Origin of the sequence: Rhodoferax ferrireducens T118 (assembly GCF_000013605.1) — a bacterium.
Classification (GTDB): domain Bacteria; phylum Pseudomonadota; class Gammaproteobacteria; order Burkholderiales; family Burkholderiaceae_C; genus Rhodoferax; species Rhodoferax ferrireducens.
In genome coordinates this window covers 446811-1369556 of record NC_007908.1, presented here as the reverse complement: position 1 = coordinate 1369556, position 922746 = coordinate 446811, and the positions used below count along the sequence as shown (strand labels likewise).

Annotated in this window: 848 protein-coding genes, 2 tRNA genes, 13 pseudogenes and 2 riboswitches (2 of these 865 running past the window's edge); of the genes and pseudogenes, 369 read left to right on the top strand and 494 right to left on the bottom strand. The window is 59.4% G+C overall.

Translation table 11 applies throughout. From position 1 onward, the window contains the following. Positions 1 to 22 carry the 5' end (the start) of an FKBP-type peptidyl-prolyl cis-trans isomerase gene (locus RFER_RS06410; protein WP_011463579.1) on the bottom strand. Its footprint begins 455 nt before the window's first position, so only the first 22 of its 477 coding nucleotides appear in the window; the start codon lies at positions 20 to 22; its stop codon lies beyond the left edge, outside the window. 256 nt (positions 23 to 278) lie between these two features. Between RFER_RS06410 and grxD the strand changes: the two genes are divergently transcribed. Continuing rightward, a complete protein-coding gene (gene grxD / locus RFER_RS06405) occupies positions 279 to 605 on the top strand; it encodes a Grx4 family monothiol glutaredoxin (RefSeq protein WP_011463578.1) in 327 nt (108 codons plus the stop codon). 5 nt (positions 606 to 610) lie between these two features. Here grxD and RFER_RS06400 read toward each other — a convergent pair whose 3' ends face one another. Together RFER_RS06400 and RFER_RS06395 are read right to left on the bottom strand one after the other, a co-directional pair. Next, positions 611 to 1246 carry a lytic transglycosylase domain-containing protein gene (locus RFER_RS06400; protein ID WP_041791601.1) on the bottom strand — a complete coding sequence of 212 codons (636 nt, stop codon included), beginning with the start codon at positions 1244 to 1246 and terminating at the stop codon, positions 611 to 613. Then, complete coding sequence (locus RFER_RS06395) at positions 1243 to 2985, bottom strand: proline--tRNA ligase (RefSeq protein ID WP_011463576.1); 1743 nt, start codon at positions 2983 to 2985, stop codon at positions 1243 to 1245. Before RFER_RS06395 ends, RFER_RS06400 begins: the two co-directional genes overlap by 4 nt. A gap of 92 nt (positions 2986 to 3077) precedes the next feature. On the opposite strand from RFER_RS06395, the gene RFER_RS06390 reads away from it, so the two are divergent. Further along, a complete protein-coding gene (locus tag RFER_RS06390) occupies positions 3078 to 3719 on the top strand; it encodes an RNA pyrophosphohydrolase (RefSeq protein WP_011463575.1) in 642 nt (213 codons plus the stop codon). Continuing rightward, complete coding sequence (locus RFER_RS06385; RefSeq protein WP_011463574.1) at positions 3709 to 4200, top strand: CNP1-like family protein; 492 nt, start codon at positions 3709 to 3711, stop codon at positions 4198 to 4200. The genes RFER_RS06390 and RFER_RS06385 overlap by 11 nt, the downstream gene beginning before the upstream one ends. A 35-nt stretch (positions 4201 to 4235) precedes the next feature. Here RFER_RS06385 and proB read toward each other — a convergent pair whose 3' ends face one another. The 4 genes from proB to rplU all read right to left on the bottom strand — a co-directional run bounded on the left by proB (position 4236) and on the right by rplU (position 7206). Further along, positions 4236 to 5372 carry a glutamate 5-kinase gene (gene proB, locus RFER_RS06380; protein WP_011463573.1) on the bottom strand — a complete coding sequence of 379 codons (1137 nt, stop codon included), beginning with the start codon at positions 5370 to 5372 and terminating at the stop codon, positions 4236 to 4238. Positions 5373 to 5434: 62 nt separating this feature from the next. Next, positions 5435 to 6502 carry an Obg family GTPase CgtA gene (cgtA, locus tag RFER_RS06375; protein ID WP_011463572.1) on the bottom strand — a complete coding sequence of 356 codons (1068 nt, stop codon included), beginning with the start codon at positions 6500 to 6502 and terminating at the stop codon, positions 5435 to 5437. Between the two features lie 123 nt (positions 6503 to 6625). Then, positions 6626 to 6883: a 50S ribosomal protein L27 gene (rpmA, locus tag RFER_RS06370; RefSeq protein ID WP_011463571.1), complete on the bottom strand. Its 258-nt coding sequence runs from the start codon at positions 6881 to 6883 to the stop codon at positions 6626 to 6628. Between the two features lie 11 nt (positions 6884 to 6894). Next, the gene (rplU, locus tag RFER_RS06365; protein ID WP_041790293.1) at positions 6895 to 7206 is read right to left on the bottom strand and encodes a 50S ribosomal protein L21; all 312 of its coding nucleotides are present in this window, start codon (positions 7204 to 7206) and stop codon (positions 6895 to 6897) included. Positions 7207 to 7408: 202 nt separating this feature from the next. On the opposite strand from rplU, the gene RFER_RS06360 reads away from it, so the two are divergent. Together RFER_RS06360 and RFER_RS06355 are read left to right on the top strand one after the other, a co-directional pair. Continuing rightward, the gene (locus tag RFER_RS06360; protein WP_049765730.1) at positions 7409 to 8338 is read left to right on the top strand and encodes a polyprenyl synthetase family protein; all 930 of its coding nucleotides are present in this window, start codon (positions 7409 to 7411) and stop codon (positions 8336 to 8338) included. Positions 8339 to 8366: 28 nt separating this feature from the next. Beyond that, a tRNA-Pro gene (locus tag RFER_RS06355) sits at positions 8367 to 8443 on the top strand. Positions 8444 to 8541: 98 nt separating this feature from the next. On the opposite strand, the gene RFER_RS06350 is transcribed toward RFER_RS06355, so the two are convergent. Next, the gene (locus RFER_RS06350; protein ID WP_011463568.1) at positions 8542 to 9030 is read right to left on the bottom strand and encodes a tetratricopeptide repeat protein; all 489 of its coding nucleotides are present in this window, start codon (positions 9028 to 9030) and stop codon (positions 8542 to 8544) included. A 280-nt stretch (positions 9031 to 9310) separates the two neighbouring features. On the opposite strand from RFER_RS06350, the gene RFER_RS23385 reads away from it, so the two are divergent. Further along, positions 9311 to 9793, top strand: a complete 483-nt coding sequence (locus tag RFER_RS23385) for a pilin (protein ID WP_011463567.1) — start codon at positions 9311 to 9313, stop codon at positions 9791 to 9793. A gap of 133 nt (positions 9794 to 9926) precedes the next feature. Then, complete coding sequence (locus RFER_RS06340) at positions 9927 to 11549, top strand: PglL family O-oligosaccharyltransferase (RefSeq protein WP_041790290.1); 1623 nt, start codon at positions 9927 to 9929, stop codon at positions 11547 to 11549. Between the two features lie 75 nt (positions 11550 to 11624). Here RFER_RS06340 and RFER_RS06335 read toward each other — a convergent pair whose 3' ends face one another. The 30 genes from RFER_RS06335 to RFER_RS06200 all read right to left on the bottom strand — a co-directional run bounded on the left by RFER_RS06335 (position 11625) and on the right by RFER_RS06200 (position 40296). After that, positions 11625 to 12185, bottom strand: coding sequence for a sugar transferase (locus RFER_RS06335; protein ID WP_011463565.1), 561 nt, complete (start codon positions 12183 to 12185; stop codon positions 11625 to 11627). Between the two features lie 40 nt (positions 12186 to 12225). Then, on the bottom strand, positions 12226 to 13275 hold the full coding sequence (locus RFER_RS06330) for a hypothetical protein (protein WP_011463564.1): 1050 nt from the start codon (positions 13273 to 13275) through the stop codon (positions 12226 to 12228). Between the two features lies 1 nt (position 13276). Further along, complete coding sequence (locus tag RFER_RS06325) at positions 13277 to 13861, bottom strand: serine O-acetyltransferase (protein ID WP_011463563.1); 585 nt, start codon at positions 13859 to 13861, stop codon at positions 13277 to 13279. After that, entirely contained in the window at positions 13858 to 15006 is a 1149-nt protein-coding gene (locus RFER_RS06320; RefSeq protein ID WP_011463562.1) for an NAD-dependent epimerase/dehydratase family protein, read from the bottom strand. The genes RFER_RS06325 and RFER_RS06320 overlap by 4 nt, the downstream gene beginning before the upstream one ends. 169 nt (positions 15007 to 15175) lie before the next feature. Beyond that, complete coding sequence (locus tag RFER_RS22915) at positions 15176 to 16291, bottom strand: glycosyltransferase (RefSeq protein WP_011463561.1); 1116 nt, start codon at positions 16289 to 16291, stop codon at positions 15176 to 15178. Between the two features lie 2 nt (positions 16292 to 16293). After that, a complete protein-coding gene (locus RFER_RS23380; RefSeq protein ID WP_084795455.1) occupies positions 16294 to 16761 on the bottom strand; it encodes a DapH/DapD/GlmU-related protein in 468 nt (155 codons plus the stop codon). 444 nt (positions 16762 to 17205) lie between these two features. Beyond that, positions 17206 to 18366: a hypothetical protein gene (locus tag RFER_RS06310; RefSeq protein WP_011463559.1), complete on the bottom strand. Its 1161-nt coding sequence runs from the start codon at positions 18364 to 18366 to the stop codon at positions 17206 to 17208. Next, positions 18359 to 19234, bottom strand: coding sequence for a glycosyltransferase (locus tag RFER_RS23375; protein ID WP_011463558.1), 876 nt, complete (start codon positions 19232 to 19234; stop codon positions 18359 to 18361). The genes RFER_RS06310 and RFER_RS23375 overlap by 8 nt, the downstream gene beginning before the upstream one ends. A gap of 415 nt (positions 19235 to 19649) precedes the next feature. Beyond that, positions 19650 to 20888: a glycosyltransferase family 1 protein gene (locus tag RFER_RS24015; protein WP_011463557.1), complete on the bottom strand. Its 1239-nt coding sequence runs from the start codon at positions 20886 to 20888 to the stop codon at positions 19650 to 19652. Further along, on the bottom strand, positions 20881 to 21876 hold the full coding sequence (locus RFER_RS06300) for a sulfotransferase (protein WP_166485683.1): 996 nt from the start codon (positions 21874 to 21876) through the stop codon (positions 20881 to 20883). Before RFER_RS06300 ends, RFER_RS24015 begins: the two co-directional genes overlap by 8 nt. Before the next feature lie 101 nt (positions 21877 to 21977). Next, positions 21978 to 23096 (bottom strand): DegT/DnrJ/EryC1/StrS family aminotransferase, encoded by a 1119-nt coding sequence (locus RFER_RS06295; RefSeq protein ID WP_011463555.1) that lies wholly within the window; start codon positions 23094 to 23096, stop codon positions 21978 to 21980. Between the two features lie 15 nt (positions 23097 to 23111). Beyond that, positions 23112 to 23537, bottom strand: a complete 426-nt coding sequence (locus tag RFER_RS06290; RefSeq protein ID WP_011463554.1) for a hypothetical protein — start codon at positions 23535 to 23537, stop codon at positions 23112 to 23114. Continuing rightward, a complete protein-coding gene (gene rfbG, locus RFER_RS06285; RefSeq protein WP_011463553.1) occupies positions 23534 to 24637 on the bottom strand; it encodes a CDP-glucose 4,6-dehydratase in 1104 nt (367 codons plus the stop codon). The genes RFER_RS06290 and rfbG overlap by 4 nt, the downstream gene beginning before the upstream one ends. An 8-nt stretch (positions 24638 to 24645) precedes the next feature. Beyond that, positions 24646 to 25419 (bottom strand): glucose-1-phosphate cytidylyltransferase, encoded by a 774-nt coding sequence (gene rfbF / locus RFER_RS06280; RefSeq protein WP_011463552.1) that lies wholly within the window; start codon positions 25417 to 25419, stop codon positions 24646 to 24648. Between the two features lie 24 nt (positions 25420 to 25443). Continuing rightward, positions 25444 to 25929: a DapH/DapD/GlmU-related protein gene (locus RFER_RS23370; RefSeq protein ID WP_011463551.1), complete on the bottom strand. Its 486-nt coding sequence runs from the start codon at positions 25927 to 25929 to the stop codon at positions 25444 to 25446. Between the two features lie 49 nt (positions 25930 to 25978). Continuing rightward, positions 25979 to 26911: a phosphoglycerate dehydrogenase gene (locus RFER_RS06270; RefSeq protein WP_011463550.1), complete on the bottom strand. Its 933-nt coding sequence runs from the start codon at positions 26909 to 26911 to the stop codon at positions 25979 to 25981. Continuing rightward, on the bottom strand, positions 26908 to 27978 hold the full coding sequence (locus RFER_RS06265; RefSeq protein ID WP_011463549.1) for an AroB-related putative sugar phosphate phospholyase (cyclizing): 1071 nt from the start codon (positions 27976 to 27978) through the stop codon (positions 26908 to 26910). Before RFER_RS06265 ends, RFER_RS06270 begins: the two co-directional genes overlap by 4 nt. Continuing rightward, on the bottom strand, positions 27971 to 28687 hold the full coding sequence (locus RFER_RS06260) for an SDR family NAD(P)-dependent oxidoreductase (RefSeq protein WP_041790280.1): 717 nt from the start codon (positions 28685 to 28687) through the stop codon (positions 27971 to 27973). Before RFER_RS06260 ends, RFER_RS06265 begins: the two co-directional genes overlap by 8 nt. A 10-nt stretch (positions 28688 to 28697) precedes the next feature. After that, positions 28698 to 29300, bottom strand: a complete 603-nt coding sequence (locus RFER_RS06255; protein WP_011463547.1) for an SIS domain-containing protein — start codon at positions 29298 to 29300, stop codon at positions 28698 to 28700. Beyond that, entirely contained in the window at positions 29297 to 30346 is a 1050-nt protein-coding gene (locus RFER_RS06250; RefSeq protein WP_011463546.1) for a Gfo/Idh/MocA family protein, read from the bottom strand. Before RFER_RS06250 ends, RFER_RS06255 begins: the two co-directional genes overlap by 4 nt. A 7-nt stretch (positions 30347 to 30353) precedes the next feature. Beyond that, positions 30354 to 31343 (bottom strand): class I SAM-dependent methyltransferase, encoded by a 990-nt coding sequence (locus RFER_RS06245; RefSeq protein ID WP_011463545.1) that lies wholly within the window; start codon positions 31341 to 31343, stop codon positions 30354 to 30356. After that, the gene (locus tag RFER_RS06240) at positions 31340 to 32110 is read right to left on the bottom strand and encodes a 3-deoxy-manno-octulosonate cytidylyltransferase (protein ID WP_011463544.1); all 771 of its coding nucleotides are present in this window, start codon (positions 32108 to 32110) and stop codon (positions 31340 to 31342) included. Before RFER_RS06240 ends, RFER_RS06245 begins: the two co-directional genes overlap by 4 nt. Next, positions 32107 to 32886 (bottom strand): HpcH/HpaI aldolase family protein, encoded by a 780-nt coding sequence (locus RFER_RS06235; RefSeq protein ID WP_011463543.1) that lies wholly within the window; start codon positions 32884 to 32886, stop codon positions 32107 to 32109. Before RFER_RS06235 ends, RFER_RS06240 begins: the two co-directional genes overlap by 4 nt. Positions 32887 to 32908: 22 nt before the next feature. After that, positions 32909 to 34390, bottom strand: coding sequence for a lipopolysaccharide biosynthesis protein (locus tag RFER_RS06230; protein WP_011463542.1), 1482 nt, complete (start codon positions 34388 to 34390; stop codon positions 32909 to 32911). 15 nt (positions 34391 to 34405) lie between these two features. Next, positions 34406 to 35512, bottom strand: a complete 1107-nt coding sequence (locus RFER_RS06225) for a DegT/DnrJ/EryC1/StrS family aminotransferase (RefSeq protein ID WP_011463541.1) — start codon at positions 35510 to 35512, stop codon at positions 34406 to 34408. Further along, positions 35509 to 36447, bottom strand: a complete 939-nt coding sequence (locus tag RFER_RS06220) for a WxcM-like domain-containing protein (protein ID WP_011463540.1) — start codon at positions 36445 to 36447, stop codon at positions 35509 to 35511. The genes RFER_RS06225 and RFER_RS06220 overlap by 4 nt, the downstream gene beginning before the upstream one ends. Positions 36448 to 36508: 61 nt before the next feature. After that, positions 36509 to 37612, bottom strand: coding sequence for a GDP-mannose 4,6-dehydratase (gene gmd / locus RFER_RS06215; protein ID WP_011463539.1), 1104 nt, complete (start codon positions 37610 to 37612; stop codon positions 36509 to 36511). Next, positions 37609 to 38013, bottom strand: a complete 405-nt coding sequence (locus tag RFER_RS06210; RefSeq protein WP_011463538.1) for a MarR family EPS-associated transcriptional regulator — start codon at positions 38011 to 38013, stop codon at positions 37609 to 37611. The genes gmd and RFER_RS06210 overlap by 4 nt, the downstream gene beginning before the upstream one ends. A gap of 134 nt (positions 38014 to 38147) precedes the next feature. Continuing rightward, positions 38148 to 39110, bottom strand: coding sequence for a GDP-L-fucose synthase (gene fcl / locus RFER_RS06205; RefSeq protein WP_011463537.1), 963 nt, complete (start codon positions 39108 to 39110; stop codon positions 38148 to 38150). 19 nt (positions 39111 to 39129) lie between these two features. Beyond that, positions 39130 to 40296, bottom strand: a complete 1167-nt coding sequence (locus tag RFER_RS06200) for a Wzz/FepE/Etk N-terminal domain-containing protein (protein ID WP_011463536.1) — start codon at positions 40294 to 40296, stop codon at positions 39130 to 39132. Positions 40297 to 40491: 195 nt separating this feature from the next. On the opposite strand from RFER_RS06200, the gene RFER_RS06195 reads away from it, so the two are divergent. Further along, positions 40492 to 40725, top strand: coding sequence for a hypothetical protein (locus RFER_RS06195; protein WP_166485682.1), 234 nt, complete (start codon positions 40492 to 40494; stop codon positions 40723 to 40725). Positions 40726 to 40727: 2 nt separating this feature from the next. Here RFER_RS06195 and RFER_RS06190 read toward each other — a convergent pair whose 3' ends face one another. Genes RFER_RS06190 through RFER_RS06175 form a run of 4 tightly spaced genes read right to left on the bottom strand, consistent with a single transcriptional unit; the run spans position 40728 to position 49945 of the window. Further along, entirely contained in the window at positions 40728 to 41777 is a 1050-nt protein-coding gene (locus RFER_RS06190) for a ribonuclease Z (RefSeq protein ID WP_011463534.1), read from the bottom strand. A 42-nt stretch (positions 41778 to 41819) separates the two neighbouring features. Further along, positions 41820 to 43532: a TIR domain-containing protein gene (locus tag RFER_RS06185; protein ID WP_011463533.1), complete on the bottom strand. Its 1713-nt coding sequence runs from the start codon at positions 43530 to 43532 to the stop codon at positions 41820 to 41822. After that, positions 43529 to 49024: a CHAT domain-containing protein gene (locus RFER_RS06180; protein WP_011463532.1), complete on the bottom strand. Its 5496-nt coding sequence runs from the start codon at positions 49022 to 49024 to the stop codon at positions 43529 to 43531. The genes RFER_RS06185 and RFER_RS06180 overlap by 4 nt, the downstream gene beginning before the upstream one ends. Before the next feature lie 12 nt (positions 49025 to 49036). After that, positions 49037 to 49945: a caspase family protein gene (locus RFER_RS06175; RefSeq protein ID WP_011463531.1), complete on the bottom strand. Its 909-nt coding sequence runs from the start codon at positions 49943 to 49945 to the stop codon at positions 49037 to 49039. A gap of 552 nt (positions 49946 to 50497) precedes the next feature. On the opposite strand from RFER_RS06175, the gene RFER_RS06170 reads away from it, so the two are divergent. Further along, positions 50498 to 52072, top strand: a complete 1575-nt coding sequence (locus RFER_RS06170; protein WP_011463530.1) for a DUF5666 domain-containing protein — start codon at positions 50498 to 50500, stop codon at positions 52070 to 52072. A 104-nt stretch (positions 52073 to 52176) separates the two neighbouring features. Here the strand turns inward: RFER_RS06170 and RFER_RS06165 are convergent, their stop codons facing one another. From RFER_RS06165 to imuA, 3 genes are read right to left on the bottom strand one after another with little or no spacing between them, the layout of a single operon-like run. Beyond that, positions 52177 to 55431: an error-prone DNA polymerase gene (locus tag RFER_RS06165; RefSeq protein ID WP_011463529.1), complete on the bottom strand. Its 3255-nt coding sequence runs from the start codon at positions 55429 to 55431 to the stop codon at positions 52177 to 52179. After that, a complete protein-coding gene (locus tag RFER_RS06160) occupies positions 55415 to 56725 on the bottom strand; it encodes a hypothetical protein (protein WP_041790274.1) in 1311 nt (436 codons plus the stop codon). Before RFER_RS06160 ends, RFER_RS06165 begins: the two co-directional genes overlap by 17 nt. Next, on the bottom strand, positions 56694 to 57443 hold the full coding sequence (imuA, locus tag RFER_RS06155; protein ID WP_011463527.1) for a translesion DNA synthesis-associated protein ImuA: 750 nt from the start codon (positions 57441 to 57443) through the stop codon (positions 56694 to 56696). The genes RFER_RS06160 and imuA overlap by 32 nt, the downstream gene beginning before the upstream one ends. A 112-nt stretch (positions 57444 to 57555) precedes the next feature. On the opposite strand from imuA, the gene RFER_RS06150 reads away from it, so the two are divergent. From RFER_RS06150 to RFER_RS06140, 3 genes are all read left to right on the top strand, one after another. Then, the gene (locus tag RFER_RS06150) at positions 57556 to 58356 is read left to right on the top strand and encodes an MlaE family ABC transporter permease (protein ID WP_011463526.1); all 801 of its coding nucleotides are present in this window, start codon (positions 57556 to 57558) and stop codon (positions 58354 to 58356) included. A gap of 11 nt (positions 58357 to 58367) precedes the next feature. Then, positions 58368 to 59348 (top strand): MlaD family protein, encoded by a 981-nt coding sequence (locus tag RFER_RS06145; protein ID WP_041790271.1) that lies wholly within the window; start codon positions 58368 to 58370, stop codon positions 59346 to 59348. Between the two features lie 513 nt (positions 59349 to 59861). Next, positions 59862 to 60587 (top strand): hypothetical protein, encoded by a 726-nt coding sequence (locus RFER_RS06140; protein WP_049765729.1) that lies wholly within the window; start codon positions 59862 to 59864, stop codon positions 60585 to 60587. Between the two features lie 18 nt (positions 60588 to 60605). Here RFER_RS06140 and RFER_RS06135 read toward each other — a convergent pair whose 3' ends face one another. Next, complete coding sequence (locus tag RFER_RS06135; RefSeq protein ID WP_041790268.1) at positions 60606 to 60788, bottom strand: hypothetical protein; 183 nt, start codon at positions 60786 to 60788, stop codon at positions 60606 to 60608. Between the two features lie 121 nt (positions 60789 to 60909). Between RFER_RS06135 and RFER_RS06130 the strand changes: the two genes are divergently transcribed. Continuing rightward, entirely contained in the window at positions 60910 to 61839 is a 930-nt protein-coding gene (locus tag RFER_RS06130; RefSeq protein ID WP_011463523.1) for a LysR family transcriptional regulator, read from the top strand. 18 nt (positions 61840 to 61857) lie between these two features. Here the strand turns inward: RFER_RS06130 and RFER_RS06125 are convergent, their stop codons facing one another. The 3 genes from RFER_RS06125 to RFER_RS06115 all read right to left on the bottom strand — a co-directional run bounded on the left by RFER_RS06125 (position 61858) and on the right by RFER_RS06115 (position 64921). Continuing rightward, on the bottom strand, positions 61858 to 63096 hold the full coding sequence (locus RFER_RS06125) for a multidrug effflux MFS transporter (protein ID WP_011463522.1): 1239 nt from the start codon (positions 63094 to 63096) through the stop codon (positions 61858 to 61860). Between the two features lie 9 nt (positions 63097 to 63105). Continuing rightward, on the bottom strand, positions 63106 to 63582 hold the full coding sequence (locus RFER_RS06120; protein WP_011463521.1) for a CopD family protein: 477 nt from the start codon (positions 63580 to 63582) through the stop codon (positions 63106 to 63108). A gap of 70 nt (positions 63583 to 63652) precedes the next feature. Next, complete coding sequence (locus RFER_RS06115) at positions 63653 to 64921, bottom strand: Nramp family divalent metal transporter (protein ID WP_011463520.1); 1269 nt, start codon at positions 64919 to 64921, stop codon at positions 63653 to 63655. 139 nt (positions 64922 to 65060) lie between these two features. On the opposite strand from RFER_RS06115, the gene RFER_RS06110 reads away from it, so the two are divergent. Continuing rightward, positions 65061 to 65669: a DUF4337 domain-containing protein gene (locus tag RFER_RS06110; RefSeq protein ID WP_011463519.1), complete on the top strand. Its 609-nt coding sequence runs from the start codon at positions 65061 to 65063 to the stop codon at positions 65667 to 65669. An 80-nt stretch (positions 65670 to 65749) separates the two neighbouring features. On the opposite strand, the gene RFER_RS06105 is transcribed toward RFER_RS06110, so the two are convergent. Beyond that, positions 65750 to 67303 (bottom strand): acetyl-CoA hydrolase/transferase family protein, encoded by a 1554-nt coding sequence (locus tag RFER_RS06105; RefSeq protein WP_011463518.1) that lies wholly within the window; start codon positions 67301 to 67303, stop codon positions 65750 to 65752. 289 nt (positions 67304 to 67592) lie between these two features. Between RFER_RS06105 and hpaR the strand changes: the two genes are divergently transcribed. Then, the gene (gene hpaR / locus RFER_RS06100) at positions 67593 to 68105 is read left to right on the top strand and encodes a homoprotocatechuate degradation operon regulator HpaR (protein WP_166485681.1); all 513 of its coding nucleotides are present in this window, start codon (positions 67593 to 67595) and stop codon (positions 68103 to 68105) included. A gap of 319 nt (positions 68106 to 68424) precedes the next feature. On the opposite strand, the gene RFER_RS06095 is transcribed toward hpaR, so the two are convergent. The 3 genes and pseudogenes from RFER_RS06095 to RFER_RS25025 all read right to left on the bottom strand — a co-directional run. Next, on the bottom strand, positions 68425 to 69807 hold the full coding sequence (locus RFER_RS06095; protein WP_041790265.1) for a TniQ family protein: 1383 nt from the start codon (positions 69805 to 69807) through the stop codon (positions 68425 to 68427). Beyond that, the gene (locus RFER_RS25030) at positions 69804 to 70166 is read right to left on the bottom strand and encodes a helix-turn-helix domain-containing protein (protein WP_084795452.1); all 363 of its coding nucleotides are present in this window, start codon (positions 70164 to 70166) and stop codon (positions 69804 to 69806) included. The genes RFER_RS06095 and RFER_RS25030 overlap by 4 nt, the downstream gene beginning before the upstream one ends. Before the next feature lie 162 nt (positions 70167 to 70328). Continuing rightward, positions 70329 to 70526: pseudogene (locus RFER_RS25025) on the bottom strand (peptidase); the annotation flags it as partial. Positions 70527 to 70609: 83 nt separating this feature from the next. On the opposite strand from RFER_RS25025, the gene RFER_RS22910 reads away from it, so the two are divergent. Beyond that, positions 70610 to 71656, top strand: a complete 1047-nt coding sequence (locus tag RFER_RS22910) for a DNA/RNA non-specific endonuclease (protein WP_011463515.1) — start codon at positions 70610 to 70612, stop codon at positions 71654 to 71656. Positions 71657 to 71676: 20 nt separating this feature from the next. On the opposite strand, the gene RFER_RS06085 is transcribed toward RFER_RS22910, so the two are convergent. Beyond that, positions 71677 to 72012, bottom strand: a complete 336-nt coding sequence (locus RFER_RS06085) for a thioredoxin family protein (protein WP_041791577.1) — start codon at positions 72010 to 72012, stop codon at positions 71677 to 71679. Positions 72013 to 72131: 119 nt separating this feature from the next. Between RFER_RS06085 and RFER_RS06080 the strand changes: the two genes are divergently transcribed. From RFER_RS06080 to RFER_RS06065, 4 genes are all read left to right on the top strand, one after another. Further along, on the top strand, positions 72132 to 73319 hold the full coding sequence (locus RFER_RS06080; protein WP_011463513.1) for a DUF3883 domain-containing protein: 1188 nt from the start codon (positions 72132 to 72134) through the stop codon (positions 73317 to 73319). Beyond that, positions 73316 to 73711 carry an HIT family protein gene (locus RFER_RS06075; RefSeq protein WP_011463512.1) on the top strand — a complete coding sequence of 132 codons (396 nt, stop codon included), beginning with the start codon at positions 73316 to 73318 and terminating at the stop codon, positions 73709 to 73711. Before RFER_RS06080 ends, RFER_RS06075 begins: the two co-directional genes overlap by 4 nt. Before the next feature lie 4 nt (positions 73712 to 73715). After that, entirely contained in the window at positions 73716 to 74774 is a 1059-nt protein-coding gene (locus RFER_RS06070; protein WP_011463511.1) for an HNH endonuclease, read from the top strand. A gap of 230 nt (positions 74775 to 75004) precedes the next feature. Continuing rightward, on the top strand, positions 75005 to 75610 hold the full coding sequence (locus RFER_RS06065; protein ID WP_084795449.1) for a retropepsin-like aspartic protease family protein: 606 nt from the start codon (positions 75005 to 75007) through the stop codon (positions 75608 to 75610). 378 nt (positions 75611 to 75988) lie between these two features. Here the strand turns inward: RFER_RS06065 and RFER_RS06060 are convergent, their stop codons facing one another. After that, positions 75989 to 77215: an MFS transporter gene (locus RFER_RS06060; RefSeq protein WP_011463509.1), complete on the bottom strand. Its 1227-nt coding sequence runs from the start codon at positions 77213 to 77215 to the stop codon at positions 75989 to 75991. Positions 77216 to 77271: 56 nt separating this feature from the next. Next, entirely contained in the window at positions 77272 to 77598 is a 327-nt protein-coding gene (locus tag RFER_RS06055) for a hypothetical protein (RefSeq protein ID WP_011463285.1), read from the bottom strand. 695 nt (positions 77599 to 78293) lie between these two features. Between RFER_RS06055 and RFER_RS06050 the strand changes: the two genes are divergently transcribed. The 10 genes from RFER_RS06050 to RFER_RS06000 all read left to right on the top strand — a co-directional run bounded on the left by RFER_RS06050 (position 78294) and on the right by RFER_RS06000 (position 89027). After that, the gene (locus tag RFER_RS06050) at positions 78294 to 79010 is read left to right on the top strand and encodes a sigma-70 family RNA polymerase sigma factor (protein WP_041790260.1); all 717 of its coding nucleotides are present in this window, start codon (positions 78294 to 78296) and stop codon (positions 79008 to 79010) included. Then, on the top strand, positions 79007 to 79621 hold the full coding sequence (locus RFER_RS06045; protein WP_011463507.1) for a hypothetical protein: 615 nt from the start codon (positions 79007 to 79009) through the stop codon (positions 79619 to 79621). Before RFER_RS06050 ends, RFER_RS06045 begins: the two co-directional genes overlap by 4 nt. A gap of 1 nt (position 79622) precedes the next feature. Then, positions 79623 to 82961 (top strand): UvrD-helicase domain-containing protein, encoded by a 3339-nt coding sequence (locus RFER_RS06040; RefSeq protein ID WP_011463506.1) that lies wholly within the window; start codon positions 79623 to 79625, stop codon positions 82959 to 82961. Between the two features lie 122 nt (positions 82962 to 83083). Beyond that, the gene (locus RFER_RS06035) at positions 83084 to 83566 is read left to right on the top strand and encodes a hypothetical protein (protein WP_011463505.1); all 483 of its coding nucleotides are present in this window, start codon (positions 83084 to 83086) and stop codon (positions 83564 to 83566) included. Positions 83567 to 83577: 11 nt separating this feature from the next. Next, the gene (locus RFER_RS06030) at positions 83578 to 84030 is read left to right on the top strand and encodes a DUF7665 family protein (RefSeq protein ID WP_244095817.1); all 453 of its coding nucleotides are present in this window, start codon (positions 83578 to 83580) and stop codon (positions 84028 to 84030) included. After that, a complete protein-coding gene (locus RFER_RS06025; RefSeq protein ID WP_041790257.1) occupies positions 84005 to 84484 on the top strand; it encodes a Mov34/MPN/PAD-1 family protein in 480 nt (159 codons plus the stop codon). The genes RFER_RS06030 and RFER_RS06025 overlap by 26 nt, the downstream gene beginning before the upstream one ends. A gap of 10 nt (positions 84485 to 84494) precedes the next feature. After that, positions 84495 to 85787 carry a hypothetical protein gene (locus tag RFER_RS06020; RefSeq protein ID WP_011463502.1) on the top strand — a complete coding sequence of 431 codons (1293 nt, stop codon included), beginning with the start codon at positions 84495 to 84497 and terminating at the stop codon, positions 85785 to 85787. Positions 85788 to 85855: 68 nt separating this feature from the next. Continuing rightward, positions 85856 to 86170, top strand: coding sequence for a hypothetical protein (locus tag RFER_RS06015; RefSeq protein ID WP_011463501.1), 315 nt, complete (start codon positions 85856 to 85858; stop codon positions 86168 to 86170). A gap of 775 nt (positions 86171 to 86945) precedes the next feature. Beyond that, positions 86946 to 87821 (top strand): tyrosine-type recombinase/integrase, encoded by an 876-nt coding sequence (locus RFER_RS06005; RefSeq protein WP_011463500.1) that lies wholly within the window; start codon positions 86946 to 86948, stop codon positions 87819 to 87821. A gap of 9 nt (positions 87822 to 87830) precedes the next feature. After that, positions 87831 to 89027, top strand: a complete 1197-nt coding sequence (locus tag RFER_RS06000; RefSeq protein WP_011463499.1) for an IS91 family transposase — start codon at positions 87831 to 87833, stop codon at positions 89025 to 89027. 538 nt (positions 89028 to 89565) lie between these two features. On the opposite strand, the gene RFER_RS05995 is transcribed toward RFER_RS06000, so the two are convergent. After that, complete coding sequence (locus tag RFER_RS05995; protein ID WP_041790251.1) at positions 89566 to 89775, bottom strand: hypothetical protein; 210 nt, start codon at positions 89773 to 89775, stop codon at positions 89566 to 89568. 173 nt (positions 89776 to 89948) lie between these two features. On the opposite strand from RFER_RS05995, the gene RFER_RS05990 reads away from it, so the two are divergent. Genes RFER_RS05990 through RFER_RS05985 form a run of 3 tightly spaced genes read left to right on the top strand, consistent with a single transcriptional unit; the run spans position 89949 to position 90978 of the window. After that, the gene (locus RFER_RS05990; RefSeq protein ID WP_011463497.1) at positions 89949 to 90275 is read left to right on the top strand and encodes a thioredoxin family protein; all 327 of its coding nucleotides are present in this window, start codon (positions 89949 to 89951) and stop codon (positions 90273 to 90275) included. Next, positions 90272 to 90535, top strand: coding sequence for a DNA alkylation repair protein (locus RFER_RS25020; RefSeq protein WP_341799111.1), 264 nt, complete (start codon positions 90272 to 90274; stop codon positions 90533 to 90535). Before RFER_RS05990 ends, RFER_RS25020 begins: the two co-directional genes overlap by 4 nt. Continuing rightward, the gene (locus RFER_RS05985; protein ID WP_341799110.1) at positions 90523 to 90978 is read left to right on the top strand and encodes a DNA alkylation repair protein; all 456 of its coding nucleotides are present in this window, start codon (positions 90523 to 90525) and stop codon (positions 90976 to 90978) included. Before RFER_RS25020 ends, RFER_RS05985 begins: the two co-directional genes overlap by 13 nt. 264 nt (positions 90979 to 91242) lie before the next feature. Here the strand turns inward: RFER_RS05985 and RFER_RS05980 are convergent, their stop codons facing one another. The 19 genes from RFER_RS05980 to RFER_RS22905 form a co-directional block, all read right to left on the bottom strand. Beyond that, positions 91243 to 92358: an HNH endonuclease signature motif containing protein gene (locus tag RFER_RS05980; RefSeq protein ID WP_011463496.1), complete on the bottom strand. Its 1116-nt coding sequence runs from the start codon at positions 92356 to 92358 to the stop codon at positions 91243 to 91245. Positions 92359 to 92665: 307 nt separating this feature from the next. Then, on the bottom strand, positions 92666 to 93826 hold the full coding sequence (locus RFER_RS05975) for an IS30 family transposase (RefSeq protein ID WP_011463495.1): 1161 nt from the start codon (positions 93824 to 93826) through the stop codon (positions 92666 to 92668). Positions 93827 to 94014: 188 nt separating this feature from the next. Further along, positions 94015 to 95055, bottom strand: coding sequence for a hypothetical protein (locus tag RFER_RS05970; protein WP_011463494.1), 1041 nt, complete (start codon positions 95053 to 95055; stop codon positions 94015 to 94017). 127 nt (positions 95056 to 95182) lie between these two features. Then, positions 95183 to 95869, bottom strand: coding sequence for a hypothetical protein (locus RFER_RS05965; RefSeq protein ID WP_011463493.1), 687 nt, complete (start codon positions 95867 to 95869; stop codon positions 95183 to 95185). A gap of 706 nt (positions 95870 to 96575) precedes the next feature. Beyond that, positions 96576 to 96989 carry a hypothetical protein gene (locus tag RFER_RS25100; protein WP_011463492.1) on the bottom strand — a complete coding sequence of 138 codons (414 nt, stop codon included), beginning with the start codon at positions 96987 to 96989 and terminating at the stop codon, positions 96576 to 96578. A gap of 168 nt (positions 96990 to 97157) precedes the next feature. Continuing rightward, on the bottom strand, positions 97158 to 98486 hold the full coding sequence (locus RFER_RS05955; protein ID WP_166485680.1) for a hypothetical protein: 1329 nt from the start codon (positions 98484 to 98486) through the stop codon (positions 97158 to 97160). Next, positions 98455 to 99195, bottom strand: coding sequence for a hypothetical protein (locus tag RFER_RS05950; protein ID WP_049765728.1), 741 nt, complete (start codon positions 99193 to 99195; stop codon positions 98455 to 98457). Before RFER_RS05950 ends, RFER_RS05955 begins: the two co-directional genes overlap by 32 nt. An 18-nt stretch (positions 99196 to 99213) precedes the next feature. Further along, a complete protein-coding gene (locus RFER_RS05945) occupies positions 99214 to 100161 on the bottom strand; it encodes an SOS response-associated peptidase family protein (RefSeq protein ID WP_011463489.1) in 948 nt (315 codons plus the stop codon). 6 nt (positions 100162 to 100167) lie between these two features. Beyond that, positions 100168 to 100572 carry a hypothetical protein gene (locus RFER_RS05940; RefSeq protein ID WP_011463488.1) on the bottom strand — a complete coding sequence of 135 codons (405 nt, stop codon included), beginning with the start codon at positions 100570 to 100572 and terminating at the stop codon, positions 100168 to 100170. 89 nt (positions 100573 to 100661) lie between these two features. Continuing rightward, positions 100662 to 101063, bottom strand: coding sequence for a hypothetical protein (locus tag RFER_RS05935; protein ID WP_011463487.1), 402 nt, complete (start codon positions 101061 to 101063; stop codon positions 100662 to 100664). A gap of 475 nt (positions 101064 to 101538) precedes the next feature. Further along, positions 101539 to 101796, bottom strand: a complete 258-nt coding sequence (locus tag RFER_RS05925; RefSeq protein ID WP_011463486.1) for an MbcA/ParS/Xre antitoxin family protein — start codon at positions 101794 to 101796, stop codon at positions 101539 to 101541. Then, complete coding sequence (locus RFER_RS24010; RefSeq protein ID WP_166485679.1) at positions 101793 to 102617, bottom strand: hypothetical protein; 825 nt, start codon at positions 102615 to 102617, stop codon at positions 101793 to 101795. Before RFER_RS24010 ends, RFER_RS05925 begins: the two co-directional genes overlap by 4 nt. 9 nt (positions 102618 to 102626) lie before the next feature. Further along, positions 102627 to 102980 carry an antitoxin Xre/MbcA/ParS toxin-binding domain-containing protein gene (locus RFER_RS24840; protein WP_084795447.1) on the bottom strand — a complete coding sequence of 118 codons (354 nt, stop codon included), beginning with the start codon at positions 102978 to 102980 and terminating at the stop codon, positions 102627 to 102629. Between the two features lie 429 nt (positions 102981 to 103409). After that, positions 103410 to 104009, bottom strand: coding sequence for an HAD family hydrolase (locus RFER_RS05910; protein ID WP_011463483.1), 600 nt, complete (start codon positions 104007 to 104009; stop codon positions 103410 to 103412). A 375-nt stretch (positions 104010 to 104384) separates the two neighbouring features. Next, a complete protein-coding gene (locus RFER_RS25095) occupies positions 104385 to 105419 on the bottom strand; it encodes a TniQ family protein (RefSeq protein ID WP_425057086.1) in 1035 nt (344 codons plus the stop codon). Between the two features lie 47 nt (positions 105420 to 105466). Next, positions 105467 to 106924, bottom strand: a complete 1458-nt coding sequence (locus tag RFER_RS05905) for an AAA family ATPase (protein ID WP_011463481.1) — start codon at positions 106922 to 106924, stop codon at positions 105467 to 105469. After that, a complete protein-coding gene (locus tag RFER_RS05900; protein ID WP_011463480.1) occupies positions 106921 to 109167 on the bottom strand; it encodes a hypothetical protein in 2247 nt (748 codons plus the stop codon). The genes RFER_RS05905 and RFER_RS05900 overlap by 4 nt, the downstream gene beginning before the upstream one ends. Further along, entirely contained in the window at positions 109154 to 110065 is a 912-nt protein-coding gene (locus RFER_RS05895; RefSeq protein ID WP_166485677.1) for a TnsA endonuclease N-terminal domain-containing protein, read from the bottom strand. The genes RFER_RS05900 and RFER_RS05895 overlap by 14 nt, the downstream gene beginning before the upstream one ends. Positions 110066 to 110315: 250 nt before the next feature. After that, complete coding sequence (locus tag RFER_RS22905) at positions 110316 to 110570, bottom strand: DNA-binding protein (protein WP_244095816.1); 255 nt, start codon at positions 110568 to 110570, stop codon at positions 110316 to 110318. A gap of 67 nt (positions 110571 to 110637) precedes the next feature. On the opposite strand from RFER_RS22905, the gene RFER_RS05890 reads away from it, so the two are divergent. The 3 genes from RFER_RS05890 (at position 110638) to tnpB (RFER_RS05880) (ending at position 112523) form a co-directional block, all read left to right on the top strand. Next, positions 110638 to 111447, top strand: coding sequence for a hypothetical protein (locus RFER_RS05890; RefSeq protein ID WP_166485676.1), 810 nt, complete (start codon positions 110638 to 110640; stop codon positions 111445 to 111447). 327 nt (positions 111448 to 111774) lie between these two features. Beyond that, positions 111775 to 112179 (top strand): transposase, encoded by a 405-nt coding sequence (locus tag RFER_RS05885; protein WP_011463478.1) that lies wholly within the window; start codon positions 111775 to 111777, stop codon positions 112177 to 112179. Between the two features lie 8 nt (positions 112180 to 112187). Continuing rightward, on the top strand, positions 112188 to 112523 hold the full coding sequence (gene tnpB, locus RFER_RS05880; RefSeq protein ID WP_011463477.1) for an IS66 family insertion sequence element accessory protein TnpB: 336 nt from the start codon (positions 112188 to 112190) through the stop codon (positions 112521 to 112523). A 428-nt stretch (positions 112524 to 112951) separates the two neighbouring features. On the opposite strand, the gene RFER_RS05875 is transcribed toward tnpB (RFER_RS05880), so the two are convergent. After that, positions 112952 to 114091 carry an IS110 family transposase gene (locus RFER_RS05875; RefSeq protein ID WP_011463476.1) on the bottom strand — a complete coding sequence of 380 codons (1140 nt, stop codon included), beginning with the start codon at positions 114089 to 114091 and terminating at the stop codon, positions 112952 to 112954. Positions 114092 to 114239: 148 nt separating this feature from the next. Here RFER_RS05875 and tnpC point away from each other — a divergent pair, with 148 nt between their 5' ends. Then, positions 114240 to 115733, top strand: coding sequence for an IS66 family transposase (gene tnpC / locus RFER_RS05870; RefSeq protein ID WP_425057064.1), 1494 nt, complete (start codon positions 114240 to 114242; stop codon positions 115731 to 115733). 753 nt (positions 115734 to 116486) lie between these two features. Here the strand turns inward: tnpC and RFER_RS05860 are convergent. The 14 genes from RFER_RS05860 to RFER_RS05795 form a co-directional block, all read right to left on the bottom strand. Further along, positions 116487 to 117368, bottom strand: coding sequence for a F0F1 ATP synthase subunit gamma (locus tag RFER_RS05860; RefSeq protein ID WP_011463474.1), 882 nt, complete (start codon positions 117366 to 117368; stop codon positions 116487 to 116489). After that, positions 117365 to 118969, bottom strand: a complete 1605-nt coding sequence (locus RFER_RS05855; protein WP_011463473.1) for an alternate F1F0 ATPase, F1 subunit alpha — start codon at positions 118967 to 118969, stop codon at positions 117365 to 117367. Before RFER_RS05855 ends, RFER_RS05860 begins: the two co-directional genes overlap by 4 nt. Before the next feature lie 2 nt (positions 118970 to 118971). Then, a complete protein-coding gene (locus RFER_RS05850; RefSeq protein ID WP_011463472.1) occupies positions 118972 to 119952 on the bottom strand; it encodes a DUF2934 domain-containing protein in 981 nt (326 codons plus the stop codon). A 3-nt stretch (positions 119953 to 119955) separates the two neighbouring features. After that, on the bottom strand, positions 119956 to 120237 hold the full coding sequence (locus RFER_RS05845) for a F0F1 ATP synthase subunit C (RefSeq protein WP_011463471.1): 282 nt from the start codon (positions 120235 to 120237) through the stop codon (positions 119956 to 119958). Positions 120238 to 120268: 31 nt separating this feature from the next. Then, complete coding sequence (locus tag RFER_RS05840) at positions 120269 to 120964, bottom strand: F0F1 ATP synthase subunit A (RefSeq protein WP_011463470.1); 696 nt, start codon at positions 120962 to 120964, stop codon at positions 120269 to 120271. Next, positions 120954 to 121268, bottom strand: a complete 315-nt coding sequence (locus RFER_RS05835; RefSeq protein ID WP_011463469.1) for an ATP synthase subunit I — start codon at positions 121266 to 121268, stop codon at positions 120954 to 120956. The genes RFER_RS05840 and RFER_RS05835 overlap by 11 nt, the downstream gene beginning before the upstream one ends. After that, the gene (locus RFER_RS05830; RefSeq protein WP_011463468.1) at positions 121261 to 121596 is read right to left on the bottom strand and encodes an AtpZ/AtpI family protein; all 336 of its coding nucleotides are present in this window, start codon (positions 121594 to 121596) and stop codon (positions 121261 to 121263) included. The genes RFER_RS05835 and RFER_RS05830 overlap by 8 nt, the downstream gene beginning before the upstream one ends. Beyond that, complete coding sequence (locus RFER_RS05825; protein WP_244095815.1) at positions 121589 to 121993, bottom strand: F0F1 ATP synthase subunit epsilon; 405 nt, start codon at positions 121991 to 121993, stop codon at positions 121589 to 121591. The genes RFER_RS05830 and RFER_RS05825 overlap by 8 nt, the downstream gene beginning before the upstream one ends. Continuing rightward, positions 121968 to 123524: a F0F1 ATP synthase subunit beta gene (gene atpD, locus RFER_RS05820; RefSeq protein ID WP_011463466.1), complete on the bottom strand. Its 1557-nt coding sequence runs from the start codon at positions 123522 to 123524 to the stop codon at positions 121968 to 121970. The genes RFER_RS05825 and atpD overlap by 26 nt, the downstream gene beginning before the upstream one ends. Positions 123525 to 123527: 3 nt before the next feature. Further along, entirely contained in the window at positions 123528 to 123839 is a 312-nt protein-coding gene (locus RFER_RS05815) for an NAD(P)H-dependent oxidoreductase subunit E (protein ID WP_011463465.1), read from the bottom strand. A 423-nt stretch (positions 123840 to 124262) separates the two neighbouring features. After that, positions 124263 to 125276: a cell envelope integrity protein TolA gene (gene tolA / locus RFER_RS05810; RefSeq protein WP_011463464.1), complete on the bottom strand. Its 1014-nt coding sequence runs from the start codon at positions 125274 to 125276 to the stop codon at positions 124263 to 124265. 9 nt (positions 125277 to 125285) lie between these two features. Further along, positions 125286 to 125705: an ExbD/TolR family protein gene (locus tag RFER_RS05805; RefSeq protein WP_011463463.1), complete on the bottom strand. Its 420-nt coding sequence runs from the start codon at positions 125703 to 125705 to the stop codon at positions 125286 to 125288. Between the two features lie 13 nt (positions 125706 to 125718). Beyond that, complete coding sequence (tolQ, locus tag RFER_RS05800; RefSeq protein ID WP_011463462.1) at positions 125719 to 126411, bottom strand: protein TolQ; 693 nt, start codon at positions 126409 to 126411, stop codon at positions 125719 to 125721. Positions 126412 to 126585: 174 nt separating this feature from the next. After that, entirely contained in the window at positions 126586 to 127434 is an 849-nt protein-coding gene (locus RFER_RS05795; RefSeq protein WP_011463461.1) for a serine hydrolase, read from the bottom strand. Positions 127435 to 127687: 253 nt separating this feature from the next. On the opposite strand from RFER_RS05795, the gene RFER_RS05790 reads away from it, so the two are divergent. The 6 genes from RFER_RS05790 (at position 127688) to RFER_RS05765 (ending at position 133427) form a co-directional block, all read left to right on the top strand. After that, positions 127688 to 129010, top strand: a complete 1323-nt coding sequence (locus RFER_RS05790) for a chloride channel protein (RefSeq protein ID WP_011463460.1) — start codon at positions 127688 to 127690, stop codon at positions 129008 to 129010. 363 nt (positions 129011 to 129373) lie between these two features. Beyond that, positions 129374 to 129574 carry a hypothetical protein gene (locus RFER_RS05785; RefSeq protein WP_166485675.1) on the top strand — a complete coding sequence of 67 codons (201 nt, stop codon included), beginning with the start codon at positions 129374 to 129376 and terminating at the stop codon, positions 129572 to 129574. A 489-nt stretch (positions 129575 to 130063) separates the two neighbouring features. Continuing rightward, complete coding sequence (locus RFER_RS05780; protein ID WP_011463459.1) at positions 130064 to 130552, top strand: MarR family winged helix-turn-helix transcriptional regulator; 489 nt, start codon at positions 130064 to 130066, stop codon at positions 130550 to 130552. 234 nt (positions 130553 to 130786) lie between these two features. After that, complete coding sequence (gene pal, locus RFER_RS05775; RefSeq protein WP_041791569.1) at positions 130787 to 131320, top strand: peptidoglycan-associated lipoprotein Pal; 534 nt, start codon at positions 130787 to 130789, stop codon at positions 131318 to 131320. 464 nt (positions 131321 to 131784) lie between these two features. Beyond that, positions 131785 to 132150, top strand: coding sequence for a universal stress protein (locus tag RFER_RS05770; protein ID WP_049765613.1), 366 nt, complete (start codon positions 131785 to 131787; stop codon positions 132148 to 132150). Between the two features lie 26 nt (positions 132151 to 132176). After that, positions 132177 to 133427 (top strand): putative Na+/H+ antiporter, encoded by a 1251-nt coding sequence (locus RFER_RS05765; RefSeq protein WP_011463457.1) that lies wholly within the window; start codon positions 132177 to 132179, stop codon positions 133425 to 133427. 974 nt (positions 133428 to 134401) lie between these two features. Here the strand turns inward: RFER_RS05765 and RFER_RS05750 are convergent. Beyond that, positions 134402 to 135277, bottom strand: a complete 876-nt coding sequence (locus tag RFER_RS05750; RefSeq protein ID WP_085998758.1) for a DUF3014 domain-containing protein — start codon at positions 135275 to 135277, stop codon at positions 134402 to 134404. 172 nt (positions 135278 to 135449) lie between these two features. Between RFER_RS05750 and RFER_RS05745 the strand changes: the two genes are divergently transcribed. After that, a complete protein-coding gene (locus RFER_RS05745) occupies positions 135450 to 135980 on the top strand; it encodes a hypothetical protein (protein ID WP_041790234.1) in 531 nt (176 codons plus the stop codon). A 545-nt stretch (positions 135981 to 136525) separates the two neighbouring features. On the opposite strand, the gene RFER_RS24515 is transcribed toward RFER_RS05745, so the two are convergent. From RFER_RS24515 to RFER_RS05720, 6 genes are all read right to left on the bottom strand, one after another. Beyond that, positions 136526 to 136681 (bottom strand): heavy metal-binding domain-containing protein, encoded by a 156-nt coding sequence (locus tag RFER_RS24515; protein ID WP_244095814.1) that lies wholly within the window; start codon positions 136679 to 136681, stop codon positions 136526 to 136528. A 175-nt stretch (positions 136682 to 136856) separates the two neighbouring features. After that, on the bottom strand, positions 136857 to 138155 hold the full coding sequence (locus tag RFER_RS05740) for a glucoamylase family protein (RefSeq protein WP_011463453.1): 1299 nt from the start codon (positions 138153 to 138155) through the stop codon (positions 136857 to 136859). Continuing rightward, on the bottom strand, positions 138152 to 139831 hold the full coding sequence (gene pgm / locus RFER_RS05735) for a phosphoglucomutase (alpha-D-glucose-1,6-bisphosphate-dependent) (RefSeq protein ID WP_011463452.1): 1680 nt from the start codon (positions 139829 to 139831) through the stop codon (positions 138152 to 138154). Before pgm ends, RFER_RS05740 begins: the two co-directional genes overlap by 4 nt. A 51-nt stretch (positions 139832 to 139882) precedes the next feature. Continuing rightward, positions 139883 to 142438, bottom strand: coding sequence for a heavy metal translocating P-type ATPase (locus RFER_RS05730; protein WP_011463451.1), 2556 nt, complete (start codon positions 142436 to 142438; stop codon positions 139883 to 139885). 93 nt (positions 142439 to 142531) lie between these two features. Next, complete coding sequence (locus RFER_RS24510) at positions 142532 to 142915, bottom strand: heavy-metal-associated domain-containing protein (RefSeq protein ID WP_011463450.1); 384 nt, start codon at positions 142913 to 142915, stop codon at positions 142532 to 142534. 147 nt (positions 142916 to 143062) lie between these two features. Continuing rightward, positions 143063 to 143263 (bottom strand): hypothetical protein, encoded by a 201-nt coding sequence (locus RFER_RS05720; protein ID WP_041790232.1) that lies wholly within the window; start codon positions 143261 to 143263, stop codon positions 143063 to 143065. A 280-nt stretch (positions 143264 to 143543) separates the two neighbouring features. Here RFER_RS05720 and RFER_RS05715 point away from each other — a divergent pair, with 280 nt between their 5' ends. From RFER_RS05715 to RFER_RS23350, 3 genes and pseudogenes are all read left to right on the top strand, one after another. Continuing rightward, positions 143544 to 144035 (top strand): ATP-binding protein, encoded by a 492-nt coding sequence (locus RFER_RS05715; RefSeq protein WP_244095813.1) that lies wholly within the window; start codon positions 143544 to 143546, stop codon positions 144033 to 144035. 163 nt (positions 144036 to 144198) lie between these two features. Then, on the top strand, positions 144199 to 144663 hold the full coding sequence (locus RFER_RS05710) for a DUF4148 domain-containing protein (RefSeq protein WP_011463448.1): 465 nt from the start codon (positions 144199 to 144201) through the stop codon (positions 144661 to 144663). 102 nt (positions 144664 to 144765) lie between these two features. Beyond that, a pseudogene (locus RFER_RS23350) lies at positions 144766 to 144904 on the top strand (IS66 family transposase); the annotation flags it as partial. 101 nt (positions 144905 to 145005) lie between these two features. On the opposite strand, the gene RFER_RS05705 reads toward RFER_RS23350, so the two are convergent. Both RFER_RS05705 and RFER_RS05700 read right to left on the bottom strand, forming a co-directional pair. Beyond that, the gene (locus RFER_RS05705; protein WP_011463447.1) at positions 145006 to 146175 is read right to left on the bottom strand and encodes an IS4 family transposase; all 1170 of its coding nucleotides are present in this window, start codon (positions 146173 to 146175) and stop codon (positions 145006 to 145008) included. Between the two features lie 96 nt (positions 146176 to 146271). Next, positions 146272 to 146571: pseudogene (locus RFER_RS05700) on the bottom strand (SOS response-associated peptidase family protein); the annotation flags it as partial. 302 nt (positions 146572 to 146873) lie between these two features. On the opposite strand from RFER_RS05700, the gene RFER_RS05695 reads away from it, so the two are divergent. The 5 genes and pseudogenes from RFER_RS05695 (at position 146874) to RFER_RS05680 (ending at position 150860) form a co-directional block, all read left to right on the top strand. Then, a complete protein-coding gene (locus RFER_RS05695) occupies positions 146874 to 148499 on the top strand; it encodes an ATP-binding protein (protein ID WP_011463446.1) in 1626 nt (541 codons plus the stop codon). After that, a pseudogene (locus RFER_RS25090) lies at positions 148402 to 148785 on the top strand (response regulator transcription factor); the annotation flags it as partial. The gene RFER_RS05695 and the pseudogene RFER_RS25090, both read left to right, overlap by 98 nt. Next, a complete protein-coding gene (locus RFER_RS25085; protein WP_244095860.1) occupies positions 148786 to 149097 on the top strand; it encodes a LuxR C-terminal-related transcriptional regulator in 312 nt (103 codons plus the stop codon). It abuts the pseudogene before it with no gap. Positions 149098 to 149295: 198 nt separating this feature from the next. Beyond that, positions 149296 to 149613: a hypothetical protein gene (locus tag RFER_RS05685; RefSeq protein ID WP_041790227.1), complete on the top strand. Its 318-nt coding sequence runs from the start codon at positions 149296 to 149298 to the stop codon at positions 149611 to 149613. Beyond that, positions 149610 to 150860 carry a putative Na+/H+ antiporter gene (locus RFER_RS05680; protein ID WP_011463444.1) on the top strand — a complete coding sequence of 417 codons (1251 nt, stop codon included), beginning with the start codon at positions 149610 to 149612 and terminating at the stop codon, positions 150858 to 150860. The genes RFER_RS05685 and RFER_RS05680 overlap by 4 nt, the downstream gene beginning before the upstream one ends. Before the next feature lie 296 nt (positions 150861 to 151156). Here RFER_RS05680 and RFER_RS05675 read toward each other — a convergent pair whose 3' ends face one another. Next, positions 151157 to 152161: a sodium:calcium antiporter gene (locus tag RFER_RS05675; protein ID WP_011463443.1), complete on the bottom strand. Its 1005-nt coding sequence runs from the start codon at positions 152159 to 152161 to the stop codon at positions 151157 to 151159. Positions 152162 to 153081: 920 nt separating this feature from the next. On the opposite strand from RFER_RS05675, the gene RFER_RS05670 reads away from it, so the two are divergent. Together RFER_RS05670 and groL are read left to right on the top strand one after the other, a co-directional pair. Then, positions 153082 to 153372: a co-chaperone GroES gene (locus RFER_RS05670; RefSeq protein ID WP_011463442.1), complete on the top strand. Its 291-nt coding sequence runs from the start codon at positions 153082 to 153084 to the stop codon at positions 153370 to 153372. Positions 153373 to 153452: 80 nt separating this feature from the next. Beyond that, entirely contained in the window at positions 153453 to 155111 is a 1659-nt protein-coding gene (groL, locus tag RFER_RS05665; protein ID WP_011463441.1) for a chaperonin GroEL, read from the top strand. 213 nt (positions 155112 to 155324) lie between these two features. Here the strand turns inward: groL and RFER_RS05660 are convergent, their stop codons facing one another. Further along, positions 155325 to 155828, bottom strand: coding sequence for a hypothetical protein (locus RFER_RS05660; protein WP_011463440.1), 504 nt, complete (start codon positions 155826 to 155828; stop codon positions 155325 to 155327). 82 nt (positions 155829 to 155910) lie between these two features. Here RFER_RS05660 and RFER_RS05655 point away from each other — a divergent pair, with 82 nt between their 5' ends. Then, positions 155911 to 156825 carry an alpha/beta hydrolase gene (locus tag RFER_RS05655; protein ID WP_166485674.1) on the top strand — a complete coding sequence of 305 codons (915 nt, stop codon included), beginning with the start codon at positions 155911 to 155913 and terminating at the stop codon, positions 156823 to 156825. Here the strand turns inward: RFER_RS05655 and RFER_RS05650 are convergent. The 3 genes from RFER_RS05650 to tal form a co-directional block, all read right to left on the bottom strand. After that, complete coding sequence (locus tag RFER_RS05650; protein WP_011463438.1) at positions 156792 to 157436, bottom strand: HAD-IA family hydrolase; 645 nt, start codon at positions 157434 to 157436, stop codon at positions 156792 to 156794. The genes RFER_RS05655 and RFER_RS05650 overlap by 34 nt on opposite strands. A gap of 133 nt (positions 157437 to 157569) precedes the next feature. Beyond that, positions 157570 to 159138, bottom strand: a complete 1569-nt coding sequence (gene pgi / locus RFER_RS05645) for a glucose-6-phosphate isomerase (RefSeq protein ID WP_011463437.1) — start codon at positions 159136 to 159138, stop codon at positions 157570 to 157572. 21 nt (positions 159139 to 159159) lie between these two features. Then, complete coding sequence (tal, locus tag RFER_RS05640) at positions 159160 to 160107, bottom strand: transaldolase (RefSeq protein ID WP_011463436.1); 948 nt, start codon at positions 160105 to 160107, stop codon at positions 159160 to 159162. A gap of 214 nt (positions 160108 to 160321) precedes the next feature. Here tal and zwf point away from each other — a divergent pair, with 214 nt between their 5' ends. The 20 genes from zwf to RFER_RS05540 all read left to right on the top strand — a co-directional run bounded on the left by zwf (position 160322) and on the right by RFER_RS05540 (position 184078). Further along, the gene (zwf, locus tag RFER_RS05635) at positions 160322 to 161776 is read left to right on the top strand and encodes a glucose-6-phosphate dehydrogenase (RefSeq protein WP_011463435.1); all 1455 of its coding nucleotides are present in this window, start codon (positions 160322 to 160324) and stop codon (positions 161774 to 161776) included. A gap of 30 nt (positions 161777 to 161806) precedes the next feature. Further along, positions 161807 to 162655: an SIS domain-containing protein gene (locus tag RFER_RS05630; protein ID WP_011463434.1), complete on the top strand. Its 849-nt coding sequence runs from the start codon at positions 161807 to 161809 to the stop codon at positions 162653 to 162655. A 141-nt stretch (positions 162656 to 162796) separates the two neighbouring features. Next, the gene (gene trxC, locus RFER_RS05625) at positions 162797 to 163234 is read left to right on the top strand and encodes a thioredoxin TrxC (protein ID WP_011463433.1); all 438 of its coding nucleotides are present in this window, start codon (positions 162797 to 162799) and stop codon (positions 163232 to 163234) included. 73 nt (positions 163235 to 163307) lie between these two features. Next, complete coding sequence (locus RFER_RS05620) at positions 163308 to 163676, top strand: phosphomannose isomerase type II C-terminal cupin domain (protein ID WP_011463432.1); 369 nt, start codon at positions 163308 to 163310, stop codon at positions 163674 to 163676. A 52-nt stretch (positions 163677 to 163728) separates the two neighbouring features. After that, positions 163729 to 164721 (top strand): ROK family protein, encoded by a 993-nt coding sequence (locus RFER_RS05615; protein WP_011463431.1) that lies wholly within the window; start codon positions 163729 to 163731, stop codon positions 164719 to 164721. A gap of 150 nt (positions 164722 to 164871) precedes the next feature. Continuing rightward, complete coding sequence (locus tag RFER_RS05610; RefSeq protein WP_404818555.1) at positions 164872 to 165735, top strand: MotA/TolQ/ExbB proton channel family protein; 864 nt, start codon at positions 164872 to 164874, stop codon at positions 165733 to 165735. 43 nt (positions 165736 to 165778) lie between these two features. Beyond that, the gene (locus RFER_RS05605) at positions 165779 to 166213 is read left to right on the top strand and encodes an ExbD/TolR family protein (RefSeq protein WP_011463429.1); all 435 of its coding nucleotides are present in this window, start codon (positions 165779 to 165781) and stop codon (positions 166211 to 166213) included. A gap of 23 nt (positions 166214 to 166236) precedes the next feature. Continuing rightward, positions 166237 to 166665: an ExbD/TolR family protein gene (locus RFER_RS05600; protein WP_011463428.1), complete on the top strand. Its 429-nt coding sequence runs from the start codon at positions 166237 to 166239 to the stop codon at positions 166663 to 166665. Continuing rightward, positions 166662 to 167321: a cell envelope biogenesis protein TonB gene (locus tag RFER_RS05595; RefSeq protein WP_011463427.1), complete on the top strand. Its 660-nt coding sequence runs from the start codon at positions 166662 to 166664 to the stop codon at positions 167319 to 167321. The genes RFER_RS05600 and RFER_RS05595 overlap by 4 nt, the downstream gene beginning before the upstream one ends. Positions 167322 to 167344: 23 nt before the next feature. Next, the gene (locus RFER_RS05590; protein ID WP_011463426.1) at positions 167345 to 168358 is read left to right on the top strand and encodes a glycerophosphodiester phosphodiesterase; all 1014 of its coding nucleotides are present in this window, start codon (positions 167345 to 167347) and stop codon (positions 168356 to 168358) included. Positions 168359 to 168675: 317 nt separating this feature from the next. Continuing rightward, positions 168676 to 171507, top strand: coding sequence for a TonB-dependent receptor (locus tag RFER_RS05585; protein WP_011463425.1), 2832 nt, complete (start codon positions 168676 to 168678; stop codon positions 171505 to 171507). Positions 171508 to 171647: 140 nt separating this feature from the next. Continuing rightward, entirely contained in the window at positions 171648 to 173156 is a 1509-nt protein-coding gene (locus RFER_RS05580; RefSeq protein ID WP_011463424.1) for a tryptophan halogenase family protein, read from the top strand. Between the two features lie 76 nt (positions 173157 to 173232). Next, positions 173233 to 175833, top strand: coding sequence for a glycoside hydrolase family 3 protein (locus RFER_RS05575; RefSeq protein WP_011463423.1), 2601 nt, complete (start codon positions 173233 to 173235; stop codon positions 175831 to 175833). Then, on the top strand, positions 175830 to 176840 hold the full coding sequence (locus tag RFER_RS05570; RefSeq protein ID WP_011463422.1) for a LacI family DNA-binding transcriptional regulator: 1011 nt from the start codon (positions 175830 to 175832) through the stop codon (positions 176838 to 176840). The genes RFER_RS05575 and RFER_RS05570 overlap by 4 nt, the downstream gene beginning before the upstream one ends. 139 nt (positions 176841 to 176979) lie before the next feature. After that, a complete protein-coding gene (locus RFER_RS05565; protein WP_011463421.1) occupies positions 176980 to 178350 on the top strand; it encodes a GH1 family beta-glucosidase in 1371 nt (456 codons plus the stop codon). 76 nt (positions 178351 to 178426) lie between these two features. Beyond that, on the top strand, positions 178427 to 179662 hold the full coding sequence (locus RFER_RS24495; RefSeq protein ID WP_011463420.1) for an ABC transporter substrate-binding protein: 1236 nt from the start codon (positions 178427 to 178429) through the stop codon (positions 179660 to 179662). A gap of 18 nt (positions 179663 to 179680) precedes the next feature. Continuing rightward, positions 179681 to 180577: a carbohydrate ABC transporter permease gene (locus tag RFER_RS24490; RefSeq protein WP_011463419.1), complete on the top strand. Its 897-nt coding sequence runs from the start codon at positions 179681 to 179683 to the stop codon at positions 180575 to 180577. Beyond that, positions 180574 to 181467, top strand: a complete 894-nt coding sequence (locus RFER_RS05550) for a carbohydrate ABC transporter permease (protein ID WP_011463418.1) — start codon at positions 180574 to 180576, stop codon at positions 181465 to 181467. The genes RFER_RS24490 and RFER_RS05550 overlap by 4 nt, the downstream gene beginning before the upstream one ends. A gap of 4 nt (positions 181468 to 181471) precedes the next feature. After that, the gene (locus tag RFER_RS05545; protein WP_011463417.1) at positions 181472 to 182545 is read left to right on the top strand and encodes an ABC transporter ATP-binding protein; all 1074 of its coding nucleotides are present in this window, start codon (positions 181472 to 181474) and stop codon (positions 182543 to 182545) included. Positions 182546 to 182647: 102 nt separating this feature from the next. Continuing rightward, positions 182648 to 184078, top strand: a complete 1431-nt coding sequence (locus tag RFER_RS05540) for a glycoside hydrolase family 30 protein (protein WP_244095812.1) — start codon at positions 182648 to 182650, stop codon at positions 184076 to 184078. Between the two features lie 76 nt (positions 184079 to 184154). Here RFER_RS05540 and RFER_RS05535 read toward each other — a convergent pair whose 3' ends face one another. The 8 genes from RFER_RS05535 to RFER_RS05500 all read right to left on the bottom strand — a co-directional run bounded on the left by RFER_RS05535 (position 184155) and on the right by RFER_RS05500 (position 193428). Continuing rightward, the gene (locus tag RFER_RS05535; RefSeq protein WP_011463415.1) at positions 184155 to 184916 is read right to left on the bottom strand and encodes a dienelactone hydrolase family protein; all 762 of its coding nucleotides are present in this window, start codon (positions 184914 to 184916) and stop codon (positions 184155 to 184157) included. 139 nt (positions 184917 to 185055) lie between these two features. Next, complete coding sequence (locus RFER_RS05530) at positions 185056 to 186462, bottom strand: glycoside hydrolase family 5 protein (RefSeq protein WP_011463414.1); 1407 nt, start codon at positions 186460 to 186462, stop codon at positions 185056 to 185058. A gap of 99 nt (positions 186463 to 186561) precedes the next feature. Next, the gene (locus RFER_RS05525) at positions 186562 to 187635 is read right to left on the bottom strand and encodes an ABC transporter ATP-binding protein (RefSeq protein ID WP_011463413.1); all 1074 of its coding nucleotides are present in this window, start codon (positions 187633 to 187635) and stop codon (positions 186562 to 186564) included. A gap of 1 nt (position 187636) precedes the next feature. Beyond that, the gene (locus RFER_RS05520) at positions 187637 to 188971 is read right to left on the bottom strand and encodes a GH1 family beta-glucosidase (protein ID WP_041790225.1); all 1335 of its coding nucleotides are present in this window, start codon (positions 188969 to 188971) and stop codon (positions 187637 to 187639) included. A 24-nt stretch (positions 188972 to 188995) separates the two neighbouring features. After that, positions 188996 to 189826 (bottom strand): carbohydrate ABC transporter permease, encoded by an 831-nt coding sequence (locus RFER_RS05515; RefSeq protein WP_041790223.1) that lies wholly within the window; start codon positions 189824 to 189826, stop codon positions 188996 to 188998. Next, positions 189813 to 190748, bottom strand: coding sequence for a carbohydrate ABC transporter permease (locus tag RFER_RS05510; protein WP_011463410.1), 936 nt, complete (start codon positions 190746 to 190748; stop codon positions 189813 to 189815). The genes RFER_RS05515 and RFER_RS05510 overlap by 14 nt, the downstream gene beginning before the upstream one ends. A gap of 41 nt (positions 190749 to 190789) precedes the next feature. Next, positions 190790 to 192052, bottom strand: coding sequence for an ABC transporter substrate-binding protein (locus RFER_RS05505; protein ID WP_011463409.1), 1263 nt, complete (start codon positions 192050 to 192052; stop codon positions 190790 to 190792). Positions 192053 to 192168: 116 nt separating this feature from the next. Beyond that, positions 192169 to 193428, bottom strand: a complete 1260-nt coding sequence (locus RFER_RS05500) for a cation:proton antiporter (protein ID WP_011463408.1) — start codon at positions 193426 to 193428, stop codon at positions 192169 to 192171. A gap of 254 nt (positions 193429 to 193682) precedes the next feature. Between RFER_RS05500 and RFER_RS05495 the strand changes: the two genes are divergently transcribed. From RFER_RS05495 to RFER_RS05480, 4 genes are all read left to right on the top strand, one after another. Next, entirely contained in the window at positions 193683 to 194933 is a 1251-nt protein-coding gene (locus RFER_RS05495; protein WP_011463407.1) for an ABC transporter substrate-binding protein, read from the top strand. 338 nt (positions 194934 to 195271) lie between these two features. Beyond that, entirely contained in the window at positions 195272 to 196156 is an 885-nt protein-coding gene (locus tag RFER_RS05490) for a carbohydrate ABC transporter permease (RefSeq protein WP_011463406.1), read from the top strand. Positions 196157 to 196170: 14 nt separating this feature from the next. Next, positions 196171 to 197025 (top strand): carbohydrate ABC transporter permease, encoded by an 855-nt coding sequence (locus RFER_RS05485; protein ID WP_011463405.1) that lies wholly within the window; start codon positions 196171 to 196173, stop codon positions 197023 to 197025. 4 nt (positions 197026 to 197029) lie between these two features. After that, positions 197030 to 198100, top strand: a complete 1071-nt coding sequence (locus RFER_RS05480; protein ID WP_011463404.1) for an ABC transporter ATP-binding protein — start codon at positions 197030 to 197032, stop codon at positions 198098 to 198100. Here RFER_RS05480 and RFER_RS05475 read toward each other — a convergent pair. The 6 genes from RFER_RS05475 to RFER_RS05450 form a co-directional block, all read right to left on the bottom strand. Next, positions 198097 to 200277 carry a putative bifunctional diguanylate cyclase/phosphodiesterase gene (locus RFER_RS05475; RefSeq protein ID WP_166485671.1) on the bottom strand — a complete coding sequence of 727 codons (2181 nt, stop codon included), beginning with the start codon at positions 200275 to 200277 and terminating at the stop codon, positions 198097 to 198099. The two genes, RFER_RS05480 and RFER_RS05475, sit on opposite strands and share 4 nt — an antisense overlap. Before the next feature lie 48 nt (positions 200278 to 200325). Beyond that, a complete protein-coding gene (locus tag RFER_RS05470; RefSeq protein ID WP_011463402.1) occupies positions 200326 to 201768 on the bottom strand; it encodes a sensor histidine kinase in 1443 nt (480 codons plus the stop codon). Then, entirely contained in the window at positions 201765 to 202484 is a 720-nt protein-coding gene (locus RFER_RS05465) for a response regulator transcription factor (protein WP_011463401.1), read from the bottom strand. The genes RFER_RS05470 and RFER_RS05465 overlap by 4 nt, the downstream gene beginning before the upstream one ends. A 36-nt stretch (positions 202485 to 202520) precedes the next feature. Next, positions 202521 to 203822, bottom strand: a complete 1302-nt coding sequence (locus RFER_RS05460) for a multifunctional CCA addition/repair protein (RefSeq protein WP_011463400.1) — start codon at positions 203820 to 203822, stop codon at positions 202521 to 202523. A 1-nt stretch (position 203823) separates the two neighbouring features. After that, positions 203824 to 204507, bottom strand: a complete 684-nt coding sequence (locus RFER_RS05455; RefSeq protein ID WP_011463399.1) for a glutathione S-transferase family protein — start codon at positions 204505 to 204507, stop codon at positions 203824 to 203826. A gap of 525 nt (positions 204508 to 205032) precedes the next feature. Next, entirely contained in the window at positions 205033 to 207039 is a 2007-nt protein-coding gene (locus RFER_RS05450; protein ID WP_041790219.1) for a lytic transglycosylase domain-containing protein, read from the bottom strand. Between the two features lie 9 nt (positions 207040 to 207048). Between RFER_RS05450 and RFER_RS05445 the strand changes: the two genes are divergently transcribed. Further along, complete coding sequence (locus tag RFER_RS05445; protein ID WP_011463397.1) at positions 207049 to 207648, top strand: 5-formyltetrahydrofolate cyclo-ligase; 600 nt, start codon at positions 207049 to 207051, stop codon at positions 207646 to 207648. A gap of 9 nt (positions 207649 to 207657) precedes the next feature. On the opposite strand, the gene RFER_RS05440 is transcribed toward RFER_RS05445, so the two are convergent. Continuing rightward, positions 207658 to 208620, bottom strand: coding sequence for a LysR substrate-binding domain-containing protein (locus RFER_RS05440; RefSeq protein ID WP_011463396.1), 963 nt, complete (start codon positions 208618 to 208620; stop codon positions 207658 to 207660). A gap of 129 nt (positions 208621 to 208749) precedes the next feature. Here RFER_RS05440 and RFER_RS05435 point away from each other — a divergent pair, with 129 nt between their 5' ends. Continuing rightward, complete coding sequence (locus tag RFER_RS05435) at positions 208750 to 209241, top strand: DUF2917 domain-containing protein (protein WP_011463395.1); 492 nt, start codon at positions 208750 to 208752, stop codon at positions 209239 to 209241. A 114-nt stretch (positions 209242 to 209355) separates the two neighbouring features. On the opposite strand, the gene RFER_RS05430 is transcribed toward RFER_RS05435, so the two are convergent. Both RFER_RS05430 and RFER_RS23985 read right to left on the bottom strand, forming a co-directional pair. After that, positions 209356 to 210774 (bottom strand): L-serine ammonia-lyase, encoded by a 1419-nt coding sequence (locus tag RFER_RS05430; RefSeq protein WP_011463394.1) that lies wholly within the window; start codon positions 210772 to 210774, stop codon positions 209356 to 209358. 9 nt (positions 210775 to 210783) lie between these two features. Beyond that, positions 210784 to 210960, bottom strand: a complete 177-nt coding sequence (locus RFER_RS23985) for a hypothetical protein (protein WP_166485670.1) — start codon at positions 210958 to 210960, stop codon at positions 210784 to 210786. Here RFER_RS23985 and glmU point away from each other — a divergent pair. Together glmU and RFER_RS05420 are read left to right on the top strand one after the other, a co-directional pair. Next, the gene (gene glmU / locus RFER_RS05425) at positions 210959 to 212392 is read left to right on the top strand and encodes a bifunctional UDP-N-acetylglucosamine diphosphorylase/glucosamine-1-phosphate N-acetyltransferase GlmU (protein WP_166485669.1); all 1434 of its coding nucleotides are present in this window, start codon (positions 210959 to 210961) and stop codon (positions 212390 to 212392) included. The genes RFER_RS23985 and glmU overlap by 2 nt on opposite strands. Beyond that, positions 212389 to 213150: a sensor histidine kinase gene (locus tag RFER_RS05420; protein ID WP_011463392.1), complete on the top strand. Its 762-nt coding sequence runs from the start codon at positions 212389 to 212391 to the stop codon at positions 213148 to 213150. Before glmU ends, RFER_RS05420 begins: the two co-directional genes overlap by 4 nt. Before the next feature lie 22 nt (positions 213151 to 213172). Here RFER_RS05420 and RFER_RS05415 read toward each other — a convergent pair whose 3' ends face one another. The 7 genes from RFER_RS05415 to RFER_RS05385 all read right to left on the bottom strand — a co-directional run bounded on the left by RFER_RS05415 (position 213173) and on the right by RFER_RS05385 (position 219404). Next, positions 213173 to 213658 carry an Lrp/AsnC family transcriptional regulator gene (locus tag RFER_RS05415; RefSeq protein ID WP_011463391.1) on the bottom strand — a complete coding sequence of 162 codons (486 nt, stop codon included), beginning with the start codon at positions 213656 to 213658 and terminating at the stop codon, positions 213173 to 213175. A gap of 45 nt (positions 213659 to 213703) precedes the next feature. After that, complete coding sequence (locus RFER_RS05410) at positions 213704 to 214606, bottom strand: EamA family transporter (protein ID WP_011463390.1); 903 nt, start codon at positions 214604 to 214606, stop codon at positions 213704 to 213706. Between the two features lie 90 nt (positions 214607 to 214696). Next, the gene (locus RFER_RS05405; RefSeq protein ID WP_425057084.1) at positions 214697 to 215686 is read right to left on the bottom strand and encodes a branched-chain amino acid ABC transporter permease; all 990 of its coding nucleotides are present in this window, start codon (positions 215684 to 215686) and stop codon (positions 214697 to 214699) included. A 15-nt stretch (positions 215687 to 215701) separates the two neighbouring features. Then, positions 215702 to 216586 (bottom strand): branched-chain amino acid ABC transporter permease, encoded by an 885-nt coding sequence (locus RFER_RS05400; RefSeq protein WP_011463388.1) that lies wholly within the window; start codon positions 216584 to 216586, stop codon positions 215702 to 215704. 77 nt (positions 216587 to 216663) lie between these two features. After that, complete coding sequence (locus tag RFER_RS05395) at positions 216664 to 217857, bottom strand: ABC transporter substrate-binding protein (RefSeq protein WP_011463387.1); 1194 nt, start codon at positions 217855 to 217857, stop codon at positions 216664 to 216666. Positions 217858 to 217926: 69 nt separating this feature from the next. Continuing rightward, positions 217927 to 218631: an ABC transporter ATP-binding protein gene (locus RFER_RS05390; RefSeq protein WP_011463386.1), complete on the bottom strand. Its 705-nt coding sequence runs from the start codon at positions 218629 to 218631 to the stop codon at positions 217927 to 217929. Continuing rightward, positions 218631 to 219404 (bottom strand): ABC transporter ATP-binding protein, encoded by a 774-nt coding sequence (locus RFER_RS05385; RefSeq protein ID WP_041790217.1) that lies wholly within the window; start codon positions 219402 to 219404, stop codon positions 218631 to 218633. The genes RFER_RS05390 and RFER_RS05385 overlap by 1 nt, the downstream gene beginning before the upstream one ends. Before the next feature lie 387 nt (positions 219405 to 219791). On the opposite strand from RFER_RS05385, the gene glmS reads away from it, so the two are divergent. The 4 genes from glmS to RFER_RS05365 all read left to right on the top strand — a co-directional run bounded on the left by glmS (position 219792) and on the right by RFER_RS05365 (position 225327). Next, positions 219792 to 221675 (top strand): glutamine--fructose-6-phosphate transaminase (isomerizing), encoded by a 1884-nt coding sequence (gene glmS, locus RFER_RS05380; protein WP_011463384.1) that lies wholly within the window; start codon positions 219792 to 219794, stop codon positions 221673 to 221675. 634 nt (positions 221676 to 222309) lie between these two features. Continuing rightward, entirely contained in the window at positions 222310 to 223173 is an 864-nt protein-coding gene (locus tag RFER_RS23340; RefSeq protein WP_084795567.1) for a DUF5131 family protein, read from the top strand. Positions 223174 to 223204: 31 nt separating this feature from the next. After that, a complete protein-coding gene (locus RFER_RS05370; protein ID WP_011463382.1) occupies positions 223205 to 224476 on the top strand; it encodes a three-Cys-motif partner protein TcmP in 1272 nt (423 codons plus the stop codon). A 5-nt stretch (positions 224477 to 224481) separates the two neighbouring features. Then, positions 224482 to 225327 (top strand): three-Cys-motif partner protein TcmP, encoded by an 846-nt coding sequence (locus RFER_RS05365; protein WP_011463381.1) that lies wholly within the window; start codon positions 224482 to 224484, stop codon positions 225325 to 225327. Positions 225328 to 225369: 42 nt separating this feature from the next. On the opposite strand, the gene RFER_RS05360 is transcribed toward RFER_RS05365, so the two are convergent. The 3 genes from RFER_RS05360 to RFER_RS05350 all read right to left on the bottom strand — a co-directional run bounded on the left by RFER_RS05360 (position 225370) and on the right by RFER_RS05350 (position 227984). Further along, positions 225370 to 225921, bottom strand: a complete 552-nt coding sequence (locus RFER_RS05360) for a hypothetical protein (protein ID WP_011463380.1) — start codon at positions 225919 to 225921, stop codon at positions 225370 to 225372. A 5-nt stretch (positions 225922 to 225926) separates the two neighbouring features. Continuing rightward, a complete protein-coding gene (locus tag RFER_RS05355) occupies positions 225927 to 226520 on the bottom strand; it encodes a ComF family protein (protein WP_011463379.1) in 594 nt (197 codons plus the stop codon). 69 nt (positions 226521 to 226589) lie between these two features. Next, entirely contained in the window at positions 226590 to 227984 is a 1395-nt protein-coding gene (locus tag RFER_RS05350; RefSeq protein WP_041790213.1) for an SIR2 family protein, read from the bottom strand. A 235-nt stretch (positions 227985 to 228219) separates the two neighbouring features. Here RFER_RS05350 and RFER_RS23980 point away from each other — a divergent pair, with 235 nt between their 5' ends. Both RFER_RS23980 and RFER_RS05345 read left to right on the top strand, forming a co-directional pair. After that, positions 228220 to 228498, top strand: a complete 279-nt coding sequence (locus RFER_RS23980; RefSeq protein ID WP_166485668.1) for a hypothetical protein — start codon at positions 228220 to 228222, stop codon at positions 228496 to 228498. 306 nt (positions 228499 to 228804) lie between these two features. Beyond that, positions 228805 to 230835, top strand: a complete 2031-nt coding sequence (locus RFER_RS05345) for a TIR domain-containing protein (protein WP_011463377.1) — start codon at positions 228805 to 228807, stop codon at positions 230833 to 230835. A gap of 31 nt (positions 230836 to 230866) precedes the next feature. Here the strand turns inward: RFER_RS05345 and RFER_RS05340 are convergent, their stop codons facing one another. Continuing rightward, positions 230867 to 231544, bottom strand: a complete 678-nt coding sequence (locus tag RFER_RS05340) for a uracil-DNA glycosylase (protein ID WP_011463376.1) — start codon at positions 231542 to 231544, stop codon at positions 230867 to 230869. A 269-nt stretch (positions 231545 to 231813) separates the two neighbouring features. Here RFER_RS05340 and RFER_RS05335 point away from each other — a divergent pair, with 269 nt between their 5' ends. The 3 genes from RFER_RS05335 to RFER_RS22900 all read left to right on the top strand — a co-directional run bounded on the left by RFER_RS05335 (position 231814) and on the right by RFER_RS22900 (position 234394). After that, positions 231814 to 232287, top strand: a complete 474-nt coding sequence (locus RFER_RS05335) for a TIR domain-containing protein (protein ID WP_011463375.1) — start codon at positions 231814 to 231816, stop codon at positions 232285 to 232287. Positions 232288 to 232296: 9 nt separating this feature from the next. After that, positions 232297 to 232923 carry a hypothetical protein gene (locus tag RFER_RS05330; RefSeq protein ID WP_011463374.1) on the top strand — a complete coding sequence of 209 codons (627 nt, stop codon included), beginning with the start codon at positions 232297 to 232299 and terminating at the stop codon, positions 232921 to 232923. Positions 232924 to 233350: 427 nt separating this feature from the next. After that, complete coding sequence (locus tag RFER_RS22900; protein WP_011463373.1) at positions 233351 to 234394, top strand: thymidylate synthase; 1044 nt, start codon at positions 233351 to 233353, stop codon at positions 234392 to 234394. Between the two features lie 484 nt (positions 234395 to 234878). Here RFER_RS22900 and RFER_RS05320 read toward each other — a convergent pair whose 3' ends face one another. The 4 genes from RFER_RS05320 to RFER_RS05305 are packed head-to-tail and all read right to left on the bottom strand — an operon-like array spanning position 234879 to position 242762. After that, complete coding sequence (locus RFER_RS05320; RefSeq protein WP_011463372.1) at positions 234879 to 238295, bottom strand: DEAD/DEAH box helicase family protein; 3417 nt, start codon at positions 238293 to 238295, stop codon at positions 234879 to 234881. After that, positions 238292 to 240019 carry a GmrSD restriction endonuclease domain-containing protein gene (locus RFER_RS05315; RefSeq protein WP_011463371.1) on the bottom strand — a complete coding sequence of 576 codons (1728 nt, stop codon included), beginning with the start codon at positions 240017 to 240019 and terminating at the stop codon, positions 238292 to 238294. Before RFER_RS05315 ends, RFER_RS05320 begins: the two co-directional genes overlap by 4 nt. Before the next feature lie 2 nt (positions 240020 to 240021). Further along, positions 240022 to 241215: a restriction endonuclease subunit S gene (locus RFER_RS05310; RefSeq protein ID WP_011463370.1), complete on the bottom strand. Its 1194-nt coding sequence runs from the start codon at positions 241213 to 241215 to the stop codon at positions 240022 to 240024. After that, complete coding sequence (locus RFER_RS05305; RefSeq protein WP_011463369.1) at positions 241212 to 242762, bottom strand: HsdM family class I SAM-dependent methyltransferase; 1551 nt, start codon at positions 242760 to 242762, stop codon at positions 241212 to 241214. Before RFER_RS05305 ends, RFER_RS05310 begins: the two co-directional genes overlap by 4 nt. Before the next feature lie 245 nt (positions 242763 to 243007). On the opposite strand from RFER_RS05305, the gene RFER_RS05300 reads away from it, so the two are divergent. Next, on the top strand, positions 243008 to 243298 hold the full coding sequence (locus RFER_RS05300) for a hypothetical protein (RefSeq protein ID WP_041790211.1): 291 nt from the start codon (positions 243008 to 243010) through the stop codon (positions 243296 to 243298). Between the two features lie 10 nt (positions 243299 to 243308). Further along, entirely contained in the window at positions 243309 to 244739 is a 1431-nt protein-coding gene (locus tag RFER_RS05295; protein WP_166485667.1) for a TniQ family protein, read from the top strand. Here RFER_RS05295 and RFER_RS05290 read toward each other — a convergent pair. After that, positions 244736 to 246466, bottom strand: a complete 1731-nt coding sequence (locus tag RFER_RS05290) for a TnsD family Tn7-like transposition protein (protein WP_084795438.1) — start codon at positions 246464 to 246466, stop codon at positions 244736 to 244738. The two genes, RFER_RS05295 and RFER_RS05290, sit on opposite strands and share 4 nt — an antisense overlap. A gap of 130 nt (positions 246467 to 246596) precedes the next feature. Then, a complete protein-coding gene (locus RFER_RS23975) occupies positions 246597 to 247721 on the bottom strand; it encodes a helix-turn-helix domain-containing protein (RefSeq protein WP_166485666.1) in 1125 nt (374 codons plus the stop codon). A 275-nt stretch (positions 247722 to 247996) separates the two neighbouring features. Between RFER_RS23975 and RFER_RS23335 the strand changes: the two genes are divergently transcribed. From RFER_RS23335 to RFER_RS05265, 5 genes are all read left to right on the top strand, one after another. Further along, positions 247997 to 248224 (top strand): helix-turn-helix transcriptional regulator, encoded by a 228-nt coding sequence (locus RFER_RS23335; protein ID WP_084795436.1) that lies wholly within the window; start codon positions 247997 to 247999, stop codon positions 248222 to 248224. 308 nt (positions 248225 to 248532) lie between these two features. Further along, positions 248533 to 249510: a hypothetical protein gene (locus RFER_RS05280; protein ID WP_041790207.1), complete on the top strand. Its 978-nt coding sequence runs from the start codon at positions 248533 to 248535 to the stop codon at positions 249508 to 249510. 1 nt (position 249511) lies between these two features. Further along, a complete protein-coding gene (locus tag RFER_RS05275; RefSeq protein WP_011463364.1) occupies positions 249512 to 251554 on the top strand; it encodes a hypothetical protein in 2043 nt (680 codons plus the stop codon). Further along, on the top strand, positions 251551 to 252909 hold the full coding sequence (locus RFER_RS05270; protein WP_011463363.1) for an ATP-binding protein: 1359 nt from the start codon (positions 251551 to 251553) through the stop codon (positions 252907 to 252909). The genes RFER_RS05275 and RFER_RS05270 overlap by 4 nt, the downstream gene beginning before the upstream one ends. Positions 252910 to 253142: 233 nt before the next feature. Then, positions 253143 to 254135: a hypothetical protein gene (locus tag RFER_RS05265; protein ID WP_011463362.1), complete on the top strand. Its 993-nt coding sequence runs from the start codon at positions 253143 to 253145 to the stop codon at positions 254133 to 254135. A gap of 261 nt (positions 254136 to 254396) precedes the next feature. Here RFER_RS05265 and RFER_RS05260 read toward each other — a convergent pair whose 3' ends face one another. Beyond that, positions 254397 to 254657, bottom strand: a complete 261-nt coding sequence (locus RFER_RS05260) for a hypothetical protein (RefSeq protein ID WP_041790204.1) — start codon at positions 254655 to 254657, stop codon at positions 254397 to 254399. 5 nt (positions 254658 to 254662) lie between these two features. Here RFER_RS05260 and RFER_RS05255 point away from each other — a divergent pair, with 5 nt between their 5' ends. The 3 genes from RFER_RS05255 (at position 254663) to RFER_RS05245 (ending at position 257005) form a co-directional block, all read left to right on the top strand. Continuing rightward, positions 254663 to 255355, top strand: coding sequence for a flavin reductase family protein (locus RFER_RS05255; protein ID WP_011463361.1), 693 nt, complete (start codon positions 254663 to 254665; stop codon positions 255353 to 255355). A gap of 14 nt (positions 255356 to 255369) precedes the next feature. Further along, a complete protein-coding gene (locus RFER_RS05250) occupies positions 255370 to 255909 on the top strand; it encodes a CIA30 family protein (protein WP_011463360.1) in 540 nt (179 codons plus the stop codon). 265 nt (positions 255910 to 256174) lie between these two features. Then, entirely contained in the window at positions 256175 to 257005 is an 831-nt protein-coding gene (locus RFER_RS05245; RefSeq protein ID WP_011463359.1) for a hypothetical protein, read from the top strand. A gap of 173 nt (positions 257006 to 257178) precedes the next feature. Here the strand turns inward: RFER_RS05245 and RFER_RS05240 are convergent, their stop codons facing one another. From RFER_RS05240 to RFER_RS05225, 5 genes and pseudogenes are all read right to left on the bottom strand, one after another. After that, a complete protein-coding gene (locus tag RFER_RS05240; RefSeq protein ID WP_011463358.1) occupies positions 257179 to 259242 on the bottom strand; it encodes a M3 family metallopeptidase in 2064 nt (687 codons plus the stop codon). 537 nt (positions 259243 to 259779) lie between these two features. Beyond that, the gene (locus RFER_RS22895; RefSeq protein ID WP_011463357.1) at positions 259780 to 261063 is read right to left on the bottom strand and encodes a PEP-CTERM sorting domain-containing protein; all 1284 of its coding nucleotides are present in this window, start codon (positions 261061 to 261063) and stop codon (positions 259780 to 259782) included. Between the two features lie 574 nt (positions 261064 to 261637). Continuing rightward, the gene (locus RFER_RS05230) at positions 261638 to 262060 is read right to left on the bottom strand and encodes an antitoxin Xre/MbcA/ParS toxin-binding domain-containing protein (protein ID WP_041791525.1); all 423 of its coding nucleotides are present in this window, start codon (positions 262058 to 262060) and stop codon (positions 261638 to 261640) included. 171 nt (positions 262061 to 262231) lie between these two features. After that, a pseudogene (locus tag RFER_RS24830) lies at positions 262232 to 262471 on the bottom strand (helix-turn-helix domain-containing protein); the annotation flags it as partial. An 834-nt stretch (positions 262472 to 263305) separates the two neighbouring features. Next, entirely contained in the window at positions 263306 to 263899 is a 594-nt protein-coding gene (locus tag RFER_RS05225; RefSeq protein WP_011463355.1) for a hypothetical protein, read from the bottom strand. 340 nt (positions 263900 to 264239) lie between these two features. Here RFER_RS05225 and RFER_RS05220 point away from each other — a divergent pair, with 340 nt between their 5' ends. The 11 genes from RFER_RS05220 to pcaF all read left to right on the top strand — a co-directional run bounded on the left by RFER_RS05220 (position 264240) and on the right by pcaF (position 275621). Next, complete coding sequence (locus RFER_RS05220) at positions 264240 to 264770, top strand: hypothetical protein (protein ID WP_041790199.1); 531 nt, start codon at positions 264240 to 264242, stop codon at positions 264768 to 264770. Next, complete coding sequence (locus RFER_RS05215; protein WP_011463354.1) at positions 264763 to 265092, top strand: UvrD-helicase domain-containing protein; 330 nt, start codon at positions 264763 to 264765, stop codon at positions 265090 to 265092. Before RFER_RS05220 ends, RFER_RS05215 begins: the two co-directional genes overlap by 8 nt. Before the next feature lie 429 nt (positions 265093 to 265521). Then, a complete protein-coding gene (locus RFER_RS05210) occupies positions 265522 to 266427 on the top strand; it encodes a MurR/RpiR family transcriptional regulator (RefSeq protein WP_011463353.1) in 906 nt (301 codons plus the stop codon). A gap of 5 nt (positions 266428 to 266432) precedes the next feature. After that, positions 266433 to 267773, top strand: a complete 1341-nt coding sequence (locus tag RFER_RS05205) for an aspartate aminotransferase family protein (RefSeq protein WP_011463352.1) — start codon at positions 266433 to 266435, stop codon at positions 267771 to 267773. A 30-nt stretch (positions 267774 to 267803) separates the two neighbouring features. Then, on the top strand, positions 267804 to 268778 hold the full coding sequence (locus RFER_RS05200) for a TAXI family TRAP transporter solute-binding subunit (RefSeq protein ID WP_011463351.1): 975 nt from the start codon (positions 267804 to 267806) through the stop codon (positions 268776 to 268778). 49 nt (positions 268779 to 268827) lie between these two features. Beyond that, positions 268828 to 271425 (top strand): TRAP transporter permease, encoded by a 2598-nt coding sequence (locus RFER_RS05195; protein WP_011463350.1) that lies wholly within the window; start codon positions 268828 to 268830, stop codon positions 271423 to 271425. A gap of 3 nt (positions 271426 to 271428) precedes the next feature. Beyond that, positions 271429 to 272112 carry an aspartate/glutamate racemase family protein gene (locus RFER_RS05190; protein ID WP_011463349.1) on the top strand — a complete coding sequence of 228 codons (684 nt, stop codon included), beginning with the start codon at positions 271429 to 271431 and terminating at the stop codon, positions 272110 to 272112. A gap of 26 nt (positions 272113 to 272138) precedes the next feature. Further along, positions 272139 to 273020, top strand: a complete 882-nt coding sequence (locus RFER_RS05185) for a D-amino acid aminotransferase (protein ID WP_011463348.1) — start codon at positions 272139 to 272141, stop codon at positions 273018 to 273020. Between the two features lie 32 nt (positions 273021 to 273052). Beyond that, positions 273053 to 273754: a 3-oxoacid CoA-transferase subunit A gene (locus RFER_RS05180; RefSeq protein WP_011463347.1), complete on the top strand. Its 702-nt coding sequence runs from the start codon at positions 273053 to 273055 to the stop codon at positions 273752 to 273754. A gap of 1 nt (position 273755) precedes the next feature. Next, entirely contained in the window at positions 273756 to 274397 is a 642-nt protein-coding gene (locus RFER_RS05175; protein ID WP_011463346.1) for a 3-oxoacid CoA-transferase subunit B, read from the top strand. A gap of 21 nt (positions 274398 to 274418) precedes the next feature. Further along, a complete protein-coding gene (pcaF, locus tag RFER_RS05170; RefSeq protein WP_011463345.1) occupies positions 274419 to 275621 on the top strand; it encodes a 3-oxoadipyl-CoA thiolase in 1203 nt (400 codons plus the stop codon). Between the two features lie 697 nt (positions 275622 to 276318). Here the strand turns inward: pcaF and RFER_RS05165 are convergent. Continuing rightward, positions 276319 to 277344, bottom strand: a complete 1026-nt coding sequence (locus RFER_RS05165; RefSeq protein ID WP_011463344.1) for a GntR family transcriptional regulator — start codon at positions 277342 to 277344, stop codon at positions 276319 to 276321. A 246-nt stretch (positions 277345 to 277590) separates the two neighbouring features. Here RFER_RS05165 and RFER_RS05160 point away from each other — a divergent pair, with 246 nt between their 5' ends. From RFER_RS05160 to RFER_RS05125, 8 genes are all read left to right on the top strand, one after another. Then, complete coding sequence (locus tag RFER_RS05160; RefSeq protein WP_011463343.1) at positions 277591 to 278274, top strand: amino acid ABC transporter permease; 684 nt, start codon at positions 277591 to 277593, stop codon at positions 278272 to 278274. A gap of 11 nt (positions 278275 to 278285) precedes the next feature. Then, positions 278286 to 278930 (top strand): amino acid ABC transporter permease, encoded by a 645-nt coding sequence (locus RFER_RS05155; protein WP_011463342.1) that lies wholly within the window; start codon positions 278286 to 278288, stop codon positions 278928 to 278930. After that, positions 278914 to 279651, top strand: a complete 738-nt coding sequence (locus RFER_RS05150; protein ID WP_041790198.1) for an amino acid ABC transporter ATP-binding protein — start codon at positions 278914 to 278916, stop codon at positions 279649 to 279651. The genes RFER_RS05155 and RFER_RS05150 overlap by 17 nt, the downstream gene beginning before the upstream one ends. A 9-nt stretch (positions 279652 to 279660) precedes the next feature. Next, complete coding sequence (locus RFER_RS05145) at positions 279661 to 280458, top strand: transporter substrate-binding domain-containing protein (protein ID WP_011463340.1); 798 nt, start codon at positions 279661 to 279663, stop codon at positions 280456 to 280458. 53 nt (positions 280459 to 280511) lie between these two features. Then, positions 280512 to 281390, top strand: a complete 879-nt coding sequence (locus tag RFER_RS05140) for an NAD(P)-dependent oxidoreductase (RefSeq protein ID WP_011463339.1) — start codon at positions 280512 to 280514, stop codon at positions 281388 to 281390. 56 nt (positions 281391 to 281446) lie between these two features. Further along, the gene (locus tag RFER_RS05135) at positions 281447 to 282976 is read left to right on the top strand and encodes a UxaA family hydrolase (protein ID WP_011463338.1); all 1530 of its coding nucleotides are present in this window, start codon (positions 281447 to 281449) and stop codon (positions 282974 to 282976) included. Between the two features lie 66 nt (positions 282977 to 283042). Continuing rightward, positions 283043 to 283972 (top strand): dihydrodipicolinate synthase family protein, encoded by a 930-nt coding sequence (locus RFER_RS05130; RefSeq protein WP_011463337.1) that lies wholly within the window; start codon positions 283043 to 283045, stop codon positions 283970 to 283972. A gap of 26 nt (positions 283973 to 283998) precedes the next feature. Continuing rightward, a complete protein-coding gene (locus RFER_RS05125) occupies positions 283999 to 285441 on the top strand; it encodes an aldehyde dehydrogenase family protein (RefSeq protein WP_011463336.1) in 1443 nt (480 codons plus the stop codon). 18 nt (positions 285442 to 285459) lie between these two features. Here RFER_RS05125 and RFER_RS25080 read toward each other — a convergent pair whose 3' ends face one another. Continuing rightward, positions 285460 to 285702 carry a hypothetical protein gene (locus RFER_RS25080; RefSeq protein ID WP_425057097.1) on the bottom strand — a complete coding sequence of 81 codons (243 nt, stop codon included), beginning with the start codon at positions 285700 to 285702 and terminating at the stop codon, positions 285460 to 285462. Here RFER_RS25080 and RFER_RS23325 point away from each other — a divergent pair. Continuing rightward, positions 285649 to 286026: pseudogene (locus RFER_RS23325) on the top strand (transposase); the annotation flags it as partial. The gene RFER_RS25080 and the pseudogene RFER_RS23325 overlap by 54 nt on opposite strands. 1015 nt (positions 286027 to 287041) lie before the next feature. Here RFER_RS23325 and RFER_RS05110 read toward each other — a convergent pair. Further along, on the bottom strand, positions 287042 to 288268 hold the full coding sequence (locus RFER_RS05110; RefSeq protein WP_011463286.1) for an MFS transporter: 1227 nt from the start codon (positions 288266 to 288268) through the stop codon (positions 287042 to 287044). A 56-nt stretch (positions 288269 to 288324) separates the two neighbouring features. Next, a complete protein-coding gene (locus RFER_RS05105) occupies positions 288325 to 288651 on the bottom strand; it encodes a hypothetical protein (RefSeq protein WP_011463335.1) in 327 nt (108 codons plus the stop codon). Positions 288652 to 289011: 360 nt separating this feature from the next. Here RFER_RS05105 and RFER_RS05100 point away from each other — a divergent pair, with 360 nt between their 5' ends. Beyond that, the gene (locus RFER_RS05100; protein ID WP_011463334.1) at positions 289012 to 292167 is read left to right on the top strand and encodes an EAL domain-containing protein; all 3156 of its coding nucleotides are present in this window, start codon (positions 289012 to 289014) and stop codon (positions 292165 to 292167) included. A gap of 197 nt (positions 292168 to 292364) precedes the next feature. Here RFER_RS05100 and RFER_RS05095 read toward each other — a convergent pair whose 3' ends face one another. The 22 genes from RFER_RS05095 to RFER_RS24480 form a co-directional block, all read right to left on the bottom strand. Next, positions 292365 to 292757: a universal stress protein gene (locus tag RFER_RS05095; protein WP_011463333.1), complete on the bottom strand. Its 393-nt coding sequence runs from the start codon at positions 292755 to 292757 to the stop codon at positions 292365 to 292367. A 49-nt stretch (positions 292758 to 292806) separates the two neighbouring features. Beyond that, the gene (locus RFER_RS05090; RefSeq protein WP_011463332.1) at positions 292807 to 294060 is read right to left on the bottom strand and encodes an acyl-CoA dehydrogenase family protein; all 1254 of its coding nucleotides are present in this window, start codon (positions 294058 to 294060) and stop codon (positions 292807 to 292809) included. A gap of 20 nt (positions 294061 to 294080) precedes the next feature. Continuing rightward, a complete protein-coding gene (locus RFER_RS05085) occupies positions 294081 to 295157 on the bottom strand; it encodes a phosphotransferase family protein (RefSeq protein WP_011463331.1) in 1077 nt (358 codons plus the stop codon). After that, a complete protein-coding gene (locus RFER_RS05080) occupies positions 295154 to 296812 on the bottom strand; it encodes a class I adenylate-forming enzyme family protein (protein ID WP_011463330.1) in 1659 nt (552 codons plus the stop codon). The genes RFER_RS05085 and RFER_RS05080 overlap by 4 nt, the downstream gene beginning before the upstream one ends. Continuing rightward, complete coding sequence (locus tag RFER_RS05075) at positions 296809 to 297483, bottom strand: ATP-binding cassette domain-containing protein (protein ID WP_011463329.1); 675 nt, start codon at positions 297481 to 297483, stop codon at positions 296809 to 296811. Before RFER_RS05075 ends, RFER_RS05080 begins: the two co-directional genes overlap by 4 nt. Next, the gene (locus RFER_RS05070) at positions 297480 to 298229 is read right to left on the bottom strand and encodes an ABC transporter ATP-binding protein (protein WP_011463328.1); all 750 of its coding nucleotides are present in this window, start codon (positions 298227 to 298229) and stop codon (positions 297480 to 297482) included. Before RFER_RS05070 ends, RFER_RS05075 begins: the two co-directional genes overlap by 4 nt. Beyond that, the gene (locus RFER_RS05065) at positions 298226 to 299209 is read right to left on the bottom strand and encodes a branched-chain amino acid ABC transporter permease (RefSeq protein ID WP_011463327.1); all 984 of its coding nucleotides are present in this window, start codon (positions 299207 to 299209) and stop codon (positions 298226 to 298228) included. The genes RFER_RS05070 and RFER_RS05065 overlap by 4 nt, the downstream gene beginning before the upstream one ends. After that, a complete protein-coding gene (locus RFER_RS05060; RefSeq protein ID WP_011463326.1) occupies positions 299209 to 300105 on the bottom strand; it encodes a branched-chain amino acid ABC transporter permease in 897 nt (298 codons plus the stop codon). The genes RFER_RS05065 and RFER_RS05060 overlap by 1 nt, the downstream gene beginning before the upstream one ends. A gap of 41 nt (positions 300106 to 300146) precedes the next feature. Then, complete coding sequence (locus tag RFER_RS05055; RefSeq protein WP_011463325.1) at positions 300147 to 301463, bottom strand: ABC transporter substrate-binding protein; 1317 nt, start codon at positions 301461 to 301463, stop codon at positions 300147 to 300149. 144 nt (positions 301464 to 301607) lie between these two features. Continuing rightward, positions 301608 to 303941, bottom strand: a complete 2334-nt coding sequence (locus RFER_RS05050; RefSeq protein ID WP_244095810.1) for an AMP-binding protein — start codon at positions 303939 to 303941, stop codon at positions 301608 to 301610. Positions 303942 to 304243: 302 nt separating this feature from the next. Then, on the bottom strand, positions 304244 to 305122 hold the full coding sequence (locus RFER_RS05045) for a crotonase/enoyl-CoA hydratase family protein (protein WP_011463323.1): 879 nt from the start codon (positions 305120 to 305122) through the stop codon (positions 304244 to 304246). Beyond that, on the bottom strand, positions 305119 to 305925 hold the full coding sequence (locus RFER_RS05040; protein WP_011463322.1) for an enoyl-CoA hydratase-related protein: 807 nt from the start codon (positions 305923 to 305925) through the stop codon (positions 305119 to 305121). Before RFER_RS05040 ends, RFER_RS05045 begins: the two co-directional genes overlap by 4 nt. A gap of 94 nt (positions 305926 to 306019) precedes the next feature. Then, entirely contained in the window at positions 306020 to 306991 is a 972-nt protein-coding gene (locus RFER_RS05035; protein WP_011463321.1) for an NAD(P)H-dependent flavin oxidoreductase, read from the bottom strand. A 39-nt stretch (positions 306992 to 307030) separates the two neighbouring features. Further along, the gene (locus tag RFER_RS05030) at positions 307031 to 307861 is read right to left on the bottom strand and encodes an enoyl-CoA hydratase/isomerase family protein (protein WP_011463320.1); all 831 of its coding nucleotides are present in this window, start codon (positions 307859 to 307861) and stop codon (positions 307031 to 307033) included. Between the two features lie 133 nt (positions 307862 to 307994). Continuing rightward, positions 307995 to 309635 (bottom strand): 3-(methylthio)propionyl-CoA ligase, encoded by a 1641-nt coding sequence (locus RFER_RS05025; protein WP_011463319.1) that lies wholly within the window; start codon positions 309633 to 309635, stop codon positions 307995 to 307997. A gap of 105 nt (positions 309636 to 309740) precedes the next feature. Further along, on the bottom strand, positions 309741 to 310964 hold the full coding sequence (locus RFER_RS05020; RefSeq protein WP_011463318.1) for an ABC transporter substrate-binding protein: 1224 nt from the start codon (positions 310962 to 310964) through the stop codon (positions 309741 to 309743). 139 nt (positions 310965 to 311103) lie between these two features. Next, positions 311104 to 312105, bottom strand: a complete 1002-nt coding sequence (locus RFER_RS05015) for a branched-chain amino acid ABC transporter permease (protein ID WP_011463317.1) — start codon at positions 312103 to 312105, stop codon at positions 311104 to 311106. 3 nt (positions 312106 to 312108) lie between these two features. Further along, positions 312109 to 312981 carry a branched-chain amino acid ABC transporter permease gene (locus tag RFER_RS05010; protein ID WP_011463316.1) on the bottom strand — a complete coding sequence of 291 codons (873 nt, stop codon included), beginning with the start codon at positions 312979 to 312981 and terminating at the stop codon, positions 312109 to 312111. A gap of 12 nt (positions 312982 to 312993) precedes the next feature. Further along, a complete protein-coding gene (locus tag RFER_RS05005; protein ID WP_011463315.1) occupies positions 312994 to 313710 on the bottom strand; it encodes an ABC transporter ATP-binding protein in 717 nt (238 codons plus the stop codon). Beyond that, positions 313707 to 314513: an ABC transporter ATP-binding protein gene (locus RFER_RS05000; RefSeq protein ID WP_011463314.1), complete on the bottom strand. Its 807-nt coding sequence runs from the start codon at positions 314511 to 314513 to the stop codon at positions 313707 to 313709. Before RFER_RS05000 ends, RFER_RS05005 begins: the two co-directional genes overlap by 4 nt. Positions 314514 to 314534: 21 nt before the next feature. After that, a complete protein-coding gene (locus RFER_RS04995; RefSeq protein WP_011463313.1) occupies positions 314535 to 315713 on the bottom strand; it encodes an acetyl-CoA C-acetyltransferase in 1179 nt (392 codons plus the stop codon). 193 nt (positions 315714 to 315906) lie between these two features. After that, positions 315907 to 316146, bottom strand: a complete 240-nt coding sequence (locus RFER_RS24480) for a hypothetical protein (protein ID WP_244095809.1) — start codon at positions 316144 to 316146, stop codon at positions 315907 to 315909. Between the two features lie 35 nt (positions 316147 to 316181). Between RFER_RS24480 and RFER_RS25075 the strand changes: the two are divergent. Then, positions 316182 to 316531, top strand: a pseudogene (locus RFER_RS25075) (acyl-CoA dehydrogenase family protein). Positions 316532 to 316577: 46 nt separating this feature from the next. On the opposite strand, the gene RFER_RS04985 reads toward RFER_RS25075, so the two are convergent. After that, complete coding sequence (locus RFER_RS04985; RefSeq protein WP_011463312.1) at positions 316578 to 317360, bottom strand: SDR family NAD(P)-dependent oxidoreductase; 783 nt, start codon at positions 317358 to 317360, stop codon at positions 316578 to 316580. A 136-nt stretch (positions 317361 to 317496) separates the two neighbouring features. Beyond that, on the bottom strand, positions 317497 to 318384 hold the full coding sequence (gene tesB / locus RFER_RS04980; protein WP_011463311.1) for an acyl-CoA thioesterase II: 888 nt from the start codon (positions 318382 to 318384) through the stop codon (positions 317497 to 317499). A gap of 198 nt (positions 318385 to 318582) precedes the next feature. On the opposite strand from tesB, the gene RFER_RS04975 reads away from it, so the two are divergent. Next, on the top strand, positions 318583 to 321267 hold the full coding sequence (locus RFER_RS04975) for a LuxR C-terminal-related transcriptional regulator (RefSeq protein ID WP_041790188.1): 2685 nt from the start codon (positions 318583 to 318585) through the stop codon (positions 321265 to 321267). A gap of 37 nt (positions 321268 to 321304) precedes the next feature. Here RFER_RS04975 and RFER_RS04970 read toward each other — a convergent pair whose 3' ends face one another. Genes RFER_RS04970 through RFER_RS04960 form a run of 3 tightly spaced genes read right to left on the bottom strand, consistent with a single transcriptional unit; the run spans position 321305 to position 324407 of the window. Further along, complete coding sequence (locus RFER_RS04970; RefSeq protein WP_011463309.1) at positions 321305 to 322096, bottom strand: enoyl-CoA hydratase/isomerase family protein; 792 nt, start codon at positions 322094 to 322096, stop codon at positions 321305 to 321307. A gap of 32 nt (positions 322097 to 322128) precedes the next feature. Then, positions 322129 to 323277, bottom strand: coding sequence for an acyl-CoA dehydrogenase family protein (locus RFER_RS04965; RefSeq protein WP_011463308.1), 1149 nt, complete (start codon positions 323275 to 323277; stop codon positions 322129 to 322131). Positions 323278 to 323318: 41 nt separating this feature from the next. Further along, positions 323319 to 324407 carry a CaiB/BaiF CoA transferase family protein gene (locus RFER_RS04960; RefSeq protein WP_011463307.1) on the bottom strand — a complete coding sequence of 363 codons (1089 nt, stop codon included), beginning with the start codon at positions 324405 to 324407 and terminating at the stop codon, positions 323319 to 323321. A gap of 537 nt (positions 324408 to 324944) precedes the next feature. Between RFER_RS04960 and RFER_RS04955 the strand changes: the two genes are divergently transcribed. The 6 genes and pseudogenes from RFER_RS04955 to RFER_RS24465 all read left to right on the top strand — a co-directional run. Next, a complete protein-coding gene (locus tag RFER_RS04955; protein ID WP_011463306.1) occupies positions 324945 to 325592 on the top strand; it encodes a hypothetical protein in 648 nt (215 codons plus the stop codon). 775 nt (positions 325593 to 326367) lie between these two features. Further along, a complete protein-coding gene (locus RFER_RS04950) occupies positions 326368 to 326892 on the top strand; it encodes a chemotaxis protein CheW (RefSeq protein WP_011463305.1) in 525 nt (174 codons plus the stop codon). 13 nt (positions 326893 to 326905) lie between these two features. Then, the gene (locus RFER_RS04945) at positions 326906 to 328534 is read left to right on the top strand and encodes a methyl-accepting chemotaxis protein (RefSeq protein WP_011463304.1); all 1629 of its coding nucleotides are present in this window, start codon (positions 326906 to 326908) and stop codon (positions 328532 to 328534) included. A gap of 638 nt (positions 328535 to 329172) precedes the next feature. Further along, positions 329173 to 329478, top strand: a complete 306-nt coding sequence (locus tag RFER_RS23970) for a hypothetical protein (protein ID WP_166485665.1) — start codon at positions 329173 to 329175, stop codon at positions 329476 to 329478. Further along, on the top strand, positions 329475 to 330887 hold the full coding sequence (locus RFER_RS04935) for an amidase (protein WP_011463303.1): 1413 nt from the start codon (positions 329475 to 329477) through the stop codon (positions 330885 to 330887). The genes RFER_RS23970 and RFER_RS04935 overlap by 4 nt, the downstream gene beginning before the upstream one ends. A gap of 55 nt (positions 330888 to 330942) precedes the next feature. Then, positions 330943 to 331110, top strand: a pseudogene (locus tag RFER_RS24465) (IS6 family transposase); the annotation flags it as partial. A 93-nt stretch (positions 331111 to 331203) separates the two neighbouring features. Here RFER_RS24465 and RFER_RS04925 read toward each other — a convergent pair. Beyond that, positions 331204 to 332124: a LysR family transcriptional regulator gene (locus RFER_RS04925; protein ID WP_011463301.1), complete on the bottom strand. Its 921-nt coding sequence runs from the start codon at positions 332122 to 332124 to the stop codon at positions 331204 to 331206. Between the two features lie 153 nt (positions 332125 to 332277). Here RFER_RS04925 and RFER_RS04920 point away from each other — a divergent pair, with 153 nt between their 5' ends. The 12 genes from RFER_RS04920 (at position 332278) to RFER_RS23965 (ending at position 345043) form a co-directional block, all read left to right on the top strand. Then, positions 332278 to 333723 carry an aldehyde dehydrogenase family protein gene (locus tag RFER_RS04920; protein ID WP_011463300.1) on the top strand — a complete coding sequence of 482 codons (1446 nt, stop codon included), beginning with the start codon at positions 332278 to 332280 and terminating at the stop codon, positions 333721 to 333723. A 123-nt stretch (positions 333724 to 333846) separates the two neighbouring features. Then, positions 333847 to 335382 carry an ABC transporter substrate-binding protein gene (locus RFER_RS04915; RefSeq protein WP_011463299.1) on the top strand — a complete coding sequence of 512 codons (1536 nt, stop codon included), beginning with the start codon at positions 333847 to 333849 and terminating at the stop codon, positions 335380 to 335382. Between the two features lie 60 nt (positions 335383 to 335442). Then, positions 335443 to 336384 (top strand): ABC transporter permease, encoded by a 942-nt coding sequence (locus RFER_RS04910; protein ID WP_011463298.1) that lies wholly within the window; start codon positions 335443 to 335445, stop codon positions 336382 to 336384. Continuing rightward, positions 336381 to 337232, top strand: a complete 852-nt coding sequence (locus tag RFER_RS04905; protein WP_011463297.1) for an ABC transporter permease — start codon at positions 336381 to 336383, stop codon at positions 337230 to 337232. Before RFER_RS04910 ends, RFER_RS04905 begins: the two co-directional genes overlap by 4 nt. Next, positions 337229 to 338233 carry an ABC transporter ATP-binding protein gene (locus tag RFER_RS04900; RefSeq protein ID WP_011463296.1) on the top strand — a complete coding sequence of 335 codons (1005 nt, stop codon included), beginning with the start codon at positions 337229 to 337231 and terminating at the stop codon, positions 338231 to 338233. The genes RFER_RS04905 and RFER_RS04900 overlap by 4 nt, the downstream gene beginning before the upstream one ends. Then, complete coding sequence (locus RFER_RS04895) at positions 338230 to 339216, top strand: ABC transporter ATP-binding protein (RefSeq protein WP_011463295.1); 987 nt, start codon at positions 338230 to 338232, stop codon at positions 339214 to 339216. The genes RFER_RS04900 and RFER_RS04895 overlap by 4 nt, the downstream gene beginning before the upstream one ends. 22 nt (positions 339217 to 339238) lie before the next feature. Beyond that, the gene (locus RFER_RS04890) at positions 339239 to 339970 is read left to right on the top strand and encodes an aldolase (RefSeq protein ID WP_085998757.1); all 732 of its coding nucleotides are present in this window, start codon (positions 339239 to 339241) and stop codon (positions 339968 to 339970) included. A gap of 29 nt (positions 339971 to 339999) precedes the next feature. Next, a complete protein-coding gene (locus tag RFER_RS04885) occupies positions 340000 to 340947 on the top strand; it encodes an NAD(P)-dependent oxidoreductase (protein WP_011463293.1) in 948 nt (315 codons plus the stop codon). Further along, positions 340931 to 342397: an N-acyl-D-amino-acid deacylase family protein gene (locus RFER_RS04880; protein ID WP_011463292.1), complete on the top strand. Its 1467-nt coding sequence runs from the start codon at positions 340931 to 340933 to the stop codon at positions 342395 to 342397. The genes RFER_RS04885 and RFER_RS04880 overlap by 17 nt, the downstream gene beginning before the upstream one ends. A 1-nt stretch (position 342398) precedes the next feature. Beyond that, the gene (locus RFER_RS04875; RefSeq protein WP_011463291.1) at positions 342399 to 343538 is read left to right on the top strand and encodes a DSD1 family PLP-dependent enzyme; all 1140 of its coding nucleotides are present in this window, start codon (positions 342399 to 342401) and stop codon (positions 343536 to 343538) included. 20 nt (positions 343539 to 343558) lie between these two features. Beyond that, positions 343559 to 344530, top strand: coding sequence for an ornithine cyclodeaminase family protein (locus tag RFER_RS04870; RefSeq protein WP_011463290.1), 972 nt, complete (start codon positions 343559 to 343561; stop codon positions 344528 to 344530). Between the two features lie 156 nt (positions 344531 to 344686). Continuing rightward, positions 344687 to 345043, top strand: coding sequence for a hypothetical protein (locus RFER_RS23965; protein ID WP_166485664.1), 357 nt, complete (start codon positions 344687 to 344689; stop codon positions 345041 to 345043). A 106-nt stretch (positions 345044 to 345149) separates the two neighbouring features. On the opposite strand, the gene RFER_RS04865 is transcribed toward RFER_RS23965, so the two are convergent. From RFER_RS04865 to RFER_RS04820, 10 genes are all read right to left on the bottom strand, one after another. Further along, positions 345150 to 345572 (bottom strand): PaaI family thioesterase, encoded by a 423-nt coding sequence (locus tag RFER_RS04865; RefSeq protein WP_011463288.1) that lies wholly within the window; start codon positions 345570 to 345572, stop codon positions 345150 to 345152. A 366-nt stretch (positions 345573 to 345938) separates the two neighbouring features. Further along, positions 345939 to 346304: a hypothetical protein gene (locus RFER_RS23960; RefSeq protein WP_011463287.1), complete on the bottom strand. Its 366-nt coding sequence runs from the start codon at positions 346302 to 346304 to the stop codon at positions 345939 to 345941. Positions 346305 to 346345: 41 nt separating this feature from the next. Beyond that, positions 346346 to 347572: an MFS transporter gene (locus RFER_RS04855; RefSeq protein WP_011463286.1), complete on the bottom strand. Its 1227-nt coding sequence runs from the start codon at positions 347570 to 347572 to the stop codon at positions 346346 to 346348. A 56-nt stretch (positions 347573 to 347628) separates the two neighbouring features. Beyond that, the gene (locus RFER_RS04850; protein ID WP_011463285.1) at positions 347629 to 347955 is read right to left on the bottom strand and encodes a hypothetical protein; all 327 of its coding nucleotides are present in this window, start codon (positions 347953 to 347955) and stop codon (positions 347629 to 347631) included. Between the two features lie 809 nt (positions 347956 to 348764). After that, the gene (locus RFER_RS04845; protein ID WP_011463284.1) at positions 348765 to 349541 is read right to left on the bottom strand and encodes an IclR family transcriptional regulator; all 777 of its coding nucleotides are present in this window, start codon (positions 349539 to 349541) and stop codon (positions 348765 to 348767) included. A 54-nt stretch (positions 349542 to 349595) separates the two neighbouring features. Continuing rightward, the gene (locus RFER_RS04840) at positions 349596 to 349997 is read right to left on the bottom strand and encodes a RidA family protein (protein ID WP_011463283.1); all 402 of its coding nucleotides are present in this window, start codon (positions 349995 to 349997) and stop codon (positions 349596 to 349598) included. An 18-nt stretch (positions 349998 to 350015) separates the two neighbouring features. Continuing rightward, complete coding sequence (locus RFER_RS04835; RefSeq protein WP_011463282.1) at positions 350016 to 350786, bottom strand: amino acid ABC transporter ATP-binding protein; 771 nt, start codon at positions 350784 to 350786, stop codon at positions 350016 to 350018. A 12-nt stretch (positions 350787 to 350798) separates the two neighbouring features. Continuing rightward, positions 350799 to 351467 (bottom strand): amino acid ABC transporter permease, encoded by a 669-nt coding sequence (locus RFER_RS04830; protein ID WP_011463281.1) that lies wholly within the window; start codon positions 351465 to 351467, stop codon positions 350799 to 350801. Positions 351468 to 351472: 5 nt separating this feature from the next. Continuing rightward, entirely contained in the window at positions 351473 to 352135 is a 663-nt protein-coding gene (locus RFER_RS04825; RefSeq protein ID WP_011463280.1) for an amino acid ABC transporter permease, read from the bottom strand. 126 nt (positions 352136 to 352261) lie between these two features. Beyond that, the gene (locus RFER_RS04820) at positions 352262 to 353104 is read right to left on the bottom strand and encodes a transporter substrate-binding domain-containing protein (protein ID WP_011463279.1); all 843 of its coding nucleotides are present in this window, start codon (positions 353102 to 353104) and stop codon (positions 352262 to 352264) included. Between the two features lie 584 nt (positions 353105 to 353688). Here RFER_RS04820 and RFER_RS04815 point away from each other — a divergent pair. From RFER_RS04815 to RFER_RS23955, 5 genes are all read left to right on the top strand, one after another. Next, entirely contained in the window at positions 353689 to 354960 is a 1272-nt protein-coding gene (locus tag RFER_RS04815; RefSeq protein WP_011463278.1) for an amino acid deaminase, read from the top strand. 217 nt (positions 354961 to 355177) lie between these two features. Beyond that, positions 355178 to 356104 carry a sugar kinase gene (locus RFER_RS04810; RefSeq protein ID WP_011463256.1) on the top strand — a complete coding sequence of 309 codons (927 nt, stop codon included), beginning with the start codon at positions 355178 to 355180 and terminating at the stop codon, positions 356102 to 356104. Continuing rightward, a complete protein-coding gene (locus tag RFER_RS04805) occupies positions 356101 to 357030 on the top strand; it encodes a 2-dehydro-3-deoxygalactonokinase (RefSeq protein ID WP_041790163.1) in 930 nt (309 codons plus the stop codon). Before RFER_RS04810 ends, RFER_RS04805 begins: the two co-directional genes overlap by 4 nt. After that, the gene (locus RFER_RS04800; protein ID WP_011463258.1) at positions 357027 to 357662 is read left to right on the top strand and encodes a 2-dehydro-3-deoxy-6-phosphogalactonate aldolase; all 636 of its coding nucleotides are present in this window, start codon (positions 357027 to 357029) and stop codon (positions 357660 to 357662) included. Before RFER_RS04805 ends, RFER_RS04800 begins: the two co-directional genes overlap by 4 nt. 121 nt (positions 357663 to 357783) lie before the next feature. Next, the gene (locus RFER_RS23955; RefSeq protein WP_166485663.1) at positions 357784 to 357945 is read left to right on the top strand and encodes a hypothetical protein; all 162 of its coding nucleotides are present in this window, start codon (positions 357784 to 357786) and stop codon (positions 357943 to 357945) included. A gap of 304 nt (positions 357946 to 358249) precedes the next feature. Here the strand turns inward: RFER_RS23955 and RFER_RS04795 are convergent, their stop codons facing one another. Then, positions 358250 to 359395, bottom strand: a complete 1146-nt coding sequence (locus tag RFER_RS04795) for an MFS transporter (RefSeq protein ID WP_011463277.1) — start codon at positions 359393 to 359395, stop codon at positions 358250 to 358252. Between the two features lie 645 nt (positions 359396 to 360040). Beyond that, a complete protein-coding gene (locus RFER_RS04785; RefSeq protein WP_011463276.1) occupies positions 360041 to 361633 on the bottom strand; it encodes a B12-binding domain-containing radical SAM protein in 1593 nt (530 codons plus the stop codon). 77 nt (positions 361634 to 361710) lie between these two features. Between RFER_RS04785 and RFER_RS04780 the strand changes: the two are divergent. Next, positions 361711 to 361881: pseudogene (locus RFER_RS04780) on the top strand (integrase); the annotation flags it as partial. Between the two features lie 431 nt (positions 361882 to 362312). Here RFER_RS04780 and RFER_RS04775 read toward each other — a convergent pair. Continuing rightward, the gene (locus RFER_RS04775) at positions 362313 to 363347 is read right to left on the bottom strand and encodes a LacI family DNA-binding transcriptional regulator (protein ID WP_011463275.1); all 1035 of its coding nucleotides are present in this window, start codon (positions 363345 to 363347) and stop codon (positions 362313 to 362315) included. A gap of 210 nt (positions 363348 to 363557) precedes the next feature. Here RFER_RS04775 and RFER_RS23320 point away from each other — a divergent pair, with 210 nt between their 5' ends. From RFER_RS23320 to RFER_RS04745, 5 genes are all read left to right on the top strand, one after another. Continuing rightward, positions 363558 to 364127 (top strand): gluconokinase, encoded by a 570-nt coding sequence (locus tag RFER_RS23320; protein WP_011463274.1) that lies wholly within the window; start codon positions 363558 to 363560, stop codon positions 364125 to 364127. 301 nt (positions 364128 to 364428) lie between these two features. Further along, positions 364429 to 365526: an ABC transporter ATP-binding protein gene (locus tag RFER_RS04760; protein ID WP_011463273.1), complete on the top strand. Its 1098-nt coding sequence runs from the start codon at positions 364429 to 364431 to the stop codon at positions 365524 to 365526. A 38-nt stretch (positions 365527 to 365564) separates the two neighbouring features. Next, complete coding sequence (locus tag RFER_RS04755; protein WP_011463272.1) at positions 365565 to 366758, top strand: ABC transporter substrate-binding protein; 1194 nt, start codon at positions 365565 to 365567, stop codon at positions 366756 to 366758. A gap of 239 nt (positions 366759 to 366997) precedes the next feature. Next, positions 366998 to 367798, top strand: a complete 801-nt coding sequence (locus RFER_RS04750) for a carbohydrate ABC transporter permease (protein WP_244095806.1) — start codon at positions 366998 to 367000, stop codon at positions 367796 to 367798. 10 nt (positions 367799 to 367808) lie between these two features. Then, the gene (locus RFER_RS04745) at positions 367809 to 368624 is read left to right on the top strand and encodes a carbohydrate ABC transporter permease (protein ID WP_011463270.1); all 816 of its coding nucleotides are present in this window, start codon (positions 367809 to 367811) and stop codon (positions 368622 to 368624) included. 160 nt (positions 368625 to 368784) lie between these two features. Here RFER_RS04745 and dgoD read toward each other — a convergent pair whose 3' ends face one another. The 3 genes from dgoD to RFER_RS04730 are packed head-to-tail and all read right to left on the bottom strand — an operon-like array spanning position 368785 to position 371694. Continuing rightward, a complete protein-coding gene (gene dgoD, locus RFER_RS04740; RefSeq protein WP_011463269.1) occupies positions 368785 to 369933 on the bottom strand; it encodes a galactonate dehydratase in 1149 nt (382 codons plus the stop codon). Positions 369934 to 369990: 57 nt separating this feature from the next. After that, positions 369991 to 370626 carry a 2-dehydro-3-deoxy-6-phosphogalactonate aldolase gene (locus RFER_RS04735; protein WP_011463268.1) on the bottom strand — a complete coding sequence of 212 codons (636 nt, stop codon included), beginning with the start codon at positions 370624 to 370626 and terminating at the stop codon, positions 369991 to 369993. Between the two features lie 12 nt (positions 370627 to 370638). Then, positions 370639 to 371694: a 2-dehydro-3-deoxygalactonokinase gene (locus RFER_RS04730; RefSeq protein WP_011463267.1), complete on the bottom strand. Its 1056-nt coding sequence runs from the start codon at positions 371692 to 371694 to the stop codon at positions 370639 to 370641. A 332-nt stretch (positions 371695 to 372026) separates the two neighbouring features. Between RFER_RS04730 and tnpB (RFER_RS25070) the strand changes: the two genes are divergently transcribed. From tnpB (RFER_RS25070) to RFER_RS23315, 3 genes and pseudogenes are all read left to right on the top strand, one after another. Further along, on the top strand, positions 372027 to 372308 hold the full coding sequence (gene tnpB, locus RFER_RS25070) for an IS66 family insertion sequence element accessory protein TnpB (RefSeq protein ID WP_166485662.1): 282 nt from the start codon (positions 372027 to 372029) through the stop codon (positions 372306 to 372308). Beyond that, positions 372274 to 373326 carry a mannonate dehydratase gene (gene uxuA / locus RFER_RS04720; RefSeq protein WP_244095804.1) on the top strand — a complete coding sequence of 351 codons (1053 nt, stop codon included), beginning with the start codon at positions 372274 to 372276 and terminating at the stop codon, positions 373324 to 373326. The genes tnpB (RFER_RS25070) and uxuA overlap by 35 nt, the downstream gene beginning before the upstream one ends. 100 nt (positions 373327 to 373426) lie before the next feature. After that, positions 373427 to 373618: pseudogene (locus RFER_RS23315) on the top strand (glycerate kinase); the annotation flags it as partial. A gap of 487 nt (positions 373619 to 374105) precedes the next feature. Here the strand turns inward: RFER_RS23315 and RFER_RS04710 are convergent. The 3 genes from RFER_RS04710 to RFER_RS04700 all read right to left on the bottom strand — a co-directional run bounded on the left by RFER_RS04710 (position 374106) and on the right by RFER_RS04700 (position 376132). After that, positions 374106 to 374738: a flavin reductase family protein gene (locus tag RFER_RS04710; RefSeq protein ID WP_011463264.1), complete on the bottom strand. Its 633-nt coding sequence runs from the start codon at positions 374736 to 374738 to the stop codon at positions 374106 to 374108. A 253-nt stretch (positions 374739 to 374991) separates the two neighbouring features. After that, positions 374992 to 375519 carry a DUF3750 domain-containing protein gene (locus tag RFER_RS04705; RefSeq protein ID WP_244095803.1) on the bottom strand — a complete coding sequence of 176 codons (528 nt, stop codon included), beginning with the start codon at positions 375517 to 375519 and terminating at the stop codon, positions 374992 to 374994. Between the two features lie 274 nt (positions 375520 to 375793). Then, positions 375794 to 376132 (bottom strand): thioredoxin family protein, encoded by a 339-nt coding sequence (locus tag RFER_RS04700; RefSeq protein ID WP_011463262.1) that lies wholly within the window; start codon positions 376130 to 376132, stop codon positions 375794 to 375796. An 88-nt stretch (positions 376133 to 376220) separates the two neighbouring features. Here RFER_RS04700 and RFER_RS04695 point away from each other — a divergent pair, with 88 nt between their 5' ends. Continuing rightward, positions 376221 to 377189 (top strand): IS5 family transposase, encoded by a 969-nt coding sequence (locus RFER_RS04695; protein ID WP_011463261.1) that lies wholly within the window; start codon positions 376221 to 376223, stop codon positions 377187 to 377189. Positions 377190 to 377840: 651 nt separating this feature from the next. Here RFER_RS04695 and RFER_RS04690 read toward each other — a convergent pair. Then, complete coding sequence (locus tag RFER_RS04690; RefSeq protein WP_011463260.1) at positions 377841 to 378659, bottom strand: aldolase/citrate lyase family protein; 819 nt, start codon at positions 378657 to 378659, stop codon at positions 377841 to 377843. Positions 378660 to 379196: 537 nt separating this feature from the next. Next, positions 379197 to 380399, bottom strand: a complete 1203-nt coding sequence (locus RFER_RS04685; protein WP_011463259.1) for an aminotransferase class V-fold PLP-dependent enzyme — start codon at positions 380397 to 380399, stop codon at positions 379197 to 379199. 586 nt (positions 380400 to 380985) lie between these two features. On the opposite strand from RFER_RS04685, the gene RFER_RS23945 reads away from it, so the two are divergent. Next, positions 380986 to 381198 carry a hypothetical protein gene (locus RFER_RS23945; protein WP_166485661.1) on the top strand — a complete coding sequence of 71 codons (213 nt, stop codon included), beginning with the start codon at positions 380986 to 380988 and terminating at the stop codon, positions 381196 to 381198. 26 nt (positions 381199 to 381224) lie between these two features. On the opposite strand, the gene RFER_RS04675 is transcribed toward RFER_RS23945, so the two are convergent. The 4 genes from RFER_RS04675 to RFER_RS04660 all read right to left on the bottom strand — a co-directional run bounded on the left by RFER_RS04675 (position 381225) and on the right by RFER_RS04660 (position 384363). Beyond that, positions 381225 to 381860 carry a 2-dehydro-3-deoxy-6-phosphogalactonate aldolase gene (locus RFER_RS04675; protein WP_011463258.1) on the bottom strand — a complete coding sequence of 212 codons (636 nt, stop codon included), beginning with the start codon at positions 381858 to 381860 and terminating at the stop codon, positions 381225 to 381227. Continuing rightward, the gene (locus tag RFER_RS04670; RefSeq protein ID WP_041790163.1) at positions 381857 to 382786 is read right to left on the bottom strand and encodes a 2-dehydro-3-deoxygalactonokinase; all 930 of its coding nucleotides are present in this window, start codon (positions 382784 to 382786) and stop codon (positions 381857 to 381859) included. The genes RFER_RS04675 and RFER_RS04670 overlap by 4 nt, the downstream gene beginning before the upstream one ends. Further along, on the bottom strand, positions 382783 to 383709 hold the full coding sequence (locus tag RFER_RS04665; RefSeq protein WP_011463256.1) for a sugar kinase: 927 nt from the start codon (positions 383707 to 383709) through the stop codon (positions 382783 to 382785). The genes RFER_RS04670 and RFER_RS04665 overlap by 4 nt, the downstream gene beginning before the upstream one ends. A gap of 261 nt (positions 383710 to 383970) precedes the next feature. Continuing rightward, positions 383971 to 384363: a RidA family protein gene (locus tag RFER_RS04660; RefSeq protein WP_011463255.1), complete on the bottom strand. Its 393-nt coding sequence runs from the start codon at positions 384361 to 384363 to the stop codon at positions 383971 to 383973. Between the two features lie 236 nt (positions 384364 to 384599). Here RFER_RS04660 and RFER_RS04655 point away from each other — a divergent pair, with 236 nt between their 5' ends. From RFER_RS04655 to RFER_RS04620, 8 genes are all read left to right on the top strand, one after another. Continuing rightward, the gene (locus RFER_RS04655) at positions 384600 to 386159 is read left to right on the top strand and encodes an ABC transporter substrate-binding protein (protein WP_041791497.1); all 1560 of its coding nucleotides are present in this window, start codon (positions 384600 to 384602) and stop codon (positions 386157 to 386159) included. Positions 386160 to 386292: 133 nt separating this feature from the next. Further along, the gene (locus tag RFER_RS04650; protein ID WP_011463253.1) at positions 386293 to 387234 is read left to right on the top strand and encodes an ABC transporter permease; all 942 of its coding nucleotides are present in this window, start codon (positions 386293 to 386295) and stop codon (positions 387232 to 387234) included. Between the two features lie 4 nt (positions 387235 to 387238). Continuing rightward, the gene (locus RFER_RS04645) at positions 387239 to 388078 is read left to right on the top strand and encodes an ABC transporter permease (RefSeq protein ID WP_011463252.1); all 840 of its coding nucleotides are present in this window, start codon (positions 387239 to 387241) and stop codon (positions 388076 to 388078) included. A gap of 10 nt (positions 388079 to 388088) precedes the next feature. Next, a complete protein-coding gene (locus RFER_RS04640; RefSeq protein WP_011463251.1) occupies positions 388089 to 389153 on the top strand; it encodes an ABC transporter ATP-binding protein in 1065 nt (354 codons plus the stop codon). Then, the gene (locus RFER_RS04635) at positions 389150 to 390118 is read left to right on the top strand and encodes an ABC transporter ATP-binding protein (protein ID WP_011463250.1); all 969 of its coding nucleotides are present in this window, start codon (positions 389150 to 389152) and stop codon (positions 390116 to 390118) included. The genes RFER_RS04640 and RFER_RS04635 overlap by 4 nt, the downstream gene beginning before the upstream one ends. 36 nt (positions 390119 to 390154) lie before the next feature. Continuing rightward, the gene (locus RFER_RS04630) at positions 390155 to 391453 is read left to right on the top strand and encodes an amino acid deaminase (protein ID WP_011463249.1); all 1299 of its coding nucleotides are present in this window, start codon (positions 390155 to 390157) and stop codon (positions 391451 to 391453) included. Between the two features lie 54 nt (positions 391454 to 391507). Then, complete coding sequence (locus RFER_RS04625; RefSeq protein WP_011463248.1) at positions 391508 to 392440, top strand: MurR/RpiR family transcriptional regulator; 933 nt, start codon at positions 391508 to 391510, stop codon at positions 392438 to 392440. Beyond that, entirely contained in the window at positions 392437 to 393936 is a 1500-nt protein-coding gene (locus tag RFER_RS04620; protein ID WP_011463247.1) for an N-acyl-D-amino-acid deacylase family protein, read from the top strand. Before RFER_RS04625 ends, RFER_RS04620 begins: the two co-directional genes overlap by 4 nt. A gap of 560 nt (positions 393937 to 394496) precedes the next feature. On the opposite strand, the gene RFER_RS04610 is transcribed toward RFER_RS04620, so the two are convergent. The 3 genes from RFER_RS04610 to RFER_RS04600 all read right to left on the bottom strand — a co-directional run bounded on the left by RFER_RS04610 (position 394497) and on the right by RFER_RS04600 (position 398402). After that, entirely contained in the window at positions 394497 to 396155 is a 1659-nt protein-coding gene (locus RFER_RS04610) for a methyl-accepting chemotaxis protein (RefSeq protein ID WP_011463245.1), read from the bottom strand. 19 nt (positions 396156 to 396174) lie between these two features. Then, positions 396175 to 396699, bottom strand: coding sequence for a chemotaxis protein CheW (locus RFER_RS04605; protein ID WP_011463244.1), 525 nt, complete (start codon positions 396697 to 396699; stop codon positions 396175 to 396177). Positions 396700 to 396932: 233 nt separating this feature from the next. Further along, positions 396933 to 398402 carry a DASS family sodium-coupled anion symporter gene (locus RFER_RS04600; RefSeq protein ID WP_011463243.1) on the bottom strand — a complete coding sequence of 490 codons (1470 nt, stop codon included), beginning with the start codon at positions 398400 to 398402 and terminating at the stop codon, positions 396933 to 396935. A gap of 154 nt (positions 398403 to 398556) precedes the next feature. Between RFER_RS04600 and RFER_RS04595 the strand changes: the two genes are divergently transcribed. The 3 genes from RFER_RS04595 to RFER_RS04585 all read left to right on the top strand — a co-directional run bounded on the left by RFER_RS04595 (position 398557) and on the right by RFER_RS04585 (position 403230). Continuing rightward, a complete protein-coding gene (locus RFER_RS04595; protein ID WP_011463242.1) occupies positions 398557 to 400740 on the top strand; it encodes a sensor histidine kinase in 2184 nt (727 codons plus the stop codon). Further along, entirely contained in the window at positions 400737 to 401336 is a 600-nt protein-coding gene (locus RFER_RS04590; RefSeq protein WP_011463241.1) for a response regulator transcription factor, read from the top strand. Before RFER_RS04595 ends, RFER_RS04590 begins: the two co-directional genes overlap by 4 nt. Before the next feature lie 649 nt (positions 401337 to 401985). Beyond that, positions 401986 to 403230 carry a D-alanyl-D-alanine carboxypeptidase family protein gene (locus RFER_RS04585; protein ID WP_011463240.1) on the top strand — a complete coding sequence of 415 codons (1245 nt, stop codon included), beginning with the start codon at positions 401986 to 401988 and terminating at the stop codon, positions 403228 to 403230. An 857-nt stretch (positions 403231 to 404087) separates the two neighbouring features. Here the strand turns inward: RFER_RS04585 and RFER_RS04580 are convergent. Then, positions 404088 to 405116, bottom strand: coding sequence for a type I glyceraldehyde-3-phosphate dehydrogenase (locus RFER_RS04580; protein WP_011463239.1), 1029 nt, complete (start codon positions 405114 to 405116; stop codon positions 404088 to 404090). A gap of 191 nt (positions 405117 to 405307) precedes the next feature. Here RFER_RS04580 and RFER_RS23310 point away from each other — a divergent pair. The 3 genes and pseudogenes from RFER_RS23310 to RFER_RS04565 all read left to right on the top strand — a co-directional run. Beyond that, a pseudogene (locus RFER_RS23310) lies at positions 405308 to 405580 on the top strand (AraC family transcriptional regulator); the annotation flags it as partial. Positions 405581 to 406215: 635 nt separating this feature from the next. Continuing rightward, entirely contained in the window at positions 406216 to 408474 is a 2259-nt protein-coding gene (locus RFER_RS04570) for a penicillin-binding protein 1A (RefSeq protein WP_011463238.1), read from the top strand. A 191-nt stretch (positions 408475 to 408665) separates the two neighbouring features. Beyond that, positions 408666 to 409187, top strand: a complete 522-nt coding sequence (locus tag RFER_RS04565; protein ID WP_011463237.1) for a universal stress protein — start codon at positions 408666 to 408668, stop codon at positions 409185 to 409187. A gap of 117 nt (positions 409188 to 409304) precedes the next feature. Here the strand turns inward: RFER_RS04565 and RFER_RS04560 are convergent, their stop codons facing one another. Together RFER_RS04560 and RFER_RS23935 are read right to left on the bottom strand one after the other, a co-directional pair. Further along, positions 409305 to 409700, bottom strand: coding sequence for a DoxX family protein (locus RFER_RS04560; protein ID WP_011463236.1), 396 nt, complete (start codon positions 409698 to 409700; stop codon positions 409305 to 409307). Between the two features lie 130 nt (positions 409701 to 409830). Continuing rightward, the gene (locus RFER_RS23935; RefSeq protein ID WP_166485658.1) at positions 409831 to 410136 is read right to left on the bottom strand and encodes a hypothetical protein; all 306 of its coding nucleotides are present in this window, start codon (positions 410134 to 410136) and stop codon (positions 409831 to 409833) included. A 780-nt stretch (positions 410137 to 410916) separates the two neighbouring features. Here RFER_RS23935 and RFER_RS04550 point away from each other — a divergent pair. Genes RFER_RS04550 through RFER_RS04540 form a run of 3 tightly spaced genes read left to right on the top strand, consistent with a single transcriptional unit; the run spans position 410917 to position 413459 of the window. Further along, positions 410917 to 412167, top strand: coding sequence for a cytochrome C (locus tag RFER_RS04550; protein ID WP_166485657.1), 1251 nt, complete (start codon positions 410917 to 410919; stop codon positions 412165 to 412167). A 6-nt stretch (positions 412168 to 412173) separates the two neighbouring features. Further along, a complete protein-coding gene (locus tag RFER_RS04545) occupies positions 412174 to 412833 on the top strand; it encodes a c-type cytochrome (RefSeq protein WP_244095802.1) in 660 nt (219 codons plus the stop codon). A gap of 59 nt (positions 412834 to 412892) precedes the next feature. Continuing rightward, positions 412893 to 413459, top strand: a complete 567-nt coding sequence (locus RFER_RS04540) for a YceI family protein (RefSeq protein WP_011463233.1) — start codon at positions 412893 to 412895, stop codon at positions 413457 to 413459. 319 nt (positions 413460 to 413778) lie between these two features. On the opposite strand, the gene RFER_RS04535 is transcribed toward RFER_RS04540, so the two are convergent. Continuing rightward, positions 413779 to 414543 carry an SDR family NAD(P)-dependent oxidoreductase gene (locus tag RFER_RS04535; protein ID WP_011463232.1) on the bottom strand — a complete coding sequence of 255 codons (765 nt, stop codon included), beginning with the start codon at positions 414541 to 414543 and terminating at the stop codon, positions 413779 to 413781. Positions 414544 to 414649: 106 nt separating this feature from the next. Here RFER_RS04535 and RFER_RS04530 point away from each other — a divergent pair, with 106 nt between their 5' ends. Further along, the gene (locus tag RFER_RS04530; protein ID WP_011463231.1) at positions 414650 to 415570 is read left to right on the top strand and encodes a LysR family transcriptional regulator; all 921 of its coding nucleotides are present in this window, start codon (positions 414650 to 414652) and stop codon (positions 415568 to 415570) included. A gap of 689 nt (positions 415571 to 416259) precedes the next feature. Continuing rightward, the gene (locus tag RFER_RS04525) at positions 416260 to 416718 is read left to right on the top strand and encodes a hypothetical protein (RefSeq protein ID WP_011463230.1); all 459 of its coding nucleotides are present in this window, start codon (positions 416260 to 416262) and stop codon (positions 416716 to 416718) included. 330 nt (positions 416719 to 417048) lie between these two features. On the opposite strand, the gene RFER_RS04520 is transcribed toward RFER_RS04525, so the two are convergent. Continuing rightward, positions 417049 to 418128 (bottom strand): patatin-like phospholipase family protein, encoded by a 1080-nt coding sequence (locus RFER_RS04520; RefSeq protein ID WP_011463229.1) that lies wholly within the window; start codon positions 418126 to 418128, stop codon positions 417049 to 417051. Positions 418129 to 418487: 359 nt separating this feature from the next. Between RFER_RS04520 and RFER_RS04515 the strand changes: the two genes are divergently transcribed. Continuing rightward, positions 418488 to 419978, top strand: a complete 1491-nt coding sequence (locus RFER_RS04515) for a DHA2 family efflux MFS transporter permease subunit (RefSeq protein WP_011463228.1) — start codon at positions 418488 to 418490, stop codon at positions 419976 to 419978. Positions 419979 to 420191: 213 nt separating this feature from the next. Here RFER_RS04515 and RFER_RS04510 read toward each other — a convergent pair whose 3' ends face one another. The 15 genes from RFER_RS04510 to RFER_RS23930 form a co-directional block, all read right to left on the bottom strand. After that, entirely contained in the window at positions 420192 to 421247 is a 1056-nt protein-coding gene (locus RFER_RS04510) for a protein-glutamate methylesterase/protein-glutamine glutaminase (RefSeq protein ID WP_011463227.1), read from the bottom strand. Continuing rightward, a complete protein-coding gene (locus tag RFER_RS04505; RefSeq protein WP_011463226.1) occupies positions 421244 to 421765 on the bottom strand; it encodes a chemotaxis protein CheD in 522 nt (173 codons plus the stop codon). The genes RFER_RS04510 and RFER_RS04505 overlap by 4 nt, the downstream gene beginning before the upstream one ends. 1 nt (position 421766) lies before the next feature. Beyond that, positions 421767 to 422570, bottom strand: coding sequence for a CheR family methyltransferase (locus RFER_RS04500; protein WP_011463225.1), 804 nt, complete (start codon positions 422568 to 422570; stop codon positions 421767 to 421769). A 167-nt stretch (positions 422571 to 422737) separates the two neighbouring features. Then, positions 422738 to 423295, bottom strand: coding sequence for a chemotaxis protein CheW (locus RFER_RS04495; RefSeq protein WP_011463224.1), 558 nt, complete (start codon positions 423293 to 423295; stop codon positions 422738 to 422740). Positions 423296 to 423309: 14 nt separating this feature from the next. After that, on the bottom strand, positions 423310 to 424962 hold the full coding sequence (locus RFER_RS04490) for a methyl-accepting chemotaxis protein (protein ID WP_011463223.1): 1653 nt from the start codon (positions 424960 to 424962) through the stop codon (positions 423310 to 423312). A 47-nt stretch (positions 424963 to 425009) separates the two neighbouring features. Continuing rightward, entirely contained in the window at positions 425010 to 427172 is a 2163-nt protein-coding gene (locus RFER_RS04485) for a chemotaxis protein CheA (RefSeq protein WP_011463222.1), read from the bottom strand. After that, a complete protein-coding gene (locus tag RFER_RS04480; RefSeq protein ID WP_011463221.1) occupies positions 427162 to 427527 on the bottom strand; it encodes an STAS domain-containing protein in 366 nt (121 codons plus the stop codon). The genes RFER_RS04485 and RFER_RS04480 overlap by 11 nt, the downstream gene beginning before the upstream one ends. 16 nt (positions 427528 to 427543) lie before the next feature. Continuing rightward, complete coding sequence (locus tag RFER_RS04475) at positions 427544 to 427912, bottom strand: response regulator (RefSeq protein ID WP_011463220.1); 369 nt, start codon at positions 427910 to 427912, stop codon at positions 427544 to 427546. Between the two features lie 9 nt (positions 427913 to 427921). Continuing rightward, positions 427922 to 429061, bottom strand: coding sequence for a methyl-accepting chemotaxis protein (locus RFER_RS04470; RefSeq protein WP_011463219.1), 1140 nt, complete (start codon positions 429059 to 429061; stop codon positions 427922 to 427924). Continuing rightward, on the bottom strand, positions 429058 to 429453 hold the full coding sequence (locus tag RFER_RS04465; RefSeq protein WP_011463218.1) for a response regulator: 396 nt from the start codon (positions 429451 to 429453) through the stop codon (positions 429058 to 429060). The genes RFER_RS04470 and RFER_RS04465 overlap by 4 nt, the downstream gene beginning before the upstream one ends. Before the next feature lie 106 nt (positions 429454 to 429559). After that, the gene (locus RFER_RS22890; protein WP_011463217.1) at positions 429560 to 432079 is read right to left on the bottom strand and encodes a PAS domain S-box protein; all 2520 of its coding nucleotides are present in this window, start codon (positions 432077 to 432079) and stop codon (positions 429560 to 429562) included. A 63-nt stretch (positions 432080 to 432142) separates the two neighbouring features. Then, positions 432143 to 434248: a putative bifunctional diguanylate cyclase/phosphodiesterase gene (locus RFER_RS04455; protein ID WP_011463216.1), complete on the bottom strand. Its 2106-nt coding sequence runs from the start codon at positions 434246 to 434248 to the stop codon at positions 432143 to 432145. Positions 434249 to 434360: 112 nt separating this feature from the next. Continuing rightward, complete coding sequence (locus tag RFER_RS04450; RefSeq protein ID WP_011463215.1) at positions 434361 to 435014, bottom strand: response regulator; 654 nt, start codon at positions 435012 to 435014, stop codon at positions 434361 to 434363. Beyond that, complete coding sequence (locus RFER_RS22885) at positions 435011 to 436090, bottom strand: response regulator (RefSeq protein WP_011463214.1); 1080 nt, start codon at positions 436088 to 436090, stop codon at positions 435011 to 435013. Before RFER_RS22885 ends, RFER_RS04450 begins: the two co-directional genes overlap by 4 nt. Before the next feature lie 54 nt (positions 436091 to 436144). Next, positions 436145 to 436591, bottom strand: a complete 447-nt coding sequence (locus RFER_RS23930) for a hypothetical protein (protein ID WP_166485656.1) — start codon at positions 436589 to 436591, stop codon at positions 436145 to 436147. Here RFER_RS23930 and RFER_RS04440 point away from each other — a divergent pair. Both RFER_RS04440 and RFER_RS04435 read left to right on the top strand, forming a co-directional pair. Further along, positions 436562 to 436972, top strand: a complete 411-nt coding sequence (locus tag RFER_RS04440; RefSeq protein ID WP_041791477.1) for a hemerythrin domain-containing protein — start codon at positions 436562 to 436564, stop codon at positions 436970 to 436972. The genes RFER_RS23930 and RFER_RS04440 overlap by 30 nt on opposite strands. Positions 436973 to 437006: 34 nt before the next feature. Next, positions 437007 to 438326, top strand: a complete 1320-nt coding sequence (locus tag RFER_RS04435) for an HD-GYP domain-containing protein (protein WP_011463212.1) — start codon at positions 437007 to 437009, stop codon at positions 438324 to 438326. Positions 438327 to 438742: 416 nt separating this feature from the next. Here the strand turns inward: RFER_RS04435 and RFER_RS04430 are convergent, their stop codons facing one another. After that, a complete protein-coding gene (locus RFER_RS04430; RefSeq protein WP_011463211.1) occupies positions 438743 to 439657 on the bottom strand; it encodes an IclR family transcriptional regulator in 915 nt (304 codons plus the stop codon). A gap of 228 nt (positions 439658 to 439885) precedes the next feature. Here RFER_RS04430 and RFER_RS04425 point away from each other — a divergent pair, with 228 nt between their 5' ends. The 7 genes from RFER_RS04425 to RFER_RS04395 are packed head-to-tail and all read left to right on the top strand — an operon-like array spanning position 439886 to position 446563. Next, positions 439886 to 440968 (top strand): ABC transporter ATP-binding protein, encoded by a 1083-nt coding sequence (locus tag RFER_RS04425; protein ID WP_041790155.1) that lies wholly within the window; start codon positions 439886 to 439888, stop codon positions 440966 to 440968. Then, positions 440965 to 441819: an ABC transporter permease gene (locus RFER_RS04420; protein ID WP_011463209.1), complete on the top strand. Its 855-nt coding sequence runs from the start codon at positions 440965 to 440967 to the stop codon at positions 441817 to 441819. Before RFER_RS04425 ends, RFER_RS04420 begins: the two co-directional genes overlap by 4 nt. Before the next feature lie 5 nt (positions 441820 to 441824). Continuing rightward, positions 441825 to 442616: an ABC transporter permease gene (locus RFER_RS04415; RefSeq protein WP_011463208.1), complete on the top strand. Its 792-nt coding sequence runs from the start codon at positions 441825 to 441827 to the stop codon at positions 442614 to 442616. Next, the gene (locus RFER_RS04410; protein WP_011463207.1) at positions 442616 to 442921 is read left to right on the top strand and encodes a (2Fe-2S)-binding protein; all 306 of its coding nucleotides are present in this window, start codon (positions 442616 to 442618) and stop codon (positions 442919 to 442921) included. Before RFER_RS04415 ends, RFER_RS04410 begins: the two co-directional genes overlap by 1 nt. After that, entirely contained in the window at positions 442918 to 444312 is a 1395-nt protein-coding gene (locus RFER_RS04405; RefSeq protein ID WP_011463206.1) for an NAD(P)/FAD-dependent oxidoreductase, read from the top strand. The genes RFER_RS04410 and RFER_RS04405 overlap by 4 nt, the downstream gene beginning before the upstream one ends. Next, the gene (locus RFER_RS04400; RefSeq protein WP_011463205.1) at positions 444309 to 445442 is read left to right on the top strand and encodes an NAD(P)/FAD-dependent oxidoreductase; all 1134 of its coding nucleotides are present in this window, start codon (positions 444309 to 444311) and stop codon (positions 445440 to 445442) included. The genes RFER_RS04405 and RFER_RS04400 overlap by 4 nt, the downstream gene beginning before the upstream one ends. A gap of 53 nt (positions 445443 to 445495) precedes the next feature. After that, on the top strand, positions 445496 to 446563 hold the full coding sequence (locus RFER_RS04395; RefSeq protein ID WP_011463204.1) for an ABC transporter substrate-binding protein: 1068 nt from the start codon (positions 445496 to 445498) through the stop codon (positions 446561 to 446563). A 68-nt stretch (positions 446564 to 446631) separates the two neighbouring features. On the opposite strand, the gene RFER_RS04390 is transcribed toward RFER_RS04395, so the two are convergent. The 3 genes from RFER_RS04390 to RFER_RS04380 are packed head-to-tail and all read right to left on the bottom strand — an operon-like array spanning position 446632 to position 451080. After that, a complete protein-coding gene (locus RFER_RS04390; protein ID WP_011463203.1) occupies positions 446632 to 448308 on the bottom strand; it encodes a thiamine pyrophosphate-binding protein in 1677 nt (558 codons plus the stop codon). Positions 448309 to 448333: 25 nt separating this feature from the next. Further along, complete coding sequence (locus tag RFER_RS04385) at positions 448334 to 449542, bottom strand: pyridoxal phosphate-dependent aminotransferase (protein ID WP_011463202.1); 1209 nt, start codon at positions 449540 to 449542, stop codon at positions 448334 to 448336. A gap of 5 nt (positions 449543 to 449547) precedes the next feature. Continuing rightward, positions 449548 to 451080: an L-piperidine-6-carboxylate dehydrogenase gene (locus RFER_RS04380; protein WP_011463201.1), complete on the bottom strand. Its 1533-nt coding sequence runs from the start codon at positions 451078 to 451080 to the stop codon at positions 449548 to 449550. Positions 451081 to 451291: 211 nt separating this feature from the next. Here RFER_RS04380 and RFER_RS04375 point away from each other — a divergent pair, with 211 nt between their 5' ends. Next, a complete protein-coding gene (locus tag RFER_RS04375; RefSeq protein WP_049765724.1) occupies positions 451292 to 452230 on the top strand; it encodes a LysR family transcriptional regulator in 939 nt (312 codons plus the stop codon). Between the two features lie 155 nt (positions 452231 to 452385). Here RFER_RS04375 and RFER_RS23925 read toward each other — a convergent pair whose 3' ends face one another. Continuing rightward, complete coding sequence (locus RFER_RS23925) at positions 452386 to 452607, bottom strand: hypothetical protein (protein WP_166485655.1); 222 nt, start codon at positions 452605 to 452607, stop codon at positions 452386 to 452388. Positions 452608 to 452773: 166 nt separating this feature from the next. Between RFER_RS23925 and RFER_RS04365 the strand changes: the two genes are divergently transcribed. The 4 genes and pseudogenes from RFER_RS04365 to RFER_RS04355 all read left to right on the top strand — a co-directional run bounded on the left by RFER_RS04365 (position 452774) and on the right by RFER_RS04355 (position 456598). After that, positions 452774 to 453919: a cache domain-containing protein gene (locus RFER_RS04365; RefSeq protein WP_041790150.1), complete on the top strand. Its 1146-nt coding sequence runs from the start codon at positions 452774 to 452776 to the stop codon at positions 453917 to 453919. A 40-nt stretch (positions 453920 to 453959) separates the two neighbouring features. After that, positions 453960 to 454559, top strand: coding sequence for a DUF4388 domain-containing protein (locus RFER_RS04360; protein WP_011463198.1), 600 nt, complete (start codon positions 453960 to 453962; stop codon positions 454557 to 454559). A 416-nt stretch (positions 454560 to 454975) separates the two neighbouring features. Next, positions 454976 to 455029 (top strand): annotated as a pseudogene (locus RFER_RS25065) (SEC-C metal-binding domain-containing protein); the annotation flags it as partial. A gap of 45 nt (positions 455030 to 455074) precedes the next feature. Further along, positions 455075 to 456598: a hypothetical protein gene (locus RFER_RS04355; RefSeq protein WP_244095801.1), complete on the top strand. Its 1524-nt coding sequence runs from the start codon at positions 455075 to 455077 to the stop codon at positions 456596 to 456598. Positions 456599 to 457042: 444 nt separating this feature from the next. Here the strand turns inward: RFER_RS04355 and RFER_RS04350 are convergent, their stop codons facing one another. Beyond that, entirely contained in the window at positions 457043 to 457723 is a 681-nt protein-coding gene (locus RFER_RS04350) for a GntR family transcriptional regulator (RefSeq protein ID WP_011463195.1), read from the bottom strand. 273 nt (positions 457724 to 457996) lie between these two features. On the opposite strand from RFER_RS04350, the gene RFER_RS04345 reads away from it, so the two are divergent. The 6 genes from RFER_RS04345 to RFER_RS04320 are packed head-to-tail and all read left to right on the top strand — an operon-like array spanning position 457997 to position 464587. Further along, positions 457997 to 458740 (top strand): DUF969 domain-containing protein, encoded by a 744-nt coding sequence (locus RFER_RS04345; RefSeq protein WP_011463194.1) that lies wholly within the window; start codon positions 457997 to 457999, stop codon positions 458738 to 458740. A gap of 2 nt (positions 458741 to 458742) precedes the next feature. After that, on the top strand, positions 458743 to 459699 hold the full coding sequence (locus RFER_RS04340; RefSeq protein WP_011463193.1) for a DUF979 domain-containing protein: 957 nt from the start codon (positions 458743 to 458745) through the stop codon (positions 459697 to 459699). A 12-nt stretch (positions 459700 to 459711) separates the two neighbouring features. Continuing rightward, positions 459712 to 460380: a pyroglutamyl-peptidase I gene (pcp, locus tag RFER_RS04335; RefSeq protein ID WP_011463192.1), complete on the top strand. Its 669-nt coding sequence runs from the start codon at positions 459712 to 459714 to the stop codon at positions 460378 to 460380. A gap of 47 nt (positions 460381 to 460427) precedes the next feature. Beyond that, on the top strand, positions 460428 to 461195 hold the full coding sequence (locus tag RFER_RS04330; protein WP_011463191.1) for a LamB/YcsF family protein: 768 nt from the start codon (positions 460428 to 460430) through the stop codon (positions 461193 to 461195). Next, a complete protein-coding gene (pxpB, locus tag RFER_RS04325) occupies positions 461195 to 462841 on the top strand; it encodes a 5-oxoprolinase subunit PxpB (protein WP_041791468.1) in 1647 nt (548 codons plus the stop codon). Before RFER_RS04330 ends, pxpB begins: the two co-directional genes overlap by 1 nt. Positions 462842 to 462853: 12 nt before the next feature. Continuing rightward, positions 462854 to 464587, top strand: coding sequence for an acetyl/propionyl/methylcrotonyl-CoA carboxylase subunit alpha (locus RFER_RS04320; protein ID WP_011463189.1), 1734 nt, complete (start codon positions 462854 to 462856; stop codon positions 464585 to 464587). A gap of 76 nt (positions 464588 to 464663) precedes the next feature. Here the strand turns inward: RFER_RS04320 and RFER_RS04315 are convergent, their stop codons facing one another. Beyond that, positions 464664 to 465221, bottom strand: coding sequence for a nucleotidyltransferase family protein (locus RFER_RS04315; RefSeq protein ID WP_011463188.1), 558 nt, complete (start codon positions 465219 to 465221; stop codon positions 464664 to 464666). 8 nt (positions 465222 to 465229) lie between these two features. Beyond that, entirely contained in the window at positions 465230 to 466258 is a 1029-nt protein-coding gene (locus RFER_RS04310; protein ID WP_011463187.1) for an XdhC family protein, read from the bottom strand. A 198-nt stretch (positions 466259 to 466456) separates the two neighbouring features. Here RFER_RS04310 and RFER_RS04305 point away from each other — a divergent pair, with 198 nt between their 5' ends. From RFER_RS04305 to RFER_RS04260, 10 genes are all read left to right on the top strand, one after another. Further along, positions 466457 to 466780: a nitroreductase family protein gene (locus RFER_RS04305; protein WP_011463186.1), complete on the top strand. Its 324-nt coding sequence runs from the start codon at positions 466457 to 466459 to the stop codon at positions 466778 to 466780. A gap of 5 nt (positions 466781 to 466785) precedes the next feature. Then, positions 466786 to 467262, top strand: coding sequence for a (2Fe-2S)-binding protein (locus RFER_RS04300; protein WP_011463185.1), 477 nt, complete (start codon positions 466786 to 466788; stop codon positions 467260 to 467262). Continuing rightward, positions 467259 to 469391 carry a xanthine dehydrogenase family protein molybdopterin-binding subunit gene (locus RFER_RS04295; RefSeq protein ID WP_011463184.1) on the top strand — a complete coding sequence of 711 codons (2133 nt, stop codon included), beginning with the start codon at positions 467259 to 467261 and terminating at the stop codon, positions 469389 to 469391. The genes RFER_RS04300 and RFER_RS04295 overlap by 4 nt, the downstream gene beginning before the upstream one ends. Before the next feature lies 1 nt (position 469392). Then, on the top strand, positions 469393 to 469929 hold the full coding sequence (locus RFER_RS04290; protein ID WP_011463183.1) for a flavin reductase family protein: 537 nt from the start codon (positions 469393 to 469395) through the stop codon (positions 469927 to 469929). 70 nt (positions 469930 to 469999) lie between these two features. After that, positions 470000 to 470950 carry an HlyD family secretion protein gene (locus tag RFER_RS04285; protein WP_244095799.1) on the top strand — a complete coding sequence of 317 codons (951 nt, stop codon included), beginning with the start codon at positions 470000 to 470002 and terminating at the stop codon, positions 470948 to 470950. Beyond that, positions 470950 to 471897: an ABC transporter ATP-binding protein gene (locus RFER_RS04280; protein WP_011463181.1), complete on the top strand. Its 948-nt coding sequence runs from the start codon at positions 470950 to 470952 to the stop codon at positions 471895 to 471897. Before RFER_RS04285 ends, RFER_RS04280 begins: the two co-directional genes overlap by 1 nt. Next, on the top strand, positions 471897 to 472856 hold the full coding sequence (locus tag RFER_RS04275) for an ABC transporter ATP-binding protein (protein WP_011463180.1): 960 nt from the start codon (positions 471897 to 471899) through the stop codon (positions 472854 to 472856). The genes RFER_RS04280 and RFER_RS04275 overlap by 1 nt, the downstream gene beginning before the upstream one ends. Further along, positions 472853 to 473989 (top strand): ABC transporter permease, encoded by a 1137-nt coding sequence (locus RFER_RS04270; protein WP_011463179.1) that lies wholly within the window; start codon positions 472853 to 472855, stop codon positions 473987 to 473989. Before RFER_RS04275 ends, RFER_RS04270 begins: the two co-directional genes overlap by 4 nt. A 3-nt stretch (positions 473990 to 473992) precedes the next feature. Further along, positions 473993 to 475126, top strand: coding sequence for an ABC transporter permease (locus RFER_RS04265; RefSeq protein WP_011463178.1), 1134 nt, complete (start codon positions 473993 to 473995; stop codon positions 475124 to 475126). 205 nt (positions 475127 to 475331) lie between these two features. Continuing rightward, on the top strand, positions 475332 to 476525 hold the full coding sequence (locus RFER_RS04260) for a YbfB/YjiJ family MFS transporter (RefSeq protein WP_011463177.1): 1194 nt from the start codon (positions 475332 to 475334) through the stop codon (positions 476523 to 476525). A gap of 192 nt (positions 476526 to 476717) precedes the next feature. On the opposite strand, the gene RFER_RS24455 is transcribed toward RFER_RS04260, so the two are convergent. Both RFER_RS24455 and RFER_RS04255 read right to left on the bottom strand, forming a co-directional pair. After that, positions 476718 to 476930 (bottom strand): GDCCVxC domain-containing (seleno)protein, encoded by a 213-nt coding sequence (locus RFER_RS24455; RefSeq protein ID WP_085998756.1) that lies wholly within the window; start codon positions 476928 to 476930, stop codon positions 476718 to 476720. Positions 476931 to 476932: 2 nt separating this feature from the next. Further along, the gene (locus RFER_RS04255; protein ID WP_011463175.1) at positions 476933 to 479371 is read right to left on the bottom strand and encodes a heavy metal translocating P-type ATPase; all 2439 of its coding nucleotides are present in this window, start codon (positions 479369 to 479371) and stop codon (positions 476933 to 476935) included. A gap of 74 nt (positions 479372 to 479445) precedes the next feature. On the opposite strand from RFER_RS04255, the gene cadR reads away from it, so the two are divergent. Then, positions 479446 to 479886: a Cd(II)/Pb(II)-responsive transcriptional regulator gene (gene cadR, locus RFER_RS04250; RefSeq protein WP_011463174.1), complete on the top strand. Its 441-nt coding sequence runs from the start codon at positions 479446 to 479448 to the stop codon at positions 479884 to 479886. Positions 479887 to 480112: 226 nt separating this feature from the next. Here the strand turns inward: cadR and map are convergent, their stop codons facing one another. The 6 genes and pseudogenes from map to RFER_RS04220 form a co-directional block, all read right to left on the bottom strand. Next, positions 480113 to 480904 carry a type I methionyl aminopeptidase gene (map, locus tag RFER_RS04245; protein WP_011463173.1) on the bottom strand — a complete coding sequence of 264 codons (792 nt, stop codon included), beginning with the start codon at positions 480902 to 480904 and terminating at the stop codon, positions 480113 to 480115. Next, complete coding sequence (locus RFER_RS04240) at positions 480904 to 481158, bottom strand: ParD-like family protein (protein WP_011463172.1); 255 nt, start codon at positions 481156 to 481158, stop codon at positions 480904 to 480906. Before RFER_RS04240 ends, map begins: the two co-directional genes overlap by 1 nt. A gap of 203 nt (positions 481159 to 481361) precedes the next feature. After that, positions 481362 to 482660 carry a lytic murein transglycosylase gene (locus RFER_RS04235; protein ID WP_011463171.1) on the bottom strand — a complete coding sequence of 433 codons (1299 nt, stop codon included), beginning with the start codon at positions 482658 to 482660 and terminating at the stop codon, positions 481362 to 481364. Positions 482661 to 482729: 69 nt separating this feature from the next. Further along, positions 482730 to 483542 carry a carbon-nitrogen hydrolase family protein gene (locus RFER_RS04230; protein ID WP_011463170.1) on the bottom strand — a complete coding sequence of 271 codons (813 nt, stop codon included), beginning with the start codon at positions 483540 to 483542 and terminating at the stop codon, positions 482730 to 482732. Between the two features lie 182 nt (positions 483543 to 483724). Further along, positions 483725 to 484231, bottom strand: coding sequence for a DUF1993 domain-containing protein (locus RFER_RS04225; RefSeq protein WP_011463169.1), 507 nt, complete (start codon positions 484229 to 484231; stop codon positions 483725 to 483727). A gap of 117 nt (positions 484232 to 484348) precedes the next feature. Beyond that, positions 484349 to 485038 (bottom strand): annotated as a pseudogene (locus RFER_RS04220) (LysR substrate-binding domain-containing protein); the annotation flags it as partial. 98 nt (positions 485039 to 485136) lie between these two features. Here RFER_RS04220 and RFER_RS04215 point away from each other — a divergent pair. Further along, positions 485137 to 486225: a tartrate dehydrogenase gene (locus tag RFER_RS04215; RefSeq protein WP_011463167.1), complete on the top strand. Its 1089-nt coding sequence runs from the start codon at positions 485137 to 485139 to the stop codon at positions 486223 to 486225. A 58-nt stretch (positions 486226 to 486283) separates the two neighbouring features. Here the strand turns inward: RFER_RS04215 and RFER_RS04210 are convergent, their stop codons facing one another. Further along, complete coding sequence (locus RFER_RS04210) at positions 486284 to 487189, bottom strand: LysR family transcriptional regulator (RefSeq protein ID WP_011463166.1); 906 nt, start codon at positions 487187 to 487189, stop codon at positions 486284 to 486286. Positions 487190 to 487316: 127 nt separating this feature from the next. Between RFER_RS04210 and RFER_RS04205 the strand changes: the two genes are divergently transcribed. Then, entirely contained in the window at positions 487317 to 488483 is a 1167-nt protein-coding gene (locus RFER_RS04205; protein ID WP_011463165.1) for a mandelate racemase/muconate lactonizing enzyme family protein, read from the top strand. Between the two features lie 262 nt (positions 488484 to 488745). Here RFER_RS04205 and RFER_RS04200 read toward each other — a convergent pair whose 3' ends face one another. The 6 genes from RFER_RS04200 to RFER_RS23920 all read right to left on the bottom strand — a co-directional run bounded on the left by RFER_RS04200 (position 488746) and on the right by RFER_RS23920 (position 492514). Then, positions 488746 to 489447, bottom strand: a complete 702-nt coding sequence (locus RFER_RS04200; protein WP_011463164.1) for a hypothetical protein — start codon at positions 489445 to 489447, stop codon at positions 488746 to 488748. After that, positions 489444 to 489743, bottom strand: a complete 300-nt coding sequence (locus RFER_RS04195; RefSeq protein WP_011463163.1) for a hypothetical protein — start codon at positions 489741 to 489743, stop codon at positions 489444 to 489446. The genes RFER_RS04200 and RFER_RS04195 overlap by 4 nt, the downstream gene beginning before the upstream one ends. Beyond that, positions 489740 to 490993: a hypothetical protein gene (locus RFER_RS04190; RefSeq protein ID WP_041790147.1), complete on the bottom strand. Its 1254-nt coding sequence runs from the start codon at positions 490991 to 490993 to the stop codon at positions 489740 to 489742. The genes RFER_RS04195 and RFER_RS04190 overlap by 4 nt, the downstream gene beginning before the upstream one ends. A gap of 327 nt (positions 490994 to 491320) precedes the next feature. Continuing rightward, positions 491321 to 491737, bottom strand: a complete 417-nt coding sequence (locus RFER_RS04185; protein ID WP_011463161.1) for a hypothetical protein — start codon at positions 491735 to 491737, stop codon at positions 491321 to 491323. Between the two features lie 206 nt (positions 491738 to 491943). Further along, a complete protein-coding gene (locus tag RFER_RS04180; RefSeq protein ID WP_425057085.1) occupies positions 491944 to 492135 on the bottom strand; it encodes an allophanate hydrolase-related protein in 192 nt (63 codons plus the stop codon). Between the two features lie 130 nt (positions 492136 to 492265). After that, positions 492266 to 492514 carry a hypothetical protein gene (locus RFER_RS23920; protein WP_166485654.1) on the bottom strand — a complete coding sequence of 83 codons (249 nt, stop codon included), beginning with the start codon at positions 492512 to 492514 and terminating at the stop codon, positions 492266 to 492268. Between the two features lie 108 nt (positions 492515 to 492622). Between RFER_RS23920 and RFER_RS04175 the strand changes: the two genes are divergently transcribed. Both RFER_RS04175 and RFER_RS04170 read left to right on the top strand, forming a co-directional pair. Then, positions 492623 to 493921 (top strand): ABC1 kinase family protein, encoded by a 1299-nt coding sequence (locus RFER_RS04175; protein ID WP_011463160.1) that lies wholly within the window; start codon positions 492623 to 492625, stop codon positions 493919 to 493921. A 78-nt stretch (positions 493922 to 493999) separates the two neighbouring features. Beyond that, a complete protein-coding gene (locus tag RFER_RS04170) occupies positions 494000 to 494854 on the top strand; it encodes an NAD(P)-dependent oxidoreductase (RefSeq protein WP_011463159.1) in 855 nt (284 codons plus the stop codon). A gap of 129 nt (positions 494855 to 494983) precedes the next feature. On the opposite strand, the gene RFER_RS04165 is transcribed toward RFER_RS04170, so the two are convergent. Both RFER_RS04165 and RFER_RS23915 read right to left on the bottom strand, forming a co-directional pair. Further along, the gene (locus RFER_RS04165) at positions 494984 to 495757 is read right to left on the bottom strand and encodes a PEP-CTERM sorting domain-containing protein (RefSeq protein ID WP_011463158.1); all 774 of its coding nucleotides are present in this window, start codon (positions 495755 to 495757) and stop codon (positions 494984 to 494986) included. A 106-nt stretch (positions 495758 to 495863) separates the two neighbouring features. Further along, the gene (locus tag RFER_RS23915) at positions 495864 to 496100 is read right to left on the bottom strand and encodes a hypothetical protein (RefSeq protein WP_166485653.1); all 237 of its coding nucleotides are present in this window, start codon (positions 496098 to 496100) and stop codon (positions 495864 to 495866) included. 109 nt (positions 496101 to 496209) lie between these two features. Here RFER_RS23915 and RFER_RS04160 point away from each other — a divergent pair, with 109 nt between their 5' ends. From RFER_RS04160 to RFER_RS22880, 11 genes are all read left to right on the top strand, one after another. Beyond that, a complete protein-coding gene (locus RFER_RS04160; RefSeq protein WP_041791459.1) occupies positions 496210 to 496713 on the top strand; it encodes an Hsp20/alpha crystallin family protein in 504 nt (167 codons plus the stop codon). An 85-nt stretch (positions 496714 to 496798) separates the two neighbouring features. Continuing rightward, positions 496799 to 498700, top strand: a complete 1902-nt coding sequence (gene dnaK / locus RFER_RS04155; protein ID WP_011463155.1) for a molecular chaperone DnaK — start codon at positions 496799 to 496801, stop codon at positions 498698 to 498700. Then, positions 498697 to 501132, top strand: coding sequence for a Lon protease family protein (locus RFER_RS04150; protein ID WP_011463154.1), 2436 nt, complete (start codon positions 498697 to 498699; stop codon positions 501130 to 501132). The genes dnaK and RFER_RS04150 overlap by 4 nt, the downstream gene beginning before the upstream one ends. A 6-nt stretch (positions 501133 to 501138) precedes the next feature. Continuing rightward, positions 501139 to 502236: a DnaJ C-terminal domain-containing protein gene (locus tag RFER_RS24825; RefSeq protein WP_011463153.1), complete on the top strand. Its 1098-nt coding sequence runs from the start codon at positions 501139 to 501141 to the stop codon at positions 502234 to 502236. Between the two features lie 12 nt (positions 502237 to 502248). Then, positions 502249 to 503991: a DNA polymerase/3'-5' exonuclease PolX gene (polX, locus tag RFER_RS04140; protein ID WP_011463152.1), complete on the top strand. Its 1743-nt coding sequence runs from the start codon at positions 502249 to 502251 to the stop codon at positions 503989 to 503991. Positions 503992 to 504104: 113 nt separating this feature from the next. After that, positions 504105 to 504713: a nicotinamidase gene (locus RFER_RS04135; RefSeq protein WP_011463151.1), complete on the top strand. Its 609-nt coding sequence runs from the start codon at positions 504105 to 504107 to the stop codon at positions 504711 to 504713. Continuing rightward, a complete protein-coding gene (locus RFER_RS04130) occupies positions 504710 to 506092 on the top strand; it encodes a nicotinate phosphoribosyltransferase (RefSeq protein ID WP_011463150.1) in 1383 nt (460 codons plus the stop codon). The genes RFER_RS04135 and RFER_RS04130 overlap by 4 nt, the downstream gene beginning before the upstream one ends. 48 nt (positions 506093 to 506140) lie before the next feature. Beyond that, positions 506141 to 507355 (top strand): SAM-dependent methyltransferase, encoded by a 1215-nt coding sequence (locus tag RFER_RS04125; RefSeq protein WP_011463149.1) that lies wholly within the window; start codon positions 506141 to 506143, stop codon positions 507353 to 507355. Further along, complete coding sequence (locus tag RFER_RS04120) at positions 507345 to 508700, top strand: FAD-binding protein (RefSeq protein ID WP_011463148.1); 1356 nt, start codon at positions 507345 to 507347, stop codon at positions 508698 to 508700. Before RFER_RS04125 ends, RFER_RS04120 begins: the two co-directional genes overlap by 11 nt. Before the next feature lie 20 nt (positions 508701 to 508720). Beyond that, positions 508721 to 509710 (top strand): hypothetical protein, encoded by a 990-nt coding sequence (locus RFER_RS04115; protein WP_011463147.1) that lies wholly within the window; start codon positions 508721 to 508723, stop codon positions 509708 to 509710. A gap of 155 nt (positions 509711 to 509865) precedes the next feature. Then, positions 509866 to 510366 carry a hypothetical protein gene (locus RFER_RS22880; RefSeq protein WP_011463146.1) on the top strand — a complete coding sequence of 167 codons (501 nt, stop codon included), beginning with the start codon at positions 509866 to 509868 and terminating at the stop codon, positions 510364 to 510366. Between the two features lie 99 nt (positions 510367 to 510465). Here the strand turns inward: RFER_RS22880 and priA are convergent, their stop codons facing one another. Further along, complete coding sequence (priA, locus tag RFER_RS04105) at positions 510466 to 512667, bottom strand: replication restart helicase PriA (protein WP_011463145.1); 2202 nt, start codon at positions 512665 to 512667, stop codon at positions 510466 to 510468. Positions 512668 to 513052: 385 nt separating this feature from the next. Continuing rightward, positions 513053 to 514162 carry a uroporphyrinogen decarboxylase gene (gene hemE / locus RFER_RS04100; protein WP_011463144.1) on the bottom strand — a complete coding sequence of 370 codons (1110 nt, stop codon included), beginning with the start codon at positions 514160 to 514162 and terminating at the stop codon, positions 513053 to 513055. A 155-nt stretch (positions 514163 to 514317) separates the two neighbouring features. Here hemE and ruvB point away from each other — a divergent pair, with 155 nt between their 5' ends. Continuing rightward, positions 514318 to 515394: a Holliday junction branch migration DNA helicase RuvB gene (gene ruvB, locus RFER_RS04095; protein ID WP_011463143.1), complete on the top strand. Its 1077-nt coding sequence runs from the start codon at positions 514318 to 514320 to the stop codon at positions 515392 to 515394. A gap of 54 nt (positions 515395 to 515448) precedes the next feature. Here ruvB and RFER_RS04090 read toward each other — a convergent pair whose 3' ends face one another. From RFER_RS04090 to RFER_RS04060, 7 genes are all read right to left on the bottom strand, one after another. After that, positions 515449 to 515934: a hypothetical protein gene (locus RFER_RS04090; RefSeq protein WP_011463142.1), complete on the bottom strand. Its 486-nt coding sequence runs from the start codon at positions 515932 to 515934 to the stop codon at positions 515449 to 515451. Between the two features lie 224 nt (positions 515935 to 516158). Beyond that, on the bottom strand, positions 516159 to 516764 hold the full coding sequence (gene thrH / locus RFER_RS04085) for a bifunctional phosphoserine phosphatase/homoserine phosphotransferase ThrH (protein WP_011463141.1): 606 nt from the start codon (positions 516762 to 516764) through the stop codon (positions 516159 to 516161). 80 nt (positions 516765 to 516844) lie between these two features. After that, a complete protein-coding gene (locus tag RFER_RS04080; protein ID WP_011463140.1) occupies positions 516845 to 517555 on the bottom strand; it encodes a lysoplasmalogenase in 711 nt (236 codons plus the stop codon). A gap of 26 nt (positions 517556 to 517581) precedes the next feature. Further along, on the bottom strand, positions 517582 to 518220 hold the full coding sequence (locus tag RFER_RS04075; RefSeq protein ID WP_011463139.1) for a histidine phosphatase family protein: 639 nt from the start codon (positions 518218 to 518220) through the stop codon (positions 517582 to 517584). Between the two features lie 106 nt (positions 518221 to 518326). Further along, entirely contained in the window at positions 518327 to 519343 is a 1017-nt protein-coding gene (ttcA, locus tag RFER_RS04070) for a tRNA 2-thiocytidine(32) synthetase TtcA (protein ID WP_011463138.1), read from the bottom strand. Between the two features lie 20 nt (positions 519344 to 519363). Further along, positions 519364 to 519756: a dihydroneopterin aldolase gene (locus tag RFER_RS04065; RefSeq protein ID WP_011463137.1), complete on the bottom strand. Its 393-nt coding sequence runs from the start codon at positions 519754 to 519756 to the stop codon at positions 519364 to 519366. Positions 519757 to 519788: 32 nt separating this feature from the next. Continuing rightward, positions 519789 to 520583: an SDR family oxidoreductase gene (locus tag RFER_RS04060; protein ID WP_011463136.1), complete on the bottom strand. Its 795-nt coding sequence runs from the start codon at positions 520581 to 520583 to the stop codon at positions 519789 to 519791. A gap of 21 nt (positions 520584 to 520604) precedes the next feature. On the opposite strand from RFER_RS04060, the gene RFER_RS04055 reads away from it, so the two are divergent. Further along, positions 520605 to 521732 carry a class I SAM-dependent methyltransferase gene (locus RFER_RS04055; protein WP_011463135.1) on the top strand — a complete coding sequence of 376 codons (1128 nt, stop codon included), beginning with the start codon at positions 520605 to 520607 and terminating at the stop codon, positions 521730 to 521732. Between the two features lie 36 nt (positions 521733 to 521768). After that, positions 521769 to 521963 (top strand): DUF2905 family protein, encoded by a 195-nt coding sequence (locus RFER_RS04050; RefSeq protein WP_011463134.1) that lies wholly within the window; start codon positions 521769 to 521771, stop codon positions 521961 to 521963. Positions 521964 to 522049: 86 nt separating this feature from the next. On the opposite strand, the gene RFER_RS04045 is transcribed toward RFER_RS04050, so the two are convergent. From RFER_RS04045 to RFER_RS04035, 3 genes are all read right to left on the bottom strand, one after another. Continuing rightward, positions 522050 to 522688: an MlaC/ttg2D family ABC transporter substrate-binding protein gene (locus RFER_RS04045; protein WP_011463133.1), complete on the bottom strand. Its 639-nt coding sequence runs from the start codon at positions 522686 to 522688 to the stop codon at positions 522050 to 522052. 24 nt (positions 522689 to 522712) lie between these two features. Continuing rightward, a complete protein-coding gene (locus tag RFER_RS04040; RefSeq protein WP_011463132.1) occupies positions 522713 to 523324 on the bottom strand; it encodes an FMN-dependent NADH-azoreductase in 612 nt (203 codons plus the stop codon). Between the two features lie 221 nt (positions 523325 to 523545). After that, on the bottom strand, positions 523546 to 523854 hold the full coding sequence (locus RFER_RS04035; RefSeq protein ID WP_011463131.1) for a DUF4148 domain-containing protein: 309 nt from the start codon (positions 523852 to 523854) through the stop codon (positions 523546 to 523548). Positions 523855 to 524063: 209 nt separating this feature from the next. Here RFER_RS04035 and RFER_RS04030 point away from each other — a divergent pair, with 209 nt between their 5' ends. Further along, positions 524064 to 524996: a LysR family transcriptional regulator gene (locus RFER_RS04030; RefSeq protein ID WP_011463130.1), complete on the top strand. Its 933-nt coding sequence runs from the start codon at positions 524064 to 524066 to the stop codon at positions 524994 to 524996. A 2-nt stretch (positions 524997 to 524998) separates the two neighbouring features. Here RFER_RS04030 and RFER_RS04025 read toward each other — a convergent pair whose 3' ends face one another. After that, positions 524999 to 525937, bottom strand: a complete 939-nt coding sequence (locus RFER_RS04025) for a LysR family transcriptional regulator (protein WP_011463129.1) — start codon at positions 525935 to 525937, stop codon at positions 524999 to 525001. Positions 525938 to 526014: 77 nt separating this feature from the next. Here RFER_RS04025 and RFER_RS04020 point away from each other — a divergent pair, with 77 nt between their 5' ends. Next, positions 526015 to 526896 carry a pirin family protein gene (locus RFER_RS04020; protein WP_011463128.1) on the top strand — a complete coding sequence of 294 codons (882 nt, stop codon included), beginning with the start codon at positions 526015 to 526017 and terminating at the stop codon, positions 526894 to 526896. Between the two features lie 25 nt (positions 526897 to 526921). Here the strand turns inward: RFER_RS04020 and RFER_RS04015 are convergent, their stop codons facing one another. Next, entirely contained in the window at positions 526922 to 527740 is an 819-nt protein-coding gene (locus RFER_RS04015; RefSeq protein WP_244095797.1) for a UPF0149 family protein, read from the bottom strand. Between the two features lie 113 nt (positions 527741 to 527853). On the opposite strand from RFER_RS04015, the gene RFER_RS04010 reads away from it, so the two are divergent. Next, complete coding sequence (locus RFER_RS04010) at positions 527854 to 529479, top strand: FMN-binding glutamate synthase family protein (protein WP_011463126.1); 1626 nt, start codon at positions 527854 to 527856, stop codon at positions 529477 to 529479. A gap of 27 nt (positions 529480 to 529506) precedes the next feature. Here RFER_RS04010 and RFER_RS04005 read toward each other — a convergent pair whose 3' ends face one another. The 30 genes from RFER_RS04005 to argS form a co-directional block, all read right to left on the bottom strand. Then, positions 529507 to 530550, bottom strand: coding sequence for a LytR C-terminal domain-containing protein (locus tag RFER_RS04005; protein ID WP_041790137.1), 1044 nt, complete (start codon positions 530548 to 530550; stop codon positions 529507 to 529509). Between the two features lie 59 nt (positions 530551 to 530609). After that, positions 530610 to 531548, bottom strand: coding sequence for a type II secretion system F family protein (locus tag RFER_RS04000; RefSeq protein ID WP_011463124.1), 939 nt, complete (start codon positions 531546 to 531548; stop codon positions 530610 to 530612). A gap of 13 nt (positions 531549 to 531561) precedes the next feature. After that, positions 531562 to 532530, bottom strand: coding sequence for a type II secretion system F family protein (locus RFER_RS03995; protein ID WP_011463123.1), 969 nt, complete (start codon positions 532528 to 532530; stop codon positions 531562 to 531564). 10 nt (positions 532531 to 532540) lie between these two features. Further along, on the bottom strand, positions 532541 to 533899 hold the full coding sequence (locus tag RFER_RS03990; protein ID WP_011463122.1) for a CpaF family protein: 1359 nt from the start codon (positions 533897 to 533899) through the stop codon (positions 532541 to 532543). A gap of 10 nt (positions 533900 to 533909) precedes the next feature. Further along, positions 533910 to 535085 (bottom strand): AAA family ATPase, encoded by a 1176-nt coding sequence (locus RFER_RS03985; RefSeq protein ID WP_011463121.1) that lies wholly within the window; start codon positions 535083 to 535085, stop codon positions 533910 to 533912. Further along, the gene (locus RFER_RS03980; RefSeq protein ID WP_011463120.1) at positions 535082 to 535525 is read right to left on the bottom strand and encodes a TadE/TadG family type IV pilus assembly protein; all 444 of its coding nucleotides are present in this window, start codon (positions 535523 to 535525) and stop codon (positions 535082 to 535084) included. Before RFER_RS03980 ends, RFER_RS03985 begins: the two co-directional genes overlap by 4 nt. Beyond that, the gene (locus tag RFER_RS03975; protein WP_011463119.1) at positions 535522 to 535992 is read right to left on the bottom strand and encodes a TadE/TadG family type IV pilus assembly protein; all 471 of its coding nucleotides are present in this window, start codon (positions 535990 to 535992) and stop codon (positions 535522 to 535524) included. The genes RFER_RS03980 and RFER_RS03975 overlap by 4 nt, the downstream gene beginning before the upstream one ends. 13 nt (positions 535993 to 536005) lie before the next feature. Further along, positions 536006 to 537280 carry a Tad domain-containing protein gene (locus tag RFER_RS03970; protein WP_011463118.1) on the bottom strand — a complete coding sequence of 425 codons (1275 nt, stop codon included), beginning with the start codon at positions 537278 to 537280 and terminating at the stop codon, positions 536006 to 536008. Between the two features lie 33 nt (positions 537281 to 537313). Further along, positions 537314 to 537595 (bottom strand): hypothetical protein, encoded by a 282-nt coding sequence (locus RFER_RS03965; protein WP_011463117.1) that lies wholly within the window; start codon positions 537593 to 537595, stop codon positions 537314 to 537316. Continuing rightward, the gene (locus tag RFER_RS23295; protein ID WP_011463116.1) at positions 537595 to 539310 is read right to left on the bottom strand and encodes a type II and III secretion system protein family protein; all 1716 of its coding nucleotides are present in this window, start codon (positions 539308 to 539310) and stop codon (positions 537595 to 537597) included. Before RFER_RS23295 ends, RFER_RS03965 begins: the two co-directional genes overlap by 1 nt. 38 nt (positions 539311 to 539348) lie before the next feature. Beyond that, positions 539349 to 540209: a Flp pilus assembly protein CpaB gene (gene cpaB / locus RFER_RS03955; RefSeq protein ID WP_011463115.1), complete on the bottom strand. Its 861-nt coding sequence runs from the start codon at positions 540207 to 540209 to the stop codon at positions 539349 to 539351. Further along, positions 540206 to 541564 carry an ATP-binding protein gene (locus tag RFER_RS03950; protein WP_011463114.1) on the bottom strand — a complete coding sequence of 453 codons (1359 nt, stop codon included), beginning with the start codon at positions 541562 to 541564 and terminating at the stop codon, positions 540206 to 540208. Before RFER_RS03950 ends, cpaB begins: the two co-directional genes overlap by 4 nt. 13 nt (positions 541565 to 541577) lie before the next feature. Beyond that, entirely contained in the window at positions 541578 to 542120 is a 543-nt protein-coding gene (locus RFER_RS03945; protein WP_041790135.1) for an A24 family peptidase, read from the bottom strand. A 77-nt stretch (positions 542121 to 542197) separates the two neighbouring features. Next, positions 542198 to 542374, bottom strand: coding sequence for a Flp family type IVb pilin (locus RFER_RS03940; protein ID WP_011463112.1), 177 nt, complete (start codon positions 542372 to 542374; stop codon positions 542198 to 542200). Positions 542375 to 542497: 123 nt separating this feature from the next. Next, positions 542498 to 542680 carry a Flp family type IVb pilin gene (locus tag RFER_RS03935; RefSeq protein WP_041790133.1) on the bottom strand — a complete coding sequence of 61 codons (183 nt, stop codon included), beginning with the start codon at positions 542678 to 542680 and terminating at the stop codon, positions 542498 to 542500. A gap of 10 nt (positions 542681 to 542690) precedes the next feature. After that, a complete protein-coding gene (locus tag RFER_RS03930; protein ID WP_011463110.1) occupies positions 542691 to 543197 on the bottom strand; it encodes a response regulator in 507 nt (168 codons plus the stop codon). A 92-nt stretch (positions 543198 to 543289) separates the two neighbouring features. Next, positions 543290 to 543955, bottom strand: coding sequence for a methyltransferase family protein (locus tag RFER_RS03925; protein ID WP_011463109.1), 666 nt, complete (start codon positions 543953 to 543955; stop codon positions 543290 to 543292). After that, positions 543952 to 546231, bottom strand: coding sequence for a fused MFS/spermidine synthase (locus tag RFER_RS03920; protein WP_011463108.1), 2280 nt, complete (start codon positions 546229 to 546231; stop codon positions 543952 to 543954). Before RFER_RS03920 ends, RFER_RS03925 begins: the two co-directional genes overlap by 4 nt. Further along, complete coding sequence (locus tag RFER_RS03915) at positions 546228 to 547145, bottom strand: phosphatase PAP2 family protein (protein ID WP_244095796.1); 918 nt, start codon at positions 547143 to 547145, stop codon at positions 546228 to 546230. The genes RFER_RS03920 and RFER_RS03915 overlap by 4 nt, the downstream gene beginning before the upstream one ends. A gap of 318 nt (positions 547146 to 547463) precedes the next feature. Continuing rightward, on the bottom strand, positions 547464 to 548795 hold the full coding sequence (locus RFER_RS23910; protein ID WP_166485651.1) for a hypothetical protein: 1332 nt from the start codon (positions 548793 to 548795) through the stop codon (positions 547464 to 547466). A gap of 299 nt (positions 548796 to 549094) precedes the next feature. Then, the gene (locus RFER_RS03900) at positions 549095 to 549841 is read right to left on the bottom strand and encodes a response regulator transcription factor (RefSeq protein WP_011463105.1); all 747 of its coding nucleotides are present in this window, start codon (positions 549839 to 549841) and stop codon (positions 549095 to 549097) included. A 199-nt stretch (positions 549842 to 550040) separates the two neighbouring features. Beyond that, the gene (locus RFER_RS03895) at positions 550041 to 551717 is read right to left on the bottom strand and encodes a sensor histidine kinase (RefSeq protein WP_011463104.1); all 1677 of its coding nucleotides are present in this window, start codon (positions 551715 to 551717) and stop codon (positions 550041 to 550043) included. 90 nt (positions 551718 to 551807) lie between these two features. Next, the gene (locus RFER_RS03890) at positions 551808 to 552218 is read right to left on the bottom strand and encodes a putative toxin-antitoxin system toxin component, PIN family (protein WP_011463103.1); all 411 of its coding nucleotides are present in this window, start codon (positions 552216 to 552218) and stop codon (positions 551808 to 551810) included. Continuing rightward, positions 552215 to 553501: a THUMP domain-containing class I SAM-dependent RNA methyltransferase gene (locus RFER_RS03885; protein ID WP_011463102.1), complete on the bottom strand. Its 1287-nt coding sequence runs from the start codon at positions 553499 to 553501 to the stop codon at positions 552215 to 552217. Before RFER_RS03885 ends, RFER_RS03890 begins: the two co-directional genes overlap by 4 nt. Continuing rightward, positions 553498 to 555090, bottom strand: a complete 1593-nt coding sequence (locus tag RFER_RS03880) for an RNA polymerase factor sigma-54 (RefSeq protein ID WP_011463101.1) — start codon at positions 555088 to 555090, stop codon at positions 553498 to 553500. The genes RFER_RS03885 and RFER_RS03880 overlap by 4 nt, the downstream gene beginning before the upstream one ends. 13 nt (positions 555091 to 555103) lie before the next feature. Next, entirely contained in the window at positions 555104 to 555898 is a 795-nt protein-coding gene (gene lptB, locus RFER_RS03875) for an LPS export ABC transporter ATP-binding protein (protein WP_011463100.1), read from the bottom strand. Continuing rightward, positions 555898 to 556539, bottom strand: a complete 642-nt coding sequence (lptA, locus tag RFER_RS03870) for a lipopolysaccharide transport periplasmic protein LptA (protein WP_011463099.1) — start codon at positions 556537 to 556539, stop codon at positions 555898 to 555900. Before lptA ends, lptB begins: the two co-directional genes overlap by 1 nt. 186 nt (positions 556540 to 556725) lie before the next feature. After that, on the bottom strand, positions 556726 to 557400 hold the full coding sequence (locus RFER_RS03865; protein ID WP_011463098.1) for a thiol:disulfide interchange protein DsbA/DsbL: 675 nt from the start codon (positions 557398 to 557400) through the stop codon (positions 556726 to 556728). A 73-nt stretch (positions 557401 to 557473) separates the two neighbouring features. Continuing rightward, positions 557474 to 558109: an SPOR domain-containing protein gene (locus tag RFER_RS03860; RefSeq protein ID WP_011463097.1), complete on the bottom strand. Its 636-nt coding sequence runs from the start codon at positions 558107 to 558109 to the stop codon at positions 557474 to 557476. A gap of 67 nt (positions 558110 to 558176) precedes the next feature. Continuing rightward, positions 558177 to 559874: an arginine--tRNA ligase gene (gene argS, locus RFER_RS03855; protein WP_011463096.1), complete on the bottom strand. Its 1698-nt coding sequence runs from the start codon at positions 559872 to 559874 to the stop codon at positions 558177 to 558179. A gap of 147 nt (positions 559875 to 560021) precedes the next feature. Here argS and RFER_RS03850 point away from each other — a divergent pair, with 147 nt between their 5' ends. From RFER_RS03850 to RFER_RS03840, 3 genes are all read left to right on the top strand, one after another. Beyond that, the gene (locus RFER_RS03850) at positions 560022 to 560354 is read left to right on the top strand and encodes a PsiF family protein (RefSeq protein ID WP_041790124.1); all 333 of its coding nucleotides are present in this window, start codon (positions 560022 to 560024) and stop codon (positions 560352 to 560354) included. A 95-nt stretch (positions 560355 to 560449) separates the two neighbouring features. Then, a complete protein-coding gene (locus RFER_RS03845; protein WP_011463094.1) occupies positions 560450 to 561469 on the top strand; it encodes a glycosyltransferase family 2 protein in 1020 nt (339 codons plus the stop codon). Next, positions 561466 to 561834, top strand: coding sequence for a GtrA family protein (locus tag RFER_RS03840; RefSeq protein WP_011463093.1), 369 nt, complete (start codon positions 561466 to 561468; stop codon positions 561832 to 561834). Before RFER_RS03845 ends, RFER_RS03840 begins: the two co-directional genes overlap by 4 nt. Here the strand turns inward: RFER_RS03840 and RFER_RS03835 are convergent. From RFER_RS03835 to RFER_RS03825, 3 genes are read right to left on the bottom strand one after another with little or no spacing between them, the layout of a single operon-like run. After that, positions 561775 to 563343, bottom strand: coding sequence for an ArnT family glycosyltransferase (locus tag RFER_RS03835; RefSeq protein ID WP_011463092.1), 1569 nt, complete (start codon positions 563341 to 563343; stop codon positions 561775 to 561777). The two genes, RFER_RS03840 and RFER_RS03835, sit on opposite strands and share 60 nt — an antisense overlap. A gap of 28 nt (positions 563344 to 563371) precedes the next feature. Further along, the gene (locus RFER_RS03830; protein ID WP_244095795.1) at positions 563372 to 564271 is read right to left on the bottom strand and encodes a ChbG/HpnK family deacetylase; all 900 of its coding nucleotides are present in this window, start codon (positions 564269 to 564271) and stop codon (positions 563372 to 563374) included. Beyond that, positions 564268 to 566220, bottom strand: coding sequence for an acyl CoA:acetate/3-ketoacid CoA transferase (locus RFER_RS03825; protein WP_011463090.1), 1953 nt, complete (start codon positions 566218 to 566220; stop codon positions 564268 to 564270). Before RFER_RS03825 ends, RFER_RS03830 begins: the two co-directional genes overlap by 4 nt. A gap of 63 nt (positions 566221 to 566283) precedes the next feature. Between RFER_RS03825 and RFER_RS03820 the strand changes: the two genes are divergently transcribed. Beyond that, positions 566284 to 567180, top strand: a complete 897-nt coding sequence (locus tag RFER_RS03820; RefSeq protein ID WP_011463089.1) for a class II glutamine amidotransferase — start codon at positions 566284 to 566286, stop codon at positions 567178 to 567180. Here RFER_RS03820 and gshB read toward each other — a convergent pair. From gshB to RFER_RS03750, 14 genes are all read right to left on the bottom strand, one after another. Next, positions 567102 to 568049 (bottom strand): glutathione synthase, encoded by a 948-nt coding sequence (gene gshB, locus RFER_RS03815; RefSeq protein WP_011463088.1) that lies wholly within the window; start codon positions 568047 to 568049, stop codon positions 567102 to 567104. The two genes, RFER_RS03820 and gshB, sit on opposite strands and share 79 nt — an antisense overlap. Positions 568050 to 568114: 65 nt before the next feature. Beyond that, positions 568115 to 569983: a potassium transporter Kup gene (locus RFER_RS03810; protein WP_011463087.1), complete on the bottom strand. Its 1869-nt coding sequence runs from the start codon at positions 569981 to 569983 to the stop codon at positions 568115 to 568117. A 9-nt stretch (positions 569984 to 569992) separates the two neighbouring features. After that, complete coding sequence (gene gshA / locus RFER_RS03805; RefSeq protein WP_011463086.1) at positions 569993 to 571288, bottom strand: glutamate--cysteine ligase; 1296 nt, start codon at positions 571286 to 571288, stop codon at positions 569993 to 569995. A gap of 51 nt (positions 571289 to 571339) precedes the next feature. Then, positions 571340 to 571666 carry a c-type cytochrome gene (locus tag RFER_RS03800; protein ID WP_011463085.1) on the bottom strand — a complete coding sequence of 109 codons (327 nt, stop codon included), beginning with the start codon at positions 571664 to 571666 and terminating at the stop codon, positions 571340 to 571342. A gap of 62 nt (positions 571667 to 571728) precedes the next feature. Continuing rightward, positions 571729 to 573063, bottom strand: coding sequence for a glutamate-5-semialdehyde dehydrogenase (locus RFER_RS03795; RefSeq protein ID WP_011463084.1), 1335 nt, complete (start codon positions 573061 to 573063; stop codon positions 571729 to 571731). Between the two features lie 192 nt (positions 573064 to 573255). Beyond that, positions 573256 to 573471 (bottom strand): hypothetical protein, encoded by a 216-nt coding sequence (locus RFER_RS03790; protein ID WP_041790120.1) that lies wholly within the window; start codon positions 573469 to 573471, stop codon positions 573256 to 573258. A gap of 11 nt (positions 573472 to 573482) precedes the next feature. Next, on the bottom strand, positions 573483 to 573665 hold the full coding sequence (locus RFER_RS03785; protein ID WP_041790118.1) for a DUF3563 family protein: 183 nt from the start codon (positions 573663 to 573665) through the stop codon (positions 573483 to 573485). Between the two features lie 93 nt (positions 573666 to 573758). Beyond that, positions 573759 to 574823, bottom strand: a complete 1065-nt coding sequence (holA, locus tag RFER_RS03780; protein ID WP_011463083.1) for a DNA polymerase III subunit delta — start codon at positions 574821 to 574823, stop codon at positions 573759 to 573761. Positions 574824 to 574937: 114 nt separating this feature from the next. After that, on the bottom strand, positions 574938 to 575429 hold the full coding sequence (lptE, locus tag RFER_RS03775) for an LPS assembly lipoprotein LptE (protein WP_011463082.1): 492 nt from the start codon (positions 575427 to 575429) through the stop codon (positions 574938 to 574940). Between the two features lie 10 nt (positions 575430 to 575439). Further along, positions 575440 to 578118, bottom strand: coding sequence for a leucine--tRNA ligase (leuS, locus tag RFER_RS03770; protein WP_011463081.1), 2679 nt, complete (start codon positions 578116 to 578118; stop codon positions 575440 to 575442). Positions 578119 to 578160: 42 nt separating this feature from the next. Then, positions 578161 to 578589 (bottom strand): ExbD/TolR family protein, encoded by a 429-nt coding sequence (locus RFER_RS03765; protein ID WP_011463080.1) that lies wholly within the window; start codon positions 578587 to 578589, stop codon positions 578161 to 578163. Between the two features lie 20 nt (positions 578590 to 578609). Next, positions 578610 to 579263, bottom strand: coding sequence for a MotA/TolQ/ExbB proton channel family protein (locus RFER_RS03760; protein WP_011463079.1), 654 nt, complete (start codon positions 579261 to 579263; stop codon positions 578610 to 578612). Further along, on the bottom strand, positions 579260 to 580075 hold the full coding sequence (gene dapB / locus RFER_RS03755) for a 4-hydroxy-tetrahydrodipicolinate reductase (protein WP_011463078.1): 816 nt from the start codon (positions 580073 to 580075) through the stop codon (positions 579260 to 579262). The genes RFER_RS03760 and dapB overlap by 4 nt, the downstream gene beginning before the upstream one ends. A 43-nt stretch (positions 580076 to 580118) precedes the next feature. Further along, the gene (locus tag RFER_RS03750; RefSeq protein ID WP_041790115.1) at positions 580119 to 580661 is read right to left on the bottom strand and encodes an outer membrane protein assembly factor BamE; all 543 of its coding nucleotides are present in this window, start codon (positions 580659 to 580661) and stop codon (positions 580119 to 580121) included. Positions 580662 to 580752: 91 nt separating this feature from the next. On the opposite strand from RFER_RS03750, the gene fur reads away from it, so the two are divergent. Next, entirely contained in the window at positions 580753 to 581199 is a 447-nt protein-coding gene (fur, locus tag RFER_RS03745) for a ferric iron uptake transcriptional regulator (RefSeq protein ID WP_011463076.1), read from the top strand. A gap of 42 nt (positions 581200 to 581241) precedes the next feature. On the opposite strand, the gene hprK is transcribed toward fur, so the two are convergent. The 3 genes from hprK to hpf form a co-directional block, all read right to left on the bottom strand. Further along, positions 581242 to 582192, bottom strand: coding sequence for an HPr(Ser) kinase/phosphatase (gene hprK, locus RFER_RS03740; RefSeq protein WP_011463075.1), 951 nt, complete (start codon positions 582190 to 582192; stop codon positions 581242 to 581244). A 40-nt stretch (positions 582193 to 582232) separates the two neighbouring features. Next, positions 582233 to 582700, bottom strand: a complete 468-nt coding sequence (locus tag RFER_RS03735; protein WP_011463074.1) for a PTS sugar transporter subunit IIA — start codon at positions 582698 to 582700, stop codon at positions 582233 to 582235. A gap of 93 nt (positions 582701 to 582793) precedes the next feature. Next, the gene (gene hpf / locus RFER_RS03730) at positions 582794 to 583123 is read right to left on the bottom strand and encodes a ribosome hibernation-promoting factor, HPF/YfiA family (RefSeq protein ID WP_011463073.1); all 330 of its coding nucleotides are present in this window, start codon (positions 583121 to 583123) and stop codon (positions 582794 to 582796) included. Between the two features lie 222 nt (positions 583124 to 583345). On the opposite strand from hpf, the gene RFER_RS03725 reads away from it, so the two are divergent. From RFER_RS03725 to RFER_RS03695, 7 genes are all read left to right on the top strand, one after another. Beyond that, positions 583346 to 583690, top strand: a complete 345-nt coding sequence (locus RFER_RS03725; protein WP_011463072.1) for a DUF167 domain-containing protein — start codon at positions 583346 to 583348, stop codon at positions 583688 to 583690. 93 nt (positions 583691 to 583783) lie between these two features. Further along, positions 583784 to 585958 (top strand): protein-disulfide reductase DsbD family protein, encoded by a 2175-nt coding sequence (locus RFER_RS03720; protein ID WP_011463071.1) that lies wholly within the window; start codon positions 583784 to 583786, stop codon positions 585956 to 585958. A gap of 7 nt (positions 585959 to 585965) precedes the next feature. Next, a complete protein-coding gene (locus tag RFER_RS03715; RefSeq protein WP_041790114.1) occupies positions 585966 to 586385 on the top strand; it encodes a CoA-binding protein in 420 nt (139 codons plus the stop codon). 97 nt (positions 586386 to 586482) lie between these two features. Next, on the top strand, positions 586483 to 586887 hold the full coding sequence (locus RFER_RS03710; RefSeq protein ID WP_011463069.1) for a DUF1924 domain-containing protein: 405 nt from the start codon (positions 586483 to 586485) through the stop codon (positions 586885 to 586887). Between the two features lie 10 nt (positions 586888 to 586897). Further along, positions 586898 to 587380 carry a diheme cytochrome c gene (locus tag RFER_RS03705; protein ID WP_011463068.1) on the top strand — a complete coding sequence of 161 codons (483 nt, stop codon included), beginning with the start codon at positions 586898 to 586900 and terminating at the stop codon, positions 587378 to 587380. Positions 587381 to 587457: 77 nt separating this feature from the next. Beyond that, entirely contained in the window at positions 587458 to 588621 is a 1164-nt protein-coding gene (locus RFER_RS22875; protein ID WP_011463067.1) for a cytochrome b/b6 domain-containing protein, read from the top strand. A 91-nt stretch (positions 588622 to 588712) separates the two neighbouring features. Then, positions 588713 to 589183, top strand: coding sequence for a methyltransferase family protein (locus RFER_RS03695; protein WP_011463066.1), 471 nt, complete (start codon positions 588713 to 588715; stop codon positions 589181 to 589183). Positions 589184 to 589208: 25 nt separating this feature from the next. Here the strand turns inward: RFER_RS03695 and RFER_RS03690 are convergent, their stop codons facing one another. The 4 genes from RFER_RS03690 to ruvA are packed head-to-tail and all read right to left on the bottom strand — an operon-like array spanning position 589209 to position 591099. Next, positions 589209 to 589643: a DUF1810 domain-containing protein gene (locus RFER_RS03690; RefSeq protein ID WP_011463065.1), complete on the bottom strand. Its 435-nt coding sequence runs from the start codon at positions 589641 to 589643 to the stop codon at positions 589209 to 589211. Positions 589644 to 589697: 54 nt separating this feature from the next. After that, positions 589698 to 590201 (bottom strand): C40 family peptidase, encoded by a 504-nt coding sequence (locus RFER_RS03685; protein ID WP_011463064.1) that lies wholly within the window; start codon positions 590199 to 590201, stop codon positions 589698 to 589700. A gap of 52 nt (positions 590202 to 590253) precedes the next feature. Then, positions 590254 to 590499 carry a hypothetical protein gene (locus RFER_RS03680; protein ID WP_011463063.1) on the bottom strand — a complete coding sequence of 82 codons (246 nt, stop codon included), beginning with the start codon at positions 590497 to 590499 and terminating at the stop codon, positions 590254 to 590256. 27 nt (positions 590500 to 590526) lie between these two features. After that, a complete protein-coding gene (gene ruvA, locus RFER_RS03675; protein ID WP_011463062.1) occupies positions 590527 to 591099 on the bottom strand; it encodes a Holliday junction branch migration protein RuvA in 573 nt (190 codons plus the stop codon). 41 nt (positions 591100 to 591140) lie between these two features. Between ruvA and RFER_RS03670 the strand changes: the two genes are divergently transcribed. The 3 genes from RFER_RS03670 to queC all read left to right on the top strand — a co-directional run bounded on the left by RFER_RS03670 (position 591141) and on the right by queC (position 593446). Then, the gene (locus tag RFER_RS03670) at positions 591141 to 592157 is read left to right on the top strand and encodes a PhoH family protein (protein ID WP_011463061.1); all 1017 of its coding nucleotides are present in this window, start codon (positions 591141 to 591143) and stop codon (positions 592155 to 592157) included. 71 nt (positions 592158 to 592228) lie between these two features. Continuing rightward, positions 592229 to 592678: an rRNA maturation RNase YbeY gene (ybeY, locus tag RFER_RS03665; protein WP_041791419.1), complete on the top strand. Its 450-nt coding sequence runs from the start codon at positions 592229 to 592231 to the stop codon at positions 592676 to 592678. Positions 592679 to 592714: 36 nt separating this feature from the next. Further along, a complete protein-coding gene (queC, locus tag RFER_RS03660; protein ID WP_011463059.1) occupies positions 592715 to 593446 on the top strand; it encodes a 7-cyano-7-deazaguanine synthase QueC in 732 nt (243 codons plus the stop codon). On the opposite strand, the gene RFER_RS03655 is transcribed toward queC, so the two are convergent. From RFER_RS03655 to ilvA, 3 genes are read right to left on the bottom strand one after another with little or no spacing between them, the layout of a single operon-like run. Beyond that, on the bottom strand, positions 593419 to 595260 hold the full coding sequence (locus tag RFER_RS03655; protein ID WP_011463058.1) for an ABC transporter ATP-binding protein/permease: 1842 nt from the start codon (positions 595258 to 595260) through the stop codon (positions 593419 to 593421). The genes queC and RFER_RS03655 overlap by 28 nt on opposite strands. Continuing rightward, the gene (locus tag RFER_RS03650; RefSeq protein WP_011463057.1) at positions 595253 to 596158 is read right to left on the bottom strand and encodes a 5'-nucleotidase; all 906 of its coding nucleotides are present in this window, start codon (positions 596156 to 596158) and stop codon (positions 595253 to 595255) included. The genes RFER_RS03655 and RFER_RS03650 overlap by 8 nt, the downstream gene beginning before the upstream one ends. Then, entirely contained in the window at positions 596155 to 597702 is a 1548-nt protein-coding gene (gene ilvA / locus RFER_RS03645) for a threonine ammonia-lyase, biosynthetic (RefSeq protein WP_011463056.1), read from the bottom strand. Before ilvA ends, RFER_RS03650 begins: the two co-directional genes overlap by 4 nt. Positions 597703 to 597787: 85 nt before the next feature. On the opposite strand from ilvA, the gene RFER_RS03640 reads away from it, so the two are divergent. Then, positions 597788 to 598237: an OsmC family protein gene (locus RFER_RS03640; RefSeq protein ID WP_011463055.1), complete on the top strand. Its 450-nt coding sequence runs from the start codon at positions 597788 to 597790 to the stop codon at positions 598235 to 598237. Between the two features lies 1 nt (position 598238). Here RFER_RS03640 and coq7 read toward each other — a convergent pair whose 3' ends face one another. The 4 genes from coq7 to tyrS all read right to left on the bottom strand — a co-directional run bounded on the left by coq7 (position 598239) and on the right by tyrS (position 601617). Continuing rightward, on the bottom strand, positions 598239 to 598871 hold the full coding sequence (gene coq7 / locus RFER_RS03635) for a 2-polyprenyl-3-methyl-6-methoxy-1,4-benzoquinone monooxygenase (RefSeq protein WP_011463054.1): 633 nt from the start codon (positions 598869 to 598871) through the stop codon (positions 598239 to 598241). 80 nt (positions 598872 to 598951) lie between these two features. Next, a complete protein-coding gene (gene dtd, locus RFER_RS03630) occupies positions 598952 to 599431 on the bottom strand; it encodes a D-aminoacyl-tRNA deacylase (RefSeq protein WP_011463053.1) in 480 nt (159 codons plus the stop codon). Between the two features lie 19 nt (positions 599432 to 599450). Then, positions 599451 to 600365, bottom strand: a complete 915-nt coding sequence (locus RFER_RS03625; RefSeq protein ID WP_011463052.1) for a cation diffusion facilitator family transporter — start codon at positions 600363 to 600365, stop codon at positions 599451 to 599453. A 7-nt stretch (positions 600366 to 600372) separates the two neighbouring features. Next, on the bottom strand, positions 600373 to 601617 hold the full coding sequence (gene tyrS, locus RFER_RS03620) for a tyrosine--tRNA ligase (protein ID WP_011463051.1): 1245 nt from the start codon (positions 601615 to 601617) through the stop codon (positions 600373 to 600375). A 137-nt stretch (positions 601618 to 601754) separates the two neighbouring features. On the opposite strand from tyrS, the gene RFER_RS03615 reads away from it, so the two are divergent. Both RFER_RS03615 and RFER_RS03610 read left to right on the top strand, forming a co-directional pair. Further along, positions 601755 to 603152, top strand: a complete 1398-nt coding sequence (locus tag RFER_RS03615) for a M23 family metallopeptidase (RefSeq protein WP_011463050.1) — start codon at positions 601755 to 601757, stop codon at positions 603150 to 603152. 37 nt (positions 603153 to 603189) lie between these two features. Continuing rightward, positions 603190 to 604359 carry an anhydro-N-acetylmuramic acid kinase gene (locus RFER_RS03610; protein ID WP_011463049.1) on the top strand — a complete coding sequence of 390 codons (1170 nt, stop codon included), beginning with the start codon at positions 603190 to 603192 and terminating at the stop codon, positions 604357 to 604359. 22 nt (positions 604360 to 604381) lie between these two features. Here RFER_RS03610 and erpA read toward each other — a convergent pair whose 3' ends face one another. The 5 genes from erpA to rplM all read right to left on the bottom strand — a co-directional run bounded on the left by erpA (position 604382) and on the right by rplM (position 606902). Beyond that, complete coding sequence (gene erpA, locus RFER_RS03605) at positions 604382 to 604744, bottom strand: iron-sulfur cluster insertion protein ErpA (protein WP_011463048.1); 363 nt, start codon at positions 604742 to 604744, stop codon at positions 604382 to 604384. Positions 604745 to 604801: 57 nt separating this feature from the next. Continuing rightward, positions 604802 to 605203, bottom strand: coding sequence for a bactofilin family protein (locus RFER_RS03600; protein WP_011463047.1), 402 nt, complete (start codon positions 605201 to 605203; stop codon positions 604802 to 604804). A gap of 36 nt (positions 605204 to 605239) precedes the next feature. Continuing rightward, the gene (locus RFER_RS03595) at positions 605240 to 605968 is read right to left on the bottom strand and encodes a DUF6776 family protein (RefSeq protein WP_011463046.1); all 729 of its coding nucleotides are present in this window, start codon (positions 605966 to 605968) and stop codon (positions 605240 to 605242) included. 99 nt (positions 605969 to 606067) lie between these two features. Further along, positions 606068 to 606460, bottom strand: coding sequence for a 30S ribosomal protein S9 (rpsI, locus tag RFER_RS03590; RefSeq protein ID WP_011463045.1), 393 nt, complete (start codon positions 606458 to 606460; stop codon positions 606068 to 606070). A 10-nt stretch (positions 606461 to 606470) separates the two neighbouring features. Beyond that, complete coding sequence (gene rplM / locus RFER_RS03585; RefSeq protein WP_011463044.1) at positions 606471 to 606902, bottom strand: 50S ribosomal protein L13; 432 nt, start codon at positions 606900 to 606902, stop codon at positions 606471 to 606473. 644 nt (positions 606903 to 607546) lie between these two features. On the opposite strand from rplM, the gene RFER_RS03580 reads away from it, so the two are divergent. From RFER_RS03580 to RFER_RS03540, 9 genes are all read left to right on the top strand, one after another. Continuing rightward, on the top strand, positions 607547 to 608503 hold the full coding sequence (locus RFER_RS03580) for a 23S rRNA (adenine(2030)-N(6))-methyltransferase RlmJ (protein WP_011463043.1): 957 nt from the start codon (positions 607547 to 607549) through the stop codon (positions 608501 to 608503). A gap of 457 nt (positions 608504 to 608960) precedes the next feature. Then, a complete protein-coding gene (locus tag RFER_RS03575) occupies positions 608961 to 609563 on the top strand; it encodes a hypothetical protein (protein ID WP_244095792.1) in 603 nt (200 codons plus the stop codon). After that, entirely contained in the window at positions 609556 to 610377 is an 822-nt protein-coding gene (locus RFER_RS03570; protein ID WP_011463041.1) for a D-hexose-6-phosphate mutarotase, read from the top strand. The genes RFER_RS03575 and RFER_RS03570 overlap by 8 nt, the downstream gene beginning before the upstream one ends. Positions 610378 to 610487: 110 nt before the next feature. Beyond that, positions 610488 to 611783: an acetyl-CoA hydrolase/transferase family protein gene (locus RFER_RS03565; protein ID WP_011463040.1), complete on the top strand. Its 1296-nt coding sequence runs from the start codon at positions 610488 to 610490 to the stop codon at positions 611781 to 611783. A gap of 78 nt (positions 611784 to 611861) precedes the next feature. After that, positions 611862 to 612923, top strand: coding sequence for a dTDP-glucose 4,6-dehydratase (gene rfbB / locus RFER_RS03560; RefSeq protein WP_011463039.1), 1062 nt, complete (start codon positions 611862 to 611864; stop codon positions 612921 to 612923). A 104-nt stretch (positions 612924 to 613027) separates the two neighbouring features. Next, complete coding sequence (gene rfbD / locus RFER_RS03555) at positions 613028 to 613930, top strand: dTDP-4-dehydrorhamnose reductase (RefSeq protein ID WP_011463038.1); 903 nt, start codon at positions 613028 to 613030, stop codon at positions 613928 to 613930. A gap of 35 nt (positions 613931 to 613965) precedes the next feature. Further along, on the top strand, positions 613966 to 614985 hold the full coding sequence (gene galE / locus RFER_RS03550) for a UDP-glucose 4-epimerase GalE (protein ID WP_011463037.1): 1020 nt from the start codon (positions 613966 to 613968) through the stop codon (positions 614983 to 614985). A 25-nt stretch (positions 614986 to 615010) separates the two neighbouring features. Continuing rightward, positions 615011 to 616141, top strand: coding sequence for a sugar phosphate nucleotidyltransferase (locus RFER_RS03545; RefSeq protein WP_011463036.1), 1131 nt, complete (start codon positions 615011 to 615013; stop codon positions 616139 to 616141). Positions 616142 to 616176: 35 nt separating this feature from the next. Next, the gene (locus RFER_RS03540) at positions 616177 to 617664 is read left to right on the top strand and encodes a mannose-1-phosphate guanylyltransferase/mannose-6-phosphate isomerase (RefSeq protein ID WP_011463035.1); all 1488 of its coding nucleotides are present in this window, start codon (positions 616177 to 616179) and stop codon (positions 617662 to 617664) included. Positions 617665 to 617691: 27 nt separating this feature from the next. On the opposite strand, the gene RFER_RS03535 is transcribed toward RFER_RS03540, so the two are convergent. From RFER_RS03535 to RFER_RS03480, 12 genes are all read right to left on the bottom strand, one after another. Beyond that, positions 617692 to 618477 carry a S1 family peptidase gene (locus tag RFER_RS03535; protein ID WP_011463034.1) on the bottom strand — a complete coding sequence of 262 codons (786 nt, stop codon included), beginning with the start codon at positions 618475 to 618477 and terminating at the stop codon, positions 617692 to 617694. A 75-nt stretch (positions 618478 to 618552) separates the two neighbouring features. After that, entirely contained in the window at positions 618553 to 619671 is a 1119-nt protein-coding gene (locus tag RFER_RS03530; protein ID WP_011463033.1) for a nucleotidyltransferase domain-containing protein, read from the bottom strand. Beyond that, positions 619668 to 620585, bottom strand: coding sequence for an HprK-related kinase A (locus tag RFER_RS03525; RefSeq protein WP_011463032.1), 918 nt, complete (start codon positions 620583 to 620585; stop codon positions 619668 to 619670). The genes RFER_RS03530 and RFER_RS03525 overlap by 4 nt, the downstream gene beginning before the upstream one ends. After that, positions 620582 to 620929, bottom strand: coding sequence for an HPr-rel-A system PqqD family peptide chaperone (locus RFER_RS03520; RefSeq protein WP_011463031.1), 348 nt, complete (start codon positions 620927 to 620929; stop codon positions 620582 to 620584). The genes RFER_RS03525 and RFER_RS03520 overlap by 4 nt, the downstream gene beginning before the upstream one ends. Then, positions 620916 to 621569 carry a hypothetical protein gene (locus RFER_RS03515; RefSeq protein ID WP_011463030.1) on the bottom strand — a complete coding sequence of 218 codons (654 nt, stop codon included), beginning with the start codon at positions 621567 to 621569 and terminating at the stop codon, positions 620916 to 620918. Before RFER_RS03515 ends, RFER_RS03520 begins: the two co-directional genes overlap by 14 nt. Before the next feature lie 170 nt (positions 621570 to 621739). Beyond that, positions 621740 to 624514 (bottom strand): XrtA/PEP-CTERM system TPR-repeat protein PrsT, encoded by a 2775-nt coding sequence (gene prsT, locus RFER_RS03510; protein WP_011463029.1) that lies wholly within the window; start codon positions 624512 to 624514, stop codon positions 621740 to 621742. Positions 624515 to 624551: 37 nt separating this feature from the next. Beyond that, complete coding sequence (gene prsR / locus RFER_RS03505) at positions 624552 to 625913, bottom strand: PEP-CTERM-box response regulator transcription factor (protein ID WP_011463028.1); 1362 nt, start codon at positions 625911 to 625913, stop codon at positions 624552 to 624554. Beyond that, a complete protein-coding gene (gene prsK, locus RFER_RS03500; RefSeq protein ID WP_011463027.1) occupies positions 625910 to 628021 on the bottom strand; it encodes an XrtA/PEP-CTERM system histidine kinase PrsK in 2112 nt (703 codons plus the stop codon). The genes prsR and prsK overlap by 4 nt, the downstream gene beginning before the upstream one ends. A gap of 52 nt (positions 628022 to 628073) precedes the next feature. Then, positions 628074 to 629456, bottom strand: a complete 1383-nt coding sequence (locus RFER_RS03495; protein WP_011463026.1) for a TIGR03013 family XrtA/PEP-CTERM system glycosyltransferase — start codon at positions 629454 to 629456, stop codon at positions 628074 to 628076. A gap of 202 nt (positions 629457 to 629658) precedes the next feature. Then, complete coding sequence (locus RFER_RS03490; protein WP_049765605.1) at positions 629659 to 631581, bottom strand: O-antigen ligase family protein; 1923 nt, start codon at positions 631579 to 631581, stop codon at positions 629659 to 629661. 28 nt (positions 631582 to 631609) lie between these two features. Beyond that, entirely contained in the window at positions 631610 to 632854 is a 1245-nt protein-coding gene (locus tag RFER_RS03485; RefSeq protein ID WP_011463024.1) for a pyridoxal-dependent decarboxylase, exosortase A system-associated, read from the bottom strand. Between the two features lie 41 nt (positions 632855 to 632895). Further along, entirely contained in the window at positions 632896 to 634512 is a 1617-nt protein-coding gene (locus tag RFER_RS03480; RefSeq protein WP_041790109.1) for an acyl-CoA ligase (AMP-forming), exosortase A system-associated, read from the bottom strand. Positions 634513 to 634639: 127 nt separating this feature from the next. Here RFER_RS03480 and RFER_RS03475 point away from each other — a divergent pair, with 127 nt between their 5' ends. The 5 genes from RFER_RS03475 (at position 634640) to RFER_RS03455 (ending at position 638970) form a co-directional block, all read left to right on the top strand. Continuing rightward, positions 634640 to 634891: an acyl carrier protein gene (locus RFER_RS03475; protein ID WP_011463022.1), complete on the top strand. Its 252-nt coding sequence runs from the start codon at positions 634640 to 634642 to the stop codon at positions 634889 to 634891. 12 nt (positions 634892 to 634903) lie between these two features. Continuing rightward, complete coding sequence (locus tag RFER_RS03470; RefSeq protein ID WP_011463021.1) at positions 634904 to 635776, top strand: hydrolase 2, exosortase A system-associated; 873 nt, start codon at positions 634904 to 634906, stop codon at positions 635774 to 635776. Positions 635777 to 635831: 55 nt separating this feature from the next. Further along, positions 635832 to 636692: a helix-turn-helix transcriptional regulator gene (locus tag RFER_RS03465; protein WP_041790107.1), complete on the top strand. Its 861-nt coding sequence runs from the start codon at positions 635832 to 635834 to the stop codon at positions 636690 to 636692. Positions 636693 to 637085: 393 nt separating this feature from the next. Next, positions 637086 to 637847 (top strand): PEP-CTERM sorting domain-containing protein, encoded by a 762-nt coding sequence (locus tag RFER_RS24440; RefSeq protein WP_011463019.1) that lies wholly within the window; start codon positions 637086 to 637088, stop codon positions 637845 to 637847. 256 nt (positions 637848 to 638103) lie between these two features. Further along, positions 638104 to 638970, top strand: a complete 867-nt coding sequence (locus RFER_RS03455; RefSeq protein WP_011463018.1) for a hydrolase 1, exosortase A system-associated — start codon at positions 638104 to 638106, stop codon at positions 638968 to 638970. Between the two features lie 3 nt (positions 638971 to 638973). Here the strand turns inward: RFER_RS03455 and RFER_RS03450 are convergent, their stop codons facing one another. Continuing rightward, the gene (locus RFER_RS03450) at positions 638974 to 639672 is read right to left on the bottom strand and encodes a hypothetical protein (RefSeq protein WP_011463017.1); all 699 of its coding nucleotides are present in this window, start codon (positions 639670 to 639672) and stop codon (positions 638974 to 638976) included. A gap of 176 nt (positions 639673 to 639848) precedes the next feature. On the opposite strand from RFER_RS03450, the gene RFER_RS03445 reads away from it, so the two are divergent. From RFER_RS03445 to RFER_RS03415, 8 genes are all read left to right on the top strand, one after another. Continuing rightward, positions 639849 to 640565 (top strand): tetratricopeptide repeat protein, encoded by a 717-nt coding sequence (locus RFER_RS03445; protein ID WP_011463016.1) that lies wholly within the window; start codon positions 639849 to 639851, stop codon positions 640563 to 640565. A gap of 81 nt (positions 640566 to 640646) precedes the next feature. Further along, positions 640647 to 642155: a lipopolysaccharide biosynthesis protein gene (locus RFER_RS03440; RefSeq protein WP_011463015.1), complete on the top strand. Its 1509-nt coding sequence runs from the start codon at positions 640647 to 640649 to the stop codon at positions 642153 to 642155. A 3-nt stretch (positions 642156 to 642158) separates the two neighbouring features. Continuing rightward, a complete protein-coding gene (locus tag RFER_RS03435) occupies positions 642159 to 643100 on the top strand; it encodes a WxcM-like domain-containing protein (RefSeq protein WP_011463014.1) in 942 nt (313 codons plus the stop codon). 13 nt (positions 643101 to 643113) lie between these two features. Then, positions 643114 to 644214, top strand: a complete 1101-nt coding sequence (locus tag RFER_RS03430; RefSeq protein ID WP_041791393.1) for a DegT/DnrJ/EryC1/StrS family aminotransferase — start codon at positions 643114 to 643116, stop codon at positions 644212 to 644214. Continuing rightward, a complete protein-coding gene (locus RFER_RS23290) occupies positions 644211 to 644798 on the top strand; it encodes an acyltransferase (protein WP_011463012.1) in 588 nt (195 codons plus the stop codon). The genes RFER_RS03430 and RFER_RS23290 overlap by 4 nt, the downstream gene beginning before the upstream one ends. Before the next feature lie 68 nt (positions 644799 to 644866). After that, positions 644867 to 645844, top strand: a complete 978-nt coding sequence (locus RFER_RS03425; RefSeq protein ID WP_011463011.1) for a glycosyltransferase family 2 protein — start codon at positions 644867 to 644869, stop codon at positions 645842 to 645844. A gap of 19 nt (positions 645845 to 645863) precedes the next feature. Further along, positions 645864 to 646973, top strand: a complete 1110-nt coding sequence (locus RFER_RS03420) for a glycosyltransferase (RefSeq protein WP_166485650.1) — start codon at positions 645864 to 645866, stop codon at positions 646971 to 646973. A gap of 4 nt (positions 646974 to 646977) precedes the next feature. After that, on the top strand, positions 646978 to 648942 hold the full coding sequence (locus RFER_RS03415) for an acyltransferase family protein (protein ID WP_166485649.1): 1965 nt from the start codon (positions 646978 to 646980) through the stop codon (positions 648940 to 648942). Between the two features lie 29 nt (positions 648943 to 648971). Here the strand turns inward: RFER_RS03415 and RFER_RS03410 are convergent, their stop codons facing one another. Continuing rightward, entirely contained in the window at positions 648972 to 650231 is a 1260-nt protein-coding gene (locus RFER_RS03410) for a glycosyltransferase (protein WP_166485648.1), read from the bottom strand. Positions 650232 to 650482: 251 nt separating this feature from the next. On the opposite strand from RFER_RS03410, the gene RFER_RS03405 reads away from it, so the two are divergent. Next, positions 650483 to 652156: an asparagine synthetase B family protein gene (locus RFER_RS03405; RefSeq protein WP_041791390.1), complete on the top strand. Its 1674-nt coding sequence runs from the start codon at positions 650483 to 650485 to the stop codon at positions 652154 to 652156. A gap of 126 nt (positions 652157 to 652282) precedes the next feature. Here the strand turns inward: RFER_RS03405 and RFER_RS03400 are convergent, their stop codons facing one another. The 25 genes from RFER_RS03400 to RFER_RS03280 all read right to left on the bottom strand — a co-directional run bounded on the left by RFER_RS03400 (position 652283) and on the right by RFER_RS03280 (position 687679). Further along, positions 652283 to 655474, bottom strand: a complete 3192-nt coding sequence (locus RFER_RS03400; protein WP_166485647.1) for an Ig-like domain-containing protein — start codon at positions 655472 to 655474, stop codon at positions 652283 to 652285. A 345-nt stretch (positions 655475 to 655819) separates the two neighbouring features. Next, the gene (locus RFER_RS03395; protein ID WP_041790102.1) at positions 655820 to 657037 is read right to left on the bottom strand and encodes a hypothetical protein; all 1218 of its coding nucleotides are present in this window, start codon (positions 657035 to 657037) and stop codon (positions 655820 to 655822) included. A gap of 168 nt (positions 657038 to 657205) precedes the next feature. Further along, positions 657206 to 659422, bottom strand: a complete 2217-nt coding sequence (locus tag RFER_RS03390; protein WP_011463004.1) for an alginate lyase family protein — start codon at positions 659420 to 659422, stop codon at positions 657206 to 657208. A gap of 81 nt (positions 659423 to 659503) precedes the next feature. After that, positions 659504 to 660988 (bottom strand): DNRLRE domain-containing protein, encoded by a 1485-nt coding sequence (locus tag RFER_RS03385; protein ID WP_166485645.1) that lies wholly within the window; start codon positions 660986 to 660988, stop codon positions 659504 to 659506. A 59-nt stretch (positions 660989 to 661047) separates the two neighbouring features. Then, positions 661048 to 662016, bottom strand: a complete 969-nt coding sequence (locus tag RFER_RS03380; RefSeq protein WP_011463002.1) for a polysaccharide deacetylase family protein — start codon at positions 662014 to 662016, stop codon at positions 661048 to 661050. Beyond that, positions 662013 to 663323 carry a putative O-glycosylation ligase, exosortase A system-associated gene (locus RFER_RS03375; protein WP_011463001.1) on the bottom strand — a complete coding sequence of 437 codons (1311 nt, stop codon included), beginning with the start codon at positions 663321 to 663323 and terminating at the stop codon, positions 662013 to 662015. Before RFER_RS03375 ends, RFER_RS03380 begins: the two co-directional genes overlap by 4 nt. Beyond that, positions 663316 to 664548, bottom strand: a complete 1233-nt coding sequence (locus tag RFER_RS03370) for a phenylacetate--CoA ligase family protein (RefSeq protein WP_244095791.1) — start codon at positions 664546 to 664548, stop codon at positions 663316 to 663318. The genes RFER_RS03375 and RFER_RS03370 overlap by 8 nt, the downstream gene beginning before the upstream one ends. A gap of 143 nt (positions 664549 to 664691) precedes the next feature. Next, positions 664692 to 665615, bottom strand: a complete 924-nt coding sequence (locus RFER_RS03365) for a glycosyltransferase family 4 protein (RefSeq protein WP_244095790.1) — start codon at positions 665613 to 665615, stop codon at positions 664692 to 664694. Between the two features lie 196 nt (positions 665616 to 665811). Next, positions 665812 to 666879, bottom strand: a complete 1068-nt coding sequence (locus RFER_RS03360; protein ID WP_011462998.1) for a transglutaminase domain-containing protein — start codon at positions 666877 to 666879, stop codon at positions 665812 to 665814. Next, positions 666870 to 668186 carry a nucleotide sugar dehydrogenase gene (locus tag RFER_RS03355; protein WP_011462997.1) on the bottom strand — a complete coding sequence of 439 codons (1317 nt, stop codon included), beginning with the start codon at positions 668184 to 668186 and terminating at the stop codon, positions 666870 to 666872. Before RFER_RS03355 ends, RFER_RS03360 begins: the two co-directional genes overlap by 10 nt. Next, the gene (locus RFER_RS03350) at positions 668183 to 669397 is read right to left on the bottom strand and encodes a TIGR03087 family PEP-CTERM/XrtA system glycosyltransferase (protein WP_011462996.1); all 1215 of its coding nucleotides are present in this window, start codon (positions 669395 to 669397) and stop codon (positions 668183 to 668185) included. Before RFER_RS03350 ends, RFER_RS03355 begins: the two co-directional genes overlap by 4 nt. Further along, on the bottom strand, positions 669394 to 671319 hold the full coding sequence (gene asnB, locus RFER_RS03345; RefSeq protein WP_041790096.1) for an asparagine synthase (glutamine-hydrolyzing): 1926 nt from the start codon (positions 671317 to 671319) through the stop codon (positions 669394 to 669396). Before asnB ends, RFER_RS03350 begins: the two co-directional genes overlap by 4 nt. Positions 671320 to 671328: 9 nt before the next feature. Next, positions 671329 to 672546 (bottom strand): TIGR04063 family PEP-CTERM/XrtA system glycosyltransferase, encoded by a 1218-nt coding sequence (locus tag RFER_RS03340; RefSeq protein ID WP_011462994.1) that lies wholly within the window; start codon positions 672544 to 672546, stop codon positions 671329 to 671331. Next, positions 672543 to 674468, bottom strand: coding sequence for an XrtA/PEP-CTERM system amidotransferase (locus tag RFER_RS03335; RefSeq protein ID WP_011462993.1), 1926 nt, complete (start codon positions 674466 to 674468; stop codon positions 672543 to 672545). Before RFER_RS03335 ends, RFER_RS03340 begins: the two co-directional genes overlap by 4 nt. A gap of 5 nt (positions 674469 to 674473) precedes the next feature. Further along, positions 674474 to 675652: a TIGR03088 family PEP-CTERM/XrtA system glycosyltransferase gene (locus RFER_RS03330; RefSeq protein ID WP_011462992.1), complete on the bottom strand. Its 1179-nt coding sequence runs from the start codon at positions 675650 to 675652 to the stop codon at positions 674474 to 674476. After that, a complete protein-coding gene (locus RFER_RS03325; protein ID WP_011462991.1) occupies positions 675653 to 676933 on the bottom strand; it encodes a nucleotide sugar dehydrogenase in 1281 nt (426 codons plus the stop codon). Positions 676934 to 676986: 53 nt separating this feature from the next. After that, positions 676987 to 678441 (bottom strand): exosortase A, encoded by a 1455-nt coding sequence (gene xrtA / locus RFER_RS03320; protein ID WP_341799119.1) that lies wholly within the window; start codon positions 678439 to 678441, stop codon positions 676987 to 676989. Positions 678442 to 678699: 258 nt separating this feature from the next. Next, the gene (locus RFER_RS03315; protein WP_011462989.1) at positions 678700 to 679737 is read right to left on the bottom strand and encodes a FemAB family XrtA/PEP-CTERM system-associated protein; all 1038 of its coding nucleotides are present in this window, start codon (positions 679735 to 679737) and stop codon (positions 678700 to 678702) included. Between the two features lie 7 nt (positions 679738 to 679744). Next, the gene (locus RFER_RS03310) at positions 679745 to 680620 is read right to left on the bottom strand and encodes an XrtA system polysaccharide deacetylase (protein ID WP_011462988.1); all 876 of its coding nucleotides are present in this window, start codon (positions 680618 to 680620) and stop codon (positions 679745 to 679747) included. Beyond that, positions 680617 to 681813, bottom strand: coding sequence for a non-hydrolyzing UDP-N-acetylglucosamine 2-epimerase (gene wecB / locus RFER_RS03305; RefSeq protein ID WP_011462987.1), 1197 nt, complete (start codon positions 681811 to 681813; stop codon positions 680617 to 680619). The genes RFER_RS03310 and wecB overlap by 4 nt, the downstream gene beginning before the upstream one ends. Further along, positions 681810 to 682916, bottom strand: coding sequence for an XrtA/PEP-CTERM system-associated ATPase (locus tag RFER_RS03300; RefSeq protein ID WP_011462986.1), 1107 nt, complete (start codon positions 682914 to 682916; stop codon positions 681810 to 681812). Before RFER_RS03300 ends, wecB begins: the two co-directional genes overlap by 4 nt. 3 nt (positions 682917 to 682919) lie before the next feature. Next, positions 682920 to 684407: a TIGR03016 family PEP-CTERM system-associated outer membrane protein gene (locus tag RFER_RS03295; protein ID WP_041790094.1), complete on the bottom strand. Its 1488-nt coding sequence runs from the start codon at positions 684405 to 684407 to the stop codon at positions 682920 to 682922. 68 nt (positions 684408 to 684475) lie between these two features. Then, positions 684476 to 685447 carry an XrtA-associated tyrosine autokinase gene (locus RFER_RS03290; protein WP_011462984.1) on the bottom strand — a complete coding sequence of 324 codons (972 nt, stop codon included), beginning with the start codon at positions 685445 to 685447 and terminating at the stop codon, positions 684476 to 684478. 7 nt (positions 685448 to 685454) lie between these two features. After that, the gene (locus tag RFER_RS03285) at positions 685455 to 687029 is read right to left on the bottom strand and encodes an XrtA system polysaccharide chain length determinant (RefSeq protein ID WP_011462983.1); all 1575 of its coding nucleotides are present in this window, start codon (positions 687027 to 687029) and stop codon (positions 685455 to 685457) included. 83 nt (positions 687030 to 687112) lie between these two features. Further along, on the bottom strand, positions 687113 to 687679 hold the full coding sequence (locus RFER_RS03280) for an XrtA/PEP-CTERM system exopolysaccharide export protein (RefSeq protein ID WP_011462982.1): 567 nt from the start codon (positions 687677 to 687679) through the stop codon (positions 687113 to 687115). A gap of 290 nt (positions 687680 to 687969) precedes the next feature. On the opposite strand from RFER_RS03280, the gene RFER_RS03275 reads away from it, so the two are divergent. Then, the gene (locus tag RFER_RS03275; RefSeq protein ID WP_041790090.1) at positions 687970 to 688473 is read left to right on the top strand and encodes a low molecular weight protein-tyrosine-phosphatase; all 504 of its coding nucleotides are present in this window, start codon (positions 687970 to 687972) and stop codon (positions 688471 to 688473) included. A gap of 34 nt (positions 688474 to 688507) precedes the next feature. Here the strand turns inward: RFER_RS03275 and RFER_RS03270 are convergent, their stop codons facing one another. The 5 genes from RFER_RS03270 to ahcY form a co-directional block, all read right to left on the bottom strand. Beyond that, positions 688508 to 689515, bottom strand: coding sequence for an NAD-dependent epimerase (locus tag RFER_RS03270; protein WP_011462980.1), 1008 nt, complete (start codon positions 689513 to 689515; stop codon positions 688508 to 688510). Positions 689516 to 689554: 39 nt separating this feature from the next. After that, complete coding sequence (locus RFER_RS23285) at positions 689555 to 689914, bottom strand: PilZ domain-containing protein (RefSeq protein WP_084795423.1); 360 nt, start codon at positions 689912 to 689914, stop codon at positions 689555 to 689557. A 287-nt stretch (positions 689915 to 690201) separates the two neighbouring features. Then, entirely contained in the window at positions 690202 to 691053 is an 852-nt protein-coding gene (gene metF, locus RFER_RS03260) for a methylenetetrahydrofolate reductase [NAD(P)H] (protein WP_011462978.1), read from the bottom strand. Positions 691054 to 691063: 10 nt separating this feature from the next. Further along, positions 691064 to 691885, bottom strand: a complete 822-nt coding sequence (locus RFER_RS03255) for a TlyA family RNA methyltransferase (protein WP_011462977.1) — start codon at positions 691883 to 691885, stop codon at positions 691064 to 691066. 36 nt (positions 691886 to 691921) lie between these two features. After that, positions 691922 to 693382 (bottom strand): adenosylhomocysteinase, encoded by a 1461-nt coding sequence (gene ahcY / locus RFER_RS03250; protein WP_011462976.1) that lies wholly within the window; start codon positions 693380 to 693382, stop codon positions 691922 to 691924. 73 nt (positions 693383 to 693455) lie between these two features. Then, positions 693456 to 693570: riboswitch (S-adenosyl-L-homocysteine riboswitch) on the bottom strand. A gap of 241 nt (positions 693571 to 693811) precedes the next feature. Between ahcY and RFER_RS03245 the strand changes: the two genes are divergently transcribed. The 3 genes from RFER_RS03245 to RFER_RS03235 all read left to right on the top strand — a co-directional run bounded on the left by RFER_RS03245 (position 693812) and on the right by RFER_RS03235 (position 696382). Continuing rightward, positions 693812 to 694318 carry a thioredoxin family protein gene (locus RFER_RS03245; protein ID WP_041790088.1) on the top strand — a complete coding sequence of 169 codons (507 nt, stop codon included), beginning with the start codon at positions 693812 to 693814 and terminating at the stop codon, positions 694316 to 694318. Positions 694319 to 694564: 246 nt separating this feature from the next. Beyond that, positions 694565 to 695323 carry a fumarylacetoacetate hydrolase family protein gene (locus tag RFER_RS03240; RefSeq protein ID WP_011462974.1) on the top strand — a complete coding sequence of 253 codons (759 nt, stop codon included), beginning with the start codon at positions 694565 to 694567 and terminating at the stop codon, positions 695321 to 695323. Between the two features lie 141 nt (positions 695324 to 695464). Next, on the top strand, positions 695465 to 696382 hold the full coding sequence (locus RFER_RS03235; RefSeq protein WP_011462973.1) for a DMT family transporter: 918 nt from the start codon (positions 695465 to 695467) through the stop codon (positions 696380 to 696382). A 136-nt stretch (positions 696383 to 696518) separates the two neighbouring features. Here RFER_RS03235 and RFER_RS03230 read toward each other — a convergent pair whose 3' ends face one another. Further along, the gene (locus tag RFER_RS03230; RefSeq protein WP_011462972.1) at positions 696519 to 697391 is read right to left on the bottom strand and encodes a PEP-CTERM sorting domain-containing protein; all 873 of its coding nucleotides are present in this window, start codon (positions 697389 to 697391) and stop codon (positions 696519 to 696521) included. A gap of 381 nt (positions 697392 to 697772) precedes the next feature. Between RFER_RS03230 and RFER_RS03225 the strand changes: the two genes are divergently transcribed. The 10 genes from RFER_RS03225 to RFER_RS03180 all read left to right on the top strand — a co-directional run bounded on the left by RFER_RS03225 (position 697773) and on the right by RFER_RS03180 (position 708151). Then, positions 697773 to 698906 carry a TIGR03118 family protein gene (locus RFER_RS03225; protein ID WP_011462971.1) on the top strand — a complete coding sequence of 378 codons (1134 nt, stop codon included), beginning with the start codon at positions 697773 to 697775 and terminating at the stop codon, positions 698904 to 698906. A 337-nt stretch (positions 698907 to 699243) separates the two neighbouring features. Then, the gene (locus RFER_RS03220; protein ID WP_011462970.1) at positions 699244 to 700014 is read left to right on the top strand and encodes an SDR family oxidoreductase; all 771 of its coding nucleotides are present in this window, start codon (positions 699244 to 699246) and stop codon (positions 700012 to 700014) included. Between the two features lie 130 nt (positions 700015 to 700144). Further along, positions 700145 to 701776, top strand: a complete 1632-nt coding sequence (locus RFER_RS03215) for a peptide chain release factor 3 (RefSeq protein ID WP_011462969.1) — start codon at positions 700145 to 700147, stop codon at positions 701774 to 701776. A gap of 26 nt (positions 701777 to 701802) precedes the next feature. Beyond that, positions 701803 to 702654, top strand: coding sequence for an HAD-IIB family hydrolase (locus RFER_RS03210; RefSeq protein WP_011462968.1), 852 nt, complete (start codon positions 701803 to 701805; stop codon positions 702652 to 702654). Positions 702655 to 702727: 73 nt separating this feature from the next. Continuing rightward, a complete protein-coding gene (locus RFER_RS03205) occupies positions 702728 to 703183 on the top strand; it encodes a DUF2721 domain-containing protein (RefSeq protein WP_011462967.1) in 456 nt (151 codons plus the stop codon). 36 nt (positions 703184 to 703219) lie between these two features. Then, positions 703220 to 705109 carry an ATP-binding cassette domain-containing protein gene (locus RFER_RS03200; protein ID WP_011462966.1) on the top strand — a complete coding sequence of 630 codons (1890 nt, stop codon included), beginning with the start codon at positions 703220 to 703222 and terminating at the stop codon, positions 705107 to 705109. Between the two features lie 31 nt (positions 705110 to 705140). Continuing rightward, positions 705141 to 705449: a DnaJ domain-containing protein gene (locus RFER_RS03195; protein WP_011462965.1), complete on the top strand. Its 309-nt coding sequence runs from the start codon at positions 705141 to 705143 to the stop codon at positions 705447 to 705449. Next, complete coding sequence (locus RFER_RS03190; protein WP_011462964.1) at positions 705446 to 705994, top strand: hypothetical protein; 549 nt, start codon at positions 705446 to 705448, stop codon at positions 705992 to 705994. The genes RFER_RS03195 and RFER_RS03190 overlap by 4 nt, the downstream gene beginning before the upstream one ends. A 128-nt stretch (positions 705995 to 706122) precedes the next feature. Continuing rightward, positions 706123 to 706869: a hypothetical protein gene (locus RFER_RS03185; RefSeq protein ID WP_011462963.1), complete on the top strand. Its 747-nt coding sequence runs from the start codon at positions 706123 to 706125 to the stop codon at positions 706867 to 706869. 31 nt (positions 706870 to 706900) lie between these two features. Beyond that, entirely contained in the window at positions 706901 to 708151 is a 1251-nt protein-coding gene (locus RFER_RS03180; protein ID WP_041791364.1) for a hypothetical protein, read from the top strand. Positions 708152 to 708168: 17 nt separating this feature from the next. On the opposite strand, the gene RFER_RS03175 is transcribed toward RFER_RS03180, so the two are convergent. Next, a complete protein-coding gene (locus RFER_RS03175) occupies positions 708169 to 708591 on the bottom strand; it encodes a CBS domain-containing protein (protein ID WP_011462961.1) in 423 nt (140 codons plus the stop codon). A 275-nt stretch (positions 708592 to 708866) separates the two neighbouring features. Between RFER_RS03175 and RFER_RS03170 the strand changes: the two genes are divergently transcribed. Together RFER_RS03170 and RFER_RS03165 are read left to right on the top strand one after the other, a co-directional pair. After that, entirely contained in the window at positions 708867 to 709382 is a 516-nt protein-coding gene (locus RFER_RS03170; RefSeq protein ID WP_011462960.1) for an anti-sigma factor, read from the top strand. Positions 709383 to 709427: 45 nt separating this feature from the next. Continuing rightward, the gene (locus RFER_RS03165) at positions 709428 to 710105 is read left to right on the top strand and encodes a hypothetical protein (RefSeq protein WP_011462959.1); all 678 of its coding nucleotides are present in this window, start codon (positions 709428 to 709430) and stop codon (positions 710103 to 710105) included. Between the two features lie 39 nt (positions 710106 to 710144). Here RFER_RS03165 and RFER_RS03160 read toward each other — a convergent pair. The 7 genes from RFER_RS03160 to RFER_RS03130 all read right to left on the bottom strand — a co-directional run bounded on the left by RFER_RS03160 (position 710145) and on the right by RFER_RS03130 (position 716936). Further along, a tRNA-Gly gene (locus tag RFER_RS03160) sits at positions 710145 to 710218 on the bottom strand. 231 nt (positions 710219 to 710449) lie between these two features. Next, a complete protein-coding gene (locus RFER_RS03155) occupies positions 710450 to 710749 on the bottom strand; it encodes a flagellar protein FliT (protein WP_011462958.1) in 300 nt (99 codons plus the stop codon). Between the two features lie 13 nt (positions 710750 to 710762). Then, on the bottom strand, positions 710763 to 711185 hold the full coding sequence (fliS, locus tag RFER_RS03150; RefSeq protein ID WP_041791357.1) for a flagellar export chaperone FliS: 423 nt from the start codon (positions 711183 to 711185) through the stop codon (positions 710763 to 710765). Between the two features lie 85 nt (positions 711186 to 711270). Beyond that, a complete protein-coding gene (gene fliD / locus RFER_RS03145; protein WP_011462956.1) occupies positions 711271 to 712758 on the bottom strand; it encodes a flagellar filament capping protein FliD in 1488 nt (495 codons plus the stop codon). A 171-nt stretch (positions 712759 to 712929) separates the two neighbouring features. Beyond that, a complete protein-coding gene (locus tag RFER_RS03140) occupies positions 712930 to 714345 on the bottom strand; it encodes a flagellin (protein WP_011462955.1) in 1416 nt (471 codons plus the stop codon). Between the two features lie 227 nt (positions 714346 to 714572). Beyond that, positions 714573 to 715991 carry a flagellin gene (locus RFER_RS03135; RefSeq protein ID WP_011462954.1) on the bottom strand — a complete coding sequence of 473 codons (1419 nt, stop codon included), beginning with the start codon at positions 715989 to 715991 and terminating at the stop codon, positions 714573 to 714575. 549 nt (positions 715992 to 716540) lie between these two features. After that, the gene (locus tag RFER_RS03130) at positions 716541 to 716936 is read right to left on the bottom strand and encodes a universal stress protein (RefSeq protein ID WP_011462953.1); all 396 of its coding nucleotides are present in this window, start codon (positions 716934 to 716936) and stop codon (positions 716541 to 716543) included. 185 nt (positions 716937 to 717121) lie between these two features. Here RFER_RS03130 and queA point away from each other — a divergent pair, with 185 nt between their 5' ends. Genes queA through RFER_RS03110 form a run of 4 tightly spaced genes read left to right on the top strand, consistent with a single transcriptional unit; the run spans position 717122 to position 721253 of the window. Next, positions 717122 to 718204: a tRNA preQ1(34) S-adenosylmethionine ribosyltransferase-isomerase QueA gene (queA, locus tag RFER_RS03125; protein ID WP_011462952.1), complete on the top strand. Its 1083-nt coding sequence runs from the start codon at positions 717122 to 717124 to the stop codon at positions 718202 to 718204. 32 nt (positions 718205 to 718236) lie between these two features. Further along, a complete protein-coding gene (locus RFER_RS03120) occupies positions 718237 to 719499 on the top strand; it encodes an HD-GYP domain-containing protein (protein WP_011462951.1) in 1263 nt (420 codons plus the stop codon). Positions 719500 to 719533: 34 nt separating this feature from the next. Then, positions 719534 to 720751, top strand: a complete 1218-nt coding sequence (tgt, locus tag RFER_RS03115; protein WP_011462950.1) for a tRNA guanosine(34) transglycosylase Tgt — start codon at positions 719534 to 719536, stop codon at positions 720749 to 720751. Positions 720752 to 720755: 4 nt separating this feature from the next. Beyond that, positions 720756 to 721253 carry a hypothetical protein gene (locus RFER_RS03110; protein WP_011462949.1) on the top strand — a complete coding sequence of 166 codons (498 nt, stop codon included), beginning with the start codon at positions 720756 to 720758 and terminating at the stop codon, positions 721251 to 721253. A 121-nt stretch (positions 721254 to 721374) separates the two neighbouring features. Here RFER_RS03110 and RFER_RS03105 read toward each other — a convergent pair whose 3' ends face one another. The 10 genes from RFER_RS03105 to RFER_RS03060 form a co-directional block, all read right to left on the bottom strand. Further along, positions 721375 to 721800 carry a type II toxin-antitoxin system VapC family toxin gene (locus tag RFER_RS03105; protein ID WP_011462948.1) on the bottom strand — a complete coding sequence of 142 codons (426 nt, stop codon included), beginning with the start codon at positions 721798 to 721800 and terminating at the stop codon, positions 721375 to 721377. A 1-nt stretch (position 721801) separates the two neighbouring features. Then, positions 721802 to 722086 carry a type II toxin-antitoxin system Phd/YefM family antitoxin gene (locus RFER_RS03100; RefSeq protein WP_011462947.1) on the bottom strand — a complete coding sequence of 95 codons (285 nt, stop codon included), beginning with the start codon at positions 722084 to 722086 and terminating at the stop codon, positions 721802 to 721804. A gap of 155 nt (positions 722087 to 722241) precedes the next feature. Then, positions 722242 to 723525, bottom strand: a complete 1284-nt coding sequence (locus tag RFER_RS03095; RefSeq protein WP_011462946.1) for an FIST signal transduction protein — start codon at positions 723523 to 723525, stop codon at positions 722242 to 722244. Between the two features lie 32 nt (positions 723526 to 723557). Further along, positions 723558 to 724262: a PhaM family polyhydroxyalkanoate granule multifunctional regulatory protein gene (locus tag RFER_RS03090; protein ID WP_011462945.1), complete on the bottom strand. Its 705-nt coding sequence runs from the start codon at positions 724260 to 724262 to the stop codon at positions 723558 to 723560. A gap of 73 nt (positions 724263 to 724335) precedes the next feature. After that, positions 724336 to 725502, bottom strand: a complete 1167-nt coding sequence (gene tcuB, locus RFER_RS03085; protein ID WP_011462944.1) for a tricarballylate utilization 4Fe-4S protein TcuB — start codon at positions 725500 to 725502, stop codon at positions 724336 to 724338. 68 nt (positions 725503 to 725570) lie between these two features. Further along, complete coding sequence (locus RFER_RS03080; RefSeq protein WP_011462943.1) at positions 725571 to 727874, bottom strand: TonB-dependent receptor; 2304 nt, start codon at positions 727872 to 727874, stop codon at positions 725571 to 725573. Between the two features lie 69 nt (positions 727875 to 727943). Then, positions 727944 to 728483 (bottom strand): copper chaperone PCu(A)C, encoded by a 540-nt coding sequence (locus tag RFER_RS03075; protein ID WP_011462942.1) that lies wholly within the window; start codon positions 728481 to 728483, stop codon positions 727944 to 727946. Between the two features lie 70 nt (positions 728484 to 728553). Next, positions 728554 to 729009 carry a DUF2946 family protein gene (locus tag RFER_RS03070; protein WP_041790085.1) on the bottom strand — a complete coding sequence of 152 codons (456 nt, stop codon included), beginning with the start codon at positions 729007 to 729009 and terminating at the stop codon, positions 728554 to 728556. Positions 729010 to 729046: 37 nt separating this feature from the next. Next, positions 729047 to 729562 (bottom strand): copper chaperone PCu(A)C, encoded by a 516-nt coding sequence (locus RFER_RS03065; protein ID WP_011462941.1) that lies wholly within the window; start codon positions 729560 to 729562, stop codon positions 729047 to 729049. A gap of 152 nt (positions 729563 to 729714) precedes the next feature. Further along, positions 729715 to 730092, bottom strand: coding sequence for a DUF2946 family protein (locus RFER_RS03060; RefSeq protein WP_011462940.1), 378 nt, complete (start codon positions 730090 to 730092; stop codon positions 729715 to 729717). A gap of 111 nt (positions 730093 to 730203) precedes the next feature. On the opposite strand from RFER_RS03060, the gene RFER_RS03055 reads away from it, so the two are divergent. Further along, the gene (locus RFER_RS03055; protein WP_011462939.1) at positions 730204 to 730578 is read left to right on the top strand and encodes a TraR/DksA family transcriptional regulator; all 375 of its coding nucleotides are present in this window, start codon (positions 730204 to 730206) and stop codon (positions 730576 to 730578) included. Positions 730579 to 730593: 15 nt separating this feature from the next. Beyond that, positions 730594 to 731196: a MarC family protein gene (locus tag RFER_RS03050; RefSeq protein WP_011462938.1), complete on the top strand. Its 603-nt coding sequence runs from the start codon at positions 730594 to 730596 to the stop codon at positions 731194 to 731196. A 24-nt stretch (positions 731197 to 731220) separates the two neighbouring features. Here the strand turns inward: RFER_RS03050 and RFER_RS03045 are convergent, their stop codons facing one another. After that, positions 731221 to 732225 (bottom strand): fumarylacetoacetate hydrolase family protein, encoded by a 1005-nt coding sequence (locus RFER_RS03045; RefSeq protein ID WP_011462937.1) that lies wholly within the window; start codon positions 732223 to 732225, stop codon positions 731221 to 731223. Between the two features lie 51 nt (positions 732226 to 732276). Here RFER_RS03045 and RFER_RS03040 point away from each other — a divergent pair, with 51 nt between their 5' ends. The 4 genes from RFER_RS03040 to purU all read left to right on the top strand — a co-directional run bounded on the left by RFER_RS03040 (position 732277) and on the right by purU (position 735466). Next, the gene (locus RFER_RS03040) at positions 732277 to 733314 is read left to right on the top strand and encodes a DUF3108 domain-containing protein (RefSeq protein ID WP_084795563.1); all 1038 of its coding nucleotides are present in this window, start codon (positions 732277 to 732279) and stop codon (positions 733312 to 733314) included. Positions 733315 to 733378: 64 nt separating this feature from the next. Next, entirely contained in the window at positions 733379 to 733690 is a 312-nt protein-coding gene (locus tag RFER_RS03035) for a BTH_I0359 family protein (protein ID WP_011462935.1), read from the top strand. A gap of 49 nt (positions 733691 to 733739) precedes the next feature. After that, positions 733740 to 734597 carry a ChaN family lipoprotein gene (locus tag RFER_RS03030; RefSeq protein ID WP_244095789.1) on the top strand — a complete coding sequence of 286 codons (858 nt, stop codon included), beginning with the start codon at positions 733740 to 733742 and terminating at the stop codon, positions 734595 to 734597. 20 nt (positions 734598 to 734617) lie between these two features. Further along, entirely contained in the window at positions 734618 to 735466 is an 849-nt protein-coding gene (gene purU / locus RFER_RS03025) for a formyltetrahydrofolate deformylase (RefSeq protein WP_011462933.1), read from the top strand. 33 nt (positions 735467 to 735499) lie between these two features. Here the strand turns inward: purU and RFER_RS03020 are convergent, their stop codons facing one another. Beyond that, positions 735500 to 736291: an enoyl-CoA hydratase-related protein gene (locus tag RFER_RS03020; protein ID WP_011462932.1), complete on the bottom strand. Its 792-nt coding sequence runs from the start codon at positions 736289 to 736291 to the stop codon at positions 735500 to 735502. 27 nt (positions 736292 to 736318) lie between these two features. After that, positions 736319 to 737173: an archaetidylserine decarboxylase gene (gene asd / locus RFER_RS03015; protein ID WP_041790083.1), complete on the bottom strand. Its 855-nt coding sequence runs from the start codon at positions 737171 to 737173 to the stop codon at positions 736319 to 736321. A 270-nt stretch (positions 737174 to 737443) separates the two neighbouring features. Between asd and RFER_RS03010 the strand changes: the two genes are divergently transcribed. From RFER_RS03010 to RFER_RS03000, 3 genes are read left to right on the top strand one after another with little or no spacing between them, the layout of a single operon-like run. Further along, positions 737444 to 738946: an FAD-linked oxidase C-terminal domain-containing protein gene (locus RFER_RS03010; protein WP_041790081.1), complete on the top strand. Its 1503-nt coding sequence runs from the start codon at positions 737444 to 737446 to the stop codon at positions 738944 to 738946. Between the two features lie 12 nt (positions 738947 to 738958). Beyond that, positions 738959 to 739315 carry a CidA/LrgA family protein gene (locus RFER_RS03005; protein ID WP_011462929.1) on the top strand — a complete coding sequence of 119 codons (357 nt, stop codon included), beginning with the start codon at positions 738959 to 738961 and terminating at the stop codon, positions 739313 to 739315. Then, positions 739299 to 740024, top strand: coding sequence for an LrgB family protein (locus RFER_RS03000; protein WP_011462928.1), 726 nt, complete (start codon positions 739299 to 739301; stop codon positions 740022 to 740024). Before RFER_RS03005 ends, RFER_RS03000 begins: the two co-directional genes overlap by 17 nt. Before the next feature lie 2 nt (positions 740025 to 740026). On the opposite strand, the gene ptsP is transcribed toward RFER_RS03000, so the two are convergent. The 4 genes from ptsP to RFER_RS02980 form a co-directional block, all read right to left on the bottom strand. Then, positions 740027 to 741802 carry a phosphoenolpyruvate--protein phosphotransferase gene (gene ptsP / locus RFER_RS02995; RefSeq protein ID WP_011462927.1) on the bottom strand — a complete coding sequence of 592 codons (1776 nt, stop codon included), beginning with the start codon at positions 741800 to 741802 and terminating at the stop codon, positions 740027 to 740029. Next, positions 741799 to 742068 carry an HPr family phosphocarrier protein gene (locus RFER_RS02990; protein WP_011462926.1) on the bottom strand — a complete coding sequence of 90 codons (270 nt, stop codon included), beginning with the start codon at positions 742066 to 742068 and terminating at the stop codon, positions 741799 to 741801. The genes ptsP and RFER_RS02990 overlap by 4 nt, the downstream gene beginning before the upstream one ends. Beyond that, positions 742037 to 742483 (bottom strand): PTS sugar transporter subunit IIA, encoded by a 447-nt coding sequence (locus RFER_RS02985; RefSeq protein WP_011462925.1) that lies wholly within the window; start codon positions 742481 to 742483, stop codon positions 742037 to 742039. Before RFER_RS02985 ends, RFER_RS02990 begins: the two co-directional genes overlap by 32 nt. Before the next feature lie 267 nt (positions 742484 to 742750). Then, the gene (locus RFER_RS02980) at positions 742751 to 743203 is read right to left on the bottom strand and encodes a c-type cytochrome (protein WP_011462924.1); all 453 of its coding nucleotides are present in this window, start codon (positions 743201 to 743203) and stop codon (positions 742751 to 742753) included. Between the two features lie 197 nt (positions 743204 to 743400). On the opposite strand from RFER_RS02980, the gene RFER_RS02975 reads away from it, so the two are divergent. Next, positions 743401 to 744066 (top strand): cytochrome b/b6 domain-containing protein, encoded by a 666-nt coding sequence (locus tag RFER_RS02975; protein WP_011462923.1) that lies wholly within the window; start codon positions 743401 to 743403, stop codon positions 744064 to 744066. 78 nt (positions 744067 to 744144) lie between these two features. Here the strand turns inward: RFER_RS02975 and RFER_RS02970 are convergent, their stop codons facing one another. From RFER_RS02970 to gabT, 7 genes are all read right to left on the bottom strand, one after another. Then, a complete protein-coding gene (locus tag RFER_RS02970) occupies positions 744145 to 745623 on the bottom strand; it encodes an NAD-dependent succinate-semialdehyde dehydrogenase (protein WP_011462922.1) in 1479 nt (492 codons plus the stop codon). A gap of 72 nt (positions 745624 to 745695) precedes the next feature. Continuing rightward, complete coding sequence (gene speB / locus RFER_RS02965) at positions 745696 to 746643, bottom strand: agmatinase (RefSeq protein ID WP_011462921.1); 948 nt, start codon at positions 746641 to 746643, stop codon at positions 745696 to 745698. Between the two features lie 2 nt (positions 746644 to 746645). Next, a complete protein-coding gene (locus tag RFER_RS02960) occupies positions 746646 to 747491 on the bottom strand; it encodes an ABC transporter permease (RefSeq protein WP_011462920.1) in 846 nt (281 codons plus the stop codon). A 74-nt stretch (positions 747492 to 747565) separates the two neighbouring features. Continuing rightward, on the bottom strand, positions 747566 to 748807 hold the full coding sequence (locus RFER_RS02955) for an ABC transporter permease (protein WP_011462919.1): 1242 nt from the start codon (positions 748805 to 748807) through the stop codon (positions 747566 to 747568). Positions 748808 to 748828: 21 nt separating this feature from the next. After that, entirely contained in the window at positions 748829 to 749860 is a 1032-nt protein-coding gene (locus RFER_RS02950) for an ABC transporter substrate-binding protein (protein WP_011462918.1), read from the bottom strand. Positions 749861 to 749918: 58 nt separating this feature from the next. Continuing rightward, the gene (locus RFER_RS02945) at positions 749919 to 751001 is read right to left on the bottom strand and encodes an ABC transporter ATP-binding protein (RefSeq protein ID WP_011462917.1); all 1083 of its coding nucleotides are present in this window, start codon (positions 750999 to 751001) and stop codon (positions 749919 to 749921) included. A gap of 105 nt (positions 751002 to 751106) precedes the next feature. Continuing rightward, positions 751107 to 752405 carry a 4-aminobutyrate--2-oxoglutarate transaminase gene (gene gabT, locus RFER_RS02940; RefSeq protein ID WP_011462916.1) on the bottom strand — a complete coding sequence of 433 codons (1299 nt, stop codon included), beginning with the start codon at positions 752403 to 752405 and terminating at the stop codon, positions 751107 to 751109. 143 nt (positions 752406 to 752548) lie between these two features. Here gabT and RFER_RS02935 point away from each other — a divergent pair, with 143 nt between their 5' ends. Then, positions 752549 to 753943 (top strand): PLP-dependent aminotransferase family protein, encoded by a 1395-nt coding sequence (locus RFER_RS02935; RefSeq protein ID WP_011462915.1) that lies wholly within the window; start codon positions 752549 to 752551, stop codon positions 753941 to 753943. Between the two features lie 101 nt (positions 753944 to 754044). Next, positions 754045 to 756675: an alanine--tRNA ligase gene (alaS, locus tag RFER_RS02930; RefSeq protein WP_011462914.1), complete on the top strand. Its 2631-nt coding sequence runs from the start codon at positions 754045 to 754047 to the stop codon at positions 756673 to 756675. 60 nt (positions 756676 to 756735) lie between these two features. Here the strand turns inward: alaS and RFER_RS02925 are convergent, their stop codons facing one another. The 5 genes from RFER_RS02925 to eat all read right to left on the bottom strand — a co-directional run bounded on the left by RFER_RS02925 (position 756736) and on the right by eat (position 762785). Beyond that, a complete protein-coding gene (locus tag RFER_RS02925; RefSeq protein ID WP_011462913.1) occupies positions 756736 to 757827 on the bottom strand; it encodes an acyltransferase family protein in 1092 nt (363 codons plus the stop codon). Continuing rightward, complete coding sequence (locus tag RFER_RS02920; RefSeq protein ID WP_166485643.1) at positions 757824 to 758975, bottom strand: hypothetical protein; 1152 nt, start codon at positions 758973 to 758975, stop codon at positions 757824 to 757826. Before RFER_RS02920 ends, RFER_RS02925 begins: the two co-directional genes overlap by 4 nt. A 128-nt stretch (positions 758976 to 759103) precedes the next feature. Continuing rightward, complete coding sequence (eutC, locus tag RFER_RS02915; protein ID WP_011462911.1) at positions 759104 to 759967, bottom strand: ethanolamine ammonia-lyase subunit EutC; 864 nt, start codon at positions 759965 to 759967, stop codon at positions 759104 to 759106. 6 nt (positions 759968 to 759973) lie between these two features. Then, a complete protein-coding gene (locus RFER_RS02910) occupies positions 759974 to 761371 on the bottom strand; it encodes an ethanolamine ammonia-lyase subunit EutB (RefSeq protein WP_011462910.1) in 1398 nt (465 codons plus the stop codon). 10 nt (positions 761372 to 761381) lie between these two features. Next, positions 761382 to 762785, bottom strand: a complete 1404-nt coding sequence (gene eat, locus RFER_RS02905) for an ethanolamine permease (RefSeq protein WP_011462909.1) — start codon at positions 762783 to 762785, stop codon at positions 761382 to 761384. Between the two features lie 204 nt (positions 762786 to 762989). Between eat and RFER_RS02900 the strand changes: the two genes are divergently transcribed. From RFER_RS02900 to phoR, 8 genes are all read left to right on the top strand, one after another. Then, positions 762990 to 763982, top strand: coding sequence for a helix-turn-helix domain-containing protein (locus tag RFER_RS02900; protein WP_011462908.1), 993 nt, complete (start codon positions 762990 to 762992; stop codon positions 763980 to 763982). A gap of 296 nt (positions 763983 to 764278) precedes the next feature. After that, complete coding sequence (gene pstS / locus RFER_RS02895; protein WP_011462907.1) at positions 764279 to 765322, top strand: phosphate ABC transporter substrate-binding protein PstS; 1044 nt, start codon at positions 764279 to 764281, stop codon at positions 765320 to 765322. A gap of 42 nt (positions 765323 to 765364) precedes the next feature. Then, positions 765365 to 766396 carry a phosphate ABC transporter permease subunit PstC gene (gene pstC, locus RFER_RS02890; protein ID WP_011462906.1) on the top strand — a complete coding sequence of 344 codons (1032 nt, stop codon included), beginning with the start codon at positions 765365 to 765367 and terminating at the stop codon, positions 766394 to 766396. Then, entirely contained in the window at positions 766393 to 767277 is an 885-nt protein-coding gene (gene pstA, locus RFER_RS24435; RefSeq protein ID WP_011462905.1) for a phosphate ABC transporter permease PstA, read from the top strand. The genes pstC and pstA overlap by 4 nt, the downstream gene beginning before the upstream one ends. 12 nt (positions 767278 to 767289) lie before the next feature. After that, positions 767290 to 768069: a phosphate ABC transporter ATP-binding protein PstB gene (gene pstB, locus RFER_RS24430; RefSeq protein ID WP_011462904.1), complete on the top strand. Its 780-nt coding sequence runs from the start codon at positions 767290 to 767292 to the stop codon at positions 768067 to 768069. Between the two features lie 9 nt (positions 768070 to 768078). After that, positions 768079 to 768780, top strand: a complete 702-nt coding sequence (phoU, locus tag RFER_RS02875; protein ID WP_011462903.1) for a phosphate signaling complex protein PhoU — start codon at positions 768079 to 768081, stop codon at positions 768778 to 768780. After that, positions 768777 to 769499 carry a phosphate regulon transcriptional regulator PhoB gene (gene phoB, locus RFER_RS02870; protein WP_011462902.1) on the top strand — a complete coding sequence of 241 codons (723 nt, stop codon included), beginning with the start codon at positions 768777 to 768779 and terminating at the stop codon, positions 769497 to 769499. Before phoU ends, phoB begins: the two co-directional genes overlap by 4 nt. Before the next feature lie 45 nt (positions 769500 to 769544). Continuing rightward, positions 769545 to 770975 (top strand): phosphate regulon sensor histidine kinase PhoR, encoded by a 1431-nt coding sequence (gene phoR / locus RFER_RS02865; protein WP_011462901.1) that lies wholly within the window; start codon positions 769545 to 769547, stop codon positions 770973 to 770975. Here phoR and RFER_RS02860 read toward each other — a convergent pair. From RFER_RS02860 to RFER_RS02845, 4 genes are all read right to left on the bottom strand, one after another. Next, positions 770875 to 771930: a serine/threonine protein kinase gene (locus RFER_RS02860; RefSeq protein WP_011462900.1), complete on the bottom strand. Its 1056-nt coding sequence runs from the start codon at positions 771928 to 771930 to the stop codon at positions 770875 to 770877. The genes phoR and RFER_RS02860 overlap by 101 nt on opposite strands. An 83-nt stretch (positions 771931 to 772013) precedes the next feature. Next, positions 772014 to 773141: a DUF2855 family protein gene (locus RFER_RS02855; RefSeq protein ID WP_011462899.1), complete on the bottom strand. Its 1128-nt coding sequence runs from the start codon at positions 773139 to 773141 to the stop codon at positions 772014 to 772016. A 109-nt stretch (positions 773142 to 773250) separates the two neighbouring features. Beyond that, complete coding sequence (locus RFER_RS02850) at positions 773251 to 773679, bottom strand: organic hydroperoxide resistance protein (RefSeq protein WP_011462898.1); 429 nt, start codon at positions 773677 to 773679, stop codon at positions 773251 to 773253. A 75-nt stretch (positions 773680 to 773754) separates the two neighbouring features. Further along, positions 773755 to 774210 (bottom strand): MarR family winged helix-turn-helix transcriptional regulator, encoded by a 456-nt coding sequence (locus tag RFER_RS02845; protein WP_011462897.1) that lies wholly within the window; start codon positions 774208 to 774210, stop codon positions 773755 to 773757. 171 nt (positions 774211 to 774381) lie between these two features. Between RFER_RS02845 and RFER_RS02840 the strand changes: the two genes are divergently transcribed. Beyond that, positions 774382 to 775977 (top strand): GMC family oxidoreductase, encoded by a 1596-nt coding sequence (locus RFER_RS02840; RefSeq protein WP_011462896.1) that lies wholly within the window; start codon positions 774382 to 774384, stop codon positions 775975 to 775977. On the opposite strand, the gene RFER_RS02835 is transcribed toward RFER_RS02840, so the two are convergent. The 7 genes from RFER_RS02835 to RFER_RS02805 form a co-directional block, all read right to left on the bottom strand. Beyond that, on the bottom strand, positions 775978 to 777066 hold the full coding sequence (locus RFER_RS02835) for a protein-glutamate methylesterase/protein-glutamine glutaminase (protein ID WP_041790078.1): 1089 nt from the start codon (positions 777064 to 777066) through the stop codon (positions 775978 to 775980). Positions 777067 to 777076: 10 nt separating this feature from the next. After that, entirely contained in the window at positions 777077 to 777781 is a 705-nt protein-coding gene (gene cheD, locus RFER_RS02830; RefSeq protein WP_011462894.1) for a chemoreceptor glutamine deamidase CheD, read from the bottom strand. A 62-nt stretch (positions 777782 to 777843) separates the two neighbouring features. Beyond that, entirely contained in the window at positions 777844 to 778695 is an 852-nt protein-coding gene (locus RFER_RS02825) for a CheR family methyltransferase (protein WP_404818622.1), read from the bottom strand. Positions 778696 to 778776: 81 nt separating this feature from the next. After that, positions 778777 to 779265 (bottom strand): chemotaxis protein CheW, encoded by a 489-nt coding sequence (locus RFER_RS02820; RefSeq protein WP_011462892.1) that lies wholly within the window; start codon positions 779263 to 779265, stop codon positions 778777 to 778779. A gap of 24 nt (positions 779266 to 779289) precedes the next feature. Continuing rightward, positions 779290 to 781479 (bottom strand): chemotaxis protein CheW, encoded by a 2190-nt coding sequence (locus RFER_RS02815; protein ID WP_011462891.1) that lies wholly within the window; start codon positions 781477 to 781479, stop codon positions 779290 to 779292. Positions 781480 to 781526: 47 nt separating this feature from the next. Continuing rightward, positions 781527 to 781889: a response regulator gene (locus RFER_RS02810; RefSeq protein ID WP_011462890.1), complete on the bottom strand. Its 363-nt coding sequence runs from the start codon at positions 781887 to 781889 to the stop codon at positions 781527 to 781529. 42 nt (positions 781890 to 781931) lie between these two features. Beyond that, positions 781932 to 782375, bottom strand: a complete 444-nt coding sequence (locus RFER_RS02805; protein WP_041790076.1) for a hypothetical protein — start codon at positions 782373 to 782375, stop codon at positions 781932 to 781934. A gap of 206 nt (positions 782376 to 782581) precedes the next feature. Between RFER_RS02805 and RFER_RS02800 the strand changes: the two genes are divergently transcribed. Continuing rightward, the gene (locus RFER_RS02800) at positions 782582 to 783676 is read left to right on the top strand and encodes a hybrid sensor histidine kinase/response regulator (RefSeq protein ID WP_041790074.1); all 1095 of its coding nucleotides are present in this window, start codon (positions 782582 to 782584) and stop codon (positions 783674 to 783676) included. Positions 783677 to 783710: 34 nt separating this feature from the next. Beyond that, complete coding sequence (locus RFER_RS02795) at positions 783711 to 784340, top strand: response regulator (RefSeq protein WP_011462887.1); 630 nt, start codon at positions 783711 to 783713, stop codon at positions 784338 to 784340. 45 nt (positions 784341 to 784385) lie between these two features. Here RFER_RS02795 and fliR read toward each other — a convergent pair whose 3' ends face one another. The 13 genes from fliR to fliF form a co-directional block, all read right to left on the bottom strand. Then, the gene (fliR, locus tag RFER_RS02790) at positions 784386 to 785153 is read right to left on the bottom strand and encodes a flagellar biosynthetic protein FliR (RefSeq protein WP_041790072.1); all 768 of its coding nucleotides are present in this window, start codon (positions 785151 to 785153) and stop codon (positions 784386 to 784388) included. A gap of 16 nt (positions 785154 to 785169) precedes the next feature. Then, a complete protein-coding gene (gene fliQ, locus RFER_RS02785) occupies positions 785170 to 785439 on the bottom strand; it encodes a flagellar biosynthesis protein FliQ (RefSeq protein ID WP_041790070.1) in 270 nt (89 codons plus the stop codon). A gap of 9 nt (positions 785440 to 785448) precedes the next feature. Next, a complete protein-coding gene (gene fliP / locus RFER_RS02780; protein WP_244095911.1) occupies positions 785449 to 786102 on the bottom strand; it encodes a flagellar type III secretion system pore protein FliP in 654 nt (217 codons plus the stop codon). 139 nt (positions 786103 to 786241) lie between these two features. Further along, positions 786242 to 786556 carry a flagellar biosynthetic protein FliO gene (locus RFER_RS02775; protein ID WP_166485641.1) on the bottom strand — a complete coding sequence of 105 codons (315 nt, stop codon included), beginning with the start codon at positions 786554 to 786556 and terminating at the stop codon, positions 786242 to 786244. An 8-nt stretch (positions 786557 to 786564) separates the two neighbouring features. After that, a complete protein-coding gene (gene fliN, locus RFER_RS02770) occupies positions 786565 to 786984 on the bottom strand; it encodes a flagellar motor switch protein FliN (protein WP_011462882.1) in 420 nt (139 codons plus the stop codon). 4 nt (positions 786985 to 786988) lie between these two features. Continuing rightward, a complete protein-coding gene (gene fliM / locus RFER_RS02765) occupies positions 786989 to 787978 on the bottom strand; it encodes a flagellar motor switch protein FliM (RefSeq protein WP_011462881.1) in 990 nt (329 codons plus the stop codon). Between the two features lie 21 nt (positions 787979 to 787999). Beyond that, positions 788000 to 788599, bottom strand: a complete 600-nt coding sequence (locus tag RFER_RS02760; protein WP_011462880.1) for a flagellar basal body-associated FliL family protein — start codon at positions 788597 to 788599, stop codon at positions 788000 to 788002. A 114-nt stretch (positions 788600 to 788713) separates the two neighbouring features. After that, positions 788714 to 789898, bottom strand: coding sequence for a flagellar hook-length control protein FliK (locus RFER_RS22870; protein WP_011462879.1), 1185 nt, complete (start codon positions 789896 to 789898; stop codon positions 788714 to 788716). After that, entirely contained in the window at positions 789895 to 790362 is a 468-nt protein-coding gene (gene fliJ / locus RFER_RS02750) for a flagellar export protein FliJ (protein WP_011462878.1), read from the bottom strand. The genes RFER_RS22870 and fliJ overlap by 4 nt, the downstream gene beginning before the upstream one ends. Continuing rightward, a complete protein-coding gene (fliI, locus tag RFER_RS02745; RefSeq protein ID WP_011462877.1) occupies positions 790359 to 791774 on the bottom strand; it encodes a flagellar protein export ATPase FliI in 1416 nt (471 codons plus the stop codon). The genes fliJ and fliI overlap by 4 nt, the downstream gene beginning before the upstream one ends. After that, the gene (locus tag RFER_RS02740) at positions 791764 to 792447 is read right to left on the bottom strand and encodes a flagellar assembly protein FliH (RefSeq protein WP_011462876.1); all 684 of its coding nucleotides are present in this window, start codon (positions 792445 to 792447) and stop codon (positions 791764 to 791766) included. Before RFER_RS02740 ends, fliI begins: the two co-directional genes overlap by 11 nt. A gap of 2 nt (positions 792448 to 792449) precedes the next feature. Then, a complete protein-coding gene (gene fliG / locus RFER_RS02735) occupies positions 792450 to 793448 on the bottom strand; it encodes a flagellar motor switch protein FliG (RefSeq protein WP_011462875.1) in 999 nt (332 codons plus the stop codon). A gap of 23 nt (positions 793449 to 793471) precedes the next feature. Beyond that, entirely contained in the window at positions 793472 to 795154 is a 1683-nt protein-coding gene (gene fliF / locus RFER_RS02730; RefSeq protein ID WP_041791323.1) for a flagellar basal-body MS-ring/collar protein FliF, read from the bottom strand. Positions 795155 to 795339: 185 nt separating this feature from the next. Between fliF and fliE the strand changes: the two genes are divergently transcribed. Beyond that, on the top strand, positions 795340 to 795657 hold the full coding sequence (gene fliE / locus RFER_RS02725; RefSeq protein WP_011462873.1) for a flagellar hook-basal body complex protein FliE: 318 nt from the start codon (positions 795340 to 795342) through the stop codon (positions 795655 to 795657). A gap of 121 nt (positions 795658 to 795778) precedes the next feature. On the opposite strand, the gene RFER_RS02720 is transcribed toward fliE, so the two are convergent. After that, positions 795779 to 797398 carry a GMC family oxidoreductase gene (locus RFER_RS02720; protein WP_011462872.1) on the bottom strand — a complete coding sequence of 540 codons (1620 nt, stop codon included), beginning with the start codon at positions 797396 to 797398 and terminating at the stop codon, positions 795779 to 795781. Between the two features lie 31 nt (positions 797399 to 797429). Further along, positions 797430 to 797936, bottom strand: a complete 507-nt coding sequence (locus RFER_RS02715) for a hypothetical protein (RefSeq protein WP_011462871.1) — start codon at positions 797934 to 797936, stop codon at positions 797430 to 797432. 68 nt (positions 797937 to 798004) lie between these two features. On the opposite strand from RFER_RS02715, the gene RFER_RS02710 reads away from it, so the two are divergent. Further along, the gene (locus RFER_RS02710; protein WP_041790069.1) at positions 798005 to 798742 is read left to right on the top strand and encodes an FFLEELY motif protein; all 738 of its coding nucleotides are present in this window, start codon (positions 798005 to 798007) and stop codon (positions 798740 to 798742) included. 46 nt (positions 798743 to 798788) lie between these two features. Then, positions 798789 to 800474, top strand: a complete 1686-nt coding sequence (locus RFER_RS02705; protein WP_011462869.1) for an AMP-binding protein — start codon at positions 798789 to 798791, stop codon at positions 800472 to 800474. 34 nt (positions 800475 to 800508) lie between these two features. Here the strand turns inward: RFER_RS02705 and gspF are convergent, their stop codons facing one another. The 11 genes from gspF to gspG are packed head-to-tail and all read right to left on the bottom strand — an operon-like array spanning position 800509 to position 810894. Next, a complete protein-coding gene (gene gspF / locus RFER_RS02700) occupies positions 800509 to 801744 on the bottom strand; it encodes a type II secretion system inner membrane protein GspF (RefSeq protein WP_011462868.1) in 1236 nt (411 codons plus the stop codon). A 14-nt stretch (positions 801745 to 801758) separates the two neighbouring features. Beyond that, positions 801759 to 803147, bottom strand: coding sequence for a GspE/PulE family protein (locus tag RFER_RS02695; protein WP_011462867.1), 1389 nt, complete (start codon positions 803145 to 803147; stop codon positions 801759 to 801761). Between the two features lie 17 nt (positions 803148 to 803164). Next, entirely contained in the window at positions 803165 to 805273 is a 2109-nt protein-coding gene (gspD, locus tag RFER_RS02690) for a type II secretion system secretin GspD (protein ID WP_011462866.1), read from the bottom strand. Between the two features lie 6 nt (positions 805274 to 805279). Then, on the bottom strand, positions 805280 to 806122 hold the full coding sequence (gene gspN, locus RFER_RS02685) for a type II secretion system protein N (RefSeq protein WP_011462865.1): 843 nt from the start codon (positions 806120 to 806122) through the stop codon (positions 805280 to 805282). 54 nt (positions 806123 to 806176) lie between these two features. Further along, positions 806177 to 806674 carry a type II secretion system protein GspM gene (gene gspM / locus RFER_RS02680; RefSeq protein ID WP_011462864.1) on the bottom strand — a complete coding sequence of 166 codons (498 nt, stop codon included), beginning with the start codon at positions 806672 to 806674 and terminating at the stop codon, positions 806177 to 806179. Beyond that, the gene (gene gspL, locus RFER_RS02675; RefSeq protein ID WP_041790067.1) at positions 806671 to 807900 is read right to left on the bottom strand and encodes a type II secretion system protein GspL; all 1230 of its coding nucleotides are present in this window, start codon (positions 807898 to 807900) and stop codon (positions 806671 to 806673) included. The genes gspM and gspL overlap by 4 nt, the downstream gene beginning before the upstream one ends. A 26-nt stretch (positions 807901 to 807926) precedes the next feature. Further along, positions 807927 to 808904, bottom strand: a complete 978-nt coding sequence (gene gspK / locus RFER_RS02670) for a type II secretion system minor pseudopilin GspK (RefSeq protein ID WP_011462862.1) — start codon at positions 808902 to 808904, stop codon at positions 807927 to 807929. Further along, entirely contained in the window at positions 808901 to 809581 is a 681-nt protein-coding gene (locus tag RFER_RS02665; RefSeq protein ID WP_011462861.1) for a PulJ/GspJ family protein, read from the bottom strand. Before RFER_RS02665 ends, gspK begins: the two co-directional genes overlap by 4 nt. Next, complete coding sequence (gspI, locus tag RFER_RS02660; protein ID WP_011462860.1) at positions 809581 to 809961, bottom strand: type II secretion system minor pseudopilin GspI; 381 nt, start codon at positions 809959 to 809961, stop codon at positions 809581 to 809583. Before gspI ends, RFER_RS02665 begins: the two co-directional genes overlap by 1 nt. Further along, the gene (locus tag RFER_RS02655) at positions 809958 to 810425 is read right to left on the bottom strand and encodes a GspH/FimT family pseudopilin (RefSeq protein WP_011462859.1); all 468 of its coding nucleotides are present in this window, start codon (positions 810423 to 810425) and stop codon (positions 809958 to 809960) included. Before RFER_RS02655 ends, gspI begins: the two co-directional genes overlap by 4 nt. 46 nt (positions 810426 to 810471) lie before the next feature. Continuing rightward, positions 810472 to 810894, bottom strand: a complete 423-nt coding sequence (gspG, locus tag RFER_RS02650) for a type II secretion system major pseudopilin GspG (protein ID WP_166485639.1) — start codon at positions 810892 to 810894, stop codon at positions 810472 to 810474. Positions 810895 to 810965: 71 nt separating this feature from the next. Here gspG and RFER_RS02645 point away from each other — a divergent pair, with 71 nt between their 5' ends. Beyond that, a complete protein-coding gene (locus RFER_RS02645) occupies positions 810966 to 811469 on the top strand; it encodes a hypothetical protein (protein WP_011462857.1) in 504 nt (167 codons plus the stop codon). A 13-nt stretch (positions 811470 to 811482) separates the two neighbouring features. Here RFER_RS02645 and rpe read toward each other — a convergent pair whose 3' ends face one another. Further along, on the bottom strand, positions 811483 to 812166 hold the full coding sequence (gene rpe / locus RFER_RS02640; protein WP_041790065.1) for a ribulose-phosphate 3-epimerase: 684 nt from the start codon (positions 812164 to 812166) through the stop codon (positions 811483 to 811485). A gap of 110 nt (positions 812167 to 812276) precedes the next feature. Between rpe and apaG the strand changes: the two genes are divergently transcribed. The 3 genes from apaG to thiL are packed head-to-tail and all read left to right on the top strand — an operon-like array spanning position 812277 to position 815745. Next, positions 812277 to 812669, top strand: coding sequence for a Co2+/Mg2+ efflux protein ApaG (apaG, locus tag RFER_RS02635; RefSeq protein WP_011462855.1), 393 nt, complete (start codon positions 812277 to 812279; stop codon positions 812667 to 812669). Positions 812670 to 812680: 11 nt separating this feature from the next. Then, complete coding sequence (locus RFER_RS02630; protein ID WP_011462854.1) at positions 812681 to 814735, top strand: site-specific recombinase; 2055 nt, start codon at positions 812681 to 812683, stop codon at positions 814733 to 814735. 2 nt (positions 814736 to 814737) lie between these two features. Continuing rightward, complete coding sequence (thiL, locus tag RFER_RS02625) at positions 814738 to 815745, top strand: thiamine-phosphate kinase (RefSeq protein ID WP_011462853.1); 1008 nt, start codon at positions 814738 to 814740, stop codon at positions 815743 to 815745. A gap of 149 nt (positions 815746 to 815894) precedes the next feature. Here the strand turns inward: thiL and RFER_RS02620 are convergent, their stop codons facing one another. Together RFER_RS02620 and RFER_RS02615 are read right to left on the bottom strand one after the other, a co-directional pair. Beyond that, positions 815895 to 816911, bottom strand: coding sequence for a porin (locus RFER_RS02620; protein WP_011462852.1), 1017 nt, complete (start codon positions 816909 to 816911; stop codon positions 815895 to 815897). A gap of 262 nt (positions 816912 to 817173) precedes the next feature. Next, on the bottom strand, positions 817174 to 818319 hold the full coding sequence (locus tag RFER_RS02615; protein WP_425057079.1) for a porin: 1146 nt from the start codon (positions 818317 to 818319) through the stop codon (positions 817174 to 817176). Between RFER_RS02615 and RFER_RS02610 the strand changes: the two genes are divergently transcribed. The 6 genes from RFER_RS02610 to RFER_RS23895 all read left to right on the top strand — a co-directional run bounded on the left by RFER_RS02610 (position 818231) and on the right by RFER_RS23895 (position 824544). Continuing rightward, the gene (locus tag RFER_RS02610; RefSeq protein ID WP_084795420.1) at positions 818231 to 819967 is read left to right on the top strand and encodes a 3'-5' exonuclease; all 1737 of its coding nucleotides are present in this window, start codon (positions 818231 to 818233) and stop codon (positions 819965 to 819967) included. The genes RFER_RS02615 and RFER_RS02610 overlap by 89 nt on opposite strands. Before the next feature lie 61 nt (positions 819968 to 820028). Next, the gene (locus tag RFER_RS02605; protein WP_244095788.1) at positions 820029 to 821198 is read left to right on the top strand and encodes a phospholipase A; all 1170 of its coding nucleotides are present in this window, start codon (positions 820029 to 820031) and stop codon (positions 821196 to 821198) included. A gap of 141 nt (positions 821199 to 821339) precedes the next feature. Next, entirely contained in the window at positions 821340 to 822185 is an 846-nt protein-coding gene (locus tag RFER_RS02600) for a PaaX family transcriptional regulator C-terminal domain-containing protein (RefSeq protein ID WP_011462849.1), read from the top strand. Further along, complete coding sequence (locus RFER_RS02595; protein WP_011462848.1) at positions 822178 to 823866, top strand: isovaleryl-CoA dehydrogenase; 1689 nt, start codon at positions 822178 to 822180, stop codon at positions 823864 to 823866. Before RFER_RS02600 ends, RFER_RS02595 begins: the two co-directional genes overlap by 8 nt. Before the next feature lie 109 nt (positions 823867 to 823975). Then, a complete protein-coding gene (locus RFER_RS02590) occupies positions 823976 to 824299 on the top strand; it encodes a DUF6172 family protein (protein ID WP_041790061.1) in 324 nt (107 codons plus the stop codon). 77 nt (positions 824300 to 824376) lie between these two features. After that, positions 824377 to 824544 (top strand): hypothetical protein, encoded by a 168-nt coding sequence (locus tag RFER_RS23895; protein ID WP_011462846.1) that lies wholly within the window; start codon positions 824377 to 824379, stop codon positions 824542 to 824544. A 66-nt stretch (positions 824545 to 824610) separates the two neighbouring features. Here RFER_RS23895 and RFER_RS02585 read toward each other — a convergent pair whose 3' ends face one another. Continuing rightward, the gene (locus RFER_RS02585; RefSeq protein ID WP_011462845.1) at positions 824611 to 825174 is read right to left on the bottom strand and encodes a TMEM165/GDT1 family protein; all 564 of its coding nucleotides are present in this window, start codon (positions 825172 to 825174) and stop codon (positions 824611 to 824613) included. A 210-nt stretch (positions 825175 to 825384) separates the two neighbouring features. Here RFER_RS02585 and RFER_RS02580 point away from each other — a divergent pair, with 210 nt between their 5' ends. Further along, positions 825385 to 826587 (top strand): ammonium transporter, encoded by a 1203-nt coding sequence (locus RFER_RS02580; protein WP_011462844.1) that lies wholly within the window; start codon positions 825385 to 825387, stop codon positions 826585 to 826587. A 144-nt stretch (positions 826588 to 826731) separates the two neighbouring features. Here the strand turns inward: RFER_RS02580 and ipdC are convergent, their stop codons facing one another. Continuing rightward, positions 826732 to 828354, bottom strand: coding sequence for an indolepyruvate/phenylpyruvate decarboxylase (ipdC, locus tag RFER_RS02575; protein WP_011462843.1), 1623 nt, complete (start codon positions 828352 to 828354; stop codon positions 826732 to 826734). A gap of 65 nt (positions 828355 to 828419) precedes the next feature. Beyond that, positions 828420 to 829265, bottom strand: coding sequence for a M48 family metallopeptidase (locus RFER_RS02570; protein WP_011462842.1), 846 nt, complete (start codon positions 829263 to 829265; stop codon positions 828420 to 828422). A 43-nt stretch (positions 829266 to 829308) separates the two neighbouring features. Here RFER_RS02570 and RFER_RS02565 point away from each other — a divergent pair, with 43 nt between their 5' ends. The 8 genes from RFER_RS02565 to RFER_RS02530 all read left to right on the top strand — a co-directional run bounded on the left by RFER_RS02565 (position 829309) and on the right by RFER_RS02530 (position 841752). Next, a complete protein-coding gene (locus RFER_RS02565) occupies positions 829309 to 830634 on the top strand; it encodes an AmpG family muropeptide MFS transporter (protein WP_011462841.1) in 1326 nt (441 codons plus the stop codon). Between the two features lie 38 nt (positions 830635 to 830672). After that, entirely contained in the window at positions 830673 to 832892 is a 2220-nt protein-coding gene (glgX, locus tag RFER_RS02560; RefSeq protein ID WP_011462840.1) for a glycogen debranching protein GlgX, read from the top strand. After that, positions 832889 to 834427, top strand: coding sequence for a 4-alpha-glucanotransferase (malQ, locus tag RFER_RS02555; protein WP_011462839.1), 1539 nt, complete (start codon positions 832889 to 832891; stop codon positions 834425 to 834427). The genes glgX and malQ overlap by 4 nt, the downstream gene beginning before the upstream one ends. A 34-nt stretch (positions 834428 to 834461) precedes the next feature. Continuing rightward, positions 834462 to 835733 (top strand): glucose-1-phosphate adenylyltransferase, encoded by a 1272-nt coding sequence (gene glgC, locus RFER_RS02550; RefSeq protein WP_011462838.1) that lies wholly within the window; start codon positions 834462 to 834464, stop codon positions 835731 to 835733. Next, entirely contained in the window at positions 835730 to 837214 is a 1485-nt protein-coding gene (gene glgA, locus RFER_RS02545) for a glycogen synthase GlgA (RefSeq protein WP_011462837.1), read from the top strand. The genes glgC and glgA overlap by 4 nt, the downstream gene beginning before the upstream one ends. Before the next feature lie 31 nt (positions 837215 to 837245). Beyond that, positions 837246 to 839693, top strand: a complete 2448-nt coding sequence (locus RFER_RS02540; protein ID WP_011462836.1) for a glycogen/starch/alpha-glucan phosphorylase — start codon at positions 837246 to 837248, stop codon at positions 839691 to 839693. 68 nt (positions 839694 to 839761) lie between these two features. Continuing rightward, positions 839762 to 840466, top strand: a complete 705-nt coding sequence (locus tag RFER_RS02535; RefSeq protein WP_011462835.1) for a response regulator — start codon at positions 839762 to 839764, stop codon at positions 840464 to 840466. A gap of 2 nt (positions 840467 to 840468) precedes the next feature. After that, complete coding sequence (locus RFER_RS02530; RefSeq protein ID WP_011462834.1) at positions 840469 to 841752, top strand: sensor histidine kinase; 1284 nt, start codon at positions 840469 to 840471, stop codon at positions 841750 to 841752. Positions 841753 to 842014: 262 nt separating this feature from the next. On the opposite strand, the gene waaF is transcribed toward RFER_RS02530, so the two are convergent. The 7 genes from waaF to RFER_RS02495 form a co-directional block, all read right to left on the bottom strand. Next, positions 842015 to 843004 carry a lipopolysaccharide heptosyltransferase II gene (gene waaF / locus RFER_RS02525; protein WP_041790058.1) on the bottom strand — a complete coding sequence of 330 codons (990 nt, stop codon included), beginning with the start codon at positions 843002 to 843004 and terminating at the stop codon, positions 842015 to 842017. A gap of 34 nt (positions 843005 to 843038) precedes the next feature. Continuing rightward, the gene (locus RFER_RS02520) at positions 843039 to 843242 is read right to left on the bottom strand and encodes a zinc-finger domain-containing protein (protein WP_011462832.1); all 204 of its coding nucleotides are present in this window, start codon (positions 843240 to 843242) and stop codon (positions 843039 to 843041) included. A gap of 12 nt (positions 843243 to 843254) precedes the next feature. Beyond that, a complete protein-coding gene (locus RFER_RS02515) occupies positions 843255 to 844205 on the bottom strand; it encodes a branched-chain amino acid transaminase (protein WP_011462831.1) in 951 nt (316 codons plus the stop codon). Positions 844206 to 844282: 77 nt separating this feature from the next. Further along, positions 844283 to 845686, bottom strand: a complete 1404-nt coding sequence (locus RFER_RS02510) for a wax ester/triacylglycerol synthase domain-containing protein (protein WP_011462830.1) — start codon at positions 845684 to 845686, stop codon at positions 844283 to 844285. Between the two features lie 82 nt (positions 845687 to 845768). Continuing rightward, a complete protein-coding gene (locus RFER_RS02505) occupies positions 845769 to 847121 on the bottom strand; it encodes an ATP-binding protein (RefSeq protein ID WP_011462829.1) in 1353 nt (450 codons plus the stop codon). Continuing rightward, the gene (locus RFER_RS02500; RefSeq protein WP_011462828.1) at positions 847118 to 847801 is read right to left on the bottom strand and encodes a winged helix-turn-helix domain-containing protein; all 684 of its coding nucleotides are present in this window, start codon (positions 847799 to 847801) and stop codon (positions 847118 to 847120) included. Before RFER_RS02500 ends, RFER_RS02505 begins: the two co-directional genes overlap by 4 nt. 73 nt (positions 847802 to 847874) lie before the next feature. Continuing rightward, positions 847875 to 848588 carry a cytochrome b/b6 domain-containing protein gene (locus RFER_RS02495; RefSeq protein WP_011462827.1) on the bottom strand — a complete coding sequence of 238 codons (714 nt, stop codon included), beginning with the start codon at positions 848586 to 848588 and terminating at the stop codon, positions 847875 to 847877. A gap of 148 nt (positions 848589 to 848736) precedes the next feature. Here RFER_RS02495 and RFER_RS02490 point away from each other — a divergent pair, with 148 nt between their 5' ends. Further along, positions 848737 to 849363 carry a glycine zipper 2TM domain-containing protein gene (locus RFER_RS02490; protein ID WP_011462826.1) on the top strand — a complete coding sequence of 209 codons (627 nt, stop codon included), beginning with the start codon at positions 848737 to 848739 and terminating at the stop codon, positions 849361 to 849363. A gap of 46 nt (positions 849364 to 849409) precedes the next feature. Here the strand turns inward: RFER_RS02490 and radA are convergent, their stop codons facing one another. The 6 genes from radA to RFER_RS23890 all read right to left on the bottom strand — a co-directional run bounded on the left by radA (position 849410) and on the right by RFER_RS23890 (position 854775). Next, positions 849410 to 850774: a DNA repair protein RadA gene (radA, locus tag RFER_RS02485; protein WP_011462825.1), complete on the bottom strand. Its 1365-nt coding sequence runs from the start codon at positions 850772 to 850774 to the stop codon at positions 849410 to 849412. Between the two features lie 135 nt (positions 850775 to 850909). Continuing rightward, positions 850910 to 851647, bottom strand: coding sequence for a cytochrome c3 family protein (locus RFER_RS02480; RefSeq protein WP_011462824.1), 738 nt, complete (start codon positions 851645 to 851647; stop codon positions 850910 to 850912). After that, entirely contained in the window at positions 851644 to 852222 is a 579-nt protein-coding gene (locus RFER_RS02475) for a hypothetical protein (RefSeq protein WP_011462823.1), read from the bottom strand. The genes RFER_RS02480 and RFER_RS02475 overlap by 4 nt, the downstream gene beginning before the upstream one ends. A gap of 5 nt (positions 852223 to 852227) precedes the next feature. Then, a complete protein-coding gene (locus RFER_RS02470; protein ID WP_041790056.1) occupies positions 852228 to 853472 on the bottom strand; it encodes a 2Fe-2S iron-sulfur cluster-binding protein in 1245 nt (414 codons plus the stop codon). 130 nt (positions 853473 to 853602) lie between these two features. Continuing rightward, a complete protein-coding gene (locus RFER_RS02465; protein WP_011462821.1) occupies positions 853603 to 854559 on the bottom strand; it encodes a cation diffusion facilitator family transporter in 957 nt (318 codons plus the stop codon). A 51-nt stretch (positions 854560 to 854610) separates the two neighbouring features. After that, complete coding sequence (locus tag RFER_RS23890) at positions 854611 to 854775, bottom strand: hypothetical protein (RefSeq protein ID WP_166485638.1); 165 nt, start codon at positions 854773 to 854775, stop codon at positions 854611 to 854613. 191 nt (positions 854776 to 854966) lie between these two features. Between RFER_RS23890 and RFER_RS23280 the strand changes: the two genes are divergently transcribed. Next, complete coding sequence (locus RFER_RS23280) at positions 854967 to 855677, top strand: aldolase/citrate lyase family protein (RefSeq protein WP_011462820.1); 711 nt, start codon at positions 854967 to 854969, stop codon at positions 855675 to 855677. Here the strand turns inward: RFER_RS23280 and RFER_RS02460 are convergent. After that, the gene (locus RFER_RS02460) at positions 855587 to 855919 is read right to left on the bottom strand and encodes a YegP family protein (RefSeq protein ID WP_011462819.1); all 333 of its coding nucleotides are present in this window, start codon (positions 855917 to 855919) and stop codon (positions 855587 to 855589) included. The two genes, RFER_RS23280 and RFER_RS02460, sit on opposite strands and share 91 nt — an antisense overlap. A gap of 302 nt (positions 855920 to 856221) precedes the next feature. Between RFER_RS02460 and mgtA the strand changes: the two genes are divergently transcribed. Together mgtA and RFER_RS02450 are read left to right on the top strand one after the other, a co-directional pair. After that, a complete protein-coding gene (mgtA, locus tag RFER_RS02455; RefSeq protein ID WP_011462818.1) occupies positions 856222 to 858708 on the top strand; it encodes a magnesium-translocating P-type ATPase in 2487 nt (828 codons plus the stop codon). Then, positions 858678 to 861251, top strand: a complete 2574-nt coding sequence (locus RFER_RS02450; protein WP_011462817.1) for a cation-translocating P-type ATPase — start codon at positions 858678 to 858680, stop codon at positions 861249 to 861251. The genes mgtA and RFER_RS02450 overlap by 31 nt, the downstream gene beginning before the upstream one ends. Here RFER_RS02450 and RFER_RS02445 read toward each other — a convergent pair. The 4 genes from RFER_RS02445 to alr form a co-directional block, all read right to left on the bottom strand. Then, positions 861243 to 861599: a chaperone modulator CbpM gene (locus tag RFER_RS02445; protein WP_011462816.1), complete on the bottom strand. Its 357-nt coding sequence runs from the start codon at positions 861597 to 861599 to the stop codon at positions 861243 to 861245. The two genes, RFER_RS02450 and RFER_RS02445, sit on opposite strands and share 9 nt — an antisense overlap. Continuing rightward, positions 861596 to 862558, bottom strand: a complete 963-nt coding sequence (locus tag RFER_RS02440) for a DnaJ C-terminal domain-containing protein (protein ID WP_041791303.1) — start codon at positions 862556 to 862558, stop codon at positions 861596 to 861598. The genes RFER_RS02445 and RFER_RS02440 overlap by 4 nt, the downstream gene beginning before the upstream one ends. A gap of 97 nt (positions 862559 to 862655) precedes the next feature. Next, on the bottom strand, positions 862656 to 863864 hold the full coding sequence (locus RFER_RS02435) for an HD-GYP domain-containing protein (RefSeq protein ID WP_011462814.1): 1209 nt from the start codon (positions 863862 to 863864) through the stop codon (positions 862656 to 862658). Further along, positions 863864 to 864988 carry an alanine racemase gene (gene alr, locus RFER_RS02430; RefSeq protein WP_011462813.1) on the bottom strand — a complete coding sequence of 375 codons (1125 nt, stop codon included), beginning with the start codon at positions 864986 to 864988 and terminating at the stop codon, positions 863864 to 863866. Before alr ends, RFER_RS02435 begins: the two co-directional genes overlap by 1 nt. Before the next feature lie 122 nt (positions 864989 to 865110). Here alr and lplT point away from each other — a divergent pair, with 122 nt between their 5' ends. From lplT to RFER_RS02410, 4 genes are all read left to right on the top strand, one after another. Further along, positions 865111 to 866394 (top strand): lysophospholipid transporter LplT, encoded by a 1284-nt coding sequence (lplT, locus tag RFER_RS02425; RefSeq protein ID WP_011462812.1) that lies wholly within the window; start codon positions 865111 to 865113, stop codon positions 866392 to 866394. 31 nt (positions 866395 to 866425) lie between these two features. Beyond that, a complete protein-coding gene (locus tag RFER_RS02420) occupies positions 866426 to 867304 on the top strand; it encodes a DMT family transporter (RefSeq protein WP_041790055.1) in 879 nt (292 codons plus the stop codon). Positions 867305 to 867380: 76 nt separating this feature from the next. Next, positions 867381 to 867938, top strand: coding sequence for a YybH family protein (locus RFER_RS02415; RefSeq protein ID WP_011462810.1), 558 nt, complete (start codon positions 867381 to 867383; stop codon positions 867936 to 867938). A gap of 107 nt (positions 867939 to 868045) precedes the next feature. Beyond that, positions 868046 to 868531 carry a glutathione peroxidase gene (locus tag RFER_RS02410; protein ID WP_011462809.1) on the top strand — a complete coding sequence of 162 codons (486 nt, stop codon included), beginning with the start codon at positions 868046 to 868048 and terminating at the stop codon, positions 868529 to 868531. Positions 868532 to 868537: 6 nt separating this feature from the next. Here RFER_RS02410 and RFER_RS02405 read toward each other — a convergent pair whose 3' ends face one another. From RFER_RS02405 to RFER_RS02385, 5 genes are all read right to left on the bottom strand, one after another. Beyond that, the gene (locus tag RFER_RS02405) at positions 868538 to 869392 is read right to left on the bottom strand and encodes a lytic transglycosylase domain-containing protein (protein WP_244095787.1); all 855 of its coding nucleotides are present in this window, start codon (positions 869390 to 869392) and stop codon (positions 868538 to 868540) included. A gap of 90 nt (positions 869393 to 869482) precedes the next feature. Then, positions 869483 to 870541 carry a 3-deoxy-7-phosphoheptulonate synthase gene (locus RFER_RS02400; protein WP_011462807.1) on the bottom strand — a complete coding sequence of 353 codons (1059 nt, stop codon included), beginning with the start codon at positions 870539 to 870541 and terminating at the stop codon, positions 869483 to 869485. Positions 870542 to 870628: 87 nt separating this feature from the next. Next, the gene (gene glcF, locus RFER_RS02395; RefSeq protein ID WP_011462806.1) at positions 870629 to 871897 is read right to left on the bottom strand and encodes a glycolate oxidase subunit GlcF; all 1269 of its coding nucleotides are present in this window, start codon (positions 871895 to 871897) and stop codon (positions 870629 to 870631) included. Next, positions 871875 to 873047 (bottom strand): glycolate oxidase subunit GlcE, encoded by a 1173-nt coding sequence (glcE, locus tag RFER_RS02390; RefSeq protein WP_011462805.1) that lies wholly within the window; start codon positions 873045 to 873047, stop codon positions 871875 to 871877. Before glcE ends, glcF begins: the two co-directional genes overlap by 23 nt. A 50-nt stretch (positions 873048 to 873097) precedes the next feature. Next, positions 873098 to 874036 carry an SMP-30/gluconolactonase/LRE family protein gene (locus RFER_RS02385; protein ID WP_011462804.1) on the bottom strand — a complete coding sequence of 313 codons (939 nt, stop codon included), beginning with the start codon at positions 874034 to 874036 and terminating at the stop codon, positions 873098 to 873100. A 194-nt stretch (positions 874037 to 874230) separates the two neighbouring features. Between RFER_RS02385 and RFER_RS02380 the strand changes: the two genes are divergently transcribed. Together RFER_RS02380 and RFER_RS02375 are read left to right on the top strand one after the other, a co-directional pair. Further along, on the top strand, positions 874231 to 874923 hold the full coding sequence (locus RFER_RS02380) for a sensor histidine kinase (protein ID WP_011462803.1): 693 nt from the start codon (positions 874231 to 874233) through the stop codon (positions 874921 to 874923). 23 nt (positions 874924 to 874946) lie between these two features. Beyond that, entirely contained in the window at positions 874947 to 876560 is a 1614-nt protein-coding gene (locus tag RFER_RS02375) for a tetratricopeptide repeat protein (protein ID WP_011462802.1), read from the top strand. A 280-nt stretch (positions 876561 to 876840) separates the two neighbouring features. Here RFER_RS02375 and RFER_RS02370 read toward each other — a convergent pair whose 3' ends face one another. Both RFER_RS02370 and RFER_RS02365 read right to left on the bottom strand, forming a co-directional pair. Then, positions 876841 to 877905, bottom strand: a complete 1065-nt coding sequence (locus RFER_RS02370; RefSeq protein WP_011462801.1) for an alkene reductase — start codon at positions 877903 to 877905, stop codon at positions 876841 to 876843. Positions 877906 to 877943: 38 nt separating this feature from the next. Further along, positions 877944 to 878837 (bottom strand): SDR family NAD(P)-dependent oxidoreductase, encoded by an 894-nt coding sequence (locus RFER_RS02365; protein WP_011462800.1) that lies wholly within the window; start codon positions 878835 to 878837, stop codon positions 877944 to 877946. A gap of 101 nt (positions 878838 to 878938) precedes the next feature. Between RFER_RS02365 and RFER_RS02360 the strand changes: the two genes are divergently transcribed. Further along, positions 878939 to 879823, top strand: a complete 885-nt coding sequence (locus RFER_RS02360; protein ID WP_011462799.1) for a LysR family transcriptional regulator — start codon at positions 878939 to 878941, stop codon at positions 879821 to 879823. Between the two features lie 442 nt (positions 879824 to 880265). Here RFER_RS02360 and RFER_RS02355 read toward each other — a convergent pair whose 3' ends face one another. Together RFER_RS02355 and glnK are read right to left on the bottom strand one after the other, a co-directional pair. Continuing rightward, a complete protein-coding gene (locus RFER_RS02355; RefSeq protein WP_041790050.1) occupies positions 880266 to 881819 on the bottom strand; it encodes an ammonium transporter in 1554 nt (517 codons plus the stop codon). A 34-nt stretch (positions 881820 to 881853) separates the two neighbouring features. Further along, positions 881854 to 882192 carry a P-II family nitrogen regulator gene (gene glnK, locus RFER_RS02350; protein ID WP_011462797.1) on the bottom strand — a complete coding sequence of 113 codons (339 nt, stop codon included), beginning with the start codon at positions 882190 to 882192 and terminating at the stop codon, positions 881854 to 881856. Positions 882193 to 882449: 257 nt separating this feature from the next. Here glnK and RFER_RS02345 point away from each other — a divergent pair, with 257 nt between their 5' ends. Continuing rightward, positions 882450 to 883982: a YifB family Mg chelatase-like AAA ATPase gene (locus RFER_RS02345; protein ID WP_011462796.1), complete on the top strand. Its 1533-nt coding sequence runs from the start codon at positions 882450 to 882452 to the stop codon at positions 883980 to 883982. Here RFER_RS02345 and RFER_RS02340 read toward each other — a convergent pair. After that, a complete protein-coding gene (locus tag RFER_RS02340) occupies positions 883979 to 886525 on the bottom strand; it encodes a chemotaxis protein CheW (protein WP_011462795.1) in 2547 nt (848 codons plus the stop codon). The two genes, RFER_RS02345 and RFER_RS02340, sit on opposite strands and share 4 nt — an antisense overlap. 11 nt (positions 886526 to 886536) lie before the next feature. Beyond that, entirely contained in the window at positions 886537 to 888831 is a 2295-nt protein-coding gene (locus RFER_RS02335) for a putative bifunctional diguanylate cyclase/phosphodiesterase (RefSeq protein ID WP_011462794.1), read from the bottom strand. A gap of 146 nt (positions 888832 to 888977) precedes the next feature. Here RFER_RS02335 and RFER_RS02330 point away from each other — a divergent pair, with 146 nt between their 5' ends. Next, positions 888978 to 889742 carry a ParA family protein gene (locus tag RFER_RS02330; protein WP_011462793.1) on the top strand — a complete coding sequence of 255 codons (765 nt, stop codon included), beginning with the start codon at positions 888978 to 888980 and terminating at the stop codon, positions 889740 to 889742. A 115-nt stretch (positions 889743 to 889857) separates the two neighbouring features. After that, entirely contained in the window at positions 889858 to 891069 is a 1212-nt protein-coding gene (locus tag RFER_RS02325; RefSeq protein WP_011462792.1) for an MFS transporter, read from the top strand. 3 nt (positions 891070 to 891072) lie between these two features. Here RFER_RS02325 and RFER_RS02320 read toward each other — a convergent pair whose 3' ends face one another. The 5 genes from RFER_RS02320 to RFER_RS02305 all read right to left on the bottom strand — a co-directional run bounded on the left by RFER_RS02320 (position 891073) and on the right by RFER_RS02305 (position 896698). Beyond that, entirely contained in the window at positions 891073 to 893970 is a 2898-nt protein-coding gene (locus tag RFER_RS02320; protein WP_011462791.1) for a vitamin B12 dependent-methionine synthase activation domain-containing protein, read from the bottom strand. Positions 893971 to 893993: 23 nt separating this feature from the next. Then, a riboswitch (S-adenosyl-L-homocysteine riboswitch) is annotated at positions 893994 to 894064 on the bottom strand. 259 nt (positions 894065 to 894323) lie between these two features. Next, positions 894324 to 894965, bottom strand: coding sequence for a PEP-CTERM sorting domain-containing protein (locus RFER_RS24425; RefSeq protein WP_011462790.1), 642 nt, complete (start codon positions 894963 to 894965; stop codon positions 894324 to 894326). Positions 894966 to 895397: 432 nt separating this feature from the next. Further along, complete coding sequence (locus RFER_RS23880; protein ID WP_244095786.1) at positions 895398 to 895571, bottom strand: hypothetical protein; 174 nt, start codon at positions 895569 to 895571, stop codon at positions 895398 to 895400. A gap of 10 nt (positions 895572 to 895581) precedes the next feature. Then, complete coding sequence (locus RFER_RS02310; protein WP_011462788.1) at positions 895582 to 895935, bottom strand: DsrE/DsrF/TusD sulfur relay family protein; 354 nt, start codon at positions 895933 to 895935, stop codon at positions 895582 to 895584. A 1-nt stretch (position 895936) separates the two neighbouring features. Continuing rightward, positions 895937 to 896698 (bottom strand): ArsR/SmtB family transcription factor, encoded by a 762-nt coding sequence (locus RFER_RS02305; RefSeq protein WP_011462787.1) that lies wholly within the window; start codon positions 896696 to 896698, stop codon positions 895937 to 895939. Positions 896699 to 896961: 263 nt separating this feature from the next. Here RFER_RS02305 and RFER_RS23875 point away from each other — a divergent pair, with 263 nt between their 5' ends. Beyond that, positions 896962 to 897099 (top strand): hypothetical protein, encoded by a 138-nt coding sequence (locus tag RFER_RS23875; RefSeq protein WP_166485637.1) that lies wholly within the window; start codon positions 896962 to 896964, stop codon positions 897097 to 897099. A 61-nt stretch (positions 897100 to 897160) separates the two neighbouring features. Here the strand turns inward: RFER_RS23875 and RFER_RS02300 are convergent, their stop codons facing one another. Together RFER_RS02300 and RFER_RS02295 are read right to left on the bottom strand one after the other, a co-directional pair. Further along, the gene (locus RFER_RS02300) at positions 897161 to 898066 is read right to left on the bottom strand and encodes an aminotransferase class IV (RefSeq protein ID WP_011462786.1); all 906 of its coding nucleotides are present in this window, start codon (positions 898064 to 898066) and stop codon (positions 897161 to 897163) included. Between the two features lie 22 nt (positions 898067 to 898088). Next, the gene (locus tag RFER_RS02295) at positions 898089 to 899135 is read right to left on the bottom strand and encodes a homocysteine S-methyltransferase family protein (protein WP_011462785.1); all 1047 of its coding nucleotides are present in this window, start codon (positions 899133 to 899135) and stop codon (positions 898089 to 898091) included. Positions 899136 to 899291: 156 nt separating this feature from the next. Here RFER_RS02295 and recQ point away from each other — a divergent pair, with 156 nt between their 5' ends. Next, positions 899292 to 901148, top strand: coding sequence for a DNA helicase RecQ (gene recQ, locus RFER_RS02290; protein ID WP_011462784.1), 1857 nt, complete (start codon positions 899292 to 899294; stop codon positions 901146 to 901148). Between the two features lie 121 nt (positions 901149 to 901269). Beyond that, positions 901270 to 904353: a sensor domain-containing protein gene (locus RFER_RS02285; protein WP_244095785.1), complete on the top strand. Its 3084-nt coding sequence runs from the start codon at positions 901270 to 901272 to the stop codon at positions 904351 to 904353. A 97-nt stretch (positions 904354 to 904450) separates the two neighbouring features. On the opposite strand, the gene RFER_RS02280 is transcribed toward RFER_RS02285, so the two are convergent. After that, entirely contained in the window at positions 904451 to 905398 is a 948-nt protein-coding gene (locus RFER_RS02280; RefSeq protein WP_041791289.1) for a LysR family transcriptional regulator, read from the bottom strand. 162 nt (positions 905399 to 905560) lie between these two features. On the opposite strand from RFER_RS02280, the gene RFER_RS02275 reads away from it, so the two are divergent. The 14 genes from RFER_RS02275 to otnI all read left to right on the top strand — a co-directional run bounded on the left by RFER_RS02275 (position 905561) and on the right by otnI (position 920280). Further along, positions 905561 to 907300: an IlvD/Edd family dehydratase gene (locus RFER_RS02275; protein ID WP_011462781.1), complete on the top strand. Its 1740-nt coding sequence runs from the start codon at positions 905561 to 905563 to the stop codon at positions 907298 to 907300. Between the two features lie 33 nt (positions 907301 to 907333). Beyond that, on the top strand, positions 907334 to 908254 hold the full coding sequence (locus RFER_RS02270; protein WP_011462780.1) for an acetaldehyde dehydrogenase (acetylating): 921 nt from the start codon (positions 907334 to 907336) through the stop codon (positions 908252 to 908254). A gap of 14 nt (positions 908255 to 908268) precedes the next feature. Further along, positions 908269 to 909297 carry a 4-hydroxy-2-oxovalerate aldolase gene (gene dmpG, locus RFER_RS02265; RefSeq protein ID WP_011462779.1) on the top strand — a complete coding sequence of 343 codons (1029 nt, stop codon included), beginning with the start codon at positions 908269 to 908271 and terminating at the stop codon, positions 909295 to 909297. 16 nt (positions 909298 to 909313) lie between these two features. Further along, positions 909314 to 910243, top strand: a complete 930-nt coding sequence (locus RFER_RS02260; RefSeq protein WP_011462778.1) for a dihydrodipicolinate synthase family protein — start codon at positions 909314 to 909316, stop codon at positions 910241 to 910243. A 26-nt stretch (positions 910244 to 910269) separates the two neighbouring features. After that, on the top strand, positions 910270 to 911712 hold the full coding sequence (locus tag RFER_RS02255; RefSeq protein ID WP_011462777.1) for an aldehyde dehydrogenase family protein: 1443 nt from the start codon (positions 910270 to 910272) through the stop codon (positions 911710 to 911712). Positions 911713 to 911737: 25 nt separating this feature from the next. After that, complete coding sequence (gene denD / locus RFER_RS02250) at positions 911738 to 912793, top strand: D-erythronate dehydrogenase (RefSeq protein WP_011462776.1); 1056 nt, start codon at positions 911738 to 911740, stop codon at positions 912791 to 912793. Positions 912794 to 912850: 57 nt separating this feature from the next. Further along, a complete protein-coding gene (locus tag RFER_RS02245) occupies positions 912851 to 913822 on the top strand; it encodes a TRAP transporter substrate-binding protein (protein ID WP_011462775.1) in 972 nt (323 codons plus the stop codon). A gap of 88 nt (positions 913823 to 913910) precedes the next feature. After that, positions 913911 to 914405 carry a TRAP transporter small permease gene (locus tag RFER_RS02240; RefSeq protein WP_011462774.1) on the top strand — a complete coding sequence of 165 codons (495 nt, stop codon included), beginning with the start codon at positions 913911 to 913913 and terminating at the stop codon, positions 914403 to 914405. Beyond that, positions 914402 to 915679 carry a TRAP transporter large permease gene (locus RFER_RS02235; RefSeq protein WP_011462773.1) on the top strand — a complete coding sequence of 426 codons (1278 nt, stop codon included), beginning with the start codon at positions 914402 to 914404 and terminating at the stop codon, positions 915677 to 915679. Before RFER_RS02240 ends, RFER_RS02235 begins: the two co-directional genes overlap by 4 nt. Before the next feature lie 69 nt (positions 915680 to 915748). After that, positions 915749 to 916525 (top strand): FadR/GntR family transcriptional regulator, encoded by a 777-nt coding sequence (locus RFER_RS02230; protein WP_041790045.1) that lies wholly within the window; start codon positions 915749 to 915751, stop codon positions 916523 to 916525. Positions 916526 to 916647: 122 nt separating this feature from the next. Further along, positions 916648 to 917538, top strand: coding sequence for an L-threonate dehydrogenase (ltnD, locus tag RFER_RS02225; RefSeq protein ID WP_011462771.1), 891 nt, complete (start codon positions 916648 to 916650; stop codon positions 917536 to 917538). Beyond that, positions 917535 to 918806 carry a 3-oxo-tetronate kinase gene (gene otnK, locus RFER_RS02220; protein WP_011462770.1) on the top strand — a complete coding sequence of 424 codons (1272 nt, stop codon included), beginning with the start codon at positions 917535 to 917537 and terminating at the stop codon, positions 918804 to 918806. Before ltnD ends, otnK begins: the two co-directional genes overlap by 4 nt. Continuing rightward, positions 918803 to 919477: an aldolase gene (locus RFER_RS02215; protein ID WP_011462769.1), complete on the top strand. Its 675-nt coding sequence runs from the start codon at positions 918803 to 918805 to the stop codon at positions 919475 to 919477. Before otnK ends, RFER_RS02215 begins: the two co-directional genes overlap by 4 nt. A gap of 5 nt (positions 919478 to 919482) precedes the next feature. Next, the gene (gene otnI / locus RFER_RS02210; protein WP_011462768.1) at positions 919483 to 920280 is read left to right on the top strand and encodes a 2-oxo-tetronate isomerase; all 798 of its coding nucleotides are present in this window, start codon (positions 919483 to 919485) and stop codon (positions 920278 to 920280) included. Between the two features lie 9 nt (positions 920281 to 920289). Here otnI and RFER_RS02205 read toward each other — a convergent pair whose 3' ends face one another. Both RFER_RS02205 and RFER_RS02200 read right to left on the bottom strand, forming a co-directional pair. After that, a complete protein-coding gene (locus tag RFER_RS02205) occupies positions 920290 to 921144 on the bottom strand; it encodes an SDR family NAD(P)-dependent oxidoreductase (RefSeq protein ID WP_011462767.1) in 855 nt (284 codons plus the stop codon). Between the two features lie 284 nt (positions 921145 to 921428). After that, complete coding sequence (locus tag RFER_RS02200; RefSeq protein ID WP_011462766.1) at positions 921429 to 922370, bottom strand: LysR substrate-binding domain-containing protein; 942 nt, start codon at positions 922368 to 922370, stop codon at positions 921429 to 921431. Between the two features lie 98 nt (positions 922371 to 922468). On the opposite strand from RFER_RS02200, the gene RFER_RS02195 reads away from it, so the two are divergent. After that, on the top strand, positions 922469 to 922746 hold the beginning of the coding sequence (locus tag RFER_RS02195; RefSeq protein ID WP_011462765.1) for a tartrate dehydrogenase. 790 nt of this gene lie beyond the right edge of the window; 278 of the gene's 1068 nt are visible here — the first part of the coding sequence; the start codon lies at positions 922469 to 922471; the stop codon falls past the right edge of the window.

Here is a 922746-nt window from a genome sequence, read left to right as displayed (position 1 = left end):
CAGTGTCTTTTTCGATTTTCATGGGTGTGCCTGAGTTGCTAACGTGATGATCGGGGTGTGATTCTCGCCCATTGACAGATTGAACCCAAACTGGATGTGCACGGCTGGGCCGTCGCAGCTTCTATGTGAAATTCGGGCCCAGCCCCCGTGGACAGTGCGCGAACAACTCTCTATTTAATAGCATCCAGGCACAACCCCTGTACCTTGCAGGGTTACCCGAACGGCGGCGCGCGCGAAGGTGAAATAATCAGGCCCTCTTTTTCAAGGACTTATCTGACATGAGCGACACACAACAACGCATTGACGACCTGGTTAAAAACAACGAGGTCCTGCTTTTCATGAAGGGCAACGCCAGCTTTCCCCAGTGTGGCTTCTCAGGCCGGGCGATCCAGATTTTGCAGGCCTGTGGCGTCGACCCCAAGACGCTCAAGACCGTCAACGTGCTGGAAGACGAAGAGATTCGTGCCGGCATCAAGGACTACAGCAACTGGCCGACCATCCCCCAGCTCTACATCAAGGGCGAGTTCATCGGTGGTGCCGACATCATGATGGAGATGTACCAGAACGGGGAACTGCAGCAAGCGCTGGCGGCCAAAGCCAGTTAATCCGTTCAGCTTTGCCACCGCCGGGTGGCACCGAACACGGCGTTCGGGTACGGCGCCTGGCCGCGGGAACCGTTGTACCGGCCCAGCGCCAGAAACAGGTCGCCGCGTTCGCGGTCCAGGTAGTGGCGCAGGATGACGCAGCCAAAGCGCAGATTGGTCTGCATGTGAAACAGCTTGCCGGCATCACCATCGCCCAGCAGCCGGGTCCAGAACGGCATCACCTGCATGTAGCCGCGGGCGCCGACGCTGCTGACGGCGAACTTGCGGAAGTTGCTCTCCACTTGCACCAGGCCCAGCACCAGCGCCGGGTCCAGCCCGGCACGCCGGCTCTCGTACCAGAGCGTTTGCAGAAACTCGCGGCGCACATTCCAGTCCGGCTTGTTTTTGCGCAGCCGATCACTCATGGCCCCCAACCAGCGCAGGTAGACGAGGCGCGATTCGGTATCCGGGAATTCCGGCACGGGCGGCGCATGGTTGGCAATCGCGGAACTTAACGCGCTGCGCACCGAGTCCATCAGGGGTTCCTCAACCTGACGGCCAGCCTCTGACTGCCCATGAATCAATAGCAGTCCAAGCCCTGCCAGCAGGGACGAGAGGCTGTTTCTTCGTGAAATCAGGGGCGCTGGCACAGGCAGTATCAGGCCTTCAGTTTGGCCTGGAGCAGGCTGAAGATCGCCGTCACACCGACCGTTGTGGCGGCGCTGTCGCGGCGATGCTGGTATTCCACCTCGCCCGCTTTCAGCCCCCGGTCGCCAATCGTGACGCGGTGCGGCACGCCGATCAACTCCCAATCGGCAAACATGGCGCCCGGGCGCTCGCCGCGGTCGTCCAGAATCACGTCGACACCGGCGGCCAGCAGCTCGGCATACAGCTTGTCGGAGGCCGCCTTGACATCCGGGAAACGCTCCGGGCTGATCGGGCACAGCACGACGGTAAAGGGGGCCAGCGCGTCCGGCCAGATGATGCCGCGCTCGTCATGGTTTTGCTCAATGGCAGCGGCAGGCAGGCGTGTGATGCCGATGCCGTAGCAGCCCATCTCCATGAACTGCGGCTTGCCGTTGACGTCCAGAAAGGTCGCGTTCATGGCCTGGCTGTATTTGGTGCCCAGATAGAACACATGGCCGATTTCAATGCCGCGCTCGATCGCCAGCACGCCCTGGCCGTCAGGCGAGGCATCACCCGCCACCACATTGCGCAGGTCAGCCACCAGCGCGGGCTCAGGCAGATCGCGACCCCAGTTGACACCGGTGATGTGAAAGTCCGGTTCGTTGGCGCCGCAAATCCAGTCGCTCATCAGCGCCACCTCGCGGTCCACCACGAGCTGAACCGGCTGGCGCAAGCCCATCGGCCCCAGGTAGCCGGGCTGGCAGCCAAAGTGCGCTTCAATTTCAGGCACGGTGGCAAAGCGGAAAGCAGCCAGGCCAGGCAACTTGCCCACCTTGACTTCGTTCATGTCGTGGTCGCCGCGCAGCAGCAACAGCCAGATTTGGGTCTTGACGATCGCGCCTTCCTTGTTCAGCGTGTCGGTGGCCAGGACCAGGGATTTGACGGTGTGCTGCAACGGCACCTGCAACAGCTCGGCCACATCGGCACAGGTACTTTTGCCCGGCGTGGCGGTCTTGGCAAAGGCCTGCTTTGGAGCTGCCCGTGGCCCGCTCGGCGCCAGCGCCTCGGCCTTTTCCATGTTGGCGGCGTAGTCGCTGCCGGGGCAATAGACGATGGCATCTTCGCCCGTCGCCGCAATCACCTGGAACTCTTCGCTCAAATCGCCACCAATGGCGCCGCTATCGGCCGCCACGGCACGGTAGGTCAAGCCAAAACGGTCAAAAATCCGCCGATAAGCTGCGGCCATGACCTGGTAGCTGGCCTTGGCCGAGGCCTGGTCGCGGTCAAAACTGTAGGCGTCTTTCATGATGAATTCACGCCCGCGCATCAGGCCAAAGCGGGGCCGGCGTTCGTCGCGGAACTTGGTCTGGATCTGGTACAGGTTCTTCGGCAGTTGCTTGTAGCTCTTGATCTCCTGGCGCGCAATATCCGTCACCACTTCTTCGCTGGTGGGTTGCACCACGAAATCGCGGCCATGGCGGTCCTTGATGCGCAGCAGCTCGGGGCCGTTGCTCTCAAAACGCCCGGTCTCCTGCCACAGTTCGGCCGGTTGCACCACCGGCATGACGAGTTCCACCGCACCGGCGCGGTTCATTTCCTCGCGCACGATCTGCTCCACCTTGCGCACCACGCGCAAGCCCATGGGCATCAGGCTGTAGATGCCCGCGCCCAGTTTTTTGATCATGCCGGCGCGCGTCATCAGCTTGTGGCTGACCACTTCGGCGTCGGCCGGTGCTTCCTTGAGAGTGGAAATAAAGAATTGAGAGGCTTTCATGGCAAGAATCCGGGAATTACTAAGGGCTTCGCCCCTTGAAGCGCAGCGTATGCTGTGCATAATGGACGCAATTTAAAAATTGGGGTTTGATTATGCTTGACCGCGAAGGCTTTAGGCCCAACGTCGGCATCGTCCTGCTCAACCAGAAAAATCAGGTGTTTTGGGGCAAGCGAATTCGCACGCACTCCTGGCAGTTTCCGCAAGGCGGCATTGACCGGGGCGAGACGCCGGAGCAGGCCATGATTCGCGAACTGCACGAAGAAGTGGGGCTCTTGCGGGAGCACATTCGCATCGTTGCCCGCACCCGAGACTGGTTGCGCTATGAGGTGCCAGACCGATACATTCGCCGCGATGCACGCGGCTTTTACAAAGGCCAGAAACAAATCTGGTTCTTGCTGCAACTGGTAGGCCACGACTGGGATTTGAACCTGCGCGCCACCGACCACCCCGAGTTCGATGCCTGGCGCTGGAACGACTACTGGGTGCCGCTGGACGCAGTGGTGGAGTTCAAGCGCGGCGTCTACGAAATCGCCCTGACCGAGTTGGCCCGCTATTTGCCGCGCAACGAGCTCAGAAACCGCTTCTTGCGCCAGGGCGTGCGTCCACACGAGCAGGAGACGACGTTTGACGCCGTGCCCGGCGCCAATTTTGAACTCCCTCCCGGCGGTTCATTCGAGCCCAATCCACAGACCAGCTATGGCCTCGATGCCAGCGGAAAACCACATGAAACTTAAGCGCCTTTTCTGGCTTGGCCTGGCATGGCTGGCATTCGGAGCGGGCGCCCAAGTGGTGGCCGACCCCGACTGGAAAGAAAGCGAGGCACCGCCACCCCCCGCGTTCAATACCAAGCAATTGATCGCCATCGACATGCCGCGCTACGTGACCTTGAAGTTTGGTGTGGATCCTGCCACTTTGACCATTACGCCGGAGGGCATCGTGCGCTACGTGATGGTGGCAACCAATGCCAGCGACTCGGTCAACGCCATGTATGAGGGCATTCGGTGCGCCAGCGGTGAAGTCAAGACCTATGCCCGCTACAGCCCCAGCGGCCATTGGTCTGCCGTCAAGGATCCCCAGTGGCAGGGACTCAACGACAACCTGCCCTCCCCCCATGCGATGGCGCTGGCCCGGCAAGGGGCTTGCCAAGGACGCTCGACGCCCGGCAACTCGGTGGCAGACATCGTCAGGGCGCTGAAAAACCCCGTGGCCCATTAAAGGTGGCACAGGGCCCACAGACGAGGCCAGCCGCTCTAACGGGTCAGCACCAGATTATCCCGGTGCACCATCTCCGGCTCGGCGGCATAGCCCAGCAGCTTTTCAAATTCAGTGGAGGGCTTGCGACAAATAAGCCTTGCCTCCACGCTGGCGTAGTTGGCCAGGCCGCGCGCTATTTCGACGCCCTGCAAATCCCGGATGGCAATCACATCACCGCGTGAGAAATCGCCATCCACGGTTGTCATGCCAATCGGCAGCAGGCTGCTGCCCTGACCACGCAATTTTTGCGTCGCGCCGGCGTCCACCGTCACCGAGCCGCGCAGCTGCAAGTGGTCGGCAATCCACTGTTTGCGGGCCTGTGTTTTCTGTGTCTGCGCCACCAGCAGCGTCCCGATGGCGTCGCCCTGGCTCAGGCGCACCAGCGCATCGGGCTCGCGGCCCCAGGCAATCACGGTCGAGGCGCCCGAGCCAGCCGCGCGCTTGGCCGCCAGTATTTTGGTGATCATGCCGCCGCGCCCCAGGTTGGAGCCCGCGCCGCCGGCCATCGCCTCCAGTGCCGGGTCGCCCGACTTGGCCTCATGCACCAACGTGGCAGAAGAATCCTTGCGCGGATCCGCCGTAAAAAGCCCTTTTTGGTCGGTCAAAATGACCAGGGCATCGGCCTCCACCAGGTTGGCCACCAGGGCGCCCAGCGTGTCGTTGTCACCAAACTTGATTTCGTCGTTGACCACCGTGTCGTTCTCGTTGATCACCGGCACCACGCCCAGTTTGAGCAGAGTCAGCAAGGTGGAACGCGCGTTCAGGTAACGCTCCCGGTCGGCCAGGTCGGCGTGCGTGAGCAGCACCTGCGCGCTGCCCAAACCGTTTTCACGCAGCTTGGTCTCGTACATCTGCGCCAGTCCCATCTGACCGACGGCGGCGGCGGCCTGCAGCTCATGAATGAGATGCGGCCGCGTGGCCCAGCCCAGGCGCTTCATGCCCTCGGCCACGGCGCCGCTGGAGACCATGATCACTTCACGCTTGTCCTGCACCAGCAGGGCGATCTGGCGACACCATTCGCCAATCGCGGTTTCATCCAGTCCACGCCCCTCGTTGGTGACGAGGCTGGAGCCCACCTTGACCACGATGCGCCGGGCATCACGCAACACCACCGATGCAAAATTTTTAGTCATTTCGGCCTCTAGCCCCCGTCTACACTGCGTCAGTAGCTATTGAATAGTTAGCATTTTTTGCGTTATTCGGTGTCCGGCGCAAAACGCTGGTCCACCGCCTCGGGCGTCTGCTCGGCCTTTTGCTGCGCCTTCACATGCTGGTAGATGATCTTGATCAGAGACTCACAGCCTTCGCGCGTCAGCGCTGAAATCTGAAATACCGGGCCCTTGAACTTGAAACGTTTGACAAAGTCTTTCACCAGCGCCTCGCGATGCTCCAGCGGGACCATGTCGAGCTTGTTCAACACCAGCCAGCGCGGCTTGTTGTACAGCGCCGGATCGTATTTTTTCAGCTCATTCACAATCGCCTTGGCTTGCGCGACGGTATCGACACCTTCATCAAACGGGGCCATATCCACCACATGCAGCAACAGGCGCGTGCGCTGCAAATGACGCAGGAACAGATGGCCCAGCCCGGCGCCCTCCGAGGCGCCTTCGATCAAACCCGGCAAGTCGGCCACCACGAAGCTCTGCTCCGGCCCCACACGCACCACCCCCAAATTGGGATGCAAGGTGGTGAACGGATAGTCGGCAATACGGGGCCGCGCGTTGGAGATGGCCGAGATCAGCGTCGACTTACCGGCGTTGGGCATGCCCAGCAACCCAACATCGGCCAGCACCTTGAGTTCGAGCTTGAGATTGCGCTTTTCACCCGGCCAGCCGGGCGTTTTCTGCCGTGGCGCGCGGTTGATGGCGCTCTTGAAACGCAAATTGCCGAAGCCGCCATCACCGCCTTTGGCGATGGTGATGACCTCACCGGGTGTCAGCAATTCAAACAACACTTCGCCGGTCTCGGCATCCGAGATGATGGTGCCGACCGGCATTTTCAGCGTGATGTCATCGCCTGCGGCACCAAACATGTCCGAGCCCATGCCGTGTTCGCCGCGTTTGGCGTCGTGGCGCCGCGAAAAGCGAAAATCGACCAGGGTGTTCAGGTTCGGGTCGGCCACCGCAAAGACATGGCCGCCACGCCCGCCATCGCCGCCATTGGGGCCGCCGAATTCTTTGTATTTCTCATGCCGGAACGACACGCAGCCAGCGCCACCGTCTCCGGCAGAGACGTCAATATAGGCTTCGTCAACGAATTTCATGGCTTTAATCGGTTGGGGACAGAACAAAGTTCACTTCGTGTAACTCTTGGTCTGTCCCGCAAAGTCTCACAAATAAAAAACCCCGCGCCGTGCGCAGGGTCTTAGAGGGGAGTTGGCAAGGCCTTAAGCCGTTGCAACGTTCACCGTCGGCTTGTTCATGGCGCCTTTGGTGGTAAATGCCACATGGCCGTCTACCAGCGCAAACAGCGTGTGATCCTTGCCGATACCGACATTGACGCCGGGGTGGAACTTGGTGCCACGTTGGCGCACGATGATCGCGCCTGCGCTGATCAATTCGCCACCGAACTTCTTCACACCGAGCATCTTGGGCTTGGAATCGCGCCCATTGTGCGTTGAGCCGCCGCCTTTTTTATGTGCCATGACCTTGTTCCTTATCCAGCAATGGTGTTCACCAACAATTCAGTGAACTGCTGACGATGCCCTTGGCGCTTCTGATAATGCTTGCGACGGCGCATTTTGAAAATGCTGACCTTGTCGTGCTTGCCGTGTGCCAGCACCGTGACACTGACCGTTGCGCCGGACACCAAGGGCGTGCCAACTTTCAGTTCTGCGCCGTTGCCGACCGCCAGAACCTCGTTGAACACAATCTCTTGGCCTACGTCCGCAGCAATCTGTTCTACTTTAATTTTTTCGCCGGCTGCAACCCGATATTGCTTGCCGCCGGTTTTTATGACCGCGTACATGTTGACCTCTTGAATTTTTCTCTGCAAACGGATTTTCACAGAGCCCGTTACTATAACATAGGGCCTTGTCAGCAACAACCACACTATTCAGCCCCCTTTTCAGCAGCGCCACGTTTCTATAATCCGCGCACACAACGGGTCATTTGTCTTGCAAGTTAATCCATCCAGCCCCAAGCCTTCCTTGTCAGTCATTGCGCAAGACATGCGTGAAGTCGATCAAGTCATTGCGCATCGACTTGACTCCGGGGTGCCGCTGGTGGGCCAAGTCGCGCGCTACATCATTGCAGCCGGCGGCAAGCGCCTGCGCCCCGCCCTGCTGCTGCTGATTTGCGGCGCGCTCGGCTTCAAAGGGGCTCAACGCTTCAACCTGGCTGCCGTGGTTGAGTTCATCCACACGTCCACGTTGCTGCACGACGACGTGGTGGACGATTCGTCCCTGCGGCGCGGCAACCCGACGGCCAACGAAACCTTTGGCAACCCGGCCAGTGTGCTGGTGGGCGACTTTTTGTATTCACGCTGCTTTCAGATGATGGTAGACGCGCAAAACATGCGCATCATGCAAGTCCTGGCCGACGCCACCAACGTCATCGCCGAGGGCGAAGTGCAGCAGTTGATGAACATGCACAACGCCGAGCTCGATGAAGCCGGCTACCTGCAAGTAATCCGCTCCAAAACCGCCAAACTGTTCGAGGCCAGCGCCCGAGTAGGCGCCATCCTGGCCGGCAGTTCCCCCGAACTGGAAGAAATCTGCGCCGAGTACGGCCAGGCCCTGGGCACCGCTTTCCAGGTCATTGACGACGTGCTTGACTACACTGGTGAGGCGGCGGTCATGGGCAAGAACCTGGGCGATGATCTGCGCGAGGGCAAGACCACGTTGCCGCTGATTGCCGCCATGCAACGCGGCACTGCCAGCCAGAGCGCGCTCATCAAAGAGGCGATTGAGACCGGCGGCGTGGCCATGCTGGATCAAGTCATCGACATCGTCAAAACCACCGGCGCGCTTGATGTGGCCCACTTGGCCGCGACCCAGGAGGCGCAACGCGCCATCGCCGCAGCCAGGCAACTCCCGGCCGGTCCGCACACTGAGTGTTTGCTACAATTGGCGGCTCAGTTGCTTGAACGCCAGTCTTAAAACAGCGGACAAAAAGCAACAGGAATTTCGGAATGTGGCGCAGCCTGGTAGCGCACTTCGTTCGGGACGAAGGGGTCGGAGGTTCGAATCCTCTCATTCCGACCATTAGGTCTGACAAAAGCCGCTAACGACATACAGTTAGCGGCTTTTTTCATTGAGAGGGATTTGACCCCAATGAATTCATCAGCATTGCAGCGCGGCAGCTAAACGTTATTTGTTTGTGCCACAAATTTTCCGCCCCGCAAGCCCTTTATCTGGGTTTGAGCGATGACGTGATCATGGGCGGCTGCCTTGGCAATCCACATGATGCCCAAGTTGTCGTTCTTTGGCACACCGTCACCGCTGATATAGCAGCGACCCAGCCATTGCATGGCGTCGGGGTAGTCTTGCTGGGCGGCCTGCTGGAGCCAATAGAGTGCGATCTTGTGTTTGCCAGCGATAGAGAAAAACTGGCCGATGTCGTTTTGTGCAGCCGCGTCACCCGCATCCGCACGCAAGACAAAGGTCAGGTCATCAGGTTCCATGGGCACACAGATTTGCGGAACCACCTCGCTCCACAGTAGCATGGCGCGCCCGCGCGCGTCATCGGCGACGCGCGTGATTTCGCCTTTGGCTATGCGCCGCCACCATGTACTGCGACTTCGTTCGGTAATGGCGATAGCCGCCTCGACACTGATGACATTCAAACTCATGGCGTCATGTTAACAATCATTCGTGTCCCCATCACAGGGTCCGTGACACACAACAATCCGGGTCATTCAAGCTCGTGACACGCAAAAAACCGTGTCATTCAAGTTCGTGACACACAAAAAAACGGGTCATTGAAGTTAAAAAAATGCGTTTGAACAACGATCAGAGCCGGATTGAAACAAAAAACGATGATTAACTCGTTTTGGAACTTTTTTTGGGAATGGCACGGAATCTGCTGTGAGAGTCTGTCTCGTTTTCTTTTCTTAACTTTTGGAGCTTTACATGAAGCGTTCTATGCAAAGGGGTTTTACCCTGATCGAATTAATGATCGTCGTGGCGATTATTGGTATTTTGGCTGCGGTGGCCTTGCCGGCTTATCAGGATTACACGATCCGCGCCAAGATGTCAGAAGTTATTCTGGCAGCTTCAGCTTGCCGCACCAGTGTGACTGAGACGCGCCAGACGATTAATTCAGCATCGTTGCCGACTGCTGGTAAATGGGGTTGCGAAGCATCGAACCCAACTACTAAATATGTTAAATCGATCAAGACTGACGACTTTGGCGCGATTGCAGTTGAAGTCGAGACAGCCAACCTCTCGCAGGTTACTGGCTCCGTGTTCTTGGTTCCGACTGTGGTTAGTGGCGCAATTACTGGTTGGGAATGCGGTCCAAGCACCTCTGGTATTGCAAAATATCTTCCTGGTTCATGCCGTAGTACTATAGCAACAGGTTATACCGTCGTTGGTAGTTGGGCAGCCAATTGATCCTAGAGTTTGCTTAGCGGGGACCTTTGACAGCCGCAGTTATCCTGCAATTGAAAATACGCCCCATCGGGGCGTATTTTTTTAGCTCATGCACTATCTACTTGGCTTTTCCCTTTTGTTCTTCAGTTGGTTAATGCCTTTGCATTTTCCGCCTTGGGTCAGCTGGCACAACGAAGTGCTGGCTTTTTTGGCGGTGTTGCTACTCGCCTGGCACGGTGCGTTCGCCGCGGCGAAAAAAAATCTTGCAACCACCGTTGCTATTCCTGTCACCGCGCTACCGTTGGTCGCGTTGGGCCTGCTGATTTGGCTGCAGACCACCACCGGCCTGCTCACCTTTTTCGGTGATACCTTCGTCCTCACGGTGTACGTGATCATCTGCATTGCCTGCATGGCACTGGGGTATGCAGGCGGCAACGAGCAAAAAACCTACCCCATCTTTGCTCGCACCCTGCTGCTGGGCGCATTTTTATCAGCCGTCATCGCATTTGCCCAAGTGTTCGAGTTGTGGGAAGACGCCGCTTGGATCAGCCGCATGCCGGAACTGCGCCGTCCTGGTGGCAATCTGGGGCAGCCCAATCAGTTGGCGACCTTGCTCCTGATGGGTCTGGCCAGCCTGCTGTTCTTGTACGAGTCGAAAAAGCTCGGCGCGCTGGCATCAGCGTTACTCGCGCTCACCTTGCTGACGGGCGTGGCCGCCACCGAATCCCGCACCGGCGTGCTGAATCTGGGCCTGTTGATGCTTTGGTGGTTTGCCAAGCGCAGGTCACTTGACTTCAGGCTTTCGCCTTGGGTGGTGGTGTGCGGCGGCGTGGCTTTTCTGGGTCTGTTTTGGTACTGGCCCAGTCTGATGGATGCCGTCCAGCAAACCGGCGGGTTCGGTGCGCAGGTCAATGTCAGTGTCGGTACTCGCTGGTTGGTCTGGCCGCAATTGATAGAGGCCGTGCTGCAACGGCCATGGTGGGGCTGGGGCATGGGCCAGGTTTCGACCGCGCAGAACGCAGTGGTTAGCTCTTATGCGGTGAGTGAGCCGTTTACCTATGCGCACAACATTGTGCTGGACCTGGCCTTGGGGCTCGGCCTGCCGTTGGCCGCGCTGCTGGTGCTGGTGACCAGCGTTTGGCTCTGGCGTCGTTTGCGCTCGGCCGGCCAGTTGGCCCCCTGGTACTGTCTGGCGCTGATATTGCCCGTAGCGGTGCATTCGATGCTGGAGTTTCCGTTTGCCTACGCCTACTTTCTAGTGCCCGTCATGTTCGCCGTTGGCGCGCTGGAAAGCGCGGTGGGAGCCAAACCCGCCTTTCGCCTGGGTGTGAAACCGGCGCTGGCCTCGTTGTTCGTAACGACCGGGCTGATGGCGTGGTCGGTGGTCGAATACGTCGCGATCGAAGAAGATTTTCGAATTGTTCGCTTCGAGGCGCTGCGCATTGGAACAACACCTGCCAGCTACCAGCGGCCCCATGTGGTCTTGTTAACGCAACTAGACGCGCTGCTGCACGGCGGACGCATCGTGCCCAAGCCGGGCATGAAGGCGGATGAAGTGGAGCTGGCCAGAAAAGTCGCCTTGCGCTTCCCCTGGCCCGCCACGCAAAATCGTTACGCCCAGTCGCTGGCCCTGAATGGCAAGCCCGACGAAGCCATCCGCCAGTTGCTCGTCATGCGGGCACTGCATGGCGAAGCAGCCTATGCGCAGGTCAAAGCGGGCTGGACCGTGCTGGCCCATGAGAAATACCCGCAACTGCAGACGCTGAAATTGCCTTGAGAGAAATCAGCCTCTAGCCCCCGTCCCTATTGGGCAAGCAGCTACGAAATATGAAGTTAACTGGTCGACCCTGAATCAATGCGACACCCCATCCCGCCGCAACACCTTCACCAGCGTCAGCCACAAAATGCGAATGTCAAACCAGAGCGACCGGTGGTGCAAATATTCCACATCGAGCTTCACCTTGTCCAGAATGGGCAACTCATCGCGCCCATTCACCTGCGCCCAGCCAGTCAGGCCAGGCACCAGCGGATGCACACCTTGCTGGGTGCGCAATTCAATCAAGTCGTGTTGATTAAACAGGGCCGGGCGTGGCCCGACAAAACTCATGTCACCTGCCAGAATGCTCCACAACTGTGGCAGTTCGTCCAGGCTGCTTTTGCGCAAGAAGCTGCCGATGGGTGTCAGGTAAGCATCCGGGTTGCTCAGCAAATGAGTCGCCACCGCAGGGGTGCCGATCTGCATGCTGCGGAACTTGGGCATTTTGAAAATCTTGTTGTTGCGCCCCACCCGGTCAGACCAATACAGGGCTGGCCCTTTTGAAGTCAGGCGCACCGCCAAGGCGACCAGCACAATCGGCAGCAACAAGACCAGCCCAGCGCAAGCGCCCGCGATCAGATCAAATAGTCTTTTCATATAGTTCACCACTACTGCCGAGGACAAGAATAGTCATCAGCTAACAGCTTGGTCGGTCATGTTTCGCGATATCTTGAAGCGACAAGAGTTCTGCCGCCCATCCTTGGCATGAATAGTGGCTTCTGAGCGAGTCAGGGACTGGTAGATAGGGTTGATCCAGAAATTCGGCCGGAATTTCTGGATTGGTTCTATTGATTACGCAGACCCGCGATGGGTCGTAAAGATCGCTGTCCAAAATATGTACGTTGGTTGTGACGAGCTTTTTCCCCGCCAGCAGGGTTTCGATCGTGCGCATGGTGAACCCACGTTGGCGTGGATGCTCCACGTCCAGTACAGCCCTAGAACATTCGACAACCTGTGCCACGTCAGCCGCAGACATGGGTTTGGTCGACAGCGTACGTTTGGGAGCTAACCACAAAGTCCAGTCCAACAGCCGACGTATGAAAAGCATCAAGGGACTCTGAAAGTAGCCAAAAACAAAGTTTTTAGACAGCGGTCCGGAACGCTGCCGCAACCGATGAATTACGTGATGGCGATCTGAATGGATGGTGCCGATAAAGCACCAGTCAAACTGCATCGGCGCAGCAATGTCCTTGTTTGCTGAAATGTTGCGCCCAAACAAGGGCCTGTATGTCCAACCGAAGGTCTTCGCATCCACAGGATCGAAAGTCGCCACCGAGTCGAAAGCTGTCAATATCTTTGACACGCCTTTGACATTCTCCACACCATCCCAAAGGTAAAGTCCCATACTGGCCGCGGCCAAGGTTTTACGCATCTTGAGCGCGACCCGCCGCGACAGGCCCTCGCCTTTGATCACCATAACGTGGGTGATTGAGCCTGGATCAAGTTGATGCAATCGCTTCAGGAACGAGCGCTCGGACCAGTGGACCGTCATCGCGGGCAACAGCCGCAGTGCGAGCTTGTACCATGTCGCGCTGCTGGCACGCTCATCCCACCAAGTGACAGCGTAGCCCATTGAGCGCAGAGTCTCGGATATGGACAGGTGGTAAGAGAAAGTGAGCGGCGACACCAGTAAAACGTGTCCGCGCGGCGTGCTTTGCGCCGCTATCGCAGATTCACCAAGGTGCATGTTAAGCGCCACTCCTGTCAACAACTTTGGCAGGAATTCCAACAACAAGTGAACCCGGCGCAACATCGTTTAAGACGACCGCATTGGCACCAACGCGCGAGTCAGAACCCAAAACAAGTCCCCCAATAACTTTGGCACCCGCGCCGATAGTCACGCCATCCCCCACCGTAGGGCGCGATGACTCTTGGTAGGAAAAATCAAGCTCCTTCGCCCCCAACGTCACGCCCTGAAAAATGGTGACATTCTCCCCAATAGACCATGCGCCTATCACCGTGCCCTGGGTATGCGGCAAAAACAAACCCTTGCCAATGGGGCATCGCACAGCAATCTCTATACCAAACAGGAAGAAATTCAACAAAGACACTGCCTTTGCAAGAAGCCCCAACTTCAAACGATAGAAGGAATGCGCAAGTCTACACAGCAGCACAGGCACAAACCTTGGTGACAACACGCCCAGCCACAATCGCAGACCAGACACACCGTCTGCCGACCCATTCAGCAGCACCCGCGCTCTGCGCAGATCAGCTGCCAAATAGGTCAGCAACCTGAAGTCCTCTGCCGTGTTCATCTTCAATGCGTCGTTCATTGCGCCGTTGTCTTACCCATCAGCCCGCGCGCCGTCAGCTCGCTGACCGAGCGCAGATAGGCCGCCTTATCCTCCGGCGCTTGCTCGGCGGCCCAGCCCAAAAAGTTAGCCAAACCTTGTTTGAACGGCACGCCAGGCACAAAGCCCAACACTTGCTCAAGTTTCGACACATCGGCAATGTTGTGACGAATATCACCCATGCGGAACGCCCCAGTGACCTTGATGGTGCTGCTACTGTCAAAGTAAGCTTTGATTTCTTGCGCAACAGTCATCACACTGGTGGCCTGACCTGACCCCACGTTCAAAGCCCCGACAAACTGATCCGAGTAGTTGATACTGCGGATCGTGGCCTCAACCACGTCATCTATATACACAAAGTCTCTTGATTCGAGCCCATCCTCGTAAATCTCGATCCCCTGGTTTTGACGCGCCAAATTTGAAAACACCGCCAAAATTCCCGTGTACGGGTTCTTTAGCGACTGACCGGGTCCATACACATTTTGATAGCGCAGACCAAATCCATTGATGCCACGCGTGCGCGCAAACAACAAGACGGCCTGCTCTTGCACCTGCTTGGTCAACCCATACATTGACATGGGCATAAAGGGCGCTGACTCTGGCGTGGGCGATAGCCTTACAGGCGACCCGCAGACGGGGCACACTGGCTCGAACGCGCCGCCAGACATGCGCTCGCGGGTACGTTGCTCCGGGAACACCATGCCGTGGGCCGCGCACTGGCAAGCGCCCTCGCCATAGACCGCGCGACTCGACGCCACCACAATAGAGCGAAGCGACTTGCCGCAATCATCGTTCTGCAGCAAATCCAGCAAAGTGGCAGTGCCCTGCGCGTTGACGCTGAAATAGCGCTCTATCTCATACATCGATTGACCCGTACCCGTTTCTGCCGCGAGATGCACGACAGTGTCTACACCCGGCAATGCGCGCCTGAGCGCATCTCGATCACGCACGTCTGCTTTGATTACCTCTACATGTCCTGCCAGATCAACTGGCAGAACTTCCGTGGAGTGTATCTGTGGACTGAAGTTATCGAGAATACGCACTTTTGAGCCTTGACCTAGTAGCTTACGAGAAACGCATTGACCAATAAACCCAGCGCCACCTGTAACAAGCACAAAATTTGACATGAATTACTCTCCCAAAAAAATTAATAAGGTGCTGCGGGCGATTCAAAGACCCTCAGCGTGCGCACGCGCAGGCTCACTCAAGTCAGCCAAAATTGTCCACGAAATACGAAAAGCGAATCCAAGACAGATGAATAGAGAGGCACAAATAAAGCCAACCGCACCATATAAATCAATCACCGGAGTTCTGTGCTGCAGACGGCAGCCCGCTAATGAGGATGCCCCACAGGCTAGCCCAATTGGGTGCAAACGGAGCCGCGGGGTCAGGATGGTCGTTGCCGGTCGGTCGCCACGTTTGCTCGATCATCGACTGCATGAGATCAGCAAGCGCCTCAGAAGATTCGGCCGGGAAAAAGCTCACGAGATCGTAGGTCCCAACGGTTTCCCGTGCATATGGGAGATCGGCCACGAGAAGCGGCCGCCGTTGTGCCTTGCCTTCGGTAATGGGCAACCCCCAAGTCTCCAGCTTGCTCGGAAACACGACTGCGGAGGCCTCACCATAGTGGGCGTCCATCTCATCTTTAGTCTGTCGGCCTATAAATCGGACGTGCGCCGTATCGCCAAACCGATTTCGAAGCCAGCGAGCGTATCGATTTTCGCTGCCGTCAAGAGTCAGCCGTACCTCGAAGCCGCCGACCCCCCGGGAAACCAATAGCTGTGCCGCTTTGCACAAAGTCTCGATGTTCTTAAATACCCGTGGCAGAGCTGGATAGATAAAGACGAATGCCGGTCCACGCTTCGGAGCGCTGGGACGCTCGGCAGCCCGAAAGGAGGGGTGAGCGACGACCACAGGGAGCTGCCCCATCCGTTTTATAAACTCGGCGCGAAGCCAGTCTTGCTGCACGATAACGCAGTGGTTGCGACGGATGAAGAGTCGGTACAGCAAAGCGTAGAACTGGTTGAACATGAGGAACGTTGGCTCCATCAAAGCCTCACGTAGACCGATGCGATAAAAGGGCGAAGGATTATGACAATACACTGCTTGGCGAGCAGCTGACACGCGCGGCGTGATGTCGTGCAGCGATAGCCACAACGTGGGCTTTAGTTCGTGGGAAATACGACTGAACCCGCACCATTCCCAGTAAAGCCTATGAAACCAGGATTTCTTTGAACTCGGAATTGAAATCAAACGAACCCGCGGTTCATTGATCAGATCAGCACGATTTACTATGGCTATGATCTCGAACTCAGCGGGGAGCACAGCCGCCGCGGATGCGAGGCACTCACGCAGCACCGTGAGCGGCCCGCCCTCAGTGAAATTTACTGCGGAAACAACGATACGTGGCATGCCTATATTCCTTTCCAAGTTTGGGTTGACGCGTCGAACACACGTATCACGCTTGCTGGATTGCCAGCAGCGATTGAATTCGACGCTATGTCATGAGCAATTACTGAATTGGCACCAACGAGGGCACCATCTCCGATAGTCACACCAGGCAGGATACAGACTTGTTCACCTAACCAGACTTTGCAGCCAATACGCACAGGCATTGATGAAAGCGGCCGCTCTGCAGGCGGAATATCCAGCGAGGACGCAGCATCTGGAATTTGATAGTTGCCGCAGTTATGGTCACTGATAAAGACACGGCTGGCGATGAGTGTGTGATCGCCGATCACCACCTTTTCAATCGCACCAATATGAACTGATTCACTAATCTGAACGTGGCGACCGATACGTAAAACGGATGGGCTGTCACGGATTGCAGTTGCATCTAACCGCACGTTCACCCCCGTCGCAAGGCCATTGCCCAGCTCCATCGACGATCTTCCGCGAACGTGGACTGGAAACCGCACAAGACGAGCATTAGGAAAAAACTCGAGTCAATAGCCCGCACACAACAAGCCTTACGAGTCCCACAAATCCGTACCATTTAACCATGAAATATGCTCCTTTGGGCCTCATGTAGTTTTGGTTCCATACCAAAATTCAAAACAAAATATTGCGGATTGCATTGTGGTGACAGAGGTACCGAATGTCTCACAAGGCTTACCGACTCAACATGTTGAGTCGATCCATCCTTCTAATGGACTGCCACGATTCAACTGCGTCAAGATAAAGCCCTTGGAGTGGACTTCGGCCAGTCTTCACCGGGGCGAATCACAACAGCGATAACCACCACACCATTGCCCCACATTTGCACTGTTCACACAAAATGACGAAAGGCTATTTGATAACCACTGTGATTAAAATTGCTGGTAACGTCACGAAGAACTAAATCTATTCAACTGAATTCTCTTTAATTGTAAAAACCTCGCCGCAATGATTGGAATCAAAAATAACCCGCTATTACCCCCAATTAAGTAGGGATTAGAAAAGGAAGCAAATACTATAGAGAAATAACTAAAAAATAAAACTTTAGTCACTTTATCAATTTTTACATATTTAAATGATACTACAGACCAATAAAACAACATATAACTATAAAAGACGAAACCAATTACACCAGTCGATGATAATATTTGAAGAAATACAACTTCAATGGTATTAGAACCATTTGTATACAAATGCCCCAACCCAGCACCGGAAAAAAAATTCACTTCCAGGGCACTTAATGCAATATCAATCTGCTGGAACTTCACTGGCGCAGAGTACATCATCTTTTCAGTATACACACTGTCTATTAGGTCATAATTTAAAATACCTAACATCAAAAAAGAGATCGCCGCCAAGAGTAGATACATATACTTATAAAAACTTTTGAATTGAGCGTTAATTAAATAACCCAACACCACGACATAAGTAACCCAAAGTACAGTAGTTTGCGTAAGCACCAATGCAGGTAGTGCAATTAGTAACAGCAGGTACGGTATTTTGCCATATAAATAGTGATAAAATAAAATTCCAATTGGAATTAAGGTCGCCTGCCCAACAAATATTCTTATTCCATCAGAATTCAAAGCAATCCACGTCGATTGATTTAGTTCGGAATCAGCGATTGGAAGGTAATCATATAATATATGATTAGCAAATAGAAAAAAAATCAGCAATATCTTCAAAGAAATTAAAACAGAGACAACCATGTAGTGAAAAATATATCGTTGCATGCCATATTCCTTCGACAGCGCCGCATATATATAAATATTAAATAAAGTAAACAATGGAATTATGAACTTTGATGCACTATTCCATTCATTTCCACGCAGCATTGAATCCAGCAAAAGAAATGAAAACATTGACGCTACCGCCAAAATATATAATGCGGCTGTTTTGCTGACAGATAAATTATTGATTAACAGAAAAATAAAAATGAAAACAGATAATGCAAATAGAATTTTAGATATTATTGGATAATCAAGAGTAGAGACCAAATAAATATTCAATATTTGCACTTTATCAATCGTCCGAATTAATTTCTTATTCATAAATACGATGCCTAAGCGCTCTATAGACAAATACTGGATTCAAAGTCAATAGTATTGAAGCAAACAACAAATATTTACCTTCTCTTAATAGGATTTTTAGATACTTCAACTTCCAATACGCAATATGAACATCAGTGTTTATGGATTCTTTGTACCCATTAACCAAACCAATTGATTCGCTAAATGATCTCTCCAAATTAGCATGCGACATATTATTATTATGTATTCTATATTCACATAAAACGTCATCTATGGCCAGAGTATTTGATATTCTAGATATTTTCAAAAAAATATCATAGTCTTCTGCAACTCTTAATGAATTGTCGATTCCACCTACGCTAATAAATATATCTTTTCTAATCAAGGCCGATGGCGGAGGTATAAAACAATCATATAATAACTCATTGAAGATATTTCCAGATGGCAACTCTTTTCTTCTCGGGTAGAAATTATTTCTTTTATTTTTCGCCATGACAGTTTTGAACCCTGATTCTTCAACCAAGAATCTTGCTCTTGTATATATCATGCCAATATCACTGGCTGCATCTCTAAGTTGGTTTTTCAATTTGTCTTGATACCAAATATCGTCACAATCCAAAATACCGATCCACTCACCAGATGCCTTTGCAACGGCCTTATTTCTAGCTTCACCCAGCAAAGTATGCTCTGGTGCAAAAAAATACTTTATCCTTGAGTCATCGTACGAATTGACTATTACGGCGCTATTGTCTGTCGACTGGTTATCCCAAAATATTATCTCCCAATTTTCATATGTCTGAGCAATTACACTATCAATGGCTCCCTTAAGATATTTTTCGCCATTATAACAATTAATAATGACTGATACTAGCGGCTGACTATTTGTCATAATATGTAATACACCTCTGAATTAGTCGTTCACATTCGTCGTAAAAGCAAGGATCCATTTGAAAAATATCATATTTTTGCATCATGAAAATGGTAAGTTTCAATTTCATGTGTGAACGAATCATATAGTCGGAATGCGAAACCTCTGCTTCAATTTATATGACGCCATTCGATGGATTTTCTCGCCGACTCAGTTGGCATTGTTCAGACAAACGCAGAAAACGAATATAGCCTCCCTAGAATCGAGCTTTTCGACACCAGTCAGTTATTAGAAACTACATATCAGAAATGACAACGAAATCGTTTTACAATTACGCCCCAATAATTATTGGATATACATCAATAGACAAATTGGTGGCAAGTATGAATAAGAACTATTTTATTTAATACAAGTAATAGTTAACTCCATAACCCACTTAGGTTTCGCCGAATCCATGAACAGAAGGAATATTTCTTTTAAACTTTCGGACGCCACTTTTAATCAATCTTGATAAAATATCAGCCTTTAGAAACCCAAGTTCTTTCATCTCGCTAATGGTCGCTGTCGCACTCGCCTCATATTTAGGAAATTCCTTTAATATCGCTTGCGGCGAAAAGTGTAACTGCCAATATTCATAGCCCTTCATGCCAATCGCATTAAAGTTGCTGCGAAGATTAAGTAAATTATCTTCAAGAGAGGATACATCCTCGTAATGACTAGCATTAATTTCTTCTGCTAAAGAGTAATCATCAGCATCAAATAAATATCTGAATCTGTAAATTCCCTTAATTGGTTTAAATGAATAATCCAATAGAAATGTCGGAATTGCTCTGCTAGCTCCTTCTAAAGCGCTGGTTCCCATTGCGAAGAGAACATCAATATTGCCGTTCACAAAGCTATCGAGCTCGACTGGTGGTACATTTTGTAAAAATTTTACCTGTACAGCGTGGATTTTCTTCAAACCCTTTTTTAGGTACTCAAGAGCTTCCCCGTCACCCACTACAATCATCTCTATCGGCCCAATTTTCGAAACCGCCGCATTCAGTCTTTCTATCAAATGAAGAAGAATATGAACTTTAAAATCCACAACTCTGCCAATCCAGCAACATCGCAAAACATTGCCTGGTGCTCGATCCATAATTCTTCCTGGAGTTGAAAATATTGGTAGCAAGCGTTTTTGAATTTTAGTATCTGAGAAAAATTTAGCTGTCGTATTGTAGTTTTCACCATCCATGAATATCAATGAATTTCTGGACACCAGATACCTAACTATCTTTGCCATTTTTCTTTTACGAAAAAATGATATTGGCAAGAGCAAATTTGCGATCAATGCTTTCAGATAATTAGATGTTTCCAACGAGAAAATGAATGGGTAGAGATTTAAAGGATGAAGAGTCCAGAAAAGTACACGAGTATCTGACGGAAATTTATGGAGGTCGAGAATATTCCAGGGCGCCACTGACTGTATAACTAAAATTGCATTTTCAGGGTATTTAGAAACCAATTCAAAATCTATGAAATTCACCCCATCCGGTACCGATTTCCCCATAAATCCATCTCGGAAATCTACGAGAAAAACATCACGATCTTTAGCTAATAAATCAGATAATCTTTGAAACAATAATGAAACGCCACCAATTCCTTTATAAGGAAAATAAAATATTATTTTACGCATGGCACTCAGTCTCAATTCTGGAGAAATCCTCTGAATATGAATTCAATGACGCCTGTTTCCAGATATCGATATTATTTCTCGAATTATCTGGATTAAAAAATTGGCGTTTGCGGATTTGTTGCGTCAGTTCCAATCCAGAGAAGTCGCAAATTTCCTGTAACGACTGGTTGTAATCCAAAACAAGATCCCTGAAGTTCAATCTAAGCACACGCCTATCATCAAAATTAATATTTTTACGATATATTAGGTATCTTTTTATAAATACCTCAACATCATGTGCTCCCGCAATACGGCGGTAAAATCGCAGGTTGTCGTTAAATCCTACCTGACTGGTTATTGCAGTCGCATATATATCTCTGGGATCGCGATCAACAACAATACAGACGGCATCATCACCCAGAAGATCAAGATTCCTCCCCGGCAAGAAAGGCTCCAACGCATTGTGTGTAACTACGACACTGGGTTGATCATTGGCAATGCTATTTATTAACAAACCCTGGATAAATTTTTGCGAAGCTGGTATAAACTTTTCCTTGTCCACCAAGAAGTATTTCCTTGATTTGCTTATGGACAGCTTGCTGCAGATTTTCCGCACGAACGTATCTATTGGGCCATCATCAATATCAGCATAAGGCCATGGCGTGTCCCATTGAACTGCTATGATTGACCGAAGAAACTCGTCTTTCAGGCGCAGTATATTAGGATAGTGCTGGGTGTACCCAAATCCGGTTTTATATAATTTTCCCGGAAAACGTGGAGAAAGTGCAAGCATGTTGACCAACTTGTCAAACCGACGAACTGCTCCATAGGTTCTTACCGGCGACCAATCCATAACTGCATGTTTCAGATCAATCATGCCGCCAGGCATTCTCAACAAATCAAATTCAACACGGTAGTTTGGAACTTGAATGCCATCAAATTCACGCAAAATATCACTAACCGCCGATTTGCCGGAAAACATGTACCCACTTAAATCAATTATTTTCAATGTAAACTTACTCAAGCAAATAAACAAAAGACTGTCTTAGTTTGTTTTGTATCAGATTTAATATATCTAAAATACCCAGCAGCTGCATGAAATTATGACAATCAAGATGCTAATAACTTTAGCACTTCTGCTATTACCCTATCTTGATCGGCAAACGATAGGTCCGCATGAAGTGGCAGGCTTAGCAGTTCGCATCCCAACATCTCAGCTGTTGGTAATGAGTAAGGTGTCTTAAAATAATCAAGTAAATGATTGGGCATGTAGTGAATTCCACACTCAATTTTTTTAGAACGCAACCTCTCCATAAGCCGATCTCGCCGCCCATCCGTGATGCGAACCACAAAGATGTGGGAAACAATATCCGCATAATTTAAATCAAGAAATGCAAGCCCTTTCACACCAGCCAAGCCCGCTCGATAACGAGTAACACAGGCTTTCCGGTGTTCGCTAAATTTGTTAACCTTTTTAAGCTGTTCGCTCCCTATCGCCGCCATCAAATTGCTCATGTGGTATCGGTAGCCTTGGTGCTTAACATCTAGGCTCCAGCTACGTTGACCTTGGTAACGTTTATCGGTATCTTTCTCAACACCTAACAAGCGTGCATCTTTAATTCGTCGCGCAAGCTCTATATCACCAGTAATAACTGCGCCGCCTTCACCAGACGTAATATTCTTAATCCCATCGAAACTAAAGCAAATAACGTCACCAACCGTCCCAACCCTTGCGCCATGACGAACGCAACCAAAAGCATGAGCTGCATCTTCAACGACGCGCAAACCATGGATTGCCGCAAATGCATACACAGCATCCATACTCTGGCTATCGCTGGCATAGTGAACGGGCATGATTGCCTTGGTACGTTTCGTCAATCGCTTTGCTGCATCTTCTAGGTCGATAAATACTCTATCAGCGGTTACGTCGCACGCTATTGGTTTGGCACCAGTGGCAGCTATCGCTTGAAAAGATGCTACGTAAGTAATGCTGGGTACTAAGACCTCATCACCTGAGCCAATATCAAGGCAAAGTAAAGCCAAGTGAAGTGCAGCGGTACCCGTATTAACGCAAATCACCTCTAATTCAGTGCCTAGATAATCAGCTATTTCCTCTTCAAAAAGCTGTACATCTTTGCCCATTCCAAGGTAACCAGCATCAATAACACGGCAAACGGCATCTTTTTCTTCTTGACCTACGCATGATTTTGATAATCTTACAGTATTCATTTATTTTTCAAATCATTAAAAAGAAAAGTTTATAGCCTCAAGCGGAATATTATCCGACTCCGCCATGTCGTGCTCTTCAGCGATAATATTCATCAGTAGGTTCGTTTCTTCCAAACCTTTAAAACAAACCCAAACTCCTGGTGGAATTGTCAGACGCACATAGTTATCTTTATCAATAATTACATCGAGAAACTCAGGCGTATTATTTTCTTTATAACGGTCATCACAAATTACAAATCGTATCGACCCTACCGGCACAATCAGATTTAAAGTCAGCCGATTGTGACGCTTCCAACCCTTGATAAAGTCTTTTTTTATTAAAGAAAAATACGCCTCGCCAAAACCATGAAAGCCGGGCGAGCTGGCTTTCATGGCGTGAAGAATGTCACCACTGGGGTGGTAAACGCGCTTTAACGGCGTCAATAAAACTCCATCAATCATTGCACTGCCCACACTTTCATTTCTTTGACCGCAATTTCTTCATAGAGTCCAATTTGTCGCAACGTTACTTCCAGCATATCCGCTTGTTCCTTATAAAATGCGCGGTACCAATCGCCGATAAAGCCGATTGTCTGTGGGTAAACCAAGTTCGGTTCCCACTTCAAATGAAACAAGGCTTTGTCGCAGTTAAGCTTGAGCAAACTTGCCTCGTAAAACGGAATGTTGCCAGTCACTTGATACGCTCTTGTCGGGTCAGTGAAGCCCCACCGTTGACTTAGGTCAGTTAACAAGTCCACGACAGTTCGATTCTGTTCTGCTCGCGGGCCAAAATTAAACGCCTCACCATGCAGCTTGGCTGATTGATGTAGGTGCATGCCCAGAGTGAGATAACCACTTAAGGGCTCCAGCACATGCTGCCAGGGGCGGGTTGCGTTGGGGCTGCGGATCTCAACCGTTCTGTCCTCGTGCCAAGCGCGCATGATGTCCGCCACAATGCGATCGCGCGCCCAGTCACCACCACCAATCACATTACCAGCGCGGCCAATACCGATTCGGACTTGACTCTTGCCATCCTGAAAGAATGAATTCAAATAAGATTTGATGACCAGCTCTGCCGCCCCTTTAGAGCCACTGTAAATATCTTTACCGCCTACTGCATCCGTCTCACGATAGCCCCAAACCCACTCCACATTGTCATAACACTTGTCGCTGGTTATCAAAATGGCAACACAGGCAAAGTCAACCCCGCGCAAAGCCTCAAGCACATTCATCGTGCCAATCACGTTAGTGGTCATCGTTTCAACGGGGTCAGCGTAAGACGTAGAAACAATCGCCTGCGCTGCCAAGTGAAACACAAAGTCTGGTCGCTCTTGCATAATCACTTGGTGCAGGGCTGGCAAATCGCGGACATCCCCCACAACATGCCGAATTTTGCCCGCTAAATTGAGCTCTGAAAACATAGCGGGCGTGGTCGGTATATCTTTTGAATAGCCGACAACCTGCGCACCAAGCTTGAGTAGCCAAGCTGTCAACCAGCTACCCTTGAAGCCTGTGTGCCCGGTGATGAGCACCTTCTTCTCTTTATAAACATTTGCAAACATTCAATTCCTTACCAAGTCTTCCAAGGCGCGTCGCCAGATTGCCACAGCGCATTCAAATCCAACTTGTCACGTAGTGTGTCCATGCACTTCCAAAACCCAGGGTGTTTATAGGTAAACAACTCACCATCGTTGGCCAGATTCTGCAAAGGCTCACGCTCGAAAATTGTTGCATCACCCAGCGTGATGTAGTCAAGCACCCGTGGCTCACAAACAAAAAATCCACCATTTATCCACGAACCATCACCCCGTGGTTTTTCCAAAAACCGTGAGACAGCACCGCGCTCATCTGATGCAAAGGTGCCAAAACGGCCATCAGGCTGTACCGAGGTCATGGTCAACGCCCCTCCGTGTTGTCGATGAAATGCCAACAGGGCATCCATATCAACATCACACACACCGTCACCATATGTCAGCATGAATGGATCGTTAGCAACAAAGTCCTTAGCGCGCCAGATGCGTCCACCGGTCATCGTATCTGGGCCGGTGTCTAGCAAGGTGATGCGCCATGGTTCGCTGTTATTACTGTGAACTTCCAACTTATTTGTCGCCAAGTCGATGGTTACATCACTTTGATGCAAAAAATAATTAGCAAAGTATTCTTTTATGTGATAACCCTTGTAGCCCAAAAGCACAACAAAGTCATTGTGCCCATACCGGGAATACAGTTTCATAATATGCCAAAGCAGTGGCCGACCACCAATTTCAACCATGGGCTTTGGTCGAATATCTGTTTCTTCAGATAATCTTGTACCCATGCCACCTGCAAGTAAAAGAACTTTCATAATATGCAACCTAAGTCTTAATAATTAAATTTGTCTTATAACTTTGGCAGGATTACCAGCTACAAATACTCGAGCTGGAAAACTTTTTGTAACAACCGAGCCGGCTCCAACCACAGTAAAATCACCTATAGCAATCGGCCCAATTAATATGGCACCACTTCCGATATAACAACCCTTGCCAATTGAAATATCTCTACCATTATCAGGAACAAAGTGAAGAGGTATCCCTTGCTGCTCTGATTCCCGAATGCTGGAGTGTTTCCCTGTAAGAACCTTAACATCTTCACCAAAAACAGTATTTTCACCTACGGTAATTGATCCGCTTCGAGTATTAAAGTAACAAGAGCGTGGTACTTGATGCTTCAGTTGATCATCGCCGCCATCAAAGACGAGAGGGTGTTGACCGTACGCGAAACCTGACCTATCGATTCGAAATCCATATGCACTCGCGAGAACCCACACAACCCGTTGAGTGTGACGAATAAACCAATTAAATATTGCTTTCCCCATATAAATATTTTTACCTCATGGTATACCCGCGAGGGTAATGTGCTGATCATTATGGTATGTCATTTGTATCCAGCCCATCAATGGCAGCACGTCCCATGGCAATAATCGCCTCTTCTGCGCTCCCCCCAATATGTGGTGTCACTAGGAAGTTAGGAAGTGCGACAAGTTCACGATCCTCTGGCGGCTCTACTGAAAAAACGTCAAAGGCAGCCGCAGCCAGACGTTTTTCTATAAGCATAGCCTTTAAAGCACTTTCATCAACAATGCCACCCCTGGCAGCGTTAATCAATATTGAGGTTGATTTTAGTAACTGAAGTTTTTCTGCTGAAAGCATGTTAGAAGTAGAGTCATTCAACGGCAAATGGAGCGACACCACATCAGACTTTTGCAGCAGCTCATCCAAACCAACTGGTACAACGGAATGGCGTTTGTAAAACTCGGGGAAGTCAAGTATGTCATGCGCAAGCACAGTGCAGCCCCAGGGCTGAAGCAATTCAATCAAATCTTTTCCAACAAAGCCACAGCCGACAATGCCAACCGTGCGACCCGACAACAAGCCGCCTACATGCTGCCGCCAAGTGCCGGCCAACACCTCTTTTTGTGCTGCGGGCACATGCCGCAGCATGGCTACTGCGAATGAGATTACCAGCTCTGACACTGATCGCCGATTTACCCCACCAGTCCAACCAAAGCGCTTGCCAAAATGACGCATGGCCGCCATATCAATCATGTCAAGGCCGACCCCATATTTGCCAATCACTTTTAAGTCAGGCAATTGGGATAAAACAGCATGATCGATTTTCTCCAGGGCGGTGATCGCCTTGTCATGCCCGCGCAGGAAAGCCACCAATGCGTCGCCTTCGTATTGCTGGCCGCTATCATTAAAGGTAACCTGACTATAGCGTGCAAGCAACTCGGCACGGAGTACTGGATTTTTGGAGAATGAGCGTGAGCAAACTGCAACTTTATCGGTGTTGTTCATTTGTTCAGCGCCTTCAGAAAAACTTCACACTGATCGCCAAATTGTTCATCGGCCACAACTTCTACACGCTGAATTTCTGCGTCATTGCCTATCGGGAGGATGAGCACAAGTTGAGTAGCTGTGTTCTTTTTGTCTTTCATGAGTGCTGTCATTAGGGCATCAGTTTGAATATTGGCACTAGCATAACTGGCGTAGTTTTTCTTCAAAACACCATGCATCCGCTGATAGGTTTCAATGGATGTTAATCCTCTGCCACTTGCTATAGCGTTAGCCATATCCATACCCATGGCCACAGCTATGCCGTGGGGTACACCAAAGTTTGTTGCAGACTCAATGGCGTGGCCAAAACTGTGTCCGTAGTTAAAAATATTGCGGATGCCTCGGTCAAATTCATCTAATTCGATGTACTTTTGCTTGATGCGAAGTGCAGAACCAATGTAGCGCCGCAAGACCGCGCGGTCAGTAAACAATTGATCATAGGTTGCTGCAAGCAGGTCAAAAGTTTCTTTGCCCGCAATGGCATGTACTTTTAGGATCTCACCTACGCCGGAGTAAATGTCTTTCTGGTCAAGCGTATCAAGAAACTTTGAGCAAAGATGAATCTTTTCTGGTGGGTTAAACGTGCCAAGTATATTTTTGGTCGCACCCAGATTGATTGAACTTTTTGACCCTATGCAAGAGTCTGCTTGGGCTAGCAGCGTTGTTGGTACGAACCGCCACGCCATTCCACGCAATAAAGTGCTGGCAATAAAGCAGGTGATATCTTGAATGATGCCACCACCAATAGCGACTAAGGTATCACCCCGTCGTGCTTTGTTTGCAACCAGTCGCGCAATGACGGGTATGACACGCTCAATCGATTTATTTTCTTCGGTAGCCTCTATCACGATCACTTTGGGGTGATTGATAACAGATGCGAGTTCAATCTTGTACAAGCGCGCGACGTTTGCATCAATCAAAAAATGCGGTGTATTTTCAAATAATTCAGTGACATCATCAAGCAATGATTCATTGAAATTTACCGCATAAGACCCTTTATGAGATTGAATAATTAATTCATCAGACACGTGTAAACCCCCCATCAATAGCAACATTTTGTCCGGCAATAAAGGTATTTTCTTCACTGGCAAGCCATAAAACCAGACGTGCAATTTCTGACACCTGGCCCAAGCGGTTGGCAGGCACTTTGGAAACCAATGCTTTGATACCCGCATCGCCCAGCATATGGTGAGTGAGGTCGGTGTCAATAAAGCCAGGGGCAATGCTGTTGGCAATAATGCCGTCTATTGAGTGCTCAGCGGCCAGCGCCACTGTCATGCCATCGAGTGCAAATTTACTGGCAGAGTAAGAGGCTCGATGGGCCATGCTGATCTTGCCCCAGATGGATGATATGTTGACGATGCGACCCCAGCCCTTTTGCTTCATGGAAGGTATGGCAGCCTGGCAAAGCATGAATGGCGCTACGACATTCACCTGCTGAATAGTCCGGAACATGTCGGGATCAATGTCAACAAATGGGGCGTTTTTGTTGATGCCTGCATTGTTAACGAGCACATCGGGCGAAGTTTTGCGCACAAATTCTGCGCAAGCAGCAATTTGTTCAAGTTGGGTAAAGTCTGCTGAGAACCACTCATTGCATACCTCGTCTGGCGCGCATTGTTCACCAGTACGTGTGCCAATGACCCACGCCCCTTCAGCCCGAAATGCCTCTGCTATGCCCTGACCGATGCCGCGTGAAGCACCGGTTACAAACACCTTTTTGTTTATGAAACGCACTTCGAACCTCTTAAGCCAACTTGACCACACGCATCAGGTAAGCTCCCACAAGGTGGTCCAGCACCATGTGTGCATCTTCAGCAGGGCCATATTCTTTGGGGGCTGTGGGTACGTGGATGCCTTCGTCTGCCACAGTTTTCATTTTCCCGCCGTCAAAGGCCGTAATGGCTACTGTTTTGATGTCTGCCGTTCTGGCATAGTCAAATGCGCGCAATAAATTGGGCGAGTTGCCAGACGCAGAGATGGCCACCAGCACGTCGCCAGGTTTGCCCAGCACTTGCAGTTGCCGGCTAAAAATATCCAGGTAGCCAAAATCGTTTCCAATGGCCGTGATGATGGCCTGGTTGTCAGTCAGGCTTATGACGCGAAACGGTTTGTCGTAGCAATTGGTGCCAATACCCAAGTCGTTCGCAAAATGACTGGCTGTGGCTGCACTGCCCCCATTGCCGATAAAAAATATAGTTGCACCGCGCTCGCGAGCGTCTAGCAGCGTTTGAATAAATTGTTCAATTTCTTTGACATCTATCGCACCGAGCACAGAAGACAGGTACTTGAGATAGGCACCTGCAAATGTAGATGCGTCGCGGGTAAAAAATTTGTCGATGTTGTTCATGGATTGCATTGGTCAGGGTTTGAAATTTGGAATTTGCTGCGCCATACTGGGTCAGCATGGTAGATTTTGTAAACAAGTTTCATGGTTTGCAGTGCATCGTCTGATGAGCCGCTAGCCACTGGCTTGTTATTGACAATGGAATCAACAAAAGATGTGACCTCTTCGTCCCACGAAGGGTCTTTGTTGTATTGGGTCCGCTGCTCCTTGGGGTCGCCATTGTCGTGATCGGGGTCAGCCATGACCACGGTCAGAGTTTCAGACCCGTAGCTCTTGGTACCAGACAAAAACCCACCCAAAATGATGCTGCCTTTGTCAAGATTGATGTCCAAGTTAAAGCGGTGACGCCATTGTGTAGCTGACGAATTGAGCATGCCAACCACACCGCTGTCCGTCTTCATCAATGCATAGGCATTATCTTCAACGTCGTAGCCCCAGTGGCGGTTTGAGATAAAGCTATGTACCTCCGTGAACTCCCCCGCGAATAGTCGCATGAGGTCAACCATATGAATGCCTTGGTCAAGCAGTACACCGCCACCCGCGATGTCGCGTTTGGTTCGCCAGTCAGGTTGGTTAAATGTGACGAGCTTTGATTTCCCATAGACACCGCGCATATTGATGATGCTGCCCATGTCGCCAGAGCGAACAATGCGCAACGCATCTTGCACTGATTCGTGATAACGGTGGTTAAAGCCGTACATCAGTTTTAAGGCTGGATGCGCCCGCTCTGTGCGAATCACTTGAACGATGTCTTCCACATTTCGGCCCGGTGGCTTTTCACAGAAAACATGCAAACCTTTTTCCAGCCCGGCAATCGTTACATCAGGAGCGACTTCATTGGTCAGGCAGACGATCAGGATGTCAATATCTTGCGCTAACAAACTTCTGTAATCGGGGTAGTAGCGCACCCCGTCTTCAAAGACACCTGCCTGATCAAATACGCGGTCGCAAACGGCGACCATTTCCAAGTGGGGGTTGCGATCAACACATGCCTTGCGCCTTTTACCTACCACGCCGTATCCAGCGATACCTATTTTTAATTTTTTCATATTGGTTTTATAGAGGCTTCCTACCCAAAACCCAGGTGTGTGAGCTCAACAAGTTGTCTGACAAAAAACGCTGAAACGCGGCAGCTGTTGCGTCACTGGCTAGCAGAGTGCGTACAAAGCGCTGGTTGTGGAGGATTTTTGGGTCCTTTTTTACTGCATTTTGAACAATGTTGACATCCAAAACCCCTGGGGTTGTGACATCAATTTCTTCCAGACCCGCACGTTCAAACAGGAGTTTGAAACCAGCGACCGACAAAAAATTGATGTGGTGTGGTGGAAAAATGCTATTTGACTTTTCCCACAGCAATTGAATATCAAAGCCATCTACGCCGAGCGTACTGATAAATACATAGCCACCAGGGCGGGCCAAGTTGACCAGTGTGCGAACAAAAGCCAGCGGGTCATACACATGCTCTAGCACTTCAAAGCAAACGACCAGATCAGCGTAACTCTGGTAACCCGTGACGTTCTCGGCAATATCTTCGATCACGTCGAGCCCTTTGGCTCGGCATTCATTGGCCAACACCGAAGACGGTTCAATGGCCAACAAACTTGCGTTAGGGTGCAGTGCACGCCACTCATCAAGCAAAATTCCGTAGCCAGCACCGACATCGATCACTTTATCCACCTGCACGTTTTTTTGTGCGCATAGACTGGACAAACGCTCTGCACGCGGCTTAAAGATGCGCTCGCGCCGGGCCTCTGCCACCGCTGGAAAAAACACTTCAGCCCAGTAGCGACTTGAAACAGAGTCGCGGTAAAAGGCTTCAAAGGCAGCTAGCGTTGGACGGGGCGACTGAAACAGACTGCCGCACGCAGTGCATGACGAATAGGCAAAGCCGTTCTTTTCAAATTCGTGGTTTGCTTGGCTCCCGCCGCAACCTACGCAAGGAATGGGCTGCCGCACCACATCAGCAAAGCAGCGTTCAGCGTCACTGGCGCTAAACTCAAGATATCGGTTGAGCAACGCCTCTGGGCGAATATCGCTTTCTTTCATGGCTGCGGATATTTGGTCAACAACGCATCGCCCTGCATTAGTCGGCCCACTTCATCTGCCTCTTGCGGCGTATCAACACCAATGGTGACAGCGTCGGTTAGTACCATGCGAATTCGGCCACCGGTTTCAAGCACGCGGTTCATATCGACAGATTCAATTTTTTCAAGTGTTGTTTCAGGCATGCTATTAAAACGAATGATTACATCCCGTCTAAACGCAATCACACCCACTTGCATGTACATGGGCACCTGTTCAACGCCGCGCCAGGGTGATGGGATAGGCTCACGCGAAAAGTACAACGCATCTTTTTGCTGGTTAACAACCACCTTGACATTGTTCTTATCTTCAAACTGCTCACGCGTGCGCAAACGAGACATGATGTTGACAATCTCCACAGTGGGGTCATTGAAATGCGGCAGGGTTTCACCAATGGTTTCCGGCAAGATTAAAGGTTCGTCCCCCTGCACCATGATGACCACATCAACACGGTCGCCAGTTTCGACCTCTATTTTGAGCATGGCCTCTGCCGTGCGATCTGTGGCACGGTTGTGGCTGTGCGATGTCATGATGGCCTTACCGCCAATGGACGTAACGTAGTCAGCAATCTCTTGGTCACAAGTAGCGACATAAGTTTCTGCAAGGCCTGGCACCATACGGGTGCGAAAGTAACAGTGCCCCAACATAGGTATACCCAGTATGGGATGCAATGGTTTGCCCGGAAAGCGCGATGCCCCCATCCGCGCCGGAATAATGGCGATTGTCTTCATTTGATTTGCTCCTTAAAACACTGTATGCCTTGGCGAACGCCAACATCGAGTAAACGAATATCAACACTGTAGGCAATAAAACAATAACCCTGTTGAATGGATTGCGCCAGTCGCGGCGCATCAGGTTCAACAATATGCAACCCAGAAGGCACGCCAAGACGCTTGCCTGCAGCGAGAATTTTATCTAGTGCTGCAATGAGATCAGGGTGTTCAAATTGCCCAGGGATACCCATAGAGCAAGACAGATCGTACGGACCAATGATGAAGCCATCGACACCCGGCACGGTCAAAATCGCATCCAGGTTGTCAAGCGCATCTCGGTGTTCAATTTGAACGATGACGACTGAACTGTGCTTTTGCCACTCAAAATACTCTTTGAAATCTACGCCGTAACCTTGAGCGCGTGCCAGACCGACACCGCGAGAACCCTCAGGTGCATAGCGAACGGCGGCAACGGCACGCATGGCATCATCAGCGCTGTTAACCATGGGCACCACGATGCCGTGGGCGCCAGCATCCATCACCCGCTTGATTTGGTCGGGGTGGTTGGAGGTTAATCTGACCATAGGTGCAGTTCCGCAGAGGTCGATGATACGAATCAGGTCGCCAGCAGTATCAATAGACATCACGCTGTGCTCCATATCAACAACAACCCAGTCGAAGCCAGCCAATGCCATGATTTCAGCAATGCCAGGATGCCCCAGTGTGATCCAGGAACCAATGGTTACCTTTCCGTCTTTGAGTTTTTTCTTCAGCGATACGTTTTTGTTCAACATAATTTCCTTCAATGAAAATCAACTAACTGGGTACAAATTGGAGAACTACATTTTTCAACTGAACTTTTTCATCACTTGAGAAGCATGTGAAATAAATCAATATACAGAATACAAAAAACCAGATGATTCGAAGCGGCAATGCAATCGGGTATTCTGAAAAATAAAATAATCCATACACCAGCGGTAGTAACAAATTAAATCCCAACAACGCCAATCTTTTCCAATCAATAATAAATGAAAAGTACTTGCGTGCCAATGCATAAATACCCGTAGGTATCATAACGCTTGCAAGCAAGGTGGTAACAGCAGCCCCGACTATGCCAAAAACTGGAATAATCAGTAAATTGACCCCAATTTTAATACCGGCAACAGTATAGTAAACATAAGATACTTGAGCAACCTTGCGCTCGTACAATAACCCTGCCGCTACAATATTGGTGCAGCCATAGATCAGTGTTCCGAGCATGACCAGCAATATCACGCTGATCATTTGATGACTTATTTCTGACCGTATCAATAATGGCAAAATATCGCCCATAAAAAGTGAAGCTCCAGCCAGTGTCACCGTGCCAATCATCATAAAATAATAAAAAACTTTGGTGAATAGTTCTTTGATATTGTCATGAGTACGGTATTCCATCATCATGGGTGACCAGATTTGGCTGAATGGCGAAATAAGTATGATATTAATGAGCGTACCAATTCGAAAAGCGGCTGAATAGCTGCCCACGTCAGCAAGGGTCAAAAAATGTTCAATAATCAATCGATCAGCCCAATCCAGCAAAATACCGCCAAAACTAGCAACAACAGAGCCAACGCCAAACGGGATAAGCCGGGACAGTTCCTCTTTTTGAATGCGAAACGTGAAGGCTTCTTTGCCGAAAAAGCCAATGAATATGAGCATAATGGCAAGCTGTGACCAGGCAAGAGCCTCAAAAGGCGCGGCCAAGTCACCCGGCGAACGTGCAAGTAACCATAGCGTCAGACCAATTCCACCAGGCAAGCCGATTAAACTGAATATGACAGAAGCTGTTGATTTGCGCAAAATTCTGAGGTAACTAAAAAAATATTGATTGACAAATCCAATAGCACTCCCCAAAAAAGCCCAAGCTATTGGTATTGAATAATTGTTACGACCCACCAAGGCTTTTGAAATGAGTTGTCCGCCAAAATAACCGACTCCGCTTTGAATTAATGCACCACCCAGCAAAATAACAAAAGCGGTTGTGAACACTGCTCGTCGATCATCTGCAGACTGATAGTCAAAATATGATCTTGGCAGAGCTGAGGTCATGCCCAGATAGAAAATGGCACCAGCTACTGCACTGGCCATCAAGATCAAGGAATAAACCCCAAAATCTTCTTTGGTTAAAGCACCCGTCAAAATTGGCAGCAATACGAAACCGACCGCCGATTGGGCAACACTGCCCAAACCATACACAATGGAATGGCGACCAGCCTCTTTTATTTTCGAGCTGACCGATGATTCTGGATTAACGTTCACTGATCTAATACCGAATTAAGACAATGCTGAAACGATGACACGAACTGCACCTATAACCATATCTACATCTTCCAAGCGCATGGCGGGCCCCATTGGCAGGCTCAGCAGATTTTTATGAATTTGCTCAGATATTGGGAAACTACCCTGTGCATGCAATAGGCCAGCATAGGCTTGTTGAAGGTGTGGAGGTATGGGGTAATGAATCATTGTGCCAATGCCTGCATCACTCAACTGCTTTTGCAAGGTATCGCGTTGCGGGTGTTGCACCACGTAAAGGTGCCAGACGGGTTCGGCCCAATTGGGGACAAAAGGGATCGTGAGCTTGCAGTCAGCCAAACCCTGTTGGTATCGGGTGCCAAACACCCTGCGCCGGGTATTCCATCCGTCCAAATGCTTTAGCTTAACGCTCAAGATGGCTGCTTGCAGTGGGTCGAGTCGGCTGTTGTAGCCTTGCACTTCGTTGACATATTTCACGCGCGAACCGTAGTTGCGCAGCACGCGGATGCGGTTAGCAAGTTGCGCGTCGTTGGTGGTCACTACACCGCCGTCGCCCATGGCACCCAGGTTCTTGCCGGGGTAGAAACTCCAGGCCACGGCATCACCATGCGCGCCCAGGGGTTTACCCTTGTACTTTGCACCATGCGCTTGGGCACCGTCTTCCAGTACTTTGAGACCATGTTTGTGTGCAATCGTCAGAATCGAATCCATATCGGCTGGCTGACCATAAAGGTGCACCGGTAGTATTACCTTAGTGCGCGGGGTGATGGCAGCTTCAATCAAGCTTGCATCCATGTTGTAGGTGCGCGCATCGGGCTCCACCGGCACTGGAGTGGCCCCGCACTGGCTCACGGCTAGCCAAGTGGCGATGTAGGTATTGCTGGGCACGATGACTTCGTCACCAGGCCCAACATCCATGGCGCGCAGGGCTAGGTGCAGCGCATCCAGGCCGTTGGCTACGCCCACGGCGTGGGTCGCACCGCAGTAGGTTGCGTAATCCGCCTCGAACGCATCTACTTCAGGTCCACCGATAAACCATCCAGAGCTAACAACGCGGGCAATGGCATCGTCCAGCTCTTCTTTTAGTTCAAGATATGGGGCTTTTAGATCAAGAAAAGGGATCATGCCGAGGCTCCCACCAATTGACGAAACTCTGAGTAGTTACGAATGTAATCTGCGTTGTCGTAGTAGTGCGATGCGTACACCAGTAAAACGGCATCGGCTGAATATTTATATTGAATGCCCCAGACCATGGGCGGCAGGTGAATGCCCACGTCTGGCCTGTCGAGCAAGAACTCCTGGCGATGCGTGCCATCGTCGGCAACCACCGCACAACAGCCACGAACACAAATCAAAAATTGGTGGCACACACGGTGCGCATGCTCACCACGGGTTTCCATGCTGGGCACGTCAAACACCATAAAATAGCGCTTCACCGCGAAGGGGATGCTGCGATCAAACTCACCCACCGTCAGGCTGCCGCGAATATCAATAACCCGAGGCATGCGATGCAGTGAAACGCCCCTAACCTGAGTTTCCTGTGCACCAACAATAACAGCCTGGCCTTCGCCGATATCCCCCTTGTTTCGGTCAGCGTCAACATAGCCGACGATTTTGGCAGGGTTGCCAACGACGATTGCGTTTGGCGGCACTGAGCGAGTTACCACGGCACCTGCGGCCACCATGGCATTGCGGCCAATCGTGATGCCTGGCAGGATGGTTGCACCCGCGCCTATCGACGCACCTTTTTCCACCTCCGTTTGCAGGAACTTTTCAGGCGTTATCTTGCTGCGCGGAAACCGATCATTGGCAAACGACGCGTTGGGACCGATAAAAACATCGTCGCCCACGCGCAAACCGTCCCACAGCTGCACGCCGCTCTTGACGGTAACGCGGTCGCCGATGACGACGTCGTTTTCAATCAGGCAGTGCGAGCAGACGTTGCAGTCTTGGCCGATCTTGGCACCGGCCAGCGCCACAACGAACTGCCAGATACGTGTGCCGGTACCAATGGTGGTGGAATGGACGTCGGCCAGGGTGTGGATGAAAGGTTGAGACATGTTAAATTGCTATTCTATTTGTAGCTGCTTGTGCTTATTGGACGGTGGCTAGAGCCCAATGTTATTCAATACACACATTGACGCTGTAGCCGTTCTGCTTGAGCAAAGCGTGCTTTTTCGCTTCAACCAGATCATGGGCGACCATTTCGGCGCACATTTCTTGCGCGGTGATCTCAGGCACCCAGCCTAGTTTTTGTTTGGCTTTGGTGGGGTCGCCCAGCAGGGTTTCGACTTCGGTGGGGCGGAAGTAGCGAGGGTCGATGCGGACTATTGCCGCCTCACGCGATGCGCCAGGGACGACTGCGTAGCCTACTTCCTCGACGCCTGAGCCTTCCCAGCGGATCTGCATACCCAGCGCGGTGGCGGTCCATTCCAGAAAGGAGCGCACGCTGTATTGCACGCCGGTGGCAATTACAAAGTCATCTGGCTTGTCTTGCTGCAGCATCATCCATTGCATGCGAACGTAGTCTTTGGCGTGGCCCCAGTCGCGCAGGGCGTCGATGTTGCCCATGAAGAGGCAGTCTTCCAGGCCTTGGCTGATGTTGGCCAGGCCGCGGGTGATTTTGCGGGTGACGAAGGTTTCACCCCGGCGCGGGCTTTCGTGGTTGAACATGATGCCGTTGCAGGCATACATGCCGTAGGCCTCACGGTAGTTGACCGTGATCCAGTAGGCATATAACTTGGCCACGGCGTAGGGGCTGCGCGGGTAGAAGGGGGTGGTTTCGCGCTGCGGAGTTTCTTGCACCAGGCCATATAGCTCGGAGGTAGAGGCCTGGTAGTAACGGGTTTTTTTCTCCAGGCCCAGGATGCGAATGGCCTCCAGAATACGCAGGGTACCCATGCCATCCACGTCGGCGGTGTATTCGGGGCTCTCAAAGCTCACAGCCACGTGGCTTTGCGCGCCCAGGTTGTAGATCTCGTCAGGTTGTGTTTCTTGCACGATGCGCACCAGGTTGCTGGTGTCGCTCAGATCGCCGTAGTGCAGCTTGAAGTGGGCGTTGTTGACGTGCGGGTCCTGGTAGATGTGGTCTACGCGCTGGGTGTTGAACGAGCTGGCCCGGCGTTTGATGCCGTGCACGATGTAGCCTTTTTCTAGCAGGAACTCAGCTAAATAACTTCCGTCTTGGCCGGTGATGCCTGTGATGAGGGCGGTTTTTTGGGTCATGGTTGGGATTGGTGACTCTGTAGGGCAGAGCTGGCTTCGCGCTGCAGGGCTTCTATTTCGGCTTTGAGCAGGACGTATTCTTGTTGTTTGCGTTGCAAAAACCGTGTGGTGAGCTGGGCCTTGTTGGCGATGCCTTCGGGCGTGAGCAGGTAGGCGTAGGCTTGTTTGTTGGCGTTGCCTGAGAAGTTTTGCAGCTTGAGCCAGCCCTTGGCCAGCAGGGCTTGCACGCAGAAGTTGGTTTTGCCCAGGCTCAGGCCCAGCGCTTTGGCCATTTGGCGCTGGCTCATGTCGGGCTTGGCCTGCAGCAGGCCCATCACTTTAAAGTGAATTTCCAGGTGCAGGGCTTGGTCTGCGGCGGCGGCATCTACATTGGCTGCGGCGAAGGGTGCGATGGCGGTCATGCGGTGACTGTTGCTTGGGCGAATACGGTGGTTGGTGACGGCGGCGGCTGACTAGCGTTCTTGTTTTGAACGGTTGCGTAGTGTAGCTGAGTTGAGCGGGCTGAAGCTGGCCCCACGGGGCAGAAACAGGTGGGCTAGTGTTGCAGGAAGTCCTGGTAGGCTTGCATCAGACCTTGTTCCAACGCCACCTTGGCCCGCCAGCCGAGTGCATTCAGGCGGCTGCTGTCCATGAGCTTGCGCGGGCTGCCGTCAGGTTTGGTGGGGTCATAGTCGATGTTGCCTTGGTACCCCACGGCCTGGCTGACGGCCTGGGCAAGTTGGGCGATGGTGATGTCTGAACCGCAGCCGACATTGATGTGGCTTTGCGTCGGCTGAGTGTGGGCGCTGTAAATGGCTGGGTCCAGATTCATCACATGCACGCTGGCAGCAGCCATGTCGTCCACATACAAAAACTCACGACGCGGCGTGCCGGTGCCCCAGATGGTGACGGTGGGGGCCTTGCTGACCTTGGCTTCGTGAAAGCGACGGATCAGCGCGGGGATGACGTGGCTATTTTCAGGGTGGTAGTTGTCGCCGGGGCCGTAGAGGTTGGTGGGCATGACGCTGCGGTAGTCGACGCCGTGGCTCTGGCCGTATTGGCGGTTGTAGCTCTCGCAGAGCTTGATGCCGGCAATCTTGGCGATGGCGTAGGGCTCGTTGGTGGGCTCCAGCATGCCGGTGAGCAAGGCATCTTCACGCATGGGCTGGGCGGCAAGCTTGGGGTAGATGCAGCTCGAACCCAGAAACAACAGCTTTTGCACGCCGTTGCGCCAGGCGCTGTGGATGATGTGGGCCTCCATCATCAGGTTTTGATAGATGAACTCTGCCGGGTAGGTGTTGTTGGCGTGGATACCGCCCACCTTGGCGGCGGCCAAATAGACCTGATCTGGCTTTTCTTCTTCAAAAAATGCCTGTACGGCTGCCTGGTTGGTGAGGTCCAGCTCGGCGTGCGTGCGGGTAACGATGTTGGTCTGACCCTGCTGTTGCAGGGTGCGCACGATGGCCGAGCCGACCATGCCGCCGTGGCCGGCGACATAAATTTTGGGTTGTTGGGTCATGGCTGCTGGAGATCAATAATTAGCTGGCTTTGCCCAGGGCCTTGGCCCAGGAGCGGCGCAGGCGGCCAATTTTCTCGGCCGACTCAGGCGTTTGGGCGGCACCGCGCAGGGCTTGGCGGATGAAAACGAACAGCAGCAATGCAAAGCCGACGGCCAGGGTGGTCATCAGGGCGATCAACGCTTTTTTGGGTTTGCTTTTGCGCTCGGGCGGCTGGGCGGCGTCCAGCACTTGAATCACAGCGCCTTCACGGCTTTCGTCGATGCGGGCCATTTCATACTGTTTGGCAAAGAGCTCAAACAGGGTTTCATAGTATTTGAAGTCGCGGAATTTGGCGATGTAGTCGCTGCTTGCGCTGTCGGTGGCGGGCTCTGATTGCTCCGCGCGAGCCAGTTGACCGCGCAAGGCGGACAGCTCGGTTTGGGCCTGTTTGAAGTCCGGCGCGGATTCAGTCAGGTAGCCGCGCATGGAGGCGAGCTTGACTTCTTGCCCGGTGATTTGCGCCCGCAAGCGGGCAACGGCCTCCACGGCGGCGCCGGTGGACTTGAGGACCGAGCTGTTGACACCGCTGGCGCCCAGGGCCTGCTCGGCCTTGATCAGGTTGTCTTTGGCGTTGGTAAGCTGCTTTTCAAAGAAGACGCGGCGTTGCTGGGCTTCGGTGACGGCCAGGCGGTCAAGGAGGCGGCCCAGTTCTTCGACATAGGCATTGGCCAGTTGGGCAGCGAAAGCGGGGTCTTTGTCGTCCACGTCAATGGTGATGAGGCCGTCTTTGCCGCTGGCGATCTTGCTGACACCCTCCAATGTCGTGCGGGCATCGGTTTTGAGCTTGGATTCGTAGCGCTCCATGAGCTTGAAGCGGTCGATCAGCACGTCTTGCACACTGCGGCTTTTGAGGAAGGCGACGTATTGGTCAGCCGGGTTCTTGAGACCGGTGGCTGCGCCGGCCAGACCGCCCAGGGCGCCCAGGCTTGACAACATGGAAGCCGCCGCGCTTTGCTGTTGCTGCGGCGGCATGAATTTGGTGGTGGCGGTAAAGGTGGGGGCGATGGCAAAGCTGATGCCCAGCGCCAGCAGGCCGGCGGTCAGGGGCGCCAGCACCAGCAGGCGCAGGTTGTCGGCGACGACTTGCAGCAGGTCTAGCAAGCTGATTTCGTCATCTTCTTCGACGGTTTCGATGTTTGGGGTCATGGATTGATTACTACTATTTTTGCAGCCGCTGGCGCATGTGGGACGACGGCTAGTTTAGCGGGTGTTTTTTGGGGGCATTCGGCGGCTTGGCTACGCCCCGCCCTGCCGGTCTTTGCGTTTTCTCAAATGGCCGGTCGCCGGGTCAACGTCTCATCGGCCGTAACCCTACGTTGGCGACAAGTGAAGGAGGCGGATATGCCGAAGGTTGAAGACGGTGAAAGATGGGCAGCGATGCAAGCCGACTGGCAAGCTGTCAACCAGGAAGCGCGCACAGCGCGGCTTAGAGTGACGCAAGCCTTTGTTAAGGCCGCTGCGGGTGACGGCTCTGGCCCGACGACCGCTCAGCTTGATCTGGCGGAGAAACTGGAACTGGCTGCCGACGAAAAGCGGCTGGCACTGGACGAGTTTGTGAAACAGGCGTTTGGCTGACGTCAGGTGGCAGCCGCTGCCGCCTCGATCTCCCGGCGCAAGTCCGCCTCGCGGTCGGCGTAGCGTGGCGAAAAATGAAACGGAATGACCAGTTTGGCGCCGGCCGCACGCGCGATGCTGCCCGCCTGGCGCGCGGTGAGATGATGTTTTCGGGCCGCATGGTCGGCATCCTGGTCGAGAAATACGCATTCGATGAATAACTGCGCCGCGTTGGCCGCCAGTGCCGTGATGCGTTGGACGTTGTCCGGGTGAAAGGCGACGTCGGTCACATAGCAGATCTTCTCGCCCTCGACCTGCCGCAAGACCGCGGCCTTGAGCAAACCAAGGGATAAAACACGTTCATGCTCGCCGCTGCCGTCGCGCCAGCAGGCGCGCACCGTTGTCGCGTCAGGTGCGTTGCGCAGCACGGCATCCTTGAGTTCCTTCAGCCACGGCCCGACCGCCAACCCGAGTTCGGCCAGCCGGTTCCTCCACACGTTGACGTGGATCTTTTCCTCGACCGCGAAGCCAAGGCAGGCGGTACCGTGGTCGAGAAACGCCGCGCGCACGCGAAACGCCAGCTCGTCGAGCAGCACGCCGCCCGGCAAATGCCGCGCCGCCAGCGGCTCGGCGCGAAACCGATTGCGGCAGCGCAGGCGGGTGCCGCGGGCCTGCCAGTTGGCATCAAGCTCCCAGGCGTCCATAAAAAAGTCGCCGGGATAGTTCTCGACCAGGTTCCAGGTGTAGCCGGCGAGCTTGTGTTCGACTTGGGCCGCAAAACCCGGTGGGCCATACAGGCGCAAGCTTGTGTTGCGGCCGAGGCAGAGGCGAAGCAGCCGGTCGAAACCGAAAAAGTGGTCCATGTGGGTGTGCGAGACGAAGACATCTGAAACGCGCAGCAGCTTTTTCGGTGGCAGCGCCGTGAGATCCCCCAGATCGAACAACAAAGCCCGCTTCTCGAACTTGAAATCAACGTACAGGCCAGGGTCGCCGAACGGATCGTTCACGAGTGCGGGTCTGAAAATCGGGCGCATGGCGGCAAGCTGGGGTTGGCCGGTGACGGCGTCAAACATTATCCCGCTTTGATACGGGTGAATATTCGCCCGCTCGTCGCCCTAGGCCGCCTTGCAGCCGTCAATCAGCAAGCCGCCCGGTGCGCACAGCGAGCGACCGAACCAGATTTCGTAGGTGTCGGTTTTGGGGCTGGCATTGCGCAATGCGCTGCTGGCGGGCGGCGCGCTGACCGCCTCGCCCACCACCTTGGCAACCCAGCGTGCGTAGCTGCGGTCGCTCTTGCCCTGCACCCGCACTTGCGTGGCTTCAGGCGCGCGCGCGTCCACCTGTTCGATGGCGGGCGCCTCGTAGCCAAAGCTGCGCAACTTGAGGGCCAGCGCCTCGGCGATGGGCCGTTGCGCTGGGTTGGCTATCTGAATGTAGGCGACCGGGTGGCGCACGAGCGCCTGCTTGAGTAAGTCGCGCACCTTGCCGGCCTGCTTGGCGGTGTAGTCGCCCAGCGGCTGCGCCGCGTCGAGCAGCCGCTCAATCGTCGCGCGGTTGACCTGCAAGGTACCTGGCAAGGCGCTTTGCAGCAGCACCAGCGTGTTGACGACGCCCGACGATGCGCTTGCGTCCAGTCCGGCCGGGCCGTCCTTTAATACCTGCAAGGCCTTCTTGACCGCCAGTGGCACGGCGTCGGACAGGGCCAGCGGGTCAACCACGAGGCTGGTGGTGGCATTGATACGGCGTTCTTTGTCATTGTCGAACAAGCCTTCGACGGCCTGAGTCAGCTGCGCAACGCGCGCCTCAGGCGGATCGATGCGTGGTGGCTGCTTGGGAGCCTGGGGCGCGGCCGGGCGCGGCGCGGCGCTGGTTGCGGCGGAAATGCCCGCGCCAGCACCCGCGTCCGGCTTTGCGGGTGCTGGCGCGGGAGTCGCGGCGAGGCGTGTGATCGGCGTGGCCTCGCCTTCGACCACGGCCAGCGTCAGCACCCGTTTTTCAGCATCGGCGCGCTGACTGCGGTCGAGCGGTGCTTCGGTGGCCGCCAACGCCAGCTTGAACGAGGTCAACGCGTCCAGCGGCTTGCCGGTCTGGGCGTAGACATGGCCGAGGTAGTAGCGGGCCCGCGCGTGCGCCGGGCGCAGCTCCACGGCGCTCAGGTATTCGTTGAGCGCGGTCTCAAGTTGCGGCACGCTGGCGTATTGCTGGTCCAGCCCGGCGCGAAAGTGGCGATCAGCTTCGCTCTTGTCAAAGTCGATGCGGCGCTGCTTTTCGGCCTGCACAACGACTTCGCCCTGGCGCTGATCGCGAACGTACCAAGTGGCGGTGCCACCCAGCACCAGCGCCAGCGCGGCAGCTGTCATCAGTGTGGAACGGCGCGGCCACTTGCGGCTCAGGCGCGGTCGCTCGAGCGCAAGGTCCGGTGCCCGGCGTCGGCGCACTTCAAACAGCAGATTCTGGAAGGCTTCGTCGCTGGCATCGCCGTCCCAGTCCAGCAGATCCAGCGTGTGCAACTGGCCAAAACCGAGCGGCAGCTCGACATCTTCGATGCGCACCGGCAGCAGCTTGCCCGTTTTGGCGGCACGAGAAGACTCATCGCGCACGAAGGTCGAACGCACCGAGTCGGCTGACCACAGCACCATGACGACGGCCGCGCCCAGCAGTTGGGCCTCGATCACCGCCGTGAATTCGCTGCCGGCAGCCAGATCGCGGTCCCACCAGACCTGCAGCCCGCTCGCACTCAAGGCTTGCGCGAGTTGCTCGGCGAGCGGCCGGTCTTCGCGCGCATAGCTGACAAACACATCGGGAGACGCCGCGCCCGTGGCATTCATGCGGCCGCCAGCGCCTTCAGGCCATTCAACAGCTCGACCGCAGCGCGCTGCTCGGGCGCACTGGCAACCCGCTGATAGGGTTCCAGCGTGAAGCGCGCATCCGTGTAGACCGAGTCCCAGCTCGACGTGGCTGGCACGCGCAGCTTGAGCTCTCGAAAGGCATCCATCAACGCAGGCCCGGAGCCCGCCAGGCGGCCTTGCGCCAGGGCCTCGAGCAGACCCAGCTCGGTTTGCCCGGCCACCGACCAGAAATCAGGCTTCTCCATGCTTGCCTGGTCCAGCGATTCACGCACCGCACGCAGCCGGTCCGCCGCCAGCCGCGGCGCGCGCCGATGCAAGAACGCCAGCCGCAGCTCGGCACTGATGCAGTTCTTGGCCGGGTAGAACAGATTGGCGGCCTGCCCCTGGCGGGCCAGGGTCTCTGCGTTGGCATAGTGCGCCGCCATTTGCTCCAGCGCCTGGAGCGAGGCGCCCGCGTTGCCGGTACGGGTTTCAAGCAACACCAGGCGCTTCCATGCGGAACCAAGCAGGCTCTCGCGCTCAAAGGTGGCTTGCAGCGCGACCAGCCGGCTGAGCTGCGCGATGCCTTCCTCGATCAACCGGCGCGCGCGCGCCGCATCGCTGAGGCCCTCGCCGTAGCGCGCCAGCTGATTGCCGAGTTGTTCGGCGGCCCGGAACGAGGCGCTGCCATCCGCCGCATGGACCGCCACGCGGTACCACTCGATCGCCTTGGCGCTGTCCTGGGCCTGGGCATAGGCCAGGCCGAAAGCCTCCGCGACAGCGCCCATGGCGCCCCAGGGCGGGCCGAACTTCGATTCGAGAAAATGCAGTTTGTCGCACTGCAACTCGGCTTTGACCTGGCTGAAACGGCTGCGGATGGCGAGGGTTTCGAGTGCCAGCGCCAGCGCCACCGGCGACGACACCGCCACGAACTCGTCGCCCACCGGTGGCGCCTTGCGCTGGGCGTCGGCGCCGCCGCGGCGCCAGGTCCAGCCCGGGTCGCCATAACACTGGTAGGCAGCCCAGGTATTGCCCTGCGGACTCTCGCGCCAGGCCGCTTCACGCGCCGCCGCGACGGCGTCGATGAAACGCTCGCCGCGCAACAGCACCGCGTAGAAGGTGGTGGCGAACTTTTCGGCCGGCCCGTCCTCCACGGCCCAGCCGGCGGCGATCACGCAGCGCACGCCGACTTCGATCAGCGCCTGCGCGATGTTGGCCGCAAAACTCGCGCGGTCGTAGGGCTGCAGCGTCAGCGAGGCGTCGCGCCCGGCCAGGTGGCAGCAGTTCAGGAACACCAGCTCGGGCACGACGCGCATGGCCTTGATCTCGGCGGCACCCAAAAAAGTGTCGCCCGACAGCACCACGCCGCCGCGGGCGCCGGGGGCGCCATGGCCGGCGACATGCACGACGCGGTAGGGGCGCTCGAACAGCGCGTTGATCACGCTGCGCGCATCGTCTTCGCCGCTGACCAGCGAACGCACCTTGCCCGACTGAATCCCATCGGTAGCGCTGGTGAGCCGGGTCATGACCGCGATGGCTTCGGCCCGGGCGCCGGGCAGCGGCGGGTAGCGCGTGGGGTCGCTCAGCGGCTCGCCGATCACCAGCACGCTGTCGTCGGCGTTGGCATCCGACACCTGGGCCCGAAAATCTTCGGTGCGCAGCTTGCGCAGCAGCTTGCTGCGGATCGCCCAGGGCCGCGGGTCGCCGCCGCTGTGCGCCGGCGCATCGGTGTCGAGCAGTTCCCAGGGGATCACGGCCGAGCCGGCGTCGAGCTCGATCAGCATCTCGGAGGTGCCACCCAGGAACGGCTCCATCTCCACCGGCACCAGCAACTTGAACAGCGTGCGCCCGATCTGCGCATCGCGGTTCGAGTCGTTCGAGGCCTTGGCCACCAGCTCCCTGAGCAGCGTGCCCTGTGCCTGCTGGGCCCGCACTTCGGTGCGGGCGCGCCGCGTGTCGAGCACATACTGGATCGTCGGCTGGTCGTTCTTGTCGTGCGGGCCGGTCAGGGCGCTGATCAGGTCGTGGGCGGCGCCGCGGTAGCTCGAATCGAGCGAACGCCGCAGGGCACCGTCGCCCGAGGTGATCAGGCCCACCAGCTCCAGCTGGTTCGGCGTGGCGGTCGATTGCACCTGCAGCGAGCGCCAGGCGTCGCTGGCGCGGTCCAGGTAGAACTCCACCAGGATCAGGCGGCTCAGCTGCGGCCAGCCGCCCTGCTGCAATTTCTGGCTGGCCTCGAACACGCCCTGCGCGATCAATTGCGCCGAGCTGCCGGCACTGATGCCGGTGCCGCCGCTGCCGATCAGCGTGGCTGCCAGTTCGAACTGCGCCACGCCGCCCTGCTCCGACACCCGCTGCGCATACGCCAGCACCGCCTGGCGCACGGTGTAGACCAGTTCACTCGCGCGCAGCTTGCCCTCTTCACCCAGTCCGGCCACCACCACCGCCTGCGGGCGCGCCATGGCGAACACATTCTCCGGGTCATGGCGCTGGTTGCCGAAGATCTGGTGCGAGCCGGTGGCGTCGGGGTACAGGCCGGCCGCGAGCGACTTGCTCATGGCGTGGCCGACGAGGCCATCAACGACCCACTCGGTCCCGGTCAGCGCCAGCGAGCGGTAGTGCCCGACCAGCAGCGGCTGGCTGACGAACTTGATGTCACCGTTGTACACCGACACGCGCAGCGCCGTGCTTTTGCCTCGTGCGCTGCGGGCTTCGGTATCGCTGCGCGCCAGGTCCAGCACCTCGGCTTCGCTCGACGGTGGGCGCGACGATTGCAGCCCGCGCGAAGGCCGGTTGCGCACCAGCGCCGCCACGGCTGCGGCCGCACCGGCGGCGCCGCGCACGCCGGGGGCGGCGGACTCCACGATTTCCAGCTGGGTGGTCTGGCCGCTGCTGAGCAGTTCGATGTAGGCCGCGAAGGCGCTCGCTTCGTCGGGCAGCTTGCCGTGTTCGGCATCGACCTTCCAGGTGCGCACGCCCGGCAGCAGTGCGCTCGCCAGCGTGACGCGGCCGTCGCCGTCGTCCGGCGCGTCGAGGTACTCGAGGCCGTCGGTGGTCTGTGTGATGCCAGCCGGTGTGAAGCGTGCGTGGCCGACTACCAGCAGCATCTTCGGCGCATCGGCGCCCAGGGTTTCGACCTGCGCATCCAGGCGCCGGCGCAATTGCACGGCCTGGTCGAGCACCGCTTGCGGCGGTGCGCCCCACTCGTAGATGGTGCGCTGCGCGCCCTCGTCGTGCCAGATGCTGCGCTCACGCAGCGCCGCCATGTCCTGGTCGGCCAGCTTCTGCCAGGTGCTGGACTTATCGAGGCCGAGCGTGGGGTCGAGCAGTGCGGCCTGCAACTGGATGAAGCCGGGCAGGCCGGCCATCATCTGGCGCGCGCCGCCGTTGTCGAACAGCGCACCGAAGGCGACCAGCGCGTTGCCGAAGGTGTCGTCGCCCGAGAGCGTCTGCATCGGCGCCCACGAGCCGCCGTTGGGCGTGCCCAGCATCAGGAGGCGCGCGCCCTCACGCGCCATCATGCGGGCCCAGGTGTCGGGTTTTTCCAGGCGCATGGTGCGTGCTACCAGCCCACCCATCGAGTGCGCGAGCAGACGCACCGGTTGCTGGCTGGTGTTGCGCGCGGCGAGCGCCGCATCCACCGCTGCCGCCAGGCGCTGCGCTTCGTCTTCGATCGGGCGGCGCCAGTCGTAGGCGAAGGGGATCACCTCGTGGCTGTCGGCCAGGCGCTCGATCAGGTCGTCGTAGGTACTGCCGATCGGGCCGTCGGGCTCGATGCGCGCGGCCGTCGCCGGGTCCCACGCCAGCTTCTTCAGACCGTTGACGAAGCGAAAACCGAGCCAGATGCGCTTGCCGTCGAGCTTGAGATTGGAGCCCAGGATGCCGGGCAGCACGAACACTGCCGGGCGGTTGGCCGCGTCGGCCGCATTGGCACCGCGCGAACGCGTCACGGCGCGCGCGGCGCGGGTGCCACTGGCGTCCTCGCCGGCCCAGGACAGCGGGCCGATGGTTGCGAAGTCGGCCGGCGCCGTCTCCAGCAGCGCATCCGTGATGGCATTGACCGTGCTCTCGTTGGCGAAGTAGTTGAAGTGCGAGACCCGGGCGCCGCGGTCGAGCACAAAACTCGCCCCGGCGCCGGCGGCGCTGGCGGCACGCGGCGCGCCGCCGTACATCGAGCGCGTCTGCACGATCAGGTCGTTGTCGGTCCAGTAGAAGGCATCGGACAGCAGCGTCTTGACCCAGGAGCCGATCGAGTCGCCCTCCATGTCGCCGGCCACCACGAGCAGTTCGCCAGGGAGGGCGTCGCCGTCGCCACTGCCGCCGTTGAGCCACTGCACCAGCGGGCTGCCGGGCATCATGGCTTCGAGGCCGGGCAGCTCGTCGGGCTGGGCGCGCCGGCGCGCCACTTCACACAGGAAGTCGAGCAGCTGCGGCGCCACCGGCACACCGCCCAGCTCCAGGCTCCACTTCAGCACCGACAGGTAGGCGTCAAGGCGTTTGGACGCCAGCAGCGTGCCGCGCGCCGGGCAGGCCACCCGCACCACGCGTTCGATCTTCAGGCCCTTGGCCATCGCCTCTTGGGCCAGGGTCTGCAGATCGGCGCGTTGCTGGCGGTAGTCGGCCCCGTCGAACAAGGCCAGCTCCTCGCTGCCAGGCGGCTTGCCGCCGCAGGCCCGCACCAGCACTTCGGCCACCAGGCCGCCGCGCGAATGGGTCAGCAGGTGCAGGCGCGCGCCGGCCGGCACGGCGCGCACCAGCGTCAAGGCGTTGGCAATCGGACTCTGGCCCAGGGTCGGGTGATCGAGCGCGTAGACCCGGTCGCCGTAGTGCTGGAACAGCGCGCGCACGGTCTGCGGGTGCAGCGTCCAGAGCTTGCCGAAGGTGCTGACGCTGTCGACGAAGGTGCCGTGCACCAGCACCAGCAGCGGCCCGCCGTCGGCTGCCGCCGGCACCGCGTCGCGCTTGCGGCCGCTGCCCTTGAGCGGCTCCAGCGCAGTCGCCGAGAGTTCGTACACACCCGCGTCCACGGCACCGTCGACTTTCCTGGTGATGGCGGCGGCGGCCAGTTTGGCCGCCGGGTCTTTGGCCAGGCCGGTGATGAGCTCGAAGGCGCTGAGCACGGTCTGGCCCATCCAGCCGCGGGTCGCGCCGCGCGTGGCGCCCGCCTCCAGCCCCGGCCAGCCGAGCTGCGGAGAGACCACAACTTCGCTGTCGTCGGCCGCATTGACCGTGCCGCGGGTGGCACCGGCGCTTTGCGCGCGCATCAGGTCGCGCGCGTCTTCGGGGTGCAGGTACAGCGTTGGCCCGTTGGCGATGGTCAGCACCACGACGTCCTCGCCCGGGCGGGCGGTCACGCGCACCGCCTCAGCACCGCCGCGCTGCGCGCCAACGCGCACCGAGGCCTTGCTGCTGCCACGGGTGGCGCCGCCCGCCTGCGCCTGGCCCGGGATGACGAAGCTGATGTCCTGTGCTCGGGTGGCCATGGCAAGCATCGAACCGGGTGGTCAGACCGTGAAAGGTGTTTGTGCCAGGAAGTTCCCCGCCTGGCCCAGCGTGAACAAATTGGGTGATTGACCGGTAGGCAGGGCGGCGCGGATACGCGTGTGGAAGGTGTCGTAGTTGCCGCTGAACTTGCCCAGGTTCCAGACTTTCAGCAGCGCTTCCGTGAAGGCGCCGTTGTGCTCGCCGTCCATCGAGGTCTGGTTGTCCTGGCAGCCGGAGATCAGGATGACGGCCGGGTGAAAGCTGCCAACGAGCGCGGTTGCATGGGCTGCCGCGCCGACTTGCGTCAGTGCCGCCAGCGCTGCATCCGGGTCCACGCCGGCCTTGCTGGCAGCGTCGGTGACGTCCTGCTGCAGCTTGTCGTAGAAGGCTTGGTGTTCACCATAGACGCGCCGGGCCACGGCATCGGGCATCAGCTTGATGCGCTGGCCGGGTGGTGGTGGCGGCGGCGGCAGCTCGCGCGTGACGCTGCCGCTGTGGCAGCTGTCGGACAGCACCAGAATGCGCACGCCGGCCTTGAACTTGCTGAGCTCCAGGTAGAGCTCATCGTCGATCAGCTGGCCGTCAAACAGGCACCAGGTTTCGTCCTTCTTGTCCGGCTCGTCACCGTTCACGTCGGGCACCTGGCCACCGTGGCCGGAGTAGCTCATGAAGAACAGGTCGCCCGCCTTCAGCGACTTGGCCGCGCTGCGCAGGCCGGCCAGCGTGTTGGCGCGCGTGGCCTTTTTGGTCAGCAGCACCGTGGACTTCATGCCCCTGGTTTTCGCGATGGCCGCCATGTCGTTGGCGTCGAACTCGCAGGCGGCCAGTGGCCCCGTCCAGCCGCTGTAGGCGTCGCCGTTGACGCTGTTGAGGCCGATGTGCAAGGAGAGTCCCCGTGCCTTTGTGTTTGCGGTCTTGTCGAATGCCATGTTGTTCTCCTTGCATCCTCATCAAGAAAAAATTAAGGCGCGGCCCGCTTGTGCGTGGTGGGCGAACTTCGCCTCGTTCCTCACGTAGGGGCTGGCCGACACTTCGGTCGGATGGCGTCGTGGCCAAACCCGCGTCAGACGTAACGTCGTCTTGTCGTTCAGGCTTTCAACGAGGCGGTTGAATTGATTGAATTCACGGCCAGTTTCAACCAGAAAGCTGCTCTGCCCTTGCCCCCGAAAACGTACTCAATAGCAAGTGATTGGAGTCAGAGATCAAAGGCTATCAGTTGATAAAGATCAAAGGGGGAACAAGTGCTGGGTCGATTCACCCAGAAAAGCAAGTGAGGCGGCAAGTTGACGCGACCTTGACAGGCCATGACGGCAGACGCTTTCACGCAGTCTCAGGTCGGGATTAATTCTGAACTGCGGCATGGCCAAGGGGCTGCATAACGACTCTTAAGCCTGCCATAACATTTCCTGAATAGAGTTGCGCCAGTTTCCGGTGCACGGTGTGCCAAAACTTAGACCGATCCAACTTCAAGGAGAAATGCAATGAACCAAATTAAACCAAGTTTTCGCTGGACCCTATTGACCCTGTCCAGTGCCATGCTGCTGACAGCTTGCGGCGGCGGCGGTGGCACCACCCCGGCTGTCAACAACACCGCGCCCGCAGCGGCCATGTATGCCGGACCGATCACCGGTTTTGGCTCGGTCATCGTGAACGGCATGCGCTTCTCATCGGTGGGTGCCACGCTGCAGGATGATGACGGCCAGGACATCAATCTGGATCAACTCAAACTGGGTATGACGGTGCGCGTGAGTGGTACTGCCGACGACAGCACCCAGCTGGGCACGGCCAGCCAATTGGCCTTGGTGCATGGCATCCGGGGCGCAATCACAACCGTGAATGCATCGGCCAACACACTCACCTTGCTGGGGCAAACGGTGAACACCAACACAGCCACCGCTTACCAGGGTGTGAGCGGACTGGCCGGACTGACGGCCGGGCAATCGGTGGAGGTGTACGGCGCCTTGCAGGCCGACGGCAGCTTGCTGGCAACCCTCATCCAGCTCAAGACAACAGCATTCACCACACTGAGCGTGAACGGCGTGGTGGGCAACCTGAGCGCCACCAGCTTCAAGGTGGGCAACCTGACGGTGAACTACAGCACGGCGGTGGTCACCGGGGTGCTGGGCGACGGCAAGCGGGTGAAGATCAAGGCGGTCGCCAGCAATTTTGACGCGGTCAACAATGTGCTGACGGCCAGCACGGTAAAAGTCGAGGAAGCGAGCTCGGTGTATGGCGCCACAGTGGCGGCAGGCGCCTGGCTGAAGATCAAGGGCATCGCCGATGCGGCACCCATCAATGGCGTGTTGAAGGTCTCGGGTACGCCGGTGAATATGTCACAGGCAGCGATCAAGGGCAACACCAGCACCATCACAGCGGGTCAGCTGCTTGAGGTCAAAGGCAACTGGGACGGCAGTGTGTTGCAGGCCACACAGATTGAACAGGACGGCTACCGTGCCGGCCAGATTGGCGGCAGCAACGAGCTGTATGGCGCTGTCAGCAGCATCAATGGCAGCACCGTGGTCGTTAATGGTGTCAGTGTTGACTTGAGCACTGCGACGTTCGGGCGTAGCGCCACCTTGGCCCAAGTGGCGGTCGGCAGTTATGTCGAGATCAAGGGAAACTTGTCGGGCAACCTGCTGCGGGCGACCAAAGTCGAGCTCAAGACCAATGGCACCGGCAGCACCGGTAGCAGCGCCAGTACTGATGGTAGCCACGGCAACGACAACAGCAACGATAGCAGCCACGGCAATGACAACACCAGTAGCGATAGCAGCCACAGCAACGACAACAACACCAGCAACGATAGCAGCCACGGAACGGTTGGCGATGTGAGCTATGAGCAATACGGTCAGGTGTCGGACTTTGCGTCTGTGGCCAGTTTCAAGCTCAACGGCTTGACGGTCGATGCCTCTGCGGCCCGTTTCGAACACACGAATGCGGCCAGCCTGGCCAACGGGGTTTATGTGGAAATCAAGGGCACCCAAGGCAGCAACGGCGTGTTCGTCGCCACCAAGGTGGACATCAAGAACCACAGCAATCACGACAGCAATGACTGACCCCAAGGCCTGAAGCGCCTGGTTTTGATTTGAAAATGGTGTCGGCCAGCGTTCCATGGAACGCTGGCCGCTCTTTTTTGCGCGTCTTTCTTTCTGTTGAATCCTCAACAAAACTCCCGGCTCTGCGTCGTCAAGCCGCCCAGCAGCGGCGTCAGGTCCTGCAGGTGGCCGGCGATCAGGTGGCAGACGTCACCACCACTCTCGACATCGCGCTGCCAGGTGCCATAGACCGCCAGCAGGCGCGAGCGCAGCAGCGCCGGGCGTTGCCGCTCTTTCAAGGACTTCCACACAATCACATTGACCTGACCGGTCTCGTCCTCCAACGTGACGAAAATCACACCTTTGGCGGTTTGCGGTTGCTGGCGCATGGTGACGATTCCGCAGGCGCGCGCCAGCCGGCCGTTGGGCAGGTCGCGCAGTTGCGCCGCGGTCATCAGCCTCATTTTTGATAGCTGCTCGCGCAACAGCAACAAGGGGTGCGACCTTAAAGTGAGCCCCAGTGCGGCGTAGTCGAAGATCACTTCTTCGCCCTCACTGGCAGCGGGGAGTTGCAACGCCGCTTCTGCCACCGGCACCGCCCGCAGCAAGCCGGGCGCGTTCTGCTGCGCCGCCGCATCCCACACCTGCTGGCGCCGGTGGCCTGACAGGCTGGCGAGCGCGTCGGCACTGGCCAGCGCCTTGAGGTCGCCCGCCTCCAGCGCGCAGCGCAAGGCCAGGTCTTCGGTGCTGGTGAACGGGGCCTCAACACGCGCCGCCACGATGCGCTGGGCGGCCGATTCAGACAGACCGCTGACCTGGCGCAGACCGAGGCGCACGAAGGGCGATCTGCACACGTCTGGTAATTGAGCGGCACCGCTATTGGGGTCTGAGCCCAAAAGCTTGGTTGACTTCGCTGGCTCCAGCGTGCAATCCCAGTCACTGCGGGTCACGTCGACCGGGCGCACCCCGACGCCATGGCGCTGCGCGTCCTGCACCAGTTGCGACGGGCTGTAAAAGCCCAGCGGCTGGCTGTTGAGCAGGGCGGCCAGAAAACAGGCGGGCTGATGGCGTTTGAGCCAGCTGCTCACATACACCAGCAGGGCAAAGCTGGCGGCGTGGCTCTCGGGAAAGCCGTATTCGCCAAAGCCTTCGATCTGCTTGAAGATCTGCTCGGCGAACTCAAGGCTATAGCCGTTCTTCAGCATGCCGCCGACCAGGCGGTCGTAAAACTTGTGGACACCGCCCTGGCGCTTCCAGGCCGCCATGGAGCGGCGCAGGCTGTCGGACTCACCAGCTGAAAAGTCAGCCGCCGCCATGGCGATCTGCATCACCTGCTCCTGAAAAATAGGCACGCCCAGCGTGCGTTTCAGAACTTCTTGCAGGGCCGGGCTGGGGTATGGCACCTGCTCGGGGTGCTCGCGCGCTTTCAGGTAGGGGTGCACCATGCCGCCCTGAATCGGCCCCGGGCGCACGATCGCGACCTCCACCACCAGATCGTAAAAGCAACGCGGTTTCAAGCGCGGCAACATGCTCATCTGCGCGCGACTCTCGATCTGGAACACGCCCACGGTGTCGGCCTGGCAAATCATGTCATAGGTGGCCAGATCTTCCGGAGGGATGTCCTGCATTGAAAACGGCGTGCCGCGCTGCACGCTGATGAGGTCCAGGCAGCGGCGGATGGCGCTGAGCATGCCCAGCGCCAGCACGTCCACCTTGAGCAGCCCCATGGCGTCCAGATCATCCTTGTCCCACTGGATGATGCTGCGCTCCGGCATGGCGGCGTTCTCCACCGGCACCAGCCGGGTGAGTTTGCCGCGGGTGAGCACAAAGCCGCCCGGATGCTGGCTCAGGTGGCGCGGGAAACGCTGCAACTGGGTGCTCAGATCGAGCCAAAGCTGCAGGCATTCAGCGGGTGGCGCCACGTCTGCCGCCAGCAGCGCCAGCGCTGACTGCAGCCGCTCAACCAGCACCGTGCGGCTGTACATGCCGGGATGCTCTTTGGCCAGCGCGCTGATCAGCGCCTCGGGAACAGCCAGCGCGCGCCCCACATCGCGCAAGGCACTGCGCGGACGGTAGCTGATGACCACGGCGCTCAAAGCGGCGCGCTCACGTCCATACTTGGCGTAGATGTACTGGATCACCTCTTCGCGCCGCTGGTGCTCAAAATCGACGTCGATATCAGGGGGCTCGTTGCGCTCCCTGGAGATGAAACGCTCAAACAGCATGTTCATGCGCGAAGGATCCACCTCGGTCACGCCCAGGCAGTAGCAAACCGCCGAGTTGGCGGCCGAGCCGCGGCCCTGGCACAGGATGTGGCGGCTGCGCGCAAAGCGAACGATGTCGTGCACGGTCAAAAAATACATCTCAAAGTGGAGTTCCGTGATCAGCGCCAGCTCGTGGTCGAGCTGCTGCTGCACAGATGCCGGCGTGCCCTGCGGGTAGCGATTGAGCGCGCCCTCGGCGGCGTAGCGGCGCAGGGTTTGCGCCGCTGACAAGCCCTCAAGCACCGTCTCCAGCGGGTACTGGTAGCGCAACTCATCAAGGCTGAAGGTGCAGCGTGCCGCCACGGTGAGCGTGTTGGCGAGCACGTCGGGCGAATAAATGGCGGCCAGGCGCTGGCGCGAGCGCAGGTGCGCTTCGGCGTTGGGCTGCAGCGCGCGGCCGCAGTCAAACACCGGCTGGCCCAGCCGCACGGCGCTGAGCACATCCTGCAGCGGCTTGCGCGAGCGCACATGCATGTGCACGTTGCCGGCCGCCACCAGCGGCACGCCGGTGAGACGGGCCAGTTGTTGCAGCCGCTGCCCCTGCAGCGTGTCATCAGGCGCCAGCAGCAACTCGACCAGCAGCCACAAATTTGAGCCAAACAGGGCTCTAGCCCTCGTCGTTATTGCGCAAGCAGCTTCGAAATGAAGAGCAGACGGCAGCCCCAGCAAGACCTCGCAACCGCCCAGCAGCGCCCAGGGGGCGTCCTGCCAGAGCAGCCGATACTGGCCTTTGGGCGCGGCCCGGCGCGCCTGGGTGATGAACTCGCACAGGTCGCCCCAGGCCTGCAGATCGTGCGGCAGCGCCACCAGCCGAAAACCGGCCTCAAGCGCGCCGCCGCCGGCCCCATCAGCCTGCGTCACCGCAAACTCGGCCCCGGGCAGCAACTTCAAACCCAGTTTTTTCGCCTCGGTATGCGCGCGCACCACGCCCGCCACCGAGCACTCGTCGGTCAGGGCCAGCGCCGCGTAACCCAGGGCTGCCGCACGCGCGACCAGCTCTTCCGGGTGCGAGGCACCGCGCCCAAAGCTGAAGTTGGACAGGCAATGCAACTCGCAATAGGCCGGCACGGAGGCCGGCTCAGTCGCGGGCACGACCGTTTCAAGCGAACAAGCCATGCAAATACCATTGCGGGTCGGCATTGACGGCTGCGCCCTGCCCGCTCAGGCGCTCGCGGTAAACCCACAACAAGCCAGACTGCTCGCTGCGGGCCAGAAAATAGTCGCGCAAGGCGCAGTCATCTGCCACCCACCAGCCAGCCTCAAGCCGCTGCGGACCGGCCACCAGCGTCAACGGGCCCAGGTCGTGGGGACGCTTCTGGTGCACCGCGAGCTGGCGCGGTGTGGCCAGCAGCCAGGTCGGATACAGCGCCGAGCTGTATATATCTTTTAGGCCTCTAGCCCCCGTCCTTCCTTCGCAAGTAGCTATCAATTGTGAAGCATTGACCGCAGCTTGCCAGACTTGCATTTTTTCCGGCCGGTGCTCGTCACAGGGCTGCATCTGCAGCACCTGTTGCGCGCCCAGGCGGGCGCTCAGACGCTCCAGCAACTGCTGCAGACTGTCACCGGAGCGGCGCGCATCGGGCAACAAACTGGCCGTTTCACCCGCCAGTTTTTGCGTCTCCAGCGTGCGCAATCGCAGGGCGTGCACCGGCGCGGGCAAGGTCACGCGGGCCAGCTGCTCGCCCGCCAGGCGCAACAGATGGGCCATGTCCGCGCTCGGCTCGGCACTGCGCAGCGGCAGTTGACCCTGGGTCGCGGTGTTGCGCCGGGCGTCCATGCTCCAGCACAACTCCAGCGCCAGCACGCCCCGATGGCGCAGCTGCAGCCACAACTGCAACTGCTGGAACAAGCGGCGTGCGCCAAACAGCAGCGCCGGAGCGGTTTCGACCTGGGCGCCCAGCGCCAGCGTGACATCGAACACATCGGGCAGCGCCAGCCACGGGTAGAGCTCGGGCTGCAGGCCGTAGGCCCGGTCCAGCGCCGCCAGCAGGGGCGCGCCAAAGCGCCGTGCCACACCGCCCCGGGGCAGGGCGCGCAACTGGCCCCAATGGTTGCAGCCGAGCCGCTCTAACGTGGCCAGATGGGGCCGGGCCGCCGCCAGCGTGTGCAGCGGCAGATCGTCAGGACTCGTGCGTGCCAAGGTCTTGTCCTGGAGCCGCGCATACGCTATTAAAGAAGTAGCGCCTCGCGCATACTGGACGGTGGCTACCGGCTTATTTGATGTATAAATTTGGCGCAGGAGCGCGCGCCAGCCACCCCACAGGCGCTCACTGGCCGACACCTCCAGCAGCAGCGCATCATCCAGCCGCGCGACCTTGGGCGTGTACTGCAGCGCCCAGCCACCCAAGGCGGGTATCGCATCGGGATCAACATCGGCCTCAGGCCCCGGCCGCAAGGCAATCCAGTGCATGACCGGCCTCCTCCCTGGCCACAAGCTGCTGACCAGGCCCTGGGTTGTCACCCCGCAAAGCCAGCAGCACCGCCAGGCTGGCAGGGCGGGCGCTCAGCACCAAGGTGCGCGCCAGCGGCGCGCCGCGCCGCTTGAGAATCTGCACCCGCAAGGCGTCTGGCGCCACACCGGCGCTAGAGGCACGAACCAGCAGCAGGCGCAGCACGGCGGGCGAGGACTCACTTTGCGCCGCCGCCGGTCGCAGCACAAACAAGAGCTTGCTGTGGGTCTGGGCGGCGAGTTGCAAACGCCGCAGCTGCTCAGTGCGCACCTGCGGCAACCAGGCCAGCACCGCCGCCACCTCGGCACAGCGCAAGGCCTGCTCGGTCGCCCACAGGCGCGCCGCAGGCGCAGCGGCGCCAACCCACAACAGCCGCCGGGCATCCAGGCCCTGCGCCGCCAGCCCGGGGCCAAACGGCACCTGTGGCGGGCCCACCAGCACCACCGGGCCGCAGGTTCGCGTCAACGCCGGCAGCAACAGGCGCCACTCCTGGCAAACACCGGGCGGCTGCAGGATTTCGCTGATCGCCCCCAGTGGCCAGCCACCCCCGGGCAACTCGGCGTCCAGCGCGCCATGGCCGCTGGCAACCGTGGCTCCGCCAGCGCAGGCCAGCGCATCGGCACGCCAGACGGCGGCGCCAAAGTCAAGAGAGGCAACAGACAAGGAACTCGGCAGCATGAGCAATCACTGAAAATCAAGGGCAATTAACTGTATAAAACAACAGTATAGTGAATTACCTGGCTTGCGTCTTGTCGATTCGCTTCCACGTTCGGCTCGTTATCATCCGGCCATGCCGACCCGCTCTTACGCCCACCTTGACAGCGCCGCCTGGGGCCGGGCCTTGCTGCGCGGGGCGGCCAGTTGGTGGCAGATGATTCACCTCGGCGCCATCGTGCTGGTGCTGGCCCTGTCGCCTTCGACCTACAACCGCATCAACCGCGCCATCACGTCGCGCCATATCTACGCCAGCACCTGGCAGGTGTTGCCCTGGTTCACGGCCATGGCCGCCCTGTTCAGCCTGGTGCTGATCCGCATCGTGGTGGTCACGGCGCTGAACTACGGCCTGTCGCAATACGCCCTGCAGATGGTGGTGCGGGTGCTGGTGCTGGAGCTCATTCCGCTGTCGGCGGCCCTGTTTGTCGCGCTGCGCGCCGGGATGACGTTCAACGCGGGCGCGCAAACCAACGCCCGACCGAGCCCCTTTGACCCAAGTGCGCCCCTGAGCCTCACCCGCCTGCGCGCTGACGTGGTGCCGCGTGTGCTGGCGGGCGCCTTCTCGGTCCTGACGCTGGCCATGATCAACAGCGTGATTGTGCTGGTGCTGGCCTATCTCATCGTCTATGGCTTGTCGCCCTGGGGGCTGCCGGGCTACACGCGCACCGTCGGCCATGTGTTCGATCTGTCCGTCACACTGGGCTTTGCCCTCAAAACTGTTTTCTTCAGTCTGGCCGTGGCCGTGGTGCCGATGGCCGCCAGTCTGGAAGCGGCGCGTGACAACACCAGCGCCAACGGTGTGCAGCCCGGTGCCGCGCGCCTGTTTTTGGTCCTCTTGTTGATCGAGGCCGCCTCGCTGGTGATCAAGTACATCTAAGCTCACATCGTATGGAACCACAATCGCCACCCTCATCGCCACCCGCCGCGCCGACCCCGGCAACCATCGCCCACGTCGAGTTCAGGGCCATCATGCTGCTGGTCCTGGTCACGGCCCTGATCTGCGGTTTTTTGCTGTACGTGATGTACGCGCGCGGCGTGTTCGAGAAAACCCAGCAGCTGGTGCTGGTGGCCGACGACTCCGAAGGTGTGCTCGTCGGCATGGATCTCACCTTCTCGGGCTTTCCCATCGGCCGCGTGCGGCGCATCGAGCTGGCCTTGGACGGCAAGGCGCGCATGGTGATTGACGTGCCTCTCAAGGACGCGCCCTGGCTGCGTACATCAAGCATCTTCACCATGGAACGCAGCATGGTGGGCGAAACCCACCTGCGCGCCTTCAGTGGCATTCTGAGCGACCCGCCCTTGCCGGCCAACGCGGAGCGCACCGTGCTGCGCGGCGACACCAACGCCGAAATCCCCCGCATCGTGGCGTCGACCCGCACGCTGCTGGAAAACCTGGAGAACATGACCGGGCCGGAGTCCAATATCAACACCAGCCTGAGTAACCTGAAAACAGTCAGCGAGCGCTTGACCGGCCGCTATGGGCTACTCAGCGGCGTGATGGGCAGCGAAGACAACGCCAAAAAAATCATCGCCACGCTGGACCAGACCAACGCGCTGCTGGCCAAGGCCGATCAACGCATTTTTGGCGCCAAGGGCGTGATGGACAGCACCCAGGCTGCCGTCGATGGCTCGCAGGTGGCAATTCGGGAGCTCACCGGCGTCTTGACCGACGCCCGCGCCAGCCTGAAAAAAGTCGATGCGGTGCTGGCCGAGGCCCAGGCCGTGGGCGCCAATGCGCGCGTTGCCAGCGCCGACCTGGGTGCGCTGCGCGCCGAGGTCGAGATCAGCCTGCGCAAGGTGACGCAACTGGTGGAAGAGGTGAACCGCAAATGGCCTTTTGCGCGGGATACGGAGATTAAATTGCCCTGACGTTTTTTCTCGTTATCTGGTTTTTGATTGTTAATGTTCTTTTGATGTCTGTATTCCCCCCCTCTCCCCCAGCCCCTCTCCGCCCCCGCCGGGGCGGAAAGGGGAGCTAACAGCCCCATTTGGCCAACTCTTTAATGGTGGGAAATTTGTTTCTTGATGGTGCGCTGGCCTCAAAGTTTCGCCATGGCATTGACAGGCTGATCACCCAGGCAGATGCTGCGCTGGTTTGCAGTCTTGGTTTGGCCGCCAGCCTTCAATTGACGGGATCGGCCGGTTCATGAGTTACCGCCACTTTGAGGCCAGCGTGCGGCCGAGCGTTTATTTCCCACCGTAAAGGACGCGGCCAAATGGGGCTGTTGGCTCCCTCTTCCGCCCGGCGGGGCGGGAGAGGGCGGGGGGAGTGAGTGGGGGAAAAGAAAGTTAAGAATTGAAGCCCAGCAAAGGCCACGGCCGATGGAATCGTCAAGCGTAAAAAGATTGAAAGTAATGAATCCAAATCAATCAGACAAAAAAATGACTTCAACCAAACGAACACATCCAAGCCAGCACCAGACCAGCGCCAGTCACTGGATCACCCTGCTGAGCGCCCTGCTCTTGAGCGCCTGCGCCAGCAAGCCGGTGCCTCCCGACTGGCAAACCAATGCCTTTGCCGCGCTCAAGGATTTTTCAGCGGCTTACCTGAAAGGCAACACGCGACTGGCCGATTTTGAGTTTGCGCGCGCCAAGTCCGAGATCGCGAGCACGGGCCGCGCCGACCTGCTGGCGCGCGCCGAACTGACGCGCTGCGCGGTGCGCCTGGCCAGCCTGGAATTGGATCAATGTGCCGGTTATCAAACGCTGGCCGCCGAGGCGAGCCCTGACGAGCAGGCTTATGCGGCATTCTTGACCGGCCAGTGGCGCGACCTGGATGTGGCGCGGCTACCGGTACCGTACCGTGCCATCGTTTTGACGGCGGCGGCCAAGCAGCCGTCCGACCCGCAACCCAGTGCGCTGGCCGCCATTGAAGACCCCTTGTCACGCCTGATCGCTGCCGGTGCACTGCTGCAAAGCAGCCGCCTGACCGGCGCCGACATCGCCCGTGCCACCGATACCGCATCGAGCCAGGGCTGGCGTCGCCCGCTGCTGGCCTGGCTGGGTGTGCAACTCAAACGCGCGGGTGATGCACAGGACCCTCAGTCAGCCAGCCGGATTCAGCGCCGGATTGACCTGGTTTTGCAAGGCGCGCCAAAAAACCCTTAGGCGCACCCACAACCCTGATCAAACTTTGTCAGTGGACTTCGCTCGTTGCGGATTCCAGCTGAACAGGGGCCGCAGCAACTCGCTGAACGCGACCAGGCCGGCGCCCAAGGCGGCAGCAATCGTGCGCTCAACGCGCTGAATTTCCTGGGCCCGGAGTTCACCGGCATATTGCTCAATTTCAGACCTTTGAATGGAAGTCATGATTTTTTCCTTTTCATGTTGCGACGCAACATTTCATGAAGTGAACTGTAATTACATGTTGACTCAATGACAATCAGTGTTCATGGACAAACATTGATGAATATTCGTCCATAATCGCGCCATGGACCGTTCCGCCGAGATGACCGCTTTTGTCCGCGCCGTCGAAACCGGTGGGTTTACCGCCGCCGCGCGCGAGATCGGTCTGACACCATCGGCCTTGTCCAAATTGGTGACGCGGCTTGAAGACCGATTGGGCGCACGACTGCTGCAACGCACCACCCGCCGCTTGCAACTGACCAGCGAAGGCGAGGCTTTCTACGCGCGTGCGCGCCCGATTCTGCTGGCCATGGATGAAGCCGAGGCCGAGGTCAGTCAGGCCGGATTGAGCCCGCGTGGCTTGCTGCGCCTGCAATGTGGAACGGCCTTTGGCATGCACCAACTGGCACGCACCATCCCGCATTTCCAGGCTCTTTATCCAGATGTGCAATTGGACATCACCATCAGCGATCGGCCGCCTGCGGACATGAAGGAAGGCATCGACCTGACGATCCGCACCGGACCACTGGACGACTCCTCCATGGTGGCGCGGCGCATTTGCACGCTGGAGCGGGTGATCTGCGCCGCCCCGAGCTATCTGGCGCTGCATGGCACGCCGCGCACGCCGGACGATTTGCAGCGGCACAACTGCCTGTGGATTTCGAACCTGCCCGCACTGCGGCGCTGGCCTTTTGACACCGAAGATGGCATCCGCGTGGTGCACATCGGCGGCAATGTCGTGGCCAACAATGCCGAAACCGTGTTGCAACTGGCGGTGGCGGGGGTGGGTATCACGCGTCTGACCAACGTCATCGTCAGTGCGGCCATCGCCCGCCGGGAGCTGGTGCCGATCCTGACCGATTGGCACCATGTGGAACCCGTGCCCCTGTTCGCCAGCTACCCCAGCGGTCGCAATCTGGCGCCCAAGGTGCGGGCGATGGTCGATTTCCTGGTGGATTTTTTCAAGGACTCAGACCAGCAATTCCAGCGCGTCACGCCAGTGGGTTCGCCCTGACAGGTGGGCCGGTGGCGGTCAATGCGCCGGATGTTCCACCACCCGGCCAATATCGGGCCAGCGGCGGTGCAGATAGAGCCAGGCGAACAGACCGACACACATCATGCTTAGAGAAGCGACAGCCAGTGACACGGCTGAATGCATCACCAGCGGCGCAATGAGACCGGCCACCAGTCCATTGGCCGAGGAGGCAATAAAGGCCTGCAAGCTTGAGGCCATGCCACGACGCTCCGGATGCAGATCGAGCACCAGCAGGGTGATCACCGGCACCATCATGGCCCAGCCAAAGGCGAAGATGGCAATCGGGAACAGCGACCACGCCACGTGCGCCTTGAAAAGCCAGTTGGCCACCAGATTCAGGCTGGCGATCAGCAGCATGATCAACAAACCGTACTTGATTTGCTGCTTGGGCGCCAGTTTGCCCGCCATGCGGCCGCTGACCCAGGCGCCGCCCATGATGCCGCTGATGGTGAGTACAAAAAACCAGAAAAACTGCGTCGGCGCCAAACCCAAAATCCCACCCAAAAAAGCCGGCGCCGACAAGACGTACAAAAACATGCCGTTGAACGGCACGCCACTGGCCAGCGCCAGCAGCAAAAAGCGCGGGTCGAGCCCGAGCTGCCAGTAGCCCTGCAGCAGATTGCTGACCTTGAGCGGCTGACGTTGCGTGAGGTGCAGGGTTTCGGGCAGGAGCTTGTAATTGGCGACCCACAGCAACACGCCCACCGCGGTCAGAAACCAGAACACACTGTGCCAGCCCAAGTGCACAAACAGGGTGCCACCAATGATGGGCGCAATGGCCGGCGCCACGCCGAAATAAATGGTGATCTGGCTCATCACCTTTTGTGCCTGCGCCGGCGCAAACATGTCACGCACGACGGCTCTTGAGACCACAATGCCGGCGCCCGTGGTCAGGCCCTGCACGGCCCGAAAGAACACCAACTGGCCAATGCTTTGCGACAGGGCGCAGCCCATGGAGGCCAGCGTGAAGGCCGCCAGGCCCCACAACACCACCGGTCGGCGCCCCACGCTATCGGAAATCGCGCCGTGAAACAGGCTCATGAAAGCAAAGCCGAACAGGTAGGCCGAGAGCGTTTGCTGCATCTGCACCGGCGTCGCGCCCAGCGATTGGGCGATGCCGGAAAAAGCCGGTATATAGGTGTCAATCGAGAACGGTCCCAGCATGCCCAGCACCGCCAGCAGCACCGCCAGCGCCCAGCGCGGCGCCCGCCAGAGTTGTTGCGCGTCAGGGTTCATGCGGGAATATCAGAGCGACAGGCCCAGCAGCGTGACCACCACGATCAGCACGCCAAGCACCAGATTCACCATCACCCAGGTGCGAATGCTGGCCAGCACTGCGCCGCCCGCAGGCCAGGCGGCGGCCGTCACCGCACGCGACAGGCGCACGAAAAGGACAAAGCGAATATGGCCAAAAATCAGCATCATCAACAGGCCCAAGGTCGCCATCACCATCCATTCAAGCGGCATATTGAACTTGACGCCCGATTGCGCCATTTGCCGCGCCATCCGGCCGATCATCCAGATGCCGCTGCCCAGCGTCAAGGCGGCTGCGACCAGCACGGCATCAAAGAAGCGGCCCAGCACGTCCTGCATCAACCGGATGCGCTGCGGCGACTCCAATTGGCTCAGCGCGGGGCGCAAAAAGAATTGGGCAAACACCATGCCGCCAATCCAGACGATGATGGACAAGAGATGAACGGTTTTGAGCGCGGTGTAGAGCATGAGCTGGGACAGGTCGGTGGGGATTCAGAAGGCAAACGTCATCGATGATGCCACAGCTGCCGCATTTCGCTCAGGCCGTGGTCAGCATGGCCAGAACAGTGGCGGTCATGACGGCGGTGGCCAACCAGCCGAGCCAGCGCAGCTTGCGCCCGATCACATGCTGACCCATGGTGTCGCGCCGGGACGCCAGCAGCATCATGACGGCCATGATGGGGACAGCGATCACGCCGTTCAACACCGCCGACCAGAACAGTTCCTTGACCGGGTCCATGGAGGTAAAGCACAAGACCACGCCGCCCAGCGTTGCCGCCGCGATGACCCCGTAAAACCCGCGACCTTCGCCCTTGTCCAGCCGCAGGCTCAGGCTACCCTGCCAACCGGCGGCCTCCGCCACGGCATAGGCCGCGGAGCCCGCGAGCACCGGCACCGCGAGCAGGCCGGTGCCGATGATGCCCAGGCTGAACAGCAGAAACGTCAACTCGCCGGCCAGCGGCCTGAGTGCCTCGGCGGCTTGGGCCGAGGTCTCGATGTCATGCACACCCGCCGCATGCAGGGTCACGGCCGTGCTCAGGATGATAAAGAAGGCAATCAGGTTGGAGAACGTCATGCCAATCACGGTGTCGAGCTTGATACGGCGCAAATGGTGGCGCACCTCGGGCGCGGTGTGCGGCTTGCCGGGACCGGCGTTCACGTCCTCCACCTCCTGCGCAGCCTGCCAGAAAAACAGGTAGGGACTGATCGTGGTGCCGAATACCGCGACCACGGTCAGCAGCACCTCATGGCCACCCGGCAGTTGTGGGAGGACGATTTGCCGGGCCACCTGCCACCAGTCGATGTGCAACGTAAAAACGACAGCCACATACGACAAGAGCGCCAGCGTCAGCCATTTGAGCCAGCGCACGTACGTCTTGTAGTTGAGGAACACTTGCAGTACCAGGCAAAGCAGCCCGAAGGTCACGGCGTAGACCTGCGCCGAGCCGCCAACCAAGAGACGCAGGGCCTCGGCCATGGCGGCAATATCGGCCGCCAGATTGAGCGTATTGGCCAGCAGCAGCATGCCGACCACGCCCAGCAGCACGGGACGCGGAAAGCGCGCCTTGATGTTGGCCACCAGGCCGTGTCCGGTGACATAGCCAATTCGGGCGCTGACGATCTGGATCGCCACCATCAGGGGCAGCGTAAGGACCATCGTCCAGAGCATGGAGAAACCAAACTGGGCACCGGCCTGCGAATAGGTGGCGATGCCGCTGGGGTCGTCATCCGCAGCGCCCGTGATGAGACCGGGACCGAGTCGCCGCAGGACAGCGCGCGGGCTGAATTTTCCGATTTTGTTGAACATGGATGCAGTAGCTTAGGGGTCAGGGGTGCGTGCATGCGACCGGCGGCACGCAACAGGCGGCATTAGACTACGATCGCCGTCTCCCGCTCGAACCGGTTGACGCCAAGCTGAAGTTTTTTTTCACGTACCTGGATTTGCCATGGAAATCGATCCCCAAGATGTTATAGAAACGGCCCATGACGCCATGCGGGCGCCCGAGTCCCGGGTCAGTCGATTAAATGCGGTGGTGGCGATCACTGTGGCCATCCTGGCCACCTTCATGGGCATTTGCAAGGTCAAGGACGACAACATCGTGCAGGCGATGCAGCAGGCGCAGGCCGACAAGCTCGATCACTGGGCTTTTTACCAGGCGCGCAACCTGCGCCAGGAAGTCGCCGAAGCCACGCTGGTCCAGCTTGAGCTGGCACGCGCGTCGCTGGCGGCCCCTCAAGCCGCTGGCTACGACGCGGCGATCGCGAAATACCGGGCGCTGGCAGCGGACCAGGCCAGCAAGAAAGAGGCGCTGCAGCAGCAAGCGCTCCAGGACCAGAAAACCTACGACGACCTGAACTACCGCGACGATCAGTTCGACCTCTCGGATGCGGCCATCGCGATTGTGATTGCCGTCCTCGCGGTGACGGCGTTGACGCAACTTTGGCCGCTGTACTGGGCCGCTTTGGTGCCCACGGCGTTCGGCGTTGTCATGGGCGTGGCAGGGCTCGCCGGCTTGCATATCCATCCGGACATGCTGGTCAAATTACTGACTTGAGCACTGGGCAGGCATCTGAGTTCATTGTGAATTTATAATGAATCAGCCACCAGCCCCCGTGTTTATTAGTTTAAACGCTATTAAATAGATAGCGAAACACTTTTCTCGTAAGAACCGATATCGGGCGTGATCTGGCTGGTCAGCATGGAGCCCGTGTCGCGGTAGCGGGTATGCCACGAGAGCGCTTCCTCCAGAATATGGGGCGTGTGGCCGCCACGCTGTTTCGCGCGCGCCACGTAAGCCTGCAACATTTGCCGGTAGGGTTGTGCCACGCATCGGTCAATGATGATGTCGGCACGCTCGCGCGGTGCCAGACCACGCAGATCGGCCAGGCCGACTTCGGTGACGATGATGTCCACGTCGTGTTCGGTATGGTCCACATGCGACACCATCGGCACGATGCTCGATATCTTGCCGCCCTTGGCAATCGACTTGGTCGCAAACACCGACAGGTAGGCGTTGCGCGCAAAGTCGCCCGAGCCGCCAATGCCGTTCATCATGTGCGTGCCCAGCACATGGGTGGAGTTGACGTTGCCATAGATGTCGGCTTCCAGCGCGGTGTTGATCGCGATGAGCCCCAGGCGCCGGATGATTTCGGGGTGGTTGCTGACTTCTTGCGGACGCAACACCAGCCGGTCCTTGTACTTGCCGATGTCGTTGAACACTTGCCGGCTTTTTTCCGCCGACAAGGTGATCGAGGAGCCGGACGCAAAGTCGAGCTTGCCGGCATCGAACAGGTCAAAGGTGGAGTCTTGCAACACCTCGGAATACATCGTCAGGCGCTTGAACGGGCTGTCAATAAACCCTGCCATCACCGCGTTGGCAATGGTGCCGATGCCGGCCTGCATGGGCAGCAAGCTCTCGCTCAAGCGCCCTTGTGCCACTTCTTCCTTGAAAAAATTCACCAGATGCGCCGCGATGGCCGCCGTCTCCGTGTCGGGCGGCAGGATGGTGGAGGAACTGTCGAGCTTTTCCGTGAAGACGATGGCCACGATTTTTTCGGGCGGAATCTCGATCGCGGTGCTGCCGATGCGGTCATACGGCGTCATCAAAGGCATCGGTTCGCGCCGCGGGCGGTGCTTGGGGATGAAGATGTCGTGCAAGCCTTCGAGTTCCAGCGACTGGGTGAGGTTGATTTCAACAATCACCTTGTCCGCCAGAATCGCAAAACTGGCACTGTTGCCGACCGACGTGGTCGGGATGATGGCGCCGCTCTCGGTGATGGCGATGGCCTCGATGATGGCGATGTCGATCGGTGCCATCTGCCGGGTGCGCAGCAGTTCAACCGTTTCCGACAAGTGCTGATCGACATACATCACCTCACCCCGGTTGATGGCGGCGCGCAACACCGGATCGGCCTGGAACGGGATACGCCGGGCCAGCACACCCGCTTCGGTCAGCGTCCTGTCGACATCACTGCCCAGGGAGGCACCGGTCATCAATGTGATTTTCAGCTTTTCATGGCGCGCCCGTTCGGCCAGCGCCAGGGGCACGACCTTGGCGTCGCCCGCGCGGGTAAAGCCGCTCATGCCTATCGTCATGCCGTCCTGTATCCATTCGGCTGCCTTGGCGGCGCTGGTCACGCGCTCTTTCAAAAACGGCAAGCGGATGCGGCTGTCCATATTTCTGTGCATTTTTTCGTTCCTCTTTAGTTGATTTTTTGCCCTTAGGTCAGGCGATGGTTGATTGGCGCCAGCACCGCAGGAGGCCAGGTGGCAAGCACCGCGTCCCCGTTCAACAATGGCAGAATCCGCAAAAGAATGGAGCGCCGCCGCAGCAGGAAGGTCTTGAGCGCGCATGACCGATCTCTGAGCATCCTGCCCGCGCCCTCTGTTCGGATCCGGCTACTGAAAAAACTTACTAACATGTTAGTAGTTTAATCACTAATATATTAGTAAGCAAAGATGCGTCATGGAGTCCCGTTTGAAGCCTCGAATTGCGTACCGCAACCTGCCCCAGCTCTTTCTGAAAGCGCGGGAGTGCCTGATGGCGCATTTCCGTCCGATCCTCAATCACTACGGCCTGACCGATCAGCAGTGGCGAATCCTGCGCTCCCTGGATGAGCATGATCAGCTTGAACCCCGTGAAATATGCAGTCTGTGCCAGATCCATAGCGCCAGCATGGCGGGTGTATTGGCGCGCATGGAAGCGCTGGAGCTGATTCAACGCAGCCGGGTGGCAGGTGATCAAAGGCGGGTTGGGGTCCGGTTGGCAGCGAAAGGAGATCAACTGGTGCGCGAAATGGCGCCGTTAATCGATTTGCAGTACCAGCTTATGGAGGAGGCTGTCGGCCCGGACATTTTTGACGATCTGTTCAGATCGCTTGAATCCTTCATTGGTGCTCAGAGCCAGCCGGTCAGGCATGTTGAACTGCCGTCCACCACGCCCGCCACCGCAGGTGCTGGCGCACCGGAGAAACCGCAAGTGTTTGAATAGGCTGGGGCTGGAGCCTGAAGTCCGACAAGTGGCGCTAGGCAGTCGGTGTCAATGTTTGGAAAGGTGGTTATTACGAATCAATAGGTTACATTCGTTTGCCGTGGCCGTTGTTCGTGTCAAAGTTTGAAAAATGATGCATTCTCCATCGAGTAGTCGTCAAATTTACAGTGTCACGGTTTGAAAATGACTGCGGATTCGCATTGACAAAGGCTATCCTCGACCAACAGACTTTTTTGAAACTGTACGCGTTTCGTCAATGACGATAGCTTTAGCGGTTTCAAATTTCGCTAACCCCATCGTAACTGCGTCTAATTCTGAGTCAGACTGATCCGGACGGGTGTCCAGTTTCCCCTGTGGATTTTTCGAAGTAATTTCTCGCTTCCTGCGGCATTAACCCTCTTGTACGCCTTACGCCGGTACCTCGCGTTGACCGCTGCCCGGCCATCGCTGACAGCGTCGATTTGAAATCCACACCGGAACATCGAACAAGTGCCGCCATTTCAGAGGCCGTCAAGCCCCCAGCACGTGCGCTTTCGTCGAACGACTTTTCATCAAGGTAAAACGCATCGGCAGCAGCTGTCGAATTTTTCCCGTCGGAGCGACCGAGAACCAGGTTCGGAAGCCCCGCCTCACGAAGCATAGAAACTGCCTGATGAAGAGGCAATGCCAAGCGCTCGGCCACAAGGACTTGGCGACCTTTGCACTCGATGTACGCAGTAACAAGCACTTGTCTATCTAAAGTACCGCGCGCGCTCCTCTTCCGCTTTGGCTCATCGATAAAGTCCTTGCGAGCTGAAAAGAGGCCATTTAGCGCTTCGTCGGCCGATGCATACAAAACTGATGCGGCCAGAATATATGACCAAACCGATGACGCGGAGGTGGCCATATAGAGAACACCGTCAACCCGGTTCAGAATCTGCCCTTTGACTTTGTCTACGAGGCTCGGGAATACCGTCGCCAGCCAAGGAGCTGGGAACGAATCTCGAATGAGGTCACTCAGCAACGGTTTATTTTTAACTGGGGTCGCGACGGTATTTAATCCCAGGCTCATCGCTCGCTTGCGCAACGCAAGCGCCACGAATTTGACGTCAAGCGGAGATGTGCGCTCGAACAACCCGGACGCTATGCCAGTGAACCTACTCACATGCTCGTTGTCCCGAGCCCCGTCAACCCACGCCGCTGGGACGGTTTCAGCATCTGCAATACAGTTTGACGGAGACCGTAGAAAGGCTTCATCGTTTTCCAGATAGTTGAGGGGTATTACGTGCTTAGGGCACCAAAGCTGACCGGGTACCTGATGGTCGCGACGCCAATAGCTAACACCATGGAACGCCACATCTTCGGACACACACTTGGTGCAAAAATATGCTCCAGGGCGAACGGCGACCATACCGAAGTTACATAAAAGCGAACGTCGTGTCGTGCTCCCATGCGGGAGATCCGGCAAAGAGGACGTGATAGCGCGCCTGATCGGAATGGTTGAGTGATACCTAGCGAACTGCTCTAGCGGCTGGTTTGCCATCAAACTGAGTAACTCCAAACATGAGAGCTCACGCCGAGAAATGAGCTGCATCCCGAATTGACTGATCATGGCTGCGACGGTTTCTTTTTCGGATTGAAAGCCATTTATCCGCTTGATGCGACCCAGATAACCTCGATCCAATTCTTCGGGCAATGGCGTTGGCCTGAACAGCATAGTCATACCGTAGTTCCTTCCGATGAAATTTTGGAATTGCTTGGACCCAATGCGCACAAAGAGCGAATCACGGATGACAACGCTCGGGCGTGCGTAGCAGAACCGTTCCAAGTGACCGCCAGCGCGTTCACTAGCTCTTCGTTACCTCTTACCGAATCAGCAGTTACACCGCCCTCAAATTTCTCGACATATAAGCAAACCTCCTCTGCGAGGCGTGACGCGCGTAAACCCTGACCCTTGAGAATTCGGCTGACTTGGGACTGGCTAGCCCCCAAATCATCAGCAATTTGCGCCTGTGTGACTCCACGGGTCTTACAGATACGTCGTGCCCGCTCTGTACGAGCTAATAATTCCGCATTTTTCATGCTTTAAGCATACCATAAAGCATAAATGCATAAAGTTTGTTTAATCGAAACAGCGAGACAATCAACGCTAATAAAAGCAACACTGTTGGCGCCGACGCGGATTTGACTAGGTGGGGGTGGGCCGATTTCAGTTTGACGCGTGATCCCCCAATGAATGCCTCGTCAGTCCATGATCCGCACAGCCAGCGAAAATTGGTCACGACGACATCGGAGCCAACAAACCAGCACCACATCGCCGACGTCGATGCCTGCTTCACGCATGGAGGCGCAACGCACACGCATCAAGTACGTCGCTATTGGGTGCTTGATCAGAATTTTGGTGAGGTCGACACGCTCGCTGGCGTGGTCTTCTGCTGGCGATTGGAATCCAGCTTAGACCGAATTGAGCACTGATTGCGCCCAGGCAGGGGACGCTGCCGTGACCGCAATAGGTCGTGTGTTTAATGAAATACGTGATTCGATGCTGTACATTTATCCAGTGTACAACTAAGCCCCGTAAAAACCGCATGCAAATCTTCAAGGCCGCACTGCTGCTGGCCGCCGTTTCGTTGGCCCCGCAGAGCCACGGTTTTGACCTGCCCACCCAGGTTCTCAAGGCTCTTGAGTCGTACGCTCTCAATCCAGACAAGGCAGCTGGAGCCCGTAAGACGGCTCCGCATTCTGATGTTGCTTTACCCGCCGCTACGGGAAATTTTGGAGAGTGCAGAGAGAACTTCGCCAACGGCGAATCACCTATTGTTCCGAATCTAAAGGAGCAGCGTGCGCGCGCTCTGTGCTTCACAGGGTTTGCAGTTCTGCATTCCGGCATGACCAAGACGCCGGTTTACTCGGCTGAAGTTTTGAGTCGGGAGCGCATTGATGCTTCCAAGGGTCTGAAGCGCACCAATAAATTCTTCGCCGATGCGCGACTGCCTGGCGCTGAGAAGGCGACCCTCGATGACTACCAAGGCAGCACCTTTCAACGCGGTCACCAATTCGCCGCCGCCGACGCTGAAAACGAAGACTCGATGGCGCAGAGCTTCAGCCTGGCCAACATGGTGCCGCAGTCACCAGTCAACAATTCAAAGACTTGGGCTGGGCTGGAAAAGGCGACTCGGGCCTACGCGCACCGTGCCAAGGGCAATGTTTACGTCATCACCGGCCCCGCGTACATGCCCCAATCCTGCCCGTTTGTACTGGCGGCGAAGCGGATGCTGGCTGAGCAAAACCTCGCAATTCCAGCCTCCAATTCACAAATCGTCTCGCAAGCGGTCGAGACGGCCGGATTCCTGGCGCCGCGCAGTTACGACGCTCAGGCGTGCACCGTTGGCGCCGGTGTGGCAGTGCCCAGTCATCTTTTCAAGCTGGTTTACGACCCAACCACCCAGCGGGCTTGGGCACACTGGCTTGAAAATACCGACTGGGCACGGGTGAGTGCGCCCATCAGCTATGACGAGTTGGTGCGCAGAACTGGCATTGAGTTTTTGCCAGGGGTGCATCCAAGAAGTTGATTTCAGCCAGGGTCTTAAAGCTACCCCGCAGCAGCTTTCCACAAAAGAACTAGGCGCTCTATTTGGTCGCTCAATTCGACCAGACTAAAACTTCTGCCGCGCTCCAGGTACAAACGCCCTTCGATATAAAACTGCACCACTGGTAGCGTGAAAACGCCGTGCTGGGCGCAAATGGCTGAACTGGTCACACAGTCGACATAGACCAAAGCAATCTCGGGATGTCGTTGTGTCATCAGGTTTTCAAGCTTGGGCTTGATGGCCTGGCACACGGCGCACTGGGGTCCACCAAACAGTAAAAGAACCGCTTGAGTCGTTTTCAAGTGTTCAATTTGCTGATCAGTGAGGTCGGTCTGCATGGTGGCATCGACTATAGACTGCGCCCTAGTCATCCGTCCAACGCTCACCGTGTTAATGTGTCTTCTGGCGTCATGAACGCCATACGTTTACAAAAGGGAGAAGTTGATGAGCACCTCAGATGACATGGGGAACATCAGGTGGGAAGAGCACAAGGGAGCCGACCGTGGCCTCTGAACTTTCCCGCCTCCAAAGCCCGTCAGCGGTTCAATCTGCGCTTGATGAGTTCAGTCAACTTGGTCGTACCGCTTTTCTCCTTCGGTATGGGTTCGGCAAGTCGCGTGACTTCATGGTTCGAAATCCAGCAAACGGTGAGTTGTGTGACTCGAAAGCCATTGTTGGCGCCGCCTTTGGATTTCAGCATCCCGCACAAGGGCCCTTAAAACCCGCAGATTTTTCGGGTGGGGAGGCGACAGTGACCCCGAAGCTTCAAAGCTTGGGCTTCGAGGTGGTGCGCATTGGGGAGGACTGGTCGCAGCAAGAGGTGGACGCCACCGTGGCGGCCTATTTCGACATGCTGCTGCTCGAAGCCAGACAGGAGAAATACAGCAAAACTGAACGAAACGCCACATTGCGCCAGGTTCTAAAAGCGCGTAGCAAGGCCTCGGTTGAACTCAAGCACCAGAACGTCAGCGCGGTGCTGCACGGCATGGACCTTCCTTTTATTTCGGGTTACAAGCCCCGAGACAACAGCCAGCTCCTGCTGCGAAAGGCAGTTCAAAAGTTCATCCTCGACAAGGCCGACCTGGTAAGCCATGTCGTTGACGGCCTGGAAGATGTGAAATCACCCGCTGACATGCAATTCAAGGCCGTGGTTGTGGATGCGCCGGCGATGAGTGCCGTGGTGCAGCTTGTCCCGTCGGCTCCGAAAATACGCCTGCCTCGCAAAGTTGATTTTGCTGCACGCGACGAATCAAATCGCAAGCTCGGGCGAACAGGGGAACAATGGGTGCTGGGATTTGAGCAGCAGCGCCTGCAGGAGGCTGGCATGCCAGAGCTGTTCCAGCGGGTTGACTGGATATCGGACCGCTTGGGTGATGGTGCCGGTTACGACATTCTTTCGTATGACTCGAGCGACCAAGCGCGGTACATTGAGGTCAAGACGACCAATGGGGCCCACACCTCTGCGTTCATCATCAGTCGCAATGAGCTCGACTTCTCCCAGGAAACCGGGGATGCATTTCATCTGTACCGAGTTTTCCAGTTCCGCACGACCCCCTTGTTGTACATGCTGCGAGGCGATGTCTCGAAGCAACTCAATCTTGAACCCATCGACTTTCGCGCCTCATTTCGGAAAATTTCTTCATGACTGCCACGCCCAAGCCATGTCCCTTTTGCACGCTTCCTGACAGCCGAATCGTCGAAGAAAATGAACACGCCATATTGATTCTGGATGGTTTCCCAGTGTCCCCTGGCCACAGCCTGGTCATTCCAAAGCGACACGTCGCCTCCTTCTTCGAGATAACGGACATTGAGCGTGCGGCCCTTTTCAAGTTACTCGATCGGGCGAAGGACCTGGTGTCAAACGTGCACCAGCCAGATGGCTACAACATCGGCATCAATGATGGCGCAGCAGCGGGGCAGACGGTCCCACACCTGCATATTCATCTCATTCCAAGGTATGACGGCGACCTGGTCGACCCGCGTGGTGGCGTACGCTGGGTGATTCCCGACAAGGCTGACTACTGGACGCAGAGGTAACCCTGTGCTGCATCAGCTCCCGTCCGCTGAGGGCCAACTGCTGTTCCTGTCGAAGCTCCAGCGGCTATTCAGCGAAAGCGATTTCACAGCAACCTACAAATTCGCGCTGCTGATTGCGCTGGCCGACTTGGCGGTTGAGTTGGGGGCGGATGACGGTGGTGAACTCGCACTCTCAACCCGCCAGATTGGCGAGCGGTTTATTCAGATTTACTGGCGCCAGGCCCTGCCCTACGGAACCGGGCTGGTTAACGCCACACCGGGCATACTGATTCAAAATAACGGCACACAGGCCGCCGTGATTTCAGCAATTGCCGCCTTTCGCATGAAGCATGGCGTCGGCACCCCCCAACTTGCACGCGCTTTGCCTGAGTACCAGGCGCTTCTGGGTTCGGTGGCGCAGACAGTATCGGCACAACCACTTAATTACCTGCAGAATTTCGGTGGCATGACTGACGTGTTCCTTTTTGAGCGCGCCGGACTCGGCAAGGTAAAACTCAAACCAGGGGTTATGTACTGTCTGCGACGCTTCCAGCCTTTGGTGCAACAACTGGCGCGCTCGCACTGGGTCAACCACATCAAAAGCAACCGCAGAAACATCAGCATTCTTGGGCAAGCTGATGACCTTGAAGACTTTCTCTTCGCCGCCTCCCGCCAGTCGCTGCTGGCCATGGCTTCAGGGCTGCGCAAACTTGATGGGGAAAAATGCTTCTACTGTGGGACCATCTTGACCAATGCAGATGTCGACCACTTCGTTCCGTTTTCGCAATATCCGCGGGACCTGGCGCACAATTTTGTGCTGGCCCATCCGGCTTGCAATAGAAGCAAATCGGACACCCTGGCGGCGGGGCCGCTCCTGGAGCGGTGGCTGGATCGGCTCGGGCACCATGCCGATTCGCTTACCGAGATTGGGCAGGCTGCGGGAATGATTGCAGATGTTCAGGTCAGCCGTCAAATTGCGGCCTGGGGCTATACGAGCGCCCTGACACAGGGTGGACATGCCTGGCTTGCACCTTCCAAGTACGAACCTATTGATCAGAGTTACAGCGGTTATTTCACGGCTTGACTTGCAGGCCGATGGCTCCAATCGGCCATGAGAAGTGGGTGCGCAGGAGAGATATTGGGATCCAATTTTTCGAATTAACTACCTTGATTAAGGTCATTGGGCACCGGTGACGCCATGTTTTCCCTTGCTGCGAAACTGGCGGAGCGTCGCGCTGATGAAAAGGCGCCTAATGACGAAACTGGCAAGAATAGCTGCCCCCCTAATAAACAAATACGGATAGAGAAATAGTCATGGGAATGGAAGACAGGGACTGGTATCGAGAAGCACAGCGTGAGCGGGAGAAGCAGCGTCAGATTGACGAAACGCGGGCCAAATTCTCTACGTTTTCGCGCAAAAATATGACTTCAAAAGCCGCGTCACCGACAAAGACCGGGCTCATTCCGATGATGATCTTTTGGTTTGCGGTCATGGGGCTTTTGTACGTGTTGATGACGCACTATCTAAAGCCCAAGCAAGCGCAGGTGCTGGCCAACGGTGATTTGGTGATCAACAGGTCACAGGACGGCCATTTCTACACCGCGGGCATCATCAACGGCAAAGAGGTCAAGTTCATGGTTGATACCGGGGCATCCCTGGTGAGTGTGAGTGAAAAGTTTGCCCAGAAGGCGTTCATTCTCGGCGGCGTGCCCACTACATTCAAAACGGCAAATGGTGATCGACGCGGGCGCGTTGTGGAGGGTGTGGGCGTGTCCGTGGGACCTGTAAACGTCACCAACGTCAAAGTAGGCGTTGGCCTGAGCCTTGGCAATGAAGACGAGGCTCTATTGGGTCAGTCGTTCCTGTCGAAATTTGACATCTCAATGAACAAGAACCAGATGGTGCTGCGGTCGAGGTGAATGGGTTGTTCTTTGCTTTTCTCCAAACAAGCCAGGCATTCTCCAGAAGCAGGTGAGTATGGTCAGCGAATTTGATCGACTGATTTTCACGTTCGGTGATGGATATCATGGGCAACGAAGATTAACGACCTGTTGCCCACCCACATCAACTCAGACCGGCAAAATCAATAACCACTTCTGAGCCGAGTGTACTTCTGCAGTGCAGCGTCACAAGCCGACCATCGGCTCAAAATGCTCGCCCCAGAACTGACGTTGGGACTTTGATCAAATTGGGCGACCATACAGCCGTCGGTCGTGGCCGTGAACTACGTGCCCAAGGCAGTCATAGTGGACGGCGAATTTGGTACCCGAAAGCAGACATCCATGTATCTGCCTCCTTCAAGCAGCAACCGTCGGCCCCATCCGATCCCGCCTTGCCAGCGCCGGAAACAGCCTGAACCATCCCGCAGCAATCAATACCGTACCGACACCTCCAATGACCACAGAGCCCACCGCGCCAAACAGGGCTGCAGTGGCTCCCGACTCGAATTCCCCCAACTGGTTGGAGGCACCAATGAACATCGAGTTGACCGCCGACACCCGGCCCCGCATCTCGTTGGGTGTTTCCAACTGAACCAGGGTTGATCGCGTCACCACGCTGATGCTGTCGGCGGCCCCGGCAATCGCCAGTGCCACCAGCGACAGCCCAAAATGGCTGGATAGTCCAAAGACAATGGTGGCCACGCCAAAAATGGCAACAGCCGCCAACAGCCGGCGCCCCACGTGTCTGGTCAGCGGCCAGCGCATGATCGCCAGCGACATCATCAGTGCACCCACGGCCGGAGCAGATCGCAACACCCCTAGCCCGATTGGCCCGGTATGCAGGATGTCCCGTGCATAAATCGGCAGCAAGGCCGTGGCACCACCGAGCAGCACCGCAAACAAGTCCAGTGAAGTTGCACCCAGCAAGACCTTGCGGTGCCAGACAAAGGTGAATCCAGCGAGAACAGTCTGCCAGGTGGCGGCCAGATGGGCTTGCTGGTGCTGGTAGCGCACCAGCAAGGCCAGCATGGCAGACACCAGAAGCAGGAGAGCGCAAGTGACATAGACGGTTGTGGCCCCTGTCGTGTACAGCATGCCGCCAAGTGCTGGTCCACCAATGATGGCCACCTGCATGCCGCTGGAGCTCAAAGCTAGCGCACTTTGCAGCATGTCCTGCGGCACAAGCTGAGGGGTCAATGCCTGTTGTGCTGGCATCTGGAAGGCACGAGCCACCCCCAACAACACCGAAATGCCAAGAATCAACTCGCGTGAGGCAAAGTGGAACTGGGTGGCGAAGATCAGCGCCAACGCCACCACCGCCTGAATGCCCATGCAGGCCGCAAAGATGCGACCTCGATGAAATCGGTCGGCAGTGTGCCCTGCAGGCAGCATCAGAACAAGGGCAGGTACAAACTGAAACAATCCCACCAAACCGAGATCCCAGGCACTGGAGGTGATGTCATACATGTGCCAGGCCACCCCCACCATCAACATTTGATTGGCGCTCACGCCGGCAAGTCTGGAGAACCAAAAGCGCATGAATTGACGGTGGGCAAATAACCTGCGGACGCTTCTTTTGGACATGGGTTAGCTTAACGGAGGCGCAGTTGGTTGATCAGTTATCCAAAGTTAAGCAAGCATCACGCCTGCCAGACCCCATAGCCACCCTCACGCAGATCAATGCCCAGTTCGACTTCGAGACTCTTGGCTTCGTCATAAGTCAACGGGTTGTACAGCGTGTAAAGCTCCGGCACTAAGCGCAGGCCGAACTCCTGAACAAAGCGGTTGGCCTGGATTCCTGCTTTGTGTTTGTCAAAACGTACATCCGGATCCAGACCTGTCATGCCGACATAGACACAGGGCTTGCCGTGAAGATAGTTGGGGTTGGATCGCATAAACCGGGCGTTCAACAGCACATCCTTGGACAGTTCAACCACGTAGACGTGATAGTGCTTTCGCCGGGTCATGATGAATGGGTAGCTCGCTCTCAGCTAATCAGAGTATGTTCATTGGGCAACTTTGCCTCTGCCTGCAGCCGATCCGAAGGGTACTGGCGCATGAAGTCCATGCAGTCCTGCGGTTTTGAACACAACCAATGGTCATAGTCAAATAGATTTGGAGTGAATTAATGCCACTTTGCCGACAGTCGACCGACATATGCCAAGGCCGTTTGGAGGAGGTAGTACCGAAAGTCGACGATTGGCAGAGGGTCTGAACCGGGCACCCGCAAAACAGCGGTAGCGAGTCCACAGAAATTCAAATTGCCTGACCGATACCTGACATCGGCGTCGGTAGACCAACTGTCAACTTTATGGCCCTGATTTCAATCAAAGGAGTACCCGGACTCGACCAACAGCAGACGTTGGCCGACCCCGTTTGTTGTCCTACCTGTGAAATTCCCAGCCGGGCAAAGTACAGCTCATCATGTACGCTATTGGAGGGGATTGCCGCAAGAGCAGCTGAGCCTTGGGGCGTCCGAAAAGGGCCGCACCGGTATACGAAACTGACTGGTTCACGATACTCACTTGCTAGACTGCGTACGTGGTCCGTTCGATGGACAATACCCATTCTTCAATCATGGGATTTTCTTTTTCCCGCGCTCACATCGGTTTTGAAAGCGTGGGAGAGAAAACATGAACCGTTTCCTGAAAGCGAGATTTGCATGCGAGCACGCGACCCGGACCATGAACAGCAGCTGAAAATCGTCCATGGCCTTGACGCCGCCGAGCTGAAGCGTCGCATCGGCATCGGAAATCATGAACATGCGAATCACCTTGCTTCCGAGGTGCTGGCAACGCTTATCCGAACTCGGTACCGAGAAACGGAGCGCGTGGTGGACGAAGCCGTGGCCGAACTGAACCGTCGCATCCAAATTCTCGCCGGGAAACGTTTGCGGGGTATGAGCGCCTGGGGCGATGTGGTCAAGCGCGGCAGTACCATGGTCGCAGACACCATTGATTACGTGTGGGAGAGCCTGCTCGCCGACACTAGCCCTGTGTCGAACTGTGAGGTGCGCTTCGCAGTCTTCGTGCGCGACCGGGTCGATGACTTCATGCGACATCAACTGCGGCTGAAGAACAGCATGCAATCGGTCGACGCCATGACAGTGACCGACGAACAGGGAGAGGACCCTGCCATCGCTGCGGAGGAGGACACAGGAGCCGAAACGCCAGAAGAAGCCGCAATTCGGACTCAGACGACCGCAAGAGTGCGGGTCGCGCTGATGGCACTGCCCCGCAAGGAGCGTGATGCCTTCTACTTCCGAACTGAGTGCAAGTACGAATGGAGGAAGGTCGCAGAACTGCTCGGCTGCTCCATCCCAACAGCCAATCAACATCATCAGCGAGCTTTGACGAAGCTCCTCGGAGAACTGGAATGACCGACATCAACAAGAACGAGGCCGAACGCCTTATCGCTCAGTTCCTGAGCGAACACGAACACCCGACCACCAAAGACTGGAAGGCGCTGGTGAACAAATACCCGCAACACGCTTCGAACATCGCCGATGCGGCAATAGTGCGCATGGCCGGCGATGCGGCCGACGCTTCCGATGAGGACTATGTGTTCGATGCCGAATTGGCGAGCCGCACGGTCAGCAAGGCACTGAGCAGGTTCCATCAGGTACCCAGCCATAGCCTTGAATCAGCCCAGCAGAAGGTGAACTCGCTCAAGGGCGCGGCCAGAAAAGGGGCAGCGCAGAAGATTGGCATAGGTCCCTACGCGACGCTGCTCAATGGAGTCCTGTCGGGTCGCACGAAAGCACCTGGCAAGTTGTTGGACGCATTGTCTGCATTCTTTGAGGAGCCAGCTACCGCGTTGGCAGAGGTTTTCAGACGAAATTTCGCTACGACACCGGTACCAGCATTCAAGGCTGGTCACGGCAAACCAAAGCTTGCGACACAGCCGAACACATGGGAGGAATCAGTTCGAGAGCAGGACCTCTCAGCAGAGGAAACGGCAAGACTCTTGAAGTTCGCTGACGAGAAATGACATGAATCCCTTTCAGCGTGCACGAGAGCAAGCAGTCGCTCTGCGAAGGAAGCTCCTCGACGACCGTGCGGGTGAGGCAGTGCACGTCAGTGAGTTCCTGACGCCCGACCCAATTGCGGCGAAGCTTTCCCTGGGAGTCGAATATGTTCCGAAAGGCGCTGCGGAACTCTCGAACGGGGATGCCATCCTCAGACGCAAGGAAGACTATATCTACGTCCGTAAGGATATCGGTGTAGCTGAGCAGGCTTACCTAGTCGCTCATGAGCTTGGCCACTTTATTCTCGACGAGTCGCAGGAAGAAGTCGCAATAGCCTCGTTGAGCTCGCTGACCGACGCTGAGGGCACACCGGCAGTTATCTCAGTCGAAGCCTATGGGGCGCGCGAACGGTTGGAGCTCAGAGCGAACGTCTTTGCGCGCGAGCTTATGCTTCCGCGTGAGGTTGCGCGCGTGCTACATGACGCCGGTGTCGGACCCCGGAAGGCCGCACGCGACTTGGGCATCCACCTCGAAATCGTGCGTCAGCAGATGCTGGACGCGGTCATGCTGCCGAATGTTGTGTTGGCGCCCGAGGCAAGGACCCAGCATCCTCCCAGTCTGGACCAGCTGCTTGCCATTCAGGCGCCTGAGCGCTATGTCAACGTCGTTGCCGGGCCTGGTTCCGGCAAGACGTCGACGCTGGTTCACCGGATTCGCTACCTGATTGATGAAAAAGCTGTCGACCCGAGCCACATCCTCGTTCTAACGTTCACCAACAAGGCGGCGTTCGAGCTCGTCGACAGGTTGCGCGACGCGAATATCCATCGCGCATCGGACGTGTGGGCCGGCACTTTCCATGCGTTCGGACTGGATTTCCTGCGTAAGTACCACCAGTGCTTCGGCTTGGAGTCCGACCTCAAGGTGGCGGACAGGCTCAATGCAATCACGATACTCAACCAGGAGCTGCCCAAGGTTGAGCTCACCCACTACCGGCGCGTCCAGGACCCCTATGACTGGCTGCCAGATGTCGTCAATAGCATCAAGCGGTTGAAGGAAGAGATGGTCTCGCCGGAGGCGTATCGACTAGCCATTCAAGGTCTACCGACTGCCGAGCCGGGTCGAAGAGAATGCCGCGAAGATGTCGCGAGTCTCTACGAATGCTACGAGCGAGCGCTACGCGAACGGAAAATGGTGGATTTCGTCGACTTGGTCGCAAAGCCTGCCAAGGCCATTGAGCAAGACCGTCCGCAGTACAGCGAGCTTGCAGACAAGTTCCAACACGTACTGGTCGACGAGTATCAGGATGTCACGCATGCGATGGTCGAGCTCATCTCGCAGTTGGCGAAAAACGCCAAGTCGCTCTGGGTCGTCGGCGATGTGCGTCAGGCGATTCATCATTGGCGCGGCGCTTCCGTGCACAGTTTGACGAAGTTCAACGAACGCTTCGAAGCGCAGGCTGGTAGCGGTAAGATTAAAACGTATCCGCTGGCCTTCAATCGGCGTAGCTCCAGTGAAATCCTGGAGCTCGTGAAGCAGGCCGGGAAGCGGCATATCCTCGAAACCACGTCGCTCAAGCTGGAGAATACGACGGCCACTTCAGGACCGAATGGACATCCCCCCACCCTGGTGTCATGCTTTCCGTTCGTCTCCATGCCAGATGCAATCGCGGCGGGGATACATGAGCTTCATTCTGAAGGAGTGCCTTTCGGCAAGCAGGCTGTACTCAACCGCTGGAACTACGAGCTCGGCATGGTGGCAGCCGGACTCCGCAGGGTCGGCATCCCGGTCCTGCACATTGGCGAACTGGCTCAGCGCCCCGAGGTGAAGACGCTACTGTGCTTGATGCAGCTTATGGTGGAGCGATTGCCGCGGGCGCTTGTGGGGCTGATGGGGGACGCGCGCCTCGCCGTCGATTTCGAAGACTTCCAGAAGCTGATGGAGCTGTGCGAGGAAGACCCCTTGCTGCAACGTGGGGCATGGCTCGACGATTTGCCGGAGGACCTCTCACCACAATCACGGTCGGTGCTTGTGACGATTGCCAGGCTATTGAATGGTCAATGGCGACGGTCCAACCCATGGGGCTTCGTTTGCGACTTGCTGCTGGAGCATCGCTTCGGTTATCCACCCCGCGCGGATGTATCCATCGAGGCGCACTCCTTGCGAATCGCTCTCTGGCAATTCGCGTATGCCACGCGGACAGGCGACGGTGAGCGTAAATTCCCGACCCTGCCTAGGTTCCTGTTACGTCAGCAACTGCGGCAGCGCATCGGTGAAACCTATTCCGAGCGCGAGCTGCCTGCAGAGGTCGCTGCAATTGATGCCGTGCGACTACTCTCGATTCACGGCAGCAAGGGCCTCGAATTTGATTCCGTCCACGTGAACAACGTGAATACGGACGACTATGGCCCAAAGGGTCGCTACTGGGAATCACCGTCCGAGGCCTCACGGCTCGTTCCTCCCGAGGTCTTGCGCAGCTCCCAGGAGACCTGGAACTTCGAGGCAACGGTCGAGCGGAATAACTTGCTCTACGTCGCGCTGTCGCGAGCTCGCAAACGTCTGTTTATGTACCAGAACGGCGAGGACACTCGCAAGGGGGCACCACAGCTGAGCCCTCCATCAGCTCCGGTCAGGGCACTTTCGTTTAATGGGACAGTGACAGCCCCAGCTGGACAGGCACCCATTCCGCGGCCCCCACTAACGGAGCCGTTGCCATTTGACGAATTCGAGACGTTCGTGCGATGTCCCCTGCAGCACTGGTATCGCTTTGAGCTGCGGCTCGCCGGCGAGCAAGGGGTAGACATTGCAATAAAGGCGCGATGGGCTGTCATGGCTGCCCTTAAGGCGCTTGCGCAGAAGCCAGGCTCTTCACCCAAAGAGGCATTCATGGCGGAATGGGAGAGTCGCAAGCTTCCTTCTCATACAGAAGACTTGCAGCTATGGACGCATGCCACCGCGGTGTTCTGGGATGGATTGGCCATCATCAAGGCCTCCGCGGGTGCATTCGTAGAGCCGGTTACATCGATTAACGGTTTGACGATTCGCCTGAACTGGATGCTGCTCAATGCATCAGCGGGGCGGCCCGCCCTGGAACTAATTAGATTCTCTGGCAGTGACCTGACAAAGGCAGCCCAGTTGCTCCGCCCCATGCTCAACGACCTTCAGCCCGTCAGGGCCCGCGGCGTGACTATTCACAGCCTGTTGGGTGCCAAGAAGGAATCGTTCGAGCCGAGCGGTGCAATCGAAAAAACTGCGGCATTCGCCGCGGTACAGCGGTTCTTCGCGGGCAATCGGGAGCCAAAGGTCGGCAGACACTGTAAGCGTTGCGCCTATATGACGTTCTGCCCGACTCGGCCGTCGATGTAGGCACACCATCTATCAAGCCTTCAAAGAGTTTTTGAGTCGACGCCTTTCTTTTTGATGAAGTCACCTCGGTTTAAGCAGTAGAAGGCCGCGATTCCCGCGGTCACCGAGAAAAGGACTTCATCATGAAGGTTAATGTTTTTCTGCAGTCAGAGTTGCTGCGTGACATCGAGGTCGTTGAAATCGAGTCGGATGCGGGCCACGCCAAGCTTCATGAGGCATGCCTGCTCAAGCTGGGCGAAGGTCGCGGCGAAGAGTTTTTCCTCTTCGTCGAAGACGAGGACGACGAGCGGTCGTTTGAAAAGTTGCCCCACATCCCCGAGGGCCTGCGGGTGCACTTGCACCGCCTCAAGGGAGTCGACGTCATCGTGCGGTACGCAGGCCGTGACGTGCGCCGTTCGTTCCGCCCGAGCACCACTATAGGCCGCGTCAAGCGTTGGGCGACGGAAGAGCTGGGCATCGCGCCGACCGACGCTACGGAAATGATGCTGCAGGTGCACGGAACCGACAACCGACCAGACGCCGACACGCACATCGGCACCTTGGTCGAGGCGCCACAGCATCGTGTCGTATTCGACTTGGTCCCGTCACCCCGCGTGAACGGCTAAGGGGCGAGATGATGCGAGACAAGGAAGCTCTTGACACGCACCTGTGCTCCGGCCGGTTCCTGGCCGGGGCGGCAAAGTGTCGCTGGCGGCTCGTCCAAGTGCAGTGGCCGCTGGTCTACATAGAGGTCGGCGCGCGCGATGGACGGCGTTTCACGCTGCGCTTCGAGTGCACCGGATACCCCGAGGCTGCACCCAGTGCAACTCTTTGGGATTCGGGGTCGCAGCAGCAGTTGCCGGCTGCACTGTGGCCGCGTGGAGGCCGTGTATCGCAGGTCTTCAACCCTGGCTGGAAGGGCGGCGCGGCACTCTACCTGCCGTGTGACCGGGAGAGCATTCCCGGACATTCGAACTGGCTGACCGAGCACCCTTGGCTCATCTGGAATCCCTCGCGTGGACTGCTGCAATACATCGAAGCGGTCTGCGAAGTGCTGCAAAGCCATGAGCTCGCCTATGAAGTCGCTTGAGTTCGGGGTCGGCCTGTGGTCCGCGCTGATGGGTGACCTGCATCACCGCGGACAAGGCCGCCGCGAGTCGGGTGCCTTCCTGTTAGGGCGTGTGACTGACACGGCAAAGGTCGTCTACGACTGGCTAACTTACGACGAGCTTGACCCGCAGTCGCTGAAGTACCCCATCGTGCGACTCGACTCCAGCGCGTTCGCGCACCTATGGGAAGGCTGCGCCACCCGGCAGCTGGAAGTCGTAGCCGACATCCACACGCACCCGCATGGACCGGCTCAAAGCCGCTCCGACCGGGCTTACCCAATGATTGCCTTGACCGGCCACATCGCGCTCATCGCACCGAATTTCGCGCGGGGGCCGGTGATGCCGAAAGACATCAGCTTCAACGTTTACCAAGGCGAGGGCCGTTGGCATTCATACTACCGCAGCGACGCCGCTGCGCTCATCAAGATTCTCTAGGAGCGACAAGATGGATGCGGATTCATTTCACCGGTTGGCAAAGGTGCTGGCCGACAGCGGCGAGGCAGTAACAATCGAGGCAGCGCAAGCCAAGTTCTCGGCATACGGTGTTCGCATCGTTCTGGACCAAAGCGTGGTCGATGATGTCTCGGCACAGGTCATCGCGCTCACCGCCATCAACGCGGCCTCGCGCAGCTTCCTGGGCAACGTTTACATAGACGCACCTCGCGACATGGTCCTTCGCGCACCTGGATTCCTTGGTCTCATGCTGGGCGAGTTTTCGGCTTGGGTAGGTGTCACGGCAGTCTCGCGCGAGCAGGCACAGGCATGGCCAGCGATTGTCATTACAGCCAACACTACCGTCGGGGCCGTCGCCGATGACCGTGCGATTCAACCGTGGGCTGACGGTTGGCGCTACGGCGTTGGTCCAAAGTCTTCGGGCGCGGGCGGCTTCTTCGCGCCGGCGTGTGTGGCAGCAGCTGGGCTCGCCGTCAGCGAAGCCTTTTCCATCCTGCGGTGCGACAACCCCTATGCGGGCCGCCGCGCGGTAACGCTGTCGCTGTGGTCACCAAGTTGTCTTGAAAACGGTACCCCACCGCCCATGGCCGGGGTGAAGGTGCCTGGAGTTTGGCTGGTGGGTCTGGGGCACCTAGGTCAGGCCTACGCCTGGACGCTTGGCTTTATGAAGCCAGAGGCGAATGCGACACTCGTCCTTCAAGACGTCGACATTATTTCCAAGTCCACGCTATCGACGTCGATGTTGTCGACTGCAGCGGAGATGGGTCACAGGAAGACGCGAGTGGCTGCATCCTGGCTCGAAGCACGAGGCTATGCGACCGCTATCGTCGAGCGGCGCTTCGACGAAACGCAGCGCGTGCACCCGACAGAGCCGCGGCTGGCCCTGTTCGGCGTCGACAACGCCGCGGCGCGACGGGTTGTGGAGGGCGCCGGCTTCAGCACGGTCGTCGATGCTGGGCTGGGTTCGGGCTTCAGAGACTTCCGCGCCATGCGCGTGCGCACCTTCCCCGGCCCGTCGTCCGCGGCCGCACTGTGGGCCGCAGATACCGTCAACCCGGACATGGCCCAGGCTCCCGCCTATCAGGCGCTAATTGCAGGTGGTGCCGACCCCTGTGGTGTCACGACCCTCGCAAGCCGCGCAGTCGGCGCGCCGTTCGTCGGCTGCGTTGCTGCGGGCTACGCTATCGCCGAGTTGCTGCGTAGACAGCTCGGCGGCGATGCCTGTTCCGTCGTAGACCTGAATCTCCGAGACCCGGGCGGGCTGGAAGCCTTGCTCGGCGCATAGCGCTTGCCGTCGCAGTTCATCAGTATCCCCGCATCATCTTCTTCAACCACATCCAAAAGGACCACATCATGTTTTCAGTGTTGCTCGACTTCATAATCCGCGACCCACGCCGCATCGTTACGCTCGGCAAAGCGCTGTGTCGTACGGGCTCGTTCCTCATCGTCGCTGGCCTCATCGGCCGAGCAGCCAGGGTCAGCATCGCGGTAATCGGGTCGCTGGGTGGCCGCCAGGGCGTCGAGCGCAGCCTGGCGGACATTTACCCGACGCTACTGACGTGGTGGGTGCCGGAGTCGGCGCTCGGTTACGCGGCGGGAGCGGCGTTGACGCTTTTTGGCCTCACGGTGACGATGGCTGCAAGGCGTTCGAAGCGCCTTTTGGCATAGCGAAGGTTCTCCGCAAACCCCGTTGGATGTTCGCGTTCATGGAGCACAAAGGACTTGCCTATGTGCATACAGTAACCGCAGAGCATCATGGACTGCGACCACCGCCGCCTCACGGAGCTGCAGACGCACACTGGTGCCACCCCGGGCCTTCCCCGCCATTATGAAGGTCGCGCCGGAATTAGCCCTGTTCAGCAAAAGCAGCTTGCTCATGGCGAGGCAATGTGGCATGAGGACGGGCTGCCGAGATAGCGTTGTCCAGCCGAAAATAGTCCTTTGAGCGTGAGTGCAAAGCCAGCCTTTTGGCGACCACCGACGACTCCACAAGCGGTCACCCGCCAAGAAATCACCGACATACGCAGACCAGCCCGCCGGGATTGAACACTGTCATCTGAACGTCCGGTTTGCAGGAATTCGAACATCCACTATGGGCACTTTGTTCGCGGCCACGACCGGCAGTTGTGCGGCAACCTGATTTGATGAATCCCCGAGCGTCAACTTTCGGGCGAGCGCTTTAAGGTGCCCGTAGGCTCTTGCCGACCAAGAGCGGGTATTCCGGGTTGCTGCTCCATAACGGCCATTGGCCGAACCGAAGTCTCCATACCGGTCGTTCAGCCAAAAAATCAAGCTCTGCCGGTGGCCGGCTCTTGAGCAGCGATGGACTAAACCGCTAGCGCGGTAAGGTGCTTCGGGACTTTGTTGGTGTTTGCGGCAGGGCGAGTCCGCGGCTATGTTGTGAATCGAGGCATTCCGCCTCGTTCACCACAGGAGCACAACCATGGAGTCATCAAGTCAAGCCGTCTCGCCACTACGTCAACGCATGATCGAGGACATGCGACTGCGCAAGCTGGCGCCCAAGACGCAATCGGCATACGTTCGAGCCGTGCGCAAGCTTGCGGGATTTATCGGCAGGTCGCCCGATACTGCCAGCGCAGAGGATTTGCGCCGCTTCCAGTTGCATATGGTTGATTCAGGAGCCTCGCCCATCACGCTCAACGCGACCATCGTTGGCTTGAATTTCTTCTTCAGTATCACGCTGGGCCGTGAAGAGGTCATGGCCAAGATGCAGTCGGTGCGCGTGCCGCATCGACTGCCCGTGGTGTTGAGCAAGGAAGAGGTGGCCAGATTGCTTGCTGCAGTTGGGCATATCAAGCACCAGACAGCCCTTTCATTGGCCTACGGCACCGGGCTGCGAGTCGGCGAAGTGGTCGCGCTCAAAGTGAGCGACATTGACAGTCAACGCATGACGCTGCGCGTGGAACAAGGCAAGGGACGCAAGGATCGCTACGCCATGCTCTCACCCGTACTGCTGGAGCGGCTGCGTTGCTGGTGGCGTGTGGCACGTGCACAAGGCAAGATGCTCGACGGTGGCTGGCTGTTTCCGGGGCTCAATCCCATCGAGTCGCTGGGCACGCGCCAACTCAATCGAGCCATTCACGAAGCAGCCCTGGTGGCAAGAATAGACAAGCGCGTCTCCATGCACACGCTGCGCCACAGCTTTGCCACGCACCTACTGGAGCAGAAAGTGGACATCCGGGTGATACAGGTATTGCTCGGACACAACCGGCTCGACACTACGGCGCAGTACGTCCAGGTGGCCACAGACATCCTGCGCGAAGTGATCAGCCCACTGGAGACTTTAGAGCCCGCGTAGGGACCTTCCGTGGGGCGCCTCGCCCTGGAGGTCGCCGACATCTTTCGTACCCACGGCCCGGCTTGGCGTAATGGCCAGCAGGGGCACCTGAGCCTGGGTCAACTCAAGGTCATGTCGGCCATCGAACAGTGCCGCAGCGCGGCGCTGGGGGGACACCTGTTGCACTGCCAGGCGTGCGAGCACGGCGAGATTGCGTACAATTCGTGCCGCAACCGGCACTGCCCCAAGTGCCAGGCCAGTGCGGCCAAGCGTTGGCTGGAAGAACGCCAGGCCGAACTGCTGCCAGTGGACTACTACCATGTGGTCTTCACCTTGCCCGCACCCCTCAGCGCCATTGCGTACTACAACAAGGCCGTGATCTACCGGCTGTTGTTTGAGGTGGCAGCAGAAACCCTGATCACCATCGCAGCCGACCCCAAGCATCTGGGCGCGCAGATCGCAGCAACGCTGGTGCTGCACACCTGGGGATCGGCACTGACGCACCACCCGCATGTGCACGGCATCGTGCCCGGCGGCGGTCTGACCAAGGACAGCCAGAGTTGGGTCGCGTGCAAACCGGGCTTCTTCCTGTCAGTGCGCGTGCTCTCTCGGCTGTTTCGCCGGCGCTTCCTCGAAGAACTCGACCAGGCGCATCAAGCCGGCCAGTTGCAGTTCTTCGGCGAGTACGCCGCGCTAAGCGACGCGAGCGCATTTGCCAAATGGCTGGCACCGATGCGACGCTGCGAATGGGTGGTCTATGCCAAACGCCCGTTTGCTGGTCCACAGGCTGTGCTGGCCTATTTGTCGCGCTACACCCACCGGGTCGCCATCGCCAACTCTCGACTGGTATCGATGGACGAGCGCGGTGTCACGTTTCGCTGGAAGGATTACCGGGACAAGGGCAAGACGCGGCACAAGACCATGACCCTTGAGCCAGACGAGTTCATGCGCCGCTTCCTGCTGCATGTTCTACCCACCGGCTTTCACCGCATTCGCCACTATGGATTTATTGCCAACAACGCTCGCAAAGAGAACCTGGCACGCGCCCGTGAGTTGCTCGATGTCGCACCTGTTGCAGTTGCCGACGCGAAGAACACCGACGAGCCAGTTGAACTTGTGCGACCGACCTTCGTCTGCGCGCGCTGCGGCGCGCCAATGATCATCGTTCAAACGTTTATGCGCGGCCAGGCCATTCGGGCACCGCCTTATGAACAGGCTGCACCATGAGCGCAAGAACTTCGATATGGTCAAACCGCCTGCCGACTCGGCATCCGTCAGAGTCGGCGTGGGTAAGCTTTGCTACAGCGAGCGAAACCAAAGTCACCTGTTCAACGCACCATCAAAGAAGCTGGCGTATCAACGCTGGCGCGCGTCATCTGAGCAATCTGGTCGCTAGATTGAGCGCCACAATCGCGACATCAAACCGCACTGTGGTTCTTCAAATCCCCATAGCTGTGTAGATCACTCCGACAGCCGCGGTACTCGCCGCGGTTTCCTCCCTCGCGGCTTGTACGACGCCCTCCCTTTGTTGCTGATCGGGGCGACAACGGCTCGCCGCCGCGGGCGGGCATCCTACAACCCTAAACGGGAGCTGTCGGTCACTTGAAAAACATGAGCACCCGGTTCTGGGCCAGTTGCGGTCGTTCGCGAACGGCAGCTTTGTGGAAGTTCAATTCCCAAGAATTTCCTGTCTGGGATCCGTCCTTCATGGCGGGCTGTAGTGCTGTCAGGCCAACAGACGATAGCCGGCCGTACTGATCCCCGCTCAATCCTTGAGGCTCACCCCCAGGATCTTCAGCTTTTTTGCATACGCATCCCTGCGTTTAGCTGCCTTTGCAGCGGTCTCGACGGCCGCCTGGACGGCCTTGGGCCCTTTTCCCCCAACAGCTTTGATCAATCCGAATTTGTGAGCAGCATCTACCTGCGCCCTTCTGAAAGTGGCGATGAGTTCGGCATGGGCAAGGTATTGATTCAAAAACGGCTCAATGGCTAATCTGCTATTTTCTGCGCTTTTTCACGCTGATAGCCCTTGAAGGCATTTCGGCTGTGGAAATTCCGCACGGCTGACATTGGTCACCGGCTCATGGTGCAACTGACCAACCCCGACACCCTGCGCTCCTTTGCAAGCACCTGAGCCACAATCCGGGCATGAGCACGCCCACACCCTACCTCAGCGAAACCGAAGCCCCGGCGCGTGCCGAAGTCGATGCCCTGCCGGGCTTGACCCTGCTCGAATTCGGCACCGACTGGTGCGGCCATTGCCGCGCCGCCCAGCCTGCACTGGCCGAGGTGCTGCCACAACACCCGCAGTGGCGCCACCTCAAGGTTGAAGATGGACCAGGTCGCCCGCTTGGGCGCAGCTACCGCGTCAAGCTCTGGCCCACGCTGGTGCTGCTGCATGACGGGCAGGAAGTAGCGCGCCTGGTGCGCCCCACGCAAGCCGCTTACATCTCGGCCGCGCTGAACATCGCATGACAACACCAGCCGTGGCAGCGCTGCTCTCGCAGATCGAAGCCGCACTGCGCCCGCTGGCCGATGCGCTGCAGGCCGCGCCCATGCGCGCCTACATGCTTGACCAGTTTGCGTTTTTGGGCGTCCGCGCCACCCCGCGCCGCCTGGCCCTGCGCGCCTTGCCCCGGTTGAACACCTGGACTGCCCCCGAACTGCTGGTGCTGGCCGAAGCCCTGTGGGAGCTGCCCGAGCGCGAGTTCCACTACGGGCGGTGGACTTGCTGATCAAATACCACCGGCAGCTTGATCTGGACAGCCTGGCGCGCTTGCTGCAACTGGTGCAGCGCCAATCGTGGTGGGACACGGTCGATGGTCTGGCTGGTGTGGTGGGAGACATCTTGCTGCGGGCGCGGACGGGCCAGTGTGATGTGCAGCGCCACATGGATATGTGGCTGAGCCATTCGAACCTGTGGGTGCGCCGCGTGGCCATGCTTCACCAGCTAGGCTGGAAGGCGCAGACCGACGAGGCGCAACTGCTTCATTACGCACTGGCGTTGGCCCCCGAAACGGATTTCTTCATCCGAAAGGCCACAGGCTGGGCGCTACGCGACCACGCCCGCACCCGGCCTGAGGCCGTGCGCGCCTTTTTGTCGCAGCATGCGCAGCGCCTTTCGGGCTTGACGCGCCGAGAGGCGGGAAAACACCTAGGCGGATCGGCTGCAGTTTGAGTCTTGCAATTACCGGTGCTGATTGACAAACCACAAACCGACATAAAAGTTAGCCTTTCCGACTGCGGTCATCGGTGGGAGCCTCCAAGGTGCCCATTGCAGCCATTGACGATGGACGCGTATGAGACTGCAGTGGGCCAGTTGCGGATGTTCCCAAACGTCAGCTTTCAGCAAGCTGAGCCTCTCAGTGTTTCACCGGTCAGAGCGCAGCCTCGGGTTTAGGACGTCAAGTTGTGCGGTTTGACTGCGCGTCGCTGATGGTTATTACGTCCCACCGTCTGCGGTCGGCCGAGTTCCATCGATCCAATCTCCGAATCTTGGCCTATGCGGCGCGAAAGTTGGGCTTGTGCCCAGCGGAGAAATGCTGAGAACTTGCTTGCCGCCCTGGGATACCACTGACCGAACGATTCCGAACAGGGATTGGTTCACAGGCGTTGTAGTGTAGTAGTTGAGCCGGGAGGTGCTGCTGAGGCAGTACCATGGATCGAACTCGAACGAGATGCGCCAAGCTTCCGTTTCGGCGGTTGCGATCATCGCGCCGTCGAAGGCTTTGTGATAGACAAACGACGCCTTCACGGAGATGAAGTCACCTTCGACTAGACAGCCTCGAATGAAACTGGGACATATCGACAGCCAAGAGGTTAAATCGAAAATGGGCACCGCCTGTCCGATTAGCTCGAGCATTTGCCCCACGTGAGCAGCAATCTCAAGCTGCTGCTTGCCCGCGCTGAAATAGTCGTTGTCCTTGACTTTCACATTCTGCCAATCGGTACCGACGAATCCTCCGGACTTGTCGACAATTCCGCTTTTGAATAACTCGTCGTAGCCGTAGCCATCGGCAGCCTTCAACCCTTTGAGCCTAAGGGTGTCGACCACGCGAGGAAAGTTAACCCAATCCCACCTACAAGGTTCATTCCACGGACGCTCCCGCTGCGCCGTCGCAATGTCTGCCTTTATTCGAATGGTTTCTGCTTCCCAGGACTTCTTGCAGGACGCGATCTTGTCCGAGGTCAGGTTCTGGGTTTGATCGCGCGTCAGGTGCTCTTCCGAATGATGCATGAGGCAAAGCACAGCCAGATTCGAGCAAGCATGATCCTTCGATTGAGCGTATGGTTGGATATGGTGCACAACAACATTGCGGTTCCGGTCTTTGCAGACACAACATACGTAGAAGTTTGCGTCGAGAACCGATCTCAGGTTTTTTACAGGGATCGGCGGCCGCTTGTTTTTAATGGCCTGAGTTGCGCGCTTGGTTAGGCCCAGTTCCTCGAGCATGCCCGTGTTCATGGCTTCTATGTCCGCCGTGCTCAGTCGCATGGACAGGTTCTGTGCCGATGATGTGTCGGCACCCATGCCTAGCAGGAAGTCTTCTGTGGTCATCGCTTTTTCCGATTTGAATCTTAAATATCATTTTATGCATCGCAGTCGAAAAGGCTGAATTTCATTCAACGCCCTGTCGGCATTTGGCTCCGGATTGCTCGCTACTCTTATGAAAGCAGGCAGACGCCTTTGTTTGGTTTTTACTGAATGGCAGCTAGGCGGCAGCGCATTTGCGCCTTGTTAGGACCGCTATGGATCGGGACCTGCCCGTCATGTTGGAAACCTGAAAGTCGGCAACGGGTCTGAAGCCGTATTGGCCTGGAAAACTGTTCGGGACAGCCGCCATCGTCAAGAACAGACCTTGGATTCAATCGGTCGATGCAACAAGTTGGCTAAATCGTTCAGCGGGCGTTTCGTAGTTTAGAGTTTTCCTTGGGCGCTCGTTCAGTTTTCTCGCCACTGCATTGAGCTGTGCCTGTGAGTAATTCGAGATATCGATTCCCTTGGGGAAATACTGCCGCAATAGTCCGTTCGTATTTTCATTGCTCCCACGCTGCCAGGGACTCTGGGGATCACAGAAGTAAACACTGATGTCTGTGGCCAGTGTGAAGCGCTTGTGGTCAGCCATTTCATGACCCCGATCCCAGGTCAGCGACTTGTAGAGTTCCTGGGGCAGCTTGCGAGCGTTTTTGATCAGTGCATTGATGACCGTCTGGGTATCTTTGTGGGCAACCTTCACCAGCATCACGTAACGCGTCTGACGCTCAACCAGTGTCGCAATCTGGTTGTTGAGGCTGCCAAACAGCAAATCGCCTTCCCAGTGGCCCGGTACGGCCCGATCCTGCACAGAGGCTGGACGCTCGCTGATGGACACGGCGTTGGTGATTTTGCCGTGGTTGTCTGTCTTTTGGATGTGTTGGCGCGAACGGCGCATGGCCCTGGTGCGTCTCAAATGTTGCAGCAGCTCTTTCTTCAGGGCACCACGGGCCCGTATGAAGAGACTTCGATAGATGGTTTCGTGTGACACCTGATAGTTCTCGTCGTCCGCATAAGCCTGCTTTAACCATCCGGCAATTTGCTGTGGTGACCATTGCAATTGGAGCTTACCAGCCACGAGGCTCGCCAGCTTTCGCTTCTCCACCAGTTTGCAGGTCTTGGGGCGACACGCACGATCCCAGGCAGCCTGGTCGGCCAGGGTCGCGCGGTAGCAGCCCTGGCCACCGTTGCGCTGGATCTCACGGCTGACGGTTGATGGCGCACGTCCAAGCAGGCAAGCAATTGACCGGATCGAGCGTCCCGCCGCCAGCGCGCGAGATATCTCTTCGCGTTCAGCCAGGCTCAAAGCAAATTGGGAACGACAACGCTGCGCCGGACGTATGCCACCAGTCTCACCCAGGATGCGGCTGATAGATGAGTGGTTTCTATCAAATAACTGGGCAATCTGTTGAAGGGATTCACCCTTCTTCCAGCGTTCCCACATCAGAGCCTTCTGGCTATCAGAGTAGTAAATCCTGGGTCTTTGCTTCATCTGCAACACTCCTTCTGCTTATGCAATTTCTAGAGTGTTGCATCGACCGGTTGAATCCAAGACCCAAAGCCGACTTTCAAATTTCCAGACTGCAGACATTCAACGTCGGAGATGATCGGCGGACTCTAGGCGGGCGAAGTCCAACGACAGGACGTCCGCGTCGATCGACCTGTTAGGCGGTACCGACTTCACTGGAGACCATCTTTGACATCCTTCTCCACCGCCCTTTGCGATTGACGGACACCCAGGGGCGTGTAAGTAATCTTCGGCACGCCCCCTGCAGCTTTGTGTGCACGCAGAGCACGTTTGATGCGTCCGGGAGGCATCGGAATACTTGCCGGCAATTCGCGCTGCTCTATCGCTTGACCCCAGTACTTCTTATACATATCACGGTGAATCCGATGAATCTGAGATCGGGAAATTCGATCAAAGAAGCCTGTTCTGGCCAGGAGGTCCCGAAGACGGGCTCTGCTGGGGTGGGAGAGTGCCACCAAGAAAAAATAGCGGCATTCGAGGAAGGTGACTTGAGCGAATACCAATTCCTTGTAGGCGGTAATCAGAAAATGATCCGGTGCTCCACGCACCATGTGCTCAAGCAGAACCTCGAAAGTGTCGACTAAGCGGGCTTGAGGATGTATCTCTGCCCCCACAATTTTGAAGTTTCGGAAGTGCAGGTAGTCGATGCGTTGCATGTCGTTCTCTGTGAGAGATCCGCTATCCCATCTGCCATGCAGGTCTCGCGACATACCGTTCACACCCTCCTCCACGACACCAGCATCTACCCTGTCCAAGGCCTTTCGCAGAACATCGCGACCCGTTGCCTCCCCTACACGAACCTCCGAGAGGGTCTGGCGGTAAATATCCAACAGCCTGAACAAGATCTCTTCATAGCGACCCTTCTCCTCCTTCTGCCGGTTGTGCTTGACAGCCTCTTCCTGCTTACGAATTTGCCGCTGCTGTAGCAACAGCGTGATGATTAGGCCGCCAAAACCGAGCGCTGTGAAGAGTGACGTGAGTCGCCCAAAGCTGTCACCATATACCCCGTACTTTTCCACAGTCTGTTCGACAGGTGTAGGAATACCGCTCGCGACCGAAAACCAGTAGATAGCCACCACAAGTAGAGCCGCTGGCGGCCACCAAAAGCCTTCGACAAGGCGTGACAAAACTCTGCCCAAGCGCTGGCCGAACTGGCGAATCCGCGCCGCGAGTAAAGATGTCTTGCTATTCATTTCAGTCTGTTCCTTAACCCTAAGATATCTCGCGGGCGTAGTTGTTGGCTATGCGGCCCAACGTCTGACGTGAGGGGCCGCCGTAGCGGCGAAGCTGCGAAGGTTGCGGCCCCTCTCGACGGAATGGCTAGGTGTCTGCGTCATTGGCTAGTGCAGGATCGCGATTGGCTTGTATGACTTGTGTGAGCACGATGTCCGAGCCAAAGATCATATGAGTCGCAGCCCAAAGATCCTCCACTGTCTGTTCGGTGAAGAAGGAGCGACGCGCGGGGTCGTGCACCAACTCGTGCCGTAGATCGAACACTCGCCTGAGCGCAACTAATTCGTCGCGAGTGAATGAGCTTTCCGTGGCTGGATCGCCCTTTACTCGAACTTGAAGTTGGAGGACGCTTTCCCATAAGCCCCCTTTGCTAAGAAACTTCGAGAAGACCTTGTCAATTCGATCGGCGTTCTGAAACGACTGGGCTGCTGCGACGAGTTCCAACGGATGAACTTGGTGACGGTAGACCTCCAGAAGATCTGAAATATCAAACTTTTCCGGGAAGAGTTGCTTGAGATGCGGCTCAAAGAACGTGGTCGTGCAGTACCGAAAAATGAAATCAAGGATATCCCGGTAGTAGACCTCTATCGCCGTGACGGTTGAGATCACAGCCGACCTTTCGATAAGAGTGGTGATCTTTGGATCTAGGGAGCCGCTGAGGATCAAGTGACCAGCGGCGACGCATTGTTGAACCATCTCAAAGAAGTTCGCGAATGGCCGCTCGACGCGAGTGCGTCTGTTTGCGCGTGCCTGTAGAACTTGTTTAATGTCCATGGGTGTACTTAGAGGGGCAGACGACTAACGTGATGTAGCCGAGCGCCTATCTTGGCGTTCCCATACTAGATGACGGGATATCCGGGGATGCCCACTGAGGACGCCGTTGACCAACAACGCGGTGAGGCGCATGGGGCCTAGGTTTGCGCCAACTGCGATAGATATTGAAGTCATTTCCGTCCCATTTGAACAGTGTCGCCTATCCTGGTGAAATTCTGTCACTGTTGCCCGACTATAGCCCAGTAGACCACGCCCTCGAATCTCTGGTTACGCTGCGATTCTGACGGTCGAGAAAGTGTTTGTATATCCCCCATTTGGGGGACATCGTTGAACGTCCGCTGCTTCAGAGACAGCCAAACCGAAAGTTGATGCCTGGTCCTCGAATGTCCGCTGTCTCTTTCCCAACTCGAAAATGAATGTCAGCTCTGTCTTTCCGTGGCCGGCGGCTATGGGCACCTTGCGGCTCCTCGCGAATGGCGGCTGTCGGCTGTCGGGTCAGTCAGTCAGTTGAAACAACTGAGCATCCACAATTCCTCTGGACCAATTCAAGCAATTGGACCTCCACCACTCAGACGGCGGTGGGCAGTACACCCCACTCCGCTTGCCGGTCTGGTGCAAATCGCATTGCTGTTGTATGCACGCAGAAAGTTCGGAACTTGGTGGGAATAGTGCTGGCTCACGTCTCAGCGCCCCGGGCACGGAGAAGTCAGAGCACCGTTTGCATTCCGATCAGGCCGCGCAAAACCATGTACTGAAGAGGTGGGTGACCGCCAAAGAGTACATTTCTGTTCGGCAGCAGAACCCACTCATCGGCCAGCTTGTCGCCGTATAGACCGTGAAGCGCTTTGTAGATCCCAATCAAAAAATAAATTCTAGGGGCGACAACTAGTCTGACACAGGGGGGCAACCGGTCGGGGCTTCTCTTCGAATCGTAAAAAGTGCTTCTGGAAATGCCCCCAAGCAACTCTCGCGCTACGTCACTTTTGAGCCTCCACCTTCTTGTCACGTTGAAAAATCCATTGAGAGCCGAGGGCGACAACCGCGCACGCTCCACTTTCGCGCTCAAGTACGTCACGTCGCCGGGTTCGAACTTTGACTTGGGGTATGCCAAGGGGGTCACTGGAAGCCTCTGATTGAGGATAAATGTTAATCGAGTGAAAGCGGGTCAATTCCAGATGGCAGGCTGGCTGGTGCAGAGACCATCGCCTCGGCCAAGAAAACTCTGTTTTCCTACTGCATGATCGGTCGTCATGGAGGGGTCGCGAATAGCACGTTCAAGGCGAATGACTCATTGAAGAATTGAACCATTTGCCAAAACCGCTTCTGGAGGCTCCGCAAAAGAATTCAAGATGTTTGCGATAGGTTGACTCAAGGGATCCATGGAGTCGGCGAACTCCAATACTTTTCGCTCCCATTCTGAAAATGCGCTCAAATTGGCGCCGGTGCATTCTGGATGTTGGCGTACTGCGTCGACAAAATTGCGCACTTCACGAGCGGATTGATGTTCCCTCGCCATTTTCCGTAAATTGTCACGGTTGGCTTGGTGATGCTTGGCAATGGCTTCGAGCCGTTTCCTCTCGTCGTCGGCCATTTTCCTGGCAATTGCATCCAACAATTCTTGTCGCCGCTGTAGTCGCCGCTCATAGGCCTGAGTGGCGCAGTTGCGCAAGCGATTTTCCGCCAACTCGAACATCGCGACGCCGATTGATGTAAGTTGCTTCTCAATTTTGCAATCAGCTTGATCACTCCAGTCCGACTGCCCGCTTGGATGCGCTGCTATTCGCAAAGTAGTTGTGCCGCTAGGCGGCGCTTTTTTGAGCGACTTAGGGGTTGTGGGCTCCAGGAACTCAAATCCCACAGTGGTGGTGCCGATGCAGATGCGGCAATGAAGGAGGTGCAAATGACCTGTGCCCTGTACCCATTCCTCAGTGATGTAGGCCTCGCCTTTGCAATCGATGCGATCAAATCCCCAAAGAATGCTGTTGATGAGGCGGAGTTGCCGCTGAAAATTTGGCGCATCAAAATACGGCTTGTAATAGTCCGCATATTTCTGGGCCGCCCAAGCCTCGCGTCGGCGATTCTCGTCGGCCAGTACCCGTTTTAGGCCCGGATGGGGATTGCTTAGGTCCCGGCAGGCCCGAATGTTGCCAATTCGATTCGCCGCGTCAGCGACCAATAGCTGTGCGGACTCAGGAAAGACTGGAGGCAGCAATATCTCTTCCAAGTCTTCTGTGCGGTTGAAGTATCCATAACGATCTTCTTCGCTTGAAAACACCTGATCTCTTTGTCCTGGCAGGCGTAGCGGAAGTGGTGGCCGGGTTGAAGACTTCCCGGCAAGCTTGCGTGCCCAATAGCCTGGAGGTGGCATTGGAATGTTCGCCTTCCGACAGTGCTTCCCAATGGCCACATCGGACAGTTTGAATCGCTTGGCCAAGGTTGTCCGCGGCTCGGACCAAACCAGTTCAAAAAGTTCTGATCTTGTGATTGCTGTAGCCATAAATGCCTTTTGTTGAGCGGAAGTTCGCCGATGTTGCCTGTGACATCGCACCGCAAAATAAGACTTCTCGGCGGACTTTTTTGAAACTTTATGCCAGCGATGCCTGATCAACTGTTTCATCCTCGCCCAGGGTCCAGACCTGCACCGGTGTCGCCTTGGCCAGTGCCATCCAGACACCAAACGGCAGTTGGGGTGAGGGACGTTTCGGGGCCATCCGAACGACTTCCAGTTTGTTACGCTTGCACACCATAACGCCGCACTCCATGGGAATCTCGTCGGGCTCGCCGATGGCCTTGCCTTTGGCATCACAGCCCAGCACGTACCAGCACTGACCACCGACATCGAGGTAGGCATTTCTCTTGTCCATGCGCTTGAGGTCACCGAGCAAATCGGCACGACTGACCTTGATTTCGTGCACGATGGGTTCAAGGTATTCTTGGCGCGAGCTGTTTCTGATCGAGAAGACATCGGGTTTGCAGATCTTCCAGCGACTTGAATGCTCTGGAGTTGCCGGCAGTCTGGCCCACACTTCCAGAGTTGTCCAGACAACGCGACCGTCGCGGACCATGGCTTGCGCCACCAGGTTAACCAGAGACTCATGCGCGGAGAAGGCTCGCCGATTGTCGTGCAGCGCGCTTGCCATGCAACTGATGCCCGCATCAGTGACTCGCACCAACTCATGACCACTGATTGCTGCAACCCGTTCGAGCAAACCGGCCGCCAGCAGTTCAATCTCGACCACATCCTGCCAGGGCCAGCCGGCCGAGCGGTAGACCTCTCGCAGTCGGCGAGTGTGAATGCGCCCGATCATTGGAATCACTGGCTCCATCATCGTTCCAGCGATTCGCTATGCGGCCAGCCGGTGCTCATAGTAAGGACGCTCCCTGTCATCCAGGATGGCGTAGAGTGCCGCGAGATTGGTGGGGTCTGGATTCAACCAGGCGTCGATGTTTTCAGGCTTGATCGGAATGATGCAGCGGTCGTGACCAGCGGCTGCAACCTCTTCTGGTGGCTCATCCGTGATGGCAGCGAAGGAGTAAAGGTCATCCCCTGCGTCTCCTGTCCAGTGCGACCACAGGCAGGCGACCAACATGTCCTGTACTGGTCGTGGCTTGAACTCCAGGATCACGCTCTCTGTTTGCGCGCCACTTGCGTTCTTCAATGGCTTGGAAACATGCTCAAAGAACGCATTGACGACCATGAGCCCGTGTGTGTAGCCGAACTGGTTCTTCCAGAAGCCCTCCAGGCTGTCCCTTCTTGCGTTATAGGTGCCCGGATACCTGGTGTCGTAGGCCGCTGGCTTTCCAGCCGGGCGGCACTGGTAGCGCATGGGGCGGACAAGGCGTTTGCCGTTTTCCACAATCAGCACCGGCGCGAAGTAGCCAGGATAAATTCTTGAATCGCTGTCCTTCAGCTCGGTGCGCCTGGAGTCTGCCAATTTTGCCAAGAGCCATTCAATTTTGGTGCTGGCGATTCGCGTGGCCTCGGTCGCCGCCTTTGTGGTCTTGGCCGTCAGGCTGCGCTGAGCATCAGCCAGTCGCTTGCGTTGCTTGAACAACTCCTGCGCCAGTTTGTCGGCTTGCTGAACCTTGTACGCGTCAGTCAAGCTCTTGATGGCCGCTTCGTCTTCACCTTGCGGGGCGGTAAACGACTCCTCCATCGCTTTGGGAACCTTGATGCGGTCGTTTTCATTTCGCTGCCAGAAAAGTTTGACATATTCCTTGATGTCGATCTCGACGCCGAACGCCCTGACGTACTTTCTGTGTTCAGCCCAGATTTGAGCGGAGTAGCACATGGCTGATCATTCCTGTGTTTCTTTACCCAGCCAGGTTGTGCCGCGAATGCAATTGCCGGAAATGGGTTCTGGCGCGTCGTCCCAGGTCTGGCTGAAGAGAAACGTTTTCTCTCCTGCCGGCAGTTCACTGCACGCCGCCGCTACTGCCGCCTCCTGCGCATCCCACCAAATGCCGGCCCATTCATGCTGCTCGGCTGTCAGCAGCAGTTCAGGGTCCTCCAACGCCTGATAATCGGCCGCGATTGCCGCTGCATAGGAACTGACTTGCGCCAGTGCAAAGACTCCTTTGGCGGCATTGATGCCGCGCTCGATGTCCTGTTGCGTTGCACCATCGAGTTCCAGCGTCAGGCGAAGTCCTGGTGGCTCGTCATGCCGATCGATGTTTACAAATTCCTGTTGTAAGGTGGTCATGTCTTACGTCCTTGCATCTTTGTCGTTCAAACTCTGGCAGTGAGCGCAGCCGGATCACTGTACCTCTGTCGTGGCCAGGGTTCAATTGGTCAGGCGATTGCACCCACAGGCTGAACGGGCTCCCCTTTCTGTGACCAATACGCGCAGCCCTGCTCAGGCTGCGCAATGGTTTTGGGCGCGCCGTGTCGCAGGCACCCACCGTGCGTTCGGTAGCTGATCTTTTCACCCACGCGAATCGGATGCCAGCCGCCAAAGTGCTCGCAGACCTCACAATTTTTCAGCACACCCAACAGCCTGGCATTTGTGGCAGGACCCATGAGAAGTTTCAAATCATCAGGAGTCTCTGCAATCTGGCGCACACAGCGGGATCCCAAAACGCGGATCGCCTCGGGATGAATCTTGCGGATTTCCGCTTCGGTCACTCCGTTTATCGTGCTAGTCCACTGACCCAGCCACTTGATGCGCCATTCCCACAATTCCTCTTGTCTCATGCTGCCCTCGATACTGTTTATTTGTCCAGTATAGGCGCTTTTGACAGGGTGGCAACCGCTGCCTATTTCGTGAGCAGTTCAGGCAAAGCCAATAGCTACACCCCCATCAAGGACAAATGATCAAGTTATCCACAAAGTAATTCACCGCTGCTGGGGACAAGTTGCAGGCGAAGTGAACGTAAGCGGGCAAGTCGGACCCTAGGGTTATCCCCAATAAGAGGATCAACTCAGATACCCCTTAAGTGATATTTTTTGGTCCGCAGGGCTGTCATCTGTGACCATTGCAGCAATTCAGCAACTCGGTGGACAACCCAGACCGCTTCTGGCCCTGTCAGCGCCGCCTCAACCCCAGTCAAGCCCCAGTAGCCCTGCATAAGCACGTGATCCCCAGTAATGCCCAGGCTGAGAAACGTGTTCCTGGCCGTGTCGGTCAGCAGTGACATTCGGGCAAAACCGTGTCCACATCGTCCTCCTGTCACCGGTACGCGCCCGATGCCATCGATTTCAATACATCGGAAACCAGCTCGACCCCCGCCTGAGTGACCATCAGAGATGCAGGGGTCACCCCTCCCAGCGCAGGCAAGGGCTGCTCGATCCACGTTGTCAACCATGTGACTACGTCAAAATCCATTGCCTGCGCATCAGCGTTGTCTTGCAACATCTGGTGCGCAATAGCCAGCAAGGTGTCGAAGGCTGCGTCATGGGGCGACGCCGTGCCCTTGGGGGAATTCACGCTTGGCCGACATCTGACCGGAATGCAGCCACCGCATGCATTCCGCTGAAGAGTCGCCGTGTCAACCCTCCACGGGCACCGACAGTGCGGGTGGCGTCATCGTGTACCGCCTTCGCGTCTTGAGATGCCTGACGCTTGAGCGCAGCATCCCACTCCAACGGATCAATCAGTGCGTTGGATTCCAGACCCCAATGCGAAACTTGTTCGTACCGATAAGTGTGCGGAGTTGGATCATAGAAATTCGTCTCGGTCATCAAAAATCGGTCGATGAATGCATTGATGACTTCAATGGTCAGGAACGGGACATCAATGGTGGCGTGCAGACCAACACCGCGGTGATAGTCATGCTGCAAGGTCCATTTCTCAAATACCTGAATATCGCCGCTATCCGCAATTTTTCGGTGTTGTGCCTTTGACCACTGCAGCCGCGTCATATTCTCAAGCTCAGGGTACAGGAGCGGTTCACTGCGAAGTCTAACGATATGTCCAGTCTTTGGATCTTTTGCCGCGCTGTCAAACAGGGGTAGTTCCCGTTCGGGGGCTAGCTCATATGACATATCCCACGCTCGACTTTGGACCAACTCCCTATATTCACAGGTGGTTGTCTGCAATGCCAGACAGTAAGAAATGGGCGGCTTGGTGCCGAGGAAGTGGGCATCAATCCAACCATTCTGACCGTGAATATAGCTGTCGGTTGTGAATTTCCCGCCCAACACTGGCGCTGCCCTTTTTATGCGGTTTCGCACCCGGTTGAATGCTCTTTTCTTATTGCCGCGAGAGCGCAACTGAAACGGTGTCCGTGTTGTGTAGCGTATTGGCACAAGTTACCCCTAATTTTTTGATGTGATCGCCAGCCCAGCGGCGGCACCAAGCTTGAGTCCAGCCAGAAGGTCCAGCGCCTTTTGCAGACCCGCCTCACTGCGGGCGCAGTCATCAGGCGTCATTCCGTCAAGTGTTGGATGCGGAGTGAAAAGCCATTCGTAGATCAGCATCATGTCCCCAAAAACGTCAAACGGGCAGCTGTCCAGTTGTTCAAGCCGTTCATAGTCCGGGCTACCAAATTCCCGGCCCACTGGCGCCAAGTCAAGCCAGGCTTGCTCTTCAGCGGATCTCCAAAGAAATCTTCCATGGAAGCGGCCATGGAACAATCGGCAAATTCGCTGCTTGTTAGTTCGAGTGCCCATACGTCCTTTCTGCCAGGTAGAGGCTAGTTCACATCGTCGGCCCTGTACATCGTTCCGATGGTGGCCTATCACTTCCAAGGATTCATATCCTCAATTGAAACGTGCGTCCCATTTGGCGGTCTAAACATCCCCTTCAAATCAAGAATGGATTTGTCTTTTACGCGCCCAAGGTAACTTGAACGACGCGCCCTGACCCTGCTACGTCCCCAATACCTCATTTTTGCTGTTCGCGCTGGCCACGTCTTCCGCCTGTTGATTCTGTTTTGCGGGGGTTTCGTGGGGCGTAAGGCCATCCAGAACCCACCGACCACGATCACGATCGTGATGATTACTATGAACAGAATGTCCGTCGTATGCAGAAGAGGATTTCCACAAAAACCAATGCAAAGGTTCGGCAAGGGGCGCTCCAATATAAGGATAAAGCTCAGATTACGCTTGCGCCAACCACCACTCGCTAAATGCAGCGAGATCTGCATGAGTGGAACTCACCGCCGAGAGCCCGGGCCCAATATTTGGGCTGCCGTTGGGTCCACGCAAAATCAGCGCCGTGTGCGTTTCACTCCGGATTCCACGCATATACGGCAGGTAATCATCGACAAATGCCAGCGGCTTGATTTTGTCAATGACTTGAGCCTTCGGACTTTGTTGACCTGGCTGATTTCCAGTCCCAAACACTCGCTCGATCGGAAAGCCATGGTCGCGCAGATTCTTCAGGCGAGCTCCGACGAAATGTTCATCGATCGCACTAACACAGACCAGTTCGAAGCCATGGTCATGCAGGCGCAGGCAGGCCTCAACTGCACCAGCGATCGGCGGAACGCTGGTCCAAAAGTCCTCATCAAAGAGCACTCGGAACTGGGCCAGACGCTCACCCGCGAGCCTTTCAACGTCCCATCGGTCGATGTGCCAGTAGGCCTTCGGATCCCGTTCGGCCGGATGGGCGCCGGAAAATCGTCCCCAAGCCTTGGCGTAGGCGAGGTTGTAATCGAGCAACACGCCATCACAGTCCAAAGCGATGATTTTTGTCATGGTCAAAACCTTTAAGTCTGATTGTTTGGGCTATCGAGTAATTGCAGAAACATAGGCATTGGCCCTGGTCCATCGCACTACTTGCGGCATTAAACCGAACAGCGATGCTACGGTGTCCGACACGTAGCTTGAGGAGCCAGTGAAATGGGACGGCACTGCGAGTTCGACGTAGAGTTCGCGGCTACCCGCCGCGAGGACGCTGGCGTGTACCGCAAGCGTTGACCTGCGTGCTGTCGTCAGTTGGTTGCGGCCTTGGGATGTCATGTTCATTCCTTCGAACTCAATTCGAAAGGGCGTCGAATCGGATTTCTTACAGCATTTCATCGAACGAAGCGTCCGCGCCAGGCAAGCTCGCCTTTATGAGTGCTCTCAAGCTCATTGAATTCCATGCCTTTCTTCTTGTGAAGCATTTGATGCCCTGTGCCTGGCGTGCACGAATCTATAGAGCATGTGATTAGACAATTCAGACCAGTGATCTGCCAGCTCGGAGTCGACGGCTTGGCAGTTCACGGCCAGCCCAAATTGCTTTAAGGCCAACTCCTCCGGTACGTTCTCAAGGATGGCGGCCCACAGCAGCAGCCAGTGAATTGGCTTAATTGAGCACCGGGACCGAAGCAACTGAACAATCCACCTTCCAGAAATCAGATCTGCGTGATCTGGATAGTAGACCCTGGCAACTTGGCTTGATTGCGTTTGAGAAAACCAAGCCGACAGTGCATCCCCACAGCGTCGGGGCACGGTCGTCGCGACATCCTGATTCAGAAGGGACCGAGTCGCAGCGTCCGCAAAAGTCGGTATGTGTATTGGATTCAACTGCGTACAAACCTCCGAAATGCGACTGAGCAGCAATGCCGACGCAAGAAATCTGTCCGAGACTGATGCAGATTTGGCGAATGAATTAGCGTGATGAGGAAGAGACCAAGTGGTTCGTCGACGCTCGGGGAACTCAAGTGGCTTTTGGTGTTTGAGGCATGTAACACTGCACTGCAATTGATGCTGTAGGTGCCAATACGACGTTCCCAACTCTGCGAGTTCATCCTTGATGCAGTCACCGCAATAGCGAAGCGGGCATCGTTCCCCAATGCCTCCCGCTCGAATTCCCACAGTCGGTCGAGTATTCTCACTTCTCAGAGTATCGACAAATCGTTTAAGCATTGAATCCCAGCATGAGATGGAAAGAAACGGTCGCAACTCACACAACGCCGTCCGCTTCATAAGGATTTCGGAAGGAGACCCGAGTTGCCCACGCGTCAACGCCGCGAAATGCGCGACACCTAATGGAATCGCATAGTCCGCCGCAGCGTGGCTTCGTCCAAATAGGGTAATTCCAGTCTGCCTACTTGAGGTTCTTCCCTGGAGTTCGTGAAAGCGGGCAGCCCAAGAATATAGGGTCTCGCCTTCAATCCACATCGGAAGAAATGGAAGAGGCACCCCTGCAGGAAAAGAGGCGGAAGCTTTCATTCTGTTTCCGGCCTGCCCAGCCTGTCGACATATTCTTGGCTGCGAATGTCGTCGGCTTCGAACTGTTGACCCAAAGCAACGGCATTGACCGACTCAGTGCGATTCTTTTGAGGAATTTTTTTTCCATTCTTTCGCCTGATGCGTGTCGGTGGCATGTCATTCACCTTGGCCGGTTCCTTAGTCACTTGCGAATTTCCTTCCGAGGAGGGATCCAGATTTGCATTGCTCAACTTCATTTGCTCCCACCTATGCCTCATGTCTGGAATGGGAATGTCCCGAAACTGCTCAAGGTCCCGCCAGTTCCGATTTGTGAAGGCCGAAATCAGCTTGTTGGCACCAACCATAGATGGTGTCCTGTTAGCGATTTCAATATGTTCTCGGCAAACACGAGTGCTACCGGTTTGAATAGCAGCATTTATGGTCTCACGCCGTAACCTTGCCAAAATTCGGGGGAAACCACCCGTGTATGCCCAGATCAGTTCGGCAAGATTCTCGATTGGCTCATCTTCTTGGTCCAACATAGACGCACCCCAAACATGCCCCATCCATTCGTCACTCCATTCTTCATCGTTGAAATCAAATATTGGCTCGATCTTGAAGTCGCCGTATTCGGAAAACCTACTCTGATCTTGGCTAAACGAATCAAGAATGGAAAACGCCAAGGGATTGCCAATGATGACAACCGGAATGCTGTGATTTAGCAAGCGTAAAAAAAAGGTTAGAAAATCACGTGAAAATTGGGATTCCGCCAAATTGCGTTCTTGCGCTTCCTCGATGATCAAAAGTCCACATCTATGAAGGGCCAAGTAGTGAAGAACATTGACTAGCAACCTTTCTACAGTCCATTGCTTGCCTTGATGCCTGGAAAAGTAGTCTGTCTTCAGCGCAGCATCCAGTTCTCGCAGACAGTTTTGGAGAAACCCCCCTCGGCTGCCATCCGAGGACATCGGGACCTTGAGGTATACCAATTGACGAAATTCGACCCACTGCGCAGATTCATTTCTTCCATGTTGAATAACTTGCGGAAACAGCGACAGGAATCGATTGACTGCGGCAGACTTGCCGACCCCCGTGATTCCACGGATGATGATGCCACCTATGAACTCATGTCGCCAAGGCTGCACCTTTATCTGCTTGAAGTCATATTCTGCAATTTCATAAATTATCCGACGCTGATCAGGCTGACAAGGGTCTCGCGCCAGTAATCCATCCCACAGGAGTGCCTGAAGCGCCACTGCAATTCGAAGTGATGTCTCGGTTACACAAAACGTCGTCTTGAGTTGGTTCAATAAAACTGCACGATCCGCCAACGAGACAGAGGTCCAGTCGATATGGGCGAAAGGATCATTCGCAAGCTTCTCCGCCAATTGGGAATTGCTCATGAATGGCGGCAAGTTCTTCACAAGAGGATTGTCGAGTGCGATCGACAATAGATCCGCGGCATTCCTTTTCATGATTGGTGACCTCGGCGTAGTTGTCTAAGAAGATCCCGAACTGGATTCGGTGACGGGTTAGAAATGGACTGCGCCGATAACGTCGCAGGAACAACCTGCTCGTTCTTCATGTTATTCAGCTGCTGGCTAGCCATTGGTTTTGGAAACAAACCCTGCGCAAGCATTTCCGCGTGGGTGTTCTGGCGTTTTCCTTTCAATTGACTGGCTTTGGAGGGCTTTTTGTCGAGCGCGTCAAATTCTTGTTTTTTCTCCTTTCTCGCCTTTTTGGCCACATGATCAATCGTAGCTATGCGGCCGACATGGTACTCACGATGCTCCTGGCGCGACAGCAAGTTCTTCACTTTGTCATCACTTGAAATGCTTAGCCAGTCATATAGAGTGACCTGGGCCATATATGGATCACGAGTTTGGATTTGTAGCGGCCTCAAGCCGTCCAAATTTAGCCATATTTCCTGCAGATTTGAGGGGTTGACGTGGACTTCAAGGCGTCGCCGACGCGTATGTGCCCGCTCCAACGCCCCACTTTGGTGAAGCCATTGGCTAGAATATCTGAGAGATGGAATCAAGCATTCATACGCACTTGTCGGGTCGAATAGATGTACGCCATCAGCATGCAAAACGGCCTTCAGCCGTGGCAAACAGCGCACTCGAAGCGCATCGATGTCGGTTGGCGTGGACGCTACGTATCCCTTCTCAATGCACCACTTCATCATTTCAATCCGCACCGGTCGAACACCGTCTTTTCTCATTTCGATCAACGGGTACGGAATGATTTCTTCATTGTTGCGGTACAGAATTGATTGAATTAGCAGTGGCATGTATTCCTGAAAAGTGAAACATGCGTCAAGTCCTGGTGGTTTTTCTCCGCGCTTTGTCTGACGTCCCTTATTGGACCCTGGGATCAAGTGATCGTTGTGAACATGGCCACGATGGTTGGATGATTCAAGAACAGCCTTTCGTTCGCCAAAATAACTTTCACAAAACTCAATTGAGGCCTCCATTTCTTCAATTGAAATCAACCCGGTTTCTGATTTCATTTCACCGTTATCACCCAAAATTCGACGGGGCGTTAGTGATATCCACTCATGCTCTCGGATGTTGATCCCGTATCGCGCACAAAATTCGACTTTAGAGCTGGCGCCGTTGAGTATGGCAAGAAGATTTGTTGTTGTGCAAGGATGCTCAAAGCCAACGTGAATTCCATAGATGTATCCGAGAAATGAATCAGCTAATTCAGCCTTATATGGCGTTCTGAGAATCTTTAAGCGCGAAGACTCGCTGACAAGATTTTGATCACACGGAGTGGTGTCAATCTGTCCAAGAAGACCAGCGCTTATAACTGATGTTCGTGATTGTCCGGAGCGGAGTGCCACTTTTTTTCTGTGAGATGTCTCGCCATCGTTCACCGATTTGGCACTCATGTTGCCCTCGTAGCGAGGTCCCCATTCTGCAAACTGATACTCGCTGGGGTATTGGTCTGGCGGCAGGAGGATGACCTTCATCATGGAATCCTTCCAACATACCTGCGAGGCGTAAAACTCATTCAAAAACCTGTCATAAGCCACCCGAACTGAAACACCCTCTTTCTTGTGCTTTTTCCAGCCCAAGCCCATTCGGATCCGGGCCAACTTATCCGAATTGAAGCCATTAATAATTTCTCCAGATATTTTCCCTGGAGGGGTGGTGAAGAATTTCTGCTTCCCGGCCCCACCACAATTACCGTAGGCTGGCAACAATGCATTTTTGTTGCCGAGTCCCGTCAGATATTTATGTAATGCACAATAAATGTCCCGGCTGGACCTCATGCCCAGTTCACGTGCTCTTCGTGCCGGCCAACTCAAGTGCAGAGACTGGTGCAAAATATCGTCTATCGTGTACTTTGTGACCAGCGGCTTAATGAGTTCGAATGCTTGGTCTCGGCGGGCCTTCCATTTCAACCGCTGCCGTCTTTCACGTCTGAGGATCGAGAGGTCGCGAGCTTCGAAGTCCTTATTGGTCCAGCTCCATTCCCCCGGGACGTTGAACGGCACACAACTCAATAAATTCTCTGCGATTTTTTTCTGAAACACCCTCAGAGATTCAATTTTTGGCTGGGGGCAATAGGCACGGCGTGACTGGCCCTGTTCTGTAATGAAAGCGATGCTTCCTTTCCAGATTGTGTCAGTGACTTCGTCAAAGAAAATGATTCGCTGGTTCGATGCGCCGCAGGCGTCATGTTCGACGATGAGATCACCGGCCTGCATTTTGTACTCCAACTGTTCCCCAGAAGTGAGCGCGCCAACGGCCTAGTGTCTTTCCATAGTCGCGGTGCATCATCTTGGACATGACCACGGGCAGATTCAAATCAATGTCAATCCTGTGCAACCAGACGCCCACCCGAAAATACTTAAAACCATCAGCCACAGGAATGTGAAAGGCCTCACTGGCTTGATTGACGGCAGCCCCCAGCGGGGTGCTTTTTGTCAGTTCCATCAGTAATGAGCAAAAGTCGCTGTGCTGCGATGACACTCTGAGTTCCTGCGCTTCGTGCCGCATGGGCAGCAACCAATCCAGGTTGTCTATTAGTTTGTGAGGAAGGCTTTCACCGGTTTCGATGACATGCCTGCCGCCATTGGCCTTCGCGTACCGGCGCTCAAGTTCAAGGCGTTCACGCGCCCGTTGACGCTTCCTTATTTCACTGAGGGGTTTGCAGCTGATGTATACCAACTGCGTTTCGAATGCGCCCTTGCTCGGAAGCCAGAATACCAGATCACAACTCGCGACGTAGGGAACCTTCGTACCAGGAAAGACCCCATGTTCGATACCTGCATCGCGCGCAATTTCTAAAAGACCTGGCGACTCGTCCAGCAGGCCGTCGATGTCGCTGTTCAGCCCTGTTTGGGGATGAGGGTGTGCGTCAGGCCACAGTGGTAGGCACTCACGGAGTTCCTTGGGTCCTAGCCACGAGTTCAGAAGTGCCGTCTTGTATTCCAGTCCAGACAGAAGGTGATGGTTCGTAGGGCGGAGCGTCAAATTACAGAAGACCTGCTTGCTGACTGGTGACGACGCCCGCCTGCGAATTCGCAGCCACGGTCGATAGTTGTGCAGGCGGCCCGACCCGAAGCCGGCTCTAATGTACGTCGCCAGAATGCTTAAGCTCATTCTCATAGTCATGGATTTCCCCTTTTTTGCGCAAGCTCATGCCGTGCGTAATGGATGTGCACAAAAACATACAAACGGGGAGTTGACGCCCCAGATCAAGGGGGCTAAAGTGGCGCTGTGAATGAGCGACTTGTAACTACCCGGTAGGTTCAAGGGTTGATGGACTGGCAGGCCCATCAACCCTTTGTTTATTCAGACGCGGATACGCCTGACAGAGGGATCAATGTTTGAGTGAGTTAGTTGCTGTGCGCTATTTCATGCCCAACTCCTTGGCAATGATGTGGCTTTGGCCCCGGAGGCACTTGCGCTCGCCTCTTGCAACCAAATAGACAAGCTGCGGGTTGAAGCCTTTTTCTCTTGCCCATGCCGCCAAATTGATGCCGTGGGCGCGAAAGTCCGTCCCTTTGTCAAGGTTCAATCTGTTCGGGGTTGAAAGAGGATTGTTCATGCGAGGGGAAATCGTTGAAAGTGCTGGACGCAATATGGGCATGTACGATGTGGTCACACATCCTCTCAACTCCAGACGTTCGAAGCTAGTTGTTGAATAATGTGGCTTTTCAACACACCACGAAATGACACCGCAAAAAACATCAAAAAAAGGGCGCCCAACGAAACATTGGTCCGATATTCTGCGAGTCAAACTTTGGTACTTGTCCGTCTCTGACTTGAGTGGCGTGTCAGATTATGAATTGGACATGCGCTTCGGATTCTCTCTGGGTGAAACGCCAAGCAGCGCAGATCGGCCGAGGCTGTTTGAGGAAATCCGGAAGAAGAACAGAATTCCCAGTCGTGGAAACCATTGGAGAAAGCCCTCGGACATCGTCGCCCGCGTGGCAAATCACCCGGGGCTTGAGTCAACCATCCGTCTCTATGAAGCGGATTTTTGGCGCGTCATTAAGGAACTTCCAACGACCTTGTCCCAAGCGAACAAGATGGTCCAAGTCTTTCTTACTAAGCACCAACTGGAGAGAATTACATGGCATGACGCGAAGCAAGCGATCACAACGATGAGCGGTGAAAGACCGGATGAACACAGTTGCTTCAGTCACTGTTTGAAAACTTCCTTTCAAAAACTTGTCGTTTTGGACCGATTGACCGGTCTGGTTTTGCTGAATAGGCAAGCAGATATGTCTGGGAATTTGGAAATGACAGAAATACTGAGGTCTCATCTGGACGAGTCCCTAGAGCTCTTCTTTTCTCCGCGATTTGGGTGGCAGGAGGCTATGGACTATTACCAGCTTGCACTTGAAGATATTTGTTTTGGTGCTAGAGGGGGGGGATCCTCTGAAATGGACCTGCGAACCCGCTACGAATCAATAACGCGAGATCCAATTTTGCCAATGACGATGGTCAGCGACTTTTACGCAAAGCGGAAAACTTGAAGTAGTCGGCAGCTAAACACCCCTTGTTGACTCATGACAGGACGTGAACCCTTATCATGTCCGTGGCCCCCGGTATGAAAGGGCCGGAAGATTGATATCAAATCGATCACGAAGTCATTCTTCTGGCACCACACACGGCATATGCCCGGCCAAACTCCAAACCCACTCGTTTGCGAGTTTGCATCACTGGCTCCAAAAGTCCACAACAAGTCCTCCTCCTGAAGCCAACAACTTGCGCGCTTTCGGGCGTAAGCGCGCGGTGAACCCATCTTGAATTGAACCCTCCCATCTTGCAAGATCGTGTGCACGCAACCCACCGTGTACACCATGCTCAAAGAACCAGACCTTGCGAGATATTCGAGTCGGCCTACCCACCGCACCTACACGCGCCAGTTCAAGGCCGAATTGGTAGTGGCCTGCCAGCAGCCGGGCGCGTCCATTGCGGCAATAGCCCTGCAACACGGCATGAACGCCAACGTGCTGCACCGCTGGCTCAAGGAACATGAGCGTGACGGGCGCCACCGACTTATCGGGCCAGATCCGTTGGGTGTCGCTGTCCCCGCTACACCTGTCCCCGCATTCATCCCTTTAAAGCTACCCACCAGCATGCTTGAGCCCACTGCCTGCGACATCAAGGTAGAACTTCGCAAAGGCGCAGTCTCGATGATCCTCACCTGGCCCGCCAGTGCCGCTGCCGACTTGGTGCACTGGACCCGGGCCATTCTCAAGTAGTCCTTCAAGTGATCCGCATCGATGCCATCTGGCTGGCCACCACCCCCATGGACATGCGAGCTGGCACCGACACCGCCTTGGCCAAGGTTGTGTCGGTGTTTGGTTCTGCCCATCCGCACACGGCCTACCTATTCGCCAACAAGCGAGCAAACCGTTTGAAGGTTCTGGTGCATGACGGCATTGGCATCTGGCTGGCAGCGCGGCGACTGCACCAAGGCAAATTTGTCTGGCCATTGGGCAGTGCAGCGCAACAATTGAGTCTGAACCGCGCCCAACTCGATGCTTTGGTGCTGGGACTGCCCTGGCAGCGCTTGGGTGATGCAGGCATCATCACCATGGTCTGAATCATCCAAATACATAGCAACGAAGTCAATACGGATAAGCACTTCTATGGGGACTCTTTTGTCAAGCCGTTTTTGATGACGGCATCCTTCAGTTGAAATTCATGGTCCCCTGATCATGGAGCCCATTGGGGGGCTTGCTTGATGACCGTTTTTGCGTGGCTCGAAGTGGTCGATGCATGCTAATCCAAGGTCGGGGTGTGATGAGCGTTCAAGCCAGTGCTCGGACGAACTTCTATCCGTGCAGGGGGTATTTACCCGGCACCCAATGCAGCATGCGCACAAAGTGCGCTGGCAAACCCCAGTTATCGGCGCGCCCCATCTAATGCGACGGTCACGGTGTTGTGACCCGCGTTTATCGCGGGCGCGTCGACCTTTGATCATGATGCGTTCCATGTCAAGCCGTTTGTTTAGATTCAGGCTGGTTGGCGTCAGGCTGTGGTTGGCTTGAGCACGGCCCCGTTCGGAATCTCGCCGTGCTCAAGGTAGCGCCAAAGGGCGATAACCAGACGCCGCGCCAGCGCCACGATGCCCACGCGGCGCATGCGTTTACCCCCAGCCGCGAAGCGCTTGTTAAACCATTGGCTCAAGTCGCTGGCTGGCTGCAGGCGCAGCCAGCTCCATGACAACTCCACCAGCAAGGCGCGCGCTCGCTTGTTGCCGGCTTTGCTGATGCCTTGTTCGATCTGGCTGTCGCCACTGGCATAGGGTGTGGGTGCCAACCCCAGGCAACCGGCCAGTTCGCGCCGGTTGGAGAAACGCCGCCAGCCGAACAGTTCCTTGACCAGGATCCAGGCACCCTTGGGCCCGATAGCACGCAGTCGGATCAGTTGTGCCACCAGCGGTTGCTTGCCATCGGCTAATTCCTGCAGCCGCGCGACCTCCAGCGCCTTGACCTGCTGCTTGACTAGCGCCAGGCGTGCGCTCTCGCGCTCGATCTCGGCGCGCAAGGCTGGTGGTACCTGCTCGCAATGGTTGTCCCACCAACGCCCCCAGTCACGCCCGCCGATGATGATGCGGGGGCGCACGTTGTGCAGCACCAGCAGCGAGCTGATGCGGTTGGTGTGCGCGGTGCGCTCCTTCGCCAGCCGTGCCAGCTCGCGGTGTGTGCGCCGTGCGTCTTCATCTTCAGCCGAAGGCTCGTGCAGCACCGACCACACACGCTCACCCGTGCGGTGGCGAAGCAGCATCGTCAGCAATTTGTCCCCATCGAGCCGATCAGTCTTGGCGCGCCTGGCATGCCGGTTCACTTCGATACTGGCAGAGTCGATCACGATGTTGTCGATGCCCTGTTCAACTAACCAGCGGTGCAGCCACCAGCCGTCGCGTCCGGCTTCGTAGCAGGAATGCACTTTGGCCTGTGGCTGGAGCTTGCAGCGCTCCTTGGCCTTGGCTATACACTGTGCAACTGCGCCCGTGTCACCAGCCTCCACACTGTACCGGCTGGGGCCACGACGGCCATCACTCAACGTCAGCTGCCATTTCTTGTCACTTAGCTCGATGCTCATGTACAGTTCGACCTGGATCGCCGCATCCTGGACCTGTACCACTGTCTGGAGGGGAGTAGACATTTCAGTTCTCCTTTGCAACGAAGTTGAAATCCTCTTTTTTAGCTCAATCAGTCCCGATTGAGTAGTCCCACATAGCATCTAATGGTGCTTTTTATTCACCAAAAGCACACTATGTTTCATGGTGATCGCACCCGAACAACTCACCCACATGAGTGCAGACGAACTGCGCGACGTGGTGCAGTCCCTGTTCAAGACACTGACCTTCAAACAAGCCACCATCGACAAGCTCACGCATGAGAATGCTTATCTCAAACGCCTGAAGTTTGCCGCCCAGAGTGAGCGCTTTAGCGCCGAGCAAAGAAGCCTGCTGGAAGAAACCCTTGATGAGGATCTGCAGGCGGTGAGCGACGAGATCGAGCAACTCAAGCCCACGGATGCGCCTGCACCCCGGATGAAGGAACAACCCAAACGCCAGCCATTGCCAGCGAATCTTGCCCGCGTGGAGATCCACCACGAACCCGATTCCACCACCTGCGCTTGCGGCTGCCAAATGAAGCGCATCGGCGAAGATGTCGCCGAGAAGCTGGACTACCAGCCCGGCGTCTTCAGTGTCGAGCGCCATGTGCGCGGCAAATGGGCTTGCGCCAAGTGCCAAACCCTGATCCAGACTCCGGTGGCGGCGCATGTCATTGATAAGGGCATCCCCACCACTGGTCTGCTGGCCCAGGTGCTGGTGGCCAAGTTCGCTGACCATCTGCCGCTTTATCGCCAGGAGGCCATCTTTGGTCGTGCCGGTTTGGCCATTGCTCGCTCCACACTGGGTGCCTGGGTCGGCAGCTGTGGTGTGCAGCTGCAACCCCTGGTCGATGCACTCAAAGCTGAGATCCTCCAGCACAACGTAGTGCATGCCGATGAGACACCCGTGCAGATGCTCAAGCCCGGCACCGGTAAAACACACCGCTCTTACCTGTGGGCCTATGCCGCCGGTGCCTTCGAGGACACCCGGGCGGTGGTCTATGACTTCTGCGAATCACGTGCCGGGGAGAATGCCAAGACCTTTCTGGGTGACTGGCGCGGTAGCCTAGTCTGTGACGACTTCAGTGGTTACAAGCAACTGATGGCCCAGGGTGTGACCGAAGTCGGTTGTCTGGCCCATGCCCGGCGCAAGTTCTTTGACCTGCATGCCAGCAACAAGAGCCAGATTGCGCACAGTGCGCTGGAGCAAATCGCCAGGGTTTACGACATTGAGCGCGAAGTCAAAGAACTGCTTCCCGATGAGCGACGACGAATACGCCAGGAGAAATCAAAACCACTGCTGGATGCCTTGCACCAGTGGATGATCCTGAACCGCCAGAAGATCACGGATGGTTCAGCCACGGCCAAAGCGTTGGATTACAGCCTGCGGCGCTGGTCTGCGCTGACGCGCTTCCTCTCCGACGGTCAACTGCCGGTGGACAACAACCACATCGAAAACCAGATCCGTCCGATTGCCATCGGGAGGAACAACTGGCTGTTTGCGGGTTCACTGCGTGCGGGCAAGCGCGGTGCAGCTGTGATGAGTCTGATCCAGAGTGCCAGGCTCAATGGGCATGATCCGTTTGCCTACCTCAAGGATGTTCTAACCCGGTTGCCTACGCAGCGGGCAAGTCAGATTCATGAACTGTTGCCGCATCGCTGGCAGCCGCAAATTCAATTCACTTGATTCCCAGACACAGCCACTGCGCTGTGGTCAAGATGGGTTCGCTGCGTGCTTACTTTCGGGCCACCACGAATGACCCCTTACCGACGGCCGCTTGGCAATAATGCCACCCGCTACCTCATCAGTCGCTGGGTCGAGTCGTTTGTCGTGATTCATATCCCGCACCAGCAGACCGCCGGTATAGCGGGGGAATCGCGTCAGATTTCGGGGCACTGCGCGATACCTACGTCGTCAAGCGCTGATCCATGTGTACCCCACAATAACAAGCCCAAAGGGTACGGCACGATCTGTCCGGGGGGCACTCGCTGAAAATCAGCATTCGTGCCAGGTGGTAAGTGAAAGTTGGTCGGCGCGAGCCGGGCTGCGGGCGCATCCTCAAGCACCTGAAGGTCGCCTTGCTAGGTCGCCAACACTTTCCCGTCGGCGGATGTGTGCGCTACGGCAACATGGTATTCACCGGGCATCGGATTGCCAAACGTGCGACCCCGCAAATGGATCACCTTGATGCCTGGCGCGTTGACTCCATCGCATCCGCCATAACTATGCACAGACTTCGCGGGTCCAGAAACCTCGCCGTCGCTCTGGCAACGCCTTTGACGTCCGACCACTGCGCATAGTTGCGACCTGAGCATAGAGACTGTTTCCGCTCTGTCGCACAGTGGAGTTGTTGCAGGTCGCTTAACTCCCCCACCTGTTCGCCTTCGTGCACACGGAAATCCTTTGAATTGATCTTCATCGCAATCCTTTCAGTCTTAACTAAGAAGTCGTGAGTGCTTCGAAGCCTGAAATGACATCGAATAGCTCCTCGTCGATACCACTTTGGCGTAGGCGGTGAAACGAGCGGTTCAGGTCCTCCAGCAGTTCGTCAATATTCTTTTCAGCACGTTGCATTGCAGCCAAGCGGCTGGCATTTTCACTGGCTAGGGATTCAGCGCAGGCCATGAAAAGCGAGACAAAAATGTATTCGCGAACGAACGCCAACAGAGTCGCTTCTTTGTCATTCATCACCTGAGGCATATTTTTGGTGGGCCAGTTAATGGTAGCCAGATCGCGCTGCCAAACCGCGTCCAGCGGCAGCAGCCGTTGACTCACCGGTGTATAGACCGACCCGGACTCGGGCCGGTTATGGAACAGGTACACCTGCGCGATCTCGCCCTTTTCGCGACGGGTTTCCATCTCGATCACGATCTGCCCAACCAACGGTGTAATCGCGCCAATGGAATTCGGCAGGATGAAGCGTTCCCCCAAAGGTAAGCCGGAGTCCGCGAGGCGCGACTGAATGCGTTCGCCGACTGTCCATACTGTCTTTTTACCCGGCAAATTCCCCAACGTCTTGACGACAAAATCGACCATCACATCATTGAACTGACCAACAAGGCCCTGGTCGGAACCGAACACGACCGCGCCAATCGCTCCTACTACATTCTGGTGCGCTGGGGTCCCGTCAGCAGGCTCATTCCGGCGAAAACATGCCGCTAAACCTAGTTGTACCGTCCGATAATAGTCATCTAGAGAGCGCACGGCGTTCTCGTACTGGCCGATGCTTGATGCGGCCATCGCCTTCATAGTGCGCACTACCGATTGGAGGTCTGCGGCACTGCCGATCTTGCGGCGCAGGCTCGCCGTGGTGTCGCTCATGACGATTCCCCGCCGGCCGCCTTTGGTTTGGGTTTGATATCCGTTTTGGTCTTTGGCGCTGTCTCTGGTTCAGGCGCGGGTTGAAAGCTTGCGAGCGCTACGCGGGCGATCTGGATAATCGCTTCCCGATCTTCGTCGCTCAATTTGTCGGCGGAATCGAAGCGCGCGCGCACCTCGGCCGGCATGTCCGCCGCCGCAGCGCGCACCGCCTGTTCAGCCTCGGTCATTTGGTTCAGCTCCACGCCGTCGAAGAGTTCTGCGCTCAAGGCCAGCAATACGGCGATTTGTGCGGCCACCGACACCGGCGCGGATTCAGGCTGCTTGAGACAGGCCCGGATGCGCCGTCCGTGCTCAATAATTTTGGTGGTGTTTTCATCCAGCCGAGCACCAAAACGGGCAAAAGTTTCCAATTCCTCGAACTGGGCGTAAGCGAGCTTGAGGTCGCCGGCCACAGCCCGGTAGGCTGTGCGCTGCGCCTTGCCGCCAACGCGCGAGACTGATTTGCCGACATCGACCGCGGGCAATACCCCCAACTCGAACAGCGATGGCGAGAGATAGATCTGGCCATCCGTGATGGAAATCAGGTTGGTCGGAATATAGGCGGAAATGTTCTGGGCTTGGGTCTCGATGATCGGCAGAGCCGTGAGCGAGCCGCCACCGCGTTCCTGGCGCAGATGGGTAGCGCGCTCCAGCAGGCGCGAATGGATATAGAAAATATCGCCGGGAAAGGCTTCGCGTCCGGGTGGGCGGCGCAGCAGGAGGGAAAGCTCGCGATAGGCGCGGGCGTGCTGCGTAAGGTCGTCGTACACAATCAGGACGTCCCGACCCGCTTCCATGAAATGCTCCGCAATGCTGGTCGCAGCGTACGGGGCAATGTAGGCGAGACCTGGTGGGTCGTTGCCCTCGGTAACCACCACGGTGGTGAAATCCATCGCGCCCTTCTCCCGCAAGGTGGCAACGACCTTCGCTACGGCCGAAGCGCGCTGACCGATAGCACAATATACGCACAAAACATTCTGGCCCTGCTGGTTAAGAATCGTATCGATAGCAATGGCGGTCTTGCCTGTTTGCCGGTCACCCAGAATCAACTCGCGCTGCCCACGCCCGACAGGAATAAGCGCATCAATGACCTTTAGGCCGGTTTGCAGCGGCACGGTGACCGGAGCGCGGTCCATGATGGGCGAAGCGGGGCGTTCGATGGGCAAGCGATGGCTGGAGGCCACCGGTCCTCGTCCATCGAGTGGCCGACCGAGCGGGTCGATGACCCGTCCCAGCAACCCGTCGCCCACTGCAACGTCCATGACCCGGCCGGTGCGATCGACTTCATCGCCTGCGTGCAGATGCCAATACTCGCCGAGCAGCACGACGCCGATTTCAGCCTCGTCCACGTTGAAGGCGATACCGAACAAATCGCCGGGAAATTTCACCAGCTCGTCAAAACCCACGCCGGGGAGCCCGGACACCTTCGCAATCCCGGTGGCGATGCTGGTGATCGTGCCAACTTCCCGTGGCGCAAGACTCGGCGCGAATGCCTCCCGCGCTTCGCGCATACCCGCGAACGCTTTGTCGAAAACCTTTTGCAGGTCCTCCGCAGGTTCCATGTTCATGGGCTCCCGATCTCGGGCTTAGGTTCTTCAGGCTTCGGTTTGGCTTTGGCTTCAGGCGGAGGCTCGGTTTTGGCGGGACTAAGATTCTCTTTCCGAATCTCGCTCTCCGCCTTATCCCAGTTCTGTACTGCTCTACCCTCCTTACGGCCTTGCTGTTCGTAGAGCTCATAGGCGCGCTTGCGGATCTGCCTTGTCAACTCGGACTGGGGTTCAGCTTTGTCCCTCTCTTTCAGAAGTTCGTCGACACCCTTTTCCAGCGACGCCAGATAATCGGTGATGCTCCACCCCACCTTTTGTCCATTCGTACTAAGTTCGATTCCGCAGACCACTTCCGGCGCGGTCGCGAAGTGCAGGGGTATGTCAGCCGAGAAGGTTTCGTTGATCGCATTTTGAATCGCTGCGCGTTGATCTGCGGGCAGCTCGAACGCGCTGCGCACGAGCGCGGGTTCAGACGCTGTCTTGAGCGCCTCGCCCAGCGCTGCTTTCGCCTTGGCGTCCATCTCGCGCAAGCGGCGGGTGAACACTTCGCCCATCCGTTCTTCCAGACTCGTCGTAGCGAGATCGCCCAGCGCCTTGCGTGCAATGGCAAAAACCTCGTCGCGCGCCCGGTGGCTGAGCGCTTCGCTCATGCTCCGCTGCGCGCTTCTCAGCGCTTCCTGCCGCTTGGTAGCCAAGGCGTCGGCGGCGTGCCGCGCGTCGTCGAGCAGTCGCTGACGTTCAGTCTTCGCTTCTTCCATTGCCTTGCCGAGAAGCGCGGCGCGCTGCTGATCGAAGACCTCGTTCTTTTGCTGGAACTCGTCACGTTCCCTTTTCGCATCGGCCCTTTTCGTATCGGCGTCCGCGAGTTCCAATGCGATCCGCTTTTCCCGTGCGTCGATGGCGTCGAGGATGGGCTGGTAAAGAAAACGCTTCAGCAACCATACCAGAATGAGGAAGTTGAGTGCCTGCGCGACGACCGTGAACCAATCGATCAGCATGGCTTACTTTCCCGCTGTTTGGGCGATGACGTGATTCCAGAACGGATTGGCGAAAATGAGAATCATCGAGACCACGAAGCAGTAGATCGCGGTGGATTCGATCATCGCCAGACCGACAAACAGGGTCCGGGTGATAGTGGCGGAGGCGTCGGGCTGCTGCGATAGTGCAGTTAGCGCTGTCGCGACTGCCCGCCCTTCCGCCAGCGCAGGGCCCATACAACCGAAACCGGTGGTAATGCCGGCAATGACAATTGATGCCACCGCGATGATTGTCAAGCTATCCATAGTATTTCCTTAGGTCGTAGTAATTCGTGCTTCAATGTTTTTCACCGGGTTCAGGCTTTGGCTTGCGGCCCCGCGTGGCGGCCGCGATGTAAACGGCGGCCAGGATGCTGAAGATATAGGCCTGCACCATGCCGGTGAGCAGGCCGAGCGCCGTCATGACGATCGGAAAGATAAAGGGCGTGATAGTGAGCAGAATACCGATAATCATTGCCCCGCTCATCATGTTGCCGAACAGGCGAACGGCCAGGGCCAGCGTGCGCGAGATTTCACTGATGATGTTAAACGGCAGCATGATGACCGTCGGCTCGACGTAGGACTTGAGGTAGCCACCCAAGCCCTGGTCCTTGATGCCGAAAAACGGCACGGCCACAAATACGCAAAACGCCAGCGCTGCGGTCGTCGACAGCGAACCGGTCGGCGGCTCGTAGCCGGGAATGACAGTGCACAGGCTGGCTGTGGCGACGAACAGAAAAAGCGTGCCTAGAAAGCCGAGATACTTCTTCGGGTCGCGCAGACCAACCTCTTCGATTTGTTTCTCGATGGCGGTGACGACGATTTCCAGAAGATTCTGCCAGCGCGACCGTTTCAGACCCGTCGAGAGTTTGCGCGTAATGAGTTTCGAGCCGACGGCCAGCACGAGCATCAGACCCCACGTGAATACAATGGTGGCATTCAGCTTGAGAAATCCGTGTTGCCAGAAAATTATCTCATCGGGACTAAGGCGCATGGCTAGCCTCCCGTGCCGGGCGCGTTTGGTTTTTGCCCGACGAGCGGGTCATCCACGTCACGACCAGGCGTGCCACAACAAAGCCAAGAAGACACGCCAGCAGCCGTTCCCAATGACCACCCGAGACAAAATAGAATCCAGCCAGGGCAATGCCTATCCGCAGCAGCAGGCTACTGAACAACCAAAGTGCCGGTTGTTTGGACGAGACGCCCTTGCGAACTGTCCACCAAAGGCCGCCAAAGAAAATTGTCCCGAGCACTCCGCCCGCCACCCACGCGAGGGCCAGTGTCAACGTTTCATTCATCGTCATTCTCCTGCTCCTCCCGCATGGCCTTGTCTTCCTTGGCGACCCAATGCCACGCATTGAAACAGCCGATCGCAAGCCCCGCCACCAACAGCGCCAGCGTCCAGGAGCGACCTCCCGGATAGCGCTCGTCCAGCCAAAGACCAAGCGCCGCCCCGAGCAACGTCGGAATGACCACCGACCAGCCGATAAGCCCCATCATGCCCAAGCCGAACCAGACGCCCGGCGTGGTGTTGCGCTGTGCCTTGAGCTTGCGGGCCGCCTTTACCCCGACCTGCCCGACATAGTCCGACACCTTTTTCGGGGGTTTCTTTGGTTCGTTATTCATGTTGAAAGCTCGCGAAGCGCCGCAAAAAACCGGCTTCCAATTTCGCCATGACCGAGCGCACGCTTTGCTCGCGCTCGTCCAGGGTCAGAAATTCCTGTTCCACGGCATCGCGCAATTTGTCGAGGTTCTTTCCGCCCAGCGCTCGGCGCACCGAAACGAGCACGTCCGGCCCGATCTTGACCAGCACGCCTTCATCCACGGCTACGTAAACCTCGCCCTCCGCTGCGGTCTCAAAGATCAGAATGCCCGGTGTGAGCGCCGCGACGCAATCGAGTCGATGTGGCAAGAGTCCAAATGAACCCTCGCGCGTCTCCGCAACGATGCGCGACACCCCGCTTTTTTCGGCGAAGATGTGAAATGGCAGCAGAACCTTAAGATTCATGAGTGTCAGCGGCATGGTCGGTCTCCGGTTGCGGTTTCGCCCCGGATTGCGGATGGGGCCCGGGTATGGCTTTGGCCGGGGACTCGGCGGCAGGCTTCGGGTCGGCCCTGGCTTCTGTTTTTGAGTCAGGTTCAGAAGGGGTTGCGGGGGCGGGCGGTTTCGCTTTTCCCTTCGCTTCGTCAATTGTTCCGATCATGTAGAGCGCGCTCTCTGGGTGGTCTTTGAATTCATCGCGCAGGATGCGCTCACAGCCGTCCAGCGCATCCTTTAGGCTGACCAGTTTTCCTTTGTGGCCGGTGAACTGCTCCGTCGTGAAAAAAGGTTGCGTGAGAAAACGCTCCAGCCGACGGGCGCGGGCGACGACGTTGCGGTCCTCCGGCGAAAGCTGCTCCAGACCGAGCATGGCAATGATGTCCTTGAGTTCCGCGTATTGCGCGAGCGTGCGCCGGATCTCCTGCGCCAAGCCGTAATGCCGTGCGCCGACGATGCTCGGCGTGGCCATCTTGGAACTCGATTGCAGCGGGTCGATGGCTGGATAAAGGCCTTCGCTTGCCCGCTTCCGCGAGAGCACGATCGACGCGGAGAGATGCGAGAAGGTATGCACCGCGGCCGGATCGGTGAAATCGTCAGCCGGCACATACACCGCCTGGATTGAGGTGATGGCGCCTGTATCGGTGTTGGCGATACGCTCCTCCAGACCCGATAGCTCCGTTCCCATTGTGGGTTGATAACCCAAGCGCGACGGCATCTGCCCCATCAAGCCCGACACCTCCATGCCAGCCTGGATGAAACGAAAAATATTATCGATCAGCAGGAGCATATCGCGATGCTCGTCATCGCGAAAATACTCCGCCATCGTCAGCGCGGCATGGCCGACGCGAAAACGGGCACCTGGGGGTTCGTTCATTTGTGCGAAGATCATCACCATGTTGGGCAATACACCGGCTTGCTTCATGTCGCGGTAGAGCTCCTCACCTTCGCGGCAGCGTTCGCCGATGCCGCAAAAAATACTTACGCCCTCGTGTTGCCCGACCATGTTGTGAATCATCTCGGTGAGCAGCACTGTCTTGCCCACGCCCGCTCCACCAAACAAGCCCGCTTTGCCGCCGCGCTCCAGTGGCATTAGCACATCAATGACCTTGATGCCTGTTTCAAAGATTTCAGACTTGGTGGAACGTCGTGCCAACGGCGGCGGAGCCCGATGCACAGAACGCCATTGAACATCGGACAACGCCGTCTCGCGGTCGATGGTGTTTCCGAAAACGTCGAACATACGAGAGAGACTCCCTTTGCCCACCGGCGCCTTTAACGGCCCGCCTGTGTCCTGCACTGCCATGCCGCGCGCCAGGCCTTGCGTGGGGGTCAACGCAATCGCTCGCACGTGACGCGCATCATGCTGCGCCAGCACTTCGAGGACGATTTCTCCTTCATTTGCGCGCAGTATCGTGTGGATCGACGGTAAATCATCATCAAACCGTATATCCACAACACTGCCTCGGACGGAGACCACCGTGCCGAGGTTTAAGGGACTTGTTTCATCTCCCATGCATCAGCCCCTTGGCCGTGGCGCTGCTGCCAACCGCCACGCTTGCGACCTAGTGTCCGCTCTGCTCGGCCATTTCAGGTCGGGCGTGCTTAATCGCCCCACCGGTCGCGTATGGAAGAAGCGATAGAAGCCGACCGCAACTTCTACATGGGCCAGATTCAAGGTCAGTTCGCGCGCCCCTACACCTAACACGGCACGAAACAGCCAACCCGCCAGCTCTTGCGTCTCCCGCAGGATCTGAACCAGCGTATGCGGATCGCTCTCGCAGCGGGAAAGTGCCTTGCCCACGGCCTCGTGTTCGTGCTGGACGCTCATCCTGATTTCATTGCGTGCAGATTTGGCATTGCAATTTTTGTGTATTTACCCGCCCAAGCTGGATGAATGCCCCAATGCGGGCGGATCTCGCGTTGTCAGAGCAGGAAGGAGACCGGCGCGAGATCCAAAGAATAGTGCCCGATAAGGTACGCCAGTTGATGCATATCAAACGCACCGCAGAGAAATGATCGAGGTTTTTTTGGTCAATAGTTGACGAACAGTAGGCTGTCACCAATTCAAACCGATGCGATCGGGCCCTTTTGCCTGCCTCTACGGGTCCCAGAAGCAGGCATCAAAGGCCACAAAATGGGAAAAGGAACAATGCGATCTTCAAGAAATCGCGCTGTCATCAGCTTCGGCTGACGATTTGAGGGCACCCGTCCGTAGCCTTAGATTTGCAGGGCGGCAGGGTGGAATACTGTCTCAGTCCCTTGGCCGGAAGCTGATGACCAAAGCGCTGGGCACGCGGCCGTCGACATCACGCGGCAGTACTTCGGTTTTGTCGATGGCGCGCAAGACGGCTTCATCCCAGGATTTGACGCCGCTGGGTTTGGTGAGCTTGCGGCTGATGATGGTGCCGTCCGGTGAGGTACGAACTTCAACTTCGGCGGCTGGGTTGCCGCTAATGTCGTCGGCGAACACGATGTTGGGTTTGATGCGGGTGCGAATGCGTCCGGCATAGCTGCCGGACGGGCCGCTGGATTGCAGTTGCGTGCCCCTGGCCGTAGGCGCGCCGCTGGCGCCTGCCAGGCCGGTCATGCGTTCGATATTGGCTTTGCGCTGGGCAGCCAGTTTTTTGGCGTCCTCTTGCGCTTGGATTGCTTCTTTGCGCTGGGCCTCTTGGGCTGCTTTTTTCTTGTCTTCAGCAGCTTTCTTCTTGTCTTCAGCGGCTTTTTTCTTGTCTTCAGCGGCTTTCTTGTCTTCAGCGGCTTTTTTGTCGCTTTCGCGTTTGTCTTGCAAGCGCTTTTTCTCAAGCTGCAGCTTTTCTTGCTTGAGTTCTTCCCGCTTCAGTTGGTCAAGGCGCTGCTTTTCCAGGCGCTGTTTGTCCAGTGCTTGTTGTTTTTTGAGTTCCAGTTCCTTTTTTTCCCGCAATTTCTCGCGCTCAAGGGCGATGTTGGGGTCGGGCGGGCTGGGTTGAACCTGCGGCACCGGAGAGGGTGGAGTCGGGGGTGCAGGCGTGACGACCGGTGGTTTCGGTGTGACTGGTGTGGCTGTGGGTTCTATAGGCACTTCGACCAGCTTCGGCGCCGCTGCTTGCGGCACGGCCGACCACAACTCAGCCTCGGCGGTCACCCTGATGGCGTCGCGCTTCCAGTGCACGCCCCAGGTCAGGGCGGCCAGCAAAAACGCGTGCGCCAGCACAGCCAAGGCCAGTGAGCGCAGCAGGCCCGGCGTGGGCGGTGGCGCAAACTCAAGACGATCAGTGGCCGCGTGCACGCCTCTACCTCAACTGGCCAGTTGCACGGACAAGCCCACGCGCTGCACACCGGCGCGTTGCAGGGTGTCCATGACCTTGACGACTGATTCGTATTTGATGCTTTTGTCGGCGCTGATGACCACCGCCGAATTGGTGACCCCGCTTTGCGCTTGTTTGACTGCGCTGGCAAGGTCTTTGAGCCCCAGTGGGCTGGATTTTTCTTGCACTTTCATTTGCAGTGTTTCGTCCTTGCCGATGATGATTTGAATCACCTGGTCGGGCTGACGGGCGGCTTTGCCGACGCTGGGCAGGTCGATCACGCTGGGCGTGATCAGCGGCGCGGTGACCATGAAAATGATCAGCAGCACCAGCATCACGTCGATGAAGGGCACCATGTTGATCTCGCTGATGGTGCGCCGACCGCGCCCGCGACTGATGACTGAGGCCATGCTGGGGCTCCTTTCAGTGACCGGAGGCCGACTGGGCGCTGACGTTGCGCTGCAGGATGTTGGAGAACTCTTCAATGAAGGTCTCCAGCCGGATCGCGATGCGGTCAATGTCGTGGGCGAAGCGGTTGTAAGCCACCACGGCGGGAATGGCGGCAAACAGGCCAATGGCAGTGGCCACCAATGCCTCGGCAATGCCCGGGGCCACCGTGGCGAGGGTCACCGTTTGCATGGACGCCAGCCCGGTGAAGGCGTGCATGATGCCCCAGACGGTGCCAAACAAGCCGAGATACGGTGAGACTGAGCCGACCGAGGCCAGGAACGAGAGGTTGGCCTCCACCACATCGAGCTCGCGCTGGTAGCTCGCGCGCATGGCGCGGCGGGCGCCGTCCATCAGGGTGCTGGCGTCGGTGATGTGACGCTCGCGCAGCTTTTGGTATTCACGCATGCCGCTGGCAAAAATGCGTTCCAACGGGCCGGAGTCGCGGGCGTTTTGGGCGGCGGCAGAGAACAGATCATTAAGGCTGGTGCCAGACCAGAACTCGCGCTCGAAGGTGTCGTTGAGCAATTTCACCCGTTTCAGGGCAAACAGCTTGCGAAAAATAGCGGCCCAGCTGGCCATGGAGACCACCACCAGCAGCAGCATCACCAGTTGCACAACGACGCTGGCATTGAGCACCAGGCGCAGGATCGACAGGTCTTGGTTCATTTCAGGGGTTCCAGAATGGTTGCGGGTTCCGCGTAGATTTGTAGGAAGGTGGCATCCAAGCACGGCCTTGTTGTGTTGGCCTTTCTCAGCCCAATACTCAGGACCGAAGCAGGCGATTCGTCTGTTTTAATTTTGAATAAAAGAACGTTAAAGTGCCGTGACTTCGGGTCGAATCTACGACAGCTTGAAGTGATGACGCTTATGAAGCGTTGATGTTATTGAGGGCTGAAGAATCGTTTGTTTTGCCAAAAAACGACGTATGTTCAAAGCATCAAAGAAAGTTGAAGAACTGGCCTTCGCATTCAGTAAAACCAAGGTGGTATTTTTTCCCGCCAGCTTGATTCGCATGATCAGGCAGTGTCCCGCTTCATTGGTAAACCCAGTTTTGGACAACAGGATGTCCCACCCGCGTTTGCCAACGAGTCGGTTGGTGTTGTGAAATTCCACGCTTCGGCCCTGCATGTTGATCAGGTCGGACCGATCCGTTGTGATATTGACGATGACCGGATATCGGGACGCGGCGAACGCCATTTTTGCGAGATCGGCTGCTGTCGAGGCGTTTTCGGGAGACAGACCCGTTGGCTCTTTGATGACCGTATTGATCATTCCGAGCGACTTGATCTTTTCATGAACGGCTTTGACAAAAGCCGGATTTCCGCCTGGATAGGTCCGTGCAAGTGATGCGGCAGCGCGATTGTCCGATGACATCAGCGCTAGTTGCAAAACCTCTCTCCGAGGTAACGTTGTCCCTAAAGGAACATGCGAAGCGCTGTGTTTGAACATATCGACGTCCGCTAATTGGATAGAAATTTTTTCTTCCATATCTGGCTTGCTATCCAGCACGACCATTGCCGTCATTAACTTGGTTAAAGAAGCAATTGGAACAACAGAACTCGCATTTTCTTCGAACAAAATTTCGCCGGATTCGTTATTAACAACGATGGCATGCTGAGAGCCAAACGACATGGCGGACGCGCTGGCTGCTGAGCAGATTGCAAGACACACGAAAAGATGTTTCAGCATTTGAACGGGAATTTGAGCTTGCGAATACAAACCTAAGTGAAGAATTGGGAGAAGGCTGCATCGTCTTTTTCGAGTCTCATCTACCGTTCACTTGACTTGTAAGTAAGAAGTGGTGGGGAGCAAACGCTACGGGTCAAATGTCCTGATTGAAATATATTTGTGTGAATGTATCACAATGCATTTGTTAAAATACTGTTAAGTTGTCACAAAGCGCGGCATTCTTCTCCCAATTGGCTCACGACGGAAGTGCCTCATGAAACTTCAACCCCCTGTCTTTTCTGCTCTGCGCCAAGAGCTTTATGACTGGCGTCTGTGGACTGGCCGTGGGATAGTGCTGGCGTTTGCCGCGCTGGCAGGCCTGACGGTGGTTGCCTTGACTTGGTTGACTGACCATGCACTGGCGCAATTTTTTTCAATGCAAAGAAGCTACTGGTGGTCACCTTTGCTCTGGACCCCCGTTTCGACGGCGGCAATTGCCTGGCTGACCCAAAGATACGCGCCGGGTGCGGCTGGTTCGGGGATTCCGCAGGTCATGGCGGCACTGACGCATGAAGTGCAACCCGTTCATCGTCGAATCTATGTGTCCTTGAGGTTGACGGTCTCCAAAATCCTGCTGACGACTTGGGGTCTATTGGCCGGACTGTCCCTGGGGCGAGAAGGGCCGTCAGTGCAGATCGCGGCTGGTGTGATGCACCATGCCCGTCGATGGCTACCCTCAAAGTCCACGGTGTCAGAGCACGGTTTAATACTCGCCGGAGGTGCAGCGGGTATTGCGGCGGCTTTCAATACACCTTTGGGTGGCGTGATGTTTGCCATCGAAGAGTTGTCACGAAAGCCCGAACAGCGCAGCAACGGCTTGCTGTTGGCCGCCATTGTGCTGGCTGGCTTGATGGCAATTTCCGTGTACGGAAATTCCACCTACTTCGGCGTGATCCGGATCGAAAACCTGAGCATGGGATTGCTGTTGCCAGGTTTGCTGGTCGCCGTGTGCAGCGGTGCAGCGGGTGGTCTATTTTCCCGAGTACTGATGGTCTCATTGTCTGGCAAGTCAGCCGACCGATTCAGTAAGTTTCGCAAAAAAGCGCCTGTGCTATTTGCGGCAGCTTGCGGGTTGGTGGTGGCGATCTTGGGTGTAGTCAGTCACGGGGACACCTATGGAAGTGGCTACAACCATACGCGCGATATGCTGGAAGGAAGCGGTGATTCCTCTTCCTTGTACGTGTTGTTCAAATTCATGGCTACCTGGATTACAGCGTGGGCGGGCGTGCCTGGCGGACTATTTGCCCCATCCCTGGCGATTGGCGGAGCCCTGGGCAACGACATCGCTCAACTGACCGCTTATGTGAATGCCCCCACACTCATCGCCTTGGGCATGGCAGGTTTCCTGGCAGCTGTCACACAGGCCCCACTGACCGCCTTCATCATTGTCATGGAGATGGTGGACGGGCATGCACTGGTGCTCAGTCTGATGGCTAGCGCGTTGGTAGCCAGCGGCGTGTCGCGCCTGATCAGCGCGCCCCTTTATCCATCATTGGCTGAATTGCAGCTGCAACGCTTACCAAGGCTCCGGACATAAAAAAGGAGCCCCGAAGGGCCCCAAGCTCAAGTTGGCTGCACCGGCCGCTTAAACTGGTACAGTTGCACAAGTATATTGCAACAAATGTTATTTATCTACGGGGCTTACCCTAACTTTTACCTGAAGCTCTAAGTCGGAAATCAGTCTACGTCGAGGCGATTTGTTTCAATAAACTCAACTTGAATGCGCGGTAAACCTTACGTTTTTTTGCGTCCGCGCATTGATCAGCGGAAATATTTTTACTACTTTCAACGCAGCCAAGAAACTTTCCAAGTGCAACTATTACTTTTTAATCCTTGATGTACATTTGGACAAAGTTACTTGGTGGCATACAAGATGGTAGCTCTTGAAGGGGGCATTCACATGAAACAATTCCTCTATCTGGTATTGGCGTTGGCCGTTGTCTTTGACGCGGCGGAAGGAACTTACCTATTGCGGTTACTTAGCGAGCAAAAGGGTCAGAGTGTCGAGGCCACTCCGGGTCATGGAAAGTCAAGTCAATTGACTCAACAGACCCAGAGTCATCCTTCGACGGCCGCACAACCTGCGTTCAAGATTCATTGAGATGGACGTATGTCATCCGATTACGTTCCATCGCAGTTCGAGGTGAGAGCAGGCGAGAGGAAAAAGGCGCTCAGAAATGTTTAATATGCCCTTCGACTCATTTCAAAGGGTCAGCGATCAGCCAGACGAACTGCTTCGAGCGAGGGACGCCCACGCTCAACAAGGAACTGCGAGAGGGAGAGTCCGTAGCGTTGATGAATTCGCGCAAAAAATATCAGAATACCTGACTGCAGGCCTCTTTGAGATTACTGACGAAATCGCCAATCGCCTTTGCCACGCCAGAATAAATGCCTTGAAGCAAAACACGCATCGATCTTCCTGATGGGTACTCAAATGGAAAGTCTGAGGAAAATCGGTTGCCGGCTTGGCTAACCATGTAATCCACCACGCGGCAAGGCAATAAGAGGCTGAAGTTCAATGTTGCCGCGCTCCCTATAGCCCGGAATTGCCCCTATCATGCAATGTTTGTTGTTTCCCTAAGATCCGCACATGCCACGAGTCGACCAAAACAGTAGCCAGCCACAGACAACGGCCCAAGTCCTTCGCCGTTTCAGGCTGGTTTTCAACGCCGTGAAAACGCACTTCCAGCAGGTGGAGAAAAGTGCAGGGGTCGGAGGCGCGCAACTGTGGGCACTAAGCGTGATACATGCCGAGCCAGGCATTGGTGTCAACGATCTGGCAAAGTCCATGGACATACACCAGACGACAGCCAGTAATCTGGTGAAGGCGTTGGTGAAGATGGAAATGGTTCAGACCGATAAAATCGGACCTGACCGTCGAGCGGTGCAACTTTATGCGCTCCCTGCTGGGCAGCGAGTGCTCAAAAAAGCCCCTGGCCCGTTTGCAGGGGTTCTGCCGCAGGCGCTTTCTCAACTGGACACAGCCACATTGACGCGATTGGACCATGATCTCGGCTTACTCCTTGCGCTCCTAGATGCGGATGAAAATGCGGCCAACATCCCACTAGCAGACATGTAGTTTTTTGGGTCAGTTCTCTACCCCGCTCGCCCGTGGGCGAGCCCTAGAAAATTCGGTCGCCTTTCGCAATATCCAATTGTCCGAATATAATTTCGGACAATTGCAGATCGTAATACGAGTATGTGATTAGGCGGCCTGCGCCGGTTTGCCAGATGGCCTATAAGACAAGAAGGGCTGAGCGCGTCATGCGGATCAGTTAAGTAGCGGAAACGACAGAAATCAATGGAACCCAACATGAAGATCAATTTGTTCAAAAATCTAACTTTGGCTGTAATGCTAGCCACACTCGCAGCTTGCAGCACCACAAAAGTTGCAGAGGCCCCGCCGGTTCCGGTTGCAGTGAAAGCACCAACGGCGCCAGTAGCTCCCCCGGCCCAGAGCACCGTCAAATCGGTGATTGCGATCTCTCCTTTGGATGATGCGAATTCGCCGCTTGCCAAGCGCAGTGTGTTCTTTGGTTTTGATAATTTTCAAATTCGAAGCAGTGACCTCCCTTTGATTGAAGCGCATGCTAAGTATTTGGCAGCAAATAAGAGTGCCAAAGTTCGACTCGAAGGCAATGCCGATGAACGTGGCGGGCGTGAATACAACCTTGCTTTAGGTCAGAAACGTGCTGAGGCAGTACGTAGATCACTGCGTCTGCTTGGTGTGCCAGACAGTTCGCTTGAAGCCGTGAGTTTTGGCATGGAAAAGCCGGTTGATGCCGGTCACAATGAGGATGCTTGGGCAAAGAATCGACGTGTCGATTTGAAATACATCGCTCGATGACAGGAACGAGGCAAGGACTTTAAGTCACTATGTGTGACAAATTTGCTGCGCAGGGTTGGCGATTGAGAACTGCGTAGGTCTCCTGTGGGGTTGGAATGATCCACTCTGCGGCGGGCATGGTGACTGCGATCATCTATCGTGATGGCATTTCCGTCGAATTTGTTCACGCAATGTGACGGTCAGGAGCGAACCCCCCATTGGGTAAGTTGACTAAACTGCGTTCAGAGCGCACTGTGCTTGAGCGACATTGCTTGGTGACACCGCGATCCATGGGACTCGTCCATGACTGACCGTGCTTTGCAACAAGCTTAACTATTCCATTTCTTGGCGGCCATTGATTCGGACTTGGCAGGTCGGACACGAATGGAGTACGCAGACTCTGTAGTAATGCCTTGCACAGCGCTTGCTGCCGTGTACCGAAACGCTTTGCCATTGCTTTCGATGGCAGCCCGACCAGCCGAAAAATGGTGGAAGCCGTGGCGCGCAGCCCGCTGCTCAAAGAGCTTCGGTGCGAAGTTGTGATGGCGGGGGACGAAACAGCAATCGGACGTGAGCATCTTGAGTGGGCAAAGACCAGTTTGTCTGTGGCCGGATTCGACGTGCAGGTCGCGGTCGTGGCCGGAGAACCTGAAACGGTCTTGCCGCATTACCTGAAGGCGCATTCTGTTGACCTGCTGGTCATTGGTGCCTACGGGCATTCGCGCATTCGCCAGCTCATCGTCGCGGTAGCATCACCACGACGTTGCTGCGAACAAGCACGGTGCCAGTTCTGGTGCTGCGCTGAGGTAATTCAGACTGCAGCCACGTCGCAAGACCTGATTTTCCACTAACTGACTTACCTTAAGGCTGGACCGTCATGTCAAACATCGAAGTTGTTGCTGCCGCTCTTTTTGCGTTCGCGTTGGTCCACACCTTTTCAACCAAGTTCTTTGAGCGGCTCGCTCACAACCACCCAAGGCACGCGGGTCTGTTCCACCTGCTTGGTGAAGTGGAGGTCGTTTTCGGCTTCTGGGCGGTCGTGCTCATCGCCACCATGGCCCTCCTGGTGGGCGGTTCACAAGCCATCGAGTACGCCGAGTCGCGGCAATACACAGAGCCCTTGTTTGTGTTCGTCATCATGGTGGTGGCCGCGTCCCGACCAGTTGTAGAGGTCATCCAAGCGCTGGTCGCCTTTATCGCCAGGCTCGCACCATTCCGCACGGTTGTGGCTCAGGTCTGGCTTTGCCTTGCGCTGGTGCCACTGATTGGTTCCCTGATTACCGAGCCAGCGGCAATGACGCTTGCTGCGCTGATGCTCAGCCCCATGGTGTTCCGTCCCGGCATTCCCGAGTGGCTGAAGTACGGCGCACTTGGCGTCCTGTTCGTGAACATTTCCATTGGCGGCACCTTGACCTCCTTCGCGGCCCCTCCCGTTCTCATGGTGGCGACTACCTGGAACTGGGACAGCGCATTCATGGCGAGTCACTTCGGCTGGAAGGCTGTCGTCGCTGTCCTCATCAACGCCACAGTCATTACTTTTCTGCTGCGTCGACATTTTCCCCATGTTCGACCCATGTCTGTCCAGGTGGACAAAGAGCGTATTCCACCTCTCGTCAGCACGATTCACATGGCTTTTCTGTCGGCCGTCGTGGCGTTCGCGCACCACCCGGTGATATTCCTTGGACTGTTTCTGCTCTTCATGGGCTTTACACACGCGTATGCCAGATACCAGACACCACTCATTCTGAAGGAGGCACTGCTCGTCGGATTCTTCCTTGCCGGCCTGGTGGTACTCGGGGGCATGCAGCAATGGTGGCTGCAGCCGATTGTGTCCAGCCTGGAGCCGACCGCTCTGTTCTTTGGCGCCCTGGGGCTGACGGCGATAACCGACAACGCTGCACTGACGTACCTGGGGTCACTCATTGAAGGCATGAGCGGTTTGGCCAAATACATGCTGGTTGCGGGCGCAGTCGCCGGCGGTGGTCTGACTGTGATTGCGAACGCGCCAAACCCCGCTGGCGTGGCCCTACTCAAACAAGGCTTCAATGATGAGTCAATTGGCGCTGGTGAGCTGCTCCTCGGCGCGGCGCTACCCACCATGGTCGCGGCTGTGATGTTCCTGCTGTAGCGGACAAGGTCATTCCACGGCTTTTTATCCAGACTTCAAAATCAACCCAACTGAAGGTGCTCCCTTGAAAATAGTTAGATATGTAATTGTCGCGTTCTTCGTCGTGACGTTGCTGGTGCTTATATACGGTACGGTCATTAAGCCATAAAGAACACAGAGGCCGCCTACCCGCGGCCTGCTGCCAAGTGACGCGAGAGGGCCACCGCAAGAGAACAGGCGTGGTTGCCGAACTGGGGACCCCGAAAGCCGGCTTACGAGCTAAAGACCGGTAGGCGTCGTGAATAAGTGAGTGAAACGGCAATCACATGTCCTGTACATGAGCACCTTTGGCGAAAACGAGGCAGGCCGGCGCAGGTCCGATTATCATATTCCGCAGTGAAATGCAGAAAGCGCGTTCAGGGATGAGACTTGCAACCGGAATTATCGTATTGGCTACCGCGCTGGGGCTGGGGACGCTGAAACTGTGGACCTCCGGCGCGACTAGCGGTTGGGTTTCTACAGGAGTCATGGTGGGCGCGGGACTCGGCGTTATTGTGGTCGCTTGGGTTTTGGGAGTATGGTTGCGCAATCGTCAGCGCAGGCGATTGATGGATATGCGCGACTCGGCGCTTTGGTGAAACGCCGAGCGGAAATCGGCCAAGTACCATCGTTTGCCCGTTCCACTGCACCTCAGACCTGAGTCGAGCGCCTTTCGATTGCCACCTGAGTGTTCACTTTTCAGTTAATCGCAATGGTTTGGATGTCCGATGCATTGGTCGGGATTTGTCTGTCGCCTCCTGCGGCTTTTCCAGGGGATCGTCCCATTCTGTAAGTCGCAGTTGTCGCAGCATTGGATCGGCGCTGAGAAGCGCAATCCTTATCTATCCTTTGCGCCCGTTGGGGTCGAGTTCGTTCTCATCGGTCCAAATCAGTTGATCGAAAATCCTTCCAAGACAGGCCAATTCAGCCAGCGACAAAAGACCCAGATAGCGTAGTCATCGATCCGCGTTGCGAGTCGCAATGCGCGCGCGAAACTCCGCCAGTTTGGCCTTGAGCAGACGAGCATTCGCGCTACCCATCCGGAGAAGTATCTTTTGTCCGGCCGGGCGGGACTCCAGTGAACGGTCCGCGAATTCGTACCTGACCCAGGGTCTCGTCACTGGAATCGGTCCCTGTACTTGGGTTAACGTCAACTTGACTGGCCCCGTCAGTTCAGGCGTTTCCAGAAGTTGGTCAATGACCTCAATCAAGCGATCGTTGAAGTATTTGCCCGGATAGCCGAGTTCCTCGTAGGCCTGCTGGAAGAGCGGATACAGCCGCACATACAGCGCAGCGGCCTTGACCGTATCGACCGACGTACTGAATCGGACAAATGGCGTGTAGCGATCGGCGTTGCCATCGGCCAGATAGGTGCCATCGCGATGTTCGACGACCAGGATGCGGGCGGGCGTGGGCAGCACCGGCCACAAACGGGACGCTGCGTGTCCCCTAGCCAGGCTATCGACGGTGACCACGAGGTGGCGCACGAAGTCGTCGATAGTCAGGAACGAAAGCACCGCCCTTCGACCGAGCAAGTCGATCAAGGCATCCTTTACCAAGTTGCCCGAATCGCCGACTGCCGGCAGTCCGGCTAGCTCGGGAAGTGATGGCTGAAGCGCTTCAATGGGATGACGGATCAGCGGCTTGGCGGGAGGCGTCGGTTCCGTGACTGAAGGCGCTGCTGCGACCGGCGCTGGTTCTGGAACTGGTGCTACACCTTGCCCATGCTGCCACCATAGGTATGCACCGCCGCCAAGGCAAACCAAAAGGAAGCCCGCAAAGAGCCATCTTGACAAATGCTTCATGAAGTCCTCGCATTGCTCCTGTTCCAACCTCGATCCAAAGTGGCGTAGATCCGTGCCTCAGCTCGAACCTCCCGTGAGCCTATGACATTTTCATGCAATTATATTTGTGCAAATATTATCTACCATAATATGTATTCAGGCCACACTTGATTTGACATTCCGAAACCGCTACTTGACGCAACCGGCGAAATTGTTCCAAATGAATGCCCGATATGTCTTTGAGATTCGCTCAGTTTTGCTGGGAGCGCTGCTACTGGGAGCGCTGCAATCGCATGCGCAACGACCACTTGACGGTACGCTGCTGGGAATCACCGAGTCCGAGTTACAGGCGATTTTTGCCGCCGCCCATCGGGTGCGTAAACCCGCATTGGGTCCACATGGTCTGCGCGGTCTGTGGGCGCTGCCGAGCACGCCAGTGTCAGGATTGCCGTTTGAGACTACGTTTTACTTGAGGGACAAACGCGTCAATCGCATCGAGCAGCGCTGGACTTCGACTGAGCGTCTGTGCGACGATCAGTCTTCTTTTGCGACTCTAGTCTCAGATATGGAATCGAAATACGGTGCCGGACTTGCTTCCAGTGACAACGCAGAAAACGAAACGACACAGCGATCGGTTGTCTGGGTGGCGGGAGAGTTCGATGTGCTGGCACATCTATCGCAATCCCCCAGTCAATGCACGATGCTCGTCATTTACGTAGCACACGTTGTTAAAGACGCTTCGGAACTGTAAAAGGAGCGCCACCCGTATCGCACACATCAGCACCGAGTGGGAAGAAACGGGTCGAGAAAGATCAACCTGTTTGAGGCTCTAAAAGAACAGAGTTTCTGTTGCTCCAAAGCGGGCATTGGCGAATGACTCTAAATGGAGACTTGCCATTGGATTCCGGACCTCGAATGACTCCTCACGCGTACCGGGTCTACGTTTTCCTCCATTGCAGACGCTCAATTTTGGCAGTCGGCTTCGGAGAGGGTTGGCTGGCTCCTGAAGACACGTTCCGGTCATACAACAGTCCGATCTGCCTGCTCTATACCAGTCATTCTTCGATTGCGTGCTATCGAGCGCGGTCCTTGGGCGGGCGTCGAACAGGTTCGCCTAGTTCAAGTGTTGCGGCGCCAGGAATGTTCCATGCGAAGTTGCCGACTGCAAGAAGGCTAGGACTTTGTCGTCTCCACCGAGTACGACCAGATTGGTCAGGCCGTCACTATTGATGTCACCGGCAGTTATTCGATCTGATGAAAGAGGATGTCAGATTTCATAGCCAGGCAGCTTGAACTTCAGGCAACCGGAACCAACGTCATCCCGCATTTGGGGCAGTTGCCGGGTTGCGGTTTGTCAATTTCCGGATGCATCGGGCAGGTGTAGTGGGTGGTGCTCGCCACCACGGGTTTCGGTGACGTTGGCATGACAGATGGTTGATGTGGGCGATTCATGATTGTTTCCTCTATCGGTTGATTGAACGACTCGGGCATCGCTGCGCCAATTTACGCTGCGCGGCAGCCCGACGTAGGTCGAGCGAAAGCCCGAATCGCACAATGATCGCGCTAGGCGCTACAGTCTGTTCGGTGGCTCACATTAATGTCGGTAAACCACCCAGCCATGCTGGAGTCATAACCACCCGCCGCTAAAACTCGCACGTTGCAAGCCGCTGGCGATATAAGAGCTATCTCGCATGAGCCGCCACAAGAGACCGGTGCGGTAATTCTCGATCATCAAAACGATCGGTCCCTGATTCAGGCCGTAATGCCACGGCGATACCCAGCCGTGGGGATTGCTGCGCTTGTGCGGGTAGGTCGGATTGAACGTTGCCTTGAAGCCGCAGGGATTGCCCGTTTTCAGTTCGACCTCATGCACCAGAAAGTCGATTGCCGGCAACACGATCTCCGGCGCGAACGGTAGCGACGCCACCACCGCCCACGGCGCGATGGTGCCATCGTCGGGTCCATATGGCACTCCTCGTCCCACGTAATCGAGGAAGTGGCGCTCGATGCCTTTCACTTTGACGGTCTCGGGACCGGGGCCGTCGCTCGCGGTGATTCCCCAGCAGTGTTTGCCATAACCCGCGAACTTGAGCGGATTGTCGATCGCGTATTGTTGCTGCACATAGGTTGCGCGGCGGGTGTTCTCGAAATAGTCGATGCCTTTTTCGCGCATGAACGCGTCCTGAATGCCACGAAAATCGATCCAGAGATGCGAAATCTGATGCGTGAACAACGGCCCGGCGTAAAGATAATCGTATCCGTAACTATTTTTCCATTCGTAAGTGGAAGCCCACGCTGCGTAGCTGCTCTGCGGCAGCGGATGGGTGGGCGAGCCGAGTCCCAGGATATACAGTACAAGCGCCTCGTCGTAGCCTTCCCAACGGTACGCGAGAAATCCGCTTTCAGGCTTCCAACCGTGCGTCACCGTTAGGCCACCGTTTTGCGCCCACGACCAATCAGCACGGCGATAAAGTTCGTCAGCGACGGCGCGTATTTCCTTTTCCTCAGTCGTATCCGCATTGAAATAGGCGCCAACAGTCAACGCACCGGCGAGCAGAATGGCGCTGTCCACAGTCGACAATTCGCATTGCCAGGCACGCCGTCCGGTCTGCATGTCGAGAAAATGATAATAAAAGCCTTGGTAACCGGTGGCGTCGGGCTCGGGACCTTGCGGGCTGTTCCAAAAGAATCGCAGTGTGGTCAGTACTATCCCGATTGCCGCTGCGCGCGTGATGAAGCCGCGCTCAACTGCGACCGGATACGCCGCCAGGGCGAGGCCGGTGGCAGCAATGCTGGCGGGCCAATTCGCCGCAGTCTTATCGAGCACCAGTCCATTTTGCGGATTGGTCCAGAGCAGAAAGTAGCGGAAGGTATCGCGTTGAAGCGATTCCAGCTCGGCGTCAATCGTGGGTTTGTCGGTGTTCATGATTTCACCGGGTCCGCGACTCTGGCGGCGCCCCCTTTTACAAGCGCGTCACTGACGATGGTCTGAGCTTCCTCCAAAATGCGATGCAGGTGGTCGGTGCCACGAAAGCTCTCTGCATAGATTTTGTAGATCTCTTCTGTGCCGGACGGACGGGCCGCGAACCAACCGCTCTTTGCCACCACTTTCAAGCCGCCGATGGCGGCGTCATTGCCAGGTGCCTGGGTCAGGATGCGTTGGATTTTTTCGCCAGCCAGGGCTGTAGATTGAACCTGCTGCGGCGAGAGTTTTGCCAGTATTTGTTTTTGATCCGGCGTGGCGGACGCCTCTGCCCGATCATAAAAATGTTCACCGAACTCACGCGCCAACTCGTGGTAAATCTCACCCGGATCACGACCCATGCGCGCGCTAATCTCTGCCGACAGCAAAGCCGGGACAATGCCGTCTTTGTCTGTCGTCCAGACGCTGCCGTCCAGACGCACAAAAGAGGCACCCGCGCTTTCTTCCCCTCCAAAGCCCAGCGAGCCGTCGAGCAATCCAGCCGCAAACCACTTGAAACCGACCGGCGTCTCGTAGAGCTTGCGGCCAAGTTTTGTCGTGACGCGATCAATCATCTGGCTGCTGACCACCGTCTTGCCAACCGCCGCATATTGGCTCCACTGGGGTCGATGCTGGAAGAGGTAGAAAATGGCGACCGAAAGATAGTGGTTGGGTGGCAGCAAGCCCGCGTTTCGCGTGACGATCCCATGGCGATCATGGTCGGTGTCACAGGCGAAGGCGATGTCGAAGTGATCCTTGAGACCGATCAGACTCTGCATGGCGTAAGGCGAGGACGGATCCATGCGAATCTGACCATCCCAATCGACCGTCATGAACCGGAAAGTCGGATCAACCACTTCGTTCACAAGCGTGAGATTGAGACGATAGCGCTCGGCAATCTGGCCCCAATAGTGAACGCCGGCGCCACCCATTGGATCGACACCCATGCGGATGTTCGCGCCGCGGATCGCCTCCATATCAAGCACGTTGCCAAGATCGCTCACGTAAGCGTTGAGGAAGTTGTGGCGGTGGGTGGTACGGGAACGCAGGGCCTTCTCGTAAGCGATTTTTTGCACGCCCTGTAGGCCACCTTCCAGAAGCGCATTGGACCTGGCTTGGATCCATCCGGTGATCTGGCTATCGGCCGGACCGCCGTTACGTGGGTTGTACTTGAAGCCGCCGTTGTCGGGCGGGTTGTGCGAGGGCGTGATGACTATGCCATCGGCGAAGCCCACAGTGCGGCTGCGGTTGTAGGTGAGTATGGCGTGAGAAACTGCCGGTGTTGGTGTGTATTCGTCGTGCTCGGAGAGCATGACCTCCACACCGTTGGCTGCCAGCACTTCGAGCGCGCTGGCACAGGCAGGCACAGACAGCGCGTGCGTGTCGATCCCGAGAAAGAGCGGGCCATCTATACCCTGCAGCTTGCGGTAGTCGCAAATGGCTTGACTAATGGCAAGGACATGCCATTCGTTGAATGACACATCGAAAGCTGAGCCGCGATGTCCCGAAGTGCCAAATGCGACTCTTTGCCCGGGCGCCGAAGGGTCCGGCCTATTGCAGTAGTAGGCCGTGATGAGTTTGGGCACATTGACCAGCATCGCCTGCTGGGCAAGCTTTCCCGCCAGTGGATTTATATTCATTGGTAGCTTGGTGGGTTCGGACTCAATGGAGGTGCGCCGGGTGTAGTCCGCTCACTCGGATGGTCTCTTGTCGGGCTCCTGGTTTTTGGGTGCACCCGAAGCCTTGACTGTTTCTTCGGGTGCGGGTTTGTCAGGCACCACCGCAGTTTCCGCAGTCTTGCCAGGCTGAGTGTTGCCAGCCAGTTTGGTCCGCTTCAAGCGCAGCGCATTGCCAATCACCGAAACCGAACTCAGGCTCATGGTCAGGGCCGCGATCATGGGCGAGAGCAGCCAGCCGGTCAGCGGATACAGCACGCCGGCCGCAATCGGAATCGCCAACCCGTTATAGAGCAGGGCGAACAGCAGGTTTTGCTTCATATTGGCCACCGTCGCTTCGGAGAGCAAGCGCGCGGTGGCGAGCGCGCGCAAATCACCCTTGATCAACGTAAGTTGTGCACTGTTCATGGCCACATCGGTGCCGGTGCCCATGGCCACGCCGACATCCGCTTTGGCCAACGCTGGTGCATCGTTGATGCCGTCTCCGGCCATCGCCACGATGCGTCCTTCTTTTTGCAGCTTTTCCACCAGCAGAAGTTTGTCAGCGGGCTTCACTTCGCCATGCACCTCTGCGATGCCCAGTCGCGCCCCCACGGCCTTGGCGGTGGTTAGGCCGTCGCCAGTGGCCATCACGATGCGCAGGCCGGCCGCTTTTAAAGTCGCCAAGGCTTCGGGTGTACTCTGCTTGATCGGATCGGACACCGCCAGCAGGCCGGCCAGCTTGCCATCGACCGCCAGATGCATGACGCTGGCACCTTCAGCACGCAAGCCTTCAGCCTGCGACATGAGAGGCGCAACCGAGACATTGATCTGCTGCATCATGGTGCTATTGCCAAGGGCAAGCTGCTGCCCCGCGACCTGAGCGCGCACGCCGATGCCCGAAGCGGATTCAAAGTTTTCCGGCTTGTCCAGCGTCATTCCACGCTCGCGCGCTGCGCGAACGATCGTCTCGGCCAATGGGTGCTCGCTGCCCTGGTCCAGGCTCGCGGCCAGGCGCAGTACCTCGTCGGCCTCAAACCCTGCCGCAGGGACCGCCCGATCGAACGCCGGGTGCCCCTCGGTCAGGGTGCCGGTCTTGTCGATGATGAGGGTGTCAATCTTGCGCAGGTTCTCGATCGCCGCCGCGTCGCGGAACAGCACACCGCGCGTGGCCCCCAGCCCGGTGGCCACCATGATGGACATCGGCGTCGCCAGTCCCAAGGCGCAAGGGCAGGCGATAATCAGCACCGCCACCGCGTTGACGAGGCCGAAAACCCAACTCGGCTCCGGCCCGAACAGCCCCCAAACAGAGAAAGTCAATACGGCAATGACCATGACGGCGGCGACAAAGTAACCAGCCACCACATCAGCCATGCGTTGCATCGGCGCCCTGGAGCGTTGCGCCTGGGCCACCATTTGCACGATCTGCGCCAGCATGGTGGCGGACCCCACTTTTTCGGCCCGTATGACCAGGGCGCCACTGGTATTGAGCGTCGCACCGATCACCTTGTCGCCCAGTCGCTTGCTCACCGGCACGGGTTCCCCAGTCAGCATGGATTCATCGACCGCGCTGCTGCCCTCGGTCACGGTACCGTCCACGGGCACTTTTTCGCCCGGACGCACGCGCAGGGCATCTCCGACGTGGACGTTGCTCAGGGGCACGTCTTCCTCAGTGCCATCGGGAAGAATGCGACGCGCCGTCTTGGGGGCCAGTCCGAGCAGCGACTTGATCGCCGCCGAGGTCTGGGACCTGGCCTTGAGTTCCAGCAGTTGGCCCATCAGGGTGAGCGAAATGATCACCGCCGCCGCTTCAAAATACACCGCAACCCGTCCCATGGACACGAACGAGGCCGGGAAAATCTGGGGTGCCACGGTGGCCGCAACGCTATAGATGTAAGCAGCACCGGTGCCCAGACCGATCAGCGTCCACATGTTCAGGCTGCGTTTCACCACCGACTGCCAGCCACGCACAAAGAAGGGCCAACCAGCCCACAACACAATCGGTGTTGCAAGAACCAGTTCAACCCAGCTCTGCACCCCCCCATCCATCCAATGCTGAAAATGGCCAAACATGGCCAGGACGAAGACGATGACTGTCAACGGCAGGGTCCACCAGAAGCGACGTGAGAAGTCGCGTAACTCCGGATTTTCATCGTCATCGAGCTTGGGCAGTTCGGGCTCCAGCGTCATGCCGCACTTGGGGCAGTTGCCGGGATGGTCCTGGCGAATCTCGGGGTGCATCGGGCAGGTGTAGATTGTGCCGGCGGCGGTCGGTTCTACTGCTGGGGCGGCAGGCGCGTCCGGGGCAGTTTCCGTCACAGGGGCGTTAGATGTAGACGGCGGGACGCCCTGTGTTGTATGGCCTTCACCGGCAGCAGCGGCTGGTGCGACGGATTCGTAACTGTGCTGGCGCACGGCCGACTTGATATCGCCGACTTCCAGCTGGGTTTCGTCATAACGAACGGTGGCGTTGCCCGCCGCGTAATTCACGGTAACGCTTTTGACACCGCGCACCTCGCCAATGCGTTTTTCGACTTCCAGCACGCTCAATACCGACAACATGTCGCGCACCGCAATAACGCTCGTCTTCATCGTATCTCCTTAGTGGCCAAGTCAATTGCCAAATGCCCTTGTTTGGGGGCAGCACCCGCCTCCTTGTAGCAATTGGGCAAGACGAGTGCCACCCTAAATCTTGTCCGAAGCCGCCTGGCCCTCTTGTTTGTTGCCTGCAAGATCGGCGGGCCCAGGCGTGGCTTCGGGTGTTGCGGCCAACGGGGCTGGGGCAGGTGTCGGTGCCGTCAACGGCACCGCTTTGTCTTGTCGTACGGCGGTTGCGGAATCGGCTCTCACCGAGGCGCTCGGCACGACGGGCTCATACCCACGCTGGCGCACGGCCGACTTGATGTCGCCGACCTCAAGTCGCGTTTCGTCGTAGCGCACAGTGGCGCTCCTCGCAGCAAAATTCACAGTAACGCTCTCGACACCTGGAACCGCGCCAATGCGTTCTTCCACTTCATCCACGCTCAATACCGAGAGCATGTCGTGAACTTCAATAACGCTTGTTTTCATTCTGTTTCCTTATCAGTGTTCCTATTCAAAATGCGCTGTTGCCACCATGATCCTGGCCAGTCTGCGGGTGCACCGGGAAGGTATGGATCGTGCGGTCGGCCACGGCGTGCCGGCGAGTGTCCAAAACGGCAGGGTTGCGGCCTTCGCCTATTTATCGCCTCGTTTGACGACCCATGCCACGAGGGCGACCACGACGATCAGCAGCAAGATCATCGACCCCCCGCCGTAGCCACCCATCCAGCCGGTTCCCCAGGTACCGCCGTTCATCATGTTGCCGCCTTGCGCCAACGAGACGCCGGTGGCCAATAGAGACACCGCACCAACACCCGTAGCCCGCAAGTTCTTCATAAATCTTCCCCAATAAAACCTAATAATCAATATATGTCGAAATTCGACCAACGTCCGTGCGGCAGCACACGCAAAATTGCATTAAGAAATGCGAAGGGATCTGCTCCCGTTCTTGTCCCCCACGCAGTGTGCAAAGTTGTTCCCCTCAACGCCAGATTACATTCCTGTTATCCGCCACGCACCGAGGTGCAGGCAGCGCGTGCGGGGCGGTGATGCGTACCGAGGAATTCTGGAGTCCAATGCCGAAGAATTCGAGCGCATGGCCCGCATGATTTCAGACATGCTGCTGCTCGCCAAGGCCGAAAACGGTCTGGTGGTCCCGAGCCGACAAGTCGTCCATCTGGCAGCAGAGGTTCAGACACTGTTTGACTACTACGATGCAGTAGCTGAAGAAAAGCATCTGCAGTTCAGGCTTGAAAGCGATGGCGAGGTCAGCGCAGACCGGCTGATGTTGCGCCTGGCACTAGGCAACCTGCTCTCTAACGCTGTGCGTCATTCGGCGGTGAATACGACCATCCAGGTCAACATCTGGTCTAGCGCGGACGCCATCTCGATTGCGATGAAAAACACCGGCGACACCATTCCTGCGGAATATTTGGATCGTGTCTTCGACCGCTTCTTCCGGGTTGATCCGTCACGACAACGTAGCATCGAAGGCACGGGGCTGGGCTTGGCCATCACCAAGTCGATTGTGCTGGCCCATGGCGGCAAAACCGCCGCCTCCGCCGACGGTGTGACCACTTTTACCATCTCCCTGCCACGCGTCGCCTGACACACATTACTGACCACTTTGTAATTTTCCCGTCATGTCCCTGTCTGGGGCCGCTTTCTATAGTTCACTCATATCGCAACGAAGCGATAGAAGCTGGACAAGACGGTACACGATGACGACCGACCTGCCCGGAATTGTTTAACAAGCTTTGAAAGGAATCATCATGAAAACCAAATTTGCCGCCATTTCCCTGGTCCTCGCCTCTGGCCTGATCGCTGGCACCCCAGCTCTGGCCGGTGTCACGCGCGAACAAGTGAGAGCCGAACTGGTCGAAGCCATTCGTACCGGCGACATGCCTGCCAATGGAGAGCAAAGCCGCAAGCTTAATGAGTTGTACCCGAGTCTCTATCCAGCAAAACAAGTACGGGCGAGCCTCACGCGTGAACAAGTAAAAGCCGAGCTGACCGAAGCGGTCCGTACTGGTGACATGCTGGCTAATGGAGAGCAGAGCCTTAAGCTCAATGAGCTGTACCCGAGTATGTATCCCGCCAAACAGGTGCAGGCGAGCCTCAGTCGCGAACAGGTGAAGGCCGAGCTGGCCGAATCCATTCGCAGCGGCAATTACATGATTTCGGACAATGGTCAAAAATGCAACGAGGCGCACCCCAGCATGCATCCCGCTGGGTGAGTCTGGGCTGGCGTGACGCTGCCAACGTGGGCTTTACGCCAGCCACGGCCCGTGCTGATTCACATTGGATTGTTGCGGTCTTCCTGACGACCCGCCCTCATAGCGGGTTCAGCCACGGCCAAAGCGTTGGATTACAGCCTGCGTCGCTGGTCTGCGCTGACGCGTTTCCTCTCCGACGGTCAACTGACGGTGGACAACAACCACATCGAAAACCAGATCCGTCCGACTGCCATCGGGAGGAACTATCAGAGGTCAGTTTTAATGTACGGCAGTCACCGCAGAAGGGTCTCCCTCCTGTGTCAAACAGCTTTGTACCTTACACCAGTAGTGTCCCAACGTTCTTCAGAGGAGAGCGAGCTGATTGGGCTCGAAATCCGGCTCTGAATTCGTTGAGGGTGGCATAAGTAGTTGATTAATCGGGATAGTTTCAAACATGGACAGGCTCAAGATTTGTAATATTTCATACAGGCTGTGATGATCAAGACGCAGACGTTTCTTCGTGATGGCGATCAACAGGTAAGTCGATATGGCAATCCATATCTGCGTCTTGACCGCGTTCTCGCTGGTGCCAAAGAACACCTTGATGCGCAGGTGCTGCTTGATCCACTTGAAGAACAATTCGACCTGCCAGCGCTGGCGGTAAAGATCGGCGATCAGCTCGGGCTTCAAGGCAAAGTTGTTGGTCAAAAACACCAGCCGTTTTCCGGTGTCGTCCTTGACCACCACCCGGCGCAGCGTCGTGGGGTAATCCTTGCCTGCATAGTAGGTCGTGAGCACGCCCGTTTGGTCGCACAGCACAGTGGTATTGATCCGATCGACCGGATGCGAGTAGCGCCGTTTGAATTTGGTGTTGCTTTTGGCGCGCGTCACAAAGAAGGCTTGTGCCTCGTGAATCACAAACAGTCGTGCGAAATCGAGATAGCCCCGGTCCATCAGGCAAAACGCCCCCGGCTCCAGCACCAGATCGTCCATTACGTTGACCTCGTGCGTCTTGCCGTCGGTGATGTGAATGAAACTGGGAATATTGCCGCGCAGGTCCAGAAGTGTGTGCAACTTGATGGCCGCCTTGGTCGAGCGAAACGGTGCCCAGGCAAAAACAGACTGACACAGGTCGATGGTGCTGGCGTCGAACGCGTAAACCGCAGCGTCGAGTTCCAGCCCAAACGGCTCCGTGGCATACAGGGGACGCGCCAAGCCAATCAGATGCTGGGCGAAGTCGGCATAGATCTGCCATCGCCGTGTGGCGTTCGCGTTGGCCAACGTATTGCGCGAAATCGTCTGGCAGCGAAACCCCATGTGGTACAGCCGACGCACCTGAGCGCGAAGGTTGACTTCGATGTCGCGCAGAGATTCGCGGTAGGTCAACTGCGCGAATGCCATGGCGAAGAACTGATCCAGACACGAGAAGTCTTTGACCTTGTGTTCGCCACGGTGGTCGGCCACACAGCGACGAAACGTGCTCAGCGGCACATAGAGCATGAGTTGCGCAAATACGAGCTTGCCTTGGTGCATAGGGGTTTTGGTCGGAAATCCGCGAAAAACCCCAAGTCTGACTTTCGACGTTCAAATCGAGACCAGACTGAAACACCAAATTCAACAAGCAAATCATTAACTTACGACGCCCTGATATTCAAACGTTGGAACATCCAGGATGGCGTAGAGTGCTGCGAGATTGGTCGGGTCTGGATTCAACCAAGCGTCGATGTTTTCAGGCCTGATCGGAATGATGCAGCGGTCGTGACCAGCGGCTGCATCTTCTTCTGGTGGCTCATCCGTGATGGCAGCAAAGGAGTAAAGGTCATCCCATGCGTCGCCTGTCCAGTGCGACCACAGGCAGGCGACCAACATGTCCTGTACTGGTCGTGGCTTGAACTCCAGGATCACTTTCTCTGTTTGCGCGCCACTTGCGTTCTTCACTTTCCCCGCCCCACGGGGTGACGTCTTGGCTGCACTGCGACTCGCACGCTTCGCGGATCGCCTTCGTTCGTTCTGCAATCCCCTTCGGACACTGCCGTGTTTCGGCCGCACCAAGGGTCGGGGACTAGCCCCAATTTTGACCAAAACACTGCACTGATTAAAGTATTGTGACAAATATTGCCTCAGGCATTTGCTTTGAAGCCAGCATGGGATGCTTCAAATTCAGCAGCATCTGACAGAAACGGCACTCCCACAATCAGGCGATCGTTCGGATTCGAGGGAAAATCTACTTCATGACAAACATTGGTCTGACCCAGCCAAACCGAACTTCACATCGAATTCCATGGCTTATGGGTCTGGGCTACATATTGGTTTTTTTGCTGCTCGACTGGGCGAGCTACATACGGCCTTTTCAAGGTCTCAATATCACGCCTTGGAATCCGCAGCCGGCGCTTGCCGTCGCATTGCTGCTGTTGAACAGGCGCTGGCTGTGGATTGTCTGGGTAAGCCTGATAACGGCTGAGCTGGTCGTGCGCGGAAATCCAGCCGACTGGCTCGTGGTATTGACATCAACGGCCGCGCTCAGTCTGGTTTACGCTGCCATTGCCCATAGCTTGACAACCCGAATGGATCGCGCGCTGGCCTTGGCCACACAAAGAGATCTTTTGTGGTTCACTGGCATCGTCGTGACTGGAGCACTGCTGAGCGGTGTGGTCTACATCACAGCATTCTCAGTGGCAGGTCTAGGGCCGAGTGGTCCAACCTACGAGCCGATCGTGCGGTATTGGATTGGCGACGCCGTGGGTCTAATCGTGCTGCTGCCAATGCTTCTCGTTGTAATGGATCCCCTACGTCGGGCCACACTGGTCGAAACGCTTAAAAGCCGTCAGTGGTGGGCCGTCGCTGTTCTAACGTGCTTGCTCCTTTGGGTCGTGTTTGGTCCAGGTGGGCAAGACCATTTCAAATACTTCTACTTACTGTTTGTGCCTGTTGTCTGGGCATCAGCCAAGCTGGGGGTACCTGGGGCTGTGCTTGCCTCGGGCCTGACCCAGTTGGGACTGATCTTCGCCGTGCAATCGGTACCCAACGAGGACCTGACGGTGTTCGAGCTTCAGGTGCTGATGGCCGCAGTTACCATGACAGGTTTACTTCTTGGCGTTGCCGTTGATGAAAGAACTCGCGCAGCCGCTGAACTTCGAGGCAGCTTGCGCATGGCTGCGGCCGGCCAGATGGCGGCGGCGCTGGCCCATGAATTAAGTCAACCCCTTACAGCACTGAGCAACTACGCCCAAGCCTGCCAAATGCTCGTAACCGACGCACCCGGCCTACAACCGGATCATCGTGACCAATTGGTCGAAGTTATGCAGCGGATGGTTGACGATGCCAACCGTGCTGGTAATGTAATCAAGCGTTTGCGCGACTTTTTCAGGACCGGATCCACACATCTGCACTTGGCCTCACCAACGGCAATCGTCGAAGAAGCAGTGCAAGTTCACCTTCGCCGGGCCGACGCCCTGAAACTGCGTATGGAAAGCCAAATTCAGGACAACTTGCCGATGGTATGGATGGATCCTATCCAGATCGCTGTGGTACTGCGCAATTTAGTCACGAATGCCATAGACTCTGCCGCGGCGACAAGAAACGGCGACCTCGTGGTGATTCGGGCGTGCGTCACCGATGGCGAGTTGCTGATCGAAGTTCGAGACAATGGCCCCGGCGTCGGCACGGCTCGCCTGCAAACCCTGTTTGAGGCCGGACCTTCAGACAAGCCGGGCGGCATGGGAGTTGGTTTGAGCATCTGCCGCGCGATTGTTGAAGCCCATGGGGGCAGACTCTGGGCGGAACCGGGCTCAGAAGGCTGCTTCCGCTTTACGCTGCCAGTGGAGAGCGAAAACCATAGCGAAGTTAAAAATGCATAAGGAAACTGTGTTCATAGTCGATGATGATGCATCGATTCGAGATTCGTTATCACTCTTGTTGAGTCTGCGCGGATTTGCAACTGCGCTGTTTGCCAATGCCGAGGACTTTTTGGCGGCGCTTCAGCCCGATTGGCGAGGCTGTGTGGTGGTTGACATCCGAATGCCCGGCATGTCGGGGCTAGAGCTTCAAAGGTGTCTGCGAGAGCGCGGTCCGAGTTTGCCAGTCATTGTCATAACAGCGCACGGAGACGTCGCCGCGGCCCGACAGGCGTTTCTGGCAGATGCCGTGGACTTTATTGAAAAACCTTTTGACGGCAAGCAACTTCTGGGTGCGATCGAGAACGCCCTGTCGGGCTTTCGCGCCCTTGACACTGCACAGGCTAGAGCTGCTTTCACCAAACCAACGCTTGGGCAACTCTCGATACGCGAGCGTGAAGTGATGACATTGATGGTTAAGGGTCTTCACAACCGTCGCATCGCTGAGACGCTTGGTATCAGTCCCAGAACTGTTGAGGTCCACAAGGCACGGGTGATGGAAAAACTCGGCGCGCAAAACATTGTCGATCTGGTGCGATTGGTTGATAAGGGCTTGACCTGACGCCATTGATCGATGAGCGACTCTGTTGCGTATTGACCTTGCTTACATCCCTTACGGGGTAGCCCTTACGTTGGTTCACGAATATCGCTAAACGGCATAAATTGATAACCTCCGGTCCGCTCATAAGGAGGTTTAGGTGTTCGGTAAACAGGTATTTTTTAAAGAGGATGGCTGGCTCTCAAATGTCCAGGCTCGTCAATGAACCGGCTGTGGCTGGTGTTATTGCCTGAACTCCGGAAGTTTCCTCAGGTTAAGCAGGACAAGGCGCTTCAAAATGCGCGCGATTGCGAACTCGAATCGTCAGAACTTGTCGGCATTGCGGTCTGGCTGGTGCTCGTGACTTCGCTCACGAAATACCTTTTAACTAAAGCCTCATTGTCTAGCGACCCCTCAGCAACGCTAGCAGTGAACATCGTAGTTGATGTCCCACTACTGGCTGTGGTGTTCGTCCCAATCCATATTCGCCGCTTGCGCCGCGGTCTTCGTAAGCAACTCGACCAGCAGGGACGGCTATGAATGCGATCCAATGGGTCGGCGCGGGCCTCTTCACCGTGGCTCTGGTGCATACGTTTTCCACAAAATTCTTCGAGCGCATGGCACATCGCGGACCGGACCATGCCGGAATGTGGCACTTGCTCGCAGAGGTGGAGGTAGTCTTCGGCTTCTGGGCCATGGTGTTAATAGTAGCCATGGCTGTTTTACTAGGTAGACAAGCGGCAACCGACTACTTGGATTCACGGAACTTCACTGAGCCCATGTTCGTGTTCGCGATCATGGTAGTAGCAGGTAGCCGGGCGGTGCTGGACATGGCACGCACCAGTGTGAACATCATCGCCAGATTTATCCCACTTAGCGGAGGGATGGCGTTCTACTTCGTCGCGCTGGCTTTCGTGCCACTGCTCGGCTCGCTGATAACCGAACCGGCAGCGATGACCTTGGCCGCCTTGATGCTGCGAGACAGGATTTATGGTTCCAGCATATCGACCAAGCTCAAGTACGCCACCTTGGGGGTGCTTTTCGTCAATGTGTCTATCGGGGGCACGCTTACGTCGTTTGCAGCACCGCCGGTACTGATGGTGGCATCTAAGTGGAACTGGGACAGCTGGTACATGCTGGGTCATTTTGGCTGGAAGGCTGCGCTGGCGGTAGCGGTCAACGCGCTGGTAACAACACTCATTTTTAAGAAGGAACTATCGCGCCTGCCCCGAACGTCACAGAGCAGAAGTGCGAAGTTACCCGTCTGGGTAGCCTTGCTGCACATCATGTTCCTTGTCGGCGTGGTTGTATTCGCCCACCACCCTGCGGTTTTCATGGGACTCTTCTTGTTCTTTATGGGTTTTGCGACCGCCTACCCTCAATTCCAGGACCGACTCATCTTGCGCGAAGGCTTGCTGGTGGCGTTTTTCCTCGCCGGATTGGTGGTCCTTGGTGGCCAGCAGCAGTGGTGGCTTGAGCCACTTCTGAGGAGCATGGACTCGACCACCGTCTACTTTGGTGCAACCGCACTAACTGCGGTGACCGATAACGCCGCACTGACCTATCTCGGCTCGCTGGTCAGTGGTCTGAGCGACGAGTTTAAACATGCGCTCGTGGCCGGCGCAGTGACTGGCGGCGGCCTGACGGTTATTGCCAATGCACCAAATCCGGCGGGCTTCGCTATTCTGCGAGGTCATTTCGAAGACGAGGCGATCCATCCCATAGGACTGTTGGTGGCCGCGCTGCCGCCAACCCTTATGGCCGTACTGGCGTTTCGGCTACTTTGAAGAAAAACAACATGTTTCGGCCTTAGTGGGGAGCAATTGCCGACATGGTGGTCAACCCTGTCGGCCTAATTCACATTTGTTCTTGCGTTGGCATTCGCGATTGCAGCCCTCGCGCTGCTGGCTGATCCTTTGGGGCAGGAAGGCGGAAGTCGCTCGTGGATCCGACCTGAGGAAATCGACGATTGGAGTCGTGAATTTCATTTGGATGTCTATTACACCTTCGTCAAGATGGGCTGCTGATTGCGGCACCGCCCCAATCGCGGGTGGTTGTGCCCCCGTTTCGTGTGCTTTGAATACTACTGTCCATGTAGGAATTGAATCGCCGCATTCAACAAGTACAAGGCCAATAGCGACAGGCTGGCCCAACTGGCAATATGCCAGACCCGCGACACTGGACGATAAGCCAGGGACACAATCACAACGCCGCTCATCAAACAAGCGGTAATAGCCGACACAGCATGCACTTGCGACACATGCGCATAGATGGCGCCAGGCAGGTACGCAAAGTCATCGATTGCCAGAATCAGCACGTCGAACAGATTGCTGCCCAACAGATTGCCAATCGCCATATCGATCGCGCCTATGCGGATGGCACCCCAAGTGGTGGCCAGTTCTGGCACGGAGGTGGCAAATGCCACAAAGAGCGTTCCAACGAAGGAATTCGACCAGCCCATGAGGCGGGCCAACTCCACGCCGATGATCGGTAACCAGATGCCCGCGCCCACAATCGTGGCCGAGGCCACGCCATAGCCCATCAACGCGGCCTTGAGGGTCATGTCCGGTTGTTTGGCCACGAAGAGGCTGGAGCGGCGCTGCTCTGTCAGGTAGAGCGCTCGTATCGCCACCAAATACATCACAAAGATCATCACGCTGGCCAAACTGACATGCCCGATGGAGGGCATCATGCCCTGCGTGGTCAGCAGCACCGCAAGGCACACACCCGCCAGCAGAATGACACCAAAGCCCGCCGACACGATATGTTCACTATCCGCCAGGGCGTAGATAGCGCCCTTGCGATAAGTCACATCAATCATCGCAAGAATCGCCAGGTTGAAAACACAACTTCCGAGGACGTCACCTACGGCAATGTCGGGCGCTGCTGCGACTGTCACCGCGCTTAAGCCCGTGACCAGTTCCGGCAAGGATGTGACGGTCGCCAACAAAATCAGGCCCACCCAGTTGCGCGAAAGACTGGTGTGCGTGGCAATGGCATCCCCATAACGGCTCAGGCGCACACCGGCGACACCAATCACACCCACGCACAAGCTAAATTGCAGCCAGATCAGAACGACGGAGTCCATAACGTCTGAAGATAGGGGGTGTTGATGATGGCCGCAACGACAATTGACAACTTAAAGTTCAATGATGATGCCCGTGATGAAGTCGGACACGCACACTTTTTGGATAGATAAAGCGTTTTCTTACTTTCCAACAGCTAGGGCGGCCACCGCACGCGGCGAACGATGCCTCTGACAGGTGACCAAGACTGCCAATGAATTTAGATTCCGGAAAGCAGCCGCTGGTCAATACCAGCTGCGTTGCTGTCAACGATTTTCCTTCTGCCACCATCAGCAATGCGGATTGGTCGCCGATTGAGTGACAGCTGTCTGGAACGCTGAGCCAAATATTTTCCTGTTTCCCGTAAGGTGCCACCCGTGAGCACCCGGTACTGGTTGGTGGCGCGTGTACGAATTTGCGATTGGGTTCCCACGGAACCGCCCTGCCAAATACAACATCAAGTGGTGCTTTCAATGTAAGGTCTCGGGCAGGTATTTTGGTCGTCTGAATTTCCGCATTCGGCACTTTTCGACCAGTCCGAACTTGGGATCAACCTGCAAAACTATAAAAAACTACAAATTTGTTATTTGAATTCAATAACTTAGATACGATTTTCGATCTCAACCGAGTTCAAAACCTTCTGAACATCGACACGCAAGAGACCTTTTTCAGACTTTGACACCGTGGCCAAGACCGAGCGTAATCAAGTTTTTCAAACTTTGACACGGTGTTTCAAACATTGACACCGAAAACCTGCGCTCTGCAATTAGTTTTGCCCGTTGCTTCTTGAAAGTCTGGCAAATGCCCTTATCATTAGCACTCGTAAGAGTTGAGTGCTAACAGGCTTTGACCCTCTCAGAATTCTCTCTTCAAGTTAATGAGCGCCAACTTGTCGGTTGGCACTCTTGATTTTTAAACTCTGTTTCAATACCAAGGAGCTCCCATGAAACTTCGTCCCCTGCACGACCGCGTGATTGTCAAACGCGTTGAAAACGAGACCAAAACCGCCTCTGGCATCGTCATTCCGGACAGCGCTGCTGAAAAGCCTGATCAAGGTGAAGTGCTGGCCGTGGGCCCTGGCAAAAAGAATGACAAGGGCGAAATCAGCCCCATGGCAGTCAAGGTCGGCGACCGCGTGTTGTTCGGCAAGTACAGCGGCCAAACCGTCAAGGTGGCTGGCGACGAACTCCTCGTGATGAAAGAGGATGATTTGTTTGCTGTGGTCGAGAAGTAATCCATACTAAATCAATAGCTGGTCACGCAGTATCCATGCGGGCTGGCGGCTAATTCAACTTAAATTTTCAGGAGCCTAACATGGCAGCAAAAGACGTAATTTTCGGCGGCGAAGCCCGCGCACGCATGGTCGAGGGTGTCAACATCCTGGCCAACGCCGTCAAGGTAACCCTCGGCCCCAAGGGCCGCAATGTGGTGCTGGACCGTAGCTTCGGCGCCCCCACCGTGACCAAGGACGGTGTGTCCGTGGCCAAGGAAATCGAACTCAAGGACAAGCTGCAAAACATGGGTGCGCAGATGGTCAAGGAAGTTGCTTCCAAAACCTCTGACATCGCTGGCGACGGCACCACCACCGCGACCGTGCTGGCCCAAGCCATCGTGCACGAAGGCATGAAGTACGTGACCGCCGGCATGAACCCGATGGACCTGAAGCGCGGTATCGACAAGGCAGTACACGCCCTGATCGTTGAGCTCAAAAAAGCGTCCAAAGCCACCACCACCTCCAAAGAAATCGCGCAAGTCGGCTCCATCTCGGCCAACTCGGACGAAGCCATTGGCAAGATCATTGCTGATGCGATGGACAAAGTGGGCAAAGAAGGCGTGATCACGGTTGAAGACGGCAAGTCGCTTGACTCCGAACTCGACGTGGTTGAAGGCATGCAGTTTGACCGTGGCTACCTGTCACCTTACTTCATCAACAACCCTGAAAAGCAAGCCGCTTTGCTGGACAACCCGTTTGTGCTGCTGTACGACAAGAAGATCAGCAACATCCGTGACCTGCTGCCAACCTTGGAACAAGTCGCCAAGTCCGGCCGTCCTTTGTTGATCATCTCTGAAGATGTCGAAGGCGAAGCGCTGGCCACTCTGGTGGTCAACACCATCCGTGGCATTCTGAAGGTGGTCGCGGTCAAGGCGCCAGGTTTTGGCGATCGTCGCAAGGCCATGCTGGAAGACATCGCCATCCTGACCGGCGGCAAGGTCATTGCTGAAGAAGTCGGCATGTCGCTCGAAAAAGTGACCCTGGCTGACCTCGGCTCGGCCAAGCGCATCGAAGTGGGCAAAGAAAACACCATCATCATCGACGGTGCTGGCGCTGCTGCTGATATCGAAGCCCGCGTCAAACAAGTGCGCGTGCAAATCGAAGAAGCCACGTCCGACTACGACCGTGAAAAACTGCAAGAGCGCGTGGCCAAGCTGGCTGGCGGTGTTGCCGTGATCAAGGTCGGCGCTGCCACCGAAGTCGAAATGAAAGAGAAGAAAGCCCGCGTTGAAGACGCCCTGCACGCAACCCGCGCTGCGGTGGAAGAAGGCATCGTGGCTGGCGGCGGCGTCGCTCTGTTGCGCGCCAAGCAAGCGGTCGGCACCCTCAAGGGCGCCAATGCCGATCAGGACGCCGGTATCAAGCTGGTGATGAAAGCCATCGAAGCGCCTTTGCGCGAGATCGTTTACAACGCCGGTGGCGAAGCCTCGGTGGTGGTGAATGCGGTGATGGCCGGCAAGGGCAACTACGGCTTTAACGCTGCCAACGACACCTATGGCGACATGATCGAAATGGGTATTCTGGACCCGACCAAAGTGACCCGCACGGCACTGCAAAACGCAGCGTCTGTGGCTTCGTTGATGCTGACCACCGAATGCATGGTGTCTGAATCACCGAAGGACGACTCGGCTGCTGGCATGGGCGGCATGGGCGGCGGCGACATGGGTGGCATGGGCGGCATGGGCGGCATGGGCATGTAAATGCGCCTTGCCTGACGATCCAGGGCGTCGTTGCACCAACTTGCCCTGAATCGTCATGCTGCGTCGAGCGGCGTCAATGCCCTCGACACAAAACAAAAAAACCCGCAAAGCGTGAGCCTTGCGGGTTTTTTACTATTAAATATATAGCGTACTATGCTTATTTTACGGGGGCTAGAGCCCTATTTCTTCAAAATAACCGATAGTCTTGGAATCTCAGTTGAACGGTGCGTTGATCTGAAACATCAAGCCCGCAGTACCCAAGAAGTTCAATTGACCTGACCAGCCGGGCTTGAATTCATAAGCCAGGGCAGGAATGACCGCGGGTGAAAAACCGCTGTGGTTGTACGGCACTTTGTCCTTATACGGATCTTTGTAGCCGTAGAGCAAACCAGCCGTCCACTTGAATGACAAGTGCTCGATGCCCCAAAGCGTCTTATGCACCCCGCCCCACGGATAGGCATACACAGTCGGTTGCCCAAACGAATTGGTAAACAGTGTGATGCCGTCCAGCTTGGCATCGGGATGCTCGCGCTCCACACCCACCATCACCACCGCTTTGTGCGCACTGTCGTAGGTGTAATGAAGGGTATAGGGACTGAACTGCCAACTCAGCACATTGTCCCGGGCCAGGTCCGCAAGGAAAGCTGGCATGGCCTGCGCGTGGCCCGCCGACTGGGCCACAATCAGGCCGAAAACAATGGGAATCAATTTATTCATGGGAACAAGTGGGAACGGGCTGATGCAAAGGAGTCGCAGTGTAACGGCTAGACCCTTGCTTTTCGGCCAGGCCGGTGGGCGCTTGCTGCAGATTTTATTGCTCCTGTCCTTGCTCGCCAGCAGCGGTTGCGCCTGGCTCGATGCCCGCCAACGCGAGCTCATCTACCGCCCCACACCCGGCAGCCCGGCTGAGTTGACGGACTTGCGCGCCGGTGAGGAGCATTATTTTGTCAACCTGCCAGCCAATGCCCGCCCGCCCGACGACTCAGACCACCAGCCCCTCACCGCCGATGCCGGCACGGTCAACAACACCCAACGGATCGAACTCTGGTGGCTGCCCCATCCCGACAAAAGCGCGCCAACGTTGTTGTATCTGCATGGCACATTTCGCACCGTGCCGCAAAACCGGCACAAGATCGATGCGCTGCGCGAGGCCGGCTTTGCCGTGCTGGCGGTGGAATACCGGGGCTGGGGCTTGAGTACCGCGATCACACCGTCGGAACAAACGCTGGTGCAGGATGCCGATGCCGCCTGGGCAGAGCTGCAGCGCCGTGAGCCACGTGCCGCCCAACGGGTCATCTACGGCCACTCCATGGGCAGCGGTGTCGCGGTGGATCTGGCCAGCCGCCTGAAGGCCCGGCAAGACTATGGGGCGCTGATTCTGGAGTCGGCCTTCACCAGCTTTGCCGACGTCGCGAGCGAGGCCGGGCTGTTTGCGTCGCTGCTGCTGCACCTCAATAACGAGCGCTTTGCCTCCATTGACAAGATTACCCACGTGCACGCCCCGCTCCTGATGATCCATGGCTCGGCTGACACAACAATACCCATCCGTCTGGGCCGGCAATTATTTATGGCGGCCAACCCGCCCAAACGCTGGCTCAACATCCACGACGGCGCACACAGCGATCTGCAGCAAATCGGCCACGCGCAATACCAGGCCACGCTGCAGCGCTTCAAGAACGACTACCTGTCAGGGAGCAGTAGCGCCAAGCCATAACGCAGCAACTGCGCCTGCACCTGCGGTGCCGATTCAAACTGGATGCCGTGCCAGCCGCGCGCCTGCGCCGCTTTCACATTGGCCGCATGGTCATCAATAAAAATCGTGCGGGCTGGCGCCAAGGCGTAGCGGCGCTCCAGCAAGGCATAAACCTCCGGTTCAGGTTTGATCAGACTCACATCGCTGGAGAAGATACCGCCATCGAACCACTGCAAAAAGGCATGACGCTGCACCAGTGCGCGGGCGTAAGGTGCAGGCATGTTGGACAAAAAGTAGAGCTTGGGCGCATCGGCCTGCCGCTGACGCAGAGCGCGCAGCTGCGCCAGCAAAGCCAGCGAGCCCTGCATCGGCACCAGATGGTCGGCGATGCTTTCCACCAAGCCCGTCAACGCGCCGGGGTCCAGGTCGAGCCGCGCGGCGGTGCGTGTGACCACCGTGTCGATCGACAGGACGCCACGGTCAAACTGGTGCCAGTCGGCGTGACCAAACACCGCCTGCGCCAGATTCTCCGCCTGAGGTTCCGAGGCCGCACGCTGGGGAAAGTGGCGACGCAGCAGCTCGGTCGGGCGCCAGGTGAACAGCACAGCGCCAAAGTCAAAGACGACGTTCATGGGGAATTCCAAGCGATCATGCCGCGCGGGTACAACGCCTGGAACAGGGGCTGCGTGGTGGGCGATTTCTGCGCGTTTGGCAGTATGAGCCCGCCGCGCAGTCGCTGTTCCGGGGCCCCCCGCATCAACACGATCAGGCCCGCAATCTGGCAAGCAGTCCCGCCGTGGAGCCATCCAAGCCGGTCACGTTGCCGCTGGACAGACGCACCGCCACATCCTTGGCCAGCACCTTGCCCAATTCCACACCCCATTGGTCAAAACTGTTGATGCCCCAGACCGAGCCGCTGACAAAGACACGGTGCTCCTGCAAGGCGATCAGCGCGCCCAGGCTGGCGGGCGTCAACGCATCGAGCAGCAAAAACGTGCTGGGCCGGTTACCCGGAAAGTTTTTGTGCCCGCCCGCATCTGCCTGGCCCACCATCAGGGCTTGCGCCTGTGCCAGCACATTGGCCAGCAGCAAGTCGTGGTGGCCAGGCAAATCGTGCGCCGCCTGTTTGACCGCCACAAACTCGACCGGCACCACGTCCGTGCCCTGGTGCAGCATCTGAAAATAAGCGTGCTGGCCGTTGGTACCCGGTTCACCCCACAGCACCGGCGCCGTGCCATACGGCAACGCCTCACCGTGCGCGTCGACCCGCTTGCCGTTGCTCTCCATCTCCAGTTGCTGCAGATACGCCGGATAGCGTTTGAGCGCGCTGTGATAGGGCGCAATGCTGCGGCTGGTGAAGCCGTGAAAGTTGCGGTACCAGACATCGAGCAGGCCCAGGCGAACCGGCAGGTTCTGCGCCAGCGGCACGGTGGCGAAGTGCCGGTCCATGGCGTGCGCACCAGCCAGGAAATCGCGAAACCCGACTGCGCCAATCGCGATGGCCAGCGGCAGGCCAATGGCCGACCAGACTGAATAACGCCCGCCGACCCAGTCCCAAAAACCGAAAGTGGTGCTGATGCCGAAGTTGTTTGCGGCGGCCACGTTGGTGGTGAGCGCGGCGAAGTGGCGCGCAATATCGGTGCCACCCTGGGCTTCAAACCAGGCTTTGGCCGAGCGCGCGTTGGTCATGGTCTCGATGGTGGTGAAGGTTTTGCTGGCAATCAGAAACAGCGTGCTCTGCGGCTTGAGTCGTCTCAATACCGCTGCCAGCTCATGCCCGTCCACGTTCGAGACAAAGTGAAAGCGTTTGCCCGGCAGCACAAACGCGTCCAGCGCCAGCACGGCCATTTGCGGGCCGAGGTCCGAGCCGCCAATGCCGATGTTGACGATGTCGGTGATGGTTTCATCCGCGCGCACAGCCTCGGCAAACGCCAGCATGGCTTCCAGCGTGGTGTGCACCTCGTGCAGCGTCTCTGCCATATGTCGGTGCACGGATTGTGCCGGCATGGCGGGGTCGGCCGGCGGCGTTCTCAACAGCCAGTGCATGACAGCACGCTGCTCGGTGGTGTTTATTTTTTCACCGGCAAACATAGCATCCCGGTGCTGCTCGAGGCCGGTTTGACGCGCCAGCTCCAACAGCTGCTGCTCGGTCCCGGCGTCGATCAGATTCTTGGACAAATCCGCAAAAACATGGGGTGCGCCTTGGCTGAAAGCCTCAAACCGGCCCGCGTCCAAAGCGAATGCACGGCGCAGGTCAAAGGCGCGGCCTTGGGTCTGATAAGCGGCTTGCAGCGCGCCCCAGGCGGGGGTTCGGTCACAACGGGTAGGTGTCATAAGAATTCCTCAAGTGATCCATCAGGCCGCCAGCAACAGCTGATCGAGCTTGGCCGCATCAACACAAAAAGCGCGTATGCCTTCTGCCAGCTTCTCGGTCGCCATGGCATCTTCATTGAGCGCAAAACGAAAGCCTGCCTCGTCATAGTTCACCGCGGTCAAGTCCAGCGATTGGGCGGCGTTGGCGTCGAGCGAGCGCGCCAGCGGCGCCTTGCAAGCGGAAAGTTGCGCCAGCAGCTCCGGGCTGATGGTGAGCAGGTCACATCCCGCCAGCGCCGTGATTTGCCCGACGTTACGAAAACTCGCGCCCATGATCTCGGTGGCAATACCGAACTTCTTGTAATAGTTGAAGATCTGCCGCACCGACTGGACGCCGGGGTCATGGGCACCGGCGTTGTCCTGCTCGACCCACGCCGCACCGGCCGACTTCTTGTACCAGTCGTAAATGCGGCCAACAAAGGGCGAAATCAGCTGCACCTTGGCTTGCGCACACGCCACCGCCTGGCAAAACGAGAACAGCAGCGTCAAATTGGTGTGAATGCCACGCCGCTCCAGTTGCTCTGCGGCCGCGATACCTTCCCAGGTGGCCGCCACCTTGATCAGCACCCGGTCGACGTGAATGCCCTGCCCCTGGTACAACTCGATCAAGCGCTCGGCGCGGGCCACGCTGGCCACCGTGTCAAAACTCAGCCGCGCATCCACTTCGGTGGAGACCCGCCCCGGAATGATCGACAAAATCTCGCAGCCAAAACGCACCAGCAAGCGGTCCATCAGCTCATCGAGCGGCCGCCCGCGGAACTGCGCCACGGTGTCCGTCAGCAGCGCGCGGTAGTCCGGTTTTTGCACTGCCTTGAGGATCAGCGACGGGTTGGTGGTGGCGTCCGTGGGCTGGTAGGCTTCAATCTGTTTGAAGTCGCCGGTGTCGGCCACCACGGTGGTGAATTGTTTGAGGGCATCGAGTTGGTTCATGCTGCCATTATCCGGCGACCGCAGGCGCGCGCATGACGGGCCGGTTTCAATCACGTTACGAAAATCTCAGTTACGAAGTTTTTTAAATTTCATGAAACTAAGTTACATTACCGGCTGCTTTAATCAGTTGAGGACAGAGTCAAAGATCTGTACCGAAAATTCTTGACCCATGGAGGACAGCGTCAACGATCTGTCCCGCAATTAGATTGGCTTTATGAGTTTTGACCTTGTTTTGTTTGGTGGCACCGGCGACCTGGCCTGGCGCAAGCTGATGCCCGCACTGTTTCAGGCCTTTCGCCATGGCACGCTTCCCCTGGATGGCCGCATCATTGGTGTTGGCCGCGACGACCTCAGCAATGCGCAGTACCAGGCCCAGATTTGCGCCCGCTTTGACCAGGTCGAGTTGGCCAAACGTCCCAGCGAAGAAGAGTTCTGCCGCTTTGCCGCCTTGCTTGAATTCGTGCAGATGGATTTATCCCACCCCGATGACTACGCCCGTCTTGTCGCCAAGCTGGCCGAGCGCCAGGCCGACGTTGTGGTGATGTATGTGGCGACTGCACCCAGCCTGTTCACGACGGTCTGTCAACAGTTGGCCATTGCCGGGCTGAACACGCCGCAAACGCGCGTGGTGCTGGAGAAGCCGCTCGGTCACGACCTGGCCAGCAACCGCGCCATCAACCGAACGGTCAGCGAGGTGTTTGGTGAGAAGCATATCTTTCGCATCGACCATTACCTGGGCAAGCCCTCGGTCCAAAACCTGTTTGCGCTGCGCTTTGGCAACGCCTTGTTTGAGCCCTTGTGGCGGCGCGAGCACATTGCCAACATCCAGATCACCATCGCCGAAGAACTGGGCGTGGAACAGCGTGGAGCGTTTTACGAGACCACCGGCGCCTTGCGCGACATGGTGCAAAACCATGCCCTGCAACTGCTGTGCGCCATCGGCATGGAGCCGCCCATCAACTCGCATGCCGATGCCATTCGCGACGAAAAGCTCAAGGTGTTGCGCTCGCTCAAGCCCTGGACGGCCGAGTCACTGACGCAGGACGTCATCCGCGGCCAATACGCAGCGGGTTCCATTGGCGGTGCGCCGGTAGCGGCCTACCGGGAAGAAACCGGCGTTGACCCGCACAGCCACACCGAAACCTTTGTCGCCCTGCGCACCGAAATTTCGAACTGGCGCTGGGCCGGCGTGCCGTTCTACATCCGCACCGGCAAACGCCTGGCCAGCCGCGATGCCCGCATTGTGGTCAATTTCCAGCCGACGCCGCATGCCATCTTCAATTCACAAATCGGCGACGCGAATCGGCTGGTCATCAACCTGCAGCCCAAGGATGGCCTGGAATTGCACCTGCTGGCGCAGGGCCAAAGCAACCGTCGCAACTCACAGACCCTGTCACCGGTGCAACTTGACCTGGACTTTGACAAGCGCTTCGGTTCTGAGCGCGTCGGCGCCTATGAACGCCTGCTGCTGGAGGTCATCGATGGCCGCCTGAATCTGTTTGTGCGCAGCGACGAGCAGGAAGAAGCCTGGCGTTGGGTCGAGCCCATCCTGGAACACTGGAAGAACGACACACAGGGTCCCCGCTTGTACGCCGCCGGCACCTGGGGCCCCAGCGCATCAAGCGCCATGATTGCGCGCGACGGCTTCTGCTGGGCTGAAGAATCCTGAACACCCAAAGACAGAGCTTGAAGTCTGAATATGCTTGACCGAATCAAGGCCTGCTTGCCTTCGCTGGCGCCCGCCGAGCAGCGCGTGGCCAAACTCGTGTTGAATGATCCGCGCAGCTTTGCCAAGCAGCCCATCAGCGAACTGGCGGACCGGGCGCATGTGAGCAAGCCCACGGTGGTGCGTTTTTGCCGCAGCGTCGGCTACGACGGTCTGTCGGATTTCAAGCTCAAACTGGCCGGCAGCGTGAGTGAGGGCGTGCCCTTCATCCACCGCAGCGTCGATGCCGACGACAAGACCAGCGACATCATGGTCAAGGTCATCGACAACACCGTGGCTGCGTTCCTGAAGTACCGCAACGATGCCAGCACGGTGGCGATTGAGAAGGCCGCCATCACGTTGGTCCAGGCCTACGAGCAGGGCAAACGCATCGAGTTTTTTGGCGTCGGCAACTCCGGCATCGTGGCGCAGGACGCGCAGCACAAGTTCTTTCGCCTGGGCATCAACACCGTGGCCTACAGCGATGGCCACATGCAGGTGATGGGTGCCACGCTTTTGGGGCCGGGCGACTGCGTGGTCATCATCTCCAATTCAGGGCGTACCCGCGACTTGATGGATGCCTGCGACATTGCGCGCAAAAACGGTGCAACCACCATCGTCATCACCGCCAGTGGCTCGCCGCTGGCAGCGGCCGGTCATCTTCACCTGGCCGCCGACCATCCAGAAGGATTCGATCGCTACAGCCCGATGGTGTCGCGCCTGCTGCACTTGATGATCATCGACATCCTGGCCACCTGCGTTGCCTTGCGCATTGGCGGTGAACGGCTGCAACCGCTGCTGCGCGAGATGAAGAACAATTTGCGCAGCAAGCGCTACACGTGAAACCAGTCGGGACGGAAACCGTCGGTTGATGGCAATAAGGGCTCCAGCCCCCTACCACCCTGCATAAACAGCTACACATTTTGTAGCACTTGATAGTTGCCGCAATGACCTCCATCTAGCAAGCAGAAAGGGATTTCCATCATGACTGACTCTCTGCACATCATTTGTCCTCACTGCCACACCACCAACCGCGTGCGTCAGGTTGATTTGGCCAGCGCGCCCGATTGCGGCAACTGCCACAAACCGCTGTTCGTGGCGCATTCGGTGGCGCTTGACGACAGCAACTTTGATCGCCACATCAACCGCTGCCAGATCCCGGTGCTGGTGGACTTTTGGGCTCCGTGGTGTGGGCCGTGCCGCCAGATGGCGCCGGCGTTTGAGCAAGCAGCGGCGCAATTGGAGCCGCGCTTCCGGCTGGCCAAGGTCAACACCGAAGAGGCACAGGCACTGGGGGCACGCTTCAACATCCGCAGCATTCCGACGCTGGCCTTGTTCTCTGCCGGTCGCGAATTGGCACGCCAGCCCGGCGCCATGGGCGCGGCTGACATCGTGCGCTGGGCCTTGGCGCAACGCCTTTGACGGTAACGCCGGCGTAACCCAGGCGCCCGCCAGCGATTAGCATCGAGGCTCTGTCACTACTCACCCAAGCCCCATGACCAGTTCATCAAGAAGCGAGTCGATTGAACGCACCGAACGACCTTGGGGCTGGTATGAAACCCTCTCCGAGGTGCCGGGCCACAAGGTCAAACGCATCCGCGTCAATCCGGGACAGCAACTCAGTCTGCAAAAGCACCTGCAGCGCGCCGAACACTGGGTTGTGGTGCTGGGCCAGGCTCACGTCACGGTGGGAGAGCAGGTGCTAACTCTGGTGCCGGGTGGTCACGTGGACATCGCCATCGGACAAGTGCACCGCCTGACGAACCGGAGCGCCGCCCCGGTTGAAATCATTGAAATTCAGTTTGGTCACTACCTGGGCGAAGATGACATCGTGCGCCAGGGAGACGACTACGGCCGGACATGATCAACACCTTCCCACCCTGCCTTGACTCTGCACCCTTGTTGAAACTGACACCATGAATCAAAACCTTTTATCTGACGGCTTTCGCCTGGAACCGGGCGCCGCACCCGTCGCTTGCGTGGACATTGGCGGCACCAAAGTGGCGGTCAGCATCGCCGACGAACAGGGCGTGCGCGGCCGGGTGGCCGAGCCCACGGCCAAGGAAGGTGCGAATGATGCATTGGCCCTGCAAATCATCCGTCTGGTCGGGCAGAGTTGCGCTGCATCGGGCGTGGCAACCGGCGATCTGTCGGCGCTGGGCGTGGCATCCTGCGGACCGTTTGTGCTGAACAAGGGCTGCGTGGAACTGGCTGCGCCCAATATTTGCGGTGGACTGGCGGGCAAGGCACGTGGTTTGCCCAATGACTGGCAAACCGCCTTGCTGGAGGCGCCCTTGCGTCGGGTTTTTGCCAAGGTACGGGTTGAAAACGACGGCATCGGTGCCCTGGAGGCCGAACGGCGCTGGGGCGCACTGCAGATCAACGGCCAAGCGCTGGCCAACTGCGCCTATGTCACCTGGAGCACCGGCATCGGCGTGGGCCTGTGTGTGGACGGCCAGGTGCTGCGTGGCAAAAACGGCAATGCCGGGCACGCCGGCCATCTGTTCGTGAGCGACAACAACGACGCCCTGTGTGGCTGCGGCAACGTCGGTGACGTGGAAGGCCTGATTGCCGGCAACGCCATTCCAAGGCGCTTCGGGCATCTCGGCTACACCGATTCCGCTACTCTTTTCAAAGCTGCCTATGCAGGTGATACGGGGGCTACAGCCATTATTGATGAATTCTGCCGGATCATGGGCCGCACCTTGTACAACCTGATTGCGACGCTTGATCTGGAGCGCATCAGCCTCGGTGGCAGCGTCTTCTGGCATCACCGTGCCTTGTTATTGCCCAAGCTGCAGGGCTACGTTCACGGCAAGTTACCGCCCCTGACGGACGGCTGCGAGTTGGTGCCGGCCGGTCTGGGTGAGCGGGTCGGCGATTTCGGCGCGCTGGCGCTGGTGGCATAGGGTAAACACGGGTGTCTTGGCCCTCTTCTTGCGCTATCTGAAGCATGTTTCGGGATAAAATGGAATCCTTTCCATATTTCAGCGGTGATTTCTTTGACATGAATCACACACCACTGACAATTGCCCCAAAGCATCTTTTTATTAGGAACCATGATGCAAATCAACATCGCTCGAATGTTCAAATCCTTCGCCTGCACGCTGGGACTGGTTTTAACGCTGGTGCCGGGCGTGGTGCAGGCCCAATCGACAGTCGCCACGACGGCTTCCAGCGCCGCTCCTGCCGCCCTGCCCGTCCTCACCGACGTGAAAGCGGTCGATCCATCCGCTGCCGCCATCAAGAAGACCCCGGATGCACTTGACAACCCTTACGGTCTTGAAGCGCTCTGGAAAACCTCTGATGCAGTTGCCAAAACTGTGTTGCTGCTGCTGCTCATCATGAGCGTTGGCAGCTGGTACATCATGATCGTCAAGGTTCTGGAGCAAGCCAAGATGGGGCGCCAGGCCAAGGCGGCGGTCAAGAACTTCTGGACCGCCGGCACCGTGCAACAGGGCGCTGAGGCGCTGGAGAAGAACAGTCCTTTCCGTTTTATGGCCGATGCGGCCACCAATGCGATCAAGAAGCATGAAGGCCTGATGGGCCACATTCCACTCAACGACTGGATGGCGATGGGCATCCAGCGCGCGGTCGATCGCATTCAAAGCAATACGCAGGGCGGCCTGGCGTTTCTTGCCACCGTTGGCTCGATTTCTCCTTTTGTCGGCCTGTTCGGCACGGTCTGGGGCATCTACCATGCACTCACCGCCATCGGCATCTCCGGCCAGGCTTCCATCGACAAAGTGGCAGGCCCGGTGGGTGAGGCGCTGCTCATGACCGCGATTGGGCTGGCGGTGGCGGTGCCTGCAGTGCTGGCCTACAACTGGCTGGTGCGGCGCAACAAGGCCGTGATGGACGAGGTGCGCGCCTTCAGCAGCGACCTGCACGCGGTGGTGCTGGGTTCGGTGGCGAAGGCCTGAGCGTCGCTCACGCCAGCAGACATCTGTCTATTAGGAATCCCTTATGTCCATGAATGTCGGCTCCAACGACGACGATGGCGATGACGCTGTCATGTCGGCCATCAACACCACGCCCCTGGTGGACGTGATGCTGGTGTTGTTGATCATTTTCCTGATCACCATTCCCGTGGTCACCACCTCCATCAAGCTCTCCTTGCCGAAGGAACGCGTTGAGGTGCGGGAAAGCAAGCCCGAGAACATCATCATCTCGGTCGATCAGGCGGGCAACATTTTCTGGTACGACGCCCGCATCAAGAACGTTGACGCACTGGTGGAAAAGCTCAAGAAAGTCTCCAGCGTCAAGCCGCAGCCCGAAGTCCAGGTCCGCGGTGACGCCAACGCCCGCTATGAAGGCGTCGGCAAGGTCCTGCTGGCCTGCCAGCGCGCGGGCATCGTCAAAGTCGCCTTTATCACTGAGCCGCCACCGCTGGGTGGTTGAGCGCCAACAAGGGAATTACCCCCATGGGAATGCACGTAGGAAACACAAGCAGCTCGGGTGAGCCCGAGGTGATGATGGAGATCAACACCACGCCCCTGATTGACGTGATGCTGGTTTTATTGGTCATGCTGATCATCACGATCCCGATTCAGCTGCACTCGGTCAACCTGGAAATGCCGGTCGGCGCGCCGCCCACCACTCTGATCAAGCCGGAAAAGATACAGATTGACATCGACGAGCAAAGCGTCGTTTATTGGCAGGGCTTGCCCGTGAGCGCACAGGAGCTCGATGAGAAGATGAAAGCCGTCGCGCCCCAGCAGCCCCAGCCCGAAGTCCACATCCGCCCCAACAAAGCCTCGCAGTACGCTGTCTTTGCCAATGTGCTCTCCAGCAGCAAGCGCCTGGGTCTCAACAAAATTGCCGTCATCGGCGCTGAGCAGTTTGTGCAATGAATACGCTTGAAATGGATTACCGCTTTGAGCCGCGCGACCCGTCACGGCGCATCAAGGGCCTGATTATTGTTATTGCGCTGCACGCCATCATTGGTTACGCGCTGGTCTCGGGCATGGCGCGCAAAGGCATTGACTTCATCAAGAAGCCACTTGAAGCCGTGGTGATTCAGGAAGTCATCATTCCGCCGCCACCGCCACCGCCGCCGCCACCCAAGAAGATCGAGAAGCCGCTGGTGATGCCCAAGGTTGAAGCACCGCCACCGCCCTATGTGCCGCCACCCGATGTGACGCCGCAGGTGTCGTCCAATGCCCCCGCCATTGTTTCGGTGGCAACACCACCCAGGGCACCGGCCGAGATTGCACCGCCACCGCCACCGGATACGCCTGTGGCCACCGGACCGAAGCGCACCACCATTGGGCTGGCATGTCCCACCCAGGTGCCGCCCGAGATGCCACGCAAGGCGCTGCAGGATGGCATTGAGGGTGTGGTCAAGGCGCAGATCCACATCAAGAACGGCATCATCCAGGACGTGACGGTGCTGTCCGGCCCCCGCGTGTTCCACACCGCCGTCAAGGCCGCCATGATGCAGTACAAATGCGTGACCAATGAGAGTGACGTCATTGCCGTGCAGGAATTCAACTTCAAACTGGACTGACAAGCCCGTCACCCTCCCTCTCCATGGCACGCGATTGCGCTTTCTCTTGGGGTGGCAAGTCTTCAGCGCTAGCGCGCCTCGGGCTTGCCTTCCTTTTATTTGCCGCTCCGCACGCGCAAGCATTCGACCTGCAAGCCCATCGCGGCGGGCGTGGCTTGCGACCTGAAAACACCCTGGCCTCCTTTGAGCATGCGCTCCGAATGGGGGTAACCACCCTTGAGCTTGACATTGCCATCACCGCCGATGGCATCCCCGTGATCTCGCACGACGCCGCGCTCAATCCTGCCATCACGCGCGACGCGCAAGGCCGGTGGCTGCAGGAGCGTGGTCCTCTCATCCGGTCGCTCACCCTCGCACAAGTGCAGTCCTACGACGTGGGCCGGATCAACCCGACCAGCAGCTACGCACGCGCATTCCCCGATCAGCAGCCGCGCGACGGCCAGCGCATTTCGACACTGGCGGCGTTATTCAAGTTGGTCAATGACCTGGGTGCGAAAGATGTCCATTTCGACATGGAAACCAAGATCAATCCACACCATCCAGAAAGCACGCTGGAGCCTGAGGCTTTCGTCAAAACGATGCTGGAGGTCATTCGCGAAGCTGGCATGACCCAGCGCGTCATGGTGCAAAGTTTCGACTGGCGCACATTGGAGTTGTTGCACAGGCTCGAACCGGGTTTGCGCACCATGTACCTCACCATCGCGGCCCCTGACTTCCACACTTTGACAGACGGATCCTGGACAGCGGGACACCTGCTTGCGGATCACGATGGCTCGGTGCCACGCATGATTCGCGCCTCTGCGGAAAATTTCCCCGGCGTCATCTGGGCCCCCAACTACAACAACCTGTCAGCACCCCTGGTGAAAGAGGCACAGAGTTTGGGTCTCCAGGTCATTCCATGGACGGTCAACCAGGAACCCCTGATGGAGCGCCTGATTGAATGGGGCGTGGACGGCATCATCACCGACTACCCGGACCGCCTGCGAGAAGTCCTGACGCAAAAAAGAATGCCGCTGCCCGAGGGCGTCAAAAATTGAGAGCCCTTGTCCGGCGCCGGCGCGAGCCGCAACATGCTGCCCATATTGACCATTGACTTTATCCGTCATGCCAACAGGCGCTGACCGGCCGACAAGACCGAGCAAATGTTGACAAAACCAGCCAATAGTTGGTTTGTCGTTGCTAATTAGTCTCCCTCTTAGGGATTTCCCCGATAAGCATCTGTCATTCAGACTGGTAAAGTTGCAACAACTGGAAACGTTTCCAGTTGCCCTGTACCTGTAATGAGTGGATTGCTACATCATGGTTTCAGAATGATGAATCAATTTTTTTAAATCGAGCCCCGAGGAGTATTTGAATGAGAAGTTCCGTCACCCATCGTAGTCAGAACGCCCCTTGGCGACGTGCTGAACTGCGAATGAGCCCCATCGCAGCCGCCTGCGCAACGTTGCTGTTTGCGACGGGAGCGGTTTACGCCCAGCAACAAGAGGCAGCCGAACTGGACACCGTGGTCGTGACCGGCATCCGCAAGGGTATTGAAAGTTCCATTGCGGCAAAGCGCAATTCAGACTCCATCGTGGAAGCAGTTTCGGCGGAAGACATTGGCAAATTGCCGGACACCAGCATTGCTGATTCGATCGCGCGTCTGCCAGGTTTGGCGGCGCAGCGCGTGGACGGGCGCGCATCGGCGATCTCGATTCGTGGGCTGGGTCCCGATTACGCAGGTGCCGTGCTCAACGGGCGCGAAGTCGTCAGCTCCGGCGAAGGACGTGCTGCAGAGTACGATCAGTTTCCCTCAGAGTTGGTTAAACAGGTCATTGTTTACAAGACGCCCGATGCCACCCTAATCGGGCAAGGCTTGTCCGGCACGGTCGACATTCGTCCGGTGATGCCCTTGGACTCGCGTGGCCGTCAAGTTGTTGTCAACGTGCGGGGTGAGAAAAATTCCTTCGGTCAGTTGTCGCCCCAGGGTGCAGATGGCTTGGGCAACCGTGTCAGTGCCTCGTATGTCAATCAGTTCGTGGACAACACAGTGGGTCTGGCGATCGGGTTCGCTCATCTTGATTCTCCGGGAGAGACAAAAAAATACGAGGCCTGGAAATACGGCGACTATGCCGGGCAATGGGGTGCGGGTGCAACCGGTGTACCCTCGCTTGGGGTAGGCAACAATCGCGCCCAGTTTGCTCAAGGTTTTGAAGCCAGCGTGACATCCAGCAAACAGGTGCGCGACGGTTTGATGGCTGTGCTCGAGTTCAAGCCGAACAAGGACTTTCACAGCGCCGTTGATTTGTATTACTCCAAGTTCGATCAGGATCGCGTCTCAAACTTTTGGGCAGGTGATATCGGGCTCTGGAGTGGCGGTGCCAAGTTTTCGAACGTCGGCACCTCGGTTGTCAACGGCAATACGATTATTGACAGCGGCACGGTGGATGGCGGACGCAGCCTGGTCTACGAAAAGAACTTCCATCGCAGCGATGACATCACTTCGCTGGGCTGGAAAAACGAGCTGAAGCTGGCCGACAAGTGGACAGCGGTGGCCGACCTGGGCTACTCGCGCGCCAATCGCAACGAGACGTACATTCAATCCGTCGCCAAGGGTTTGGCTGGGGGCCCTCTCACATTTTCAGGTCTTGGCAGCACTGGTAATCAGGCGTGGTCGACAAGCCAGGATTTGAGCAATGCCGCCAACGTGCAATTGACCAATGACCCCAACTGGGCCGAAATGCGCACGCCAACCTACAAGGACGAGATCAAGTCGTTTCGCCTGTCTGGTAAGCGCGACCTCGAAGGAGGGATGTTCAGCGCGGTCGAGACCGGCGTGAACTACACCCAGCGTGACAAGAATGTCCAGTCCGATGCCTATAGTCTTGCGCTGGCAAGCGCTAATGTGGGGATACCGGCGAGCGCCTTGCGTGGGCCGGTAGCCATCAATGTTGGCGGTGTTAATGCCAGCACCGTGTCGTGGGATGTGCCGGGCGTGATGGGCCTGTACACGGTTACCCCGAAAGATCCGTGGTCGTCACAAAGCAACAAGTATGCTGTGCACGAGAAAGTCACCACAGCATTCGCCAAACTGAATATTGATACCGACTGGGGTGCAGTTCCCATTCGAGGCAATGTCGGGGTCCAGGCGGTTCACACCCAGCAAAATGCCGATGGTTTTCAATGGAACGACGGCGCGACACCCGGAGCACCAGGGAGCGGTTCGCTGATAGCGATCAACGGCGGCACCTCATACAACGACTTCCTGCCTAGTTTGAATCTGGCTTTCAATTTGAAACCGGATCTCATTGCGCGATTTGGTTTGGCAAAAGCAATGGCGCGTCCGCGCATGGACGACTTGCGCGCCGGAGCCGATCAGCCGAAACTGGTGGAAAATTCCCCAGGTAGTGCTCTCGGTCATTGGACAGCCGGCGGCGGTGGCAAGCCGGATCTCCAGCCATGGCGCGCAAAATCCCTTGACTTGTCACTGGAGAAGTACTTCGGCAAGAGCAGCTACGTGGCGGGTGCTGCGTTCTATAAAAAGCTCGATAGCTTCATCTACAGCCAGGATACCGTACGCGACTTCTCTGCTTTCACGAACTATTCACCGACCCTGACCGCTGGTTGTTCCGCAGCCAATCCAGGATGCGATCCCAACCAGGGAACTATCACCACGCAGGCAAACGGCCAGGGTGGCTCGGTGTATGGTCTTGAGTTGAGCGCTTCGCTGGAGGGTGCCTTGCTGACGCCCGCCCTGAAGGGTTTTGGCGTCATCGTGAGCGAATCCATCACGCGCAATAGCCTGCCCAAGGACAAGAACGGCAATCCTATCAATCTCGATGGATTTTCAGGCATTGTTAACAACCTGACCTTCTATTACGAGGCGCAGGGTTTCTCTACACGGATCAGTCAGCGCTATCGCTCACCCTTTACCGCCACGACACGCAGCGTGTTGCTCGGCACCGAGACGAGCACGCACATCGAGGCGGAAAAACAATTGGATTTCCAAATGGGTTACGCGTTTGAAAGCGGTCCCTACAAGGGCCTGTCACTCCTTTTGCAGGTCAACAACCTGACGGATGCGCCCGCCGTACAAACGCGGGGTCCTGAAGTCGTCGGCAGCGCGGGGTCAACGACTGGCCAACTGCCTTGGAAAACCGAAAATTTCGGCCGCTCGGTGCTGCTCGGCGCTACCTATAAGTTCTGAGCTGGGCCATGCGCACAAGCCCTGCCGATGCGAGTCGGCGGGGCTTTTTTTGAACATGGCGCCATAAAATTGCGCTGCTCCTTGTCAATTTTTCATTGCGATCCTCTATCGCACCACTTCTTTATGTAAAGGACGACATCATGTCCGCGAATATGCTCAGGAGTATCGTCATCGTCGGTGGTGGCACCGCAGGTTGGATGACGGCCGCTGCGCTGTCCAATGTATTGGGTGATCACTATCACATTCGCCTGATCGAGTCCGACGAGATCGCCACCATCGGCGTGGGTGAGGCGACTATTCCGCTGATCAAAGACTTCAATCTGGCGCTGGGCATTGACGAAAACGAATTCATGCGCCAGACGCAGGGGACTTACAAACTCGGCATCGAGTTTGTCAACTGGGGCAAGATCGGCGACTCCTATATTCACGGTTTCGGCAAGATCGGTCAGGACCTCGGCCCCATTGCGTGTTACCAATATTGGCTCAAGATGCATCAGGCCGGTGAAGCATCGGATCTGGGAAACTATTCAATCAATACCCTGGCACCCAGAAAGTCGAAATACCTTCGAAGCGAGCCCGAAATGGCCGGTTCACCCTTGGGCGACATTAACAACGCCTTTCACTTCGACGCAGGTTTATATGCCAAATTCTTGCGCGGCTACTCGCAGGCGCGAGGCGTGGTGCGGACCGAAGGCCGGATCGTGCAAACCATGCTGCGGGAATCGGATGGCTTTATCGAATCTGTCGTTCTGGCCAGCGGCGAAAAAATATCCGGGGACTTTTTCATCGATTGTTCCGGCACGCGTGCACTTCTGATCGGAGATGCACTTAAGTGCGAATACGAGGACTGGTCGCATTGGCTGCCCTGCGATCGGGCGATTGCCGTGCCCTGTGAATCCGTGCAGCCACTGGTTCCCTACACGCGCTCCACGGCCCACTCTGCGGGTTGGCAATGGCGCATTCCGCTGCAGCACCGCATCGGCAACGGCCACGTCTATTCCAGCCGCTTCATGAGCCAGGACGAGGCCACGTCGATTCTGCTGAACAAGCTGGACGGCAAGCAACTGGCAGAGCCGCGTTATATCCCCTTCGTTCCGGGGCGTCGCAAGCAGACCTGGCGCAATAACTGTGTTGCGGTGGGCCTGTCCAGCGGCTTTTTCGAACCCATCGAGTCCACCAATATTCATTTGATCCAGTCCGCTATCGCACGGGTGATCAGGTTGTTTCCCAATATGGGATTTCAACAAGCCGATATCGACGAATACAACGCGCAAACACAGTTCGAGTACGAGCGTATACGCGACTTCATCATCTTGCACTACAAGGCGACGCAACGCGACGATTCACCGTTCTGGAATCACTGCCGGAACATGGAAATACCGGCTACGCTGCAGCACAGGATTAGCCTGTTCAGCAGCAATGGCCGGGTCTACCGCGAGGGGCAGGAGCTGTTTGGCGACGTGAGTTGGGTGCAGGTGATGCACGGTCAAGGTATCCGGCCACAGGGCTATAACCCTTTGGTGGATTTGCGCCCCAAGGACGAAATCAGAGCTTACCTTGGCAATATCGAGGCCGTCATCAAGAAGTGTGTCGACGTCATGCCAACGCACGCAGAATTCATCGCGAAAAACTGTGCGGCCGCCGGGTAATCTGTTGGTAAATGCATAAGCCTTTTTTTGATTCCATCGTTGGCATCCCGCAGTCAAGAAACCGACCGGCACCTGAATGACAAAATCGACCTCTCTGCACTTTGCGACGCTCATTTCCTGCCTCGCCCTGGGTCTTGCCTTGAATGGCTGCGCCACGCGTTCCGCGACGTCGTCGGTTCCGCTGGCGGACTGGCCCGCCATCACCAGCGCCATCCCCAGAAACACACAAATCGAAGCTGAAGTAGCGCGCATTCTTGCTGGCATGACATTGCCGCAAAAAATCGGCCAGATGACCCAGCCGGAAATCAAGAACGTGACCCCCGCCCAAGTGACCGAGTACTACATCGGCTCGGTGCTGAACGGCGGAGGCTCCTGGCCCCAAGGGAACAAACTGGCACGCATCACCGATTGGGTGAGCCTGGCAGACCAGTATTACAACGCGTCGATGGCCACTGACATGAAGGTCAAAGTGCCACTGATTTGGGGCACCGACGCGATCCACGGCCACGGCAATGCCCATGGGGCGACGCTGTTTCCGCACAACATCGGGCTGGGTGCGGCGCATGATCCGGAATTGATTCAGAACATCGGCGTTGCGGTCGGGCGTCAAGTGCGGGCCACGGGTATTAACTGGGTGTTTGGCCCCACGCTGGCGGTGGCGCGCGATGACCGCTGGGGTCGCACCTACGAGAGTTTTTCCGAAGATGCGACTCTGGTCAATGCTTACGCGGGGGCCTACGTCACCGGTATGCAGGGCAGTTTTTCGCACGACGGCAACGTGGTGGCCACAGCCAAACACTTCATCGGCGATGGTGGCACTGATCGGGGCCAGGACCAGGGCGTTGCCACGGTCAGTAAGGCAGAAATGATCAACGTCCATGCTCAGGGCTACTACGGTGCGTTGGCTGCAGGCGCGCAAGCCGTGATGGCGTCCTTCAACAGTTGGAATGACGTGGCCGCAGGCGTCGACTACGGCAAGTTGCACGGCAGCAAGGCTCTGCTGACGCAGGCCCTCAAGCAAAAAATGGGCTTTGACGGTTTTGTCGTCTCCGACTGGAACGGCATTGCCCAGGTGCCCGGCTGCACCCAGGCCAGTTGTGCACAGGCCATCAATGCCGGCATTGACATGGTGATGGTGCCCGACAATTGGCGCGCCTTCATTGCCAACACGATGGAGCAGGTGAACCGTGGCGAAATTCCGATGGCCCGCATTGACGATGCAGTGTCGCGCATTTTGCGAGTCAAGCTGCGCGCCGGGATGTTTGGCAAGAAGCCATCACAAGGCATCTACGCCGGCAAACCCGATGCCCTGCTGGCGCGTGACTTGGCGCGCCAGGCGGTGCGCGAGTCGCTGGTGCTGTTGAAGAACAACCATGCGATATTGCCCCTGGCCCGTGGTCAGCGCATATTGGTGGTCGGCAAATCCGCCGACAGCCTGCAAAACCAGACCGGCGGGTGGACGCTGGGCTGGCAGGGAACCGGCAATGCAAATACCGATTTCCCCAACGCCGACAGCCTGCTGGACGGCATCAGGGCCGCTGTCGGTAGCTCCAACGTGGCGTTCAGTGAAGCCGCCGAGGGCATGGACGTCAGCCGCTTTGATGCCGTGATCGCCATCATTGGCGAGACCCCCTATGCAGAAGGCAATGGTGACATCGCGGTGTCCGACACCTTGCGGCACAGCCGCCGTTACCCGGAAGACCTGGCTGTGCTCAAGGCCGTTGCCGGCAAGGGGGTCCCGGTTGTTACGGTTCTGGTGACGGGTCGACCGGTGTACGCGAACGATTTGCTCAACCTGTCGAACGCCTTGGTCGTGGCCTGGCTGCCTGGGACTGAAGGCAAAGGGGTGGCCGACGTATTGATCCGAAACTCCGCCGGTGGGATCCATCATGACTTCACGGGACGACTTTCATTTTCCTGGCCCAAGTCCGCGTGTCAGACCCCGTTGAACTTTGGCGACACGGGCTACGCGCCCCTGTTTGCTCCTGGCTATGGCTTGAACTACCAAAGCACCGTCACAGTGGGCGCGCTCGACAGCACTGCGGCGCCGGGCGGATGCGGGCATGAGGATGGTGTGCCGATTTTTAACCGCTCGGATCGCGCGCCTTATGCACTGCATGTTGCCAGCGCGGCCAATAACTGGGTTAAGGTCCCAGTTGGTGCCGACCTCAATGCCGCGCTGAATCTTCCCCTCAGTCAGCCAAGCATCCGGGTGGAAACGACACAGATCAATACCCAGCAAGACGCCAAACTCGTGACCTGGCATGGCGGCCCGGCCCGCTATCTATCGTACGCGCCGCAGCCGGCGAGCCTGCGTACCTACGCAGCAAATCAAGGGGTGTTGCAGTTCGATATGGCGGTGATGCAGGAACCGCAGGGCTCCGTGACGTTGGCGATCGAGTGTGGCGAGTCGTGCCGGGGTGAGGTGGATATCACTGCCTTGCTCAAAAAGTCTGCGCCCCTGACAAAGCACACCGTGAAGATCCCGCTACTGTGTTTTGAGGCCAAGGGGACAAATTTTGACAACGTAGATGTGCCGTTTAGTGTGTTAACGTCACAATCCTTTTCTGCGGCATTTGCCAACATCCAGATCGTCTCAGGGGCGGCGAAGGATGCGGATACCTTGACATGCTCAGATGTCGGGGGTGAATTTCAAATAGGGGAGCAGCACAAATGACCACGATCAAGGACGTAGCACGCCTGGCTGGAGTTGGCGTGGGAACGGCGTCACGCGTGGTCAGTGGCAAAGGGTCCGTCGCGCCAGCCACAGCCGAGCGCGTGCGCAAGGCGATAGCCGAGCTGGAGTTTCGCCCGTCCCACGCTGCGCGCTCCCTGCTGTCCGGCTCTTCCCAGATGATTGGTGTGTATATCCCGGTATTGAAGGGAACGTTTTACACGCCCATTCTGCAAGTCATTGATACAGAGCTGCGCACTGCCGGGCACCACATGGTGGTAGCTTTTGGTTGCGGTGACGGTGACGCGCGGCGTCAGGCGATTGAAGGAATTGACTTTCTGATTGAGCGTGGCTGCGATGGCTTGGTGGTCATGAGCAATGCCTTGCGCGACGAAGACATTGGCGCACTGGGTCCAAACCAGAGCAGACTGGTCGTGCTGAACCACAGTTTTGATGGGATTGCGGATCACTGCTTCACTGCCGACCACAAACTTGGCGGAATGCTGGCCGCGCAGACCTTGCTGGAATTGCGACATCGGAGATTTGCAGTGATCGCCGGACCGAGCACGTCGCCCGACAACGTGGCGCGGGTTTCCGGGTTCATGAGTGAGCTGACGCGCCACGGCATCGAAGCCAGCCAGGTCTTGACGCTGCAAAGCGACTTCTCCCCCGAGGGCGGGTGGACCTCTGCACGGGCCCTCCTGGCGTCCGGGCATGAATTTACGGCGCTGTTCTGTGCCAATGACGAAATGGCTGTGGGTGCACTGTCATATTTTCAGCAGGCTGGAATTTCGGTGCCCGGAGCCGTGTCCGTACTGGGTTATGACGATACCCACAGCGCCGAGTATTCCGCACCCCGGCTCACCTCGATTCATATTCCGTGGAGTGACATCACCCTGAATGGTCTGCATTGGCTGCTCAACCAATGCTACGGCACAACGCACCCCGTGGTGCGGGTGTTTCCTATCAGCGTGACCTGGCGCGCTTCAGTGGCAATTGCCGCGGCGTAGGCTTATTGACACAACGGGCTGACGGCGACTCCGCCTGTCAGGTTACAAAAAAATGACATCCGTTGACAGTGATTGTGCCATTGTTGTTGCTAGAATTGGAATGCTTTCCAAAAAGATTGATCCCTGTCTCGTTAGAAACATGAAAAACAAAAAAACTGATGATCTGCCCCTTCTGAAAAGGACTGACTTTGCGCTTGACTTTCGTTGGGGCTGCTCCACATCTTCATACCAGATCGAAGGCGGGGTCGATCTGGATGGCCGGGGCGAGTCAATTTGGGATCGCTTCTGCGCCACACCGGGACATATTCGGGATGGTTCCAGTGGCGCTGTGGCTTGCGACCACTACCACCGCTGGCCGGAAGATCTTGATCTAGCGCGCAGCCTTGGAACCAACGCCTACCGGTTTTCCATCGCATGGCCGCGAATTTTTGCTAATGGTCGAGGGTTGGCGCCGAATCAAAAGGGCCTGGACTTCTACTCGCGCATGGTGGACGGCATGCTGGAGCGGGGGCTGGAGCCCTGGGTCACTTTGTACCACTGGGATTTGCCGCAAGCCTTGCAGGAACAGGGCGGTTGGGCAAACCGTGACACCGTGGATGCTTTTGTTGAGTACACCGACGTTGTGAGCCGCCACCTGGGGGACCGCATCAAGCACTGGATTACCCACAACGAGCCTTGGTGCACCGCCTTCCATGGCAATTACGAAGGTGTGCATGCACCGGGCCTGAAGGACGTCAAGACCGCGCTGCAGGTGTGCCACAACGTGCTGGTATCGCACGGCCTCGCCATTCCCGTGATCAGGCGCAATGTGCCTGGTGCGCGTGTGGGCGCGGCGCTCAGCCTGCATCCCCTGCAGCCCGCCTCCGACAGTGCGCAGGATGTGGCGGCGACGAAGCGCCATGACGGCTTGCGCAACCGCTGGTTTCTCGACCCCCTGCATGGCCGCGGTTATCCGGCGGACATCTGGCGCATTCTGGGTGACAAGGCGCCTGTGGTGCAGGACGGTGACCTGGCGACCATTGCCACGCCCACGGACTTCCTGGGTGTGAACTATTACTTTCCGGAAATCGTGGCCGATGCGCCCGGCGTGGGGGTGATGTCCACGCAGGTGATCGAATCGGACAACGTGGAGCGCACCGCATTTGGCTGGGAGGTATCGCCCGAGGGCATGGTGACCCTGCTTGGCCGGTTGGCAAAAGACTATCAGCCGGCAGAGATCTACCTCACCGAAAACGGCTCCACCTACGACGACGTGCTTAGCCCTGAGGGCAATATTGACGACGTCGAGCGTCGCCGCTATCTGGTGCGCCACCTGCAGGCTACCCGGGAAATCGTGGCCCAGGGCATTCCGGTCAAGGGCTACTTTGCCTGGAGCCTGCTGGATAATTTTGAGTGGGCTGAAGGCTACATACGCCGCTTCGGTTTGACCCATGTTGATTTTGAGACTCAGCAGCGCCGCCTGAAACTGAGTGGAGAATGGTACGGTGCCTTTCTAAAGGGAGAGCTCTGAACCGGATGACTCTCGCACTGTGGAGCGGTAATGCGATGCACCCCATCGCAAACAATATAAAACGAGGAGACATGACATGGTGGTTTTAAGAAAAATGGCGACGGCACTGGCCGCTGGCCTGGGTGTTTGTGTTGCCGCGCACGCGGTCGGCCCTAAAGCCGAGGTGATTCACTGGTGGACCTCCGGCGGCGAATCCGCTGCGGTGAAAGTGTTTTCCGACGCCTACACCACCACCGGCGGTGTCTGGGTCGATACGGCCGTGGCACTCGGTGAGCAGGCGCGCTCCGTGGCCATCAACCGTATCGTCGGGGGTAACCCACCGACAATGGCGCAGTTCAATACTTCCAAGCAGTTCTTGGACGTCGTCGAGCAGGGCATGCTCAACAACGTGGACGAGGTCGCCATCCGCGACGGGTGGGACAAATTCCTACCCGAAACCGTGCTCAATGTGGTGAAAGTCAAAGGGCACTACTACGCCGCGCCCGTGAACATCCACATGCCGACCTGGTTCTGGTATTCCAAGGCCGCGTTCAAAAAGGCGGGCATCGCGGCCGAGCCCAAAAATATGGACGAGTTGTTCGCGGCGCTGGACAAGCTCCAGGCCGCCGGGCTGATTCCCCTGGCGCACGGCGGCCAACCGTGGCAGGAGAACACTATTTTTACCGCCGTGCTGGCGAACGTCGGCGGCACCGAGCTCTACCTGAAAGTGATGCGTGACCGCGATGCGAAAGCGATTCAGGGCGAGGCTTTCAAGAATGTGTTGCTGACCTACAAGCGACTTCAATCCTACGTGGACAAGGGTTCTCCGGGGCGCAACTGGAACGACGCCACCGCGCTGCTGATCACGGGCAAGGCCGGTGTGCAAATCATGGGCGACTGGGCCAAGGGCGAGTTCACGGCGGCAAGGCAGGTGCCGGGCAAGGACTATGGCTGCATTGCGGGTTTTGGGTCCAAGTCACCCTACATCATTCAGGGCGACGTGTTCGTCTTTCCCAAGACCACGAATCCTGAGCAGATCAAGGCGCAAAAGGTGCTGGCCGGCCTCATGCTGGCACCCGCCGTGCAGGTGGAGTTCAGCAACAAAAAAGGTAGCATTCCCGTGCGCACCGACGTGGACTCGTCCAAGATGGACATCTGTGCCCAGCAGGGACTGGCCATCATGAAAGATAAATCGCGCCAGTTGGGCAACGGCGAGATCTACCTCAACCCCGATCAGAATGGCGCGCTGGCTGACATCCTGACCGCCTACTGGAACAAGAGCGTTCCCGTCGAAAAGGTCCAGAAGGACATTGCAAACGCGTTGAAGAACTGACGCAACGGTGCCCTGTCCATGAAAGCCAATCCCAAACAGTTGCTGCGCTCTCTGGTCACCTGGACGGCTCTCTTGCCTATGGTGGCGACGGTACTGGTTGCCTACTTGGGAACGGTGCTGTGGTCACTCAAAGTGTCCATGAGCAATTCACGCACTTTCCCGTCCGATGAGTTTGTCGGATTGGCGCAGTATGAGCGTCTGTTCAACAACGACCGCTGGCTGTTGTCGCTGGAAAACCTGGCGCTGTATGGCGTGCTGTTTATCGCGGCGTGTATGCTGATCGGCTTCCTGCTGGCGGTTTTCATTGACCAAGAAGTCATGGCTGAAGGTGCACTGCGCACCATTTTTCTGTACCCCTACGCCATGTCGTTTGTCGCAACGGGCCTGGTGTGGCAATGGCTGCTCAACCCGGGCAATGGCATCCAGCAGGCGGTGCGGCAGATGGGATTCGAGGACTTCACATTTGACTGGATCATCGATCAGAACAAGGTGATGTACACGATCGTGATCGCCTCTGTGTGGCAAGCGTCCGGTCTGGTCATGGCTTTGCTGCTGGCGGGCTTGCGTGGCATCGACGGCGAAATCTGGAAGGCGGCCCGCATTGATGGCATCCCCACCTGGCGCGTTTATGTCTCCATCGTTTTGCCCATGTTGGGCCCGTCCATCGCCACCGTTTTTATATTGCTCTCCACCGCCGTGATCAAGCTGTTCGACGCCGTGGTGTCGATGACGCAGGGCGGACCTGGTACCGCCAGCGAAGTGCCGGCCAAGTTCATCATGGACCATCTGTTTGGCCGTGCGAACATTGCGTTGGCGTCGGCCGGATCCATCGTGCTGCTGCTGACGGTGCTGGCCTTGCTGGCGCCGCTGCTGTACGTGCGCAGTCGAGCCAACGCTGCCGGTGGCGACAAATGAAGACCTCCACCGCCACCAGGTCGGGCCAACGACGCCCTTACCGGCTGAGCCCGGCGCGCATTGGCGTCTATGCCTTTTTGCTCACCGCAGCGTTGTTCTTCCTGATGCCGCTGTACATCATGCTGGTCACCTCGCTCAAAACCATGGACGAGATTCGCCTGGGCAACATTTTTGCACTCCCGATCGCCATCACGGTCGAGCCCTGGGTCACGGCCTGGACCTCGGCCTGCACCGGCGTCTCGTGTGAGGGCATTCGCGGTGGCTTCTGGAATTCGCTGTTCATCGTGATTCCAAGCACCATTCTGCCCATCCTGCTGGGTGCTCTCAATGGCTATGCCTTGTCGTTCTGGCGGCCCCGTGGCGCGAATGTTCTGTTCGCCATTCTGATGATGGGAGCCTTTATTCCGGTGCAGGTGATGATGTTCCCGCTGGTGCGTATCCTGGCGACGCTGGGCTTGTTCAGCTCGCTGCCCGGCATTGTCGTGATTCACATCATCTTCAGCATGCCGGTGATGACACTGCTGTTTCGCAACTATTACCTGTCGATTCCACAGGAACTGTTCAAGGCAGCACGCATCGACGGCGGTGGATTTTTCCGCATCTTTATGCAGTTGATGTTGCCCATGTCCACGCCGATCATCATCGTGGCCGCCATCATGCAGGTCACGGGCGTCTGGAACGACTACATCCTGGGTCTGGTGTTCGCGGGCCGGGACAACCTGCCCATGACAGTGCAGCTCAACAACGTGATCAACACCACCACGGGAACGCGCCTGTACAACGTCAACATGGCGGCCACGATTCTGACCTCGCTGGTGCCACTCACGATCTATTTTGTTTCCGGGCGCTGGTTTGTGCGGGGTATCGCCGCCGGTGCGGTAAAAGGGTAAAAATATGGCTGGCGTCAACATCCGCAATCTCTGTGTCCGCTTCGGCGAAACCGAAGTCATCAAGGACCTCAACCTTGATGTGGTAGAGAGTGAGTTTCTCGTGTTGCTGGGCCCCTCGGGCTGCGGCAAGTCGACCCTGCTGCACAGTATCGCCGGACTGATTGACGTGGCCGACGGCCGGATCGAGATCGATGGCAAGGACATGACGTGGGCTGATCCGACCGATCGCAACATCGGCATGGTGTTTCAGTCGTACGCGCTCTACCCCACAATGACGGTGGAGCGCAATATGTCGTTTGGTCTGCGTATCAAGGGCACGCCCAAGACCGAGATTGAAAAGCGCGTGCGACGCGCGGCTGAAATGCTGCAACTCGGTCCGCTGCTCAATCGCAAACCTTCGCAGTTGTCAGGCGGACAGCGCCAGCGTGTCGCCATCGGTCGGGCACTGGTGCGCGAGGCGGGTGTTTTTCTGTTCGATGAGCCCTTGTCAAACCTGGACGCCAAGCTGCGCGCGGAATTGCGACGCGAGCTCAAGCTGCTGCACAAGAACCTGCACTCGACCATGATTTACGTGACGCACGATCAGGTCGAGGCGATGACGCTGGCCACGCGCATTGTGGTGATGCGTAGCGGCAAGATTCAGCAGATCGGCGCACCAGCCGAGGTCTATGAAAGACCAGACAATTTGTTTGTGGCCGGCTTCATCGGTTCGCCGGGCATGAATTTTCTGCATGGCAGCCTGAACGCCGTCGCGGACTCCCGCATGTTTGAGTCGGAGCGCTTGACGCTTGATGTTTCGCCTTATGAATTCAAGCGCAAGCCATCGGGCGCGCAGGAGGTCGTTCTCGGTATTCGCCCAGAAAACCTGCTGATTCACGCGCAGGGTCAGTTGCAGGGCACAGTTTCCCTGATTGAACCCATGGGAAACCATCACGTGGTCTGGGTGGACTTTGGTGGAAATCTGTTGTCCTCGGTCGTGACCGGCGCACTGGCGTTCCGTGTGGATGAGTCCATTCGTTTTAGCATTGACATGGCGCGGATTTCCTTGTTTGAACGGGCCTCGGAACTGCGCCTGTAAGAGTTCTCAAATCAACTCAATGACATGAATCCGGGTCGAATAACGGGCGAAAGGCAGTGAATGATGATGCAAACATGTATGCAACGAGCAGGATCACCTGTGGTGGTTGCCGTTTTGGTGCTGACCTGGGGCGTGGCGGTACAGGCGCAGTCCACGGCGGCATCAGGTGGCAAGTTCCGGGGCGATGCCGTGCAGACTTGGGTGACTCTGACGGACCAGTCGAAGCTGCTCGCTCCACAGGAGGGTGTGATCTTTAGCGGCAAGCTGCCACTGCCGTTGAATATCGACGTTGACGTCGGCAAGCGCTACCAGGAGATCGTCGGCTTTGGCGCCAACATTTCAGATGCGTCGGCCTGGTTGATCCAGAACCGGATGAACGCGCAGCAGCGACAGGCGCTGATGGCAGATTTGTTCGGCAAGCCGCCCGGCATCGGTTTGAGCTTCACACGCCTGACTATCGGTGCTGCTGACTTTTCGCGCAGCCACTACACACTCGATGATGTAGCGGCCGGGCAAACCGACTACCCTCTGGCAAAGTTTTCCATAGCCCCCCTGCGCGCCGATGTGCTGCCGGTGGTCAAAAGCGCCCTTGCCATCAATCCCAAGTTGCGCGTCATGGCATCACCCTGGAGCGCACCGGCCTGGATGAAGAGCAATGACAGCCTGATCCAGGGCACGTTGCGCCCGCAGGCCTACGGTGCATTTTCTCAGTACCTTGAAAAATTTGCCGATGCGATGGAAGCCGAGGGCGTGCCCCTGTATGCGCTGACCGTGCAGAACGAACCCCACTTCGAGCCCAAGGACTATCCGGGGATGAGACTGGAGTCTGCAGTCCGTGCCAAGCTGATCGGCGAGCACCTGGGGCCCCTGCTGGCCAAGCGTGACAAGCCGGTGCGTATTCTGGATTGGGACCATAACTGGGATGAGCCCCAGGCGCCCCTGCAGGTGCTGGCCGACCCGCAAGCGCGTCCTTATGTGGCGGGCGTCGCATGGCACTGCTATGCCGGCGATGTGGCGGTGCAGTCGATGGTGCACGATGCCCATCCGGACAAGGAAACCTACCTCACCGAATGTTCTGGTGGCGAGTGGAAACCACACTGGGGGGAGACCCTCCCGTGGTACATGCGGAACCTGATCATCGGTACCACACGGGGCTGGGCCAAGGGCGTATTGCTGTGGAACATTGCGCTGGACGAAAACCATGGCCCCCACAATGGCGGCTGTAGCGATTGTCGTGGCGTGGTGACCATCAACTCCAAGACGGGTGAGGTGACGCGTAATTTGGACTACTACGCGCTGGCGCACGCCAGCCGCTTTGTACGACCGGGCGCGCACCGCATTGAATCTACGACCGGGGTGGATCAGCTGGAGACGGTGGCCTTCCAGAATGCAGATGACAACTCGATCGCCCTGATTGTGTTGAATTCGGCAAGCAATTCGCGTCGTTTCTCGGTGCGTCTTGGTGATCACACTTTCGAGCACACGATGCCAGGCGCCAGCGTTGCTACCTTTGTCTGGCAGGCGCCGCACTGAAGCGCAAATTGGCGGCCGGTGTCTTGGTAGTGTTCGGTTCAGCGTTCATCGCGTCGACCGTATCAGACCGGTCGGCTCAGGGTTCGACCGGTTTGCGCTTGTGCTGCAAAAACCATTCATACAGTGCCGGATTCGCGTAGGTCTGCGTCCAGGAGTCGTGGCCGACGCCGGGGTAAACCGTGAATTTCACATCCCCGCCGCAGGCCTTGACGGCTGCCACCATGGCGGCGTCATCCTGGAGGCTGACGACCGTGTCCTTCTCGCCATGAAAAGCCCATATCGGAATATTTTTGAGTTGGCATGCGCTCTTCACATCGCCGGCGCCGCAGACCGGCGCGATTGCGGCAAATCGCTCGGGATGATCGGCTGCCATTTTCCAGGTGCCATGACCACCGCGGCTCAAACCAGTCAGATAAATCCGGTCGACATCGACCGGCAGGCGCGCGATGACTTCATCCAGCAACACAGTCAGGCTATTGCTATTCCAGTTCGTATGGGCAGCTGCTTGCGGCGACACCACGATGAATGGAAAGTCTTTCTGTGTCTCGAGCATTTTCGGCGGACCGTGCGCCTTCACTTTTTCAATATCGTCGCCGCGCTCGCCGGAGCCGTGCAGAAAGACGATCAGCGGCCACTTCTTGCCATCGATCTTGTTGTACCCCTCCGGCAAATAGAGCAAAAAAGGGGTGCCGACGGTATCGCTCATCTGCTTTTCCAACGATTGCGGATGCTGGCCTTCGGCCAGTGTCCATGGTTCGCTCATGGCACACCCTCCAAGAAGAAACGTCACCGTTGTTAAAGTCACCAGTGAGAAAATTTTAGTCACGATCTCGTCCATCAGTCCAAGGGCCTCAGCGCCCTACTGCCTCGTGCGACGATAACGCCGTCATGGCCATCGCGCACACCCTATCGAAGGCCATACCATCGGCGGGCAGTCACGGCATAGACGATGCAGGCACTGCCTGCCGCTGACCCGGCTACTGGGCCTGCGCAAAGGGCTTCGGCGGGACCAGGCTGTTCATCCACTTCATGACCTGCCTATTGGGCTGATAAGGAACGCTGCCAAATAGCTTGATCAATTGTTCGATTTCACCGAGCGAGGCTTGGGAAAAATCGACTGCCGGAATGTTGGCACCTTCAACATTGGTGACCATGCCCCAGTTACTTTTGACCAGCCCGCCGGCGTTGCTCAGCATCTTGAACGACCAGGTGGCCGCTGCCCAGCCATACTTCGCGTAAGTATCGTAGCTGGCGCGGGTGATCTGCCCCCCGAGCTCATCATCCATGTCCGCCCACGGCTGAAATTCGCCAACAAAGAGTGGTGTATCCCATGCCATCATGCGTGCATTCCATTCGCAGGTGCCTCCGCCTTGGGGTACACACTGGAGCCAGTCCCGGTGTACGTCCAACCCCGGCTTGGCCCAGCCAAAGTGGCCGGGATAAAAATGCATCTCGAAAGCCACGTTGCGCATGCCCTGGTCGCCGGGTTTGCCATAGGCATCAATGCCCCGCGAGTGGCCGGGCAGGATGATGATGTGGTTGGGATCCACCGCACGCACGCTGGCGTACAGTTCTTTCATCACGGCGGCCATCTCTGCTTCGCTCGCGCCCCAGGGTTCATTGAGGATACTGTAGCCAGCCACCGCCGCGCGGTTCTTGTAGCGGTTGGCAATTTGCTGCCACAGCCAGGCCGTACGTTCCTGGTATTCTGGTGTGCTCCAGTAGAGGTTCTTGCCCGCACAGCCGCTGTGATGCTCATGCCCCTGCGCGCCGACCGCACCATGCAGGTCCAGCACCACATACATGCCGCGGGCTTCAGCCTGGTTGATGGCCTCATCCAGATAGTGCCAGGCGTCGGGTCGAAGATGGCGCGGGTTCTGTTCGTCTTCGATCAAACTCCAGATGAACGGCACACGCACCAGATTCAGGCCGAATTGGGGCATCAGGTCCCAGTCACGAGCAGTGATCCAGTTGTCGCGGTGCAATCTCATCAGGCGTTCACGTTCGACATAGCCAAAGCGCCGGTCCAGCGTCGCTTCCAGCGTGCACTGGTCGTCAATAGCCTTGGTGCTCTGGCCCATCATCCAAAATTCCAGCATAAGCCAGTTGCCCAGGTTGGTCCCCTTCAACTGAATCGGTGCTCCATCCGCTTTGACCCACTGCGTCCCTTGTGTGCGCAGCATCGAAAGCGCCCGCTCGGGGACAGCCTTTGTCACGCCATGGGCAGGTACCAATGAGGAGTCTGCGTTGGTGTTTCCCGCCTGCGTGCTGCTGAATGTGGCGAGTGCGAGAAGTTGGACTGTGATGAGCCCGGCGCGCTTGCCAAAGGACCATAGCGTGATCACTGCTTGTTCAAGACAAACTTCAAAAAAACTTGCTTTCATTGCTGCCTCTGCCTGTGTAGTCAAATTCTGTTGGCCTCAGTGGGTCCGATCCGGGGGCCGTGGCGCATACCGGTCTTGTGACCGCAGGTCGATTGGGACTCAGGGCGGCAACATCGAATTTCCCAACAGCTGTCCATCCGCCGAGAACGCCAGCGCATCACCAACGTCGAACGTGACACCCACCATTTCCCCAGGGGTGACGCGCCCCTCGTGGGCCGCGACCTTGGCGCTCAGTAATTCGTCCACACCATCGATTCGCAGGTGAATGATGGAAGCGTCGCCCAGATGCTCGGCCAGCATGACCTGGGCGAGCACACCATGCGCCGCGCGCCTCAGGTGCAAATGTTCGGGCCGGATGCCAACCTTGTGCGCGTTGGCCGGGGCCAACCCGGCGGTCGCCAACCACAGCGCCATATGCATGGCAGACGCACCCTGCGTGGGCCGCGTAATAAGGTTGATGCGGGGTGCCCCAAGGAAGGTGGCAACAAACTCACTCGCCGGGCGGGCGTACAAGTCCATCGGCGCACCGAGCTGCTCCACGCGGCCCTTGTTGAACACGGCAATACGGTCGCCCATGGTCATGGCCTCCACCTGGTCATGCGTCACGTAGATCATGGTGGTGCCCAGTTCCTTGTGCAGGCGCGACAGCTCGATGCGCATGGTCACGCGCAGCGCGGCGTCGAGGTTGGACAGAGGCTCGTCAAACAAAAACACCTTGGGCTTGCGCACAATGGCGCGGCCAATGGCCACACGCTGGCGCTCGCCGCCCGACAGCTGTTTGGGCAGGCGCGGCAGCAGGTGCATGATGCGCAGCACGTCGGCGGTACGCTGCACCACCTGTTCGCGTTCGGCCTTCTTGATGCCCGCCATGCGCAAAGAGAAACCCATGTTCTCGGCCACCGTCATGTGCGGGTACAGGGCATAACTCTGGAACACCATGGCGGCACTGCGGTCCGCCGGACGCAGGTCGTTGGCGCGAACGCCGTCGATCAGCAGGTCGCCCGCGGTGATACTCTCCAGCCCTGCAATCATGCGCAGCATGGTGGACTTGCCGCAGCCCGAGGGACCCACAAAGACGAGAAACTCCCCGTCACGCACTTCCAGATCGACACCGTGAATCACCGGCACATCGCCGTAGCTCTTGCGAATGCCCCGCAATGCCAGATGTCCCATGTCACATTCCTTTTCTTTTTTGTTCAGACAGAAAAGCACGGTACCAAAGCGCACTGTCCTTGAGCGTGCGCTCTTGCGTGTCGTAGTCCACCCGCACGATGCCAAAGCGCTTGGCGTAGCCCGAGGCCCACTCGAAGTTGTCCAGCAGGCTCCAGACAAAATAGCCGTTCACGCGCACGCCCTGGCGCATGGCCTCTGCCACCGCTTCGATATGGTTGGCGATGTAGGTCTGGCGCCGCAGGTCGTGCACCCGGCCGTCCACCACTTCGTCCTGGAACGCGGCGCCGTTTTCAGTGATGTAGATCGGCGGCATGGTGTAGTCATGGTGCAGGCGCAGCAGCAACTCGGTCAGGCCTTGCGGGTAGACCTCCCAGCCCATGTCGGTGATCTCGCGCCCGCTGGACTTGACGTCCCAGGGTTCGCCTGCGCTGGAGACACTGCGCATGTAGTAGTTGATGCCGAGAAAATCCAGCGGGACCTTGATCAGTGCCAGATCGCCCGGCAACACCTTGGGGGCGTCCGCGCCCAGATGGGCCAGCACGTCGGCCGGATACTCGCCCTTGAGCAGCGGGTCCAGATACCAGCGCAGGCCGGTGCCGTCGTCGAGCCGCGCCTTGGCCTGGTCCGCCTCGGAGTCGGTGGCCGCATGGGTCGGCGCCAGGTTGAGCACGATGCCCAGCTCGCTCTTGCAGCCCTGGTCGCGCAGCGCCGTCAGCGCCCTGCCGTGACTCAGGAGCAGATGGTGCGCCACCTGGAGCGACACCGCACGGCTCTTGATGCCGGGGGCGAAGTTGCCAATCTGGTTGCCCAGCACCGCCACCACCCAGGGCTCGTTGTGCGTGCAGATGGAGACGACGCGATCGCCCAGGCGGCGCGCCACTTCACAGGCATAGTCAACAAAGCGCTGCACCGTGTCGCGGTTTTCCCAGCCACCGGTGGCCTGCAGGGCAGACGGCAGGTCCCAATGGTTCAGCGTCAGATAAGGTTTGAGGCCCCGCGCCAGCATGCCATCGACCAGCCGCTCGTAGAACTCGAAGCCCTTTTCATTGAAGGCACCCGAGCCCAGGGGCTGCACCCGCGGCCAGGACACGGAAAAGCGGTAGGCATCGACGCCCAGGCCGGCGATCAGATCCAGGTCCGCCGCCCAACGGTGGTAGTGATCGCAGGCCACCCGGCCATCGCTGGCGTCCTGGATGGCACCGGGAATACGGCAGAAGTCGTCCCAGATGGAAGGGCCCTTGCCATCGGCTTCGGATGCACCCTCGATCTGGAATGCGCTGGTGGCGACGCCCCAGACGAAATTTTTGGGAAATGCGGAGTTGGATGTAGTGGTCATAAGAGCGATCATTGCAAGTGAAAATCAGCCGCGCACGGCGCCGGACGTAAGACCGTCGATGAGGCGGCGGGAAGAAATGGCAAACAGCACCAGCAGCGGCACGGTGGCGATGGCCGCGCCGGCCATGAGTGCGCCCCACTCGGTATTAACCGGGCTTTGCAGGCTGCGCAGCGCCAGCGGCAAGGTGTACATCTCGGGCGAACGCATGACGATCAGCGGACCGATGAAGTTATTCCACGAGCCGATGAAGGTGATCAGCCCGAGCGTGCCCATGGCAGGCTGCAACAGCGGCAGCACGATGCTCCAGTAGATACGCAACTCGCCACAGCCGTCCATGCGCGCAGCCTCGATCAGGTCACGCGGAATGCTGGAGGTGATGAACTGGCGCATCATGAAGATGCCAAAGGCACTGGCCGCACCGGGAATGTACAGGGCGCGCGGCTGGTCGATCCAGCCAAAGGCGTCCATGATCATGAACGTCGGAATCATGCCCAGAAAGGCGGGCAACAGCATGGTCGCCATCACCAGCGTGAACAGCGGCTTCTTGAAGCGGAACTCGAACATCGCAAACGCGTAGCCACCCATGCTGCAAAACAGCAGCGTGAGCCCCGTGGCGGCCAGCGCCACGTACAGGCTCCAGCCCAGGCTGCGCCAGAACGGGATGCGCTCGGTCAGGATACTGAAGTTGAGCATGAAATCGTTGCCGAACCACAACGGCGGCGGCAGGCTGAAGATGTCGCTGCGCGAGTGGCTCGCAAACACGAACATGAAGTAGAACGGCGCCAGCATGATGAACATGCCCACGCCGACCAGCAGATAGGCGGCCCAGGGGGCCATGCGGTCACTTTTGCGCATGACGATCCTTGAACGCTTGATTCGTGAGCCAGGTCAGCAGCGCCACAAACACAAACAACAGCCACGACAGGGCGCTGGCCGTGCCGAAGTCATTGAACTCGAAGGCAGTGCGGTACATGTACATGGCGGTGGTCATGCCCGCCTGGTCGGTGCCGCCGCGCCCGCCGGTGAGGATGAAAGGCTCCTCGAACAGCTGCAGCCCGCCGACCACACTGAGCATCACGCCAAAGTAAATCATCGGTTTCAGGCTCGGCAGGGTGATGAACCAGAACTGCTGCCAGCGCCCTGCGCCGTCCATGGTGGCCGCTTCATAGATGTCCCCGGGAATGGTTTGCAGCGCGGCCAGGTACAGCACCGTGTTGAAGCCCAGGTAGCGCCAGAACACCACGAGTGAAATCGCGGGCTTGACGTTTTCGGCGTGGTTCAACCAGTCAATCGGTTGCGCCGGCGCCAGCCAGCCCAGACCCGGCACCTGCCCCAGCGCATGCAGGCCCTGATTGATCATGCCGTATTCGGTGGAGAACAGCGTGCTGAACATCATGGCAATGGCCACGGTGGAGGTGATGTAAGGCAAAAAGTAGATACCCACCACAGAGTTACGAGATCGCTTGTAGGAGGTGTGAATGAAAAACGCCAGGGGAATGGCCACCAGATGCTGTGGCACGCCCGCGGCCGTGGCCAGCCAGACGGTGTTTTTCAAGGACTTCCAGAACCATTCGTCCTGCAGCGCAAAGGCAAAGTTTTCCAGCCCAACAAACTTCATGGCCAAGAGGCCAGCCGTGGGCTCCCACGACTGAAATGCCAGATAGAACGAGAACACGAGCGGGAAGATGCCGAACACCACAAACAACAGCACGAACGGGCTCAGGAACACATAGGGCGCCCACTCGGGGGACAGGCGCGGCAGCAGGGATCGTTTCATGGCGAGGCGTCAGCGTAAAGAGGGGTGCGGCCCATGCAACCTTAGCGGCGCGCACGCCGCTCCAGCAAGGCCTTGGCATCAGCCAGCGCCTTGGGAATGTCCTTGCCCTGGTCCAGCACCTTGTCGAGCTCGGTGTTGACGATTTCGTCGGCAATCGGGTCCAGCTTGTTCACGTCGATGGCGTTGATTTTCAGTGCCGCTTCGCGCCACAGCAGACGCGCTTTCTGCCCGCCCAGGAATTCAATCGGCTGGTCGTAAAACGGATCAGTGTGCGCTTCGAGCAAGGCCGGAAAAGCGTCCTGCACCTTGAACGCGCTGAGTTGTGCGTCGCGGTTGAGCGTCATGAACTGGATGAACTCCCAGGCCAGCGCCTTGTTCTTCGCCGCCTTCGGGATCGCATAAAAAGTGCCGCCCCAAGCGCCCCAGGCTTTTTCGGGCAGCTGCGAGGCACGCCAGAGACCCTTTGTGGTGGGTGCAATCCAGCTTGCCATTTGCCCGGCCAGCCAGGCACCCGACATCTGCGTGGCGATGTTGCCGTTCTTGAAGCCCTGAGACCATGCGGTCGACCAGCCGCTGATCTTGCCGTCGAGCTGTTGCTGGCGCACCCTGCGCGCCAGTTCGAACGCGCGCACAAAGCGCGACGAATCCACCACCACCTTGCCGGCGGCATCAAAGTACAGGCCATCGCCCGGCTTGACGTTGGAGCGGATCAGGATGTCCTTGATATCGCGCGCGTGCGCCATTAGGTAGGCGCCCGTGGTGGCCTTGATCTTCACGCCCGACGCCACAAAGGAGTCCCAGGACTGCGTCAGCTCCGCTTCGCTGACACCGGCTTTTTTAAGCAGATCGGTCCGGTACAGCAAGGTGCCCGGGCCGATGTCAGTGGGCGCGGCCACCACCGCGCCAGTACTGAGGGTGGCCTGCCTGAAAGCAAAGGGCACAAAACGCATTTGCGTGTCCTTGATTCGGTAAGGCGACTGAGACAGATCTTCCAGTCCACCTCCCGCGCCAAAGCGGCCCACGTAGGCAAATTCCAGCGCCATCACGTCCGGCAGATTGCTTGAGGTGGACAGGGCCGTGGTCATGGCGGTGTGATGATCCTCAAATGCACGGCTGACCAGTTTGATCTCGACGTTGGGATGCGTCTTCTTCCACTGTGGCATCGCGGCCTTGATGATCTCGTCCACCGCCGGGTAAGCCGTCACGGACAGTATCTGGCTCTGGGCTTGGGCCAGGCTGGTGCTGACGAGCAGCACCGTCAGGGAAAGAATTTTGCCTGCGGTACGGGCAGCATTAAAAAGCATGCTTGTCTCCGGTTTATGAATTACAGCTGATTTGGAAAGGATTCCATATTACCCTGAACCTTGTCAAATCCTATTCACGCTTACCCTAAGGTGAACAACGCGAGCCGAGTCGGCGACTACAAAAACGCCTCCTCTTTGGCGGCGCGCGAAGCTTTACTGCCATAGACCCGCTCAAAGATCGGCGTCGCCATGAGCGTGGTGGTGATGGCCATCATCACCATGATGGCGAACAGCGCTGGTTCGATGATGCCGCGCTGCAAGCCGATATTCAGAATAATCAGCTCCATCAGGCCGCGAGCGTTCATGAGCGTTCCCACCGCCATGGCCTCGCGGTGGCTCTCGCCGTGCCAGCGTGCGGCGGCGTAGCAGGCCACGCCCTTGCCGACGGTGGCCGCCAGCAACACCAGCCCTGTGAGCAGCCACAGGTAAGGTGTGTTGACCAGGCCAATCCTGGTGTTCAAGCCCGAATAGACGAAGAACACCGGCAGCAGGAAGGCCGTGGTCAGCGGATAGATGATGCGGTGCAACTCGGCCGAGAACTTGCCACGGGGCATGGCAATGCCCATGATGAAGGCACCAAACACCGCGTAGATCTGGATGAAGTCGGTGAACCAGGCCCCCAGCATGACCAGCATCAACACAAAAATCAGCATGCCCTGACTCATCTCGCCTGCCGCCTCCACCCGTCTGCCCAGCGGCAGCAGCAGACGCCGAAGGCCCAGCAAGACAAGGAGCCCAAACAAAACGCCGCCGCCAATCGCATAGACCGCGATGGCTGGATTGTTCTGGAAACTCGCCAGCACCACTGCCAGCACGCACCAGGCTGCGGCATCGTCCATCGAGCCCGCTGCCAGCGCCAGCGTGCCAAGCGAAGTTTTTGACAACCCTTGCTCGAAAATAATGCGCGCCAGCATGGGGAAGGCCGTGATGGACATGGCCGCACCCACGAATAGCACAGCTTGCAGGGTCGTGGTCCTGGCGGCAAACAGGGTGGTGTCACCCACCAGAAAATACGCCAGCGTTGCGCCCAGGGCGAACGGCGCCACGATGCCCGCCAGCGAGACCGAAGCCGCGCTGCGCAAGCGCGACTTGATCAGACCGACATCGAACTCGACGCCGATCAGGAACATGTAAAGCACCAGTCCCAACTGCGCAACCGCAAAAAGGATGGACTTGGCGTCGACCGGAAAAAGATAGGTACTCAAACCGGGAAACATCCACCCCATCAGGGATGGTCCCATCACCACCCCGGCGATCATCTCGCTCACCACCTGCGACTGTCCCAGCCGCTTCAACAGAATGCCAACGATTCGGCAGACCCCCAGGATGAAGGCCATTTGCAGGAAGAACAGAACCGAGAGATCAAAGGCGCTCATGTCATGTTGCTATATGGAAGTAAAAGTACGAAGGCGGAACTGAATATCAGTGCCCTTGAAATCTAGCAGACAAAGCGCGGACAGTGGATTCAGCCGCGCCGAAGAATCGGTTGACGCTTGCCTAGGGTAAGCCATAATAGCCTTCGCTCAAGGATTAATTAACAATTAATTAATTCGAGCGGCAGAGTGCCAGCGCGAATCAACCCCCTGCTTCATGGCCCTGTGCCTTCGAAGCTAGCAAATCAGGAGTCAATATGTTGAAACTTTCCAAATTGTCTGCAGCCATTGCATTTGTAGTGGTTGGCGCATCGGCCCTGGCCGGTGAAGTTGAAGTGCTGCATTGGTGGACATCGGGCGGCGAAGCCAAGTCGGTCAGCGAATTGAAAAAAATCATGCAGAGCAAGGGCCACACCTGGAAAGACTTTGCGGTGGCCGGCGGCGGCGGTGACAACGCCATGACCGTGCTCAAAAGCCGTGTGGTGGCCGGCAACCCGCCCGCTGCAGCCCAGATCAAAGGCCCTGCGCTTCAAGAATGGGCCTCTGAAGGGGTGCTGGCGAATCTGGATGCCACTGCAAAAGCTGAAAACTGGGACAGCCTGCTGCCCAAGGCGATAGCAGACGGCATGAAATACAAAGGGAACTACATCGCTGTTCCGGTCAATGTGCACCGCGTCAACTGGCTGTGGGCCAATGCGGCCGTGTTGAAAAAATCTGGCGTGGCGGGCATGCCCAAAACCTGGACTGAATTTTTTGCCGCTACCGACAAGATCAAGAAGGCGGGATTTATCCCGGTTGCAACGGGTGGCAATGCCTGGAATGACCTCACCAACTTTGAGCCTGTGGCGCTCGGTGTCGGCGGTGTCAAGTTTTACAACGATGCGTTTGTCAAACTTGACCCTAAAGCACTGAACAGCGATGCCATGAAGAAATCGCTGGAGACCTTTCGCAAGCTCAAAGGCTACACCGATGCCGGTGCCGTGGGTCGCGACTGGAATATCGCCACGGCGATGGTGATCCAGGAGAAAGCCGGCTTCCAACTCATGGGCGATTGGGCCAAGGGCGAATTTGTCGCTGCCGGCAAGGTGCCGGGCAAAGATTTCCTGTGTGCCGCAGCACCTGGCAATGCAGGCACCTACACCTTTAACGTGGATTCATTCGCCATGTTCAAGCTCAAGGATGCGGCAGCCCAAAAGGCGCAGGCAGACCTTGCCGTTGCCATCATGGGCCCTGAATTCCAGGAAGTATTCAACCTGAACAAAGGCTCCATCCCGGTTCGCTTGAACATGAACATGGACAAGTTTGACGAATGCGCCAAGCTGTCGGCCAAGGAATTTGTTGACACCGCCAAGTCGGGTGGCCTGGTTCCTTCCGTTTCCCAGGATATGGCGCTCAAGCCCGCCGCGACGGGTGCCCTGAAAGATGTCGTCAGCCAGTTCTGGAACGATGACAAGATGACGCCGGAAACGGCCATGAAGAATATGGTCAAGGCGGCTACGACCAAATAGAGCGGGGGGGGTCGCAAAGGCCTGTTGCAGGCGCACGCAGAAGGGTTGGGGTACGCGCCGCCGCTCATGTCCCCCGCCCTTCTCGGGCTCCTCCTTGACTTCGCTTTGGCACGCACCCCAGCCCTTCTGCTTGATAGGTGCGGTGGTGAGCGTGCAAGCCAAAACCCTGCGGGACCAGACCAGCCGGGTGTTTCGCGAAGTGAGGTCAAGGAGGAGACCGAAGGCTGCAAGCCTTCGGTCGGGGGACACGAACGTAGCGCAATACCCGGCTGGTCTGGTCTTGGAGTAGCACATGCCGTCCATCACCGTGTCGTTCCACTTTCTAACCCGAAGGCGAGATGTTTATGAAATCATTTGAAAACGTGTTACCCAAGCTGGTAATTGCGCCGGGCTTTGTGCTCGGATTCGCCTTCATTTACGGCTTCATGATCTGGAACGGCGTGCTCTCCGTGACCAGCTCCCGCATGTTGCCCAACTACGACGAATTCGTCGGGCTGGAACAGTACGTGAGCCTGTGGGAGATGGACCGCTGGCTCGTCGCGTTGAAGAATCTGGGTATTTTCAGCGTGCTGTATGTCGGTGGTTCGATGTTTCTGGGCATGGGCTTGGCGATTTTTCTGGATCAAAAAATTCGTTTTGAGGGTGTGCTGCGCACCGTCTATCTGTACCCGATGGCGCTGTCGTTCATTGTGACCGGCACCGCGTGGAAATGGATTTTGAACCCGAGCCTGGGGCTGGAAAAACTGATGCATGACCTGGGTTGGGCCAGCTTCCACTTTGACTGGCTGGTGCAAAGCGACACCGCCATCTATTGCGTGGTGATCGCCGGCATCTGGCAGTCGGCCGGGTTTGCCATGGCGCTGTCGCTGGCAGGCTTGCGCGGCATTGACGACAGCATCATCAAGGCGGCGCAAATTGATGGCGCTTCCTTGCCGCGCATTTACTGGCGCATTATTCTGCCGATCCTGCGCCCGGTGGTGTTCTCCACGGTGCTGGTGCTGTCGCATCTGTCAATCAAGAGTTTCGACCTGGTCATGGCTTTGACCGCGGGCGGCCCCGGCTACTCGTCGGATGTGCCGGCCACTTTCATGTATGTGATGAGTTTTACCCGCGGCCAGATCGGCTTGGGCGCGGCCAGCGCCACCATGATGCTCGCCACCGTGGCGGCCATCGTCGTCCCTTACCTTTACAGCGAGCTGCGGGCCAAGCCGCACGAGCGCTGATCCTGGGCCCAACCATGATTACCAAACACTTGCCCCGGGCCCTGATTTACGGCATTTTGCTGATTGCGGCCCTGTTCTTTCTGGCGCCGCTTTATGTGATGCTGGCCACCTCGTTCAAGGACGCCGCGCAGATCCGCTCCGGCAACCTGCTGAGCTGGCCCAACTCACTGAACTTCGAGTCCTGGCAACTGGCCTGGTCCAGTGCCTGCACCGGGGTCGATTGCCGCGGTTTGAAGCCCTATTTTGTCAACTCGGTCATCATGGCGGTGCCCGCCGTGCTGATTTCAACCGCCTGGGGCGCCATCAACGGCTACGTGCTGAGCCTGTGGAAATTCACGGGCAGCGAAGTGCTGTTTGGCTTCATGCTGTTTGGTGTGTTCATGCCGTTTCAGGTGGTGCTGCTGCCGATGAGCCAGGTGCTGGGTTACCTGGGTTTATCCAGCTCCCTGGGCGGCCTGATTCTGGTGCACTGTATTGCCGGGCTGGCCGGCACCACCCTGTTTTTCAGAAACTATTACACCGCCATTCCCAAAGAGCTGGTCAATGCCGCGCGCATCGACGGGGCTGGTTTCTGGCGCATTTTTTTCCGCATCGTGATTCCGATGTCGACACCGATTCTGATGGTGACGCTGATCTGGCAGTTCACCAACATCTGGAATGATTTTCTGTTTGGCGTGGCGTTCAGCGGTGCGGACAGCAAGCCGATCACCGTCGGTTTGAACAACATGGCCAACACCTCCAGCAGCGTCAAAAGTTACAACGTGGACATGGCCGCCGCCGTCATCGCCGGCCTGCCCACCATGCTGGTCTATGTGCTGGCCGGTCAATATTTCGTCAAAGGTCTGACCGCTGGCGCGGTCAAAGGATAAACACATGGCAGCTTCACTCCACATCGCAGGTATTCGCAAGGTCTTTGGCAAAGGCGCCAAGGCGGTCGAAGTGCTGAAGAAAATTGACATCGACGTCGCACCGGGCGAATTTCTGATTCTGGTCGGGCCCTCTGGTTGCGGCAAATCGACCCTGCTCAACATCATTGCCGGACTGGAAGAGCCGACCGAGGGCGAGCTGCGCATTGCCGGCAAAAACGTCATCGGCGTGGCCCCGGCCCAGCGCGACATTGCCATGGTGTTCCAGAGCTATGCGCTCTACCCGACCATGAGCGTGGCCGACAACATTGGCTTTGCGCTGGAAATGCGCAAGGTACCCAAGGCGGCGCGCCTCAAGCGCATTCATGAAGTGGCCGCCATGTTGCAAATTGAGCAACTGCTGGACCGGCGGCCGGCGCAGCTCTCAGGCGGCCAGCGTCAGCGCGTGGCCATGGGCCGCGCCCTGGCGCGTGATCCGCAACTGTTTTTGTTTGACGAACCTTTGAGTAATCTGGATGCCAAACTGCGCGTCGAGATGCGCGCCGAGATCAAGCGTCTGCACCTGGTCTCAGGCATTACCAGCGTCTATGTGACGCACGACCAGATCGAGGCCATGACGCTGGGCAGCCGCATTGCTGTCATGAAAGACGGCATCCTGCAGCAAATTGGCACACCGGACGACATCTACCGCCGCCCGGCCAATACCTACGTGGCCGGTTTCATCGGTTCACCAACTATGAATTTTATAGCTGGTCAGGTAGACGGGACGGGGGCTGATGCCGTATTTTCCTTTGAAGGTGGGGAGTTGCGGCTACCGTGTCCGACGGTTGGCAAGGTCACACTGGGCCAGCGTCCCGAGCACATTCACCTCGACCCCGATGCCACCTGGCGCGGTGAAGTGATACTGGTGGAGCCGACCGGAGCCGACACGTATGTCGTGGTGAGAACCGGTGTCGGCTTGATCACGGTGCGCACACCACCCAGCACGCAGGTTTTGATGGGCGACGTTGTGGGTCTGTCTGTCAGCGGCCGGCACAACAACTGGTTTGACGCGCAGAGCGGCTTGCGTCTGATTTAGGCTGTCAATTCAGGCGTCCGGCTTGCCTGGGCAGCCATGAACGCTTCAAAGTCCGGCGCCGAAACAGGTTTCGAGAACAAGTAGCCTTGACCGTAATCGCAGCCTGCCGCGGCCAGCAAATCGCGTTGCTGCGCGGTTTCAACACCCTCGGCGATCACCTTCATGCCCAGGGCGTGAGCCATGGCGATGATGGCCTGGCACAGGGCCAAGTCAGTCGATTCGGGAATCAGGTAGCGCACAAACGACTGGTCGATCTTGACAAAGTCGATGTCAAAACGCTGCAGATAGGACAAGGACGAATAGCCGGTGCCAAAGTCGTCCAGCGACACCTGAATGCCAGCGTCGTGCAGATCCAGCAGCTGGTCGGCCACGCTGGAGCTGGTGTCGAGCAACAGCCCTTCGGTGATCTCCACCACGATGCTGTTGCCCGGCAAACCCATCGCCTGCAACTGCTGGGCCCACGGCGTCTTGGTCTTGCCGCGTTGGTAAAACTGCACCGGCGACTTGTTGACGCTGATCTGGAAATCAGGGTCCAGCGCCGTGCGCCAGGCCTGCACCTGGCGCGCCGCCTGCTGAAACACCCACTCGCCAATAGCGACGATCAAACCGCTGGCTTCGGCAATCGGAATGAACTCGACCGGGCTGATCAGTCCGCGCGTCGGGTGTTGCCAGCGAATCAATGCTTCCGCCTTGCAAACGGCGCCGCTGGCGAGTTCAACAATGGGCTGGTAAACCAGCCGGAACTGTTGCCCGATGAGCCCGGCGTGCAGGTCGTTGGCCAGCCGCACCCGGTTTTGTGCGGCCTGTTGCAGGGCCGGGGTGAAAAAACTGAAGCGATTGCGCCCGGCGCCCTTGGCCACATACAGCGCCTGGTCGGCGTTCTTGAACAGGTCTTCAATGTCGCCGGCATCAAGGGGATACATCGTGACGCCAATGCTGGCCGACACAAAGGCCTGTTCTCCGTCCAACTGGAATACGCATTCCAGCGCCCGCAGAATCTTTTGCAGGATGCGCTCCAGGCTGCTGGCATCAAGCAGCTCCGTCAGGATGACGGCAAACTCGTCGCCGCCCATGCGGGCCACGGTATCGGACTCGCGCACGCAGTCGCTGATGCGCCGCGCCGCTTCTACCAGCAGCCGGTCACCACTGTTGTGACCGAGCGTGTCGTTGACTTCCTTGAAGTGGTCCAGGTCAATGAACAGGACAGCGAGTTGCAGACCGTCACGTTTGCTTTTCTTGATCTCCTGCGCAACCCGGTCGCGCAGCATGTGGCGATTCGGCAGACCGGTCAAGGTGTCGAAGTGCGCTTGTCGCCAGATCAGCGCTTCTGATTTCTTGCGCTCGGTGACGTCGGTGTGGGTCCCAATCATGCGCAGCGGCAAGCCCTGCGCGTCGCGGCTGATGACCATGCCACGCGACAGCATCCACTTCCAGCTGCCGTCCTTGCAGCGCACGCGGTGTTCATCGGCATAGGTGGAGGTCAGGCCGTCAAAATGGGCCTGACGCGCGCGCAGGAGCTGCGCCATGTCGTCGGGATGAATGAGCTTGTCGAACTCCCCCCGCGCCTGAAGGTGGACATCACCGACGTCGTAGCCGAGTATTTCCAGCAATCGCTTGGAATAGAACTCCACACCGCTCTGGATATGCCAGTCCCAGACGCCATCGCCAGTGCTCTCCAGGGCCAGCTTCCAGCGTTCCTCATTTTTTTGTAGCGTGGCCTGCGCCTGCACATAGTCCGTGACGTCGGTAAAAGTGCGCACCATGCAGCCCTCAGGCAGCGCCTGCGTCCTGGCTTCCAGGGTGCGACCCGCCGGTGTCACACGCAGATAGTGGGAGGGCAGGTCGTCAGGGGCGCCAGCAGCCACGCCCAACACGCAGTTGCGCGCATGGACCTCGACCAGCGCGGCGTCCCGACCAAAATCGCCCCTGTCACGTTGGTAACGGGTCAGCGCCTGCACCGTCGGTCGGCTGGCCAGCAGACGCTCCGGCAGGTCCAGCAACTCGCAAACTCTGGGGTTGAAAATATCCACCCGCCCTTGCACATCAAATACCAGGATGCCCTGGCTGATGCTGGTGAGCGTGGTTTGCAGCAGTCGGGATTTCTCCGTCAACTGGGCATTGAGCTGTCGCAACGCGGTGTCGGTTTCGGTCTGTTGGGGGTTCAGGTCTTCATTCACAAACTTGGCAGACAAATTGGAAGGCAGAAAAGCGGTCAGTCAGACCATTCAGAGTGCAGTATCCCACGACACCACTGGCAGGCTGAGACTGATCCGCAGGCCGTGCGGCTGTACGACGTGCGCACTGGCGCTGCCCCCGTGGCGCTGGGCGATCTCGGCCACAATGGCCAGCCCCAGGCCGCAGCCGCCAGGCAGCTCGCTGGCGCGCCAGAAGCGCTCGAACAGGTGCGCCAGTTCAGTCGCCGACAAGCCGGGACCGTTGTCTTCGACCTCCAGCACGGCCTGCTGGGTCAAGCGCTTCACACGCAGCGTCACCACACTACCCCGACCGGCATAGAGGAGTGCGTTGTCAAGCAAGTTGCTCATGGCCTCGCGCAGCAACATGGCTTCACCTTGCACACCTAAACTGTCGGCCCCCTCATAGCCCAGGTCCACACCGGCGGCCATGGCGCGCGGTGTCCAATCCCGCGCCACCTCGCGTGCCAGGGCTGCCAGGTCGAGCGTTTGCAGGCGCACCTCGGCCTCGTTGCGCGCCAGTGACAGCAGTTGCTGCACCAGGTGCGCACTGCGCTGGGCGCCCGCCAACACCTTGCTCAGGCGCGCGTGCAGGGCTTGCGGATCGGTCTCGGCCAGCGCCAGTTCGGTCTGGCTGATCAAGCCGGCCAGCGGCGTGCGCAACTGATGCGCCGCGTCGTTCAAAAAACGCTTTTCTTGCCCCAGGCTGCGCCGCACGGCGGCCAGCAATTGGTTGACCGCTTGCGCCAGCGCGTGCACCTCTTGCGGCGCCTGCGTCATCTCGATCGGCGACAACGCCGACACATTCTGTTCGCGCCGCAGCCCCAGTTGCGCCTGCAGCCGGGTCAGCGGAAGCAGGCCGCGGGAGACACCGCCATACACCAGCACACTCAGCAAGACGCCCAACAAGAGCAAGGGCGCCAGCATGTCGGCCACCAGCTCCGTCGTCAGGCGCCGCTGCACGACCAGACTCTTGGCCACCTGCACCCGCAAGCGCTGGGGCGAGGTGGCCTCCCCATAGTTGACTTCCAGCAACGCCACGCGCATCGGTTTGCCGTCCACCACGGCGTTGTACAGCAAGGGCTCGCCGGGAACCGGGCTGAGACGCTGCGGCGGCTCCGGCAAGCGGCCGTTGCCCAGCAAGAAACTCCCCGGCGGCGATGAGACCAGGTAACTGACCCGGTCTTGCGGATCCTGCTCAATGATGTCTTGTGCCGCGCGCGGAAAGTCGATCAGCAGACCCGAGCCGATCGGCTTGACCTGACGCGCCAGCGAGCGCACCGATTGCGTCAGGGACTGGTCGATGCCTTTTTCAGCGTAGCTCAATGCAATCCGGTAGGCCAGGGCGCCACCCACCAACCACAGCACCAGCTGCGGCAACAACAACCACAGCAGCAGTTGCCGTTTGAGCGACAAGCCATGGCCCGCCGTGCCCGAGCCAGCGCCCTCCCCCGCCAGCGTGTCGCCCGGGCTCACGGCGCACTGGACTCCAGCATGTAACCCAGGCCGCGCACGTTGCGGATATTGAGCCCGGAGTCGGCCAGCTTGCGGCGCAGGCGGTGGATATAGACCTCCAGCGCATTCGAGCCCACACCGGCACTGGCCCCGGTACTCGTACCGTCTCCGGGCTCGGACTGCCATGCACAGAGCACATCTTCACGGCTGATCACCTGCCCCGCGTTGGTGACCAGCAGGGACAAAAGCGCCCACTCGCGTTGCGTCAGTTCCAGCGCTTCATCGCCGAGCCAGGCTTGCGGCAATCTGGCATCCACCCGCAGACGCCGCGCGCCATCGGTGACCAGTTCCAGCGAACCCCCAAAAGCGGGCAGCCTGGCGCGCCGCAGCATGGCGCCCAGGCGGGCTTGAAGCTCAGCCATGCTGAACGGCTTGGTCAGGTAATCGTCGGCCCCGGCGTTGAGCCCCTGCACCCGGTCCTCGACACCGTCACGCGCGGTGAGTACCAGCACCGGCAGCGCGGGCAGGCGTTTGCGCAGCCAGCGCAACACCTCCATGCCACTGACTTTGGGCAAGCCCAGGTCCAGAATCACGCCGTCAAAGCGGTTGGACTCCAGCAAGGCCTGCGCGCGCTCACCGTCGCTGGCAGGGGTGACGGTGTGACCGGCCTGGGTCAGCTGAGCACCCAAGGCATCGCGCAGCAACTCGTCATCTTCAACAATCAGCAAATGGGACATGGCCCAAGCATAACAAGCAAAGCGGGCGCTGCCCCATCAATGCGCCGGGGTGGCGGGCAGCGGGCACTGCAGCCGGGCCTGGACCGCCTGAACCCGCGCCAGATGAATCAGTTCACCTATTTTCTGGCCGCTAGCCCCCGTCGCCATTGCGTCAGACGCTATCTTTTCTGTAACAACACCCTGCGCGGCCGACAAGGCCGACAGCAGCCGGGGCCGCTGCGGATAGGGTGACTCGGCCAGCCCCAGCCGCCCGCGCGCGTCACACTCGCAGGCCAGCAAGATTTGCCCAAGGCGCTGCGGCTTGCGAAAGGCATCGCAGCGCTCCAGCAGGCGTACCAGTGCAGCAGCGTCGAGATTGCCACTGCGGTGAATATTGCCGTGCTCGCGCGCCACCACGTCGGCCAGCTCCCGGCAATCGGTGGGCAGGCGCAGCCGCTCAGCCAGGCCCTTGAGGAGTTGCGCACTGCGCTGCTCATGCCCGAGGTGGCGCGGCAAAATGTCGGCCGGCGTGGTGCCCTTGCCCAGGTCGTGCGTCAGACAGGCCAGTCGCACCGGCAGGTCAGCGCCCAGGCGGGCCGCCATGTCGAGCACCAGCGCCAGGTGTGCGCCGGTGTCGATTTCGGGGTGGTAATCGGCACGCTGCGGCACGCCCCAGAGTCGATCGACCTCCGGCAGGATTCTGGCCAGCGCCCCACATTCGCGCAACACCTCGAACATGCGTGAGGGCGTGGCCTCCATCAGCCCACGGGAGAGCTCCTGCCAGACGCGCTCGGCCACCAGATGATCGACCTCGCCGCTGTGCACCATCTCAAGCATGAGTTGCAGCGTCTCGGGGGCCACGCTGAAGTCGGGAAAGCGCGCGGCCAGACGAGCCAGGCGCAGGATGCGCACCGGGTCTTCACAAAAAGCGGCGCTGACGTGGCGAAATATTTTGTCAGCGATGTCCTGCCGGCCGTTGAAAGGATCGACCAAGGCAGCCGGCGCCGTTTCCGAGCTTTTGATATCAAATAAGCCTTTAGCCCTTATGTAATCTGCATCAATAGCTATTGAATTAATAGTCAAATCGCGCCGCGCCAGGTCTTCTTCCAGCGTCACATCGGGCGCGGCGTGAACGGCAAAACCGTGGTAACCGGGCGCAGTTTTGCGCTCAAGGCGTGCCAGCGCATATTCCTCGTGGGTTTGCGGATGCAAAAACACCGGAAAGTCCTTGCCCACCGGCACAAAGCCCTGCGCGACCAGCTCATCCGGCGTGGCACCGACCACCACCCAGTCGCGGTCCGTCACCGGCAAGCCCATCAGGGCATCGCGCACAGCACCACCGACCAGGTAGATTTGCATGTCAGCGCTTCAGGCGGTAAGGCTCTTCAAAATCAAGAAAATCCTGTTCTGCCAACGCACCGTCGATCCAGGCTTTCACGCCGGGCAGCGCCTGCACCCGCGCGACGTAGTCGGCAATCGCGGGCGGTAGCGGCAGCGCGTAGCTGGTCAGGCGGGTGCAGATCGGGGCAAAGTAGGCATCCGCCACCGAAAAGTCGCCAAACAGCATAGGCCCGCCGTGGGCCTTGAGCAACTCGTCCCACATCGCGACCAGCCGCGCCACGTCCGAGCGCACCGTGGGCTGGTCGCGCCAGATCAGGGCACCAACCTCAGGCAGCCGCGCTTCGATGTTCATCGGGCAGTGACTGCGCAGACCGGTGAAGCCGGCGTGCATCTCGGCGCAAAGGCTGCGCGCCCTGGCACGCGTGGCCTTGTCACGCGGCCACAAGTGTTTGTCCGCAAACTGCTCGGCCACATATTCGGCAATGGCCAGCGTGTCCCACACCACCAGATCACCATCGATCAATACCGGCACCTTGCCGGTCGGTGTCAGGGCATTGACGGTTTTCTTGAAGCTGGAATCTGGCGTGAACGCGTCAAAGCGAACCTTGATTTCTTCAAACGGGATCTCCGCTTGTTTGAGCAGCACCCAGGGGCGCATGGACCAGCTGGAGTAGTTTTTGTTGCCGATGACGAGTTTGAGCATGAAATTCTCCAAAACGTGAATGCTAGCAGCGCGGCCAGTGATTGGTTTTGATTGCTTCTATTGATAGCTGTCTACGCATACTGGACCGGGACTGTCGGTTTATGTCACCTAAATCCATTCGGATCTTTCTGATACTGACCGGGTACTGCCGTGTTGGATTTTTAAGTTATTTTTTCCCCACTCACTCCCCCCGCCCTCTCCCGCCCCGCCGGGCGGAAGAGGGAGCCAACAGCCACATTTGGCCGCGTATTTGAAGGTGGGACGTACACGCGCCGCTTGGCGTTGACCCACAGCCCACTATTAATTTGATCGGTCTGTTCATAGGTTGCCGCCGCTTCGAGGTCAGCACGCCTTTGATTACCAGTTTTCCCACCTTAAAAAACGCGGCCAAATGAGGCGCCCCTCTTTCGCCCGGCGGGGCGAGAGAGGGGTTGGGGGAGTGAGTGGGGGAAAAATCCCAGAGAAAAACCGCCGTCGCAGTAGCCTCAACCCTCACCGAACCTGCAAACTACAACCCGCCAAGCCTCAAGGCAAGTCGGAATCGACCGGTGCCGCCCCGGCACCGCGTGGCCCGATCAGCCCGAGGCGGCTTTTCAGCGACTGCGGTTGACCGGAAATGAGCGCGGCGTAGCTGGTGGTGTTGGACAAGACTTTTTTCACATAGTCACGGGTCTCGGTGAACGGCACGTTCTCGGCCCAGATGGCGGCTTCCAGCGTCGGCGCCCCAGCTTGACCGCGCCAGCTGCGCGGGCGCCCGGGCCCGGCGTTGTAGGCGGCGGCGGCCATGGGCATGGAGCCGTCAAAGTTGTCCAGCACCAACTTGAGGTAGCCGGTGCCAATGGCAATGTTGGTGTCACGCTCACTGAGCTGTTGCGGCTTGAAGTTGACCAGCCCGATTTTTTTGGCGGTCCAGCGGGCCGTCGCTGGCATCACTTGCATCAGCCCGGCGGCACCGACACCCGAACGGGCGTCCACGATGAAGCGGCTTTCCTGCCGGATCAAGCCATACACGTAGGCCGCGTCCAACCCGATTTCCGAGCTGCGCTGCAGCACCGCGTCCTTGTGTGGCATAGGAAAGCGCTGCGCGAAATCGATCACACTTTTAGTCCGCTCACTGGTGTTGATGCAGCGGTCCCACACCTCATGCTGGCAGGCCAGGTCGGCAGCGGCCAGCAGTTCGCGATCGTTCATGCCGCCGCGTTGGTGCATATTGACGCTGTAATTCCATTCACGCACGCCCTCGCTGCGCAAGCCGATTTGAATGGCATACAGACTGCGACCAAGGCCGGGGTCGAGCCGGGCCGCGTCCTTTTCTTCGGCTGTCAACGCGGCGGGCGCTGCGGGCACGGTCACGCGCTGGCCAAGTTCTTCCAGTGCCAGTTGCTCGTAGAAGCCGCGCACGCCAGCAATGCTTTGCAACAAGCGCTGCGGCTCGACATGATCCGCCTGCGTCTTGGCCAGCTTCAGCAGGGCGCGCGCGCGCCAGTAGACCCAGGCGGCGTCCTGGCGCTGGCTCTCGCTCATGGCCGACGTGGCAGCCACCACCTGCGCCCAGTTGCCTGCCCGCAGCGCCGCGCGCACCTTCCAGGCCAGTTGATCGGCCTGCATGAACTTGTCTTGCCCTTTCATGAAATAGGCCAAGGCGTCATCCGACAAGCGCATGGCGGCACGCTTGCCGATCACGCCCCAGACCCAACTGCGCTCCTCCTGACTGAGTTGGGTTTTCCAGCGCAGTTTGTCAATCTCGACGGCAGCAGCGGCAGGGTCTTTGACAGCGAGGCGAATCATGGCCAGCGTGACCAGCTCTTTGGTGCGCAGCCGCAGCGCCAGCAGCTTGCCTTCCAGGTAGTGTTCGGGCCGGGTGTAGATCGCGCTGACCGTGTTGGCCCATTCGGCATTGAGCAGGCCAACCGCCTGGGTGGCGATGCGCAGGTTGTCGTTTTCGAACCCCTGGCGCGCGCGCAACCAGACTGTCTGGGGCTGGAGCTTTCTGGCTTTGAGCTGCTGGTCTGCGGCGGCCGCACAGCCGTCATCGGCATCGCGCTGGGCCAGCCACAGGTCCTCCACTTGTTGCACCACATCGCGTTCGCTTGACTTGAAGTCGGTCAGCAAGGCGTAGCACTGGACCGAACGGTCATCGTTCATGCGGAAATTGGGGTACTCGGCCATGAAAGTGCCCCATTCCTGCCGTTGCCCGAGCAGCAGCAGCCAGTCGTTGCGCAAGCGGTCCTCCTGGTAGGTACCGGCAAAGCGGTTCAAAAAATACTGAATTTCAGCCGGGCTTGCGGTGTCCAGGCGGGCACGCAATTCCCAATAAGCGGCCCAGGGCTCCAGGGTGTGGTCACGCATCTGGGGCAACAGCTCGCTCAGACGCTTGCTATTGCCCTTTTTGAAGGCCTGGTTCATCTCCAGAATAGTCTGGTCGGCGGCCGTGGTGCCTGCCACCCTGGATTGCGCCTGCGCCGCCGGATTTGCCGACAGGGTCAACACGCCCAGCAGCGCAATCGATGTCAAAATGGTAGAGAACTGCATGTGGAGATTATGGATACAACTGATGAAAAGAAAGCGCAGGCCAAAAAAGCCCTGCGCAAACGCCTGGTTGAACAACGTCTGAATCTCCCGGATCGACTACAACGCGCCAACCTGTTGCAACGCGTGATGCGCATTTGGCTGGTCGGCCGCCCGGATGCCGTCATTGGTGCCTACTGGCCGATCAAGGGTGAATTCGACCCCTTGCCAGCGCTGCATCGGTGGAAAGAAGACGGCGAACTGATCGACCAGCCTCAACCTCGAATGATTGGACTGCCGGTGGTGGACAAAGTTCACAAGACCATGGCTTTCCATGCCTGGTATCCCGGCTGTCCGATGGAAGAAGACGCTTACGGCATCCTGAAACCGAAGGACACCGAGGTCATTGTGCCCACCCTGCTGTTTGTGGCGTGCGTGGGTTATGCGGCGGGCGGCTACCGGCTGGGTTATGGCGGCGGTTTTTATGACCGCATGCTGGCCGCGCTGACACCCCAACCATTTACCGTCGGGCTCGGGTTTGCGCAGGGTTTCTTGCCTGACTTCGAGCCCGAGCCGCATGACATACCGCTCGATGCCATCCTGAACGACAACGGCGTGGTGTGGCCGGTCTAGGAAAGCTGCCTATGCCAGCGCCTCGCCTGTCGCCTGGCGCGTGAGCGCGGCCTGAGCCATCAGCCAGTCGCAAAAGGCACGGGTCTCGGGGCGCGCCGCGCTGCGCGGGCTGACGATGAGCCAGTAGGCCAGGGGCGAGTCCAGGCGCATGCCCGGTAAAACCTCAACCAGGTCGCCTGAGGCCAGGCTGTCTGCCACCTGTGGCGTACGGGCCAGTGCCACGCCTTGGCCCGTCAACGCGGCCTGCACAATCTGGTGGGCATAGTTGAAATAAAGCCAGCGCTTCGGTTCCAGCTTCTTGAAATCGTGCTCATCGAGCCAGCGGCGCCAGGTGAGCCACTCCAGATGTAGTGTGCGGTTCGCGTCGCTGGCTTCGATCAAGGCGAAATGCGCCAGGTCTTCACCTCGCTTCAGAGGGTGTCCACTCTTGAGCAGCCAGGGGCTGGCCACGGGGGTCAGTTGCTCGCCGAACAGGCGCACGGCATTGGAGGGCACGCTGGAAGGCAGGGTGTAGCGCAGCGCCAGGTCGATGTCGGTGGTGTCCAGATCGACCGACACATCCGTGGCGTCAATCCGAATGTCGATGTCAGGGTGCTCGCTCTGGAAGGCCTCCAGCCGCGGGATCAGCCACATGGAGGCAAACGAGGCCCAGGTGCTGATGGCCACGCTTTTGCGTCCGGCGCTGCGCCGGATCAGGCGCACCGCGCTGTCCATGCGTTCCAGTGACGGCGACACGGCGCGCAGCAACTGGGCGCCCGCGCTGGTGAGCTCGACGGCGCGCGTGTGGCGTAAAAAAAGACCGACCCCCACTTCATCTTCCAGCGCCTGAATCTGGCGGCTGACGGCGCTTTGGGTCAGCGACAAGTCATCAGCCGCGGCGCGAAAGTTGAGATGGCGCGCCACGGCCTCGAAGGCGCGCAACTGACCGACCGAAATGGGGCGCGTGCGCAGATGGTTTTCAGAATGTTGCATGCAGTATGAGCCCGGGACGAGCCCGTCTATTGATGCGTAAATGGAATGAATAGCTTACCTTGAATTCATTGGACGAACAAGCTTTTTGTGACGATCATTCAATGCCAAATTGCATTACTGGAGTCTGTCATGGTCACGCAACATTTAACGCAATTGCAACACGCCCAAGACGCCGCCGTTTTTGTGTGCTGGAAGCTGATGCCGGGGCGAGCCATCAGCCTGCGGCCGCGCCAGGCGGGTGTACTGCGCATCGAACAGGGACAGGTGTGGGCCACCGTTGACGGCTCACCGCGCGTACCCGCCAATGAGTTGGGGGACCACTTTTTGCAGGCCGGGCAACAATTGGCGGTTCGCGCCGGGCAGCACCTGGTTTTTGAGCCCTACGGCGCGGCGAACGCGACGCCGGTTTACTTTGAGTGGACCCCGCTTGCCGAGTCAGTCACCCTGCGCGCGTCGCGCTGGCAGGCGGCGGTGATGCGTCCGCTGCGCGATTTGGGACAGGCGGTGCTGATGGCGGGCCTTGCCCTGGGACAACTGGTGCTGGGGCTGGCCGGCTACGGCGAGTATCTGGTGGCCGGGCGCGGTCGTGTTTTGTCAAAACTCGAGACTAACCAGCCATGACCCTGGCCGGAGCCTGCCAGCAGCTTGGCATTGGCGCGCCACGCACGTGCCAGCCTCGATCGGCAAGTCGCCGCACGGCAGGCCAAATTCAGGGCAGCTGCGCATCGGAGAGCCCTAACATTCCACAATATTGACCGCCAAGCCGCCGCGCGAGGTTTCCTTGTATTTGGTTTTCATGTCGGCGCCGGTCTCGCGCATGGTCTTGATCACCTTGTCGAGCGACACCACGTGCTGGCCGTTGCCCGCCAGCGCCATGCGCGCCGCGTTCACAGCCTTGACCGCGCCCATGGCGTTGCGTTCAATGCAGGGCACCTGCACCAGGCCGCCGATGGGGTCGCAGGTCAGGCCCAGGTTGTGCTCCATGCCGATCTCGGCGGCGTTTTCAATCTGCTCGGGGCTGCCGCCCATCACCGCGGTCAAGCCGGCGGCGGCCATCGAGCAGGCCACGCCAACCTCGCCCTGGCAACCCACTTCGGCGCCGCTGATGGAGGCATTGAGCTTGTACAACATGCCGATGGCCGCCGCACTCATCAGGAAATTGATCACCGCGTCGTCGGCGCTGTTGTGCCCGGTGGCGTCGGTCTGCGCTGTGCGTGCGTGCTGGCTCAGCACAAAGCGGTCGCAGTAGTGCAGCACCGCCGGAATGACCCCGGCCGCGCCGTTGGTCGGCGCAGTCACCACGCGCCCGCCGGCGGCGTTTTCTTCATTCACGGCAAAGGCATAGACATTGACCCAGTCCAGCACCGACAACGGATCGGCCAGCGCTTGCTCGGCACGCTCGCGCAACTGGGCCGCCAGCACCGGGGCACGGCGCTGCACCTTGAACGGACCGGGTAGCAGGCCCTGCGCGCTCAGGCCGCGTTGCACGCATTCGCGCATGACGCGCCAGATGTTGAGCAAACCGGCACGAATTTCATCATCGCTGCGCCAGGTGCGCTCGTTGGCCCACATCAACTCGCCAATGCTCAAGCGCTGCTGCTGGCAAGTCGCCAGCAGTTCAGCGCCCGAGGTGAAGGGGTAAGGCACTTTCTGGTACTCGCTCAGCACGGCCTCATTGGAGCTGCCAGCGGTGACCACAAAACCGCCGCCGACGCTGAGGTACTTGGCTTGCCGGAGCAACTGGCCCTGCGCGTCCACCGCACTGAACTTCATGCCGTTGGGATGCTCGGCCAGGGCCTCGCGGCGGTACATCAGCACGTGCTCTTTTTCCTTGAACACAATGGGTTTGACGCCCAGCAGCGCCAGCGTCTGCTGGGCACGCACGGTCTGGATCAGGCCGGATACCGCAGCCACGTCCACCGTGTCGGGCGCGTGGCCCATCAAGCCGAGCATGACCGCCACATCGGAGCCGTGGCCTTTGCCGGTGGCACCCAATGAGCCATACAGCTCGCAGGTCACGCCCTGGGTGGCGTCGAGCCAGTGCTCGCGCTCCAGCGTCTGGGCAAACAGGCGCGCCGCGCGCATCGGCCCCACCGTGTGCGAGCTGCTCGGTCCGATACCAATCTTGAAGAGATCAAAAACGCTGATGGCCATGGGCTGATCTTAGGCGCAATTGGCTGGGCCTGAACGCCCGGTGGCAACCAGGAACCGGGCACCGGTCTGGTTGCGGCGCATCGCCCAAAGCAAAACCTGCAGCCCCTGCGCCAGCACCGTCGGCAGCCCGCCGATAATGTGAAAAAATTGATCGGGTCGGGTGGGAGAAAGAATGGAAACAGGCATGAGTGATATTTCAAAAATCAAACCAGCGGCGACTGCCGTGGACGTGGTCATCATGGCCGCCGGCAAAGGCACGCGCATGAAAAGCAAACTGCCCAAAGTGTTGCACCTTTTGGCCGGGCGCGCTTTGCTGCAGCATGTGGTGGACACGGCGGCGCAACTGTCAGCCCGTCAGGTGGTGGTCATCACCGGTCATGGCGCTATGGAAGTAGAAGCGGCTGTCTCAGGTAACACGGGGGCTAGCGCTGGATTTGATATAAATTTTGTACGCCAGGAGCCGCAACTTGGCACCGGCCATGCAGTGCAGCAAGCGGTGCCGCTGCTGCGCGACGACGGTATGGTGGTGGTGCTTTCGGGCGACGTGCCCTTGATACAGGCGGCTACCTTGCGGCACCTGATCGCCGCCGCCGGCACTGACAAGCTGGCGCTGTTGACTATCGATTTTGCCGACCCCACGGGTTACGGCCGCATTGTGCGCCGGGGTGACGTGGTACAAGCCATCGTCGAGCAGAAGGACGCGACGCCTGTGCAGCGTGAGATCACCGAGGTCTACAGCGGCATCATGGCGCTGCCCGCCCGGCAACTCAAAGCGTGGCTGGCGCGGCTGGACAAGCAGAACGCCCAAGGCGAGTATTACCTGACTGACATCGTGAAATTCGCCGTGGCCGATGGTGTGCCGGTGGTGGCGCACAAGATTGCCGACGCGACCCAGGTCGCGGGCGTCAACAGCCCGGTGCAACTCGCGGCGCTGGAGCGGGCGTTTCAAAGCAAAGTGGCGCTGCAACTGATGGAGCAAGGCGTGCGCCTGGCGGACCCGGCGCGGCTCGACGTGCGTGGCCAATTGCACTGCGCACAAGACGTGTCGATTGATGTCAACTGCGTCTTTGAAGGCGTGGTAACCCTGGGCGAAGGCGTGAAGATCGGCGCCAACTGCGTGATCCGCAATGCGACCATTGCCGCCGGGGCCGTGATTCACCCGTTTACCCACATCGAAGGCGGCCAACCCGGCAGCAAGGACGCGGTGGAAGTCGGCGCCGGAGCCCTGATTGGCCCGTTTGCCCGGCTCAGGCCCGGTGCCAAGCTGGGCCAAGCGGTGCACATTGGCAACTTTGTTGAGGTCAAGAATTCGACGCTGGCGCGCGGCGCCAAGGCCAACCATCTGGCTTATCTGGGCGACGCCACCGTCGGCGAGCGCGTCAATTATGGTGCCGGCAGCATCACCGCCAATTACGACGGCGCCTTCAAACACCGCACCGTCCTTGAAGCCGATGTGCACATTGGCAGCAACTGCGTACTGATTGCCCCGCTCACGATCGGCGCGGGCGGCACCGTGGGCGGTGGCTCCACCGTGACCAAAGACACGCCGCCGGGGGCACTCACCGTGGCGCGGGCGAAACAGGTCAGCATCGCCAACTGGAAGCGGCCGAGCAAATGAGCACGACCGCGTCGAGGGGGACGCAAGCCAGCGACATCCAGCGCCTGCAGCGCGAGTTGCTCCAGGCACGCACTGAGCTTGATGACTTCACCTACGCGGTGTCACACGACCTGCGCGCCTCGCTGCGCCATGTCAGCGCCTATGCGCAAATCATCCAGGAAGACCTGGGCGAGCGTCTCACCCCCGACATCGCTGCGCACCTCGCCACGGTGCAGCAGGCGGCCAAGCAGATGACACGCCAGATCGAAGGTTTGACTGAGTTGTCGCGACTGACGCGGCTGGATTTGCAACTGACCCGGCTGGACGTCGGGCAACTGCTGCGTGATGTGCTGACGGCCATGGCCCCCGCGCTGCAAGGCCGAGTGATTCACTGGCAGGTGGCGCAAGACATACCCGCCCTGCAAGGTGACGCGGTGCTGATTCGGCAGGTATTGATGCACCTGCTGTCCAACGCAGTCAAGTTCACGGCGCATCGAGCGGTGGCTGAAATCGAGTTGACGTGGCAAACCCATGCCAGCGGCCTGTGCGCCTTGACCATCACCGACAACGGTGCGGGTTTCAACCCGCAGTACAAGGACAAATTGTTTCATGCGTTTGGGCGCCTGCACGGGGCTCGTGAGTTTGAGGGCCTTGGCATGGGCTTGGCGCTTACCCGCAAAATCGTGGAACGCCACGGTGGCGTGGTTTGGGCCAACGCCGCACCCGATGCGGGCTGCAGCGTCAGTTTCACATTGCCGCTGGCGCCAACCGTGAATTAGGTCACAGCCCCATCACAGTTCGTCACAATGGCAGCGCCACCCGCGCGCCAAATTTGCTGCGCTTGACGCTGAAAAAAGTTTTGACGTTGCGCACATTGGCATCCGCCGTGAACAAGCGCTGCGCCAGCGCCAGATAGTCAGGCATCTGCGCGACCTGCACCACCAGGCAAAAGTCCGGCCCCGGCGACACGCGGTAACACTGCTGCACGGCATCCTCCAGGGAGACGCGTTGCTCGAATGCTTCGAGCGCCTGGTTGTCCTGGTGGTCCAGTGTGATCTCGGTCAACGCACACAGGCCAAAGCCCGCTACGTCAGCGAGTTTGTCCACGCTCAGCACAGCGATCACCCGCTCGATCAGGCCCGCATCGCGCAGCCGCTTGACCCGGCGCAAACAGGTCGGTGGCGACACATGCACCCGCGCCGCGAGATCCTGATTGGTCAGCGAGGCGTCAATCTGCAGCTGTGCCAGCAACTGCAAATCGATTGAATCAAGGTTGGCGTGTTCCATATTTTTTTGATCAGTGCAAGGTTTCGACGAATTCGCAGTCGCAATTCAATTCGCCACCGGGCGCTGGCGCAGCCACTGGCGCCACTTGGGCCACAGCAGATTCAGGGCCAGGCCGCCCATGACCAGCGCGGCGGCACTGAGTTTCCAACCCGGCAAGCCTTCTCCCAGCCAGAGCGCGGCGGCGCCCATGCCAAACAAAGGCACCAGCAGCGCCATCGGTGTGATGGTGGCGGCCGGGTAGCGTGCCAGCAGCCAGCCCCAGGCGGCGTAGCCAAACAGCGAGTTGCCCCAGGCCTGCCACGCCACCGCGGCCCAAACCACCGCATCGGCGCCGCGCAGGCCCGCAGCCACCGCGTCCCAACCTTCAACCCACAAGGAGAGCGCCGCCAGCGGCGGCACGGCAAACAGACTCGACCACACCACATACGCCACCATATTGACGCGCCCAGCCTCGCGCGCCACGATGTTGCCCCCCGCCCATGCCAGCGCGGCCAGCAGAATCAGCGCCAGCCCCAGCAGCGTGGTACTGCCATCGGTATGCAGCACGATGATGCCAATACCAGCGCTGGCCAAAGCCAATGCCAGCCACTGCATGCGTTGCAGCTGTTCGCCGGCCAGTCGCATCGCCAGCCCGATGGTGAAGAACACCTGAACTTGGATCACCAGCGAAGCCAGGCCGGGCGAAATATGACCATTCATGGCGATAAACAGCAGGCCAAACTGGCCCACGCCGATCAGCAGGCCGTAAGCGGCGAGGTTGCGCCACGGCACCTTTGGCCGCGGCAAAAAGAACACTGTTGGCACCACCACCACGGCGAAGCGCAAGGTGGCAAACAACAGGGGCGGCATCTGGCCCAGAGCGAGTTTGATGACAACAAAATTGGTGCCCCAGACCGCCACTACCGCCAGCGCCAACAGGAAGTGGCGCAATGAAAGCGAGTTTTTCATGGCTCGATTGTCAGGCAAACCATCCAGGCCAGCGCACTGAGGACGCTGGCCGCAGCAGGCGGCCTCGGCACTTTGTTACCCGTCGCCTTTTTAGGCCTTGGGCGCTGCCGCGACGCTGCGGCGGCGCTCCAGCCAGGCCTGCAACTCGCCGACCACACCTTTACGGAAGGCCAGCACGCACAGCACAAAAATCACGCCAATGATGACGTTCACCCAGGAGCCGACCTTGTCAGCCAGCGTGTCTTGCAGCGAGATCACAATACCGGCGCCCATCACCGGGCCGAAAAAGGTGCCGACGCCACCCAGCAGCGTCATCAAAATGACTTCACCCGACATGGTCCAGTGCACATCGGACAAGGTGGCAAAACCCATGATCAGGGTCTTGAGCGAGCCTGCCAGTCCGGCCAGCGCGGCCGACAACACGAAAGCCATCAGCTTGTAGCGGTCGACCTGGTAGCCCAGCGAGATCGCGCGCGGTTCGTTTTCACGAATCATCTTGAGTACCTGGCCAAACGGGGAATGCACAATGCGTGAAACGGCCAGAAAACCCGCCACAAACACAGCCACCACCAGGTAATACATGGCGGTGTCCGATTGGAGCGACAGCAGGCCAAACAGCGCACCGCGCGGCACGCCTTGCAGGCCGTCCTCACCCCCGGTAAAAGGCGCCTGCAGGCAGACAAAATAGACCATCTGCGCCAAGGCCAGGGTGATCATGGCGAAATAAATACCCTGACGCCGGATGGCCACATAACCAACCACCAGTCCGATCAGGCCTGAACCAATCATGCCCGCGACAATGCCCAGTTCCGGCGTGAAGTTATGCGACTTGATAAGGTAACCGGTGATGTAAGCCGCCGAGCCAAAAAATGCGGCGTGGCCAAAAGACAGCAAACCGGTAAAGCCCAGCAACAGGTTGAAGGCGCAGGCAAAAAGCGCGAAGCACAGCAGCTTCATGACAAACACCGGGTAGAGCCCGATCATGGGTGCCACCAGCGCGAGGATCAACAGCGCGATGTATGTGATTCGAAGGAATTTGGCGGCTTTGGTCATCTGCTTGCTGTCAGTGAGGGGGTTCATGGCGCTGCTCATGGCTCAGGCCTCCTTGCCGAACAGACCGGCGGGGCGAATCATCAGCACGATTACCATGATGATAAACACCACAATGCTGGATGCTTCCGGGTAAAACACGCGGGTCAAGCCTTCGATCACTCCCAGGCTCAGACCAGTCAGGATCGAGCCCATGATGGAGCCCATGCCACCAATCACCACCACCGCAAACACCACGATGATCAGGTTGGAGCCCATCAGAGGATTAACCTGGATGATGGGCGCTGCCAATACACCTGCGAGCGCCGCCAGTGCCGCACCCGCGCCATAGGTCAGCATCACCATCAGCGGCACATTGATGCCAAAGGCTTGCACCAGCGCCGCGTTTTCGGTGCCAGCGCGCAGGTAGGCGCCTAGCCGGGTGCGCTCGATCAGATACCAGGTTCCCACGCACACCGCCAGCGATACCAGCACCACCCAGGCACGGTAATTGGGCAGCACCATGAAGCCGAGATTGGTGGCGCCGGACAGCAGTTCGGGCACATTGTAATTTTGGCCTGATACGCCATACAACTCGCGGAAAATGCCCTCGGCAATCAGGGCCAGGCCCAGGGTGAGCAATAAGCCGTAAATGGGGTCAATCTTGTAAAGATGCTTGAGAAAAAGCCGCTCGATCACGACACCGAGCGCACCCACCGTCAGCGGCGCCAGTACCAGCGCGTACCAGTAATTGATGCCGAATTTGTCAAGCATGATCCAGGCGGCAAAGGCGCCCAGCATATAAAGTGCACCGTGCGCGAAGTTCACGATGCCCAACAGACCAAAGATGACAGCCAGCCCAAGACTGAGCATGGCGTAAAACGCGCCATTGACCAGGCCCAGCATCAACTGGCCCAGAAAAGCTTGAAGGGGAATACCGAAAATTTCCATGGAGGCCCGTTAGTTGATGCCTGAAATATTGAAAAAGCGGCCAACCGCACCCGCGACCAGCCGCCTTGTTGGTCAGCTTATTTCTTGTTCAGCGCACATTTGGATTCGGCCACCGTGGTGAAAGCCTGCTCACCCGGAATCTTGGCCACGGTCTTGTAGTAGTCCCATGGCACGGTCGATTCCTTGGGCGACTTGACCTGGAACAGGTACATGTCGTGGATCATGCGGCCGTCAGCGCGGATCTGACCCTTGTTGTAGAAGTCATCGATCTTCATGCCCTTCAAGGTGGACATCACCTTGTCCGCGTCGGTCGTGCCGGCGGTCTGCACTGCCTTCAGGTAATTGGCGGCGGCCGAGTAGTCGGCGGCTTGTACGCTGGAAGGCATGCGCTTGTATTTGTCGAAGAAACGTTTGGCAAATTTGCGCGAGGCGTCATCCTGGTTCCAGTACCAGCTGTCAGCCAGTTGCAGGCCTTCGGTGTTGGCCAGTCCCAGGCTGTGCACGTCGTTGATGAACACCAGCAGGCCGGCGATCTTCATGGTCTTGTTGATGCCGAATTCCTTGGCCGCCTTCATCGCGTTGGTAAAGTCGCCGCCAGCATTGGCCAGCCCCAGGATCTGCGCTTTGGACGATTGCGCCTGCAGCAGGAACGATGAGAAATCGGAAGCATTGAGCGGGTGACGAACCGCACCGACAACGGTGCCGCCATTGGCCTTGACCACGTTGGAGGCATCGCCTTCCAACGAATAACCGAACGCATAGTCGGCTGTCAGAAAGAACCAGGTCTTGGCACCGGCCTTGACCAGTGCCGTGCCGGCCACCTTGGCCAGCGCCACCGTGTCGTAGGCGTAATGAACGGTATAGGGCGAACAGGCTTCATTGGTCAGGCGGGCCGAGCCGGCGCCGATCGAGATGAAGGGGCGCTTTTTTTCCTCAGCGACTTTGGCCATGGCCAGCGACGTGCCGGAGTTCGTGCCGCCAATCAGCATCGACAGGCCATCCTTGTCGATCCATTCGCGCGCTTTGGAGCTGGCGACATCGGCCTTGTTCTGGTGGTCGGCGGTCAGTACTTCAATCGGACGGTTCAGCACCTTGCCGCCAAAATCCTGCGCTGCCCACTTGACCATTTCACCGCCGGCCGGGCCATCGATGTCGGCATACACGCTGGACATGTCGGTGATGAAACCGATCTTGACCGGGCCGGTGGTCTGTGCCGATGCTGCGGCGGCAAAGCCAATAGCCATGGCGGCAACGAGGGTCTTGAGTTTCATGATGTCTCCTGATAGTTGGTTGTTGAGAAGCGGGGGAAATGGATTACTTTTTTGTTGGCAAAATAAATGTCAAACGCCCAGATAGTCCTGCAGCATGCCCATGTTTTGAGCCAACTCGTTTTGCGCGAACTGCTTGACGATGACACCGTGCTCCATCACGTAAAAACGATCGGCCAGCGGCGCCGCAAAGCGGAAGTTCTGTTCCACCAGCACGATGGTGTAACCCTTGGCTTTGAGCGTCAAAATCATCTCGGCCAGTTTTTGCACAATGACAGGCGCCAGACCTTCCGAGATCTCATCGAGCAGCAGCAGCCGGGCACCGGTGCGCAAAATGCGCGCCACTGCCAGCATCTGCTGCTCGCCGCCTGACAGGCGGGTGCCGGGGCTCGAAGCGCGCTCTTGCAGGTTGGGAAACATCGCGTAAATTTCGTCGACGCTCATGCCGCCTGGCGCCAGCGTGGGCGGCAACATCAGATTTTCTTCGGCTGTCAGGCTGGCAAAAATGCCGCGCTCTTCCGGGCAGTAGCCGACACCCAAGTGGGCCACCTTGTGAGGAGCCATCTTGATGGTTTCGACGCCTTGGATCTTGATCGCGCCCTTGCGGCTGCCGGTCAGGCCAACGATGGCGCGCATGGTGGTGGTGCGCCCGGCGCCGTTGCGCCCCAACAGCGTCACGACCTCGCCTTCGTTCACGGTCAAATTGACGCCATGCAGAATATGTGACTCGCCGTACCAGGCGTGCAGGTCTTCAATGCGAAGCAATTCCTTACTCATCAATGTGCACCCTGCAGTTCAGTGTTGACGGTGCCCATGTAGGCTTCGATCACCAGCGGATTCTTGGACACCTCGGCATACGGGCCGTCCGCAATGATGGCGCCGCGCTGCAATACCGTGATGCGGTCGGCAATTTTTGACACCACATTCATGTTGTGCTCCACCATCAGGATGGTGCGCCCGGCAGACACTTTCTTGATCAGTTGCGTGACCCGATCCACGTCTTCGTGGCCCATGCCTTGCGTCGGTTCATCCAGTAGCATCAGTTCCGGCTCCAACGCCAGTGTCGTGGCCAGCTCCAGCGCGCGCTTGCGACCGTAGGGCAGATTGACGGTCATCTCGTCGGCAAAGTCCTGCAAATCGACCTCGGCCAGCAGTTGGCGGGCCCGCTCATGCAGGTGCAACAACGTGCTTTCGGCTTTCCAGAAGTGAAACGAGGTGCCCAGATTGCGCTGCAGCGCGGCGCGCACGTTTTCCAGCACCGTCATGTGCGGGAAAACTGCCGAAATCTGGAACGAGCGAACAATACCGCGACGCGCCGTTTGCGCGGGCTTCTCAAACGTGATGTCGGTGCCATTGAACAAGATGCTGCCACTGGTCGGCTGCAGAAACTTGGTCAGCAAATTGAAAAAGGTGGTTTTGCCTGCGCCGTTGGGACCAATCAGCGCGTGGATGTGGCCGCGCCGAACCTTCAGGTCCACGTGATTAACCGCCACGAACCCCTTAAATTCTTTGGTCAACCCACGGGTCTCAAGAATGAACTCCACTGACAAATTGCTCTCCGGCTGTCTGGATGACAGTTGACAGACGCAGCGGTCCGCAACACGAACGTGCATGCTAACGAGTTGCACTGTGACGCGTTAGCGGGTAAGCACTTAGGTAGTTTTACTGTCCGAACGACAGGACAAACAGCGCGGACCCGCGCATTGCGCCCAAGTCCCATTGACCGCCCAGTCCACACTGCGACGCAGCGAGTTACCGCCTCTTCGCACTGGCACACAACAACTATTCATGGAAAGTTTATTTCTATATAGACTAAATATTGAAATATTAGAGTCATATATAAAATATATGAAATATAAATTCAATTAATTTTTATATTTATCTGCAAATTTCTTTCAGGTTCTCATACCATTAAGCACCAATTTCTGGAGCAGTCTATGTGTGGCATCGTCGGCGCGGTATCAAACCGCAATATCGTTCCTGTCCTGGTGCAGGGCCTGGCCCGGCTGGAGTACCGCGGTTATGACTCCTGCGGCGTGGCCGTCTATGCCAACGGTTTGCAGCGGGCCCGAAGCACAGCCCGCGTCGCCGAGCTGGCCGAGCAGGTCAACGCCAGTCATCTGGAGGGCAGCACCGGCATTGCCCACACGCGCTGGGCCACACACGGCGCCCCGCTGGTTCACAACGCCCACCCGCACTTCAGCCATGGGCCTGGCGCAGATGCCTTGAACCGCCCCGGGCGCATTGCGCTGGTGCACAACGGCATCATTGAAAACCACGATCAACTGCGCACCCTGCTGCAGGCCAAAGGCTATGTGTTTCAGAGCCAGACCGACACCGAAGTCATCGCGCACCTGATCGACAGCCGCTATGACGGTGATTTGTTTGAAGCCGTCAAGGCCGCGTTGGAGCAGTTGCGCGGCGCCTACGCCATTGCCGTCTTCTGCAAGGATGAGCCACAGCGCCTGGTTGGCGCCCGCGCGGGCTCGCCGCTAATTCTGGGCGTTGGCCGAGACAGCCAGGAGCATTTCTTGGCCAGCGACGCGATGGCACTGGCTGGCGTCACTGACCAGATCGTGTACCTGGAAGAAGGCGACATCGTCGATATCCAGCTTGGCAAGTACTGGCTATTTGACCGACTCGGCAAACCGGTCGCGGCGGCGCAACGCCCGATCAAGACCGTACACGCGCACAGCGGCGCGGCCGAGTTGGGACCGTATCGCCACTTCATGCAAAAAGAGATTTTTGAACAGCCGCGTGCCATTGCCGACACCTTGCAAGGCGTTGACGGCATCGTGCCCGAACTGTTCGACCAACAGATGAACCATGCGCCGGGCAGCAACGCGGCGCATGTTTTCAAAGAGATTGACTCGGTGTTGATTCTGGCCTGCGGCACCAGCTACTACAGTGGCTGCACCGCAAAATACTGGCTGGAAAGCATCGCCAAAATCCCCACCCAGGTGGAAGTGGCGAGCGAATACCGCTACCGCGAGTCGGTGCCCAACCCGCGCACCCTGGTCGTCACCATCACCCAGTCCGGAGAAACAGCCGACACCCTGGCCGCTTTGCGCCACGCCCAAGGTCTGGGCATGACGCACACGCTGACCATCTGCAACGTCGCCACCAGCGCCATGGTGCGCGAATGCGAGCTCACCTACATCACCCGCGCCGGGATCGAAATTGGCGTGGCGTCGACCAAGGCCTTCACCGCGCAACTGGCCGGCCTGTTCTTGCTGACGCTTGCGCTGGCGCAAGCCAAAGGACGCTTGAGCGAAGCCGAAGAAACGCGCCACCTTATAGCCATGCGCCATTTGCCCGCCGCCTTGCAAGCCGTGCTGGCACTGGAACCCCAGGTGATTGCCTGGTCCGAAGACTTTGCAAAAAAAGAAAACGCACTCTTTTTGGGCCGCGGCCTGCACTACCCCATTGCACTGGAAGGCGCACTCAAACTCAAGGAAATCAGCTATATCCATGCCGAGGCCTATCCGGCGGGCGAGCTCAAGCACGGCCCGCTTGCCTTGGTGACCAGCGCCATGCCGGTGGTCACGGTGGCACCCAACGATGCACTGCTGGAAAAGCTCAAGAGCAATATGCACGAGGTGCGCGCGCGCGGTGGCGTGCTCTATGTACTGGCCGACGCCGATAGCCACATTGAGTCGGGTGAAGGCATTCACGTCATTCGCATGCCCGAGCATTACGGCGAACTCTCGCCACTGCTGCATGTGGTGCCCTTGCAGCTGCTGGCCTACCACACGGCGTGCGCCAGAGGCACCGATGTGGACAAGCCGCGCAATCTGGCCAAGAGTGTGACGGTGGAGTAGTTTTTTGCAAGTGAGTTTGACTATTGCTTTTATTATTAAAGTCTGTAAATTGGCATTAAAGTCTGTAAAAAGTTGATTGTGAAAATAAAAGGTGCCAGCGACTGAGGTGCATTTGTCCATGTGACCTATATACATCTCTCCGTCGCCAGCTCCCGAATCAGCCAAAAACCAGCGGAAATTGTCTGACGCGAGCAACTAAAGTCTTTGACAGGTCTTGGCCATCTGCTGACGTCCACGAAAGTCAGCTTCTGGAATCTCAAATAGCAAAGTTGGATTTGCTTCGAAGCAGCCGACCGCCGGCGGCTCCTGTGTGCCCATTGCGGTCAAACGCCTCGCAATCTTGGTGTGTCGTTTGCGGTCGTTCAACCCAGTGAACCAATGAGCGGTGGTTCTGTGTCGAAAGGTGTCGCGCCGCCCAGCATACCAAACAGGACTGACGGCGAAAGTTTGTTGGTGGAACGATCCATCTTTGCGCACTCGCCCCCCCTTCCCCTTGTTTCCTTCGTGCCAGTCCTACTGATGTGAAAGCACATGCTAATTTCTCGATGATGCAACCCTATGGCATTTGCTATTACTTGACGTATACTGGACAAAAATACAGCTCCATCAATTACACATTGCAGGACTGGCCAATATGGGTAAAGAAACAACCATCGAGTGGACACATCACACGTTTAACCCCTGGTGGGGTTGCGTGAAGGTGTCGGCTGCGTGCGACCATTGTTATGCGGAAACTTGGGCCAAACGCCTAGGTGACAAAGTCTGGGGTGCAAAGTCTGATCGTAAATTTTTTACCGATGCTCACTGGAAAGAGCCACTGAAGTGGGATCGCGATGCTGAAGCAGCAGGCGTTCGACGCAGGGTGTTCTGTGCGTCCATGGCCGACGTATTTGAAAATCGCCCAGATCTTGTCCAACCTCGGCTTCGCCTGCTTCAGCTGATTGACGCAACACCACATCTTGATTGGCTTCTGCTCACCAAACGCATACACTTGGTGCGTAAACAGCTGCCAGTTGGTTATGAATTTCCGGCCAACGTGTGGCTTGGTGCTACCGTCGAAAACCAAGATTCTGCAGACAAGAGGATCAAACACCTTCTTGACTTCACTACACCAACCGTTCGATTTTTGTCTTGTGAGCCCTTGCTGGGACCCATTGATCTGAAGAAGTGGCTTAAATTCAGTAACAAAGGAACCAGGGTCGATTGGGTAATCGCTGGCGGCGAATCGGGACCCGGTTCACGGCCTATGGAGCCACATTGGCCAGACGGTCTCAGAGAGCAATGCACTTCTGCCGGCGTTGCCTTCCACTTTAAGCAGTGGGGGCATTGGGCTCCAATAGAGTTGGCCGTTGATGCAATGACTCGTCGAACGCCAATTCATGTCGTGATGCGAGACGGAGCTGAAATCAAACTCGTCGGCATTGGAAAGGGAAAAGCGGGCAGAACCTTGGGCGGGCAACACTGGGACCAGTTTCCCAATTCCGTCGTTAGCTCATAGAAACTTCTCCAACTCCTCGAAAGGTCTGGGCTTGGCAAAGAAACACTACGACTGGGCAGAGGGGCCCGCAGAGATCGATGCGCACAGCCTAACCAAGCATGAGGTACTTGTTGGCTATTTACTGCGCTATTTACAACAACGAACCTTAAATGCCAGAGGTCGTGAGCGCCTTCGCATTACTCTGGTTGATGGCTTTTGCGGTGGTGGCCTGTACACAATACGTGGACAGTCGAAATTAATTCTTGGCTCCCCTCTTCGAATGCTGGCTGCAGTGGATGAGGCACGGATACTCGTCAACAAGGATCGAACCAAGCCACTTGAACTTGACGTTCAATACGTGTTCATTGACAAAGATGCAAGCGCAGTCTCGTTTCTAAGCAAGGTTCTACAGGAGCGTGGCTACGGAGCGGCCATTGGCAAAAGCATCCACCTGATCCACGAAGAATTCGCCAAAGTCAATGATGCCGTGATTCAACTGATCAAGCGTCATACACCAAGAGCAGGCACTGCACTCTTCTTTCTGGACCAGTATGGCTACATCGACGTTCCAGCAAACTTGATTCAACGTATCTTTTCTGAACTCCCAGGGAGCGAGGTGGTATTGACATTCCACGTATCGTCTTTCGCTACCTATACCAACGATCAATTCACTAATCACGTTTCAGGAAAATTGGCAATTGACATTGGGAGCGCGCTCGGTGGCAGGTCAATTGAGAAGCTCAAAGAAGATGACGCTGACTGGCGCAGGTTTATCCAAGCCGCTCTATACCAGGCACTGGTACGAAATTGCGGAGCCCAGTTCTTCACACCTTTTTTCATTAGGGGCGAAGGTAGCGGACATGGTGAGTACTGGTTGGTTCATCTATCTCAACATCCGCGCGCCCAAGATGTAATGAAGCAGGTGCATTGGAAGCACCAGAACCATTTCGTGCATTACGGTGGTGCCGGTTTAGACATGCTCGCGACTCACACAATGGGGTTCAGACAGGAATTCAATGGCGGATTCCAATTTGATGATGTAGCACGTTCAGAGTCGACGAAAGCATTGGTTCAACAGTTGGCAACCAATGTCTATGTTCGAAATGTGCCAGTTCAACTCGGTGAATTATTCTCGTCCACGTGCAACACCTCCCCTGCGACATCAAGTATGTATAAAACTGCGCTTGAACAGTTGGCGGGCCAAAGTGACATCCTTGTCACTTCAAAGAATGGGAAGCGAATGACGCGCGCCAGGTACATGAGTGATACAGATGTGATTGAACGCAGTCGTCAATCTAGCCTCTTCAGCACTTCAATGGGCTAGGTCAAATGAACTTCCAACTCGCGCAAGACAAAGACCCTTATCCGAACCTGCCAATTGAGCTTGGACGACAAGGAGAGGGTGTGGGCCGCTGGGTGCCAGAGATGAAACACACCTACCTGGCGAAGTATGTTGAGGCGACACGACGGGCACGTGAAAAATATCGCCATCGAATTTTCGTAGATCTTTTTTGTGGGCCAGGTCGAATTCAGGTGAAAGATGAGCAAATCACTCGTCATGGAGGCGCGCAGATTGCATGGCAACATTCCAAGCTAGATCAGGTGCAGTTCACATCCTGTCTTGTCGGCGACCTTGATGAAGAAAGGGCCTCCGCCTGTGGGCAGCGTCTCACTGCTTTGGGAGCGCCCGTCAAGTTTTTTCCCGGACCAGCCGCATCAACCGTGGACCAAGTTCTGAAAGAAATTCCGCAGAACGCTTTGTGTTTGGTTTACTTGGACCCCTACAACCTTCAGTACCTGTCCTTCAGCATTATTGAGAAGTTATCGCGACTAAAGCGAGTGGACTTTGCGATTCACTTTAGTACCATGGACTTGCGGCGCAACGTACTGATGGAGTACAACCCTGAACGTGCTCGATTTGACTTAGCGGCCCCCGGATGGAGAGATCATATCGATCCAAAAGCATTTGTGAGAGGCGATGCAGACGAAGCTTTTTTTGAGTATTGGTGCGGCCTCGTGACCGCACTCGGATTCACTATCAGTCAACGCATTCCTCTAATCCGTGATGACGGGAATCGTCCCTTGTATCACCTGGTATTCTTCAGTCGACATCCACTACCGAATAAGATTTGGGGTGAAGTTGCACAGGGAGTCAATCGGGAATTCAACTTCTAAGCTTTTTGGGGTCTTCAGCGTGCGATTGCTTCACGCGGCTCCTCAGGCAAACATTGAAGTCTGTCGAAGGGCATTAATTTTTTCCGAGAGGTCGATTTTTTCTTCGGCTTTGCGCTTTGCGTGATCAGACATGCATGCAACCAAGTGGATCAACTGCTCGACATCGCCAACAGTCTTGAAGTCTTTTTCTTTGTTCACAAATACGACTGACTTCTTCTTTCTGTTGAGTAATTCGATGACGTTGCTCAACGTCCCCGTGCTTTTTGCGTCCCACACCATCAGTCCATAGTCCGCTACCTTGGCCATTTCAATGTCTTTCGCGGTGAAAAAGGCGCGGGTGCCGGGGGTAAACGGAGGCTCGACGTTGGTCTGTGGCCAGTCGCCGACGTTATTGCGTGCGCTCGCGCCGCTACAGTACACAGTGACTTGACCAGCACCTTTTGAAAACAGATGGTTCTGGATCGACGTGTCGGCGCCATCGGCATCGCCGACCACGATATCAAGCTTCTGATCGACAACCTTGTCGATCCGATCCTTGACTTTGCGGTCAAGGTTTTTAATGTTGATTGATCCTGCAATAAATACGGTCGTCATGTTTATTAGCCTCTGTGCGTTAGTGTAGCCACATAGATTTTTTTGATCTTTGGGTGTCTGCTTAACACTGTGCAAGCCGCTTCCATGGATGCACCGGTGTGGTATAGGTCGTCGATTACTAGAGCATTCCACGGCCCTTCAGTAGTGAACCCATCAGTTGTTGTCAAAGTAAACCCAGACTTAGTCAAAGCCTCATTTTTTTCATCCTTCGTTGTGAGATTTTTCAGTGAACTTCCGCCGGCCTGTTTGGCAAGCAAATTTTCGAATACGGGTAGCCCTGATAGTTTGCCTAATTCTTTGGTGACTTCCAGTACGGGTTGTCTCGTACGGTGAGTCGAAGCGGCCATTGGAATCAGAAGACCAACCGCCGAAAGCTTGGGGAAAACGTTATCAAAAATGGCTTTGGCTAGGGGAGCGACCTGCGACCAATCCTGCTTGTACTTCAGCTGATAGGTGGCCTCTCCTACCTCCGTTCTGACGTTATCAAACTTGTCTCGCCCGTATTCATTGACACCCATATAAGTGCTTGAAATCATGTGTTTGTCTAAGGCGTAACCAGAACTCCAATTGCCGGTTAAATTTCTGAGATTGACTTTCATACAACTGGCCTCCCTTTATTGTTCGAGTAGTAAACAAAAGCAATGAAACTGGTTCGCGTACGCTACGGTTCAAACCGCCTCCGCATTGGCAGCGCCCGACAATAAGTGCGTCGGCAACGTGTAGATCTCGCCGTTTTTAACTTTATTTAAGAGAGCTACTGCGGCATCCGAATACTTTCGCACCCCGCTCCCTTCGGCTTCACCGCTCTTTATGCGGACATGGAAAACGTTGTCGCTCGCCTTCATGTCGAAGCCAGTTTCCTTTTCGACCCGGTTAATCAGCTGATTGCTGCCAGTCCAGTGCTTGAGACCGACCTTTTTTGCCAACATTGAAGAGGTATATGGGTGGTTTGCATTCACTGCGGCTGGGTCATTCAAGTTCGTAACGCCAAACAGGTTCGCAAAGCTGTCTCCGTCAGAAATGGCCTGCTCCAACGCCTCGTAGTTGATCTGCACATTCTTGGTCGGAATGTCAGTTCGAATCAGGTTCACCATTCGAGCCATTAATGACCTTAGCGCCTTCAGGTCTACCTTTTCCATTGCGCCGCCGGAGCCAAACGCCTTATAGACCCACTCATACGAGTTTGCTGTGATGCTTTTGATACGCACGTTGACATCGTGGCCGACTTCCAGCACATGCTCTCGCGGCGGGTAACTTTGGTCGTTCTGCATTTCGTCCCACTGCAGGATGTAAATGTTGGGAATCAGCAATGTGCTCGGCTTGAACATCCGGCTCATGTCGTGCAGCACGTTCCGAATATTGGCGTCGCTGGCGCTATAGCCGACGAATAATAGTGGGTGCTCAGCAAAATAGGTAAGCAGCTTGGCACTGAGATACTTCTTATCCTCCTCGAAGACGCAGTAGTCATCTTGAGTCAGCACAAGCGATCCGGGGTCGGAAATCGAGCCGTGAATCTTGAATATCTCACCAATCACTAGCGGCGATGTCCGAAACACATTCTGGCCGACCACGACCTCGTATTTCGGGAATATCTGTTCAAGCAGTGTGTCGTAGTTGGTAGTGATGATGGCGTGAGGTCCCATTGCCTTGAGTGCGCTGAGTTCCGCGTTCAATGCGTCTGTGTCAGAGATTGCAAGACTACCGAGCTTATCGGCGGCGGCGTGTTTAATGTAAGCGTCACGAGGGACACCTGCCGCGAACAAATGTGGCGGGAAGTTCTTCTTTCCGGCTGGAGACCAAGCCCACTCGAAGTACTGCTCGGCAAACACCGAACCCACCTTACAAAGATCGCCATCGTACTTCTGCTTGTAGTAGGCAAAGTCCTTGTCAATGAACGGGCAGTTCGCTGCGAGTTCAGTGAGCAGTATTTCCCAGGATGGGCCATTCGCGTACCGACGCGAGAATCCGGAGCCAACGAACAAGATTGGTTGACACTGCGCGGTCTTTAGAATATTGGCGATGTCGACCGTCATCTCTTGCTGATACTGCGCGTAATTTGGCATGAGTTTGGGTCTCTGAATATCCGAGAGTCGGGTGAGGCATTTGACCATACTGGGCGACCTTTGACTCGAACCGGTGAACGACAGGTTCAACTCCCCGCATAGGGTTACCACTGTTGCACGGATGGACTTTTGATTTGAGCCAGTTAACACCGCGAAAAAACGTCGTCAGCTCGGGTGCGAAGCTTCCTATGCATAAGTTTCATGGCACAGGGGGGGGCGAGAGCTGAATTCACACATGACCGACCAGATTCGCACAGCAAACTGGCTCTCAGCCCGAATGGTTCAATTTGCTTGGTCGCAAGCGAGATTAACTTTCTGTCCGCTGCCTTTCACCACCGACTGCTTCTGGTCGTCAAGAGCCAACGGCCACCTCGAATTCCATGCTCTAGACCTGCCGTTGGGACTGCAATCCCATTGGGTTGCTCCACACCAGCCTGCCGTCGCCGGCTTCTGGGTGCCCAAAGCGGAATTCCGTCACTTCTGGCTCACTACCCAAAAGCTGACATTCAAGTGAGCTGTGTCGGAGGGATACGATGGATGACCGTAATGCTGAAGTTGCGATCCATAGACGCAATGGCCTGCACTCACGGTCTCGCCCGCATTGCAGTCAAATAGGTGACTGGGAGCTCCTGGGGGCAGGGACAAGTCACTGGAGCTCAGCATACGTCGTAGGCGCACGACGTGGTTTTGACCGAGTGCACGTCTGCCCAACAAGAAATAACACCGGATTGACTTAAACCAAGTGACCTCCACGAAAGCTGGGGAGTTTCACAGTGGGAGAATGCACTAACTACATAGAAATTGAAAGTGGAAGTGCAAAATGCGACCGATTCCCCTCTTGGTTCACTTGGTATTCCATCCTGAATCTGCGCGTGCCAGAGAGATCGCAAAAGCGCTACATCGCTCGCTGAACAGCGACCCGTTACTCCCTGGCTTAAGAGTGCCGACGGTGACGTTGCGCGAGGATGGTTCAGGTCTTCCTCCGACCGTACACGATCTTGATGAGGGCCAACATAGCATCGTCATTGTTCTGGCTGATGACTTCATGTTGGCTGGCAATAGTCAGGAGGGACGTGTCCCCTGGCCTGATTTTGTTCTCATTCTTGCCAACCAGTGCGCAGAATTTAAGCATCGCTTCCTGCCCGTTCAGCTCACCAAGAGTGCTTGGCCGTTACATGACCAACTGAACGAAACAAACTTCATCGCTGCTCATTTGCAGGAGGCGCCACAACTGCAACAGTGGCTTGAACGTCGTTTGCTAATTGAGATCAGTCGGTTCTTACTTGGCCAGTCGCGAGGGGCTGACGCCCCAGTTACCCTGTTTCTCAGCCATGCAAAGCACGACATTGACCTTGAGCCCAAGCTGTTTGAAGCCATGGTTGCACATTTGCAGGCGACACAGCCTGTTCATGCATGGGTAGACAGTGGACAGATACCACCTGGTAAGAGCTTTAAGGGCAGCATTGAATCGGCAGTTCAGACATCTGCAGTGATGGTCCTGACTACTGCTGCCTATAGTGGCCGACCATGGTGTCGCCGCGAAGTGCTGTTGGCAAAAAAACATGGGCGGCCAGTGGTGGTGGTCGATGGGCTGAATGGCGTGGACGTGAGAAGCTTCCCGTATATCGGCAATGTCCCGGTAATTTCCTGGGGGGCTGACGGTGCGCGGCGAGCGGTGGACTTTCTTCTCAAGGAAATTGTTCGCATTAAGCACACAAAGTTGGTGTTGGCAACCCAAGCTAAGCCCGGCGATGTTGTGTTGTCATCGCCTCCTGAGTTGTTGACTCTGGCCCCACTTCCCATGGGTGCATCCGTACTGTATCCAGATCCACCGCTAAGTGACGAAGAGGAAGAGGCGCTTGCGCCTCTGGAAAAAAAGCTAACAACGCCATTGCAGAGGGTCGGTAAGCATCGGGTACTGGACAAGCAGAAGATTGCGCTTTCAATTTCGGAGAGTGACGACATCAAGCGTTACGGATTGCTGTCCGAGCAGCTAGACGATGCAATGATTGAGATTTCGCGCCACTTGCTGGCTCGCGGTGCAGTGCTTGCTTACGGTGGACATATTGGGTCTGATGGCTACACACGGGCGTTGGCTGATCTTGTTGCAGCCCATCAGAGTCTGAGTACGTTGCCGCAATTGCAGCGCATAGAAAACTACGTCGGCTGGCCGTTGCCGTACGCGAAGATGCCTGTCAATCGAAAAGCAGAGCTCATGACACTGGTGACATTCATTCGTACACCTAGACCGGACGGCGTGGAGAAATTTGACGCGCAGGTTTTTCTTGCTGAGCCGGAGTCCTTTCCCGCCGATTCCCCAGAAAGACGTTATGCCTGGGCTCGTGGTATGACTGCGATGCGAGACCAGCAAAGCAAAGAGACGATGGCCCGTATTGTCATTGGTGGGAAGGTCGGCCCTACCGAAACAGCCCAGCTCAATGGAGGGCGTCAGCTGAGTTGGTATTCGGGCCGTATCCCTGGCGTGGTGGAAGAGGCAATCACTAGTTTGCAGGCAGGCCGCCCACTGTACTTGTGCGGGGCATATGGCGGAGCTGCTGCACTCCTCATTGATTTGATTGAAGGTCGTGCTCGCCACGAGTTCACCTGGGAATACCAGAAGCACGCGCCGCATGCGGAGGCGATGCGGACAATCTACGATCAAGAGGGAGTGCCATGGATTGACTATCCGGAGATGACGAGATACATCTCAGACATGGGCGTAGCGGGCCTGTCTAGCCTTAACGGTCTCACTGAGGAGCAGAACCGGACGTTGTTCCGAACGCGCGATGCACCTTCTTTGGTGGAGTTGCTGCTGGAAGGATTGGGGAATGCACTTTTCGCATCAGTGTGAGTTCGACAAGCGTCACCCTCTGTCCTGGTGATCAAAAGGGCAGCGATTTTTGGTGTGGCGAGGTCGATAGTGTCAGTGGCGCAAGCCCGTAGCATTCTTCGATTCCCTGGCGGAACTCCGAAACACCGCCATAGCTAGGATGCCGAACGGCGATCACATTTGGGCAGTACCGTTCAGCATAACGGGCTGCGTCCTGTCCGATGGCGATGATTCGCTTGATGCCCAACCCGGAGATCAAGAGATCGTTCGAGGCCTCGACCTGTTCAAGTTCTGATCGAGAGAACTTGCGGTTTGTCATTTGCATGTCGTGTTCATGCGGATGCAACGGGAACACGTTCCAAAGGAACGGAGCTTCTGGAACTGTAGTCAGGGCAGACCATATTTCTGTAGCGGTCCGTTCAGCTACGGCTTCACCCCGAGTAGCCTTTTCTAGATGGCAGCCAGAGTATCGTGCAGTGACCGTCGGCAAATGCACTTCGTCTGTCAGCGCGATCCCGGTCCTACGTCCGCCCCTGTAGCCAAGGTCTCGCCCCATCCAGATGGTGTCAACGCGAAGACTCAGTGAGGCATCCAGGAACTTGCGCAGATTCCGCCCCCGGATCTGAGCCCCATTCACTTTGTCGTGGATGGGGCATGTGTCCCGATATGGGTTGAAGACGTTAGGAGGGTTGATTGCCTCCAGTAGCTTGAAGAAAGCCTTGACGTTCATGTTGTTTGTGCAGGGGGTGGAAGTCAATGCGGTGCTCATCCATAATTATTGAGACACCGCCGCCCGATGCTCAGGCTTTCTCAATTCACGGAAAACGCGGAAACCGTCTAGTATCGCCGACTCCCGTTGCAAGCAATTGCGCTTGTCGTCCGAGAGCTCGTGCGCCTGAACCCGTGGAACCCAGTTACGTCCGAAGAAACCTGATTTTTCACACAAAAGTTTGGTTCCTCAATACAATGAATCTACCAATAAATTGAGGGGAGTTCAGTATGGTAAGGCACATAAAAAATGTGTTCATCAGTCACGTTCATGCAGATGATGCAGGTCTGGGCAAGTTAAAGACGCTCCTTGCCAAAAGTGGCATGGACATCCGGGACTCGTCCATCAATTCATCTAATCCCAACAACGCGAAGAGTCCAGACTACATCAAGTCTGAAATACTGGCACCCCAAATTAACTGGGCTGGGACGCTGTTAGTTTACGTTTCCCCGAAGACAAAAGACAGCGATTGGGTGAACTGGGAAATTGAGTACGCCGTGAAGCAAGGGAAAAGAATCGTGGGCGTCTGGGAACACGGCACCAAGGATTGCGAGGTGCCTTCGGCGCTGGCCGAATACGCGGATGCGATGGTGGGATGGAACGGAAACTCAATCATCGACGCCATAGTTGATGAAGTTGACAAATGGGAAACACCGGACGGCGGGACTTGTTCCCCAGTAGCACTCAAGCGGCATCCATGCTGAGCCGCAGACATGAAACTTCACTCTTACGTCGTGCGCTATGACAGCGGCTTTGCACCTAACCCCTTTTATGGGGTATGTACCCTTGCCACCTGCAAGCCGGGTATTCGGAAGACCGCATCCATCGGTGACTGGATAGTCGGCAGCGGAAGCGGAGATCGCGGAGTCAGGCGTGCTGGCCACTTGGTCTACGCCATGCGGGTCACGGAAACACTGACGTTCGAACAATACTCCGCCGACCCCAGGTTTGAAAAGAAAAAGCCGTTTCGCAATGGCAGCCGGCGGCAAAGCTGCGGGGACAACATCTATTTCCCAAATGTCTCGGGAAATGGCTGGAATCAACGTGATTCATTCCATAGCAACGTTGACGGCACTGCGAGTCAAGCTCATATCACACGAGACACTGGTGTGAACAGGGTTCTTGTTAGCGATGATTTTGTTTACTTAGGTGGGTACGGGCCAAGTCTTCCATCTACCTTGCGCGACTCCAAGGGTAAACACATTTGCAAGGCTGGGATTGGCCGTGCCGTCTTTGACGAACAGCCTTTGATCGCACAGTTCGAGCAGTGGATTAGGTCGCTAGGTAGTGGCTATCAAGAAGCTCCATTTGAATGGAGAAAGCTGCGGGGAATGATTTGATTCCGGCTGCAATTCTTCGACCATTCTGTTTGAGGGTTCACGTGTCGTCAGAACGTGAAAGAGATATGGATAACCGTCTGCTTTCTGGCCTAAATTTGCCGAGATTTAAGACCGCACCAAGCATGTTGATCGCAGTCATGACTGACAACCAATTTCTGCGTTGCCGCTGCAACCGCGATATCAAACAAAAACAAGAACTACGTGCTCATCGTTCGTTGTTTGGAATGATGTGCTATGCGTCAAATTGCTGGCAGCGTTATGACCTGCCTGCCCCTATCAGCCGTACTAGTGGCCTGTAACAGATAAATGAGAGTGACATTCTTACTCTGTAGGCCGCTACCGATTCAAACGTTACAGTCCATTAGCGTAATTTCAATCTCTCGCTGGCAAGTTGACAATGCCACGGGGTGACCTGAGGAAATAGACAATGTTTCATTGCTTTGACGGGGTGACGGCTGACGAAGTGTGGCGCAAGGCGATAGCAAAGCTGCAATCCGACGAGTCCAATTCCGCAGGAAGCCGGCTTGGCCGCATGCGCGAGTTGCTTCATTGTGCTCTTTGCATTAAGGATCCCCGACAACGATGGGTATTGTCGCGTCGGCCTGCGATAAACCCAGCCTTTGCAATAGCTGAAGTGATCTGGATATTGCTTGGAAGCGATGCTTCGAATTTCCTAAACTTTTGGAATCCCGTTCTGCCAAAATACGCCGGCTCCGGTGGAACCTATCACGGCGCATACGGCGCTCGATTGCGCACTCATTTTGGGCTGGATCAGATCGAGCGCGTCTACCAAATATTGTCGGCCAATCCGGAGTCACGACAAGCTGTGCTTCAGATCTGGGACAGCAGAGAAGATTTGCCACTCTCGGATGGTGCTAGTCGCGATCTGGATATCCCGTGCAACTTGGTGGGCATGCTGAAGGTTCGAGCACAAAAGCTGGAGTGGTTACAAATCATGCGCAGCAATGACGTCTTTCTTGGCACTCCCCATAATCTTGTGCAGTTCACTTCGTTGCAAGAGATTATTGCTGGTTGGTTAGGCATTGGAATTGGGTCTTTCTCACTTGTGACAGATAGCCTTCACCTATATGAGCATGACTATGATCGATGCTCAATGACGAAAGTCCCCTCTACTGCCATAAGCACCGATTCAATTGCACTGTCAAGGCAGGATTTCAATAGAACTCTTCCCCTTTTGGAGTACGCAACGAATGAGATGAGATCAGAGTTTCTAACGCCCGCTCGCTTGATAGACTTCGTTGACACTCTAGGAATCTCCGAAGGCTGGGCTAATTACATTTATATTGTCGCGGCTGATACCGCTCGTCGGCGATCCTGGTTCGATGAAATGCACATCGTCGCCAACAAGTGCTCCAATTTAGCATTGCAGGCGGCTTGGCAGGCTTGGTTAGCTCGGTGCACAGAGCACCAGGCAACTCAATCCCACCCAGCGAACGGCGTTGTTGCATAAATCGGAAAGAGGTCATGGCGATCTTGATCTCCTGCGCTTCTCATATCTTCAGCGAGACCGGTCTGATTGATTTGATGCACTTTCGACGTCGTAATAAATATTGCGGTCTCCATCCTCGGTGTGGGTCATTAAATAGTCGCCTCTCCGCCACCAGCGTCAGCAATGTGAATTGCATGCCACTAATTTAACGTCAGCAGGCTGGAAGCCTGATCCATCGGTTTTTCTAGTTCCCGTAACCTGACACCGGCGATTACCCGGTTCTGGTCGTCACGCGACGACCACTTTGAAGATGGGGCATCTCGTTAGCAGACATCAGCGGCGAGGTTATGCAGGAATGTGGATGTCGGCGCCGATTTGGACGGTCGCTACGACTGCAGTGGGTCGAAACTTGCCGGATTCTGAGCATAGGAGTCTGTCGTTCTTCTGCTCGTTCGAGTCTTTCTGCATCCAAAATTGTCTAATTTGACAGCGTCGTCCATACACTTCACGCCACCGCCCGTTCCCGAATCTCCTCCAGCACCCGCACCATCTCGGTCACCCTGGCGGGCAGAAACAACGCCTCCGGCCCTTGCGGGTTGATGTCGGTAAACGGCGAGTCATAAAGCCGCGCCGGGTCCATCACCCCGTTTTCAGTGAGTTCCTCGACGATGAGGTTGATGAACTCCAACTGGCTCGCCGTGGCCGTGGTGCCCACCACAAACTGGCTAAAGGCCAGCTTAGCCGTTTCCCGGTCTAGCCCTACCAGCGAGCGGATAAAGATGCCCAGACCGTGGCTTTGCTCCTTGGCTTGCTCAATGACTTCCGTGGAGCCACCGGCCTCCACCAGCATCCGCTCCAGCTCAATCAGGTCGGACGGCGTCAGCGGCTGGTTGCGCCGCAGCCGTTGCAGCGACAGGTGGCTTTCATGCGCACGCAGGAACTGGCGCGCCTTGTCCTTGAACTTGGCCAGATTCATGCCGGTGCTCACTCCCGGCAGCATAATCGTCGTGCCTGTACCCAATTCGTCTTCAAAGTCGGTGTAGACGATGTTCTTCTTGCCCTTTTCAATCAGCTTGACCAGGGCGCGCAGTTTCTTGCGTGCCGCCTCCAGCATGGCCACGGTCACGTCTTCCCACCATTCATCACTGGCCACCGACTGAATCAGCACCATCTGCGCCTTGATGGCCGGGATGGCCTCCTGTTCTTCCAGGGCGCTGGCGATGGCCTGCATCCGCTCGCGCAGGGTTGCAAAGTCAGTGGATGCTTTCAGGATGGACAACTGGGTGCGCAGCACCAGCATGTCAAAGCGTTTGGCTTCTTCGTCGTTGTCCAACAAGGCTGTGGGCAGGTCCGCCACCTCATGGCTCAACTCGGTATGTGCATCCGCATCAAGCGAATGCCACGAATCCCGCTTGGCAAACCGCTCCACCGACTTGCGCCGGGGCCGCACTACAAAGTTGTCCAGGTTCATGGCCGCGACCTGCTGGTGCAGAAAGCCAGCCAGCTCACCACGCAACTGCCCATCGGTCAGGTCGTCACTACCTGCGTCTTGGGCCGTTGCCCCATGGTCGCCCGCAGCCATCCGCTTGTCCAGCTCGGCAATCATCTCCAGCCGCGCCCGGAACAGGCGGGTGCTCAGCGGCACAGGGTTTTTGCCCTCGTCCGGCGGCAGCTCCAAGCTGAAAAACTCCAGGTTCTGGCAATAGTCGAAGACATTGAAAAATTGTTTGTTCTGTCCCGGACCATACAAGTCGAGGCACAAGCGCGTGCCTCGGCCAATCATCTGCCAGAACTTGGTCTTGGAGCGGATGATTTTGAAGAACACCAGATTGACCACCTCCGGCACATCAATGCCGGTGTCGAGCATGTCCACCGAAATGGCGATGTGCGGCATGCCCTCCTTCATGGAGAACTCGTCAATCAGGCTCTGTGCGTACTCGGTCTTGTACGTCACCACACGGGCGAACGCCCCCTTGTAATGTGGGTAATTGACATTGAAGCGGTCTGCAATGAAGTCGGCATGGGCATTGTTCTTGGCAAAGATGATGGTTTTACCCAGGCGGTCGCCACCGGCCACTTTTTCACCCTGGCTCATCAGGTTTTCCAGCACCTTGTCCACGGTGTCGGTGTTGAACAGCCACTTGTTCAGGGCGGCCGAGTCCACCGCATCGGGCACGTTGCCGTCTTCATCCCACTCCAGCGCATCCCACTGCTCTTTTTCTTCTTCTGACAGGTCTTTGTACTTGATGCCCTCGCGCTGAAACTTGAGCGGCACTGAAATGGATCTGGGTGGCACCAGATAGCCCTCTGCCACAGCTTCATCCAGGCCATATACATCGGTGGGGACGCCACTCTCCAGGTCAAACAGGCTGTAGGTGTTGTGGTCAATCTCGTCTTTGGGCGTGGCGGTCAGGCCCACCAGCATGGCGTCAAAGTAATCAAAGATGGCGCGGTACTTCTGGTACACCGAGCGGTGTGCCTCGTCGATGATGATGAGGTCGAAGTGCCCAACGCCAAAACGGCGCTGGCCGTCAGCCGCATCGTCAATCAGCCCCATCATCGTGGGGTAAGTCGAGACAAACACCCGGCCATCGGCGTGCCTCTCCGACACCAGATTGACCGGTGACGAGTCCGGCAGGTGCGTCTTGAACGCGTTGACCGCCTGTTTGACCAGTGCCACCCGGTCGGCCAGAAACAGGATGCGCTTGGCCCAGTTGCAGCGCGTCAGCACATCGGACAGCGCCACCACAACTCGGGTCTTGCCGCCACCGGTGGCCATCACCAGCAAGGCCTTGCGCTGGTTTTCCAATTCAAAGGTTTCACCAATACGGCGCACGGCACGGTGCTGGTAATAGCGGTTGACGATGTCGTCGTTGATGACCGCATCGGCCAGTTTCTTGCGGTTGGTGCGGCGTTGAATCAACAGCTCCAATTCCTGCTTCTTGAAAAAGCCCTGAACCGGGCGTGGCGGATAGCTGGCGTCGTCCCAAATCCAATGCTCGTAGCCATTGGAATAGAAGATGATGGGCCGCTGGTCGTATTGGGCTTGCAGGCAGTCGGCATACAGCTTGGCCTGCTGCTGGCCCACCTTGGCATCCCGGCGGGTGCGCTTGGCCTCCACCAGCCCCAGCGGCCTGCCATCGTCGCCCCACAAGACGTAATCCACGTAGCCAACGCCTTGGTTGTTGGGCATGCCGCTGACTTCAATCTCGAAGTTCTTGGCATTGAGTTGCCAGCCAGCCTCTTTGAGCAACAGGTCAATGAATTTGTCGCGGGTTTCGGTCTCACAGTAGTCATGCGTGTCTGGCTGGGCCGTGTTGGCTTTCTTGGCGGCGGCCACTTGCTCCCGCAATTGTTTGAGTTCGTCGTCCAGCGCGGCCTTGTTAGACAGCAGCACAGTGAGTTTTTCGTCACGGGCTTGCAGTTCGGCTTCAAGCTTCTGGAGTTGGTCAACTGACTGTGGTGCAGGGTCAGGCACAGTTGCCGTTGCAGATGCCGATGGAATCAGCGCTGGAACAAAGCGCAGGTCGGGAGCAGGTCTGGCCCTCTGACCATAGGTGCGTGCCAGCCAGTAGCAAAAGTGAAACAGTTCGCGGGTGGCGGTGACGGCATCCACCGGCAGAATTTTGCGGGTGCTGTGCACGGCCAGATTGCCGAGGTCTTTGATGAGCTTGGCCTTGGTGAATACCGCGTCACCCGCCGTGGCCTTGAAGCTGGGTTCGTGAATCAGGGCACTCAGATGGTCCTGGTACGGCAGGCGCAGTGCAGGGTCATGCTTGTAGAGCCAATCCACCGCCAGCTCCAACGTGCGCCGGGCGTAAAAGCAGGAGGTGCGGGCATCCGTGTTCGCCATTCCTTCAGCCTTGATGGCCGCTCCGTACAGGGTGGACCATTCAGACTGGAGGAAGGCGAAATTGCTCATTGACCGGCCTTTTCCTTGATAAAAGCATTCATGCGCTCAGCCAACGCCTCACGTCGCATTGTTAAAAAATCCCGATACCGCTCGGTGGCCCATAACTCAGGGTCGGTTGGCACGCATTGACTTTCCAATGCTTCCTTTCCCTGCTTGGCCACTACATCAGCCAAATAGCCAGTCGCTTCCTTGTTGCTGATACGCCTGTTGGTTTGCCCGGTAATAAAGGCCATATTGGCGATTTCATTGACCTCACCCGTCTCAAATCCACGCTCCTTGACCAAGGACTTGGGGATGACGTGATGCCACTGGATAAAGTGGAGCTTGCCTTGATGGGTCAACGACAGCCCCAGGCCGCTGTACCAATCTTTTGCACCCGAAGCCTTCAATGCGAGATACGCCAGCGAAAAGAGAGGACTGTTTACGCCACGTCCTGCAAGGTCATTGGCCTCAACGTGCAAGCGTCCAAATTGACGTTTGACAGGCTCCATCAAGGCAGAAAGGTTGCCTGTGCGGAAGACGATGGCCAAGTCCTCGTTGAGCAGAGATTCTGTTGACCCGCGTGAGTACCGTCCCCGCGCATTGGCAACCAGCAACCAATGCAGCAAGGCGTTACGTTCCTCAGCCGTGAGCTTGTTGTCCTTTACCCGGCTGACGACTGCCAAAACGTGAATGAACATGGGAGAAGACAGCAGCGTTTCATCTTCAATGCCAGCATTGGTGCGCAGGAAATTGATGGCGAAGCGCAGTCCCTCTTTTGCGTCTTCCCAGCCAGCTTTGAGCTTTTCCACCGAAGTGCCGGCCACGGTGCGAAATAGGCATTGATGTGTGGCGAAGACCACGATGGCACGGACAAGCTGACCCAATTCAACTGTAAACCAGCTCTTTTCGCATTCCTCCTGGAACTCCTCCAGTTGCTTGAGCAAGTTGGGCCAGCGTGACGTGATTTGCGCCAGCGCTAGGTCGGATGAGCGCAACTTTGCACCCAACGAGTTCACTCGCACAAATATTTCGGTGACCTCTTCATAATTCATGGTGCGTTCCAGCACATGCACCACATACTGATAGTCTTTGATGGCACGCAGCTTTTTCAGCCGGTCCGAATACTTTTGAAATCTCGGGTCCCTGAAGGATTCAATCCCAGCCTTTTCCAAGATTTCAGCGTCGTTGGCATTGCCGAAGACATCACTGACTGATACCCATTGAGGCTGTGACAGCAGGTTGCGTGCTGAGACAACAAAAGTGCGACGACTCAACTTTTCTTGCAGCCCCTGGTCGCCATCTTCCACCTCTTCCAATTCATCTGTAACTTCATCATCGGGTGTGACCATGGACTCTTCGTCACTGTCGACCTCAACCACGTCAACGGGTGGGCCTTCTGGATGCTCCAGGTTAAACAGAATGTCGATGGGGCGTTTGCGCCCTTTGACGGAAACCGGCACACCGTTAAGAACAGCCGTAAGGGAAGTCAGGCGTTGCTGGCCGTCCAATAGCAGTTTGCGACCTGCAAAGGCATTGGTTTCCTGTGCGATGGCAAAGTCTCGCGTAGGCACAGGCTCATCTGTTTCCCACATGAGGATGGAACCACTGGGGTAGCCACGATACAGCGAGTCCAACAAATCACGAACTCTGGTGCCGCGCCAGACGTAGTGACGCTGAATTTCAGGCAGACGTAGTTCCCCGCGCTTGTACATGTCTACCAACGTACCAATCGGAATGTTCTGTTGTTGCATGGTCAGAGTTCGCCCCGGAAGGCGCGGTGTTGAAGGGAGACGAAGAGGGCTTCGAGTTCGGCCAGCGATACCGAGTGAATGGCGTGTTGTTCAGCCACAACTTCTGCGATTGTTTCAAAATCTCGTTGAAGTTCAACAGGGGGCAACAGCAGGGGGAAACTGCGAAGCTGCGTCATATTGATTGACGCAATACCTGTGGTCTGCTTTGCAGAGCGGAGAAAATACTTCTTTCCACGCTGGCTACCGACAAGCCAGTTCAGAAAAAGGGGGGTTACTGCTTGACTGGTCACACGCACCCTGAAAATGTGATTTTGGTGAATGCATTCAGGTAACTCGTTTTTCCAAAGTGTTCCACGGCCCAATTTGTCCGGGTCGCCGCCCTCGGTCAGCAACAAATCATTCCACTTCAACAGGTATCGTTCAATTTCGTCTTCTGTTGCGTCAATCTCTTTGACGGCTGACAGATTCAATGATTTATCTTGGACATTTGCAACGGCAAGATATGGGATAGTCCGCGTCACTTTGCCAGTTAAATTTCTGCCCTTTGTTACCCCAGACGCAATGTTTGCAACTTGACCCAAAGTGGTGGCGTCAGGCCAGCCTTTGGGATTGCTGACCGGGTCCCCAAACATTTGAATGAAAATCGACTGCGTGAGGCTGTCCAGTTGCGCCAAGGCTTCCCGGCGCTTGGCTCTGAGCGCATCGGCTTGGTCCAGGATAGCCGCAATGCGGCGTTGTTCGGGTTTGGCAGGCAACGGAATCGCCAGATTTTTGATAATCCCCTGATTGATGTTCGGTTGTGCCCCACCGACACCCATCGAAATCAAACTTGGAACTTGGCTGCTCAATGCGTGATAGACGTATCGAGTCACTGCAATTCTTGGGTCTGGGATGATGTGGCAGACCGCTTGATTCGTGGTCGCCTCGATACCTAATATCCCCAGCCTACCCACTGTTGCGCCATACATTGCAAGCAAAATGGCTCCGGCTGGAACCAATTTGATACTGCTCTCTTTCAACGCGACATCGGTTACATGTTCTTCCGCGCCGTTAATTACTGTCTCACGCAGTTCGCCGGACTTTATCCACGGAATAGTGCCTCCCTCGTAGTAACGCTCCATTTGAGCGCGTGACGGGGTTCCGCCACTACCCGTAGCGCAAAACTCAGACAGCGTGACTGTGGCGGCACCGCTCATCCGAGCATCCCCGCAAGCTCTTTCATCCCCGCCTGAATTTCCGCCTCCAGCACCGCCAGCCTGGCCAGAATCTCCTTTGGCGGCAGATGCTCGCTGACGGCGTGGACCACTTCCTTGTAGCGGTTGATGGACAAGTCGTAGTCGTTGCCGACAATGTCGCCCTTGGGCACACAGAAACTCTGTTCGGTGCGGTCGCGTTCCAGTTCAGAGGAGGCCCGCTGACCCCAGCGCGCCAGCACATCAGGCAGGTTGTTTTTGGTGTGCTCCGCTTCTGATAACTGGCTATGACCGTCCTGAAAGGGCTGGAGGCTCAATTTATCATCAGAGAGCAGCGGCTGGCGCTTGTCGTCCAGGCTCCAGCCATCGGCCTTCATGTCATAGAACCAGACGTTATCGGTGCCGCCCGAGTTGGTTTTGGTGAACAGCAGGATGGCGGTCGAGACCCCGGCATAGGGCTTGAACGCGCCCGAGGGCAGCGAGATGACGGCATCGAGCTTTTGCTCTTCGACAATCATGCGGCGCAGCTCCTTGTGCGCCTTGCTGGAGCCAAACAGAACGCCGTCCGGCACAATGACGGCAGCCCGCCCACCGGGCTTGAGCAGGCGCAGGAACAGCGCCAAGAAAAGCAGCTCGGTCTTCTTGGTCTTGACGATGGCCAGCAGGTCTTTGGCCGTGTTCTCGTAGTCCAGGGAACCAGCAAACGGCGGATTCGCCAGAATGAGCGAATACCGGCCCTCATCACCGGCATGGTCCTGCGCCAACGAGTCCTGGTAACGAATGTCAGGGTTGTCAACGCCGTGCAGCGCCATGTTCATGCTGCCAATACGCAGCATGGTGTTGTCAAAGTCGAAACCGTGGAACATGCCATGGTGAAAATGCTCGCGCGACGCGGGGTTGCGCAGGATTTCCGGGTGCTTCTCGCGCAGGTACTCACCGGTAGCCACCAAAAAGCCGCAGGTGCCGCTCGCCGGGTCGCAAATCACGTCTTTGGCGGTCGGAGCCGTCATTTCCACCATCAGGCGGATGATGTGGCGCGGCGTGCGGAACTGGCCGTTCTGTCCGGCGCTGGCAATATTGCTAAGCATGTACTCGTAGAGGTCGCCCTTGGTGTCGCGGTCTTCCATCGGCACATGGTCGAGCAGGTCCACCACCTTGGCCAGCAGGGCCGGGGTCGGGATGGTGAAGCGCGCGTCCTTCATGTGGTGGGCGTAGGTCGAGCCGTCGCCGCCCATGCTGCGCAGGAACGGAAACACATGCTCCCCCACCACGGTGTACATCTCGGCTGGCGCGAAGTTCTTGAAGCGCGACCAGCGCAGATCGTTGTAGTCGCGGCCCTTGGTGTCAGGGCCCTCGGGGAAGGTGCGGCGTTCCATCGGCTTGCCCAGCCGCACCGACTTGTTTTCTTCCAGGGTGTGCAGGTCGTCCAGGCGGCGCAGAAAAAGCAGGTATGTGATTTGCTCCATCACCTCCAGTGGGTTGGAGATGCCGCCGGTCCAGAACGAATTCCAGATGGCGTCGATTTGGCTGCGTAGTTCGCCAGTGAGCATGAGTGCGGTCCCTGAATTTGTTGAAGCCGGGCTATTTTTGCACGGTCAAACACATTATCACTGGAGTGAACAAGACTTTTCGCCGCAGGAATCCGCTTGGATAGGTGGACGCTGAGTGTCCATGGCAGCTTGAGACTGCTCTCGGAAATCGCCTCCTTGGCAGAGAGGGCATTCACAACCAAATCCGGCGTGTCAAAATTCAATATAGTGCTTTAAATACACATTTGTGCTGTAATCGCACATATATGCAGATACCTCAATCTCAAGGTGAACTGATCCGCACGGTGCGTGGCAAACGCAGTCAGGTGGACTTTTCCCGTGAATTGGGGTGTGACCGTTCGTGTTTGTCGCGCTACGAAAGCGAATCACTGGGCGCGCCCACATCCGTTATCAATTTCTGCTTGAAAGCAATTTCGCAAGAAATGCCGCAACCAGGCGCCATGGGTTCGCCAATTGATGTGGCGCTGCGGCATGCCAACGAGGTCGTGGCAACCCTTGAGCGACTGAAATCCTCGACCCTTGAAGTTGGCAAATGAAGGAATGGCAATGATTAAAGTCACACCCATGGATGACGAGTTGGCAATCGGTCACGAAGGGCGAATTGCATGGGTTAATGCCGTTGCCAATCAACGGGAATTCGATCGCTTGATGGCATCAAGTTCGTCGCAAAGCGAACAGCACAAGTTGGATAAGCGATCCAAGTTGAGTCAATTGGCAGCGCATGCAGAGATGTCTCCAACAAACTACGCTCGAAAGCACAGCATGCTTCCAGCGTTTCGTGTGGCTGCCAAGCATGGTGAAGATCTGATGCATGGCGATGCGCAGGGCGAGTCGTTCAGCCGTCGACTGGGCATGTTGACTCAAAAACCTGGGGCATACATTTGCCAATCATGCGTCAACGATGACTTGAAAAAGAGCCAGCGTAGTTGGTATCGGCGTGACCATCACTTGCATGGCGTGGACTGGTGTCCTAGTCACGAGATAACCCTATCCGAAATCAAGGCTCCAAACCCCTGGGCGGCATTCCCGCACCATTGGATAGAGGCAGGTGAAATTGAGTCGGCATGCAAGGTTGAACACGGTCAGCAAGACATGGCTTTCCTGAGGTGCTATGCGGAAATTTCAGTGGCTTTGCTCGATCAAGATACTCCTCTGGATGTTCGTGCAGTTGGGTATTTGATTGGCAAGCGAGCTCAACACTTGGGACTCAGGACGAGCATAAATGGACAAAGGTCCACCATCAGCGACCACATATTGTTGAAGGCACCAGAAAAGTGGCTCAAAACTCATTTCAGTCACATCTCAGAGAAAGAAACATCTGGTTTTATCGCCAAGATTGACGCAGCTGTAATTTCGCGGACCATTCCTGCTCAAGGGTATGTTTACGGTCTGGCTTTGGCGTCTCTTTTTGACACATCCGGGGAGGCGATTCAGTATTTGAATGCAAGCGTTCCCGCTGACGTTGTGGCCAGGGTAAAAACGCCATCACGTCGCGATGCTGGTTTTTGGCACGGAGAGTTTTGGGACATATATGTGCAGCATGGTGGGTTGGCCGCCAGAATCGCAGAGTCATTGGGAATGGACAAGACATACCTGCAAGAAAAAATGTCAACGCTGGGCATGCCATCGTTGCACAACGTGGGTGCTTCCAAGAGTTGGCGAGCTCTCATGCGTCTGCACGGTGGTGAAGGTTTTCGTAGCTCATGCGAACTGGAAAAGGTAGACGAGAAGGACGTGGAATATCTGCTGCGAACAGTCAACCCAAAAGTTGTCGCGCTTGCATGCAACATTGTGGGAAGTTCATGGAAAGACATGGCAGTTGTCACCACCAATTTTCCACCTCTTAGATCGACATGTGATGCGCAAGTGAGGACCGTGTCACCCGCACCGAATCAGGAATTCAATCGATTTATTGACACGGTTGTCGCTGGCCAAGGCTCGGCGCTGCAACAGTTGGAGACTATGGCAGCCGCTTAGTCTGTGGCGTGTCTACGCGTTGCCCTTCCGATGGCAGCATGGGTCAGCGGTAGCTGGTCCAGGTTACTTAGACGGGCCTTGAGTTCAGGAATCCTGTTGCATAAGTCAGCCAGCCGAATTCTGCTGCCGGGGCGTGCCAGATGCACAGCAAGGGCTGCTGCATCGACACCTTGTGAATAATTGGCATCGCGAGCATCCCAGCGAATATTTGAATTGTTTGTCTTCACAGACTGGGGCAACTTGGCGTTAAAGTCTTCAAGCCAGTTTCTGTCGTTCCGGTACAACCATGCAAATATGGCTGGTTGAAGTTGTCGGAGCCTGCGACCAGAAATCGGGTGAAGTCTTTGGGCCATCTGCGTCCAGGATGTTCTGGACTCTTTCTGGGTACGGTCAAATTTTGCTTGATTCCAGTCGGCTCGCAGCCCGGGTTGAGTGCGCAGAAGTAATGTGATGGACTGGATTGAGACACTGGCCGTGGCCGCAACGTCTTCTTTGGATTTACCGTCTCTCAACATTTGCATGGCACACTTACGTCGCGACGATGAAAAGATTTTGGCACGCCATGGGGTGTGAAGTCCCGCTTCGGCAGCCCATGCCATGGCCGTGGCCACCGCGACACCAAACTCCTTTGAGGCCGCCGTGACAGATTGACCGTTCTTGACCGATTCGATCAGTGCCACCTTCTGCGTGTTGATTAACGCATGGTCAATATTCGCTAGCGTATCAACGTCGCTTTCATTGCGTTCATGGCCTGACTGTGCCGCCTCGTAAGCTCCCACGAATGCGGTCCAGTTGTTGAACAATGCCAGTGAAATGACAAAGTGTTTAAGGGGATGGGCCACACCGCGGTGCTCATCGATGAGGCGTGCAAACTGGTTCAATAGGGGGACATCATCACCTCGCAATATGCCAAGCCCGTGCACGCAACTCAGTGGGCTGCAAACGACCTCCAATAATTGCAAAAATTCTTTGGACTTGAGCCTCGCCGTCGGGCCATAACATCCCAACTCATGAAGCCTCTTTTGATAGGTGGCTGCCAATCTTGTCGGTAAAAAATGAAAATCCTTCGGTAGGGTACCCAAACCTTCCGCACATTCTGACAGGCGAGTCAAAATATCGCGTGACTCTTCGAACCGTTGTGCATCAATCCCAGGGGCTTGTATCACGTCAAGTGGTAAGCACCAGTGAAATCGCCCCTCCGCATTGACCTTATAAAGAGCATAGTTCAGCGCCAGTTGGTGCTTCAGGCATACCCATGTGCCAGGCCATTGGTGATCAGTGTGCCAGTAAGCAACCTGGTGAGCGACCTGGTCTTCCAAAATGCATTGAGAGCATGCTTTGAGCGGGTGCGATGCGCCAAACCGGGATGCCAGTATGCCAAGCCGCCCCTTGAGTCCACCGATGCCGCCGTGCCGGACGCCTGCGATGGCATTGACCGAATCTGATTCGGTTCGATAGGGCAAATAAAAAGGCAGCAGAGTGTGCCCACGGATGACACTATCTGCATCGCCCAAAATTCCCTCGGTTCGAATGACAAACTCATCAATCCGTGAGGGAATGTCATGCATTGAACCCTGTCGGCCGTGACCAAAGAGTTGCTGGCTCGTTTGGGATGGCAGAAAATTGCAACTGATTTGGTGGTGCCGGCTTGCCAGGCTATACACGGTTTCTCGCGGAAGCCACTGGGTGATACGTGGCAGTTGCCAATACCGGGGTTGATTGCCCATGATGTGCTGCACTTTTCTTGTGAATTCAAGAGGTACCTCTTAGTCGTAAGGAAACAACCTCTGTCGATTTGCCAGTTGAGTTCAAGCCAAACTTAATGACAAAAAATATGCCGGACAATATTCTCCAAGGTCACGGCAGCTCGGTTTCACCAGCCAAATAAATGTTGGTCAAATTGCTACGTGAAACCCCAAGCGCTACAGCAATCTCCGACTTCTTCATGCCTTGTTCCAACATTGCCTTAGCCTGTCGCAATCTCTCGGCCCTTTTCACAGTCATTTTTGGTCGCCGACCTGGTGCCACGGTCTTCAACGCAGCAAGCCATTCGTCTGCAACAAAAAGCTTTCCCTCCCATGCCTTGATGTTCCACTCATCGTTGTCAAGGAGGGATCGCAAGTGCCACAGAATCTGATTTGCATCGAATTCGAGAATGTTTGTAGGCATCAGCAGCAACACGCTTGGGCATTGGGTCAGAATGCTGGTGAGCGACTTGGTCTCCACGTGAAGCAAGTCGCCACTTATGTGCCAAAGTAAGCCGCAAATGACCTCTTCTTCATTTCCAGGCCATCCAGGCAAACGAAAAACCGGTCTGTTTCTCGGCCAATTGAGACGCTTGCATGCACGCCGGGCTTCTGCACTGTTTTGAATGTTTGTTGAATCTCCATCTTCAAGAACGAGCGGGGAAACGCTGTGATGCCGGCACCTGAGACGCTGAGATATGGCCAGTCTGAAGCACAGATCACATTCAACTCGGGGAAAGGCGCCTAGGGCACCGAGACCAAATGCAGTCAATGCTGCCGTAAACTCATCTGTGTCCTGTTTTCCGTTATTCAGAACGCCGCACATCCACTGGTAACTGGACTGGATCAACAGATACGGGTCACAAATAGAATCCAGAAACGATGGGGAATGGACCCGCGCCGACTCGTGCCACTTTTGGCACCATAAATGCCAGCCAATTCCGGACCCGTCCGTTGGAGCAACTTTCAAATTGATTGCTGGCTTAAAGCTTTCCGTACCAGCGGCCAAGCCGTCTGCGGTCGGCCATTGCAGTTCTGGGAAATGATCGGCCAGATTCTTGGCATTCAGTCCATTTTCTCCAGGAAGACCATGGGGTGATTTTTGTGCAGGCTCGTGCTCAGGTTGTCCCGAGTCGCGATGAAGTTGGACCTCACATGCACCTCTGAGGAGGTTATATGCCGCGATACAAAGAACCCAATAGTCTCTGGTTCCCAGTACCCCTTGGATCCAGTTCAATGGTGGATCCAAGTAGCCATGGTCGAGGATGCTTCTGCCACTCTTCTTGAGCCGCCAGTAGGCTGGCCTGAGTCCTAGTTCATTATGTGGTCTGACCCAGTGTAGTGGAGGAAGCATTGCCGTAATTTTCAAACAAATTTTTCAAAGTAGGAAAATATAACTGCAGCAAAGGGGAAAGTGACAGAGTTCACGCGAACTATTGTCACTTAGCGCGTGACCGTTTTAAAACGATCAGTTATCGTGGCAGAAGATTACAACTCTATGCAAATAATGATATGGAAGCACTTCTGGATGCACATCAACTGACTTTAATGCTGGGCGTTTCACGACGGACCTTGGAAAACATCATTGAAAAGCAGGAAGGTCCTTCCTTCATCATGATTGGGAGGCAGCGCCGATGGCGCCAATCGGATGTAGATCGTTGGTTCGAGTCCCGTTTGACTCAAACTACGCGACCAAATATCGGCGTCTCAACGGTGCGGAAGGAAGCGACATCAACTTAAGAAGCCGGCTCAAGAAATGAAAAAGCCAGCATAAACGCTGGCATAGGTCTGTCGCTCTGACAAGGTTGGAGCGCGTTCGTGGCACACGTAAAGGCAAATATTCAAAGGCTTCCAGCTTCGGAGCGACAACTACAGGAGTAAAAATGAACAGCTAATTGACTGTCTCCAAACAAAAAACGCCAGCAGGGCTGGCGTCTTAGGGCTTTCAGATTGATATCCAAAAACAGGGTCGTAGCTGAATTTTGGGGCATGTCATTCAGAAAGTCAAGCGTATTGCTGCGAGAGCGGCGCCTTTGACAGGAAACAAGATGGCACACCCGAAAAAAAATGAAGCGCGTTTGCGCGAGCTAAGAAGACGTCAGTGGGACGACAAGTGGGGTAAAGATTACCTACCCGCCATTTTTGCCAATCCCAAGGAGGCGCCGTCGATTTCAGAGTTCACCATTCTGACATCCGAAAAACTTGGTAGTAGAGGTGTTCACACACTAAGTAAATCTGAGACTTGGTTGGCTATATTCGCACTGTTTAACCCAAGTCTATGGGATTTACAGGAAGAACGAATTCTTTACCCCACGGCCCGAGCTCATTTTCTGCATGGACATCCGCGCGCCCGTGGTCAAAAGTTCCCGCCCCTGAAGGGCACACTCGACGTAGCGGAGCGGATGGGCACTTTGGATCAGCACCCGGTTTGCAAGATCAGAGTCGAAATAGATGGCTGCGCACGCCTGATAGATGCCCCTTTCCCCTATATTGGCGATCTCCTCCTTTTTCTGGAGGATCGGAACGGCGCATATGTTGTGAACTGGAATATCAAGGACAAGGTGAACAACTTTTCATCGAGCAGACCCCGCAAGGGTAAGCCTCAGACTCCAAATAACCTGGGTGCCAAAAATCGCAATGCCCTCGAGTCGCTTTACTACAAAGATGGAGAAATTCCAACGCGGGAAATAGCTGGTGCACAACTCGATTTTGAGCTCAGATGCAATCTAAAGGATCTATTTGGAGCGCACCTGCACCAGATAAATATCCCAAGCGAGCTTCGTCCTGATATTGTCAATTCATTCTTGAGCGCGGTAGGCACGCGTCTACCAGCAGACAAAATGTGCAAAGAACTTGCCATGATGCATCGGTTGGATACAGAAGACCTGGTTCATTTTCTGAATCAGTGCATCTGGCACCGAAAAGTCAGAATTGATTTATTCAACAGATTCTTGATGGATAGACCACTCAGGCCTGAAATTGAGGATCCTCTGGAAGTCTATTCACATTGGTTTTCAAGGATCTGAAATGCATATAGGAACTCAGCTTACAGCGCCTAATGGTTGGGGCGACTGGGCAAAGAATGAACGCTACTATTTCTCTGGAACACACGAGGAGCAAGTTCTTATTGTGTCCTTTTTCATTCACGACGATGCTTGGCGCGTGAGTCTGAGGCGTGTACCAAAAGAAACCTTTGAAGATGCCCTCACTGGGAGCGCAAGGAAGATATTGAGAATTCAAGAGCAATTTGCATTGCCGCCTTGGCTCCAGCTGATGGAGGACGTGGATTTCGACTCACGCGAAAAGATGCGCTACAAAAAAAAGAAAGGGGAATATGTTGATACCGTCAAAACTAGAAGAACGGCGATTGAACCCCTGCTGAAGCGACAGTCAGAAATACTTGGATCAGACAATCCACTGGCACAGATAGCCAAGATTGGTCGCGAGTGTTCACCCACGCAGCATCCACACCGCCTCCAGTTATGGTTTTTTGCATTCATCTTGCATGGAAAACATGATTGGGCACTGAATGCTTCACAGGGCTTAATTGGGCAATGGAAGCGTGACTATAAGAAGTATGGATTGAAAAAATTTGGCAGAACATACAAGGACGAAGGGACTCAATATGGGTGGTCATCAATTCACTTTAGGCAAGAAGTGGAGACGACATACCTGTCCTATTGCGGTCAGTACAAAAGTATGATGTCGATCTACAACCGAGCCATGCTTGACGATTTTGGTTGTGAAGTTCAAAAACATAACAGCGGAGGCCGATCAATATACCAACCAAACAACCATCCTTACCCAAGTTACAGCCAGTATCGGAAGATTGTGGTGGATGCTTTTGGCCTTGACGCTGTGCAAACAGCAATTTATGGTCATGTCCGGATGAGAAATAAGGCGACTGTCAATGAAGGCTGCTACGTCGATCAGTTCAAAAATCTGCTTGAAAGCATAGAAGTGGACGCCTATCGATGTGACGACCGGGCTCACGCTGCGTTTTCAGACGAAGCCATGCCAGCACTCATCGTTGCGCGGGCAATTTGCGTGAAAACTGGAGCAGTAGTTGGTGTTGGCTTCAGCCTCGGGGGCGAAAAGCGCGAAGCCTATCGATCCATGCTGTTGTGTATGGCACTACCCAAGTCGCTGGTGGCAAAGTTATATGGAATACCCGAAAAGATGCTGGATTGGCCAATGTCGGGCATGTCACCATCAATGCTGTCTGACCGAGGGCCAGCTGGATTTGAGTCTCTCCTTGACGATCTTGAGGAAAAAATACCGATCAAATCGGGCGCCCCCAGCTATCAACCCAGATCCAAACCCTTTGTTGAGGGTTCCAACCCAAAATCAGTTCTGCAGGAAGGTGCGCCCAGCTTCATACTCAGCGATCTTGACCTGCCATCAATGATGCGTCGTGAAATCATGCGCGCGGTGAAGCAAAACCGATCCAAAGATATTTCATCTCATCTGTCAGAACAAGAGATTGTTGAATTCAATCGACTTGGACTAACTGCGACGCCGCAGGCATATTGGGGCTATCTTTCAGATCGACTACGCACAAGTGGTTACAGCATGCTTCCTAACCAAGCGGTCAAGGCATTTTGTAAGCCGATCAAATTAGCGGTCGATCGAACCGGCGTGCTTCTGTATACCAGGCACTATTCTTCAGAGACATTTCGATCTGAAGGACTGCATGCACTAGCAGCAAGAGTTCAGCCAAAGGGTCTAAAAGGATATTGCATTCCCTTGGCGACAAGATATATCTGGATGGAATTTGCCGGAAAACTTATTGACCTTGAGGCCCTGAAATCCGGATCTTCAAATGGAGAAGACTACTTTATTCCTCTTTCTGTGTTGGAGGATTTGGGCAAAGCGCTTGCTGAACTGCAGTCCAGGACGCGCAAGTCGGGTCGAGCTGCCAACATCGAAGTAGAACAAGAATTTAAGGAACTCACTGGAAAAGCGTGGGATGCCGGAACTTCAAGAAGCGGGACGCCAAAAAGGGGACGTGGGACGGTAGCTCATGAGGTCGCTGTCATGAATGACAAAATCAGGGTAGGCGCTCGATGAGTCGCTACATCTCACGTTATCAATTAACTGCAGGCCAGGCTGCAAAACGCTTTTCAGATATAGAGCAGTTAGCAATTCCTCTGAACTTAACAGGGCGCCACCTGCTTCCTGAATTTGAATTACTTTGTGGAGGTTTGAAGAAAATATTTTTGTGCAGTACACAAGACAAAGAGATTCTTTTGCAGTTTTTAGCGCTTGGGGAAGCCCATGCTGCGATTCATTACCCATCAACCCTCGCGCATGTAAAAGGAATCAACGCCAAGTTGCCTTGGGGAGATACCACGTGCCCTGCGACTATGTTAACTGGACTTGCTGGAACCGGTAAATCGGAACTACTCAAAGCCTTGAACAGACTATTGGGAAATGAATCTTTCCTTGATCTCCCAGGTCACGACCGCGTCCCACTTGTTCCGGGTTGGTTTATGAATGTGAAAGAGGGGTCCAGCCCCAATAGTCTTCTGTTGCCTTGGATTGAACAGAAAAAGGTAGTATCCAAATGCAATAAAGTAGACTCAACTGAAGAGTACCAAAGAAAGGACTTGAATCTCCCAAGGCTTGCGGAACTCTCGCGCAGGGTAGCATTTCGCGATGGCGTTTGTATTATTTCAATTGATGAATTTCAGTTTATTAGCAAGAGTACCAGTGCGAATTCATTGGCAACAAATTTATTATTGCGACTCCTCGCCATTGGCCCGCGCCTAATTTTTGGTGCGAATTACAGTCTCGCCCATCGTCTTGACGCTCGCGGTCAAGAAGATAGACAGCGACTGCTAGCCCGGCGGATTTATTTGAAGCCAGAGAATCTTTGCAGTCCCGACGGAATTCGGCTGCTTAAAGAATATTTCAAAATACTACCGATGGATTTCACCCTTGATGCAATTGCTGTGGCGCAGCAAGTTCAAGACTATACCTTCGGAATTAAACGACTGGTGGTTGACCTCTTGGCGATTTCATGGGTGCATGCAAAGAAAAGTGGAGGCGTGAAGGCAAATGTGACAACTGATGATCTTCGGTGTGCCTTTCTTTCACGAGATTTTTGTGCAAATCGCGTGGACGTCGAAATTCTTCAGCGTCAAGAGATCGAGAAAAGACAGATCAGGAGAGATCTATGGGACCCATTTTTCTCAGAGCAGCAGGACAATGTTTTTGAGGTGGTTCCAGCGATTTCAGCTTTCGAGAAGCGGGTGGAAGAGCGGCGACTCGACTCATTTTTGACGCCCAACGAGCGGTTAGGCTTTGATGCGATTAAGAAATTAGTGGGGGCAACGCCTAAAGAGGCCAACGTCGTTCCAATGAATCCCTTGAAAAGGTCGAAACAGGGCTTGGCAGATGCTCTTAGATTACTGAACGACTAGTGGAGCGCATGAAGCGAGTAGGCGAGATATCAAACGTTTGGTGTCAACGTGGATTCACGTCACCTGTTATTGCGATAATTTAATGGCCGTCCCAATTTTTGGGAATATCTAGCTGATGCAAACACGAGTTCGAAACCGCTAAGCACTGATGTGATCCCGCTAGAAGCATCCAAAACACTTCCGGATTTCTAATGAATGTCATTGAAGTCTGCAATGATAGATGGAGATTTGATATGAGTACCCCAACCCCGCCGACTGATTTCCAGTCCTGGCTTGACTACGCCATCGCAACCATGGACGCCCGCGGGGCACACGTGGACCGCATGTTTAGTGAGGACGATATTCGTTCTCAGGACGATATCCGGGCTGCAGCCCTAGAAGAACTCAATCATCTCAAGCAAAAAGCAGTCATGCCATGGATCGGTATGCTGGAAAACTGGCAGACAGCACTTTCAAAGAGACTGGACCGCCCTGCCGGAGACATTGTTGAAGACAACCTTTTGGCGACGGATTTTTCAAATGAAAGTGTTCACGTCCAATTTGAGGATGGCACCGATCTGACATTTCAGCGTGCGTTTTACGTAGGCGATACGCTTGCTGACGGGGCCATTCACCGAGTCGCAGTGTTTACAGAGCATTGTGGATATCACGAATTCTGGATTGGGCCCGATGATCGAATTGAAGCGGAAGTTTTTCAAGAGAAGATCGGGCACGGTTCAGACTTGAAAGGGGTGAATGAAGTTCTCCTGGACTCACCCGAACATTTGCAGTTTGTAAGCGAAATCCGCCAGGCCCGGTCCGAGATTGCACAAGGACTGGTTGCGCCCTACAAGTTTGGCCCGGTCTCAGAACAAGATTTGACATGGGACAACATGGCCCCTTTGGGCCGGGGGCTTGGAAGTCCGGACTACGACCGGCTCACGAAGGAAGACGCGAAGAGATTTGCGTCAGATTTAGCCCGATGGATCCAACAAAGCAGCGCCGCAAATGCAGCTCTGCAACTGGACGAGGATGATGTATCAGATGCGCGCAATGTCCAAATCGCATTGCATGAACTTGGGCAAGACGTCACTATTGATGTCGCAGCTTCGGTTTGGAAGCACTATTCACAGTCATTGATGGCGAGTTGGATGTCAGGCGCGGAAACGGTACAGTCTGCAGCCAGAACCCTGTATTCAAATTGCCCCAGAGATCAGTCGCACTATAAACCCATGAAGCGCGGCTGACCGGTCTCCTAAATCATGAGACTGGCTTGCCTGAAAACAAGTACTGGTGTCAGCCTGAAAGAGTCACTGGCCAGGGCGTTGGGTATTTCCTCGGGGGGCGGCGGACCGTTTAAGACACTTAGGGGCCGTGGGCGAATGCTCGTTTTCCGGCGGCAGGAATTGGCTTAAATCAATGACGAAACTTGATGCCCAGGAAGCCGGGTTGCTCACCCGAAGAAAGAAGAAGTTGAGTCGGCATTTGGCCAGCTTTTGGTTGACCTCTCACCACAGTGCCGAATCCTGCATTTCCATCAATCGCCTGCGCTGGCGATTGCGAAGCCATGCCCCCACGATCCATGCGAGCACGCTCAGACCGAGTGCTGTTCCCACCATAGCGCCTGTAAAAACCAAATCGCTCGTCCCTTTGGACGTCCATAAGCTCACCGCGCCCACGGCGGCCAGAGTGGCTACGATCACTATGAGGATGAGCCTCATCCTCGAATGTCCCTTTTGAGTTTCATGATGAACATCATAAGCGGCCATGACGAATGCTTGCCGCATCTTTACGTGTCAAAGCGGATAAGGGTATCGTCAGACTCTTTCCCGCTGAGGAGTATCCGGTGCCTGATGCCACACATTTTTACGAGCCCCGCCACGGCCACGGCCTGGCCCACGACCCCTTCAATGCCATCGTCGGGCCGCGCCCCATTGGCTGGATTTCGACCCGCAGTGCAGCCGGTTTGCTCAATCTGGCGCCGTACAGCTTCTTCAACGCCTTTAACTACACGCCGCCCATCGTTGGGTTCGCCAGCATCGGCTACAAGGACACCGTCAAAAATTGCCAGGAGTCGGGCGAGTTTGCCTGGAACCTGGTCACACGTACGCTGGCCCAAGCCATGAACCAGACCTGTGCAGCCGTGCCAGCTGATGTCAGTGAGTTTGAGTTGGCGGGTTTGAAGCCGGTGGCGTCGCGCCTGATCGCTGCGCCACGCGTGCAGGAGAGCCCGGTCACCTTTGAGTGCCGCTGCACCCAGATCGTGCAACTCCAGTCTGCCAATGGTGACAAGGTGCCAACGTGGCTGGTGCTCGGTGAAGTGGTGGCCGTGCACATTGACCAGACCCTTTTGAAAGACGGCGTTTACGACACGGCCAGCGCCGGGCACATCCTGCGCGGCGGTGGCGCTTCGGACTACTTTTCCATCGGCCCTGAGCAACTGTTTCGCATGACCCGCCCGGCTTGAGGACCCCTATTCCTATGCCCAGCAAGCCGTCAGCACCTATGGAAGACCATGGCCCGAAACCTCGCGATCTGTTTCGCTTCGAGGCGCAGTCGTCCGTGGATGGTTGGTCCGCCATTGATGACCGCGTCATGGGCGGGGTGTCAAACAGTCGCGTACGTTATGACCCTGCGGGTTACGCCGTGTTTGAAGGTGTGGTTTCTCTGGACAGAAATGGCGGCTTTGCCTCAGTGCGCTCACGCCCCTTTGACTTGGGAATGCCCGGGACGTGTGCCTATTGGCTTGAGGTCAAGGGCGACGGCAAGCGCTACAAGCTCAACCTTCGTACCGATGACGGCTTCGATGGCTTCAACTACCAGGCCGTGTTTGAGCCGCCCGTAGGCCAATGGACCACAATTAAACTACCTGTGCCGGCGTTCCAGCCCAGCTTTCGGGGCCGCAATGTGGCAAGTGCGGCGCCACTGGACCCAATGCGCGTGCGCCAGATTGGCTTGATGATTGCTGATCGGCAAGACGGGGCCTTTTTCCTCGCGTTGCGCTCAATCCAGGCACGATGACCACGTGAAGCAGACACAGCCGATTTCTCTGGGATTGCCGTCATTTCCTTTGTCAAGATGGCACCTGTTGGGCCCCAATAGCTCGCGATCAATGCAAGGAAATTGGAAGCGACATGGCTCCTCGCAAACCGGGCGCGCATAAAATCGGACCACTCGTAGCGTCAACCTGCTACCTAATTGATTCGGTTTCTATCCAAAACCGGTTCCAACCCTAAGCCTGAGTTTCAACGCTCGTTTTCATCCATCTCACAAGGATTTCTCCTCAATGTCACTTTCCATCTCGACACTCAACGCCATTCAAAAAGTCGGCGCCGCCGCGTTTACAGCCAATGAAAAGCTAAAAAAGGAAGCCAGTCACTATGCTGAGCGCGTCCATGCAGCCATTACCAATAACCCGTACGACCTCGGCAATGACAACCTGATCGAGAACTGGAAAGTGGTCGCGCGTCTTTCGCAGACGCTGGCCGGGATCGAGGAAGAACTCAAAAAGGTCTACCAAATCGCAGCGGAACTGACCGGCGATGACCAACCCAGTGTGCGCGAAATCCCAGCACTAGCAGCACCTGCACGTTCAACTGCCAAGGCTGCTAGAGAACAAGCAATGCCAAGCGCCGCGGTGAAAGCTAACGTAAAGCAAAAGGCATTCAAACCTGCCAAGACGACCAAGGCCACCAAGGCCGTATCCCCGGCAGGAGCAACGCCCAAGAGTTCGAGCAGCAGGAGCGCGCTCAGCCCACTCGATTTGGCGCCCACCGATGTTCGGGTTAAGCCAAGCCAGAAGGCTGCGGCGCCCAAGGCGGTGAAAGTGCCAAAAGCCCCCAAGACCAAAGTGAGCAAGGCTGCAGTTGCCGGCGCGCCAGAAAAGACATCGAAGCCCGGTGGCAACCCCGCCAAGCTGCTGGCGTATCTGCAGGGCACCCTGAATGCAAACGAGTTTTCCCCAATCAGCCAAACAGCCGTCGGAAAAGCCACGGGCATCGCGCTAGGGTCCATGACAGCTGCGATCAAGAAATTGACCGAAAACGGTCGAATCATCGCCGGGCCCACCGGGAGCTACAAGCTGGCTGACTCTGGGCCGGTTGTCGCAGTGCAGTAATTCGCACCGCTGAACTGCGCGTAGACAAGCGATCCAGACTTTCGCCGGGCAAGTTCTTCACGGGGACCCAAATGCATGCTGCGGCTTCTTGAGCGGCAGGGAGCAAACGGTCATTGAAACCTTGCCATCTCAATCATTGGACAAAGCCTTGTCTTGACAGGGCGTACAGGGGATCAGGCGCTGAGCAAGCCACGTTTCTTGAGCATGGGCGCCACTTGCGGGTCGCGCCCCCGAAACGCCCGAAAGGCTGCCATTGGCTCCTGCGTGTTGCCCGCGCTGTAGACATGGCGCAGCAAGAGAGCAGCGGTCTCGGGGTCAAACGGATTACTGGCCTGCGTGAACGCATCAAAGCCGTCTGCCTCCAGCACCTCAGCCCACATGTAAACGTAATAGCCTGCGGCATAGCTCGCCCCAGAAAACAGGTGCTGAAAATGGGAAAGATGGTGGCGCAGGCCAATGTCGGGGGGTACACCGAGCAACTGGCACTGCTGCAGCTCAAACTGTGCAATGTCGACTGGTGAGCCGTTGGGCAGCGAGTGCAGGGCCATGTCAATCAGCGCCGGGCCGACGTACTGCACCGTTTGCCAGGCTTGGTCAAAGTGACGCGCTGCCTTGAGCTTGGCCAGCAGGGCAGCGCCAAGGGATTCGCCGGTGGCGTAGTGGCGGGCGTGCCTGGTCAGCACCTCATCTTCTAGTGCCCAGTTTTCAAACAACTGCGATGGAAACTCCACATAGTCGCGCAGCACCCGCGTGCCGGCCAGCCGCTCATACTTCGCCTTTGATAGCAGGCCGTGCAGGCCATGGCCAAACTCATGAAAGAGCGTGCGCACATCGGCAAAGCTCAACAGTGTGGGCGCGGCCTTAGCGAAATTATTGTTGTTGATGACGATCGGCAAGGTGCCACCCGCATGGCCTGACTGGCTGCGAAAAACGCTCATCCAGGCACCACTGCGCTTGCTGGGACGGGCGTAGTTGTCGCCAATGAACAGACCGACCAACTCATCGCCACCACCGCGCACCTCCCACAGTCTTGCATCGGGGTGATGCAATGCATGGCCCTGCTGTTCCACAAAGGAGATGCCAAACAGGCGATGCGCGCAGTCGAACATGGCGTTGATCATGTTGTCCAGGGCGAAATAGGGCTTGACCTCGGCATCATCGAGGCTGTAGCGCTGCTCGCGTACCTTCTGCGCCAGGTATCGCCAGTCCCAGGCGGTCAGCTCTTGCGGCTCTCCCAGAGACTTGGCCATCGCCACCAGAGCCTCGCGGTCGGCGTTCGCCTGCGCCTTGGCGGGTTCCCAGGCTTGCATCAAAAGTTCGATCACCGCGCTGGGCTGGCCGGCCATGCGGTCGACCAACTCATAGTCGGCATAACTGGCGTACCCGTGCAGAGCGGCCTGCTCCTGGCGTAGCGCCATGATGCGGGCCGCGACCGGGCGGTTGTCATGACTGCCGGTATGCGCCCCGCGCGCCACCCGGGCGCGCCAGATGAGTTCGCGCAAGTCTCGCCGGGCTGAGAAGGTGAGGAAGGGCTCGGCCAGTGACGGCGACAGCGTGATCACATGGCTGCCCACTGGCAGGCCACGCTGCGTGGAAGCCGACTCAGCTGCGGCCAGTACAAACTTTGGCAGGCCCACCAAATCAGCCTCGTCCTTGAGCTCCAAGACAAAAGATGCCTCATCGGCCAGTACGTTTTGACCAAACTGTGCGCACAGGCCAGCCAACTCCTGCATCACGGCGCCGTAGCGCTGTCGAGCCTCGGGCGCGAGTTTCGCCCCTGCACGTACAAAGTCCAGATGGACGCGTTCGACCAAGCGCAGTTGTTCGGCGTCCAACGCCAATGAATTGCGCTGGTCATAAAGTGAATCAATGCGCTGGAACAAGGTCGCATTCATGTAGACGGCATTGTTGTGCGCCGCCTGGCGCGGCGCCATCTCACGCTCGAGCGCCTGCAGTGCAGGCGAGGTTTCGCTGGCAGTGAGGTTGTGAAACAGCAATTCGGTGCGGCTGCGCAGGCGACCGCTTTCATCAAACGCCTGCATGGTGTTGGTAAAACTGGCTGGCTCGGGGTTACCGGCTATGGCGTCGATTTCTGCCAAATGAGCCGCCAGGGCTACATCGAATGCAGGCAAAAAGTGATCAGGCTGTACCGCGGCAAATGGCGGCAGACCGTAAGGGCCGCTCCAGTCCTGCAGCAGGGGATTGATGGCGGGTGCTGCGCAGGTGACGCTGGTCATGGAGTGGACTTTCGGACAAAACAAGAGCTCGCATCTTACTTTCCGCCTGCCTGGTGGAGACAACTTTGTGCTGCCCCGGTGACGTTTTCTCGCGATACCAAACTGGCAGCGACGTTTGAGGCCACTTCTCTCAAGGAGGCAGAAGCATCTTTTGATCGCGAGCAAGACACCACAATGCCCACCGCAGCAATTGCATAGGGGTAGTTGTACACCCAAATCTGAATGCTCGATTCGATGCTTTTGGGATGTTGGCTGAGTTAGCCCCTGACATTCCACAAAGCTGCCGCCCAGTTGGAGGCGGCCAAACCGCATTGTCGACGCTGACGGCGGAGACACAGTCGACGGCAGTGCAGCGTTTGCGGGTATTCGCCAAGGGCCGCTTTCTGGAAGCTCAACCGCAGTTTTCGGTCTGCACCTGGGCCACTTTCGGTAGTTCTAGCCCGCTGACGGCGTGTAAAGTTTCACCCGAAACCGTCGGCGCCCACAAAGAGTCCTCGCATCAGCGAGGCCTCTGCGTGGTGTCAAGTCAAAAGACGGTCAAACTTTCCGGCGGCGTGTAGTTGCCAGACCAGCCAGTGCCAGGCCGACCAGTGCGAGTGACGTGGGTTCTGGCACGTTCTCCACAATTGGCGTTTGCGTTCCGGTGAAGTTGCCGTCGGCGGCGAAAGTAAGCCCGGTTATGAAGGCCGTGGTGTTGGCCGGATCCAAGCCTGCGGATGCCTCAATGCCTGCAACGCGGAACCAATCCACACCGCCCGCCCCGAAATTGAACGACGCACCGCCCGCCCAATCATGGGCGAGCAGGACCATCTGGTTCAAGTTGTCATGGCCGAAGATGTCGTAGAGCCCATCGCCAATGCCCACGGGCAGCAACGCTGACTGGAAGTTCGGGTCACCCAGGCCAATGGCATAGTCGTAACCAACCGCGACAACAGGATCGATATAGTAGGTCTGGCCCGCCATCACCGCCATGTTGAATTGGTAGGCGCCGTTCACCAAGACCACAGGCAGGTTTACCGCCGGCGCACCACCGGCCAAGGGTGTGAAGTCGGCGTACGTGCGAGAGACCGACTGCAAGTTGCCGTTGCCTAGGTTGAGAGAACTGCCGTCCCTCGTTTGCAGCAACGATATTTCGATTGAATAGTTCTTACCGAGCGTATAACCGTACCCGGGCACAGTGAAGTCACCCGCCTGAACGGTATACGAGGTGACGTTGGGCGCAACATTAACCCCAGTTACCTGTCCGTTGTTGATCGGGCCATTCGCCGGATTGGTGTTAATAATCGTCTTGTCATAGATCTTGATGCCGTAGCCGTTGACCACAGGGATGGTCGTTGTACCGGGTTTTGCAGAGGGAGGAGCCCAAGTGAAGGTGGGGTTGGCGCTAGTGCCCGACAGCGTAATGCTATCGATGACAGGAACCAATTGTGCGCTAGACTGCATTTGCACGTTGGCCTGGGAACTGTCGGCGCCGTTAGTGAAGGTGAGCGTCCAAGGGAGGAATACCCCTCCACCGGCGGAGAACTGCTCTGGACCTACAGGCAAGTACCCACTGAAGAAGTTTGGAACGATGGGACTCGGGGTGAAATTGATATCCGTCATAAACGTCGTTCCGACGCCAAGCACGCCGGTCGTGCCAGCCGAACCGTTGGGCGTCACTGAGTCGGCGCCGACGCGCAGGAACGCACCGGAGTCAAACCCCAGCGAATTCATGGCACGGACCTCTACGTTGATAAATGGTGTGTTGATGGTCACAGGCGTCGCGTGGGTGCCAAGAGACGCTGTAGCAAGCAGCACTAAAGCAAAAGATGATCGAAACATGACGATCTCCATTCGCGACGATTAAACTGACCGTCATAGCAGACCGCCGAGTTATCAATGGAAGCAGAAGGTCGCCGAAATCGGCGTAATGCAGCATGTGATGAGGCAGTTCAAAAAATATGCATAAACTATGCCGACTTTCGGTGGAAACCTTCAACCCATTGTTTCTTATCAGTTAAATTGCAGCTGATTCAAAGGCGCGGTGGTTATTAGTGGCAATTCTTCTGGCAACTGAAAAGAAAATCGACAGTAATGCCGGGCATTTCTCTATTCACCTTTTCGAAAGCACAAGTAAGCCGGCCACACGTCGAGGATTCCTTGCGATGCACAAAGGCGGCAGAGTCGCCATTAATGTGAACGACGGCTATGGAGCGACCAGATCGGAATGTTCTATAGCCGCATTGTGTCTTGAAGAGTCGTACACCGGGAAATATTGAGGGGCAGCTGACCCGTCGTCCGCGGCGATTTCACTCTCGGACTGCCTGCCCTAAAGCTGACGAACAGCGGCTGAACGCGTCGTACTCACTTGTTGGTGATAGGCCGAGTAGATCAGGATGCCCTTTGAGGTTACCGTTTATAGGCCGTCCCGTCTCGCATCCAATAAATTTCGAACGGCTTGCATGCCAACCAGACCGCCAGCCAGTATGTACTGCATGGGCGTGCGGCTCGCAAAAATAGCATTTTTGTTGGAAAGCGACACCCACTCGTCGGCAAGCTTGTCACCATAGATGCTATGCAGTGCTTTGTAAATTCCGATCAAGAATGAAATGCGTCTGATCTGGTCTACATCGAGCAAGCGACAGGGGTTCCTTTTCAACTCGTCGAAGGCGTTGCTGGGTATGCCGCCAAGCAACTCTCGGGCGTCTTCGTCCGTGACGTGCCACTTGGCCACCACGTTAAAGAATCCTCGGAGAGCCGCGCTGGACAGTCGCTCCCTCTCAATTTCCAAATTCAGATCAACAGGTTCGTCAGACCCGGCTTCTGCCGCCGACTCCATCCCGGCAATACGCTCGTTGCTGGCAGCTATAAAAGCCAGCGCATCATCTATTGCATATCCTGCACGATCTGCCGCACTCTTAGCCGAATCTGCAAACGCGCTAAGCTCCGGCTCTGGATCTAACTCGCGCTGTTTTATACCTCGCAGAGCATCGCTTTGATTGAGTTTTGTTACCAGATCAAGCAATTTCACCTCGCTCACGTCTCTGAATTGCCCGCGAACTATTTCCGAAAAGGAGGTCTTGTCGATGTCCAGAAGTTCTGCGGCGACATCCTGGGGCAGCTTTAAAACCTCGATTTTGCGTGTTATTTCTGCCACCAGCGATGATTTCCGCTGCATCTGCGCTGCATCTGGATAGCCTAGATCAGCATACACATTCGAACTGCCGACTTCAATTGTGGTGGTGCGCATCTCTTGATTCCTTTCGATTGCCTGTCAATTGACAATTTCTGACAGGTAAATGTCAATTGACAATTCCCTGTCAGAAATTGTCAATTTGCTTTGAGGTGGCGGGATCAAGAACCATTTCAGGTTCTTTTCAAGTAGTCAATTCAGTTCCAGTGCCCAACCGAAATATCCACGGGACTGGAAAAGGCACTGACAACGGTTGTGCCTGAACTGCCCCACTGCCCCACCTCTTAAAATCATCATCACAAAAATAGGTGCCCGTCGCCAACGACGTCTACGCCGCAACTTGGATTTGACGGCTGTTTACAGACTTTAATAAAATGATTTTGACTGTTTCGCGATAATTATCACTTTTTACAACTTCGAAAAATTTTCAGTCTCATAAGAAAATGTTTTACAGACTTTAATAATTGAAGCACTATTCCGAGCAATTAAAGTCGTAAACAGGTTAATAAAGTCGTAAACACGGCCCTAGCATCCATGCGGGTTTGCGGGGCGTTGGATTTTGGAGACAGATTTATAAAGTCGTAAACACGTACGTTGATTGCGTCAGCTAAACAGCGGCAATTCATTGATTTGCCATTTGGCCCACCGCTGATTTCGGCTTTGGGCCAGTTGCCGTCGGTCATGAATGACCGTTATGGAGCCGCCCAATTTCAAATAAACAAGATGCCTGGTATCCGACCGAAATGGACACCCGCTTGGTGCCCATTGCCGCCATTGAGGATAAAAACGTGTGAGACTGCACCGGGCCAGAACCGGTCATTCACGAACGGCAGCTTTCAAGCGTGCCAATCCGTAACTTCCGCGCGCATTACTATCCAATCAGAGGCAGCTTTATTGCGGCTTTTCAACGGTGGAAAAAGCATTCGACTTGACCATGTCTGCCACCACTTCGCTGGCAAATGCTTCGAAGTTACCAGCAACCAGACCCGCTTGAGATACCGGCACCTCAAACTTGCGACGGAATCTCTGCTCAGTTCGAACCGCGCTCATCCCCGGCTGCGTGGACTCCGATTTGGCAAGATACAGAAGCTGGTATTCGAAGAACAGAGTCTGCGGATTTGCACCAGCATTTTTGCCAAATGAGACCTGCATCAGAAAATTGCAGCTACAAGCGGCGATGTTCATGCCAACTTCTTGTTGGTAGCCCGGCGAACGCGACCAGTCGATAAACTTCGCGTTGCGCACTCCCGCAGCAGTCAATGCCAGCGCGAGCTTTTCCGCAGAGTTTGCTGCAGTCGCCACATAGAACTGTTCAATGCGAGGGTCTGGGAACCCTGTTTGCGTATGGGATGCTCCCCCGAGTACCAAGACAGAGGCGGTGCCCGCGGGCGCCTGGGCATGGACCGCAGCAGCACACAGACAAAGTGTCCATGCGGCAAATGCCTTGAACACGCTATTCCACTGCAGTCTGCGATTAGATTGCATGAGACTCCCTTATTAAAAACCCAAGGAGTGTATGCAATTTACCAACGCTACTGCCCCGCCGTCGCATGAAACACCTGAATCAAATTGCTGAGATTTCAATTCACCAGATCGCGCAGCTCAGGCTTCAATGTGCCGACGCACTGACTGCCCGCTTTGCGGTCACCGGCTTGAGTCTGTGTGCTGCCGGTTTCGGTCGGTTGCGGGTTCGGGCCAGGTGCAGTCCTTCGCGTACGGCAGCAATATGGCGTTGTGTTGAAAGACCTCAGTGATCGGAACTCAATGGTCTCGCCCAGGTTTCAGTAGATTAGCTTGCGGAAGGTATGCGCACCTGTTTTTCGATTTGCTTCAATTCCTCGAACTCCGCAGTCTGATCATCACCGATCTGGATTCAGTTGAGAAACCCGGCGGAACGGCATGCGCGGTCCATCTGGGCGCCTATTCCAGCAATGCGTGCTTAAAGACTTGGTTCTCCAAAGATGACCCGTTCACGCTGGCAGGTCTTCTGGCGAAGGGCAATGCAGACAAGGTAGACAAAAGAAACCGCATTGCCTACCAATGCCCGGAGCAAAACGGTGATCCTTGCGGGCGGACGTTCGAAGATGCGTTCATTCTTGCGAATCCAACGCTGTTTGGGCTGACCGCCAAGACGCCGCAAGAGCTGGAACTGGAAGCGCGAAGCAAGGCCGATGCACTGAAGAAATCAGAGTTTGCATTGAAGCATGCAATCGCGGAAAAAGAATGGACCGCGCCGACGTATATCCTCGATGGTGTCCGCTGGCTGGCCGGTGGCGATGGGTCCGTCCCCGACTCAGCTCTCGCCATAGCCGTCGAAGCAGTTGCTGCGCATGTCGAAGGAGCCACCGATGCCTGAGGCCGACTCGCCCGCGGTAGCCGCGAGCTGGCGTGCACTCGAAGCCATGTATGCCTGCCTTGAGGCGGGCCAGAGCTTCCGCCTGGAAGCTGGTGCAGGCGCCGGAAAAACCTACTCCTTGATCAAGGCCTTGCAATTCTTGATTGAACGCGATCACCAATCTCTGCCAAAGCGAAGCCAGCAGATCGCGTGCATTACTTTCACCAACGTGGCCAGCAGTGCAGCGGGAGCCGACGTTCGAGGTGAGCCAGGAATTTCTGTCGAGTTCTCCAGACCCGTCATTGCCACTGCTGGTCCAGTTTGGGCATTCGTCGGTCCCTGAAACTCGGGAGCAGTCGTTCAACCGAGGACGCCTGTTTTCTTGGCTGACGGACTCTTGAGCAGCGTTACCGGTCGGTCACGGGTTCCAGTTGTAGGGCAGGTCTCGCCCAGGAGCTGACTGTCGTTTCAATCCGAAGCGGGCATTCTCATCGTGAATTCCAGAAAGCTCGGAGATTCTGAATTTCATAGTGCCACGGCGTTGCCGCTGGCGCAATATTGACCCAGGCGTCGGCGGACGATGGCCCCAGGCCATTTCCACGCAATCCCAATGTGACCAATGATTCGCCAAGCCGATGCATGGAACGGCGGCATCCCGGCACTTGGGTCAAAGCTGGATCGGCCCAAACAGAGTTTGCCTTACTCAGGGTAATTACCCATGCCACACGGAAACATATGAACTATAGTCTAAATATATTGAATCAATTGTTTCATGACTGCCCCAAAATTGTTTGCCAAAGTCCCACTGGACGGCCTGAGTCCGGAGCTGCTGCGGGCAGCGCGCTGGATCGAAGCGCATCCGCGAGAGGTGGCGTTGCATTCGATGCGCGAATGCGCGCGGCGCGCCGTGCTGGCACCGGCGACGCTGACCCGGCTTTCACGGGCCCTTGGGTTTGATGGTTTTGAGGCGATCAAAAGTCTCTGCCAGGAATCATTTGCGGCGCAGGCAGGGTACGCTGGCCGGGCCGAAGTTTTGCAGGCAAGCGCGCGACACAGTGAGGATTGGCTGTCGCTGTTGAATGAAACCCAGCACGCCAACACGGCGTCTGTCACGGGACTGAATCAACCCAAGCAACTCGAGGCTGCGGCCGATGCCATGCTGAAGGCACGTCACATTTATTTTCTGGGACTGCGTGCCAGCCATGGCTTGGCCTTGTATTTGCATTACACCTATGGACTGCTCGCGTCCAACGGGGTTCTGGTGCAGGGGCTGGGCGGTACGCTGAGCGACCAGATCGGCGAAATGGGCCCAAACGATTTGCTGGTGGCGATGTCGTTTGCGCCTTACACCCGACAAACCGTGGATGCCGTCGCCCAAGCGTTGGAACAAGGTGTCGACCTGATGGTGCTGACAGACAGCGCCCTGTCACCGATTGCCCGGTCAGCCGCTCACATCTTGCTGTTCCGGGCTGACAGCTCTTCGTATTTCCATTCCATGGTTGGTGCGTTGTCGCTGGCCGAGGCTTTGGCCGCCGCTGTTGCGGTACGTGGCGGACGCAAGGTGCTGGCGCGCCTGCAGTCCCGGCAAAACCGACTCGACAGCGAGGGCGCGTACTGGGACAAGCGCAACGATAAATCAGCGTCCGCAGGCTCATCAAATTCTTTAATAAGGAGATAGTTCTTATGTCTACGGTGTCCACCCACGTATTTCATCGGCATCTGCAACGCACGCCACCCACGGCGGTCAGCGGCAAGGGTGTTTATCTGACCGATGCGCAAGGAAAAACTTATATTGACGCTTCCGGCGGGGCAGCGGTATCTTGCCTGGGGCATGGGCATCCGGACGTGCTGGCCGCCATGCATGCTCAAATCGACAAGCTGGCTTATGCGCACACCAGTTTCTTCACCACCGAAGTGGCAGAGGGGCTAGCTGACAAGCTGATCCAGAGCGCACCGCAAGGCATGAGCCATGTGTACTTTGTTAGCGGCGGGTCAGAAGCCATGGAAGCCACTCTCAAAATGGCACGGCAGTATTTTGTCGAAATCGGTCAGCCACAGCGCCAGCATTTCATCGCGCGTAAACAGAGCTACCACGGCAACACGCTGGGTGCGCTGGCCATTGGTGGCAACCAGTGGAGGCGAGAACCATTTGCCCCAATTCTGATGCCGGTCACCCATGTGTCGCCCTGCTACCCGTACCGCGAACAGCAAGCCGGTGAAACCCCTGAGAAATATGGTCAGCGTCTAGCGCTAGAACTGGAACAAGCCATTCTTGCGAAGGGTGCAGACCAGGTGATGGCCTTTATTGCAGAGACCGTGGGTGGCGCTACGGCTGGCGTGCTGGCGCCGGTACCCGGCTATTTCAAGGCAGTGCGCGAGGTCTGTGACCGCTATGGTGTGTTGTTGATACTTGATGAGGTAATGTGTGGAATGGGTCGCACTGGCACCCTGCACGCGTGCGAACAGGAAGGGGTAGTGCCCGATTTGCTCGCCGTGGCCAAAGGCCTGGGTGGCGGTTACCAGCCGATTGGTGCCGTGTTGGCGCAGGCACGAATCGTTGATGCGATGCGCGAGGGTTCCGGATTTTTTCAGCATGGTCACACCTACCTGGGCCATGCCGTGGCGTGTGCAGCGGCCCTGGCCGTGCAACAGGTGTTCGAGCGCGACAATTTGATGGCGCAAGTTCGCGCACGTGGCGATTTTTTACAGAATTTGATGCACAGCGCCTGGGACGAACACCCCCATGTGGGTGACATTCGGGGGCGCGGTCTGTTCTGGGGCATCGAGCTGGTGCAAGACCGAGGTCTCAAAACACCGTTTGACCCGGCGCGCAGACTGCACGCCCGCATCAAACAGGAAGCCATGGCCCGCGGCTTGATGGTGTACCCGATGGGCGGCACAGTCGATGGTCAGTATGGCGATCACGTTTTGCTGGCTCCCCCTTTTATTGCCAGTGAAACGGAATTGACACTGGTAATCGACCGATTGAGTTCAGCAATGGACGCCGCGATTTCAGCGGTATAAAAATTATTTTTACAACCTGGAGAAACTGAAATGAGTAAGAAACATTTGTCGATCGCCCTGAGCGCGACCATGGCCATGTCCGCTGCACTGATGTCTGCGCCGGCAATTGCCCAGCAGAAATTTGTCACCATGGGCACGGGTGGAGTGACCGGCGTTTACTACGCCGTAGGCGGCGCCATTTGCCGCTTGGTCAACAAGGATCGGGCCAAAACCAACTTGCGTTGCTCGGTGGAGTCCACCGGCGGTTCCGCCTATAACGTCAACACCATCAAGGCCGGCGAGCTTGACTTCGGAATGGCCCAGTCTGACGTGCAATACCAGGGATTCAAGGGCACGGGCTCGTTCAAGGAGCCGTTTGCCGACATGCGCTCGGTGTTCTCGGTTCATCCCGAACCATTCACCTTGGTGGCGCGCAAGGAAGCCAATGTTTCGAACTTCACAGATTTCAAAGGCAAACGCCTGAATGTGGGCAATCCGGGCTCAGGAACTCGGGCTGCGATTGATGAGTTGCTGGTGGCGTTGAACATGAAGTTGTCAGACTTCTCGCTCGCCTCCGAATTGAAGGCGGACGAACACGGCGCAGCCCTGTGCGACAACAAGATTGATGGCTTCTTCTTCGGTGTGGGACACCCTTCCGCCAATATTCAAGACCCGACCACTGCCTGCGCTGCCAAACTGGTGCCTATCACCGGCCCGGCCGTTGACGCCCTGGTCAAGAAGAACTCGTACTTTGCCTTTGCCACGATTCCCGGCGGCATGTATGCCAACAACCCGCAGCCGACCAAGACCTATGGCGTGCTGGCAACAATGATCACCTCGGCCAAGGTTCCGGCCGACACGGTGTACGCCATTACCAAGGCGGTTTTTGACAACTTCGACGAATTCAAGAAGCTGCACCCCGCTTTTGCACATCTCGACCCCAAACACATGGTGGTGGACGGCCTGACCGCACCACTGCATGAAGGTGCAGCACGTTACTACCGCGAAAAGGGCTGGATCAAGTAAATAGCGCAAGCCTTCATTCTTCCTCGTAAGCACTACCTCTGAAAACCCCATGACTGCACCAACCTCAACTCATCCACCCGTAGACCTGCAACAACTTGTGCAAGAGGCTGATCTGGGAGGCCGAAAGCCAGTTGGGGCTGTCAAGGTTCTCATGTTTGCCGTCTGCATCGGATGGTCGGTGCTACAGCTCTGGTACGCATCGCCGCTGCCGTTTGCATTGCGATTTTTTGTTCTCAACGACACCGAGATGCGGGCGCTGCATCTGTCGCTGGCCTTATTCCTGGCCTTTCTGGCCTATCCGTTTGGCAAGCGTTCGTCGCGTGCGTTGGTCCCTTCGGTAGATTGGGTCCTGGCGGCGCTGGCCGCCTTCTGCGCCGCCTATATTTTTCTCTTTTACCGCGAACTTTCCACCCGTCCCGGCCAGCCAACGCTGGTCGACATGGTGGTGGCGGTGGCCGGCGTCCTGCTGCTGCTTGAAGCGACCCGGCGCGTCGTCGGCCCGCCGATGGCCGTCATTGCCGCCTTGATGCTGGCCTTCGCGTTTGCCGGCCCCTATATGCCCGATGCCGTGGCCCACAAAGGGGTTTCACTGTCCAAGGCGGTCTCGCACTACTGGCTGTCGACCGAAGGTGTGTTCGGCGTCGCGCTCGGGGTCTCGTCAAGCTACATCTTTCTGTTCGTTCTTTTCGGTGGCCTGCTGGAAAAGGCCGGTGCCGGAAGCTATTTCATCAAGATCGCGTACGCGCTGCTCGGGCACATGCGGGGCGGCCCGGCCAAAGCTGCCGTCGTGTCGTCGGGACTGATGGGCATGATCTCGGGCTCCTCGGTCGCCAACGTGGTGACCTGTGGCACCTTCACCATTCCGCTGATGAAACGGGTTGGATATCCAGCGCACAAAGCCGGCGCTATCGAAACCGCCGCTGGCGTGGATGGCCAGATCATGCCGCCGGTCATGGGCGCAGCCGCCTTCCTGATGGCCGAATACGTCGGCGTGCCCTACTCCGAGATTGTCAGAAATGCGATCCTACCCGCCGCGATCTCCTACATTGCTCTGTTTTATATCGCGCACCTGGAAGCGCTCAAGATGGGCATCCAGGGCTTGCCGCGCAACAAGGGCTCGACGACCACGGGCCGGCTGGTGGGTTTCGGGCTCACCGTCTGCAGCGTCATCCTTCTGGCCAACGTCGTGTATTACGGATTGGGTTGGCTCAGGACCCTAATGGGCAGCGCTGCGATCTGGCTTATCGTTCCTGCGATCGTCGCGGCCTACATCGCCATCGTGCGACAGGTCTCGAAAGAACCCGATCTGACCATTGATGACCCCAACACCGCCATGCTGGTTCTGCCACCGGTCAAGGAAACCATTCTGGCGGGACTGCACTATCTGCTGCCGGTTGTGTTGCTGATCTGGTCGCTGCTGGTCGAAGAACTGTCGCCTGGCCTGTCGGCGTTTTACGCATCGATCTCGCTGGTCGTGATCCTGTTGACGCAAAAGTCCTTGCTCGCTTATTTTCGGGGCCAGCCCAATCCTCTGTCCCGAGTGAAGGACGGCTGGAAAGACCTGGTGGAAGGACTGGAGCTGGGCGCGCGCAACATGATCGGCATCGGCATCGCCACGGCCTGCGCCGGCATCATCGTTGGAACGGTCTCGGTGACGGGCCTGGGTCTGGTGATGACCGATCTGGTTGAAATCGTTTCTGCCGGCAGCTTGATCGGCATGCTGGCACTGGTGGCGGTGGTCTGCCTGATCCTCGGCATGGGCATGCCAACCACCGCGAGTTACATCATTGTCTCGACCCTGATGGCACCGGTCATCGTGGAGCTTGGCTCGCAGACCGGCTTGGTCGTTCCCCTGGTGGCGGCGCACATGTTTGTCTTCTATTTCGGTTTGATGGCCGACGTCACCCCGCCGGTCGGGCTGGCCTCGTTCGCGGCCGCCGCCATTGCCAAGGCGGATCCGATCAAGACCGGGATCACGGCGTTCTTCTACAGCATCCGCACCGGCATCCTGCCCTTCATGTTCATCTTCAACACCGAGCTGCTGCTGATCGGCATTCGCTCCTGGTGGAGCCTGGCGTTGACGGTGTCCACGGCGATTATTGCGATGCTCGTTTTTGCCGCTGCCACGCAAGGCTGGTTCATCAGGCGCAACCGCTGGTACGAGTCAGCTGTGCTTTTGCTGGTGACTTTTTCGTTGCTGCGTCCCGACTTCTGGCTTGACCTGATGACACCCAAATACCGTGTTGAAGCTGGGACCCGACTCGTCGAGCTGGCCGGCGCCGGTACCCCTGGGGTGGGACTTCGGGTGCGTATCGAGGGGACGTCCCTGGAAGGAAAGTCGATCCACAAGACGGTTCTCCTGCCCTTGAGTGCCGAAGGCGACGGCGTCCAGCGCATCAGGAATTCCGGCATGACCGTGATGACCACCCCCTCGGGAGTTGAGATCATGTCCGTCAACCTGAAAAGTAGCGCGGACAAGGCGGGCTTCGAGCAGGGATTCCAGGTCAGCGGTGTGGAGGTGCCCTACGATCGCATGGACAAGCGATGGTTATATCTGCCTGCACTGCTGCTCTTGGCGGCGGTCTATGCCGCCCAGCGCATGCGTCCCGAGCTGCCCGTCGCGCGGGGTCGCAACGCGGCGCCGTAAAGGATGAACACCACGGTGGCGTCGAGGCGCCCACGTATTGCGCTGATCCATGCGCTCGCACAGTCGGTCCAACCGATCAATGAGGCCATGGTCCGGGACTGGCCCGCTGCCACTCGCATGAACTTGCTCGACGACAGCCTGTCCGCAGACTTGGCGGCCAGCGGGCGCGGACTCGATGCCGCCATGCAAGAGCGCTTTCAATGCCTTGCCCACTACGCGCTGGACTGTGGCAGTGATGCGATCCTGTTCACTTGTTCGGCCTTCGGACCCTGCATCGAAGAGGTTGCGCAGCTGCATCCAACGGTGCCGGTGCTCAAACCCAACGAAGCGATGATCAAGGATGCTGCTGCGCTGGGCCGGCGCGTGGGGCTGGTTGCCACTTTTACCCCGACCCTAGAGTCGATGCCGCCGGAATTCCCGCGTGTTGTCCCGCTCGATTGCCGGCTCGCCGAGGGTGCTCTGGCGGCCTTGAACGACGGCAACGGCGAACTGCACGATCAGCTGATCGTAGCGGCTGCCGTCAGCTTGGCGGCCCGTGGCTGCGAGGTGATTGCACTGGCCCAGTTCAGCATGGCGCGAGCGAAGTCGCTGGTGGAAAGGCGCACCGGTTTGCCGGTGCTGACCACGGTAGACAGTGCCGTGGCCGAGTTGAAACGCCGCGTGGACGGAGTCGCTCTCAGGCCTTGACTATTGACCCTAGATTGGAATTATTTATGAACGCATTGCCCCCCCTGCCCAGCTACCTCAACGGTGAGTTCACGGAGCTCCCTGACGCCAAAATCAGCGTCATGGACCGTGGCTTCATTTTTGGCGACGGCGTGTATGAAGTCGTGCCGGTCTACGGCGGACGCTTGTTCCGCTTTGAGCAGCACATGGCGCGACTCGACCGCAGCCTAACTGAAGTCCGTATTGCCAACCCTATGACACAGGCCCAGTGGGCTGAAGTTGCTCTCAAGCTCGTCAGCTCCTACGCCGCCTACACCGGGGCCAAGGCCGAAAACATCAACCAGCTGGTCTACATTCAAATCACCCGCGGCGTGGCCATGCGCGACCACGTCATGCCCACCGACATCACTCCCACCGTGTTTGTCATGGCCAACAAGATGAATTTGCCCACCGATGCACAACGCAGCCAGGGCGTGGTCTGCGTCACCGCAGACGACTTTCGCTGGGAAAAGGCCCACATCAAGAGCACCAGCTTGTTGGGCTCTGTTCTTGCCCGCCAGATCAGTTTTGATGCGGGCGCAGTGGAAACCATCATGTTTCGCGACGGTTTCTTGAGCGAGGCTGCCGCCAGCAACGTCTGGGTCATCAAGGATGGCAAAGTGCTGGGCACACCCAAAGACAATCTGGTGCTGGAAGGCATTCGCTATCGCTTGCTTGAGGAAATCTGCCGCAGCAAGGGCATTGATTTTGAGTTGCGCCGCGTCAGCCGCGACGAGGTAGTGACTGCCGACGAATTGCTCCTGTCCTCGGCTACCAAAGAGGTGCTGGCGGTGACCACCCTGGACGGTCGGCCCGTGGGTGCCGGTCGTCCAGGCCCCGTTTATGCGCAGCTGTATGCGGGTTACCAGAAGGCCAAAGAACAAGCGTGATAAAGCCGCCATCGCAACCACAATCGCTTTAGATGATCAACAAAATAGCAGCCTCGGTGGCTGATGCGCTGGCAGGCGTCAAGGATGGCTCGACCGTCATGATAGGCGGCTTCGGTACCTCTGGCATTCCCAATGAACTCATCGACGGCCTGATCGCGCAGGGGTCAAAAGACCTCACCGTGGTGAACAACAACGCTGGCAACGGCGACACCGGGTTGGCTGCCTTGCTTAAGGCTGGGCGGGTCCGCAAAATCATTTGCTCCTTTCCGCGCCAGGCCGACAGCTATGTGTTCGACGGACTCTATCGCACGGGAAAACTGGAACTGGAGCTGGTGTCACAAGGCAATCTGGCCGAGCGCATCCGCGCGGCTGGCGCGGGCATTGGCGGCTTCTTCACGCCTACCGGTTTTGGCACCGAGTTGGCCAAGGGCAAAGAATGCCGCGAAATCAATGGCAAAAACTACGTGCTGGAGCATCCCATCCATGGTGATCTGGCGCTGATCAAAGCCGAACGGGGCGACCGCTGGGGCAACCTGATGTACCGGATGGCCGCACGCAATTTTGGGCCGGTCATGGCCACCGCGTGCAAAAAAACGGTAGCGACGGTGCACGAAATCTCCGACTTAGGCGAACTCAATCCCGAACACATTGTGACCCCCGGTATCTTTGTCCACCAGATTGTCAAGATAGAGCGCCAGGCCACACAGTCCGGCGGGCTCAGGAAAGCGGCGTGACATGACATACCAAAAGCGGACCAAAGACCAGCTCGCCGCGCGCGTGGCGCAGGACATTGATGAGGGCGCGGTCGTTAACCTCGGCATTGGCATGCCCACATTAGTGGCCAACCACATCCCGGCCAGCCGCGAGGTCCTGCTGCACAGCGAAAATGGCATTTTGGGCATGGGGCCAGCGCCCGCTGCGGGCGAGGAGGATTACGACCTGATCAACGCCGGCAAGCAACCGGTGACGCTGCTCAAGGGAGGCTCGTTCTTCCACCACGCCGACAGCTTTGCCATGATGCGTGGCGGCCATGTGGACATCTGCGTGTTGGGTGCCTTTCAGGTTTCAGCCACGGGCGACCTGGCCAACTGGCACACGGGGGAAAAAGACGCCATTCCCGCCGTGGGCGGTGCCATGGATCTGGCCGTTGGAGCCAAGCAGACCTGGGTGATGATGGATCTGCTGACCAAACAGGGAGAGAGCAAGTTGGTACAGGCTTGCACCTATCCGCTCACGGGCATCGGCTGTGTCAAGCGCATCTACTCTGACCTGGCCACGCTGGCATGCACGGCGCAGGGTCTGAAGCTGATTGACAAAGTCGAAGGATTGGCACACGCCGAACTGGAAAAGCTGGTGGGCCTACCGATCCGCAACTGATCAACAAGACAAGGACACACCATGAACCAGGCTTTCATCTGCGACGCCATCCGCACCCCTTTCGGCCGCTACGGCGGCGCGCTCTCCAGCGTACGCACCGACGATCTTGGCGCGATTCCCTTGCGGGCGCTGATGGCGCGCAACCACAACGTGGACTGGGCCGCCGTCACCGATGTGCTCTACGGATGCGCCAATCAAGCCGGCGAAGATAACCGCAATATCGCCCACATGGCTTCCCTGCTGGCGGGTTTGCCCTTTGAAGTGCCGGGTGCCACCATCAATCGTCTATGCGGCTCGGGCCTCGATGCGGTAGGCACGGCAGCGCGTGCCATCAAAGCGGGAGAAGCAACGCTGATGATTGCGGGCGGCGTCGAAAGCATGAGCCGCGCGCCTTTTGTCATGCCCAAGATGGATGCGGCATTTGGCCGCGCCAATGCTGTCTATGACACCACGATCGGCTGGCGCTTCATCAACAAGTTGATGAAAGCGCAGTACGGAGTGGACTCAATGCCAGAAACTGCCGAGAACGTGGCGACAGAGTTCAAGATCGAGCGCGAGGCACAGGACAGGATGGCCTTGGCTAGCCAGATGAAAGCGGTAGCTGCGCAAAAGGCCGGTCACCTGACACACGAAATCACACCAGTGACGATTATGCAGAAGAAGGGTGACGCCCTCATCGTGGACCAAGATGAGCACCCGCGTGAAACCAGCCTCGAAACGCTGGGAAAACTCAAGCCCATCGTGCGCCCGGATGGCACAGTCACGGCCGGCAATTCCAGCGGAGTCAACGACGGGGCCTGCGCGCTGCTGCTGGCTGACGAAGCTACTGCTACCAAGAACGGCCTAGTCCCAAAAGCCCGCGTGGTCGGCATGGCCAGCGCCGGTGTGGCGCCACGCATCATGGGCATAGGCCCGGCGCCGGCCACGCAAAAAGTATTGACCCTGACTGGCCTGACGCTCGAACAGTTGGACGTCATCGAGCTCAACGAAGCATTTGCCGCACAAGGTTTGGCTGTGCTGCGTCTGCTGGGGCTGCAAGACGACGATCCGCGAGTCAACGCCTGGGGCGGTGCCATCGCGCTGGGGCACCCGTTGGGTGCCTCGGGTGCTCGGCTCGCCATCACGGCCATCAACCGCCTGCATGCCACAGGTGGTCGCTACGCGCTATGCACCATGTGCATTGGCGTGGGGCAGGGTATCTCGATCATCCTGGAGAGGGTGTAGGGGAAGGGCCGCTATTCAGAGCTCCGTCGAGTTGACCGCGCACAAGTTAAGTCGCGATGAATCGGATCAGCAACACGTCGTTTACGTGCAAAAAATACTGCCTATCAAAAGGCTTCTTCTTGAATGTCCGGTCCGGTCATCAGTGACCGTTCTGGGGCTTGGATTCAACCGGTCAATGCAACACACTAAACACTGCGTAAGCAGAAGGAGTGTTGCAAATGAAGCAAAGACCACGGATCTGTTACACGCAAAGCCAGAAAGCAGCCTCTGGTCAATACCCGTAACGCCGCGTTGCTGACCGCCAAATGGAGCAGTTAATGACGCAGATTGAATGTCTGGTCTGGCCTATCTGGTCGAAACCGCGAACGTCAGGTCTTCAAGATGGTGGCTGTCAGCAATGGGCACCAAAAAGTCCACTGGGAACGGCTTCTGACGGGCAATGAATTGGGCAACACGGTAGCTGACTGGCGTGACCGGCGGCAATGTGTCTTGACCTGTCGGCTGCCCGAAAAACTGCCCGACACCCAGGCTCGTGACTCTTTAAGACACATTGCTGTCCTTCACGCGGCCGAATTGGTCGCCCGAAAGCAGCCATTGAATTGTCGTCAAGCTCGGTTCGCAAACTGACGGCTGTTCATGCCCAGAGCGTTCAGCTGTCTCATTTCCTTGCCTGTGGGCAAGGAGGCATCAACATGGCCTAGGAAATATAGGGCAGCTTGGGAATCGGCAGGTTGTTTCGTACATGCAGAGCCCGGAGGGAGACTTTGGAGCAAGAGCCTTCCAGGTGCTTACGCAACAGGTCTTGTGCATTGGTTATATTGCCGCCTGCCACCGCCTTCAATACGGCCAGATGCTCGGACATAAAGGGGTCGCGTTTGGGCATGGGAGCCGACACACCTAGCACGTGTTTGCTCAGCGTCAGCAGACAGCGAGTTCGAGTTAAGCCTTGCAGCAACTCCTCGTTGCTGCATTTTGACAAAAGCTTCACATGGAAGTCATCCTCCAGCTTGTCAAGCTCTGTGCGGCTGATCGCAGGATAGGCACGCATGGCTGCGCGCAGTTCGCTCATCATGGCAGCGGTCTCATCTGACGTGACGCTGTCGATGGCGCTACGCAGGGCAGCAGGCTCTAGTAGCCAGCGCAATTCATACAGGTGCTTGATGCGTTCAGCATCCAGAGGCCGTACCACCCAGCGGGAGCGCTCGTCCTTTTCCACCAGTCCAACGCGCTCCAGGCGCATCAGCACATCATGCGCTACCATTCTCCCCACTTTGAAATTGCGTGCCATTTCAAGTTCGCTCACACGGTAGTTGCCAAACACCGACAGATTGACAACGTCGCGCTCTACCTCTTCGTAAATGGACTCCCAGCCATGGGTTTTTCGCACTGGTTCGTCGGATGTATTCATTCCAAGCATTACGGCAGTCAGCGTCACACGGCGGGGCTCAGTCTCCGCACCACCAACGATGACGCCACGCCCCTCAAAGCGGCTAACCAATCCCTCAGACTCCAAATCCTGCAGAGCCTGACGCACCGGTGTGCGAGTTGAACCCAGAATTTCCGCGACATGGCCTTCGAGAAGCACGGTGCCGGGCGCTATCAGTGCTGCTTGAATGGCCTTACGCAGCCTATCGGTGATGAGCGCATAAATAGGGGCTGCGCGAGTAGTGGTGTCCGGTCTGGCGCTCGAGAACTCAGTTGTTGCGCTTGGTGTTGACTTCATGCCCTGTCCTATTTGGAGTGCTTGCGGTGTTGCGCCCAGTGAATTTTGGATGCATGCGCCTGCAGAGGGATGAAATGTAGTGGATTTTCGCTTTTTCGTCTAATGTTGACAAAGTACAAATACTTATTGACTATTGCCATCACTAGTCACATAATTTAAAAAAATAGCAGAGACAGACAAACACAACGCCACCATGAGCAACAGCAACTTCCATTTCAGGCCGTGCAACTTCACCGAGATGCCTGCATGACTTACGTATTTGAATTTTCGGATGTACTTGCTGCATGGCCTCGACTGCTAAGCGGCCTAAAGTACACCGCTGAACTGTCTGCGGCGGGCATCGTCTTTGGCTTTGTGCTAGGGACCCTGTCCGCTATCGTGCGGCACCAAAAGTTGCCGGTACTCAATGGCATCGTCTCGGTCTACGTGGAGGCAATCCGCAACACACCGTTTCTCGTCCAGGCTTTTTTGGTGTTTTTTGGACTTTCCACCCTGGGTATTCGTTTGAGTGCAGAATTTTGTGCAGCACTCGCGCTGACCCTGAATGCCGGCGCATACACCTGCGAAATCATGCGGGCCGGGCTGGATGCCACCCACAAGGGTCAGATCGAGGCGGCAGAGTCCCTAGGCATGGGCTGGCCCGCCATTTACTGGCATGTGATGTTGTTGCCCGCAATCGAAAAGGTGTATCCGGCGCTGACCAGTCAATTTGTGTTGCTCATGCTGTCCACCAGCATCACCTCGCAAATCTCGGCCGAAGAATTAACCGGTGTCGCAAACATCGTGCAGTCGGAGACGTTCCGCAGCTTTGAGGTTTATCTGTTGGTGGGGGCGATTTATCTGGCTCTCTCATTTGTCTTCCGCATGATCTTTTGGGTCGTCGGAAAGCTGTGCTTTACCAGCACGCGGGTGCTTGGTCCTTCTTCTTAAGTGGAGACAGCATGATTTCAGGCATACAAATTCAATATCTGGGCGTGGCTGCTTTGTGGACAGTGGGTCTAACGCTTATGGCGCTGATCGGTGGCAGTATTCTGGGCTTCTGCATTGCGTTGTTCAGGGTCTCACCCAATAGTGTCTTGCGATACCTTTCTGTTGTGTACATCCAGACGATTCAAGGCATCCCTCTACTTGTCCTGCTGTTCATTGCCTATTTCGGCTTCAGTATTGCCGGCTTTAACCCCAGTCCATTTGTCACTGTCGTGGTTGCGTTCTCGCTTTATAGCGCGGCCTACTTGGGTGAGATTTGGCGTGGATGCATTCAGACAGTTCCAAAACCCCAATGGGAAGCCTCCGGCAGCCTGGGCTTTAACCGATACCAGCAGTTGCGTCTGGTCATTATTCCGCAGGCCTTTCGGATAGCTACACCGCCCACCGTGGGATTTCTGGTGCAGCTGGTGAAGAACACTTCGTTGGCATCAACTGTAGGGTTTATCGAACTGGCACGAGCAGGACAAATTCTCAATAACACCACGTTCAAACCGTTTTCCGTATTTTTGCTGGTTGCACTGTTTTACTTTGGACTGTGCTTCCCGCTATCTCTATTGAGCAAAAAGCTAGAAAGGTCTCTGAATGTCGCACATCGTTAATGTGGAGAACGTCCACAAGCGCTTCGGCCAAAACCATGTGCTCAATGGCGTATCTCTTGAGATTGAGCGTGGGCAGGTGGTTGCCATCATCGGGCGTAGCGGTTCCGGCAAAAGCACTCTGTTGCGCTGTCTAAATGGTCTGGAAAAAATAGATTCTGGATCTATCCGGGTCTGCGAAACCGAATTGAACGGACTGGCAAGTAAGGACTTGCTGCGTTTGCGCCAGCGCGTGGGGATTGTGTTTCAAGGCTACAACCTATTCCCACATCTGACAGTCAAGCGCAACGTGACTCTTGCGCTGACCAATATCAAAAAAATGTCTCTTGCCGAAGCTAATGCCATTGCCTCGAAGGTGCTGCAGCAGGTCGGTATGGCGGAAAAGCTGGAGGCTTATCCCGAAATGTTGTCCGGCGGTCAACAACAGCGGGTTGCCATTGCCCGGTCGCTGGCCATGATGCCAGAGCTGATTCTGTTTGACGAAGTCACCTCGGCCCTGGATCCCGAGTTGACCGGCGAGGTGCTGCGCACCATGGAAAACCTGGCCCGCGAAGGCATGACGATGACTTTAGTAACCCATGAGATGGCATTTGCAAAAAAGGTGGCCGACGTGTTGGTGTTCATGCACGCTGGCAAGGTCTGGGAAATCGGCTCCCCCAAGGAGCTGTTTGCCCATCCGAAAACCGAAGAACTGAACCGATTCATTAACAGCGAAATCAAGTAAGGAGACATCATGATTCAATCAAAAAAAATCATTTCCGCATTGGCAATTGCCCTGGTAGCCATATGCACATCTGTGCAGGCCGACACCTTGGCCAACATCAAGCAGAGAAATAAGGTACTCGTCGGCATCGATCTGACCTTTGCACCCTTTGGCAGCATGGACGCTGCAATGAAACCTATGGGGTCTGATGTGTCTGCGGCGAAGATGCTGGCCAAAGATCTGGGCGTGGAATTGGAAATTGTTCAACTGACCGGACCCAACCGTGTCCCTTATCTCCTGACCGGCAAGGTGGACATGGTCATCTCCTCGTTCAGTATCACGCCAGAACGCAAGAAAGTGATTGACTTCAGCGTTCCCTACAGTGTTTCGGAGTCAGTGATTCTGGCGCCCAAATCAGTCCAAATCACCAAGTTGCAGGACCTCGCAGGCAAACGTATTGGCCTGGTCCGCGGCAATCTCCAGGAAAACCTGCTCAAGCCCATCGCCCCCGAAGGCATGATACCGGTACGCTTCGATGACGATGCGTCCAACGTAGTGGCCCTGTTGTCGGGACAAGTAGATGCACTGGGCGGCTCGAAGGAGCTGCTACCCAACATTGCCAAGCAAAGCCCCGAGAAGCAGGTAGAGTCGAAGCTCTCCATTGGCATTCTTCCCCACGGCATTGGCATTCGTAAGGAAGACACGTCACTACTGAACTGGACCAATCAGTGGGTGATGGCTAACCTGAAGAACGGTCGCCTGAGCAATTCGTACAAAGAGGCCGTGGGATTCCCCTTGCCTGACATGAGCCAATTCATGCCCAAGTAAGACATTACTGAGGCTTTGAGCACCTAGACACTATTCACAAACGGAACCACAGAATGCAAAGTAACACGTCCTTACGGATTGGCTTGATTGGCTTAGGGTTGATGGGTCATGGGATCGGGCGCAATCTCCTTAAAAATGGATTTGCATTAACCGTTATGGGGAACGTTAACCGTGCACCCGTGGATAGCCTGGTGAGTCTGGGTGCCAACGAATCTAAAAGTGTGGCTGAACTGGTTGATGCCTCTGATGTGGTCATGCTCTGCGTGACCGGATCTCCGCAAGTTGAGTCATTGATGAACCGTGACCAGGGGATTCTCCAATCCATCCGTCCAGGGCAAATTGTGATTGATTGTTCCACTAGCCAGCCCAGTTCCAGCGCCATCATCAATGCGGCGTTGCTGGAGGCAGGTGCTCTATTCGTGGATGCCCCTCTGGGGCGCACACCTGCAGAAGCTGAGGCGGGGAAGCTCAACGTGATGGTAGGTGCAACCCCGCAGTTGCTGGAGCATATCCGTCCGGTGCTTCAGGCCTTTTGCGAGAACATCATTCATGTGGGAGAGGTGATTTCGGCGCAAAAGCTCAAGTTGATTAATAACTTTGCAGTGGTTGGTACCGCCGCATTGCTTACTGAAGCGCTACGAGCTTGTGATCAGGTTGGCGTATCACGCCAAGCTATGTATGACTTGATGAGCAAAGGCCCGCTTCAAGGTGGACTTCTGCAGGCGACGGTGGCGGAAATCCTCAGGGAGAACTATGCCGGCATGAAATTCTCGATCAATAACGCCTACAAGGACATTGGCTATTTCAACAATATGCTGGGCGCAACGGAGGCCAAGAATTCGCTTTCGTCCAGCCTGCTTGATGTGCTCGTTAACGCTGTTGACCAGGATTTGGGTGACAGCTACCTGCCTAACTTGGTGAAGGCTGTTTAGATGATGCATCTCGCCGTGCTACAGGCCGAGCTTAGCCCAGTTAAGTGGAGTTCTCTATGAACGCACCAGCAGCCATTCGATTGCACATCAATGACGATGTGGTGATTGCGCGCAATCAACTGATTTCGGGAACATTGATTGCTCAGGAATCTGTCACTGTCCAAGGGCTCATTCCGGCCGGTCACAAAATGGCTACCCGGAATATTGCAGAGGGCGAAGCGGTGCGACGCTATGGACAAATCATTGGATTTGCCAGTCGCCCCATTATGGCCGGGCAGCATGTGCATGTACACAATCTATCCATTGGTGACTTCAACCGAGACTACGCTTACGGCAAGGAATCAGTGGACACCGTGCCAGCAACCGAAGCGGCATTCTTCCAGGGCATTGTGCGGGGCGATGGCCGCGTTGCCACCCGCAACTACATCGGCATTCTGACCTCGGTGAACTGCTCGGCCACTGTAGCCCGTGCTATTGCAGACCACTTTCGGCGCGACATCCATCCCGAGGCCCTGGCTGCCTATCCGAACGTGGACGGCGTGGTCGCACTCACACACGGCGTAGGTTGCGCGATTGATCCGCAAGGGGAAGGGCTGGCCGTATTGCAGCGCACATTGGGGGGGTACGCCTGCCATGCCAACTTTGCAAGCGTGCTTATTATCGGCTTGGGATGTGAGACCAACCAGATCTCCGACTTGCTGGCTACCCAGGGTCTCAAGGAAAACGTGAGGCTACATACCTTCACCATTCAGGACACAGGCGGCACGGTCAAAACCATTCAACACGGCATTGACCGCATCCAAGAAATGCTGCCGGCTGCGAATGCGGTGCAGCGCCAGACAGTCTCAGCCAGTCATCTTGTGGTCGGCCTGCAATGCGGTGGATCCGATGGCTATTCCGGCATTTCAGCCAATCCGGTGCTGGGGGCTGCGGTGGACCTGCTGGTGCGCCAGGGCGGCACGGCCATTCTTTCCGAGACTCCGGAGATATATGGCGCCGAGCATTTGTTAACACGCCGAGCAGTGACCCCGGCTGTGGGTGAGAAGCTGGTGCAGCGTATTCGCTGGTGGGAAGACCACTGTAAACGCAATGGTGCGTCTATGGACAACAACCCCTCTTCGGGCAACAAGGCCGGCGGGTTGACCACTGTGTTGGAAAAATCGCTCGGTGGCATTGCCAAGGGCGGATCCACCAACCTGGTAGAGGTGTATGAATACGCCCAGCCAGTGCGCGCCCAGGGCCTGGTGTTTATGGACACGCCGGGCTATGACCCGATCTCTGCGACCGGCCAGGTGGCAGGAGGTGCCAACCTCATCTGCTTTACCACCGGCCGCGGCTCGGCGTATGGCTGCGCGCCCACGCCGTCACTGAAGTTGGCCACCAACACTGCTCTATGGCAGCGCCAGGCCGATGATATGGATATTAACTGTGGCGATGTGCTTGACGGCAGCGCCACGATTGCCGAATTGGGACAGCGCTTCTTCCAGATGATGCTGGAAACCGCATCCGGAAGGCAGTCGCGCAGCGAATTGCACGGTTATGGCCAAAACGAATTCGTTCCCTGGCAGTTAAGCGTCATCACCTAATGACCCCGCGCGCTTCCGTGTGTAACTCGCCAGCGCCCCATCGTCAACACCACTTTAGTCCCCTTTATGAGCCCTTTACCCCAAGCCCGCTTCCAGGGCGTCTTTCCCGTGGTGCCCACCACATTCACTGAAACCGGCGAACTTGACCTTGCCAGCCAAAGACGTTGCGTCGATTTCATGATCGATGCCGGCTCCAACGGCCTGTGCCTGCTGGCCAACTTCTCGGAGCAGTTTTTGCTCTCGGATGACGAGCGAGACGTGCTGACCCGAACCATGCTGGAGCATGTGGCCGGTCGGGTGCCGGTGATTGTGACCACCACCCACTTCAGCACCCAGGTCTGCGCTCAGCGCAGCCGGCGCGCCGAGGATTTGGGCGCTGCCATGGTGATGGTGATGCCGCCCTACCACGGCGCCACCTTTCGCGTCTCCGAAGAGAGAATTTACGAGTTTTATGCCGGGCTGTCGGATGCGATTGACATTCCCATCATGATCCAGGACGCGCCCGCCAGTGGCACTGTTCTGTCGGCCGCCTTTCTGGCCCGCATGGCCACGGAGATCAAGCAGGTGGCCTATTTCAAGATCGAAACCGCCGGTGCCGCCTCCAAGCTGCGCGAACTGATCCGCCTGGGCGGGGCTGCCATCGAGGGCCCATGGGATGGCGAAGAAGCCATCACCCTGCTACCCGATCTGGACGCGGGCGCGACCGGGGCGATGACCGGCGGCGCTTACCCCGACGGCATTCGCCTGATTGTGGACGCCTATTGCGCCGGTCGGCGTGAAGAAGCCATCGCCCATTACCAGCAATGGCTGCCCCTGATCAACTATGAAAACCGCCAGGGCGGCATCCTGAGCGCCAAGGCGCTGATGAAGGAAGGCGGCGTCATTGCCTGCGAAGCACCGCGCCATCCCTGGCCCTCCATGCACCCCGCGGTTCGCGCGGGCCTGATCGAGACCGCACAGCGCCTGAATCCGATGGTGCTGCGCTGGGGCAAATAAATCCACAAGAACGAGAGCACACGGCCATGGCAATTCAAAAACACGACAACCTGATCAACGGCCAATGGGTCGTGGGTGCCCACTACGCCCCCAACATCAATCCGTCCAATATTGCCGACGTCATCGGTGACTACACCCAGGCCGATGCAGCGCAACTCGATGCAGCGGTCAAGGCAGCCCAAGCCGCCCTCCCCGCCTGGTCCACCGGCAACATCCAGGCCAGAGCCGATGCGCTGGACAAGATCGGCACCGAGATCCTGGCCCGGCGTGAAGAACTCGGCACCCTGCTGGCCCGTGAAGAAGGCAAGACCTTGCCCGAAGGTATTGGCGAGGTCAGCCGTGCCGGCAATATCTTCAAGTTCTTCGCCGGTGAATGCCTGCGCCTGAGCGGTGAAATCGTGCCCTCGGTACGCTCCGGCGTCAGCGTCGAGATCACCCGCGAACCGGTGGGCGTGATCGGCCTGATCACCCCCTGGAACTTCCCTATCGCCATTCCGGCCTGGAAGACCGCCCCGGCGCTGGCCTATGGCAACTGCGTGGTGCTCAAACCGGCGGACCTGGTGCCCGGCTGTGCCTGGGCCCTGGCCGAGATCATCAGCCGCAGCGGCATCCCGGCGGGCGTGTTCAACCTCGTGATGGGCCGCGGCAGCGTCATCGGAGACCCCTTGGTCAACCACCCCGGCATCAACGCCATCAGCTTCACCGGCTCGCAGGGCGTGGGCAATCGCATTGCCCAGCAATGCGCCGCCAACCTCAAGAAGGTGCAGCTGGAGATGGGGGGCAAGAACCCGCAGGTCATCCTGGACGACGCTGACCTGGCGCAGGCGGTCGAGCTCAGCGTGCAAAGCGCGTTCTTCTCGACCGGCCAGCGCTGCACGGCAGCGAGCCGGCTCATCGTCACCGACGGCATTTACCCCAAGTTCCTTGGAGCCATGAAACAACGCATGGCGGGCCTCAAGATCGGTGACGCCCTGGGCGCCGGCATCGACATTGGACCGGTGTCTTCCCGAGCCCAACTAGAGCAAGACCTGAGCTACGTGGAGATCGGCAAGGCCGAAGGCGGCTTGCTGGTGGCCGGTGGCGAACGCCTGAAGCTCAGCGCCGAGGGCTTCTACCTGGCGCCTGCGCTTCTGACCGACACCACGGCGGCCATGCGCATCAACCGGGAGGAAGTGTTCGGCCCGGTGGCCAGCATCATCCGGGTCAAGGGTTACGAGGAAGCACTGCGAGAGGCCAACAACACACCCTATGGCCTCTCAAGCGGCATTGCCACCACCTCGCTCAAATACGCGAGCCACTTCAAGCGCCACAGCCAGGCCGGCATGGTGATGGTGAACCTGCCGACCGCCGGTGTCGACTACCACGTGCCCTTTGGCGGCCGCAAGGGCTCGAGCTACGGCTCGCGTGAGCAGGGCCGTTATGCGCAGGAGTTCTTCACTACGGTGAGAACAACCTATATTTCCTGCTAAAAATCACCGACGGATAAGTCAAATACGGAGGGACTCCCCATTTTCCGGTAACGGCATTATCTCAAGCGCCCGAAGTTTGCCGCGCAAAGCAAGCGCTTCAGCGCCGAGCAAAGAAGCCTGCTCGACGAAACGCTTGATGAGGACATGCAAGCGGTGAGCGACGAGATCGAACAGCTCACCTCGGACGATAAGCCTGTACGGGTCAAGGGTCAACCCAAACGCCAGCCATTGCCAGCCAACCTGCCAGGAATCTAGATCCACCACGAACCCAACGCCACTACCTGCAGTTGCGGCTGTCAGATGAAACGCAACGGTGAAGATGTCGCCGAGAAGCTGGACTACCAGCCTGGCGTCTTCAGTGTCGAGCGCCATGTGCGCAGCAAATGGGCGTGTGCAAAGTGCCAAACCCTGATCCAGGCCTCGGTGGATGCGCACATCATCGACAAGTACATCCCCATCACCGGTTTGCTGACCCAGGTGCTGGTGGCCAAGTTTATCGATCATCTAACGCTTTACCGCCAGGATGCCATCTTTGATCGTGCGGGTGTCGCACTACCGCGCTCTACACTGGGAGCATCGGTGGGCAGCCGGAAAGCGGTCTGTCGTGAGTGACTCTTTACGCTGCGTTGCCGACGGACATCGCCGAAAACTGATCGTCACCCTCGAATGACTGGTTCCGAGTTTTGAGGCCGGGAAAATGATGAAATTGGACCCGCGACGGCAATGACCGGTTACGGGAAATCATCGCAATCCCAGGCTTCGTCGCGACCGACCGGTTCCGCTGCACACTTGCCGCAGGCTTTTTCGCCGCCAATGTCGGCAATGTGAATCTGTCGAGTTGGATTGAAGGGCAGCTTTATGGAACTCCGCCGTCAATCCGGTGAGCATCACTTGTTGGGTCCAATGGCTGGTATAGGGCAGGAATTTCAAGAAAGTCATCGTCGGCAATAGGCACATTAGAGCCAGCGATGACGGACCGGTTTACGGCAGCCGAAGCGTTAAAATTGCCAAGTCCAGCCGCCACAAAACCCAATCGTTGTGCCAAATGGTGTAAAGCTGTTTACGACTTTAAATCGACGTGTTGTCAATTTGCCACGCCGCAAACCCGCATGGATGTTGGGTGCCTGTTTACGACTTTAATTGCTCAGAATAACTGGAACAAATAAAGTCCGTCGAAGTGTTCCTCGCAAGTAAGCGTGTAAGCATTGGGCTAGCTTCCATGCGGTTTTCGGCTTGCTGGATTTGGACACGATTTTTAAAGTCGTAAACAAGGGTGTGGGCTAGCAATCCGATTGACCGAAAAGCGATGGTAGCTCAGGAAACTGCGGCGTTTGGCGGGTCTCGGCCATCTGCGGTCATCCGTCCGTGACGACTAATTGGTAGTTGAACTGATAGATCGTGCCTACTTTCTGCATCCACGTCTCGTCCGGAGTCTTGTCCAGGAACGCTTTGCTTGCGCGATCAGCGGGCGAGAGCCCGCTTTTATGAACACAGGAACCCGTCGCGCAGAGAAAACCGATCCATTGCATCGGATGATGCAGTCTGTTGCGGCCAGTGCCAAATTGACCAGGTGGGGGTACGGCGTAAATCTTGGACTGGTTTATGCCGCAACCGTCGGCCCCATCCGGTCCCGCCTTGCCAGCGCCGGAAACAGCCTGAACCATCCCGCAGCGATCAATACCGTACCGACGCCTCCAATGACCACAGAGCCCACCGCGCCAAACAGGGCTGCAGTGGCTCCCGACTCGAATTCCCCCAACTGGTTGGAGGCACCAATGAACATCGAGTTGACCGCCGACACCCGGCCCCGCATCTCGTTGGGTGTTTCCAACTGAACCAGGGTTGATCGCGTCACCACGCTGATGCTGTCGGCGGCCCCGGCAATCGCCAGTGCCACCAGCGACAGCCCAAAATGGCTGGAAAGACCAAAGACAATGGTGGCCACGCCAAAAATGGCAACGGCCGCCAACAGCCGGCGACCCACGTGTCTGGTCAGCGGCCAGCGCATGATCGCCAGCGACATCATCAGTGCACCCACCGCAGGAGCAGATCGCAGTACCCCTAGCCCGATTGGCCCGGTATGCAGGATGTCCCGTGCATAAATCGGCAGCAAGGCCGTGGCACCACCGAGCAGCACCGCAAACAAGTCCAGGGAAGTTGCGCCCAGCAAGACCTTGCGGTGCCAGACAAAGGTGAATCCAGCGAGAACAGTCTGCCAGGTGGCGGCCAGATGGGCTTGCTGGTGCTGGTAGCGCACCAGCAAGGCCAGCATGGCAGACACCAGGAGCAGGAGAGCGCAAGTGACATAGACGGTTGTGGCCCCTGTCGTGTACAGCATGCCGCCAAGTGCTGGTCCACCAATGATGGCCACTTGCATGCCGCTGGAGCTCAAAGCTACCGCACTTTGCAGCATGTCCTGCGGCACAAGCTGAGGGGTCAATGCCTGTTGTGCTGGCATCTGGAAGGCACGAGCCACCCCCAACAACACCGAAATGCCAAGAATCAACTCGCGTGAGGCAAAGTGGAACTGGGTGGCGAAGATCAGCACCAACGCCACCACCGCCTGAATGCCCATGCAGGCCGCAAAGATGCGACCTCGATGAAATCGGTCGGCAGTGTGCCCTGCAGGCAGCATCAGAACAAGGGCGGGTACAAACTGAAACAATCCCACCAAACCGAGATCCCAGGCACTGGAGGTGATGTCATACATGTGCCAGGCCACCCCCACCATGAGCATTTGATTGGCGCTCACGCCGGCAAGTCTGGCGAACCAAAAGCGCATGAATTGACGGTGGGCAAATAACCTGCGGACGCTTCTTCTGGACATGGGTTAGCTTAACGGAGGCGCAGTTGGTTGATCAGTTATCCAAAGTTAAGCAAGCATCACGCCTGCCAGACCCCATAGCCACCCTCACGCAGATCAATGCCCAGTTCGACTTCGAGACTCTTGGCTTCGTCATAAGTCAACGGGTTGTACAGCGTATAAAGCTCCGGCACTAAGCGCAGGCCGAACGCCTGAACAAAGCGGTTGGCTTGGATTCCTGCTTTGTGCTTGTCAAAACGTACATCCGGATCCAGACCTGTCATGCCGACATAGACACAGGGCTTGCCGTGAAGGTAGTTGGGGTTGGATCGCATAAACCGGGCGTTCAACAGCACGTCCTTGGACAGTTCAACCACGTAGACGTGATAGTGCTTTCGCCGGGTCATGATGAATGGGTAGCTCGCTCTCGGCTAATCAGAGTATGTTCATTGGGCAACTTTGCCTCTGCCTGCAGCCGATCCCAAGGGTACTGGCGCGTTCAAATCCGGTGTCAGGTTTGGAGCGGGTGCTGCACCCATAGTGGCATTCTAAAACCGACGGCCATGCTCACTCAAGGACGTGGCGCTATTAACGAACTACCTCCCGCCAACATGTTTCGAAATCAGTCGACCGACCGTCCGTCCGTTGGCTGGCTGACTACAAGTAGCCAGATGATCTTCAATATACCAATTAGTAAGTATGCCAAGTGATAAAGTCGCCATAGACCAAGCACCAGCAAAGTAAGTAAGCTCTTTGTGAGCACCAGCATGAACTTCCACCTCCTTCATCTGCGCTCGCTCAAAACCAGAGTAACGCTCTTTACGTTGACCATTTTCATGGTCAGCATGTGGACGCTGGCCTTTAACACCAACCGAATGTTGCACGCGGATATGGAGCGCGTGCTGGGCGAACGGCAATTCGCCACGGTTTCCATGAAGGCCGAAGAGGTCAATGAGGAACTGGAGCGCCGCATGCAGGCGCTGGAGAATGTTGCCCACCGAGTGAGCCCGGCCCTGTTGGCCAATCCGGCGGCCTTACAGGCACTCCTGGAAGAGCATGTGATTCTGCAGAGCCTGTTCAACGGTGGCACCTATGTCACCCGCACGGATGGCACCGCGATTGCCAGTCTTCCGGTTTCAGCGAACCGAATCAGCATCAACTACCTTGACCGGGATTACCTGGCCGCAGCCCTCAAGGAAGGGAGAACGATAGTTGGTCGACCAGTCTTAGGCAAGTCCATAAATGCGCCGATTCTCGGCATCGGGCTCCCGATTCGCGATACGAAGGGACTGGTAATTGGCGCCCTGGCCGGTGTGATCAACCTGGGCCAGCCCAATTTCCTGGACAAGATTGCAGCCAGCCACTACGGCAAGACCGGCGGCTACCTGCTGATTGCACCGCAGCACAATCTGTTTATCACCGCCACCGACAAGAGCCGCATCATGCAGCCGCTCCCGGCCCCGGGCCTCAATCCGATGCAGGACCGGTACATGCAAGGCTTCAACGGATTTGGGACCGCCGTGAACTCGCATGGCATAGAAATGTTATCAGCGGCGCAGCGGGTTCCGGTCGCTGGCTGGGTCGCTATCGCCTTGCTGCCCACAGCAGAGGCTTTTGCCCCGATCAACGTCATGCATCAGAGGATGCTGCTGACGACCCTCTTTCTTACCCTGCTGGCAGGTGCTCTAACCTGGTGGGTGTTGCGGCGCGAACTGTTGCCGCTGTTCAAGGCGGCACGCAGCTTGGCCACCCAGGCAGAAACAGACCAGCTCCCGCAGCCCTTGCCACTCACCAGACAGGACGAAACCGATCAACTGATCAGTGGCTTCAATCGGCTACTGCAGACCTTGACGAGACGGGAAGAGTCCCTGAAGGAGAGCGAAGAGCAGCACCGACGGCTGATTGATAACAGCCACGATGTGATCTACACGCTAACTAAAGCGGGGGTATTTACCTTCATGTCGTCGGCCTGGACCGCGCTGCTGGGGCATCCGCTCAACCAGGTCGTCGGGCAGACAGTCTTTACTTTTGTTCATCCGGAAGATGTTGCCGTGTGCACGGCGTTTATGCAAGGCGTAATGGCGACAGGGCAATCGCTAGAGGGCATCGAATTGCGTCTTCGCCACCTCGACGGAGGCTGGCGTTGGTTCCACACCAATGCAGTTCCGTTAAAGAACGAAACCGGGAAAGTCATTGGTTTACAGGGAAGCGCGATGGACGTCACCGTGCGCAAACTGGCAGAGGAAGATACCCGCATCGCTGCTACCGCCTTCGAGTCACAGCAAGGCATGATCATTACCAATGCCGAGAAAGTGATCCTGCGCGTCAACAAGGCTTTCACCGAGATTACCGGCTACACGATGGAAGAAGCTTTGGGCCAGACGCCAAGACTGCTCAAATCAGATCGCCATGACGCAGGCTTTTATGGCGCCATGTGGGCGAGCGTCGCGCGTAGCGGGTCATGGCAAGGCGAAATATGGAGACAACGCAAGAGTGGCGAGCAGTATCCAGAATGGCTCAGCATCAACGCGGTGAAAGACGCTGCAGGGCTGGTCACTCACTACGTTGGCGTCTTCAGCGATATCACTGAACGCAAAATATCCGAAGAAAAAATCGATCGACTGGCCTTCTACGACGCCTTGACCGGCTTGCCCAATCGCCGACTCATGATCGATCGGCTGCAGCAGGCCTTGGCCGCCACCGCCCGCCACCACTGCAAGGGCGCGCTGCTGCTCGTTGATCTGGATAACTTCAAAACCCTCAATGACACCCTGGGCCATGACCAGGGCGATCTGCTACTGCAGCACGCCGCCAGGCGTCTGTCTGCATGCCTGCGCGAGAGCGACACCGTGGCCCGCGTAGGCGGTGATGAATTCATCGTGTTGATGGAAGACATGAGCCAGAGTGACCAAGAAGTTGCCACCCAGGCCAAGGCCCTGGGCGAAAAAATCATCGACACGCTCGGCCAGCCCTACCAGTTCGGCAGTTCCTCGCATTACAGCACCGCCAGCATCGGCATTACCCTGTTTGACGGCGCTCAGCAGGAAAGCACCGAAGAACCCATGAAGCAGGTTGAACTGGCCATGTACCAGGCCAAGGCTGCAGGTCGAAACACCCTGCGTTTCTTTGATCCACAGATGCAGGCTGTGGTCACCGCTCGTGCTGTGTTGGAGAACGGCTTGCGAGAAGCGCTGGAGCAAAACCAGTTCCTTCTTCACTACCAGGCCCAGATGGTCGGCGGGCGCCAGATCACAGGGGTTGAAGCACTGGTGCGCTGGCGGGACCCGCGGCGCGGCATGGTGTCGCCGGTCGAGTTCATTCCATTGGCAGAAGAAACCGGGCTGATCCTGTCGCTCGGTCAATGGGTATTAGAAACTGCCTGCACCCAGTTGGCACGATGGGCGACCCGGGCCGAGATGGAGCATCTGACAGTGGCGGTGAATGTTAGCGCGAACCAATTTCAACAGGGCGACTTCGTCGAGCAGGTGCTGGCAGTGCTGGAGCGCACCGGCGCCAACCCGAATCGGCTCAAGCTGGAGCTGACCGAGAGCATGCTGATATCGAATGTTGAGGGTGTCATCGCCAAGATGAGTGCACTCAAAGGAAGAGGAGTGTGTTTCTCACTCGATGATTTTGGCACCGGCTATTCGTCGCTGTCGTACCTCAAGCGCTTGCCACTGGATCAACTGAAGATCGATCAAGGCTTCGTGCGCGACATCCTGATAGATTCCAACGACGCTGCCATTGCCAAGATGGTGATCGCCCTGGCCGAGAGTTTGGGACTGTCGGTCATCGCTGAAGGGGTCGAAACCGAGGCGCAGCGCGACTTTCTGGCTGGTCTGGGCTGCCATGCTTATCAAGGTTATCTGTTTTGCAAGCCTTTGCCGCTGGAGGAGTTCGAGGCGTTTTTGCAACGGGCTTGAAACTCATTCGGTGACAGCTTTGGGGCGAGCAAGAGCCGGCCGCCAAGCGCCTTGATTTCAGCGACTTTATTGAATTTCCATACAGGTATAAAAATTCCGACACACTGCACAGATCGTTTTGGTCGATTCTAGGCTTCAATCAAGCAGACACTTGCGAGGTCTCGCAAGTTCTTCTCTTTAAATAGATAAATTCGGAATCAGCCGGCTTTCACTGCCAATACCGGGCATGAGACAGAAAGCAGAATGTCCTGCGCTACGCTCCCCATAATGAGTTTGCCCACAGCGGTGCGTTTTCGCAGTCCGATGACCAGCAATGAGATATGCAGAGAGTCGATCAGGGCCTCAATTTCCGAGACGGCACTCGCGCCCCGAACAAACTGCTTGAATTCCGCCTCAAGACCCGACGCTGCAAGCAATGCCTCAACTCGTTCGACATCTGCGACTTCCGCCAGAGAGGCATCATCTTTTGAGCCCCCAGGTCCCGCATTGACGACCACCAAGCGTTCCTTCCGGCTTCTGGCAATTTCTATGCCTTTGTCCAATGCAGCCTGCCCTTCGGGACGTGGCGCATAAGCTACGAGTATGGTCATGGTGTCTTTCTTGGTTGTGAAGGAAAGCAGCGGGAGTCAACTTTGCTAATTAACGTGTTGGAAGGTTGTAATAGAGAGCGGTCCGCCCCAGGTTCTTACGCACAACACTCAATTCCTGTCGGGCAATGGTGCGCAGATGGACCTCGTCGGGACCGTCAAAGAAGCGCATGGCGCGACCCCAGGTCCACAAGTCGGGCAGCGGCGTGTCGGGGGTGAGCCCCATGGCGCCAAAAACCTGGATCGCCCGGTCGACAACCTTGGTCTGCAATTGCGCAGCCACCAACTTTATCGCCGACACATCGACCCGGGCCGCTGCATTTCCTTTCTGGTCCATGAGCCAGGCCGCACGCAACACCAACAAGCGGGCTTGGTCAATTTCGACACGCGATTGCGCGATCCAGTCCTGCACATTGGCAAAGTCGCTCAGATGCTTGCCGAATGCGACACGCCCCAGTGCTCGCTCGCACATCATCTCCAGTGCCAACTCGCATTGGCCGATCGTGCGCATGCAATGGTGAACACGGCCCGGTCCGAGGCGTGCCTGAGCCAGCGCAAAGCCTTTGCCTTCCGTGCCGAGCAGGTTGGAGACCGGAACCCGCACATTGCGAAAAATTACCTCGCAATGGCCCTCGGGGGCATGGTGGTTCATGATGGGCACATTGCGCACAATCGAGAAGCCCGGGGTGTCCATTGGAACCAGCACCATGGAATGGCGGCTGTGTGCATTGGCTTCGGGATCCGAGTCGGTCACGCCCATCACGATGCAAAGCTTGCAATTGGGGTGGATCGCCCCTGTGGTAAACCACTTGCGCCCGTTGATCAGGTAATGATCGCCGTCGCGTCTGATCGAAGTTGAGATGTTGGTTGCGTCGGATGAAGCGACGTCCGGCTCGGTCATGCCAAAGCATGAACGCACCTGCCCTTCAAGCAGCGGCGTCAGCCAGGCCGCCTTCTGCTCAGGCGTCCCGAACAAGTGCAGTAGTTCCATGTTCCCGGTATCGGGTGCATTGCAATTGAAGATTTCTGAAGCCCAGGAGAGTCGCCCCATTATCTCGGCCAGAGGCGCGTATTCCAGGTTGGCAAGTTGCACACCAGGTTCATCAGCCTTCAAACCCGGCAAGAACAGGTTCCACAAGCCCTGCGCCCTAGCCTTGCCTTTGAGATCATCGATCAGAGCCATCGGGTATTCGCCCTGACCCGTGATCCTGACCCACTCGGCGTTGGCCGGCAACACGTGGTCGTCCATAAAGGTCAGCAGCTTTTCTTGCAGCGCGCTTACTTTTTCTGTGTATCCGAAATCCATTGAAAGTCTCCAGTTTGGTGTTAAAAAATGCCTTCGATTGTCTGAACCGCGCGGCGAGCAAATCCAGCAGCCATTTCCCCGGTCTGCGCCGCATTGGCCGCAATGGCAGTGCCACTGCGCGCACGCGCTGCAATGCCTTCAAAGATCACGGCCAGGCGAAACAAGGAAAACGCGACATGAAAAGGGGCCACCCTGCCCGCTCCAGGAAATGTCGCGTAATAACGAGACAGGTATTGCGAAGCGCTCGGAATACCCAGCCCTGCGTGATCCAGACCTCGCATGCCCATGTACTCGGTTGGCAACAAACGCCAGGCCAGTGCACTGAACGCCAGATCGGCGAGCGGATGGCCCAGGGTCGAAAGTTCCCAGTCGAGAACACCAACGACACGGGGTTCGATCGGGTGAAACATCAGGTTGCCTATGCGAAAGTCGCCGTGGGCGATCGTCGTCAACTCATCCGGTGGCACATGCAGGGGTAGCCACTGCACGAGACGGTCGATATCTGGCAGGTCACGGGTTTTCGACAGCTCCCACTGTTTTGTCCAGCGACCGATCTGTCGCCCAAAGAAATTTCCTTCGCGACCGTAATCGGTCAATCCCAGTACCTTCCAATCGACCTGATGCAAACGGGCCAGCGTATCGGCCATGTCGAAATACATCGCACGCCGGTCCGCGGGCGAAACGCCCGGCAGCGAGCAGTCTGCGAAAACCCGCCCCTCCAGCCGCTCCATCACATAAAACGGCGTGCCTATCACTTCGGGGCGCGCGCAATACGCCAGCACCTTTGGAACCGGCACATCGGTTACAGCCAGCGCCTGCATGACGCGGTACTCCCGATCCACCGAGTGAGCCGACGGCAGAACCGGCCCTGCCGGGCGCTTGCGCAGCACCAGGCGAGCCTCCGGGTAGGTCACAAAGTAAGTTGGATTTGATTGCCCACCGGCGATGGGCGTGATTTCCATTGCACCGCCAACATGCGCAACGTGGGCGCGCAAGTAGGCATCTAGCGCGTTCGGCTCGAAGCCCAACTCGGCAGCCGTAAGGGATGGCCGCAGCACCGCCGCGGGAGAATCGCTGTCAGGTATCACAGTACTCATTTGTTCTCCACCGGACGAACCGGATGCTTTTCAAAAACTGCTTGCGCCGCCTCGGTGGCAGCATCGCGCATCTGGCGCTTGAGCAACTTACCATTGGCGTTGCGCGGCAAAGGCTCAGAGCTGAGTGTGAATGTTTCAGGAACTTTGTAATCGGACATCCGCTCTGCGCAAAACATCTTCAATGAATCGGCGCTGGCCCCGTCGCGCACTACCACAAAGGCGTGCACGCGTTCGCCAAGCACCGGGCAGGGTCGACCCACCACAGCAGACTCGATCACTTGTGGATGCGATGCCAATACCGCTTCAACCTCGCTCGAAAACACCTTGTAGCCGCCACGGTTGATCACGTCCTTGATTCGATCCAGTATCCTGACAAAGCCGCTGTCATCCATCGTTCCGATGTCCCCCGAATGCCAAAAGCCGTCGGTAAAGCTCTCCGCTGTGGCTGTCGGGTTCTGCCAATAGCCCTTGACGACCATGGGACCCCGAATCCAGATTTCTCCGCTCGTTCCGGTTGGCAGCGGTGTGCCATCAAAATCAGCAATGATGATTTCAGCGCACGGTACTGAAATGCCGACGGTGTCGGTGTGACTGGCCGTGGAGCCCGGCGGCGTCATGGTCGCCGGCGAAGTGGTCTCGGTCGCACCGTATGCGTTCATCAGTTCCAGTCCGCCGAGCTTGCTTGCCAGGGCCTCGATGGTCGCTGGCGGCATCGGAGCGCCACCATACGCACCGAGGCGCCAGCTCTTGAGCGCGGGGCCGGAGAAGTCCGGCTGCAGCAGGCACAGGTTGTACATGGCCGGCACCATGAGGGTGTGCGTCATGCGCTCGCGCTCGGCCAACTGCAGGAACTGCTTGGCCTTGAACACCGCCATGACAATCAGCGTCATCGCGCAGCGCACCGCCGTCAGGACCAGCGCCACCAGCCCTGTCACATGACTCATCGGAACCGAGATCACACTGCGATCAGCAGGACCCAGACCCATGCAGGCCTCGTAATGCATGGTCGAATGAACGACCCCCAGGCTGGTCAGAATCGCGCCCTTCGGACGCCCGGTCGTACCGGAGGTATACAGGATGTAAGCGGCGTCTTCTTCAGACCCCGCATAAGCCTGCACTGGCGCGGCGCCTCGACCCGCCAAGGCAATTTCGTCCAACGCCTGGCAACCCGGTTGCTGCGACAGACAAACACGCAAGCGCACACCGGGAAGCAGCGCGGCATCGGGCAGACGCGCCACCGTCTCGCTGTCACAGAATACCGCGCAGCAGCCTGAGTTTTCGAGCATGTAGGCGATCTCGGACGCGCTCGAGCGCGTGCCGATTGGCACCGCGATGACACCCATTCGGGCGAGCGCAAAGATGATCGTTACAAAAGACGCGCTATTGCCGAGCACCAGCGCGGCCCGGTCGCCCGGCACGAGTCCCGCACTTGCAAGGCCGCTTGCCAATTCATCCGCGCGCCCCTGCACCTCATGCCAGCGCAACCGCAGATCGCCGTCGACCAGTGCTTCACCCTCGGGGAAGCGCGCCACAGCGTCAGACAGCAGCGCGTAGACACTCCTTGGCCGATCGGCAAAGCAGCGAATCCGCCGGTCATCAAAATGCAGCTCTTCCTGGATGCGCGGAACGGCAGAAAACCACAGTGACTCCGTCATGCGACCTCCTGCGCTTCGACGACTGAATTGGCGCCGCGTTCAATGACAAAACTATGGTCAAAGAGGTTGCCGGAATGATTGACATCGGACTGGGAAATCAAGACAGCCAATTTTGAACCTTTAAGTTGGTGAATGACATCGGCCAAACGCATCGACAAGGCTGGCGCCACGCCCTCGAAGGGTTCGTCCAGCAGCAGCAGGCGCGTACCCACTGCCAATGCGCGGCACAGTGCCACCAGTTTTTGCTGCCCGCCGGAGAGTTGCAGCGCGCGCCGGGCCCGCATGTCCGCAACCTCGGGCATCAGGCCGTAGACAAAGGCCAAACGATCTTCACGGTTCAGCGTCTTGCTGACCCAGATCGGCAGCAGAATGTTTTCTTCCACCGTCAATTGCGGCACCAGCCCGCGATCTTCCGGCATGTAGCCGATGCCCAACGCAGCCCGCTCATGCCGTGCATGCTGGTCCAGGCTCTCGCCGCGAAACTCGATGCGGCCCGAAGTGGGCGGCAGATGCCCCATCACGGTCCGCATGAAAGTTGTCTTGCCCGCGCCATTGCGTCCCATCAAGCCGACCATTTCGCCTTCGCGAATCTGCACGTTGAGATCGCGCAGCGCGGGCATCAACTGAATGTTCACGGCAAGGTGAGATGCCGATAACAGTAGCTCGCTCATTGGGCGCCTCCTGTGACGTAATTGCGCACATCCTGATTGGCCATCACCTCGGCCGGCGAACTATCCGCGATAACACGACCGCTGTAGAAGGCGATGACCCGCTCGGAGAAATTCGCGACGATTTCCATGTCGTGTTCAACGAACAGAATCGTTACGGCCTCGTCTTGCATGGCGCCCATGACCCGTTCCATGGTCGGAAATTTCTCGTCGGCGCTGACACCGGAGGTCGGCTCGTCGAGCAGCAACAGCTTCGGTCGCCGTGCCAGTGCCATTGCGATGTCCAGTAATTTTCTGACGCCGCCCGCCAGTTGCATCACCGGCCGACTCGCATAGGCCTGAAGTTGAAATTTTTCGAGCAGGGCCTGCGCGCGCTCGCGCGCCGCAGGACTGTCGGCCGGTTGCCAAAGAGATTGCCGATTCTCCGAGGCAGCAACAGCCACCAGCAGGTTCTCCAGCGCCGTCAGTTCCAGGCACAGCATGGGAATCTGGAAGGACCGGCAGATACCCATGCCGGCAATCGACTGGTGCGACAAGTGTGTGATGTCATGCTCATTGAGCAAGATCTGGCCGGCATCGGGCTTCAGATAACCGGTGACCATGTTCACAAAGGTTGTCTTGCCAGCACCATTGCTGCCAATCACACTGAGTCGCTGGCCGGCCGGAATATCGATACAGATGTCGTCGGCCGCCACAACAGCCCCGAAACGCTTCCTTAGGCCACGGGCAGAAAGCAGGGGCTTGTTCATGACTGCCCCCCTGTCACAGAAGGAACAGCCAGGGCGGGTTCCGCCTTGCGCCTGCCAGACGCGGGCCACAATGAGCCCAGACCTTCAGGACGGAACATGATGACCAGCAGCATGAACGTGCCCAGCGCCAACTGCCACGTGTTCGGGAAATAGAGATTCGAAAATGAGCGCACGATCTCTAGCAGAAGCGACGCGGCAAAAACCGCTGGGACACGCCGGTAGCCAGCCAATACCGCCACAAAGACCAACTCGCCCGAGGTAGTCCAGTTGGCAAAATTGGGTTCGACATGGCCCAGCGCCTGCGCTGTGATGGACCCACTGGCGCCACCCAGCAAGGCGCAGATAACGAAGCTCGTTCCCAACGAGCGGCGGGCCGAGGCACCCAGGTATTCAACGCGCAATGGATTGCCGCGGACCGCCAGGGCCATCAGACCCGCCGCAGAATTCCAGTACACAGAGACCAGCCAGCCGGCCGCAACCGAGACGACGACGGTCAGGCAATACAGCACATATTCCGCGTTCCCGCTATGAAGCGCCATGCCCAGCACGGTCGGCTTGACGATGTTGATGCCGTCGGAACCGCCCAATGCCGACGACTTGGAGAGCAGGCCGAACATGACCATTGACAGGGCCAGGGTCAGCATGGCAAAGAAGATCCCCCGGTAGCGAACCAGCAACGGGGCGCAGATGGCGCCAATCAGGCCCGCAACCAGCGTCCCGAGAAAAATACGCAGGACTGCATCCTGCACGCCCAACAGCGTCGGCGCCAGCGCCGCGGCATAAGCACCCAGCGCAAAGAACATGCCCTGCCCGAAGGTGGCGCCACCGCCGCGCATCAGGACAACAATGCCCAATACCGCCAGACCATTCGAAGCTGACATGGTGACAAGAAACTGCAGCCAAGTCGGTGCCAGCTGGCCAGCAAGAAGGAGAACGACGGCGGCAACGACGGCCATCTGAAACGATTTTGTGGCACTCATCAGATTAACCTCGCCTTGACACTCTGGAACAATCCTTCAGGGCGAAAGATCAGCACTGCCGCCATCACCAGGTAAATGCTGAAGAGCTCGATCTCGGGCAGCAGGTGAACGGCCAGGGAACGCGCAACGCCGACGACCAGCGCGCCCACGGCTGCGCCCTGGATACTGCCCAGGCCACCAATGATGACCACCGCGAAACTGATGATGATGACGCTGACCGAGAGTCCCGGCTGGACCGAGATCATGGGCGCCGTGAAGGCGCCGCCGAGCGCGGCCAGAAAGACACCGACCGTGAAGGCGACAACATAAACGCGCTGGATATTGACACCCATGCTGGCACTCATTTCCGGGTTGTGAATGACAGCCAGAACGATTTTTCCACTGGTGGTTCGGTTCAGGACGTACCATGTGATCAGGCCGCAAACCGCAGCGAGTACCATGAGAAACAGGTCATAACCGCCGATGCGCATACCAGCAAACAGGACATTCCCGAATAGCTGAGCCGGTTCCGAAACATAGTAGGGATTGACGCCCCAGATCAGCTTCGTAACGTCCTCCAGCATGAGAAATAAGGCGTACGTGACCAAGAGAAGAACCACTTCATCACGACCGTAATAGCGCGCCAGCAGGCCGCGCTCAAGCAGCGGACCCACCGTCACTGCCACTGCCACCGCTGACAGCAGCATGGCGACGAGGGAAAAGGCCGGCGGCAGGCCAAGCGCCGCGGCCAAAGCCACGGCCGTGGCCGCAGCGTAGGCCCCGATGGCATACACGCTGCCGTGCGCCATATTCAGGATCTTGAGAACCCCAAACACGAGTGTCATGCCCAATGACACAATGAACAGCCATGATGCGTAGGCAACCGCATCAATGACGATTGGAAAGACAATTTGCACGGCAGCAATCCTTCAGTACGCGTTGAAAAAAGACCTCATGCTTAGTTGCATTTGGCGCCGGGAAAGCCGGCCTTGATCCAATCCATGCTCTTCATGTTTGCGGGTGGATTGACGCATTCAGCGCCAAAGGTCTGCACGTCGACCGCCAGCACGCGCTTGCTGGCAGCGTCGTATCTCGTCCTGCCAATGGCAGTGCCCTGAATGGCCTGATGGCCATCACCGAGGGCCATGCGAATCTGTCCGCCGGGGGTCTCGAATGTCGAGTTGCGCAGGGCATCAGAAATCTGTTCCGGAGAGGGCTTCTTGCCGCCGTTCTTGGCCATTGCAGTCTCGACTGCCAGCTTCACGCCCATGAACGCTTGCGTCATACGATAGCCGGCCTGCACCGGAAGCACCTTGTGCATGGACTGGTAGCTGGCCTGAAACCAGTCATTGATAGGGCTCTTGGCCGACAGAATGCCGTAAGCGCCGCGCGCGCCGATGATCGAACCGTCAGGCATCTTGTCGAGCAAGCCCGGCAAAACGTGATCTGCCGCGCTCAGGACCAGGGTTGTATCCTTGAACAGGCCGCGCGCTGCACCCTGCAACAGGAAGCCTTGCAAGTCACCGCCCCACAGGCTGGAATAGGTGATGTCAGCCTGCTTGCCCCCGAGTACCGAGACCTCGGTCCCGTATTGGCCGGCGCCAAACTTGGGCAACAGATCCGCACCCATTTTTGCCTGGGGATAGACGTTCGCCATACTGGCCAGGAAATCCCCGCGTGAATCCTGCCCCCACGCGTAATCCTGATTGATCAGGTTCATGGTGTTGACTTTGACGTTGTGGGATTTAAGATAGCGCACCAGTGACACGTTGTCCATGGCGGCGTGCGAGGCCGTCCGGAAAACGTACTTCGGACTGGCGTCCTCAAAAATCCGCGGTGACCCGCAATCGAACAAGACGAGGAATTTCTTGAGTTCGTCAGCGACCGGCGCCACGGCCAGGCAATCGCCCGAGCCAACGTAGCCAATCACCGCGTCAACGTTTTCGCGCTGGTACAGATTGCGCAGCTCCTGCACCTGTTTTGCGCCACCACCGTTCTCGTCGACGAGAACCATTTCAATCTTCATGCCGCCAAAACCAACCTTGTTGTACGGAGCTGGTGCTGCGGCCTTGTTGAACTGCTCGACCATGAGCTTGGCGGCATTGGCGGCAGGCATGCCGAAACTCTCGGCAGCCGGGCCCGACAGGAAGGTCACAACGCCGAGCTTGAATGTCTCCTGGGCCTGCGCTGCGCCGGCCAATGTCAGCAGGCTCGCAGCCGCCAGCATGCTGACCAGGCCCCCGCGAGTCTTGCCTATCAGTTTGGATGAAATCATGTCTAGTCTCCTTCAGTTGATTTTTAAAAAGCGCTCGCGCACCACCATTAATGATCCGTCATTCAATTTACGGATGCATACCTGCTCTTTTTCGTCGCCACTGGCCGCGGCACAAAGCCTGAATCCTGTTCATGTTGAATCTCTTCAGGTCAGTGCCGCGTGCATGGAACGACGCAATTCACGTTTCATGACCTTCCCGTTCGGGTTGCGCGGAAGCGGATCGGTGCCAATCGTCCAGGTTTCCGGAACCTTGTAGTCACTCAGCTCCGCGCTGCACAGCGCCTGAAACGCCTGCGCCTGCGTCGAATCATCCAGCACCGATACGCAGACAAATGCGTGCACACGCTCCCCCAGCACCGAGCAGGGGACACCGACAACCGCGGACTCAATGACCGCGCTGTGCTGTGCCAACAAGTTCTCGACTTCCGCACAAAACACCTTGTAACCGCCGCGGTTGATGACATCCTTCTTGCGGTCCAGGATGCGAACGAAACCCTGCGTATCCATTGTTCCAATATCACCCGAGCGCCAATAGCCATCGCAAAATTCCGTGGCAGTGGCTTCAGGATTGTTCCAATAGCCGCCGACAACCATCGGCCCTTTGATCCAAAGCTCACCGATTTTTCCGTGTGGCATTTCACAACCGGTCTCGTCGACAACGCAAATTTCACCGCAAGGCACTGTGATGCCGACGCTGTCGGTCCGGCCATTGGTCATGTCTGCCGGCATGATGGCGGCCGGGGAAGAGGTCTCGGTCGCGCCATAAGCATTCATCAGAGCCAACGTCGGCAACTTGCGTGCAAGCGCCTCGATGCTGGCAGGTGGCATCGGCGAACCGCCAAAAGCACCAATGCGCCACCGACTCAGATCATGATCAGCCAGGCCCGGCAGCAACAAGCACAGGTTGTACATGGCCGGCACCATCACCGTGTGTGTGATTCTTTCAAGCGCAGCAAGTCGCGCAAACTCCAGCGCCTTGAACTGCGGCATGACCACGACGCAGCCTTGGCAGTAAAGCATGGTGTAGAGCTGGCCGACCAATCCTGTGACGTGATTCATGGGCACCGCCAGCATGCTTCGGTCCTGATTCGTGAGCTGCATCGTCAAGGCGAAGTTCATGGCCGAGTGCACGATATTCAGATGGCTCAGCATCGCGCCCTTGGGCTTGCCGGTCGTTCCCGAGGTGTAGAGCAAGGCTGCAAGATCTTCTTCCTGTCGCATCGTGGGTGTGGCGAGCGGCGACTCCTGCATCAGCACGGAGAAGGATTCAAACGGCGCCGCAACCGTCGGGCCCGCAACAAACCGATGCATCAGGCCTGGCACCGCAGCCGTGGCAGGAACCATTTGCGCCAAGTCGGAAGCACACAACAAGACGGTAGCGCCCGAGTCTTCCAGGATGTACTGGACTTCCGGTGTCCGTGCCCGGGCGTTGATGGGGACGACCACCGCACCAATCCAGGCACAGGCATAGGTCGCAATCACAAATTCGCTGCAATTGGCCATGAACATTGCCACCCGTTCGCCAGGTGCGACGCCCCGCCCGGACAAGCCGGCGGCGCACCGGGTGGCCGCGGTGTAAAGCTCGCGCCAGGTAAGGTGCAGTCCACTGACGACCAGCGCCTCCCCGTCCGGGTTTTGCTCCAATGCGACGATCAACATTTCCGCAATGGTCGAGGGGCGCTGATAGAAGCAACGGATCATGCGACCGCCAGAATGAAGTTCCCTTCTGATCTGTGGCATGGCAGCTTCCATCAACTGGCGCTCAGCGCCCAGTTGCTGAAAGTTCGGCGCCACCGCGCCATCCAAGGCGGCGCTGTCCGCATGGGTTGGCATGTTCAACGCACCATGCATCAGCATTTCAATGCAATGCTGCACCGCCTCCTGCAAGCTGCGTGCCCCATGCACGCCGGGTCGATACCAGCGGCCAATGCCGCTCAGAGCACCGACCACGGTGAACGATGCGATTTTCGAATCGCCCTGGGCAATCCAGCCTTCATCCATGCCCTGTTCAATGAGTTGGTGAAATTCAGCATCGATTTCGCGCTTGAGCGCACGCATCTCCTGTCGCTTCGCTTCCGACAGTGGATCTTCCCCGACCCTGATGACACAGAGTCCGAAATCGCTGGTGACGACCTCGGCATAGTTCTCCATGGCAATGCGCAGGCAATCACGGGCCTGCAGACCGTGTTGGGTTGCCGCACGGATGCTTTCGCGCAAGACTTCCAAACCACGCTTGACGCACTCGAAAAGCACCTGCTCCTTGTTTTCAATGTAGTAGTAGAGCGTCGGTTTGGTGACATTCAGGCTTTGCGCAATGTCGTCAAGGGATGTGCCCGCGAATCCCCGCTCATTGAACAGGCGCGCAGCCGCGAGCAGCACCGCATCCTTCTTGACGCTACGGCCCTGACGGCGGTCCTGTTTTGATTTCCACGGGGAAACCACCACCTCAGTAATCATCTTACCGACAACATTTTGCACACATCTATTCCCAAGAATATTTAGATATTTCTCTCTGACACAAGAAAGTTACTTCTGAGTAACTATTCGACTTTTGAAAGTTTATGCAGCCATGATAGACAGCATCGGACGCGAAGCATTCAGGGCTTACCCGTAGCCCTTGACACGTTGGCGACATCGACGGGCGGTGAAGCTCTACCCCTTGCATTCGCGCCTGACCCCATCATCAGCAAACAGTCGACACAGACAAAAGCACATGGTTGCCAGCACAGGACTGCAACAGGAAACGTGAATGTTCCAATAAGAAAGATCTCGGGCATTGGTTAGTCCCACCAGACGTTGAACTGTTTCACCGCCGATGCCGGCTCGCTGAACTGAGGTGGACGTTTGGCAATGAACGAAGCAACCCCCTCCCTGCCATCGCGCTGGCTCACGTGGAACATCGCCAATGATTCGACCTTGTGCGCATGCAAAGGATGCGGCATCCCAGAATTGCGATACATCATCTGGCGAATCAGCGCGGTGGACGCCGGCGAGCGTTCGGTCACCATGACGCGCGCCAGGTCGTATGCGCGCGCCAGCAAACGCTCGGCGGGTACGATCTCTTCAACCAGTCCACCATCGAGGGCCGCCTTCGCGTCCAGTATCTCGCCAGAGTAAGTCCACTTCAGGGCTTTGGCGAGGCCGACAATTTTCGGCAGAAACCAGCTTGAGCAGGCATCCGGGACGATACCGATCTTGCCGAAGACAAAGCCGAAACGGGCATGCTCGGAAGCCAGCCGGATGTCCATTGCCAGCGTCATCGTGGCGCCGACGCCGACGGCGACGCCATTGACCGCAGCGATGACCGGTTTGGCGCAGTCGAAGATCGCCAGTGTCACCCGGCCACCCGTGTCGCGCACGCCGCTGACGATCTCAGGATCGTGCAGGCGCTCGTCCATGTCACGCATCGTCGGAGCAAGCGCTTCGTTAAGGCCAAAGACGTTGTCAGCGTTAGCGGCCAGGTCCATGCCCGCGCAAAACGCGCGGCCGGCGCCGGTCACAACGATGACACGCACGGCGTCGTTGTCGCTGGCACTTTGGAAAGCGTGGACAAGTTCGTCTGCCATTTCCACGGTGAAGGCGTTCAAGTGATCGGGCCGGTTGAGCGTCATTGTCAAAACGTGGTCGACGATGGCGCAGTTGATAGTTTCGTAGTTCATGAGAGGTCTCGGTAAAAATCAGGATCTCGCTTTTGCTGGAAGGCCAGCATGCCTTCCTTGAAGGCGGGCGAGTCGAGCAGTTCACGCTGGCGCAGCCGCTCGTACTCCATCTGCTGGGCCAGCCCGTTCAAGTATGCGGATTCGTAGGCACGCCGCACATCCCGGCAGATGCCCGTCGGCGCCCTGCTTAATCGCAAGGCCGTGCTCATAACGGCTTCCTGCAGTTCGGCATCAGGAACGCTGCGCCAGATCATGCCCCACTCGACAGCCTGCGCAGCTGGGATGCGATCGCCCAACAGCGTCACCGCTTGCGCCCGGGCCCAGCCCAGCATGTGTGCAAGCTTCCACGTCGCGCCAAGATCGGGCACCAAGCCCAGCCGGGGTGCGAAGGTCAACAGAAACGACGCGGACTGAGCCGCGATCACGATGTCCGCCGCCAGGGCGATGCTCACGCCTGCACCCGCGCAAACGCCATTGACGGCGGCGATGCTGGGGATCGGAAGATCGTGCAGCGTCTGGATCACGGGGTTGAAATACTCGGCCATCAGATGCGCCTGCCTGACACCCATGGATTCATCGGCAAGACCGGGCACGCCTGCTTCGTCGAGCTGCCAACCTGCACAAAAGGCTCGTCCAGAGCCGGTCACGACAAGCGCGCGGACCGAGTGATCGTCTGCGAGTCCACGCAGTTCGCGCAGCAATTCCTTGATTGCATCCAGGCTGAGGCTGTTGAGCGAGGCAGGTCGGTTGAGCATCAAGATGACAAGGTCGTCCTGACGTACCAACTGAATGGAAGAACTCATGGTTGCCCTTTAAACAGTGCTTATCCGGATGAAGCCGAATTCACTCGCCGTCGCGACCTCCCCGCAATGCCAGCAGGGAATCCGGCCGGTGACGTCAAGCCGCCAGCGCGCTGGCGCGTGCCAGACTCTCGCGGCACTGCGCAACGATGCGCTGCAGCAACTCATAGCAAGTCGGTATGTCGTCGATCAAACCCACCACCTGCCCAGCCCAGACCAAGCCGGCGTCAAGTTCTCCGCTCTGCAGCGCAAAGCGGCCGCGCTGGCCCGAAACCAGCAACTGGACGTCGGCAAACTCGCAGCCACCCGGCCGCTGCTCGGTGGCCACCACCTCGTCGGAGACGGCGTTCCTGAGGACGCGCCCGGTGTTGTGCAAAGTGCGAAAAATCAATTTGGTGTCGCGTTCGCTGGCGCGCACCAGTGCCTGCTTGATCTGTTCGTGAATCGGTGCCTCAACGGTGGCGCAGAAGCGAGTTCCCATATTCACCCCTTCAGCCCCCAACGCCATGGCGGCAGCCATCCCACGGCCGTCGGCGATGCCACCGGAAGCGACCACCGGAATGCGCAGAGCCCGCGTCGCCAGTGGAATCAGTACCAGTCCCGGCACGTCATCTTCACCCGGGTGACCTGCGCACTCAAAGCCGTCGATGCTCACCGCATCGACGCCATTGCGCTCGGCCGACAAGGCATGTCGTACGCTGGTGCACTTGTGCACGATGCGAACCCCGTTCTGCTTGAGTTTCTCGATGAACGCCTTGGGGCTGTTGCCCGCTGTCTCGATAACCTTGACACCCTTGTCGATCACCACCTCGATGTACTCGGCATAGGGGGGTGAATTCACCGAGGGCAGGATGGTGAGGTTGACGCCAAAAGGCTGGTCGGTCATGCTCCGGCAACGGTCGATCTCGCGCGCCAGCGCCTCGGGTGATGGCTGTGTCAGCGCAGTCAGCACGCCCAGCCCGCCGGCATTGGAGACGGCGGACGCCAGATCGGCAGTGCCCACCCATTGCATGCCGCCCTGGATGATCGGGTAGCGGATTCCCAGCAGTTCGGTGACTCGCGTTTTCATGGTGATGTTCAGTAAATGGAATGGATCAAATGGAAATAGTCAGTGGCCGGTAAAGACAGCGGCACGCTTGTCCAGGAAGGCACCGACGCCTTCGGCGAAATCATCGGTCTGAGCACAGGCCAGGAAGCCGTCGGCCTCGGCGTCCAAGTGTGTGTCGAGCCCGTTCTGAAAGGACGTACGCATCAATCGCTTGAGGTGCCCGTAGGCCAGCGTCGGACCATCGGCCAAGCGGCGAACCAGGCGCCCGGTTTCGAGTGCCAGATCAGCCGTCGGTACAACCCGGTTGACCAGACCCAGTCGCAGCGCCTCGGCGGCGTCAATGTTCTCGGACAGGAGGGCCAGTTCCAGTGCTTTGCGCAAACCAACAAGCCGCGGCAGACCCCAGGATGTCGAACAATCGCAACTGGCGCCTATCAGCGGGTAGGCAATACCGAAACGGGTGCCCTCGGCGGCAATCACCAGGTCGCAGCCCAGCATCAACCCAAAACCACCGCCGGCCACAGCGCCCTGCACACTGGCCACTACCGGCGCCTGCAGGCCCGCCAGCAGGCGCAGGCCGCCGTGCATGCCGGCGATTAGCGCGCGCGCCGCGGGCAGCGGATCCGATCGCATGGCCGAAAGATCACCGCCCGCCATAAAGGCACGTCCCTCGGCTGAAACCCACACCACACGCACGTGCGCGTCGTCGGCGATCGCCTGACAGGCGGCATGAAATTCGTTTGCCATGCGCGTATCGATGGCATTGAGCGCCTGCGGACGATTGAAGCGCAGATGCGCCACGGCGCCGTCGCGCCAGCACAGCACAGCCGCGCTCTGCTCCGCCGGATGGGGGGCTACGGTCGTTAATTGGGGAGCAGAAGATGGGGTCATGATGGCGTCACTGGAATAAAGTTCAATCGTCGGATGGCTGAAACAGCCAACCTGCCGAGCCGCCCTGCCATTCGCATCGAACACCGATGGACGCTATCGGGCAGTCCCGGGCTCACGGCCCGGGACGTGAGGATCAACTGGTGCCGGGAAGCTGGTAATCGCGAAACTGCTGACGCAAGCTGGTTTTCAGCAATTTCCCGGTCGCCGTGTGCGGCAAACTGTCAACGAACACCACATCATCGGGCAACCACCACTTGGCGACGCGCTGACTCAGGTGATCCAGAATGTCCTTGGCCTCGACCTTGACACCGGGACGCTTGACGACCACAAGCAGTGGTCGCTCCTGCCACTTGGGATGGGCAACACCGATGACGGCGGCCTCGGCCACGGCCGGATGGGAACTGGCGGCGTTCTCAACGTCGATCGAGGAAATCCACTCGCCGCCGGACTTGATCACGTCCTTGGCCCGGTCTACCAACTGCAGGTAGCCATCCGAGTCGATGGTCGCCACATCGCCGGTCGGGAAAAAGCCTTCGGCATCCAGCACAGCGCCACCCTCGTCCCTAAAATAACCGCTGGCAATCCAGGGGCCACGCACCAGCAGGTGTCCGAAAGCCACACCATCCCAAGGCAGGGCGCAACCTTGCGCATCCACGATTTTCAAGTCCACACCCCAGACGCCCCGTCCCTGTTTGAGCTTGACCTTGACCAGGTCTTCGTGCGGGACGTTGGCGTGCTTGAGCAGGAGCTTGCTGATCACACCAATGGGACTGGTTTCGGTCATACCCCAGCCCTGTACCACTTCAGCGCCGAAATCATTTTCAAAACGCTCAAGCATGGCGCGCGACACGGCCGCGCCGCCAATGCCGATCCGCTTGACGCCCAGTTGGCGCGGGTCAAGGTCGGGACTGGCGTCCATGTACTGAAAAAGCATCATCCAGACCGTTGGAACCCCCTGCGAGAAGGTGACGCGCTCGTCGCGCATCAGTGCATAAATACTCTTGCCATCCAGGTGCGGTCCGGGAAAGACGAGCTTGGCGCCGACCATCGCTGCGGCATAGGGCATGCCCCAGGCATTGGCGTGGAACATGGGGACAATCAGCAGCAGGGTTTCGTTCGAACTGATGCCGAAGGTATCGGGGGCTAGCTCCATCAGCGTGTGCAGCACGGTGGAACGATGAGAGTACAGAACCCCCTTGGGGTTGCCCGTGGTACCCGAGGTGTAGCACAGCGACGACGCCGAACGCTCGTCGAATTCAGGCCAGGTGTAGTCCGTGCTCTGCGCGTCGAGCAGCTCTTCATAGCACAGCAGGTTCGGCACCTGGATGTCGGGCATGTGCGCGCGATCCGTCATGGCGATGAAAGCTTTCACCGTCTTCAGTACCGGCGCCAACTGCTCAACCAGTGTCGCAAACGTGATGTCGAAGAACAGAATCTGGTCTTCAGCATGATTGATGATGTAGTCAATCTGTTCCGGAAACAGGCGCGGATTGACCGTATGCAAAACCGCCCCGCTTCCCGCAACGCCGTAGTACAGAGCCAGATGGCGGTGTGAATTCCACGCCAGCGTGCCGACGCGCTCGCCCGGCTTGATGCCCAAAGACGTGAGGGCGTTCGCCACTTGCTTGCTGCGGTCGCGCAGTTCACCCCAGTTGGTGCGGTGCAAGGGGCCTTCCGGCAGGCGCGAAACAATTTCAGTGCCGGGGTGAAATGTCGCGGCGTGCTCGATCAGGGATGAAATCAACAGTGGGCGGTCCTGCATTAAGCCAAGCATGGTTTATCTCCTTGAAGCAGCGTATGTGACTTCGATTTGTCTATTGGACTTAGGGGCGCGCGGACTGAGACGGGTCCGTGCGCCTTCAGGGCAGGTGTCCGATCCCTAGCCACCAGTCGAACTGATCACTTCGTAGGCCTTGCCATTGAAGCGTTGCAGGACCTTTTTCTCGATCGGAAAGAAGTCGTCGGAAGCGGTCCTGACGTCGATGCCGGGGTACAGCATAGGTGGCGTGAAGTGGAGGCTGGCCGCCTGTTTCATGATGTTCTCCCGAGTCAGGTTGTCGCCGGCTTGACGCAATACCTGCGTCATTGTTGCGGCTGCGGCGTAGCCGATCGAGTTGAGCGTATCCTCCGGATCGCCAGCGGGGTAATACTGCTTCATCGTCGCCAGATACTCGGCTACATCCTTATTGCCAACCGCAGCAGGATCAGTGGGGCTGAGCAGGTAGGTCGACGAGATCACGCCGACTGCATTTTCAACACCTGCGGGCTTGAGCACCGCACTGGCCGACTGCGAAACGCTGACCAAATACTGGGTCGGCTTCCAGCCGATCTCGGCCGATTTGCGGATCGCCTGGGCAGCGAACTTGGGTGTGGTCATGATCACGAACACATCAGCGCCCGAGGCCTTGAATGACACCATCTGGCTGTCAATGGTGGGGTCGGTCACCTCGTGTGTCAGGTGCAACACGATCAAGTGTTTTCCCTTCTCGCCAAGTCCATCGGTCAGGCCTTTCATATAGTCCTTGCCGAAATCATCGTTTTGCATCAGCACCGCGATCTTGGCATTGGGCTTGGTGGCGAGGATGTGCCGTGCATAAAGCTGACCTTCTGTCTGATAGGTGGGCTGCCAACCCATTGTCCAGGGAAAATTCTTGGGGTCGCCGAAGCGCGTGGCGCCCGTGTTGACGAACAGCTGCGGAATTTTTTTGGCGTTGAGGTAGCGTTGCACCGCCATGTTGTGAGATGTGCCCAGCGAGGCGAACATCAGCAGCACCTCCTCCTGCTCCACCAGCTTGCGCGTCTGCTCAACCGATATGGCCGGGTTGTAGGCATCGTCGGCGGTCATGAAGTTGACTTTGCGACCATTGATGCCGCCGCTGGCATTCAGCTTGGAAAAATAGGCGGCCATGGCCTTTCCACAAGCGCCGTAAGCAGAGGCAGGCCCGGAATACGGCGTCAGGTTTCCGATCTTGATTTCGGTGTCACTGGCGCCCGTGTCATATTTTTTTTGCGCGTGAACCGCAAGCGGCAAGGTGGCCACCATGAGCAGACCGACGCCGAGCTTGAGAGAATGCCGCCGACCGGCATCTAAAGATTTGACCATGAAGTATCTCCTGTGATTTATGCATCGAACGACTCACCACGAATACCTGCAACATTCGGCAAGACCATGGCAATGGTAGGCAGGGGAGAAAAACACAGCATCGTCGGAACGGACGATTTTGCTGGGCCCTGGTTTTGCGTCAGCCCGCACGGTGGCTGCGGCGCTCGTTGAGCTTGCGCAGCAGACCCATCACACCACCGGGCATGACGAACATGATGGCGATCAGCACCACGCCGTAAACCGCCCAGGGCGCGGCCTTGGAGACCTTTTCCGCCAGGTTCGGAACAAACATGATGAACATGGCACCGAAGAAAGCGCCCCACAGGGTGCCCACGCCGCCGACCACAATCCCGACCAGCAATGAAATGGACAGAAACAGCGTGAACGAATCGGGCGAGACAAACTGCACGGCGATCGCCGACAGGGCTCCGCCCACGCCGGTGTAGGCCGCAGAGACACCGAAGCTCATGGACTTGTAATGGCGGTTGTCGACGCCCATCGCCTCCGCTGCCATGGCGTGATCACGGATGGCGCGCATGGCGCGACCGCTGCCGCTTTGCAGCAGGTTGTGCGCGATGACGAACATCACGCCCGCAACACCGAGGGCGAACAGGTAAAGCCACTGGTCCTGCGTCAACGGCAGACCGAACGGTGCGTCGGGCTTCATAAGCACGATGCCCTGCACTCCGCCGGTCCAGGCCTCCAGATGCTTGTACTTCAGCAGTTGCGGCATGGCCACGCCCAACGCAAACGTGGCCAGCGCCAGGTACAGGCCTTCAAGCTTGAGCGCCGGCCGCCCAAACAGGTAGCCGACAACCAGGCAGAACACGCCAGCCGCCGGCACGGTGGCCCAATAAGGTGCGCCCGCATGCTCCATGAGGATGGCGGCGACGTAGGCACCCAATGCAAAAAAGGCGCCATGCCCGAGGGAAATCTGGCCGTTGTAACCGGTCAGGATGTTCAGACCGAGCAGGGCAATCGCATACGCGAGCACCATGGTCGCCTGAAACAGGTGGTAGCCCTTGGCCACGAAGGCCAGGCCCACGGCCAGGGCCAGCAGCAACAGAATCCAGCGCCAGGACAAGCCGGCGGCGATGCCCGCCTTGCGGGGGGAAGAATTCGTCTTGATTGGCTGATTCATGGTTCAAACCCGGGTAACAATTTTTCGACCGAGCAGTCCGGACGGACGCACAATCAGCACGCCGACGATCAGCACCAAGGCCACCGACAGCTTGAGTTCGGTGCCGACGACGTAGGTGCCTATCAGGTTTTCAAGCACGCCCACGATAAAGCCGCCTAACACGGCGCCTACAGGATTGTCGATACCGCCGATCAGGGCGCCGGCAAAGGCATAGATCAGAACACCGGTCATCATGTTCGGGTCCAGAAACACCACCGGAGCCACCATCATGCCGGCCACCGAGCCGATCGCGCCCGCCAGTCCCCAGCCCAGCATCAGCATCCGGCCGACGTTGATACCCACCAGACGCGAGGACGGCGCATTCTGCGCGGCAGCACGCAGCGCCAGGCCGATCGACGTGAAGCTGAAGAATGAAAACAACAGCGCGACCATGACCAAGGCCACAAGGATGGCGCCCACTTGGTGGGCCGACATCAGTTCTGAGCCATACCAGGCGTTGGACGGGAACGGACTCGGGAACTGCTTGATGGTATAGCCAAACAACCAGCCGGCCAGGCTGTGGAAGATCACCAGCAGGCCGATGAAAACCACCACCACCGACAATTCCGGCGCCTCGTGCATCGGTCGTATGACGACAAACTCGATCACTGCTGCCAGCACAAACGAGATCACAACGGTGAGTGCAAAAGCGCCCCAGTAGGGCAGGCCGGCCTGCATCAGCGCCCAGGCCAGAAAGGTCGAAAACATCGCCATCTCGCCCTGGGCGAAATTGATGTGGTGCGTGGCCTGGTAAATCATCACCAGGGCCAGCGCAACGCTGGCATAAATGCCGCCCGTGGCCAGGCCGGCCACCAGTTGATGCAGGAATTCGTTCATCGACGTCAGCTCCTATTCGCCAAGGTAGGCACGACGCACGGCATCGTTGTTGCGCATCTCGGCAGCCGAGCCTGACAAGACGACACGACCGGTTTCCAAAAGATAGGCCGAGTCGGCCAGGTCCAATGCCAGTCGCGCGTTTTGCTCGACCAGCAGGATGGACACCCCCTGCTCCTTGTTGATGCGGCGCATGATGCTAAAAATGTCCTTGACCACCAGCGGCGCCAGACCAAACGACGGCTCGTCCAGCAACAACAGCCGGGGACGACCCATGAGCGCGCGCCCGATCGCAAGCATTTGCTGCTCGCCTCCGGACAGCGTGCCGGCCTGCTGCCTTTTGCGCTCGGCCAGGCGCGGGAAGTAGCCGTAGATGCGCGCCATGTCTTCATCGGCGCCGACCCGGTTGTTGCGTGAAGAAACACCCAGGCGCAGATTCTCCTCCGTGGTCAGGCCCATGAATGTGCCACGCCCATCAGGCACATGACCCACCCCCAATCGTGCGATCTGCTCGGTTGACAGGGCGTCAATCTTGCTGCCCGCCAGGGTGACAGTGCCGCTGGTCTGAACCATCAAGCGGCACAGGGCGCGCAAGGTGGTGGTCTTGCCGGCGCCGTTGGCGCCCAGCAGGGTGGTCACCTTGCCCTCGTCAACATCCAGATCGATGCCATGCAGCACCCGGGTGTTGCCGTAGCGCGCCCGCAGTCCTCTTGCTTCAAGCAGATGGCTCATGTGGCTTTCTCCTCTGCTTCACCGAGGTAGGCGCGGATCACCTCCGGGTGCATGCGCACCTCGGCGGGCGTTCCTTCGGCGATCTTCTTGCCAAAGTTCAAGGCCACCACGCGGTCCGAGATGCTCATCACGAGCCCCATGTGGTGCTCCACCAGCAGCACCGTGACCTTCAGCCGGTCACGAATGTCGCGAATCAATACGCCCAGGCCTTCCAGTTCCTCGTGGTTCAGGCCGCAGGCCGGCTCGTCGAGCAGCAGCAACTGCGGGTCCGAGGCCAGCGCGCGTGCCAGCTCCACCCGCTTTTGCGTTCCGAAAGGCAGATCGGCCACGACGCGCTCGGCGTATTCCGCCAGTTGCAAGAAGTCGATCAGGTCATCGGCACGGGCGCGGGCCGCAGCCTCGATCCGCGCGGCGCCCGGCAGGCGAAACGCATTGCGAAGAAAGCCAGCATGGTGGCGGCTGTGACAGCCCATCAGCACGTTTTCGCGCACCGTCATCGAGCGAAACAACGCCAGGTTCTGGAAGGTGCGGCCAATCCCGATTTCGGCGATCCGGTGGCGGCGCAGGGAGCGCAGCTTGTGTCCATTGAAAGTAATGCTTCCGCTGTCGCACTCGTACAAACGGGACAGGCAGTTGAACAACGTGCTCTTGCCGGCACCATTGGGCCCGATCAGCGCGCAGATCTCACCGGGGCGAACGTCGAAGGACACGCTGTTGAGCGCCAGGATGCCGCCAAAGCGGACGATAATGTTTTCCACCTTGAGCAGAGAACCGCTCCCCGGATCACTCTGTGCATTTGCCATGGGCGACTCTGGTTGGAGACATTACAGACGTTCGATGATGGTGACGTTGGCCATGCCGCCCCCTTCGCACATGGTCTGCAGACCATAGCGTTTTCCGCGTTGACCCAGTGCATTGATCAGCGTGGTCATGAGCTTGGTACCGGAAGCGCCCAGTGGATGGCCCAGGGCAATGGCACCGCCGTTGACGTTGAGACGATCCGGACTGGCGCCGAGTGCCTTGAGCCAGGCCAGCGGCACGGAGGCGAAAGCCTCGTTCACCTCGTAGAGATCGATGTCTTCGATCTTCAGTCCGGCCTTCTTGAGCGCACGCTTGGTGGCCGGGATCGGCGCTTCCAGCATGATCACCGGATCGTGGCCCAGCACCGACATGTGGTGGATGCGCGCCAGCGGCTTGACGCCCAGGAGCTTGAGGCCGCGCTCGCTCACGACCATGACGCCGGTCGCGCCGTCGCAGACCTGGCTGGCATTGGCGGCGGTGACAACTCCACCTTCCTGCAGCAACTTGACGTTCTGGATCCCCTGCAAGGTGGCTTCGAAGCGGATGCCCTCGTCCACCATGTGCATCTCGCCGGTGTCCACGCCTTCGGGCGAACGCACGGCCACCGGCAGGATTTCTTCCTTGAATGCGCCCGCTTGGGTGGCCGCGATGGCGCGCTGGTGGCTGAGCAGCGCGAAGCGGTCGAGCTCATCCTTGCTCAGGCCAAACTTCTTGGCCATCAGCTCGGCGCCCGCGAACTGGCTGAAAACCACGTCGTTGTAACGCTTGTTAATGCCCGGACTCTGGAAGAATCCCAGGCCCGCCTTCTGCGCCAGCGAACTTGGGCTGAACATCGGGACGCGGGTCATGGACTCGACGCCGGCCGCGATCACAATGTCCATGCAGCCGGACATCACGGCTTGCGCGGCAAAATGCACGGCCTGCTGCGAGGAGCCGCACTGGCGGTCGATCGAGGTGCCCGGCACCGAGTCGGGCAAACGGGACGCCATCACGGCATTGCGCGCCACGTTGGTGGACTGCTCGCCAACCTGGCTGACGCAACCCATGAAGACATCTTCCACCAGAACGGGGTCGGCCCCGGAGCGGTCCAACAGCGCATTGAGCACCTGGGCGGACAAGTCCACCGGGTGCCAGCCGGCGAGGCGGCCGCCGCGACGGCCGCCAGCGGTACGGGTGGCGGCAACGATATAAGCTTCAGACATGATCAGTGGCTCCGTTAGGGGGTGAATGGGCTGTGACAGGATTCTGTCCGCTCACGGCTTGCACAGCGTCGTCGGAACGGACGAATTTGGAACACCCTGCTGCGTGCCCAGCGTCGAATCCGTCGCCTCGGACGATGACTGGCGGCCCGCCGCGCGCGACGATGATCACTTCTGCCGTGATTGAAGCCGCCAGTCATCTCCCCTCATCCCACCGAGTGAATTTATGCTGCCCAACCACTTCCTGACCGCCGACGGACGCACCGAGCTGGCGCTCTTCATCGAGTCCATCGAACGCTTCTGTACGACTGAAATCAAGCCTACTACCGCGATTGGGAAAAGGCCGGCCAGGTGCCGCGCGAACTGTCAGGGCTTTGTGCAGATAATGCGCGAGCTGCGGCGTGAGCGCCTGACCATCGGCGTGCAGGGGTTGCATGGCGCCAAGGGCGCGCTCGCCGTGAGCCTGCAGATGTGCAGGAAGGCGAGGCCTTCGGACAGCCGATCGCGCAGTTCCAGAACACGGGCTTCAAGCTGGCCGAGGTCGCGACCCAGATCGCTGCCGCCGAGTCCTTCACCAAAGCCTGCATCGACGCCAATCGCCGCGGCGACCTGCCGCCACCAGCGGCGTCAGCCCTCAGGCTACCCGCCGGCGAGCTGTTCTAGAGGCGGCCGACGAGTGTTTGCAGCTCTTCGGCGGCTACTGCTACATGGCTGAGTACCCTATCTCGCGCTTCTGGACCGACGCCCGCGTATTGCGCATCTACGGCGGCACTTTCGAGTTCATGAAGGAGCTGGTGGCGCGCTCCTTGCTCGGGCGGTGAAAAGGGAACCGGGCATAGCCCGGTCCAACTACAAAAGTTGACCGACTTAACGCGGCGCCATGCGGATGGCGCCGTCCAGCCGCACACTCTCGCCGTTAAAGTAGCCGTTGACGATCATGGTCTCGGCCAGATGGGCGTATTCAGCCGGGTCGCCCAGGCGTTTCGGAAACGGCACCGATGCCGCCAGCGCCGCTTTGACGTTGTCCGGTGCTGCCTGCAGCAAGGGCGTATTGAAGATGCCGGGCAGGATGGTGTTGACACGGATGCCTTCGCCCATCAGGTCGCGCGCAATCGGCAGGGTCATGCCGACGATGCCGGCCTTGCTGGCCGCGTAACTGGCCTGACCCATTTGTCCATCCTGTGCCGCCACGGATGCGGTGTTGACGATGGCGCCGCGCTCGCCGTCCGCCAGAGGCTCCAGGGTCAGCATGCCGGCCGCCGATTTGGCGATGCAGCGGAAGGTGCCAACCAGGTTGATCTGGATGATGCGATCGAAATTGTCCAGCGGGTAGTGCTTGATATCGCCGGTCGTCTTGTCGCGACCGGCGGTCTTGACGGCGTTGCCGGTACCGGCGCAATTGACCAGGATGCGCTCCTGGCCGTTGACTGAACGCGCCCTGGCGAAGGCCGCGTCGACCTGCTCCTCGGAGGTGACATCTACTTGGCAGAAGACCCCGCCAATCTCCTGCGCCAGGGCTTCGCCCTGGGCCACATTTAGATCGAACAGCGCCACCTTGACGCCATGGGAAGCCAGACGGCGGGCCGTGGCAGCGCCTAGGCCAGAGGCGCCGCCGGTGACGACGGCAGCAATTTTTGAATTGAGTTGCATGAGAACACCCTTTGAAAATCGTGCCGCCAGTCTAAGAAGAACGGGCGCATCGGGCATCGTCCGAAGCGACGAAAAACCGGTCGCAGGCCGCCCCCTTGTGGGGCAGCGCAGCACACGAAATGGCAAAACTGGGGGGCTAGCGTCGCAGGCGGATCAAGCCTTCCTGCGCAACCGAGGCCACCAGGCGGCCATCGCGACTGAACAGGTTGCCACGGCAAAAACCCCGTGCGCCGGTGGCAGAAGGTGAATCGGTTTCATAGAGCAACCAGTCATCGAAGCGGAAGTCGCGATGGAACCACATGGCGTGGTCCAGGCTCACGCACTGCACCTGGGGCTGCATAAAAGTCAGCCCGTGCGGCCGCATGGCGACCAACAGCAGGCTGAAGTCGGAGGCGTAGGCCAGCAGTGCCTGATGGATCAGCGGGTCGTCCGGCAGTGGGCCGTGCGCGCGCATCCAGGTCTGGTTGGCAGGCGGGCGCGGCTCGGGCGCGAACATGTCCAGCGGCTCGACCGGCCGGATGTCGATCGCACGCGCCTGATCGACCACGGCCCGGGCCGCTTCTGGCAGGCGATCGCGCAGCGCCAGGCGGGCTTCATGTTCGTCCTGCAGGCCTTCAGGCGGCAGTGTCACCGGCATCTCGCGCTGATGATCGACGCCGGGCTCGCTGCGGTGAAAGGAGGCCGACATGTGGAAGATCGGTCCTCCATGCTGCAGCGCGACCACACGCCGCATGCTGAAACTGGCGCCATCGCGCACTGCGTCCACCTCATAGTCAATCGGGCTGGCTTTGTCACCGGCGCGCAGGAAGTAGCCGTGCAGCGAGTGCACCGCCTGCGTGGGCACGGTACGGGCAGCTGCCATCAGCGCCTGGCCCAAGACCTGACCGCCAAATACCGACGGGCTGCCAATATCGATGTTGCCGCCGCGAAAACGGTGGTCATCCAGTTGCTCCAGACGGAGCTGCTGGATCAAGTCGTGGAGTGCGGCCAGACGGCGTGGATTCTGGGTGGCAGTGATAGACATGGTATGTGGGATAAGTCAGTAAACAGGGTGACAGGCGGGATGCGGTGCATGGCCAGTGTATGCTGCATAATTCGCGAACAATTCGTCTGAATGGACGGCTTTTCCCGCGCAAACGCTCTGGCCCACAAGCCTTCCGGCGCGGCCTTCGACTCTTTGCAGCGATACATGCCCGCTTTCTCCCACAACGATCCAGGACCAATGAGCGCCGCCACGCCGGCCGGACCTTCAGTCGGCTCCGCGGGACTCGACAACAAGTTCAACCCGCCGGCGCCGATGGCCGCCCAGGTGCAGCGCCAGGGCCTGTGCGAGGCGATTTGCCGCTCTGCCGGACAGTTGGTGCTGGTCAGTGCACCCGCCGGCTTTGGCAAGACCACGGCCATGGTGCAGGCCCGCGCGCGGCTTGAACAAACCGGCGTGAGCACCGTCTGGCTGACACTGGACCGCGCCGACAACGATGTCTCACGCTTCATGATCTGCTTGGGCGAGGCCGTCACGCGGCTCGGCTTGGGCGGTCCGGATGCGGCCGCCGGCGTCGACTCCGTGCAGGCGCTGGCACGCAGCGACATCCCGTTTGCGCTGTTTCTCGACGAGTTCGAAACCGTGCACGAGGCGGCGGTGCTGGGCCTGGTGCGCGAAATCGCCGATCACCTGCCGCGCGGCGGACATTTGATCATTGGCTCGCGCAGCCTGCCGCAGTTGGGCCTGGCCCGGCTACGGGTGCGCGGCCTGCTGACCGAAATCGACGCCGACCGCCTGCGCTTCAGCCTTCAGGATGCGCTGACCCTGTTCGAGCAACGGCGCCAGCCAAACGTCCTGAGCACCGAGCAGCTGTTCCGTCTGCACCAGAAAACCGAGGGCTGGGCCACCGCGCTCTGGCTGGCGTCGATCGCGCTGGACCGCACCGTCGACCAAAGCGACTTCGTCGACCGGTTCTCGGGATCAAACCGGGCCGTGGCCGACTACCTGGCCGAGGATGTACTGGCGCGCCAGCCAACCCACATCCGGCGCTTTCTGCTGCGCACAAGCCTGCTGCGCCAGCTCGACGCCTCGGTCTGCGCCGCGCTCAATCCCCGCGCCGACTGCGTGGCGCTACTTGAACAACTGGATGCCGAGCACCTGTTCCTGAGTCCGGTAACGGGTGCGCGTCGCACGTGGCGCTACCACAGCCTGTTCGCCGACTACCTGCGCACCCAGCTTGAGCGCGAGCACCCGGACGATGTGGCGCGCCTGCATCTGGCGGCCTCGGGCTGGTACGAATCGAAGGACCGGCCGGTGCCGGCGATCGACCACGCCATCGAGGGCGGCGATTTCCCGCACGCCATGAGCCTGCTCGACAGCCACGCCGACGCCTTTCTGGAACAGGGTCGCATGCGCCTGTTGTCGCGCTGGTTCGCCAGCATGCCGCCGAGCCAGCGCCAAGCCCACCCGCGACTGGAGATGATCGCGATCTGGGCCGCCTGCTTCACACGCGGTCCCTGGGAAGCGATGGAAATGCTTGAACGATCCGGCGCCAGCGCCAGCGACGACCCTTACTTGCGCGCCAACGCCAACGGCATCCGGCCGATGCTGCTGGCGATGCAGGACCGCAACGAGGAATCACTGGAGGTGGGCCGCGAAGCGCTGCGTCAGTTGCCCACCGGTCACCAGTTTGCCGACACCACGCTGCTCAATGCCATGGCGCACAACCTGGCCGTGATGGGTGATCAGCGCGAGGCCCAGCAACTGCTGGACGCCGCCCGGCGCGAGCAGGGCGGCAGCAGCACCTTCAACCGCATGTACACCGAGTCCACGGAAGGCCTGCTCGATCTGCAGCAGGGGCGTCTGCGCCAAGCCACGGCACGCTTTCGCCTGGCGGTAGACGCCACCCATGCGATAAGCCATACGCACACCCACGGGAACGCACTGGCCGGCGTCTACTATGCCTGCGCGGTCTACGAACTCAACCAGCTCGACCAGGCCGAGCACCTGCTCAACGTCTACCTGCCGATCACGCGCGATATCGGCCTGCCCGACCACATGATCCTCGCCCACGCCATGCGCTCGCGCATCGCTTTCATCAATGGCGATGTGGACGCTGCCTCGCTCGCCATCACGGAGCTCGAATACCTCGGCAACCAGCGCAAGCTGCCGCGGGTGGTCGCGGCGGCCAAGCTCGAGCGCGCCCGCATGCTCCAGTTGCAGGGCAATGCAGCGGCGGCGCACGACGAGCTGATGCGGGCCGACGACCCCACCTTGTGGAGCCGCGAGCAGCGCCAGCGCATGCTGGCGCATGACATCCAGTACATGGCAATGGCCCGCCTGCGCTGGGAGATCGCGTTTGGCGACGCGGGCGCCTGCCTCGGTAGGCTGGATGCTGAAAAGAAACGGGCCGCCGAGGCCGGTCGCCACCGTCGCCTGCTGGTGCTGCGCCTGCTGCACGCCCTGGCCTTGCAACGCACCGGCGACATGCCGGCTGCTGTGACGGAGATCGGCACCGCGCTGCAGTTTGCCTGCCAGGAAGGCTTCATGCGCTTGATCCTCGATGAGGGCCCGGCGGTCGGCGCACTGGTGCAGCGTTACCAGTCCCTGCACGACAGCGGCCAGATGCGCGACCCTTTGCTGGGCGACTACCTGCAGCGCCTGCTGCAGGCCTTTGGTCCGCTACCGACAGAGATCGAAGCAACGCCGGAACTGCTCGGCGGCGTGCTGGAGCCGCTGACACGCAAGGAAATCCGCGTGCTGCAACTGCTGGTCGAGGGCTACTCGAACAGCGCAATGGCGGAAAAGCTGTTCGTCTCCGACAGCACGGTGCGCACCCACCTGCGCAACATCAACATGAAGTTCGGCGCCCACAGCCGCACACAGGCGGTGGCGATTGCGCGCCGGCTCGGCCTGATCGCCTGATTTCACTGCGGGTATGCGCCCGCTGCGTGCGTTCTTTTCAGGTTCCGCTGTAACGCGGCGGGCGTTTTTCCAGAAAGGCCTGCATGCCTTCTCGGAAGTCATCGCTCTGGGTACACAACACCTGCTGGCGGTCTTCCATCGCGACCACGGCGTCCAGGCTGGCGGCATCGATTGAATGGCCGAGGGCCTCCTTGGTCAGGCGCAGTCCCAGCGGCGTGGTGCGCAGCATGTCTCCAGCCAGGGCCTGGGCCTCGCCCTGCAGTTCGTCGAGCGGCGCGACGCGACTGAACAGGCCCAGGCCGTAGGCGCGCTGGGCGTCCATGAAACGGCCGGTCAACAGGTATTCGGCGGCGACCGAACTGCCCACCATGCGCGGCAGGAAATAGCTCACACCCATGTCACAGCCGGTCAGTCCGACACGGATAAAGGAGGCGTTCATGCGCGCATCGGGCGTACCCAGGCGGATATCGGACGCCAGTGCCAGCGCGAAACCACCGCCGCTGGCGGCGCCCTGGATCACGCTGATGATCGGCTGCGGGCAGCGGCGCATGGCGAGCATGATGTCGCGGATGCTTTGCTGCACCGCCATCATGCCGACAGTGCCGAGTTCGCTGCCCGGCCGCTGCTCCTTGAGGTCGAGCCCGGCGCAAAAGCTCGCGCCGGCGCCCAGCAGGATGACGACGCGCACTTCGTGCCGGCGGTACAGACCCTGGAAATACTCGCGCAGGGCGCTGGCCAGCGCCGGGTTGAGCGCATTGAGGCGCTGCGGCCGGTTCAGGGTCAAGCGGGCGATGCCGCCACTTTCCTGGATGTCGAGAATGTCCTGCATGATCAGACCTTTCGATGTTGCTGACAAGCGGCTCACAGCGCGCGCGAGATGACTTCCTTCATGATTTCACTGGTGCCGCCATAGATACGCTGCACGCGGGCATCGGTGTACATGCGCGAAATCAGGTACTCGTTCATGTAGCCGTAGCCGCCAAACAACTGCACGCAGATATCGACGACGCGGCCCTGGGCCTCGGAGCCCCAGAGCTTGGCCATGGACGCCGTGGCGGTATCGAGCCGCCCGGCCACCAGGTCCTCCACGCAGCGATCGATGAAAGCGCGCCCGACCTTGATCTCGGTGGCGATCTCGGCCAGCCGGAACTTGGTGTTCTGGAAATCGGCGATGGTCTGGCCAAAAGCCTTGCGCCCGCGAACATAGTCGAGCGTGACCTGGTACGCACCCTCCATGGCGGCCAGCGCAGTCACGCCGATGACCATGCGCTCGTATGGCAAGTCACCCATGAGCTGAAAGAAGCCCGAGCCTTCCTTGCCACCGAGCAACTGGTCGGACGCCACGTGAACGTCATCGAAAAACAGCTCCGAGGTGTCCTGCGCCTTCAGCCCCATCTTGTCGAGCACACGCCCGACGCGATAGCCCGGACAGTTCTGCGTTTCAACAATCAGGATCGAGGTGCCGCGCGCGCCCTGGCTGGTGTCGGTCTTGGCGACCACCAGCACCAGGCCAGCCAGAAAGCCGTTGGAGACGAAAGTTTTGGCGCCATTGATGACATAGCCTTCGCCCGATCGATCGGCACGCGTGCGAATTCCCTGCAGATCGGAGCCCGTGCCAGGCTCTGTCATGGCGATGGCGCCGACCAGTTCGCCGGATGCCAGACGTGGCAGGTAGCGACGCTTCTGGTCATCCGTGCCATGGTTGAACAAGTAGTGCGCCACGATGCTGTGCACCGAAGCGTTCATGCCAGTCAGGCTGCGGCGCGCCATCTCTTCGTAGAACACTGCCTCGTGCCGGAAGTCGCCACCGGCGCCACCGAACTCGGGCGCGATGTCGGTGCAAAGCAGACCGGTCGCGCCCGCCTTTCGCCATATCTCATGGCCGACGTGGCCGCGTTTGCGGGCCTCATCATCATCGGGCAGCATGTGTTCTTCGATGAAGCGTACAACCGTGTCGCGGTATTGGTCGAGGTCGGGATCAGTCCAGGAGCGGCGAAAGGTGATGGGCATGGGAATCGTCCAGTGGAAAAAAACTAAGAGCGAAAAGAGTGTCAGACGGACGCTACGCCCCAGCGCGCAAGCACCGCATCGGAAGTGCCGGCCAAGCTGCGCACCGGCATGGCGGCCGGCGTGCGGTCAAAACGCGGCGCGGGTGCGGGCTGCAGTACGCCGTCAAGCTCGACGAAAGTCGCGCGCGCCGCGTTGTGCGGATGACGCGGCGCCTCGTCCCAGTCGAGCACGGGCGCAAAGCAAGCGTCACTGCCTTCGAGCAGCGCACACCACTCGTCGCGCGTGCGGCTGCGAAACACCTGGGCCAGACGCAGCTTGAGCAAGGGCCAGGCCGCGCGGTCCATCTGGTCGTCGAAGACCGGGTCTTCGGCAATGCCACAGTGCTCGCGCAGCAGGGCATAGAACTGAGGTTCAATGGCGCCGATGGCCACAAAGCGGCCGTCGGCGCAAGCGTAGGTATCGTAGAAAAAGGCGCCGCCGTCGAGCAGGTTCTCGCCGCGCTGGTTACTCCACTGCCCGGCAGACTTAAAGCCATATATCATGGCCGACATCAGGGCGGCACCATCGCTCATGGCGGCGTCGACCACTTGGCCGCGGCCAGAACGACCGGCCTCGAGCAGGGCGCTCAGCAGGCCCACGGCCAGCAGCATAGCGCCACCCCCGAAATCGCCCACGTAATTAAGAGGTGGCACCGGCGACTCGCCGGATCGGCCGATAGCATGCAGGGCGCCACTGATCGCGATGTAATTGATGTCGTGCCCGGCAGCCTGCGCCAGCGGGCCGTGCTGGCCCCAGCCGGTCATGCGACCATAGACTAGACGCAGATTGCGCGCACGGCAGACGTCAGGGCCCAGGCCCAGACGCTCCATCACGCCGGGGCGGTAACCCTCGATCAGCGCGTCGGCGCGCTCAATCAGGCTAAAGACCTGCTCAACCGCCTGCGGATCACGCAGGTCGAGATTGACCACGGTGCGGCTGCGTGCCAATACGTCATTAGGATCGATAGCCGCCCCTGGTCGCGCGATGCGGACTACATCAGCACCCATATCGGCGAGCACCATCGCACAGAACGGCCCTGGCCCTATGCCGGCGAACTCGACAATCCGCAATCCTGACAATGGTCCCGCCATTTGCATGCTCCTTGCTGCGCACGGTTTGCGCACATTTCAAAGACAATGGTGCCGACCTGACGCACAATGCGCATCGTCCGAATCGACGAAATGGTGACGAAAGTTGCACTTCGAGCCCCGGCCTGCCGGGGGTTTGGCCCTTACCCCTATACGGATCTGCCACTTAACCAATTCTCGCCGTCCATCGTTTGGTGACTTGCAGGCAATTCATGGCGATAACGAAATTGGAAATTCCGTCCCGTTCCGAGCGACCGCGCCAAGTTCCCTTTCGCGGATCCTGAACGTCCGGTCCTGCTTTTCCTCGGTGACCGAAAAGGGCATGTAAGAGTCGATCACGACAGGCTGGCCTGCGGCAGTCCAAATCTTCAGTTTTGGCAAGTTCAGACTTTGTGAGATTCAATCGTGGTGCTCAATCCTGTAAAGTTGTTTACGACTTTAATTTGGTGCGTTGTCAATTTGCCACGCGGCTAACCCGCATGGATGCTAGAGGGCTGTTTACGACTTTAATTGCGCAGAATAGGTCTGGAGGAAAAAGCCATGTCTACAGTCATTGCCAAATATGAAGCTGAATCCAAGTTCTACTGCCCGTTTGATTTGAACAAGGTGGATGAATGGTGGGTTGAACGGGACGTTCTGTATGTCAAACTTGCAAAAAATTCTGAACCCGAGGAATTTCTACCCTATTGGGAAGCCAACCCAGATCTATTGAAGTATCCAACCTCATCAGTGGTCAGGGAATCACAGCATATCGTATATGTCTATGCAGACGCAGCGGAGGAACATCAGCTTGGAAAGTTCCATATTGGTGAACCGTATCCCAATGAAGACGAAGCCACTGCAAAAGCCACAAAGGTATTTGGCGATAGATGGGTACTGCTGAACATTGTTCCGGAATCAGCCGCCGATTTCGTTGATGACGACGCAGTGGACAATTTCCACCTTGTACTGAAAGGTGGAATCAAGTTAAGCGCATACGCGCAAGTTACACGCATTGATGGATCGCTTGCCGATCTTATTGAATTTGATCCAAGAATTGTGACGCCTTACCAACTCTATGAAATCGTGGAAGACGCTGAGGGTGATAGCTGGGAAAGAATATCAGTTCATAGAACTCACAAAGCCCCACCGTGCTGCGTCATCACAAACGATATGAAGTACACAATACTGCCAAAAAACAAGAAGTGACACTGCTGAACCCGCTGGGTTCTTTGGCTGGTGTTTGATTAAAAAAATCCACTTCCATCCGCCGTTACATCGTAGAGCCCCCCAAACAAAAAAGCCTGCTAGCAATTACGTAGCAGGATTTTTCAATGCTCATAAAACCTATTTGGTTGGATGCGCAGGGTTGAACCCCCGACAAACGGATTAAAAGAGGCTTCCCAGCTACTTTAGCCGGCTCAAACCCACGACTTACAAACACACGCGCACCATGTAACGGGGTGCCATGCGTAGCCTCAAACAGCTGTCAAGAGTGCTAACGCACGTGACTGCATCGCAGCGGGAGCGGGTATAGCCCACCAGCTTCTTCCTGGAAGCACAAATACAAGGTTTTGATTGCCAATCAGCGGCCTGACACATTCGTGCGAAATAGCCGCGGGGTCGCCGAAAACAGATCGGGTCCAGCAGATGGCCCCAAGCTTCACCGTCAGGTCGAAGTCGGTACCCGCCGCCACGCACTGTGGAGTCCGAAGCGCTGCCCTCTCCTTTCAGCCCGATGCGCCCTTGACTGGGAGCAGCCGAGCCTGTGACCGTCATATCTCTGTCGCGGGCCTGCGCGGACCTACCCGCAATGTATTGCCAGAAAGTCATTCTATGTATTTCAGCGACATGAAATTGGCTATCAAGAAAGCGGAGTTCATGTCGATAAACCTTGAGAACATTTCAACCCGAAAGTCATCAGCGTCACCAACTGCGGCGCTCGTCGCTGTGATATAGCCCAAGCGCTAGAAGGCCCCCTCCCATGAGTCAGCAAACTGCCACCCCATCCGGCACGGCAACATCCCAAGGCACCCCCATGGCCGGGGCCGTTACTTCCATCCGCGAGTTCCTGGCCTTCAAGCTCGGCCGCGAGGAATACTGCATTGACATCCTGCGCGTGCAGGAAATCCGCTCCTATGAAGAACCCACCCGCATGGCCCATGCACCGGCCTTCATCAAGGGGGTGGTCAATCTGCGCGGCGTGATCGTGCCGATTGTGGACATGCGCATCAAGTTCAACCTCGAACAGGTGAACTACGACACCTTCACCGTGGTGATCGTGCTCACCATCGGCACCCAGGTGGTGGGAATGGTGGTCGATGGCGTCTCCGACGTCATCACCTTGAAACCTGAGCAAATACGCCCGGTGCCCGAGCTTTCTTCAGCCGTCAGCAGTGACCACCTGCTGGGCATCGGCTCGGTGGGGGACCGCATGCTGATCCTGCTCGATATCGAAAAATTCATGGCCAGCGCCGAAATGGGACTGATCGCGGAAACAACGCATTGACTTGAAAATTCAAATGAATAACCTGAAAATCTCCACTCGCCTCGCTCTTGGTTTTGCCGTGATCATCGCGGTTTTTCTTCTGTTGGCTGGCGTTACCGCATGGCGTGTGAACATGGTATCCGAGGCCTCGACGCGCATGGAGCGTTCTGCTGAACTGCTGCAATTGGCGGGCAACTGGCAGGGTGATGTGCGGCAAAACTCCGCGCGCTCTCTGGCAGTAGGCTATTCAGAGGGTGGCACCATGCTCGACTTCTTCAAAGAGGCAATGGCTGCCACAACACGCGGGACGACCGAGACACAAAAGGCTTTTCTAGCCAAGGTGCAGGACAGCGAATCCAGAAAGCGGGCCGAAAATGTGGGTGAGGTGCGCAAAACATGGATTGCAACCCGCGACCAGGTCAATGTCTTGAAAGCCGCTGGGGACGACGCTGGTGGCCGCGCCCTGGTGGAGAAGAAATTCCTGCCGATCACAGATGACTACATTCGCGCAACACAGGCGCTGGTTGATGGGGAAGCTGCTCACGTTCACGCGGCTCAGCAGGAAGTCAAGGAAATGTTCCAGCAGCTGTATCTGCTGGGTGCAGTGCTCCTGGTTTTGACCCTGGCTGCTGCCGTCTTCATTGGTTGGAGGCTGTCGCGCAGCATTTCGAGCCGCGTCGATGCAGCACGTCTCGCCGCACAACGCATTGGCGAAGGCGACCTGAGCCAACCGCTGAGTGCCGCCGGAAAGGACGAAATCGGACAGCTTCTCCAGGCCCTGTCCACCATGCAGGACAACCTGAGCCGGGTCGTCTCTAACGTCCGTCAGGGCTCCGAGAGCGTGGCAACTGCCAGTGCCGAGATTGCCCAGGGCAACCAAGATCTCTCGGCCCGCACCGAAAGCCAGGCCAGCGCGCTGGAAGAAACCGCCGCCTCGATGGAAGAACTCAGCTCCACCGTCAAGCAAAACGCCGACAACGCCAAACAGGCCAACCAGTTGGCCCAGAGCGCTTCGAGTGTGGCGATCCAGGGCGGTGAAGTGGTCGCTCAGGTCGTCGACACCATGAAGGGCATCAACACGTCGTCCCAGAGGATCAGCGACATCATCAGCGTGATTGACGGCATCGCCTTCCAGACCAATATCCTGGCGCTCAATGCCGCAGTAGAGGCGGCCCGTGCCGGCGAGCAGGGCCGTGGCTTTGCGGTGGTGGCGTCCGAGGTGCGCAGCCTGGCGGGGCGCTCAGCCGATGCGGCGAAGGAAATCAAGAACCTTATCAACGACAGCGTGGAGCGCGTCGAGCAGGGCACGGCGCTGGTGGGTCAGGCCGGTGCCACCATGACCGAGGTGGTAAGCAGTATTCGCCGCGTGACCGACATCATGGGTGAGATCAGTGCGGCCAGTTCCGAGCAGAGTGCCGGGGTATCCCAGGTGGGCGAAGCCGTTACCCAGATGGACCAGGCCACGCAGCAGAATGCCGCGCTGGTGGAGGAGATGGCGGCCGCGGCTTCCAGCCTCAAATCGCAGGCGCAGGATCTCGTCGGCACCGTAGCGGTATTTAAGCTGGCGCAAGGTCAAGAGGGCTTTGCATCGAGCAGCCCTCGCGCCGCCGCACCCGCGAACCACAGCGCGCCCAAGCAGCTTTCCCCGGCCCGAGCAGCGTAGGGTCAATGTTCAAAGATGGGAAACGCTATTTCCATCCTGCAAAGCAAATCGCTATGGCCACGAGAATCTCCGGGAGGGGAAAGACGTCGATAGAGCGGCCATCGCTGAAGATACGGTTGCTCAGGAAGTTGGCGGCGAAATGAGGCCATCCTGGAGAATCAATCTGGTTGGCGCAAACGTGATTCCAGTTTTTTGCTCTATTCCTCTCCTGTTTTCGAGTCCCCTTTGCCAACCAGAACGGCCCTCAAATCGTAAAATTTTCATAACAATCTGAACCTGTCGATTCCGATATGAATATAGTCAACTGTAGCGTGACGGCCGGATTCACAGCGGAAGGACGTTTGGGTCTTTGGCCGGCTGGCAAGACGATCGGGAATCCAATATACATGGTCGACGCGTCGGCGCAAGCCGTGGCAATGGAAGACACCAGTTTTCAAAACTATTGCCAACTTCCACAAAGACAACGGTCCTGCTATCCGTAGCGTCTCGCGTTAATTGGCTGTGGTGCAGTGGTTTGATAGCAGCCTTTCCGGTTCTCCGCTACATCGCGATCCTCCTCGTCGGCCACAGTCACTACACTGTTGTTCGAATGCAGGTCAATTCCGCTATATTTCTTCTTGGCCTCCTCTTGGTTAAAGTTGGTTCGCGACCTCACTTTAATTCCGCCACCAACCTCGGCGCCGGCACGCCGGCTGGATGAGTTCCAGAACCGCATCTTTCCCCATAGTTCTCATTTGAAAGTAGCTATGCCATTCACACCTTTCCCACCACTTGTCAATCTGCAAGAGATCGGCTGGAACCCGGAGCGCGTTGCCGCCGTAAATTCAATTGCCGCGCCTAACAACGAACGTATTGCGCTTGCAGCGCTAACGCGTCTCGAGCTGTATGACCATATCGCCGCCTTTGCGCTCTGGTGCGATATCCAGGCTTTGGACCGGCAATGAGCGATTTTTTACAGCTGGACCTGGTCGGCGTTGCCGACGCAATTGCGCAAAAGCGCTTCAGCGCACAGGAGATCGTAGCCTGGTCGCTGCAGCGGCTCGAATCCATTGGACGCAATTTGAACGCCATATTCCGCATCGATCACGAGGATGCGATGGTGCGCGCCCGCTCGCTGGACGATCTGCAGTCCCGCAGGGGCACTTGTGGACCGCTGCATGGCGTGCCGTTGGCGCACAAGGACCTGTTCGGCATCGTTGGCCGTGAATGCCATGCCGGCTCGCTTATCTTGCGCGGACAGGTGGCGGCACGTAACGCATGGGTTATTGATGAACTGAATGCTGCGGGACAGGTGAATCTGGGCTCGCTTCACATGGCCGAGTTTGCCGTGAGCCCGACCGGCTTCAACGCGCATTACGGCCACGGCCGAAATCCATGGAGTCCGATGCACGTCTGCGGCGGTTCGTCGAGCGGCTCTGGCATTGCGGTGGCATCACGTCTGGTGTTTGGCTCGCTGGGCACCGACACCGGCGGCTCGATCCGCCATCCCGCCGCCATGTGTGGCGTTACCGGATTGAAGACGACCTTCCGCCGGGTGAGCGTAGCCGGTGTGGTGTCGCTGTCCTCCTCGCTGGATTGCGTCGGGCCACTGGCACAAAGCGCGCGCGATTGCGCCCGACTGCTGACGCACATCAGTCGGCCCAATCCGGATGATGGTTTGTGTACAGGGGTCGCGAATCAGGATTACGAAAACGGATTGGATGGCGACCTGCGCGGTCTGCGCGTCGGCGTGCCGGAACATTATTACCGAGACAACCTCGACCCCGAGGTCGCAGCGGCGCTGCAAACCAGCCTGGAAGTCTTGCGGGCCCGCGGCGCAACGCTGGTCACTGTAGCCGTACCGGACATGGCATTGATCAATGCGATGATGCAGCTCATCATGTCGGTGGAAGCGGCAGCGCTGCACCGCAAGTGGATCGAATCGCGGCCGCAGGATTATGCTGAGCAAGTGCGCTTGCGCATCGAGGCCGGCTTTGCCTATTCCGCTGTACGTTACGTGGAGGCGCTAGCGCTACGCGTGAGGCTGACCGAGGAATATCTACAGACCAGCTTCGCCAGCTGCGATCTAATCCATGTTCCGACCATACCAGTGCAAACGCCAACCATTGCCGCGACGACCGAAGGCGATCTTCAGGCCATCCTGCAAACTATCGGCCGCATCACGCATGCCACGCGCGGCGTCAACTATCTGGGCCTGCCTGCCATCAGCGTACCTGCCGGGATATCAAGCGAAGGTATGCCCCTGTCATTCCAGTTGATCGGCCGACCTTTCGATGAAGCGCTGCTCTTGAAAACTGCGGACGCTTTCCAGCGCGAGACCGACTGGCATCGCCGTCGCCCGCCAATACAATGACAATTACCCGCTCAGGAAGGCTCCGTCGCAATACGGATAACGGACAATTCAAGGCATGCTTGATGTCCGAAAAAGCTCGATCCATGGCGCATTGCGCAAGGTTCTCAAAAGGATCCACTATTCGCTGGAAGTCATGCTCACGTGCGTGCGATGGTATGTGGCCTATCCGTTGAGCTTGCGCCACATGGAGGAGATGACGCAAGAGCATGGGGTGTTCGTTGATTAAGCAGCACGCTTTTTCTCAGCCACGCTTCCTTATTGCGACACCTTGAAGCGTACCCATTCCCGCTACGGTCGGCCAATACCGGCCTCTCGCCTAGCGCAATGCGCAGTCGACCTCGCACGCGACCGCGGCGGCCCAAAACTCCTCGGACTTCGGTGGCAGGCTGTGCTCGGGACGGAACAGCCGTAACTCGACGGGCACCGTCCAGCTTTCGTCACCCGCCACGACCAGCCGCCCCGCCGACAGGTCGTCCTTGATCTGGCTTTCGGGTAGCCAAGCCAGGCCGCGACCGTCACGCACCATGGATTCAAGCACCGCCGCTAGGTGCGAGACGAACACCTGTTCCAGTTGAGGCTTGGCGGGGCGTTGTTCCAGCATGTGGTCCACCGCGCGTCCGATCGCCGAGGTCTCGGCGTAGGCGAGATAGTGCGCCGGCTGCTCGCGTGTGCCGGGCAGGGCATGGGCGGGCCCGCCCTGTTCGTGGGGTGTGGACACCGGCAGTAGCCGGTCGCCACCGACCACTATGGACCTGAAGCCGTCAGGCGGCAGGTGCAGATCGACGCTGCGGTGGGCGTGGCACAGCATGAAATGCGCATGCCCCTTGAGCAGTGTCTGCACACAGACTTCAAAATGGTTGGAATCCAGTCGCGTGAACAGAACGCCATTGCGCTCCTCGACCGTGCGTATCCAGCGTGGAAAGAAATTCAGCGACAGGCTGTGGGTGGCGGTGAAGATGATGGTGTTGGCCGACGCGAGGTCAAGATGGCGAACGTCCTCTCGCACCTGGAACAGCCGGCGCAGCACTTCCTCAGCAATTGCCCGGAACTTCTGCCCGGCGGGAGTAAGGCTGATTGGCTGCGTGGCGCGCTCGATCAGCGGCGCGCCCAACCATTCCTCCAAGCTGCGGATGCGGCGACTGAACGCCGGCTGCGTCGTGAAGCGCAATTCGGCCGAGCGCGTGAAATTGAGAGTATCGGCCAGGCTGAGGAAATCCTCAAGCCACTTCACTTCCATGGGGTACTCCTTGCAGTAGCGCGCCGATGCCCGCGCGGCATCAGTCCATTGTGAATCGGCATTCGCTTTCGGCGACGTCCAAGCATATTATTTTACGCGGGCTCAGATTACGCCGTGATCTGGCGTGTCCGAATCATAAACAGTGAGGCATCAATGACCCCGACAACCAAGACTTTCTGGCGCAACTTCATCGATGGTGAATGGGTAGACGGCGCAACCGACGAGCGCATTTTGATCGACAACCCGGCCACCGGCGAACCCATCGCTGAGGTGGCGCGCGCGATGCCTGCCGATGTGGACCGAGCCGTGGCCGCCGCACGCCGCAGTTTCGCCAGCCGCGCCTTGCTCGACCTGCCACCGGCTGAACGTGGCCAACTGATGTTCGAGGTGGCACGGCACCTCGGTGAGATGACCGAGGAAATCGCGAAACTCGAATGCCTGGACAACGGCAAGACGCTGGCCAATGGCCGCAACGATGTCAAACTGACCATGCGTTACCTGCAATACTACGGGGGTATGGCCGACAAGCTCGAAGGGCGGCAAATTCCACTGGGCCCGGGCGTTCTCGACTACACGGTCCACGCGCCGTTCGGTGTCTCTGCGCAGATCGTGCCCTGGAACGGTCCGTTGCCGGTCGGCGCTCGCTCGGTGTGCTGTGCGCTGATCACCGGCAACACCGTCGTTCTCAAGTCGCCAGAAGATTCGCCGCTCAGCCTGTTCAAGTTCGCAGAGGCCTGCGAGAAGGCCGGCGTGCCCAAGGGCGCGCTCAATATCATCTGCGGATACGGGCACGATGCCGGTGCCGCACTGGTGGCCCACCGCGACATCGACCACATCGTGTTCACCGGCTCCGTCGCAACCGGCAAGAGCGTGCTGCGCTCGGCCGCCGAGCGCGTAATTCCCTGCGTGATGGAGCTTGGTGGCAAGTCGGCCGGGATCGTCCATGCCGACGCCGACCTGGAACGCGCCGTAAAGAGCGCGGCGCGTGGCATCTTCTTTCACGCCGGCCAGATCTGTTCGGCCGCCAGCCGGCTCCTTGTGCACCGTTCGATTTACGACGAGTTCGTCTCCTTGATGGTCAAGGAAGCCGAAGCGCGTTCGGTGGGCGCCGGCATCGAAGGCCATGACATGGGGCCGTTGATCTCCGCGCGCCAACTCGACAAGGTTGAGGGCTTATGCCGGGTCGGAGTCGACGAAGGCGCGCGTCTGGCTACCGGCGGCGCCCGCCTGCCGGGCCGCAAGGGCTATTTCATGGCTCCGACCGTGTTCAGGGATGTACATCCCGAAATGCGCATCGCCCGGGACGAGTTCTTCGGACCGGTGGTGGTGGTCATTCCGTTTGACACGCCGGAGGAGGCGATCACGATCGCCAACGGCACCGATTACGGACTGGCCGCCGGGGTGTTCACCCGCGACCTCAGCCTCGCACTGTGGACCGCCGACCGGCTGGTCGCCGGCCAGGTCTACGTCAACGACTGGTGGGTTGGTGGTGTTGAAACCCCGTTCGGCGGCACCAAGCGGTCCGGCTACGGGCGCGAGAAAGGGCAAGAGGCACTGCTCGGCTACGTCCAGACCAAGAACGTCGGCATCCGCCTCTGAGCGCACGCGCCCGGTCCCGATGCTGTGCCGGCATCGAGCCATCCGCACACGGCATTCGCCTAGGGGCCTGCAGGTTGATAAGCTGTGTGCGTCCCTTCCTTCAACCTTCACGACGAGATCCTTATGAACAGAAAGTCCTTCTCTCTGGCGGTCCTGGCCGCCGCGGTCGCCGTGTCGGTGACCACCCTGCACGCGCAAACGCTCGGTGGCAATGCCATCGTGGCCATCACCCAGGCTCCGCCGACGCTGGACGCGCAGGTCACCACCATCCAATCCGCGCGCCACATCAACTTGCACATCTACGAGACGCTTTACGCACGCGACGAGAATGGCAAGCCAGTGCCAGACTTGGCTGAAAGCGTGGCAATCTCGCCCGACGGCAAGACCTACACCCTGGCACTGCGTAAGGGCGTGAAGTTCCACAATGGCAAGACCATGGGCTCGGCCGACGTGGTGGCCTCGCTGGAACGGTACCGCAAGATTGGAGCAAACGCCAACTTGCTGTCCGAGGTGGAGACCATCTCCGCCAAAGGCCCCAATGAGGTGGTAATCAAGCTCAAGAAGGTGCAGTCCACGCTGCTCGACACGCTTTCGTCATCGACCGCGCCGCTGGCCATCTACCCGGCTGAGGAAGCGGCCAAGGGAGCCAACAAGATCGCCTACATCGGTACCGGCCCTTTCAAGTTCGTCGAGTTCATCCCCGACAGCCACGTCAAGCTCGAGCGCTTCAAGGACTATGTGCCCAACCCGCACTACACCAAACGCGATGGCTTCGCGGGAAAGAAGGAGGTCTACCTCGACACAGTGACCTTCCGCTTCATGCCCGAGGCGGGCGCGCGCGTGGCGGCGCTGCAGTCGGGCGAGGTTCAACTGGTGGAGACGGTGGACGGACCGACCAAAAAGAGGCTGGAGACCAACCCGGCCTTCAAGATCTACAAGCTGTTGCCCTTCTCGTTCCAGATCATCAAGCTCAACCACGCGGTACCGCCCACCGACAACCTCGCGTTCCGTCAGGCCGTGGTGGCGACGCTCGACATGGAAGAGATTATGTCGATTGCCTACCCCGACATCTATCAACTCGACGGCGGCTGGCTATATCCGAAGTCGCCGGCCTACGTGGGGGTCGGCCTTAATACGTACAACAAGCCCGACCTGAAAAAGGCCAGGGAGCTGGTCGTGAAATCGGGCTACAAGGGCGAGAAGATCACCTTCCTGGTCGACAACCTACGCGCCAACACTGACACCGCCACCGTGGTGCAACAGCGTCTGGCGCAGATTGGCGTCAACGTCGACATCAAGGTCACCGACTGGCCGACCGCCGTGAAGATCGGCTGGTCGCCGGAGGGCTGGAACCTTTTTGCCCACGGCTTCGGCATCCAGCCCTTCGAAGGGCCGGGCACGGTGATGTCGGCTTGGGCGGGCGGCCAGCTCCACCAAAAACCCGACGCCGAGATCGATCGCCTGTACGCAGCCTACAGCGGCGAGTTGGATGCTGAGAAGGGCAAGACCTTGTTCGCCTCCTTCCAGCAGCACATGATCAACGACGTGATCGCCATCAAGGTCGGCAACTACGGCCTGTTCCAGGTCGGCACCGCCAAGCTTCGCAACTTCGAACCCTACCGCATCCCACGCATGTGGGGCGTCTGGCTCGACAAGTGACCGGATGCGGTCCCTTCCGGCGTGGCGTACTGCCGCGTCTGAAGGGGCTGCACACGCAACATGCCCCAATACCTTCTGCGCCGTTTCATCGCCGCGATCCCGGTGATGTTCCTCGTTTCCCTGATGTCGTTCGCAGTCATCTGGCTGGTGCCTGGCGACCCGGCCTCGTCCTTCCTCGACGCCAGCGCGACCCAGGAGCAAATCGCCCGCATACGCCAGGAACTAGGGCTGAACCAGCCGCTGTGGCAACAAATGCTCCATTGGTACGGCCGGGTGCTCACGGGCGACCTCGGACAGTCGATCCTGCTGCACCGCAGCGTTGGCGAAGCGTTGCTGGAGCGCCTGCCCGTCACCCTGTCGCTGGCGGCGCTGGCGCTGGTACTGGCCGCCGTGCTCGGCATCTCGGCGGGCATCTTCGCCGCCATGCACCGGGGCGGCATAGCTGACCGCACGGTTATGACGGCATCGCTGCTGGGCTTGTCTGTGCCCGACTTCTGGCTCGGTCTGGTGATGATCGTGGTGTTTGCCGTGGGCCTCGGCTGGCTGCCGTCCGGCGGCTTCGTGCCGATCACCGAAAGTGTGGTCGGCTGGATGCGCACCATGACGCTGCCGGCGCTGACGCTGGCCTTGGTGCAAACCGGCTTCATCGCACGCATGACCCGCTCTGCCATGCTCGATGTGTTGCATCAGGACTTCATTCGCACCGCCGACGCCAAGGGCTTGAAGCACGGCTTCGTCGTGTTGCGCCATGGTTTGCCCAACGCGATGCTGCCCATCCTCACCGTGCTCGGCATCATCGCCGGCTCGCTGCTGGGCGGCGCTGTCGTCGTCGAGCAGGTGTTCTCGCTGCCCGGCGTCGGGCGTCTCATCATCGGCGCCATCATGAGCCGCGACTTCCCTGTCATCCAAGGCGGGCTGCTGTTCCTGGCTGCCATCTATGTCGTCATCAACCTGATGGTCGATCTGCTGTATGCGGTGGTCGACCCGCGAGTCAGACTGTGAATCCGTCCTCCTCTTCTACCCGCATCGTGCGGCGCGTGCTGGCCCATCCTTCCATTGTCATTGGCGGCGGGCTGGTGCTGGCGGTCGCCGCCGTGGCTCTGTTGGCCGGCGTCGTTTCACCGTACGATCCGCTGGCCAGCAACTTCCGCATGAAACTGCAGACACCCAGCGCCGAGCACTGGTTCGGCACCGACCACTTCGGGCGCGACGTGCTGTCGCGGGTCATCTACGGCGGCCGCCTGTCGCTGCAGATCGGCCTCATGGTGGTGTTGATCACGGGGCTGTTCGGAACGCTGATAGGCAGCGTGGCGGGCTACTTCCGCCGGCTTGACGATCCCATCATGCGCTTGATGGACGCCCTGATGGCCTTCCCCGCCATCCTGCTCGCGCTGACCGTTAGCGCGACCCTGGGCGCCTCTGTCCAGAACGTGATCATCGCGCTCAGCATCGCAACCACGCCGCACACTGCACGCATCGTGCGCAGCTCGGTGCTGGTGGTGCGCGAGATGCAGTACGTCGAGGCGGCGCGCGCCCTCGGTGCGGGCGACTGGCGCATCCTGTGGTTCCACGTGCTGGCCAACTCGCTGGCGCCACTGATCGTGCGGCTGACCTTTGTCTTCGCCAGCGCCATCCTCGCCGAGGCCGTGTTGTCCTACATCGGGGTAGGGCCACCGCCGCCCACGCCCAGCTTCGGCAACATCATCGCCAACGGCCGCGATTTCATGGTCGAAGCGCCATGGGTCACCATCTTTCCCGGGCTGGCCATTGTGGTCTGCGTGCTGGGCCTGAACCTGCTCGGAGACGGCCTGCGCGACCTGCTCGACCCGCGTATCAAGGTGGGCCCATGACACAGCCGGTACTCGACATCCGGGGCCTGACCACGGCCCTCGGCCACAAGGGCCAGACCACCATCCTCGAAGACGTGACGCTGGAGGTTGCCGCCGGCGAGGTGCTCGGCGTGGTTGGCGAATCGGGCAGCGGCAAGAGCATGCTGGCGTTAGCCGTCATGGGGCTGCTGCCATCCGGTATCCAATGCACCGCAGGCAGCATACGCCTGCTGGGCGACGAGCTCACCGCTGGCAGCGCGTCGGCATGGCGGGCGCGGCGCGGGCCCGACATGGCCATGGTGTTCCAGGAGCCGATGTCCTCGCTCAACCCGGTGATGCGCATCGGCGCGCAAATCGAGGAGGTGCTGCGCCGCCGCCTCCGCATGAAGGGCGACGCCGCGACCCGCCGCGCGCTCGACCTGCTCGAACGTGTGGAGATCCCGTCGGCCAAGAGCCGGCTTGCGGTCTACCCGCACGAGATGTCCGGTGGCATGCGCCAGCGCGTCATGATCGCCATGGCGCTGGCCTGCGACCCCAAGCTGCTGATTGCCGACGAGCCGACCACCGCACTCGACGTGAGCATACAGGCGCAGATACTGGACCTGCTGCGCGCGATACAGCGCGAAACCGGAATGGCCTTGATGCTCATCACGCACGACCTTGGTGTGATTGCCGAGATGGCCGACCGCGTGATGGTGCTGTACGCCGGTCGCGTGGCAGAGACCGCTCCAGTACAAGTGCTGTTCGACACACCGGCCCACCCCTATTCACGCGCATTGCTGGACTCGGTGCCCACGGTCGCCACCCGGGTCGAGCGCCTGACCACGATTGAAGGCTCGGTGCCTGCGGTCGGAGCCATGCCCCCTGGTTGCCGCTTCGCGCCGCGTTGCGCGCATCGCACCAATGCCTGCGACATGGAACCGCCCGCCAGCCGCCTGCTGATGTCCGGCCATTCGGTGGCCTGCCTGCATCTCGGCGCCGTCACCCCCGCGGCGCCGATTGCCATGGAGACGAATTCGTGAGCGCTGCACCCGATACCGATATCCTGATCGAAGCACGCGGGCTCGCCAAGCACTTCCCGGTGCGTAGCGGCGTCCTGGGCATGGGCCACAAGGCCGTGGTGCGCGCGGTCGATGGCGTGGACCTGAGCATACGCAAGGGCGAGACGTTGGGCCTGGTCGGCGAGTCCGGTTGCGGCAAATCGACAACCGGCCGCCTGCTGCTGCGCCTGATCGAGCCGAGCGCGGGCTCCATTGTGCATGAAGGCGTTGATCTGACCACGCTGGACCGACGCCAGATGCGCGAGCGGCGCCGGCACATGCAGATCATCTTCCAGGACCCATTCGCGTCGCTGAACCCGCGGATGACGGTGGCGTCCATCATCGGGGAAGCCTTCGCGATCCACGGCGTGGGCACCTCTTCCGAACGGCAGACACGGGTGGCCGAGCTGCTCGATCTGGTGGGGCTGCCGCGTAGCGCCGCCGCCAAGTATTCGCATGAATTCTCAGGCGGCCAGCGCCAGCGCATAGGGATTGCGCGCGCACTGGCGCTCAAGCCGGCCTTCGTGGTCTGCGACGAGGCGGTGTCGGCGCTGGACGTGTCGGTGCAAGCTCAGATCATCAACCTTATGCAGGACCTGCAGCGCGAGCTGGGCCTGACCTACCTCTTCATCTCGCACAACTTGTCGGTGGTGCGGCACATCTCGACGCGCATCGCGGTGATGTACCTCGGGCGCATCGTAGAGATCGCCACGGCCGATGAGTTGTTCGAACGTCCGACGCACCCCTACACCCGCGCTTTGCTGTCGGCCGTACCCATCGCTCACCCCAACGACCAACGCCACCGCCATATGCTTGGTGGCGACGTGCCCAGCGCGCTGGACATACCGGCTGGCTGCCGCTTCGCGCCGCGCTGTCCGGTCGCACAGGACCGCTGCCGCAGCGAAGACCCTCTGTTGAGTCCGTTGCCCGACGGGCGACGGGTGGCCTGTCACTATGCTGCTTGATCGCCGTGTCGCAAGGAATCCGATGAACCCCTCCTATATTGAAGAGCAGCGCGATCTGGCCGCAGTGTTCCGCGGCGCCGCCATGTTCGGCGGCCAGGCCGGTGTATGCAGCCATTTCAGCCTGAGGGTGAGTGATGACCCCCTGCGCTTTTTACTCAACCCGTGGGGCATGTACTTTTCCGAAGCCAGGGCGAGCGAGCTGATGCTGGTTGACGAGAACGGCGTTGATCAGAGCGGCGGGCGCGATGGCGGCTTTGCCGCTTTCAACATCCATTCGCAGATTCATGCCGTTCACCCCGAGGCGCACTGCGTGCTGCACACCCACATGCCTTATGCGACCGCGATCACGATGCTGGATAAGGGCAGGCTGGAACCCGCCTCTCAGGAGGCCTTACGGTTCCATGACGATATCGCTTACGACGACAGCTACAACGGCCTAGCCCATGATCCCGACGAAGGCGAGCGCATCGCCCGCAAGATGGATGGAAAACATGTGCTGTTCCTTGCGCACCATGGAGTGATCGTGGTCGGTCCTTCGGTAGCCCAGGCCTTTGATCACCTGTATTACCTGGAGCGCGCGGCGGAGTTGCAGGTCAAGGCCATGAGCTGCAACAGGCCACTGCGGCTAGTCCCGGACGACATCGCAAAAAGAACGGTGAAGCAGTTCGGACGTGAACGCGAGCACTGGGCACGGCTGCATCTTGATGCGCTGCGGCGCAAGCTCGACCACGAATGTCCCGAATATGCAAGCTGATTGGAACCGCAACCATGAAAGGAATTGATATGTCTGGCAAAAGAAAACTTGGCTTTATCGGTGTCGGCCTGATGGGGCATGGCTTGGCGAAAAACCTGCTCAAGCAGGGGCACGCCATGACCCTGCTTGATCATCCAGGCAACCAGCCGATCGATGACTTGATGAAAATGGGTGCTCAAACGGTTGCGACTCCCAAAGAGGTGGCGACTGCTGCCGATGTGGTGTTCCTCTGTGTCAACGGATCGCCCCAGGTCGAAGCTTGTGTCTACGGTGCGGATGGTCTTCTGGAAGGCCTGCGGGCGGGGGGCGTTGTCGTGGATGCCACGACGGCAGACCCTGTGTCGACGCTCAAGGTGGCGGCTGCGGTGCAGGCGCGAGGCGGACGTTATGTCGATGCCCCGATGACCCGTACCTCCCAGCATGCCGAAGATGGCTGTGTCAATGCCATGCTCGGTGGAGATGCCGTAACGATTGCCGAGGTCCGCCCGCTGATTGAAGCCTACGCCGAAAATATCTTCATCGGTGGTGAGGTCGGTTCCGGCCATCGCCTGAAGTTGTTGCACAACTACATTTCCCTGGGCACCCTGGCCCTGCTGGCTGAAGCCTATACCTGCGCCGGCAAGGCCGGGGTCGATCGCAAAGTGCTGACCGAGGTGCTGGCAACCGGAGGGGGCGACAGCGTTGTTCTCAAACGCCTGATGCCCTTTCTCGATAGCGGAGAGCCTGGAAGCATGATGTTTTCCCTGATCAATGCAGGCAAGGACTTGCGGTATTTCACCCACATGGCAGAGGACCTTCAGGTCGGTGCCTTTGTCGGTGAGGCGGTCCATCAAACCTTTGTTACTGCTTCGAATGTGGGAGGGGGCGAAAAAATGATTCCCGAACTGCTCAACATTCTGTGTCGCATGCATGGCGCACCACTCTGCGGGAAAGAAACAACTCTTCAACACAAGGCATCTGATGCAGGAAAACTTTGACCTTTTGATCCGCAACGCAAGCATTGTCGACGGCACGGGCGCCCCCCGTTTCACGGGCGACATCGGCATTCGTGGCGAGCGCATCGCGCGCATCGGCGATCTCTCAAAGCTGCGTGGTGCGCTGGAGATCGATCTGGCGGGTCGCATTGCGGCGCCGGGCTTCATCGACGCGCACACCCACGACGACCGATTCATGCTGTCCAACCCCGACATGGCGCCAAAAATCAGCCAGGGTGTGACCACGGTGATCGGCGGCAATTGCGGCGTCTCACTGGCGCCGATGCCGCGCCCCATTCCCGATCCGGTCACGCCACCCCTGAACCTGCTCGACGGCGATGGCGAGTGGTTCCGTTTTCCCAGTTTCGCCGCCTACCTGGATGCGCTGCGCGCCCAGCCGGCCGCCACCAACTGCGCGATGCTGGTGGGCCACACCACCTTGCGCGTGGCCACCATGGATGACCTGACGCAGCCGGCGACGCCGGCCGAAATCGGCGCCATGCGCGAGCTGGTCGACGAGGCCATGCGCGCGGGCGCCATCGGTGTGTCCACAGGGCTGTTCTACGAACCGGCAATTGCCGCGCCCACGGAGGAGATCATCGAGATCTGCCGACCGCTCAAGGAGTTCAACGGCCTGTACTGCACCCATATGCGCGACGAGGCGGACCGGGTGCTCGACTCGCTGGAGGAAAGCTTTCGCATCGGCCGCGAGGTCGGGGTGCCGGTGGTGATCTCGCACCACAAGCTGGTGGGACAGGCGAATTACGGTCGCTCCGAGGAAACGCTGTCCTTCATCGAAAAAAACATGGCCAAGCAGCCGATCTGCCTGGACTGCTATCCCTACACTGCCGGTTCCACCATCCTGTCCGCCGACCGGGCGGCCACTTCCACACGGGTCATTGTCAGTTGGTCGAAAGCGCTGCCCGAGCATGCCGGCCAAGACCTGGCCGACATCGCGCAGAAGATGGGCGTCTCCCAGGACGAAGCCGTGCAACGCCTGCTACCCGCTGGCGCGATCTACTTCCGGATGGACGAAGCCGATGTGCAGCGAATTCTGAAGTTCGACCAGACCATGATCGGCTCCGACGGCCTGCCGCATGACGCGGCACCGCATCCGCGCCTGTGGGGCAGCTTTGCACGCGTGCTGGGCCACTATGGCCGCCTGCTCGGGCTGTTCCCGCTTGAGACTGCCGTGCACAAGATGACTGGCCTAACGGCGAAGAACTTTGGCCTGAAAGACCGCGGCGTGCTGAAGGAAGGCGCCTACGCCGATTTGACCCTGTTCAACGCCGACACGGTGGACGAGGTCGCCACCTATGAGAAGCCGATTGCGCCGGCACGCGGCATCGACACGGTGATCGTCAATGGCGCCGTGGTCTGGCGCGACGGCCGCTCGACCGGCGCGCGCCCCGGGCGGGTGCTGGCGCGCGAACCGCAAGAGACAGGAAGCTGAGATGCCGAAACAAGTTCTGGAACAACTGGAGACACCCGCGCTGATTCTTGACGAGGCCCGAATGGACCGCAACATCGAGCGCATGCGCAGCCATTTGCGGCGTCTCGGCGTCTCGTTCCGGCCGCACGTCAAGACCAACAAGTGCATCGATGTGGCGCGTCGGCTCTTGGAAACGCCCCAAGACCCGATCACGGTTTCCACCCTTTTGGAGGCCGAGTATTTCGCGGCGCACGGCGTCAAGGACATCCTGTACGCCGTCTGCATCGCACCGAACAAGCTGGACCATGTGATGGCCCTGCAGGACAAGGGGGTCCGGCTGTCGCTCCTCCTCGACAGCATGGAGACCACCCGGCTGCTGGCCGAGCGCGCCCGCGCGACACGGCGTCACTTCGACGTGCTGATCGAGATCGATTCGGACGGCCACCGCTCGGGCGTGACACCCGACGCAAGCGAACTTGTCGAAATCGGCCTGTTCCTCGAGAGCGCCGGCATTCCGGTGAAAGGGGTGCTGACCCATGCCGGCAGTTCCTACGACTGCGCTTCCATCGAGGCGATTCGCGCCATGGCCGAGCAGGAGCGTGCCGCGGTCGTCCTAGCGGCGCAGCGACTGCGCGCTGCGGGCATCGCGTGCCCGGTGGTCAGTATGGGCTCGACGCCGACCGCGCTGTTCGCCGAGCATCTGGAGGGCGTTACGGAAGTGCGTGCCGGCGTATTCGTCTTCTTCGATCTGGTGATGGCCGGCCTGAGCGTCTGCCGGCTGGACGACATCGCCGTGTCGGTCCTGGCCACGGTGATCGGGCACCAGCACGAAAAAGGCTGGACCGTTCTCGATGCCGGGTGGATGGCCATGTCGCGCGACCGCGGCACCGCCAAGCAGCCGGTGGACCAGGGCTATGGCCTCGTTTGTGACCTTGATGGCCGGCCGCTGGACGACTTCATTCTGGTGGGAGCCAACCAGGAGCACGGCATCATGGCGCACCGCCATGGCAAGGCGGACCGCGCGCTGCATCTACCCGTAGGCACGCAGGTGCGTATCCTGCCCAATCATGCCTGTTCCACGGCAGCGCAGTATGGCAATTACAAGGTGTTGGGGCCCGGCCGCGAGATTACCGCGACATGGCAGCGTTTCAGCGGTTGGTAAAGCCAAAAAAGGAATACAAGATGTGGATTATTTCCGAAGAGGACGCTCGCGCCTTGGTGAGCGTTGAGAACGCCATCACCGAGGTCGAAAAAGCCTTCGCCGCCATGGCGCGCGGCGAAGCGCGCAATTACCCTGTCGTGCGCGAGGTGGTGGGCTACCAGGATGCGGTGTTCGGCGTCAAGACGGGCTGTGACACCCGTGCACCGATTCTGGGCCTCAAGGCGGGCGGTTACTGGCCCCATAATCTGGCAAAGAGCTTGACCAATCATCAGTCTTCGACCTTGCTGTTCGATCCGGAAACCGGCCGCGCCTCGGCCCTGGTCAGTGCCAACTACCTGACCGGGGTGCGCACCGGAGCTGCCAGCGCTATCGCCACCAAGTATCTGTCGCGCCCCGACAGCAGCGTGCTCGGCATCATCGGCACCGGCGCCCAGTCGGCGTACCAGTTGCGCGCGACGCTGGCCGTGCGCCCCATCCGCAAGGTCTATGCTTGGGACCCATCTCCCGAAAATCTCGTGACTTTCGGACGCACGGTAGCGGAACTGGGACTGGAGTATGCCCCACAAACCGAGCGTCAGGCAGTAGCTGCCAACGCCGACATCCTGATCACCGTGACGCCCTCGCAGCAGGCCTTGGTAGAAAAATCCTGGGTGCGCGTCGGCACCCACATCAGCGCCATGGGGGCCGACACCAAGGGCAAGCAGGAATTGGATCCCGCCTTGGTGGCGAGCGCCACCCTGTTCGTGGACGAGGCCCAACAGGCCATCACCATCGGCGAATGCCAGCATGCCTATAACGCTGGGCTGATCACGGACCAGAGCTTTCGCGGCAGCATCGGCGAGGTCATCGCAGGGCTCTGCGACGGACGGCGTACAGCACAGGAAATCACCATCTTCGATGGCACTGGTGTGGCCTTGCAGGATCTGGTGGTGGCCGCCCTCGCCGTGCGCCTGGCCGCAGAGCGGGGCCTTGGCTCCCGCGTCGGGTATTAGGTCAGATCACCGTGCCGGTGGAGCTGAATTGCTGACTTGAAATCAAAATTCTTCTCTTTCTTACAGGGGAACTCCGAGGGTTTTGAAAATCATATAGCCGTCCTCCTGCCGCCGAGGTAGGTGGTGGACCTAATCGGACCGGGCGCGGCTCCATCGTTGAAACTCCCATTCAATGGGCGCTTGATGACTGGAACAGCACTGCTTCTAGCACTTTCTATTTCATCCTGCTCAACCGTGGCTCCAAGTCAAGGTTATCGTTCTGCTGGTTCAACGGCGGCACCCTGGCAAATCAGTGGTGAGCTTTTTGACTTCACTAACGTGAAGATTTCCATTAATGGCTCAAGGGAAATTGATGGACGGGTATCCCTGTTGTCGGGCGAAGGCGCGCTTCACAGCATCTACGGCGGAAAGCAAGTCATGGCCAGTTGCTCCACCAGTTCTGGATTGATGACTGCGGCAACTAAGTGCATTGTTTTTGTTGAAAATGAAAGAGCGGCAACGCTCAGCTTCTAAAAATTTCATCCGATCATTCCACTCGCTTAAATGCAGCCGTTAACGTTCGAGCTGAGCCGGATCAAACGAAAAACCGTCAGGGCTCTGCTTGACTGAGAGGTACGGCCTAAGTCTTGTCCTGCACGACTGAAAGTAACGTCTCGCCTGTGGCGACAAGCTTCTCGCTGCCATCCAACAGGGCAAACACCTCGCACGAGGTAAAGACCTGTGACTTTCCGGGCTTAACAACGCGAGCACGGGCAAGGAAACTTTCGCCTACGGCTGGGCGCAAGCAGTTGACAGAGTAGTGCGATGCAAGAACTGGCCCAACGAGCGTTGCTGCTGCGAATCCACATGCGGTATCGATGAGAGCCCCGATTACTCCCGCGTGCAGGAATCCAGAGTACTGGCCCGCCTCAGGTCGCCATGGCATCGAGAGCTCGACCACACCGACCCCCGCACTCTTTACTTCAATCCCGAAAAAATGGTTGAAGGGTGCGGTTTCATTGATTGCGCGAATCTGAGTGAGCGGATTGATTGGTTCTGGCATGATGGTTCATTGGTGATTGACGACTCACCAATGTAGGTGGTTCCAATGATGAGGCGTGTCAATCGTGGGACACAGAATCTCGTGACCCTTGGATGCCAAGAAAGCAGAGCGTGCAAATGACAAATCTGAAGAAAGCAACGTTACCGAGCAGTCTGCATTAGCCGACCTTTCACTCGTGTTCCTGCCAATATCGCGCACGCTGTGTACTTGACTTCCGAGAGCCCATCGTGAATGACCGGAATGGGGGGGCGTGTCAGGCACGTCTCGACCAGGAACGGAAAGCCGCGTATTCAGTTGGGTAAGGAGTCCCAAAAACAGGTGCAATCTACACCTCATTTACTCAGTGAATTACCGAGGATGGCCCACTCAATGGGGAGTTGGAACGCGCCGCCGCTTGATGACAACGACCACAGATGTGGTGGCACGAACCGGCATTGGCTGGAACACAATCGGTCGGTCAGCAGACCCAGCATGCGCCGTCGCAGCAGCAAGATCCTTATTGTCCGCATGGCTCAAGGCTGTCACATGATCCCCGACCACCAGGACAAATTCATCTCCCAGCTTGGCCAGTGCACCAATTTGCACGCCATGGCGGGCGCTCCCAAACAACTGCAGGGGATCTTCTGCTGACCGCTCGTGAGTGTGTTTGGCCCATTCAAGGGATCCCAGGCGGACCGACCAGCGCGACTTTGATTTCAATTGAACATCCGACGACAATATCGTTGGTGACATTGTCGCAGTCAGTACAGATTAATGGCATCGGTCAGCCCCCTTCAAGCCGCAACCGTCGGCCCCATCCGGTCCCGCCTTGCCAGCGCCGGAAACAGCCTGAACCATCCCGCAGCGATCAATACCGTACCGACGCCTCCAATGACCACAGAGCCCACCGCGCCAAACAGGGCTGCAGTGGCTCCCGACTCGAATTCCCCCAACTGGTTGGAGGCACCAATGAACATCGAGTTGACCGCCGACACCCGGCCCCGCATCTCGTTGGGTGTTTCCAACTGAACCAGGGTTGATCGCGTCACCACGCTGATGCTGTCGGCGGCCCCGGCAATCGCCAGTGCCACCAGCGACAGCCCAAAATGGCTGGAAAGACCAAAGACAATGGTGGCCACGCCAAAAATGGCAACGGCCGCCAACAGCCGGCGACCCACGTGTCTGGTCAGCGGCCAGCGCATGATCGCCAGCGACATCATCAGTGCACCCACCGCAGGAGCAGATCGCAGTACCCCTAGCCCGATTGGCCCGGTATGCAGGATGTCCCGTGCATAAATCGGCAGCAAGGCCGTGGCACCACCGAGCAGCACCGCAAACAAGTCCAGGGAAGTTGCGCCCAGCAAGACCTTGCGGTGCCAGACAAAGGTGAATCCAGCGAGAACAGTCTGCCAGGTGGCGGCCAGATGGGCTTGCTGGTGCTGGTAGCGCACCAGCAAGGCCAGCATGGCAGACACCAGGAGCAGGAGAGCGCAAGTGACATAGACGGTTGTGGCCCCTGTCGTGTACAGCATGCCGCCAAGTGCTGGTCCACCAATGATGGCCACTTGCATGCCGCTGGAGCTCAAAGCTACCGCACTTTGCAGCATGTCCTGCGGCACAAGCTGAGGGGTCAATGCCTGTTGTGCTGGCATCTGGAAGGCACGAGCCACCCCCAACAACACCGAAATGCCAAGAATCAACTCGCGTGAGGCAAAGTGGAACTGGGTGGCGAAGATCAGCACCAACGCCACCACCGCCTGAATGCCCATGCAGGCCGCAAAGATGCGACCTCGATGAAATCGGTCGGCAGTGTGCCCTGCAGGCAGCATCAGAACAAGGGCGGGTACAAACTGAAACAATCCCACCAAACCGAGATCCCAGGCACTGGAGGTGATGTCATACATGTGCCAGGCCACCCCCACCATGAGCATTTGATTGGCGCTCACGCCGGCAAGTCTGGCGAACCAAAAGCGCATGAATTGACGGTGGGCAAATAACCTGCGGACGCTTCTTCTGGACATGGGTTAGCTTAACGGAGGCGCAGTTGGTTGATCAGTTATCCAAAGTTAAGCAAGCATCACGCCTGCCAGACCCCATAGCCACCCTCACGCAGATCAATGCCCAGTTCGACTTCGAGACTCTTGGCTTCGTCATAAGTCAACGGGTTGTACAGCGTATAAAGCTCCGGCACTAAGCGCAGGCCGAACTCCTGAACAAAGCGGTTGGCTTGGATTCCTGCTTTGTGCTTGTCAAAACGTACATCCGGATCCAGACCTGTCATGCCGACATAGACACAGGGTTTGCCGTGAAGGTAGTTGGGGTTGGATCGCATAAACCGGGCGTTCAACAGCACGTCCTTGGACAGTTCAACCACGTAGACGTGATAGTGCTTTCGCCGGGTCATGATGAATGGGTAGCTCGCTCTCGGCTAATCAGAGTATGTTCATTGGGCAACTTTGCCTCTGCCTGCAGCCGATCCGAAGGGTACTGGCGCATGAATTCCATGCAGTCCTGCGGTTTTGAACACAAGCGATGATCATAGTCAAATAGATTTGGAGTGAATCAATGCCACTTTGCCGACAGTCGGCCGACATATGCCAATGGCCGTTTGGAGGAGGCAGTACCGAAAGTCGACGATTGGCAGAGGGTCTGAACCGGGCCACCGCAAAACAGCGGTAGCGAATCTACAGAAATTCAAATTGCCCGACCGATACCTGACAACGGCATCGGTAGCCCAACTGTCAACTTTATGGCCCTGATTTCAATCAAAGGGGTACCCGGACTCGACTAACAGCGGGTGCTCCCGGGTGACAGCTTCCGGGCAGCAGAAATAATGTTCAGCCTTGGGGTTCCATAAAGCTGTCAGTCAATCGGCGGCGTCCCATCCGCATTGCTGACATTGGCGACGGCGATGTATGGGACAGCAGTGCAGCGCCAGCCGACATAGGGTTGCCGAAAATACTCGCTCCATAACCGACATTCACCCAGTAGCCCGACCGTCAGCAATGTGGTGTTGATTTCGAGGATCGCTGCACTCCAACGACCAGAATCGGGTGCTCACGGTTGGCAGCTTACGGGAAACAGAAAATGTTTTACTGTTTACGTTCCACAAAGCTGCCCATCCGGTGTCCGCGACGAACTCATATTGCTGACGCTGGCCCACCTTTTAGCCGAATCATCATCGTAGATGAACAATACAGGAAGTGCCGCTACTCACACAGTCTTTAGTCTCTGCGTCAAGTCAATTGCGACATCCATCAGGCTGCGCAGGTACATTTCTCGATTCTTTGCACCATCCTCCTTAGGAGCCACCAAGCAGAGTGTGGCAAAACACTTTCCGTCCTTCTCGTACACCGGAACTGCAAAGCAATGCGTAAAACTGTCGACAATGCTATCGAAGGTAAAGTACCCCTCCGCACTAGCTTTACGCACCTGTTGAATGAATACTCCCGGTTGTAGCCACGTCCCGCTTGGCAGCTTGAAATCTTCATGTGGAATGAAGTTCCGTATTTCCATGTCTGACATATGTGATACCAACAGTCGCCCAGATGCGGTCCATGGAATCGGTATGGCTTCGCCAACATTTGAGGAAATACGGAATGGCCGTATGCCCTCTTTCATCAGTGCAACGGTGTATTTATTGCCGTCAAGCATGCAAAGTTGGGAGGTTTCCCGTGTTGCTTCCGTGATGCGTGTCAGTGACGATTCGCACTCCCGCATTGGGTCGAACTGTTCCGCATACGCACTGTAGAGAAAATACAGTTTGCGACCGAGGAAGACTTGTCCGTCGTCACCGCGATATTCGAGCACGCCATGCTTCAGTAGCAAATTCACCAGTTCGTACACCGATGAACGAGGGGCCCCGATATGCGCAGCAATTTCATTTGGGCGCATCGGTTTGCGTTGGACGCGGAAGTAGTCGAGAATTTCAAATGCGCGATCCAGGCCGCGAGATCGCCGAATGGGCGGTAGCTGTTCGGCGACGGTCATGTGTTGCTCATAAAATACGGGCCATACCGAATATGGTTCTCACCCCTGGCACCCTTAACCCGCGATCCGATTGACCTTGCGTTTGAAGGCGATGCAATCGATCTCAACTTTACACTCAACCATCATCCGCGCTTGAACGCAGGCACGCGCAGGTGGGTTTGCACCAAAGTATTCAGTGTAAATCTTATTGAATGTCCAGAAGTCACGAGGATCATCCAACCAAACCCCAACCCTCACCACGTCCTCGACGCCATAGCCAGCCTCGGAGAGAATTGCGATCAAATTACCGATTGCCTTGCGTGTCTCAGGGATGATCCCACCACCGATGATTTCACCTTGGTGCATCGCCACTTGCCCTGACACATGCAGCCAGCCATCGGCCTCGACCGCACGTGCAAAGGGAAGGGACTGACCGCCCGCTCCCGTCTCACCAGCACCGTATCTTAGGATAGTCATTTGTTGTTTCCTCTGTAATTAGTTGAATGTTGAGCTCTTCAGGAACTCTGCTAGCCGTTCAGTTTTTGGCTTGAGAAACATTTCTCTGGGATCACCCTCTTCACCAATCCGGCCCTGATTCATAAAGATCACGCGGGTTGATACCTCAAAGGCAAAACGCATCTCATGGGTGACAAGGAGCATGGTCATTCCTTCGCGTGCAAGATCCTTGATGACTAGTAGAACCTCATTCACCAGTTCCGGATCGAGCGCGGATGTTACCTCGTCAAACAGCATCAGCTTCGGGCTCATTGCGATGGCACGGGCGATTGCCACGCGTTGCTGCTGCCCCCCAGACAATTGACCGGGGTAGTAATCGCGCCGCTCCAGCAGCCCAACGCGATCAAGCCATTTTTCAGCGATGGAATGCGCCTCATCCCTGCGCATGTTCTTGACCTTGACGAGCCCCAGCATGATGTTCTCGGTCGCTGTCATGTGCGGGAATAGATTGAACTGCTGGAAAGCCATGCCGGTAAGTGCACGTTGCTTAGCAATTTCCTTTTCATTTTTACGCCGGCGGACACCATCTCGGGTCTCGTAGCCGATATCCTGGTTGTCAATACGGATCGAACCGTCGTCAAAATCTTCCAGCATATTTATGCAGCGTAACATTGTGGTCTTGCCTGATCCGCTGGAGCCAATCACACAAACCACATCGCCCTGTTTCATAGAGCAGTCTATGCCCTTCAGCACCTCGACTGCTCCGAATCGCTTATGTAGATTTCTAATTTCAAGAATGTTGCTATCCATCAGCGATGCTCCTTACGAGGGAATTTTGGTTTTCCGTTCCACGTATCGCCCAAAATGCTCAATGGCGAAATTGGCCGTGAAGTAGAGAAACCCGGCGAAGAAATAAAACGGCAGACTCATGAAAGTGCGAGAAATAACCTCTTGCGATGCCAGCAGCAAGTCGCCCACTCCTATGATGGACAAGAGCGTCGACGCCTTTACCATCTCAGCTGCGGTATTGACCCAGGTTGGTAACACTTGCCGAATGGCCTGCGGTAGCAGGATGTACAAGAACGTCTGCGAAAAAGTCAAACCAATAGCCTTGGCAGCCTCGATCTGGCCTACTGGTATTGCCTGCAATGCGCCGCGGACGATCTCACCTACGTGCGAACTGCAAAACACCGCTAGGGCAAGTACGCCCGCCTGGAAGGGACTGAGTTGGACCCCGGCAGCGCCCAGAATGTAGTAACTTGCCAACACCAAAACCAGTACCGGCGTGCCCCTAATAAAATCGGTATACGCCCTTGTCATCCAGCGAAGCGGCTTCGCCCCATAAGTGAGTGCCAGCCCAACGCCAACGCCCAGAATCGATCCAGTTACGATGGCTAGCGCAGCTGCCACAATGGTGACGCCGAGCCCTTGGACGATTGGTGCACGAGCAATCCAAAGTTCATGTAAAAATTGACCAAGCGTAAAATCCATGTTGCTCACCGCGGAATGGCAAGGTGGCGCTCAACCCGCCGGAATAACATGGCGAGGACAGCGCAAGTGCAGACATAAAGGAGGCTGGCAATGATCCAAGTCTCCACGACGCGGAAACTCTCCACATTGATCTTGCGCGCTTGGTACGTAAGTTCTGGAACAGCAATTGCTGCCGCGAGCGACGTATCTTTAAACAGCGAGATCACGGTGCTGCCCAGGGCAGGCAGAACATTGCGAAACATGATTGGCATGATGATCGAGAAACGAATTTGCATCCTCGTGAGCCCGATCGCCTGCCCCGCCTCGCTCAAACCTTTGGGGACGGACAGCATGCCAGCGCGAAACACTTCGGCCAGATAGCCTCCCGAATATATCGCCAAGGTGGCTACAAACGATTCGATATCGCCCAACCGGACGCCGAGGTCTGGCAGTGCGAAATAGGTAAACAGCACCAGTACCAACAGCGGCGTGTTGCGTGTCACCGTCACATATGCGCCAGCCAGGTTGCGCGCAATAGCCACCGGGGAAATCAATGCGAAGCTCACCACAAGCCCAATCGCCATGCCAATTAGGATCGAGCCCAAGGCAAGCAGCAGGCTGAGGCCCAGTCCACCCAGCAGATGGTCAAAGCTTCGCCACACAACAGAAAAATTCAACACATAATCCATAGCGCGTCTTCCTTGGCTCAATCACAGGCAAACGGACGTTGCCTGCTGCCCCTCTACGAAACCGGCCACTGGCACCGGATTCATAGAAGAGCCGCGTCAATCCCTGCGTATCAGTTCGTCATGGGCCTATTTATACTCAACCGGAAAACCGATCTTTGGCGGCGCGAGATCAACACCAAACCAGGTCTTGTAGGACGCAGCATAGGCATCGAACTCCACCCCCGTCATGGCCTCATGCAGCGCTGTATTGACGAAATTTAGCCAATCCTGATCGCCGCGCTTCACCGCACACGCATAAGTCTGAGGGTTCCACCCATACCCGGCATCCTTATATTTACCTGGGTTCTGCTTGATGAACCAAGAGATGGACGACTGGTCAGTCGCTGCGGCATCGGCGCGACCCGAATTCAAGGCTTGATACATCAGGTCTGGGGAGTCGTATTGAGCGACCTTAGCCATGGGCAATGCGGCATGCACCATGCTCTCAGCGTAGACGTTCTGTAGCACAGCCACATTAACCGAAGCCCCCGCCGCCTTCAACGCCGCGTAATCGCCACGTTTGCTCCCTGTCTTTGTCATCAGGCCCACGCCCTCCCGAAAATAGGGAATAGTGAATGCGACTTGCTGTGCACGCCCGCCAGTGACCGTCAGAAACTGGCAGGTGATATCAACCTTGTCGGTGGTGATGTTCGGAATACGGGCATCCGACGATTGGTTGACAAATTCAATCTTGTCCGGATTGTCAAACAACGCCTTGGAGATGATCTTCGCGATATCGATGTCAAACCCCTGCAATTTGTTATCGGCGCTTTTGAAATGCCACGGTGCATTCGTGCTTCCCGTCCCCACAATGAGCTTACCTCGCGCCAAGACCTGATCGAGTTTGCTCGTACCTGCGGCATTGACTGAAGCACCCGTCAATGCAGTGATCGCGGACAGTGCCGCCAAAGCTAAAAGTCGAAATTTCATCGATATTCTCCTGTATTGATTGTGTCCACTATAGTAGACGAATGTCCAAGATGTCGGACCATGTTAATTATGTGGCCTTTCCGCGGGAGCGTCAATGCCTTATCCAATCTGAAATGACTTGCTCGCGTCAACGCTTTTACTTGGTGCATCCATAGACTTCGACCGAAGCATCCATTTCCACGAAAGCCAGGTGCAGGAGTCTGTCCAGTTGAAAGCAAAAACGGCGAACGAGCCTTTACCACGACGGGTCTCATTCAACCCATCCATAGTCCATTGCGGCATCAAAACATCACCGTAGTGAGTGAATCTGCTTCCGAAGCAAAGGTGTTGTATGGAAGCGGCCACTGAAGCCATGCACTAGGGTTTGATGGTTGGAGTCCCAATTAGCCCCCTCACATGCTGCGCATTGGCAAGTAAAGAAAACGTGACATTTTCACACGCCCTTCACTTCATCTTCAGTTCGCAGCTACCGCACCCGTTGGCCACTTACGGTGAATCACAGCACTCGTATACTTAATTGCTTGCGCGAAGAACGGCTCAACCACTAGAGCGCTTTTTTGACGCACAGACATTACTATTGCATCATGAATACCGATTTCACACTCGATCACAAATACAAAAGTTATCCATTTAGTGCCTCTCCTTGTAAGGCCAGTGAGTTGGCCACCAAGGGCTGGAATGTGTTGGCCAATGACTTGCCGTTCCCGCTAGCCGTTATTAGCCGCAGCGCCTTGGCACACAACGTGGCTTGGATGCAGGACTATGCAACGCGCAAGGGTGTGGCGATAGCGCCGCACGGCAAAACGACCATGTCACCGCAACTGTTTCGGCAGCAGCTTACGGCTGGTGCCTGGGGTCTGAGCTTCGCCACCATGTACCAGTGTGCAGTGGGAATTGAGGCTGGGGCACGTCGTATCATCATCGCCAACCAGGTTGTGAGCGACGCTGATTTCGATGCGCTGGCTTCCTTGCTGGCGAGCCATTCGGACTTGCGAATTTGGTTTCTCGTTGATTCACTTGCTCAATTGACTTTGATTGAGGACTGGGCAACACGCCGTGCTGTTCTGATGCCCTTTGACGTCCTTCTGGAGATGGGCATACCGGGCCAGCGCACCGGATGTCGTACGCTAGAAGAGGCCCTGAACTTGGCGCGTGCATTGACCAAGTCCACTGCGGTCCGGCTTGGCGGCGTCGAATGTTATGAAGGCGGTGTGGCCAATTGCGACAGCGAGCACGATGCTCGAGAAGTCACGGCACTGGTGCGCCGCGTGATCGAAGTTGTTCGGACCTGCGATGCGCAAAACATGTTTGACGGGGATGAATTACTGGTAACCGCCGGTGGCTCGGCGGTGTTTGACCTGGTGCTGCCGCTGCTTCGACTGGAAGGTTTGACGCACCCCATGCTGGGTGTGCTGCGTTCCGGTTGCTACATCACACATGACCACGGCAATTATGCGCGGTTTTTGCGTCAATTGGAAAAACGTGAAGGCCTCGACGCGTCACTGAGGGCCGCATTGGAAGTCTGGACAATGGTGCAGTCGGTGCCTGAACCAGGATTAGCCCTGCTCACCTGCGGTCGACGCGATATTTCTTACGATTTGGAGATGCCTTTGCCCCAACGCCACGCACCACGTGGACTACGACAAGCAAATGCCGTTCCGACAGACTGGAAAATCAGCGCCCTCAATGATCAACACGCCTACCTTCGATTCGATCCTACGGGGCTCGTTCCCCAAGTCGGTGATCGTGTGGGTCTTGGCATTTCTCACCCTTGTACCACCTTTGACAAATGGCGTTGGTTACCTTTGGTAGAGGACGACTTGTCAGTGACGGGCGCAGTAAATACTGCGTTTTGACTTCTAGGTAACGACCAAGAAAACTGACCCACCATGCACAGGCTTAATCTCCAAATGAATAAAGCCGAAAGACGTTTTTTCCAAAACGACTGCAATTATTGTCATCCTTGTGAAGGGCATTCTCTGTCTAAGAGGTTTAGGGTCGGTTCGGTAGCACACAAATAGCCCCGGCCCCTCGCATGCAGGGAAGAGTTACAAAAGCAGAGTGAACAATGAAATGAAGACATTCGATGTAGTTGCCCTTGGCGAAGCCATGGTGGAGTTCAATCAGACCACGGCCGGCCTGCCGGGCTATCTGCGGGGCTTTGGTGGCGACACTAGCAACTCTGTCATCGCGGCCGCGCGGGCCGGCGCCCGCTGTGGCTACCTGTCGCGCGTTGGCCGTGATACGTTCGGCCAGTCACTGCTGGACCTTTGGACGGAAGAGGGCGTTGCCACCACGGCGATAGAGCGTGATGCAGAGCACCCCACAGGCATTTACTTTGTGACCCACGGCCCGAACGGGCATGAGTTCAGCTACCTGCGCGCTGGTTCGGCGGCCAGCCGGATGACACCAGCCTGGCTGCAAAATGGAGTGGCAAGCGAGCTACTGTCTGCCAGCAAGATTTTGCATGTGTCCGGCATTTCCATGGCTATCTCCAGCAGCTCCTGCGATACTGTGTTCGCCGCCATACAACTGGCTCGTGAAGCTGCAACCCTGGTGTCGTTTGATGCAAACTTGCGCCTCAAGCTCTGGCCGCTGGCAAGGGCACGGGCCTGCATCACACAAGCCATCTCGATGAGCGATATCTTTCTCCCTAGCATGGAAGACGCCAGCATCCTCTGCGGCCTAAACGATCCGGATCAGGTCGTCGACTGGGGACATTCGCTGGGCGCGCAGATCGTCGTGTTAAAACTAGGCAGCGAAGGCGCCTTGGTGAGTGACGGTAGCAGACGTGAACGCATCGCCAGCCACCAGGTCCAATTGATCGATGCCACCGGTGCGGGCGACTGTTTTGCTGGCAACCTACTGGCTCGCATGGCTCAAGGCTGCACGGCCTTTGAAGCCGCACGTTATGCCAATGCGGCCGCTGCGCTTGCGGTTCAGGGCTTTGGCGCCGTCGCGCCATTGCCCCGGCCGGATGCCGTGCGAGCACTGTTGTGAAGCAACTAGTGGCGGTGGACTGGGGTACGTCCACAATGCGCGGCGCATTGCTGGATGACACGGGAAAGGTCCTGGAGGAGAGGTCTTTTTCCCACGGCCTCCTGACGGTGAAATCGGGTGAATTTGCCTCGGTGTTCGAAAATTGTTTTGGTGACTGGATGCAAGCCCCTGATGCGTTATGTCTAATGTCCGGCATGGTCGGCAGCAAGCAAGGTTGGCTGGAAGTGCCCTATTGCCCGTGTCCCGCAGGATTCGCAGAAATCGCCGCCAACCTGACGTGGGTGGAGCCGGGCCGTTTGGCCATCGTTCCCGGACTCTCTTGCGAAAACGATGGCGTTCCTGATGACACGCACCTCCAGCGCATTCCTGACGTCATGCGGGGCGAAGAAACGCAAATTTTTGGTGCACTGCAGCTACTCGGGCTGCAAGAAGCTCTGGCAGTTCTGCCGGGTACGCACAGCAAATGGGTGCAGGCGCAAGCGGGTCGTATCCAATCATTCTCCACATTCATGACAGGCGAGTTTTTCGCCCTGCTGCGGCAGCACTCCATTTTGTCGCGCTCGCTCCCGGCCGGCGATGGTGAATTTGACAGCAAGGCTTTCGACCAGGGCGTGACACTGGCCCTGCGCAGCAACAGCCTGCTGCAAACCGCCTTCAGCACACGCACCCTGTCGCTGTTCGACCGTCTGCCTGCTGAAGCACTGCCCAGCTACCTGTCCGGTCTGATCATTGGCGAAGAATTACGTGCCCAGACATTGCAGGCCAACGCCCACGTGGTCATCATCGGCTCAGAGACTTTGACGCAGCGTTACCAGCGCGCGCTGGCCCTGCGGGACGTATCCTCGCAGCGGGTGGGTTCAGAGGCCACTTGGGCCGGCCTGTGGGCTATCGCGCAAACTCTCGATCCCAGCTTTTTGAATCAATGATGAACGCACACGAAAAATTTGAAGCCGCACTGAACCACATGCCCCTGGTCGCCATTCTGCGCGGCCTGCCTGCGCAGGAGGCACTGGCGGTGGGGGAAGCCCTGACCAGCACGGGCTGGACCTTGATCGAAGTCCCGCTCAACTCGCCTGATCCGCTGACAAGCATAGCCGCCCTGGCCAGCAACTTTCCGAAGGCATTGATCGGCGCTGGCACGGTGATCACACCGGCCGATGTGCGTAACGTGCATGCCGCAGGTGGCCAATTGATCGTGTCGCCCAATTTCAATCCAATGGTGGTGCGCGAGGCCGTGCGTTTGGGGCTGGTGTGCTTACCCGGCGTGATGACTGCCACAGAAGCCTTTGCAGCACTGGAGACTGGTGCCACGGGACTCAAGTTATTTCCAGCTGAGATGATCAGCCCAGCAGTCGTTCGGGCTTTGCGCGCGGTGTTACCCGCAGACACACGATTGCTGCCGGTGGGGGGGATTACGCCAGAAAATATTTCCAGCTACTTGAAGGCAGGTGCTAGCGGTTTTGGCATTGGATCGGCCCTTTACAAGCCCGGCACAACGGCGGCCGAGGTGCAGGCCAGCGCCATGAACTTCATTGCCGCCTGCCGCGGACCCTGCTAGGGCCACGCGAGCCCAATTGTTCGGAGTTATTGATGATCGAGTTGGCCCTCGGGGCGCGATCCTTGCGAGCCAGTCGCCGGCAGGGACAGGCATAGCTGTATTTCCAACACTCGAGTTCACCTTGAGTGAAGTCAACGCCTGGGTTGGCCTGGCCCTGTTGAAACGCATGCTCGACGGTATGGGGCTCAAATTGATGGTGAAAAGTTGGCAGTTGCCCCAGCCTGGCTCCAATCGAGGCTGCCGCCCAGAACAATTCATCGGGCAAATGATCGTCAGCATCTAGTGTGGAACGGCCCGCTTCGCCCACGCTGACATCACGCGCTTGGATGCCAACTTGATGCGTCTGCTTGACTGGGGCTATGAGGCAGACTTTAAAAGCGTGTCCTAGCAGCCTGATTTACGCGGTTTTCACAGCCGGGAGCCAACGCGTGCAAACCTGAATGACGTCGATTGGTAGACTATCCTATTGGTAGCCAGCATTTCGATTTAGGTTTTTTCTGTCAAATCGCCCCATAGAGACGAGCAGCAGGATCGACACATTCACACGTGTTATCGGCGAACTGGCATGCTGCCGAAATGAATTGCCATCAAGGACGGCGCTTGCCCGCCCGCCGAGCAAACTCACAACTGCCCAGAAGTGCGGCAGACATGGCCCAAAATAAGGGAGGCATACCAAAGGTGGCGCCAACCGCGCCAAACAACAGCGGCATGACGGTTTGACTGGTGTTGATGAGTGTGGTGCGCAGGCCCAGAACCTCTCCCGCGCGACCCCGCGGTGCGAACTGGTGCAAGAGCGTCAGCACCATTGGTTGGGGCGCACCCAAACCAAGGCCCAGAACAAAGGTAATTACCATCAGCAGGCCTACGCTGTGCGTGAATGGCATCGCCAAGTATGCCAGACCCGCCATGAGCAGCGAGGCACTCAGCAAACCCCATGGATGCATGCGCTGCATAATTAACGGCATCGCCAGTCGCACGGTGAAAGTTGCCGCGGCGAAAGCACCCATCACGATACCAATTTGCGAGGCACTGAGGCCAATGTATGTACCGTACACCGGAATCGCGAAGTTATAGACATCCCAACCAACCGTCAACACTGCCATGGCAAAGAAGAGGCGACGCAGCGCCGGGTTTTTCAGTAAATCAAAGACCTGTCCATTGACGCCCCGGTCTTGTGCGGCACGCGGCGCTGCATTAGGCAATAGCTTGGCCGACAAGGCAATGATCGGCAGCACGGTGAACAACGCAAGCACCAAAAATGTACTGCGGTAGCCAAGGTTGTCTATGCAAACGCCCGTCAGCATGGGGCCGACGAAAGCCGAGGTAGAAAAGCCCATCGCTACATAACTGAAGTTTATGGTTCTGTCCGCAGGCCGGCTCATTTCGCCCACCGCATGATAAGCCGCAAGATTAATCAGCATAAAAGAAACTCCCACCAGTACCGCAGTGATGTACAGCGCGGCCAATTGCGGCAATACCGCAGGCGCGAGCGTTCCCAGACAAATACCAATGGATCCCACCAACATTGGCCTGTTGATACCGATGCGATCGATCCAGCGACCGGCAGCGACCGACAACAGCGCAGGGAGCAACGCATACAGCGCGATCAAACTGCCAACTGTCAGTGCCGATGAGTGTTGCTGGATGGCAAACAGCGACACCGCGATGCGGCTACCATTGAAGGCCACGTGGTCGAGTACAAGGAGGACGATGATGAGGGGAAGTGGGCGCATGCGTGCAGTGTTGCAAGTATCTCACTACGGGTTGGCTTGCCAAATGCGATCTAAGTGAGGCGCTTTGTGGTTTTGTCTGCGTCTGCCAAAGTGGATTTGGCCACACGAATGCGGCCGTGCTCGGTTGGATGAAACACATGGCAGAAAGCATACTGCACGCCACCAATGTCGACTGACGAAACGGGCAACTTTTGGTGACTAAGGGCGAAAGTCCCGCTCGCCGAAATCATTCGGGCGCCCAGACTCCTAGTGCGGGAAATAAGTGCCACCTTCAATGAGCATCCACATTTGATATCGCCGACCGCCAATCGAAGAGCTTGATCCCGAAATCTGAATGACTGCTCTGGCTTATCTGGTCTTGACCACGAATGTCAGGTCTTCAAAACCGTGGCCGTCGGCAATGGGAACGATGCCAAACGTCATGATCGGCTTCTCGCCGGAGTCGAACTGGGCAACCAGTAAGATGCCTATCGTGAACGGCTCTTATGTGTCTTAAAAAGTCGTGCGAGCGTGTGGCTCGGGTGGCCGCTTGCCATTTTTGATGTCGATTTGAAACTTCGGACTACCTGCCCCAAAGCCGCCCATCAGACTGGTCACGGTAACCAAAAAGCGGGAGAGTTGAGCTCCTTTCAACTACATGGAGGTTCAGTCCGCCGTCTGGCGGACCGCCAGGTGGCGCACTTGGCGGTCCGCCAGCGTTTTGGCGCCCAGCAATTGGGGCGCTTCGCGTTCTGGCAATAGCCCTTTGAGTGCCTGCGGACTGGCGCGCGCGCCACTGGCAACGTAGTCGGCCAGCAGCGCTTGTTGCACGGTCAAGGCAGGCAGGCCGCGCTGGGTGCAGAGGTAGTCAAACATCGCGTCCACCAACGCCTCCGGTGTCAAGCCGCTGGTTGTGCCGCTTTTAAGCCACTGCCAGTCGGCAAAATCGAGAAAGAAATAAAACGGTGACGGACCAGCCAGCAACACCAGCAAGGTGCGCGTGAAGCGCCCCGAGTTGGCGATCATGTCCCAATAGCGCGAGAACCGAGCAAAGCGCTGTAGCGTGGCGGCATCCACCGCACCGGTCTGGCGTACGGTGTAGGGCGGATCGGGGTCGTACACCATGCCGTAGGGTGTGCTGTGGCGAACAATCGGCGTGCCACGCAGGCGCTTCAGGATGCCGAGCTGAATCTCGTGCGGGCCCAGCCCATGCAAGCGGTCAAAGCCGGTAGCGAAGCTTTCCAGCGTCTCACCCGGCAGACCAAAAATCAGGTCGGCGTGCAGATGCGCGTTGGACTGTGCCACCAGCCAGCGCAAATTGGCCTCGGTTTTTGCATTGTCCTGCTTGCGCGAGACACGCTGTTGCACCGCGATGCTAAAACTCTGCACTCCCACTTCAAGCTGGAGTACGCCGGGCGGGAATTTCGCGATCAGGACTTTGAGCCGGTCCGGTAGATGATCGGGCACAACTTCAAAATGAACGAATATCTCGTTACCGAGCGCATCGGGCGCGGGCAGCCGGTCCAGAAAGAACTGCAGAATGCGAACCGAGGAATCGACCTTCAGGTTGAAAGTGCGATCCACAAATTTGAAATTGCGCGCACCGCGCCGGTACAAACCCTGCATTTCGTCCAGAAAGGCGTCCAGATCGAAGGCGCGCGAGGTCTTATCGAGCGAACTCAGACAAAACTCGCACTTGAATGGGCAGCCGCGCGAGGCTTCCACATAGAGCAGACGGTGCGCCAGATCGGCATCGGTGTACTCGGCGTAAGGCAGCACGAGCTGGTCCAGCGGCGGCTCTTCGCCCGCGATGATCTTCATCAGCGGCTGCGACCCGTGCAACAAGGCGCGGCACAGCTTTGGAAAACTCACATCACCCCAGCCGGTGATCACATGGTCGGCCAGGCGGACAATCTCCTGCTCGCCCAGTTCATGGCTGACCTCGGGCCCACCCAACACGACTTTGACCTCTGGCCGCTGGTTTTTGAGCAAGCGCACCACTTCCGTCGTTTGGGTCACGTTCCAAATATAGACGCCAAACCCAATGATCTGCACTACGCCCGGCAGCGGCTCACCCAGAGTCGCCAGCAGCTCGGCCGCCACCTCCGGTACCTTGCGCGCGATGGTGAACTCCCGCAGCACCGTCTGCCGTTTCAGCGCCCCCATATTGGCCAGCAGGTAGCGAAGACCAAGCGAGGCGTGGATGTACTTCGCGTTGAGGGTGGTCAGGACAATAGCGGGGCCATCAGAGGGAACCATGCGCGCATTATCGAACCCTCATCCAAACCAGCTTCGTTAAAGACACCCCCTGACGTGATCTCCAGATTCGGCATGGGTACAGGACTCATTCCATGCGGCGCACCAAGGCATCGCTCATCTACCGGCGCACCAAGAACCTGCGCGCTGTGCAACTTTTACTTGGCCACGTCAAAGTTGAGAGCACCGTACGTTATCTAGGCATCGAGTTTGATGATGCTCTTGAGATGGCAGAGTACACAGAGGCTTAACGCCGCCGAAGTCTCTTGCCTGGCGAAGAAATGTGGCGCTACGCTACTCCACTTTGGCACACAACGATGCCGTCTAAGGTGGGGGCGTTCATCCCATTGCTTTGGAGCAGCCAGTCCGAGGTGTGAAATCGTCGTCGACGATGGTTTAGCCGCTACCCGCGCCTCCCGTATGTCCGACTCATTAAGACACATTGCGGCCGCTCACCACTGGCAGTTCACGTGCGGTTCACGTGCGGTTCAATTTTCGAGTTATGGCGACCTGCCAGCAGTCGTTCATATTGGCCGCATCGTGCCCTGAACGGTCATCGGTGAAAGTAGGAAGCTGACGTTCACTGATGATCCCAAAAGTGGGAAGCTGTCATCCGCCAATGACCAGAAGCTGGTGTCATCGGGCAACTGTTGTGCTCACTCAGGCTTAACTCGGAAATGGGTCAAGCGACGGCGGTGCTTTGCCGCAGAACCAACTCAAACCCCAAATCGACGTTGGGCTCGGCGACAGGCTCACCGCGCATCAGCTGCAACAGCATCTTCGCGGCTCGAACACCGATCTCCCAACGTGGTGTTTTGATAGTGGTAAGGCTGGGAACGAATTCAGCGCTGCCCGGCAAATCGTTGAAGCCCGCGATAGAAACCTGGCGCGGCACCTTGATGCCCATGCGCAATGCGGCCAGCAAACCACCCTGGGCCAGGTCATCGTTACAGAAAAAGATGGCGTCAACGCGAGGGCGAATGCTGAGTATCTGTTCGAACATGGTGCTTCCGATCTTCAGCGAAGAAGGCGCCGGGTTCTGCCACTCGAGAGTGGCATCGTATAAGCCCGCCTCCTTGAGACAATCACGGTAGCCATGCGCTCTCTGAAGTGTGCGTGGATCCAGCTGCGCTGCCGCAAAGGCAATCCGGCGGCGTCCCGTGTCTATCAAATGTTGAGTAACGACGCGTGCCGCGTCGCGCTGGGAAAATCCCACGCTGTAGATTCCATCCTGCGCCAGAGTCTCCATCAGGTGCACACAAGGAATACCACTCTTGGCAATGAGCTGCTTGGTCGACTCTGAGTGCTCCGACCCTGTAACCAGCAACCCGGCAGGGCGATGCATCAGATACCCTTTGAGCAGTTGCTCCTCTTCGGACGCATCATAGTGAGTGACCCCCATCAGCGTCTGGTATCCAGTTGGCAAGAGTGTGCGTTGAACTCCTTCCAGCAGATCGACGAATAGCTGATTCGAAAGTAGCGGAATCAGTATCGCCACGTGCGAACTCTTGCTCGATGCCAGAGCGCGCGCAGCCGGGTCAGGCACATAACCCAGCCGGTTGGCTGCCTGAATGGCACGTGCCACCAGTTCAGGCGCAACCTTGCGGTCCCCGCGCAGTGCACGCGAAACCGTCATGCGACTCACACCTGCGGCCAACGCCACGTCATCGAGCGTGACCCGACCTGAAGCCCTGTTATCCCGTTTTTTGCTGACCATGATGGAATCCTATCAGATATCGCTATCTAGTAACCGGGCGAGCAGCGCATGTTGGGTCAAAGTCATACGCTCAACCCTTTTTCCTTTCTATTTACAGTGAAACAATTTTATTGCGTTACATCAATCAGACTCAACAAATATAGGGTAAACCCTAATTCGATTTATATAAATCGATCGTTAAGATAGCGCTATCTATTTTGAGAACCGTCAATGATTCAGGCTCAGATATCCGTGCCATCACCATCATCCGATCATCCTCGGGAGGGTCTGTCGCTCATCGTCATGGGAGTCGCAGGGTGCGGCAAGTCAACACTGGCGCGGCACTTGGCCGACGCGCTGAAGCTGACTTTCATCGAAGGTGATCAGTTTCATCCGCCAGAAAACATCCAAAAAATGAGCCAGGGAATAGCCCTAAACGACGCGGACCGGGAAGGGTGGTTGGATCGTCTCGGTCTTGAATTGCTCAGTCATCCCGGTGGGGCGGTTCTGGCGTGTTCTGCGCTTAAGCGTGCCTATCGGGCGCGCCTTCGCCAAGCGATTCAGCGGTTAAGCTTCGTGCATCTCAGCGTCACGCAGGAACTCGCGAATGCGCGGGTACAAGCTCGATTTGGGGGACATCCATTCCCCAGTAGCCTGGTTGCAAGCCAATTTGCGGCCCTGGAGGATCCTCGCGGCGAGGAGCGTGTACTTCAGTTGGATGGTGCGCTGGCGCCTTCCGTGTTGTGCGCCAAGGCGATCGAGTGGATCGATGCCCAGCGCTGTCATTCAAACGCCAAATAGAGGATCGGAGAAATTGATGAAATTAAGCATACTGACCTCGGAGTACATAGTGGAGAAGTCGATTGCGCTGGCCTTGACGGCGATAGTGATCCGGATGATCTCTTGGCGCAACTTTAGATCATGCGCGATCTCTCCCCACACCGCTTCAGGCTCGTACCTCGTTGGATAAGGCTCATCTTGGACAACGTGACCGATGCGGAGTAAGGTGTCGTATCTTTGGCAGTGCACCGACGAGCAACTATCCCGTGGACGCCTACCCGCCATTGAACCTGCAGCCCACTTGAAGAAGGAGTAATCGCACTTGGCCAAAGTCACTTTGAAAAACGTCGTCAAACGGTACGGATCCGTCGCCGTCGTCAACGATCTATCGATCGAAATTCAGGACAAAGAATTTGCCGTGCTGGTGGGGTCTTCGGGCTGCGGCAAGTCGACCGCCTTGCGCATGATCGCCGGCCTGGAAACAATCACTTCGGGCGAAATCTACATCGGTGACACGCTGGTCAACGACATGGCCCCCAAGGACCGCGACATCGCCATGGTGTTCCAGAATTACGCCCTGTACCCGCACATGAACGTGCGCGAGAACATGGGCTTCGGCCTGAAGATTCGCAAGCTCTCCGAAGCCGAGATCGACGCCCGGGTGCAGGAGGCCGCCGACATTCTCGGACTCAACGAACTGCTGGAACGCAAGCCCAAAGAACTCTCCGGTGGCCAGCGCCAGCGCGTGGCGGTAGGCCGCGCCATCGTACGCAAGCCCAAGGTGTTCCTGTTTGACGAGCCACTGTCCAACCTGGACGCCAAGCTGCGCGTTGCGATGCGTGCCGAAATCAGCAAACTGCACCGCCGCCTGGGTGCAACCATGATCTATGTCACGCACGATCAAGTCGAGGCCATGACCATGGCCGACCGCATCTTCATCATGAACAAGGGGGTGGTGCAGCAAAGCGGCGCGCCGATGGAAGTCTATGCCCAGCCGGTCAACCGTTTCGTCGCCGGCTTCATCGGCTCGCCGGCGATGAATTTCTTCGACGCCCGTCTGGTCAACGAGGCCGGTCAGTTATTCATCGATGGTGGCAGCTTCCGCGTCGCCATGCCTGAAGCCTTCCGCGCCAATCTAGTTGCGCACGCCGGCAAGGAGGTGGTCTTCGGCGTTCGCCCGGAAGACATTGCGCTGCATCAACCGGGTGCCGACGTCGGCAGCACGATCAGCGCCAGGGCCGAGGTGGTGGAGTTACTCGGCTCCGAGATCTTCGCGCACCTGAGCTGCGACGCGCATGCCTTGGTGGCGCGCATGGCCGTGCCGAAGCAGCCGATCGGTGTCGGCGAAACGATCCAGATCGATTTCAATATGGCCAACATGCACGTGTTCGACAAGAACACCTCAGACGCCATCGTTTAGGGTGGGTGGTACTTTACTCTTTTAACTTGGAGGTTTTCATGGAATATAAACTGTCAAAAATCGGGGTCGCACTGACTTCGCTGTGCCTCTGCGCGGGGGCAATGGCGCAATCGGGTGAAATCCGCGTGCTGGTGGCCAACCACCCGTACGGTGAATTGCTCAAGCTGTCGATTCCACAGTTCGAGAAAAGCACCGGCATCAAGGTCAACGTCGAAAGCTTGCAGGAAAGCCAGCTGACGCAAAAGCTCACCACCGAATTCGCCACCAAATCTTCCACCGTCGACGTCTTCATGACGCGCCCACTGCAGGAAGGCAAGATGTTCTCGAAAAACGGCTGGTACGCGCCCCTGACTGGCTACGACTTCAGCGACTATCCGAAAAACATCATGAACGCCGCCTCTTTTGGCGGCAAACCCTACATCGTTCCGCTGGTCACCGAATGGCAAGTGCTCTATTACCGCAAAGACCTGTTGCAACAGGCGGGGCTGAAAGTGCCGACCAACTTCGATGAACTCGAGGCAGCCGCCCAGAAGCTCAATTCCGAAAGCGTTGCCGGTATCGCCTCGCGTGGCAAGGGTGCGGCAGCCGTAACCCAGGCGTCGAGCTACATCTTCAACTACGGCGGCCAGTATCTCGACAAAGGCGCAGCGGTCTTCAACTCGAAGCCAGCCATCGACGCGATACGCTATTACGGCAAACTGCTCGGCAACTATGGCCCGAAGGGCGTGACTTCGATGTCGTGGGAAAACATCATGCCGCTGTTCCAGGCCGGCAAGGTCGCGATGTGGACCGACGCCTCGGTGTTCTATGGCCAGGTCGTCGATCAATCCAAGACACAAATCCCGGTGGCCAACTTCGCAATTGCCAACTTCCCGGCCGGACCCAAGACCAATTCGCCTTTCATCGTCTCGTCTTGGGGCATCTCGGTGGCTAGCCAGTCCAAGAAAAAAGACCTGGCCATGAAGTTCCTGAACTGGGCGTCTAGCAAGGAAATGGCGGTCAAAGGCATGATGGGCAACATCACAATGGCACGTTCATCGGTTTGGGAGGACCAGGTCGTGCGCAGCAAGATGAATCCCGGTCTGATCGAGACGCGCGCCTTTGCTGCCAAGAACGGCACGCCGGTTGACCGGCCCTACATGAGCGCTGTGGGCGAAGCGCGCGACCTCATCGGCGAACTGCCATCGAGTCGATCAACACCAAGGGCACGTCCACCAAGCTCGATCAGATAGCCAAGGAAAAAGTCAATCGGGTCAATGAACTGCTGAAGGACAGCGACGAATACGGCAAATAAGCGCCCTGTCGGTTGACTGGTACGCGCGCTGTTCACCTCGGTAGACGGCGCGCATGCCAGGTTGAGATCGCTCAAGAACTTTCGCCTAGAAGACCAGTCATGATCCAGTCAAGCTTTACCGAACGGAATTTGCGAATTTTGTTTCCACTTCCGGCCGTCATTTTCATCGGATTACTGATGGTGTTTCCGATTCTCTACACCCTGTACCTGAGCTTTACCAACTGGAATCTCACCTCGGGGATGGAACCGTCTTTTGTCGGTCTCAACAGCTACCTGCGCGTTTTCTACGAGCCACGTTTTCTGCACGCAATTGGCCGAACCTTCTCTTTCACGGCGTCTGCCGTGGCGATCGAGGTGGTGCTGGGCGTTGCCATTGCACTGATTCTGAACCGCGCTTTCGTCGGCAGGAGCTTCGCCAAGCTGCTGCTCTTGCTGCCGCTAGTGGCCACGCCGGTCGCGGTGGGCATCGTCTTCAATCTTTTTTACGACCCGACCATCGGCCTGCTCAATTTCGCCCTCGACGCGCTCGGGCTGCCGCAGGGTCGTTGGATATCGAGCGAAAACACCGTCATTGCGTCGTTGGTCCTGGTCGATGTCTGGCAGTGGACGCCCATGATCACCCTGATCGTGCTCGCCGGCCTAGCCGGTCTGTCGGAGGAGCCGGTCGAAGCTGCGCGCGTGGACGGTGCCAGCGAGTGGCAGATTCTGCGCTATGTCACCATCCCGATGGTCATGCCGGTCGTCCTGACGGCGATGATTCTGCGCCTGATCGATGCGCTGAAGACCTTCGACATCATCTTTGCAATGACCGGTGGCGGCCCCGGTTACGCGTCCGAGACGCTCAACATCATGGGCTTCAAGTACAGCTTCGAGTATTTCCGCATGGGCCAGTCGTCGGTCATTCTGGTGGCGCTGTTCGTAGTGGTGTTGCTATGCAGCCTGGGTATTATGAAGCTGCGCGCATCCAGCGAAAACTGAGGAAGCTGGCATGAAAAACAAAATCGTTACCACCATCCTGTTCTACCTGCTGGTCCTGATCATTGCGCTGGTCGTGCTGTTCCCTTTCCTGTGGATGCTGACTTCATCGTTCAAGACACAGGTCGACATCATCTCCTGGCCGCCCAAGCTGCTCTTTGAACCAACGCTACAGAATTACCGCAAGGTCTTCGAAGAACAGGACTTTCTGAAATATTTTTTTAACTCGACCATCGTCGGTGCGATGGCGGTCGGCCTGTCGCTACTGCTTGGACTGCCGGCGGCCTACTCGATTTCGCGCTACGCGCAGAAAAAGCTCGCCGTATTTATCCTGCTGGCGCGCCTGATGCCCGGCATTTCCTTCCTGATGCCTTGGTACATCATTTTCTCGCGACTCGGCCTGATGGACAGCTATGTCGCGCTGATCCTCTCGCATATGCTGATCGCGCTGCCGATCGTGGTCTGGATCATGTCGACCTATTTCAGCACGATTCCGCGCGAGCTCGAAGAATCGGCCATGGTCGACGGTGCCACGCGACAGATGGCGTTTCTGAAAATAATCCTGCCCCTGTCAGGCCCTGGCATCATCACCGCCACAACGCTGTCGTTCATCTTTTCCTGGAACAACTTCATGTTCTCACAAGTGCTCAGTATGGAGCGGACCAAAACCCTGCCGATCGCCGTCTACAACTTTCTATCCTATGCCGAAGTCGACTGGGGTGGCGTGATGGCTGCCGCCGTGGCTATCATGACGCCAGCGATCGTTCTGACGATGATTTTCCAGAAATACGTGGTTAAGGGTCTGACGATGGGCGCTGTCAAAGGGTAATTCGCCCCCCAGACCCTGGAACCGGCCTTCCGATCAGGTTTGTCACGCCGCGACCGGCTAGAGGAAAGCGTTGCAGCGTGGCGCACAGGCCACATCGTCTCAGACAGAGGACCTCGGTTCTTCCCCTTGCGGCAACTAGCCAATTTCAGAAACTGTATTTCTACCATTCGGCGAAGCTGCCATCCCTATGGCGCCAGATTGGGTTGCGCCAGCGGTGGCCGATAGCGGCGCGCTCCTTGACGTATTCTTCATTGATTTCAATCCCCAATCCCGGACCTTGCGGGATCGTCACATAGCCTTTATCGTAGGCAAAGACTTCCGGCTGTGTCAGATAGTCCAGCAAGTCATTGCTTTGGTTGTAGTGGATGCCCAGGCTTTGCTCTTGGATGAAGGCGTTGTACGACACGGCATCGACTTGCAGACACGCGGCCAGCGCTATCGGGCCGAGCGGGCAGTGCAGCGCAACTGCGACGTCGTAGGCTTCGGCCATGGTGGCAATCTTGCGGGTTTCCGTGATACCGCCGGCATGCGAGACATCCGGCTGGATGACGTCGATATAGCCGTCGCTGAGAATTCGTTTGAAATCCCAGCGCGAATAGAGTCGCTCACCGAGAGCGATTGGGGTGTTGGTCAACGGCGCCAGTTCCTTTAATGCCTCGTAGTTTTCACTGAGTACTGGCTCTTCGATAAACATCAGCTTGTATTGATCCAGCTCCTTGATCAGGACTTTGGCCATCGGCTTATGGACCCGACCGTGAAAGTCGACGCCGATGCCGACGTGGAGACCGACTGCGTCGCGCACCGCCGCCACATTGGCCAAGGCCGCTTCAACTTTTTCATACGAATCGACGAACTGCAATTCTTCCGTTCCGTTCATCTTGACCGCAGTAAACCCGCGCGCCACAGCATCTTTGGCGGCTGCTGCCACATCGGCCGGGCGGTCGCCACCAATCCAAGAGTAGACGCGGATACTGTTGCGCACCGGGCCGCCCAACAGCTGGCTCACCGAGACTCCGAGTGCTTTGCCCTTGATATCCCATAGCGCCTGATCGATCCCGGCAAGCGCGCTCATGTGGATTGCGCCGCCGCGATAAAAGCCTCCGCGATACAACACGGTCCAGTGATCTTCGATATTGCGCGGGTCCTTGCCGATTAGATAGTCGGATAACTCTTCAACGGCAGCCGCAACGCTGTGCGCCCGGCCTTCAACTACCGGCTCGCCCCAGCCGACCACACCTTCATCAGTTTCAATTTTCAGAAAACACCAGCGCGGGGGCACGATGTAAGTGGTAAGTTTGGTGATTTTCATTGTTCGCTTTCTTCTTGATGAATGCGTCTGCCAATAGCCACGCTAATTTTGTTTGAATCAGATTAATTTCTGCTTTTGCGTGGAGCGCAAGGCGGCAATGAATTCGTCGGCATTCTGGCCGACCAGCATTGCGCTTAGACCTGGCTTATAGAGCGCTGAGCCTAAGCCAAAGCCGGATGCACCAGCAGCGACAAAGGGTGCCATATTTGCTGGTGTGATTCCGCCCACTGGAATCAATGCAACGTCACTCGGAATGACCGCGCGCCATGCTTTGACCACGATTGGACTGAGTTGCTCGGCAGGAAACATTTTCAGTACATCGGCGCCTGCGGCCAGCGCGGCAAATGCTTCGGTCAGGGTGGCCACGCCTGGAGCGCAGGCCATTGCAGCCTTTTTGGCAGCACCGATCACTTTGACGTCGCTGTGCGGCATCACGATGATTTCGCCTCCTGCATTTTTTACTTCTGCAACTTGTGGTGTTGACAGTACGGTGCCGGCACCGACCATACAGTCTGCGGCCAGCGTCGCCCGCAATATACGTATGCTTTCAAATGGTTGCGGGGAGTTCAACGGCACTTCGATCACTCTGAATCCGGCCTTATACAGCGCTAGGCCAATGGCCGCGACTTCATTCGGACGAATCCCCCTCAGAATGGCGATCAGCCCACAGTGTTGCATTGCGTTTTTGAGCATGTGATGGTCCAATTATGGCTGTGTGCAACTAAGCAGACCGGCAGCAATTGCCAGTTGCCATAAGCCGCGTTCGGTCGCTTGCCCCGCTACTTCGATCTGATCAAGTCCATATGCTCGGAGGGCACGCGTGTAACGAACACACAATGCTGCATCACCGACCAGTATGACGCGCACAGGCCGATGACGTTGTTCCGCCAGCAAGTCTTGCAATGCCGCTACCTCATGGCCGATTAGCAGCCCTGAAAGATATTCACGCTGGCCCGCGCCATCCAGTTCGCCAGTCAGGCCCAGTGTGCGTGTGCTGAAGATGGTCGACAGCACCCCGGCACGTCCGGCCGGGGTTTGAGGTACCAGGACGCCGCGATCGAACGCAGCATGATCGTCACCGTTGACATCGCTGGTTGGCATGCCGCGTCCCAAAATGGTGTGCTCGCATAGCGCTGCGTAGACCTCGCCCGTCATGAATGTGTGGAAATGTTCGATGTGACTTTGTACTTCACGATGCTGTATTCGTACCTGTACCCATTTGGAATGACTGCCTGGCAAGCCGATCAGGATTTCGTTCTGCTCATTTTGTTGTTCTGCGCGAGACGGAGTCTTACCGAAATCGAGCATGCTGAGCGCGCCGATCACCTGGGTTTCTTCGCCACGCATGACATTTGGCAGTGCCGAGTTCTCGATGAGGCCGGGGACGATATGCACGATCTGGCCGTTTCGGGTATGCACTGTGCTCAGCGTGCTTCCGATTCGATCGACCGCAATCGGTAACGACAGATAGGGAGCTTCGCGCCAGCCCTGGCGGCTGCCGACCATCCCGGCAGCGATCACAGGGGCGTGCGGTGCCGCACGGATCCAGTCGCCGCAAGCCTCTTCAAAAGCAAACTCAAAGCCCGCTTTTCCATCGTCGCCGGAATTTTCGGGTAGCACGACCTCCGGCAGCTTCATCACGCCCCACGGCAACGAGCGCAACTCTAATACCCGACCGGCAGCACCGAGGCGATAAGCCCGCAATGACGAGGTGCCCCAGTCGAGTGCGATTAGCTGTGTTTGACACCGTGCCTGATTCATCGGTTTGTTCGAAAAAGATTCGGCTGCAAGAAATTTTGCGTACTTTATTACAGGCAAACCCCAACAAGTCTGAGTCACTTAAGCCACACCGGTACACCAACGCAGTACTGACCAGCACTGCGGAGTTTCTCTGACGGGAACTACGTATCTACTACCACAGTCAGGATCGTAGTGTCGTTCGCGGCTTCGCCGCCGACGGCGCGGAGATCGGATTATTCAAGGCTCAAGCGATGTCCGTGATGCCAATGAGGTACGAACCCTAACTGCGGGTTTGGGTCGATCATGTCCTACATGGAGATCGACATGGACGAGACCCGTTCGCAAACCATTGTATGCGATCAATTGACCGCGTCCTTCCCCTGAACGCCGACTTGGCGGTGCACCTTCATCGCCGGGCAGTTTGCTTTTGCGAGAACATCAAAGGTCGGTCGGCCATCATCGAACACGACCTCCAGCTCAATCCATTTGTCCACACCGTTTTTGTCTTTGGCAACCACGGAAATGACCACTTCAAATTTCCTGGCTGGAGCCGCAACAGCTTCGTGATACATTGGCATCACACCCCCTTGGAGCAGCTCCTTGAAAATGACCTTTCGCTGGTATGGCGATACTGACCCCGTCAAGCTCGAATACATCCGCCAGATCCCCGGCCTGTATGGCATAGTCTCCGCCATTTACGACATACCGGTGGGCGAGGTCTGGCCCCTGGACAAGCTGCAAGCACTGCGTGCGCGCATTGAAGGCGCAGGGCTGAAGTTTGAAGTGGTTGAAAGTGTGCCTACCCACGAAGACATCAAGTTGGGCAAGCCGACGCGGGACCGCCTCATTGCCAACTTTCAGCAAAACATCCGCCATTGTGCGGCGGTGGGTGTGAAAGTGATCTGCTACAACTTCATGCCAGTATTTGACTGGACCCGCACCGAAATGGCCAAGGAGCTGCCTGACGGCTCTTTCACCCTGGCGTTCGACGCCAGGGCGGTTGCCAAGATTGATCCGGAAAAAGGCATCGCCCTGCCCGGCTGGGACGCCAGCTACAAACCGGAACAGCTCAAAAGCTTGCTGGCCGAGTACAAAGCGGTGAATGAGGAAACTCTGTGGACCAACCTCGAATACTTCCTCAAGGCCATCATCCCGGTCGCTGAAGGAGTGGGTATCAAGATGGCCATGCATCCGGACGACCCGCCGCGCCCCATTTTTGGCTTGCCGCGCATCGTCAAGAACCGCGAAGACTTGCAGCGCCTGGTCAACATTGTTGACTCAACAGCCAACGGCTTGACTCTGTGTTCGGGCTCGCTCGGCGCTGATTTGTGCAACAACGTTGAAGCATTGGTGCGCGAATTCGGCAGCCAGGGCCGAATCCACTTTGGCCACCTGCGCAATGTCAAGGTGGAGCCGGACGGGACGTTTTATGAATCCACCCACCGGTCCTGCGACGGTTCGCTGGACATGGCGGCCATCGTCAAGGCCTACCACGACATCGGTTTCGAGGGTTATGTGCGACCGGACCATGGCCGCATGATCTGGGGTGAGACCGGCAAACCTGGCTACGGGCTGTATGACCGCGCGCTGGGAGCCGTCTACCTGAACGGCTTGTGGGAGGCGATCAGCAAGTACTCGCCACCGGCCCATTAACGCGAACCCGGAATCTTGATTGCTATTAAATATATAGCTTCTAGCGAAAACAATACAAGCGCATGAAGCCTATATTTGCATAACAATGGTTTCCACGGCCATGACTCGTTTAACCCCTCCGCCAAGCGGGCAGCTTGATCAACGCGCCTTGCTGCATCAACTTTTTGACGCCGCGGTGGCCGCAGCTCAACTGGCGCTGTGCCTACCGGCCCACCTGCCAACACCGCCCAAAGGCAGAACCATCGTGATCGGCGCAGGCACGGCATCGGCGGCTATAGCGCGGGTCAATGAGATTGAAGCAGATCGCGGGAGTGCGCATTTCAGCGATCGTGGACACCTGTTTTATGCTGATTGTGCACGGCGTTTCTGAGCCATCGTGGACGCGCAGGGCAGCGATGGCATATTCCGCCCTAACGGAGTGAACGACCGATATTGAAAAATTGCTTCGCTTACCGACAGCAATGGGGCAACAGGCCCCAATAGCTGCTCCTGGTCGTTGGCGGGTGCAGCGATCCTCGAAATCGACACCGGATTGCTGACGGTCAGGGTATTGGGGTGATGGTCATGTATCGAGCGAGCATTTTAGGCAGACCTATGTCGGCAACCGCTGCACTGCCGAATTACATTCCGCTCCATTGCAGCCACTCAATTTCCCAATTCCACTCCCGCCAAGCGCCACCGCCAGCCAACCCAATACGCATCCACTGAGTGCCGATTTGAACCAGACGCGTTTTCACGACGTTGCATGTAACTCCCTGTTCCGCTATGTCGTGTGGGACCTAGCTACCTGGCGCCTTGTCCTTGTTCAGCCATCCTGTGAATGAGATACGCGCAATGTCAAACCGATCAGTGGTGCGACAGTAAACAGAAGGCGAGCCGAGCCTGCCCAATGGCGCAAAGTTGTTGACGTGAAAGCGCGGACCCATCAGATGGTCTGCAACATGAAACATGACCACCTCCCCGATGAACAGTGTGTTGTCACCCAGCGCCTGCGAACTGAACAGCTTGCATTCAAGACTGACTTGAGCCTTGGCCACACGAGGTGTCTTTACGTGAACCGAGGGCGCGGTTTCCAGGCGTGTCGCCTCCAGTTCACTTTGGTCCGGAGGAAAATCAGCAGCCGATATGTTCATGGCGCCAAAAAGTTCTTCAGTCACCATATTCACCACAAACTCGCCGCTGGACAGAATGTTCTTTGCCGTGTCCTTGAGTTCACCGTTGTCGCGCTTGCCGACGCTGACGACCACATAAAGGGGATTGCTGCCAACAGCATTGAAAAAGCTGAACGGGGCCAGATTCACAATGCCAGATTGACTTTGGCTGGTAACCCACGCGATAGGGCGAGGCACCACCAAGTTGGTCAACAGTTTGTAGTTGTCTGCGTTTGATTGAAGGGCAGGGTCGAATTGCACGAAGTTGCTCCTGTGTGATTGGAGCTCAATGATAGGCGGCAAATCGCCAAGAAAATTTGATTGCTACGCCCTGCTCGCTACCCCAAAATTCTTCCCATGCGCCCCTGCTGCGCCACCAACCAGGCACCGTATCATTGATAAGTCAGTTCGCGGTCTGGACTCGACACGGGGCTAGGCGTGGCCGCATGCTTAGATCCTAAACGTCCCCAGAAGGGCAATCGCAGCGCCGGCGCATTGAGGTCAATCCCAAAATTCAGACCCAGCATATTGAATTCCAGCCCTTCTTGCCCCCCACGCTCACGCCAAGCAAGCCCAGCAGCGAGATTTGCAGACCAGAGCCGGACGGAGACATGCCCACCGGGCTCGTCAACGGCCTGTAGTCCTTGCCGATGGCATTGGCGGGCAAGTCGAGCTTGAGCGCCGGCACCTGTCGCCCGATGTGCGCCAAGAATGTATTGCTGTTGGGGCCAGGGTAACTGCGGTATCGGCCGGCGTAGGGGTAGCTGAGCATCGCGGCTTCGATGTCATCGATCATGGATTCAGCGTCTTTTCCTCGGTGGTCCACTAAAAGCTCAGGGGGTGCTCCGTACCAGAGTCCGTCAGGCAGGGCGTAGTTGCGCGGCAGCACCTGGGGAGCACGCCAGCCGACCACGTCGTAACGGGTGTAGGCCGTCTCGCCCCTGCGCTTGTAGATGATCCAGGGATGCACCGCAAAGTAGCCTCGCCAGCCATAAGTCGGAGCGGCATAGACCTGAACGATGGCGAGGTCGACCAGTTGCACCGGGTTCGGAGCGATTCCGGCTGAGTGTCTTGGAGCGCTAGCCCAGCTCCTGCTCGGGACTTCGGAGATCTGAGAACTGTCCTGCGCAAGTCCAGCTTGAGAAACATGGACAAGGCAGGCCACAAGACCGGTTCGTATCAAGCGAGAAGAATTTTTCAAGATTACCTACTATCAGAGGCGGCAGTGATTCTTGAAGTGGGCTTACCATTGCCGTTGGCCGTGTTCTGGATCTTGTTGTCAGTGGACGGGGTCTGCTGGACCCACTGGAGTGCGGTCAAGCCAGGGGCGATGATTCGATCTGCGCGAGGGCTCTGCGGATCGCGCCCGCGTCACCAGTTCGAACCAAGCGCGCGATTTCCCGGCCATTACTGAGAAATACCAACGTAGGCCAAAGCTTCACTTTGAATGAACGCCCAAGAGGTCGGCCGCTACCGTCAGCGATTTTGATACGGCGCACGTTCGGGTGATCGGAAAAAGCGGAGGCCAGCAGCGGTTGGGCGGCGCGACAGTACCCGCACGACGGGCTGCCAAACTCAAGCATGGTGGGCCCTTCGAGCATGTCGATTTCCGCGCGCGCGGGTTCGATCCCGGCATACACTTCGTTCATTGTCATAAGACTGCAAGCTGCCTACGAATATATAAAGGCTTAAGGCTTTGATGATTAAGGTCCACGCCCGAGGTGAGTGAAGCGTTATCTGCCGATGAAACAACAAACCCTCGCCATGGCAGCCGACCAGACGTTCGAGAACTACCGCAAGCCCACGAGGCGTGACGAGTTCTTGAAGACGATGGAGGCCATCGTCCCATGGGTCGCTCTGTGCGAAGTCATTGAACCCCACTACCCGAAGGCAGGCAATGGGCGTCCTCCCATCGGTCTTGAGCGTATGCTGCGCATCCATTTCATCCAACATTGGTTCAACCTTGCTGATCTGGCCTGCGAGGAGGCGCCGTATGACAGCGCCAGTCTGCGCCGCTTCGTAGGCATTGACCTTGGGCGCGAGCCCGTACCCGACTCAACGACCATCACGAAGTTTCGCAAGCTTCTCAATGACAACAAACTGGGCGAGGAACTATTTGCCAAGGTTGGCAAGGAACTGCAGGCGCGTGGGTTCAAGGTCAATACCGGCACCATCGTAGATGCGACCATCATTGGAGCGCCGAGTTCGACCAAGAACACAGACAAGGCGCGTGACCCCGAAATGCACCAGACCCGCAAGGGCCAGCAGTGGTATTTCGGGATGAAACTCCACATTGGAGTGGATAGCCAAAGCGGCTTGGCCCACAGCGCAGTGGTGACGCCGGCCAATGTTCATGACAAGCATCCGTTGCCCGATCTGCTGCACGGTAACGAGCAGCGCGTCTATGGTGATTCGGCCTATGCCAGCCAGAAGGATCTGATTGCCAGCAAGGCACCCAAGGCCAAAGACTTCACCAACCAGCGCACCCGTTACGCCGGAATCATTGATAAGGCAGTGCGTGCCAAGAACCGCAACAAGTCACGCATCCGCTCACGCGTGGAGCATGTCTTTGGTGTCGTTAAGCGCCTGTGGGGGTTTGGCAAGGTGCGTTATCGTGGTCTTCAAAAGAACGCCACGCGGGCGTTCACCGCATTGGCGTTGGCCAACATTTACCTCAGTCGCCAAAGACTGATGGCACAGGTGCGCCCATGAGGCGAGAAATCGGGCCAATAGGCCCGCCCAGCAGACCAAATGGGGGCACAAAGTCGCTGAAATTACCTTCAATTTCGCAAAACCTTGTTGTCGCACGCCCATGCCTGCGCTTTGACCCTACCTATTCACCATAGCCTTAAATTGTCGATCACTATAACCCCGTCAACATCAGCGTGTCTTAACGAGTCACTGGCCTGGGTGTTGGGCAGTTTTCCGGGTGGCCGACTGTTTAAGACACATTGCTGCCGCTCACCAAGGGCAGTTCTCTGGCGGTTCAATTTTCGACTTGTGCCGACCTGCCAGCAGTCATTCATATTGGCCGTCAGATGCCCATTCCCGACGATGATTTTCTTGAAATGCCTGCCCGATAACCGACCTTGAACTCCCCGCTCGATGTTTTGGAGTGGACCGTTGACTCAGTTGATGCGTTAGCTTTCCACCAAGCTGCCGCCCAGTTGGCGGCGGCCATACCGCGTTGCCGACACTGGCAGCGGGATGGCGTCTACACCAATGCAGCCTGTCCAGTCGTATGTGACAGGCAGCCTTGAGTTATCCAGTTCGACTCCGCTCAGTAGTTGTTCATGTCGCCCGACATGGTGCCCACTGCGGTCTTAATGGTGCGGTCATGGCCGACTCCGGGGTAGTTGGTTTTCAGTAACCGCCAGCTGACGACTTGGGGGCGGATGATTTGAACCTGGAAAGCAGGTTGCGTGCGGCATCGGACAACAACATGGTGTCCACGCCAACGGCTACGAACAACGCGCCAGCTGCCAGCCATTTACGCGCTTGCTCCTCTGTCGTGGCGATGATGCCAGGTGCCTTGCCGACCTTGAGAATGCGTGCGATGCTATCCGCGATGGCGACCTGCACTTCGTGGTGATCCGGATTGCCCGGAAAACCCATCGAAGCCGAAAGGTCGGCAGGCCCGATGAACACGCCGTCTACTCCGGGTGTGGCGGCGATCGCGTCGAGGTTGCGCATGGCCTCGACCGTCTCCGCTTGCACCAGCAGACAGACTTGTTCATTCGCCTCCTGAATGTAGTTAGGGTAGCCCTGCCAGCGCGACGAGCGGGCCACCGAGCTACCCATGCCGCGGATGCCGTCGGGCGGGTAACGCATGGCACGCACCATCTGCGCGGCCTGTTCGGCCGTATCCACCATGGGCACAAGCAGGGTCTGTACGCCAAGGTCGAGAAACTGCTTGATGATGGCGACCTCGCCCATCGGCACGCGTGCGATCGGGTGCGTAGCCAGGCCGGGGATAGAACCCTGGGCGCTGGAGACGCCCTGCAATTGCGCAAGCATTGTGCGTAGGTCACTGGGACCGTGTTCGCCATCGAGCAGCAGCCAGTCGTAGCCGATGCCGGCCACGAGTTCGGCGCACAGGCCGTCGGCCAAGTCAACCCAAAGGCCGATCTGGACCTGCTGATTCTGCAAGGCTTGTTTGAAGGTGTTGACAGGTGTTTTCATGGTTGTGCGGAGCTTGAGGTGAAACAAAATTCAGGATGCTGGTTTTGACGGTTGCCGAAGTGGAGAAGGAGTCGGTCATCACGATCTGCGCGGACCGCCGGCGCTTGCCCCAGACCGCGACGTATCGCCCAGCCCTGACGAACGCTGTTATGGAGGTGGGCTAACCGGAAAGTAAAGTGCATAGAATTAAATGTAGCACCTGGTTTTGATGTCGACGCCCGCACTTCTAGGGCTCTGATTCCCGGTTTAGCAACTGCGCGACCGGCAATACAGCAGCAATACCCGGTTCGGGTTGCGCTGCCTGGGCCCAGGACTGCCCCAAGGGTATCAAGGTAACTGCATTGTTGGTTTGGCGTTTACCAACAGAGCCGCTGATCGACGGCAAGGGGGAGGTGCCCAGACAAGATAGAACAGTCACTGAGACTGCATTACTCCGACAATACAGCCCGGCTACCCGATTTACGATTCAGCTCATCAATTCGCTAGCCGAAAATTCTTGTCTGCCGCCCAGACTAGCCGATTCTCGAAGTTCGAAAGTTAGTCCGGCCAGCTTAGCAATGACTGAGCATTTGCCGCGCGACGTTCCACCAAAGTTCGTGAACTTTCCGGCGATCTCATCGCTGCCCTGCAAATAGCTATCACGGCGTCGGCCACAATGTGCTCTTGACCTGGGTGCAGGTTACATGGGTCGAGAACTAAGAAACCTTGTTCGACGTCGTGGTCGCGGACGATAATTGGCGGACTATGTTGTTCTAAACGGTCAGCTAAATCCCACGCAGTAATTCCTGCTGACGCAGGATCAATCTGTATCCTCAAGCGTGACAGCGGGTTGCCGGTGGGATCGGGTTCGATGGCGACCTGAACACCTGGCAGTGGTGCGAACAGCTCCATCCATACTTGCATTGCAGCGGCTTCTCTCGCTCGCACGGCGATGTGGTCACGTGTACTCCAAGCTCTTAGTGCAGCAATGCTACCAACGATGCTTTCTTTACCAACCTTGAAGCCACGTCCAATACCTCGATTCTGTAGATACATGCTGCGCACCAAGTCAAGCTTGCCTGCCACAACACCAGCGGTGCAGCCCCCCAAGAATTTATGTGCGCTATAAATCACAATATCAGCACCAGCGCTGAGGAAGCCATGCAGATCGTATTCCGAAGCGGCATCGACTATCACCGCGACGTTTCTAGCGTGACAAATCTCAACGAACTCCGGTAAACCAATTTGCCCATGGTCAACAACGTGGTGAGAAACTACAAATACAGCTGCAGCAGTGTCGTCATCAATCGCTGCTTCGAGCTGATATCCCGACGCCAAAGTTGCAGTTCCAATTAGCCGGACTTGCGCGCCAGATAGCCGAATGGTCTGTTCGATAGAGGCACCATAGTGGATGGCATGACCCATTTGAAGCAGAACCTTAGACCTCATGCCTTGGGTGTCTGGTAACTGTTCAATCTCACTCAGGCTGGAGCCCGTCATGCAGGCCGCCACGGACAGTGTCAGCGCCGAGGCACTTGACGCCGTAATATAGCCCGCTTGTGCTCCAGTGCTCATGGCTATTTGCCTAGACGCCAGCCGTTGCAAATGAGAAATTTCGACGAAATGAGGCAAGATATCACTGACTGCGGCGACCACCTCAGGACTCACAATAGAAGCGCCTAACTCGGTCATCGTGCCAGAAACATTGATGATCGGTCGCAGACCCAGTCCAGGGCGCGGGTCAAAAGGGATATTACTCAAGACTCTCTCCTTATCAGTTACTTTGCATGTCAAATATGGCTTTAATTTCAACAGTCTGCTTGTCCGAACAACTTTGGTCACCGAAGCGCATTTCTGATGCTTGCGTTGAGCTGTGGATTTTCGCTTGATGGGCCAAGCTGTTTCCCAATGTAACGCTGTGGGCTGCCAAATTCAGTGGGGTCAGTGGCCAAGTCCTTGATTTGCCGACAGACCGGACGCTGCTGTTGCCTCTTCCTCAACATGGCTGGCTGGACGGTTGATTGGGACGCCTATAACTTCGCGATTCCAGTGTGCGGTATCTACACTGGCCCGAGTGCCCCAAGTTGGAATCGTGATAGCAGCTCTCGCTGCGGCACCGTGCACTGTGCAACTGGGGATGCCGCTCAATATCCGGCGGACGAATCCATGGGGTTTGCTGAGAGTCTCGCTGCTCATGGCGGGACTGGCCAATCTTGGTTATGCCGCTTAAGCACCGCGTAGATATGGTGATAATATCTGGCTTTGTTTTGGCGCTTCCTGCCAATTGTGATGACGTTCGTGCACCAGCGCGCACCATTAGGTCGCGCTGGATGGGGTACTAGGCTTCTTGGGCACCAAACTCATTATCGAGAGTCAGACCGCCAAGCTGTTGTTGTTTGGTGCAGTTAACGCTGGGTTTGGTACGAGCGTATTGTTCTGGGACATGTCTGGCGCGCTTCTGGGTAGTCCTGGTATGGTTGTCGGATGGGTAAACACCGTCCCTGATGACAATCTGTTCATGCAGCATGCGTTTCAACAAGGCCAACTCGATCATCAATAACTTCGAACAATTGGGCTCGCGTGGCCCTAGCAGGGTCCGCGGCAGGCGGCAATGAAGTTCATGGCGCTGGCCTGCACCTCGGCCGCCGTTGTGCCGGGCTTGTAAAGGGCCGATCCAATGCCAAAACCGCTAGCACCTGCCTTCAAGTAGCTGGAAATATTTTCTGGCGTAATCCCCCCCACCGGCAGCAATCGTGTGTCTGCGGGTAACACCGCGCGCAAAGCCCGAACGACTGCTGGGCTGATCATCTCAGCTGGAAATAACTTGAGTCCCGTGGCACCAGTCTCCAGTGCTGCAAAGGCTTCTGTGGCAGTCATCACGCCGGGTAAGCACACCAGCCCCAAACGCACGGCCTCGCGCACCACCATTGGATTGAAATTGGGCGACACGATCAATTGGCCACCTGCGGCATGCACGTTACGCACATCGGCCGGTGTGATCACCGTGCCAGCGCCGATCAATGCCTTCGGAAAGTTGCTGGCCAGGGCGGCTATGCTTGTCAGCGGATCAGGCGAGTTGAGCGGGACTTCGATCAAGGTCCAGCCCGTGCTGGTCAGGGCTTCCCCCACCGCCAGTGCCTCCTGCGCAGGCAGGCCGCGCAGAATGGCGACCAGGGGCATGTGGTTCAGTGCGGCTTCAAATTTTTCGTGTGCGTTCATCATTGATTCAAAAAGCTGGGATCGAGAGTTTGCGCGATAGCCCACAGGCCGGCCCAAGTGGCCTCTGAACCCACCCGCTGCGAGGATACGTCCCGCAGGGCCAGCGCGCGCTGGTAACGCTGCGTCAAAGTCTCTGAGCCGATGATGACCACGTGGGCGTTGGCCTGCAATGTCTGGGCACGTAATTCTTCGCCAATGATCAGACCGGACAGGTAGCTGGGCAGTGCTTCAGCAGGCAGACGGTCGAACAGCGACAGGGTGCGTGTGCTGAAGGCGGTTTGCAGCAGGCTGTTGCTGCGCAGGGCCAGTGTCACGCCCTGGTCGAAAGCCTTGCTGTCAAATTCACCATCGCCGGCCGGGAGCGAGCGCGACAAAATGGAGTGCTGCCGCAGCAGGGCGAAAAACTCGCCTGTCATGAATGTGGAGAATGATTGGATACGACCCGCTTGCGCCTGCACCCATTTGCTGTGCGTACCCGGCAGAACTGCCAGAGCTTCTTGCAGCCCGAGTAGCTGCAGTGCACCAAAAATTTGCGTTTCTTCGCCCCGCATGACGTCAGGAATGCGCTGGAGGTGCGTGTCATCAGGAACGCCATCGTTTTCGCAAGAGAGTCCGGGAACGATGGCCAAACGGCCCGGCTCCACCCACGTCAGGTTGGCGGCGATTTCTGCGAATCCTGCGGGACACGGGCAATAGGGCACTTCCAGCCAACCTTGCTTGCTGCCGACCATGCCGGACATTAGACATAACGCATCAGGGGCTTGCATCCAGTCACCAAAACAATTTTCGAACACCGAGGCAAATTCACCCGATTTCACCGTCAGGAGGCCGTGGGAAAAAGACCTCTCCTCCAGGACCTTTCCCGTGTCATCCAGCAATGCGCCGCGCATTGTGGACGTACCCCAGTCCACCGCCACTAGTTGCTTCACAACAGTGCTCGCACGGCATCCGGCCGGGGCAATGGCGCGACGGCGCCAAAGCCCTGAACCGCAAGCGCAGCGGCCGCATTGGCATAACGTGCGGCTTCAAAGGCCGTGCAGCCTTGAGCCATGCGAGCCAGTAGGTTGCCAGCAAAACAGTCGCCCGCACCGGTGGCATCGATCAATTGGACCTGGTGGCTGGCGATGCGTTCACGTCTGCTACCGTCACTCACCAAGGCGCCTTCGCTGCCTAGTTTTAACACGACGATCTGCGCGCCCAGCGAATGTCCCCAGTCGACGACCTGATCCGGATCGTTTAGGCCGCAGAGGATGCTGGCGTCTTCCATGCTAGGGAGAAAGATATCGCTCATCGAGATGGCTTGTGTGATGCAGGCCCGTGCCCTTGCCAGCGGCCAGAGCTTGAGGCGCAAGTTTGCATCAAACGACACCAGGGTTGCAGCTTCACGAGCCAGTTGTATGGCGGCGAACACAGTATCGCAGGAGCTGCTGGAGATAGCCATGGAAATGCCGGACACATGCAAAATCTTGCTGGCAGACAGTAGCTCGCTTGCCACTCCATTTTGCAGCCAGGCTGGTGTCATCCGGCTGGCCGCCGAACCAGCGCGCAGGTAGCTGAACTCATGCCCGTTCGGGCCGTGGGTCACAAAGTAAATGCCTGTGGGGTGCTCTGCATCACGCTCTATCGCCGTGGTGGCAACGCCCTCTTCCGTCCAAAGGTCCAGCAGTGACTGGCCGAACGTATCACGGCCAACGCGCGACAGGTAGCCACAGCGGGCGCCGGCCCGCGCGGCCGCGATGACAGAGTTGCTAGTGTCGCCACCAAAGCCCCGCAGATAGCCCGGCAGGCCGGCCGTGGTCTGATTGAACTCCACCATGGCTTCGCCAAGGGCAACTACATCGAATGTCTTCATTTCATTGTTCACTCTGCTTTTTATCCCCCTCCCGATGCGAGTGGTATTGGCGTGTTACAAGGCCTAACCTACCCCGCTCGGAGCGAAAGGAATTTTGATTAGCGATTTTCACGCAGCACCTACGAACCACGCCGGGCCACAAGGAAGTCCGGATCGGCAGCGTCATCGGCTAACGCGACACTACCCTGGCCAGGGTAGGACGGTGCCCCAACGCTCGTCACCGTAGGTACCTCGCCGCTCCCCGATGGAATTGAGCTGAGCTTAAGCGCGTGGCTTGTACGCCACCACATCAATCTCAACCCGTGCATCCACCATCAGGCGCGCCTCGGTGGTGGAGCGCGCTGGTTTTTTGTCGCCGAAGTAACCCATGTAGACGCGGTTGAAGCTGCCGAAATCGCGCGCGTCCTGCAGCCACACCGTGGTTTTGCAGACATCGTCCAGCGTGCAGCCGGCCAGCGCCAGAGCGGCAGAGAGGTTTTTCATGACCTGCCGCGTCTGCACTTCAATACCGCCCTGCACGATTTCACCTTTTTCGTCGCCCGGAACCTGACCCGACACATAAACGAAGTCGCCCGCGCGCACGGCCGGCGAAAACGGCCGGGGCTGGTGGTCAGAGGCGACAGGGGGGTTGCCAAAGTATTCGAGTGCGGACATTGCGAAAAACTCCTAGTTGAGTGAAAAAAGACAGACCGTGAAACCCCAGATAGGTAGACACCAGACTGGTGCGCACGACAGAGCGCTACACCCTTGGATCATGCTGCTTGGCCATCAGCGTGAAATATATTTTCATTTTCATTTTAAAGTATTAGGGTTTGTACCTATTTTTGCAAAAGAAAATGTCGCATATTCTTCGAAAATTGAAAAATACTTTCACCTCTAAGGAGATCGGCATGCAGCAAAAATTCTGGATCAACCGTCGCAAGGCGGTGGCTTTGGCGCTGGTGGTGGGTGGTACGGCCTTGTTGCCGATCGGCGCCCAGGCGCAAGCGCTTTCAAAATCCGCCCTCAACCTGGCCATGATTGCCGAGCCGCAAACGCTGGACCCGATGGCATCCCCCACGGATCTGGTGGCCACCATCATGCAGCATGTGTATGAGCCGCTCTTTACCTTTGATGCGAGCTGGAAAATAGTACCCATGCTGGCGGAAGGCCTGCCCAAGGTGTCAGCCGACGGCAAGCGCTACAGCATCACACTGCGCAAGGGTGTGCAGCTGCACAATGGCCGCGAGCTGAACGCCGAAGACGTGGTGGCCAGCCTCAAGCGCTGGATGGAGGTGTCGCCGCGCGGCAAGGCGCTTTCGAAGGAGGTAGAAGACCTGTCCATCAATGCAGGCCATGACATCGAGATCACGCTCAAGGCACCCTATGCGCCGTTGTTGTCGCAGCTGGCCATGCCTTCCGGCATGGCCGCGATCATGGCCAAAGAATCGATTGCCACGCCGCTGAAAGAGTTCGTCGGAACCGGCCCCTACAAATTCAAGGAGCGCCGCCCTGACCAGTATGTGCTGCTGACGCGCTTTGACCAGTACTCTGCCCGCAAGGAGGCCCCCAGTGGCTATGGCGGCAAGAAAACCGCGATTGCCAATGAGTTGCGTTTCATCCCCGTGCCCAATGCCAACACGCGCGTTGAGGGCGCGCTGGCCGGGCAATACCACTTTGCCGACCTGCTGCCCACCGAAGCGCTGGGCCGCCTTGAAAAATCGGGCGGCAAGACCGTTCCCATCCTGACGCCGTCCTTTGGTTTTCCGTACTTTGTGTTCAATACAAAGGAAGGCGTGATGGCCTCCCAGCCCTTGCGCAAAGCGGTACAAACCAGCTTTGGCGAAGGCGAAATGCTGGCCGCCGGATTTGGCGACACGCGTTTCTTCACGGCTGAGCCCAACCATTTCCCCAAAGGGACGCCATTTTATTCAAACGCCGGCGCAGCCAATTACAACGAACGTGATGCGGTCAAGGCCAAAGGCCAGGCTGTCCAAGCCGGGTACAAGGGCGAAACCATCCGTATCCTGACCAGCCGCCAGTACGACTTTCACTACAACATGGCGCTGATCATGGCCGAGCAGCTCAAGCGCGCCGGCTTCAAGGCCGATTTGAACGTGGTGGACTGGGCCACACTGGTGCAGCGCCGCGGCGACTCCAGGCTTTGGGACATTTACATCACGCATTCGGGCCAGTTCCCCGAACCCATGCTGTCCCCGCCGCAACTTGGCGAGGGTGCGCCGGGTTGGTGGAGCTCACCGGCCAAGCAGGCCGCATTGGCTGCGCTGAACCACGAAACCAATCCCGCCAAGCGCGGCGCCTTGTGGGGTGCAGTGCAACAGGTGATCTATGACGAAGTGCCATATGTCAATGCGGGTAAGTTCAACAGCCTGTCGGCCAAGTCGCCTGCACTGCAGGGCTATGTGCCTTCCACCTGGCCCTTCTTCTGGAACACCGGCCTAAAGAATTGAAAAGAGATGGATCCCCACGTTCTTCACTTCGTTTAATGCGCTGCCCCCGGGGGGTGGCTTCGCCTTGGGGCAGCCCGGCGGCGAGGCGGGGCCCGTTGCGTACCTCGTTGTATTTGGTCAAAGAAAGTTCGTCATGACTCGCTATTTGTTATCACGCGTCATGGGCATGCTGGTGGTCATGGCGCTCGTGGCGGTCATTGTGTTTGTACTCACACGCGCCGCATCGGGCGACCCTATCACGGTGCTGCTGGGCGACCAGGCGACGGCTGAAGACATTATCCGCGTGCAAAAAGAATATGGCCTGGACAAGCCACTGCCGGTGCAGTTTGGCTACTGGCTAAAGGAACTGTCGCACGGCAACCTGGGCCAGTCCATCTTCCTGCAGCGCCCGGTCACCCAGGCGCTGTGGGAGCGCGCCGAGCCCACCACCTTGCTGGCGCTGATGGCCGTCTTCATTGCAGCGGCAATTGGCGTGCCCTGCGGCATTGTTTCGGCGGTGTTTCGCGGCAAGTTCATTGACCAGTTCCTGACCGGCTTTGCCATGCTGGGCGCCAGCATTCCCAGCTTCTGGTTCGGGCTGGTCCTGATGCAGATTTTTGCCGTGTCCATGGGCTGGTTTCCGGTGTCCGGGTACGGCGACCCAGGCGCCTCGCTGATCGAACGCATTCACTACCTCGTACTGCCTTCAGTGGTGCTGGGCGTGCTCAACTCCGCGCTGATCATCCGCTTCACACGCGCCTCCATGCTCGATGTGCTGGGCGAGGACTATGTGCGCACCGCGCGCGCCAAAGGGTTGTCTGAAAAGGTGGTGGTGCTCAAGCACGCGCTGCGCAATGCCATGGTGCCCATCATCACTGTGCTGGGCCTCACCGTCGCGCTGATGATTGGCGGCGCCGTGGTCACCGAAACCGTGTTTGGACTGCCCGGTGTCGGCAACCTTGTCGTGAGCGCCGTCCTGCGGCGCGACTACCCGGTGATACAGGGCGCCTTGCTGGTCATTGCCATGATTTATGTGGTGATCAATTTCCTGACCGACCTGCTGTACATGGTGGTGGACCCCAGAGTGAAGTACTGACCGTATGAAAACTCCGCTGATTCTCAAAAAACTGTTCCGACGCCGTATCGTACTGGGCGCCGCCATCTGCTTGCTGGTTGTGGTGCTGGTCGCTTTGCTGGCCAACGTGATCACCGGTTATGACCCGAATGAGACCGCAGTCAGCCAGCGCCTGTCGGTGCCTACGGCCACCCATCTCATGGGCACCGACGAACTTGGACGGGATCTGTTTGCGCGCATTGCCTTTGGCGGCCGCTATTCACTCACCATTGCGGCGTTGACGGCCACAGGCGCCATTGCGTTTGGCACGTTATTTGGCCTGGTGGCGGGATTTTTCCGTCGGCTGGACGCGCCCATCATGCGCGTGGTGGACGCGATGATGTCTTTCCCCGACATCCTGCTGGCCATTGCCCTGGTAGCCATTCTGGGGCCGTCCATGTTCAACGTGGTGCTGGCGCTGGTGCTGGTGTACACGCCGCGCGTGGCACGGGTGGTACGTGCCTCCACGCTGGTGGTGCGTGAGCTGCTGTTTGTGGAGGCGGCGCGGGCCGTGGGCGTGTCAACTGCCCGCATTTTGTGGCGGCATATTCTGCCCAACCTGATGTCGCCCATTCTGGTGCAGGCCTCCTTTATCTTTGCCTATGCCATTTTGGCCGAGGCGGCGCTTTCCTTTCTGGGCGTGGGCGTGCCGCCTGAAATACCGACCTGGGGCACCATGGTGGCCGGTAGCCAGCAGTATGCGCATGACGCACTCTGGGTTGTTCTGTTTCCCGGATTCGCCATCATTCTGACCGCGCTGTCATTGCAGTTGCTGGGTGACGGCGTGCGCGACCTGCTGGACCCCCGGCTTAAGAAGTCCATGTGAGAACCAGTCCATGAAACCGCCCCTGACATCCCCTGATCCCTTGCGGCTCGACGTCCGCAACCTGAGCACTTTTTTTGACACCGATGAGGGACTGATCCGCTCGGTGGCCGATGTCAGCTTCAGCATCCATCCCGGCAAAACCACCGCGCTGGTGGGCGAGTCCGGCTCAGGCAAATCGGTGACCAGCCTGAGCCTGATGCGGCTGCTGTCCCGCACCGATTCCACCCAGGTCAGCGGCCAGGCCCTGTTTACCAACCGCGCCGGTGAAACGCTGGACTTGCTGGCGCTGCCCGAGCCCGCCATGCGCCGCATACGGGGCAATGAAATCGCGATGATTTTTCAGGAACCCATGACCAGCCTGAATCCCGTCTTCACGGTGGGTGAACAGATTGCGGAGTCGGTGCGCCTGCATATGGGACTGGACCGCGCAGCGGCCCTCGCACACGCCCTGCGCATGCTTGAACTGGTGGAAATACCGGCTGCCACGCGACGCCTGCATGAATACCCGCACCAGCTGTCTGGCGGCATGCGCCAGCGCGTGATGATTGCGCTGGCCATGGCCTGCAACCCGACCTTGTTGATTGCCGACGAACCCACCACCGCGCTGGATGTCACCATCCAGGCGCAGATTTTGGAGCTGATGCGCCGCTTGCAGCGAGAGACCGGCATGAGCATCCTTTTCATCACGCACAACCTTGGGGTGGTGGCCCACCACGCCGATGATGTGGCGGTGATGTATGCGGGCCGCATTGTCGAGGCGGCCCCTGTGAGAGCGCTGTTTACCTCGCCGCAGCACCCCTACACGCAGGGCCTGCTGGCCTGTCTGCCGGCACAGCAGCGCAAACGCGAGCTGGCCAACGGAGAAACGCGCGTCAAGCGCCGCCTGTATGCCATTCGCGGCCAGGTCTCCAGCCCGCTGTCGCCCCCGCCGGGCTGTGCGTTTGAACCGCGCTGCGACCGTGCTCTGGCGGCATGCAAGGAAGCCATGCCCGAATTGGAAAGTGCCGGACCGCAACGTGCCGCGCGCTGCATTCTGGTGTCTGAAGCTGCTCTTGTTTTGACGGAGACCGCATGAGCGCGCCACTGATTGAAGTCAAGAATCTGCACCGCTACTTTGGCGCGCCAGCCAAGCCGGTGCGTGCGGTAGATGATGTATCCTTTTCCATCCAGCCCGGTGAAACACTGGGGCTGGTCGGGGAATCGGGCTCAGGCAAAAGCACCATTGGCCGCACGCTGCTGCGGCTGATTGAGAGCACCTCGGGCCAGGTGTTGTACCGGGGAGAAGACCTCGGGTCGGCATCAAGTTCCCGCATGCGCGCCCTGCGCAGCAAGCTGCAAATGATTTTTCAGGACCCCTACGCCAGCCTGAACCCGAAGATGCGCGTAAAGGACATTCTGGGGGAGGCCTTGCAGGTGCACGGGCTGGCCAAAGGCCGCAAAGTCCGGGATGCGCGCATCGCCGAATTGCTGGAACTGGTTGGCCTGCGCGCCGAGCATGCCAGCCGCTATCCGCATGAATTTTCCGGTGGCCAGCGCCAGCGCATCGGCGTGGCCCGGGCCCTCGCGGTTGAGCCCGAGTTCATCGTGGCCGACGAGCCCCTGTCCGCGCTGGACGTGTCGATACAGGCGCAGGTGGTGAACCTGCTGTGCGACCTGCGCGACCGCCTGTCGCTGACCATGCTGTTCATCTCGCATGACCTGGACGTGGTGGAATACCTGTGCGACCGGGTGGTGGTGCTGTACCTGGGCCGCGTGATGGAAGTGGCGCCCACGGCCGCGCTGTTTGCCCGGCCTCTGCATCCCTACAGCCAGGCCCTGCTGGCAGCCTCGCCCAAGCCCGACCCCGAGCAAAAGAGCGAGCGCATTGCGCTCACCGGCGACATTCCCAGCCCCGTCAACCCGCCTTCGGGTTGCGTGTTTCGTACCCGCTGCCCCCATGTGATCGACGCCTGCGCCAGCATCCGTCCCGAGTTGCGGGACATGGGGCAGGGCCGCTTCAAGGCCTGCATCCGGGATGACATCGCCGTGGTGACGGCGTAATAGGGACCTAGACAGACTCATAAAAAAGGATCAACCATGACCACTTTGCAAGACATTCTCGACCCGCAGATTGACCACTCTTTCAAGGGCTTTCCGCACACCAGCCCGCCCTTGCGCCGCTCGCAGATTGCCGCTCAGAACTGGCGCGTGCTGGACGGTGATTTGCCGCTGCCACTGGCTCTCGTCAAGGAGCAGGCGCTGCAGCACAACCTGTCGTGGATGCAGCGCTTTGCTGCCGATCATGGCCTTGACATGGCCCCGCACGGCAAAACCACCATGTCGCCTCAGTTGCTCAAGCGACAGCTCGACGAGGGCGCCTGGGGCCTGACCTTTGCCACCGTGTCCCAGGTGCGCGCCGGGGTGTCAGTGGGTGCGCGCCGTTGCATGATTGCCAACCAGGTGTTCGCCGCAGTGGACCTGGCCGGCATTCAGGACATGCAGCGCAAGTACGACGGACTGCGAATTGCCTTCCTGGTGGATTCTGTGGCGCAGCTGGCGCTGATTGAAGCCTGGTACCTGTCGCCAAAAGTGCTCCAGTCGCCTGTGCGTCCTTTTGAGGTCTTACTGGAAATCGGGGTCGAGGGCGGCCGTACCGGCTGTCGCAGCCAGAAAGATGCCATGACTCTGGCACGCCACCTCCATGACAGCCCGGCATGCCGCCTGGTCGGCATCGAGTGCTATGAAGGCCTGGGCGCGACCGGGCAATCAGCGGCGGACGAGGCGTATGCCGCGGCGCTGATGCAGCGCGTGTGTGAAATTGCCGTCGCCTGTGATCAGCAGAATTTTTTTGACAACGAAGAGGTGTTGGTCAGCGCCGGCGGCTCGGCGATTTTCGACCTGGTGGCAAACCGACTCAAGCCCGAACTCTCCCGACCGGTGCGCGGCATCTTGCGATCAGGTTGCTACGTGACGCACGATCACGGGTTTTACAAGCGCATGGTCAATGCGGTCAATTCGCGCCTGCACTGCAGCGGCGGCTTGCAGGCGGCGATGGAGGTCTGGGCATCTGTGCAGTCCTGCCCCGAGCCCGGTCTGGTGATACTCGCCGTGGGCAAGCGCGACATTTCCTATGATCTGGATTTGCCCGTCCCGCTCACTTTTTGCAAGCCCGGTGGCGCGGCCATCACGGATGCGCCGGCCGACTGGAAAATCAGCGGCCTGAACGACCAGCATGCCTATTTGCGTGGCACGGGTCCCGAGCATGCGGCGCTGCAGGTCGGCGATCTGGTGGCACTGGGAATATCGCACCCCTGCACCACGTTTGACAAATGGCGATGGATGCCCGTGGTTGATGAAAACTATGTGGTTTGCGATGCCCTTGTGACCCGTTTCTGATTCTTCGTGACCAGTCTTCGCTCACGACAATTCAATTCACCACTTGACCACTTCATGACTTCAAAAGTTCTTGCAAGAATTGCCGAGACCATGGCGCACGCGCCGACCTCCAGGCGTAGCGTGCTTGCCATGATCCTGCAGGATCCCCAGCGTGTGCTGGATGAAAGTTTTGAGCAGCTGGCGCACCGGGCGGGCAGTTCGGTGCCCACCGTCATGCGCACCTGTCGTGACCTGGGCTATCCGGGCCTGCGCGAGTTTAAGCTGGCGCTGGCGCAGGAATTAGCCGTCAGCGGCTCACCCTTGCATCGTCGGGTGCAACTCCATGACGGAGCCCAGGAAGTCATCTCCAAAGTTATCAGGGGCGCTGCCACTGCGGTCAGCGGTGTGCAGGCGCAGCTCGGTGTGGCGGAAGTGGAAGCGGCGGCTGACGCCATCGTTCGCGCCAGCCGCGTGGACTGTTACAGCGTGGGCGTGACTTCCAGCTTCATGGCGTCCGACATGCAAGCCCGGCTGTTCCGGCTGGGGCTGGTTTCCAATGCTTATCTGGATATTCATTTGCAACTGGTGTCGGCCGCGACCCTGGGCACCCAGGGCGTGGTGTTTGCCATTTCGCACGTGGGCGGCATGCCCTCGCTGATCGAGGCGGTGGACGTAGCGCACTCGCAAGGCGCCACGGTAATTGCTCTGACCCAGCAGGAGACCGAACTGGCCAAGCACGCCGACATTGTGCTGGGCATTCATGTGCCAGAAGACCCGATCATGCATGTGGGCACCGAGGCCTATCTGGTGCACCTCACCGTGATTGAAATCGTCACGGTGCTGGTGGCGCAGCGGCTGGGGGATCTGGCCGTCAAGCGTCTAGGTGGCGTGCGCGAGGTGCTCAGCACGCGCGGTGTGGACATGCGGCACTACGCCAGGCTCGATTGGGACACGGCAGCCGCAGTCAATGAAAGCAAACTCAAACTCAACGAAAGAAAACTCAAATGACGCGCGCTACCCTGCTTGAGAATGGTCTGGTGATTGATGGCACGGGTGCCGGCGGCTGGATCGGCGATGTGCTGCTGGAGGGCGACCGGATTGCGGCGCTGGGCAAGGCGCTGCGCCACCAATTGCCTGAGAGTCTGAGGCTTGAAGAAGTGAGCTGTGTGGATTGCAGCGGTTTGGCCATCACCCCCGGCTTCATCGATGTGCATACGCACGACGATGCCATCGTGCTCAATCACCCCGACATGCTGCCAAAAATCTCTCAGGGCATTACCACCGTCATCACCGGCAATTGTGGCATTTCGCTGGCGCCTTTTGTGGTGAAGAAGTCCGAGCCGCCGCTGAATCTGCTCGGTGCCGATTCATTCCGGTTTGATTCGGTGGAGAGTTATGAGCGCGCCGTAGCGGCCGCACAACCGGCAGTCAATGTGGCGGTGCTGATTGGTCACACCACCTTGCGCTTTGCCTGCGTGGGCGACCTGACCCACGCGGCCAGCGCCAGCGAGCTCGACGCCATGTGTGCGTTGCTTACGCACTGCATGGAAGACGGCGCGGCGGGCCTGTCGTCGGGTCTTTTTTATGAACAGGCTTTTGCCGCGCCTACCGAAGAAGTGGTGCGTCTGGCCCAAGTGGTCTCGCGGTTCGGCGGGGTGTACAGCACCCACCTGCGTAGCGAGATGCAAGCCATCATTGAAGCGCTTCATGAGGCCGGCGACACGGCCTTTCTCGCCGGCGTGCCGCTGATCATTTCACACCACAAATGTGCCGGCCCGGCCAACTGGGGGCGCACGCAGGAAACCTTGCCGCTTATTGAATCGCTCGCCATCCGCCAGCCCGTGGCTATGGATGTCTACCCTTACGTGGCAGGCTCCACCGTGCTGCGCGAGGATCTCGTCGATGGAGTGATCGACGTGCTCGTGAGCTGGTCCACTCCGCATCCTGAAATGACGGGCCGCACTCTGGCCTCCATTGCCACCGAGTGGGGCGTTGACCAGAAGGTCGTCTGCCGCCGACTGCAGCCAGGCGGAGCTTGCTATTTCCAGATGCACGAGGACGACGTGAAACGCGTCATTGCCCATCCCTTGAGCATGATTGGCTCGGACGGTTTGCCGCACGACCAGCATCCGCATCCGCGGCTGTGGGGTGCATTTCCGCGCGTGCTGGCGCGCTACTGGCGCGATCAGCAACTCTTTTCGCTGGAAACAGCCATTTACAAAATGACCGGCATGTCGGCCCGCAATTTCCGTCTGCATCAGCGCGGGCAGTTGCAGGTGGGCTGGCACGCCGACGTGGTGGTGCTGGACCCGGCCAGGGTTCGCGATGTGGCGACTTACGAAGAACCGATTGCGCTGTCCGAAGGCATTGAAAAGGTCTTCGTCAATGGCGCGCTGGCTTATAGTGCAGACGCTGGCGACACCGGTGAAGCCCGGGTGCAGGCGCGCGCCGGACGGCTGTTGAAGCGCCTTGCGCCGCACACGCTTGGGGAGCCGGCTCTTTAACCAGTACCGCTTTATGGAGCTCTGCCATCGCTCCGGTGAATATCATTTGTGGGGTCGAGTGGCCGGTATCGAGCAGGCACTTCAGTAGTCCGGCCGTCGGGTAAGGGCACACTGCGGTCCTACAACTACTTAAACTGGTTATCCGATACCGGACGTCTGACGCTTTAGAACGAGTGCCGCTCTGTGGTCCCTATGAGTCGTGGAGTGACCATTTTTGCGCCGACCCAATATCGTTCGTATTGAACGACTTATTTGCTACTATTTATATAGCGCACTTTGACCATTTAACGAGGGCCACAGGGTAAAATGATGAGCAATATTTGACGGGACGCAAGGTTGACGGAACGGATGATCGCCACGAATGTAGGTCTGCCGCCAGATTTCGTGGCGCCCGCACCAAGCGGCCACTTGCCCATCTCGCAACAGTTGCCCCGACTCATGGTTTCGGCGTCGGGCTGTTCATGCCGGGTGGCTGCAGCGCTCAGTTTGGTGCGCCAGTCTGCATGCGCCTTGAAGGCATTGTCCAGATTGATACCCACATTGCCGGACTCACAGCCACTTCAGGCTGGCGCCGCCAGACTGCGCCGCTCTGCGCTCTTGTACCCGACGGTCGAAGTCTGTTGGGATCGGATCGACCTGCTCGCCAGCGCGCTGCCTTGATGCGCTTCATTGGCGCCAAGATTGAACACCGCCACCGTCTGCACCAAGTCCTGCGCCTGGGAGTTGAGGCTGGAAGCGGCTGCTGCCATCTCTTCGACCAGCGCAGCGTTTTGCTGTGTCGCTTGGTCCATTTGCGTGACCGCCTCGCCAACCTGGGCCACACCCTGGCTCTGCTCGGAACTAGCCGCGCTAATCTCGCCCATAAGGTCGGTAACTCGTTTGATGGAACTCACCACTTCAGTCATGGTCACGCCTGCCTGATCGACCAGGGTGGTGCCTTGCGCGACCCGCTCCACGCTGGTATTGATCAGGATCTTGATTTCCTTGGCTGCATCAGCTGAGCGTCCAGCCAGGGAGCGCACCTCGGAAGCTACCACGGCAAAGCCGCGCCCCTGCTCGCCAGCTCGGGCTGCTTCCACTGCAGCATTCAAGGCCAGGATGTTGGTCTGGAAGGCGATGCCGTCGATCACGCTGATGATGTCCGAGATCTTTCTGGAGGCATCGTTGATGCCTTTCATGGTCTCGACCACCTGGCCCACGACACTGCCGCCCTTGATCGCCACGGTGGAGGCGCTCTGGGCGAGCTGGTTGGCTTGGCGCGCGTTGTCGGCGTTTTGCTTGACGGTGGAACTCAGTTCTTCCATGGAAGCGGCGGTTTCTTCCAGCGCGCTGGCTTGCTGCTCGGTGCGGTCCGAGAGGTCGTGGTTGCCCTGGGCGATCTCGGCTGAGGCGATGGCTACTCTTTCAGAGCCCTGGCGCACTTGGCTCACCACGCTGGCCAGTCTGGTTTGCATGTCTTTGAGCACATGCAACAGCTGTGCTGTTTCGTCCCGCCCCTGCGGTGAAATATGGTTCGCCAGATCGCCCTCGGAGACCCGTCGAAGCGCCACCGCAGCGTCTGACAGAGGGCCGGTAATTCCTTTTGTCAGCAACCAGGCAAATGCTGCACCCACCGCAATTGTCAGTAGCGTGAGCGCGAGCAGAGTGGTGCGACTCGACTGCTCTATATCGGAAATCTGGCTCGCCTTTTGATCAAGGGTTTTGCGTTGAACTTCAAGCAGTTCACCCACCAGCTTTATGTAACTTTCTGAAATCGGAACAAACGCCTTTTCCAAAGTGTCATTGGCTTCGTCAGATTTGCCCTCCGCTTTGAGCTTTCCAACCTGGTTTCGACTTGCCAGATAGTCTTGGCGGACTTTCGAAATCGTGGAAAACAGCTTCTTCTCTTCATTACTGGTCATCATTGGCTCGATCACTTTGTGCAGGTCCGCAGCTATCTTCGTGGTTTCTGCGGCATTGGCCGCGAAAAAAGACACCAGGGCAGGGTCACTGCTTTTTGCAATCGCTGAGGTTCGGATCACGGCCACATTGATCACCCGGCTCCACTCGCTGATATGGCGCTCCTTTGCAAGCGGCTCCTGCATCATTTGCCGTGCCTCCTGCGCCACTGCATGGAGTTCCCAAATGGCGATCCCGGATATAAGAGCGACAAAGGCCAGAACCAGGGCGAAGCCCAGACCCAGACGGGGACCGATTTTCAAAGAGGTGAAAATTTTCATGACAATGTCCCTAATCGATTTATTGAAGAGTCTGCGCAACCAGCCCCATCTCGGCGCTGGTCATGAGTTTTTCGATGTCGAGCAGGATCAGCATGCGCTCCCCCACCGAACCGATGGCCAGCAAGTGGTCACTGCTGACGGCTGAAGAGAACTCAGGCACCGGGCGCAGTTGCTCGGGCGTGAGGGTGATCACGTCGGAGACGCCATCGACCACCATGCCCACCACCCGCGCGCCGAGGTTGAGCACGATCACCACCGTGAAGCTGTCGTAGTTGACCTGCTCCAGGTTGAACTTCATGCGCAGGTCCAGGATGGGAACGATCACTCCGCGCAGATTGATCACGCCTTTGACGTGCGTCGGCGCATTGGCCATGCGCGTGGGCACCTCGTAGGAGCGGATTTCCTGCACGCGCAGGATGTCGATGCCATACTCTTCAGAACCGAGCTTGAAGGCCAGGAACTCGCAGATGGAAGTGGCGGCCGCGGCCATGGGTGCGCCTTGGAATGTTGCCGTGCCGGATGCAGTGGCAATTTGCTGACTCATGGGAGGGGTCCTTTTAGCGCTTGGGCTATGTCACAGTGTCAGGCGCCGCAGTTGGTGACCCTGATGATTTTCTGGTTGAAATGCCTATCCGATGGCGGTCTTTGGCGACTGACTCCTCTGGGTCTTTGCCGGATCACAGCAGGAAATTTGTCCAAATTGCAAATCGCCGGTTCTTGCAGACTGGGAAACGGCTATCGGAACTGATCTCTCCAAACCGGCCGTTGGCCTTGATCTCACCAGTATCCCAACACCTTCCACCAGATGCCGCCGACTACGATCCAGACCGTCAGGTTGACCAGGCTCATCACGAAACCGATCTTCCACCATTCACCCAGCGAGACATAGCCCGAACCGAAGATGATGGGTGAGGTGCCGGTGGCGTAATGCGTCAGCGTCATCATGATCGATGACACCGCCGCCAGCAGCAGTGCAAACGGCATGGCCGGTGCGCCCAGCGCGATGCCGGCCGCAAAGAAGGCGCCGAACATAGCAGTGATGTGCGCGGTGGTGCTGGCAAAGAAATAGTGTGAATACAGGTAGACCAGTATCAGCAATGCCACGGCGCCGACCCAACCCAGGCCAAGGCTGAGAATGCCGCTTTGTACCGCCTTGGAGAACCAGGTGATCAGACCGAGTTTATTGAGGAATGTGGCCATCATCACCAGCGCCGAGAACCAGGTAATGGTGTCCCAGGCGCCCTTTTCCTTGAGCACATCGTCCCAGTCCAGCACGCCGCTGGCCAACAACAGTGCCAACCCTACTGCCGCGGCAGCGGTGGCGTCCACCTCAAAGCCAGCACCCAGCACCATCGCCGGCACACCGGCCCACAGCAACAGCAGCAGCGCGAATACCGCCAGTAGGATTTTCTCACTGGCCTTGATTGGGCCGAGTTCGGTCAGCCGCTCCTGGGCGAACTGGCAGGCTTGCGGGGTGTCCTTGATGTCCGGCGGTGACAGCCAGTACAGCACGAGCGGCATCAGCAGCATGGCCGCCAGGCCCGGCAGCAGCATGGCCAGGGCCCAGGTGCTCCAGCTCAGGGAAATCTGCGCACCGGTGGCTTCGGCGACGAACTTAACCACCAATGGGTTGGGCGCGGTGGCGGTGATGAACATGGCAGAGGTGATCGGATTGGCGTGGTAGTTGACCAGGGCCAGATAGCGTCCGATCCGCCCCGACGTGCCCTGTTCAGGTGATGAGTCGAAGCTGATCGCGATCGAGCGCATGATTGGATGCATGATGCCGCCGCCGCGCGCCGTGTTGCTGGGCGTGACCGGTGCCAGCACCAGTTCCGAAAGCCCCAGCGCGTAGCCGATGCCCAGCGTCTTCTTGCCGAACAGGCGTATGAAGAAATAGCCGATGCGCGCGCCCAGACCGGTCTTGATCAGGCCGCGCGAGATCATGATCGACAGGCCGATCAGCCAGATCAGCGTGTTCGAAAAGCCACTCAGGGCATCGGTCATGGCTGCCGACGGCTTGCTGTTGGTGACGCCGGTGATGGCCACCAGCGCGATCGCGATCAACGCCAGCGCGCCGATCGGCATGGCCTTGCCGATGATAGCGGCGATGGTGCCGATGAACAGGGCCAGCAGATGCCAGGCTGGCGGCGTGACACCCTGCGGAACGGGAACCACGAACCAGATGGCGAGCGTAATGGCGATGGCCAGCAAAGCGGTACCCGGCCGGATGGATGACTCTTGCTTCATGATCAGACAACTCCTTTGTTCTGACGAGTATCGAAGACCGGTGCCGCTCGCGCATCCGTGCGATTCGCCTCCTGCGCCTGCGTAGAAATACGCAGAAAGGTAGCGGTCTGTGCCGCACGATGCCGGATTGCGCTATCGTTGACACCCTATTGTCATGCCTGCTTATTCTTTGGTTGCGGTGAAATCCTTGTCCTTGTCCCTGTCCTTGCTGCGTCGTCTATCCTGGCAGCGCTGGTTGCGCTGGAGCCTGCTGGCGCTGGTCACCGGGGTGGTGATCGCTTTGGTCGGTCAGTGGGCCGAACGGCGCGAGCTGCACAACCGTATTCAGGCCCTGCAACAGGCAGCGCAGTCGACCGTGCTTGGACTGGGTGGCATTGCCGCAAAACATGGTTATCTGCCGTACGCGGCAACGCGCCACCCGGATGTGCAGGCCTTGCTGAGGCATCCTGCTGACCCCTTGCTGCGCGACCGGGTGAACCGCTATCTGGCCGATTTCCAGACGCGTACCGATTCCGCCGCGTTGTTCGTGATGAGTGTCGATGGCTTGACTTTGGCCGCCAGCAACTGGAACAGCGCCGGCAGCTTTGTCGGCCAATCCTACCGCCAGCGTCCATATTTCAGGCAGGCCTTGCAAGGCCGGCACAGCTATTTTTACGGCGTCGGTCTGACCACCGGCACGCCGGGTTTTTTCATTTCCGAACCGGTGCGCAGTGGCGACGAGGTGATTGGCGTCATGGTGATCAAGGTCAGCCTCGATACGCTAGAGCACTCCTGGGCCGACAGCTCCGACCCGGTCGTGCTGCAAGACAGTCGCGGCATTGTTTTCCTGAGTTCGGAGCCCGAGTGGCTGTATCGAAGCCGCGCGCCCCTCTCTGCCGATGATCTGGCCTGGCTGGCCAAGAACTGGCAATACGGCGAGCGCACGGGTTACGACGTGCTGCCGTGGCGCGTGCTACGCACGACGGGCTCGCCCGCTTACGAGCTGCACGCGGTCGTCAAGGGACAGTTGCGGTCATTCCTGGCGCTGGAGAGCGTGCTGCCCGAACTGGGCTGGACGCTGGTCGTCACCAGCGATCTGAAGGGGGTGACACAAGCCCGGCGCGAGGCGCTGGTCCTGGCCGCTTTGCTGGCTGCGGTGCTGCTGCTGGCGGGCCTGTACTGGCAATTGCACGAGCGCCGCTATTCCGAGCAGCGTCAGGCCAAGCTTGAACTGGAGCGCCGGGTGCAGGAGCGTACGCATGACCTGGAGCAGGCGCAGGCTTTCCGCAAGGCGATGGAAGACGCGCTGCTGGTGGGCATGCGTGCACGCGACCCGCAGGGACGTATCAGTTATGTCAACCGTGCCTTTTGCGACATGGTCGGCTACCGCGACGATGAATTGCTGGGCTGCGCGCCGCCCTATCCCTATTGGCATCCGGACGAGTTGGACAAATACCGGCGCGATCGCGAGGGCTCCATGGTGGCCGAGGCACAGCCCTACGGATTTGAATCGCGCATTCGCCATCGCGACGGGCATGACGTGATCACCCGGGTTTACACCGCGCCCCTTATCGACGCCCAGGGCCAGAACCAGGGCTGGATGAGTTCAGTGGTCGACATCACAGCGCAAAAACAGGCTGAGGACCGCCAACACGACCAGGAGCTCCAACTGCAGCGCAGCGCACGCCTGGCCAGCGTCGGCGAGATGGCCTCCACGCTGGCGCATGAACTCAATCAACCGCTCATGGCCTTGTCGAACTTCGCCCTGGCCGCGCGCAACATCGCCAGCCAGGCGCAGATGGAAGTGCTGGTCTCGGCGCTGGACGACATGGTCGAGCAGTCACAGCGCGCCAGCGAGATCGTGCAGCGCGTGCGTGGGTTCATCAATCCGTCCCGTGGCAGCTACGAAGCCTGTGATGTGCATGCGGTGATTGCCCATTCGCTGGTTCTGCTCAAGTCCGAACTGGAGCGTCAGGCGGTCACGGTGACGCGGCGTCTGGCCGAGCATATGCCGTCGGTGCGCGGCAATCGCGTGCTGCTGGAGCAGGTGCTGATCAATCTGTTACAGAATGCGCTGCAGGCGATGCAGGATCTGCCAGCGGCCGAGCGCGTGATCGACATCGAGACGATGCTGCTCGGGCGTACCGTCCAGATTCGGGTCGGGGACGCCGGCCCTGGCGTCCCCGAGGCTTTGCTCGCCCAGGTGTTCACGCCGTTTTTCAGCACCAAACCCGAAGGCTTGGGCCTGGGACTCAATATCTGTCGCACCATCGTTGAGGCCCACGGCGGTCACTTGACAGTGGCCAACCGCCTCGGCGGCGGCGCAGTGTTTGCCTTTACCCTGGCGCTGAGCGTATGAGTGATACAGCCTTGACTCTCTATGTGGTTGATGACGACGAGGCACTAAGGCGCTCGCTGCTATTGCTGTTGTTTTCTCAGGGAATGGCGGTACGCGGCTTCGAATCGGGCGAGGCCTTTCTGCAGGCCGTTGATGCGCGGCAGGTCGGGTGTGTCATCCTAGACCTGCGCATGGGCGGTATGAGCGGCCTGGCGGTTCTGGAACAACTGCGCCTGCGCCATAGCCCGTTGGTTGTGCTGTTTCTTTCAGGGCACGGCACCATCCCGATGGCGTTGGAAGCCGTGGGCCAGGGTGCGTTCGACTGGGTGGTCAAGCCCGATACGCAGCAGTTGCTAGAGAAATTGCCACTGGCAATGGTCGAGGCGCAGGCGCGGGCCGATGCGCTGGCACTCTGGCACGATCTGACGCCACGCGAGCGCGAGGTGGCGCGCCAGGTTGGCCTGGGCCAGTCGAACAAGGAAATTGCCCGCAAGCTGGTTCCGGCCTGCAGTCCTCGTTCGGTCGAGACGCATCGAGCCAGCCTGTTTGCCAAACTCGGTCTAGCCAATGACAACGAGCTGGGACGCTGGCTGACACGACATACCTGGCTGGGTTAGCGAAGCGGACCGCGCTACAGTAGGCCTCATTGAACTGCCTTGTAGTCGAAGAGAGACATGGTAGGTCAGGCTTATGCTGACTTCCAGCACATCATCAGTCTCAAATCCAATCTCGAACGCCCGCTGTCTCACGCTCAACTCGAAAACGAACGTCATCTCTGTCTATTCATTGCCGGGGGCAAACGGTACATTGACGAAGTCAGTGAATAGCGGTTGATGTGCCTCCAAAATCAAAAAATTGGCCTGCTCGGTAGCCAACACTGGCGACCGTCAGGTTGCGACCAGTTCCGGTCTTTGGTGTGCAGCGCCACAAAGCAGTCACTGGGCGGTTCGAGCTCTCCATTCCCGTCATTCGTTGTAAAAAATCTGTCTGTTGCGAGCCTTGGGTCTTCTGCTGTTTTGGGGCCCGCTGAACCTCGCTGGCCAAATGGGCGGCTAGATCGGAAAGCCACGCGATATCATCTCGCTGTGCTTAGCGGGACTGACTCACTGCACAAGTAGCAACTGACAGTGTCGCAAAAGGCCTCTGCGCAATACAGCCGGGTCAGACTTTTCCGATCGTGTGGGTCATTTCCAGTCCGATCGGCAACATCGTACGATAGGCAACCGACGCCGATCCGCGACAATCGGCGCTCTTCCCGAAAACACCATGCAAACCAAGACTTTCTCCATCCTCCCCATCCTCCTCGCAATCGCCTCAGGCGCTCTGCTTCCTCATTCAGCATCCTTCGCGGCTGTACACCACGCAACCAAGCCCGCGCCTCACAAAAAGGCCGCGGCCACCGAGAACACCCCGCCGCCACTTGCTGCTCAGACCACGTTGGCGGGCAGCCCGCCGGCCTTGCCCGCCAAGGCATGGCTGCTGATGGACTTCGACTCCGGCGAGGTGCTTGCCTCGGCCAACCCCGACGAACCGCTGCCGCCGGCGTCGCTCACCAAGATGATGACCAGCTACCTGGTCGAGCAGGCGCTACGCTCCGGCAAGCTCAAGCAAACCGACCTGGTCTCGGTCAGCCAGAACGCTTGGTGCCGCGGTTCGAGCACCGAGTCGTGCATGTATCTGCCGCTGAACAGCCAGGCCACGGTGATCGACATCCTGCGCGGCATCATCATCCAGTCAGGCAACGATGCGTCCAAGGCGATTGCCGAGCACATGGCCGGCTCCGAAGAGGGCTTTGCCAAGCTGATGAACGCCGAAGCCCTGCGCCTTGGAATGACGCACACGCATTTCGTGAACCCCACGGGCCTGCCGGACCCGGCGCACAAGTCGTCCGCGCGTGACCTCGCCATCCTGGCGCGCGCCATCATCCACGACAGCGTTGACTATTACCCGATCTACGCGGAACGCGAGTTCAAGTACAACGGTATCAAGCAAGGCAACCGCAATGCCCTGCTCTACACCGATCCCACCGTTGACGGACTGAAGACTGGCCACACCGAAGATGCCGGCTACTGCCTGGTCACCTCATCCAAGCGCAACGGGATGCGCCTGATCACGGTCATCCTCAACACCCACAGCGCCCAGGCGCGTGCTGACGAGACGCGAACGCTGCTCGGTTGGGGCTTCAGCAGCTTCGAGAAGGCCACTCCGATTCAGCCGAACACGGTGGTCACGACAGCTAAGGTCAGCTTCGGCAAGGCAGATACGGTCGCCGCGGGTCTGGGAGCACCGTGGATGTTGACCGTGCCGCGCGGCCAGCAGGTGCAGACCTCAGTGGAGCTCAAGTCGGGCTTGGAGGCGCCGGTGACCAAGGGCTCTGTGATCGGCAAGGTGGTCGCGACCTCGAACGGTAAGCCAATGGGCGAAGCCCCGCTCGTCGCGCAGGCCGATGTGGAACGCGCGGGCCTGCTGCTGCGCACGTGGCAGCACATGGCCAAGTTGCTCGGAAAGTGAACGCTGGCAAGCCAGCGCCAACCATACCAGCGATCGCACATATCGGGCCGGCATGCGGACGCAATTTTCGCGGGGCGACTCCGGACGCAGACGGCTGCTATCGGTCCAGAGCTCCGGTTCGCTCGCGGCATGAGTTGTCGCTGCCAGGTCTGACCGCCGGCTAACCGGCGCTCATCGCTACGGCCGGCGTGAACGTCAAGTCCCGAAGCGCACCGGACTGCCGCAGCGCGCAACGGTCGGTGTCAGGTTTCAGCCGAGGCTGTGCAAAAACACAATGCCGAAGTAGCCGGATATTCAGGAGATCCGGCACGGCTGATGCGAACGTCCGTTTTCCCATTTCGATGGGGCAAAACGAATGACCGCCTTAAACAACCCTGGCTGACCGCAATGGGCACATAAGAGCCAGCGACGACAGACCGGTTTACGGCACCCGAAATGTTTACATTGACAAGTCCAGGCGCTACAAGACCCAATCGTTGCGGTCAATGGTGTAAAGTTGTTTACGATTTTAAATCGACGTGTTGTCAATTTGCCACGCCGCTAACCCGCATGAATGCTGGAGGCGTTGAATTTTGGAGACGATTTTTTATAGTCGTAAGCACGCTTATCAGTTCATGCACGCTGCAGGCGGTTTCACAGCGAGATCATGCGATTGAGCTGCGGCGATCACTTGAGTGATTGAGGAGTCTGGTTGCGCTCTTTCTTCTATCCCATGGAATGGCACCGGTTTATCCTGAGGGCGCCGTCACTTGCGTTTGGGGAAAGATGCTTTCTTGCCATTGAATCCTATTGCATCATGCCAGTTCAACAGAAATGACGCCTGGGATCCGGAGGTTCCAACAACGCTCTACAGCCATTTAGCAGCCAATTTTCCCCAGCCAGTGCTTCGCTACATCGAGCATGCGGTTGGCAAAACCCCATTCGTTGTCGAACCAGACCAGCAGATTGATCAACCGATCGCCGGCCGCGAGCGTTTGACTGCCATCGACAATGGCTGAATGCGGGTCATGGTTGAAATCAATTGAGGCGTGCGGAGTTTCGGAATAGGCGATGAGTTTTGCCCACGGGCCGGCGGCGGCATCAGCCAACAGGCGATTGACCGTGGATGCATCGACTCTTTTTTTCAAATGCACGACCAAGTCAATCGCCGACACATTCAGCGTCGGCACCCGAATTGCCTTAGCCTGCACGCGGCCCATCAACTGTGGCAACAGGCGCTCAACGCCACGCGCCAGTCCGGTCGATATCGGAATCATCGACTGCATCGCCGAACGGGTTCGACGCAGGTCGGAATGGTGGTAGCCGTCAAGCAGCGGCTGATCGTTCATAACCGAATGCAGCGTGCTTAAAAAAACCTGCTCAACGCCAAAGTCCCGGTCGAGCAAATCTAGTACCGGCACCACCGCGTTGGTCGTGCATGATGCGTTGGAGACCAGACGCTCAGTACCGGTCAGCGTGCCATGGTTGATTCCATAGACGATGGTCGCATCCACGTCGCTTGCCGAGTGGCCAGGATGAGAAAGCAGCAGCCGAGCAACGCCAGCATTGAGAAACGCATCGAGTTCACCGCGTTGTCCATACTGGCCAGAACATTCGATCATCAGATCGATGCCAAGCGCCTTCCAGTCGACGTTCTGCGGCAAGGTGGCGTGGCTAACACTGATCTGTGCATCGTCGATTAAAAGCCCATCCCCGTGTCGCTCCACCTTGCCCGGGAAGCGCCCGTGTGTTGAATCGAAACGGGTCAGGTAAGCAATCGAATCGAGATCCGCCGGTTCGTTAATGTGCACAACTGCAAGCTGTTCGCGTAGACCAGATTCCTGCAAGGCGCGCAAAAAAGAGCGGCCAATGCGGCCATAACCGTTAATTGCAATGCGGTGAGTCAAGTGGCGCCCGAGGGTTAGCGGGGCCAGATGGCCGCCGGGTTAGTGTTTATGAAGACATTCATTTTATGGCGTTGTTATGCACATCGAATTGCCAGTTTTGTCCATGGCTCATCGTCGCCCAGCGCCCAGCTAAACAAGAAGGCCCCCGCTGGGGAAAACACACTACCGCCACAGAAAAACCATTCGAGTTTCTGAAGAAGATTCCGGCCTGCACCGACCTGCTTACAAAACCTTGGGTGCCAGAGGCCGGTGTCGATGTCCTGAATCAGCCGTTCTACGCTAATGGCAATCTGGCTACAGCCGGCGGATGCTTTGCATCTCTGTATTTGGCGGCTTGGGTCATTGCGTGTCTTGAAGGACTTGAAGCCGCAAAATCCGCTATGCGCCATGTGGCCCCCGTTGGTGAAAAAGAGCATTACGTTGATCGAGCCATGTCGAACATAACACCGCATTTGCCCGCCTAATTAGTCCTTGGACAGCCCCGGCGAATGGCCGGAGTCCGTCTTGGATTCAACCGGTCGATGCAACACACTAGAAACTGCATACGCAGAAGGAGTGTTGCAGATGAAGCAAAGACCCAGGATTTACTACTCTGATAACGCCACGGACAGGAGCGGTCCAGCGCGCGCACCCATAGTCCCGCTGAAGAGCCCCATCCGTTTGCTGCGGAGACGGCCAGACGCCGATTCGTCTTCAATGCAGGAGTTGACCCGCGACCAACGCCTGGCAGAGCCATGTATTCAGCAAGCAAAGCAACACCAAATGCTCCGAGAAAAACCGCTGGTCCATCCGTGCCTGGCCTTGGCAACAACCCGTCAAAAGTGAAGTAAACCGGAGCGGTTGGAAATTGCATTTCCCTACGCCGAAGAAAGCGACGTGGCTGCTGGAACTAACAGTACCCAATGAACTCAACGGAGGCCGACGCAGCTCTTGTCTGCTCCGCACCAGGACGCCCGGCAGTAGCAAAAAATTACAACTTTCAGGAATCAATAACCAGAGTTGCAACACTCGCTGGTCTTGCCGTAACGATAATGAACAGTCATCTTCCGCATGGCTGTCCCACACAGCGCGCACTTTAGGCCATATTGGTCTGTTCGACGTGAAACATCTAATCTCTCCATTTCTCTGCCGGCTGGTGCTGCTGTGGGCGGTTGCCTTGCCCTTCGCATCTGCCGCCACGCCGTTGGATTTACCGAATCTGGACGCCTTAATGGACTATCGGCCAAAAATTCCGCTGCGCGTGTACACCAGCGACAACGTGCTCATTGGTGAATTCGGTCAGGAGAGGCGCGACGTTGTCGCGATCAAGGACATTCCACTTGTCCAGAAACAGGCCCTGCTGGCGATCGAGGATTCGCGCTTTTACGAGCATGGTGGCGTTGACTTTAAGGGCATGGCGCGAGCCGTGATTGCCGACTTGAGCGGCGGGCTCAAACAAGGTGCTTCAACGATCACCATGCAAGTGGCACGTGACTTCTTCCTCACCAAGGAGAAACTGTTTTCGCGCAAGGTGACGGAGGTGATGCTGGCCTACAAAATCGAGCGGGCGTTAACCAAAGACCAGATATTGGAACTCTACATGAACCAAATCTACATGGGTCAGCGGACATATGGATTCGGCAGTGCGGCTCGGGTCTATTTTGGCAAAGCACTCAAGGATCTGAGCATCGCGCAGGCGGCCATGCTGGCCGGCCTGCCTCAAGCGCCGTCAAGCATCAACCCGGTGGCTAACCCCAAAGGTGCCAAAGCGCGCCAACACCTGGTGCTGAGGCGCATGCGCGATCTGGGTTATATCAACGAAGCGCAATACAAGTCCGCGCTTCAGGAGAACATTCATACGCTCGGCGAAGGCCAGTCGATCAACGGCCATGCGCAATTTGTTGCAGAAATGGTGCGCCAGACGATGTACGCCCAGTTCAAGGAAGAAACCTACACCAGAGGAATCAGCGTCATCACTACGCTTGTGCAGTCCGACCAGGAGGCCGCATATGACGCAGTGCGGCGCAATGTAATGGCTTTCGACCAACGCCATAGTTACCGTGGTCCGGAGGCCCTTGTGGCTTTACCTCGCAACACCATTGAGCGCCAAAAATCGATTGAAGCTACCCTGCAACAACATCCCGCCAGTGACAAGTTATTGTCTGCTGTGACCATCGCTGTGACACCAAAAAGCCTGCGTGCGATATTGACCACTGGTGATGAGATCCAGATCGGCGCAGAAGGCCTGCGCAGGGCTGCAGCGGCCCTGGCGCCCACGGCACCATCGACACTCAAGATCAAGCCGGGTTCCGTGATCCGTGTGGTGCAAGATAGTCGGGGCCGCTGGAGCATCACGCAATTGCCCGTCGTAGGTGCGGCCTTTGTGGCGCTGAACAATCAGACTGGAGCATATCGCGCATTGGTGGGCGGCTTTGATTTCAATGCCAGCCAGCTCAATCACGTTACCCAGGCATGGCGCCAACCGGGGTCAGCCATCAAGCCCTTCATTTATTCCGCTGCGCTGGAAAAAGGTTTTTCGCCAGGCACCCTCGTTAACGATGTGCCGCTGACGCTGAGTGGTCTGGAGACCGGCGGTCAGCCCTGGCAACCACAGAATGACGATGACGTATACGACGGCCCAATCACCCTGCGTGTTGCACTTGCACAGTCCAAAAACGTTGCTGCAGTGCGCCTGCTGCGCGCCATTACGCCGAAGTACGCACATGACTTTTTGCCCCGTTTTGGCTTTGATGCCACCAAGCAGCCAGTGAACTACACCCTGGCGCTGGGCACTGGTTCAGTCACTCCCCTACAAATGGCGCAGGCCTACTCGGTGTTTGCCAACGGGGGTTTTCAGGTCAACCCTCACTTGATTAAAAAGGTAGTGGACACGCGTGGCACCGTGCTCTTTGAGGCCAAGCCGACTGTTCCCGCGCAGGAGACCGCGCGCGTGCTCGATGCGCGCAAGGCGTTCATCATTGACAGCATGTTGCATGAAGTCACTAGCTCGGGCACCGGTGCTGCCGCATCTCAAAAGCTTGGACGGCAGGACCTGGCGGGCAAGACGGGCACCAGCAGTCAGTCTTTCGACGGCTGGTTTGCGGGCTACAGCGGTGACACGACAGCGGTGGCATGGATGGGTTACGACGAACCCCGGTCTCTGGGTGGACGCGAGTTTGGTGCCACATTGGCGCTGCCCATATGGATCGATTTCATGCGCGTTACATTGGCCGGCATGCCGCTCAACCAAGCCCTGAAGCCGGCTGGAGTTACGCAATCTCAGGGTGACTGGATGCTTGACGAATTTCTAAACACCGGTGCCATTCGCACGCTGGACCTGGACGCTCCGCAAGCACTGGAGGAATTGGCTAGCCCTTGAAGGAGGTCTATTTGTAACACGCAAGGTGTCAGAGTATTGGCAGTCAGGGCTGTCTTGTCTTTTCGCAAGACATCTCCTTTACTGAAGTTTGACAGGACGCTGGTCTGCATTGATGCCTATCAATGCAGACTTCATTGATCGACCGACACTGTGCAAATTTCGACTAAATGCCACCGGCGGAGGTTAAATTTATGTACCAACGTATTCTTGTCCCTATCGACGGCAGCGCCACGTCCACCCTAGGACTTGACGAGGCTATCAAGCTGGCCAAGCTCACAGGTGCAAGCCTGCGCCTCATTCACGTCTCGGACGCATTGACGTTCGCCACAGGCTTCGAAACCTATGCGGCCTATGCCGCCGATGTGATTCCGCGATTGAAAGAGGCCGGCGAACAAATTCTCGAGCAGGGCAGAATCCGTGTCGCGGCCAGCGGCGTCAAGGTTGACACATTGCTCTTGGACGGCATGGTGACCCGGGTGTCAGATCTCGTCGTCGATCAGGCGAAGGCATGGGACGCCGACCTCATCGTCATCGGTACCCATGGCCGCCGCGGTGTGGGACGCTGGTTACTGGGCAGTGACGCGGAGCAGATTGTTCGCATGGCACCTGTGCCGGTGCTGCTGGTTAGGGCGCTAGAAGTTGAAGGTAACGCCGGCGCGACGGTGCGGGCAGGCGAAGCCGCCCGGGCTTCGAATCGCGCCGCACCGACTTGATCGTATTGCGCAGTGCATGCTCCCCATGCCATGGGCGAAATTTCTGTAGACAGTGCAACACGAAACGATGCAGCCATGGCCATTCGACCTCCGGTTAGCAGAACCTCGACCGGCAAACTAGTCGGGCTGCCTGGGTGCCATCAAGGCTATGGCCAGTGAGCCAAAGAAGTACAAACCCTGTAACTCTAATGCCCAGCCACCAGACTTGCCCAGTGTGAAGATTTGAGCGGTATGTGCCAATGCCACGGCGACAACCATGTTGAAGGCCATTACGAGGCCTGCCGGAGCAACAAAGCGGTTGGCCAGCACGAACAATGGCGCCACAACTTCACCAATCAGAACGCCATAGGCAATGAAAGCTGGGAGGCCGGAGCTAACCAGCATGCCTTCGATAGGCCCCAACCCGTGCATCAATTTGGACACGCCGTGCAACAGCATCAGTCCACCGACGGTCCAGCGCAGGATGAAGAATCCGACTTTAGGCTGGTGAAGCGAAGATATGTATTTGGTCATTAAACGTTACGTCAAGTCTCATGAAGGGAGCGGAGCCAAAATGAAAGCGGCACTGGTACCTTTACCAGATGCAGTTCACAAACCAATCCAAGCCTTGGACTTAGATGAGATTATTGACCCGCTACTCAATTCATTGAGAATTTACGGGACTAACGTTACTGTCAACAGGTTTTGTTACATGGTGCTTCGCGTTTTTAACATGCTTCACATGCTTGACGATTTTCGTGTGCTTGGCATGGTTAACGTGCCTTGCATGATGAATAGCCATCGGTTCTTGGACCTCTGTGTTGCCGGAATGAGCTCTGCGCCATGCAGCGTCACGTTCGGCAACGAGCTTGGCACCCATTTCAGCCGGTGACTCTGTTGGCGTATATTGCGCAAAGCTTGGGATTGCAAGGGCAGAGAGTATGCATGCAAGTGCAAGGGTGTTTTTCATAATATTGCTTCCCGTGAAGTTTGACCGTTGGTCCGACGGTACCGTCGAACTGTCAACAATCCACACCTGGCTCGGCGATGCGCGTTTATCGCTTGCAGGATTCCACGCGCCGGCCACGCTTTACCCTCATTTCGTTCTCTCGGACGGAATTTTCGCTTCGATGCTTCCACGCTGGGTTGCCGGCCGACAGGCGAACCCCAACCATGAGGGATTCGCTGCCAGTTCGTAGCGGCAGGCCGCATGTATCCGTTTGATATTGTTGTTGACACAAATGACCGGCTCCCGATTTTGTCAGTGACAGTCATCTTCGTCACTGACGCCACTGGCATCGCGATTGCTTCAGCTCCTGCCGAACCTGCCGTCAAGCGAACTGGCCGAAAGTCAAGACCCACTGGCAATTGCACGGCAAAGGCCACTGATGCGCAGAAGTTACACAGAATTCGAAAACGAATATCGGTTGCAGTTTTGGCCTACCTAAATCATTCATTTGATTGCACTTGAAATTTGTTTGGTCAAAAAGATATCAGGAACACATAAGTATTTTCGGCATCCAAACAAAAACAACAGAACTGCTTGTCTGTGTGTAAAGTGGCGTGCGCCAGGCCAAGAATTGACGCATCCTTGCAGCCTTGTCTGCTTGGTCTAAATGACTTCATGAGGCAGCAAATCAAACTATTGATGAGGGTCGCCACAATGTCATCTCCCGCACATCACACTCAGCTCAGTTCATGGGTTGCCACGACATCGGGTAGCGTACTGGTGTCACTGATCACACTATTAATGCCAATGCAGGCACAGGCCGTGCCGGCCTTTGCCCGACAAACCGGGCAAAACTGTGTTGCTTGTCACGCTGGCGGACAGTTTCCCGAGCTGACTCCCTATGGACGAATGTTCAAGATGACGGGTTACACCATCGGTGAGCGCACCATTCCGCTGTCTGTCATGGCTCTTGCCAGCAGCTCCAGCATTGCCAATGCCCCTGCAGACACAGTCAAAAACGGGACTCCAATCCTTGCAACCGCCAGTGTATTTTTGGCCGGCAAAATCACTGACAACTTTGGCGCCTTTACCCAAATTACCTTTGACCCCTATGCCGTTGACAACGGGGACGGATCATTCTCTGGTCATAGCAATGCGGACAACATCGACATCCGCTTTGCCAATCACATCATTGGCGACAAGCAGGACTGGATCTATGGGGTGAGCCTGAACAACAACCCCTCGCTGACTGACCCCTGGAACAGCGCGGCGGCATGGATGCAATATGTGCCGGTTCCGTCGCCATCGAGTTCCCAGTTCATTGACGGTACTGCACCCTATCCTGGATTCGCCTCGGGTGGCAACATCGCAGGGCTCAACACCTACCTGTATTGGAACAAGACTGTCTACGCTGAAGTGGGAACCTACCGTACCGCGGATCGGGCCCTTTCTTTCATGACTGCGGGAGTCAACCCCAGGACCCAACTGAGTGGCAGCAACAATCCCTACTGGCGCTTGGCGCTCTCCCACGAGTGGGGGCCACATAACCTGATGCTTGGTACCTCGGGGATGGTTGCGCATGTGTATGACGACCCAACTGATACGTCCGACCCGGCTTCGGTTGGACGGTTCCGCAATATCGGCATTGATGCCCAGTACCAGTACATTCTCGATCCGCACACGGTGACGGCCCAGTTGGCCTACATGAGAACGGAGCAAACATATTCGGATGCCGTGAGCGCTGGCCAGCTCAATCCTGGCCTGAGCGATACCAACATCGTGACGCGGGCCAAGCTGGGCTATACCTACCAGGCCAAATACGGCGGCAGTCTGTCACTCTTCAATCTGACTGGCAGCACCAATAACCAGAGCGATCCTGCTACCAGAGGCGCCACCTATGAAGCCTTCTATATTCCCGTGCAAAACGTACGCATTGGTGCGCAGTACACGCGCTACAGCAAATACCTGGGGGCAAGCACCAACTACGACGGTGCTGGGCGCAACGCCAGCGACAACAATTCAATGTTCTTGTACGTCTGGTTCGCGTATTAAGCACCCTTGCAACATTGGAGATTCAACATGAAATTTAATTCTATTCTTTGGGTTGCCGCCATGGGTGTGTTGGGCGCTGGCTGCTCCAACCTGGAACATTCCCGGGATCTGGGTAATCCCAAGGTTTCCGCAACGACGATTGCACAACAGGTCTGTTCTTTGTGTCACGGCATTGACGGCAATTCGGTTTCGCCGAATTTTCCGCGCCTTTCTGGTCAGACCCCGGAGTATTTGGTGGGGCAACTTGAGAAATTCCGAGGCCACCAGCGCTTGGATCCGCCCGGTTTCGAATACATGTGGGGGCTGAGCCGCGATCTGACCGATGAGCAAATTAAGGGATTGGCAGATTACTTTGCTAAACAGGCCCCCGCACAGAATGCCGCGATCGACGCCCAGCAATTGGCAGCAGGCAAGGTGATATTTGAGAATGGCGTGCCAAGCAAGGAGGCGCCTCCTTGCTTGGCGTGTCATGGACCCAAGGCGCAAGGTCTGGCAGCGTTCCCAAGGCTAGCCGGGCAACACCAGGATTACCTGGTGAAACAACTCCATGTCTTTCGGGAAACTGAGGGACGACCGGACACGCCCATGAAGCAGATTACTCATTTGCTGAGCCAGCAGGAAATGGAAGCGGTGGCTGGCTATTTGCAGGCGTTTCCCATCGAGTAATTGGGCGATTGCTCGCGCGACTTGGTCGGCAAGATTGGCAACCGTTTTTGGAGGCTTTTATGAAGAGATATCTGGTCATTTCCATTGTGCTGGGTACGGTCGTTACTTCAACGCTCGCGGCTGACACCTATACGATCGATCCGGCGTACTCCCCGGCAAATTTCGATATTGCACGAGTAGGATTTTCTTCGCAGCGAGGCACATTCAAGAAGACCCATGGCAAAGTCATTCTGGACTTGGTAGCCAAGACCGGCAGCGTTGATTTCACGATCCAGTCTGCGTCAATTGACATGGGGTCGGCAGCATGGACTAGCCATTTGTCTGACCCAGGCTTGTTCAACGTGAAGAAGTTTCCGACCATGAATTTCAAATCTGAAAAATTGGTTTTTAACGGAGAAAAAATTGTCGCGGCAGACGGGTTGTTCACGATGCTGGGTGTGACAAAACCGCTGCGCGTTACGGTCAAGGACTTTCAATGCGGGAACAGTTCGGTGGACAAGAGATCACTATGTTCTGGCAACATCACGGCGAAATTGAAGCGATCTGACTTCGGCTTGACCAAATACATCCCGGTGGTCAGCGATGAAGTGTCCATCAGCGTTCCGGTGGATGCCTATAAGAACTGAGCCGGATCAGATCTTTCGGTGCGAACCTGGAGTTCATCGGAACCGCAGCGGCAGTGAGAGTCTTGGAGTCTCCCGGGACCGCCCCCGATACCATGGTGCGTTCGGAAGTTTGCTTTGAATCTCTTCTTTTGACTGACTGCTTTGGGACTTTGATATCTGAGGTAGCTAAGTCCACTTTGTGTCTTTTCTTGACGGTGGCAGCTGAGTCGATCAGTCTTCAAGATCTACACCCGCAACAGACCCACTCCAGCCCTTCAACTTTTCATACTGCCACCCCAGACCGGACTCTCCCCGCCTGATCTTTCGTGGAGTCGCTGACTCAAACGAACATCCCCCCCGACACTTCAATGCGCTGTGCATTGATCCAACGGTTGGCAGGTGAGACCAACGAGGCCACCATGGCACCGATGTCGTCGGCTTCACCTACGCGACCCAGCGCAGTCTGTGACGCGACAATTGCATTGAGTTGCGGAGTGTCGCGCACGGCGCCGCCACCGAAATCGGTCGCAATGGCACCGGGTGCCACCGTGTTGACGGCAATACCCCGTGGCCCAAGTTCCTTGGCCATGTAACGGGTCATGACTTCCACTGCGCCTTTCATGGAGGCGTATGCGGCGTAGCCCGGCAAGGCAAAGCGCGTCAGTCCGGACGACAGGTTGACGATGCGTCCGCCGTCTGCCATCAGGGGAAGCAGTTTTTGCGTCAGAAAGAAGGCGCCCTTGAAGTGCACGTTGACCAGTTCATCGAACTGGACCTCGGTGGTGTCCATCAGGCTTGCATGCGTGCCGGTGCCTGCGTTGTTGATCAGTACATTGAATGTCGTGCGGCCCCCTTGCGCAAGAAGCACGTCGCGCACCTGGGCCGCAAAACCTGCAAAGCTGCTGCTGTCGGAAACATTGAGCGCAAGCGCCACCGCCTTTTGGCCCATGGCCTCAATTTGCGCGACGACATCGTTAGCTTCTGCCTGTTTGCTACGGTAGGTCAGGATGACGTCATGGCCTTGCCTGGCCAGGTGGAGTGCGGTGCTTTTGCCCAGACCACGGCTACCGCCGGTGACCAAAGCGATGGAGGGTGATGTTTGCATGGTGTGATTCCTTGGTGGTTGAGATGACGAATAAAGGGAGTCTATTGATTGCTTTTGTCTGGATAAACATGCCGCATTTGATTTGTTTGTTCTATAAAATTGAACAATGAGTTTTTTAGATCACATGCTTGTCTTCTCGAGGGTGGCCGAGCTATTGAGCTTCACCCAGGCGGCAGACAGCCTTGGGTTGCCCAAAGCCAGCGTGTCGAACGCGGTGCAGCAATTGGAAAACCGGCTTGGCGTGCGCTTGCTGCACCGGACCACTCGCAAAGTCGTGCTGACTCACGACGGTCAATCGTTTTACGAGCGGTGCAAGGATGCCCTGTCCGACATGGACGAGCTGCAAACCATGTTTCAACTGCAAAGCTCCAACGCTTTGAAGGGACGCATCCGGCTGGACATGTCGACCGTGGTCGCGCGCCAAGCCGTTTTACCGCGACTGCCTGATTTGCTGCAACAGCATCCGCAGCTGCAAATTGAAATCAGCAGCACCGAGCGGCGGGTTGATCTGGTACGGGAGGGATTCGACTGCGTCGTTCGCGCCGGAAAAGTGACTGAGCCGGGATTGATTGCGCGGCCCGTCGGTGATTTGCGCATGGCCAATTGCGTGAGTCCCGGCTACATGGCGCGTTTTGGAGTTCCGCATTCCTTGGAAGATCTGGCAAAGCACACACTCGTGCATTACACCGCGACCCTGGGCGCTAAAGTAAGCGGGTTTGAATGCACCCAGGTTGGTGAAGAAATTGCCATACCCATGCAAGGCCCGATCACGGTGAACAACGCTGAGGCCTATCAGGCCGCTTGCCTGGCGAGCTTGGGGATTATTCAGGTGCCCTTTGTGGGCGTCCGAGAGTTGATCGCGCAGGGTCAACTGGTGGAGGTGCTGACCGGCTGGACGGCGCCCCCCATGCCCTTGTCGCTGGTGTATGCCCATCGCCGAAACCTGTCGACCCGCGTGCGCGTTGTCATGGATTGGCTGCACGGCGTGCTGGTGGCCTACCTTGATGAATCGGGCGTTGGGCAGTGACCTTCGCGGTGTGACGGTGAATGGCCCAGCCTGACGTTGATCCCTCAACTTCCGGTCTTGAGCTTGATCAAAGAAGCCTTGATAACCCCAAATCCACGAATGGCCGCTCTGGCTTGTCTGGTCGAGCACACGAACGTCAGATCTTTAAGTTCATGGCTGGCTGCTGTTGTGCCCTGAATCAGGCTTTCGCATAGGCTCAAATTCTTGAGTTTTCACACAGTCTCGCTGCACAACCGAAATACACCACGCTCCATTGCCGACCTTCAACTTTGACGGTCAGCCTCCGAGAGAGTTGGCTGGCTCCAGACGCCCCACCGGCGACATTCGACTTTCCGAACCGCCTCCTCCAAACCAGCCGTTCAAACGTGAGCATCCGGGTCGGTTTTATGGCGACGATTTCACCGATCTGAACACCCGGAGCCGACCAAGTGCAGTTGGTCACGAACGGCCGGTCTGGGGTGAGCCAAATTCGCGCAGACGAGATGCCTGATAGCGGTGGTACACGACTTGGTGGTCAGACACGAAGGTGCGCTGAAGCTGTTTCGCACGGAGTTGGGTGGGGCGCAGGTGGACATTGTGCTGCCGGGCGCCTAACCTCCACGCTGCTCAAGATCTTTCTTGAATCGGTTCAGCTTGCGTTCATACACGGACGCGCAAGATGTGATCCATACCAACTCAAGGAGTTTTTCATGAAGCATCTCATTGCCATTAAATCGCTCGCAGCAGTTGCGGTTGCACTTGGCGCTTTCGCGGTGACGTCATCGGCGCACGCCCGTGACGATGTGCACTTCTCCATCGGCGTGCAGGTGCCAGGCGTCTACGTGCAGCCGGCCCCTGTGTATGTGCAGCCCCTGCCTTTCTACACGCCCGCGCCCGACTACTATCGGCGCTACGGCGATGGTCGACGCAATGACGGGCAACATTGGCAACGCCGCGGCCTTTACGGCGACCACGACCGCGACCGCGATCGCATCGTCAACATCTACGCTCCGGGCGGCCCGCGCAATCAGTGGCGCCAGGCACGCCTCTATGGTCCTTACGGTGATCTCGACCGCGATGGCATCGTGAACCAGCAGGACCGCGATCGTGACGGCGACGGTGTTCGCAATCGCTACGACCGCCTCCCGAACAATCCATACCGCAATTAACGATGGATGCTAGTTAAGCACGCAGTGCAATCTTGCCTGGGAAATTCATGTTGGAGCACCCTGAGGTTCACAGTATCCTGAGGGCCGTTGGAGCGTTGCGGCAAATTTCGGCAGTGGGAAGGCCTTTGTCGCCATTCGTGCTGTGTATGTGGCCGCCCACCTGGGCACGCTGCGAGTTCTGGTGCGGACAGACGGGTTTGCCACCAGCATTGCAATCATGGCCATGTCTCGATGACCAGCTTGATGCATCGGTTGCACCATGTGCAGTCGGTGCCAGGCCGTCAACGACTGTGCCGGGACAGAGCGACGCTTGCGCCGTCCGTGTGACTGCTAGGTTTCTGCCCTGGGCGTCACTGGCACCCTCATATCGTCCAGATAGTCCTGCTGAATGTTCACCGTGCACTTCGCACCCAGCGAGCTGTAGTGCTTGGTCAGCCAGGCGCGCGCATTGGCCTGACCCAGGTCGCGCAATGAGTGGATCAGGCTCTCTCTGGTCGACGTTTTGGTGGAGGCGGAAAAAGCCTCCAGCGCTTCGCCACCGTCAATGCGGTGCATCAACACATCTTTGTAGTTCGCTGGATCGAGTTTGCCTGCGGCCAGCAAGCGCTTCACGAAATCAATGGCGCGCATCTCGGCGATCAGCCCGGCGTTAAAGGTGACCTCGTTCATGCGGTCCAGGATTTGGGCACCGGTGGTGGGCAACTTGTCGCGCTTGATCGGATTGATCTGCACCAGTAGGATATCGCGGCTGCTGCAGTCATAAATCAGGGGATGAATAGCCGGGTTGCCTGAGTAGCCGCCATCCCAAAAGTGGTCACCTTCAATCTCGACAGCCTTAAACGCCATCGGCAAACAAGCGGACGCCATGACAGCATCGGCTGTCAGGCGCTTGCCTGAGAACACCTCGGCCTTGCCGGTGGAAACGCGCGTGGCCACCACGAACACCTTGAGCGTTGGCAGGCGGGCCAGGCCCTCAAAATCGACCTGGCTCTGCAAAAAATTACGCAACGGGTTAAGGTCAAACGGATTGTTCTGATAGGGCGACATGGCGCTGGACCAAAAGTTGGTCATCGCATTGGCCCACACGGCAGTCGACGAGTTGTCGCCACCCATCCGGCCAAACAAAAGGTCGAAGGGTGCCCGCTGCGCCTCAGACAGCGCCCCCATTTGAACAATACCGTGCCAGAAATTAGCCAATGCTTCGCGCGCCGCCTCCCGTGGATCGGCCTTCATTTTGTCATTGGCCTGGGCAAATCCCTGGGCCAGCGCCACCGCGTTCATCGCGCCAGCGCTGGTGCCACTGATGCCTTCCAGCGAAATGCGGCCATCTTCGAGCAGCGCATCGAGCACACCCCAGGTGAACGCGCCATGTGAGCCGCCGCCCTGGAGCGCCAGGTTGACACGGGGCATGTCTCTGTTGGATTGATTATTGGGAGAGTTGTGGGGCGTCAGGGTCATATGGGGAGGTTAACAAAAAATCGACGCAGTCCGTTAGCTTGACGTTGAGGTCCGGCGATCCGAAATCGTCATGCTGGCGACCTCTTGCGGCGTTTGCTGGCACTGATCAGGGTCCGCCTCCTGGAACGTTCCCAAAGTCATTATTGCGCGCCAGTGGAATCTGGCCGCACTGCTTCCACTGATAAGATGACATTGATGGGTTGCACATTAATAAGATTAGAAGCAGCTTTTCGTTTTCTGGTTTTTCCCCTTGTTGTGGGGGTGCTTGCACCACTCCGGGCGGGTGCCGGCTGGATTTGTAGGCTAGACGCGTGACTCAATCAACGGCCCTGGAGGCACTCCAGATTCAATACGGCCCGCGTTATCGCTGGCTTCTGCTGTTGACGGTGATGATTGGCACCGTGGCGTCAATCATGTCCTCAACGATCATCAATGTGGCTGTCCCCGACATGAGCCGCTACTTTGTGCTGGGGCAGGATCGCATGCAGTGGGTTTCATCAGGATTCATGGTCGCCATGACCATCTCGATGCTGACGACGCCGTGGTTACTGTCGCGCTTTGGTTATCGCAAGACCTACTCAGGTGCTATATGGTTGCTGTTTGTCGGGGGGATTGCCGGCGGGCTGTCCAGCAATTTTGATCTGGTATTGGTGGCACGGGTGGCCGAGGGTCTGGCCTCTGGTGTCGTGCAACCGATCCCAGCCATCATCATCCTGCGTGCATTCGCGGCCGACGAGCAAGGGCGTGCCAGTGGTTTCTTTGGGATGGGTGTGGTGTTGGCTCCGGCCATTGGCCCCAGCATCGGCGGGCTGCTGGTTGACTGGTTTAGCTGGCGTGCCACCTTCTTCATGGTGGTGCCGTTTTGTATCGCTTCCTTGTACATGGCCCGACGATTCATTCCGGTGGCCCACATGGGCCAGGAGTCATCCAGCGAAAGCAAGGCGAATTTGGACTGGTTCGGCCTGCTATTGGCGACGACAGCCACACTTTGCCTGCTCAATGGCCTGGTCACACTTCAAAACGGTCCGATTACCAAATCAGCCGTCTTGCTTTGTGTGTCGTTGGTGTCGTTGCTATCTTTTGTGAAGTGGCAGCACCGCCTGAGCCACGTCCACAGAGGTCTTCACCAGCAGGCACCGCTGATGAACCTGGCGCTCTTTGGTCACCGTCAGTTCGCCATGGGAAGTATCGTCTCGTTCATTTATGGAACGGCTCTATTCGGTTCAACCTATTTGCTGCCGGTTTACCTGCAAATGGGCCTTGGAATGTCCGCCTCGTATGTCGGTACCTTGATGATGCCAGCGGGATTGGTATTGGCTATCACCATCCCAATAGTGGGTCGACTGGCTGATAAGCGTCCCACACATATTCTGGTCAGTATCGGATTAACGATGTTAGCTTTGGGGTTCGGTTTGATGGTGACGGTGGGCCTGCAAACAGCAGTCTGGATCATCGCTCTTTGGGTGATTGTGGGTCGTATCGGGCTCGGATTCATTCTGCCATCTCTCAACCTGGGTTCTATGAGGGGGTTGTCGAAAAATCTGATTGCGCAGGGCTCCAGTGTCATTAGCTTCGTGCGCATGGTGGGAGGTGCCTTCGGCGTGAGTTTGAGCGCCCTGGTGCTGGAATGGCGCCTGGAGACTCATGGCCAATTACTTTCACATCCCAATACCAATCCGGATCGGCTGACGGCATTCAACGAATCGTTTCTCATGCTGGCCGGACTATGTGCACTTGCGATAGTCGCGGCATGGCAATTGCGTGGAACAAGTCGACCAATCAAGACGAGAGAAGTGGATTGATTCCTTGCTATGACGCTCGATGAGCGCAATGAGCAGTGCAGTGTCCCCTGCCAACAGGCGGGGCACTGGAGGAAACAATGCGTGATGCCCGGCGGCGCTCCCCAGCCCGGCAATATCTCGACTTACTAACCGGCTTTCAGGTGGGAACGGCACATGTATTCAGGCCGAATCGCAGCGCCAGTGCCCTGAACCACTGCCAAGTTGGCGCGTGGGTCATCCTGCCATCTGCGCCATGATCTCGCGTGCAATGGCCCCCAGCGGCACGCTGCGCTCGACGCCGCCGCGCTTGACTGCCTCTTTGGGCATGCCATAGACGACACAGCTTTCTTCGTCCTGCGCCAGCGTGCGGGCACCGGCTTTGCGCATTTCAGCCAGACCGGCGGCGCCATCATCGCCCATACCGGTCATGATCACGCCTAAAGCGTTGGCGCCAGCGCATCTGGCCACGGAGCGGAACAGCACATCGACCGATGGCCGATGCCGGTTCACCAGCGGGCCGTCCAACACTTCTACCGAATACTGCGCGCCGTTGCGTCGCAGCAGCATGTGCTTGCCGCCGGGCGCGATCAGCGCGCGCCCTGGCACTACACGGTCGTTGTTTTTGGCTTCCCTCACCGTGATCTGGCACAGACCATTGAGCCGATTGGCAAACTCGGCGGTAAATTTCTCCGGCATGTGCTGCACGATCACAATGCCGGGTGTCACGCGGGGCAAAGCCGTCAGTACAACTTCCAGCGCCTGCGTGCCGCCGGTGGAAGTGCCTAAAGCCACAACACGTTCGGTGGTCTGGAGCATGGCGTCGTGCCTGTCACTGGCCGGCAAGATGGCATCTGCCGTCAGCTTTTCGACCACCTGCAGCCTTTTCACATTGGCGCGGGCGGCAGCCTTGACAGCGCTAATCAGGTCGTCTGACGCATCCACCAAAAATTGTTTCAGTCCAAGTTTGGGCTTGGTGATGATGGCGACCGCGCCTGCCGAGAGCGCTGCCATGGAGGTCTGCGCGCCTTTTTCGGTCAGGGTTGAGCAAATTACCACTGGTGTGGGCCGCTCGGCCATGATTTTCTTCAGAAAAGTGATGCCGTCCATGCGGGGCATCTCAATGTCGAGCACAAACACGTCCGGCCACTGCACCTTCATGCGGGCGATGGCCAAAATGGGGTCGGCCACGGCGGCTATCACTTCAATAGCGGGGTCGTCGGCGAGCAAGCCTGCCACCACCTGGCGCACAACGGCCGAGTCGTCCACCACCATCACTTTGATACGACTCACAGTAAATCTCCTTTATCCCCGGAGTCGGTCCCGATGGGCATGACCTGGTGCGACCAGACATCGCCATTGCTGACATCAAAAACGATTTGTCGGTGGCCAATGCCAAACAGGCTCTCGGACATGACGGGAATCCCGTGTTCACGCAACAAGGTCAGCGCTGCTTCGCCGTTGCGTTGCCCGACGTTCAAGGCGCCAGAGCGCAAGTTGCCCGGAAACATATTGCCGCCGCCAAATATCTTGCCCTGGCACTGCGCCGAGGGTATGCCCAGGCGCTGCAGCTCAATCAGCATCAGCTTCAGCGCCTCGTCGCCATAGCGTGCGTCCAGCGTTTGTTTGGGCTTGGACGCGCCGCGTGTGGGAAGCAAAAAATGTGACATTGCACCCTGGCGTGTCGCTGGGTGCCACAAGGTGATCGACACACACGAGCCCAGCATGGTGCGAATCTGGTAGCCAGCGTCGGCGACAAAATATTCGCCCGGCTGCAAAAAAATATCAATCGGTTTCTTCTTGCGAGACATGTCAAGCTGGCTTTTGATAAATGGATGGGGCAATTGCCTTCACCGCCTGCGTGATGTCGTTCAGGCTCTCGGAGTGCCCAATGCAAAAGTATCCCCCTGGTTTGAGGGCTGAAACCACACGCGCCACCACTTGGCGCTTGGTTTCTTCGTTGAAATAAATCATCACATTGCGCAAGAAAATAACATCGAAGGACCCCAAGTCAGGCAGCGGGGTGTTTAGGTTGACCTGACGAAAATGCACGCGGCTGCGCAACTGGCGGTCCACCAGCAGGCTACCCTCGTGTTCATCGCGGCCCCTCAGACAAAAGCGTTGCAGATAGGCCGGTGATACGTGGCGGGCTCGCTCCATGGTGTAGAGGGCGCGCTGGGCGCCCGCCAATACCCGCGTGCTGATGTCGCTACCCATCACTTCCCAGGGCGTCGATTCCAGGCAATCGGCCAGCACCATGGCAATGCTGTAAGCCTCTTCTCCGCTAGAGCTGGCAGCGCTCCAGACCCGAAACATCTGCGGCCGGTTGTGCGCGGCCAACGCCTGCTTGCGCAGAAACTCAAAATGTTTGGGCTCACGGAAAAAATAGGTTTCATTGGTCGTGAGCAAGTCCACTGCCATCTGTACTTCCTGCGCCTGATGGCCCGATTTGAGCAACCGAAAGTACTCGCCAAAGCTGTCCAACCGATGGTGTACCAGGCGTTTGGACAGCCGCCCAGTGACCAGTGCTTTTTTGGCAGTGGACAAGGTGATGCCCGCCTCTTCAAAGATAAAGTGCTGGAACTGGGAAAACTCGCTGTCGCTGATGGGTTGCATGGTGGCTCAGCTTGTTGGATGTTGGCGAAGTTGGGGGGGCTTTCAACTATGTAAGGCAGCAAGCCATGTGTTGCATCTGGCTTCAAGTCTTTTAGCTATCTGGCCCCCGTGCAATATGCATGATTAACTACTTAATTGATAGCTAGTCACTGGCCATGGCCATACTCTCAGCTCCCGGTCAACGCTCCGTCCGCCGAGCCTGCCACCTGTCCCAGTGCGCCGAGTTCTTCGGTTGAGAGCACCTGATTCACATTGAGCAAAATCACAAACTTACCCGCCACTTTTCCCATGCCCTCTATAAAGTCGCTGCGGATCCTGGCGCCAAAGCTCGGTGGCGGCTCAATCTCGCTGGCCGGTATTTCCAGCACCGCGTTGACAGCATCCACCACCACGCCCATGTCGTGACGATCTTCCCCTGATTGCACTTCCACGATCACGATGCATGTCTTCTTGCTCACCTCGCTGGACTGCTTGCCAAAGCGCGCCGCCAGATCCAGCACCGGCACAACCGCGCCGCGCAGATTGATGACACCGCGGATGCAGGTCGGCATCATCGGCACTTCGGTCAGGCCGTGGTATTCAATGATTTCCTTGATCCCCAGAATGCCGATGGCAAACGTTTCGCCACCGAGCATGAAGGTCAGATATTGCGTTTGCTCTTCAAGTTGAGTTTGTGCCACAGCCACGGCGGTATGCCGGGCGGCCACCGGTACGATTGCATTCATGGTCGTACCTCTTGTCAGAATTTGGAGAACTTGCTCTCGTCAATGTCGGCGCCAGCCCCAGACAGGCTCAGCGCAGCGGCTTTTGCCATACCGCCGATTTTGCTAGTGGCGGACTTTGGGCTGGATGTTGGCTTGTGAGCCACTGGGCGACGCACCACAGCACTTGAGCCCTCCATCTTGAAGAACGACATTGTTTGCTGTAACTGCTCGGCCTGACTGCTCATTTCTTCCGAGGTGGCAGCCAGCTCTTCCGAACTAGAAGCATTTTGTTGCGTGGTCTGGTTCAGTTGGCTGATGGCCGAGTTGATCTGACCGGCACCCGAAGACTGTTCTTCAGAGGCGGCGGTAATTTCCTGCACCAGGTCGGAGGTTTTCTTGATGCGCGGCACGATCTCGTCGAGCAGCTTGCCGGCTTTTTCAGCCAGTTCCACGCTAGAACTGGCGACTTCGCCAATTTCTTGTGCTGCTATCTGGCTGCGTTCGGCCAACTTGCGCACTTCAGCCGCTACCACGGCAAAGCCTTTGCCGTGCTCACCGGCGCGCGCGGCTTCAATCGCCGCGTTCAATGCCAGCAGGTTGGTCTGGTAGGCGATGTCGTCGATGATGCCGATCTTCTTGGCAATCTGCTTCATGGCGGCTACCGTTGCAGCGACGGATTCGCCACCTTCTACCGCTTGCTTGGCAGCCTGGCTGGCCATGCCGTCGGTCACCTTGGCGTTTTCGGTATTCTGCGAAATGCTGGCGGTCATTTGCTCTATCGAAGCGCTGGTTTCCTCGACACCGGCGGCCTGTTCGCTGGCGGCTTGCGACAAGGATTGCGCTGTGGCGCTCACCTCCTCCGAAGCACTGGCCAGGTTTTGCGCGCCACTGTTGACATCGGCCACCACGATCGAGAGTTTGCTGATCATGTTGCTCATGGCTTGCAGCATCTGGCCCGTCTCATCTTTAGAGACAGCGTCAATGCGCACCGTCAGGTCACCTTCGGACAGACGGTTGGCCACGTTCAGGGCCTTGTTGACCGGGCCGGTGATGGAGCGGGTCAGGAACCAGGCTAGCAGCGCGCCGAAAAGAAAGGCCATGGTGGCGAGCGTCACCATCACCTTGAAGGCGAACTCATAAGCCGCCTTGGCATTGGCGTAATCCAGGCGGGTATCCTCCTCCAAGAGGTTTACGTTCTCATCCAGGACGTCTTGCACTTTTGCGGTCGCCGGAGCCGCCACGGAAACGAGAAATTGCACGGCGTCGTCGTCCTTGCCAGCTTCATCAAGCGCCATCACCTTGTCGTTCAAGGGCGTGGCTTCTGCCAGTTGGAACTTGACTTTGGTCATCATCGCCTTGCCTTTTTCATCGGTCGTCATCTTTTCCAATGAATCAAACGCTGCGGCGTATTTTTGCCGGGCGCTTGCGATTTTCTTATACTCTCCGGCGACCGCCGCCGGGTCTTTGAGCAACACTGCAGTTCGCATCAGGCGCGTTACGATGTGCACCTGGGTCGCCATCTCCTCACTGAGTTTGATCTTGACCATGTTGTCGTTTATCACGCCGTCCAGTTCTCCCTCAATTTTCGCCATGCCGTTGATGCCCATGGCCGCCAGCGCTGCCATCAGGAGCAACACGATCGCGAACCCCAGCGTCAATCGCATGCCTATCTTCATATTTGAAAACATCTCAAAACTCCTTAAAAATCGCTAACTAAATCAATAAAAAAGCTACTTCAGCCAGCCCAGGCGCTTGCGTTGGAGTTGTTGACCGAGGCTTGTTGCACCAGCTGCGGCACATCCAGAATCAGCGCCACTTCGCCACTGCCCAAAATGGTGGAACCGCTGACGCACTTGACCTGGTTGAACATCTTGGCCAGCGGCTTGATGACGGTCTGGAACTCGCCCAGCAGTGTGTCAACCACTAACCCGGCTTTTTGCCCGGCGTGTTTGAGTACCACAATGTTTTCGCGCCGGGTGATCGGCTCGGCCACGTTGAACAGCTCACGCAGCCGGATGAAGGGCAGGACCTGGCCACGAAGGTTGGTGTAATCGTGTCCCGGCTCGGCGCTATAGGCGACGCATTCCTCGATCATGTCCAAGGGAATAGCAAACACCGACTTGCCCACTTCAACCAAAAAGCCGTCGATGATGGCCAGCGTGAGCGGCAAGCGCACCGTCACCGTCGTGCCGACGCCCTCTGTGCTGTCGATGCTGACGGTGCCGCGCAGCGCCGTGATGTTGCGTTTCACCACATCCAACCCGACACCGCGGCCGGACAAGTTGCTGACCTTCTCAGCGGTGGAGAAGCCGGGCTCAAAGATCAGTGCATAAACCTCGGCATCGCTCATGTGATGCCCCGGTTCTACCAGCCCACGCTCGGTTGCCTTAGCCAGGATGCGTTCGCGATGCAGGCCGCCACCGTCATCCTGCACGCTGATGACAATGCTGCCCGAATCGTGACAGGCGTTCAGCGTGAGCGTTCCTTGGGCTGGTTTGCCGCGCTGGGCACGTACCTCAGCCGACTCAATGCCGTGATCCATCGAGTTGCGAACCAGGTGCATCAGCGGATCGCCAATTTTCTCGACCACGGTTTTGTCGAGCTCAGTGTCTTCGCCTTTGATGACCAGCGTCACGTCTTTGCCCAAGTCGCGTGACACGTCATGCACCACGCGCTGAAAGCGGTTAAAGGTGGCGCCAATCTTGACCATGCGCAGTTGCAGTGCGCTGTCGCGCACCTCTTCGACCAAGCCCGAGAGCTTGGAAGTCGCCTCCTGCAACTCGGCAATCTTGACCCGCGCGGCGATCAGGTTGACGCCTGCGCCAACGATGATCAGCTCTCCCACCAGGTTGATGAGCTGGTCGAGCTTGTCGGCATCGACCCGGATCGAGCGACTCTCGACCGTGCCAAGCTCCTTGACCTGCTTTTGTTTGGTGAGAGCTGCGTCCATCACCTCTGGGCGCACCGAGCCTTGTTCGATCAAGATGGTGCCGATCGGCTTGGCCGGGGTATCAGCTTGCGTGTTGAGCGCAGTGTCGAGCTCTTGCGCGGTGAGGGTGCCACAGCGCACCAGCATTTCACCCACGCGCGCCACATCGCCTGGATGCTCGTTGATCAGGTTGATGTAGTCGGCGATCAGGCTGTGCGGCGGCAAAATACGCAGGCGACAGTCATCGCGCACAAACTCAAACACGTTCTCGATCGTCGCCTTGTCGGCTTCGCTCTGTAGCGCAATTTCAAAGCCGAGGTAACAGGTCTCGGGATCCATCAGGTCAGCGCTCGGAATCGCATCGGGCAAGGTGGCGATGCCGGAAATTTTCCCCAGCGTTTGCAGGTAGCCGATAAAGGACAGTGGGTCCATGCCGTTCTTGAGCACATCGGGGCCAAAGCGCAAGGAGATGTGCCAGTGATCCACCCCCGTGTTGCCGTTAATGCGCTGAATCGGGTCGATGCCCGGGGTCATACCGGTGGTGACTTGGGTGCTGGCGGGAGTTGTTGCCGCTGGCGGCGCCAGGTAGCCGCGCAACTGCACCAGCAGCGGCTCGCCTTGCTGCTGCAGCTCGGCATCGGGCTCGATCTGGCCCGCCGCTACCGCTTCGATCAGCGCGGCGATATGGTCGCGGCATGACAGCAGCAACACGACCAACTGGTCGGCAATTTGGAGCTTGTTAGCGCGCACTTGATCCAGCACGCTTTCCCCCACATGGGTGAAGGCGACGATGTGGTCCAGCCCGAACAGACCTGCTGAACCCTTGATGGTGTGCGCCGTTCGAAATATGGCGTTCACCAGTTCGTCTTTTTCCTCGGCCTGCTCAATGGCGAGCAGCGCGTCTTCCATACCTTCAAGCAGCTCGCGGCTCTCGATGACAAAGGTCTGCAGTGCGTCATCAAGATTCATAACTGCGCCCCGTAGCGTTGGAAGTAGAAGAGGTGGCCGCGCCGCCACGGCGCTGGGTCATGACCAGTGGATCGCCAAAGTAGGCCGCCAGGTTAAGCAGCTCAAAGACTTCAATGACGGCCGGGCTGTGCGCTACCAGGCTCAGCTTGCGCTGGGTGGCCAGCGCCATTTTCTTGGCCAGCATCAGCAGTTGCACGCCAGCAGTGTCAAGCTCGGTCACGCCGCTGAGGTCAATCGCCTGCGCCATCGGTTCGGCGAGTAGCAGGGGTTTGAGCTCAGCGGCGCGGAAAATAGTCAACTCACCCTCGATACGCAGCACCGAAGGCTCGTTCGTTGGCTTGGTTTCTGAGGTCACGTGGTTCTCCCTTGATTTATGGCAGACACAGCTTTTGCACTGCGCCCAGCAGCTGCTCGGGTTTGAACGGTTTGACCACCCAGGCCTTGGCACCGGCGGCCTGGCCTTCACGTTTCTTGGACTCTTCGGACTCCGTGGTGAGCATGATGATCGGCGTGAATTTGTAGGCGGGCAGCTGCTTGACCGCCTTGACAAAGCTGATGCCATCCATCACAGGCATATTGACGTCGCTGATGATCAGGTGCACCTTCTGGCCGTTGAGCTTGGCAAGCGCATCCTGGCCGTCGCGGCCTTCCAGCACGTTGTAACCGGCCCCCTTGAGCGCAATGGTGACCACCATTCGCATCGAAGAAGAGTCGTCCACGATCATGATTGTTTTAGCCATGATGTTCCTCTAGAAAAAAGTAATTTCATCGTCCGTCTTGGCCTCGACTTGGCCGCCTGCATGGATCACATGCTGATCGGCCATGACGTAAGTGCCTTTCAGCTCGGTGAGCAAGGCCTGCGGATCAAGAGGTTGCAGTTCGCCGGCCTGGCTGCGCACCTGGGCTTGCTGCTGCAAAAAGTCTGGCAGCTGCTCGATGTTGTTTCTGACCTGGGTCATGATCTGGCTGACCCGGTCCTGAAATTGCAGTTGCACCAGCGCCTCGCCAATCTCAGCTTTGATGCCGATGCTTTCGTCCTTGAGCTGGGCGCTGGAGCGCTGGAGCGTGTCGGTGATGTCCTTGAACTCGCTCAGCACGCGACCAATGGTGGCCTCGGTCGTGCGTACCCGGCCGTCCCTTTGCTTGACTGCGTCCTGCACCACATGGCAGGCATCAACAATCGCAGCGCTGATAATGCTGACCTTCTCGGCAATACGCCGACCGGTATCGCCCGATTGCGTAGACAGCATCCGGAACTCCTGGGCCACCACTGCAAAGCCTCGTCCGAGGTCGCCGGCGCGCGCGGCTTCAATGGCGGCATTGAGCGACAGCAAGTTGGACTGCTGCGCGATCTTGGCCACGTCCAAGGCCATGTCTTGCAGCTCCACGATGAAGCCGTCCAGACCTTGCACTCTCTCCAGCATGCTCACCATGCTGCTCATGGCGGACTTTTGTGCCGTGATCACCGCGCCCAGGTCTTGTTCACTGCGGTCGAACATGGCCACCAGTCCCTTGTCGGCGTCGTCCAGGATTTCGGTTTCCAGACTGGCAGTGTGCACAGCCGCATCAAGCTTGTCGACAATCCCGCCAAAGCGCTCGGACAGCGCGGCGACGGCGCTCTCCATCTGCTGGCGTGACGATTCAATGTGGCCGCTCCAGATCGGTGCCACACGTTCGCCAAACTGTTGTTGCGCTGCCAGGTAGCGATCAACCGACTGCACCCGGGCGGTGTGCTGGGCTGCCAGCCGCAAGCCAAGCGCCAGACCTGCGACCGCCAGCAGCAGCGCCAGACCGATGGCGGCCCAGCCCAAGCCGCCAGTCATCAGGACGGCCAGCGCGCCAGCCAGTCCCAAGGCCAAGGGATAAAAAAAGTGGTGCATGCGATTCATGCGCTGTCTCCAGTAGGATGGGCGCCGCCAGTGGCCACCAGGCTTGCAATGATCGGCAGCAACTCAGCCACAAAATCGGCCTTGCCGACAAACCCCAGCGCCCCCAACTCATGCGCGACCGCTCGGTAAGACGCGTTGTCGTGCATGGATAGAAAGACAATGTGCGGAGCTTGCGGCCAGGCTTGCATCAGTTTTGCAACCTCCAGACCATTCAAGCCAGGCATCATGATGTCGAGCAACACCAGGTCGGGCCGCCATTGGGCCGCTTGGGCCAATGCCTGCCGCCCGTCATGCGCTTCGGCGATCACTTGTGCGTCGGGCAGCATGGCGAGAAACTTTTTGACCGCAGTCAGAAAGGTCAGGTTGTCGTCCACCAGCAAGATCTTGATCATGCGGTTGACTTTAGGCGCGTCAGGCCGAGCGCACTATCAGGCCAACACCCTAATCAGGGCGGGGAAACACCTTAGGCGCCTATGCAATAGCGTGCAGAAACACCATTCAGACCGCACCCATTGTTGAGCTTGGCGCATCCGGTGTGAACACCACAGTAAACACTGCGCCAGGTGCCGACCCAATGTCCAGTGTGCCGCCGAGCTGGTGGACCAAGTCGGCCACCAGTTGCAGGCCAAGTGACTGGTGGCGCCTGGCCTTAAAGTCGGCTGGCAAGCCAACGCCGGTGTCGCTCACGCGCAGCAGCCACTGCGCCGCGCCACCCTCGGTTGCTGGCGCTACAGTTGCCGTTGCCATCGCATGTAGTTCTATGCGGATTTCACCACTGCGGCCCTCAGGAAAGCCGTGTTTGAGGCAGTTACTGATGAGCTCGTTGACCAGTAAACCGCATGGCGTGGCCTGGTCCATGCTGACTTGAACGGTCGCCAGTTCCAATTCCAGCCGCACGGCGCCACTGCTTTGCGCCCGAAAGGTCTGGCTGGCGAGCTGTTTGAGGTAAGCGCCCAAATCCACCGAGGCAAACGTGCCGGTGCGGTACAGCGACTCGTGCAACAGCGCCATGGACCGGATGCGACCCTGCATGTCTGTGAGCACCGACTTGGTGTCAGGCTGGCTGCTGCGCCCGGCTTCAAGACGCAGCAGGCTGGTGATGACCTGCAAGTTGTTCTTGACGCGGTGATGCACCTCGTTGAGCAGTGCCACCTTTTCTTGCAAGGAGGTCTGCAGGGCACGCTCTGTGCGCTTGCGTTCTGTGACGTCTTCTTTGAGTGCAACGTAGTGGGCCGTGCGACCAGCATCGTCCAACACCGGGGCAATCACAGCCTGTTCCACGAACACGTCGCCGTTCTTCTTGCGATTGCCAAATTCCCCGCGCCACACACCCCCGGCGCGCAGGGTTTGCCACAAATCCTGATAGACCTCGAGCGGTGTCTGGTCAGTCTTGAAAAGGCGCGGGTTTTGACCACAGATTTCTTCAGCGCTGTAGCCGGTGACCTTCGTAATCCAGGGGTTGGCGTATTTGATGTTGCCATCGAGATCAGTGATAAGAATGGATAACGGCGCCTGCTCGACAATGTGTGAGAGGGTGCGCAACTGATCTTCTGCAAGTTTGCGCTCGGTGATGTCGTGTATTGCCACCTGAGTGGCGCTCTGGCCATCGTAATTGATCACGATGCCCGTCACTTCCACATCAATCACAGTGCCATCGAGTTTGAGGAATTTTTCTTCCGCCATGGGCGGGTGGAGGTTTTTGTCGTAACTGCGCTGCATCCGCTCCACCACACTGTGCCGATAGTCCGGGTGAACAAACTCGAGCATGGGTTTTCCCACCAGGTCTTGCTTGGATGTTGCGCCAAACATATGAAGGGCTGCCGGATTGGCGTAAAGCAATTTCCCACCGCGGTGCACAGCGACCGCTTCAGGCGTCCATTCGATCAGGGTGCGAAAGCGGGCCTCACTCTCACTCAGTGCGGCATCGCGCTCGTGCAATGAAACCAGCAGTTGGTTGAACCCGCCAATCAGGTGGCCCACTTCATCGTGTCGGGCAATCGGCAAGGCGCTCGGGAATTCCTTCGAATCGGCCATGCGGGCGAGTGCCTTGGCAGTGGCAAGCAATGGCGTCAGTTGACGGCGCAACATCTCCCACAGGAGTCCGGTGACGAGGAGGGTCAGCACGCAGGCCGCGAGCAGCATGTTCTGCTGCATAACCTTAATCGGGGCAAAAGCTCTTCTGGTGTCTAGCGTGATGGCAATGTACCAGCCAGCGGACGGTATCTGCTTGGCCGAGGTCAGCACCTCAAACCCCAGCGGATTGACGAAGATTTGAGTCCCCTCATACCCTTGCGCCTGGCGGTCGAGCGCGGGGATGACGCCCGGGGCAGGCAACGTTGCCAAGATGCGGCTTTTGTTGGAGCTGGCGACAACGATCTGGTGCTGCGGTGCCACCAAAAAAAAGTCGCCACCCTTGCTGTCATAGCCGCCTGTGCTTGTCGTCACAAAATTGGGCTTGTTCAGGTTGATGATGCCGGCCAGCACCCCAATGACCCGTCCCGCAGTATCTTTGATGGGTACCGCCATCACAAAACTTGGGTCCTGCGTGAGCTTGCTGTGTACCGGCTTGCCTATCGTCGCCTTGCCATTCTTGAGCGGGCCGATGATGTAATCGCGCTCCATGAAATTGGCGCCAATCCGCCCTGGCACCTGAGGATAATCGGCAATCACCGTGCCAGTCGGACCGGTGGAGGCGATGCCATCATTAAACAAATGATGTAACAGCGGCTGATGTGCGAACAATGCTTGCAAGGCCACCGGGTTGTTGATTATGGTTGGGGTGATTTCTCTGGCCGTGATCTCTAGTGCCTGCACGCGATCGGCCACCTCTCGGTCTATCTCTGCGGCTATCAGGGAGGCCGTTGAGAATTGCTGTTCGCCCAGCAGACCTTGCATGTCCTCGCGCAGCATACGACCCGTGTAAAAAGTCAGCGACCAGATGCTGATCACAAAGATCCCCAATGTGAGCAGCGTTACACGCGTTTTGAGCGAGTTCCACTCAAATTTGAATCTTCTCATAGGCTGGGTTGTGAGCTTTTTGTGCTACTTAATATATAGCAAATTAAATAGATAGGATGGGGGCTAGGGCCTGATTTGTTTTAGAAGACAAGCCAGTTCTGCCGCTGGCACCGGTCGCCCGAAATAGTAACCCTGAAAGGCGTCACAGCCGATGCTGGCCAGATAGTCGTGCTGGCCCACTGTTTCCACACCCTCGGCAATCACTTGGAGTCCCAGATTGTGGCCTAGCGCCACGATGGTTTGGGCGATCACCGCATCATTGGGGTTGATCAAAAGATCGCGTACAAACGACTGGTCAATCTTGAGCTGGTCCAGTGGCAGGCGCTTGAGGTAAGACAGCGACGAATAGCCGGTGCCAAAGTCGTCGAGCGCGAAGCTCACGCCTTGCGCTTTGAGTGCGTTCATTTTGGTAATGACGTCCTGCACATCACCCACCAGCATGCTCTCGGTCAGCTCCAGCTTGAGCAAGGTGGGGTTGGCGCTGGTGGCCTGCAGCGCGCTGGTGACATGCGCCACAAAGTCGGGCTGGGCGAACTGCAGCGCGCTCACATTGACGGCCAGGGTCCAAGACCCGGTTGCCCGCTGGTGGGACCACGCCACCAATTGTCGGCAGGCGCTCTCCAGAACCCATTGGCCCAGAGGGAGGATGAAGCCCGTTTCTTCGGCCAGCGGGATGAACTGGGCCGGCGGCACCATGCCACGGACCGGGTGTTGCCAGCGCAGCAGCGCTTCAGCCCCGGTGGGCAGGCCCTGATGGTCGACTTGAATCTGGTAGTGCAGCACAAATTCCTGCAGGGCAAGGCCCCGGCGCAGGTTTTCTTCCAGCGCGGTGCGCGCCAGCGCCAGCGCTTGCAGGGCGGGGTCGAAAAAACGAACAGTGTTGCGCCCGGCGGCTTTGGCCTGGTACATGGCGACGTCAGTCATCTTGAGCAGATCGTCCAAGCTGACTTGCGCCTGCCGGAACATAACCACGCCAATGCTGGGTGTGGTGCCATGGGTGTGCCCGCGCAATCGGTAGGGCTGCGCCAGGGCCAAGAGAATTTTTTGAGCGATGGCTTCGGCCTGAATTGCCGCCTCCTGAGGCTGGCTGCTCAGGGCTTCAAGCATCACCATGAATTCGTCGCCACCGAAACGCGACACCGTGTCATCGTCCCGCACGCAAGTCGGCAGGCGCTGGCCCACCTGCTGCAGCAGTTCGTCGCCAGCGTCGAGACCGAACGTCTCATTGATCTGTTTGAAGTGGTCCAGATCGAGCAGGATCAGGGCGCCGTGCTGACCCGTTCGGGTGGACGTAATGAGCGCTTGCTTGAGGCGGTCCATCAGCAAACGCCGGTTGGGCAGGCCCGTGAGCTTGTCGTAAAAAGCCAGCCGGTAGATGTTTTCTTCGCTGCGTCGACGTTGCGTGATGTCATGCACCAGACCGATGAACTGAGTCTGACCGTTGTGCATGAGTTCGGAGACCGACACGCTGATGGGGAAAACGCTGCCGTCGCGGCGCTGGCCGTCGACCTCTCGCCCTTGGCCCATCGCGCAGCCCGCACCCGTGTGCTGATGGCGTCGCAGGTAGCCGCCATGCAGGCTGCGATGGGGACTGGGCATCAGCATCGCGACGTTGTGCCCCAGGAGTTCCTCGGGCGCATAACCAAACAGGGTGCTGACGGCCTGGTTGATCGAGGTTATCAGGCCCTGCGCGTTGAGGGTGATGACGCCGTCGACCATACCGTCCAGAATGGCCTGCGTGTGCCGGGCCGCGTCGCGTGCCTGGCTGTCGGCCTGATGCTTGTAGAGTGCCATCTCCAGCACGGTACGCAGCTCGCGTTCGGAGAATGGTTTGAGGATGTAGCCAAACGGTTCCGTCAACTTGGCACGCGCCAGTACCTCGTCGGCGGCAAAAGCGGTGATAAACACCACCGGAAGTAAAAATTGCAGGCGGATGGCCTGGGCGGCGGCAATGCCGTCCATGGCGCCAGCGAGTTGAATGTCCATCAACACCAGCTCCGGCTGCAGTGCCCCGGCCAGATCAATGGCTTCTTGCCCCCGCGTGGCATGGCCCACCACCTGATAACCGAGTGCCACCAATTGTTGCGCGATGTCACGCGCAACGATCATTTCGTCTTCCACGACCAGAATCCGGCCCTTGTTGGCGCAGAGAGAGCCTGGCAGACTCATGGCAGAGGATTTTGACGCAGTCGCATGAGTTACACAATAGTCGTTTGCGGCGGCAAGTGGAATCAGGGCGATACCCTAGTCAGGCCGGGAAAACACCTGAGAGACGTGCCTCTCACAGCCCTGACGTCACCACGCCGACGTGCATGGCGTAGCGCACAAGGCCCGCGACTTCATGAATGTCGAGCTGTTTCATGAGTTGGCTGCGGTGCGACTCCACGGTCTTGACGGCAAGATCGAGGCGGCGTGCGATTTCCTTGGTGCTTTGGCCTTCAGCGATGAGCTGCAAGACCTCGCGCTGGCGCGGCGTCAGCTGCGCGCCCGGCTGCGCCTCCCCGCGCAAGCGCTGCACGTAGTCGCTCACCACGCCTTTGGACACCGCTGGGCTGAGGTAAGTCTCGCCACGCAACACGGCCTTCAGGGCCAGTTCGAGCTCCAGCGGCGCGCAGTCCTTCAGCAGGTAAGCGGCCGCGCCATTGCGCAGGGCCTGGCGCACGTATTCTTCGTTTTGATGCATCGACAGGATGAGGACGCGGATGGTGGGCCAGGCCTTGGCCAGTCGGGCCGTGGCCTCCAGCCCATTAAGGCCCGGCATGGCGATGTCCATCATCACCAGTTGCGGTTGCAGTTCTGCCGCCAGTGCCAGCAGCGCCAGGCCATCGGCGGCTTCGCCCACCACCTCGACATCGGGCATCGACTCGAGTAACTTGCGCAAGCCCGCGCGCACCAGGGTGTGGTCGTCAGCCAGCAACACGCGAACCGGTTTCATGCCGCTTCCAGGTGTGTGCGCCATGGGCAACTTAACTGCACCATGCTGCCTAGCCCCGGGGCCGATTCAATGTCAAGCTGTCCACCGATCAGCATAGCGCGCTCCTGCATGCCGAGCACGCCAATGCTGCCCCCAAGCATGGCACGTTCCCGCATGGCATGGAGGTCAAAGCCGTTGCCGTCGTCCTGCACGCACAGCAAAAGGGCATTACTCATACGGCGCAGTGTGATAGTGACCCGTTTTGCCTGGGCGTGGCGGGAGATGTTGGTGAGCGCTTCCTGGACAATGCGAAAACATGCCGTCTCGATGTCGGGCGCGAGCCTCTGGGGCATGTCTTCCGGGCAAAAATGGACTGTAAAGTTGCTGCGGGCAGCGATTACTTCGGCAATCCACTGCACGGCCGGGCTGAGCCCCAGGTCATCAAGCATGGCGGGCCGCAGCCCGGTTGCGAGGCGTCGCACTTGTTGCAGGGCGTCTTCAACAATGCGGATGTTTTCGGCGTTAAGTTCACTGGATGATCCGTCATGGAGACGTTCACTCAATTGCAAGTTGATTTTGATGGCTGTCAGGGACTGGCCGAGTTCGTCGTGCAGCTCTATGGCCACGCGGCGGCGCTCAAACTCTTGTGCCTCCAGCACGCGCCGGGACAGCGCTTGCAGTTGGCGGGTGGTGGTCAGCAGCTTGGCTTCTGCCTGGTGCTTGTACAGCGCCATCGCCAGTACGTTGCGCAGCTCTCGTTCGGAGAAAGGCTTGAGGATGTAGCCAAAGGGCTCAGTGAGTTTCGCACGGGCCAGAATCTGGTCGGCGTCAAAGGCGGTCAGGAACACCACGGGCAGGGCAAACTGCGTGCGGATCGCCTGGGCGGCCGCGACGCCGTCCATCACACTCGCGAGCTGAATGTCCATCAGCACCAGATCCGGGCGCAGTTGGCCCGCCAAACGAATGGCCTCTTCGCCGCGGGTGGCGCGGCCCACGGCCTGGTAGCCCAGTGCCACCAGTTGCTGCTCGATGTCACGCGCGACAATGGCTTCGTCTTCGACGATGAGAATCCTGGGCGGGTTCACGGCTAAAGGCATTCGTCACTCCACGGGGGAAAGCATATTTCTTGTTCAGGCTGGATGCACCGCCGACTATGACCGGTCGGTGATGAGCCTGATCTTGAACGCGGCATCAAGTCCACATTTTGTTACAAGTGTACCTACGATCAATCGGGCCAGGTCGGAGGCCAGTTGGAGACCCTGCGACTGGCTGCGTGTCTGGCGCGATTTGTCGCAGCCACGAATTGAAGAAACGGATGCGGTTGGCAACTGTAAAGGTATGGAAGGGATAGAGTGAAAAATTGGCGACTGGCGCCGCCATGAATTTGTATGCCCGCTTGACACCGGCCGACTGATGAACGTGCTTCCAACGGGTACGAACGCCAGCCGCCCATATCTGACGATTTTTCCATGTTCTAATAGATGCATATTAAGTACTTCTTTAAATGCCAGACCGACTTTTTGATCATTGACCGGGTTTTGGCGCAGCACTTTGACAAAGGAACTTCCATGAACATCGACAAATTCAAACAGCAACACGTTGACATCATCGGGTGCATTGCAGCCCTGCGACAAGCCAGTCAGGCCGGGGTCAGCGAGAACGCCGCAGAGATAGCCCGGCTCATCATTTCGATGAGCTCGGTCATCAAGCTGCACCTTGCCGTGGAAGATCAAATACTGTATCCGGCACTGCGCAGCGGGAACAACGCCGTTCTGGCCAGGATGGGCCAGAAATTTCAGAACGAGATGGGGTCCATCGCATCGGCTTATATGGTGTTTGCCGGCCGGTGGAACCAGGCGGAAAAGGTCGCGCGCGACCCGGAAGGCTTCCGGTCGGACGCCAACTCGGTGCTCAAAATAGTGCATGCACGGATGCAAAAGGAAAACACGGTTTTCTATCCGGCGATTGAAGCGCTCTGAAGCGCCTGATGGATCCTGAATACGCCGTGCCGAGATGAATGCAGCCACCCCATCAAAAGACATTGACGTCAAATTGTTCAGCATGGTGCTCTGTTTTTCCAGAGCGATCGATTTTCTTCACCCGAAGATTTCCGAACACCATCTCCGGGTGGCCTACGTTGCATCCTGTCTGGCCGAGGAACTCGGCCTTGGCCAGGGGCAAATCCAGGAAGCGCTAATCGCCGGCGCGCTGCACGATGTGGCGGCCGTGTCGTCGGCGATGCACTTCGACTTGTTTGATGATGCTTTGACCCGCTATCACGTTAGCACCAGGCAGATTCCCGACCATCTGCACCTGCACGGATGGGAAGGCTATCTGTTGCTGCGCGACTTTGCGCCCTTTGCCAAGGCCGCATCCGCGATCCGCTTCCACCACGTGAACTGGGACTTCGGCCATGGCCGCGAATTCGAGGGAGAACAGGTGCCCCTGACCAGCCACATTCTGCATCTGGCGGATCGCATCGCGGTTCTGCCGGACGACGATCGCCATGTTCTGGAACAGGTGGCCGGCATCCGCCAGGCGGTCGCCACCGGAACCGGGCGCTGGTTCATGCCGGCGGTGGCGGCGGCCTTTGACGGAATTTCCGAAAAAGAGTCCTTCTGGCTCGATCTGACCAGCCGACACAAGGAAGAAATCATCAGTCGCCGTTTCGGCGGTTCGAAGGTCAGCCTCGATCTGGACGGTCTTTACCAACTGGCCAGAATATTCGGCAAAATCATTGACTACCGCAGTCCCTTCACGGCGGCGCATTCCAGCGGAGTCGCCGCCACGAGCGAGGAGCTGGCCCACCGGCTTGGCATGTCGCCCACCGAGAGACGATTGATCGGGGTGGCCGGGAACTTGCATGACATCGGAAAACTTGCGGTGCCCACCGAAATACTCGACAAGCCCGGCAGGCTGACGCCACAGGAAATGTTCATCATCCGCCAGCATCCCTATTACACGCACCGGATTCTGTCGACTGTGCCCGGCCTGGAAACGGTCAACACCTGGGCCTCACTGCATCATGAACGTCTTGATGGCAGGGGCTACCCGTTTCGACCACGCGAACTGCCACTCGGCTCGCGCATCATCGCGGTGGCGGATATCTTCACTGCGATCACCGAAAACCGCCCTTATCGCCGTGGCATGGACCGGATGCAGTGTCTGGCAGTGCTCGACCAGCTCGTCGCTGAGGGCGCCATCGACGGCGATGTGGTGGCGGTGTTACGTCATGATTTCGACCAGATTCATCACATCCGCCGCCGGTCGCAGTCAGCGCATGCGAGCGACAGCGACATGACTGCTGCCGGCGCTCTGTTGCCCTCAGCATAAGGCAAGGGCAGTCGGTTTTGGGTCTGGCCGTTCTGCAAGACGACGATGCGCTCTTTAGTCGACGGATGCGTGAAAAACAGCCAGCCAATACTGGAGATCACTCCTGCCAACGCTTTGAATTCTTCGAGACGTGACTGCTCGTTGCAGCCCTCCTTCATCAACCTATCACTTGACAAGACGCAGGACGCGTCAGCGGGCGCCTGAGGTGACACACACGCACCAACCCCGACGCATCAACGCCTCTGCGGCCCAATGACTTCGCACTGCGCTTTCCACGACACAATGGTCTCCATCGCCTTGTGGAACTCATCGCATCGATTGGGCTTGGTAGTTCTGGAACGTTTGGTCGGCGTCGCATGGCAAAGGTTTGTTGTTTCATCAGCCTGTAACGCTTTCCAGCCCTTGGCGCGTGGAGCTTAATTATCCAATCCCCTGTTGCCTGCCGCTTCATCGGAGGTTTGGATGCGCTGTGTTGCGGGCGAGCCGATCAGACTCTGAGCGGGCCGCCGAAGGCTGGCGTCAAACGGGTGGATTTTGGGGCTTATATTGGCAGCCTCGCGCTTGAGCAACTCCACCACGGTGGGCATGCGATCAGCATTGAGCCGGTCTGCAATGGTGCCGACGCTCAGGGCAGCAACGGCCCGGCCTTCGCGATCGCAGATCGGCACAGCCACACCAGCCATACCTTCGAGCAAACCAGTGTTGCGCCCAGCGTAACCGAGCTTGCGCACACGCTCGATTTCGGTGCGCAGGTACACCTCATCAAATACACCGTATTCGCGCACTCGTGACAGGTTGAAGCGGATCACCTCTTCACGTTCGGCCTCCGGTAGAAATGCCAAAATCGCCATCGCCCCCTGACCCACGCCGAGTGCGATGCGCCCTCCCACATCGCCGGTGAAAGAACGAATTGGGAACGGACCTTCGCTGCGGTCCAGGCACACCGCATCAAAGCCGCTGCGCACCAGCAGAAAAATGCTGTCGCCCAGGCTGGCGCACAGGCGCAGAAGCACGGGCCGGCACAAAGTGCGCAAATTGCCCGGGTTGCCCGCGTGAGCAGCCAACGCAAAGAACTCGATGCTCAAGCGGTACAGCTTGCTGCGTTCATCCTGTTCGACGATTCCTTCTGCCACCAGCGACCGCAGCAAACGGTGCGTGGTGGCCTGCGTCAAGCCCACGGCACGCGCCAATTGGGTGACGCGTGCCCCCTCTGCTTGCACGGCTGTCAGCGCCCGGATCACGGCGAACACACGTGGTACGCCGCCGGTGGTGGTGGATATGGCTTCCAATGCACTCTCCTGTGGAATATCTGACGGACAGTTTACCCGCATGATTCCATTAAACGGAATAACTTTAAGAAATATTCTGTTTAATGGAATACCCTAACAAAGTTGGTTCACTTATTGCAATAAAGTGAACTGGTAGCGTCATGAAGTTCAAACCGAAGGACGCGCTGCACCACCTTGGTGCCCCTTGACGATCGGCGCGACAAAGACGGGGTGCCAGGCCGGCACTTAGGGTGACCTCGGCAACTTGTGGATATCGAAAAAAGGCCCAACATGTCATTCCTTCAGCTCAATAACGTGACCAAGTTCTACGGCAGCACCTGCGCGGTGTCAGCAATGAACCTCACGGTGGAAAAAGGTGAGTTTGTGTCCCTGCTCGGCCCATCTGGGTGCGGCAAAACCACCACTTTGCAGATGGTGGCGGGCTTCGAGTCAGTCAGCAGTGGCAGCATCGAGCTCGACGGACGTGACATCACCCACGCCAAAGCCAACACGCGTGGCCTGGGCATCGTGTTTCAGACTTACGCGCTGTTTCCGCACATGACGGTGGCCGACAACGTGAGCTTTGGCCTGGAGATGCGCAAGATGCCCAAAGCCGAGCGCAGCGAACGTGTCAAGCAAGCGCTGGCCTTAGTGCACCTGGAAGCCCTCGCTCAGAGGTACCCACGCGAGTTGTCGGGCGGCCAGCGCCAGCGCGTGGCATTGGCCCGCGCGCTGGTGATCGAGCCACCGGTCTTGCTGCTGGACGAGCCGTTGTCCAATCTGGATGCCAAGTTGCGCGAAGAAATGCAGTTTGAGCTGCGCAAGATCCAGCGCAAGGTCGGCACCACCACGGTGATGGTTACACACGACCAGAGCGAGGCCATGTCCATCAGCGATCGTGTGGTGGTGATGGAAGGTGGCTGCGCCACCCAGATTGACAACCCGCACAGCGTCTACGAGCACCCGCGCACCCGGTCTATCTCCACCTTTGTCGGCAAGGCCAATCTACTGACTGGACACGTGGTAACCGGTGGTGCCAAGACCCGTGTCAATCTGGGCAGCATCGAGGTGGATGTGGATGATGCTGGTTTTCACCACGGCACATTGGTGCTTCTGAGTGTACGGCCGGAAAAGCTGCAACTTCGCGAGGCTGGTCAGGGCCGCCTGGACGGCACGGTGCGTGAGCGCTTCTTTCTGGGCAGCCAATGGCTGTATACCGTCAACACAGCGCTGGGAGAGTTGTCGGTTCTAAGTCCAAATGACGGTCGCCCGGCGCTGGACGAAGGTCACCTCGCCGGGATTGACTGGCCGACCCATTGCACCCGTTTGTTGCCGGCTGACCAGGCGGCGCTGCAATCCGTGGAGCCAGCATGAGCGCCAGCAAGGCAACCCCCTGGTGGCTTTCCGGGCCGGCACTGGTGCTTTTTACAGCACTGCTGTTGGTGCCGCTGCTGCTCACCACCGTACTGTCCTTCAACGCCTATGACCCGGCAACCGGCGTGAAAGCCGGAGAGTTCACGCTGGAACACTACGCTCATGTGTTCACCGACGACTATTACTACGGCATTTTCTGGCGCACCTTCTGGATCTCTGGCCTGGTCACGCTGATTTGCGTTGCCGTGGGTGCACCCGAGGCCTACATCCTGAGTCGCATGGGCAAGCCGTGGCGTTCAATTCTGCTGCTGGTGGTGCTGGCACCGCTACTGGTGTCGGTGGTGGTACGGGCCTTTGGCTGGAGCATGCTGCTGGGGCCGGAGGGCCTGGTCAACAGCGGCCTCAAGCTGGTCGGTCTAGGGCCGGTGCGCATGCTTTACACCGAGGTCGCCGTGGTGGTGGCACTGGTGCATGTGATGCTGCCCTTCATGGTGATTCCGGTCTGGACCTCGCTGCAAAAGCTCGACCCGGGCGTCGAAAACGCAGCGCTGTCGCTGCGCGCCTCACCGTTCACCACCTTGCGGCGCATTGTCTTGCCACAAGTGCTGCCCGGCATCTTGTCGGGCAGCCTGATCGTGTTTGGCCTGTCGGCCAGCGCGTTTGCCATCCCTGGCCTGCTTGGCGGGCGGCGCTTGAAGATGGTCGCCACCGTGGTCTATGACGAGTACCTGCATGAGCTCAACTGGCCACTGGGTGCGGCCATTGCGCTCACGCTGCTGGTGGCCAACCTGGTGGTCATGCTGAGCTACAACCGGCTTGTTGAAGGCCGCTACAAGAAGTCATTGGGGTAAATACCATGCGTAAAAACGGTCCCCTTGCCCTGCTCTTCAATGCCTTGGTCATTGCCTTCATGCTGGCCCCCTTGCTGGTGGTCTGCGTGGTGGCCTTCACACCCGAGAACACGCTGACGCTGCCAACCAGCAGGTTCTCGCTGCGCTGGTTCGAGGCGGTGTTTGCCCACCCCGATTTCATGCAGTCGTTCTGGAACAGCCTGTGGCTGGCGTTGGCATCGGCCACGCTGGCAACGCTGCTGGCGGTGCCAGCGGGTATGGCCATCACCCGCTACACCTTCCCGGGGCGGGGATTTCTGAACGGCCTGTTTTTGTCACCCCTGATCATTCCGCACCTGGTGCTGGGCGTGGCGCTGTTGCGCCTGTTTGCGCTGGTGGGCGGCACTGGCAGCTTTGGCTGGCTGGTGCTGGCCCATGCACTGATCGTTACACCCTACACGCTGCGCTTGGTGGTAGCGGCGCTGGTCGGCTTTGACCGCAGCGCCGAACAAGCGGCGCTGTCCCTGGGTGCCAGTCAGACCCAGATGTTCACCCGCATCACCCTGCCGATGATTCTGCCCGGTGTGACAGGGGGCTGGCTGCTGGCCTTCATCAACAGTTTTGACGAAGTCACCATGTCGATTTTTGTCACTTCGCCCAGCACGGTCACGTTGCCGGTGCGCATGTACATGTACGCCACCGAGTCAATTGACCCGCTGATGGCGGCCGTGTCTGCCTTGATGGTGGCGGTGACCGCGTTTGCCATGATCATCCTGGACCGCGTCTATGGCCTGGACCGCGTGTTGGTGGGGCGCTGATGAACAACAAACCATCACAGCCCTTGCTGCACCGTGTTGCCGAGTCTGGCCGTGCCACCGTGCCATTTACCCTGGACGGTCAGCCCGCCAGCGCGCTGGTCGGTGACACCTTGTTGACCGCCATCCTGACGCAATGCGGCCAGTTGCGCCGCAACGAATTCAGTAACGAGCCACGCGCCGGTTTTTGCATGATGGGTGCCTGCCAGGACTGCTGGGTTGAGACCGCCAGCGGCGAACGACTGCGGGCCTGCTCTACCCTGATTGAGCCAGGCATGGCTCTGTGCACCGGTGGGCCATTCGCATGAAAAAATCATTGCTACAACCCGTGGTCGTTGGCGCAGGCCCGGCCGGTGTCCGCGCTGCGCAAACCCTGGTGGCGTATGGTGTGCGCCCAGTGGTGGTGGACGAAGCGCCTCGTGCCGGCGGTCAGATTTACCGCCGACCTCCAAGCAACTTCAAGCGGCCGGCGCAGACCTTATATGGCTTTGAGGCAGCCCGTGCCTTGGCCGTGCACAGCACCTTCGACACGCTCACCAACCAGATCGATTACCGCCCGGATAGCCTGGTGTGGAACGCTCAGAGTGGATTGCTGGATGTGCTTCACGGCCCGACTCAAACCACACAGCGCCTGCCTTACCAGCAACTGATCGTGGCCACCGGCGCCACCGATCGCGTGTTACCCATTCCCGGCTGGACCTTGCCCGGTGTCTACACCCTGGGCGGCGCCCAAGTCGCGCTCAAATTCCAGGGCTGTGCGATTGGCCGCCAGGTGGTGTTCATGGGCACCGGCCCACTGCTGTATCTGGTGGCTTACCAATATGCCAAGGCCGGTGTCAATGTGGCAGCCGTGCTGGACACAGCAAGACTCAGCGACCAACTGTCCGCCATGCCCGCCCTGTTGACGCAGCCTGCCGTTTTGTTCAAGGGTATGTATTACGTGGCCTGGCTGCGCGCGCAGGGTGTGGTGCTGCACAGCGGTGTGCGCCCGTTGCATGTCCTTGGCCAAACGCGGGTGCAGGCAGTGGTATGGCATGACGGCGAAAAGGAACTCACGCTGGCTTGCGACGCGATCGGCTTCGGCTACGCCTTGCGCTCCGAGACTCAATTAGCCGACTTGCTGGGCTGCCAATTTGCCTTTGATCCACTTCAGCGGTCCCATTTGCCAGAGCGCGACGGCGCAGGCCGCGCTAGCGTTGCAGGGGTCTACCTGGCAGGAGATGGCGCAGGCATCATGGGGGCCGACGCAGCCGAATGGGCTGGTGAGCTTGCCGCACTGGCCTTGCTGACAGACAACGGTGTCGCCGTCGACAGCGCCCGGGCCCGGGTACTGGAACAAAAACTGCGTCAATTGCGGCGTTTTCGAACTGGCCTGGAGCGGGCTTTCCCGTTTCCGCAAAACTGGGCCGCCCAGGCACCCGACGATCTGGTGGTGTGCCGTTGCGAAAACATCACTGCCGGCGAATTGCGCCGCACGGCGCAGACCAGCGGTGCAGATGAATTGAACCGACTCAAAGCCCTGACCCGTGTCGGCATGGGCCGCTGCCAGGGTCGCATATGTGGCGTGGCGGCGGCAGAAATCCTGGCGCAGGCTACCGGTCAGTCCGTCGAGCAGGTCGGCCGCCTGCGCGGGCAGGCCCCCATCAAACCGATTCCCATCCATCTTGTGCACGCGTCAGCACCAGGAGTCAATGCATGACAGTCAAGCCCATCCAGACTGATGTGGCCATCATGGGCGGCGGCATTGTCGGCAGCTCTGCAGCGCTGGCCCTGCGGCGCATGGGCATGCAGGTGGTGCTGCTCGAGCGTGACCTGTGCGGCTCTCGCTCCAGTGGCGTGAATTACGGCGGCGTGCGCCGGCAGGGTCGCCCCTTGAGTCAGTTACCCCTGGCGCAGCGGGCACACCGCATCTGGGCCGAACTGCCACGTTTGATTGGCACCGACGGCGAATACCAGCGTAGCGGCCATTTCAAGATTGCGCGCAGCGACGCTGATCTGGCCGCCCTGGAGCAGTACCGCACGCAGAGCCAGGACTTTGATTTGGGTCTCGAAATACTGTCTGGCTCGCGGCTGCACACGCATTGCCCGTGGCTGGGCGGCAAGGCCGTAGGCGGCTCGTTGTGTGCCGAAGACGGACAGGCCAACCCGCGCCTGGTATCACCTGCCTTTGCATTGGCGGCCCAACGCGCCGGGGCGCAGATCTTTGAGCGCAGTCCGGTCGACGAAGTCACTCACGATGGGCAGCTTTTCACCCTTCGCTCGGGTGCTGCGCTGCAAGTGCAAGCCCCAATGCTGATCAATTGCGCAGGGGCCTGGGCCGGTGACCTGGCCGCACAGTTTGGTGAGGCCGTGCCTCTTTGCGCGAGGCACCCGGCAATGGCGGTGACCGAGCCGTTGCCGTTCTTCATGGTCTGGAGCCTGGGCGTCGAGGGTGGTGGCATTTACTGCCGTCAGGTCGCGCGTGGCAACCTGGTGCTGGGCGGCGGCTCCGGCGTGGCGCTGGACGCTGACCGAGCCCGATCTGGACGTGATGCCATCGCTGCCCTGTCGGTGCAGGCCGTGGAACTTTTGCCAGCCTTGCGCCATGCCCACTTCATCCGAACCTGGAGCGGCACCGAAGGTTATTTACCCGACCGTCAACCGGTACTGGGCCTGAGCCAGACCACGCCCGGCCTGATCCACGGCTTTGGCTTCTCCGGAGCCGGTTTCCAGATTGGCCCTGCTGTCGGGGAAGTACTGGCTGAGTTGGCCCGCGATGGCCGCAGCAGCACGCCCATTGAAGCCTTTTCCATTGAACGTTTTCTCCCCGCCCACGCTGGTCCAGCGTGACACCAGCCCCCTTGCACCTTCCCGTTCCCACCAACCCTTGAAAGGACTCCGCCATGTCACAAGCTTTCCGCTCCCTTCCATCCACCCGAGGTCTGTTGGCCGCGGCTGCGGCAATCGCCCTGACCGCCAGCAGTGCCGCCAGTGCCGACACCAAAACCATTTACATCGGCATGAACGGTGGCACCATGGAGAAGGCCTACACCCAGTACGTGTTTCCGGCTTTCGAAAAAGCCAACAATGTCAGGGTGGTCGTGGTGCCCGGCACCTCGTCCGACATCTTGGCCAAAGCCCAGGCCAACAAGGACAAGCCGCAGATGCATGTGATGTTTCTCGACGACGGCATCATGGTGCGTGCCATTGGCATGGGTCTGTGCCAGAAGCAGCGTCCCAGCCCCGTGCTGAGTGAAATCTATCCGGCGGCCCGTTTCAAGGACGATATGGCCACTGGCGTCAGCCTGGGCATGACCGGCCTGGCCTACAACACCAAGATGTTCAAGGAAAAAGGCTGGGCGGCGCCCACCTCCTGGATGGACCTCGCCGACCCGAAGTTCAAGGGCAAGGTGGTGTTCCAGTCGGTGTCATCCTCGTCTTTTGGTTTGCACGGCTTCCTGATGTTCAACCGCATCCAGGGTGGCACTGACAAAAACGTGGAGCCCGGCTTCAAAGCCTGGCCGACCATGATCGGCCCCAACGTGCTGGAGTACATCCCCAGCTCCGCCAAGCTCTCTGAAATGGTGCAAACCGGCGAGGCAGCCATTTTCCCGTTAACCCCGACCTCGGTTGCCGCCTTGAAGGTCAAGGGTATTCCGGTGGAATACGCCCAGCCCAAGGAAGGCTCGGTGGTACTGATGGTGGGTCAGTGCGTGATTGCCAACAACAGCGAACCCGAGTTGGCCCAGAAGCTGACCGAATTCTTGTTGAGTCCGCTGGCACAAGCCAATGTGCTGCAGTTTGGGGCCCAGATTCCGACCAACCCGAAGGCACCCGCGGTGGGTGATGGCGTGAAACAGGTCGCCGACATCACCAAGTGGATGAAAACCGCCGTCACCCTGGACTGGGACAGTGTCAACGCCAACCGACCGACTTGGAACGCCCGCTGGAACAAGACGATTGAGCGTTAATCAGGTTTTTGCTTACCTGACAAGGCCGCCTGCGGGCGGCCTTCTTATGCAAACGTCGCGTTGCGAATCTATCGGGCTGCGGCCAACGCAGCACCACGAATGCCATCGAGCGTGCTGGTCGGGGTGATGGCTTGCGCGTCCAGCAGGCAGTGCAGGATGGCCGGTTTGCCGCTGGCCCGGGCACGTGCCAAAGCGGGCGCGAACTCTTCGGTCGTGGTGACGCGTTCACCATGGCCGCCAAACACCTTTGCGTAGCCGCAGAAGTCGGGGTTTTTCAGCTGTGTGGCGCTGACGCGGCCGGGGTAATTGCGCTCCTGGTGCATGCGGATGGTGCCAAACATGGCGTTGTCCAGCAGCACCACGATGATGGCCAGGTCATATTGCACCGCAGTGGCGAATTCCTGGCCATGCATCATGAAGTCGCCGTCACCGGCAAACACCACCACCTCGCGCTGCGGCCAAAGGCGCTTGGCACCGACACCGGCAGGCAGGCCGTAGCCCATGGAGCCGCTGGTGGGTGCCAGTTGGCTGGCATAACTGGTGAATGGCCAAAAGCGGTGCACCCAGGTGGCAAAGTTGCCGGCACCGTTGCAGAAGATGGTGTCGGCCGGCAGGGTGGCACGCAGGTGTTGCATCACCTCGCCCATTTGCAGCGGGCCGGGGATGCGGATGGGGGCCGGGTCGCTCCAGCGCAGGTAATCTTCGTGGGCATCAATGGTGGCTGCAGCCCATGCCACCGGGGCTTTGGGGCGCAGCGTGCACACGGCTTGAGCAAAAGCCCGCGGTGTAGCCTGGATGGACTGGGCAGCACGGTACAGCTTGCCCAGTTCATTGGCATCGGCATGCACATGGACCAGATCTTGCTGCGGTGCAGGAATGCCCAGCAGTTCGTAGCCTTGAGACGGCACTTCGGACATTCGCCCACCCAGCAGCAGGATCAGATCCGACTGGCGGATGCGTGCCAGCAGGCGCTGGTTGGCCCCCAACCCCAAGTCGCCAGCGTAGCAAGCGTGATTCGCGCTGAACAACATCTGGCGACGGAACGAGCAAAAAACCGGCAGTGAAAAGGCTTCGGCAAAGCGGGTGAACTGCTGCACCGCGGCATCTGACCAGCGGCTACCACCCAGAATCACCACCGGACGCTGCGCGTTGGCCAAGCGCTCTTGCAGTTCCGTCAGTTGCGCCGCCCCGGGGTGGATTTCAGTCACTGTATAGGGCAGGGCATCGGCCACGCTCGCCGCTTCTCTCAGCATGTCTTCCGGCAGGGCAATCACCACCGGGCCAGGGCGGCCAGAGGTGGCGACGTGAAAGGCGCGCGACACCAGCTCGGGCAGGCGCCTGGCGTCATCAATCTGCACCACCCACTTGGCCATGCTGCCAAACACTGCGCTGTAATCCAGCTCCTGAAAGGCTTCGCGCCCCAGCGCCTCGCGCGCCACCTGGCCGACAAACAGCAGCAGCGGCGTTGAGTCCTGATGCGCAATGTGCACGCCTGCTGCCGCATTGGTGGCTCCGGGGCCACGGGTGACAAAGCAGATGCCAGGCCGCCCGGTCAACTTACCTTGGGCCTCGGCCATCATGGCTGCGCCACCTTCCTGGCGGCACACGGACACGGTGATCGACGCGTCGTACAGGGCATCGAGCACGGCCAGAAAACTTTCGCCGGGTACGCAGAACAACTGCTGAACGCCGTGCACGAGGAGTTGGTCAACCAGAATCTGGCCACCGGTGCGAGAGGATGTCATGAGAATATTTCCAGAAAATAGAGGTTCAGCGCAGTGCGGCACAAGCGGCGTGGATGCGGGCACAAGCCTCTTCCAGCTGCGTCATGGCGGTGGCGTACGAGATACGGAAATACGGCGCCAGGCCAAATACCGTGCCGGGTACCACAGCCACATCAAAGTCTTGCAGCAGGTAGTGGCAGAAGTCGGTGTCGGTGTGCAGCTGCACGCCGCCGGGTGTGTGGCGTCCCAACACCCCGGAGCAACTCGCAAAGGTGTAGAACGCCCCCTCCGGCGTGCGGCAGTTCAGGCCGGGCGTGCGGTTCAACGCGGCCACCACAAAATCCCGCCGCGCCTGGAACGAGCTGCAGCGCTCGGCTACGATGCTTTGCGGCCCGGTCAGCGCCTCAACCGCGGCGGCCTGGCTGATGGACGAGGGACAGGATGTGGACTGGCTTTGTACTACGGCCATGGCCGCAATCAGGTCCTTGGGACCCGCGCCATAGCCCACGCGCCAGCCTGTCATGGCATAGGCCTTGGAGACACCGTTCACCGTCAGCGTGCGGTCGCGCAAACCAGGTTCCACGGCAGCCGGTGTGGCAAAAGCCAGGCCGTCGTACAGGATGTGTTCGTAGATATCGTCGGCCAGAACCCATACTGCGGGGTGGCGCAGAAGCACCTCGGTGATGAGTTTGAGCTGTGCTGCGCTGTAGGCCGCGCCGCTGGGATTGGAGGGTGAGTTCAAAAACACCCAGCGCGTGCGTGGCGTGATGGCCGCCTCCAGTTGCGCCGGCTCCAGCCGGAAACCTTGCGCCTCGCTGCAGGGCAGCAGCACCGGCACGCCGCCGCAGATCTGCACCATGTCGGCATACGAGGTCCAGAACGGCGTGGGCAAGATCACCTCGTCACCCGGATTGATACTGGCCATCAGTGCGTTGAAGATCACCTGCTTGGCCCCGGCGCTAACGCTGATCTCGTTTAACGCAAAGGTCAGCCCGTTGTCGCGCTGGAATTTGTGCTGCACCGCCGCCTTCATGACCGAGCTGCCGTCCAGTACGGTGTAGCGCGTCTCACCGCGCTCCAAGGCGCGGATGGCGGCCTGGCAGATGTTGTCGGGTGTGTTGAAGTCGGGCTCGCCCGCACCCAGCACGATGACCGGGCGCCCTGCGCGCTTGAGCGCGTTGGCATGGTCGGTGATGCGCAGGATTTCAGACACGCTGATGGCACGCACTCTTTGTGCGGATTGAAATGAAGTCACGCGGCTCAACCTCCAATGTTGAAGGTCACACCTTGTGCCAAAGGCAGCGCGGTCGAATAGTTGATCGTATTGGTCGCGCGGCGCATGTAGGCCTTCCAGCTGTCAGAGCCCGATTCGCGGCCGCCGCCGGTTTCTTTTTCGCCGCCAAATGCACCGCCAATTTCGGCGCCACTCGGACCGATGTTGACGTTGGCAATACCGCAGTCCGAGCCCGCGCTCGACATAAAGCGCTCGGCCTCGCGCATGTTCAGCGTGAAGATGGACGACGACAGGCCGGCGCCCACCGCGTTGTGCCAGTCAATCGCCTGGTCCAGCGACTCGTAGCGCACCACGTACAAGATGGGCGCAAAGGTCTCGCGCAGCACCGGGCCGGCGTGGTGGTTCAGCTCCACCAGGGCCGGACGCACGTAAAACGCATCGCCACCGGCAAGATCTTCCACCCGCGCGCCGCCGTGCACCGTAGCGCCCAGGGCGCGACTTTCTTCCAGGGCTTTTTGCATGCCGTCAAAGGCGGCGCGGTCAATCAGCGGGCCCACCAGGGTGCCAGGCGCACGCGGGTCACCCACCCGCACCTCGCCGTAGACCTTGGCCAGTTGGGGCACCAGGGTGTCGTACACGCTGTCGTGCACAAACAGGCGGCGCAGCGTCGTGCAGCGCTGGCCCGCTGTGCCCATGGCGGCAAAGGCAATGCCACGCAAGCTCAGGTCCAAGTCGGCAGTGGGTGTAACGATGGCGGCATTGTTGCCGCCCAGCTCCAGAATCGCACGCGCGAAGCGGGCTGCCAAGCGCGGCGCCACGGCCTTGCCCATGGCGGTGGATCCGGTGGCCGACAGCACCTTGACGCGTTCGTCGTCTACCAGTACTTCGCCGATATCGCGTTGGCCGATCAGCAGCTCCAGCAGGCCCTCGGGCGCATCACCAAAGCGTGCCAACGCGCGCTGGGCAATCGCCATGGTGGCCAGGGCGGTGAGCGGGGTTTTCTCAGAAGGCTTCCACACCACGGAATCGCCCGCCACCAGCGCCAGCGCGGCGTTCCAGCACCACACCGCCACCGGGAAGTTGAAGGCCGAAATCACCCCGCACACGCCCAGCGGGTGCCAGGTTTCCATCATGCGGTGCTCGGCGCGCTCGGTGGCAATTGTCAGGCCGTAGAGCTGGCGCGACAGGCCAACGGCGAAGTCGCAAATGTCGATCATCTCCTGCACTTCGCCCGCGCCCTCGCTGGCCACTTTGCCGACTTCCAGCGTTACCAGCAGGCCCAGATCGGCCTTGGCAGCACGCAGTTCTTCGCCCAGCAGGCGCACCAGCTCGCCGCGGCGCGGTGCGGGGACGTTGCGCCAAGCCAGGAAGGCAGCTTGGGCACGGGCGATGACGGCTGTTGCCTCGGCAGGCGTGGTTTGAGGCAGCTGGGCAATCGTGTCGCCGGTGATGGGCGAGTGCACGGCCAGCGCGCCGCCGGTGTAAGCCGTACGTGGCACGCCCAGACGTTGCAGCAATTGGTCAACTTCGGACGCGAGAGAGGTGAGGGTTTGGGGCATGGGGCAATTACATTGAAGGAAAAGAGCTTCCACTATCCCCGAATCCAACGCGCTTGCATAGCGATATATTGGAAGAACTTAATGCAAAAATGGAATGAACTTGCCACGATGAGAATTTACCTGCATCGACCGCCAACGCACGCATTAATTGGGCGGCAGCCAATCCATGCGTCGGTTCCATGTGTAAGATTCATTCTCAAGATGCATGACCATGTTTCGTAAAACCTTTTTACCACCCATTGCCGACCTGCTGGCTTTCGAGGCCGCCGCGCGCCACACCAGCATTTCTCGTGCGGCGGAGGAGCTGCACCTGACGCAAAGCGCCGTGTCGCGCCAGATTCGGCAACTGGAGACGCAACTCGGCATGGCCCTGTTTCACCGTGTCCGCCAGCGCGTGGTGTTGACCGACGCAGGTCGGGTCTACGCGGCAGACGTGCGAGCGGTCTTGCAGCAGCTCTCCGGCGCAACACAAAAAACCATGACTTGGTCCGACGGTGCAGGACTGCTGAATCTGGCAGTGCTGCCCACCTTGGGAACACGCTGGCTGATTCCACGCTTGGGTGATTTTGCGGCACATTACCCGAGCGTGACCGTGAACATGGCCGCGCGCAGCGAACCCTTCGACTTCTCACTGGTGCCACTGGACGCGGCCATCCACTTCGGCGCGCCGCACTGGGCAGGTGCAGTGTGTGAATATCTGATGCACGAGCAGGTGGTGCCAATGTGCAGCCCCGGCTATCGGGCCCAGCACGGCATCACACAGGTGCAGGACTTGTCCACAGTTGTGTTGCTACAGCAAACAACGCGCCCCACCCAGTGGGCCGACTGGCTAGGGCAGGTCGGGGCCGACGGCGTTTATGCCTTGCGTGGTCCTCGCTTCGAACAGTTTGCAATGATTGCGCAGGCCGCGGTGGCGGGTCTGGGCGCGGCGCTGCTGCCACGCTTTTTGGTGGAAACCGAGATCGCCTCGGGTGCGCTGGTCGAGCTATTCCCCCAGGCATTGACCAGTACAGATGCCTACTACTTGGTCTACCCCGAGTCGCGCGCTCAGGCTCCACTGGTGCGCGTATTTCGCGACTGGATTCTGGAACAATGCGCTCGAAATCTCTCACGCCAAGACAGGCAAAGTAGCAACCAAACGCCGGCATAGGCGCGGGCTTTCAAATTGTGAGCTGCTCAAGGCAGCGAAATACGCCACACCCGCTCGGCACCATAGGCTTGTGCGTACAGTGCCGTTACTGTCTGAGTGAAATATCAGTCGTGGTGGTGGACGACGCCGGAACCACGCCACGCCCAGCGCGTCCGTCAAAGGTAGCCACTGGCGCTGACCTCCAGCACCTCGCAGTTTTGTACCACTCGCCTTGCCCAGTGGCTTGCGGGTCGATATGGCACAAGGTTGATGCTGATCAAGGAAGTCCAGAAATCCGACGGCAGTGCACGTGGTTTTGCTGTCTCGCGGTGGTTAGACTCACCGGCGGCTTCTGCCCAGATTGGCTTCGTGCGCTTCAAGGTGGTTTCCAGTTTCAACGGACCGATTTCAAAAGAAGTTGGCTTTCTTCAGTGCCCGTCCAGGTCACACTGAAGGTGATCTGGAACAAAGCGATTTCGGTTTGCAGTCGAAGCACAGACGACTATCACCTGGGAGGGGCAACTCATGAGTCTCGCAACGTTCAAGGGAAGTATTCGAGTCAAGATGCTGGGCGGCGTGCTGGCCCTCGAAATCTTGCTGGCAGCCTGTTACGCGGGCGTTCTGTATTACTCTGCGAGTCAGAGTATTAATTTGAATGCCCAGAAGGCGGTAGAGCAATCGCAAGGCGTTTTCGACCTTCTGGTGCAGAACGATGCCAAGATGCTCGGTGCGGCCATGGATTCCTTTGCCACCAATGCTGCGGTCAGCCAAATCTACACCGAGCATCAGGATCGGCAGGCGCTCATAGCTGCCGTGCAGGATATCTATCGCAGCAACAAGTCCCGCTACGGCATCACACACATGTACTTCATCGACAAGAACGGAACGTGCTTTCTGCGCGCGCATTCGACAGGATTATTTGGTGACGCCATTGACCGTGAAACATTCCTGCGCGCTCGCGCGTCGGGACAAGAGGCGAGCGGGATCGAACTCGGCAAGACTGCTTTCGCGCTGCGCCGGGTCATGCCTTACCTCCACAATGGAAACGTGGTGGGCTACCTGGAATTCGGCGAGGAGATTGACCATTTTGATCGTCTGATGAAGAAGCAAACCGGTATTGATGTCGCCGTTCTGGTGGAGAAGAATTTTCTCAATGAAGACGATTACCGGGGTGCCCTGAAGGCGAAGAACCAGATCGATAACTGGGATGCCATGAAGGACTATGTCATGGTCAGCAGCACCATGAACGACCTCAAGACGGCGGCTTCTGTGACCTCGGGTGCGGAAGTCCATTCGGTCAAGACCCCCACCTATCTGGGCACGGTCGCTAACGGTTCTTCCACCTTCGCGCGCGGTGCCTTCCCACTCAAGGACTCGGCGGGAAAACAGGTCGGTGTCGTGCTGGCGCTGAGTGATGTGACCGACCAGATTCACAGCCAGCGATCAGCGATGCTCTACCTTATCCTTATCACGGTGGTGATTTCTGTATTGAGCTTCATTGGGGCGCTGCTGTACCTGCGGGCCGCGATTATCAATCCTTTGGTGCTGCTGGCACAGCAGGCCAACGACATCAGCATGGGCAACGTCGACAAAAAACTGGAAACACAGAGGCAGGACGAAATCGGGCTTCTGATCCACGCTTTCGAGCGTATGAGACTGAGCTTGAAGAAGTCCCTGTCCATGTTGACCAAGAGAGCCGAGCAAGGCTGATGGGCTCCCCTCGCTAATTGGGGCATCGGGCACGACGAGCATGCGCGAACATCAACCGCTGAGCTACACCGAATTGATCGGGGAGTTGCACGCACTGGTGGCCGCAGGGTGTACCGGAGTGATGTTCATACGGACCGAATCAGACCATTCAGTGCGCATTGGTTTGCAGAACGGGAGGGTCGTTTCTTGCAACTATCGCATGTTCCAGCAACAGAAGGCGATCTCCCTCATCCGTCAGATTCGATCCGGAAAATATGCCTTCAAACAAGGTGTTCCGAGCCTCGTATTTGGCGAGGCGCTGCCCGCCAATTTCGATTTTTTCAGGGAGTTGGCGGGCGAGCCATCGCTATCGCCCCTGGTCGCGCGACAGGAAGGCGCAGCGGGTGCCACCGACTTGCGGCTCAGCGGCGGCGAACTGTTCGAAGCCGTTGTGCATGAACTTACCGTCTATCTGGGGCCGATCGCGCGCATGGTGGCCACGGAGTATGAGCAAGCCCTGCGCTCTGCCACCAGCGGCGAACAAGTCCGAGCCGTGGTGTTCCAGTTGGCGCAGGAGATTGGCGAGGCCCAGCCGGCCAATGAGTTTGAGACACACATACTGAGCTTGGTATCAAGTTGGCAATGCCCGGTTGACAGTTAGCCTGAAAGCAAGGACGTGGTCTTTGATGTCGTCGGGCAGGCAAAGGCGCAAACGCCTCGCTGCTGTTCCCTCGGGGAAAGCCTCAATTCTTTGCGACGCAACTAGTTCACGCTGTATCGATACCTCGGGGGCAATTGCTTTGGTTTGCTCCAGTTCTTCCTGAACCATCGCGCTTATTTGTGCGGCAGAGTCGCTGAGCATGCGGGCAAAGGCCCAGGCAGTTGATGGGACTTTGACTGCCATGGGCCATCAGCGGACCTCGCCAAGTGACCGCTTCGCGTTCAGCTAATAAGCATCGACCAAGTTAAGCCTAGCGCTGTCGGCCACCTCGATTTACTGCGCGCACGACAACAACGCGCTCGGGGTTATCAGACCTACTTTCTGGCAAACTGGTGCATATGAGCAACTAGTTCGGTCGAAACGATCCCTGCCCGTGCGGTAGCGGCCGCAAGTTCAAGAAATGCCACGGGTCCATCGACAGTCTCGACATGCTGCGAAGGCTCAATAGCCCCCGCATGCGTCAAGAACTTCAGACGATGGTTGCCCGTCGTGAAGCCCAAGAATTTCAGCGACGGGAGCAGCAAGGACTTGGCAAGCCGATCATCTCCACGCAGTTCCAGGATCGCAGAGTCGTAGCCGTCGGGCGAACGCTCCATTTTTCAAAAAAGTGGAAGACGTTTCATGACTTCCTGAACGACTACCCGAAGATCGTCCTGGGCAAGGACTGGTGGATGTCCGAGGTGGGCAAGCCCCCGAAAGAACGCCATCGCATTCTCACCTGGGCGGTTCGCAGTTCTGAACAAACGAAAGCTCAGATGGAGCAGAAGGGGCCAGGTGTTTCTCAGCCGATAACGGGAGCCATTGGTTCCTATGTGCGCTTTGCGTACGACCTTTACGGCCTGAAGCACGCCGTCGAGGTCCAGAAGCTGCTGATCAACCGAATCAAATGCCCGGAGAATTTCCCCGGCGCGCTGTATGAGGTGCGAGTCGCCGCCGCCCTGCTCCGGGCGGGCTTCAGCTTGCAGCCCCAGGATGAAACTGACAGACGCACTACCCATGTCGAGTTCATTGCTACGCACGCGGCGTCGGGTGCAACCTACACTGTGGAGGCCAAGCGGCGAGAAGGCATGCGGATGAAAATCAACAGGCAGATGCACCGTGCCCTGAGCAAGCAGTCAGATCATCCTCGCATTGTCTTCATTGACACCAACGACGGGCGTTTGGAACTGGGCAGGGAGCGGCCCAATCCGGTTGCACTTGTGGAGGCTGAGAACCTGCTCAAGTGCTATGAACGAGACCCGATTGGAAAGACCCTTCCGCAGGCATACGTCATCGCCACGTACGACCCGGAGGAGCATCACCTTGATGCTATTGACCTACCTTACGGAATCCTGCTCTGGGGCTTCCATCTGGAAGACTTGAAGCCAGGGCTGAAGACCCTGCCGCAACAAGTCGAAATGAGGCGACGGCATGCGCCAATCTTCGCGCTGCTGGAATCCATGCAGAAGCACCGCCGTATCCCAGCCACATTTGACGGAGAGGCTGAGGCGTTCTTGGGCGGCTCTCCGGAGGTACGGCTACAAGTAGGGCAGCGCCTTGAGGTCCCAGGACCTGACGGAACGCAGATCGAAGGGACGCTAGAGAGTGGCATCGTCATGCCCGAATGGAAAGCCGCATCGTGCGTGGTTTGCAGCGATGATCAGCAGCGATTCATTGTCCAGATTCCCTTGACGGATGAGGAGCTTCAGGCCCACGCGCAACACCCCGCCACATTCTTCGGCGTCATTGACCGGAACGCTGGCCGCACGAGTCCGAAGACTGCCTTGGATTGGTTCAACTTCTTCTGGGAAACCTACTCGCGTAGTACAAGAGAGAAGCTGATCGAGTTCATGGAGCGCGCTCCTGACATTGAACGACTGAAGGAGATGACTCAGGAAGCCTTGGTCACCGAATACTGCACGCGAATGGCCGATTCAATAATGCGGCGCCAGACTTCGGATGCAGACGTGGTCTCCTCCTCAAAACCCGCCGCGCCGTAGTGACTGAGAACCATTGGCAACGTAACCCTTTAATCAACCGGAAATTCTTCCTCGATCCGATTCATACCAGTTATTTCCAACGCTGAACGCCCGCTTTCCTCTTGCGAGATTGGCTGTCGAAACGTCCGCTTCGGGTCGAAATCAGATGTCAGTTTTGGTATGAACTTCCGCCACTGGCCGAGACTGACAGTTGACGCCTGTCTGGTCAATGTCGGCAATCACAATCCAGACGGTCTCCGATAAGTTCACAACGTGCTCGTTTATGTCCGCTTTCAGGCGTCAATTCCTATAGATGTCATGTCCCCTATGGATCGGTTGCCGGCCCACACGAACGGCGGCTGACCGGAACCTCAGATCATGCAATTGAACTGCCAGAAAGCAGGCACTGGTGACCATACGCCGCGCTTTTCTCCCATTGCTGGTTGAGCGGACCATCAATGGCAATTACTCGAAGCTTCCTGTGTCGGAGAGGTGCCGGGCATAAACAGCCAGAACAATGCGCTCGGAGTGCACCAGATATTCGTTGAGCGTAGTGGCGCTCTCCTGCAGCTTGCCCGCCTCGAACAACTCGAGAATCTTCACGTTGCTCTCGACATACGGCGCGTGCAGAAATTCCGGGTCCTTGAGCAGGCCGAAAGCCAGCCGCAGCTCGGCCAGCAGGTGCGAGAACATGACGTTCAGCCGCTCGCTGTCGGCCAGCTCGACGATGGCCATGTGAAACTCCATGTTCGCGGTCCCCACGCCCTGCCAGTCTCCGGCGTCGCGGCACTTGAGCGCCATCTCGACGGCCTCGCGCATGTGCTTTTTGGCCGGATGGCGCGGGTAGGCCTGCGCCAGAGCCTGGCACTCGATCAGGCGGCGCACACGGTAAATGTCGATGATGGAGGCGATGCTGGGAATCGCCACCGACACGCCGCGGTTCGGCGCATGCCGCACCAAGCCTTCCTTGGTGAGGATGCGAAAAACCTCACGCAAGGTATTGCGCGAAATCTCCAGGCTCTCGCTGAGGGCTGCCTCCGACAGGCGCTGGCCGGGCGAGAACTCGCCTTTCACAATCTTCTGGCGAATCAGATCGGCCGTACGTTCGTTCAGTGTCAACGTGTTCGCCGGGAGTTTTTGTGTCATACCTAAAGAGAAGTGACGGCAGCATGCAGCACGGCCGGTGATTCGCAGCCCGAGGGCCAAAGTGGATGGCACTTTTTACCAGATTTCAAGCGCCATCCCGCCCTGTATCAGGGTTTATACCAATACATAAGGCCTATTATTGCTGCACACAATCTCATCATTGAATGACAATTAAGCATAAATTGTTGCGTCATCAAACTTAATTGTTCAACAATATATTTCTGAACAGCGATTTTTATTGGGTTTATCGATCGGTAATAAAGGAAGTTCAACATGATTCATGATGTCAATCTGTGGCCGCTCATTGGGGTAGCGGTCATCATCGCGGGCTTCATCCTGCGCTTTAACCCCATGCTGGTCGTGATCATCACGGCCATCGTGACCGCCTTCGCGGCGGGTTTTCCTGTTGACAAGATGCTGGCCACCATCGGCACCGGGTTCATCAAGACCCGCAACCTGCCGCTGATCATCCTGTTGCCGCTGGCGGTCATCGGTCTGCTGGAGCGCCACGGGCTGCGCCAACATGCGCAGGACTGGATCAGCCGCATCAAATCGGCTACCGCCGGGCGCCTGCTCCTCATTTACCTGGGCGCACGCCAGCTCACCGCCGCCATCGGTCTGACCAGCCTGGGCGGGCATCCGCAGATGGTGCGTCCGCTGCTGGCGCCCATGGTCGAAGGCACGGCCGAGGTGCGCTACGGCAAGCTGCCCGAGCACATTCGCCACAAGCTGCGCGCCTATTGCGCTGCCACCGACAACGTGGGCCTGTTCTTCGGCGAAGATCTGTTTGTGGCGTTCGGCGCCATCGTGCTGATGACCACCTTCCTGCATGAAGCAGGCATCGATGTTGAGCCTTTGCGAGTCGCAGTGTGGGGCATCCCGACGGCCATCTGCGCCTTTGTCATTCACGCCTGGCGACTCAATCGCCTGGACAAGATGTTGGCGCGTGAGTTGGAACAACTCGAACCAACCAACCTGACGGTCGGCGCTGCCAGCGCAGCGGCCAAGGGAGTCTGATCATGATCTTGTCCATCCAACACCTGTACTACCTCGTCGGCGCCATTCTGGTCATCACGGCCGGCATGACGCTGGCCGACGCCAGCCATCCCAAGCGTTATTCCAGCGCCTTGTTCTGGGGCCTCTACGCCCTGGTGTTCCTGATCGGGGAGCGACTGCCGCCGATCTGGGTCGGCGTGGGCGTGGTCGTCATGGCGCTGATCGCCGGCTTTGGCGGCGTGGGCGCGGGTCACCATCGCGCACGCTCGGCCGCGCAGTACCTGGCCAGCGCCAAGCGGCTGGGCAACCGGCTGTTCATGCCGGCACTGGCGATTCCGCTGGTCACGGTCATTGGCACCCTGTCGGCCAAATACCTCAGCGTGGGCGGCCTGCCGCTGATTGACCCCAAAAACACCACGCTGGTGAGCCTGGGCATCGGCTGCGTGATCTCGTTCGGGCTGGCCTGCTGGCTGACGCAGGAAAGCCCGGTGCAAGGCATCCGTGAATCGCGCCGCCTGACGGACGCCCTGGGCTGGGCCCTGGTGCTGCCGCAGATGCTGGGCATGCTGGGCCTGGTGTTTTCGGACGCGGGCGTGGGCAAGGCCGTGGCCTTTGCCACGACCAGCTACATCAACATGGACATTCGGTTTGTGGCGGTGGCGGTTTACGTGATCGGCATGGCGCTGTTCACCGTCGTCATGGGCAACGGCTTTGCGGCGTTCCCCGTGATGACCGGCGGTGTGGGCGTGCCCATTCTGTTCGGCGTGTACCACGGTGACCCGGCCGTGATGGCCGCCATCGGCATGATGTCGGGCTACTGCGGCACCTTGCTCACACCCATGGCCGCCAACTTCAACATCGTGCCCGCCGCCTTGCTGGAGCTACCGGACAAGAACGCGGTCATCCGGGCGCAGGTGCCAACGGCGCTCACCTTGCTGCTGGCCAATGTCTTCCTGCTGAACTTTTTGATGTTCCGCTGACAAGGACGCGCCATGCCAGCCGCTGCCCCACTGCGTATTTTGCTCACCGGCTTCGAGCCCTTCGAGCGCGATCCCGTCAACCCGTCATGGGAGGTGGCGCGCGCGCTGGACGGTTCGTCTTGTGATGGCGCCACGTTGCATGCCGTGCAATTGCCGTGCGTCTTTGGCCCCGCCATCGAGCGCCTGGATGAGGCGCTGGTCCAGTGGCAACCGCAGCTGGTGCTGGCGCTGGGACTGGCGGGCGGGCGCAGCGAGGTGTCGCTGGAGCGGGTCGCCATCAATGTGATTGATGCCCGTATTGCCGACAACGCGGGCCAGCAGCCGATTGACGCCCCCGTGATTCACGGCGCACCGGCAGCCTACTTTTCGACGCTGCCGATCAAAGCCATCATGCGTGACTTGCGCGCCGCCGGGTTGCCGGGCGCGGTGTCCAACACCGCAGGCACCTTTGTCTGCAACCAGGTGTTCTATGCCTTGATGCACCGCCTGGCCAGCGAACCGGCTTGGTCGCAAACCCGCGGTGGGTTCATCCACCTGCCTTATCTGCCCGAGCAAGCGGCCCGCCTCCCCGGCGCGCCCAGCATGGCGCTGGCCACCCAGGTGCAGGCGCTGCAGGTGGCGATGCGCACCGCCCTGTCCGTGCGCGTTGACGTGCGCGAGAGCGCAGGCCAATTGCATTGACCAACGCTGCCTGGCCCAGCGGCCGCGCAGCCCTTCTGGAGTGACATATGAAAATGGATTTGAACAGCGACCTGGGTGAAAGCCTGGGCGCATGGCGCATGGGCGACGATGCCGCCATGCTGGGTATCGTGAGCAGCGCCAACGTGGCCTGCGGCTTCCACGCGGGCGACCCCGCGGGGGTGCTGCGCACGCTGCGCCGGGCGCGTGACAACGGCGTGGTGGTGGGGGCGCATGTGGCGTACCGCGACCTCATCGGTTTTGGCCGGCGCAATATGGATGTGGAAAGCGCCGACCTGATCGCCGACGTGATCTACCAGATTGGCGCGCTCAAGGGCCTGGCCGCCGCGGCAGGCACCAGCGTGCGTTACGTCAAACCCCACGGCGCGCTCTACAACACCATCGCCCACGACGCCCGCCAGGCCCATGATGTCATCACCGCCATCCGCGAGGTAGACCCCCGCCTGACGCTGGTGGCGCTGGCCGGCTCGCCGCTGCTGGGCTGGGCGCAAGACCAGGGCCTGCGCGTGGTGGCCGAAGCTTTTGCAGACCGTGCCTACACACCGGCTGGCACGCTGGTGTCGCGGCGCGAAAAAGGCGCCGTGCTGCATGATGCCAAGCTGATTGCCGAGCGCATGCTGCGCCTCGTCTCAGACGGGGTGATTGAAGCCATCGACGGCAGCCTGGTGGCCATTGCGGCCGACTCGATTTGCGTGCATGGCGACAACCCCGACGCGGTGGCGGTTGCCGCCCAAGTGCGCACCCGTCTGACGCAGGCCGGGGTCAGCATCCAGTCCTTTGAAGTCGCGGCGCCATGATGCGTTTCCTGCCGATCAACTTGAACGCCCTGCTGGTGGAGCTGGACAACCTGGAGCAAACGCTGGCCCTGCTGGCCTCGCTCAAGAACGAGCCGATCGCCGGCGTTGAAGAGCTGGTGCCTGCGGCCCGCACCATTCTGATCAGTTGGCGTCCGACCGCCTGCTCCAGGGCAGACCTGGTGCGCGAAATCAGCCAGCGTGATGTCAGCGCCCGCGCCCAGCGCGGCGGCACGCTGATCGAGATTCCCGTGCATTACAACGGCGAGGACCTGGCCGATGTGGCCCAGCTGCTGGGCATCACGCCCGAAGAAGTCATCCGCCGTCACACCGGCAGCGAGTACACGGTGGCCTTCACCGGTTTTGCGCCGGGTTTTGCGTACCTGAGCGGCGGCCACCCCAGCTTCAACGTGCCGCGCCGCAGCACCCCGCGCACCCGCATTCCGGCCGGGGCGGTCGGACTGGCGGGCACGTTCAGCGGCGTCTATCCCCAGGCCAGCCCGGGCGGCTGGCAGATCATTGGCGTCACGCCGACGGCGATGTGGGACCTGGCGCGTGACGTGCCCGCGCTGCTGCAGCCCGGCTACCGGGTTCGGTTCGTGAATATTGCTACTATTTCAATAGCTGAAGAAGCAGTATTTACGGGGGCTAGAGGCCAAAAACAATTGGATACTTTGCCCCCCCAAGGCCCCACCCCGGACCTTGGCAGCGCCGCGCTGGAAATCCAGTCCCCCGGCCTGCAGACCCTGTTTCAGGATCTGGGCCGCAGCGGCCAGGCCGGGCAAGGCGTGTCGGCCTCCGGCGCCATGGATCAGGCCGCGCTCAAGGCCGCCAACCGCCTGGTCGGCAATGCCTCCAACAGCGCCTGCCTGGAAACCGCCAGCGGCGGCCTGCGCCTGCGCAGCCGGGGCGACACGGTGGTGGCCGTGACCGGGGCCGATGCGCCCCTCACCGTCACCAGCGCCAACGGCACCCATTGGCAGGCCGAGCGTTACCAGCCTGTCGCGCTGGCCGATGGCGACACGCTGGCCATCGGCCAGCCGCAGGCGGGCATTCGCACCTACCTGGCCGTGCGCGGCGGTTTTGCCGTGCCGCCGGTGCTGGGCAGCTGTTCGACCGACACGCTGGCCCATGTCGGCCCCCCGCCGCTGGCCGTCGGCGATGTGCTGCCGATCCGGCCCGTTCATCATGGAGCGGTGGTGGGCCTGCGCGAGGAGCCGCCCGCCGACCTGCCCACGACGCAGGAGGTGGTCACGCTGGACGTGGTGCTGGGGCCGCGCACGGACTGGTTCACGGCCGAGTCGATTGAGCGCTTGCGCAGCCAGCTATGGCAAGTGACACCGCAGTCCAACCGCGTCGGCCTGCGTTTGGCGGGCGAAGTGGCGCTGGAGCGGGCCGTGCCGGACGAATTACCCAGCGAAGGCACCGCGTGGGGTGCGATTCAGGTTCCGCCAAGCGGCCAGCCGGTGCTGTTTCTGGCCGACCATCCGCTCACCGGCGGCTATCCCGTGATCGGCTGCGTCGCCACCTACCACCTGAACCGGGCCGGACAGATTCCGGTCAATGCCTGGGTGCGTTTCAACCCCATTCGTGACTTTGAACCGTCCACCGCTGTGGCCCGCGACACCGCCTCACCAACCGAACACTGATAGATAACCGTCATGAAAAAAGTACTGATTGCCAACCGGGGCGAAATTGCCGTCCGCATTACCCGCGCCTGCGCCGACTACGGCGTGGCATCCGTGGCCGTGTATGCCAACGCCGACCTCAACGCCCTGCATACACGTATGGCCGACGAGGCCTATGGCCTCGATGGCGACCGCCCCTTTGAGACCTACCTGAACATCGAGAAGCTGCTGGCCGTGGCCGTTCGCAGCGGTGCCGACGCCGTGCATCCCGGTTACGGTTTTCTGTCCGAAAGCGCCGCGTTTGCCCAGGCGGTGATCGACGCCGGCCTGCTCTGGATCGGCCCGTCGCCCGCCGCCATTGCGCGTCTGGGTGACAAGGTGCAAGCGCGCAAGATCGCCCTGAAGGTGGGCGCCCCGCTGGTGGCCGGCATGACCGAACCGGCCAAAGATGCCAGCGAAGTGCTGGCCTTTGCCGAGCAATATGGCCTGCCGATCATCATCAAGGCGGCGTTTGGTGGCGGCGGTCGCGGCATGAAAATCGCGTGGCGCCTGGACGAGGTGGCCGAGCTGTATGAATCCGCCGTGCGCGAGGCCATCACGGCGTTCGGGCGCGGCGAGTGTTTTGTGGAACAGTTTCTGGACTGCCCGCGCCACATCGAGGCCCAGGTGCTGGCCGACACCCACGGCCACGTGGTCGTGCTGGGCACACGCGACTGCTCGCTGCAGCGGCGCAACCAAAAACTGGTGGAAGAAGCGCCCGCGCCGTTCCTGAGCGACGCGCAGCGCAGCCGCATCCACCAGGCGGCGCACGACATCTGCGCCGAAGCGGGCTACACCAGCGCGGGCACAGTCGAGTTCCTGCTCAGTGGCAATGGCGCCATCTCCTTCCTGGAAGTCAACACCCGCCTGCAGGTCGAGCACACGGTCACCGAACAGACCACCGGCATTGACCTGGTGGTCGAGCAGCTGCGCATCGCCGATGGCCACACGCTGACCATCACCCAGACCCCAGAGCCCCAAGGCCACGCCTTTGAGTTCCGCATCAACGCCGAGGACGTGGGGCGTGGCTTTCTACCGTCGCCGGGTCTGGTCACGGCCTTTGCGCCGCCCTCGGGGCCAGGCGTGCGTGTGGACGCCGGGGTGGAATCGCTGTCCACGGTGCCGGGCACGTTCGACTCGCTGATGGCCAAGCTCATCGTCACGGGCGCCACCCGCCAGCAGGCCATCGCGCGCGCGCGCCGGGCTTTGAGAGAGTTCCGCATTGAAGGTGTCGCCTCAGTGCTGCCGTTTCATCGGGCGGTCATGGCGCACCCGGATTTCGTGTCCGAAGAACCGTTCAGGGTGCACACGCGCTGGATTGAAACCGACTTTGCCAACACCCTGGCCGCCGCCGCGCGCGCCGAACCGGCGCCCGATGCCAGCCTCTACCGTACCGCCATGGAAATCGACGGCCGTCGCGTCGCCCTCGGCCTGCCCGCCGAACTGCTGCGCGGCCTGCAATCACTGGGCGGCGGCGCCAATATGGCCGCAACCAGCCCGGCCGCAGCCGCTAAAGATGTCGGCGCAGTGATCTCGCCCATCTCCGGCACCTTGCAGTCCTGGACCGTAGCCGATGGCAGTGAGGTCCAACAGGGCGACGTGGTTGCTGTCATGGATGCCATGAAAATGGAGATGCACGTTTCCGCCCACCGCAGCGGGCGTATTACGCTAAATGCTCCGGAAGGCAGTTACCAAATTCTCGAGGCTGTTCTGGCCAGCATTGAATAATCAGAGCACCAGGCAGAAGGACGGGGTAACAACAGTCACCCACGAAAAGCCACAAACTCGCCGACCCGTGGCTGATTCATGCGCCATTCATCAACTGCTCCACCACCTTGAGATCATCGATCGTGTCAATGTCGGTTACGCAGCCGACATCATTTACCACTATTTCAATAGCGGCATACGCTTGAATAACAGGGGCTGCCCCATGATCTCCCCCTAAATCCAGTAGAGCCTGGCCGCATCGGGCAGAAAAGCCAACCGGGTGCCCGCGTTGTCCGTGGTAGATCGGCACCACCACCTCGTGATCGAGCAAAGCCGTCGCCACGACATGCAGGGTACCGGCCCTGATCAGGGGCAGATCTGCGGGCAGAATCAGCCAGCCACCCCGCTCTGCGCCGAACCGGGAGGCAGCCGACCAAGTGGCCCGAACGGCCGCCGCAATCGAGTCGCCCATGCCAGGGCGCCCTCCGTCTTCCAGGTGCCACGGCAGACCGCTGGCCTTGACCGCGTCGAGCGTGTGCTGCAATACGGTTTTGCCGGCCAGCGGCGCCTGCAGTTTGGAGCCGTAGCCCCCCGAGGCCAGAAAGCGCGCACCTCGTCCACCGGCCAGAATAATCACGATCGGCATCACAGGCATTGATTCTGTCAAATCATCGCTGCACCTGCGGCGACCCCGGTGTTCTTGGCGATCAGCGCACCACCTGACACGCTGTTTTTGATCTGGATAATCTCCGCCATGATGGAGACGGCAATCTCGGCCGGTGTTTTCGCCCCCAAGGAAAGCCCAACCGGGCCATGTAGACGCGCCAGCTCTGGCGCGCTCAAGTCGAAGTGTTTGGCCAACCGCTGTCTGCGGGCATCCTGGTTGCGACGCGACCCTAGGGCGCCAACATAGAACGCCTGCGACTGCAGCGCTTCAATCAAGGCCATATCGTCGAGCTTGGGGTCATGCGTAAGTGCCACGATGGCCGTGTGGGCATCGGGCACCAGTGTGCGCACTGCATCGTCGGGCATCCCCGCAACGCGCTGGCTGGCGGGCACGCCAGCCGCCATCGTGAGGGCATATTCTTCGCGCGGATCGCACACCAAAACTTCAAAATCAAGCATGAGCGCCATCTGCGCCACCGCCTGCGACAGCTGACCGGCGCCGATCAGTAACAAACGCCATTTGGGGCCAAAAATCGTGGTCAATATGCTGCCATCAAAACTGGTGTGCTGACCGCGCCCGGCACACGAGAGTTGCACGACCCCGGTCGCCAGCGTCAACCTGCGCGCCACCAACTGGTGGTCGGCCGTGCGGGCCAGCAATTGCGCCACCCAGAGGGTTTCGAGTACGGGTTCCTGCACCAGTCGCATGGTGCCGCCACAGGGCAATCCGAAGCGGGCCGCCTCTTCTTTGCTGGCCCCGTAGACAATCAAGGCGGGCCTTGCCAAGGCGGGTTCACCTGCCGCGACCCGATTGAAGCCCGCCCGGGTGCGGGTGATCAGGTCATCTTCGACGCAGCCACCCGACACTGAACCGCTTACCACGCCGTCGTCGCGCACGGCCAGCAAAGCACCCGGCGGTCGCGGCGCGCTGCCCCAGGTTTCGATCACGGTCACCAACGTGACCGCGTGGCCGAGCCCACGCCACGCCAGCACGTCGCCCAAGACCCGCAGATCAAGACTTTCCATCAATCCACCTTTTTCACGATCCCGGCACCCCCACTGTTCTGTGTTTGACTTTTCCGTGATGGTGCGCCTGAATCTGCCATGTCCATTGATACCTATCAAGGAGACCTGTGAGCGGGTGACTACACTGGAAAATTCGCAGCTCGATCCGGGTTGACACTTTGATGCCCGTGATAGACCGCAGCCATCAAGGAGCAGCCCATGTCAGAAACCATTGACACGATGCAGGTGGGGACCGCCATCTATGGGCGCTGCTCGGTCCGCGCCTATCGCCCAGAGCAGGTGGAACTGCCAGCGCTGCAAACCCTTCTGGCGGCGGCTGTGCGCGCGCCGACCGCGATGCATGGCGAGCCCTGGCAGTTCGTCATGGGTTCGGCCGTCGCCGCGCTCAACACGTCTGAGATGAAAAGCGAGCTCGGCATACCTTTGGAAATGACAGCCATTGCGCCCATCATCGTCGGCATACCCCGAGGCGAAACAATGCCGAGTCCGCGCAAGCAGCCACAGGTGCTTGCGTGGCGTTAGCGATCATGAAAAAAAAGATTCGATTCGTCGTCAACGGCAGGCCCATCACAATGGACACGGACGACGAGCGGGCGCTGCTCTGGGTGTTGCGCACGGACCTTGAGCTCACCGGCTCAAAATATGGGTGCGGCGAAGGAATATGTGGCGCCTGCGCAGTGGTTGTTGACGGCAAGGCAGTGCGCTCGTGCACCACCCCGCTCAAGAATGTGGCAGGCAAAGACGTCCTCACCATCGAGGGACTGGCCCGAGAAGGAAAACTGCACCCTCTGCAACAGGCATTCATCGATCACGGGGCACTGCAGTGCGGCTACTGCACGTCGGGGATGCTGCTGGACGCCTATGCATTCCTGAAAGCGCATCAAAACCCATCGCGGGACGCCATCATGGCGCACATGGAGCGCAATTTATGCCGATGCGGGGCGCACCAAAGAATTATTGATGCCATCGAATCTGCTTCCCGTCACCCGGAAGGCCACGCATGAAGTCCGCCCAGGGAATGAGCCGTCGCACTTTATTCAAATTGGCAGGCGGCGGAATTGTGATCTTCATCGGCCTTGAGCCGTCGACCGTTCGAGCGCAAGACGCCGGACGTCTTTACCCGGAAGATTTCAACGCCTATCTTGTCATTCGCAAGAACGGCCGGGTCACCGTCTTTTCCGGCAAGATCGAGATGGGTCAAGGTGTCTTGACCTCACAGGCGCAAATGGTGGCGGAGGAGCTGGACGTTGAACTGGCCGCGATCGACTTGGTTCTGGGTGACACCGACCAATGTCCTTGGGACATGGGTACCTTCGGTTCCCTGACGACTCGTATGTTTGGTCCCGCGCTGCGCGCAGCAGCCGCCAAGGCGCGCGCTGCTTTGACGCGGCTTGCGGCCAACAAATTTGCTGTTCCAGAGGAATCGCTTGTCACAAAGAACGGGGTCATTTCCGTCCGAGGGGAGCCGGGTCGACACATTGGTTACGGCGAGCTGTCCAAGGGCGCGCGCATCGCACAAGTCGTCGACGAAGAGGCTGCCCTGCGTGCAGCTTCAGATTTCAGGGTCATAGGCAGTTCACCACTGCGCCTTGATGCGTTGGAGAAGGTCACAGGGGCTGCGAAATATGCGGCTGACATACGGCGCCAAGGCCTGCTGTATGCACGGATACTGCGGCCACCGATGCATGGCGCAACGCTATTGAAACTCGACACCTCGAACGCAGAGAAGGTGTCAGGGACTATGTTGGTCAAGCAAGGCGGTTTGATCGCGGTGTTAAACGCTGATCCCGAGGCCGCTACCGCTGCTCTTGCACAGGTCAAGGCAGACTGGTCCTTGCCAGAGCAGAAGGTGGATCCAGGCAACATTTTTGAGCACATTAGCAAGCAGGCGACAAAGCAAAAGATCGTCACCAGCAAGGGGGACATTGCAGATGAGAGAGCCGGCGTAGCGACTTTGTTCGAGATGACGTATCAGAAAGGCTACGTGGCCCATGCCCCCATTGAGCCGCACGCTGCCGCGGCCGAAGTCAGGGATGGTAAAGCGACCATCTGGGCGTCTACCCAGACGCCGTTCCCGGCGCGAGATCAGATTGCAGAGATGCTGGGTATGGAACCAAAGAACGTTCGCGTCATTACCCCATTCCTTGGTGGTGGCTTCGGTGGCAAGAGCGCTAATGGTCAGGCCGCAGAAGCCGCGCAGCTGGCGCGAATAACGGGTAAACCAGTGCAAGTCGCCTGGAGCCGGGCTGAAGAGTTTTTCTATGACAGATTCGACCCGGCGGCCGTGGTAAAGATTGTCTCGGGCACCAATCGGGATGGAAAAATCGCACTTTGGGATTATCTGGTCTATGCGGCGGGCGAACGTGGCGCAACACCGGTCTACGATATTGCGAACGTCCGCGTCAGATCAAATGGCGGCACCTCCTACGGTTCTGATTCTGCCGGGGCCAGCGTTCATCCGTTTGCCGTTGGACCGTGGCGTGCGCCGGGTGCCAACATGAACGTATTTGCCACCGAATCACAAATTGACATCATGGCATCCGCAGCAGGCATGGATCCGCTCGCGTTTCGCTTGAAAAACCTCACAGACCCCAGAATGATCCGTGTCCTGAATGCGGCGGCCCTTGCATTTGGCTGGAAGGACGCCGCAACGCCCAGCAGAAGAGGTTTCGGCCTGGCGTGCAGTGTGGACGCGGGCACCTACGTCGCAACGATAGCCGAGGTGTCGATCAATCCAGCCACCGGGCAGGTCAAGGTACTCCGGGTGGTTTGCGCCCAAGACATGGGAATTGTCGTCAACCCTGAAGGCGCAAAGATGCAGATGGAAGGTGGCATCACGATGGGTTTAGGCTACACCTTGACAGAAGAGTTGCAGTTTCATGGCGGTGAAATTCTTGACCGCAATTTTGATACCTACGCCATCCCACGCTTTTCCGGGGCGCCCCCAATCAAGGCCGTGCTTGTCAAGAACGACGCCCTGGCCCCACAGGGCGGTGGCGAGCCTGCAATTACAACGACGGGTGCGGTCATTGCCAATGCGGTCTTCGATGCAATTGGGGTCCGTATGACGCAGTTGCCGATGACGCCCAAGCGAATTCTCCAGGCGCTTGCGGCCAAAAACGCCAAAGCCTGAGATGGCCAAGCGCTCTTACCCCTTGTCCAAGGTCTACGGTCTGCTGGAACCCGGGCCGGTGCTGTTGCTGACGACGGCGCACAAGGGCAAGGCCAACGTGATGCCAATGTCCTGGCACACCATGATGGAATTCGAGCCGCCGCTGGTGGGCTGCGTTGTCAGTGGCAAAGACTTCAGCTTTGCTGCGCTCAAGGCAACGCGGCAATGCGTGCTCAATATTCCGACGGTGGAGCTGGCGTCCCAGGTGGTAGCTTGCGGCAACACCTCGGGTCAGAGTCTCGATAAATTCAAAGCCTTCGGGCTAACGCCTGAGCCCGCTGCGCAGGTGGCTGCACCGCTGATTTCCGAATGCTATGCCAACCTGGAATGCCGGGTCATTGATACCCGCCTTGTGAACCGCTACAACTTCTTTGTACTGGAAGTTCTCAAGGCCTGGATCGATCCAGCGCGCAAGGAGGTGCGCACGCTGCACCACCGTGGACGGGGCGTCTTCATGGTCGCAGGCGAGACGATCAAGTTGCCGTCGAAGATGAAATAACTCAGATAACTCGGCCTAGGGAATGTGCATGACCTCACGGACTCGGAAAATCCTGGCGATAGCTGCCCTGTTGACGCTGGTTCTGTTAGCGACCGTTTGGCGAACGCAGTTGCTGGCGCTCTTGAAAGCCAAGGACGAAACCAATGTCTTGAGTCTGTCCGGCAATATCGAAGCCCATGAGAGCGTGCTTGGCTTTAAGACCGTGCAGTCTCGCATCGTCGAACTCCCCTTCCATGAGGGCCAGTGGGTCAGCAAGGGGACGGTGCTCGCCGTCGTCGACGACGCCGACTATCGGCAACAAATGGCAATCGCTGAAAGTAACCTGGCGGTTCAAAAACAGCAACTCGAAGCAGCGCGTCAAAACCTTTATACGGCGGAGCGTACGTTGCTGGTTGATCAGGCGGAAGTCAGGCAGCGCCAGCTTGACCAGCAACGTGCGCTGGATCTGCAACAGCAGGGGTTTACCTCGAAGGCGACGCTGGACCAGGCTGACACAGCGCTGAAACAAGCCAGTGCGGTGCTACAGCGAGACCAGTCGCTGCAGACCGCAGCGGCGCGAGCCATAGACGTCGCCAAAGCCAGCGTACATAGCGGTGAAGCCGCGGTCGCGCTGGCACGCATCGTTCTGAGTTACACGACACTGAGGGCGCCGTTCGACGGGGTCGTGAACGTGCAGCAGGCCGAGGTCGGCGAGATCGTGGTGCCTGGCACGCCGGTGCTGACGCTGGCCGACCTTGACCACGTCTGGTTGCGCGCTTACCTGAATGAATCCGACTTGGGTCGCGTGCGAATGGGTCAGGAGGTGAGCGTCAGCAACGACAGTGATCCAAACAGGCGCTACCAAGGTCGCATCAGCTTCATTTCAGAGAAGGCGGAATTCACACCCAAGAGCGTCGAGACCCACGCCGAGAGGGTGAACTTGGTCTATCGGATCAAGATCGATATTGCCAATCCAGAACATGAACTCGTTCCCGGGATGCCGGCAGACGCACGCATCGCATTGCACACAGCGGGATCCTGATGGGCGCGCACGCTGCGGCCATGATAGAGGTGAGCGCCCTGGAGAAGCATTTCGGGGCCTTGAAGGCCGTGGCTGATTTGAGCTTTGCGGTGCAGGCGGGCGAGATCTTTGGTCTGGTGGGTCCCGACGGTGCGGGCAAGACCACGACGCTGCGCATGCTCGCTGGCGTGATGCAGCCCGATGCGGGCAGCATCGTGATCGACGGCATCGACGTGCGGGCGTTGCCCGAGCAGGCCAAACGCCATGTGAGCTATATGCCGCAGCGCTTTGGCCTGTACGAGGACCTGACGGTGGACGAGAACATCCGTTTTTACGCCGACCTGTTCGAGATGCCGAGCCAGGTTTGGCGCGCACGCGCCGACACCATGCTCGCCGCCGCCGACATGACGCCGTTTCGGCAACGGCTGGCGGGCCAACTCTCAGGCGGCATGAAACAAAAACTCGGGCTCGTCTGCTCGCTCGTGCATACGCCCAGGGTGTTGCTGCTCGACGAGCCGACCACCGGCGTGGATCCGGTCTCGCGGCGCGAGTTCTGGCAGATCCTCTACTCAATGCGCGCCGAGGGCGTGGCAATGCTGATTTCCACCGCCTATCTGGACGAAGCCGAGCGCTGCGACCGGCTTGCCCTGCTTCATGCGGGCGCCATGATGTATTGCGATACGCCAGCGGGGTTGAAGGCGCGCATGCCCGGGGCCATGCTCGAAATCAGCGCGACTGATCCGCGCCAGCTGCTCGACTTTGTGCGCACGTTGCCGGGGGTGCAGGGCGTGTTGCTGGTGGGCATCGGCGTGCACATCCATGTCGATAGCCGAGAGCGTTTGGCGCAGATTGAGGCGGCGCTGGCCGCCAAAGGCATGGCCGTGACCGGCATCGCCCTGGTGGAGCCGACGATCGAGGATCTCTTCGTGGCGCTGCTGGAGCAGACGGGTTCGAGGGAGCCGGCCTGATGCAGAACGACACCCAGGCACAGATCGTGGTCGACGCCCTGGTCAAGCGCTTCGGCAGCTTTGTCGCCGTCGACGGCGTGAGCTTCGAGGTCGGACGCGGCGAGGTCATGGGCTTCATCGGTCCCAATGGTGCCGGCAAGTCCACGCTGATCCGCATCCTGTGCGGCCTGTTGCGCCCCAGCGCCGGGCGCGCGCTGGTCGCCGGCATCGACGTTGCGCAGGATCCCGAAGGCGTGCGTCGACGCATCGGCTACATGTCGCAAAAGTTCTCGCTCTACAACGACATGAGCGTGGTCGAGAACCTGCGCTTCTTCGGCGGCGTCTATGGTGTGTCGCGCGCCGACATCAGCGCGCGTCTGCGCTTTGCCGTCGATATGGCGGGGCTCACCGGGCGCGAGGACGCGCTTGTGGCGACGCTGGCGGGCGGCTGGAAGCAGCGCCTGGCGCTGGGTGCAGCGATCCTGCACCGGCCCACGATCCTGTTTCTGGATGAACCGACTTCGGGCGTGGATCCCAGTTCGCGTCGGCGCTTCTGGGAACTGATCCACGCGCTGGCGCAGGACGGCGTCAGTGTGCTGGTAAGCACGCACTACATGGACGAGGCCGAATACTGCCACCGCGTCGCGCTGATTAACCACGGTCGCCTCATCGCTTTGGGAACGCCGCTGGAACTGCGCCAGCATGCGCTGGGCGGTGAGCTGCTGGTCATAGAGGGCAACAGCATTGGGGACGCCATGACCCAAATTGGACAGGCGCCGGGCGTGCTCGACGTGGCGATATTCGGCAGTGTCCTGCACGCATTGGTTGATCAAGCCGCATTGCGTTCCCCCGAGTTGCTGGAATTGCTGACGACCACGGGCAGGACTGACGTGCGGATGCGTCGCATAGCCCCGTCGCTGGAAGACAGTTTTGTGCATCTGGTCAGAGCCAGCGCTGCTACTGCGGGAGCTGCAGCGTGAAGTGGCGGCGTGTCAAGGCGATCGTCGTTAAGGAGAGCCTGCAGATCGTTCGCGATCCCCGCAGCCTCATGATCGCGCTGCTGATTCCCTTGCTGCAGATGTTCCTGCTGGGCTACGGCATCAGCCTGGATATCAAGCAGATTCCGTTGTGCGCCTATGACAACGAAGGCAGCCAGACATCGCAGGATTTGCTGCGGCGCTTTTCGGCGTCACCCTATTTTTCGCTGCAGGGCCAGGCCACCAGTTATGCCGAGGTGGGGCGCAGTCTGGACGATGGCCGCTGCAGCATCGCCATCGTGATCCCGTCCGGATTCTCCAAGAGACTGAACGACACCGGGCAGGGCCTGGTGCAGGCGCTGCTGGACGCGACCGACACCAACAACGCCAGCCTGGCCGCCGGCTACGCCAGCGCTGTGATCGCCAGCTATTCCGCCGCCGTCCAGCTCCAGACCATCGAGCAAAGAGGCGCCAGCGTGCAGACGCTCACGCCGGTGGAGGTGCGCGCGCGCGTCTGGTTCAACGAAGACATGGTGAGCCGCAACTTCATCATCCCGGGGGTCGTGGCCCTGGTCATGGCCATCATCGGCTCGCAGCTGTCATCGCTCACCATCGCACGCGAATGGGAGCGCGGAACGATGGAACTGCTGGTGTCGACCCCGATACAGCCGTTGGAACTGATGCTGGGCAAGCTTCTGCCATATTTCGTGGTGGGAATGGTCGACGCCTGCATCTGCCTGGCGCTGGCGGTGTTCTGGTTTGAGGTGCCGTTTCGCGGCACGCTGTCGGCGCTATTCTTCACCACCGGCCTGTTTCTCACGGTGGTGCTGTGCATCGGCTACTACGTCTCGGTGTCGATCCGCAGCCAGGTCGGAGCCAGTCAGGTCGCGTTGTTGCTCACCATGCTGCCCACGACACTGCTGTCGGGCTTCTCTTTCCCCATCGACCAGATGCCGACCGCAGTCCAGGCCGTCACATACATCGTGAGCGGCCGCTACTACGTGACGATCCTGAAGGCGCTTTTTCTCAAGGGCGCGCCCTGGGGCGAACTGGCACTGCCGATTTTCTGTCTGGCGCTGTATGCGGCGGCGATGGTGCTGCTGGCGGCCCGCGCTTTCCGAAAAACCCTGGATTGAACCATGCTGGGGCGCATCTATCATCTGCTGCTGAAGGAGTTCCTGCAGTTGCGACGCGACCGTTCGGCGCGCTTTCGGCTGCTGATTCCGCCCATCATTCAAATGCTGCTGTTTGGCTATGCCGCCACCTTTGAAGTGTTCAACGTGGCGACGGTGATCCTGGATCAGGATCAGAGCCAGGAGAGCCGCTCGCTCGTGGCGGCTTTCGTTCACAGCAGCCGCTTCAAGCTGATCGCGGTGGCGACGTCACGCCAGCAGGTTCAGGACGCGGTTGAAAGCAGCAGCGCGCAGGTCGGCGTGGTCGTGGCGCCGGGATTTGCCTCACTGCTGCGCAAGGGCCAAGCCGCACCGCTGCAGGTGCTGGTGGATGGAACGAACTCCAATACGGCACTGATTGCACTGGGCTATGTAAGCCAGATTTGTGGCAACTTTGGCCAGGGGTACGCGCTGGACCTTGCGCAACGCACCGGCCGTGCCTTGGGGCGACCGCTGGTGAACGTGCAAATGCAGGAGCGCTACTGGTACAACCCGAATCTGAACAGCCGCTGGTTCTTCATTCCCGGATTGATTGGCACGCTGACCCTGATCACCATCGTGAATCTCACGGCGTTTGCCATCGTGCGCGAACGCGAGGTTGGGACGCTGGAGCAGATTCTGGTGACGCCGATCCAGCCAATCGAGTTCGTCATCGGCAAGACGCTGCCGTTCTTTCTCATCGGCCTGTTCGAAGTGGCAATCGTAGCGGTGTTTGGCATGCTCTGGTTTGACGTTCCCTTCAATGGCAACCCGCTGGTGCTGATGCTCGGAACCAGCCTGTTCCTGCTCAGCACCCTGGCCATTGGCCTGTTGATTTCAACGGTATGCAAGACCCAGCAGCAGGCGTTTTCGTCGAACTTCTTTGTGCTCAATCCGATGTTCATTCTCTCGGGGTTCAGCTTTCCCATCACCAGCATGCCCGAGGCCTTGCAGTGGCTCACCTATCTCGATCCGCTGCGCTATTTTCTGGTCATTATCCGCGCCACCTATCTCAAGGGCGTTGGCTTGGACGTGCTCTGGCCGCAGATGGCGGGGCTGAGCATTCTGGGCCTGAGTTTGTTTTCGCTGGCCGTGCTGCGCTTGCACAAATCACTGGATTGATCAGGAAATGGATTGACTTGAAAGGCGCCAAATTCCACCGCCAACACTCGTGTGCGGATCGACGGTTGTGGGCTTTGGGCACCGACTTGTCATCGGAATCGTCGTGGCGACTGACTCTTCCAATCTTCAGGAGCCCGCCTGGTCACCAAGGCAACCTGTTTTAAAGGTACGATGCCTTCCCGCTCAACTCCAGGCAAGTTCGTCCATGACACACCACGTCACCCGCCTCAAGGTGCTAAGTGCCGGCATTTTCAGCTTGATCCTGGCGCTGGGCGTGGCCCGTTTTTCCTACACTCCGCTGCTGCCACTGATGCAGCAACAAGCCGGCCTGGGTGTGGCCGCAGCCGGTTGGCTGGCGGCCATTAACTACGCGGGGTATTTGAGCGGTGCGTTGATTGCATCGCGTATCAGCAGCCTGGTGCTCAAAGATCGGCTTTACCGCATCGGCATGGTACTGGCCATTGCCAGCACGCTGGTAATGGGCTTGAGCACGAATGTGGTGGTGTGGGCGCTGTCGCGTTATGTGGCGGGACTGACCAGCGCAGCGGCCATCCTGCTGGGCACCGGGCTCATCATGAACTGGCTCATCCGCCACAACCACCGCAGCGAGATGGGCATCCACTTTGCCGGCATTGGGCTGGGCATTGCGGGTTGCGCTGGTGCCGTGATGTTGTTCACACCATGGCTTGACTGGCGCGAGCAATGGTTTGCGTTTACTGCTGTGGGCTGCGTGCTGCTTGTGCCTGCGCTACGCTGGCTACCCCCACCAGACACCAGTGGCCTCACCAGCAGCGGCCAGAAGCTGCGAGACAAGCCTCCGAGCCCGTTGTATTTGCGGGTGTTCATGGCGGCATATTTTTGTGCCGGCTTTGGCTATGTGGTGAGCGTGACCTTTATCGTGGCCATCGTGAACCATTTGCCTGGCTTGACCGGGTGGGGCAATCTGGCGTTTTTGGCCATTGGCATCGGGGCGGCACCAGCCTGCATCAATTGGGATTTGATCGCGCGGCGCACCGGTGACTTGAACGCACTAATTTTGGCCGCTGTGCTGCAGATTGTGGGCATTTTGTTGCCCGTGCTGGCGCCCGGTCCGTGGGCCGCCATGCTGGGTGCCTTGCTGTTTGGCGGCACCTTCATCGGCATGGTGAGCCTGGTGCTGAGCATGGCCGGACGCTACTACCCCACCATGCCCGCCAAGATGATGGGCAAGATGACGCTTTCGTACGGTGTTGCACAAATCATGGGCCCAGCCATCACCGGCATGATTGGGGCGCAGTTTGGCAGTTACAACGCTGGTCTGTATGTGGCGGCCGGTGTCATGGTGCTGGGCGTTGGATTTCTGTTCGTCCTCAAGGTGGTGGAGCGGCGCGATGCGCAGGGGGCATCGCGCCAGCCTTGAAGGAAACACTTCTTGCGTCAATATGGGATTGGCTTGATGGTGCGTCGACCAAGCAGTCTGGATAACCCTATGACTTTTCCCTGTTTTCAAGAGTCAGACAGACGGGAATCTTGGGTGGCAACTGACCGATGTCCATGACAATTGGTGGTGAGGCTTCGTGAAAAGCGTCTCGGTGAACTCAACGATTCGTGATCACCCGCAACATCCGCGCTGCGCCTGCATTGGAGGGCACTTAACTGTCCCGTAGGAGCAAAAAACACAGCAGTCACCGGCCTTGGGGCTCAGCACCGTCTTGCACCGCTCGCACTCATAGAAGAATTGACAGGCATCGGTCGGCATGGTTTCCTGCCTTGCATGGCCGCACTGAGGACATGTTAATGTCGATTCAAGAATAGCGGTCGTCATGCTCATTGCTTACACGCGTTCGCCGGATGCCGCAACAGACGCAGGCCGTTCAACACGACGAGAAGGCTGGCACCCATATCGGCAAAGACCGCCATCCAAAGCGTCGCCTGTCCGAGAACAGCCAATGCGAGGAACACCGCCTTGATACCCAGAGCGAGCGCAATGTTTTGCCACAAAACGGAATGCGTTGCTCTTGAGAGACGAATAAATCCGACCAGCTTGCGCGGGTCGTCGTCCATGAGCGCGACATCCGCCGTCTCAATGGCGGTGTCGGTACCGGCCGCTCCCATTGCAAACCCAATATCCGCCGTGGCCAGAGCCGGGGCATCATTGATGCCGTCGCCGACCATTCCCACCACGGCGCCGCGGGATTGAAATTCTTTTATGGCTTCAAGCTTGTGCTCCGGCAGCAATTCGCTGCGCACCTCCGCTATTCCGACCTGCCGTGCAATTGCCTGCGCTGTGTGACGGTTGTCGCCCGTCAGCATCACGGGTTCGATACCGAGGGCCGTCAGTTCGGCAATTGCCTCTCGACTGTGGGGGCGCACTGCGTCAGCGACGGCAAAGATGGCGAGCGCCTGCCCATCACCGATGAGCACGATGGCAGTCTTGCCTTGCTCTTCCAGCGCGTTCAGCTTCAGTTCAAGAGCGGGTGAGCAGGCGTTCAAATCCTCGACCAACCGATGGTTGCCCAGCAGATACGACACACCCTCAATGACGCCTTCGACGCCACGCCCGTTTATGGCCTTGAAACTGGCCACGTCCAGCGGCGGGAAACGGTCGCCGGCATACGCACCGACCGCCATCGAGACCGGATGGTCGCTGCGCCGGGCGAGTGCCGCGGCGAGGCGAAGCTGCTCGTCTTGCGTGCCATGCAGCGCAACGATATCGGTCAGCGAGGGCCGTCCCTGGGTCAGCGTTCCGGTCTTGTCGAGCGCCAGCACGGTCAATCGATGTCCCTGTTCCAGGAAAAGGCCGCCCTTGATGAGAATGCCCCGGCGTGCTGCGGCGGTGAGTCCGGAAACGACTGTGACCGGTGTCGATATCACCAGAGCGCACGGACAGGCAATGACCAGCATGACCAGCGCCCGGTAAACCCAGGTCAACCAGTCACCACCCGCGACCAATGGCGGCAGCGCCGCGACCGCCATCGCGATGCCGAACACGATGGGCGTGTAGTACGTGGCAAAGGTATCGACAAAGCGCTGCGTCGGCGCCTTGGAAGCTTGCGCGTCCTGCACCGCACGAACAATGCGTGCCAGCGTTGAGTCGTTCGCTGGCGCCGTGGTCCGGTACGCCACTTCGCCACCTTGGTTGATGGTCCCGGCAAACAGCGGGTCGCCGATGGACTTGTCGACTGGAATACTCTCGCCCGTAATGGGCGCCTGGTCCACGGTAGTTGAGCCGCTGACCACCTGGCCATCCAGCGCAATGCGTTCGCCTGGGCGCGCACGCACCAAGGTGCCTATGGCGACGCCGGCGGCAGGGACTATCTCCCAGCCGTCAGCGACCTTCACTGTGGCCGTATCCGAGGTCATCGCCATCAAGCCCTCAACAGCCCGCCTCGCACGGTCGAGTGACTTTGCTTCAATCATCTCTGCCACGGCGAAGAGGAACATCACCATGGCCGCCTCTGGCCATCGACCAATAAACACAGCACCCGTGACCGCCACCGACATGAGGGCGTGGATATTGAGGTTGAGCTGTCGCACAGCAAACCAACCTTTTCTGTAAGTCCCCAGTCCGGTCAGCGCAATGGTCAGCAGCGTGAGCCCAATGACGCCCCAGTGCGCATCGCCAACCGAGAATGCAAGCGCCTCCGCCGCAACAGCGGCTACGCCACCCAGAATCAGCTTCCAGTAACTTGAAGCGTGCCTTTGCGATGCGGGCGGCTGGACTTGCGCCGTCCCAGAAGGCTCCACCGTTCCTCCCAGGCCAATCTCCTGCAATGCCTTCAGAACATCTGGCAGCTGTCCCGGCGCATGGTCAACAGTTAACCGGCGCTGCATCAGGTTGAACGTCATCGCGGCGACGCCATCGGCGCAGGCAAGACGCTTGCGGATGAGTGCCTCTTCCGTCGGGCAATCCATCTGCTCGACAAGGATGACGGAGCGCTCGAAGTTCCGGGGCACTGGGACTGCCTCTGCCTGAAGTTCGACCGCGAGGCCAGAATGGCGGGCGGCCGTCAGGAGTTCTGCTTCGGTAAGACCGGTGTACTCGACGCGAACCTGGCGGCGCATGAGGTCTGGCGTGATGCTTGTCACGCCATGCAGCCGCCGTAAGTCCTTCTCGACCATCCCGGACTCGGTCGGACAGCACATGTCGGGCACAGACAGAACGGTGATTGAAGTGCCCGCCTCATAGACATGCCCTTTGTGGGCATCGCCGTACTTTTGGGCATGAGGTTGGCCGTGCTGACAGGTAGAAGCGGTGGTTGACATCGAGTTTCCAAAGTGGCTTTACACTGATTGGACACCCTATAGTAGGTATAGAGTCAAGCGTCAGGAATCCAGATATGAAAATTGGCGAATTGTCGACCCGAAGCGGTTGCCCGGTCCAAACCATCCGCTACTACGAAGCGGAGCACTTGCTGCAGCCGCCGCAACGCGAAGCCAACAACTACCGCTCGTACAGCCAGGCCCACCTGCACCGCCTGAACTTCATCGTCCGGTGTCGATCGCTGGACATGGCGCAGGAGGAAATCCGAACGTTGCTGAGCCTCCAGGACGAACCCTCCCGATCCTGCGATGAAGTGGACGCGCTTCTGGAAGCGCATCTGCAGCACGTCTCCAGCCGCATCACGGCGCTGCAGGCTTTAAAGAGGCAAATCCAGGCCATCCGTGCGACCTGCGCGGGTGGTTCGGTCATCGGGGAATGCGGTGCCCTTGAATCGTTGAAACAGGCGACGGGCGCCAATGATGTGGTGCACTCGCACGTGCGCGGCGTGCACCGCTAGGGCCTGTGCAAGCTGCTATCTTTGACCTTGCTTACAGTGCTGGTTTCCAGTGCTGCATCGTGCAGAGGAGAGCCTGGGCCGTTTGTTGACACGGTAGCCAATAGCGCCGGATGACTGCAGCGAAGTCGCTACGGTGGCACAGAGCGCTACCAGGCGGCTCAGGCGGACCAGGCTGCCTGTCCGTATTGACGCAACAACCTAAAGCCAAGGCTCGCCAAGCCAAGTATCAAACCGGCGCGTCAGCACCTGTGCCTCCAGGCCAAGGCGTAAGCACCTCATACCCTGAAGGCGTCACAGCCACCATGTGTTCAAACTGGGCAGACAAAGACCTGTCCTTTGTCACGACTGTCCACCCGTCGGGCAATTGCCTGGTTTCGCGTTTGCCTGCGTTGAGCATCGGTTCGATGGTGAAAACCATCCCCGGTTCGAGCTTGATCCCTTCCCCGCGCCGCCCATAGTGCAGCACTTGCGGCTCATCGTGGTAGACCTGACCAATGCCGTGCCCGCAGTATTCGCGCACTACGCTGAAATGCTCCCGGTGAGCGACCGACTGGATGGCATGGCCAATATCGCCAAGAGTCGCTCCAGGCTTGACTTGCCGGATTCCGGCCAGCAATGCTTCGTACGTCGTCTCCACCAGGCGCCGAGCCAACACGCTGGGGGCTCCGACGAAGTACATGCGACTGGTGTCGCCGAACCAGCCATCCTTGATGACGGCAACATCGATGTTGATGATGTCGCCCTTCTTCAAAATCTTATCGGGCGAGGGGATGCCATGGCAAACCACCTGGTTGACTGAGGTGAGGATGGTCTTGGGATAGTCGTGGTACCCCAAGTTGGCTGGAATGGCGCCCTGGACATTCACGATGTGGTCGCGGCAGATTCGGTCGAGCGCCTCGGTACTCACCCCCGGCACGACGTATGCCTCGACCATGCTGAGAACTTCTGCGGCAAGCCGACCGGCTCGCCGCGCCATGTCGATACCCTCGGCGAAATGGATGGGAATGCCGTGATCCATCAGTGCTTTCTAGTCGAGGTTGCGCCGGGTTTGCCAAGTTGGCCTGTGACTGCCACACCTATGTCCAGCCCTCCCGCGAGTTCAGCCCGTATCAACAATTGGCAGATTTCCCGGGAGTCCAACTCCGGGTGCATCTCGCTCAGCATGCCGACCCGCATCCAGTGCTCTGCCTGCGCATTGATCGACCTGCTAAGGGCATTCCCCGCTACCCGCAGGTTCTCGTGCATCTGGTCCGAAATTTTGACAATACCCATCAGTTGCCTCTATATAAAACATATGCAAAGTATATACGTTTCGTATGGTATGGCGTTATTCGGATAGATGAGTTCGATGAGGCCCTAGAGACCGCTTGGGGCCGGCTGCTGCCGGCCATCTTCAGTCAGTCGTGAATGGACGAGGCGCGTGTTGCAGGACAAGAACTCGGCACTGAACTGCCTCAAGGCGAGGTGCCGCCCGGTCACTGCAGGCGCTGCAGAAGGTCCAGGGTCGGATAGCCGTCCGCCGGCAGGCCCAGGCTGCGCTGGCATCGACGAACGCCGCGCTGTGTGGCCGGGCCCATCATGCCGTCGGGCGTGCCGGTGTCGAAGCCACGTTCTTTCAGCGCCGTCTGCAGCGCCAGCAACTGGCTGCGCGAAAGTAGCTGCAAATCGCGCGGCCAGGGTGCCTGCGTCGCGGGGCCGCCGGCCAGCTGTTGCGCCAGCAGGCCGACAGCGAGCGCATAGCTGGTCGAGTTGTTGTAGCGCAGGATCGTGCGGAAGTTGGGTCCGACCAGGAAGGCCGGCCCGCGCGCGCCGGCGGGAAGCAGGATCGAACTGTCGGCCAACGCCGGCAGCGGCGCGCCGTCCATGGTTTGCACACCCTCGTCCATCCATTGGGTCGTCGGCTGCCGCAGGTCGGCGTCGGCGCGCGCGTAGTCGAAGTCCGGCGGCAAGCGCACCTCCACCCCCCACGGCGGGCCGACCTGCCATCCGGAGCTTGCCAGGAAGTTGGCGGTCGAGGCCATCACGTCGGCGAGGCTGTTCCAGATATCGCGTCGGCCATCGGCATCGGCATCGACCGCATAGGCCAGAAAGTTCGATGGCAGGAACTGCGTCTGGCCCATCGCGCCGGCCCACGAACCCATCATCTGCGCGCGGTCGATGTCACGGTTCTGCAGGATTCTCAATGCTGCGAGCAACTGGCCACGCGCCCACTGCTCGCGCCGGCCCTCGAAACCGAGCGTCGCCAAGGCGTCGATGGTCGGGATGTCGCCCACGTTGCTGCCGAAATTGCTCTCCATGCCCCAGATCGCGACGAGAACCTCGGCCGGAACGCCGTAGCGCGCTGCGATGGGCTCGACAACCGGGTGCAGTTGCAGCAGCTTATCCCGGCCACGGGCGATTCGCCGCGTCGACAGCGCGCTGTCGAGGTAGTCCCATACCGTGCGGGTGAATTCGGGCTGCGCGCTATCCAACTCGATGACGCGGGGGATGAAGTGCACGTCGTCAAAGGCGCTGCGGAGCGTGGCCTCATCGATGCCGGCTGCGCGTGCGGTGGTGCTGAACTCGAGCACCCAGCGGGCGAACTTCTGGCTGTGTTCGACATCAATGGACCCGGCTCGCGTCGGGTTGGCGCCGACCGTCGAGGCAGGCGGTGCCTGGGTCTCGACTGATGGTGCGGAGGCGCAACCCGCAACCGAGACGATCGCCAGCCACGCGGGAACAAGCCAGCAGCGAGCAGACACTGGAAAATGGAATGGTATTTGCATTTGCTCCATTCTCGTCGTTCTGGGGGACCAGAGTGATCTGACGCCCCCGGCACCGACGACGTTGCATTTACTGCCTGCCTACGCACCCAGCACAGTGTGATTGAGCGCGGGTAGCCGGGCTCGGGCCGACTGCAGAAATTCCTGGGTGACCTCGGCCACGATGACCGCAGGACCCCCTGCCTGTTGGGCCAGGATTTGGCCCCATGGGTCGATCATCATGCTGTGGCCCCAGGTACGGCGCCGATTGTCATGCACACCGCCCTGCGCCGCGGCGATCACATAGGCAAGATTTTCAATCGCGCGTGCCCGCAGCAGCACCTCCCAGTGCGTCTGCCCCGTGGTGAAGGTAAATGCGCTGGGCACCAACAAAACATCGGCCGCCAATTGACGGTACAACTCGGGAAAACGCAGGTCATAACAAATGCTGAGGCCGATCCGGTAGGTATTGCCATCGCAGGATGCCAGATCAAAGGTCACGGCTTGCGTGCCCGCTTCCAGCACGCGGGCCTCGTCATAGCACTCAACGCCATTGTCAAAGCGAAAAAGATGAATCTTGTCGTAGCGCGCCACGCATTGACCGGTCGCATCAAAGACCAGACTGCTGTTTCGTACGCGTTCGGCTGCCGTCGTCGAGATGGGCAGCGTGCCACCCACGATCCACAGGCCAAGATCGCGGGCGCACCGGCTCAAAAAGTCCTGAATCGGCCCGCTACCGCATGTTTCCTGAATCTTGAGTTTATCGGTGTCATGTTCACCCATGAGGCAAAAGTACTCGGGCAATACTGCCAACTCGGCGCCCTGCGCAGCAGCCTGTGCCAGCAACTGACCGGCGATGTCCAGGTTGCGCTGCAAGTTGGCTCCTGAGACCATTTGGATGGCGGCTATTTTCATGGGTCATTGTCCTTCTGGGATCATTCCAACTCCGGCAAGCGATAACGAACCCCGGTACGGTCTGTCCGTAATACAGGCTCCAGCCATCGCGTCGGGAAAAGTCTTATCCCAAATCCCGACCCGCCAGCGACGCAGCCGGTCCCATCCGGGCGTTGCCGCGTGGGTACACATCGTCGAATGGTTTAAGGATTGCCGATGTAATCGCGTTTGCCGATTTCAATGCCGTTATGGCGCAGGATGTTGTAGGTGGTGGTCACGTGGAAGTAGAAATTTGGAATAGCGTGGCCCAGCAGAAACTGCATGCCCTTGTAGTGGGTTTCCTTGTCGCCGCGCTTGATCACAATGTCCTTGTCTTCAGTGCCGTCAATCTGCTCTGGTGTCACGCTCTGGACAAAGACGATGGTTTTGGCAATACGCGCCTTCAACTCGGCCAATGTTTTTTCATTGTCTTCATGCACGGGTATCTCGACACCGGCCAGGCGCGCCACCACCCCCTTGGCAGCATCACAGGCAATTTGTACCTGCTTGGCCATGGGCAGCATGTCCGGGAACAGGCGATAAGTGGTTAGCGTGGCATCGTCAAGTTTCCGGGTATCGATATGAGCCTGCGCCTTGTCCAGGATGTTCGACAAGTTTCCCAGAATATTGACAAAGCGCGGCACGCTGGCCTGGTACATGGAGATGGTCATGGATATTCCTCAAAGTAGAAAGGGGGGCAACAACGGACTGGTATCGTAGCGCCACTTCTCGCGTCGGAACTACAGCCAACAATCAATGGTCGGTCAGTTCGGTGGCCCGCGGGTGAGCCGTTGTGGGTAAACCGCGTGAATATCAGCAGGCGGTGTCTGCCAGTTCGTTAGCACTTGGCGCAAGCGTCCACTGTCCAGGTATTTGGCGATATCCCATTCCGCACGCATCACGACGCCGTGACCATCAAGCGCCCAATTCAGCGCGGTCTCGCCGTCGTTGGTGCTTAAGGTTCCGCGCACCTTGACAGTCTCGGTGCGCTGGCCTGAGCTCAGGTGCCAAATGCCGTAGGCCTCGTCACCCTGGCGAATGCAGATATCGAATGCGTCTTCAGTCAGTGGTGGTGGATTGACCGTGAGCTGCAGTTGGACCTGCACTTCCGGATAGAGTTTTGCAAAGTCTGAAATCAATGAAGCGATGTGGCTGCGTCCAAAACCCAAAGTGGCGTTCACGCGCAGCAGGCCTTTGGGCGCGCCAACTGAGTTTGACACCAACCGCTCCATGTCACCAATATCGGCGAGGATGCGGCGCGCGTGTTCCAAGTACACCTCAACTTCGGGTGTGAGGCCCATGCGCCGCGTCGTGCGATTGAGCAACTGCACACCCAGCCGCGCCTCCATCTGGGCCAGTCGCTTGCTGGCCGCCCGGGTGGTGATATCAAGCTCGCGCGCAGCATTCGAAAAACTTCCGAAACGCACCAGCAAGCTAAAAAATGCCATCTCGGAAGGAGCAGAAGTGGGCGTAGACATTGGTGAATCAAAGTAAATACTGGCTTGACTTCAAGGCCGTTCATTAAATGCTGCAATGGGTATAGTCCGACCACACCACAATTTATTTGGGCGACGATATGAAGACTTACAAAATTGCCTGTATTCCAGGTGATGGGATCGGAAAGGAAGTCGTGCCAGCGGGGCAGACCGTACTGGAGGCACTGGCGGCGTCCAGCAACACGTTCAAGTTCGAGTTCGAGAACTTCGGCTGGGGCGGTGATTGGTACCGCGCACACGGCGCCATGATGCCAGCCGACGGACTGGACGCGTTGCGCGGCAAAGATGCGATTTTGTTTGGCTCTGCAGGTGACCCGGACATCCCTGACCACATCACACTCTGGGGCTTGCGTCTCAAAATCTGTCAGGGCTTTGACCAGTACGCCAATGTGCGCCCCACCCGCATCCTGCCTGGCATCGACGCGCCGCTGAAACGCTGCAGGCCCGAGGACCTGGACTGGGTCATCGTGCGCGAGAATTCGGAGGGTGAGTATTCGGGTGTGGGTGGCCGCGTCCACCAAGGCCAGCCGATCGAGGCCGCCACCGATTTGTCGATGATGACCCGCGCTGGCGTCGAGCGCATCATGCGCTACGCCTTCAAGCAGGCTCAGTCCCGTCCGCGCAAGTTGTTGACCGTGGTCACCAAGTCCAACGCACAACGCCATGCCATGGTCATGTGGGATGAGATCGCAGTGCAAATTTCAAAAGAGTTTCCCGATGTAACGTGGGATAAAGAACTGGTGGACGCCGCAACGGCCCGCATGGTGAACCGTCCGGCCACACTGGACACCCTTGTTGCGACCAACCTGCATGCCGACATCCTGAGTGACCTGGCCGCGGCACTGGCTGGCAGCCTGGGCATCGCACCCACCGCCAACATCGATCCCGAGCGCCGCTACCCTTCGATGTTTGAACCCATCCACGGTTCAGCCTTTGACATCATGGGCAGAGGCTTGGCCAACCCGGTCGGCACCTTCTGGTCGGTGGTGATGCTGTTGGAGCACCTGGGCGAGTTGGAGGCCGCCAGGCGCCTCATGCAAGCCATCGAGCAAGTCACCGCCAACCCGGCCCTGCACACCCGTGACCTGGGCGGCAAAGCCACCACAACCGAGGTGACGCAGGCCGTGTGCAGCCAACTGGCCAAAAGCTCCAAGGGCAAAGGCGCATGACGCCACCGTGAACGCGATCGAGGCTGACGCAGCCATTACGCGGCAGTCTGGTCACCGCTCAGGCCAGAGATAAGGCAACTGCACGCCAAAAGGCTTCGGCCGCCGGCGGGGCTGTGGCTTGATTGCGGAACAGCCGGATGTCCAGTTCAATACGCCAGTCCGGCTGAGCAGCTTCCACCAGTCTTCCATCCTGAAGCTCGTCTTGAATCAGACTGACGGGTAGCCACGCCACCCCACGCCCGTCCAGGGCCATGGATTTAAGAACCGCTGCCAGATGTGCAGTAAAAACGGTTTCGGTGCCACACTTCTCCAGCGCGTCGCCACGCAGCGCACCTATCACGCGTGCGAGACCAGACTCATCGCTATAGGACAACAAAGGAACACGCACATCGGCATTTGCGCCCAGACAATGGCGAGGCGCGCCCGAACCATTGCCGGCGGCCACCGGGATCAGGGTGTCGGTGCCGACTTTGACTGACAGATAGCTTCCGGGGTCGAGCCGGCCCGGCACCAGCACATGCGCGTGAGACAACATGAACTGCGCACGCCCCTGCAACATCAGCGCCTCGCACTGCTGAAGCACATCGGACACCAACTGGATTGAACCCATCGCAAGTCTTGTCTCCAGGGTTCGCAGCCACGCCGGAAGAAAGGTGAGAGACAAAGCATGCGTCGCCGCAAATCGCAAGGTTGCTGAACTCGAAGCTGCAACCGCCCGGGCTTCGTCGGGAACCCGCGCCACGCGCGCGAGGATGGTTTGCGCCTCGGCACGAAACCATTCGCCAACTTCCGTGAGGGTGGCCGGATGCGTGCTCCGGTCGAACAGGGTGACACCGAGCCACGTTTCGAGGGCCCGAATTCTCCGGCTGAATGCGGGCTGCGTCATGGCCCGATCTGCTGCAGCGCGCGAAAAATTGCCGCTGGTGGCCAACGCCTGAAAGTCAAGGAGCCAAGAAAGATTCATACCGGTGCTTTGAGGGCATACAAGAATTGAAAAGCAGCATTGGACAGTCAGGGCCGCGATGACGATCATTCACCTGTTCCGGCGCCGTGTCGCCACCAGTTTCATTATCTGCCAAAGGAGTTACCGAGTGAAAATTACTGCCATCCGTGAAGCTACCAAACCCATCAAATCCGACATCCGCAACGCGTACATCGACTTTTCAAAGATGACACTGAGCCTGGTGGCGGTCGTCACCGACGTCATCCGTGACGGCAAACCTGTGATCGGCTACGGCTTCAACTCGAACGGCCGCTACGGCCAGGGCTCGCTGATCCGCGAACGGTTCGCCCCGCGCATCCTCGAAGCGTCTCCAGAGAGTCTGGGAGACGACAGCGGAAACAACCTCGACCCCCACAAGATCTGGACAACCATGATGACCAATGAAAAGCCCGGTGGTCATGGCGAGCGCTCGGTTGCAGTGGGCACGATTGACATGGCGGTGTGGGACGCGGTCGCCAAGATCGAAGACAAACCACTTTACCAACTGCTTGCTGAACGCTATGGTGACGGCCGGCCCAAGCGCAAGGTCTTCGTCTATGCGGCCGGCGGGTACTACTGGCCCGGCCAGGGGATTGAAGGGCTGGAGCGGGAAATGCGCAGCTACCTTGACCGCGGATATTCCGTGGTCAAAATGAAGATTGGCGGCGCATCTCTCAGCGAAGACTGCAAACGCATTGAGGCCGTGCTGAGACTGTTGGGACCTGGCCAGAAACTGGCCGTGGATGCCAACGGCCGATTCGACTTGAAGACGGCCGTCGAATACGCCAAGGCGCTGTCGAACTACGGCCTGTTCTGGTACGAGGAAGCCGGTGATCCGCTTGACTATGCCCTGCAGGCAGAACTCGCCCAGCACTACGCCGGGCCGATGGCCACCGGCGAAAATCTCTTCTCGATGCAGGACGCGCGCAACCTGATTCGCTACGGTGGTATGCGGCCTGACCGTGACTGGCTGCAGTTTGACTGCGCTCTGAGCTACGGCCTCGTGGAATACCTGCGCACCCTGGAGATGCTGAAAGAGCACGGCTGGTCGACCTCGCGCTGCATCCCGCATGGCGGACATCAGATGTCACTGGCTATCGCCGCAGGTCTCGGCCTTGGCGGCAATGAGTCCTACCCCGACTTGTTCCAGCCCTACGGTGGCTTTCCTGATGGGGTGAAGGTCGAAAACAGCTACGTCACCTTGCCGGAGCTGCCCGGCATCGGCTTCGAAGGCAAAGCGGATCTTTATCGCGAGATGAGTGCCCTTGCCAGCTGACCGGTAGTTGCAATTTGAACGCATGCTCGCAAGAAGGATGCGTGGGTCATGCCGACTCGGGACTGGAAGGCCGCCTTGAATCGCTTGACCACAGAGTCAGCACTGAGTAGTGCCACTTTCCCAGCGAGCAGTCCGCACTTCTGAAATGGGTATGCGGCAATCTTGACGGGTGCCTTTTGACCAAGGACCACAAAGCCCATAGTGTTCCGGTAGTACTGGCTGTGCCTGCGATGCTTCCCATAATTGGTTTCCTTTGTGATGGCTATTTGTTCAATGTGGACGTTGGATAAATCTCATAGACTTTGAAGTAGTCTCGATATTTTTTCGGGCCAAAGGGTGGCGACCCTTTATGCCGAAGTTCTGGGCTCACCAAATAAACATGAAGTTCTCGACCTTGAATCACAAAATGGATTCGATGCTGTGAAATGTCTGATGGCAACCGGCTTTTGAGATCCACTGTGTCTTCAATAACTTCCCCGGTAGATTTAATGCGCCACTTAACGTAAAGCGTGTCACCCTTTGGAAAGCTGCCGTTAATGTTTGAATACTGCCGAGTTGCTTCATTCTTGATATCCGACTGTGTGGCGCTTGTCGTCAAAAGACCGGCTGTGCCGTATTTAAAATCAAGAATCTTTACGTTAGGACTTTCAACTCCCGCATCAAAACTGAATGCATGATCGACAAGTGGTGGCCCGCTCGCGCAGCCTGCACCAACCAGACCCAGCCCCAAGACCAAGGCCAGCGAAACAACCCGAAACCAGGTCTTGATGAATTGAGCAAAAGTATTCACGCTGCAACCTCCCAAAGCCGCTTGCACTTCAGCTTGAGTCAGCGGTTTGTCCGGTTCAGCGCTTCGGGCCTGTGCGCTCACACCGAGCACCGCCATGCAGACCGCAAGCAAATAGGTTGGCAGCGCCATAGCCGCGGACGAACCAATGGCAAAACGAACGGAAAAGAGCTTCATGCTGTCGCCCCCCAAACGCCATCATTCGCGGCAAACCTGACTCTTGAACTAAATTCGCCTCTAGCCCCCGTATTAATTGCGCTCATAGCTATGATTTCAGGAATTCTTTGGTTTGTGTTGCTGTGCAACTTGCCTAACAAATTGGTTACCTTTGTAATGATGAACTGCTGGTCGCCATTGACGTCCTGCCAAACCTTGAGTTCCTTGAACACCGGGTCAATGCTGGTGATGGCGTAGTCCTTGTCGTCCTGGCGTGCCTCGCGCCAGGTGATGGTGGTTCCGACAGCTTGGCTCATTTCTTATCTCCCTGGCAAACGTTAAAAATTCTGGCTTTGGGTACATCACCGCTGGGTGATGGGTCGTAGGTATCTGGCTTGTAGGGGGCAAAGACGCGGCAGCCACTGGGGCTGATGGCGGTCACTCCAGCATGTGCTTTGAAGAAGCGGTGCATCTTGTCACCCACTTGGATGTACAGGCCGCGGTGGTATAGAGGCATGTGCCGACGTGGGTCGTATACCGAAATCGGCCAATAGACCAATCCGGCCGCAGTATCAACAACATCAAAAGATGAAGGAAAACACCAATCCAGCATATTGACAAATAGCGCTGGTGTCGCATGCTCCTGCCAGCCTTCGCCGACACGAAAAGAAATTGTCATTCCAGGCATTGCACTGCCCTTGCTGGTATCGCCACATTTATCTCCTGAAGAAGAATAGAAATATCGGCGGGTTGTTGTGTTGAAGAAAATCCTGTCGTCAAAGTGCCACTCTGCCCCGAACGTGCGTTCGGCGTAAACCTTGCCTGTTGAGTCAAACAAGAGCAGACCCGGTAGTCCCCTGGCGAGACTCAAAGGAGACTTGTACCCCAACGCACCATCTCCATCACGTAAGGGATGCATCCAGTAGTTTTCATTCGCTGGCGGGTCGCTTTTGGGGTTGAAGGCACGGCAGGTAAATTTGTTGAACCGCGTTTCGAATCCCGCGTATGCCTCAGCCTTTAGTGGCTCACCGTAGCGCCCAGCCAGAACAGGGTAAGGATTAGTCCTGTCGCTGGCGACTTTGCCCCGCCCTCCCCATCCGTTGAGGTTTTCCACCACCACCATGCGATCTGGCGTGAAGCATTCCAAAGCACCGCTGTAGGGTGTTTCCTCGAACTGCTTGGTGTCGGTGTTGAAGATGACAATCTTTGAAAGCTCACCCGGTGCTGCGCGCCAATCGCCGTGACGCTGAACCGACATGATGAGGCGAACCTCATCCATCCAGAACGGGCGAAAGTGAGGATAGCCGGGGTCAAGCCCTTCAACCTCAATGTACGGAAACATATCCGGCGACTCGGTGAGCATCGCACGTTGCTCATCGGTCAGTTCGAGCGGAATCGGGCGCTTGGGGCCGGTGATCCTCAGCTTTCCTGACTTCACCCATTGATCCATGATGGACTTCACTGGATCCATGGGTTGCGCCCCAATGCCATGAACAGAGACTGCCAGAGCAACACCCGTCAACATTTTTAAAAAACGGTTGAGCATTGTCATGCTGCTTTTATCCATTCACAGTCATTTGCTGGCTATAGAGCCATCTTGGTCCTCGGAATTTCTACGGCTTGTCAGATTGAGAAGGGATCGTCTTTGGCATGAGAGTTCCCTATTTCTGACAAGAACCTGCGTGACCAGCACCTCGGGTTTGCCGTCGGTGGCATCAATGCGGATGCCACCCTGCACTGCGGTGTACAGCACGCCTTCCTCTTTGGCCTCCAGTGTTTGAGTAGAAATCGAGCCGTAGCCAACTTCACTATTTAGCAGACTGCTAGCATATTCGTAGCGGCCGTGTCCGTAGTCAATGGCGGTGATGCCCCAGTCGGCCAGGCTTCTGAATTCTTACACGCCATTGGTTTCGTCTTGCGCGGTTTCCGTATGGGGCCCAATCTGTAGGCTGTGAGTGTGGTTACCGTCCTGGTTCAGGTCTTGCCAGACTTTGAGCAGGGCGTAGACCGGGTCCAGGACATCGATGCGACCATCGGCATTGGCATCAAAGACGGCCAGGCTGCGCAGACCTTTGGCGGGGTCGGATAAGCGCGATACGCGCTCTGGCGTGATTTGAGCCGGCTTGACCTTGAAGCCCAGCCGTTCGCCTGCCTGAATGATCACCCATGGCTCAATGCCTTCCGGCGAATCAGAAGGCAACTCGGGCGCCACCAGCTCAGCTGCGAACGGCTTCTGATGCAGCGTGCACAGACTCCCCAGTGCCCACAGCACCTGTTCCGGTGAATAGGTCACCGAGCGGTTACTAAGCAAAACACTTCCCTTTTAGATGGCCAATGTGTTTCTTGGCGTCTGTTTTTTCTGGATTGTATTGTTATGTAACGGCGTAGATCCTGGCTTGAAACGCAACGGCTTGTTGAGGAGGCTGCAATTGTTCAGACGGTTTGAATCTGATATTGATGCCTTCCGGGCATTCATCTCCACCAAGGTTTTGCCGTGACGCCATCGTCAGTGCCCCATCAACCGAGGCTGCGCAAATAGGCCCGCCAACCACCAAAATGGCTGATGTCTTGCGCCTGGGTCGTTGCGTGGGCCTCACAAACAAAGCCTTGCACCGAGGTGCCGTCTGCCAATTCGACCGTGCCAATGCCCAAGGGTGCCGCAATGCCTGACACAAAGGTACCAAACTCGCGCGCTGAGTGAGTTGCCAGTTCACGGGCAAGCCACTCAGATGCGCACCGCATACCGCCACAGGTGCGTAGCTACTGCCACCGATGCCAACTACTTTTGATGTTGTTGGAGAAGTTGGAACCGGTGGTGCCATGGCCCGGGTGATGGAGGTTATTGAAGCCCAATGCCCCCAAGAGCGGCCAACGCGGGCATCCCCTTGATTAACGCAATGCCAGGTGATAGCAGCGCAGGATAAAAGACGACAAGCGCAAGGGCGCATGACGCACAAAGGCGGGCAACCACCGCGGCGAGTTCAAAGAAAAGCGGGTAGACCATCGGATGACAGGGCGCATCCATTGGGTCGATTTCACAAAGCGGTGGCTGTTGGTCATGGGCATCAAGCGGCGTGCTTGCTTTCAAAGAGTGTGGAGATTGTGGCGGCTCAGAGAAGACCTTGCCGCCGGGGTGACAAAATGATCATTGAACTTCAACCTGGTACCCAAAGTTTTGCCCAATTCAGATCAATCAATGAGCGCACCGGTCCCCCGTGGACGCTTGTCGCGGCTGGCACGTCTGGGGAGCATGGCTACAGGGGTTGCAGGCGGCATGTTGATGGAGGGCGCGCGCCAATTGGCTCAGGGCAAACGTCCGCGCATCAGCGACCTGCTGCTCACGCCCGCCAATGCCCGCCGGGTGACACAGCAACTTGCCCAGCTGCGGGGTGCCGCCATGAAGGTGGGGCAAATGATCTCCATGGACGCCGGTGACATGTTGCCACCGGAGCTGGCCGCCATTCTGGCGCGCTTGCGCTCAGACGCGCAGGCCATGCCCAAAAAGCAGGTGCAGGGCGTACTGGATGCCAACTGGGGCGCGCACTGGCAGCAGCAATTTGACCAATTTTCTTTCACCCCCATCGCCGCGGCATCGATCGGCCAGGTCCACCGGGCCAAGACCAAAAGCGGTCAGGATTTGGCCATCAAAATCCAATACCCGGGGGTCAGGGAGAGTATCGACAGCGACGTGAACAATGTGGCCTCTTTGCTGCGCATGTCAGGTTTGCTGCCCAAAACGCTGAACATCAAACCGCTGCTCACCCAGGCCAAGCGCCAACTGCGCGAGGAAGCCGATTACCTGCGCGAGGGTGGCTACTTGCAGCGTTACGCCAGTTTGCTGGCTGACGCGCCAGAGTTTTTGGTGCCCGAACTGTGTTCCGAATTGACGACCCCAAGTGTTTTAGCCATGTCCTTCGTTGGCGGTGTTCCCGTTGAATCGATGGTCGATGCGCCCCAGCAAGAACGCGACAGAATCGTCGCGCTGTTGGTTCGTCTTTTGTTTCGGGAGATTTTTGAGTTTCGGCTGGTTCAGACCGACCCCAATTTTGCCAATTACCGCTATGACACCGAGTCCCGGCAATTGATCTTGCTTGATTTTGGCGCCACCCGACCCTACAAGGACACCATGGCCAGGGCCTACCGTCGACTGCTGATGGCCGCTGCGGCGAGCGATCAGCAGGCCATGCGAAAAGCCGCTCTGTCACTGGGCTACTTTGATGCCAGCACACAAGAAAAGCATCAGTTGGCGGTGCTCGGCATGGTTGACATCGCGCTGGAGCCGTTTCGTCTCGCGGGAGTCTATGATTTTGGGCGCTCTGATATTGCGCAGCGCCTGCATGCTGCCGGCATGGACTTGGCGTTGGGCCGGGATTTCTGGCACATACCACCGGTGGACACTTTGTTTTTGCATCGCAAGCTCGGTGGCATGTATTTGCTGGCAGCCCGGCTCAAGGCGCAGGTCAATGTACAGCAACTGGCCAAGGACTTTATTTGAAACCAACTGGTGGCGCCGACTCTGGGTTTGGCTGAGTCAGCGCCCGATTGCATTCCAAACATTTTTAGAGGATCACTTATGTCAACCATCGCTTTTCTCGGCACCGGCCTGCTCGGCGGCGCCTTCGCTGAAGCTGCCGCCAAGCGCGGCGACACGGTCACCGCGTGGAACCGTTCACCCGACAAAGTTCATGCGCTGGCGCAGTTTGGCGTGATGGCCGCAGCGAACCCGGCCGAGGCGGTGCAGAGCGCGGCGCGCGTTCACCTCGTGCTCAAGGATGACGCCGTGGTTGAAGAGGTGCTGGCGGCCGCGCGCGCCGGGCTTTCACCCGATGCGATCATCATTGACCACACCACCACATTGCCGACACTCACTGCGGCGCGTGCCGAACGGCTCCATGCCGAAGGAGTCAAGTACCTGCACTGCCCTGTCTTCATGGGGCCGCCCGCGGCGCGCAATGCGCAGGGCACGATGATGGTCGCCGGGCCCAAGGCGCTGTTCGAAAGCGTCAAAGCTGATCTGGCCAAAATGACGGGTCGGCTGGTATACATGGGTGAGCGCACGGATGTGGCCGCCGTGAACAAACTGTTCGGCAATGCCATGATCATCGGCGTGGCGGCGGTGATGGCGGACATACTGACGATGGCACAGGCGAGCGATGTCAGTGCAGAGGACGCCATCAAGCTGTTGGGTTTTATCGATGTGAATGCCATCGTGGCCGGGCGTGGCGTGAACATGGCAAAAGGAAACTTCAGCCCGAGTTTTGAATTGACGATGGCGCGCAAAGATGTGAGGCTCATGTTGGAGACTGCGGGCGATCGACCCATGGCGGTGCTGCCGTCGGTGGCGACCCGTATGGATCAGCTGATTGCGGCCGGACACGGCGCTGACGACTGTTGTGTGCTTGGCCTTGACGCGGTGCAACGGCCGTAGCGATCGAAGATGCCAGGCAATTTGCGTTGACGCCAAAGCGGCGCCGACCATGAGCGGACGGGCACGGGTGCCGCAGAAATGAAAACCTCGCCGAAGCGAGGTCATGTGTCATGCGTGTTGGCTCGCAAGCTACCTTTGCCTGCGTTTGCGTGTCGCGGCGAGACCCAACAGACCCAGCCCCAGAAGTGCAAGTGAACCTGGCTCTGGAACGCTCGTCCCGGGGAAAACCTCCGCGGCCGTCCCTTGTACGCCCACGGTGAAACCGTTCCAGAATTCGTTTGTGGCGCTTCTCCAGGTGACGGTGTCGAATGCGCCGGTGAACCGAAGTGCGCCATGTGGCTCCGACCCGCCGACGCCATTGCTGTTCAATTGATACTCGAAATTTCCACCGCCAAGATCGACGACGACCTTGCTTGCGCCGCCGCAACCCCAGTAGCCGCAGGCATTGCCATCAACGCCACCCAGGCTGAGAAGCTCGAAATCCTGATTGAAGGCATAACCGTTGCCGTTGAGACTGACAAACGCAAAGACAGGATTGGCCACCGTTTGTGAGAATTGCAGGGTTTGAGTCCCGGCCTTGCTCAGCGCGATGATGTCGGCTCCTGTGGGGCGATTGTCCACGGCCGTGCTCGTATAGGGAGAGGTTGCTCCAGACCCGCCGGTCCAATAATCGGTGCCACCGCCCGTGTTATAAAAACCGATTCCGTTCGTATTCGTGTACGTCACCTGAATCGTCGATGTGCCTGTTGTGATCGTTCCAACACCCTGGAAACCCTGCGCCACACTGTTCTGGCCGGTCCAATCGGTCCAGTAGATCTGCGCAGCGCCAGCACCGGCACTTGCAATCAAGAGAGCGGCCCCCAAGACCGGCGACAAGACCTTGCTGATCCATTTATTTTTCATTTGAATTCTCCACGCTGAATTGGGTTGCGAGACTCTCTGATCATTTGGACAAATCTCTGCAGAGAACACAAGCAAAAAACATACCTATTAAATAAATGCTTAAAAATCAATACGTTAGCAAAAAATGGCTGTTGCGGATATTTGAACTGTAAAAGAACCCGACACAAGCAATCATTTTTTGCAGGGCATTGGTCCTGGGCAGCAAGTCTTGAATAGGCATGGCGGTTCTGCAGTCGTTGGCACCCTCCGCACGCATCAACTGATTGCGGCCGGGCAGGCGTTGAATACTCTCAGGATGACCCGGACGTTGTGAAATATCAAGCCGCCCGTGAGGCAGCGTCATAGAGTCAACTCGTTCCGTTTCAGCGATCTTTTTTGGATGAATCAAGCTCGATTACGTCGGCCCATCGCGGCAGCGGACTGGATCAATCTAACCTATTGAAACGATGACCATGCTGAACTCCCTTAAAAAAACCGGTGAAAAAATTGGGCACGAGATCAGTCGCGCTTGGGATAGCCTGTCCGAAGGCTGGCGCGAGTTACTCAGCCGCAGCAGCGACTCTCTCACCAAATTCACGCATCACAAAGAAGAAACGCCAACCGCAGGCAGCGCGCTTGCGGCGTTTCCAAGCTGGAGTCTGCTGGCTGGCGAACTGGAAGAAACGGCGAAGGATGTGCTGGTGCGGATCGAGTTGCCCGGCATGGACAAGGACGATTGCCAGATCACCATTGACGGCAACACGCTTTATCTGAGCGGCGAGAAACGCTTTGAACGCGAAACCAGTGACAGCACCTACCACGTCATGGAGCGCGCCTACGGTTCATTCCAGCGCGCCATACCCTTGCCGCGCAACGTGAACATCGAGAAGGCCCAAGCCAGCTTCAAGAATGGCGTGTTGACGGTTCGATTGCCCAAGGAAGGCAAAGACCAGGCCAAGTCACTGCCGGTGTCGTGAGGCCTGCGGCTTTATGGCGTTGGCACAAGTCTTTAGCGCGGCATACCCTGCGTGATGAGTTGAGATAGATGGGCAAGGAGCAAGCATGACAATCATTGGTATTGACCTCGGGACATCCAATTCGGCCGCTGCCGTGCTGCGCGGCGGTCGACCGGTCATCATCCCCAGCGCCGAGGGCTTGAGCATCGGCGGCAAGGCCTTTCCCAGCTATGTGGCCCTGACGGCGGATGGCCAGATGTTGGTCGGCGAGCCGGCCCGGCGCCAGGCGACGGCCAACCCGGAAGGCACAGTCACGGCCTTCAAGCGCAGGATGGGCAAGCGCGAAACCATTGTGCTGCGGGCGCGCGACTACTCCCCCGAACAGCTCTCCGCCTTCTTGCTGCAGAAAATCAAGCGTGATGCCGAGGCCTTTCTGGGCGAGCCGGTACACCAAGCCGTGGTCACCGTGCCCGCCTACTTTGATGACAACCAGCGTTCAGCCACTAAAGATGCCTGTCGCATTGCCGGCCTCGAAGTGATTCGTCTGGTGAACGAACCCACGGCGGCGTCACTGGCCTATGGTCTGGACCGCCTGAGCGAAGAGTTGCGCATTGCGGTGATTGACCTGGGTGGCGGCACGCTCGATGTCACCATCATGGAGTTTGGCAAAGGGGTGTTCGAAGTCAAGGCGACCAGCGGTGACACCCAGCTCGGTGGCACCGACATGAATCAGTGCATTTACGCGCATCTGGCCGAGCGCTTCCAGATGGCCACCGGTGTGGACGTGCGCACTGACCCCAAGGCCGCGGCGCGCCTGATGGAGGCAGCCGAAGCGGCAAAAATCGACCTGACCGCCAGCGTCAGCACCCATGTCAGCCTGCCCTACCTGGCCGCGGTGCAGGGTGAGCCGCGTCACTTGGAGCTCGATCTCAACCGCACCGAACTCGAACGCCTGGTGCGTCCGGTCATTGAGCGCTGCCGCGCCCCGGTTGAGCAGGCCCTGCATGACGCGGGCGTTACCCCCAAGCAGGTGGACCGCGTAGTGTTCGTCGGCGGCCCCACCCGAATGCCGGCGGTACGCGCTTTCTTCGAGGAGATGTTTGGTCACAAGGCCGAGATGGGTGTTGACCCGATGGAATGCGTGGCTGCCGGTGCCGCCATACAGGCCGGCGTGCTGGCCGGAGAGGTCGGCGGCATTGTGCTGGTGGACGTGACGCCGTTGACACTCGGCGTCGAAACCCTGGGCGGCATCGCCACCTCGCTGATTGCGCGCAATACGCCCATCCCGGTCAAACGCACCGAGCTGTTCACCACGGCGGCCGACATGCAGACCAACGTGACCATTCATGTCTTTCAGGGCGAGCGGCCCATGGCCTCTGACAACACCGGCCTGGGTGAGTTCACGCTGGATGGATTGCCGCCGGCGCCGCGCGGTGTGCCCAAAATCGAGGTGACCTTCGACATCGACTCCAACGGCATTCTCAGCGTTGCAGCGCGCGATACGGCCAGCGGCAAGTCCCAGTCCATCAGCATCACATCTTCCACCCGCCTGCCTGAGAGTGAGAAGAAGCGCATGGTGGAAGATGCCGAACGTTATGCCGACGCTGACAAAAAACGCCGCGACGATGCGGAAAAGCTCAATGCCGCAGATGGCACCTGTTATGAAGCCGAGAAACTGCTGGCCAACTTCGCTGACAAACTCACCGACGAGTTGAAGAAGCGGCTCGAAGCCGCCTTGCGAGAGACCAAAGACGCGCTGCTCAAGAAGGATGTTGCGCAGGCCACGGACCGTGCTGAAGCCCTGAAAAAGGTGCTGAAAGAAGCCGGCGCCACGCTCTACACCCAATCTGGGCAAGCCGAAAAAGGGGGGCCTTATGCCGAAACTCGCTGGCAAGGCCCCACGCCGCAGCCCCATGTAGGAGCCGCAGGCCCGCAAGCCAACCCCAGCGGCGATGGGCCCCGGGGCAAGGTCATGGATGCCGAGTACCGGGAAAATAAACAAAAATGATAAAGCCCACGGAACTTCTGCCCCCACTTGCGCTTGAAACCCGCCAGTTGCATCACGCGTGTGATCCGGCGCAATTTGGGTTCCAAACCACCGCGGAACTGGAGGCCTTAAGCGAATTGATTGGCCAGACCCGCGCCACAGAGGCCGTGCGCTTCGGCGCGGGCATCCGGCGTGAGGGCTACAACATCTTTGTCCTGGGGCCCGCTGGCGTGGGCAAACGCAGCATGGTGGGCCAGTTTCTGGCCAAAAAGGCAGAGGCCGAGCCCAAGTCGTCCGACTGGTGCTACCTCAACAACTTCGCGCAGCCGCACAAGCCCCGGGCCATCCGGCTGCCATCGGGCAAGGGCCTGGAATTGCAGCAGCAGATGGCGCAATTGGTTGACTACTTGCGCTCGGCCATTCCTGCCTTGTTTGAGAGTGAGGAATACCGGGCCAAGGCGGGGGCCATCCAGGATGAATTCACCAAACGGCAAGAGAGTGCTTTCAAGGAACTGGGTGAGGACGCTGTCAAGCAGCAGATCGTGCTGCTGCGCACGCCTGGCGGGTTTGCGTTTGCCCCCACCCAAAACCAGGAAGTGATCACGCCCGACGAGTACGAAAAACTGCCACAGGAAGAAAAAGACCGGATCAGGCAAGTGATCGCCGAGCTGCAGGAACGACTTGAAAAAATATTGAGCCACGTGCCCCAGTGGATGAAAGAGCGCGGCGAACAGATCAAGCAGCTTAACCGCCAGACCACGCGCGCCGTCGTCACGCATGTGATGGACGAACAGCGCACCCGATTCTCCGATCTGCCTGAAATCCGGACCTACCTCGACCTCGTGCAGCAGGACATGATTGAGAACGCCGACGACTTTCGCAATGAGGAGGAATCGGCCAATCTCTCTGGCTTGATGGTGGTCACCCGCAAAACCTTTCATCGCTACCAGGTGAATGTGCTGGTCAGCAACGGTGAGCACGGCGGCGCCCCGATCGTGAGCGAGGACAACCCGACCTACAGCAACTTGATCGGTCGGGTCGAGCACATTGCCCAACTGGGCGCGCTGGTGACCGACTTCACCCTGATCAAACCGGGTGCGCTGCACCGCGCCAATGGCGGCTACCTGCTGCTCGACGTGCGCAAAGTGCTGCTGCAACCGTTTGCGTGGGACGCCCTGAAGCGCGCCCTGCAGGCGCGCGAGATCCGCATCGAATCGCTCGGGCAGATGTACAGCCTGGTGAGCACCGTCTCGCTGGAGCCGGAGCCGATGCCGCTGGATGTCAAGATTGTGCTGTTTGGCGATCGCCTGTTTTATTACCTGCTGCAGCAATACGACCCCGACTTTTCTGAACTGTTCAAGGTGGCGGCCGACTTCGAGGACCGCATCGAGCGCAGTGCCGAGACCCATCTGCTCTATGCCCGTTTGATCGCCACGCTCTGCGCGAAAGAAAAATTGTTACCACTCGACAGCGGCGCCGTCGCGCGGGTGATTGAGCACAGTGCGCGACTGGTCGGCGATGCGCAGCGCCTGTCTACCCATATGCGAAGCATTGCGGATTTGCTGCAGGAGGCCGATTTCTGGGCGCGCGAGGCGGGTCTGGCGGTGGCAACGGCAAGCAACGTGCAGCAAGCCATTGACGCTCAAATTCGTCGGCAAGACCGGCTGCGCACCCAGTTGCAGGACGCGATTCTGCGCGACACCTTATTGATCGACACGCAAGGGGCAGTAGTGGGCCAGATCAACGGCCTGTCGGTGCTCGAACTGGGGGACTTTGCCTTTGCCCAGCCGACCCGCATTACCGCCACCACTCGCCTGGGTCAGGGGGAAATGATCAACATTGAGCGCGAAGTCAAGCTCTCCGGCGCCATCCACTCCAAGGGGGTGCTGATTCTTTCCTCATTTCTGGCCGCCCGCTACGCGCGCAACCAGCCTTTGTCTTTGACTGCCAGCCTGGTGTTTGAGCAGTCCTATGGCCAGGTCGAGGGCGACAGCGCATCCTTGGCCGAACTGTGTGTGCTGCTGTCCAACCTGGCCAACGCGGCGGTGCGGCAATCCCTGGCGGTGACGGGTTCGGTCAATCAGTTAGGCCAGGTGCAGGCGATTGGGGCCGTCAACGAAAAAATCGAGGGTTTTTTTGACATTTGCGCGGCGCGCGGATTGACCGGTGAGCAGGGGGTGTTGATACCCGGCACCAACGTCAAGCACTTGATGCTGCGCCGCGATGTGGTCGCGGCAGCAGAGAATGGGCAGTTCCACATCTACGCGGTTGACCATGTGGATCAGGCGATGACGATTCTTACCGGCGTGCCGGCGGGAGAGGCGGGGGCAGACGGTCAATACCCGATGGAGAGCATCAATCGCCGGGTCGCGGCGCGGGTGGCTGGACTCAGCGCCTTGCGCAAAGCGTTTGCCCACCCGTCGGAAGAGAAAAAAATGGACCGGAGCCATTGAACTGCCGTGGCTGCGCAACGTGACTATTACGAGGTGCTGGGTGTTGCGCGAGACGCAGACGCGAAGGCAATCAAGGATGCTTTTCGCGACCTCGCCTTGAAATACCACCCGGACCGCAACAAGGAAGCCGGTGCCGAGGAACGGTTCAAGGAAATTGCCGAGGCCTATGCCATTCTGTCGGACCCGACGAAGCGCGCCGACTACGATGCCCGCGGCTTTGCCGGCGTGGCCGGCTTCAGCCGGGAGGACCTGGTTGGCGGCATTGATTTTGAAGACATTTTTGGCGGCTTGAATTTTGGTTTCGGCGGGGGCAGTCCCTTTGAGAGCTTCTTTCGTCGCCGCCCTTCCGGGCCCGCGCGCGGTGCCGACATCGAAGTAGAAGTCACTGTGCCGCTGGAGCGGATTGTGAGCGGCGGCGAGGCGCAAGTGCGTCTCAAACGCCCGGTCACTTGCCCGGCCTGCCATGGCACGGGCGAGTCCGGCGGGGCTACGCCGCCCAAATGCGAGGCTTGCCACGGCAGCGGGCGCATTACCCATAGTCGGCGCGACGACAAGGAGCATGTTCTCATCCAGCAAATCACAACTTGCAACGCCTGCGCGGGCCAGGGTTTCACCCATGTGCATCCGTGCCCCCAATGCGACGGGCGGGGCGAAATTGAGCAAGAAGAGTCTTTGACAGTGAAGATTCCCATCGGTGCCGAAGAAGGTCTGGCCCTGCGGATTCCCGGCAAAGGCATGCCAAGCCCCGATACCGGCGGTGTCGCCGGTGATTTGTTCGCGGTCGTGCGGACTCAACCCGATCCACGTTTCGAGCGCGTGGGCACCGACCTGCTGCGCCAGACAACCATCTCCGTGACAGACGCCGTTCTGGGTACGAGCCTGACGGCGCCAACGCTGACGGGTTCTGTCAGCGTGGTGGTGCCGCCCGGCACCCAGCCCGACGCGGTGCTGCGCCTGAAACAACAAGGCCTGCCCGCCTTCGGCGAGGGCCCGCGTGGCGACATGTTCTTGCGCATCAAGGTGCAAGTGCCACAGCAGCTGAGCACCCCGGAGCGCGACTTGTATGAAAAATTGCGTGCGTTGGGGACCCAATTGGAACGTTGACGGGTAAGCGCCATGCCCATTACCAATGCCGACGTAGTTGCTGTTTTCTCGGAAATCGCCGATCTCCTGGAAATCGAGGGCGCCAATCCATTTCGCGTCCGCGCCTACCGCAATGCCGCGCGCATGCTGGGCGAGTTGGGCCGCAGTGTCAGAACCATGGTCGACCGCCCGGAAGAACTTGACGCCCTGCCCGGCATTGGGCCTGACCTTGCAGGCAAGATTGTCGAAGTTGTCACCACCGGCAGCTGCGCGCTGCTGCAGCGACTGCGCAAAGAACTGCCGCCGGTCATTACCGAGTTGCTGAAAATTCCAGGGCTGGGCCCGAAGCGCGTGCGCACGCTGCACCGGGAGCTCGGTATTGAGACACTGGCACAGTTACGCCAGGCGGCCGAGCAAGGGCGCGTCCAGTCGGTCCATGGTTTTGGCGCCAAGAGTGAGCGGCAAATTCTGGAGGCCACCGGCCGCCTGCTGCAGCAAGAGCGCCGCTACAAGTGGGCCGATATGGAGCCGGTGGCGCAGGCGCTGCTGGCCGATCTGCACGCCACGCCAGGCGTGCACAGGGCGGTTGCGGCCGGCAGCCTGCGCCGGGGGCGCGAGACGGTAGGTGACCTCGACTTGCTCGTGACGGCCGAGAACCCTGGCACTGTCATGGATCGGCTGACAGCGAGTGAAGATATACAACGCGTATTGGAGCAAGGCGTGACGCGCAGCAGCGTCGTGCTCAAGAGTGGCCTGCAGGTCGATTTGCGCGCCGTGGCCCCGGCGAGTTTCGGTGCGGCGTGGCTTTACTTCACGGGGTCGAAGGCACACAACATCGCGCTTCGCAAACTGGCACAGGACAAAGACCTCAAACTCAACGAATACGGCCTGTATCGCGGCAAGCAGCGCATTGCAGGCGACACCGAAACTGCGGTGTACAAAGCGTTGGGTCTCCCTTTTATCGAACCGGAACTGCGCGAGGACCGTGGCGAGATCGAAGCGGCACGTAGCGGCGCCCTGCCCCGCTTGCTGCAACTGACCGATCTGCGTGGCGACTTGCATGCCCACACCAAAGACAGCGACGGTCACGACCCTATTGAAGCCATGGCCGAGGCCGCCCGCGCGCACCGTCTGCATTACCTGGCGATCACGGACCATTCGAAGCGTCTGGCCTTGGTGCACGGCCTGGACGCGGACGGGCTCTCGCGGCAGATCGACCGCATCGATGAAATCAATGCCAGTCTGCGTGACTTCGTCCTGCTCAAGGGCGTGGAAGTCGACATCCTGGAAGATGGCTCGCTCGACCTGCCTGATGCGATTCTGGGTCGCCTTGACCTCGTGGTGGGCGCTGTGCACAGTGGCTTCGATTTGTCCCGCGACAAGCAGACTGACCGGCTGCTGCGGGCCATGGACCACCGCTGTTTCAGCATTCTGGCGCATCCCACGGGGCGACTGATCAATGAGCGGCCACCCTGTGACATCGACCTGCCGCGCGTGGTCCGCAAGGCGCGCGAACGTGGCTGCTTTCTGGAACTCAATGCGCATCCGGCCCGGCTCGACCTGAGCGATGCCGCCTGCCGGATAGCCAAGAGTGAGGGCGTGCTCGTCAGCATCAACTCGGATGCGCACAGTCGCCTGCAATTTGACAGTTTGCGCTTCGGGGTCAGCCAGGCAAGACGCGGCTGGCTGGAAACCGGCGATGTGCTCAACACCCGGACGCTGGGTCAGTTGCGCTCCTTATTGGCTGCCACCATGGCTCGCGGCGTGGGCCAGTGACGGTGCTCTGCGCTGACAATTCTCAATACCCCGTTCCCGTGCGTCGAATATCCTTTTCACAGGGTAGTGGTGACGCTACAAAGTGGATCGTATTACTTTGAATTGGGGGCATCATGTCGAGTCATACGCACCCCATTTCACTGCAAACCGGCGATGCACTGCTGATCGTTGACGTTCAATCAGATTTCCTCCCCGGCGGCAGTCTGGCGGTGCCCCGGGGTGATGAGGTGATCGCTGTGCTCAATGGCTATCTGGCCGCATTCCAGCAGGCCAGGCTACCAGTGCTGGCCACGCGCGACTGGCACCCGAGCAAGCATTGCTCCTTCCTGCCGCAAGGCGGGCCGTGGCCGCCGCATTGCGTGGCAGGCAGCACGGGGGCCAACCTTGCGCCGGGGCTCAAGCTGCCGGCTGATGTCATCGTGATTTCCAAGGCCACAGACCGCAGCCGTGATGCCTATTCAGGATTCGAAGGCACCGAACTCGACCGTTTATTGCGCGAAGCCGGGGTCAGGCGTCTCTTCATTGGCGGTCTGGCGACTGACTATTGCGTGCTCAATACGGTGGGTGACGCCTTGAAACTGGGCTATCAAACGGTCTTGCTGCAAGACGCGGTCCGCGCGGTGGATGTGCATCCGGGTGACGGCGCGCGTGCTATGGGCCAAATGCTGGAAAGAGGCGCCATGGCCGTGACCTTGAAACAAATCAGGGTGGTATCACCATGACGGAGCGCACCAGTCTCCTGCTCACCGATCTCTATCAGTTGACGATGCTGCAGGCCTACTTCGACCAGGGCATGGCCGACACAGCGGTGTTCGAGTTCTTCGTGCGCAAGCTGCCGTCCGGGCGCAACTTCCTGATGGCGGCGGGGCTGGAACAGGTACTCGATTTTCTGGAAGACCTGCGCTTCACCCCCGCGGAGCTGGATTGGCTAACCGGGTGCGGGCGCTTCCACCGCCGCTTTGTCGATTCGCTGCGCGACCTGCGCTTCACGGGCGAGGTGCAGGCGATGCCCGAGGGCACTGTATTCTTTGCTGACGAGCCTATTTTGCGCGTGGTCGCACCACTGCCCCAGGCTCAATTGGTTGAGACCCGGATCATCAACCTGCTGCAGTTTCAGACGATGGTGGCCTCGAAGGCAGCGCGTGTGCGCCTGGCCGCAGCGGACAAATTGCTGGTGGACTTTGGCCTGCGTCGTGCGCACGGGGCCGAGGCGGGCTTGCTGTCAGCCCGCGCCAGCTACCTGGCCGGCTTTGACGGCACATCCACCGTGCTGGCAGGCATGAACTGGGGCATTCCCCTTTACGGCACCATGGCTCACTCATTCATCCAGGTCCATGACGGGGAAGTTGATGCATTCGAGCATTTCGCCCGCTCGTACCCAAAGGCGTGCACCTTGCTGATCAACACCTTTGACACCGAGGCGGCCGCACGGCGCCTGGTGCCTTTGGCCAAAAAGCTGGCGGGTGAGGGCATCACCATTCAAGCGGTTCGGCTGGACAGCGGTGACCTGGCGGCGCACGCGCGCCAGGTGCGGCGCATTCTGGACGAAGGTGGTCTGCCCGGCATCAGCATTTTTGCCAGCGGCAACCTGGATGAACACAGGCTGGCCGAACTCGTCGCAGCCGGCGCGCCGATCAACGGCTTTGGCGTGGGCACCCGCATGAACACCTCGGCCGACCAACCTTATCTGGACTGCGCCTACAAGCTGCAGGAATACGCCGGGCTGGCCCGGCGCAAGCAGTCTGAGGGCAAAGCCACCTGGCCCGGGCGCAAGCAGGTGTACCGCAGCTACGGCGCTGACGGCCTCATGACGGGCGACGTGCTGACCACGACTGACGATGTCGCGCCGGGCGAGCCGCTGCTGGTGCCGGTGATGCGGCAAGGACGGCGGTTGGCGAACATGCCCGTGCTTAATGCGGTGCGCGAACACGCCCACGCCGAATTGGCCAGACTTCCTGTCCCTTTGCGTGCATTGGCACCGGCCACAGCACCTTACTGCGTGACCCTGGCGCCGCCGCTCAGGCAACTGGCCGAAGAGGTGGACAGGCGGATACAGGCCGATTTGATTATGCGCAAGTCTCGCTGCCAGCAAACAGCTTAAATCTAGTTCGCTGGCATCAGGGCCTGCGCAACCAACCGGAGAACCCGCGTGCTCTTTTCCATGCAGAACATCGTCGACGCGATGCAGACCCGGACCGGGATGTCGTTTGCGATCGGGCTGCCCGATGGCAGCCACTACCGCGCCGGCCCGGGCGAGCCGGCGTTCACGATGCTGTTCCGCTCCGACGCCGCCTTGCTGCAGGCCTTCACACGCGGGCAAATCGGTCTGCTGGAGTCCTATTTCGACCAGAGCGTCGACGTCGAAGGCGATTTCGGCGCGGCGCTGGCGGCCGGCCTGCTCAGTGGCCTGGATCTGCACGGCAAGGCCTTGATCACCATGGAGAACGGCCTTCATGAGCTGCGCTATTCCAACCACAGCCCGGCGCAGGCCAAGGCCAATGCCCGTGCTCACTATGGCTTGGGAGAGGCGTTTTATCGACTCTGGCTCGACGAGCCGCTGATGATGTACACCTGCGGCTACTGGTTTGAGGGAACGCAGACACTGGAGCAGGCGCAACAGCGCAAGATCGACCATGTCTGCCGCAAGATCCGGCTCGCGCGTGGCGAGCGTTTTGTCGACATCGGCTGCGGCTTTGGCGGCTTCATGTTCCGGGCATGGGAAACGCTGGGCGCGATCGGCACCGGGATCAACACCACAACCGAACAAGTTGACTGGTTGCGCAGCGAAATCACGCGCCGCGGCCTGGATAACAAGCTCTCGGTGCGCGAGGCCGACTTCCGCGCGGCCGATGCCCAGTATGACAAGGTGGTGTCGATCGGCGTGCTCGAACATGCCGGGCGTGACCAGTTGGCCGCGGTGATCCAGGCACACGCCGACTTCCTGAAGCCCGGCGGGCTGGGCCTGCTGCATTTCATTGGCCACGTCGGACCGCGCGAGACCGACCTGTTCATCCGCAAGCACGTCTTTCCCGGCGGCTGGATTCCCGGCTTGTCCGAGGTAGTCGTCGAGATGGAGCGCTGCGGGCTCGAGGTGCTTGACATTGAAAACCTGCGCCGCCACTACGCCTTGACACTGGACGAGTGGGCCCGGCGTTTTGAGGCGCAATGGGAAACGATCCGGGCACTTGACCCGCAGCGTTTTGATGAACGCTTTTACCGGGTCTGGCGGACCTACCTGATAGGGTGCGCCGAAATGTTCCGCTCGCCAGGGGGTTACACCCATTTGTTCCAGATTGTCTTCAGCAAGGGCAACGTCACACCGGCCAGCTTCCCGATGAGCCGGGCGTACTTGTATGACGCCTGAAGCCTTGGCCCATGCCCGGCGCCGGGCCGAACTGCTTGCCACCATGCAATCCGGCAAAGCGAGCAGCGGGGCGCCGCTCGGTCTCGGAAAACGCAGCTCCAACCTGTTTCGGGACCGCCACGAGGGCGCCAAACGCCGGCTCGACCTGAGCGCCTTCTGCCATGTGCTCGACATCGACACGGCAGGCGGCTGGGTCGATGTCGAAGGCCTGACGAGCTATGAGGAACTGGTCGCGCAAACCCTGCGCCGCGGTCTCATGCCGGCGGTGGTGCCACAGCTCAAGACCATTACCGTGGGCGGTGCGGCCGCCGGCGTCGGCATCGAAGCCACCGCGCATCAACACGGCCTGGTCCACGACACCCTGCTGGAACTCGACGTCTTGCTGCCAGGCGGCGAGGTCTTGCACTGCACGCCCGACAACGAGCACCGCGACCTGTTCTTCGGTTTTCCCAATTCCTACGGCACACTGGGCTATGCGCTGCGCCTGCGCTTGCGCACCTTGCCGGTCAAGCCATACGTCAAGGTAGAACATTTGCAGTTTAACGCGCCGGGCGCGTTTTTCATCAACCTCGCCGCGCACTGCCAGGGCCATGCTGACTTTGTCGATGGCGTGGTGTTCGGGCCGCAGCAGCAGGTGATTAACCGGGCCTGTTTCGTTGATGCCGCACCCTGGCTCAGTGACTACCGCTTCGAGCACATCTACTACCGTTCACTACTGGACAAGCCAGTCGATTACCTGACGGTGCAGGACTATATCTGGCGCTGGGACACCGACTGGTTCTGGTGCTCGAAGAACCTGTACGCGCAGCACCCGCTGGTGCGGCGACTGCTTGGCAGGGCCAGGCTCAATTCACGTTTCTATACCCGCGTCATGCGCTGGAACGCCCGCTGGGGCCTGACGCGCCGGCTGGCCCGCTGGCGCGGCCGCTTTACCGAATCCGTCGTCCAGGACGTCGATATCCCGATGGCTGCTGCGCCCGATTTCCTCGCCTTTCTGTTGCGCGAGATCGGCATCCTGCCGATCTGGATCTGCCCGGTGCGTGGGCCTGCTCCCAATGCAAGATTCACCCTGTTTCCCCTGGCACCCGACAGCCTTTATGTGAACTTCGGATTCTGGGACGTGGTCGAAACTGCACACGCCTGCGAGCCGGGCCACTTCAACCGGCTGGTGGAGCGCGAAGTGATGCGGCTGGGCGGCATCAAGTCGCTCTACTCGGACAGCTACTTCACACCGCAAGAGTTTGCGCAGGCCTACGGACTGTCGCACTATCAGGCGCTCAAGGCCAGGTACGACCCGAGCGGGCGCATGCTGGGCTTGTACGAGAAATGCGTGCTGCGCGCGTGAGTCAAATGGGGCGCCGGGCGATGCACATCGACGTATGCAATGGCGACGCCGACGGCCTGTGTTCCGTGGTGCAGTGGCGCTGGCACGAGCCGCAGGCGGCCCAATTGATCACCGGGCTGAAACGCGACATTGAACTGCTGGAGCGTGTCCAGGCCGGCCCCGGCGACAAACTGCTGGTGTGCGACCTGTCCATGCGGCGCAACCGGCCAGCGCTGATACGCTTGCTGGAAGCCGGCGTATCGGTGCGCTACTTTGACCATCACAAGGTGGACGAGATTCCGGTGCATCCGCTGCTGGAAGCGCATATTGATGTTGCCAGCAACATCTGCACCAGTCTGCTGGTGGACCGCCATCTCGGCGGCCAGTTTCGGGCTTGGGCCGTGGTGGGTGCTTTTGGGGACAATCTGACCGGCGTGGCCGAAGATCTGGCCGTGGCGTTGGGCTTGTCTTTTGAGGACCGCAGGCGTCTGCAGTCCCTGGGCGAGTCGATCAACTACAACGCTTATGGCGACAGCGAGCAAGATGTTTACATCACACCGGCGCATCTGTATGAACGACTGCTTCGCTACCCTGACCCCTTGCTTTTTCTTGAACGTGAGCGCATTGGACAGGAGCTTGAGGCCCGGCGGCAAAATGATTTGCGGCAGGCACAAGCCATGCAGCCCTATTTTCAGGACACGCATGTCAGCGTCTACCTTCTGCCGGACGCCCCATGGAGCCGGCGGGTGTCAGGCAGCCTCAGCAACGTGCTCGCGGCAGCGCATCCTCAGCATGCCCATGCCTTGCTGACGGCCACGGCCTCGGGTGACTTCGTCGTCAGCGTGCGCGCACCCATGGCTGCCCCGGCCGGCGCAGCGGAGTTTTGTCGCAGTTTCGGCGGTGATGGACGGGCCGGGGCGGCGGGCATTGACCAACTGCCAGCGCACCAGGTGGAAAGCTTCATTGAGGCGTTTTCAGCCAACCCATGGGGGAACCTGCCGGGTGCGCCTGGCCAGACTGGCTCCATGTGATCAAGGCCACAGCCTGTTTGCGTCTTCAAATGGTCAGAATATTTGAAAATAAATGAAATTTTTTAGAAATAACCCTAAATAACCCCCTAAATCTGCCGTTAAGAAGTTACGAATACGGAGGAAAGCCCCAGACCTGATCTGCCGCCCCACAAAAAATGCAACTACCGCCCCTTGAACGAGTCCCCAATCTTCGGCCCATTGGCGCTGAAGCGTTGTCCATGGCGGCGGCCAGAGTCATACCGGTGGCGCCCGTCAACCCGTCAGCCCACGCGGCCACCGCGCCGGCGGAACCGACGCCCAGTGTGGTCAACCTGGTGAATCAGGCCAACAAACCCAGCACCGGTGAGGCGATTTACACCAGCGTGTCTGATCCGGCGCGGCGCGGCTCCGAAGCCGCCACGTCTGAAAAAGACTGGACCATTCACCGGCCAGCGCCTGAAAAAGTCGAAGACCCGCCACCGGTGCCCATGTCCAAAGTATTGATGGACCATATCAAGTCGCTGTGGCTGGCCAGTGCCAGCGCGGTCCAGGTGCAGCAGCAGGTCAAGAATCAGCTCGACACCTCATTACCCAACCGGAACGCAACACCGGGCACGCTGTCGAGTGAGGTGCTCACCTACTCGCCCAGCAAAATCAACAAGACTGACCATATCTAGCGTTCAGCCGGGTGTCGATCAGGATGCAAGAGCGGGCTTGCAGTTCTTTAGTGCTATCATTAACATAGCTAATTAAGCATATAGGACGCTGGCTACAGCTCAAATAGCCAAAGGATCCACGTCAATGGCCCAGCGCAGCAAGCCGCGCCCCTCGGGCTGTTTACGGGTCGCGTGCAACACCACCTGCCAGGCCGCCAAAAAGCGTTGCAGCGCCGCGCGTGACGGGCTCTCGATCAGCATTTGCGCCCGCTCCACATTGGCCACGCGCTGGATGCTCATGGGCACCGCCGGGTACAGGGTCAAGTGCGCCAGCAACTGGTCCGCTTGTGCCATCCGGGTGGCGGCAGCACTGGCCGCGCTCAAAAAACCTTGCGCCACCTCTTGCGTGCGCGCCTCCGCCCGCACCAGCGCCTGAAAACTGAACGGAGGCATACCGGCCTGCTCGCGCTCTTTCAGTTGCTCGGCGGCGAAGGCCGGGTAGTCGTGGCGTTTCAGGGCCTCAAACAGCGGATGTTGCGGGTGAAAGGTCTGCACCCACATCTCGCTTTGGCCGCTGATGTCGGCGTCGCGCCCGGCGCGGCCGGCGGCTTGCATCAGCAGGCTGAACAGGCGCTCGGGCGCCCGGAAGTCACTCGAAAACAGCGCGTTATCGGGGTTGATGGCGGCCACCAGCGTGATGCGGCGAAAGTCGTGCCCTTTGGCAATCATCTGTGTGCCGACCAGCACGTCCACCTCACCCGAATGCACCCGGGCCAGCTGCGCCTGGAGCTCGCCTTTCAGTTTGGTACTGTCGGCATCGATGCGCACGATGCGCACCGGTTCGCCCTCGGGCCATTGATCTGACACCGAGTTGGGGCGACGCACCTCCAACAGCAGCTCGGCCAGGTGTTCTTCCAGCCGCTCGGTGCCACGGCCCATCGGCGCGATGTCAGGGTTGCCGCAGGCGGGACAGGCACGGGGCACGCGCTCGGCATAGCCACAGTGGTGGCAACGCAGGGTGCGGTCGATTTTGTGAAAGACCCGGTAGGCGCTGCAATGCGGGCATTCGCTTTTCCAGTCGCAGTCGGCGCAGTGCAGCACCGGGGCGTAGCCGCGCCGGTTCAAGAACACCATGCTTTGTTCGCCGCGCGCGATGCGCTCCATGATGGCGGCCAGCAGAGGTGGCGAAAACACGCAATGCTTGGGCTGGTGATTCATGTCCACCCGGCGCACCACGGGCAGGCCAGCGCTGGCGGCGGCCGCATCGTTCACCAGCCGTGTTGTGTCGCCTTGCGCGGTGGGCAGCGCGGTGATGCTGCCGATGCGACTGGGCATGACCAGGCGCAGGTAGCGCCCACCCTCTGCCGCCGGACGACTGTGGTGCCAGCTCTCCAGCGACGGTGTTGCCGAGCCCAGCATGACCTTGGCGCCGTCGAGCCGGCCCCGGTACACCGCCAGATCACGCGCCGAGTAGCGGGCGCCCTCCCCGCTCTTGTAACTCGGGTCGTGCTCCTCGTCCACGATGATCAGCTTGAGTTTGGGCAGCGAGGCAAAGATGGCCATGCGTGTGCCCAGCACGATGCGGGCGGCTCCGCTGTGGGCCGCGAGCCAGCTCTTCAAACGCTGCGCCGGCGTCATGCCGCTGTGCATGGACACCACGGCGCCGTCACCATACATGGGAGCAAACCGCGCCATGAAACGCGCCTCCAACTGCGGCGTGAGGTTGATCTCGGGCACCATCACCATCGCCTGGGCATCGGGCTCGCGCACGAGCAACTGTTCGACGCATTGCAAATAGACTTCGGTTTTGCCGCTGCCGGTCGCGCCGAACAACAAAAACGGCCCTGAATTTGTATTAAATTGGGCTATAGCCCCCGTCTGCTCTGGACTAAGCGCTACTAATTCAGAAGCATCAACCAGGGCAGGCTCGCCCACTGCCCCCGCCTTGGCGTGACGTTTGAGGCGACGGCCCCACTGCTGGGTGCTCAGGTCGCGCAATTGTGGCGGCAAGGCTGCCAGCGCCACCTCGCCCACGGAGCGCTGGTAATAATGGGCCGCAAAGGTCACCAGCTGGCGCCAGCTGGCGCTCAGCGGCGCAATACCGTCCAGGGCACTGCTGATGGGACGCAGTTTCTGCGGATCAAAGCTGGCCGCTGGGGAATCAAGTGGCGCGTCCCACACCACGCCCAAGAGCTCACGCTGACCCAGTGGCACACGCACCAAGCTACCGACGGTAAGTGGCAACTCACTGACATAGCTCAGCGTCCCGGCGACGGCACTGTGGACTGGCGTGTGAACCAGAACTGCAAGCTGATGGGTCATGCCAGAGCCCGACTTTGGGCATTTTGTTGATGTGAACTTGCGAAAGCTGGCTTAAACCCTTGATTCATAAGCGATTTGATGATCATCCAGAATTTCTGTGGATAACTTTGTTGATAGTTTGCCTGGATTGCCCTCAAACCCTTGCAAATCAAGGCTTTGATCAATTTGCTTACAAAATTAGCAAAAATTAATATCGTTATAAATCAATCACTTGTGATCGCTATTTGTTTAATAGCAAATTGCTTGTGACCAGAGCAGTAACTCTTTACAAAGACAAATTTTTGTGCATAAGTTAAATCGCAACATTCCCCATTCGGATCAAAAGGTGCTAGGCGTTCAGGTCAAAGTAACAAAAAAGGCCTGGCACCGGCCGTTCAAAGTGACTTCAGGCCCGCATCTTGCGCGAGTGCTCATGCACCGCCTGTACCAGCGCCGCCACATGCTCCGGCGGTGTGTGCTGGCTGATGCCATGTCCCAGGTTGAAAATATGCGTCGGACCGGTTCCTTCACCGGCATAGGGCGTGCCAAAACTGTCCAGCACTCTGGTCGCTTCGGCGGCGATTTGGGCCGGCGAGGCAAACAGCACGTTGGGGTCCATGTTGCCTTGCAAGGCTTTGCTGTCGCCCACAATGGCACGCGCTTTGGCCAGATTGACGGTCCAGTCCAGGCCCAGCACGTCGCAGTCAAGTAGCCCCATTTCCTTCAGCCACATGCCGCCGCCTTTGGTAAAGACGATGCGCGGAATACGCGCCCCGTTGTGTTCGCGCTTGAGTTGCGCCAGCACCCGGGCCGTGTAGGCCAGGCTGAACTCCTGGAACGCGCCGTCGGCCAGCACACCGCCCCAGCTGTCAAAAATCATCACCGCCTGGGCGCCCGCTTCGATCTGCGCGTTGAGGTACTGCGCCACCGAGTCGGCGTTGATCTGCAAAATCCTGTGCATCAGGTCAGGGCGGCTGTAGAGCATGGTCTTGACCAAGCGGTAATCGTCCGAGCCAGCACCCTCCACCATGTAGCAGCCCAGCGTCCAGGGGCTGCCTGAAAAACCGATCAACGGCACTTTGCCGTTGAGGGCCTTGCGAATCGAGGTGACGGCGTCAAACACATAACGCAGCTTGTCCATGTCGGGCACGGCCAGCTTGGCAACGGCTGCCTCGTCCTGTACCGGATGGGCAAATTTGGGACCTTCGCCCAAGGCAAACGACAGGCCCAAGCCCATGGCGTCGGGCACGGTGAGGATGTCGCTGAACAAGATGGCAGCATCAATCGGAAAGCGCTCGACCGGCTGCAGCGTGACTTCGGTGGCGTAGTCGGTGTTGGTGGCCAGACCCATGAAGCTGCCCGCTTTGGCGCGCGTAGCCCGGTATTCCGGCAAAAACCGCCCGGCCTGGCGCATCATCCAGATAGGCGTGTAGTCAGTGGCCTGGCGCAGGCAGGCGCGCAGGAAGGTGTCGTTTTTCAGGGGCGCAAAAGCGCTGGAGTTGGTTGAAGTGTTCATGGCGCAATTGTCGCCGTTCTTTGGGCGGCCCACGCCAGCCAGGCAGCATCGTGCCAGCCGCCCAGGATCGCCTGCACCGGGCGCGCGTTGTAGGGGCACCCTTCACCCCTTCGCCGCGCGCTATAGTCAAGCTTCCTTTAGCACCCCCACCTGCCGTGAGCATTCAAACCGACGACTTTGCCGCCCCGCCGCCCAAACGCATCCTGTCGGGCGCGCCCGCCTCTCCCAACGAGGAGGCAGTTGAGCGCGCCTTGCGGCCCAAGCTGCTCGATGAGTATGTCGGGCAGGCCAAGGTGCGCGAGCAGCTTGAAATATTTATCAGTGCCGCCAGGATGCGCGACGAGGCGCTCGACCATGTGCTGTTGTTTGGCCCCCCCGGCCTGGGCAAAACAACGTTAAGTCACATCATTGCACACGAACTCGGCGTCAACTTGCGCCAAACCAGCGGCCCGGTGCTGGAAAAACCGAAGGATCTGGCGGCGCTGCTGACCAATCTGGAAAAGAATGATGTGCTGTTCATCGACGAGATTCACCGCCTGAGCCCGGTGGTGGAAGAAATCTTGTACCCCGCGCTGGAAGACTACAAGATTGACATCATGATCGGCGAAGGCCCGGCGGCGCGCTCGATCAAGCTCGACCTGCAACCCTTCACCCTGATCGGTGCCACCACCCGCGCCGGCATGCTGACCAACCCGCTGCGTGACCGTTTTGGCATTGTGGCGCGGCTGGAGTTCTACTCCCCCGAAGAACTGGCGAGCATTGTCAGGCGCAGTGCCGGCCTGCTCAAGGTGCCGACCGATGAAAAGGGAGGCTTTGAGATTGCCCGGCGTTCCCGTGGCACGCCGCGCATTGCCAACCGCCTGCTGCGCCGGGTGCGCGATTACGCCGATGTGAAAGGTGCGGGCGAGATCACGCTCGATATTGCCCACCGCGCCCTGGTCATGCTCGACGTGGATCCACAAGGCTTTGACCTGATGGACCGCAAGCTGCTGGAAGCGGTGATCCACCGCTTTGACGGCGGCCCGGTTGGCCTGGACAACATTGCCGCCAGCATTGGCGAAGAGCGGGAAACGATTGAAGACGTGATTGAGCCCTACCTGATCCAGCAAGGTTACCTGCAGCGCACGCCGCGCGGGCGTATTGCCACGCTGGCGGCGTACAAACACCTGGGCGTTACGCCGCCTGCGGCGCAGAGCGGTGGCGACATGTTTGGCGCCATGCGGCCAGAGTAGGCAAAATAAACAACAGCTTGGACCTGCATCAGGTCAACCGATGCGGCGTATGCGTCATGACTCCCAGTCGTCCCGATCACGCACCAGACGATGGAGTTTTGCACGCTGCATCAGCTCGGTTACCAGCAGTCCTGAAGTCACCGAACTGGCGATCACCGGCCACGCCTTGATCTTCTCGGCCAAGGCATCGACAGATTCGACGCTCACCTGCTGGACATAGTCGACCAGGTCGATGACGTGGTCGATGCTCACCTTCGGCACATCCGCCAGTCGAACCTGCAAGTCACGCCAGCCGCTGCGAAACACGCTTTCCGCAAAAACGCCATGGGCCACGGTGACGCGAGCGAGCGCACCCAAGGGGCTCAACAAATGCTCCAGCAGGGGGACTTGCTCGGCCGTTGGGGCGCACTCGTAGAGTTGGCCGACCAGGCGCGAAATCCGAGTGTCCGACGCCGAACCGCCCGGTTCAGCCGACGCAACAGTGGGGGCGGCCACGGGCAGCCAATCGGCTTGGGCCGATCCTGTTTGAACGGTCTGCATGATGTTTTGTCGCTCTCATGTTGATTGGCCCGCCCCGTGGGTGCGTCCAAACCAATCCTGCTGCCAAATTTACCGGCTTTGTTGGCTTGCGCATACATGGTGCGCTTGACTGTTCATGTAGGGAGCTGGAGACAATTCGAAGCAAACAGTTGCCATGGATGAATGGCCAGGATCTGACAGCATGGCCGCCAGCAGGGGCAAACAACAGGAAGCGATTGATGCGCTTAGCGCTTGGCTGCCTTGTCGATCTCAGAACGCAGTTCGGTGTAATTGAGCGTAACCGGAAACTGGGGAAACTCGTCGATCACGTTTTGCGGTGGGTGAAACAGGATGCCGGCGTTGGCCGCAGCCAGCATCGCGGTGTCGTTGTAGGAGTCCCCGGCTGCAATCACCTTGAATTGCAGCTCCCGAAAACGCTGCACCGCTTCTTTTTTCTGGTTTGGCATGCGCAGGTGGTAGTTCACCAGAAAGCCGTTGGCGTCGGCCTCCAGCTTGTGGCAGAACAGCACCGGCATGTTCAGTTGCGCCATCAGAGGCATGGCAAATTCATAAAAAGTGTCAGACAGAATGATGACCTGGTAGTCGCGCCGCAACGCGTCCAGAAAGTCGCGGGCACCGGCCATCGGCCCCATGTCCGAGATCACCTTTTGAATATCGGGCAGGCCGAGCTTGTGGGTCTTGAGCAAGTCGAGCCGATATTTCATCAGCTTGTCGTAGTCGGGTTCGTCGCGCGTGGTGCGCGAGAGCGCCGGGATGCCGGTGCGACTGGCAAACTCGATCCAGATTTCGGGGACGAGGACACCTTCAAGGTCAAGACAAACGAGCTGCACTGAAATTCTCCAAAAGTTGGCGCCCCAAACAAGACATTGCCTGCGCGCTGAAGTCGCTGAATACGTTGATGCGGGCTAGGTCAGGCAAGTGTAGCGGGAGCCGCCGGGGCAACCGGCCGGGCGTTGTGCACGATCAGAATCTGCGCCGTGTAGTAGCTCGCCAGCACCCATAAAGACACCAGCGGCAGCGGCTGCACAAAGCGGTTGACGGCGATCAGCGCGTCGCTGAGCATGAAGACGCAGGCGCCCAGGCCCACGGCCTTGGCGGCTGTATCACGCACCGTCGCCGCACGACCGATGGCCTGCGCCACCATCAGTGCAATCACGCTGACGTAGGCCGCCACGGCGACTCTCAAGACCGGGTCGGCCAGCCCGCCCCAGACCCAGGCGTACATGGCGGCACCGATACCCAGCGTGCCAGCCAAGGCGCGGCGGCTGGGAAACCAGGGCACACCCTGACGGAACAAGGCGATGTAGAAAAGATGAGCCACCAGAAAGGAGGCCAGGCCCGGGATGAAGTAGTTGCCGGGCAACATCAGAAACACATCGCCCGCCAGCGAGGCTGCTAGCGCGGCCAACAAATATGAATCAAATCTGGCTACAGCCCCCGTCGAATAAGAACGAGCCGCTACCAAAGCAATAGCTACCAGCATCGTCAGCGGTTTGAAGACAAAGTGCAGCGTTGTCAGGTCCAGCACGCGTGTCGCGGTGGACAGGACCGCAAGCGCGATCAGCAACAGCTCAAGTCGACCGTTGCGCTCGGTGATGGGTGTTGGAGAACGCAGGCTCATGGCAATGGGGTCACAGCTCGGCGCCCTCAGGCGCTCGTCTCATCGAGCGCATCGTCGTCCAGATGGCGCGTGTCGGACCAGCCCACCAGCGTGAAGCCGCCCGGCGTCCACAGCAGGCGGTTGATGGCGGCGTTGCCCAGGTCCCAGGTGCGCGGCGCCTGCAACTCTTGCCCGGTGGCGGCGCGGTACAGCACGTCCATCACGCCGCCGTGCGCGACCAGCACAATCTGCTCCCCCACGTGGCGCGCCGCCAATTCGGAAGCGGTGCGCGTGATGCGTTCGCGCAAGTCGGTCAGCGACTCGCCTCCTTCGGGCGCCCACAGCGGATCGCGTTTGCGCCAACGCAGCGCCTGCTCGGGCCAGACGGCTTCAAGCTCGGCAAAGGTCTTGCCCTCAAACACGCCAAAACCGCGTTCGCGCAAGCCGGCGTGGGTCTGCAGCGTGCGGCCGGTCGCACTGGAAATGGCGCGTGCGGTGTCATGGGCGCGCCGCAGATGACTGGAATAGATGGCACTGATGGGCTCACGCGCCAGGGCCTTGGCCAGGCGGTGGACTTGCCAGCGGCCTTTGGCGTTGAGTTCGATGTCGAGCTGCCCCTGGATGCGGGTATCGACATTCCAGGCAGTTTCGCCGTGGCGAATGGCAATGATGCGGGTGGCGTGCATGGTGTTTTGAGTGATTGGAGTGCGCTAATGGATCTCGGAAACCACTATAAATAAAGTAGCAACAAACACAGTATTTATAGGGGCTGGCGCCTTGTTTTCTATAAACTCAGCAGGACGAACCCAGCACCTGCACACCGGCCAGCTTGGCCATCGGGAACGTTTCTTCATCGAACACCCGGTCGCCATCGGCGTCCGGCACACCGGTGATTTTGAGGCCCTTGAAGTCGTAGCGCGTGGCGTCCATCAGGTGCGAGGGCACCACGTTTTGCAGCGCGGTGAACATGGTCTCGGTGCGACCCGGGTACTGTTTTTCCCAGTCGCGCAGCATCTGGCCGATGAGCTGGCGCTGCAGGTTTTCCTGGCTGCCGCACAAGCTGCACGGGATGATCGGGAACTGGCGGTGCGCGGCCCAGCGCGTCAGGTCTTTTTCGGCCACATTGGCCAGCGGACGGATCACGATGTGGCCGCCGTCGTCGCTCACCAGCTTGGGCGGCATGCCCTTGAGTTTGCCACCGAAGAACATGTTCAGGAAGAAGGTTTGCAGCATGTCGTCGCGGTGGTGGCCGAGCGCGATTTTGGTGATCTTGAGCTCGTCGGCCACCCGGTACAAAATGCCCCGGCGCAGGCGGCTGCACAGGCTGCACATGGTTTTGCCCTCGGGGATGACTTTTTTGACGATGCTGTAGGTGTCCTGGGTTTCAATGTGAAACTCGATGCCGAGTTTGGCCAGGTACTCGGGCAGGATGTGGGCCGGAAAGCCGGGCTGCTTCTGGTCCAGGTTGACGGCCACGATCTCAAAGTTGATCGGCGCGCGCTGCTGCATTTTGAGCAAGATGTCCAGCAGCCCATAACTGTCCTTGCCGCCCGAGACGCAGACCATCACGCGGTCGCCCTCTTCAATCATGTTGAAGTCCATGATGGCCTGGCCGACCTGGCGGCACAGGCGCTTTTCAAGCTTGTGGGTTTCACGCTCGATTTTGGGTTCGCGCGTTGCCGGGGCACTCGCCGTCGCGTCAGCAAAGGCTTGCAGGTCAGACTTCAGCCTGACCAGTTGGCTTGCAACGCGGCCTTGCGGGCTCAAATCTTCGGCTTGCGTATCGTTGTCTGTCCAGACTGCATTCATTGTCTTGTTCCTAATAGGTCTTACGACCACTGTCCGGTTTCCATGCGAATCGCCACTTCACAGTCGTCAAATATCTCCAGCTTGGCAATCTTCACCCGCACGCCCAGCACGCCGGGCAGTTGCATCAGGCGGTTGGCCAGCTTGCCAATCAGGGTTTCGAGCAGGTTGACGTGCTCGGCGGTGCATTCGTCAATGATGATTTTGCGCACCTTGCGGTAGTCCAGCACATGGGTGATCTCGTCATCGTGGGGCAGCAGCGGCTGCGCGCCCAGGCTCAGTTCGGCATCAACCTGAATCGGCTGTGGCGCGGTTCTTTCAGCTTCCAGAATGCCCAGGTTGGCATCAAAACGCAAGCCGGTGAGGGTCAGGGTCTGCTGACCCAGGCTGTGGCCGCTGGTGGGGGAATTCATCATTTTGGGGGTGAGAGAGTTGGCCGTGCCGAGGGTCACAGCATGGAAAAATCGCGTTCGAATTTCATCAGGTGCTGGCCGCCATCCACCAGCAGCGTGGTGCCGGTGATGGACTGGTTGTCGATGGCAAATTTGACGGTTGCCGCCACATCCGCCGCCGTCGACGAGCGGCCCAGCGGCGAGAGCTGGTGCAGCGCTTCAAACTTGTCGTGGTTCAGCAAGTGGCTGGTCAGCGTCAGGCCCGGCGCCACGCCGACCACACGCAGGTGTGGCGCCAGCGCCAGCGCCAGCATGGTGTTGGCCGCCTCCAGTGCGGCTTTGGACAGTGTGTAGCTGAAAAAATCCGGGTTCTGGTTCCACAACTTCTGGTCCAGCAGGTTGACCACCACACCCAGCGGGCGGCGGGCCTGCGCGCTGGCCGGGCCGTCGCGCCCCACCACGTGGGCGTGCAGCGCTTCACTCAGAATAATGGCGGCCCCGGCATTGCTGCGCATGTGCTTGTCCATCGCCGCAAAGCTGAAACTGGCGGCGCTGTCATGCTCGAAGGTGGAGGCGCTGTTGACGATGGCGTCAACCCGGCCGAACTGGGCAATCACCTGCGGCAGCAAATGACGCACCGCTGCCTCGTTCGTCAAATTTGCACGGAATAAGGCGCTAGCCCCCGCCAAATCTGCGCAGTCAGCTACTGTTTTTCTAGCATCTTCAAGCGAGTCCCGATAATGCACCGCCACCTGCCAGCCGTCTTTGGCCAGCGCGAGCGCGATTTCACGCCCCAGGCGTTTGGCAGCGCCGGTGACCAGGACCGTGCGGGTTGAGGGGGGGGCAGACATTCGGGGACAATTCAGCGTGTTATGACAATACCCTACAGTTTAACGAGCGCCCTGGGCGCCCACATTGGCCAAACCATCACTCACCATGGCGGCTGGATTGGCTTTGATGAATTCATGGCCCTGGCGCTGTACACGCCGGGTCTGGGCTATTACGCCAACAACAGCGCCAAATTTGGCGCCCTGCCCTATGCCAGACAAGCGGGCGTGACCGTGGCGGGCAGCGACTTCGTCACCGCGCCCGAGATGACGCCGCTGTTTGGCCAGACCCTGGCGGCCCAGGTGGCGCAGGCCTTGCAGGTGACGCAGACGCACGAGGTGTGGGAGTTTGGCGCCGGCTCGGGTGCGCTGGCCTTGCAGGTGCTGGAGGCGCTGGCAGCGCAGGGGCAGGCTTTGACGCGCTACAGCATTGTTGATTTGTCCGGCAGCCTGCGCGAGCGCCAGCAAGCCACACTGGAAAAATTCGGCGACACCGTGCAATGGGTGAATGAACTGCCCGACACGCTGCAAGGCGTGGTGATCGGCAATGAAGTGCTGGACGCCATGCCGGTCAAGTTGCTGGCCCGGGTCAAGGGCGTCTGGTTTGAGCGCGGCGTGGCACTCGGTGCGGCTTCAGAATTGATCTGGCAGGATCGCCCGACTGATTTACGCCCACCGCTGGCCATTGATGGCGAGCACGACTACCTGACCGAAATCCACCCCCAGGGCGAGTCGTTCATCCGCACCCTGGCCGACAAGCTGAGCGCCGGCGCGGCTTTCTTCATCGACTACGGCTTTCCCGAGCACGAGTACTACCATGCGCAGCGCCACATGGGCACCGTGATGTGCCACCGCAGCCACCAGTCCGATACCGACCCGCTGACCGACGTGGGCCTGAAGGACATCACCGCGCATGTCAATTTCACCGGTATCGCGCTGGCCTGCCAGATGGAGGATTGGGGCGTGCTGGGCTATTGCACGCAGGCGCGGTTCTTGATCAACTGTGGTCTGGTGAGCAGGATGGAAAACGCCACTTTGCAGGAACGGGTGCGGGCGCAAAAACTGATCATGGAGCATGAGATGGGCGAGCTGTTCAAGGTCATCGGTTTTTACAAGGGCGAGCCGTGGCAGGCCTTGGGCTTTTCCGAAGGTGACCGCACGCACACGCTGTAGCGCGTGTGCCGCCACCCGCCTGCTTCACGGACCCTCATGTTGCGCTGGCTCGTCGTCGTTTTTCTCGCCTTGCTGCTGCTCAACGGGCTCATGCCCTGGCTGCAGAAACTGGGCTTTGGCAAGCTGCCCGGCGACTTCTCATTCCGGCTGTTCGGTCGTGACTGGTTCATTCCGCTGAGCACGACGCTTGTGCTCAGTCTGCTGGCCACCTGGGTGTCAAAGATCCTTTAGAACCCACCATGAGCTGGACCTGGATCGTGCGCATGGCTGACAGTAATTTGTTGAATCAACTTTTTCCGTAGGCGAACCGATTGGCGTCAACCCTTTTTCGCATTGGACTTGTTGCGATCCGCCAGGGCGGCGATCAAGCCATCAACACCCTTGGCGTTAATTTCTTGCGCGAACTGGCTGCGGTAGGTTTCCACCAGCCAGACACCCATGATGTTCAGGTTGTAGATTTTCCAGCTACTGCCCTCACCAGGTGTTTTTTCCAGCCTGTAGTCCAACTGAATCGGGTCGCCACGACCTTTGACATCGGTACGCACTACCAATTCCTTGTCATCCGGGGCCGCGCGTAAAGGCTTCACAGCAACGGTCACATCATCGATCTGGGACAAAGCACCGGCGTAAGTGCGTACCAGCAAGATCTTGAACTCTTCCTGCAGGCGCTTTTGCTGTTCGGGCGTCATTTGCCGCCAGGTCGGCCCCGCGGCGGAAGAGGTCATGCGTTTGAAATTCACGTTGGGCATGAGCTTGGCGTCCACCAACGCGATGATGGCGGGCACATTGCCAACCCGACTTGCAGGGTCAGTCTTGATGCTGTTGAGCATCTCGGAGGACAGGTGCTTGATGAAGGCATCCGCAGTCTGATCCTGGGCACGCGCCGGCACCGCCAGCAGATTGCTTGTTGCCAGGACGAAAACTGCGAACAGACGAACCCATAACTGACGACGCACGATGTGACTTTCTAATAGTGGGGGCTAGGCCGTGGCCAGTTCCATGTCGGCGCGCGCTGCGCTCAGTGCTGCGGCCTTGGGTGCATCACCCATCGCCAAACCTTCAGCACGAACAATGCGCACGTCGGTGATGCCGAAGAAGCCAAAGACCACCTTGAGGTAGCTCTCCTGATGTTCCATGGCCTGACCGCCTTCGCTGGTCGAATAGGCTCCGCCGCGTGTGGACGCCACAATCACGGTCTTGCCGGTTGCCAGACCCAACGGGCCCTTCTCGTTGTAAGTGAAGGTGCGACCCGGTTGCGCCAGACGATCGATCCAGGCCTTGAGCTGGGTCGGGATGGAGAAGTTGTAGAACGGTGCGCCGATGACGATCACATCGGAAGCAAGGAACTGGCTCACCAGCTGCTCGGACAGGGCGTTCTCTGCGCGCTGTGCTTCGGTGGGCTCGGGCTGGGCGATGCCCTTGATGGCGATGGCGTCGGCACCGAAATGGTTGGGGGCGTTCAGCGCCAGGTCAAGGTACTCGACCGTGGTGTCGGGACGGCTCTTGCGCCATTCGGCGACGATTTCGGCGCTGAGTTGGCGGGAAACGGAATAGGTGCCCAGGATGCTGGAGTCAACGTGCAGTAATTTCATGATCAATGTTCTCTTTGGTTGGAAATGCCGACACGAGCTTGGTCAGCAATTTGATTATTCTATTTATGATGATATTTCTTGATAAGTCCCTATTATTGAGATACATAGTTCCAAAAATAGAACAATCATCCAATGGGAATTCTCAATGCGATGAGTGCAAGCCAGCGTAGCCACGGCAGGGTGAACAATTTCAGATGGCCACCATGCCGTGCTTCAGCACCTTAGCGACCACCGTGGTTATGGCCGATCACCAATTCACCGCTGCGTTTGGCTTGAGCCAACTCGGCCAGCACTTGTTCGCGGGTATTGGCTTGCGTGGTCGCTTTGGCCGGGTATTGGCTGGGGTACAGCTCGTTGAGCTTCTTGCCCGAGTTGCCATTGGCAACGATGTCTCCCGTGCGTTGGGCTTCGAGCAATTCGGCACGCACTTGCTCGCGTGTTTTAGGGGCTGCGGAATCGGCAGCCAAGGCGTTGCCTGCGGCCAGAGCAGCCAGGGCGAGGGTAAGGGTAGAGAGATATTTGCGGTTCATGATCAGGTTCCTTGATAAGTTAAAAATTGACCGGCAGATGGAGAATCATTTCTTGTCTGTCCGGGTTTCTCTGAGGCGTTTCATGGTTGGCGCTTCATCGATGGGTTGAATTATTGAATTTCTATTTCAAAAGATAAACAGCATGAAAATCATCGATACGTTGTTGATTGCGCAATAATCAAGGCCTTGAAACACACACGTGGAGCACCATGGACCGATTGATGTCAATGCGGGTTTTCCAAAAAGTCATCGATGAAGGTGGCTTTGCCGCCGCCGCCAGGGCGCTGGACATGTCGCCGGCGGTGGTGACTCGCCTGGTGGCCGATCTGGAAAACCATCTGGGCACACGTTTGCTGCACCGCAGTACACGCCGCTTGTCACTCAGTGTGGCGGGTGAAACCTATTTGGGCCGGGTGCGCGCCATCCTGCAGGACATTGATGAGGCCCATGGCTTGGCCCGTTCCCAGACGCACGAACTGGAGGGCGTGTTGCGTGTGCTGGCGCCACCCGTGCTTGCATCGCATGTGCTCGCACCCTTGATTGCCGGATTCCGACAGCTTTACCCGAAGATCTTGCTCAACATTGAGGTGGCGTCGTTCAAGGAACCCCCGATTGAGGACTACGACATCACGCTGATGCCGACCGACGAAGCGTTTGATGCGGACGTGATTGCACGCAAGATCTCGTCCACAGAAGCCGTTCTGGTCGCCTCACCCGCCTACATCGAGCGCAAGGGTGCGCCGGCAACACCGCAAGACCTGGCGCAGCATGAAGTCCTGCGCTTGAAGGCGCCAGGGCTGCGTCCACGCACATGGCGCTTGTTCAATTCGGCACGCCAGGACGAACCTCTGGATGTGGCGGTGGAGCCCGGCCTTTGGATCAACCATACCGACACGCTTCTGAGGGCGGCCCTGGACGGGGCCGGAATCACGTCGGTCGCCGTGGATTTGGTCGCGCCTTACTTGACACGCGGCGAGCTGGTGCGTGTTTTGCGCCCGTGGATCACCGGCCGGCTCAGTCTGTATGCGGCGCTTCCCAGTCGCAAGTTTTTGCCCGAGCGCACGCGCGTTTTTCTGGAGTATCTGACCGAGCGCACGCGCATTGAAGTCAACAGTGCGGTGCAAGCCTGCCAAAACTGCTGACATCAAGGCTGCACTTGTGCCAACGCAGTTTGCAGCATATCGATGAAGACCCGTGTCTTCACTGGCATCAGCTTGCGCTCCGGAAACACCGCCCACGCCGGGTGGCTGGGCAGGCACCAGCCAGGCAACACCCGCCGCAGCGCGCCCCGGCGAACGTCAGGTGCGGCAAAGTAGTCTGGCACCGCCGCAATCCCCGCGCCGGCACAGGCCAGCTTGATCAGCAGCTCAGGCGCATTGGCGCTGGCCCTGCCCGGCGGCACACCCTGCCAGCGCTGCTCTCCCTGTGCCAAGGTCCAGGAGGCCGCCTCCCCATTGGCTTGCAGCATCCTGATGGCCGCATGCCGGACCAGATCATCCGGGTCAGCGGGCTCCCCGTGCTCGGCCAGATAGCTGGGGGCAGCGTACAAACCGAAAGAAAATACGGCCAGGCGCCGCGCTGCCAGCGAGGCATCGTCGGGCAGGTTGCCCATGCGCAGGGCGACATCAAAGCCTTCACCCAGCAGGTCAACCCGACGCGGTGACAAATCGAGCTCCAGCTGGATCGCCGGATACAGCGCAATGAAGGCCGCCAGCGTATCGGCCAACAGCAGGTTGGCAAAGTCACTGGGCATGGAAACCCGCAAGCGCCCGCTCGGCGTGGCCTGGCGACGTTCACTGAGCGCCGTCACAGCCTCCACTTCAGACACCACCTGACGCGCATGCTCCAGCAGTTGCAAGCCGAACTCGGTCAAAGACTGACGCCGGGTGGTGCGCAGCAGCAGGCGCTCGCCCAGGCGCTGCTCCAGTGCGGCCAGCCGGCGCGACACGGTGGATTTGGGCAAACCCATGCGTTCCGCTGCGCGGCTAAAGCTGCCCAGCTCGGCCACGTTGGCAAAAATGAGCAGGTCATTGGGGTCGATGCCCGCGTCAGATTGTTCCATCATGGGATCAATGATATCCATTTCAAGGGATTTTCAAACCAATTGTTGGCGAATAAACTCCATCCATCGCAATCCACCGAATCAAGAAGGAACTGCAAATGAACACCACCACAGATAAGCACAACGTTGAAGTGTCACGCACCATCGAGCAGCTGGTTGCCGGCCAGGCCACCTCGGATGGCGCTGGCGTCAAACTGACCCGCGTGCTGACACAAAACCTGCAGCATCGGCTCGACCCGTTCCTGATGCTCGATGCCTTTGGCAGCGACCAGCCAGACGACTACATCGCCGGCTTCCCCGATCACCCGCACCGCGGTTTCGAGACCGTGACTTACATGATTGCCGGGCGCATGTTGCACCGTGACAGTGCCGGCCACGAGGGTCTGCTCGAAAACGGCGGCGTGCAGTGGATGACGGCCGGCAAAGGCGTGATTCATTCTGAAATTCCACAGCAGGAGGAAGGCGTGATGGAAGGCTTTCAGCTCTGGCTGAACCTGCCCCAACGCGACAAGATGAACACCCCTTGGTACCGTGACTTCAAGGCCGATGATTTGCCCAAGTTTGTAACCGAAGAAGGCGTGGCGGTGACGGTGATTGCGGGTGAAAGCCACGGCATCAGTGGCGCCGTGACACGCGACACCACGCAACCGAACTACCTCGACCTGCACCTGCCCAGTGGTTCGCGCTTCGAGCAAAAACTGCCCGCTGGCCACAACGCCTTTGTCTACGTCTACCGCGGTGAAGTCAGCATTGCCGGCAAGGTCGTACCGGTGCAGCGCATGGCCATTCTGGCCAATGACGCGCACGCCGATGGCGTGGTGATCGAGGCCGGCATGGACGCCAGGGTGCTGCTCATTTCAGGGCAGCCTTTGAAAGAGCCCATCGTTCAGTACGGCCCGTTTGTGATGAACTCGAAAGATGAAATCTACCAGGCCCTGAGTGATTTCCGCGATGGCCGGCTGGGTGAATCTGCCCGATAAGCGGTTCGACGGTTGAAGATGTATCTCACGCCCCGCAGCACTTCTTGTATTTCTTGCCACTGCCACAAGGACAGGGATCGTTGCGACCGGGTGTGGGCGCCTTGTGCACGGTCTGCTGGCGTGGCCCCAGGGTGCGCCAGAGTTCGCGCAGGTCGTACACGGCCCAGATCGCGCTGGCATAAGCATCCAGGCGCTGGGCGCTGACGCTGGGTGCGCCGTTTTCATCGTAGACCGACAGCGTGGGTGGGTCGGTGTCGTCGTCAGTCAGGGCCACAATGGCATCGAGCGCCTCGTCCAGCCACTGGGCTGCCTCTTTGTCGCGCGGCGCCGCCCATTCTTCGGGCCAGCTCTCCACCGCATACATGAAGCCCAGCGCCCATATTTGCGCATACGACGGCGCTGTTTCAGGGCCTATTTCGGCGCGTGCCTCCTCGGACAGCGAGGCTACGGCGCCACGTATATCCACCACCTCGGGAAAGTAAGCGGCCTCGTCGCCCAGATCTTCCACCTTGGCATTGAGCGCCTGGGCCACGTCGTTCCAGCGCCGTGTCCACAGCTCGAAAAAGCGCTGTTGCTGGGCGTCGTCGGCAAACGAGCCTTCATCCTGCACGCCTTCGTCACCAATGGCCAACAACACGGGCAGGTACTCCGAGGGCATGATCAGTCGGCGGCAGCAGATCAGCGCCGCCATGAAGCCTTCGCAAAACTCCCACTGCGGCGTCTCGTCGTAGCGGGTGCGCAGGTCGTCCAGAATGGCATCGACTTCGTCAAACTCTTGCGGGCTCAAAGGCTCTATCGGAAAGCCGACGAGAGGGTCTGCTGCGCTGCTGGATGCTGGGCTCATGGTGCTGGCTTTGTTCATGGTTTGGGAAATCATCGTATTTTGCCCTGCCGCCGGGCCGCATTCGGGGCGCAAGGCATTGCGGCTAGTATGGTGGCCTTGAAAGGAGCGCAGCCATGCTCGACTATCTGAATACGATCTTTCCGGTTCGGTACACCGTTTTGGGTCTGAGCGGCTTCGGCCTGTTGCTGGCCATTTTTTCGCTGGTGGCCTTGGGTGAGGGTGCCGCAGTTGCGCTGCTGTTTCTGCTGCTGGTGGGCATCGGTGTTTTTGACCTGCTGCAAACCCGGCGCGCCTTGCTGCGCAACTACCCCATCGTTGGCCATCTTCACTTCATGCTGGCGTATCTACCGCCTGCAAGCCGCCAGGACTTGGGTGAAAGTGGGCGTCAAGCCGCCCCGTTTTCACGCGCCCAGCGCGCCCTGGTGGTGCAGCGCGCCAAGGCCCAATCCGAGCAACGCGCGTTTGGTACTGCGCTGGCGGTGCAGGCCGAAGGCTACGAATGGCTCAACCATTCCATGGCGCCCACGCGGCTGGATTCACACGACTTTCGCCTCGCCATTGGCGCTGATCGGGCGCAGCCCTACAGCGCCAGCGTGTTCAACATTTCGGCCATGAGTTTTGGCGCCTTGAGTGCCAACGCCATCCTGGCACTCAACGCCGGCGCCAGGCGCGGCGGTTTCGCCCATGACAGCGGCGAGGGCTCCATCTCCAGCCATCACCGCGTCCACGGCGGCGACCTGATCTGGGAGATCGGCTCGGGCTACTTTGGCTGTCGCAATGACAATGGCACGTTCAACGCCGACAAGTTTTCCAACCAGGCGCGCGACCCGCAGATCAAGATGATCGAGCTCAAGCTCAGCCAGGGCGCCCAGCCCGGCTGTGCCTGCGTGCTGCCCGCCATCAAGGTCACGCCCGAGATTGCCGCCGCCCGCGGTGTACCCGCCGGTGTGGACTGCGTGTCGCCCGCCGCGCACAGCGCTTTCACGACACCCCTGGAGCTGCTGCAGTTCGTGGCGCGGCTGCGCGACATCTCGGAGGGCAAGCCGACCGGCATCAAACTCTGCATCGGTCACCCGTGGGAATGGTTTGCGCTGGTCAAGGCGATGCTGACCAGCGGCATCACGCCCGACTTCATGGTGCTGGACGGCGCCGAGGGCGGCACGGGCGCCGCACCCCGGGAATTTACCGACCATGTGGGCGCACCGCTGGAAGAAGGCCTGCTGCTGGTGCACAACACGCTGCGCGGCGCGGGCCTGCGCGAGCAGATCAAACTGGGTTGCGCCGGCAAGGTCACCAGCGCGTTTGACATGGCGCGCCTGATGGCGCTCGGCGCCGACTGGTGCAACAGTGCGCGCGGCTTTATGTTTGCCTTGGGTTGCATTCAGTCACAACACTGCCACACCAATCAGTGCCCGACCGGCGTGGCCACACAAGACCCGCTGCGCCAGCGCTCGCTGGTGGTGCCGGACAAGGCGCAGCGCGTTTACAACTTTCACCAGCAAACCCTGCGCGCGCTCCAGGAGCTGGTGCAGGCGGCGGGGCTGGTGCAGCCGCGCGACATCACGCCGCACCACATCCTGCGGCGCACGGCAAAGCATCAGGTCAAGTCACTGGCGCAGTTGCTGCTGACCCCGCTGCCCTTTGGGGCCTTGCTGCAAGATGACTTGAGCGCTCTGCCGCTGGTCTACCAGCAGCACTGGCCTCTGGCCCGCACTGACTCCTTTACGCTACTAAATTAGTAGTTATAGACGACCGTAAATCGGGGGCTAGAGGCCGTTTTTAGCCAGAGTCGTCGCGTCGTAACCGGGGCAGCGACGCTGGCATGGGGCGGCCGCACGATAGTCGCGCCCCAGCACGACCCTGACATCGGCACCCAGTGCGCCGCCCGGCTCGGAGGCAAGCTTGACCGGATAGGGCATACGCTCGGCGAATGCCTGCGCAGCGCTGAAATATCCCACCCGGTATTGCACCACCGTGGTCGCGGTGTTGAATGGCCGCGCATTGGTCAGAGCGGTGCGCTGCACCAGACCACGCGCACGCATCCACCCCCCAAGCCACGCGGCCATGCCCACAACGCCGTTGCCATTGGCGATTTCGACACGCGGTTGAAGCACCTCGCGGGCCCGCCCTGTGACGGGTGGCGTTGGCGCCACGGTCGGCGGCGCCTCTGCAACAGGGACGGCGGGCGACGCGACTGGCGGGATCGCCACCGCTGCCACAACGGACAAGCCGGCCTGTCTCTGTGGCATGGGCTCCAGGTTGGGCACGCTCTGCAATTGCGGTGCCTGGGTCGATGCCGCAAGATCAGACGTCGCGGAGGTGTCCTTGGGTGGTGTTGCCGGCGGGCTTGCATTGAGCGCGACCTGATCAACGCGGTTCAGGTTGCTGCGTGCCAAACGATGCTCCGGATTGAGCACCAGTGCCTCCCGCAAGACGTCTTTCGCTTCGTCAGTGCGTCCATCGAGCAAAAGGGCATACCCGAGGTTGTTGAGCAGCGGCGCGCGCTGCGGTGCCAGCGCCACGGCGCGACGCAGAGCCGCGACCGCGTTGCCGTACAGCCCCTGACCCGCTTCGGCCATGCCAAGCGCGTTCATGACGTCGGCGTCTTGCGGCGCTTCCAGCGCGGCTTTGCGCCAGGCGTCCCGTGCATCACGCCAGCGGTGCTCACCTTCGTATTGGCGCGCCAACGCCATGTAACCGTTGTCAGCGACTCGGTCCGGACCCGAATTGGAGATGCGGTAGTTCGGTGCCACGCGCCAGACAGTGGGCACGGGTGCGGCGCATCCGGTCAAGACGAGGGCGATTGCCATCACCGACAGAGCATGACAGCTTGAACAAGGGTGGCAGGTGTCCATCGTAAATTCTCCAGTCAGTGTCCGCCCATCGTGGGCAACAGAACGCGATAAATCTGAATCATGGCGGGGCCCATCAGGACCACCATCAACGAAGGGAAGATGCAGAAGATCAGCGGGAAGAGCAGCTTGAGCGCGATCTTGGCGGCGGCCTCCTCGGCGCGCTGGCGCCTGCGCGTGCGCAGCAACTCGGCATGGATGCGCAGTGAAGCGGCGATGCTGGTACCGAACCGCTCTGCCTGGCTGATCATGGTGACGAAGCCGTCCACCTCCTCGACACCGGTGCGTATGGCCAGGTTGCGCAAGGCCCGCTCGCGCACAGCGCCGGCACGCAACTCAAGGTTGACCAGACGCATCTCGTCTGCAAGTGCCGGACTCTTGAATTGCAGGTCATCGGCCACGCGCATCATCGCGGCCTCAGTGCCCAAACCGGCCTCCACGCAGACCGTCATCAAATCAAGGGCATCGGGAAAAGACTCGAATATTTCTCGCTGCCTGACCATGACCAAGTGGGACAAAACCAGGTTGGGGCCGTAGTAGCCCAACGCGGCCAGCGCCAGCATGACGAGCAGCAAGGTGTTGCCTTTCAGTGGCGAGCCTGACAACGTGAGCAGCGCGAACGCGACCAAGGGCAAACCCAGGGTCAACAGCGTCTTGATGCCGAAGAACGCCGATGCGGCGTTGGCGTTGCGAATGCCGGCGTGGGCAAAGCGCAGCTTGAGGCTCGACTTCTCAAAGCCCTCCTCGGGCATCGAAAGCTTGCTGATGGGGCGCGTCGCATCGGCGATCCAGTGCAGCCAGCGGTGCTGGATCGGCGGTCGCGGCGGGGCGTCGGCCACCAGCCCGGCCAGACGCTGGCGTGCGACATTCGGGCGCATCACGCCGGAGACGCCAAGAACGCCGGCGACGACGACGACGAAGATGAGCGCGAGAAAAGCGAGCTGGATCGGTGTCATCAAAGTGTCTCCTTCATACCCGGATGCGGATGATGCTGCGCATCCACAGAATGCCCAGCAGCATCATGAAAAGCGCCAAACCGACCATACGCAAGCCCGCGGGGTCGGTCCAGAGCACGGCCATGAACTTCGGATTGACGAGGTTCACGACCAGCCCCACGCCGAAGGGCAAGGCGGTGAGGATGATGGCCGACAGCTTGCCTTCGGCGGACAGGGTTCGAACTTCGCCGAGCAGTTTCAGGCGCTCGCGCACGATCAGGGAAATCTTGTCAAGCAACTCCGCGAGGTTGCCGCCCGACTCGCGCTGGATCATCACGGCGACCACGAAGTAGCTCACATCGGGCACCGGCACGCGCTCGGCCAGATTCGCCAGTGCATCATTGGTGGGTACGCCATAGTTCATCTCGTCGAACAGGACACGGAAATCGTGCCCCAGGGGATCCGTCATCTCGTCCGCCACCATCTTGACCGCGGAAGGGAATGAATGGCCCGCCCGCATCGCACGGCTCATCAAATCCAGCGCCTCGGGGAACTGGCGCTCTATGCGCTCAATCCTGACGCGGCGCCGGTTGGCAACGCGCCACCAGGGCAGCACGGCCAAGCCCAACCCCAGCACCGCACCGAAGATCAGCGGTTTACCGAGCAGCCCCGGCAGGAACAATCCGAATGCACCCAGTGCGACCGACATCACGATCAGCTCGGCCGCCGAGACCGCCATCGCCGAGGCCGTGACGAAGTGCTGCATGCGCCGGCCCGCGGGCAAGCCGCCCAACAAGCCGTTCAGACGCGGCATGCGCGAGCGCTGACGGGTGCGCTCGATGCTCGCCGGCGCCGATGCCTCGCCGGCCAGCGCCTCGATCCGTGTCGCTATACGCTTGGCCTCAGGGCTGCTGCGCGAGGCCCAGACGTTGTACACACCTTCGAGCGCCAGCACCACAGCCAGAAAAGCCACAACCGCGAAGAGTACAAAAGACAGGTCCATGGCAACTCCTTCAGACTTCGTGCCGCACCGGCTCGAACAGGGTTTGCGGCAGATTGATGCCGCGTGTTATCAAGCGGTCCCAGCAGCGCGGGCGCACGCCGGTTGCGGTGAAGTGGCCCTCCACCGCGCCATTGGGGCCGACGCCGGTCTGCCTGAAGATGAAGATTTCCTGCAGCGTCACGGTTTCGCCTTCCATGCCGGTGACCTCCTGGATGCTCGTCAGCTTGCGCGTGCCGTCGCTCATGCGGCTCTCCTGGATGATCACGCCAATCGCCGAGGCCACCTGGGCACGCGCTGCCTTGGCGGGCAAGTCCACGCCGGCCATCGCAATCATGCTTTCCAGCCGCGCCAGCGCATCGCGCGGCGAGTTGGCATGCACGGTGGTCATCGATCCCTCGTGACCGGTGTTCATCGCCTGCAGCATGTCGAGCGCCTCGGCGCCGCGTACTTCGCCGAGGACGATGCGGTCGGGCCGCATGCGCAGCGCGTTGCGCACCAGCGCGCGCTGCGTCACCTCGCCGCGTCCCTCGATGTTGGGCGGGCGCGTCTCCAGACGCACAACGTGGGGCTGCTGCAACTGCAGCTCGGCCGCGTCTTCGATGGTCACGATGCGCTCGGTCGTGCTGATGAAGGCACTCAGGATGTTGAGCAGAGTGGTCTTGCCAGATCCCGTTCCGCCTGAAATGAGAATATTGATCTTGGCCTGCGACAAGGCGCCGATGAACTGCGCCATCTCGTCTGACAATGACCGGTACTCGATCAGGTTGGAGAGCTTCAGCGGCACGGTCGCAAAGCGCCGTATCGACAGGATCGGGCCGTCAATTGCCAGCGGCGGAATGATCGCGTTGACGCGCGAACCGTCGGGCAGGCGGGCGTCCACCATCGGGCTGGATTCGTCGATGCGACGCCCGACTCTTGAGACGATCTTGTCAATGATCTTCATCAGGTGATCGTCGTCGGTGAATTTGATGTCCGTCAGCTCAAGCCGTCCGCGGCGCTCGACATAGACCTGGTGGTAGGTATTGACCAGGATGTCCGACACCGTGGGGTCTGCCAGCAAGGGTTCGAGCGGGCCGAAGCCGAGCATCTCGTACTGGATGTCGCGCACCAGATTGCGACGTTCGCTGGCGTTGAGAACCAGGTTCTCTTCAAGCAGCAGGCGCTCAACCATCTGGCGCAGCTCTTCCTTCAGGTTCTCGGGCGACAGGTTTTCCATCGCCTCGAGGTCCAGGCGGCCGAGCAGCACCTGATGAATGCGCGCCTTGGTATCCTGGTACGCGCGGGTCGGCGCCCCCGCATCTTCGGGCACCGGGTCGCCCGCTGGCGGGAACCCTTGGGCCGAAGCCCCTAGTCTTTCGCGCAAACTCATGGCATTCCTTTCATTGCGGTGCACCGTGGAACAGACCCGACAGCCAGCCTGTGCGGGCCTGGCCAAGGGGCGGCGGCGCGATATTCTCAGCAAGCTCGCGAAGACTCCTGGCGATCGTGCTGTTCGGCGCGATGCGCTCGACCGGAACCCCCTGGTTGACCGATGCCGCCACCGCTTCGTAGTGGTTCGGCAGCGTGATCACTTGGTTGATCGCCAGCGTTTTCTTCAGGTCGTCGATGGTGAACTGGCTGCCCTTCTGGTAGCGATTGACGATCCACTGAATTTTGTGCGCGGGATAGTCAAGCGAACGAAACACATTGCGCAGGCGCTTGCCGTCCCGGATGAAAGGCAGTGTCAGTTGCAACACCGCGTAGACCCGGTCAGCCAGATCCAGTGCCTGCAGCGTGACCGAACTCAAGGATCGCCCGACATCGATGATCACGAAGTCAAACATCTCGCGCGCCAGCTCAACGATCTGCCGCACATGCTGCGGCGTCACGTCAGTCGCCTGCGCCGGGTCATCCGGCGCCGCCAGCACCCACAGGCCGGGCGCCACTTCGGTCATCGAGGATCGCAACAGGTCGGCGTCAAGCCGGTTGATGTTGCGCGCCACATCAGCCACGTTGCTCACGGGCGTTTGGCTGCTGACAAAAAGCGCAGCATCGCCAAACTGCAGGTTCATGTCGATCAGCGCAACCTGGCGCTGCCCACCCGCAGCCAGCAGATGGGCCAGGTTGGCAGCGATGAAGGTGGCCCCGCTACCGCCCTTGCACGACACCAAGGCGAGCACCTCGGCGTGGTGCGTGGCGGGCAAGACGGTAGCCGGCGCGCGTTTGCGCAACTGGCGTCGCAGCGCCGCCAGTACCGCCTCAGGCGCCGCGGGCGAAGGCAGCACCTCGCGCACGCCGGCGCGCATGGCGCGCAACAGAAACTCGGGGCTGAGCTCGTTGCCGACCAGCACGTAGTCAATCTCGGGGTGGGCATTGGCCAGCGCCTCGAGCGCCTCGAAGTCTTGTGGCGTAGCGGTCTCGACCAGCACGAGGTCGGGGCGACTGCCATTAAAAATCACCTTCACGTCGCGCAACGCACACACGATCGGCGTGACATCGAACGCCGGCTCAACGCGCAGGACATCGGTCCACGCCTCGGCGTTGAACGGGTCAGGGGTGATGAGCTTGATTTTCATTGGCAGACCTCGTTCGAAGTGCTACTCATAAACTCTTTGCGCAACGTTGTTCCAAATGGAGGCAGCGTCAGCGACAACGGCACGAAGGGAATGATGGTGTTGTGGGTGTAGCCCGTAAGAGACACCCTGACTGCCTTGCAGGTCGCCGCGGTACACGTGTTGTCGGCGTTTGGCGGATTCAGATAGGTAACCACGATGTTTCCGTTCGCAAGCGAAGGCAGGCGGCTGATCATTCGAGATTTGATGTGGCTGTCGTTCAGGTCACAGACCACGGCCAGGCGCGCGCCATAACGGGTCGCCTCAACGGCGGCATTCCAGGTCCAGAGCAGCCGCCCCATTTCCATCACGCCGAACAGGACTGTGAAGAGCAGCGACGAGACAATCGCGAACTCGACCGCGGCAACACCACGCTGGCGCGACGGAAAATTGCTCGTGTTCACAGTTGCGCCCTCAGCGTGACCGAGATGTTGTTGAATGAGAAATCGTTTGGAATCACGAACTTGAACAGTGAGTCGAAGGCGTAGCTCGGGATGCTGACGGTAACGAGGTTGATCGATCCGAGGCCGGTCGACTGATTCGCATGCGTGCCGGGGCACAGCGACGCGTCGCAAATGGACACCATGGCCGTTGTCAAGCCGGGCGCGACTGGCGAGCCGGAGCAGTCGGTGGTGCCATAGACGGCAAGGCACTTGGCCTCGGCGGCGATGGTCGCGTCGCCCGGTCCGTGCTGCGACAGGTGGCGGCCCGCGTCGCGCACCGTCTTGTCGAGGGTGTTGAAGCTGTAGATCGCATGCCCTAGCTCGGTCGTGCCCAAGATCATCGGCACCAACACCAGTTGCAAGAGAATGGCGAACTCGACGGCTGCCACGCCTCGCTGGAACGAATGACGAAGAGTGCGCTTTTTCACGTCAGACACCTCGCTACTGAACCAGAGCCGGCACCATCGGACCGACGCTGTTCAGATCACCAGCAACACCGGAAGTGGCGCACGGACTGCCTGAAGCGCTCGACAGCCCTTCATACTCCATGTAAACGACGTCACCCACGGCGTCAATCGGGTGGAGCATCAGCACGCAAGCCCAAGATTGAATCGGTACCGTGTTGCTGGCCACCCAACCGCCGCAATCAACAATCGGTGCGGTAACCAGTCGGCGGTCGGCTCCATACAAGGTGTGCTGAGCGACGGTAGTGGTTGGGTTGTAGGAGTTGTTTATGCCCAGACCTGTGATCGTGTTGCCGACACTGACGGTGGCGCCATAACTTGCGTGTGCGCTGCGTCGGCTGAGAAAGTCGGCCAGCGCATTGGCCTTCGAAGGCCAATTGGTCGGTGTATACGAATAGCCGGTGAAATCTGGCGGTGCAGTTGTGACATTGGTGGAACCGGTTTGATACAGGCCAAAGCGTGTGTTCCATGCTTTGGCGGCTGCAGCGCCCAGGGCGCCTGGTTCCCCCACGGGAGTCGGCACGTTGAGCGTGCAGACGCCATTGCCGGTAAGCAGGGCTGCCAATTCGCTTGTGCCGCCCGCCGGGGGAGTGAAATCGATCCAGTTGAAACTGCCAGTAACGCCGCCACCAGCGCCAAAGAAGCCACTGACCCACTGGCCCGGAGTCATGCCGTACGATGGAGCGGACCCTTTTGAGCAGATTGCCATTGGAATACCGCAATTGTTTTGCGCTGGTGCCAGTGTTGCCGTCGCGAGCGAGCTGACAGTCAGCGTGTCTAAGCTGGGCATGAGCACCTGCATAAACCAGGGCATGATATTGCTGCGTGTGATCGTGCAGCGCACATACTTCGAACTGGGCAACGCGGCCCCGGCATTGACCCATTTGATGGCGGCGTTACCAGCGCTCAGATCGGTGCCGAAGCTCACAACAATGTCGCTGCTGGCAATGGCCGAATTCTGGAAATCGACTTTGTTCATCTGCCCCACGGCCTGGCCAGCTGCTTCCGCCCTGGCAAAGGAAGCGGGCGCAATGCTTGGTGCCCCGGTGAGCTCATAGCTGGCTGCGAGCGCGCAGGCATCGGCGCTGTTCTGCAGCTCGGTCTTGGTGAGGTAGAGGTGTCCGCCGTCGAGCGCCAGGCCAATAAAGCCCACCAGCACCGCCATCATCAAACCGACCACAATCGCCACCGCGCCGCGCTGACGCGCGCGTCGGCCAGGGACTGGCGGGCGATGGCAAGACGAGCGATTCATGATGGCGCCTTTGTGATATCGGTCTGGTCGCGCTCAGCGCCCCGTGCCGATGTTGCCGATGTTGATCACGGTCGTGGGCGGCGGGCTGCGGTAGCTTTCGACGTGACGGTCCATCGCCTCACGAGCGGTGCGGCCATCGGTGGCTAAACTCGCCTGCGCATTTCTTGCGGGTGCACCCGGCTCGATCAGCTGCTGCGCTTTCAGGATTCGCACGCTGTCGCCAAAACGGGCGTCCCAGTCAGGCGAAGCTGTGGCGGCGCAGCCGCCGAGCGCCAGCAGGCAGACCGCCGCGGCGATGAGGTTTGAGTCGCGCATTATTTTTTCTCCTTGTCGAAGCCGCCTTGGGCGGGGTTGTCGCCGCTGGCCGCGTCATCGGTGCGCTGGCCCTCCAGCTTGCCGCCCAGGATCAGTTCGCTGCGGCTGGGTGGCACGTAGCCGTCGGTGGGCAACCGGTAGCCCACTGGCAGCGGTTTCACGAGACGCGGCGTGATCACGAACACCAGTTCCGAGCGGTCAGTCTGAAACTCGGTGCTGCGAAACAGCGCACCGACCACCGGCAGCTCGCCCAGGAACGGGAAGGCATTGATGTTGGTCGTGGTGTTGTTCTTGATCAGGCCGCCGATGGCGAAGCTCTGGCCATCCATCAGTTGCACCGTGGTTTCGGCCTTGCGCGAGGTGAACGATGGCAGCACCGCGTTCAGGCCGCCGCTGCTGATCTGAACGCCCGCAACGTTGAGTTCGGACACTTCAGGCCGCACGCGCAGGTTGATGCGTCCGCTACCGAGCACGGTGGGTGTGAACCTGACCGAAACGCCGAACTCCTTTTCTTCCAGCGTGGTGGTGCTCCCCCCGCTACCATTGTCCTTCGACACCGGGATGAATATCTTGCCGCCCGCCAGAAAGCTGCCGGTCTGCCCGCTGATGGCCATGATCGTCGGCTCGGCCAGCACCTTGACCAGACCATCGTTTTTTTGCATGTTCAGCGTCGCGTTGGACACGCCGCGGCCCGGTACGGTGCCGTAGCTGGTGGTGTAGGTGGGCCGACCCGTGGTGGCGTCATAGGTCACCGTCACGTTGCCACCGCTGGCGCCTGCAATTGGCACCGTGCCACCTATCACCGCGTCGACCGAGCTGAAAGGCACGCCGCTGGCGCCCGTACCGCTGATCTGGCCCATCGCACCCACAGCGCCGCCGAAGATGCCCGACAAAAAACGCATCATCGAACCGTCACCCGGCACGTAGGCACGGGAAAAGTTGATGCCGAACTGATCCAGCAAGGATTTTGAGATCTCGGCCACCTTGACTTCGAGCATCACCTGCTGCGGCGCGCCCACCTCCAGCATATTGACAACGCGCTGGTTGCTTTGGCCGCCGCCATCCTGGCCGCGTACGTAGGCATTGGCGAGGTCGGTCACCCGTGTCAACGCTTCAGTGTCGGAGACCATGCCCGACAGCACGATCGAATCGAAAGCCGATGTGACCTTGATCTCTTTCTCGATCGGGAGCAGTTGGCCGATCACCGCCTGCAATGCCATGGTGTCCATGGCGACGACGACATCGAAGGCCGTGCAGGTGCCGTCGCGGTCAAGCATCACCACATTGGTCGTGCCGATGGTCTTGCCGAGCAGGTAAACCTCGGTCGGTGCGAGCAACAGCACATCCACATCGGCGACGCCGGGGCGCGTGTTGACGGACGGCGTCTTGACCCCTTCCTCTTTTTTACCCTCGGGGGTATCGGCCGGGCGCGCGGCACGCGCGTTTTCGGGATTGCCCAGCAGGATGCGGGTGACGGGCGAACTCGGTCGCAAAACAGTCGACTTGCCCACCGGAATCAGCACCGCGGGCGCAATGTTGACGCGCGAGCATAGTCCGGTCGTTGAGAGCGCCTGGCGCGCAGGCGCAGTGGCAGGCGCAGGCAGCTTCGCCGCCGTCGCTTTGCCGGCTTGTACCGTAGCGCCCGGCGCAGGAAAGGTCAGGCCTGCTGCCAGTGCCATGCTGGCGATGGCCATAGCGCGTGTGGGTGATGACATCAGCATTCTCCCGGTTTGGTGTTGTTGTGGGTGATGATTCAGAAACACTCGGTCACCTTGCTCAGGCCACGAATGATCTCAACGCAATTTTTGGATGGCGCCGGCGCAGCCGCCACAGCTGGGGCGACGACGCGACGCACGACATGGCGTGCCGGGGCCAATGGCGTAACGGCTGGTTTGGCGGGTTCAGATTTGGCCAGGCCGAGCAATTCGGCCTTTGTGGCGCCGCCCGTGGCAGCGACCCCCTTCGGATCGGTTTGGTTGCGCAGCACCAGCGACAAGGTGCCCACGCTGCGCGCCAGATCGAGCATCTCTGCGTCCCTGGGGGTGACTTCCAGCGTCACCGCATTCACCACCCTGGGCTTGGTGGAGTCGCGGTCGGCCTCCTGGGCCACGGCGAGCACCAGGATGCGTTCGAGCACAATTTTTGAGACCGAGCGATCGCGGTCGTTGCGCTGGCCGCCTTCATCCTGGGTGTTGACCATCACATCAACGAACGTGCCCGGCAGCGCGAAGCCGGCCACGCCAACCACATCGTTCACGCGCACAGTCATGGCGCGCTTGCCTTGTGGCACGACGGCAGACAAGCCGCCCTTGGTGCCGATTGGCGCCAGCCGCGCTTCAATGAGCGGCTCCCCGCGCTGCATCGACACCAGGACAACCCGGCCTTCGAGCTTGGCAGCCTCCTTGTAGGCACCGGTGGGCGTGCTACCCAGGGGCCAGTCGGCCATGCGAATCATCTCGGGCGAGATGCGCCCGCCGAGCTCGATGTCGGTGTTCGCCACCGCGATGCGCCCGCCCTCGCCGCCCTGGCCCTGCATCCAGCGCGTCGCCAGAAATACCGCGGCCAAGCCCGCAATGACCGCAATAAACAGCATTAATATGCCACGTGATCTCATGACGGACTCCCAGGTTCAGACGCCGCTTCAATCAGCGCCTCGTTGCCAAAATATGCTTGCCAGGCCCAGTCGAGCAGCTCGACGGAAAGCTCGGCCGGCACCTCCAGATAGCGGGCGCGGCTGGCGATCAGGTGCAGCAGGTCGCGCGGGTAACACGCCAGCAGCGGGCGACCCTGCGGCTGGTGATAGCCGTCCACCAGCGCCCGAAATGCTGCCGGGTCGTGGGCGATGCCCTCGGCCGCACAGGCGCGCTCAAAAATCAGTGCGTAGTCAGCTTGTGACACGGCGGTGATCGCGATCTTGTGGCCCAGCCGGCGCAGGAACGCCGCGTCTTCCAGCTGCGCCGGGCGCAGGTTTGACGAGAACACCAACACCATGTCAAACGGAATCGTGAACTTGCCGCCATTGCGCAACATCAGGTGATCGTGGCGGCGCTCCATCGGCACCACCCAGCGGTTCATCAGCTGGCGCGGCGAGATCACCTGGCGGCCGAGGTCGTCCACGATGAACAAGCCGTTATTGGCCTTGAAGTGCGGCGGCGCCTCGTAGTAGCCGGCACGGCCGTCGAAGCTGAGGTCGAGCATTTCGAGCGTGAGCTCGCCACCCGACACGATGCAGGGCCGCTCGCACAAAACCCAGCGTGCGTCGGGGCGGGCCCGGTTATCCAGTGCCGCGCGCGGCGCGCCGTCCACCACCAGCGGGCGATGGCACTGCGCATCAAAGACCCGGATGACCTCGCCATGCACGCTGATTGCGTAGGGGATCGCCACGGCGCCGGTGATCAGGCGCTGCAGGCGCTCGGCCAGGTAGGTCTTGCCCGAGCCCGCCGGGCCATACAACAGAATCGGTCGCCCCGAATTGACGGCGGTGCCCAGCAGGTCAATCAGGCGCTCGGGGACCACCAGGTCGGCAAATGCCGCGTGCACCTGGTTTGCCGTGATTGCCTGGTTGGTGACCGACTGGGCGCGCACCCGCTCGGTGTAAACCTCCAGCGGCACCGGCGCTGCGCCGACGTAGGAACTGCGGGTGAGCCACTCGGCGGCGCGCGCCCGGCCAGCCTGCGTGAGATCGAATTCAACATCAGCCTCGTGCTGGCCGCGGCGCGTGACTTCCAGCAGCGATTCACGGCGCATGAAGAGGCACACTGCTTCGACCACGGTGCCGGCCAGGCACAACTGGGCGCTGAGTTCAGTGAGCCGGGTCAGGCCGAGCTGGAACATGGTCTTGGCGACCAGCTCGACCAGGAAGGTGGTGGACAGGCCGGTTTCCTCCAGCGTCTGCGGCGCGTGCGGCAGCGTGGCACGGATGTCCTGCAGGGAGCGAGGCTGTGTGGCGGGAAATTGCAGCAGGTTCATGGTGCGGTGCCGTTCAGGGTGTGGCGAGGGGCCAGAGCAAGGCGGCGCCAGTGCCCAGCGCGATGGCCACGGCATAGGGCAGACGAGCGGCTGTGGTTTGCAGTGGCGCGAGGCGCGCACCCTGGCCGCTGCTGGCGCGCAGCGCCCAGTCGGTCAGCAGAAAACGCACGTTGGCCAGCGTCTGCGCCGCCACGCCGCGGCCGAGCATAAAGACCAGCGACAGCAGGCCGCCGGCGACAAGGGTGTAGAGGACGGCTGAGAGCACCGTCGGAGCACCGACGAAGGCGCCCACCATGCCCATCAACTTGACATCGCCTGCACCTGTTGCGTGCAGGAAATACAGCGGCATTAGCGGCAGCAGGCCGGTCAGCAGCCCGGCCAAGGGTGCCCACCAAGTGGAGCCAGCGAGAGGCACAGAGCCCGAGGCCAGTGCGATGGTATGGGCGATGAACGCGAGGACAAGGCCCGTGAGCACCAGCGTATTAGGGATGCGGCGCGACCGCAGGTCAGCAATGACAACAGTGAGCAACATTACGGCGAGCAGCGTGTGGATCATGATGGCAATCGATGGGCATAAAAATCCGATGGTCAACCAAGGCGTAGACCCGAGGGCTCCGCCTTGGCTGAGCGGCGTTAGGACCCAATCAGGGCATCCGAAACTTTGCCGAATACCACCGCGAGTTGGGTCCCTACTATCGTGACGCTCGCAATGATGACGACGGCGATAAGCGCGGCGATGAGACCGTATTCGATCGCGGTGACGCCTTCTTCTTCGCGGACAAACTTTTGGATGAAATGAACGATTTGCATGATCAACTCCTTGCGGTGAGAAAAACGACGCTCTGCAGCGCCTGCCTGCGATCCGAAAGGGCCGGATCAATACCCTGCTGGCCTGTTGCTGTAACGCCGACCAGCGATTCGCGTTTTTCCTGTCTAGAGCGCGGCGATCACGGTCTCGCTCCAGTAGTCGTAAATTGTTGTGAGTGATGTACCAGTTGCACTGATCGCGCCGATGATCGTCACCGCGATCAACGCCGCCAGCAGGCCATATTCCATGGCCGTGACACCCGACTCATCGATAAGCCATTCGGCGAAACTTTGCGTGCTGGTGTTCATGGCCTTGACTTTAGTAAGGACGCGGCGCTTGCACATCGGAGAATGGCGTCATCGGCAGGGGGGAGCTTGTCCCGGGCCGGCTGGGAGCTTCCTCCCCCTCGCCGCGCGCTGGCAGGCGGCAGATAGCTGCGATTGAGCCAAGCAAGTCGGCGGCCGGCTGGTGTTTCTCGATGAAGGCGCGTGCGCCCAGTCGCGTGGCCCGGGCTCGGGTGAGCGGATCGCCATGGCTGGTAAGCACCAGCACGCCAGCAGTCAGTGCTAGCTGCGGGATAAGCGCCAGTCCGTCTTCGCCCGCCAAGTCAACGTCCAGCACGACCACGTCAGGGTGCAGCCTGGCGGCTGCGCTCAAGGCCTCGGCACCGGTGGCTGCAGTGCTCACGTAGCGCAGCGCCATCGGCGCGCATGCAATCAGCCGTGCCAGCCCCTCGCGCACCGCCAACTGGTCATCTACTACGAGCACACCAATGGGCGCGATGACGCTTGCGAATACGGTGCTGAGGACGGGTGGTGGCGACATACAGGCATGCTAGGTAAATCTGGCGTGTTTGGCATGGGAGGAGTGAGCACCGGATGCTGGGAGTTTGCTCCTAGATGCCACCGCGCAGTCGCCTAATACACGAGGGGCAGCAGGCGCCAGCGCACCCGTTGCTGGTAGCGCCGGTAGTTGGCGTCACTGGATGCCAGCATGGCCTCCTCGCGCTGGATGCGAACCACCTGAGCGACGTACAACAAGGCCAGCACCGCAGCATTTCGCCACGAGAAGTTGGCAAGCAGAAAGCCGATGTGGCCGATCAGGTAGCCAAAGTAAATGGGATGGCGCACGATGCGGTACGGCCCCACCATCACGAGGCCGCGTTGGGCCGGCAGTAGACCGAACGAGCGGCCCAAAACGATTTTGGCCGTGAACTGCCATGCCATGCTAGCCAGTAACAGCGCGGCGCCTACCCACTCCGGCGCGAGGTGTGCGGTTCCTTGCGGGGCCAGCAGCACGACATAGCACACCGCATAAATGGTCGCCACCATGGCCATAACCGACAGGTCACGATGCGTGGCGCGTCGTGCCAGCAGCACCAGCATGAGCGTATAGCCTTCGGAGACCAGCAGCAGCAGCGCAGTCCAGCGCGATGGATTAATCCACCATGCGTAACCCCAGCGGGTGACGATGAATGCCATGACGAGCAGCGCAAAGGTGCGCAGCAGCCATTCAGTCAGCCTGCCCTCGACCAAGGGTGGAACAATGTTCGCGCGAACGGGTTCATTCGATGGTGTGTTCATTGTTTCTCCCAGACGTGGCGCCATTCGGTACCCATGTTGTCGTCGGTGACGAGGTCCTGGCCAGCCGTGCGCGCCAAAACCTGCGCGCAGTGTTCGATCCATTCGCCGGCTGCGTGCGCGCCATCGGGGTGCGTCTGGCTCTCCAGTGCCATTAGTCGCGCCAGACCTTGCGCGTGCTCGGCGCGCGCCGGGTTGAGCATCGGTCGACCATCAATGCGGTAGGCCTCCAGCGTGCGGCGCCAGCGCGCAAAGTTCCAGTCGATAGGTGTCATTGACAGGACCAGGTGGTTCGTGAAACGTGCTCCGTGCGCGAAGCTTGTACAGCCTGTGCGCTGAACGCGACTTGAGTCCGTCGTGTTGTAGAACAGGATGCCACCCGGGTTCAGATGCGCCTTGACCAATGTGAGGAAGTCGACGGACAGCAGGTTCGTCGCATTGGAACGGAAGTGATAGGTTGTGTTGGCCACAATCGCATCAAAGTGCCGATGCGCATTCATTCGCAGCCAGCGGCGGCCGTCGTCCGTCACCAGCGTGACTTTAGGATGGGTGAGCACTGACCTGACACTCGGGTTGGCGGCGATCAGGCCGACATAGCCAGGATTGATCTCGACAATCGTGAGCGAATCCACCTCGGGGTTGTTGGTCAATACCTGCGCCCAAGAGCCTGAAGCCAGGCCGATCATCAGCACATCGCGCGGGGCGGCATGAAACAGGCTGAGCGCGTACGGGCGTACGATGCCGTTTACGTCGTAGGTCAGTTCGACGTTGAAGTGCCCGTCGTAGGCGCCGTTGCCGAAGACTGTGCCCGTGCGATCAACGGTGACGATTCCGCTGCGGTTCTCAACAACCGCCGCGAATGGCGTCTTGCTCTCGGGTGCGCCCTTCCACTGAAGCGATTCCAGGACTTTTTCGCTGGCTGCGGGCAGCGCCAGAACGGCCAAGCCTGCGACCACTGCGATGGCGCTCGAACGTCTGAATTTGATACCCCGAGACGCCGTGATCGCCAGGCCAAGAATCAGCGCGCATCCGAATGCTGCGGCGACCAGCAGTTGGCCCACCTGGACCAGGCTCAGGTGGTCCATCAAGATAAAACCGGTCAGCACCGAACCCGTCGCGGCGCCGAGAATGTTCGCAAGGTAAAGCAACCCTGTTCTCATGCCGGCCTGCGCGTCAGCGGCCACGCCGAGGTGGGCAAGGCAGGGCAGTACCAGGCCCCATTGACGTGCCAACAGGTACACAAACAACAGGCCCACGCCGAGGATCGCGCGGTCCAGCCAGGCGAGGTGGCCGAGCACGGGTAGAAACGCAAACCCGATCAGACTGGCCGCGAGCAGGCTGCGCAGCATTCGGTGCAACAGCACGTCACCGTCCACGTCGTTGCAAGCTTCGCCGCCGAGCCGGGCACCAGACGCCAGGCCGACCAGAAAGGCACCGAGGGTCGTCGCAAACGCGAAAGAACTGCTCCCGCTGGCGTAGGACATTGCGCGGAAAAAGAAGATCTCGTACGACAGCGACACCAGACCGCCCACACACGACATCGCGAGCACGACCGCAAATGGGAGGCTGGTGCGAGACGCGGCTGTTGATCGGGTCGGATTGGAGTCGGTTAGGGTGTGGGGCATATTGCGCCGATCGGCTGTATGCGCAGCGACGGCCCCCAGCGCGACAGCCGCGTTGAATGCCACGGCCACCAGCACCGAACCCTGCATGCCGAGCAGCGGGAACAACAGGACCGCACAGGCGAGGCAGGCAGCGCCCGCACCCAGGGTGTTGACGTAATAGAGTTGGCCGACCGAGGCGCCGACGTTGCCGGAACGCCGCACGAGGTGGCCAACGAGCAGCGGCAGCGTGGCGCCCATCAACAGCGTCGGCACAATGACCAAAGCCAAGGTCACCAGTGCAGTCAGGGGCAATGGCGCACCGAGGACGATGTCGCCGACTCGCTCGAATATCGACAGAGAGAACAGCCCGAACACGCCGGTCAATGTTTCGATGGTCGCGAGCAACAACAGTAGCGGTATGCCTCGACGTTTCGACAACCAGCCGCCGGCCAAGCCGCCCAGGCCCAGGCCGAGCATGAATGCGGTGACGACGATCGTCACCGATTCGATGTTGACACCGAAGATGCGGAATAAGGCGCGTTGCCATACCAGTTGATAAATGAGCGCCGGGAAGCCGGAGAAAAAGAACAGAACACACAGGACACGAACCTGCCGGTTCGGCACTGATGCGCTGCTTGCCGGCTCGCGGGACAGCGGGACCGTGGTCGTATTCATCGGTTGACCTCCTTCAGGGTAGTAGGCAGAGTCGTGTTTGCTACTGCGTGAGGACGCGTGCTTTGCCGACGTTCAAGAGCGATCAACCCGAAAGCCATCGCGGCACCGGCAATCACGTCGACGAGATAGTGACCTCCGTCGACCGGAATTGACACCAGCATGGCGACGTTGACGACGATGAATACCGACAGCAGGATGCCTGTTCCGCGCATGGCATACACGAGTAGCACAGCCATTACTGTGTGCAACGAGGGAATCGAAATAAGCCCCTGCATGTCGCGCAACGGGATGTCGCGCATGCGGCCGTCACGTAACAGCTCGAAGTGGGATAGGGACGACAGGTCGAACGGGCCGGCTAGCGCATGATGTTTCCACGCCCCCGCCGCAGGAAACGGACCCGACATGAGAATAGTCAACACCGTCGCGACGATGAACAGGCGCATGAATTCGTCAAGCTGCGCTGGCCGGGCGCTGAAACCGAGGAACAGGATGACAAATGCCAATTGGATCAGGCCGCTCTGATAAGCGATGTGAAGGGTGGTTTGTGCCGGTGGGTGGCTCTGAAGCCAGCCATGCAGCGCGAGCCAGTCGAAGCCGAGGGCGCGATCCCACGCTGCCAACGGCGCGTCAACCAGAGGGGCGTTGGTGCTGGTGACCAGGTAGCTCAGCGTCGCTGCCGACGCCATGAACACAATGAGAAGGACAGCCGCGCGCGCAGTGACGCGAATGCGCAGATCACTGCGATAGCGGCCGATTGCAAGCGGAGCACGGAAGACCATGATTGCCAGCGTAAGCACGGCAATGCCGCGCCCAGACACCGACCACCCCGCAAGCAGCAGCCACAGGACATCGATGCTGATCACGATCCACGTGAGCGTCCAGGCAAAGCCGAGCCGACCCGCAGTCTTGATCACGGGTAGATGAATTCGCGCTGTTCGTGTGCTTTGCATACTGTCCCAGTTGGTAACGCTGCGTCTGACACTCCGGCACTATGATCGATCTGCGATGGCGCGACGGCCATGGGAGGATGCGGCGGGAGAGCCTAGGAGGTTAATCCCCCTGCAAGCGCGAAGTCTGGTGAATAAGTGTCGGCAGACGGCTCTGGCGTAACTGGCCATGGGCTTGGCAACGTGGTGTCCAATCCGGCGCGGTGTCTTCACGCAAACACCGCGCCACCATGCAGAACTGCGACATGCCCCGCACTGCCAGCCCTATCTTCTCAAAGCAAATTCTCAATTGATTGGAGCACTGGCACGCGTTATGGTCGCCGTGGTTGGCGACGTAACAGTCACAAATAATTGCCCGCTAGCTGCCGGGCTGGGGCAGCCCACGGTCACGGGGTAGGTCGGGATAGTCAGCGGTTGACCAACGGCGAGAACGACGTTTGGAACCTTGATGCTGGCAGGGGACACTGTACCAACGGCCGTACCAAACACCGTGCTGAGGTCAATGGTGGTGCCAGCGGGCATGATATTTCCAATCTCGTCCGTGACGGCCACCTGAACGACTGCCGTGCCGCCAGCCGGGCACGACAGCGCCGATGGATTGAAACTGACGAGGGCATGGCTGCCAGAAAATGTTTGCACAAGCTGAGCAGAGACATACAAGGTCTGCGCACTTGGAACCTGCGGACTACGCAGCACGCCGTTGTACTTGCCATCGCCGAGCGTGCTGCAAGTACCATTCAGGTTGGGTCCGATGCATGGCTCGCCTGGACTCCATATGCCAGTCTCGTTGTCGTCGCGAAAAATGTCCGGGCTTTTATCGGTGAAGGTATCAACGGAGTCATACACGTTGTTGCCGTTGGCGTCGAAAAGATTCTCCTCGCCCACAGCATAGGCAAGAATCGTCACGCGCCCATTTGCCGGCCGTGGATTACTTGCTCGCAGCAACACAGTGCAGGTTCCCGATCCTGGGCCGATTTTTGAATTTGTAGTCTGACAAGTTTGAGGCGTACAGATGTTCGGAGTCGCACCGGGAGGCGGGAGCGATCCCGTGACACACGAGGCGCCTATGACCCCCGCGCTAGTGGTGAAATTGACTGCCGTGCCATCAGGAGCGGGGTTGCCAAAATGATCGCCCAAAGTGGCCGTGACGAAGCTGCAGGTCTGATCCACATCCCTTCCCTCGCAATTGCCAGTTTCGGTGGCCAGAGAAAAGTGGTTCTGATCCGGCACGCCGGTTGAAATCACCAGGATATTGGAGAGGGTTGTAATCCCCCCGCTAATCGAAGCAACAACGCGGACCGACGTGGGAATTGTTCCTGCTGAAACCACCGTCGTCATGGAGCCATCGAGAGCGGAGGTGGCAGTGGGCAACAAAGTGAGCCCGCCCACCGTTTGCGCGGCGTTGGAGTCGGAGAACACGAAATTGACCGGTGTGCCTGCAACCGGTTTCCCCGCATTGTCAAAGACCTGGAACTTGAGGGTCGAGAACTCCTGGCGTCCGAAGCCCCCGGTGCCCTTGAGCGCAATATTGGTTGTGTCCGCGGAAATAAATTTGATTGATGCGGCCGCTCCAACCGAAGCCGTAGCGCCAGTGAGACAGAGGTCAGGGTTTGCCATCGTAGCTCTGCAGGCAACGGGGCCGCTATCGCTCCCTCCCCCGCATCCAACCAAGACTGCTGACAGTAGAACCGCCAAGATTGCCACTATTTTTCGCATGAGATTCCCCCTAAGATTTCAGACCCGGCGCAATATGTGAAAGCCAGCCATTGAGTCAAGCAGGGTCCGATCTTGCTGCTTTGCATGGCCAACTGATGGCCTGATCCTAAGAATTAGAAAAGCGCCGTGCCAGTGAGAATGCGCGGCGCCCCATAGGCGATTTGTCCCTGCCCCGACAGGAGCTTTATCACGCCATCAGCTCATGCACCACACGCTCTGCCTGTCGCCGCACCAAGCCCATGCATGGTGGAAAAAACATGCAACTCCAGCCGCCCGCGCACGCCGAGTTTGTCGTAAATGGTGGTTAGGTGGTTGCGCAGGGTATGTTCGCTCATTTTGAGTTCGTCGGCCACCGCGAGCTGCTTGGCGCCGGCGCAGTGCACCATGGTGACCACGATCTCCCGTTCGCGGGTCGTCAGGCTGGCAATACGTTGCGCGTCGGGGTCGGCCTGGCGCGGCGCTGCCGCGGGGCTGTCGTCAGTCAGCATGCCGAGCACTTCACCGAGCAGCGCGCGGTTCAGCCAGACTTCGCCGTTGTTGACCTTCTCGATGGCGCGCAGAATGGTTTCCGCCGCCTCTGACTTGTGGATCACGCCGCGCGCGCCCTTCACCATGGCGGCGCGGTGCTGGGCAGGGTCATCGCTGGCGGTCAGCACGAGCACCCGCCCAGGGCAACGCTGGCGCAGGTCGGCGAGCGAGGCGGCCGCGTCTTCACCACCAAGATCAAGGTCGAGCAGGATGACGTCTGCGGTGGCGGCGGCGTCATGGTTCAGTAGTTCGGTGCGTGAACTGGCGGTGCCGACCACCTCCATGCGCGGGTTCGTGGCTTCGATCAGCCGTCGCAGGCCCCAAAGCGTGATTTGATGGTCGTCAACCAGAAACACCCTGATCGGCCTTGACGGGGCATCGATCACAGCACGTGGGGCATCCACAAAACTCATTTGCATTTTGTTATTCCTCCTGAAACCACCGTCCAATTAGTGCGACCCCCGCAAGTACCTGCGCACCCATGAAATTGACTTCATATGCAATGATTAAATGTGTAACTTCGAGGTTACAAATTGATAAAAATCAGTTGCGGAGATGAATAAGGCAGCTTGGCTGGAGAAATGGTCGCCAAGTGTTGTTTTGAGGGTATTTGTTCCGCTAGAGGGGAATCTGTATCACGAGCTCGGTGTTCAGCCCGTCCGGGCGACCGATGTGCAGGGTGCCATTCAGCTCCGCGACGCGTTCGCTGAGCGAGGCCGGGCGGAAGTCATCAGCCGGGTGCCCGCGCAGGCTACCCGCGTCGTCCCGGACCACGAGTTTGATCATTGACGCCTGGAGGGACAGTGTGATCCAGATATGGCGCGCTGCAGTGTGTTTGCGGATGTTGTTGAGCACCTCGTTGACCAGATGGAACAGCGAACTGGCCATGACGCGGGTGGTGGGCAGCTTGTCCGGGCACTCGAGCACGATGTCGATGCCGAACAGCACCGAAAACCGGCGCACCTGCCGCCGCACGGCGGGCACAAGGGCGTTGTCACCTTGGTCGTTGCCGGTACGCAGGCCCGAAATCAGTTCACGCAGCGCGGCCACTTCGCCGTTCACCAATTCGGCCAATGAGTCGATCTCGGCACGGGCCGGGTTGTCGCGCGGGATGCGCAGGGCAACGGATTCAACCGCGTATTTCAGTCCGAGGTAAGGCTGGATGGCACTGTCGTGCAGGTCGCGGCCAATACGCGCCCGCTCGTGGCCGGCACTTTCCTCCTGCAACTGGTCAACCAGCGCGGCCTGCTCGACCACGCGCAGCAGTTCGGGGACCACGTCGGCCAGCGCCGATACGTCATAAACGGCGCCGCGTTGGCTGCTGTAGCCCACCACAATGTGGCCGTGCTGGTGCGCATAACGGGTCAGCGACAGAGCGTGCAGACAGCGCACATCCAATGTCAGGGCCAACTCCGCGAGCGGGGTCGAGAGGCCGGCGGGCAAGGGCAAGTCGGCGTGCAGCCGCGTGCTGGGTCGCGGGTCCCACCAGGGGCGCCGGACGTAGCTCACGGTGCAGGCCGGCATCTGCGCCAGCAAGGCTTCGAGGCGCGCGTGGACCTCCGCGTTCGCGCGAAAACTGCCGTCTTCGCGGCTGGCGATCATCGCCGGAGCGCCCTGGCTACTGGGCAACACGAGCGCGACAACATTGGCCTGGGTGGCGCCACGCAGGCGTTCCACCAGCTCGGCGCAAATCGGATTGAGGCCGTGGCGCGGGTCCAGTTGGGCTTCGAGCTGGCTGAGCAGCGTCGACCAGCGGAACCGTATGCCCATCGGCCGCGCGATCAGGGCTGCCGATGGGGCCAACGCCAGCATGATCATGATCTGTATGTGTCGGTGCCATCCGAGGCTGGGGCCGCTCATGAGGTCACTGCCGTTGTAGGCTATCAAGCCCGATGTCGCCAGCGCCGAGAGTAGCAAGCCTTGCGTGATGCCGTACCCAATGCTGGCCAGCACCACGGGTTGCACCAAGGTGATGAGCATCAGCAGGGCGCCAGCGCTCCAAAGCTTCATGAGCATCAATGACCATGCGACATCAATCCAGTACGACCAAAGCGCGGATCGGAGCCCACGCCCGCTGGCTTCGACCCAGAGCAGCCACGCAGACCACAAGCCATACACCAACAAAACCGCAAGTACCCTGGCGTCGATATTGTTTTCGGTTGAGAAGAACAGCACGGTACACAGCAGCGCGGTGATGACCCGCATGCCGGCCGAAAAGCGTCGTATCTCCACAGAAAGCCCTGTGCCGGACGTCGGCCCCGTTGTGAATTTCTGGGTCGAAGGAGAAGGGTTCATGGTGGCTAATGTAGTCCAGGCTACTGCGTTGTCACGTCCTTTAAGAGGACAGAGCGCACAAGTGCCGGCAGTCGGCTGGCAGGGACCACCTCAAACTACAAAAACAGTAGCCATATGCGCCCGTACATCAAGGGCCAGCAGGCGTTTTGCCATACAAAGCACGGCGCGATCCTTGCTCAGCAACGTGGCCTTGTGGGCGACGGCCAGGTCGATGAACTTCTGGTCATCGGGGTCGCGGCAGGTGACGCTGGCTTTGGGGGCGGCGTCCAGCCATTGCGCCTGACCATCGAACTGCGCCAGCACGTCTGCGGCGCTGAGTTGGCAGAGCGTCAGCCGCACGACGATCTTCGGGTAGAACAGCACCCGCGCCAGCTCGTCGCGCATGGCTTTGGTGGCAATCCACTGGATTTTTCGGGATGCCAGCGCGAGCTTGAGGGGCTGCGTGGCCGGGTCATTGAAGACGAAGGCATCCAGCACGATGTTGGTGTCGAGGACGATCATGTCGCCCGCGCCGACCCCATTTTCCCGGCCACCATGTCAAAGCGGAACAGGCGGCATTCGATCGGGCCATTCCACATCGGCACGCGGCGCGATTCTTTCAGGCGCATTTTGCCCGGCAGTTTCAGGTCGGGCGTGAGTATCCAGGCGCTCCAGCCGGGGTAGTTCTTCTTCCAGTGGCTGGCCAGCTGGCTGAAGAATTCGCCACCTTCCTGCGTCTGCGGCAGCTCGCGGGCACCAAAACGACCCACTTCGGCCTCTTCGTCCTCAAACTGGCTGGCCGCGTGGCGCGCCCCTTTGGCCACACCGGCGACCTCGATGCGCTCGCCATACGGTGGGTTGAGCAGCATCACACCAGGAATATCAATCGGCGGCAGGCGCTGCAAGGCGTCGCCACCGCGAAACTCGATCACGTCGGCAACGCCGGCGCGCTGCGCGTTGCGCTGGGCAAAGTCGACCATGCGGTGCGCCACGTCACTGCCGAAAATAATAGGTTTTTGGCCTGGAGCCCTCGTCACTTCTGACTCTTTAGCTTCTTTTTTTATAGCATCCCAGACGGGGCGCTGGAACGGCAAATACTTCTCGAAGGCAAAACGGCGCAGCGAGCCGGCGGCAATATTGCAGGCGATCTGGGCCGCTTCAATCACAATCGTGCCGCTGCCGCAGCAGGGGTCGTACAGCGGCAGCAAATCCTCGTCGCCATCGGCCCAGCCACTGGCGGCCAGCATGGCGGCGGCCAGGGTTTCTTTCAAGGGCGCGTCGCCCTTGTCTTCGCGCCAGCCGCGCTTGAACAGGGGCTCGCCCGAGGTGTCGATGTAGAGCGAGCAGCTGTCGGTGGTCAGGTGCGTGTAGATGCGCACATCGGGCCACTGGGTGTTGACGTCCGGGCGCACGCCGCCCGCCGTGACGCGGAAACGGTCACACACCGCGTCCTTGATCTTGAGCGCGGCAAAGTTGAGGCTGGTCAGCGGGCTGTGCTGCGCCGTCACTTCCACCTTGATGCTTTCGCGCGGCGTGAACCAGCGCTCCCAGGCCACCTCACTGGCGGCGCGGTACAAATCCTGTTCGTTGCGGTACTCGGTGAACGACAGCAGCACCAGCACACGCTGCGCCAGCCGGCTGTAGAGGTTGAGCAGCATCGCGTGCGCGAAGGACGTGCGCACGGCCACGCCGCCGCGCTGCTTGGTCACGCAGCCCGGCGGCAAGCCGGTGATGCGCAGCACCTCGGGGGCCAGGTAGTCTTCCACGCCAGCGGCGCAGGGCAAGAAGAGTTGCAGTTGGTTCACAAGGCTTTCCTTAAGCTCGCGGGAGCGATGCGCAGCCCCTCGCGGTATTTGGCCACGGTGCGGCGGGCGCATTCGATGCCCTGCTCTTTGAGCATCTCGGACAACTGGTGGTCACTGAGCGGCTTGGCCGGGCTCTCGGCGCTGATAAATTGTTTGATCAAGGCCCGCACCGCCGTGCTCGACGCATTGCCACCCGACTCGGTGCCCAGGCCGGAGCCAAAGAAATACTTGAGCTCGAAGGTGCCAAACGGGGTCGCCATGTATTTGGCGGTGGTCACGCGGCTGATGGTGGACTCGTGCAGACCGAGCTCTTCGGCAATCTCACGCAGCACCAGCGGGCGCATGGCGAGTTCGCCATGCATGAAAAAACTCTTTTGCCGCTCGACGATGGCCGAGCTGACGCGCAGGATGGTGTCAAAGCGCTGCTGGATGTTCTTGATGAACCAGCGTGCCTCCTGCAGGCGCTGCTGCAGGGCGGCGTAGCTGGACGCATCGTTGCCGCCGCCCTTGTGCTGTTTGATGGCATTGGCGTAGATGTCGTGCACGCGCAGGCGCGGCATCACATCGGTGTTCAGGCGCACCTGAAATTTGGCCTGCGTACCCTGGCCCACTTGAATCACCAGGACATCGGGCACCACGATGTTGCGCTCCACATTCACGAAGCGCCGCCCCGGCTTGGGCTCCAGACGGGCGATCAGCGCAATGGCTTCGCGCACGGCAGCATCCGTCGCGTCGCACAGCAGCATCAGGCGCTTGACGTCACGCCGGGCCAGCAACTCCATGGGTTGGGCACAAATACGCAGCGCCACCTGCACGGTGGCGGCGCGGGCCGGCTCTAGCCGCTCCAGCTGCTGCAAGGCGCGCAGTTGCAGACTCAGGCATTCCGCCAGATCTCGCGCACCCACACCCGCCGGCTCCAGGCTCTGCAGCAGCCCCAAGGCGACCGTGAAATGGTGGACCAGCTGCTCCACCTGGGCCTCATCGCCGCCGGCGAGCCCCTCGGCGAGCGAGGTCAGCGTGTCTTCCAGATAACCATCGTCATTAAGCGACTCGATCAAGAACTGCAAGGCGGCGCGATCCTCGGCACTCAGGCGCAAGGCCAGCGCCTGCGCGTGCAGGTGGCTTTGCAGCGACACCTGGGTGCGCGCCAGCTCGGTCACATCGGCGTCGTCATCGCCGTTGAGGTTGTTGCTGCGGGCTTTGGCGTCACCGCCCCACTCGCTGTCATCGGGCGCCAAGGAGGCGCTGCCGTCGCCCTCCCAACTCTGCGCATCGTCCGCCGAGAGCGGCGAATCATTTGAATCATTCTCGGCTGTAGCCCTCGTCTCTGTTGGATAGTCAGCTACCGAACTTGTAGCACGTTCAGCGTCGAGGTCATCACCCCGGACCGGTGTGTCAGCCTGCGCCAGACCAAATTCCTCACGCGGCGACTCGTCTGCCGTCATCTCCAGAAACGGGTTGTCATCGAGCATCTGGTCCACCTCCGCGCTGAGCTCCAGCGTGGAGAGTTGCAGCAAGCGGATCGACTGCTGCAACTGTGGCGTCAGCGCCAGATGCTGCGAAACCCGAAGGGAAAGGCCTTGTTTCATGGGGTCAACATGTTTACATCTTGAAGTGCTCGCCGAGATAGACCCGGCGCACTTCAGCATCGTTGACGATCTCGGCCGGGGTGCCCTGGGCCAGCACGCTGCCATCGCTGATGATGTAGGCGTGGTCGCAAATACCCAGCGTTTCGCGCACGTTGTGGTCGGTGATCAGCACCCCGATGCCGCGGTTCTTCAGGAAGCTGATGATGCGCTGGATCTCGATCACGGCAATCGGGTCGATCCCGGCAAACGGCTCGTCGAGCAGAATGAAACGCGGCTGCGTGGCCAGTGCGCGCGCAATCTCGACCCGGCGGCGTTCACCACCGGACAGAGCCAGCGCCGGGGTTTCCCGCAGGTGCTCCACGCGCAGGTCCTGCAGCAAGGCGGTCAGTCGTTTTTCAATTTCGTCCTTGCTCAGCGGCTGGCCGGATTCGTCATGCTGCAGCTCCAAAACCGCCCGCACATTGTCTTCTGCGTTGAGCTTGCGAAAAATGGACGCCTCTTGCGGCAGGTAGCTCAAGCCCAGCCGGGCACGCTTGTGAATCGGCATGCGCTCAACCGACTGACCATCGATCTTGATGTCACCCGCGCTGGCATGCACCAGGCCGACAATCATGTAGAAGGATGTCGTTTTGCCGGCGCCGTTGGGCCCCAGCAAACCGACCACCTCGCCCTTGCAGACCACCAGCGACACGTCTTTGACCACCTGGCGACTGCCGTAGAACTTCTGCAGGTGGCTGACTTCGAGTCGACTCTCGCACTGGGCGCCATCGCTGCGCAACTGGGCTGGGCGGACAAGATTGTCTGGCATCACTTCTTATCCCCGCCCAGCGTCGTGGTGGCGCGCAGCGCATCGGCTGGCGCTGAAGCTGCATTGGCGGGCGCCGTTGCCGCCGCTGCCGCTGCGGCGGCATTGGGTTTCGGCGTCAGCATGGCACGCACGCGGCCGCCTGTCGCGCTCGGCGCTCCTTGGGCCACACCGCCATCAACGGTGAACACGTCGGTGCTGTTGTTGTAAACAATCACGCCGCCGCTCATCTCGTCGTTCAGCGTCGCGCCCAGGTAACGGCGCAATTGCGCCTGCTTGTTGAATTTCACGGTGTCGGCACGGCTGTCGTATTCGATGCTTTCGCCCTGGCCCTCAATAAACTCATCCAGCCCTTCCCGCTTTTGACGGAAAGACGCGAGTTTGCCGGGCTCGGCCGTGACCAGGCCATACTGGTTGCCTTCGGGGTCCTGGCGCACTTCAATGCGGGCGCCCCGGATCAGAATCGAGCCTTTGGTCAACACGACACGGCCGGTAAACACGCTGGTTTTCTTGGCGTCGTCATAACGCAAGGCATCGGCTTCCACATTCATGGGCTTGTTGCGGTCGGCTTGTTCAGCTCGAACCAGGCTTGCACCCGGCGCCAGGGCCGCCAGCAAAAGCACAGTGGAAAGTGATAGTTTCATAAAGGCATGAATCTTGCATTAAATTCTCGTCTTTTCATTGTAACGATCAGAAGCCGTTCTTGCCCCACGCCGCACACTGAGAGAGGGAAAACAAAGCACGCAGGATCACACATGCCTCGTGCACAGGCACCGGGCACCCTGATCGCCTGGATCAGGGCGCCAGCCCTTTGGGTCAAAACGATTGATTTATCGGCCGCTGCGAACTTGCGCGATCAGGAACTCAACCACCTGCAGCGAACGCTCCATGCTCTTGGCCAGCGAACCATCGGTGTAGAAACGCCCGCCCACACCCAGCGCAGGCACACCCTCGACCTTGTAGGCGTTTTGCAGCTGGGTGGCTCGGCTGGTCTTGGTCGAGACTGAAAACGAGTTGAAACTCTCCAGGAACTTGGCTTTATCCACACCCTGTTTGGCGACCCAATCGACAATCGCCTCGCCCGTGGCCAGGCTTTGCTTTTCACTGTGGATGGCGGCAAACACTTTGCGGTGCAGCTGATCGAGCAAGCCCATCGCCTCCAACGCATAGAACAGGCGCTGCTGCGGTGCAAAGTCAGGCCGGAAAGCGATCGGCACCCGGCGCACCACCACATCCTTGGGCACACGCTTGCTCCAGGCATCAAAGGTTGGCTCAAAAGCGTTGCAGTGCGGGCAGCTGTACCAGAAAAATTCGACGACTTCAATTTTCCCCGCCGGGGCTTCGACCGCCGCGCGTTTGTCCAACTGCAGATAGTCTGTGCCCAATTCAGGCTTCTTGCCCTGAACCTGGGCCGGGGCGGTGGTCTGAGCCCGTGCTGTTGGCAGCACCAAGGCACTGGCAGCCAGCGCTGCGCCACAGGTAAAGGAAAAATCACGACGCTTCATCTTTAATCACTCCAAAAAAAGTAGTGGGACCGGGCAGATCGGCAATAGTTCAACGCCTCGACCGCACAGTGCGCTAGCGCGCTACCCGCACCAGCGCGGTGTCATAACCGGCAGCATCGAGTTTTTCCTTGGCCTGATCGGCCTCTTCCTTTTTACCGAACGGTCCAACGCGGACCCGAAACACCGTCCGACCCGACTGCTCACGCTCGCTCACTTTGGCTTGTACACCACCAAGAGACAACCTGGCGCGCTGGCTTTCAGCGTCTTCAGCGGTACGGAAAGCCCCAATTTGAACAAAGTAGGAGAACGGTTCGGCCACCGCGGCGCCGGCGCGCGCCTGGGCCAGATCACCCAGGGGATCGGCAGACACGGCTGGTTTGATCTCCTTGCCTTTGGCAGTTGGCGCTGGCGCTGGCGCTGGCACTTGCACTGGCGCGGCACCGGCACCGGTGTCGGCGCCCGTCTGTGTTTCTGCCTTGGCGGGCTCTACCGGTTTGGCCGGGTTCTTGCCATACAAGGGTGCGTTGGGGTCCCAGTTCTTGTTTCTTTGGGACTCGGCCACATCCTGATCCGCCGAACGACTTTGGCCCTTGTTGATGAACGGAATGGGAACCTTGGTGACGTAAACCGCAACGGCCAGCGCTGCCCCGAGACCCACCACGACTCCAATGATGAACCCCAAAATGGTTCCACCGCGTTGTTGTTTCATGCGTTGCACTTTCTGCTTTCTAATCAGTTGGGGACAGAGCTGAAGGTCTGTCCCCAAGGCTATTGAATTACATTTTCTGCGGGGCACTCACGCCCAGCACAGCCAGTCCATTGTGCAACACCTGTGCGGTGGCCGCGACCAGCGCCAACCGGGCGCGCTTGATCAGATCGTCATCCACCAGAATACGTTCCGCATCGTAATAACTGTGGTAGCAGGCGGCGAGCTCGCGCAGATAGAACGTGACGTCATGCGGTGCAAAACCGGCCGCCGCCGCCGTCAGCATCTCGGGGTATTTGGCCAGCAACAGCAGCAGCGCCAGTGCTTGCGGGCTTTGCAGCGGCGAGAGATCGGCCTGGCCCAGACTCGCCACATCGCCACCCTCCTTCTCGCGCCAGGCGGCCAGCACCGAGCAAATCCGGGCGTGCGCGTACTGCACGTAGTACACCGGGTTGTCATTGTTTTTGGCCACCGCCAGATCGACATCAAAGGTGTATTCGGTGTCGGGCTTGCGGCTGAGCAGGAAGAAGCGCACCGCATCCTTGCTGGTCCACTCGATCAGGTCGCGTAGCGTCACGTAGCTGCCGGCGCGCTTGGAGATTTTGACCTCCTCGCCCCCGCGCACCACGCGCACCATGGTGTGCAACACGTAGTCGGGGTAGCCTTTGGGGATGCCCACGTTGGCGGCTTGCAGGCCGGCGCGCACGCGGGCAATGGTGCCGTGGTGGTCGGTGCCCTGAATGTTGACCACTTTCTCGAAGCCGCGCTCCCACTTGCTGATGTGATAGGCCACATCCGGCACAAAGTAGGTGTAGCTGCCATCACCCTTGCGCATGACGCGGTCCTTGTCGTCGCCATACTCGGTGGACTTGAGCCAGAGGGCGCCGTCATGCTCGTAGGTCTTGCCGGCGTCATGCAATCTTTTCACCACGTCATCGACCTTGCCGCTCAGGTACAGGCTCGACTCCAGGTAGTAGTTGTCAAAATGGACGGCGAACGCTTTCAGGTCCAGATCCTGCTCATGGCGCAGATAGGCCACCGCGAACAGCCGGATGTCGTCCAGCGCCTCCACGTCGCCGGAGGCGGTGAACGCACGGTCGTCAGAATGAACCGTCTTTTTGGCCAGATAGTCAGCGGCAATGTCGGCGATGTAATCGCCGTTGTAGGCAGCGGCGTTCTCGCCACTGGGCCACTCGGGGTCGCCCGGCTTGAAGCCGCGGGCGCGCAACTGGGTGCTGCTGGCCAAGGTGCCAATCTGCACCCCGGCGTCGTTGTAATAAAACTCACGGTACACCGCCCAGCCCTGGGTCTGGTACAGGTTGCAAATGGCATCGCCCAGGGCGGCCTGGCGGCCGTGGCCGACATGCAGGGGGCCGGTCGGATTGGCCGAGACAAACTCCACCAGCATGCGTTTACCCGTGCCGGGCTGGCTGCCAAACTGCTGGCCCTGCGACAACACCTCGCGCACGGTTTGCTGTTTCGCCTCGGGCTTGAGTTTGATGTTGATGAAACCGGGGCCGGCGATATCAATCGCCTCGACCCAGCGCTCAAACGGTGCGCGCACCAGCAATTCAGCGCGCAGGTTTTCCGCCAACTGGCGCGGGTTGAGCTTGAGCGGCTTGGCCAGCTGCATGGCAGCCGTCGTGGCCAAGTCGCCATGGGCGGCGACTTTGGGCGACTCAAAAACGGCTTTGGACCCCGCGCCGGGGGACAATTTTTCAAGCGCTTGGTGCAGCGCTTCGAGCAATTCAATTTTTACAGACAACATGCTTTCATTTTACGGGGACGGCGTTGGCGCTTGCGTCAACCGGACTGCAGTTCTGGTGACAACACGTCAGCGGGTTTGCCAATTCGCGCGTTGTGTGCTGGAATCCAGTCTGGATTCCCTTCCAAACCTATCCTTCAAGGAATGACAATGAACAAACTACTCAGCCTTCTCGCGATCAGCCTGTCACTGTCGGTGGGCGCCGCTTACGCCGCAGACGCACCTGCAGCTCCCGCCGCCAAGTCGGCCCAGCAAAGCAAAATGGCCACCTGCAACCAGGACGCCGGCGACAAAAAGGGCGATGAGCGCAAAGCCTTCATGAAAGAGTGCCTGAGTGCCAAGCCGGTTGCCGCCGGCAAGACCGCTTCACCCAAGCAACTGGCGCAACAGGAAAAAATGAAAGCCTGCAACAAGGATGCGGGCGACAAGGCGCTCAAAGGTGCCGAACGCAAGAAATTCATGAGCGCGTGCCTGAAAGGCTGATTTACTTCGGCTTTAAACGGTGTAATCCGCCGTAAATTGCACAAAAACCCCGCCAGTTTTGCTGAAGCGGGGTTTTCTTTTGGCATGATGCGGTCATGATGCCCCGCTCCCACCTGTCCCCCTCGATCTCCTGTGTCATTCCCGCCTTCAACGAGGCGAGCAACCTGGGCACGGTACTGCCCCAGATTCTGGCAACCCTCTCAATCCTGAGCCAGCGCGTTGAGCTGGTCGTGGTCGACGATGGCAGTCGGGACGACACCACGCAGGTCATGCAGGCCCTGTGCGCAGTCCACCCTGAAATTCTTTACATCAAATTGTCACGCAACTTTGGCAAGGAGCCCGCGCTGACTGCTGGCATTGATGCCGCGCGGGGCGAGGTGGTGGTTTTGATGGATGCCGATGGCCAACACCCGGTGTCGCTGCTGCCCGAGATGTTCAAGAAATGGCAGCAAGGCTCGGACGTGGTCTATGCGGTGCGAAAAACGCGTGACGACCAGTCCGGGCTGCAGTCGAGCCTGACCGGCCTGTTTTACAAAATGGTTAACTTTGGTAACCGGGTCAAGATTCCGGCCAACGCAGGCGACTTTCGGCTGATGGACCGCATGGTGGTTGATGCCCTGAAAAGCCTGCCTGAGCGCAACCGCTTCATGAAAGGGCTGTACGCCTGGGTTGGTTTTAACAGCACGGCCATTGACTACCAGCCGCTGCCGCGCGCTGACGGCAAAAGCAACTTTGGCCTGCGCGGCTCGCTGTCGCTGGCGCTGACCGGCATTCTGGCTTTTTCCATTGCCCCCTTGCGCGCCTTGACAGCGACCGGCCTGGTGCTGTCGGCGCTTGCCTTGGGCTACGGCGCTTGGGTGGTGGGGGATTACTTTATCTCGGGCATCGCCGTTCCGGGCTATGCCACGATTGTGGTCGGCATGATGTTTTTCAGCGGCATCCAGCTGCTCTCCATCGGCGTGCTGGCGGAGTATGTGGGACGCATCTACGAAGAGGTCAAACAGCGCCCGCCGTATCTCATCAGTCAACGCACGGGCAGTGGCTTGGCTGAGCCCCTGTATGCGCCGGAGGCTGGCAATCCGCCTTTGATACTGCAACAGTCTTCCTTGCTTTGAGAGCGTCCACCTTCTGGTTTCTGGCGGTCGGTGCGACCGCCGCGCTCACGCACATGGTGGTGTTTGCGCTGACTCAAGGCCACATGTGGCCCGAGCTGGCCAATGCGCTGGGATTTTGCGTCGCCTTTTTTGTCAGCTTTGCCGGGCACCGGCTGTTGAGCTTCAAGGATGCGGCCACCAGCGTGGCAACCAGCCTGGGCCGTTTCGCGGTGACAGCGCTGGCGGGCTTTGCCAGCAATGAAGTTGTTTTCATGCTGCTGCTTCGCACGCTCGATTGGCCCGCCTTTCTGGCCCTGTTCGCGGCACTAGTGTTTGCAGCCGGGCAGACCTTTGTGCTCAGCCGCTTTTGGGCTTTCCGGCGCTAAGGCACTGCCCGACTGGTACAGCACCCAGCCAGCGCCCTGGTAAAAAAGTTTCCAGCCCGCCAGGCCTTCGGCCATTTTGTTGCCCGTTGGCGCCACAAACCAGTTGCCCGCCGCGGCACCGGCGGGCGCCAGCACTTGGGGCGACTGCAAGACCTTGGCCGCCTGCGCATCAAAGTCAGCGCCTTCAAACAGCTCGCGCTGCCAGCCGTCACCGGCGTGTTGCCGCGCTGCGGGCCAGTCTTCCAGCACCACCATGGGTTTGCGCGTTTGCGCATAGAACGGCAGGTCGTAAGGGTACTTGCCCGACACATAAACGGTGTCGCTGGGTTGGGCGGCGCAGGCCAGCGCCTGCGCAATGTCCTGTGCGCGGCCGGTGCGCGTGACGTCAGCCACCTTGAGCATCAAAACCAGCGCTATGCCGATATTGATCAGGCACAGGCCGACAAATAGCTTGCCGGCGCGCGCCCGGTGTGCCACGGCGCGCTCCCAGCCCAGCGCCGCCAGCAGCGCCAGCGCCGGCATCACCGGCAACGCATAACCGACCAGTTTGGAGTTCGGAATTGAAAAGAAGGTGATGATGGCCACGACCCAGATCCAGCACAGGCTTCGCCACGCTTGGGCCATGGGCACGGCCGCCAGCACCGGTGCGGGGGCTGGCCGACGAAGCTGGTTCAGGGCGAAAAAGACCCAGGGAAAGAACAGCAGCACCAGCGCCAGCAGGTAAAACCACCAGGGCTGCGGGTTGTTGTAAGTCGTGGCGGTGTAGCGGTTGAATTGCTGGCCCACAAACATGTAGTCAAAAAATGACGGGTATTTCTGCTGCGCCAGCACAAACCACGGCAAGGCAATCAGGGCAAACAGGGCCAGGCCACTGAGCCAGGGCAGGTACAGCACTTTTTTGAATTGGCGCGTCCAGAGCAGCCAGATGACCAGCACCATGCCCGGCAGGGCAATGCCGATCAAGCCTTTGCTGAGCATCCCCAGGGCACAGGCGGCAAAGCCGAGCCGGGCCAGCAGGGCATTGGGCTTGTCCCCGGCCATGAAGGCAAAGGCAAAGCACCAGATCGCCACACCGATCCAGGTCGCCACCGGCATGTCGTGGTTCACGTACTGGCCCCCGACCAGAAAGGTCATGCTGGTGCCCAGCATCAGAACCGCGCGCCGGGCGATGGTCTCGGTGCTGATCGTGCGAGCCGACAGGTACAGCGCCACCAGCATCAAACCCGCATGGAGTGCGGGCACCAGACGCAACGCCACCTCGTTGATGCCGAAGGTGGCGAGCGACATCGCCTGCATCCAATACAGCAGCGGCGGCTTGTGGAAGAAAGGCAGGCCATTGAGGCGCGGCGTCAGCCAGTCGCCACTTTGCAGCATCCAGCGACCGACCTCGCCGTAGCGGCCCTCATCGGGCACCGCCAGCGGCCGCAGCGCGGCCAGCAGCAGCAGCAGCAGCCATAACGAGCCCAGGGTCAGCCAGGATTTTTGTCGCTCAGAAAGGGAAGTAATCACCGCCAGATTCTAGCGGTCAAGGCTGCGATCACAGCCCGGCAAGGGCAACGCCGCGCACCAGTTGCACACCGGCATGCGCCAGCGCCTGGGAGAAGTCCGGGCCACTGAGGTAGGCGAACTCCTCGGCCCGTGCCACGCCGATGACATCATCAGGCTCGGCGGCTTGCGCCGGGTGGCACATGATGATGCTGCCCGCCGGGGCATCGCGCAGCCAGCCCTGCATGAGCCGGCTATAGCGGGACTGATCACCCGCGAAATCATATATGCCTAACAAGGCTTTAGCCCCCGTCAAATGGGCGTCAGCTGCTATATTTTCAAGAGCATTTGCCCCCATCGCGGCAATCACCCGGCTTTTCAGGTCGGCAGCGCCCGCGGGAGCGCGCGAAATGCGCAGATAAGGCGTTGAGGGGTTCAGGCCGTCTTGACCTTCATCCCTGCGGTTCTGACAACGTTGTCCGCTGCCGCTGCCATAACGGCTGCTCAAAGCCTGCACCAGCGCCTGACGAATGCCGGCAAATTGCTGCACATGCTGGTGGCCATCCACATAGTCGGGCGGCGCCTGCCACTGGGCTTCAAACGCATCGAGCTGGCGCTCGATGACGACGCGTGCCGCGCTGGGGTCAAAACCGCCGAGCACCGCTTTGCGCATGGCTGCGCCCAGTGACAGGCCGTGCCCGGCCGCCAAGGCAAAGTCGCTGGTCCAGTCCAGGTGCAGACCGACGTCAATACGCCCGCGCAAGCTCTGCAGCAAGGCCACGTCCTGCGGCCAGCGCGGTGACAGCACCATGACACTGGTAGCGCTGATGCGACCCATCGCGGCCAGCTTGGCAATGCCCAGAGAGGCGCTGGCATTCACCGCAAAATCATCAGCGCACAGGATCAGGCCCTTCATCACGCCGGCCTGAGCAGCATCATCTTTTGTTTTCACTGGTTCCGATCAAGTCGTGCTTTCAGAAATCCACCGGTGCCGTAACGCGTCACCCGGCTGTAAAAGCGCGCGGTCAAGCGCTTGACCATGGCAGAGTAGGCGTCCACCAGAGTGGGCAGAATGGTAAAGCTGTCGTAATTGGCGACCACCGCCACCCGCTCGGCGGGGCTGGTCACCACCGGGGCGAGCAGGTCTTCCACCATGCGCTCCACCTCGGCAATATCGGACAGGGCGTCGATCGCCAGTCCTTCGCAATTGATGAACAGCACGTGGTGCGCCCGGTCCAGCTCGAAGCGTTGTGCCAGCGGTGTGGCGAGCAGGCGCTCGCGCAGACCGATGGGGCCCTCGACAAACAAGGCGGCATCCATCAACTTGAGCTGGGCACTGATGATGGGCATGAAATCCATCTGTCCCAACACGTCGCGCTCCAGGTCAATCCCGGGCGCAATCTCGATCAATTCCAGCGCCCCACCGTGGGCATCGCCCGTCAATTGAAAAACGCAACGCTCGGTCACATACAACACCCGCTGCCCGCGTCGGCGCGCTTCGCGCCCACTGAAGGTGCGATGTTCGACCACACCCACAAACTTGTGCGTCGTACCTTCGCGAACTACCCGCAGGCGCCCGCCTTGCACACGCACGTCCGGATCACCGGCGGTGAAAGTGCCGACAAAAACCACCGTCTTGGCGTTCTGGCTGATGTTGATAAAGCCGCCCGCCCCAGCCAGACGGGGACCAAACTTGCTGACGTTCAAATTGCCCTGCGCGTCGGCCTGCGCCAGGCCGAGCACCGCGATATCGAGCCCGCCCCCGTCGTAAAAGTCGAACTGATTCGGTTGATCAATCACCGCCTGGGTATTGACGGCTGCGCCAAAGCTCATGCCGCTGGCCGGAATGCCGCCGATGACACCGGGCTCGGCGGTGAGCGTCATCAGGTCGATCACCTTTTCTTCGGCCGCCACGTCGGCCACGCCTTCGGGCATGCCGATGCCCAGGTTCACCACATTGTTGGGACGCAGTTCCAGCGCCGCGCGACGGGCAATCACCTTGCGCTCACTCATGGGCGAAATGGGAAGCGTGTCGATCGGCACCCGGATCTCGCCCGAATAGGCCGGGTTGTACTGTTCGGAGAAGGTTTGCATGTGGTGCGCCGGGTCGGTCGCCACCACCACCGCATCCACCAGCACGCCCGGCACCCGCACCTGGCGCGGATGCAGGGTGCCGCGCTCGGCCAGACGCTCCACCTGCGCAATGACGATGCCACCTGAATTGCGCGCCGCCATGGCAATCGCCAGCGACTCGAGCGTGAGCGCCTCACGCTCCATGCTGAGGTTGCCGTCGGGGTCGGCGGTGGTGGCGCGGATGATGCCGACCGAGATCGGAAACGCCTTGTAAAAAAGATACTCGCGGCCATCGATCTCCATCAAGCGCACCAGCTCCTCGGTGGTGCAGGCGTTGATCTTGCCGCCGCCAAAACGCGGATCGACAAAGGTGTCAAGCCCGACATGCGTCAGCGTGCCGGGCTTGCCGGCGGCGATGTCCCGAAACAGATGAGAAATAACGCCTTGGGGCAGGTTGTAGGCCTCAATGGCGTTGTCCACCGCTAATTTTTGCAGCGCCGGCACCAGGCCCCAGTGCCCACCCACCACGCGGCGCACCATGCCGGCATGGCCGAAGTGGTTCAGGCCACGCGACTGGCCGTCGCCCTGACCGGCGGCATAGACCAGCGTCAACTGGCCCGGCACACCGACACCGGTTTCACGCTGGTTGTCCAAAAACCGCGCTTCCAGCGCCACCGCAATTTCCTCGGCAAAACCGATGCCGACGAAGCCACTGGTGGCCACGGTGTCGCCGTCATGAATCAGCCGCACGGCCTCCTGCGCCGTCACCACTTTGTTGCGCCGCGTGCCCGGCCCCACGTGTTCGTCGAGATTGAAATTGGTATGCAAAATGTCTCCTCGTCTGTGGCGGATTCAGGCTTGACCCTGCTCGCCGCGCAGTAAACTCGGCGCATGTGTCAATTGCTTGGAATGAACAGCCACTTGCCCGCCAGTCTAACGCTGAGCTTCACCGGGTTTTCGCAGCGTGGCGGTTGTACCGCCCACCACGCCGACGGTTGGGGCATCGCCTTCTTTGAAAGCGAGAGCGCGACACCGGATCAACCAGGCAAGGGCGTGCGCTATTTCGTCGACAAGGAGGGCGCCGCAACCTCGCCGATTGCGAAAATGCTGCGCACCTATCCGATCAAGAGCCACAACGTCATCGCCCATGTGCGCAAGGCCACCGTGGGCGCCGTCACGCTGGAGAACTGCCACCCGTTTGTGCGCGAGTTGTGGGGCCGCTACTGGGTCTTTGCCCACAATGGCGATCTGAAAAACTATGCGCCAAGCCTGCACGGCAGTTTCCGCCCGGTGGGCAACACCGACAGTGAACTGGCGTTTTGCTGGCTCTTACAGGAGCTGGACAAGTCGCACGCCGGCGTGCCCAGCGTTGAAGAACTGAGCCGAACCCTGGCTGAGTTGGTGCCGCAGATCGCCAAACATGGCACCTTCAATTTCTTGTTGAGCAACGGTCAGGCCTTGTGGACGCATGCCAGCACCCAGCTGTATTACGTGCTGCGGCAGCACCCGTTCAAACACGTGCACCTGAAAGACGACGATGTGAGTGTGGACCTGGCCAGCCTCAACAGCGCACAGGACCGGCTGGCCATTGTGGTGACCGAGCCCCTGACGACCGATGAGGATTGGGTGGCCATGGCGCCCGGCGAATTGCTGGTCTTCGTCGATGGGGCCATCGCCCAGTGCAGTGGCTCAACATGCAGCCCGGTTTGTCAGCTGCTGGCGGCTTGCTCCAGCGCATCCAGGAACGTGGCCGCCACGTCAAACCCGGTCTGGTCAAAGATCTCCTGAAAACAGGTCGGGCTGGTGACGTTGATCTCGGTCAGGCTGTCGCCAATCACGTCCAGTCCAATGAGCAGCAGGCCGCGGGCGGCCAGCACCGGGCCAATCGCCTGGGCGATCTCAAGGTCGCGCGCGCTCAAGGCTTGCGCCACGCCTTTGCCGCCGGCGGCCAGGTTGCCACGCACTTCCCCGCCTTGCGGAATGCGCGCCAGGCAGTAAGGCACCGGCTTGCCGCCAATGACGAGCACACGCTTGTCACCGGCCACGATCTCGGGCAGGAACTTCTGCACCATCAGGCTCTGCGCGCCATGGCGGTTGAGCGTCTCGGTGATGGAGCCCAGGTTCAGGCCGTCCGGCCCGACGCGGAAGATGCCCATGCCGCCCATGCCGTCGAGCGGCTTGAGGATGATGTCCCGGTGCTCGGCGTGGAAGCGCTTGATGTCGGCCTCGTCGCGCGTGACCAGCGTGGGGCCGATGAACTGCGGGAACTCCATGATGGCCAGCTTTTCCGGGTGGTCGCGCAACGCGCCCGGCTTGTTGAAGACACGGGCTCCTTCGCGCTCGGCCTGCGCCAGCAGGTGCGTGGCGTAGAAGAACTCGGAATCAAAGGGCGGGTCCTTGCGCATGAGGATGGCATCAAAATCCCTCAAAGCCACGGCGCGCGTCTGCTTGAGCTCGAACCACGCATCCGCTTGCCCGGTCAGCGCAATATCCCGGACATGCGCCGTGACCCAGCCCCCGCGCTGCCACATCACATCCTGCGGTTCGCAAGCGGCCACGCGGTGGCCACGCTTTTGCGCCTCGCGCATCATGGCGAAGGTGGTGTCCTTGTAAATCTTGAAGGATTCGAGCGGATCGGTGATGAAGAGAAGATTCATGGAGTGACTACCAAAATAACAGCAAACAAGGACCATCCGGCGACGCCGATGATGTCAAGAATTTATCAAATCTCGATCTTGGAGCCCAGCTCCACCACCGCGTTATTGGGCAGGCGCAAGAAATCGGCTGCGCCGCTGGCATTGTGATGCATCTGGGAAAACAGCTTCTCACGCCACTGCGCCATGCCACTGCCAATGGTCGGAACAATGGTGTCGCGAGACAGGAAATAGCTGGTGGTCATGTCGTTCAGGTCACAACCCCGGCCCTTGATGTGCTGCAAGGCCTTCGGAATATTCGGGTCGTTCTTGAACCCATAGTTGATGATGACCTGCCAGCAATCGTGTCCCAGGGATTCAATCTCCAGGCGTTTTTCCATGCCGATCCAGGGCACCTCATGGTTATGCACGGTCACAAACAGGTTGTTGGCGTGCAACACCTTGTTGTGTTTGAGGTTGTGCAGCATGGCATTGGGCACCGTGCCAGCTTCAACCGTGAGGAACACGGCCGTGCCTTCCACCCGCACCGGCGGACTGACAAACACCGCTTCCAGAAAACTGTTCAGGTCAATCGCGTCGGCCCGCAATTTGTCATTCAGCAGGCGCCGGCCATCTTTCCAGGTGATCATGAGGATGAAGATGGCGCCCCCGATCAACAGCGGGAACCAGCCGCCGTCAAACAATTTGAGCAGGTTGGAAGCCCAGAACGCAAAGTCCACCACGAAGAAGAAACTGGTCGCAGCGACGCACAGCCACAAGGGGTATTTCCAGCTGTAGCGGATGACAAAAAACGTCAGAATAGTCGTGATGAGCATGTCGGTGCACACGGCGATGCCGTACGCTGAGGCCAGGTTGCTCGACGACTTGAAGATCATCACGGCCAGCACAATGGTGACAAAAAGACCCCAGTTGACAAACGGCAGGTAGATCTGGCCCACTTCCTTGACGTTGGTGTGCATGATCTTCAGGCGCGGCAGGTAACCCAGCAGGATCACCTGCTTGGTGACCGAGAAGGCGCCGGAGATCAGCGCCTGCGACGCAATCACCGTGGCCAGCGTGGCCAGGCCGACCAGTGGCAGCAGCGCCCAATCCGGCGCCATCAGAAAAAACGGGTTTTTCACCGCCGCCGGGTTGTTCAACAACAAGGCGCCCTGGCCAAAATAATTGAGTGTCAGCGCAGGCATCACCACGGCAAACCAGGCGACCCGGATCGGTTTCTTGCCGAAATGACCCAGGTCGGCATAGAGGGCCTCGGCCCCGGTGACGCACAACACCACCGCGCCCAGAATGATGAACGAGGTGCCGGGCTGGCGCCAGATGAAGCTCAGCGCGTGATACGGGCTGATCGCCCACAAAACCGTCGGATGCGTGGCAATCTGTGCCACCCCCAGCACCGCAATGCAGGCAAACCAGACCACAGTGATCGGTCCAAAGAACTTGCCAATGCCCGCCGTGCCCCTTTTTTGCACCCAAAACAGGCCAAACAGAACCAGCAGCGTCAACGGGATCACGAATTTGTTGAAGGCGGGCGACACCACCTCCAGACCTTCCACCGCCGACAGCACCGAAATGGCCGGCGTGATCACGCCATCGCCATAAAACAGGCAGGTGCCAAAGATACCCACCAGCAGCAGCACCCTGCGCAGCGCGGGCTTGTCTTTGACGGACTGCGAGGCCAGCGCCAGCATCGCGATCAGGCCGCCTTCGCCATTGTTGTCGGCACGCAGCACCAGCGTCACATACTTGAGCGACACGATGATGGTCAGGGTCCAGAAAAAGATCGACAAGATGCCGTAGACATTGTCGGAAGTGAAAGGCACATGGCCGGAGCCAAACACTTCTTTGACGGCATACAGCACGCTGGTGCCGATGTCGCCATAGACAACGCCGATGGCGCCCAGCGTCAGCGCCGAGAGGGACGATTTGGAGACTGTCACTGGCGGCGCTTAGTCGTAGACCTCGGCCTCGGGGTCGGTGGCTTCGAGTTCGTAGCTGGCGGCCAGCATCGCCAGGCGGCCGACCACGCCATACATGTAAAAGCGGTTCGGCGCACTGGCGCCAGGACGAACACCGGGCTGCGGCAAGTGGGTGCTGTGTTCAAACGCCAGGGGGACAAAGTCTGCGCCCGGTGCGCTCAAGTCTTCATCAATGCCACGACCGGCATGGATGCGGTAAAAGCCACCCACCACGTAACGATCCATCATGTAGACCACGGGCTCGGCGACCGCGTCGTTCATACGCTCCTTGGTCAGCACACCTTCCTGGATCAGGATGTCGTGCGGTGCTTGCGCACCGCGCGCGCCGCCGGCCTGCTCTTTGGCGTTCAAACTCAGTGCGGGCAGCTCTTTGGCATCGCGCACGGTCAGGATGCCCATGCCGTGGGTGCCGTTGTCAGTCTTGACCACCACAAACGGTTTTTCCTTGATGCCGTATTCCTTGTATTTGCGGCGAATCTTGCCCAGCAGGACGTCAACTTGGGAGCTCAGGCATTCCATGCCAACACCCTGGGCCAGGTTGACTTCGCCGCATTTTTCAAACAAGGGATTGATCAGCCACGGATCAATCCCCAACAACTTGCCCATGCGCTTGGCCACTTCTTCATAACACTTGAAATGAGTGCTCTTGCGCCGGGTGGTCCAACCGGCATGCAGGGGCGGCAGCACATATTGCTCGTAAATTTCTTCCAGAATGCCGGGCACGCCCGCACTCAGGTCCGTGTTGAGCAAAATGGTGCACGGGTCAAAGTCTTTCACGCCCAGGCGGCGCTTGCCACGGATGACGGGCTCCAGCGTGATGGAATCGCCGTCGGGCAAGGTCATGACCGTGGTTTTCTTGATGGCCGGGTCAATCGAGCCGAGGCGCACGTTCAGGCCGGCCATGTGAAAAATACGCTGCAACTGCGCCAGGCTGGCCAGGTAGCCGGTGTTCGCGACGTTGTTCTCGGGGATCACCAGCAGGTTGCGGGCTTCCGGGCATATTTTCTCGATCGCGGCCATGGCGGCCTGCACTGCCAGTGGCAGCATCTCGGGCGTCAGGTGGTTCCAGCCGTTGGGGAACAAATTGGTGTCCACCGGCGCCAGCTTGAAGCCGGCATTGCGCACATCCACCGAGCTGTAGAACGGCGGCGTGTGCTCCATCCACTCCAGCCGGAACCAGCGCTCGATAGCGGGCATGGAGTCAAGCACGCGCTGCTCCAGTTCATTGATGGGGCCTGTGAGCGCGGTAACGAGATGTGGAACCATAGGGTCCTCAGTTGGTGCTTGGAGCGTGCAATTCTAGAGGCACGGTTTTTTTTACTTGCCACCCTCGGCCAGCCAACGCACCAGTGCCGTGGCGGATTCGAGGCTCAAGCGCTCGTGGGCGTCGATGTGGCCGAACATTTCGCCAGCGCGGTATTTGTCGACAAATTTCTGTTGCGCCGCCGGGTCACCCTTGTACTTGCTCAGCTTCTGCGCCAAACGTTCCATACTGGGCGCTTCATCACGCAAATTGGCCCCATGGCAGTTGTAGCAACCATGGTCGACGGCAAGTTGGGCGCTGGCGTTCGCCGCCAAGGGCCACGCCACGGCCAGCAGCAGGGTGCTGGCGCAAAATGTTCTGCTGTGCAAGGCGTGACGCATGAGTTGTCCTTTGGATTTGAAACCCGCGCAATGGCATCCCGAAACGGAACGCGCAGGCGAGTTTAAGCGCGTATTTCGCCGTCGCCCAGCACCACGTACTTGAGTGAGGTCAGGCCTTCAATGCCGACCGGGCCGCGGGCGTGAAATTTATCGGTGCTGATGCCAATCTCGGCCCCCAGGCCGTACTCAAAGCCATCGGCAAAGCGCGTGCTGGTGTTGACCATGACGCTGGCGGAGTCCACCTCGCGCAAAAACTGTTGGGCGTGCATGTGGTCGCGCGTCAGGATGGCATCGGTGTGGTGGCTCGAATAGCGGTTGATATGGGCAATGGCCTCGTCGACACCGGCCACCACCTTGATGCTGATGATAGGCGCCAGGTATTCCTCGAACCAGTCGGACTCTTGCGCCAACACCAGCACCGGCTTGAGTTCCACTGCTGAATCGATAGCGTCATGCCCAATATTCACGGGGGCTACAGGCTGATTTTCCTTAAAGATTGCGAGCGCCTGCGGGTCGCAGCGCATCTCCACCCCCTTGGCGGCGTAGACCCGGCCAATCGAGGGCAAAAACTCAGCCGCCACAGCGCGCGCCACCAGCAGGCTCTCGGTCGCGTTGCACGGGCTGTATTTGTTGGTCTTGGCGTTGTCGGCCACCTTGACCGCCATGGCGATGTCGCACGGGTCGTCCACGTAGGTGTGGCAATTGCCATCCAGGTGCTTGATCACCGGCACCTTGGCGTCGCGGCTGATGCGCTCGATCAGGCCCTTGCCGCCGCGCGGAATGATCACATCCACATACTGCGGCATGGTGATGAGCTGGCCCACCACGGCGCGGTCGGTGGTTTGCACCAGTTGCACCGCCTCCGCAGGCAAGCCGCTCTCAGTCAAAGCCTGCTGCACCAGCCGGGCCAGCGCCTTGTTCGACTCGATCGCCTCCGAGCCGCCCCGCAAGATGCAGGCGTTGCCGCTCTTGATGGACAGGCTGGCGGCCTCAATCGTCACGTTGGGGCGGCTCTCAAAAATCATGCCAAAGACGCCAATCGGCACCCGCATCTGCCCGACGCGGATGCCGCTGGGCTGCTGCTTCATGCCAATGATCTCGCCAATCACATCAGCCATGCCGGCCAGCTGCTCGCAGCCCTGGGCGCAGGTCTCGATGACTTGAGGGCTCAGTTTCAGCCGATCCACCATGGGCGCGGCCAGCCCGGATTGAACAGCGCGCTCAATGTCTCTGGCGTTGTCGATCTGCAGCGCGTTCACGTTGGCGCGCAGCAGCCCGGCAAGCTTGCGAAGCGCTGCGTTTTTGGTCGCTGTTGGCGCCCGCGCCATCAGGGCTGAAGCCTGTTTTGCCTTCAAACCAAGGGCGTTGGCGTAGTCGGTCGTGTTGAGTGGAATCATGTACTTATTAACGGCTCAAATTCGGCTTTTGATCGGGCGAGCCATACAAACACAGGCGCGGGTCGCAGGGGTGCATTTTGGCAGAGTTGCAGACCACTCGGTTCGAACCGGTCGGCCCGTGCCTTCACTGACACCCAGGCGATCCGGCGGATCCATCCGTCAGGCGGGCACCGCCATGAGATAAAAGCCCCGTCAGACGCTACGCGCCCAAGGCCCCAGCGTTAATTTTTCCAACAAGTTGACTTGACGTTCGAATTTGGCCCAGCCGAGCAAAGACTGCTCGATGAGCCCGACTCGCACCCCGGCGGCGTACTGCGCGCGGGCCAGGTCAAATGGCAAGCCCTGAAGAAGTGTCAGTGTGCGACCAAAACTGGCCGCTGTTTCGTCTGGCGTTGGAGGGCAGTTCATGGCCAGCCTCCTCACGGCATCATGGTGCCGAAAATCAGACTGCGCGCGTTGGCGCGGGACTCTACGTCAAGCAGACGCATACGACGCTCGAGGTCATACACGTCGGCCGATCGGGCAAGGTACGCATCGTCAAGGTCTTTTTGGCCCTTGATGATGGGAATCAGAGCTTTGATACGCTCTATCAGTTTGGACATGGTAAGTCCTCTTGAAGTTGACAGGTCCGTATTATAAGGGTTTACCCTTAGTTGCGCGACTGTCTGGGTTTTCAGGACGCTGTGCCCGACGCTTTAGCGCTTGCCCGGCACGCGGGCGCATTCGCGGCACAAATCAAACGCCAGCTGTTGCAACGCAGCCCAGGGCTCCGTGGGCCAGTCGGGGGACTTGAGGCCTTTGACCACACCATCGACCTGGTGCGCCGCCCGCAGCAAGCTTGCCAGGGCAGCGTCACCCAGGCGCGGCAGCACGCGTTCAAACAAACGCTCGCGCGTGCCCCACACGCGCTGCTCGCGCAAGGCCATCGGCAGCGGACTGCCACGGTTCATCGCATCTTTGACACGTTTCAAGGCGCGTATGTCCTCGGCCAGGGTGTAATGCACCAGCACCGCCGCCTCACCCTCGGCCTGCAAGCCGTCCAGCATGCGCTGCACGCGAACGACCTGGCCCGAGAGCACGGCGTCCGACAGTTTGAACACGTCGTAGCGCGCCACGTTGAGCACGGCGCTCTCAATCTGGTCAAACGTCAACTCGCCGGGCGGATACAACAGGGCAAGTTTCTGGATTTCCTGATGCGCTGCCAGCAAATTGCCTTCCACCCGGTCGGCAAAGAACTGCAAGCTGTGCTGACCAGCTTCACCGGCGGCCACACGCTGGCCTTGAACGGCCAGACGCTGCGCAATCCACGCTGGCAAGGCATTACGCTCAACCGGCTCCACCGCCAGCGTGATGCCAAAACTCTCCAGCGCGCCAAACCAGGCGCTGCCTTTGCCCAGCTTGTCGAGCCGCGGCAGCATGACAAGGGTCAGGGTTGACTCGTTGCCGCGCGCTTGTTCGGCCAGTTGCTGCAGCGCCACGCCGCCCTCCTTGCCGGGTTTGCCGGAGGGAATACGCAACTCGACGATCTGCTTGTCAGCGAACAAGCTCAGGGAGCCGCCGGCCGCCAGCACCTCGCTCCAGTCAAAGTGCGCCCCGGCCACCGTGTGCGAACTGCGCTCGGTAAAGCCCTGGGTGCGGGCGAACGCGCGAATAGCGTCCGCCGCCTCCTGGACCAGCAACGGCTCGTCGCCATACACGGTGTACAGGCTTTTCAGGCCTTTCTGCAAGTGGTTGGCGAGTTGGTGAGGGGCGAGCTGCATGAAGGTTCAAATATCTTGGGTGGGTTGTCTCATCGGGCCAGTTTCTCGTCTCTCCCATCGTTTGAGAACAGAAACCCAAGCTCGCTTCGCCTGGCGGCGGGCGGCGCCCCCCCACTATTTGATGGCTGCCAGACGGCGCATCAATTGTTGCACCATGTCGGACTGCATGTCGCGGTACAGCAGAACTTCCTCGGCTTCTTTGGCCAGCACGGCTGATTCACTGAAACTCATATCGCGTTGCTGCACCAGTTCGGTCGGCGGCGTCAGCTCATCACCGTCGCGGTTGCGGACCCGAAACTTGACCCGGATGCGCAACTGAAACTCACGCACCTGGCCCGAGCTGCTGACCCCGACCACCGTTTTTTCACGCTGCTCCTGCAGGATGTCGAGTACCACCTGCGCCTGGCTGAACGGCTCATTGGGCGCCAGCACCCGCACCGAATCGCCAAATGAACGGCGCAACTCGATGGCCAGCGGCCCACCCGGATTGGGCAGGATCGCCAGGGTCTGAAAGGTGTAGGTTTGCACCCCGCGCAGCTTGAACCCGCAGCCACCCAGCGACAAACTGGCCAAGCCCAGCAGCGCAACAACAGAACGACGTTTCATAGGAATTGACTCAAACCACCAGATTCACCAGCCGCCCCGGCACCACGATGACCTTCTTGGGCGTCGCCCCGTTGGCCAGCTTGCGGAAAACCTCGCTGTCGATGGCCGCCAGCTCGATCTCGACCTTGGAGGCGCCCGCCGACACCACAATGGCACCTCTGAGCTTGCCGTTGATCTGCAACATCAGTTCAACCTCATCCTGCAACAGCGCCAGTTCGTCCACCTGGGGCCAGGGTGCATCGAGCAGGTCGCCCAGGGTGCCGGCATAGCCCAAACCCTGCCACAGGCTGTGCGCGATGTGCGGCGTGGCCGGGTACAGGCAGCGCAGCAGGATGCCAAAACCCTCTATCAGCGCCACTTGCGCGCCGCCTGAGTCGGTGGCTTTGAAGTTCTCCAGCGCATTGATCATCTTCATCGCACCGGAGACCACGGTGTTGTACTGCATGCGCTGGTAGTCGTAATCCACCTGTTTCAGCACGGTGTGGATTTCCAGCCGCAGGACTTTCGCTTCCTTGCTGAAATTTATGTCATTCAGCGCTGTAGCCCCCGTCGTACTTTCATCAACTGCTATCATATCAATAGTAGACAGTTTGATGCCGAAGTTCCAGACCCGGCGCAGGAAGCGGTAGCTGCCTTCGACCGCCGCGTCGTTCCACTCCAGCGTGGCCTCGGGCGGCGCGGTGAACATGGTGTACAGGCGGGCGGTGTCGGCGCCATACCTTTCGATCAGGTCCTGCGGGTCCACGCCGTTGTTTTTCGACTTGGACATGGTGCCGATGCCCTCGTAGTCGACCAGCGTGCCAGCGGGCAAGTTGCCCACGGCGACTTTCAGCTTGGCAGCCACCACCTTGCCGGTCTCATCGGACACATTTTCAACATCGTTCGGCCAGAAATAGTCTTTGGCCCCGTTCTCACCTTTGCGTGAGTAGATATGGTTGAGCACCATGCCTTGCGTGAGCAGTTTGGTGAACGGTTCATCGACCTTGACCAGCCCCAGGTCGCGCATGACCTTGGTCCAGAAGCGCGCATACAGCAGATGCAGGATGGCGTGCTCAATGCCGCCAATGTACTGGTCCATCGGCATCCAGTAAGCCGCACCCTCGCCGACCATCGCCTTCTCATTCTTCGGGTCGCAGTAACGCATGAAGTACCACGAGCTGTCCACAAAGGTGTCCATGGTGTCGGTCTCGCGCCGCGCCGCCACGCCACAAATCGGGCAGACCACACCCGCATGGAAGCCTTCGTGCTTGTGCAAGGGGTTGCCGGAGCCATCGGGCACGCAGTCCTGCGGCAACACCACCGGCAGATCTTTTTCGGGCACCGGCACGGCGCCGTGTTCGGGGCAGTGAATGATGGGGATCGGTGTGCCCCAGTAACGCTGGCGGCTCACACCCCAGTCGCGCAGGCGCCAGGTGGTTTTTTTCTCACCCAGACCCAGCGCCGCCAGCTTGTGCGCCACCGCCTCCACCGCTTGCTTGAACGACATGCCGCTGAAACTGCCGGAGTTGATGGCCACGCCACGCTGCTTGTCGGCGTACCAGTCCTGCCACTGGTCGTAATCAAACTGCTCGCCGTCCACCTGCACCACCTGCTTGATCGGCAGTCCGTACTTTTTGGCAAAGGCGAAGTCGCGCTCATCATGCGCGGGCACGCCCATGACAGCGCCGTCGCCATAACTCATCAACACGTAGTTGCCAACCCACACCGCCACTGGCAATTGGGTTAGCGGATGGGTGACGATCAGCCCGGTGTCCAGGCCTTTTTTCTCCTGCGTGGCGAGCTCGGCCTCGGTGGTGCCGCCGGTCTTGCATTCCTCGATGAAGGCGGCCAGCGCCGGGTTGCCCCTGGCGGCGTGCAGCGCCAGCGGATGCTCGGGCGCCACGGCGCAAAACGTCACACCCTTGATGGTGTCGGGCCGGGTGGTGAAGACATACATGCGGCCGTCGTCAATCAGCGCGCCGGACGCGTCGCGGATGTCATGGGTGAAGGCAAAGCGCACGCCCTCACTCTTGCCGATCCAGTTTTCCTGCATCAGCTTGACGCGCTCGGGCCAACCCGGCAAACCGGTCTGCACCTGCCCCAGCAACTCCTCGGCGTAATCGGTGATCTTGAGGTAGTAGCCCGGAATCTCGCGCTTTTCAACCGTCGCGCCGGTGCGCCAGCCCTTGCCGTCGATCACCTGCTCGTTCGCCAGCACGGTCTGGTCGACCGGGTCCCAGTTGACAACCTGGGTCTTGCGGTAGGCAATGCCTTTGTCCAGCATCTTCAAAAACAGCCACTGGTTCCATTTGTAATAACTGGGATCGCAGGTGGCAACCTCGCGGCTCCAGTCGATCGCCAGCCCCATGGCCTGCATCTGCTGCTTCATGTAAGCGATGTTCTCAAAGGTCCACTGGGCCGGTGGCACACCGTTTTTCAGCGCCGCGTTCTCGGCCGGCAGGCCAAAGGCGTCCCAGCCCATGGGCATCAACACGTTGTAGCCGTTCATGCGCAGGTAGCGCGTGAGCATGTCGTTGATGGTGTAGTTGCGCACATGGCCCATGTGCAGCTTGCCGCTGGGGTAAGGCAGCATGGAGCAGGCGTAAAACTTCTTTTTCGACGAGTCTTCGGTGACGCGGTAGGCATCCATTGCCGTCCAATGACTTTGGGCGGCTTGTTCGACGTCGAGAGGGGTGTATTTTTCTTGCATTGGGTTTCACTCTGGCGATCACGGGATCGCAATCAAGCGATTTTAGGGCGCCACTGGCGGCTTGGGATTGGTCACAAAACCAATCCGGTTCAATCCTGCTTTTTGGGCAATGCCCATGACATCAACGATACGGCCGTAGGGTACCGCGGTATCGGCACGCAGCTGCACTTCAAGGTCGGGGTTGAGCCTGGCGGTTTGCGCCAGCTGGGTCGCCAACTCAGTCAGCGTCAACACCTGGTCATCCAAAAAGGTTTGCCCGGATCTATCCACCACCACGGTCACGAACTTCGGTGCCGCGCTGACCGGGCTGGCCTGGGCTTTGGGCAGGTCCAGCTGGATGGAACTCGCCAGCAGCGGCGCGGTGATGATGAAAATCACCACCAGCACCAGCATCACGTCGACCAGCGGCGTCATGTTGATCTCGCTCATCGGCTTGGGGCCGGGTGTGCGCTCTAGACGGCCAAACGACATCGCCGTATCCAGGCCACGGCCTAAACCTGCCAGACCGGCTGGGTGCCCGCCAGTTCCCGCAGATCACGTGCAAAGCCTTCAAGCTGCGCCTCGATGCGCCCGATCACGCGGCCCAGCACGTTGTAACCCAGCACCGCCGGAATCGCCACCGCCAGGCCCGCGGCGGTCATGATCAGCGCTTCGCCGACGGGGCCGGAGATTTTGTCGATCGTCACCTGCCCGGCGTTTGCGATGCCAATGAGGGCGTGGTAGATACCCCAGACCGTGCCCAGCAGGCCCACAAACGGCGCCGTGGCGCCCACCGTGGCGAGCAACACCTGACCATAGTGAAGCTTGGTCAAGGCCGCGTGCAGCGCATCGCGCAGCACCCGGGTCAGTTGCTGGGACTTGTCCCCGGCGCTAGAGAGCGTCCCGTTTGCTTCAAGTTTTGTAGCAACGATCATAGGAATGACGAGGGCTTCTCGGTCAAAAGCCTGCAACTTGTGCAGCGCCTCTGCAACCGATATGGAGCTCCAGAAGGCGGCAAGGCTGCGCACCACGTCAGCGCTGGCGCGGCGCAGCAACCACGCTTTCCACACAATGACCACCCAACTGCCCACCGACATGGCCAGGAGCAGCAGCGCCACACCCCGGGTGAGGGTGTCGCCCTGCCAAAACAACTGGGCCGCGTTCATTTCAGGTTCAGTACGTCAGCCATGTCGTACAAACCTGCTTTTTGTTGACTTAGAAAACGCAGCGCGCGCAAGCTGCCCTGCGCATAGGTGGCACGGCTGGACGATTTGTGGCTGATCTCAATGCGTTCGCCAATACCGGCAAACAGCACGGTGTGGTCGCCCACAATGTCACCGCCGCGAATGGTGGCAAAACCAATCGAGGACGGGTCACGTTCACCGGTGACGCCCTGGCGCGCATAGACGGCGCAGTCTTTCAGGTCGCGCCCGAGTGCGCCGGCCACCACCTCGCCCATTTTGAGCGCCGTGCCGGACGGGGCATCGACCTTGTGGCGGTGATGCGCCTCGATGATTTCAATGTCATAACCCGTGGCCAGCGCCTTGGCCGCCATTTCCAGCAGCTTGAGCGTGACGTTGACCCCCACGCTCATATTGGGCGCCATCACAATGGCAATGTCACGCGTGGCCGCGGTGATCTCGGCCTTTTGCGCGTCACTGAAGCCGGTGGTGCCAATCACCACGTTGACACCCAACTCACGGCACATGCGCACATGGGCCAGCGTGCCTTCAGGCCGGGTGAAATCAATCAGGGTCCGGGCCTGTTTGAGACCGACGGCCAAATCAGCGGTGATCGCAACGCCGCTGGTCTGGCCCAAAAATGCCATCGCATCCGCACCCAGGGCGGGGCTGGTCGGCACGTCCAGTGCACCGGTCAGTTCACAGTCAGGGGCACTCTTGATGGCTTCGATCAGCATCTGGCCCATGCGGCCAGATGCACCCGCGATGGCCACACGATGGGTCAGGTTTTGAGTCATGGTCGCGAACGCTGAAAAGGCGGGAAAGATTGAAAAAACCGGCTTAGCGGGCCACCGGCTCCAGCGGCGGATAGCTCGCGGGCAGCGGCGGCAGCGGCGTTGGCTCGACCGTTTTTATCGGGGCCGGCGCCGCCGTCAGACTCTCTGGCGGCATTTCCAGCACCGGCACTTTGCCGGCTTGCCGTCCTGAATCGAGCGAGGCCACGAACTCGGCTTCGGTCGGCAAGGCATCGGCCTCGATGCGCTCCAGCGCATCATCCTTGAAAAACACGGTGACTTTGCGCGCCTGTGGCGCTAGGCCCTGGCGTTTGAAAGTGAAGACATAGTCCCAGCGGTCAGCGTGGAAGATGCTGCTCAACAAGGGCGTGCCCAGAATATCGCGGACCTGCACACGGCTCATGCCCGGTGTGACCGCAGCGGCCTGCTCCTGGGACACAAAATTGCCTTGAACGATGTCAATCTTGTAGGGCGTCACGATACTGGCGATGCTGGTACTGGCGCCATTCAGACTGCCACAAGCCACCAGGCTGGCGCTGGCGGCAAAAATCAGACCCAAACGGGTCGCAAGACGTTGAAGATCAGTCATGAGGTGGTGTGGGGTGTGGCGATATGATCGGACCATTGTACCGGCTGTGCCTGCAGGATCGACCTGGCGGCTGGCAAGACTGAGACCCGCCATGACCAAGATCGATGAACTTAAAAGTACCGGCCTGAAGGCCACGCTACCCCGGCTGAAAATACTGGAAATATTCCACAAGGGCGGGCAACGGCACATGACGGCCGAGGACGTGTTTCGCGTCTTGCTGGAGGAGCGCTCGGATGTCGGCTTGGCCACGGTGTACCGTGTGCTGGCCCAGTTCGAGCAAGCCGACATCCTGATTCGGAGCCATTTTGAGAGCGGCCGCGCGGTCTATGAGCTCAACGAGGGGCAGCACCATGACCATCTGGTGTGCCTGGATTGCGGCAAAGTGGAAGAGTTCTATGACCCGGAAATCGAAAAACGCCAGCGCGCGGTCGCCAAGGCCAAAGGATTTGCCATTGCCGACCATGCATTGAGTCTCTATGCCCACTGCACCCGGGAGCGGTGTCCCAATCGTCCCGCGTCGGCCGACGCCCAGGATTGACCAACGACGACAGCGCCGCACCGGCCCTTCAGCGGGCCCGCTTCATTCGCTCAGTTTCATGGCCTTGCGGTGACGCTCGACAAATTCCTGGTAAGTGTCGATGCCGCGCAATTGCAGGATGGTGTTGCGCACGGCAGCTTCCACCAGCACCGCAATATTGCGCCCCGCCACCACCTGGATCACCACTTTGCGTACCGGCACATCAAGCACATCCTGGGTCAGCGGCTCGTAGGGAATGCGCTCATAGTCGCGCTCCATCGTCTCCCGGCGCACCAGATGCACAATGAGCTTGAGCCGCATGCGCCGTCGCACGGCGGTTTCGCCAAAGATGCCCCGGATATCGAGCAGCCCAATGCCCCGCACTTCCAGCAGGTTCATCAGCAACTCGGGGCAGCGGCCCTCAATCGTGTCCTGATTGATGCGGTACAGGTCGACCGCATCGTCGGCCACCAGGCCATTGCCGCGCGAGATCAGCTCCAGGCCCAACTCACTTTTGCCAAGTCCCGATTCCCCGGTGATCAGCACACCCAAGCCCAGAATATCCATGAACACGCCGTGCATTGTGATGCGGTCGGCAAAATATTTGGACAAGTAGGCGCGCAGCACATCAATCACAAAAGCCGATGAGCTCGCGGTGGCGAACATCGGAATCTGGGCCCGTTCACACATCGACAACAGGGCTTGCGGCGCATCCTGCCCGTCGGCCAGAATCAGTACCGGTGGCTCCAGCGTGACAATGCGGGAAATCCGGCGCGCGCAGTCGTCCGGCGTCGAGTTGGTGAGATAGGCAATCTCGCGCTGGCCCAAGATCTGGATGCGATAGGGATGGATGTAATTGAGGTGGCCCACCAGATCGGCGCCGGAGCGTGCGGCACGCACCGCCACCTCGTCGAAGCGGCGCTCCGAGGCACCCAGTCCCGCCAGCCACTCCCACTTCAGGGCGCCACGAAACTCGTCAAAAAGCACATCGGCGCTGACAACGTTAGGCTTCACACGGCATCCAGTGAATCAGGTCGACGCCCCGGCCAGGGCATCAGACCACCTGGGCCGATTGCCATTTGACAATGAACCCATGCAGTTCCTCCGCGCTGGCACTGAGCGCCATTTTTTCCCGCAAGGTCGCGTCGCTGAGCATTTCGGCTATTTCCGAGAGGATTTCCAGATGCTTTTGCGTCGCCGACTCGGGCACCAGCAGAAAAATCAGCAAATTGACCGGTTGCTCGTCCGGCGCATCAAAGCCGATCGGGCGGGTCAACTGCAGCACGGCGGCCATGGGCAACTTCAGGCCCTTGATGCGGCCATGCGGAATGGCAACGCCGTGCCCCAAGCCGGTGGAGCCCAGCCGCTCGCGGGAAAACAGGCTGTCGGTGACCAGTGAACGGCTGAGACCATGCAGGTTTTCGAACAGCAAACCCGCTTCTTCAAAAGCTCTCTTTTTGCTGGTGGCATCAACCTGCACAAGCACCTGTGCAAGGGGGAGGATGGCTGCGAGTCGATTCATAATTTAGGGGGGAATTATGCCCACATCCGGATGGGGCCCAAAAAAAACCGCCCGGCGGAGCAGGCGGCTGGGACTGATCTCAGGCCGGTGGCCTCACATCAGTCGTTTCGGCGCTTCGTGATGATGATCCTGCAAACGCCCCTTGTGGCGGACAACCTGACGATCGAGTTTGTCCACCAGTTCATCCACGGCAGCGTACAAATCGGCATGTGAGCTCTCGGCAAACATGTCTGTCCCCTTGACATGAATATTGCACTCGGCGCGCTGCCTTAAATCTTTCTCGGTCTGCTTTTCCACGGTGAGCAGAACTTTGACATCGACCACTTGGTCAAAATGCCGCTTGATCCGGTCCAGCTTGCTGGTAACGTAACTGCGCAAGGCCGGTGTGACCTCGAGGTGATGACCGCTGATCGTCAAATTCATAAATAATCTCCTGTTACTCTCAGGGTTGAGACGGTTGCCGGCGCCATGCAAACAACACAAAAAATCAAGGCAAAAATAGACGCCGACAGATTCACTATGCCCCCGCCTTGGCGGAAAAGCAAATCCTTTTTATTAACTTTTTTTGTATCAGGCCGCAAAAAATGATCTATGTCCCATTGAAATGAACCAGCAACGACACACGGCACCGGCGGGCCTGGCAGCATGAGCCGCGCCAGCAAAAACGCCACCGGCGATTCTTTTTTTGCCTGGGATGGCGATGTTCTGGTGATCAATATTCTGGGCAAGCCCAGCGCCAGCAAGGACGCCATCGGCAAACCCTTTGGCAAGCAACTCAAGGTCAGCGTCGCGGCGGCACCGGTGGCGGGCCGAGCGACCGATCACATGGTGCGTTTTCTGGCCGTCCAGTTTGGCGTCAGCGCCTCTGACATTGAAGTGGTGTTTGGCCGCATGAACGTCAACAAGCAGGTGCGCATCAAAGCACCCACAAGGTTGCCGGCTGTATTTGCGCAGGGCTCCTTGCTGATGGACGACGATGAGGGAAAATAGCGGCGGTGGGTTCAGAGGCCGCGTCGGCAGGCGCTGACCATGACCGCACCCGCGCGCTGGAACTTTGCCGATTAGCCTGACTCACATGTTGTAATGAATTGCCTGAAATTACCCCATCGCCTTATTTTTGCTACTTTATTTGTAGCATTTTGTACAATAACGACAGGGGCTAGAGGCCAAAATATCCCCCAATCCGTGGTCAACACCGAACAGGTGCGGGCCGAGTTGATGGTGCAGGCCCCGGATGGCGCCGACGCGGGAAAATCGGTCTGGGTGGGTCTGCAATTGACGCACCTGCCGGAGTGGCACACCTACTGGAAAAACCCGGGTGACTCCGGCTTGCCCACCACGCTGCAATGGACGCTGCCCGCGGGCGTGACGGCGGGCGAGATCGCCTGGCCCTTGCCGAAAAAAATTCCGCTTGGCAACCTGACCAATTATGGCTACGAGGGCACGGTGTTGCTGCCGGTACCTTTGAGCATCTCACCCGCGTTCAAGCCGTCGCCGCAGAGCAGCGGCCTCGAAATCAAACTCAAGGCCACTTGGCTGGTCTGCCGGCTCGAATGCGTGCCGCAAGACGGCGAATTTGTCCTGAACGTGCCGGTGCGCGGCTCCACCGCGCTCAACAGCGCGGCTTTCACCGCCAGCCTCAAGGCCCAGCCTGCCGCGCTGGAAGGCGACAGCCGGGTGGCGGTGGATGGCAAGCAGCTCAAGCTGACCGTGGTCGGCCTGCCGCCGACGCTGCGTGGCAAACAACTGGAGTTCTTCCCGGAGACGCCCGAGCTGATCGACCCTGCGGCGACCTGGTCACAGCAATGGACAAAAAACGGGCAGGGCGACGTCTGGACCGCCAGCGTGCCTTTGTCAGGACTTCGCAGCGAGAGCCCGGCGCTGATACCGCTGGTGTTGGTGGCTGACGTCAACGGCCAGCGGCAAGGTTTTCGGGCCCAGGCCCAGGTGCTGGGCAATTGGCCGCCGGTGGCGGGCGTGGCCGGCAGCAGCCCGCCTGGGCTGGCCCCGGCTCTGGCCAGCACCACAGCCCCGACTGGCCCCCAGGTTTCGTTCGGCCTGTGGGCGGCGCTGCTGGGTGCACTGCTGGGCGGCATGATCCTCAACCTGATGCCTTGTGTGTTTCCGGTGCTGGCGATCAAGGTGATGAGTTTTACCCGTCATGCCCATGACCGGCGTGGCCACCGCATCAGCGGCCTGGCCTACAGCGCCGGTGTGGTGCTCTCGTTTCTGGCGCTGGGCGCGCTGCTGATCGGCTTGCGCAGCGCGGGCGAGCAACTGGGCTGGGGCTTTCAGTTGCAGTCGCCGGCGGTGGTGGCGGCGCTGGCGGTGTTGTTCACCGTGATGGGCCTGAACCTGGCGGGCCTGTTTGAGTTTGGCCGCTTTTTGCCCAACGCGGTGCTGACGCTGGAGGCCAAAAACCCGGCGGTCAACGCCTTTTTGTCGGGCGTGCTCGCGGTCGCCATTGCCTCGCCCTGCACCGCGCCCTTCATGGGCGCATCGCTAGGCTTGGCGCTGGGCCTGCCGCCGCTGCAGGCCTTGCTGATTTTCATGACGCTGGGCATCGGCATGGCGCTGCCGTATCTGGCCGCCAGCCTGACCCCGGCAGTGGCGCGCTGGCTGCCGCGCCCCGGCGCCTGGATGGACACCTTCCGCCGGGCCATGGCGTTCCCAATGTTTGCCACCGTGGTCTGGCTGGTGTGGGTGCTGGGTCAGCAAAGTGGCATTGACGGCGCCGCCGCCTTGCTGGCGCTGCTGCTGAGCTTGAGTCTGGTGCTCTGGTCGCTGACACTCACGGGCCGCAGCCGGGTCGTGATAGCTACTATTTCAATAGCAACTCTCACCCTGTTGACGGGGGCTATCGGCCAGAATGTCATCAAGATGGCAGGCGCCTCCCGGGTTGCCAGCGATAGCCGCTGGCAACTCTGGGCACCCGGGCGGGTGGAACAAGTGCTGGCCACGGGAGCGCCGGTGTTTGTCGACTTCTCCGCCGCCTGGTGCGTCACCTGCCAGTACAACGAGAAAACGACGCTGGCCAACCCCGAGGTACTGGCCGACTTTGCTGCCAACAAGGTGACCTTGTTGCGTGCCGACTGGACCCAGCGCGACCCCGCCATCAGCGCCGCGCTGGCGCAACTCGGCCGCAGCGGGGTGCCGGTCTATGTGCTGTACCAAGATGGCCGTGCGCCCGTGGTGCTGTCTGAAATTCTGAGTGTGCAAGAAGTCCGCTCGATGCTGGCCAAGCTGAAGAGTTCATGACGCCATGATGAGTCAAACCGAAACCATCCGCCAGATTCTGGCGACCTGCCGCACCGTCGCGGTCGTGGGCCTGTCGCCCAAGCCTGAGCGCGCCAGTTTTGAGGTGGCGCACTACATGCAGGCGCACGGCTGGCGCATCATTCCGGTCAACCCGGTCGCGGCTGCCAGCGGGTTGACCATTTTGGGCGAGCCGGTCTACGCCAGCTTGCAGGAAGCGGCGCAACACGCGTCCATTGACCTGGTCGACGTGTTTCGCAACAGTGCCGATGTGCCGCCGGTTGCGCAGGAGGCCATCGCCATTGGCGCGCGGGCTTTGTGGCTGCAACTGGGCATTGAAAACGCCCAAGCCGGCGCAGCGGCCCAGGCCGCGGGCTTGTGGGTGGTGCAGAACCAGTGCCTGAAGGTCGAACACGCCGCCAGCGCCTGAGAAGTCGCGCTGCCCGGGCTCCCCGAGGCGGGCTCAGCTAAGCAAATCTTAAGCTGGCAGGGTTATCGTTTGGGCTCCTTACCCAAGAGAACGCAGCATGACAACAAAACGCCACACCCCCCATCTGCTGGCCTGCCTGGCGCTGGCCTTGCCCCTGGCCGCAGCCGCCAACCCGATTCTTGAGACCTACCGGGCACAAGCCAAACAGGAAAACGCGGCTTTCAAGGACTTCACCGTGGCCGCCGGTCAAAAGCTCTACGGCACCAAAGGCGCCGAGCTGTCGTGCGCCTCGTGCCATACCGATTCGCCCAAAGCCGAGGGTAAACACGTCAAGACCAACAAGCTGATTGCAGCGATGGCACCGTCGGTCAACCCCAAGCGCTTCAGTGACGCCGCCAACGTTGAAAAGTGGTTCAAGCGCAATTGCAACGACGTGCTGGGCCGCGCCTGCACGACGCAAGAAAAAGGCGACTTCATGACCTATGTGCTGTCAGTCAAGTAAAGGGCACGCCATGAAATTCATCAAACCATTGCTGCTGGCCGTGCTGGCCGCCACCTCGCTCGGTGCCTGGGCCAAGTACAACGGTGAAGACCGTGGCCGCCCCACCCTGCCGTCACAGGTCAACGCCAAGTGGCAGGCTGAATGCTCTGGCTGCCACATGGCCTTCCCGCCCGGCCTGCTGCCAGCCGCCTCCTGGAAAAAAATCATGAGCGGCCTGGACAAGCACTTTGGCACTGATGCGTCGCTGTCGCCTGCCGACAGCGCCGAGATCACCGACTTTCTGGTCAAGAACCCGTCCAACCGCTGGACCTCCAGCGCAGCACCCCTGCGCATCACCGAAGCGCAATGGTTCAAGGCCAAACACATGAGCGGCGAAATCAACCCGGCGGTCTGGAAGCGTGAGTCGGTCAAGAGCCCCGCAAACTGCATGGCCTGCCACAGCGGTGCCGACAAGGGTGTGTTTGACGAACACGGCATCAAGATCCCGAAGTAATCCGGCAAGCGCCGGCCTTCGTCGAAGGCTGGTGCGCCTTTTCCTCCTCCCCCGCCTTGCCCTGAAAGCCAGCCGCCATGCAACGCACCCTGATCTGGGACCTGCCGACCCGCCTGTTTCACTGGACCCTGGCGCTGAGCTTTGCCGGCGCCTGGCTCACCAGCGACGGCGATCAGTGGCGCGCCATTCACGTCTTTCTCGGCTACCTGATGCTCGCCCTGGTGGGTTTTCGGCTGCTGTGGGGCTTCGCGGGCTCGCATTTTTCGCGCTTTGCCAGCTTCTGGTTCGGCCCGAAAGAAGCCTTGATTTATCTGCAACAGGTCGCATCGGGCCGCGCGAAGCGCCACGTCGGGCACAACCCCGCCGGCAGTCTGGCCATCTATATTCTGCTGGCCCTGGTGGTGGTGGTCGGGATCACCGGTGTCCTGACGCTGGGTGGCGATGAGCAGCAAGGCATCGTGGCCGGCTGGGCCAGCTTCGCCCAAATCCAGACCATCAAGAAGCTGCATGACCTGTGTGCCACGCTGATGCTGTTGGTGGTCATGGGGCACATCACCGGCGTGGTGGTGGAAAGCGTGCTGCACAAGGAAAACCTGGCGCGCTCCATGGTCACGGGCACCAAGCTGGCTGACGCCGACACACCGGTGGCCAAGCGGCATACCGGGGTGGCGTTCCTGATGCTGCTGCTGATCACCGGGTTAGCGCTCTGGTGGTTTGATTACGCCATTGACCGGCAGCTTGACAGCCAGCCAGGGCACATCGAATCAGTCGCTGACACCCATGAGCCCCGGGTGAAATTTCTCGGCCGCCAGTTGCCCGACAACGCCCAGTGGCGCGACGAATGCGGCAGTTGCCACGCCGTGTTTTACCCGGCCCTGCTGCCCGCACGCTCGTGGCAAAAAATCATGGCCGAGCAAAGCCAGCACTTCGGCACCGACCTGGGGCTCGACGCCAGCACCACTGCCGCGGTGCTGGCCTTCATGACGGCGAACTCGGCCGACCAGCACAACACTGAAGCGGCGTTCAAGATCGAGCAATCGATTCCCCGGGACGCCACTCCGCTGCGCATCACCGAGACGCCTTACTGGCTGCATAAACACCAGGAGATTGCCGCCGCCGACTGGGCTTCGGCGCTGGTGAAAAGCAAAAGCAACTGCGCCGCCTGCCACAGCGATGCCGACAAGGGTACTTTTGAAGACGCGGCCATGCAGATCCCCGGGCCGCCGCTGGCCAAGCCCTGAGGGGGTTTGCGCCCCGATCCGCCAGCGATAGGGGCCGGTCCAGTGCACTGCTGTTAAGCTGCCAACCGTCTTCTCGTCCACAATTGCGACCATGCCACCTTTCTCGATTCAAAACGGACAACGGGTCGGCACCTTGCTGGTGGCGCTGCAATTGGGCCTGCTGCTCGTACTGGCAGCGTTGGCGGCACCGAATGTGATGCACGGCGCCATTCCCGCCGGTGCCTTCGTGCTGGCGGGGGCCTGTGTCGCACTCGCCGCATGGACGCTGCTTCACAACCGGCTGGGGAATTTCAACATTCACCCGACGCCCAAAGTTCACGGCGTATTGGTCACGACCGGGCCGTACCGGTGGATTCGCCACCCCATGTACACCTCGGTTCTGCTGGGTGGCGCCGCGCTGGCGTGGCCATCGGGTCTTCTCATCGGCTGGGTCGCGTGGTCCGCACTGGCCATGGTCCTGTTCCAGAAATCAAGGCTCGAAGAGCGGTGGATGGGCGAGAAACATCCCGGTTATGCCGCCTACAAGCTTCGGAGCAAGCGCTTTTTGCCTTGGCTGTTTTAAAAGGCCCGGGCACTGAGCACGCCAGCTAAAGCAGCGCGAGCGTTCTTTCATCAGGCGCTCCACCAAAAAACCGCGCCAGCGCCTGACTGAAAACCGGCTCATCCGGGGCGACCTGGGCGAAAAGCGTCATGCATGACCTGAATTTGAGGTCATCGGGTGAGCCAAAAACATCGTAAATGGACTTGTTGCCGACCGCCAGAACAAGCTTCGTGCAGTCCTTCAGGCGCGGTCCAAGGACGGGGTGCTTCCAATAAGCCAGCGCCTCGTCCCTGGACTCGATGCCAAAGTGTTTGGCAATCGGACTTCGGCCAAGCGCCTTGAGCTGAGGAAAGATGAACCACATCCAGTGGCTGGTCTTTTCCCCCGCTGCAAGCTCCTCAGAGACCGAGCGATAGACAGGGTCTTGCGCCTCTACAAAGCGCTCCAGACCGTTGTGGGTCAAGTCGAATGGCATGGACATGGTTACCTCCAAATAGCGCGCACCGGCCAAGCTCCGCTGCTGGCTCGACCGACGTCAAGGCCGGCGAAAAGTCACTTGCTGGGATGACCAATATCTTGAGTTCAATTGATCAAGCCTGACTTCCCCGCCCGTGGATGGCGCGTGGACAAAACGGCCAGCGCCAACATAAATTCCCGCGTGCGTGACGACGTCGCTTTGGGCAAAGAGGACCAGGTCGCCCGAGCGAATGTTGTCGCTCAATACCGGCTGGCCCCAATGCTGCATCCTGGCGACGGTTCGAGGTGGCGCCAACCCGGCCCTCTTCTGGTAGATGTAGCCAATCAGGCCACTGCAGTCAAAACCCGAGTCCGGTGTGTTGCCTCCATAGCGATACGGCGTGCCGACAAGGCCGACAGCGTAAATCGTGATGTCATCGGCCTGCCCTTGCGAGATTCTCGACGGCACGTCCGGGACCTCATTGGAACCCAAGCCACGACGGGCCGATGGCGAGGTGCCACAGCCCCCAAGGATTGATAGAAGCGTCAGGAAAACAGCTAAAAGGCCGAGTCTGTTGAACATATTCACGCCGGTTCATTGAATCCAGAAACAGATGAAGACAACACCCATCGAGTCAATTCCACTGGGTGTAAAGCCATCCGCACAAGCCAGCACCCACAAGCCACAGCAACCAGGTTTGCGGCACGGCATACGGGTACACCATCAAGACCACGCCGGTCCAGGTCAGTGCGGGTGACATTGTTTTGCGACCGCGCCTGAACGCCACATAGCCAATGATGCCAAACAAAATGGCGCCGACGATGTAGGCGGGACTGGGCAGGACCAGGCCGAGGGATTCGAGATTTTTGATTTCATCCATAGGGCATCGTCAATCAGGCCCGCAGCCCTACTTCCCCAAGGCCCGCAGCGCCAACCTGATGCCCTCGCTCACGCCCACGTCACTCGGCAGCGCCTTCAAGGCGGCGGCGGCCTCCTTGTCGCTGTAACCGAGCGCCAGCAGCGCCTGCAAAATGTCGGCCTGACTGTCATTGGCCACACTGGCGGCGACACCGATATCGGGACCGAGTTTGCCTTTGAGCTCCAGCAGCAGCCGCTCGGCGGTTTTCTTGCCGATACCGGGCACCTTGATCAGCCGCCCGCCTTCTTGCAGTGTGACCGCCTGCGCCAGCTCAGCCACGCTCATGCCCGACAGCACCGAGAGTGCCGTGCGCGGCCCGACGCCCGATATTTTGATCAGCTCGCGAAACGCCGCGCGCTCCTGGCTGGTGGCAAAGCCATACAGGATCTGCGCGTCTTCACGCACCACAAAATGCGTCAGCAGGCTCACCCGGGCGCCCAGCTCGGGCAGGTTGTAAAAAGTGCTCATCGGCACCAAAACCTCATAGCCCACGCCGTGACAGTCCACGATCACTTGCGGTGGATTCTTGTCGTCGAGCGTGCCGCTTAATTTGCCGATCATTTATTGCCTATCATGGGTGACCTTTTTCAGGAATTATCAACTTGATTCTCCGACACCTGTTTTCTCCGCCGAATAACACCCGCTTAAGCCACCTGTGCGGCCCGATGGACGAGCATCTGCGCACCATCGAGGTCGCGCTGCAAGTCAAAATTGCCCACCGCCACGAGCAGTTCAAGGTCGACGGCACCAAGGCCAATGCCAAGCGCGGCATGGAAATGCTGCAAGCCTTGTACGAGATGGCAGTGCGCCCGATCGAGCCCGCCACCGTGCAACTCATGCTGGCGGGCGACGCCGACATGAATGACACCGACGGCCCTGGCCTGAAGACCAGGCGCAGCGACCTCAAGCCCCGCACCCTCAACCAAGCGCTCTACCTGGACCAGATTGCCAGCCACGACATCACCTTTGGCATCGGCCCGGCCGGCACTGGCAAAACCTACCTGGCGGTGGCGATGGCCGTGGACGCCTTGGCGCGCAGCGCCGTGCAGCGCATCGTGCTGACGCGCCCCGCAGTGGAAGCGGGCGAGCGCCTGGGCTATTTGCCCGGTGACCTGGCGCAAAAAATAGACCCCTACCTGCGCCCCTTGTACGACGCGCTGTATGAGCTGATGGGTTTTGAGCAGGTGCAAAAAGCGTTTGAGCGCCAGACCATCGAGGTCGCGCCGCTGGCCTTCATGCGCGGGCGCACGCTCAACACCGCTTTTGTGATTCTGGACGAGGCGCAAAACACCACACCCGAGCAGATGAAGATGTTTTTGACCCGCATCGGCTTCGGCTCCAAAGCGGTGGTAACCGGTGACGTGAGCCAGATCGACCTGCCCAAGACCCAACTCAGCGGCCTGATTGACGCCGAGCGCGTCTTGAAACGCGTGCCCGGAATTGCCATCTGCCGCCTGACCAGCGCGGATGTGGTGCGCCACCCGCTGGTGGCGCGCATTGTGGACGCCTACGATGCACCCGGGCGCGCCAGCGCGGCGCAGCGACGCCAGGACGACGACATCGACGATGAGGTGGCAGGACCCAAGCCGCGGGTGCGTGCGCACAAAAAACCGGCCTGATCCGGCCAACTACTGAAACAATAGCTACTCACGCTTATTCCACGGTGGCTAGCGGCCTATTTCTCTTAAACATCATGTTAAACCAACTGACTCTTTCGCTGCAATTTGGCAAACTTGAAAATCCCGCCCTGCACCGCGGCGCCCTGCCCCGCCACAAGGTGGCGCGCTGGCTTCGCCATGCGCTGCAAAGCGACGCCGAAATCACCGTGCGCATCGTCGATACCGAGGAAGGCCAGGCGCTGAACCGCGACTACCGGCACAAGGACTACGCCACCAACGTGCTGACTTTCGACTACACGCAGGAGCCCGTGGTCACGGCCGACCTGGTGCTGTGCGCACCGGTCGTGGCCCAAGAAGCCAAGGAACAAGGCAAGACGCTGCAAGAGCACTACGCCCACCTGCTGGTGCACGGCGCCTTGCACGCGCAGGGCTGGGACCACGAAGCAGAAGAAGACGCCCAGGTCATGGAATTGCGCGAAAGCGAGATCATGGCCCGGCTGGGTTTTGAGAATCCTTACTGATACCGGCGCACCCCGTTTTTCCCCAAGCGCTCCTTTATGCACACCACAGCCCTTGTTCTTTTTTCTGGCGGCCAGGACTCCACCACCTGTCTGGCGCTGGCGCTCTCCAAGTACCAGCGGGTGGAAACCATCGCCTTTGATTACCGCCAGCGCCACCTGGTCGAACTCGATGCGCGCCTGATCGTGCTCAACGAGATCCGCGCCAGATTCCCGCAGTGGGCAAGCAAACTGGGCGAGGATCATCTGCTGGACCTGGCGGTGCTGGGCGAGGTCAGCGACACCTCGCTCACGCGCGACACCGCTTTCAAGATGGAGCAAAGCGGCCTGCCCAACACCTTTGTGCCGGGGCGCAACCTGCTGTTTTTAACGCTTGCCGCCGCCGTGGCCTACCGGCGCGATCTGCAGGTGATGGTCACAGGGGTTTGTGAAACCGACTTTTCCGGCTACCCCGACTGCCGCGACGACACCATCAAGGCCATGCAACTGGCGCTCTCGCTCGGCATGGACAAACGCTTTCTGATTGAAACCCCGCTGATGTGGATCGACAAGGCCGCCACCTGGGCGCTGGCTTACGAGCTGGGTGAAAAGTCCGGCACGCCGGGCGGCGGCCAGGCTTTGGTGGACCTGATCATCGAGCACACCCATACCTGCTACCTGGGTGACCGCCAGCACCGCCATGCCTGGGGTTACGGTTGCGGCAGCTGTCCGGCCTGCGAGTTGCGCGCGCGCGGTTATGAGCGTTATTGTGCTGCGCGAACGGCGGGCTGATCGGCACTCTGCGCTTTCAGCCGATACCCTGCCGGTGCGCCTTCCGGCAATTTTTCCAGCGTCCAGTGCTGGGTATGAAAAGTCGCCACGGTGGGTCGATGAGCTATTGAAACAATAGCGCCTTGCGCAGACTGGACAAGGGCCACAAGTCGTTTGTATATTTTATTTTCAGACGCTTCGTCGAGCGCGCTGGTGGCCTCATCGGCAAACACCCATTTTGGTTTTTTCAGCAGCACGCGGGCAATGGCCAGCCGTTGCTGCTCGCCGCCGGAGAGTTTTTGGCTCCAGGCGTCGGCCTGATCCAGTTGCTCCGCCATTTGGGGCAGCAGGGCGTCGGTCAGGGCCTGGCGCAGCTCGGCATCGCTGTAGCGGGCCGGCGTTTCGGGATAGGCCAGCGCATCGCGCAGCGCTCCGTTGGGGAAATAGGGCCGCTGCGGAATGAACATGGCCTGCGCCGGGCGGCTGACACTGCCGCTGGCAAACGGCCAGATGCCCGCAAGCGTGCGAAACAAGGTTGACTTGCCGCTGCCCGACGGCCCCTGCAGCAACACGCTGTCGCCCGGCTTGGCGTGCAGCACGGCCCCCGCCAGCAGCACGGCGCCATCCGGCAAGGCCACGGTCAGGTCATGTGCATCAAGTGCTACAGAGTCAGTAGCTGACAACGCAGTATCGACGGAGGCTAGAGCCCTGAAAGACGCTTCAAAACTGGTCAGGCGGTCGGTCGTCGCGCGCCAGCTGGCCAGACTGCTGTAGCTGTCCACGAACCAGCTGAGCGAGCCCTGCACCTGACCGAAGGCCGAGGAAATCTGCATCAATTCGCCCAACTGGATGGCGCCGCTGAAAAAGCGCGGCGCCGCCACCACAAACGGGAACACCAGCGCCGCCTGGCCAAAAAAGCTGGTGAACCAGACCAGGTTTTTCTGTGCCTTGATCAACGCCAGGTAATTACCCAGCACGCGCGAGAAGCGGGCGTCCAGCTGCACGCGTTCCACCGCTTCGCCCCGGTCCAGCGCAATCGATTCGCTGTATTCGCGCACCCGCACCATGTGGTGACGGAAATCCGCCTCGACCCGCTGCTGCTGAAAATTCAGCTTGATCTGGGGCCGCCCGATGTAGTGCGTCAGGATGCTGCCGGCCGCGCAGTACAGCACCGCCATCCAGACCATGAAGCCGGGAATGTTGTACGCGCCGCCGTTGAATGAAAACGCAAAGCCGCCCGACAGTCCCCACAAAATGCCGACAAAGCTGGCCAGCGTCACCACCGCATTGAGCAGCCCCATGGTCAGGGAGATGGTGTAACTGGTGAACAGGTTGATGTCTTCCTGAATCCGCTGGTCCGGGTTATCGGGATTGCGGGCATCACCGTTGGCTTGCAAGGTGAAGCGGTTCAATTCCAGCTTGTAGAACGCATGATTGGCCAGCCAGCGCTGCAGGTAGTGGCCGGTCATCCAGGCGCGCCAGCGCAGCTCCAGCAACTGCGTCAGGTAGAACTTGTAGACCGCCATGACAATGAAGGCAAACGCGAGGTAGGTGAAGCGCCCCAGCTGGGTCCAGAACACGGTCGCATTTTTGTCCTGCAGGGCGTCGTAAAACAGCTTGTTCCAGTCGTTGAACAGCACCGCCATGTAAACCAGAGCCAGATTCAGGACGACGATGGCAACCAGCAGGCCGCGCGCCTTCCACTTTTCTTCCGACTGAAAATAGGGCTTGGTCAAGGCCCAGGCCTGGGCCGTGAAGGCCTTGAAGGCGCCGAGTTTTTGGGACCAACCCCTGGGCGGACTTTGATGCGCTGGCAATGGCGGCTCCTCAAGCATTCGAGATGCCGCTCGCCACATGGCCCGAGGGCACATGGCGGGATGCCGAATCGACGTGCCCGGTCTGGTCGTCAAAGAAAAAATCGGGCTCGAACTCGCGCAGGAACTCGCCCTTGGGCAGGCCGCCGAGGAACATCGCCTCATCGACCTCGATGTTCCAGTCCATCAGTGTGCGAATGGCGCGTTCGTGCGCCGGGGCGCTGCGGGCGGTGAACAGCGCGGTGCGGATGCGCATGTGGGGCGTGCCGGCCTGTTGCAGGCGATGCAGGGCAGCCAGCAGCGGCTTGAACGGCCCCGCCAGCAGCGGTTGCTGCGCTTTATCGGCCTCGTGCTTTTGAAAGGCGAGCAAGCCTTCGGCCTGGTAGACGCGCTCGGCTTCATCACTGAACAAAACGGCGTCACCGTCAAAGGCAATGCGCACTTCATGCGGATAGGCGTCGCCGGCGTGGACCGATTGCGGATAAACCTGCGCGGCGGGCACACCGGCTTGCAGCGCGGCGCGCACGTCGCTTAAATGGGTGCTGAGAAACAGGTTGGCGTGCAGGGGTTTCAGGTAGCGCCACGGCGGCTCGCCGCGCGTGAAACTGCAGCGGATGATGGGCAGGCCGTAGTGCGCGGCCGACTTCATCACGCGCAGGCCGCTGACCGGGTCGTTGCGCGACAGGATCACGACCTCCACCGGTTGGTTGCTGCCGGCATCCAGCGCGTTAAACGCCAGCATTTTTTGCACCAGCGAAAACGCCACGCCCGGCTTGGCGGGCAGGTCCAGGCGCTGCAACTGCAGCGCCATGTAGGCGCGGTCATCGCCCTGCTCAAAGAGCTCGTTTTCTTCCTCGAAGTCAAACAAGGCACGGCTGGAGATCGCCACCACCAGCTTGCCGTCGAGCGAGACGCTCATGACTGCAAAAACATCCGGTACACCGGGTTGGCGGTTTCTTCCACATACGGGTAGGCCAGCGTATCGAGAAACTCGTCAAAGTCGGCGGTGTCGGCCTGCGGCACTTGCAAGCCGACCAGAATACGGCCGTAGTCCGCGCCCTGGTTGCGGTAGTGAAACAGGCTGATGTTCCAGCCCGGGCGCATCAGGCTCAAGAACTTCAGCAGCGCACCGGGCCGCTCGGGAAAGACAAAACGCAACAGGCGCTCGTCCTGCGCCAATTTTGAATGGCCCCCGACCATGTGGCGGATGTGCTCCTTGGCCAGTTCATCGTGCGTCAAATCCAGCGCGGCAAAGCCATGCCTGGAAAAGTTGGCGGCAATCTTGATCGATTCGCCTTTGCCGTGTGTCGTCAGGCCAACGAAGACATGGGCTTGCGCCGCTTCGCTGATGCGGTAGTTGAATTCGGTCACATTGCGCGGGCCACCCGGCAGGTTGCCGATCAACTCGCAAAAACGCCTGAAGCTGCCGCGCTCCTCGGGAATCGTGACAGCAAACAAGGCTTCCCGCTCTTCGCCCACCTCGGCACGCTCGGCGACAAAGCGCAGGCGATCAAAGTTCATGTTGGCGCCGCACAGAATGGCGGCATAGGTTTCGCCTTTGGTCTTGTGCGCCGCGACATACTGCTTGATCGCCGCCACCGCCAGCGCACCGGCGGGCTCCACAATGCTGCGGGTATCGACAAACACATCCTTGATCGCAGCGCACACCGCGTCGGTGTCCACGGTGACAAACTCATCAACCAGCTTGCGGCTGATGCGAAAGGTCTCCTCGCCCACCAGTTTCACCGCCGTGCCGTCCGAGAACAGGCCGACGTCCGGCAATGTGACGCGCTTTTTCGCCGCGATGGATTGCATCATGGCGTCGGAGTCGTTCATTTGCACGCCGATCACTTTGACCTCCGGGCGCACCGCCTTGATGTAGTTGGCCACACCCGAGATCAGGCCGCCGCCACCGATGGCCACAAACACGGCGTCGAGCCGCCCCTGGTGCTGGCGCAAGATTTCCATCGCAATCGTGCCCTGGCCGGCAATCACGTCCGGGTCGTCAAACGGATGCACAAAGGTCAGGCCCTGCTGCTCTTGCAGTTCGACTGAATGGGCATGGGCATCGGAATAGCTGTCGCCGAACAAGACCACCTCCCCGCCAAGACCACGCACCGCATCAATCTTGAGCCGCGGTGTGGTGGTGGGCATGACGATGACAGCGCGCGTGCCCAGGCGCTTCGCGCTCAGTGCCACACCTTGGGCGTGGTTGCCGGCCGAGGCGCAAATCACCCCTTTCTTCAACTGCTCCGGCGTCAGGTGCGCCATCTTGTTATAGGCACCCCGCAGCTTGAAGCTGTGCACCGACTGCTGGTCCTCGCGCTTGAGCAGCACGGTGTTGTGCAGGCGTTGGCTCAAGGCGTGGGCCGGCTCCAGCGCGGACTCGACGGCGACGTCATAGACGCGGGCGGTCAGGATTTTTTTCAGGTAGTCGGCGGGTTTGAGGTGTTCGGTCGTCATAGGGGGGGCTTTAAGTAGCTGTCAATGATAAACGCCCGCCTCAGGCGACAATTCACACCTTTTAAAAGCACAAGGTGGGCAAATCATGGAATGCACAGTCAGCTGGACCGGCGCCCTGGGTACGCGCTCGGGCATGGGTTTTGTGGCCGAGACCGGCAGCGGTCATACGCTGGTCATGGACGGCGCGCCGGACGCAGCCAAGCCTGAAAACGGTGGCCTGAATCTGGCCCCGCGCCCGCTGGAGACGGTGCTGGCCGGCACCGGCGGCTGCACCGCTTACGACGTGGTACTGATCCTCAAACGCGGTCGCCACGATGTGCGCGGCTGCACGGTCAAGCTCAGCGCCGAACGCGCCGAGGTCGATCCCAAGGTATTCACCCGCATCAACATGCACTTCACCGTGTCAGGCAAAGGCATCCCGGCCGCCGCCGTCGAACGCGCCATTGCCATGAGCCACGACAAATATTGCTCGGCCAGCGTGATGCTGGCCAAGACCGCTGACATAACGACCAGTTTTGAGGTGTTCGAGGTTTAAGTCAGATCCGGTGCGCCACCGTCGTCATCACCTTGGCGGCAGCCGTCATCAGACTCTTCACCGGCGGGGGCAGTGGCACCGCCCCGGCTTTTTGCGCGTCCAGCGCATGGCGGACCTCGTCGTCCTTCATCTGTGCCACGATGGCGCGCGAGGCGTGGTCATTGGCGGGCAGCAGGCTCAGGTGGCTCTCCAGATGCGCTTCCACCTGGTTTTCAGTCTCCACCACAAAGCCCAGGCTGATCGGGTCGCCCAGCCGCCCGGCCAGCAGGCCCAGGCCAAAAGCGGCGCCGTACCACAGGGGATTGAGCAAGGACGGGCGCGCGCCCAGCTCATCCAGGCGCTGCTGGGTCCAGGCCAGATGGTTGGTCTCATCGGCACTGGCTTTGGTGAAATGCGCGCGCAGCGCCTCGTTTTTTGTCGCAAAGGCCTGCGCCGTGTAGAGCGCCTGCGCACAGACCTCGCCGACGTGGTTGACGCGCATCAGCGCACCGGACTGGACTTTTTCAGCGTCCGTGAGCGCCGTGGCCTCACCGGGCAAGGTCGGGCACGCCCGCTCGGCATGGGGGGTGACAAACAGCGTGCGCAGCGCGGCATCACAGGTGGTGAAAAAACGGTCTTGCAGTGTGTTTGGCATCTTGTGTCCTTCACAAAAAATAATGGCTAAATTGGCCTGAAGCCACCGCCATCATTGGGTTTATAGCTATTAAAAAAATATCATTCTGGCGCAACGCCAGCGGGTGGCGCCATGCGCAGCGGGATCGTCACCGGCCCGTCGTTCACCAGATGCACCTGCATGTCGGCACCAAACTGGCCGGTCCGCACCACCGGATGCGCCCGCCTGGCCTGCGCCACAAAGTGGTCATACAGGCGCCGGCCTTGCGCAGGCGCTGCAGCAAGTGTAAAACCGGGCCGGTTGCCACCGCTCACATCGGCCGCCAGCGTGAACTGGCTCACCACCAGCAGACCACCCGCCGTTCCCCGGCCGTCCATGTCCTGCAGGCTGTGGTTCATCTTGCCAGCCGCGTCGCTGAAGATGCGCAACTTGAGCACCTTGCTCAGCAACTTATCACTCTCGGTCTCGCTGTCACCGCGCTCGGCGCACAACAGCAACAGCAGCCCGGCGCCAATTTCGCCGACGATCTGGCCCTCTATCAGCACCCTGGCCTCGCTGACACGTTGCAGGACGGCGATCATAGGCCCATCTGGTGCTGCGTCATATCAAATCCCGCACGTCATCAAAATGAGCCTCCACATCGCTGGGCAGCAATTGGATGGTGGCGCGCAGCCCCGGCACGGCACTCATCAGCGCCTGCTCGACGCTGCTGCGCACCGCAGCAGCGCGCCCCAGTGACCAGCTCGCGGGCATGTGCATGTGCATGTCGACAAAACGGCGCTGGCCCGAGCGGCGCGTCGTCACATGGTCAAAGCGGATGGTGGGATGGGCAAACTCGGCCAGCGTTTTCTGGATCTGGCGCAGCACATCGGGTTCCACCGCCTCATCCATCAGCCCTTGCGACGCGCGCCACATCAGGTGGGCGCCTTCCCACAAGATGTTGAGCGCGACACCGATCGCCACCACCGGATCCAGCCAGAGCCAGCCGGTCAGGGCCACGGCGCCAATGCCGACCACCACGCCAACCGAGGTCCAGACATCGGTCACCAGATGACGGGCATCGGCGTCCAGCGCGACCGAGCGGTGCACTTTCGCGGCGCGGAACATGAACCAGGCCATCAAGCCGTTCAAGGCTGAGCTGACAACCGACAAGGCCAGGCCCCAGCCGACCTGCTCGATCGGTTGCGGGTCCAGCAAGCGGTGACCCGCGGCCCAGACAATGCCCACGGCCGCCGCAATGATCAAAACCCCCTCAAAACCGCTGGAGAAATACTCCGCCTTGTGGTGGCCGTAGGGGTGATCGTCGTCCGCCGGGCGCTGTGCGATGGTCACCATCAACAAACCAAAAATCGCGCTGGCCAGATTGACCAGTGACTCCATCGCGTCTGAGAGCAAACCGACCGAATCGGTGATGTACCAGGCCAGCGTCTTGAGTGTGATGGTGATGATGGCCACCACCACCGACGCCAGCAGCAGGCGCTGCGGCGTCAAAAAACGCTCGGGGATAAAGGCCATGACGGGCTTAGCCGAGTGTGACCCGGGCAAACTTGCGCTTGCCAACCTGCACCACGTAGGTGCCCGCACCCAGCTTCAGACCTTTGTCGCTGACCACGCTGGCGTCGATGCGCACGCCGCCACCGTCAATCAGGCGGTTGCCCTCACCACTGGACGCAGCCAGGCCGGCCAGCTTGAGCAAGGCGCCGATACCCAGGGGAGCGCCGCCGTCGCCCAGCGACAGGGCCACTTCGGCAATCTCGTCGGGCACGCCACCGCGCGAACGGTTGACGAAATCCTGCTCGGCGGCTTCGGCCGCAGCGGCGGAGTGAAAGCGCGCCGTGATCTCTTTGGCCAGCGCCACTTTGGCATCTTTCGGATTGCGCCCAGCCGTCACCTCAGCCTGGAGTTTGGCAATGTCTGCCTCACTCCTGAAACTGAGCAAGGTGTACCAGCGCCACATCAACACATCCGAGATGCTCAAGCACTTGGCAAACATGGTGTTGGCGTCTTCGCTGATGGCGATGTAGTTGCCTTTGCTCTTTGACATTTTCTCTATGCCGTCGAGCCCTTCGAGCAGGGGCATGGTCAGGATGCACTGCGGCTCCTGGCCGTATTCGGCCTGCAAATGGCGCCCCATCAGCAAATTGAATTTCTGATCGGTGCCACCCAGTTCCAGGTCGCTGCGCAGCGCCACCGAGTCGTAGCCCTGCATCAAAGGGTATAAAAACTCATGCACGCTGATCGGCGTGCCGGACTTGAAGCGGTCGTGAAAGTCGTTGCGCTCCATCATGCGCGCCACGGTGTATTTAGCCGCCAGCTCGATCATGCCGCGCGAGCCCAAGGTGTCGCCCCACTCGCTGTTGTAGCGAATCTCGGTTTTCGATGGGTCCAGCACCATGGAGGCCTGGCGGTAGTAGGTCTGGGCGTTGACCTCGATTTGTTCACGGGTCAAGGGCGGGCGCGTGGTGTTGCGGCCAGACGGGTCACCGATCAGGGTGGTGAAGTCGCCAATCAAGAAGATCACGGTGTGGCCCAGGTCCTGCAACTGGCGCAGTTTATTGAGCACCACGGTGTGGCCAATATGGATGTCAGGCGCAGTGGGATCGAGTCCGAGCTTGATACGCAGCGGCACGCCGGTGGCCTCGGAGCGGGCCAGTTTCTTGATCCAGTCGTCTTGCGGGATCAACTCTTCACAGCCGCGCAAAGTCACGGCGAGCGCCTCCCGGACACGATCTGTTACAGAAAAGGGGACGGTAGCAGCTTGATTCATAAGGGTTATTCTCGATGCCAGCAGATGGGCCGAAGTTATACTTTGCGTTTTCTCAAGTGCCTGAGTTTAATTCGCCAGGCACGTGCTTCCTGTCTGTTCGGTTGCGCACACAGCAACCTTTACCTGGACTACTTGTTTTGATAAACAGCCTACTTGGCGCCGGAAATGCTTTATTGGCTGTTTCCAGCCAGTTCATCCATCAGCATCCTAAACGTATCACTGCCGTCATCGCGGCCTTGCTGCTCAGCGGTGGCGGTGGCGCCTTCGCCGTTGCCTCGTTCGCGCCCGATGCTTCTGAATTACCCGTGCGTGAGTTGTTGGAACCGGTACAGGCACTGCCAATTGTCGTTCCGGCTGACCTGGACCTCCAGGCGCTCAGGCTGTTCCGCTCAGAAATTACCCGCTCCAGCGATACCGCCGACACCTTGCTCAAGCGTCTGGGCGTCGATGACGCCGCCGCCGCCGCTTTCCTGCGCTCGGATGCCACTGCTCGGCAGGTCCTGATCGGACGCGGTGGCCGCAACGTGACCGCCGAGACCAGCGAGCACAACGGCTTGCTCAAACTCAGCGCCCGCTGGAACAGCGACACCGACGGCAAGTTCAACCGACTGGTGCTGGAAAAAACAGCGCGGGGCTTTGTGTCGCGCGTGGAGTCGGCAGCGCTGACCGCCACCAGTCACCTCGCCAGCGGCACCATCCAGAGTTCATTGTTCGCCGCCACTGACGACGCCAGGATTCCCGACAATATTGCCACCCAGATGGCTGAAATTTTTGCCGGCGACATCGATTTCCATCGCTCCCTGCGCAAAGGTGACCGCTTTTCTGTGGTCTACGAAACCCTCGAAGGCGACGGTGAGCCGCTGCGCACCGGCCGCGTACTGAGCGCCGAATTCGTCAACAACGGCAAGACCTTTCAAGCGATGTGGTTCCAGGACCCTGCGCTGGGTGGCGCCGTGACTGCCAGTAGTGCTGGTACTGCAAACACCCGCGGCAAAGGCGGCTACTACACGCTGGACGGCCAAAGCCTGCGGCGCGCCTTTCTGGCCTCTCCGATGGAATTTTCCCGTGTCACCAGCGGGTTCAAGATGCGTATGCATCCCATTTTGAAGGTCATGCGCGCACATCAGGGTGTCGATTACGGTGCACCCACGGGTACTGCCGTGCGCAGCGTCGGCGATGGTGTGGTTGATTTTGCCGGCGTGCAAAACGGCTATGGCAACGTCATCATCCTCCAGCACCGCAACAACTACAAAACAGTGTATGCCCACCTGAGTCGCATCAATGTGCGCAAGGGTGAGAGCGTCAGCCAGAGTCAGAACATTGGCGCCGTAGGTGCCACCGGCTGGGCGACCGGTCCGCATTTGCACTTTGAGTACCGTATCAATGGCGTCTACACGGATCCACAGAACATTGCCCGTGAAAACGTGACCACGCCTCTGTCAGACTCCGCGAAGCCTGTTTTTGCCCGACTCGCCGCCGAAAACCGGGTTGCACTTGCGGCAGCGGCATCAATGCAAACCGGCAGCACACAGTAATTACGCTGGTCTGAGTTCAACAGCCCCCTAGCACGGCGTGTCTGATCTGTATATTGGCCTGATGTCCGGCACCTCGCTGGACGGCGTGGACGGCGTAGTGGTCGATTTTTCTGGCGCGCACCTGCGTGTTTTGGCGCATGTCAATGCGCCTTTGTCGACGGCCTTGACCCATGAGTTACTGGCCCTCAACAGCCCTGGCACGAACGAATTACACCGCGCGGCACTGGCCGCCAATGCCTTGGTACGCGTCTATGCCCACGTGGTGGCCCAGTTGCTTGAATTGGCGGACATCGAGCACAGCGCCGTCGCGGCCATCGGCGCCCACGGCCAGACGGTGCGCCATCAGCCGCAGTCCTTTGACGGCACCGGCTACACCCTGCAACTCAATAACCCCGCCCTGCTGGCCGAGCTGACCGGCATGGACGTGGTTGCCGATTTCCGTAGCCGCGATGTGGCGGCCGGCGGCCAGGGTGCGCCGCTGGTACCGGCTTTTCACCAATCGGCATTCGGGCAGCCCGACCAGACGCTGGCCGTGCTGAATCTGGGCGGCATGTCCAACCTGACCGTATTGGGCCCTTGCCCCGCCACTGAATCTCCAGCGGGCGTGCTGGACGCTGACCCACCCTCTTGTTTTCACAGCCATGACGTGCTGGGTTTTGACTGCGGCCCCGGCAACGCCTTGATGGACACGTGGTGCCTGCAGCACATCGGTCAACCGTTCGACGCCGACGGTGCATGGGCCGCAGCCGGGCGCGTGCATGGCGAGTTACTCGCGGCCTTGCTGGACGAGCCCTACTTTGCGCAATCCGCGCCGAAAAGCACGGGGCGCGACCTGTTCAACTCTGGCTGGCTCACCTGGAAACTTGAAAAATTCTCCTCGGTAGCGCCGGTGGATGTGCAGGCGACACTCACCGAACTGACGGCCAGCGTATGTGCCACCTGCGTCAAGCGCTACGGTTCCGAGAGCAGCACCCTGATTGTGTGCGGCGGCGGCGCATTCAACAGCCACCTGATGGTGCGACTGCAAGCACTGCTGCCAAGGCTGAAAGTGATCTCTTCGCAAGCCCGCGGTTTACCGCCCTTGCAAGTGGAAGCCGCCGCTTTTGCCTGGCTGGCACGCAATACGCTGTTACGCAAAACTTCAAGCCTGGAAAAAGTAACGGGCGCCAGCGGCGCCCGTATCTTGGGTGCGATCTACCCGGCCTGACCGGTCAACGCCGCCAATCCCCTTAAGAGAAGCTCGATCCGCAGCCACAGGTGGTGGTTGCGTTGGGGTTTTTAATGACAAACTGCGCCCCTTCCAAGTCTTCCTTGTAATCAATCTCGGCCCCCACCAGATACTGGTAGCTCATGGCATCGATCAACAGGGACACACCGTTCTTGGTCATGGTGGTGTCGTCTTCATTGGTGATTTCATCAAACGTGAAACCATACTGAAAGCCGGAACAGCCGCCACCCTGCACAAACACGCGCAGCTTCAGGTCCGGGTTACCCTCTTCAGCAATCAGGTCGGCTACTTTGGCGGCCGCACTGTCGGTGAAGAGAATCGGGCTTGGCATTTCAGTCTGGATAGTTTCTGCGACGGCGCTCATGGATTTCTCCGTTAAATTAAGTTAAAGAATACTACAGCAATTAGCTCAACAATTCAGTCAGCCATTGTTTGCCGCCAGTTTCAGTATGGGCTTTGCTTCCGCCTCAGCGCCTGCGAGCGGGTACAACTGCCCAGCAATGATGGCACCCTGATGCATCTCCAGTGCCGCGTAGTGCACATCACCTTGAATGCGGGCTTTGGGCTGCAGTTCCAGCATGACCCGCGCATGCACCGGCCCTTTGACCGCGCCGTTGACGATGATGTGATCGGCATGGATTTCACCGATCACCGTGGCAGCCTCCGAAATGACCAAAATACTGGCCTTGTCGGTTTCGGCAAACAAGTTGCCGACAATCGCACCATCAATGCGCAAGCCATCGGTGAAGTTGATGTTGCCGTCAATCTGACTGCCCTCGGCAATCAGGCTTTTGATGGGCGGTTGCTTCTTTTTGTTGAACACGTTTGTTTCCTGAAATTCTTCGTTCGCTGCGTTGCACTATAGCTTGATGGATTGCACCGATCTCACAACTGGCCCCTCCAGCACCTTGGCGCTAAGGCCCTTGACCACGACTTGTGCCGGCAGTTCAAAAACGCCTTCCATGCGGCCATACTGTTTCAGCTTGAACGTCTGCGCACCACCCGGCAAGGTGGCCAGCCACGGCTTGCCGTTGAGCACACCGCTGAAGCTCAACGCCAATTGGCCACTGAACTCCGGCGCGTTTTTGCTCGCTTGCATCACCAACACTTGCCATTTTATTTCACGCCCGTTGCGGACTTCGGCCTGCAAGCCACGGATCGCAATCCCGCCACCACCCGAGGCCGGAATCAGCTTCTCAAAAAAACCAAGGTCGTCGCGCAAACTGCGATTTTCGGCTTGGAGTTGTTTGTTCTGGGCCAACAGCGTTTCCTGCGTCACCTTTTCCGTGGTCAGCAAAGTGTCGACGGTGTTGGCGACGGACTGGGCCTGATCACGCGCGGCCTTGATTGTCACCAGCTCGGCCTGCAAGGCCGCCAGTTCGGCCCGCGCTTGCTGAAGTTCTTCTTTGCTGCCTCGGTCGAGTCCCGCAATGTCTTTGCCAAACTCGAACGCCCATAGACCCAGGGCGGCACAGAAACCAAAAACAACGGCCAGCCCCAGCCAACGCAAGGGCCAGGGCATGGCGCTGCGCACCGCCATGCGCGGGGCGCTGACCGTCAGGCGGCGAATGAATAAGCGCAGGCGCATGCTGCAGAAATCGGCGAGCCAGAATGCAAACAGCCGCCGGAATCTGAATTCTGGCGGCTGTTGTTTGGCAACATGTCGTTGGCGTAATTCGAACTGAAATTAGCGCTTGCTGAACTGTTTGCGGCGACGTGCACCGTGGAAGCCAACTTTCTTACGTTCCACTTCACGCGCATCACGCGTGACGAAACCAGCTTTGCTCAACTCAGGCTTGAGCGTGGCATCGTAGTCAATCAGGGCACGGGTAATACCGTGGCGCACCGCGCCGGCTTGGCCCGACTCACCGCCGCCAGCCACGTTGACCATGATGTCAAACGTTTCAGCGTGGTTGGTCAGCAACAGAGGTTGCTTGCAAATCATGATGGACGTTGCACGGCCAAAGAATTTTTCAATCGCCTTGCCATTGACCACGATCTGGCCGGAGCCTTTTTTCAGGAAAACACGGGCGACGCTCGATTTGCGACGGCCGGTACCATTGTTCCATTCACCAATCATCAGTGGCTCCTTAAAGTTCCAACACTTTGGGTTGCTGGGCAGTATGCGGGTGCTCAGCACCACCGTACACCTTGAGCTTTTTGATCATGGCATAGCCAAGCGGTCCCTTGGGCAGCATGCCCTTGACGGCTTTTTCCAGAGCACGGCCAGGGAATTTGGCTTGCATGTCGCGGAAATTGACGCTTGAGATGCCGCCGGGATAGCCAGAATGGCTGTAATAGATTTTGTCAGTCGACTTGGCGCCGGTGACGCGCAGCTGGGCTGCATTGATGATGACAATGAAGTCACCGGTATCGACGTGAGGCGTATAAATGGCCTTGTGTTTGCCGCGCAAACGGAGAGCAACTTCGCTGGCTACTCGTCCGAGGACCTTGTCGGTCGCGTCAATCACAAACCACTCGTGCACCACGTCAGCTGCTTTAGCGCTGAAAGTTTTGGTCATGAGTTTTCTACTAGAGAGGGTTTGTCGGGCTCTTTTCCACGGTCGGCGTTCCTCTGATGGGAATCTCTTAGGTGGGATCGAAGCTTCGCCGCGGAGCCACAAAAGCGCTGCGAAGCCGAGCATTATAGGAGATTTGGCGAAAGACCCCCGTTTTCGTTGTTACGGGCGTCGTCTTTGCCGCTTGTGTTTCGCCTTATTGCCGGAGCCTCGTGCCAGGCGGGCGGTATGGTTTGCGGACTGTATGAAGCTTGATGCCACGAAAAAGTCGAAGACGACTGGAACTGTCGCTTCAAGGCCAGTGGGGAGCTTCTGAAGAGAGTGATCATGTTCCGGGCAGCATTTCAACTACACATCCAACATCCATCCAGCATTCCTTTGTATCGAATCTGAACCCTCCAGCCACCAACACCGCCACTCGGGCTGGTGGATCGGGTGTCCGATCGACGACCCCATTCGCGGCGATCACGATGCAGGCACACATCTATGACAAGTTGAGGCCATAGCGACGGCGAACCAACCCTGCAAGCCCGCGAGCCTGGGCCAGAGAGCGGATACCTGGTCCGCCGGCCCTAACCACCGCCCATCCAATGGTAACGGCAGCCCAATGGCAGTAAGGCACTTCGCTGCCGGTTACCATTACCCCCATGTTTAGTTACCGCCACGCCTTTCATGCCGGCAACCATGCCGACGTCCTCAAACACACCGTGCTGTTGGCCGTCTTGCGACATTTGCTGCAAAAAGACACCGCGCTGACCGTGTTCGACACCCATGCCGGGGCCGGCTTGTACCGGCTCGATGGTGAGTACGCCGCCACCAGTGGTGAAGCGGGCCAGGGATTTTTGCGCCTGGTTTCCGCATTAAATGAGCCTGTAGCCCCCGCCAGTCAAACGCCAACAGCTATTAAAAAAGTAGTTAAGCAAAAGACGACAACTGAGACATTGGCCCCAGCCCTCAAAGACTACCTGGACCTGGTGGCCAGCTTCAACAACAAGGGCAGCCACAAGGTCTATCCCGGCTCGCCGTTCATCATTCAGCGCCTGCTGGGTGAGCGCGACAAGCTGAAGGTTTTCGAGATTCACCCCACCGACGCCAAGACACTGTCCGCCAACATTGCGCAACTCGAAGCCGGTCGCCAGGTGGCCGTGTTACGCGAGGATGGCTTTGAAGGCATCAAGAAATTTCTGCCGCCGCCAGCGCGACGGGCTCTCGTATTGAGTGACCCAAGCTATGAAATCAAAACCGACTACAGCCGCGTGGTCGCCATGGTGGCCGATGCCTTGACCCGCTTTGCCACCGGCACCTATGTCGTCTGGTACCCGATCATTCCCCGCCCCGAAGCGCACGATGTGCCGCGCAAGCTCAAGACGCTGGCCACCAAAGCCGGCAAGCCCTGGCTGAACGCAACGCTGACCGTCAAATCCAGCAAGCTGACATCCGATGAAGAGGGCGAAATCATCCGCCCGGGCCTGCCCGCCAGCGGCATGTTCGTCATCAACCCGCCCCACACCTTGAAGGCGACGTTGCAGCTGGCGCTACCGCAGTTGGTAGAGCTGCTTGGGCAAGACCAGCACGCCGCCTTCACAGTTGATTCAGGCGGGTGATGCAAGCCCGATTTTTGACCTGCATTTCTTTTGCCCAGCGCTACCAGGCGCGTTTGTCGGTCTGACCCCATCCCATCACCGCCTGCCAATACGGGCGAGTTGCCGCAACACACTTTCTGCGATCAGCCCTGGCAGCTTGTCCTATGTCTGTGACAGTGCTGTTTTGACGCGCCGCGTGGCAGGACTCGTCAGGCATTGAGGCCAACTCGGCCAGCTTCGCGCACTCGTGGCACCACGGGTGTCAAAAGAGGCCTCTCCATGCCTCGCCCTGACGGCATGAACCATTGCGAACAATCTGTTCCATGGCTTGGACTGCCGAAGCAGAACTTACACAAAACTCACATTCAAGGGAGTTTTACAGCGCTCTCATAGTCCGAACGGTCTATGGACCAGGGTAATCCCCAGTTCTACTATTGATGCGTCACTTGTCCCATATCAAACCTTTGAAAGAAATACCTTGAAAATCAAATCATTGGTTGCCACTGCAGTCATCGCATTGGCCGGCGTTACCAACAGCTTTGCTGCTACCACCTTGAATCCCAGCGCATCGTTTGCCAGCACCGTCGCGGGCAATTTCACGGACACTTGGACATTCAATATGGGCTCAGCTTCGACCGTCGCCGCCTCCCTCTCAAACGTGGCTGTCACACTGGGCTCATTGCCGACGCGGGATGCGGTGCTGCCCATGCTGGCATTGCTGTGCATGGCGCGCGAACGGGCTTGCAAGTTGTCGGCGCTGACACAGGATTTGCCGGCGCGCTACACCGCCAGCGACCGCCTGCAAGACTTCGCCACGCACAAGAGCCAGAGACTGATCCAGCAATTGCTGGCGGCGCCGGCTGCGTTGGCACTCACCCTGGCGCCGCAAGCTGGCGCTGTCATGCAGACAGACCAGACCGATGGCCTGCGCGTGACGTTTGAGTCGGGCGATATTGTGCATTTGCGCCCCTCCGGCAACGCACCTGAATTGCGCTGCTGCGTCGAGGCAGAGACCCCCGCGCGCGCCCAGTTGTTGTGCGATGCACAGGTTGTCACGGCGGCGGGCCAGCAAAATGGTTGACGCGCTTGAAACAGCGCCCCGGCTGGCGCACCAGGACTTGGGCGCACAGGTGTTGCAGGCCTGGCTTGACAACGCAGCGCGCGTTTTTTACCTGAGCCCCTTGTCGGTGAGCGTGCCCCGCCCCGGTTCAGCCGCCGCGCCCGCGCGCGGTGGCGTGCCGGTGCTGTTTCCGCAGTTCGCCGACCAGGGCGTATTACCCAAGCATGGTCTGGTGCGCACGGCTCACTGGCGTTTGCTGCAGGACACAGCCGCTCAGGGTGCGCGCCAGCTGCGCTATGAACTGGACATGAAGCCGCAGGATGACGCCAACTGGCCGCACGCCGCCAGGCTGAGTCTGCAGGTCAAGTCCAAGCTTGATGAACTGGTGTTCGTACTGCGGGTCAGCAACACCGGCGACCAGTCGTTCAACTGGACCGGCGGTCTGCATCCCTATTTTGCGGTGCGGGATGTGCTGACCAGCAGCGCCACAGGCCTGGCCGGGCTGGGGGTGCAAGACCGTTATGACACTGATCTGCGAAGCCAGCCGCCCGGCGACCTGTGTTGGACCACGCAGCCTTTTGAGCGGCTGTATGAGGCTTGCCCGCCGGTGACGCTGGACGCGGGCGGCTATTCACTGCGGCTGAGCGCCAGCGGCTTTGACCAATGGATGGTCTGGAATCCCGGCGAAGCCGGCGCCAGGGCACTGGCCGATTTGCCGGCTGGCGACTGGCGGCGCTTTGTGTGTGTGGAGCCGGTCTGCGTGACCAGGCCGGTGCTGCTGGCGCCGGGGGAAACGTTTGAGGGGCGCTTGTGGATTCAGGTTTGCAGGCACTGATGCCGGCTGCGATGTGCAGGCCGGCCCCAGGCCGCTCACCATACCTGGACTACCATTACGGGTTGCAAGCTGCACATCACCATACCAACCCACAGGGAAGATAACGCACCATGTCAATTCAGGCCCAGTACAAAAAAAAACGTGGCACCGCGCAAGATGCCATCGATCAGGTCAAAAACGGTGACTTCATCATCGTCCCCACCGGGGTTGGCGAGCCGCCCACGCTGCTGACCGAGCTCTCCGTGCAACGGCGCCGCTTCCAGGGCGTGAAGGTGGCGCAAATTCTGGCCGTGCGCAAGTTTGACTACATCGATCCGGAAACGGTGGAGCATGTGCGCCACGTGGCGTTTTTCTTTGGTGCTTCTACCCGCTCGGGTGGCCAGAGCGGCTGGATCGATTTCATTCCCAGCTATTTCTCGGAGATGCCGAGCCTGATCGAGCGCGGCCAGATTCCGGCCGACGTGGTGTTTTCCCTGGCGTCGCCGATGGACCAGCACGGCTATTTCTCGCTCAGCCTGGGCGCCGACTACACCATGGCCGCCGTGGCCAAGGCGCGCGCCGTGGTGCTGGAAGTCAACCCGAATGTGCCGTTTGCTTATGGCAATTGCCACGTGCATATTTCGCAAGTCGCGGCGCTGGTGGAAAGCAGCGAGCCAGTGATGGAAGTGGGCTTGCCAAAGATTGGCCCGGTGCAGGTCGCCATTGGCAAGTATGTGGCCGACATGATCGACGACGGCTCCACGCTGCAGATCGGCTACGGCGGCATTCCGGACGCGGTGGTGATGCAACTCACCCACAAGCATGACCTGGGCGTACACACCGAAATGATTGGCGACGGCATCCTGACGCTGGTTGAAAGCGGCGCCGTCACCAACCGCAAAAAAACCTATCTGCCGGGCAAAATGATCGCCACTTTTGCGCTCGGATCCAAAAAACTGTACCAGTTCATGGACCACAACCCGGCGCTGGAAATCCACCCGGTTGACTTCACCAATGATCCGTATCTGGCAGCCAAAAATGACAAGCTGATGGCCATCAATGCCACGCTGCAAATCGACCTGCTCGGCCAGTGCGGCTCGGAGAGTCTGGGTTCGGTGCCCTATTCCGGCACCGGTGGCCAGGCCGATTTTGTGCGCGCTGCCAACCGCTCGCGTGGCGGCAAGGCCTTCATCGTGCTGCCGTCCACGGCCCAGAACGACCGGATCACCCGCATCGTGCCCACGCTGGCACCCGGCACCCACATGAGCACCAGCAAGAACGACATCAACTACGTCGTCACCGAATTCGGTGTCGCCCAGCTGCGCGGAAAGTCGGCCAAACAGCGCGCGCAGGAAATGATCTCGATTGCCCATCCGGATTTCCGCGCCGAGCTGACCGCAGCGGCCCAGCAGATGCACATCCTGTAACGGCCCTCGGCCGGTCAGCATGGCTCGCAATGGCGATAATTGAAGCGGTTTTTTCAAGTTTTCAGGGGTACAGACAACATGACGATTCTTGTCACCGGCGGCGCCGGTTTCATTGGCAGCAACTTCGTGCTCGACTGGTTGGACAAATCCGACGAGCAGGTCATTAACCTCGACAAGCTCACCTACGCGGGCAATCTGCAAAACCTGGCCTCACTGGCGGGCGATGCGCGCCATGTGTTTGTGCAAGGCGACATTGGCGACACCGCGCTGGTGGCGGGCTTGCTGGCGCAGTACCAGCCGCGTGCGGTGGTGAACTTTGCCGCCGAGTCGCATGTGGATCGCTCCATCCTCGGGCCGGGTGAGTTCATCCAGACCAACATCGTGGGCACCTTCAACCTGTTGGAGGCGGTGCGGGCCTTCTGGAGCACGCTGGACGCTGCACCCAAGGCCGCCTTCCGGCTGCTGCACGTCTCCACCGATGAGGTCTATGGCTCGCTGTCCAAAACCGAACCCGCTTTTACCGAGACCCACCGCTACGAACCCAACAGCCCGTATTCAGCCTCCAAAGCGGCCAGCGACCACCTGGTGCGCGCCTACCACCACACCTACGGCCTGCCGGTGCTGACCACCAATTGCTCCAACAACTACGGACCGTTTCACTTCCCCGAGAAGTTGATCCCGCTGATGATCATCAACGCGCAGGCCGGCAAGCCGCTGCCGGTGTATGGCGACGGCCAGCAGATTCGCGACTGGCTGTATGTCAAGGACCATTGCAGCGCGATCCGCCGCGTGCTCGAAGCAGGCCGGGTGGGCGAGGTCTACAACGTTGGCGGCTGGAACGAAAAGCCCAACCTCGACATCGTGCACATCGTCTGCGCCCTGCTCGACGAACTCAAACCGCGTGCCGACGGCAAGCCTTATAAAGATCAAATTACCTATGTCACCGACCGCCCCGGTCACGACCGGCGCTACGCCATCAACGCCCGCAAGATCGAACAGGAACTGGGCTGGAAACCGGCCGAGACCTTCGAGAGCGGCATCCGCAAAACCGTGCAGTGGTACCTGGACCACCCCGATTGGGTCGCCAATGTGCAAAGCGGCGGCTACCGCGATTGGGTGGCCAAGCAGTATGGCCATTGATGCTTAATTGATTTGTATCTTTTAGGCCTCCAGCCCCCGTAACACTTCGTTATATTGCTACTAAATTTATAGTAAGCCAGGATTTCAATGCAAAGTTTTACGTCATGAAGATTCTCCTTTTTGGCCGTGGCGGCCAGGTCGGCTGGGAGCTGCAGCGCAGTCTGTCGGTGCTGGGCGAGTTGGTGGCGCTGGGCTCTGACGCATCCCACAACCCGGACGGCTTGTGCGGCGACTTCAGCCATCTGCCCGGGCTGGCCGAGACGATCCGCCGTGTCAAACCCGACGTGATCGTGAACGCCGCTGCGCACACCGCCGTGGACAAAGCCGAGGCCGAGCCCGAACGGGCCCGCGCCCTGAACGCGCTGGCCCCCGGCGTGCTGGCCGCCGAGGCGCAGAAGCTGGGCGCCTGGCTGCTGCATTATTCGACCGACTATGTGTTTGATGGCAGCGGCCAGCAAGCCTGGCGCGAGGGCGACGCCACCGGCCCCTTGAGCGTCTATGGCAAGACCAAGCTCGAAGGCGAACACCTTGTCAGCGCCTGTGCCAAGCATCTGATTTTCCGCACCAGCTGGGTCTACGCCGCCCGCGGTGGCAACTTTGCCAAGACCATGCTGCGCCTGGCCGGCGAGCGCGACACGCTGACCGTGATCGACGACCAGATCGGCGCGCCGACGTCGGCCGAACTGCTGGCCGACGTAACGGCGCATGCACTGGCCAAGGCCATGCGGGCGCCCGAGCTGGCCGGCCTGTACCACTGCGTAGCCGGCGGCGAGACCAGTTGGTACGGCTACGCCCGCTACGTGCTGGGTCAGGCGCAAGCGCTGGGCTGCCAACTCAAGGCCGGGCCGGATCAAGTGTTGCCCACCGCGACTGCCAGCTACCCGACCCCGGCGCGCCGACCATTGAATTCGCGCCTGGACACGCTCAAACTGCAGGCCGCTTTCGGGCTGGTCCTGCCCCCCTGGCAGCAAGGCGTGGCGCGCATGCTGGCGGAAACCCTGAACTGACCCTGCGGCGCAATGCACTCACGCCAAAACATCCCATGTCCATGATTTTTGTCACCGGCGGTGCCGGTTATATCGGCTCCCACACCTGCGTCGAGTTGCTCGATGCGGGCCATGACGTCACCGTGTTTGACAACTTCTGCAACAGCCAGCCCGAAGCGCTGGCGCGGGTGCAGCGCATTACCGGCCGCCAGCCCAAGCTGGTGCAGGGCGACATTCGTGACCGCGCCGCGCTGGTCGCGGCCTTGGCGCAGAGCGGCGCAAGCGCCGTGATCCATTTCGCCGGTCTCAAGGCCGTCGGCGAGTCGGTGCAGCAGCCGCTGGCCTATTACGACAACAACGTGGTCGGGACGCTGCGCCTGCTGGAAGCGATGCTTGAGTGTGGCGTCAAGACGCTGGTGTTCAGCTCATCAGCCACGGTTTATGGTGACCCGCAGCGCCTGCCATTGACCGAAGACCATCCGCTCTCAAGCACCAACCCGTATGGCCAGACCAAGCTGGTGATCGAAAACATGCTGCGCGACCTGTACCACAGCGACCCCAGCTGGCGCTTGAGCCTGCTGCGCTACTTCAACCCGGTCGGTGCGCACACCAGCGGCCTGATCGGTGAAGATCCGCAGGGCATGCCCAACAACCTGCTGCCGTTTGTGGCCCAGGTCGCTGTCGGGCGACGCGAGTTCCTGAACGTGTGGGGCGACGACTACGCCACGGCGGACGGCACCGGCGTGCGCGATTACATCCATGTGGTCGATCTGGCGCTGGGCCACCTCAAGGCGCTGGAGCGGCTGCAACAGCACACCGAGTGCCGGGCCATCAATCTCGGCACCGGTGTTGGCTTCAGCGTGCTGGACATGGTGCGCGCGTTTGAACTGGCCAGCGGCAAGCCCGTGCCCTACAAAATTGCGCCGCGCCGCGCCGGTGATATTGCGGCTTGTTACGCTGATCCGGGGCTGGCTCTGTCGCTGCTGGGCTGGCGCGCGCAGCGCGGGATCGATGCCATGTGTACCGACACCTGGCGCTGGCAAAGCAGCAACCCCAAGGGCTATGCGCAGGCCTGAATTGCAACCATTAAGGGAAAAAGATATGAAACCGAAAAAGAACAGGAAAAATATAACCAAAGGCATGATTCTGGCGGCCGGCCAAGGCACCCGCGTGCGCCCCCTGACCCTGGACCTGCCCAAGCCCATGGTGCCGATTCTGGGCAAACCGGTGATGGAGTACCTGATTGAGCATCTGGCCCGCCACGGCATCACCGAGATCATGGTCAACGTCGCCTGGAACCACCAGAAAATTGAAGAATATTTTGGTGATGGCAGTCGTTGGGGCGTGGAGATTGGCTATGCCTACGAGGGCGTGCGTGACCACGGCGACATCCTGCCCCGTCCCATGGGCTCAGCCGGCGGCATGCGGCGGATCCAGGACTTCGGCGGCTTTTTTGATCAGACCACGCTGGTGCTGTGCGCCGATGCCTTGATTGACCTCGACATCACGGCGGCCATTGCTGAACACAAGGCCAAAGGTGCCATCGCCAGCGTCGTCGCACTCGATGTACCGCTGGCCGAAGTGCAGGCGTACGGCATAGTGGTGGCAGGACCGGACGGGCGCATTGAAGCCTTTCAGGAAAAGCCCGCACCAGCCGAGGCCAAATCCACGCTGGCCAGCACCGGTATCTATATTTTTGAACCCGAGGTGCTCAAACTGGTGCCCCCCAACACGATTTATGACATCGGCTCGCAGTTGTTTCCGCAACTGGTGGAGCAGAAGCTGCCGTTTTATGTCCAGAACCGGCCCTTTAACTGGATCGACATTGGCCGGGTCAGTGACTACTGGTCGGTGTTGCAGCGCGTGCTGCGCGGTGAAGTGGAGCAGATGAAAATGCCCGGGCGCGAAGTCAAACCTGGCATCTGGGTCGGGCTCAACACCAATATTGCCTGGGACGAGGTCACGATTGAAGGCCCGGTCTATATCGGCGCCAGCGTGCGCATCGAGCCCGGCGTCACCATCACCGGGCCGGCCTGGATCGGCCACGGTTGCCACATTCGCACCGGCGCCAAGTTGGTGCGCAGCATCTTGTTTGAATACACCCGCATCGCGGCCGACATGCGCTTTACCGAAATGATTGTCTCGCCCGACTACTGCGTTGATCGCCACGGCGAGACCTTGTACCGCGGCGACGACACGTCACAGTTGCGCTGGGGTGATGCCCGCGCCTGATCGCCACCGCCCTGCAACCCAATTTTGACCTTGACATGACACCCACTCTATTGATCCAACCCGTTGTTCTCTCCGGTGGCTCGGGCACGCGCCTGTGGCCGCTGTCGCGCGAGAAATACCCCAAGCAGTTGCTGCCGCTGATGGGCACTGACTCGCTCTTGCAGGCCACCGTGCGCCGCGTCGAAGGCATTGCGAACCTTGATATGGCACCACCGATGGTGGTGTGCAACGAGGAATACCGCTTTGTCATTGCCGAGCAACTGCGCCTGCTCGGCAAGCCGGGCACTATCGTGCTCGAGCCTTGTGGACGAAATACGGCGCCAGCCCTTACCTTGTCTGCGTTAGCTGCTATTAAAAACGATGCAGACCCGGTCTTACTGGTGATGCCGGCCGACCACGTCATCACCGACATCGCCGCGTTTCAAAGCGTGGTCAGCCAGGGCGCGCGGCTCGCGTTTGATGGCGCGGTGGTCACCTTTGGCATCACGCCCGATGCGCCGGAGACCGGCTACGGCTACATCCAGTCCGGCGCCGCTTACGCCGGGCCATCAGGCACGCTAGAGGCCAACGCCCGCCTGATGGCCCGCTTTGTCGAGAAGCCCGACCTGGCCACCGCGCAAGGCTACCTGGCAGCGGGCTCCTACCTGTGGAACAGTGGCCTGTTCATGCTGCGCGCCTCGGTCTGGCTGTCCGCCATGAAAGCCTGCCGCCCCGACATTCTGGCGGCCTGCGAAAACGCGTGGCGGCAGGGCTCAACCGATGGCGAATTTGTGCGCGTCGGCAAGGAGGCTTTTGCCCAGTGCCCAAGCGACTCGATCGATTACGCGGTGATGGAGCGGATTGCGGCAGGCTCGGCCAAGTCTGACGTTGATGCGCCCGTGTTGCCGATCGGGGTCGTGCTTCCCTTGAGCGCCGGCTGGTCGGACGTCGGTGCCTGGGATGCCTTGTGGCAGGTGCTGCCCAAAGATGCTTCCGGCAACGTCAGCCAGGGCGATGTGCTGCTGCAGGATTGCGAGAACACACTGGCGCTGTCCGAGGGACGCCTGATCGCCTGCGTTGGCGTGAGCGATCTGGTGGTGGTGGAAACGGCCGATGCCATTCTGGTCGCGCACAAAGACAAGACGCAGGACGTGAAGAAAATCGTCGATCGCCTCAAGCAGCAGGGCCGCTCCGAGGGCATCATCCACCGCAAGGTATTTCGACCCTGGGGCTGGTACGACGGCGTCGATGCGGGGGATCGCTTTCAGGTCAAGCGCATTGTGGTCAAGCCGGGCGGCACGCTGTCATTGCAGATGCACCACCACCGCGCCGAACACTGGATTGTGGTCAGCGGCACGGCCAGGGTCACTTGCGGCGAAAAGGCATTTTTGTTGTCTGAAAACCAGTCCACCTTCATCCCGCTGGGTACCACGCACCGGCTGGAAAACCCCGGCCGGGTGGCGCTGGAGATGATTGAGGTGCAATCCGGCTCGTACCTGGGTGAAGACGATATCGTGCGCTTTGAGGATGTGTACGGCCGCTGAGAGCCCCTTCAGGAATGACCTGGGGACTCAGTTGTTCTGCCGGCGTTGCAGCAGAGGCAGAATATGGCTGGAAGGTATGGCGTAGCTGATACCCGACGGGTTCGTCAGTGCTGATTCCCGCGTGCCTTTGATGAACACCATGTTGATGATGCCAAGCACCTCACCGGTGTCCGGGTCAAATACGGGCCCGCCGCTGTTGCCGGGGTAAGCCGTGCCATCGAGCTGAAAAATATTGAAACTCGGGCCACCGCGCAAGCTGCGTATCACGTTTTCATTCAGTTGCCGCGCTGAAGCGGTGGGCAAAGCAGCCAGGGCGATGGAAGACACCATGCCGCGGTGCGTGACCGGTGAGAAACCCAGAGCCCCCCCAATCGGGAAGCCCGTGAAGGCAATCGCCTGCCCCTCCTGGACCGCGCCCGAGTCGCCCACCCGCAGCGCCGGTGCCGCCGGGCCCTCAAACCGCAACAAGACCAGGTCATGGATTCTGTCCACTTCAAGCACGGCAGCCGGGCGCATCTGCCAGTCTTTTTCACCGACCTTGACATGGACGACCAGCGCCGCCTCCACATCTTCTTTTCCCGGTTGCTGCAGCACATGGGCGTTGGTGATGGCCAGGTTGCTGCTGCCCAGGTTTCCATTGGCCACGACAAAACCGGTTCCGCGCAGGGAAAATCGCGGATTGTCGGTGTTCTTGTAGGTGCCCACAATGAGCACCGAGGGCTTGACTTTGGCGATCGCGCCGGGCATGTCGGCTTTGACCGGTCCGGCACAAAAAATGGCGGCAAGCACAACAAAAAATAGACTGGATCTCATCTTTCACCCTCCATGAATTCAATTCAAGGGACGCGATTTGCCCGCCACACTTATACCCATGAAGAGGGCAAACCATCAAGCTTTCAGGTCAACTTTGACAACCGGTTTCTCGTCGTCCTGCAATTTGGGGCGAATCAGCGCCTTGCGCCCCAGATGGTATGCCAGCAGATAAAAGGGCATCCGGATCCAGTGTGATCGAACATACAGTGCAAACCGTGCGACCCAAGTCGCGGGGGAATTGGTACTGACATGCACGGGTCGCAGCGCTCGCACATAGCAGGCATCCATCAATCCTGCGACCAACGCCGGGGGCTTGCCAATTTGGGCCGCTTCGAGGACATGCGGGGGCACCGGGGTATCCAGCATCAACGTGGTGTACCTCAGCGCGTAATAAAGAGGTCGTGTCAAACCCAGCGTCACTGCGCGCGGTACAAGCTGCTCCCAAAAACCAGGTGCGGCTCCCAACTGTCGAAGCAGGCTATCCAGGTCGAACAGGTCACGTAGTCCTTTTTCGAAGTCCCCCTCATGGAAAAGGTGAGTTGCGCTATGAAGCAGCATATCCACCGGCTGCAAGACGTACAGGTTTGTGTGGCCGTGCAGTGGCACCACGGCCGCCAGCAGCGCGGGTGTATTGATCTTGACTCGGGCGGTTTCGGGCAGGATGGTGTGATGCACGTCAAGGGTGGTCCCGCGGCGCACGTGGCGCAGCGGGGGAATTTCATGCATCCACCGACGGTAATAGCGCTGGTCATACGCATCGTGGTGCCCGCCCTGCCAGCCATGCAGCATCAACTCGCTCTCGACATGAAGCAATTGCGCCTTCGGTACAAGGATGTCAATATCGGAGAAACTTCGCCCGTTCGCGGCCGCAAGCTTGGCCATGGCGTAGGCCGCACCTTTGAGCAGCGTCACCCGAACGCCGGCATCGGCGAGCTCTTTGCAAATACAGGCGACCTCCCAACGCAGGGATCTATCTTGCCTGCTCGCCAGTTTCAATGCAGAAGTCAGATGCAGGCGTGGTGCCATTGGCACTGTTTTCAGCAAGCCAGCGCGCTCCAGCGTATGCGCCAGACGAGCCAGCAGTTTCGTGCGGCGCGCTTGTCGAATGAGCAGATCCCATTGCTGACCTGAGAACCGGGTCATCGCCGCCGGCGTGAGCAAGGCGGTCACAATCAAATCACGCGGCGGTATCATCCAACCTGCCCCTGCAGCAAATTGTCAAAAACCCGCTGGGCGTCATCGAGGCTGCTGTAGGTGAATTGATAACACCGGGTCCTGCCGACCAGGGCTGTTATTGCGTCAAAACCACTTTGCCCCTGAATGTCATAGTTAAAAGATTGCTCGGCAAGCAACATGAAGGTGCGTGCCCGGCTGTGAGGGGCCAGGATAGGCGGCGAGCCAGGCACGTAGTTGGGCAGGACGATCCATGTAACTTGCACCGGCTCTTTGACCCGCATCACGCTGGACACAGACGGACGCAGCAAGGCAATCGTTCCTTTGGTGGTGTCTGGAACGGGCGCCGTCATGACGGCATCGGGAGCCAGATGCTGGATGATGTCGATCGATTTATTTTTCAGGCTGATGGGGCGCGCCATACCGTAAATCAAGCCAGTTTGCAGCTCATACAGCGCCAGCTCATCTGAAAGCAGGCGCCACCCCTTCATGACCAAGCCAGCGCACAGCGTGCTTTTGCCCGACCCCGGTGGCGCTGGCAACACCACCGCCTTGCCGTCTTTCTCAATGACCGCGGCATGGATGACCAGATACTGGTGGCTGTGCGCTGCGACGCACCAGTTCAGCCCCCACTCCAGCATGGCAAACGCCTGCGCGACCGGCAGGCCGGTAAAAGAAGGTTGCCCATCGAAAGAAAACCGCGCCTGGGGCTTGAACCAGCGTCGAACACCCGAGTCGCGCCAGACTTGAACATGGAAATCAGCAAACCCATCTGGCGGGCAGATGGCAAAGTCTGCGTACATGAGGGCGATGTCCTGGGCCAGGGAAGGCACATCGCTCGCCACCCGCGCCACAAAGGGTGTCAGGCGCAACAACAGGTCGCCACAACGCAACAGGCGAGCCAACTCTGCCAAAGGAACTTCAGAGATTTTCAAACAGGGGTGTCGGTAACGAGTCCAAGATCGCGCAACTGTAGCAAAGTTGCTGAAATGAACTGCGGCAATTTATCCTGATCGTCTGCCGAGAAGAGCTCAGCCAACTCTTGTGCAATCGCTTCTGAAGAAGCGGGATATTTTTCAATCACCCGGAGAATTTCAATGGCCGAAGACTCAATCAAATGCGTGTCGCCAGTCACCTTGTCGTAGACCACCGCCAGATCATCATCGTCCCATGATGCGAAGCTCAACCTGGCGGGTGAAACTGTCGACCACAAAGCCAAGTCGGTGCGTTCAATGAAAGGATGGGCCAAGGTGCTGCCCAGTCCGTCACGCTTGGACAATGTAGTTATTCTCCAAGTATGTTCGAATTTGAAACACTGTCCACGGGTTGCCTACTGGATACGTTCCAGCCACGATCGCCTGCCAATTGGCATCGGTCACGCACGCGGTGGGCGGCTTGGCCCCAACCGCGTAGTTCAGTTGGGCGACCAGGAAGTAACCCTTGTCATCGTTCGTCAGGTGGCCCATGACCAGGTCCGACGGGGCAAACCCCAAAGATGACGGATTCCAAAAATAGGGCGTATAGACGGTGCCAAGTTTTGTAGACAGATCTGAGAAGGTGAGCGCATTCGCGGCCGGGCTGCTTCCAAAAACGCTCGTAAACGCCGTCCATGCCGCATTCGTGCTGTCAGTCGAATTCCAGGCCGATATTGTGTAGCCCGTTGTAACCTCAACGGCGTGGCTAGCGTGCCTGGCCGCTTCGCTCGCACTGTTGCTGATTTGCGCTGAGCCCCAAGCAGACGTAGAAATGCATTGCCCAGCAAGCGCTGACTGGCTGCTTAAGGTGGCCAGCACCGGCACGGCTGAAGCCCCCAGTTTGATGAGCCGACGCCGGGACGGCGATGCAAGCGGACGCGTCTCCCCTTCGGCGCCTGCAGCCACTTTGCCCCCCATGTCTGTCTGCTTGTTGATTTGATTCATAAACTAGCCTCACTCGTAACATACCTCACCGGCCGGTTTCAATTCCAATAGCTTCCACTCGCCCTGGATAATGCAAATTTCATGCCGTACGAATTAGATCGTTGATTTAATTCGATATTTAGCTTCAAAAACGAACATTGGATTCATCAGTGTAAAAACAATCGACAGCACTACAAACCTGTCAGGAGGGTTGCAACCTCACTCTGCGCCGGGAACTTGTCGCCCAGTTGAGTCAAGCCATCGAGTTCTTTCCTGGCCAGATCTTTTTTTCCGCCTTTGATATGAATTTTCGCCAGATTGAGTTTGAACAAGGCGTTCTGCGGCTGCAGCGCCAGGGCCTTGTTCTGAAGCGCGACCGCTTTGGCGTACTCACCTTTGTCTGACAGCAAGACCGCCAGCGTGTCCATGAAAGCGGGCTGGTTGGGTGCCAGGGCATTGGCCTTCTCGGCAAAGCCCACGGCGCCCTCCTTGTTGAGTTTTCCGCTCACCCAGGCCAGGTTGTTGTAGGCCAGTGCGCTATTGGGCTGCAGCTTGACCACTGCCGCATAATTCTTCTCGGCGCTTGCATAGTCCTTGCGTGCCAGCGCCGCATCACCCAGATGAAGCAAAAAGGCGCCATCTTTCGGCTGCTCTTTCTGCCAACTGCTGGAAAATTTGTCAGCCTCCGCACCTTGACCCGCCGCCACCAGAGCCGCGTGCAGCTTGATCGCCAGCTCCGGCGCCTTGACGTGTTTGAGCCCGCCACGATAGACCGTGATGGCGCGGTCCCAACTCTTCTGCGAGGCATGGATGTCCCCCTCCAGGGCGTAGCCCGCCGCCTCTTCGGGGCGTTGCTGCTGCACCGAGCGCGCCATGGTCAGTGCATCCTCAGGCTTCTTGCTGTCCAGCGCCAGCGCAATCAAGGCCCGCTGCGCCTCCAGCAGATCGGGCTTGATCTCGAGGGCCCGGCGCAGGCTGGCAAGCGCCGCCTCTGTGTTTTTACCCGCCAGGTGCACCTCCGCCAGGCGCATATGAGGCAGCACCGACAGCGGCTGCAGGGCAGCCAGCTTGGTGTAGCTGGCAATGGCCTGGTTGGGCTCGCCTGCAGCCTGTTGTGTGCGACCGAGTGCATCGAGCAGCTCAGGGCTGTCTGGCACGGTGGCCACGCCGTCCTGGGCCGCCGAAACAGCCGCCTTGAAATCGCGCTGGCGCAGATCAAAATCGATCAGCAACAAACGTGACTTCACGTCCGTGGGGTTAGCGGCCACCGCACTGCCAATCAGCTTGGCGACTTCATCTTTGGAGGCCCCCGCCCGGGACGCGAGTTCGGCCAGCGCCAACCAGGCCTGGCCGTTTTTGGGGTCCTTGTCCAGCACCGCCTCAAAGCGCTTTTTTGCCGCCTCAGGCTTCTTGTCAGCCAAATCGATCGCGGCCAGACTGACCACGGCCGGAAAATAGTGGGGGTCAATCACCAAAGCACGCTCAAAACTCTTTCTTGCACCGCTCACATCATTTTTGGCCAACAGTGTTCTGGCCCGCAGCTGCGCCGCAAACGGCTTGTCCGGCTGCTTTTTCTCCAGCCCGTCGATCGCTTTCAAGGCCTGGTCAAATTCCTGTCGTTTCAAGTGCACGCTGATCAGGGCCAGGTCGGCGCTGGTACCGGTGTCTGACGCGGCGATGGTCTGCAACTCATCAAAAGCACCGTCTGTCGCGCCGCTCACCAAACGGGTGAGCGCCAGCGACGTCCGTTTTCTGCCGTCCTGGGGCGACTGCTGGGCCGCCTTGGCAAAATAGTCTTCCGCCTTTTTCAGGTCCCCATTGAGCAGATAGACCTCGCCCGCCACGGAAAGCAAATTGGGATCAACGTGTTCCTGGCTCAGACCTGGCAACAAGGCGTTCAGGGCCTGGGCCGCTTGCCCGGCGCGCATATAGCTGATGACCAGCGCCCGGCGCGCCAGCCATGACTCGGGAGCGCCCTGCACCGCCCGACTCAAATAGTCCTGCGCCGCCGGCAAGGCATTGAGTTGCAGTTCGACCAGGCCCGCCAGCTGCAAGCCCTGAGCACTCTTGGGAACCAGCTGTAAAACCTGCTGCAGGAGTTGCCGGGCCAATTTGAAATCTTTCTTTTGATAGGCCCACTGCGCTTCCAGAAATTGGGTTTGCGGATGCCGGGCCGCTGTTTTTTTCAAGTGTTCAATTTGTTGTTGGGTCTCGACAAGCTTGCCTTGCTGCAGCAACAGCGTGATCACAGACACCTGAGCGGGCATGAAATCGGGTTTGATCTCAAGCGCTTTGCGGTAAGCGGCCAAGGCCTCGTCAGGCTGATTTTTGACATGCAGCAGCAAGTCGCCTTTGAATACCCAGGCCTCCGTGCTGCGAGGCGACTTGGCAAGCACCTCCTCGGTTAAGGCAAGCGCCTGGTCAAACTCGCGCTGCCCCGCCTTTTGCCGGGCTTGCACCAGCAAAGCCGGCGCAAAACCCGGGTCCGCCAGCAGGGCGGCCTGCAGGCTCGCCTGGGCCTGCTCGCGCTCTCCCTGCATCGCATAGGCCGAAGTGAGCGAAATCTGTAGACTGGCCTTGGCCGACGCTGCGCCGAGCTCTGTCTTGGCGAACTCCTCAGTCACTTTGCGAGCCTTCCCTTGCGCCAGCAGAGCCTTGGCCAGTTGCGGCACCACCGCATCTTGCGGATGCTTCAGGTCGAGCGCTTTGCGCAGTTCCAGTTCGGCGCCAGCCGGGTCTCCCGTGTCGAGCAGTGCGCTACCCAACAAGTAGCGCGCCTCAGGCAAGTCGGGGTTGCTCTGCAGCGCATTCTTGATCTGAATGACCGCCGCCTTGTTGTCATTCTTGGCCATGTAGTCTTTGGCCGAGCTGAGCATGGCCTCCGGCTTGTCGTTGCAAGCTGCCAGCAACATCGACACCAGCAGCGCCGACAACGCGATCCGAGGCTGTATTTTCTTGACGTTCATTTTGTCACCCTGATAAGGCAGTGGAAGAAGAAAAAACTCATTTCAACGCAAGTCGGTGCATCAAGTCATACAACGTGGGGCGACTCACCCCAAGCAAATCAGCTGCCCTGACCATGTTGCCGTTGACGCGACCCAGCGCCGCCACAATCGCCCGCTTCTCGGCGTCGTCACGGATCACACGCAAATCCAGGGAGGTGTCGGTTTCATCGTTCTGGAGACTTTTCAGACCCAGGTCGTCGCAGCCGATTTGGCTGCCATCGGCCATGATGGCGGCGCGTCTGATGCAATTCTCAAGCTCACGGATGTTGCCCGGCCACAGATGGTTTTCAACTGCCTGCACCGCGTCTTCGGTCAGCGTCATGGCAGAGCGGTTCTGCTCTTGGGCAAAGCGTCGCACAAAAGCGTGTGCCAGCAAGGCGGCGTCGCCCACACGCTCGCGCAGGGGCGGAATGTTGACCACAATCTCAGCCAGGCGGTAATACAAGTCCTCGCGAAACCGTCCGTCCTTGCTCAACGCAGCCAGGTCCTGATGGGTCGCACAGACAATGCGTACATCAACCGCTATTTCCTGCCGGCCGCCGACGCGTTCGATCACTCTTTCCTGCAAAAATCGCAGCAGCTTGGCCTGCAATGACAGCGGCAAATCGCCTATCTCATCGAGCATCAAGGTACCGCCGTGGGCCATTTCGATCTTGCCCAAAGTCATCTTGGCGGCACCTGTGAACGCACCTTTTTCATAGCCAAACAATTCGCTTTCCAGCAGGTTCTCGGGAATGGCGGCACAGTTGATGGCCACAAATTTCTCCGCCCGCCGGGGTGACGCCTGGTGCAAGCCGCGCGCCAGCACCTCTTTGCCTGTGCCACTTTCACCCAGCAACATGACAGTGGCATTGCTGCTTGCCACTTTCTCAATCGTGCGGCAGATGCGCAGCATTTCGGGGTCACGCGTGATCAGGCCTGCCATGGCATCGGGTTGCTGCAGCGCCTGCAGCCGCCGGTTTTCCCTTTGCAGCTCAAACATCCTGAAAGCGCGCTCCACCGTCAAGTTGAGCAGCTCGGGCTCGAACGGTTTGGCGAAAAAATCATAGGCGCCCATGGCCACCGCACGCAGGGCATTGGCCTGATCGTTCTGTCCGGTCAGGACAATCACCTTGATATCGGGATCAAACGCCATCACCTGCTCCAGCAACTTGAGCCCTTCGGACACCGAGTCGGCATCGGGCGGCAGCCCCAGGTCCATCGTGACCACCGCCGGCAAGCATTTGCGCAATTGCAGCAAGGCGCTACTGCGATCATGGGCAGTCACTGATTCAAAGCGGTCGAGCGACCACTTGATTTGTTTTTGCAGTGCCAGATCGTCCTCGACGATCAACAACGAGCGTACGGTCTCCGGCGTCATGCAGCCTCCAGCGCGTGCAAGTCGGAGGTCATTTGCGCCTCAAACAGGGGTAAGAGCATCTTGACCGTCGTTCCTTGATTGGGCGAGCTGTCGACCTCGATCTGGCCGCCCAGCTCTTTGACATACTGAAAACTTTCATAGGCACCAATGCCCATGCCGGAGGCCTTGGTACTCTGAAACGGCTTGAACAGTCGCTCCCGGATGAAGTCCTGCGACATGCCCTGCCCGGTATCACCCACCACAATCCTGGCCTGACCGCGCGCGCGATCCAGATTGACCCAGACCCGCCCGGACGGGTCGGTGGCATCAAATGCGTTCTGCACCACATGGCCGATGATCCGCTCCAGGCGCTCCTCATGACCGCGTGTCACGACGGGCTCTGACAGATTGACCTCCAGCGTTCTACCCTGCCCGGCCGCCTGCGCCTCAATGCGCTGAATGATGCCACCCAGGTTGACCCCGAATGCCGTCCCTGGCGGCGTCGCGCCTTCGCGCAACTGCAGCATCAACTGGCGCATTCGGTCAAGTGAGTTTTCAACGGTCAACAGCATATCTTGCTGAAATTCCGGGTTATCGCCCAGGCGCTTGGCGTTTTTGAGCATCAGAGAAAGCTGCGTGACAATGTTTTTCAAATCATGCACCACAAAGGCCGACATGCGATTAAACGCATCAAACTTGCGCACTTCCAGCAGGGCTTCCGTCGCCTGCATCTGGGCCAGAAAGCTGGCCGCCTGCTGACCCGCTGTTTTCAGCAGATCAATCACCTCCCAATTCACATCGACCCGCGTGCGCGCGCTGGCCAGCACGACAAAACCGATCAACTCCGGTCCGACCATCAGCGGCACCACCAGCCAAGCCTGCGCCAAGTCCTGCAGCCAGCGCGGCAATTTCAGCGCGCCGTAGCGCCGGGAGTAGGAACGGTATTCCTCCAGATTCACCACCCAGCCACTGCTCGTCAAGAACTGACAAAGGGGCGAGTTAATGTCTTCTTTCTCCAGCGTCTGCGCCAGATTCCAGCGCGCCGTCTGGCTGAAAGCAGCTTCGCCCTTGACCCTCATCCACAAACCGCCGGCTGGACTCTCCAGCATGTCTGCCAAACCCCGGATCACCTGCTGCCCCATCTCCTGCGGCGAGTCTTTGGCCGCCAGGGTACGGGTAAATTTGAGCCATTCCTCGCGGTAGTCAAAACGGTAACGAAAGAAATGTTTGCCCAGAAATACCCGAAGCCGCGCACGCACCGAGCCCGACAGCACCAGCACAAGAAGGAGCACCAAGGCCGTAAATATCAATGCCAACTGGAGCGCCCGCCCCCACTCGCCACCAAAGTAGCGCACGTAGTAGCCGACACTGGATATAAACAGCAAATAGATTCCGGCCATCAGCAACGTGGCCGAATGGAAAGCGGCCTTGGGTGACAGGCGGATACTTGCGATCCAATCGCTTCGCCGCGTGGTGGACAGCAACAGCAGCGGCACCACCAGCGTGTGCACGGCGCCACGGATGCTGAGCGCATCGGCGTCGAGACGGTTGAACAAAGTGGCCTCTGAAAATAAATACAAGTCGAATAAGAATGCACCCGCCAAACCCAGGCACAAGGGCTTGATGTTCCAGCGTGCCTCTTCCGCCACGTTTCTAAATATCTGCTCCAACAAAATCATGGCCAATACGGACGACACCATGGAGCTCAACAAGATCAATTTTGAAGCGTCGCCCAGCGCGTTGATACGCATGGCAGCGAAAGCGAGTGCCAACAGTCCAAAGCCCACCACGACTGCGGCCAGCGGGACCATCCAGGCCGTGCCAATCGCGGCGCCGGATGCTCGACTGGGTTGCAGCAGAATCAGGAAAAAGGCGTACCAACAGGCATAGCGCAGCAGGTCAGCCAAGGTGCTCAACAGCAAAAACGCGGGCGAGCCGGTCAATAGCAGCGCCAACCCAAACCAACCCCACAAAGCGCTCCATGAAACGGCCGCCAGCACTGCCACTTCGGACCACTCGCGCCTGGAGTGCCCGTAACCGAGCTGAAGCAGCCGAAGGGCAAAAGCCGAATAGGCAAAACCCACCGCGCCATAGCTCCACGTCGTCAGTACAAGATTGGCTCTGTCCATGGCTCAACCCCTGCCGCATGACAGCGGCCCCGTCGCACAAGCAAGAAGCATGTTACTGCGCACCCTTGCCCATCAGGACGACGCCCACCGTCTCAAACAGCACGACCAGATCAAGAAACAAGGAATGATTTTTGACGTAGTAAAGGTCGTACTGCAATTTTTCCGCCGCGTCTTCGACCGAGGCCCCATAGTGGTAACGCACCTGCGCCCATCCGGTGACCCCCGGCTTCACACTTTGGCGCACCGCGTAGTACGGCAGTTCTTGTGTCAGCTTGTCCACAAAATAAGGTCGCTCCGGGCGCGGCCCGACCAGACTCATGTTCCCACTGAGGACGCTGAACAATTGCGGCAGTTCATCAATACGCAGCTTGCGGATAAAACGACCGACCCGTGTCACCCGGTCGTCGGCCGCCTGGGCCCAGCGCGGCTTGCCATCTGGCTCGGCGTCCAGGCGCATGCTGCGAAACTTGATCACATTGAAGAGGCGCCCGTTCAAGCCGACGCGTTCCTGCCGATACAAAACGGGCCCGCCACTCTCCAGCAAGATAAAGGCGCCTGTCAGCAACATCACAGGCGAAGCCAACACAATCAAAAGCGTCGCACACAGCAGATCAAAAATTCGCTTGACCACAGTGCGCACCAAGCCTTGTCTGAATCCGTCACCAAAAATGAGCCACCCCGCGGACACTGAGTCACGACGAATCTGGCCAAAAGTCTTTTCAAAGTGGGTGGCAATGTCAACCACGCGCACACCGTGCAACTTGCAGTCCAGCAACTCGCGCAAGGGCATGCTGCCGCCACGGCGCTCACTCAAAGCCACCACAATCTCATCGACCCGCTCGTCGATCACAATGTCCGTGAGTGATTTTTGAGGCGACAGCAAGGCCCAGGCGGAGATCTCAGCCACTGCTTCATTGGGGCTGGCGTAATAGCCGACCAGATCAACACTGGGATCCGACTTTTTCAGGGTGCGGCCCACCAGCTTGGCCCTCTCCCCCGAGCCAAAGACCAACACACGCTGGCGCATCATGGCGCGGGGCGTGGCGTGCGCCATGTAGATGCGGTGTATCAGCAGCAGGGCCACAGCGGCGATCAGCGCCAGCAAGAATGTTTTTTCATCTTGTGGGGTGAGCGGTGACAGACGGAAAATGATGTAGGCCAGCGACAACGAAAGACACAAAGACAGAACGGCGCGAGCGCGCGTCTGCCCCAAAGTGCGGTTGTGTACCCGCTGATAGAAGCCCAGACCCATATTGATCACCAAAATACCGATGGCCGACAAGACAGTAACCGCCAGTACCACTGAGGAAACTGACGCTGGATTCTCCGTCCGCCACAGAACCGCCACCGCCACAGTCACGACCAGCAGCCCCAAATCAAAGCACATTTGCAGAAATGTACGTCTGTGAAAATAGTGATCGAATATTTTTATCATGTTCAAGCTCCACAGTCCCTTGCTCTGAATTGAGTCTGCCCTGCAAAGCCCAGAAGCGTTTGATTTTTCGCAACCGACCAAGAGAAACATGGTCCTGACTTGGATCAAGTTTTCGTCTTTACAACTTTGATCACCTGCAAGCTCGGGGAATACCATGGACATCGGCGATCCAGCCGAGAAATGAAGCCGTCGGGGTTGGCCGTTAGTCAACTTCCCTGGCGGCTTGAGCTGAGACAAGCGCAAGAAGGCAAAACAGGAATGCGACTCTGGGCACGTCCATCAGGCTGCTGACTAGGCCCACCAGCAGTGCCCCACACAATGACGCCGCCAGATAGGGGGCCAACGCGCTGGCCCGGGCGCGCCCGAAGACCAGATGCCAAAGGGCATATGCCATCAAAGCGGCAAAAAGCAGCAAACCCACAAGCCCGCGCTCGATCAGCAGTTCCAGAAACAGGTTGTCGATGTGCCAGGGCACAAAGTAGGACTGTGCTAGCGGGAACCAGTGCGCCATGCCGCCGGAGAAGTCGCCATTTTCAAGTGGCTGCGCCGGATACGCCCCCATCAGGCTCACATTGTCAAAATCGGCAGCCCCACCCGCGTTCACAACCGACAAGGACAACATGGACAAACGGGGTGCATACCAGGGCCCGCCCGCCAAGGTCTGCCCTTTGAGTGGCAGCACCATGTTTTGCCAGTCATTTTTGCCTGGTAAAACCCGAATAGACGCCAGCTGACAAGGTCCGTCATAGAGCAGATGCCGTTCACACAACTCCACGTAAACGTCGGCTGTGTGCTGAACCCGAACATCCAGACTGACGCGATGGCCTGCTTGGGACACGTTGACCACACGCTGCGTCAAAGCATACTGGCCGCCCAATCTTTTCAAAGTAGGGGGACCGCGCACCGTCACAAAAGCGTTGGCTGCCTGGCCCGGCTTTTGCTCCTCTCGCCACTTCACCTCACCCGAGAACTCGCCTTGAGGCACATGAGCCGCATAGTCTGCTGGCAAACGTCCAAGTCCCTTGCCCAGCAGCCAGTCGGTCGGGCCATCCAGCAAATCAAGGCCACGGCGCCAATGTTCAACACGGCTACCGAAGTCCCGATCCGCGCTGGCCAGGCGATCCATCATGAATGAACCGGCCCCCAGTACCGCCGCCACCTCTGCAGCCAAAGCCAACATCAGCGCCAGACTGGCCCTCGCCCGCCAGCCCTCGGGCCGGTAGCGTCGCCACACGGGGCCAAAAAAGTCCCGCGCATTGAAGTTGGTCTTCTGCGCCCGCAGCAACAAGCCCAGCAACAGCAATGGGCCCGCAACAGCCAGGTAGACGCCGCGGGAAAATGTGGTCAGGCAAGCATAGGCCGTCAGCAAGGTGAGCACGGCAGCTGCGACCCAAAACAGGGGACGCCGGGCAGCGAGCAAGGCCCACACAAGAAACGGCGTCGCCAACGCCAGGTAACCGTCTATCGCAGCGCCGCCTACATGCATTTCCCAAAACAGGGCAACGGTGCGATAGGGCACTGAAAAATCCAGCCAGCCGGGAAACGCTGCACGCTCCCACAGTACTGCCAGTGTGACCACCGTCAACCCCGCCACCATGCCGCCCGCGAACCGCTGACGGGCCAGTTGTCCTGACTGCTTGAGTTCACGCTGCAGCAGGGGAACAAAAAGCAACGCAAAACCCAGGCTCTTGAACACGCGCAAGCTGTTCAGCGCATCGGTGTACCCGGCGAACCAGTCAAAGGCAAAACCACCGGCATCGACGAAGCCGCGCAGCAAGGCCAGCAGACCGGCGAGACCGAACAGACCCAGCAGGGCCGTCGACCGCCACGTCGAAAAAGGCATTTTTGTCTCGCGGCCCCGCGGCGGCGACCAGGCTAGAGGCCCATAAGCGCCCGCCAGGGCGCCCAGCAGCAGGATGTCGAATTCCTCAAAAACAAGCCAGCCGGTCCAGCTTGAAAAATTCAGCAGCGGCAGCAAGGCGGGCACCACAAAAAGCCATAGGCCCGGCCGCCACGCCGCGATCAAACACCAGAGAGAAAAGACGGTCAACACCGCCATCGGCCACAAAGGGTGGTGCCAAGCCAGCGCCGCCCCGGCACACAAGCTGCCCAAAGCAACGAGCAACCGGAGGGGATGCTTCAGGGGGCTGCCCCTAAACAAGAACTTCAAGACAAGCGGGATGCCCCAAAAAGCCTTGCGGGCTGGCGCTGGCGCCATAAGCGCCCGACTGGAATACCACCACCAGATCATCGACCTGTGCCACCGGCAAAGCCATGCGCTCGGCCAGCAGGTCCAGCGGCGTGCACAAAGGTCCGACCACCGACACTGTTTCTGTCTCCCGCGAGTCGGCCTTGTTGCCAATCGTCACCGGGTAGTTTTTGCGTATCACCTGGCCAAAGTTGCCGGACGCGGACAAATGATGATGCAGCCCGCCGTCCGCCACCAGATACACCTGCCCGCGCGACACCTTGCGATCCACAATGCGGGCCACGTAAACCCCGGCTTCGCCCACCAGGTAGCGACCCAGTTCAATCACCAGGGCAGCGTCGGGCAACTCGGTCTGCGCCCGCTGGACCAGTTGGGCCAGGTTGTCGCCAATAGGGGCCAGATCAAGCCGTTGCTCACCCGGAAAGTAGGGAATACCAAAGCCGCCACCCAGATTCAGAAAGCGCACCGGCGCCGGCGCATGCTGTGCCAGCCGCAGCGCCAGCTCGTAAGACTTTTGCTGCGCTTCGCAAATCGACTCCGAACGCAAATTCTGCGAACCGGCAAACAAATGAAAACCTTCAAAGGACAGACCGGCACGGCCGATGCAGCCCAGCAGCTCGGGAATCTGCTCCACATCCACACCAAACTGCTTGGGGCCACCGCCCATTTTCATGCCTGAACCCTTGAGTTCAAAGTCGGGGTTGACCCGCACCGCCACGCGCGCGCTCAAGCCCAATTCGCCGCAAATGGCCTCCAGCGCCGCCACTTCGCGAAACGATTCAAGGTTGATCAGCACGCGCGACGCCACCGCCTGGCGCAACTCGGCATCGCGCTTGCCCGGTCCGGCAAAGCTGATTTCCAGCGGGTTGGCGCCGGCATCCAATGCCACTTTAAGCTCGCCCGCAGAAGCCACGTCAATACCGTCCACCAAACCGACCATCAAACCCACCACCGCAGGCATGGGGTTGGCCTTCATCGCGTAGTGCAGCTTGACTGTCCTGGGCAGCACGCCGCGCAGCGCTGCCACCCGGGCGCGCAACAACAAACGGTCATAGGCATAAAAAGGCGTTTGCCCCACCCGCGCGGCAAGCAATGACAAACGCTCGCCACCCACGGTCAATTCGCCCTCGCGCACGGAGAACTGGTTCATGGGGGCATGCACGGGCAGTTGGCGTTCAGTGAGAGTCATAAATTGGGTTCCGCTTTCAATTTCAGGACGGAGCGGTGCACTCAGGCGGCATGCCGCTCAAGCCACTCGGTTGCCAGTAATTTGCGGTCGATCTTGCCATTGGGATTGCGCGGCAGCGGCCCGGCGACGATCTCGATGCCTGCCGGCACCATGTAGGCGGGCATGCGGGCACGGCATTCACTCATCAGGTCATTGAGGCCTCTAGCCCCCGTGCCTACGGCATTAGTAGCTATTACTTGTATAGCTTGGCCCAAGCTGGGGTGATCGACGCCGAAGGCCACGCACTCGCCCACCATTTGGGTCGCGTACAAAATTTCTTCCACCTCGGTGGGACTCACCCGGTAACCCGATGTTTTCATCATCTCATCGCGTCGACCAATGAAATACAAAAAACCCTCGGCGTCTTTGCGCACCGTGTCCCCCGAAAAAACCGCGTATTCAGGCAACTGCAGGCCCGGTTGCCGTCCGGGTGCGTCAGAGGCCAGCAACTTGTAGCGCTCCGCCGTCTTTTCAGTGTCATTCCAGTAACCCATGCCCACCAGCGCACCGCGGTGCACCAGCTCGCCAGGCTCCTCCGGGCTGCAGGCAGACCCGTCTTCACGCAGCACCAGAATTTCAGCATTCGGAATGGCCTTGCCAATCGAGTCCGGGCGGCGGTCTACCTCATCCGGCGGCAGGTAGGTGGAACGGAATGCTTCGGTCAGTCCATACATCAAGAACGGTTTGGCTTGGGGCACGCGCTGGCGCAACAGATTCAGTGTTTCACGTGGCATGCGTCCGCCGGTGTTGGCGAAATAGCGCAAATTCTCATTGATGGCCGCAGGCCAATCCAGTTGCGCCAGCTGGATGTACAGCGGCGGCACGGCAGTCAGCCCGGTCACTTTTTCCCGCTCCATCGCCTTGAGCACATCGCGCGGCATCAGGTAATTGAGCAGCACCACGCGCGCACCGGCGTGAAACGCCGTGGTGAGCTGGCTGAAGCCCGCATCAAACGACAAAGGCAGCGCCGCCAGCAGCACGTCTTCGGGCCTGTTCTCCAGGTACGACGCCACGCTCTTGGCACCCGCCACCATGTTGCGGTGCGACAGCACCACGCCTTTAGGCCTGCCAGTGCTGCCCGAGGTGTAAAGAATGGCCACCATGTCGACGTCAATCACACGGTGCCCGGGCCGGGCCGGGCTGCTGAGCAAGTCACGCCAGGAGACCAAGGCCAACGGGCCTGGCAGGGTGAAGTCGACTGGGGTTGAAGGGACCACAGCATCGGTCACCACCACATGGCGCAGGTCATGGCACTCAGCCAGCATCTCCTTCATCAAGGCCAGACGCTCCGGCGACGTCACCAGCACGCGCACATTGCAGTCGCGCAAAATAAATGCCACCTGCTCCGGTTTCAGCAGCGGGTTGACCGGCACAAACACCGCCCCGGCCGCTGGTGCGCCAAAACTGGCGATGACAGTTTCGAAACGTTTTTCAAGATAAATGGCGACCCGCTCACCACGATCCAGTCCCAGGCCCAACAAGCCAGCGGCAAACTGGCTGACGCTGGTGCTGAGCTCTGCGTAACTTAAATGTGAGGTGCCACTGGTCAGTGCAATCGCCTGCGGCGTGCGCTGGGCCGCGAGGGTTATCAGTTCGGGTAGGAGTGTGGATTCGGTCATAGAAATTAGAGAAAAAATCATGCCAATTGAGAAAAACCATGCAGACACAAGACATCACACAACCCGCACGCGCTTTTGAACCCTAGAATAATCCTGATCGGCGAAATCGCTTCCCAGGGAGATTTAATTGAACATATCACAAGAAGTACTTCGTGTTGTTGACGAAGTTCTAAGTCTGAATGGACGCTCCGCCACCTTCACACGCGACACCCCCTTGCTGGGCGCCATCCCCGAGCTGGATTCCATGGCGGTCGTGACGCTCATCACCACCCTTGAAGAACAGTTTGGCCTGGTGGTGGACGATGACGACATCGATGGCTCAACCTTTGCCACGGTGGGCTCGCTGACTGACTTTGTCAGCAGCAAACTGGCGACTTAACGCGGCCCGTCTGTGCAGCCGGAAGCTTTTTTTCTGCCGGCCTTGGCGGCGCAGACCAGCCAAAGCGACCAACGCTTCTGCCTGTTTTACCCGGCTGACTGTGCCGCGAGTGGCGGTGCAGCCCGCGGCCTGGTGCTGTACATCCACCCCTTTGCCGAAGAGATGAACAAGGCCCGCCACATGGCGGCCTTGCAGGCGCGTGCGCTGGCCCGGGCGGGTTACGCGGTGCTGCAGATGGACCTGCTCGGTTGTGGCGACAGTTCGGGCGATTTTGGCGACGCCAGCTGGCAAAGCTGGGTGAGCGACGTGCTGCAAGGCTGCCATTGGCTGCGCAAGCAAAGCAACACACCTGGCGCGGATTCGGCCCAACTGCCGCTGTGGCTGTGGGGCCTGCGCGCGGGCTGCCTGCTGGCGGTGGAGGCGGCCAGGCAGCTTGGCGCGCCCTGCAACTTTCTGTTCTGGCAGCCGCCCGCCGCCGGCAGGCCGCTGCTGCAACAATTCTTGCGCCTCAAAGTGGCGGGCGACCTGCTGGGCGGCCAGGCCAAAGGCGTCATGGAAAGCATGCGCCAGCACTTGGCCAATGGCTCACCGGTCGAGATTGCGGGCTACCTGCTGTCGCCTGGACTGGCATCTGGCCTGGAGCAAGCGGCCCTGGCGCCACCTGCCGGCCCAGGGCCGACACAGCGACTGGAATGGTTCGAACTGTCCACGCGCGAGGATGCCGGCTTGAGCCCGATCTCGACCAAAACCATCACCCAGTGGCAGCAAGCGGGTTACAGGGTAGGCAGCCACATCGTGCATGGCCCAGCGTTCTGGCAAACCACCGAAATAGAAGATGCTCCGGCCTTGATTACAGCGACCACGGCCGCCGTCAACAACGATTGAAAAAATTGGCACACACTCACTGTGATGCCTAATGAGGGAGCAAAGAAAAGTGCCAATGAAATCGCATCAGCCTGATCGCCATTCACTCGACAAGGTGCCGATGTTGCTGCAATTGGCGGCGCGCCTGCACACAGCGCGCGCCAATCCGGATGTCTGGCGCGAAACCCTGCTGGCCTTTCGGGATTTCACGCCGTGCCATGGCGTGCTCGATCTGGCGAGCGACGCACCACCGCTGGGCCCGGACGATCTGTCGGCGCTGGCGGGGCGCCTGACACACTGCGCCACCTACGGTGATGAATGTGACGGCGACGCGTCGCTCAATCGCGCCGTCTGCGCGGCATTCGCGGTGCACATGCACACTGCGGCGGCGGCGGCCCACAAGACGCTGCAGGCCGGGCTGTTTGATCAGCTGCCGCCCACCTGGATCGTTGACCGCAATGCCCAGGTGCGCGAGGCCAACCCGGCGGCCAAGGCGCTAACCCAGTCTGGCGAGCGCGTCAGCCTGGTGGGTACGCGGCTGGAGCTGGCAGGCGCGGGTGGGGCCCGCGCGCTGCTCAAGGCTCTGGCCAAAACGGGTGCACGCACGCGACTTCCCTGGACCGACGGCAACGGCAAGCGCGTGAGCTTTATGTTGCGGGCGCTGCCAGATGCCACGCACGTCGCCGTCACCGCGCTGCTGGACGCGCCGGACCCGATGGAGCTCGCCTTGGCGTTGGCCGAACAACTGCGATTGACGCCACGCCAAAGCGAACTTGCCGCCCATTTGCTGGCGGACCAGACGCTGGCAGGTGCCGCACGAGCGATGGGCATCTCGCGCCACACGGCCAATGAGCATCTGGCAGCGCTGGAACAGCGCACCGGCGTACCCGATCGCAGAGGCTTGCTGGTCGTCCTGCGCCGCATCGCGCAGCGCTAAGGGCGCGTCCCAGCAGGCCCATTTCGGCCAAACTGTCGGGATTTTTTACACTTGCGCGCCGAAGGTTGGGAAACGTCACCCCCGCATTGTGTCGGGTGTCTCGGCTGGAATCACTTCAAAAACACCGCTGAAGTTGCCTGCATTGGAGATCATGCGTTTCTTGGACTGCCGATTGACGGATTACTGGAATCTGTCACCCGCCAATGTGTGGGGATTGCAGGGCTGACAGGTGCATACCGAGGGCGAGGGTTGGTGACTAAAAAATGGGTGATTTTCACAAGTTAATTCAATAAAAACAATGACTTGCAGATTTTCCTGAATATGTGGCACACATCGTGCAACATTTTGTTACGGTACCCATATTTTTTGGGTAACCCATACCAGGAGACCTCAATGTTTCGATCCTCATGTATTACTGTCGCGCTGCTGACCGCCGCGCTCTCCGGCACCGTCATCGCTGCGCCGATGCTCGTGGATCGGGGTTTGCCGACGGCCAACCTGAACAACACCGCCGGCTCCAACCGCTCCAATGTTGCTTGGGCATTTGCTCCCACCTATGTCGTTGGTGACACGTTTACCAACACAAGCTCGCAGACTTGGTCAATTAGCAGTATTCGGCTGTGGACGGTAGGTCAAACCGATTCGACTGTTCTTCTGGGTGGAGTTAACGGATCAACGATCGGCGTGGCCGCAGGCGCAGGTGTGATATCGACACCGGTCTTTTACGCGGATGGTGTAGGCACAACCACCTACCAAGGCTACTCAGGCGCATTCCGGGACATGTTCCAGGTTGACTTCACGGTCAATATCACATTGCTAGCCGGACAGACCTATGACTTCTTCCTCGATGGGACTGGCGCTGCCGCTGCGGGTCAAGGCACGACCACTCCGTTCGCTCACGCGTCCAACGCGGCATTAAGTGGTTCCACCCAAGACGGGGCGGATGGCTCGATGCTTTACCTGGATGTTCCGGGCGGGGTCGTCGACCCGCTAAGCATAGGGACATGGAATTCAGCCGCGCCAGGCTGGGGGTGGGACAAGTCCTCCGACGTGAACGTGCAGGTCTTCGGCAACGCCATCCCCGAGCCCGCCTCCCTCGCCCTCTTCGGCCTGGCCCTTGCCGGTCTGGCCGTATCGCGTCGCCGCAAGGTCTGAGCTTCGGTCTCGCCGTGAAAAGCCCCGCCATTGCGGGGCTTTTTTCAAAGTGCTCCCTGCGGCGGCGCAAGTCCTCTCTGCGGGGCCCAATCGGTTCCCGGTTCGCCGTGCAAAAAAAGAAAAGGACGTTTGATGCGTCAAGTACGGCTGCCTGACAATCTGCAGTTATCGAATTTGGTGCACAAATAGCCAAAACCCGAATTGGTTCTAACATTCGACATCAATCTCTATAAGGCCGCGCCCTAAATTTTCCGACATGACATACACCGAAGAGACCGCCCTCTTCGCCTGCCAAGGCGACACCTTGCTGGGCATTCTGGCCAAACCAGAAATCCCGGCTCAGACCGGTGTGGTTGTGATTGTGGGCGGCCCGCAGTACCGGGTCGGCAGCCACCGGCAGTTTGTGCTGTTGTCGCGCGCGCTGGCCGCGGCTGGCTACGCGGTGCTGCGCTTTGACTACCGGGGTATGGGTGACAGCGAAGGTCAGCCGCGAAATTTTGAAGCGGTGAGCGCCGATATTGCCGCCGCCATTGACGCGCTGCAACAACGACTGCCCTCCATCAAACAAGTGGTGCTTTGGGGCCTGTGCGACGGCGCCTCGGCCGCCCTGCTCTACTGCCATGAAACCCGTGACCCACGCGTCAGTGGCCTGTGCCTGCTGAACCCGTGGGTGCGCTCCGAGACCAGCCTGGCGCGCACCCAGGTCAAGCACTACTACACCCAGAGATTGAGGCAAAAAGAGTTTTGGACCAAGCTGCTTCGCGGGCGGGTGGCATTGAAAGCCCTGCCTGGTCTGGTGCAAAATATTCGAATCGCTTTTACGGGTGCGCGGCGTTCTGGGGCAACGACATCTCTATTGCCCTTTCAGCATCGCATGGCTGCCGCTTGGGATGCCTTCAATGGCAGTATTTTTTTACTGCTGAGTGGCGACGACTACACGGCCAAAGAATTTCTGGAGCACGCGAGCACGGACGCCGCCTGGACAAACACGTTAACGCATCCGCGTTTGGTTCGTCACGAGTTGCAGGATGCGGACCACACATTTTCCAGCCTGACCTCTCGCACCAAGGCAGAAGAATTAACACTTGAAAAAGGTCTGCAACAACCCGGCCAGAGAGCCTGAACCTCAAGACTCTGGTGCCCCTTTCGGGCCTATGTGCAATTTTGGACGTCCCCCGAAAGCCATGAAGGGGCGTTGGCTGGACAACATCCATTGAAACTGCCCCAGCCGCAAAAACAGTGCGCGCCCACAGTCTTGCGCCCCCAAACTCCGGTGCGATGCAATAGAGCGCTGATTAAACGCATTGATTCGGCTCACGGTATAACGTATGCCTTGCGGCTTGAGCAACGCATCAAAAGCATCCCATTGCTTGGCAAAGAGGAAACCCAGACGCTCCGACTCGGCCACAAAAACATCAAAATCCCAGACACAGCGCCCGTCCGGCGGCAGCAAATAATCGACACGTACTTCATCTTCAACGTAAGCACCGCGAATGAACCAGATGCAGCCAACCAGCACGTCATTTTTGGTCGCAACCAGGCACTGGGCGCCCTGGACAAAGCGTTGGTTTATCACCGCCCTTGGACGATCCAAGCGATTCAAAACAGGATCTGGGGCTTGTAGCAGCCGAAATGTGAATGACTTGCCGCGCGTCGGCGGCAGGCGCGGCTGAGCGGCCAAAGGTTGAGCGACGAAGAGGTAATAGTAAAGACCGCATGTGCTGCTGATTCGACGCAAAAGCCGATCCAACAAATACAAAAATGCGGTTGAGGCGCCCAATTCGCGAACCAAAAAATGCAAGCGTTGCCAAACGGAGAGCATCATTGTTTAACGAGTTCCTTGACGATTATCACTTTGGCAGTTTGCTTACATCAGTAGGCTATGGTAGCTTGAAAGCTTGTATATCCAGGGTTCAGGGCGCTGCCTTTTGAGCGGCGGTCAACTGGCCGCTATAAATTTGTGAGGCGGTTATATTGTTCAACCAAGGGGAGCCATCTCTGATGCACTTCAATTCCAGTCATAGATTCGTCTGCCAGTTGGTCGGCTTGTTGATATCGCTCTTTGCCACTGTGCCGGGGCACGCCCAAACAGGCGATTCGGCTTGCGGCTCTCTCGCCAACGGGTATGGTCCCTACGATTACCGTACCGACAAGCCCAAATTGGGTATCGTTGAGCGCTATCACTTCACGCCTGAGGTCGAAACACTGATCCGGGGCAGTACCAACGTCCTTCCGGGACCCGACCTTGACTACACCCTGCGGGCCTCTCCCAATCACCATCGAGCGTTGATGTCCATGATGCGTTACGGTGAAAAAATGAAATCTCCGCAACCGCAAGGCACTGGCTACTCGGTGGAGTGTTATTTTGAACGCGCCGTGCGGTTTCGCCCCGATGACACGATTGCAAGAATGCTCTACGCCACGTTTCTCTCCAAAAACGCACGCACGCCAGAAGCCATTCGGCAACTCGAGTTGGCCACTGTGGCGGCCGCAGACAATGGTTTTTCGCACTACAACATAGGCTTGGTCTATTTTGACCTTAAGAAGTACGACAAAGCCCTGCTTCAGGCTCACAAAGCCATTTCGCTTGGATTTCCCAAAACGGATTTGCGTGACCAATTGCAGCACGTTGGCAAATGGGCGGAACCAAGCAATGAATCAACTGATAGCGCAAACCCGACCGCAAATGGCCCCACACCCGAGGCAAGCCAACAATAAAGAACATCCTTCAAGTCATCTCAGATCCATGGATGATGTCTTCGACAGACTTTCCAGAATCAAACCTCTGGCTCGCGTTCCATGACCACTAACCACGCCACCGGCCGCCAGATTGCCAAGGGCGCAGCCTGGATGATGAGCTTCAAGCTGCTCGACAAGAGCGTTGGCCTGATCAGCACGCTGGTGCTGGCACGGGTACTCACACCGGCGGACTTCGGGCTGGTTGCCATGGCCACGGCTGTAGTGGCGATGCTGGAGTTGATGGGCGCGTTCGGGTTTGAATCTGCACTCATCCAGCGCCAGAACACTGAACGCAGCCATTTTGACACCGCATGGACCTTCAATGTGATATTCGGCGTTGCCATATCAATCATGCTGCTGGTCATGGCGGTGCCAGCGGCGGGTTTTTACCGGGAGCCCCGGCTTGAACTGATGCTGCCAGCGTTGGCCATCGGCGCCTTGGTCGGCGGCTTTGAGAACATCGGCACGGTCGCATTCCGCAAGGAGCTTGACTTTCGAAAGGAGTTCAAATTCTTGCTGGCCAAGCGACTGGCAGCCTCTGCCGTCACCATCACCCTGGCCCTGACCTTACGGAGTTTTTGGGCGCTAATTGGTGGCATGGTATGCGGCAAACTGATGGCAGTTTTCATCAGCTACCGGCTGCACCCCTACCGGCCGCGACTTAGTCTGGCGGCGCATGGCGATCTACTGCACTTCTCCAAGTGGATTTTCATCTCAAACCTGATTCAGTTCTTGCACAGCCGTTCGACCGACTTCGTTTTGGGCCGCACGGTGGGCAGCCATGGCCTAGGGGTTTACAACATCGCCAGCGAAATTGCGGCCATGCCCTCCACCGAACTGATTGCGCCGCTGAACCGTGCGGTCTACCCTGCCTACGCGCGGCTTGCTGGGGCACGCAACGAGCTGTGGGAGCGCTTTCTGGAGGTGTTTGGCATTATCAGCTTGCTAGCGTTTCCGGTTGCGGTGGGTCTGTATTGCTTGTCCGATCTGGTGGTCAGCCTGTTGCTAGGCACGCAGTGGCGCGAGGCAGTGCCCATCATGCAAATCATCGGATTGTGCGGCTTGATCGGCGCGCTGCAGAGCAATATGTACCTGGTCATTCTTGCCATGGGTCAGCCCAAGGCCAACACGCTGCTGTCGGCAAGCCTGCTGCTGGTGTCTTTGCCAGCTGTGGTTTATGCCAGCCTGCAATACGGAGCGCTTGGCGCAGCCTATGCACATTTTGCGACCGCGTTGCTGGGCTTTGTCGGCATCGTGATGGTCTTCGCCCGGGTCACAGGTCTACCCAAACGAAAATTGTTTGAGGTGATGTGGCGGCCCTTATTGGCATCCGGCGCAATGGCATTAGCCTTGCGCGGTGCGGTCGCACTGCAGCACGCCAAGTGGCCAGACGTTCAGCCAATCATGCAGCTATTCGCGCTGCTGCCCGTTGGTGCATTCAGCTATGTTGTCGCTGTTTTGACGACATGGATTCTGGCCCGACGACCGGCCAGTGCCGAGCAAATGTTGCTGAAAGTCCTGCGCGGGAAAATTTTGACCATCCTCCACCCTCAACTCAACTCCCTTTAGACTATGTCTGCTTACTTCAAACACTCCCATGCCTTGGTAGAGACTGATAATATCGGCGCCGGCACCAGGATTTGGGCTTTTGCACATATTTTACCGGGCGCTCGGATCGGCTCGGGCTGCAATATTTGTGACGGTGTTTTTATAGAAAACGACGTTGTCGTTGGCGATGATGTCACTATCAAGTGCGGTGTGCAGTTGTGGGACGGGATCACCATTGAAAGTGGCGTTTTCATCGGCCCCAATGTCACCTTCACCAATGACAATTTCCCGCGTAGCAAGCAATACCTGAAAGCACCAGAACGCACTTTGGTACAGGCCCACTCCTCGATTGGCGCCAATGCAACGATCTTGCCGGGTGTAACAGTGGCGCCAGGCGCGATGATCGGCGCTGGTTCAGTGGTGACACGCTCCGTGCCGCCGAATGCAATTGTGCAAGGTAACCCTGCGCGAATTGTTGGTTACACCAATACCAAGGCGCAAGGAAGTACTGAGCCGCAACTATTCAAAGATGAACGCAAACCACCGTATTCCGACAGGACCGCAGCGCGGGGAGTAACGGTTCACAAATTCCCTCTGATTCCCGATATACGTGGCAGCCTCACGGTGGGAGAATTTGGTCAGCATATACCTTTCGTGCCAAAGCGCTACTTCCTGGTGTTTGATGTGCCAAGCAAAGAAACGCGCGGCGAGCATGCGCATCGCACTTGCCATCAATTCCTGATTTGCATCCGAGGTAGTTGCTCGGTACTGGCAGATGATGGTTTAAATCGCACTGAAGTGCATTTGGATTCACCCGACAAAGGCATTTACTTGCCGCCAATGATATGGGGCGTGCAATACAAATACTCAGAAGACGCTGTACTGCTGGTGTTTGCCTCGCATAATTACGATGCAGCCGACTACATTCGAAGTTATTCGGAGTTCCTTGAAGAAGTAAACCAATAGAGCAATGCACAAGATGAATATTCCTTTCCTCGATTTGAAAGCGACCTACCTCGAACTTAAACCCGAAATTGACGCTGCGATCAAGCGCGTTCTTGACTCAGGTTGGTACATCCTGGGCGAAGAAGTGAATGCCTTCGAGCAGGAGTATGCGGCCTACTGTGAAGCGAAGCATTGTGTTGGGTTGGCGAACGGTCTGGATGCCCTGCATTTGGCACTCTCAGCCCTGGGAGTGGGTTCTGGTGATGAAGTTATCGTGCCAAGCAACACCTATATCGCCACTTGGCTCGCGGTAAGCCACTGCGGTGCGACACCGATCCCGGTTGAGCCGGATCCCGCAACCTACAATCTTGATCCAATGCGCATAGAAGCAGCGATTACGCCGCGCACCAAGGTCATATTGCCTGTTCATCTGTATGGCCAACCAGCGGATATGACGCCAATTTTGGCGATTGCGCGCAAGCATGGTTTAAAAGTGCTCGAAGATGGCGCTCAGGGGCACGGCGCACGCTACAAAGGCAAACGACTGGGTGCGCATGGCGACGTGGTGACGTGGAGTTTTTACCCCGGCAAGAATCTCGGTGCATTTGGTGATGGTGGCGCGATCACTACCAACGATGAGGAAATCGCCGAGCGAATCCGTGTATTGCGTAACTATGGTTCGCGGGTGAAATACGTCAATGAAGTGCGCGGCTTCAATAGTCGTCTCGATCCCATGCAAGCCGCTGTCTTGCGCGTCAAACTCACCGTGCTGGACACATGGAATGCTAGACGGGCAGAGATTGCGAGCCGCTATCAGAAAGGGCTGGCCAATATCGGACTCACTTTGCCTTTCGTGCCTGAATGGTCGGAACCGGCATGGCACTTGTATGTCGTGCAGCACCCGCAACGCGATGCCCTGCAAAAGAAATTGGGTGAAATAGGCATTGGAACGTTGATCCATTACCCCATTCCCCCTCATCTGCAGCGCGCATATGCAGCAGCTGGTTATGCTAAAGGTCAATTCCCGATTGCGGAACAGATGGCTAATCAATTGCTAAGCATCCCCATGGGGCCGCACCTCGAACCAGAGGATGTAGAAAAAGTAATTTCTACCTTTTGCAAGATTGAGCAATGAAAAATAGAATAAGCAGTCTTGTGTTCATAATATTGCAGCGGATTCGCACAAAATTCTATGATGCATTATCAACCGGTCATTCGAAAGGGCGTGTTACGAAAATTCAGCCTGTTCTCATATTAGGAGACGGGAATATAGAATTTGAGAAAAATGTGAAACTTGGTTATTTTCCGTCACCATTTTTCTTCAATGGCTATATCCATATTGAAGCCAGAGGCAAGATTTCATCTATCCGCTTCGGAGAAGCCACTCATGTAAACAACAATTTTGTGGCGATTGCTGACCACTCATCCATAACAATTGGAAAAAGATGTTTTATCGGTACGAATGTTGAAATCTATGATTCGGATTTTCATGGCATCAAAATATCAGACAGACGGACATCAAATCCTGACAGGGCCAGACCGGTTGTCATTGGTGATGACGTGTTTATTGGCTCAAATGTAAAAATTATGAAAGGCGTGAAAATAGGTGTTGGATCGGTAGTTGCAAACGGCTCCATTGTTGTTGGTGAAATACCGCCCGGAGTGATTGCTGGCGGTAATCCCGCAAGAGTGCTGAAAGCCATTTCAACTTCGGCTTGAGGCGCTGGTGCACTTCAGGCTCCACATACAGGTAGGGGAATGTTGTTCAAACAAACAGAGGCACGGTTATGCCCGTCGATCACGCCAACTTAGCACACATCCCCAATCCCGCAGTCACCGTCATTGCACTGTGTTTCACCCATGCGCGATTTCTTCATGAATGCCTGAACAGCATCGCAGCACAAACGCTGCAGGACTTTCAATTGATCGTCACAGACGATTGTTCCAAGGACAACTCGGCTGACCTCATACAAGCCTGGCTATCGACGCACAGGCCGGATGCCATCTTCATCCGTCATACTCAGAACGCGGGGCTTTGCAAGACACTCAATGAGGCGCTGTTGCACGCCCGCGGCGAGTTCATCAGCATGATTGCCACCGACGACATGTGGGAGTCCAACAAAATTGAACGTCAACTGGAACTGATGCGCCGACAAAGCGCCAATGTGGCGGTCATTTATGCCGATGCTTCATGCATGGACGAGGCAGGCCAGCGGCAGGAGAAGGACTTCATCGAAGCGCACACGCCAGACTGCACTCGCCCTTCGGGTCGCGTGTTCGCAGAGCTTGCCAATCGCAACTTCATACCCGCGATGGCCACACTGATCCGGCGCCAGGCGCTAATTGACGTTGGTGGCTACGACGAACGACTCACTTACGAAGATTACGATATGTGGCTGCGCTTGGCAGCCCGGTATGAATTTGTCTACTGCCCTGCAACCCTTGCACGCTACCGAATCGTGGCCACGTCACTGGTGCGCACTGTGTTCTTCAAACCGACGGCTCAGCACCACCTCACGTTGTGCCTGATTTGCCAGAAATGGCTGGACAGCGGGCTGTTGAGCACTGTTCAACACAAGGCCTGGACCGAGCGCCTGTGGAGTTCGGCTTACGGACTCTATCAACTGGGCGATGCCCGCAGCAAAGTCTGGCTGTGGCAGGCAGTGCGCTATACCCGAAGGCCACGAACGCTATTGCTGGCTCTGGCGTGTTCGCTGGGTGTTTCAAGACAATTGGCCAAGCGTCTGACGGGCACGGCCGAATGAGGCAGCGTCACAAATGACCATGCGGGTCAAGATCGGTTTCGTGCTGCTCTCCAGCGCACAAAACCCGATCCCCAGCACGCGTATCGCCGTGCTGAATATGTTCCCGTTTCTGCGCGCGGCGGAGTTTGATCCCCACATCGTCTTTGAGCCTATACAGAATACTGAGACACCAGAAGTATCCGGTCTGGCAGCAAGACTGCAGGCTGACGGCTTCCAAATCGTCTATTTTCAAAAAGTGCACGGCGACAGCGTCGTGGCGCTTGCACATGAGTTACATGCGAAAGGGATCAAGACGGTGTTTGGCATCTGTGATGTTGTTGAACCTGACATGGTCGATGCGACCGACGTCACCGTCACCGTCACCGACTATTTGAAAAGTCTTTATCCCACCCCGCTTCACGCCAAGATAGTTGTCGTTCACGACGGCATTGAGCGACCCGCACTGCATAAGACCGACTGGGGATCGCACAGTGGATCGCACGCGCACCCATTGCGGGCGGTGCTGGTCACCTCGGTGGGGCTTGACCGGCTGCCGGTGCTAATAAGCCCGCCAAGCTGGCTTCAGCTCACTATTGTTGGCCGCTACCCGGCCGCGGACCATCTGCTGCAGCGCTTGCGCCAGGCGCACTGGCAACTCGCAGACCAAGCGGGCTGGCATGAAAAGATACGCTATTTGCGTTTTTTGACAACCCCCGGCATCAAACGCGTGGCGTGGGATGCCACAGGTGTTTACGCTGCCATGCAGCAGGCCGATATTGGCATCATCCCCATAGAAACCGATACCGCCCAAGGCGCGCTGGCGAGTTGGCAAGTGAAGTCCGAGAATCGGCTGACTCTAAAGATGGCCATGGGTCTGCCCGTCATCGCCACGCCAATTCCCGCGTACGAGCCGGTCATTCGCCAAGGAGAAAATGGCTTTCTGGCACACAACAAGCCCGAGTGGCTGAGCTATCTTTCGGCGTTGCGCGACCCCTCCCTGCGCCGTAGCGTCGGCCAACAAGCCCGACAGACTGCACTGGCCGCATATTCAATGGAGCGCCAGGCAGAGAAGCTAATCGCCGTGCTGCGCGGCCTGATCGGACGGCCAAATCCGCTAGCCCCGCCACGCGGCAACACCATCGATGAGTGACACGTTGAAACTTCCCCGCCTTGACATCCAGGCCCTTCGCGGGCTCGCGGTGCTGATGGTGGTGCTGTATCACACAAAGATTGGCATGCTGGAATCGGGCTACCTGGGTGTTGACGTTTTCTTTGTCATATCTGGCTTCCTCATCACAACGCTGGTTGCCAACGGGATTCATCGCAAGACGTTTCGCTTGTCTGAGTTCTATTTCAGGCGAGCCAAGCGTCTATTGCCTGCGGCCTACGTCGCCTTTCTTGTTACGGCGCTCTGTGCGCCCTGGTTTCTTAACCAGCAGGAGTTGCGAGATTTTGCAACCCAAGTAGCGGGTGCTATGACATTCACAGGCAACATCGTGCTCTGGCAGCAAACCGGCTACTTCGAAGGGGCTGGTGATTTAAAGCCACTGCTGCATGTTTGGTCGCTCTCAATTGAAGAACAATACTATTTTTTGCTCCCTGCCACGTTGTTGCTCACGCGGCCAAAGCGCTGGCTCTGGGGGGCGATAGCCATCGTGCTAATCAGCCTTGGCCTATGCGTTGTAGGAGGTATTTTTAAGCCCATTGCAACCTTCTATTTGCTACCAACACGCGCCTGGGAACTGTTGATTGGCTCAGTTGGAGCATTGTGGTTGCTACGCCCGCAAGATGACCAACATCGAATCATCAACAGGCTGGTGCGTTTGCTATTTGTGCCATCGGTGCTGTGCCTGCTGGTCCTGCCTTTTCTACCCTCTGTGGGCGTGCATCCTGGTCTTAATGCATTGCTCGTCTGCGTGGCAACGCTTGTTGTTATTTTGCGAAATAGCCAAGAACTCAATACGGCATGGCCCACCCGCTTAATGGCGCGCATCGGCGACTTTTCGTATTCACTGTACCTGGTGCATTGGCCCATCATTGCCTTCATGAAAAATGCCTGGCTTGGCAACAACCCCGAGCTGCCACTTCAACTGCGGTTGTTGACCCTGGTGCTGTCATTTGGTCTTGCCTACACACTCTATCGTCTGGTGGAAGACCCCATTAGAAAGCAAAATTTCGAATTCTCAGCGCCACTCATCGCGGGGGTAACTCTTTCATCCGCACTGCTCATTGCAATGACGCCGTTCTATATCCTCCAAACCAAGTCTGAGCAGATCACCTTGGGTGATGCCCGTGCAATTAACCCGGGGTTCTCAGTGAGCTGTGATTACGAAGCCACTTTTACCCCGAAAAGCGAATGCAAAAACAAAAAAAATCCGGGCTTACTTGTTTGGGGGGACTCCTACGCAATGCACTTGATACCTGGCTTGGTTCAACAATGGAGCAATGGAGTGATGCAGGCCACCATGAGTGGCTGTGGACCCTTTCTTGGGCTAGCGCCACGCAGAAAAATCAATGGGGAACTTGATAGTCGAGATCAAGCATGGGCAGAGCGATGCATTGGTTTTAACCAATCAGTTATTGATTTTCTGCGCACGTCTCCTTCTATTACAACCGTAGTTCTGTCAAGTCCATTTGCCGCCTACTTTGATACAGCTTATGAACATGTTTTTCTGGATGGAAAGTCATTTGTTTCGCGACCTGTTGACACCTCTTCGGCAATAGCAGGTCTACGCGCCACGGTCGAAAATTTGCGGGTGATTGGGAAGAAAGTGGTGCTGATAGCCCCGCCGCCCTCATCGGGATTCGACATTGGCGCCTGCTTGGAGCGGCAGCTGAGCGGAAAAGTGATTCTTGGCAGACTCAATGGTTGCGTGATAGACAAAGCCGAATATCAATTCAAGCGCGCTGACGTGCTTATTTTTTTGAACGCAATAACGTCTGCCGCTGACCTGTCAGTAATTCGCTTTGATCCATGGCTATGCAAAGAACGCACCTGCGACACACTGCTGGACGGCACGATGATTTATCGCGACGCAGGACATCTGTCAGTAGCGGGATCGAAAATGCTGGCTGATCGCATGCAGTTGGGCAAACTAATTCGCGAGCAAGCGAAATGAACCTTTGTTTCTCGTGGCTGGCAATACGACTACTTGTCTACATCGTTCAAAAATCGCACCAGTAATTCAGAACGCCCTCGGCGCGACGCGAGTTGCACGGCGGCAGGGTCCGGTAATTTAGCTTTATCTGCCCGCACTGCAGCCGCAAACACCGGCAGCACCCTGGCAATCTCATCGGCCGAATCAAGGCGCGCCATGTCATTGAGCCCCGCTCCGCGTAGCACACCAGCCGTGTCACCGTCGGGGTCAGTCAGCCCCAGAATGGGTTTCCCAGCACGCAGGTACTCGTATATCTTGGCCGGAATCTGCGCATTGCAGTTGCTGGCCTGCATGACCAGCAGGGCATCGACGGCCATCATTTCTGCCAGCGCCTCGCGGTATGGAGTTGCTGGGCACAGCTCGATGTAGTCCTGCGCACCATAAGCCAGTGCCAGACTGTGCAACAAGTCATCGTGCACTGATGCGCGAAAGCGGATATGCAACTCATTCGGGCCCAGCGCACCCGCTTTTTGCAAGCGGCCAAGCGCCACAAACAATTGGGTTGGATCGCGCTCGGACGGGTAAACAATGCCGCTGTGCAGCATGACCAGCGGGCGTGGGGTAGACGACGTTGTACTGCCTTCGCTTGACGATACCTGGGGCTGCAGCGCAGCAGACGCAAAGCTTTCTTCGTCATAGCCGTTTTCCAGCACCATCATGCGGCCGGCCGCGGCCGGGTAGCGCTGCTGGTAGACCCGTGCCGCACCAGGCGTGGTGAACACGCAGTAGCGCGCCAGCGCTGCTGCGTCAGCCTCTATCGCCAAGTAGCGCTGCCAAGTGCGCGGGTCGGCCGGGTAGCCTTCTTGCGCCATGGGATCGCGGAAATCCGCAACCCACGGAATACCTGTCTTACGGTGCAGTGCCGAGGCAATCACATGTGCTGTGGCGATGGGGTAGGTGGACCAGATCACATCCGGCTTGAACTCTTCAATCAGCTTGAGCCCCTGGCGGATGGCGTCAAACTTCCAGCTGATCCAGCGGTCGGGTCGCGCCATCCAGCCCAGATAGCGTCCCGCAATTTGCAGGTGACGGGCGGTGTCCAGTGCAAAGGCCCGGCGCACGACGGTGCCGGCGGGCACGTCGGCCAGCAGATCGTCACTTGTTTTTTCATAAGCGCTGGGGTGGGCGCTAAGCACCAGCGGTTGCCATCCCAGTGACGGCAAATGCTGTACAAACCGCAACGTTCGTTGTATGCCACTACTGCCCGCCAGCGGCGGGAAGTGGTAGGCAATCATCAGGATTCGCTTCAAGTGGATTCCGGTCGTTGTTGCGGTGCTGGCTCGCCCGCTTGGATGTGATCGCAATCATAAATGCGAAAGATCAAGTGCCCAGCGAATTCGAGACAACCGAGGCGACTGATTGCGCAAGTTGACAATTTGTTCGCCTGTTCTTGATGATTCTCATATTCGGCGCACCGTGAAACCGGATGCAGTTGCGCATAATCGATAGACAACACAAAGAACAGCGAATCTCGCTGACCACGATCAACTGTCACCCTCAAATGGCTGCAACCGATATTTCATTTGCCTCCGGCTCCCCCAAATTCGCAGATACACGCTTGACCGAATTGGCGCGGACCGCCGGCGCCGTAGCGGCCTGGCGCGAGGCAATTGCTAAAAATGGCCCTGACGCCGCTCTGGGGACTTCTGGCGAATTTGCCGTGGGGCTACGTTTGCCCGATGGCGGCACCTTTCTGGCGGTGGACCGCTTTTCCATCTGCACCCTGTGCTACAGGGTGGACAACGGGCAACTGCGCTTTGCCGCGCGCGCCGATGAATTGGCTGACGCCAGTGCCGAGATTGACCCGCAGGCGATTTTTGATTACCTTTACTTTCACGTCATCCCGTCGCCACGCACGATCTACAAAGGCATTTACAGGTTACCGCCGGCGCACTATGCGCTGTTTGAAAACGGCCAGCTCAAGGTCGCACCGTATTGGGTGCCCAGCTTTGCAGAGCAACGCAGCCCCTCGTTTGACGCGCTCAAGGACGAGTTCAGGCAGCTGCTGCAGGACTCGGTCGCGACCCAGCTCGACGGCAGCAAACCAGCCTGCTTTTTGAGCGGTGGCACCGACAGCTCCACGGTGGCCGGCATGATTGCCCTGGCCAGCGGCAGGGTGGCGGCCACTTATTCGATTGGCTTTGACGCGCAGGGCTATGACGAGATGGAATATGCCCGTCTCGCGTCCAGACACTTCAAGACCGAGCACCATGAGTACTATGTCACGCCCGATGACCTGGTGCGCAGCATCCCGGCGGTGGCAGCCCATTACGACCAGCCCTTTGGCAATTCGTCTGCCCTGCCCGCCTACTACTGCGCCAGGATGGCGCGTGAAGACGGCGTGACCAAGTTGCTGGCTGGCGATGGCGGCGATGAACTGTTTGGCGGCAACTCCCGCTATGCCAAGCAGCGGGTGTTTGGCTGGTACAACCATGTTCCAGGCTTCCTTCAAAGAGGTCTGATGGAACCGCTGCTGGGCACCCGTGCCGCGGCGACCTTCGCCCTGACCCGCAAGGCTGGCAGCTACGTGGAGCAGGCTCGCGCGCCCATGCCCGACCGACTGCAGATGTACAACCTGATCATGCGACTGGGTGCCGACGACGTGCTAACGCCACAACTCATGGCACAAATTGACACCGTAGCGCCGCTGCAACTGGAGCGCGCGGTATGGCAGATGCCACAGAACTGCAGCCATTTGAATAGAGAGCTGGCCTATGACTGGCGCTTTACCCTCGCCGAGAGTGACTTGCCCAAAGTGCTGGGCGCTACCGGCTGTGCCGGGGTGGGCGTAGGTTTTCCTATGCTCGACGAGCGGCTGCTGGCGTTTTCGCTCAGGCTGCCAACCGCGTACAAGCTCAAGGGCCTGCAACTGCGCTGGTTCTTCAAGGAGGCGCTGCGCGGCTTTCTGCCCGACGAGATCATCACCAAGAAGAAGCAGGGCTTCGGCTTGCCGTTTGGCGTATGGGCCAACACCGACCCGGCCCTCAAGGCGCTGGCTACCGACTCGCTGCACAGCTTGGCGCGCCGCGGCGTGGTGCGCGCCGATTTTGTCCAGACCCTGCTGACGCAACACCTGCCCGAGCACCCGGGCTACTTTGGCGAGATGGTGTGGATCCTGATGATGCTGGAGCAGTGGCTTGCGACCAAGGCGCCGCAGTTCAGCCTTGCCGATTGAAATTGCTATTATTTAGATAGCATACTATGCAGATAAGACGGGGGCTGAGTGGCTAAAATGCTTGGGAGTCTGACTTTACCCGTGATCCCGGACTTGCGTGCGGTTCGCCCGCACGCGACTCTCCCATCAGTTGTAGGTGATTACCAGTTTCGGGCGCAGTGTCGGCGTGCCAGAGAATTCACTTGAGTAGATCCACTTGAGCCCGCTGGTGTAGCCACTCACGCCCTTGAGACGCCAGCCGTAGTTGGCAAGCGTCGGGGCCAGGCTCATTGCCTGCACGCTTGCAGTCACGTCGAAGTTGATCCAACCCGGGTTGAAGTCTGTAGATGCAGAAGCATCCGGCGTAGCAGAAATATCCGTACCCAGACCGTTGGCACCTACTGTGGACCAGGCCAGCCCCGGCTGGCGCAGATTCCAGGTGGCGCTGCTCTCCGACCAGTCCAACAACACGCGGTGCACGGAATAAACCATGTTGTAAGACGAGTACTTGTACAACGACAAGGTCGCTGAGGTAATGTTCGTGCCGTTCGGAACAGGGCCGCCTTCAGACTGGAAGATCGCAAAGCGCATCAGCGACGAGTAGTTGCTGAACTGATCCCGGAGATTGCTCGCTGCTCCGAAGTTCAACGTCGAGTGATACGCAGACAGATAGGTGTCGGCGACGGTGAACGGACTCGCGCCGCGTTGCAGGGTGATCGACCCAGCGCCGCCCGAGGCAGGCGAGACGGTCATGGACACCACCACCGAGGTGGCGCTGGCGCCTTGATCGTCGGTGGCAACTGCGTAGAGTGCACTGGTGCCCAAGGGGGGCGAGGCCCACACCAGCGTGAACGGCGCGACGGTAGATTCACCCAGTTTGATGGCGTTGGCGTAAAACTCGACGCGTATCACGGCGCCGTCGCTGTCTGCGGCCGAAGCTTCAAGGGTGACCGGCGTGCCAAAAGGAAAGATGGCGCCAGGGGTGGGGCGTACAAGGTTGACGGTAGGAGGATTGTTGAGCGGGGCCACCGGAGTCACCGTGACTGTAACCTCGGCCGAGGTCTTGGTGCCCCCCGCATCGTCGGTGGCCACTGCCGTGAGCGTATGCGCGCCCACTGTGGCGCCAGACCACACCATGCCGTAGGGCGCGGCCAGACTTTCACCGATCTTGTAGCTGTCGGCGAAGAACTCGACCTTGGCAACACTGCCGTCGACGTCAGTCGCAGTGGCCGACACCGCGATGCTCGCCCCCACTGTGACGCTTGCGCCATTAACGGGTGCGGTGATCGACACTGACGGTGGCAGGTTGCTGCCTCCGGCGGGGTTCACCCAGCCGTGCGGCTTATAAACCCAGATATTGCCCTGCACCGCATCGGCCAGGCCCATGAAGACATCCAGGTTTGGCACGTACTTCCATTTGCCCAAAATGCCGGTGCCAAGACTTTCGGTCGGCACTGCGCTTGGCGGCAATGAAGCCTTGACAATAGTCCAGCCCGTGGCAACCGGCGTTGGCGGTGGCGTCACGGCCCAGACGCGACCATCACCACACCAGAGCTTGAAATCTTTGCGAACGGGGTCAAACTCCAGACCACAATTGCGCATCTGGATCTCACCGCTTGACAGCAGTGTCGGAAATTCGCCAGTTGGGTCGACAGGTGTGATCATTTTGTCCAGGTTGCCCGGATTGGAATTTGACAGGTCCCAAAAGATGAATGGCGTCTTCAGATGCGTCGACAGGAATATCTTGCGCAGCGGGTCGTAGCCGCAGGTGCTCTGTCCACCGGAGCCGCCGTAGTAATACCTATTGACCTGCTTCCAGACATCGGCGGCGGGATTGGCCAAGTCGTTTATTTCATAGCGGTACAGGCGGCTGGCCGTGCGCAAATAGACCACATCACGGCCGTCCTCCACGGCATAGCCTGTGCACCCGTCGGACAGGGTTTCGACAGGAGGTGCTGATGACGCCGACGCATTCAGCCACGACTCGCGGTTTGACCACATATTGCCGCCCACAATTTCGGGGTACGGTGCCACGCGTTTCACATGCGACCCGGTGCTGCCGCCTACCCTGTCGGCGTTCGCGCGGCTTGGGTCAAAAAGGTAGGGCCCGGTGATGCGCGCTGTTGTTGCGGTGTCCTGGGTAATGTAAGGTCCGCCATTGGGGTCGGCGGCGCCGCCCAGCACCAGCATGCGATCCAGAATCGGAAGGAAGATGGTGTTGTCATAAGTGTGAGCGGACGCCGGCGCTTTGTCGACACCGTCAATCGCATTCCAGTAGCCCAGAGGGGTTTGGACCATCTCGCTTGGGAGCGATGCACGCTCCCACCTCTGTGTGCTGGCGCGCCACAAGTAGACATCGTTGCCACGGTAATTGGCATGGCCGCCACCATAAAGTAGCAGCGCAGCACGGTTGGAATCCCAGGCAAAACTGCTCCACGCGAGAATCAGGCGGGAGGGATCAGGGTTGCTTTTGGACAACAAAGGGCGCAGGTCGGCGGGGGTCCAGACGGATGAGAAAGCGTTCAGGTTGACCCGACGCCATTCCCCTTCGGCCATGCCGGCCACAATGGCGAGCAAGTTGGAAACGTCCGGCGCGCCGGACGGCGTGACAGCCGATTGGCGGCGCGCACTGGGGACCTCAAGCGGACGTGGGAACAAACCCTGCACAGTACTGGCGGTGCCCGCCGACTCTCCGATGTAGAGGGTCATCGTCTGTGACGCCAACTGACGCGTGGCATCCTGCGAGCGCACGGTGAAGGTGAACTCGCCCGCCTGCGCCGGGCGGCCGGTGATGTCGCCAGTGGCCCCATCCAGTGCCAAACCCGGAGGTAAGTCGCCATCCACAATCGCATAGCTGTAAGGCGGCATACCACCCGCCATACCGAGTTGCGCGGTATACGGCTCATCCTTCAGGCCGACCGGCAACTTGTCGAACGCAAACACCATAACGGGGGCCAGTCGCCCGACGTATTGCAGGCGCGTTGCATCCACGTACAAGGGCGCACCGCTTGCGTTCCGCAGCACCACAGCCCCGGGAATCGACGGATCAAACGGATATGTGCCAACCGATTGCCATGAGCCGCCACCGCTGCGCTGGCTCCGGGAAATTGTGTTTTTGCCGCCGTGGTATTCGACCGTGATATCTGCAATACCGGCATCCGCCAGATTCTGCGGCCACCAGACGAACACTTCATACTGACCTGCCTGCGGCACCTGCAACGCAAAGCGCGCGCCCGCTGCACCATTGCTGCGCAAGACCTGCGGGCTCTTTGCCAAGTAGCCGGGCACCTGATCAAAACTGCCCTCGGTCACGAGTCCCGGGCTTGTCGTGTCAATCACCAAATTGACCAGAGTCTGCTGCAGGCTGGACGGAGCCGATGAAGACTTATCTGGGGTATCGGTGCCTCCACCGCAGGCCGGCAAACCAGCCAACGCTGCAAGCGTAAGCCAATAGCCTATGCACCTCATTTTTTGAAATGCAGCCTGACAACACGAAGACATTGGGGAGGACTGATTCATGAGCGATGGTCGTTTTGTGGTGGACCATCACGCAGTACGCAATTTTCGTGCGCACTATCCCGGAGCCAATTGAAACAATGGGTTAGCGATGTTGGACCTGCGCGCTGCAGCTGATCTGTCAATTTTTCCGACGGGGCGACGCGGAAAATTTGCGCCGGTGGACGTTCACACGAACGGACGGTACGCGATGACACCGGACGAACTACTCGCCATCCAGACAAACGACTTGACCGCCGGCGCGTAGCTCCATCGCTTTCCGGCAATGTGGGCGGTCGGAACAGCAACACCGACCAGTGGTCGGCGTGTCACGGTCCATACGAGCGTTGGATCCTGCGGCGCCTTGATGTCATAGAGCGCCGAGTTGTCGGCACCCGTGAGCAACACAAACTTGTCTGCTTCGGGTACAAAGTCGAACGGGTGTGATGCGCCGGGTTGCGCTGGAATGCTCGCCGACAAGGGAGGCACCACCCAACCCATTTCAGGTGATGCACAACGAAGAAAGGCGAGCACCAGTTTGCCGCCCAAGGTGCATGTCAGAACAAGAATGTCGCGCGCCGGGTCGTAACGCAGGGTCATGCTGCCTGAGTCCGCCGCAGGGGCCAATCGTGCCGTACGCGCATAGGGTGCTTCCAGTTGCTGTTGTGTTGCGACGTCAAGGTAACGGATCATCGGCGGGAGGTACGACAGAGCAGCCATCCACCAAAACCGCTTGCGGCGCGAATCGTAGGCGGAGCAGGCCCCCGGAAACAAATAATTGGTCGGCCCATTCACCGACCAGCGCACCCACTTGCCATTGCGCATCGCCATGGATTGGAAATCAAATCGATGGGCCCAGCCCGTGCTGCGCGACAAATTGACATGAACGGCAAAGCTGGAAACACGGATTAATGATCCAAAAGGAGCCCCGCCATCGGCGGGGGGCAATATGGCAAGTGTGTCATAGGTGTGACCCGCACCTGGCTGGCCATCGCCATACTCACAATACGAATTGAACGCAGGGTCGACATTCTGAGACAGTCCGGCAGTGGAAATCCAGTTGGCACCCTTGTTACTTGGTGTCGGGTTCGACAAGCGCTTGAACGTCAAGTCGTTGAAGTCAAGAATCACAACACTGTTGTCAAACGTGGCCGCATGCCCCCCGCCATGGAACACCATCGCCCCCAAAGGCCCCCAGTACGGATTGAAGACTCCACCAGAGTAGTCGTCAACGATCTTGCCGAACGCGTACTCCCAGCCAACGAGTTTTCCATTCTGCGAAAGAAAGGTATTCGTGGTTGCAACTGCCTTGGCGGCGCCACCGCTGGCGGGCACCCAGCCAGGAGGCTGCGGCGGCGCGGCCACGGCGGCATCAGAAGCGCTGCCAACACCGGCCCACAGTGCCATGGAACCTGCACCCGTCGCGGCAGACTGCAGGAACCGCCTCCGGTTGGGCAATGTCCGGTTCGTGGTTGACGGTTCAGGTTGGTGGCAACACTCTGTGACTTCGCGCATTTTAGAGTTCCTGGTTAGTAGCATTTAGGGCCAACGCAGGCGACAAACCGAAGACAACTGTCACCGCAAATAGAACTGGACTATCCACACCGCAATAGCCGCCCAGCACAAGGTCATACCCAGGTGGGCGTAGAAAAATTGCCGCCTGGTTACGACGCCTGCCAGTTTTGAAATGGCAAAACACCCCAACTCCACAAGAAGGGCAAGGATAGCCAGCGCATAAGACAAGCGCAACCTGTAGCGCGTCAGCTCCCGCCAAGGGGGATAGGTTTTGACGGCGTTCGCATAGGCGCGCGTCAGCGCTGCACGCTCGACAGCAACGTCTGGCGCAGGCCGCAAAGGCACAAGCAGTGAATCGGCCGGATTCGTTGAATTTGCCACATGACCCATCGTGATAGTCGTGTCTTGTCGGCTTACACGTTTGAGTTCCCCAGCACCCTCCACCAAGACGGCCCAGTGATCTGCCGTCGCCCCCGTTTCAATCGAGATTTTTTGTGCGGCGTCCATTGAGCCTGACGCAACCCGAAACAGAATGGCACTCGCCGAATTGCTTGCGGGGTCAACAATTTGCAGAGCATCGGCCTGCGTTGGCCTGCCATCAACAACCACCCAGCCCGCAAATGGACGCTCAGAACCACGACGAATTTGAACCCTGACCGCGGTGTGGTTGGTGTAGCTGATCATCAGATGCCGACCATCAGGCACGGGGGTACTGATGAAATTGCTGGCTGTTGCACCAGGTGACAAGCGAAGTGTGGGGTCAACTGTCCAGATTGTTTCAATGCCCTTTGGAACCCCCTGGGCGAAATCCAGCACCAACAAGGTCTGCGCATCAATTTGTAAAACCTGACGTCGAAACTGCGCACCATCCGTATTGCGCCGCTCAACTTCAATGAAGCTAACGCCGGACGCCTCGCCGGTTTTCAGGAGTTGAACAGAACGAGGAACAAGAAATTCTTCACCTGGCTGATGGGGCGCATTGGAGCCGGTCCAGGAGTAGGCCGCTTCCTCATTGCGCGCACCATAGGGCCAGTAGCCCGTATTGGTGAGCCAGTCGACACCGCCAGACCAGAAAAGCACCGATCCTTCATCGGCGTGCTTGTGACCGTGCCCATCGTGTTTGGCCCAGGCAATGAGGGTCTGGGAAAGCTGCTTCGATTCATTGGCTTGCCACCAGATCGCATAACCTGCCACCGGAAACAAGTTGCTTCCAGTCACGGGGTTGGGATGCGGTGGCCACTGATGTTGAATGGGACCGGTTCCGCCGCTGTCGGCTATCGGAATTGCGCTACCACCTCCGGCAACGGTATTGCCGAGAACTGGCAAGGTTCCATCCGGTCGCATCAGGCGGGCAAGCACCTGACGCGAAGTACGGGCCGCATCAACAAGCGCTGGCTCGGGCTTCAGGCCGTTGAGAACACTGAGTCGGACCGCCATGGTCAGCAATTCAGTTCCAAACAAATGATAGTTGGCGGAATGTTCCAGAATGACACCTTCCCGCGAGACATAAAAGGGCAGTTGAACATTCAGCCTTTGTACCGCGAGCCTGCGCCACGCGCCGGATTCGGGCAGTGCCGGGAAGGCAGCAGCAATCTGCAAAAGTGCAAGATTTTGGGCCACGCCATGATTGGTTCTGACGGTGAATTGGGTTGGCTTTGCCAGCAGACGACCGCTGCGTTCAACCAGTGAAAGAATCTGACGGGACGACGCAATGGGGAGCTCAGGACTCTCGCGCACGAGGCGCCACAGCTTCGCCAAAACGGAGATTCTGCCGGCCACCGCATGATCGTTCCACAGAAACCCATCCCCCTGTCTTTGCCCTGCTTCATGCGCTGCGAAATCAAGGACGCGACGGGTTGCCAAATCCAGAAAGCGCCGGTCATGCGTTTGCTCGAAGGCGCTGAGCAAGACGCGTTCAACCTCCAGGCTGGCCATGACAAGTTGGAGGGATGATGACCCACGTTGATAGTCTATTGGATACCCTTGCAGGGCCATGGGCGCTTCCAGGAAGCTGGGTACGGCGAGGGTGCCCACCAATATCTGCTCGGCGATCCCGAGGATTTTTTCGTCTGGTATGCCGAACCGCGCACCCAGTGCCTGGCCGGATATCTCGTCCAAAACAGCTGGAGTTGGTGCTTGTGCGGAGGCTTGTGCCGCCTCCCAAGAAACTGGACTGCGATCAATCCGATAGTGCGAGAAATGAGGTATCCACACGGCAGCAACGACAGCGAAGGGGAGTGCCAATCTCCAGCAGTAATAGAGAATTCTGTCGCGCATAAGGACTGCTGTAACGTCGGGCGCCTTGCGCGGGCTATGAATAATTTCCACGCAAACGATCTCTTACGGACGTACCGCCCATCATTTGACCGGGCCAATGTAGCGTCGGGCAATCACCACGTTGTCAATGTACAGCGTCATATCCTGTGGCGCGGGCGTCGTACCTCCATGGTAGATATTCATCCAGACATTCTCAATCTTCAAGTCGCGCGTATGGCGAAACAGAATTGTTGTTTTTTCCAGCACCTGCCGACCGTCAATCCAGGCCCGAAATACACCGTCGCGCACGCCGGGCGTATTGAGCTTGACGTACTGCTCCACGGAATACCAGCGATTGTTTTCCAGCAGGCCTGACGGACCTTCATTCCAGCCCCAGTAGTCTCCGGACTCACCCGTATCGGCGTGATACGAGTACGAACCCATGGCAGTCAGGCGAGCTACAGACTTGTCCACAGGTGGTCGGGGCGCAAAACCGCCACGAACCGACCAACCGTTGTAACCGTCCGACTTGCGCATGCCCCAGCCGGCGCGGTCATAGGTTCCGGCAATGCCAGGCATCTTGCCACCGTCAGCGTACGGGTTCCAGTCATCGGCGAACCGCAGGTAGTAGCGGAAATAGATTTCCTCTGGTTCAGGCTTGCCTCCTTTGGCAAACAGGTAGCGCAAATCGAGGCCGAGGTTCTGACCTTTAACCAGTCGAACGCGCAATGCCCGCCCAGAAAACGGCTCGAATCGTCTGGCAGCGTCTTCGGCAATCGCCTCGGCTGTACTTCGCGGACCGAAATAACCCCACTCGGTGAGCCAGACCGGGCTTTCGAAGCCGGTTGCAAACACGACATCAGGGTTCTTTTCAATGCCCATATCTCGAGCGTAGTCCTTCGCCAGGCCCGTCAAAGTATTGGCTGGCATCCGCGTATAGGGCGGGGCTGCGCGGTAGACCCCAATGTCGGTGCCACTCGCGTACTGCATGTCAGAGACAAGGGTGAGAACAGCCTGCTGCAAGCGTGCATTTGTTTTCTTCAGGTCAAATCGCAACAGCGCACTTTGCAAGCCACTGATTTTTATACTGGGCTTTTCACCCAAACTGGACAGCGAGGTGCAGTCAAGATAGGTATCTGCAGCCGGTGACAGTCTGGTCTGCGAGCCGTCCGACCATTGCAGCTTGAGAACGGGACGAGCGCTTGCATCTGGCGACTCTCGGCTGTGGAAATCCACCACGCCGTTCTTGACTCCCGGCTTGACCCGCAACAACATACCGGCGTTGGGATAGCGCCCGTCAAGCCAAGCCCGTACCAGTTCGGTCACATCCCAGTCTTCGATCTGCCGCCCTTTGCCCAGCGGCACCGAGTGAGTGGAAAAAGCTTGGTCGCCGTACAAAGTCCCCGCTGCATCAACCCAGTCACCGCCAGCACGACTCCATGCCATACCTCCCATGGTCACGTAGTTCGCACAGGTCGGCCCGGCCGCTCCGTCACCGAGAAGAAACGAGTCGGGCATCGCGACAACCACTGAAGCACACGCAAGACAGCCGGCCAAGACCAGCGCGTAACCTGGTTTATTCAACACTTTGGATTCCTCCTTTGCACTATGAACCATTGTCTGCGCCAGTAAAGTTGGCCGATCGGCTACGCCACCTGCGGCGCGGCTGCACGCAGGTTGAGCATCAACCGGATGCCATACCGCAGCTGCGTACGGTCCCACGGCGTGAAGCGTGGCAACTGAAAGGGATCAGTCACCGCTGATGACACGCCCGACGCAGTCGATACCGCTGCGGCAAACCCGGCTTGGCGAACCATTGCAGCGTGTTTTCCACAGTAGTCCGTGCCCGGTTTGCCGTTGGGGTAAGCGAACAAGGAAACCGGCTCATTTAACAATGATTCAAGCGCCATCTTGCTGTCCGTTATCTCTGCCATGGCCTCACTGTCTGTCAAGTTCGCCAGAATGGGATGGGAGCAAGTGTGCGCACCCACTTGCATACCTGCGTCGCGCAACTGAATGACTTGTCCGGATGTCATCATCAAGTCGTCAGGCAAAGCAATCGGCACGGCTCGCTGCACCTGCGCTACCGCCTGACTGCGCTGGTCGTGCGCGAGGTACTTGATGCGCCCCAGCAAGGACTCAATGGCAAGGCGTCTGTCTGCGACAGACGTCAGCTTGAAGTGCCCGAAGCCGGCGTCGCTCAAATCAAGCGAGTCGTTTTGACATTTTCGTATCGCCTCTATGAGCGTGTCATTCCACATCCGTCCGCCATCCATGAAGGAGGTGGCCACAAAGAAGGTGGCCGACAGACCATGTCGCTTCAGTATCGGCATTGCGTTGGTGGCGTTATCTGCATAACCATCATCAAAGGTGATGGCGGCAGAACGCGCGGGCAGCGTACCGGCGCGAAGCTGCATGACCGCCTTGTCAAGCGGAAGGACTTGGAACCATTTGCTCAGCCAACCCAGAATTTCGTCGAAGCGACGGGCATCAGGCTCATCGGGAAACAGCGGGTCTTTTTGCGACAGCACCCGATGAAAAATAAAAATGGACAGGCGGCCTCGCGGTCCGCCGGGAGATAACATGCCAAACGCACCTTTCAAAGCCATTGTCATGCCCTTTTCGGGATGATCATCGGAATGGGACTCGACGTCGTTGCGGCACCAAAAGCACCTTGTGGTTCGCTCTCCCATCTTTTTTCCTGTAGCCAGCGCAAAGAAACTACCAGCACGACGAGAATGTTGTAGGGAAGGTCAAAGTAGGCCAGCGCCAAAAATGCGCCCCCAACCAAATAGCCAACGAGTGACACTTGGCACATACCGGCCAGGTGATGCAGCCATAGTGTCTCTGCCCGCTGTTTCGCGTCCTGCCTGATTTTCCAGGCCGTTCGAAATGCCAGCACCCATATCACGAAAAACAGAAGCAAGCCAACATAGCCATGCTCGCCAAGCACCGAAAAGTAAATACTGTGGGCCCCTTGCTGCTGCTGAGAATCGGGCGCGAATATGGCGTAGATGTCAGGCCTGTAAATTTCGAAACCTCCACCGAAAACATGACGATTGGCCAAGTTGATTGTCATCTTCCAGGCCTCAATTCGCCCCATCGCGGAGTGGTCCTGCTCATAGCTTCCAATCGTGTTCATGCGTTGTTCCCACGAGCCGGGCATCAAGGCAAGCAAGCCCAGAGCAATGACGCCAAACCAGAAGCCAGTCACCACCTTTCGTTCGGATCGCACCCATAAAACCAGGCCCATCGCGGAAACAGCCAGCAGCGCGCCCCTTGACTGTGATCCCAAGACCGAAACGGCGGACAGGAGCATCAGCGTCAGCAACCCGTGGCGAATCCATGGACGCGTTGCAACTATCCTCAAATAATTCATCAGTGGGATCGCCATCACAAGCGCCACGGCGAGTTCGTTGTTCCCTTCAATAAAACCACCCGGCGGCCCCCATACCCGTTCCACGCCACCACCCCTGAGGGTGAAAAGACCACCTTTGAGACCATAGAAACCAATTGAAAGAACGTTCACCCAAAGAAAAAGTTCGATGTGCTTTCGCTCGCGCAAAGCCGCAAATGCAATGGCCGTCATCAACTGTATCTTCAAGACCTTGTTGAGCTGCTCCCATGAGATCAAGGGGTAGAAGGCGAATGCTGTTGTCACGCACATCCAGATGACAAACGCAAACAAGACCTTAACTGGCGGCTCCCAAGGCATACTCAGTTTGTCGCGTGTGATGAGCAACGAAAGAATCGTGACACCAGCCGCAATCGCCGCCCAAGGCGCGTCGTAGGCAAGTCCCCACGTCAGCTTGTGGGGATTCATGATGCTGATCCAGGTCCACAACAAAATGCCGATCCAGGTGTGCCGCAGCGCAAATGGCAAAGCACCAAGAACGATACCGAGCATCAGTAAATCACGCACTTTTGACCTCCTTGCCATTCCCAAAAACCCTGACCTGACTCACAACATAGCGAAACTTGCCTGAGGATTCATTGGCAATATCACGCACCCTTTCGACGCGGATATCAACGGCTTCACCCAGCCGGGCTTTGAAGTCGCGGATGATGCGCGCTTCTGCTGCTGCGCCAAAGGCTGGCCCAGCCACGACCTTGACGATTGTTTGATCCAGCGACAACTGCTCAATTTTGAAACGTTCAACGCCCGGCAGATCCCGCACTGTGTAGATCAATGCCAGACCGTGCATGATCGTACCGTCTCGCGCGACGACGAAGTCGGTCGTGCGCCCCTGCACTTCTTTCAGCACGGGCAAGCCACGGCCACACGCGCATGGCTTATCGTCCAAGACCCCAATATCACCGGTGCGATAGCGCACGAAAGGAAAGTCCACCGTTGCCATGTGTGTGACGACAATTTCGCCAGCCTCGCCTGCGGCCGCAGGAGAGCCGTCTGGGCGCACTGTTTCCACAATGATGTCTTCGGCGCTGATATGCAAACTACCCTCAGGGCACTGGTGTGCGATGAACCCTGCGTCGCGCGCGCCATAGCCGTTAGCCACCGGGCAAGCAAATACCTCACTGATGATGGCTCGTTGCTCTTCATAGAGCTTCTCGGAGGTGACGAATGCAACCTTGATCCCCAGACTATTCATGGCAACGCTTTTGTGCCGCGCGTGCTGTGCAATGAGAGAAAGACTCGATGGATAGCCAAACAGCATAGTAGGACGAGTAACGCGGATCGTCTCCACAAACCGGTCCAAATTTTGAGGCGACATTTCGAAAGCCGGCAACAAGCGACTTCGCAGCAGCGCATCACGCAGGCGCCTGACGCGGTCTTGTGCACCAATCTCCATCGGGCTACCCCACACGACCAGTTCAGGGTCGCCAATATCAACGCCCCACCAGCGGGTGGCGCGCCATTTGGCAGCAACGTCGTGGCTTTTGCGTCCCTTGCCCATGTAAAAGATGAGGGGTTCTCCGGAAGAGCCACCGGTGTTGTAACGTGTCAATGGGCCATGGCCTTCGGCCTTCAGCTTGTCGACGTTTTTCCGGATGTCTGATTTGGCGAGCAATGGCAACAGTTGCAATGCGGCGGTCGAGCGGACCGTGTTCGGGACGAAATTGAGTTGTTTGAACAACTGTTGGTAGTAGGGCACACGCTGTCCGATATCGACCAGGAACTGCTGCAATCTCTTGGCACGGTAAGTCTCGAGTTGTTCAGCGGGCCACCACTGACTTTCTTCCAGGTGTTTTCGCAGTGCCACGGAGTCATGGCCTTTGAGGCGTTCGTGGAGCGGGAAAAAAAAGTTCGAACACAGTGCGGTATAGAGACTCATGGCGCCCTCCCTGGCGTAGCAGACCGGATATAGGCATCCAGCCACTTGGCGCGTACCTGCGGCCAAGCATACTTCTCTGCCTCGACCAAACCAGCCTGCCGCAGACTCGCGGCCATAGTGGGGTTCAGAAAGACACGGAGCACTTCCCGGGCCATGGCTTGATCGTCGCCGATTGGCACCAATAAGCCGGAGACACCGTGCTCGACCAGATCCGGAATGCCGCCGGCACAGGTACTAACCACTGGCACACCACTGGCGAAGGCTTCAAGGATCGAGATGGGCATGTTGTCGACCGTACTTGAATTGATCATGCAGTCAGCCGACGCATACAAGGCTGGAATGCAGGCGTTGTCAATGCGACCTGAAAATTGCACGTCATCCGCCAGCTGAAGTTTCAACACCAACGCCTTCAGGTTGGCAAGCTCGGGACCACTGCCAGCAATCGTCAATGTAGCCCCCGAGAACGATTTTTTAACGACCGCAAAGGCACGGACTGCGGTCGGGATGTCGTAGATGGGCTCCAGATTTCGGGTGACAACAATATGCGGCGAATTGCCAAATGCTCTGGGCCGCGTCGGCGTAAAACGTGACAGGTCAATAATGTTTGAGATGACATCGGCACTCAAGCGGTGATTGGCAAAAACTCTCTGCAGAAATACCGAAGGTGTCACGCGCATGGATGCCTTCGCAAGCATTCTCAGGACATACTTGGGGGCCTTTGCAAAAAAGGGATCCGCATTCCCACCCCGGTAATTGACGATAACCGGCGTCGCCCGCAGGCGCGCAACAATCATCGCCGGCGCCGCAAAGAGATGCCAGGCCCACCCGGAGTTGGCCAGGATGTGCATCACATTCACCCGCCCGGCAGTCCGCCACAAATGCGCCAGATACGGAACCAGGCGAAAGACAGCGCGCACCATGGGAATGCGACCCACCCAATACGGTTGATACGGACTGTTCGTTCGTACGAATTCAACGTCCACACCTTCCGACTGGAGCAACAGGATAAGTTGCTGGCATTGATTGGCCATGCCGCCCGAAGGTGGCGGCAAAGGACCGACCAGGCCAACACGCGGCAACCGGTTCGCTGCAAAAGCTTCCAATTTGCATGTTGCGCTATTGACCATCTTGTACCGCGCTGGGCCTGGACAAAACAAAGTGCTGGCGACGCCGGACTCGCACCGCCGCAATCGAACAAAATAAGGCTGCGAGCGTCGCCAGAGATGCCACCCACACAACAACGAAAAGATGCATGCGCAGACGCCACATCGCATTGGCCTGGTGGCGGTTGGCCTCGGTGACCATCAGTTTCACCGGCGGGAATACCCCTTGCGCAATGCCCCCCAACTGCTCGAGTGAGCGCGAGACGCCGGAGAAGGTGCGAACCAACAAGGCCCGGTCGTAGGTAAACACATTATTGCCCCACCACATGTACCACTCGGGTAACCCGCGACGGTAATAGCGCCAAGCTTCTTCTTCAATAGACCAGCCAACCCTGGCACCCGGATCAAGCGGCGCCAGCTTGAGTCGCGGTGAATCGCTAAGCATTGCCTGACGGAATTCCAGAGCGGACAGAGGCACCCCGGGAGTTTCGAAAAAGTAGTAATTATTGAAAATACCGACCAATTGCCATCGCCCCAGTTGCCGATTCCATATTTCGGGCCAAATATGCCCATCACCTCCAAACCCGTCAAAAGAGAATGCCCAGGACCGCACGGGCATGCCCGCGGCTAGGGCGATGGCCATGAACACATCCACAAAATCGCCACAATAGCCTTGCCCGCTTCTAACAATGCGCCGGTAAGTGCCGCGCAGGTCTAACTTGATTGCACCCCCCTGCAACACCGGACTGCTGCCCAACAGATGACGACTGATGGCCAAGGCGCGCGCCCAGTCGTCAGGCAGCGCAGCCAACCCAAGGCGAGCCGCCACGTCAACAAAAAACGGGTCAACAGGCCCGCGCTCTTGCACGTAGCTGGGTGGTACATTGAGAGGGGTCCAATCGAACCCGGTGCTGCTTTCGTCGATCAAAACCAGCGCGTTGCGCATACGCACAAGCTCGGTCGAACTGGTCAGGTACGGCGCAAGCGACAACACGCAAAGAACAAGCACCGCGAGGCTGAGCCAGGCGCCACGGCGCCACCGCAATGCAAGTCCCGACGACTGGTTCCCGTCTACCAGCATAGGCCTTCCACCTTGGCCCGAATGACTGCACGGTTGGGCAGGTTAACCAGGTCAAGCACGACCTGGTCGGGCCGACAGCGACTTGCCAGGGTGTCGAAAACCGCCTGATCAGCGAGCCCAACCACCAACACCTCGGACTCGTCAATAACGCCCTCTATTTCGCCGCGCAACATCTGCCCAATATGGGGGAGATGTTTCTCAATAAAACTGCGATTGGCACCCAGCAGTTGGGCCAGACGAACCTCGGGGTCATAAATGGAAAGCTGCATGCCCTTGCCAATCAATTGTTCGGCCAGGCTGACCAGCGGGCTCTCGCGCAGGTCGTCGGTCCCGGTCTTGAATGAAAGACCGACAAATCCGATCTTGCGCTTGCCAGTGGCCAACAGTTTTTGCAGTGCCAGGTCAAGATGATCGCGGTTAGACGGCATGATGCCCGCCAGCATGGGAATCTCGACGTCATGTATCTTGGCGAGATAGGTGGTGGCCCGCAAATCCTTGGGCAGGCAGGAACCACCGAAGGCAAAACCAGGTTTCAGGTAAGCGCGCGAAATATTCAGATGGGTGTCCTGGCACATCAGATCCATCACCTCGAACGCGTCCACACCAAGGGCATCGCAAAGGCGGGCGGTTTCGTTGGCAAAGGTGATCTTGAGGGCGTGGAAGTTGTTGCAGCAGTACTTCATCATCTCGGCGGAGCGCACCGTGGTTTCTAGAAATTTACACGGCAACTGGCCAAACAGCTCTCGTAGACGCTCGACCGGATAGGCGTGGTTGGCGCCTACGACGGTAAACGGAGGCTTGTCGTAATCACGAATGGAGGAGCCCTCCCGCAAGAATTCGGGCTGAAAACAAAGAAAAAAATCTGCTCCCTCTTTCTTGCCGGACTGCGCTTCAATGATCGGGCGCAAGACATCCTCCACCGTACCCGGTACCAGTGTTGAACGAAAAACGACCACATGCGGCTCCTGCTTTTCAGCAATGGCCCGGCCAATTTCTTCAGCCAGGCGAAGAATGGCGCCCTGATCCTGACTGCCATTGGCCGCCGATGGCGTGCCAACGCAGACCAGAGATATTTCGCTGTCAAGCACCGCGGCTTGCGCATCGGTGGTCACTGTGACCTTGCCACTGGCCGCCACACGCGCCATGAGATCGACCATGCCCTCTTCCACCACCGGTGTCTTGCCCGCCATGATCAAGTCAAGTTTTGTGCGGTCGATGTCAACCCCAATCACGTCGTGGCCGTCGCGTGACAAACAGGCCAGCGACACCGCCCCCACATAGCCCAGTCCAAAAATGCTGATCTTCATGCAACTACTCCCTTGCTGTTTGAAAAATTCTTGATGGCGCGGTCAATGACGCCGTCCAGGCGCGCCATTGAACGGGGCCAGGCGTGGTGGCTGAGCATGCGCAGCCGACCAGCCACGGCTAGGCGATTGCGCTCGGCCGGACTGTCGACAATCTTCATGATGGCCTGCGCGCAGGCCGCTGGCGTGTCAGCCACAAGAAAATGCGTCTCGGACTCGGCATCGACGCCGCCAGCGGCGATGCTGCTGGTCACCACCGGCACGCCCATCGCCATGGCCTCCAGAATCTTGTTCTGCGTACCGCGCGCAATATTGAGCGGTGCCACCATCAAGGCTGACTTGCGCACAAAGGGGCGAACATCCGGCACTGAGCCGGTCACCGTGACCCCTGGCAAATCGCCCAGTTTGCGCATCGCCGGCGTCGGGTCGGCCCCAACAATCAAGAGTTTCATGCCCGGACGGGCGCTCTTGAGCAAGGGCCAGGTCTCTTCACAGAAGCGCGCCATACACTCCTGATTGGGGTAGTAGTCCATGCGCCCAATAAAGCTGATGGTGTCAGCGTCATAGGGCTCATCCGCAGGGCAGAAAAAATCTGCATCCACACCATTGGGAAACCAGTCGGTATCTGCGCCAGTGGCGTAGGCATTGAGGGTCTCCCACTCAGCCCGGGTGGTGGCGGTACACAGGTCAAAGCGCCGGGCCAAACGCTTTTCGGCAGCCCGCATCTTGGCGCCCTCAAACCGGTACCCAAGCGACAGGGGAAACGGCTTGTAGTTGGCGTACTCAAACCATTTTTGGGAATCCATGTCGCCAAAGTCCAGAATCTTGGGGACATCTTGAACATGCTCAACGTATTGCGCGACCGAGGAGCAATGAACAAAAATAAGGTCCCACGGCTTTGAGCTCAATAAGCCGCGCACATGTTTTGCCAACTCGGGCGAATAGAAGAACCCCATCGACGACGGCGTCGCCACCGGCAGTCGCACGAGCATGCGCGCCACCTGAACCCACTCGGTAACGTGCCCCATCTCGAAGCTGTCGCAATAAGGCGCAATCCCCTTGCTCTCCTCAGCCTCTTCAGGCGACCGGGCCAATGAGCCAACAGTCACCTGATGGCCAATCGCCGACAAGTGGCGGATCATATTGAACGGTCGGATTTTGCCCCCGCGCTTGGGTGGAAATGGAAACCGGTGGCAGAGATACAGGATGTTCATGAGGCGTAGCCTTTGAGTTCGGCCGCAACGTCAGTCGGATCGCGATGATCCAGATAAATCCGGCTCCAGATTTCCAAATTGAGCAGGGCCAGCAAGACATCGGTGCCGTCGAAGCGATTGGCCTGGTGATCGGCGACGAGCCGGTCAATCACGGGCTGGCGAAAGAGTCCGCGCCGCTGGATCACATCAGACGCCAGCAGGCGCCCCAGCAAGGGAGCGAGTTCGTTCTTGAGCCATGCCCCCATGGGGGTTCCGAAGCCGCGCTTTTTTCGCTCCAGAATGTCCGCAGGGAGAAGGTCACTCAAGGCTTCCTTCAGGACATACTTGAGGTGACCACCGCGCACTTTGATCGCAGCAGGCATGGAGGCGGCCAGTTCCACCAGTTGATGGTCCAGCAGCGGCACACGGCATTCAAGAGAGACGGCCATGCTCATTTTGTCGGTCAACATCAGCAAGTCATCGGGCAACTGTGTTTGCGCATCCACGGCAAACATGCGATTGAGGGGATCTTCATGGCCCGCCCCGGCAAAGGCCAGCTCCAGCGGATCAGTTTGAGCGGCATCGGGTTGCATCAATAGCGCGGAGACGGCTTCCCGATCCAGCACCTGAAGGTAGCTGCGATAGCGGTCATCGGCACCCATTTCTGCCGAAGAGAGAAATCCTTTGGCCAGGCGCAAGGTATTAAGCAAGCCGGAGTGACGGTCAACCGGCAAGCACCCGGCGACAGACGCAGCAGAGCGCCGCAACCAGCCCGGCAGTCGGCGGTATTGCTGCGCATAGTGGTCGCCCAGATAACGGCGATAGCCACCAAAGAGTTCATCCCCGCCGACACCTGAGAGAATCACTTTGACATCCTGCCGGGCGAACTCGGACACCAGAAAAGTGGTGATGAATGCGGTGTCTGACAACGGCTCATCCATGTGCCACAGCAGTTTGGGCAGCAGGGAAACGACGTCGGGACGAACCACAATCTCACGATGCTGCGTGCCAAAAAGCTCAGCCACACGACGGGCATAAGGTAACTCGTTATAGAGCGCCTCTGCTTCGCCGCCGCTAAAGCCAATGGCGTAAGTGCGTATCGGCTGCTGGGAATGCTTCGCCATGAATCCGACCACGGCGCTGGAATCGACCCCCCCGGACAGGAAGGCACCAATTGGCACGTCACTCACCATCTGCATGCGCACTGACGCGTCTAGCTGCGCCCGAACCCGCTCGATCCACTCACGCTCTGACAGATCCTGATTCATGCGCGGGGAAAGTCGCCAATAACGCCACTCGCGCACTTGGCCGTTTTCAACGGCGAGAAGCGTGGCGGGCGGCAATTTGCGAATACCCTTGAAGATGCAGTCGGGCGCAGCGACATAGCCCAGGTGCAAGTAGCTGGCGACAGCACTGCGATTCAACTCGGCGCTGACGCCGGGCAATGTGAGCAGCGCCTTGGCCTCGGTCGCAAACGCCAATCGCTGGCCGTCCTGCATCACATAAAGCGGCTTGACCCCGAGCCGGTCACGGCCAATCAACAGACGATGACGACGAACATCCCATAGCGCAAAATCGAACATGCCATTGAGGCGCAGCACAAAGTCGTCACCTTCGGCCTCATAGAGGTGCAACAGCACTTCACTGTCAGACCCGGTCTTGAAGTGATAGCCTTTGGCCTGGAGTTCAGAGCGCAACTCCCGGTAGTTATAAATCTCGCCGTTGCAGACCACCCAGAGTGTTTCGTCAACGTTGGACAGGGGTTGATGCCCCCCCGCCAGATCAATGATTGACAGTCGGCGCATGGCAATGCCGCAGGGACCGTCGATGTGCATACCCTCGTCGTCAGGCCCCCGATGTCGGGTCACGTTGCCCATGGCCGACAACAGCTCAGGAGCCACACCGTGCCCATCAAAACGATAAATTCCGTGGATGCCGCACACGATAAGACCTCAGGCTCGAATGAGTTGCGTGCGGTCGTAACGGCTCAACGCTCGTTGATAGACCTCACGGTAACGTGCGACGCTGCCACTCCAGGTCCGCTCCAACTCCACGAAGCGACGCGCCTGCAGGCGAATCTGCGGCCACATTTCGCGCTGCGCCAGCATGTCTTCCAGCGCTATCTCAAGCGCGCCAGCATCGCCAGCCCGAAACAGAAAACCTGTTTCCCCGTGGCGCACCAACTCACGATGCCCGCCCACGTCAGAGGCAACCAACATGCGCCCTTGCGCCATCGCCTCAAGCGGCTTCAGTGGTGTGACCAGCTCGGTCAGCCGGATGGGCCATCGGGGGTAGGCCAATACATCGATCAATTCATAATAACGCTGTACCTCGGCGTGCGCCACACGACCCGCAAAAATGACGCGATCCTGCAGACCGGCGGCAGCCGCTTGCGCCTTCAGTCGGCTCTCTTGCGGCCCGCCCCCGACCAGGAGTACACGCAAATCAGGATGTCGCGGCAGCATTGCGCGCGCAGCCTCAATTAGCAGATCAAGCCCCTCATACGCGTAGAAGGAGCCAGCAAAACCGATCACCGTCGCGCCATCAAGCCCCAACGAGCGACGCAGGTTCGGATCTGCCTCGACGCCAAACTGGAACACACTGGCATCGACCGCGTTCGGAATGACGGTGATGCGCTCATCCGGAATGCCACGCATGGCAATGTCGCTACGCAGCCCCTCACAAATCGTGGTGATCTGGTCCGCCTGGCGAAGTGCAAAAGTCTCCAGCGCGCGCGACAGCCGATAACGCAGACTGCCTTCGACGGTGGTGCCGTGGTCAACGGCCGCGTCTTCCCAGGATGCCCGAACTTCATAGACCACCGGCACGCGCTGACGCCGCCCCACCCACAAACTGGGCAGCGCATTGAGAACCGGCGAATGGGCATGAATAACATCCGGTTTCGTCGTGCGGATGACTTCACCCAGCCGATGGGCGGTGAGTCGCATTTGAGCCAACAAGCCCGCGCCCTTGACACTCGGCGTACGGTAAAAAGTCAAGCCATCAACAGTTTCCTGGAGGGACCCAGTGGAGCCTTGTTTGGGCGTTGTCAGGTGAACAGTGTCCCAGCCCAGCTGGCGCTGCTCACGCAGGATGGAGAGCGTGCGAAAAGTGTAGCCACTGTGCAGCGGAATGGAGTGATCGAGCACGTGCAGGATACGCAGGCTCATACAGCCACCGCCGCCGGTTCAGTGACGCGGCCATCAACCACCTGACGCAAAAAGGCGTCAAACATCAGCAGCGTCCACAACGGTGCGCTGTAGTCGCGCGCACCCGACTGATGGGCTTCCACCAAATGCTGCAGGTAGACCGGGTTAAACCAGCCGGTCGCCAGCAGCCGGTCGCCCAGCACCGCATCGCGCACACGCTGCTTCAGGGGGCCACGGAACCAGCGCGCCAGCGGCACAGCAAACCCCATTTTTGGCCGGTACAACACATCTTGCGGCAGGTAAGACTCCATCGATTTTTTGAAAATGTACTTTCCTTCCTGGCCTCTGATTTTTTGGCTTGATGGCAGCGTGGCCAGCCACTCGACCAGTTCGTGGTCCATCAAAGGCTCACGCACTTCGAGCGAGTGGGCCATGCTGGCGCGGTCAACCTTGGTGTTGATATCGCCGACCAGATAGGTCTTAAGGTCCAGGTACTGGATGAGCGCCAGCGGATCGTCGGTGCCAGCCTGGGCCGCATGGCGGCGAAAGACCTCAAGCGCGTTGTAACCGGCCAGCTCGGTTTTAAAACTCTGACTGAACAGTGCCTCACGCATGGGGCCGCGCAGGATGGAGACCGAGTGGAAATAGGCTTCCACCGAACTGCGAGACAGTCCCTCGAACGTGGTCTTGGCGCGAAACATGCGTGGCGCCCAGTCAGCCTTGGGGTAAAGCCTGCCTAGCGCACCAAACAGGGGGCGCCGCACGCCCAGCGGCAACGCGGCGCGCATGCGCTCTTCCATCAGGTGCAGGCGATAGCGCCGGTAGCCGCCAAACGATTCATCGCCACCATCGCCAGACAACGCAACAGTCACATGCTTGCGCGCTAGCTGGCAAACCCGGTAGGTGGGGATGGCGGAACTGTCGGCATAGGGCTCGTCGTACAGGCGCGCCAGCGTATCGATGAGGTCAAAGTCGTCGCTCTTGACGACCTCAAGACGGTGGTTGGTGTGATAGCGGTCAGCCACCTGTTGCGCAAAGGCAGACTCATTAAAAGCCGGATCGTCAAATCCGATGGAGCACGTGTTGACGGGCTCTTGCGACAAACCAGCCATGACGGCGACGACAGCACTGCTGTCTACACCACCGGACAGAAACGCGCCGAGTGGCACTTCGGAAATCATGCGCAGGCGCACGGACTCTTGCAGGCGCTGCACCAGCTCGGCCTGGGCATCGCCTTCGGAGATCGGGTTGTCCAGACTGAACTGGACATCCCAGTAGGCCACTGGCTCGCCCAGCGGCTGGCCGCGCTTGATGGCCAGGGTGTGGCCGGGCGGCAGCTTTTTGGATTGCTTGAAAATGGTGCGCGGCTCGGCCACGTAACCCAGCGCGAAGTATTCCTCCACTGCCAGCGGATCCATGTCGCGACACAGGCCACCGTGGGCCAAAATGGACTTGAGTTCAGAGCCAAACAGCAGTGTGCCGTCGTCGAGCAACGCGTAGTGCATGGGCTTGACGCCCAGCCGGTCACGCGCCATGAAGAAAGTTTGCTGATTGCGGTCCCACAGGGCAAAGGCAAACATGCCGCGGAAGCGCTTGACACAGTCGGCACCCCAGGACTCCCACGCGTGAACGATGACTTCAGTGTCACTCTTGGTGTGAAACACATGGCCCAGCGCCTGCAGCTCAGGAATGAGTTGCTGGTAGTTGTAAATTTCTCCGTTGAAAACCACCACCACCGAACCATCTTCGTTGAACAGCGGCTGCTGGCCAGTGGCAATGTCGATGATGGACAGGCGCCGATGGCCCAGGCCCACACCAGGCTCGATGTGCAGGCTGCCCTCGTCCGGGCCACGGTGCAACTGTGAGTCGTTCATACGCTGAAGCACGGCCTGGCTGATGGCACTGCCGCCGCGGGTGTCAAAAATTCCGGTAATGCCACACATGATGTCTATGGGTGTTGCTGCTGGGCAAACGGCACAGGGCGCAGGCGGCGCAACTGCTGGTCGTACACCGACTGGTAGGTACTGACCATGGCCTGCAGGCTGAAGGTGGTCTGCGCCCGTTGACGACCAGCCTGCCCCATGCTGTGGACCCGCTGCGGATTTAAGGCCAGTGCCACCAGGCGCAGGGCCATGGCCTGCGGATCAGAAGAAGCAACAAGGTAGCCGGTCTGTCCCTGCAGCACCAGGTCGGCATTGCCGCCCACTGCCGTCGCAACGACAACCAAGCCACTGGCCATGGCCTCCAGTATCGTGTTCGAGATGCCCTCGGCCAGTGACGGCAAGGCAAAAACATGAAGGCCACGCATGATGTCTGGCACGTCGTTGCGCTCACCGGGCAGCCAAGCCAGCGCTCCCAAGCCTGCTGTGTCCAGCACATCCTGGACCTGCGCGCGCAACGGCCCCTCCCCCACCATGATTAATCGCATGCGTTGCCGGAGTTCAGGAGCCAGGGTCAGAGCTTGCACGAAAGCATGCGCCAGCGTGAGCTGGTCCTTGACGGTCTGCATACGGCCGACGGTACCCACCAGGCAGTGCTGCGCCGGATCAAAAGGGCAACCGGCGATGGGCTGCACGCCACCGGGAGACGGGTGGAAGCGTTCGGTATCGACCCCGTTGCAGGCCTGAGTGATAGCGTCCGGTGACACGTGCACCTTGTCTACCAAATAGTCAGCCAGATCACGCGACAGCGCCGTGTACTGGTGAACGAAGGGCTTGTAGAAACGGCGCACGCGCTGGTAGGTGACGTTGCTGCCATCCAGGTCTCCCACGTCGCGGCCGTGCTCACCATGAATGCGAACTGGCACACCGGCCGCCCAGGCTGGGGCCTGCGCCTCCAGCGCCGCGAGGTTGCGGCTGTGGACAATCGTGGGGCGCAGCTGACGGAACAACTTGAACAGTTTAGGGAATTGCCAGACACCGTGGCCTGGCGGTTTGTGCAGTGAAATGAACTCCACGTCGCCACGCTGGATGCGCTGGCAGAACTCCGTTACCTCGGTCAGGGCCAGCACAGCGTGACGGTAGGCGTACGGTGGCATGTGGTTAATGAGATTGACAATACCGTTCTCCAGCCCGCCGGTGTCAAAGCGGTGCATCACATGCAGCACGAGGGGGCGACGGTCTGTCATTTACAAGCGCCAGAGTTTGTAACCTGCGCCTTCGATAGCGCCGCTGTCGAAAGCGGCTTTGACGTCAATAAATGCGCCACCCCGGATGAGTTTTTTGCCGAAATCCTCCGCCGTCAACTCTGCAAATTCACGGTGCGCAACAGCGGCGACAATGGCGTCGGCCCGGGGCAGGTCGGCCCAAGGTAGCAACGACACACCGTATTCATGCATGGCTTCATCCGACTTGGCCCGTGGGTCGGTCACAAACACCTCGACGCCGTATGACTTGAGCTCATTGATGATGTCGATCACTTTGGAGTTGCGCAGGTCACCGCAGTTTTCCTTGAAGGTAAGCCCGAGGACGTTGACCTTGGCGCCCTTGACGTAACTGCCGGCGGCAATCATTTGCTTGATGGTCTGTTCGGCAATGAACTTGCCCATGCCGTCATTGATACGCCGGCCAGCCAAAATAACTTGTGGGGTATAGCCCAACATCTCGGCCTTGTGGGTCAGGTAATACGGATCCACGCCAATGCAGTGGCCACCCACCAGGCCCGGCTTGAAGTTAAGAAAATTCCATTTGGTAGCGGCGGCTGCGAGCACCTCAGTGGTGTCGATACCGAGCTTGTCGAAGATGATGGACAGCTCGTTCATCAGGGAGATATTCAGATCCCGCTGGGTGTTCTCGATCACTTTGGCAGCTTCTGCGGCCTTGATACTGGATGCGCGATGAACGCCGGGCAGGATGATGGTCTCATACAGCCTGGCCACCTGATCCAGCGTGTCGGGACTGTCGCCCGAGACAACTTTGAGGATTTTGGTAAGGGTGTGTTCTTTGTCACCGGGGTTGATTCGCTCAGGAGAATAGCCCACAAAAAAATCCTGTTTCCACTTCAAGCCAGACTCGCGCTCCAGCACGGGAATACATACTTCTTCAGTGGCGCCTGGGTAGACCGTTGACTCGTAAACGACGATAGCGCCTTTTTTCATGTTGCGACCGGCACTGGCGCTGGCACCGATGAGCGGGCGAAAATCTGGTATGTGCGCGTTGTCTACGGGTGTTGGCACGGCCACGACGATGATGTCTGCCTCGGCCAGCAGGGTGGGATCAGCGGTGTACACGGCCTGTGGCGACGCTCGCATTTCCTCATCCGACAATTCTCGCGAGGGATCCACTCCCTTGAGACAGGACTCAACTTTGGACATTGAAATGTCAAACCCGATCGTGCGAAAGTGTTTGCCAAACTCCACCACCAAAGGCAAACCCACATAACCCAAACCGATCACAGCAACCACACTCATTTTGAAACCTCCATGACATTCATTTATTAAAGAAAACCAAATTTTTTTGTCCGTCAATTATTTTGTTGCGCTGCGCGCAACAAGGCATTGATGCTCGGGTAGTTGTCCATCAAAAAGGATTCCAGCACTGAACCTGCACCCCCGGTTCGATCTTTTGGGGTGTAGACAACAATGACAGCGCTGTCATCACCACGTCCGGTTAGCCGATAGAACACGCTGTAAGCTTTAGCCAAGTAGTCGTTAGCGGTCAAGATTCCATTGACCCAGTAAATGTGCCAAACCATCAGTCGGCCCTGATAGCCTGATTGATCCAGGGAGGCGCTACGTAACTCTGCGGTACGCAATACACAGATCTGCTTACCCGCCAATTCGACTGAGCGGCTCGCGCTTGCCACCTGAGCCCATTGCGGGTCGTTGCTGCGCACCAGCACATTGTTGGAGCTAACCAATTTTTGACTGTAGTTCTGATGACGGTAATAAGCCAGATACAGGCCCACCACACGACCCTGACTGGCATAGCTTGCCGCCATTTCACCGGACGGGTTCTGAAAAGCAGGTTTGAAATGCGCCACATCCGGACTCCTGACTTGCCAGTCCGACGCCAGCGCCGCAGGGGCCGTCAGTTGCACCGAATCACCCACGGTGCCGGACTCGAGCGCCCACAGGGCGAGATGCGGCGCCGCCAGCAGTGCCGCGAAACCAGCCGTCGCCGTCCACAGCCTTGACGCAGTCATTGCGGGCGCACTCTCAGCAGGAACTGAACCGTGCGCACTCACCGCTTGCCCGGACTCCGTCCAGCGGGTGCCAATGATGAACATCAGCATCATCACGACGCCAAAAAAGAGCCAACCATAAATCAGATGATCGACCCCGACTGCAAGCTTGTTGCCTGACAGGTGCCCCAGCATGACAATCATGTAGGCACGCACCCAGTTGGCAACAACTGGAACCAACAGAGAGGCGATCACGAACAGGACACGACGCTTGGTCGAATGGTAGTTCAGGTAGGCAAAGAGGGTACCGACGGTCAACGAAGCGATCAGGTAGCGCACGCCACTGCACGCCTCCACCACCGACCAATTGCCGGAGGGAATGACAAACTGAAGCCCCTCACGATAGACAGGAACGCCGCTGAGGCGCAGGGCCAGCACTGTGAAATTTGCGGTCCACTCCATCAGCTGGGGCAAGAGAAATTCACCAACAGGCACAGCAAAAAAAAGGAATCCCAGCGGGAAAATGATCAAACGTGCGACCGACCAACCCAACACGGCCGGCACCGTCAAGACCAGCAACGCCACAAAGGCCAACTGGGTCACCGCATTAACAGCCGCCAACTCGCCCAGAAGCCACACCAGTGAAGCGGCCGCGATCAACACAAGCACCGCGGGCGTTGACCGGGGAACCTGCACTGCGATCAGCTGACGTTGCCGCCAAACCAGCCATAGGGCGATCGGCGGAACAAGGAAGGCATGGGCAAACGTATCGGACCGGGCCCAGATAGTCACCATGGCGGCGCCAGTTTCGCGGTAGAGCACAAACGTCCAGAGCAAAAGCAGTACCAGCGCGACAAGCGCCTGCCGCCAGGGCTGACTCAGCTCCGATCGGATCACGGCAGCGTAAGGAGTAACGACGGCGTTCATGGCGCCTCTCGTGCTGGCTGACGGGCATTGAGATGGAGGGCCATGCAACCCAAATGCGCGGTCCGGCTGTAGCTTTCATGCACCCTCAACCGATGTACCAGGTAAAGCAAGTTGGCCATGATGAATTCAGCCCAGGTTGCGCACAACGAAAGGGCCCAACCAGTTTGCAACCGCCAGGGGCAAACGCCGCCACGTGGCGATCAACAGCTTGTATCTGGCATTGGACGGGTTGTTTTGTGGCACGTCATCGCGCTTGTAAAGACAATATTCATAGTGCAGCGGCGTGGGCTCAAAACCCCAGTTTCTTTTGAAGGCGTAGGAGCCGGTCCCCAGCTTGCTGCGTCCATAGTCAAACACTTTGAGTCCGCGCGCACAGGCGCGGCGCATCAACTCCCAGTATTTGAAATCGTTGGCAGCGAGGTCGCGCGCGGGCTCAAAGTCGCCCGCATAGTAGGGCAAGACCTCGCCCCGAAAGTAAAAACTCAACACACTGCTCAATGCCCTGCCATCGGGGGCACTAACCGTCAGCACCTCGCAATCTGCACCAAATTCGGCCTGTAAGGCCTGAAAGTAACGCTTGGGCAAAGCGGGCGTGCCATGACGGCGAACGTTGTCGGCATAAAGGGCAAAAAAGCGCTCCACGTCAGGGTCAATCGTGCTTACCAGTCTATTCTTGATACCTTTGCGTACCATGGCCCGCTGCTTGCGCGGAATGGCCAACAAATTGGCGTCGTCGTCAGCCAGAATTTCCTTGCGAAACGTGACATACAGGTCTTGCCTGGGCCAGTCTGCATGGCGCGGATTGATGTTGCGCCATTCAAGATGCGCCACCCCCAGTCGCCTGGCAATCTGTTGTGCTTCATGCTCCAGGGCTTGCGCCACCTGCTCATTGGCAGCGGCGATGCCGCCATACACAGCAAACGGCAAACCTGCCAGCGAGTTGCCAAAAAACCAACTGTTGACATGACCCAGCGGCAGTACACCCTGAACGCCTTCATCGGACTCGGCATACAGAAAGTAGGTGTCATGATGAAAAATATCTTGCACAATTTTCTGCCAGCCGGCGCGATGAAAAAAAGTCGCCTCCGGGCACGCCATGACAAACGCGTCCCACCGCTTGGTCGTGGCAATGTCCGCAGGCATGAGACGCTTGATGTTTAACATGGGCTGCTCAAGCGACGCTCACAGGTTGACTGAATCGGTCCAGAAAAATCTGATCCATGCGACCCCACTTGAAGTCCCCCAGCAGTTGATTCAAACGTCCTTCCATCCGGTCGATATTGAAGTAATGACGAAAGCGCGTCTTGCTGCTGATGCCATCAATGCGCGGCTGTCCGGGGTCGATCTCCCAGGGATGGAAATAGAAGACACCTGACTCATGCTCATGGCCGTTCACCCGGCTGAGCATCCAGCGTGACCAGGCATAGGGCAGCAATCTGAAGTAGCCTCCGCCACTGGATGGCAAGTTGCGGTTGAATACCCGCAACGTGGTAATCGGGATTTCCATCAACCCCGGACGCACTTCATAGGCAAAACGCGGCGACTCTGGCATGCCGTAGTGGTCATGCCGGATCGGGTAGACGCTGGAGCTGTAGCGGTAGCCGGCCCGAGCCAGGCAGTCAAAGGCCCAGAGATTGCCACTACCAATGGAAAAACTCGGCGCGCGATACCCATTCACTTCACTGCCCGACAGATCTTCCAGGACGATCTTGGCTAGCTGAATATCGGCAAAAAATGCCGCTTCGGTTTGATCGCTGGCGCGCTCGTGGCCGTAGCCATGGCTGGCCAGCTCATGCCCTTCGCGCACGATGTGTCGCACCAGCTCAGGATATCGCTCTGCGATCCAGCCGAGCGTAAAAAATGTTGCCTTGGTATCGCTGTTAGCGAGCATTTCGAGGATGCAGTCAACATTGCGTTCGACTCGGCACTCACGCAGATTCCACTCGGAGCGGGCAATATGCGGCGCAAATGCCGAGACCTGGAAATAATCTTCCACATCAATGGTCAACGCATTGGTGACGGGCTCGACTGGCGGGGCGTCTTTCATAACACTCTCAACCTCGACGCCATGTCTGCTTGCCGTTGCTTTAACCACGGGTACATGTCGGCGGCGATCCGCTGCGCGGCATGGCCATCCCAAAGCTCGGGCAGACGACCACGCTTTCCTTTGCCCGCCAGGATGTCTTTGACCGCCCCCAGAATGGCCTCCCGATTGCTCCCCACCAGCGTGTTGGTCCCCTGCTCCACCGTGATCGGGCGCTCTGTGTTTTCCCGCAGCGTCAGGCAAGGCACCCCCAACGCCGTGGTTTCTTCCTGTAGCCCGCCTGAGTCAGTCAGCACCAAGGTGGCTTCGGCCATCAGGCCCAGCATTTCTAGGTAGCCCTGCGGTGGCAACAGCACCATGCGCGCGGGGTCAATCAAGTCCATCAGACCAAAGCGCTCAATGTTGCCGCGGGTTCGCGGATGCAGCACAAACACCAAGGGCAAACTGGTCGCAACCTCCCCCAACACACCCAGCAAGGCGCGCAATGAGTCGGGATGATCCACGTTGGACGGGCGATGCAAGGTCACCAAGCCCATCCCAAGCGGGTGACGAATGACGCCGGGATCGACGTGGCAGGCTTGCAAGGTGTGGCTCACGCTGCGGGCGTTCGCACGACCAAAAACAACCGAGTCAATCATGACATTACCGGCAAAGCACACCTGGTGTGACGCGATACCCTCGCGCGCCAGATTGTCTTGCGCCGTGCGCTCCGTGGTGTAGAGCCGGTCGGCGATCTGGTCTGTCAGTATGCGGTTGATTTCTTCCGGCATGGCACGGTCATAGCTACGCAGTCCGGCCTCGATATGCACCACCGGCACGTTTTTTTTAACCGCCACCAATGCGCAGGCCAGCGTTGAGTTCACGTCTCCAACGACCGCCACACAGGACGGCTGGTAGGTATCAACAACCGGCTCAAACCGGCGCATGACCTCCGCTGTCTGCACCGCGTGCGTGCCTGAACCAACTTCAAGATTGACATCCGGGGTTGGCAAGCGCAAATCTTCAAACAAGCGCTCACTCATGTCTTTGTCGTAATGCTGGCCCGTGTGCACCAGTAGCACCGGCAGCGCCGGCACATGCGCCGCCATGGCCCTGAGAATAGGTGCCATCTTCATGAAGTTCGGTCGCGCACCCACCACGCAAATGACAGGCCCAAGATCAGCATCCGTTACTCGCCCAAGCAACTGATCATTCATGAGTGACTCTCCTGACTCGGTTTTCTCGCCGCCATCACCATTTTTTGCAACATGGCGAGAACTTCGAGATTAATGCGCTCGATCCGAAGCATGCTTAGTTCGAGACGACGCAAACGGCCATCGTATTGCTCGGCGCTCAAGCCATCGATTTGACTGCAAAGGGCACCGGCCAATGCCGACCCCGCTTGCAATTTGGTTGAATCGATATCGCCGGCTTCAAAGCCGCTCAGGCTTTGCACGGGCGCGTCGTCAGGGGTAGATCCAGCCGACGCACTCGGCTTGACCGGGACTGCCGACTCATCGTTAATTTCGTTCACCACCTCGTTGACATCCTCCACACCAAAGGCGTCTTTGTTGCCCAGGAAGCCAAACAGCAGCAAGCGGTCACAGGTGAGGTTGATGCGACGGGGAATGCCCCCAGAGGCCTTGAAAATGGCCTCGAATGCAAAGTCGTCGAAGCTTGGCCGACCCTTGGCGCCAGCACACTTCAAACGATGCTCAACATAGCCGCGTGTCTCGTCCTTGTCCATCGGCCCAATATGGCAAGTAGCCGTCACGCGTTGCCTGAGTTGCTGCATGGTCGGACTCTGCAAAATCGTGCGGAACTCGGGCTGCCCCACCAGAAATGTCTGCAACAACGCTTGTTGGCCGAACTGGAAGTTGGACAGCATGCGCAATTCTTCTACCGCCTTGGCTGTGAGGTTTTGCGCTTCATCAACAATCAACAGACAGCGTCTGCCCTGGCTGGTCTGGTTGACCAGGTAGGCCTCCAGCGCCATCAACACATCGGCCTTGGAAACATCTTTGACCCGTACCCCAAACGCCGCGCCCACCAGGCGCAAGGTGTCTTCCGCGTCGAGCTGCGTGGTGACAAGGTTGGCAGCCACGACCTTGTCGGGGTCAAGACTGGCGAGCAGGCCGCGCACAATGGTCGTCTTGCCCGCCCCCACTTCACCCGTGATCACGATGAAACCTTCGTTTCGTTGCACACCATACTCAAGGTAAGCCTTGGCTCGGCGGTGCTGCTTGCTGCCAAAATAGAAGCTTGGGTCAGGATTGAGCTGAAAAGGCTTGCTATTCAACCCGTAATATGTTTCATACATGGATCAGAACTGCACGTTCAAACTAACGGTAATGGCGGTTTCGCCATATGGCGCAGTGAAGCTGCTGTAAACGACACGCCGAACACCGACAGACGCCGCGGCGTTTTTCCCAACTTTGCCCGTGAGTTGAATACTCAGCAAGCGCAAGCGTGAATCCTGAAGGCTCAATTCCCCGGTGGTATCTTGCTGTGATGCCAGAACACCCAACGAATAGCCGGGCGTCAGGCGATGCGCATAATTGAAACTGAAACCGCGTTGGTGAACCAGGGGAGCAGTCGTGAAATCGTCAACACCGGTCGTCACCGTGTCAAGCCGACGGTTCTCGCTTCGGGTGACAGCAAAAGTCACGGTGTCACGCACCCCTAACAATACAAACGACAGGTCCTGCCGCCGTTGCAAGGACACGGACGAGGTCAAAAAGCTGCTGATGACCGGGGTATTGGGGCTGATGCCGTTGGTCTGCAAATAGGCATTGATCAACTGGGCGCGTTTGGTCTCGTCAGGCTCCAGGGAGGCGAACTGGCTGAACAAGAGATCGTAGACGGAACCCAGGCTGGAGAGACCGGTTTGTCCGGGCGTGGTTGAAACATCTTTTGAGTCAGAAAATCTCCAGGCAGTGCGGGCCGTTCGGTGCTCAAAGCTGACGCTGTGCGCATCGCCGAACGGGCGATGATCCAGCGACGCTGACAACTTGCTCCTCTCCGATGGCGCCCAGTTCACTCCGACACCGCTGGTGTCGTAATTTTGCTTGTCAAGACTGGTGTAGTTATTGGTCTCGCGCCCAGCCCTGGCCGACACGCTGAGCTGAGGCGTGACAGCATACGACAAGCCAAGGTTCAGTCGCTCGGATTCGGTTGGGCGACCGGCGCTGTAATCAGCAGTTTGCTGACTGGCATCAGCCGACCAGCCAAGATTGCCGAAGGCCCGGTCTGCACCCACTTTGGCGACAGCATCGACCGTTGTCACACCACGGCCAATGGCCGCATCGCTGCTGGTAACGGTCCGGCTGTAACGCGCCTCGTAGTTGGCAACACTCCCCAGGAGGCCACGCACATAGGGTGAGAGACGATACGTTGAAACCTCGGTCCGATTGGGATTGATAGACGTGTTGTCAACGGACTGCGCGCCAAACGCCGAAATCGACTGTTGTGAAATGTTGCCGCTGAAATCCAGAAAAGCCCAGTTGTCAATCACCTCCAGCGTGCCAAATGTGTTGAGGGCGTTTTGCGATTTTTGGGACGATGAATCTTGCGCGTAGAACAATTCATTGCGTGAGTAGTCAAAATATGCATGAACTCGAGCGCCCGCTACATTGACGAGAATGCCTGGGCTGATCTGGGTAATTTGATCTGCCTGGGGGTTGGTTGAACTCAGACCCACGTTGTTCGTCAGGACTTCGGAGATCGAGATGCGCGGCACAACGGATACCAGGCGTCGTGACCCTGCGTCCTCAACTGTTGCCTGCGCATAGGCACCCACCGACGCCATCATGAGCAGTCCAGCCGTTGGGGCGCCAGCAACCCGAAACCGCAACCTTCTCAGTGCGAGGGGGCTACGCATCATGGCTGCGTGGACAAGGAAGACAAGCCCGACCGCGCCTGCTCATAGCCGTGGCCGTAGCCATACCCATAACCGTAGCCATAGCCGTAGCCGTATCCCCCTTTTGAAGCGGTTTTCGCCTGATTCAACAACATCAGCTTGACCGGGCAGGCCTCAATCGTGGCAAGCGCCTGCACAACATCTGACTTCAAAGTCTTTTCCGCCTGAACCACCACCACCACCTGACCCATGTGGGAGGCCAGCACACGCGCCTCGGTGGCAAGAAGCAGCGGCGGAGAATCAAAAATAATGATCCGATCTGCATAGCGGGTGGCCAAATCCGTGAGCAATCGAGTCATCGCGTCACTGGCCAGCAATTCGGTCGCGCGCGGATGCGGCGTGCCGCTGGGCAGCAAGGACAGCTTGTCAATATTCGTTTTCAGCAACACGCTGGACAAGTCCTTCGATTCGTCGAGCACCAGATCGAGCAGACCGGCGCCTTCATCCAAGCCCATCACAGCCATCACCGAGGGGCGCAAGACGTCGGCATCCACCAACATGACCGTGTAATCAAGTTCAGTGGCCATGCTCATCGCCAAATTGATGGCGGTAAAAGTCTTGCCTTCGCCTGGGAGTGCACTGGTCACCATGATCAGGTTGCCGCTCGTGACAGTCGAGGCCCCTTTGCCCATGGCGTTGCTGATCAGGGGCCGCTTGACGACCCGGTATTGATCCGCGATCTGGGAGCGTGGTGCATTCGGGCTGACAATGCCAGCTTTTGCGAGTGCCTCCAGATCAATTTCAATGCGTCGTGACGTTGCGCCTGAGTGAACACCAGGCGCCGTTGCGGCCTCTGCAACTCGGGCGGTCTCGGTCACCGGTTTCCAATTTTCGTCAGATGCGTGAGCCACGGGTGTCACGACGGGCATCTCGGCACCGGCTTGACGAAGTTGCTCCAGGCGCACTGCCGCCTGCTCGATTAGGCTACTCATAGTTGGTTCATCCTAGCCGTCCGGACATCACGGAAAAAATGATCATCCCGGTTAAAAAAACGCCAATCAAGCCACCAGACGCGGCCCAAAACTTTTTCAATTCCAATTTCTCTCTCAGTACCGCCCCATCGTCCAGCACCAAGGTCACCACACCCAGCAGTGGCAACCCAAGGGTCTCTTTCAGGGAGCGTCCATCGTGAAAAACAGCACGCAATTGACTGGCAGCAAAGGCCGCGACCAGTCCGACACCCAAGCCGGCCAACAGGGCAAGCGGCATCAGCAACAGACGGTTGGGCGCCACCGGTTGGGGGGATGCACGCGGCGGATCAATCAAACGAAAATCGGCCATGCCTGCTGCACTGTCCAGGTCGCCGGACATGGCGGCTGACTCTCGTCTGGAAACCAGGTCGTTGTAGTTCTTCTTGTTGATGTCGTAGTCCCGATTCAATTGCGCAAGTTCTGCTTCAATTTGAGGGGCGGTTTTCATCAACTCGCGCGCCCGTGCGTAACGGGTCTCGTACTCGCCCACCCTGGCCCGCAACGCAGCCACCTGCACCTCGGAGGAGGCCAGCAGGCGGTGGAGCTCCTGGTAAGCCATGCTGTTGGCAGACGCTGCTGCCGGATTCGCCAGCGCAGTCTTGCGCAGTTCCTGCAATTCCTTGGCTTTGGTGCTCTCAAGTTCCTGGATCAGTCGCCGGGTTCCAACCACATCGGGATGTTGCTCGGTAAAACGCTGCAGCAGCCCATCAAGCTGCCGCTTTTGGGCGTCAATACGCGCATCAATCTCGGGCGTTGAACTCTGCATGGCAGACTCCTGGAGCAGACTGCGAGAGGTGATGTTGGCGTTCTGATCTTTTTCGGCATCGAGCTGACGTTTTGCCGAATCCCGCGCGTTCTCTGCCTCGCGCAAGTCCAGACGGGCTTGACTCAGTTGGCTGCTGACAGCACCAATCTGTCCGGCCATGTCTTTCCCGTCCGCATTCTGAAGCTCGATGTTGCGAAGCCTGAATTGCTTCAGCCGTGCCTCTGCTTCCTCAAGCTTCGTCACATAGGTCTGAATCTGCTCGTCAATAAATCTGCGCGCGGTCTTGGAGTCTTTGCGGCTATCGCCCAGACTGGACTCAACAAAAATTGACACCAGGGACTGAACCACCCGCTTGGCCTTGTCAGGGCTCGTGTCGCGGTAGGACAGCACGTAAAGGTTGTCCCGGCCCACATTCTTGATTTCAAGCGTTTTCATCAAACGATCAATCAAGGCCTCGTGTTCGCTCTTGGATTGGGTTTTCAGGTCAAGGTCGGCCATGCGAACAAGTTTTTCAACATTGGGGCGACTGATCAGCGTGCGACTCAACATCCCCACCTGCTGATCGACATTGGGCTGCACCGCCAAGCCCGACATCAATGGCTTCAAAATCGACTGTGTGTCCACAAAAATACGGGCGGTTGCTTCGTACTTGTCGGGAACCGAAAGCACCACGAACAAGCCGATTGCGGTAACCGCCCAGGCCACCAACAGGCCCAACCAGCGATGCTTCCACATGCCTCGGGCAGCGGTGGCTAATTGGCTAATGAGCTCATCCATCGGATTTAATCTTTGTGGTCAGGGTTGAAACGCTACCAAGCCGTCGTCACGCGACACAAACCGGTAGCCAGGAAGAGACGGCTTTAAAACCAGCCTTGCGGAATAATCAGAACATCGCCAGGTTTCATCTCGACATTGGCAGAGATATCGCCGCGCTTGACCAGGTCTTTGAGTCGCACCGAATAGCGCTTGTCGCCCTCTGAAGCACGTGTGATGGAAGCCGCGTTGCCATCGGCAAAATCGGTCAGGCCACCCACGGCAATCATCACATCGAGCACCGTCATTTTTTGTTTGTACGGCAGGGCCTGAGGTCGGGCGGCCTCGCCAACAACCCGAATTTGCTCGCTGTAGGGTCCGACAAAGCTGGTCACAATGATCGTCACGACCGGGTCACGCACCAACTTGCTCAAGGCCTTCTCCACATCACGAGCAATCTCGACCGAAGTCTTGCCCTGGGCCACCAACTCATCCACCAGTGGTGTTGACACCTTGCCATCCGGACGAACCGGCACCGACATGGAAAGCTCAGGATTGCGCCAGACGATGATGTTGAGCGTGTCGCCAGCACCCACCACATAGTTGTAATCTGTTGTGGCTGCACCCATTGGCGCAGGCGGGTAGGCTGAAGAGCTGGCGCAAGCGGCCACCATGACGGTAATCAGACCCAAAACGACCCAACGGATCGCAACTTTAGTAATGCAATATAAACTTTTCAAAGCGTATCCCCTGTACAGGTTGAAGGCGTTCGATGGGCTCGGAGGCTGGAACACAGTTGCCGTTCCGGCTTATGGCGCCACCCGCCGAATCACGCTTTGAAGTCTGCGCTGATCGGCACTTCCTAAATTGATATTTCTCAAGAAACACTGCACATTGCTCAATGATCCAAAGACTAAAAAATTTCTGCTTTTTTAGGGGTTCCGCACCCATAAAATGCGCTTCTATGACCAAGCTGCTGATGGTGTGTATGGGCAATACCTGCCGCTCTCCGATGGCGCAGGCCGTGATTCGCAAACTGGCGCTTGAGACCGGGCTTGCGCAGCCATTTGAAGTGGCTTGTGCGGGCACCCACGCGCACCACCTGGGCGAACGGCTCGACCCCAGAGCTGCGCTGACGCTGACGCGTCACGGCTACGAGATGGGCCGCGTTCGTTCTCGCAGAATTACAGAACAGGACTTCCAGTCCTTTGACCTGATTCTGGCGATGGACAGCAGTAATTTGACTGAACTACACCGACTGTGCCCAGCCGAACAGGGACACAAATTGCACCTGCTGCTGGACTTTGCCGAAGAAATCAGTGAGACGGAAGTTCCCGATCCGTATTACGGCAACCAGGAAGGGTTTGAGCAGGTGCTGGCGTTGTGCGAGGCTGGCGCCAGGGGCTTGATCCGGCGCTTGCTCCAGAAACCTTCAAAAATTGATGCCGCAGTACCCCCGGCGGGCTAGTGGCCAAAACATATCATTGCCACTGCGCAGCCAACTACACCTGGTAATAGTCGCGATACCAAGCCACAAAACGGGCAATTCCCTGCTCAATCGGGGTGCCGGGTACAAAACCCACCCAATCGTTCAAGGCATCGGTATTGGCATAGGTGGCGGGCACATCACCATCCTGCAACGGCAATAGATTTTTCTCCGCCTTGCGGCCCAAAGCTTCCTCGATACAGGCGATGAAATCGAGCAAGGGCACGGGCTTGTTATTGCCAATATTGAACACCCGGTAGGGCGCGTTGCTTGTCGCCGGGTCAGCCCGCGCCGGGTCGTACACCGGATTGGGGCAGGCCACACGATCCAGTACCCGAACGACACCTTCGACGATATCGTCGACAAAGGTGAAATCACGCTGCATCTGGCCATAGTTGAAAACGTCGATGGGGCGTCCCTCCAGGATCGCCTTGGTGAACAGGAACAAGGCCATGTCAGGCCGACCCCACGGCCCGTACACCGTGAAGAAGCGCAGGCCGGTGGTGGGCAGACCATACAAATGACTGTAGGTGTGCGCCATCAGTTCATTGGCTTTCTTGGTGGCAGCGTAAAGACTGACCGGGTGATCCACACTGTCATGCTCGGAAAACGGCATGTTGGTGTTGCCACCGTAAACGCTGGAGCTTGACGCGTAGACCAGGTGCTGCACTTGTGTGTGGCGGCAAGCCTCCAGAACATTCATAAACCCGACAATGTTGCTGTCGATATAGGCATGCGGATTTTGCAGCGAGTAGCGCACACCGGCCTGGGCCGCCAAGTGAATGACGCGGTCAAATTTTTCATCGGCAAAAAGCTGCGCCATGCCCTGCCGATCAGCCACGTCCATTTTGACGAAGCGAAAACCCGCGTGCGGGCTCAAGCGCTTGAGGCGATTTTCTTTCAGAGTGACATCGTAATAGTCATTGAGGTTGTCCAGCCCCAGCACTTCATCGCCGCGCGCCAACAAACGCAGTGCGGTCGTCATGCCAATGAAGCCCGCCGCCCCCGTCAAAAGTATTTTCATGAAGTTGATGCACGATCAGAAGTTGCCATGGGCCGCATCTTAATGGGTGCGTGTCAGCCAGCCTGCGTCGGCATCAACGATTTCTGCTGGATTCGAAAAAAAAGAATCAGCAAATTTCGCGGCAATCCCATGCACACCATCTTTCTGATCGACCCGAAGCACCTGGCCGTCGCACACCAATTTCAATTTCTCGCCGCGCACCGTCAGCTCAACAGCAAAGTACACGTGCGAACCCAGCGCTGGCGCAGTGTCAATTTCAAAATAAATGCCAGTTGCGCTGATATTGCGGGCCAGGCCATGAACATTACCGATTTCGACTGGCAACGCGGTCTCGAATCGGACTGCACGTCGCCCATGCATCAAGGGTGGTTTTTTATTTTGGATTCTTAGGTGTTTCATGCTTGAACAACATCATTGACTCACGCAACGCGAAAAACAGTCAAAACCCACCACAGGCCAAGACAAGCCTCTCAGTTCATGAAACCGCAAGAACTGTGCCCAAAAAAACCACTTGTAAATTAATTGTTACAAATCAATGACTTGCAAAAATGATGAATTCCAGGTGTCCCCCTTCTGACTCGGCCTCGCGCGGATCTGTAAACTAATCCGACACGTCATTGGCGCTTGCCCAACTGCCACGAACACGGCGGACATCGGCGCCAATCCAGCACCAGTCAGTCAATCGCTCAATCAGCCGGTCCCTGGCCCAGCCTGTTGCAGACTTCCAGCGTGGCGGCGCTCTGGTTCATGCTGTAAAAGTGCAGGCCGGGCGCACCGCCGGCGCGCAGTTGCTCGCACAGGTCGGTCACCACGTCGAGCCCAAAAGCCTTGATGGACACGGCGTCGTCGCCAAAACCCTGCAGACGCAAGCGAATCCAGCGCGGAATCTCGGCGCCGCAGGCATCGCTGAAACGCATCAGCTGCGTGGAACTGGCAATCGGCATGATGCCGGGTACGATGGGCAAGCTCAGGCCCAGCGCATCCGCCTCTTCGACAAAGCGGAAGTAGGCGTCGGCGTTGTAGAAATACTGGGTGATGGCGGAGTTGGCACCGGCTTTGACTTTGGTGGCAAAAGCCTGCAGGTCAGCTTCTGGCGACCTGGCCTGCGGATGCACTTCCGGGTAAGCCGCCACCTCGATATGAAAATAGTCCCCCGTTTCAGCCCGCACAAACGCCACCAGGTCGCTGGCGTAATGAAACTCGCCACCGACGCCAAAACCGCTGGGCAAATCGCCGCGCAGGGCGACCAGGCGCTTGACGCCCATGGCTTTAAGAATGGCCAGCTGTTCACGCACCTTGGCGTGGGTCGCACCAATGCATGAAATGTGAGAGGCCGCGCCAATGCCCTCGGTCAGAATGTCGCGCACCGTGCTGAACGTGCCCTCCTGGGTGGAGCCCCCAGCGCCAAACGTCACCGAGCAAAACTCAGGCTTCAGGGCATACAACTGCTGGCGCACCAGGCGCAGCTTTTCCACCCCTTCGGGGGTTTTGGGCGGGAAGAACTCAAAGCTCAAGGGGATTTGAGGGGTCGCGGTCATGACGGACTTTCTAAAGTTTCAGCCTGGCTGCGGCGATAAAAAATTCACGGTTGCCGTCGCCACCGGCAATCGGCGAATCAAACCACGCCGTCACGGTCAGACCCAGTGCGGCGCAGGCTTCGCGCAGACGTTGCTCTACCAGCCAGTACATCGCGGCATCCTTCACGATGCCACCTTTGCCAACCTGGCCAGGTTGCAATTCAAACTGGGGCTTGACCAGCGTCAACAGCGTGCCACCGCATTTAAGCAGCGGCACCACGGCGGGCAGTACCAGGGTTTGCGAGATGAACGACAGATCGGCCACGATCAGGTCGAATTCGGGCGCAAACTCAACCAGGTCCGCATCACCTTCTTCTACATCAAATTGGCCTCCAGCCCCCGTGCTTTCTTCATAAGCAGCTATTAAATCTGCAGCGACCAGGGCGCGCGCATTGACCTTTTCAATACACAGCACACGCGGGTCTTCGCGCAGGCTGGGGTGCAACTGGGCGCTGCCCACGTCCACCCCGACCACCGAGGCGGCGCCGTGCTGCAGCAAGCAGTCGGTAAAGCCGCCGGTCGACTGGCCCACATCGAGGCAGGCCAGTCCGGTCACGGACAAGCCGACCTGCTTGAGCGCGGCCTCCAGCTTGAGGCCGCCACGCGACACGTAGCGCGCCTCGGCGTCGTTGAGCAGCTTGAGTTCAGCCTCCAGCGGAATTTCGTCACCGTTTTTGGTCACAGTCTTCCACTCCGTTCCCTTGAGCCACTGCACGCCATCGGCAATCAGGCGCTGGGCCTGCGAGCGGGTGCTGGCAAGTTGCCGTTGTACGAGTAATTGGTCAGCACGCATGATGTGTCGTGGTCATTCAGTCAGGAGGTCGGTTCTTTAGTAGCGGTAGCTGTCAGCCTTGTAAGGGCCCGCTTTGCTGACACCAATATAGGCGGCTTGTTCGTCCGTCAGTTCAGACAGCATGGCGCCGACTTTGCCCAGGTGCAGGCGCGCCACTTTTTCGTCCAGATGCTTGGGCAACACATAGACCTTGCCGACCTTGTATTGCTTGGGCTTGGTGAACAACTCGATCTGCGCGATGGTCTGGTTGGCAAAGCTGGAGCTCATCACAAAGCTGGGGTGACCGGTGCCGCAACCCAGGTTCACCAGACGGCCTTTGGCCAGCAGGATGATGCGCTTGGACGGTGTCTTGCCCTTGGCCGGGAAGATCACATGGTCGACCTGCGGCTTGATCTCTTCCCACTTGCACTTGTCCAGCGAGGCCACATCAATCTCATTGTCAAAGTGACCGATGTTGCAGACGATGGTCTGGTCTTTCATGGCCGCCATGTGCTTGTAGGTGATGACGTTCAGGTTGCCGGTGCAGGTGACAAAAATATCGCATTTGTCAGCGGCGTACTCCATCGTCACGACCTTGAAGCCTTCCATCGCCGCCTGCAAGGCGTTGATCGGGTCCACCTCGGTCACCCACACTTGGGCCGAGAGTGCGCGCATCGCCTGGGCACAACCCTTGCCGACGTCGCCATAGCCGGCGATCAATGCCACTTTGCCGGCGATCATGACGTCGGTGGCGCGCTTGATGCCATCCACCAGCGACTCGCGGCAACCGTACAGGTTGTCAAACTTGCTCTTGGTGACCGAGTCGTTGACATTGATCGCGCGCAGCATCAACTCGCCCTTGGCGGACATGTCGTTGAGGCGGTGCACGCCGGTGGTGGTCTCTTCGGTCACGCCAACGATGTTTTTCAGGCGGCGGCTGTACCAGGTCGCGTCGACCTTGAGCTTGGCCTTGATGGCAGCAAATAAACAGACCTCTTCTTCGCTGCCGGGTTTGGCCAGCAGCTTGATGTCTTTCTCGGCACGCGCACCCAGGTGCATCAGCAGCGTGGCGTCGCCGCCGTCGTCCAGAATCATGTTCGGGCCCTCAAGCGCGGAGCCCTTCTTGCCACCGAATTCAAAAATACGGTGCGTGTAGTCCCAGTAGTCGGCCAGCGATTCGCCCTTGATTGCAAACACCGGTGTGCCCGTGGCCGCAATCGCTGCCGCTGCATGGTCTTGGGTCGAAAAAATATTGCACGAGGCCCAGCGCACCTGCGCGCCCAGGGCTTGCAGGGTTTCGATCAGCACGGCGGTCTGGATCGTCATGTGCAGCGAGCCGGTGATGCGCGCGCCCTTCAAGGGCTGCGACTTGGAAAATTCTTCGCGAATTGCCATCAGGCCGGGCATTTCGGTCTGGGCAATGTTCAACTCTTTGCGGCCCCAGGCGGCCAGGGATAAATCGGCGATGACGTAATCGACATTGGGCTTGAGAACAGCGGGTTTGAGAACAGCACTCATGAGATGGCTCCATACATTGTTGAATGCCACTGTGCCACGCGCGAACCCCAAAAACAGGCTCACCGCACAGACCAGTGGGTGAGCGCCGTTGACTGTCGCAGCCCCATCAGGGCCGCGTGCTCCGAGCCTCACTCGCGTCCCCTGCCGGTTTCTGGCCAGGATATCGAGCTGCAACGCTCCTCGGAAAAGGGCGATTATACGGAGCTACGGGCCGCATCGCTGCATGGCGATGCGCCAAGGCCTGTATGCTGGCGCTCCAAGCCCATGTGACCGAACCCAGGCACCGCCGCGAAGGAAAGACATCCATGCGGCGAGCCTTCCTATTCAGGTGGATGTTAGTTGTGACAGATCAACTCCGGCGCACGTGGCATGCGCCGAAGACTTGAAAAGCGACCGACAATTCTGCCTTCACACTCCGCTGTGCCCTTGATGAATACCCTATCCCGCGTTCTGACTGGTCTTCTGTTGACTCTGCTGTCCTCGCTTGTGGTGGCGCAAGATCTCCCCACCAAATTTGACCCCCATCGGGATGCGGCCAAAGATGTGGCGACGGCCCAAAGCTTGGCAAAGGCCACTGGCAGGCGCGTATTGGTCGACGTCGGTGGGGAGTGGTGCGCGTGGTGCCGCATGCTTGATCGACTTATTGCTTCACAACCGCAAATCAGGGCGTTGATTGACAGTCACTACGTGTGGGTCAAAGTGAACTATTCACCCGAAAACAAGAACACGGCCGTACTCTCCAGGTGGCCCAAGATTCGAGGTTACCCGTATTTGCTTGTCTTGGACGGAGCCGGAAAATTGCTGCACGCCCAAGGCGTTCAAGGACTCGAAACTGAAACGGAAAAAGAAGCTGACGAGAATTACGATCCCGACCGGGTCATGGCATTTCTCAATCGCTACGCCACTGCGACCAGCGTTTCTGCGCAACACTATTGAACATTGAACGCCACGAGGAGCCAAGCCATTAACCCGCGAGAACCGAGGGTGTTCATTGCCGCTGTAGAAATTTTGGCTTTGTCGGACGGCAGTGCAGATCAAAACGCAGGTGCCGAGACCATTGAAATGGTGACCAGAATGCCGCCCTCTACCTGCAGCCTGGGCTGACTGGTCTGGGGCGAACAGTTTGGACTGTTGTCGGTCAGGGGCCAGCATAATGGGTTGGTCAAGCCACCCGCTACCGCCATGTCCATCCGCCCCGATACCCAAACACTGATCACGGCCCTCACCCGAGCCCGCCTGAGCGGGCAGCGACTATGTGCCGCTGACTGGGTCGGCGCGGTCCACAGCGAGGCCGATGCCTACGCGGTTCAGGACGGCGTGGCCACGGCACTTGGCTGGGCCGAAGGTCCGCTGGTGCGGCACTGGAAGTCCGGCGGCAGCACCCGATCTGGCCCATTCAGCCATGCGCCGTTGGACCCGGCGGCCATCAACCCAGCGGGCAAGACTGGGCTGCTGCTGGGCGTGGAGGCCGAGGTGGCGCTGCGCCTGGGCCGCGATGTCAGCCCCGAGGCGGCACGCGCCATGAAGTCTGAGACCGCCGGGGACTGGGTCGATGCGATGGCCGTTGCGGTGGAGTTGGTGGCATCGCGCTGGACCGAGGGGCTGGCCGCGCCGGAGCTTCTGCGCATGGCGGACCATCAATCGAATGCCGGTCTGATGCTGGGTATTTGGCAGCCCTATGCGGCGCGCGATTGGTCGGCCCAGACCTGCCAAGTGAAGGTCGGCAGCCAGACGCCGGTCACCTGTACCGGCAGTCATTCACTGAACGACCCGGCCTGGCTTCTGCCCGCCTGGTTGCAGCACCTGACCCGCCATGGGACCACGGTCGCGGCCGGCACCGTGGTGACCACAGGCTCCTGGGTCGGCTGCCTGCCCATCCAGCCGGATGATCGCGTCAGCGTCGACTTTGCGGGCCTGGGTCATCTGACGGTAGGGCTGTAGCCGGGCAGTTGTTAGTGCGGGCAACATTGCCCAACTTGGCCTGCTGGTATCGTCCGCGACTGCCCATTCACCCCGCTGCCCATAAACTCCTGGGGTGTCCCATGCAATCCCCGATCAGCGCTGGTGAAGCCAAAAGTCGCCATGTCAAATGCAATGCAGCGCCGATTGGCGTTGGCGCACCGGCACGTCCGAATGCGTGTATTTCGGCTGCCCGCGGTTTGGCGTGGCATGCTGTGGGTGGCGTTAAGCGGCCTGCTGTTTACCCTTCTCAACACGATCGTACGAAACATCACCCTGTCTCTGGATCCGTTTCAATCGCAGTTCTTGCGCTATTTGTTTGGCGTGGTGGCCATGTTGCCGCTGCTGTGGCGTCAAGGCTTGAATGCCTATCGCCCGGTTAACTTGCGCGGCCAGTTTGGGCGTGGCGCGGTTCATACTGCGGGTCTGATGCTCTGGTTCACGGCATTGCCGCATATAGGCCTGGCCGACATGACGGCAATTGGCTTTACGGGCCCGATTTTCATCATGATTGGCGCAGCATGGTTCTTGGGCGAGGATATGCGAGCAGATCGCTGGGTGGCGGCAATGGTCGGCTTTGCAGGTGTACTGGTGGTGGTTGCCCCCAGACTCACTGGCCAGGGTGGCTGGTATTCTTTGGTCATGCTGGCATCGGCACCGGTATTTTCTGCCTCCTTTTTGATGACAAAGACACTTACCCGTTACGAAAAACCGGGTGTGATCGTGCTGTGGCAAGCCATATCAGTCACCATCTTGAGTCTGCCATTGGGTCTGATGAATTGGTCGTCTCCGACAGCATGGCAGTGGCTGGGATTTGTGACCGCAGGCGTATTGGGCTCACTCGGTCACTACTGTCTCACACGCGGGTTTCGCGTCGCCGACATCTCGGCCACACAGTCCTTGCGCTTTCTTGACTTGATCTGGGCGTCGTTGATGGGTTGGTTGGTGTTTTCCGATGTACCCAACCAGACCACATTACTGGGTGCCTTGGTCATTCTGGCGTCTACGGTGTGGATTGCTCGACGCGAACATCGGCGTTGATGATCAAATTTTTTGGGCAATGGCCGGACTTAATCTACTGGAGCCGGTGAGCATGATGGAGAGTTCACCTTCAAATCCAATGCCAGGTGCACAAGCAACCCCGGCCAAAACGCAGCTTGTGTCGTTGCCGTGTCGGCTACTGGCTAAACCGACGCCAAACGATGCCAGCAAGACCAAGCAGCAGCAACACCAAAGTGCCCGGCTCGGGAATCGTGCGCCCGTTGAGTGAGAACGCCGCGTTGAATGTGGGCGCCGGGTCACCGCCGACGATGTCCGTTCCGACCCGCAGCCAATCCGGCGCCAGGTTTTCATTCCGTATCCACGTCTGCAGGTCCGGACTGAAGGGCGTGCCGGTCGCCCCTATCGGCCTCGCCGCCGACAACCAGAGGAATTCGCCATCGGTGACCTGGACCTGCGGCACGAAATAGTAATGGTCCGCGGGCAAATCGAACGGGGTCGTGAACGTGACACTGAAAGTCACCTCCTGTCCATTGACCGGGCCTTCGCCGCCGTTCGTCTGATTGGGGGCCGGGTTTATACCGGTCATCACCGAATTCAGGGCGGTGAAGCTATTGCTTAGCACCGAGGTCGAGAAGGTCAGCCCGCCCAACACCGCATCGAAGTCGCGAAAGGTGACGTCCGAGGGCGAGTTGACCCGCGTCGGCACGTTACCCGACGGCGGTATTGCTGAGTCCTTGGGAAACACATGGTAAATCTCGACCCTGACGTCACCTACCGTCGGCGTCAGGCCGCCTGTGCTGGTGAGCAAGCCGGTGAACGTGGCGCTGTTGATTGTGGTCGAACTGGTGATGACGAAATCGTCCGCCGACTCGATTTCGCTCTTTCCTGCATCTGCAGGGCGCGACGCGGTGGCGATTTTCCCGTCCACGTTTCCGGTGTTGAAGATGAACGGCGTTGCAGCAACCTGAAAAGCCGTCAGGCAGCCAACCAGGCCCAGAAGAGCAGAAACAGTGCAGACGCGTGTTGCGAAACGCCAGTTCGAGTCCATGATCGGCTCCTTTCAGTGCGGTCTTGTCGGCTGAGTTTTCGAGGACTCTTGGCCAAAGCATCAAACGAGCCACCCAAAAAAATCTCATACAAATCAGAGGATTACAGAATTCCTGAGATCCAGGTGTAAAAACTCCCGACGAAGCATGGTCGTCGTGGACATCGAAAACAAGTCGATCAACATCGTGGGCAGGCGCGCAGCGCGTCCGTGAAGGCCGTCGAGCTTCTTTACAAATTGCCGAGACCAAGCCCAGCAGAATTTTCTTCTTCTCTCTTAACTCATTGATGCATATAAGAAAAGGAGTTCGCGCGGGAGTCTGGCCCGGTAATTGCTGAGCAATTTCCTCTGCCCGAATTTGTACAGATATTTGCGAGGATAGTCATGAAAAATCCGATGTCTTTTTGGGTGCGTTCAGTACGCGCGCTGGGCTTTTCTGCTGCCTTGAGTTGTATCTCCGTGGCCATGGCGGCCCCCGTGTACACCGTCACCAACCTTGTGACCGACGATCAGACCGCGCATCCAGCGCAGATCACCGACCCCGGGCTCACGAACGCCTGGGGGCTTTCCTATTCGCCCAGCAGTCCTTTTTGGGTTTCCTCTAATGGCGCCGGCACCGCGACCCTGTACTCGGTGAATCCATCGACCCAGCTCACGGCGAAAACCCCGTTAGTCGTTGCGATCCCGGGCGCCGGCAATGTCACGGGCCAGATTTTCAACGGCGGTACGGGGTTCAACGCGGACAGGTTTCTCTTCGTGAGTGAGGACGGTACTGTTTCGGGCTGGCGCGGCGCGCTTGGCACTACGGCCGAAATTCTCGTGCCCGCATCATCAGCGAACGTCTACAAGGGTGCGGCCTTTGGCACAGCCGCAGGCAACGACTACCTTTACGCCGCCAACTTCCGCAGTGGCGCCATTGATGTATTCAAGGGCAGCGCTGCAGCGCCGACCCTGCCGGGGAGTTTCGTCGACCCCAACCTTCCGGCCGGCTATGCGCCGTTCAACGTGCAGAACCTCGGCGGCACCCTGTTCGTGACCTATGCCCAACAGGACGCCAGTCAACAGGATGAGGTCGCAGGCGCAGGGCTTGGCTTGGTCAATCGCTTCGACCTCAACGGCAACCTGCTAGGCCGCGTTGCCAGCGCAGGCAGCTTGAATGCACCGTGGGGCCTTGCCATCGCGCCGGGCAGCTTCGGTTCTTTGGCAGGCGCATTGCTGGTGGGCAACTTCGGCGACGGCCGAATCAGCGCGTTCGATGCCTTGAGTACCGCGTACCTGGGGCAGCTTCTCGACGCCAGCAATCAGCCGATCACAATTGATGGACTGTGGGCCCTGGCACCAGGGAACGGTGTTGCTGGCGGAAGCACCCAGAGCTTGTACTTCACCGCTGGCCCCGACGGTGAAACTCACGGGCTGTTTGGGGTGTTGACCGCGGTTCCAGAACCAAGCACCTACGCGCTCATGCTGGCTGCACTTGCCGTCCTCGCGGGCGTTAAAGCTGGTCGGCGCAGGATCTGAATCTGCTCAAGCCCATCGAAGGATGCGGCGGCTCAGGGCAATCGGGGCAGCTTCGTTCAGAGGCGAATGTCGCGCCGCGAAACAGCGGCTGAAGGGATGCCCCCTTCCGATGATGCAGCTGGTTATCAGCATCCCGTCTCACGCAGCATTCCGCGACATTCGTCTGCCCCCCGGTTTCTGGACGATCGCGGGTCCTGGCCCCGGAGAAGTCATTGAAGCCAGACTTGTTGGCATTCCCGCTCACCCAACCAAAACAGGCAAGGGCCCGTGTGTCGCCTGCGTGGCAGACCAGAGGGGCGCAAGGACTGACACTCGCGTTCCCCAACAGGAGGTATTCATGGACATAAGGAACAAAGTCGCCATCGTGACCGGCGGCGCCAGCGGGATCGGCCGTGCGATTGCGCAGCGCTTTGCGGCAGATGGTGCACGCGCCGTGGTGGTGGCCGACCTCAACTTCGAGCGTGCCCAAGCCGTGGCCCGCGACATCAAGGGTCTGGCCGTGCGCTGCGACGTCAGCCAGGAGGCCGACATCCAGGCCCTGGTGGCGACGACGCGCCAGCACTACGGGCAGGTCGATGCCTATATCTCCAATGCCGGCATCCTCGGCAACATGGGCGGCCTGGACCTGGACGATGCGTTGTGGAACCGGATGTGGCAGATCCACAGCATGGCCCACGTCTGGGCCGCACGCGCCGTGGTGCCGGAGATGGTGGCGCGTGGCGACGGCTTCTTTCTGGTCACGGCCTCCGCCGCCGGGCTGCTGACGATTGTGGAGTCCGCCCCTTACGCCGTGACCAAACACGCTGCGGTGGCTTTTGCCGAATGGCTGCGCATTGCCTATGGCCGCAAGGGCGTGCGGGTGTCGTGCCTGTGCCCGCAGGCGGTGCAGACCGATATGCTCACTGGCGACGGCGGCTCGGCCTCGCACGACAGCATCATTTCTCCCGAGCAGGTGGCGAACGACGTGATCAGCACCATGTTGAGCGACAAATTCCTGGTGCTGCCGCACCCCGAGGTGGCGCAATACTTCCGCAACAAGGGCCAGGACTACGAACGCTGGATCGGCGGCATGCAGAAAATGTATGCCCGCCACGCCGAGGGCGGCTAGCCTCAGCCGCCTCCGGTAAAATCAGACGCATCCGGGCACTCGCCCGCATGCGCCGCGCCGCATGACAGACCGGGCTATCGTCGGGTTCTGACGCAGGATGCGCGCGCTCTGACCCATTTCTGGAATTCTTGTGTCCTACACTGCCGAAACCCGCCGCCGCCGCACCTTTGCCATCATTTCCCACCCCGACGCGGGCAAGACCACGCTGACCGAAAAGCTGTTGCTGTTCTCGGGCGCGATCCAGATCGCCGGCTCGGTGAAAGCGCGCAAGGCCACGCGCCACGCCACCAGCGACTGGATGGAAATCGAGAAGCAGCGCGGCATTTCGGTGGCCTCCAGCGTGATGCAAATGGTCTACCGCGACCATGTCATCAATCTGCTCGACACGCCCGGCCACAAAGACTTCTCCGAGGACACCTACCGCGTGCTGACCGCCGTGGACTCGGCGCTGATGGTGATTGACGCGGCCAACGGCGTGGAGTCGCAAACCCGCCGCCTGATCGAGGTCTGCCGCCAGCGCGACACGCCCATCATCACCTTCATCAACAAGATGGACCGCGAGGTGCGCGATCCACTGGACATTCTGGACGAAGTCGAGCGTGAACTCGGCATGCCCTGCGTGCCCATGACCTGGCCGGTGGGCCAGGGCAAGACCTTTGGCGGCATCATCAACCTGCGCACGCAGGTCATGACGGTGTTCGAATCGGGTAGCGAGCGCTTGCCGCACGACTTTGACGCCATGCCCTTGTCTGACCCGGCGGCCCTCAAAGCCCGCTTTGGCAGCGAGTGGGACACGGCGCTGGAGAGCATGGAACTGGCCACCGGAGCCTCGCCCGCCTTTGACCGCGAAGCCTTTCTGGCCGGAAAACAAACCCCGGTGTTTTTTGGCTCCGGCGTGAACAACTTTGGCGTGATGGAAGTGCTGGACGCCCTGGTGGACCTGGCGCCGTCGCCGGGTCCGCGCACCAGCTCCTTCATCGTCAACAAACAGCCCGTCATCAAGCAGGTGCAACCCGAAGACGATGCGTTCTCCGGCGTGGTATTCAAGGTGCAGGCCAATATGGATGCGAACCACCGCGACCGCATCGCCTTTGTGCGCATCGCCTCGGGCAAGTACTCGCCGGGCATGAAGCTCAAGGTGATGCGCACCGGCAAGGAACTGCGCCCCACCAGCGTGGTGACCTTCATGAGCCAACGCCGCGAGGCGGTCGAAGAAGCCTACGCCGGGGACATCGTGGGCTTTACCACGCACGGCGGCGTGCAACTGGGCGACACCATCACCGATGGCTCTGTCAACCTGCTGTTCACGGGTTTGCCGTTTTTTGCGCCCGAGATGTTCATGACCGTGGTGCTGAAAAACCCGCTGCGCACCAAACAATTGCAGCAGGGACTGGCTCAGCTCGGTGAGGAAGGCGCCATTCAGGTGTTCCGGCCCGAGATGGGCGGCAATATGCTGCTCGGGGCCATCGGCCAATTGCAGTTTGAAGTGGTGCAGCACCGCCTGAAGGGGGAATACGATGCCGACATCCGCCTGGAAGCAAGCCAGTACACCGGCGCGCGCTGGATCACCGCTGACTCACCGGCAGAGCTGAAAGAATTCGTCCACGCCTACCCGCAGCGCATGGCGCGTGATGCCGCCGACACGCTGGCCTACTTGTGCACCAGCCCCTACGACGTGCGCCTGGCGCAGGAGCGTTTTCCGAAAATCCACTTTCACCCGCTGCGCGAGCACGCCGGCTTGGCGCTGCAAAGCGCGGCTTGACGCAGGGGCAAGCGACGATCGAACCCATGAAGGCGCTTGCTTCCTGGCCCCAACAAGACCGCCGCCAGCTCATTGGTGTCTTCACCGACATCGACGACACGCTAACGACAGACGGCGCCATCACGCCAGATGCGCTGCAGGCGCTGACCCGCTTGAAAGCGGCCGGCTTGCATGTGATCCCCATCACCGGGCGGCCGATTGGCTGGTGCGAGCCGTTTGCCAACGGCGACCCGGCGCACGGCATCGCACCCTGGCCGGTGGATGCCATCGTGGCAGAAAACGGCGCGGTCGCCTTTGCCTTTGCCAATTTATGCCAAATCAGCCTGCAGCCCCCGTGGAATAAAGGCATGCAGCTATCAAAACTGTATCAAGAGTCAGACGCCACGCGCGCCAGCCACTTCACCCGTCTGCAGCAAGTTGCAACCCAGGTGCTGCACGACGTACCCGGCACCAGCTTGTCACAAGACTCGCCCGGCCGCGAGACCGACATCGCCATTGACCACAGCGAATTTGCCCACCTGCCGCCGGACCAGATTGCCCGGGTGGTGGCCATCATGCGGGCCGCCGGCATGAACGCTTCTGTGAGCAGCATCCACATCAACGGCTGGTTTGGCAGCCACAACAAGCTTGAGGGCGCGCGCTGGATCGTGCGCGAATTGTTCGGGCGTGATCTGGATGCCGAACGGGATCAATGGGTGTATGTGGGTGATTCCACCAATGACCAATTGATGTTTCAGCATTTCAGGCACAGTGTCGGTGTCGCCAACATCCTGCGCTTTGCATCCGAGCTGACGCACCAGCCGCGCTACATCACCCGCAGTGAACGCGGCGCCGGTTTCGCCGAAGTGGCGCGCGCCATCCTCGATGCGCGCGGTTAATATGCGGTTTTGCGGCCAAGCCTGCAGCCGATCCAGGCAGCGCCCCTAACCCAGCCTAACCAAGCGAAGCGCCATGTTTTTCACCACTGATCTCGCCACGATCTCGCATGGCATTCAGCTTGCCGTCGCCCCGGTCTTTCTGCTCACCGCCGTGTCCGGCATGATTGGCGCGGTGGCGGGGCGGCTGGCGCGCATCATCGACCGCGCCCGCCTGCTGGAAGATCGGATCGAAGCGGCCCCGGCGGACAAGCCCATGGCGGCGGAATACACCGAGCTGGCACGCTTGCGCAAACGCGGCGCGCTGGTCAATGCCTGCATTGCGCTGCTGACCTTCTGCGCCATTTTGATCGGCCTGACCATCGTGGTCCTGTTTCTCGGTGAAACGACTGAGTTGCAGATTTATCGCGTCGCAACCTTCTGTTTTCTGTCGGGGGTTCTTTTTTTCCTGGCGGCGCTGCTGTGCTTTTTTTGCGAGACCCTGCTGGCCACGCGTATTCTCAAGTTTGCGCGCCCGCCAAAAGACGTTTAAGCCAGGTTATTCAGGGGGCAGGATAATCCTCCCCCTATGGCATTAATTACCTTTCTCAACGCGCAGCTGGCTTTCGGCCATGTTCCCCTGCTCGATCACACCGACTTTGCCCTGGAGACGGGCGAACGCGTCGGCCTGATCGGGCGCAACGGCACGGGCAAAACATCATTTTTGAAAATCCTGGCCGGGCTCGAAAAGGCCGACGACGGCGTCCTGCAGTTGCAGCAAAACCTGCGCCTGGCGTATGTGGCGCAGGAGCCGCAGCTCGATCAGGATGCTACTGTTTTTGTAGCTGCTAGTGCAGGTATCGCGGGGGTTATCGCCCTGATTGATCAATATTGCGAGGGGGTTGGCGATCTCGATGCCCTGCAAAGCCAGATTGAAGCGCAAGGCGGCTGGAACTGGGAGCAGCGCGTCACCGAAACGCTGCACCGCCTGCATCTGAACGAAAACGACATCGTCGGCACACTCTCGGGCGGCACCAAGAAACGGGTCGCGCTGGCGCAGGCCCTGGTAGCGCAACCGGACGTGCTGCTGCTCGATGAACCCACCAATCACCTCGATCTGGACTCGATCGAATGGCTGGAAGACCTGCTGATCGGCTTCAAGGGCAGCGTCGTCGCCATCACCCATGACCGGAGTTTTCTGGACCGGGTCGCGACCCGCATCATTGAGCTGGACCGGGGCATTCTGCGCTCGTATGAGGGCAATTACGCCCGCTACCAGATTCTCAAAGAGGAGCAGCTGGCGCAAGAAGCGGTCATCAGCGCCAAGGCCGACCGGCTGCTGGCGCAAGAAGAAATCTGGATTCGCAAGGGTGTCGAAGCGCGGCGCACCCGCAGCGAGAGCCGCATCGTGCGCCTGGAAAACCTGCGTGCCAGCCGCAAGGCGCACCGCGAAGCCGTCGGCAAGGTCAAAATGGACGTGGCGTCCGGTGGCTTGAGTGGCAAGCTGGTGGCCGAGTTGACGCAGGCCAGCCTGTCCTTCGGCGACAAAGTCATCATCAAGGACTTTTCGGCCACCATTTTGCGCGGCGACAAAATCGGCTTGCTCGGCCCCAATGGCGCGGGCAAGACGACCTTGCTCAAGCTGATTCTGGGCGAATTGGTACCGGACAGCGGCAAGATTCGCCAGGGCACCAACCTGCAGGTCGCCTACTTTGACCAGATGCGCAACGCGCTCGACCTCGACGCCACGCTGGTGGACTTCATCAGCCCGGGCAGCGAGTGGATCGAAATTGGCAACCAGCGCAAGCACGTCAAAAGCTACCTGGGCGACTTTCTGTTCTCACCGGCACGCGCCAACTCGCCCGTGCGCTCGCTCTCCGGTGGGGAGCGCAACCGGCTGCTGCTGGCGCGCCTGTTTGCCCGTCCCGCCAATGTGCTGGTGCTCGATGAGCCGACCAACGATCTGGACATTGAAACGCTGGAACTGCTGGAAGAACTGCTGCAGAACTACGCCGGCACCGTGTTTCTGGTCAGCCATGACCGCACCTTCCTGGACAACGTGGTGACCAGCACCATTGCCTTTGAGGGCGACGGGCTGTGGCGCGAATACGAGGGTGGCGTGCAGGACTGGCTGCTGCAATCCAAACGCAGCAAAGAAATTCAGAATGCTACCATTTCAATAGCTGTTAACGCACAACAGACGGGGGCTAGAGGCCAAAAAAACACCAAGTCCAGCGACAACACGAAAACCGTGACGGCACAAAAACTCAGCAACAAGGCGCAGCGCGAAGTTGACACGCTGCAGGCCAGAATTGACGTCCTGGAGCAGGAGCAGGCTGCCCTGCGCGCCACCCTGACCGACGCCAACCTCTATGCCAAAGACCCGGCGCGCGCGACTGAACTTTATGCGCGCGACGCGGCGATTGATGCGGAACTGCTGGCGGCTCTGACCCGCTGGGAAGAACTCTCGGCCATCTGAACCAGAGCGCCTTCAGACCCTCAAAGCACGCATGACCGACCACTACGCCACTCTGGGCCTGCGCAGCGATGCGACGCTGGCCGCCATCAAGAAAGCCTTTCGCCAACAGGCCTCGCTGCACCACCCCGACCGCAACGCGGCAGCAAGCGCCCCCGCGCGCTTTCGTGCCGTGCAGGAGGCTTATGAAGTGCTCTCCGATGCGGCCAAGCGTCAGGCCTACGACGACAATCGGCGCCGCAACCTGCTCGACAGCCCGATCGATACCGCGCGCGAGATTTGGCACAATTATTTCGATCAGTTGCTGCGCAACGTCCACGACACAAAGACTCCGAGACCATGAATATTTCGCCCTTTTTCCGCAACCTGCGCTCGGCCTACCAGGCCGAGCTGGAAGACTTGAGGTCTGACTCCGAAGGCCGTGACGTGATGCGCCAGCGCCTGACACAGCGGCGCAAGGAGCTGAAATTCCTGCTGCAGATGATGGAGCTCAGTCCCGAGATGGTGGCGGTGATCCTGCATCAGGGCTTTACCTTCAAATCGCCTGCGATGATGGAACATCTCTTGAGCCTGGCGCCGGATGAGTTCCCCGACTGGGACAGCTTGAGCGACGCGATTCAACCGGCGCCTTGGGCGCACGACTTGATCCAGGTCATCCGCAAAGAGCCCGTGGGTGACTGGTTTTTGACCGTCGCCGCCGGTTTGGAATACATGCACCACAAGCCCGCCACAGCGCCCGCCCACATCCACGAGCCTGAGGAGGACGCGGATGAAGACCTTGAGGCTGATATGAACCCGTTGGACGCCGAAGAAGAAAGCGACGCCCGTTCGCGCGAAGAAGCCGGCGCCGACTGGATGGTCGAGCAGGGCTTCGACCGCAAAGACTAGAAAAGAACCTTGCGGGACAGACCGCAGCTACGCGCAGCGAGCCAGCTCTGTCCTCAACTAAACTGAAACTTTGCGGGACAGACCGCAGTTACACGCAGTGAACAAGCTCTGTCCTCAACTGATTAAATATGAACCACCTTGCCCTCATCACCAAAACCCAAAGCCTGATTGCAGCGGGCGACATCGTTGGCGCCGAGTCCGCCCTGGTCGAGCTGGCCGACACCGAGGGCGATTCAGCGCTGATGCTGGTGCTGGAGCAACTGCCGCCCAAAGACATCCTGGCGGTGATCCGCGAATACGACAACTCGCGCGAGTCTGTCATCAACCTGCTGGTGACGCCAAAGCAGTTTGCTCACGCGGTGGTGATTGAAAAGCAATACAAGGATCTGACCCGTACCCACCTGCGCGGCATGGTCAACTCCATCATCTTCAGGGATGGCTCAGATCCACTTGAGTTTTTGACGGCCATGGGCGACCTGGAAGGCGGTGCCGAGGCGCTGGCCGACTATTTTGAAGAAAAGTGGAGCCGCATCGAGGCCTTTGCCCGCACCGGCACCTTTGATGCCGTCGACGACGATGGCCAGATGCTGTCCGAGACCGCACTGCTGGGCTCGGCCTACGTGCCCCCGCGCATCGAACAAGACGAAGTGGCCGACCAGGACTGGATGGAGCTGGCCTGGATCCTGCGCTATCGGTGCCCCGACCTGTTCATTGAAATGCTGCTGGTGCTGCGCGCCAAGGCACGTGCGTTTGAGGCCGGACTCAGCGAGGAAGAAGAAACACCGGAGGATGATGGCAAGGTCGAAACGGGCGACACCGACCGCGGCAAAGCCACGCCGGCAGCACTTGAGTCCGATGAAGAGTCCGCCATCTGACGACCACAAAAACCCAGCGCATTGCGTCACCATGCCCAAGTCTCCTGGCGCTGCCGCGTCCCTCGCCCCAGCGTCATCCGTCTCGCTCTACGACACGCGCCCGTTTTTTGAAAAAGCGCTGGTGTTCGGTGTGCAAAACGGCATCATCGACCAACAAAAGCTCGATGCCATTGGCAACGATGCCCCCAAAGGCATGGTGCAAATTGCGCGCTATTTTGGCACTGAGTTTTTGCGCCCGGAGCTTGAAAAAGCCAAAGATCGAATCATCAATCTGGTCAGCCTCTATCTGGAAAACGACAGCGGCGGCGACTTGCGACTGGCCGCCGAATCGCTGCGCGATCATTCATTTTTGTCGCGCTCCAAGGGCGGCTCCGACCTGCTCAAGGCCTTGCTGGCCATGCCCCAGAACAGCCACTTTGGAATGAATGAGCGTGCCGGCTTCAGCGATGACAAGATTCCGCTGCTGGCCAAATGGTCGCTGGCCAGCCTGAGCGACTACCAGGCCGAGCTGGCCAAACGCAGCCAGGTGGCCCAGACAATGGACGCGGCCATCTGGTTGGCGGACGCACTGGGCATGGAGGCCGACGAACTGGAAGACGCCAGCCCGGATGCCGAGGCCGTGATCCGTACCGCGCTGCTGACGTTGGCCTGCCGACGCCGCACGATGCCCGATTGGGTCGGGTTTGAAAAGATGGTGCTGGCGCTACGCAAAAAGTATGGGGAGGCTGCTGACGTGTGCAGCCTGTTCCCAATCGCCATGCCGGCCAAGCTGCCGATCCATTTCAAGACCGTGCTACAAAAGGTACAGCAGTCGGTGGCAGCTGATTTGCCGAAAGTTCTGGACGCCAAGGTTCCCGTCAGAAAGCTGTTTAACCAAACGCCGGCCTTCGTGGGTCGGTACTTTTGGGTCGAAGACGGCTTGAGCGAGGTCGATGACTATGACCGCTCGGCGTCGCTGGCCTGGCACAAGGTCACCGGTGGGCACAGCGACGACAGCTCATTGCTGACCCTGTTCTTGTGCGTGGCCACTGAGACCGCCCCGAAAACCCTGCTGACTGAAAAAAACGCCATCGCCTTGGTTCGCAAGATCCGAAAAACCGGCCTCAAACCGGGCTTGGCCAGCCAGTACATGGCGCTGCATGCCCCGGCGCAGCACCAGAGCGACTATGCCCGCTTGTGGAATGACTTCTTGCTGGATGCACAGCCCACGCTGCAAAGCGACCGGGACTATGGACTGCAGGACGCCTTGACCCTGTTGCGCCGTGAGTGCAATGTGAAATAAATTCTGGCCCGAGGCGGCTAGCGGAGGTGTTCGCGCCGCCGCGCTTCGAAGACGTATTCTTCCAGGTCCGGGTCCATCGCATTGCGCGACGAGATGATGCCGACCGGGCGGCCATTCTCCACCACAGGTACATGACGGAAACCGTTTTCCTGCATGATCAGCAGTGCGTGTCCATAGGTCTTGCCCGGCTCCAGCGTTTTGGGGTCAACTGTCATGACCTCGGTGAGTTGCGTGGTGTTGGCATCGCGTCCTTTCGCAATCACGCGAAAAACCGCATCGCGTTCCGTAAAAATCCCAAGCAGGTGCTCGTCGGCAACCACCAGGACGGCGCCAACATTGCGGTCGGCCATCAACCTGGCGGCGTCGCTGACAGTGGTTTCTGGCGGAGCAGTCAGAAACTTCTTCTGCTCCATGATGCTTTTAATAGGTTGATCAAACATGACGGTCTCCAACATTGCATGCTAGCGGCCTTTTGAACTGCTCTTTTGACCCAGATCAAAACTCGCTTGAGAAGCCCGGGGCTAATGCGACCAAATTGCTGCCAAATGTTTCACCATACTGTCGTCGCCATTGAATCGGCGGCAATTTGCCGCTCCGATTCGACGCCCTCCCACAGCGAGCAAGACCGCCGCGGACGTCGCTATTTTTTGCGTTAGGATAAACAGATTGACAGCCTCAAACCACAGCTTTTTGTTTCACCCCACCAAGGACATTCATGCTTGACTCCACGCAAGCCCAAGCGCCGCGCGGCCATGGCGCATGGTGGCGTGCGGCCACCATTGCTTGCCTGCTGGTCATCGCCATCGCCATCGCCACGGGTGTGAGCATGTTTGAGCAGTTCAAGGCGCAGATTCATCATCTGCAAACCCAACTGCAAAGCACAGCGCAAATCAGATTCGTCGCGGTGCTGCTGGACGACAGCCAGGCCCCCGCCATGTTGATCACGCTGGCCCCCAAAGAGGCGGCGCTGCAAATTCAGCGCCTCAATGACGTGACCGAAGGTCGCGCCGACAGCATGCAACTGTGGGCGCTAGCTGCCAACGGCCAGCCGCGCTCACTGGGAATTTTGACCAGCACGGGCAAAACCTTGCGACTACCGGTCAACGACAAAGCGTTGGTTGACGTGTCCCAGCTCGCCATCAGTGTAGAAAACAAGGACGAGACAACGCAGCGCAGCCAGCCCAGCCTGCCTTATCTATTCAAGGGCGCGGTCGTGCAAAAAGCTTTGTAGACCAACACGAATTCCTATCACCATCCCACTCTCAGAGGTTCCCCCATGTCACTTTCCAGCGCAACACTGTCAGCCATTCAACAGGCTGGCTCCGCCGCCTACGCGGCCGATACCGAGCTCAAAAATGCAGTCAAAGACTATGCGGCGCGTGTGAACGCCGCGATGAGCGCCAACCCCTATGGCCTGGGCAATGACGCGCTGTTTGAAAACTGGAAGGTGGTGGCCCGACTCTCGCAGACGATGAGCGGGATCGAAGAGGAACTCAAGAAGGTCTACCGGGTCGCCTCAGAATTGATCGCCGACGACCAGCCCAGCGTGCGGGAACTACCCGCTCTTGCTGCGCCAAAAAGGCCTGTAGCCGGACAGGCCTTGGGCAGTCAACAGGACCTGACGACGACCGATGTGGTGGTCAAGCGAAAGAAGAAAACAGCAACACCCAAAACCCGAAAGCTCAAGACCCAAGCGACCTCGCGCCCGGCCAAGCCCACTGGCACGGCAACGAGTCCGGTGGAACTCAGCGGGAACGCCGCCAAACTGCTGCAGCACTTGAAGACGCTGCTGGACGCCAACAAATTTACCGTGATCAATCAGACCGTTGTTGGGCAGGCAACCGGCATTCCCCTGGGGTCCATGACAGCGGCCATCAAGAAGCTGACCGCCAGCGGCGCCATCATGACCGGGCCAGCCGGGAGCTTCAAGCTGGCAGACTTCCACGGCGCGTAGCCAAGGGGAGAGACCGGTTTAGTCTGGGGATTTATCGACTGGAGCGGGTGAAGGGAATCGAACCCTCGTATGAAGCTTGGGAAGCTGCCGTTCTACCATTGAACTACACCCGCGTTGTAAGCCATTGACTTTAAATGACTTTTCTTCTGGCTGAACCTGCTTCGGCAGGTCAGTGAAGTGGCGGATTTTACTCCTAAATCTTCGGCCATTTCCCAAGCCACGGGTGGCTGCCAAACCTTTTGGCGGCTCAGCACTGCAGCGGTCAACCCATCAAAATCTTAGACACAAAATAGGCCTCTGGCCCCCGTCAACACTGCATTAGTTACTACTAATTGAATAGCAATTCAATGCAAAAACTGGCGTTGCCCATCCAGATTTTGTTCGCAATGCGTGAGCCACGGCTCGGCCAAGTAGCGGATCTGGGCATCGTTATGGAGGATGCGCTGCATGATGCGGGTTTTCTCAGTGCGCTGCGCTGGCAACAACTCTTCGCTGTGCGCCCGTGCACGTAATTGTTCGATCAGCACCGCACAGGCACCCTCAAAGCGCATCACCTGGTCCCAGTCCTCGGCTTTGGCTGCGTTGAGCATTTTGAGGCTGCTGTCTTCGATGGCTTTGTAGTAGTCAATCAGCATGAGGGGCATTTCTGTACTCCCGTTAGTGAGACGACGACAGCGCAGAAGAAGCCTGCCCACCAATCTGCTTCCAGCCATCGGCCAGCGGCTCGATCACGCGGAGCACGTCTGCCAAAGCGGCATCGTCGTTGCGCAGATTGGCCTCCGTGAGCCGAATCGCACAGTAGCCATACAAACCATTGAGGTTGGCGGCGATGTCCCCGCCCTGCGCCAGGTTCAAGGCCGGCTTGAGCGCCTCGTCAATGATGCGCACCGCCTTGTTAATTTTTTCACCCTTCGCGGCAATATCACCGCGCTTCAAAGCGGCGCGGGCAGCACCCACATTCTTGAGCAAGCCATCCAGCAGCATCGCGACCAATTGGTGCGGGCTGGCCTGGCTAACCGCCGTCTCCACGCTGACCCGTTGATAGGCAGACGCTGAGCGAGAACTGACTGAAGTAAACATGCTGCGTTCCATTTTGTTTGTTACTTTATTTATCGGCATGTCAGCGGGTAACTCAAGCTAATTTGTACAGTGAAAAGAGCTGTGTTCAGGCGGTTGACTTGTTCCAGGTTGCCACCTGCTGGGTCACATAAGCATTGAGCGCGTTCAGTTGCGCCATCTGGGCATCCAGCGCGCTGTACTGCTTGCGCAAACGGGTTTCGAACAGGGCGGCGCGGTCATTCACCTTGGTTTGTTCTTTGGTGTTGTTGTCAAGATTTTTTTGTAGCGCCTCCGCCTTATTCTTGACTGAGCCACCGCTTGACGCAACACCACGCCCCAGATCCCTGAATTTCAAGGCAAAACCGTTGGTCAACGGGTCTTTGTTGTCATTGGTAAAAAGCTGTTGCAAGGTGGTGCCGTTATTGGCGGCCGCGCTCAACTTGGCGGTATTGATGACAAGTGAGCCGTCCAGCTGCCGCTCCAGCCCCACATCTGACAAGCGCTGGGAACTAGCGCCCAAGCTGGCAGAACCGAGCATATTGCGCAATATATTTTGCAGCCCCACCACCGAGGAATCGCCCTGGAACAGCCCGGCCGTCTTGGTAGCAGCGTCGTATTTCGTTAAATCAGTCAGCGACTTATTCAACTTGTTGTAAGCGGTCACAAAGTCCGACACATTTTTGACCGCCGGCGTCACGTCTTCGCTGATCGCCATGGTCAGCGGTGACTTGACCTCACCCGGGAGGCCATAGCCGGTGGTCGTTGTCGCCACCAATTTGATAGTGACACCCGGAATGTTGTCAGTCAGCGTGTTGGTGGCCGAGGTGACGGCCAGACCGTTGATGCGGGCCTTCGCGTCTTGGGCATATTGCACCGGAATACCCGCTGTAGCCATGCCAGAAGCGAGGCCGGTCAATGGATCAACAGTCGCGGGATCAAAGGACAAGCGCGACAAACCCGCGTTGTCGTTGTTGGTCGTATCGGCGTCGGCCACCGTCATTCTGAAACCCGCCGCCGCACCGGTAGTTTTGGATTGCAACAGCAAGCGCTCATTGGTGCCGTCATTGAAAACAGTCGCCACAACGCCAGCGTTGGCGCCATTGATCTTGGACGCGATGTCCGAAATGGTGTCGGTCGCCAGAACAGTCACATTGACACTGGCAGCCGCGCCTGGTGTAAACGCCGCGCCGCCCGCAGTCCACGTGCCCAGTTGCAGCGTCAGCGTGCCCGCCCCTGGCATGGTGCCGGGCGCCACGGCGGCTGATGAACCCGACTGCGATCGCGCCAGCTGATCCACATCCAGACTGAAAGAGGTGGCATTGGCGGTACCTGTCGCCGTGATGGTGGCGGCGCTGGTGTTGGACGATGACGCGTTGCGCGCACCCCATGTACTGGCCACCGAAATGCGGCTGGCCACGTCGGTCAGTGCGGCAAATTGCGACTGAATCTCGCCAAAGGCAGATATCTGGTTTTGCGTGTTGGTCGCTTTGAGCGCCAGCGTTTTGAGCGGCGTCTTCTCCAGCGCTACCAGCTGAGAAACAATGCTGTTGACGTCCAGCCCGCTGCCAATGCCGGTTGATGAAATGGTTGCCATGCTAGCCTCCTGTTCAAGCCTTAACGCACAATTATCCTAGGTCCGCCATGGCACTAAACCCTGAAAAGCGGGTGGATTTCAAATGCCAAAAAGCGGCGACGGACTTAGGTCCATCGCCGCCTCGAAAAATGCCAAACCCTCAAGTGCTTGGCAATGTTTCGCTACCTGCTGTTAGCGCAACAGCGCCAGCACACCTTGCGGCAACTGGTTGGCCTGCGCCACCATGGCGGTACCAGCCTGTTGCAGCACTTGCGCACGCGACAGATTGGCGGTTTCTGCGGCAAAGTCGGCATCCTGAATCCGGCTACGAGAGGCGGACAAGTTTTCTGACGTTGTTTGCAGGCTGGTCACCACCGAGGTGAAACGGTTTTGATAGGCACCGAGCGAAGCGCGCGAAGCACTGACGGTTGATAGGGCGCCGTCAATCGTACCCAACGCTGCGGTGGCGGCAGCTGCAGTCAGCACGTTCATCGAAGAAATCTTCGTCGCTGTGGCAAGGGTTGTGCCTGCAGTAAAACCGGCACTGGCGGGTGCTGTACCGGCAATGGTGATACCGGCACTGCTGGTTGAATCAAGTGTGACAGTGCCCACGGTGGTCGCGCTGGCTGTTAAGCCAGAGTCTGCAGCAACCCAGCCAGCGCCTAGTGCAATATCGCGGCCATCGGCTGCTGTCAGGGTCACTTTGCCATCAGCAGCCGCACTTGCTGTTACACCAGATTGGCTGGAAACCAGGTTAATGGCTGCAGCAACATTGGCACCTTGAGCGGGGGCGGCGCCGCCAGCTGCAATGGAGCCGACTTGAATACCATTGACGGTCAGAGTCGCTCCAGTGGTTATCGCAGTGAATGCTGTTTGCACGGCGCCTGTGACAGCCGTTGCTTGGGCGGTCGCGGTTACACCGGACTGGCCGGAAACCGCATTGATGGCGGCGGCAATCGAATAAGCACTACTCGCACTTTGACCGGGGATGCTGGTGGCAGCCGATGCGCCGACCGACGTACCGTTCAAAGTCAATGCCCCCGCGGTCAGCGCTGCCGTCGTGACGCCACCGGCTTTTGTCGTCGTATAGCCGCCAAGTACCGAGGTACGTGCGCTGCCAATCGAGGCGACGGTGATGCTGTCATTGGCCGTGTTGTTGGCGCCGACCTGGAATTTTTGGGCCGTGAACGAGCCATCCAGCAGTTTGGTGCCGTTGAAGGAAGAGTTTTGTGAGACCCGGTCAATTTCTGCGGACAGTGCCTGCACTTCACCATCCAGCGCGGCACGATCGGATGACGAGTTGGTGGCATTGGCCGACTGCACCGCCAGCTCACGCATGCGCTGCAGATTGTTGCCGATTTGGGCCAAGTCCCCTTCCGCCGTTTGCGCCAGCGAGATGCCGTCGTTGGCATTGCGTGCCGCCTGGTTGCTGCCTCGGATTTGGGTGGTCATCCGTTCACTGATGGCCAGGCCGGCAGCATCGTCTTTGGCACTGTTGATGCGCAAACCCGATGACAGACGCTGCATGGAGGTGGCCAACGAGGCCTGGCTCATACCCAGGTTACGTTGCGCCGTCAACGAATTGATGTTTGTGTTGATAACTGACATTTGAAGCTCCTAAAGCTGAATTAATCCGGCATTGCTGCCAATCCCAACGCCAACCCGAAAGTTGACCGCCATGACCGGAACACCTCTGTGGCGCTTGCCGGACGACGAGCCCTACATGGAACCCGTTGTTATGTGTTTCGGACGAATCAGGCGAAAACTTAAATTAATCTCATAAAAAAGGGTGCCAAAAGATTGGCACCCTTCAAGTGAAGAAACCCAAAAGTGTGTTATTTCAACAGTGACAGCACACCCTGCGGCAACTGGTTAGCTTGCGCCACCATGGCGGTGCCAGCCTGCTGCAAGATCTGCGCACGCGACAGGTTGGCGGTTTCTGCGGCAAAGTCGGCGTCCTGAATCCGGCTGCGAGAGGCGGACAAGTTTTCTGACGTTGTTTGCAGGCTGGTCACCACCGAGGTGAAACGGTTTTGATAGGCACCAAGCGCAGCGCGCGAAGCACTGACCGTCTCCAGAGCGCCGTCAATCGTACCCAACGCTGCGGTGGCGGCAGCTGCAGTCAGCACGTTCATCGAAGAAATCTTCGTCGCTGTGGCAAGGGTTGTGCCTGCAGTAAAACCGGCACTGGCGGGTGCTGTACCGGCAATGGTGATACCGGCACTGCTGGTTGAATCAAGTGTGACAGTGCCCACGGTGGTCGCGCTGGCTGTTAAGCCAGAGTCTGCAGCAACCCAGCCAGCGCCTAGTGCAATATCGCGGCCATCGGCTGCTGTCAGGGTCACTTTGCCATCAGCAGCCGCACTTGCTGTTACACCAGATTGGCTGGAAACCAGGTTAATGGCTGCAGCAACATTGGCACCTTGAGCGGGGGCGGCGCCGCCAGCTGCAATGGAGCCGACTTGAATACCATTGACGGTCAGAGTCGCTCCAGTGGTTATCGCAGTGAATGCTGTTTGCACGGCGCCTGTGACAGCCGTTGCTTGGGCGGTCGCGGTTACACCGGACTGGCCGGAAACCGCATTGATGGCGGCGGCAATCGAATAAGCACTACTCGCACTTTGACCGGGGATGCTGGTGGCAGCCGATGCGCCGACCGACGTACCGTTCAAAGTCAATGCCCCCGCGGTCAGCGCTGCCGTCGTGACGCCACCGGCTTTTGTCGTCGTATAGCCGCCAAGTACCGAGGTACGTGCGCTGGCAATCGCGGCGATGGTGATGCTGTCATTGGCCGTGTTGTTGGCGCCGACCTGGAATTTTTGGGCCGTGAACGAGCCATCCAGCAGTTTGGTGCCGTTGAAGGAAGAGTTTTGTGCAGCCCGGTCAATTTCTGCGGACAGTGCCTGCACTTCACCATCCAGCGCGGCACGATCGGATGACGAGTTGGTGGCATTGGCCGACTGCACCGCCAGCTCACGCATGCGCTGCAGGTTGTTGCCGATTTGGGCCAAGTCCCCTTCCGCCGTTTGCGCCAGCGAGATGCCGTCGTTGGCATTGCGTGCCGCCTGGTTGCTGCCGCGGATTTGGGTGGTCATCCGTTCACTGATGGCCAGGCCGGCAGCATCGTCTTTGGCACTGTTGATGCGCAAACCCGATGACAGACGCTGCATAGCAGTAGCCAGTGAGGCCTGACTCATGCCCAGATTGCGCTGGGCGGTTAATGAACTGATGTTTGTGTTGATTACTGAAGGCATTTTGAAGCTCCTTTAAAGCTGAATTAATCCGGCATTGCTGCCAATCCCAACGCCAATCCTGTGGATTGACCGCTATGACCGGTGCGCCCTTTCGAACACTTGCCGGACGTTGAGCCCTGTTTGCACTGAAGCTCGCTGAATCACTTTGAGATGAAACGGTAGTGAGAATATGAAAATTTCAGCCCGGCTAAAGCGCGATAAACGGCGGGGTTTACGGCTATTTCTGCAGGCAAGCGAGATAAATTGGGCTGTAGGCGTTTGGCTGGCGCAGGCGCTTCCTCAGCCAATGGGCTACGCCAGTTGCTATTGTTAGCATAGCTACCTATACAGCAAATACGGGGGCTAGAGGCCTATTTTGTATAAATACCGCGCCGACTTTTACGCCAGATAATTCTAGAAGAGCACGGAAAGAGGCCAGGCTCGAATGACACGCGAATCACCCGAGCGGGCGCAACAGGAAGACAGTTGAGGCCGAAAGTGCGCTGAACGGCAGATTCGGCCGGTAAGTTGCCGATAGAGCATATGCTTGGCAAGCAATGCTCAGTAGTGTCACCCAGCCGACTTGACCGCCAATACCGGACAGGAAACGGAAAGAAGAAGCTCCTGGGCCACGCTGCCCATGATGAGTTTGCCCACCGGGGAACGTTTTCTCATGCCAATGACGAGCAGGGAGGCCGGCAAGGACTCGATCAGGGCTTCAATTTCCTCGACGGCATTTTTGCCGCGCACAAACTGTTTGACTTCTGCGTCCAGGCCGGTGTTTTCCAATAACTGCTGGACGCGCTCGAAGTCCTGGACATCGGCAAACGACGCATCTTCCTTCTTGCCGCCGGGGCTGGCGTTGACCACCACCAGCTTTTCATTGCGACGTTGCGCAATCTCGATCCCTTTGTCCAGGGCGGCCTGACCTTCGGGGCGTGGCACATAAGCTACAAGTATTGTCATGAATTTTCTCCAGTTGTTTTTAGACACTCTATTAGACGCGATCAGGCGGCAAACGGGAACCCCGCCAACGCAGCCACCCTGTCATGTCGATGACAAAGTTGGAAAGCACAGGGCATCAACTTCGGCCTGCGACAATCGGGCTCTTTATGCACCCGGTACGGGGCCAGTCCACCCTCTCCAGCACTATGCCGCTCACTTTAGCCGATGCCGCCCGCGCATTCACCCTCAGCGACTTTGACTTTCACCTCCCGCCCGAGCTGATCGCCCAGCACCCGGCGCCCGAGCGCAGCGGCTCACGGCTGCTTGACAGCACCAGCGCCACCCCGCAAGACCGCGTATTTCGCGATCTCCCATCCTTGTTGCAGCCGGGCGATTTGCTGGTTTTCAACGACACACGTGTCATCAACGCCCGCCTGTTTGGCGAAAAGTCCACCGGCGGCAAGCTCGAACTCCTGGTTGAGCGCGTGCTGGGCGGCAACCAGGTGGCGGCGCACCTGCGCGTGAGCAAAAAGCCGGAAGTGGGCGCCTCGGTGGCGCTGACCGGCGCCCCCGGCACGCATGAGAATTTGCGCGCCACGCTCTTAGGGCGCTGGCCCGATGCCCAGGGTGCGCTGTTTCGCTTTGTCCTCACCAACGACGCGGGCGACGACCCGTTCACGCTGATGGCGCGCCATGGCCATGTGCCACTGCCGCCCTACATCACGCACTCCGATTCGGCTGAAGACGCTGCGCGTTACCAGACCGTGTTCGCCAAAAACCCCGGCGCCGTGGCCGCGCCGACTGCCGCCCTGCATTTTGATGACGCCCTGCTCGCCGCCCTCGACGCCCGGGGCGTGCAGCGTGCTTTTGTAACCCTGCATGTGGGCGCAGGCACTTTTCAGCCCGTGAAAACCGAAAACCTGGCCGAGCACCAGATGCACAGCGAGTGGTACGACGTGCCCACCGCCACGCAGCAAGCGATTGCCGACTGCCGCGCGCGGGGTGGCCGCCTCATCGCCGTGGGCACCACCACCGTGCGCACGCTGGAATCGTGGGCCAAGACCGGCCAGACCACAGGCGACACCCAAATCTTCATCACGCCGGGCTTCGAGTTTCAATTGGTGGACCTGCTGGTGACCAACTTTCACCTGCCAAAATCGAGCCTGATGATGCTGGTGAGCGCGTTTGCGGGTTATGAGCCTGTGATGGCTTTGTACCAGCACGCGATGGCAGCACAGTACCGGTTTTTCAGTTATGGCGACGCCATGCTGCTGGCACGCCAACGCTGAGGCACACGCGGACACCAGGAAAGCCGACGAGGATGAACACTTTTCAAAAGCGCACCGCCATTCGCATCGCCGCGGTCAGTATTTTGCTGGCGTCTTTGGCCAGCCCGATTGCCTGGTACGTGGCGCGCGAGAGTGCCGAGGAAAGCATTGTGGCGTTGGCCGTTGAGGAGTCAGGGCGTCTGCTGCACCAATTTGACGCCATCGACTTGAGCGGCCCGCAGGCCACCCAACACGCAACCTTGGCAGCGAACGCCATTTCGGGCGGCATGTTTGACATTGTCGAGATTTATGACGCGCAAGGACGCAAGCTGGCTGAATCGGTCACGCCGGAGGGCCACGCGGTGGAGTCGTCACTGCCGCACCATGGCACGCCCGATTACACGACGGCTTTTTACAACGGCCACAAGCCTGCGTCGGGGGTCTGGGCCTTGCGCGTGTTTGTGCCACTGCGTGACTCCGCCACCGACATGAGCCGCCCCATCACGGGCTATTTCGAGGGCGTGCGCGTCATGCCGACCTGGCAGCAGGACCAGATCTTCAATAACTCGCTGAGCGCCGCGTTGATGGTCGGCCTGGCTTCTTTGCTGTGTGGCGGCGCGCTTTACCCGGTGGTGGTGCACTTGTCAGCGGATAACGAGCGAAAAGCGCAGGAGGTGCTGGACTCGCATATTTCCATGATGGAAGCGCTTGGGCGCGCCATCGCCAAGCGCGACTCCGACACCGGCGCCCACAACTACCGCGTGGCCTGGATTGCCGCCAGCATTGCCGAACAGATGGGTCTGGCGGGCAGCGACATGCAGGCACTGATTGCGGGCAGCTTTTTGCACGATGTGGGCAAAATTGGCATTCCGGACGCCATTTTGCTCAAGCCCGGCAAGCTCGATGACGACGAGATGCGCGTCATGCGCACCCACGTCGCGCAAGGGGAGGAGATCGTGAACGGCATGGGCTGGCTTGAAGGTGCCAATGCCGTGGTCGCCGCGCACCACGAAAAATGGAATGGCTCGGGCTACCCGCGCCAGCTCAGCGGCGAGGACATACCCCTGGCGGCGCGAATTTTTGCGGTGGCCGACGTGTTTGACGCGCTCTGTTCGAAGCGCCCATACAAGGAGCCGATGGGCTTTGACGCCGCCATGGTCATTCTTGAGAAGGACACCGCCAGCCATTTCGATCCGTCGGTGATGGCCGTGTTTCGCCCGATGGCGCGAGCGACCTTTGACCGCTTGGCCGGCATCAGCGAGAACGCCACCCGGCAACTGCTGGAAGACCGCGTGCGCCACCATTTTGAAATGTGAAGCGGGGGCGCAAGCATGAAAGACAATAGCGCCCATGCTCCAATTTGACCTGCTCCAAACCGACCCCTCCAGCCATGCCCGCCGTGGCCGCCTGACCCTGAACCATGGCGTGGTGCAAACGCCCATTTTCATGCCGGTGGGCACCTACGGCACGGTGAAAGGTGTCACACCGCGCAGCCTGGAAGACATGGACGCGCAAATCATCCTGGGCAACACCTTTCACCTGTGGATGCGCCCGGGGCTGGATGTGATGGCGCAGTTTGGCGGCCTGCATCAGTTTGAAAAATGGAACAAACCGATCCTGACCGACTCCGGCGGCTTTCAGGTCTGGAGCCTGGGGGCCATGCGCAAAATCACCGAGGACGGCGTGCACTTCTCCAGCCCGGTCAATGGCGACAAGCTGTTCATGTCGCCCGAGGTCAGCATCCAGATTCAAACCACGCTCAACTCCGACATTGCGATGCAGTTGGACGAATGCACGCCTTACTTGTCGGTCGAGCCCAAAACCAAAGGCCAGATCACCACCGAGGACGAGGCCAGAGCCTCGATGGAAATGAGCCTGCGCTGGGCCCAACGCAGCCGGGCTGAATTTGCCCGGCTGGAGAACCCCAACGCCCTGTTCGGCATTGTGCAAGGCGGCATGTTTGAGGGTTTGCGGCAAGAGTCGCTGGAGCAGCTGGTGGCCATGGACTTTCCCGGCTACGCGGTCGGCGGGGTCAGTGTCGGCGAGCCCAAAGATGAGATGCTGCGCATCATGGCGCACACACCGCACCGTTTGCCGGCGCACAAACCGCGCTACCTGATGGGTGTCGGCACGCCCGAGGATCTGATCGAGGGCGTGGCCCAAGGCGTGGACATGTTTGACTGCGTCATGCCGACCCGCAACGCGCGCAACGGCACATTTTTTACCCGCTATGGCGATTTGAAAATCCGCAATGCCCGCCACAAAATGGACCAGCGCCCGCTGGATGAAACCTGCACCTGTTACGCCTGCGCGGGCAGCGCCACGCACGCGAACACGCCAGACACGGGTGCAGGCCGCTCCTGGGCCCAAGGCGGGCGGGGTGGATTTAGCCGCGCCTACCTGCACCACCTGGACCGCTGCGGCGAGATGCTGGGGCCCATGCTGTCGAGCATCCACAACCTGCACTACTACCTGAACCTGATGACGGAGGTGCGCGCTGCGCTGGACGCCGGCACCTTTGGCGCGTTCCGCCAGCAGTTCAAGGCCAATCGGGCGCGCGGGGTGTGAATTTGTGAACCTGGCCATTCGCCTCCTGAAAAACCTGTTCAGTGGGCTGCTGGCGCTGCTGATCCTGTTCGAGGAATGGGGCTGGGAGCCGCTGCAGCGGGCGCTGGCCTGGGTCGGTCGTTTGCCGGGGCTGCGCTGGCTCGAAGCGCGAATCCGCGCCTTGCCGCCCTACGCTGCACTGGCCTTGTTTTTGCTGCCCACCGCGATGCTGCTGCCGGTCAAGTTGCTGGCCCTGTGGCTGATCGGACAGGGCAAGGTGTGGGCTGGCAGCCTGGTCATCCTCGGCGCCAAGCTGGTGGGCACGGCCATCGTCGCCCGCCTGTTTGCGCTGACGCAACCCGCGCTGATGCAACTGGCCTGGTTTGCGCGCCTGTTCACGCGCTGGGTGAGCTGGAAAGAAGCCCTGTTGGCCCAGGTCCGCGCCTCATGGCCGTGGCGGCTGGGGCGGGTTCTGAAACACCGCTGGAAGCGGCGCTGGCGGCGCTTTATGCCAAGACGATGATCGAATCGCACCGCCTGCCAACATGCCGCCATGACGCCCAAAGAGCTGGCCCAGCACACCAACCGTTATTAATTTGATAGCTGCTTGCGCTTGATACGCGGTGGCTAGCGGCTAATTTCCTTTAAAACTCCCAAGGATTGAAAACCCCCACCTCCAACCGCACAAAGTCGCGCACATTGCGCGTTGCCACCACCAGGCCCGCGTGGGCCGCCGTGGCGGCCAGCAAGCTGTCGATCGCGGGCGTGGGAGTTCCCGCTTTCACCATCAAGTCGGCCCAGCGTTCACACACCGCCGCGTCAATCGGCAACACACGGTTTTCAAACCACTCGGGCAGTTTGTTGTGCAGCCAGGCCAGCAGCTTGTCGCGGCGACGCTTGTCGGCCACAGCCAGCGCGCCCTTGCGGATTTCGCCCAGGCTCAGAACACTCACATACAGTTGCTCCGGCTCCAGGCTGTCAAGCCAACGCATCACGCTGGGGTCAGGTGCGGCGCGTACGGTTTCAGAAATGACGTTGGTGTCGAGCAGATAACCGGTAAGGACCGCCATGTCATTTCTCCAGCGTGATCTGGCGCGTGAGGTCCTGGCTTCGATCGACGGCCAAATCCAGTCCAACCAGCGGCGAACTCCGCATCAACTGCGTAAAACCGGGTTTGTTGGAGCGAGCTTGCAGCCGCCGGTAGTCCGCATTGGAGAGCACCACCACGGCCGGCTTGCCGCGCACACTGATGAGTTGTGGCCCGCTGGTTTCAGCCTGCCGGACCACGGCGCTGAACTGAGCCTTGGCATCCTGAAGCTGCCAGGTTGACGATGGATGGGACGTGGATGGATTCATGGTGGAGCCCCTTAACTAGTCAGACAGACTAGATTTTACCAAGATCCGGGGGTTGCTGGCCGCGCACCCGGTCTGCAGGTGAGAAACAGAATCAAGCGGCTCTCATCGCTACCAACTTGGTAGCCTCTTGCGCCTGCTACACGGGGGCTGGCACCCTAATTACCTGTAAACACCGTCAACACCCCGGTGTAGCCATACAGGTGGTTGCGGGCGATCTCGCCACCGGCAAAAAAGCCGACCAGCGGCACATCGCCCAAGGCACGGCGAATGATTTGCAGCTCGGCGCTCGGGCCCCCAAAGTGCGGCCCGCCGCGCCCGGCACAACTCACGTAAATGGCGCCGGCAATGCCGCGCGCCGGATGCGGCGCCGCTTCGGCCTCGGACGCATGCAGCGCGGCGACCGCTTCCAGCGGCAGCTCTTCGGGCTCCAGTTCCTCGCGAATTTCGGCACAAACGCGTATCAAATCGGCCTTGGCCGCCTGGGCGTTGCGCTGGCAAAACACCAGTTGCGTGCCCGGCTCCACCGGCTCCGCCACGGCCACGCCGCGCTGCCCCGGATCAAGTCCAATGATGTGGCGCACGAGGACATCGTTGCCAAAATGCCCGGTCTGGCGCACCGCGGGCGCATCGGACCCCGCCAAGCCCTGGCGCGCGGTCTGCGCGCGCGCCAGCCCCACCAGCGTGGCGCGCACCACCGCCAACGCTTCTTGCGGCTGCTCCAGCGAAATATGCAAGTCGCGCAGCATCACATCCAGCGCGGGCTCGTCGTCCAGTGCCAACACCACATGCTTGTCGGCCTTTGTGACCTGATGCGCCCGCGCCACCGGCAAACAGCCTTGCGTGACGCGCGACACCAGGTTGATCCCGGCACCAAAGGCGACCCCGCTCAAGCCCCCGCTGAAAACCCCGCGGGCCGCGCCCTGGCCGCTGATGTTGCCGTCGCCTCCTACGGCAAATTGCACGGTTTTGGAGCGGCTCGAAGCCAGGCCACCAAACAGGTAGCCCGAGTCGGTGCGCAGCGCCATCTCTTCGATCAGTTCCCCCAGATCGGGCGTGCTGGCGTCGGCATGGATCAATGCGGTATGCGCTTCAAAGCCCAGGCCCAGCGGCGCCACGCCGGAAAACACCCGGTACTGGTCGGTCGGCAGTTCGCACAACATCAAGGCCAGCGCCGGCTCGTCAAAATACTCAGCGTTATTGGCGGCAATGCCCACGCCCACGGTGCCCGCCCAATCGGTAATTTCGGGCAGCTCGGCGCTCAGGTGGTCCAGAATCTCTTGCGCCTGCAGCGCGTAGTGGTCCGTGATGTAGAGCAGAGCCAGCGTCGGGCTGCTGGCGTAACCATGCAGCGCCATCTGGGCGCGCACTTGCGCCAGCGTGAGCTCGGCGGCCATCTGCCACTGCGGGTGCGTGGCATGGCCATAAGGAAACAGCTTCATGACCCGCCTTTTTTATCGCAAGCCATCGCGCATCAGGTGCTGCGGCGAACGGTTTTTCTGGCCGCTTTCTTAGGTGCTTTTTTGGCTGCGGCCCTCGCTGCACCTGCGTTAGAAGCTACTTTTTTTGTAGCTTTAACGGCTTCTTTGGCAAACCCTGCCGCCATGTTTCTGGTGGCGTCCATGGCGGTGGCTTTGCCCGCGTCTTTCATGGCACTGGCGGCAATTTGCCCAAACTGCTGGGTCAGAGAAGTCCAAAGTTGCATCGGATCAATCAAGCCAGCGGCCATATCGGTCACGGGTTTGGCCGCTTTGCGCACCTTTTTTGCCACATCTTCGGCGTCAGAGGCCACTTCGGAAATAGTCTGGGCGGTGGAGGCTGCTTTTTCCGTGACCCGCTGCACCCCGGAGTAAACCGAGTCAGCTGCTTTGAGCTTGAGCGCATTGGCCACGTCGCCGATGTTGAAGTTCATGCCCTTGAGGGTGGCCAGCGTCATTTTCTGCACCTCAAGCGCCTGCACGGTCGCGCCCAGCGCCTTGGAATTCTGATCGAGCCAGAAGTGCACCGCCTTGAGTTCGGCAATGCGTTTGTCCAGTTCTTCCACATTGAGGGTGGGTGCAATCCAGTTGGCCAGATTGGGCATCTGCGGCACCGTCTCCGTCGCCCCCTTGGCCAGGTTCTGCAAAAAATCAAAACCGGGAATAAATTTGCCGAAACCAGCGTTTTGTGCATCACTCATGTTGTCTCCAGAGGGTTGGCTGTAAGGGTTCACAGCTTACCCCAATGCTGACCAGATGGCGATGCGCCGCGCGCTAGGTCTGGCGCTTTTCGACCGCATGGCGCAAGAGCGCGGCGGTTCGGAAAATACCGTGTGCAAACTTGCCATAAGGCAGCGTGGCAAACAGCGCCATCACAAGCCCCAGGTGCAGGGTCAGAAGGGCTGGCAGGGCCACCCCGGCGTGCACCCACCACAGGGCCAGGCCGCTGGCGCTGGCGCAAAAGAGCAGCGCGATAAAGCCGCGGTCCATCGGTTTTTGCGCCGCATCGCCGTGCAAAGGGTGGCGCTGCAGGTTCAGTGCAAACAAGCTACCCGTGCCAAGCAGCAGACTCAGCCCGCCGGCGACACCCAGCAGTTTGGGCAGTTGCGGCAAGTCGTAGGGCGCCGTCCAGCCCAGGACATAGTGATAGACGCTCGCCGCCAAGGTGGCGGCCAAGCACAGCAAGACGCCGTAAAAGGTCAGATGGTGGGCCCGGCGCCGGGCCAGCGTGGCCGTACCGTCGGCATTGTTGCAGCCGTCGCCGTGGCCACCGTCCAGGTATTTCAGGCGCAAGACGTCACGGGCGGCCTCGCCAGCGGCTGCGGCGCTGACTGACTGGCCGCTGGTGGCCGGCGTCACGTCGTGCCAGAAACGCCGCACCCCCATGCCCAGTGCCAACACGGCATACAGGAAAACCGGCGCAAACAAACCGACCAGCATCTGGTGCCCAAACACCGCGCTGTACCCAGCCTGGGGTGAGCCCAAGAGCGTGCCATTCAAGGCCAGCGCCAGCAGCAAAAAGATGGTCAGCGCACCCGCCAGTGCCAGCGACAGCACCAGACCATGGCGTTGGTAAAGTGCGCCCAAGGCCGGTGGCCAGGCATAGTCCGCATAGGTCTGGCCACGCACGCGGGCCATGGCCTGCGGCAGGTTGACCGCCAACTCGTGCGGCGGGGCGACCTCGCAGCCGTGCAGGCAGGCGCCACAGTTGTGGCAAAGATTGGCCAGGTAGTGAATGTCGGCCTTGGCAAACTGGAGCCGCCGCGAGCTGGAGGGGAACACCGCACAAAAACTGTCGCAATAGTGGCAGTCGTTGCAGATATGCAGGAGGCGGGATACTTCGGTTTCGGGTGCCGTCAGCATGGATTCGTCATTCGTTTTGCCACCGGCCAGTGCGGGAGCATCAACAAGAAAGCTGGCGGCGCGAGTGTACGGCAGCATGACGCTTGCTCAAGGCGCTCCATGAGCCGCAGCAGTGCGGTTTCGGCGCCGTCAGCCCGGCAATGGCGTCAAAACTTCACATTCACACCCATGTAAATTGAGCGTCCGATACCCGGCACGGCGCTACCCCATTGCGGGTAATTGGGCAGCGCCGGGTTGCTCATGGTTGTCCCTTGCCCGGTATAGGCACCGCCGTTGGGCAGGTAATAGAACCTGTCGAAGAGATTCTCAACACCGAAGTCGACGCGCACCTGTCTCCACGAATAGCTGCCGCGCAAATTGACCAGGCCGTAGCCCGGTGTCTTGATTTCATTGCGCATACCTGAGACGCTGTCCTTGGCCTGCACCATCAACAGTTCAAAGCTGTTGTCCCAAGCTTTCAACTTTTGCGTCAACGCGAGTTTGGCGTTGAGCGGCATGACGTTGTACAGGCCATCGCCCGTATCCTGGTTGGTGCCATGGGTGTAGTTCAGCAAGCCTTTGAGCCCAAAGTCACCCCAAGCACGCTTGGCCAGCGGCATGTGGCCGGAGAGGTCAATGCCGTAGAGGCGGGCCGACTGGTTGGCGTATTTGAGGACGCTGAACTTGTTGGCTGCCAGCGTTGTGGCGGCCAAGTTGGTGCTGGCATTCCACTGCACGGCGTCGATGTAATCGCTCACCTGGGTGTAGTAAGGCGTGGCCTTGAAGCCCCAACGGCTGTCAGCAGCGTGCCAGTCGAAGGTGGCGGAAATGGTGTTGGCTTTCTCTGGCTTCAGGTTGACATCGCCCAGGTAGCCGTTGCCATCACCAACAAAATTATTCATCAGCGCGGCCATCTGCCAGGTGGACCAGGTGTAGCGCTCATACACATTGGGTGAGCGCACCTTGTGGGCGAAGCCGAACTCGATGTCGTAGTTGGTATTGGCGCTGTAGCGGGCCAGTGCGGTCAGATCCAGGTTGTTGTCGGTTTTGCTCCGATCCTGGGCATTGAAGGCGCTGGCGTCACGACCTTGAAAACCACCGCCTGCAGGGTTGTAGCCCACCACATTGCCGGCGTTCATTTTGACCTGTTCAACTCGTGCGCCCAGCAGGGTCATCCACTGCGTGTTCTTGCGCGCTTCCCATTCACCAAAGACGGCCGTGCGATCGCGCTGGCCATCCTGGATGTTCCAGAAGGTGCCCGGAAACATGCCCCCACCTGACGGTGGCCACCAGTCCTTGAGCCGGTATTGCTGCGCTTCTGCGCCCACGCGCAGCACATCCTGCGGGGTCAGCGCCACGTCGGCTTTGACGCTCAAGCCTGTGGTTTTTCCTTCGGTGACCATCGGCATGCCGGCCGCGCAGGTGGCGCTGATCGGGCTGCAGGGTGTGCCGTCGAGCGCTGCGCCCCCACCCGATGCCGCGCCATACCAGTAGCGTTTGTCAGCGCCAAAATCCATGACGTGATCCACGTTCTCGCGGTAGGCACGCGCCTCCAGTGCGCCCCAGTCGAACTGGCCCGCGTAGCGCAGGTTCACACTGTTCTGGGTGTTGCCCAGCATGTCCATGCGCTGATTCGGGTAGAGCTGAAACGGCATGTCCTGGTAGCCTAGCTTGGCTTCCAACAGATGGTTGTCGCTCTTGAAAGCCAGCCCCACGCTGTGGTTGCGTGTGTCATACGCCGTGGAGCCCACTTCATCACGCCCCAGGGTGTGCCCGACGCGGCCGGTGAAGTCATGGTTTTTGAAGTCGCCGCCTGCGGTGTAGTTGTCGGCCCGGCTGGTGGCCCCGCTGTAGCTGATGTTGAATTGCTCCGTGGCGTAGGTGGCCGAAACGTTGGCGCCTCTTGCCTTGTTATTGCTGCGGTAAAAGGTGCCCACTTCGCCCTTGGTGATGGCGGCTTGCCCCGGTGCGGCAAATTCGGGTGCACGCGTCTGCGCAACAATGGTGCCGCCAATGGAATCACCACCCGCGCTCACTGGCGTGATGCCTGCATAGACCTTGAGCAGGCCCACCTGGGTCGGGTCGATGTAAGACAGCGCCGGATTCATGTGATTGGGGCAGGAAGCAATCAGGTCCATGCCATCCACCTTGATGCGCAAACGGTCATCAGCCAAGCCGTGGATCGCTGGCAGGCTGGACACGCCACCGGCGCCGTACAGGCTTAAGCCCGGTACGTCCTGCAAAAGGCTGGCCGTGTCGCTGGTGGCGGACAGTTTGGGCGCCAGGCTGGCCGGGTCAACGGCTGTGGCGCCCAGTGGCTGGCTGATATGGCTTGGGCTACCGGTGACAGTGATCGGGGCCAGCGTGAATGCGGCAAGGTCTGCCGCCAGCGCCGGGCCGCTCAGCAGGGCCAGTGTAGGCAGCGCCAGGGCCACGGCGCAAGTGAGTTGGCAAAGTCTGAATTGAGACATGATGAATAGGCTTTTTTTGTAATCAGTTTGTTTGGGTCGCGGACATGCCGCGGAGAAATCGACAGTGGCTTAATGCTGGTGTGGATCCTGCGCACTTGGCGCATCACGCGGCGTTTGCACCCACACCTTGACGGTCTGGCTGCCTGCGTGCTCGAAGTTCAGGGTCAAATCAAAGCGCTCACCGTCCTTGAGTGCTTGCTTCAGGCCGATCAAGGTCAACTGGTAGTCGCCTGTGTGGCGCAGCCGGGTGACGGTCTTGGGCGGCAGGACAATGGCTTCGACCTGCTGGCCTCTCAGGCCACTGGCATCGGGCTTGAGACGGTGCAACTCGACCCTCGCCGCCAATGGCGAGCTGGCGCTGAGCAGCCGGTCAGCCTGCGCGCCTGAGTTCTTGATGCCACGCAAGTAGGCATTGCCGTGCGGCTCGCCCGGGGCGCTGGGCACCGCATAAGGGTGATCAAGTTGCAAGTCGCCCTGGCTGACGCCATGTGCCTGAACCACGCTGGCAGTGCAAGCCAGGGCAGCCAGCAACAGGCTTGCCGACAGCAGACGGCGCGGGACGGCACGCGGTTTCTCAACGGCGACTGGTCGTCGCTCAAAAATTGGCATCACAAAACACTCCTGAATTTAAGACAAACCAGCCTCTAGCCCCCATCGGAACTATGTGAGACGCTATGAACTAAGTAGTGCAGGAGGTGTGTGGCGGGCCGCGCGGGTGCGCCGCCAGCATCGCTTGCTCGGGGAAGAAAAAAACCTGCCGGACCGTGGGCTCCACGGATTCGCCCAACACTGCGAAGAGGTGAACAAAGAAGTGGGGCGGAGGGGCTGCACGGTCTGTGAATAGCAGGCAAAACGGGCAATGATCTAGCGCAAGGGCAGATACCGGCCCGTCAGGGGTATCTGTCTGAAATTTGGTGCTGCCAGCCGCTTCAAGCCTGGCGTCTTGTGCAGACGCCAATGCCACCCAGCGCGGCCCGGCAAGGGTGCAGACCTCTACCAATGGCCTTATGTCGCCACGCGCCCAGACGATGGCGTGCGACAGCGTAGGCGCCAGCGGGCCCAGCACGGCCAGCCACAGCGCCAACGCCAGCGCCCACGGGCGACACAGCGTGTTCGCGTGGGTTGGGCGTGACATCAAATGCGGAAACAGGCTCAAGCCGGTTAACAGGCGCTCAGGGGGCCTTTTTGGCCGGCATGTTGCCATGCATGGAATGATCCATCGGCGCCTCTTTGCCATGCGCCATGCCAGCGGGGGCAACGGCCGCCACCGGCACCGTCAGCTCGACTTTGCTTTCCACCCCCTTGGCATCCTTGAACACCAGCGTCAAGGGCAGGCTGGTGCCGGCGACCAAAGCGGATTTCAAGTCCATCAGCATCAGGTGGTAACCGCCGGATTTGAGCGCCACGGCCTTGCCTGCGGGCAAGTCCAGCCCGCCCTTGACCTCGCCCATTTTCATGACGCCAGCGTCCATCGTCATCTCATGCACCTGACTGACGCCCGCCGCCGGGGTGGAGGCGCCGACCAGCCGGGCGCCCTCTTTGGCGGTGAGCGTCATGAAGGCGCCAGTGGCTTGCTGGCCCTTCACGGTGGCACGCACCCAGGCGTTTTCGACCTCAATGGCAGCAGCGTGGGCGGCGAAGGCGGCCGCGGCAAGGGCGACCGAGCTCATCAGTGTTTTGAATTTCATGGGATTTTCTCTATCAGGGTGTTAAAAAATCAAAGGGCAGCCGGAAGCGGCTGTCGGACGACGGGCAGGCCCGCGAGGCCGCCGCACAATATCAGTCAAATACGCTTGCAGCCCCCATGGAGCCTTCACAAGACGCTATTGTTTTTGATGAATTAAAGAGAAGCCGGCGGCCCGCGCGCGGGCAAGGGCGCGGCGCTCAGAACCGCGATGTGGGCGGCGGGAATGCCTTGCAGCACATAACCCAGCGCTTGCATCGGCTTCGCTGCCACATGTGCCAGGGGCGGCGGCGGCGCGCCGATGCCAACGCACAAGGGGCAATCCAGCGTGTGGCTGGCGGTCGGCTGGCTGCCGTCGTCGGTCTTCTGCAACAGCTTCATTCCGCCCGCACCCGAGCAGATCAGCTCCATCGCCTGCGGCTTGACCAGCGGCGAGGCAATCGCCGCTGCGACCGACATGACAAACCACACCAGCACGAGGCGGGCAAGAAGTCTGGCGTGGCGCAGCAGTTGCAAAGTTGACATCGGGCGCATTGTAGTGCCCGCTTTTTCAGCCTTCAGGCAACGTCTGCCGCTTGACGGTCATCAAACTTTGTATTGATTAGGCGGCGCATGATGACAACACATCGCCACGGAGGTTTTCTCATGACCCAAAAACTCAACACCACTTTTAAAGAACAGTTGCTGGCCCAGCGCGCCAGCCTGCTGGCGCAGCTCAGCGACCTGCGCGGCGGCACGGTGGGACGTGCCGAGGCATCCGCCGAGCATTTTGGCCAGAAGGAAGATTCCACCGCGCAGGAGAGTAGCGCACGCGAGCTTGAATTTGCGCTCGATGCGCGCGACAGCGAGGAGCTTGACCGCCTGGACGCCGCCCTGCGCCGGATTGAGGACGGCAGCTACGGTTTGTGTGTCGACTGTGGCGTTGGGATTCCGGCCGCCCGGCTCCACGCAGCACCGGACGCGCTGCGCTGCATCGCCTGCCAGGAGAAGCTGGAAAAAGCCCAGGCCCGACAGGCCTGATATCCTGCGGGGGCCATGAATTACACCTTTGCCTCGGCCACCATCCTGCTGATCCTGATCACCGACCCGATTGGCAACATCCCTATCTTTGCCAATGCGCTCAAGCATGTGGCGCCCGAGCGGCGTCCCTGGGTGATCTTGCGGGAGGTGTTGATTGCATTTGTGCTGCTGCTGACTTTCATGTTTGTCGGCGGCGGCTTTTTGCGGGTGATGAACTTGAGCGAGCTGTCGCTGCAAATTGGCGGCGGCGTGATTCTGTTCCTGATCGCACTGCGCATGATTTTCCCGCCGCCCAAGTCCGATGCGACCGAGGAGCTGCACGAACCGCTGATCGTGCCGCTGGCGATTCCGGCCATCGCCGGGCCGTCGGCGCTGGCCACGGTGTTGCTGCTGGTGTCGCAGGCACCCGAACGGCGCATGGAATGGATTGCCGCGCTGTGCGTCACCATGGCCGTGAGCGCGGTCGTGCTGGTGCTGGCCGAACGGATTCAGCGCGTGGCCGGTGACCGCTTTGTGGTGGCACTGGAGCGCCTGATGGGCCTGGTGCTGGTGGCGGTGTCGATCGAGATGATGCTGCGCGGCGTCAAGACCTTTGCCGGGCAATTGGCGAGCGCTTGAGCTTGCGCGCCGGCCGCCACCCTGTCAAAGCGGTGCAGCGGCTTTTTCCAGCGGCACGATTTCCTGCTCAATGGCGCCAAACACGCTCTGGCCGTCGCGGCCCTTCATCTCGATGCGAATGGTGTCGCCAAATTTCATGAACTCGGTCATGGGCTGGCCGTCCTGCATGATTTCCAGCGCGCGTTTGTCGGCGATGCAGCTGTAGCCGTGGCTCGCATCGGTGTTGCTGACAGCGCCCGCGCCGACGATGCAACCGGCGCGCAGCCGGCGCGTCTTGCACAGGTGCGCAATCAGTTGCCCGAAATGAAAGCGCATCTCCGGCCCGGCCTCACACAAACCCACTTTGCGGCCGTTCCAGCTCGATTGCAGCGTCAGATCCAAACGGCCCTGGGCCCAGGCTGTCCCCACTTCGTCGGGTGTCACCGCCACCGGGCTGAAGGCGGTGGCCGGGCGGCTCTGCAGCGGTCCAAGACCTTGCGCCAACTCGGCCTGCATCAGCTGGCGCAAACTCAGCGCGTTGCTCAGCAGCAGCAGCCGAATGCCGTCGAGCGCCTGGGCCGGGCTGGCGCCCAGGCGCACGTCGCCGGTGATGATGGCCACCCCGGCTTCGAAATCGATGCCATCGGCCTCCCTGGCACAGTGCACCTCGTCACACGGACCCAAAAAATCGTCGCTGGCGCCCTGGTACAGCACCGGGCTGCCGGCTGTGCTGGCCGGGCCTTGCAAAGCAGCCGGATTGCGGTAAACCGACCCATTTACCCATTGGTAGGCACGCGGGAGCGGCGCCATGCATTGCCGCGGATCAAACGGGAAGGCGTGGCGTGCCAGGCCGGCACTGGCGCTGCTGTCGCGCGCACGGTTGAGCGCGTCATACAAGTCCTGCAACTGGGGCGAGAGGAAGTTCCAGTCGTCGAGCACCTGCTGCAACTGGTGCGCGATGCCGGTCGCATAATGGGCAATGCTCAGATCGCGCGCGACGACGACCAGCTGGCCATCGCGTGAGCCGTCTTTGTAAGTGGCAAGTTTCATGGGGAATACGGCTTAATGGCAGGTGTAAATTCTGTATTTTCGTTCAAGGTGATGGCAGCTATCACAGTCGCCGTGCTGTGGGCGCACCTGGCCGCCTTGCAGGCCAGCCCGATGGCCCTGCGCCCGAGCCAGGCCGAACCTGCCCCGCGGGCGTTCATCACCCGCTCGATTGAACCGGTCGCACCCCAAATGGCAGCGCCAGCAGGCGCGCACACGGCTGCGACCGTAGCGCCGCCGCCGCGCCAGCCTGCCCAACCCAGTGCAGGCCGGTCAGCGCCACCGCCCGCCTCAGGCCGGGCGCCAGCAGCCACGCCGATGCCACCCCCCCTGGAGGCGGTTTCACGCCAGGCGCAAGACGCCGCGGCGCAGGCGCCACCCGACGCGAGCGCGGATCAACTGGCTTTGGCGCCAGGCGCGCCGCCCCCGCCACGCGACTCCACACTGGCGGCCGCTGCCGACAAGCTGCCCGGCTCGGTGCATCTGAAATACCAGGTGCTGGCCAACAAATTCCCCTATCGGCTTAACGCCGATCTGCTGTGGCAGCAAACCGGCGACCAGTACGCGGCCCGGCTGGAAATCAGCGCTTTCGGCCAGGCGCGTGTGCAAACCAGTCGCGGCCAGATCACGCCCCAGGGTTTGGCGCCGCTGCGCTTTTCCGACAAGTTCCGCAGCGAGGTCGCCGCCCACTTCAATCGGGCGCAAGGCAAAGTCACTTTCAGTGCCAACACGCCGGACGTGGCGCTGCTGGCCGGTGCCCAGGACCGCTTGAGCGTGCTGGTGCAACTCGCCGCCATGTTCGCCAGTGCCCCGCAAAGCTACCCGCGAGGCAGCACAATCACAATCCAGACCATCGGGCCGCGCGCTGCCGATCTCTGGCGGTTTACCGTGGGCGAGCCGGAAGCACTCGCCCTGCCGGGTGGCCCGCAAGCTACCTTGAAACTGTTGCGCAACCCGCGCGAGGCGTTTGACCAGAAAGTCGAACTGTGGCTGGCGCCAGCGCTGGACTATTTGCCGGCCCGCATCCGCATCACGGAATCCAACGGTGACTATGTCGACCAGCAGTGGCTGGTGACCGAGCCGCAAACCTGACCCTTGAAAAAACCTGCTCCCCCGCCACCTGTAGGGCATAGACGTTTAAGGGATAATTCTTGCCATGCACACGCTTTACGACTCTGACACCTACTCTGTGACGCACATGCTGGCCAATGCGGTGGCCACCGATGCAACGCCAGACGTGAGCCTCGATCGCACGGAGCCGGTGCGAATTGTGCCCACGCTGGCACGCCACGGCTTCGAGATTGTGGACAAACGCGCCAACAAAGAGGTCTATCTGGACGGCTCCTGGGCGGAACTGTTCCAGCAGCACATCTCGGCCTGGCAGCAAAACACCCCGACCCAGGAAGAGGTGGAAGACACGCTGGAGCAATATGCCGAGCTGGCGCAAAACCCGGTGCTGGTGCACTGAAGCCACGCCGCGCCCGCTGCCAATCGGCCTCGAACCATCGGTTTTTGGGGTGGCTGCCAGACCTCTCGCGGCGCTGGTGGCCGTGTTGGCATTGCTGGGCTGCACCACACTGAGCCCGTCCGCAGCGCCAAACGGCCTTGAGCCCATCAGCCAACTGCAGCAGCTACTGCCCGCTGACGCCATTTTTTTGGGTGAGCAGCATGACGTACCCGAGCATCAGCAAATCCACCGCGCCGTTGTAGAAGCGTTGGCCGGCCAGCAGACACTGGCCGTGCTGGCGCTGGAGATGGCCAGCCAGGGCCAGTCCACCGAAAAACTGGGATCAGACGCCAGTGAAGACACCGTGCGCGCAGCCCTGCACTGGAACAATGAAGGCTGGCCCTGGTCGGCTTACGGCCCGGCGGTGATGGCGGCTGTACATGCGGGCGTGCCGGTAGTCGGCGCCAATCTGCCGTCTGCACGTGTGCGCGCGGCCATGACAGAGAGCGGATTGGACGCACTTTTGTCGGGCCCGGCGCTGCAGGCGCAACAGGAAAAGGTCCGCGTGGGTCACTGCAATCTGCTGCCCGAGAGCCAGATTGCCCCCATGACGCGGGTCCAGATTGCGCGCGATGTCGCCATGGCCCAAACCGTCGCGCGGGCGGCGCTGCGCGGCAAAATCGTGCTCTTGCTGGCCGGCGGCGGCCATGTGGATCGCAGCCTGGGTGTGCCGCTGCACCTGCCACCGGACTTGACGGTCAAAACGGTGCTTCTGCAGGCCGGGCCGGCCTTCGAAGAGACGGAAAGTGCAGACAATTTTGACCAGATCTGGCCTACCGGAGCGGCGCCCGTCAAGGACTATTGCGCCGACTTCAGCCAGCAGCGCAGTGCGGCAGCCGCTGCATCCAGGTCGAAAAAAGAGCCCTGAGCCCTGCGACAATCGGCCGCATGAATCCTGTTTATATATTGACTCTCTCCTGCCCGGACCGCTTGGGGCTGGTGCATGCGGTGTCCGGCTTCTTGCTGGAGCGCGGCGGCAACATTGAAGAAGCGGCGCAGTACAACGACCAGGACACCGGTCTGTTCTTCATGCGGGTGCAGTTTGCCTGCGCCCAGCTGACGCATGAAGACCTGACACTGCAACTTAAAGCGTTTGCCCAGCCCTTCGAGATGCAATGGCGCCTGCACGCGCGCGCACAGCCCATACGCACCGTGATCATGGTCAGCAAAGAAGGCCACTGCCTGAACGACCTGCTGTTTCGCTGGAAAAGCGGCCTGCTGCCCATCGACATTCGCGCCATCATCTCGAACCACCGCGAGTTCTACCAACTCGCCGCCAGCTACAACGTGCCGTTTCATCACCTGCCGATCACGGCCGCCACCAAGCCACAGGTCGAGGCCCGGCAGTATGAAATCATCCAGACGGAAGCGGCCGAACTGGTGGTGCTGGCGCGCTACATGCAGGTTTTAAGCGACGATCTGTGCCGCAAACTGTCCGGCTCGGCCATCAACATCCACCACTCGTTCCTGCCCAGCTTCAAAGGGGCCAAACCCTATTACCAGGCGCATGACCGCGGCGTGAAACTGATTGGCGCCACCGCCCACTACGTGACCGCCAACCTGGACGAAGGCCCGATCATTGAACAGGACGTGGCGCGCGTCGACCACAGCAAGACGGTGGAAGACCTGACCACGCTGGGCCGTGACACCGAAAGCCAGGTGCTGGCGCGGGCCGTCAAGTGGCACAGCGAACACCGGGTGCTGATCAACGGTCACAAAACCGTGATTTTCAAGTAAGCGCCACCACAGCCGCTGTGGGCGCGGGCCGGCTCAGGCGCCTGTGCCCGACGGGCGCTGCGTGTAGTGCGCCTGGCGTTTTTGCAGAAAAGCCGCAATACCTTCCTGGGCGTCCGGTGTCATGGCGGCCGTCGCCATCAACTCGCAAGCCAGCGCGTACGCCTGCGCCTGCGGTAAGCCAACCTGCTGGTAAAAACCCTGCTTGCCCATCGCCTTGGACAGCGCGCTGCCCCGGGTGGCGCGGGTGATCAAATCCAGGGTGGCGGCATCAAGCTGATCGGCCGGCACAGCGCGGTTGATCAGGCCCCACTGGGCGGCCGTGGCGGCATCGATCACATCGCCCGTTAACGCCATCTCCAGCGCCCGTTTGCGACCGATATTGCGGGCCACCGCCACCAGCGGCGTATGACAAAACAAGCCCCCCTTGCCGCCCGGAATGGCAAAGCCAGCGGTGTCGGCCGCGATCGCCAGATCGCAACTGGCCACCAGTTGGCAACCGGCCGCCGTGGCCAGCGCGTGCACCCGGGCAATCACCGGCTGCGGCATCGCCTGGACGGCGTCCATCATCTCGGTGCAAACACCAAACAGCTCGCGTGCCTGCGCCAGCGTGGCACCGGCCATGTCGCCAAAGTTATGCCCGGCGCTGAAGACCGGTCCGTTGGCCGCCAGAATCACGCCCAGGGCGTCGCTCTGCGCCACGGCGCGCAGGGCCTGTGTCAACTCCCGCATGACGGGCATGGCCAGCGCGTTGCGCTTCTCGGGGCGATTCAGCGTGAGGGTGGTGATGGGGCCGCTGGATGTGACCAGCACATGTTCGTAGTTCATACCGGCATTGTGGCCGTCCGGCCAGGTCTACGCAAGCGGCGGCTGGCGGGCCATGGCTTCACCCAGCCGAATCGCAGCACCGGGCGACCACGCCGGGTTGAACTGCAGCGGGCCTTTCGGGAACAGCATGACAACGGTGGAGCCGAGCAGGAAGCGGCCCATTTCCTCGCCCTGCTTCAATCGAACAGGCTGCTCGTCATAGCGCCACTCGCGCACCGCGGTGGAGCGCGGCGGGTTCACCACGCCGTGCCACACGGTGGCCATGCTGCCCACAATGGTGGCACCCACCAGCACCAGCACAAACGGGCCGCGCGCGGACTCAAAGACACACACCACGCGCTCGTTGCGGGCAAACAGCCCCGGCACACCCAGGGCCGTGGTCGGGTTGACCGAAAACAGCGCGCCGGGCACGTAAATCATGCGGCGCAGAACGCCGTCGCACGGCATGTGAATGCGGTGGTAATCGCGCGGACTCAAATACAGCGTGGCAAAGTGGCCGTCGTCAAACTGCGCGGCCAAGGCTGCATCGCCGCCCACCAGCGCGGTGCTGCTGTAGTGGTGGCCTTTGGCCTGAAATATCTGCTGACCCGCCATGGCGCCAAACTGGCTGATGGCGCCATCGACCGGACAAATCAGATCAGCACGGGCGAGCGGGCGGGCGCCGGCCTGGAGGGCGCGGGTGAAAAAGTCGTTGAAGGTGGCGTAGCTGGCAACCTCCGGGTTGGCCGCTTCACGCATATTGACCTTGTAGCGCTTGACGAACCACTCGATCAACCTGGTCGTCCATTTCCCGCCACGGGCACCCGCCACGCGCCCGGCCAAGAGGGTGATGGCCTGCTTGGGAAGCAAATATTGCGGCAGCACGGCTAGACGGTCGAACATAGGGGCTACCGATGGTTGGAATGGGCGGGATTGTACCCAGCGCATCCCGGCGCCCGCGGTGTGACAATGTACCCTTGACGAGCGCCCGCACCGCTGCGCTCATTCCCGGTAAATTTGTAAGAAATTGGCCTCTAGCCCCCGTCGTTATTACATAAGAAGCTATTTATTTCATAGTATTCCGGTTTCAAAATTTTCTGAATTTGTCACACCACCCAAACCGGCTTACCCCTACAGTTGAACCCTTTATTGAATTGACGCGTGGAATCCACCATGACTACATCTCTCTCTCCTGACATGCCGACTGCGCCACAAAGAGCAGAGCGTCAGGCACAAATCGTACGGGGGCTGGAAGCGGTTTTGCCGCGCCACGCCCTGCTCTGGAACCCCGAAGACACCACGCCCTATGAATGCGACGGCCTGACCGCCTACCGGCAGCGCCCGCTGGTGGTGGCCTTGCCGGAAACCGAAGCGCAGGTTCAGGCGGTGCTGCGCACCTGCCACACGCTGGGCGTGCCGGTGGTGGCGCGCGGTGCGGGCACCGGCCTGTCGGGCGGGGCCATGCCACACGCGCTGGGCGTCACCCTGTCGCTGGCCAGGTTCAACAATATCGTCAAGATCGACCCCTTGAGCCGCACTGCGGTTGTGCAGTGTGGCGTGCGCAACCTGGCCATCAGCGACGCTGCGGCCGCGCATGATTTGTACTACGCGCCCGACCCATCGAGTCAGATTGCCTGCACCATTGGCGGCAATGTGGCGGAAAACTCGGGCGGCGTGCACTGCCTGAAGTACGGGCTCACCCTGCACAACATCGTCAAGATCAAAGGCTTCACGATGGACGGCGAGGCGGTTGAATTCGGTTCGGACGCGCTGGACGCACCCGGCTATGACTTGATGAGCATCGTCATCGGCTCGGAGGGCATGCTGGCCGTCACCACCGAAGTGACGGTCAAGCTGATCCCGAAACCGCAACTGGCGAGCTGCATCATGGCCAGCTTTGACGACATTCGCAAGGCCGGCGACGCAGTCGCCGCCATCATTGCCGCGGGCATCATCCCGGCCGGGCTGGAAATGATGGACAAGCCAATGACGGCGGCGGTGGAAGACTATGTACACGCCGGCTACGACCTGAACGCCGAGGCGATTTTGCTGTGCGAGAGCGACGGCACGCCGCAAGAAGTCGACGAAGAAATCGCACGCATGAGCGCCGTGCTGCGCACCCACGGCGCCACCGCCCTTGCGGTGAGCCGCGACGAGGCCGAGCGGCTGAAGTTCTGGAGCGGCCGCAAGAACGCCTTCCCGGCCAGCGGGCGCATCAGCCCGGATTACATGTGCATGGACTCGACCATTCCGCGCAAGCGCCTGGCCGACATGCTGCTGGCAATTCAGCAGATGGAAAAAAAATACGATTTGCGCTGCGCCAATGTGTTCCACGCGGGCGATGGCAACTTGCACCCGCTGATTTTGTTTGATGCCAATCAGGCCGACCAGTTGCACCGGGCGGAGTTGTTCGGCGCCGACATCCTGGAAACCAGCGTCGCCATGGGCGGCACCGTCACCGGCGAGCACGGCGTCGGCGTGGAAAAACTCAATTCAATGTGTGTGCAGTTCAGTGCGGAGGAAAACGAACAGATGTTTGGCGTCAAGCGCGCTTTTGACGCCAAAGGTCTGCTCAACCCGGGCAAGGTCATTCCGACGCTGCAACGCTGTGCCGAGTACGGCAAGATGCTGGTGCGCGGCGGGCAGCTCAAGCACCCGGATCTGCCGCGGTTTTAGCTTCCAGGCCCCATGACCGGACTGCGTGGTTTGGCCTGGCTGCTGGCGCTGCAGTCGATTGGTGAGTTGCTGGCGCGGGGCTTCTCTTTGCCCTTTCCCGGTCCGGTCATCGGCATGCTTCTGCTGCTGCTTGCCCTGCGCGCACCCGTTGTACGAGAACCGGTGGCGGCCTGTGCCAGCTTTTTGCTGTCGCACCTCTCGCTGCTGTTTGTGCCGGTCGGCGTCGGGGTAATGACGCACCTGGGCCTGATCAGCCAGTACGGCGTGCGCATGCTGATCGTCATTGCGCTGTCGACCTGGATCGGCCTGGCCGTGACGGCGCTGACCTTGCGTCTGTTCAGGAAAAAAAGCGATGCCGAATTTCGTTGAGCTCTGGGTCTACCTCTCCAGCACGCCGTTGTTTGGCCTGACCGCCACGCTGGTGGTGTATGTGCTGGCGCAAGCCGTGTACGTCCGGCTGCAACAGGCGCCCTGGGCCAACCCGGTGCTGTGGACGGTGCTCGCCATTGCCAGCGTGCTGCTGGCCACCGGCGTGAGTTACCCCACTTACTTTGCCGGTGCGCAATTCATTCATTTCCTGTTGGGCCCGGCGGTGGTGGCGCTGGCCTGGCCGCTCTGGGAACGACGCGCCGCCCTGGCGCTGCACTGGCGCGCCCTGTTGCTGGCGGCCGTGGCAGGCGGCCTGGCGGCCAGCGGCTCGGCGCTGGCGCTGGGCTGGGCGGCTGGCCTGCCCCTGGACGTGGTGTTGTCGCTGGCGCCCAAATCGGTCACCGCACCGGTGGCCATGGGCATTGCCGACAAGATTGGCGGCATTCCCGCCCTGGCGGCCGTGTTTGCCGTGATCACCGGCATGGTGGGGGCCCTGAGTGGCAAATACTTGTTTGCTGCGCTCAAGATCCCGACCGACCCGGCGGGCTGGATGGCGCGTGGCTTTTCCCTGGGCACCGCCGCGCACGGCATCGGCGCCGCCCGGGCGCTGCAGGTCAATGCCGATGCCGGGGCTTACGCCGGGCTGGCGCTGGGGCTGCAGGTGGTACTGGCCTCGCTGCTGATACCGCTGGCGTTCCGGCTGTTTTGAATCTAGTGCCGGGTCATGCGCAAACCCGGCTCGTCGTCGGCCATCACCTGTTGCGCCCACGCCGTCAGCTTGCCCGCGTCGGCGCGTAATACCTCTTGCTTGACGGCCAGAATTTGCGCCGGATGCATGGAAAAACTGCGCAAGCCCATACCCAGCAGCAGGCGGGTGAGGGAGACGTCGCCGGCCATCTCGCCACACAGGCTCACGGGTTTGCCCTGGGCCCGGCATTCGGCAATGGTCTGTGCCACCAGCCGCAGCACGGCCGGATGCAGGGGGTCGTACAAATGCGCGACGGACTCGTCCGTGCGATCGATCGCCAGCGTGTATTGAATCAGGTCGTTGGTGCCAATGGACAGAAAATCGAAGTATTTCAGGAACACCTTGACAATGAGAGCGGCGGCAGGCACCTCGATCATGGCGCCTATCTTGACCGGGCCGTAGGCAATACCGCGGTTGTCGAGTTCGACACGGGCGCGGTCAATCATGGCCATCGTGTGGCGAATTTCACCGGCATGCACCAGCATCGGTATCAGCAGGTTCACCGGGCCATGGGCGGCAGCACGCAGAATCGCCCTTAACTGCGTCAGGAACATCGCCGGGTCCGCCAGGCTCCAGCGAATGGCCCGCAGCCCCAGCGCCGGATTCAGGTGAGCGTTATCCTGCTGCGACTCATCCAGCGGCTTGTCGGCGCCCACATCGACGGTGCGAATCGTCACCGGCAAGCCCTGCATGCCCTCAACGGCACGCCGGTACGCCAGGTACTGCTCCTCTTCGTTGGGCAGTCGGCCATTGCGTCCCATGAACAGGAATTCACTGCGAAACAGGCCCACGCCGACCGCACCCGCCAACACAGCGCCAAGTGCGTCCTCCGGCATCTCGATATTGGCCAGCAATTCAATTTTCTGGCCATCCATCGTCACGGCCGGGGTGTGCAGCAGGCGGGTCAAGCGACCGCGCTCCAACTCGCCCTGGCGCTGCTTGAAACCATATTCGGCCAGCACGATGGGAGACGGATCGACCACCAACACACCGGCGTCGCCGTCGATGATGACCCAGTCATCCTGGCGCACCAATTGGCTCGACAAGCGTGCGCCCACCACCGCCGGGATATCCAGGCTGCGGGCGACGATGGCGGTGTGCGAGGTTTTGCCGCCGACGTCGGTCACAAAGCCGGCAAACACACTTTGCTTGAACTGCAGCATGTCGGCCGGCGACAGGTCGTGCGCCACCAGAATCAAGGGCACATCCACGGTGTCGTCGAGCAAGAGGTCTTGTTGCGAGGGCTTGCGCAGCGTTCGGCTGGGCGCCACCACCACGGGCGAGGCCACGCCCTTCATGGCGCGTAATACTTTTTCGGTGATTTGCTCCAGATCGGCTTTGCGTCCGCGCAGGTATTCGTCCTCCATCTCGTCGAACTGGCGGGCAATCACTTCCAATTGCGTGGTGAGCGCCCACTCGGCGTTGTACAAGCGGTCCTTGATCCAGTGCCTGACGCCGTTTGACAGTTCATCGTCGTTGAGCAGCATCAGATGAACATCGAGCAGCGCTGTCAGTTCCTGCGGCGCTTCTTTCGGGCCCATATGGCTGATGCTGGCCTGCAGGCGGTGAATTTCATTCACCACCGCGTCGCGCGCGCTACGCACCCGTTCAATCTCGGCATCAACCTCAGTGGCCGCAATAAAATAATGCGCCACATCCACCCGACTGGAGGCCACCAGCACCGCCCGCCCAATGGCGATGCCGCGCGCAACGGCGAGTCCGTGAATGGAAAATGTCACTCACCTTCTCCAAATTTATCGGCAATCAGCGCCAGCAAGGCATCCAGGGCCTCTTGTTCGCGCTCACCGCTGGCATCAATTTCCACCGTGCTGCCATTGCCTGCCGCCAGCATCATGACGCCCATGATGCTCTTGGCGTTCACGCGCCGCTCTCCCTTGGCAATCCAGACTTCGCATGGGTAACCGCCCGCCAGCTTGGTGAGTTTGGCTGAGGCCCGCGCATGCAGGCCCAGTTTATTGCTGATGGTCGTGCTTGCTTTGATCACTTTTTTTCCTCAATTGATTCTGCGGCGCCGTCGTCGCCACCGGCATGACGCCCTGCGTGCCACCCGCCAGAGCCCGCGCCACCATGGCATCCAGGGTTTCACCGCGGTAGGTGACGGTGCGCAGCAGCATCGGCAGGTTGACCCCGGCAACTAATTTTGAGTTCACGCCATCGACCAGCCTTTGCGCCACGTTACAGGGGGTGGCCCCAAACACGTCGGCCAACACCAGTGTCTGCGGCACATTCAGCAAGGCCAGGGCCTGCCTGGCACCCGCCAGCGTTTCTTCGGGTGGCGTATTGGGCTGCACGTCAAACGTCGCGACGGCCGCCTCGGCATCCGGGAATACATGCAGCACGCACTGGCGCAACGCACTGGCCAGTGGCGCATGAGCAATGATAAGAATGCCGTTGTTCATTTATTTAACTTAGCAAGACCGGCCACGCACTGCAATACAGGCCACGCCCGGTCCAGAAACCCTGAGATGGACTGATTATGACTTTTTGCAGGCGGACAATCGGCGTGGGGTGCCATCGGGCCCACCCAAATAGTGCCCGGAGTGACCTGAACAAGCTGTATTTCTGTCAGCCCTGCGCCCGGGGTTTTCTTGCGCCCCGTCACAGTCAAGGACCTGAGGACGCCGGGTCGCTGGTCTGTGGCAGGGTCCAAAGACCAATTTGCAGCGTCAGTCTTTTCGATAAGCGTCGTGGCAAGTCTTACAAGTGCCGCCCGTGGCAGACACCGCCGTCTTGATGTTATCCAGGCTGCCGGTTTTCGCAGCGGCGGCAAGTTTGGTCATTTCAGCCTGCATCTTGTCGGCGTATTCCTTGAATTTGGCGGGCTCCTTCCAAATCTCTGCTTTGGCCCGGGTTTCACCCTTGTCGGTCCCCTCACCAAAGGCGCCCCAGGGAAGCTTGGACATGAACTCGGCGACCGCCGCACTGTCAGCGGCAGCTTTGGCATCAAACGGCGCTTTACCCGTTGCCATGGCGCCCAAACGGCCGAAGTTCTGCTGCATGACAAACAAGGCATTTTTGCGGTATTTAACGGCATCTTCCGGTTTGGCGAACTGGGCGCAGGCTGGTGCGCTGAAGGCGACGACGGTTGCAGCGAGAACAAACAGGGTGCTACTTTTCATGGCGATTTCTTCCTCGGGATGGTTATGGCTTATTCGGGTCGATCAGTGTAATGGTGATCAAAAAATCCTGCTAATACCACCGGGCCAGAAAAGACCGGCGGGCGCGCGCAGTTTTTATCGCCGATTGCTCGAAGAAAAGCTTGTTCAGTTTCCGGCAAAATGACTGCAAGTTTTGATCAACATTGAAGGGGCCACCCATGTCGCACAAAGTCAGGGTATGGGATTTGCCAACCCGGTGCTTCCATTGGGGATTGGTCGTCTGCTTTATGGGCTTGATCACAAGCGCTCAGATTGGCGGCGATGCAATGGCCTGGCATTTCAGATCGGGTTACGCGGTGCTCAGTCTGCTGTTGTTCCGCATCATTTGGGGTCTGGTGGGAGGAAGATGGTCACGTTTTACCTCTTTCATCTATGCACCCGCCGCCATCCTGGCCTACGTCAAAGGTCGCGGCCTGCCAGAGCACACCGTTGGACACAACCCGCTGGGCTCTGGCTCGGTGTTTGCCATGCTGGGTTTTCTTCTGCTTCAGGTCATGACCGGGTTGGTCAGCGACGACGAAATTGCAAACGCCGGCCCCTTAAGCCAATTTGTCTCCAACGCGGTCGTGAGTTTCGCCACTTTTTACCATGCGGCTATTGGCAGATGGGTTCTCATCGGTTTGGTGGTGCTGCACCTCAGCGCCATCTTTTTTTACCACCTCAAGAAGCGCCAAAATCTTGTGCTGCCCATGCTACTGGGGGACAAGGAAACAGACAGCGCCGTCATGAGTTCGAGGGATGACCTCGGGTCCCGTACATGGGCTCTCGCCCTATTTTTAGGCTGTACTGCATTGGTGGCCGGCATGGTCAAGCTGGCGGGATGAGCGTTCACGTGCAGCCGCGTTGACGGCTGTCAGAGCCGGTCGCATCAGGCCGCTCAGTACCCCGGTCAGCAGCGCGGCTTATTTGAGGATGTCGCCAATGCAGAGGTATTTGATCTCCACATAGTCATCGATGCCCAAATGCGAACCCTCGCGCCCCAGACCGGACTGCTTGACGCCACCAAACGGCACATGTTCGGTGGCCAGAATGCCAACGTTGATGCCGACCATGCCGTACTCCAGCGCCTCGCTGACCCGGAAGATGCGGCCCACGTCGCGGCTGTAGAAGTAACTGGCCAAACCAAATTCGGTGTTGTTGGCAGCAAAAATCGCATCCTGCTCGGTTTTGAACTTGAACACCGGCGCAAACGGGCCAAAGGTCTCCTCGCGCGCGCACAGCATGTCGGCCGTGGCGTCTGCCATCACCGTAGGCTCGAAAAACTGGCCCGGCAAGCGGTGGCCGCCAGTGAGCAAACGGGCACCTTTTAGCAACGCATCCTGCACATGGCGCTCGACCTTGAGCAGTGCAGCTTCTTCAATCAGCGGCCCCTGGTTGACGCCTTCCTCAAAGCCGTTACCCACCTTGGCGGTCTTGACCTTGGCGGCGAACTTCTGCACAAATTCGTCATACACACCCTCTTGCACATAGAAACGATTGGAGCAGACGCAGGTTTGCCCGGCATTGCGGTACTTGCTGGCAAACGCGCCTTCCACCGCGCTGTCAATATCGGCATCGTCAAAGACGATGAAGGGTGCGTTGCCGCCCAACTCCAGGGAGAGTTTTTTGACCGTGGGCGCCGACTGCGCCAGCAGGATGCGACCCACTTCGGTGGAGCCGGTGAAGCTGATGTGGCGCACCACGTCGCTGGCGCAAAAAACCTTGCCCACGGCAATGGAGTTGTCGGCGTCAGCGGTGATGACGTTCAGCACCCCAGCCGGTATACCGGCGCGTAAAGCCAGCTCGGCAACAGCCAGCGCACTCAAGGGCGTCAATTCGGCCGGCTTGATGACCACCGGGCAACCCGCCGCCAGCGCGGGCGAGACCTTGCGTGTGATCATGGCCATCGGAAAGTTCCACGGCGTGATGGCGGCGCAGACGCCAATCGGCTGGCGCAGCAGCAGCAGGCGGCGGTTGTTGTCAAACTGCGGCAAGGTCTCGCCGTTGATGCGTTTGGCTTCTTCGGCAAACCACTCCACAAAGCTGGCGCCATAGGCGATTTCGCCTTTGGCCTCGGGCAGCGGCTTGCCTTCTTCGGCGGTCATGATGCGCCCCAGGTCATCCTGATTCGCCATGATCAGGTCATACCACTTGCGCAAAATGATGCTGCGCTCTTTGGCGGTTTTGTTGCGCCAGGCCGGCCAGGCGGCGTTGGCAGCCGCAATGGCTGTTTCAGCCTCCGCCGGTCCCAGGTTCGCGACGTCGGCGAGGTGCGCGCCAGTGGCCGGGTCAGTGACAGCGAAACGACTTGAGCCGCTGACCCATTGGCCATTGATCAAGGCATCGGTTTTCAGAAGAGTGGGATCTTTGAGCAGGGAAAGAGGTGAAAGCAAAGCTGACATGAAAACTCCTGTATGTTTATAAGAAATAAGGCTCTAGCCCTTACGGAATAAGCGCCAACAGCTACAAAATAGCTAGCGTCTGAGGACGCCTGGCAGCACGCACAGCATCTCGAACAACAGGTTGGCCCCGAGCAGGGCGGTGTTGCCGCTCACATCATACGCAGGCGAGACTTCAACCAGGTCGCAGCCGATCAGGTTGAGACCCGAGCAGCCACGAACGATCTCAAGGGCCTGCGGCACAGTCAAACCACCTATCTCCGGCGTGCCCGTGCCGCCGGCATACGCCGGATCGATACCGTCGATGTCAAAGCTCAGGTAACACGGGGTCTGGCCAATGTGGGCCCGGATATTGGCCATCAGGGGCGCGAGTGACTGGTACCAGACCTCGTGGGCCATCACCAGCGTAAAGCCCTGCTGCCGGGGCCAGTCAAAGTCGTCGGACGCGTAGCCGCTGCCGCGCAGGCCAATCTGAAACACCTTGTGGCAGTCCAGCAAACCTTCTTCAACCGCCCGGCGAAACGGTGTGCCGTGTGCCACCGGCTCGCCAAACATCTCTTCGTTGACATCGGCATGGGCATCCACATGCACCAGCGCGACCGGGCCATGTTTGGCCGCCATGGCGCGCAGGATGGGCAGGGCAATGGTGTGGTCACCACCCAAGGTCAGGGGTGTGCAACCGGCCTCCAGCACCGTCCGGTAAAAATTGGTGATGATCGGCAGCGATTTTGTCAGCGAATAGGTGTTGATCGGCACATCGCCCAGATCCGCTACTTGCAGCGTGTCAAACGGCGCCGCGCCGGTCGCCATGTTGTAGGGCCGGATCAGTGCTGACTCGGCGCGAATCTGGCGCGGGCCAAAACGCGCACCGGGCCGGTGCGAGGTGCCGATGTCCAGCGGCACGCCAATAAAGGCTGCATCGAGGCCCTCGGGGGAGCTGGAAACAGGCAGGCGCAACATGCTGGCGATGCCGCCGAAACGCGGCATGGCGTTGCCGGACAAGGGTTGATTTTTCGGCGCCATTTTCAGCGCCTTCTGCCGCGCAGCCATTCCAGCCCCAGCATCAGGGTGGTGGTAAAAATAATCAACAAAGTGGCGACAGCGGCAATGGTGGGCGTGATGTTTTCCCGGATGCCGGTAAACATCTGGCGCGGCAGCGTCACCTGGGTCGGGCCGGCGATAAACAAGGTCACCACCACTTCGTCAAACGACGTGGCAAAGGCAAACAGGGCACCTGAAATGACGCCCGGCGCAATGATCGGCAAGGTGATGCGAAAAAAGGTTTGCGTTTGATTGGCGCCCAGGCTCTGGCTGGCCCGCACCAGGTTGTTGTTGAAGTTCTGCAGCGTGGCCAGCACGGTCGTCAGCACAAACGGCGCGCCTAACGCGGCATGCACCAGAATCAGGCCGAGGTAGGTGTCAGCCAGGCCAATCTTGGCGAAAAACAGATAGGTGCTAACGCCCACCACCACAATCGGCACCACCATCGGGGCGATCAGCAGACTCATCAGCGCACCCTTGCCAAAGAACTGGACGCGGGCCAGGCCGACGGCCGCCAGGGTGCCCAGTACCGTGGCCAGCAAGGTGGCCAGAGGCGCGACGATGAAGCTGTTGCGGGTGGCCCGGCCCCATTCGTCGGAGCTGAACAAATTGTCGTACCACTGCATGGACCAGCCCGGCATCGGGTAAGACAAAAACGAGCTGGAACTGAACGACAGCGGCATGATGACCAGAATCGGCAGCAGCAAAAACAGCAAAACACCAAGGCACAGCACACGCAGCGCGTACCAGCCCACCTTGTCAGCCGGCGTGGCGTAGGCGGGGAAGGTGGGCAGGCGGGCGAATGCGGCCAGGGTGGCCAGTGCCCGCATGATCGGGTGGGCCGAAGGCACAGCGCCAGCCGGACGCTCGGAGACAGTAGGCAATGGAAACAATCGCATCAGGCTTACCCCAGACTGAGTTCGGACTTGACGACACGGCGGTACAGGGCATACAGCACCAGCGTGGCCGTGAGCAACACGGCCCCCAGCGCACACGCCATGCCCCAGTTGACGTTGACATTGGTGTACTGGGCAATGTAGTAACTCAGCATCTGGTCACCCGCGCCGCCCAGCAGTGCGGGCGTCACGTAATAGCCAATGCTGAGGATAAACACCAGCAAACCACCGGCCCCCACACCGGGCCAGGTTTGCGGCACATAAACCCGAAAGAACGCCGCCAGCGGATGGCTGCCCAGCGACACTGCCGCCCGCAGGTAAGTCGGTGGCACCGACTTCATCACACTGTAGAGCGGCAAGATCATGAACGGCAGCAGGATGTGCACCATGGCGATGATCACGCCCAGGCGATTGAACAGCAGCGGCAAGGGCGCATCGGTCAACCCCAAGCCCATCAGCGAGCGGTTCACCAGCCCATTGGATTGCAGCAGCACGATCCAGGCGGCCACCCGCACCAGAATCGAGGTCCAGAACGGCACCAGCACCAGAATCATCAGCATATTGGCTTTGCGTGTCGACAGGATCGACAGCCAGTAGGCCAGCGGGTACCCCAGCAGCAGGCAAAACAAGGTGACGATGGCGCTGATCTTGAAGGTGCGAACCAGGATGTTGGCAAACGCAGCGGAGTCGGCATCCACCTGCGTGATGTGGCCCTGCACATCACGCTTCAGGTCCAGCGAGGTCAACAAATAATCAGGCGTCCAGCGCGACGCATTTTTGGCAATCGCCTGCCAATAACTGAGCTCGCCCCAGCGCGCATCGAGCGCCAGCAGCTGGGTGCGCACCTGCTCGGGCGTCATGCCCGGCGCCAGCGGCAGCGCCCGGTAGGTGCTCATGATCAGGGAGCGGGCGCCGCTGACTTCGCTGTTGAGCCGACGCGCCAGCGCACCGGCGTCAGATTGCTCCTTGATGGCCGACAAGTCTTCGATCAAGGCCGCGTAGGCAACAGCGGGCGGGGCTGCGGTGCGGCTCCAGCTTGACAAGGCCTTGGCCGTGTGGCCCAAGGTATTGGCGACTTCGGGGTTTTCCACCGCGCGCACCAACAAGGCGCCGATTGGCACCAAGAAGGTGAACAGCAGAAATAGCAGCAGCGGCAGCGTCAGCGAGATCGCAAAAGCGCGCTTGCGGCGCTCGGCCCGGCGCAACTGGCCTACCAGTTTGCCGGGGTCCAGGGTCATCGATTGGGCCATGGCGATCTCGCTGTCAGTGGCTTACTGCGCGGCCCAGGCGGCAAAGCGCTTCTCAAGCGCCTCACCCTGGTCAGCCCAGAAACCGACGTTGAATTGCAACGCTGTCTTGGCATTGGCCGGTGCCGTGGGCAACTTGCCCAGTACCTTGGCGTCGAGCATGGTCAGCGCCTTGACGTTGGTCGGCCCGTAGGAGATCAGCTTGGCGTATTCCGCCTGCTCTTTCGAACTGCTGGCCATGGCGATGAATTTCAGGGTCGCCTCTCGGTTGGACGCCCCTTTGGGCATCACCCAATAGTCCAGGTCATAGATGCCACCGGTCCAGGTGATCTGCAGGTTCTTGCCTTCGCGCTGGGCGGCGTCAATGCGGCCGTTGTAAGCGGTGGTCATGACGACATCACCCGCCACCAGAAATTGCGGCGGCTGGGCACCGGCTTCCCACCACTGAATGTTGGGCTTGAGTTCGGTCAGTTTCTTGAAGGCGCGCTCGGCGCCGTCCTTGGTCGCCAGCACCTTGTACACGTCTTGCACCGCCACACCGTCAGCCATCAGGGCAAACTCAAGGTTGTAGCGGGCGCCCTTGCGCATGGCGCGCTTGCCCGGGAATTTCTTGACGTCCCAGAAGTCAGCCCAGGTGGTGGGTGCGGTCTTGAGCTTGTCGGCGTTATAGGCCATAACGGTGGACCAGACAAAAGTGCCAATGCCGCACTCATGAATCGCGGCCGGGGTGAAGTCAGCCTTGTTGCCAATCTTGCTGTAGTCGAGCTTTTCAAACAGGCCTTCGTCGCAACCACGTGTCACGTCGGGAGACTCGACCTCCACCACATCCCAATTCACTTGCTTGGCCTCGACCATGGCCTTGATTTTGGCCTGCTCACCGTTGTACTCCACGCCAACAATCTTGTTGCCGGTGGCTTTCTCATAAGGCTCAAAGTAAGCCTTCTTCTGGGCATTGCCATTGGCTCCGCCGAAATTGACGACGGTAATCTGGGTCTGCGCGAAGCTGGCCGCACAGGCCAGCAGCGCACAAGCGGCCACGATGGGTTTGAGTTTCATGGTTGAGTCTCCTCTTTGGGTTGGGTAATAAGGCAAAAGGTCAGGGTTTGCAAGCGGATCAAAGATAGACCCGCAAATGCTCGGGGGGCAAACGCAGCCAAACGGTTTGCCCGGATTGCGGGACGGTCGGGCTGGAAAGCGCAATCTTGACAGTGGCATCGACTTGGCCGGGGAGCGCGCAGCGCAGCCGCAGGTGATCGCCAAAATAAATGACGTCGCCGACTTTCGCCTCCAGGCTGTTGACGCCCGGTGAGGCGCCAGCCGGATGCACCTCAATACGTTCCGGCCGGATACAGGCATGCACCCGGCTGCTGGTAGCGGCGGCGTTGACATTGAGGCCGCTCAGCACCGTGCCGCTGGCCAGCCGCAGGTCGCACTGACCATCCCGTGTCGCCGCAACGGTGCCATCAAAAACCGTGTTGTCCCCGACAAAGCCAGCCACAAAATGATTGGCCGGGGTTTCGTACAGGCCGGTCACGATGTCGATTTGCTGAATGATGCCATCGCTGAAAACAGCCACCCGGTCCGACATGGTCAGGGCTTCGGACTGGTCATGCGTGACATAGACAAAGGTCAGGCCGAGCTGACGGTGCAGTGCCTTGAGCTCGAGCTGCATGTGCTCGCGCAACTGCTTGTCCAGCGCACCCAGCGGCTCATCCATCAGCACCAGCTGGGGATCAAACACCAGCGCACGCGCCAGCGCCACGCGCTGCTGCTGACCGCCCGAGAGTTGCCCCGGATAGCGGGCGCTCAAGTTGTCCATTTGCACCATGCCCAAGGCACGCAGCACTTTGGCTTCGCGCTCGGCCTTGCTAAAGTTTCGCACCGTCAAGGGGTAGGCCACGTTGTCGGCAATGGTCATGTGCGGAAACAGTGCGTAGTTCTGAAACACCATGCCAAAGTTGCGTTTGTGCGGTGGCGTGCGGGTGATGGGTTTGCCGTTCAAAAAAATCTCGCCCGCCGTTGGCGACTCAAAGCCGGCCAGCATCATCAGGGTGGTGGTTTTGCCGGAGCCCGAGGGACCCAGCAGTGAGAGAAACTCGCCAGCCCGGATGTCAAGGTTGAGATCGCGCACCACCAGGGTCTTGCCGTCATACGTTTTTTCAACGCCGGCAAATTTCACGAGTTCTTGGGACGACATGTTATGTAGCGGCCTTTCAGCGTTTCAAGGGGCGAACAAAATAAAGGGTATGCGGCTGTAGTCAATTAAGCAACATGCATGCCCGATGGACGACTTGGATGTTGATTAGACTGCTTGAATGGCGGTCAGGCAAGCGTCGATGATGGCCAGGCCTTCATCGACGATGGCATCACTGGCCGTCAGAGGCACCAGAATACGAACGACATTGCCATATGTGCCGCAGGTCAACAGGATCAGCCCGCGCTGGGTGGCCTCGGCTGCCAGCCGTTTGGCCATGTCGGCATCGGGCTGATGGATGTCACCCCCCTTGCACAACTCAATCGCCACCATCGCACCCAGGCCCCGCACATCGGCGATGCAGCGGTGGCTGGCGGCCATTTTTTTCAGGCTGGTGGTCAGGCGAAGGCCCAGTTGGCGGCTGCGGTCCAGCAGGTTTTCCTGCTTGAACACCTCCAATACCGCCAGCGCGGCGGCGCACGACAAGGGACTTCCCGCATACGTGCCACCCAGCCCGCCGGGCGCGGGCGCGTCCATCACGTCAGCGCGGCCCACGACGGCCGAGATCGGAAAACCACCGGCCATGGACTTGGCCAGCGTGATCATGTCAGGCGCAACGTCGCTTTGCTCGACGGCAAACCAGGTGCCGGTGCGGCCAGCGCCGGTTTGAATCTCGTCGGCAATCAACAAAATGCCATGCTGATCGCACAGCGCGCGCAGGCGCTGCAGGAACTCTGGCGGCGCCACGTTGAAGCCGCCTTCGCCCTGCACCGGCTCCACAATGATGGCCGCGACACGGCTGGCTTCGACATCGTTCTTGAAGATCGATTCAATCGACGCGATCGATTCATCGACGCTCACGCCGTGCAGCGCGTTGGGAAACTGGGCATGAAAAATTTCTGCCGGAAACGGGCCAAAGCCGGTCTTGTACGGCGCCACCTTGCCGGTCAAGCCCAGCGTCAGCAGCGTGCGGCCGTGGTAGCCACTGGTAAACGCGATGATGGCCGTGCGCTTGGTGTAGGCGCGGGCAATCTTGATGGCGTTTTCAACCGCTTCCGCGCCGGTACTCAAGAACATCGTTTTCTTGGCGAAATCACCGGGGGCCAGGGCGTTGATGCGCTCGGCCAGCTCGACATAGGGCTCATAGGCCAGAACCTGGAAGCAGGTGTGGGTGTACAGGTCCAACTGGGCCTTGACGGCGGCGATCACCGTCGGGTTGCAGTGCCCGGTATTGAGAACGGCAATGCCGCCGGCAAAGTCAATATAGCGTTTACCTTCCACATCCCAGATTTCGGCGTTTTCACCGCGGGCGATAAACACCTCGTGGCTTTGGCCAACACCGCGTGGAACGGCAGCCCGACGACGGGCCATCAAGCTTGCATTTTTCAGGTTTGATTCGCGTTGCATATCAGTCCAAATAAGGTTGGGGTGGTTGATGAAGTGAGGCGAATATAGAGCCGGCCCTTCACGACTACCATATACAGATTGCGATATTTTTCGATGCACTGTGCAGCCAGCAGCACCGCTACATACAAACCCTAGGTATCACCATGTTTTCCCTTAATCCGCAGAGTGCGACGCCCCTGGTCCTGCAAATCGTGGACGGGTTCCGGCTCGCCATCCAGGACGGCTCGCTGCGCCCAGGCTCCAAGGCGCCGTCGATCAGGCAGTTTGCCCACGCGCACGGGGTCAGCGTGTTTACCGTGGTCGATGCCTACGACCGGCTGGTAGCCCAGGGCTACTTCACGTCGCGCCCCCATTCCGGTTTTTTTGTCAGACAGCGTCCGGTGTCGAACATCGAGGTGCCCGGACACGGTCCGAATTTCAACTTCGACTCCATGTGGTACCTGCGCCGCATTTTTGAAAACCGGGCACTGCGCATCAAGCCAGGCTGCGGCTGGTTGCCCGGTGACTGGCTGTTTCAGGACGGTGTGCGCCGCAGCCTGCGCAGTTTGGCCACCGACGACGTGGACTTGGGTGGCTATGGTGAGCCCAAGGGCTACCCACCGCTGCGCCAACTGGTGCGCGACCTGCTGGCCGAGCAGGAAATTGCCGTGAGTTCGGAGCAGGTGCTGCTCACCCAAGGATCGAGCCAGGCCATGGACCTCGTGGCCCGGCGCCTGGTGCGCCCGGGAGACGCGGTGCTGGTGGACGAGCCGGGTTACCCCAATCTGCTGTTTTCCTTGCGCTTTTTGGGCGCACGCCTGATCGGCGTGCCGCGCACGCCAGTTGGCTACGACCTGGTGACGCTGGAACGTCTGGTCATCAAACACCAGCCCAAGCTGTTTTTTACCCAGCCCCGGCTGCAGAGCCCAACCGGGTCGGTCGCCCAGTTGGCGCATCTGCACCGCGTCATGCAGCTGGCCGACAAATACGATTTTCTGGTGGTGGAGAACGACATTTACGCCGACCTCGACCCGGAGCCCCGGCCCTCGCTGGCCAGCCTGGACCAGCTCAACCGGGTGATTTACATCAGCAGTTTTTCCAAAACGATTTCGCCCAATATCCGGGTCGGCTACCTGGCGGCCAATCCGGATCTGCTGGAAGACCTGGCCCAGCTCAAGATGATCTCAGGCTTGACGTCTTCGGAGTTCAGTGAGCGTCTGGCGTATGGCGCCTTGATGGATGGGCGCTGGCGCAAGCACGTCAAGAACCTGCGCGAGCGCCTGGCAAAAGCGCACGAGGGCGCGGCATCGCGTTTGCTGAAAATCGGCTTTGAAATATTTTGCGAACCCAAGGCCGGCATTTTCCTGTGGGCCAAACACCCGGCCATTGCGGATTCGGCAGAGCTGGCCTACAAAGCCACCGAGCAGGACATTTTGCTCGGGCCGGGGCATTTGTTCAGCCCTGATTTACAGCCCAGTCCATGGCTGCGCTTCAATGTTATTTTTTGCGATGAACCGGCTCTGTTCACCTTCCTGGAACAGCAGTGCCGGGCGCTCTGATGCTTTAAAATTGACCGCTTTGGTGGGCGTTGCGCCACCGCCCTGCGTTAGGGATCCTTAGCGCTTCACCCCAAAAACCCGTCAACCATTGCCCAAACGCCATGAATTCAACCGTCGCCCCCGCCTCCGTCGCCGACATCCGCAAGATCTTTCTCGACTTCTTTGCCTCCAAAGGCCATACCGTGGTGCCGTCGAGCCCGCTGGTGCCCGGCAATGACCCGACGCTAATGTTCACCAACTCGGGCATGGTGCAGTTCAAGGATGTGTTCCTGGGCACCGACAAGCGTTCTTATGTGCGTGCCGCCTCGGTGCAGGCCTGCCTGCGCGCCGGGGGCAAACACAACGACCTGGAAAACGTCGGTTACACCGCACGCCACCACACTTTTTTCGAGATGCTGGGCAACTGGAGCTTTGGCGACTACTTCAAGCGCGACTCGCTCAAATGGGGCTGGGAACTGCTCACAAAAGTGTACAAACTGCCCGCTGACAAGCTCTGGGCCACGGTTTATATCGACGACGACGAGGCTTACAACATCTGGACGCAAGAAATTGGCCTGCCGCCCGAGCGCGTGGTGCGCATTGGCGACAACAAGGGCGCCAAATACGCCTCCGACAACTTCTGGATGATGGCCGACACCGGCCCGTGCGGCCCCTGCAGCGAGATTTTTTATGACCACGGCCCCGCCATTGCCGGCGGCCCCCCGGGCAGCCCGGAGCAGGACGGTGACCGCTACATCGAAATCTGGAACCACGTGTTCATGCAGTACGACATGCAGCCGGACGGCTCGGTCAAGCCGCTGCCCGCGCCGTGTGTCGACACCGGCATGGGGCTGGAGCGCCTGGCCGCCATCCTGCAGCATGTGCACAGCAATTACGAGATCGATATTTTCGACGCGCTGATCAAGGCCGCGGCCCGTGAGACCGGCTGCACCGACCTGGGCAACAAGAGCCTGCGCGTGATTGCCGACCACATCCGCGCCACCGCCTTTCTGGTCAGCGACGGCGTGCTGCCCAGCAACGAAGGGCGGGGTTATGTGCAGCGCCGCATCATCCGCCGCGCCATCCGGCACGGCTACAAGCTGGGCCAGAAGGCGCCGTTTTTCTACAAGCTGGTGCCGGACCTGGTGACCCTGATGGGCGAGGCCTATCCGGGTCTGGCGACGCAAGCCGAGCGTATTGCGCAGGTGCTGCAAGCGGAAGAGGAGCGCTTTTTTGAAACGCTGGCCAACGGCATGCAAATACTCGATGAGACGCTGACAGGCGATGCCAAGGTACTGCCGGGCGATGTCGCGTTCAAGCTGCACGACACCTTTGGTTTCCCGCTCGACTTGTCCGCCGACGTGTGCCGCGAGCGCGGTGTCGAGGTGGATGAGGCCGGCTTTCATGCCGCGATGGAAAAACAAAAAGCCCAAGGCCGCGCCGCCGGCAAGTTCCGCATGGACCGCGCACTGGAGTACAGCGGCGACGGCAATGACTTTGTCGGCTATGAGCGTCTCACGGAAGTTACAAAAATAGTAGCACTCTATGCAGACAGCACGCCGGTCAGCGAGCTGAAAGCAGGTCAGGCCGGGGTGGTGGTGCTGGCCGCCACGCCGTTTTATGGCGAGAGCGGTGGTCAGGTCGGCGACCAGGGCGCGATCTTTTCTGACGGCGCGATGTTTGACGTGGCCGACACGCAAAAAATCAAGGCCGATGTATTTGGCCACCATGGTGTGCTGAAATCCGGCGCACTCAAGATCGGCGACGTGGTCACGGCCCATGTCAACGCCAGCCTGCGCGCCGCCACCCAGCGCAACCACAGCGCCACCCACCTGATGCACAAGGCGCTGCGCGAGGTGCTGGGCGCACATGTGCAGCAAAAGGGCTCGCTGGTTAATGCAGAGCGCACCCGCTTTGACTTTGCCCACAACGCGCCGGTCACGGACGAGCAGATTCGCGAGGTGGAAGCCCGCGTCAACTCTGAGATCCTGTCCAACGCGGCAACCCAGTCGCGCGTGATGGACATTGATGCGGCCCAGGAAACCGGCGCCATGATGCTGTTTGGCGAGAAATACGGTGAGTCGGTGCGTGTACTCGACATCGGCGCCAGCCGCGAACTGTGCGGCGGCACCCATGTTGCCCGCACCGGCGACATTGGCCTGTTCAAGGTGGTGGCGGAAAGCGGCGTGGCCTCCGGCGTGCGCCGCATCGAGGCCGTCACCGGTCAGAATGCACTGAGCTATCTGCAGGATCTGGAAGACACCGTGACCCAGGTGGCGGGCACCCTCAAAGCGCCCGTGGTGGAGATCAACGAGCGTGTTGCCGGCGTGCTCGATCACCTCAAGTCGCTGGAAAAAGAGATCGCCGCCCTCAAGGGCAAACTGGCCTCCGCCCAGGGCGACGAACTGGTTACGCAGGCGGTGGATGTAAAGGGTATCAAGGTGCTGGTGGCCATGCTCGAAGGCGCCGACACCAAGACCCTGCGCGACACCATGGACAAGCTCAAAGACAAACTCAAAAGCGCCGTGATCGTGCTGGCGGCGGTTGAGGGCGACAAGGTGCAAATCGCCGCTGGCGTCACGTCGAACAGCGTGGGCAAAGTCAAGGCCGGTGAACTGGTCAACTTTGTGGCGAGCCAGGTGGGCGGTAAAGGTGGCGGCAAGCCCGACATGGCCATGGCCGGTGGCACCGAACCGGCCAAACTGCCAGCCGCCTTGGCCAGCGTGATGGCCTGGGTTTCGGCCAAGCTTTGATTTGCTACTAATTTAATAGCTACATACCCATATTTCACGGGGGCTAGAGCACGATTTGACTTATAAAATGGCGCGATGGGGCGAGGCACTGCTCAAGCCCCTGTTCCGGCGATAGCCCAGACGCGACAGCGGCGCCTCGACCCAGCGTTCAAACAACACGGCCAGCCCCAGGCAGCAGGCCCAGCAGCCCAGCAAAAACAGCCAGGTGAGCCAGCTGGCGCCCAGCCCCAACTGCGCAAACAGCGCATTGCCGATCATCAGGACCGAAAAATGCACCAGGAAAAGGGCATAGGAGGTCTTTCCCAACAGGGCGACCGCATGTGACAGCGATGCGGGCAGGCGCAGCGGGGATGCGGCCGTTTGATGGCGCCATTGAAGCAGCCCCAGCAACAAAGCGACGGCCAGGGCCAGCGTGATGCGTTCGCGAAAATCAAGCACCAGCGCGAGCAGCCCGACGCCGGCCAGCAAGCCCAGCAGCCAGCCCGGACGGCGTGCGTTGCCGGCCCAGAAGGCGGCCGCCCCCATGCCGTAGGCCCCGAAAAAATACAGGGCCCAGTTGTCCCAGTCCTCATCCCGGTTGAAAAAGAACAGCGACGCCAGCATCAGGCCCAGCAGCAGGGCCTGGGGCCAGCGCGGGCGGCGGCCCAGCCACAGCAGCAAGGTCATGAGGGCAAAAAGCTGAAAGTCGATCGCCACATACCAGACGCCGGCGGACAGCGAGTCGTGGCCGAGCACGCCATGTAATAGCGCGGCGTGCGCCAGCGCCTGAGCCCAGGTGGGGGCGCCCGGGATGAAGTCGTCGCTGAGCCATTGACGGGCCAGCGCCGCACTGGCGACGGCGAGGACCAGGGCGGCCAGAAAAGGCAGGATCAGGCGCTGGTAGCGCTGGAGGATGGCGCGCCAGGGCGCGCCAGGGCGCAATTGCCCTGCAGGCGCCAGGCTGCGCACGGCCAGGTAGCCGCCAAGCACCAGAAACACCTGCACCGCCATGCGCGCGTAGTCGTAAAACCAGTTGGTCAGTGCGGGCGCAACTTCGCTCAAGGCTTCCGCCAGCGGCCCATACGTCGCAAAGTGGTGCAACACAATCAACTGCGAGGCGAGCAGCTTGAGGGCATCAACGTGCGTTTGCCGCCCCGGTCTGGCTGAATTCATTGCGCTGGCAACACCAGGTCGGCCGTGCCGGGGCGAACCCAGCGCGCGAATTCACGCGTGGTGTCGATGCAGCCGCCGGCTTCGGTGTAGACGCCGCGCGGCTCCCGGTAGCGCTCCATCACGGCCAGGATGCGCTGGCGCTCGGCGGGGTCGTTCAATGAGGCTTCGATCAAAGGCTCGATCCGGACTTCGTCAATGCGCTCGTCGCCGTTGTCGTCCCGATAGAGTCCGTGTCGCCAGTGGTAGATCTCCACGCATTTGCGGGTCAGGGTGTAGGGCTGATCGAGCTTCCAGAAATTGCAGAACAGGCCGCCGCCCAGGTACATGACCCACGAACCTTCAAAACCCGAGGCATCGGCGGAGGCTTCATCGGGGTTACGAAACCAGGTGCGGTCACCCGGCACGAAATAACGCGGCGGCAAGGGCTCCTCCATAGAGCCCTGTTCACGCAGAAAGACCTCATGAAACTCGCCCGACGCGATCGGCCGGGCCGTCCACATCGTCTGCAACTGCTGCAGCAGAGCCGGGTTGCTCTGCTGCAGCTCCTGCGCAATGCCCAACAGGATCACGTATTCGGTGGCGCGATAGCAGGAGAACGAATACAGGCTGCCCGAGACTTCCGGCTGGGTGGCTTTGGTCAGGGCAGCGATCAGCGACACCCCGGGCCGGATGGTGAAACCGCGATCCTCGTCATAGGTCCAGCAGTCCAGCGGGCGATCCAGCGCACGGGTGTGAAAGGCCAGCGTCGTCTTGCGTGCGGCTTGCACGATGTTGCGCCGGATGCGAACCGCCGACACCAGTTCATCCAGGCTGGGGAACTCGAAGGCCACCGGCCCCATGAGCAGGGTCAGCACGATCTCGCGCATCAGGTCGCCGGGCTGGTTCAGGGTGTCGAGTGCCAGCGTCTGGCAGAGCTGCAAAGTGTCGTGAGCGGGAGCCCAGGCCTGCACTCGGTCGTCGCTGAGCCACAGCCGCACAAAGGGTCCCAGGGCATCGGCCCCGGCTTCAACCCTCACATGGGGCGCCAGATCCAGCGCGTCAAGCAGCGTCAGCACGGCATGACGTGCCCCGCTCGCGTCGCCTGTTTCACGGCCCCGAACCAGAATGCCGCGAGTTGCGGGACCACCTTGATTGTGCGTAACGTTCATCGTGCTGTTTGTCTCGTGCCGTTGCTGTTGGATGCTGCGGGGCAATATACCGCAAGCCATCGGTGGTTTTCTGCGCCTGCTGTGCTATGCGCCAGTGCATACCCTCTTGGCGCTGAGCCGCGGCCGCCTCAAGACGGTGGGGCCGCCTCGTTTGGCGTGTGCGCGTGGTCCAGCAGGAAGTTTGTCTGATTCGCAGTCACCCGGTCGGGGCCGCCACCCGTTTCGTCCTTGAGTTCGACACCGGACAATTGCCGCTGGCGCGCTTGTGACAACAGATAGTGCAGCTTGTAAGCGGCTTCATCAAAGCCCAGACCAGCCGGGCGCACGTTGGAGATGCAATTGCGGCTGGCGTCAAGCAGCCCGACGCGCGGCATCCAGGTCAGGTACAGGCCCATGCTGTCGGCTGCACTTAAACCGGGGCGTTCGCCGATCAACACCACCACCGCCTTTGCGCCCAGCCGCTCGGCCACCTCGTCGCCAATCGCCACCCTGCCCTGCTTGACGATGCAGATCGGGGCGACCGACCAGTGCTCGGGCGCGATCCGGGCCTGCAGGATACGCAGAAAAGGCGCGGCGTTCTGCTCGATGGCCAATGCCGACAGGCCGTCCACCACCACGAACGCGAGGTCGTACGGGCGTGGCGATGGCGCTTGTGCCGGTTCCAGGGCATCCACTGCAGCGCTCGATGCGGCGTCGAGCCGGCGCCCCAGGTCAGGGCGCTGCAGGTAAGTGGGGCGGTCGGCAGCCGCGCTATGCAGCAGGAGGCAGGGGGCCTGTTGATCGCCGCGCGCGGCATTAAGTGACTGCGCCAATTGCGGCGCATCCAGCGCCAGATGGACGGCGTCGCGCGCCTTGGCATGCGCCAGCTGGAAGTCCAGATGCGCGGCCGTCGGCAAGCTCACGCCGGCGCGCCCCAGCGCAATGCGGGCATCGGTAAATTGGCGCAGGGCGGCCCACGGGTTGGCGATAACGGGAGAGGTCGGATCGTCCATGGCAGGCTAAGCCAGGCGCAACAGCGCCCTCTGGAAGGCGGGCGGCAAGGCGGGGTTCAAGCGGAACTGCGCGTCGCGGCTGAATATCTGCATCTTCTGCAACCAGGCCTCGAACTCGGGTGCGGGCTTTAATCCCAGCACGCGACGCACATACAAGGCGTCGTGAAATGACGTGGTCTGGTAGTTGAGCATGATGTCGTCGGAACCGGGAATGCCCATCACGAAACTGCAACCGGCCACACCGAGCAGGGTCAGCAGCACGTCCATGTCGTTCTGGTCAGCTTCGGCATGGTTGGTGTAACAAACGTCGCAGCCCATCGGCAGGCCGAGCAGCTTGGCGCAGAAATGGTCCTCCAGTCCGGCGCGGATGATCTGCTTGCCGTCGAACAAATACTCCGGCCCGATGAAGCCGACCACGGTATTGACCAGCAGCGGCTTGAAGTGGCGCGCCACCGCATAGGCCCGCGCCTCGCAGGTTTGCTGGTCCACGCCATGGTGGGCGTTGGCCGACAGGGCGCTGCCCTGGCCGGTCTCAAAGTACATCACGTTGTCGCCCACCGTGCCGCGCTTTAAAGACAGTGCTGCGCTGCGCGCCTGGCCCAACAAATCGAGGCTGACCCCAAAGCTGCGGTTGGTGGCCTCGGTGCCGCCGATCGACTGGAACACCAGGTCCACCGGCGCACCCCGGTTGATGGCCTCGATGGTGTTGGTCACATGCGTGAGCACGCAGGACTGGGTGGGAATCTCGTACTGCTGGATGATGTCGCTCATCATCGTCACCAGCTTGATCACTTGCGGCACGTTGTCGGTGGCCGGGTTGATGCCAATCACCGCGTCGCCACTGCCGTACAGCAGGCCGTCGAGCAGGCTGGCGGCAATGCCGGTGGCATCGTCGGTGGGGTGGTTGGGTTGCAGGCGCGTGGCCATGCGGCCCGGCAGACCGATGGTGTTGCGAAACTTGGTGACCACACGGCATTTCTTGGCAACCAGAATCAGATCCTGGTTGCGCATGATCTTGGACACGGCAGCGGCCATTTCGGGGGTGATGCCAGGGGCCAGGGCCGTCAGCACAGCGCTGTCGACCTCATCACCGAGCAGCCAGTTGCGGAAGTCGCCGACCGTCAGGTGGCTGACCGGAGCAAAAGCTGTGGCGTCGTGGCTGTCGATGATCAGGCGCGTGATCTCGTCGTCTTCATACGGCACCAGAACTTCAGTCAGGAAGGTTTTGAGGGGCACCTCGGCCAGCGCCATTTGCGCCACGACACGCTCCTGCGCACTGTGGGCGGCCACACCCGCCAGCAGGTCGCCGGAGCGTTCCGGCGTGGCCTTGGCCATCAGGTCCTTCAAATCGCGAAAGCTGTAGGTTGTGGCTCCGACGCTATGGGTGTACTGATGGGTTTGCACGGTGCTTCTATCAGGTCAAATCGGCCGCCATGTTGTTCATGGCCAGGGCATGGGTACGGTGGTGGCTGGTCATCAGGAAGTAGCCATAACCCATGGCCAGGAAGCCCAGGAAAATGCCGAAGATCAGGGCGTTGTAATAAATCATTGTAGCCATGCAGACCCCTGCCCCCAGCAGCGCAAAGGCCGGGAACAGCGGGTAAAACGGCGCACGGAACGGGCGCACCATGAGGGGCTCGGCACGGCGCAACTGGAACAGGCTGAGCATGCTGATGATGTACATCAGAATGGCGCCAAACACCGACATGGTGACGATGTTGGCGGTCAGGGTCTGGCCGCCAATCTTGATCAACTCGTCGCTGTAGATAGCCGCAATACCGATGGCACCGCCGGCCAGAATGGCGCGGTGTGGTGTCTTGAAGCGCGGGTGCAATTTGGCAAAGAACGGCGGCAAATAGCCTTCGCGTGACAGGGCATAGATCTGGCGTGAGTAGCCCAGGATGATGCCGTGAAACGATGCCACCAGACCGAACAGGCCCAGCCACACCAGCATGTGCAACCAGCCACTGTTCTCGCCGACGATCATTTTCATGGCCTGGGGCAGCGGGTCATTGATGTTGGACAGCTTGGTCCAGTCACCCGCACCACCGGCAAACACCATCACGCCAATGGCCAGCACGACCAGCGTCAGGATGCCGGTGATGTAGGCCACGGGAATAGAGCGCCTAGGGTCTTTGGCTTCTTCGGCGGCCATGGCCACGCCTTCGATCGCCAGGAAGAACCAGATGGCAAACGGAATCGCCGCGAACATGCCGGGAATCGCCGCCAGGCTGAAGCTGTCCTCCCCGGACCAGCCCCCCTTGGTGAAGTGGGCCATGGAGAAACCCGGCGACACCACACCCATGAACACCAGCAATTCAAAAATGGCCAGCACCGTCACGGCCAGCTCAAAGGTGGCGGCGATCTGCACGCCCACAATGTTGAGCGTCATGAACACCAGGTAAGCCCCGAGCGCGGCCAGCTTGGGGTCCAGCGCCGGAAACTGCACGTTCAGGTAAGCGCCAATGGCCAGCGCGATGGCCGGCGGTGCAAACACAAACTCGATCAAGGTCGCCGCACCGGCCAGGTAGCCACCCACCGGGCCGAAGGCGCGCTTGCTGTAGGCGAACGGTCCACCGGCGTGGGGAATGGAGGTGGTCAGTTCGGTGAAGCTGAAGATGAAGGTGGCATACATCGCGGCAATAAAAATCGAGGTGATGGTGAAGCCCAGGGTGCCGGCCGAGGCCCAGCCAAAGCTCCAGCCGAAGTATTCACCAGAGATCACCAGGCCAACGGCGATGCCCCAGAGTTGCAGGGTGCTGAGCACCGGTTTGAGCACGTGCGTGCCGCTGTGGTGAGAAGGGTCCAACGGATTCATTTGATAACTCCAATCAGGTGCAGAGGGTTGCAGGATTAACGAAAAAGTTTGGGCATGGGAGTTGCTTGCTTTGAACTCTATCCAGGGCAGCTTTTTTGCGTTATCGAATTTCGGCAAAGTTTTTTTGACAAGGGTTAACCCCGTTGCCGCCTTCGATACGCAAGGGCTCCAATCCACGCAACCCGAATCATGAGGACGCACACCATGGCACCTGCCTCTTCTTGCCACACCGATTCCATGGCCTTTGATGCGCCAATTGTGGGCAACACGCACCAGATTCGCACGATCGAAGCGTTTGACGCCGACGAGCACGCGCACAACCTGACCGATTGGGAACAAAGTTACGACCAGATCACGCGTGGCCATTTCCATGGCGCGCTGGCCGAGTTGCACTTGCCCCAGATGCAGGTGTTTCGTGAGCGCACCAGCCAGGCGGTGCGCCAGTCTTGCTGCGTCTGGCCAGATGCCTTCTGGTTCGGCCTGCCCGAACAGTCAGACCAGACCCGCATCAACGGGCGGCTGGCGGGTGAACACGCCATCATGGTGCGTCCAGGGGCGTGCGAGTTCGAGCTGGTGACCCCACCCGACTACGCCATCTACGGCATCGTGATCCGCCGGGAAGCCCTGTGGCAGGCGGCGGAGCTGAGCGGCTGCCGGATCGACTGGGCGCAACTGACCGGCACTGAGGTGATGCACGTCGACAGCAGCTCACGTGCGTCCTTGCTGCAGACGCTGTCCGGCTTGCTGCAAGACGGCGGTGGCTGCACCGACCGTGATTTGCGTCAGCAAGTCCTGGTCAACGCCCTGCTCGCCCTGCTGGATACCCGCGCGGTGGACAGCGCGGTCAGCGGCAGCTTTCAGCGCCGTCAACGCATCGTGGCCAAGGCGCGTGATCTGGTGCTGGCGCACCATGACCAGGCCATCACCGTGCCGCGGCTGTGTGAACAGTTGTTTGTCAGTCGGCGCACCTTGCAGTATTGTTTTGAAGATGTGCTGGGCATGAGCCCGATGCAGTACCTGCGCCTGATCCGCCTCAACGGTGCACGCCGCCATTTGCGGCAAGCCTCATCCAAATCCCTGACGGTGCAGGACGTGGCGGCAGACTGGGGCTTCTGGCATTTCAGCCAGTTCTCCAGCGATTACCGAAAGTTGTTTGGGCAGAGTCCGTCGGAATCGTTGCGCCAGCGTTCACATTGATGCCTGGTCGGGTGAGTTTCTTTGAGAAATAACGGCTGCAGCCCCCGTCGTTACTACGCTGCATGCTATTAATTTTGTAGTACACGCCCGCTATATCGCCGCTGTTCCCTGCCGGGCGCCAGTTCAGGCCCCAGCCCGGTAGCTGGCGCAGGTTCGAAGTGGGCACGCGGGTCGACAGTGCGAAAACGCAGGCAAACGGCTTGGCGATTGAGAGTTGTCACATCACTGTCACACAATCTTCATACAGTCATCGAGTGTCCAGAGATTTACTTTTACTCCACTCAAAAGGTATCCCGATGAAAACCAGTTTCAAAATTGCTTTGCTAAGCGTGGCCAGCCTCGCCAGCCTGTCGTACGCCACGGTGGCCGGCGCGCAGGAAATCACTGGCGCTGGCGCCTCGTTCCCGGCACCCTTGTACGCCAAATGGGCGGCCGACTACAACAAGGCCACGGGTGTCAAGATCAATTACCAGTCGGTCGGCTCCGGTGCCGGCATCAAGCAGATCGACGCTAAGACGGTTGATTTTGGTGCTTCTGACATGCCGCTGTCCGATGAGGTACTGGCCCAGAAAGGCCAGATACAGTTCCCGACCGTGATGGGCGGCGTGGTGCCGGTGATCAACGTCAAGGGCATCAATCCCGGCCAACTCAAACTCAATGGCCAAGTGCTGGGTGACATCTACCTGGGCAAAATCAGCAAATGGAACGACGCCGCGATCAAGGCCCTCAACCCGACGCTGGCTTTGCCCGATGCAGCCATCGCACAGGTACGCCGGGCCGACGGTTCTGGCACAACGTTCATCTTCACCAACTACCTGAGCAAGGTGAATGCAGAATGGAAGAGCAAAGTGGGTGAAGGCACGGCAGTGAACTGGCCGGTCGGTGCGGGCGGCAAGGGCAACGAAGGTGTTTCCGCTTTTGTGGGCCGTCTGCCCAATTCGATTGGCTACGTGGAGTACTCTTATGCCAAGCAAAACAAGATGACCTACACCCTGATGCAAAACGCAGGCGGCAATTTTGTGGCGCCCGATGATGCCACTTTCAAGGCGGCTGCCGCAGGCGCCGACTGGGCCAAGAGCTTCTATCAAATTCTGACCAACCAGCCTGGCAAAGATGCCTGGCCCATCTCGGGTGCGACTTTCATCCTGATGCACAAGCTGCAGGACAAACCCGCCAATGCGACCGAAACGCTGAAGTTCTTCGCCTGGGCCTACAAAAACGGCGACAAGCAAGCGCTTGATCTGGACTATGTGCCCATGCCCAAGTCGGTTGTAGGCAATATTGAAAAAGCCTGGGGTGAGATCAAGGACGCATCTGGCAAAGCGGTCGCGTTCAAGTAAAACAGCGCTGACACGTACCCTGGCACTTTTGGGGACTGGAACATGTCATCTACACTTCCGGCAAGTGAAATCTCTCTTCATCAGTTTGAACCAACCGCCGGACGTGTCATGAGCCTTCCTCCTGCGCCAAAAATGGCCCGCTCGGGCCCCATGGCGGACCGCATCTTTGGCTGGCTGGCCAAAGCGGCGGCTTTATTCACTTTAGGCATGCTGATTGCCATTCTGGTGTCGCTGACCATCAGCGCCTGGCCTGCCATCGACCGGTATGGCCTGGACTTTCTGACCAGCACCACCTGGGACCCGGTCAAGGAGGAGTTCGGTGGCCTGGTGATGATTTACGGCACCTTGATGACCTCGTTCATCGCGCTGCTGATCGCCGTACCGGTCAGTTTTGGCATCGCCCTGTTCCTGACCGAACTCGCGCCGGCCTGGCTCAAGCGCCCGCTCGGTACCGCCATTGAATTGCTGGCCGCGATTCCGTCCATTGTGTATGGCATGTGGGGCTTGCTGGTGTTCAGCCCGGTGCTGGCGACATACGTGCAGCAACCCTTGCAAGCCATGTTTTCGGGCGTACCTTATATGGGCGCCTTTTTTTCCGGACCGCCCGTGGGCATTGGCATTTTGTCAGCCGGCATTATTCTGGCCATCATGATCATTCCCTTCATCGCGGCGGTGATGCGCGACGTATTTGAGATCACACCGACACTGCTCAAGGAGTCAGCCTACGGGCTGGGGGCAACCACCTGGGAAGTGGTCTCCACCGTGGTGCTGCCCTACACCAAGGCCGGCGTCATCGGCGGCATCATGCTGGGCCTGGGACGCGCCATCGGCGAGACCATGGCCGTCACCTTTGTCATCGGCAATTTCAACCAGCTCGATTCACTCAGCCTGTTTCAGGCCGCCAACAGCATCACCTCAGCCCTGGCCAATGAGTTTGCTGAAGCGGGTGAAGGCCTGCACCAGGCGTCGCTGATGTACCTGGGTCTGGTGCTGTTTTTCATCACTTTTGTGGTGCTCTCCCTGTCCAAAATCCTGCTGGCACAGCTGAAGAAGAATGAAGGGGCCAGGACATGAGCACCAGCGAATTGCTGCTGCAGGCGCAGGCCTTGGAGCAGACACGGCTGGCCCGCTATGCCCAGCGCAAGCTCGTCAATCGGGTGGCGCTCACGCTGTCCTTGCTGGCCATGGCCTTTGGCTTGTTCTGGCTGGCCTGGATTTTGTTTGAGACCATTCGGCTGGGCGTGAGCGGGCTCAACCTCGCCACCCTGACCCAGATGACGCCGCCGCCCAATGACGTGGGCGGCTTGGCCAATGCCATCTATGGCTCGTTCCTGATGGTCTTGCTCGCCACGTTTGTCGGCACGCCGATCGGCATCATGGCCGGCATCTACCTGGCCGAGTTCGAGCCCAAAGGCTGGCTGGCCAGCACCACACGCTTTGTCAACGACATCCTGCTGTCGGCACCGTCGATTGTGATTGGCCTGTTTGTCTATGCCGTGGTGGTGACGCGTTTCAAGTCGTTCTCGGGCTACGCCGGCGTCCTGGCGCTGGCGTTGATCGTGATTCCGGTGGTCATCCGCACCACCGAAAACATGCTGCAACTGGTGCCTGCCGGGCTGCGCGAGGCCGCTTATGCGCTCGGAGCGCCCAAATGGAAAGTCATCATCAGCATCACCTTGCGGGCTTCCAGCGCGGGTGTATTGACCGGCATTTTGCTGGCGGTAGCGCGCATCGCCGGTGAAACCGCACCGCTGCTGTTCACGGCCCTGTCCAATCAGTTCTGGACCTCCAGCCTGAGTGGGCCGATGGCGAGTCTGCCGGTCACCATTTTCAAGTTCGCCATGAGTCCGTATGAGAACTGGCAAAAGCTGGCCTGGGCCGGTGTCTTCATCATCACCATGGCGGTGCTCGGGCTCAATATTTTGGCCCGGGTGTTAACCCGCAGCAAGACCTGAGAAAAATTGAACATGAACACTGCCGTCGTCACGAATGCAGCGCCCAAGATTGCCGTCAAGAACTTGAACTTCTTTTATGGCAAGTTCCACGCGCTCAGAGATATCAGCCTGGAAATTCCCGAGCACAAAGTGACCGCCTTCATTGGCCCGTCCGGCTGTGGCAAATCGACCCTGCTGCGTGTTTTCAATCGGATGTTCGAGCTGTATCCGGAGCAGCGCGCTGAAGGTGAAATTTTGCTCGATGGCGAAAATCTGCTGACCAGCAAAAAGGATGTAGCGCTGTTACGGGCCAAGGTCGGCATGGTGTTCCAAAAGCCAACGCCGTTTCCGATGTCGATTTTTGACAATATTGCTTTCGGCGTGAAGCTGTTTGAATCGCTCAACACCACCGACCTGGAGGAGCGCGTTGAGTGGGCCTTGCGCAAGGCGGCCTTGTGGGGTGAGGTTAAAGACAAGTTGACCCAGAGCGGCTCCAGTCTCTCGGGCGGACAGCAGCAGCGGCTGTGCATTGCGCGCGGCATCGCCATCAAGCCCGAGGTGCTGCTGCTCGACGAGCCTTGCTCGGCACTGGACCCGATCTCGACCGGGAAGATCGAGGAACTGATCACCGAACTCAAGAGCGACTACACCGTCGTCATCGTGACCCACAACATGCAGCAGGCGGCGCGCTGCAGTGATTACACGGCCTACATGTACCTGGGCGATCTGATGGAGTTTGGTGCCACCGAGCAGATATTTTTCAAGCCCACGCGCAAGGAAACTGAAGATTACATCACCGGACGATTTGGATAAGGAACCACCATGCCAGAAAAACATCTCTCCACCCAATTTGACAGCGAACTCAGCGCGGTCTCGACCCGTGTCATGGAAATGGGTGGGCTGGTGGAGTCCCAGATCCACCAGGCCATCTTTGCCCTGTCCCAGTTCAGCGTCGAAGTGGCCAACCAGGTCTCGGCGACCGAGCCACGCGTGAACACGATGGAAGTGGACATTGACCGCGAGCTCTCCAGCATCATCGCCCGGCGCCAGCCGACCGCGCGGGACCTGCGCTTGCTGATTGCCATCTCCAAAACCACCGCCAATCTGGAACGCGTCGGCGATGAGGCTGCCAAGATTGCGCGCATGGTGCGCTCCATCATTGAAAGCGGTGGGCCGCGTTCACTGCCGGCCAATGAACTGCGGGTGGCAGGCGATATGGCCTCGGGTTTGCTGCGCAAGGCGCTGGATGCCTTTGCCCGCCTCGACACCACAGCCGCAGTGGCCATTCTGAAGGAAGACGATCTGATCGACGATGAGTTCAACGGCTTCGTGCGCAAGCTCATCACCTACATGATGGAAGATCCGCGCATGATTTCACCCAGCCTGGACCTGCTGTTTCTGGCCAAAGCACTGGAGCGCATTGGCGACCACGCCAAAAATATCGCCGAGTTCATCATCTACGTGGTCAAGGGCGCGGACGTGCGCCACACCTCGATGGAACAGATTGAATCGGTTTTGAAATGAGACAGCAGCCCGGCGTCTTGATTGTGGAAGATGAGCCGGCCATCGCCGAACTGATTGCCGTCAACCTGCGCCATAACGGTTTTCGACCAACCTGGGCGATGGACAGCGCCAGTGCCCAGCGCGAACTCGATGCGGTATTGCCCGATGTGATTCTGCTGGACTGGATGCTGCCCGGCGAGAGCGGCCTGGCACTGGCCAAACGCTGGCGCGCCCACCCGCGCACCAAGGCGATACCGATCATCATGCTGACGGCCCGTGGCGACGAGACCGATCGGGTCGCGGGCCTTGACGCCGGCGCCGATGACTACATCGCCAAGCCGTTTTCCACCAAGGAACTGCTGGCCCGCATGCGTGCCGTGCTGCGCCGACGGGCCCCCGAACAAGTCGGTGGCGTGGTCAGCGTTGGCGCCCTGTCGCTTGATACCGCCACCTACCGCGTGACGTTTGCTGGTCAGCCGCTCAAGCTCGGGCCGACTGAATTCAAGTTGCTGCAGTACCTGATGAGCCACGCCGAGCGCGTGCATAGCCGCGGGCAATTGCTCGACAAGGTCTGGGGCGACCACGTCTTCATTGAAGAGCGCACGGTCGATGTACACGTCAAGCGTTTGCGCGAGGCCCTGGGCGCCCAGGCCGGCCAGATGGTGGAGACCGTGCGCGGCGCGGGCTACCGGCTGACGGCGCAATCGATTCAAGCCGCGCCGGTGCAGGCCAGCGCGTGATCCAACGCAGCTTGCGCGCTGTTTGGCAGTAACAGCAGCCTCATCATGTTCTGGCGCTTTTTTTCCTTCATCGCGTGCCAACTCCTGGGTGGCCTGGTCGGTTGGTACGCGACCTCATCGTCTCATGCGCCGACCAGCGAGCTGGTGAGCACCCTGGCCGGTGTGGTGTTGGGCGGCGTGGTCTGGTTTTTGCTGGATACCTCGCGCGGCGCGCGCTTGTTGCGCTGGCTGCGCGTCGGTGATGCGTCCGAGGTGGCCATGCGCTCGGGCTTGTGGGGTGAGGTGTCGGACCGGGCCCGGCGCCTGATTCGCGCCCGCGAGCAAATGACGCTGGAGAGCCAGCGCCGACTGCAGGATTTCCTCTCGGCCTTGCAGGCCTCGCCCAATGGCGTGCTGCTGCTGGATGCGCAGGGACAAATCGAGTGGCTGAACCAGACCGCAGCCTCGCATTTTGGTCTGGATGCGCAGCGCGACCTGTTGCAGCACCTGGGCAACCTGGTGCGCGATCCCGCATTTGCGAGCTACTTTGCCAGTCGGGATTACCGCCATGAGCTCATCATGCCCGGGCGCGAAAGCACACCGGCGCGGCCGGTCAGACTGTCCGTTCACCTGCATCCCTATGGCGAAGGGCGTCTGCTGCTGCTTTCCAGCGACATCACGGCCGTCGAGCAGGCCGAGGCCATGCGGCGTGATTTTGTCGCCAACGTCTCGCACGAAATCCGTACCCCGCTGACCGTGCTGGCCGGTTTTGTCGAAACGCTGCAAACCTTGCCCCTCAACGACGAGGAACGTGCCCGCTACCTGGCCTTGATGGCGCAGCAGGCCGGGCGCATGCAAACCCTGGTCAATGATCTGCTGGTCCTCTCGCGGCTGGAGGGCAGCCCGCTGCCGAGTGACAGCGAGGGCATCGCCGTGCCAGCCCTGATGCACCAACTGGAGCAGGACGGTCGCGCCTTGTCAGCCGTCATGAACCCGGCCTCCGAGCCCTTGCAGCACCTGACATTCGACAGTTCGCTCGCGGGTGACATCATGGGCGCGCCCAACGAATTGCTCAGTGCGCTGGGCAACCTGGTGAGCAACGCCATTCGCTACACGCCCAGCGGCGGGCAGATTCAGGTGCGGGCGCGACTGTTGGCCGACGACCGGGCTGAGTTTTCAGTGTCGGACACCGGCCCCGGCATCGCCCCGGAACACATCCCGCGCCTGACCGAGCGTTTTTACCGGGTCGACCGCAGCCGCTCACGCGACACTGGCGGCACCGGCCTCGGGCTTGCCATCGTCAAGCATGTGGCGCAGCGCCACGGTGCCGAGTTGAAAATTGACAGCACACCGGGCAAAGGCTCGGTATTCAAGATTATCTTTCCGGCCAGCCGCGTCAGACTGTCAAAGGCGCTTCCTCCATCGCTTCCAACTGCTCCTGCAGCATCTGCACCTGGCCCTGCCAGTAGTCGCTGGAGCCAAACCACGGGAAGTTGATGGGGAAAGTCGGATCGCTCCAGCGCCGCGCCAGCCAGGCACTGTAGTGGATCAGGCGCAAGGTGCGCAGCGGCTCGATCAGGGCCAGTTCGCGCCGGTCAAATTCGCGGAATTGCTCGTAGCCATCCACCAGGCAGCCGAGTTGACGCGTGCGCTGCTGGCGGTCGCCACTGAGCAGCATCCACAGGTCTTGCACAGCCGGGCCGCTGCGAGCGTCATCCAGATCAACAAAATGCGGGCCCGGCCCGGCGCTTGTCGGCAAATCCAGTGGCGTCCAGAGGATGTTGCCGGGGTGGCAGTCGCCGTGCAGACGGAGTTGCCTGATGGGCTCAAAATAAGGATCATTTTGGCTTGTAGCCCCCGTCAAACAATCATGAGTAGCTATAACATTAATAGCATCCTGCGACGCCTTGGCCCACGCCGACTGCACATCAAGCGGCACCTGGTCATGGCCCAGCAGCCACTCGCGCGAATCGATGCCAAAGCTTTGCAGGTCCAATGCGGGGCGGCTGGCAAAAGGCTTGGCGGCGCCCACTGTGTGAATACGCGCCAGAAAGCGGCCAATCCACTCCAGCACCTCCGGGTCGTCAAGCTCGGGTGGTCGCCCGCCCCGGCTTGGAGCTACGCTGAAGGCAAAACCGCCAAAATGATGGAGCGTGTTGCCGTTCAGCTGCAGCGGCCCGACCACCGGAATTTCCGCCTCCATCAATTCGGCGGAAAACGCGTGTTCCTCCAGAATTTGCGCCTCGCTCCAGCGGCCGGGCCGGTAAAACTTGGCAACCACCACAGACCCGTCCTCCAGGTGCAACTGATAAACCCGGTTTTCGTAAGAACTCAATGCCAGCAGACGACCGTCGCCATACAGGCCGACGCTCGCCAGCGCGTCCATCACCACGTCGGGCGTGAGCGCTTGATAGGCATGCGGGACAACAGAAGAGGGCGAGGGTGCAAACATGGTGCCATTGTCGCGTCTGGCGCGGCACGTCGCAATGCTGGGTTTTCGGCCATGACGGCGGGACGGATGGCCCCGACGGGCGCCTAGGCGTGCGGGTTCAGCGACAACATGTGAGCCCGACGCGGGTCACCGCGCCCCGCCAGCACCTGCCGATACGCCGCCTCCACCGCCACAGGGCCCTGATGTCGCTCCACCACCAGCCAGGGCTCAGCCGGGTCAGTGACTTTGGCGACAAAAGCCTGCCAGGCTTGCAGCAGACGTCGGCCCAGTTGATCAGCGCCCCAGTCTGTGTTGCGTTTTTTGATCTGCGCCGGGGCAAAAAACAAGGTGGCGCGAGGGCCGGGCAAGTCCTTGGCGCCACCCAGTTGTTCAACATGCGTGCCACCGATGGAACTGCTGTACCTCAGGTTTTTGAATCGGGTGTGAATGACCCGGCGCAGGTCGGCATTGCCGGCAAAGTCGATGTAGACACACGGTGTGGCCGCCTCAATCTGGTCGAGTTGTTCGTAGCTCAGCACGCGCTGGTAGCAGCCCAGACTGTCGCAAAACCCGACATTCGCCGCCGACGTCAACCCCACCACGTCAAGTCCCGGTCGCTGGGCCAGTTGGAACGCCGTGCCGTAAGCCGTTTTGCTGGACGCGCTGGAGAGCAGCATGACCCCACGCTGGCCGTGCGCGCCCAGGGCGCCAAAAAAGTCGTTGTCGGCCAGAAAATCATCGATCAGCCACGAGGTCATGAACAGCGGGCGCAGCAAGGCCTGCGTGTCTTCGCTGTCGCCGGTATAAAACGGGTCGACGCTGCAGCGCGAGTACTGGTTGTACACCGGGTGCAGCGCGGCGCGATGCGCAGCGCCATCGGCGAACCCGGCCGATGACAGACGCGTGGGTTGCAAGACCACGCTGCTGGACATGGGGTAGTAGCCGTAGAACCTTTCCCCCACCGCCACAGCGGGATGCAATGACTGCACCACGGTGGAAAAGCCCCACACCGGGATGCGGCCCCAGCCTGGGTCCTGCGAGGCAACAACCGGGAAGAAGGACCAATAGTTCATCGCCTCACCAAATGCGGCGTAGGTGATGTTGTTGGAGGTCAGCGCGAATTTGTCAATGCGCACGCGGACTTCGCCGTCGCTCAGCGGCAACTCTGGTGCGCCGCGCAGTTCCGTTTTGGCGAGTTGGTCCTTGCGAACCAGAAAATCAAGTGTGGTCATGGGGCAACCATAAACGATGCAGCCTGCTCCTGCAATCGGAACCGGCCACCCAGGTGACAGGACAGTGACGGCCGCCTGGTCTGCCAATCATGCCTGCCTGTCACAAGAATCACGCCAGCGTCAGGGTCACCTCAATGTTGCCGCGTGTGGCGTTGGAGTAAGGGCACACTTGATGCGCCTTGTCAATCAGGGCCTGCGCCACCGCGCGGTCCATGCCCGGCAGATGCACCACCATTTGCACCTCAATGCCGAATCCCGCTGGAATCTGGCCAATGCCCACGGTGGCGTCAATCGAAGCATTGGCTGGCATGGCCAGTTTTTGAGTACCGGCCACAAACTTCATGGCACCAATGAAGCAGGCGCTGTAGCCGGCTGCAAACAACTGCTCGGGGTTGACGCCACCGCCGGCGCCGCCCATTTCTTTCGGTACTGCAAGCTTGATGTCAAGCAGACCGTCTGATGTTCTGGTGCTGCCGTCGCGCCCGCCCGTGGACGTGGCGTGGGCCTGGTAGACAACTTTTTCGACTTTGGTGACCATGGTGTTTCCTGAAAAAATAGCTTCTTGCGTCGAAGCGGGTTGAAAAAATGGAAATCTCTGGAAGCCAGCGCGCGATCAGGCCGTCAGCTGGCGGCGCAGGGCCTGAACCTTTTTTGTCAATGCCATCAGCTCGGCCACCGGACAATGCGCGGCGCTGACCACACAAGCGGGCACCTTGGCGGCCTGCGCCTTGAGCTCACGCCCGCTATCGGTAAGGGCGATCTGCACCCGCCGCTCGTCCAGGCTGGAACGGGTTCGCCGCAGAAAACCCGCCGCTTCCATGCGTTTGAGCAGCGGCGTGAGCGTGCCAGAGTCCAGAAACAGTCGCTCTCCCAAAGCCGACACACTCACATCATCCTGCTCCCACAGCACCAGCATCACCAGGTACTGGGGATAAGTCAGCCCCAGCGCCGCCAGCAAGGGCTGGTAAATCTTGGTCATCGCCAGCGAAGTGGAATACAGCGCAAAGCACAGCTGGTTGTCCAGTAGCAGCTCGGGGTCGCGCTGGGGATTTGAGTTTTGAGAGAGCATAAATCAAATGTAGCACACAATTCAATTGTTGACAATTTAATTGTCATGCCCTTTGACGCCGCAGCGCCAGAGGGACCACCTTGGGATCCACCTCTAATTGCCGGCGCCAGTATGAGCTATGGTCCACGAGAGGCACACGACCCTGATTCACAAAGTGCCGCGGAGAAACCCATGTTTGACTACATCATTGTTGGCGGTGGCTCGGCTGGTTGCGTGCTGGCCGCACGGCTGAGCGAAAACCCGGAGATCACGGTGGCCCTTCTTGAGGCGGGCCCCGTCGACAGCAGCGTGCTGATCCACTGTCCCGCCGGGCTCGCCCTGATGGCACAAACGGGCCAGGCCAACTGGAAGGTGGCGTCGGTGGCGCAACCCGGCCTCAATGGCCGCCAAGGCTATTCGCCGCTAGGCAAGGTGCTGGGCGGTTCCAGCTCAATCAACGCCATGATTTACATCCGCGGTCAGCGACAGGATTACGACCTTTGGGCGGCCGAAGGTAACGCCGGTTGGGCTTATGACGATGTGCTGCCCTACTTCAAACGGGCTGAACACAACGAGCGGGGCGGGGACGCTTTTCATGGCAGTGATGGCCCGCTCAACGTGATGGATCTGCGCTGCCCCAACCGGTATAGCCCGGCGTTTGTACAGGCCGGTCAACAAGCGGGCTATGCGCACAACACTGACTTCAACGCCGCCACCCAGGAAGGCGTGGGCATGTACCAGGTGACACACAAGAACGGTGAGCGTTTCAGCGCCGCCAAAGCCTATCTGACGCCCAACCTCGCACGCCCCAACCTGCAGGTATTTACCGGCGCCCACACCACGCGCATTCTGCTGGAGCACAAACGCGCCGTCGGCGTGGAGTTTCAGCACGAGGGCCAAGTCAAGCAACTCAAAGCCAGTCGCGAAGTGCTGCTGTGTGCGGGTGCGCTGCATTCACCCCAGATTCTGATGCTCTCAGGCATCGGCGAACATGCCCACCTGGTCGGAATGGGCATCGCCACGCAACACAACCTGCCTGGCGTCGGCCAGCACTTGCACGACCACGTTGACGTGGTGTTGGTCGTGAATGCACCAGGCGCCAAAGATCTTTTTGGCATCTCCCTGACGGGCATGCGGCACCTCATCAAAGGCATTGTGGATTGGCGCCAGCACCGCAGCGGTATCCTCACCACAAATTTTGCCGAAGCGGGTGGCTTCATCAAGAGTCAGCCGATTGAGGCAACACCCGACCTCCAGCTGCACTTTGTGATTGGCAAGCTGATCAACCACGGCCGCACTGTCGTCTTTGGCCATGGCTTTTCTTGTCACGTGTGCCTGCTACGCCCGCGCAGCCGGGGCAGCGTCAAACTGGCCAGCAAAGACCCGCTTGCCACGCCCCTGATCGACCCCAATTTTCTGGGCGACCGCGATGACATGGACCGCATGGTGCGCGGCTTCAAGCTGGCACGCCGGATTCTGGCCCAACCGGCCCTGGCAGCCCTGGGCGGACGGGAACTGGAAGCGTCGATCCACGCCCAAAGTGACGCCCAGATCGAACAGTTCATTCGCGACCACGCCGACACGATTTACCACCCGGTGGGCAGTTGCCGCATGGGTAATGGCCCCCTGGACGTGGTGGATGCGCAGTTGCGGGTGCGCGGGCTGGAAGGCCTGCGCGTGGTGGATGCCTCCATCATGCCCAGCGTGGTCAGCGGCAACACGAACGCACCGGTGATCATGATTGCCGAGAAGGCGGCCGACATGATCAAAGCGGCGCAAGTGCTTTGATCACACCCGGTAACGGTCTGTGGCGCTGCTCAGCTTGGCGATCAGCGCGGGCGCGATGGCCGTCAGCGGCAACACTTCGTCGGCGGCACCATGCAAAATCGCTTCACGCGGCATCCCAAAGACGATGCAGGACGCCTCATCCTGCACAAAGTTGTAGCTGCCGGCATCCTTCATTTCGCGCATCGCCTTGGCGCCATCGTTGCCCATGCCGGTCAACATGACACCATACGCATTGCGACCCACCACGCTGGCGACCGATTTAAACAGCACTTCAACCGACGGTTTGTGCCGATTAACCAACTCGCCATCTTCCACCAGCGCCACATAATTGGCACCACTGCGGCTGACCCGGAATTGTTTGCCGCCCGGTGCGATATAGGCGTGTCCCGGCAGGATGCGCTCACCGTTGACCGCCTCTTGCACTGCAATCTGGCACAAGCTGTTCAGTCGCGCGGCAAAGCTGGTGGTAAAGCCCGGTGGCATGTGCTGGGTGATCACGATGCCAGGTGAGTCGGCGGGAAGACGCGTCAGTATTTCCTTGATGGCCTCGGTACCACCGGTCGAGGCGCCAATACATATCAGCTTCTCGGTCGACACGCGGCCGATAGACGCCACCGGGGCGTGACCACCCACTGCCCCCCCCACGGCCGGGGTGGCAGCAGCAGGCACAGCCGGGGCGCGTCTAACATGTGCCGTCGCGGCGATGCGAACCTTCTCCACGATTTGGTCCGACAACTCGGTCAGGCCGCTAGCGACACCAATTCTGGGCTTGGCCACAAAATCAATGGCACCAAGTTCCAGCGCCTTCATCGTAATTTCGGCACCACGCTCGGTCAGGGTCGAGACCATCACCACCGGCATCGGCCGCAAACGCATGAGCCGACCCAAAAAATCGATGCCATCCATCCGTGGCATCTCAATATCAAGGGTCAGGACGTCAGGATTGAGTTCACGGATCATTTCCCGTGCGATCAGGGGGTCATTGGCAGTTCCCACACATTCCATGTCCTTTTGCCGATTGATGATTTCCGCCAACAGACTGCGCACCAAGGCAGAATCATCGACCACCACCACGCGAATTTTTTTCAATTCAATATCCTCAAAACAAATCCACCGAGCCACCAGACGTCGCTTTGGCTACGGTCGCGGCATTGCCTTTGCGCTCTTCCACGGCCAGCGTTTCCGGATGCGAATGGGCCAGCCGCTTGACCAGCACCTTGCCGGTCACCGGGAAAAAACAAACCTTGCGCGGGTGAATATCCAGCACATCCTGCGACACCACCGGGATTCGCTCCGTCGCCAAGTAGTCCAAGACAAATTTGGTGTTGCGTTCACCCACGTTCATGGTGGTAAAACCCGCCATGACCGCCGCGCCGCCAAACACCTTGGCCTGCATCGACTCGCGCCGTGCGCCCTTTTTCAGCAATTCGTTGATCAGCAACTCCATGGCATACGAACCATAGCGACCAAAACCATCAACGCTGTCGCCATCGGGCAGCATAAAATGGTTCATGCCCCCGGCCCGGACCCTGCCATCCCAGATGCAGGCCGAAATGCACGAGCCCAAGACGGTCATGATGACCAGATCTTCGGCGGACACAAAGTACTCGCCCGGCAGCACCTTGACCGCGTCATATTGAAAATGATGGTCACGGTAAAAAAAAGAAGCTTCGCCAGGGTTGCGGATTTGCGCCTTCAACTGATCAACGCGCGACAAAGCCCCACCCGCCAATACCGTGGGCGCAACAACCACGCCCGAAGCGCGAAGCGGCAAAGCGGCCGTCCCAGATGCGAACATGTTCATGGGTGCCTTACCATCAACGGGAGCGGTCGCAAGCCGGGACGCCGTTGTGCACGCACAAATACTCAACGACGTTCATAGACGGTTTTGCCTTTTAGAACAAACAAGTCGCGCGACTCGCTGAAATTTTCAGCGTGCCCCACAAACAGCAAGCCCCCGGGGACCATCACGCGATGGATCCGTTCAAGCACTTTGCGCTGGGTGGGCGCATCAAAATAAATCATGACGTTGCGACAGAACACCACATCAAAGGGCTGGCGAAACGGCCAGTCATCGCGGATCAGATTGACACTGATGAATTCAATCATGCGCTGCAGTTCTGGCTTCACGCGGGCCATGCCCGCGTTGCCCCCTTTGCCGCGCAGGAAGAAACGTTGGATGCGCTCCTCGTTAACACCCTTGAGTCCTTCAAGCCGGTAAACGCCTTGCGCGGCAGAAGCCAGTACCTTGGAGTCAATGTCGCTGGCCGTCAGCGTCAAATTCGCCTGGGGACCCAGCGCCTCCAGGGCGGTCATGATGATTGAATAGGGTTCCTCACCGGTCGACGCGGCATTGCACCAGACCCGCCAGGCCGTGCCCGCGGGCCTGGATTTCAAGTGGCTGGCGAAAATCTCGAAATGGTGTTGCTCTCGGAAAAAAGAAGTCAGGTTGGTGGTCAGGGCGTTGACAAATTCCTGCCATTCGGGGCCGTCATGCGTCTCAAGCCAACCCAGATAGTCCTTGAAGCTCTGGTACCCGGTATCGCGCAGGCGCCGCGACAGGCGGCTGTACACCATGGCATGTTTGCCGTCGTGCAGACTGATGCCGGCGCGTTGATAGATCAAGGCCTGAACCCGGTCAAAATCAGCATCGGTCCAGGCAAATTCACGACCCTGCATGTCCGCGCCACCCGCGTCCGATACGCCGCCCACTGGCATACGCACTGCGGCATTGGGACGAACATCCGTCCTGACTAGCGCCATGCTATCGACCACGTCAAAACACAGGCTGAGAGGTTTTCAAACGACATCAGGTGCCAATGCCATGTCGACACCTGACATCAGCTTTTCGATGTCGAGCAATATCAACATGCGGTCACCCAGCGAGCCAAGCCCCAGGACGGCATCGCCGTCGATCACACTGTCGACATCCGGCGCTGCCTTCAGGCTCTCGGGCGGAAGTTCCATCACATCGCTGACCGAATCCACCACAATGCCGACGATTCGGCTGTGCAGATTGAGAATGATGACCACCGTGAAGGAATCGTATTCAGCCTTGGAACAATTGAACTTCAGCCGCATGTCCACGATCGGCACAATCGTGCCACGCAGATTAACCACCCCTTTGATGAAATTAGGCGCATTGGCGATGCGCGTGGGTGGCTCATAGCCTCGAATTTCCTGCACCTTCAGAATGTCAATGCCATACTCTTCCTGATCAAGCCGGAACGTCAAGTACTCACGTGCACCAGCCGAGGTCATTTCGCCAATTCTTTCCATCGCACCCATGTTTTTCTCCTGCTAATTGCTGCCTTAGTGGCGCGAGCGGCGCACCAGCGCGCCGGTATCAAGAATGAGCGCCACCTTGCCGTCACCCAGAATCGTGGCGCCCGATATGTTGGGCACTTTTCGGTAATTGGACTCCAGGTTTTTTACCACCACCTGTTGCTGACCCAGCAATTCGTCCACCAGCAAGGCGACCCGACTGCCATCGGCCTCGATCACCACCATGATGTCGCTTGACTTGTCAAAATCAAAGCGTGGCACCTGAAAGACTTTTTCCAGTTCGATCACCGGCATGTATTCGTCGCGCACTTTCACCAGTTGGGCGCCCTGCCCGACCGTGCTCACGGCATCCGACTTCACCTGGAATGACTCCACCACGGAGGACAGCGGCAAGATGTAAACCTCGTCGCCAACGCCGACCGACATGCCATCCATGATGGCCAGTGTCAGCGGCAGCCGGATCGACACCTTCATGCCATAACCCTCAACCGAATCAATCTCCACCGTGCCGTTCAAGGCGGCAATATTGCGCTTGACCACATCCATGCCAACGCCTCGCCCTGACACATCGGTCACCACCTCGGCGGTGGAAAAACCGGGCGCAAAAATCAGCATCCAGACTTCAGAGTCCGGCATCTGATCCGACACGTCCATGCCACGCTCCCGTGCTTTGGTCAAAATCTTTTCACGTGACATGCCGTGACCATCGTCGCGCACCTCGATCACAATGGAGCCGCCCTGATGGGCTGCTGACAGCGTGATCGTGCCAGTTTCAGACTTGCCGGCGCGTATGCGATCAGCGGGCATTTCAATACCGTGGTCACAACTGTTGCGCACCAGGTGCGTTAACGGATCGGTTATCTTTTCGACCAGGCCTTTGTCCAGTTCAGTGGCCTCACCCTGCGTGACGAAATCAACTTTTTTGCCGAGCTTGCCCGCCAGATCACGCAGCATGCGCGGAAAGCGGCTGAACACGATCGACATTGGGATCATCCGGATCGACATCACGGATTCCTGCAAATCGCGCGTGTTGCGGTCCAGATCAGTCAGGCCCGTCAGCAGTTGCTGGTACAGCGCCGGGTCAAGCGCCCTGCTGTTTTGCGCCAGCATGGCTTGTGTAATGACCAACTCGCCCACCAGATTGATCAGTTGATCCACCTTGCTGATAGCCACCCGGATCGTTGCGGCCTCTGGCTGGACCACTGGGCTTGTCGCCTTGCCCCCCCCCCGCGCAGAAGCGGTTGACCCGCTGAGCCCGCCGGCCACGCCGGTGGCAGCGGCGACAGGAACAGGGGCGCCAGGCGCACCATCAAAAAAACCAAAACCTGGCGCCGGGGCCAAGGGTGCTCCCGGTGGAGGATCATCATAGAGCGATGTTTCGTGCGAACCCGCAGCGCCATCGAAAAATCCTAAACCGGTCTCAGGCATGACGGCGACGTTGTCAACCTCCTTGATGGACACCTGTTCCCTTGAAACATGAAATGCGAATAAATCCAATAAATCTGCATCCGTGGACGAGGTTTCAACGGCGAAGACCCGTGTGTCAGCCTGATTGCAAGCCACTACCGTGATGTCACCCAAACCTTCAATATCACGAAACAATTCCTTGATCGCATCAGCTTGCGCCGGGTGATCCAAAGGCCCGATTCGAATTTCAAGCGAGCGTGTTGTGTTCGATGGCTGAGGGGTCGGCGCCAGCACGGCCTTGGACTGCACTGCCACAATCGCAGGCGCAACCACAGGTGTCGGCAGCGGCTGCGGGGGCGCTACGCTCGGTAGCGCCTGCGCCACTTCCCCTGCAACCAGGGCCTTGATGCGGCGCACCAAATCCGCGGTGGGGGGGGCATCGCCTTCTCCCCCGGCCTGATGACGCGCCAATAAGCCGCGCGAGGCATCTGCTGACTCAAGCAGCACATCGACCATGGCGGAGTTGGGCTGCAATTCATGGCGACGCAAACGATCCAGCAGCGATTCCATTTGATGCGTTAACTCGGCCACATCCGAAAAGCCGAAGGTGGCCGCGCCGCCTTTGACGGAATGGGCGCAACGAAAAATCCCATTCAACTCTTCATCGTCTGCAGTCTCAAGATTCAAGCTGAGCAGCATCTGCTCCATCAGATCGAGATTCTCTGCGGCCTCTTCAAAAAATATTTGATAAAACTGGCTGAGATCAAAATCCGCCGCCGTACTGCTACTTTCCTGGTGCGCTTCCGCCATATCAATCTCCTGTGTTCCTTGTGACAACCCAACTATCTCTGAACGCGTTACTTGATCACTTTTTTAATGACCTCAAGCAATCGAGCCGGGTCAAACGGCTTGACCAACCAACCGGTGGCACCAGCGGCCCGCCCGGCCTGCTTCATCAAATCACTCGACTCCGTAGTCAACACCAGGATTGGAACGGTTTTGAACTGCGGATGATCCCTGAGCTTACGGGTCAACCCGAGTCCATCAAGCCGGGGCATATTCTGATCTGTCAGAACCAGATCAAATGATTGCGCCTGCGCTTTTTCGTAGGCATCTACACCATCAACCGCTTCCACCACCTGGTAGCCAGCCCCGGTTAAAGTAAACGACACCATCTTGCGCATGGACGGCGAGTCGTCAACAGCGAGTATTAAAGACATGTAAGGCTCCGACTATTTCAGTTAGGGGGTAAATGGGGGCGTTTAAAAAAGCTCAATGGAACCAGCGTCCATGGCATCCTGGGTGACCGGGTTGGGGCGCTCCGGCACCTCTTCAACAAACGGCACCGCCTCGCCATCTTCGAGCCCCATGGACTCGGACGCCAGCCGGTAGGCGCAACCCTGAAGGATCTTGGAAGTATGAACGATCAGCTGCGAGGCAATATCCTGAAACTGTAACTCGGTCACCGCCGCCCGCAGGGCGCTACGAACAGCATCAAGTGCAGCGGAGTCGACCAGCATGGGGTCAGCCAGATTGGCACTGGCACAGGTGAACCGTTCCATCAGGTTCTCCATCGTGTGCACCAACAGCCCGTCAAGACGGTTTAAATCATGAACCACAACCAGCAACGAATCCTGCACCTCCGCCACCAACATGACGGGCAACTGCACGGCGGGCACTGAATAGCTTGTCTGATTTGCTTGCATTCTTGTATCCAATCTCTTCACCAAGCATCGCATGAGCCACGATTTGGGTCATGACTTTTCAGGCGCACTAAAATTTATGCAGGGCCAGGTTAGCAGGAAGCTCCGATACTAATGCAATTTCAGGCACTGTTAGACCAATATAAGAGGCCATGAGACCCCACTGCTGCACTGATGCTGGTCACCTTCATTTACGGGCATCGCCGACAATGATACCGTTCACCATGGCGCAAACACATCCTCATCCCCGTCCGCTACGAATTTTGCACTTGGAAGATTCCGCCCTTGACCATGAACTCGTCAAACGGGCGTTACTCAAGTCGCACCAGCCCTGCGAGCTTGAGCGGGTAGAAACCCTTAACGAGTTTGGACGGCGGGTCAAAGAGTTCGAATTTGATGTCATTCTGGCGGACTATCGACTGCCCGGCTTTACGGCACTGGACGCCTGGCATATCCTGCAACAACAGACACGACAACCGCCCTTCGTCTTGCTGTCCGGTGCCATTGGCGAGCCGGCCGCCGTTGCGGCCATCAAAACGGGCATCAGCGACTACCTGGCCAAAGACGACCTGGGCCGACTGGCGCAGGTCATCCGCCGCGCGCTTGAGGTCCACGACATTCGACGGGCCAAAGAAATGGCCGACAGCGAGTTGGCCAGGTCCGAGAAAAGGCTGGCGGATTTCGCCGAGCATTTACAGATGACCATAGAACAAGAGCGTGCTGCAATTGCCCGCGAAATTCATGATGACATTGGCGGCGCGCTGGCCGCCGTCCGCTTTGATCTTTCCTGGATCGGCCGACACACAGCCGACCCCGTGACCCAGCAGCACATCACAGCGGCCACCGAGATGCTGCAGCAGGCGATTGGGGCAAGTCAGCGCATCATGATGAATTTGCGTCCCGCCATTCTGGATCAAGGTCTGGTCGCTGCCGTTCAATGGCTTGCCGGAGGTTTTGCAAAGCGCACGGGCATAAAAACTACCGTGCATGCGGCACCAGAAGCGGGCACGCTGTCCAAGGCCGTGCAGTTGGTGGCCTACCGCACGGCACAGGAAGCCCTGACCAATATTGCCAAACACGCGGACTGCAGCCAGGTCACCATCGACTTGTCCGATGCAGAGAACGTCTTGACGCTTGAAATCAAGGATAACGGCAAAGGCATCTCGCCCATCGAGCTTAGCAAGCCGCAAGCGTTTGGCGTCCGGGGTCTCCACGAACGAGCCAAGACCGTGGGCGGCTGGCTAGACGTCAGCACCCACCTGGGCAGCGGAACTTCAATCATTCTGTCCGTGCCCTTGGCGTAATCCGATTCAGGCACCGACCCGAAAGCCAACCCAGATGATTCACGTTATTCTTTGCGACGACCACGCCATGACACGACGCGGCATCCGCGACACGCTGGCGGAGGCGGTTGATATTCAAGTCACCGCCGAAGCCGGTAGCTATGCTGAAGTTCGCGAGGCCATGCGCAACGCGACCTGTGACGTGCTGGTCCTCGACCTCAATCTGCCGGGCCGAGGCGGTATGGAGGTTTTGTCCAGCCTGAAAGAAGCCCACTCACCCATCAAGGTGTTGATCGTCTCCATGTTCCCGGAAGACCAGTATGCGATTCGGTGTCTGCGGGCTGGCGCGCAAGGCTACCTGAACAAGGCCGGCGACCCGGCCGACCTGATCAGCGCGGTCCGGACTGTTGCCCAGGGAGGCAAGTACGTCACACCCGCAGTTGCCCACATGCTGGTCGAAAGCCTGAGCATCCCCGAAAACCAGACCCTGCATGCCGCATTGTCAGAGCGGGAACTGCAGACCTTGCTGAAAATTGCCTCTGGCAAGCGCCTGGCGGACATCGCCGAAGAACTCATGCTCAGCCCCAAAACCGTCAGCGTGTACCGCGCCAGGGTGCTGGAAAAACTCAAACTCTCCAACAACGCCGAACTCACGGTCTACGCCATTCGCAACGAGTTGGTCTGACACCCGGCCCAGGCGACGCCATCCGAAGCGCAACAGGTCAAACTGTCATTTGCCGGCAAAGATGTCAATCGCCCGCTCCATGAGCGTCATAAAAGGTTGATCCAGCATGGGCAAGGTCGCGGCAATACCCACCATGCCGACAGTCAATGTGACGGGGAAACCGATGGCAAAAATATTCATTTGTGGCGCCACCCTGGAGACGATGCCCAGTGCCAGGTTGGCAAACAGCAACATGCCAACCATCGGCAAGGCAATCCACAGCCCGCTGGCGAACAAGTCCGTCCCAAAATCATAAATCTTCATTTGCCCGATGGCTTCAAGAAAATTCTGGTTCACTGGAAATTTATCAAAACTTTTGATCACGGCCATCAAGACCATCAAATGACCATTCATCACGACGAACAAAAAAGTGGCCATTTGTCCAAAAAAACGCGCGACGGCGCTGGACTGGGTATTCAGGGCTGGATTGAAAAACGAGGCAAAGCCCAGCCCCATCTGAAAACCCACCACCTCGCCCGCCAGTTCCACCGCCGCAAAGACCAGCCGCACCGTGAACCCTATCGCCAGGCCGATTCCCACCTGCTGTGCAACCGCGCCCATGGCCTCAGGCCCGGAAATACTGATGATCGGTTGACCTTGCAGACTGGGCTGCGCGGCAAAGGCAATGAAGAAGGCCAGCCCAATCCTGGCGCGTAGCGGAAATGCCTTCGAAGAAAAGAGGGGGGCGGCGGTAAATACGGCCAACACCCGCAAAAATGGCCAGATCATGGGTGACAGCCACGTCACCAACTGGGCTTCGGTGAATGCGATCACGAACGCGTCCCCCGACTCACATCACGGCCGACGGGATCGCTTCGAAAGTCCGACGAATATAGTCAACCAGGATACTGAGCATCCACGGTCCGGCCAGCGCAAAGACCGCCATCGCCGCCACCAGCTTGGGCACGAAAGCCAGTGTGGCCTCATTGATCTGGGTCACCGCCTGAAACAGGCTAACCAGCAAACCCACCACCAACACGACCCCCAGCACCGGCGCAGACACCATCAGCAACATGATCAATGCCTCCTGGCCCATTGTCAAAACCATTTGTGCGTTCACGAGCTTCCCTCAGGTCACAAAACTGGCGGCCAAAGAGCCAATCAGCAGATTCCAGCCATCGGCCAGCACAAACAACATCAGTTTGAACGGCAAGGCCACCAACACCGGCGACAACATCATCATCCCCAGCGACATCAGCACACTGGCGACCACAATGTCGATCACCAGAAAAGGAATAAAGATCATGAACCCAATCTGGAACGCCGATTTAAGCTCGCTCGTGACGAACGCCGGCACCAGCACCCGCATCGGCACGGTCTGGGCTGTTGCGCCCGGTTCCAATTTGGCCAGCTTGGCAAACAGCGCCAGATCCGACTGCCGCGTTTGTTTGCTCATAAACTGGCGCAACGGGTCCTCCGCTTTGGCCAGCGCCTGCTCAAATGGCATCCCGCTATTGGTATAGGGCAGATAAGCCTCGCTGTAGACCTTGTCCAGCGTTGGCCCCATCACCAGAAATGTCAGGAAAAGCGACAACCCGACAATCACCTGATTCGGTGGCGCCGACTGTGTACCCAAGGCTTGGCGCATCAGTGACAACACGATCACAATGCGCGTGAAGCCCGTCATCATGAGCAAGACGGCCGGCAAAAAGGACAGGGCAGTAAAAAACAGCAGTGTCTGGATCGGCACCGAAAAACTCACTCCCGAGGGCCCCGACCCCATCAGCAAAGGCAACTGCCCTGCGCTCTGGGCCAGTGCCGCCGACTGCGTCAGGATCGCCAGCAACACCACCGCCACCTTGGACAGCGGTCCCTTGCCAAGCGCCGAATAAACAAATTGATCGCTCACCACATACTCTCCGTCACAGCTGCGCAGGCGGAGTTTGAGTCGCTTGCGCCAGGCTTGCTTGCCCATGGGGGTCAAGCGCTGCGCTGTGCAGGCAGGTAATGGCTTGCGCCGTCACGCCGAGCGTCAGCCAGACACGCGCGCCCTCGGGTCCGACTTCAACTGTGACCACGCGCTGGTGCGGCCCCACCGCCACCGCAGAAATAACTCTGGAGGCCACCAGGACCCCCCCGGCCCCGGCCGCCGAGCGGGCTTGCAGCCACTTGAGTCCGATCGGCACCAGTGCCAATAGAAGGACGAACAGGCCAACCGACAGCAGTGCTTGCGTCATCGGCTGCATCAACCACCCTTGCTGACACGACGCAGCCGCTCGGACGGCGTCACGACATCGGTCAGGCGAATGCCGAACTTGTCATTCACCACGACGACCTCGCCCTGCGCAATCAAATAGCCGTTCACCAACACATCCATCGGCTCACCGGCCAAGGCATCCAACTCCACCACCGAGCCTTGCCCTAACTGAAGAATATGCTTGATCGGCACCTTGGTTCGACCCAACTCAACCGACAGCTGAACCGGAATGTCAAGGACCCGATTGATATCGCTGATCGGCGCATCCGATGAGGAAAAAGAATGGGACGTGTCCCCTGCCAGGACACCCCCTGGTTCTGCGGTGGGCTCCGAACTTTTTTGCTCCAGCAGGGCCTCAGCCCAATCGGCCATGCCGTCATCTTCTGCTGGTTTCTCATCAATTGCCATAACGTTATCCCTTCCAGTTGAGGTCATTACCCCTCAAACTTTTGTCAATGCGAATTGCATATTTTGCGTTGTGCGTCCCATACTGGCACTCAAACACCGGTACGCCCTCCACCGTCACCTCAATGCGTGAGGGACGATCAAGTTCAATAAAGTCCCCGGTCTTCATGGCCAGCAACTGTTCAACGGTCGCGTCGGCACGGGCCAGTTCAGCCACCAACGTTATTTCAGCCGCCTGAATCTCCTGTGTCAAGACATTCACCCAGCGCTTATCCACCTCAATGGAATCGCCCTGGGTCGATGAATACAGTATGTCGCGAATCGGCTCCAGCGTCGCGTAGGGCATACAAAAATGAATCGAACCCGCAATCTCACCAATTTCAAGCTGGAACGAAGTCGAAATCACAATCTCGCTGGGCGTGGCAATATTGGCAAACTGCGGCTGCATTTCAGAGCGTTGATATTCAAGCTCCAGCGGATAGACACCTTTCCAGGCTTTCTTGTATTCCTCCGTAATCACATCAACCAAGCGGTTGATGACCCGTTGCTCCGTGGCGGAAAAATCACGCCCCTCGATCCGGGCCTGAAACTTGCCGATACCCCCGTAAAGCGTATCAATGACGCCAAAAACAAGCGATGGTTCACAAACAATCATGCCACTGCCGCGCAAGGGCCGGATCGCCACAATATTGAAGTTGGTGGGTACTGCCAGTTCACGCAAAAAAGCGCTGTAGCGTTGCACCGTCACCGGTCCCACCGAAATTTCGGGGCTGCGCCGGATAAAGTTAAAAAGCCCCACCCGCAGGTTGCGCGCAAATCGCTCATTAACGATTTCCATCGTTGGCATGCGCCCACGAACAATACGCTCCTGACTCGATATGTTGTAAGAGCGAACCTCACCCTTCTCGTGCACTTCCTCAACAAGCTTCTGGCTTTCGCCCGTGACCCCCTCCAACAGGGCATCAACTTCTTCTTGGGAGAGAAAGGATTCACTCATAAACCAGTCCCGGTTACGCCGCTACTGAACAATGAAGCTGGAAAACAACACGCCCACCACCGGCAGTTCAGCTTGAGCCGCCTTGGCAGCTTTCTTCTTGACGCCAGCCGGGGCCGCACCTGCTTCGCCACCGCCAAACGGAATCAGGGTTTCACGCCAAATATCCTTGGCCAGCTTTTGCTTGCCCTCTTGCGTCAAAAGCTCTGCGGCCGTTCGCTGCGAAATCAGCATCAGAACACCACTGCGGATAGACGGCAAATAGGCTTTGACTGACTCCGAAGCGTGAGCATCGACCACTTGCAGGGTAATACCCACCTGCGCCACCTTCTCACCCCCCGGGTCAGCCAGATTCACCACCATATTGTCCAGTGGCAAGTAAACCGGCGGCCCTTTTGGTGCTGCTTCTACAGCAACTGCTGACGCGCCGCCTGTGCCCTCCACGGCAGCAGCAGCACGCTTCTTGCTGATGAAGAAAAACGCACCTCCACCCGCTGAAACCAGGACCATCACCCCGGCAATGACGATGATCAGCATTTTTTTGCGCCAGACTGGCTTTTTGCCTGGCTCGTCCGCGTCAAGTTTGACGGCGTCGGGCTTGGCTGCGTCAGGTTTGGTCGCCACTGGATTTCCTTGAACAAATTGAGTTGAAGAGCATTATTGAGCACATTCACGGCCACAAGCGCCGAATAAACCATCAGAAAGCATGGCTTACAGCAGTTTTTTCAGTTGGCATCTTCACACAAAAAGATCCAGCGCCCGACCCACCGTCAGATTAACTCGCTGCTGGCCTGGCGTCGGTAGCTGCTCCGTCGTTATCAGGTTGGCCTGGCCGGCTTGACGGATGCCGGGGGGATTGCGCTGCTCCTGCGCTCCCGAGCCATCCTGGCCGGATGCGCCTACCGAAACCCCAGACAGCACCAGACCTTCGCTCTTCAAGGCGTCCCTCAGGTGGGCAAGCGCCCCTTCGAGCATCTGACGAATCTCGGGCTGGTCCGTGCGAAAACCAATGTGCGCCTGATCGCCCTTGAGCGATATTTTCACCTCAACGCTTTCACCACCCAAGCCATCAAGCTTCAACTCGGCGTTTTGAACCCCTTGCGTCACCCAATAGCTCACCGTATCTGCCACCGCCGGCCCAAGCGACTGCATCGACGGACTGGCCAGCGCAACAGACGTATTGACACGGTTTCCCGCCAGCAGGGCTTGATGCCCCCATGCCCCCTCCATGCCAGCGTTGGCCGACAGCCCCGAAAACTTGTTGGCAGAGCGCTGCACTGGCTTGAGCAAGGCGTCACCTATTTCGCTGCTGAGCAGTGCACCCTCGCCGCTCAGCAGCGTCCCCGACAACGCGGGCTCGCTCGCAGCCGAGTCCGCGCGCCCGGCCTGCTGCACTGCCCGCGCGTCCGCTACGGTGGCGCTGACAGCCGACTGAAACCCGGCACCCTTGCCCTTGGTGGACCAGGCGGGCGAGGTCTGCGCCGCCTGCTCCAGCATCGCATCAACTGCCTGCTTGGGGTTGCCTGGCTCCAGGTTCAAAAGAGAGGCTGCGGATGAAGCCCGCCCACTCGTTGGTAACGTTGTTTGTGCAAGCGGTTCATTGGCAACACCCGCCTTCGCTCCTACCGCACCAACACCAACGGTACCAGTTGCACCACCGGCACCAACGGCACGAACGGCACCAGTTGCACCAGCTTGCGCCAATAACAGGGCAGGATCGGCATCCGGGGCTGTCGTCGCCACGCTCACCTCCGCGCTCACATCGGTATCCGAATCGAGAGCCGTTATCAGCGCCAGAAAACCACCCGGAACATCATCAGGTTTCTCCCCTGACTTCACTTTGCCTTTGTCCTTGGCGCTGCTGCTTTCTACTGCCCCCAGTATTTTGGGACTGCTGGCCGTGCTGCTTGATTCAACGCTCATAATTGATTTCCACTGAAATGCCCGGCGCTTGTGCGACGGGTCTGCAAGGCGGCAAACTCATCCATTTGCTTTTGTTCGCGACGGGTTTGAACCAGCGCCAGACCGGCCTGCTTCTTTTTCAGGACCTGCTTCAAACTGACCAGCCGAAATTCCGCCTCCAGCACCAGTCGCTTGGCCTGCGCCACTTTACGGCTCTCATTTGCAAGCACCCCTTGTTGCAGCCCAATGGCATGCTGCAGACGATCCAGAAACTGGTAGTGATGACGCATCAACTCCGGGGTGGTGCCAACCTGGGCGCAGGCCGTCCACCTGGACGCCGTCTCTGCTGCGTAGACTTCCAGCTGGTTCATCTGGTCCTGCGCAAACACGTGGGCACTTTGGACCCGCATCAAATCCTGCGCCGCCTCATCACGCTTGCGCGTGCTCAGATCAATCGCCAGCAAAAAACTCTTGACGGCACTCATGCCACGGCCTCTTCATGATCCAAGGCCTTCGCCATGGCGCACACGCTGGCATCCAAGGTGGACGCCTCCAACATATCCTGCTGTAAAAACCTGGCCATGTCATCGTGCAATTGGATCGCCTCGTCCAGCGCCGGATCGGAGCCGCCGACGTAGGCGCCAATCTGCACCAGATCGCGGCCTTTTTCATAGCGCGAGTTAATCGCCCGAAATCGCCGCGCCATCTCAAAATGCTGTTGTGGCACCACGTTGTGCATCACGCGCGATGCCGACTGCTCGATGTCAATGGCGGGGAAATGCCCCGACTCCGCCAGCGCACGCGACAGCACAATGTGCCCGTCCAGAATCGCCCGCGCCGCATCGGCAATCGGATCCTGCTGGTCGTCACCCTCAGACAACACGGTATAAAAAGCGGTGATCGAGCCCACCCCATGCAAGCCATTGCCGCTGCGCTCCACCAGCTGGGGCAATTTGGCAAAACAGGACGGCGGATAACCCTTGGTCGCGGGCGGTTCGCCGATCGCCAGCGCAATTTCACGCTGCGCCATGGCGTAGCGTGTGAGCGAATCCATCAGCAACAACACGTGCTTGCCCTTGTCCCGGAAACTCTCCGCAATGGCCGTGGCGTAGGCTGCCCCCTGCATGCGTAAGAGCGGCGGCGCGTCGCCTGGGGCCGCCACCACCACCGAGCGGGCGCGTCCATCGTCGCCCAGAATATCTTCAATAAACTCCTTGACTTCACGCCCGCGCTCTCCGATCAGGCCCACCACAATCACATCTGCCTTTGTGTAGCGTGCCATCATGCCCAGCAGGACGCTCTTGCCCACGCCGGAGCCGGCAAACAGCCCAATACGCTGCCCCCGGCCAATCGTCAGGAGCGCATTAATGGCGCGCACCCCGGTGTCAAGCGTTTCACGCACCGGCGCCCGGTCCATCGCATTGATGGGTTGCCGATCCAGCGGCACCGCCGTGACGTCCTCAATCGGACCGCGGCGATCCATTGGCGCCCCCTGCGCGTCCACGACGCGCCCCAACAAGCCGTCCCCCAGGGGCAGGCGCAATGTGGCGTAACCCGAAATGCGCTCGGTCTGGCGGCGCTCGCCCAAACGCGGCACCGCCACATACGCCGCCGCCGGTTCCACACTGGCGCCGCTGGACAAGCCATGCACATCGCCTGCTGGCATCAGGAAAGCACGGTCGTTTGAAAACCCGACCACCTCGGCCAGCACCGGTGTTTGCGCCTTCATCGTCACCAGGCACTGCGAACCCACCGGCACGCGAATGCCGCTTGCTTCAAGCACCAGGCCGGTCAGCCGCGTCAGGGTGCCGCGCAGCGCCAGCGTGCTGCCGGTGCTGACGCGCTTGCGGGCACTGTCCATAAAGAGCTGCCACTTGACCGAGGCGTCACTGTTCATCAGCGGGCTCCTCCCAGGACGAATCAAGCCCCAGACTGGCGACCGCCCGCATCCACCGCTTTTCAAGGGTGCCATCCACCACGGTGCCGGCTGACTCGATCAGACAGCCGCCTCGGGTCAAGGTCGGATCCGCCAGCAAAGTCAAGGACAAAGAAGAAAACTCGGTGCGAACGACCTCTTCGAGCACGTTCAAATCCAGCGGGTGCAAGCGCACCACGGCACTCTTGGTGTCGGCCGCCAGCAGGCCCAAGGCCTCGCGAATCACAGGCTGCACGGCCTTCGGGTCCACCGACAATTCACGGCGCAGCACCTGACGCGCCAGCTCGCACGCGAGCTCCAGCGTGCCCTGGGCCATCACCTGCTCCGCCTCGGCCAACTGCGCTTGCACCGTGGCAAAAAGTTGTGCGAACTGGCGTGCCGCATCGCTGCCCTGATGGGCGATAAAGTCGGCCATCTGGCGCTGCGCCTCCATGGTCGCCTGGGCTCGCCCTTGTGCAAAGCCCTCGGCATAACCCGCCTGCCTGCACGCCTCCTGTTTGGACTCTTCGGCGGCTTCATCGCGCACCTTGACCTGCGCTGCCAGCAACAAGGACGCGGTGTCCACCGCGGCAAAATTCCACTGCTCAACCGCATCAATCTCTTCGCCGGGGATAAAACGGGAATAGTTGCGCATCGTCAAACCATCAAGTCATCTGCGCCGCCACCAATCACGATGGTGCCTTCATCGGCCAGACGGCGCACCGTCTTCAGGATTTCTTTCTGCTGGGCCTCCACCTCGGACAGGCGCATGGGGCCGCGCGACTCCAGGTCTTCGCGCAGCGCCTCGGCCGCGCGAGTCGACATATTGGCCAGAAACTTCTCTTTCAGCTCGGGCTGGGCACCTTTCAGGGCGACGATCAGCACGTCGGAAGACACTTCCTTCAGCACCGTCTGGATCGCCTTGTCGTCGAGCTTCATGACATCGTCAAAGACAAACATCTTGTCCATGATCTTCTGCGCCAGGTCCGGGTCATGGTTGCGGATCGATTCAATCACCGTGCCTTCGATCGCCGTGCCCATCAGGTTGATCATTTCAGCCGCCGTCTTGACGCCGCCCAGCGACGACTTGCGCACCTTGTCGCCACCGGCTAGCACCTGGAACAGCACCTCGTTCAAATCCTTCAAGGCAGACGGCTGAATGCCCTCCATGGTGGCCACACGCAGCATCACCTCGTTGCGCTGGCGCTCGGCAAAAAACTTCAATACATCGGCGGCCTGGTCAAAGTCCAGATGAACCAGAATGGCCGCCACAATTTGCGGATGCTCATTGCGCAAGAGCTCAGCCACGGACGAAGGGTCCATCCATTTCAGACTCTCGATGCCGGAGACATCACCGCCCTGCAAAATGCGGTCAATCAGCAAGGCCGCCTTATCGTCCCCGAGCGCGCGCTTCAGGACCGAACGAACATAGTCGCCTGAATTTGACACCAGCAGGCTCTGGGCGGCGGCCACGCCGGTAAAACGGTCCACCACCTCATCCACCCGCTCGCGCGTGATGGCCTTGGTTTTGGCAATCGCCTCACCCAATTTTTGCACTTCTTTGGGCGACAGATGCTTGAACACCTCCGAGGCCTCCGCCTCGCCCAGCGACATCATGAGGATGGCCGCGTCTTGTAGTCCGTCTGTTTGATTCATCTTGTGATCCCAACCGGGCCCCATCAGGCCGGCGCCTCACCATTGATCCAGGTCTTGACGATATTGGCCACCGCCGCCGGGTTGTCGCGCGTCAACTTGCGGGCATCATCCAAGGCCAGTTCACCGCTGGTGGGGCCGGCAAGCTCACTGCTTCTGGCGGGGGCCGCCAACTGCGCCCGCTCTGGCGCCTCGGACTCAATCGCATTCAACTGGTGGGATGAAGCCGAGATTCTCGGCTGCGACTGTGCCAAGGTCTTGAGCGCCGGGCGAATCACCCCGAGCAGCACCAAAGCGCCGAACAACAAAGTGCCCAGTGGCCAGGCCAAGCTGCGCGCCAAATCCTGAATTTCGGACTGCTTCCAGAATGGCAAGTCCACAGGCACCACTCTTTCCGTGGTGAACGGCGCATTCATCAGGTTCACCGAATCGCCCCGCTCTTTGTTGAAGCCGACGGTTTCGCGTACCAAGGCCGTCATTTGCTCGATCTGCTGCGCGCTCAAAGGCGTGGTGGTGGTTTTGCCTTTGGCATCGGTCACCGACTGGTGGTTGACCACCACGGCGGCACTGATGCGCTTGACGATGCCGGTGCCGCCGCGCACGACCTTGACCGTCTTGTCCACCTCGTAGTTGATGATGGATTCACGTCGACCCCCGGCACCGGCACTGGCGCCGGCACCCGCCGCGGTCAAGGTTTGTGGTGCACCGTTGATGGGCGCCGAAGACGGTCCGGGCGGCTTGTTGCTGGTCGCACCCGGTACCCCCGAAGGAGGCCCACTGATGCCACTGCCGTTGCTGCTCTCGGATACCTGCTGGCTGCGAATCGCGCTTGAATCGGGCGTCTGATTGGGCTTGTGCGACTCCGAGGTGGATTCAGTCTGTGAGAAATCAAGCTCGGCCGTCACCTGCGCTCGCGCGTTGCCCCGGCCCACGACCGGCTCCAGAATGTCCAGAATACGGCGACTGTAGAGCTGCTCGAGTTGCTGCACATACTGCAACTGCTGTGCGTCGCCACCACCGGCGCCGTCCGCGCCCTCGGGCGGGGTCGACAGCAACTTGCCGGAATCGTCGAGCACGCTCACAGCGCTGGCGTTCATCTCGGGCACACTGGACGACACCAGATGCACGATGCCCGCCAACTGCGCCCGGTCCAGCGTGCGCCCGGCGTTCAGACTGACCAGCACCGAGGCCGACGGCTTTTGCTGCTCACGAAAGAATCCGTTTTGATTCGGCAAGGCCAAATGAACGCGGGCGCTCTGCACCGAGGACAGCGCCTGGATCGAGCGCGTCAGCTCACCCTCCAGGCCGCGCTGAAACGCCAGCCGCTCCTGAAATTGCGTCATGCCAAAACGGTTGGCATCCATCGTCTCGAAGCCGGCGACCGCCCCCTTGGGCAAGCCCTGCGAGGCAAGTCGCAAACGCGTGTCATAAACCTTGTCGGCCGGCACCAGGATCGCGCCCCCGCCATCGGCATACTTGTACGGAACGTTCATGGTTGTCAACTGGGCCACGATGGCGCCGCCGTCTTTGTCAGCCAGATTGGCATACAAGACGCGCCACTCGGCCTGGCGCCCCATCATCAGCCCGATGATGCCAATGGCAACAAACACGACCAGCCCCAAGCCCATGCGCAGCCGCTGACCTTGGTCCAGACCGGAAAAACGCTGTGACAGCGTGGGGTTGATAGCGATGGCGGGGGCGGCAGACATAGGGTTTCCAAGGGTTTCCAGGTCAGTGTGGGGCAATTTTGCACCACCGATGCTGACGATTATTCGACCCGGCTGCGAAAACATTAGCTCGATAAGCCGCGTTTTTACCCCTTACTTCAAATTAATGTTTTGCCAGCCCCGCCCTAGCATCACTCAACTCTCAATTTATCAGGCAAGACGGCCCCATGGAACTCCGACTCTCCCCCACCACCATGCCGACGACGGTGCGCCCCACGCTGGCACCACGCCTGTCATCCAGCCAGGTGACGGGCGGCGCCGACGGCGGCTTCTCCGGCGCACTCAAAAGCGCCCTCAGTTCGGTCAGCGCGGCGCAAAACGACGCCACCCGCTTGCAGCGCGAAGTGCAAATGGAAAACCCCAATGTCAGCCTGGAAGAAACCATGGTGGCGATCCAAAAAGCGCAAATCGGCTTTCAGGCCACGCTGCATGTGCGCAACCGCATGGTGCAGGCCTATACCGACATCATGAACATGCAGGTGTGACGCTTATTTTGAAGCACCCGCCGTCAAACGAAGGATTTAAGTAAAATCAGCCTCTAGCCCCCGTGAATACTGAGTAATAAGCTATTAATTCAATAGCAAATCAGCACGAACACCGGCCTCCTCACGCCAGGCTCAGATCCTGCCCCGTGAGCCGTTTGACCAGCCCTTGCGCCAAACGATTGACGATGCCATAAATGGACAATTGGGGGTTGGCGCCAATGCTGGTCGGGAAGATCGACCCGTCATGAATGGACAGATTGTCCAACTGCCAATGCACGCCGTCCGGGCGCGTCACGCCCAGGGCCTCCGTGCCGGCCAGGCCGCAGCCGCCCATCACATGGGCACTCACCACCTTGGTCAGCAGCGGCTGCATGGACAGTGCCGCTACCGCCTGCCGGCCCTCGGTCCAGTTGTTGCAGGGCCGGGCCGACTCGTGCATCGGCAACACCTGCCGGGCACCGGCGGCAAACTGGATTTCCATCATGGCCAGCAGGGCACGCCGCGCCCCGGCCATGACAAAGTCAGTCAGCGGGTAGTCCAGCTCGGGCGACCCGTCGCCCCGCAGCTTGACCTGGCCGCCCGCCGCTTCTTCATGGAATCCGTCGCGCAGCAGCGCCAGCAGGACATGGGTGTGGGGAAACTGCGCCAGCATCGCGGCCTGCTCCTGGCCACAACCGAACACCGTGGAGGCAAAGATGACCGGGTGCAGCGGCGGCGCTTCGAGCTTGAAGCCAATCGGACCGTCAATCGGCTGGGTGCCGAGAAAATGGTCGGTATAGATGGTTTGCGGTGCGCCGGCCCAAGCCTGCACCTTCTGACTCATGATCGCCGCCGACATCACCACCGGATGCAAGAAGGTGCGCCGACCCAGGCGCCCGTGCGGATCGGGCGCGTTGGAGCGCAGCAGCAAGGCCGCCGAGTTGATCGCGCCAGCCGCCAGTACAAAATGCTTCGCTACTATTGTTGTAGCGTTAACACCTGATTCGACGGGGGCACCATTGGGTTTAACTGCAATGCAACGGACCGACCGCAGGCGCCCATTGACCAGTTCGAACTGTTCGGCCCGGGTTTCCACCAGCAGCGTGGCGCCCAAGTCCAGCGCAGCGGGAATCGTGGTCACCAGCATCGACTGCTTGGCATTGGTCGGGCAGCCCATGCCGCAGGAGCCCAGGTTCCAGCAGCCCTTGACGTTACGGGCAATCGCCGCCGCCGGGATGCCGAGCCTGGCCGCACCGCGGCGCAACAAGTCGTTGTTTTCATTCGGCGCGACCAGCCATGGACCCATGTTGAGCCGGGTCTCGGCCTGCTGGAAATAGGGCGCCAGGGCATCGTTGGTGTAGTCAGGCAGCGCAAACTTCTGCTGCCAATAACTCAAGGTATCCAGCGGCGTTCGAAATGAGCTGGTCCAGTTGACGGTGGTGGAGCCACCCACGCAGCGCCCCTGCAAAATCGTGACGCCCTTATCAGAGGTTTTGCGGCCGGCACTCTCCTGGTACAGCGCGGGGTAGGCTTCTGCCTCCTTCTGGTTGAAGTCGCTGCTGCTCTTGAGCGGCCCCTCTTCAATGATCACGACCCGCAAACCCGCGCGCGCCAGCAGCTCGGCGCTAATACCGGCGCCGGCGCCCGAGCCGATGATGGCCACATCGCAGACCATTTTTTCGGGCCGTGCGCCGTGCGCGCCGCCCAGCACCTTCCAGCCACGCTTTAATCCGTCGCGGATCGGATCCTGCAAACTGCTCATGACTAAGTGGCGCCTCGGTAAGGGGGTTGATTCAAATTGTCAAAGGGCCGGGATAACCCAGCGTGGGCCAGGTGCTGGCATCCGAAAAATAGGCCGCACCAACGATGTCATGCAAGGCCTGGTAGCTTTGCAGGCGCAAGCCCAAGCGCGAGCTGCGCATCGACTGCAAGGCTTGCTGCACCTCGGCGACGCTGGCACTGCGCCAATCGGGCGCCAGCCCCGCCAGCGTGCGCCTTCCGAGCCCGGTGCCCAGGAGCCCGAGCAGTTGCGACAGCTCGGCTTGCGCATGGGGCGGCAAGGCCTGCACCAGCGCATCAATGCGCGGCACCAGGCCCGTCAGCGCCGCCTGGGCTTGCGCCGGTTCTGTGGGCAGGGTGCTATCAAGAATGGCGCGCGCCACGCTGGTGAACACGTCCTGCGCACCCGGCGTCAAGCGCCCTTGCCTCAAGCCGGGTTGCAACAAGGCGGTCGCACCCCCCGCCAAAATCAGCACCGTGGCCGATACGGCACCCAATTTGAGCCAGGTTCTTCTTTGCATCAAGGGAATATCGCATGCAAAAGCGCACTATTTCTAGAGCCTGGCACCTAGGTAGACTCAGGGTTTATATGGAAGCCACCAACATCATCCGCGACGCCGTCAGCCGCGTCACCGCACTGCGTCAAAGTGCCACCGACAAGCCCGAGCTGGCGCAGGCCATCAGCGAGGTCAAGCGACTGCAGGCCCGACGCTTTGCCGGTACTTATGTCGATCTGCTGCGCACCGAACAGTACCAGCCAGCCGCCCTGTTCTTTCTGGAGGAGCTGTACAGCGAGAAAGATTACACCTTGCGCGATGCGCAATTTGCGCGCATTGCCAGCGGCCTGGAGCGGCTGTTCCCGCAGCAGGTGGTGCAGACCGCCGTTTCGATGGCGCGCCTGCATCATCTGACGGAAGAGCTCGATCTGGCCATGGCCCTGTGCTGGCTGAACCATGGCGAACTGGGCGAGGTCGCGCGCTACGTGGCCGCCTGGCGCAGCGTTGGCCGTCGTGCGGACCGCGACATTCAACTGGCAACGGTGTTGGAGGTTGGCCAGGAACTCGACCGCCTGACGCGCACCCCTGGCCTGCGCATGATGCTGAAAATGATGCGCGGCCCGGCGCGCATGATGGGACTCAGTGCGCTGCAACAATTTCTGGAATCAGGCTTTGACACCTTCGCCGCCATGGGGCGCAAGGGCGAGGGTGCGTCCTATTTTCTCGACACCGTCCGCCAGCGCGAAGCCGGCCTGATCGAGCGGCTGTTTCAGGCCAGTGCTGTCGCGTGCGAGACCGAAATCACCCGGATACTGGGGCAAGCCCTGTAAGGCGGGCGGCCACTCTGGCTCAAAATCAGAGCCAAGGAGAAACCGCATGGAAAAAATCTGGCTCAAGAGCTACCCCCCCGGTGTCCCGCATGACGTCAACCCGGAACAATACCAATCATTGACACAGCTGCTGGAAGAATCCTTCCGCAAGAACGCCAGCAGCCGCTTCGCCGTGTGCATGGAGAGCTGGATGACCTATGGCCAGCTTGATCAGCTCTCAAGCGCGCTGGGCGCCTGGCTGCACAGCCTGGGCCTGGCGCCGGACGCGCGGGTTGCCATCATGCTGCCCAATATCCCGCAGTTTCCGGTGACGATGGCCGGCGTCTTGCGCGGCGGCTACACCTGTGTCAACGTGAACCCGCTGTACACCGCGCGCGAGTTGCAGCACCAGTTGAACGACTCCGGCGCGAGCGTGATTGTGGTGCTGGAGAACTTTGTCGCCACCCTGGCCGAAGTGATTGACCAGACCCCGATCCAGCATGTGGTGGTGGCTTCCATGGGCGACTTGCTGGGCTTTTGGTACGGCCAGTGGATCACGTTTGCCGTGCGCCACCTCGCCAAAATGGTACCCCCTTACAAACTGACGCTGACCGAGGGCCGCACCGCCACCTCGTTCAAGCAGGCCATCGCCAAGGGCGCCGCCCTGCCCTTCAGGTCGGCGCCGAGCACGCTCGATTCCATCGCATTCTTGCAGTACACCGGCGGCACCACGGGCCTGAGCAAAGGCGCCGTGCTGACGCACCGCAACATCGTGGCGGCGGTCTTGCAGGCCGAGGCCTGGTTCAACCCGGCGCTCTCGCGTATCGGCGACGTCCGCCACGTCAACAGCATTGCCGCGCTGCCGCTGTACCACATCTTTGCGCTGACGCTGTCGCTGCTGGCCATCCGCTGGGGGGCGCAGCTGACCCTGATTCCGAACCCGCGCGATTTTGGCGGCTTCATCGAGACGCTCAAAAAGCGCCCGTTCCATTTGTTGCCGGGTGTCAACACCTTGTTCAACGCCCTGCTGGCGCAGCCGCAATTCAAGACGGTGGATTTTTCCAGTCTCTGCGCGACGCAAGCGGGCGGCATGGCGGCTTCAGAGGGCACCGCCCAGCGCTGGCTGGAGACCACCGGTTGCCCGATGGTCGAAGGCTGGGGCATGAGCGAGACCTGCGCCATTGGCACCAACAACCCGGTGCTGGCTCGGGAGTTTTCGGGCACCATCGGCCTGCCGCTGCCCGGCATTGACATCGCCATCAAGGATGACGAGGGCCAGTCTCTGGCTCAAGGGTCGCCCGGTGAAATCTGCATCCGGGGCCCGAATGTCATGACCGGCTACTACCGCCAGCCCGAAGAGAACCGGCGCGCCTTCACCACCGACGGCTTCCTGCGCACCGGTGATGTCGGCATCATGGACGAGCGCGGTTACACCAAAATTGTGGACCGCAAGAAAGACATGATCCTGGTCAGCGGCTTCAACGTCTTCCCGAGTGAACTCGAAAATGTGATTTCACTGTGCGATGGCGTGCTGGAGTGCGCCGTCATCGGGGTGCCCGACGAGAAGCAAGGCGAAGCCATCAAGGTCTTTGTCGTCAGGGACAACCCGCTGCTGGCCGAGGACGACGTGGCGCGCTATTGCCAGCAGAATCTGACCGGCTATAAACACCCTAAGTACATTGAATTCCGTGACGAACTGCCCAAATCGAATGTCGGCAAGATACTTCGGCGTGAGTTGCGCGTCGGCAAATAGGAAGGGCAACAGCGGCACCGCCCCGCGTAGCCGCTCATTTCACCAGTTGATTGAGTTGAATGATCGGCATCAGCACCGCCAGCACGATCAACATCACCACCACGCCCATGACCACAATCAGCAGCGGCTCCAGAATGGTGGCCAGTTGCATGGCGCGGCGCTGCACCTCGACACTGAGTTGCTTGGCCGCGCGCTGCAGCATGGTGGGCAACTGGCCGGTTTGCTCACCCAGGCGGGCGAACATGGCCAGCAGCCCCGGAAAACGCTTTTTTTGCGCCAGCGCCGAGGCCAGCGGCGCACCTTCGCGCACCAGCACCAAGGCATCGAGCGCGTCGGTGCGCATGGCGCGGTTGGAGAGCGTTTCAGCGGCCGCCTGCAGGGCTTTGAGAATCGGCACCCCGGCGGCGGCCAGCATCGCCAGCGTGCTGGCAAAGCGCGCGGTGTTGTAACTGCGTGAGAGCTTGCCCAGAATCGGCAGATTCAACCAGGCGGCGTCAAATTTTTCACGAAACAAGGCGTTAGCCAGCGCCAGGCGTGCGCCGATAACTCCGAAAATAATAGCAACCAGCATCAGCCAGCCATAACTGCGCACAAAGGCGCTGGTGCCGATCATGATCACCGTCAGCAGCGGCAGGGCGCGCTTGCTGCCCGCAAACACATGGGCCACCTGCGGCACCACATAGGTCACCAAGAACAGCACAATGACAACCGCCACCAGCGACACGATGGCCGGGTACAGCGCCGCGCCTATCAGCTTCGCCTTGAGCGCCTGCTGCTCTTCCAGGTCGTCGGCCAGGCGCTCCAGCACCAGGCCGAGGTTGCCGCTTTGCTCACCGGCGCCGATAACGGCAATAAAAATGGGGGTGAACTCACGCGGATGCTGCGACAAGGCCTTGGCAAAGGTCGCGCCGCCGTTGACTTCAGCGCGCAACAGCGCCACCAGGTGGTGCTCATTGTCGCGCTCGGCCTCATCCGACAGCGAGGTCAGCGCCCGCTCCAGCGGCAGGCCCGAGGACACCAGGCCGGCCAGTTGGCGCGTCCAGATGGCCAGTCCCGTGGCGCTGAAAACCCGCCGCCTCAGACTGCGGCCTGCGCCGGCGCCACCGGCCCCGTCCTGCCCCGCCGCCTGCGCCCCGACCGACTCCACCTTGATCGGCACCATGGCCTGGCCGCGCAGCAGGCTGCGCGCGCCCTTGGCCGAGTCGGCCTCGATCACACCCTTGCGGGTTTCGCCGTCGGCGGTCAGAGCTTCAAAAGAATAAACGGGCATGGCAGTGATGCAAGCTAGTCGCGCGTCACGCGCACCAACTCTTCGCGCGAGGTCAGCCCCAGGCGAACCAGCCGTTCGCCGTCATCACGCATCAGCGTCATGCCACTGGCCAGGGCAGCGGCGCGGATGTCGGCTTCCGCCGCGCGGCCGTGGATCTGGGCGCGAATGGCATCGTCGGTGACCAGCAGTTCGAACACGCCCGAGCGCCCGGCGTAGCCGGTTTGGCCACAGGCGCTGCAGCCGGCACCATGGCAGGTCAGGCACAGCTTGCGCAGCAGGCGCTGGGCCAACACGCCCAGCAAGCTGGAGCTGAGCAAGAACGGCTCGACCCCCATGTCGGTCAAACGGGTGACGGCGCTGGTGGCGTCATTGGTGTGCAGCGTGGCGAGCACCAAATGACCGGTGAGCGAGGCTTGAATTGCAATCTGGGCCGTCTCGAAATCGCGGATTTCACCGATCATGATGATGTCCGGGTCTTGCCGCAAAATGGCACGCAAAGCCTTGGCAAAGGTGAGTTCAATCTTGGCGTTGACCTGGGTCTGGCCGACACCGGCCAACTCGTACTCAATCGGGTCTTCCACCGTCATGATGTTGCTGCGGCTGGCGTCTAACCGGCTCAAGGCGGCGTACAGCGTGGTGGTCTTGCCCGAGCCGGTGGGACCGGTGACCAGCACGATGCCGTGCGGTTGCGTCACCAGATGCTCAAAGCGCTTGAGCACCTCGCCCTGCATGCCGAGCGCTTCCAGACTGAGGCGCCCCTCCGACTTGTCGAGCAGTCGCAACACGGCGCGCTCGCCATGGGCGCTGGGCAGGGTGCTGACACGCACATCAACAGCGCGCGTGCCAATACGCAGCGAGATACGGCCGTCTTGCGGCAGGCGGCGTTCGGCAATATCGAGCTCGGCCATGATCTTCAGGCGCGAGATCAATGCCGCGTGCAGCGCCCGGTTGGGTTGCACCACCTCGCGCAGCGTGCCATCGACCCGAAAGCGCACGCTCGAATGGCGCTCATAGGGCTCGATATGAATGTCACTGGCGCCGTCGCGCGCGGCCTGTGTCAAGAGCGCATTGAGCATGCGAATGATGGGCGCATCGTCCGAGGTCTCCAGCAAGTCTTCAATCGCGGGCAGGTCCTGCATCATGCGCGTAAGGTCAGCGTCGCTCTCGACCTCGCTGACCACCGCCGCGGCACTCGATTCGCCCTGGGCATAGGCGGCGCTGATGCGCTGAATCAGCGCCTGCGCACCGAGCGACTGCAGATGCCGCACCGGGAACTTGCGCATCACTTCGCTCACCGCACTGCCCCCCGAGTCCGGGTGCACGCACAGCGTCAAGTCCCCCGCCTCGTCTTCGAGCAGGAGCTGGTGGGTGCGGGCAAAGGCATAGGGCAGCGGGTAGCGCATGGCGTTGAGCCTCCGGCTCAAAGTTGGGGTTTGGCGGGCGTTGCGCCCAGTGGCTCAGGCGGCTGTAGCCGCTGGACGGCCGGCTGGGAACCCGGCAGCGCGGGCAGTTGCGGCGCCTCGTTGATCGGCACCAACTGGCTAGCCACCGGTTGCGCAGCGTTCATGCCGGAGCGCATCAAGTCGTAGCGATCCATCGACAACTGGTCGCTGGCGTGTGCGTCGCGAACCACCACCGGGCGCAAGAACACCATCAGGTTGGTTTTGTTGCGGGTGCGTGCCTCGCTTTTGAATAGATTGCCGAACAAGGGCACATCACCCAAGCCGGGCACCTTGTCCTGGTTGCCGGAATACTTGTCCTGCAGCAGACCGCCCAGCACCACGATGCTGCCATCGTCGACCAGCACGGTGGACTCGATCGTGCGCTTGGATGTCGTCGGTCCGTTGGCATCCTTTTCAGTGCCGGCCTTGACCGCCGAGGTCTCCTGGTAGATCACCATCTTGACGGTACCGTCCTCGTTGATTTGCGGCTTGACCTTGAGCGTTAGCCCGACGTCCTTGCGCTCCACAGTGGTGAACGGGTTGACCGAAGCGCCACTGGTATTGTTGCTGGTGTAGGAGCCGGTGACAAAGGGCACGTTTTCACCGATCACGATCTTGGCCTCCTCGTTGTCCAGTGTCAGCAAATTGGGCGTGGACAGCACATTGCCGCTGCCGCTGGTCTCCAGAAAATTCGCCAGGAAGCCGAGCACGTAGACCCCGTTGGTGCGCTGAACAGCGCCAAAATTGAGGCCTGCCCCCGGCGCCACGGCGCCGGCACCGGTTGCCAGGTTGATGATGTTCTTGCCGGCAGCGCCAAAGTTGGTGCCCAGCAGGCCAATGACGCCGTCGCCGGCCTTGCCCAACGGGCCCTGCCACTGAATGCCAAATTCGGCCGCCCGGTCGGCGTTCACCTCCACAATCAGGCTCTCCACCAGCACCTGGGCACGTCGTCCATCGAGCCGGTCAATGACCGCACGCAACTGCCGGTACTGCGGCTCGGGCGCCGTGATGATGAGCGAATTGGTCGCCACATCGGCCTGGATTTGTCCGCCGGTGGTGGACTGGGTGGCCGCCACAACCGCCACCGTCGCCGCAGCCGCCACGCCGGGCGCCGCCGCCGCCGGGGCCTGCCCCGTCATGGCCGCGCGCAAGGTGGCGGCCAGTTTGGTGGCGTCGGCATTCTTGAGGTAGACCACATGAATATTGCCCGCCTCGCCATTGAGACCAGGCGCTGCCGGCTGGTCAAGCTTGTCCACCAGCGACTTCACCAGCGCCACGCGGGCCGGGTTGGCGGCGCGCAAGATCAGCGCGTTGGAGCGCGGCTCGGCCACCAGAATGGTCTTGAAAGAGGTATCCGCCTGGCCCGGCGCCGTGCCGGCCGCCGAGGACTCCACCAGCCGCAGCACCAGCGGTGCCAGGTCAGTCGCAATGGCGTGCTTGAGCGGCAAAATCTCGACGTCGGTGGCATTGGACACGTCGACAGCGGCAATGATGCGCGCCATGCGGCGCAGGTTGTCGGCGTAGTCGGTGATGACGAGCGAATTGGTGCCAGGGTTGACGTTGATGGTGTTGTTCGGGCTGATCAGCGGGCGCAACACCGCCACCAGGTTGTTGGCCGACTCGAAGTTGAGCTTGAAGATCTGCGTCGTGATCTGGTTGCCCAGCGCACCACCGATCGCCTCGTCGCTGACCGTCACTGCGCCACTTTGCAGCTTGGCATCGGCCTCGGGCACGACCTTGTACAGGCCGGCCGACTCCACCATGGTGAAGCCCTGCAAGCGCAGTGCCGCCTGGAACTGGTTCATGGCGGCGCGGCGGCTGACCGGCTTGTCAGTGACCAGTGTCAAGGTGCCCTTGACGCGCGGATCCACCACCACATTGGTGCCCGTGATGGTCGCCATGGTGCGCGCAACGGCCTCGATATCGGCGTTGCTGAAGTTCAGGGTAACGGCTTCGCCCGGCTTCGACACGGCGCTGGCCTGTGCCAGTAGGTTTATAGGAAATAGGGCTGTAACCCCCGTCAATATTGCGCAAACAGCTATTGAATAGATAGCATTTTTAGGTTTAATGGGGGCGCGAAGTTTCATACCGATTCAACCTACTTTGATGATGGCGCGGGCGCCGTCGCGCCGACCGATGATATTAAGAAGATTAGACAGCGCGTCCAGCCGCTCCGGCGTGGCGCTGGCGATGCCGTCAAACCGCAGTCTGGCGCCCACCCATTGGCCGGTGCCTGACAATTGTAGAGCCCCCTCGAGGGTGCTCAAACCCAAGGTCGACGTCGCACCCCCGCTCAAAGTGACGCGGTAGCTGCCCATCGGTTTGAGCGTGGACAGGCGCGACGACATGTGCAGGGCATCGAGCTGGGCGCGCCCACTGAGCAACAAGCGCCCCGCCGCCCATTCGGCTGCGAGTCCGTGCGTCGACAAGCTCAACAGACCTTCGGGCTGTACCGTATTCCAGGGGGTTCCGAGTCCGGTCAGCCACTGCGCCGGCCACTGCGACTGGCTGTCGGCCAGCGCCAGCCTGGCCCCGCCCCAGCGGGGTTGCAGGCTTAAGCGCCACGGCTGCTGCATACAACAATCAGCGCTCAGTTCAGCCGCCAGCCCAAGCCAGTTGGGGCGTAGCTGCCACGTCAGGCGCCCGGGCAGGGTGGCCGCATCGATGCTGCCGGCGCCGCCCGTGAGCGTGAGCCGGGCCGAGCCATTCCAGACCGTGCCACGCGCATCACTCAGCAGCACCCGTTCCTGCAAGCCCTGTTGCACCGCGACCGTCAGCCAGCGTGCCGGTGCATTGAGCAACAGCGCCACTGCCAGCCCCAGCAGCGCCCCGGACCAGGCCCAGGACCAGGGTGCCGTGAGTGGCAGTGCGCTGGGTGCGCTGGTTCGAGGTCGGCTTCGGGCTGGCGTTCTCAAGATGGTTGGGCGGCGGAACATGAGGTCGGCGGGTCGGGCGAGTGTGATCTGGACGGTTGACCTGGGTTGGGCGTCTCAGCGCGCGCTCAAGCTCAACACCAGCGTGCCGTTCCAGCCGCCCGGCGCACCGCCCACCACCGCGGCACCGCGCACCAGCCGCGCCTCACTCGGCACGGCGCGCGCTGTCAGGCGCACCTGCGCCAACCATTGCGCCAACGCGTCGGCGGAGATCCCTTTGAAGCTGAGCGTCACACGTTCGCCCGCGACCACCAGTTGCGCCGTGGCGCCCAGCGGTTTGATCGAGGCCTCCAGCAAGCGCCGGGCGTCGGCAAAGCTCAACGGCGGCTGGGCTTGCAACACTTTGGCCTGCGCCTGCAGGCGCTGCATCTGTTGCCACTGGGCGTCCAGCACCAGACGCTGCTGCTGAGCCGCCTTCAAGGTCGCCAGCGCGGGCGCCAGGGCCAGGCTCCACAGCAGGGTCAGCAACACCAATGCCAGCGCGGCCAGCAGCAGGCGTTGCTCGCGGCGCGCCAGCAGGCGCCAGCGCGCTTGCAGCTCGGACAGTAGTTTCATAAGGCAGCCACCTGTTTGATCACCACATTGTCAGCCTCGACGTTGACGGCATAACCTTGCGGTTTGAGTTGGGACGCGATCGCCGTGAGCTGCTCCGCGGTCAGCTTCAAGCCCTTCAGCCGGGCTTCTCCTGCTACATATTCTATAGCTTCCGGCACAGCATTGACGGGGGCTACAGCCCCAAAAGCCCCCAACATGCTTTCCAGGTCGCGGCCCGATGGGGCGCCGCTGGCCTGTTGCAGGGTCGCCACCTCACGCGCCATCTGGGTCGGCGCATCGACCACCACGCGCACCTGGGGAAATGTGGTGGTCAGCACGGCCTGAATGGCCTGGCGCTGGCTGTTGAGCAAGGACTTTTCCTTCCAGGCCCAGGCGTTCAGGCCCGCCAGATTAATGATCAATAGCGCCAGCACGGCCAGCCGGGCGGCACGCCAGCGCGGCGCGCTGAGCAGGCCGCGCGCGGCACCAGCCCAACGCTTCCAGGTTCTGGCGCTCTGGGACGTCACCAGGTCAAACTGGGCCAGATCCCAGGCCGACTGCGCGGCCTGCAACTGGCGCAGGGCACTTTGTTGCAGCGTGACCGGGCGCTGGAACAGCGCTTCAGCCGATGCCACCACGGCGGGCTCGGCCACCACATTTTTTTCTTCCGATCCAGCGAGCAGCGCCATCGCCTCCCGGGACAGGGGCAACACGGCGACGCTGCCTTCGGCGGCGCCCACCAAATAGGCCGCGTCGGCCTCACCCGTCACGTAAAGCGTGTTCGTGAGCGCCTGCGGCGTGAACTCGGGCACGATGCGACTGACCGCCCGCCCGGATTGCTCCAGCACCTGCAAAGCCGCGCGCAACCAGGCTCGCTCGCACACCGCCACCCACACCGGCGCATCGGTGGGCGGCTGGGGCTCCAGCGCAAAATGCAGTTGCTCGGTGTCGTCGAGCAGGCGGTCTTCGAGCAGGCCATCAAGCACCGCGCGTACGCGCAAGGCGCCACCGTCCTGAAACAATCGCCGCCCCAACGTGCCCTTGGGCAACTGCACCTGGTGCCAGGACAGACGCTGCGCGCTCACCAGGGCCACCACCTCGCAGTCGGCTTTGCCCACCAGGGGCAACAGCGCCAGCGGAGCGCGCGACTGCTCGGCCACCGTGCTGCCATCACGGGTCAGCACGTAGTCGTACAAGGCAGCCGCGTCAAGCGGCTCGGCAGGTAGGGTAACGATCAGGGTGGTCATGGGTGCTGGTTGGTGCGTGTCGGCGGTCATTGTAGAGTGGGGGAGCTGCTCGCCACGCGCTGCCGTGACAGTGTTTTGACCTCCAGCCCGTCGCGCTGCACCACAGACACCTCTTGCACCGTCGCCTGGTCGATCCGCAGATCACCGCGCACTTCAAAGAAGCGCGACGACACACTGTGCAGCGCGGCATTGAACTGCACCGAGGTCTTGCCGCTGATTTTGCTCGCATCACTCAAAGTGGCCAGGTGGATGGCGTTGCGCTCGCGCACCAAACGATGGGCGTCGGCCAGGTCAAAACCCTCGACACAGGCATAAATCACTTCTGCCGCAGCGGTGTTGAGGTTCACCGGTGTGCGCACCGGCAAAATCGTGATGAACGGGCGCAACACGGCAATGCTGTGCGCCGACAAGCCAAACCAGGCCAGCTGATCGATCGTTTGTGGCCACAGCGTGATGCTGGCCGCATCGGGTGCATCCAGAGGCGCCGCCGCCACGGCAGCACCGGCGGGTGCGCCCTGCGCCAGTCGCAGCTTGTCCAGCAGCAGGACCAACTCGGTCTCCGGCAGATCCAGCACCTCAAACAGCCGGGTGAAAGCCCGCTCGCTGTCAACGTCGATAGCGCCGTTTTGCACCAGGTTGGCCACGTTCAGGCGCGACTGCAAATCAGTGATCTGGCCCGACAGAAAGGCTTCTTGCGCGGCATCGGCCGCTTGCGTGTCGCTGCGGTCGGCCGCCAGAAAGCTTGACAGCCGCGCCTGCTCCAGCGGCACGGCCCACGGCTCGGCCAGATGGTCGGCGCCGCCTTTGCGGCCATCCTCGCGCAGGATCAGCCGCGCCCAATCCAGCGCGCCGCTCAGTATCCAGGCCGACTGCATGCGGCTGCGCTCGGCGGCCTCCACCTCGACCCCGCGCCATTGCTGCCAGAGCGTGGCCGAGGCCAGTGAGGCCACCAGCACCACGGTCAACATGGCGGTCAGAATGGCGGCGCCGCGCTGCGACTTCATTTGCCGCTCCCCAGCGTGGGACGGACCCAATCGCGCGTCACGCGGCCACTGATGGCTTGGCCGGCCGACAGCGTCAGCTCCAGCCGCACGCCATCGGGGATCAATGCCGCCGTTGCCGCCTGGGCCGCGCCGGAGGCACCGGCGCTGGACAGCGGGTTGCTCCACGCGTTGTCCCGAAAATAAAAGATTTGCCACTGATCGAGCGCCGCCACCCGCACCTCTCGGGTTCTGGCTTCGTCGCTCGGGTTCTGCCCCCACAAGGCGGCCTGCTGCCAGGCCAGTTGCAATTGAGCGCGCGTGGTCAAGGGCGGCGACTGCCAGCGCAGCCACTGACCGGCCCCGTCGATCGTGCGCCGGGACCAAGCCACCACCCGCAGCCCCTCGCCGGGCATCGCGGTGCTGGCGCGCAGGAGGCGCAGGGCGCGCCCGTCCCAGTCCAGGCTCGGGGTATTGGGTTGAGTGGCCAGCGCGTCCAGGTCAGCGCCCCACTGCGCCAGGCCCGCCTGCAAGGTGAGCACATCGTCTGAATGCCGGCGCATTTGCGTCTGCGCTCGCGTCATGCCGTCGAGCCCGCGCCAGCTCAGGGCCGCCATCAGCGCCATCAGGCTGATCGCCACCAGCAGCTCAATCAGCGTGAAGCCTTTGACTCGAAGCCGCGGCAAGCCCGGGTGCGTCATCAGTAGCGCCCCGCCACGGTGGACAAGCGCAGCACGGCGTCGTCGCCCTTGAACACCTGCGCATCGACCCGTCGGAAATTGAAGTTGGGCGTGGGCCGCACCGCCAGCGCCACCGTGAAGACCTCCCCAGCCTGCTCGCAGGCGATGCTGCTGTCGCCGACGTCGGGCAATTGCCTGGCCAGGCGCACCTTGACCAGCTCATTCTCGGCACAGGTCTGGGCCAGCAAGACGTCGGACTGGCGCTGGGCGTTGCGGGTCAAGGCGGCGGTGGCCTGCAAGCCAGCCAGCAGGGCAATGGCCACAATACCAAGCGCCACCAGCACTTCAACCAGGGTAAAGCCGCGCGCACCGTGGCGCTGCGGCTGGCGAGCGCTGTTCACGGCACGCCCGCCAGCACTGCAAAGGGGCGCACGCCGTCGGTGGCCAAGCGCACGCTTTTACCCGGCTGGGTGCGAGACGTCAACTCCACCTGTTGCGGCTCGATGATGGGATCCGGGCCCAACAACAGCGTAAGAGCCGGTGCGGTGGCTGGGCCGTCGGCCACGCGCGTATCCGGATCCAGCCATTGCTCCGGCAAATCGGAATCCGGTTGCGCCGAGGGCGCCAAACCCTCAAAACGGAACCCGGTTGGCGTGGCGCGCCAACGCACCGGCACGCCGCTGACCCGGGAACGTGCGCGCGCCGACTCCAGCAACGCCGCCAGGCGCTCGGCGTCGCGCTCCAGCTGCACCTGTGACGTGTCGCGCATCGCAAAGCCGACACCGGCGGAGGCCATGGCGATGACGGCAACGACTACCAGCAACTCCAGCAGCGTAAAGCCCCGATTCGTACTGGTTTTTGTCATCGCAAGCGAAGACGAATTCAAGACTTTTTAGCCATTCCAACCCACTCTATGGTTGCCAGCTGCCAATATCAGCATTTTTACCCTCGCCCCCGGCCTGGCCATCGGCACCAAGGGACATCACATCGACCTCGCCCTTGATGCCGGGGTTGAGGTAAACATAGGGCTTGCCCCAGGGATCATTGGGCAGCAGGTCAAGGTAGGACTTCCAGTTGGGAGGCACCGGCGCGGTCGTGGGTTTGGTCAGCAAGGCTTGCAAACCCTGCTCGGCCGTGGGGTAGCGCTGGTTGTCCAGCCGGTAGAGCTTGAGGGCCTGCATCAGGTTATTGACGTCTGTCTTGGCCGCCGTGACCCGCGCGTCATCAGCGCGGTCCAGCACGTTCGGCACGATCAGGGCGGCCAGCACCCCGATGATCAGCAACACCACCATCAGCTCGATCAGGGTGAAGCCGGCCTGGAGGCGACGACGCATGCTTTGAGAAATTGATTTCATCGGGTTAAGTCACTTTCTAATATCGGGTTCGCTTCAATGATAATCCAGCCATGAAGACCGCATTGCTTTCCCTCTGGTGGCTACGCATCGCCACTTTTTTGCTGGCTGCCCTGGCCGCGGCCAGCGCCACCTATTGGGTCCTGAAGTGGCAGGCCACCGTGCCGGCAAGCCTGACGGCTGCTGTGGTTTATACCGCCCCACCGGCAGCGGACCCGCAAGTCGTGGCTCGCCTGCTGGGTGGTGGACAGACCAGCGTGAGCGCCAAGCTGGTGGACAGCGCCGCCAGTCACTTCAAATTGAGCGGCGTGCTTGCCAACCGGGCCAGCGATAGTTACGCCCTGATTTCCGTCGATGGAAAACCGGCCAAGCCGTACCGGGTCGGTGCCCATGTGAATGACGAGTTGGTGCTGCACTCGGTGGCGCCGCGCAGCGCATCCCTGGCCATCAGCCTGGATGCACCGGTATCGGTCACGCTGGAGTTGCCAAAATTGACTCAAGCCCAAACTCAAGCGCCAACCCGGCCCGCACCGGCGAAAGCGCCAACAGAAGAATGAGCTGGCGCGAGGATCAGGCGGCTGTTCCCAGCGCCAGCCGCATGGCATCCACCACTGACTTGTAATCCGGTTGGCCAAAAATGGCGCTGCCGGCCACAAAAGTGTCGGCCCCGGCGTCGGCGACGCGCCGGATGTTGTCCACCTTGACGCCACCATCGACTTCCAGCCGAATGTCTTTGCCGCAGGCCGTGATGCGCCGACGCACATCCTCGATCTTGCGCAAGGCTGAATCAATAAAACTCTGGCCGCCAAAGCCGGGGTTGACGCTCATGATCAGGATCAGATCAATGTCGTCAATGACCCAGTCCAGCACGTCAAGGGGTTCAGCCGGGTTGAACACCAGGCCGGCCTTGCATCCCTTGGCCTTGATGGCCTGGATGCTGCGATGCACATGGCCGGATGCATCCGGGTGAAAACTGATCAAATCCGCCCCCGCATCGGCAAAGGCACTGGCCAACGCATCGACCGGTTGCACCATCAGGTGCACATCAATCGGCACGGCCACGCCGCCAGCGGTCTTGGCATGCGGCTTCAAAGCACCGCAGATCATCGGGCCGAAGGTGAGATTGGGCACGTAGTGGTTGTCCATCACGTCAAAGTGAATCCAGTCGCAACCGGCGGCAATGACGTGGCTGAGTTCCTCACCCAGGCGGGCAAAGTCGGCGGAGAGAATGGAAGGGGCAATGCGGTAAGTCATGGGTGAAGTATAAATAGTTGCCTTTGAATTCATGCCCGCTTGGGGACGGCGCCTGCCAACGACGCGCGAGCTGCGATCTGGCCCTCAAATTTTCAGGATAGCATTGCGCCATGTCCCAGTACCAGTTTCGCGTTGAAGTCGAGTCTCGCTATCTTGCCGACCAGTCAGCACCACAGCAAGACCTGTATGTGTTCGCTTACACCATCACCATCATCAATGTGGGGCAGGTCAGTGCCCAGTTGATCTCACGCACCTGGAACGTGAACGACGCCAACGGCCACACCGAGCGCGTGAAGGGCCTGGGTGTGGTCGGGCAGCAGCCTCTGCTCAAACCCGGTGAAGCGTTTGAATACACCAGCGGCACCCGCCTGCGCACCCCCACGGGCACCATGCATGGCAGCTTTTTTTGCGTCGCCGAAGACGGCGAAAAGTTCGATGTCGATGTGCCGATGTTTGTGCTCGATGGCCTGAGCCCCAGCGGCGGCGCGCGCACACTGCACTGAAACCCGAATCGATGACCCAAAAACTTGACCTGGCTGAACTGCTCGATGCCCTGGACCCGCAAGCCCATCTGGCGCACCGCCACCTGTGGCTGATTGACTTGCTGCGCTGGGTCCGTGGTGGCCGCGATTCAGTGCCGCACGCGGTGGCACGTATGACGCTGCTGCTCGACACGCTGCAACAGCGCCCGGATGCGCGTGCCAAGCTGCAGGCCTGGTGGCGGGTGCTGCTTTCCACCGTGGATGCGACGGCCTTGCTGGCCGACTACGGGTTTTCGTCCCGCAGCGCTTTTGCCAGCGAGCTGGCCGAGCGCCTGCGCCTCAAATGGTTGCCAGGAACCCCCGAAACTGTCGATGCCTCGGCCCTGTTTTCACTGGTGTTGTGTGATGCGTTTGATGCCCAATGGATCAGCGCCCTGGACGACGCCACCTTGATGCGGCTGTCTGAGTTACTGCAACTCTCGTGTCTGGATGCCGGCAACGACAACTGTGCCTGGGTGCCCCAGGTCAAGCAAGGCAGCGTCTCGCCCTGGCAGGCGACACTGCTTGAGGCGCTGACCTTTTGCACCAGCCAGATTCGCGCCACCGGTTTTTCACCGGAACTGCGTTTGCGCATGAGTGCCCCGGCGCTGGAAACGGCCCCCTTTCACGCCCTGGACGGCGACATCATGGCGCTGCAAGTCGCCTTTCTGGCCAGCCCGCACGTCAACTCCGCCGAACGCCAGGACGCGCTGCAGCGGTACCTGAGCCGCCTGGAGGCTTGCCGTCAGGCGGCTGCGTCGGTTTACACCCATCTGGATGCCAACGGCATTTCCGTCAACCTGGTGTTCCAGTTGCGTCAACTGCGTGAACGGGTGCTGCGCGTTCGCGCCCTGCTCGATTGCCTGCTGGCGGCCAACCCGCAGGCCAGCACCGCGCGTCTGCTGGCGCATCTGGTCCTGGTGGGGCAAGCGCGGCGCAGTCTGCGCGCCCTGATTGCCTCCAACTCATCGATGCTGGCCGCCAAAGTGGCCGAGCGCAGCTCCGAGACCGGCGAGCACTACATTACCCGCACCCGGGCCGAATACGGCGCCATGCTGCGCGATGCAGCGGGTGGCGGCGCCGTGATGTCGCTCACCACGCTGTTCAAGTTCATGGTGCTGTCGCTCGGCTTGTCGGCTTTCTGGAGCGGGTTTTATGCCGGCCTGAACTATGCCCTGAGTTTTGTGCTGATCCAGTTGCTGCACTGGACCGTCGCCACCAAACAGCCAGCCATGACGGCCCCAGCCATGGCCGCCAAACTCAAGGACCTCGACGAACCCGGGGCGATTGACCTGTTTGTCGATGAAGTCACCCATCTGGTGCGCTCGCAGGTAGCAGCCGTGGTGGGCAACCTGGCGTTGGTGGCGCCGTGTGTCGTGCTGATCAGCGCGGCGCTCTGGTTCACTCTGGGAAAGCCGATGATTGACGTGAAGGAGGCCGAGCACGTGCTGCACACGCTCCACGTGTTCGGCCCGACAGCGCTGTTTGCCGCGCTGACGGGTGTGCTGCTGTTTGCGTCGAGCATCATCGCAGGTTGGGTCGAGAACTGGTTTGTGCTGCACCGGCTGGACTCGGCGCTGCGCTACAACCCCAAGATCACTGCAGCTCTGGGAATTGCGCGTGCCGGGCGTTGGGCGCAGTTCATGCGCGACAACATCTCAGGTCTGGCGGCCAATGTGTCGCTCGGGTTGATGCTGGGTTTGGTCCCGGCTTTTGCCGCGTTCTTCGGACTGGGGCTGGAAGTGCGGCACGTGACACTGTCCACCGGCCAACTGGCCGCGGCAGCCGCTAGCCTCGGCCTGGCGGTACTCCAGCAATCGGCTTTCTGGTGGTGCGTGGTCGGCATTGTGGTCACCGCTGTGCTCAACGTGGGGGTCAGTTTTTACTTTGCGTTCCGGCTTGCTTTGCGCGCCCACAACATCGGTGGCATCGACCGCTCCCGTATTCGCACCGCCATTCGCGCGCGCTGGCGCCATGCGCCGCTGAGCTTCTTTTTGCCGGCAAAGGAAACAATCCCCACGCCGCCAGCAAACGATAAGGTTGACTAGCCATGGGTGAATTTGAACTGATCGAACGCTATTTCAAACGCCCTGAGCGCCACGCCGCACGCGTAGCCTTGGGGATTGGCGACGACTGCGCGCTGCTGCAGCCGGCGCCCGGCACGCAGTTGGCCATTTCCTGCGACATGCTGGTCGAAGGACGACACTTTGTCTCCACGCTGGATCCCTTCAAGCTCGGGCACAAGGCGCTGGCCGTCAATTTGAGCGACCTCGCCGCCTGTGGCGCCCGCCCGCTGGCGTTCAGCCTGGCGCTGGCGCTGCCGCGCGCCGACGAGTCCTGGCTGGCGCCGTTCGCGCAGGGCTTGCTGGCGCTGGCCGACGCGCACAGCTGCGAACTGATCGGCGGCGACACCACGCAGGGGCCGCTCAACATCTGCATCACGGTGTTTGGCGAGGTACCGGTGATGGCGGGGCGATCGCAAGCGCTGCTGCGCTCGGGCGCGCAAGCGGGCGATGACCTGTATATCAGTGGCAACCTGGGTGACGCCCGGCTGGCGCTGGAGGTATTTCGGGGCACCGTGTCGGTCCCCGAGGCGGTGTTCACCGCGGCCCGCGTGCGCCTCGAAACCCCGACCCCGCGCGTGGCGCTGGGCCTGGCACTGCGCGGCGTTGCCAATGCGGCCATTGATGTCAGCGACGGCCTGCTTGGCGACCTTGGCCACATCCTGCAGCAGTCGGGCGTGGGCGCCACGGTGGACGCCGATGTTGCTACTTCCTTAATAGCAGCTCACGCCTATTACACGGGGGCTACAGGTCAATTTGATACGAATATTGCGCCAGAGCAATGGCGCCGCTGGGCGCTCTCTGGGGGCGACGATTACGAGCTGCTGTTCACCGCCCCGGTGGCCCGCCGCGAGGCCGTCGCCGCCGCAGCGGCGGCCAGCTTGACACCCGTCACCCGCATCGGGCAAATTGAGGCCGAGCGCGGCCTGCGCTTGATGGATGCCCAAAGGCAGCCCGTGCCCGACCGCTACGCCTCGTTCGACCACTTTGCCTGAAGCGAGAAACCAAACCAACATGTCAGCAACCGCGTCTTAAAGATTGATTTCCAGCACCTCGGTGCGTCACCACTCAACAAAAAACCCCGCTGTGTTGCCACAGCGGGGTTTTTGGATTCAAGCTTTAACTGACTTGCGTCAGCGTCAGATTAGAACGAGTGGCGCACGCCAATGTCGAACACCTTGTCGCTATTGCCAGCGGGGACAACGAGCTTGCCAGCGCTATAAGCCGCTGCACTCTCGTTGCTCATCTGAGCGTAGCTGGTGTACAACGCAGTGCGCTTGGACAGCGTGTGAACGTAGCCAACGGCCACTTGATGGGCATTGGCATTGGAGACCAGATCATCCTTCTTGCGGAGATAGGACAGTTCGACCGTGCCAGCGGTGCCAACGGGTGCCGTCAGACCGAGGTGAGCGTCTTTTTGGTCCTTGGCGCCAACACCCAGGGTCTTTTCAACTGCATAGGCCGCAAACAGCTTAACCACGCCGAAATCATAATTGCCGCCCAGCAATGTCATTTTGGTGGCAGTCGTGTAAGGGCCGCTGTTATGGATATTTTGATGCGTCAGCACGACATCGAAGGGGCCTCTCATGTAGCCCACAAACATGGCAGCACTGCGACCAGCAGAGTTGTCACCGGTAATCGAGTTGTTACCTGCAACTTCACCCAGACCATACTGCAACTCGCCGTAGAAGCCATTGGCACTGTAGTTGTAGGAGATCATGTTGTTGGTGCGGCTGCCGTTGTAGCTAAACAAATGCGAGGAGTCACCGGCCAGTGCGTCACCAAACGAATCCCAGGTGGATGCGGTGGCATAGACGGGGTTCATTTGACGACCAAGCTTGACGGTACCAAAGTTGCTAGACACACCAACAAAAGATTGGCGGTTAAAGAAACTTGCTGCATCTGCCTGTGCGCCTGTGTCAAGGCTAAAACCGGCTTCGAGGGTGAAAATCGCTTTCAAGCCGCCGCCCAGATCTTCAGAGCCTTTCAGGCCCCAACGACTGCCGTTCAAATTGCCAGAATCCATACGGTTGACGCTGGTGCTACCGTTGTCTTCATGGGCAAAACCGACGTCTGCAACACCGTACAGCGTGACGGAAGACTGGGCCATAGCGGCGCCGGAAGCAGCGAGCACTGCCAAGGCGATTAGGGATTTTTTCATTCAAATACTCCAAAGTTAATATTGGTGAAGCACTTGTTGTGCTTCGCATCACTTCTTGAGTAGAAGTTGAGTTCCATTTGACCAGAGCGAGCTGACCAGCGCAAAGATTTTGGGGGCAAGCGGCTAAATATAGCCGGTTTATGTGGGTCAGATACAACGCTTTAGTTGGGGTCGGGAACGGTCAGCCAAAAAAAACCGCCCCGAAAGGCGGTTTTATCTGAGTCAGCTGCGGTTTGCCAGGCAGGCCGGCAAACCGCCGGGATCAGAATGCGTGGCGAAGACCAACAGCAAACAGCTTGGTTTCGGCATCAGCAGTGCCGACAAAGTTGGCGTTGGCTTCTTCCTTGGCAGCCATGTAACCACCATACAAGGACGTACGCTTGGACAGGGAGTAAGAAGCACCGATGCCAAAGCCCGTGCGCTTGACATCAGCTGTACCTGCTGCAGTCGGCGCAAAAGTAGTCAGGACCCCACCTTTGGAAGCTGCGTAGCTGGCAGACAGCGTCAAAGCGCTGCCCACAGGGTAATCAACGCCCAGTTGCCATTCGTTGGTGGACTTGTCGTTCGCTTTGGTGCGGCCAAGGTTGCCCATGAGCTTGACAACGCCCAAATCATAAGAAGCATTGACGCGGGTAAAGTCACGCGAGCTCACATTGCCATTGTCTTTCTCGGATTGATAGCCCAAAGCCACGTACACCGGACCGCCTGTGTACTGCACATTGAAGGCTGCGTTGGAACCAGCATTTTGAGCAGCCGTCTTGTTTTCGCCCAAGCCATAGCTGACTGTGCCGCTAAAGCCGCTGAAGGTCGGGGTTGTGTAGTAAACAGAGTTGCCGGGGTTGGCGTTGTAGTTGGTGCTGGTAAAGACGTAGTACATCGGCGACAGGGCCGAGTCAAAAACCGCATCAGTGGCACCATTGACATCATCAAAAGCAGTCCACATCTTGCCCAATTTGACTTCACCGAAGCCACCCGAGAAACCAACGTAGGACTGGCGGGCAAAGCCTTGCGCACCGGCTACGGGCAAACCAGCCGCATTGTTGCCCGTGCCCTTGGCTGCGCCCGTGTCAATGTTAAAACCTTGCTCCAGCAAGAAATTGGCTTTCAGGCCACCGCCCAAATCTTCAGACCCTTTAAAACCCCAACGATCGGTGCTGACACCACCGCTGCCAAGGGAATTGGTCGTTGTGCTGACGCCATCGTGCCCGGTCAATTTCGTGTTGCCCAAGTAAACATCAGCAATGCCATAAAGCGTCACGCTGGACTGAGCGAACGAGGCGCCGGAGGCTGCGAGCACGGCGCGCAGCTGGCAGTGGACCATCAGCCTGTGGAAAAACCAGGGGCTCAACGCCCAGCAGGCAGCGGCGCTGGCCGCCAATGACAGCGATCGCATCGTGGCCCGCGTCATGGCGCACTACGAGGAGCGGCTGGCCGCCTACCAGAGCGTTGACTTTGACGACCTGATCAGCCTGCCGCTCAAGTTGCTACAAAATCATGAGCATGTCAGGCAGAAATGGCAAGGGCTGGCGGGCCATATCCTTGTGGATGAGTACCAGGACACGAATGCCACGCAGTATGAATTGTTGAAGCTGCTGGTGGGCGGCAATCCGGCAACGCAAGCGCGGTTCACCGCCGTCGGCGACGATGACCAGTCGATTTACGGCTGGCGCGGCGCCACGCTGGACAACCTGAAGCGCCTGCCGGTTGATTTCCCGACGCTCAAAGTCATCAAGCTGGAGCAGAACTACCGTTCCACCAGTGCCATCCTGCGCGCCGCCAACAACGTGATCGGCCCCAATCCGAAGCTGTTCCCCAAGAATTTATGGAGCGACCTGGGCGAAGGCGAACCGGTGCGGGTGGTCGACGCCGACAGTGAAGAACACGAGGCCGAACGCACCGTGGCGCGCATCCAGAGCCTGCGCGCCAGTGGCCTGCCGCACGGCGGGCCCCAATTCAAGGAATTGCGCGACTTTGCCGTGCTGTACCGCGCCAACCACCAGGCCAAGACCTTCGAAAAAGCGCTGCGCAAGGCGCAAATCCCGTACAAGGTGTCGGGCGGCACCAGCTTTTTTGACCGCGCCGAAATCAAGGACTTGTGTGGCTGGTTCCGGCTCTGGATCAACAACAACGATGACCCGGCGTTCTTGCGCGCGGTGACGGTCCCCAAGCGCGGCATCGGCCACCAGACGCTCAGCGCTTTGGGCGTTTTTGCCGGCCAATACAAGATCAGCCTGTTCGAGGCCCTGTTTTCGTCTTCTTTGGGCAGCGTGCTGAGCAGCAAGGCCGTCGGCAGCCTGCACGAATTTGGCCGCTATGTGAACGACCTCGAGTTTCGCGCCCGGCGCACGCTGGGTGCCGAATCAGCCAAGGCCTTCTTGCTGGAGTGGCTCAAGGACATCGGCTATGAAAAACATCTGTATGACGGCGAGGACAGCGAAAAATTGGCCGCGGCGCGCTGGACCAATGTGCTCGATTTTTGCGACTGGATGTCCGCGCGCTGCGGCGGGCAACTCGACGACGCAGCCGGGGTCTCCAGCACGGTTGAGCCCAAGTCGCTGCTGGAGGTGGCGCAAACGGTGTCGCTGCTGTCGACCATCAGCGAGCGCGAAACCGAGCAAAACGTGGTGACGCTGTCAACGCTGCACGCCGCCAAGGGCCTGGAGTGGCCGCATGTGATGCTGGTGGGTGTGACCGAGGGCATGCTGCCGTTCAAGCTGAAGGGCAGCGGCGACTCCGCGGCCGCCTCGGTCGGTGGGTCCGAGCGTGCGCATGAGGCGGCCGTCGAGGCCACCGCCGTGCACCTGCAGGAAGAGCGCCGCCTGATGTACGTGGGCATCACCCGCGCCCAGCGCAGCCTGGCGGTGAGCTGGACGCGCAAGCGCAAAAAAGGCCGCGAGATGGTGGCCGCCCTGCCCAGCCGCTTCATTGCCGAGATGGCACTGGACCAGGCCACCACCAAGGAAGACCCGCGGGCCAAGCTGCGCGCGTTGCGCGCGGAGTTTGCGCAAAAAGCGCAGGATGCGCAGGCCATACAAGTGCCGGCGCGTCCGCTCTAAGGTCGCGGCCAGTTTGAAACCTGAAACAATGACCCACGTTGTCCCTCCGAGCAAGCCAATCATGAATCCGTTATGCACTACTATTTTAATAGCTACTTGCGCAGTAACGACGGGGGCTAGGGGCCAGAATAATATAAATGTTTCTGCCGGGCCGGCGGCCTGGCAAACGTGCGCGAATCTGACCGGGGACAGCGAAGCGCGGCTGATCTGCTTTGACCGCTGGGCGGCGCAGCAGGCCGGCGCCGCGGCAAGCCGTGCGCCGTCGCCAGGCGCATCGGCGCTGGCGCAGACGCCGGCCACGCCCGCTCTAGCACCCGTTGCTCCCGCGCCGGTGACGATCACCATGGAAGCGCCGGCCGCCCACAACTGCAAGAACAAGCTGTTTTCCGAGCTGTCGCGGTTTTGGGAGCTGGAAGCCGGCAGTGACTGCGGCACGTTTGGCATTCGCGGTTTTCACCCCATCAGCCTGTCGTGGATCGGTTCTGACAGCGTCAACACCCAACCCAGTTCGCCGGCGCCCGACCACACGGCGGCCGAGGCTTTGGGCTACGGCAACAACGAGGTCCGGATCCAGCTCTCGGTGCGCACCAAGATCGCCCAGGGCCTGCTGACCGGGCAGCAAGAGCTCAAGCGCGACTCGCTCTGGTTTGGCTACAGCCAGCAGTCCAACTGGCAAATCTTCAGCGGCGATCTGTCGCGCCCGTTTCGCACCACCGACCATGAGCCGGAACTCACTTACATCTACCCGACTGACGTGCCGTTGCCCTTGGGCTGGCGGCTGCGCTACAGCGGCTTGAGCCTGGTGCACCAGTCCAACGGCCAGCCGCTGCCGCTGTCGCGCAGCTGGAACCGCAATGTGCTGATGGCCGGCATGGAAAAAGGCAACCAGTTCCGGGTCGATGCCAAGCTATGGAAGCGCGTGAATGAAAACCTGGCCAATGACGACAACCCCGACATCAGCAACAAAATTGGACGCGCCGAAGTGGCGGCTTTTTGGACCCCCAACCAGGACAACACCCTGGGCGTGACCCTGCGCCACTCGCTGCGCGCCGACGCCAACGGCTCGGTGCGGCTGGAATGGCTCAGGCAGCTCACCAGCAGTGGCCTGCCCGGCAGCCAGGACGCCTTGCGTTTTCACACCCAATTGTTCAGCGGCTATGGTGATTCGCTGGTCGACTACAACCGCCGTCGCACCGTGCTGAGCATCGGCTTGAGCCTGGTGGACTGGTAGCCCCGCACGGCGCCTGGCACGCGGGCACATTCCCGCCGCGGGGTTTGCCCATGGGCTGAAACCTGCTACATTACGAAAAAATGTAAATGCTTACAAATCAAGTAATGTAGCGGTTTCACAAGCAGGCGCTCCACCAGGCTCATGAAGGTCAATCCGAAAAATCTCGTCCTCGATCTCATGCTGGCGACCGGCGACAAGCCGATGGCCGCCCGCGATGCGATCCTGGCGGGCGCCCTTTTCAATATCAGCGAAAACAGCCTGCGCGTCACCCTGGCGCGCCTGTCGGCGGCGGGTCTGATTGAGGCGGCAGAGCGCGGCGCTTACCGCCTTGGGCCCGCGGCCACCGATTTGGCCGGCGAGGTGGCCACCTGGCGCACGATGGAATCCCGGCTACGGGCGTGGCAAGGCAGCCATATCGTCGTCCATTGCGGCGCGCTGGGGCGCAGCGACCGCGCCGCCCCGCAGCGGCGTGAACGCGCCCTGCAGATGATGGGCTTGCGGCTGTTGGAGCGTGGTCTGTATATTCGTCCCGACAACATTGAGTCGGATCTTGACGAGGTGCGCCAACGTCTCTTCAAACTTGGACTGGACCACAATGCGGCTGTTTTTCGGGCCAGTGGCCTCGACCCGGCGCGTGAGGCCGTCGTGCACCAGCTGTGGAACGGCCAGGCGCTGACGCGAACCTACCGGCAGTTGCGCGCCGAGCTGGAGGCGTGGCTGGCCCGCGCGAACCAACTTCCGCTGGATGCAGCGGCGCGCGAATCGTTCCTTCTGGGCGGCAAAGCCATTCATCAATTGGTCTTTGATCCGCTGCTACCGGAGCCGTTTGTCGACACCCGAGAGCGCCACGCGTTCATCCAGGCCGTGCACCATTTTGACGAAGCGGGTCGTGCCATCTGGAACCGTTTTTTTGCATCCGTCGCGGACACCCCACCCGCTCTTCATCTCACCCCTCAACCCGCCGAACTGGAGACGATTAATGAATAGCCGTATGAACCCCGCACCCAACTCGCTCTACCTGGCCGACACCCATGAGCTGAGCAACTTGTCCACCGAGCTGTGCGACTACAACATGTACACCCAAGACGCCGCCTTGCGCGAGGCAGTGCAACGCGAGGGCGGGCAGTGGGCTGAGGGCGAACTCAGCGAGTTTGGTCAGATGACAGGCTCGGCCGATTATCTTGAGTTGGGGAATCTGGCCAATAAGTTCCAGCCCGAGTTTGATACCCATGACCGCTTTGGCAATCGCATCGATCTGGTGAAATTTCACCCAAGCTACCACCAGTTGATGAAAACATCCATCGAGCACGGGCTGCACGCCTCACCCTGGACCGCGCCGCGCGCGGGCGCACACGTCGCCCGCGCTGCCAAGAGTTTTCTGCATGGCCAGGTGGAGGCGGGCCACGGCTGCCCGATCACCATGACCTTCGCCGCCGTGCCCGCGCTGCGCCTGCAGAGCGACCTGGCCAGCGTGTGGGAGCCCAAGGTCACGGCGCGCGTGTATGACCCGCGCAACGTGCCGGTAGAACAGAAACAGGGCGTGACCATCGGCATGGCGATGACCGAGAAGCAAGGCGGCTCGGATGTGCGCACCAACAGCACGCGCGCCTACCCGGTGGGCACGGGTGGGCCGGGCCAAGCCTACGAACTGGTGGGGCACAAGTATTTTGTGTCGGCCCCCATGTGCGATGCGTTCCTGGTATTGGCGCAAGCGCCCGGCGGCCTGTCGTGCTTCCTGCTGCCGCGCTGGCGCCCGGACGGCAGCAAAAACCCGATGCAGGTGCTGCGGCTGAAGAAAAAAATGGGCAATGCGTCCAACGCATCGTCTGAGACCGAGCTGCGCGGCGCGCTGGCATGGATGGTCGGCGAAGAGGGGCGCGGCGTGCGCAACATCATCGAGATGGTCAGCATGACCCGCTTTGACTGCATGATCGGCTCCAGCGCGGGCATGCGCATGGCGGCGTCGCAGGCACTGCACCATTGCTCAGTGCGCTCGGCGTTTGGGCAGGTACTGAACCAGCAGCCGCTGATGCAAAACGTGTTGGCCGACCTGGCGCTGGAGAGTGAAGCCGCCACCACGTTGACGATGCGCATGGCGCGCGCCATGGACAACCGCTTTGAGGAACAGGAAGACCTGCTGGTGCGCCTGGTCACGGCAGTGGGCAAGTACTGGATTTGCAAGCGCACGCCGAACCATGCCTACGAAGCCATGGAGTGTATTGGTGGCAGCGGCGTGATGGAAGACAGCATGATGCCGCGCCTGTACCGGGAGGCGCCCGTGAACACCATCTGGGAGGGCAGCGGCAATGTGCAGTGCCTGGACGTGCTGCGCGCGCTGTCAAAAACACCCGCCGTGGTGGATGCTTTTTTTGCAGAAGTCAACCAGGCGCGCGGCGCCCAGGCCTTGCTGGACCGGCATATTGCCGCGCTGGCGACCGATCTCAAGGACTTGGCTGATTTTGAATACCGCGCGCGTGATGTGGTCGACCGCATGGCGCTGGCTCTGCAGGCCTCCCTGCTGGTGCGCCACGCCCCGGCGTTCGTGAGTGATGCGTTCTGCGAGTCACGCCTGGGGCAGGTCGGTCAGCACAACTACGGCACACTGCCGCGCGGTGTTGATGCCGGCGCCATCATCGCGCGCGCGACACCCAGGATCGCACGGGCCTGAAGCGCCTGCCACTGGCATGCGCCCAGTCAAAGCCGTCAACGCATAATCGAACGTTCGCGAATCACATCCCCATGTGGGGATGTGCCGCATTAATTCTCAGAAGGCCAGCGTGAAAAAAACGTTTAAATTAGACATTGAAGGCAAAAACCGTGACCGGGTGCTGGAAGCCACCAAACACGAGATCCGCAAGTACGTCAAGCGCCAACGGCGGGTGCCGCTGCCCGAGGGCGTGGACTATTGGGATTTTGACTGCAAATTTGGCAGCAATGAAGCCAACGCCGCGGTGGTCCATTTCGCCACCATCACGAGTTTGATTGATGCGCTGGCCAAGGACGGGGGCGCTGAGTTTTACCTGGAACTATTGGCCAAGCCCGGCCATCGCGCGGCCCGCGCGGCCGGTGCTGAGCCGTCTGATCAGGCCGACCGCGACTGACCCGAGCAAGCCGGGCCCGCTGCCCAATCCCAAGTGCGGGGATAATCGCCTGTTTTTAAAACTATCTGGAGTATTTCATGGCCAAAGAATTCCGTACTGAAGCTGAGCGCAAAGCCAGCCCCCGTCCTGTCGCCCCCAAAGGCGTGTGCTACACCGCCGGTCACGGCCAAATGCGCAGCCTGGAACGCGGCACCGCCACCAACAACAAGAAAAACCCCGGCAAGCGCTGCAAAAAAGGCGGTTAATCGCCCTTCACAAACCGGCGCCGTCATCGCACGTTGCGCCGGTGCTTGCCGCCTGAGCGCCAGGGTTTAAATCCACCCCAGCAAGGCCGCCAGCCCCAGCCCCAGGAAGATCAAGGCAGACACGATGTGCACCGCGCGCAGCGGCAGCAGTCGTGTCATGCGTTCACCCAGCCAGACCACCGGCGCATTGGCCAGCATCATGCCCAGCGTGGTACCGGCTATGACTGAAAAATAAGCGTGGTATTGCGCCGCCAGCATGACGGTGGCAACTTGGGTTTTATCCCCCATCTCGGCCAGGAAAAAGGCGATGACGGTGGTGCCAAAGACACCAAACCGGGGCGCCGCGCCCGTTTCGTCGTCGTCCATCTTGTCGGGAATCAGCATCCAGACCGCCATGGCGATGAACGAGCCGCCCAGCACCCAGCGCAGCACATCCGGTCCCAGCACGGTGGTCACCCAGGCCCCCACAGCCCCTGCCAGGGCGTGGTTGGCTAGGGTGGCGACAAAGATGCCCAGCACAATCGGCCAGGGCCGGCGAAAGCGCACCGCCAGCAGAAGTGCGAGTAGTTGGGTTTTGTCACCCATTTCGGCCAAGGCCACGATACCGGTTGAAACTAAAAATGCGTCCATAGCGGGCGATGGTAACGGACGAGCACCTGTGCCGGTGACCCTCCCTGCTTGTCGTCCTGCCTGCACCGCTTGGAGACACGGCGGCCCGGACGCACGTAGTCCGTACTCATGGGGGACCGTTTTGGCGCGTTTTTTGCTTTAGTTTGGTGCGCAGTCGGCAATCAGCTGCCGGATGCACCAATTCAATTCATTTTTTCTCAAAAGGTTTTCATGGAAGCACTCAAACAGGGCGCCGACACCTTGTTCATCTTGCTCGGCGCCGTCATGGTGCTGGCCATGCATGCAGGTTTTGCATTTCTGGAGCTCGGCACGGTCCGCCGCAAGAATCAGGTCAATGCGCTGGTCAAGATCCTGGTGGACTTTTCGGTCTCGACCATCGCGTACTTTCTGGTGGGTTATGGCGTCGCCTATGGCACTCATTTTTTTGTCGGCGCCGAGCAGTTGGCCGCCAAGAACGGTTTCGAGCTGGTCAGGTTCTTTTTCTTGCTGACGTTTGCCGCCGCCATTCCGGCCATTATTTCGGGCGGCATTGCCGAGCGCGCCCGCTTCTGGCCGCAACTGATCGCCACGGCGGTCATCGTCGGCTTTGTCTACCCATTTTTTGAGGGCATTGCCTGGAACCAGCATTTTGGCGTGCAGGGCTGGATCAAAAGCCTGACCGGCGCCGAGTTTCATGACTTTGCCGGCAGCGTGGTGGTGCACGCGGTGGGCGGCTGGGTTGCGCTGCCCGCCGTGATCTTGTTGGGCGCGCGCGCCAACCGCTACCGCAAGGACGGCGGCATTTCGGCCCATCCACCATCGAGCATTCCGTTTCTGGCGCTGGGTGCCTGGGTGCTGACGGTCGGCTGGTTTGGCTTTAACGTGATGAGCGCACAAACGCTGGACAAGATCTCGGGGCTGGTGGCGGTCAACTCGCTGATGGCGATGGTGGGCGGCACGCTGGCGGCGCTGGTGGCAGGCAAGAATGACCCTGGCTTTGTGCACAACGGACCCCTGGCAGGGCTGGTCGCCGTGTGCGCTGGCTCCGATCTGATGCACCCATTAGGTGCACTGGTGGTGGGTGTGGTGGCCGGTGCTCTGTTTGTGCGCATGTTCACCCTGACGCAAAACAGATGGAAGATTGACGACGTGCTGGGCGTGTGGCCACTACATGGCCTGTGCGGCACCTGGGGCGGCATTGCCGCCGGTATTTTTGGCAGCCAAGCGCTCGGCGGCCTGGGGGGCGTGAATCTGGGCGCCCAACTGATCGGCACCGCCATGGGTGTGGCCTGGGCCGTGGCGGGTGGTCTGCTGGTTTATGGCGGACTCAAAGCCGTCATGGGCTTGCGCCTGAGCCAGGAGGAAGAATACAACGGCGCCGACCTGTCCATTCACATGATCAGCGCCACGGCCGAGCGCGAGGTCAACTGGTGAAGCCTTTCAGGGCGAAGCAGGGAGCGCAATATTGCTACTATTTAAATAGCGTGTTGCGCCTGTACAGCGGGGGCTAGAGGCCTGTTTCTTATATATTTCCCAGCCTACCCCCGGACCTGTCACAGCGTGCGGACCGGGCGCCGTCTATTGCGGCGTGCTGAGCCGCTTGACCCCGGCCACAAAGCGCGAAAGCGTTTCTGACAGCACACCACGCGGGATCGTGATGTCAATCAACTGAAAACGCCCGCGGGTTGCAATCGCCTTGTCCAGCGCGGCCTTGAGCTCGGCGCGGGTGTTGACCCGCACTCCATCTCCCCCCATGCCGGCTGCCATTTCGGCAAAACCCCAGTGGTCGAGGTCATTGAAGCCAGACTCGGGCTGGAAGGTGCGCAGCATTTCCCAGCTGGCGTTGTTGAACAGCAGCACGATCGGGTCCCAGCCATAGCGTCGGCAATTGCCCAGCTCCCAGCCGGTCATCTGGAACGCGCCGTCACCGACCAGGATCAGCGGGCGCTCACCGGTCGCGGCCTGCAGACCCAGGCCGGCGGGCACACCAAAACCCATGGTGGCGTAGTAGCCGGGCGCGATCAGGGCGGTGTGTTCAATGTCCAGCGCGGTAAACAGGCAGTCACCCATGTCGGAGGCAATCGGCAGTTTTCCGTGCCTGGCCATCAGGTCATTGACGGCGGTGGCGATGTCAGTGGGTGTGATGGACGCGGCGTCCGCCACCAGGCCGTGCGGATAGCTCTGGTGTTTGACCGAAAACTTCTTGTCGGTGGCCGGCACCCGCAGCAGCAGGTGGTCCACCAGCGCCGCCAGCGGTATATGGGAATAGGTGTGGTAACCCATCGTGACCTGGCCCGCCAGAGCCCGTATGGTTTTGCGCAGATCGATCTTCTTCTCCGACACGGCGAAATTGGTGTCCGACACAATCACGCCGAGCAGAAACAAACCGTCGGAGTTTTCCACCAGTTGCGTCACCTCGGGCAAGCCCGCCACGCCGAGGTAGGTGCCGACCAGGGGTGCCTCGGTTTGCGCCAGCAAGCCAACACCCATGAAACTGGTGACCACCGGCAGCGCCAGCCGACTTGACAATTCGGCGACCTTGGCCTCCAGCCCGAAACGCCGCACTTCAACGCCCGCCATCAGGACGGGCGCGCTGGCTTGCGCCAGGCGCTGCAAAATGTCTGTCACGCAGGCGTCCAGCGCATCCGGGTCAACCGCCAAAGCGGCCTGCGCCGTCACCGGCAAGCAGGGTTCGGCCACCATGTCGCGCGGAATCTCGATGTACACCGGTTGCGAATGGCGCAGGCAATTGGCCAGCGCCCGGGCGATGTCGGCCGGGGCGCGCTCGGCATCATCCAGCCGAACCTGATCGCAGGTAATTTCCTTGTAAATCTGGAACTGCGAATCCAATGTCTTGGCCTGGTGGTGCAACAAGAGTCCGGATTGAGATTCGCCCTTGCCGGGACCGCCCGACAGCACCACCAGCGGTGATTTCTCGGCGTAGGCCGACGCCACCGCATTGACCATGTTGAAGGCGCCGGCGCCATAGGTCACAGCCGCCACACCCAGGCCACCGCTGATACGGCCACAGGCGTCAGCGGCAAAACCCACGCCCGGCTCGTGTGACAAGGTGTACAGCGGCAGGATGGCGGACTTCTCAATAATACGAAAGTACGGCAGCGCGAAGTCGCCGGGGATGCCAAAGATTTGCCGTGCGCCATGCGCCTTGAGGGCGTGCAGCAGGGATTCGGTGAGGTTCATGGGGTGGGTCTTGTTCAGTACAGGAAGAAGGCGATTATTTCACCGGAACTGACAACCTGGCACAACTACTGCTTGGCCCGCTCATACAGCGGCGTCACTTTGGGCAGGTTGCGTTCAATATCGCTGATGCGGGTGCTGCCCGAGGGGTGGGTGGACAGCCACTGCGGCGGCGCGCCCCGACTGGCGGCGGCCATTTTTTGCCACAACGTGACACCGGCGCGCGGGTCAAAGCCGGCACGAGCCGCCAACTCCATACCCACCAGGTCAGCATCCGATTCGTCGCTGCGGCTGAACTGCAGCGTCAGTAACTGCGCACCGTAGTTGGTGACGGTTTGGCCCAAATTACCCAAGCCAAGCACCTGTCCCAACAGGCTGGCGCCGATGCCGGTGGCGGCATTCTTGCCCAGGCGAGCGCGGGCGTGCTCCCGCAGGGCATGGGCCATCTCGTGCCCCATGACGGTGGCGATTTCAGCATCGGTGAGTTTGAGTTGTTCCAGGATGCCGCTGTAGAAAGCAATTTTTCCGCCCGGCATACAAAACGCGTTGATCTGCTTGCTGCCGATCAGGCTGACTTCCCAGCGCCAGTTGCTGGCCCGCGGATTCCAAGTGCTGGCAAACGGAATGATCTTGTTGGCAATGGCGCGCAGACGCCGCACCTGGGGATGGTCTTTGCTGCCCAGCGCGTGCTGGGCCGCCGCCTGTTGCAACAGCTGGGCGTATTGCTGGCCGGCCGAGCGCTCCACCGTTTCGGCCGGCACCAGATTGCTGAAGACCGAATTGCCGCCGACATCGACGCCCTCACGTGCCAGCGCGATCGGCCATGTGGCGCCCGGCAGAACCAGCGTCAGGGCCATGCCTTGCAGCGCCAGGCGGCGCGTCAGACACAAGGGGCAGTGGTATGGTGTATTCATCAGTGGGTTCAGGCAACGACGGGGCTCCGCGTATTATTCCCGCATGACATCAAGTGCCTCTAACACCCCCCAAATCAAGCCCGCCTGGATCGACACTTTCAAAGTTTATCTGGAGCCACCCACGCTGCGCATGCTGCTACTGGGGTTTTCGGCCGGCCTGCCCTTGCTGCTGGTGCTGGGCACCTTGAGTTTTTGGCTGCGCGAGGCCGGCCTTGACCGCACCACCATTGGTTATTTGAGCTGGGTCGGCCTGGCCTACGCTTTCAAGTGGGTGTGGGCGCCGCTGGTGGACCGGATGCCCATTCCGCTGCTGACACGCTGGATGGGCCGCAGGCGCAGTTGGCTCTTGCTGGCCCAGCTGGCCGTGATGGCCGGTTTGGTGGCCATGTCATTCAACGACCCGCGGGTCGCGCTGCAGCCCGTGGTGTGGGGTGCCCTGGCGGTGGCCTTTGGCTCGGCGACGCAAGATATTGCACTGGATGCCTTTCGCATCGAATCGGCCAATATCAATCGCCAGGCGGCGCTGGCAGCGGCTTACCAGACCGGCTACCGTCTGGCCATGATCTGGGCCGGGGCCGGGGTGTTGTGGGTGGCGGCGCGAGCCGAAGTGGCCGGGGTGGCCGGCTATCAGCATGGTGCCTGGCAAACCGCTTACCTGGTGATGGCGGCCAGCATGTTGCTGGGGGTGTTGACGGTGCTGCTGTCGCCCGAACCGCTGCGCCGGGCCATGCCATCGGCCAAAAATGCGCGCGAATGGCTGCGCGGCGCCTTGATTGAACCGTTTGCCGACTTTTTGCATCGCTACGGCAAGCAGGCGCTGCTGATCCTGGCGCTGATTGCCATTTACCGCATCAGCGACGTGGTCATGGGCATCATGGCCAATCCGTTTTATGTGGACATGGGCTACACCAAGGACGAGGTGGCGGCAGTGACCAAGATTTTCGGCGTCATCATGACGCTGGTCGGCGCTTTTGTGGGCGGTGTGCTGTCGATGCGGTTCGGTGTGATGCGGGTGCTGATGCTGGGCGCGGTGTTGAGTGCCGCCACCAATTTGCTGTTTGCGGCCTTGAGTACACGGGGCCATGATCTAACGGCACTTATTTTTGTCATCTCGGCTGACAACCTGGCCAGCGGCATAGCCTCGGCGGCCTTCATTGCCTACCTGTCCAGTCTGACAAATATCAACTACTCGGCCACCCAGTACGCGTTGTTCAGTTCTATGATGCTGCTCGCCCCCAAGTTTCTGGCTGGCTATTCGGGCCGGTATGTGGATGCGTTTGGTTACCAGAATTTCTTCATTGGGACGTCCCTGCTGGGCCTGCCCGTGTTGTTGCTGGTCTGGCTGGCGTCCCGGGCCCGACAGGCGTAAATTGGCAACCCTATTTCTATCAACCACGCCTTGACTTCATGTTGACCAGCGATGCAGATGCCCTTGCCAACAGGCCCGGCTTGCCGTGTAAAACCGGGCAGTCCTGGCCGCTGGGCGCCACCTGCATGACGCTTGACGGCCAGAGCGGCATCAACTTCGCTGTCTATTCCCGCCACGCCGAGGCGATTGAGCTGTGTCTGTTTGACGAACATGGTGCGCAGGAGACTGCTCGCATCCGCTTGCCCGCGCACAGCGACGGTGTCTGGCACGGTTTTGTGCGCGGTTTGAAGGCCGGTCAGTTGTATGGGCTGCGTGCGCATGGACCGTATCAGCCCGCGCACGGCCAGCGTTTCAACCCGGCCAAATTGCTGCTTGATCCCTTTGCGCGCGCGCTCAAAGGGTCCACGCAGCACCTGTCGCTGGAGCGCGACTACCTGGGGCAAGCGGCTGCCGATGCAACCGTGCTAAATGCCGCGCCCGACCCGCACGACAACGCGCCACGCATGCCCAAAGCCCAGGTGCTGGACCTGGCGGCCGAGTTGCAGGGGGGAGCGGCCATCACCCGCAAGCCCGGGGTGCCGCTGGCCCGCACCGTGCTGTACGAAGCGCATGTCAAAGGGCTGACGCAGCGCCACCCCGACGTGCCGGTCGCCTTGCGCGGCACCTATGCCGGCTTGGCCAGCCCACCCATGCTGGCGCATTACCGGCACCTGGGCATCACCACCTTGTGTTTGTTGCCGGTGCAACTGTTTGTGACCGAAGCACATCTGCTGCAAAAGGGCTTGCGCAACTACTGGGGCTACAACACCCTGGCTTATTTCGTCCCTGAGCCGGCTTACGCCAGCGGCCAGTTTACCGATGACCGTACCGAATTCAGGCACATGGTGGACCAGTTGCACCAGCACGGACTGGAGGTGGTGCTGGATGTGGTGTTCAACCACAGCGCCGAGAGTGACACTTTTGGCCCCACCTTGAGCTGGCGCGGTCTGGACAACGCCAGTTGGTACGCACTGGACACGGCGGGCCAGTACCTTAACTTCAGCGGTTGCGGCAACAGCTTCAATCTGGCGCAGCCCTGCGCCGTACAGCTGGTCATGGACAGCCTGCGCTGGTGGGTGCAGGCGTTTGGTGTGGATGGGTTTCGCTTTGACCTCGCCACTGCACTGGGGCGCGACCCGATTCTTCATCACGATTTTCACCCGATGTCCGGCCTGCTGACGGCCCTGGCACAAGACCCGGTCTTGGCCGGTATCAAGCTGATTGCCGAGCCGTGGGACCTTGGGCCGAATGGCTACCAACTCGGACGATTTCCCGCTCGCTGGCATGAATGGAATGACCGTTTTCGCGATACCAGCCGCGCCTTCTGGTTGGGCCACCACAGCACGCGGGGCGGGCTGGCGCGCCGGCTCACGGGTTCCAGCGATTACTTTGACCATGACGGCCGCTCTCCCCTGGCCTGTATCAACCTGCTGAGCGCCCATGACGGCATGACGCTGGCGGATTTGACCTCATACCGCCACAAGCACAACCTGGCCAATGGCGAAGGCAACCGCGATGGACAGCACCACAACCTCAGCGCCAACGCCGGGGTGGAGGGCCCCACGGACGATGTTACGGTGCAGTCCGTGCGCGCGCAATGGCGGCGCGCCTTGCTGGCCACGCTGTTTTGTTCGCAGGGACTGCCACAGCTGCTGGCAGGTGACGAACTGGGCCATTCCCAACAGGGAAACAACAACGCCTACTGCCAGGACAACGAGACCAGCTGGCTCGATTGGCCAGGTGCAGACCCTGAATTGACCAATTTTGTCGGGGGCCTTGTCCACCTGCGTCAAACCCACGCGGCGCTGCGCCATGCGCGCTGGTTCACCGGTCGCGCCACGGCCGGGGCCGGGGTCACGGCAGCAGACATCGCCTGGCGCAGGCCGGACGGCGCGGCCATGGCTGCACCCGACTGGGACGATGCTCAATCGCGCAGTTTTGCCGGCCTGATCGAAGTCACCGACACGGCCGAAGCGAGTGACGCCATGCCGCTGCGCTGGTTGCTGCTGGTCCATGCGGGCGATGAGCCCCAGATTTTTGCGCTGCCCCCGGGGCGTTGGCACACCGTGTTGGACAGTGCCGCCAGCTGGGTGTTGCCGGATGCCCAATGGAACTCTGCGCCCGCCTGCACGCAGGCGATCACTGCCGCACCACGCACGATGCTCGGACTCGTCCAGCACGTGACGAATCCCGTGTTGCCACTTGAGGCTCAAGCATGAGCCCGGCGCAAGCGGCCACGGCGGCCATTTTTTCGCAACGCTGCAGCGGCGTGCTGCTGCACCTGACCTCTCTGCCAGGCCCCCATGGCTCGGGCGACCTCGGGGCTGAGGCCTACCATTTTGTGGACTGGCTGGTGTCGGCCGGACAGCGACTCTGGCAAATACTGCCACTCTCGCCGGTGGGGCCAGGCAACTCGCCCTACCACAGCCCCTCCACTTTTGCCGGCAATCCACTGCTGGTGGACCTGGATGAACTGGTGAAAAACGGCTGGCTGTCAGCGCAGGAGCCGCCGGTGTTTGAAGTGGGGCGCTGTGACTTTGAGCGCGTGGCGCCGTACCGCTTGCAACGTTTGCGTGAAGCATGGCAGGGTTTCCTGGAACACACGCAAGCCAGTGACTGGACCGAGTTTGAACGCTTTCGGCTGCAGCAAGCGCACTGGCTGGAGGGTTACGCCTTTTTCATGGCACTGGAGACGCACCACGGCAAACCCTGGACCCAATGGCCCACGGGGCTGGCACAGGCCGACCTGGCAGCGCTGGCCGCAGTGGGCGAGTCGATGGCAGACGAGCTCGGGTTCTTCAGCTTCATCCAGTGGCGCTTTATGGTGCAGTGGCAGCGTTTGCGTGACTACGCTCACGCACGTGGCATCGCGATTGTGGGCGACGCTCCTATTTTTGTTGCGCATCACAGTGCCGATGTGTGGCTCAACACCGACTTGTTCCTGCTGGATCCGTTGGGCGAAGCAACGGTCGTAGCCGGTGTACCACCCGACTATTTCAGTGTGACCGGTCAGCGCTGGGGCAACCCCCTGTACCGCTGGGACGTGATGGCGGAGCAGGGTTTTGCCTGGTGGAAGGACCGGCTCAGTCACCTGCTTGAGCTGGTGGATGTGATCCGGCTGGATCACTTTCGCGGTTTCGAGTCGTATTGGGAAATTCCGGCCACCGAACCCACGGCAGTCGCGGGTTGCTGGCGTCAGGGGCCCGGCCAAGCCTTGTTTGACGCATTGGCCCAAGCCCGGCTACAGCAAGGGGCGAGCGGCTTGCTGCCGATCATTGCGGAAGACCTCGGCATCATCACCCAGGCCGTCACCGATTTACGCCAGAACTGCGGCTTTCCCGGCATGCGCGTGATGCAGTTTGCATTTGGCGACACCCCTGCCAATCCTTACCTACCGCACAACTTTGACGTCCAAACGGTAGCCTACACCGGCACGCATGACAACGACACCACATTGGGCTGGTGGCAGACGGCGGGCGCCGGGCAACGGCACGTCGCCCGCGCCTATCTCGGCCCTCTGGCGGACTTCGAGATTCACTGGGCCATGATGCAATCGCTCTCGCAGTCAAAAGCGAACACGGTCATATTTCCGCTCCAGGATGTACTGGGACTGGACGGCTTGCATCGCATGAACACGCCCGGTGTGGCGCAGGGTTGCTGGCAATGGCGTTTTGCCTGGCGCCAGGTCGGCGATACACCGGCCCGGCGCCTGAAAGACATGGCTCACGCCCATGGCCGCAATCTGCTTCGCTAGCCTGATTATTGATATTTTTTCCAGGAGGTTTCTCATGAAAGATGGTGCTCATCACCGCCCGGTCCGTCGAACCATCTCCCTGGTCCTGGCGGGAGGCCGCGGTTCCCGGCTGCAGGACCTGACGGAAAATTGTGCCAAACCAGCCGTCCACTTTGGCGGCAAGTTCCGGATCATTGATTTTGTGCTATCCAATTGTGTGAACTCGGGGCTGCACCGCATCGGCGTGTTGACACAGTACAAGTCGCACAGCCTGCTGCGCCATTTGCAGCATGGCTGGTCTTTCTTGCGCAACGAAGTCAATGAGTTCATCGATTTGCTGCCAGCCCAGCAGCGCGTTGACGAGGCATCGTGGTACCGGGGCACGGCCGATGCGGTTTATCAAAATATCGATATCCTGCGCGAGCACGATCCCAAATATATTTTGGTATTGGCGGGCGACCATGTGTACAAGATGAATTACGCCAGCCTGATCGAAGACCACGTGGCCCTGGGTGCGCCCTGCACGGTCGCCTGCATTGAAGTGCCGCTGGCAGAAGCCAGCGCCTTCGGTGTCATGACGGTGGATGCCATGCGCCACATTACCCGGTTTGATGAAAAGCCGGCGCACCCGCAACCGATGCTGGACCAGCCGGAACAGGCGCTGGTGAGCATGGGGGTGTATGTATTTGACGCCGACTATCTGTTTGCCGCGTTGCAGACCGACATTGAAGATGCCGCCTCCCACCACGACTTTGGCAAGGATTTGATCCCGGCCATCGTGTCACGCGGCGAAGCCATGGCCCATCCGTTTGACCTGTCTTGCGTCAAATCCAGCCCGGAGAGCCCTTCTTACTGGCGCGATGTCGGCACGGTCGATGCCTACTGGGCCGCCAATATCGACTTGACCGCCACCATTCCCCAGCTCGATCTCTATGACAAGGATTGGCCGATCTGGACTTACCAGCCAACCTCGCCACCGGCCAAGTTTGTCTTTGATGATGAGGGGCGCCGCGGTATGGCGGTCGACTCGCTGGTATCCGGGGGCTGCATTGTGTCGGGTGCGCTGGTGCGGCGATCCGTGCTGTTCACCGGGGTTCACCTTCACTCTTACAGCAGCGTGGAAGAGTCGGTCCTTCTGCCGGAGGCTGATGTCGGACGGCACTGCCGGTTACGCAAGGTGGTGGTTGACGAAGGCTGCCGTATTCCTGCGGGCATGACGATCGGCTTTGACGCTGAGGACGACGCGCGGCGTTTCCATGTCAGTGCCGACGGTGTGGTGCTGGTCACGGTGGCCATGCTGGAGGCGTTGCGGGTGAGTCAGGCATGAAGGTTTTGTATGTTTGCACCGAACTGTTTCCATTTCTCAAGACCGGGGGGCTGGCCGATGTCAGCGCCGGTCTGGCCCCGGCACTGCAGGCTGTGGGCTGCGAGGTGCGCTTGCTGCTGCCGGCCTTCCCAGCCATTGCCAACCAGGCCCTTTCAACGCGGCCTATTGCCAGTTTGCCGGCAGGGCCCATGCCCTGGGGCCCGGCCCCGGTCCTGCCCCCTGCCAGCCTGACGCTGGCCACTCTGCCCGGGCTGGAACTGCCGGTTTATCTGGTTCAAGCCCCGGCCTTGTATGACCGTCCCGGCAACCCCTACCTCGGGCCGGACGGCAAGGACTGGAGCGACAACGCGATTCGCTTCGCGGCGCTGGGATGGGCTGGAGCGACCCTGGGGCAGGGGCTTGACCCGCACTGGCGACCCGATGTCATTCACTGCCACGACTGGCATAGCGGCCTGACCCCGACCTATGTGCGGGCCTTTGCCGCAGCCAAACAAGCCACACCAGCGACAGTTTTCACCATTCACAACCTGGCATATCAGGGCTTGTTTGCAGCCGCAGAAGTCACCCGGCTGGGTCTTCCCAAGTCGTGGTTTGATATCGATGGCTTTGAGTTTTTTGGGAAGGTCTCCTTCATGAAGGCGGCGCTTCGGTATGCTGACCGCATTACCACGGTCAGCCCGACCTATGCCCGTGAAATAAGCTCCGAAGCGCAAGGCTGCGGACTCGATGGCCTGCTGCGCGAGCGCGCCAACTCACTCTCGGGAATTCTCAATGGGGTGGATGACCTGATATGGAACCCGGCCACCGATGCCTTGCTGCCTGCCCCCTACGATGAGCACAAGCTGCAGGGCAAAACTCTCGCCAAGCGCGCACTTCAAACCAAATTTGGACTGGAGCCGCGTGCCAATGCCCTGGTATTTGGTGCCGTCAGCCGCTTGACGGAGCAAAAAGGGCTGCACCTGCTGCCCCAGGTGTTGGCGGACATGGTTCAGCGTGGTGGTCAACTGGCCTTGCTGGGCCAGGGTGACGTAGCGCTGGAACGGGCCTTTGTGGATGCGGCCATCCGCTACCCCGGCCAGGTCGGTGTGCGCATTGGCTACGACGAGGTCACCGCCCACGCGGTCATTGCCGGTGCCGATGTCATCCTGGTTCCCTCTGAATTTGAGCCTTGCGGCCTGACGCAGCTCTATGGCTTGCGCTACGGCACCTTGCCTTTGGTACGCCGGGTCGGCGGTCTGGCCGACACGGTGGTCGATTGCACGCTGGAAAATCTGGACGAAGGCAGTGCGACTGGTTTTGTGTTCGACGAATTGAGCCCCGCCGGATTGCTCAGCGCCGTGCGGCGGGCCTTTGTCTTGTTTCGACGCCCCGACGAATGGTTGGCAGTGCAACAACGGGGCATGGGGCTGCGCTTTGACTGGCTCGCTTCTGCGCAGCACTACCTGGCCATGTACCAAACATTGCGGCCGGGTGCAAAATAATTCATCTGTGTATTTTCCGGAGCCATTGACCATGCCCGCCACCGCTATTTTTCAATTTGACAAACCCACCAACAGCGTCGAAGCGCTGCGCCGGTCAATCTCGAACAGGCTGGTTTACCAGGTCGGCAAAGACCTGCACTCCGCCACCCAGCGCGACTGGCTGTTTGCCGTGTTTCATGCCGTGCGCGACCGCATCATGGACGGCTGGCGCGAGTCGTTGACCCAGGCCGAAGACCAGGATGCCAAGCGCGTGTATTACCTGTCGCTGGAATTTCTCACCGGACGGGCACTGACCAATGCGATGTTGGCGACTGACATTTATGAACCCGTCAAACAGGCCTGCGCCCTGCTGGGTGCCGACTTTGATGCCCTGATTGACCTGGAGCCCGATGCCGGCCTGGGCAACGGCGGTCTGGGTCGCCTGGCAGCCTGCTTTCTGGACTCGATGGCCACCTTGGGCCTGCCCGGCATGGGTTATGGCATCCGCTACGAATTCGGCATGTTTGCCCAGCGTATCGAACATGGACAGCAAGTGGAAGAGCCCGACTACTGGCTGGTCAACGGCTATCCGTGGGAGTTCATGCGCCCCGAACTCAGCTACACCATCCGTTATGGCGGACGCCTGGTACCGCAGAACGGCCAATCGCTCTGGCTCGATACCGAAGATGTGATTGCCACCGCCTACGACAGCGGCGTGCCTGGCCATCAGATGCGCAGCGTGGTCACCATGCGGCTCTGGTCGGCACGTGCCAGCGGCGGCGTCAACCTGGACGCCTTTAACCGGGGCGATTACATCCAGGCAGTGGAGGCCAAAAACCAATCAGAAAACGTCTCGCGGGTACTCTACCCGGATGATCGCACCGAGCACGGGCATGAATTGCGCCTGCGCCAGGAGTACTTTTTTGTCAGTGCCTCGCTGCAGGATATTTTGCGGCGTCACCTCAAAAACCACAGCGGCTTTGAACAACTTGCCGACAAGGTGGCTATTCACCTCAACGACACCCATCCGGCGCTGGCGGTGCCCGAGTTGATGCGACTCCTGATGGACGAGCACCAACTTGACTGGGAAGCCGCCTGGGGCCTGTGCACGCGCATCTTCTCGTACACCAATCACACCCTGATGGAAGAGGCCCTGGAGACCTGGCCGGTGGAACTGCTGGGCCGCGTGTTGCCCCGGCACATGGGTCTGATCTTCGACATCAATGCCCGTTTTCTGGCTGAAGTTCATACCCGATTCCCGGATGACCATGCCTTGTTGCGGCGTATTTCACTGATCGAAGAGCGCGGCGTGCGCCGGGTGCGCATGGCCCATCTGTCGGTGTTGTCCAGTCACAAGGTCAATGGTGTCTCGGCCCTGCACAGTCAATTGATGGTGGACACGATCTTTTCCGATTTTGTGCGGATGTATCCGGAGCGCTTCTGCAATAAAACCAACGGCATTACCCCGCGCCGCTGGCTGTCGCTGGCCAACCCTTCGCTATCGACCTTGATCGACAGCCGCATCGGCCCCGACTGGCGGCAAGATCTGGATCAGTTGGCCCAGTTGCGCGATCTGGCCGACGAGCCGGAGTTTCAAAATGCCTTCCGGCTGGCCAAGCAGCAAAACAAGCGCCGTCTGACGGACCTGATGGCGCGCTGCCCGGGCGTCATCGTGGATCCGCACAGTCTGTTCGACGTCCAGGTCAAGCGCATGCACGAATACAAGCGCCAACTGCTCAATGTGCTGCATGTCATCACGCGCTACCACCGCATACTGGCCCAACCGCATGCCAACTGGGTGCCACGCACCGTGATCTTTGCCGGCAAGGCCGCCTCCGCCTACTACATGGCCAAACTCGTCATCCGGCTGATCAACGACGTGGCGCGCGTGATCAACAACGACCCCCTGATCGGTTCGCTGCTGCGCGTTGTGTTCATCCCCAATTACCGGGTGTCGCTGGCAGAAATCATCATTCCAGCGGCCAATTTGTCGGAGCAGATTTCAACCGCCGGCACCGAAGCTTCAGGCACCGGCAACATGAAATTCGCCCTCAATGGCGCTCTCACGATTGGCACCTGGGATGGTGCCAACATTGAAATTGCCGAGAAGGTAGGCCCGGACAATATTTTCGTGTTTGGCAACCGCGCCGAAAAAGTGGCTGAGCTGCGGGGTTACGGCTATCTGCCGCGCAGCTACTACGAGGGCAATTTTGATCTGAAGTTTGCCATTGACCGCCTGGCTCAAGGTGGGTTTTCGCCCGAGGAGCCCGGTCGCTACCGCGATGTGGTCAATGTGCTGCTGGAGTCTGACTACTACCAGTTGTTGGCCGATTACGGCGACTATTGTGCCTGCCAGGACAAGGTGGACGATCTCTATCGGCGCCCCGGCGCATGGACGCGCAGCGCGATTCTGAATGTTGCCGGCATGGGACCTTTTTCTTCCGACCGCACGATTCGCGAATATGCCACCGATATCTGGGGCGTGGCGCCCCTGCGGTGACAGCTCCATTTACCGAAACTTTACAGTCGCCCCATGCGCTTTTATCTGCCCGGCCCTAGACTATTTCCATGACTCAACACCTATTGATGATCGAAGATGACACGCGCCTGGCCCAGATGGTGAGTGAGTACCTGGCGCAATCAGGGTTTGTGGTGGGCCATGCCGGCGACGGCCAAACCGGGCTGACCGACCTGCAGTCCGACCCACCTGACCTGGTCATCCTGGATCTGATGCTGCCTGACATGGACGGGCTGGAGGTGTGTCGGCGCATCCGCTCACTGCCCGGCGCCCTGGCGCAAATACCGGTGCTGATGTTGACCGCCAAGGGCGACCCGATGGACCGCATCATCGGGCTGGAGATCGGCGCCGATGACTACCTGCCCAAGCCGTTTGAGCCACGCGAGCTGCTGGCCCGCATTCGCGCTGTGTTACGCCGCCATGTGGAGGGCGCGCACCCCGTTCAAACACAGCTGCGTTTTGGCACACTGGAAATCGACCGCGACGCCCGCTCCGTCAGTGTGGCGGGCCAACTCTGCGACTTGACCTCTTACCAGTTTGATCTGCTGGTGGCGCTGGCCGAGCGCGCCGGGCGGGTGCTCACGCGTGACCAGATCATGGAAGCCGTGCGCGGACGTGAACTCGACGCCTTTGACCGCTCGATCGACGTGCACATGGGACGCATCCGCGCAGCCATTGAACTCGATGCCAAGGATCCCAAGCGCATCCTCACGGTGCGCGGCGTCGGCTATGTATTCGCCCGCCAGCAAGACTGAGCATGTTCTTCAAGAAACTGTATGTGCGGATCTGGCTGGCCGTGGTGCTGGCGGTGGCGGTTCTGACCTTGCTGGTCGGTTGGGCCTGGCGGCTCACGGCCGAGCCACCCCTGCGCAACGTGGTCATCCGTGACCATGTCGGGAGAATCATTGGCAATGGGCACTCCCGCATGCGCCGGCCACCGGACGTCGGTTTTGGGGAGAACAGCGACCGGGCGCCAGATGCGCAGGATCGCTGGCTCGGCCCCTACAGCCAGTATGGCAACGACCCGGAGTTCGTGGTGGTGATGAACGATGGGCAAATGGTGCATCTGCAATTCCCGCGCCCGCCACAGTCACCCTGGAGTCGCCCGCCCTTCGGTTTTTTCTGGACCCTGTCCCTGGTCGGCATCGCGGTGGCGCTGGCCACCTATCCGATCATTCGCAAGCTCACGCGCCGTCTGGAATTGCTGCAAAACGGGGTGGAGAAGTGGGGCGAAGGCGACCTTTCGATCCGGGTGCCGGAGGCCGGCGCCGACGAGGTGACCTTTCTGGCGGCGCGCTTCAACCATGCGGCCGAGCGCATCGAGACCCTGGTGAAGTCGCATGAATCGCTGCTGGCATCGCAGAAATCATTGCTGGCCAACGCCTCGCATGAGCTGCGCTCGCCTCTGACCCGCATTCGCATGGGGCTGGAGTTGATGGGTTCGTCAGCGTCACCGGCGTTCAAGAACGAGATCTCCCGCAACATCAGCGAGTTAGACCAGTTGATTGAGGAGATTTTGCTGGCCAGCCGCCTGGATGCCCGCGAAGCCGACATGGGCACGATCGAGTCGGTTGACCTGATTGGTCTGGCAGCGGAGGAGTGCGCTCGGGTCAACGCAGAGCTCGATGTGCAACTGGCCAGCGACTCATCAGCCACACCGACCGAGCCGGCAGGACCGTCCGACTTGCCGGTGCAAGGTGTCACCAAGTTGCTGCGCCGCGCGATGCGCAACCTGCTGGAGAACGCCAGGCGCCATGCGGCGGGCGAGATCACGGTGACACTGCGCAAGACCGACAGGCAGGCCGTCATCAGTGTCTGTGACCGCGGCCCAGGCGTTCCACCCGAGCTGCGAGAGCGGATATTTGAGCCCTTTTACCGCTTGCCAGGCGCCACCGAGCGCGATGGCGGCGTCGGCCTGGGGCTGGCCCTGGTGAAATCGATCGCCCTGCGCCATGGTGGCACGGTGTCTTGCGAGAATCGCCCCGATGGCGGCGCCTGCTTTGTCGTCCGGCTGCCGCTTTCGCCGGTCGACAAAGTATAAAAGTCGCAAAAAGCGACATTTTTCTACCCAAAAACCGCGCCATATCCCCCAAATGGGGGATGGCACATTACACGAATGCTCGGTAAAGTGTCCCCAACTGCTGTCACAGTGCTCAAGCGTTGGAGTCCAGTCAGTCATAGACGGGCGCTCAGACCTGCAAAGAATCCAACGAGGTTCCTTCGGGGACTTTTTTACAACCACCTTCGGGTGGTTTTTTTTGTATAAAACAAGCCTCTAGCCCCCGTTGTCATTGCTTGTATAGCTACATATTTAGTAACACACGGTCAGCCGTGATATCCACCAGGCAGCGTGTGTGCCCAAGCGGACATTCGCGCTCAAAACAGGGCGCGCAATCAAGCGGCGGCTGGTAACTTGCATCGTTCTTGAGCCACAGCACGGCCGCCCTATCATTGAGGGGCGGCGTGTGCAGCGGGCTGCTGGAGCCGAACAGGGCCACCTGACGCACACCCAAGGCGGCTCCCACATGCATCAGGCCGGAATCGTTGCTGACCAGGCATTTTGCAGCGCCGATGACACTGAATGCCTGGGCGAGCGAAGTTTCGCCGGCAAGATTGCGGCATTTGCCCGGCTGGTCGGCGTTGACCAGGTCGGCAATCTCACGACACAAGTCACGTTCCTTGGCGGAACCCAGTAACACAACCGGCAACTCAAGACGACGGGCCAACTCGGCAAAATGACGGGTCGGCCAGCGCTTGGCCGGGCCGTATTCAGCCCCAGGGGCAAACACGTCATAAGCACCGCGCTGCAACCCCAGCGCCGCCAGGGCGATGTCAACCTCAACCGGATTCAGCTGCAGTTGCGGCCGGTCATTGCCTGAGTCAGCCGCACCACTGAGCGCCGAGTAAAACGCGACCATGGGCGGGCGCTGGGCCTTGGGCGGGTTTTTCAAACGGTGCGTCAGCAAGCCCACCCGTGCCTCGCCCAGGTACCCTACCCGCTTCGGAATACCCGCCAGCAACGGCAACAAGGCGCTTTTCAGGGAGTTGGGGCAAACATAAGCCACGTCAAACCGGCCGCTTAGTTGCCGGGCCAAGCTGCGCCGGGCCTTGAGCTGCAGGCCACCGTGGGCGAAGGGCAATTCAATCACCTCCGCCACCTGTGGCATGAGCCGGTACACGGGCGCCACCCACGGCAGCGCACCGACCGTGAGGCGCTCGCCGCGCGCCTGCAGGCGGCGCATCAGCGGCTCGGTCATCACCGCATCCCCGATCCACTGGGGCGCGATGATCAAAGAACGAAAAGAATGGGGGAGAGACCCCGATTCTTTAGTGCCCGGCGAAGTGCTCACCCGCCTTGAGTTTGTAAACCGTGCCGCAGTAAGGGCACTTGGCCTCCCCGCTATGGGCCACGTCCAGATAGACCTTGGGGTGGCTGTCCCAGAGTTTCATATCGGCCTTGGGGTTGGGGCAGAACACGCCACCTTGGTGGTTGAGGTCTGCGGCCAGGAGTTCGACAGTAGATTTGTTCACGGTATTTTTCTTTCAGACTTTACTCAGCCAATGGGCATATTTCGGGTTGCGGCCATTGACGATGTCAAAGTAGGCGCTCTGGATTTTTTCGGTGATCGGGCCGCGGCTGCCGACATAGTCACCCTTGCCCAGTTCGATGCGGTCAAGTTCGCGAATCGGGGTGACTTCAGCCGCCGTGCCGGTAAAGAAGGCTTCATCACAGATATAAACCTCATCACGGGTGATACGTTTTTGAATCAGTTCCAGCCCCAGGTCCTTGGCAATGTGGAAGATGGTGTTGCGGGTGATGCCGTTGAGTGCGCCGGACGACAGATCCGGCGTGTAAACCACGCCGTCTTTGACGACGAAAATATTTTCACCCGGGCCTTCCGACACAAAGCCCGAGCAGTCGAGCAGCAGGGCCTCGTCGTAACCTTCGTCGGTGACTTCCAGGTTGGCCAGGATCGAGTTGCTGTAGTTGCTCACCGCCTTTGCCTGCGTCATGGTGATGTTGACGTGGTGGCGGGTAAAACTGCTGGTCTTGACCCGAATGCCACGTTTCATGCCTTCTTCGCCGAGATACGCACCCCAGGGCCAGGCCGCCACCATCAGGTGAATGGTGTTGCCTTTGGGGCTCACACCCAATTTCTCGTCGCCAATCCAGCTCAAGGGACGGATGTAGCCGCCCTCCAGCTTGTTCTCGCGCACCACCGCCTTTTGCGCCGCCAGCACCTCGTCCATGCTGAACGGGATCTTCATGCGCAGGATCTTGGCGCTGTTGAAAAGGCGTTCGGTGTGATCTTCGAGCCGGAAAATTGCGGTGCCGCCGACGGCGTTGTAAGCGCGCACACCTTCAAAAACGCCGCAGCCGTAATGCAGGGTATGCGTCAGCACATGGATCTTGGCGTCGCGCCAGTCGACCATCTGGCCATCCATCCAGATTTTGCCGTCGCGGTCGGACATGGAAGGGGTTACAGGGCTCATAAGTAGTTCCTCGGGTATGGGACTTGCAAATATTGCAAAAAAATTGATTTTACGAGGCCGCGACAGGTGCCCTGCGTTCAGGCCGCACGGGCATCGCGGACCGAGCTTTCCAGCTCGGTAAACGCCTCCTGCACATAGTCACCCAAACGCTGCAAATTGGGCAGCTCGTCGGTCGCGATCAGGCCAAAGAAAAGCTCCCCGGCGTAGCTGAACAGGGTAATGTTGAGCAGATTGCTGGGCGGCAGGGTACTGATGGGGTGCATCTCTTCCATCTTGGCGCCTTTGATGTACAAATACTCTTTGGGCCCCGGCACGTTGGAGACCAGGGTGTTGCCCATGGGGGGCAGCGTGTTGCTGAGCTGGAGCAATTCTGCAATCTGCGCCACCAGCCCGGTGATGATGGTGTAGGACTCGATCGCCTCGGGCGCCACGCTGTCGATCATCGTGCGTACACTGCGCAGCGAAAACCCGATGTTGCGCAGCCGCACATAGGGGTCGTCGGTGGGCGCCGACAGTTCCACCTGAATAATCCCAATCTTGTTGCCCGCTGTCTTCTCGCCCTCTTTGCGCAGGTTGACCGGCATCTGAATCGTGATCGGGCGCTGGAGCTCAACCCCCTGATCCTTGAGGTAACGCCGCAAGGCGCCATCCAGACAGGTCAGCGCCACATGATTGATGGTGGAGCGGGTCCGTTCCCGAACCTGGTTGACCCGCGCCAGTGAAACGCCGGCGGTGGTGAACTGACGGCCGGCCGTCACCTGCCCGGTCAAAGGCGTCTTGGCAGTGGAGACAAAGGGCAAGGCGATGGCGTTCTTGGTGAGCTTGACACTCTCCAGCAGCAGCATGGTGGCCAGGCGGGCGATGCCTAAAAAACGCAGCGTGGTGCCGCCGACATCTTTCCACAAGGAATGCATCAAGTCCTGCATGGCTTGTTTGTGCCGATCGCCATGGCCGCCGTGCTTTCTGGTCCACACCGGCGTCAGCTCGAGATCATCGGGCGTCTGCGCCATGCTCTCCGAGGTCCAGCGCGACATCGTGACGCCGTCGGCGCACGCATGGTGCATTTTTTGATACAGCGCGAAGTAGCCTTTTTTCCGGTCGATCTCCAGACCGTCAATCACGTGCACTTCCCACAAGGGGCGCGAACGATCCAGCATGGGCTGGTGCAGCTTCGATACAAAGTCATACAACGCTTGCCGGTCATTGCAGCCGCCGGCGAGCTTGTGATAAAAAATGTGCTGCTTCAGATCGACCGCCTTGCTGTACTGCCAGTGCGGCATGGCCTTCAATGAAAACTTGATCACGCGATTGAACGGTGCCTTGACATCGGTAAACGTCAGCAGTTCGCGGTACAGATTTTTGGCAAAGGCAAGCGTCGATTTGGGCGGCCGCCTGCAAATCAGCAGGCCCGCCACGTGCTTGGGACTGGCCTGCGTCTCGGCAATAAAAAACCCGAGATCCAGTAACGACAGTTTGCTCATGGTGCCTCGTTCTTGCTTTGCAATGGGAGGCGCCATTTTGCGTCATCTTTCCTCGTTCCTTTGAGCCATTTGGGTTGAGCCGTCAGCGCCGCCAGCGCACCGTCACCGCCAGGCCGCCCAGGCGTTCAGAGCGACTGACCTGCACCTGGGCGCCAAATACAGTCGCAATTCTCTTGACAATCGACCAACCCAGGCCGCTGCCCGGCTGGTCGCTACCCAGCACGCGGTAAAACCGCTCGCCCAGGCGTGCTATCTCGGGCTCGGTCATGCCCGCGCCGCTGTCTTGCACGCGCAGCACGGCTTGCCCGGACTCCATCGCCACGCTGACCCAAACCTGCGCCTGGTTCGGGCTGTAGCGCAGGGCGTTGTCAACCAGGTTGCGCACCAGCACCCCGATCAGCGCTTCATCACCTGCCACCTGACAGGCGGTGGGCGCTTCGAGCTGCAGGGTTTGCCCGCGCGCCAGCGCGGTGGGCGCCAGATCGGCCGCCACACGGCGTGCCAGCGCGCTCAAATCCACCCTGGCCACCGCATCGGCAGCGCTGGCGGGGGCCGCCTCCAGCCGCGCCAGCGTGAGCAATTGCTCGACCAAGTGGGTGGCCCGATCACAGCCGGCCAGGGTGAACTGCAGGGCATGGTCGCGCTGCGCGGCATCATGACCGGCACCCAGCGCCACCTGCGCCTGGGCGCGGATGGCGGCAATCGGGGTGCGCAGCTCGTGCGCCGCGTCGGCCGTGAAGCGCCGCTCCGACACCAGCATCTGCTCGATGCGTTCAAACAGGCCGTTCAGGGCCTGCACCACGGGCACCATTTCTGTGCTCAAGTCAGGGACCAGCAACGGTTCCATGGCCTGCGGGCGGCGCTGTGCCAGCACCCGACTGAGGTGGCGCAGGGGCGCCAGGCCCTGACGGACGGCCCACCAACCAACCAGCGCCAACAGCGGCAGCGCAATAACCAGCGGCAACAGCACCCCTTGCAGCACGGCCAACAGAATGGAATCGCGCGACTCGGTCTGCTCGCCGACATAGACCTGCACATCGTGCTCGGCGCCGCGGGTCGCAAACACCCGCCACTGGGCGTCATCGGCCAAACGCACAGTTGAAAAGCCCTGCGCGTTGCCGGCAATCGGCGCGGTGCCGGCATTGGCCGAGCTCAACACCAGCCGCCCTTCGTGAAACACCTGAAACACCACCTTGGGTGCGTACTTGTGCAGTGAGGGCGCGTCTTCCACGCTGTCCGCCTCATGCGCGTGGGCCTGCTGCATGATCAGCAAGGCGGCGGCCTGCGCCAGATGGCCGTCCAGCAATTCATCGAGTTCGTGGCTGGCATCAAACCAGATCATGACAGCCGCGCCCAGCCAGACCACGGTCAGCAGCCCCAGCAAGGGTGCCAGCAAGCGGGCCTGCAAGGACTTCAGGCGGCGAGCGGTCCTCATGTGGACGCCGATGCCGGTGCTGACCCGCGTTGCACGGTGTACCCAATGCCGCGTACGGTCTGGATCAAGTCGGGCTGCAATTTGCGGCGCAGATGGTGGATGTGGACCTCGATTGCATTGCTTTCCACTTCATAGCCCCAGCTGTAGAGCTGCTGTTCCAGTTGCTCCCGCGACAACACGCGGTCGGCGTTGAGCATCAGCACGTGCAACAAATCGAATTCACGGGTGGACAGCGCCACCGGCTCGTCGTTCAGACTGACGCGCCGGGCCGAAGGTTCCAGCAGCACCGCACCGCAACGCAAGACATCCTGCATCTGCCCATGGGCGCGGCGCACCAGCGAGCGCAGGCGCGCACCCAGTTCATGCAAATCGACCGGCTTGACCACATAGTCATCAGCCCCCAGGTCCAGGCCGCGGATCCGATCCGGCACGGCGTCGCGGGCCGTCAGCACCAGCACCGGGGTGGTGATCTTGCTTGCCCGCACAGCTTGCAGCACATCGATGCCGTCTTTCAAGGGCAAGCCGAGGTCCAGCACCGCGGCCGCGTAGTCGCCGCAGGCCAGCTCGCGCTCGGCCGCCAGGCCATCGCGCACCCAGTCCACCTGAAACCCCAGCTGGCGCAAGCCCGCGCGCAGCCCATCGCCCAACATCGAGTCGTCTTCTGCCAGCAAAATTCTCATCCATCAACTCCCAAAAAATCCAAGGTCCGCGTGCCTTGCCAAGCAGCAGCGCCAGCCGGCGCAGCACACCGTATCAATCATCATCATGCGTGTGCGAACGGTATTTTGCGTCTTGTGACGCCAAGCCCTTGCCGCTCAAGCCCGGCGTGGCTGGACTCTGCCATTGCAAGTACCAAAAGCCCAGAACCGCGGCCACCATCAGCAGCGCCAAAGGCCGCCAGGCCCGGCGAATACCCTGGTTGGGAGCGCCTTCTTTCTTGCCGTTGATCATGGCGCGCACCAGGTTTTCACGGTGCATGAGGCTGGTCAGCACGGCGCCGCCTATGTGCAAGGCAACCACTGCCAGCATGAAGCCCGCCGCCCCTTCGTGCACCTCTTTGAGCCACCTGGCCCCCGGCACGTTGTAGAACAACCAGCCGGTCGCCACGATAGCCATGCTCAGCGACAGCAACAGCACAATCGCCACCGCACCCGCCGGGTTGTGCCCGACATGATGCTCTGGCCGGCCCGCCAGCATGGCACGCCCGTAGCGCACGAGCGTTAGCGGGCCACGCACAAAGCTGCCAAAACGGGCGTAGCGTGTGCCCAGCAGGCCCCACAAAATCCGAAACGCCACCAGCCCGGCCATGGTGTAGCCCAGCGTGACATGCAGCGCCAGCCAGCGATCACTTTCTGCGCTCACATAAGCCCCGGCAAAGCTCAGCGCCAGCAGCCAGTGGAACACCCGCACCGGCGCATCCCACACCAGGATTTGGCTTTTTTCTTTCGCCGTGTCAAAAATTTGCATCCCATCTCCAAGAAGCGGCGATGGTAGAAGCCGCAGATTAAGCAAGTCTTAAGGCGCTGGCGCTTGCGTGGACACACGCAAGCGCTATGCTTGCATGTTGCATCCCCATCGGGGTGATAACTTTTCTCTCATACTCCAGGAGCCCATCATGAAGAAAACTGTGTGGACAATGACTTGCGGTCTTATTTTTTCGAGCCTGGCTGCGACCGCGCTGGCCCAAACACCCATGTTGCCAAAGGCCCAGTACACGGCCGACAGCCGGCAGGCGCAGGAGCGCTACGCCGCCGATAAAAAACTCTGCAATGACGAAGCCTCGTCCACGGCGCGCCTGCAATGCCGCCGCGACGCCAAGAGCGAGTACGACAAAGCCATCGCGGCGGCCAGGGCGCAACTGGCAGCCCAGACGCCAGCTGCCACGTCACACCAGAATGCCACGGCGGCCTGCCCTGATTGCGCCCGGGTGATCGCCGTCAACGTGAGCGACAAAAAAGGCGAAGGCAGTGCCGTTGGCCTGATTGCTGGCGGCGTCACTGGCGCCATATTGGGCCATCAGGTGGGAGGCGGTTTGGGCAAAGACCTGGCCACGGTCGCCGGTGCAGCGGGCGGTGCGTATGCGGGCAAAAAGATTGAAGAAAAGGTCAAGACGCACAAGGTGTGGACGGTTCACGTGCAGTACCAGGACGGCCGCAAACACAGCTTCAGCTTCGAACAGGACCCCGGCTTCAAAACTGGCGATGCGGTCAGGAACTCCGGCAACAGCATCGTGCGCCAGTGAATTGGCGGATAGAAGCCCGCAATGACACCCCGGTAACCGGGCAAGATTACAGCCCCCGCACCACCTCCATCGCCTGCTCGACGCGCTCCACCGCATGGATGGTCAAGCCTTCAATCGGTTTTTTCGGCGCGTTGGCCTTGGGCACCAGCGCCACGCTAAAGCCCAGCTTGGCGGCTTCCTTCAGCCGTTCCTGACCGCGCGGCGCGGGCCGCACTTCACCGGCCAGGCCAACCTCGCCAAAGGCAAAGAATCCCTTCGGCAGCGGCTTGCCGCGCAGGCTCGACGTGATCGCCAGCAGCACCGCCAGATCGGCAGCGGGCTCGCTGATGCGCACACCGCCGACCGCGTTCACAAACACGTCCTGGTCCATGCAAGCCACGCCCGCGTGGCGGTGCAGCACGGCCAGCAGCATGGCGAGGCGGTCTTTGTCCAGGCCCACGCTCAAACGCCGGGGCGAGGGCCCACCGCTGTCGACCAGCGCTTGAATTTCCACCAGCATCGGCCGTGTGCCCTCCAGCGTCACCATCACGCAACTGCCGGGCACCGGCTCGGCGTGCTGGCTCAGGAAAATGGCGCTCGGGTTGCTCACCCCTTTGAGACCCTTTTCGGTCATGGCAAAGACGCCAATTTCGTTCACCGCGCCAAAGCGGTTCTTGATGGCGCGCACCAGCCTGAAACTTGAATGCGTGTCGCCTTCAAAGTAGAGCACCGTGTCCACCATGTGCTCCAGCACACGCGGGCCCGCCAGGGCGCCTTCCTTGGTGACATGACCGACCAGCACGATGCAGACACCGCTGGCCTTGGCCGCACGCGTCAGGTGCGCTGCGCATTCGCGCACTTGCGCCACCGAACCGGGGGCCGACGTGAGCTGATCCGAGTAGACCGTCTGGATCGAGTCGATGACGGCGATGTCAGGCTGGGTGGCCGCCAAAACGGACAGGATTTTTTCCAGCTGGATCTCGGCCAGCACCCGCACCTGCGAGTGGCCCAGCCCGAGGCGGCGCGAGCGCAGCGCGACTTGCGCGCCGCTTTCTTCGCCCGTCACGTACAAGGTGTTCTGGCCGCTGCATTGCAGCGAGTCGAGCGCCTGCAGCAGCAGGGTGGACTTGCCAATGCCGGGGTCGCCGCCGATCAGTACCACGCCGCCTTCGACCATGCCGCCGCCCAGCACACGGTCAAGCTCCTCGTGGCCGGTGGGGGTGCGCGCCATGTCCACCGCGTCAATGTCGCCCAGAATGGCGATTTCTGCCGTCTTGGCCAGGGAGGCGAAACGGTTTTTGGTGGGGGACAAGCTCTCTGGCACCGATTCAATCAGCGTATTCCAGGCGTTGCAACTGGGGCATTTGCCCTGCCATTTGGGGCTGGTGCCGCCACAATCGGAGCAAACGTAAACGGTTTTTTCTTTGGCCATGCGGGCGATGTTACTGTATGGAAAAACAGATGTCGGAAGGATCGACTTGGCCGCTTGTATTTGCTATATTATTAATAGCATATTACATAGCAATGACGGGGGCTATCGTCAGTTTTATCTCTAAAACATTCAGGCTCAGTCGTCGTCTTCCTTGTCTTTGCGCTTGCCCGACCCTTTGTTCTCTGGCTCCCCCTTGGCGCTGCGATGACATTCAACGCAATTCTCGAAGTTCTGGATGCCTTCTTCCCTGTGCTCCGAGCGTATTTTGTCCAGGCTGTGCTCATGGCAACCGTAGCAGGTGTAGCGGCGGTAGTCGTTGTTGCTGTGACAGGTCTCGCACGAGGCGGCGTGGTCCCTGTCGAGCAAAAACAATTTGTCATGTTCAAACGTGGCGGGCTTCCAGGCTTGCTGGCTGTGGCATTGATTGCAGTTGCCTGTGATCTGACCGTGCAGCTTGTCGGTCGGCGCCTGGTGGCAACCCTGGCATTGCTCACGCACCGCTGTTTTGAGCAATAAATGCGAGAACGGCTTGCGACTGCGCTGGGTGAGTTTGGGGGCGGCGTGATCGCTGTGGCAGGCCATGCAGTCCTGCTCGATCAGCGCCTGGTGGAACGAGGTCTTGCGCGTGTGTTGAACAATGGCCACGCCCTTGCTGGTGCGCAATCCGATGTCGGGCAGGACATGGCAGCTGACGCAACGCGCCGCTGACGCGCCGCGCCAGGGCGCATGGCAGGCGAAGCAGTCGGTGGCAATTTCGGCGTGGGCCGCCACCACCGGACCCGGGCTCACCATCAGGTGCGGGTAGATAAAGATCAGGACGACCAGCACCAGCAGGTTGGCCGCTATCAGGGCCATGAGCCAGCCGCGCTTCATCTCCAGCCCCAGAATAAAAAGACGGCCATGATGTGTGCCAGGGCGAGCACGGCAAACGCCAGCGTGATCGGAAAGTGAACCGAGCGCCACTGCTTGACCGCGTCAAACGTCAGGCTGTCCCAGTACAGGTGCTCGTCGAGTTCATCGGCAGCCAGGCCGTGCTGGCGCATCCTCTGCCGTGCTTCTTCCAGTCGCCGGCGCGAACGGTCGAGCAGAAATTTGCCGGTCAGCCCGCTGGCGACGTTGATCAGCATGGCCACGACCGCCAGCCAGGCCAGAATCGAATTGAAATGAATGCCTGCGTGCACCAGCACCAGCAAGGAGCCGAGCCAGGCCATGCGCTCATGCCAGCGCAGCAGCTGCAGCGGGCGCCCCGCTTGGATCAGCCGGCGTTTGCGCAGCGAATAGCCGAACGAACCCAGAATCAGCAGCGTTCCTGGGATCCCCAGATAGCGGCCGATCCAGGCGATGTTGGCCAAGTGCAACAAGGCGTCGATCAGCACGGTGGCCAGCGCCAGCGTGCCCAAAGACAGCAGAAAAGGCAGGACTTCGCGCCGGATCAGTCTGGCTTTCATGCTCGTCAGGCCTCGATTTCCAAGGCCGATTCCGGCCTGCCGACGCAGAGCAGGCAATGCCTTGGTGCGACGTCATGCTCGGGCGGGTTGGCGTAGCGCACGCGGCCGGAAATCAGTTTCGTTTCGCACGTTCCGCAGCCGCCCGAGCGGCAACCTGAAGCCACGGCCACGTCGTGGCGCTCGGCAAAGTCAAGCAGGGTGTCGTCCTTGCCGTCCCACGTCAGCGTGCGGCCAGAGCGGCGGAAATGTATGGCAAGTGGGGCGGCCAGACCCGCAGCTTGCGCCTGGGGTGTGGCACCCGGCAAACGCACCGATGCCGGGCCGAACGCTTCGAAGTGGATGTCTGGTTGCGGCACGCCCCAGCGGGCCAGCGCCGGCACCAGGCTCTCCATCATGGCCGCCGGGCCGCAGACATAGAACTGATGCCGGCCGTGTGGCAAGGTCCGCCGCAGCAGATCGATGTCCACGTGCCCGGCCTGCTGGTAGTCGCGCTCCGGCGCGTCGTTCGGGCCGGGGCGGCTGTAGACCACGCTCAGGTGAAAGTTGGGATGCGAGTTGGCCAACTGTTCGAGCTGCAGCTTGAACGCATGTTCGCCGCCTTGGCGCACCCCGTAGTAGAGGTGAAGCGTGCGCCCGGGCTGCTCGGCCAGACACCAGCGCAGCATGCTCATCATCGGCGTGACGCCGATGCCGCCCGCGATGAGCACGGCCGGCACCTGCGGGTCTGGATCGATGAAGAAGTGACCCGACGGCGCCTTGACCTGGAGCACATCACCCGCGCGGATCCGGTCATGAAAGTGACTCGAGGACGCGCCGGGCGGAACCAGCGGCCGATCGTCCGGGGTCGGGATGCGCTTGATGGTGATGCGATAGCACGTCGGCTCCGGCCGATCGGACAACGAGTAGCAGCGCGTGATCGTGCGTTGCCCGCCTGGCTCGCCTGCGTCGGCAACCTGCAGCGTGAAGGTGAGGAACTGGCCCGGCCTGAACGGCGGCAGCGCGGCGCCGTCGACCGGCACGAGATAAAAAGAGCACTGCGTGTGGGTGTCGTCCTCGAATTCGCGGCGCAGCACGCGGAACTCGCGCCAGCCGGGCCAGGCCCCCGATGAAACAGGCCGGGTTTCGACGCTCTCAGCGACCGGCGTCTTGGCCGCAACACCGCGTCGCCGCCACACCATGACGCCGATCCCGAGCGCAAGCTGAAACAGCAGTGCCGCACAGATGTAGGCAAGAAGCAATGGGGCGGTCACGGATAACTCTTACTGATGAATTGAACATCGCGGCTGGTCGCAGCCGCAGTCTGACGCTGTCGCGTTCATTCTAGGAAGGTCCTTCCACGCGAGCTTGATCTTTGTCAAACCCGCACAGACGCCCCGCCCGTCAGCGTGGCGCTGCTGCAGGCGTCGGGTGGTCCAGATCAGGCCGGCGCCAAGGGTCCACATGCGTCATCAGGTTCAGCACCCGATGGCGCTGCAGCACACGCTGCCTGGCCTCGACGGCAATGTCATGGCCGGCCTCGACGCTGATCGCGGCATCGACTTCGATGTGCGCGTCCACCACGATCATGTCGCCCATCTTGCGCGTGCGCACGTCGTGCACGCCGCTCACGCCCGGAGTTTCGATCAGCGTCAGGCGGATGGCCTGCACCTCCTGCTCGTCCACCGCGCGGTCCATCAGGTCGTGCAGCGCGTCCCAGCTGAAGCCCCAGCCCATCTTGGTGACCATGAAGCCGACGATGAGCGCGGCGATCGGATCCAGGATCGGGTAGCCTGCCAGATTGCCGACGATGCCGATGCCCACCACCAGCGAGGACGCCGCATCCGAGCGCGCATGCCAGGCGTTGGCCACCAGCATGCTCGACTTGACGCGCTTGGCCACCGACAGCATGTAGCGGAACAACAGCTCCTTGGCGATCAGCGCGCCGCCGGCCACCCACAGGGCCATGATGTGGACGGTCTGCACGGTCTCGGGCGCTTCCAGCTTGCGCGCGGCCGACCACAACATGCCCAGGCCGACGGCCAGCAACAGCGTGCCCAGCACCAGTGAGGCTGCGGTCTCAAAACGCTGGTGGCCGTAGGGGTGGTCAGCGTCAGCGTCTTTTTTACTGTGGTGGCTGGCGAACAGCACGACAAAGTCCGCCACCAGGTCCGACAGCGAATGAATGCCGTCGGCAATCAGGCCTTGCGACTTGGCCACGACACCGATCGCGATCTGGGTGATGGTCAGGACAAGGTTGACAACCACGCTGACCCAGGTGCTGCGCGAAGCAGCGGCGATGCGCTCGGCCGGGCTGTGGTCTGTGTCCTCGGGGTCATCGGCAAGTTCGGTGAATTTCATGGGAAGTTTTTGTTGAATTTTGATGCTAACGCGTCAATGGTAACGAAGGCCTCAAGTCATGTGCCGTGCGACCGGCGCTGCAGCAGATCGAACGTCACCGGGGTGGCCACCCAGAGTGAACGGAATCGACATGAAAGCGATCAGGATCACGGGTACCAGTGCCGCCAGCACGACGCCGCCGAATTGATGGATGAATAAGCGAAGGGATGAATCCATGGAGAGCCTCTGGGGCGAAGTGAATCAATATCGCCATCTTCGCGCTCTAGTCTTAAGGGCGCCTTAGGGCAACATTGGGCAGCCTGAGGGCCTGTGCCACAACAAAGCGATTGACCGGCTTGACGCTGGCTATCACCATTGGAGCGACGAGCGCAACCAAGGCGCGCAGACCCGATGAAAAGGCAACAAACATGAAAACACCTGTCAACATCTTCAAGCAAGCCCTGCAAAACCAGCAAGCCCAGATCGGCCTGTGGCTGGGTCTGGCTGACCCCTATTGCGCTGAAATTCTGGCCGGCACCGGCTATGACTGGCTGGTGATCGACGGCGAGCACGCGCCCAACGATCTGCGCTCGGTTCTCGGGCAACTGCAAGCCATTGCCAGCGCCACCAGTGCGCTGGCGGGCCCTGGTTCGCACCCCGTGGTTCGCGTATCCGTGGGCGAGACTGCGCTGATCAAACAGTACCTCGACCTGGGTGTGCAGACCATTCTGGTGCCCATGGTGGACACGGCGGCCCAGGCCGCCCGGCATCCTGGCCGGCAACGAAGACCAGGCCCGCCAATGGTTGACTGCCGGGGCCTTGTTCGTGGCGGTGGGCGTCGAGACCATGCTGCTGTCGGCGGCAGCGACAGCGCTGCTGGAGAAGTTCAAGCTGTCGGCGGCAGCCGCCGCTGCGAACAGTGGTTATTGAATATTGCTATCAAGATAGCAGCTACCTGGGCATATTCGACGCGGGCTAGAGCCAGATATGGCTCATTAACGTTCAGCAAGGTGTGTAGTCAAGGCGCCAGCGCTGACCGGCAGAAAGCTCAGGTTTTCTCTTTGACCGTCTTGGACGCACCTTCCGCCTTGACACGGGCGATGTCGGCTTCACGCGCGGCCTCGGTGGCATACATCTGACTGGTGCCGATGACCTGATGATTGGCCGCCTTCAGGTTGAAGAATGCTTTTCCATTGGACGCGGTCTTGCGCTCATAGCGCTCGTCCAGCAGACTGTTGGCCTGAACCGATGCCACGCCCTGCTCGGCCGAACTCCTTGCTTTGTAGAGTTCACTCGTCAGCAGCGTGTCACCCGTGCCGTCCTTGAGGACGAAGCGGAATTGTCCATCGCTACTCTTGCTCAATTCATACCAGCCAGCCATGTGAATTCTCCTGTAGTGAGGAACCGCGTCCTGCGGGTTTTCCCTCGGTTTTTCCAATCCCCGCCCAAGCGTAGGCAAAGGCCACAGGTTCCGGCTTGCGAAATCTCAAGGACCCGGCCTCATCCGCGCGGCAGCGCAGAATGCTGCCATCGGCTTGAGTACCGTCAATAGCTGCGCAAGCTGGCGCCACCACAATGACCGGCCCCATCCGTTCTCAACATGACCCCTGTTCTCTTCCTCGCGGCCTCTCTTGATCCACTGCAGGATTCATCGCAGTGGCAGCCGCGCGTTGAGGATAGACCATGAACGGCCTGACCAGTCTTGTCGCCGCCGCCCGGCTCAGGCAATACGGCCCCAATCGGCTTCAGCCCGCCAGACAACGGGCGCTGCTGCTGCAGTTTCTGGCGCACTTCAAAAACCCCTTGGTCCTGGTGCTGCTGGCGGCCAGCGGCCTCTCCGCCTTGACGGGTGACGTGACGGGCGCCCTCATCATCGGGGTGATCGTGCTGATGAGTGTGACGCTGGACTTTGTGCAGTCCTACCGGGCCGGGCGTGCGGCCGAACAACTGGCGCTGCAGGTGGCCATCACCGCCACCGTGCTGCGGGACGGCCAGCGACGCGAACTGCCGGTGACCGAGCTGGTGCCTGGTGACGTGGTGCTGCTGTCGGCCGGCAATCTGGTGCCAGCCGATGCGCGGCTGCTGGAAGCGGATGACTTCTTCGTCAACCAGGCACAACTCACGGGCGAGCCTTATCCGGTGGAAAAGCGGGCCTCGTTGCCGGACCAAGCCGACGCTGAACAAGCCTCGTCCCAGGCCTGGGCGCTGGACGCGGCGGACGCGGTCTTCATGGGCAGCTCCGTGGTCAGCGGCTCGGCGAGCGTGCTGATCGGACGCACCGGCAGCACCAGCGCGCTGGGCCAAATTGCAGTCAGCCTGGCTGATAAGGCGCCACCCACCGCCTTCGAGATCGGCACCCGGCATTTCGGCATGCTGATCATGCGCCTGACGTTTCTGCTGGTGCTGTTCACCTTGCTGGTCAATGTGGCCTTGCACCGACCGCTGCTCGAATCTTTTTTGTTCGCGGTGGCGCTGGCCGTCGGCCTCACGCCTGAATTGTTGCCCATGGTGGTGTCGGTGACGCTCACGCGCGGCGCCCTGCGCATGGCGGCCTTGAAAGTGATCGTGAAGCGACCATCGGCGATTCAGGACATGGGCGCCATGGACGTGTTGTGCACCGACAAGACCGGCACCCTGACCGAAGCCAAAATTCGACTGGAGCGCCACGTGGACGCAGGGGGCCAGGACGATCCGCACGTTCTGGAGCTGGCCTACCTCAACAGCTATTTTGAGAGCGGCCTGAAAAGCCCGCTGGACGATGCCATCCTGGCGCATGGAGAGATCGATGTATCCGCCTGGACCAAGATCGACGAGGTGCCGTTTGACTTCGAGCGCCGCCGCGTCTCGGTGCTGGTGCAGCGCGCCGGTGCGCGCCGGCTGGTGGTCAAAGGCGCACCCGAAGATATTGTTCGCTTGTGCACGCACTACCAGGACAGTGCAGACGCCACGGTGGCGCTCGACGCGGCGGCGCGTGTGCGCATCACCCAACTGTTTGACAGTCTGAGTGAGGAGGGTTTCCGGGTACTTGGCATCGCCTCGCGCGATGTGCCCGGCGACCACCCGCACGCCATGGTGTCGGACGAAAGTGAGCTGGTGTTCGCGGGTTTTGCCGCCTTTCTGGACCCGCCCAAAGCCAGCGCCGGCGAGGCGCTGAAAGCGCTGGCGGCCAGCGGTGTGGCCGTGAAGATCGTGACCGGTGACAACGAGCGGGTGACGCGCCATGTCTGCACCCAGCTGGGTGTGGCCATCGAGGGCGTACTGACCGGCACCGAACTGGCAGCCCTGAACGACGACGCGCTGCGGGCCCGGGTGGAGGGTGCCAACCTGTTTTGCCGCGTCAACCCGGCGCAAAAAAACCGCATCCTCCTGGCACTCAAAGGCCGCGGCCATGTGGTGGGTTATCTGGGTGACGGCATCAACGACGCGCCTTCCCTGCACACGGCCGACGTCGGCATCTCGGTCGAGGGCGCGGTGGACGTGGCCAAGCAGGCGGCGGCCATGATTCTGCTGGAGCGCGACCTGATGGTGCTGCACCAGGGTATTCTGGAAGGCCGGCGCACCTTTGGCAATGTGATGAAGTACATCATGATGGCCACCAGCTCCAACTTTGGCAACATGTTCAGCATGGCCGCCGCCACCTTGTTTCTGCCGTTCCTGCCGATGTTGCCGATGCAGATCTTGCTCAACAACCTGATGTATGACGTGTCCGAAATTACGCTGCCCATGGACAACGTGGACGAGGAGAACCTGGCCCAACCCAAACGCTGGGACATGACCTTCATCCGCAATTTCATGCTGACCATCGGTCCCATCAGCTCACTGTTTGATTTCTTGACCTTCTACCTGCTGCTCAGTCTGTTCAATGCGCACGAGTCCCTGTTTCGCACCGGCTGGTTTGTGGAGTCCATCGCCACCCAGGTGCTGGTTATTTTTGTCATCCGTACCCGGCGCAACCCCTTGCGCAGCCACCCGAATCGGTGGCTGGTGCTGACGTCTTTGGGGGTCGTGGTCACGGCGATGCTGTTGCCGTTCACGCCATTGGCGCCCTATTTGGGGTTTACGCCCCTGCCGCTGTCTTACTTTGGCTTGCTGGGGGCGTTGGTGGTCGCGTATTTATTGATGGTTGAAGGGGGCAAGCAATGGTTTTACCGGCGAGCGACGCGGGCCTGACCACAGCGCAGGCCGCCCAGCGCCTGGCGGAGGACGGCCCCAATGCGCTGCCCGGCGACCAGCGCCGCACGCTGCTGGGCATCGCCCGCGAAACCCTGCGCGAGCCGATGTTCCTGCTGCTGCTGGCAGCGAGCTTGTTGTATCTGCTACTGGGTGACTTGCAGGAAGGCCTGATTTTGTTGGGCCTGGTGCTGGTGGTGCTGGCGCTTACCCTGTACCAGGAGGGCAAGACCGAGCGCGCGCTTGAATCGCTGCGCGACCTCTCCAGCCCGCGCGCGCTGGTGCTGCGCGACGGCCAACCGCTGCGCATTGCCGGGTCTGACGTGGTGCTGGGCGACATCCTGATTCTGGCCGAGGGCGACCGCATTCCCGCCGATGCGGTACTGCTGAGCGGCACCGAAGTGCAGGTCGACGAATCGCTGCTGACTGGCGAGCCCGTGCCGGTGAGCAAGGTGGCCGATGTCATGGCGGTGCAAGCGGCAGCACCGCGGCCCGGGGGCGACGGCCAGGCGTATTTGTTTTCCGGCACGCTGCTGGTCAAGGGCCACGGCAGCGCACGCGTCACCGCCACCGGCGCGCGCAGCGAAATCGGGCGCATTGGCACGGCGCTGGTGAGCCTGAGCAGCGAGCCCTCGCCGCTCAAAAAACAAACCGCCAGTCTGGTCAAGGTGTTGGCGCTGATTGCCTTGGCCGCCAGCCTGTTTCTGGTCGCAACATTTGGCCTGCTGCGCGGCGACTGGCTGGCGGCGCTGCTGGCCGGCATTGCGCTGGCGATGGCCTTGCTGCCGCAGGAGTTCACCGTGGTGCTCACGGTGATTCCGGCCTTGGGCGCTTGGCGTTTGTCAAAGCAAGACGTGCTGACCCGGCGCATCGCCGCCATCGAAACGCTGGGGGCGACCTCGGTGTTGTGCGTGGACAAGACCGGCACGCTGACCGAAAACCGCATGACCGTGGCTGAGCTGTATGTGCAAGGGCACAAGCTGCTGATTGACTACGCCGTCACGTCGGAATTGCCCGAGTCCTTTCATACGCTGGTGGAGTTCTCCATTCTGGCCAGCGTGGCCGCCCCGTTTGACCCAATGGAAAAAGCCTTTCACCGTCTCGGCCAGCATTTCCTGCAAGACACGGAGCACCTGCACCACGACTGGACCTTGATGCAGCAATATGGTTTGACGCCCGAACTGCGCGCCATGTCCCACGTCTGGAAAGCACGGCAAGATCAACAGCATGTGGTGGCGGCCAAGGGTGCGCCGGAAGCCATCGTCGACCTGTGCCACCTGGACGGCGCCGCACAAGCCCGCATTGCGGCAGCGGTGGATGCCATGGCGGCCAAGGGACTGCGCGTGCTGGGCGTCGCCCAGGCGCGTTTTGAGGGCGAGCACTGGCCTGCCATCGAGCATGATTTTGAGTTTGAGTTCATCGGCTTGCTGGGGCTGGCCGACCCGCTGCGCGGCGAGATTCCAGACGCGGTGGCCGAGTGCCGCAGCGCCGGTATTCGCGTGGTGATGATCACCGGCGACTATCCCGCCACCGCCAGCGCCATTGCACGCCAGGCGCAGTTGCAGTCAACCCTGGACACCGCCGCTGCCGACCCGCTGCTGACCGGCGACGCCATGGCCGCCATGAGCGACGCCGAACTGCAGGCACGCATGCAAAGCGTCAGCATCTGTGCCCGCATTGCACCCGAGCAAAAGCTGCGCATCGTGCAGGCGCTCAAAGCCAATGGCGAGGTCGTCGCCATGACCGGCGACGGCGTCAACGACGCCCCGGCGCTGAAAGCGGCCCACGTCGGCGTCGCCATGGGTGGGCGCGGCACCGACGTGGCGCGCGAGGCCGCTTCGCTGGTGCTGCTGGACGACAACTTTGCCTCGATCGTGCGCGCGGTGCGGCTGGGGCGGCGCATTTTTGACAACCTGCGCAAATCCATGTCCTACATCCTGGCGGTGCATGTGCCGATTGCCGGCATGGCGCTGCTGCCGGTGCTGCTGGGCTGGCCCACCATGCTGTTCCCGCTGCACATTGCGTTTCTGGAGTTGGTGATCGACCCGGCGTGCTCCATGGTGTTCGAGAACGAGCCGTCCGAGTCGGATGTGATGCGGCGCCCTCCGCGCAACGTCAACACGCCCCTGTTTGGCGGGCTGACGCTGCTGCTGGCGCTCTTGCAAGGCCTGGGCGCATTGGCAGTGGCGATGGGTGCCGCCATGTGGGGCGCGGACCAGTTGCCTGAAGGCGGGGCGCGGGCCTTCGCTTTTGCCACGCTGGTCTGCACCAACCTAGCCCTGATTTTCTCCAATCGCAGCCGTGCCGGCTCGCTGTGGGCCAGTTTGTGGGTGCCCAACCGCACGCTGTGGATCGTGGCGAGCGCGGCGCTCGCCCTGATGGCGCTGGCGCTGTATCTGCCGTGGCTGGCGCGTCTGTTTGTGTTTGAGCCGCTGCCCCTGCTCTATTTGGGGGCTGCGCTGGGCTTGGGTTTGGCCAGCATGTTCTGGTTTGAGGCGGTCAAACTCGGTCAGCGCCAGACGGCAAAAGCTGCGTCAATCTGATCGCGTGCTGGATGGACCGGAGTCATCGTCCGATGCGCTGGCCGCAAGCTGCGCCCGCAGCGTCTCCAGTTCATCGAGCAACTGCAGCGCCAGCGCGGCACCGGCCGGGTTCACGCCCAGGTCGCGTTGCAGACGCGCCGCCACCGTGACCTGGCGGGTCTGTACGGTGGTAAAGCGCCAGCTCCCGGGGGCACTGCCCGCCAGCGGGGCCAAAACCCCCTCCTCAATCAACTCGAGGATGAAATCAGTCTGCACGGCGCAAGTGCGGCTGATGTCCAGCAGGGTCAACTCGGTGGCCGGTTCTGCGGTCGCGGCGCGGGTGGCGACGCGCTTTGGCGTGGTACTCATGCGGCGGCTCCCAGTCTGGCGCGTGGCTTGAAGGATTTGAACTGTGTGGCCATGCTGCGGTAAAACGCCTGGGCCGCTTCGCTGTCGGCCGGGGGCAAGGCAATTTTCAGCACAAAGTAGAAGTCCCCGGGCGTGCGCGCCGGAATGCCACGGCCCTTCAGGCGCAGCTTGCGGCCTTCGACCGAACCGGCCGGGATCTTCAGTTCAACGAAGCCGCTCGGGGTTGGCACTTCAATCTGTGCACCCAGCGCCGCTTCCCAGGGCGCTACCGGCAAATCCAGGTAAACATCATGCTTGTCGATACGGTAGTGCGCATGCGCACGAAACTCGATTTCAAGGTACAGGTCACCCGGCGCGCCCTGCCCCATGCCGGGGTCACCTTGGCCGGCCAGGCGAATCTGCTGCCCGGCGCGCACCCCTTTGGGAATGCTGAATTCGATGGTGTGTTCGCGCGTGGCCACATGGCCCTGGGCGTCCAGCGTGGGCACCTGCAGCGTGACCCGGCGCTTGGCGCCTTGGTAGGCGTCCTCCAGGTCAATCTGGATTTTGGCGTGCCGGTCCTGTCCCGGCGCATGAAAGGCGGCACCCCCGCGCCGACCACCGCGCTGCGCACCAAAGCCGCGACTGAACAGTGACTCGAAAAAGTCGCTGTAGTCGCCGGCCTCGCCTGCGCCAAATCCCGCACCGCCGGTTTCGAACCCGGCGTTCCAGTCCGGCGGCGGTCGAAACTCCTGCCCACCTTTCCAGTTGGCACCCAGTTGGTCATAGGCGGCGCGCTTTTCAGGGTCTTTCAGAACCTCATAGGCCTCGCCAATTTCCTTGAAACGGGCCTCCGCGTTGGGCTCCTTGCTGACGTCGGGATGGTATTTGCGGGCCAGGGTGCGGTGCGCGCGCTTGATCTCGTCCTGCGTCGCGCTGCGCTGCAGACCCATGATCTGGTAATAGTCCTTGAATTCCACTTGCATCCTCCCGGCCATAAATACGGCTCACCAGCACAAGCCCGGCGCTGACGCCGGGATTGATTGTCATCCCGCTCAGGGGCCGCGTCCATCAACGTCAGTCAGTGTGTTCCTTGCGCGCTTTTTGCACCTTCTCCAGGCTGACCTTGACCTTGATCCGCTCCGCATTGATGGGCGTGCGAATGGCAAACCGCGGGTTGCTGGTCTCGCGGTAGAGATATTTGCTCACGGGCATGCCGCCCGCATTGACAATACTCACAACCTGGGGCTGGTTGGCGCGCAGGCCGCGCGCCACGACGACCGCTTTTTCTCCGTTGAACAGCTGAACATAAGTGCCCGGCGGATAGAACCCGAGCGCCGTCGCCATGGCCGAACCGATGCTGGCGGTGTCTGGCGTCGCGCCCAAAAATACCGACTTCGCCGCGCCCAAGGGCGACATGGCGAGTCGCGTCTTGCGCGCCGCCATCTTGGCGACAAAACCATCCGCCAGGCGCAGCAGGCGCCGAGCCATCACGTTGTGCGCCAGCCCGTGTGACTCATTAACCTCATGGTGCCAGCGCACGATGTCCAGTTGGTCTTCGTCGCTCACCCCCATGAGCCGCAGCAGCTCGACACTTTTGCAGGGGTGTTCCCGCACCAGCACGCGCTGCGCCTCGGTTGGCAGCGAACTCTGCATGGCCAGCTTGTCCTGCTCCCGCGCCATGCCGATGTTCATGACCAGGGCGGCACGAAACAGGCTGCCGCCGGCAGCCGCCGCCATGTCCAGTTTTTCCGCGGTCAACGCACAAACCACCGCCGACAGCAGGGCATGGGTCGCGCAGTAGCCCAAGCTGATGTCGGCCAGCGCCTGAAACAGGATGAACAGGCATTCATCCGGATCGGCGCGAAGCAGCTCCAGCGCCCGGCTCTCAGTGCCCGCCAGCCGGGGCAAGGGGTTGATGGCGGCCTCGCCCTGGTACAGCAGCCCGCGCAGAATCTCCTGCAGATCGAGCCAGCCCCCCAGAACCTGGGCGCCCGACAGGTAGTCGGTCTCCACGAGCTCACTGGGCAGTTCCGCCCGCATGATGGCGTCGAGATCGGCGCCCCGCTGGAGCAGGGTGTTGATCAGCCGCTCATAGCTTTTTTGCCAGGCGCGGGCATCGCTGGCGGTCATGCAGGCCTGGTGGGCATGCAGCATCTCGCGCTGCTGCTCTGACAGGATCGCCTGCCCCCGGCGCAGCAGCAGGCGCCCGTCCGGGGCCCACACATCAATCGGGAGCGTGTTGCCGAGCTTGAGCCGGGCCACGGGAAGCATCACGTAGTCCATCAGTCTGCGACCAGCACGGGGACTCGCGGCGCCAGTGCGCACATCAGTTCGTAGCCCACCGTCCCGGCCGGCTGCGCCACCTCGTCGATCCCCAGCACCAGGCCATTGGCGGCACGCCCCCACAGGGTGACCTCGCTGCCGATCCCAACCTGGCCACCGGCTGCCGTCACGGCACTCAGGTCGACGGCGAGCATGTCCATGCTCACGCGGCCCACGGTGCGCGTGCGAATCCCGTTCACCAGCACCGGCGTGCCCGTGGGGCACAGGCGCGGGTAGCCGTCGGCATAGCCGCAGGCGACGACACCGACCTGGATCGGCTTGTCGGCCACAAATGTTGAGCCATATCCGACGCTAGCCCCCGTATCCACTGTTTGAGTAGCTATTATTTTTGCAGTAAGTGTCATGCTGGGCTGCAGCCCCCAGTCAGTGGCGCTGTGCTGGGGAAAGTCCGGCGCGCTGCCATAAATGGCTATGCCGGGGCGCACCCAGTCGGAGGCGACGAAGCCGTCGCCCGGCTGCCTGGCGGGCGTGTGAAGCAGGGTGGCCGCGCTGTTGCTCAAGGTGCGCTCGCCCGGCAGGTCGCGCGTGACTTCGGCAAACACCGCCATCTGCTCGGTGATGCCGCGCGCGCCATCGGCGTCGCTGAAATGCGTGATCAGGGAAATTTCATCAACCTGCGGCAGGGCATTCAGACGCGTCCAGGCGGCGCGGTAGCGTTGCGGCGTAAAGCCGAGCCGGTTCATGCCGGAATTCATTTTCAGGAACACCCGTTGCGCCACCTTGGTCTTGTGGCTGGCCAGCATGTCGATCTGCTCGTCGCAGTGCACGGTGTGCCACAGGTCCAGGCGCGAGCACAGCTCCAGGTCGCGCAACTCGAACACACCCTCCAACAAAAGGATCGGTCCACGCCAGCCCAGCGCCCGCACGCGCTGCGCTTCGTCCAGGTCCAGCAGGGCAAAGCCGTCGGCCGCGCGCAGGCCTTCAAACACGCGCTCAATGCCATGGCCGTAGGCATTGGCCTTGACGATGGCCCAGACTTTTGCATCTGGCGCGGCCAGACGGGCGCGCGCCAGATTGTGGCGCAGGGCAGCGGTGTGAATGGTGGCTTGGATCGGGCGGGGCATGGGCACTCTGAGGTTAAAGCTTGGAGTCCGGATTTTGACACTTCGCTGGCGTGCTATAAACCCGCATCGTTCGGAGACACACCACAACAATTGCATCAGCCACTGATGCGCGCCTGTAGACAATGAAACGCGGCTTTTTTACCATCATGTCGGCGCAGTTTTTCAGCTCGCTGGCCGACAACGCCTTGTTTGTGACCGCCGTGCAATTGCTCCGAAGCAGCCACGCTCCCGAGTGGCAGCAAGCCGCTTTGGTGCCGATGTTCGCGCTGTTTTACGTAGTACTGGCGCCGTTTGTCGGGGCTTTTGCCGACTCCATGCCCAAGGGCAAGGTGATGTTGCTCAGCAACTTCATCAAGGTGCTGGGTTGCCTGTTCATGCTGTTTGGCTCGCATCCCTTGCTGGCTTACGCCATTGTGGGGCTGGGTGCGGCGGCCTATTCGCCGGCCAAATACGGCATCCTGACGGAATTGTTGCCGGCCTCGCAGCTGGTCAAGGCCAACGGCTGGATTGAAGGCCTGACCATTGCCTCCATCATTTTGGGCGTGCTGCTGGGCGGACAACTGGTGGGGCCGGTGATAGCGCCCTGGCTCCTGGCATTTGATTTCCCCTTGGTAGACACCGGCGTGAACAACGCGCCCGAGGCCGCCATTTGCGTGCTGATTTTTGTCTATTTGCTGGCGGCCTGGTTCAACACCCATATTCCCCTGACCGGGGTGGAAATGCGGCCGATGTCGCGACGCGTCACCTCTCTGTTGCCTGATTTTTGGGCCTGTAACGTCCGTTTGTGGCGCGACAAACTGGGCCAGATTTCGCTCGCCGCCACCACGCTGATTTGGGGTGTGGCGGGCAATTTGCGCTTTATTGTGCTGGCCTGGGCGGCGGCGGCACTGGGTTACTCGGTGACGCAAGCCTCGGCCCTGCAAGGCGTGGTGGCGATTGGCATGGCGGCTGGCGCGGTCGTGGCGTCGATGCGCATGCGCCTGGAAGACGGCCCCCGTGTCATCACGCTGGGTATCGTCATGGGCATCCTGATCATCCTGCTGATCTTTATCACCAACGTCTGGGTGGCGGCGCCGTTTCTGATTTTGCTGGGGGCGCTGGGCGGCTTCCTGGTGGTGCCGATGAACGCGCTGCTGCAGCATCGCGGCCACAATTTGATGGGGTCGGGACGCTCCATTGCCGTGCAAAACTTCAACGAGCAGGCCTGCATTCTGGGACTCGGCGCGGCCTACAGCCTGTCCACCGGCCTGGGACTGCCGACCTTCACCGCCATTACCGGTTTTGGTCTGGTGATCGCCGGCTTCATGTGGCTGATCCGGCGCTGGCACGCGCGCAATTGCGTGGTGCATCAGGTCGAAATCGAGCACCTGCTGAGCATTGCACGCAACGACAAATTCGAGGTTTGAGGCCATTGAAGCGATTTGTCGCCGTCCGCCCTTGAGCAAAACGGCGCTGGCCGCGGCGGCACTGACGCTCAACGCCTTCGTCTGGGGGGTTTCGTGGTGGCCGTTTCGCAGCTTGCAAAGCCTGGGCTTGCACCCGCTGTGGACCACCGCCCTGATTTATACCTTTGGCCTGCTGTGTCTGGCGCTGGTTCAGCCGCGCGCCTGGCGCGGCTTCTTGCGCCACCCCGAGTTGTGGTGGCTGCTGCTGGCGGCCGGGCTGACCAATGTCGGCTTCAATTGGGCGGTGACGGTGGGCGACGTGGTGCGCGTCGTCTTGCTGTTCTACCTGATGCCGGCTTGGGTCGTGCTGCTGGCCTGGCCCCTGCTGGGCGAAAAACCAAGCACCGGCTCATTGGTGCGCCTGGCATTGGCGCTGGCGGGCGTGGTGATTGTGCTCAAGACCCCGGCGTCGCCCTGGCCGGTGCCCGAGAGTCTGGCCGACTGGCTGGCCCTGATGGCCGGCTTTTGTTTTGCCCTGACCAATATCCTGCTGCGCCGTCTCAACCACACGCCGGGCGAGTCGCGCATGCTGGCCATGTTTGTGGGCGGCGCGCTGCTGGCCGGCGCTGCGGCCGTGCTGGGTGTGGGGCTGGACGTGGTGACGCCGCTGCCGGCGCCCAAGCTGGCCTGGGTTGCCTGGGCGCTGCTGATCAGCCTGGCGTTCCTGGCCGGCAACCTGGCGCTGCAGTACGGGGCTGCCCATCTGAGCGCCAGCGCGACCTCGCTCATCATGCTGTCAGAAGTGATTTTTGCCAGCGGCTCTTCGGTGCTGCTGGGGGCCGGGACGCTGTCGGCGCGCACCCTGATCGGCGGCGCTTTGATTCTGTTGGCATCGCTGCTGTCAGTGCTGTCGTTTCGCCAACCTTCTTAGTCTGTCCCGCAAGGTTTCAGGGGGTTGAGATTTGATTTTCTCCTGGATTAACTTATAGTCATCGCACGCGAACCCCATGCCGGTAGCAGCTTCAAGGGGGCTGAAGGCCTGGATTTGGCCGAGGCCGCCAGAGTCGACCATCTGGTTTGCCGAATTCGTTGTGTTGGGACGCTTATTCTTCAACGTCGGGTCTTCTACTGCAGGAGGTTCAAGGATGTCAGCCGATAGCGCAGCAGTCACACGCATCGTCGAGGCCTTTGCCGAATGCTGGAACAGACACGACATGAACGCCTTTGCCGAGTTGTTCGCGCCTGATGCAGAGTTCGTCAATGTTGTTGGCTTGTGGTGGAAGGGACGGGCAGAGATTAAGGCGGCCCACGAATTCACACACCAAACCCTCTTCAAAAACAGCCGCTTGACGCTGGTCGAATTGTCGACACGATTTCCAACGCCACAAATTGCGATTGCGCGATGCCGCTGGCGTCTTGTGGGCCACGTGACGCCGCAAGGAATACCCCTGCCAGAGCGCCAGGGCGTCCTGCTGAACGTACTGCGTCAACAAGACGGCAAGTGGTTCATCATTGATTCGCAAAATACCGACATCATTGAAGGGGTTGCGTCCAGGCCGCAGTAACGCCCGTCGTGGCCTGGACGAATCGGCCAGGGACGCCCAAGGCTTCCATCACGCAACTTAATCAGAAGTGCGACACTGGCAGCCCCATTCAAGCATCTGGAACAGCCATGAGCCCTGTGTACGATTTTGAAGCTTTGCAAATCAACGGCCAGCCGGTTTCCCTGAGCCAATTCAAGGGCCGGGTCATGCTGATCGTCAACACGGCCAGTGCCTGTGGCTTTACGCCGCAATTTGCCGGTCTGGAAGAATTGCACGAAACCTATGGCAACAAGGGGCTGGTGGTGCTGGGCTTCCCGTGCAATCAGTTTGGCGCGCAAGACGCCGGCAGCAACAACGAAATCGCCGAGTTCTGCCAGCTGAACTACGGCGTGAGCTTTCCCATGATGGCCAAGATCGACGTCAACGGCGCGCAGGCACACCCGCTGTACCAGTGGTTGACCCAGGAGGCGCCCGGCCTGCTCGGCAGCAAGGCGATCAAATGGAATTTCACCAAGTTCCTGGTCGGCAAGGACGGCCAAGTCCTCAAGCGCTATGCACCCACCGCCACACCCGCGAGCCTGGCGAAAGATATTGAAACGGCGCTGGCGGCCTGAGCCAACTCAGTTAAGCCGGATCAGGGCCAGCGCGGGCGAGGGCGGGGTCACGCGGGCGTCAAACGGGTGCGCCAGCGTGCCCACCGCGCGCACGATGCGCTGCACGTAGGCGCGGGTTTCCTGGTACGGCGGCACGCCACGGTAACGCTCCACCTTGCCCTCGCCCGCGTTGTAGGCGGCGGCCACCAAGACAATGTCGCCCTCAAAATAGGCCAGCAACCAGCGCAGGTAGGCCAGGCCACCGCGGATGTTCTGCGCCGCGTCAAACGGGTTGCGCACCTGAAAGCGCTGGCTGGTCTCGGGGATCAGCTGCATCAGGCCCTGGGCGTTCATGGGCGACAGCGCCTGGCTGTCGAAATTCGATTCGGCGGCGATGATGGCCAGCGCCAGTTGCGGCTGCACCTGGTACTGGGGCGCCATTTTCATCACCAGCTCAAAAATCTTGCGCGGCGCAATCGCTTGGTAGTCCACACCCGGCTCCGGCACCAGGTCGGTCGCCGACGCTGGCGGCGGCGCCGGCGGACGCAGGCACTCGGGCACGTCGGGGGTCGGTTCCCCCACGATTTTCAGCATCCGTTGGGCGGCTTCCAGCCCCTGCGCGGCAGCGGCCTGGAAAAAGTAGGCCGCCATAGCGTCGTCGCGTGGCACGCCGCGCCCGTTGGCGTAGATCCAGCCCAGGCTGTAGTGGGCTTGGGCGTCGCCCAGAGCAGCGGCCTGGCAGTACAGGGAAATCGCCAGCGCTGGGTTGCGCGGCACACCTTCACCGTTCTCGTAGGCGATGGCCTGCTGGCGCAAGTCGATAGCGCGGGCATCCGGGGTGCTGTTTTGGGCCAGCACCGGCAAGGCAAGGGCGAGACCCAAAAGGGCGATCAACAGCGGACGGCGGCATCGGACCAAGGCGTGCATACGGCGCAGTGTCAGCACTTCTTGTGCTGCGCCGCTTGCGAAAACTCAACGCGGCATCGTGCGCAGGCGTTCCGCGGCCTCGCGCAGGCTGGCGGCGGTGCTGTCCCAGCCCAGGCAGGCGTCGGTGATGGAGACGCCGTAGCGCAAGTCTTGCGGGCGCGCCAGCTTTTGGTTACCTTCGAACAGGTTGGATTCGAGCATCACGCCCTTGATCGAACGGTTGCCGTCCAGGATTTGCCCGACCACGTCTTTGAGCACCAGCGTTTGCAGCGCATGGTTTTTGCGCGAGTTGGCATGGCTGCAATCGACCACGATGTTGACCGGCAACTTGGCCGCCCTAAGCGCGGCCTCGGCTTGCGCCACCGCCACCGAGTCGTAGTTGGGCACGGCACCGCCGCGCAGGATCAAATGGCCAAACGCATTGCCGCGCGTCTGCGTCAGCGCCACCTGACCGTCACCATTGATACCCAGAAACGCATGCGGCTGCGCTGCCGACAACATACCGTTCAAGGCAACGTCCAGGTCACCGTCGGTGCCGTTCTTGAAGCCGACCGGGCTCGACAGGCCGCTGGCCATTTCACGGTGCGTCTGGCTCTCGGTGGTGCGCGCGCCGATTGCGCTCCAGGCGATCAGGTCGCCCAGGTACTGCGGCGTGATCGGGTCCAGCGCCTCGGTGCCGCAGGGCAGGCCCATGTCATTGAGCTCCACCAGCAGGCGCCGCGCGATGTGCAGGCCTTCTTCGATGTCAAACGAGTCGTCCATGTGCGGGTCGTTGATCAAGCCCTTCCAGCCGACCGTGGTGCGCGGTTTTTCAAAGTACACGCGCATCACGATGAACAGTTGGTCGGCCAGCTCATCGGCCAGCGCTTTGAGGCGCTGCGCGTAATCCTTTGCCGCGGCAATGTCGTGGATCGAGCAGGGCCCCACCACCACCAGCAAACGCGGGTCGCGTCCGCTCAGAATACTGGCCACCGCCTGGCGTGCCGTGGTGACCGTCTGGGTGGCGCGCACGCTGGCGGGCACATCGTCGTGCAACTGGGCCGGCGAGAGCAAGGTGTGCTGGGACAGCACGTTCAGGTTTTCAAAGGCCGAGGGGAAAGTCATGGCAGCGCCTGTTCCATCAAATTTATAAGAAATCGGGCTCTAGCCCCCGTTGTAACTGCGTAAGTAGCTATATATTTAATAGCGTTCTTATGGTGATTCTTGCAGCGCCTCGTCCAGCACTTCGATCCAGTGGCGCACCGGGGTGTCGGTGCCGCTTTGCAGGTGCGTGATGCAGCCAATGTTGGCCGAGACGATGACATCGGGGGGCGCCGCGCCAAAGGTGGTGTTCAGGTGGCCGAGCTTGCGCGCCAGCAGTTGATGGGACAAATCCGGATTCAGCACGGAATAAGTGCCGGCCGAGCCGCAGCACAGGTGCGCCTCGAAACCGGTCACTTTGATGTTGAAACCCAACTCGCCCAGGTAACGCTCGACGCCGCCGCGCAATTGCTGGCCGTGTTGCAGGCTGCACGGCGGGTGAAAGACCATGGCGCCGGCCTGTTTTGACACCTGCGGCGAGACCCGGCTGCGCAATTTTTCACTCAGCTCGGGCAGCCATTCGCTCACGTCCTGCGTCAGGGCGCTGATGCGGGCGGCCTTTTCCGCATAGACCGGATCATCCCGCAGGATGTGGCCGTATTCCTTGACCGTGACGCCACAGCCCGAGGCGTTCATGAGGATGGCTTCGACCCCGGCGTGGCCGTTGTGGCCTTGCAGATAGGGCCACCAGGCATCGATGTTGGCGCGCATTTCCATCATGCCGCCATCCTGGTCGTTCAGGTGAAATTTCACCGCACCACAGCAACCGGCTTTCGGCGCGATCACGCACTGGACACCGGCCGCGTCAAACACCCGCGCCGTGGCGTGGTTGATGTTGGGCGCCATGGCCGGTTGCACACAGCCCGCCAGCAGCAGCACCTGGCGCGCGTGGCCGCGCGTGGGCCAAGCACCCGCGCTTTGCTTGGCCGGCACCTTGGCCTGCAGGGCGGCAGGCAGCAAGGGCCGCACCATCTGGCCCAGTGCCATGGCGGGGGCGAACAGCGGTGACGGCAGGCCCTCTTTGAGCACCCAGCGCAGGGCACGCTCACCGGCCGGGCGGGGCACTTTGGCATCGACCAGCTTGCGCCCGATGTCGAGCAGATGGCCGTACTGCACGCCGCTGGGGCAGGTGCTTTCGCACGAACGGCAGGTCAGGCAACGGTCCAGATGAAGTTGCGTCTTGCGCGTCGGCGTGGCGCCTTCAAGCACCTGTTTCATCAGGTAGATGCGCCCACGCGGGCCGTCCAGCTCGTCACCGAGCAACTGGTAGGTCGGGCAGGTGGCGGTGCAAAAACCGCAGTGCACGCACTTGCGCAGGATGGCTTCGGCAGCCAGACCGTCGGCCGTGGCCTGGTATTCAGGGGCGAGTTGAGTTTGCATCGGGGTACATCCGGCCACGGTTGAAGATACCGGCCGGGTCAAACTCGGCCTTGAGGCGCTGGTGAATCTGAGCCAGCACCGGCGTTAATGGATGAAAACGAGCTGTAGCCCCCGTTTTATCTGCGTCAGGCGCTCTAAAAAGCATAGCATTCCCGCCCGCATCGGTCGCCGCCTGACGCAGTTGCGCTTGTGCCGTCAGCGGCGCCCAGAGCCAGCGCAGGCCGCCGTGCCACTCGATCAGGGGCGCGTAGGGCAAGGCCAGCGCGGGCGCAGTGGGCGGCAAGGACAGGCGCCACAAGCCCAGGTCGGGCGCGGGCGGCTGGAAGAACGGCAGGGTTTGGTCGCGGCAGGCGGCCCAGTCGGGGCCGGCTTGCGCGTTGTCCAGGCGCGCGCAATCACCGCCTGCGGCTTGCAGGTCGGCCAGCAGGCGCGGGCAGGCCGCTGCGACCGCCGCACTGGCGCCACGCAAGCGCACAAACAAGGTGTCACGCGCCGGGCTGACGCTGTCGTCACGCACCCAGCAACTGGCGTTCAAGGGCAGCGGCTGGCCGCCCCAGCGCTGCAGCAAGTCAAGGGCGGCTTGCTGCGCGATGCCAGCCGCCATCAAAGTGGCCTCAAAGGGGGCCAGCGGCAGCACTTTGAGCGACATCTCGGTCAGCACGCCGAGCGTGCCCAGGGCGCCCACCATCAGGCGCGAGACATCATAGCCCGCCACGTTTTTGATCACCTGGCCGCCAAACGTGAGCAACTCGGCGCGGCCGTTGAGCAGCTTGACGCCCAGCACATAGTCGCGCACGCCACCGACGCTGGCACGGGCCGGGCCGCTCAGGCCAGCGGCCACCATGCCGCCGACGGTGGCACCGCTTGGACCGACGCCTGGCAGCGCAAAGTGGGGCGGCTCGAAGGCCAGGCACTGGCCTTTTTCAGCCAGCACGGCTTCCAGCTCGCTCAAAGGCGTGCCCGCGCGCACCGTGACTACCAGCTCGCTGGGCTCGTAGCTGATGATGCCGCTCAAGCCGGTGAGGTCGAGCACCTCGCCTTGCAGCGACTGGCCATAGAAGTCTTTGCTGCCGCCGGCACGAATACGCAACGGGGTGCGGTGGGCAGCGGCGGCGCGAATACGCTCGGTGATCTGATGCAGTGGGTCCATAGGGTGCAGGCCGGAGATGGCGCGTTGGGAGGTAGTGCCAATGGTAAGGGTTAGTCGACAAAGAAGTTGACCGGCAGGCCGGGGACGCTGACGCGCATGGCAAACACGCAGCCCGACTCGGGAAAGCGGGTCAACTCGGCCGCACCGCGGCCATGGCGCGCCGAAGTGACAAACAGCGTCTGCAGGTCCTCGCCACCAAAGCAGGGCATGGTCGGGCATTGCGCGGGCACGGCGAACTCGGCCAGCAAGCTGCCGTCGGGTGCCAGTTGGCAGACGCGGCGGCCCTCGTACATGGCCACCCAGTAATTGCCAAGCACGTCAACGGCAGCGCCATCCGGGCGGCCCTGGTAGCCACCGTTGTTCGCCGCGCCGTCAGACTGCCAGCCCGGCGGCTTGGGCGCGAACTGGGCAAAGGTGCGCTGCCCGGTCAGGCAGTTGCGCGCCAGGTCGTAATCCCAGGCCTGGATGGCATGGCTGGGGGTGTCGGCCCAGTACAGGGTGCGGTCATCCGGACTCCAGGCCAGGCCGTTGGCGGTGGTGGCGGGCAGCACGGTTTGATCGAGCTGGCGCTCAATCTGCGGCGGGATGCCGGCGCGGCAGTCCAGGCAATAGAGCGCGGCATTACGCGCCACCCGGGTCTCGTCCAGCGTGCCAATCCAGAAGCGCCCCAGCGCGTCACACTTGCCGTCATTGGCGCGCAGGTGCTGCGGGTCGTAGTCGAGCGTGGCGATGTGTTGCAGCGGCCCACCCCACTCGCGGGCTCGAAACACGCCATGGCGCAGCGCAATCACCAGGCCGCCACCGGCCGCGGGCGCGATGCAGCCGGGCTCACTGGGCATGGCCCAGGCCTCAACCGGGCTCAGGCCGGGCTGGGTGCGCAGGATTTTCCGGCCCGCAATATCGACCCAATACAGCCGTTGTTCGTGCGGGTGCCAAAACGGCGATTCGCCCAGGAGGCAGGGTTGCGGGGTGACGGTTTGCCAGCTCATAGTCCAGGAGTGTCGTGGTGGGTTTTGCGGGTGACCATTGTGCCTTGTTGCGCCGGCCGCTCGCAGCGTGGCGACCAAGCGGCCATCACCTTGCGCGTCCGGACCCAAGCCGGGGTCGCGCCGGGATCAGGCAGGATTTGTTTGCTCCTAAAATCGTACAGCGCATTTGGCGCAAAAACAGGGGTTCCACCGCTATGACAACTGAAGATATCAGCTTCACTGATTTCATCGCCTCATCGATTCACGACATGAAGAATTCGCTGAATGTTCAGGTCAATGGCCTGGAAACCATCGCCGATGCCTGTCGGGCGCGCTTTGATGACGACACCCTGGCGGCACTGGGGCCCATCATCCATCAGGCGCACCGCATGAACGCCAACCTGATCCAGCTGCTCAGCCTCTACAAGCTCGGCAAATCGATTTACCCGGTGGACATTGCCGAACAGTCAGTCGCCGATGTGATCGCAGAAACCCTGCTGCACAACCGCTCGGTGATGGAGTTCAAGGGCATCACGATGGACGTGGATTGCGACGAGGGCTGCTACTGGTATTTTGACCGCGACCTGGTGACCGGCATCTTGCTCAACGCCCTGAACAACGCCTACAGCTACACCACCGACAAGATTCGCATCGCCGCCCGCATTGAAGGCGGATTCCTTGAGCTGCGGGTCGAAGACAACGGCCGGGGTTACCCCGACACCATGCTGCAAAGCGACGGTATGGCCGCCAACAAGGGGGTCAATTTTTCAAGCGGCAGCACCGGCCTGGGGTTTTATTTTTCTTCCCGCGTGGCCCAGATGCACAAAAACGGCGCTCGACAGGGTTCGCTCACGATAGAGAACGGCGGCGCCTATGGCGGCGGTTGTTTTGTCGTGCGCCTGCCCTAGCCCACCTTGACGAGACCCTGACCATGACTTTTTCACTCCCGCAAGCCAACACCTTGATCATTGACGATTTCCAGGGCATGCGCACCATGCTGCGGGACTTCGTCCGGCTCATGGGCGTCACCCGAATCGACACCGCCAGCAATGGCCATGAGGCCATCAACCAGCTCAGCGCCAACAAATATGACATTGTTATTTGTGATTACAACCTCGGGCCTGGCGCCAACGGGCAGCAGGTGCTGGAGGAGGCCAAGCTGCGCAATTTTGTCGGCGTGTCCACCATCTGGGTCATGGTCACGGCCGAAAAAACAACCGACATGGTGATGGGGGCGGCGGAGGTCAAGCCCGACGACTATCTGCTCAAACCGATCAACCAGGTGCTGCTGCAAAGCCGTCTGGAAAAATTGATCACGCGCAAGCAGTCGCTCGGTGCGATCGAGGCTGCCATCCGGACGCAGGACTACAGCGCTGCCATCGCTCTGTGCGATCAGCAGCTGAATGCGCGCGCGGTCAATCCGCAGGAAGTTTTGCGCATCAAGAGCGACTTGCTGCTGACCCTGGGCGACTACCCGGCCGCGCGGACACTGTTCGAGTCGGTGCTGGCATTGCGCAGTGTGGCGTGGGCCAAGACCGGCCTGGGCAAGGTCTTGTTTTACGGCCAGGACTATGCCGGTGCGGTGCAATTGTTTCAGCAGGTGCTGCAGGAAAACCGGATGTACATGGAGGCGGCCGACTGGCTGGCCAAGACCCTCGACGCGATGGGGGACAGCGCGCAGGCCCAGCAAGTACTGGAGGACGCGGTGCAACTGTCGCCCAACTCGCCGATCCGCCAAAAGACCCTCGGCGACACGGCCTACCGCAATGGCGCGCTCGATGTGGCGCAGGCGGCGTTCGAGAAGACCATCAAGATCAGCGAATTTTCGCCGCACAAGAACCCGGCGGTGTACGCCCGGCTGGCGCGGGTCTTCTCGGACCAGGACTCCCCTGAAGAAGCGCTGAACATCCTCAAACGCAGCAAAGCCGACTTCCGATACAACCCGGCCGCCGCCCTGCAAACGGCGGCGGCCGAAAGCCTGGTCTATCAAAAAATGGGGCAGGTGCAGAAAGCCGAAGCGGCCATGCTGGATGCCGAGCGACTGATGGAACAACTGGCCGACAAGGTGAGCCCCGAGATGACGATGGAGGTGGCCAAAGCGCTGTTCAAACTGGGAAAAAAGGACAAGGCATGCGGCTTGCTCCGGGACCTGGTCAAAAACAACCATGAAGACGGCGAACTCTCCAGGCAGATCGGCGCCGTCTTTGAGGGCGAAAACATGGCGGAAGAGGGCCAGACCCTCATCAAGGCCTCGCGCAATGAAGTCATCGACATCAACAACCAGGGCGTCACGCTGGCCAAGCAAGGCGACTTCCAGCAAGCGGTCAAACTATTGCGAACTGCCGCGCAGCAGCTGCCCCATAACGAAGTGATCAGCGTGAACCTGTGCGGCTTGCTGATTGGCCTGATGCAACAAAAAGGCAAGACCGAGGACCTGGTTCTTGAAACCAGAGAGCTGCTCGGCCGGGTGCGCGAAATGAACCCGGTCAACCAGAAATACCGCGCCTATGCGCTCGCGCTGGCCCGTCTGACGAACGAGCACTAGCGCTGATTGATCGGTCGCTGAGTTCCCATTGCCAACATGGGCGTTTGAAATTTGATTGGCCGGGAAGCAGCGTTAGTTGACAGCCACCAATGCCCGGTAGCCGGAAGTACAAATTCACGATTTGAGGTGCCGACCAGCCGACCGTCGCGGACTTCGGCAACTTGCCCATGTTGACATCCAGAGTTTGGGGCCGCGATCGCGAATTGACGGTCCGCGTTACATACAACGGCCGTTGCAGATCATTGCAACGAGTCCACAAGCTGATGTCACTGCCCTCAACCTATTTTCCTCCAATCGTGCGGTAGTCGATGTAGCCAGCGTCGTTGCCGCCAAAAAAGCTATTGCGGTCAGCAATATTCATTGGTGCGTCAACCTTCAATCGCTCCACAAAGTCCGGGTTGGCCAGCACCATCTGACCGTAAGACTCCAGGTCAGCCAAGCCCCCGTTTAGGTCTGATCCGATCTGCTCGCGAGCGCGACCGGGGTGGTTCACCATCAAAGTTCCTGTCCAAAGTCTGCGTATATCGGCCAGCAAGGGCACGTCACCTTGGTGCATGATGTGCAAATAGGCAGGGCCCAGCCTGTTCAGTTCTGCCACCAAGTAGCGATAGAGAGCCGGTCCCTCGGGTCCTTCGTCAATTCCCCACAAGGTGGTTCCGGGTGACAACCGGATTGCAGTGCGGTCGGCACCGATTTCCTCAGCGATAGCTTGCGCCACTTCAATCGCAAAACGTGCACGGTTCTCGATGGGACCACCATACGCATCTGTTCGTGAATTTGAGCTGGGGGCCAAAAACTGCTGAACCAGATAGGCATTTGCACCATGAATCTCTACCCCGTCTGCACCTGCTTCTATCGCTCGCTTGGCTGCGAAACGGAAATCGGTGGTGGTCTGGCGAATCTCGTTCAGACTCAGCGCCCGCGGCGCCGGTGCTGGCTGCAAACCCGTGGGAGTAAACATTTGCGCGCCGGACTCAATCGCTGAGGGGGCCACACTCTGGCGATGGTGTGGCGTGTTGTCAGGGTGCGACAAGCGACCGGCATGCATGAGTTGAATGAATAAGCGGCCCCCTCGGTCATGAACCGCATCGCTAACGGTCCGCCAGCCCGCGACGTGGGCATCGGTGTAGATGCCGGGTGTCAACATGTACCCCTGCCCGTCCTCTGAGGGCTGCGTGCCCTCGGTGATGATCAGGCCAACGCTTGCGCGCTGCGCGTAGTATGTTGCAGCGGACGCTCCGGGAGTGCCGTCAAACTGCGCACGTGAGCGGGTCATGGGTGCCATGGCCAACCGGTTGCTCAAGGTAACGCGGCCAAGCTGAATGGTGTTGAATAGTGAAGTCATAATTTTCTCGTTTGGTTATGTAGAGTAGGCAAGTTGGGTCACGCGACTTGTGAATCGACAGCACGTTCGACAAGCGTGCGTGACTCCGTCAGGAAAGCCCTGATGTGGGCGCCGGTAAGACCGGCCGAAGGATGGATGGCCTGGCCTTTGTTATTAAACAAGGTACCTGTGAAACCATTGATCTGTGAATTCAACATGAGCGGGACAATGCGCCGCGCATACGTCTCCGCAGTGGGCGTGAAAACGCCGATAAGCCCCTCCAGCAGTGCAAACAGGAATTTGTTGCCGCCGAGAAGATTGATGCGAATGTCGGTCTTGATCAGCCCTGGATTGAGTCCATAGGTGTTGATATTGGGATAGCGCTGGGCACTATCGAGCACCAGCATTTCATTACCGGCGACCGTGTTCATGTGGGCACTCATTGCGCTATACGCACTCTCGGAATTGAGGTCTCCCAGCGTGCCAGCCTGCCCGGTGCCGGGGTAGCCCATGATGAACACTCGGGACTTCCGATGTCCTTTGGACAGTTGCACGCCTAGTCGATGCGCAATACCTTGCAGGATGACCTGTCGGCTCAAGAAGCTCACGGCCATATCGCGCTCCAATCCCTCTAATGTCTCCTGCCGCTTGCGTGCAGCAAAAATTCCGGTGGTGAAGATCACCAGATCCAAAGTCTCTGCTGGCAGACTACTGGCCACCCGTCGTGCCTCATGCATCAAGCTGAGGTCGGCTTGGACGAATTCGATGTTTGGCACTCCGGCATCGCGAAAAGTTTGACCGACCACTGTGACGTGTGCGCCATGTGTGGCCATCTCGCGTGCCAGCGCTCTGCCAATGCCACCGGTGCCCCCAATGATGGCGACCTTTTTGCCAGCCACTTCACTCGGGTTGAATCGTGATGCTGACAGTTGCAGCGATGGATCTTTTTTCATAAGAGTTGTTCCTTGTTTCGACGGGTTGAATTTTGAATTAACTTACCAGTAAGATAAAGATGGTTTCATGGGAATCATTGATCTATTTACGGGGCAATAGGATGGAGTTATTGAACGACATGGCGCTTTTTGTAGAGGTCGTCAACGCCAAGGGTTTTCGTGGCGCCGCTGATGCCACCGGGGTTCCCAATTCCACGGTGTCCAGACGCATTGCGTTGCTGGAGAAGGCCATCGGACTTCGACTATTGCACCGAACCACGCGACGCGTGGAGTTGACCGAGGCTGGGCGCATTTACTACGAACGCTGTCGACGCATCGTCGATGAAGCCCGGATCGCGCATGAGCAGTTGGGCGAGATGTTGGCCCAACCCAGCGGTGTGTTGAGGGCCTCTTTGCCCGTCGATTTTGCATCCATCTACCTGGCCCCCATCATCACGGAATTTGCGCAGCACTATCCCGGCATCCGTTTTGAGTTCGACCTAACGCCCCGCCGGGTAGACCTGATCACGGAGCCCTTTGACGTGGCAATTCGGGTGGGAGATTTGCCCGACTCCACGCTCATTGCACGGCAACTCGCCAGCATCAAAGCAGAGGTGTTCGCGTCACCTGGGTATCTCGCCAAGGCAGGCGAACCTCAAATCCCTTCGGATTTGTCAAAGCATGAATGCCTGGGTTTCCCCAAAGTCGAGCATTGGGTGCTTCAAAGCGGCGTCCATACGGAACAGGTTCCGGTCAGCGGGCGCTATGTGCTCAACAACGTGGGCATGTTTCGACGCTTGGCCACGTTGGATCAGGGGCTGATTCTGTTACCCCGTGCGGTAGTTGCCGAAGATATTCAATTGGGTCGCCTGCGGCATGTATTGCCAGGGTGGCATGGAAAGCCACAGCCTGTCTACGCGTTAACAGAGACGCGACTGTTACCGGCGAAAACTCAGCGGTTTATTGAATTTGTGCGGGACCGCATAGCAACAATGAGTGCAGTTTGACGGACCGGTGAAGGTTATTGCCGAGAATTCGCTGGGAGACCGTTGATGGCCAATCCGGAAATAGGTTTCGACGAAGTCCGGGCCACTTTGCCGACTTTCCAAGGCATAGCCGAACGGCAGGTTTAGAGGAGGCAAATCGAAAATTGCTGCACCCGCTTAGTGTCTTTTGCGGTCGCAACCTACCGCTGACGGGTTGGATGGAGAAAAAATCATCCATCGAACATTTAGCGGTAGCTTCCCGAGCCCACGAAGTCCAGCGTTGATCACTGTCGAGTGGGCTGATATTCAGGCACCGGCCAAAGAGGTTTTGACTGACCTCGGCTTTCTTGCGGAGCCGCACCACATCTGCAAAGGTGTATCCGGGCACGGGTTGCAAAACCTTGACCCGAAAAAAAAGCCCACCCGAGCCACAGACTCGGGTGGGCTTGCAGCGTGATCCGGTTTAGTTGCTGTAAGCGGTTTCGCCGTGTGACGTGATGTCGAGACCTTCGCGCTCGTCTTCTTCACTGACACGCAGACCGATGGTCAGGTCGACAATCTTGTAGGCAACGAAGGACACGACGCCCGACCAGACAATGGTGGTCAACACCGCTTTGGCCTGAATCCAGACTTGCGATGCAATCGAGTAGTCGGCGCTGGTCACCATGGTGGCAGTCACCCAGTCGGCCACATAGCCGGGGCCGCCCAGTGCGGGCGAGTTGAAGACGCCGGTCAGCAGCGCACCGACGATGCCGCCGACGCCGTGCACGCCAAACACGTCGAGCGAGTCATCGGCACCGATCAGCTTCTTGAGCCCATTGACACCCCACAGGCAGGCAAAGCCGGCCACCGTGCCAATCACCAGGGCACCGCCGACACCCACATTGCCCGCAGCTGGCGTGATGGCAACCAGGCCCGCCACCGCACCGGAGGCCGCACCCAGGATCGAAGCCTTGCCGCGCATCAGCGCTTCACCGACAGACCAGGCCAACACCGCCGCCGCCGTGGCGCCAAAGGTGTTGATGAAGGCCAGCGCGGCAAAGCCGTTGGCTTCGAGCGCCGAGCCGGCATTGAAGCCGAACCAGCCGACCCACAGCAAGGAAGCTCCCACCATGGTCAGCGTCAGGCTGTGCGGGGCCATGGATTCCCGGCCGTAGCCGATGCGCTTGCCCACCATGTAGGCGCCGACCAGACCGGCCACCGCCGCATTGATGTGCACCACGGTGCCGCCGGCAAAGTCGAGCGCGCCCGATTGCCACAGGTAGCCGGCTTTGGCGTTCATGGCATCGACCACGTCTTTGGCGCCGTAGGCGTCTGGCCCCATCCAGAACCACACCATGTGGGCGATCGGGGCGTAGCTGAAGGTAAACCACAGCGCCATGAACATCAGCACGGCCGAGAACTTCATGCGCTCGGCGAAAGCGCCGACGATCAGGGTGCACGTGATGCCGGCAAAGGTGGCCTGGAAGGCGGCAAACACAATTTCGGGAATCACCACGCCCTTGCTGAAGGTGGCGCCGTTGGCGAACGTGCCCGCCACGTTGTCCCAGATGCCTTTCATGAACAGCCGGTCGAAGCCGCCAATGAAGGCGTTGCCCTCGGTGAACGCCAGGCTGTAGCCGTAAATGAACCACAGCACGACGATCAGCGAGAAGGTGACCATCACCTGCATCAACACCGACAGCATGTTTTTGGAGCGCACCAGGCCACCGTAAAACAGCGCCAGGCCAGGCACCGTCATCAGGATCACCAGCAGGGTCGACACCATCATCCAGGCGGTGTCGCCCTTGTTCGGCACCGGTGCCGGCGCGGCGGCTGCGGCGGCCGGGGTGGCTGCGGCAGCGGGTGCGACTGACGCAGCCGGCGCCGCCGCTTCAGCGGGTTTGGCCTCTGCCGGGGCAGCGCTGGCGGACGCCGCTGCGGGCTCCGCCGTGGCGGCCGGGGCTTGCGCCAAGGCGGCCGAGCCACCAGCGAGCAGACTCAAACCCAGGGCAAAGGAAAGCAATAATTTTTTCATGGTAAGTTTTCTCATCAAGGTGGGGGCGAGGCGCTTACAGCGCCTCCTTGCCGGTCTCGCCGGTGCGGATGCGCACGACTTGTTCAACGTCATAAACAAAAATCTTGCCGTCGCCAATCTTGCCGGTGCGGGCGGCGCCCTCAATGGTTTCAATCACCCGCTCGACCAGTTCATCGGCGACGGCGGCTTCGATCTTGACCTTGGGTAGAAAGTCGACCACGTACTCGGCGCCGCGGTAGAGTTCGGTGTGACCTTTTTGACGACCGAAGCCTTTGACTTCGGTCACGGTGATGCCCTGCACGCCGATGGCCGAGAGTGCTTCGCGCACTTCGTCAAGCTTGAAGGGTTTGATGATGGCGGTGACGAGTTTCATGATTTCTCCTTGGCATGGAATAAGTGAAGGGTGCTCCGTGAATTCAGTTTCATCAGCTTCTCCGATAAAGTGGGTACACAAGAGTCTTAAGCATGGTTCATGCCACTATTTTTGCGACAGCGGGTGGTGATTAGCGATGGCGGTCGCCTTGGGTTTGCGCTAATATTCATGTATAAATAAACAGTACGCACATACTTGGTGCATAAACCAGGGCGCAGCACCAATTCGCGCCAGCCCTTTTTTGAAGAGGAATCCTGATGAGCCTGTCTTTGGTGCAAAGCCGTGCGCTGCTGGGCCTGGACGCGTCGGCGGTCACGGTGGAGGTTCACCTGGCCAATGGCCTGCCCAGCTTCACGCTGGTCGGCTTGGCCGACGTTGAGGTGAAGGAGGCGCGCGAGCGGGTGCGCTCTGCGATTCAAAATTCCGGGCTGGAGTTTCCCCACAACAAGCGCATCACGGTCAATCTGGCGCCCGCCGACCTGCCCAAGGATTCGGGCCGCTTTGACTTGCCGATTGCGTTGGGCATTCTGGCCGCCAGTGGCCAGATCGATGCGGCCCGTCTGGCGGGCTATGAATTCGCCGGCGAGTTGTCGCTGTCGGGCGAGCTGCGCCCGGTGCGCGGCGCGCTGGCCATGAGCCTGGCTTTGCACGCCAGCCGGGTGGTGACGCAACTGGTGTTGCCGCCCGGCAGCGCCGAAGAAGCCGCGCTGGTGCCCGACGCCCAGGTCTATAGCGCCCGCCATCTGCTTGATGTGGTGCAGCATTTTTTGCCGCAGGACGACAACGCGCCGCCAGCGGAGCCCGCGGCGGGCTGGTCGCGGGTCACGGCCGCGCCCCAGCCCGAGCTGGTACGGTATCTGGATCTGGCCGATGTCAAAGGTCAACTGGGCGCCAAACGCGCCCTGGAGATTGCCGCTGCTGGCGGCCACAGTCTGTTGCTGATGGGGCCGCCCGGCTCGGGCAAGTCGATGCTGGCGCAACGCTTTGCCGGCCTGCTGCCCACCATGACGACCCTTGAGGCGCTGCAAAGCGCTGCCGTGGCCAGCCTGGGCGGGCGCTTTTCGCTGGACAAGTGGGCGCAGCGGCCCACTTGCAGCCCGCACCACACCGCCAGCGCCGTGGCACTGGTGGGCGGCGGTTCACCCCCGCGGCCCGGCGAAATTTCACTGGCGCACCATGGCGTGCTGTTCCTGGACGAATTGCCAGAATTCCCCCGTGCCGCGCTGGAGGCGCTGCGCGAACCGCTGGAGTCGGGGGTGATCACGATTTCGCGCGCGGCAAGGCGCGCCGAATTTCCGGCCCGCTTTCAGCTGATTGGCGCCATGAACCCCTGCCCTTGCGGCTATCTGGGATCAAAGCAAAAGGTCTGCCGCTGCACACCCGACCAGGTGGCGCGTTACCAGAGCAAGCTGAGCGGCCCGCTGGTGGATCGTATTGACCTGCATGTGGAAGTGCCGGCCTTGCCGGCGGCGGACTTGCTGCAGGCAGCAGCCGGTGAAGCCACCGCCGTCATCCGCGCGCGTTGCACGGCCGCGCGCGAGCGCGCCATGGCACGCCAGGGCAAGGCGAACCAGGCGCTGCAGGGACAGGAAATAGACCACTATTTGTTGCTTGACGATGCCGCCGCCAAGTTTCTCAACCTGGCGGCCGCGCGCCTGGGCTGGTCGGCCCGCAGCACACACCGGGCCCTTAAAGTGGCCCGCACCATCGCCGACCTGGCCGGGGCAAGCAGCACCCAGGTGACACACGTGGCCGAGGCGATGCAATACCGGCGTGCGCTGCGCGCCTAGGCCATCGCCTTGCGATTCATCAGGACCGCAAAAAGGCTGCTGACATCCACCGTCTGAATCAGCAATTGGCCGCCATTGGCCTTGATGAAATGTTTCACCAGCGCGCCGTCGGCCTGCCCGGTAAAGGGCGAGTGCATGATTTGGGACTGATTGAACGCCGGTACGTCGTGCAGCGCATCGACCAGCAGACCAATCGTTTGCCCGCCGTAGCGCACGATGATGACCTGGCTGCTTTTGTCGATGACGGAGGGTTGGCCGTGCAGCAGATAGCCCAGGTCAAAAACCCAGACCGAGCCATGGTTCACCGCTTCATGCTGCAGCCCCAGCAGGCCGATGCAGGCTTTGCGCTCGCCCCTGGACACGGTCGATATTTTTGCCGCGGGCAGCGCCTCCAGAACATGCTCGGCGGGCAAGGCGAACAGGGCGCCATCGACAAAGAACGTGGCGAATTCAAACCCCCCGATGGCGGTCAAATCCGATTGCAACACCGTGTGGCCCTGGTGGCCAACGCCCGGGCGCTCACGCACTTCACCGAAGGAATCAAACACAAGGGCCAACACATCTTCACGGTAGCCATCGGACACCTTGAATTCGCGGTAGCCGCTGGAGACGGTGCAACCCATGATCGCGTAATGACCGTCGTGGATCACGATGCGCGACGCGCTGCTGCCGTTGGGCAGCGCCAGCAAAGTCTGATCCATTTCCAATCTCGTTCCGACCGGGCGTGTCGGGTCCGTGCTGGCGATGACGCAGCCCCGTCGATCCACAAACAGGGCGTTCATCCCCGCCTTGTGGCCCAGGCCACTGCGCAGCATGGCATCGAGTTCAGGCTTTGAGTCGAACACGATGCCGATACCGCCGACCACGCTCGCATCGTCATTGGGGTCGCGGATGGCCGCGTGGTACACATAGGTGGGTCGGCCACCGTACAGTGGGCTGGGTGCAAACGGCGTCACGCAGTAATCCTGTTCACTGCGCAGCGCACGCACCTGCGCCAGCGTGTCGGCTTCGATGAAGGTCCCCAGCACCGTCCCGCCATCCTGGTCGGGCTGGGTGCTGGCGACAATGCAGCCGCTGGCGTCATAGACGAAGATGCAGGTGTAGACCGTGTACAGGCGGTTGATGTATTCCAGAATGCCGGTGATGCGCTCGACCATCTCGCCATCGCGCTGCGGCGCCGCCGGCGCCGCCAGCGCCGCCTGCAGCTCCGGCGTCAAGGCCCACCAGCGACAGTCGTCCGAGCGCTCGTACAGGTTGCGGTCCAGCAGATCGACCAGCAAGTGCGACACGAATTCCGAATCGCGCAGGCTGGACGCCAGCACCGTTTCATACAGATCGGCGATCGATTTTGAAAACAGCTCGTTGCTGCGCGCGCCGGTTTCACTGATCTGGTCCAGGATCGTCTTGAGTTTCATCTGTTCGCCGCGCTGGCCGGTTGTCATCACCTGCCCGTTCCACACCACGCGCTGGATGTTTTCAGCGGCGGCCATGATCTCGTAGAGCGGGGGCGAGAAGGATTGGGCGTGCGACAGCAAGCCGGCCGCAACACCGGGATCAAGCGTGGTCAGGGTGCTTCTGGCGCCGCCGGTGAAAGCCACGTCAACCGGAATCATGACCTGGCCTTGCCAGCCCGGCGGCCCGGGGTAGCCTTGGTAACCCCCGGCAGGGTAGGTTCGCACCAGGTATTCACGACCGGCAAACATCATCAGTGCCGGGTTTGAGGCGGTGTTGACCGGCACCACGGCACCGGGTGGAATCCACAAGGCATCCGCACTTTCAATCACGCGATTGCTACCGTCGAGCAGCATCATGTTGGAGCGCCCGGCCGGATCGCGATGCGACTGAAAGATGCCCGCCATTTCCTGCTCGAAGTTGAAACACAGACACAACACGCCGACGACCACGCCGGTGTCGGGATGCAGCATGCGGCGCGAATAAATCAGCGCCTGCTTTTTGGCCGGACGCAAATCCGTGGCGCGAAATGTTTCAACATACGTGTTGCTGGCCAGTGTCTGGGCCAGCAGCGGATCAACGCTGCCTTCCAGCGGCGTGGACTCGTCAATCTGCACCAGCACATTGCCGGCGGTATCGAGCAACATGATTTCGTCGTACACCGTGTATTTGTTGCGGTAGGCCCGCAGCCGCTGGCGAATGGCGCTCTGCTGGTCGGTCAGGCCGGCGACAAAGGCGCACAACTCGTTGTCGGTGGCCAGAAAACCCACATCGGCGGTGCGCTCGTACAGATTGCGCACCACGATATCGATCACATACTGGGCCTTGGTGCCGATCTCATCGAGCACCGTGGCAATTTTTTCGTTCACCAGACTGGCGACCAGCTCCTGCTCCAGGCGGTTGAAGCCTTCGCGCGTGGCCGCCATGGTCGGCAAAATGGTCTTCGCCTCGACCGGGCAGTTCATCTTGGCGGAGGATTCAATCATGCGCCACATCAGGTTCAGCTCGTGCAGCGATTGTTCGCAGCGGATCACGTCGCGCATGTAGGGCAGATAGGTGTCAATTTGAAGTGGGGCAGCCGTATGGGTCATGTTTTTTTAGCCTAGTCGCGGGTGGTTTGTGGATGAGCTGCCATCAGCTCGGGTACTGTTTTGGGTCGGCCCAATAGAAAACCCTGAATCAGGGTGCATCCGAATTGGCGCAAGAACAGGAGCTGCGCGTCGGTCTCGACCCCTTCGGCGATGACCTGCAGCTTCATGTGGCGCCCCAGGTCCAGAATGGTGCGCACGATCGCGGCATCGCCACGGTCATCGGGCAGGCCGCTGACAAAGGAGCGGTCAATTTTCAAAGAGGAGATCGGCAACATCTTCATGCGCGACAGCGATGAATGCCCCATCCCGAAATCGTCCAGGCTGACCTTGCAGCCCAGTTGCCGCAAGGCCACCATGACGGGAATGACCTTGTCGGGCTGCTTCATCACCAGGCCCTCGGTCAGCTCCAGGCAGAGGTGGCGCGGCGCCACCCCGCACGCCTGCAGCACGGCCATCAATTCGCCGGGCAAATTGGGATTGACAAACTCGGGCGCCGCCATGTTGACGTTGACCTGCAAGTCGGTGAAGCCAGCGCGATGCAACTGCGCCAGATCATGGCAGGCCTGCTTGACCACCCAGCGGCCGATCTGCACGATCAGGCCGCTCTGCTCCGCCACCGGAATGAAGAGATCGGGCGGCACCACGTCGCCGCCGGGCCGGCGCCAGCGAATCAGTGCCTCGACCGCGACCATGTGCTCGGCGTCACGGCCAAAAACCGGCTGGTACGCCAGAAAGAATTCATGGTTCACCAGCGCACGCTGCAACTCGGCTTCCATCGTCAGTTGCCTGGCCAGCGCAGAGCGCTGCTCAGCCAGGGTACCGGACGTGCCGCTGGAGAAAAAACTCAAGCCGTTGCGGCCGCCGTGTTTGCGCCGGTACATGGCGGCGTCGGCGCAGCGCATGAGTTCCGAGCCGGTCCAGCCGTCGTCGGGGAAAATGCTGATCCCCACGCTGGCCGACATCGTCAATTCCTGCCGCTCGAACAGAAACGGCTGGCGCGCGGCCAGCAGCACCCGCTCACCCAGGGCCTGCAGTTGCGCGGCCGAGCCGGCGGGTGTCACCAGAAGGGCAAACTCGTCGCCTCCCAGCCGGCCCAGCGCAGACCCGGCCGGTCCAAGTCGCTGCAAGCGCTGTGCGAATTCATGCAGGACCAGATTGCCGGCTTCGTGGCCGAAGGCATCGTTGATTTGCTTGAAGCGGTCGAGGTCGATATTCAGGACGGCAAACGAGGTGCTCGATGCGGTGGCGCTCAGGCACGCCGCATCCAGCAGATGATGGAAGTGTTTGCGGTTGGCCAGTCCGGTCAGGTCGTCGACCTGCGCCAGCTGCCGGATGAGTTCCTGCTGCTCCAGGCGCTGCACCGTCTGCGCAATCAGTTCGCCGATGGTCGCGGCCAGGCCCGGCAATTGAGCCTCGCGCTGGCGCGACAGGCTGCTGTAGAACTCCAGCACGCCATGGCTGTGACGGCGTCCGCCCACCGTGACATAAGAAACCGCAAAGGCGTAGCCAGACTGCAAACCACACGCATGGGCACTTTTGCGCCGCACAAAGTCCTGGTCGTTGACCATGTCCTCCACCCAGGCCGGCTGCATCGTGCGCCAGACGTTGCCGACCAGGTCTTCGCCCGGCGCCAGGCGAATGGCGGCCGTGTCCGCGATGAACGATGCCAGTGGACAGTCCGGTTGATGCCACTCATGCTGGCAAGCCAGCCGATGCTCACCCATCTGCGACTGCTCCAGCGACCAGTAGGCGCCGCACTCCCAGCCCAGGTTGTCGCAGACCAGTTGAATCACCTTGGTCACGGCCTCCCCCAGCGTGGGGGTGCCGATCAGAAACTGGGTCGATTCAAAACAAAAGCGCTCCCGCATCGCGGCCAGCCGGGACGAGGTGACATCGACCACGACGCCGGTCTGCAGCGCTTGCCCGGGCGCAAGGTGGGGCTCCGAGACCATGCGCAACCAGCGCAAGCCGTCAAACTCGTTAATGATGCGAAACTCGCACGCGATGGCCTGACCCGGCTCGCGCAGGCCGGCCATCAGGCGCAGGACATCGTCGGGTACCACCTGCTCAAAACAGCTGTGCCCCGTGGGATGAAGCCCGGCGCCGACATCCAGCAGGCTCGCCGCCCCGGTCGACAACACCCATTGGCCGGTCTGTGGCTCGCACCACCAGCGGCCGAACAAGCCCAGTTTTTCAGCGGTATCGGGCAAATTGGCCTGCACCAGCGCCGGCCCCAGTTCCCGGCTCGGGTCCGGGTCATGCGCGGCCAGGGTATCGGGACAGTACGACAAGGAATGGTCACACATGGTTTTAGCTATTCTTGAGTCGGGACAAGTGCCTCATGCAATTCTTATGCCCGGTCCACTCTGCCTTCAATGAACTGCGGCAGGCCGGTGGCCCCGGTTGGCGCCTTAAACTCCATGCCATCCCAATTCAAAAATGGTGGTCCCTCATGCAGCATGTCGTGTTCAACCAAAAAGGTGGCGTGGGCAAGTCCACCATCACCTGCAATCTGGCCGCCATCAGTGCCTGGCAGGGCTTGCGCACCCTGGTGATCGACCTGGACGCGCAGGGCAACTCCACCCGCTACCTGCTGGGCGCCGACGCGCCAGACGAGCTGCCCAATGTGGCGGAGTTCTTTGATCAGAGTTTGAAGTTCACTATTCGCGACAAGCCGCCGGGCGATTTCATCGTCAATAGCCCCTGGGAGGGGCTGGACCTGATGGCATCCAACCCGCTGCTCGATGAATTACATGGCAAGCTGGAATCACGCCACAAGATTTACAAGCTGCGCGATGCGCTGCTGCAGTTGGCCGACGATTACGACCAGATCTACATCGACACGCCACCGGCGCTGAACTTCTACACCCGCTCGGCCCTGATGGCGGCGCAGGGTTGCCTGATTCCGTTTGATTGCGATGATTTCTCGCGCCGGGCGCTTTACACGCTGCTGGAAAACGTGGCCGAGATCAAGGCCGACCACAATGCCGACCTGCAGGTCGAGGGCATCATCGTGAACCAGTTTCAGCCACGCGCCAACTTGCCGCAGCGCCTGGTGCAGGAGTTGATCGACGAAGGCCTGCCGGTGTTGCAGCCCTACCTGAGCTCGTCGGTCAAGATTCGGGAGTCGCACGAGCAGTCTTCACCGATGATCTTTCTGGAGCCCAACCACAAGCTCACGCTGGAATTTGTGGCCTTGCACGACGCCCTGCTCTAACTCGCACCTGGCCGCCACAACTCACCCCATCCATTGGCAAGTCCTGAATTCATTGCTGCATAGGCTTATTCGATGCTGGCTAGAGCCGAATTTGGCATATATATCTGATCAACCCATGCAAGCGCCGCCCCCCATTAACCTGCGCCTGGTCGGCTGGCTGTCGCTGGCGCAGTTGATCAGCTGGGGCAGCATCTTCTACACCTTCGCACTGGTCATGGCGCCGGTGGAGCGTGACCTGGGTCTGAGCCGGGCCGAGTCGTCGCTGGCGTTCAGCCTGGCCTTGCTGGTCGAGGGCCTGCTGGCGTACCCGGTGGGCCGCTGGATTGACCGCGGCCATGAGCGCATCGTCATGACGGGTGGCTCGGTGCTGGCCGGTGTTTGCCTGCTGCTGCAGGGCAGCGTCACCGGCATGGTCGGGTTTTATGCGGTCTGGGCCGGGCTGGGTGCGGCGATGGCAGCCGTTTTGTATGCGCCCGCCTTTGCCGTGGTGACGCGCCGCTTCCCCCTTGATTTTCGCCGCGCCATCATCCTCATGACTTTTTTGGGTGGCCTGGCCAGCACCGTGTTCATCCCGCTCACCGCCTGGCTGATGGCCCTGTGGGGCTGGCGCCACGCGTTCATCGCCCTGGCGGCGTTGCATCTGCTGGTGTGTGCGCCGCTGCACGCGCTGGCGCTGCGCGGGGCGCCGCGTCCGAGCCCCCGCGTGGCCGCCGCTGACCCGCAGACGGTCAAAGGCGTGACCGATTTCATTTTCAGTGCCCCGTTTTTGCTGATTGGGGTGTTTGTCGTGCTGCTGATGGCGGTGACGGTGGCGCTGCCTGCGCACATGGTGAGTCTGCTGCGCGAGAACGGCTTGCGCGAGGTCTGGGTCATCGCCATTCCGGCCGGCATCGGTGTCATTCAGGTCCTGGGCCGGCTGCTGCTCTACTTTTTTGAGCACCACGTCGACCCGCATCTGGCGAACCGGCTGATTCCGTGCCTGATTCCGCTCGGGCTGCTGGCCTTGCTGGCGGCGCCCCTGTCCGCTGACGGGCAAGTGGGGGCCGTGCTGCTGTTTGTGCTGCTCTACGGTCTGGGCAACGGCATGCTCACGATTGTGAAAGGGACGGCCATCGCGCAGTACGTGAACCGTGACCATGTGGCCACGCTCAATGGCGCGCTGGGCCTGCCGCTGGCGCTGGCGCGCGCGGCAGCGCCTTTGCTGCTGGGTTTGTTGTGGACGGCGCAGGCGGGCTACACCCACGGCCTGTGGTTGTTGCTCGCGCTCAGCGTGCTGGGGGTGGGCGCCTTGATGCTGGCGCAGCAGTTGGCGCTGCGCTCGCGCTAAGAATCACAGATTGGGCGCCAGCAGCCGCTGCAGCGCTTTTTCATCCATGCCACGGCGCATCGCCAAGTCTTTGAGCTGGTCGTCGCCAATCTTGCCGACGCTGAAATAGGTGCTGTCCGGGTGGCCGATGTAGAAGCCACTGACGCTGGCGGCTGGCGTCATGGCCAAACTCTCGGTCACACCCATGCCAATGTCGCCGCACTGCAGCAGCTCGAACATGTCTTTCTTCACGCTGTGGTCCGGACAGGCCGGGTAGCCCGGCGCCGGGCGGATGCCTTGGTACTTTTCCGCGATCAAATCTTTGGCAGGCAGGGCTTCATCAGGCGCATAACCCCACAGGTCGGTGCGCACTTTTTTGTGCAGACACTCGGCAAAGGCTTCGGCCAGCCGGTCGGCCAGGGACTTGAGCAGGATGGCGCTGTAGTCGTCGTGCGCGGCCAGAAACTGCGCTTCTTTCTTCTCGATGCCGATACCCGCGGTCACAGCGAAGACGCCGATGTAGTCCCGGATGCTCGCCTGCGCGGGAATCACGGTCTCGGCATTCCCTGGCTTATTTAAGCCTTTTTGGCCTGTAGCCCCCGTCTTCATTGCATCAGAAGCTATATTTTCAGTAGCAATTTTGGGTGCCACAAAATCAGCCAGGCAGCGGCTCGGGCGCATCACACCGTCAATTTCTTCCTTGGCCGCCTGCTGGCGCAGGCCGTACCAGGTCATGGCCACGGTGCTGCGGGTCTCATCCGTGTAGAGCTCGATGTCGTCGTCGTTGACGGTGTTGGCGGGGTACAGGCCCAGCACGCCGTTGGCGGTGAGCCAGCGGCCTTCGATGATTTTTTTCAGCATCGCCTGGCCATCGGCATAGATTTTTTTGGCCTCAACGCCCACGACCTCATCGTCCAGAATCGCCGGGAATGGTCCGGCCAGGTCCCAGGTCTGGAAGAACGGGCCCCAGTCGATAAAGCCCGCCAACTCGCCCAGGTCAAAGTTCTTGAAGACACGTCGGCCAATGAACTTCGGCGTGGTTGGCTGGTAAGCGGACCAGTCCACTGGCGTCTTGTTGGCGCGCGCCTTGGCCAGCGGCCACAGCGGGATTTGCTTCTTGTTGGCGTGCTGCTGGCGCACGCGCTCGTAATCGGTGTTGAGCTCGGCCACAAAGCCGCTGGCGGCATCGCCCAACAGGTTTTGCACCACGCCCACGCTGCGCGAGGCATCGGGCACATAGACCACGGGGCCCGCGTAGTGGGGCGCCACCTTGACGGCAGTGTGGACCCGGCTGGTGGTGGCACCACCAATCAGCAGCGGGATTTTTTTGATGCGAAAGTAGTCGTCCTTCTGCATCTCGCCGGCCACATAGGCCATCTCTTCCAGGCTGGGCGTGATCAGTCCCGACAGGCCAATGATGTCCGCGCCCTCTACCTTGGCGCGCGCCAGAATCTCGTGACAGGGCACCATCACACCCATGTTGACCACGTCAAAGTTGTTGCACTGCAAGACCACGGTGACGATGTTTTTCCCAATGTCATGCACGTCGCCCTTGACGGTGGCGATGATGATCTTGCCTTTGGTCGCGACGTCGCGACCGGCCGCTTCATCGAGCCGCTTTTCTTCTTCAATGTAGGGAATCAAATGCGCCACGGCTTGCTTCATCACGCGTGCGCTTTTCACCACCTGCGGCAAGAACATCTTGCCCTGGCCAAACAGGTCGCCGACGATGCTCATGCCCGCCATCAGCGGGCCTTCAATCACATGCAGCGGCCGCCCGCCCTTGGCGAGGATGGCTTGGTAGGCTTCTTCGGTGTCAGGGACGATGAAATCGGTGATGCCGTGCACCATCGCGTGGGAGAGGCGCTGCTCCACGCTCACCGGGTGCTCCGGCGTGCCGCGCCATTCGAGCTTTTTGCTCTCGTCCTTGGCCCCGCTCTTGGCCGTTTCGGCAATCTCGACCAGGCGCTCACCCGCATCTGGCCTGCGGTTCAGCACCACGTCTTCCACGCGCTCGCGCAGCTCCGGCTCCAGGTCATCGTAGACGCCGACCATGCCGGCGTTGACGATGCCCATGTCCATGCCGGCCTTGATGGCGTGGTACAGAAACACGGTGTGAATCGCTTCGCGCACCGGGTCGTTGCCCCGGAAGCTGAAAGACACGTTGCTGACACCGCCAGACACCTTGGCACCGGGCAGATGCTGCTTGATCCAGCGCGTGGCGTTGATGAAATCGACCGCGTAGTTGTTGTGCTCTTCAATGCCGGTGGCGATGGCGAAGATGTTGGGATCGAAGATGATGTCTTCCGGCGGAAAACCCACCTCATCGACCAGGATGCGGTAGGCGCGCTCGCAAATGCCGATCTTGCGCTCGTAAGTGTCGGCTTGGCCCTGCTCGTCAAACGCCATCACCACGGCAGCGGCTCCGTAGCGGCGCAGCAGCTTGGCCTGATGTTTGAAAGCGTCCACGCCTTCTTTCATGCTGATGGAGTTGACCACCGGTTTGCCCTGCACGCAGCGCAGGCCGGCCTCGATGACACTCCATTTGCTGGAGTCAATCATGACCGGAACCCTTGAAATATCGGGCTCTGACGCTATCAAATTCAAGAATTTCACCATGGCCGCCTGGCTGTCGAGCATGGCCTCGTCCATGTTGATGTCGATGATCTGGGCGCCGTTCTCGACCTGCTGGCGCGCCACGCTCAGGGCCTGGTCAAACTCGCCGTTCAAAATCATGCGGGCAAAGGCCTTGGAGCCAGTCACATTGGTGCGCTCGCCGATGTTGACAAACGAAGCGATGGGGGACAGATCTTCTGCTCTGTCCCCGGCTGATGGGGAGGGTGCATCGGCTGACAGCGCAAGGCCAATCGTCAACGGCTCCAGGCCGGACAACTTCATGGAGGGGGCAATAATTTCGGACATGCAACTCACCTGTAGCTAAATGGATCAGGTGAGCGTCGTTGGGGTCATCCAAGCCTGACCGGCCATGTGGCCGACTGCAACGCTCCTTGGAAGAAATGAATTTTAAGGGCTAAGCAGTCCGGATATTGCAGCAGGGGTTTGTCGTCACGCTGCTCAGCCGCCCGCGCAATGTCAACGGACTCATGAAAGCCGTCACAGCAGTCATTGGAGTTGATGAAAAATTGACGGCCAATGACAGGATTTGGGTACTTGGGCCAAGCTCACGAAGCCAAACGCCCACGTTGCATGGAGGCGCGGGACCGGGCCATCCTTCGACAGCCCAGCCTGCGCGTCATAACGCGCCCTACATGGTTTTATATTTTGGCGCGGCGGCGTACAAAAGCCAGGCCAGCGAGCCCCAGGCCCAGCAGCGCAAGTGACATCGGTTCGGGAACCTGCGCGAATGTGGCGTCAACCTGCACGGCGGCACCGTGGTTGTAGCCCCACTGTAGATAGTTATCTATGGCGGTGAACGCAATGAGATTGTCGCCAATGACCAGGTGCGAGGTGATGTCAGCAAATGAGTTATTGGCAAATCCGTTGTGATCACTAACCACAAGGTTGCCGTTCACATAGATATCTCCGTCGTCGTCAAAGCCATTGTTGAGGACTGCAGACAAAGGAAGGGCGCTGAGATTAAAGATACCTCTGGCCCAAATCTGGGTCTCGCTCTGGGAAAATTGCCCGCCCCCACTCCAAATGACTTTCGCCACGTAACCTGGCCAAGGGGAAAGTTCAGTCGCGGATGCCCACCCAGAATCGTTGAAGATTGCATTGCCATTCCAGCCGCTTGGTCCGAGGTCGCCTGCCGTGACTTTCCAAGATGCATCTGTCGCCGTCAGCACAGTGGCCGAACTTGAAGGGGCGACACCCAGCAAGCCCAGGAATAGCGCCGCAACACAGCCCATTGTCTTCATACTGTGCGCGAAGGTGCACCTTGCGAAATTCAGCTTCATGATATTTCTCCAGAGAAAATGAAGAACAACAGCACATCTGCTATTCATTTAGCAATGCAGACCGCTGTCGCGTGTCGCAGGTGCATTTTCATCAACAAGCATAATTCTTGCCATCATTCGTAACCTGTTGATATTTGTTACTTATTTCCTCGTTTTGTTGTCAGTCTACAAGCGGGTGTAAATTTTCTCGACAGGATGCAAGCCGTATGGGGCGCAGAAATACGAAGGGTTGTCGGATGCCCGCCCGTGGCGGCGTGCGATAGGCGACCCGATCACCGTCAAAGGGTGGGCGTCGTACAACCCTAAGCGAAAGCGGCCATTGGAGCAAGTCGATCGACCTTCCTCGTGCCTGCCAACGTGGTGCTATCTGACGCTGCAACAGGCAGTTTGTTGCAGCAATGGAGTGAGGCTTGGGATTGCAGCCTGCGCCAGCTACGCGGAGATTCGACCGAAGGGGCGCGCGGACGAAGGATTACCGAAATGCACGCGCAGAAACGGCAGCGTGGCCTCAAGCACTTCCGGCGCGACCGGCGTTGTGGCGTTGTAGTCGAGGTAGATTAGCTGGTTCATTTGACCAGCCCCCGGAATCAACGCGGTTCGTGTCACGGGGTGCTCCTTAAAAAACCAGGACCTTGTCACTCCACTGCGTCCATGCGGCAAGCTCGTCCATCGAGCTGCGGGAAGCGCCCTTGACCAAGTCAGTTTCACTGATGCCGCGCGCGTCAATGCAACTGCCGCAGACACCAATCGCGCCGCCGGCGCGCTCAATCATGCCCAGCATGTCGCCAAGGTTGTAGTAGCCCTGGGGCACCTTCTGCCCGGCCTTGGCGCAGGCGGCGGCATCTCCGATCAGGAACAGCTTGACTTCGGCGTCGCCCGCCTTCAGCAGGGAACGCGCCAGACGCAGGCCGTTGTAGCTTCGTTCGGTGCCGTAGGGCGGATCGTTAAGAATGAAAAGATACTTGACCATGTCATTGGCCTCCTGGTTTGATGGTCGACTGCAAAGGGTTGAAGTTTTTGCGGACCGGCTCCTGAGGGGTGATGCCGGTTCTTGGCTGGCTTGGCTCCCCTGCAGAGGCCTGGACCGGGAGTCCGGCAGCCTGCCACTCGCTGACGCCGTCAAGTATCTTGCGTACCCGATAGCCCTTGGCTGCAAGCAGAACGACAGCTTCGTCGGACAGCAAACAGAAGGGTCCGCGGCAATAGGCCACGATGTCCTTGTCGAAGGGCAGTTCCGCGAGCCGTTTTTCGATCTCGGCCATCGGCATCGAGCGGGCAAAAGGCAGGTGCGCCGCCTCGTACTCGGCTAGCGGCCGAACGTCGATGACAACGACATCGCCCCGCCTGGCCTGTTCCAGCAGTGCTTCTCGGCCGACTGAGGCGAGCCTGGCCGGATCGGCCACCATCTGATCCAACGCCAACCTCAGTTCCAGCAAGTGCTCCTCGGCGACCTCCCGCAATGTCACCAGCAAGCCAGCCACGTCACCACCCGTCAGCCGGTAGACCACATACTTGCCGTCGCGACGAGAGGTGACCAAGCGAGCATCCCGCAAGGCCTTCAGGTGCGCGCTGATGAGCTTGATGTCGGCCGACAACTCGGTCGCCATGACGTCAACCGTTTTTTCCCCCTGCGCCAGCAACTCCAGCAACTCCAGCCGTTTCGGGCTGGAAACCGCCTTGCCGATGCGTGCGACTTGTTCGTAGAGCAAGTCTTTTAGCGTTCTTTGATTCATTCGTACATTCTAACAATTAAGAGAATGATTGAGAATAAGCTGACCTGTTTGCATCTATAAGCACCGGGGCCTGTACCAACCCGCCGGAGCCCGGCGCCGAACTGAAGGACGGCTGTCAACAAAGACCTTTGATATTTCGCAACACCCATAGCAAAAACTGCTTGCAACTGCGCATTTTTAAGCGTAGGTTGAGGTGTGGGATGTGCTGACTTACAGCCAATGCCTGAACCGGTTGGCCTACCCACGCTTCAGTAGGAGTCTTTATGTCAACCCTGCATTTTCCAAAAAGCTTTGAGCATTTCAGCGGTAGCATCAAGAAAACGGATCCGGCCGCGTGGGTTGTGTTGGCCTTGGCGATCGCTTCTTTGGCCGTGCTTTATGCGGTGATCTATTTCCGTTGAGGCCCCGCGATTTTCTGTTGCCCACCCGAAGGCCGCCATGCTGGGCCATTGCGGCAGTACATCAAAGCGAATAATCTATCGGCTGGCTGTACACCGGATCGGCATGCCAGGCCCAGTAGGTCTGTACCAGGCGCTGCGTGATCGGCCCCGGACGGCCATCACCAACCGGACGTTTGTCCACCCGGCTCACGGGCAGTACACCACCGCCCGAGGTGGAGATGAACACCTCCTCGGCTCCACGCAACTCATCGGCGGGCAAGGCACGCAGTTGTGTCTCCAGCCCCAGAGCGCGCGCCATCTCGATGACGGTGCGACGCGACACCCCTTCAAGCATGCCCTCGCTGGGCGTCACAAGCGCGCCGTGGCTGACACAAAACACGTTGAACCCGGGTCCCTCGACCACGTTCCCGACTGAGTCGACCAGCACAACACTGTCGGCCCCGGCGTCCAGCGCCCCCAGCAGTCCCATCGTCAAGTCGTTCCAGTGGTAGTTCTTGGCCGAAGGGTCCACGGAGGTCGCAGGAATACGTTGCACGTCGCTGATCATCAGGTGCAGTCCCGCTTCACGCTGCTGGGCATTGGCAAGCCAGACATAGGGCACCGCAAAGGCATAGAACTGATTGACGGCCAGGCGTGGGTCGCGCGATCCCCAAGGCGGCTGGCCCCGGGTGCAGATCATCTCGACATAAGAGGCGCGAAGCCCGCTCAGGCGCACGCATTGCGACAACACGCCGGTGATTTGCCCGGGCGTCAGCCCCGGGTCAAGCCGCCAGCGTTGGCAGCTGCGCATGAAGCGCTCCAGATGGGCGTCCAGGCGAAAAAAGGAACCATCCCACACCGTCACCACGTCATAGGTGGCGTCAGAGCGCAGGAAACCCCAGTCAGTTATCGGAATGCTTGCTTCACCAATGGGGACGTACTGCCCACGTACAAAGGCGACGCCTTTGGAAAGATCGGGTGCTGGCATCGGTCAACTCCTTGGTAACCCGTCAAGCCGCCTCTGGGTAAAACACATTCCTCTGCAGCACGCGCCCCGCCAGCGGAGCCACTTTGTCGTGAATGGCCCCAATGTGCTCCGGCGTGGTGCCGCAGCAGCCACCCACGATGTTGACCAGGCCCTCGGCGGCAAACTCGCCAATCAGGCGGCTGGTGTCGGCCGGGGTTTCGTCAAAGCCGGTGTCGCTCATCGGGTTGGGCAGGCCGGCATTGGGGTAGCAGCTGATGAAGGTGTCGGGCGCGGCCTTGGCCAACTCCTGGATGTAGGGGCGCATCAGCGCGGCCCCCAGGGCGCAGTTCAGACCCACGGCCAAGGGCTGCGCGTGACGCACGCTGTGCCAGAACGCGGTGACGGTCTGGCCGCTCAAAATGCGCCCGGACGCATCCGTCACCGTGCCGCTGATGATGATGGGCAGCTGCTGCCCACTGGCCTCAAAAAATTCATCGATGGCGAACAGCGCCGCCTTGGCGTTGAGGGTGTCAAAAATGGTTTCCACCAGCAGCGCATCGGCGCCGCCCTGCACCAGCGCTTCAACCTGTTCGTAATAGGCGGCGCGCAGTTGCTCAAAAGTCACATTGCGGGCGCCGGGATCGTTCACGTCCGGGCTGATGCTGGCGGTCTTGGGTGTCGGGCCCAGGGCACCGAGCACAAAACGCGGTTTGTCGGGGGTTGAAAATTTGTCGCAGGCGGCTCTGGCCAGCTTGGCCGAGGCCAGGTTCATCTCAAACGCCAGGTCGGCCATGTCGTAGTCGGCCTGGGCCACCCGGGTGGCGCCAAAGGTGTTGGTCTCGATCATGTCGGCGCCGGCGGCCAGATAGCGCTCATGGATGTCGGTGATGACGTCCGGGCGCGTCAGGCTCAGCAGCTCGTTGTTGCCCTTGACGTCTTTGTGGAAGTCCTTGAAGCGCTCGCCCCGGTACTGGGCTTCACCCAGCTTGAAGCGCTGGATCATGGTGCCCATGGCGCCGTCGAGCACCATGATGCGGTGTTGCAGAATCTCGGGCAGCTTTTGTCCGCGGGTGTAGTGGAGTGCTTTCATAGCTGCGTATTGTAGAAAGCCGGGGGCTGGGCTGTGCGGGATGGGACAATGGCCGCAACAGGGGCCGGTGATTTTCGGGCTTCACCGAGAAATATATGCCAAATTGGCCTCTAACCCACATCCGATATACGTAAGCAGCTATTTATTCAGTAGCATTTGATTTTGTCCATTCACCTGATCCTGCAAGAAGTCTTTGGCTACGACGCGTTCCGTGGCCCCCAGCAAGCCATCATCGAGCACGTGGTGGCGGGCGGCGACGCCTTGGTGCTGATGCCCACCGGCGGCGGCAAATCGCTGTGTTACCAGATTCCGGCGATCGCGCGCGAACAAGCCGGCCAGGGCATCACGGTCGTGATCTCGCCGCTGATCGCGCTGATGCACGACCAGGTCGGTGCGTTGCATGAGGCCGGCATCAAAGCCGAGTTTCTCAACTCCACCTTGTCGGGCGAGCAGGCGACGCAGGTGGAGCGACGGTTGCTGCGCGGCGACATCACCCTGCTCTACGCGGCGCCCGAGCGCGTCACGACACCGCGTTTTCTGGCGCAGCTTGATTCGCTGTACGAGCGCGGCAAACTGAGCCTGTTTGCCATCGACGAGGCGCACTGCGTGAGCCAGTGGGGCCACGACTTCCGGCCTGAATACCGCGCTTTGACCGTGTTGCATGAGCGTTATGGCAGCGTGCCGCGCATCGCGCTGACGGCCACGGCCGACGCACTGACCCGCGCCGACATTGTGGAGCGGCTGCAGTTGCAGGACGCGCGCCTGTTTATCAGCAGCTTTGACCGCCCCAACATCAGTTACACCATCGTCGAGAAGCGAGATGCCACGCAGCAGTTGCTGCGTTTCATCACCAGTGAGCACATGGGCGATGCTGGTATCGTTTATTGTCAGTCGCGTAAACGGGTGGAAGACATTGCCAATCTGTTGTGCGACGAAGGCATTGCCGCGCTGCCCTACCACGCCGGACTGGAAGCCAAGGTGCGCCAAGCGAACCAGGACCAGTTTCTGCGCAGCGAGGGCATTGTGATGGTGGCGACCATCGCCTTCGGCATGGGCATCGACAAGCCCGATGTGCGTTTTGTCGCGCACCTGGACATGCCGAAAAACATCGAGGGCTATTACCAGGAAACCGGCCGCGCCGGGCGCGATGGCCAAGCCGCGCAAGCCTGGATGTGCTACGGCCTGCAAGACGTGGTCAACCAGCGCCGCATGATCGACGAGAGCCCGGCCGGCGAAGAATTCAAACAGGGCCTGCGCGGCAAACTCGATGCGCTGCTGGGTCTGGCCGAGGCCACCGATTGCCGCCGTGTGCGCCTGCTGCACTACTTTGACGAAGAGAGCAAAGCCTGCGGCAATTGCGACAACTGCCTGCACCCACCCGCCGTGTGGGACGGCACCGACGCGGCGCGCAAGCTGCTCAGCACCATCTACCGCGTGCAGCAGATGGGCGGCAGTTATGGCGCGGTGCACATCATGGATATTTTGCGCGGCAAAAGCACCGAGAAGGTGACGCAGCGCGGCCATGAAACCCTGAGTACCTTTGGCATTGGCGCGGACTTGAGCGAAGTGCAACTGCGCGGCGTGCTGCGCCAGCTGATTGCCATCGGCGCCGTGGCGGTCGATGCCCAGGCCTTCAATACCCTGCAACTCACCGATGCCTCACGCGCCGTGCTCAGGGGCGAGGTGCCGGTGCAGTTGCGCGCCTCGGTATCGAGCCCGGCCGAGCGCAAGGCCAAACGCAGCAGCGCGGTCCACGCCGGCAGCGTCGGCAAAACGCCCATCGCGCTGGATGCCGCGGCGCAGACCCGCTACACCGCCCTGAAAGCCTGGCGCGGCGAAGTGGCCAAAGAACACAACCTGCCGGCCTATGTGATTTTTCACGATGCCACGCTGGCGGCCATCGCCGAGCGCGCGCCGCTGTCGCTCGATGATCTGCAAGGCATCAGCGGCATTGGCGCGAAAAAGCTGGAGGCTTATGGTGAAGAGGTGCTGCGCGTGATGGTGAGCGTGTGAGCGACACAGGTGACCGAACCTGACTGCGCTCACCTCTACAATTTGACCGCAAGCACGGCGCCAAGGTGTGCGTTATTGGCGGGTGTGTGCAATGCAACCATTTCAACAGGGAAGGTTTGTGATGCCAATTCTCGCTAAGCCCATGCGCCCAGCCCTGGTTGGCATCGTCGTCTTCCTGCTCGCGGGCCTGGTGGCTGGTGGCCTGGTCTATCGCTCGGAGCAGCACCGCCGGCAGCTGGCGCAGTCCCGTGCGCTGGCCATGGCCGCCGACCATGCGCAGTCCTTGCAACAAAATCTGCAGCAAGCCTTGGGTCCGGCGCAATTCGAGCAGGTGGTGGCACGCGGCTATGACTATGTGCTGTGGCGCATCGATCCGGCCAGCCAACAGCGCCAGATCATCGCCCAGTCAGCCAAAGTCCCGCTTGACGCCGTTGATTTTGAATTGAAAGTTCCCAACGCCAAGTGGACCCTCAGCGTGGCGCCCACGACGGGTTGGGCAGACCCGCAGGGCCTGAGCCTGAAAGTCGCGCTGGCGGCGCTGTTCAGTGTGCTGCTGGCTTACAGTGCGAAGCAGGCGGGTGCCGCCAGAGTCCGCGCGAACGAACTTCAAGTCGACGTCAATGCGCAGGCAGTAGAACTCGTGGCGCTCAACCAGCGGTTGCAGAGCACGCTCGACGCACTGCCCGATCTACTCTTTGAAACGGACATGGACGGTCGCTATCTGGCCTACCATTCGCCGCGCTCTGAGCTGCTGGGCAAGACGCTGCATCGGGTGTTGCCGGTTGCGGTGGCAGATATTTGCCTGGCGGCGGTGCATGAAGCCAATGCAGTCGGCTACTCGCACGGCAAGCAGATCCAGCTAGCCCTGCCGGACGGCGCGCATTGGTTCGAGCTCTCCGCTTCACGCAAGCCCGGCCTGCCAGGTGATGCGCCGACTTTCATTGTGCTGTCGCGCGACATCACCGAGCGCAAGAAGGCTGAAATCAAAATTGAGCGCCTGACCAAGCTTTATGCGGCCCTGAGCCAATGCAACCAGGCCATCGTCCGCTGCAGCGATGCCAGTGAATTGTTCCCGATCATTTGCCGGGATGCCGTTAATTTTGGCGGCATGAAAATGGCCTGGATCGGCATGCTCGATGAGGCTGACCAGTTGATCAAACCGGCGGCCTCATTCGGCAGCGGTGTCGAGTACCTGGAGGGGATAGAAATTTCAGTTGATCTGAGCGGCGACAAGGGTCGCGGCCCCACCGGCACATCAATTCGTGAAGACCGGCCGTTTTGGTGCCAGGACTTCCAGCACGATGACGCCACCGCAGCTTGGCATGAACGCGGCGAGCGCTTCGGCTGGGGCGCCTCGGCGTCGCTGCCCTTGCACCTGAAAGACCGGGTGATCGGCGCCTTCACACTGTATGCGGGTGAAGCGTGTGCCTTTGACGAAGCAGCGCAAAACCTGTTGCTTGAAATGGCGCTTGACATCAGCTTTGCGCTGGACCGCTTTGCCGACGAACGTGAGCGCAAGATCATGCAGGACGATTTACGCGACAGCGAGGAGCGCTATCGCAAAGCGTTCCAGACCAGTCCGGATGCGGTCAATATCACCCGGCTGGTGGATGGTCTCTACGTCGATGTGAACACGGGTTTTGAGCGCATCACCGGCTGGCGGCACGACGAGGTGGTGGGCAAAACCGCCACCGAACTCAATCTCTGGGGCAACCCGGCAGACCGGATGCGGCTGGTTGACGCATTGCAGTCCGAAGGACGTTGCAACAATCTTGAGGCCACTTTCGTCAAGAAAAATGGCGACATCTTTCACGGCTTGATGTCAGCGGAAAAAGTCCGCTTCAAAGACGTTGACTGCATTCTCTCCATCACGCGCGACATCACCGAGAAGAAGCTGGCCGAGGCGCAGATTCAACAGTTGGCCCATTTTGATCAACTGACCGGCCTGCCCAACCGCAGTCAACTCCATGATCGCTTCCGGTACGCGCTCAGCCTGGCGCAGCGCCACGGCGACCAGTTGGCCATCATGTTTCTCGACTTGGACCACTTCAAGAATATCAACGACACCTTGGGGCATAGCGTTGGTGATCAACTGCTGGTGGACGTCTCGCGCCGACTCAAGGCCGCGCTGCGGGAAGAAGACAGCTTGTCGCGGCTGGGGGGCGATGAATTTATTCTGTTGCTACCGGGCACTGATGAAGCGCAGGCCAGTCAAGTCGCGACGAAGTTGCTTGCCGCCGTAGCGCAGCCGTGCCAGATTGAACAGAATGAATTGGTGAGCACGGTGTCGATTGGTATCGCCCTTTATCCCAATGACGGACAGGATTTTGAAACCCTGTCAAAAAACGCCGACGCCGCCATGTATCGCGTCAAGCAAGCCTCGCGCAACGATTTCCGCTTTTTCACGCAGGAGATGCAGACCCATTCGGCGCGCACCCTGCAATTGGTCAACGCCCTGCGCCATGCCCTGCCCCGGCATGAATTTGAGCTGCATTTTCAGCCGCAGGTCGCCTTGCAGGATGGTCATATTGTGGGCGCCGAAGCCCTGCTGCGCTGGCGCCATCCCGAGCTCGGCATGATCTCGCCGGCGGAGTTCATCCCGATTGCCGAAGACAGTGGGCAGATCCTGGCGATTGGCGAGTGGGTGCTGCGCACCGCCGTCAGGCAATTGAAGCAGTGGCTGGATGCCGGGCTGCGGCCCATGGTGATCGCGGTCAACCTGTCAGCGGTGCAGTTTCGCCATCCGAACCTGATGGCCCTGGTGACGCGCATCCTCGACGAGGCCGCGCTGCCCCCCGAATTTCTGGAGCTGGAGCTGACGGAGGCCGCCGCGATGGACGATCCGCCGGCCGCCATCGCGATCATGAACAAGCTCGACGAACACGGCATCCGCATGTCGATTGACGACTTTGGCACCGGCTACTCGAGCCTGAGCTACCTGAAGAAATTCAAGGTCAACAAGCTCAAGATCGATCAGTCTTTTGTACGCGACATCAGCGATGATCCGGATGACAAGGCGATCGTCACCGCGATCATCAATCTGGCCAGCAGTTTGGGCATGCACACCATTGCCGAGGGGGTGGAAACGGCCAGTCAACTGGCCTTTTTGCGCTTGCAGGGATGTGATGAGGTGCAGGGTTATTACGTCAGCAAGCCGCTACCTAAAGATCAATTCGAAGCGTTCGTGCGTAATAGCATCAGCTGACGGTTTGCGTGTCTTTCCATTTTTCAATCATGGCTGATTGACTTTCCGAGCTCAGTTGGGCCAGGCATCAAGGGCATGGGCGCGAAGAAGCGGCCTCTCAATAAATCTCTGCCGCGATGGTGCGCAGGTGTTGCAACAGCAGCTTGGCCCCGGGTGACAACAATTGATCGCGCCGCGCGATGACGCCAAAACTGTCCATCTTGCAGGGAAGCTCAATGGGCAGAATGGCCAGCTCGCTGCATCGGACGTAATAGCGGGCAACCTCCAGTGGCATCACATGCAGGAAATCGGTTTGCTGCAGCAGGCTGGTGATCACTGAAATGGCCGTGGCCTCCACCACGTTGGCGGGCGTCTCCAGCTCAATACGACGAAACATCATGTCGAACCGGTGGCGCAGAATGCTGCCGCGCGGCGACAGTATCCAGCCGGCAGCGGCCAGATCGTTCAAACCGAGATCGCTGCGCGCCAGCAAGGGATGCCCAACGCGCGCGACGGCGCACTCGGTTTCCTCCGATAAGTCCTCATACAAAAGGTCCAGATCATCTTCCTGCTCCCGAATGCGGGCGATCAGGAAATCGAGTTGACCGCGCTTCAGGCGTTCCACCAGCTCATTGCTGGTACCGACCTCAACGCCGATACACAGGCGCGGGGCCTCCTGCTTGGTGCGCGCGATCGCCTGCGGTACCAGTGTCGTGGAGGGTGTGATGATCACGCCGATGTCAACCTGGCCTGACAGGCCGGCTTGCAACGTGGCAATCGAATCCTGACCTTGTGACAGATTGGTGAGTGCCATCCGGACATGGCGGATCATGGTTTCGCCATACAGCGTTGGCCGCACGCCGCGCGGCAGCCGGTCAAAAAACGGCACGCCAAAGAGTTCCTCAATGTCTTTGAGCATCTTCGACGCGGCGGGCTGGCTCATATTGGTTTCTTTGGCCGCTTGATGAAGATTACGTGCCTCGTCCAGCGCGAGCAACAGAAACATCTGGCGTGTTTTGAGCTTGGTCCGCGTCCGCCGCGCGGCGTCAGGGTCATGGTCATTCATGGGTCTGGAGGTGTCAGTGGCGGGGTACTCAGCGCTCATCCGGATTGTCGTTTGATTGATATAAAAAATAATATCGGTTTCGCATATTAATTCATTTGTTTTGTATTTCGACCGCACCTAAGATGGCGTCGATTGCAACCCAAAAGATTGAAGGAGACTCGGATGTCCACCCCGCCCAAACGTGTATTGCGGTCCGCCGCCTGGTTCGGAGCAGCCGACAAAAATGGCTTCATGTACCGCAGTTGGATGAAGAACCAGGGCATTCCGGATCATGAGTTTCAGGGCAAGCCGATCATTGGCATCTGCAACACCTGGTCTGAACTGACACCCTGCAACGCGCACTTTCGCAAGATTGCCGAGCACGTGAAGCGCGGCATCTCCGAGGCCGGCGGCTTCCCGGTCGAATTCCCGGTGTTCTCCAACGGTGAGTCCAATTTGCGCCCCACCGCCATGCTGACGCGCAACCTGGCCAGCATGGATGTCGAGGAATCCATTCGCGGCAACCCGATGGATGCCGTGGTGCTGCTGGTGGGCTGCGACAAGACCACACCCGCGCTGCTGATGGGCGCTGCCAGCTGCGACATCCCGACCATCGTCGTGACCGGCGGCCCGATGCTGAACGGCAAGCATGAAGGCCGTGACATCGGCTCCGGCACGGTGGTCTGGCAGCTGCACGAAGCGGTCAAGGCGGGGAAAATCTCGCTCAATGAGTTCATGTCGGCCGAAGCCGGCATGTCGCGCTCGGCCGGCACCTGCAACACCATGGGCACCGCCTCCACCATGGCCTGCATGGCCGAGGCGCTGGGCACCTCGCTACCGCACAACGCCGCCATTCCGGCCGTGGATGCGCGCCGCTACGTGCTGGCCCACATGTCGGGCATGCGCATTGTGGACATGGTGTGGGAGGACCTGAAGTTGTCCAAAATCCTGACGCGCGAAGCGTTTGAAAACGCCATTCGTGTCAATGCAGCCGTGGGCGGCTCCACCAACGCGGCCATTCACCTCAAGGCCATTGCCGCTCGCATCGGCGTGCCGCTGGAACTCGACGACTGGACCACCGTGGGCAAGGGCACACCGACGCTGGTGGACCTGCAGCCGTCAGGCCGTTTCCTGATGGAAGATTTCTATTACGCGGGCGGCCTCCCCGCTGTGTTGCGCCGCATGGGCGAGGGCGGCCTGTTGCCGCACAAGGATGCGCTGACGGTCAACGGCAAGTCCATCTGGGAAAACGTGCTGGACGCCCCGATCCACAACCCGGAAGTGATCCGGCCGCTCGACAAGCCGCTGGTCGCGGATGGCAGCATCTGCGTGCTGCGCGGCAATCTGGCGCCGCGCGGCGCCGTGCTGAAGCCGTCAGCGGCCACGCCCGCGCTGATGAAACACCGCGGCAAGGCAGTCGTCTTCGAGGATATTGACCACTACAAGGCCCGCATCGGCGACCCGGACCTGGAGATCGATGCCGATTCGGTGATGGTGCTCAAGAACTGCGGCCCCAAGGGCTACCCCGGCATGGCCGAAGTGGGGAACATGGGCCTGCCGCCCAAGCTGCTGGCGCAAGGCATCACCGACATGGTTCGCATCTCGGATGCCCGCATGAGCGGCACGGCCTACGGTACCGTGGTGTTGCATGTGGCGCCGGAAGCGGCTGCCGGCGGGCCGCTGGCGATCGTGCGCGATGGCGACTGGATCGCACTCGACAGTTACGCGGGCAAGCTGGACCTGGAGATCAGTGAGGCTGAGATCGCGCAGCGCCAGGCCGAGCTGCAGGCCAAGCCCGCAGCGCCGGCCAAGGGCGGCTACCAGCAGTTGTACATCGACCGGGTGCTGCAGGCCGACGAAGGCTGCGATTTCGATTTTCTGGTCGGCTGTCGCGGCGCCGAGGTGCCCAGACATTCGCACTGAGCCCGCGCCTTGCGCGATTCTGAAAGACCCGTGATGAGCAAAAAAATCAAATGTGCGCTGATCGGTCCGGGCAACATCGGCACCGATCTGCTCTACAAACTGAGGCGCAGCCCGGTGCTGGACCCGGTCTGGATGGTCGGTGTTGACCCAACTTCCGAGGGCTTGAAGCGCGCCCGCGAGCTGGGGTTGAAAACCACCGAACAGGGTGTTGACGGCCTGCTGCCGCATGTGCTGGCGGATGGTGTGCAGATTGCTTTTGATGCGACCTCGGCCTATGTCCATGCCGAGAACTCGCGCAGGTTGACCGAACTCGGCGTCCTGGTGATCGACCTGACACCGGCGGCCATCGGCCCGTTTTGTGTACCGCCGGTCAACCTGCTGGCGCTTGTGGGCCGGCGGGTCATGAACGTCAACATGGTGACCTGCGGCGGCCAGGCGACGATTCCGATGATCGCCGCCATCTCCCGGGTGCAGCCGGTCCGGTACGGCGAGATTGTGGCCACGATTTCCTCCAAGTCGGCAGGCCCGGGCACGCGCAAGAACATCGACGAATTTACCCGCACCACCTCCCGCGCCATCGAGCAGGTGGGCGGTGCTGCCAAGGGCAAGGCGATCATCATCATCAACCCGGCTGAGCCGCCGCTGGTGATGCGTGACACCGTGCATTGCCTGACCGAGACCGAACCTGATCAGGCGAAGATCACCGCGTCGATTCACGCCATGATCAAGGAAGTGCAGAAATACGTGCCCGGCTACAAACTGGTCAATGGCCCGGTATTTGACGATAAACGCGTCTCGGTGTTTCTGGAAGTGGAAGGCCTGGGCGACTTCCTGCCCAAGTACTCCGGCAACCTCGACATCATGACCGCCGCCGCCGCCCGCACCGCCGAGATGTTTGCCGAGGAGATTCTCGCTGGCAGGATCAATCTTCAACCCATGGCCACGGTCGCCTGAGCCAGGAGCACCCCATGACTGTCAAAGGTAAAAGAATCACCGTCCACGACATGACCCTGCGCGACGGCATGCACCCCAAGCGCCACCAGATGACGCTGGACCAGATGAAGGCGGTGGCGACCGGGCTCGACGCCGCCGGCGTGCCGCTGATCGAAGTCACCCACGGCGACGGCCTGGGTGGCGCCTCGGTGAACTATGGCTTCCCGGCCCACACCGACGAGGAATATTTGGGCACCGTGATTCCTCTGCTCAAGCTGGCCAAGGTGTCGGCCCTGTTGATCCCCGGCATCGGCACTGTGGACCACCTCCGGATGGCGAAAGACCTGGGCGTACACACCATCCGCGTCGCCACCCACTGCACCGAGGCCGACGTCTCCGAACAGCACATCAGCCTGGCGCGCCAGCTGGAGATGGACACGGTCGGTTTTCTGATGATGGCGCACAAGGCGGATTCGCAGCGCCTGATCAGCCAGGCCCGCCTGATGGAAAGTTACGGTGCCAATTGCATCTACATCACCGATTCGGCCGGGTACATGCTGCCCGCTGAGGTGAAGGAAAAAACCAGCGCCGTGCGTGCGGCTTTGAGACCGGAGACCGAACTTGGCTTTCATGGCCACCACAACCTCGCCATGGGGGTGGCCAACTCGGTGGTCGCCGTCGAGAGTGGTGCGACGCGCATCGACGCGGCCGCGGCAGGCCTGGGCGCGGGCGCCGGCAATACGCCGATGGAAGTCTTCATTGCCGTGTGCAACCGCATGGGTATAGCGACCGGCGTGGACCTGTTCAAGATGCAGGACGTGGCCGAGGACATCGTGGTGCCGATGATGGATCACCCGATCCGCATTGACCGCGACGCCCTGATCCTGGGCTACGCCGGCGTTTATTCATCGTTCTTGCTGTTCGCCAAACGCGCCGAGAAAAAGTATGGTGTTTCGGCGCGTGAAATCCTGATTGAACTGGGCCGTCGCGGCATGGTCGGTGGCCAGGAAGACATGATTGAAGACGCCGCGATGACCATGGCCAAAGCCCGCGGCCCCATTTAAAGCCAAAGGCATTGACATGACCCAAACAAACCAGGCCCGCTTCAAGGGCGTCTTCCCGGTAGTCCCGACCACGTTTTTTGAGAATGGCGAGCTCGATCTTGCCAGCCAGAAGCGTTGCGTCGATTTCATGATCGATGCCGGCTCCAACGGCCTGTGCCTGCTGGCCAACTTCTCGGAGCAGTTTTTGCTCTCGGATGACGAGCGAGACGTGCTGACCCGAACCATGCTGGAGCATGTGGCCGGTCGAGTGCCGGTGATTGTGACCACCACCCACTTCAGCACCCAGGTCTGCGCTCAGCGCAGCCGGCGCGCCGAGGATTTGGGCGCTGCCATGGTGATGGTGATGCCGCCCTACCACGGCGCCACCTTTCGCGTCTCCGAAGAGAGAATTTACGAGTTTTATGCCGGGCTGTCGGATGCGATTGACATTCCCATCATGATCCAGGACGCGCCCGCCAGTGGCACTGTTCTGTCGGCCGCCTTTCTGGCCCGCATGGCCACGGAGATCAAGCAGGTGGCCTATTTCAAGATCGAAACCGCCGGTGCCGCCTCCAAGCTGCGCGAACTGATCCGCCTGGGCGGGGCTGCCATCGAGGGCCCATGGGATGGCGAAGAAGCCATCACCCTGCTACCCGATCTGGACGCGGGCGCGACCGGGGCGATGACCGGCGGCGCTTACCCCGACGGCATTCGCCTGATTGTGGACGCCTATTGCGCCGGTCGGCGTGAAGAAGCCATCGCCCATTACCAGCAATGGCTGCCCCTGATCAACTATGAAAACCGCCAGGGCGGCATCCTGAGCGCCAAGGCGCTGATGAAGGAAGGCGGCGTCATTGCCTGCGAAGCACCGCGCCATCCCTGGCCCTCCATGCACCCCGCGGTTCGCGCGGGCCTGATCGAGACCGCACAGCGCCTGAATCCGATGGTGCTGCGCTGGGGCAAATAAATCCACAAGAACGAGAGCACACGGCCATGGCAATTCAAAAACACGACAACCTGATCAACGGCCAATGGGTCGTGGGTGCCCACTACGCCCCCAACATCAATCCGTCCAATATTGCCGACGTCATCGGTGACTACACCCAGGCCGATGCAGCGCAACTCGATGCAGCGGTCAAGGCAGCCCAAGCCGCCCTCCCCGCCTGGTCCACCGGCAACATCCAGGCCAGAGCCGATGCGCTGGACAAGATCGGCACCGAGATCCTGGCCCGGCGTGAAGAACTCGGCACCCTGCTGGCCCGTGAAGAAGGCAAGACCTTGCCCGAAGGTATTGGCGAGGTCAGCCGTGCCGGCAATATCTTCAAGTTCTTCGCCGGTGAATGCCTGCGCCTGAGCGGTGAAATCGTGCCCTCGGTACGCTCCGGCGTCAGCGTCGAGATCACCCGCGAACCGGTGGGCGTGATCGGCCTGATCACCCCCTGGAACTTCCCTATCGCCATTCCGGCCTGGAAGACCGCCCCGGCGCTGGCCTATGGCAACTGCGTGGTGCTCAAACCGGCGGACCTGGTGCCCGGCTGTGCCTGGGCCCTGGCCGAGATCATCAGCCGCAGCGGCATCCCGGCGGGCGTGTTCAACCTCGTGATGGGCCGCGGCAGCGTCATCGGAGACCCCTTGGTCAACCACCCCGGCATCAACGCCATCAGCTTCACCGGCTCGCAGGGCGTGGGCAATCGCATTGCCCAGCAATGCGCCGCCAACCTCAAGAAGGTGCAGCTGGAGATGGGGGGCAAGAACCCGCAGGTCATCCTGGACGACGCTGACCTGGCGCAGGCGGTCGAGCTCAGCGTGCAAAGCGCGTTCTTCTCGACCGGCCAGCGCTGCACGGCAGCGAGCCGGCTCATCGTCACCGACGGCATTTACCCCAAGTTCCTTGGAGCCATGAAACAACGCATGGCGGGCCTCAAGATCGGTGACGCCCTGGGCGCCGGCATCGACATTGGACCGGTGTCTTCCCGAGCCCAACTAGAGCAAGACCTGAGCTACGTGGAGATCGGCAAGGCCGAAGGCGGCTTGCTGGTGGCCGGTGGCGAACGCCTGAAGCTCAGCGCCGAGGGCTTCTACCTGGCGCCTGCGCTTCTGACCGACACCACGGCGGCCATGCGCATCAACCGGGAGGAAGTGTTCGGCCCGGTGGCCAGCATCATCCGGGTCAAGGGTTACGAGGAAGCACTGCGAGAGGCCAACAACACACCCTATGGCCTCTCAAGCGGCATTGCCACCACCTCGCTCAAATACGCGAGCCACTTCAAGCGCCACAGCCAGGCCGGCATGGTGATGGTGAACCTGCCGACCGCCGGTGTCGACTACCACGTGCCCTTTGGCGGCCGCAAGGGCTCGAGCTACGGCTCGCGTGAGCAGGGCCGTTATGCGCAAGAGTTTTTTACCACCGTGAAAACAACCTATATTGCCAGCTGAACTATTCATTACCAAGGAAACTACCATGTTGAAGCCATCCGCTCAGGCTACTGGGCCCTGTCATATCGTGATCACCGGCGGTGCCGGGTTTTTGGGCGTGCGTCTCGCACGCACGCTGCTGGCCCAGGGGCAGCTGTCGCTCGCGGGTGCTGCGCCCGTGGAGATCGCCCGCATCACCCTGGTGGACCGCGCCGCGCCACCGAACGATTTGATGGCCGACGCCCGCGTGTCTGCGCTGACCGGGGACCTGAATGAACTTCTTGAAGATAAAAGCGCTGCAGCCCCCGTCGTTGCCAAGGATACCGCTATCGTTTTTCATCTTGCGGCGGCCGTCAGCGGTGAATGCGAGGCCAATTTTGATCTCGGCATGCGAAGCAATTTTGCGGCCACGCTGGCCTTGCTGGGCGCCTGTCGCGCCTTGCAGACCAAGCCCATCCTGGTGTTTGCCAGTTCGCTGGCCGTGTTTGGCGACACCCCGGAACAGCCGCTGCCAAGCGCCATTGAAGACAACACCCTGCCGACACCTCAGAGCAGCTATGGCATCCAGAAATTCATTGGTGAACAACTGGTGGCCGACTACACGCGCAAAGGCTTTGTTCAGGGCCGCAGCGTGCGTTTGATGACCGTCAGCGTTCGCCCGGGCACACCCAACGGCGCCGCATCGAGCTTTTTGAGCGGCATGCTGCGTGAGCCCCTGGCCGGGGTCCGAGCAACCTGCCCGGTGCCAGCCGACACGCCCGTCGCGCTGTCGTCCCCAGCGCGCACCATCCAGGGCCTGATCCGTGCGGCCGAAGCCTCTGACCAGGCCTGGGGCCCCCGAACGGCCCTGACTTTGCCGGCCCTGACCACCACCCCCGGCGAGATGGCGGCGGCGCTGGAGCGCGTGGCTGGCACGGCGGCTACCGCTTTGATCGACTGGACGCCGGACCCGGCCATCTGCAACATCGTCAAGACCTGGCCGGCCCGCATCCACGCAGTGCGCGCCAGCGGTCTTGGTCTGTTGCCCGAAGATAGCTTTGACGACATTATTCGCGAGTACATCAGGGAAAATACCTATGCCATCAAGCTGCCAGTCAGATAACAATACGGCAAGTTGTATGATAACTTTTGCCACCCTTCCCAACTGAGGAGACTTTTGATGAAATTGAGAAAACTGGTTATTGGCCTGTCTTTGGCCCTGGGTTTGGCGGCCACCGCCGCAGCCCAGACCGTCATGAAGATCAACATTGCCATCGCGCAAAATTCGCACCAGGGCATTGCCATCGACACCTTCGCCAAGGAAGTTGGGACCCAAACCAACGGTCGCTACAAGATCGAGACTTTTTACAACGCTTCACTCGGCAGTGAGCGTGAATCGATCGAAGCCGTTCAACTGGGCACGCAGGAGCTGACTTTCACATCCACCGGCCCGGTGCCCAACTTTGTGCCGGAAGCCAAGATTCTGGACGTTCCCTTTTTGTTTCGTGACAAGGCGCATGCCCGTGCCGTGCTGGACGGCCCGATCGGCCAGGACATGCTGGCCAAGTTCGACTCCAAGGGCTTCAAGGCTTTGGCCTGGGGCGAGAACGGCATGCGCAACATGACCAACAGCAAGCACACCATCAAGACCCCGGATGACCTCAAGGGCCTGAAGATTCGCACCATGGAAAACCCGGTGCACGTGGCCGCCTACAAAGGCTTGGGCATTGTGACGACGCCGATGGCCATGGCCGAGGTATTCACTGCGCTGCAGCAGGGCACGGTAGACGGCCAGGAAAACCCCTTGTCCGTGATCATGGCAGCCAAATTGGACCAGGTGCAAAAGTACGTGTCACTGACCGGCCACGTCTATTCACCCGCCATCTTTTTGATGAACAAGGCAGCGTTCGACAAGCTCAGCCCGGCTGACCAGAAGGTGTTTCTGGAAGCTGCCAAGGTGGCCGTCAAGGCCAACCGGGCCCGGGTTGACGCCGACGATGCCATGGGCGTGACTTACCTGCGCGGCAAGGGTATGGAGGTGACAGAGAGCCTGGACAAATCCAAATTCGTCGCCAAGCTTGCACCGGTGTACGCTGACTTCGAAAAGCAGTTCGGCAAAGCCAATATGGACAAGATCCGCAACTACAAGTAATTGCTGCTGATTCTGTAGCTGCTGACACCCGAAGCGCGCAAGCTTTCGGGTGTTTTTTTACAACTTCCCATTTCAGGTTGAAATTGCAATGAAAGAAAATTTTCTCCGACTGGAGCGGTGGACCAGCGGACTGTCGTTGTACACCGCCTGTGCCATGCTGATGCTGGCGGCCAGTCTGGCCATGTTCCAGATCGTCACCCGCTTCGTGCTTGAAATACCCGCTGAATGGACAGAAGTGCTGATTCGTTTCAGCCTGATCTGGATGGTGTTTCTGGGTATTCCAACGGCGTTTCGCCAGGGTGCCATGGTCAGTGTGGACGTGCTTTACCGCTGGAGCCCGCCACGCATACGCCGTTTGCTCGACTGGATCGTGTGCCTCGCCGCTGCCGGGTTGATTTGCATCATCATCTGGTGGGGCTGGGACTATGCCGTGCGTGGCAGGGTGCAATCCATGGCCGGACTGGAAAGCCTGTCGATGTTCTGGGCCTACCTCGCCATGCCGGTGGGGGGCGTGTTCAGCCTGATCGGCATCTTCGGTAATCTGCTGGACACCCAGCGTCTTGAATTGGAGACCGCAGTATGACCGCCGTCATGTTAAGCACCATGGTGCTGTGCTTCGCCCTCACTATTTCCGTGGCCGTGTCGATCGGACTGGCCTCGATCCTGGGCATCCAGGCGTCCAACGCCCACATGTTGATCTCCGTCAAGGAGATGTTCAACGCCATCAACAAGTTCCCCTTGGCCGCCATCCCGTTTTTTATCCTGGCCGGCAACATCATGGAAACCGGCGGCATTTCGCGCCGCCTGGTGGACTTTGCCAAGAGCCTGGTGGGCGGCGTGCAGGGCGGCCTGCCGATGACCTGCGTGCTGACCTGCATGATCTTCGCATCGGTGTCCGGCTCATCGGTGGCCACCACCTTCGCCATTGGCACCATCCTGATTCCGGCGCTCATCAAACACGGCTACCCCACCACCTGGGCGGCGGCCTTGCAGGCCACCAGCGCCGAGCTCGGCGTCATCATCCCGCCATCGATTCCGATGATTCTGTATGGCGTCAGCGCTGAAGTCTCCATTGGCGAGCTGTTCATCGCCGGCTTTGGTCCGGGCTTTTTCATCAGTGGCGCGCTGATGCTGTTTGTCTGGGGTTACTGCAAGTACAAGGGCTGGGGCAAGAACGATGGCGACGGCCGTCTGTCGGTCGGCAAGGCCACCTGGAAGGCCGGTTGGGCGCTGCTGATGCCGGTCATTATTCTGGGCGGTATTTACGGCGGCATCTTCACCCCGACCGAGGCGTCGGCGGTGGCGGTGTTTTACGCGCTGATGGTGGGTCTGGTGATCTACCGCGAGATCAAGTTCCCTGACCTCTACAACATCCTGCGCAAGTCGGTGCTGTCGTCGGCGGTGATCATGTTCATCATTGCCAACGCCGGGCTGTTTGCGTTCCTGATCACGCGTGCTGGCGTGCCGGAGGCGATTGGCCTCTGGTTGCAGGATGTCTTGAAAACTCCGGCTTACTTCCTGTTGGGCGTCAACGCTGCGCTGTTCGTCATTGGCATGTTCATCGAGACCGGAGCCGCCATCATTGTGCTGGCCCCGATCCTGGCACCGGTGGCCATCCACTTTGGCATCGACCCGGTGCACTTTGGCCTGGTCATGGTGGTGAACCTGGCCCTGGGCATGATCACGCCGCCGTTCGGCGTCAATCTGTTTGCCGCCTGCACGGTGGCGCGCATCTCACTGGATCGCATGATCAAGGACCTGATCCCGTTCGTGCTGGTGGTGCTGGCCTGCCTGATGGTCATCTCCTACGTGCCGGCACTTTCGCTCGGGCTGCGCGATCTGGTTTACGCCAGATAGCGTGAACCCAAACCCGGCAGGCGTTCGCCTGCCGGGTGATAGAGTTGCACGATGAATTTAACTCCTCCCATGACCGCTCAGTTCAAACCCATCACGCCCGGCGCCTATCTTTCCGATCAGGTGGCTGATGCGCTTGCCGCTGAGATCCGGGCCGGACGGCTGGCCGTGGGGGCCAAGCTGCCGACCGAGGCGGCGCTGGTAGAGCAATTTGCGGTCAGCCGCACGGTGGTGCGGGAAGCGGTCTCGCGGCTCAAGTCGCTGGGCCTGGTCGATTCACGGCAAGGCAGTGGTGTGTATGTCAAGGAAGTGGGCTTTTCGCCGCTCAACTTTGATGCCAAGTCGACCGTCTCCCGGCAGGCGGTGATCCAGATGGTGGAGGTGCGCCGCGCGCTGGAGGCCGAGGTGGCCGGCTTGGCGGCGCAACGGCGCACCCAGGCCGATATCAAGCGCATCGGCAAATCCATTGCGCTACTGGACAAGGCAGTGCAAGCCGGTGGCGACGGCGTGGACGAAGACGTGCAATACCACCGCGCCATTGCGGAGGCCGCGCGCAACCCTTTTCTGATCGGCACGCTGGAATACCTGGGCCAGTTCCTGCGCGGGGCCACCCGCGTCACGCGGGCCAATGAGGCGCGCCGGGCCGACTTCGCACGCCAGGTGAGTGCCGAGCATGACAAGATTTTGCGCGCCATTGAAGCCGGCGACGCGGCCGCGGCGCGCAAGGCCGCGGCGCGGCACATGGACAACGCCATCCTGCGCATTGAGCAGGCTGACCCGGCGTTTTGGCAGCAGGCGGGGGTGCAACTGGCACGGCCTCTGGTCTTCGGCCTGCCGCCGCGAAGCTGACGGGCCGGCAGTTTGGGGTAAACCCGGATGTGGAGGGCTTCTTGAATTTGTATGATAACCTTATAAATTATGGTTGAAACAGCGATGATATCGAACCGACTTCGAATGGAAGGAAAGAACCAATGACAACCAATGTAGGTGTGATCGGCCTGGGGGCCATGGGCAGTGGCATGGCGCGCTCGCTGCGCCGCCGCGGCAGCCAGGTACATGTGTTTGACGTGCGTGCCGAGGCGGCGCAAGCCTTTGCCGCCGACGGCGGCGTGGCGTGCGCGTCAGCGGCCGAACTGGCGGCGCAGTGCAGCGTCATTGTGTCGGTGGTGGTCAACGCCGCGCAGACCGAAAGCGTGCTGTTTGGCGAGGGCGGCTGCGCTGCGGCCATGAAGCGCGGCAGCGTGTTTGTGATGTGCTCCACCGTGGACCCCAACTGGTCGATTGCGCTGGAGGCGCGCCTGGCTGCGCTGGGAATTTTCTACATCGACGCCCCCATTTCCGGTGGCGCCGCCAAGGCCGCCAGTGGCGAGATGACGATGATGACCGCGGGCAAACCCGAGGCCTATGCCGCGGTCGGGCCACTGCTCGACGCCATGGCGGCCAAGGTGTACCGGCTCGGTGAGCAGGCCGGCGCCGGCAGCAAGGTCAAAATCATCAACCAGCTGCTGGCTGGCGTGCACATCGCCGCAGCGGCCGAGGCCATGGCACTGGGCTTGCGCGAGGGTGTGGACGCCAAGGCGCTGTACGAGGTGATCACCCACAGCGCGGGCAACAGCTGGATGTTCGAGAACCGCATGGCCCATGTGCTCAGCGGCGACTACACGCCGCTGTCGGCGGTGGATATTTTTGTCAAGGACCTGGGGTTGGTACTGGATGTGGCGCGCGCCAGCAAGTTCCCGCTGCCGCTGTCCAGCACGGCGCACCAGATGTTCATGCAAGCGTCCACGGCGGGCTTCGCGCGCGAGGACGACAGCGCGGTCATCAAGATATTTCCCGGCATTGAACTGCCCAAAAAATCATGAAGAAAATCTTGCTTGGCTGCATTGCCGACGACTTCACCGGCGCCACCGATCTGGCCAACAACCTGGTGCGCGCCGGTCTGCGCGTCGTGCAGGCAATGGGCGTGCCGGCGCAGCCGCTCGACGCCGATGCCGACGCCGTGGTGGTGGCGCTCAAGTCACGCACCTTGCCTGTGGATGAAGCCATTGCGCAGTCGCTGGCGGCGCTGCGCTGGCTGCAGGCGCAGGGCGCGCAGCAAATCTACTTCAAGTACTGCTCCACCTTTGACAGCACGGCGCAAGGCAATATCGGCCCGGTGGCGGAGGCGCTGATGGACGCGCTCGGGACCGACTTCACCATCGCCACGCCAGCCTTCCCGGACAACCAGCGCACCGTGTTCAAGGGCCATCTGTTTGTCGGCGACGTGCTGCTCAACGAGAGCGGCATGCAAAACCACCCGCTCACCCCCATGACGGACGCCAACCTGGTGCGCGTGCTGCAGGGGCAATGCCGCCGCCCGGTGGGTCTGATCGACTACAAGGTGGTGGCGCAGGGCGAGGCCGCGATTCGCACGCGCATCGACCAGCTGCGTGCGCAGGGGGTCGGCCTGGCTGTCGTGGACGCCATCTCCAACGATGACCTGCTGCGCCTGGGGGCGGCGCTCAGCGACATGCCGCTGGTAACGGGCGGCTCGGGCGTCGCCATTGGCCTGCCCGCCAATTTCGGGATTGCACCCTCCAGCACTGCCAGCGCGCTACCCCGAGCCACCGGCTTGCAGGCGGTCGTGTCGGGCAGTTGCTCGCTGGCGACCAATCGGCAGGTGCTGGCCTTTATCCAGGCGGGCCGGCCGGCGTTGGGTATCGACGCCTTGCAGATCGCCGCCGGGGTCGATGTGACGACGCAGGCGCTGGCTTGGGCCGCGCCACTGCTGAGCCAGGGTCCCGTGCTGATTTATTCGACCGCCGATGCCAATGCGGTCAAGGCGGTGCAAGCGCAGCTCGGCGTGGAAGAAGCCGGCGCCATGGTAGAGCGAACCCTGGCCGCCATCGCGCTCGGTTTGGTGGCGCTTGGCGTGCGCCAGCTGGTCGTGGCCGGTGGCGAAACCTCGGGCGCCTGCGTGCAGGCTTTGAACATCACGCAAATGAAGATCGGCCCGCAAATCGACCCCGGTGTGCCCTGGTGCCATGCCCAAGCCGACGCCGCACCTGGGGCGGGCCTGCACCTGACGCTGAAGTCCGGCAACTTTGGCGCCGATGACTTCTTCAGCAAAGCTTTTGCGTTGCTGGCATGAACGAGAACGAAGCCCGCGAGGAAATCTGCCGTGTCGGGCGCAGCCTGTTCGAGCGCGGCTATGTGCATGCCACCGCCGGCAACATCAGCGTGCGGCTGGATGAATCAGAAGGGGGTGGCTTCCTGATCACGCCAACCGATGCCTGCCTGGGTTTTCTCGACCCGGCGCGGCTGGCGCGGCTGGACGCGCAGGCGCAGCAGCTGAGCGGCGACAAAGCTAGCAAAACAATAGCGTTACATTCCCATATCTACAGGGCTACAGCCCAATTTGATCCAAATACCCGGTGTGTGATCCACACCCACAGCACACACTGCGTGGCGCTGACGCTGCAGCCCGGCAACAAGGAGCTGTTGCCCGCCGTGACGCCCTACTTTGTGATGAAGGTAGGGCACGTGCCCGTGATTGCCTACCACCGCCCCGGGGCGCCCGAGGCGGCGCAGCTGGTGGCGCAGGCTATTTCGCGTTATGGCCAAGCCGGCACACCGATCCGCGCCGTCATGCTGGAGCGCCTGGGCCCCAATGTCTGGCACGACTCGCCCGCCGCTGCCATGGCTACGCTGGAAGAACTTGAAGAAACCGCCCGGCTGGGAAGCCTGAGTGCCTTGGCACCCGAGCCCCTGACCGAATCCCAAATTGACGAACTGCGCCAAACCTTCGGCGCCCGCTGGTGAACCTTATGCCTAAATTTGCAGCCAACCTTTCCATGCTCTACCCCGAGCTCGATTTTCTGGACCGTTTTGCGGCCGCCGCCCAAGACGGCTTCAAGGCGGTCGAATATCTTTTTCCCTATGCCTATAAGAGCCGCGAAATCGCGGCCCGCCTCAGGGCCCATGGCCTGCAGCAGGTGCTGTTCAACGCGCCGCCCGGCGATTGGGATGCCGGCGAGCGCGGCCTGGCGTGCCTGCCCGGGCGCGAAGCCGAGTTCCGTGCCGGTATCGGCAAAGCCCTCGACTACGCAGCCGCACTGGACTGCCCACGCGTTCATGTCATGGCCGGGCTGTTGCCCGCGGGCAGCGAGCGTGCGACGCTGCGCCCCACCTACGTCAGCCAATTGCGCTGGGCCGCGCTGGAGGCGGCCAAGCAAGGGGTGGATGTGCTGATCGAGCCGATCAACACGCGCGACATTCCCGGCTTCTACCTGAACCGCCAGGACGACGCGCACGCGCTGCTGGCCGAGGTGGGCGAGCCCAACCTCAAGGTACAGATGGATCTCTACCACTGCCAGATTGTGGAAGGCGACCTGGCGATGAAAATGCGCCAGTACCTGCCGAGCGGCAACGTCGGCCATGTCCAGATTGCGGGCGTGCCGCAGCGCCATGAGCCCGATCTGGGCGAGCTGAACTACCCCTACCTGTTCTCGGTACTGGACGAATTGGGCTACACCGGCTGGGTCGGCTGTGAGTACCGGCCGCAGGCCGGCATGAAGCCCGGCGGCACGTCGGCTGGACTGGGCTGGCTCAAGCCCTATCTGTGACGCCCGCGTTCAGCTCTTTTTCTGACTGAAGGCTTCGAACGCCTTCGCGTAATCTGGATGCCATCGCGAAAGCGGTGGCCGGTTCTCGACGACATCGCCCGCAGCCCAGAGGATGCGCCGCTCGTCGAGCGAACGAGGCACGTCGTTATCGGGGCAGAGAATGTAGAAGTCGCCGGCCTCCAACCGCTCCATCATGAAGTCGACGGTCTGCTCCGGCGTCCAGGCGCCGGCCGGCTTTTCTGTGCGGCCCTGGGCGGTAAGGTCCGTGAAAACGAAACCTGGAATCAGCAAATGGGCGTTGATCCGACAGTTCGGCGTGTTGCGAAGCTCGTGCTGCAGCGCTTCGGTGAAAGCCTTCAAGCCAGCCTTGGACACGTTATAGGCCGGGTCGCCAGGAGGAGTGGTGATCCCTTGCTTAGACCCTGTGTTGATGACAAGACCGGGGCGTCCGCGCTTGATCATGGCGGGCACGAAGATCTGCGTGCTGTGAATGACGCCCCACAGGTTGACGTCGAGCACCCGCTCCCAGTTGCCGGCCGGCCCGAACATGGCGCTGCCGGGCTGAATGCCAGCGTTGTTCATCAGGATATCCGTGCCGCCAAAGCGATCGCGAACAACCTCCTCCAGTCGGCGCAGGTCTTCGACGCGGCTAACGTCCGTCTCCAAAGTCATCACGTCGTCCGTTCCGCCCGCCGCCAGGAGGACGACCTCTTGGGCAGCGCGGATGAGTCGGTCCGTGCCGAGGTCGGCGATGCAGACGCGAAGTCCGAGCTGCGCCATCCGCTTGGCAGCGGCGAGGCCGATACCGGCAGCGCCGCCAGTGATGACGGCAACGGATCCGGAAGTGAGGGCAGCATGGGTCATTGTCAATTTCTCCTTGTTGAGACGCCGGAAGGGGCGCCGGCTGCACTGCCACCGTCGTTCCGGACCATTTTTCGTAGAGCCACTTGCAGAATTCCAGCACCGATCTGAATCAAATCCATTGAGCTGCAAAAAAGAAGTTGCGGGCACCCCGCCGAGCGGGAAGATCAGGGTATCAATGATGCCCAACCCATGAATACTACCCGGAGCCCGTCGCTTGAATAAATCATTCGAGTGCTGATCGAGCGCTTGATTGGATTACCTCTGACGGTGAAATTAGTCTGACTTCAGGAGGAAATCTCTTCTTGAAGAACCTGTCCCAGTGGGTTCGAGGCAGAAAAAGCGTTTACCACGAAGTCCACGAAGGCGCGCACTCGCGCCGCAGTCTGCAGGCTTTGCGGGTAGACAGCGTGAATATCGGCTCCCGGCGTCTGCCAGTTCGCCAGCACCTGGCGGAGCCGCCCACTGGCCAAATATTTTGCTATATCCCATTCCGCCCGCATGATGAGGCCATGACCTGCAAGCGCCCAGTTGACCGCAATTTCGCCATCGTTGGTGCTCAACGTTCCACGCACTTTGACCGTCTCGGAGCGCTGGCCTGACCTCAGGTGCCAGATGCCATAGGCTTCCTCACCTTGACGAATGCAAATGCAGTTGTGCTGCGCCAGGTCGTTCGGTACCTGGGGTGTACCCTGCCGGGTCAGGTAGGCGGGTGCTGCGCAGATCAGGCGCCGGTTAGAAGCTATGCGCCGCGCGATCATTCGTGCATCGGGTGGCTCACCAAAGCGGATGCAGACATCAAAGGCATCCTCTGTCAGCGACGGCGGATTGACAGTGAGCTGCAGTTGGATCTGCACTTCTGGATAGCGTTTGGCAAAATCAGAAATCAGCGGCGCGATATGGCTGCGGCCAAAGCCCAAGGTGGCGTTCACACGTAACAAGCCTTTGGGGGCGGCAACCGAGTTGGATACCAGCTGCTCCATGTCCCCAATATCGGCGAGGATGCGCCGCGCGTGCTCCAGGTAAACCTCACCTTCGGGCGTGAGACCAATACGACGCGTCGTGCGATTCAGCAACTGCACACCCAGTCGGGCCTCCATCTGGGCCAGCCGCTTGCTCACCGCCGGGGTTGTGATATCCAGCTCGCGCGCAGCGGCAGAGAAGCTGCCGCTGCGCACCAACAGGCTGAAGAAGGCCATTTCAGAAGGTGCGGATGCGGGTGTGGGCATTGTCAAATCAAAGTAAACAATGGTTTAACTTTAAGGCCATCTATTGAATCCTGCAATAGGTAAAGTCCGCCTCAATTGCAGTCATTCAAAGAAACCTGATGAAGACTTACGAAATAGCTTGCATCCCGGGCGACGGAATCGGAAAAGAAATCGTGCCCGCCGGCCAGACCGTGCTGGCGGCACTGGCCGCCAGCCGCAACACGTTCAAGTTTGAGTTTGAGAACTTCGGCTGGGGCGGCGACTGGTACCGCAGGCACGGCGAGATGATGCCGGCGAACGGCCTGGACGCCCTGCGCAACAAAGATGCAATTCTGTTTGGTTCCGCGGGTGACCCGGACATCCTCGATCACATCACACTCTGGGGCCTGCGCCTCAA

What these genes read in the sequence shown, in the direction of transcription:
- grxD (WP_011463578.1), top strand. Translation starts at nt 279, where the DNA reads ATGAGCGACACACAACAACGCATTGACGACCTGGTTAAAAACAACGAG.
- RFER_RS06395 (WP_011463576.1), bottom strand. Translation starts at nt 2,985, where the DNA reads ATGAAAGCCTCTCAATTCTTTATTTCCACTCTCAAGGAAGCACCGGCC.
- RFER_RS06390 (WP_011463575.1), top strand. Translation starts at nt 3,078, where the DNA reads ATGCTTGACCGCGAAGGCTTTAGGCCCAACGTCGGCATCGTCCTGCTC.
- RFER_RS06385 (WP_011463574.1), top strand. Translation starts at nt 3,709, where the DNA reads ATGAAACTTAAGCGCCTTTTCTGGCTTGGCCTGGCATGGCTGGCATTC.
- proB (WP_011463573.1), bottom strand. Translation starts at nt 5,372, where the DNA reads ATGACTAAAAATTTTGCATCGGTGGTGTTGCGTGATGCCCGGCGCATC.
- cgtA (WP_011463572.1), bottom strand. Translation starts at nt 6,502, where the DNA reads ATGAAATTCGTTGACGAAGCCTATATTGACGTCTCTGCCGGAGACGGT.
- rpmA (WP_011463571.1), bottom strand. Translation starts at nt 6,883, where the DNA reads ATGGCACATAAAAAAGGCGGCGGCTCAACGCACAATGGGCGCGATTCC.
- rplU (WP_041790293.1), bottom strand. Translation starts at nt 7,206, where the DNA reads ATGTACGCGGTCATAAAAACCGGCGGCAAGCAATATCGGGTTGCAGCC.
- RFER_RS06360 (WP_049765730.1), top strand. Translation starts at nt 7,409, where the DNA reads ATGCGTGAAGTCGATCAAGTCATTGCGCATCGACTTGACTCCGGGGTG.
- RFER_RS06350 (WP_011463568.1), bottom strand. Translation starts at nt 9,030, where the DNA reads ATGAGTTTGAATGTCATCAGTGTCGAGGCGGCTATCGCCATTACCGAA.
- RFER_RS23385 (WP_011463567.1), top strand. Translation starts at nt 9,311, where the DNA reads ATGAAGCGTTCTATGCAAAGGGGTTTTACCCTGATCGAATTAATGATC.
- RFER_RS06340 (WP_041790290.1), top strand. Translation starts at nt 9,927, where the DNA reads ATGCCTTTGCATTTTCCGCCTTGGGTCAGCTGGCACAACGAAGTGCTG.
- RFER_RS06335 (WP_011463565.1), bottom strand. Translation starts at nt 12,185, where the DNA reads ATGAAAAGACTATTTGATCTGATCGCGGGCGCTTGCGCTGGGCTGGTC.
- RFER_RS06330 (WP_011463564.1), bottom strand. Translation starts at nt 13,275, where the DNA reads ATGCACCTTGGTGAATCTGCGATAGCGGCGCAAAGCACGCCGCGCGGA.
- RFER_RS06325 (WP_011463563.1), bottom strand. Translation starts at nt 13,861, where the DNA reads ATGAACGACGCATTGAAGATGAACACGGCAGAGGACTTCAGGTTGCTG.
- RFER_RS06320 (WP_011463562.1), bottom strand. Translation starts at nt 15,006, where the DNA reads ATGTCAAATTTTGTGCTTGTTACAGGTGGCGCTGGGTTTATTGGTCAA.
- RFER_RS22915 (WP_011463561.1), bottom strand. Translation starts at nt 16,291, where the DNA reads ATGCCACGTATCGTTGTTTCCGCAGTAAATTTCACTGAGGGCGGGCCG.
- RFER_RS23380 (WP_084795455.1), bottom strand. Translation starts at nt 16,761, where the DNA reads ATGGAGCTGGGCAATGGCCTTGCGACGGGGGTGAACGTGCGGTTAGAT.
- RFER_RS06310 (WP_011463559.1), bottom strand. Translation starts at nt 18,366, where the DNA reads ATGAATAAGAAATTAATTCGGACGATTGATAAAGTGCAAATATTGAAT.
- RFER_RS23375 (WP_011463558.1), bottom strand. Translation starts at nt 19,234, where the DNA reads ATGACAAATAGTCAGCCGCTAGTATCAGTCATTATTAATTGTTATAAT.
- RFER_RS24015 (WP_011463557.1), bottom strand. Translation starts at nt 20,888, where the DNA reads ATGCGTAAAATAATATTTTATTTTCCTTATAAAGGAATTGGTGGCGTT.
- RFER_RS06295 (WP_011463555.1), bottom strand. Translation starts at nt 23,096, where the DNA reads ATGAATACTGTAAGATTATCAAAATCATGCGTAGGTCAAGAAGAAAAA.
- RFER_RS06290 (WP_011463554.1), bottom strand. Translation starts at nt 23,537, where the DNA reads ATGATTGATGGAGTTTTATTGACGCCGTTAAAGCGCGTTTACCACCCC.
- rfbG (WP_011463553.1), bottom strand. Translation starts at nt 24,637, where the DNA reads ATGTTTGCAAATGTTTATAAAGAGAAGAAGGTGCTCATCACCGGGCAC.
- rfbF (WP_011463552.1), bottom strand. Translation starts at nt 25,419, where the DNA reads ATGAAAGTTCTTTTACTTGCAGGTGGCATGGGTACAAGATTATCTGAA.
- RFER_RS23370 (WP_011463551.1), bottom strand. Translation starts at nt 25,929, where the DNA reads ATGGGGAAAGCAATATTTAATTGGTTTATTCGTCACACTCAACGGGTT.
- RFER_RS06270 (WP_011463550.1), bottom strand. Translation starts at nt 26,911, where the DNA reads ATGAACAACACCGATAAAGTTGCAGTTTGCTCACGCTCATTCTCCAAA.
- RFER_RS06255 (WP_011463547.1), bottom strand. Translation starts at nt 29,300, where the DNA reads ATGAACAACATCGACAAATTTTTTACCCGCGACGCATCTACATTTGCA.
- RFER_RS06250 (WP_011463546.1), bottom strand. Translation starts at nt 30,346, where the DNA reads ATGAAAAAATTAAAAATAGGTATCGCTGGATACGGCGTGGTAGGTAAA.
- RFER_RS06245 (WP_011463545.1), bottom strand. Translation starts at nt 31,343, where the DNA reads ATGAAAGAAAGCGATATTCGCCCAGAGGCGTTGCTCAACCGATATCTT.
- RFER_RS06240 (WP_011463544.1), bottom strand. Translation starts at nt 32,110, where the DNA reads ATGAAGACAATCGCCATTATTCCGGCGCGGATGGGGGCATCGCGCTTT.
- RFER_RS06235 (WP_011463543.1), bottom strand. Translation starts at nt 32,886, where the DNA reads ATGTTGAACAAAAACGTATCGCTGAAGAAAAAACTCAAAGACGGAAAG.
- RFER_RS06225 (WP_011463541.1), bottom strand. Translation starts at nt 35,512, where the DNA reads ATGATCCCTTTTCTTGATCTAAAAGCCCCATATCTTGAACTAAAAGAA.
- RFER_RS06220 (WP_011463540.1), bottom strand. Translation starts at nt 36,447, where the DNA reads ATGTCTCAACCTTTCATCCACACCCTGGCCGACGTCCATTCCACCACC.
- gmd (WP_011463539.1), bottom strand. Translation starts at nt 37,612, where the DNA reads ATGACCCAAAAAACCGCCCTCATCACAGGCATCACCGGCCAAGACGGA.
- RFER_RS06210 (WP_011463538.1), bottom strand. Translation starts at nt 38,013, where the DNA reads ATGACCGCCATCGCACCCTTCGCCGCAGCCAATGTAGATGCCGCCGCC.
- fcl (WP_011463537.1), bottom strand. Translation starts at nt 39,110, where the DNA reads ATGACCCAACAACCCAAAATTTATGTCGCCGGCCACGGCGGCATGGTC.
- RFER_RS06200 (WP_011463536.1), bottom strand. Translation starts at nt 40,296, where the DNA reads ATGACCCCAAACATCGAAACCGTCGAAGAAGATGACGAAATCAGCTTG.
- RFER_RS06195 (WP_166485682.1), top strand. Translation starts at nt 40,492, where the DNA reads ATGCCGAAGGTTGAAGACGGTGAAAGATGGGCAGCGATGCAAGCCGAC.
- RFER_RS06190 (WP_011463534.1), bottom strand. Translation starts at nt 41,777, where the DNA reads ATGTTTGACGCCGTCACCGGCCAACCCCAGCTTGCCGCCATGCGCCCG.
- RFER_RS06185 (WP_011463533.1), bottom strand. Translation starts at nt 43,532, where the DNA reads ATGAATGCCACGGGCGCGGCGTCTCCCGATGTGTTTGTCAGCTATGCG.
- RFER_RS06180 (WP_011463532.1), bottom strand. Translation starts at nt 49,024, where the DNA reads ATGCTTGCCATGGCCACCCGAGCACAGGACATCAGCTTCGTCATCCCG.
- RFER_RS06175 (WP_011463531.1), bottom strand. Translation starts at nt 49,945, where the DNA reads ATGGCATTCGACAAGACCGCAAACACAAAGGCACGGGGACTCTCCTTG.
- RFER_RS06170 (WP_011463530.1), top strand. Translation starts at nt 50,498, where the DNA reads ATGAACCAAATTAAACCAAGTTTTCGCTGGACCCTATTGACCCTGTCC.
- RFER_RS06165 (WP_011463529.1), bottom strand. Translation starts at nt 55,431, where the DNA reads ATGGCTTGTTCGCTTGAAACGGTCGTGCCCGCGACTGAGCCGGCCTCC.
- RFER_RS06160 (WP_041790274.1), bottom strand. Translation starts at nt 56,725, where the DNA reads ATGCACTGGATTGCCTTGCGGCCGGGGCCTGAGGCCGATGTTGATCCC.
- imuA (WP_011463527.1), bottom strand. Translation starts at nt 57,443, where the DNA reads ATGCTGCCGAGTTCCTTGTCTGTTGCCTCTCTTGACTTTGGCGCCGCC.
- RFER_RS06150 (WP_011463526.1), top strand. Translation starts at nt 57,556, where the DNA reads ATGCCGACCCGCTCTTACGCCCACCTTGACAGCGCCGCCTGGGGCCGG.
- RFER_RS06145 (WP_041790271.1), top strand. Translation starts at nt 58,368, where the DNA reads ATGGAACCACAATCGCCACCCTCATCGCCACCCGCCGCGCCGACCCCG.
- RFER_RS06140 (WP_049765729.1), top strand. Translation starts at nt 59,862, where the DNA reads ATGACTTCAACCAAACGAACACATCCAAGCCAGCACCAGACCAGCGCC.
- RFER_RS06135 (WP_041790268.1), bottom strand. Translation starts at nt 60,788, where the DNA reads ATGACTTCCATTCAAAGGTCTGAAATTGAGCAATATGCCGGTGAACTC.
- RFER_RS06130 (WP_011463523.1), top strand. Translation starts at nt 60,910, where the DNA reads ATGGACCGTTCCGCCGAGATGACCGCTTTTGTCCGCGCCGTCGAAACC.
- RFER_RS06125 (WP_011463522.1), bottom strand. Translation starts at nt 63,096, where the DNA reads ATGAACCCTGACGCGCAACAACTCTGGCGGGCGCCGCGCTGGGCGCTG.
- RFER_RS06120 (WP_011463521.1), bottom strand. Translation starts at nt 63,582, where the DNA reads ATGCTCTACACCGCGCTCAAAACCGTTCATCTCTTGTCCATCATCGTC.
- RFER_RS06115 (WP_011463520.1), bottom strand. Translation starts at nt 64,921, where the DNA reads ATGTTCAACAAAATCGGAAAATTCAGCCCGCGCGCTGTCCTGCGGCGA.
- RFER_RS06110 (WP_011463519.1), top strand. Translation starts at nt 65,061, where the DNA reads ATGGAAATCGATCCCCAAGATGTTATAGAAACGGCCCATGACGCCATG.
- RFER_RS06105 (WP_011463518.1), bottom strand. Translation starts at nt 67,303, where the DNA reads ATGCACAGAAATATGGACAGCCGCATCCGCTTGCCGTTTTTGAAAGAG.
- RFER_RS06095 (WP_041790265.1), bottom strand. Translation starts at nt 69,807, where the DNA reads ATGACTATGCTGTTCAGGCCAACGCCATTGCCCGAAGAATTGGATCGA.
- RFER_RS25030 (WP_084795452.1), bottom strand. Translation starts at nt 70,166, where the DNA reads ATGAAAAATGCGGAATTATTAGCTCGTACAGAGCGGGCACGACGTATC.
- RFER_RS22910 (WP_011463515.1), top strand. Translation starts at nt 70,610, where the DNA reads ATGAAATACGTGATTCGATGCTGTACATTTATCCAGTGTACAACTAAG.
- RFER_RS06085 (WP_041791577.1), bottom strand. Translation starts at nt 72,012, where the DNA reads ATGCAGACCGACCTCACTGATCAGCAAATTGAACACTTGAAAACGACT.
- RFER_RS06080 (WP_011463513.1), top strand. Translation starts at nt 72,132, where the DNA reads ATGACATGGGGAACATCAGGTGGGAAGAGCACAAGGGAGCCGACCGTG.
- RFER_RS06075 (WP_011463512.1), top strand. Translation starts at nt 73,316, where the DNA reads ATGACTGCCACGCCCAAGCCATGTCCCTTTTGCACGCTTCCTGACAGC.
- RFER_RS06065 (WP_084795449.1), top strand. Translation starts at nt 75,005, where the DNA reads ATGGGAATGGAAGACAGGGACTGGTATCGAGAAGCACAGCGTGAGCGG.
- RFER_RS06060 (WP_011463509.1), bottom strand. Translation starts at nt 77,215, where the DNA reads ATGTCCAAAAGAAGCGTCCGCAGGTTATTTGCCCACCGTCAATTCATG.
- RFER_RS06055 (WP_011463285.1), bottom strand. Translation starts at nt 77,598, where the DNA reads ATGACCCGGCGAAAGCACTATCACGTCTACGTGGTTGAACTGTCCAAG.
- RFER_RS06050 (WP_041790260.1), top strand. Translation starts at nt 78,294, where the DNA reads ATGCGAGCACGCGACCCGGACCATGAACAGCAGCTGAAAATCGTCCAT.
- RFER_RS06045 (WP_011463507.1), top strand. Translation starts at nt 79,007, where the DNA reads ATGACCGACATCAACAAGAACGAGGCCGAACGCCTTATCGCTCAGTTC.
- RFER_RS06040 (WP_011463506.1), top strand. Translation starts at nt 79,623, where the DNA reads ATGAATCCCTTTCAGCGTGCACGAGAGCAAGCAGTCGCTCTGCGAAGG.
- RFER_RS06035 (WP_011463505.1), top strand. Translation starts at nt 83,084, where the DNA reads ATGAAGGTTAATGTTTTTCTGCAGTCAGAGTTGCTGCGTGACATCGAG.
- RFER_RS06030 (WP_244095817.1), top strand. Translation starts at nt 83,578, where the DNA reads ATGCGAGACAAGGAAGCTCTTGACACGCACCTGTGCTCCGGCCGGTTC.
- RFER_RS06025 (WP_041790257.1), top strand. Translation starts at nt 84,005, where the DNA reads ATGAGCTCGCCTATGAAGTCGCTTGAGTTCGGGGTCGGCCTGTGGTCC.
- RFER_RS06020 (WP_011463502.1), top strand. Translation starts at nt 84,495, where the DNA reads ATGGATGCGGATTCATTTCACCGGTTGGCAAAGGTGCTGGCCGACAGC.
- RFER_RS06015 (WP_011463501.1), top strand. Translation starts at nt 85,856, where the DNA reads ATGTTTTCAGTGTTGCTCGACTTCATAATCCGCGACCCACGCCGCATC.
- RFER_RS06005 (WP_011463500.1), top strand. Translation starts at nt 86,946, where the DNA reads ATGGAGTCATCAAGTCAAGCCGTCTCGCCACTACGTCAACGCATGATC.
- RFER_RS05990 (WP_011463497.1), top strand. Translation starts at nt 89,949, where the DNA reads ATGAGCACGCCCACACCCTACCTCAGCGAAACCGAAGCCCCGGCGCGT.
- RFER_RS25020 (WP_341799111.1), top strand. Translation starts at nt 90,272, where the DNA reads ATGACAACACCAGCCGTGGCAGCGCTGCTCTCGCAGATCGAAGCCGCA.
- RFER_RS05980 (WP_011463496.1), bottom strand. Translation starts at nt 92,358, where the DNA reads ATGACCACAGAAGACTTCCTGCTAGGCATGGGTGCCGACACATCATCG.
- RFER_RS05975 (WP_011463495.1), bottom strand. Translation starts at nt 93,826, where the DNA reads ATGAAGCAAAGACCCAGGATTTACTACTCTGATAGCCAGAAGGCTCTG.
- RFER_RS05970 (WP_011463494.1), bottom strand. Translation starts at nt 95,055, where the DNA reads ATGAATAGCAAGACATCTTTACTCGCGGCGCGGATTCGCCAGTTCGGC.
- RFER_RS05965 (WP_011463493.1), bottom strand. Translation starts at nt 95,869, where the DNA reads ATGGACATTAAACAAGTTCTACAGGCACGCGCAAACAGACGCACTCGC.
- RFER_RS05955 (WP_166485680.1), bottom strand. Translation starts at nt 98,486, where the DNA reads ATGAAACAGTTGATCAGGCATCGCTGGCATAAAGTTTCAAAAAAGTCC.
- RFER_RS05950 (WP_049765728.1), bottom strand. Translation starts at nt 99,195, where the DNA reads ATGGAGCCAGTGATTCCAATGATCGGGCGCATTCACACTCGCCGACTG.
- RFER_RS05945 (WP_011463489.1), bottom strand. Translation starts at nt 100,161, where the DNA reads ATGTGCTACTCCGCTCAAATCTGGGCTGAACACAGAAAGTACGTCAGG.
- RFER_RS05940 (WP_011463488.1), bottom strand. Translation starts at nt 100,572, where the DNA reads ATGACCACCTTACAACAGGAATTTGTAAACATCGATCGGCATGACGAG.
- RFER_RS05935 (WP_011463487.1), bottom strand. Translation starts at nt 101,063, where the DNA reads ATGAGACAAGAGGAATTGTGGGAATGGCGCATCAAGTGGCTGGGTCAG.
- RFER_RS24840 (WP_084795447.1), bottom strand. Translation starts at nt 102,980, where the DNA reads ATGGGCACTCGAACTAACAAGCAGCGAATTTGCCGATTGTTCCATGGC.
- RFER_RS05910 (WP_011463483.1), bottom strand. Translation starts at nt 104,009, where the DNA reads ATGACAAAAATCATCGCTTTGGACTGTGATGGCGTGTTGCTCGATTAC.
- RFER_RS25095 (WP_425057086.1), bottom strand. Translation starts at nt 105,419, where the DNA reads ATGTGGATTGAAGGCGAGACCCTATATTCTTGGGCTGCCCGCTTTCAC.
- RFER_RS05905 (WP_011463481.1), bottom strand. Translation starts at nt 106,924, where the DNA reads ATGAAAAGGAATGCCGCGGATCTATTGTCGATCGCACTCGACAATCCT.
- RFER_RS05900 (WP_011463480.1), bottom strand. Translation starts at nt 109,167, where the DNA reads ATGCAGGCCGGTGATCTCATCGTCGAACATGACGCCTGCGGCGCATCG.
- RFER_RS05895 (WP_166485677.1), bottom strand. Translation starts at nt 110,065, where the DNA reads ATGAGCTTAAGCATTCTGGCGACGTACATTAGAGCCGGCTTCGGGTCG.
- RFER_RS05890 (WP_166485676.1), top strand. Translation starts at nt 110,638, where the DNA reads ATGACACCGCAAAAAACATCAAAAAAAGGGCGCCCAACGAAACATTGG.
- RFER_RS05885 (WP_011463478.1), top strand. Translation starts at nt 111,775, where the DNA reads ATGCTCAAAGAACCAGACCTTGCGAGATATTCGAGTCGGCCTACCCAC.
- RFER_RS05875 (WP_011463476.1), bottom strand. Translation starts at nt 114,091, where the DNA reads ATGTCTACTCCCCTCCAGACAGTGGTACAGGTCCAGGATGCGGCGATC.
- tnpC (WP_425057064.1), top strand. Translation starts at nt 114,240, where the DNA reads ATGAGTGCAGACGAACTGCGCGACGTGGTGCAGTCCCTGTTCAAGACA.
- RFER_RS05860 (WP_011463474.1), bottom strand. Translation starts at nt 117,368, where the DNA reads ATGAGCGACACCACGGCGAGCCTGCGCCGCAAGATCGGCAGTGCCGCA.
- RFER_RS05855 (WP_011463473.1), bottom strand. Translation starts at nt 118,969, where the DNA reads ATGGAACCTGCGGAGGACCTGCAAAAGGTTTTCGACAAAGCGTTCGCG.
- RFER_RS05850 (WP_011463472.1), bottom strand. Translation starts at nt 119,952, where the DNA reads ATGCTGATCGATTGGTTCACGGTCGTCGCGCAGGCACTCAACTTCCTC.
- RFER_RS05845 (WP_011463471.1), bottom strand. Translation starts at nt 120,237, where the DNA reads ATGGATAGCTTGACAATCATCGCGGTGGCATCAATTGTCATTGCCGGC.
- RFER_RS05840 (WP_011463470.1), bottom strand. Translation starts at nt 120,964, where the DNA reads ATGCGCCTTAGTCCCGATGAGATAATTTTCTGGCAACACGGATTTCTC.
- RFER_RS05835 (WP_011463469.1), bottom strand. Translation starts at nt 121,268, where the DNA reads ATGAATGAAACGTTGACACTGGCCCTCGCGTGGGTGGCGGGCGGAGTG.
- RFER_RS05830 (WP_011463468.1), bottom strand. Translation starts at nt 121,596, where the DNA reads ATGAATAACGAACCAAAGAAACCCCCGAAAAAGGTGTCGGACTATGTC.
- RFER_RS05825 (WP_244095815.1), bottom strand. Translation starts at nt 121,993, where the DNA reads ATGCCGCTGACACTCATGAATCTTAAGGTTCTGCTGCCATTTCACATC.
- atpD (WP_011463466.1), bottom strand. Translation starts at nt 123,524, where the DNA reads ATGGGAGATGAAACAAGTCCCTTAAACCTCGGCACGGTGGTCTCCGTC.
- RFER_RS05815 (WP_011463465.1), bottom strand. Translation starts at nt 123,839, where the DNA reads ATGAGCGTCCAGCACGAACACGAGGCCGTGGGCAAGGCACTTTCCCGC.
- RFER_RS05805 (WP_011463463.1), bottom strand. Translation starts at nt 125,705, where the DNA reads ATGGCCTCAGTCATCAGTCGCGGGCGCGGTCGGCGCACCATCAGCGAG.
- tolQ (WP_011463462.1), bottom strand. Translation starts at nt 126,411, where the DNA reads ATGAACCAAGACCTGTCGATCCTGCGCCTGGTGCTCAATGCCAGCGTC.
- RFER_RS05795 (WP_011463461.1), bottom strand. Translation starts at nt 127,434, where the DNA reads ATGCTGAAACATCTTTTCGTGTGTCTTGCAATCTGCTCAGCAGCCAGC.
- RFER_RS05790 (WP_011463460.1), top strand. Translation starts at nt 127,688, where the DNA reads ATGAAACTTCAACCCCCTGTCTTTTCTGCTCTGCGCCAAGAGCTTTAT.
- RFER_RS05785 (WP_166485675.1), top strand. Translation starts at nt 129,374, where the DNA reads ATGAAACAATTCCTCTATCTGGTATTGGCGTTGGCCGTTGTCTTTGAC.
- RFER_RS05780 (WP_011463459.1), top strand. Translation starts at nt 130,064, where the DNA reads ATGCCACGAGTCGACCAAAACAGTAGCCAGCCACAGACAACGGCCCAA.
- pal (WP_041791569.1), top strand. Translation starts at nt 130,787, where the DNA reads ATGAAGATCAATTTGTTCAAAAATCTAACTTTGGCTGTAATGCTAGCC.
- RFER_RS05770 (WP_049765613.1), top strand. Translation starts at nt 131,785, where the DNA reads ATGGTGGAAGCCGTGGCGCGCAGCCCGCTGCTCAAAGAGCTTCGGTGC.
- RFER_RS05765 (WP_011463457.1), top strand. Translation starts at nt 132,177, where the DNA reads ATGTCAAACATCGAAGTTGTTGCTGCCGCTCTTTTTGCGTTCGCGTTG.
- RFER_RS05745 (WP_041790234.1), top strand. Translation starts at nt 135,450, where the DNA reads ATGAATGCCCGATATGTCTTTGAGATTCGCTCAGTTTTGCTGGGAGCG.
- RFER_RS24515 (WP_244095814.1), bottom strand. Translation starts at nt 136,681, where the DNA reads ATGAATCGCCCACATCAACCATCTGTCATGCCAACGTCACCGAAACCC.
- RFER_RS05740 (WP_011463453.1), bottom strand. Translation starts at nt 138,155, where the DNA reads ATGAACACCGACAAACCCACGATTGACGCCGAGCTGGAATCGCTTCAA.
- pgm (WP_011463452.1), bottom strand. Translation starts at nt 139,831, where the DNA reads ATGAATATAAATCCACTGGCGGGAAAGCTTGCCCAGCAGGCGATGCTG.
- RFER_RS05730 (WP_011463451.1), bottom strand. Translation starts at nt 142,438, where the DNA reads ATGAAGACGAGCGTTATTGCGGTGCGCGACATGTTGTCGGTATTGAGC.
- RFER_RS24510 (WP_011463450.1), bottom strand. Translation starts at nt 142,915, where the DNA reads ATGAAAACAAGCGTTATTGAAGTTCACGACATGCTCTCGGTATTGAGC.
- RFER_RS05720 (WP_041790232.1), bottom strand. Translation starts at nt 143,263, where the DNA reads ATGAAGAACTTGCGGGCTACGGGTGTTGGTGCGGTGTCTCTATTGGCC.
- RFER_RS05715 (WP_244095813.1), top strand. Translation starts at nt 143,544, where the DNA reads ATGCTGCTGCTCGCCAAGGCCGAAAACGGTCTGGTGGTCCCGAGCCGA.
- RFER_RS05710 (WP_011463448.1), top strand. Translation starts at nt 144,199, where the DNA reads ATGAAAACCAAATTTGCCGCCATTTCCCTGGTCCTCGCCTCTGGCCTG.
- RFER_RS05705 (WP_011463447.1), bottom strand. Translation starts at nt 146,175, where the DNA reads ATGCACCAAGGCAAGCTCGTATTTGCGCAACTCATGCTCTATGTGCCG.
- RFER_RS05695 (WP_011463446.1), top strand. Translation starts at nt 146,874, where the DNA reads ATGACAAACATTGGTCTGACCCAGCCAAACCGAACTTCACATCGAATT.
- RFER_RS05685 (WP_041790227.1), top strand. Translation starts at nt 149,296, where the DNA reads ATGAACCGGCTGTGGCTGGTGTTATTGCCTGAACTCCGGAAGTTTCCT.
- RFER_RS05680 (WP_011463444.1), top strand. Translation starts at nt 149,610, where the DNA reads ATGAATGCGATCCAATGGGTCGGCGCGGGCCTCTTCACCGTGGCTCTG.
- RFER_RS05675 (WP_011463443.1), bottom strand. Translation starts at nt 152,161, where the DNA reads ATGGACTCCGTCGTTCTGATCTGGCTGCAATTTAGCTTGTGCGTGGGT.
- RFER_RS05670 (WP_011463442.1), top strand. Translation starts at nt 153,082, where the DNA reads ATGAAACTTCGTCCCCTGCACGACCGCGTGATTGTCAAACGCGTTGAA.
- groL (WP_011463441.1), top strand. Translation starts at nt 153,453, where the DNA reads ATGGCAGCAAAAGACGTAATTTTCGGCGGCGAAGCCCGCGCACGCATG.
- RFER_RS05660 (WP_011463440.1), bottom strand. Translation starts at nt 155,828, where the DNA reads ATGAATAAATTGATTCCCATTGTTTTCGGCCTGATTGTGGCCCAGTCG.
- RFER_RS05650 (WP_011463438.1), bottom strand. Translation starts at nt 157,436, where the DNA reads ATGAACGTCGTCTTTGACTTTGGCGCTGTGCTGTTCACCTGGCGCCCG.
- pgi (WP_011463437.1), bottom strand. Translation starts at nt 159,138, where the DNA reads ATGACACCTACCCGTTGTGACCGAACCCCCGCCTGGGGCGCGCTGCAA.
- tal (WP_011463436.1), bottom strand. Translation starts at nt 160,107, where the DNA reads ATGAACCAACTCGATGCCCTCAAACAATTCACCACCGTGGTGGCCGAC.
- zwf (WP_011463435.1), top strand. Translation starts at nt 160,322, where the DNA reads ATGAGTTTTGACCTTGTTTTGTTTGGTGGCACCGGCGACCTGGCCTGG.
- RFER_RS05630 (WP_011463434.1), top strand. Translation starts at nt 161,807, where the DNA reads ATGCTTGACCGAATCAAGGCCTGCTTGCCTTCGCTGGCGCCCGCCGAG.
- trxC (WP_011463433.1), top strand. Translation starts at nt 162,797, where the DNA reads ATGACTGACTCTCTGCACATCATTTGTCCTCACTGCCACACCACCAAC.
- RFER_RS05620 (WP_011463432.1), top strand. Translation starts at nt 163,308, where the DNA reads ATGACCAGTTCATCAAGAAGCGAGTCGATTGAACGCACCGAACGACCT.
- RFER_RS05615 (WP_011463431.1), top strand. Translation starts at nt 163,729, where the DNA reads ATGAATCAAAACCTTTTATCTGACGGCTTTCGCCTGGAACCGGGCGCC.
- RFER_RS05610 (WP_404818555.1), top strand. Translation starts at nt 164,872, where the DNA reads ATGATGCAAATCAACATCGCTCGAATGTTCAAATCCTTCGCCTGCACG.
- RFER_RS05605 (WP_011463429.1), top strand. Translation starts at nt 165,779, where the DNA reads ATGTCCATGAATGTCGGCTCCAACGACGACGATGGCGATGACGCTGTC.
- RFER_RS05600 (WP_011463428.1), top strand. Translation starts at nt 166,237, where the DNA reads ATGGGAATGCACGTAGGAAACACAAGCAGCTCGGGTGAGCCCGAGGTG.
- RFER_RS05595 (WP_011463427.1), top strand. Translation starts at nt 166,662, where the DNA reads ATGAATACGCTTGAAATGGATTACCGCTTTGAGCCGCGCGACCCGTCA.
- RFER_RS05590 (WP_011463426.1), top strand. Translation starts at nt 167,345, where the DNA reads ATGGCACGCGATTGCGCTTTCTCTTGGGGTGGCAAGTCTTCAGCGCTA.
- RFER_RS05585 (WP_011463425.1), top strand. Translation starts at nt 168,676, where the DNA reads ATGAGAAGTTCCGTCACCCATCGTAGTCAGAACGCCCCTTGGCGACGT.
- RFER_RS05580 (WP_011463424.1), top strand. Translation starts at nt 171,648, where the DNA reads ATGTCCGCGAATATGCTCAGGAGTATCGTCATCGTCGGTGGTGGCACC.
- RFER_RS05575 (WP_011463423.1), top strand. Translation starts at nt 173,233, where the DNA reads ATGACAAAATCGACCTCTCTGCACTTTGCGACGCTCATTTCCTGCCTC.
- RFER_RS05570 (WP_011463422.1), top strand. Translation starts at nt 175,830, where the DNA reads ATGACCACGATCAAGGACGTAGCACGCCTGGCTGGAGTTGGCGTGGGA.
- RFER_RS05565 (WP_011463421.1), top strand. Translation starts at nt 176,980, where the DNA reads ATGAAAAACAAAAAAACTGATGATCTGCCCCTTCTGAAAAGGACTGAC.
- RFER_RS24495 (WP_011463420.1), top strand. Translation starts at nt 178,427, where the DNA reads ATGGTGGTTTTAAGAAAAATGGCGACGGCACTGGCCGCTGGCCTGGGT.
- RFER_RS24490 (WP_011463419.1), top strand. Translation starts at nt 179,681, where the DNA reads ATGAAAGCCAATCCCAAACAGTTGCTGCGCTCTCTGGTCACCTGGACG.
- RFER_RS05550 (WP_011463418.1), top strand. Translation starts at nt 180,574, where the DNA reads ATGAAGACCTCCACCGCCACCAGGTCGGGCCAACGACGCCCTTACCGG.
- RFER_RS05545 (WP_011463417.1), top strand. Translation starts at nt 181,472, where the DNA reads ATGGCTGGCGTCAACATCCGCAATCTCTGTGTCCGCTTCGGCGAAACC.
- RFER_RS05535 (WP_011463415.1), bottom strand. Translation starts at nt 184,916, where the DNA reads ATGGACGAGATCGTGACTAAAATTTTCTCACTGGTGACTTTAACAACG.
- RFER_RS05530 (WP_011463414.1), bottom strand. Translation starts at nt 186,462, where the DNA reads ATGAAAGCAAGTTTTTTTGAAGTTTGTCTTGAACAAGCAGTGATCACG.
- RFER_RS05525 (WP_011463413.1), bottom strand. Translation starts at nt 187,635, where the DNA reads ATGGGACATCTGGCATTGCGGGGCATTCGCAAGAGCTACGGCGATGTG.
- RFER_RS05520 (WP_041790225.1), bottom strand. Translation starts at nt 188,971, where the DNA reads ATGACCACTACATCCAACTCCGCATTTCCCAAAAATTTCGTCTGGGGC.
- RFER_RS05515 (WP_041790223.1), bottom strand. Translation starts at nt 189,826, where the DNA reads ATGCGCAAAAGTGACCGCATGGCCCCCTGGGCCGCCTATCTGCTGGTC.
- RFER_RS05510 (WP_011463410.1), bottom strand. Translation starts at nt 190,748, where the DNA reads ATGAAACGATCCCTGCTGCCGCGCCTGTCCCCCGAGTGGGCGCCCTAT.
- RFER_RS05505 (WP_011463409.1), bottom strand. Translation starts at nt 192,052, where the DNA reads ATGCTTTTTAATGCTGCCCGTACCGCAGGCAAAATTCTTTCCCTGACG.
- RFER_RS05500 (WP_011463408.1), bottom strand. Translation starts at nt 193,428, where the DNA reads ATGAGCGCCTTTGATCTCTCGGTTCTGTTCTTCCTGCAAATGGCCTTC.
- RFER_RS05495 (WP_011463407.1), top strand. Translation starts at nt 193,683, where the DNA reads ATGTTGAAACTTTCCAAATTGTCTGCAGCCATTGCATTTGTAGTGGTT.
- RFER_RS05490 (WP_011463406.1), top strand. Translation starts at nt 195,272, where the DNA reads ATGTTTATGAAATCATTTGAAAACGTGTTACCCAAGCTGGTAATTGCG.
- RFER_RS05485 (WP_011463405.1), top strand. Translation starts at nt 196,171, where the DNA reads ATGATTACCAAACACTTGCCCCGGGCCCTGATTTACGGCATTTTGCTG.
- RFER_RS05480 (WP_011463404.1), top strand. Translation starts at nt 197,030, where the DNA reads ATGGCAGCTTCACTCCACATCGCAGGTATTCGCAAGGTCTTTGGCAAA.
- RFER_RS05465 (WP_011463401.1), bottom strand. Translation starts at nt 202,484, where the DNA reads ATGTCCCATTTGCTGATTGTTGAAGATGACGAGTTGCTGCGCGATGCC.
- RFER_RS05460 (WP_011463400.1), bottom strand. Translation starts at nt 203,822, where the DNA reads ATGCAAATCTACCTGGTCGGTGGTGCTGTGCGCGATGCCCTGATGGGC.
- RFER_RS05455 (WP_011463399.1), bottom strand. Translation starts at nt 204,507, where the DNA reads ATGCTCAAACTCGTCATCGGCAACAAAAACTACTCCAGCTGGTCCATG.
- RFER_RS05450 (WP_041790219.1), bottom strand. Translation starts at nt 207,039, where the DNA reads ATGCAGTTCTCTACCATTTTGACATCGATTGCGCTGCTGGGCGTGTTG.
- RFER_RS05445 (WP_011463397.1), top strand. Translation starts at nt 207,049, where the DNA reads ATGGATACAACTGATGAAAAGAAAGCGCAGGCCAAAAAAGCCCTGCGC.
- RFER_RS05440 (WP_011463396.1), bottom strand. Translation starts at nt 208,620, where the DNA reads ATGCAACATTCTGAAAACCATCTGCGCACGCGCCCCATTTCGGTCGGT.
- RFER_RS05435 (WP_011463395.1), top strand. Translation starts at nt 208,750, where the DNA reads ATGGTCACGCAACATTTAACGCAATTGCAACACGCCCAAGACGCCGCC.
- RFER_RS05430 (WP_011463394.1), bottom strand. Translation starts at nt 210,774, where the DNA reads ATGGCCATCAGCGTTTTTGATCTCTTCAAGATTGGTATCGGACCGAGC.
- glmU (WP_166485669.1), top strand. Translation starts at nt 210,959, where the DNA reads ATGAGTGATATTTCAAAAATCAAACCAGCGGCGACTGCCGTGGACGTG.
- RFER_RS23985 (WP_166485670.1), bottom strand. Translation starts at nt 210,960, where the DNA reads ATGCCTGTTTCCATTCTTTCTCCCACCCGACCCGATCAATTTTTTCAC.
- RFER_RS05420 (WP_011463392.1), top strand. Translation starts at nt 212,389, where the DNA reads ATGAGCACGACCGCGTCGAGGGGGACGCAAGCCAGCGACATCCAGCGC.
- RFER_RS05415 (WP_011463391.1), bottom strand. Translation starts at nt 213,658, where the DNA reads ATGGAACACGCCAACCTTGATTCAATCGATTTGCAGTTGCTGGCACAG.
- RFER_RS05410 (WP_011463390.1), bottom strand. Translation starts at nt 214,606, where the DNA reads ATGAAAAACTCGCTTTCATTGCGCCACTTCCTGTTGGCGCTGGCGGTA.
- RFER_RS05405 (WP_425057084.1), bottom strand. Translation starts at nt 215,686, where the DNA reads ATGAACCCCCTCACTGACAGCAAGCAGATGACCAAAGCCGCCAAATTC.
- RFER_RS05400 (WP_011463388.1), bottom strand. Translation starts at nt 216,586, where the DNA reads ATGGAAATTTTCGGTATTCCCCTTCAAGCTTTTCTGGGCCAGTTGATG.
- RFER_RS05395 (WP_011463387.1), bottom strand. Translation starts at nt 217,857, where the DNA reads ATGAAACTCAAGACCCTCGTTGCCGCCATGGCTATTGGCTTTGCCGCC.
- RFER_RS05390 (WP_011463386.1), bottom strand. Translation starts at nt 218,631, where the DNA reads ATGAGTAAGGAATTGCTTCGCATTGAAGACCTGCACGCCTGGTACGGC.
- glmS (WP_011463384.1), top strand. Translation starts at nt 219,792, where the DNA reads ATGTGTGGCATCGTCGGCGCGGTATCAAACCGCAATATCGTTCCTGTC.
- RFER_RS23340 (WP_084795567.1), top strand. Translation starts at nt 222,310, where the DNA reads ATGGGTAAAGAAACAACCATCGAGTGGACACATCACACGTTTAACCCC.
- RFER_RS05365 (WP_011463381.1), top strand. Translation starts at nt 224,482, where the DNA reads ATGAACTTCCAACTCGCGCAAGACAAAGACCCTTATCCGAACCTGCCA.
- RFER_RS05360 (WP_011463380.1), bottom strand. Translation starts at nt 225,921, where the DNA reads ATGACGACCGTATTTATTGCAGGATCAATCAACATTAAAAACCTTGAC.
- RFER_RS05355 (WP_011463379.1), bottom strand. Translation starts at nt 226,520, where the DNA reads ATGAAAGTCAATCTCAGAAATTTAACCGGCAATTGGAGTTCTGGTTAC.
- RFER_RS05350 (WP_041790213.1), bottom strand. Translation starts at nt 227,984, where the DNA reads ATGCCAAATTACGCGCAGTATCAGCAAGAGATGACGGTCGACATCGCC.
- RFER_RS23980 (WP_166485668.1), top strand. Translation starts at nt 228,220, where the DNA reads ATGACCGACCAGATTCGCACAGCAAACTGGCTCTCAGCCCGAATGGTT.
- RFER_RS05345 (WP_011463377.1), top strand. Translation starts at nt 228,805, where the DNA reads ATGCGACCGATTCCCCTCTTGGTTCACTTGGTATTCCATCCTGAATCT.
- RFER_RS05340 (WP_011463376.1), bottom strand. Translation starts at nt 231,544, where the DNA reads ATGAACGTCAAGGCTTTCTTCAAGCTACTGGAGGCAATCAACCCTCCT.
- RFER_RS05335 (WP_011463375.1), top strand. Translation starts at nt 231,814, where the DNA reads ATGGTAAGGCACATAAAAAATGTGTTCATCAGTCACGTTCATGCAGAT.
- RFER_RS05330 (WP_011463374.1), top strand. Translation starts at nt 232,297, where the DNA reads ATGAAACTTCACTCTTACGTCGTGCGCTATGACAGCGGCTTTGCACCT.
- RFER_RS22900 (WP_011463373.1), top strand. Translation starts at nt 233,351, where the DNA reads ATGTTTCATTGCTTTGACGGGGTGACGGCTGACGAAGTGTGGCGCAAG.
- RFER_RS05320 (WP_011463372.1), bottom strand. Translation starts at nt 238,295, where the DNA reads ATGAGCAATTTCGCCTTCCTCCAGTCTGAATGGTCCACCCTGTACGGA.
- RFER_RS05315 (WP_011463371.1), bottom strand. Translation starts at nt 240,019, where the DNA reads ATGCAACAACAGAACATTCCGATTGGTACGTTGGTAGACATGTACAAG.
- RFER_RS05310 (WP_011463370.1), bottom strand. Translation starts at nt 241,215, where the DNA reads ATGAGCGGTGCCGCCACAGTCACGCTGTCTGAGTTTTGCGCTACGGGT.
- RFER_RS05305 (WP_011463369.1), bottom strand. Translation starts at nt 242,762, where the DNA reads ATGCTCACTGGCGAACTACGCAGCCAAATCGACGCCATCTGGAATTCG.
- RFER_RS05300 (WP_041790211.1), top strand. Translation starts at nt 243,008, where the DNA reads ATGCAGATACCTCAATCTCAAGGTGAACTGATCCGCACGGTGCGTGGC.
- RFER_RS05295 (WP_166485667.1), top strand. Translation starts at nt 243,309, where the DNA reads ATGATTAAAGTCACACCCATGGATGACGAGTTGGCAATCGGTCACGAA.
- RFER_RS05290 (WP_084795438.1), bottom strand. Translation starts at nt 246,466, where the DNA reads ATGGGCAATCAACCCCGGTATTGGCAACTGCCACGTATCACCCAGTGG.
- RFER_RS23335 (WP_084795436.1), top strand. Translation starts at nt 247,997, where the DNA reads ATGGAAGCACTTCTGGATGCACATCAACTGACTTTAATGCTGGGCGTT.
- RFER_RS05280 (WP_041790207.1), top strand. Translation starts at nt 248,533, where the DNA reads ATGGCACACCCGAAAAAAAATGAAGCGCGTTTGCGCGAGCTAAGAAGA.
- RFER_RS05275 (WP_011463364.1), top strand. Translation starts at nt 249,512, where the DNA reads ATGCATATAGGAACTCAGCTTACAGCGCCTAATGGTTGGGGCGACTGG.
- RFER_RS05270 (WP_011463363.1), top strand. Translation starts at nt 251,551, where the DNA reads ATGAGTCGCTACATCTCACGTTATCAATTAACTGCAGGCCAGGCTGCA.
- RFER_RS05265 (WP_011463362.1), top strand. Translation starts at nt 253,143, where the DNA reads ATGAGTACCCCAACCCCGCCGACTGATTTCCAGTCCTGGCTTGACTAC.
- RFER_RS05260 (WP_041790204.1), bottom strand. Translation starts at nt 254,657, where the DNA reads ATGGCCGCTTATGATGTTCATCATGAAACTCAAAAGGGACATTCGAGG.
- RFER_RS05255 (WP_011463361.1), top strand. Translation starts at nt 254,663, where the DNA reads ATGCTTGCCGCATCTTTACGTGTCAAAGCGGATAAGGGTATCGTCAGA.
- RFER_RS05250 (WP_011463360.1), top strand. Translation starts at nt 255,370, where the DNA reads ATGCCCAGCAAGCCGTCAGCACCTATGGAAGACCATGGCCCGAAACCT.
- RFER_RS05245 (WP_011463359.1), top strand. Translation starts at nt 256,175, where the DNA reads ATGTCACTTTCCATCTCGACACTCAACGCCATTCAAAAAGTCGGCGCC.
- RFER_RS05240 (WP_011463358.1), bottom strand. Translation starts at nt 259,242, where the DNA reads ATGACCAGCGTCACCTGCGCAGCACCCGCCATCAATCCCCTGCTGCAG.
- RFER_RS22895 (WP_011463357.1), bottom strand. Translation starts at nt 261,063, where the DNA reads ATGTTTCGATCATCTTTTGCTTTAGTGCTGCTTGCTACAGCGTCTCTT.
- RFER_RS05230 (WP_041791525.1), bottom strand. Translation starts at nt 262,060, where the DNA reads ATGGAGTCGGCGGCAGAAGCCGGGTCTGACGAACCTGTTGATCTGAAT.
- RFER_RS05225 (WP_011463355.1), bottom strand. Translation starts at nt 263,899, where the DNA reads ATGCAATCTAATCGCAGACTGCAGTGGAATAGCGTGTTCAAGGCATTT.
- RFER_RS05215 (WP_011463354.1), top strand. Translation starts at nt 264,763, where the DNA reads ATGCCTGAGGCCGACTCGCCCGCGGTAGCCGCGAGCTGGCGTGCACTC.
- RFER_RS05210 (WP_011463353.1), top strand. Translation starts at nt 265,522, where the DNA reads ATGACTGCCCCAAAATTGTTTGCCAAAGTCCCACTGGACGGCCTGAGT.
- RFER_RS05205 (WP_011463352.1), top strand. Translation starts at nt 266,433, where the DNA reads ATGTCTACGGTGTCCACCCACGTATTTCATCGGCATCTGCAACGCACG.
- RFER_RS05200 (WP_011463351.1), top strand. Translation starts at nt 267,804, where the DNA reads ATGAGTAAGAAACATTTGTCGATCGCCCTGAGCGCGACCATGGCCATG.
- RFER_RS05195 (WP_011463350.1), top strand. Translation starts at nt 268,828, where the DNA reads ATGACTGCACCAACCTCAACTCATCCACCCGTAGACCTGCAACAACTT.
- RFER_RS05190 (WP_011463349.1), top strand. Translation starts at nt 271,429, where the DNA reads ATGAACACCACGGTGGCGTCGAGGCGCCCACGTATTGCGCTGATCCAT.
- RFER_RS05185 (WP_011463348.1), top strand. Translation starts at nt 272,139, where the DNA reads ATGAACGCATTGCCCCCCCTGCCCAGCTACCTCAACGGTGAGTTCACG.
- RFER_RS05180 (WP_011463347.1), top strand. Translation starts at nt 273,053, where the DNA reads ATGATCAACAAAATAGCAGCCTCGGTGGCTGATGCGCTGGCAGGCGTC.
- RFER_RS05175 (WP_011463346.1), top strand. Translation starts at nt 273,756, where the DNA reads ATGACATACCAAAAGCGGACCAAAGACCAGCTCGCCGCGCGCGTGGCG.
- pcaF (WP_011463345.1), top strand. Translation starts at nt 274,419, where the DNA reads ATGAACCAGGCTTTCATCTGCGACGCCATCCGCACCCCTTTCGGCCGC.
- RFER_RS05165 (WP_011463344.1), bottom strand. Translation starts at nt 277,344, where the DNA reads ATGAAGTCAACACCAAGCGCAACAACTGAGTTCTCGAGCGCCAGACCG.
- RFER_RS05160 (WP_011463343.1), top strand. Translation starts at nt 277,591, where the DNA reads ATGACTTACGTATTTGAATTTTCGGATGTACTTGCTGCATGGCCTCGA.
- RFER_RS05155 (WP_011463342.1), top strand. Translation starts at nt 278,286, where the DNA reads ATGATTTCAGGCATACAAATTCAATATCTGGGCGTGGCTGCTTTGTGG.
- RFER_RS05150 (WP_041790198.1), top strand. Translation starts at nt 278,914, where the DNA reads ATGTCGCACATCGTTAATGTGGAGAACGTCCACAAGCGCTTCGGCCAA.
- RFER_RS05145 (WP_011463340.1), top strand. Translation starts at nt 279,661, where the DNA reads ATGATTCAATCAAAAAAAATCATTTCCGCATTGGCAATTGCCCTGGTA.
- RFER_RS05140 (WP_011463339.1), top strand. Translation starts at nt 280,512, where the DNA reads ATGCAAAGTAACACGTCCTTACGGATTGGCTTGATTGGCTTAGGGTTG.
- RFER_RS05135 (WP_011463338.1), top strand. Translation starts at nt 281,447, where the DNA reads ATGAACGCACCAGCAGCCATTCGATTGCACATCAATGACGATGTGGTG.
- RFER_RS05130 (WP_011463337.1), top strand. Translation starts at nt 283,043, where the DNA reads ATGAGCCCTTTACCCCAAGCCCGCTTCCAGGGCGTCTTTCCCGTGGTG.
- RFER_RS05125 (WP_011463336.1), top strand. Translation starts at nt 283,999, where the DNA reads ATGGCAATTCAAAAACACGACAACCTGATCAACGGCCAATGGGTCGTG.
- RFER_RS05110 (WP_011463286.1), bottom strand. Translation starts at nt 288,268, where the DNA reads ATGTCCAGAAGAAGCGTCCGCAGGTTATTTGCCCACCGTCAATTCATG.
- RFER_RS05105 (WP_011463335.1), bottom strand. Translation starts at nt 288,651, where the DNA reads ATGACCCGGCGAAAGCACTATCACGTCTACGTGGTTGAACTGTCCAAG.
- RFER_RS05100 (WP_011463334.1), top strand. Translation starts at nt 289,012, where the DNA reads ATGAACTTCCACCTCCTTCATCTGCGCTCGCTCAAAACCAGAGTAACG.
- RFER_RS05095 (WP_011463333.1), bottom strand. Translation starts at nt 292,757, where the DNA reads ATGACCATACTCGTAGCTTATGCGCCACGTCCCGAAGGGCAGGCTGCA.
- RFER_RS05090 (WP_011463332.1), bottom strand. Translation starts at nt 294,060, where the DNA reads ATGGATTTCGGATACACAGAAAAAGTAAGCGCGCTGCAAGAAAAGCTG.
- RFER_RS05085 (WP_011463331.1), bottom strand. Translation starts at nt 295,157, where the DNA reads ATGAGTACTGTGATACCTGACAGCGATTCTCCCGCGGCGGTGCTGCGG.
- RFER_RS05080 (WP_011463330.1), bottom strand. Translation starts at nt 296,812, where the DNA reads ATGACGGAGTCACTGTGGTTTTCTGCCGTTCCGCGCATCCAGGAAGAG.
- RFER_RS05075 (WP_011463329.1), bottom strand. Translation starts at nt 297,483, where the DNA reads ATGAGCGAGCTACTGTTATCGGCATCTCACCTTGCCGTGAACATTCAG.
- RFER_RS05070 (WP_011463328.1), bottom strand. Translation starts at nt 298,229, where the DNA reads ATGAACAAGCCCCTGCTTTCTGCCCGTGGCCTAAGGAAGCGTTTCGGG.
- RFER_RS05065 (WP_011463327.1), bottom strand. Translation starts at nt 299,209, where the DNA reads ATGAGTGCCACAAAATCGTTTCAGATGGCCGTCGTTGCCGCCGTCGTT.
- RFER_RS05055 (WP_011463325.1), bottom strand. Translation starts at nt 301,463, where the DNA reads ATGATTTCATCCAAACTGATAGGCAAGACTCGCGGGGGCCTGGTCAGC.
- RFER_RS05045 (WP_011463323.1), bottom strand. Translation starts at nt 305,122, where the DNA reads ATGAACTACGAAACTATCAACTGCGCCATCGTCGACCACGTTTTGACA.
- RFER_RS05040 (WP_011463322.1), bottom strand. Translation starts at nt 305,925, where the DNA reads ATGAGTTCTTCCATTCAGTTGGTACGTCAGGACGACCTTGTCATCTTG.
- RFER_RS05035 (WP_011463321.1), bottom strand. Translation starts at nt 306,991, where the DNA reads ATGAAAACGCGAGTCACCGAACTGCTGGGAATCCGCTACCCGATCATC.
- RFER_RS05030 (WP_011463320.1), bottom strand. Translation starts at nt 307,861, where the DNA reads ATGACCCCATCTTCTGCTCCCCAATTAACGACCGTAGCCCCCCATCCG.
- RFER_RS05025 (WP_011463319.1), bottom strand. Translation starts at nt 309,635, where the DNA reads ATGCTTGGCTTAATGCAGGACCGCCCACTGTTGATTTCATCCCTGATC.
- RFER_RS05020 (WP_011463318.1), bottom strand. Translation starts at nt 310,964, where the DNA reads ATGGTCAAATCTTTAGATGCCGGTCGGCGGCATTCTCTCAAGCTCGGC.
- RFER_RS05015 (WP_011463317.1), bottom strand. Translation starts at nt 312,105, where the DNA reads ATGAATCAGCCAATCAAGACGAATTCTTCCCCCCGCAAGGCGGGCATC.
- RFER_RS05010 (WP_011463316.1), bottom strand. Translation starts at nt 312,981, where the DNA reads ATGAACGAATTCCTGCATCAACTGGTGGCCGGCCTGGCCACGGGCGGC.
- RFER_RS05005 (WP_011463315.1), bottom strand. Translation starts at nt 313,710, where the DNA reads ATGAGCCATCTGCTTGAAGCAAGAGGACTGCGGGCGCGCTACGGCAAC.
- RFER_RS05000 (WP_011463314.1), bottom strand. Translation starts at nt 314,513, where the DNA reads ATGGCAAATGCACAGAGTGATCCGGGGAGCGGTTCTCTGCTCAAGGTG.
- RFER_RS04995 (WP_011463313.1), bottom strand. Translation starts at nt 315,713, where the DNA reads ATGTCTGAAGCTTATATCGTTGCCGCCACCCGTACCGCTGGCGGCCGT.
- RFER_RS24480 (WP_244095809.1), bottom strand. Translation starts at nt 316,146, where the DNA reads ATGCAACCCCTGCACGCCGATGGTCAGGCGCTCACGCCGCAGCTCGCG.
- RFER_RS04985 (WP_011463312.1), bottom strand. Translation starts at nt 317,360, where the DNA reads ATGCAACTCAATTCAAAAATTGCTGCCGTCGTCACCGGCGGCGCCTCT.
- tesB (WP_011463311.1), bottom strand. Translation starts at nt 318,384, where the DNA reads ATGTCTATCACTGCCACCCAGAATCCACGCCGTCTGGCCGCACTCCAC.
- RFER_RS04975 (WP_041790188.1), top strand. Translation starts at nt 318,583, where the DNA reads ATGAGCGCCGCCACGCCGGCCGGACCTTCAGTCGGCTCCGCGGGACTC.
- RFER_RS04970 (WP_011463309.1), bottom strand. Translation starts at nt 322,096, where the DNA reads ATGCAGGACATTCTCGACATCCAGGAAAGTGGCGGCATCGCCCGCTTG.
- RFER_RS04965 (WP_011463308.1), bottom strand. Translation starts at nt 323,277, where the DNA reads ATGCCCATCACCTTTCGCCGCTCCTGGACTGATCCCGACCTCGACCAA.
- RFER_RS04960 (WP_011463307.1), bottom strand. Translation starts at nt 324,407, where the DNA reads ATGGCGGGACCATTGTCAGGATTGCGGATTGTCGAGTTCGCCGGCATA.
- RFER_RS04955 (WP_011463306.1), top strand. Translation starts at nt 324,945, where the DNA reads ATGTCTACAGTCATTGCCAAATATGAAGCTGAATCCAAGTTCTACTGC.
- RFER_RS04950 (WP_011463305.1), top strand. Translation starts at nt 326,368, where the DNA reads ATGAGTCAGCAAACTGCCACCCCATCCGGCACGGCAACATCCCAAGGC.
- RFER_RS04945 (WP_011463304.1), top strand. Translation starts at nt 326,906, where the DNA reads ATGAATAACCTGAAAATCTCCACTCGCCTCGCTCTTGGTTTTGCCGTG.
- RFER_RS04935 (WP_011463303.1), top strand. Translation starts at nt 329,475, where the DNA reads ATGAGCGATTTTTTACAGCTGGACCTGGTCGGCGTTGCCGACGCAATT.
- RFER_RS04925 (WP_011463301.1), bottom strand. Translation starts at nt 332,124, where the DNA reads ATGGAAGTGAAGTGGCTTGAGGATTTCCTCAGCCTGGCCGATACTCTC.
- RFER_RS04920 (WP_011463300.1), top strand. Translation starts at nt 332,278, where the DNA reads ATGACCCCGACAACCAAGACTTTCTGGCGCAACTTCATCGATGGTGAA.
- RFER_RS04915 (WP_011463299.1), top strand. Translation starts at nt 333,847, where the DNA reads ATGAACAGAAAGTCCTTCTCTCTGGCGGTCCTGGCCGCCGCGGTCGCC.
- RFER_RS04910 (WP_011463298.1), top strand. Translation starts at nt 335,443, where the DNA reads ATGCCCCAATACCTTCTGCGCCGTTTCATCGCCGCGATCCCGGTGATG.
- RFER_RS04900 (WP_011463296.1), top strand. Translation starts at nt 337,229, where the DNA reads ATGACACAGCCGGTACTCGACATCCGGGGCCTGACCACGGCCCTCGGC.
- RFER_RS04890 (WP_085998757.1), top strand. Translation starts at nt 339,239, where the DNA reads ATGAACCCCTCCTATATTGAAGAGCAGCGCGATCTGGCCGCAGTGTTC.
- RFER_RS04885 (WP_011463293.1), top strand. Translation starts at nt 340,000, where the DNA reads ATGTCTGGCAAAAGAAAACTTGGCTTTATCGGTGTCGGCCTGATGGGG.
- RFER_RS04880 (WP_011463292.1), top strand. Translation starts at nt 340,931, where the DNA reads ATGCAGGAAAACTTTGACCTTTTGATCCGCAACGCAAGCATTGTCGAC.
- RFER_RS04875 (WP_011463291.1), top strand. Translation starts at nt 342,399, where the DNA reads ATGCCGAAACAAGTTCTGGAACAACTGGAGACACCCGCGCTGATTCTT.
- RFER_RS04870 (WP_011463290.1), top strand. Translation starts at nt 343,559, where the DNA reads ATGTGGATTATTTCCGAAGAGGACGCTCGCGCCTTGGTGAGCGTTGAG.
- RFER_RS04865 (WP_011463288.1), bottom strand. Translation starts at nt 345,572, where the DNA reads ATGCCAGAACCAATCAATCCGCTCACTCAGATTCGCGCAATCAATGAA.
- RFER_RS23960 (WP_011463287.1), bottom strand. Translation starts at nt 346,304, where the DNA reads ATGTCACCAACGATATTGTCGTCGGATGTTCAATTGAAATCAAAGTCG.
- RFER_RS04855 (WP_011463286.1), bottom strand. Translation starts at nt 347,572, where the DNA reads ATGTCCAGAAGAAGCGTCCGCAGGTTATTTGCCCACCGTCAATTCATG.
- RFER_RS04850 (WP_011463285.1), bottom strand. Translation starts at nt 347,955, where the DNA reads ATGACCCGGCGAAAGCACTATCACGTCTACGTGGTTGAACTGTCCAAG.
- RFER_RS04845 (WP_011463284.1), bottom strand. Translation starts at nt 349,541, where the DNA reads ATGACCGTCGCCGAACAGCTACCGCCCATTCGGCGATCTCGCGGCCTG.
- RFER_RS04840 (WP_011463283.1), bottom strand. Translation starts at nt 349,997, where the DNA reads ATGACTATCCTAAGATACGGTGCTGGTGAGACGGGAGCGGGCGGTCAG.
- RFER_RS04835 (WP_011463282.1), bottom strand. Translation starts at nt 350,786, where the DNA reads ATGGATAGCAACATTCTTGAAATTAGAAATCTACATAAGCGATTCGGA.
- RFER_RS04830 (WP_011463281.1), bottom strand. Translation starts at nt 351,467, where the DNA reads ATGGATTTTACGCTTGGTCAATTTTTACATGAACTTTGGATTGCTCGT.
- RFER_RS04825 (WP_011463280.1), bottom strand. Translation starts at nt 352,135, where the DNA reads ATGGATTATGTGTTGAATTTTTCTGTTGTGTGGCGAAGCTTTGACCAT.
- RFER_RS04820 (WP_011463279.1), bottom strand. Translation starts at nt 353,104, where the DNA reads ATGAAATTTCGACTTTTAGCTTTGGCGGCACTGTCCGCGATCACTGCA.
- RFER_RS04815 (WP_011463278.1), top strand. Translation starts at nt 353,689, where the DNA reads ATGAATACCGATTTCACACTCGATCACAAATACAAAAGTTATCCATTT.
- RFER_RS04810 (WP_011463256.1), top strand. Translation starts at nt 355,178, where the DNA reads ATGAAGACATTCGATGTAGTTGCCCTTGGCGAAGCCATGGTGGAGTTC.
- RFER_RS04800 (WP_011463258.1), top strand. Translation starts at nt 357,027, where the DNA reads ATGATGAACGCACACGAAAAATTTGAAGCCGCACTGAACCACATGCCC.
- RFER_RS04795 (WP_011463277.1), bottom strand. Translation starts at nt 359,395, where the DNA reads ATGCGCCCACTTCCCCTCATCATCGTCCTCCTTGTACTCGACCACGTG.
- RFER_RS04785 (WP_011463276.1), bottom strand. Translation starts at nt 361,633, where the DNA reads ATGGTTCCCTCTGATGGCCCCGCTATTGTCCTGACCACCCTCAACGCG.
- RFER_RS04775 (WP_011463275.1), bottom strand. Translation starts at nt 363,347, where the DNA reads ATGGTCAGCAAAAAACGGGATAACAGGGCTTCAGGTCGGGTCACGCTC.
- RFER_RS23320 (WP_011463274.1), top strand. Translation starts at nt 363,558, where the DNA reads ATGATTCAGGCTCAGATATCCGTGCCATCACCATCATCCGATCATCCT.
- RFER_RS04755 (WP_011463272.1), top strand. Translation starts at nt 365,565, where the DNA reads ATGGAATATAAACTGTCAAAAATCGGGGTCGCACTGACTTCGCTGTGC.
- RFER_RS04750 (WP_244095806.1), top strand. Translation starts at nt 366,998, where the DNA reads ATGGTGTTTCCGATTCTCTACACCCTGTACCTGAGCTTTACCAACTGG.
- RFER_RS04745 (WP_011463270.1), top strand. Translation starts at nt 367,809, where the DNA reads ATGAAAAACAAAATCGTTACCACCATCCTGTTCTACCTGCTGGTCCTG.
- dgoD (WP_011463269.1), bottom strand. Translation starts at nt 369,933, where the DNA reads ATGAAAATCACCAAACTTACCACTTACATCGTGCCCCCGCGCTGGTGT.
- RFER_RS04735 (WP_011463268.1), bottom strand. Translation starts at nt 370,626, where the DNA reads ATGCTCAAAAACGCAATGCAACACTGTGGGCTGATCGCCATTCTGAGG.
- RFER_RS04730 (WP_011463267.1), bottom strand. Translation starts at nt 371,694, where the DNA reads ATGAATCAGGCACGGTGTCAAACACAGCTAATCGCACTCGACTGGGGC.
- tnpB (WP_166485662.1), top strand. Translation starts at nt 372,027, where the DNA reads ATGCGATCAATTGACCGCGTCCTTCCCCTGAACGCCGACTTGGCGGTG.
- RFER_RS04700 (WP_011463262.1), bottom strand. Translation starts at nt 376,132, where the DNA reads ATGACAATGAACGAAGTGTATGCCGGGATCGAACCCGCGCGCGCGGAA.
- RFER_RS04695 (WP_011463261.1), top strand. Translation starts at nt 376,221, where the DNA reads ATGAAACAACAAACCCTCGCCATGGCAGCCGACCAGACGTTCGAGAAC.
- RFER_RS04690 (WP_011463260.1), bottom strand. Translation starts at nt 378,659, where the DNA reads ATGAAAACACCTGTCAACACCTTCAAACAAGCCTTGCAGAATCAGCAG.
- RFER_RS04675 (WP_011463258.1), bottom strand. Translation starts at nt 381,860, where the DNA reads ATGATGAACGCACACGAAAAATTTGAAGCCGCACTGAACCACATGCCC.
- RFER_RS04665 (WP_011463256.1), bottom strand. Translation starts at nt 383,709, where the DNA reads ATGAAGACATTCGATGTAGTTGCCCTTGGCGAAGCCATGGTGGAGTTC.
- RFER_RS04660 (WP_011463255.1), bottom strand. Translation starts at nt 384,363, where the DNA reads ATGTCCGCACTCGAATACTTTGGCAACCCCCCTGTCGCCTCTGACCAC.
- RFER_RS04655 (WP_041791497.1), top strand. Translation starts at nt 384,600, where the DNA reads ATGCAGCAAAAATTCTGGATCAACCGTCGCAAGGCGGTGGCTTTGGCG.
- RFER_RS04650 (WP_011463253.1), top strand. Translation starts at nt 386,293, where the DNA reads ATGACTCGCTATTTGTTATCACGCGTCATGGGCATGCTGGTGGTCATG.
- RFER_RS04645 (WP_011463252.1), top strand. Translation starts at nt 387,239, where the DNA reads ATGAAAACTCCGCTGATTCTCAAAAAACTGTTCCGACGCCGTATCGTA.
- RFER_RS04640 (WP_011463251.1), top strand. Translation starts at nt 388,089, where the DNA reads ATGAAACCGCCCCTGACATCCCCTGATCCCTTGCGGCTCGACGTCCGC.
- RFER_RS04635 (WP_011463250.1), top strand. Translation starts at nt 389,150, where the DNA reads ATGAGCGCGCCACTGATTGAAGTCAAGAATCTGCACCGCTACTTTGGC.
- RFER_RS04630 (WP_011463249.1), top strand. Translation starts at nt 390,155, where the DNA reads ATGACCACTTTGCAAGACATTCTCGACCCGCAGATTGACCACTCTTTC.
- RFER_RS04625 (WP_011463248.1), top strand. Translation starts at nt 391,508, where the DNA reads ATGACTTCAAAAGTTCTTGCAAGAATTGCCGAGACCATGGCGCACGCG.
- RFER_RS04620 (WP_011463247.1), top strand. Translation starts at nt 392,437, where the DNA reads ATGACGCGCGCTACCCTGCTTGAGAATGGTCTGGTGATTGATGGCACG.
- RFER_RS04610 (WP_011463245.1), bottom strand. Translation starts at nt 396,155, where the DNA reads ATGAAAATTTTCACCTCTTTGAAAATCGGTCCCCGTCTGGGTCTGGGC.
- RFER_RS04605 (WP_011463244.1), bottom strand. Translation starts at nt 396,699, where the DNA reads ATGAGTCAGCAAATTGCCACTGCATCCGGCACGGCAACATTCCAAGGC.
- RFER_RS04600 (WP_011463243.1), bottom strand. Translation starts at nt 398,402, where the DNA reads ATGAAGCAAGAGTCATCCATCCGGCCGGGTACCGCTTTGCTGGCCATC.
- RFER_RS04595 (WP_011463242.1), top strand. Translation starts at nt 398,557, where the DNA reads ATGCCTGCTTATTCTTTGGTTGCGGTGAAATCCTTGTCCTTGTCCCTG.
- RFER_RS04590 (WP_011463241.1), top strand. Translation starts at nt 400,737, where the DNA reads ATGAGTGATACAGCCTTGACTCTCTATGTGGTTGATGACGACGAGGCA.
- RFER_RS04585 (WP_011463240.1), top strand. Translation starts at nt 401,986, where the DNA reads ATGCAAACCAAGACTTTCTCCATCCTCCCCATCCTCCTCGCAATCGCC.
- RFER_RS04565 (WP_011463237.1), top strand. Translation starts at nt 408,666, where the DNA reads ATGTACCAACGTATTCTTGTCCCTATCGACGGCAGCGCCACGTCCACC.
- RFER_RS04560 (WP_011463236.1), bottom strand. Translation starts at nt 409,700, where the DNA reads ATGACCAAATACATATCTTCGCTTCACCAGCCTAAAGTCGGATTCTTC.
- RFER_RS23935 (WP_166485658.1), bottom strand. Translation starts at nt 410,136, where the DNA reads ATGAAAAACACCCTTGCACTTGCATGCATACTCTCTGCCCTTGCAATC.
- RFER_RS04550 (WP_166485657.1), top strand. Translation starts at nt 410,917, where the DNA reads ATGCCAATGCAGGCACAGGCCGTGCCGGCCTTTGCCCGACAAACCGGG.
- RFER_RS04540 (WP_011463233.1), top strand. Translation starts at nt 412,893, where the DNA reads ATGAAGAGATATCTGGTCATTTCCATTGTGCTGGGTACGGTCGTTACT.
- RFER_RS04535 (WP_011463232.1), bottom strand. Translation starts at nt 414,543, where the DNA reads ATGCAAACATCACCCTCCATCGCTTTGGTCACCGGCGGTAGCCGTGGT.
- RFER_RS04530 (WP_011463231.1), top strand. Translation starts at nt 414,650, where the DNA reads ATGAGTTTTTTAGATCACATGCTTGTCTTCTCGAGGGTGGCCGAGCTA.
- RFER_RS04525 (WP_011463230.1), top strand. Translation starts at nt 416,260, where the DNA reads ATGAAGCATCTCATTGCCATTAAATCGCTCGCAGCAGTTGCGGTTGCA.
- RFER_RS04520 (WP_011463229.1), bottom strand. Translation starts at nt 418,128, where the DNA reads ATGCCCCGTGTCAACCTGGCGCTCCAGGGCGGCGGCTCACATGGCGCG.
- RFER_RS04505 (WP_011463226.1), bottom strand. Translation starts at nt 421,765, where the DNA reads ATGTCTCGCAAGAAGAAACCGATTGATATTTTTTTGCAGCCGGGCGAA.
- RFER_RS04500 (WP_011463225.1), bottom strand. Translation starts at nt 422,570, where the DNA reads ATGCAACCCATCAGCGACAGCGAGTTTTCCCAGTTCCAGCACTTTATC.
- RFER_RS04495 (WP_011463224.1), bottom strand. Translation starts at nt 423,295, where the DNA reads ATGAATGCAATCGTACCGGTGGCCGCCCGGCATACCGCCGTGGCTGTG.
- RFER_RS04490 (WP_011463223.1), bottom strand. Translation starts at nt 424,962, where the DNA reads ATGTTTTCAAATATGAAGATAGGCATGCGATTGACGCTGGGGTTCGCG.
- RFER_RS04485 (WP_011463222.1), bottom strand. Translation starts at nt 427,172, where the DNA reads ATGAATCTTGATGACGCACTGCAGACCTTTGTCATCGAGAGCCGCGAG.
- RFER_RS04475 (WP_011463220.1), bottom strand. Translation starts at nt 427,912, where the DNA reads ATGGCTAAAACAATCATGATCGTGGACGACTCTTCTTCGATGCGAATG.
- RFER_RS04470 (WP_011463219.1), bottom strand. Translation starts at nt 429,061, where the DNA reads ATGAATCGCATGCACCACTTTTTTTATCCCTTGGCCTTGGGACTGGCT.
- RFER_RS04465 (WP_011463218.1), bottom strand. Translation starts at nt 429,453, where the DNA reads ATGATCAAGATCTTGCTGGTGGACGACAACCTGACCTTTCTGACTGCG.
- RFER_RS22890 (WP_011463217.1), bottom strand. Translation starts at nt 432,079, where the DNA reads ATGAGAAGATTCAAATTTGAGTGGAACTCGCTCAAAACGCGTGTAACG.
- RFER_RS04455 (WP_011463216.1), bottom strand. Translation starts at nt 434,248, where the DNA reads ATGAGTCTGCCAGGCTCTCTCTGCGCCAACAAGGGCCGGATTCTGGTC.
- RFER_RS04450 (WP_011463215.1), bottom strand. Translation starts at nt 435,014, where the DNA reads ATGAAACCGGTTCGCGTGTTGCTGGCTGACGACCACACCCTGGTGCGC.
- RFER_RS22885 (WP_011463214.1), bottom strand. Translation starts at nt 436,090, where the DNA reads ATGCCTTTAGCCGTGAACCCGCCCAGGATTCTCATCGTCGAAGACGAA.
- RFER_RS04440 (WP_041791477.1), top strand. Translation starts at nt 436,562, where the DNA reads ATGAACATCGACAAATTCAAACAGCAACACGTTGACATCATCGGGTGC.
- RFER_RS04435 (WP_011463212.1), top strand. Translation starts at nt 437,007, where the DNA reads ATGAATGCAGCCACCCCATCAAAAGACATTGACGTCAAATTGTTCAGC.
- RFER_RS04430 (WP_011463211.1), bottom strand. Translation starts at nt 439,657, where the DNA reads ATGCGGGTAAACTGTCCGTCAGATATTCCACAGGAGAGTGCATTGGAA.
- RFER_RS04425 (WP_041790155.1), top strand. Translation starts at nt 439,886, where the DNA reads ATGTCATTCCTTCAGCTCAATAACGTGACCAAGTTCTACGGCAGCACC.
- RFER_RS04420 (WP_011463209.1), top strand. Translation starts at nt 440,965, where the DNA reads ATGAGCGCCAGCAAGGCAACCCCCTGGTGGCTTTCCGGGCCGGCACTG.
- RFER_RS04415 (WP_011463208.1), top strand. Translation starts at nt 441,825, where the DNA reads ATGCGTAAAAACGGTCCCCTTGCCCTGCTCTTCAATGCCTTGGTCATT.
- RFER_RS04410 (WP_011463207.1), top strand. Translation starts at nt 442,616, where the DNA reads ATGAACAACAAACCATCACAGCCCTTGCTGCACCGTGTTGCCGAGTCT.
- RFER_RS04405 (WP_011463206.1), top strand. Translation starts at nt 442,918, where the DNA reads ATGAAAAAATCATTGCTACAACCCGTGGTCGTTGGCGCAGGCCCGGCC.
- RFER_RS04400 (WP_011463205.1), top strand. Translation starts at nt 444,309, where the DNA reads ATGACAGTCAAGCCCATCCAGACTGATGTGGCCATCATGGGCGGCGGC.
- RFER_RS04395 (WP_011463204.1), top strand. Translation starts at nt 445,496, where the DNA reads ATGTCACAAGCTTTCCGCTCCCTTCCATCCACCCGAGGTCTGTTGGCC.
- RFER_RS04390 (WP_011463203.1), bottom strand. Translation starts at nt 448,308, where the DNA reads ATGACATCCTCTCGCACCGGTGGCCAGATTCTGGTTGACCAACTCCTC.
- RFER_RS04380 (WP_011463201.1), bottom strand. Translation starts at nt 451,080, where the DNA reads ATGCCCCAAACCCTCACCTCTCTCGCGTCCGAAGTTGACCAATTGCTG.
- RFER_RS04375 (WP_049765724.1), top strand. Translation starts at nt 451,292, where the DNA reads ATGTTTCGTAAAACCTTTTTACCACCCATTGCCGACCTGCTGGCTTTC.
- RFER_RS04365 (WP_041790150.1), top strand. Translation starts at nt 452,774, where the DNA reads ATGCTGGGCGGCGTGCTGGCCCTCGAAATCTTGCTGGCAGCCTGTTAC.
- RFER_RS04360 (WP_011463198.1), top strand. Translation starts at nt 453,960, where the DNA reads ATGCGCGAACATCAACCGCTGAGCTACACCGAATTGATCGGGGAGTTG.
- RFER_RS04355 (WP_244095801.1), top strand. Translation starts at nt 455,075, where the DNA reads ATGCGTCAAGAACTTCAGACGATGGTTGCCCGTCGTGAAGCCCAAGAA.
- RFER_RS04350 (WP_011463195.1), bottom strand. Translation starts at nt 457,723, where the DNA reads ATGACACAAAAACTCCCGGCGAACACGTTGACACTGAACGAACGTACG.
- RFER_RS04345 (WP_011463194.1), top strand. Translation starts at nt 457,997, where the DNA reads ATGATTCATGATGTCAATCTGTGGCCGCTCATTGGGGTAGCGGTCATC.
- RFER_RS04340 (WP_011463193.1), top strand. Translation starts at nt 458,743, where the DNA reads ATGATCTTGTCCATCCAACACCTGTACTACCTCGTCGGCGCCATTCTG.
- pcp (WP_011463192.1), top strand. Translation starts at nt 459,712, where the DNA reads ATGCCAGCCGCTGCCCCACTGCGTATTTTGCTCACCGGCTTCGAGCCC.
- RFER_RS04330 (WP_011463191.1), top strand. Translation starts at nt 460,428, where the DNA reads ATGAAAATGGATTTGAACAGCGACCTGGGTGAAAGCCTGGGCGCATGG.
- pxpB (WP_041791468.1), top strand. Translation starts at nt 461,195, where the DNA reads ATGCGTTTCCTGCCGATCAACTTGAACGCCCTGCTGGTGGAGCTGGAC.
- RFER_RS04320 (WP_011463189.1), top strand. Translation starts at nt 462,854, where the DNA reads ATGAAAAAAGTACTGATTGCCAACCGGGGCGAAATTGCCGTCCGCATT.
- RFER_RS04315 (WP_011463188.1), bottom strand. Translation starts at nt 465,221, where the DNA reads ATGCCTGTGATGCCGATCGTGATTATTCTGGCCGGTGGACGAGGTGCG.
- RFER_RS04310 (WP_011463187.1), bottom strand. Translation starts at nt 466,258, where the DNA reads ATGGAAAGTCTTGATCTGCGGGTCTTGGGCGACGTGCTGGCGTGGCGT.
- RFER_RS04305 (WP_011463186.1), top strand. Translation starts at nt 466,457, where the DNA reads ATGTCAGAAACCATTGACACGATGCAGGTGGGGACCGCCATCTATGGG.
- RFER_RS04300 (WP_011463185.1), top strand. Translation starts at nt 466,786, where the DNA reads ATGAAAAAAAAGATTCGATTCGTCGTCAACGGCAGGCCCATCACAATG.
- RFER_RS04295 (WP_011463184.1), top strand. Translation starts at nt 467,259, where the DNA reads ATGAAGTCCGCCCAGGGAATGAGCCGTCGCACTTTATTCAAATTGGCA.
- RFER_RS04290 (WP_011463183.1), top strand. Translation starts at nt 469,393, where the DNA reads ATGGCCAAGCGCTCTTACCCCTTGTCCAAGGTCTACGGTCTGCTGGAA.
- RFER_RS04280 (WP_011463181.1), top strand. Translation starts at nt 470,950, where the DNA reads ATGGGCGCGCACGCTGCGGCCATGATAGAGGTGAGCGCCCTGGAGAAG.
- RFER_RS04275 (WP_011463180.1), top strand. Translation starts at nt 471,897, where the DNA reads ATGCAGAACGACACCCAGGCACAGATCGTGGTCGACGCCCTGGTCAAG.
- RFER_RS04265 (WP_011463178.1), top strand. Translation starts at nt 473,993, where the DNA reads ATGCTGGGGCGCATCTATCATCTGCTGCTGAAGGAGTTCCTGCAGTTG.
- RFER_RS04260 (WP_011463177.1), top strand. Translation starts at nt 475,332, where the DNA reads ATGACACACCACGTCACCCGCCTCAAGGTGCTAAGTGCCGGCATTTTC.
- RFER_RS24455 (WP_085998756.1), bottom strand. Translation starts at nt 476,930, where the DNA reads ATGACGACCGCTATTCTTGAATCGACATTAACATGTCCTCAGTGCGGC.
- RFER_RS04255 (WP_011463175.1), bottom strand. Translation starts at nt 479,371, where the DNA reads ATGTCAACCACCGCTTCTACCTGTCAGCACGGCCAACCTCATGCCCAA.
- cadR (WP_011463174.1), top strand. Translation starts at nt 479,446, where the DNA reads ATGAAAATTGGCGAATTGTCGACCCGAAGCGGTTGCCCGGTCCAAACC.
- map (WP_011463173.1), bottom strand. Translation starts at nt 480,904, where the DNA reads ATGGATCACGGCATTCCCATCCATTTCGCCGAGGGTATCGACATGGCG.
- RFER_RS04240 (WP_011463172.1), bottom strand. Translation starts at nt 481,158, where the DNA reads ATGGGTATTGTCAAAATTTCGGACCAGATGCACGAGAACCTGCGGGTA.
- RFER_RS04235 (WP_011463171.1), bottom strand. Translation starts at nt 482,660, where the DNA reads ATGGAGCAAATGCAAATACCATTCCATTTTCCAGTGTCTGCTCGCTGC.
- RFER_RS04230 (WP_011463170.1), bottom strand. Translation starts at nt 483,542, where the DNA reads ATGAAAATAGCCGCCATCCAAATGGTCTCAGGAGCCAACTTGCAGCGC.
- RFER_RS04225 (WP_011463169.1), bottom strand. Translation starts at nt 484,231, where the DNA reads ATGACCATCTCCATGTACCAGGCCAGCGTGCCGCGCTTTGTCAATATT.
- RFER_RS04215 (WP_011463167.1), top strand. Translation starts at nt 485,137, where the DNA reads ATGAAGACTTACAAAATTGCCTGTATTCCAGGTGATGGGATCGGAAAG.
- RFER_RS04210 (WP_011463166.1), bottom strand. Translation starts at nt 487,189, where the DNA reads ATGAATCTTTCTTGGCTCCTTGACTTTCAGGCGTTGGCCACCAGCGGC.
- RFER_RS04200 (WP_011463164.1), bottom strand. Translation starts at nt 489,447, where the DNA reads ATGAAGCTCTTTTCCGTTCGTTTTGCCATTGGTTCGTCCGCGGCTATG.
- RFER_RS04195 (WP_011463163.1), bottom strand. Translation starts at nt 489,743, where the DNA reads ATGAGCCAAGCTGTCGGAACCACCATCACCTGGCGCGAGGCACGCCAG.
- RFER_RS04190 (WP_041790147.1), bottom strand. Translation starts at nt 490,993, where the DNA reads ATGGATAAAAGCAGCATGACAATGCTCAACCGTTTTTTAAAAATGTTG.
- RFER_RS04175 (WP_011463160.1), top strand. Translation starts at nt 492,623, where the DNA reads ATGAGCGCACCGGTCCCCCGTGGACGCTTGTCGCGGCTGGCACGTCTG.
- RFER_RS04170 (WP_011463159.1), top strand. Translation starts at nt 494,000, where the DNA reads ATGTCAACCATCGCTTTTCTCGGCACCGGCCTGCTCGGCGGCGCCTTC.
- RFER_RS04165 (WP_011463158.1), bottom strand. Translation starts at nt 495,757, where the DNA reads ATGAAAAATAAATGGATCAGCAAGGTCTTGTCGCCGGTCTTGGGGGCC.
- RFER_RS23915 (WP_166485653.1), bottom strand. Translation starts at nt 496,100, where the DNA reads ATGACGCTGCCTCACGGGCGGCTTGATATTTCACAACGTCCGGGTCAT.
- RFER_RS04160 (WP_041791459.1), top strand. Translation starts at nt 496,210, where the DNA reads ATGCTGAACTCCCTTAAAAAAACCGGTGAAAAAATTGGGCACGAGATC.
- dnaK (WP_011463155.1), top strand. Translation starts at nt 496,799, where the DNA reads ATGACAATCATTGGTATTGACCTCGGGACATCCAATTCGGCCGCTGCC.
- RFER_RS04150 (WP_011463154.1), top strand. Translation starts at nt 498,697, where the DNA reads ATGATAAAGCCCACGGAACTTCTGCCCCCACTTGCGCTTGAAACCCGC.
- polX (WP_011463152.1), top strand. Translation starts at nt 502,249, where the DNA reads ATGCCCATTACCAATGCCGACGTAGTTGCTGTTTTCTCGGAAATCGCC.
- RFER_RS04135 (WP_011463151.1), top strand. Translation starts at nt 504,105, where the DNA reads ATGTCGAGTCATACGCACCCCATTTCACTGCAAACCGGCGATGCACTG.
- RFER_RS04130 (WP_011463150.1), top strand. Translation starts at nt 504,710, where the DNA reads ATGACGGAGCGCACCAGTCTCCTGCTCACCGATCTCTATCAGTTGACG.
- RFER_RS04120 (WP_011463148.1), top strand. Translation starts at nt 507,345, where the DNA reads ATGACGCCTGAAGCCTTGGCCCATGCCCGGCGCCGGGCCGAACTGCTT.
- RFER_RS04115 (WP_011463147.1), top strand. Translation starts at nt 508,721, where the DNA reads ATGCACATCGACGTATGCAATGGCGACGCCGACGGCCTGTGTTCCGTG.
- RFER_RS22880 (WP_011463146.1), top strand. Translation starts at nt 509,866, where the DNA reads ATGCAACTACCGCCCCTTGAACGAGTCCCCAATCTTCGGCCCATTGGC.
- priA (WP_011463145.1), bottom strand. Translation starts at nt 512,667, where the DNA reads ATGACCCATCAGCTTGCAGTTCTGGTTCACACGCCAGTCCACAGTGCC.
- hemE (WP_011463144.1), bottom strand. Translation starts at nt 514,162, where the DNA reads ATGAACACTTCAACCAACTCCAGCGCTTTTGCGCCCCTGAAAAACGAC.
- RFER_RS04090 (WP_011463142.1), bottom strand. Translation starts at nt 515,934, where the DNA reads ATGCAGACCGTTCAAACAGGATCGGCCCAAGCCGATTGGCTGCCCGTG.
- RFER_RS04080 (WP_011463140.1), bottom strand. Translation starts at nt 517,555, where the DNA reads ATGAGCCTGCGTTCTCCAACACCCATCACCGAGCGCAACGGTCGACTT.
- RFER_RS04075 (WP_011463139.1), bottom strand. Translation starts at nt 518,220, where the DNA reads ATGCACGCCACCCGCATCATTGCCATTCGCCACGGCGAAACTGCCTGG.
- ttcA (WP_011463138.1), bottom strand. Translation starts at nt 519,343, where the DNA reads ATGAATGCAGTCTGGACAGACAACGATACGCAAGCCGAAGATTTGAGC.
- RFER_RS04065 (WP_011463137.1), bottom strand. Translation starts at nt 519,756, where the DNA reads ATGATGAATTCCCCCACCAGCGGCCACAGCCTGGGTCAGCAGACCCTG.
- RFER_RS04060 (WP_011463136.1), bottom strand. Translation starts at nt 520,583, where the DNA reads ATGTCTGCCCCCCCCTCAACCCGCACGGTCCTGGTCACCGGCGCTGCC.
- RFER_RS04055 (WP_011463135.1), top strand. Translation starts at nt 520,605, where the DNA reads ATGACAATACCCTACAGTTTAACGAGCGCCCTGGGCGCCCACATTGGC.
- RFER_RS04050 (WP_011463134.1), top strand. Translation starts at nt 521,769, where the DNA reads ATGTTGCGCTGGCTCGTCGTCGTTTTTCTCGCCTTGCTGCTGCTCAAC.
- RFER_RS04040 (WP_011463132.1), bottom strand. Translation starts at nt 523,324, where the DNA reads ATGAAATTACTGCACGTTGACTCCAGCATCCTGGGCACCTATTCCGTT.
- RFER_RS04035 (WP_011463131.1), bottom strand. Translation starts at nt 523,854, where the DNA reads ATGAACCGCAAATATCTCTCTACCCTTACCCTCGCCCTGGCTGCTCTG.
- RFER_RS04030 (WP_011463130.1), top strand. Translation starts at nt 524,064, where the DNA reads ATGGACCGATTGATGTCAATGCGGGTTTTCCAAAAAGTCATCGATGAA.
- RFER_RS04025 (WP_011463129.1), bottom strand. Translation starts at nt 525,937, where the DNA reads ATGGATATCATTGATCCCATGATGGAACAATCTGACGCGGGCATCGAC.
- RFER_RS04020 (WP_011463128.1), top strand. Translation starts at nt 526,015, where the DNA reads ATGAACACCACCACAGATAAGCACAACGTTGAAGTGTCACGCACCATC.
- RFER_RS04015 (WP_244095797.1), bottom strand. Translation starts at nt 527,740, where the DNA reads ATGAGCCCAGCATCCAGCAGCGCAGCAGACCCTCTCGTCGGCTTTCCG.
- RFER_RS04010 (WP_011463126.1), top strand. Translation starts at nt 527,854, where the DNA reads ATGCTCGACTATCTGAATACGATCTTTCCGGTTCGGTACACCGTTTTG.
- RFER_RS04005 (WP_041790137.1), bottom strand. Translation starts at nt 530,550, where the DNA reads ATGGCAATCGCCCTCGTCTTGACCGGATGCGCCGCACCCGTGCCCACT.
- RFER_RS04000 (WP_011463124.1), bottom strand. Translation starts at nt 531,548, where the DNA reads ATGACACCGATCCAGCTCGCTTTTCTCGCGCTCATCTTCGTCGTCGTC.
- RFER_RS03995 (WP_011463123.1), bottom strand. Translation starts at nt 532,530, where the DNA reads ATGGACCTGTCTTTTGTACTCTTCGCGGTTGTGGCTTTTCTGGCTGTG.
- RFER_RS03990 (WP_011463122.1), bottom strand. Translation starts at nt 533,899, where the DNA reads ATGAGTTTGCGCGAAAGACTAGGGGCTTCGGCCCAAGGGTTCCCGCCA.
- RFER_RS03985 (WP_011463121.1), bottom strand. Translation starts at nt 535,085, where the DNA reads ATGAAAATCAAGCTCATCACCCCTGACCCGTTCAACGCCGAGGCGTGG.
- RFER_RS03970 (WP_011463118.1), bottom strand. Translation starts at nt 537,280, where the DNA reads ATGAATCGCTCGTCTTGCCATCGCCCGCCAGTCCCTGGCCGACGCGCG.
- RFER_RS03965 (WP_011463117.1), bottom strand. Translation starts at nt 537,595, where the DNA reads ATGCGCGACTCAAACCTCATCGCCGCGGCGGTCTGCCTGCTGGCGCTC.
- RFER_RS23295 (WP_011463116.1), bottom strand. Translation starts at nt 539,310, where the DNA reads ATGTCATCACCCACACGCGCTATGGCCATCGCCAGCATGGCACTGGCA.
- cpaB (WP_011463115.1), bottom strand. Translation starts at nt 540,209, where the DNA reads ATGAGATCACGTGGCATATTAATGCTGTTTATTGCGGTCATTGCGGGC.
- RFER_RS03950 (WP_011463114.1), bottom strand. Translation starts at nt 541,564, where the DNA reads ATGAACCTGCTGCAATTTCCCGCCACACAGCCTCGCTCCCTGCAGGAC.
- RFER_RS03945 (WP_041790135.1), bottom strand. Translation starts at nt 542,120, where the DNA reads ATGATCCACACGCTGCTCGCCGTAATGTTGCTCACTGTTGTCATTGCT.
- RFER_RS03940 (WP_011463112.1), bottom strand. Translation starts at nt 542,374, where the DNA reads ATGCAAATCGTTCATTTCATCCAAAAGTTTGTCCGCGAAGAAGAAGGC.
- RFER_RS03935 (WP_041790133.1), bottom strand. Translation starts at nt 542,680, where the DNA reads ATGAACACCAGCACGCAAAGTTTCGCCGAATGGCTTATCGATGAGTCG.
- RFER_RS03930 (WP_011463110.1), bottom strand. Translation starts at nt 543,197, where the DNA reads ATGTCGCCACCACCCGTCCTCAGCACCGTATTCGCAAGCGTCATCGCG.
- RFER_RS03925 (WP_011463109.1), bottom strand. Translation starts at nt 543,955, where the DNA reads ATGAACACACCATCGAATGAACCCGTTCGCGCGAACATTGTTCCACCC.
- RFER_RS03920 (WP_011463108.1), bottom strand. Translation starts at nt 546,231, where the DNA reads ATGAATACGACCACGGTCCCGCTGTCCCGCGAGCCGGCAAGCAGCGCA.
- RFER_RS23910 (WP_166485651.1), bottom strand. Translation starts at nt 548,795, where the DNA reads ATGGCAAACCCTGACCTCTGTCTCACTGGCGCTACGGCTTCGGTTGGA.
- RFER_RS03900 (WP_011463105.1), bottom strand. Translation starts at nt 549,841, where the DNA reads ATGCAAATGAGTTTTGTGGATGCCCCACGTGCTGTGATCGATGCCCCG.
- RFER_RS03895 (WP_011463104.1), bottom strand. Translation starts at nt 551,717, where the DNA reads ATGAACCCTTCTCCTTCGACCCAGAAATTCACAACGGGGCCGACGTCC.
- RFER_RS03890 (WP_011463103.1), bottom strand. Translation starts at nt 552,218, where the DNA reads ATGATCGTCCTCGACACCAACATCGTGCTGGATGCCTTCGTCTTCAAT.
- RFER_RS03880 (WP_011463101.1), bottom strand. Translation starts at nt 555,090, where the DNA reads ATGAAACAAGGCCTTTCCCTTCGGGTTTCGCAGCATCTGGCGCTGACG.
- lptB (WP_011463100.1), bottom strand. Translation starts at nt 555,898, where the DNA reads ATGCCAGACAATCTTGTCCGCCCAGCCCAGTTGCGCAGCGATGGCGCC.
- lptA (WP_011463099.1), bottom strand. Translation starts at nt 556,539, where the DNA reads ATGAAACTATCACTTTCCACTGTGCTTTTGCTGGCGGCCCTGGCGCCG.
- RFER_RS03865 (WP_011463098.1), bottom strand. Translation starts at nt 557,400, where the DNA reads ATGAAGCGTCGTGATTTTTCCTTTACCTGTGGCGCAGCGCTGGCTGCC.
- RFER_RS03860 (WP_011463097.1), bottom strand. Translation starts at nt 558,109, where the DNA reads ATGAAACAACAACGCGGTGGAACCATTTTGGGGTTCATCATTGGAGTC.
- argS (WP_011463096.1), bottom strand. Translation starts at nt 559,874, where the DNA reads ATGTTGTCTGTAAAAATTGAATTGCTCGAAGCGCTGCACCAAGCGCTT.
- RFER_RS03850 (WP_041790124.1), top strand. Translation starts at nt 560,022, where the DNA reads ATGAACAAACTACTCAGCCTTCTCGCGATCAGCCTGTCACTGTCGGTG.
- RFER_RS03845 (WP_011463094.1), top strand. Translation starts at nt 560,450, where the DNA reads ATGATGCCCCGCTCCCACCTGTCCCCCTCGATCTCCTGTGTCATTCCC.
- RFER_RS03820 (WP_011463089.1), top strand. Translation starts at nt 566,284, where the DNA reads ATGTGTCAATTGCTTGGAATGAACAGCCACTTGCCCGCCAGTCTAACG.
- gshB (WP_011463088.1), bottom strand. Translation starts at nt 568,049, where the DNA reads ATGAATCTTCTCTTCATCACCGATCCGCTCGAATCCTTCAAGATTTAC.
- gshA (WP_011463086.1), bottom strand. Translation starts at nt 571,288, where the DNA reads ATGGTTCCACATCTCGTTACCGCGCTCACAGGCCCCATCAATGAACTG.
- RFER_RS03800 (WP_011463085.1), bottom strand. Translation starts at nt 571,666, where the DNA reads ATGCGTCACGCCTTGCACAGCAGAACATTTTGCGCCAGCACCCTGCTG.
- RFER_RS03795 (WP_011463084.1), bottom strand. Translation starts at nt 573,063, where the DNA reads ATGATTCCACTCAACACGACCGACTACGCCAACGCCCTTGGTTTGAAG.
- RFER_RS03790 (WP_041790120.1), bottom strand. Translation starts at nt 573,471, where the DNA reads ATGAACTGCCCTCCAACGCCAGACGAAACAGCGGCCAGTTTTGGTCGC.
- RFER_RS03785 (WP_041790118.1), bottom strand. Translation starts at nt 573,665, where the DNA reads ATGTCCAAACTGATAGAGCGTATCAAAGCTCTGATTCCCATCATCAAG.
- holA (WP_011463083.1), bottom strand. Translation starts at nt 574,823, where the DNA reads ATGCAGCTCGCCCCTCACCAACTCGCCAACCACTTGCAGAAAGGCCTG.
- lptE (WP_011463082.1), bottom strand. Translation starts at nt 575,429, where the DNA reads ATGAAACGTCGTTCTGTTGTTGCGCTGCTGGGCTTGGCCAGTTTGTCG.
- leuS (WP_011463081.1), bottom strand. Translation starts at nt 578,118, where the DNA reads ATGCAAGAAAAATACACCCCTCTCGACGTCGAACAAGCCGCCCAAAGT.
- RFER_RS03765 (WP_011463080.1), bottom strand. Translation starts at nt 578,589, where the DNA reads ATGTCGTTTGGCCGTCTAGAGCGCACACCCGGCCCCAAGCCGATGAGC.
- RFER_RS03760 (WP_011463079.1), bottom strand. Translation starts at nt 579,263, where the DNA reads ATGAACGCGGCCCAGTTGTTTTGGCAGGGCGACACCCTCACCCGGGGT.
- dapB (WP_011463078.1), bottom strand. Translation starts at nt 580,075, where the DNA reads ATGACTCAAAACCTGACCCATCGTGTGGCCATCGCGGGTGCATCTGGC.
- RFER_RS03750 (WP_041790115.1), bottom strand. Translation starts at nt 580,661, where the DNA reads ATGACTGATCTTCAACGTCTTGCGACCCGTTTGGGTCTGATTTTTGCC.
- fur (WP_011463076.1), top strand. Translation starts at nt 580,753, where the DNA reads ATGACCAAGATCGATGAACTTAAAAGTACCGGCCTGAAGGCCACGCTA.
- RFER_RS03735 (WP_011463074.1), bottom strand. Translation starts at nt 582,700, where the DNA reads ATGAATCGACTCGCAGCCATCCTCCCCCTTGCACAGGTGCTTGTGCAG.
- hpf (WP_011463073.1), bottom strand. Translation starts at nt 583,123, where the DNA reads ATGAATTTGACGATCAGCGGTCATCACCTCGAGGTCACACCGGCCTTG.
- RFER_RS03725 (WP_011463072.1), top strand. Translation starts at nt 583,346, where the DNA reads ATGAGCCGCGCCAGCAAAAACGCCACCGGCGATTCTTTTTTTGCCTGG.
- RFER_RS03720 (WP_011463071.1), top strand. Translation starts at nt 583,784, where the DNA reads ATGAATTGCCTGAAATTACCCCATCGCCTTATTTTTGCTACTTTATTT.
- RFER_RS03715 (WP_041790114.1), top strand. Translation starts at nt 585,966, where the DNA reads ATGAGTCAAACCGAAACCATCCGCCAGATTCTGGCGACCTGCCGCACC.
- RFER_RS03710 (WP_011463069.1), top strand. Translation starts at nt 586,483, where the DNA reads ATGACAACAAAACGCCACACCCCCCATCTGCTGGCCTGCCTGGCGCTG.
- RFER_RS03705 (WP_011463068.1), top strand. Translation starts at nt 586,898, where the DNA reads ATGAAATTCATCAAACCATTGCTGCTGGCCGTGCTGGCCGCCACCTCG.
- RFER_RS22875 (WP_011463067.1), top strand. Translation starts at nt 587,458, where the DNA reads ATGCAACGCACCCTGATCTGGGACCTGCCGACCCGCCTGTTTCACTGG.
- RFER_RS03695 (WP_011463066.1), top strand. Translation starts at nt 588,713, where the DNA reads ATGCCACCTTTCTCGATTCAAAACGGACAACGGGTCGGCACCTTGCTG.
- RFER_RS03690 (WP_011463065.1), bottom strand. Translation starts at nt 589,643, where the DNA reads ATGTCCATGCCATTCGACTTGACCCACAACGGTCTGGAGCGCTTTGTA.
- RFER_RS03685 (WP_011463064.1), bottom strand. Translation starts at nt 590,201, where the DNA reads ATGTTCAACAGACTCGGCCTTTTAGCTGTTTTCCTGACGCTTCTATCA.
- RFER_RS03680 (WP_011463063.1), bottom strand. Translation starts at nt 590,499, where the DNA reads ATGGATGAAATCAAAAATCTCGAATCCCTCGGCCTGGTCCTGCCCAGT.
- ruvA (WP_011463062.1), bottom strand. Translation starts at nt 591,099, where the DNA reads ATGATCGGCAAATTAAGCGGCACGCTCGACGACAAGAATCCACCGCAA.
- queC (WP_011463059.1), top strand. Translation starts at nt 592,715, where the DNA reads ATGCACACCACAGCCCTTGTTCTTTTTTCTGGCGGCCAGGACTCCACC.
- RFER_RS03655 (WP_011463058.1), bottom strand. Translation starts at nt 595,260, where the DNA reads ATGCTTGAGGAGCCGCCATTGCCAGCGCATCAAAGTCCGCCCAGGGGT.
- RFER_RS03650 (WP_011463057.1), bottom strand. Translation starts at nt 596,158, where the DNA reads ATGAGCGTCTCGCTCGACGGCAAGCTGGTGGTGGCGATCTCCAGCCGT.
- ilvA (WP_011463056.1), bottom strand. Translation starts at nt 597,702, where the DNA reads ATGACGACCGAACACCTCAAACCCGCCGACTACCTGAAAAAAATCCTG.
- RFER_RS03640 (WP_011463055.1), top strand. Translation starts at nt 597,788, where the DNA reads ATGGAATGCACAGTCAGCTGGACCGGCGCCCTGGGTACGCGCTCGGGC.
- coq7 (WP_011463054.1), bottom strand. Translation starts at nt 598,871, where the DNA reads ATGCCAAACACACTGCAAGACCGTTTTTTCACCACCTGTGATGCCGCG.
- dtd (WP_011463053.1), bottom strand. Translation starts at nt 599,431, where the DNA reads ATGATCGCCGTCCTGCAACGTGTCAGCGAGGCCAGGGTGCTGATAGAG.
- RFER_RS03625 (WP_011463052.1), bottom strand. Translation starts at nt 600,365, where the DNA reads ATGGCCTTTATCCCCGAGCGTTTTTTGACGCCGCAGCGCCTGCTGCTG.
- tyrS (WP_011463051.1), bottom strand. Translation starts at nt 601,617, where the DNA reads ATGAATCAAGCTGCTACCGTCCCCTTTTCTGTAACAGATCGTGTCCGG.
- erpA (WP_011463048.1), bottom strand. Translation starts at nt 604,744, where the DNA reads ATGAGCGCCGTCGCAGAAACTATCCAGACTGAAATGCCAAGCCCGATT.
- RFER_RS03595 (WP_011463046.1), bottom strand. Translation starts at nt 605,968, where the DNA reads ATGCGCCTGCGCTTATTCATTCGCCGCCTGACGGTCAGCGCCCCGCGC.
- rpsI (WP_011463045.1), bottom strand. Translation starts at nt 606,460, where the DNA reads ATGATTGGTGAATGGAACAATGGTACCGGCCGTCGCAAATCGAGCGTC.
- rplM (WP_011463044.1), bottom strand. Translation starts at nt 606,902, where the DNA reads ATGACCAAAACTTTCAGCGCTAAAGCAGCTGACGTGGTGCACGAGTGG.
- RFER_RS03580 (WP_011463043.1), top strand. Translation starts at nt 607,547, where the DNA reads ATGTTTAGTTACCGCCACGCCTTTCATGCCGGCAACCATGCCGACGTC.
- RFER_RS03570 (WP_011463041.1), top strand. Translation starts at nt 609,556, where the DNA reads ATGGTTGACGCGCTTGAAACAGCGCCCCGGCTGGCGCACCAGGACTTG.
- RFER_RS03565 (WP_011463040.1), top strand. Translation starts at nt 610,488, where the DNA reads ATGTCAATTCAGGCCCAGTACAAAAAAAAACGTGGCACCGCGCAAGAT.
- rfbB (WP_011463039.1), top strand. Translation starts at nt 611,862, where the DNA reads ATGACGATTCTTGTCACCGGCGGCGCCGGTTTCATTGGCAGCAACTTC.
- rfbD (WP_011463038.1), top strand. Translation starts at nt 613,028, where the DNA reads ATGAAGATTCTCCTTTTTGGCCGTGGCGGCCAGGTCGGCTGGGAGCTG.
- galE (WP_011463037.1), top strand. Translation starts at nt 613,966, where the DNA reads ATGTCCATGATTTTTGTCACCGGCGGTGCCGGTTATATCGGCTCCCAC.
- RFER_RS03545 (WP_011463036.1), top strand. Translation starts at nt 615,011, where the DNA reads ATGAAACCGAAAAAGAACAGGAAAAATATAACCAAAGGCATGATTCTG.
- RFER_RS03540 (WP_011463035.1), top strand. Translation starts at nt 616,177, where the DNA reads ATGACACCCACTCTATTGATCCAACCCGTTGTTCTCTCCGGTGGCTCG.
- RFER_RS03535 (WP_011463034.1), bottom strand. Translation starts at nt 618,477, where the DNA reads ATGAGATCCAGTCTATTTTTTGTTGTGCTTGCCGCCATTTTTTGTGCC.
- RFER_RS03530 (WP_011463033.1), bottom strand. Translation starts at nt 619,671, where the DNA reads ATGATACCGCCGCGTGATTTGATTGTGACCGCCTTGCTCACGCCGGCG.
- RFER_RS03515 (WP_011463030.1), bottom strand. Translation starts at nt 621,569, where the DNA reads ATGAATCAAATCAACAAGCAGACAGACATGGGGGGCAAAGTGGCTGCA.
- prsT (WP_011463029.1), bottom strand. Translation starts at nt 624,514, where the DNA reads ATGAACGTCAAGAAAATACAGCCTCGGATCGCGTTGTCGGCGCTGCTG.
- prsR (WP_011463028.1), bottom strand. Translation starts at nt 625,913, where the DNA reads ATGACGCCGGAGACCGTACGCTCGTTGTTGATCGTCGAGGACGATCTG.
- prsK (WP_011463027.1), bottom strand. Translation starts at nt 628,021, where the DNA reads ATGGACAGAGCCAATCTTGTACTGACGACGTGGAGCTATGGCGCGGTG.
- RFER_RS03495 (WP_011463026.1), bottom strand. Translation starts at nt 629,456, where the DNA reads ATGATAAAAATATTCGATCACTATTTTCACAGACGTACATTTCTGCAA.
- RFER_RS03485 (WP_011463024.1), bottom strand. Translation starts at nt 632,854, where the DNA reads ATGACTCTCACTGAACGCCAACTGCCCGTGCATGCCCCCATGAACCAG.
- RFER_RS03480 (WP_041790109.1), bottom strand. Translation starts at nt 634,512, where the DNA reads ATGACCGAATCCACACTCCTACCCGAACTGATAACCCTCGCGGCCCAG.
- RFER_RS03465 (WP_041790107.1), top strand. Translation starts at nt 635,832, where the DNA reads ATGAAATCGCATCAGCCTGATCGCCATTCACTCGACAAGGTGCCGATG.
- RFER_RS24440 (WP_011463019.1), top strand. Translation starts at nt 637,086, where the DNA reads ATGTTTCGATCCTCATGTATTACTGTCGCGCTGCTGACCGCCGCGCTC.
- RFER_RS03455 (WP_011463018.1), top strand. Translation starts at nt 638,104, where the DNA reads ATGACATACACCGAAGAGACCGCCCTCTTCGCCTGCCAAGGCGACACC.
- RFER_RS03450 (WP_011463017.1), bottom strand. Translation starts at nt 639,672, where the DNA reads ATGATGCTCTCCGTTTGGCAACGCTTGCATTTTTTGGTTCGCGAATTG.
- RFER_RS03445 (WP_011463016.1), top strand. Translation starts at nt 639,849, where the DNA reads ATGCACTTCAATTCCAGTCATAGATTCGTCTGCCAGTTGGTCGGCTTG.
- RFER_RS03440 (WP_011463015.1), top strand. Translation starts at nt 640,647, where the DNA reads ATGACCACTAACCACGCCACCGGCCGCCAGATTGCCAAGGGCGCAGCC.
- RFER_RS03435 (WP_011463014.1), top strand. Translation starts at nt 642,159, where the DNA reads ATGTCTGCTTACTTCAAACACTCCCATGCCTTGGTAGAGACTGATAAT.
- RFER_RS03430 (WP_041791393.1), top strand. Translation starts at nt 643,114, where the DNA reads ATGAATATTCCTTTCCTCGATTTGAAAGCGACCTACCTCGAACTTAAA.
- RFER_RS23290 (WP_011463012.1), top strand. Translation starts at nt 644,211, where the DNA reads ATGAAAAATAGAATAAGCAGTCTTGTGTTCATAATATTGCAGCGGATT.
- RFER_RS03425 (WP_011463011.1), top strand. Translation starts at nt 644,867, where the DNA reads ATGCCCGTCGATCACGCCAACTTAGCACACATCCCCAATCCCGCAGTC.
- RFER_RS03420 (WP_166485650.1), top strand. Translation starts at nt 645,864, where the DNA reads ATGCGGGTCAAGATCGGTTTCGTGCTGCTCTCCAGCGCACAAAACCCG.
- RFER_RS03405 (WP_041791390.1), top strand. Translation starts at nt 650,483, where the DNA reads ATGGCTGCAACCGATATTTCATTTGCCTCCGGCTCCCCCAAATTCGCA.
- RFER_RS03395 (WP_041790102.1), bottom strand. Translation starts at nt 657,037, where the DNA reads ATGGCACTGTGGGCCGGTGTTGGCAGCGCTTCTGATGCCGCCGTGGCC.
- RFER_RS03390 (WP_011463004.1), bottom strand. Translation starts at nt 659,422, where the DNA reads ATGCGCGACAGAATTCTCTATTACTGCTGGAGATTGGCACTCCCCTTC.
- RFER_RS03380 (WP_011463002.1), bottom strand. Translation starts at nt 662,016, where the DNA reads ATGACAATGGCTTTGAAAGGTGCGTTTGGCATGTTATCTCCCGGCGGA.
- RFER_RS03365 (WP_244095790.1), bottom strand. Translation starts at nt 665,615, where the DNA reads ATGGTGCGCGCTGTCTTTCGCCTGGTTCCGTATCTGGCGCATTTGTGG.
- RFER_RS03360 (WP_011462998.1), bottom strand. Translation starts at nt 666,879, where the DNA reads ATGCTGGTAGACGGGAACCAGTCGTCGGGACTTGCATTGCGGTGGCGC.
- RFER_RS03355 (WP_011462997.1), bottom strand. Translation starts at nt 668,186, where the DNA reads ATGAAGATCAGCATTTTTGGACTGGGCTATGTGGGGGCGGTGTCGCTG.
- RFER_RS03350 (WP_011462996.1), bottom strand. Translation starts at nt 669,397, where the DNA reads ATGAACATCCTGTATCTCTGCCACCGGTTTCCATTTCCACCCAAGCGC.
- RFER_RS03340 (WP_011462994.1), bottom strand. Translation starts at nt 672,546, where the DNA reads ATGAGCCTGCGTATCCTGCACGTGCTCGATCACTCCATTCCGCTGCAC.
- RFER_RS03335 (WP_011462993.1), bottom strand. Translation starts at nt 674,468, where the DNA reads ATGTGTGGCATTACCGGAATTTTTGACACCCGCGGCGGCAGTGCCATC.
- RFER_RS03330 (WP_011462992.1), bottom strand. Translation starts at nt 675,652, where the DNA reads ATGACAGACCGTCGCCCCCTCGTGCTGCATGTGATGCACCGCTTTGAC.
- RFER_RS03325 (WP_011462991.1), bottom strand. Translation starts at nt 676,933, where the DNA reads ATGAGTGTGGTTGCTGTGATCGGTTTGGGTTATGTGGGTTTGCCTTTG.
- xrtA (WP_341799119.1), bottom strand. Translation starts at nt 678,441, where the DNA reads ATGGTGACTATCTGGGCCCGGTCCGATACGTTTGCCCATGCCTTCCTT.
- RFER_RS03315 (WP_011462989.1), bottom strand. Translation starts at nt 679,737, where the DNA reads ATGTTAAACATCAAGCGTCTCATGCCTGCGGACATTGCCACGACCAAG.
- RFER_RS03310 (WP_011462988.1), bottom strand. Translation starts at nt 680,620, where the DNA reads ATGAAAGACGCCCCGCCAGTCGAGCCCGTCACCAATGCGTTGACCATT.
- wecB (WP_011462987.1), bottom strand. Translation starts at nt 681,813, where the DNA reads ATGAATGATCAGTTGCTTGGGCGAGTAACGGATGCTGATCTTGGGCCT.
- RFER_RS03300 (WP_011462986.1), bottom strand. Translation starts at nt 682,916, where the DNA reads ATGTATGAAACATATTACGGGTTGAATAGCAAGCCTTTTCAGCTCAAT.
- RFER_RS03295 (WP_041790094.1), bottom strand. Translation starts at nt 684,407, where the DNA reads ATGATGGCGTCGGTGGGTGCCTATGCGCAGGCAACAGTTGAGGACGCA.
- RFER_RS03290 (WP_011462984.1), bottom strand. Translation starts at nt 685,447, where the DNA reads ATGAGTAGCCTAATCGAGCAGGCGGCAGTGCGCCTGGAGCAACTTCGT.
- RFER_RS03285 (WP_011462983.1), bottom strand. Translation starts at nt 687,029, where the DNA reads ATGGATGAGCTCATTAGCCAATTAGCCACCGCTGCCCGAGGCATGTGG.
- RFER_RS03280 (WP_011462982.1), bottom strand. Translation starts at nt 687,679, where the DNA reads ATGGTGGCCGCTTGCGCCAGCTCTTCAGCCTACCCGCCTGCGCCAATG.
- RFER_RS03275 (WP_041790090.1), top strand. Translation starts at nt 687,970, where the DNA reads ATGACCAAGCTGCTGATGGTGTGTATGGGCAATACCTGCCGCTCTCCG.
- RFER_RS03270 (WP_011462980.1), bottom strand. Translation starts at nt 689,515, where the DNA reads ATGAAAATACTTTTGACGGGGGCGGCGGGCTTCATTGGCATGACGACC.
- RFER_RS23285 (WP_084795423.1), bottom strand. Translation starts at nt 689,914, where the DNA reads ATGAAACACCTAAGAATCCAAAATAAAAAACCACCCTTGATGCATGGG.
- metF (WP_011462978.1), bottom strand. Translation starts at nt 691,053, where the DNA reads ATGACCGCGACCCCTCAAATCCCCTTGAGCTTTGAGTTCTTCCCGCCC.
- RFER_RS03255 (WP_011462977.1), bottom strand. Translation starts at nt 691,885, where the DNA reads ATGCGTGCTGACCAATTACTCGTACAACGGCAACTTGCCAGCACCCGC.
- ahcY (WP_011462976.1), bottom strand. Translation starts at nt 693,382, where the DNA reads ATGAGTGCTGTTCTCAAACCCGCTGTTCTCAAGCCCAATGTCGATTAC.
- RFER_RS03245 (WP_041790088.1), top strand. Translation starts at nt 693,812, where the DNA reads ATGAATACCCTATCCCGCGTTCTGACTGGTCTTCTGTTGACTCTGCTG.
- RFER_RS03240 (WP_011462974.1), top strand. Translation starts at nt 694,565, where the DNA reads ATGTCCATCCGCCCCGATACCCAAACACTGATCACGGCCCTCACCCGA.
- RFER_RS03235 (WP_011462973.1), top strand. Translation starts at nt 695,465, where the DNA reads ATGTCAAATGCAATGCAGCGCCGATTGGCGTTGGCGCACCGGCACGTC.
- RFER_RS03230 (WP_011462972.1), bottom strand. Translation starts at nt 697,391, where the DNA reads ATGGACTCGAACTGGCGTTTCGCAACACGCGTCTGCACTGTTTCTGCT.
- RFER_RS03225 (WP_011462971.1), top strand. Translation starts at nt 697,773, where the DNA reads ATGAAAAATCCGATGTCTTTTTGGGTGCGTTCAGTACGCGCGCTGGGC.
- RFER_RS03220 (WP_011462970.1), top strand. Translation starts at nt 699,244, where the DNA reads ATGGACATAAGGAACAAAGTCGCCATCGTGACCGGCGGCGCCAGCGGG.
- RFER_RS03210 (WP_011462968.1), top strand. Translation starts at nt 701,803, where the DNA reads ATGAAGGCGCTTGCTTCCTGGCCCCAACAAGACCGCCGCCAGCTCATT.
- RFER_RS03205 (WP_011462967.1), top strand. Translation starts at nt 702,728, where the DNA reads ATGTTTTTCACCACTGATCTCGCCACGATCTCGCATGGCATTCAGCTT.
- RFER_RS03200 (WP_011462966.1), top strand. Translation starts at nt 703,220, where the DNA reads ATGGCATTAATTACCTTTCTCAACGCGCAGCTGGCTTTCGGCCATGTT.
- RFER_RS03195 (WP_011462965.1), top strand. Translation starts at nt 705,141, where the DNA reads ATGACCGACCACTACGCCACTCTGGGCCTGCGCAGCGATGCGACGCTG.
- RFER_RS03190 (WP_011462964.1), top strand. Translation starts at nt 705,446, where the DNA reads ATGAATATTTCGCCCTTTTTCCGCAACCTGCGCTCGGCCTACCAGGCC.
- RFER_RS03185 (WP_011462963.1), top strand. Translation starts at nt 706,123, where the DNA reads ATGAACCACCTTGCCCTCATCACCAAAACCCAAAGCCTGATTGCAGCG.
- RFER_RS03180 (WP_041791364.1), top strand. Translation starts at nt 706,901, where the DNA reads ATGCCCAAGTCTCCTGGCGCTGCCGCGTCCCTCGCCCCAGCGTCATCC.
- RFER_RS03175 (WP_011462961.1), bottom strand. Translation starts at nt 708,591, where the DNA reads ATGTTTGATCAACCTATTAAAAGCATCATGGAGCAGAAGAAGTTTCTG.
- RFER_RS03170 (WP_011462960.1), top strand. Translation starts at nt 708,867, where the DNA reads ATGCTTGACTCCACGCAAGCCCAAGCGCCGCGCGGCCATGGCGCATGG.
- RFER_RS03165 (WP_011462959.1), top strand. Translation starts at nt 709,428, where the DNA reads ATGTCACTTTCCAGCGCAACACTGTCAGCCATTCAACAGGCTGGCTCC.
- RFER_RS03155 (WP_011462958.1), bottom strand. Translation starts at nt 710,749, where the DNA reads ATGCCCCTCATGCTGATTGACTACTACAAAGCCATCGAAGACAGCAGC.
- fliS (WP_041791357.1), bottom strand. Translation starts at nt 711,185, where the DNA reads ATGTTTACTTCAGTCAGTTCTCGCTCAGCGTCTGCCTATCAACGGGTC.
- fliD (WP_011462956.1), bottom strand. Translation starts at nt 712,758, where the DNA reads ATGGCAACCATTTCATCAACCGGCATTGGCAGCGGGCTGGACGTCAAC.
- RFER_RS03140 (WP_011462955.1), bottom strand. Translation starts at nt 714,345, where the DNA reads ATGTCAGTTATCAACACAAACATCAATTCGTTGACGGCGCAACGTAAC.
- RFER_RS03135 (WP_011462954.1), bottom strand. Translation starts at nt 715,991, where the DNA reads ATGCCTTCAGTAATCAACACAAACATCAGTTCATTAACCGCCCAGCGC.
- RFER_RS03130 (WP_011462953.1), bottom strand. Translation starts at nt 716,936, where the DNA reads ATGACAATACTTGTAGCTTATGTGCCACGCCCCGAAGGTCAGGCCGCC.
- queA (WP_011462952.1), top strand. Translation starts at nt 717,122, where the DNA reads ATGCCGCTCACTTTAGCCGATGCCGCCCGCGCATTCACCCTCAGCGAC.
- RFER_RS03120 (WP_011462951.1), top strand. Translation starts at nt 718,237, where the DNA reads ATGAACACTTTTCAAAAGCGCACCGCCATTCGCATCGCCGCGGTCAGT.
- tgt (WP_011462950.1), top strand. Translation starts at nt 719,534, where the DNA reads ATGCTCCAATTTGACCTGCTCCAAACCGACCCCTCCAGCCATGCCCGC.
- RFER_RS03105 (WP_011462948.1), bottom strand. Translation starts at nt 721,800, where the DNA reads ATGGCGGTCCTTACCGGTTATCTGCTCGACACCAACGTCATTTCTGAA.
- RFER_RS03100 (WP_011462947.1), bottom strand. Translation starts at nt 722,086, where the DNA reads ATGAATCCATCCACGTCCCATCCATCGTCAACCTGGCAGCTTCAGGAT.
- RFER_RS03095 (WP_011462946.1), bottom strand. Translation starts at nt 723,525, where the DNA reads ATGAAGCTGTTTCCTTATGGCCATGCCACGCACCCGCAGTGGCAGATG.
- RFER_RS03090 (WP_011462945.1), bottom strand. Translation starts at nt 724,262, where the DNA reads ATGAGTGATGCACAAAACGCTGGTTTCGGCAAATTTATTCCCGGTTTT.
- tcuB (WP_011462944.1), bottom strand. Translation starts at nt 725,502, where the DNA reads ATGCTGCCGTACACTCGCGCCGCCAGCTTTCTTGTTGATGCTCCCGCA.
- RFER_RS03080 (WP_011462943.1), bottom strand. Translation starts at nt 727,874, where the DNA reads ATGTCTCAATTCAGACTTTGCCAACTCACTTGCGCCGTGGCCCTGGCG.
- RFER_RS03075 (WP_011462942.1), bottom strand. Translation starts at nt 728,483, where the DNA reads ATGCCAATTTTTGAGCGACGACCAGTCGCCGTTGAGAAACCGCGTGCC.
- RFER_RS03070 (WP_041790085.1), bottom strand. Translation starts at nt 729,009, where the DNA reads ATGTCACGCCCAACCCACGCGAACACGCTGTGTCGCCCGTGGGCGCTG.
- RFER_RS03065 (WP_011462941.1), bottom strand. Translation starts at nt 729,562, where the DNA reads ATGAAATTCAAAACACTGATGAGCTCGGTCGCCCTTGCCGCGGCCGCC.
- RFER_RS03060 (WP_011462940.1), bottom strand. Translation starts at nt 730,092, where the DNA reads ATGCGCCCGATGTCAACTTTGCAACTGCTGCGCCACGCCAGACTTCTT.
- RFER_RS03055 (WP_011462939.1), top strand. Translation starts at nt 730,204, where the DNA reads ATGACCCAAAAACTCAACACCACTTTTAAAGAACAGTTGCTGGCCCAG.
- RFER_RS03050 (WP_011462938.1), top strand. Translation starts at nt 730,594, where the DNA reads ATGAATTACACCTTTGCCTCGGCCACCATCCTGCTGATCCTGATCACC.
- RFER_RS03045 (WP_011462937.1), bottom strand. Translation starts at nt 732,225, where the DNA reads ATGAAACTTGCCACTTACAAAGACGGCTCACGCGATGGCCAGCTGGTC.
- RFER_RS03040 (WP_084795563.1), top strand. Translation starts at nt 732,277, where the DNA reads ATGGCAGCTATCACAGTCGCCGTGCTGTGGGCGCACCTGGCCGCCTTG.
- RFER_RS03035 (WP_011462935.1), top strand. Translation starts at nt 733,379, where the DNA reads ATGCACACGCTTTACGACTCTGACACCTACTCTGTGACGCACATGCTG.
- purU (WP_011462933.1), top strand. Translation starts at nt 734,618, where the DNA reads ATGAATCCTGTTTATATATTGACTCTCTCCTGCCCGGACCGCTTGGGG.
- RFER_RS03020 (WP_011462932.1), bottom strand. Translation starts at nt 736,291, where the DNA reads ATGAACTACGAACATGTGCTGGTCACATCCAGCGGCCCCATCACCACC.
- asd (WP_041790083.1), bottom strand. Translation starts at nt 737,173, where the DNA reads ATGTTCGACCGTCTAGCCGTGCTGCCGCAATATTTGCTTCCCAAGCAG.
- RFER_RS03010 (WP_041790081.1), top strand. Translation starts at nt 737,444, where the DNA reads ATGACTACATCTCTCTCTCCTGACATGCCGACTGCGCCACAAAGAGCA.
- RFER_RS03005 (WP_011462929.1), top strand. Translation starts at nt 738,959, where the DNA reads ATGACCGGACTGCGTGGTTTGGCCTGGCTGCTGGCGCTGCAGTCGATT.
- RFER_RS03000 (WP_011462928.1), top strand. Translation starts at nt 739,299, where the DNA reads ATGCCGAATTTCGTTGAGCTCTGGGTCTACCTCTCCAGCACGCCGTTG.
- RFER_RS02985 (WP_011462925.1), bottom strand. Translation starts at nt 742,483, where the DNA reads ATGAACAACGGCATTCTTATCATTGCTCATGCGCCACTGGCCAGTGCG.
- RFER_RS02980 (WP_011462924.1), bottom strand. Translation starts at nt 743,203, where the DNA reads ATGAAAAGTAGCACCCTGTTTGTTCTCGCTGCAACCGTCGTCGCCTTC.
- RFER_RS02975 (WP_011462923.1), top strand. Translation starts at nt 743,401, where the DNA reads ATGTCGCACAAAGTCAGGGTATGGGATTTGCCAACCCGGTGCTTCCAT.
- RFER_RS02970 (WP_011462922.1), bottom strand. Translation starts at nt 745,623, where the DNA reads ATGTCAGCTTTGCTTTCACCTCTTTCCCTGCTCAAAGATCCCACTCTT.
- speB (WP_011462921.1), bottom strand. Translation starts at nt 746,643, where the DNA reads ATGGCGCCGAAAAATCAACCCTTGTCCGGCAACGCCATGCCGCGTTTC.
- RFER_RS02960 (WP_011462920.1), bottom strand. Translation starts at nt 747,491, where the DNA reads ATGCGGGCACTGGCCACCCTGGCCGCATTCGCCCGCCTGCCCACCTTC.
- RFER_RS02955 (WP_011462919.1), bottom strand. Translation starts at nt 748,807, where the DNA reads ATGGCCCAATCGATGACCCTGGACCCCGGCAAACTGGTAGGCCAGTTG.
- RFER_RS02950 (WP_011462918.1), bottom strand. Translation starts at nt 749,860, where the DNA reads ATGAAACTCAAACCCATCGTGGCCGCTTGTGCGCTGCTGGCCTGTGCG.
- RFER_RS02945 (WP_011462917.1), bottom strand. Translation starts at nt 751,001, where the DNA reads ATGTCGTCCCAAGAACTCGTGAAATTTGCCGGCGTTGAAAAAACGTAT.
- gabT (WP_011462916.1), bottom strand. Translation starts at nt 752,405, where the DNA reads ATGCAACGCGAATCAAACCTGAAAAATGCAAGCTTGATGGCCCGTCGT.
- RFER_RS02935 (WP_011462915.1), top strand. Translation starts at nt 752,549, where the DNA reads ATGTTTTCCCTTAATCCGCAGAGTGCGACGCCCCTGGTCCTGCAAATC.
- alaS (WP_011462914.1), top strand. Translation starts at nt 754,045, where the DNA reads ATGAATTCAACCGTCGCCCCCGCCTCCGTCGCCGACATCCGCAAGATC.
- RFER_RS02925 (WP_011462913.1), bottom strand. Translation starts at nt 757,827, where the DNA reads ATGAATTCAGCCAGACCGGGGCGGCAAACGCACGTTGATGCCCTCAAG.
- RFER_RS02920 (WP_166485643.1), bottom strand. Translation starts at nt 758,975, where the DNA reads ATGAACGTTACGCACAATCAAGGTGGTCCCGCAACTCGCGGCATTCTG.
- eutC (WP_011462911.1), bottom strand. Translation starts at nt 759,967, where the DNA reads ATGGACGATCCGACCTCTCCCGTTATCGCCAACCCGTGGGCCGCCCTG.
- eat (WP_011462909.1), bottom strand. Translation starts at nt 762,785, where the DNA reads ATGAATCCGTTGGACCCTTCTCACCACAGCGGCACGCACGTGCTCAAA.
- RFER_RS02900 (WP_011462908.1), top strand. Translation starts at nt 762,990, where the DNA reads ATGGCACCTGCCTCTTCTTGCCACACCGATTCCATGGCCTTTGATGCG.
- pstS (WP_011462907.1), top strand. Translation starts at nt 764,279, where the DNA reads ATGAAAACCAGTTTCAAAATTGCTTTGCTAAGCGTGGCCAGCCTCGCC.
- pstC (WP_011462906.1), top strand. Translation starts at nt 765,365, where the DNA reads ATGTCATCTACACTTCCGGCAAGTGAAATCTCTCTTCATCAGTTTGAA.
- pstA (WP_011462905.1), top strand. Translation starts at nt 766,393, where the DNA reads ATGAGCACCAGCGAATTGCTGCTGCAGGCGCAGGCCTTGGAGCAGACA.
- pstB (WP_011462904.1), top strand. Translation starts at nt 767,290, where the DNA reads ATGAACACTGCCGTCGTCACGAATGCAGCGCCCAAGATTGCCGTCAAG.
- phoU (WP_011462903.1), top strand. Translation starts at nt 768,079, where the DNA reads ATGCCAGAAAAACATCTCTCCACCCAATTTGACAGCGAACTCAGCGCG.
- phoB (WP_011462902.1), top strand. Translation starts at nt 768,777, where the DNA reads ATGAGACAGCAGCCCGGCGTCTTGATTGTGGAAGATGAGCCGGCCATC.
- phoR (WP_011462901.1), top strand. Translation starts at nt 769,545, where the DNA reads ATGTTCTGGCGCTTTTTTTCCTTCATCGCGTGCCAACTCCTGGGTGGC.
- RFER_RS02860 (WP_011462900.1), bottom strand. Translation starts at nt 771,930, where the DNA reads ATGTTTGCACCCTCGCCCTCTTCTGTTGTCCCGCATGCCTATCAAGCG.
- RFER_RS02855 (WP_011462899.1), bottom strand. Translation starts at nt 773,141, where the DNA reads ATGACCACACTTGATTTTCTGGTTCGCAAGGACCAACTCGCCAAAACG.
- RFER_RS02850 (WP_011462898.1), bottom strand. Translation starts at nt 773,679, where the DNA reads ATGGTCACCAAAGTCGAAAAAGTTGTCTACCAGGCCCACGCCACGTCC.
- RFER_RS02845 (WP_011462897.1), bottom strand. Translation starts at nt 774,210, where the DNA reads ATGCTCTCTCAAAACTCAAATCCCCAGCGCGACCCCGAGCTGCTACTG.
- RFER_RS02840 (WP_011462896.1), top strand. Translation starts at nt 774,382, where the DNA reads ATGTTTGACTACATCATTGTTGGCGGTGGCTCGGCTGGTTGCGTGCTG.
- cheD (WP_011462894.1), bottom strand. Translation starts at nt 777,781, where the DNA reads ATGAACATGTTCGCATCTGGGACGGCCGCTTTGCCGCTTCGCGCTTCG.
- RFER_RS02825 (WP_404818622.1), bottom strand. Translation starts at nt 778,695, where the DNA reads ATGCCAGTGGGCGGCGTATCGGACGCGGGTGGCGCGGACATGCAGGGT.
- RFER_RS02820 (WP_011462892.1), bottom strand. Translation starts at nt 779,265, where the DNA reads ATGGGTGCGATGGAAAGAATTGGCGAAATGACCTCGGCTGGTGCACGT.
- RFER_RS02815 (WP_011462891.1), bottom strand. Translation starts at nt 781,479, where the DNA reads ATGGCGGAAGCGCACCAGGAAAGTAGCAGTACGGCGGCGGATTTTGAT.
- RFER_RS02810 (WP_011462890.1), bottom strand. Translation starts at nt 781,889, where the DNA reads ATGTCTTTAATACTCGCTGTTGACGACTCGCCGTCCATGCGCAAGATG.
- RFER_RS02805 (WP_041790076.1), bottom strand. Translation starts at nt 782,375, where the DNA reads ATGCAAGCAAATCAGACAAGCTATTCAGTGCCCGCCGTGCAGTTGCCC.
- RFER_RS02800 (WP_041790074.1), top strand. Translation starts at nt 782,582, where the DNA reads ATGATACCGTTCACCATGGCGCAAACACATCCTCATCCCCGTCCGCTA.
- RFER_RS02795 (WP_011462887.1), top strand. Translation starts at nt 783,711, where the DNA reads ATGATTCACGTTATTCTTTGCGACGACCACGCCATGACACGACGCGGC.
- fliP (WP_244095911.1), bottom strand. Translation starts at nt 786,102, where the DNA reads ATGGGGTCGGGGCCCTCGGGAGTGAGTTTTTCGGTGCCGATCCAGACA.
- RFER_RS02775 (WP_166485641.1), bottom strand. Translation starts at nt 786,556, where the DNA reads ATGACGCAAGCACTGCTGTCGGTTGGCCTGTTCGTCCTTCTATTGGCA.
- fliN (WP_011462882.1), bottom strand. Translation starts at nt 786,984, where the DNA reads ATGGCAATTGATGAGAAACCAGCAGAAGATGACGGCATGGCCGATTGG.
- fliM (WP_011462881.1), bottom strand. Translation starts at nt 787,978, where the DNA reads ATGAGTGAATCCTTTCTCTCCCAAGAAGAAGTTGATGCCCTGTTGGAG.
- RFER_RS22870 (WP_011462879.1), bottom strand. Translation starts at nt 789,898, where the DNA reads ATGAGCGTTGAATCAAGCAGCACGGCCAGCAGTCCCAAAATACTGGGG.
- fliJ (WP_011462878.1), bottom strand. Translation starts at nt 790,362, where the DNA reads ATGAGTGCCGTCAAGAGTTTTTTGCTGGCGATTGATCTGAGCACGCGC.
- fliI (WP_011462877.1), bottom strand. Translation starts at nt 791,774, where the DNA reads ATGAACAGTGACGCCTCGGTCAAGTGGCAGCTCTTTATGGACAGTGCC.
- RFER_RS02740 (WP_011462876.1), bottom strand. Translation starts at nt 792,447, where the DNA reads ATGCGCAACTATTCCCGTTTTATCCCCGGCGAAGAGATTGATGCGGTT.
- fliG (WP_011462875.1), bottom strand. Translation starts at nt 793,448, where the DNA reads ATGAATCAAACAGACGGACTACAAGACGCGGCCATCCTCATGATGTCG.
- fliF (WP_041791323.1), bottom strand. Translation starts at nt 795,154, where the DNA reads ATGTCTGCCGCCCCCGCCATCGCTATCAACCCCACGCTGTCACAGCGT.
- fliE (WP_011462873.1), top strand. Translation starts at nt 795,340, where the DNA reads ATGGAACTCCGACTCTCCCCCACCACCATGCCGACGACGGTGCGCCCC.
- RFER_RS02720 (WP_011462872.1), bottom strand. Translation starts at nt 797,398, where the DNA reads ATGAGCAGTTTGCAGGATCCGATCCGCGACGGATTAAAGCGTGGCTGG.
- RFER_RS02715 (WP_011462871.1), bottom strand. Translation starts at nt 797,936, where the DNA reads ATGCAAAGAAGAACCTGGCTCAAATTGGGTGCCGTATCGGCCACGGTG.
- RFER_RS02710 (WP_041790069.1), top strand. Translation starts at nt 798,005, where the DNA reads ATGGAAGCCACCAACATCATCCGCGACGCCGTCAGCCGCGTCACCGCA.
- RFER_RS02705 (WP_011462869.1), top strand. Translation starts at nt 798,789, where the DNA reads ATGGAAAAAATCTGGCTCAAGAGCTACCCCCCCGGTGTCCCGCATGAC.
- gspF (WP_011462868.1), bottom strand. Translation starts at nt 801,744, where the DNA reads ATGCCCGTTTATTCTTTTGAAGCTCTGACCGCCGACGGCGAAACCCGC.
- RFER_RS02695 (WP_011462867.1), bottom strand. Translation starts at nt 803,147, where the DNA reads ATGCGCTACCCGCTGCCCTATGCCTTTGCCCGCACCCACCAGCTCCTG.
- gspD (WP_011462866.1), bottom strand. Translation starts at nt 805,273, where the DNA reads ATGAAACTTCGCGCCCCCATTAAACCTAAAAATGCTATCTATTCAATA.
- gspN (WP_011462865.1), bottom strand. Translation starts at nt 806,122, where the DNA reads ATGTTCCGCCGCCCAACCATCTTGAGAACGCCAGCCCGAAGCCGACCT.
- gspM (WP_011462864.1), bottom strand. Translation starts at nt 806,674, where the DNA reads ATGAAACTACTGTCCGAGCTGCAAGCGCGCTGGCGCCTGCTGGCGCGC.
- gspL (WP_041790067.1), bottom strand. Translation starts at nt 807,900, where the DNA reads ATGACCACCCTGATCGTTACCCTACCTGCCGAGCCGCTTGACGCGGCT.
- gspK (WP_011462862.1), bottom strand. Translation starts at nt 808,904, where the DNA reads ATGAAGTCGCAGCGCGGCGCCGCCATTCTGACCGCCATGTTGACCGTG.
- RFER_RS02665 (WP_011462861.1), bottom strand. Translation starts at nt 809,581, where the DNA reads ATGACGCACCCGGGCTTGCCGCGGCTTCGAGTCAAAGGCTTCACGCTG.
- RFER_RS02655 (WP_011462859.1), bottom strand. Translation starts at nt 810,425, where the DNA reads ATGACAAAAACCAGTACGAATCGGGGCTTTACGCTGCTGGAGTTGCTG.
- gspG (WP_166485639.1), bottom strand. Translation starts at nt 810,894, where the DNA reads ATGCGTCGTCGCCTCCAGGCCGGCTTCACCCTGATCGAGCTGATGGTG.
- RFER_RS02645 (WP_011462857.1), top strand. Translation starts at nt 810,966, where the DNA reads ATGAAGACCGCATTGCTTTCCCTCTGGTGGCTACGCATCGCCACTTTT.
- rpe (WP_041790065.1), bottom strand. Translation starts at nt 812,166, where the DNA reads ATGACTTACCGCATTGCCCCTTCCATTCTCTCCGCCGACTTTGCCCGC.
- apaG (WP_011462855.1), top strand. Translation starts at nt 812,277, where the DNA reads ATGTCCCAGTACCAGTTTCGCGTTGAAGTCGAGTCTCGCTATCTTGCC.
- RFER_RS02630 (WP_011462854.1), top strand. Translation starts at nt 812,681, where the DNA reads ATGACCCAAAAACTTGACCTGGCTGAACTGCTCGATGCCCTGGACCCG.
- thiL (WP_011462853.1), top strand. Translation starts at nt 814,738, where the DNA reads ATGGGTGAATTTGAACTGATCGAACGCTATTTCAAACGCCCTGAGCGC.
- RFER_RS02620 (WP_011462852.1), bottom strand. Translation starts at nt 816,911, where the DNA reads ATGAAAAAATCCCTAATCGCCTTGGCAGTGCTCGCTGCTTCCGGCGCC.
- RFER_RS02615 (WP_425057079.1), bottom strand. Translation starts at nt 818,319, where the DNA reads ATGACGCGGGCCACGATGCGATCGCTGTCATTGGCGGCCAGCGCCGCT.
- RFER_RS02605 (WP_244095788.1), top strand. Translation starts at nt 820,029, where the DNA reads ATGAATCCGTTATGCACTACTATTTTAATAGCTACTTGCGCAGTAACG.
- RFER_RS02600 (WP_011462849.1), top strand. Translation starts at nt 821,340, where the DNA reads ATGAAGGTCAATCCGAAAAATCTCGTCCTCGATCTCATGCTGGCGACC.
- RFER_RS02595 (WP_011462848.1), top strand. Translation starts at nt 822,178, where the DNA reads ATGAATAGCCGTATGAACCCCGCACCCAACTCGCTCTACCTGGCCGAC.
- RFER_RS23895 (WP_011462846.1), top strand. Translation starts at nt 824,377, where the DNA reads ATGGCCAAAGAATTCCGTACTGAAGCTGAGCGCAAAGCCAGCCCCCGT.
- RFER_RS02585 (WP_011462845.1), bottom strand. Translation starts at nt 825,174, where the DNA reads ATGGACGCATTTTTAGTTTCAACCGGTATCGTGGCCTTGGCCGAAATG.
- RFER_RS02580 (WP_011462844.1), top strand. Translation starts at nt 825,385, where the DNA reads ATGGAAGCACTCAAACAGGGCGCCGACACCTTGTTCATCTTGCTCGGC.
- ipdC (WP_011462843.1), bottom strand. Translation starts at nt 828,354, where the DNA reads ATGAACCTCACCGAATCCCTGCTGCACGCCCTCAAGGCGCATGGCGCA.
- RFER_RS02570 (WP_011462842.1), bottom strand. Translation starts at nt 829,265, where the DNA reads ATGAATACACCATACCACTGCCCCTTGTGTCTGACGCGCCGCCTGGCG.
- RFER_RS02565 (WP_011462841.1), top strand. Translation starts at nt 829,309, where the DNA reads ATGACATCAAGTGCCTCTAACACCCCCCAAATCAAGCCCGCCTGGATC.
- glgX (WP_011462840.1), top strand. Translation starts at nt 830,673, where the DNA reads ATGTTGACCAGCGATGCAGATGCCCTTGCCAACAGGCCCGGCTTGCCG.
- malQ (WP_011462839.1), top strand. Translation starts at nt 832,889, where the DNA reads ATGAGCCCGGCGCAAGCGGCCACGGCGGCCATTTTTTCGCAACGCTGC.
- glgC (WP_011462838.1), top strand. Translation starts at nt 834,462, where the DNA reads ATGAAAGATGGTGCTCATCACCGCCCGGTCCGTCGAACCATCTCCCTG.
- glgA (WP_011462837.1), top strand. Translation starts at nt 835,730, where the DNA reads ATGAAGGTTTTGTATGTTTGCACCGAACTGTTTCCATTTCTCAAGACC.
- RFER_RS02540 (WP_011462836.1), top strand. Translation starts at nt 837,246, where the DNA reads ATGCCCGCCACCGCTATTTTTCAATTTGACAAACCCACCAACAGCGTC.
- RFER_RS02535 (WP_011462835.1), top strand. Translation starts at nt 839,762, where the DNA reads ATGACTCAACACCTATTGATGATCGAAGATGACACGCGCCTGGCCCAG.
- RFER_RS02530 (WP_011462834.1), top strand. Translation starts at nt 840,469, where the DNA reads ATGTTCTTCAAGAAACTGTATGTGCGGATCTGGCTGGCCGTGGTGCTG.
- RFER_RS02515 (WP_011462831.1), bottom strand. Translation starts at nt 844,205, where the DNA reads ATGAGCCCTGTAACCCCTTCCATGTCCGACCGCGACGGCAAAATCTGG.
- RFER_RS02510 (WP_011462830.1), bottom strand. Translation starts at nt 845,686, where the DNA reads ATGAGCAAACTGTCGTTACTGGATCTCGGGTTTTTTATTGCCGAGACG.
- RFER_RS02505 (WP_011462829.1), bottom strand. Translation starts at nt 847,121, where the DNA reads ATGAGGACCGCTCGCCGCCTGAAGTCCTTGCAGGCCCGCTTGCTGGCA.
- RFER_RS02500 (WP_011462828.1), bottom strand. Translation starts at nt 847,801, where the DNA reads ATGAGAATTTTGCTGGCAGAAGACGACTCGATGTTGGGCGATGGGCTG.
- RFER_RS02495 (WP_011462827.1), bottom strand. Translation starts at nt 848,588, where the DNA reads ATGCAAATTTTTGACACGGCGAAAGAAAAAAGCCAAATCCTGGTGTGG.
- RFER_RS02490 (WP_011462826.1), top strand. Translation starts at nt 848,737, where the DNA reads ATGAAGAAAACTGTGTGGACAATGACTTGCGGTCTTATTTTTTCGAGC.
- radA (WP_011462825.1), bottom strand. Translation starts at nt 850,774, where the DNA reads ATGGCCAAAGAAAAAACCGTTTACGTTTGCTCCGATTGTGGCGGCACC.
- RFER_RS02480 (WP_011462824.1), bottom strand. Translation starts at nt 851,647, where the DNA reads ATGAAGCGCGGCTGGCTCATGGCCCTGATAGCGGCCAACCTGCTGGTG.
- RFER_RS02475 (WP_011462823.1), bottom strand. Translation starts at nt 852,222, where the DNA reads ATGAAAGCCAGACTGATCCGGCGCGAAGTCCTGCCTTTTCTGCTGTCT.
- RFER_RS02465 (WP_011462821.1), bottom strand. Translation starts at nt 854,559, where the DNA reads ATGAAATTCACCGAACTTGCCGATGACCCCGAGGACACAGACCACAGC.
- RFER_RS23890 (WP_166485638.1), bottom strand. Translation starts at nt 854,775, where the DNA reads ATGGATTCATCCCTTCGCTTATTCATCCATCAATTCGGCGGCGTCGTG.
- RFER_RS23280 (WP_011462820.1), top strand. Translation starts at nt 854,967, where the DNA reads ATGAAAACACCTGTCAACATCTTCAAGCAAGCCCTGCAAAACCAGCAA.
- RFER_RS02460 (WP_011462819.1), bottom strand. Translation starts at nt 855,919, where the DNA reads ATGGCTGGCTGGTATGAATTGAGCAAGAGTAGCGATGGACAATTCCGC.
- mgtA (WP_011462818.1), top strand. Translation starts at nt 856,222, where the DNA reads ATGAACGGCCTGACCAGTCTTGTCGCCGCCGCCCGGCTCAGGCAATAC.
- RFER_RS02450 (WP_011462817.1), top strand. Translation starts at nt 858,678, where the DNA reads ATGGTTTTACCGGCGAGCGACGCGGGCCTGACCACAGCGCAGGCCGCC.
- RFER_RS02445 (WP_011462816.1), bottom strand. Translation starts at nt 861,599, where the DNA reads ATGAGTACCACGCCAAAGCGCGTCGCCACCCGCGCCGCGACCGCAGAA.
- RFER_RS02435 (WP_011462814.1), bottom strand. Translation starts at nt 863,864, where the DNA reads ATGGACTACGTGATGCTTCCCGTGGCCCGGCTCAAGCTCGGCAACACG.
- alr (WP_011462813.1), bottom strand. Translation starts at nt 864,988, where the DNA reads ATGCCCCGCCCGATCCAAGCCACCATTCACACCGCTGCCCTGCGCCAC.
- lplT (WP_011462812.1), top strand. Translation starts at nt 865,111, where the DNA reads ATGAAACGCGGCTTTTTTACCATCATGTCGGCGCAGTTTTTCAGCTCG.
- RFER_RS02415 (WP_011462810.1), top strand. Translation starts at nt 867,381, where the DNA reads ATGCCGGTAGCAGCTTCAAGGGGGCTGAAGGCCTGGATTTGGCCGAGG.
- RFER_RS02410 (WP_011462809.1), top strand. Translation starts at nt 868,046, where the DNA reads ATGAGCCCTGTGTACGATTTTGAAGCTTTGCAAATCAACGGCCAGCCG.
- RFER_RS02400 (WP_011462807.1), bottom strand. Translation starts at nt 870,541, where the DNA reads ATGACTTTCCCCTCGGCCTTTGAAAACCTGAACGTGCTGTCCCAGCAC.
- glcF (WP_011462806.1), bottom strand. Translation starts at nt 871,897, where the DNA reads ATGCAAACTCAACTCGCCCCTGAATACCAGGCCACGGCCGACGGTCTG.
- glcE (WP_011462805.1), bottom strand. Translation starts at nt 873,047, where the DNA reads ATGGACCCACTGCATCAGATCACCGAGCGTATTCGCGCCGCCGCTGCC.
- RFER_RS02385 (WP_011462804.1), bottom strand. Translation starts at nt 874,036, where the DNA reads ATGAGCTGGCAAACCGTCACCCCGCAACCCTGCCTCCTGGGCGAATCG.
- RFER_RS02380 (WP_011462803.1), top strand. Translation starts at nt 874,231, where the DNA reads ATGACAACTGAAGATATCAGCTTCACTGATTTCATCGCCTCATCGATT.
- RFER_RS02375 (WP_011462802.1), top strand. Translation starts at nt 874,947, where the DNA reads ATGACTTTTTCACTCCCGCAAGCCAACACCTTGATCATTGACGATTTC.
- RFER_RS02370 (WP_011462801.1), bottom strand. Translation starts at nt 877,905, where the DNA reads ATGACTTCACTATTCAACACCATTCAGCTTGGCCGCGTTACCTTGAGC.
- RFER_RS02365 (WP_011462800.1), bottom strand. Translation starts at nt 878,837, where the DNA reads ATGAAAAAAGATCCATCGCTGCAACTGTCAGCATCACGATTCAACCCG.
- RFER_RS02360 (WP_011462799.1), top strand. Translation starts at nt 878,939, where the DNA reads ATGGAGTTATTGAACGACATGGCGCTTTTTGTAGAGGTCGTCAACGCC.
- RFER_RS02355 (WP_041790050.1), bottom strand. Translation starts at nt 881,819, where the DNA reads ATGAAAAAATTATTGCTTTCCTTTGCCCTGGGTTTGAGTCTGCTCGCT.
- glnK (WP_011462797.1), bottom strand. Translation starts at nt 882,192, where the DNA reads ATGAAACTCGTCACCGCCATCATCAAACCCTTCAAGCTTGACGAAGTG.
- RFER_RS02345 (WP_011462796.1), top strand. Translation starts at nt 882,450, where the DNA reads ATGAGCCTGTCTTTGGTGCAAAGCCGTGCGCTGCTGGGCCTGGACGCG.
- RFER_RS02340 (WP_011462795.1), bottom strand. Translation starts at nt 886,525, where the DNA reads ATGACCCATACGGCTGCCCCACTTCAAATTGACACCTATCTGCCCTAC.
- RFER_RS02335 (WP_011462794.1), bottom strand. Translation starts at nt 888,831, where the DNA reads ATGTGTGACCATTCCTTGTCGTACTGTCCCGATACCCTGGCCGCGCAT.
- RFER_RS02330 (WP_011462793.1), top strand. Translation starts at nt 888,978, where the DNA reads ATGCAGCATGTCGTGTTCAACCAAAAAGGTGGCGTGGGCAAGTCCACC.
- RFER_RS02325 (WP_011462792.1), top strand. Translation starts at nt 889,858, where the DNA reads ATGCAAGCGCCGCCCCCCATTAACCTGCGCCTGGTCGGCTGGCTGTCG.
- RFER_RS02320 (WP_011462791.1), bottom strand. Translation starts at nt 893,970, where the DNA reads ATGTCCGAAATTATTGCCCCCTCCATGAAGTTGTCCGGCCTGGAGCCG.
- RFER_RS24425 (WP_011462790.1), bottom strand. Translation starts at nt 894,965, where the DNA reads ATGAAGCTGAATTTCGCAAGGTGCACCTTCGCGCACAGTATGAAGACA.
- RFER_RS02310 (WP_011462788.1), bottom strand. Translation starts at nt 895,935, where the DNA reads ATGGTCAAGTATCTTTTCATTCTTAACGATCCGCCCTACGGCACCGAA.
- RFER_RS02305 (WP_011462787.1), bottom strand. Translation starts at nt 896,698, where the DNA reads ATGAATCAAAGAACGCTAAAAGACTTGCTCTACGAACAAGTCGCACGC.
- RFER_RS23875 (WP_166485637.1), top strand. Translation starts at nt 896,962, where the DNA reads ATGTCAACCCTGCATTTTCCAAAAAGCTTTGAGCATTTCAGCGGTAGC.
- RFER_RS02300 (WP_011462786.1), bottom strand. Translation starts at nt 898,066, where the DNA reads ATGCCAGCACCCGATCTTTCCAAAGGCGTCGCCTTTGTACGTGGGCAG.
- RFER_RS02295 (WP_011462785.1), bottom strand. Translation starts at nt 899,135, where the DNA reads ATGAAAGCACTCCACTACACCCGCGGACAAAAGCTGCCCGAGATTCTG.
- RFER_RS02285 (WP_244095785.1), top strand. Translation starts at nt 901,270, where the DNA reads ATGCCAATTCTCGCTAAGCCCATGCGCCCAGCCCTGGTTGGCATCGTC.
- RFER_RS02280 (WP_041791289.1), bottom strand. Translation starts at nt 905,398, where the DNA reads ATGAATGACCATGACCCTGACGCCGCGCGGCGGACGCGGACCAAGCTC.
- RFER_RS02275 (WP_011462781.1), top strand. Translation starts at nt 905,561, where the DNA reads ATGTCCACCCCGCCCAAACGTGTATTGCGGTCCGCCGCCTGGTTCGGA.
- RFER_RS02270 (WP_011462780.1), top strand. Translation starts at nt 907,334, where the DNA reads ATGAGCAAAAAAATCAAATGTGCGCTGATCGGTCCGGGCAACATCGGC.
- dmpG (WP_011462779.1), top strand. Translation starts at nt 908,269, where the DNA reads ATGACTGTCAAAGGTAAAAGAATCACCGTCCACGACATGACCCTGCGC.
- RFER_RS02260 (WP_011462778.1), top strand. Translation starts at nt 909,314, where the DNA reads ATGACCCAAACAAACCAGGCCCGCTTCAAGGGCGTCTTCCCGGTAGTC.
- RFER_RS02255 (WP_011462777.1), top strand. Translation starts at nt 910,270, where the DNA reads ATGGCAATTCAAAAACACGACAACCTGATCAACGGCCAATGGGTCGTG.
- denD (WP_011462776.1), top strand. Translation starts at nt 911,738, where the DNA reads ATGTTGAAGCCATCCGCTCAGGCTACTGGGCCCTGTCATATCGTGATC.
- RFER_RS02245 (WP_011462775.1), top strand. Translation starts at nt 912,851, where the DNA reads ATGAAATTGAGAAAACTGGTTATTGGCCTGTCTTTGGCCCTGGGTTTG.
- RFER_RS02240 (WP_011462774.1), top strand. Translation starts at nt 913,911, where the DNA reads ATGAAAGAAAATTTTCTCCGACTGGAGCGGTGGACCAGCGGACTGTCG.
- RFER_RS02235 (WP_011462773.1), top strand. Translation starts at nt 914,402, where the DNA reads ATGACCGCCGTCATGTTAAGCACCATGGTGCTGTGCTTCGCCCTCACT.
- RFER_RS02230 (WP_041790045.1), top strand. Translation starts at nt 915,749, where the DNA reads ATGACCGCTCAGTTCAAACCCATCACGCCCGGCGCCTATCTTTCCGAT.
- ltnD (WP_011462771.1), top strand. Translation starts at nt 916,648, where the DNA reads ATGACAACCAATGTAGGTGTGATCGGCCTGGGGGCCATGGGCAGTGGC.
- otnK (WP_011462770.1), top strand. Translation starts at nt 917,535, where the DNA reads ATGAAGAAAATCTTGCTTGGCTGCATTGCCGACGACTTCACCGGCGCC.
- RFER_RS02215 (WP_011462769.1), top strand. Translation starts at nt 918,803, where the DNA reads ATGAACGAGAACGAAGCCCGCGAGGAAATCTGCCGTGTCGGGCGCAGC.
- otnI (WP_011462768.1), top strand. Translation starts at nt 919,483, where the DNA reads ATGCCTAAATTTGCAGCCAACCTTTCCATGCTCTACCCCGAGCTCGAT.
- RFER_RS02205 (WP_011462767.1), bottom strand. Translation starts at nt 921,144, where the DNA reads ATGACCCATGCTGCCCTCACTTCCGGATCCGTTGCCGTCATCACTGGC.
- RFER_RS02200 (WP_011462766.1), bottom strand. Translation starts at nt 922,370, where the DNA reads ATGCCCACACCCGCATCCGCACCTTCTGAAATGGCCTTCTTCAGCCTG.